Annotated in this window: 782 protein-coding genes, 11 tRNA genes, 3 rRNA genes, 2 other RNA genes, 3 pseudogenes and 4 riboswitches (1 of these 805 cut by a window edge); of the genes and pseudogenes, 400 read left to right on the top strand and 401 right to left on the bottom strand. The window is 41.1% G+C overall.

What is annotated here, in order from left to right; translation table 11 throughout:
* Window positions 1-98 precede the first annotated feature (98 nt).
* The 12 genes from PQ461_RS13870 (at window position 99) to PQ461_RS13815 (ending at window position 12958) form a co-directional block, all read left to right on the top strand.
* The gene (locus PQ461_RS13870; RefSeq protein WP_274206121.1) at window positions 99-698 is read left to right on the top strand and encodes a gluconate 2-dehydrogenase subunit 3 family protein; all 600 of its coding nucleotides are present in this window, start codon (window positions 99-101) and stop codon (window positions 696-698) included.
* On the top strand, window positions 691-2409 hold the full coding sequence (locus PQ461_RS13865; RefSeq protein WP_274206120.1) for a GMC oxidoreductase: 1719 nt from the start codon (window positions 691-693) through the stop codon (window positions 2407-2409). The genes PQ461_RS13870 and PQ461_RS13865 overlap by 8 nt, the downstream gene beginning before the upstream one ends.
* Before the next feature lie 120 nt (window positions 2410-2529).
* The gene (locus tag PQ461_RS13860; protein ID WP_274206119.1) at window positions 2530-4212 is read left to right on the top strand and encodes a GMC oxidoreductase; all 1683 of its coding nucleotides are present in this window, start codon (window positions 2530-2532) and stop codon (window positions 4210-4212) included.
* A gap of 12 nt (window positions 4213-4224) precedes the next feature.
* Complete coding sequence (locus tag PQ461_RS13855; protein ID WP_274206118.1) at window positions 4225-5661, top strand: Gfo/Idh/MocA family protein; 1437 nt, start codon at window positions 4225-4227, stop codon at window positions 5659-5661.
* Between the two features lie 39 nt (window positions 5662-5700).
* Entirely contained in the window at window positions 5701-6270 is a 570-nt protein-coding gene (locus PQ461_RS13850) for a gluconate 2-dehydrogenase subunit 3 family protein (protein ID WP_274206117.1), read from the top strand.
* Window positions 6271-6405: 135 nt separating this feature from the next.
* Window positions 6406-7557 carry a Gfo/Idh/MocA family protein gene (locus PQ461_RS13845; RefSeq protein ID WP_274206116.1) on the top strand — a complete coding sequence of 384 codons (1152 nt, stop codon included), beginning with the start codon at window positions 6406-6408 and terminating at the stop codon, window positions 7555-7557.
* A 9-nt stretch (window positions 7558-7566) separates the two neighbouring features.
* Window positions 7567-8619 (top strand): sugar phosphate isomerase/epimerase family protein, encoded by a 1053-nt coding sequence (locus tag PQ461_RS13840; protein WP_274206115.1) that lies wholly within the window; start codon window positions 7567-7569, stop codon window positions 8617-8619.
* A gap of 20 nt (window positions 8620-8639) precedes the next feature.
* On the top strand, window positions 8640-9089 hold the full coding sequence (locus PQ461_RS13835; RefSeq protein WP_274206114.1) for a c-type cytochrome: 450 nt from the start codon (window positions 8640-8642) through the stop codon (window positions 9087-9089).
* A 7-nt stretch (window positions 9090-9096) separates the two neighbouring features.
* Window positions 9097-10350, top strand: a complete 1254-nt coding sequence (locus PQ461_RS13830; protein WP_274206113.1) for a nucleoside permease — start codon at window positions 9097-9099, stop codon at window positions 10348-10350.
* Window positions 10351-10384: 34 nt separating this feature from the next.
* Window positions 10385-11269, top strand: coding sequence for a hydroxypyruvate isomerase family protein (locus PQ461_RS13825; RefSeq protein ID WP_274206112.1), 885 nt, complete (start codon window positions 10385-10387; stop codon window positions 11267-11269).
* A 28-nt stretch (window positions 11270-11297) separates the two neighbouring features.
* Complete coding sequence (locus PQ461_RS13820) at window positions 11298-12167, top strand: sugar phosphate isomerase/epimerase family protein (RefSeq protein ID WP_274206111.1); 870 nt, start codon at window positions 11298-11300, stop codon at window positions 12165-12167.
* Between the two features lie 11 nt (window positions 12168-12178).
* Entirely contained in the window at window positions 12179-12958 is a 780-nt protein-coding gene (locus PQ461_RS13815; RefSeq protein WP_274206110.1) for a 3-keto-disaccharide hydrolase, read from the top strand.
* Window positions 12959-13000: 42 nt separating this feature from the next.
* On the opposite strand, the gene PQ461_RS13810 is transcribed toward PQ461_RS13815, so the two are convergent.
* On the bottom strand, window positions 13001-13948 hold the full coding sequence (locus PQ461_RS13810; protein ID WP_274206109.1) for a D-2-hydroxyacid dehydrogenase family protein: 948 nt from the start codon (window positions 13946-13948) through the stop codon (window positions 13001-13003).
* A 172-nt stretch (window positions 13949-14120) separates the two neighbouring features.
* Between PQ461_RS13810 and PQ461_RS13805 the strand changes: the two genes are divergently transcribed.
* From PQ461_RS13805 to PQ461_RS13785, 5 genes are all read left to right on the top strand, one after another.
* On the top strand, window positions 14121-16178 hold the full coding sequence (locus PQ461_RS13805) for a M1 family metallopeptidase (RefSeq protein WP_274206108.1): 2058 nt from the start codon (window positions 14121-14123) through the stop codon (window positions 16176-16178).
* A gap of 104 nt (window positions 16179-16282) precedes the next feature.
* Window positions 16283-18472 (top strand): GH92 family glycosyl hydrolase, encoded by a 2190-nt coding sequence (locus tag PQ461_RS13800; protein ID WP_274206107.1) that lies wholly within the window; start codon window positions 16283-16285, stop codon window positions 18470-18472.
* Between the two features lie 117 nt (window positions 18473-18589).
* Window positions 18590-19546, top strand: coding sequence for an endo-beta-N-acetylglucosaminidase H (locus PQ461_RS13795; RefSeq protein WP_274206106.1), 957 nt, complete (start codon window positions 18590-18592; stop codon window positions 19544-19546).
* Between the two features lie 91 nt (window positions 19547-19637).
* Entirely contained in the window at window positions 19638-22286 is a 2649-nt protein-coding gene (locus PQ461_RS13790) for a glycoside hydrolase family 2 protein (RefSeq protein WP_274206105.1), read from the top strand.
* Window positions 22287-22311: 25 nt separating this feature from the next.
* Window positions 22312-23736: a glycoside hydrolase family 125 protein gene (locus tag PQ461_RS13785; RefSeq protein ID WP_274304010.1), complete on the top strand. Its 1425-nt coding sequence runs from the start codon at window positions 22312-22314 to the stop codon at window positions 23734-23736.
* Between the two features lie 11 nt (window positions 23737-23747).
* Here PQ461_RS13785 and PQ461_RS13780 read toward each other — a convergent pair whose 3' ends face one another.
* Entirely contained in the window at window positions 23748-24527 is a 780-nt protein-coding gene (locus tag PQ461_RS13780) for an adenylate/guanylate cyclase domain-containing protein (protein WP_274206104.1), read from the bottom strand.
* Between the two features lie 281 nt (window positions 24528-24808).
* Here PQ461_RS13780 and PQ461_RS13775 point away from each other — a divergent pair, with 281 nt between their 5' ends.
* The 7 genes from PQ461_RS13775 to PQ461_RS13745 all read left to right on the top strand — a co-directional run bounded on the left by PQ461_RS13775 (window position 24809) and on the right by PQ461_RS13745 (window position 34842).
* On the top strand, window positions 24809-27394 hold the full coding sequence (locus PQ461_RS13775; protein WP_443192771.1) for an SLBB domain-containing protein: 2586 nt from the start codon (window positions 24809-24811) through the stop codon (window positions 27392-27394).
* An 8-nt stretch (window positions 27395-27402) separates the two neighbouring features.
* Window positions 27403-28380, top strand: a complete 978-nt coding sequence (locus tag PQ461_RS13770; protein ID WP_274206102.1) for an MraY family glycosyltransferase — start codon at window positions 27403-27405, stop codon at window positions 28378-28380.
* A gap of 115 nt (window positions 28381-28495) precedes the next feature.
* Window positions 28496-29083 carry a hypothetical protein gene (locus tag PQ461_RS13765; RefSeq protein ID WP_274206101.1) on the top strand — a complete coding sequence of 196 codons (588 nt, stop codon included), beginning with the start codon at window positions 28496-28498 and terminating at the stop codon, window positions 29081-29083.
* Complete coding sequence (locus tag PQ461_RS13760; RefSeq protein ID WP_274206100.1) at window positions 29080-30777, top strand: capsule assembly Wzi family protein; 1698 nt, start codon at window positions 29080-29082, stop codon at window positions 30775-30777. Before PQ461_RS13765 ends, PQ461_RS13760 begins: the two co-directional genes overlap by 4 nt.
* 4 nt (window positions 30778-30781) lie before the next feature.
* A complete protein-coding gene (locus PQ461_RS13755; protein ID WP_274206099.1) occupies window positions 30782-32485 on the top strand; it encodes a capsule assembly Wzi family protein in 1704 nt (567 codons plus the stop codon).
* A 25-nt stretch (window positions 32486-32510) separates the two neighbouring features.
* Window positions 32511-33947, top strand: coding sequence for a flippase (locus PQ461_RS13750; protein ID WP_274206098.1), 1437 nt, complete (start codon window positions 32511-32513; stop codon window positions 33945-33947).
* A 1-nt stretch (window position 33948) separates the two neighbouring features.
* Window positions 33949-34842 (top strand): glycosyltransferase family 2 protein, encoded by an 894-nt coding sequence (locus PQ461_RS13745; protein WP_274206097.1) that lies wholly within the window; start codon window positions 33949-33951, stop codon window positions 34840-34842.
* Here PQ461_RS13745 and PQ461_RS13740 read toward each other — a convergent pair.
* From PQ461_RS13740 to PQ461_RS13725, 4 genes are read right to left on the bottom strand one after another with little or no spacing between them, the layout of a single operon-like run.
* Window positions 34835-35914, bottom strand: coding sequence for a hypothetical protein (locus tag PQ461_RS13740; protein ID WP_274206096.1), 1080 nt, complete (start codon window positions 35912-35914; stop codon window positions 34835-34837). The two genes, PQ461_RS13745 and PQ461_RS13740, sit on opposite strands and share 8 nt — an antisense overlap.
* A 1-nt stretch (window position 35915) precedes the next feature.
* Window positions 35916-38255, bottom strand: a complete 2340-nt coding sequence (locus PQ461_RS13735; RefSeq protein ID WP_274206095.1) for an SLBB domain-containing protein — start codon at window positions 38253-38255, stop codon at window positions 35916-35918.
* A gap of 48 nt (window positions 38256-38303) precedes the next feature.
* Window positions 38304-39962, bottom strand: a complete 1659-nt coding sequence (locus tag PQ461_RS13730) for a capsule assembly Wzi family protein (RefSeq protein ID WP_274206094.1) — start codon at window positions 39960-39962, stop codon at window positions 38304-38306.
* Window positions 39963-40011: 49 nt separating this feature from the next.
* Entirely contained in the window at window positions 40012-41250 is a 1239-nt protein-coding gene (locus PQ461_RS13725) for a glycosyltransferase family 4 protein (RefSeq protein WP_274206093.1), read from the bottom strand.
* A gap of 289 nt (window positions 41251-41539) precedes the next feature.
* Here PQ461_RS13725 and PQ461_RS13720 point away from each other — a divergent pair, with 289 nt between their 5' ends.
* Window positions 41540-42493, top strand: a complete 954-nt coding sequence (locus tag PQ461_RS13720) for an SDR family oxidoreductase (protein WP_274206092.1) — start codon at window positions 41540-41542, stop codon at window positions 42491-42493.
* Window positions 42494-42500: 7 nt separating this feature from the next.
* Window positions 42501-43604, top strand: coding sequence for a glycosyltransferase (locus PQ461_RS13715; RefSeq protein WP_274206091.1), 1104 nt, complete (start codon window positions 42501-42503; stop codon window positions 43602-43604).
* On the opposite strand, the gene PQ461_RS13710 is transcribed toward PQ461_RS13715, so the two are convergent.
* The 6 genes from PQ461_RS13710 to PQ461_RS13685 all read right to left on the bottom strand — a co-directional run bounded on the left by PQ461_RS13710 (window position 43601) and on the right by PQ461_RS13685 (window position 51514).
* Window positions 43601-44725 carry a glycosyltransferase family 4 protein gene (locus PQ461_RS13710; RefSeq protein ID WP_274206090.1) on the bottom strand — a complete coding sequence of 375 codons (1125 nt, stop codon included), beginning with the start codon at window positions 44723-44725 and terminating at the stop codon, window positions 43601-43603. The two genes, PQ461_RS13715 and PQ461_RS13710, sit on opposite strands and share 4 nt — an antisense overlap.
* Window positions 44726-44728: 3 nt before the next feature.
* Window positions 44729-45421: an acyltransferase gene (locus PQ461_RS13705; RefSeq protein ID WP_274206089.1), complete on the bottom strand. Its 693-nt coding sequence runs from the start codon at window positions 45419-45421 to the stop codon at window positions 44729-44731.
* Complete coding sequence (locus PQ461_RS13700) at window positions 45384-46775, bottom strand: O-antigen ligase family protein (RefSeq protein ID WP_274206088.1); 1392 nt, start codon at window positions 46773-46775, stop codon at window positions 45384-45386. Before PQ461_RS13700 ends, PQ461_RS13705 begins: the two co-directional genes overlap by 38 nt.
* Window positions 46776-46814: 39 nt before the next feature.
* Entirely contained in the window at window positions 46815-47744 is a 930-nt protein-coding gene (locus PQ461_RS13695) for a glycosyltransferase family 2 protein (RefSeq protein WP_274206087.1), read from the bottom strand.
* A gap of 94 nt (window positions 47745-47838) precedes the next feature.
* On the bottom strand, window positions 47839-50586 hold the full coding sequence (locus tag PQ461_RS13690) for a S8 family peptidase (RefSeq protein WP_274206086.1): 2748 nt from the start codon (window positions 50584-50586) through the stop codon (window positions 47839-47841).
* Window positions 50587-50686: 100 nt separating this feature from the next.
* Complete coding sequence (locus PQ461_RS13685; protein ID WP_274206085.1) at window positions 50687-51514, bottom strand: M57 family metalloprotease; 828 nt, start codon at window positions 51512-51514, stop codon at window positions 50687-50689.
* A 253-nt stretch (window positions 51515-51767) separates the two neighbouring features.
* Between PQ461_RS13685 and kdsA the strand changes: the two genes are divergently transcribed.
* From kdsA to PQ461_RS13660, 5 genes are all read left to right on the top strand, one after another.
* Window positions 51768-52547 carry a 3-deoxy-8-phosphooctulonate synthase gene (kdsA, locus tag PQ461_RS13680; RefSeq protein ID WP_274206084.1) on the top strand — a complete coding sequence of 260 codons (780 nt, stop codon included), beginning with the start codon at window positions 51768-51770 and terminating at the stop codon, window positions 52545-52547.
* Between the two features lies 1 nt (window position 52548).
* Window positions 52549-53484 (top strand): KpsF/GutQ family sugar-phosphate isomerase, encoded by a 936-nt coding sequence (locus PQ461_RS13675; RefSeq protein ID WP_274206083.1) that lies wholly within the window; start codon window positions 52549-52551, stop codon window positions 53482-53484.
* 212 nt (window positions 53485-53696) lie between these two features.
* The gene (locus tag PQ461_RS13670; RefSeq protein ID WP_274206082.1) at window positions 53697-55100 is read left to right on the top strand and encodes an undecaprenyl-phosphate glucose phosphotransferase; all 1404 of its coding nucleotides are present in this window, start codon (window positions 53697-53699) and stop codon (window positions 55098-55100) included.
* A complete protein-coding gene (locus PQ461_RS13665; RefSeq protein WP_274206081.1) occupies window positions 55090-55893 on the top strand; it encodes an ABC transporter substrate-binding protein in 804 nt (267 codons plus the stop codon). The genes PQ461_RS13670 and PQ461_RS13665 overlap by 11 nt, the downstream gene beginning before the upstream one ends.
* Window positions 55894-55958: 65 nt before the next feature.
* Window positions 55959-56040 (top strand) — tRNA-Leu (locus PQ461_RS13660).
* A gap of 109 nt (window positions 56041-56149) precedes the next feature.
* On the opposite strand, the gene PQ461_RS13655 is transcribed toward PQ461_RS13660, so the two are convergent.
* On the bottom strand, window positions 56150-56668 hold the full coding sequence (locus PQ461_RS13655; RefSeq protein WP_274206080.1) for a hypothetical protein: 519 nt from the start codon (window positions 56666-56668) through the stop codon (window positions 56150-56152).
* 264 nt (window positions 56669-56932) lie between these two features.
* Here PQ461_RS13655 and PQ461_RS13650 point away from each other — a divergent pair, with 264 nt between their 5' ends.
* Window positions 56933-58693 carry an alpha-L-fucosidase gene (locus PQ461_RS13650; RefSeq protein WP_274206079.1) on the top strand — a complete coding sequence of 587 codons (1761 nt, stop codon included), beginning with the start codon at window positions 56933-56935 and terminating at the stop codon, window positions 58691-58693.
* Between the two features lie 92 nt (window positions 58694-58785).
* On the opposite strand, the gene PQ461_RS13645 is transcribed toward PQ461_RS13650, so the two are convergent.
* Both PQ461_RS13645 and PQ461_RS13640 read right to left on the bottom strand, forming a co-directional pair.
* On the bottom strand, window positions 58786-59547 hold the full coding sequence (locus PQ461_RS13645) for a response regulator transcription factor (protein WP_274206078.1): 762 nt from the start codon (window positions 59545-59547) through the stop codon (window positions 58786-58788).
* A gap of 3 nt (window positions 59548-59550) precedes the next feature.
* Window positions 59551-62724, bottom strand: a complete 3174-nt coding sequence (locus tag PQ461_RS13640) for a ligand-binding sensor domain-containing protein (RefSeq protein ID WP_274206077.1) — start codon at window positions 62722-62724, stop codon at window positions 59551-59553.
* A gap of 190 nt (window positions 62725-62914) precedes the next feature.
* Between PQ461_RS13640 and PQ461_RS13635 the strand changes: the two genes are divergently transcribed.
* The 6 genes from PQ461_RS13635 to PQ461_RS13610 all read left to right on the top strand — a co-directional run bounded on the left by PQ461_RS13635 (window position 62915) and on the right by PQ461_RS13610 (window position 72270).
* Window positions 62915-66070: a SusC/RagA family TonB-linked outer membrane protein gene (locus PQ461_RS13635; protein ID WP_274206076.1), complete on the top strand. Its 3156-nt coding sequence runs from the start codon at window positions 62915-62917 to the stop codon at window positions 66068-66070.
* A gap of 18 nt (window positions 66071-66088) precedes the next feature.
* Complete coding sequence (locus PQ461_RS13630; protein ID WP_274206075.1) at window positions 66089-67624, top strand: RagB/SusD family nutrient uptake outer membrane protein; 1536 nt, start codon at window positions 66089-66091, stop codon at window positions 67622-67624.
* Between the two features lie 64 nt (window positions 67625-67688).
* On the top strand, window positions 67689-68918 hold the full coding sequence (locus tag PQ461_RS13625; protein WP_274206074.1) for an exo-alpha-sialidase: 1230 nt from the start codon (window positions 67689-67691) through the stop codon (window positions 68916-68918).
* A gap of 25 nt (window positions 68919-68943) precedes the next feature.
* Window positions 68944-69984, top strand: a complete 1041-nt coding sequence (locus PQ461_RS13620) for a glycoside hydrolase family 43 protein (protein WP_274206073.1) — start codon at window positions 68944-68946, stop codon at window positions 69982-69984.
* A 31-nt stretch (window positions 69985-70015) separates the two neighbouring features.
* Complete coding sequence (locus tag PQ461_RS13615; protein ID WP_274206072.1) at window positions 70016-71092, top strand: glycoside hydrolase 5 family protein; 1077 nt, start codon at window positions 70016-70018, stop codon at window positions 71090-71092.
* A gap of 8 nt (window positions 71093-71100) precedes the next feature.
* Complete coding sequence (locus tag PQ461_RS13610; protein WP_274206071.1) at window positions 71101-72270, top strand: aldose epimerase family protein; 1170 nt, start codon at window positions 71101-71103, stop codon at window positions 72268-72270.
* Window positions 72271-72343: 73 nt separating this feature from the next.
* On the opposite strand, the gene PQ461_RS13605 is transcribed toward PQ461_RS13610, so the two are convergent.
* Entirely contained in the window at window positions 72344-72817 is a 474-nt protein-coding gene (locus PQ461_RS13605) for a hypothetical protein (RefSeq protein ID WP_274206070.1), read from the bottom strand.
* Between the two features lie 101 nt (window positions 72818-72918).
* Between PQ461_RS13605 and PQ461_RS13600 the strand changes: the two genes are divergently transcribed.
* From PQ461_RS13600 to PQ461_RS13590, 3 genes are all read left to right on the top strand, one after another.
* On the top strand, window positions 72919-73344 hold the full coding sequence (locus PQ461_RS13600) for an OsmC family protein (RefSeq protein ID WP_274206069.1): 426 nt from the start codon (window positions 72919-72921) through the stop codon (window positions 73342-73344).
* Between the two features lie 19 nt (window positions 73345-73363).
* Complete coding sequence (locus PQ461_RS13595; RefSeq protein WP_274206068.1) at window positions 73364-74545, top strand: trans-sulfuration enzyme family protein; 1182 nt, start codon at window positions 73364-73366, stop codon at window positions 74543-74545.
* Between the two features lie 175 nt (window positions 74546-74720).
* The gene (locus PQ461_RS13590) at window positions 74721-76079 is read left to right on the top strand and encodes an OmpA family protein (RefSeq protein ID WP_274206067.1); all 1359 of its coding nucleotides are present in this window, start codon (window positions 74721-74723) and stop codon (window positions 76077-76079) included.
* A 68-nt stretch (window positions 76080-76147) separates the two neighbouring features.
* Here PQ461_RS13590 and PQ461_RS13585 read toward each other — a convergent pair whose 3' ends face one another.
* Window positions 76148-76531 carry an SRPBCC domain-containing protein gene (locus tag PQ461_RS13585; protein WP_274206066.1) on the bottom strand — a complete coding sequence of 128 codons (384 nt, stop codon included), beginning with the start codon at window positions 76529-76531 and terminating at the stop codon, window positions 76148-76150.
* 54 nt (window positions 76532-76585) lie between these two features.
* Here PQ461_RS13585 and gpmA point away from each other — a divergent pair, with 54 nt between their 5' ends.
* The gene (gene gpmA, locus PQ461_RS13580; protein ID WP_274206065.1) at window positions 76586-77275 is read left to right on the top strand and encodes a 2,3-diphosphoglycerate-dependent phosphoglycerate mutase; all 690 of its coding nucleotides are present in this window, start codon (window positions 76586-76588) and stop codon (window positions 77273-77275) included.
* 35 nt (window positions 77276-77310) lie between these two features.
* Here gpmA and PQ461_RS13575 read toward each other — a convergent pair whose 3' ends face one another.
* Both PQ461_RS13575 and PQ461_RS13570 read right to left on the bottom strand, forming a co-directional pair.
* Entirely contained in the window at window positions 77311-77760 is a 450-nt protein-coding gene (locus PQ461_RS13575) for a c-type cytochrome (protein WP_274206064.1), read from the bottom strand.
* Entirely contained in the window at window positions 77760-79040 is a 1281-nt protein-coding gene (locus PQ461_RS13570) for a PQQ-dependent sugar dehydrogenase (protein WP_274206063.1), read from the bottom strand. Before PQ461_RS13570 ends, PQ461_RS13575 begins: the two co-directional genes overlap by 1 nt.
* A 273-nt stretch (window positions 79041-79313) precedes the next feature.
* Between PQ461_RS13570 and PQ461_RS13565 the strand changes: the two genes are divergently transcribed.
* Entirely contained in the window at window positions 79314-80126 is an 813-nt protein-coding gene (locus PQ461_RS13565) for a hypothetical protein (RefSeq protein WP_274206062.1), read from the top strand.
* Window positions 80127-80203: 77 nt separating this feature from the next.
* Here the strand turns inward: PQ461_RS13565 and PQ461_RS13560 are convergent, their stop codons facing one another.
* Window positions 80204-81154 carry an aldo/keto reductase gene (locus PQ461_RS13560; RefSeq protein ID WP_274206061.1) on the bottom strand — a complete coding sequence of 317 codons (951 nt, stop codon included), beginning with the start codon at window positions 81152-81154 and terminating at the stop codon, window positions 80204-80206.
* 4 nt (window positions 81155-81158) lie between these two features.
* Window positions 81159-81401, bottom strand: a complete 243-nt coding sequence (locus PQ461_RS13555; protein WP_274206060.1) for a hypothetical protein — start codon at window positions 81399-81401, stop codon at window positions 81159-81161.
* Window positions 81402-81504: 103 nt separating this feature from the next.
* On the opposite strand from PQ461_RS13555, the gene PQ461_RS13550 reads away from it, so the two are divergent.
* Window positions 81505-82452, top strand: coding sequence for an MBL fold metallo-hydrolase (locus PQ461_RS13550; protein ID WP_274206059.1), 948 nt, complete (start codon window positions 81505-81507; stop codon window positions 82450-82452).
* A 228-nt stretch (window positions 82453-82680) separates the two neighbouring features.
* Window positions 82681-82768, top strand: a tRNA-Ser gene (locus tag PQ461_RS13545).
* 165 nt (window positions 82769-82933) lie between these two features.
* On the opposite strand, the gene PQ461_RS13540 is transcribed toward PQ461_RS13545, so the two are convergent.
* Window positions 82934-84136: a GTP-binding protein gene (locus tag PQ461_RS13540; RefSeq protein WP_274206058.1), complete on the bottom strand. Its 1203-nt coding sequence runs from the start codon at window positions 84134-84136 to the stop codon at window positions 82934-82936.
* A gap of 128 nt (window positions 84137-84264) precedes the next feature.
* On the opposite strand from PQ461_RS13540, the gene PQ461_RS13535 reads away from it, so the two are divergent.
* Window positions 84265-84636: a MerC domain-containing protein gene (locus PQ461_RS13535; RefSeq protein ID WP_274206057.1), complete on the top strand. Its 372-nt coding sequence runs from the start codon at window positions 84265-84267 to the stop codon at window positions 84634-84636.
* A gap of 63 nt (window positions 84637-84699) precedes the next feature.
* Here the strand turns inward: PQ461_RS13535 and PQ461_RS13530 are convergent, their stop codons facing one another.
* From PQ461_RS13530 to PQ461_RS13520, 3 genes are read right to left on the bottom strand one after another with little or no spacing between them, the layout of a single operon-like run.
* The gene (locus PQ461_RS13530; protein WP_274206056.1) at window positions 84700-85428 is read right to left on the bottom strand and encodes an outer membrane beta-barrel protein; all 729 of its coding nucleotides are present in this window, start codon (window positions 85426-85428) and stop codon (window positions 84700-84702) included.
* A gap of 20 nt (window positions 85429-85448) precedes the next feature.
* Window positions 85449-86090 carry a hypothetical protein gene (locus PQ461_RS13525; RefSeq protein WP_274206055.1) on the bottom strand — a complete coding sequence of 214 codons (642 nt, stop codon included), beginning with the start codon at window positions 86088-86090 and terminating at the stop codon, window positions 85449-85451.
* Window positions 86091-86131: 41 nt separating this feature from the next.
* Window positions 86132-88447, bottom strand: coding sequence for a TonB-dependent receptor (locus tag PQ461_RS13520; RefSeq protein ID WP_274206054.1), 2316 nt, complete (start codon window positions 88445-88447; stop codon window positions 86132-86134).
* A 160-nt stretch (window positions 88448-88607) separates the two neighbouring features.
* Between PQ461_RS13520 and PQ461_RS13515 the strand changes: the two genes are divergently transcribed.
* Entirely contained in the window at window positions 88608-89054 is a 447-nt protein-coding gene (locus tag PQ461_RS13515; RefSeq protein WP_274206053.1) for a Fur family transcriptional regulator, read from the top strand.
* A gap of 72 nt (window positions 89055-89126) precedes the next feature.
* Here the strand turns inward: PQ461_RS13515 and lgt are convergent, their stop codons facing one another.
* From lgt to PQ461_RS13475, 8 genes are all read right to left on the bottom strand, one after another.
* Complete coding sequence (lgt, locus tag PQ461_RS13510) at window positions 89127-89963, bottom strand: prolipoprotein diacylglyceryl transferase (RefSeq protein ID WP_274206052.1); 837 nt, start codon at window positions 89961-89963, stop codon at window positions 89127-89129.
* 1 nt (window position 89964) lies between these two features.
* Window positions 89965-90951: a CobW family GTP-binding protein gene (locus PQ461_RS13505; RefSeq protein WP_274206051.1), complete on the bottom strand. Its 987-nt coding sequence runs from the start codon at window positions 90949-90951 to the stop codon at window positions 89965-89967.
* Window positions 90948-91157, bottom strand: a complete 210-nt coding sequence (locus PQ461_RS13500; protein ID WP_274206050.1) for a hypothetical protein — start codon at window positions 91155-91157, stop codon at window positions 90948-90950. Before PQ461_RS13500 ends, PQ461_RS13505 begins: the two co-directional genes overlap by 4 nt.
* Window positions 91158-91269: 112 nt before the next feature.
* Window positions 91270-92400: an FAD-dependent monooxygenase gene (locus PQ461_RS13495; protein WP_274206049.1), complete on the bottom strand. Its 1131-nt coding sequence runs from the start codon at window positions 92398-92400 to the stop codon at window positions 91270-91272.
* Window positions 92400-94445 (bottom strand): LodA/GoxA family CTQ-dependent oxidase, encoded by a 2046-nt coding sequence (locus PQ461_RS13490; RefSeq protein ID WP_274206048.1) that lies wholly within the window; start codon window positions 94443-94445, stop codon window positions 92400-92402. Before PQ461_RS13490 ends, PQ461_RS13495 begins: the two co-directional genes overlap by 1 nt.
* Window positions 94446-94464: 19 nt before the next feature.
* Window positions 94465-95442, bottom strand: a complete 978-nt coding sequence (locus PQ461_RS13485; RefSeq protein ID WP_274206047.1) for a ferritin-like domain-containing protein — start codon at window positions 95440-95442, stop codon at window positions 94465-94467.
* A gap of 28 nt (window positions 95443-95470) precedes the next feature.
* Window positions 95471-96499 carry a hypothetical protein gene (locus PQ461_RS13480; protein WP_274206046.1) on the bottom strand — a complete coding sequence of 343 codons (1029 nt, stop codon included), beginning with the start codon at window positions 96497-96499 and terminating at the stop codon, window positions 95471-95473.
* Between the two features lie 304 nt (window positions 96500-96803).
* On the bottom strand, window positions 96804-97976 hold the full coding sequence (locus tag PQ461_RS13475) for an acyltransferase family protein (RefSeq protein ID WP_274206045.1): 1173 nt from the start codon (window positions 97974-97976) through the stop codon (window positions 96804-96806).
* A 209-nt stretch (window positions 97977-98185) separates the two neighbouring features.
* On the opposite strand from PQ461_RS13475, the gene PQ461_RS13470 reads away from it, so the two are divergent.
* The 14 genes and pseudogenes from PQ461_RS13470 (at window position 98186) to katG (ending at window position 116929) form a co-directional block, all read left to right on the top strand.
* Window positions 98186-99532 carry a sigma-54-dependent transcriptional regulator gene (locus PQ461_RS13470; protein ID WP_274206044.1) on the top strand — a complete coding sequence of 449 codons (1347 nt, stop codon included), beginning with the start codon at window positions 98186-98188 and terminating at the stop codon, window positions 99530-99532.
* A 138-nt stretch (window positions 99533-99670) separates the two neighbouring features.
* Window positions 99671-100213 carry a heme NO-binding domain-containing protein gene (locus PQ461_RS13465; RefSeq protein WP_274206043.1) on the top strand — a complete coding sequence of 181 codons (543 nt, stop codon included), beginning with the start codon at window positions 99671-99673 and terminating at the stop codon, window positions 100211-100213.
* A gap of 4 nt (window positions 100214-100217) precedes the next feature.
* Window positions 100218-104096 carry a PAS domain S-box protein gene (locus PQ461_RS13460; protein WP_274206042.1) on the top strand — a complete coding sequence of 1293 codons (3879 nt, stop codon included), beginning with the start codon at window positions 100218-100220 and terminating at the stop codon, window positions 104094-104096.
* A gap of 157 nt (window positions 104097-104253) precedes the next feature.
* Window positions 104254-104655, top strand: a complete 402-nt coding sequence (tssD, locus tag PQ461_RS13455; RefSeq protein WP_274205572.1) for a type VI secretion system tube protein TssD — start codon at window positions 104254-104256, stop codon at window positions 104653-104655.
* A 52-nt stretch (window positions 104656-104707) separates the two neighbouring features.
* A complete protein-coding gene (tssD, locus tag PQ461_RS13450) occupies window positions 104708-105100 on the top strand; it encodes a type VI secretion system tube protein TssD (protein WP_274205573.1) in 393 nt (130 codons plus the stop codon).
* A 160-nt stretch (window positions 105101-105260) separates the two neighbouring features.
* A complete protein-coding gene (locus PQ461_RS13445) occupies window positions 105261-105815 on the top strand; it encodes a hypothetical protein (protein WP_274206041.1) in 555 nt (184 codons plus the stop codon).
* A gap of 14 nt (window positions 105816-105829) precedes the next feature.
* Window positions 105830-106624, top strand: a complete 795-nt coding sequence (locus tag PQ461_RS13440) for a hypothetical protein (protein ID WP_274206040.1) — start codon at window positions 105830-105832, stop codon at window positions 106622-106624.
* A 97-nt stretch (window positions 106625-106721) separates the two neighbouring features.
* A complete protein-coding gene (locus tag PQ461_RS13435) occupies window positions 106722-107321 on the top strand; it encodes a hypothetical protein (RefSeq protein ID WP_274206039.1) in 600 nt (199 codons plus the stop codon).
* A 253-nt stretch (window positions 107322-107574) separates the two neighbouring features.
* Window positions 107575-111543: a Pls/PosA family non-ribosomal peptide synthetase gene (locus PQ461_RS13430; RefSeq protein ID WP_274206038.1), complete on the top strand. Its 3969-nt coding sequence runs from the start codon at window positions 107575-107577 to the stop codon at window positions 111541-111543.
* A gap of 143 nt (window positions 111544-111686) precedes the next feature.
* The gene (locus tag PQ461_RS13425) at window positions 111687-112658 is read left to right on the top strand and encodes an SAM-dependent methyltransferase (protein ID WP_274206037.1); all 972 of its coding nucleotides are present in this window, start codon (window positions 111687-111689) and stop codon (window positions 112656-112658) included.
* Window positions 112659-112814: 156 nt separating this feature from the next.
* Entirely contained in the window at window positions 112815-113192 is a 378-nt protein-coding gene (locus tag PQ461_RS13420; protein WP_274206036.1) for a response regulator, read from the top strand.
* A gap of 49 nt (window positions 113193-113241) precedes the next feature.
* Window positions 113242-114345 (top strand): AI-2E family transporter, encoded by a 1104-nt coding sequence (locus PQ461_RS13415; RefSeq protein ID WP_274206035.1) that lies wholly within the window; start codon window positions 113242-113244, stop codon window positions 114343-114345.
* A 74-nt stretch (window positions 114346-114419) separates the two neighbouring features.
* Window positions 114420-114500, top strand: a pseudogene (locus PQ461_RS21155) (DUF2256 domain-containing protein); the annotation flags it as partial.
* A gap of 149 nt (window positions 114501-114649) precedes the next feature.
* Window positions 114650-116929: a catalase/peroxidase HPI gene (gene katG / locus PQ461_RS13410; RefSeq protein WP_274206034.1), complete on the top strand. Its 2280-nt coding sequence runs from the start codon at window positions 114650-114652 to the stop codon at window positions 116927-116929.
* Window positions 116930-117016: 87 nt separating this feature from the next.
* Here katG and PQ461_RS13405 read toward each other — a convergent pair whose 3' ends face one another.
* The 4 genes from PQ461_RS13405 to PQ461_RS13390 form a co-directional block, all read right to left on the bottom strand.
* The gene (locus PQ461_RS13405; protein WP_274206033.1) at window positions 117017-117994 is read right to left on the bottom strand and encodes an ankyrin repeat domain-containing protein; all 978 of its coding nucleotides are present in this window, start codon (window positions 117992-117994) and stop codon (window positions 117017-117019) included.
* A gap of 11 nt (window positions 117995-118005) precedes the next feature.
* Window positions 118006-119442: an ankyrin repeat domain-containing protein gene (locus PQ461_RS13400; RefSeq protein ID WP_274206032.1), complete on the bottom strand. Its 1437-nt coding sequence runs from the start codon at window positions 119440-119442 to the stop codon at window positions 118006-118008.
* Window positions 119439-119945, bottom strand: coding sequence for a hypothetical protein (locus PQ461_RS13395; protein WP_274206031.1), 507 nt, complete (start codon window positions 119943-119945; stop codon window positions 119439-119441). Before PQ461_RS13395 ends, PQ461_RS13400 begins: the two co-directional genes overlap by 4 nt.
* 107 nt (window positions 119946-120052) lie before the next feature.
* The gene (locus PQ461_RS13390; protein ID WP_274206030.1) at window positions 120053-120409 is read right to left on the bottom strand and encodes a magnetosome magnetite crystal formation protein family; all 357 of its coding nucleotides are present in this window, start codon (window positions 120407-120409) and stop codon (window positions 120053-120055) included.
* Between the two features lie 222 nt (window positions 120410-120631).
* On the opposite strand from PQ461_RS13390, the gene PQ461_RS13385 reads away from it, so the two are divergent.
* On the top strand, window positions 120632-122557 hold the full coding sequence (locus PQ461_RS13385) for a LuxR C-terminal-related transcriptional regulator (RefSeq protein WP_274206029.1): 1926 nt from the start codon (window positions 120632-120634) through the stop codon (window positions 122555-122557).
* Window positions 122558-122562: 5 nt separating this feature from the next.
* Here PQ461_RS13385 and PQ461_RS13380 read toward each other — a convergent pair whose 3' ends face one another.
* The 3 genes from PQ461_RS13380 to PQ461_RS13370 all read right to left on the bottom strand — a co-directional run bounded on the left by PQ461_RS13380 (window position 122563) and on the right by PQ461_RS13370 (window position 126265).
* Window positions 122563-122994 (bottom strand): hypothetical protein, encoded by a 432-nt coding sequence (locus PQ461_RS13380; protein WP_274206028.1) that lies wholly within the window; start codon window positions 122992-122994, stop codon window positions 122563-122565.
* A 62-nt stretch (window positions 122995-123056) separates the two neighbouring features.
* Window positions 123057-124817: a T6SS effector amidase Tae4 family protein gene (locus tag PQ461_RS13375; RefSeq protein ID WP_274206027.1), complete on the bottom strand. Its 1761-nt coding sequence runs from the start codon at window positions 124815-124817 to the stop codon at window positions 123057-123059.
* Window positions 124818-124933: 116 nt separating this feature from the next.
* Window positions 124934-126265, bottom strand: a complete 1332-nt coding sequence (locus PQ461_RS13370; RefSeq protein WP_274206026.1) for a putative sensor domain DACNV-containing protein — start codon at window positions 126263-126265, stop codon at window positions 124934-124936.
* Between the two features lie 225 nt (window positions 126266-126490).
* Here PQ461_RS13370 and PQ461_RS13365 point away from each other — a divergent pair, with 225 nt between their 5' ends.
* A complete protein-coding gene (locus PQ461_RS13365) occupies window positions 126491-127042 on the top strand; it encodes a lipocalin family protein (RefSeq protein ID WP_274206025.1) in 552 nt (183 codons plus the stop codon).
* A gap of 4 nt (window positions 127043-127046) precedes the next feature.
* On the opposite strand, the gene PQ461_RS13360 is transcribed toward PQ461_RS13365, so the two are convergent.
* Window positions 127047-128759 carry a tetratricopeptide repeat-containing sensor histidine kinase gene (locus PQ461_RS13360; protein ID WP_274206024.1) on the bottom strand — a complete coding sequence of 571 codons (1713 nt, stop codon included), beginning with the start codon at window positions 128757-128759 and terminating at the stop codon, window positions 127047-127049.
* A gap of 243 nt (window positions 128760-129002) precedes the next feature.
* On the opposite strand from PQ461_RS13360, the gene PQ461_RS13355 reads away from it, so the two are divergent.
* Window positions 129003-131006, top strand: a complete 2004-nt coding sequence (locus PQ461_RS13355; RefSeq protein ID WP_274206023.1) for an ATP-binding protein — start codon at window positions 129003-129005, stop codon at window positions 131004-131006.
* 23 nt (window positions 131007-131029) lie between these two features.
* Here PQ461_RS13355 and PQ461_RS13350 read toward each other — a convergent pair whose 3' ends face one another.
* From PQ461_RS13350 to PQ461_RS13335, 4 genes are all read right to left on the bottom strand, one after another.
* Window positions 131030-131389 carry a response regulator gene (locus tag PQ461_RS13350; RefSeq protein ID WP_274206022.1) on the bottom strand — a complete coding sequence of 120 codons (360 nt, stop codon included), beginning with the start codon at window positions 131387-131389 and terminating at the stop codon, window positions 131030-131032.
* A gap of 6 nt (window positions 131390-131395) precedes the next feature.
* On the bottom strand, window positions 131396-132931 hold the full coding sequence (locus PQ461_RS13345; protein ID WP_274206021.1) for a PAS domain-containing protein: 1536 nt from the start codon (window positions 132929-132931) through the stop codon (window positions 131396-131398).
* A gap of 143 nt (window positions 132932-133074) precedes the next feature.
* Window positions 133075-133536 carry a hypothetical protein gene (locus PQ461_RS13340; protein ID WP_274206020.1) on the bottom strand — a complete coding sequence of 154 codons (462 nt, stop codon included), beginning with the start codon at window positions 133534-133536 and terminating at the stop codon, window positions 133075-133077.
* 47 nt (window positions 133537-133583) lie between these two features.
* Window positions 133584-135566, bottom strand: a complete 1983-nt coding sequence (locus PQ461_RS13335; protein ID WP_274206019.1) for an ATP-binding protein — start codon at window positions 135564-135566, stop codon at window positions 133584-133586.
* Window positions 135567-136073: 507 nt separating this feature from the next.
* On the opposite strand from PQ461_RS13335, the gene PQ461_RS13330 reads away from it, so the two are divergent.
* Window positions 136074-136469 carry a hypothetical protein gene (locus PQ461_RS13330; RefSeq protein ID WP_274206018.1) on the top strand — a complete coding sequence of 132 codons (396 nt, stop codon included), beginning with the start codon at window positions 136074-136076 and terminating at the stop codon, window positions 136467-136469.
* A gap of 77 nt (window positions 136470-136546) precedes the next feature.
* Here PQ461_RS13330 and PQ461_RS13325 read toward each other — a convergent pair whose 3' ends face one another.
* Window positions 136547-137575: a phytanoyl-CoA dioxygenase family protein gene (locus PQ461_RS13325; RefSeq protein ID WP_274206017.1), complete on the bottom strand. Its 1029-nt coding sequence runs from the start codon at window positions 137573-137575 to the stop codon at window positions 136547-136549.
* A 135-nt stretch (window positions 137576-137710) separates the two neighbouring features.
* Here PQ461_RS13325 and PQ461_RS13320 point away from each other — a divergent pair, with 135 nt between their 5' ends.
* Window positions 137711-138415 (top strand): methyltransferase domain-containing protein, encoded by a 705-nt coding sequence (locus PQ461_RS13320; RefSeq protein ID WP_274206016.1) that lies wholly within the window; start codon window positions 137711-137713, stop codon window positions 138413-138415.
* Window positions 138416-138452: 37 nt separating this feature from the next.
* Window positions 138453-140138, top strand: a complete 1686-nt coding sequence (locus PQ461_RS13315) for a carbamoyltransferase family protein (RefSeq protein WP_274206015.1) — start codon at window positions 138453-138455, stop codon at window positions 140136-140138.
* Between the two features lies 1 nt (window position 140139).
* On the opposite strand, the gene porV is transcribed toward PQ461_RS13315, so the two are convergent.
* A complete protein-coding gene (gene porV, locus PQ461_RS13310) occupies window positions 140140-141294 on the bottom strand; it encodes a type IX secretion system outer membrane channel protein PorV (RefSeq protein ID WP_274206014.1) in 1155 nt (384 codons plus the stop codon).
* 244 nt (window positions 141295-141538) lie between these two features.
* Here porV and PQ461_RS13305 point away from each other — a divergent pair, with 244 nt between their 5' ends.
* From PQ461_RS13305 to PQ461_RS13295, 3 genes are read left to right on the top strand one after another with little or no spacing between them, the layout of a single operon-like run.
* Window positions 141539-142249: a glycosyltransferase family 2 protein gene (locus PQ461_RS13305; RefSeq protein WP_274206013.1), complete on the top strand. Its 711-nt coding sequence runs from the start codon at window positions 141539-141541 to the stop codon at window positions 142247-142249.
* Between the two features lie 4 nt (window positions 142250-142253).
* Complete coding sequence (locus PQ461_RS13300) at window positions 142254-142604, top strand: DUF2304 domain-containing protein (protein WP_274206012.1); 351 nt, start codon at window positions 142254-142256, stop codon at window positions 142602-142604.
* A 15-nt stretch (window positions 142605-142619) separates the two neighbouring features.
* Window positions 142620-144662: a tetratricopeptide repeat protein gene (locus PQ461_RS13295; protein WP_274206011.1), complete on the top strand. Its 2043-nt coding sequence runs from the start codon at window positions 142620-142622 to the stop codon at window positions 144660-144662.
* A gap of 35 nt (window positions 144663-144697) precedes the next feature.
* Here PQ461_RS13295 and PQ461_RS13290 read toward each other — a convergent pair whose 3' ends face one another.
* A complete protein-coding gene (locus PQ461_RS13290) occupies window positions 144698-145489 on the bottom strand; it encodes a glycosyltransferase family 2 protein (protein ID WP_274206010.1) in 792 nt (263 codons plus the stop codon).
* A gap of 203 nt (window positions 145490-145692) precedes the next feature.
* Between PQ461_RS13290 and PQ461_RS13285 the strand changes: the two genes are divergently transcribed.
* From PQ461_RS13285 to PQ461_RS13260, 6 genes are all read left to right on the top strand, one after another.
* Window positions 145693-146367, top strand: coding sequence for a Fe2+-dependent dioxygenase (locus PQ461_RS13285; protein ID WP_274206009.1), 675 nt, complete (start codon window positions 145693-145695; stop codon window positions 146365-146367).
* 7 nt (window positions 146368-146374) lie between these two features.
* Complete coding sequence (locus tag PQ461_RS13280) at window positions 146375-147475, top strand: ABC transporter substrate-binding protein (protein ID WP_274206008.1); 1101 nt, start codon at window positions 146375-146377, stop codon at window positions 147473-147475.
* On the top strand, window positions 147472-148395 hold the full coding sequence (locus tag PQ461_RS13275; protein ID WP_274206007.1) for a methionyl-tRNA formyltransferase: 924 nt from the start codon (window positions 147472-147474) through the stop codon (window positions 148393-148395). The genes PQ461_RS13280 and PQ461_RS13275 overlap by 4 nt, the downstream gene beginning before the upstream one ends.
* An 81-nt stretch (window positions 148396-148476) precedes the next feature.
* Window positions 148477-149070: a phage tail protein gene (locus PQ461_RS13270; protein WP_274206006.1), complete on the top strand. Its 594-nt coding sequence runs from the start codon at window positions 148477-148479 to the stop codon at window positions 149068-149070.
* Window positions 149071-149101: 31 nt separating this feature from the next.
* Window positions 149102-149716, top strand: a complete 615-nt coding sequence (locus PQ461_RS13265; protein ID WP_274206005.1) for a phage tail protein — start codon at window positions 149102-149104, stop codon at window positions 149714-149716.
* Between the two features lie 24 nt (window positions 149717-149740).
* Window positions 149741-150346, top strand: coding sequence for a phage tail protein (locus PQ461_RS13260; protein ID WP_274206004.1), 606 nt, complete (start codon window positions 149741-149743; stop codon window positions 150344-150346).
* A gap of 274 nt (window positions 150347-150620) precedes the next feature.
* Here the strand turns inward: PQ461_RS13260 and PQ461_RS13255 are convergent, their stop codons facing one another.
* From PQ461_RS13255 to PQ461_RS13240, 4 genes are all read right to left on the bottom strand, one after another.
* Window positions 150621-153650 (bottom strand): hypothetical protein, encoded by a 3030-nt coding sequence (locus tag PQ461_RS13255; protein ID WP_274206003.1) that lies wholly within the window; start codon window positions 153648-153650, stop codon window positions 150621-150623.
* 22 nt (window positions 153651-153672) lie between these two features.
* Window positions 153673-154182, bottom strand: coding sequence for a T9SS type A sorting domain-containing protein (locus PQ461_RS13250; protein ID WP_274206002.1), 510 nt, complete (start codon window positions 154180-154182; stop codon window positions 153673-153675).
* 61 nt (window positions 154183-154243) lie between these two features.
* Complete coding sequence (locus PQ461_RS13245; protein ID WP_274206001.1) at window positions 154244-154753, bottom strand: hypothetical protein; 510 nt, start codon at window positions 154751-154753, stop codon at window positions 154244-154246.
* Window positions 154753-155454 carry an aspartyl/asparaginyl beta-hydroxylase domain-containing protein gene (locus PQ461_RS13240; RefSeq protein WP_274206000.1) on the bottom strand — a complete coding sequence of 234 codons (702 nt, stop codon included), beginning with the start codon at window positions 155452-155454 and terminating at the stop codon, window positions 154753-154755. The genes PQ461_RS13245 and PQ461_RS13240 overlap by 1 nt, the downstream gene beginning before the upstream one ends.
* A gap of 260 nt (window positions 155455-155714) precedes the next feature.
* Here PQ461_RS13240 and PQ461_RS13235 point away from each other — a divergent pair, with 260 nt between their 5' ends.
* The 3 genes from PQ461_RS13235 to PQ461_RS13225 all read left to right on the top strand — a co-directional run bounded on the left by PQ461_RS13235 (window position 155715) and on the right by PQ461_RS13225 (window position 158761).
* Complete coding sequence (locus tag PQ461_RS13235; protein ID WP_274205999.1) at window positions 155715-156284, top strand: glycoside hydrolase family 108 protein; 570 nt, start codon at window positions 155715-155717, stop codon at window positions 156282-156284.
* Between the two features lie 29 nt (window positions 156285-156313).
* Window positions 156314-157192, top strand: coding sequence for a hypothetical protein (locus PQ461_RS13230; protein WP_274205998.1), 879 nt, complete (start codon window positions 156314-156316; stop codon window positions 157190-157192).
* Window positions 157193-157261: 69 nt separating this feature from the next.
* A complete protein-coding gene (locus PQ461_RS13225; RefSeq protein WP_274205997.1) occupies window positions 157262-158761 on the top strand; it encodes a phage tail sheath family protein in 1500 nt (499 codons plus the stop codon).
* 48 nt (window positions 158762-158809) lie between these two features.
* Here PQ461_RS13225 and PQ461_RS13220 read toward each other — a convergent pair whose 3' ends face one another.
* Entirely contained in the window at window positions 158810-161191 is a 2382-nt protein-coding gene (locus PQ461_RS13220; protein WP_274205996.1) for an ABC transporter permease, read from the bottom strand.
* Between the two features lie 174 nt (window positions 161192-161365).
* The gene (locus tag PQ461_RS13215; protein WP_274205995.1) at window positions 161366-162013 is read right to left on the bottom strand and encodes a DUF1349 domain-containing protein; all 648 of its coding nucleotides are present in this window, start codon (window positions 162011-162013) and stop codon (window positions 161366-161368) included.
* 100 nt (window positions 162014-162113) lie between these two features.
* Here PQ461_RS13215 and PQ461_RS13210 point away from each other — a divergent pair, with 100 nt between their 5' ends.
* The 6 genes from PQ461_RS13210 (at window position 162114) to PQ461_RS13185 (ending at window position 167157) form a co-directional block, all read left to right on the top strand.
* Entirely contained in the window at window positions 162114-162875 is a 762-nt protein-coding gene (locus tag PQ461_RS13210; protein WP_274205994.1) for a response regulator transcription factor, read from the top strand.
* A gap of 181 nt (window positions 162876-163056) precedes the next feature.
* Window positions 163057-164136, top strand: a complete 1080-nt coding sequence (locus PQ461_RS13205) for a glycoside hydrolase family 76 protein (RefSeq protein ID WP_274205993.1) — start codon at window positions 163057-163059, stop codon at window positions 164134-164136.
* Between the two features lie 36 nt (window positions 164137-164172).
* Window positions 164173-164907, top strand: a complete 735-nt coding sequence (locus PQ461_RS13200; protein WP_274205992.1) for an SGNH/GDSL hydrolase family protein — start codon at window positions 164173-164175, stop codon at window positions 164905-164907.
* Window positions 164908-165060: 153 nt separating this feature from the next.
* The gene (locus tag PQ461_RS13195) at window positions 165061-165774 is read left to right on the top strand and encodes a pirin family protein (protein WP_274205991.1); all 714 of its coding nucleotides are present in this window, start codon (window positions 165061-165063) and stop codon (window positions 165772-165774) included.
* A gap of 10 nt (window positions 165775-165784) precedes the next feature.
* Window positions 165785-166081, top strand: coding sequence for a hypothetical protein (locus PQ461_RS13190; RefSeq protein ID WP_274205990.1), 297 nt, complete (start codon window positions 165785-165787; stop codon window positions 166079-166081).
* 65 nt (window positions 166082-166146) lie between these two features.
* A complete protein-coding gene (locus PQ461_RS13185; protein WP_274205989.1) occupies window positions 166147-167157 on the top strand; it encodes a glycosyltransferase family protein in 1011 nt (336 codons plus the stop codon).
* A gap of 281 nt (window positions 167158-167438) precedes the next feature.
* Here PQ461_RS13185 and PQ461_RS13180 read toward each other — a convergent pair whose 3' ends face one another.
* The 4 genes from PQ461_RS13180 to PQ461_RS13165 form a co-directional block, all read right to left on the bottom strand.
* Window positions 167439-168599 carry a hypothetical protein gene (locus tag PQ461_RS13180; RefSeq protein WP_274205988.1) on the bottom strand — a complete coding sequence of 387 codons (1161 nt, stop codon included), beginning with the start codon at window positions 168597-168599 and terminating at the stop codon, window positions 167439-167441.
* Window positions 168600-168790: 191 nt separating this feature from the next.
* On the bottom strand, window positions 168791-169402 hold the full coding sequence (locus PQ461_RS13175; protein ID WP_274205987.1) for a DUF2306 domain-containing protein: 612 nt from the start codon (window positions 169400-169402) through the stop codon (window positions 168791-168793).
* A gap of 63 nt (window positions 169403-169465) precedes the next feature.
* Window positions 169466-170647 (bottom strand): helix-turn-helix domain-containing protein, encoded by a 1182-nt coding sequence (locus PQ461_RS13170; protein ID WP_274205986.1) that lies wholly within the window; start codon window positions 170645-170647, stop codon window positions 169466-169468.
* Window positions 170648-170786: 139 nt separating this feature from the next.
* Window positions 170787-170859 (bottom strand) — tRNA-Lys (locus tag PQ461_RS13165).
* A 154-nt stretch (window positions 170860-171013) separates the two neighbouring features.
* Here PQ461_RS13165 and PQ461_RS13160 point away from each other — a divergent pair.
* The 3 genes from PQ461_RS13160 (at window position 171014) to PQ461_RS13150 (ending at window position 173459) form a co-directional block, all read left to right on the top strand.
* The gene (locus PQ461_RS13160; protein WP_274205985.1) at window positions 171014-171823 is read left to right on the top strand and encodes a hypothetical protein; all 810 of its coding nucleotides are present in this window, start codon (window positions 171014-171016) and stop codon (window positions 171821-171823) included.
* A gap of 170 nt (window positions 171824-171993) precedes the next feature.
* Entirely contained in the window at window positions 171994-173055 is a 1062-nt protein-coding gene (locus PQ461_RS13155; protein ID WP_274205984.1) for an NAD(P)-dependent alcohol dehydrogenase, read from the top strand.
* An 8-nt stretch (window positions 173056-173063) separates the two neighbouring features.
* On the top strand, window positions 173064-173459 hold the full coding sequence (locus PQ461_RS13150) for a (R)-mandelonitrile lyase (protein ID WP_274205983.1): 396 nt from the start codon (window positions 173064-173066) through the stop codon (window positions 173457-173459).
* A 91-nt stretch (window positions 173460-173550) separates the two neighbouring features.
* Here the strand turns inward: PQ461_RS13150 and PQ461_RS13145 are convergent, their stop codons facing one another.
* From PQ461_RS13145 to PQ461_RS13095, 11 genes are all read right to left on the bottom strand, one after another.
* Window positions 173551-174435, bottom strand: a complete 885-nt coding sequence (locus PQ461_RS13145; protein WP_274205982.1) for an SDR family oxidoreductase — start codon at window positions 174433-174435, stop codon at window positions 173551-173553.
* 4 nt (window positions 174436-174439) lie between these two features.
* On the bottom strand, window positions 174440-175210 hold the full coding sequence (locus PQ461_RS13140) for an enoyl-CoA hydratase/isomerase family protein (protein ID WP_274205981.1): 771 nt from the start codon (window positions 175208-175210) through the stop codon (window positions 174440-174442).
* A 9-nt stretch (window positions 175211-175219) separates the two neighbouring features.
* Window positions 175220-177031, bottom strand: coding sequence for an AMP-dependent synthetase/ligase (locus tag PQ461_RS13135; RefSeq protein WP_274205980.1), 1812 nt, complete (start codon window positions 177029-177031; stop codon window positions 175220-175222).
* 32 nt (window positions 177032-177063) lie between these two features.
* Complete coding sequence (locus PQ461_RS13130; protein WP_274205979.1) at window positions 177064-178857, bottom strand: acyl-CoA dehydrogenase FadE; 1794 nt, start codon at window positions 178855-178857, stop codon at window positions 177064-177066.
* A 24-nt stretch (window positions 178858-178881) separates the two neighbouring features.
* Window positions 178882-180060 (bottom strand): acetyl-CoA C-acyltransferase, encoded by a 1179-nt coding sequence (locus PQ461_RS13125; RefSeq protein WP_274205978.1) that lies wholly within the window; start codon window positions 180058-180060, stop codon window positions 178882-178884.
* Window positions 180061-180071: 11 nt separating this feature from the next.
* Window positions 180072-182444 (bottom strand): 3-hydroxyacyl-CoA dehydrogenase/enoyl-CoA hydratase family protein, encoded by a 2373-nt coding sequence (locus PQ461_RS13120; protein ID WP_274205977.1) that lies wholly within the window; start codon window positions 182442-182444, stop codon window positions 180072-180074.
* Between the two features lie 160 nt (window positions 182445-182604).
* Window positions 182605-182868 carry an acyl-CoA-binding protein gene (locus PQ461_RS13115; RefSeq protein ID WP_274205976.1) on the bottom strand — a complete coding sequence of 88 codons (264 nt, stop codon included), beginning with the start codon at window positions 182866-182868 and terminating at the stop codon, window positions 182605-182607.
* A gap of 33 nt (window positions 182869-182901) precedes the next feature.
* The gene (locus PQ461_RS13110) at window positions 182902-183351 is read right to left on the bottom strand and encodes an acyl-CoA thioesterase (RefSeq protein ID WP_274205975.1); all 450 of its coding nucleotides are present in this window, start codon (window positions 183349-183351) and stop codon (window positions 182902-182904) included.
* Between the two features lie 8 nt (window positions 183352-183359).
* A complete protein-coding gene (locus PQ461_RS13105) occupies window positions 183360-184337 on the bottom strand; it encodes an electron transfer flavoprotein subunit alpha/FixB family protein (protein WP_274205974.1) in 978 nt (325 codons plus the stop codon).
* A 17-nt stretch (window positions 184338-184354) separates the two neighbouring features.
* Window positions 184355-185098, bottom strand: coding sequence for an electron transfer flavoprotein subunit beta/FixA family protein (locus PQ461_RS13100; protein WP_274205973.1), 744 nt, complete (start codon window positions 185096-185098; stop codon window positions 184355-184357).
* A gap of 245 nt (window positions 185099-185343) precedes the next feature.
* Complete coding sequence (locus tag PQ461_RS13095; RefSeq protein WP_274205972.1) at window positions 185344-186228, bottom strand: helix-turn-helix domain-containing protein; 885 nt, start codon at window positions 186226-186228, stop codon at window positions 185344-185346.
* A gap of 225 nt (window positions 186229-186453) precedes the next feature.
* On the opposite strand from PQ461_RS13095, the gene PQ461_RS13090 reads away from it, so the two are divergent.
* On the top strand, window positions 186454-187707 hold the full coding sequence (locus PQ461_RS13090) for an OmpP1/FadL family transporter (protein WP_274205971.1): 1254 nt from the start codon (window positions 186454-186456) through the stop codon (window positions 187705-187707).
* A gap of 92 nt (window positions 187708-187799) precedes the next feature.
* Complete coding sequence (locus PQ461_RS13085; RefSeq protein ID WP_274205970.1) at window positions 187800-189146, top strand: SGNH/GDSL hydrolase family protein; 1347 nt, start codon at window positions 187800-187802, stop codon at window positions 189144-189146.
* A gap of 79 nt (window positions 189147-189225) precedes the next feature.
* On the opposite strand, the gene PQ461_RS13080 is transcribed toward PQ461_RS13085, so the two are convergent.
* Window positions 189226-191667, bottom strand: a complete 2442-nt coding sequence (locus PQ461_RS13080; RefSeq protein ID WP_274205969.1) for an ABC transporter permease — start codon at window positions 191665-191667, stop codon at window positions 189226-189228.
* Between the two features lie 259 nt (window positions 191668-191926).
* Here PQ461_RS13080 and PQ461_RS13075 point away from each other — a divergent pair, with 259 nt between their 5' ends.
* The 3 genes from PQ461_RS13075 (at window position 191927) to PQ461_RS13065 (ending at window position 194100) form a co-directional block, all read left to right on the top strand.
* On the top strand, window positions 191927-192772 hold the full coding sequence (locus PQ461_RS13075) for a methylated-DNA--[protein]-cysteine S-methyltransferase (protein WP_274205968.1): 846 nt from the start codon (window positions 191927-191929) through the stop codon (window positions 192770-192772).
* Between the two features lie 98 nt (window positions 192773-192870).
* Window positions 192871-193716, top strand: a complete 846-nt coding sequence (locus PQ461_RS13070; RefSeq protein ID WP_274205967.1) for a phosphatase PAP2 family protein — start codon at window positions 192871-192873, stop codon at window positions 193714-193716.
* 108 nt (window positions 193717-193824) lie between these two features.
* The gene (locus PQ461_RS13065) at window positions 193825-194100 is read left to right on the top strand and encodes a hypothetical protein (protein WP_274205966.1); all 276 of its coding nucleotides are present in this window, start codon (window positions 193825-193827) and stop codon (window positions 194098-194100) included.
* A gap of 45 nt (window positions 194101-194145) precedes the next feature.
* Here PQ461_RS13065 and PQ461_RS21240 read toward each other — a convergent pair whose 3' ends face one another.
* The 3 genes from PQ461_RS21240 to pyrE all read right to left on the bottom strand — a co-directional run bounded on the left by PQ461_RS21240 (window position 194146) and on the right by pyrE (window position 197035).
* A complete protein-coding gene (locus tag PQ461_RS21240; protein WP_443192770.1) occupies window positions 194146-194256 on the bottom strand; it encodes a hypothetical protein in 111 nt (36 codons plus the stop codon).
* Window positions 194257-194354: 98 nt separating this feature from the next.
* Entirely contained in the window at window positions 194355-195983 is a 1629-nt protein-coding gene (locus PQ461_RS13060; RefSeq protein ID WP_274205965.1) for an ABC-F family ATP-binding cassette domain-containing protein, read from the bottom strand.
* A gap of 410 nt (window positions 195984-196393) precedes the next feature.
* Window positions 196394-197035: an orotate phosphoribosyltransferase gene (pyrE, locus tag PQ461_RS13055; protein ID WP_274205964.1), complete on the bottom strand. Its 642-nt coding sequence runs from the start codon at window positions 197033-197035 to the stop codon at window positions 196394-196396.
* On the opposite strand from pyrE, the gene PQ461_RS13050 reads away from it, so the two are divergent.
* The gene (locus tag PQ461_RS13050; RefSeq protein WP_274205963.1) at window positions 197034-197672 is read left to right on the top strand and encodes an NUDIX hydrolase; all 639 of its coding nucleotides are present in this window, start codon (window positions 197034-197036) and stop codon (window positions 197670-197672) included. The two genes, pyrE and PQ461_RS13050, sit on opposite strands and share 2 nt — an antisense overlap.
* On the opposite strand, the gene coaD is transcribed toward PQ461_RS13050, so the two are convergent.
* From coaD to PQ461_RS13035, 3 genes are all read right to left on the bottom strand, one after another.
* Window positions 197641-198102, bottom strand: coding sequence for a pantetheine-phosphate adenylyltransferase (gene coaD / locus PQ461_RS13045; RefSeq protein WP_274205962.1), 462 nt, complete (start codon window positions 198100-198102; stop codon window positions 197641-197643). The genes PQ461_RS13050 and coaD overlap by 32 nt on opposite strands.
* Window positions 198103-198176: 74 nt before the next feature.
* Window positions 198177-198713, bottom strand: a complete 537-nt coding sequence (locus tag PQ461_RS13040) for an RsmD family RNA methyltransferase (protein ID WP_274205961.1) — start codon at window positions 198711-198713, stop codon at window positions 198177-198179.
* The gene (locus tag PQ461_RS13035; RefSeq protein ID WP_274205960.1) at window positions 198704-199507 is read right to left on the bottom strand and encodes a DUF3822 family protein; all 804 of its coding nucleotides are present in this window, start codon (window positions 199505-199507) and stop codon (window positions 198704-198706) included. The genes PQ461_RS13040 and PQ461_RS13035 overlap by 10 nt, the downstream gene beginning before the upstream one ends.
* Before the next feature lie 96 nt (window positions 199508-199603).
* Here PQ461_RS13035 and PQ461_RS13030 point away from each other — a divergent pair, with 96 nt between their 5' ends.
* Complete coding sequence (locus PQ461_RS13030; protein ID WP_274205959.1) at window positions 199604-201019, top strand: ATP-dependent DNA helicase; 1416 nt, start codon at window positions 199604-199606, stop codon at window positions 201017-201019.
* Window positions 201020-201095: 76 nt separating this feature from the next.
* Window positions 201096-203123, top strand: coding sequence for a PAS domain-containing sensor histidine kinase (locus PQ461_RS13025; RefSeq protein ID WP_274205958.1), 2028 nt, complete (start codon window positions 201096-201098; stop codon window positions 203121-203123).
* A gap of 12 nt (window positions 203124-203135) precedes the next feature.
* Here PQ461_RS13025 and PQ461_RS13020 read toward each other — a convergent pair whose 3' ends face one another.
* The gene (locus PQ461_RS13020; RefSeq protein ID WP_274205957.1) at window positions 203136-204467 is read right to left on the bottom strand and encodes a sensor histidine kinase; all 1332 of its coding nucleotides are present in this window, start codon (window positions 204465-204467) and stop codon (window positions 203136-203138) included.
* A gap of 221 nt (window positions 204468-204688) precedes the next feature.
* Between PQ461_RS13020 and clpB the strand changes: the two genes are divergently transcribed.
* Window positions 204689-207280, top strand: coding sequence for an ATP-dependent chaperone ClpB (clpB, locus tag PQ461_RS13015; protein WP_274205956.1), 2592 nt, complete (start codon window positions 204689-204691; stop codon window positions 207278-207280).
* A gap of 283 nt (window positions 207281-207563) precedes the next feature.
* The gene (locus PQ461_RS13010; RefSeq protein ID WP_274205955.1) at window positions 207564-207761 is read left to right on the top strand and encodes a hypothetical protein; all 198 of its coding nucleotides are present in this window, start codon (window positions 207564-207566) and stop codon (window positions 207759-207761) included.
* A gap of 6 nt (window positions 207762-207767) precedes the next feature.
* Here PQ461_RS13010 and PQ461_RS13005 read toward each other — a convergent pair whose 3' ends face one another.
* The gene (locus PQ461_RS13005; RefSeq protein WP_274205954.1) at window positions 207768-208514 is read right to left on the bottom strand and encodes a YdcF family protein; all 747 of its coding nucleotides are present in this window, start codon (window positions 208512-208514) and stop codon (window positions 207768-207770) included.
* A gap of 178 nt (window positions 208515-208692) precedes the next feature.
* Here PQ461_RS13005 and PQ461_RS13000 point away from each other — a divergent pair, with 178 nt between their 5' ends.
* The gene (locus PQ461_RS13000) at window positions 208693-209052 is read left to right on the top strand and encodes a phosphoribosylpyrophosphate synthetase (protein WP_274205953.1); all 360 of its coding nucleotides are present in this window, start codon (window positions 208693-208695) and stop codon (window positions 209050-209052) included.
* A gap of 17 nt (window positions 209053-209069) precedes the next feature.
* On the opposite strand, the gene PQ461_RS12995 is transcribed toward PQ461_RS13000, so the two are convergent.
* The gene (locus PQ461_RS12995; protein ID WP_274205952.1) at window positions 209070-209636 is read right to left on the bottom strand and encodes a HEAT-like fold family protein; all 567 of its coding nucleotides are present in this window, start codon (window positions 209634-209636) and stop codon (window positions 209070-209072) included.
* Between the two features lie 149 nt (window positions 209637-209785).
* Here PQ461_RS12995 and PQ461_RS12990 point away from each other — a divergent pair, with 149 nt between their 5' ends.
* Together PQ461_RS12990 and PQ461_RS12985 are read left to right on the top strand one after the other, a co-directional pair.
* The gene (locus PQ461_RS12990) at window positions 209786-211024 is read left to right on the top strand and encodes a M16 family metallopeptidase (protein WP_274205951.1); all 1239 of its coding nucleotides are present in this window, start codon (window positions 209786-209788) and stop codon (window positions 211022-211024) included.
* Window positions 211025-211052: 28 nt separating this feature from the next.
* Window positions 211053-212330 (top strand): M16 family metallopeptidase, encoded by a 1278-nt coding sequence (locus PQ461_RS12985; protein WP_274205950.1) that lies wholly within the window; start codon window positions 211053-211055, stop codon window positions 212328-212330.
* Window positions 212331-212399: 69 nt separating this feature from the next.
* Here PQ461_RS12985 and sucC read toward each other — a convergent pair whose 3' ends face one another.
* Window positions 212400-213590, bottom strand: a complete 1191-nt coding sequence (sucC, locus tag PQ461_RS12980; protein ID WP_274205949.1) for an ADP-forming succinate--CoA ligase subunit beta — start codon at window positions 213588-213590, stop codon at window positions 212400-212402.
* A gap of 125 nt (window positions 213591-213715) precedes the next feature.
* Here sucC and PQ461_RS12975 point away from each other — a divergent pair, with 125 nt between their 5' ends.
* From PQ461_RS12975 to PQ461_RS12960, 4 genes are all read left to right on the top strand, one after another.
* The gene (locus PQ461_RS12975; protein ID WP_274205948.1) at window positions 213716-214369 is read left to right on the top strand and encodes an ABC transporter ATP-binding protein; all 654 of its coding nucleotides are present in this window, start codon (window positions 213716-213718) and stop codon (window positions 214367-214369) included.
* A 5-nt stretch (window positions 214370-214374) separates the two neighbouring features.
* Window positions 214375-214674 (top strand): ATP-grasp domain-containing protein, encoded by a 300-nt coding sequence (locus PQ461_RS12970; RefSeq protein WP_274205947.1) that lies wholly within the window; start codon window positions 214375-214377, stop codon window positions 214672-214674.
* Window positions 214671-215294 carry an HAD family hydrolase gene (locus PQ461_RS12965; RefSeq protein WP_274205946.1) on the top strand — a complete coding sequence of 208 codons (624 nt, stop codon included), beginning with the start codon at window positions 214671-214673 and terminating at the stop codon, window positions 215292-215294. Before PQ461_RS12970 ends, PQ461_RS12965 begins: the two co-directional genes overlap by 4 nt.
* Before the next feature lie 90 nt (window positions 215295-215384).
* Window positions 215385-216923, top strand: coding sequence for a S41 family peptidase (locus PQ461_RS12960; RefSeq protein WP_274205945.1), 1539 nt, complete (start codon window positions 215385-215387; stop codon window positions 216921-216923).
* A gap of 54 nt (window positions 216924-216977) precedes the next feature.
* Here the strand turns inward: PQ461_RS12960 and smc are convergent, their stop codons facing one another.
* From smc to PQ461_RS12940, 4 genes are all read right to left on the bottom strand, one after another.
* Window positions 216978-220517 carry a chromosome segregation protein SMC gene (gene smc / locus PQ461_RS12955; RefSeq protein ID WP_274205944.1) on the bottom strand — a complete coding sequence of 1180 codons (3540 nt, stop codon included), beginning with the start codon at window positions 220515-220517 and terminating at the stop codon, window positions 216978-216980.
* 196 nt (window positions 220518-220713) lie between these two features.
* On the bottom strand, window positions 220714-221499 hold the full coding sequence (locus PQ461_RS12950; RefSeq protein ID WP_274205943.1) for a PhzF family phenazine biosynthesis protein: 786 nt from the start codon (window positions 221497-221499) through the stop codon (window positions 220714-220716).
* A gap of 36 nt (window positions 221500-221535) precedes the next feature.
* On the bottom strand, window positions 221536-222951 hold the full coding sequence (locus PQ461_RS12945) for an early set domain-containing protein (protein WP_274205942.1): 1416 nt from the start codon (window positions 222949-222951) through the stop codon (window positions 221536-221538).
* The gene (locus PQ461_RS12940) at window positions 222948-223937 is read right to left on the bottom strand and encodes an aspartyl protease family protein (RefSeq protein ID WP_274205941.1); all 990 of its coding nucleotides are present in this window, start codon (window positions 223935-223937) and stop codon (window positions 222948-222950) included. The genes PQ461_RS12945 and PQ461_RS12940 overlap by 4 nt, the downstream gene beginning before the upstream one ends.
* A gap of 216 nt (window positions 223938-224153) precedes the next feature.
* On the opposite strand from PQ461_RS12940, the gene guaB reads away from it, so the two are divergent.
* From guaB to PQ461_RS12925, 3 genes are all read left to right on the top strand, one after another.
* Window positions 224154-225620: an IMP dehydrogenase gene (gene guaB, locus PQ461_RS12935; RefSeq protein ID WP_274205940.1), complete on the top strand. Its 1467-nt coding sequence runs from the start codon at window positions 224154-224156 to the stop codon at window positions 225618-225620.
* A gap of 82 nt (window positions 225621-225702) precedes the next feature.
* Complete coding sequence (locus tag PQ461_RS12930) at window positions 225703-226266, top strand: arylesterase (RefSeq protein WP_274205939.1); 564 nt, start codon at window positions 225703-225705, stop codon at window positions 226264-226266.
* A gap of 88 nt (window positions 226267-226354) precedes the next feature.
* Entirely contained in the window at window positions 226355-226936 is a 582-nt protein-coding gene (locus tag PQ461_RS12925; RefSeq protein ID WP_274205938.1) for an LOG family protein, read from the top strand.
* A 380-nt stretch (window positions 226937-227316) separates the two neighbouring features.
* Here the strand turns inward: PQ461_RS12925 and PQ461_RS12920 are convergent, their stop codons facing one another.
* The 3 genes from PQ461_RS12920 to PQ461_RS12910 form a co-directional block, all read right to left on the bottom strand.
* The gene (locus tag PQ461_RS12920; RefSeq protein ID WP_274205937.1) at window positions 227317-228246 is read right to left on the bottom strand and encodes a Ppx/GppA phosphatase family protein; all 930 of its coding nucleotides are present in this window, start codon (window positions 228244-228246) and stop codon (window positions 227317-227319) included.
* Between the two features lie 148 nt (window positions 228247-228394).
* Window positions 228395-229639 (bottom strand): ABC transporter permease, encoded by a 1245-nt coding sequence (locus PQ461_RS12915; RefSeq protein WP_274205936.1) that lies wholly within the window; start codon window positions 229637-229639, stop codon window positions 228395-228397.
* A gap of 3 nt (window positions 229640-229642) precedes the next feature.
* Window positions 229643-230551 (bottom strand): ABC transporter ATP-binding protein, encoded by a 909-nt coding sequence (locus PQ461_RS12910; RefSeq protein ID WP_274205935.1) that lies wholly within the window; start codon window positions 230549-230551, stop codon window positions 229643-229645.
* A 210-nt stretch (window positions 230552-230761) separates the two neighbouring features.
* Between PQ461_RS12910 and purL the strand changes: the two genes are divergently transcribed.
* From purL to PQ461_RS12895, 3 genes are all read left to right on the top strand, one after another.
* A complete protein-coding gene (purL, locus tag PQ461_RS12905; RefSeq protein ID WP_274205934.1) occupies window positions 230762-232987 on the top strand; it encodes a phosphoribosylformylglycinamidine synthase subunit PurL in 2226 nt (741 codons plus the stop codon).
* The gene (gene gloA2 / locus PQ461_RS12900; RefSeq protein ID WP_274205933.1) at window positions 232987-233376 is read left to right on the top strand and encodes an SMU1112c/YaeR family gloxylase I-like metalloprotein; all 390 of its coding nucleotides are present in this window, start codon (window positions 232987-232989) and stop codon (window positions 233374-233376) included. Before purL ends, gloA2 begins: the two co-directional genes overlap by 1 nt.
* 124 nt (window positions 233377-233500) lie before the next feature.
* Window positions 233501-234205 carry a tRNA1(Val) (adenine(37)-N6)-methyltransferase gene (locus PQ461_RS12895; protein WP_274205932.1) on the top strand — a complete coding sequence of 235 codons (705 nt, stop codon included), beginning with the start codon at window positions 233501-233503 and terminating at the stop codon, window positions 234203-234205.
* On the opposite strand, the gene PQ461_RS12890 is transcribed toward PQ461_RS12895, so the two are convergent.
* Both PQ461_RS12890 and rnhA read right to left on the bottom strand, forming a co-directional pair.
* Window positions 234202-234696, bottom strand: coding sequence for a metallophosphoesterase family protein (locus tag PQ461_RS12890; protein WP_274205931.1), 495 nt, complete (start codon window positions 234694-234696; stop codon window positions 234202-234204). The genes PQ461_RS12895 and PQ461_RS12890 overlap by 4 nt on opposite strands.
* 26 nt (window positions 234697-234722) lie before the next feature.
* Window positions 234723-235193 (bottom strand): ribonuclease HI, encoded by a 471-nt coding sequence (rnhA, locus tag PQ461_RS12885; RefSeq protein WP_274205930.1) that lies wholly within the window; start codon window positions 235191-235193, stop codon window positions 234723-234725.
* 107 nt (window positions 235194-235300) lie between these two features.
* Between rnhA and PQ461_RS12880 the strand changes: the two genes are divergently transcribed.
* Window positions 235301-235374, top strand: a tRNA-His gene (locus tag PQ461_RS12880).
* A 46-nt stretch (window positions 235375-235420) separates the two neighbouring features.
* Here PQ461_RS12880 and PQ461_RS12875 read toward each other — a convergent pair.
* Entirely contained in the window at window positions 235421-235801 is a 381-nt protein-coding gene (locus PQ461_RS12875) for a DUF5071 domain-containing protein (protein ID WP_274205929.1), read from the bottom strand.
* A 1066-nt stretch (window positions 235802-236867) separates the two neighbouring features.
* Between PQ461_RS12875 and PQ461_RS12870 the strand changes: the two genes are divergently transcribed.
* From PQ461_RS12870 to rrf, 5 genes are all read left to right on the top strand, one after another.
* Window positions 236868-238388: ribosomal RNA gene (locus PQ461_RS12870) — 16S ribosomal RNA — on the top strand.
* Window positions 238389-238720: 332 nt separating this feature from the next.
* Window positions 238721-238795 (top strand) — tRNA-Ile (locus PQ461_RS12865).
* Between the two features lie 88 nt (window positions 238796-238883).
* A tRNA-Ala gene (locus PQ461_RS12860) sits at window positions 238884-238957 on the top strand.
* A gap of 254 nt (window positions 238958-239211) precedes the next feature.
* Window positions 239212-242088 (top strand): 23S ribosomal RNA (locus PQ461_RS12855).
* A 185-nt stretch (window positions 242089-242273) separates the two neighbouring features.
* Window positions 242274-242385, top strand: a 5S ribosomal RNA gene (rrf, locus tag PQ461_RS12850).
* The 16S, 23S and 5S rRNA genes sit together here with 2 tRNA genes alongside, the layout of an rRNA operon.
* 134 nt (window positions 242386-242519) lie before the next feature.
* On the opposite strand, the gene PQ461_RS12845 is transcribed toward rrf, so the two are convergent.
* Entirely contained in the window at window positions 242520-243407 is an 888-nt protein-coding gene (locus PQ461_RS12845) for an AraC family transcriptional regulator (protein WP_274205928.1), read from the bottom strand.
* Between the two features lie 327 nt (window positions 243408-243734).
* Between PQ461_RS12845 and PQ461_RS12840 the strand changes: the two genes are divergently transcribed.
* Genes PQ461_RS12840 through PQ461_RS12805 form a run of 8 tightly spaced genes read left to right on the top strand, consistent with a single transcriptional unit; the run spans window position 243735 to window position 251364 of the window.
* The gene (locus PQ461_RS12840) at window positions 243735-245402 is read left to right on the top strand and encodes a UxaA family hydrolase (protein ID WP_274205927.1); all 1668 of its coding nucleotides are present in this window, start codon (window positions 243735-243737) and stop codon (window positions 245400-245402) included.
* A gap of 10 nt (window positions 245403-245412) precedes the next feature.
* Complete coding sequence (locus PQ461_RS12835) at window positions 245413-246177, top strand: SDR family NAD(P)-dependent oxidoreductase (protein ID WP_274205926.1); 765 nt, start codon at window positions 245413-245415, stop codon at window positions 246175-246177.
* A 6-nt stretch (window positions 246178-246183) separates the two neighbouring features.
* The gene (locus tag PQ461_RS12830; protein ID WP_274205925.1) at window positions 246184-247041 is read left to right on the top strand and encodes a fumarylacetoacetate hydrolase family protein; all 858 of its coding nucleotides are present in this window, start codon (window positions 246184-246186) and stop codon (window positions 247039-247041) included.
* Window positions 247028-247876 (top strand): amidohydrolase family protein, encoded by an 849-nt coding sequence (locus tag PQ461_RS12825; RefSeq protein ID WP_274205924.1) that lies wholly within the window; start codon window positions 247028-247030, stop codon window positions 247874-247876. Before PQ461_RS12830 ends, PQ461_RS12825 begins: the two co-directional genes overlap by 14 nt.
* Window positions 247876-248658: an SDR family oxidoreductase gene (locus PQ461_RS12820; protein WP_274205923.1), complete on the top strand. Its 783-nt coding sequence runs from the start codon at window positions 247876-247878 to the stop codon at window positions 248656-248658. The genes PQ461_RS12825 and PQ461_RS12820 overlap by 1 nt, the downstream gene beginning before the upstream one ends.
* 11 nt (window positions 248659-248669) lie before the next feature.
* Complete coding sequence (locus PQ461_RS12815) at window positions 248670-249401, top strand: (Fe-S)-binding protein (protein ID WP_274205922.1); 732 nt, start codon at window positions 248670-248672, stop codon at window positions 249399-249401.
* 1 nt (window position 249402) lies between these two features.
* Window positions 249403-250779 carry a lactate utilization protein B gene (locus tag PQ461_RS12810; RefSeq protein ID WP_274205921.1) on the top strand — a complete coding sequence of 459 codons (1377 nt, stop codon included), beginning with the start codon at window positions 249403-249405 and terminating at the stop codon, window positions 250777-250779.
* A 3-nt stretch (window positions 250780-250782) separates the two neighbouring features.
* Window positions 250783-251364, top strand: coding sequence for a LutC/YkgG family protein (locus PQ461_RS12805; RefSeq protein ID WP_274205920.1), 582 nt, complete (start codon window positions 250783-250785; stop codon window positions 251362-251364).
* 2 nt (window positions 251365-251366) lie between these two features.
* Here PQ461_RS12805 and PQ461_RS12800 read toward each other — a convergent pair whose 3' ends face one another.
* Window positions 251367-251756, bottom strand: coding sequence for a DoxX family protein (locus PQ461_RS12800; RefSeq protein ID WP_274205919.1), 390 nt, complete (start codon window positions 251754-251756; stop codon window positions 251367-251369).
* An 86-nt stretch (window positions 251757-251842) separates the two neighbouring features.
* On the opposite strand from PQ461_RS12800, the gene PQ461_RS12795 reads away from it, so the two are divergent.
* Window positions 251843-252220: a hypothetical protein gene (locus tag PQ461_RS12795; protein ID WP_274205918.1), complete on the top strand. Its 378-nt coding sequence runs from the start codon at window positions 251843-251845 to the stop codon at window positions 252218-252220.
* A 201-nt stretch (window positions 252221-252421) separates the two neighbouring features.
* Window positions 252422-252604, top strand: a complete 183-nt coding sequence (locus tag PQ461_RS12790; RefSeq protein WP_274205917.1) for a histone H1 — start codon at window positions 252422-252424, stop codon at window positions 252602-252604.
* Between the two features lie 47 nt (window positions 252605-252651).
* Here PQ461_RS12790 and PQ461_RS12785 read toward each other — a convergent pair whose 3' ends face one another.
* The gene (locus tag PQ461_RS12785) at window positions 252652-254109 is read right to left on the bottom strand and encodes a PAS domain S-box protein (protein WP_274205916.1); all 1458 of its coding nucleotides are present in this window, start codon (window positions 254107-254109) and stop codon (window positions 252652-252654) included.
* Window positions 254110-254327: 218 nt separating this feature from the next.
* Between PQ461_RS12785 and PQ461_RS12780 the strand changes: the two genes are divergently transcribed.
* Window positions 254328-255728: an ATP-binding protein gene (locus PQ461_RS12780; protein WP_274205915.1), complete on the top strand. Its 1401-nt coding sequence runs from the start codon at window positions 254328-254330 to the stop codon at window positions 255726-255728.
* Window positions 255729-255735: 7 nt separating this feature from the next.
* Window positions 255736-257394, top strand: coding sequence for an NAD(P)/FAD-dependent oxidoreductase (locus PQ461_RS12775; RefSeq protein ID WP_274205914.1), 1659 nt, complete (start codon window positions 255736-255738; stop codon window positions 257392-257394).
* 60 nt (window positions 257395-257454) lie between these two features.
* On the opposite strand, the gene PQ461_RS12770 is transcribed toward PQ461_RS12775, so the two are convergent.
* Complete coding sequence (locus PQ461_RS12770) at window positions 257455-260013, bottom strand: BamA/TamA family outer membrane protein (protein WP_274205913.1); 2559 nt, start codon at window positions 260011-260013, stop codon at window positions 257455-257457.
* A gap of 151 nt (window positions 260014-260164) precedes the next feature.
* Window positions 260165-260791 (bottom strand): response regulator, encoded by a 627-nt coding sequence (locus PQ461_RS12765; RefSeq protein WP_274205912.1) that lies wholly within the window; start codon window positions 260789-260791, stop codon window positions 260165-260167.
* A gap of 339 nt (window positions 260792-261130) precedes the next feature.
* On the opposite strand from PQ461_RS12765, the gene PQ461_RS12760 reads away from it, so the two are divergent.
* The 8 genes from PQ461_RS12760 (at window position 261131) to PQ461_RS12725 (ending at window position 271063) form a co-directional block, all read left to right on the top strand.
* Window positions 261131-262444, top strand: coding sequence for a sensor histidine kinase (locus PQ461_RS12760; protein WP_274205911.1), 1314 nt, complete (start codon window positions 261131-261133; stop codon window positions 262442-262444).
* A 47-nt stretch (window positions 262445-262491) separates the two neighbouring features.
* Window positions 262492-263913: an oligosaccharide flippase family protein gene (locus PQ461_RS12755; RefSeq protein ID WP_274205910.1), complete on the top strand. Its 1422-nt coding sequence runs from the start codon at window positions 262492-262494 to the stop codon at window positions 263911-263913.
* A gap of 76 nt (window positions 263914-263989) precedes the next feature.
* Entirely contained in the window at window positions 263990-265615 is a 1626-nt protein-coding gene (locus PQ461_RS12750; protein ID WP_274205909.1) for a hypothetical protein, read from the top strand.
* Window positions 265612-266562, top strand: coding sequence for a glycosyltransferase family 2 protein (locus PQ461_RS12745; RefSeq protein WP_274205908.1), 951 nt, complete (start codon window positions 265612-265614; stop codon window positions 266560-266562). The genes PQ461_RS12750 and PQ461_RS12745 overlap by 4 nt, the downstream gene beginning before the upstream one ends.
* 1 nt (window position 266563) lies before the next feature.
* Entirely contained in the window at window positions 266564-267697 is a 1134-nt protein-coding gene (locus PQ461_RS12740; RefSeq protein WP_274205907.1) for a glycosyltransferase family 4 protein, read from the top strand.
* A complete protein-coding gene (locus PQ461_RS12735; protein WP_274205906.1) occupies window positions 267690-268835 on the top strand; it encodes a DUF1972 domain-containing protein in 1146 nt (381 codons plus the stop codon). The genes PQ461_RS12740 and PQ461_RS12735 overlap by 8 nt, the downstream gene beginning before the upstream one ends.
* A complete protein-coding gene (locus PQ461_RS12730) occupies window positions 268798-270084 on the top strand; it encodes an O-antigen ligase family protein (RefSeq protein ID WP_274205905.1) in 1287 nt (428 codons plus the stop codon). Before PQ461_RS12735 ends, PQ461_RS12730 begins: the two co-directional genes overlap by 38 nt.
* A 37-nt stretch (window positions 270085-270121) precedes the next feature.
* Complete coding sequence (locus PQ461_RS12725) at window positions 270122-271063, top strand: nucleotidyltransferase domain-containing protein (RefSeq protein ID WP_274205904.1); 942 nt, start codon at window positions 270122-270124, stop codon at window positions 271061-271063.
* Here PQ461_RS12725 and PQ461_RS12720 read toward each other — a convergent pair whose 3' ends face one another.
* Genes PQ461_RS12720 through PQ461_RS12710 form a run of 3 tightly spaced genes read right to left on the bottom strand, consistent with a single transcriptional unit; the run spans window position 271064 to window position 274360 of the window.
* Window positions 271064-271879, bottom strand: coding sequence for a class I SAM-dependent methyltransferase (locus PQ461_RS12720; protein ID WP_274205903.1), 816 nt, complete (start codon window positions 271877-271879; stop codon window positions 271064-271066). It lies immediately after the preceding gene.
* Window positions 271876-273342: a B12-binding domain-containing radical SAM protein gene (locus PQ461_RS12715; protein WP_274205902.1), complete on the bottom strand. Its 1467-nt coding sequence runs from the start codon at window positions 273340-273342 to the stop codon at window positions 271876-271878. The genes PQ461_RS12720 and PQ461_RS12715 overlap by 4 nt, the downstream gene beginning before the upstream one ends.
* A gap of 1 nt (window position 273343) precedes the next feature.
* Window positions 273344-274360 (bottom strand): radical SAM/SPASM domain-containing protein, encoded by a 1017-nt coding sequence (locus PQ461_RS12710; protein ID WP_274205901.1) that lies wholly within the window; start codon window positions 274358-274360, stop codon window positions 273344-273346.
* Between the two features lie 165 nt (window positions 274361-274525).
* Here PQ461_RS12710 and PQ461_RS12705 point away from each other — a divergent pair, with 165 nt between their 5' ends.
* Together PQ461_RS12705 and PQ461_RS12700 are read left to right on the top strand one after the other, a co-directional pair.
* Window positions 274526-275692, top strand: coding sequence for an amidohydrolase family protein (locus PQ461_RS12705; protein ID WP_274205900.1), 1167 nt, complete (start codon window positions 274526-274528; stop codon window positions 275690-275692).
* Window positions 275676-276848 (top strand): glycosyltransferase family 4 protein, encoded by a 1173-nt coding sequence (locus tag PQ461_RS12700; RefSeq protein ID WP_274205899.1) that lies wholly within the window; start codon window positions 275676-275678, stop codon window positions 276846-276848. Before PQ461_RS12705 ends, PQ461_RS12700 begins: the two co-directional genes overlap by 17 nt.
* Here the strand turns inward: PQ461_RS12700 and PQ461_RS12695 are convergent.
* From PQ461_RS12695 to PQ461_RS12685, 3 genes are read right to left on the bottom strand one after another with little or no spacing between them, the layout of a single operon-like run.
* Complete coding sequence (locus tag PQ461_RS12695) at window positions 276763-277821, bottom strand: glycosyltransferase (RefSeq protein WP_274205898.1); 1059 nt, start codon at window positions 277819-277821, stop codon at window positions 276763-276765. The two genes, PQ461_RS12700 and PQ461_RS12695, sit on opposite strands and share 86 nt — an antisense overlap.
* The gene (locus PQ461_RS12690; protein ID WP_274205897.1) at window positions 277811-279451 is read right to left on the bottom strand and encodes an ATP-binding cassette domain-containing protein; all 1641 of its coding nucleotides are present in this window, start codon (window positions 279449-279451) and stop codon (window positions 277811-277813) included. Before PQ461_RS12690 ends, PQ461_RS12695 begins: the two co-directional genes overlap by 11 nt.
* A gap of 55 nt (window positions 279452-279506) precedes the next feature.
* The gene (locus PQ461_RS12685) at window positions 279507-280109 is read right to left on the bottom strand and encodes a class I SAM-dependent methyltransferase (RefSeq protein WP_274205896.1); all 603 of its coding nucleotides are present in this window, start codon (window positions 280107-280109) and stop codon (window positions 279507-279509) included.
* A gap of 154 nt (window positions 280110-280263) precedes the next feature.
* Between PQ461_RS12685 and PQ461_RS12680 the strand changes: the two genes are divergently transcribed.
* Window positions 280264-281244, top strand: a complete 981-nt coding sequence (locus tag PQ461_RS12680) for an aldo/keto reductase (protein WP_274205895.1) — start codon at window positions 280264-280266, stop codon at window positions 281242-281244.
* 39 nt (window positions 281245-281283) lie between these two features.
* Here PQ461_RS12680 and PQ461_RS12675 read toward each other — a convergent pair whose 3' ends face one another.
* From PQ461_RS12675 to PQ461_RS12665, 3 genes are read right to left on the bottom strand one after another with little or no spacing between them, the layout of a single operon-like run.
* Window positions 281284-282138 carry an HAD-IIA family hydrolase gene (locus PQ461_RS12675; RefSeq protein WP_274205894.1) on the bottom strand — a complete coding sequence of 285 codons (855 nt, stop codon included), beginning with the start codon at window positions 282136-282138 and terminating at the stop codon, window positions 281284-281286.
* Between the two features lie 4 nt (window positions 282139-282142).
* Entirely contained in the window at window positions 282143-283192 is a 1050-nt protein-coding gene (locus PQ461_RS12670) for a hypothetical protein (protein ID WP_274205893.1), read from the bottom strand.
* A gap of 22 nt (window positions 283193-283214) precedes the next feature.
* On the bottom strand, window positions 283215-284570 hold the full coding sequence (locus tag PQ461_RS12665) for a glutamine synthetase family protein (RefSeq protein WP_274205892.1): 1356 nt from the start codon (window positions 284568-284570) through the stop codon (window positions 283215-283217).
* Window positions 284571-284745: 175 nt separating this feature from the next.
* Between PQ461_RS12665 and PQ461_RS12660 the strand changes: the two genes are divergently transcribed.
* Window positions 284746-285651, top strand: a complete 906-nt coding sequence (locus PQ461_RS12660) for a helix-turn-helix domain-containing protein (RefSeq protein WP_274205891.1) — start codon at window positions 284746-284748, stop codon at window positions 285649-285651.
* Window positions 285652-285734: 83 nt separating this feature from the next.
* A complete protein-coding gene (locus PQ461_RS12655) occupies window positions 285735-286574 on the top strand; it encodes an SDR family NAD(P)-dependent oxidoreductase (RefSeq protein ID WP_274205890.1) in 840 nt (279 codons plus the stop codon).
* Window positions 286575-286631: 57 nt separating this feature from the next.
* Here PQ461_RS12655 and PQ461_RS12650 read toward each other — a convergent pair whose 3' ends face one another.
* Complete coding sequence (locus PQ461_RS12650; RefSeq protein WP_274205889.1) at window positions 286632-286847, bottom strand: hypothetical protein; 216 nt, start codon at window positions 286845-286847, stop codon at window positions 286632-286634.
* A gap of 67 nt (window positions 286848-286914) precedes the next feature.
* On the opposite strand from PQ461_RS12650, the gene PQ461_RS12645 reads away from it, so the two are divergent.
* Window positions 286915-288192, top strand: coding sequence for a hypothetical protein (locus tag PQ461_RS12645; RefSeq protein WP_274205888.1), 1278 nt, complete (start codon window positions 286915-286917; stop codon window positions 288190-288192).
* 91 nt (window positions 288193-288283) lie between these two features.
* Entirely contained in the window at window positions 288284-288466 is a 183-nt protein-coding gene (locus PQ461_RS12640) for a hypothetical protein (RefSeq protein ID WP_274205887.1), read from the top strand.
* 83 nt (window positions 288467-288549) lie between these two features.
* On the opposite strand, the gene PQ461_RS12635 is transcribed toward PQ461_RS12640, so the two are convergent.
* From PQ461_RS12635 to argB, 4 genes are all read right to left on the bottom strand, one after another.
* A complete protein-coding gene (locus tag PQ461_RS12635; protein ID WP_274205886.1) occupies window positions 288550-291396 on the bottom strand; it encodes a S9 family peptidase in 2847 nt (948 codons plus the stop codon).
* Between the two features lie 197 nt (window positions 291397-291593).
* Window positions 291594-292970 carry an aspartate kinase gene (locus tag PQ461_RS12630; protein ID WP_274205885.1) on the bottom strand — a complete coding sequence of 459 codons (1377 nt, stop codon included), beginning with the start codon at window positions 292968-292970 and terminating at the stop codon, window positions 291594-291596.
* A gap of 102 nt (window positions 292971-293072) precedes the next feature.
* The gene (gene proC / locus PQ461_RS12625; protein WP_274205884.1) at window positions 293073-293885 is read right to left on the bottom strand and encodes a pyrroline-5-carboxylate reductase; all 813 of its coding nucleotides are present in this window, start codon (window positions 293883-293885) and stop codon (window positions 293073-293075) included.
* Window positions 293886-293889: 4 nt separating this feature from the next.
* Window positions 293890-294693 (bottom strand): acetylglutamate kinase, encoded by an 804-nt coding sequence (gene argB / locus PQ461_RS12620; protein ID WP_274205883.1) that lies wholly within the window; start codon window positions 294691-294693, stop codon window positions 293890-293892.
* Between the two features lie 167 nt (window positions 294694-294860).
* On the opposite strand from argB, the gene PQ461_RS12615 reads away from it, so the two are divergent.
* The 3 genes from PQ461_RS12615 (at window position 294861) to PQ461_RS12605 (ending at window position 298363) form a co-directional block, all read left to right on the top strand.
* Window positions 294861-296168, top strand: a complete 1308-nt coding sequence (locus PQ461_RS12615) for an NAD(P)/FAD-dependent oxidoreductase (protein WP_274205882.1) — start codon at window positions 294861-294863, stop codon at window positions 296166-296168.
* A gap of 112 nt (window positions 296169-296280) precedes the next feature.
* The gene (locus tag PQ461_RS12610) at window positions 296281-297534 is read left to right on the top strand and encodes a cation:proton antiporter (protein ID WP_274205881.1); all 1254 of its coding nucleotides are present in this window, start codon (window positions 296281-296283) and stop codon (window positions 297532-297534) included.
* A gap of 76 nt (window positions 297535-297610) precedes the next feature.
* Complete coding sequence (locus tag PQ461_RS12605) at window positions 297611-298363, top strand: SDR family NAD(P)-dependent oxidoreductase (RefSeq protein WP_274205880.1); 753 nt, start codon at window positions 297611-297613, stop codon at window positions 298361-298363.
* A gap of 37 nt (window positions 298364-298400) precedes the next feature.
* Here PQ461_RS12605 and PQ461_RS12600 read toward each other — a convergent pair whose 3' ends face one another.
* Genes PQ461_RS12600 through PQ461_RS12565 form a run of 8 tightly spaced genes read right to left on the bottom strand, consistent with a single transcriptional unit; the run spans window position 298401 to window position 304867 of the window.
* Window positions 298401-299009 carry an FMN-binding negative transcriptional regulator gene (locus PQ461_RS12600; protein ID WP_274205879.1) on the bottom strand — a complete coding sequence of 203 codons (609 nt, stop codon included), beginning with the start codon at window positions 299007-299009 and terminating at the stop codon, window positions 298401-298403.
* A gap of 1 nt (window position 299010) precedes the next feature.
* Window positions 299011-299958, bottom strand: a complete 948-nt coding sequence (locus PQ461_RS12595; protein ID WP_274205878.1) for an N-acetylornithine carbamoyltransferase — start codon at window positions 299956-299958, stop codon at window positions 299011-299013.
* A 44-nt stretch (window positions 299959-300002) separates the two neighbouring features.
* Window positions 300003-301127 (bottom strand): aspartate aminotransferase family protein, encoded by a 1125-nt coding sequence (locus PQ461_RS12590; protein ID WP_274205877.1) that lies wholly within the window; start codon window positions 301125-301127, stop codon window positions 300003-300005.
* A 44-nt stretch (window positions 301128-301171) separates the two neighbouring features.
* A complete protein-coding gene (locus tag PQ461_RS12585; RefSeq protein WP_274205876.1) occupies window positions 301172-301528 on the bottom strand; it encodes a four helix bundle protein in 357 nt (118 codons plus the stop codon).
* A 53-nt stretch (window positions 301529-301581) separates the two neighbouring features.
* Entirely contained in the window at window positions 301582-302616 is a 1035-nt protein-coding gene (argC, locus tag PQ461_RS12580; RefSeq protein WP_274304009.1) for an N-acetyl-gamma-glutamyl-phosphate reductase, read from the bottom strand.
* A 19-nt stretch (window positions 302617-302635) separates the two neighbouring features.
* A complete protein-coding gene (locus tag PQ461_RS12575) occupies window positions 302636-302983 on the bottom strand; it encodes a cupin domain-containing protein (RefSeq protein WP_274205875.1) in 348 nt (115 codons plus the stop codon).
* A gap of 2 nt (window positions 302984-302985) precedes the next feature.
* Window positions 302986-304173, bottom strand: a complete 1188-nt coding sequence (argG, locus tag PQ461_RS12570) for an argininosuccinate synthase (protein ID WP_274205874.1) — start codon at window positions 304171-304173, stop codon at window positions 302986-302988.
* 7 nt (window positions 304174-304180) lie between these two features.
* Entirely contained in the window at window positions 304181-304867 is a 687-nt protein-coding gene (locus PQ461_RS12565; protein WP_274205873.1) for a GNAT family N-acetyltransferase, read from the bottom strand.
* A 417-nt stretch (window positions 304868-305284) separates the two neighbouring features.
* Here PQ461_RS12565 and PQ461_RS12560 point away from each other — a divergent pair, with 417 nt between their 5' ends.
* Window positions 305285-306121 (top strand): MBL fold metallo-hydrolase, encoded by an 837-nt coding sequence (locus tag PQ461_RS12560; RefSeq protein ID WP_274205872.1) that lies wholly within the window; start codon window positions 305285-305287, stop codon window positions 306119-306121.
* A gap of 2 nt (window positions 306122-306123) precedes the next feature.
* Here the strand turns inward: PQ461_RS12560 and PQ461_RS12555 are convergent, their stop codons facing one another.
* Complete coding sequence (locus PQ461_RS12555; protein WP_274205871.1) at window positions 306124-306513, bottom strand: SPW repeat domain-containing protein; 390 nt, start codon at window positions 306511-306513, stop codon at window positions 306124-306126.
* A gap of 112 nt (window positions 306514-306625) precedes the next feature.
* On the opposite strand from PQ461_RS12555, the gene PQ461_RS12550 reads away from it, so the two are divergent.
* Window positions 306626-306877 (top strand): hypothetical protein, encoded by a 252-nt coding sequence (locus PQ461_RS12550; RefSeq protein WP_274205870.1) that lies wholly within the window; start codon window positions 306626-306628, stop codon window positions 306875-306877.
* A gap of 1 nt (window position 306878) precedes the next feature.
* Here the strand turns inward: PQ461_RS12550 and PQ461_RS12545 are convergent, their stop codons facing one another.
* Window positions 306879-308807, bottom strand: a complete 1929-nt coding sequence (locus PQ461_RS12545; RefSeq protein WP_274205869.1) for a 7TM diverse intracellular signaling domain-containing protein — start codon at window positions 308805-308807, stop codon at window positions 306879-306881.
* 715 nt (window positions 308808-309522) lie between these two features.
* Between PQ461_RS12545 and PQ461_RS12540 the strand changes: the two genes are divergently transcribed.
* The 7 genes from PQ461_RS12540 (at window position 309523) to PQ461_RS12510 (ending at window position 320870) form a co-directional block, all read left to right on the top strand.
* On the top strand, window positions 309523-312642 hold the full coding sequence (locus tag PQ461_RS12540; protein ID WP_274205868.1) for a SusC/RagA family TonB-linked outer membrane protein: 3120 nt from the start codon (window positions 309523-309525) through the stop codon (window positions 312640-312642).
* An 18-nt stretch (window positions 312643-312660) separates the two neighbouring features.
* On the top strand, window positions 312661-314220 hold the full coding sequence (locus PQ461_RS12535) for a RagB/SusD family nutrient uptake outer membrane protein (protein ID WP_274205867.1): 1560 nt from the start codon (window positions 312661-312663) through the stop codon (window positions 314218-314220).
* 89 nt (window positions 314221-314309) lie between these two features.
* A complete protein-coding gene (locus tag PQ461_RS12530; RefSeq protein WP_274205866.1) occupies window positions 314310-315539 on the top strand; it encodes a cytochrome c3 family protein in 1230 nt (409 codons plus the stop codon).
* Between the two features lie 12 nt (window positions 315540-315551).
* The gene (locus PQ461_RS12525; RefSeq protein WP_274205865.1) at window positions 315552-317021 is read left to right on the top strand and encodes a glycoside hydrolase family 30 protein; all 1470 of its coding nucleotides are present in this window, start codon (window positions 315552-315554) and stop codon (window positions 317019-317021) included.
* Window positions 317022-317043: 22 nt separating this feature from the next.
* Window positions 317044-318447, top strand: coding sequence for a glycoside hydrolase family 30 protein (locus PQ461_RS12520; protein ID WP_274205864.1), 1404 nt, complete (start codon window positions 317044-317046; stop codon window positions 318445-318447).
* Window positions 318448-318452: 5 nt separating this feature from the next.
* Window positions 318453-320201, top strand: a complete 1749-nt coding sequence (locus tag PQ461_RS12515; protein WP_274205863.1) for a cellulase family glycosylhydrolase — start codon at window positions 318453-318455, stop codon at window positions 320199-320201.
* A gap of 534 nt (window positions 320202-320735) precedes the next feature.
* A complete protein-coding gene (locus PQ461_RS12510) occupies window positions 320736-320870 on the top strand; it encodes a hypothetical protein (RefSeq protein WP_274205862.1) in 135 nt (44 codons plus the stop codon).
* A gap of 4 nt (window positions 320871-320874) precedes the next feature.
* On the opposite strand, the gene PQ461_RS12505 is transcribed toward PQ461_RS12510, so the two are convergent.
* From PQ461_RS12505 to spt, 11 genes are all read right to left on the bottom strand, one after another.
* Entirely contained in the window at window positions 320875-321456 is a 582-nt protein-coding gene (locus PQ461_RS12505; RefSeq protein WP_274205861.1) for a CAP domain-containing protein, read from the bottom strand.
* A gap of 118 nt (window positions 321457-321574) precedes the next feature.
* Window positions 321575-322306: a hypothetical protein gene (locus PQ461_RS12500; RefSeq protein WP_274205860.1), complete on the bottom strand. Its 732-nt coding sequence runs from the start codon at window positions 322304-322306 to the stop codon at window positions 321575-321577.
* Between the two features lie 106 nt (window positions 322307-322412).
* The gene (locus PQ461_RS12495; protein ID WP_274205859.1) at window positions 322413-323369 is read right to left on the bottom strand and encodes a phosphatase PAP2 family protein; all 957 of its coding nucleotides are present in this window, start codon (window positions 323367-323369) and stop codon (window positions 322413-322415) included.
* A complete protein-coding gene (locus PQ461_RS12490) occupies window positions 323369-323995 on the bottom strand; it encodes a sterol desaturase family protein (RefSeq protein ID WP_274205858.1) in 627 nt (208 codons plus the stop codon). The genes PQ461_RS12495 and PQ461_RS12490 overlap by 1 nt, the downstream gene beginning before the upstream one ends.
* A gap of 6 nt (window positions 323996-324001) precedes the next feature.
* On the bottom strand, window positions 324002-324586 hold the full coding sequence (locus tag PQ461_RS12485) for a DUF4833 domain-containing protein (protein WP_274205857.1): 585 nt from the start codon (window positions 324584-324586) through the stop codon (window positions 324002-324004).
* A gap of 8 nt (window positions 324587-324594) precedes the next feature.
* Window positions 324595-325323: a CDP-alcohol phosphatidyltransferase family protein gene (locus PQ461_RS12480; RefSeq protein WP_274205856.1), complete on the bottom strand. Its 729-nt coding sequence runs from the start codon at window positions 325321-325323 to the stop codon at window positions 324595-324597.
* Between the two features lie 19 nt (window positions 325324-325342).
* On the bottom strand, window positions 325343-327883 hold the full coding sequence (locus PQ461_RS12475; protein ID WP_274205855.1) for a DUF5686 and carboxypeptidase-like regulatory domain-containing protein: 2541 nt from the start codon (window positions 327881-327883) through the stop codon (window positions 325343-325345).
* 289 nt (window positions 327884-328172) lie between these two features.
* Window positions 328173-329495 (bottom strand): inositol-3-phosphate synthase, encoded by a 1323-nt coding sequence (locus tag PQ461_RS12470; RefSeq protein WP_274205854.1) that lies wholly within the window; start codon window positions 329493-329495, stop codon window positions 328173-328175.
* A 31-nt stretch (window positions 329496-329526) separates the two neighbouring features.
* Window positions 329527-330504, bottom strand: coding sequence for an NAD-dependent epimerase/dehydratase family protein (locus PQ461_RS12465; RefSeq protein ID WP_274205853.1), 978 nt, complete (start codon window positions 330502-330504; stop codon window positions 329527-329529).
* On the bottom strand, window positions 330501-331619 hold the full coding sequence (locus PQ461_RS12460; protein WP_274205852.1) for a GNAT family N-acetyltransferase: 1119 nt from the start codon (window positions 331617-331619) through the stop codon (window positions 330501-330503). Before PQ461_RS12460 ends, PQ461_RS12465 begins: the two co-directional genes overlap by 4 nt.
* Before the next feature lie 73 nt (window positions 331620-331692).
* Window positions 331693-332904: a serine palmitoyltransferase gene (gene spt, locus PQ461_RS12455; RefSeq protein ID WP_274205851.1), complete on the bottom strand. Its 1212-nt coding sequence runs from the start codon at window positions 332902-332904 to the stop codon at window positions 331693-331695.
* A gap of 300 nt (window positions 332905-333204) precedes the next feature.
* Here spt and PQ461_RS12450 point away from each other — a divergent pair, with 300 nt between their 5' ends.
* The 4 genes from PQ461_RS12450 to PQ461_RS12435 all read left to right on the top strand — a co-directional run bounded on the left by PQ461_RS12450 (window position 333205) and on the right by PQ461_RS12435 (window position 340036).
* Window positions 333205-334659 (top strand): TolC family protein, encoded by a 1455-nt coding sequence (locus PQ461_RS12450; RefSeq protein ID WP_274205850.1) that lies wholly within the window; start codon window positions 333205-333207, stop codon window positions 334657-334659.
* A gap of 7 nt (window positions 334660-334666) precedes the next feature.
* The gene (locus tag PQ461_RS12445; protein ID WP_274205849.1) at window positions 334667-335827 is read left to right on the top strand and encodes an efflux RND transporter periplasmic adaptor subunit; all 1161 of its coding nucleotides are present in this window, start codon (window positions 334667-334669) and stop codon (window positions 335825-335827) included.
* A gap of 18 nt (window positions 335828-335845) precedes the next feature.
* Entirely contained in the window at window positions 335846-339082 is a 3237-nt protein-coding gene (locus PQ461_RS12440) for an efflux RND transporter permease subunit (RefSeq protein ID WP_274205848.1), read from the top strand.
* Between the two features lie 378 nt (window positions 339083-339460).
* The gene (locus PQ461_RS12435; RefSeq protein WP_274205847.1) at window positions 339461-340036 is read left to right on the top strand and encodes a hypothetical protein; all 576 of its coding nucleotides are present in this window, start codon (window positions 339461-339463) and stop codon (window positions 340034-340036) included.
* Window positions 340037-340115: 79 nt separating this feature from the next.
* Here PQ461_RS12435 and PQ461_RS12430 read toward each other — a convergent pair whose 3' ends face one another.
* Window positions 340116-341309, bottom strand: a complete 1194-nt coding sequence (locus PQ461_RS12430) for a pyridoxal phosphate-dependent aminotransferase (protein ID WP_274205846.1) — start codon at window positions 341307-341309, stop codon at window positions 340116-340118.
* An 86-nt stretch (window positions 341310-341395) separates the two neighbouring features.
* On the opposite strand from PQ461_RS12430, the gene PQ461_RS12425 reads away from it, so the two are divergent.
* From PQ461_RS12425 to PQ461_RS12410, 4 genes are read left to right on the top strand one after another with little or no spacing between them, the layout of a single operon-like run.
* A complete protein-coding gene (locus PQ461_RS12425; protein ID WP_274205845.1) occupies window positions 341396-342373 on the top strand; it encodes a cation diffusion facilitator family transporter in 978 nt (325 codons plus the stop codon).
* Entirely contained in the window at window positions 342373-342810 is a 438-nt protein-coding gene (locus PQ461_RS12420) for an NUDIX domain-containing protein (RefSeq protein WP_274205844.1), read from the top strand. The genes PQ461_RS12425 and PQ461_RS12420 overlap by 1 nt, the downstream gene beginning before the upstream one ends.
* Complete coding sequence (gene bioA, locus PQ461_RS12415; protein ID WP_274205843.1) at window positions 342810-344075, top strand: adenosylmethionine--8-amino-7-oxononanoate transaminase; 1266 nt, start codon at window positions 342810-342812, stop codon at window positions 344073-344075. The genes PQ461_RS12420 and bioA overlap by 1 nt, the downstream gene beginning before the upstream one ends.
* A gap of 1 nt (window position 344076) precedes the next feature.
* A complete protein-coding gene (locus tag PQ461_RS12410) occupies window positions 344077-344694 on the top strand; it encodes a hypothetical protein (RefSeq protein WP_274205842.1) in 618 nt (205 codons plus the stop codon).
* On the opposite strand, the gene PQ461_RS12405 is transcribed toward PQ461_RS12410, so the two are convergent.
* The 5 genes from PQ461_RS12405 to PQ461_RS12385 form a co-directional block, all read right to left on the bottom strand.
* Window positions 344691-346490 carry an LTA synthase family protein gene (locus tag PQ461_RS12405; protein ID WP_274205841.1) on the bottom strand — a complete coding sequence of 600 codons (1800 nt, stop codon included), beginning with the start codon at window positions 346488-346490 and terminating at the stop codon, window positions 344691-344693. The two genes, PQ461_RS12410 and PQ461_RS12405, sit on opposite strands and share 4 nt — an antisense overlap.
* Window positions 346491-346626: 136 nt before the next feature.
* A complete protein-coding gene (locus PQ461_RS12400) occupies window positions 346627-347271 on the bottom strand; it encodes a DUF4412 domain-containing protein (protein ID WP_274205840.1) in 645 nt (214 codons plus the stop codon).
* A 75-nt stretch (window positions 347272-347346) separates the two neighbouring features.
* Window positions 347347-349449 carry a ComEC/Rec2 family competence protein gene (locus PQ461_RS12395; protein WP_274205839.1) on the bottom strand — a complete coding sequence of 701 codons (2103 nt, stop codon included), beginning with the start codon at window positions 349447-349449 and terminating at the stop codon, window positions 347347-347349.
* A 53-nt stretch (window positions 349450-349502) separates the two neighbouring features.
* Window positions 349503-349844, bottom strand: a complete 342-nt coding sequence (locus PQ461_RS12390) for a MerR family transcriptional regulator (RefSeq protein WP_274205838.1) — start codon at window positions 349842-349844, stop codon at window positions 349503-349505.
* Window positions 349845-350037: 193 nt separating this feature from the next.
* Window positions 350038-351144, bottom strand: coding sequence for a fatty acid desaturase family protein (locus tag PQ461_RS12385; protein ID WP_274205837.1), 1107 nt, complete (start codon window positions 351142-351144; stop codon window positions 350038-350040).
* Between the two features lie 304 nt (window positions 351145-351448).
* Here PQ461_RS12385 and gatB point away from each other — a divergent pair, with 304 nt between their 5' ends.
* The 3 genes from gatB to PQ461_RS12370 all read left to right on the top strand — a co-directional run bounded on the left by gatB (window position 351449) and on the right by PQ461_RS12370 (window position 354826).
* Window positions 351449-352918, top strand: coding sequence for an Asp-tRNA(Asn)/Glu-tRNA(Gln) amidotransferase subunit GatB (gene gatB / locus PQ461_RS12380; RefSeq protein WP_274205836.1), 1470 nt, complete (start codon window positions 351449-351451; stop codon window positions 352916-352918).
* Window positions 352918-354036, top strand: coding sequence for a TlpA disulfide reductase family protein (locus PQ461_RS12375; RefSeq protein ID WP_274205835.1), 1119 nt, complete (start codon window positions 352918-352920; stop codon window positions 354034-354036). Before gatB ends, PQ461_RS12375 begins: the two co-directional genes overlap by 1 nt.
* Before the next feature lie 100 nt (window positions 354037-354136).
* Window positions 354137-354826 (top strand): response regulator transcription factor, encoded by a 690-nt coding sequence (locus PQ461_RS12370; protein WP_274205834.1) that lies wholly within the window; start codon window positions 354137-354139, stop codon window positions 354824-354826.
* A gap of 33 nt (window positions 354827-354859) precedes the next feature.
* On the opposite strand, the gene PQ461_RS12365 is transcribed toward PQ461_RS12370, so the two are convergent.
* Entirely contained in the window at window positions 354860-355306 is a 447-nt protein-coding gene (locus tag PQ461_RS12365) for a hypothetical protein (protein WP_274205833.1), read from the bottom strand.
* Window positions 355307-355444: 138 nt separating this feature from the next.
* Between PQ461_RS12365 and PQ461_RS12360 the strand changes: the two genes are divergently transcribed.
* On the top strand, window positions 355445-356170 hold the full coding sequence (locus PQ461_RS12360; protein ID WP_274205832.1) for an RluA family pseudouridine synthase: 726 nt from the start codon (window positions 355445-355447) through the stop codon (window positions 356168-356170).
* Window positions 356171-356205: 35 nt separating this feature from the next.
* Here PQ461_RS12360 and PQ461_RS12355 read toward each other — a convergent pair whose 3' ends face one another.
* The 5 genes from PQ461_RS12355 to PQ461_RS12335 form a co-directional block, all read right to left on the bottom strand.
* Complete coding sequence (locus PQ461_RS12355; protein WP_274205831.1) at window positions 356206-356907, bottom strand: SIP domain-containing protein; 702 nt, start codon at window positions 356905-356907, stop codon at window positions 356206-356208.
* 82 nt (window positions 356908-356989) lie between these two features.
* Window positions 356990-357841, bottom strand: a complete 852-nt coding sequence (locus PQ461_RS12350; RefSeq protein ID WP_274205830.1) for an AraC family transcriptional regulator — start codon at window positions 357839-357841, stop codon at window positions 356990-356992.
* A gap of 71 nt (window positions 357842-357912) precedes the next feature.
* On the bottom strand, window positions 357913-359307 hold the full coding sequence (locus tag PQ461_RS12345; protein WP_274205829.1) for an arginine decarboxylase: 1395 nt from the start codon (window positions 359305-359307) through the stop codon (window positions 357913-357915).
* 217 nt (window positions 359308-359524) lie between these two features.
* Window positions 359525-360454, bottom strand: coding sequence for a citrulline utilization hydrolase CtlX (ctlX, locus tag PQ461_RS12340; RefSeq protein WP_274205828.1), 930 nt, complete (start codon window positions 360452-360454; stop codon window positions 359525-359527).
* 72 nt (window positions 360455-360526) lie between these two features.
* Window positions 360527-361969 carry an arginine deiminase family protein gene (locus tag PQ461_RS12335; RefSeq protein ID WP_274205827.1) on the bottom strand — a complete coding sequence of 481 codons (1443 nt, stop codon included), beginning with the start codon at window positions 361967-361969 and terminating at the stop codon, window positions 360527-360529.
* A 79-nt stretch (window positions 361970-362048) separates the two neighbouring features.
* On the opposite strand from PQ461_RS12335, the gene argS reads away from it, so the two are divergent.
* A complete protein-coding gene (argS, locus tag PQ461_RS12330) occupies window positions 362049-363815 on the top strand; it encodes an arginine--tRNA ligase (RefSeq protein ID WP_274205826.1) in 1767 nt (588 codons plus the stop codon).
* Window positions 363816-363889: 74 nt separating this feature from the next.
* Here the strand turns inward: argS and PQ461_RS12325 are convergent, their stop codons facing one another.
* The 5 genes from PQ461_RS12325 to PQ461_RS12305 form a co-directional block, all read right to left on the bottom strand.
* Complete coding sequence (locus PQ461_RS12325) at window positions 363890-364549, bottom strand: YdeI/OmpD-associated family protein (protein WP_274205825.1); 660 nt, start codon at window positions 364547-364549, stop codon at window positions 363890-363892.
* 9 nt (window positions 364550-364558) lie between these two features.
* Window positions 364559-365095: an RNA methyltransferase gene (locus PQ461_RS12320; RefSeq protein WP_274205824.1), complete on the bottom strand. Its 537-nt coding sequence runs from the start codon at window positions 365093-365095 to the stop codon at window positions 364559-364561.
* Window positions 365076-366257, bottom strand: coding sequence for a galactokinase (locus tag PQ461_RS12315; RefSeq protein ID WP_274205823.1), 1182 nt, complete (start codon window positions 366255-366257; stop codon window positions 365076-365078). Before PQ461_RS12315 ends, PQ461_RS12320 begins: the two co-directional genes overlap by 20 nt.
* A gap of 67 nt (window positions 366258-366324) precedes the next feature.
* The gene (locus PQ461_RS12310; RefSeq protein WP_274205822.1) at window positions 366325-367236 is read right to left on the bottom strand and encodes a hypothetical protein; all 912 of its coding nucleotides are present in this window, start codon (window positions 367234-367236) and stop codon (window positions 366325-366327) included.
* Window positions 367237-367243: 7 nt separating this feature from the next.
* Window positions 367244-367918: a DUF6843 domain-containing protein gene (locus tag PQ461_RS12305; protein WP_274205821.1), complete on the bottom strand. Its 675-nt coding sequence runs from the start codon at window positions 367916-367918 to the stop codon at window positions 367244-367246.
* A 72-nt stretch (window positions 367919-367990) separates the two neighbouring features.
* Between PQ461_RS12305 and PQ461_RS12300 the strand changes: the two genes are divergently transcribed.
* Window positions 367991-368284 (top strand): YciI family protein, encoded by a 294-nt coding sequence (locus PQ461_RS12300; protein ID WP_274205820.1) that lies wholly within the window; start codon window positions 367991-367993, stop codon window positions 368282-368284.
* A 73-nt stretch (window positions 368285-368357) separates the two neighbouring features.
* Here PQ461_RS12300 and PQ461_RS12295 read toward each other — a convergent pair whose 3' ends face one another.
* On the bottom strand, window positions 368358-368567 hold the full coding sequence (locus PQ461_RS12295; protein ID WP_274205819.1) for a hypothetical protein: 210 nt from the start codon (window positions 368565-368567) through the stop codon (window positions 368358-368360).
* A gap of 111 nt (window positions 368568-368678) precedes the next feature.
* Here PQ461_RS12295 and PQ461_RS12290 point away from each other — a divergent pair, with 111 nt between their 5' ends.
* Window positions 368679-369536, top strand: coding sequence for an aldo/keto reductase (locus tag PQ461_RS12290; protein WP_274205818.1), 858 nt, complete (start codon window positions 368679-368681; stop codon window positions 369534-369536).
* A 49-nt stretch (window positions 369537-369585) separates the two neighbouring features.
* Here PQ461_RS12290 and PQ461_RS12285 read toward each other — a convergent pair whose 3' ends face one another.
* Window positions 369586-370479 carry an MBL fold metallo-hydrolase gene (locus PQ461_RS12285; RefSeq protein WP_274205817.1) on the bottom strand — a complete coding sequence of 298 codons (894 nt, stop codon included), beginning with the start codon at window positions 370477-370479 and terminating at the stop codon, window positions 369586-369588.
* Window positions 370480-370600: 121 nt separating this feature from the next.
* On the opposite strand from PQ461_RS12285, the gene PQ461_RS12280 reads away from it, so the two are divergent.
* From PQ461_RS12280 to PQ461_RS12260, 5 genes are all read left to right on the top strand, one after another.
* The gene (locus PQ461_RS12280; protein ID WP_274205816.1) at window positions 370601-371470 is read left to right on the top strand and encodes a creatininase family protein; all 870 of its coding nucleotides are present in this window, start codon (window positions 370601-370603) and stop codon (window positions 371468-371470) included.
* A gap of 116 nt (window positions 371471-371586) precedes the next feature.
* The gene (gene alaS / locus PQ461_RS12275) at window positions 371587-374307 is read left to right on the top strand and encodes an alanine--tRNA ligase (protein WP_274205815.1); all 2721 of its coding nucleotides are present in this window, start codon (window positions 371587-371589) and stop codon (window positions 374305-374307) included.
* A gap of 107 nt (window positions 374308-374414) precedes the next feature.
* Window positions 374415-374834 (top strand): hypothetical protein, encoded by a 420-nt coding sequence (locus tag PQ461_RS12270; RefSeq protein WP_274205814.1) that lies wholly within the window; start codon window positions 374415-374417, stop codon window positions 374832-374834.
* 120 nt (window positions 374835-374954) lie between these two features.
* Complete coding sequence (mutS, locus tag PQ461_RS12265; protein ID WP_274205813.1) at window positions 374955-377564, top strand: DNA mismatch repair protein MutS; 2610 nt, start codon at window positions 374955-374957, stop codon at window positions 377562-377564.
* Between the two features lie 140 nt (window positions 377565-377704).
* On the top strand, window positions 377705-378289 hold the full coding sequence (locus PQ461_RS12260) for a C40 family peptidase (protein WP_274205812.1): 585 nt from the start codon (window positions 377705-377707) through the stop codon (window positions 378287-378289).
* A gap of 8 nt (window positions 378290-378297) precedes the next feature.
* Here the strand turns inward: PQ461_RS12260 and PQ461_RS12255 are convergent, their stop codons facing one another.
* Both PQ461_RS12255 and PQ461_RS12250 read right to left on the bottom strand, forming a co-directional pair.
* A complete protein-coding gene (locus PQ461_RS12255; RefSeq protein WP_274205811.1) occupies window positions 378298-380205 on the bottom strand; it encodes a transglutaminase family protein in 1908 nt (635 codons plus the stop codon).
* The gene (locus tag PQ461_RS12250) at window positions 380202-382235 is read right to left on the bottom strand and encodes a DUF3858 domain-containing protein (RefSeq protein ID WP_274205810.1); all 2034 of its coding nucleotides are present in this window, start codon (window positions 382233-382235) and stop codon (window positions 380202-380204) included. Before PQ461_RS12250 ends, PQ461_RS12255 begins: the two co-directional genes overlap by 4 nt.
* 83 nt (window positions 382236-382318) lie before the next feature.
* On the opposite strand from PQ461_RS12250, the gene PQ461_RS12245 reads away from it, so the two are divergent.
* On the top strand, window positions 382319-383338 hold the full coding sequence (locus tag PQ461_RS12245) for a 3'-5' exonuclease (protein WP_274205809.1): 1020 nt from the start codon (window positions 382319-382321) through the stop codon (window positions 383336-383338).
* 42 nt (window positions 383339-383380) lie between these two features.
* Here the strand turns inward: PQ461_RS12245 and PQ461_RS12240 are convergent, their stop codons facing one another.
* The 3 genes from PQ461_RS12240 to PQ461_RS12230 are packed head-to-tail and all read right to left on the bottom strand — an operon-like array spanning window position 383381 to window position 386011.
* Window positions 383381-384016, bottom strand: a complete 636-nt coding sequence (locus PQ461_RS12240) for a uridine kinase family protein (protein ID WP_274205808.1) — start codon at window positions 384014-384016, stop codon at window positions 383381-383383.
* The gene (locus PQ461_RS12235; RefSeq protein ID WP_274205807.1) at window positions 384009-385238 is read right to left on the bottom strand and encodes a LysM peptidoglycan-binding domain-containing protein; all 1230 of its coding nucleotides are present in this window, start codon (window positions 385236-385238) and stop codon (window positions 384009-384011) included. The genes PQ461_RS12240 and PQ461_RS12235 overlap by 8 nt, the downstream gene beginning before the upstream one ends.
* 14 nt (window positions 385239-385252) lie before the next feature.
* Complete coding sequence (locus PQ461_RS12230) at window positions 385253-386011, bottom strand: DUF4905 domain-containing protein (protein WP_274205806.1); 759 nt, start codon at window positions 386009-386011, stop codon at window positions 385253-385255.
* A gap of 95 nt (window positions 386012-386106) precedes the next feature.
* Between PQ461_RS12230 and PQ461_RS12225 the strand changes: the two genes are divergently transcribed.
* The gene (locus PQ461_RS12225; RefSeq protein WP_274205805.1) at window positions 386107-386586 is read left to right on the top strand and encodes a Dps family protein; all 480 of its coding nucleotides are present in this window, start codon (window positions 386107-386109) and stop codon (window positions 386584-386586) included.
* A gap of 79 nt (window positions 386587-386665) precedes the next feature.
* Here PQ461_RS12225 and PQ461_RS12220 read toward each other — a convergent pair whose 3' ends face one another.
* Complete coding sequence (locus PQ461_RS12220; RefSeq protein WP_274205804.1) at window positions 386666-388141, bottom strand: OmpP1/FadL family transporter; 1476 nt, start codon at window positions 388139-388141, stop codon at window positions 386666-386668.
* A 17-nt stretch (window positions 388142-388158) separates the two neighbouring features.
* Window positions 388159-389043, bottom strand: coding sequence for a hypothetical protein (locus PQ461_RS12215; protein WP_274205803.1), 885 nt, complete (start codon window positions 389041-389043; stop codon window positions 388159-388161).
* 101 nt (window positions 389044-389144) lie between these two features.
* Here PQ461_RS12215 and proS point away from each other — a divergent pair, with 101 nt between their 5' ends.
* From proS to PQ461_RS12200, 3 genes are all read left to right on the top strand, one after another.
* Window positions 389145-390617: a proline--tRNA ligase gene (proS, locus tag PQ461_RS12210; protein ID WP_274205802.1), complete on the top strand. Its 1473-nt coding sequence runs from the start codon at window positions 389145-389147 to the stop codon at window positions 390615-390617.
* Between the two features lie 85 nt (window positions 390618-390702).
* A complete protein-coding gene (locus tag PQ461_RS12205) occupies window positions 390703-391842 on the top strand; it encodes a cystathionine gamma-synthase (protein WP_274304008.1) in 1140 nt (379 codons plus the stop codon).
* Between the two features lie 76 nt (window positions 391843-391918).
* Window positions 391919-392764: a TIGR02757 family protein gene (locus tag PQ461_RS12200; protein WP_274205801.1), complete on the top strand. Its 846-nt coding sequence runs from the start codon at window positions 391919-391921 to the stop codon at window positions 392762-392764.
* Window positions 392765-392815: 51 nt separating this feature from the next.
* On the opposite strand, the gene PQ461_RS12195 is transcribed toward PQ461_RS12200, so the two are convergent.
* Window positions 392816-393112, bottom strand: a complete 297-nt coding sequence (locus tag PQ461_RS12195; RefSeq protein ID WP_274205800.1) for a hypothetical protein — start codon at window positions 393110-393112, stop codon at window positions 392816-392818.
* Between the two features lie 62 nt (window positions 393113-393174).
* Here PQ461_RS12195 and mnmE point away from each other — a divergent pair, with 62 nt between their 5' ends.
* Entirely contained in the window at window positions 393175-394545 is a 1371-nt protein-coding gene (gene mnmE / locus PQ461_RS12190) for a tRNA uridine-5-carboxymethylaminomethyl(34) synthesis GTPase MnmE (protein WP_274205799.1), read from the top strand.
* A gap of 42 nt (window positions 394546-394587) precedes the next feature.
* Here the strand turns inward: mnmE and PQ461_RS12185 are convergent, their stop codons facing one another.
* From PQ461_RS12185 to PQ461_RS12175, 3 genes are all read right to left on the bottom strand, one after another.
* Entirely contained in the window at window positions 394588-395469 is an 882-nt protein-coding gene (locus tag PQ461_RS12185; protein WP_274205798.1) for a helix-turn-helix domain-containing protein, read from the bottom strand.
* 170 nt (window positions 395470-395639) lie between these two features.
* On the bottom strand, window positions 395640-395963 hold the full coding sequence (locus PQ461_RS12180) for a nuclear transport factor 2 family protein (RefSeq protein ID WP_274205797.1): 324 nt from the start codon (window positions 395961-395963) through the stop codon (window positions 395640-395642).
* Between the two features lie 23 nt (window positions 395964-395986).
* Entirely contained in the window at window positions 395987-396781 is a 795-nt protein-coding gene (locus PQ461_RS12175; RefSeq protein ID WP_274205796.1) for an SDR family oxidoreductase, read from the bottom strand.
* A gap of 124 nt (window positions 396782-396905) precedes the next feature.
* On the opposite strand from PQ461_RS12175, the gene PQ461_RS12170 reads away from it, so the two are divergent.
* Window positions 396906-397286: a winged helix-turn-helix transcriptional regulator gene (locus PQ461_RS12170; protein WP_274205795.1), complete on the top strand. Its 381-nt coding sequence runs from the start codon at window positions 396906-396908 to the stop codon at window positions 397284-397286.
* Between the two features lie 131 nt (window positions 397287-397417).
* A complete protein-coding gene (locus tag PQ461_RS12165; protein WP_274205794.1) occupies window positions 397418-397615 on the top strand; it encodes an NAD(P)H-dependent oxidoreductase in 198 nt (65 codons plus the stop codon).
* Window positions 397616-397755: 140 nt separating this feature from the next.
* Here the strand turns inward: PQ461_RS12165 and PQ461_RS12160 are convergent, their stop codons facing one another.
* From PQ461_RS12160 to PQ461_RS12115, 10 genes are all read right to left on the bottom strand, one after another.
* A complete protein-coding gene (locus PQ461_RS12160; protein ID WP_274205793.1) occupies window positions 397756-398577 on the bottom strand; it encodes an alpha/beta fold hydrolase in 822 nt (273 codons plus the stop codon).
* Window positions 398578-398912: 335 nt separating this feature from the next.
* Window positions 398913-399674: a LytR/AlgR family response regulator transcription factor gene (locus tag PQ461_RS12155; RefSeq protein WP_274205792.1), complete on the bottom strand. Its 762-nt coding sequence runs from the start codon at window positions 399672-399674 to the stop codon at window positions 398913-398915.
* Window positions 399655-400668 carry a sensor histidine kinase gene (locus PQ461_RS12150; protein WP_274205791.1) on the bottom strand — a complete coding sequence of 338 codons (1014 nt, stop codon included), beginning with the start codon at window positions 400666-400668 and terminating at the stop codon, window positions 399655-399657. Before PQ461_RS12150 ends, PQ461_RS12155 begins: the two co-directional genes overlap by 20 nt.
* 16 nt (window positions 400669-400684) lie before the next feature.
* Window positions 400685-401365 (bottom strand): ABC transporter ATP-binding protein, encoded by a 681-nt coding sequence (locus tag PQ461_RS12145; RefSeq protein ID WP_274205790.1) that lies wholly within the window; start codon window positions 401363-401365, stop codon window positions 400685-400687.
* Window position 401366: 1 nt separating this feature from the next.
* Window positions 401367-402608 (bottom strand): ABC transporter permease, encoded by a 1242-nt coding sequence (locus PQ461_RS12140; protein WP_274205789.1) that lies wholly within the window; start codon window positions 402606-402608, stop codon window positions 401367-401369.
* 2 nt (window positions 402609-402610) lie between these two features.
* Window positions 402611-403696 (bottom strand): efflux RND transporter periplasmic adaptor subunit, encoded by a 1086-nt coding sequence (locus PQ461_RS12135; RefSeq protein ID WP_274205788.1) that lies wholly within the window; start codon window positions 403694-403696, stop codon window positions 402611-402613.
* 11 nt (window positions 403697-403707) lie between these two features.
* Entirely contained in the window at window positions 403708-405033 is a 1326-nt protein-coding gene (locus PQ461_RS12130) for a TolC family protein (protein WP_274205787.1), read from the bottom strand.
* A gap of 2 nt (window positions 405034-405035) precedes the next feature.
* Window positions 405036-405431: a DUF2147 domain-containing protein gene (locus PQ461_RS12125; RefSeq protein ID WP_274205786.1), complete on the bottom strand. Its 396-nt coding sequence runs from the start codon at window positions 405429-405431 to the stop codon at window positions 405036-405038.
* A gap of 323 nt (window positions 405432-405754) precedes the next feature.
* Window positions 405755-407926, bottom strand: coding sequence for a family 43 glycosylhydrolase (locus PQ461_RS12120; RefSeq protein WP_274205785.1), 2172 nt, complete (start codon window positions 407924-407926; stop codon window positions 405755-405757).
* Window positions 407927-408347: 421 nt separating this feature from the next.
* Window positions 408348-408421, bottom strand: a tRNA-Pro gene (locus PQ461_RS12115).
* A 351-nt stretch (window positions 408422-408772) separates the two neighbouring features.
* Between PQ461_RS12115 and PQ461_RS12110 the strand changes: the two genes are divergently transcribed.
* From PQ461_RS12110 to PQ461_RS12080, 7 genes are all read left to right on the top strand, one after another.
* Window positions 408773-410719: a polysaccharide biosynthesis protein gene (locus PQ461_RS12110; protein WP_274205784.1), complete on the top strand. Its 1947-nt coding sequence runs from the start codon at window positions 408773-408775 to the stop codon at window positions 410717-410719.
* 146 nt (window positions 410720-410865) lie between these two features.
* Window positions 410866-411591, top strand: a complete 726-nt coding sequence (locus PQ461_RS12105) for a TolC family protein (protein WP_274205783.1) — start codon at window positions 410866-410868, stop codon at window positions 411589-411591.
* A complete protein-coding gene (locus PQ461_RS12100) occupies window positions 411591-413750 on the top strand; it encodes a Wzz/FepE/Etk N-terminal domain-containing protein (RefSeq protein ID WP_274205782.1) in 2160 nt (719 codons plus the stop codon). Before PQ461_RS12105 ends, PQ461_RS12100 begins: the two co-directional genes overlap by 1 nt.
* Window positions 413751-413761: 11 nt before the next feature.
* The gene (locus tag PQ461_RS12095; RefSeq protein ID WP_274205781.1) at window positions 413762-414934 is read left to right on the top strand and encodes a glycosyltransferase; all 1173 of its coding nucleotides are present in this window, start codon (window positions 413762-413764) and stop codon (window positions 414932-414934) included.
* A complete protein-coding gene (locus tag PQ461_RS12090) occupies window positions 414924-415073 on the top strand; it encodes a hypothetical protein (protein ID WP_274205780.1) in 150 nt (49 codons plus the stop codon). Before PQ461_RS12095 ends, PQ461_RS12090 begins: the two co-directional genes overlap by 11 nt.
* On the top strand, window positions 415074-416591 hold the full coding sequence (locus PQ461_RS12085; protein WP_274205779.1) for an O-antigen ligase family protein: 1518 nt from the start codon (window positions 415074-415076) through the stop codon (window positions 416589-416591).
* Window positions 416592-416595: 4 nt separating this feature from the next.
* Entirely contained in the window at window positions 416596-417795 is a 1200-nt protein-coding gene (locus PQ461_RS12080) for a glycosyltransferase (RefSeq protein WP_274205778.1), read from the top strand.
* On the opposite strand, the gene PQ461_RS12075 is transcribed toward PQ461_RS12080, so the two are convergent.
* Together PQ461_RS12075 and PQ461_RS12070 are read right to left on the bottom strand one after the other, a co-directional pair.
* Window positions 417796-418572 (bottom strand): glycosyltransferase, encoded by a 777-nt coding sequence (locus PQ461_RS12075; RefSeq protein ID WP_274205777.1) that lies wholly within the window; start codon window positions 418570-418572, stop codon window positions 417796-417798. It lies immediately after the preceding gene.
* A 46-nt stretch (window positions 418573-418618) separates the two neighbouring features.
* On the bottom strand, window positions 418619-419404 hold the full coding sequence (locus PQ461_RS12070) for a glycosyltransferase (protein WP_274205776.1): 786 nt from the start codon (window positions 419402-419404) through the stop codon (window positions 418619-418621).
* Between the two features lie 80 nt (window positions 419405-419484).
* On the opposite strand from PQ461_RS12070, the gene PQ461_RS12065 reads away from it, so the two are divergent.
* On the top strand, window positions 419485-420822 hold the full coding sequence (locus PQ461_RS12065; RefSeq protein ID WP_274205775.1) for a lipopolysaccharide biosynthesis protein: 1338 nt from the start codon (window positions 419485-419487) through the stop codon (window positions 420820-420822).
* Here the strand turns inward: PQ461_RS12065 and PQ461_RS12060 are convergent.
* Genes PQ461_RS12060 through PQ461_RS12045 form a run of 4 tightly spaced genes read right to left on the bottom strand, consistent with a single transcriptional unit; the run spans window position 420819 to window position 423384 of the window.
* Window positions 420819-421322, bottom strand: a complete 504-nt coding sequence (locus PQ461_RS12060; RefSeq protein WP_274205774.1) for an ATP-binding protein — start codon at window positions 421320-421322, stop codon at window positions 420819-420821. The genes PQ461_RS12065 and PQ461_RS12060 overlap by 4 nt on opposite strands.
* 21 nt (window positions 421323-421343) lie before the next feature.
* A complete protein-coding gene (locus PQ461_RS12055) occupies window positions 421344-421676 on the bottom strand; it encodes an STAS domain-containing protein (protein WP_274205773.1) in 333 nt (110 codons plus the stop codon).
* Window positions 421669-422826 (bottom strand): response regulator, encoded by a 1158-nt coding sequence (locus PQ461_RS12050; RefSeq protein ID WP_274205772.1) that lies wholly within the window; start codon window positions 422824-422826, stop codon window positions 421669-421671. The genes PQ461_RS12055 and PQ461_RS12050 overlap by 8 nt, the downstream gene beginning before the upstream one ends.
* A gap of 9 nt (window positions 422827-422835) precedes the next feature.
* Complete coding sequence (locus PQ461_RS12045; protein ID WP_274205771.1) at window positions 422836-423384, bottom strand: hypothetical protein; 549 nt, start codon at window positions 423382-423384, stop codon at window positions 422836-422838.
* 60 nt (window positions 423385-423444) lie between these two features.
* Here PQ461_RS12045 and PQ461_RS12040 point away from each other — a divergent pair, with 60 nt between their 5' ends.
* The 3 genes from PQ461_RS12040 to PQ461_RS12030 are packed head-to-tail and all read left to right on the top strand — an operon-like array spanning window position 423445 to window position 426157.
* On the top strand, window positions 423445-424362 hold the full coding sequence (locus tag PQ461_RS12040) for a glycosyltransferase family 2 protein (protein WP_274205770.1): 918 nt from the start codon (window positions 423445-423447) through the stop codon (window positions 424360-424362).
* Complete coding sequence (locus tag PQ461_RS12035; protein WP_274205769.1) at window positions 424363-425541, top strand: glycosyltransferase family 2 protein; 1179 nt, start codon at window positions 424363-424365, stop codon at window positions 425539-425541.
* Window position 425542: 1 nt separating this feature from the next.
* A complete protein-coding gene (locus PQ461_RS12030) occupies window positions 425543-426157 on the top strand; it encodes an acyltransferase (protein ID WP_274205768.1) in 615 nt (204 codons plus the stop codon).
* A gap of 68 nt (window positions 426158-426225) precedes the next feature.
* On the opposite strand, the gene PQ461_RS12025 is transcribed toward PQ461_RS12030, so the two are convergent.
* The 3 genes from PQ461_RS12025 to PQ461_RS12015 all read right to left on the bottom strand — a co-directional run bounded on the left by PQ461_RS12025 (window position 426226) and on the right by PQ461_RS12015 (window position 428747).
* Window positions 426226-427422: a sugar transferase gene (locus PQ461_RS12025; protein ID WP_274205767.1), complete on the bottom strand. Its 1197-nt coding sequence runs from the start codon at window positions 427420-427422 to the stop codon at window positions 426226-426228.
* A gap of 4 nt (window positions 427423-427426) precedes the next feature.
* The gene (locus tag PQ461_RS12020) at window positions 427427-427831 is read right to left on the bottom strand and encodes a response regulator transcription factor (protein WP_274205766.1); all 405 of its coding nucleotides are present in this window, start codon (window positions 427829-427831) and stop codon (window positions 427427-427429) included.
* A gap of 121 nt (window positions 427832-427952) precedes the next feature.
* Window positions 427953-428747 (bottom strand): glycosyltransferase family 2 protein, encoded by a 795-nt coding sequence (locus tag PQ461_RS12015; protein ID WP_274205765.1) that lies wholly within the window; start codon window positions 428745-428747, stop codon window positions 427953-427955.
* A gap of 110 nt (window positions 428748-428857) precedes the next feature.
* On the opposite strand from PQ461_RS12015, the gene PQ461_RS12010 reads away from it, so the two are divergent.
* Window positions 428858-431473, top strand: coding sequence for an MGH1-like glycoside hydrolase domain-containing protein (locus tag PQ461_RS12010; protein WP_274205764.1), 2616 nt, complete (start codon window positions 428858-428860; stop codon window positions 431471-431473).
* A 361-nt stretch (window positions 431474-431834) separates the two neighbouring features.
* Here PQ461_RS12010 and PQ461_RS12005 read toward each other — a convergent pair whose 3' ends face one another.
* The 3 genes from PQ461_RS12005 to PQ461_RS11995 all read right to left on the bottom strand — a co-directional run bounded on the left by PQ461_RS12005 (window position 431835) and on the right by PQ461_RS11995 (window position 436937).
* Window positions 431835-434858 carry a GH92 family glycosyl hydrolase gene (locus PQ461_RS12005; protein WP_274205763.1) on the bottom strand — a complete coding sequence of 1008 codons (3024 nt, stop codon included), beginning with the start codon at window positions 434856-434858 and terminating at the stop codon, window positions 431835-431837.
* Window positions 434859-434957: 99 nt separating this feature from the next.
* Window positions 434958-435737, bottom strand: a complete 780-nt coding sequence (locus PQ461_RS12000; protein ID WP_274205762.1) for an amidohydrolase — start codon at window positions 435735-435737, stop codon at window positions 434958-434960.
* A 54-nt stretch (window positions 435738-435791) separates the two neighbouring features.
* On the bottom strand, window positions 435792-436937 hold the full coding sequence (locus PQ461_RS11995; RefSeq protein ID WP_274205761.1) for a methionine aminotransferase: 1146 nt from the start codon (window positions 436935-436937) through the stop codon (window positions 435792-435794).
* A 61-nt stretch (window positions 436938-436998) separates the two neighbouring features.
* On the opposite strand from PQ461_RS11995, the gene PQ461_RS11990 reads away from it, so the two are divergent.
* The 5 genes from PQ461_RS11990 to PQ461_RS11970 all read left to right on the top strand — a co-directional run bounded on the left by PQ461_RS11990 (window position 436999) and on the right by PQ461_RS11970 (window position 440680).
* On the top strand, window positions 436999-437973 hold the full coding sequence (locus PQ461_RS11990) for an ABC transporter substrate-binding protein (RefSeq protein ID WP_274205760.1): 975 nt from the start codon (window positions 436999-437001) through the stop codon (window positions 437971-437973).
* A complete protein-coding gene (locus tag PQ461_RS11985; protein ID WP_274205759.1) occupies window positions 437973-438842 on the top strand; it encodes an ABC transporter permease in 870 nt (289 codons plus the stop codon). Before PQ461_RS11990 ends, PQ461_RS11985 begins: the two co-directional genes overlap by 1 nt.
* Complete coding sequence (locus PQ461_RS11980; RefSeq protein WP_274205758.1) at window positions 438835-439584, top strand: ABC transporter ATP-binding protein; 750 nt, start codon at window positions 438835-438837, stop codon at window positions 439582-439584. The genes PQ461_RS11985 and PQ461_RS11980 overlap by 8 nt, the downstream gene beginning before the upstream one ends.
* A gap of 43 nt (window positions 439585-439627) precedes the next feature.
* The gene (locus PQ461_RS11975; RefSeq protein WP_274205757.1) at window positions 439628-439900 is read left to right on the top strand and encodes a hypothetical protein; all 273 of its coding nucleotides are present in this window, start codon (window positions 439628-439630) and stop codon (window positions 439898-439900) included.
* A gap of 258 nt (window positions 439901-440158) precedes the next feature.
* Complete coding sequence (locus PQ461_RS11970; protein WP_274205756.1) at window positions 440159-440680, top strand: tetratricopeptide repeat protein; 522 nt, start codon at window positions 440159-440161, stop codon at window positions 440678-440680.
* Between the two features lie 38 nt (window positions 440681-440718).
* Here PQ461_RS11970 and PQ461_RS11965 read toward each other — a convergent pair whose 3' ends face one another.
* From PQ461_RS11965 to PQ461_RS11950, 4 genes are all read right to left on the bottom strand, one after another.
* On the bottom strand, window positions 440719-441975 hold the full coding sequence (locus tag PQ461_RS11965) for an aspartate kinase (protein WP_274205755.1): 1257 nt from the start codon (window positions 441973-441975) through the stop codon (window positions 440719-440721).
* The gene (locus PQ461_RS11960) at window positions 441975-442778 is read right to left on the bottom strand and encodes a DUF3298 and DUF4163 domain-containing protein (protein ID WP_274205754.1); all 804 of its coding nucleotides are present in this window, start codon (window positions 442776-442778) and stop codon (window positions 441975-441977) included. The genes PQ461_RS11965 and PQ461_RS11960 overlap by 1 nt, the downstream gene beginning before the upstream one ends.
* Window positions 442775-443251: a GNAT family N-acetyltransferase gene (locus tag PQ461_RS11955; protein ID WP_274205753.1), complete on the bottom strand. Its 477-nt coding sequence runs from the start codon at window positions 443249-443251 to the stop codon at window positions 442775-442777. Before PQ461_RS11955 ends, PQ461_RS11960 begins: the two co-directional genes overlap by 4 nt.
* 77 nt (window positions 443252-443328) lie before the next feature.
* The gene (locus tag PQ461_RS11950) at window positions 443329-444018 is read right to left on the bottom strand and encodes a YggS family pyridoxal phosphate-dependent enzyme (RefSeq protein ID WP_274205752.1); all 690 of its coding nucleotides are present in this window, start codon (window positions 444016-444018) and stop codon (window positions 443329-443331) included.
* A gap of 43 nt (window positions 444019-444061) precedes the next feature.
* On the opposite strand from PQ461_RS11950, the gene PQ461_RS11945 reads away from it, so the two are divergent.
* The 8 genes from PQ461_RS11945 to pnp all read left to right on the top strand — a co-directional run bounded on the left by PQ461_RS11945 (window position 444062) and on the right by pnp (window position 453456).
* Window positions 444062-444427 (top strand): DUF4296 domain-containing protein, encoded by a 366-nt coding sequence (locus tag PQ461_RS11945; RefSeq protein WP_274205751.1) that lies wholly within the window; start codon window positions 444062-444064, stop codon window positions 444425-444427.
* Entirely contained in the window at window positions 444424-446793 is a 2370-nt protein-coding gene (locus PQ461_RS11940; protein ID WP_274205750.1) for an endonuclease MutS2, read from the top strand. The genes PQ461_RS11945 and PQ461_RS11940 overlap by 4 nt, the downstream gene beginning before the upstream one ends.
* Before the next feature lie 211 nt (window positions 446794-447004).
* Complete coding sequence (gene mtaB / locus PQ461_RS11935) at window positions 447005-448324, top strand: tRNA (N(6)-L-threonylcarbamoyladenosine(37)-C(2))-methylthiotransferase MtaB (RefSeq protein WP_274205749.1); 1320 nt, start codon at window positions 447005-447007, stop codon at window positions 448322-448324.
* 29 nt (window positions 448325-448353) lie between these two features.
* Complete coding sequence (locus PQ461_RS11930; RefSeq protein WP_274205748.1) at window positions 448354-449523, top strand: prolipoprotein diacylglyceryl transferase; 1170 nt, start codon at window positions 448354-448356, stop codon at window positions 449521-449523.
* On the top strand, window positions 449513-449995 hold the full coding sequence (locus tag PQ461_RS11925) for a GtrA family protein (RefSeq protein WP_274205747.1): 483 nt from the start codon (window positions 449513-449515) through the stop codon (window positions 449993-449995). Before PQ461_RS11930 ends, PQ461_RS11925 begins: the two co-directional genes overlap by 11 nt.
* Window positions 449964-450752 (top strand): inositol monophosphatase family protein, encoded by a 789-nt coding sequence (locus PQ461_RS11920; protein ID WP_274205746.1) that lies wholly within the window; start codon window positions 449964-449966, stop codon window positions 450750-450752. The genes PQ461_RS11925 and PQ461_RS11920 overlap by 32 nt, the downstream gene beginning before the upstream one ends.
* Before the next feature lie 138 nt (window positions 450753-450890).
* Window positions 450891-451169 carry a 30S ribosomal protein S15 gene (gene rpsO / locus PQ461_RS11915; protein ID WP_274205745.1) on the top strand — a complete coding sequence of 93 codons (279 nt, stop codon included), beginning with the start codon at window positions 450891-450893 and terminating at the stop codon, window positions 451167-451169.
* 127 nt (window positions 451170-451296) lie between these two features.
* Entirely contained in the window at window positions 451297-453456 is a 2160-nt protein-coding gene (gene pnp / locus PQ461_RS11910) for a polyribonucleotide nucleotidyltransferase (protein ID WP_274205744.1), read from the top strand.
* Between the two features lie 79 nt (window positions 453457-453535).
* Here the strand turns inward: pnp and PQ461_RS11905 are convergent, their stop codons facing one another.
* The gene (locus tag PQ461_RS11905; RefSeq protein WP_274205743.1) at window positions 453536-454045 is read right to left on the bottom strand and encodes a hypothetical protein; all 510 of its coding nucleotides are present in this window, start codon (window positions 454043-454045) and stop codon (window positions 453536-453538) included.
* Window positions 454046-454191: 146 nt separating this feature from the next.
* Between PQ461_RS11905 and PQ461_RS11900 the strand changes: the two genes are divergently transcribed.
* Together PQ461_RS11900 and PQ461_RS11895 are read left to right on the top strand one after the other, a co-directional pair.
* Complete coding sequence (locus PQ461_RS11900; RefSeq protein WP_274205742.1) at window positions 454192-454908, top strand: CoA transferase subunit A; 717 nt, start codon at window positions 454192-454194, stop codon at window positions 454906-454908.
* Between the two features lie 76 nt (window positions 454909-454984).
* A complete protein-coding gene (locus PQ461_RS11895; RefSeq protein ID WP_274205740.1) occupies window positions 454985-455641 on the top strand; it encodes a 3-oxoacid CoA-transferase subunit B in 657 nt (218 codons plus the stop codon).
* 16 nt (window positions 455642-455657) lie between these two features.
* On the opposite strand, the gene queG is transcribed toward PQ461_RS11895, so the two are convergent.
* The gene (gene queG / locus PQ461_RS11890) at window positions 455658-456593 is read right to left on the bottom strand and encodes a tRNA epoxyqueuosine(34) reductase QueG (protein WP_274205739.1); all 936 of its coding nucleotides are present in this window, start codon (window positions 456591-456593) and stop codon (window positions 455658-455660) included.
* A 125-nt stretch (window positions 456594-456718) separates the two neighbouring features.
* Here queG and PQ461_RS11885 point away from each other — a divergent pair, with 125 nt between their 5' ends.
* Window positions 456719-457084 (top strand): SpoIIAA family protein, encoded by a 366-nt coding sequence (locus tag PQ461_RS11885; RefSeq protein ID WP_274205738.1) that lies wholly within the window; start codon window positions 456719-456721, stop codon window positions 457082-457084.
* A 28-nt stretch (window positions 457085-457112) separates the two neighbouring features.
* Window positions 457113-457418 carry a hypothetical protein gene (locus PQ461_RS11880; RefSeq protein ID WP_274205737.1) on the top strand — a complete coding sequence of 102 codons (306 nt, stop codon included), beginning with the start codon at window positions 457113-457115 and terminating at the stop codon, window positions 457416-457418.
* A 50-nt stretch (window positions 457419-457468) separates the two neighbouring features.
* Here PQ461_RS11880 and PQ461_RS11875 read toward each other — a convergent pair whose 3' ends face one another.
* On the bottom strand, window positions 457469-458020 hold the full coding sequence (locus PQ461_RS11875; RefSeq protein ID WP_274205736.1) for a hypothetical protein: 552 nt from the start codon (window positions 458018-458020) through the stop codon (window positions 457469-457471).
* Window positions 458021-458181: 161 nt separating this feature from the next.
* Here PQ461_RS11875 and PQ461_RS11870 point away from each other — a divergent pair, with 161 nt between their 5' ends.
* The gene (locus PQ461_RS11870; RefSeq protein ID WP_274205735.1) at window positions 458182-458667 is read left to right on the top strand and encodes a DUF4126 family protein; all 486 of its coding nucleotides are present in this window, start codon (window positions 458182-458184) and stop codon (window positions 458665-458667) included.
* Here the strand turns inward: PQ461_RS11870 and PQ461_RS11865 are convergent.
* From PQ461_RS11865 to PQ461_RS11840, 6 genes are all read right to left on the bottom strand, one after another.
* Entirely contained in the window at window positions 458654-459763 is a 1110-nt protein-coding gene (locus tag PQ461_RS11865; RefSeq protein WP_274205734.1) for a mechanosensitive ion channel family protein, read from the bottom strand. The genes PQ461_RS11870 and PQ461_RS11865 overlap by 14 nt on opposite strands.
* 333 nt (window positions 459764-460096) lie before the next feature.
* Window positions 460097-460504, bottom strand: a complete 408-nt coding sequence (locus PQ461_RS11860) for an OsmC family protein (protein ID WP_274205733.1) — start codon at window positions 460502-460504, stop codon at window positions 460097-460099.
* A gap of 3 nt (window positions 460505-460507) precedes the next feature.
* The gene (locus PQ461_RS11855) at window positions 460508-460912 is read right to left on the bottom strand and encodes a hypothetical protein (RefSeq protein ID WP_274205732.1); all 405 of its coding nucleotides are present in this window, start codon (window positions 460910-460912) and stop codon (window positions 460508-460510) included.
* A 153-nt stretch (window positions 460913-461065) separates the two neighbouring features.
* Window positions 461066-463114: a S9 family peptidase gene (locus PQ461_RS11850; protein WP_274205731.1), complete on the bottom strand. Its 2049-nt coding sequence runs from the start codon at window positions 463112-463114 to the stop codon at window positions 461066-461068.
* Between the two features lie 12 nt (window positions 463115-463126).
* Entirely contained in the window at window positions 463127-464362 is a 1236-nt protein-coding gene (locus PQ461_RS11845; protein ID WP_274205730.1) for a nucleoside recognition domain-containing protein, read from the bottom strand.
* A 67-nt stretch (window positions 464363-464429) separates the two neighbouring features.
* Window positions 464430-465479, bottom strand: coding sequence for an acyltransferase (locus PQ461_RS11840; RefSeq protein ID WP_274205729.1), 1050 nt, complete (start codon window positions 465477-465479; stop codon window positions 464430-464432).
* Window positions 465480-465619: 140 nt separating this feature from the next.
* On the opposite strand from PQ461_RS11840, the gene PQ461_RS11835 reads away from it, so the two are divergent.
* The 9 genes from PQ461_RS11835 (at window position 465620) to PQ461_RS11795 (ending at window position 479146) form a co-directional block, all read left to right on the top strand.
* Entirely contained in the window at window positions 465620-467020 is a 1401-nt protein-coding gene (locus PQ461_RS11835; protein ID WP_274205728.1) for a serine/threonine-protein kinase, read from the top strand.
* 42 nt (window positions 467021-467062) lie between these two features.
* Window positions 467063-468016, top strand: coding sequence for a hypothetical protein (locus tag PQ461_RS11830; RefSeq protein WP_274205727.1), 954 nt, complete (start codon window positions 467063-467065; stop codon window positions 468014-468016).
* Window positions 468017-468079: 63 nt separating this feature from the next.
* Complete coding sequence (locus PQ461_RS11825) at window positions 468080-469555, top strand: PP2C family protein-serine/threonine phosphatase (protein ID WP_274205726.1); 1476 nt, start codon at window positions 468080-468082, stop codon at window positions 469553-469555.
* Window positions 469556-473707, top strand: a complete 4152-nt coding sequence (locus PQ461_RS11820) for an FtsW/RodA/SpoVE family cell cycle protein (RefSeq protein ID WP_274205725.1) — start codon at window positions 469556-469558, stop codon at window positions 473705-473707.
* Between the two features lie 13 nt (window positions 473708-473720).
* Window positions 473721-474503 (top strand): FHA domain-containing protein, encoded by a 783-nt coding sequence (locus PQ461_RS11815; RefSeq protein WP_274205723.1) that lies wholly within the window; start codon window positions 473721-473723, stop codon window positions 474501-474503.
* Window positions 474504-474510: 7 nt separating this feature from the next.
* Entirely contained in the window at window positions 474511-475878 is a 1368-nt protein-coding gene (locus PQ461_RS11810) for a serine/threonine protein kinase (protein WP_274205722.1), read from the top strand.
* A 12-nt stretch (window positions 475879-475890) separates the two neighbouring features.
* A complete protein-coding gene (locus PQ461_RS11805; RefSeq protein ID WP_274205721.1) occupies window positions 475891-476067 on the top strand; it encodes a hypothetical protein in 177 nt (58 codons plus the stop codon).
* A gap of 264 nt (window positions 476068-476331) precedes the next feature.
* Window positions 476332-476835, top strand: a complete 504-nt coding sequence (locus tag PQ461_RS11800) for a hypothetical protein (protein ID WP_274205720.1) — start codon at window positions 476332-476334, stop codon at window positions 476833-476835.
* Window positions 476836-476947: 112 nt separating this feature from the next.
* Complete coding sequence (locus PQ461_RS11795) at window positions 476948-479146, top strand: bifunctional alpha,alpha-trehalose-phosphate synthase (UDP-forming)/trehalose-phosphatase (protein WP_274205719.1); 2199 nt, start codon at window positions 476948-476950, stop codon at window positions 479144-479146.
* An 11-nt stretch (window positions 479147-479157) separates the two neighbouring features.
* Here PQ461_RS11795 and PQ461_RS11790 read toward each other — a convergent pair whose 3' ends face one another.
* The gene (locus tag PQ461_RS11790; RefSeq protein WP_274205718.1) at window positions 479158-481515 is read right to left on the bottom strand and encodes an ABC transporter permease; all 2358 of its coding nucleotides are present in this window, start codon (window positions 481513-481515) and stop codon (window positions 479158-479160) included.
* A 179-nt stretch (window positions 481516-481694) separates the two neighbouring features.
* Between PQ461_RS11790 and PQ461_RS11785 the strand changes: the two genes are divergently transcribed.
* The 6 genes from PQ461_RS11785 to PQ461_RS11760 all read left to right on the top strand — a co-directional run bounded on the left by PQ461_RS11785 (window position 481695) and on the right by PQ461_RS11760 (window position 487881).
* The gene (locus PQ461_RS11785; protein WP_274205717.1) at window positions 481695-482849 is read left to right on the top strand and encodes an MFS transporter; all 1155 of its coding nucleotides are present in this window, start codon (window positions 481695-481697) and stop codon (window positions 482847-482849) included.
* Window positions 482850-482999: 150 nt separating this feature from the next.
* A complete protein-coding gene (gene thrS, locus PQ461_RS11780) occupies window positions 483000-484925 on the top strand; it encodes a threonine--tRNA ligase (protein WP_274205716.1) in 1926 nt (641 codons plus the stop codon).
* 1 nt (window position 484926) lies between these two features.
* Window positions 484927-485496, top strand: a complete 570-nt coding sequence (infC, locus tag PQ461_RS11775; protein ID WP_274205715.1) for a translation initiation factor IF-3 — start codon at window positions 484927-484929, stop codon at window positions 485494-485496.
* Between the two features lie 52 nt (window positions 485497-485548).
* A complete protein-coding gene (gene rpmI, locus PQ461_RS11770) occupies window positions 485549-485749 on the top strand; it encodes a 50S ribosomal protein L35 (RefSeq protein WP_274205714.1) in 201 nt (66 codons plus the stop codon).
* Window positions 485750-485823: 74 nt separating this feature from the next.
* On the top strand, window positions 485824-486171 hold the full coding sequence (gene rplT, locus PQ461_RS11765) for a 50S ribosomal protein L20 (protein ID WP_274205713.1): 348 nt from the start codon (window positions 485824-485826) through the stop codon (window positions 486169-486171).
* Window positions 486172-486540: 369 nt separating this feature from the next.
* The gene (locus PQ461_RS11760; RefSeq protein WP_274205712.1) at window positions 486541-487881 is read left to right on the top strand and encodes a GH1 family beta-glucosidase; all 1341 of its coding nucleotides are present in this window, start codon (window positions 486541-486543) and stop codon (window positions 487879-487881) included.
* Here the strand turns inward: PQ461_RS11760 and PQ461_RS11755 are convergent, their stop codons facing one another.
* Window positions 487882-489963, bottom strand: a complete 2082-nt coding sequence (locus PQ461_RS11755; protein WP_274205711.1) for a tetratricopeptide repeat-containing sensor histidine kinase — start codon at window positions 489961-489963, stop codon at window positions 487882-487884.
* A gap of 62 nt (window positions 489964-490025) precedes the next feature.
* Window positions 490026-491207: an acyl-CoA dehydrogenase family protein gene (locus tag PQ461_RS11750; protein WP_274205710.1), complete on the bottom strand. Its 1182-nt coding sequence runs from the start codon at window positions 491205-491207 to the stop codon at window positions 490026-490028.
* Between the two features lie 79 nt (window positions 491208-491286).
* Here PQ461_RS11750 and folB point away from each other — a divergent pair, with 79 nt between their 5' ends.
* The gene (folB, locus tag PQ461_RS11745; protein WP_274205709.1) at window positions 491287-491658 is read left to right on the top strand and encodes a dihydroneopterin aldolase; all 372 of its coding nucleotides are present in this window, start codon (window positions 491287-491289) and stop codon (window positions 491656-491658) included.
* Window positions 491658-493058 carry an FAD-binding oxidoreductase gene (locus PQ461_RS11740; RefSeq protein WP_274205708.1) on the top strand — a complete coding sequence of 467 codons (1401 nt, stop codon included), beginning with the start codon at window positions 491658-491660 and terminating at the stop codon, window positions 493056-493058. Before folB ends, PQ461_RS11740 begins: the two co-directional genes overlap by 1 nt.
* A 54-nt stretch (window positions 493059-493112) precedes the next feature.
* On the opposite strand, the gene PQ461_RS11735 is transcribed toward PQ461_RS11740, so the two are convergent.
* Window positions 493113-493559, bottom strand: coding sequence for an acyl-CoA thioesterase (locus PQ461_RS11735; protein ID WP_274205707.1), 447 nt, complete (start codon window positions 493557-493559; stop codon window positions 493113-493115).
* Between the two features lie 133 nt (window positions 493560-493692).
* Here PQ461_RS11735 and PQ461_RS11730 point away from each other — a divergent pair, with 133 nt between their 5' ends.
* A complete protein-coding gene (locus tag PQ461_RS11730) occupies window positions 493693-494130 on the top strand; it encodes an Hsp20/alpha crystallin family protein (protein WP_274205706.1) in 438 nt (145 codons plus the stop codon).
* 72 nt (window positions 494131-494202) lie between these two features.
* On the opposite strand, the gene PQ461_RS11725 is transcribed toward PQ461_RS11730, so the two are convergent.
* Window positions 494203-494697, bottom strand: a complete 495-nt coding sequence (locus PQ461_RS11725; protein WP_274205704.1) for a YajQ family cyclic di-GMP-binding protein — start codon at window positions 494695-494697, stop codon at window positions 494203-494205.
* Between the two features lie 178 nt (window positions 494698-494875).
* Between PQ461_RS11725 and ppk1 the strand changes: the two genes are divergently transcribed.
* From ppk1 to PQ461_RS11710, 3 genes are all read left to right on the top strand, one after another.
* Entirely contained in the window at window positions 494876-496924 is a 2049-nt protein-coding gene (gene ppk1, locus PQ461_RS11720) for a polyphosphate kinase 1 (RefSeq protein WP_274205703.1), read from the top strand.
* A gap of 4 nt (window positions 496925-496928) precedes the next feature.
* Window positions 496929-497804, top strand: coding sequence for a Ppx/GppA phosphatase family protein (locus PQ461_RS11715; protein WP_274205702.1), 876 nt, complete (start codon window positions 496929-496931; stop codon window positions 497802-497804).
* Window positions 497805-497994: 190 nt separating this feature from the next.
* Window positions 497995-498558, top strand: coding sequence for a UbiX family flavin prenyltransferase (locus PQ461_RS11710; protein ID WP_274205701.1), 564 nt, complete (start codon window positions 497995-497997; stop codon window positions 498556-498558).
* Here PQ461_RS11710 and PQ461_RS11705 read toward each other — a convergent pair.
* From PQ461_RS11705 to PQ461_RS11680, 6 genes are all read right to left on the bottom strand, one after another.
* Complete coding sequence (locus PQ461_RS11705) at window positions 498555-499142, bottom strand: TMEM175 family protein (protein WP_274205699.1); 588 nt, start codon at window positions 499140-499142, stop codon at window positions 498555-498557. The two genes, PQ461_RS11710 and PQ461_RS11705, sit on opposite strands and share 4 nt — an antisense overlap.
* A gap of 24 nt (window positions 499143-499166) precedes the next feature.
* Window positions 499167-501356 carry a tetratricopeptide repeat protein gene (locus PQ461_RS11700; protein ID WP_274205698.1) on the bottom strand — a complete coding sequence of 730 codons (2190 nt, stop codon included), beginning with the start codon at window positions 501354-501356 and terminating at the stop codon, window positions 499167-499169.
* A gap of 102 nt (window positions 501357-501458) precedes the next feature.
* A complete protein-coding gene (locus PQ461_RS11695) occupies window positions 501459-502424 on the bottom strand; it encodes a YpdA family putative bacillithiol disulfide reductase (protein ID WP_274205697.1) in 966 nt (321 codons plus the stop codon).
* Between the two features lie 65 nt (window positions 502425-502489).
* The gene (fsa, locus tag PQ461_RS11690) at window positions 502490-503155 is read right to left on the bottom strand and encodes a fructose-6-phosphate aldolase (RefSeq protein WP_274205696.1); all 666 of its coding nucleotides are present in this window, start codon (window positions 503153-503155) and stop codon (window positions 502490-502492) included.
* A gap of 127 nt (window positions 503156-503282) precedes the next feature.
* Window positions 503283-503382, bottom strand: an RNA gene (gene ffs, locus PQ461_RS11685) — signal recognition particle sRNA small type.
* A gap of 83 nt (window positions 503383-503465) precedes the next feature.
* Window positions 503466-504035, bottom strand: a complete 570-nt coding sequence (locus PQ461_RS11680; RefSeq protein ID WP_274205695.1) for a 2'-5' RNA ligase family protein — start codon at window positions 504033-504035, stop codon at window positions 503466-503468.
* A 71-nt stretch (window positions 504036-504106) separates the two neighbouring features.
* Here PQ461_RS11680 and dinB point away from each other — a divergent pair, with 71 nt between their 5' ends.
* The 6 genes from dinB to PQ461_RS11650 all read left to right on the top strand — a co-directional run bounded on the left by dinB (window position 504107) and on the right by PQ461_RS11650 (window position 511847).
* The gene (gene dinB / locus PQ461_RS11675; protein ID WP_274205694.1) at window positions 504107-505297 is read left to right on the top strand and encodes a DNA polymerase IV; all 1191 of its coding nucleotides are present in this window, start codon (window positions 504107-504109) and stop codon (window positions 505295-505297) included.
* 75 nt (window positions 505298-505372) lie between these two features.
* Complete coding sequence (locus PQ461_RS11670; protein WP_274205693.1) at window positions 505373-505768, top strand: hypothetical protein; 396 nt, start codon at window positions 505373-505375, stop codon at window positions 505766-505768.
* 129 nt (window positions 505769-505897) lie between these two features.
* Window positions 505898-508498 carry a DNA gyrase subunit A gene (gene gyrA / locus PQ461_RS11665; RefSeq protein ID WP_274205692.1) on the top strand — a complete coding sequence of 867 codons (2601 nt, stop codon included), beginning with the start codon at window positions 505898-505900 and terminating at the stop codon, window positions 508496-508498.
* 50 nt (window positions 508499-508548) lie between these two features.
* Window positions 508549-509625: a tetratricopeptide repeat protein gene (locus PQ461_RS11660; protein ID WP_274205691.1), complete on the top strand. Its 1077-nt coding sequence runs from the start codon at window positions 508549-508551 to the stop codon at window positions 509623-509625.
* A gap of 8 nt (window positions 509626-509633) precedes the next feature.
* Complete coding sequence (locus PQ461_RS11655) at window positions 509634-510884, top strand: tetratricopeptide repeat protein (protein ID WP_274205690.1); 1251 nt, start codon at window positions 509634-509636, stop codon at window positions 510882-510884.
* Window positions 510885-511001: 117 nt separating this feature from the next.
* Window positions 511002-511847, top strand: coding sequence for an endonuclease/exonuclease/phosphatase family protein (locus tag PQ461_RS11650; protein ID WP_274205689.1), 846 nt, complete (start codon window positions 511002-511004; stop codon window positions 511845-511847).
* Between the two features lie 64 nt (window positions 511848-511911).
* Here the strand turns inward: PQ461_RS11650 and PQ461_RS11645 are convergent, their stop codons facing one another.
* A complete protein-coding gene (locus PQ461_RS11645) occupies window positions 511912-512304 on the bottom strand; it encodes a hypothetical protein (protein WP_274205688.1) in 393 nt (130 codons plus the stop codon).
* A gap of 291 nt (window positions 512305-512595) precedes the next feature.
* Between PQ461_RS11645 and PQ461_RS11640 the strand changes: the two genes are divergently transcribed.
* Genes PQ461_RS11640 through PQ461_RS11630 form a run of 3 tightly spaced genes read left to right on the top strand, consistent with a single transcriptional unit; the run spans window position 512596 to window position 515560 of the window.
* A complete protein-coding gene (locus PQ461_RS11640; RefSeq protein ID WP_274205687.1) occupies window positions 512596-513942 on the top strand; it encodes a Gfo/Idh/MocA family protein in 1347 nt (448 codons plus the stop codon).
* 10 nt (window positions 513943-513952) lie between these two features.
* Window positions 513953-514804, top strand: coding sequence for a sugar phosphate isomerase/epimerase family protein (locus tag PQ461_RS11635; RefSeq protein WP_274205686.1), 852 nt, complete (start codon window positions 513953-513955; stop codon window positions 514802-514804).
* Between the two features lie 3 nt (window positions 514805-514807).
* Complete coding sequence (locus PQ461_RS11630; RefSeq protein ID WP_274205685.1) at window positions 514808-515560, top strand: 3-keto-disaccharide hydrolase; 753 nt, start codon at window positions 514808-514810, stop codon at window positions 515558-515560.
* Between the two features lie 111 nt (window positions 515561-515671).
* Here the strand turns inward: PQ461_RS11630 and PQ461_RS11625 are convergent, their stop codons facing one another.
* Together PQ461_RS11625 and PQ461_RS11620 are read right to left on the bottom strand one after the other, a co-directional pair.
* Window positions 515672-515962, bottom strand: a complete 291-nt coding sequence (locus tag PQ461_RS11625; protein ID WP_274205684.1) for a hypothetical protein — start codon at window positions 515960-515962, stop codon at window positions 515672-515674.
* A 59-nt stretch (window positions 515963-516021) separates the two neighbouring features.
* Window positions 516022-517128 (bottom strand): D-TA family PLP-dependent enzyme, encoded by a 1107-nt coding sequence (locus tag PQ461_RS11620; RefSeq protein ID WP_274205683.1) that lies wholly within the window; start codon window positions 517126-517128, stop codon window positions 516022-516024.
* 540 nt (window positions 517129-517668) lie between these two features.
* On the opposite strand from PQ461_RS11620, the gene mnmA reads away from it, so the two are divergent.
* From mnmA to PQ461_RS11605, 3 genes are all read left to right on the top strand, one after another.
* A complete protein-coding gene (gene mnmA / locus PQ461_RS11615; RefSeq protein ID WP_274205682.1) occupies window positions 517669-518757 on the top strand; it encodes a tRNA 2-thiouridine(34) synthase MnmA in 1089 nt (362 codons plus the stop codon).
* A 119-nt stretch (window positions 518758-518876) separates the two neighbouring features.
* Complete coding sequence (gene topA, locus PQ461_RS11610) at window positions 518877-521201, top strand: type I DNA topoisomerase (RefSeq protein WP_274205681.1); 2325 nt, start codon at window positions 518877-518879, stop codon at window positions 521199-521201.
* Between the two features lie 46 nt (window positions 521202-521247).
* Window positions 521248-521652 carry a hypothetical protein gene (locus tag PQ461_RS11605; RefSeq protein ID WP_274205680.1) on the top strand — a complete coding sequence of 135 codons (405 nt, stop codon included), beginning with the start codon at window positions 521248-521250 and terminating at the stop codon, window positions 521650-521652.
* Window positions 521653-521754: 102 nt separating this feature from the next.
* On the opposite strand, the gene PQ461_RS11600 is transcribed toward PQ461_RS11605, so the two are convergent.
* Window positions 521755-522480 carry a glycosyltransferase family 2 protein gene (locus PQ461_RS11600; RefSeq protein WP_274205679.1) on the bottom strand — a complete coding sequence of 242 codons (726 nt, stop codon included), beginning with the start codon at window positions 522478-522480 and terminating at the stop codon, window positions 521755-521757.
* Window positions 522481-522625: 145 nt separating this feature from the next.
* On the opposite strand from PQ461_RS11600, the gene PQ461_RS11595 reads away from it, so the two are divergent.
* The 3 genes from PQ461_RS11595 to PQ461_RS11585 all read left to right on the top strand — a co-directional run bounded on the left by PQ461_RS11595 (window position 522626) and on the right by PQ461_RS11585 (window position 526556).
* Window positions 522626-523324, top strand: a complete 699-nt coding sequence (locus PQ461_RS11595) for a 3'-5' exonuclease (RefSeq protein ID WP_274205678.1) — start codon at window positions 522626-522628, stop codon at window positions 523322-523324.
* Between the two features lie 100 nt (window positions 523325-523424).
* The gene (gene rnr / locus PQ461_RS11590; RefSeq protein WP_274205677.1) at window positions 523425-525563 is read left to right on the top strand and encodes a ribonuclease R; all 2139 of its coding nucleotides are present in this window, start codon (window positions 523425-523427) and stop codon (window positions 525561-525563) included.
* A gap of 18 nt (window positions 525564-525581) precedes the next feature.
* The gene (locus tag PQ461_RS11585) at window positions 525582-526556 is read left to right on the top strand and encodes a polyprenyl synthetase family protein (protein ID WP_274205676.1); all 975 of its coding nucleotides are present in this window, start codon (window positions 525582-525584) and stop codon (window positions 526554-526556) included.
* 42 nt (window positions 526557-526598) lie between these two features.
* Here the strand turns inward: PQ461_RS11585 and PQ461_RS11580 are convergent, their stop codons facing one another.
* From PQ461_RS11580 to PQ461_RS11560, 5 genes are all read right to left on the bottom strand, one after another.
* The gene (locus PQ461_RS11580) at window positions 526599-527312 is read right to left on the bottom strand and encodes a DUF2490 domain-containing protein (RefSeq protein ID WP_274205674.1); all 714 of its coding nucleotides are present in this window, start codon (window positions 527310-527312) and stop codon (window positions 526599-526601) included.
* A 168-nt stretch (window positions 527313-527480) separates the two neighbouring features.
* Window positions 527481-527894, bottom strand: coding sequence for a 50S ribosomal protein L27 (gene rpmA, locus PQ461_RS11575; protein ID WP_274205672.1), 414 nt, complete (start codon window positions 527892-527894; stop codon window positions 527481-527483).
* A 27-nt stretch (window positions 527895-527921) separates the two neighbouring features.
* Complete coding sequence (gene rplU, locus PQ461_RS11570; RefSeq protein ID WP_274205670.1) at window positions 527922-528230, bottom strand: 50S ribosomal protein L21; 309 nt, start codon at window positions 528228-528230, stop codon at window positions 527922-527924.
* Window positions 528231-528299: 69 nt separating this feature from the next.
* A complete protein-coding gene (locus PQ461_RS11565) occupies window positions 528300-528809 on the bottom strand; it encodes a hypothetical protein (protein WP_274205669.1) in 510 nt (169 codons plus the stop codon).
* A gap of 117 nt (window positions 528810-528926) precedes the next feature.
* Window positions 528927-530327, bottom strand: coding sequence for a dicarboxylate/amino acid:cation symporter (locus PQ461_RS11560; protein ID WP_274205668.1), 1401 nt, complete (start codon window positions 530325-530327; stop codon window positions 528927-528929).
* Between the two features lie 59 nt (window positions 530328-530386).
* Between PQ461_RS11560 and PQ461_RS11555 the strand changes: the two genes are divergently transcribed.
* Genes PQ461_RS11555 through PQ461_RS11545 form a run of 3 tightly spaced genes read left to right on the top strand, consistent with a single transcriptional unit; the run spans window position 530387 to window position 532034 of the window.
* On the top strand, window positions 530387-530914 hold the full coding sequence (locus PQ461_RS11555) for a hypothetical protein (RefSeq protein WP_274205667.1): 528 nt from the start codon (window positions 530387-530389) through the stop codon (window positions 530912-530914).
* A gap of 42 nt (window positions 530915-530956) precedes the next feature.
* Window positions 530957-531454 carry an RNA polymerase sigma factor gene (locus tag PQ461_RS11550; RefSeq protein ID WP_274205666.1) on the top strand — a complete coding sequence of 166 codons (498 nt, stop codon included), beginning with the start codon at window positions 530957-530959 and terminating at the stop codon, window positions 531452-531454.
* Window positions 531441-532034: a hypothetical protein gene (locus PQ461_RS11545; protein ID WP_274205665.1), complete on the top strand. Its 594-nt coding sequence runs from the start codon at window positions 531441-531443 to the stop codon at window positions 532032-532034. Before PQ461_RS11550 ends, PQ461_RS11545 begins: the two co-directional genes overlap by 14 nt.
* A 235-nt stretch (window positions 532035-532269) precedes the next feature.
* Here the strand turns inward: PQ461_RS11545 and hemF are convergent, their stop codons facing one another.
* The 3 genes from hemF to PQ461_RS11530 form a co-directional block, all read right to left on the bottom strand.
* The gene (hemF, locus tag PQ461_RS11540; protein WP_274205664.1) at window positions 532270-533178 is read right to left on the bottom strand and encodes an oxygen-dependent coproporphyrinogen oxidase; all 909 of its coding nucleotides are present in this window, start codon (window positions 533176-533178) and stop codon (window positions 532270-532272) included.
* 76 nt (window positions 533179-533254) lie between these two features.
* Window positions 533255-534484, bottom strand: a complete 1230-nt coding sequence (locus tag PQ461_RS11535; protein WP_274205663.1) for an MFS transporter — start codon at window positions 534482-534484, stop codon at window positions 533255-533257.
* Window positions 534485-534589: 105 nt separating this feature from the next.
* Complete coding sequence (locus PQ461_RS11530) at window positions 534590-534787, bottom strand: cold-shock protein (RefSeq protein ID WP_274205662.1); 198 nt, start codon at window positions 534785-534787, stop codon at window positions 534590-534592.
* Between the two features lie 221 nt (window positions 534788-535008).
* Between PQ461_RS11530 and PQ461_RS11525 the strand changes: the two genes are divergently transcribed.
* On the top strand, window positions 535009-536793 hold the full coding sequence (locus PQ461_RS11525; RefSeq protein WP_274205660.1) for a glycoside hydrolase family 15 protein: 1785 nt from the start codon (window positions 535009-535011) through the stop codon (window positions 536791-536793).
* A gap of 6 nt (window positions 536794-536799) precedes the next feature.
* Here the strand turns inward: PQ461_RS11525 and PQ461_RS11520 are convergent, their stop codons facing one another.
* The 9 genes from PQ461_RS11520 to PQ461_RS11480 form a co-directional block, all read right to left on the bottom strand.
* A complete protein-coding gene (locus tag PQ461_RS11520; protein ID WP_274205659.1) occupies window positions 536800-537048 on the bottom strand; it encodes a hypothetical protein in 249 nt (82 codons plus the stop codon).
* Window positions 537049-537079: 31 nt separating this feature from the next.
* Entirely contained in the window at window positions 537080-537778 is a 699-nt protein-coding gene (locus tag PQ461_RS11515) for a hypothetical protein (protein WP_274205658.1), read from the bottom strand.
* Window positions 537779-537850: 72 nt separating this feature from the next.
* Window positions 537851-538579 (bottom strand): (Fe-S)-binding protein, encoded by a 729-nt coding sequence (locus PQ461_RS11510; RefSeq protein ID WP_274205657.1) that lies wholly within the window; start codon window positions 538577-538579, stop codon window positions 537851-537853.
* Between the two features lie 15 nt (window positions 538580-538594).
* The gene (locus PQ461_RS11505; protein WP_274205656.1) at window positions 538595-539920 is read right to left on the bottom strand and encodes an MFS transporter; all 1326 of its coding nucleotides are present in this window, start codon (window positions 539918-539920) and stop codon (window positions 538595-538597) included.
* 129 nt (window positions 539921-540049) lie between these two features.
* Window positions 540050-540856 (bottom strand): SDR family oxidoreductase, encoded by an 807-nt coding sequence (locus PQ461_RS11500; protein WP_274205655.1) that lies wholly within the window; start codon window positions 540854-540856, stop codon window positions 540050-540052.
* Window positions 540857-541203: 347 nt separating this feature from the next.
* Entirely contained in the window at window positions 541204-541947 is a 744-nt protein-coding gene (locus PQ461_RS11495) for a menaquinone biosynthetic enzyme MqnA/MqnD family protein (protein WP_274205654.1), read from the bottom strand.
* Between the two features lie 5 nt (window positions 541948-541952).
* Window positions 541953-542573 carry a histidine phosphatase family protein gene (locus PQ461_RS11490; RefSeq protein ID WP_274205653.1) on the bottom strand — a complete coding sequence of 207 codons (621 nt, stop codon included), beginning with the start codon at window positions 542571-542573 and terminating at the stop codon, window positions 541953-541955.
* Window positions 542574-542588: 15 nt separating this feature from the next.
* On the bottom strand, window positions 542589-543782 hold the full coding sequence (mqnE, locus tag PQ461_RS11485) for an aminofutalosine synthase MqnE (protein ID WP_274205652.1): 1194 nt from the start codon (window positions 543780-543782) through the stop codon (window positions 542589-542591).
* Between the two features lie 77 nt (window positions 543783-543859).
* Complete coding sequence (locus tag PQ461_RS11480; protein ID WP_274205651.1) at window positions 543860-544378, bottom strand: hypothetical protein; 519 nt, start codon at window positions 544376-544378, stop codon at window positions 543860-543862.
* A 91-nt stretch (window positions 544379-544469) separates the two neighbouring features.
* Here PQ461_RS11480 and PQ461_RS11475 point away from each other — a divergent pair, with 91 nt between their 5' ends.
* From PQ461_RS11475 to PQ461_RS11450, 6 genes are all read left to right on the top strand, one after another.
* On the top strand, window positions 544470-545591 hold the full coding sequence (locus tag PQ461_RS11475) for a trans-sulfuration enzyme family protein (RefSeq protein ID WP_274205650.1): 1122 nt from the start codon (window positions 544470-544472) through the stop codon (window positions 545589-545591).
* A gap of 123 nt (window positions 545592-545714) precedes the next feature.
* Window positions 545715-545826, top strand: a riboswitch (SAM riboswitch).
* A gap of 249 nt (window positions 545827-546075) precedes the next feature.
* Window positions 546076-547407, top strand: a complete 1332-nt coding sequence (locus PQ461_RS11470) for an O-acetylhomoserine aminocarboxypropyltransferase/cysteine synthase family protein (RefSeq protein WP_274205649.1) — start codon at window positions 546076-546078, stop codon at window positions 547405-547407.
* A 32-nt stretch (window positions 547408-547439) separates the two neighbouring features.
* Window positions 547440-548495, top strand: coding sequence for a homoserine O-acetyltransferase family protein (locus PQ461_RS11465; RefSeq protein WP_274205648.1), 1056 nt, complete (start codon window positions 547440-547442; stop codon window positions 548493-548495).
* 235 nt (window positions 548496-548730) lie between these two features.
* Window positions 548731-549903, top strand: a complete 1173-nt coding sequence (locus PQ461_RS11460) for a glycosyltransferase family 87 protein (protein ID WP_274205647.1) — start codon at window positions 548731-548733, stop codon at window positions 549901-549903.
* On the top strand, window positions 549900-550853 hold the full coding sequence (locus PQ461_RS11455) for a glycosyltransferase family 2 protein (protein WP_274205646.1): 954 nt from the start codon (window positions 549900-549902) through the stop codon (window positions 550851-550853). The genes PQ461_RS11460 and PQ461_RS11455 overlap by 4 nt, the downstream gene beginning before the upstream one ends.
* Window positions 550834-551622 carry a polysaccharide deacetylase family protein gene (locus tag PQ461_RS11450; protein WP_274205645.1) on the top strand — a complete coding sequence of 263 codons (789 nt, stop codon included), beginning with the start codon at window positions 550834-550836 and terminating at the stop codon, window positions 551620-551622. The genes PQ461_RS11455 and PQ461_RS11450 overlap by 20 nt, the downstream gene beginning before the upstream one ends.
* An 85-nt stretch (window positions 551623-551707) precedes the next feature.
* Here the strand turns inward: PQ461_RS11450 and PQ461_RS21235 are convergent.
* The 4 genes and pseudogenes from PQ461_RS21235 to PQ461_RS11430 form a co-directional block, all read right to left on the bottom strand.
* Window positions 551708-552412, bottom strand: a pseudogene (locus PQ461_RS21235) (dihydrolipoamide acetyltransferase family protein); the annotation flags it as partial.
* A 618-nt stretch (window positions 552413-553030) separates the two neighbouring features.
* Window positions 553031-553513, bottom strand: a pseudogene (locus tag PQ461_RS21230) (biotin/lipoyl-containing protein); the annotation flags it as partial.
* Window positions 553514-553574: 61 nt separating this feature from the next.
* Window positions 553575-554837 carry a competence/damage-inducible protein A gene (locus PQ461_RS11435; RefSeq protein WP_274205644.1) on the bottom strand — a complete coding sequence of 421 codons (1263 nt, stop codon included), beginning with the start codon at window positions 554835-554837 and terminating at the stop codon, window positions 553575-553577.
* A gap of 3 nt (window positions 554838-554840) precedes the next feature.
* On the bottom strand, window positions 554841-557534 hold the full coding sequence (locus PQ461_RS11430; protein ID WP_274205643.1) for a putative LPS assembly protein LptD: 2694 nt from the start codon (window positions 557532-557534) through the stop codon (window positions 554841-554843).
* Window positions 557535-557584: 50 nt separating this feature from the next.
* Between PQ461_RS11430 and PQ461_RS11425 the strand changes: the two genes are divergently transcribed.
* Window positions 557585-558496: an N-acetylmuramoyl-L-alanine amidase family protein gene (locus tag PQ461_RS11425; protein WP_274205642.1), complete on the top strand. Its 912-nt coding sequence runs from the start codon at window positions 557585-557587 to the stop codon at window positions 558494-558496.
* 33 nt (window positions 558497-558529) lie between these two features.
* Complete coding sequence (locus PQ461_RS11420; RefSeq protein ID WP_274205641.1) at window positions 558530-559471, top strand: MlaD family protein; 942 nt, start codon at window positions 558530-558532, stop codon at window positions 559469-559471.
* Window positions 559472-559520: 49 nt separating this feature from the next.
* On the opposite strand, the gene PQ461_RS11415 is transcribed toward PQ461_RS11420, so the two are convergent.
* From PQ461_RS11415 to PQ461_RS11400, 4 genes are all read right to left on the bottom strand, one after another.
* Complete coding sequence (locus PQ461_RS11415; protein ID WP_274205640.1) at window positions 559521-560432, bottom strand: ribonuclease Z; 912 nt, start codon at window positions 560430-560432, stop codon at window positions 559521-559523.
* Between the two features lie 22 nt (window positions 560433-560454).
* The gene (locus tag PQ461_RS11410) at window positions 560455-560832 is read right to left on the bottom strand and encodes an STAS domain-containing protein (RefSeq protein ID WP_274205639.1); all 378 of its coding nucleotides are present in this window, start codon (window positions 560830-560832) and stop codon (window positions 560455-560457) included.
* A 53-nt stretch (window positions 560833-560885) separates the two neighbouring features.
* Window positions 560886-561830 (bottom strand): phosphoribosylaminoimidazolesuccinocarboxamide synthase, encoded by a 945-nt coding sequence (locus PQ461_RS11405; protein WP_274205638.1) that lies wholly within the window; start codon window positions 561828-561830, stop codon window positions 560886-560888.
* A 79-nt stretch (window positions 561831-561909) separates the two neighbouring features.
* The gene (locus tag PQ461_RS11400) at window positions 561910-562866 is read right to left on the bottom strand and encodes a PhoH family protein (protein ID WP_274205637.1); all 957 of its coding nucleotides are present in this window, start codon (window positions 562864-562866) and stop codon (window positions 561910-561912) included.
* Between the two features lie 102 nt (window positions 562867-562968).
* Between PQ461_RS11400 and PQ461_RS11395 the strand changes: the two genes are divergently transcribed.
* From PQ461_RS11395 to PQ461_RS11380, 4 genes are all read left to right on the top strand, one after another.
* Window positions 562969-563745 carry an SAM hydrolase/SAM-dependent halogenase family protein gene (locus PQ461_RS11395; protein ID WP_274205636.1) on the top strand — a complete coding sequence of 259 codons (777 nt, stop codon included), beginning with the start codon at window positions 562969-562971 and terminating at the stop codon, window positions 563743-563745.
* Window positions 563746-563751: 6 nt separating this feature from the next.
* A complete protein-coding gene (locus PQ461_RS11390; RefSeq protein ID WP_274205635.1) occupies window positions 563752-564318 on the top strand; it encodes a hypothetical protein in 567 nt (188 codons plus the stop codon).
* 20 nt (window positions 564319-564338) lie between these two features.
* A complete protein-coding gene (locus tag PQ461_RS11385) occupies window positions 564339-566171 on the top strand; it encodes an ABC transporter ATP-binding protein (RefSeq protein ID WP_274205634.1) in 1833 nt (610 codons plus the stop codon).
* 92 nt (window positions 566172-566263) lie between these two features.
* A complete protein-coding gene (locus PQ461_RS11380) occupies window positions 566264-567661 on the top strand; it encodes an MBL fold metallo-hydrolase (protein ID WP_274205633.1) in 1398 nt (465 codons plus the stop codon).
* 266 nt (window positions 567662-567927) lie between these two features.
* On the opposite strand, the gene PQ461_RS11375 is transcribed toward PQ461_RS11380, so the two are convergent.
* The 5 genes from PQ461_RS11375 to PQ461_RS11355 form a co-directional block, all read right to left on the bottom strand.
* Window positions 567928-568878, bottom strand: a complete 951-nt coding sequence (locus PQ461_RS11375) for a D-2-hydroxyacid dehydrogenase (protein WP_274205632.1) — start codon at window positions 568876-568878, stop codon at window positions 567928-567930.
* A gap of 90 nt (window positions 568879-568968) precedes the next feature.
* Window positions 568969-570036, bottom strand: coding sequence for a 3-phosphoserine/phosphohydroxythreonine transaminase (gene serC / locus PQ461_RS11370; RefSeq protein WP_274205631.1), 1068 nt, complete (start codon window positions 570034-570036; stop codon window positions 568969-568971).
* A 162-nt stretch (window positions 570037-570198) separates the two neighbouring features.
* Entirely contained in the window at window positions 570199-570858 is a 660-nt protein-coding gene (rpe, locus tag PQ461_RS11365; protein ID WP_274205630.1) for a ribulose-phosphate 3-epimerase, read from the bottom strand.
* 106 nt (window positions 570859-570964) lie between these two features.
* On the bottom strand, window positions 570965-571234 hold the full coding sequence (locus tag PQ461_RS11360; protein ID WP_274205629.1) for a hypothetical protein: 270 nt from the start codon (window positions 571232-571234) through the stop codon (window positions 570965-570967).
* Window positions 571235-571371: 137 nt separating this feature from the next.
* The gene (locus PQ461_RS11355) at window positions 571372-572445 is read right to left on the bottom strand and encodes an SGNH/GDSL hydrolase family protein (protein WP_274205628.1); all 1074 of its coding nucleotides are present in this window, start codon (window positions 572443-572445) and stop codon (window positions 571372-571374) included.
* A gap of 124 nt (window positions 572446-572569) precedes the next feature.
* Here PQ461_RS11355 and PQ461_RS11350 point away from each other — a divergent pair, with 124 nt between their 5' ends.
* Entirely contained in the window at window positions 572570-573535 is a 966-nt protein-coding gene (locus PQ461_RS11350) for a glycosyltransferase family 2 protein (RefSeq protein ID WP_274205627.1), read from the top strand.
* Between the two features lie 58 nt (window positions 573536-573593).
* On the opposite strand, the gene PQ461_RS11345 is transcribed toward PQ461_RS11350, so the two are convergent.
* The gene (locus tag PQ461_RS11345; protein ID WP_274205626.1) at window positions 573594-573791 is read right to left on the bottom strand and encodes a hypothetical protein; all 198 of its coding nucleotides are present in this window, start codon (window positions 573789-573791) and stop codon (window positions 573594-573596) included.
* 369 nt (window positions 573792-574160) lie between these two features.
* On the opposite strand from PQ461_RS11345, the gene PQ461_RS11340 reads away from it, so the two are divergent.
* The 4 genes from PQ461_RS11340 to PQ461_RS11325 are packed head-to-tail and all read left to right on the top strand — an operon-like array spanning window position 574161 to window position 577056.
* On the top strand, window positions 574161-574532 hold the full coding sequence (locus PQ461_RS11340) for a DUF4442 domain-containing protein (RefSeq protein WP_337993466.1): 372 nt from the start codon (window positions 574161-574163) through the stop codon (window positions 574530-574532).
* 4 nt (window positions 574533-574536) lie between these two features.
* Window positions 574537-575004 (top strand): GNAT family N-acetyltransferase, encoded by a 468-nt coding sequence (locus PQ461_RS11335; RefSeq protein WP_274205624.1) that lies wholly within the window; start codon window positions 574537-574539, stop codon window positions 575002-575004.
* Window positions 575005-575628: an RNA-binding domain-containing protein gene (locus PQ461_RS11330; protein WP_274205623.1), complete on the top strand. Its 624-nt coding sequence runs from the start codon at window positions 575005-575007 to the stop codon at window positions 575626-575628. It begins immediately after the preceding gene.
* 48 nt (window positions 575629-575676) lie between these two features.
* Window positions 575677-577056 (top strand): MATE family efflux transporter, encoded by a 1380-nt coding sequence (locus PQ461_RS11325; RefSeq protein ID WP_274205622.1) that lies wholly within the window; start codon window positions 575677-575679, stop codon window positions 577054-577056.
* On the opposite strand, the gene PQ461_RS11320 is transcribed toward PQ461_RS11325, so the two are convergent.
* From PQ461_RS11320 to PQ461_RS11295, 6 genes are read right to left on the bottom strand one after another with little or no spacing between them, the layout of a single operon-like run.
* Entirely contained in the window at window positions 577053-577955 is a 903-nt protein-coding gene (locus PQ461_RS11320) for a histone deacetylase family protein (protein WP_274205621.1), read from the bottom strand. The two genes, PQ461_RS11325 and PQ461_RS11320, sit on opposite strands and share 4 nt — an antisense overlap.
* Before the next feature lie 4 nt (window positions 577956-577959).
* Window positions 577960-579246 carry a kynureninase gene (kynU, locus tag PQ461_RS11315; RefSeq protein ID WP_274205620.1) on the bottom strand — a complete coding sequence of 429 codons (1287 nt, stop codon included), beginning with the start codon at window positions 579244-579246 and terminating at the stop codon, window positions 577960-577962.
* A gap of 46 nt (window positions 579247-579292) precedes the next feature.
* Entirely contained in the window at window positions 579293-579799 is a 507-nt protein-coding gene (locus PQ461_RS11310; RefSeq protein WP_274205619.1) for a pyridoxamine 5'-phosphate oxidase family protein, read from the bottom strand.
* Window positions 579800-579853: 54 nt separating this feature from the next.
* Window positions 579854-580456 (bottom strand): DNA-3-methyladenine glycosylase, encoded by a 603-nt coding sequence (locus tag PQ461_RS11305; protein WP_274205618.1) that lies wholly within the window; start codon window positions 580454-580456, stop codon window positions 579854-579856.
* The gene (locus tag PQ461_RS11300; RefSeq protein ID WP_274205617.1) at window positions 580453-581100 is read right to left on the bottom strand and encodes an alpha/beta hydrolase; all 648 of its coding nucleotides are present in this window, start codon (window positions 581098-581100) and stop codon (window positions 580453-580455) included. The genes PQ461_RS11305 and PQ461_RS11300 overlap by 4 nt, the downstream gene beginning before the upstream one ends.
* Window positions 581100-581576, bottom strand: a complete 477-nt coding sequence (locus PQ461_RS11295) for a GAF domain-containing protein (protein WP_274205615.1) — start codon at window positions 581574-581576, stop codon at window positions 581100-581102. Before PQ461_RS11295 ends, PQ461_RS11300 begins: the two co-directional genes overlap by 1 nt.
* Before the next feature lie 73 nt (window positions 581577-581649).
* Between PQ461_RS11295 and PQ461_RS11290 the strand changes: the two genes are divergently transcribed.
* Window positions 581650-582360, top strand: a complete 711-nt coding sequence (locus tag PQ461_RS11290) for a DUF3291 domain-containing protein (RefSeq protein WP_274205613.1) — start codon at window positions 581650-581652, stop codon at window positions 582358-582360.
* A complete protein-coding gene (locus PQ461_RS11285; RefSeq protein ID WP_274205612.1) occupies window positions 582357-582605 on the top strand; it encodes a hypothetical protein in 249 nt (82 codons plus the stop codon). The genes PQ461_RS11290 and PQ461_RS11285 overlap by 4 nt, the downstream gene beginning before the upstream one ends.
* Here PQ461_RS11285 and PQ461_RS11280 read toward each other — a convergent pair.
* From PQ461_RS11280 to PQ461_RS11250, 7 genes are all read right to left on the bottom strand, one after another.
* Window positions 582602-583327, bottom strand: coding sequence for an adenine nucleotide alpha hydrolase (locus PQ461_RS11280; RefSeq protein ID WP_274205611.1), 726 nt, complete (start codon window positions 583325-583327; stop codon window positions 582602-582604). The genes PQ461_RS11285 and PQ461_RS11280 overlap by 4 nt on opposite strands.
* Window positions 583320-584018: an SIR2 family NAD-dependent protein deacylase gene (locus PQ461_RS11275; protein ID WP_274205610.1), complete on the bottom strand. Its 699-nt coding sequence runs from the start codon at window positions 584016-584018 to the stop codon at window positions 583320-583322. Before PQ461_RS11275 ends, PQ461_RS11280 begins: the two co-directional genes overlap by 8 nt.
* A 58-nt stretch (window positions 584019-584076) precedes the next feature.
* On the bottom strand, window positions 584077-584655 hold the full coding sequence (locus PQ461_RS11270) for a DUF6580 family putative transport protein (protein ID WP_274205609.1): 579 nt from the start codon (window positions 584653-584655) through the stop codon (window positions 584077-584079).
* A 51-nt stretch (window positions 584656-584706) separates the two neighbouring features.
* The gene (locus tag PQ461_RS11265; RefSeq protein ID WP_274205608.1) at window positions 584707-585783 is read right to left on the bottom strand and encodes a YncE family protein; all 1077 of its coding nucleotides are present in this window, start codon (window positions 585781-585783) and stop codon (window positions 584707-584709) included.
* Between the two features lie 10 nt (window positions 585784-585793).
* Window positions 585794-587812 (bottom strand): TonB-dependent receptor plug domain-containing protein, encoded by a 2019-nt coding sequence (locus PQ461_RS11260; protein ID WP_274205607.1) that lies wholly within the window; start codon window positions 587810-587812, stop codon window positions 585794-585796.
* Between the two features lie 93 nt (window positions 587813-587905).
* Window positions 587906-588109, bottom strand: a riboswitch (cobalamin riboswitch).
* A gap of 75 nt (window positions 588110-588184) precedes the next feature.
* Entirely contained in the window at window positions 588185-590584 is a 2400-nt protein-coding gene (locus PQ461_RS11255; protein WP_274205606.1) for a ribonucleoside-diphosphate reductase subunit alpha, read from the bottom strand.
* Between the two features lie 94 nt (window positions 590585-590678).
* Complete coding sequence (locus PQ461_RS11250; protein WP_274205605.1) at window positions 590679-591650, bottom strand: ribonucleoside-diphosphate reductase small subunit; 972 nt, start codon at window positions 591648-591650, stop codon at window positions 590679-590681.
* Between the two features lie 119 nt (window positions 591651-591769).
* A riboswitch (cobalamin riboswitch) is annotated at window positions 591770-591915 on the bottom strand.
* Between the two features lie 148 nt (window positions 591916-592063).
* On the opposite strand from PQ461_RS11250, the gene PQ461_RS11245 reads away from it, so the two are divergent.
* Both PQ461_RS11245 and PQ461_RS11240 read left to right on the top strand, forming a co-directional pair.
* Window positions 592064-593308 (top strand): serine hydrolase, encoded by a 1245-nt coding sequence (locus PQ461_RS11245; protein WP_274205604.1) that lies wholly within the window; start codon window positions 592064-592066, stop codon window positions 593306-593308.
* 118 nt (window positions 593309-593426) lie between these two features.
* On the top strand, window positions 593427-594152 hold the full coding sequence (locus tag PQ461_RS11240) for an SRPBCC family protein (protein ID WP_274205603.1): 726 nt from the start codon (window positions 593427-593429) through the stop codon (window positions 594150-594152).
* Between the two features lie 59 nt (window positions 594153-594211).
* Here the strand turns inward: PQ461_RS11240 and PQ461_RS11235 are convergent, their stop codons facing one another.
* Both PQ461_RS11235 and lysA read right to left on the bottom strand, forming a co-directional pair.
* Entirely contained in the window at window positions 594212-594658 is a 447-nt protein-coding gene (locus PQ461_RS11235) for a hypothetical protein (protein WP_274205602.1), read from the bottom strand.
* Window positions 594659-594667: 9 nt separating this feature from the next.
* Window positions 594668-595834: a diaminopimelate decarboxylase gene (gene lysA / locus PQ461_RS11230; RefSeq protein ID WP_274205601.1), complete on the bottom strand. Its 1167-nt coding sequence runs from the start codon at window positions 595832-595834 to the stop codon at window positions 594668-594670.
* A gap of 10 nt (window positions 595835-595844) precedes the next feature.
* Between lysA and PQ461_RS11225 the strand changes: the two genes are divergently transcribed.
* Complete coding sequence (locus PQ461_RS11225; protein ID WP_274205600.1) at window positions 595845-596012, top strand: hypothetical protein; 168 nt, start codon at window positions 595845-595847, stop codon at window positions 596010-596012.
* Here PQ461_RS11225 and PQ461_RS11220 read toward each other — a convergent pair whose 3' ends face one another.
* Window positions 596013-597323, bottom strand: coding sequence for an aspartate kinase (locus tag PQ461_RS11220; protein WP_274205599.1), 1311 nt, complete (start codon window positions 597321-597323; stop codon window positions 596013-596015).
* Window positions 597324-597459: 136 nt separating this feature from the next.
* Here PQ461_RS11220 and PQ461_RS11215 point away from each other — a divergent pair, with 136 nt between their 5' ends.
* Window positions 597460-598872 carry a phosphohexomutase domain-containing protein gene (locus PQ461_RS11215; RefSeq protein ID WP_274205598.1) on the top strand — a complete coding sequence of 471 codons (1413 nt, stop codon included), beginning with the start codon at window positions 597460-597462 and terminating at the stop codon, window positions 598870-598872.
* A 112-nt stretch (window positions 598873-598984) separates the two neighbouring features.
* On the opposite strand, the gene PQ461_RS11210 is transcribed toward PQ461_RS11215, so the two are convergent.
* A complete protein-coding gene (locus PQ461_RS11210; protein ID WP_274205597.1) occupies window positions 598985-599224 on the bottom strand; it encodes a hypothetical protein in 240 nt (79 codons plus the stop codon).
* An 87-nt stretch (window positions 599225-599311) separates the two neighbouring features.
* Here PQ461_RS11210 and PQ461_RS11205 point away from each other — a divergent pair, with 87 nt between their 5' ends.
* The 4 genes from PQ461_RS11205 (at window position 599312) to PQ461_RS11190 (ending at window position 601301) form a co-directional block, all read left to right on the top strand.
* On the top strand, window positions 599312-599776 hold the full coding sequence (locus PQ461_RS11205; RefSeq protein ID WP_274205596.1) for a DinB family protein: 465 nt from the start codon (window positions 599312-599314) through the stop codon (window positions 599774-599776).
* 63 nt (window positions 599777-599839) lie between these two features.
* Window positions 599840-600253 carry a hypothetical protein gene (locus PQ461_RS11200; protein ID WP_274205595.1) on the top strand — a complete coding sequence of 138 codons (414 nt, stop codon included), beginning with the start codon at window positions 599840-599842 and terminating at the stop codon, window positions 600251-600253.
* On the top strand, window positions 600253-600888 hold the full coding sequence (locus PQ461_RS11195; protein ID WP_274205594.1) for an SCO family protein: 636 nt from the start codon (window positions 600253-600255) through the stop codon (window positions 600886-600888). The genes PQ461_RS11200 and PQ461_RS11195 overlap by 1 nt, the downstream gene beginning before the upstream one ends.
* Complete coding sequence (locus PQ461_RS11190) at window positions 600885-601301, top strand: c-type cytochrome (RefSeq protein ID WP_274205593.1); 417 nt, start codon at window positions 600885-600887, stop codon at window positions 601299-601301. The genes PQ461_RS11195 and PQ461_RS11190 overlap by 4 nt, the downstream gene beginning before the upstream one ends.
* 154 nt (window positions 601302-601455) lie before the next feature.
* On the opposite strand, the gene bioB is transcribed toward PQ461_RS11190, so the two are convergent.
* The 6 genes from bioB to ribD form a co-directional block, all read right to left on the bottom strand.
* On the bottom strand, window positions 601456-602469 hold the full coding sequence (bioB, locus tag PQ461_RS11185; RefSeq protein ID WP_274205592.1) for a biotin synthase BioB: 1014 nt from the start codon (window positions 602467-602469) through the stop codon (window positions 601456-601458).
* Between the two features lie 26 nt (window positions 602470-602495).
* On the bottom strand, window positions 602496-603845 hold the full coding sequence (mgtE, locus tag PQ461_RS11180; RefSeq protein WP_274205591.1) for a magnesium transporter: 1350 nt from the start codon (window positions 603843-603845) through the stop codon (window positions 602496-602498).
* Between the two features lie 88 nt (window positions 603846-603933).
* Window positions 603934-604212 (bottom strand): hypothetical protein, encoded by a 279-nt coding sequence (locus PQ461_RS11175; protein WP_274205590.1) that lies wholly within the window; start codon window positions 604210-604212, stop codon window positions 603934-603936.
* Between the two features lie 89 nt (window positions 604213-604301).
* On the bottom strand, window positions 604302-604916 hold the full coding sequence (locus PQ461_RS11170) for an IMPACT family protein (protein ID WP_274205589.1): 615 nt from the start codon (window positions 604914-604916) through the stop codon (window positions 604302-604304).
* Complete coding sequence (locus tag PQ461_RS11165; protein WP_274205588.1) at window positions 604916-605782, bottom strand: EamA family transporter; 867 nt, start codon at window positions 605780-605782, stop codon at window positions 604916-604918. Before PQ461_RS11165 ends, PQ461_RS11170 begins: the two co-directional genes overlap by 1 nt.
* Entirely contained in the window at window positions 605779-606834 is a 1056-nt protein-coding gene (gene ribD, locus PQ461_RS11160) for a bifunctional diaminohydroxyphosphoribosylaminopyrimidine deaminase/5-amino-6-(5-phosphoribosylamino)uracil reductase RibD (RefSeq protein WP_274205587.1), read from the bottom strand. Before ribD ends, PQ461_RS11165 begins: the two co-directional genes overlap by 4 nt.
* Before the next feature lie 34 nt (window positions 606835-606868).
* On the opposite strand from ribD, the gene prmC reads away from it, so the two are divergent.
* The gene (gene prmC / locus PQ461_RS11155) at window positions 606869-607720 is read left to right on the top strand and encodes a peptide chain release factor N(5)-glutamine methyltransferase (RefSeq protein ID WP_274205586.1); all 852 of its coding nucleotides are present in this window, start codon (window positions 606869-606871) and stop codon (window positions 607718-607720) included.
* Window positions 607721-607973: 253 nt separating this feature from the next.
* Here the strand turns inward: prmC and xerD are convergent, their stop codons facing one another.
* The gene (xerD, locus tag PQ461_RS11150) at window positions 607974-608867 is read right to left on the bottom strand and encodes a site-specific tyrosine recombinase XerD (protein WP_274205585.1); all 894 of its coding nucleotides are present in this window, start codon (window positions 608865-608867) and stop codon (window positions 607974-607976) included.
* A gap of 36 nt (window positions 608868-608903) precedes the next feature.
* Here xerD and aroQ point away from each other — a divergent pair, with 36 nt between their 5' ends.
* On the top strand, window positions 608904-609323 hold the full coding sequence (gene aroQ, locus PQ461_RS11145) for a type II 3-dehydroquinate dehydratase (RefSeq protein WP_274205584.1): 420 nt from the start codon (window positions 608904-608906) through the stop codon (window positions 609321-609323).
* A gap of 49 nt (window positions 609324-609372) precedes the next feature.
* Entirely contained in the window at window positions 609373-611832 is a 2460-nt protein-coding gene (locus PQ461_RS11140; RefSeq protein ID WP_274205582.1) for a mechanosensitive ion channel family protein, read from the top strand.
* Here PQ461_RS11140 and PQ461_RS11135 read toward each other — a convergent pair.
* Together PQ461_RS11135 and PQ461_RS11130 are read right to left on the bottom strand one after the other, a co-directional pair.
* Window positions 611801-612838 (bottom strand): glycosyltransferase family 2 protein, encoded by a 1038-nt coding sequence (locus tag PQ461_RS11135; protein WP_274205580.1) that lies wholly within the window; start codon window positions 612836-612838, stop codon window positions 611801-611803. The genes PQ461_RS11140 and PQ461_RS11135 overlap by 32 nt on opposite strands.
* A complete protein-coding gene (locus tag PQ461_RS11130; RefSeq protein ID WP_274205579.1) occupies window positions 612839-613720 on the bottom strand; it encodes a lysophospholipid acyltransferase family protein in 882 nt (293 codons plus the stop codon).
* A gap of 36 nt (window positions 613721-613756) precedes the next feature.
* On the opposite strand from PQ461_RS11130, the gene PQ461_RS11125 reads away from it, so the two are divergent.
* Entirely contained in the window at window positions 613757-614371 is a 615-nt protein-coding gene (locus PQ461_RS11125; RefSeq protein ID WP_274205578.1) for a WbqC family protein, read from the top strand.
* Window positions 614371-615492 (top strand): magnesium/cobalt transporter CorA, encoded by a 1122-nt coding sequence (gene corA / locus PQ461_RS11120; RefSeq protein WP_274205577.1) that lies wholly within the window; start codon window positions 614371-614373, stop codon window positions 615490-615492. The genes PQ461_RS11125 and corA overlap by 1 nt, the downstream gene beginning before the upstream one ends.
* Window positions 615493-615512: 20 nt before the next feature.
* On the opposite strand, the gene msrA is transcribed toward corA, so the two are convergent.
* Together msrA and PQ461_RS11110 are read right to left on the bottom strand one after the other, a co-directional pair.
* Window positions 615513-616181: a peptide-methionine (S)-S-oxide reductase MsrA gene (msrA, locus tag PQ461_RS11115; protein WP_274205576.1), complete on the bottom strand. Its 669-nt coding sequence runs from the start codon at window positions 616179-616181 to the stop codon at window positions 615513-615515.
* Window positions 616182-616261: 80 nt separating this feature from the next.
* Window positions 616262-616540: a DUF3820 family protein gene (locus PQ461_RS11110; protein WP_274205575.1), complete on the bottom strand. Its 279-nt coding sequence runs from the start codon at window positions 616538-616540 to the stop codon at window positions 616262-616264.
* Between the two features lie 147 nt (window positions 616541-616687).
* Between PQ461_RS11110 and PQ461_RS11105 the strand changes: the two genes are divergently transcribed.
* The gene (locus tag PQ461_RS11105) at window positions 616688-619477 is read left to right on the top strand and encodes a T9SS type A sorting domain-containing protein (protein ID WP_274205574.1); all 2790 of its coding nucleotides are present in this window, start codon (window positions 616688-616690) and stop codon (window positions 619475-619477) included.
* A gap of 54 nt (window positions 619478-619531) precedes the next feature.
* Here the strand turns inward: PQ461_RS11105 and tssD (PQ461_RS11100) are convergent, their stop codons facing one another.
* From tssD (PQ461_RS11100) to PQ461_RS11070, 7 genes are all read right to left on the bottom strand, one after another.
* Window positions 619532-619924, bottom strand: a complete 393-nt coding sequence (gene tssD / locus PQ461_RS11100; RefSeq protein ID WP_274205573.1) for a type VI secretion system tube protein TssD — start codon at window positions 619922-619924, stop codon at window positions 619532-619534.
* A gap of 50 nt (window positions 619925-619974) precedes the next feature.
* The gene (tssD, locus tag PQ461_RS11095) at window positions 619975-620376 is read right to left on the bottom strand and encodes a type VI secretion system tube protein TssD (RefSeq protein WP_274205572.1); all 402 of its coding nucleotides are present in this window, start codon (window positions 620374-620376) and stop codon (window positions 619975-619977) included.
* 231 nt (window positions 620377-620607) lie between these two features.
* Window positions 620608-621495: an NAD(P)H-binding protein gene (locus PQ461_RS11090; RefSeq protein ID WP_274205571.1), complete on the bottom strand. Its 888-nt coding sequence runs from the start codon at window positions 621493-621495 to the stop codon at window positions 620608-620610.
* A 72-nt stretch (window positions 621496-621567) separates the two neighbouring features.
* Window positions 621568-622632 carry an alkene reductase gene (locus PQ461_RS11085; RefSeq protein WP_274205570.1) on the bottom strand — a complete coding sequence of 355 codons (1065 nt, stop codon included), beginning with the start codon at window positions 622630-622632 and terminating at the stop codon, window positions 621568-621570.
* 97 nt (window positions 622633-622729) lie between these two features.
* Window positions 622730-623710, bottom strand: coding sequence for a helix-turn-helix transcriptional regulator (locus tag PQ461_RS11080; protein WP_274205569.1), 981 nt, complete (start codon window positions 623708-623710; stop codon window positions 622730-622732).
* 80 nt (window positions 623711-623790) lie between these two features.
* The gene (locus PQ461_RS11075) at window positions 623791-624243 is read right to left on the bottom strand and encodes a DoxX family protein (protein ID WP_274205568.1); all 453 of its coding nucleotides are present in this window, start codon (window positions 624241-624243) and stop codon (window positions 623791-623793) included.
* Window positions 624244-624295: 52 nt separating this feature from the next.
* Window positions 624296-624883: a Crp/Fnr family transcriptional regulator gene (locus tag PQ461_RS11070; RefSeq protein ID WP_274205567.1), complete on the bottom strand. Its 588-nt coding sequence runs from the start codon at window positions 624881-624883 to the stop codon at window positions 624296-624298.
* An 87-nt stretch (window positions 624884-624970) separates the two neighbouring features.
* On the opposite strand from PQ461_RS11070, the gene PQ461_RS11065 reads away from it, so the two are divergent.
* Together PQ461_RS11065 and PQ461_RS11060 are read left to right on the top strand one after the other, a co-directional pair.
* Complete coding sequence (locus PQ461_RS11065) at window positions 624971-625357, top strand: transmembrane 220 family protein (protein ID WP_274205566.1); 387 nt, start codon at window positions 624971-624973, stop codon at window positions 625355-625357.
* Window positions 625358-625482: 125 nt separating this feature from the next.
* Window positions 625483-626196, top strand: a complete 714-nt coding sequence (locus PQ461_RS11060; RefSeq protein ID WP_274205565.1) for an FISUMP domain-containing protein — start codon at window positions 625483-625485, stop codon at window positions 626194-626196.
* Window positions 626197-626496: 300 nt separating this feature from the next.
* On the opposite strand, the gene PQ461_RS11055 is transcribed toward PQ461_RS11060, so the two are convergent.
* The 5 genes from PQ461_RS11055 to PQ461_RS11035 form a co-directional block, all read right to left on the bottom strand.
* Window positions 626497-626997 (bottom strand): hypothetical protein, encoded by a 501-nt coding sequence (locus PQ461_RS11055; protein WP_274205564.1) that lies wholly within the window; start codon window positions 626995-626997, stop codon window positions 626497-626499.
* Between the two features lie 35 nt (window positions 626998-627032).
* Window positions 627033-627836, bottom strand: a complete 804-nt coding sequence (locus PQ461_RS11050) for a hypothetical protein (RefSeq protein ID WP_274205563.1) — start codon at window positions 627834-627836, stop codon at window positions 627033-627035.
* A 115-nt stretch (window positions 627837-627951) separates the two neighbouring features.
* A tRNA-Leu gene (locus tag PQ461_RS11045) sits at window positions 627952-628035 on the bottom strand.
* 10 nt (window positions 628036-628045) lie between these two features.
* On the bottom strand, window positions 628046-628573 hold the full coding sequence (gene hscB, locus PQ461_RS11040) for a Fe-S protein assembly co-chaperone HscB (protein WP_274205562.1): 528 nt from the start codon (window positions 628571-628573) through the stop codon (window positions 628046-628048).
* An 87-nt stretch (window positions 628574-628660) separates the two neighbouring features.
* On the bottom strand, window positions 628661-629902 hold the full coding sequence (locus PQ461_RS11035) for an MFS transporter (RefSeq protein WP_274205561.1): 1242 nt from the start codon (window positions 629900-629902) through the stop codon (window positions 628661-628663).
* Window positions 629903-630021: 119 nt separating this feature from the next.
* On the opposite strand from PQ461_RS11035, the gene PQ461_RS11030 reads away from it, so the two are divergent.
* Together PQ461_RS11030 and PQ461_RS11025 are read left to right on the top strand one after the other, a co-directional pair.
* Window positions 630022-630903: a LysR substrate-binding domain-containing protein gene (locus PQ461_RS11030; RefSeq protein ID WP_274205560.1), complete on the top strand. Its 882-nt coding sequence runs from the start codon at window positions 630022-630024 to the stop codon at window positions 630901-630903.
* Window positions 630904-630929: 26 nt separating this feature from the next.
* Window positions 630930-632132, top strand: a complete 1203-nt coding sequence (locus PQ461_RS11025) for a DUF763 domain-containing protein (RefSeq protein ID WP_274205559.1) — start codon at window positions 630930-630932, stop codon at window positions 632130-632132.
* Here PQ461_RS11025 and PQ461_RS11020 read toward each other — a convergent pair.
* Both PQ461_RS11020 and PQ461_RS11015 read right to left on the bottom strand, forming a co-directional pair.
* Window positions 632124-632657, bottom strand: coding sequence for a DUF4142 domain-containing protein (locus PQ461_RS11020; protein ID WP_274205558.1), 534 nt, complete (start codon window positions 632655-632657; stop codon window positions 632124-632126). The two genes, PQ461_RS11025 and PQ461_RS11020, sit on opposite strands and share 9 nt — an antisense overlap.
* A 79-nt stretch (window positions 632658-632736) precedes the next feature.
* Window positions 632737-633336, bottom strand: coding sequence for a short chain dehydrogenase (locus tag PQ461_RS11015; RefSeq protein WP_274205557.1), 600 nt, complete (start codon window positions 633334-633336; stop codon window positions 632737-632739).
* A 111-nt stretch (window positions 633337-633447) separates the two neighbouring features.
* On the opposite strand from PQ461_RS11015, the gene PQ461_RS11010 reads away from it, so the two are divergent.
* Window positions 633448-633810 (top strand): winged helix-turn-helix transcriptional regulator, encoded by a 363-nt coding sequence (locus tag PQ461_RS11010; RefSeq protein WP_274205556.1) that lies wholly within the window; start codon window positions 633448-633450, stop codon window positions 633808-633810.
* A 33-nt stretch (window positions 633811-633843) separates the two neighbouring features.
* On the opposite strand, the gene PQ461_RS11005 is transcribed toward PQ461_RS11010, so the two are convergent.
* On the bottom strand, window positions 633844-636423 hold the full coding sequence (locus tag PQ461_RS11005) for a phosphoenolpyruvate carboxylase (protein WP_274205555.1): 2580 nt from the start codon (window positions 636421-636423) through the stop codon (window positions 633844-633846).
* Between the two features lie 168 nt (window positions 636424-636591).
* On the opposite strand from PQ461_RS11005, the gene PQ461_RS11000 reads away from it, so the two are divergent.
* Window positions 636592-638775, top strand: coding sequence for an FUSC family membrane protein (locus PQ461_RS11000; RefSeq protein WP_274205554.1), 2184 nt, complete (start codon window positions 636592-636594; stop codon window positions 638773-638775).
* On the opposite strand, the gene PQ461_RS10995 is transcribed toward PQ461_RS11000, so the two are convergent.
* From PQ461_RS10995 to PQ461_RS10985, 3 genes are all read right to left on the bottom strand, one after another.
* The gene (locus PQ461_RS10995; protein ID WP_274205553.1) at window positions 638759-640111 is read right to left on the bottom strand and encodes a PhoH family protein; all 1353 of its coding nucleotides are present in this window, start codon (window positions 640109-640111) and stop codon (window positions 638759-638761) included. The genes PQ461_RS11000 and PQ461_RS10995 overlap by 17 nt on opposite strands.
* A gap of 638 nt (window positions 640112-640749) precedes the next feature.
* Window positions 640750-641505, bottom strand: a complete 756-nt coding sequence (locus PQ461_RS10990) for a TIGR03915 family putative DNA repair protein (protein WP_274205552.1) — start codon at window positions 641503-641505, stop codon at window positions 640750-640752.
* Window positions 641506-641507: 2 nt separating this feature from the next.
* The gene (locus PQ461_RS10985) at window positions 641508-642764 is read right to left on the bottom strand and encodes a putative DNA modification/repair radical SAM protein (protein ID WP_274205551.1); all 1257 of its coding nucleotides are present in this window, start codon (window positions 642762-642764) and stop codon (window positions 641508-641510) included.
* A gap of 174 nt (window positions 642765-642938) precedes the next feature.
* On the opposite strand from PQ461_RS10985, the gene rnpB reads away from it, so the two are divergent.
* The 4 genes from rnpB to PQ461_RS10965 all read left to right on the top strand — a co-directional run bounded on the left by rnpB (window position 642939) and on the right by PQ461_RS10965 (window position 646651).
* Window positions 642939-643323: RNase P RNA component class A (gene rnpB / locus PQ461_RS10980), an RNA gene on the top strand.
* A gap of 125 nt (window positions 643324-643448) precedes the next feature.
* A complete protein-coding gene (locus tag PQ461_RS10975) occupies window positions 643449-644846 on the top strand; it encodes a sigma-54-dependent transcriptional regulator (RefSeq protein WP_274205550.1) in 1398 nt (465 codons plus the stop codon).
* A gap of 64 nt (window positions 644847-644910) precedes the next feature.
* Window positions 644911-646209, top strand: a complete 1299-nt coding sequence (locus tag PQ461_RS10970) for a DNA polymerase Y family protein (protein ID WP_274205549.1) — start codon at window positions 644911-644913, stop codon at window positions 646207-646209.
* On the top strand, window positions 646202-646651 hold the full coding sequence (locus PQ461_RS10965) for a hypothetical protein (protein ID WP_274205548.1): 450 nt from the start codon (window positions 646202-646204) through the stop codon (window positions 646649-646651). The genes PQ461_RS10970 and PQ461_RS10965 overlap by 8 nt, the downstream gene beginning before the upstream one ends.
* Here the strand turns inward: PQ461_RS10965 and PQ461_RS10960 are convergent.
* Window positions 646648-647532, bottom strand: coding sequence for a fructosamine kinase family protein (locus PQ461_RS10960; protein WP_274205547.1), 885 nt, complete (start codon window positions 647530-647532; stop codon window positions 646648-646650). The genes PQ461_RS10965 and PQ461_RS10960 overlap by 4 nt on opposite strands.
* A gap of 72 nt (window positions 647533-647604) precedes the next feature.
* On the opposite strand from PQ461_RS10960, the gene lepA reads away from it, so the two are divergent.
* From lepA to PQ461_RS10945, 3 genes are all read left to right on the top strand, one after another.
* The gene (gene lepA / locus PQ461_RS10955) at window positions 647605-649392 is read left to right on the top strand and encodes a translation elongation factor 4 (protein ID WP_274205546.1); all 1788 of its coding nucleotides are present in this window, start codon (window positions 647605-647607) and stop codon (window positions 649390-649392) included.
* Between the two features lie 106 nt (window positions 649393-649498).
* Window positions 649499-649990, top strand: a complete 492-nt coding sequence (locus PQ461_RS10950) for a hypothetical protein (protein WP_274205545.1) — start codon at window positions 649499-649501, stop codon at window positions 649988-649990.
* 13 nt (window positions 649991-650003) lie between these two features.
* Window positions 650004-650885, top strand: a complete 882-nt coding sequence (locus PQ461_RS10945) for a bifunctional 5,10-methylenetetrahydrofolate dehydrogenase/5,10-methenyltetrahydrofolate cyclohydrolase (protein WP_274205544.1) — start codon at window positions 650004-650006, stop codon at window positions 650883-650885.
* A gap of 122 nt (window positions 650886-651007) precedes the next feature.
* Here the strand turns inward: PQ461_RS10945 and PQ461_RS10940 are convergent, their stop codons facing one another.
* From PQ461_RS10940 to PQ461_RS10930, 3 genes are read right to left on the bottom strand one after another with little or no spacing between them, the layout of a single operon-like run.
* Window positions 651008-651445, bottom strand: a complete 438-nt coding sequence (locus PQ461_RS10940) for a hypothetical protein (RefSeq protein WP_274205543.1) — start codon at window positions 651443-651445, stop codon at window positions 651008-651010.
* Entirely contained in the window at window positions 651442-651777 is a 336-nt protein-coding gene (locus tag PQ461_RS10935) for a Rieske (2Fe-2S) protein (RefSeq protein WP_274205542.1), read from the bottom strand. The genes PQ461_RS10940 and PQ461_RS10935 overlap by 4 nt, the downstream gene beginning before the upstream one ends.
* A complete protein-coding gene (locus PQ461_RS10930; RefSeq protein ID WP_274205541.1) occupies window positions 651777-652544 on the bottom strand; it encodes a hypothetical protein in 768 nt (255 codons plus the stop codon). The genes PQ461_RS10935 and PQ461_RS10930 overlap by 1 nt, the downstream gene beginning before the upstream one ends.
* 98 nt (window positions 652545-652642) lie before the next feature.
* Between PQ461_RS10930 and PQ461_RS10925 the strand changes: the two genes are divergently transcribed.
* The 3 genes from PQ461_RS10925 to PQ461_RS10915 are packed head-to-tail and all read left to right on the top strand — an operon-like array spanning window position 652643 to window position 655543.
* Entirely contained in the window at window positions 652643-653266 is a 624-nt protein-coding gene (locus PQ461_RS10925; protein WP_274205540.1) for a 7-carboxy-7-deazaguanine synthase QueE, read from the top strand.
* 36 nt (window positions 653267-653302) lie between these two features.
* Window positions 653303-655210 carry an OmpA family protein gene (locus PQ461_RS10920; RefSeq protein WP_274205539.1) on the top strand — a complete coding sequence of 636 codons (1908 nt, stop codon included), beginning with the start codon at window positions 653303-653305 and terminating at the stop codon, window positions 655208-655210.
* A gap of 6 nt (window positions 655211-655216) precedes the next feature.
* Window positions 655217-655543 carry an Imm32 family immunity protein gene (locus tag PQ461_RS10915; protein WP_274205538.1) on the top strand — a complete coding sequence of 109 codons (327 nt, stop codon included), beginning with the start codon at window positions 655217-655219 and terminating at the stop codon, window positions 655541-655543.
* Window positions 655544-655668: 125 nt separating this feature from the next.
* Here PQ461_RS10915 and recQ read toward each other — a convergent pair whose 3' ends face one another.
* Entirely contained in the window at window positions 655669-657861 is a 2193-nt protein-coding gene (gene recQ / locus PQ461_RS10910) for a DNA helicase RecQ (protein ID WP_274304007.1), read from the bottom strand.
* Between the two features lie 259 nt (window positions 657862-658120).
* Here recQ and PQ461_RS10905 point away from each other — a divergent pair, with 259 nt between their 5' ends.
* Window positions 658121-659206, top strand: coding sequence for a mannose-1-phosphate guanylyltransferase (locus tag PQ461_RS10905; protein ID WP_274205537.1), 1086 nt, complete (start codon window positions 658121-658123; stop codon window positions 659204-659206).
* A gap of 66 nt (window positions 659207-659272) precedes the next feature.
* Here the strand turns inward: PQ461_RS10905 and rlmB are convergent, their stop codons facing one another.
* Window positions 659273-660040: a 23S rRNA (guanosine(2251)-2'-O)-methyltransferase RlmB gene (gene rlmB, locus PQ461_RS10900; RefSeq protein WP_274205536.1), complete on the bottom strand. Its 768-nt coding sequence runs from the start codon at window positions 660038-660040 to the stop codon at window positions 659273-659275.
* Window positions 660041-660297: 257 nt separating this feature from the next.
* On the opposite strand from rlmB, the gene dnaB reads away from it, so the two are divergent.
* Entirely contained in the window at window positions 660298-661848 is a 1551-nt protein-coding gene (gene dnaB, locus PQ461_RS10895; protein WP_274205535.1) for a replicative DNA helicase, read from the top strand.
* Here dnaB and chrA read toward each other — a convergent pair whose 3' ends face one another.
* Window positions 661849-663024, bottom strand: coding sequence for a chromate efflux transporter (gene chrA / locus PQ461_RS10890; protein WP_274304005.1), 1176 nt, complete (start codon window positions 663022-663024; stop codon window positions 661849-661851). It abuts the gene before it with no gap.
* A 35-nt stretch (window positions 663025-663059) separates the two neighbouring features.
* On the bottom strand, window positions 663060-663404 hold the full coding sequence (locus PQ461_RS10885; protein WP_274205534.1) for a heme biosynthesis protein HemY: 345 nt from the start codon (window positions 663402-663404) through the stop codon (window positions 663060-663062).
* Between the two features lie 41 nt (window positions 663405-663445).
* Here PQ461_RS10885 and PQ461_RS10880 point away from each other — a divergent pair, with 41 nt between their 5' ends.
* The 5 genes from PQ461_RS10880 (at window position 663446) to PQ461_RS10860 (ending at window position 668332) form a co-directional block, all read left to right on the top strand.
* Entirely contained in the window at window positions 663446-664183 is a 738-nt protein-coding gene (locus PQ461_RS10880) for an electron transfer flavoprotein subunit beta/FixA family protein (protein ID WP_274205533.1), read from the top strand.
* A 31-nt stretch (window positions 664184-664214) separates the two neighbouring features.
* Window positions 664215-665192, top strand: a complete 978-nt coding sequence (locus PQ461_RS10875) for an electron transfer flavoprotein subunit alpha/FixB family protein (protein WP_274205532.1) — start codon at window positions 664215-664217, stop codon at window positions 665190-665192.
* 28 nt (window positions 665193-665220) lie between these two features.
* On the top strand, window positions 665221-665820 hold the full coding sequence (locus PQ461_RS10870) for a bifunctional nuclease family protein (RefSeq protein WP_274205531.1): 600 nt from the start codon (window positions 665221-665223) through the stop codon (window positions 665818-665820).
* 149 nt (window positions 665821-665969) lie between these two features.
* Window positions 665970-667229, top strand: coding sequence for a nucleoside permease (locus PQ461_RS10865; RefSeq protein WP_274205530.1), 1260 nt, complete (start codon window positions 665970-665972; stop codon window positions 667227-667229).
* 68 nt (window positions 667230-667297) lie between these two features.
* Window positions 667298-668332 carry a DUF3667 domain-containing protein gene (locus PQ461_RS10860; protein WP_274205529.1) on the top strand — a complete coding sequence of 345 codons (1035 nt, stop codon included), beginning with the start codon at window positions 667298-667300 and terminating at the stop codon, window positions 668330-668332.
* A gap of 40 nt (window positions 668333-668372) precedes the next feature.
* On the opposite strand, the gene PQ461_RS10855 is transcribed toward PQ461_RS10860, so the two are convergent.
* The 15 genes from PQ461_RS10855 to PQ461_RS10785 form a co-directional block, all read right to left on the bottom strand.
* Window positions 668373-669536, bottom strand: a complete 1164-nt coding sequence (locus tag PQ461_RS10855; RefSeq protein ID WP_274205528.1) for a zinc-dependent alcohol dehydrogenase — start codon at window positions 669534-669536, stop codon at window positions 668373-668375.
* A gap of 142 nt (window positions 669537-669678) precedes the next feature.
* Complete coding sequence (locus PQ461_RS10850) at window positions 669679-670287, bottom strand: porin family protein (RefSeq protein WP_274205527.1); 609 nt, start codon at window positions 670285-670287, stop codon at window positions 669679-669681.
* 102 nt (window positions 670288-670389) lie between these two features.
* Complete coding sequence (locus PQ461_RS10845) at window positions 670390-671709, bottom strand: TolC family protein (protein ID WP_274205526.1); 1320 nt, start codon at window positions 671707-671709, stop codon at window positions 670390-670392.
* A 1-nt stretch (window position 671710) separates the two neighbouring features.
* Complete coding sequence (locus PQ461_RS10840; protein ID WP_274205525.1) at window positions 671711-672388, bottom strand: ABC transporter ATP-binding protein; 678 nt, start codon at window positions 672386-672388, stop codon at window positions 671711-671713.
* 245 nt (window positions 672389-672633) lie between these two features.
* The gene (locus tag PQ461_RS10835) at window positions 672634-673668 is read right to left on the bottom strand and encodes a DUF4097 family beta strand repeat-containing protein (protein ID WP_274205524.1); all 1035 of its coding nucleotides are present in this window, start codon (window positions 673666-673668) and stop codon (window positions 672634-672636) included.
* A gap of 62 nt (window positions 673669-673730) precedes the next feature.
* On the bottom strand, window positions 673731-676154 hold the full coding sequence (locus tag PQ461_RS10830) for an ABC transporter permease (protein WP_274205523.1): 2424 nt from the start codon (window positions 676152-676154) through the stop codon (window positions 673731-673733).
* Window positions 676155-676165: 11 nt separating this feature from the next.
* Window positions 676166-676411: a hypothetical protein gene (locus PQ461_RS10825; protein ID WP_274205522.1), complete on the bottom strand. Its 246-nt coding sequence runs from the start codon at window positions 676409-676411 to the stop codon at window positions 676166-676168.
* Between the two features lie 137 nt (window positions 676412-676548).
* Complete coding sequence (locus PQ461_RS10820; RefSeq protein WP_274205521.1) at window positions 676549-677583, bottom strand: DUF4097 family beta strand repeat-containing protein; 1035 nt, start codon at window positions 677581-677583, stop codon at window positions 676549-676551.
* Window positions 677584-677618: 35 nt separating this feature from the next.
* A complete protein-coding gene (locus PQ461_RS10815; protein WP_274205520.1) occupies window positions 677619-680000 on the bottom strand; it encodes an ABC transporter permease in 2382 nt (793 codons plus the stop codon).
* 11 nt (window positions 680001-680011) lie between these two features.
* Complete coding sequence (locus PQ461_RS10810; RefSeq protein ID WP_274205519.1) at window positions 680012-682423, bottom strand: ABC transporter permease; 2412 nt, start codon at window positions 682421-682423, stop codon at window positions 680012-680014.
* Window positions 682424-682444: 21 nt separating this feature from the next.
* A complete protein-coding gene (locus tag PQ461_RS10805; protein ID WP_274205518.1) occupies window positions 682445-684817 on the bottom strand; it encodes an ABC transporter permease in 2373 nt (790 codons plus the stop codon).
* Between the two features lies 1 nt (window position 684818).
* Window positions 684819-687206 (bottom strand): ABC transporter permease, encoded by a 2388-nt coding sequence (locus tag PQ461_RS10800; RefSeq protein WP_274205517.1) that lies wholly within the window; start codon window positions 687204-687206, stop codon window positions 684819-684821.
* Window positions 687207-687295: 89 nt separating this feature from the next.
* Window positions 687296-689653, bottom strand: a complete 2358-nt coding sequence (locus tag PQ461_RS10795; protein ID WP_274205516.1) for an ABC transporter permease — start codon at window positions 689651-689653, stop codon at window positions 687296-687298.
* A gap of 41 nt (window positions 689654-689694) precedes the next feature.
* Window positions 689695-690372, bottom strand: coding sequence for an ABC transporter ATP-binding protein (locus PQ461_RS10790; protein ID WP_274205515.1), 678 nt, complete (start codon window positions 690370-690372; stop codon window positions 689695-689697).
* 127 nt (window positions 690373-690499) lie between these two features.
* The gene (locus PQ461_RS10785; protein ID WP_274205514.1) at window positions 690500-691753 is read right to left on the bottom strand and encodes an efflux RND transporter periplasmic adaptor subunit; all 1254 of its coding nucleotides are present in this window, start codon (window positions 691751-691753) and stop codon (window positions 690500-690502) included.
* Window positions 691754-692067: 314 nt separating this feature from the next.
* On the opposite strand from PQ461_RS10785, the gene PQ461_RS10780 reads away from it, so the two are divergent.
* From PQ461_RS10780 to PQ461_RS10760, 5 genes are all read left to right on the top strand, one after another.
* On the top strand, window positions 692068-693423 hold the full coding sequence (locus PQ461_RS10780; protein ID WP_274205513.1) for a sigma-54-dependent transcriptional regulator: 1356 nt from the start codon (window positions 692068-692070) through the stop codon (window positions 693421-693423).
* Window positions 693413-694759, top strand: a complete 1347-nt coding sequence (locus PQ461_RS10775; protein WP_274205512.1) for a sensor histidine kinase — start codon at window positions 693413-693415, stop codon at window positions 694757-694759. Before PQ461_RS10780 ends, PQ461_RS10775 begins: the two co-directional genes overlap by 11 nt.
* Window positions 694752-695294 (top strand): NADPH-dependent FMN reductase, encoded by a 543-nt coding sequence (locus tag PQ461_RS10770; RefSeq protein ID WP_274205511.1) that lies wholly within the window; start codon window positions 694752-694754, stop codon window positions 695292-695294. Before PQ461_RS10775 ends, PQ461_RS10770 begins: the two co-directional genes overlap by 8 nt.
* A gap of 93 nt (window positions 695295-695387) precedes the next feature.
* Window positions 695388-697271, top strand: a complete 1884-nt coding sequence (gene htpG, locus PQ461_RS10765) for a molecular chaperone HtpG (protein ID WP_274205510.1) — start codon at window positions 695388-695390, stop codon at window positions 697269-697271.
* Window positions 697272-697396: 125 nt separating this feature from the next.
* Window positions 697397-697882, top strand: coding sequence for a DUF4251 domain-containing protein (locus tag PQ461_RS10760; RefSeq protein WP_274205506.1), 486 nt, complete (start codon window positions 697397-697399; stop codon window positions 697880-697882).
* Window positions 697883-697893: 11 nt separating this feature from the next.
* Here the strand turns inward: PQ461_RS10760 and PQ461_RS10755 are convergent, their stop codons facing one another.
* Genes PQ461_RS10755 through PQ461_RS10740 form a run of 4 tightly spaced genes read right to left on the bottom strand, consistent with a single transcriptional unit; the run spans window position 697894 to window position 702356 of the window.
* A complete protein-coding gene (locus tag PQ461_RS10755; RefSeq protein ID WP_274205504.1) occupies window positions 697894-700218 on the bottom strand; it encodes an FdhF/YdeP family oxidoreductase in 2325 nt (774 codons plus the stop codon).
* A gap of 2 nt (window positions 700219-700220) precedes the next feature.
* Window positions 700221-700568: a DUF7009 family protein gene (locus PQ461_RS10750; protein ID WP_274205503.1), complete on the bottom strand. Its 348-nt coding sequence runs from the start codon at window positions 700566-700568 to the stop codon at window positions 700221-700223.
* Window positions 700552-701418 (bottom strand): formate dehydrogenase accessory sulfurtransferase FdhD, encoded by an 867-nt coding sequence (gene fdhD, locus PQ461_RS10745; RefSeq protein WP_274205502.1) that lies wholly within the window; start codon window positions 701416-701418, stop codon window positions 700552-700554. Before fdhD ends, PQ461_RS10750 begins: the two co-directional genes overlap by 17 nt.
* Window positions 701419-701474: 56 nt before the next feature.
* Window positions 701475-702356, bottom strand: a complete 882-nt coding sequence (locus tag PQ461_RS10740; RefSeq protein WP_274205501.1) for a polyphosphate kinase 2 family protein — start codon at window positions 702354-702356, stop codon at window positions 701475-701477.
* Window positions 702357-702452: 96 nt separating this feature from the next.
* Here PQ461_RS10740 and PQ461_RS10735 point away from each other — a divergent pair, with 96 nt between their 5' ends.
* The 4 genes from PQ461_RS10735 to msrB all read left to right on the top strand — a co-directional run bounded on the left by PQ461_RS10735 (window position 702453) and on the right by msrB (window position 709273).
* Window positions 702453-704786 (top strand): transglycosylase domain-containing protein, encoded by a 2334-nt coding sequence (locus tag PQ461_RS10735; protein WP_274205499.1) that lies wholly within the window; start codon window positions 702453-702455, stop codon window positions 704784-704786.
* A gap of 55 nt (window positions 704787-704841) precedes the next feature.
* The gene (locus tag PQ461_RS10730) at window positions 704842-708033 is read left to right on the top strand and encodes a DPP IV N-terminal domain-containing protein (RefSeq protein ID WP_274205497.1); all 3192 of its coding nucleotides are present in this window, start codon (window positions 704842-704844) and stop codon (window positions 708031-708033) included.
* 106 nt (window positions 708034-708139) lie between these two features.
* Window positions 708140-708760, top strand: coding sequence for a fasciclin domain-containing protein (locus PQ461_RS10725; protein ID WP_274205495.1), 621 nt, complete (start codon window positions 708140-708142; stop codon window positions 708758-708760).
* A gap of 33 nt (window positions 708761-708793) precedes the next feature.
* The gene (gene msrB, locus PQ461_RS10720) at window positions 708794-709273 is read left to right on the top strand and encodes a peptide-methionine (R)-S-oxide reductase MsrB (protein WP_274205494.1); all 480 of its coding nucleotides are present in this window, start codon (window positions 708794-708796) and stop codon (window positions 709271-709273) included.
* On the opposite strand, the gene PQ461_RS10715 is transcribed toward msrB, so the two are convergent.
* Entirely contained in the window at window positions 709263-709619 is a 357-nt protein-coding gene (locus PQ461_RS10715; RefSeq protein WP_274205493.1) for a GIY-YIG nuclease family protein, read from the bottom strand. The two genes, msrB and PQ461_RS10715, sit on opposite strands and share 11 nt — an antisense overlap.
* A gap of 87 nt (window positions 709620-709706) precedes the next feature.
* On the opposite strand from PQ461_RS10715, the gene PQ461_RS10710 reads away from it, so the two are divergent.
* The 6 genes from PQ461_RS10710 to PQ461_RS10685 all read left to right on the top strand — a co-directional run bounded on the left by PQ461_RS10710 (window position 709707) and on the right by PQ461_RS10685 (window position 714005).
* Complete coding sequence (locus PQ461_RS10710; protein ID WP_274205492.1) at window positions 709707-710477, top strand: XRE family transcriptional regulator; 771 nt, start codon at window positions 709707-709709, stop codon at window positions 710475-710477.
* 59 nt (window positions 710478-710536) lie between these two features.
* Window positions 710537-710917 (top strand): hypothetical protein, encoded by a 381-nt coding sequence (locus tag PQ461_RS10705; protein ID WP_274205491.1) that lies wholly within the window; start codon window positions 710537-710539, stop codon window positions 710915-710917.
* A gap of 67 nt (window positions 710918-710984) precedes the next feature.
* Window positions 710985-712109 carry an aminotransferase class I/II-fold pyridoxal phosphate-dependent enzyme gene (locus tag PQ461_RS10700; RefSeq protein WP_274205490.1) on the top strand — a complete coding sequence of 375 codons (1125 nt, stop codon included), beginning with the start codon at window positions 710985-710987 and terminating at the stop codon, window positions 712107-712109.
* Window positions 712102-712713 carry a dethiobiotin synthase gene (gene bioD, locus PQ461_RS10695; protein WP_274205489.1) on the top strand — a complete coding sequence of 204 codons (612 nt, stop codon included), beginning with the start codon at window positions 712102-712104 and terminating at the stop codon, window positions 712711-712713. Before PQ461_RS10700 ends, bioD begins: the two co-directional genes overlap by 8 nt.
* 54 nt (window positions 712714-712767) lie before the next feature.
* Window positions 712768-713661 (top strand): 3-hydroxyacyl-CoA dehydrogenase family protein, encoded by an 894-nt coding sequence (locus PQ461_RS10690; protein ID WP_274205487.1) that lies wholly within the window; start codon window positions 712768-712770, stop codon window positions 713659-713661.
* A gap of 50 nt (window positions 713662-713711) precedes the next feature.
* Window positions 713712-714005: a hypothetical protein gene (locus PQ461_RS10685; protein WP_274205486.1), complete on the top strand. Its 294-nt coding sequence runs from the start codon at window positions 713712-713714 to the stop codon at window positions 714003-714005.
* Between the two features lie 92 nt (window positions 714006-714097).
* Here the strand turns inward: PQ461_RS10685 and PQ461_RS10680 are convergent, their stop codons facing one another.
* Both PQ461_RS10680 and PQ461_RS10675 read right to left on the bottom strand, forming a co-directional pair.
* Window positions 714098-714988: a helix-turn-helix domain-containing protein gene (locus PQ461_RS10680; RefSeq protein ID WP_274205485.1), complete on the bottom strand. Its 891-nt coding sequence runs from the start codon at window positions 714986-714988 to the stop codon at window positions 714098-714100.
* A 66-nt stretch (window positions 714989-715054) separates the two neighbouring features.
* Window positions 715055-715873: an SDR family NAD(P)-dependent oxidoreductase gene (locus PQ461_RS10675; RefSeq protein ID WP_274205484.1), complete on the bottom strand. Its 819-nt coding sequence runs from the start codon at window positions 715871-715873 to the stop codon at window positions 715055-715057.
* Between the two features lie 188 nt (window positions 715874-716061).
* Here PQ461_RS10675 and PQ461_RS10670 point away from each other — a divergent pair, with 188 nt between their 5' ends.
* Window positions 716062-716295 (top strand): hypothetical protein, encoded by a 234-nt coding sequence (locus PQ461_RS10670; protein ID WP_274205483.1) that lies wholly within the window; start codon window positions 716062-716064, stop codon window positions 716293-716295.
* Window positions 716296-716344: 49 nt separating this feature from the next.
* Here PQ461_RS10670 and PQ461_RS10665 read toward each other — a convergent pair whose 3' ends face one another.
* Both PQ461_RS10665 and gltB read right to left on the bottom strand, forming a co-directional pair.
* On the bottom strand, window positions 716345-717823 hold the full coding sequence (locus PQ461_RS10665; RefSeq protein WP_274205482.1) for a glutamate synthase subunit beta: 1479 nt from the start codon (window positions 717821-717823) through the stop codon (window positions 716345-716347).
* A 2-nt stretch (window positions 717824-717825) separates the two neighbouring features.
* Window positions 717826-722349, bottom strand: a complete 4524-nt coding sequence (gltB, locus tag PQ461_RS10660) for a glutamate synthase large subunit (protein WP_274205481.1) — start codon at window positions 722347-722349, stop codon at window positions 717826-717828.
* A 236-nt stretch (window positions 722350-722585) separates the two neighbouring features.
* On the opposite strand from gltB, the gene PQ461_RS10655 reads away from it, so the two are divergent.
* The 11 genes from PQ461_RS10655 to PQ461_RS10605 all read left to right on the top strand — a co-directional run bounded on the left by PQ461_RS10655 (window position 722586) and on the right by PQ461_RS10605 (window position 733247).
* Window positions 722586-723074 (top strand): D-glycero-alpha-D-manno-heptose-1,7-bisphosphate 7-phosphatase, encoded by a 489-nt coding sequence (locus PQ461_RS10655; RefSeq protein ID WP_274205480.1) that lies wholly within the window; start codon window positions 722586-722588, stop codon window positions 723072-723074.
* An 18-nt stretch (window positions 723075-723092) separates the two neighbouring features.
* Window positions 723093-724616 (top strand): ArnT family glycosyltransferase, encoded by a 1524-nt coding sequence (locus PQ461_RS10650; protein WP_274205479.1) that lies wholly within the window; start codon window positions 723093-723095, stop codon window positions 724614-724616.
* A 206-nt stretch (window positions 724617-724822) separates the two neighbouring features.
* A complete protein-coding gene (gene hisG / locus PQ461_RS10645) occupies window positions 724823-725674 on the top strand; it encodes an ATP phosphoribosyltransferase (RefSeq protein ID WP_274205478.1) in 852 nt (283 codons plus the stop codon).
* 51 nt (window positions 725675-725725) lie between these two features.
* The gene (gene hisD, locus PQ461_RS10640; protein WP_274205477.1) at window positions 725726-727069 is read left to right on the top strand and encodes a histidinol dehydrogenase; all 1344 of its coding nucleotides are present in this window, start codon (window positions 725726-725728) and stop codon (window positions 727067-727069) included.
* 95 nt (window positions 727070-727164) lie between these two features.
* The gene (gene hisC, locus PQ461_RS10635; RefSeq protein ID WP_274205476.1) at window positions 727165-728211 is read left to right on the top strand and encodes a histidinol-phosphate transaminase; all 1047 of its coding nucleotides are present in this window, start codon (window positions 727165-727167) and stop codon (window positions 728209-728211) included.
* The gene (gene hisB / locus PQ461_RS10630) at window positions 728208-729356 is read left to right on the top strand and encodes a bifunctional histidinol-phosphatase/imidazoleglycerol-phosphate dehydratase HisB (protein WP_274205474.1); all 1149 of its coding nucleotides are present in this window, start codon (window positions 728208-728210) and stop codon (window positions 729354-729356) included. The genes hisC and hisB overlap by 4 nt, the downstream gene beginning before the upstream one ends.
* A gap of 90 nt (window positions 729357-729446) precedes the next feature.
* Complete coding sequence (gene hisH / locus PQ461_RS10625; RefSeq protein ID WP_274205473.1) at window positions 729447-730037, top strand: imidazole glycerol phosphate synthase subunit HisH; 591 nt, start codon at window positions 729447-729449, stop codon at window positions 730035-730037.
* Between the two features lie 4 nt (window positions 730038-730041).
* Window positions 730042-730791 carry a 1-(5-phosphoribosyl)-5-[(5-phosphoribosylamino)methylideneamino]imidazole-4-carboxamide isomerase gene (locus PQ461_RS10620; protein ID WP_274205472.1) on the top strand — a complete coding sequence of 250 codons (750 nt, stop codon included), beginning with the start codon at window positions 730042-730044 and terminating at the stop codon, window positions 730789-730791.
* Between the two features lie 107 nt (window positions 730792-730898).
* Window positions 730899-731651 carry an imidazole glycerol phosphate synthase subunit HisF gene (gene hisF / locus PQ461_RS10615; RefSeq protein WP_274205471.1) on the top strand — a complete coding sequence of 251 codons (753 nt, stop codon included), beginning with the start codon at window positions 730899-730901 and terminating at the stop codon, window positions 731649-731651.
* Between the two features lie 30 nt (window positions 731652-731681).
* Complete coding sequence (gene hisIE, locus PQ461_RS10610) at window positions 731682-732296, top strand: bifunctional phosphoribosyl-AMP cyclohydrolase/phosphoribosyl-ATP diphosphatase HisIE (protein ID WP_274205470.1); 615 nt, start codon at window positions 731682-731684, stop codon at window positions 732294-732296.
* A gap of 48 nt (window positions 732297-732344) precedes the next feature.
* Entirely contained in the window at window positions 732345-733247 is a 903-nt protein-coding gene (locus PQ461_RS10605) for a WD40 repeat domain-containing protein (protein WP_274205469.1), read from the top strand.
* Here the strand turns inward: PQ461_RS10605 and PQ461_RS10600 are convergent.
* The gene (locus PQ461_RS10600) at window positions 733244-734002 is read right to left on the bottom strand and encodes a C40 family peptidase (protein WP_274205468.1); all 759 of its coding nucleotides are present in this window, start codon (window positions 734000-734002) and stop codon (window positions 733244-733246) included. The two genes, PQ461_RS10605 and PQ461_RS10600, sit on opposite strands and share 4 nt — an antisense overlap.
* Window positions 734003-734102: 100 nt before the next feature.
* On the bottom strand, window positions 734103-735158 hold the full coding sequence (locus tag PQ461_RS10595; protein ID WP_274205467.1) for a nucleoid-associated protein: 1056 nt from the start codon (window positions 735156-735158) through the stop codon (window positions 734103-734105).
* Window positions 735159-735281: 123 nt separating this feature from the next.
* On the opposite strand from PQ461_RS10595, the gene PQ461_RS10590 reads away from it, so the two are divergent.
* From PQ461_RS10590 to PQ461_RS10575, 4 genes are all read left to right on the top strand, one after another.
* Window positions 735282-735767 carry a hypothetical protein gene (locus PQ461_RS10590; RefSeq protein ID WP_274205466.1) on the top strand — a complete coding sequence of 162 codons (486 nt, stop codon included), beginning with the start codon at window positions 735282-735284 and terminating at the stop codon, window positions 735765-735767.
* Between the two features lie 617 nt (window positions 735768-736384).
* Window positions 736385-736828, top strand: coding sequence for a GNAT family N-acetyltransferase (locus tag PQ461_RS10585; protein ID WP_274205465.1), 444 nt, complete (start codon window positions 736385-736387; stop codon window positions 736826-736828).
* Between the two features lie 73 nt (window positions 736829-736901).
* On the top strand, window positions 736902-737468 hold the full coding sequence (locus PQ461_RS10580; protein WP_274205464.1) for an NUDIX hydrolase: 567 nt from the start codon (window positions 736902-736904) through the stop codon (window positions 737466-737468).
* 455 nt (window positions 737469-737923) lie between these two features.
* Complete coding sequence (locus PQ461_RS10575) at window positions 737924-738331, top strand: lipocalin-like domain-containing protein (RefSeq protein ID WP_274205463.1); 408 nt, start codon at window positions 737924-737926, stop codon at window positions 738329-738331.
* Between the two features lie 20 nt (window positions 738332-738351).
* Here PQ461_RS10575 and accC read toward each other — a convergent pair whose 3' ends face one another.
* On the bottom strand, window positions 738352-739836 hold the full coding sequence (gene accC / locus PQ461_RS10570) for an acetyl-CoA carboxylase biotin carboxylase subunit (RefSeq protein ID WP_274205462.1): 1485 nt from the start codon (window positions 739834-739836) through the stop codon (window positions 738352-738354).
* 95 nt (window positions 739837-739931) lie between these two features.
* Entirely contained in the window at window positions 739932-740447 is a 516-nt protein-coding gene (locus PQ461_RS10565) for a c-type cytochrome (protein WP_274205461.1), read from the bottom strand.
* 606 nt (window positions 740448-741053) lie between these two features.
* Here PQ461_RS10565 and PQ461_RS10560 point away from each other — a divergent pair.
* Window positions 741054-741416: a BlaI/MecI/CopY family transcriptional regulator gene (locus tag PQ461_RS10560; RefSeq protein ID WP_274205460.1), complete on the top strand. Its 363-nt coding sequence runs from the start codon at window positions 741054-741056 to the stop codon at window positions 741414-741416.
* A gap of 4 nt (window positions 741417-741420) precedes the next feature.
* Window positions 741421-743076, top strand: a complete 1656-nt coding sequence (locus PQ461_RS10555; RefSeq protein WP_274205459.1) for a M56 family metallopeptidase — start codon at window positions 741421-741423, stop codon at window positions 743074-743076.
* A gap of 10 nt (window positions 743077-743086) precedes the next feature.
* Here PQ461_RS10555 and PQ461_RS10550 read toward each other — a convergent pair whose 3' ends face one another.
* A complete protein-coding gene (locus PQ461_RS10550; protein ID WP_274205458.1) occupies window positions 743087-744172 on the bottom strand; it encodes a DNA topoisomerase IB in 1086 nt (361 codons plus the stop codon).
* Window positions 744173-744278: 106 nt separating this feature from the next.
* Between PQ461_RS10550 and PQ461_RS10545 the strand changes: the two genes are divergently transcribed.
* Window positions 744279-745295 (top strand): aldo/keto reductase, encoded by a 1017-nt coding sequence (locus PQ461_RS10545; RefSeq protein WP_274205457.1) that lies wholly within the window; start codon window positions 744279-744281, stop codon window positions 745293-745295.
* Between the two features lie 60 nt (window positions 745296-745355).
* On the opposite strand, the gene PQ461_RS10540 is transcribed toward PQ461_RS10545, so the two are convergent.
* Complete coding sequence (locus tag PQ461_RS10540; RefSeq protein ID WP_337993465.1) at window positions 745356-746372, bottom strand: threonine aldolase family protein; 1017 nt, start codon at window positions 746370-746372, stop codon at window positions 745356-745358.
* 42 nt (window positions 746373-746414) lie between these two features.
* On the opposite strand from PQ461_RS10540, the gene PQ461_RS10535 reads away from it, so the two are divergent.
* Window positions 746415-747074: a hypothetical protein gene (locus tag PQ461_RS10535; RefSeq protein WP_274205456.1), complete on the top strand. Its 660-nt coding sequence runs from the start codon at window positions 746415-746417 to the stop codon at window positions 747072-747074.
* Here the strand turns inward: PQ461_RS10535 and PQ461_RS10530 are convergent, their stop codons facing one another.
* Together PQ461_RS10530 and PQ461_RS10525 are read right to left on the bottom strand one after the other, a co-directional pair.
* A complete protein-coding gene (locus tag PQ461_RS10530) occupies window positions 747075-748286 on the bottom strand; it encodes a glycosyltransferase family 87 protein (RefSeq protein ID WP_274205455.1) in 1212 nt (403 codons plus the stop codon).
* A 71-nt stretch (window positions 748287-748357) separates the two neighbouring features.
* Window positions 748358-749572, bottom strand: coding sequence for a BaiN/RdsA family NAD(P)/FAD-dependent oxidoreductase (locus PQ461_RS10525; protein WP_274205454.1), 1215 nt, complete (start codon window positions 749570-749572; stop codon window positions 748358-748360).
* Between PQ461_RS10525 and PQ461_RS10520 the strand changes: the two genes are divergently transcribed.
* The 3 genes from PQ461_RS10520 to PQ461_RS10510 all read left to right on the top strand — a co-directional run bounded on the left by PQ461_RS10520 (window position 749571) and on the right by PQ461_RS10510 (window position 751201).
* Window positions 749571-750185, top strand: a complete 615-nt coding sequence (locus PQ461_RS10520; protein ID WP_274205453.1) for an NADH-quinone oxidoreductase subunit A — start codon at window positions 749571-749573, stop codon at window positions 750183-750185. The two genes, PQ461_RS10525 and PQ461_RS10520, sit on opposite strands and share 2 nt — an antisense overlap.
* Entirely contained in the window at window positions 750169-750645 is a 477-nt protein-coding gene (locus PQ461_RS10515; RefSeq protein ID WP_274205452.1) for an NADH-quinone oxidoreductase subunit B, read from the top strand. Before PQ461_RS10520 ends, PQ461_RS10515 begins: the two co-directional genes overlap by 17 nt.
* Window positions 750646-750715: 70 nt before the next feature.
* Window positions 750716-751201, top strand: coding sequence for a hypothetical protein (locus PQ461_RS10510; protein ID WP_274205451.1), 486 nt, complete (start codon window positions 750716-750718; stop codon window positions 751199-751201).
* Window positions 751202-751333: 132 nt separating this feature from the next.
* Here PQ461_RS10510 and PQ461_RS10505 read toward each other — a convergent pair whose 3' ends face one another.
* Window positions 751334-752794 (bottom strand): NADP-dependent isocitrate dehydrogenase, encoded by a 1461-nt coding sequence (locus PQ461_RS10505; RefSeq protein ID WP_274205450.1) that lies wholly within the window; start codon window positions 752792-752794, stop codon window positions 751334-751336.
* A 187-nt stretch (window positions 752795-752981) separates the two neighbouring features.
* Between PQ461_RS10505 and PQ461_RS10500 the strand changes: the two genes are divergently transcribed.
* Genes PQ461_RS10500 through nhaA form a run of 4 tightly spaced genes read left to right on the top strand, consistent with a single transcriptional unit; the run spans window position 752982 to window position 756395 of the window.
* Window positions 752982-754121 carry a 5-(carboxyamino)imidazole ribonucleotide synthase gene (locus tag PQ461_RS10500; RefSeq protein WP_274205449.1) on the top strand — a complete coding sequence of 380 codons (1140 nt, stop codon included), beginning with the start codon at window positions 752982-752984 and terminating at the stop codon, window positions 754119-754121.
* A 2-nt stretch (window positions 754122-754123) separates the two neighbouring features.
* Entirely contained in the window at window positions 754124-754657 is a 534-nt protein-coding gene (locus tag PQ461_RS10495; protein ID WP_274205448.1) for an STM3941 family protein, read from the top strand.
* Window positions 754654-755169 (top strand): 5-(carboxyamino)imidazole ribonucleotide mutase, encoded by a 516-nt coding sequence (purE, locus tag PQ461_RS10490; RefSeq protein WP_274205447.1) that lies wholly within the window; start codon window positions 754654-754656, stop codon window positions 755167-755169. Before PQ461_RS10495 ends, purE begins: the two co-directional genes overlap by 4 nt.
* A 47-nt stretch (window positions 755170-755216) precedes the next feature.
* The gene (gene nhaA, locus PQ461_RS10485) at window positions 755217-756395 is read left to right on the top strand and encodes a Na+/H+ antiporter NhaA (protein WP_274205446.1); all 1179 of its coding nucleotides are present in this window, start codon (window positions 755217-755219) and stop codon (window positions 756393-756395) included.
* Here nhaA and trpA read toward each other — a convergent pair.
* The 4 genes from trpA to trpD form a co-directional block, all read right to left on the bottom strand.
* Window positions 756388-757164 (bottom strand): tryptophan synthase subunit alpha, encoded by a 777-nt coding sequence (gene trpA / locus PQ461_RS10480; protein WP_274205445.1) that lies wholly within the window; start codon window positions 757162-757164, stop codon window positions 756388-756390. The genes nhaA and trpA overlap by 8 nt on opposite strands.
* A gap of 89 nt (window positions 757165-757253) precedes the next feature.
* Entirely contained in the window at window positions 757254-758435 is a 1182-nt protein-coding gene (trpB, locus tag PQ461_RS10475; RefSeq protein WP_274205444.1) for a tryptophan synthase subunit beta, read from the bottom strand.
* Entirely contained in the window at window positions 758425-759060 is a 636-nt protein-coding gene (locus tag PQ461_RS10470; protein ID WP_274205443.1) for a phosphoribosylanthranilate isomerase, read from the bottom strand. Before PQ461_RS10470 ends, trpB begins: the two co-directional genes overlap by 11 nt.
* Complete coding sequence (gene trpD / locus PQ461_RS10465; RefSeq protein WP_274205442.1) at window positions 759060-760052, bottom strand: anthranilate phosphoribosyltransferase; 993 nt, start codon at window positions 760050-760052, stop codon at window positions 759060-759062. Before trpD ends, PQ461_RS10470 begins: the two co-directional genes overlap by 1 nt.
* A 244-nt stretch (window positions 760053-760296) precedes the next feature.
* Between trpD and PQ461_RS10460 the strand changes: the two genes are divergently transcribed.
* On the top strand, window positions 760297-761244 hold the full coding sequence (locus PQ461_RS10460) for an ion channel (RefSeq protein WP_274205441.1): 948 nt from the start codon (window positions 760297-760299) through the stop codon (window positions 761242-761244).
* Window positions 761245-761271: 27 nt separating this feature from the next.
* Here PQ461_RS10460 and PQ461_RS10455 read toward each other — a convergent pair whose 3' ends face one another.
* From PQ461_RS10455 to recR, 3 genes are read right to left on the bottom strand one after another with little or no spacing between them, the layout of a single operon-like run.
* Complete coding sequence (locus PQ461_RS10455) at window positions 761272-762090, bottom strand: SDR family oxidoreductase (protein WP_274205440.1); 819 nt, start codon at window positions 762088-762090, stop codon at window positions 761272-761274.
* Window positions 762074-762904, bottom strand: a complete 831-nt coding sequence (locus PQ461_RS10450) for a glycosyltransferase family 2 protein (protein WP_274205439.1) — start codon at window positions 762902-762904, stop codon at window positions 762074-762076. Before PQ461_RS10450 ends, PQ461_RS10455 begins: the two co-directional genes overlap by 17 nt.
* A gap of 8 nt (window positions 762905-762912) precedes the next feature.
* Window positions 762913-763530: a recombination mediator RecR gene (gene recR, locus PQ461_RS10445; RefSeq protein WP_274205438.1), complete on the bottom strand. Its 618-nt coding sequence runs from the start codon at window positions 763528-763530 to the stop codon at window positions 762913-762915.
* Between the two features lie 94 nt (window positions 763531-763624).
* Here recR and PQ461_RS10440 point away from each other — a divergent pair, with 94 nt between their 5' ends.
* The 6 genes from PQ461_RS10440 to PQ461_RS10415 all read left to right on the top strand — a co-directional run bounded on the left by PQ461_RS10440 (window position 763625) and on the right by PQ461_RS10415 (window position 769797).
* Window positions 763625-765109, top strand: coding sequence for a sodium:solute symporter (locus PQ461_RS10440; RefSeq protein WP_274205437.1), 1485 nt, complete (start codon window positions 763625-763627; stop codon window positions 765107-765109).
* Between the two features lie 17 nt (window positions 765110-765126).
* Window positions 765127-765834 (top strand): LOG family protein, encoded by a 708-nt coding sequence (locus PQ461_RS10435; protein ID WP_274205436.1) that lies wholly within the window; start codon window positions 765127-765129, stop codon window positions 765832-765834.
* 131 nt (window positions 765835-765965) lie between these two features.
* Window positions 765966-766772: a helix-turn-helix domain-containing protein gene (locus PQ461_RS10430; RefSeq protein ID WP_274205435.1), complete on the top strand. Its 807-nt coding sequence runs from the start codon at window positions 765966-765968 to the stop codon at window positions 766770-766772.
* Between the two features lie 61 nt (window positions 766773-766833).
* On the top strand, window positions 766834-767214 hold the full coding sequence (locus tag PQ461_RS10425; protein ID WP_274205434.1) for a VOC family protein: 381 nt from the start codon (window positions 766834-766836) through the stop codon (window positions 767212-767214).
* Between the two features lie 67 nt (window positions 767215-767281).
* On the top strand, window positions 767282-768520 hold the full coding sequence (locus PQ461_RS10420) for a TCR/Tet family MFS transporter (RefSeq protein WP_274205433.1): 1239 nt from the start codon (window positions 767282-767284) through the stop codon (window positions 768518-768520).
* Between the two features lie 35 nt (window positions 768521-768555).
* A complete protein-coding gene (locus PQ461_RS10415) occupies window positions 768556-769797 on the top strand; it encodes a TCR/Tet family MFS transporter (protein WP_274205432.1) in 1242 nt (413 codons plus the stop codon).
* On the opposite strand, the gene PQ461_RS10410 is transcribed toward PQ461_RS10415, so the two are convergent.
* The 3 genes from PQ461_RS10410 to PQ461_RS10400 are packed head-to-tail and all read right to left on the bottom strand — an operon-like array spanning window position 769798 to window position 771781.
* On the bottom strand, window positions 769798-770199 hold the full coding sequence (locus PQ461_RS10410) for a hypothetical protein (protein WP_274205431.1): 402 nt from the start codon (window positions 770197-770199) through the stop codon (window positions 769798-769800).
* Window positions 770183-771157, bottom strand: coding sequence for a hypothetical protein (locus tag PQ461_RS10405; protein WP_274205430.1), 975 nt, complete (start codon window positions 771155-771157; stop codon window positions 770183-770185). The genes PQ461_RS10410 and PQ461_RS10405 overlap by 17 nt, the downstream gene beginning before the upstream one ends.
* A 33-nt stretch (window positions 771158-771190) precedes the next feature.
* The gene (locus tag PQ461_RS10400) at window positions 771191-771781 is read right to left on the bottom strand and encodes a DUF502 domain-containing protein (protein ID WP_274205429.1); all 591 of its coding nucleotides are present in this window, start codon (window positions 771779-771781) and stop codon (window positions 771191-771193) included.
* 316 nt (window positions 771782-772097) lie between these two features.
* Between PQ461_RS10400 and PQ461_RS10395 the strand changes: the two genes are divergently transcribed.
* Window positions 772098-773195, top strand: a complete 1098-nt coding sequence (locus PQ461_RS10395; protein WP_274205428.1) for a hypothetical protein — start codon at window positions 772098-772100, stop codon at window positions 773193-773195.
* A 43-nt stretch (window positions 773196-773238) separates the two neighbouring features.
* On the opposite strand, the gene PQ461_RS10390 is transcribed toward PQ461_RS10395, so the two are convergent.
* Window positions 773239-775689, bottom strand: a complete 2451-nt coding sequence (locus PQ461_RS10390; protein ID WP_274205427.1) for a bifunctional UDP-N-acetylmuramoyl-tripeptide:D-alanyl-D-alanine ligase/alanine racemase — start codon at window positions 775687-775689, stop codon at window positions 773239-773241.
* 68 nt (window positions 775690-775757) lie between these two features.
* On the opposite strand from PQ461_RS10390, the gene PQ461_RS10385 reads away from it, so the two are divergent.
* From PQ461_RS10385 to PQ461_RS10370, 4 genes are all read left to right on the top strand, one after another.
* Window positions 775758-776243 (top strand): regulatory protein RecX, encoded by a 486-nt coding sequence (locus tag PQ461_RS10385; RefSeq protein ID WP_274205426.1) that lies wholly within the window; start codon window positions 775758-775760, stop codon window positions 776241-776243.
* A gap of 108 nt (window positions 776244-776351) precedes the next feature.
* A tRNA-Gly gene (locus PQ461_RS10380) sits at window positions 776352-776424 on the top strand.
* 65 nt (window positions 776425-776489) lie between these two features.
* Window positions 776490-776575 (top strand) — tRNA-Leu (locus PQ461_RS10375).
* A 433-nt stretch (window positions 776576-777008) separates the two neighbouring features.
* The gene (locus PQ461_RS10370) at window positions 777009-777917 is read left to right on the top strand and encodes a hypothetical protein (RefSeq protein ID WP_274205425.1); all 909 of its coding nucleotides are present in this window, start codon (window positions 777009-777011) and stop codon (window positions 777915-777917) included.
* Window positions 777918-778024: 107 nt separating this feature from the next.
* Here the strand turns inward: PQ461_RS10370 and PQ461_RS10365 are convergent, their stop codons facing one another.
* Window positions 778025-778912: a winged helix-turn-helix domain-containing protein gene (locus tag PQ461_RS10365; protein WP_274205424.1), complete on the bottom strand. Its 888-nt coding sequence runs from the start codon at window positions 778910-778912 to the stop codon at window positions 778025-778027.
* 109 nt (window positions 778913-779021) lie between these two features.
* Between PQ461_RS10365 and PQ461_RS10360 the strand changes: the two genes are divergently transcribed.
* Window positions 779022-779591 (top strand): hypothetical protein, encoded by a 570-nt coding sequence (locus tag PQ461_RS10360; RefSeq protein WP_274205423.1) that lies wholly within the window; start codon window positions 779022-779024, stop codon window positions 779589-779591.
* Between the two features lie 85 nt (window positions 779592-779676).
* On the opposite strand, the gene PQ461_RS10355 is transcribed toward PQ461_RS10360, so the two are convergent.
* The gene (locus PQ461_RS10355) at window positions 779677-780729 is read right to left on the bottom strand and encodes a hypothetical protein (protein WP_274205422.1); all 1053 of its coding nucleotides are present in this window, start codon (window positions 780727-780729) and stop codon (window positions 779677-779679) included.
* A 72-nt stretch (window positions 780730-780801) separates the two neighbouring features.
* The gene (locus PQ461_RS10350) at window positions 780802-781668 is read right to left on the bottom strand and encodes a helix-turn-helix domain-containing protein (RefSeq protein WP_274205421.1); all 867 of its coding nucleotides are present in this window, start codon (window positions 781666-781668) and stop codon (window positions 780802-780804) included.
* 22 nt (window positions 781669-781690) lie between these two features.
* Here PQ461_RS10350 and PQ461_RS10345 point away from each other — a divergent pair, with 22 nt between their 5' ends.
* Window positions 781691-782170, top strand: a complete 480-nt coding sequence (locus PQ461_RS10345) for a hypothetical protein (RefSeq protein WP_274205420.1) — start codon at window positions 781691-781693, stop codon at window positions 782168-782170.
* Between the two features lie 70 nt (window positions 782171-782240).
* Here the strand turns inward: PQ461_RS10345 and PQ461_RS10340 are convergent, their stop codons facing one another.
* Window positions 782241-782894, bottom strand: a complete 654-nt coding sequence (locus PQ461_RS10340; protein ID WP_274205419.1) for a DUF6624 domain-containing protein — start codon at window positions 782892-782894, stop codon at window positions 782241-782243.
* 210 nt (window positions 782895-783104) lie between these two features.
* On the opposite strand from PQ461_RS10340, the gene PQ461_RS10335 reads away from it, so the two are divergent.
* Window positions 783105-783482, top strand: coding sequence for a chorismate mutase (locus tag PQ461_RS10335; protein WP_274205418.1), 378 nt, complete (start codon window positions 783105-783107; stop codon window positions 783480-783482).
* Between the two features lie 46 nt (window positions 783483-783528).
* Here PQ461_RS10335 and PQ461_RS10330 read toward each other — a convergent pair whose 3' ends face one another.
* Complete coding sequence (locus PQ461_RS10330) at window positions 783529-783855, bottom strand: hypothetical protein (protein WP_274205417.1); 327 nt, start codon at window positions 783853-783855, stop codon at window positions 783529-783531.
* A gap of 124 nt (window positions 783856-783979) precedes the next feature.
* Here PQ461_RS10330 and PQ461_RS10325 point away from each other — a divergent pair, with 124 nt between their 5' ends.
* Window positions 783980-785887, top strand: coding sequence for an AAA domain-containing protein (locus tag PQ461_RS10325; RefSeq protein WP_274205416.1), 1908 nt, complete (start codon window positions 783980-783982; stop codon window positions 785885-785887).
* 39 nt (window positions 785888-785926) lie between these two features.
* Here PQ461_RS10325 and PQ461_RS10320 read toward each other — a convergent pair whose 3' ends face one another.
* Together PQ461_RS10320 and pta are read right to left on the bottom strand one after the other, a co-directional pair.
* Window positions 785927-787132, bottom strand: a complete 1206-nt coding sequence (locus PQ461_RS10320; protein WP_274205415.1) for an acetate/propionate family kinase — start codon at window positions 787130-787132, stop codon at window positions 785927-785929.
* A 14-nt stretch (window positions 787133-787146) separates the two neighbouring features.
* Window positions 787147-789240 (bottom strand): phosphate acetyltransferase, encoded by a 2094-nt coding sequence (pta, locus tag PQ461_RS10315; protein WP_274205414.1) that lies wholly within the window; start codon window positions 789238-789240, stop codon window positions 787147-787149.
* A 426-nt stretch (window positions 789241-789666) separates the two neighbouring features.
* Here pta and PQ461_RS10310 point away from each other — a divergent pair, with 426 nt between their 5' ends.
* From PQ461_RS10310 to PQ461_RS10295, 4 genes are all read left to right on the top strand, one after another.
* Window positions 789667-796935 (top strand): Ig-like domain-containing protein, encoded by a 7269-nt coding sequence (locus PQ461_RS10310; protein ID WP_274205413.1) that lies wholly within the window; start codon window positions 789667-789669, stop codon window positions 796933-796935.
* Window positions 796935-797867: a PorP/SprF family type IX secretion system membrane protein gene (locus PQ461_RS10305; protein WP_274205412.1), complete on the top strand. Its 933-nt coding sequence runs from the start codon at window positions 796935-796937 to the stop codon at window positions 797865-797867. The genes PQ461_RS10310 and PQ461_RS10305 overlap by 1 nt, the downstream gene beginning before the upstream one ends.
* A gap of 40 nt (window positions 797868-797907) precedes the next feature.
* The gene (locus tag PQ461_RS10300; protein WP_274205411.1) at window positions 797908-800037 is read left to right on the top strand and encodes an OmpA family protein; all 2130 of its coding nucleotides are present in this window, start codon (window positions 797908-797910) and stop codon (window positions 800035-800037) included.
* 154 nt (window positions 800038-800191) lie between these two features.
* Window positions 800192-800264 (top strand) — tRNA-Gly (locus tag PQ461_RS10295).
* 66 nt (window positions 800265-800330) lie between these two features.
* Here the strand turns inward: PQ461_RS10295 and PQ461_RS10290 are convergent.
* Window positions 800331-802763, bottom strand: a complete 2433-nt coding sequence (locus PQ461_RS10290) for an ABC transporter permease (protein WP_274205410.1) — start codon at window positions 802761-802763, stop codon at window positions 800331-800333.
* A gap of 454 nt (window positions 802764-803217) precedes the next feature.
* Between PQ461_RS10290 and PQ461_RS10285 the strand changes: the two genes are divergently transcribed.
* On the top strand, window positions 803218-803751 hold the full coding sequence (locus tag PQ461_RS10285) for a hypothetical protein (protein ID WP_274205409.1): 534 nt from the start codon (window positions 803218-803220) through the stop codon (window positions 803749-803751).
* Window positions 803752-803862: 111 nt separating this feature from the next.
* The gene (locus tag PQ461_RS10280) at window positions 803863-805785 is read left to right on the top strand and encodes a tetratricopeptide repeat-containing sensor histidine kinase (protein WP_274205408.1); all 1923 of its coding nucleotides are present in this window, start codon (window positions 803863-803865) and stop codon (window positions 805783-805785) included.
* Window positions 805786-805929: 144 nt separating this feature from the next.
* On the opposite strand, the gene PQ461_RS10275 is transcribed toward PQ461_RS10280, so the two are convergent.
* The 6 genes from PQ461_RS10275 to PQ461_RS10250 all read right to left on the bottom strand — a co-directional run bounded on the left by PQ461_RS10275 (window position 805930) and on the right by PQ461_RS10250 (window position 814418).
* Window positions 805930-806964 (bottom strand): metallophosphoesterase, encoded by a 1035-nt coding sequence (locus PQ461_RS10275; RefSeq protein WP_274205407.1) that lies wholly within the window; start codon window positions 806962-806964, stop codon window positions 805930-805932.
* A gap of 126 nt (window positions 806965-807090) precedes the next feature.
* On the bottom strand, window positions 807091-808545 hold the full coding sequence (locus tag PQ461_RS10270) for a TolC family protein (protein ID WP_274205406.1): 1455 nt from the start codon (window positions 808543-808545) through the stop codon (window positions 807091-807093).
* Between the two features lie 24 nt (window positions 808546-808569).
* Window positions 808570-809946, bottom strand: coding sequence for an HlyD family secretion protein (locus PQ461_RS10265; RefSeq protein WP_274205405.1), 1377 nt, complete (start codon window positions 809944-809946; stop codon window positions 808570-808572).
* Window positions 809939-810943 (bottom strand): ABC transporter transmembrane domain-containing protein, encoded by a 1005-nt coding sequence (locus tag PQ461_RS10260; protein ID WP_274205404.1) that lies wholly within the window; start codon window positions 810941-810943, stop codon window positions 809939-809941. Before PQ461_RS10260 ends, PQ461_RS10265 begins: the two co-directional genes overlap by 8 nt.
* A 295-nt stretch (window positions 810944-811238) precedes the next feature.
* Window positions 811239-811448 carry a hypothetical protein gene (locus PQ461_RS10255; protein WP_274205403.1) on the bottom strand — a complete coding sequence of 70 codons (210 nt, stop codon included), beginning with the start codon at window positions 811446-811448 and terminating at the stop codon, window positions 811239-811241.
* A gap of 201 nt (window positions 811449-811649) precedes the next feature.
* Window positions 811650-814418, bottom strand: a complete 2769-nt coding sequence (locus PQ461_RS10250; RefSeq protein WP_274205402.1) for a DUF5695 domain-containing protein — start codon at window positions 814416-814418, stop codon at window positions 811650-811652.
* 185 nt (window positions 814419-814603) lie between these two features.
* On the opposite strand from PQ461_RS10250, the gene PQ461_RS10245 reads away from it, so the two are divergent.
* Complete coding sequence (locus tag PQ461_RS10245) at window positions 814604-816379, top strand: aminopeptidase P family protein (protein ID WP_274205401.1); 1776 nt, start codon at window positions 814604-814606, stop codon at window positions 816377-816379.
* Window positions 816380-816398: 19 nt separating this feature from the next.
* Here PQ461_RS10245 and PQ461_RS10240 read toward each other — a convergent pair whose 3' ends face one another.
* The 9 genes from PQ461_RS10240 to PQ461_RS10200 all read right to left on the bottom strand — a co-directional run bounded on the left by PQ461_RS10240 (window position 816399) and on the right by PQ461_RS10200 (window position 830224).
* The gene (locus PQ461_RS10240; RefSeq protein WP_274205400.1) at window positions 816399-817817 is read right to left on the bottom strand and encodes an APC family permease; all 1419 of its coding nucleotides are present in this window, start codon (window positions 817815-817817) and stop codon (window positions 816399-816401) included.
* Between the two features lie 20 nt (window positions 817818-817837).
* Window positions 817838-819613 (bottom strand): DUF885 family protein, encoded by a 1776-nt coding sequence (locus PQ461_RS10235; RefSeq protein ID WP_274205399.1) that lies wholly within the window; start codon window positions 819611-819613, stop codon window positions 817838-817840.
* A gap of 208 nt (window positions 819614-819821) precedes the next feature.
* The gene (locus tag PQ461_RS10230) at window positions 819822-820724 is read right to left on the bottom strand and encodes an AraC family transcriptional regulator (RefSeq protein ID WP_274205398.1); all 903 of its coding nucleotides are present in this window, start codon (window positions 820722-820724) and stop codon (window positions 819822-819824) included.
* Window positions 820725-820890: 166 nt separating this feature from the next.
* Window positions 820891-822135 (bottom strand): NAD(P)/FAD-dependent oxidoreductase, encoded by a 1245-nt coding sequence (locus PQ461_RS10225; protein WP_274205397.1) that lies wholly within the window; start codon window positions 822133-822135, stop codon window positions 820891-820893.
* 11 nt (window positions 822136-822146) lie between these two features.
* Window positions 822147-823148 (bottom strand): 4-hydroxyproline epimerase, encoded by a 1002-nt coding sequence (locus PQ461_RS10220; protein ID WP_274205396.1) that lies wholly within the window; start codon window positions 823146-823148, stop codon window positions 822147-822149.
* Window positions 823149-823151: 3 nt separating this feature from the next.
* Window positions 823152-824729, bottom strand: coding sequence for an aldehyde dehydrogenase (NADP(+)) (locus tag PQ461_RS10215; RefSeq protein ID WP_274303964.1), 1578 nt, complete (start codon window positions 824727-824729; stop codon window positions 823152-823154).
* Window positions 824730-824739: 10 nt separating this feature from the next.
* A complete protein-coding gene (locus PQ461_RS10210) occupies window positions 824740-825678 on the bottom strand; it encodes a dihydrodipicolinate synthase family protein (protein WP_274303963.1) in 939 nt (312 codons plus the stop codon).
* A 125-nt stretch (window positions 825679-825803) separates the two neighbouring features.
* Window positions 825804-827192, bottom strand: coding sequence for a SusD/RagB family nutrient-binding outer membrane lipoprotein (locus PQ461_RS10205; RefSeq protein WP_274303962.1), 1389 nt, complete (start codon window positions 827190-827192; stop codon window positions 825804-825806).
* Window positions 827193-827206: 14 nt separating this feature from the next.
* Window positions 827207-830224 (bottom strand): SusC/RagA family TonB-linked outer membrane protein, encoded by a 3018-nt coding sequence (locus tag PQ461_RS10200; protein ID WP_274303961.1) that lies wholly within the window; start codon window positions 830222-830224, stop codon window positions 827207-827209.
* 348 nt (window positions 830225-830572) lie between these two features.
* Here PQ461_RS10200 and PQ461_RS10195 point away from each other — a divergent pair, with 348 nt between their 5' ends.
* On the top strand, window positions 830573-832936 hold the full coding sequence (locus PQ461_RS10195) for a glycoside hydrolase family 127 protein (RefSeq protein WP_274303959.1): 2364 nt from the start codon (window positions 830573-830575) through the stop codon (window positions 832934-832936).
* 81 nt (window positions 832937-833017) lie between these two features.
* Here the strand turns inward: PQ461_RS10195 and PQ461_RS10190 are convergent, their stop codons facing one another.
* The 9 genes from PQ461_RS10190 to PQ461_RS10150 form a co-directional block, all read right to left on the bottom strand.
* Entirely contained in the window at window positions 833018-834661 is a 1644-nt protein-coding gene (locus PQ461_RS10190) for an alpha-L-fucosidase (RefSeq protein WP_274303956.1), read from the bottom strand.
* A gap of 24 nt (window positions 834662-834685) precedes the next feature.
* Window positions 834686-835702 carry a zinc-binding alcohol dehydrogenase family protein gene (locus PQ461_RS10185; RefSeq protein WP_274303954.1) on the bottom strand — a complete coding sequence of 339 codons (1017 nt, stop codon included), beginning with the start codon at window positions 835700-835702 and terminating at the stop codon, window positions 834686-834688.
* 207 nt (window positions 835703-835909) lie between these two features.
* Complete coding sequence (locus PQ461_RS10180; protein ID WP_274303953.1) at window positions 835910-837766, bottom strand: glycoside hydrolase family 2 protein; 1857 nt, start codon at window positions 837764-837766, stop codon at window positions 835910-835912.
* A 1-nt stretch (window position 837767) separates the two neighbouring features.
* Complete coding sequence (locus tag PQ461_RS10175; RefSeq protein ID WP_274303951.1) at window positions 837768-838889, bottom strand: glycoside hydrolase family 43 protein; 1122 nt, start codon at window positions 838887-838889, stop codon at window positions 837768-837770.
* A gap of 34 nt (window positions 838890-838923) precedes the next feature.
* Entirely contained in the window at window positions 838924-840156 is a 1233-nt protein-coding gene (locus PQ461_RS10170) for a DUF2264 domain-containing protein (RefSeq protein ID WP_274303949.1), read from the bottom strand.
* 120 nt (window positions 840157-840276) lie between these two features.
* On the bottom strand, window positions 840277-841908 hold the full coding sequence (locus tag PQ461_RS10165; RefSeq protein WP_274303948.1) for a RagB/SusD family nutrient uptake outer membrane protein: 1632 nt from the start codon (window positions 841906-841908) through the stop codon (window positions 840277-840279).
* Window positions 841909-841921: 13 nt separating this feature from the next.
* On the bottom strand, window positions 841922-844924 hold the full coding sequence (locus PQ461_RS10160; RefSeq protein WP_274303947.1) for a SusC/RagA family TonB-linked outer membrane protein: 3003 nt from the start codon (window positions 844922-844924) through the stop codon (window positions 841922-841924).
* 348 nt (window positions 844925-845272) lie between these two features.
* Window positions 845273-847480 carry an alpha-galactosidase gene (locus tag PQ461_RS10155; RefSeq protein WP_274303945.1) on the bottom strand — a complete coding sequence of 736 codons (2208 nt, stop codon included), beginning with the start codon at window positions 847478-847480 and terminating at the stop codon, window positions 845273-845275.
* Window positions 847481-847657: 177 nt separating this feature from the next.
* Window positions 847658-850021, bottom strand: coding sequence for a TonB-dependent receptor (locus PQ461_RS10150; protein WP_274303943.1), 2364 nt, complete (start codon window positions 850019-850021; stop codon window positions 847658-847660).
* A 167-nt stretch (window positions 850022-850188) separates the two neighbouring features.
* Between PQ461_RS10150 and PQ461_RS10145 the strand changes: the two genes are divergently transcribed.
* Both PQ461_RS10145 and PQ461_RS10140 read left to right on the top strand, forming a co-directional pair.
* On the top strand, window positions 850189-852138 hold the full coding sequence (locus tag PQ461_RS10145) for an alpha-L-arabinofuranosidase C-terminal domain-containing protein (protein ID WP_274303921.1): 1950 nt from the start codon (window positions 850189-850191) through the stop codon (window positions 852136-852138).
* Window positions 852139-852301: 163 nt separating this feature from the next.
* Window positions 852302-853678 (top strand): DNA/RNA non-specific endonuclease, encoded by a 1377-nt coding sequence (locus PQ461_RS10140; RefSeq protein WP_274303919.1) that lies wholly within the window; start codon window positions 852302-852304, stop codon window positions 853676-853678.
* A 119-nt stretch (window positions 853679-853797) separates the two neighbouring features.
* On the opposite strand, the gene PQ461_RS10135 is transcribed toward PQ461_RS10140, so the two are convergent.
* Window positions 853798-854256 carry an Lrp/AsnC family transcriptional regulator gene (locus tag PQ461_RS10135; RefSeq protein WP_274303917.1) on the bottom strand — a complete coding sequence of 153 codons (459 nt, stop codon included), beginning with the start codon at window positions 854254-854256 and terminating at the stop codon, window positions 853798-853800.
* Window positions 854257-854424: 168 nt separating this feature from the next.
* Between PQ461_RS10135 and PQ461_RS10130 the strand changes: the two genes are divergently transcribed.
* Genes PQ461_RS10130 through PQ461_RS10120 form a run of 3 tightly spaced genes read left to right on the top strand, consistent with a single transcriptional unit; the run spans window position 854425 to window position 857591 of the window.
* Window positions 854425-855474 (top strand): PLP-dependent cysteine synthase family protein, encoded by a 1050-nt coding sequence (locus PQ461_RS10130; RefSeq protein WP_274303915.1) that lies wholly within the window; start codon window positions 854425-854427, stop codon window positions 855472-855474.
* Window positions 855475-855498: 24 nt separating this feature from the next.
* Window positions 855499-855951, top strand: coding sequence for a protein-disulfide reductase DsbD domain-containing protein (locus PQ461_RS10125; RefSeq protein ID WP_274303911.1), 453 nt, complete (start codon window positions 855499-855501; stop codon window positions 855949-855951).
* Between the two features lie 17 nt (window positions 855952-855968).
* Complete coding sequence (locus tag PQ461_RS10120; protein ID WP_443192792.1) at window positions 855969-857591, top strand: protein-disulfide reductase DsbD family protein; 1623 nt, start codon at window positions 855969-855971, stop codon at window positions 857589-857591.
* Between the two features lie 159 nt (window positions 857592-857750).
* On the opposite strand, the gene PQ461_RS10115 is transcribed toward PQ461_RS10120, so the two are convergent.
* From PQ461_RS10115 to PQ461_RS10095, 5 genes are all read right to left on the bottom strand, one after another.
* Window positions 857751-859271 carry a redoxin domain-containing protein gene (locus PQ461_RS10115; RefSeq protein ID WP_274303906.1) on the bottom strand — a complete coding sequence of 507 codons (1521 nt, stop codon included), beginning with the start codon at window positions 859269-859271 and terminating at the stop codon, window positions 857751-857753.
* Between the two features lie 32 nt (window positions 859272-859303).
* Window positions 859304-860686 carry a RagB/SusD family nutrient uptake outer membrane protein gene (locus PQ461_RS10110; RefSeq protein WP_274303904.1) on the bottom strand — a complete coding sequence of 461 codons (1383 nt, stop codon included), beginning with the start codon at window positions 860684-860686 and terminating at the stop codon, window positions 859304-859306.
* A gap of 11 nt (window positions 860687-860697) precedes the next feature.
* Complete coding sequence (locus tag PQ461_RS10105; RefSeq protein ID WP_274303901.1) at window positions 860698-864012, bottom strand: SusC/RagA family TonB-linked outer membrane protein; 3315 nt, start codon at window positions 864010-864012, stop codon at window positions 860698-860700.
* Window positions 864013-864268: 256 nt separating this feature from the next.
* Window positions 864269-865240: a FecR family protein gene (locus PQ461_RS10100; protein WP_274303899.1), complete on the bottom strand. Its 972-nt coding sequence runs from the start codon at window positions 865238-865240 to the stop codon at window positions 864269-864271.
* A 150-nt stretch (window positions 865241-865390) separates the two neighbouring features.
* The gene (locus PQ461_RS10095; protein WP_274303896.1) at window positions 865391-866041 is read right to left on the bottom strand and encodes an RNA polymerase sigma-70 factor; all 651 of its coding nucleotides are present in this window, start codon (window positions 866039-866041) and stop codon (window positions 865391-865393) included.
* Window positions 866042-866201: 160 nt separating this feature from the next.
* Between PQ461_RS10095 and PQ461_RS10090 the strand changes: the two genes are divergently transcribed.
* From PQ461_RS10090 to hemN, 4 genes are all read left to right on the top strand, one after another.
* Window positions 866202-867395: a PAS domain-containing sensor histidine kinase gene (locus PQ461_RS10090; RefSeq protein WP_274303893.1), complete on the top strand. Its 1194-nt coding sequence runs from the start codon at window positions 866202-866204 to the stop codon at window positions 867393-867395.
* A complete protein-coding gene (locus PQ461_RS10085; RefSeq protein WP_274303890.1) occupies window positions 867388-868440 on the top strand; it encodes a response regulator in 1053 nt (350 codons plus the stop codon). Before PQ461_RS10090 ends, PQ461_RS10085 begins: the two co-directional genes overlap by 8 nt.
* Window positions 868441-868522: 82 nt before the next feature.
* Window positions 868523-869554, top strand: a complete 1032-nt coding sequence (locus PQ461_RS10080; protein ID WP_274303888.1) for a 2-hydroxyacid dehydrogenase — start codon at window positions 868523-868525, stop codon at window positions 869552-869554.
* A gap of 3 nt (window positions 869555-869557) precedes the next feature.
* Window positions 869558-870925, top strand: coding sequence for an oxygen-independent coproporphyrinogen III oxidase (gene hemN, locus PQ461_RS10075; protein ID WP_274303885.1), 1368 nt, complete (start codon window positions 869558-869560; stop codon window positions 870923-870925).
* 73 nt (window positions 870926-870998) lie between these two features.
* On the opposite strand, the gene PQ461_RS10070 is transcribed toward hemN, so the two are convergent.
* The 12 genes from PQ461_RS10070 to PQ461_RS10015 all read right to left on the bottom strand — a co-directional run bounded on the left by PQ461_RS10070 (window position 870999) and on the right by PQ461_RS10015 (window position 884135).
* Window positions 870999-872792: a hypothetical protein gene (locus PQ461_RS10070; protein ID WP_274303884.1), complete on the bottom strand. Its 1794-nt coding sequence runs from the start codon at window positions 872790-872792 to the stop codon at window positions 870999-871001.
* A 60-nt stretch (window positions 872793-872852) separates the two neighbouring features.
* On the bottom strand, window positions 872853-873206 hold the full coding sequence (locus PQ461_RS10065) for a hypothetical protein (protein WP_274303883.1): 354 nt from the start codon (window positions 873204-873206) through the stop codon (window positions 872853-872855).
* A 95-nt stretch (window positions 873207-873301) separates the two neighbouring features.
* The gene (locus PQ461_RS10060) at window positions 873302-873988 is read right to left on the bottom strand and encodes a sulfite exporter TauE/SafE family protein (RefSeq protein WP_274303881.1); all 687 of its coding nucleotides are present in this window, start codon (window positions 873986-873988) and stop codon (window positions 873302-873304) included.
* On the bottom strand, window positions 873985-874395 hold the full coding sequence (locus PQ461_RS10055) for a FixH family protein (RefSeq protein ID WP_274303878.1): 411 nt from the start codon (window positions 874393-874395) through the stop codon (window positions 873985-873987). Before PQ461_RS10055 ends, PQ461_RS10060 begins: the two co-directional genes overlap by 4 nt.
* A gap of 3 nt (window positions 874396-874398) precedes the next feature.
* The gene (ccoG, locus tag PQ461_RS10050) at window positions 874399-875784 is read right to left on the bottom strand and encodes a cytochrome c oxidase accessory protein CcoG (protein ID WP_274303876.1); all 1386 of its coding nucleotides are present in this window, start codon (window positions 875782-875784) and stop codon (window positions 874399-874401) included.
* Between the two features lie 4 nt (window positions 875785-875788).
* Complete coding sequence (locus tag PQ461_RS10045) at window positions 875789-876703, bottom strand: cbb3-type cytochrome c oxidase N-terminal domain-containing protein (RefSeq protein ID WP_274303874.1); 915 nt, start codon at window positions 876701-876703, stop codon at window positions 875789-875791.
* On the bottom strand, window positions 876700-876891 hold the full coding sequence (locus PQ461_RS10040) for a hypothetical protein (protein ID WP_274303873.1): 192 nt from the start codon (window positions 876889-876891) through the stop codon (window positions 876700-876702). The genes PQ461_RS10045 and PQ461_RS10040 overlap by 4 nt, the downstream gene beginning before the upstream one ends.
* Window positions 876892-876895: 4 nt before the next feature.
* Complete coding sequence (ccoN, locus tag PQ461_RS10035; protein WP_274303871.1) at window positions 876896-879025, bottom strand: cytochrome-c oxidase, cbb3-type subunit I; 2130 nt, start codon at window positions 879023-879025, stop codon at window positions 876896-876898.
* 90 nt (window positions 879026-879115) lie between these two features.
* Window positions 879116-879280, bottom strand: coding sequence for a cbb3-type cytochrome oxidase assembly protein CcoS (ccoS, locus tag PQ461_RS10030; RefSeq protein WP_274303869.1), 165 nt, complete (start codon window positions 879278-879280; stop codon window positions 879116-879118).
* On the bottom strand, window positions 879277-881664 hold the full coding sequence (locus PQ461_RS10025) for a heavy metal translocating P-type ATPase (RefSeq protein WP_274303867.1): 2388 nt from the start codon (window positions 881662-881664) through the stop codon (window positions 879277-879279). Before PQ461_RS10025 ends, ccoS begins: the two co-directional genes overlap by 4 nt.
* A gap of 142 nt (window positions 881665-881806) precedes the next feature.
* A complete protein-coding gene (locus PQ461_RS10020) occupies window positions 881807-882664 on the bottom strand; it encodes a universal stress protein (protein ID WP_274303865.1) in 858 nt (285 codons plus the stop codon).
* 10 nt (window positions 882665-882674) lie between these two features.
* Window positions 882675-884135, bottom strand: a complete 1461-nt coding sequence (locus PQ461_RS10015) for a L,D-transpeptidase scaffold domain-containing protein (RefSeq protein WP_274303863.1) — start codon at window positions 884133-884135, stop codon at window positions 882675-882677.
* A 302-nt stretch (window positions 884136-884437) separates the two neighbouring features.
* Between PQ461_RS10015 and galA the strand changes: the two genes are divergently transcribed.
* From galA to PQ461_RS09995, 4 genes are all read left to right on the top strand, one after another.
* Entirely contained in the window at window positions 884438-886864 is a 2427-nt protein-coding gene (gene galA, locus PQ461_RS10010; RefSeq protein ID WP_274303862.1) for a beta-galactosidase GalA, read from the top strand.
* A gap of 25 nt (window positions 886865-886889) precedes the next feature.
* Window positions 886890-887747, top strand: a complete 858-nt coding sequence (locus PQ461_RS10005) for a glycoside hydrolase family 16 protein (RefSeq protein WP_274303861.1) — start codon at window positions 886890-886892, stop codon at window positions 887745-887747.
* Window positions 887748-888015: 268 nt separating this feature from the next.
* Window positions 888016-888351, top strand: coding sequence for a hypothetical protein (locus tag PQ461_RS10000; RefSeq protein WP_274303859.1), 336 nt, complete (start codon window positions 888016-888018; stop codon window positions 888349-888351).
* Window positions 888352-888445: 94 nt separating this feature from the next.
* Window positions 888446-889066: a hypothetical protein gene (locus PQ461_RS09995; protein ID WP_274303856.1), complete on the top strand. Its 621-nt coding sequence runs from the start codon at window positions 888446-888448 to the stop codon at window positions 889064-889066.
* A 27-nt stretch (window positions 889067-889093) separates the two neighbouring features.
* On the opposite strand, the gene PQ461_RS09990 is transcribed toward PQ461_RS09995, so the two are convergent.
* The 4 genes from PQ461_RS09990 to PQ461_RS09975 form a co-directional block, all read right to left on the bottom strand.
* Window positions 889094-890086, bottom strand: coding sequence for an SPFH domain-containing protein (locus tag PQ461_RS09990; RefSeq protein ID WP_274303854.1), 993 nt, complete (start codon window positions 890084-890086; stop codon window positions 889094-889096).
* A gap of 38 nt (window positions 890087-890124) precedes the next feature.
* Window positions 890125-891348: a zinc ribbon domain-containing protein gene (locus PQ461_RS09985; protein WP_274303852.1), complete on the bottom strand. Its 1224-nt coding sequence runs from the start codon at window positions 891346-891348 to the stop codon at window positions 890125-890127.
* Window positions 891349-891503: 155 nt separating this feature from the next.
* A complete protein-coding gene (locus PQ461_RS09980; RefSeq protein ID WP_274303851.1) occupies window positions 891504-893414 on the bottom strand; it encodes a DUF4153 domain-containing protein in 1911 nt (636 codons plus the stop codon).
* 25 nt (window positions 893415-893439) lie between these two features.
* Window positions 893440-894285: an FEKKY domain-containing protein gene (locus PQ461_RS09975; RefSeq protein ID WP_274303850.1), complete on the bottom strand. Its 846-nt coding sequence runs from the start codon at window positions 894283-894285 to the stop codon at window positions 893440-893442.
* Window positions 894286-894384: 99 nt separating this feature from the next.
* Between PQ461_RS09975 and PQ461_RS09970 the strand changes: the two genes are divergently transcribed.
* Window positions 894385-894753, top strand: a complete 369-nt coding sequence (locus tag PQ461_RS09970; protein ID WP_274303848.1) for a hypothetical protein — start codon at window positions 894385-894387, stop codon at window positions 894751-894753.
* 73 nt (window positions 894754-894826) lie between these two features.
* On the opposite strand, the gene PQ461_RS09965 is transcribed toward PQ461_RS09970, so the two are convergent.
* Window positions 894827-895360, bottom strand: a complete 534-nt coding sequence (locus PQ461_RS09965) for a hypothetical protein (RefSeq protein WP_274303847.1) — start codon at window positions 895358-895360, stop codon at window positions 894827-894829.
* 215 nt (window positions 895361-895575) lie between these two features.
* Between PQ461_RS09965 and PQ461_RS09960 the strand changes: the two genes are divergently transcribed.
* The 3 genes from PQ461_RS09960 (at window position 895576) to PQ461_RS09950 (ending at window position 903179) form a co-directional block, all read left to right on the top strand.
* Window positions 895576-897900 carry a TonB-dependent receptor gene (locus PQ461_RS09960; protein ID WP_274303845.1) on the top strand — a complete coding sequence of 775 codons (2325 nt, stop codon included), beginning with the start codon at window positions 895576-895578 and terminating at the stop codon, window positions 897898-897900.
* A gap of 568 nt (window positions 897901-898468) precedes the next feature.
* Window positions 898469-901615, top strand: coding sequence for a SusC/RagA family TonB-linked outer membrane protein (locus PQ461_RS09955; protein WP_274303842.1), 3147 nt, complete (start codon window positions 898469-898471; stop codon window positions 901613-901615).
* A 10-nt stretch (window positions 901616-901625) separates the two neighbouring features.
* Window positions 901626-903179, top strand: a complete 1554-nt coding sequence (locus PQ461_RS09950; protein ID WP_274303840.1) for a RagB/SusD family nutrient uptake outer membrane protein — start codon at window positions 901626-901628, stop codon at window positions 903177-903179.
* A gap of 240 nt (window positions 903180-903419) precedes the next feature.
* Here PQ461_RS09950 and PQ461_RS09945 read toward each other — a convergent pair whose 3' ends face one another.
* Window positions 903420-904898, bottom strand: a complete 1479-nt coding sequence (locus PQ461_RS09945) for an RICIN domain-containing protein (protein WP_274303838.1) — start codon at window positions 904896-904898, stop codon at window positions 903420-903422.
* Window positions 904899-905549: 651 nt separating this feature from the next.
* On the opposite strand from PQ461_RS09945, the gene PQ461_RS09940 reads away from it, so the two are divergent.
* Window positions 905550-909668, top strand: a complete 4119-nt coding sequence (locus PQ461_RS09940) for a hybrid sensor histidine kinase/response regulator transcription factor (RefSeq protein ID WP_274303837.1) — start codon at window positions 905550-905552, stop codon at window positions 909666-909668.
* Window positions 909669-910046: 378 nt separating this feature from the next.
* Complete coding sequence (locus tag PQ461_RS09935; RefSeq protein WP_274303835.1) at window positions 910047-911273, top strand: glycoside hydrolase; 1227 nt, start codon at window positions 910047-910049, stop codon at window positions 911271-911273.
* 99 nt (window positions 911274-911372) lie between these two features.
* Here PQ461_RS09935 and PQ461_RS09930 read toward each other — a convergent pair whose 3' ends face one another.
* Genes PQ461_RS09930 through PQ461_RS09915 form a run of 4 tightly spaced genes read right to left on the bottom strand, consistent with a single transcriptional unit; the run spans window position 911373 to window position 914053 of the window.
* Entirely contained in the window at window positions 911373-911630 is a 258-nt protein-coding gene (locus tag PQ461_RS09930; RefSeq protein WP_274303833.1) for a Trm112 family protein, read from the bottom strand.
* Between the two features lie 11 nt (window positions 911631-911641).
* Window positions 911642-912280 (bottom strand): thiamine phosphate synthase, encoded by a 639-nt coding sequence (locus PQ461_RS09925; protein ID WP_274303832.1) that lies wholly within the window; start codon window positions 912278-912280, stop codon window positions 911642-911644.
* A complete protein-coding gene (locus tag PQ461_RS09920) occupies window positions 912277-913320 on the bottom strand; it encodes an AIR synthase family protein (RefSeq protein WP_274303831.1) in 1044 nt (347 codons plus the stop codon). Before PQ461_RS09920 ends, PQ461_RS09925 begins: the two co-directional genes overlap by 4 nt.
* A 10-nt stretch (window positions 913321-913330) precedes the next feature.
* Window positions 913331-914053, bottom strand: a complete 723-nt coding sequence (locus tag PQ461_RS09915) for a class I SAM-dependent methyltransferase (RefSeq protein WP_274303829.1) — start codon at window positions 914051-914053, stop codon at window positions 913331-913333.
* 98 nt (window positions 914054-914151) lie between these two features.
* Window positions 914152-914254, bottom strand: a riboswitch (TPP riboswitch).
* A 241-nt stretch (window positions 914255-914495) separates the two neighbouring features.
* Between PQ461_RS09915 and PQ461_RS09910 the strand changes: the two genes are divergently transcribed.
* The 5 genes from PQ461_RS09910 to PQ461_RS09890 all read left to right on the top strand — a co-directional run bounded on the left by PQ461_RS09910 (window position 914496) and on the right by PQ461_RS09890 (window position 920243).
* Entirely contained in the window at window positions 914496-915314 is an 819-nt protein-coding gene (locus tag PQ461_RS09910) for an NAD(P)H-binding protein (protein ID WP_274303827.1), read from the top strand.
* Window positions 915315-915501: 187 nt separating this feature from the next.
* Window positions 915502-916083: an RNA polymerase sigma-70 factor gene (locus tag PQ461_RS09905; RefSeq protein WP_274303825.1), complete on the top strand. Its 582-nt coding sequence runs from the start codon at window positions 915502-915504 to the stop codon at window positions 916081-916083.
* Window positions 916084-916102: 19 nt separating this feature from the next.
* Window positions 916103-917068: a FecR domain-containing protein gene (locus PQ461_RS09900; protein ID WP_274303823.1), complete on the top strand. Its 966-nt coding sequence runs from the start codon at window positions 916103-916105 to the stop codon at window positions 917066-917068.
* A 14-nt stretch (window positions 917069-917082) separates the two neighbouring features.
* Window positions 917083-919197: a carboxypeptidase-like regulatory domain-containing protein gene (locus PQ461_RS09895; protein WP_274303821.1), complete on the top strand. Its 2115-nt coding sequence runs from the start codon at window positions 917083-917085 to the stop codon at window positions 919195-919197.
* A 59-nt stretch (window positions 919198-919256) separates the two neighbouring features.
* Window positions 919257-920243, top strand: a complete 987-nt coding sequence (locus PQ461_RS09890) for a hypothetical protein (RefSeq protein WP_274303820.1) — start codon at window positions 919257-919259, stop codon at window positions 920241-920243.
* Between the two features lie 123 nt (window positions 920244-920366).
* Here PQ461_RS09890 and PQ461_RS09885 read toward each other — a convergent pair whose 3' ends face one another.
* Complete coding sequence (locus PQ461_RS09885; RefSeq protein WP_274303819.1) at window positions 920367-920816, bottom strand: MarR family winged helix-turn-helix transcriptional regulator; 450 nt, start codon at window positions 920814-920816, stop codon at window positions 920367-920369.
* Between the two features lie 5 nt (window positions 920817-920821).
* Window positions 920822-922746 carry the 3' portion of an efflux RND transporter permease subunit gene (locus PQ461_RS09880; RefSeq protein WP_274303818.1) on the bottom strand. The gene runs 1345 nt beyond the window's last position, so 1925 of the gene's 3270 nt are visible here — the last part of the coding sequence; the start codon falls outside the window, past its right edge — the gene reads right to left on this strand; the stop codon is at window positions 920822-920824.

The raw sequence follows: 922746 nt of genomic DNA, 5'->3' as shown, positions 1-922746 counted from the left end.
TTAAAGGGGGTTTACATGCTTGATTATTTAATTATAGCTGTATATTGCACATGTAAACAAAACGCCCATTTTACAAAAACCAATTACAAACCATATTAATGGATAGGCGTACTGCAATAACAAATCTGGCTTTAATTATCGGTGGAGCGGCCTTGCTGCCATCCTGTATGCAGGATCACGGAAAGGCTTCGATAGCACTTAAAAAGATTAGCATTAATGGTGATCAGGAAAAATTGCTTGCCGATATTTCAGAGACCATCATTCCTAAAACTGATACCCCGGGTGCAAAGGATCTTAACCTGCATTTGTTTGTAATGAAGATGGTGGACGATTGTTTCAGCCCTGATGACCAAAAGGCATTTACAAATGGGCTTGACCGTTTTGCTAAAGATGCCGAGGCTAAATACAATAAGCCATTTGGCCAATGCACTCAGGTACAGCGCGAGAATATCCTGAACGAGTTAGACCATAAGCTGGTTGAACAGCGCAAGCAGGATAAAAAAGTAAATGGCGGTTCATCACCAACGCCTCCGCAGGATGATGTGCTGGCATTTTATAACCTTGTTAAAAGCCAGACCATTTTTGGATATACTTATTCAAAGTATTTTATGACGAAGCAAATTGTTTATGAACTGGTGCCCGGCAGGTATAATCCACATTATCCGGTAAAAGATATAAAGGTATTACAACATGGCTAATTTAAATATAGACGCAGCCAAACAACATACCTTTGATGCTATAGTTATAGGCTCGGGCATGAGTGGGGGCTGGGCTGCTAAAGAACTTACTGAAAAAGGGCTTAACACGTTAATGCTTGAGCGCGGTCGCGATGTAAAGCATTTAAAAGATTACCCTACCACCAATATGTACCCGTGGGAGTTTGAACACCGCGGGCAAATGCCTTATGATGTTCAGCAGGAAAACCCTATTGTAAACCGCTGTTACGCTTTTCATGAGGATGCTGCGCATTTCTTTGTAAAAGACAAAGAACACCCTTACGTACAGGATAAACCTTTCGACTGGATTCGAGGCTACCAGGTAGGTGGTAAATCGTTATTGTGGGCACGGCAGACACAGCGCTGGAGCGATTTTGATTTTGAAGGCCCCGCCCGTGATGGCTTTGCTGTCGACTGGCCAATTCGCTATAAAGACCTTGCACCTTGGTACAGTTATGTAGAAAAGTTTGCAGGCATTGCAGGTAACAAGGACGGGTTGGATAATTTGCCTGACGGTGAATTTTTGCCTGGTTTCCCGTTAAATGACGTAGAAACTTACTTCAGCAATTTTGTAAGTAAAAACTATACAGGCCGCAATGTGATCAGTGCGCGTTGTGCGCATTTATCAAAGCCTAATCAAATACATTTTGACCAGGGCAGGGCACAATGCCAGAAACGGGTACTTTGCCAACGTGGTTGTCCGTTTGGCGGATACTTTAGCGCCAATGCATCAACTATTCCGTGGGCATTGCGTACCGGCAAACTTACGTTAAGGCCGCATTCAGTTGTACAGGAAATTATCTTCGACGATAAACAGAATAAGGCTACCGGTGTGCGTATTATGGATACGCAAACTAGGCAGGTGATCGAATATTTTGCGAAGATCATATTTGTTAATGCAGCAGCCATGAATACCAACCTGGTGTTGCTTAATTCAAAGTCGCAGCGCTTCCCTAATGGCTTGGGTAATGATAGCGGTGTTTTAGGTAAATACGTTGCTTTCCACAATTACAGGGCGCGTGTTTGGGGTGAATATGATGGTTTTATGGACTGGACTACCGACGGCCGCAATCCGGCAGGTGGTGGCTATATTCCACGATTCAGGAACGTACATAAACAGGAAACTAACTTTTTGCGTGGCTATGCTGCAGGTTTCAGTGCATACCGCCATTTCGAAAACAACCTTACAGGCGTTGGTACAACATTAAAAAATAACATCCTGCATCCATCTTACAGTAACTGGAAAGTAGGCTCGCACATGATGGGCGAAACCATCCCTAAAGAGACCAGCACACTTACGCTTGATACCACTAAAAAAGATGAGTGGGGAGTGCCACAGCTCAAATTCAACATCGGTTATGATGATAACGATGAGAAGATGATCAAGGATTATATTGAGCAAATAACGGACATGTTCACTAAGGCAGGTTTCAAAAATATTCAGTCGATAGACAGCAAGCAGGCGCCGGGTCTGGATATCCATGAAATGGGTGGTGTGCGTATGGGTAATGATCCAAAAACATCTATTTTAAACAAGTGGAACCAGATGCATTTGGTAGATAACGTATTTGTTACAGATGGCGCGTGTATGACATCTACATCCACACAAAATCCGTCATTAACTTATATGGCGCTTACAGCCAGGGCGGTAGATTATGCAGTAGGCCAAATGAAAAAGGGCGATATTGCTTAGAAATAGTACAAATTAATGCCATTGCGTACTGAAAACACAATGGATATTTATTATAGATTAAAAAAAATTATAAATTAGGCGTGGTAACCACAAAACACCAATTTTCACCTTCATTATTTTATGGCAGCTAATACTTATGATGCAATAGTTGTTGGCTCTGGTATATCCGGGGGTTGGGCAGCTAAAGAATTAACCGAAAAAGGGTTAAAAACACTTGTACTTGAACGCGGCAAAAACATTGAGCACATTAAAGATTATGTGAACGCCAATAAAGCGCCTTGGGAGTTCCCACACCGCGGCGGCCGTACCCAACAGATGATCGAAGATCATCCTGTATTAAAACGCGATTATGTGCTAACCGAAGTTAACCTTGATTATTGGGTTAACGAAAAAGAAAGCCCATATGTGGAAGCTAAGCCATTTGATTGGTTTCGTGGTTACCATGTTGGTGGCCGCTCGTTAATGTGGGGCCGTCAGTCATACCGCTGGCACAACAGCGATTTTGAAGCTAACCTTAGAGATGGTATCGCAGTTGACTGGCCTATCCGTTATGCCGACCTTGCGCCATGGTATAGCTATGCAGAGAAATTTGCAGGTATCTCTGGTAACCGTGATGGTGTGCCTATTTTACCTGATGGTGATTTTATGCCGGCCATGGAAATGAACGTGGTTGAAAAGGATGTAGCAGCCCGTATAAAAGCGCACTACAAAAACAACCGCCACATGATCATCGGCCGTACGGCAAACATTACAGTTCCGCATGAGGGCCGTACCAATTGCCAATACCGTAACAAATGCTGGTTAGGCTGTCCGTTCGGTGCCTACTTCAGTACGCAATCGGCTACATTGCCTGCAGCAGTTAAAACCGGTAACTTAACCTTACGTCCGTTTAGCATTGTTACCAAAGTACTTTACGATAAAGACACCAAAAAAGCAAAAGGGGTAGAGGTACTTGATGCAGAAACCAACAAAACTTACGAGTACTATGCAAAAGTGATCTTCCTTAATGCATCTACCATTAATACAGCATGGATATTAATGAATTCTGCTACTGATATCTGGCCAGGTGGCTTGGGCAGCAGCAGCGGCGAGTTAGGCCACAACATTATGGACCACCACTTAGGGGTAGGCGCGTCAGGTGATGTGGAAGGCTATGAAGATAAATACATGTATGGCCGCCGTGCTAATGGTATATATATTCCTCGTTTTGCTAACCTTGAAGGTGATAAAAAACGCGATTACATACGTGGTTTTGGTTACCAGGGAAGTGCAGGCCGCGAGCGCTGGAGCCGCGATATTCCTGAATTAAACCTGGGAGGTGCATTTAAAGATGCGCTTGCAGAGCCTGGCGCATGGACTATGGGTATGGGTGGCTTTGGTGAAACTTTACCTTACCACGAAAACCGCATGTATCTTGATAAAACCAAGAAAGACAAATGGGGCTTACCTGTTCCGGTTATTGATGCCGTGGTACGCGATAACGAAAATAAAATGCGTATTGATATGGCTAACGAAGCCGTTGAAATGCTGGAAGCAGCAGGCGTTAAAAACGTGAAGTCGTTTACAAGCGAGCCGGTACTTGGTAAAGGTATCCATGAAATGGGTACTGCACGTATGGGCCACGATCCTAAAACATCGGTACTTAACAAATGGAACCAGGTTTGGGATGCACAAAACGTATTCGTTACCGATGGTTCTGCAATGACATCGGCAGCATGCCAAAACCCTTCTTTAACTTATATGGCTTTAACTGCCCGTGCGGTTGACTATGCGGTAAGCGAGTTAAAGAAAATGAATATCTAAAACTTTACACCAATGAATAACAAACCCGAAGAGAAAGAACAGAAGGGCGTTTCCAGGCGCGACTTTATTAAAAGCAGTTCATTAGCAGCTGCCGGTTTTATGATTGTTCCGCGTTACGTATTAGGCGGAAAAGGATATACGGCACCAAGCGATAAGCTAATGATTGCCGGTATTGGAGCCGGTGGTAAAGGCGAAAGCGACATTGCCAACTTTTATAAAAGTGGTAAGGCAGAAATTGCTTACCTGTGCGATGTTGACGACCGCCGCGCGGCAAATTCTGTTAAAAACTTCCCTAAAGCAAAATATTATAAAGACTGGCGCGAACTGTTCGACAAAGAACACAAGCATATTGATGCCGTTTCTGTATCAACGCCAGATCATAACCACGCCATTATTACTTATCATGCCATGCAGTTAGGCAAGCACGTTTATGTGCAAAAACCGCTTACGCATGATATTTATGAAGCGCGTATGCTTACCGAAGCTGCCAAAAAGTATAAGGTAGTAACCCAAATGGGTAACCAGGGTGCATCAAATGATGGTACACGCTTACTTTCTGAGTGGTACGATGCTGGTTTAATCGGTGATGTGCATACCATTTATTGCTGGACCAACCGCCCGGTATGGCCGCAAGGCATACAATGGCCAACTACCAAAGCCGAAGTTCCGAAAGAATTAGACTGGGATCTGTGGTTAGGTACAGCGCCTTACAAAGATTACGTAGATAAACTGGTTCCGTTCAACTGGCGTGGCTGGTGGGATTATGGTACCGGCGCCTTGGGCGATATGGGTTGCCACTTAATTGAGGCTCCGTTCCGTGCGCTTGGTTTGCAATACGTGAAAAGCGTACAGGCAAGTGTTGGTAGTGTTTATGTTGACGAATTTAAGAAAGGCGTTTTCCCTGAAAGCTGCCCGCCATCAAGCCACATTACGCTTACCTTCCCTAAAACTGCTAAAACACAAGGCGACGTTACCCTGCACTGGATGGACGGTGGTATACAGCCTGAAAGACCGGATGAGCTTGGCCCTAACGAAAAATGGGGTGGCGAAGAAGGTAACGGTACATTATTTATCGGTACCAAAGGCAAAATGTACGCAAGTACTTATTCATCAGCGCCAACTCTATTACCAAAATCACTGACCGCACAGGCTCATGCGCCGCAGAAATGGGCACGTGTACCAGGTGGTGCCGATGGCCACTATGGCCAATGGGTTGAGGCTTGTTTAGCAGGATATGGTAAAAAAGAAGTAAGTTCACCATTTGAAGTAGCTGGTCCGTTAACCGAGGCATTATTAATGGCTAACCTTGCTGTAAGGGGCCACGATTTGCCAGGCGGACAGATCAAATACGAATGGGATAATTCAGCCATGAAGGTATCTAACTTTGATGCGGTTAATAAATACGTTAAACGTGAGTACCGCCAGGGCTGGAACCTGATGAAAGCTTAAAAGATTAACTGATAAACTTAAATAAGCATAGTAAAAACTATGAATAGAAGACAAGCTATTGAAAGAGTTGCCTGGATACTGGGCGGCACTGTTATCGGCACAGAGTTCTTTATCTCTGGCTGTAAACCAACTGCCAGCAAAGTAGACGACCTTTTCGACGAAAAAAACGTTGCCTTTATGGATGAAGTAGCTGAAACCATTTTACCACGTACCAGCACACCAGGCGCTAAAGACGCTAAAGTGGGCCAGTTTATGGCGGTAATGGTTCGCGACTGCTACACCAAAGAAGATCAGAAAGTATTTATTGACGGTTTAGGTAAATTGGATGATGCCAGTCAGAAACTGATTAAGGCTAAATTTATGGATGCCAGCCCTGAAGAACGCGTTAAAGTTTTAGCCGCGCTTGATAAGGAGCAAATGGAGTATTCTAAAACTAAGAAGAAAGAAGACCCTAACCATTATTACCGCATGATTAAAGAGCTTACGCTGCTAGGGTATTTTACCTCAGAGCCAGGCTGTACAAAAGCTATGCGTTACTTGCCTGTACCGGGTAAGTTTGATGGTAACTATCCTTACAAAAAGGGGGATAAAGCCTGGGCTTTGGCTTAAATATTAATGTCCGCTCGTCATTGCGAGGCACGAAGCAATCCCAAACTATGCAGATCATCTTTAACAGATGTTTTGTTAATTGGGGATTGCTTCGTGCCTCGCAATGACGGCTATATGTGGAACTTAGCGTTACAGATGAAACTAAGACTTGGAATGATTGGCGGCGGTCAGGGAGCCTTTATTGGCGCCGTGCACCGCATTGCCGCACGTATAGATGATCAATATGAATTAGTTTGCGGTGCTTTCAGCAGTGATTCTGCAAAAGCCAAAGCCAGCGGTATTGCGCTTGGCCTGGATGAAAGCCGCATTTATGGTTCGTACAAAGATCTCATCGAAAAGGAAAGACAACTACCCGAAGATCAGCGCGTACAGGTGATCAGTATTGTAACACCAAACCACGTACATTTTGAACCTTCAAAACTTGCACTCGAGAATGGGTTCCATGTAGTGCTGGACAAGCCAATGACCTTCTCGCTTGATGAAGCTAAAGAGCTTAAAAAAGTTGTAGAAAGCACAGGCAACAAATTCTGCCTTACGCATACTTACACCGGTTACCCAATGGTAAAAGAGGCTAAACAGCTGATTAAATCTGGTAAGCTGGGTAAAATCCGTAAGGTGTATGTGCAGTATCCGCAAGGCTGGTTGAGCACTTTCCTGGAGGGTGAAGACAACAAGCAGGCTTCATGGCGCACAGATCCGGGTAAAAGCGGTATTGCAGGCGCTATGGGTGATATTGGCACGCATGCTTTTAATCTTGCTGAATACATTACCGGATTAAAAGTTTCGCATTTATGTGCGGATATCAATGTTGTGGTTGAAGGGCGTAAGTTGGATGATGATGGCGCTGTGCTGCTGAAATTTGAAAACGGTGCAAGCGGTGTTTTAATTGCAACACAGGTTGCTGCCGGTGCCGAAAACAACGTAAACATCAGTGTTTATGGTGAAAAAGGCGGTTTAGAGTGGCAGCAGGTTGATGCTAATTCATTAATTGTTCGCTGGCCTGATAAACCTGCTGAGATTTACCGCACAGGCGGCGGTTATACCAGCAGCTATGCACAGCACAATACACGTACACCAGCTGGTCATCCAGAGGGTTATCTGGAAGCGTTTGCAAATCTTTACCGCAATTTTGCCTTAACCGTTAAGGCGGGGCTGGAAGGACAAGAAGCCGCTCCGGAAGCATTGGATTATCCGGGCGTGGAAGATGGCGTGCGTGGCATGGCATTTACTGAAAATGTAATAGCTTCGGGTAAGTCTGACCAAAAATGGACACCATTTACAATTTAAACTCTACCTATGGTTACAATAAAAGGACCTGCATTATTTATAGCACAATTTATTGGCGATAAAGCGCCTTTTAATGATTTAAAGGCTATCGCAGAGTGGGCGGGAAGCCTTGGTTTTAAAGGCCTGCAGCTGCCAACCGGAGATCCGCGGTTTATTGATCTGCAAAAAGCTGCCGAAAGCAAAACTTATGCTGATGAAGTAAAAGGCATCGTAAATGAAGCGGGTTTAGAAATTACCGAACTATCTACCCACATCCAGGGCCAGCTGGTAGCTGTAAACCCGGTATATGATGATCTGTTCGATGGTTTTGCACCAGAAGCCTATCGTAAAAACCCGAAAGCACGCCAGGAGTGGGCTGTACAGCAGGTTAAGTATGCTGCAAAAGCTTCACAAAACTTAGGTTTGCCTGCCAGTGTAACATTTAGCGGTGCCTTTGCATGGCCGTTTATGTATCCGTGGCCGCAACGCCCTGCCGGTATGGTGCAAACTGCTTTTGAAGAACTTGCCCGCCGCTGGATGCCGATTTTGGATTATTACGAAGAATGCGGTATTGACCTTTGCTATGAAATACATGCCGGTGAAGACCTGCATGATGGTACAACGTATGAGATGTTCCTTGAAAAGGTAAACAATCATAAACGTGCCAACCTGCTTTATGATCCTTCGCACTTTATATTGCAGTGCCTTGATTACCTGGAGTACATCGATATTTACCACGAGCGCATTAAAATGATGCACGTTAAGGATGCCGAATTTAATCCGACCGGTCGACAGGGCGTTTACGGCGGTTACCAGAACTGGATTGACCGTGCCGGCCGTTTCAGATCTTTAGGAGATGGACAGGTTGATTTTAAATCAATTTTTAGCAAATTAGCGCAATATGATTTTCCGGGATGGGCGGTATTAGAATGGGAGTGTGCCCTTAAACATCCGGAAGATGGTGCCCGCGAAGGTGCGCAATTTATAAAAGATCACATTATACACGTTACAGACCGTGTTTTTGATGATTTTGCAGCATCAGGAATAGACGCATCGCTGAACAAAAAAATATTAGGAATATAACAACTAAAACTAATCTAATAATGAAGAAGACACTTAGCATTTTATCATTAGCAGCATTTTGTACGTTAATGGCTGCCTGTGGTGGCGGACAAAAATCTGATAAAGTAAGTACAGATACCACTGTTGCAACAGATCAAAATGCCGTAGCGCATAACTCTGATGCAGCACAGGATACTACCGGTAGCGCGGGTAACGAAAAAACAGGTGGCAGCGTAGCTTCATCATCAAAAGGTGCGCAGTTAATTGCACAAAACGATTGTTTGACCTGCCATAAAGAGCACGATAAATTAGTTGGCCCTGCTTATGCAGACGTTGCCAAAAAATACAACTCAGGTGATATAGATAAACTTGCCGATAAAGTTATCAAAGGCGGTTCTGGTAGCTGGGGCGAAGTACCAATGAGCGCTCACCCGTCTTTATCTGTTGATGACGCTAAGGAAATGGTTAAATACATACTTACCGTAAAATAGTATTGCCATGAACCTGACCGTTAAAGTTAAACTATCGTTCATGATGTTCCTCGAATTTTTTATTTGGGGAGCATGGTTTGTAACGATGGGTACTTACCTGACCAAAACGCTTAAAGCTACAGACTTTCAAAACGCCGAGGCTTATGCAACCCAATCATTCGGTGCTATACTTGCACCGTTTATTATCGGTTTAATTGCAGATAAGTTTTTCTCAGCTCAGAAAATATTGGGTGTATTGCATTTAGTTGGCGCAGCTGCATTGTATTATGCAACAACCCTGACTGATTTCAATGCATTTTATCCGATCATCTTTATTTACATGGTGATTTATATGCCTACCTTGGCATTGGTTAACTCTGTTTCATTTAAGCAGATGACCAATCCAAGCAAGGAGTTTCCACCGATAAGGGTTTTAGGTACATTAGGCTGGATTGTAGCGGGTTTAACAATTGGCTGGTTAGGTTGGGAAAAAGCAGGTACGCTGATCTTAACTTTTAAAATGGCGGCAGTAGCCTCATTAATATTAGGCTTATTCAGCTTTACTTTACCGGATACGCCTCCTGTTAAAAAAGGCCAAAAAACAAGCTTCCGTGAAATTGTAGGCCTGGATTCGATTGGTATGCTGAAAAATACATCATACCTGGTATTTTTCCTGGGTTCTATCGCAATTTGTATTCCGCTTGCTTTTTATTACAACTTTACCAATCCTTTCCTTAATGAGGTAGGTATGCAGGGTGCGGCTGGTAAGCAAGCATTCGGACAGGTTTCAGAACTTGTGTTTATGGCTATCATGCCTTTCTTCTTTGTAAGATTAGGCGTTAAAAAAATGTTGGCCTTTGGTATGCTTGCCTGGGCATTACGATATGTGTTCTTCGCATACGGAAACATTGACACCAATTACTGGATGCTGATATTAGGTATTGTAATGCACGGTATTTGTTATGACTTCTTCTTCGTAACAGGTCAAATCTATACAGATAACCTTGCAGGCGAACGTTTTAAAAGTGCTGCACAGGGCTTTATCACCCTTGCCACTTATGGCGTTGGTATGCTGATCGGTTCTTATATTTCAGGCCCAATTGTAGATTCATACAAAACCGGTGCAAATTCGCATAACTGGCAGCATATCTGGCTGATACCAGCAGGTATTGCAGCTGGTGTACTGGTGCTGTTCTTACTGTTTTTCCGCGACCGTAACAACATGGCAGCTGATCCTTCGCTTAACCTTGACGAGCAAAAGGACATGCGCCTTGATGTGTAATTAAACTATTTTTAAAAGATCAACTCAAACAAATATGGCAACCAACCGGAGATCGGCTATCAAGAACATACTGGCAGGCACTGCGGCTATATCTGCTTCGGGCATGTTAAGTCCGTTCGCCACTCAGGCTTCGGAAGAAACTAAAACATTGAAGCTAAAAGGAAACATTAACCATTCGGCATGCTGGTGGATCTACCATGAATATGGATTAGAGAAAGTATGCCAGGAATTTAAAAATATAGGTTTAACCGGGCTTGACCTGGTTGGCCCTAAAGAATGGCCTATGCTGAAAAAGTATGGTTTAACTTCATCCATGTGTAATGGTGCGGAGATTAACCTTACCGATGGCTTTAACGACAAGAAATTTCATGAAACGCTGATTAAGCAATACACTGAAATGATACCGCTTGTTGGTAAGGCAGGTTATACCAACCTGATCTGCTTTAGCGGCAGCCGCCGTGGTAAAAGCGATGAAGAAGGATGGAACAACTGCGTGGAAGGACTGAAACAGTTGATCCCATTAGCCGAGAAGCATAAAGTAGTATTGGTGATGGAGCTTCTGAACAGCAAGCACGATCATAAAGACTACCAGTGCGACCGCACCTGGTGGGGGGCGGAACTTTGTAAAAAGCTTGGCTCTGATAACTTTAAGTTACTGTATGATATTTACCACATGCAGATTGACGAAGGTGATGTGATCCAGAACATTAGGGATTATCACCAATACATCGCACATTACCATACAGGCGGTGTACCAGGCAGGCATGAAATTGACGATACACAGGAATTATACTATCCGGCAATTATGAAAGCTATTGTGGCTACAGGTTATAAAGGCTTTGTAGCACAGGAGTTTATGCCGGTTAATCCTGATAAATTTGCATCGCTGCGTAAATGCGTTCAGATTTGTGACGTCTGATAACAAGACAGATTAAAACCAGATACAAATGAGTACGAGAAGAACTTTTTTAACCCAGGCGGGCCTTATAGGCGCTGGTATGTTGTTAGCCCCTAAATTTTCTTCTGCGAAGATTACCGGCAAAGTAGGTTTACAGTTATATACCTTGCGTGAGGAACTGCCTAAAGATGTAAAAGGCGTGATTGCTAAAATAGCAGCTGCCGGATACAAAGAGGTTGAAACCTTTGGTTACAGCAAAGAACACGGCTTTTGGGGGTTAAGTGCAACCGAGTTTAGCGCATTGCTTAAAAAACACGGATTGACCAGCCCAAGCGGCCACTATGGCATGGATGCTTTATTAGCAGAGGGTAAGTTAGGTGAAATTGACGAAGCTATAGAAGCAGCCAGGATATTAGGTCAGCAATATATTGTTATGCCTTATGTGGACGAAAAGTTCCGTAAAACTGCAGCAGATCTTAAAAACATAGCTACCAAACTTAATCTTGCAGCTAAACGAGTAGAAAAAGCAGGTTTAAAAATGGGCTATCACAATCACAACTTTGAATTTGAAAAAGTTGATGGTGTGATGCTTTATGATATCCTGCTAAAAGAAACCCATGCTGATCTGGTACATTTCGAAATGGATATATACTGGGTGGTACGTTCTGGACAGGATCCAGTAAAATGGCTGGAAGCTTATCCGGGTAGATTTACCATGGTGCATGTTAAAGATATGGACAAGCAAAACCATGACCTGAACACTGAAGTAGGCAAGGGTACCATTGATTTCAAATCAATCTTTAAGCACACTCAGAAAGCAGGGGTAAGACACTACATTGTAGAACAGGAAAACTTTAAAATTGACCCATTTGTAAGCATCACGCAAAGCAGTAAGTACCTGCGCAGCTTGCTTGCATAAACAATCTAACTATGATAAAAAATAAATTTCTTTTAACAGCCTTATTGGCCGGCAGTTTTTACATGGCACATGCACAAAATGCAAAACCAGAGGATACAGAGGTTTGGGAGCCGGTACCTGTTAAGGTTACTCCAGGTGTTACCGACTTTAAAAGCGCGCCTTCTGATGCCGTAATATTGTTCGACGGTAAAAACCTTGACCAATGGGTAATGACGGAAGACCGTAACAAGGCTGCAAACTGGTTTGTAAAAGATAATATCCTTACAGTTAATAAAGCGTCTGGCAATATTGAAACTAAAAAAGCATTCAATAATTACCAGTTGCACATTGAATGGCGCATCCCGGCTAACATTAGCGGTACAGGTCAGGGCCGTGGCAATAGCGGTTTATTCCTTGCTTCAATAGGTAAAGGCGATGCCGGTTACGAATTACAGATCGTTGATTCATACGATAACAAGACCTATGTAAACGGTATGGCAGGCAGTATTTACAAACAGTTTATCCCGCTGGCCAACCCTGCACGCAAACCGGGCGAGTGGCAAAGCTATGATGTAGTTTGGACTGCCCCTGTGTTTAACGAGGATGGCTCTGTTAAATCACCTGCACGTGTAACCGTATTTTTTAACGGTGTGCTGGTACAAAACAATACTACATTGTTAGGCCCAACTCAATACATCGGTAAACCATCATACAGTGTAAAACATGGTGCTTCGCCAATTAAATTACAAGCCCACGGCGATAAAAGCGAGCCGATCAGCTTCCGTAATATTTGGGTAAGAGAAATACAATAGCAGATAATATTTACCTCTATATGCAAAATGCCTGAGCTAAGCTCAGGCATTTTGTTTTTCAAGCCAGGTTTCAATAGCTTTTACAGTATCTTCAAAAAAGATCCGGTAAGTATCTTCAGTAACATAGCCAATATGCGGTGTTACCAATACATTATCCAGCTTGCGAAATTCATGGTCGTCCGGTAACGGCTCGGTATCAAAAACATCAATTGCGGCACCGGCTATAGCTTTTTTTCTTAAAGTATCTAATAAGGCAGCTTCATTAATTAGCGGACCGCGGGATGTGTTGATCAGGTAGGCTTCCGGCTTCATCAAGCTTAATTCGTGCGCACCAATGGTGTCTTTTGATCTTTCGCTTAACACCAGGTGAATGGTCACGAAATCTGCCTGCCTGAAAATATCTTCTTTGCTCACCAGTTTCGCACCCGCTTCTTCGGCACGCTCTTTTGTGAGGTTTTCGCTCCAAGCAATCACATTCATGCCAAAAACCTTTGCGTAAGCAGCCATCTTCGCACCAATACGGCCTAAGCCAATGATGCCTATGGTTTTCCCTTTTAGGTCTGTACCAATAGTAGTTTGCCAGCCACCATTACGTACGTTCGCATTTTCAACTGTAATTTTTCTGGCGATGGCCATCAGTAAAGCCCAGGTTAGTTCAGGTGCGCCGCTTTCGTGGTAGCCGGTCATTTGCACTTCGACACCTAAATCCTCGCAAGCTTGTACATCAAGCGAGGCATTGCGCTTACCGGTTGAAACTATCAATTTTAAATTAGGCAATTGCGATAGTACAGGGCGTTTCAGCGGTGTGCGTTCGCGCATCATACATACTACATCAAATGGCTGTAAGCGCTCTACAAGCTCGGCTTCGTCAGCAATATGGCCATGAAATACCTGTACGTTGGCTTGTTGTAAAATATTAGTCCAGTTGGCAAATTTAAAGGCAGCCTGCTGGTAATCATCTAATATGGCTATAGAAAATTTGTGGCTCATAGATGTATCAAATTATGGTACAAAATACTGTTTACTTAAATCAAAAACGGTATCATAAAAATAATTATAAGTGCTATCAATCAAAGAAATGGTAACAATTCGCTGACGTTGTGATAAGTATTTTAATAATAGCCAGCTTTTAACAATCTTTAACACCTATTAACTAACAAACATGAAAAGATCAGGCTTTGCCGGTGTGATACTGGCATCAGTTTTTGCTGCCGGTACTACTTTTGCCCAGCGACCAAATCCAAACCAGCCCGAGCCGGGGCAGGTTGGCGCTCCTCCAACAGCGTATGATTATCACGCTGCTTTTGCACCATTTTTTTATACAAAAAACGGTAACGAATATCGTGCTGCCGATGGCCAGCCAGGTCCAAAATACTGGCAAAATCGTGCAGACTATCAGCTTAGTGCTGCCTTGGATACAGCTAAAAATCAGGTAACAGGTACAGAGGTATTAACTTACACCAATAATAGCCCAAACAAACTGCCTTTTTTATGGATGCAGTTAGATCAGAATTTATTTAAATCTGATTCGCGTGGTTCGGCAATTGTTACGCAGCAGGGTAGCCGTAACGGTGGCCGCGGCGAGATGTTTGATGCCGGTTATAAAATCAAATCCGTAAAATTACTGAGTACCGCAAAAGGTAAAACCACGGTTAAAGATCTCGATTTTTCCATCAATGATACCCGTATGCAGATCTCTGTTCCCGGTGGTGTTATGCCGTCTGGCGGTCAGGTGAAATTGCAGATCGAATATAGCTTTGTTTCGCCAAGGTATGGATCTGACCGTATGGGCTATGCCGATAGCAAAAACGGAAGAATCTATGAAGTAGCGCAGTGGTATCCGCGCATGTACGTGTATGATGACCTGCAAGGCTGGAATCCGCTGCCATATACCGGGCCGGGCGAGTTTTACTTAGAGTATGGTAATTTCGATATTCGTATCACTGCGCCGTCTGATATGATCGTAATGTGCTCTGGCCAGTTGCTGAACCCTGCTGAAGTGTATACCCCAACACAAATGACTCGCTGGGCTGCTGCCGCAAAAAGCGACTCGACCGTATTTATCCGTAAGCCGGAAGAAGTATCGCAGGCATCGTCACGCCCAACAGGCAAAGCCATGCTGACCTGGCATTACCAGATCAATAACTCACGCGATTGTGCCTGGGCTGCATCAAAATCATTTGTGGTGGATGCTGCAAAGATTAACTTCCCAAGCGGCAGAAAAGGAATAGCTATTTCTGCTTACCCGCAAGAAAGCTACGGCACTAACGGACAAGGCTGGGGCGTATCTACCCGCGAAGTAAAAGAAACCTTAGAGTTTAACTCTAATAAATGGTACGAGTACCCTTATAATACAGCAACAAACGTTGCAGGTGTTGCAGGCGGTATGGAGTACCCAAGTATCGTATTCTGCGGTATGGGCGCAAGAGATCCATGGGGCGTAACCGACCACGAGTTTGGCCACACCTGGTTCCCGATGATTGTAGGTTCAAACGAGCGTATGTACGGCTTTATGGATGAAGGCTTCAACACTTTCATTAATACCTTGTCAACCGATGCTCATTACAAGAAATATCCACGCCCGGTAATGGTTCCGCAAAATGGCAGGCCACGTGCCATGCCAACCGCACAGGAGATAGGTGCTTCAATGACAGACCCTTCCATTGAACCAATCCTGACTGTTACTGATGACCTTAAAGAGAAAAACAACGCGACCATACTTTATCGTAAACCAAGCTTTGGTTTAGTGTTATTACGCGAGCAGATCATCGGCGAAAAACGTTTCGATAAAGCATTTCAGTCATACATCCGCGAGTGGGCATTTAAACACCCTGCACCAGATGATTTTTTCCGTACGATGGAAAACTACACCGGCGAAAATCTGAACTGGTTTTGGAGAAGCTGGTTCCAAAATAACTGGAGGCTTGACCAGTCTGTACGTGAAGTGAAATATGTAAATGATGATCCGTCAAAAGGTGCATTAATTACACTGGATAACCTTGACAAAATGCCAATGCCAGTTGTAATGGACATCACCACAAAAGATGGCAAAACTACCCGTGTGAAATTGCCTGTAGAGATTTGGATGCGTAACGTTTACTTCGTTTACAAATTCCCGTCAACAGAAAAAATTACTTCCGTAGTGATCGACCCTGACAAAAAGTTCCCTGATTATAACCAGGCAAACAATACCTGGCCAAGAAAAGACGATGACAAATAATACATCGTTTAATACTATAACAAGAATTAAATTAATTAGCAAAAAAGCCCTTGAAAAAGGGTTTTTTTGCGTTATATATGTCTCCGAATAAACTTAACCAACTAATGCTTAAAAGCTTAAAATTTATAGTACTGTCGTCTGCTATGCTATCGGCTACGGTAGGCTATGCTCAAAAACATTTAACAAAATATGTTGATCCATTTATAGGTACCGGCGGGCATGGGCACACCTTTCCCGGCGCAGTAGTGCCGTTCGGGATGGTACAGTTAAGCCCCGATAATGGCCGCGGCGGCTGGGACTGGTGCGGAGGTTACAATTACAGCGATTCGTTGATCACCGGATTTAGCCACATGCACCTTAGTGGTACAGGTATCGGCGATTGGTACGATATTTCAGTAATGCCTGAAACAAAGATCATTACAGACACTGCTGATCATGGGGTGGCAAAGTTTAGCCATAAGAATGAAAAGGCATCCCCAGGATACTATCAGGTAAAATTGGATAACGGCATCAATGTGGCGCTTACTACAACAGAGCGTTGTGGCTTTCATGATATTACTTATCCGGTTGGGATATCGCCTGTCGTAAAATTGAATCTTGGCTTCCGTTTAAACTGGGATAAGCCTACTGATACTTATATCAAACAAGTCAATGACTCAACGCTGGTTGGTTATCGCTATTCAACAGGTTGGGCAGTAATGCAGCGCGTTTACTTTGCTATCCGTACATCAAGGCCATTCAGGAAATTGTATCTGAGCGAAAATGGCTCGGCAGTAAATGGTTCAGAAGTAAAAGCTGCTTCGACTATGGCACAGTTACTTTTTGACGAAAAACCAGGTAATAAGGTGATGTTAAAAGTGGCACTGTCAACCGTTAACTACGATAAAGCCACGCTTGCCCTTGGCGAGATCAAAGGCTGGAGCTTTGACAAAGTAAAACAGGCAGCAGAAAACAAATGGGAAAAAGAATTAGCCAAGATTGAAGTTAAAACCAACGACCCTAAACTTAGGCGAGTGTTTTATACCGCTTTATACCATACCTGCATGGCACCTGCATTATATTCTGATGCCGATGGCAGCTATCAAAATGCGAAAGGAGAGGTACACCAAATGCCTGCCGGCCAGCAACGCTATACCGAATATTCTCTTTGGGATACTTTTCGTGCATTGAACCCATTGCTTACCGTTACACAGGACGAACGCTATCCCGGTATCTTAAATACCATGCTCGCTTTTTATAAAGAAACAGGATTATTGCCGGTTTGGGACCTTAGCGCAAATGAAACCAATTGTATGACGGGTTATCACGCCGTTCCTGTATTGGCTGATGCTATCTTGAAAGGCATTAAAGGGATCGATGTTAACCTGGCTTATGAGGCGATGAAGAAAAGCTCGATGCAAGATATTCGCGGTACAAACTTTTATCGCCAGTATGGCTACATTCCGCAGGATAAATATGGCAGCAGTGTTACCGTTACGCTCGAATACTCTTACGATGATTGGTGCATAGCGCAGGTAGCAAAAAAACTGGGTAAACAGGAAGATTATGCTTACTACATGAAACGTTCAACTTCATGGCAAAATCTGTTTGATACCAGGATTGGTTTCGCGCGTGCTAAAAACTCAGACGGCAAATGGGTAGTTCCATTTGATCCATACTATTCAGAACACGATCCTGACAAGGCAATGTTTACCGAAGGTAACTCATGGCAGCATACGTTCTTTGTTCCGCATGATATCACCGGGCTTGCCATGAAATATGGCAGCTACACTAATTTTGTTAAAAAGCTGGATTCGCTATTTACTGTCAGTTCCAAAATGACAGGTACAAACCAATCGCCTGATGTAAGCGGTTTAATAGGGCAGTATGCGCATGGTAACGAGCCAAGCCATCACATTGCCTACATGTATGACTTTGTTGGTCAGCCCTGGAAAACACAATCGCGTGTGCGCATGATTATTGATTCGATGTATCATGACCAGCCCGAAGGTTATGCGGGTAACGAAGATTGCGGGCAGATGAGCGCATGGGCAGTGTGGAGCATTGCCGGTTTATACCCGGTTAACCCTGCAAGCGGCCAGTATATGTTTGGCAGCCCATCTGTTGATGAGGTATCTTTTAATACACCTGCCGGGAAATTTTTAATCAAAGCTAAAAACAACAGTAAGCAAAATGTTTACGTACAAAGTACTACGTTAAACGGTAAGCCTTATAATAAAAACTATATCACGCATCAGGACCTGCTTAAAGGCGGCGTGCTGGAGTTTACAATGGGGCCAAACCCTAAGCGTTGAGATAAAGACCAATTAACTAAACCTAAAAAATGTGCCTATGATTTAAAAGAAGCAGAAAAAACAACGACTATCTAAATAAGCTGCCTCCATAAAACCAATTATTTAAAACCAAAATTTATGAAAAGATTTAGTCAATCGTTGTTTAAAAATGCAGGTACTGTAGTAGTATTAGCTACTGTATTATTAGCATCAGCTTGTAAAAAAGACGCAAGCAATACTGTTGCGCCTGTGGGTTCTGGTTCATCAAATAATCTGCAAACAAACGCCATTGGGGTAAGCGGCCCTAAAGGCGTTTGTTATGTAGAAGTGAATAATAATGATATCCGCAATGTGGGTAAATATAAGCTGTCTACAGGCCAGCAATTGTTTGATATCGGGATTATTTTTGCGGCAAATATTAATTACAATACCAGCACGCAGCAGGCCGTATTGTACTTTAATCCACAGGTTACAAATGTATTAAGCAATAAAGCTACTTATATCCAGCCGCTACAGGCAAAAGGGATTAAGGTATTGCTTTCTATTTTAGGTAATCACCAGGGCGCAGGTATCAGTAATTTCCCTTCACAGGCCGCGGCACAAGCGTTTGCACAGCAATTAAGTGATGCGGTAACTACTTACGGCTTAGATGGTATTGATTTTGACGATGAGTATGCCGATTACGGTACTAACGGCACAGGCCAGCCAAATTCAAGTTCGTTTGTTTACCTGGTAACCGCTTTGCGCCAGCTGATGCCAAACAAGATCATTTCATTTTACTTCTATGGCCCCGCATCATCACGTTTATCATACAATGGGGTAACCGTAGGTTCAAAAGTAAATTACAGCTGGAATGCTATTTATGGTAGTTACTCTGTGCCAAACGTACCGGGACTTGCCAAATCAAATTTAGGCCCTGCTGCTATTGATATTCAAAGCACCAGTTCAAGTACGGCAGCCTCACTGGCAACACAAACAGTTAATAACAGCTATGGCATTTACCTATATTACAACTTGCCAAATACAGATGTACATACTTATCTGTCAAGCGTATCTAATGCGTTATATGGTAAAGCCACTACTTATACACCATAAAACGATTTAGCTACATAGATTTAAACGAAAAATTATTAAAATCGCCGCGCGGTAATGCTCATCCGCCCGGCGATTTTTATATTTACAGCCTATGCAAACAAAATTACATCGCTCCCTCCTGATTGTTGCTGCGCTCTTTAGTTCTTATGTGTCAAAAGCCCAAAGCGAACATGAACTGAATACGCAATGGAAATGTTTAAAGGCTGATGCCGTTTCGTCCACAGGTACACAGATCAGTAAACCCGATTTCAATACCAATACCTGGATGCCGGCCACTGTTCCGGGAACAGTGCTGACCACTTTGTTGAATAACAAAAAAGTTCCGGATCCTTTTTACGGAATGAACAATGAGCATATTGCTGATATCTACAAAACTGGCAATGCCTACTATACTTATTGGTTCTTAAAAGATTTTGATGAAAAGAAACCCACTGCCGATGGGCAGGTGTTTCTGAACCTTCGGGGTGTTAACTATAGTTGCGATATTTATTTGAACGGCAAGAAAGTGACTGCTAAGCCGCATGAAGGCATGTTTCTGCGCCAATCGTACAACATTACCCCTTTCTTAAATGCAAACGGAAAAAACAGGCTGGCTATTTTAGTTAAACCAGCACCGGTTGCAGGTAACCCAAATGGTGGACAAGGCGGCGATGGTACCATCGCCCGTAATGTGGCACTGCAATATACCGCAGGCTGGGACTGGATTCAACCCATCCGCGACCGTAATACCGGTATATGGGATAAAGTAACCATTCAGGAAACAGGAGCTGTCCGCATATTAAATCCGCACATCATCACATTGGTTCCGGGTGTGCGCATGCCCGAAGGACCGCAGAAACCGGCTACGATAAAAGCTACTGCCGAACTGCAAAATGCAACTGCAAAAGCTATAAAAGGTACGTTAAAGTATATGGTAGATGGCCAGACTGTATCAAAGCAAGTTACGCTTGCGCCTTCTGCAATCACAAAGATCAATCTGCCCGATCTTACCCTTAATAATCCTAAACTTTGGTGGCCAAACGGATATGGTCCTCAAAACTTGTATCAAACTAAATTTCAGTTCCTGGTAAATGGCCAAGCTGTGTCTGACCAGAACAATGTAGAAGTTGGGGTAAGAGAGATACAAACCAGTTGGAATACTACTACACAAAGTAAACAGGTTGCAGTAAACGGGCAGAAGATATTTATCAAAGGCGGTAACTGGATTATTTCTGATGCTATGCTGCGTTTTAGTGATGCACGCTATGATGCAGAGGTACGTTACCATAAAGACATGAACCTTAACCTGATCAGGGTTTGGGGTGGCGCCTTAATCGAGCGCCCCGAGTTTTATGCTGCCTGCGATAAATATGGTATGCTGGTATTTCAGGACTTCTGGATGTCAGGCGATTGCAATGGCCGCTGGATTGACCCGATGAAAAAGGACGATCAGTGGACCCGTCGTAAATACCCGGACGATCATGGATTGTACCTGGCTTCTGCTGCAGATCAGGTTAAATTGGTGCGTAACCATGCCTCACTAGCTATGTGGTGCGCAGGTAACGAGATCCCTCCACCAGATGATATTTTATTACCATTACGTGATAGCATTATGCCTAAGCTTGATGGTACGCGCTGGTTTATTGAGTATTCAAACTCGAGCGAAATGTCGTACAATACAATGGGCGGTAACGGTGATGGCCCTTATGGTATACAGCCAATAGAAAGCTTCTGGAACAATCGCACTTATCCTTTCAACTCAGAAGTGGGATCAGTAGGGGTGGGTGATTACGAGTCGCTGGTAAGGTTTATATCCTCAAAAAACCTGATAGCACCTAAGTATACTTCAAAAGGCGAGGATGTTGATTCTATTTGGGACTACCACAAATACAAAGGGGTTGGTTATAATGAATTCCTGAAGCCATACGGCGACCCAGAGTCAGTAAAAGATTTTGCCATGAAAGCGCAATTGGTAAACTACGACCAGTACCGTGCATTGATGGAAGGTTTCAGCTCACACATGTGGGAATGGTATACTGGCAGTATTATCTGGAAAACACAAAACCCTTGGACAGCTATGCGTGGCCAGATGTATGATTATTACCTTGACCCCAATGCCTGCCTTTATGGTTTGCGCAAAGGCAGCCAGCCGCTGCACATTGCCTACAATCCGGTTGATGGCATGATCACTGGGATCAACAACACCTTTAAAACGGTACGTAACCTGATGCTGGTAGTAAAAACCTATGACATGGCTGGCAAGGATTCGGTATTAACGCAGGTGTTTATTTCAATCGGTCCATCATCAACCCAAAAGTTTTTAACGCTTAAAAAACAGATTGATGCGTTACGCCAAAAGCAAGGGTTGTTTTTGAACCTGGAATTGCTCAATACTAATAAGAAAGTGATGAGCAGTAACCTTTACTGGCTGCCTAATAACGATGGCGAATACTCCGGCCTGCAAAAAATGCATAAGGCGGCTTTAAATGTATCTGCTAAACAACTTTCTGCCGGAAAGGTGCAGGTGACTTTAAGTAACCCTGATAATGCACCTGTGGCATTTTTTAATCGCCTGGCATTAATAAACGCAGAAACTAAACAACGCATATTACCGGCTTTTGCAAGTGATAACTATTTGTCGGTATTGCCTGGAGAAACCAAAACTGTAACCATAGATTATCCGCAGTCGGGCAATCAGAATATGCTGTTAAATATCAAAGGCTGGAACGTTAACGATCAGAATATACAAATAAGTAAGTAACTCAAAACCAATTATAAATTTTATGATGCACAGACGTAAGTTTTTACAAAATACAGGCTTATTATCGGCTGGTGTGCTGTTATCAAAAACCGGGTTGGCCAGTATGGCAGATCCATACCCGGTGGTAAGGGTGCCTGCTGCTAAACGCCATTTCAGAAGCGAAGCCATAGAAAGCGCTATTAAGCAATTTAAAGCAGGCGTAAAGGATACTGAGCAAACCTGGCTATTTGAAAACTGCTTCCCCAATACTTTGGATACTACCGTTTTTCATGAAATGGTAAATGGTAAGCCGGATACTTATGTAATCACCGGCGATATTGATGCGATGTGGCTGCGCGATAGTTGTGCACAGGTATGGCCTTACATTACATTTGTAAAAAGCGATGCCAAACTGCGTGAATTGATTGCAGGTGTTATCAATCGCCAGACTACCTATGTTTTAAAAGATGCTTATGCCAATGCTTTTTATAAAGATGGTAGCAAAGTAAGCGAATGGAAGTCGGACCATACAGATATGAAACCTGGCGTACACGAGCGTAAATGGGAGATTGATTCGCTTTGCTATACCATTCGTTTAGCTTACGGTTATTGGAAACAAACCGGCGATACCCAACCATTTACCACAGAATGGAAAAGTGCCGTGGCTACTATCTTAAAAACGTTTAAAGAGCAGCAACGTAAAAACGGACCGGGCAGTTATCACTTCCAGCGCGAAACATCCAAACCTACCGATACCTTACCTGGTGACGGTTATGGTTTCCCTGTTAAGCCAAATGGTTTAATCTGTTCCATGTTCCGTCCAAGTGATGATGCTACCATATTCCCATTCCTGGTACCATCAAACTTCTTTGCGGTAGTGAGCCTTAAGCAAGCTTCAGAAATGGTGAAGACCATCAGTGGTGATCATCAGCTTGCTTCAGAATTATCGGCATTAGCTGGCGAAGTTGAAGCCGCTTTAAAACAACATGCCATCTATCATCATCCTAAGTTCGGGCAGATCTATGCTTTTGAAGTAGATGGATTTGGTAACCATAACCTGATGGACGATGCTAACATTCCAAGCTTGCTTGCCTTACCATATCTGGATGCGGTTAGCGTGAATGATCCGATATATCAAAATACGCGTAAGTTTGTGTTATCAGATTCAAACCCTTACTTCTACAAAGGTAAAGTGGCAGAAGGTATTGGTGGCCCCCACGTAGGCAAACCTGATATGGTTTGGCCATTGAGTATCATTGCCCGTGGCTTAACCAGTAATGACGATGCAGAGATCAAAATGTGTTTAGCCATGCTGAAACGTTCGCATGCAGATAAAGGCTTTATGCACGAATCGTTTAATAAAGATAATGCAGCAAACTTCAGCCGTAGCTGGTTTGCATGGGCCAATACTATTTACGGCGAGTTTTTGTGGGAAACGTTTAAACGCAAGCCACAGTTGTTTTCAGCATAATTAATATGATCTTAACCTGAAATAGCCAGCAGGTAATCAAAGTCGCTTCTTTGGTTGCTGATCGCAGCAAAATATGGTTTACCCGCCAGGCGGACTGTTTGTTTGAAAGATAACCCTTTCAAAGAGATAGTCCGCTTTTCATGTAACTGATCCTCTACTTCCAATAATGAGTAGGCCTCTTCAGAAACGATCATATCATTGTTCAGCTCTTTAGTTTGCGCCTGTAGCCTTGAAGCAATGTTTACAGGCAGGCCCATAACCGAAAGTTTGTTGTTTTCGTCCAGGCTGAAATTTCCTACCAATACCTTACCTGTATGCAGGCCGGTGCCAATATTTAGCGGATAGCCATACTGCGGAACTGCATAAACAATATTAAACCAGTTAATGGTTTCAAAAATCATTTTGGTAGCATTATAAGCATTGCCTACCGCTTCTTTAATGGCTGTGGTTAAACCAAACACGGCATATAAACTATCGCCTGCTGTTTCAACTACCTTGCCTTTAAAATTATCAATAATCTGGTTAAAAGCGGTAAATAATCTGCGCACAACATTGATGATCTCTGTTGAAGCCTGTGATTCCATTAAAGAGGTAAAATTGCGTATATCTAAAAACACAATGGCAAGTTCGCGCTCTTCGTCAGCATCCGTCAAAACCTTTACAGATTTAAAAATTTCAGGGCAGTCGGTATCTGTAGCTTTAAGTTCCTGGCAAAGTGAGCTGGCCAGGTTTGCATCGGGAACAGTACCCTGCTTTCCGGTGCTATATGTTGTGATAGAGTTGTTTTCCATGAGTAAGCCATTTCTTAGGTAGACGTAAAGCTCATAAAAACATTTTAGCACAACTATTATTTTTTTGACGATTGAATTTTGAATGACAGCAATAGTAGGCTTTTATGACATATTATTTTATAGTTACAAAATTTGCCAAGTATACTGCTGATTTTTAGTTTAAATAATTGCCTATATTCGCTGTTCAAAAAGATAAGGCTTTTTTAAACTTATTTTATTTAATAATGTTGTTGAAAAGTCTTTTCATATTGTATATTAAATAACGTTTGCCAAAGCGATACATGTTCTCAAATTTTACATCCCCAAAAAAAACCTCTAAGGTTTTACTGTTTTTTTTAGCTTTCTTTTTCTCGTATTCTCTATACGCGCAAAGTTCTCAGGATTTATCGAACGTCAGAGTTGATGAACTTTCTGATATACAGATCCGTCAGCTCATGCAAAAAGCAGCATCGGTAGGATATACAGATGTAAATCAAATTGCCCAAATGGCAACTGCTCAAGGATTGCCAGCTTCTGAAGCTCAAAAACTTACTCAAAGAATAGATAAGATTAAAAAAGACGATCAGAATAATTCAAACGGAAATAATAACGGTCAATATTCAAAAGGGAATAGTTCTTTTAACAATGGAAACGTTTCGGGGCGTACTTATAATGTAGATGGTTCTGATACTTCTAATTATAACCGACAAGATTCTACATATAACAAAAGAACACAAATGCGGGATGCTTTCGGCAACCTGATACCCAAGGTTTTTGGTGAAGATCTGTTTAGAAACACTAAGATCAGCTTTGAGCCAAACTTGCGCATGGCTACGCCTAAAAGTTATGTGATTGGCCCGGATGATGAATTGTTAATTGACCTTACCGGTGATAACGAAGCTAATTACAATTTAAAGGTTAATCCCGAAGGTACAGTGCGTTTGCAATATGTAGGTTTGATATCAGTTGGTGGTTTAACTATTGAACAAGCCGAATCAAAGATACGCTCGGCAATGTCTAAAACGTATCCGGGTTTGCGTACTGGCCGTACCAATGTAGCTATCAATATTGGCAACATTAGAAGTATAAAAATAACCATAGTCGGCGAAGCAAACAGGCCCGGTACTTATACCTTACCATCATTAGCAACTGTATTTAATGCCTTGTATGCCTCGGGTGGCCCAAACAAAAACGGCTCATTTAGAACAATTCAGGTAATCAGAAACAACAGGGTGGTGGCCAATGTGGATGTTTACGACTTTTTACTTAAAGGTTTCCAGCGTAATAATATCCGTTTACAAGATCAGGATGTAATTAATGTTCCTGTTTTTAAAACTCGTGTTGAAATGAGCGGCGAGGTTAAAAGGCCGGCATTATACGAGGTTCTTCCATCTGAAAGTTTTCAGGATGTTTTGGGGTTTGCAGGCGGCTTTACTACGGATGCCTACTCAGCTAATGTAAAGGTTTTACAAAACACCAGTCGCGAACGCCGTATCATTGATATTAATGCAGATAACTTTAATACCTATCACCCCGTAAATGGCGATAAATTTATTGTTGAACGTATCTTAGACAGGTTTGAGAACAGGGTTGAAATCAGCGGAGCTGTATTCAGACCCGGTCGTTACGAATTAGGAAAAGGCTTAACATTAAAAGGTTTGATTCAGAAAGCTGATGGCTTAAAAGAAGATGCTTTTTTAAACAGAGGATATATCTCAAGGCTTAATGTTGATAACAGCCTTTCATTACTATCTTTTGATGTTTCAAGGATTATGAATGGTTCTGACCCTGATATCTCTTTGCAAAGGGAAGATAAAGTGACCATTTCGTCAATTTTTGATTTGCGCGACGAATATAAAGTTCAAATTCAGGGAGAGGTAAGACAACCCGGAACATTTAAATATGCAGAGAACATGTCTCTTGAGGCATTGATACAAATGTCAGGCGGCTTTAAAGAAGGTGCCACGCCAAATCGTATCGAAATATCAAGAAGGTTACAAAGTAGCAATGCATTATCCCGTACATCTGCCACTGCTCAAATTTTTACGGTTAACATAGATAAGAACCTGCGATTGCTTGGTGAACCATTTATATTAAAGCCTTACGATATTGTATCGGTACATAGTGCAGAAGGATTTGAAACACAAAAGGTGGTAAGGATTGAGGGTGAAGTCCTGTATCCCGGAACATATGGTGTGCAAAGGAAAAACGAAAAGATCTCTGATATTATTAAACGTGCCGGCGGTTTAACGGCAATGGCATTTCCGGCCGGTGCTTCGTTAAGGCGCCCTGGCCCCGCCCCAGATACATCAAGCCGTGGAATGAATGCCAGTGACCGTAACAGGCGTTTAAGGCAGAACAGGGATGAAGATGAAAAGTTAATGAATCTTAAAAGGCTTCAATTTGCACAGGGAGTAACCGATACTTCTAATATTTCTAAAGATTCAATCATTTTAAAAAGTGATTTTGTGGGCATTGACCTGGTTAAGATCTTAAAGGATTCAACCTCAAGATTCAATTTGTTACTTGAAGATGGAGATGTAATTACTGTTCCCAAACAATTGCAAACCGTGCGTGTAACAGGCGAAGTGCTTAAACCGATAAATATCGTTTATCAGCCAGGTAAAACAATGGAGCAATATATAAATGAGTCTGGTGGTTTTACCTATAATGCAAGTAAAAGAGGTGCGTACGTAGTTTATGCCAATGGTTCAATAAAAGCCACTAAGAAATTCTTATTCTTTTATGATTATCCGGCAATTAAACCAGGTGCAGAAATTTTTGTTCCGAAACATCCGCCACGCGAAAAACTGGGTATACAAGGTATAGTGGGATTATCTACAGCTGTAGCATCCTTAGCCGCAATATTGGTTACTATATTAAGGTAGTTTATTGAATGAGAGCTTATTCACTTATTATTTGTTTGGTTGTTTTGGCAATATTAGAATTGATATATTTTAAAATTGCAGACCATTTTAACATTATTGATAAGCCTAATCACCGCAGTTCTCACAGTTCAATAACGATCAGGGGCGGAGGTATCATATTCGCGTTATCGTTATTGTTGCTTTATCCCTGCTTTCATGGGCTTCAGCATGTGTATTTTTTAGTTGGGTTATTTTTAATCAGTGCCATCAGTTTTATAGATGATATTAATCCGGTAAGTAACCGGTTAAGAATCATTGTTCATCTTATAGCAGTTGCTGCCATGTTTTATCAGCTTGACTTGTACCATTTGCCGGTATACTTAATCATGGCTGCGCTGATATTTGTGATAGGTACTATAAATGCCATAAATTTCATGGATGGCATTAACGGTATAACTGGTATATATGGGCTTGTCGCATTATCAACTTTGTATTATATCAACACAAAAGTTGGATTTATTGAACCGCAAATAATTGCTTTATCAATTCTGTCAGTACTGGTTTTTGGCTATTTTAACTTCAGGAAAAAAGCAAAATGTTTTGCTGGTGATGTAGGCAGCGTCAGTTTAGCATTTATTATACTCTTCCTGATTTTAAAACTGATTGTGGCCACCCAGGATTTAAAATATATTTTGATTCTTTTAGTGTATGGTCTTGATACATTCACTACAATAGTATTCAGGCTGATTAGAAAAGAAAATATATTTGAGGCGCACCGCAGTCATTTTTACCAGTATTGGGCTAATGAAAAAAAGAAACCACACATTTTGGTCGCTGCTTTATATGGCCTATCGCAACTGATCATAAATATTGCCTTAATTTACCTTAATGTTCAATCAATATTTACTTTAGTTTTGATATTGATTGGGTGTATACTTGCGTTCATTTTAATCAGATTGCTTACTGAAGGATATAAGCATCTATTAGGAAATGTTAATTTAACATAATAATCAGTTACTTGTAACTGATTGTATCATATCTATGAAAAACAAGGCTTATACAATTGCAACCCTCCTATTTTTTATGTTGGGGATTTGCTGTAATATTTCGTGCAAAAAGGAAGTGAAATCTCAAACCGTTGTTTATAGCAATGATTTTGAAACTTCTGATCTGAAAAATATTACAAATGGTGTGATAGAAATTTTCCATGGCACCCATGTATTAGGACGATATAACAATGGCAGTTTTGTGTTAAATGTTCCCAACCTGCCTAAACACGATTTAATTAAAGTTTCTTTCGATTTATACATACATGACAGTTGGGACGGAAGCCAGTCATTTGCCGACAATTTACTTGGGCCGGATATGTGGCAAATGATTGCAGACGGAAAAACTTATATCAATACAACTTTCTCCAATTCAATTTGCCAGCCCGGTAACATTTGTCCTTCTCAAGCTTACCCGGGCAATTACCCAAGCAACAATAACCCGCGCACAGGTGCCGAAAATGTTAATCTTCCGGGTGCCTGTCTTAACGCAAGCGACCCAAGAGGCACATCATTATACCATATAACAAAAACAATTGATCATACAAGCTCCTCTTTTTCATTGATCTGCCTGGATCACTTGATAGATAAAAATGTAGCTGACCCAAAATGTAGCGAAAGCTGGTCGGTAGATAATATAACTATTTCCACTATTGCCCTATGAGACACTATAAAAGTATTGTCAGTTTATTACTTTTTGCTTTTGTAGCTTTTAAGGCAAAATCTCAGTCACTACCGGTAGGTACGCAGGTTCTTGACGATTATTACAGACGGGCCCAGTTATCGGGCTTAGTAGATTCTACTGTTTCATTTACCGTGAGGCCATTAAATCCGTCAGCCTTGGGTTTGAAAAACGTATACCGCCCCGATGTAGAGGAGAAAGGGTATAAGCCATTTGATATTTCGGGGGGTGACAACGCTACCAGTAAATTTAAATACACCCTTCTACCTGTAACACTGCAAACACAATATAATACAGATCATCCTTATGGCTGGAATGACGGTGCGATGATACCGGCAAAAGGGTTTCAGGCTTTGTTAAGTGCAGGCTTATATGCAGAATATGGTCCACTTACCATACAGTTGCAACCAGAGTTTGTTACTGCAGCTAATAATAGCTTTGACACATTTAACAAAAATATCTATCCAATTATTGCCGGATGGTATTATGATTTTTATAATAACATTGACCTTCCGGCACGATTTGGTACAAATTCTTACACCCGGGTATTCTGGGGGCAAAGCAGTATCCGCCTTAATTATAAATCATTTTCATTTGGTTTGTCAACCGAGAATTTATGGTGGGGGCCGGGGTTAAGAAACTCGCTGCTGATGAGCAATGATGCACCCGGATTTAAGCATCTTACCTTAAACACCATCAAGCCTGTAAAAACGCCGATCGGTTCATTTGAAGGGCAGTTAATAGCGGGCAGGCTTGAAAACTCTGGGTATTCGCCGTTAACGCCTAACTGGGAGTTATTTAGTACGCCACTATACGTTCCAAAACCTAATGACTGGAGATACTTATCTGGTATAGTGGTTAGCTGGCAGCCTAAGTGGGTTCCGGGCCTGTTTTTGGGCTTTACGAGCAGCTCTCAGATGTATGGTAAAAGTTTAAGTAAGTTTGGTGACTATCTGCCTTTCTTCTCTCAAAACAAAAGTAATTTAGGAGATCAGGAAGTAGGCCCGGTAAGAGACACCAGGAGTTCGATCTTTGGCCGATGGTTATGGAAAGAAGAAAACGCAGAGTTCTACTTTGAATACGGCCATAATAACAATACCAACGATTTTGCTAACAGCCTTTTAGAACCACAGGATGCAAGGGCTTATATCGTAGGTTTAAGAAAACTGGTTAAGTTCAACAAACCGCAGAACGAAGGTATTTTGATAAGTGTTGAAGCAACTCAACTTGCCGAAACTTCTGTAAAAAAAGTGCAAGATGCCAATAGCTGGTATGTAAATAAATATGTAAGACAGGGCTATACCAATCTCGGTCAATCTTTAGGTGCCGGTATCGGGCCCGGAGGCAACTTACAATCTGTGGATGTAAGCTGGGTTAAAGGCTTAAAAAGCTTAGGGTTACAAATTGAACGTTACGTTCATAACGATGATTTTTATTATTATGCCTTTATCAGAAGTAACGATTGGAGACGCCATTGGGTGGATTTAAGCGCGGCTTTAACGGGTACATGGAATTACAGGAACTTAATATTCAGAGCCAAACTGCAATACATTCATTCTTTGGATTATCAGTGGTATTTGGATCCTTCTAAAGAAATTGTTGGGCAATCATATTATATTAACGGAGCAACTGCTAATAATATTCAAATGCAGGCTGGTATAACTTACAGATTTTAAAAGCATGAAAAGAATTACTATATACGCATTTATAGCTTTTTGCTTTTCTGTTAATCTGGCAAAAGCACAAACAATACCTGTGGGTACCCCTGTGTTGGACGATTATTATCGCAGGCTTCAATTATCCGGAGGCATAGACTCCAATATATCATTTGCTATACGCCCCATCTATCCATCTGTTAAAAACATACGTCATGATGCTTTTAACCCAGATTCGGCAGATAACGAAAAATGGACTTCTACTGGGCCGTTTTACTTTGCCAAGGGGGCTGGTAAAGTTCAGATTTTGCCACTCTTATGGCAGCAGCAATTTAACTCTAATCACCCATACGGTTGGAACGACGGATTAATGATCCCCGCCAAGGGCTATCAAACGATGATCAGTGGTGGTGTGTTTTTTAAATATGGCCCGTTAACTATCCAATTGAGGCCTGAATATGTTTATGCTGCTAATCCGGCTTTCACAGGTTTTGCATCTGGGCATGGTGATGCTGATTTAACAGCTTATTATAATTATCACAATCTAATAGACAATCCAGAAAGATTTGGAAACGGATCTTATACCAAAGCTTCGTTAGGGCAAAGCAGTATCCGTTTAACTTTCGGGCCAATTTCGTTTGGTTTATCAAATGAAAATTTGTGGTGGGGGCCAGGTATCAGAAACAGTTTAATTTTAAGTAATAATGCCCCCGGATTTAAGCATGTGACAATTAATACCGTTAGGCCCGTGAATACGCCAATTGGTTCATTTGAAGTGCAGGTAATTGGCGCAAAGCTTGAAAACACGGATCTGCCGCCACTTGCAGTTACTACAACTTCAACAGGTGCCAATTTATACAGAACAAGAAGAGATGACTGGAGATATTACTCGGGCTTTAATATCAATTATCATCCTAAATGGGTTCCGGGTTTATTTTTGGGGTTAACCAGGGCATTTGATGCTTACCAAAAAGATATTAAAGGCTTTAATGCATATGTACCGTTCTTTACTCCTTATGCTAAATCAAGCATTAATCCTGATGGTTCGCAAGGCGATGCTTTCGACCGTGATCAGGTAACTTCTCTCTATGCGCGCTGGTTGTTTACCAAAGCAAAAGCAGAAGTTTATTTTGAATATGGATTGAACGATAATTCATATAATATGAATGATTTTCTGGGCGCACCTGAACATTCCAGAGCATACATTTTTGGAATGAGAAAGTTAGTTGCGTTGAATAATAAACCAGGTGAAGGAATATTATTTAGTGGCGAGATCACACAACTATCGCAGTCTATAGACCGCACGGTTCGTCAGGCAAGTGGCTGGTATATTCATAGTGGTGTAAGGCAGGGCATGACTAATGAAGGCCAGGTTATTGGAGCGGGTACAGGCTCTGGTGGTAATCTGCAATCTGTGGATATCAGCTGGGTAAGGGGGCTGAAAAAGTTGGGTTTATTATTTGAAAGATATGAGCATGATGTTGACTTTCAACAGGCTTTTCTTCCGGATGTAAGCAACTACAGCCGCAAATGGGTTGATTTTGGTGTAGGGTTGCAAGGCGACTGGAATTACAAAAACCTTTTGTTTAATGCCAAGCTGGAAGGTATACAGTCATTAAACTATGAGTGGATATTAAAGAATTATAATCCGGCCTCAAGCAATTATTATATTCCTAATAACAGCGTTTTCAACGTTCATATGGAGCTTGGGGTTATGTACCGGTTTTAATGCAATTTAACGTCAATACTAATGTATGGTAAAGAATTACTTTTATAATTTACTGCTTACATTAGCTAATTTACTTTTTCCGATACTGAGTTTTCCTTATGTGTCGCGGGTCTTAGGGCCCGATGGTATTGGTAAGGCGCAGTTTGCGTTCTCGTTTGCCCAATACTTTTCGTTGATAGCGGCATTAGGCATACCTATTTATGGCATTAAAGAAATTGCAAAGTACCGCGACAATGCCGAGGCGAGATCAAAGGTTTTTTCAGAGTTAATCATCATTTATTTTTTAACAAGTGTATCACTGTCAATTATATACTTGCTCGTCATTTATAATGTACCTTATTTCGCAAAAAACCGTAATCTGCATCTTGCGGCAGGCTCATTAGTCATCTTAAGCTTTTGCTTTATTGAGTGGCTTTACAGCGGAATGGAGCAGTTTAAATCCATTGCGTTGCGGTCTGTCCTGTTTAAATGTATCAACCTCATATTGCTTTATACACTTGTTAAAACAAGAGCTGATTATCCAATATACCTGTATCTGATGATGTTTGCGTTTTTGGGTAACAACGTGCTTAGCCTGTTGCTGGTAAAGGATAAGGTAAGGCTTACCTTTAAGGGCCTTGATCTTCGTAAACATATTGTACCCTTACTGTACATTTTAGGTACTACACTTGCCGCCGGTATGTATACTGATATGGATACGGTGCTGCTTGGTTTCCTTTCCGACACTAAAACAGTAGGGCTTTATACGGCTGCTGTTAAGTTAAGTAAAATTGCTATACCGCTTGTTACATCAATGGGCGTTATTTTAATTCCTAAAGCAGGTAAAGACTTTGCAGATAACAACACAGCAGGCATACAGCAAACGCTTAATCAAACATTCAGGTTCCTTGTGTTTTTAGGTGTTCCTATTGCTTTTGGCTTAATGCTGTTAGCGCCATATTTTATAACGCTATTTTCGGGAAAGGAATTTTTGCCCGCCACTTTCGCTATGCGGCTGCTTTCGCCGTTACCATTGATTATTGGCTTTGCACACCTGTTGCTTTACATGATCCTTGTTCCTTCAGGCCATAACCGCGAAATGTTTTTGTGCGTTTTAGGTGGGCTGGTCACAAGCTTAGTGCTTAACCTATTACTGGTGCCAACTTACAAAGAAGTGGGATCGTCAGTTGCCAATGTTTGTTCTGAAATTGTAGTTACCTCTTTGTATTTTTACGTGATAAGTAAGTATGCCAGGTTTAAATACCAATGGGTATTGTTGATCGAAGCTATATTCAGCGCCTGTCTGTTCATTCCTGTAGTATGGGCTTTTCAGCAATTGTCACTACCGTTGCTTTTGATGCTGCTTCTGTCAGTTGCCGGTTGTGCTGCTGCTTATGTATTGGTACAGTTGTTACTGTTTAAAAACAATTTCGTGTCTGACATTATCAATTTCATAAAGTCGAGATTTACTAAAGTTGCTTAAAATGGAAGTATCTGTTGTAATGGCCACCTATAATGGCGAGAAGTATCTGGCTAAGCAGCTTGATTCTATTATAAGTCAAACTTTAAAACCGGCAGAAATAATCGTATGTGATGATAACTCAACCGATATTACGGCGAAGATTTTAACACATTACCAACAGGATCAGAAACTTAATTATGAAGTCAATCCGGCACGTTTAGGGTTGATAAGAAACTTTAAAAAGTCAGTTTCTTTAGTGAAGGGCGATTACATCGCATTAAGTGACCAGGATGATGAATGGATGCCCGAGAAATTAGCACAAACGGTAAGTTTATTAAAGGAAATAGAGGAACCCGAATTACCCTGTTTGGTTTACTCAGATCTGTTGTATGTTGATGAACAGGGTAACATTTTAAACAATTCTTTCAGGAGCGAATACGGGCAGGATAAATATCAGCACAACTTACAAACCTTGCTATTCAGCAATTTTGTAACAGGGTGTACCATTGTAATGAATAAAAAAATGGCATCATACTTTGCAGAAATGCCGGATGATGTCAGGTTTCATGATGAATGGATTGCCTTAGTGGCTTTTACATTTGGCAAAACTGCCAGTATTGACAAGCCGCTGGTAAGGTACAGGCGACATGCAAACAACCTAAGTATAGCTAATGATACAAAGCCTCGTAATCGTTTTATGAGTGTCGTGAATCAGCTAAAAACAGCCTTAAATGGCAAGGATGATTTCTTGGAAACACAATTCGGCATTATAAAACGCTTTTACCAGCAATACGCTAAAGATATGAGTATTGAAAAGAAAGCCTTTTTTGATGATTTTCTACGTTTAGAAAATAAATCCTATATCACTAAAAAGCTTGCCTTTCGTAAGGTTGTAACTAAGTTTAAAGTTAATTAGTAGCCTGCTTAGGTTTGCGAAATACTGCCAGAAACAATCCCATCAATACAAAACCGGCAAAGGCACCGCTAAACATAGTTACCGGGTACTTTAACTTGTTCTTTTTCAACGGAAGTTCGGGTACGTCAACAAGAGTGACGGTAGGCGTTTCCTGAGCCAGCATAGTTTTGCTTGCTTCAAGGTTTTTAACTGTTTCTGTAAAAATGGTACTCAGTACAATCTTGTCTCGCTCTTTCACTTCTACGTTGGCGTTAGCCTGGGTATATGCCGGGTTTTGATCAAGCAGCAACTGATTAGCTGATGACAGGGCATAGGTTTTGTGATTAAGTATGGTACCGATACTATCTGCCCGGTGCTGCAGCCTGTTTACATTGTTACGGATACGCGTAGTTTTTGTAGAGATATAAAACTCAGTAGCCTGCTTTATTATGCGGTTGCAAAACAACAGTGCGAGTTTTTCATCTTTCATGGTAGCCGTGGCTTCAAAAAAACTTAGTTTCTTATCAGTTTTGGAAATACTGAAGTCTCCTATTAAAATCCTTTCGGTCATCTCATGCAGCAAGCTATCCTGTAAACGACTATAGTTAGCATTATTTACAGGAAAGCGAATCGGCTTGCCATCCTTACTATACTTCAACCACGACTTGCTAAGTTTGCTTACTTCAGCATATTTATCGGCTAATGATATTGTCCCGGCCGTATCGTAAGGTGTTTTTAGCGTTCTTTCAATTAACGACTGGCTTTTTAAAAGCTCCTGTACATTATCACCTGACAATACACCACTGCCGCCGCCAATACCATCAAGGTTAAAGCCGAACTGGCCTGCAATGGCTGCCAAACCACCAGCACTGCCCGTTTTAGAATCGTCTATCACAAAAGTTAACCTTGCAGTGTAGCTGGGACGTTTAAAATAAGCGGCTGCCGCTCCCAGTAATGCACCCAAAATAACCGCAGCAATAAGCAACGGTTTGTAGTTAAAAATGTGCTTGATGTTGCTATAGCTACTTACAAAAAGCGACTTTAAAGAGAACTCAGGCTCGTACGGATAGGGTGTATGGGATTCTGTGTTCATCTTATTTCTTAAGTATGGCAATTAAACTGATTACAGCGGTTAAGGCTGATGCGATACCTGCAATTGAACCAACGTCCAGCTTAAATTTAACTTCCGGGTCTTTCTCCGGTACAATGATTTTGCTGCCGGGTTTTACTGATGGATAATTTCTAAAGAAAAGGAAATGCCTTACAGGTTTATTCAAGCCATTAGGATATTTAATATAAGCGCCTTTAAGCCTTGCGTGTGCTGTAGCGCCGCCCGCACCATTAATATAATATTTAAAGCGATGCCCGTTGTAACTGATCAGCTGCGGGTTATTAACAGCGCCTGTAACTTCTACAAAAGTGATAGAGCGCGGAATAAAGATACTGTCGCCTGCTAAAAGCACCCTGTCTTCTTTTTCCTGCTGATTGTTGATCTCTTTGGTCAGATCCAGATTGATGCGTACCCCCTTGCGGAAAACCTGTGCATTTTCTAACGATCCGTACGGCGTAAGGCCGCCTGCGCGTTTTAAGAACTCAAGTGCGGTTTCGTCACGACGCTGTACTGCGTAGTCGCCAGGGAATAATACTTCGCCCTGGACGTTTACATTGCCTAATGAACGGTAGTTAACAAGGCGTTGTACATAAACATAGTCCATTGGTTCCAGCTCAATATCTTCTGAAGAGCCCTTTGAAAGGTCAACCGTGTAAGTATTTACAACCTTATTGGCAACGCTGTCCTGCATGTTTTTAATAATCCTTGACACTTCAACATGATGTTCTGCCGCCTGGTCGTCAAAGCCGCCAGCCATTGCTATCGCATCAGTTAGTTTCATACCCTTGCGGTAAACAAAGGTTGATGGTTTGCGAACATGCCCATTAACAGTTACACTTTGATTGGATATAAAGATGCTCTGTTCCTGTATCACTACAGAATCTTCGCGCATTAATGGTATATCATTATGACCATTAACAATATCTAAAGGATTAAAAGAAATAAACTGCCTTTGCAGGTCGGGCAGGGTTCTTTTGATAAATGCCTTTGCTGTATATGCCTCTGGTTTTAAGCCCTGTGCCAATTTTAATAAAGCGGATAAGGTTAAACCAGGGGTAAGCTCATAAGGACCCGGGCGATAAACAGCGCCTTCAAGTACCACGCGGTTAGCAAAACGATTGGTAATTGCACCAATGGTCACTATATCGCCATTATGCGGTACAAAGTTGCTGAACAAGCTTACAGGAACATCTTTTACATCGCGCTCCAGGTCATTTACCTGCTCTATTTTAGCGATACCTTTATAAGCCACGTCTGTAAAACCGCCCGCATATTTGATCAGGTCATCTAACTGTTCATTATCTTTCAACTCATAAATAGCAGGGCGCTTAACTTCGCCTTGTATGGCTACCCGTTTACGGTAAACAGGAATACGTATTACATCCTGATCTTCTAAACGTACATTGCCGCTTAGTACGCCGCTTTGCAAAAAGTCGTAAAAGTCGACAGTTTTATAAAGCTTATTGTTCCTGATCAATTCAATATAGCGAAGCGAACCATTAGCATTTGGGCCGCCTGCATTATACAATACGTTATAAAGAGTTGCTAATGAAGACAGGGTATAGGTACCCGGAGTTTTTGCCTCGCCTACAACCGTTATCCTGATGCTGCGTGTGTTGCCTAAATTAATAGTTAACTGGGTTTGACCACTGCGTAAGCCAGGGTAGATCTTTACCATTTTAGCCCGGATAAGATTTGTAGCCTGCTCTATGGTAAATCCATTAACGTATACGATACCTGCATAAGGGATTTGAAGATTACCTTCCGGGGTAACTTTTGTACGTACACTGCTTTCATTTTGCCCTGTTACCAGCACTATTAATTCGTCGCCTGGGCCAAGCACATAACTTTTTGGCGTAGCAACATTAAAGCTGGGTTGAAAGCTGATGGAACTTTGATTGAAAAAGTCGGCGCCAAAAACATTAAGCTGTTTTGGTTCAGGATTCGCTGGCTGTGGTGTCGGTTTGGTAACTGTATTAGTAGTATCCCTCGAATAATCTATTTCCTTTTTCTCTCCTTTTGAATAGGTAGCTTTTGATTTGCTGGTGTTTAAGCCCAACAAAGTTACACGGTCTTTAAATGCCTGCACCTCGGTTTCGGGTAGGCCGCGTTGTTGAAGTAATTTGTAAGCCTGGTCTTCTGGTATGCCAGAATCCTGTAGCTTTTTCCATGCCTGCTGGATCTGCTCATCGCTAAGCTGGCTTACTTTTACCTGGCCCAGGTTGCTCATGCTTAAGCCCGAGCTTGCATCCTGAGCATAGCTTTTAACAACAGGCAGCGTTATAGCAATTAAGACAATGAGTAATATGTATTTTATCCGCATAGGGAATATAGAGTAAGTCAAAAGTTACAAAAATATTTTAATTAATTATTAAAAGCCATAAGATACACCAAATGTTACCTGGTTAGGTACTGCAGATGTTTGTAATTGTGGTAAAATAACACCTTTCTGATGCATGTATGCGCCTCTTAAAAATAATCTGTGTAAAAATTCATACCGGGCTTCTAATACAATCTGGCTTTGCGCCTGTACCGGGCCTTGTTGCAAAAATTTTGGCTGTGGTTCTGCAAAGTACTGATCAAGCACGCTGCCTTCTGCACCTTTACGCACATACATGATCTGTGCAGTGGTAGTTAGCTTAGGCAGTGGGTTGTAAGAGATCCACCCGATCAGTTTATCTGCGTTTTGGCCAATCCAATCGCCTAACAGGTAGGTTTGATTAGTATAGGTTTGTGCCGGGATCAGGTTATTATACACAAAAGGATTGATGTGGGTGTACTCCATACCCAGGGTTAAGTAGGGGATAAGTACATCAGTTACAGATGCCCCTAAGTTATAGCCTAACTGGTTACGGCTTCTGTTCGGATCAAATATGGTTTCTGTACGGATCTCATCGATAAATAACGTTGCATACAAATGTGTGTGCGGGATATGGTTACGTGAGCTTGCCTGGAAGAAAAACTGTCCGTTTGAGCCGGTAGTGATTTTATAGCGGCTTTGGTACTGATCATAAGCCTTGAAAAATAATACCGGTATCAGGTAACCTGCATCAAAATTATCGCTTGATATCATGGATTCGCCTACGCTTAGCTCAAGGCCTTTGATAGGCAAAAAGTTAAGGCTGTGCGAAGCCATGTACTTATTTACCCATATTTCGCGGTTGTTGCCGTATAAAGAATTGCCTTTATTATAGGTACGTGCCGAATCTATAATGCCTGATTGAAGCGATGCTAATGTATAATTAAAGTGCAGCCATTTTACGGGTGAATAATCAAGGCGTAAAAAAGGGTAGGCCGGCGCTTTGTCTGAAAGAATCAAACGGCCGTTTTGCCCATAACCGTAAAGCAACTGATCTTTACCTAGGCTGATAAGGCCATTCTTCCAGCTGTAAGTGATACTACCACGAACATCACTATAATTAACACTGGTAGAGCGGGGATTAAGGTTGGCAGTACGCTGGATACCGGTTTCGGGGCTAAAACGTTTAAGGCTGTCTACGCCATCGCCGCTTTCATTAATGTCTTGTATATAGGCCTGAAAGCTGAAGTGTTTGCCTGCCTGTCCCCAAAAAGCAATACCCGAAGCTTGTTTAAATACACCTTTATTTTTGCCTTTGGTGTACTCGTAAGTTAGTGCAGGGTCGGCCCTGAAAACGAAATCCTTTTTATTTACGGTAAGTAACCTGCGGTTACCGTACTGATCCTTTCCCCATAAATAATGCGTTGCAGAATCGGTAAGGTCATTGCGGAACTCACTGTATTCGTCCAGGTAAAAATCAAGCTCTTTTTTTTCGGTAGCGCTAAGTTTTTGACGCTCTTGCTGTAGTTCTTCAAGCAGAGCAGCAATTTCCTGGCGGCTAACAGGCTGTATAAGGTCGTCAAAATTGATGTTTCCTTTTTGCGCCTGGCGTGCCAGATATTTGTATACAGGGTGATTGGGATTTTCAAATACGGCCTGTGCCTTTGCACTACATATAAATAATACAGCAGCAACGGTGAGCAATAATGCCCTTTTGTAATTAAATATCATTATAATAAGCAGATGAATAAATTACCGCAATAATAGCAATAAATAATGGTTATAACGCCGGAACAAGCTTTTTAAGCCCCTCGTAGTGTCGTTCAGTGTTAATTAATTTTCTTATATGTTTTTCAGCATTAATGCCCATTTGCTTAATCAAATCCGGTTTATTGTACAGGCTTTTGATTTTTTCTGACAGTTGCTCAGCGTTGCCCGGATCAAATAAATAGCCGGTTTCGCCATCAATCACCATTTCCGTGATGGCACCCATTTTTGATCCAATAACAGGTTTTTGCAAAGCCATAGCTTCAACTGCGGTAAAACCAAGCACCTCGTACCACTCTGACGGGCAAATTAAAAACTCGGCACCGTTTATCAGGTCCAGGGTTTCTATCTTGCTTTTTTTACCGGTGAATTCAACGTGCTTTAAACTATTCTGTGCCGCAAATGTTTTTAATTCCTGCTCCTGGGTGCCTGTTCCTACTATCTTCAAATGCAGATCCGGATTGTTTACCATTGCTTTTAGTACCGTGGCTATACCTTTTATCTTTTCTAAGCGGCCCACAAAAATGATATAACGCTCGTTTACGCTCTTAATTTCGTTGCCTGATTTTACCTTTTCAATCTCGCTGTAATCATACCCGTGATAGAGTGGTGTCAGTTTATCTTCAAAAAAATTAAACTGCTTAAACTTATTGTAACTGAAATTTGAAGGGCAGATATAATGGTCTACGTATTTATAATAATTAAGGTAGCCGTTTACATAGTTTTCTAACGCTGCTACCGTACTTGCTGCAATGGAGCCCTTTTTACATTTATGCGTTATGCAATTATAAAACTTACCGCCATAACAACGTTCGCATACTTTGCCGTGGCTTATAAATGTGCTTTCAGGACAGATAGGGGTGTACTCATGCAGTGTCCAGATAATCGGAATATTGTGTTCCTTTAATACTTTAAGTATAACAGGCGTAATGTAATGATGTATTACATTAATGTGGGCGAAATCAATTTTAACCTCAGATAGTAGTTTTTTGAGGTTGTTTTTTGCTTCGGTAGAATAGATGCTTTTAGCGATGACATTTACTCCCTCAATTATATTTGAACGGTTGAGCTGCTTATAATCTATTTTATTAATAAAGTATTTATCATATATGGTAGGGTAGTTTCTGCTGTCTGTCATAGAAAATGGGACAATGTGGTGTCCTTTTTCCTGATACAGTTTTGTAATAAAATCTACATAGGTCCAATCACCTCCGCTGGGGTACCATGTCCAGTTAACAACGAGAATATTCAATTTTATTGAAAATAGTAAAGTGGCATAATTTATGCTCAGTACAAAAATGTACATGCATTTACCAAAGATGCCAGTTATAATTTGAATTTATAAACAAGTCTTAAACTAATGTTATAATGAATAGTTTTTACAATTTTTTTTTCGCTTGTTAAAGCATACTGTAAAACCTTAATCATAAAAACGTTGTTTATGAACTTAAAAAAGTTAATTTTGGGCTTTGTATTGCAGTTTTTTTACATACTACCCAGCCGTTAACTTTTAGTTATTAACAGTGGCTTTGAACTACATAATGAAGAAAAAAATTTATATCGCCGGTTCAGGTGGGATGCTCGGTGAAGCTTTTTACCGGATATTCAAAAAAGATTATGAGCTGAAATGTACAGATAAAGATGTTAACGAACCCTGGCTGGATTTTTTAGACTTCCGCGACTTTAACAACTACAGAAAAGAGGTAGCAGAATTTAACCCCGATTATCTTTTTCACCTTGGCGCCCTTACTAATCTGGAAGAGTGTGAATTGAACCCTGACAATACTTATTTAACAAATACAACTTCTGTTGAAAATGCTGTTCTGCTTGCTAATGAACTGAATATACCCATATTATATATAAGTACAGCAGGCATTTTTGATGGTAAGAAGGACTTTTACGATGATTGGGATGAACCTAATCCGCTTGGGCATTATGCACGCTCTAAATATATGGGTGAGCGTTATGTACGCGAAAACGCCAATAAATACATCATATGCCGTGCAGGCTGGATGATGGGAGGCGGCCCTAAAAAGGATAAAAAGTTCATTAACAAAATCATTAAACAATTAGCGAGTGGAAAAAGAGACCTTTACATTGTAAACGATAAAGACGGTACACCTACATTTACTGTAGACTTTGCGAAAAACGTAAAGTTATTAATGGAAAATGAGTATTGGGGCTTATACAACTTGGTATGTAAAGGCGAAACCAGCAGGCGTGAAGTAGCCGAAGAAATTGTAAGCATATTAGGTTTACAGAGCGAGGTTACCATACACGAAGTATCTTCAGATTACTTTAAAGAAACTTATTTCGCTCCGCGGCCTCCGTCTGAGCGATTGATCAATAAAAAACTTGAACTACGCAATATCAATGTAATGCGCGATTGGCGTATTGCTTTACGCGATTACATTAATGATTATTATTCTGACTATCTTGCAGACAAAATTGATGATGGAAAAGAAGTTTCCATTACTTTGAAATCTGCAGTCTGAATAAACTATGCGTATTGCCGCTTTTGGCTTCCGGACGATACCTCCAACAAAAGGTGCGGCCGGAGCCGACAAATTTGCTCTTGAACTTTTCCCGCGTCTTGTAAAACTTGGCCATTCAGTAGTGGCTTACAATCGCCGTTACCCTGACGTGTTTGTTGATATAACAAATTACAAAGGGGTTCAGGTTAAAACTATTAAAACCGTAAGACGGTCTGGCTTTGATACGTTGCTGCATTCTTTTAAATGTACATGGGATATTATTGTAAATAATACGGCAGATATTGTCCATATACAAAATGGCGGTAATAGTATATGGGCGCTTCCTTTAAGATTATTTGGTAAAAAGGTATTTATCAGCCAGGATGGTGTGGATTGGAAACGCGATAAGTGGCCGTGGTATGGTAAATTATATCTGAAAATATCAGCCTATATCACTGCGCATGTACCTAACCAGATCATATTTGACAATGTAATAGCCAAGCGGCTTTTCGAAGAACGATTTAAAAAGCAATATCGCTTTATTCCATTTGGCAGTGAGGTAGAGCCCGTTAAAAAACCTGACGACGTATTGAATAAACATAATCTTGAAAAAGGCGGTTATTATCTTTTCGTAGGGCGTTTTATTCCAGACAAGGGACTGCATTATTTAGTGCCTGCTTTTAAGGCAGCTAAAACCAATAAAAAGCTGGTTTTGATCGGTGGTTCGCCTAACCCTTCTCCTTATGAACAGGAGATATTTAATATGGGAAATGAAAGTATTATTTTCCCGGGCTTTGTATATGGCGAAGATGTTAACGCTTTAATGCTTAATTCATACTGTTACATTCAGCCATCAGATGTGGAAGGCTTATCGCCGGTCGTTTTAACAGTAATGGGTTTAAATGTGCCATTAATCGTAAGCAACATCGAAGAGAATATCTACGTGGTAGAAGATACCGCCATCAAATTTAAAAAGGGCAGTATTCAATCGTTAACAGAGCAGATCAATTATTGCGAAGAGCACTATCCGGAGATGCTGGAATTAGCTAAACACGCCCAACAACGGGCATTAAGTGTATTTAATTGGGATAAGGTAGCCGAGGAACATGTAAGGGTTTTCAGCGAGAACTAAATGCTGTTGCGGATGGCTTCTATAAAACCGAGCGCTGTTTTACGCCATGAAAATGCTTTAATGCGTTCGTTTCCTTTTTCTATCATATCCGCACGCAGTTGAGGGACATCAATTACTTTTTTAATCTTATAAGCGATATCATCAGTATCAAAAGGATTAAAAGATAGAACTGCATTGCCGCCAACTTCTGGCAGGCAGGTGTTATCTGCAACCAGTACAGGTAAATGGTGCTCAAAAGCTTCTAAAACAGGTATTCCGAATCCTTCATTTAAAGATGGAAAAACATATGCCAGCGCATTGGTATATAACTCGTCGATCTGATCATCGGTCAAATAGCCCGTGATGAAAATATCTGGTCTAAATTTACTTTTTTTAATAGTATCCAGAATCAGATCATGGTCGTTATCGAACCTGTTAGTACTTATTGATCCTACCAAAACTAATTTCATTTCGGCATAGCCGGTATCCTTCAATTTGACGAAAGCGTTGATTAACGCGGGAATGTTCTTTCGCTTAAACATTGACCCTACATGCAACAAATATTGATGCGGCTTTAGCTGATATTCTGATAATAGGCTTTGTTTATTTTTCCTTTCAGCTTTCAGCAGCTTAGGACCTTCGTAAATTACCTTTAGTTTTTCGTCTGATAAGTGGGTATATTTCTTGATCTGGTCTTTAGCGTAATTTGTAGGCGTTACTACAAATAAAGACCGCCTTGCGGCTGGTATAGCCGTTTTGTGATAAAGCCACAACCACAATTTACCGTAGTTTTCCGGCGACTCAAAGAAGAATGCATCGTGAAACACAGGCACTGTTCTAAATCCCAAATTGATAACAGGAGCGAAGTTGTCGGTGCAGATCAAAACGTCGCATCCCTTCATAAAGGCTTTTAAGGGTAAGATCACCTGTTTCCAGGTATGGTATCTCAAATGTTCAAGGTATTTGAAAAATGCATTTTTCTGTTCAAATACCGGAATGTTGACGTCTATAAATTTAAATTTCAGATCATTGGTCTCCAGTTGCTTAAACTCACGGCATAATTCTTCCAAATAAGTTTTCATGCCGGTTTTAGAAACCCGCAGATCACGTATATCTACACCGATAGTTAGAGGCTTAGGCATTTGTCAGATCCTGCTTTTAATTATCCTTGCAGGTACGCCTGCAACAATAGAATTATCAGGTACGGATTTATTTACGACGCTTCCTGCTGCAATTACACAACCGTTGCCAACAGTTACCCCATCCAAAATGGTTGCGCCGCCGCCTATCCAGCAATTACTGCCGATGATTACGCCACTACGGGTAAGCCCCTGTTCTTTGATAATGATGTCGGGATCCGAAAAGTTGTGGTTCTCAGAAAAGATCTGAACGTTAGGCCCCATAATTACATCATCGCCAATGGTGATACCACCCTGGCCGCCTAAATAAGCCCCGGCATTAATTCCGGTTCTGCTGCCTATGGTAATACCTATCCCTTTATGCGAAACAATGCCCGTACCCAAAAGCGTAGAGTTACGGCCAATGGATACATGGTCGCCGAATTTTACACCGTTGAAAGAAAGTGCATTAACGAAAACGTTATCTTCAAGTATCAGATTTTTGCCTGCTTCAATCTGGTAGGCATGTCTTACTTTTACCTGACGGCCTAGGAAAACCAGTCCTGACGACCGTTTCATAAAGGGCTTTAAACACAAGCCGCGGATAGCCTGCCATAAACGTACCCACGAAATAGCAATCAGGTCGCGGGTAGTGTAAGGGCTTTCCCATTTGTAATCAGGGTTATTCTTTAACTTCCGTATAACTTTCTCTATCAGCATTTTGATATGTTAGTTCGCCCCTGTATTGCATTATTGTTGATATTAACAAGCCCGATAAGAACCAGTTCATATATGAAATATAAGAAGATGATTCTAATTCGGACGTAAACAGCGGTATTAAAAACCCAATCTTAAAAAGTAAAACGGCCAGGCATATCTTTCTTTCCTTACCTTTTAATATGCGCTGCCACTTTAAACCTTGTTTAACAAACATCACAAAAATAACTAGGTATAAAACAAGGGCAATTACACCAGCCTGAACACCAATAATAATAAATTGGTTTTCGCCGCCTGTATTATCACCTAATGACCCCGCTACACGGCCCGATGTCCCTAAGCCCATTCCGAAAGGGTGCTGAGCAATAGCCATGATACCTTCTACCCATTGTAAAATGTGACCCACACTCGAGGGATTACTAAAGTCTATGGTGTTCATCACCACCTCAGTTAAGCCATCTACCTTGTTATCCATTCTTGAGAACAGGTATAAAAAATAGCATGCCACAAGGATAACGCCCAGGTGTATGCTTTGGGTAATCAACTTTTTCCTGGTGATCAGTGCGTAAACATATACCACTAAAAAATAACTGGCCAGCGGCGCACGCGAAAGCGCAAAAAGTATGGAAAAGAATGTAGCACCGATAGTCGCCATTGAAGCTGTGCTGAATTTGAAGCGGTTGTCGTCCTGTGTGTATAAAGCCAGCAGTAGCGATAAGGCAAGTATGCTTGCCGCAGCATGTTCGAGCGGATTGGCAAAAAAGCTGGCAAATCTGCGAAATCCACCTTCCGACTCGAAAGTGGTACTTAACCCGAATGTTCCGCTGGGTTCAAAATTAAAAAAGTAATACACATAATCGGCATAGCCGGTTATGGTTTGCAGGTTTTGATTAAATAATACTTCAAAAAAACAAACTATTCCTGCTGCAATAGCCAATACGCCTACATAACTGAAGTATTTATTGATGTAAACGTCTTTAATATTAATAAACCTGCCTGCGAAATAAACGATGATAAAAAAGGAGATACTTTTTAACGCCAGTAATCTTTGAACTAAGGTCTGCTCGCCAATGGGCAGTATGGCATAGACTACCGTTAGTGCTAAAAAAGTAAATATTAGATAGTCGATAAGATGGAACCGGGGTCGGGTTTTTAAAGAAAATAAGCTTGCCCCAAGTAAACAAAGTACGAGTATCTCTTTAAAAAACTGGAAAAACGGGATGAACGTTTTTAGCCCTATAGTATAGGCCACAGACATTGCCGTGGTGTATATCGACAAGCCAAATATCAGGAAAACGAGGAATGCAGCTTTGTTACCCTTGAAAATTTCCCTTACCGCTACAATAAAGGAAGCCAAAAATATAAGGGTAAAAACGAACATGCCTGCTGATGTGAATTAATTATTGGGCCAAATTACGCTTTGTGGCGTAAAAAGTCCATCTTTTAAACCCTTTAGTAAGTTGTTGACCTTTTTATTCCTGCCTCTTATTTTAAGATAGGTAAGTAATGCCAGGTAATATGTGCCGCTGCCAATTACATAAATAGGGTAGAAAGCCGCTGCTCCATATCGCCTTAAAAACCAAATACGGTTACGGCTGATATAATAGTGGATCACCGGATTTAAATAACCTTCTTCTGCTTTCTGTTTGGTTTTACCGGATGCGCCTGCCTCATGTAGTATTTTTACAGATGGTAAATAATGCAGTTCATAGCCCGCATTTTTTATGCGGAATGATAGCTCGACATCTTCATAATATAGAAAGAACTGCTTATTGAATAAGCCTGATTTAATCAGGGCGCTGTTTCTAATGAACATGCAGCAACCGGTAATCCAGTCAACCTGCTTAATTGTATCAGTACTTTTTTGTGCGCTTTGGCTTTTATCAGACTTGATATCGCCAATTAGTTTGCTGAAAGAACCAGGGCCGTTCCATAATTGCGTTCTGTTATGCAGCCAGTAAATGGCAGGTTGCACGGCACCGGCTTTTTGAAAGGTGTCTAAATGCTGTTTTAATGCACTGATAATATCTTCTTCAACAATGGTGTCAGTATTAATAACCAGCGAATAAGTATATCCCTTATCGATGCTGTATCTTAAACCTACGTTGTTGCCTTCGGCAAAGCCAAGATTTTGGGTATTTGGAATATAGTGAAGCTGCGGAAAAGTTTGTTGCAGTAACTGAAGCGAATCATCATGCGAAGCATTATCCACCACCACAATATCAAATAACTGGTTATCACAGTTGGCCAGTATCGAGCTTATACAATCTGTAGTATGCTTGGGCGTATTATAATTAACCAGGATAACACAAACAGGCTTTATCATTTCAAATAGAAGTTTGTGTTGCAGTTATTAATGCTGTTATACAGATCACGGAGATAGATTGATACCGCTAAATTAAACAATTATAATGAGCTGTTTAAATCTTGATGAGTTTACCTGAATAAATGGTTTTGCCATTTAATCTGATTGTATACACATATAAACCCGGACTAACGTTGATCTGAAATGAATTTTGCAGGTTATCTAAGGTCCGGGTGATATAAAGTTTGCCCGTGGTATCATACAATTTAAACTCGTAATTGTTAATGCTGCCGCTAATGATATTCACTTGGCTGCTCACCGGGTTGGGATAAACCACAAACTGGTTGTCAGATAAAAAAGTAGCATTAGCTATATCAGAATAATAGTTTTTACCATCAATAGTGGTAAACCTTGTCCTGTAATAATTAGTGCCCTTTTGCGGCGAAGGATCAGTGAAAGTATAATCGAGGCTTTGGCTCGCCGTTGTAGATCCAATGGGTTTGTATTGGTTTAACGGACCCAATTTTTCCCAGGTGATAGTTTGTAGCCCGGTTGTTGTGCCGATCTGCAAGCTCAGTACAATTTGATTGTTTTGGACATTGGCAATCAGATTTCTTACATAGCAGCCCACCCCTTGCGTTGTCGCATTTATGGTATAGCTTTTTAAACCTTCAAAGCCGTCTCCCTGTGCACTTACAGCAAAGTAGGCAGATGTTTGCTGTGCAGAGGGTATAACAATCATGGTGTCTGCCGCGGTGGTCAGCTTGGTTAAGACATTATCTTTAATAGAATAAATGGTATAAGCAGAACTTCCGGGTTGCGGATTCCAATGCAATTGTGTACCATCTGTACAGTTATAGCCTACATCAATTGTTAGTGGTTTGGATATGGTAAAAGGCTTACTGATATAAGATTGGCCATTTACGTCCATTTTCAAAATAGCCTTGGTAAATACATCAGGGGCATTCCAAACATAGTAACCGTCATTCAGGTTGGCGCTTGCTAATTCTGTCCAGTTAAGTCCATTATCATAACTGACGCTGATTTTTCCTGATGCAGGCGAAAACGAACTTTGCCAGCGCAGGTAATTATCATCATCATCAAAAAGCTGGTCGTTACCCGATGGATATGTCCATTCAAATTTATTGGCAATAGTTTCCTGGTGGGCAATATAAAAAGCTTGCGATGTGGCATTCTTAATTTTACCCGTAACGTGTATGGTGTAAGTGCCCGCCACAGGGTTTTGTATTGTAACCTGCTCGGTATTGTTTAAACTATCGATGCCTTGTTTGGCAACAGCATTCAATGAATCGGTAGCAGGGTAGGTGCTTAAGACCCACGGATGGATCAGCTTACCGTCTGGTGTTGTTATGGTTAAGTTAAGATCATTCACCAATGCCGATGCCGCATTAATTTCCGCCGGTGGATCATTCCATGCCATTGAAACTTTTAATAAGGCGCATTGTGCAGGTACTGTGATGGTATAATTTTGCTGTTGGTTATTATTGATATTACCGCTAATTACCCGGCCGTCGGAAATTGTTCTTACAGCTTCCAACGCGTTAAGTTTACCGTAGCCTGTTTGATAATCTGGGTGTAGTGTGCCAATATCATCGGCCGAATTGATCAGTACACTTTTAATAAGCGCGGCTGATGGCATGCTCTTATACTGTTTTTTGTATTGCTGCTGCATTAAGGCTACCGTACCCGATACAAGTGCCGCAGCGCCTGATGTGCCATCTTCGCCGTCGGCTACCAATTCTGGTTTTAGTCGGCCGTCATAAGTGGGTCCTGCAGAGCTTAGGTTTTGATAGATATTCTTTCTGTCAGTTCCGCCTACAACAATCACGTTTTTGGCTTGCTTAAATGTGCCTGATAGGTTTGCCGCAGTTAAGCTGGTGTACAAGCCGGTTTGCGGCTGTGTGGTGCCTATATTTCCTGCTGAAAATACATGAACTACAGAATCGTTATGATAAATCTGGTCGTCATATTGTACGGCTTCAAGGCCATAAAAGTTTTCGATGCCTGTGCCATACGAGTGATTTTGCAGATAGACGTTATATTTTTTAAAGGTTGAGATACTGTCCGGAGAAAGATTGGCGAAATCTGATGAGGTAAACCTCACTTGTGGTGCTGCGCCTAAGCCTTTGATAAAGGAGTTTCCGTTTCCACCGATGAGCGTAGCCATAGTAGTGGCATGCCCGGTGGTAAAAGCCGCTGCCGGAAATGAAGAAAATGAACGGCCTAATAGGTCGAGGTCGTCATCATACTTGTTTTCTTTAACACAAACATTAATGCCCGAGCCATTTAAATCGGTAAAGTTATCAGCAACTGCGCTTATGCTATTTACACCAAGATCAATGTCGTTAATAACTAATTCTTCTTTTGCCTTACGTGGCGTAAATGCAAATGCAATGTCTTTTTCAGCTAAAATTTTTGTCAGGTCCCGAAGTTTTAAATTTATCGTGACCTGATTTTTTAATTGGGACAGGATGGTTCCCGAGCCTTTTAATCTCTCAATTAACTTACTATCATCCTGCCTAAGCAGTAGCGTTACAGGTTTAGTCTGTGAAGGGTGTTTTTGTAAAGTTGATACCAACTCGTCGCTGGCTTTCCATAGGTTGTTGGCTTTCTCGGCCGACAAAACATTTTTGTTAAATATTATCTGTTCGTCAGATGATATAATGTAATGCTCGGCATCAATCACCTTTAATATTTTTCCATATATTGGCTTTGTGCCGGCTGTATGTTTAATCAGGTAAGTATTTGCTGCGGCAGTATCGTTGAGATCTGCCCGGTAGGCTACAGCAAAATTATCACGGCTTTTTTGTGCATTTGCAATAAATACACAAAAAAAGGGCATCAGCAAGTAAAACGCTTTTTTAAGCATATACATAGCAAACCAAAGGAAGATATCTTCCTTTGGTTTGTTTTTTATTGATCAATAAAAGTAAGTTAAGAAATTAATACAGGTAATTTAAAGCAACTTTATCATTTGCATTAAATGTACGATCGCCGCCGTTTGAGCAGGCAAGCATCCATGAACCAGCATCAGGGCTGCTTGGCGTACCAGGAATAAGCACAGCACCAACATTTGATGCACCTTCATTTGTAGCAGTACCACCGCAGCTATACGCACGATTCATGTAGTCGGTATGACGGAAACCGATACAATGTCCCATTTCGTGCTGAATAACTGAAGTTAAGTAACCCAAATTAGGGTTTGTACCATAAGCAGCCGAGTTAGTGTTCATCTGAATCTGGCTGTAAGGGTTTCCTGATGAGGTAGGGAAACCAGAAGAACCTAAGGTAATGTATCCACCGCTTGGGCCCTGGTTAAAACCAACAATCTGGATCTGGCCACCGCTGCTTACGATCTGGAATTTTAGTGTAAGGTTTAAAGCATTGTAACGTGATACCGCCGCTGCTGCTGCGTTAGCATAAACTGTAGGCAGGTTTGAGACAGACACTGTTACAGTTCTTGGCAGGTTTTTAACCAGGTTAGTAGTACGGTATTGCTCTGTTTCTGCAATACGTAATGTAGGGCTGGTGCTGGTTTCGGCAAGGTTTTCTTTAGTTAAAAGGATGTCGCCTTCAACTAAATAATTATCGCCGATTTTGCGTACGTTATCAGTGCTGAAACCCAGCTGTGCAATGCTTTTTGAGACATCTGCTGATATGTCATCAGCTTTTACTTCAGTTTTTGTTTCGTTCGATTTTGTACATGCGAACAGCAATGATGCTGCACATACAGTAATGAGACCTGTCTTAAATAGGACACTTGTTTTCATGATGTTTAGTTTAGTATTACTTGAATTTTAGTTGTTGGGCTGGCCAGCCTTACTTAACTTGTACGGGGTGTGTAATGATTATGTTACCGGATTTTTTCAATAATTAAAGAAAATTTAATTTTTAGTGTAGATATTAATTAATATTCCAAATAGTGGTAAAATAAGCTGGTAAAACTTTATCAGTGAGCTTGGGTGTTTACATGCTATTACAACAATTATTATAGTGAGTTAAAAATTGCCATCTTTGCTGTATATGACATTGTTTGAGGAAATTCAGCAGAAGCCATTTTTTATAATAGGCCCATGCGTAATGGAAAATCAGGAGTTATTATACCAGGTTGCCGAACACGTGGCAAATATTGGCCAGAAATATAATGTACCGGTTGTATTTAAATCTTCTTATGATAAGGCCAACCGTACATCAATCCACTCATACCGTGGCCCGGGCTTAGAGAAAGGTATGGAAATGCTGCAAAAGGTAAAGGAGAAGTTTAACCTGCCGGTTACAACAGATATTCATGAAAGTTACCAGGCGGCCCCAGTTGCCGAAGTAGCAGATATACTACAGATCCCTGCTTTTTTATGCCGCCAAACAGACCTGCTGGTAGCAGCTGCTAAAACCGGGAAAATCGTAAACGTTAAAAAAGCACAGTTCCTTTCGGGGCAGGATATGCAATACCCTGCACAAAAAGTGATTGAAGCCGGCAATTCGCAAGTGATATTAACCGAGCGTGGCAACATGTACGGTTATAATAACTTGGCGGTTGATTTCAGGAATATATATGACATGAAAGCCTTTGGCTATCCTGTATGTATGGATTGTACACATTCTGTACAACGGCCGGGTGGGGCAGGCGGCAAAACCGGTGGAGACAGAACATTTGTGCCTATGATGGCGCTGGCTGCAAAAGCTTTTGGGGCTGATGGCTATTTTATGGAAACACACCCTGACCCTGACCATGCTTTAAGCGATGGCCCTAATATGGTAAAGTTGCATGAACTGGAAAAAGTAATTGCGCCGCTTATTGGATAACATGACTGAGATTGCCAAAAAGGTTTTCGAAACAGAGATCGAATCCTTGCAGCATGCGGCTGCAAGGATAGATGATACCTTTACTGATGTGGTAAATGCTTTGCTTGAGGCTAAGGGCAAGGTAATCGTTGCAGGCATGGGCAAATCCGGCCTGATCGGCAAAAAAATTGCAGCCACGTTTGCCAGTACAGGTACGCCCAGCTTTTTTTTACATCCGGGCGAGGCGTTCCATGGCGACTTAGGCATGATAGAACGGCAGGATGTGATATTGCTTTTGTCTTACTCCGGCGAAACCGATGAGGTATTGCGCATTATACCGTTTCTAAAATGGAATGGCAATACCATTATCAGCATTACTGGCAACGCAGATTCTACATTGGCAAAAAACAGTAACTATCATATTTTAACGCCCGTCATAAAAGAGGCCTGCCCGCATGAGTTGGCGCCAACCTCATCTACAACGGTGGCATTGGTAATGGGTGATGCCCTGGCCATAGCCTTAATGGAAGCCAGACAGTTTAAGGCTGCAGATTTTGCACGTTTTCATCCGGGTGGTAACCTGGGCCGTAAATTGCTCATTAAGGTAAAAGACCTGATGCGCCGCGACCAGCTGCCTTTTATAGATGAACAAGCTTCTTTTATGTCGTTGCTGTTAAAAATGTCTGAAGGGCGTTTAGGAATGACCATTGTAGGCACCCCCAACAAAGTTAATGGTGTAATTACTGATGGCGATCTTAGACGCGCTTTGCTGAAATACCCAGATATTGCCAATCATAAACTTACCGATATGATGACCGTAACCCCGGTTATAATTGATGAGGATACGCTGATTGACGAGGCAGAACAACTGATGGTTCAAAAGAAGATCACTACTATATTAGTTGGTTCGTCTTTGCAACGCTCAGTAACGGGTGTTTACCAGATTTATAATCAATAAATCTATTTCCTTGTCAATAAATAATTAAGCTTTAGTAATATTTATTTTACTGTGCATTAATAAAAACACATTTATTTAATATTAAATATAAACTGGTAGTTGAGATTTAAATATTTTCAAAAAATAGCCTGAATCGTTGCTTTATAAGCTGTAAATTTTGAATAAATATGTTAATTTAGCATGGCATTTGTATCAATCCGCATTGCTGTTAAATGATTCACAGGTACGCTACGTTTATAAAAGCTATCAATCTCACCGTTGATTATATTATTCTAAATATAAGCATGGTAATGGCTTATATTATAGTGGATAAGTCATACATTACCTGGATCAACAATAAAAATTATCTACCTATTGTATTGGTGTTTAATTTATTATGGCTGCTCTCTGCCAATATATCAGGTCTGTATGAGTATGTTTTAAATAAAGATTCGATAAATACATACCGTAGTGTATTTAAAACCTATTTACTTTTTGTTTGCCTGATATGCTTTACCATATTAATAATAATTGGTACTAAAGCGTATTTCATAACCAGGGAATACCTGTTCTTCTCCATTGCCCTGTTCGGGTTCTTACTGGGTTTATGGAAGCTCATCTTCCTGAGCATACGTAAAAGCGACCGCCGCTTGCTGATGGACAAGCGCAACGTAATTATTGTGGGTGCAGGACGGTCTGGTTTGGATCTGTATAAATTTTTCACTGAAAACCCTGAAAGGGGTTATAACATGGTTGGCTTTTTTGATGACAACCCTGAAAATATAAAAGAACCATCGTTGTTTTTAGGCCCGGTTGAGGAATGTCTTGATTATGCGATAAGTAACCGCGTACATGAGCTTTTCTGTGCTTTACCGCAAACTGAATCAAAGTCGATAGAAACGTTGATGCAGGAGGCCGATAAAAACATGATCAGGTTTAAGCTGGTACCCGAATTTTATAGTTATACCACCAGGCATACCCTTATACAAAGCTTTGGCAACATCCCGGTAATTTCACTTCGGCCGGAACCACTTGAAAGTTTGCTGAACAGGTTTATTAAACGTGTCTTCGACATCGTCTTCTCCCTGTTTATCATGGTGTTCCTGTTAAGCTGGTTAATTCCCATCATTGCTATTATCATTAAGCTGCAATCAAAAGGCCCGGTGTTTTTTGTACAGTTACGTTCGGGCAGGGCAAATGAAACGTTCAAATGCTATAAATTCAGGAGCATGACGGTGAATAACGAGTCGGACCATAAGCAGGCTACCCGCGGCGATGCACGCATCACTAAAATCGGTGCTTTTATGAGGCGTACCAATATCGACGAACTGCCCCAGTTTTATAACGTGCTTATTGGTAATATGTCTGTTGTAGGGCCGCGCCCGCACATGGTTAAGCATACCGAGCAATACTCCAAAGTGATTGAAAAATACATGGTACGCCATTTCCTTAAACCAGGTATTACCGGTTGGGCACAGGTAAATGGTTTTCGTGGCGAAACACGTGACAACTACGCTATGGAGAAACGTGTGGAGTACGATGTATGGTATCTGGAAAACTGGTCGTTTCTGTTAGATCTTAAAATTATCTTCCTTACTTTCTGGAATACCGCCAAGGGAGAAGAAAATGCCTTCTGATGCTATCGTAAAAGATCAGCTTGGCAGACAGGTTACCATCCAATTTCCGCCGCAGCGTATTATTTCTATAGTCCCTTCTCAAACGGAGCTATTGTATGATCTTGGCCTTGAAGAAAGTGTAGTAGGCATCACTAAGTTTTGCATACACCCGGAAAGCTGGCATCAATCAAAAGAAAAAATAGGCGGCACCAAGCAGCTGGACATGGATAAAATCCATGCCTTAAAGCCTGATCTGATCATTGCTAACAAAGAAGAAAACGAGCGTAGCCAGATAGAGGAGTTAATGCAACACTATCCGGTTTGGATCAGCGATATTAACGATCTGGACGGTGCGCTTGATATGATTAACGCCGTTGGAGAAATAACTGGAACTGAGGAAAAAGCCATGCATGTAGTGAGCCAAATTACACAGAGCTTTGCCAACATTAAGCCGTTAAGCAACTTAGCAGATATTCTTTATTTTATCTGGAGAAAACCTTACATGGTAGCAGGGCAGGACACCTTTATCAGCCACATGCTTACTCGTTGTGGTTTTAAAAATTGTGTTACCACAGACCGTTATCCCGAACTGAACGAGGAAATGCAACAGCTGAAGCCGCAGGTTGTTTTCTTATCGTCAGAACCGTATCCTTTTAAAGAAAAGCATAAAGCAGAGTTTAACGTATTATACCCTGGTGCATTTGTGCATTTGGTAGATGGCGAAATGTTTTCGTGGTATGGCAGCAGGCTGCTTTATGCGGCTGATTACTTTAAGCAATTAATTAATTTAGTTGAAAACCAATTGGTTAAATAAAAAATAAAAAAATGATTGTAAGATATAGAATATAAGTCTATCTTTGCCAACTCAAAATCCTAACCGCGGAAGTGGCGTAATTGGTAGCCGCACCAGACTTAGGATCTGGCGCCGCGAGGCGTGGGGGTTCGAGTCCCTTCTTCCGCACTAAATGAGAAAACCCTCTTTAAGTAATTTAAAGAGGGTTTTTCTTTTAGAATGTTTTAATAATGGGTTTTAAATTATAACATCTGCCTTTACTGTTCAAGTTCCATTTTCAATTGCAAGTAGTGTAAGGGTTGGAGCATTGCATATCAGGAGATAACCAACCTTCCTTAATGTGTCCTTTATAATTTATTTTTACATAAACCCAGCCATTGTTGAAATCAGTAACATAGTAAAGTTGATCTGTCCATTCTGGGATGGTATTTTTTATCGATGATTTAAAATCTGAATTGGTGTATAAATATAATTTATCTCTTTTACCGTAGTTCCTGGCATATGTACCAATATACTTTGCTTTTCTTATCCAACCGTTAATATGTTTTTCAGATATGCTATAGGTAAGGGTTCCATAAAAATAGTCTGATGTTTGGTTCAAAATAGTAAAAACCAAATAGTCTTCGTTTTTAAAATCCTGTTTTAGAGTTTGTATCAGTGTCCCAAGTGGTTTTGTATATATTGCTATTGCCCCTTTATATTCCGGATCAATTAATACATCACAGGTTTTTTTACGAACCTGAGAGAAAGAGGCTAAATAAATGAATGAAGAACATATAAATAAGAAATATCTCATTTGTGGATTAAGGTATAAATCTAATGAATTTTCAGTTTAATTAAATTCGAATATCTTCAAAGTGTTCTAACGCCTGCCTTTCTTCCGTACTGAGTTTTAAAATCTTCAAAGATACTTGCATTAGAGACTTTTTTTTATTAAATCTATTTTTTAGCCTTTGATATGTTTTAGGATAATAAAAGTCGGTTTTGTGCAACTTCTTATCTTCGTGATAACTCTATTTTTAGCCTGACCATTTTATCTGAATTATAATTTTGTTGATCTATGAGAAGAATAAATACGCTTTGTATACTTGCTGCCTTGTTAAGCGTTAACAGCTACGCGCAAAAAGTAGAAAAAAATCTCAAATCCAAACATGAGCCTATACCTGCTATCCCAGCTCAACTTCCTTTGAACAGTGTTCCTTTAGCTGATTCTAAAACTTTTCCGGAGGTACAACTGGGTATTCCGATAGCTAAGGGACCATTTGAACCTAACTGGGCATCCATAGAAAAAAATTACCCGGGAGACCCCCAATGGCTCAGGGATGCAAAATTTGGGATATGGGTACACTTCGGGCCACAGGCATCTGGCGAAAGTGGCGACTGGTATGCTCGTAAAATGTATGTGCAAGGTACTAAGGCCTATGAAAATCATCTTAAAAAGTATGGACATCCTTCACAGTACGGATATAAAGAGGTGCTGAGAGACTGGAACCCCAAACAGCTTGACCCGGCGAAGCTCGCTAAGATATATCAGGATGCCGGTGCGCGTTTCCTGATGATCCAGGGCGTTCACCATGACAATTTTGATCTTTGGAATTCACGGTATCAGCCCTGGAACTCGGTAAATATCGGACCCAAGCGCGACATTATCGGCGAATGGGCAAAGGCCGCAAGGGCAGCAGGTATCAGGTTCGGGGTAACTTTCCATCATGAATATACCTGGTGGTGGTGGCAAACCGCTTTCGGCAGCGATACCAGCGGAGCTAAAAAAGGAGTGCCTTATGACGGGCATCTTACCCTGGCAGACGGCAAAGGAAAATGGTGGGAGGGACTTGATCCAAGGCTCTTATATGGTATAGACCTTCGCGAATACAACGGTGTGGAGTCTGCTGCAAAATCACCCTGGTCGCCTCCACCCGCCGGTATTTTCTCCAGGCATTTGGCTTATGATAAATGGTATGCAACTAACTGGGCGCTGCGCATGATGGATGTAGTGCAGCATTATGATCCTGATTTTATTTATACCGATGGTACCGTTCAGGGGCCGTTTACCGGCGATGGTACAGGTACAGGGTATAAAGCCAATGCCATGCAAACCGTTATAGCTGATTTTTATAATCGCACCTTAGCGCGCAGGGGCAAGGTAAATACTTTCAGTATTGTTAAGTTTAGAAGTAAAACCAATGGTACCGTAACTACGGAAGAATTCGGGATACCTGAAAATATTAAGACCGATCAGCCCTGGATAGCAGAGGCGCCGGTTGGCGACTGGTTTTATGCTCCCGGGTTTACCTATGATTCGGGAATGATGATCAAGTATATTACCGAGGCCATTGCACGTGATGGTAATGCGGCGATATGTATTTCACTGCTTCCTGATGGTTCGCTTGATGAAGGAAGTTTAAAAATGCTAAAAGAAGTAGGTATATGGATGCGCAGAAATGGCGAAGCGGTATATGGTAGCCATGCCTGGGTAATGCCAGGGGAAGGCGAACAAGTTAACGGTAAACTTAAAATGTTACCCGGCGGTGGTTTAGGAAAAAGGCAGGCAGAATTTAAATTTAACGAGCAGGACTTTAGGTTTATAGTAGGTAAAAATGGTGCACTCTACGTATTCAGTATGGTTGTGCCGAAAGCGGGAACCATGTTAACGGTTAAGTCATTAGGAATTGATGCAAAATACCTGGACCACCCGGTTAAAAATGTGCAGCTTTTAGGATATAACGGACAGTTAAAATGGAAACAATCACCAGAAGGGCTGGTGATCTCCTGCCCTGAAACAATGCCATATGCGACATCTGTGGTATTTAAAATAGATTAACCGACTGTTGCGCACTAACTAATTTAACGATATTATACAGCATATAAAGAGCAGCTTTTTAAAGCTGCTTTTTTCGTTTAGTACTTTTGTAATCAAACCCTTATCTGGTTCAGATAATCAGTAGGCGCCATACCAAATTGTTTTTGAAAGTTTCTGCCGAATACCGTTTGCGAAGTATAGCCAACCATTTCTGCAATCTCAAATATCTTGTAGTCGCCGAGCGAGAGCAATTCCGCGGCCTTTTTTAAGCGGGCAATGTTAATCAGTTCGTTAGGGGTAAGGTCTGATATGGATTTGATCTTGCGATAAAGCGTAGGCCGGCTCATGTTCATAATGTCTGCCAAATGCTCTACATCAAGGTTTACGTTGGTGATGTTCTGGTGGATAATCTCGTTCAGTTTTTCTAAAAAACTTTCATCTGCTTTTGAATAGGCCATTGTTTTAATATGTACTATTGGTGAGCTGGCGAAATAAGCCTTCATCTGGTCGCGGTTCTTAAGCAGATTAGCTATCTGTGCCTGCAGGTGTTTTGGCGAAAATGGTTTATCGATGTATGCATCGGCGCCAAACTCAAGGCCGTCAATTTTAGATTGCAGCGTATTTTTTGCAGTTAGCAGAATAACCGGGATATGGCTGTAGTGAATGTCCGACTTTAATTTCTGGCAAAGCTCAAAGCCATCCATTTCGGGCATCATAATATCTGTTATCACCAACTGAACAGGCTCTTGCTCCAGGGCTTTAAGCGCATCAAAACCATTGGTGGCAGTGCGTACTTCGTAAGTTTCTTCAAGGTCGTCCGAAATAAAGCTTAAAATTTCTTCATTATCGTCAACTAAAAGTATAACCGGTTTCATAGATCAAATATTGAACTCAAAGTCCTGGTGAATGGGTAATGTTAAAGCAAAAATATTCAGGTTGTTATCGGGATGGGCTAAAATCAGTGTCCCCTTATGCAATTCGGCCAGGTAGCGGGCAAGGGGCAGCCCTATGCCTGTACCCGATTTTTCTTGAGCTTCCTTCATCCTGAAAAAAGTCTCAAAGATCTTTTCCCGCATGTGCCCGGGAATCAAATTACCATCGGTCTTAACAAATATAGTAAATGTATTTCCAGGTTCACCTGTCAATAATTGGATGATCGCTTTGGATGCTGCATATTTCACAGCATTATCCAAAAGATTAGATAAGATCTTACTCATCGCCTCTGTATCAACGTAGGCAAAAAACCGTGGCTGTTCGCTTTCAAATTTTAGGCTCAGTTTCCGTTGCTGCGCTGCATCTTTAAAGCGGATCATACTTTCTTTGATCAGTGCTGCAATGTCCGTTTTAACATAATTTAAAGAGAAGCCTTGTGTTTCGGTTTTGCTAAAGTCAAGCAATTGGTTGGTAAGTGTCAGTAATCGTTGTGTATTGCGCTCCATTATTACTAAGTTTTTTTTTACCTCGGGCACTAAAGCGGCCTTCTGCATCACTTTTTCCATTGGCCCTACAATCAGGGTAAGGGGAGTGCGTATCTCATGTGCTACGTGCGTAAAGAAGGAAATTTTTGCGTGATAGATCTCACGTTCTTTTTCGTTCTCCAAAAACTCTATACGGCGTTTGTTCTTTTGCTCGGTGCGTTTATGATAATTTCTTACAAGCAGGTAAATCACAATCACTACGATGAGAAAGTAAGTAAAATAAGCCAGGTTGCTTTGCCAAAATGGGGGCAACACTATAATGGTAAGTGATACCTGATGCCTGCTCCAGATACTGTTATTATCAGATGCTTTTACATTAAAAGTATAAGTGCCCGGCGACAACCTTGTAAAGTAAACCTTACGGTTGGTATTAAGGTATACCCAGTCTTTATCCAACCCAACCAGTTGATAAGCATAGCTGGTAATTTGAGGCGAGGTATAGCTTAAAGCTGCAAAATCTATGCTGAAAGAAGATTGGTTGTAAGCTAGTTTAATGGTATCAGTAAAGGAGACGGATCTTTTTAAAGGCGATTTGTCAGGCGCTATGGTGATCTCTTTATTGTTGATCTGTATGCCTGTGATATAAACCGGCGGTTGGTAGTTATTAACCGTGAAATTATCAGGATTAAATTTGATCATCCCTTTTACGCAGCCAAAATAGATGTTTCCTGATTGATCGCGGTAGGCTGAATTGTAATTAAACTGATCGCTCAACAAACCGTTGGCTTTTGTATATACTTTAATGCTGTTGTTTTGTAGACGCAGCGAAACAAGGCCTTTTGATGTGGTAATCCAGAGATTTTTCCTGGCATCCTCGCGTATGGCATAGATCACATTACTTGGCAAACCTTGTGCAGTAGTAAAATGCTTAAACGTTTTACTTTTAGCATTATACAAGTTTAAGCCGTTTTCTGTAGCAAACCATAACTGCCCACTGTTATCCTGAAAGATCATATTGATCTTATTATTGCTGATACTGGTTGCCGACCTCTCCTCGTATTTAAAAAAGCCGGATGTATTGTTCTTTGTATTGAAGTAATAAACGCCATCGTGATAGGTGCCGGTCCAGATAGCGCCGTCCTTATCTTCAAAAATGCTTGTGTAAAACAGCGTAGAAGGTACATGTTTAACCGGGGTAAAATGCCGGGTGGCCAAATTAAAATAGTATAAACCCCTTGATGTGCCGCAAATGATTTGCCTGCTGGCTGTTTTATAAAGGGTATAAAAGAAGTTGCTTTTGAGTACAGTGTCCTTACTTACGGTGTAATGATCGGTTACCTTACCTGTACTGGCCTGCATCAGATCCAAACCGTGTTCAAATGTACCGATCAGCAAGTAATCGCCAACTGTAAGTAAACCGTGTATGTTGTTGGTTGAGATATCGGCGGCTTTACCAGCCGATTTATAATTAGTAAATGTGCCCGATTTAGGGTCTAAGCGGTTCAGCCCGGCATCCTCTGTGCCAATCCATAACTTACCTTGCGGATCCTGGCAGATCTCGCGTACCGCATTTCCACTGATGGAGTTTTCGCCAACCTTGGGGAAGTACTTTTCAAAGTAAGTGTATTGCTTGGCGTAGTAATTTAACCCGCCAAAATACGTCCCCGCCCATATACCACCTTCGCGGTCTTTGTAAAAGGTATACACCGCATTGTCAGACAGTGAGTAGGGGTTATTGTACTGCTTATGTTGCAGTGTAATATCGCCTGTCTGGGAATTATAAATATAAATGCCCGATTCTGTTGCAATCCAATACTCGTTTGCTGATTGCTTGACAAAGTCGCGCACAAAGATCTCGGTGCGGTCATCATTATAAATTTTAAGGTCTTTATAGGTACCCGTAATACAGTCCAGCAATTTAATACCCTGGTTAGATGTACCTACCAGCAGCTGATTATTGCCAGCATCATAAAGTCTTTGTATCCAGTAAGCAGTGGCGTTTGGCGAATGACTGAAAAGATCATAAGCTTTAAAGGAGTTGCTTTTTGCATCGTACTTTTCAATATAACGGTTAGCCGTGGATACCCATAAACTACCGTTTCCAATAGTTAAAGAAACAGCATTGGTAATGGTATTTTTTAATGGTAAAAGTTGCTGCGCCTTGCTGCTATATTTATATAAAACTGTGCCTGCGATAAACCAAAGATTGCCTTTATGGTCTTCAGTGATGTCGCGTATTTCGTTATCTGTTCCGGGTTTAAAATAAGTGAAGCTTTCTGTAAGGGCATTGTATTGATAGATGCCGCGGTCTGTACCTATCCAAAGTTTTCCGTTATGATCCTGATAAAGGCAATAGATAATATTACTGCCAATGGTATCTGCTTTGCCTTGAGTATTTCTGAATACCTTAAAAGTATATCCGTCAAACCGGTTTAGTCCATCCTTAGTGCCAAACCACATAAAGCCATACTTGTCCTGAAGCGAACACAGTACCGCATTGTTCGATAGTCCGTTTTCAACCTGGTAATGCGTAAAAGAATAAGACTGGCCTTTTGCTTTAGGGCTTAGTGTAATAAGTACAATAATTAAAGTCAGGAAGTAAATAAATACTCCCTTTGCTTGTATGGTTTTCAAAATCAATAATTAGTTACAAAAGGCTTATAATGCTTAAAAATAGCAACTTCAAATCTACTTGATTCAAAAATGAGACAAATTGATGAAAGATTGATACAAATCAGCATATAGGCTTAGTGTTAATAGTTTCATCTTTGGTAGCATAACCAAGGGCCTTCCTATGGGCCTTAACTTAAAAACCAGTTAAATTATGAAAGAACTTTTACTTCACTTTACGGGTATGGTGTGTCCGCACCCTTCGCGTGTAAAAGCCAGGCATTTTTACAAAACCGCAATGAGCTTATTGCTGATGCTGGCCATCAGTACAATAGCGTTTGCACAAAGCAGCCAGGTTACTGGTCGAATAACTGATGCAACAGGCCAGGCCTTACCCGGTGTTACCGTACGAATTAAGGGGACAACCACAGGTTCGGTAACCGGCGTTGATGGCCGTTATACGGTTAGTGTTACCGATCCGGCTACAAGCCTGGTATTCTCATTTGTAGGATATGTTCCACAAGAAATTAAGGTTAATGGCCAAAAAGTAATCGATGTGCAAATGCGCGACGATGCCAAATCACTGAATGAGGTTGTGGTGATCGGTTACCAGACGATCAGAAAAAGAGACCTTACCGGTGCGGTATCAACTATTAGCCCCGCAGAAGCTAATAAGGTAACTGTCAATTCGGTAGCCGAATCTTTACAGGGTTTGTCGCCAGGTGTTACGGTGCGTAATGGTGGTGCGCCGGGGCAGCAATCTGTGATAGAAATCCGTGGTGTAGCAAGCTTTATCAACTCGTCTCCGCTTTATGTAATTGACGGGATGATTGCTGATGCAAACACTACTGTCAACAATGATGATGTAGAAACTATCCAAATCTTAAAAGACGCTTCTGCATCTGCCATATATGGCTCGCGTGCGGCCAATGGCGTGGTGATCATCACTACTAAAAAGGGTAAAAAAGGTGCGCCTAAAATTGAGGTAACCGCTAAATATGGTTCGCAGCAAATCCCTAAAAAGTGGGACGTAATGAACAGCACCCAATATGCTGCCACCAAAAAACAGCAGTATCTCAATTCAGGTTTGCCTGTTCCGGCAAGTGTGGGTTCTGCATTCAACCCGGCTATCAATACCGACTGGCAAAGCCTTGACGAGCGTACCGGTAATGACCAGGATTATAACGTGGCATTGTCGGGTGGTTCTGATAACTCTACTTACCTGGTATCGGGCAGTTATTATCGCAATCAGGGTATCTTAAAAGGTTATTCTTTCAATCGTGCCAGTTTCAGGGTAAACACCGAAACTAAAAAAGGCCGTTTAACAATAGGAGAGAACGCCTTATTAACCAACACCAATAACTACCATCCAAACAGGGGCAACGCGTTTTACGATCTGCCGCAGCTATTGCCTACAGTACCCGTACAAGGCAGCCAGTTTATAGATAATTCCTCATCATTCGGCAACATGGGTTACAGGAACCCGGCAGGCTGGAGTACCGGTACAAACGATATTGGTTCAGATCCTAACCGCGACGTAACCTATGCTTATAACTCAATAGCCATTAATGACCTTAGCCAGGGCTATAACAACTATGCAAAGGTTTTGGGTAATGCTTTCGCGCAGTTAAGGTTATTCGACTGGTTGGATTATAAATTTAACGTAGGTGTTGAAGCCAGTTTCGATTATAACCGCGATTTGCGTAAAGATGGTATATTTTCATATGCTGCACAGCAAGAACTTAGCTACATTGATGAGGACAGGGAGCGTTTTCGCAACATCCTGTTAGAGCATACATTAAATTTTAACAAATCATTCGGCGATCATACCATCAACGGCGTTGTGGGTTATACTCAGCAGCATTACTACCGCGACATGAACGATGCGCGCAAAACCAATCTGCCAATTTACAATGGACAGTATTTAACTGAAATTGATGCGGCAAGCGGTTCGCCGTCAGCCGCGGGACGTGTATTGCAGGACGACAAGATCCATAGCTGGTTAGGCCGCGTGAATTACAGTTATAAAGACAGATACCTGTTAACTGCTTCTGGACGTATCGACCAGGATTCGCGGTTCGGCCCGGACTATCGTACTGGTTTCTTCCCGTCTGTGGCAGGTGCATGGCGCATCAGCAAGGAAGACTTCTTTAAAGTTGATTGGGTAGATAACCTGAAGATCAATGCATCATACGGTGTGTTGGGTATTAACACCATCAACTCATACCAAAACGTAGGTTTGATCAATAACGCGCAACGTGCAGTTTTTGCCAACGATATGATCTATACTGGCTCTTACCAGGCACAATTATACAATGCCGATCTCCGCTGGGAAAAACGCAAGGTAACCAACATCGGTGTGGATGCAAGTTTCTTTCACGACAGGCTTTCTATATCGGCTTCGGTTTACAAAAACATCTCTAAAGATGTACTTGTAAACCAGGTGTTGCCTCAATACTTAGGTAACTCTGGCGGTAACCCTCCTGTAAATGCGGCCTCCATCAGCAATAAAGGGCTCGAATTGGAAGCTACTTACCGCGATAACAGCAACGCATTTAAATGGAGCATATCAGGCAATATCACTACTATCAAAAACAAAGTACTTGCATTGGGTAACCAGGGTGTAGGTGTAAACTATATTCAACAGGGCAGCACCCGTTCAGAAATTGGGCATCCGCTCGGTCAATGGTATGTATTAAAAGACATCGGAATATTCCAAAGCCAGGACGAAATCAATAATTACAAAAGAGCCAATGGCGATGTAATTGAACCTTTCGCAAAACCGGGTGATATTAAGTTTTATGCTAACCCGAACGGTAAAGGTACCATCAACAACAACGACCGTGTGTACAATGGCTCACCCTGGCCAACCTTACAATCAGGCTTGCAATTTAACGGTGCCTACAAGCAGTTTAGCTTTGGATTGCAGTTGGTGGGAGTATTTGGGTTGACTATTTATAATGATGTGCGCCGAGTATTGGATAGCTATCAAAATTCAAACTTCCGTACTGCCATTAACCCATGGTCGCCAACTAATACCAGCGGAACAGACCCGCGCCTTGGCATAGCCAACGGTGATGCAGGTATTGCTAATAACAACACTCCGGAAAGTTCACGCTGGTTAGAGAACGGTTCATACGGCCGTATCCGTAACCTCGAGCTGGGCTACCAATTATCAGGTAATGTGTTAAAGCAACTGCATATCTCAAGCGCCAGGATATTCATCAGCGGACAAAACCTGTTGACGGTGACCGGCTATAAAGGTCAGGACCCTGATGTGGTAGGTAACGGTATCTTACAAAGAGGTGTTGATGCCGGTAATTGGCCATCGAGCCGTATTTACTCAATTGGTATTAACTGCGGATTTTAATTTAAAGGAGCTTAAACAATGAAAAAATTTATCATATTATTTGTTGCAGCTACGGTAATCATTTCCGCCGGCTGTAAAAAAGACCTGGATGTGCAGGACCCTAATGCACCTACAACAACTATATTCTGGAAAAGTGCAAACGACGCACAACTGGGCGTAAATGCAATTTACAGTACCTTCCATCGTGCGGGTATCTGCCGCTGGTTTTTCTTCGCCACCATGATTCGTGCCGATGAAGGGTGGAGCACCAGCCCTGATGCTAACCTGCAGAATAACTTCGACCAGTTCATCAATAACGATTATAATTACGGCAACTTTACCGGTATCTGGAATGACCTGTATGTTGGTATTGCTCGTTGCAACCAGGTATTAGATAACGTGCCGAACATCAACATGGATGCAAGCCTTAAAGCCCGCTATCTGGGCGAAGCAAAGTTTCTTCGTGCATTATTCTATTACCACCTGGCATCTTTATGGGGTAACGTGCCATTACAGTTAAAAAGCTCAACGCCTACAGATCTGCCGCCAACTTCGCCACAAAACCAGGTTTGGGCACAGGTAGAAAAGGATCTGGCTGATGCCGCTGCTTCTTTACCTGCATCGTATACAGGTAACGATGTTGGCCGTGCAACTAAAGGCGCTGCAAATGCTTTGATGGCTAAAGCCTACATGCAACAGCATAATTACCAGGCTGCGTTACAGCCTTTATTAGCAGTTATCCAGAGTAACGTGTATTCTTTAAGGCCAAATTACCAGGATAATTTCCTGTCGACAACAGAGTTTAATTCAGAGTCTGTTTTTGAGTATGGCAATGCATTAAACCCTAATGATAACCACGATGATGATACCCAGTTGTCTAATCAGGACAACCTGAACTATGGTTCATCTATTCCGCCGTTTTTTGCACCACGTCCGATAGGCTTTACCGATGGGCAGGCAAGGCGCTGGCTGGTTACCGAATTTGAAAAGGAAAAAACAGCCGCAGGTGCGCGAGACCCACGTTTAGGTGCCAGCCTGTTATTTGATTCTACAGATGTAAGAGGGCCGCAATTCACCATGATCTATGGACAAACCTTTGCTTCAAGATATGGTAGCACACCAAATTCAGATGTGTGGTTCAGAAAGTTCCTGAATGATAACAACGGTACTGCTACCGGCGATAGTTTCCACTCGCCAAACAACTACCGCTTTATCCGCTATGCCGATGTTTTACTGATGTATGCGGAGTGTTTAAATGAAACCAATTCAACTGCAACTGCTTACCAGTATGTAGACCAGGTTCGCGCACGTGCAGGCTTAGCGCCGCTGGCAACCGTTATGCCGGGCATGAGCCATGATCAATTTCTGGCACAGATTAAGCATGAACGTATTACGGAGTTGACAGGCGAAGGGCACCGTTTCAACGATCTGGCACGCTGGGGTGATCTGGGAACTAACTTAGCTACTCGTGATGCAGGTTTCAGCCACTTTGTAAAAGGCAAGCATGAGCTGTTGCCAATACCACAACAAGATCTTGATATCAACCCAAATCTTAAACAAAATCCGGGTTATTAATAACTCAGATCAGGGCACCCTTAGTAAAAGGGTGCCCTTTAGTACATTTTAAAATTGTGACGATATGAATAGGAGCAAGCGATTTATTTTACTGGCATCATTGGCATTAGCGGGCTTGTCGGCCTGCAAAAAAGATTCCGGCAACTCTGGCGGAGGTGGTGGTGGCGGAACGGTCCCTCCGCCAACCAATCCAAGCACTCATGCAGATGATGTACCTGTATCAGACAACAGCACATCATCGGTTAATATTACCTGGGATGCAACTGCAAAAAAACTATCGCACGATGTTTATTATGCCGAATATGGCAGGATGCGCCGTGTAAATAGCAGCACCTTGGTACTTACTTATCATTGCGGTGGTGCAGGCGATTATTGGAATAATATTGCGTTCAGGAAAAGTACCGACAATGGCGCTACCTGGTCTGATGCGCAGATATTGATGACCAGCAATGTGCCAGGCTATTATGGATTTTCTGATCCGGATATTTTAGTGTTGCAGAACGGCTGGTTAATGCTTGCATATGTGGGCCGGGGCAACCCTGACGACAATGCGCACGACAACGTACAAATTCGCATTAGTAAAGACAATGGTACAAGTTGGAGCGATCCAAAGATAATTGCCTTGGGTCGGTCTTGGGAGCCGGGCATGGTTCAATTGGCTGACGGTGATATTGAAATGTTCTACTCGAGCGAGGCTGGTTGGTGGCCAAGCAGCAGTCCACAGCAGGATATTCTGTTTATTCATTCAACCGATAACGGCACAACCTGGACATCACCTAAAGAAGTCGCATTTGCGACCGGTTACCGTGATGGTATGCCTACCCCGCTATTGTTAAAAGACAATAAAGGCATTGTGTTTCCAATTGAGTCTGTAAATAATACCAAGTCTCCCTGGGTGCTTTGGTCATCCACAGACGCCCGTTGGAATTACAGCGGCAACGGATCAACGCAAAATAACAGGCGATGGCTGGCTACCAGCGATAATGTATTTGGCGGAGCGCCATATATGGTTCAGCTTTCAACCGGCGAAACCTTGCTTTCGTTCCAGGATGGGGGTGGCCGCAACATTGGCGCCGACTGGAAAAAAAGCACCATGCTGGTTTATAGGGGTAATACAGTAGCTAATGGATTCCATCGCATTAATGATCCGTGGCCTAATTTGCCGGTTACCGAAGGGGCTTACTACAGTTCTATGTTTTTAAAAGATGATAACACAGTTGACCTGATCACCACCAGGAATTTTTCTGATGGACATAGCGAAGTGTGGTTGAAAGAAGGGCATATCACTCGTTAACCAGGTTCAACTTAAATAAATACAAATGCTTAAAAAATTAGGGTGCATTATATTCGCACTACTGGCGTTTAATGTTGTTAAAGCGCAAACAGATACCTTTACTAATCCGCTGCTGCCATCTGGCGCCGACCCCTGGATCATTTATAAAGACGGTTACTACTATTACACCAATACACTTGGCAACCGCCTGGCGATATGGAAAACCAAAAATGTAGGCGATTTAAAAACAGCCGAACGTAAAACAGTTTGGACACCGCCCCAGGGTACTGCTTACTCGCGCGAACTTTGGGCTCCAGAGCTTCATTTTATTAAGGGTAAATGGTACATGTATTTTGCTGCCGATGATGGTAGCAATCAGAACCATCGCGTTTATGTATTGGAGAATTCGTCAGCTGATCCTCTGTCAGCCAATTGGGAGTTTAAAGGCCAGTTAACCGATCCTTCAAACAAATGGGCTATTGATGCCTCTGTTTTTGAGCATAAAGGGCAATTGTACATGATCTGGTCAGGTTGGGAAGGCGACCGGAACGGACAGCAGAATATTTACATTGCCAAACTTAAAAATCCTTATACGGTAGAAGGCAAAAGGGTTTTAATATCCCAGCCGCAGTATGAGTGGGAGAAACATGGCGACCTGCACGATTCGGGCAATCCCCCGCATGTGAATGTGAACGAAGGCCCTGAAATTTTAGAACATGGAAACAAGCTGTTTTTGATCTATTCCGCCAGCGGCTGCTGGACGGATTTTTACTCGCTTGGGATGCTTACTGCATCTGCTAATAGCAACCTGCTCAATCCGAAATCCTGGAAGAAATCACCCCAACCGGTATTTAAGCAAAGCGCAGAGAACGGCGTTTACGCTCCCGGTCATAATTCGTTCTTCAAATCACCCGACGGTAAAGAGGACTGGATCCTATACCATGCTAATCCTGACCCGGGTTGCGGCTGCGGGGGCCAGCGTTCGCCGCGTATGCAAAAATTTACCTGGGATAAAAACGGTTACCCTGTGTTCGGAACGCCCGTTAAAACAGGTGAGGCTTTGCCGGTGCCATCAGATACAAAGTAATCTCAAAACTAAATCTTAACTTGATCAGACTATGAAAAAAATGAACAGCTTATTGCTAACTGCTTTGATGGTAGCATCGGCATTAGTTGCAGGTGCACAATCAAAAACGCAGCAAAGCAAAACATGGTCGGCCGCAAAAGCTAATCAATGGTACAGCCAGCATAAATGGATGGTTGGCGCTAATTTTATTCCAAGCAATGCCGTAAATCAGCTTGAAATGTGGCAGGCCGAAACCTTTGATCCTAAAACCATTGACCGTGAACTGGGCTATGCTGAAGGTATAGGCTTTAACACTATGCGTGTGTTTTTGCATAGCGTAGCTTATGGCGTAGATCCGAAAGGTTTTAAATCAAGGATGAATCAATACCTTACCATCGCAAACAAGCATCATATTGAAACCATATTCGTATTTTTTGATGATTGCTGGAACCCAAACCCTAAACCGGGCAAGCAACCTGCTCCAAAACCGGGTGTACATAACTCTGGCTGGGTACAGGATCCGGGTGTGCGCGAAGTAACTGATCCGAAACAATTTAAGACATTGGAAACCTATGTTAAAGATGTTTTAACCACATATGCGCATGATAAACGCGTTTTACTTTGGGATTTGTATAACGAACCGGGGAACAGCAATAAGCTGGATACTTCCTATAACCTGCTTACCAAAGTATTTGCATGGGCGCATGACGTAAGGCCGGATCAACCACTTTCGGCAGGGCTTTGGCGTTGGGATTTTGAAAAGCTAAATACCTTTCAGGCATTAAATTCTGATGTAATTACTTACCACGAATATGAAGACAAGGCAGCTCACGAAAGGGTATTGCAATTAATAAAAACGCATGGCAAACCAATGATCTGTACCGAGTATATGGCCAGGAGAAACAATAGCTTGTTCTCAACCATACTGCCATTACTTAAGAAGGAGCATGTGGGCGCAATTAACTGGGGATTGGTTACCGGTAAAACAAACACCAAATATGCATGGGATACCCCAATGCCCGATGGTGGCGAACCTAAACTATGGTTTCATGATATATTTTATCCAGATGGCAAGCCTTACAAGCCCGAGGAAACAGAATTTATAAAGAAGATCACCTCTGAAAAATAACATCCACTATGAAAACGTATACATACTTAACGGTACTGGCCATTGCTGGTTCATTGGCAGGTGCTGGCTGTAAATCTTCTACTAAGTCCGCTTCAGGTACAGATAGTACTTCATCCAGCCAAACTAAAGCAGACAGCTCTAAAGGTTTTGAGAAATCTGTTGATGGTAAGCAGGTGCATCTGTATACGCTAGAGAATAAAGATCATATGAAGGCCGCCATTACAAATTATGGCGGCAGGTTGGTCAGCCTGATTGTTCCGGATAAAGATGGCAAACCTACAGATGTTGTTGCCGGATTTGATAGTGTAGATGGCTACATCAATTCTACCGAGCCGTATTTTGGTGCCACCATCGGCCGTTACGGAAATCGTATAGCCAAAGGCAAATTTACGCTTGATGGAAAAACATATCAGTTAGCTATCAACAATCCTCCTAATACGCTTCACGGCGGCAAAAAAGGGTTTCAGGCAGTAGTATGGGATGTGCGCCAGATCAACAGTCACGAACTGGAACTGACTTATCTTTCAAAAGACGGTGAAGAAAATTTTCCAGGTAATTTGAAAGTGAAAGTGGTTTATAACCTGCGCGACGATAACGCTTTGCAAATTACTTATGATGCGGAGACAGATAAAAATACACCTGTAAATTTAACTAACCACGCTTTCTTTAATTTGAACGGTGAAAGTAGCGGTAGCATCTTGAACCATAAAGTAATGATTGCCGCAGATAAGTACACGCCGGTTGATAGTACCCTAATCCCAACCGGAAAGATTGAAGCGGTTGAGAGTACACCGTTTGATTTTACCACTGCTAACACCATTGGTGCAAGGGCTAACGATAACAACGAGCAGTTGAAAAACGGTAAAGGCTATGATCATAACTTTGTTTTAAATGCCCATGATGCTAAAAAGCCGGTTGCGGTTGTTACCGGTGATAAAAGCGGAATCGTGATGCAGGTGTTTACAGATCAGCCCGGTTTGCAGTTTTACAGCGGTAACTTTATGCAGGCTAAAAATAACATGAAAGGAGGTCATAAGGATGATTACAGAACGGCTTTTGCTATGGAAACACAGCACTTTCCTGATTCGCCTAATCAACCCTCTTTCCCGACCACTATTTTAAAGCCCGGTCAGCACTATCATACAGTATCGGTTTACCAATTCTCGGTGGCTAAATAAGTAATACACTCATTTACAAAAAAATGGCGTGCCGGTTTGAACTGGCACGCCATTCTTGTTTGAGCATTATATTTTAATTTATTGCCGCAATGTTTTTATTGGGTACTATCTGTATGTCGTAGTCTTTCTTTAAAGGGTCTATATTATTATCACCCACAACAATATAAATGTTACCCAAGTCTTTAATGTCATAAGCCTCGGTATCAGGCCCGGCAGCCGAACTTACCTTGAAAGATGCTATCGAGTTTTTGACCAGGTTATACTGTTCCTGTGTATTCGTCTCAATCGAAACAAAGATCTTTTTACCGTCTGACCGTAGGTTGACTTCGTTGTTCAGTCCGCCCGGAAAAGCCATCGTGTATTTCCTGTTCTTTGCAGCAGATTTAACAGTTTGCTGCTTATAGCCTTTGGCTGATAAAAAGGTGTCGGCTTTATTTAGGTTATTGTGCAACAGGTATTTAATGTCTTCGTATGATAAAAGGTTCTTTTGTGCAAATGCATTGAATGAACATGCGGCAATAAGGCAGGTTACAATAATGGATTTCATAGAAATGTGATTTTATTGTAGCAATATCGCTTTTTACCTTATTTTAATTAAATGTCCCGTCAATAAATTATAAATTCGCCATTACATTGTTACTTAATATTATGCAAACCATTGAATTATCTCGTGTTAAAGGCGATTTCGGCTTTGAAGCCAAAGATGCCAACGGTCATGTTGTACGTATGGACAGCAGCCCCGAAAGCGGCGGCTGGGATTATGGCGTACGCCCTATGCAAATGCTTTTGATGGGGCTTGGTGGTTGTGCGGGTATAGATGTAATCAGTATTTTAAAGAAACAGCGCCAGGATGTAAAGGATTATAAAATGACCATCAGCGGTGACCGTGAAGCAGGTGTAGAGCCATCTTTATGGAAAAATGTAACTATCGAATTTCACATTTACGGAAACGTGGATGAAGATAAGGCCCGCCGCGCGGTTGACCTTTCTTTAAATAAGTACTGCTCGGTAGCTGCTACCTTGAAAGGTGCCGGCGCACAGATCGAATCAAAAGTTTTTGTACATAAATCTTAATACTCCTGATCAATATAATATGTCTCAGCAATTAGACCCGGTTACCCAGGCCGTACGCATACAAACCCCACGTTCGCAACAGCAGGAACACTCTACGCCATTATATATTACAAGCAGTTTTGTATTTGACGAAGCCGAAGCGATGCGCGCTGCTTTTGCAGATGAAAGCGATGATAACATTTATAGCCGTTTCAGTAACCCGAATGTTGATGAGTTTGTGAAAAAAATGTGTGCGCTTGAAGGTACAGAAGACGGTTTTGCTACCTCTACAGGTATGAGCGCTATTTTCTCATCCATATTTGCATTGCTGCAACAAGGCGATCACTTAATCTGCTGCAGCTCTGTTTTTGGCAGTACTTTCACTATTGTGACTAAATACCTGCCTCGTTTTGGTATTACCTGCACTTTGGTTGATGCCAATGACCAGGCAGCGTGGGAAGCAGCTGTACAGCCTACTACAAAAATGGTGTATCTGGAAACGCCAACCAATCCGCAGTTAGAAGTAATTGACCTGGAGTGGGTAGGACAGTTTACCAAGAAGCATAACCTGATCTTAAACGTAGATAATTGTTTTGCTACACCGTTACTACAACGCCCGGTTGAATTTGGTGCCGATTTGATTGTACACTCAGCTACTAAGTGGATTGACGGGCAGGGTAGGGTATTAGGTGGTATCGTTTTGGGCCGTAAGGATCTGATCCATGAGATTTACCTGTTCTGCCGTAATACCGGCCCTGCAATGTCGCCGTTTAACGCATGGGTATTAAGCAAAAGTCTGGAAACGCTTGATGTACGCATGGAGCGCCACTGCGCGAATGCTTTAAAAGTAGCAGAAGCATTGCAGAATAACCCTAATGTTTCGTGGGTGAAATATCCTTTCCTGAAAGGGCACCCGCAGTATGATATTGCTCAAAAACAAATGAAGCAGGGTGGCGGTGTATTATGTTTTGAAATTAAAGGCGGTGTAGTTGCAGGCCGTAAGTTTCTGGATGCCTTGCAATTGTTATCAGTAACAGCCAACCTGGGTGATAGTCGCAGTATTGCATCGCACCCGGCAAGTACCACACACTCTAAACTAACCGAAGAACAACGTTTATCAGTTGGTATAACACCGGGCTTAATCCGTGTTTCGGCAGGTTTAGAAAAGGTAGATGATATTATAGCTGATATTGAGCAGGCACTTGCTCAGAGTGCTTCATAAGCATCGGCTATTTTTACATATAATGTTGTAGGCTACAGGCTACAATTGTAATAGGAAAGTTACAGTTGTAGCCTTTTTTATGCATATCTGTGAATAGTTTAAAACAAATGGCATACATGTTGCGTTGCTCGGGCAAGCAGTTTTATTGACTGCTTACCGACTTAATCATTACATTATGAAAATTAACTTTAACAAATCATTGCTGTTACTAAGCGCTCTGCTGGCAGGTAACAAGTTGATGGCACAAACAGACTCTCTAAGCAAAAGTGATTATGTACAGCCTTTCGCTAAAGGCGCACAGTTCCGCACCTGGTCAATAGGTGTTGACGGAGGACTATTAACTCCATACACAATTTTCCGTGGTCATGATGATTACCGTACACCTAATAGCAATGTTGGCTACGGTGCATACGTTCGTAACCAATTTTCTCACTCATTTGCAGGTCAGTTAAGTTTCTTCCGCGGTAACGTTGAAGGTACAGGCCCTGTTCCAAGTGCTGAAGCATCTATCCGCGACAGCTACAAAACACAAATTAACTATGCTGTTGACTTAAGCGGCCAATTTACTTTAGCTAACATTAGCTGGAGAAATCAACAAAACGCTATTCAACCTTATTTCTCTGCCGGTTTCGGTTTAATGGGTTTCCAACCAAAATTACGTGCTGTAGGCACAAATACCGAGGTTGATTACAAACCAAACGGTAGCGTTAAAGCTGCTTACATCCCGGTAGGTTTAGGCCTTCGCTTTAACTTAGGTGATGTAGTAGGTTTAAACGTTGGTTACCAGGTTAACTTTGTTGACGGTGACAACTTTGACGGTTACACTATTGGTAGCAGCAACGATAAATTCTCTTACGCACACATCGGTTTAGAGTTTGCGTTGGGTAAACGTTCAAAACCACAATTAGTACGTCATAATCCAGTTAACTCTATGCGTACTGAGTACTTAGTAAAAGATATGCAGTTACAAAACCAGTTAGATGCTGAGCGTGCTGCAAATCAGCAATTACGTAATGATCTGAACAACACTAATGCTAACCTGTCTGCTTTAAATTCAAAATTAACTGCTGACAGCGATGGTGACGGTGTGCCGGATATCTACGACAAATGCCCTAACACTCCTGCAGGTACTAAAGTTGACGGTGCTGGTTGCCCATTAGCTCCTGCTAAGATCATCATCACTGAAGAGGATAAGAGAGTGGTAAGAGAAGCGATCAAAAATCTTGAATTTGATTTTGGTAAAGCTACCATCAAAGCACATTCTTATGCAAGTCTTGACCGTGTTGCTGAGATCCTGATGAACAAAAACTTCAGCCTGAAATTAGCTGGTCACACAGATAATGTTGGTTCAGATGCGGCGAACATGAAATTATCTAAAGACCGTGCAGAAGCCGTTAAATCTTACTTAGTAAGCAAAGGCGCTAACGAGTCACGTATCGAAGCTGTAGGTTATGGCGAAACCCAACCAATTGCTTCTAACAAAACTGCTGCCGGACGTCAGAAAAACCGCCGTGTAGAGTTTACTTTATACTAAGCAACAATTGCTCTAAAAACAGAAAGCCGTTCCTGAAAAGGAACGGCTTTTTTGTTGCCAGTGTTTTATTATCCGAAGGAGAAGAAATCGATAAGGCCGCCAAAATATGAATCGGTCCAACCTTCAGTTATATCATTGTAGGCCTCGTCTGGTATGTTGGTATGCCTTAGTTCTGCAGATGTTCCATCTTTATCTTGGTGGAGTTTAATGGTAACCATAGAAGGCTCATCCTGGCCGTCGAAATACCATTGCTGTACAATTTTCTTTCCGGCTTCAAACTCGATGTTTTTGCCTACGATGCTACCATCCCACATCGAAAACTCGGTCCCCGGTTCGGTCGACATTTCAGCAGGTTCGCCAGTCCAAAGCTCAATAGTAACCGGATTGGTTATGGCGTTATAAACGTCCTCGGGCGAAGCCGGGATCAAATAATATTTTTTAAAATCTTTCACACCGCAAGTTAACAATATTAAAACCGGGTATACAAATTCTGGTTATATTGGCGTATGCAAAAATTAGTTTTATTGCGCCACGGCGAAAGCGAGTGGAATAAAGAGAACCGTTTTACAGGCTGGACAGATGTAGACCTGTCTGAAGAAGGTATGCAGCAGGCGAAAAAAGCAGGTGAGCTGCTAAAAAAGCATGGGCTAGATTTTGATGTAGCTTTTACCTCTGTTCTAAAACGAGCTATTAAAACATTGCACATTGCCCTTGAAGAACTGGACATGCTTTGGATACCCGTGCATAAATCATGGCGTTTAAATGAACGTTTTTATGGTGCTTTGCAGGGTTTAAACAAACAGGAAACCATTGATAAATACGGCGAAGAACAGGTGCATAAATGGCGCCGCGACCCACATGAGCATCCGCCGGAGATCACCGAACAGGATGACCGTTTTCCCGGCCACTACCTGCGTTATAATGATCTTACTTACCGTGAGCTGCCGTTAACCGAAAACCTGAGCGAAACTTTAGACCGCGCTTTACCTTTCTGGCACGAAAGTATTATCCCTGCCTTACGGCAAAATCAAAAAGTAATCATCAGCGCGCACGGTAATAGTTTGCGTGCATTGATCCAATATGTTGAGAATTTATCTGACGAGGAAGTCACTAAGCTTGATATACCTACAGCAGTGCCGCTGGTTTATGAACTGGACGACAGGCTGAACAGCATCAGGCATTACTATTTAGAATAAACAAAGAAGGTTCATCAATTGATGAACCTTCTTTGTTACTTGGCAGCTCTTAGCTTCGTGACCTCTGCTGTTTTAACAGCACTTGCCTTATTACCGAAACTATTGCGCACGTAAGTTAATACGTCTGCAATTTGCTGGTCTTTCAGGTAGTCGAAAGATGGCATGGTGTTGTTGTAGTAATTCCCTTCAATCTCTACCTGTTCGCTGAAACCTTTAAGCAGGATATGGATGATCTTTGATTTATCGCCCAATACATAGCTGGTTTTTATCAGCGGTGGGTTCATATTTTGTACACCGCCGCCATCAGCCTGATGGCATGATACACAGTACTGAGTATATAATTTCTGTCCGCTGGCAATTTGTGCAGTTAAGCCGCCACCCGTAGCTGCGGATTTCTTTTTTAGTGTTTTATGCTGTGCGAAACTTGAAGTTGCAATAACAGATATGATAATGAAACTAAGTACCGCCTTAAAATGATTAGACATTATTTTTTGTAACTGATTTTAAAGATTGTTCCTTTAGTGTCGTCGCTCACATATAATGAGCCATCAGGGCCTTGTGCTAAGCCGCATGGCCTGTGGTCTGCACGGCCGCTGCCCGCTTTTTCGGCACTGCCTGCAAAGTTATCGGCAAAAATTTCCCATTTGCCGCTTGGCTTGCCGTCTTTAAATGGTTGAAATACTACAAAGTAACCCGCCTGTGGTTCTGGTGCACGGTTCCATGATCCGTGGAAGGCAATGAATGCACCATTTTTATATTTTTCCGGGAATTGGTTACCGGTATAAAATAACAAGCCATTAGGCGCAAGGTGGCCAGGATAAGCTGCTGCGGGATCAATAGCGTCCTCGCCGCCAGTTTTCTTGCCATCTCCGCCATATTCAGGGGCTAACATTTTTTTATTGGTTTGCCAGTCGTAATAAATATATGGCCAACCTGCGTTATCTCCTTTTTTAATGACATACATACATTCTGCCGGTAAAAGTGCTGATTGCTGTACCGTATAAAGGTTAGGAAAGAGATCATGTAACTGATCGCGGCCATGCTGCATGACAAATAACTGGTTATCCTGCTGGTTCCAGTCAAGGCCAACCACGTTACGCAACCCACGGGCATAATGCACGCCATCGCCATAAGTCTGATTAAGCTTATTGGCTTTAAATTGCCATATACCACCTGCCGAATCAAGGATAGGGCAGCCTTTACGGCCCATAGAACCCGGCTGGCGGTCACGCTCCTGGCATGAGTTTGAATAGGCACCTATATTTACATAGATGTTGCCATCATTATCAAGCACAATAGATTTTGATTCGTGCTGGCGACGGTTGATCAAACCGGTAATAATTTTTTCAGGCTGATCAGGATTAATTACCTGGTTGTTTGCGTCCAGTTTATATCGAAAAACTTCTTCGTTTGATGAGGCATATAAATAACCGTCTTTTACATAAATGCCTGTGCCGCCATAATTACCAAATCCTTTTACCACTTGTGCAGTGCCGTTGGTGCCTTCATGCAACTCTAAAATACCTTTGCCATCTTTTGGGCGGTTTAATTTGGCATAGATGTCGCCTTGTGGCGTTACAAAAATGTGCCTTACCTGGCCAAGGTTGTCAGCTATAATAGATGCATTAAAGCCATCAGGTAATTTTAGGGTGGTGGCAGCATCTGCTTTTGAGGTAGCTGTTTCTTTATCTAACGGTTTAAATGCAAGCAAGCTGCCTAATGCTGCGGCTGCGATTACCGAAGTGATTGCTAATTTGTTTTTCATTGTAATGAGTGTATGTTCAAAAATAATATAATCTATTTCAATTAAATAATATTCAGGTGAATGCAGATAGTAACATTTTTACCACAGAGTAAAATAATTTACCTAATATTATTTCGACTTGATGTTTGATTAGATGCGTTCGCAGAATATAATTTTACTTTTTAGTTTTTAATAAAAACATTATTCCAATTAATATAAATTATAAGAAATAAATAGTTGTTTGATTAAACTATCGCTTGCTTTTTGCAGTCATATCTACAAATCGCAAAAGATATGAAAAAGTTAGCCACAATAATAGCAGTAAGCGCAGGTTTATTAACCTTCAAAGCTGCTGACGCACAAATAGGTTTACATGTAAGCTTTAATTTTGGAAATGTTGTTGCAACACGCCCTGTACCTGTGCAGTACCAATATCCGGCTGATGATAACTGCAACGACTATTATTACCTGCCAGAAGTTGAAGCATACTACAGCATCCCACAACATTGCTATTACTACATGGACGGCAACAGATGGATATCAAACACTTATCTGCCTGGAAACTACAGAAATATGGATTGGCGTTCATTCCGCCACTATGAAGTAAGAGAGGTACGCCCATATATGCACCATGATATGTACCGTGAAAGATTCGGGGGATTTGCCCGCAGATCTGACTGGAACTATGCTAATAATGATCGCCGAGGGGGATACGGTGATTACCGCGGGGGATTTGACCAGCCAAACAGAGGTGATGATGACCGTTACAACAGGGGCCAATGGCGCGACCGTAGCAGGGACAATTTTCAAAACCGCGGCAACCAGTCAAATTATCCTCAAAATGGATATAACCCATACGGCCAGCAACAAGGTGACTACAACCAAAACAGAGGCAACGACAACCGTGGCAACTGGGGTGGAAACCAAAACGGCGGACAGTATCAAAATAACAACGGACAGGGCAGAGGTGGAAATGACAACCGCGGTAAATGGAATGGTAACTCAAACAACCAGCCTGTTAACAATAACGGCAACCGCCTGAGCAATGACCACTTTGTATCCAATGATTCGCCAAGAGGGGGCTTACGCCCAGGCAGGATCTTCTAAAAGCATTATACCCTAATATATACTAAGAAAGGCCGCTGATGTTATAAGGCGGCCTTTCTGTTTTATTGTAGTGCGATTTAATAATCGCTTGCTTTATTAAGTATGGTGATTGCTTCAGTGCTCAGATTAAGTTCAACTGCTTTGGTAATATCATCAAGCTGTTGTACGGATGTTGCGCTTGCAATAGGTGCAGTAATACTTGGCCGGGCAATCAACCAGGCTAATGAAACTGCGGCAGGAGTAGAGTTATATTCGCCTGCTACCTGGTCAAGCGCTTTTAATATAGCATGCCCGCGGTCGTTCAGGTATTTTTTGATACCGCCACCACGTTGGCTTTTGTTCAGGTCGTCTTCTGAACGGTATTTGCCGGTTAAGAAGCCGCTGGCTAATGAAAAGTAATTAATTACACCCAAGCCCTTTTCAATACAAAGTGGTTCAAGGTTTTTTTCAAAATCTTCACGGTCATATAAATTGTATTCGGGCTGTAAGGTTTGGTAAGCGATCAGCCCCCTTGATTCGCTTACATTCAAAGCTTCGCGTAAGCGGTTCTCTGTATAGTTGGAAGCACCGATAGCGCGCACTTTTCCTTCTTTTAAAAGCTGCTCGTAAGCTTCAAAGGTTTCTTCAAATGGGGTTTGCTGATCATCATCGTGCGATTGGTATAAATCGATATAATCTGTTTGCAAACGCTTAAGCGAAGCTTCTGCCGCTTCGATAATGTGTTTTTTGGAAAGGCCTTTCTTGTCTTCAGCCATTGGCTTACCCACCTTTGTGGCAATAATTACATTTTGGCGTTTACCACTTTTGTTAAGCCAGTTACCTATGATGGTTTCCGATTCCCCACCTTTGTTGCCGGGTGCCCATCTGGAATACACATCGGCAGTATCTATAAAATCGAAACCTTTACCGGTAAATGCATCAAGCAATTCAAAAGATTTCGGCTCATCTATGGTCCATCCAAACACATTGCCTCCGAAACAAAAAGGCGCCACCTTAATGCCGGAATGTCCTAACTCACGTTTTTCCATTGTATCAGAGTGTATTTTGTTTAGTTATCTGTTCGGCCAGTTCATCTGCCCATCCTGTAAAGTATGGGTCGCTGCCTGCAATACGTACCCATTGCCCGTTTGAAAGGGCTACAACAAGGGTGATAGTTTCATCAACAGAGATAAATTCATATGCTTGTGTATAGCCATCAATTACTATTGGTCTGGCAATACCTTCAACCGGTCCGTCTGATCCGGTTAATATCACATCGTAAGCTTGTTCGTTCATAGTGGTATAACAGTAAATAAAACTATTGTGTTTAGCGTTTGGATTATATCTATATCATCAAAACTATAAGCTTTTAACATTTGTTGAAAGTGTATAGTCCAAAATGATGATTAAGAAGAATAACGTTAAATATTTTCAGGTAGCACAGGGCGTGTGGGGCATGAAATTAATGTTCGTGAACATTTATATGATTGCCAACCGCCGTGGAGTTGCCAAGGGGTGGGTTTTGATTGACAGCGGCCCACGCGGGCAGTCAAATAAGATTATTGCTATGGCCGAGGCGCTTTTTGGCGCCGGAACTAAACCGTCGGCCATCATATTAACACATGGGCATTCTGATCACACAGGCTCGCTCGAAGCCTTGTTGAAACATTGGGATGTACCTGTGTATGCACACTCGCTCGAGCGCCCGTTTTTAAGCGGGCGCGCCTCATATCCTCCACCAGATCCAACAGTGGGTGGGGGAGTGATGAGCTTTCTTTCATTAACCTTCAGGCGTTCGCCAATTAATTTAGGCAGAAGGCTTAAGGATATTGATGTAAATAAAGGAATACCCGAATTGCCCGAATGGCGCATAATTGAAACTCCGGGCCACTCGCCGGGACAGGTCGCTTTGTTTATGCCTTTAAATACGACATTAATAGCAGGCGATGCATTCTCCACCACAAAGGCAGAGTCGGCAATTTATGCATTGGGTGGGATAAAGCAAATATCCGGTCCGCCAAAGTACTTTACACCCGACTGGCAGGATGCCAAACAATCGGTAGTTAAGCTTGCTAAGCTGCATCCGCGTATTGCAGCGGCAGGACATGGCCCCGTAATGCGTGGTAGAGAGCTGCAATTAGCACTTACCGACTTAGCTGAAAACTTTGAGGCGATGGCTATGCCATCAAGCGGCAGGTATGTAAAAACTCCGGCAATCAGTACAGAAAACGGGTATGTATATGTGCCGCCATTTAAAACTAACCGTAAGTTTTTAGCTACGACAATTGCATTAGGTTTATTTGCAGGACTTGTAGTTACTAAAGCTGTGTTGAAATACAGAGGTTAATCCATTAGGCTTCAGATAGAAAAATTGAGGTCAAAGTGATATTTAAGCAGTTTTCTGGCAAGCGATCAATACGATTAATGCCAGATTTGCTATAAAAATCATGTTTAATAGCGGTCTTAAAAAGATCGCTATTATTTTTTCAGATTGATTTTCAGTAGCTTAAATAAATATTAAAAAAAAGTTAAGATCAAATTTGGCAATTCGTCCCGGTTTTGTACTTTTGCCCCCGGAGAGATGGCAGAGTGGTCGATTGCGGCGGTCTTGAAAACCGTTGACTGTTAAAGGTCCGGGGGTTCGAATCCCTCTCTCTCCGCCAAAAGAATTAGGAAATAGCAAAGGGCTCAAATTATATGATTTGAGCCCTTTTGTTTATACACCCCACCTACTTAAATAACGCATAATAACTCAAGCTGATTGGGTTCTTGCGAGACCTATCGAGGTTGCGTAAATTGAATATGAGAGCCCTCAACTGAGTTTTAAATTAAAGCGAAATGTGGGTCTGAAACGGATCAGCGAATTTTTTACCGTTTATGAAATCACATGCTTCGTCTTCTGTAAGCAGGCAATCTTCAAGATCTTGCAGTAATTGCACCTTGTCCATATCCTGGCCAATAAAAACCATTTCGGTCATTCTGTCGGCCCAATGCTTCACCCATTTACCTTCTATATATTCTTTATTTTCAATGTAGTCGTAGCATTGAATCCGTTCCTGATAAGGCATGCTTACCCACCATACGCCTGCTCTTTCCAGGCGGCTTGATCCGCCGGCTTGCGAAAAATTTAAGGCATCATCTGGCCGCGATGCAATCCAGAACATCCCTTTTGAACGGATAACGTTTTCAGGAAATTCCTCTTTTAACCAGTGCCAGAAACGGATAGGGTGAAAAGGCTTGCGCGCCCTGAAAACTACAGAACTGATACCATATTCCTCCGTCTCCGGTGTATGCTCATTTTCAAGTTCTTTAATCCAACCTGCGGATGCAGATGCTTGATCAAAGTCAAAAAGGCCGGTGTTTAAAATTTCATTAGGTGCTACACGTCCAAAAGCAGATCGTATGATCCTGGCATCAGGGTTTAGTCTTTTTATCAGTGCTTCCAGTAAACTCACATCACCATCTTTCATCAAATCGGTTTTGTTTAAAATGATCACATTGGCAAACTCTATCTGGTCGGTAAGCAGGTTAACAATGGTTCTTTGGTCAGCGGCATCAGCTACCAGGTCCCGGTCTAACAGCCTTTCTGCACTGCCAAAGTCTTTATAAAAGTTATAGCAATCCACTACGGTAACCATTGTATCTAATTTCGAAAAGCGGCTAAGGTCAATGCCTGCATTATCATCAACAAAAGTGAATGTTTGGGCTACCGGAATGGGTTCAGATATGCCTGTGCTTTCAATCAACAGGTAATCAAAACGGTTTTCGTTAGCCAATTTTTCAACTTCTAACATCAGGTCTTCGCGAAGCGTGCAGCAAATACAGCCATTACTCATTTCAACAAGCTTTTCTTCAGTCCTTGATAATGTTTTCTCGTTAGCAACTAATTGGGCATCAATATTTACCTCGCTCATGTCATTAACAATAACGGCAACGCGCATGTCAGACTTGTTATGCAAAATATGATTAAGCAAAGTTGTTTTTCCGGCTCCCAGAAAGCCACTTAAAACGGTTACAGGTAGTTTCTTCATTTCACATCATTAGTATCACAAACATAGTAATAATCTTTTAAATGCAATAATGTTGCATTTAAAAGATTATGTGTAGTTTCGCTGAATATCAATTATGTAATCTTCTCCTGCTCGTAAAATCAATGAAAATGAAACATTCCAGATGGGACAGCCTGGGCATGGTTGCTTCTACACTCTGTGCCATACATTGCGCTGCAATGCCTTTTGCTATTACCATGTTACCGCTTTTAGGCTTAAGTGTATTAGCTAATCCGTGGTTTGAGTGGGGGATGATTGGTATTGCACTATTTGTAGGTGTTTTTACCATTGTAAAATCATACTTTTTTGTCCATAGGCAGTGGCTGCCTATATTGTTGCTTTTAACCGGATTAGCTGTAGTAGTAGCAGGCAGGTTATATATGCATGGCTGGTTAGAGTTAGTAATGGTACCGGCCGGAGGTTTGGCTATTACATGTGCTCACTTTTTTAATTCACGCTGCCTTCATATTTGTGAAACATAAAAATCAAAAGCGGCCATGAGCCGCTTTTGAAACTAAAATTAAACAAACTAAACGAACGAAGCATTACAGCTGGAAGGTTAGCCCCAGTGTGGTTTGTATAATAGATACAGGTTGTTTGGTAACTAAACGGCCTGCATTAATACGCCTGTTTTCATTATCTATCTTGAAGCCTTCTGATCCAATGTAAGCGCCTTTAAGATTTAAGCCCAGGCATTTGGTAAGGCTATAACGTAAACCCGCACTACCGCCATAAGCAAATGCACTGGCAGTTGAACTGCGCTGGTAAAAAGTTTGAGCAGGGTCGCTTGGATCTTCCAATACAATTTTTAACTCTGGTGTTGAGAAGCTTTTAATCAGGCCAGCCTCAGCGCGCAGATCAAGTGATAGTTTGTTGAACACAAAAGTGTATTGTGGGCCTGCAAGTACATTCAAGTTTCGGTACCGCTTGGTAGCAGTTACTGTAGATTCGTCCACAGCAAATCCATCAGTATAACCGGCAGAAAGGTTCTGTACGTCTTTCTGATTTAACTGGCCCTGATCCTGGTAAGAGATAGTTGCACCGATAGCCCAGTTTTTATGAAAATACCATGCACCGTCTAAGCCAAATACAGGGCCTGTTTTGGCATAACCTGCTTTATTGTTTTCATTGTGCAGGGTACCATAGTCGTGCTTTGCAAACTGGCCAACCGGAACAGATGCACCTCCGAATACTGAGATATAGCTTTGGGTTTGCGCTTTTGCTGCGGCGCTGGTAATTAATAGGATGACTAATAATTTTATGATTTTTTTCATTGTGATTTTATAGAGGGGTATTATTTAATATTTACAATAAAGTTTACGTCAAGGTCGCTTGAACCCGGATCAAAGGTTCCGTTTTTAGCATTTGGCTGGTGGCGAAGCACTACTCTTAATTTGCCAGTGCTTGCTGCACCTGTAGTAAATACATCAGCTAAACCAACCTGCAACGGCGGATTGTTGGTGTCCTGGTCTGTTCTGGCAACTGATAAGTTGAGGTAAGGGCCTGTTGCGCTGGGTGCTGTACCTGGTATGTAAGGGCTGGTGTTACCAAATACCAGGCTTTGTTGCGCAACCGGAGTTGGCTGAAAAAACAAAAGGTGATAATTAGCACGATCTTTAATCTCGGCAGCTACGTCAAATGTTGGTGTCTGCGTGGTATCCAGCATTACCACCTGTACATTGTATTTTGCGTTTGCTTTAAGATTAAGGCTGGTTGAGTCTGTAGAGGTTACGTTGCCTTTATTGTCAAGGTGAAAGCGGTACAGGCATGATGGCGCGTCTGATGGGTCGGCCTGGTTAGTTAATTTTAATCCTGCCGAAGTTAATTGCTCGTTTGCAATAGTAGGGGCAACAGCTTGTTCTGCTTTATTGCTACAGCTGGCGTAAAATAGCGCTGTTCCCAACAGCGCATAGATAGAGTGTTTCAATTTGAACATAGGGGTTCTTTTTTTATAGTTGTACTTCATTTTACTTGTGATTATTTGATTTTAAATGGTACCCTTAACCTGAAGATGATATTGCGGCCAGGCTCATTTGCGAAATACCTGAACCTGTCGAGGTAGTCTTTGTAACTCACGTTAGTTAAGTTCACTGCTGCTATATCAAAATCAAGGTAAGTATGGTTTAGCAACAGCCTGAAATCTACGTGTGCATTGTACAGGCTGTAAGCGCCCGGCGGCGGGGCAAAATCATAACCAGTTGGTGCATGGGTTTGCCTTGCTACATAAATGTTTTCTGCTCCGAGGGCAACGTTTTTAAATATGCCAACATTGCCGAAATGATAAGTGATGCCGTTTTGAAAACGTGCCGGAGGCGTATAAATTAAGTAATCGTGTATGGTTTCGTTCCAGGCGTAAATCAATGAGGTTTTTGAGCTGATCTCTAAAGAGTCAGTTGGCCTGATGGTCAGGTTCAGATCTGCACCCCGGAAGTAAACATTGGCTTGTGTATACTGGAATTTTAATAAAGCACCACTGCGTGCCCTGTAATAACTGCCGGTCGGTTCCTCAAAAATAAAGTCGTTTATTTTATTGTAATAACCTTCAAGTTCAGCAGCCAGCCAATGGTTTGAGTAGTTAAGATTAAGACTAAAATTGTTTGCCCTTTCGGTTTTAAGATTGATATCACCAATTTCAAATTCACCTATTGACTGATGAACACCATCAATGTATAGTTCATTGATGGAAGGTGGTCGGAAAGCTGCACTGTAATTTCCGGTAAGCTTAAAATCGTTGGTGATGTGGTATGTAGCACCGCCCGTTGCACTAATACCAGAGTAAGTAGTAGTGGTGGTATTAATTTTATCTACGTTATCATCAAACACATAAGCCCTTAACCAACGGTAATCGTAACGACCACCTGCCTCAAGCAACCACTTGCCCCGGCTGTACCTTTCAATAGCATAGGCACCACCATCATAATCAACAAAATTGGGTATCAGGTAACCATACATACGCACATTTCCCTGGTTCATACCGCTTAAGCCTACAGTGCCTGAAAAGCCAGCTCCGTCTTTATGGTCGTAATTAGCCTCAATGGTAGAGGTATGTATTTGCAGGTAGATGGAAGGTGCCAGGCTTGATGAAAGCGAAAGTGGCTCAAACTCACGCCGTGTATTAACCTGGTAAGCGTATTGAAGGCTTATTTTACTACTGTCAGATATATTGATAAATCCTTTGGCCTTTGCCGTTTCGTGACTGACGGTTTGGTATGGCCGGTCGATATGGTAAGTAAAATCATAGTTTGTTACCGGATGGCCGATCGCTATTTTGCGTTGCAAATCATCTATTGATCCAACTTCTGTATCATATTGGATGCCCAGTTTTGTATCGAAATAGCTATAGTATCCCTCTATACAGTAGTTTTTATGATGGTATTGCAACGCTGCTGAAAAATCATTTTCGGCTAATCCTGTGTTGCCCAGTATATAATCAGGCGTGCTGGTATTGCCGGCTCTTTTAACTGTGCCCTGCAGTCGGTAACTTAAACCGGCAAGCTTGGGTCCCATTGCACCTTCAAGCATGGCTGAAAAAGCTCCTAAGCGGCTATTAGTCATTCCAACAGCATTTACTTCGCCGTTCATACTTCCGGTATCTACAGGCAGTGGTTTAGGGTTTACAGATACGACACCCGATAGTGCATCGGCCCCATAACGTATACCTGCGGCTCCTTTAATCACTTCTATCTGATTGGCAATAAAAGGGTCTATTTCAGGGGCATGCTCTTGTCCCCATTGCTGCGCTTGTAAGCCTACACCATTGTTGAGGATAAGCACCCTTGAGCCTGTAAGGCCATGAATGACAGGTTTAGAGATAGATGGACCTGTTTGAAAAGTGGTTACGCCTGTTACAGATTTCAATGCATCTCCTAAGCTTAACCCCCGGGTTCTGTCCAGGTCGCTTCCCTGTATAACAGTCATGTTTTGTGTGGCAATCTCTTTGTGTGCAATTGCCGTAGCCCTCACGTTAACCTGGTTAAGCTCTTTATCGCTTGGAATTAGATCGAAGTTGATGACCTTATTTTGATTGACAGTGAATGTAGTATCTACAGTAATATAACCAACATACTCGCAGTGCAGGTGAACAATGCCTTGGGGAGCCTTGAGTTGGTAGTTTCCTTTATTTGAGGTAAAGATACCTGTGGTAGTACCCGGAATTGTAACACTTGCAGCAGATAAGGGAGACTGGCTTTTCTTATCCCTTACCCGCCCGGAAATTAAATATTGTGCAGGTGACGTTTGTGAAAAGCAATATTTTCCGAACAGTATAAAAAATAAAAGTAGAAGCCTGCGCATTAAATTTAAAGTTAATGCAGCAAAGATGCATTAAAAATGCAACTAAATTGCAATTGTGGTAATAAATTTATTTTGATTTCATCATATCTTCATTTTATGATGGTGAAGGATAGAATTGATAATTTCTTGTTATTTTTGATAACAGATAAGTGATTGCCTAATGGGACAGCATAAAAACAAGATCGATTTTGAACAGCTATTGCAGAGCCATCAGCTTAAAAGGACTAATCCAAGGTTGAGGGTACTTTCTATGATGTCGTCCAGGTCTTCGGCAACCTCTCAACCGGATCTTGAAGCCGCAATGAGCGATATAGATCGTGTAACGCTATACCGAATATTGGCTGCATTTGAAGAAAAGGGCATTATACATAAGGTTTTCGACCTGAATGGTACCGCAAATTATGCCATGTGTACGGCAGATTGTAATGAGGGCCATCATCATGACGAGCACCTGCATTTCAGTTGTACCAATTGTAAAAATGTTTATTGCCTTGAAGAATTGCACCTGCCTGCTATAACTGTTCCCGAAGGTTTTAAAACGGAAGGAGTAACTGTATATGCTACCGGCCTTTGCCCTAAATGCAGCAAGCGGTCTGCCGCTAAATAACTAATACTAACACTTAGGCTTTTTATTTATATGCAATATAATTGCATATAGAATTTGATTGATTTAGGATATTTAAGCAAAATATTTGCTTAACCTTTCAGGCTTTTTTTTTATTGAGATTATAATCAGTGTAAAGCCAGCTATTATTAAAGGGATACTTAATATTTGCCCCATATTTAAAACCCACCCGTATTCAAAAGCCGATTGGTCTTCTTTAAAAAACTCAATGATGAGCCTTACCGAAAAAATAAGATAAAGCATCCATCCAAAGGTAAAGCCCTGCTTGTATACATTCTTTGGTTTTAGATTGTTGATTATTAAAAATATGATCAGATAAGCTAACGCTTCATACAGCTGTGAAGGATGCCTTGGCAACATGTCGTCTTTTATAAAAACGAAGGCCCATGGAGCATCGGTAGGCTTGCCTATAATTTCCGAATTCATCAGGTTGCCCATGCGAATGAAAAATCCGCCAAGCGGAACCACTAAGGCTAACTGGTCAGCAGTCCACAAATAAGATACATTGTATTTCTTATGGAAAAAATAGATTGCAGCAAATATGCCGATTGCCCCGCCGTGGCTGGCCAAGCCCTGAAACCCGATTATTTTGAAGGATGGTTTAAATTGTACAGGTAGTATAATTTCCAGCAGATGGTGGCGGTAATAATCAAAGTCGTAAAAGAGGCAATGCCCTAAACGTGCACCTGCCAGTGTGCCAACCGCAATGTAGATGGTCAGCTTATCTAACAGCTCTACAGGTTTGCCTAACTTGGCAAAACGCTTTTTCAAGATCACATAGCTGGTAACAAAAGCAAGTGCAAAGAAAAGCGAGTACCATTTTAACGCAAAGAAGCCCAGATCAAAAACATTTGGATTGGGATTCCAAACTATGTATGCCAAAGAAATCATATCATATCTGAATGTGCTGCTTAAAAAGGCATTGCCTAAGCATTTTCTCAAAGCCAGGCGGGTTAAGTTTACGCCCGATGAATACCATCCGGCTATCTTTTATTTCGTCCTCGGCCCAGCTATCTCCAAAACCTATCGCCAAGTCGTGATTAACCGACTGAACAATTATTTTACGTGGATAACCCTCTGCCCACAATATCCCTTTTACACGATAAACATCCGAGGCCTGAAATGCAAGAAACAAACTGAGGCGCTGCTGAAGGTTTTGCAAAGCAAATGGTTCGGTAAAGGTGAAACTTATTGAGGTAAGATCATGATGGTTGTGCGTTTTAGTCGATGGGGGCGGAGCCAATGAAAATTTCGGACGGCGTTGTACAATCTTGATGCGGTCTAAATCGAAGATCTCCTGAAAAGGATAATTTTCTTTATGCCCCATAAATACTTCTGCAAAGGGATTTAATTCACTTAATAAACGACGTATGCGTTCAACATCAGCCGGCGCTACCAGATCTGTTTTGGTAATGAGTAAAATATCACCAAAGCTAATCTGTTTTCTGGCTTCTTCAGTAGCTGCCAACTCGGCTTCTACATGCCTTGCATCCACCAGGCAGATCACACGTTTTAATTTAAAGTAATTGGAAATACTTTGATCCATCAGGAAAGGCGAAGCTACAGAGGCAGGATCTGCAATACCTGTGGTCTCAATTACTATTTCATAATATTTTTCTCTTTGTCTCCACAGAGATTCCAATAGCGTGTAAAATTCCTCATTCAGGCTGCAGCATAAACATCCATTGTTCAACTCAAAAATGTCATTATCAATGTCCATGATTAAGCCCCCGTCTATACCTGTTTCCCCAAATTCATTTTCAATGATGGCGAGACGTCTTTCCTTTTTCCAGGTAATAACTTCGTTCAGAAATGTTGTTTTACCAGCACCTAAAAAGCCGTTGATGATAGTAACTGGTACCGGTTGCAAATTGCTCATAATGCTTCCTGTTGTGCTAAGTAAAACCATTTTAAAACCTGTTGCAAATGCTGCTCGCCATATCGATGAACAAAGCTTTTTGTATAGTCGTCATTCTCATCCTGCAATGCGTTTATTCTTTGCTCAATATAAAGCCTGTCGAGCTTGATACCGCATTGTACCGTTATGCAATAATGCCAGTCCTGGTAAGTTTCAGGTATATTCATAATCAGCTTCATTGATCAGCAAAGATAGATAAGTTATTATTAAATGCAATTATGTTGCATTTAATAATAACTTATTCTGGCCGAATAAGTTCAGAATAAGTTACGAGCCCTATTAAGGCTGGGGCTCTATAAATTTTTTTATACGTTTTTGCCAAAAAAAAGAATGAGGCCAGCGTTGTTCTTGCTGGTAAAGCTGGTTGCGTTGCTCTATATAAGACTGATAAGTATCTTTAATATAGTTTGGATATGTTGTATCTGGTAACTTATCACTCATGCCGTTATTTAACATGGTTAAAGCAGTTTTACCAGCCTTAATACCAGTTACGAGGCCTTTATAAATACCCTGTGCAGAGATAGGGTCATAACATAATGCGGCATCGCCCGCGGCTAACCAACGGCTCCCGTATGCAGTTTCCAGTATAGAAGAATAAACGGGGAATGTATAGAAATGGTGTTCATTAACTACAACAGGCTCCAGATGCTTTGACAGTAAACTTGTTTGCCTGATGCCTTTTGAAAAGTTTTTATCAATGTCAGCATTCATTTGCCGTAACGTATGAGCCTCAGTCACATACATGCTCACCAGTTTGTTGTCTGGCAGCCTGGCAGCATACCACCAACCATTTGGGTCTGCTTCCAGCAGGGTTTGTGCAGTTAGTTTTCCTGAGACGATATTATTAAACCTGACTACCGCTACCAGCCTATCATCTATCACCGTTCTGATACCCAAAGAACGGGCAAAATGCGCCCCCGATCCGGACGCGTCAATAACCATTTTAGCGCATACAGTATATCTTTTTCGCTTAATACGATCATGCAGCATCAATTCGTAGCCGTTAACAGTCGGTTGTTGGTTAATGTATTGTGTTTCCCATGCAATGGTCGCACCGCGATCTGTGGTTACTATCTGCATCATCTGATCAAATGCTGAACGATCAAGTCGCCAGGGCGGCCCGAGCGGATCAAGCAGGGCATCATTAAATCCGGTTAGGTCACGCCCCCAAACAGAGGCATGGCCTGGGTAGGCAAAGTGTCCGGCACAATCAAAATGGTTGCGCATGCCTAAAAAGCTAATACATGATAATGCGGCCGGAGGGATACTTTCGCCCGGCCGCACCTTGTCACTTCTGCCGGCGTCAATAATTAATACGCTTACGTCGGCAAGTTTGCGTAAGGTAATTGCGGCGGCCAGGCCGGCAGTTCCGGCGCCAACAATTACCAGATCATAGGCATCTGCTGGCATTAAATTGGCATATTTGTCGGTGGACTGGTATTAAATGGCCATTCTAATGTTGGATTATCGGGAATTATGGTTTCATCAAACTGGTTTTGTACCTCCAGGTAATATTCCGGATCATAATTGGTACCGATTGCTGTTCCCTGAATAACAATTCCCAGTTTATCCCAATCTTTCACAGATTGATTGGCTTTCTGAAATGTACTGGCACTCTTTGGGTCTAATGAATATGTTCCCTTTCCACGGATGGCCCATTGTTGCTTTGGTAGTACATTGTTCACGACCTGGTCGGCTACATAAACCGCATCCGGGCGCTGCGCCGGCCACGACCAATAAAGTGTTGTACTATTACCATTTGTTTTATTCACACCATTGGTATTAATACTTGGCTGGTGAATAGAACAGGAGTTATAATCCGTTTGCCATGGTATGGCCATAAATTTGGTCATATCACCAGGCTCAAGTCCGTTCACATCATTTTGTAACGGGAACCATCCTGCACTTAGAAAAGGCGCTTTGCTGGCCGAAGCATAGTTGAGCGGTTTGGCTTTAAGCCGGAATGGCCCCGCGCCGGTGGCCTGCCAGTCTTGCTGATATATATCTGTTGATCTTACCACGTAGCTCATTTCAATACCGGGCACATATCTGCCGCCCAGGCAATTACTTAAAGAAGCCATATCCAGGTATTCGCCGCTGCCCAACGGCTGTCCTTCGTCATTTAAATAATTATGCTTGCTCCACTGTTCCAAAAAGAAATATTGTGTTTTGGTAACGGTTAAGAAAGATGTGCCGGCATCACCAACAGATAAGGGCATTAGTGGCACACCTGTATTAACTTCAGATTGTGCAGTACCGGTTAAATTAGGGTTCCTGATAAAATTAAGCCCCGCCATAATCGTTTTGTCGGGATTGTCTGCGCCGGTAATCGCATCTACGGCTTCATGTGCCTTAACAGCCATGCGCGGTAGGTTTACCGTCCAGCGTTGTAGCAATGCTGCACGGAATATTGGCCGTACCATACTTTCAAAGGCAGGAAGGAAACCTTTGTTGAAGTTTTCGTTTGCAAATAATTCAGGTTGCAAATTGAGTTCTCTCACCCAAGTGTCGTAAACATCATCCCAAATTGAAACCACATTGCGTATTTGCGGCGCATAGGCCGGGTCACAGCAAACCACCCAGGCGTTAAAGGCCTCCTGGTAAGTGCCATCTTCAAATACAATGGTGGCAGAAACCGGGCCATCCGCTGCATCGTCAAACCAACTGGCATTATTCAGGTCACCGGTGCAGGGTACAGGATCTCCGTATTCATCTATTCCGGCAGCTGTATTTCCATGGGATGCCAAAACCAGTAACCGTCCCTTATCATCGGTAAGTAATTCACCCAGCGAATCCAGTTTGCCAGATGGATAATGTAATTCACCGGCGGGGAAGGTAACCGGATAGTTTGTTACTTCCTTGATTTGACCATTGATACAATAACTGGCGGGTGTTTTGCCATTGAACTTTGCTTTGTTATTTGCCACTGCCGAAACAGCCCTCGGCCCTGGATCGATGACCAGGTTTTTTAGCCGGATCGGATCGTTAACTGTACCTGTAGAGCCATAAACCTGTGGGTTTCTGAGTTGAGGAAAGCCGTCTTGAAAAGCGTTTACACCAACCAGTGGCACCACATTGTAAGAAGCCGCCTTTTTATTAGCCAAATGTACCGTCCAGATAATATCTTTTACAACACGGCCATCAGCGAGTGCTGTACCTTTTACAATCTCGCTTGGCGTAGCCGGGCAAGGGTAAGCATCGGAGCCATCGAGTTCGTAATAATATAAACGGAAGCGGGCTGCCTGCCTTTTGAGGTAACCATCCTCATCGCGCAGATCGGTAGCGTCAATCACATCCTTTTCTGTGCCTGGTTTAATGGGTAAGCCGCCTGTAGTGGCCGTACCTGTTACCGGTAAGCCGGCACTTGTTTCGGGCGAAAGATAATATTCTTTACTGGTGCCGATCCGTGCAAAATTAATAGTTGGGTGTATGCGGAATACTTTATTTACTGACATAGTTCCAATCTTTAAGGGTTTAACTGAATTGTGGGGTAACGCCGTTTTTCCAGCAATTTTGAATGGCTGCGCCAACACTTACCATCGTAGGTATAAAATCGTCGGGGTTTTCACCTGCAAAAAGTAAGTTTAAAAGAGAACGCAGTTTATTAAAATGCTCTTTTAATATTTCAACTAATTGTTTGTCATAATCGGTATACTCGCTTACTGGTTTAAATGCGTAGGTATCTTGTAATTGTGTATTATTTTTAATTATTTCGAATTTCTCAAAATGATCGATTGTTTGTGATAAGTCATCTGCTGTATTCTGGAAATTAGCGATCAACGGATCATTGTTCTGGTTGGCATTGGAGCCTTCTCCCTGATCGGTAATCAGATCTATGAGCATACCTACCTGGTTAAAACCAGCGCTACCGTTTTCAGTAATGGTCATCCCTGGCATTAACCTGTAATAGGCCGAAAAATAATTGACCTGGTTTACACCACCTTTAATCCTGTCTTTAAAAAGGCTTGCCCCATAACGCAATGCGCGGTAGAAATCGCCGATGTTGGCATATTCTTTAACATTTTGTTTAAGTGAAACCGGTGCAGATGAATCCCATTCTGGATATTCAATGAGGCACATCGCGTTAATGTGAGCAATGTCCAGCGGACCTATTTCGGCAGTATAGGGCTGAAAGTTCTGCGTAGGGTTAGGGACGTCGAGGTTAAAATCAAGATGTGGAATAGTTTGTCCGGCATAAACAGGTGAACTTATTTTAGGGCTATATCCATATGCATTGCCAATATTGGCTACACATTGCAGATGCAACATTTCCTGATTAATAACAGATTGGATGAGTTGAAATTGCTGCGATGTACGGTTGACCACAGAATACATGGCTGACATGTAAAAAGGGATCGTCCATAGTTCGAGATCTGCAGCGTACTGGATATGCTCATGAAGGTGCCTCAAGTTCCAATGCGGATCTGATGAGGGTACTTGTGTTGTAAACATATGATAAGGTGTTGGTAATTGGTGATTTTTATTGAAAACGTGCTATGGTAATAGCAGCCACAACCAGTTCATCAGTTTGCTGGCTTAGTCCTGTAACGTAATGTGCTGCTTCATCGGGGCCGAAAACAAAGCCTATAGGCTGATCATTTTCATCCGCCAGTAACAACAACTCTCCATATCCTATACCGCAACTGTCCGGATTGCCGTTTCTTCTCGAATCATTGAAATGGAGTGATCCACCAAAATCTGTACTGTCATAAACCGAAATACGGTAAACTTTTTTCACAATATCCTCCAGGTCGCTTACGGTGTCCAGCAATACAGCTTGAGGAGGAGCTGTAAGTACCATAAAATGCCCATTTGAATGGCCAGCGGTATAACCAAAAGATACAATATCGCCTGTTTGAGCCTCAGAGAGCCCGCTTTTAGATTGGCCTGTATAAGTTTTGTTTGGCTGGTTTAGCTTTTGTGATTCCTGGTTTTCGTAGTTTTGAATAGCAGTCACGGAAATTGAACCTGCTATATAAGTCCATCTTCCTGGTAAAAGCACCGGAAATGCAATAGCAATTTCCAAAGCGCTGGGCACAATGCCAGGTGCGGCAAAATGTATTGCAGCCGTATCAACCTGTGCATGTAAAAGACTGTAGGCGTTGTTTTGCGGATCATCGCCTCCTACCGCAATAATAACGCGGCATCCAAAGCCAACACAATCAAGCGTACCATTAAAAGTGCCATTACCTCCGGAGCCAACGGATTGGCTGAACACTGCGTTTGGAAATAGTTTATTTGGCCAGGCTTGCTGAAAGTTTGCAGGTGTGGCGGTAAAATAAGTATTAATGTCAGGCTGTGTATAACTTGGATTAATGTAATGGGTAAATACATTAAAAACAGCGTTGTTAAAGCTAACCGTGCCTGCATTAATTGTAGTTCCGGGGATAGTAATGTTGCCCTGGAGTACCAGAAATGGCGTCGATACAGCAAAAGATGCATCAGCTGTATTGTTAAAAAAATCTGAATTATAGGCTTCGGGGCCTGCAAAATAATTGATAGGTAACATTTTTGTATAAGGTTATTGGTTGATCTAATTTATCAACAAAAAGGAAAAAAACAAAAATTTAATTAGCTGCTTTGCACACAATTAAAGTGGGTATGCTCCAACACTTTTAAGCGAATGATAATTCTGTTAATAGAAAAATATTTTGAGCTGAATATGGCTTCAAATAAGAATGTTGGCCTTTCTTTTTGCCCAAAGCGGTTATTGTACAAAAAAGAATTAATTGAGAAATGGTGTTTTTATTACCTCAATATTTAACAAGTCATTCATGAAATGGAATTGATTGGTATAAATCAAAAATGTGCAGCTATCCTTTGAATGCCAATTCTGATTGATCTTTTATCTCAGTATCTGCTGCTATACCGATAGCTATCTTCTTTTTAGAAGAAAGTGTTTTAACTAATGCCACTGTCCAAAAGCTTAAACAAACAACTATTATAAAAAACAAGAGTTGAAAACGGCCGGTATACCAAATTTCCTGATGAAAATTTCTGAAAAATAATGGTATAAAAGTATCTCTAAGCTCAGATATAATAATGGAATGGATTAAATAAATTCCAAAAATTGTTTCTTGTGGCTTTAAGTACTGCACAAACTTTAGGGGACGGGCTTTTAAGACAGCTATAGTTATGACTATGGCAAGCAAACAATTAGAAATGCGAATAGAGGCAAAAGGGTCATCAGAGCCTACTTTAAGAAGCTGAATTATTTCTAAATGATTTAAGAATAGTAATGTGGCGATTAAGCATAACAGGGTAGGCCACTGTATCCTTTGAATAAACCGATGAAAAAGTAGAATATGCTGTCTTATTTGTACACCCATCCACATAAATAAAATGTAAGCTGCAAAAGCTTTAGTGTGTATACCCGGAATCCATTTGCCGTATAGATTAACACCGTAAAAAAGCGTGATGGCAGTTAATATCAATATAAACCACCATTTATTAAATGTTTTTTTAAAAGCCACCAGCACCACCGCTGAAAAAATAGCTACCGGAACAAACCAGTAGGCTGCATGAAAAATAAGGCCTTTTAATAAAGTTGTAATTAGCGCAGCTATAGCCATAACCGGTTGGTGAAACAACTGCAGGCCTTTAATATGAAACGCTTGCAACACAGCATAAGCTAAAAGACATATGCACCACGGGATGATAAGTGATTGAAGCCGGTATTTCAAATAGGATGCTATGCTGAACTGATGAACCTTTTTTCCAATGCAAAAGCCGGATAAGATAAAGAAGATTACTGTCCCGGGTCGGCCCAATTCAATTACCATTGTTTGCAAAAACGATAACGGTACGTATGGTGTGTGAAACATCTTTGACGGGTATAAGCAATGGCTCCAAATAACCGAACAGATCGCCAGGATCCTTAAAGTATCCCCCTTTTGTTTATAAGCTTCAAGCACTGCTGGTTCGTGTAATTCAGGCTTAATGGCATTATGGGGAAAGTTTAATACTAAAGTATGATTAGTTAGCATGCGATATCATATTATGTTGATGCCATTGCGCCAAATGTGAGCCGTTTTTATAATATATTGATTATTAATATTTTAACTAAAAATGTGTCTCCATAAAATGGAAAAAATATTTGCTTTAATCCGGATTTTGGAATTTGTTTTATTTATATACAATTTGTAACTTTATTATTACCAAGCCCTTTAATACCTCGCCCCTATAAACTTTGATTATGACTCCTTTTCACATTTTTATTGTAGAGGATGATTTATGGTATGGTGAAATTTTGAGTTACCATATCGGTTTAAATCCCGACTACATAGTTACCCGTTATGAAGATGGTAAATCTTGCCTCGACAATCTTTATCAGCGTCCTAACCTTATCATAATTGACTTTTCACTTCCAGACTTAAAAGGTGATTTGCTATTTAAAAAAATTAAAGAGGCTGTTCCATCTGTACCGGTAATTGTGGTCAGCTCTCAGGAAGATGTTTCCACTGCCGTTAATCTGCTTAAGATGGGTGTGAGTGATTATCTTGTTAAGGATGATGCAACTAAAGAGCTTTTATGGAACAGTATCAACAGGATACGTGAAAATCAGGAATTAAAGCAGGAAGTTGAATTATTAAAAGAAGAATTAGCGCAAAAATATACGTTCGAAAAAATATTGATTGGTGAAAGTGAGGCTATCAAAAAGGTTTTCCGGTTAATGACGAAAGCCTTAAATACAAACATTAATGTTTCTATTACCGGGGAGACTGGGACAGGGAAGGAGCTGGTAGCCAAAGCGATCCATTTTAACAGTGATCGTAAAAAGAAGCCTTTAGTGGCTGTAAATATGGCTGCCATACCGGCAACGTTGTTAGAGAGTGAGTTATTTGGATACGAGAAAGGGGCTTTTACCGGTGCGGTTACCTCAAAAAAAGGAAAGTTTGAAGAAGCCAATGGTGGAACTTTGTTTCTTGACGAAGTTGCAGAACTGGATTTGGCCTTGCAGAGCAAAATTCTGAGGGCCATACAGGAAAGAGAGATTACACGCTTAGGCGGGGTAGAGAAAATTTCCCTGAATTTCCGCCTTATTACGGCTACGAACAAAAAACTTCAGGAAGAAGTTAAAAAGGGAACTTTCAGGGAAGACCTTTATTATAGGTTACTCGGCTTACCAATAGAACTGCCACCATTAAGAGATCGTGGAAATGATATTGTCTTACTTGCCCAACATTTTGTTAATGATTTTGCAAGGCAAAATAAAATTGGTGGTATCTCGCTATCCTCCGGTGCAAAGAAAAAGTTATTGGGCTATCCATTTCCCGGAAATGTAAGGGAACTTAAGGCACTTGTGGAACTTGCAGCCGTGATGTGTGAAAATCGCACCATTACAGAAAGTGACTTCACCTATTTTAAAGCAAATGATGATGAAAACTTATTTGCCGAGCCCAGGACCTTAAAGGAGTATACGAGTTATATTATTAAACAACATCTCAGGAAAAACAACAACGATGTATTGCTTACGGCGCAACAACTTGAAATAGGTAAGAGCACCATTTATAATATGATGAAATCAGGAGGGTTAGCATAATTCCATTTTGTGGAATTTTTATCCCTGATATGGAACAAGTGGATAGGGTAAGGCGTGCCGCTACACTGATAAAGCGGTTTTTCCTTTTAGGAATACTTTTTATTAATCAATTAACTAAAGTTTCTAAAAAAGATCGCTATGTATGGTATTGTAAATAAAGCAATAGAGGAATTGGTAACCAGTAATTTTGGGTTAGAAAAATGGGAAGCCGTTAAAGTACGAAGTGGCATTGACATCGACTTCTTTATCAGTACCCAACCTTACGACGATGAGATCACTTATAAATTAGCGCAAGCCGTATCAGAAGAAATGGAAATGCCGGTTGCTGAGGTGCTGCAAGCGTTTGGTGAGTGGTGGGTACTTAAAACAGGTAAAGAAAAATACGGAGGTTTAATGCAGGCAGGCGGACAAAGCTTGAAGGAGTTTTTAATAAACCTGCCCGAATTTCATAACAGAATTATGCTGATTTATCCTCAACTGACACCTCCCGAATTTCAGGTAAGTGACATTGACGAAAGTAGTATTCATATCCATTATTATTCTAAAAGGCAAGGTTTGCAGGAGTTTGTACGCGGACTATTACATGGATTGGGTAAATTATATAACTGTCCGGTCAACGTTGGGCTACTCGAAAGCAGGTTATCAGGACAAGATCATGAAATATATAAAGTAAGCTGGTAAGCGTATGGAGCCAACAAGTATCGGATTTAGCAGGCAGCAACTGGACAGGATTTTTCCATTTCATTTGATCATCAGCCATGAACTGAAGATTACCTGTTGTGGTAAAAGTATAGAGAAGATGATTGGTAGAACACTAAAAGGTTGTTTTAGTGATTATTTTATGCTTCACCGGCCTCATCTGGATGCTTTGGATTTCAACGTATTGCGAGGTCTGTGTGATCGCATGCTTATCTTGAAACTTCAGGACAATCAAGACCAGATGCTGAGAGGGCAGTTTGAATATTTAGCGGATTCCAACTCACTAATGTTCATCGGTTCGCCTTGGTTCAGGGATATTGAATCTGTTACGGACAGCCATCTTACGCTTCATGATTTTGCCCATCATGATCCGCTTATCGATCTGTTACATGTACTGAAAACGGAAGAAATAGTCAATGAAGATCTTAAACAAGTTTTGGGTACGGTACATCAGCAAAAAAAGGAGTTAAAAAAAGCAGGGGACGAAATTAACGACATTGCTTTATTTACTCTACAAAACCCGGATCCTATTTTCCGCATTCGCCCTGATGGGTCCATTTTAATGTGCAATCCTGCTGCCGAAGCTATCAAATATTTCGAATACCATGAAAGCAGTTACAGTCCTGAAGAGTTTTGGCAGGTATTGGTAAAAGAGCTTGATCCTACAGCAGAGAAGTGGGAGATTGAAGCCGCTTTTGAACAAAGGATATATTCTTTTATTTGCAAATACCTTCCTGAACAGAATTACATTAATATCTATGGCCGCGATGTAACGGAAATTAAAGAAAAGGAAGAACGTTTAAAGGTATTGTCGCGCATTGTTGAGGATAATAGCAGTGTGGTAATTATTACTGATATAGAGGGGAAGATTAGCTGGGCCAACAAAAGCTTTGTAGATAACATCGGCTTCTCTTTAGATGAAGCGGTAGGTAAAAGGCCCGGAGAACTAATGAGAGGACCAGAAACAGATGCAGAGACCGACAATTATTTAAGGCAACAGGTAGCGGCAGGCAAGCCGTTTAAAGCAGAAATTTTAGGTTATAATAGAAAAGGCGAAGCAAGTTGGTTCCGTATTCAGGGCCAGCCCATTTACAACGGCAGAAATCAGTTGACGGGCTTTTTCTCGCTGGAACAAGACATTACGCAAGAAAAACTTGCATCAGAGAAGATCAGGCAGTCTGAAGCGCTTTTCAGAACAGTTTTAGAAAGGATTGGTGATAATGTATGGGAGCATCATTTCAAATCTTTTAAAACTACTTTCTCTAAACCATATGGTGAATTTTTGGGCTATGAGGGCTTAGGTGACGATGAAGAAGGTTCATTATGGTGGAAAAGCGTACTCGAGGAAGATCTGGATATGTTAAAATCTGTTTATGAGCAGTACAAATCAGGAACAATAGATACGCACCGTTTAGAGTATCGTATCAGGAAACAAGATGGTAGTATTAAATGGATTTTGGATCGGGGCGTCATTATCGAAAAAGATGAAAACGGTTTACCATTAAGAAGTATTGGCACTCATACAGACATCACTAAAATCAAGCAAACGGAAATAGAGCTTGAACAAAGGGTTAAGCAATTTAAATCATTGTCTGAAAGTATTCCGGGTGTTATTTATGAATATGAATTCAGAGAGGATGATACGGATGGGTTAAGATACGTTAGCCCCGTTATAGAAAAGTTGTTTGGCATAAAAACACAGGACTTTATTAATTACATGGGTTATATTCACCCGGACGACCGTCAGCGCATTATCCAGAAGAACCAAAAGTCAAAAGAGACGCTTGAGCCTTTTTATGACGAGTCGAGATTAATTATACCAAACATAGGTGTGCGCTGGCATGCCGTTCATTCTGCTTATTCATACACCTCTCAAACCGGGAGTAAGGTATTTACAGGCTTCATTCTTGATATTACCGAACGTAAGATGGCTGAAGAAGCCTTGAAAGCAAATGAAGAGAAATATCGTACCATCATTGCCAATATGAACCTCGGGCTTCTTGAAGTTGATAACGATGGCGTAATTACTTATGCCAACAATGGTTTCAGCGATATTAGCGGTTATTTGCCACAGGATTTGATTGGCTATGAAGCCGCCTCGTTATTTTTAAATAAAGAAGGTATAAAACTTTTAAGTGAAAAGCTTGAAAGACGGAAAAAGGGTATTGCAGATGCCTACGAAGTTTGTGTAAAAAATAAAAATAAAGAGCAACGTTGGTGGCTGATCAGCGGTGCTCCAAGATATAATGACCAGGGAGAACTGGTGGGGTCAATCGGTATACATCTGGATATTACAGAGCAGAAGAAACAGCAGGAAGAACTTGAAGAGGCAAAAATACGGGCAGAACAGTTAGCGCGCACCAAAGAGATGTTCCTTGCGAATATGAGTCACGAGATCAGAACACCCATGAATGCCGTATTGGGTATGAGTAACCAGTTGGCTAAAACCGAGCTGGATAACCAACAGCAGTTTTACCTTGACACTATTATTTCTGCTTCTGAAAATTTATTGGTTATTATTAATGATATACTTGATCTTTCTAAAATAGATGCCGGAAAGCTGGGTTTGGAAACTATTGGCTTTGAACCCGAAAAAGTTGCTGAAAGGGCTATTCAGGTGCTGTCGCTTAGAGCCGAAGAAAAAGGACTGAAGCTTTTAAATGGTCATTTTGACCAACGCATATCCCCTGTTTTGTTAGGTGATCCGTATCGCCTTAATCAAATCCTGTTGAACCTGATTGGAAATGCCATTAAGTTTACTGAAAACGGAACTGTCAGTTTAAGTTTCTATCTTGAAAAGGACACGCCTAAGTCTCAAACTATAAAGATTGCAGTAGAAGATACGGGCGTCGGAATGGATGAAAATTACATCAAGCACCTTTTTGATAAGTTTAGCCAGGAGAATGAATCCATTACGCGCCAATTTGGCGGTACCGGTTTAGGGATGAGCATTTGTAAAGAATTAGTTGAGTTGATGGGCGGAAATATTAATGCCGAAAGCGCCAAAGGCAAGGGAACTACTATTTCATTTACAATCGTACTGGAAAAAGGTGATATGCAGGACCTGCCTGTGAAAAAAGCGACTGTGATCAGCAAGGCTTTCCTTAATGGAAGAAAAATATTAGTAACTGATGATAATGAGCTTAACAGGCTGGTTGCTTCTATCATTATTCGTAGTCACGGAGGTACGGTAGTGGAAGCAGTAGATGGCGAACAAGCTATTAAATTGCTTGGTGAGCAACTGTTTGATGTTGTTTTGATGGACATACAGATGCCTGGCATTAGCGGACTGGAAGCAGCCAGGCAAATCCGTACGATGGGTAATAAGATACCGGTACTGGCGCTTACAGCAGGGGCTATTAAAGGGGAGCGTGAAAAATGTATAGCCGCAGGAATGAATGATTATATTTCAAAACCTTTCAGAGAGCAGGACTTTTTAGCCATTCTTGATAAGTGGCTTCCAAAAATGCCGGTTGAAAAAGGGATAGTTGAAAAACCACAACAGCAGCCATTGTATGACCTGGCAGAGCTGAACCTGATCAGCAAAGGGAATGCGGACTTTGTAAAAAAAATGTGCCTGATATTTTGCCAGCAAACCCCTCAAATCTTGTGTCAGTTGGAAAAGGCCTGCGCTGAGGGTGATCATCAGCTGATGGGTATGGTAGCGCATAAGATAAAGCCAAGCATTCGTAATCTTAAAATAAACACCTTGAAGGAAGTTGTAGCGAATATTGAAAAAATAGGTCGTGGTGAACTCAGCATAGACCATGCAGGTGAATTAATAAGAACATGTAGTGAAACACTGAATCAGGTCATTTTGGATATGGAAAAACGATTTCAAGTTGCTGAGATTGACAGGAGTTAGTGTGACTTTACGGCGATAAAAATTGATCTAAAAAAATAATTAAAGATTAATTTTTATTTCGATAAACAATATAATGATAGGTTTGTAGTTAAATGTAAGTAAGCTCAAGGGTGAGCTTAAAAACTTTATTACATATTAACCTTTAAAATTTATCGTTATGGCTTTCAAAGCAAGATTAAATTTTTCGGGCAAAGAGTACGATGTGCTGAATTGCTCGTATGCCTTAAACCGCGATGTAGACTCAAAAGGACGCCCGTCTTCAGGAGTATATGGCGGCACCATTGACATCGAAGTAGAGTCAACAGAAGACACTTCGATTATCGAAGCGATGGTCAACAACCAGTACAAACCCGTTACCGGTACACTGCTGATCAAAAAATCAGAAGAAGATGCAAAAATGAAAGAACTGTCATTTGAAGACGGTTACATTGTGAAGTACTCGGAAGGGCTGGACATTACCGGCGAAACCCCGATGAGCTACAAGTTCACCATTTCTGCCCGTAAGCTGAAACTGGGCAATGCCGAGCATGTGAACGACTGGCCAGGCCGCACCAATTAATTAAGGGGTGAGATAAAGCACCCAATCGTATTACTTTCTAAATTTTACTACTATGGCTTTCAAAGCAAGAATCAATATAGGCTCAAAAGAATTTGATGTGCTGCAATGCAGCTATGCCCTAAGCAGGGATGTAGATGCTAAAGGCCGCCCTTCATCAGGCGTATACGGCGGTACGATCCAGGTTGAAGTAGAATCAACCGAAGATACCTCGGTGATCGAATCAATGGTGAACAACCAGTACAAACCACTGAACGGAACAATCACCTTCAAAAAGTCGGAAGAAGACGCAAAGATGAAGGAACTGACGTTTACAGAAGGTTACATCATCCAGTACAACGAAGGCTTATCGATTGTGGGCAATGCCCCAATGTCATTAAGCTTTGTGATCTCGGCCCGTACCTTGAAGATCGGCAACGCCGAGCACGAGAACGACTGGCCGAAGTAAGATCGGAGAACGTTAGAATAAAGTCAAAGTTACAGAAAGCGGGAGAGATGTATAATCTACCCGTTTTCTGTTTTAAACCCACTCATAAGGGTTTTTATAGTTTACTATATTCCTAAATTATATCACTGTGTTTATATTGCCACAGCTAACCGTTCTGTTTATGAAAACCTTATCTATAGCCCGTATTTTTACAACTTTGCTCTTATGCCTGGTTGTAAGTGGTTTTAGCAGTTGCACTAACTCAAACTCGCCCTCTTCCGTGCGCAAAGTAGCACCTACTAATTTAAAAGAGCTGGATAAAAGCACTTTTTTGAATATGATTGACAGCGTAGCACATGTACTTGGAAGAAAGGACAGTGCGTCACAACAAGCCGCTGATCTGATCAATAAATATCACTCCATATATAAGTTTACAACAAATGATCAAAAGCAGGTAAGTGATACAGGCAATGTGTTTGTTAATTTCAACAAAAAGCCACATTCGGTGTATATTAGATTTGGCCTGACAGAAAATTTTCAGAAGCAGATTTCATACCGGGATCTGTCTGACAAATTCGGAAAATGGAATGTTAATGTTTTACAAAAGGAACCTGCGCTAATACCAGTAACCTTTGCAATAAAAGGTGTAGGAAATGTTAATGTTTTTGTTCGCAGCAAAACCTGGCCAGAAGAAAGTGGTAATGTGATTTATGACATCACCTTAATACGCATGTAGACTATAAAATATATATGATTAATCATCTACTTATTAAAATAAAAGAATATGATGCACATGGCGGACCGCAGAAAAAGGTGCATTCTAAGCATGATTATACTGCAACACCAACCGATTCCGGGCGATTTGTAATTCATACCATAGAAAAACATATCAGTAAGCTACGTTATTTCTGGTTCTCAGCAATACCCTGGGGTGCCGGATTACGGAACATTAATGATGTAATATATGTAGATGTGAATAATAACAATCATTGGGTTAAACTTACCAGTATTGTGCCTCAATGGATAAATCAAAAAAATCACTATACTGAAAAAAATGTGGCTGATGAATTAAAACGCCAATGGTATTCTTTAAACATTCCACCAGATAAATCTTCTGCGATAATGGATAACAGGGAATTACCAGATAAGTGGTTGTTTAGTGACTTTGGCCATATATCAGTAAAATATTTCAAAGATTTTAATCATGATGGTATCATGAACGGCAAAGAATCTGTAATGAATGATTTTATACATACCACGCCAGATAATGAAGCAGTTACAAGCTATAATTTACGTCGTACGGCTAGTCAGCGTCCATTTCCAGTGACATTACCTGAATCGCATGGTTGTATACATGTTAAACCTACAGATATCGATATTATGATTGGGGCGGGATATTTAAAAAAGGGACAGGGAATAGTGGTACATAACTATGCTGATAAAGTAATACCTGCTACATTAAAGCCCGACCGCTATTTCCGGGGCAACTTCGAAGCGCACTTTTTTCCAGGCCTTTTCAAAATAGTTATTTACAAACTGATTTGAGTATCTAACAGGAAGTTACGAATATTTAAAATATCAACAAGAAATCTTTAAATCGGTTGTCAACTGATTAACAGCAACTAAACTGATCTCTTATTGAATGGATTTTGTACAAAAGAAAAAGCCAATTTCTAAAAAGCTAAGGCAAGCTAAGTTGCTGTTATTTGGCTTATCGTATTTGATCTGCTCATGCAATCAGCATGATCAAAATAAAACAGATTCAAAGCGTTTAAAAGTAGTCGATAAGGCTACTATGATTAATATCATAACAACTATAGAAAAGAACATACAATTAAAAGGTGATAGAATTGCAGAAGGCAAAAAGTTATTAGCGCCGTATTTGTCAAAATATAAGATTTCAATTAATAACTCTTTGAAAGGAAAAACAGACAGCGCTCAGTATCTCAAAATATCAATAGTGGATACTATAGACAAAGGCTCACCCGAGGTTTATTACTTTGATCTTTATCCGCCTAAAAGTTCAAAAGATCCGGTAACATTTAACGACCTTAAATCACTTTACGGTGAGTGGACAATTACACAGCCTATGGAGGATCCGGTAATTAAAAATGCGATATTTAATTCAAAGCACAATCCAGATGTGGGCATCATTATTAGAAGTCGATTTGGCCTTTCAACTAAAATAAATCCGTTAGATTACATAAGCATAGTACTTACTAAACAGGAAAGAGACAAGTAGACCATGCTTCACAAGCTAATATAAGCGCTACCCTTGCTACTACATAATTTACCTTCATTCCAACTTGCATTTATTTACATGCTTTTATATTTTTTTGCTAAAACGGAAGAAGGCTTTATAATCTGTAGTCACAGATATTATTCTTTGATTTTATAAATAATATCAATATTTCTTTCAACTTTGGCTAAACAATTTGAGGGCAAAAAAGCTTAACTACCAATTTATTCAACCTATTATTTGCGTTCCACCATATATGTTAAAATATAGTCTTTTAGAAGGCGAAAACAAGCCCGACCTTATACGTGAAGAAACTATTGCTGATTTATTCCGATCTGTAGTATCTATTTATAATAACAAAACAGCACTCATTTTTGGCACAAAAAAGCTAAGTTATGTCGAGCTTGACAGGTGGAGCGATGCCATTGCACAATTTATTGCTGCACATGGCATCGGGGCCGGGCAATCAATAGGTGTTTGGTATCCGCGCAGCCTGGAATTACAGGCTTTAATATTAGGTATAGTAAAATCAGGAGCTGCTTATGTGCCTTTAGACCGTGAAATGCCTGAAGAGCGGGTTCAGGTGGTAATGGAAGAAGTTGGTGCATCAGCTTGTTTTACAGATGCCGACCCTGCATTAGTATGTCAGTTACTGCGTGTGCCTGCATTTCCTGAAGCAGAGGCAGAAATTACCCCCCCGGCGGGCCCTAATGCAAATGACCGTGCATACGTGCTTTACACTTCGGGCAGTACCGGGCGCCCAAAAGGTATTCCCATCCTGCATCGCAATATCAGCCACTTAATCAGATCCGAACAGCATGTCATCGGTATCAAGCCGGAAGACAAAGTTTACCAGGGTTTTTCTGTGTCATTCGATATGTGGTGCGAAGAAAACTGGATTAGCTTGTTTGCAGGTGCTACCATCTGGATTGCCGATGCTACCACAGCCAAATCTATTGATGAACTAAGCGATGTTTTAAGGCGCGAACAGATTACTATTTTACATGCTGTGCCCAGCTTGCTGGCCGTTATTGATGACGATATTCCGACTTTAAGATTGATCAATGCTGGTGGCGAAGCCTGTACACAGGCAGTGCTTGACAGATGGAGCAAGCCGGGTAAAAACGTATTTTATAATAGCTACGGGCCTACAGAAACCACGGTTACGTCAACAATGGTGGCACTAAAGCCACGTGACATAATAAGCATCGGCGGGCCATTGCCCAATTATAACCTGGCTGTTATTGACGAGCATTTTAACCTATTGCCGGTAGGGCAGCAGGGGCAGTTAATCATATCGGGCCCGGGGGTTTGCAACGGTTATGTTAACAGGCCTGAACTTACCAGCGAGAAGTTTTTAAATAAACCTGCCTCGCTGATTGATCTTCCAGGAGATCGAATCTACCTCAGTGGCGATGCTGTGATTATGCAGGCCGACGGGCGCATTGATTTCAAGGGCAGGTTAGATGACCAGATCAAACTTCGTGGTTACCGTATTGAGCTTGGCGAAATCGAGGTGCAGTTAAATGCCTTATCAAATGTAAAGTCGGCAGCGGTAGCATTAAAAAAGGATAATCATGGCCAGGATCAGCTGGTAGGCTATGTCACTTTGAATAAGCCCGAAACCTTTGTAGAAAATGATGCGCGTGCCGAACTTTCAAAGCTATTGCCAGCTTACATGCTGCCATTAATCATTGTAGTGATGGAGCAAATGCCACGATTGCCCAGCGGAAAGATTGATCGAAAATCGCTGCCTGTACCAGATATGCTGCTCAATATGCAATCGGCGGATGATGTGAAACTCGATGCCGATGCAACATTACCTGATCGGGTGATGTTCGGCTTAAAACAGTTATTTCCAGGCAGGGAAATAAAACCTGAAATGGATTTCTTTACCGACCTGGGCGGGCATTCTTTGCTTGCTGCAACATTTTCTTCGTGGCTCAGGAGCGAGGGCAATGTGCCTCATGCCACGCTAAAAGATATTTACACTAACCGGCCGGTAAATAATCTGATTCATTATTGGGAGCAGAGCGAAAAGAAAAACACTCAGCAAAAACAAAAAGAGCCATTTGCAGCTATCCCCCCATTAAGGTATTTGTTTTGCGGCCTGATGCAGGGTATCGCGTTACTGTTAATTTACGGTCTTTTTGCCATACAAATTTTTATACCCTACCTGGGTTATTACTATGTGGTAGCGCGTACAGAAAGCGGCCGCGCCGATCGTGGACTGGCTCTTGTTACCGCGCTGATTTTATATTGTCTTGTGCCGCCACTGCTGTCATTAATAAGCGTAGGCGTTAAATGGCTGGTTTTAGGGAAAATGAAAGAGGGCACTTATCCTTTGTGGGGTACCTACTATTTCCGTTATTGGTTTGTTAATACCTTGCTGCGCCTGATACCAACCCAGTTTATGAATGGCACACCCATCTATCCTGTTTTTTTGCGGTCGCTTGGTATAAAGGTGGCAAAAGATGCCCAAATAAGTTCAATAACGGTTGGCGCATGGGACCTGATTGATATAGGCGCAGATGTAAGTTTAAGTTCGGGTGTGGTACTGGATAATGTAAGTGTCGAGAATGGCCGGATAACATTCAGCAAAATAAAAATTGGCGACCATGCTTATGTTGGCAGTAATGCAGTGATAGCAGGTGGAAGTGAAATACAGGAGTGGGGAGAACTTTCGGATTTAAGCTATTTACCATTTGGTCAGAAAATATTGCCTTATGAAGTATGGAAAGGTAGCCCGGCCGAAAAAGTTAAGGATGCCGATCCTGATAGCTTGCCAAAAGGATTGAGGACAAGCAACTTTCAAATGTATTCTTTCAGTTTGCTCTATACCGTATTGTTGATCGTTTTCCCGGTGGTCGTATTGCTTCCGTTGTGGCCTGTAATAGAGATCCTGAATTACATGGATCTTAATGCGCCGGACTATGACTTTAGCTATTTCATACACGTGCCATTGCTAACACTGCTTTATGTGGGTGTTTATGCGTTGGAAACAATTGTTTTATCACGTTTATTACTCAGAAATATTAAGCCGGGAGTTTACCCGGTATATAGTAGCACGTATGTACGTAAGTGGTTGTCAGATCAGTTAATTTCGGTTGCTTTAATTGTGTTGCATCCTATTTATGCCACCGTATTTGTTTCCTGGTTTTTCCGTTTGCTGGGTGCTAAGATTGGTAAGAACACCGAGATATCTACAGCCAGCAATGTAACGCATACCATGCTGGAAATTGGTGACGAATCGTTCATAGCTGATGCTGTTTCATTAGGGGAAGAGGACATCCGCGGGCAACAGCTGGTCCTGGAAAGAACTACTATTGGTAACAGCAGCTTTGTGGGTAACAGCGCATTAATACCGCAAGGTTATCAGTTGGGCGACCGTATGCTGATCGGTGTGCTATCCGTTCCGCCAAGTAAGGAACAGATCAGTGATAACCCGATGGGCGATTGGTTTGGGTCGCCTGCCATTGCTTTGCCACACAGGCAGGATAGTGGCAGTTACGATAAATCTTTAACAACGCAGCCGTCGTTATCACGCAAACTTGCCCGTGGAACAGTAGAACTAATCCGTATTATTTTACCCGAGACCATCATCATTTGCTGCAGTGTATTGTTTGTTGCCTATTGCCATGATCTGGTGAAAAACCGCGGTGTGGTTGAAATTTTAAAAGAAATGCCCAAGCTTCCCTTTTACTACCTGTATTACATGGGACTTCCGGCATTCTTTACTACAGTTTTATTGAAATGGGTTGTAGTCGGCCGGTACAAGCATGAGCAAAAGCCAATGTGGACGCCGCGTGTATGGTTAAGCGAAGCAATAACTACTACCTATGAGGCTTTGGCTGTTCCCTTCTTTTTGGACTTTTTACGCGGTACCCCTTATCTGCCTGCCGCACTTCGCTTACTGGGCGTAAAAATAGGTAAGCGTGTTTGGATGAATACTACTGATATTACAGAGTATGACATGGTAAGTATCGGCACAGATAGCGCATTGAACGAAGACTGCGGTCCGCAAACCCACCTTTTTGAGGATAGGGTAATGAAAGTAGGAGCGGTAAACATCGGCGAGCGATGCTCGGTTGGCGCACGTACAATTATTTTATATGACAGCGAATTGGGTAACGATGTTTCCCTCCAACCACTGTCGCTGGTAATGAAAGGCGAAAAATTAGCGGCTTCCACATCCTGGACGGGCAGCCCTATAAAAGCACTGTAACTATAGTTACTTCAACTATTCTATTATTATGAGCAAGGAGCCGTAAAGGCTCCTGCTCATAATGTCTGGTGGAATTAATTTGGCATTTCACTTGATAAACACAAAAATCTGCAGATATTTAAGCCATATCAATAAATCTTATCATGTCCTTTAATATTCAAGAACCTCGTCAGATTATTTCATCAGCAACGCAAACACTGCTTTTTGATGATAATTATTTGCATATAACTGATGCGCTTAAGCAACTGCACAGTGTATTTGCAAAGTCTACAGGTGTAAAAGCCGGAGACATTAATGATGATGATATTATGCTTCCTACCGGTAAAGCAATTTCAACCATAAAGGCCGCTCATTGCCTTATGGAAATTGAACGCACACGAAGGTTTCTAAAAGGCATCTTTAAAGCAATCACTCAATTGCTTGAGCAAAAAAAAGATGTGCCAGTAACTATACTTTATGCAGGTTGCGGGCCTTACGCTACTTTATTAACCCCGCTTACATCCATGTTCACTTCTGAACAGGTAAAGTTTATTTTTTTAGATATTAATCCTTTTTCGCTGGAAGCTGCGAAGCAATTGTACAATGATTTACAATTGCAGGATTACGTTATTGATTTTGTTTGTACTGATGCAACTACTTATCAAGTTCAGGAGAATATTGACTTATTCTTATCAGAAACCATGTTAAACGGTTTACGAAGAGAACCGCAACTGGCTATTATGGATAACATTATTCCGCAGCTTGATCCCGATGCGATTGTAATTCCGGCAGAGATAACAATTAATGCAGTACTCACCCGGTGGGAAGAAGAGCGTAATGGCTTTTTTAATGAAAATTATGTACCCGCACGTATTCATGCAGGAACTGTGTATAAAACCAGCCGCGAGTTTGAACTTCCCAAGCCGGTAACAATTAACGTGCCTGCATCAAAAACCCATAATCATCTTAACTTATTTACAGAGATCAGGGTTTTTGATAATGAAATGTTGCATCCTTACAGTACCAGTCTTACTATACCAATTAGCATTAATGGCTTTGATAACAGCAATAAAGATGTTGATGTATCCTTTAACTATGTAATTTCAGAAGATCCCGAATTTAAAGTAAGCTTTTAATAACCGTTAGCCTGATGTAATTCCTTTCCGAACTATGCCGGCAAGTGATATCTTATAAATGTAATACTTTAACTAAAAGCCAACTTTATAACCTGATTATTGTTAAACTGGCAAAGCACAATGGTTAATGATGGGTGCGATTGGGATTTTAATAACATGATATTACAAAAACATTTGCTTATCGTTGAGGATAACGAGGATATAGCAGAAGTACTTAAAGAGATTTTTACAGATAATGGTTACCGGGTTACAGCTATAAATGAGGCTGCGGATATTGTACAAACCGTGCAGGAAATAAACCCCGACCTGATTATTACGGACTATATTCTTTCGGGTATAAATGGCGGCGAATATTGCAGCCAGATTAAAAAGAATCCGCTTACTGCTCATATACCTGTGGTTATTTTGTCGGGTTATGCCAAGGTGCTGGAATCTTTAGGAAGTTATGGTGCCGACCTGGTAATGTATAAACCATTTGACAATGATGATTTATATGAAAAGGTAAACAAACTGCTCGTAGAAACGCATAAATAAATCGGGACAAGCCTGCGGTGAATAGCTGATCAATAAACCTATGAAAATTATGAAAGAACTTCCGGTAACTGTAAAGCGTTCCATCGAATTGATGGGCCTTGCCCTGATAGGGTTTATTTTTATTGTAGGCCAGGGCATAATTATGCCATTGTTAATGGCGTTCTTCATCAGCCTTATGCTATTGCCTGTGATGCGTTTTTTCAGGAAATTCAAGACGCCTGAAATATTGGCTATATTTTTACCCATACTGGCGCTGTTTATCTTCTTAGGTTTAATTATATGGTTTTTCTCCTCGCAAATAGGGGCGCTAATTGCCGATCTTCCACAGATCAAAAAAAATGTATCACAGCATTTAGGCGCGCTTAGTACCTGGATTGCCGAAAAATTTAAATATTCGGCTAATGAGCAGCTGAAGTTTATTGACGAACAAAGTAATAAGATGCTTAATTCAGCAGGTTCTATACTAAGCAGCATGGTGGGCTCAATAGGTAATGTGTTGTTGTTTTTTGGTCTTATACCCATTTACATCTACCTCATCTTATTATACAAAAACCTGTTAATGCGCTTTATATTTATGTGGTTTGACGAGAAAGACCATACCACTGTTGAAGAGGGGTTAAAGGCAAGCGAGAGTATTATTAAAAGTTACCTGATCGGCCTTTTAATTCAGATCACTTATATCACCATACTGTTAGGAGCCATATTATTCTTTTTCGGCATTAAGCATGCTTTGCTTATCGGAGTAATATTCGCTTTTTTAAACCTGATACCATATTTAGGTGCGCTGATAGGGAATATATTAGGGGTGCTTATCACTCTTGCATCATCGCAAGAGATATTGCCGATATTTATTGTTTTAGGTGCTATAGCTGTAGTCCAGTTTTTAGATAATAATATTTTAATGCCGCGTATTGTAGGGTCAAAGGTTAAGATCAATGCTTTGGCAGCTATTGTGGGCGTTATACTCGCGGGGACAATGGGCGGGATATCTGCTATGTTCCTGGCGCTTCCTATTATTGCAGTACTAAAGATCATCTTCGACAGGTCTGAGCAGTTTAAACAGTGGGGCGTCTTACTTGGCGATGAAAGGCCTCAGCATAGCCCTATGCAGTTTCCTGTGTTCCGTAATAAGAAGCGCATACCCGTGAAGTAATCATTATGCACGGCGTAAAGAAACAACACTTGCCACAAAAAATATGTTTAGCCTGTGGCAGGCCATTTACCTGACGAAAAAAATGGGAAAAGGATTGGGAACAAGTAAAATATTGCTCAGAACGCTGTAAGCACAATAAGAACAGGAAAGATTAAAGAAAAAAGATGCCCATCCTATGTCTTTAATCTGATTTATATTATAACAGCCAATAGAAGTATAGAGATAATCTATTATCTATCAATATATATTATTTTTATTCACATACCCTCTTTCATACATTTGGTAATATAAACCTCAATACGTTATGGAAAATAATTCGAGTGATATCAGCAAATGCCCTTTTCACAATGGCACATTAAACAACGAGAAAACCCCGAATCACAGTGGCGGTACTAAAAACCGCGACTGGTGGCCAAATCAACTTCGTTTAAATATTTTGCGCCAGCATTCGCCGGTATCAAATCCGCTAAATACAAATTTTAATTACGCAGAGGCTTTTAAAAGCCTTGACCTTGAAGCGGTGAAACAGGACTTGCACGCGTTGATGACCGATTCGCAAGATTGGTGGCCTGCAGATTTTGGTCATTACGGTGGTTTGTTTATCCGTATGGCATGGCACAGTGCCGGTACTTACCGAATTACTGACGGCCGTGGCGGCGCCGGACAAGGGCAGCAACGTTTTGCACCACTTAACAGCTGGCCGGATAACGTGAGTCTTGATAAAGCTCGCAGGTTGTTATGGCCTATCAAACAAAAATATGGCAACAAAATTTCATGGGCAGACCTTATTGTTTTAACAGGTAACGTGGCATTGGAATCAATGGGTTTTAAAACCTTTGGTTTTGCCGGTGGCCGCGAAGATGTTTGGGAAGCAGACGAGTCTGTATACTGGGGATCTGAAACAACCTGGTTAGGTGGTGATGAGCGCTATGCGCATGGTTCTGATGGTGTTGAAAAACCAGGTGTGCTGGTATCTGACGATAACGCAGATGGCGACGTACATTCACGTAACTTAGAGAAACCGCTTGGTGCAACTCAAATGGGGTTAATCTATGTAAACCCTGAAGGCCCGGACGGCAACCCTGACCCAGTACTTGCTGCCAAAGATATTCGTGATACTTTTGGCCGTATGGCTATGAATGATGAAGAAACTGTTGCGCTTATTGCAGGTGGACACACATTTGGTAAAACGCACGGTGCCGCACCTTCTGACAATGTAGGCGACGAACCGGAAGCAGCAGGAATAGAACAACAGGGTTTCGGCTGGCAAAACAGCTATGGTAGTGGTAAGGGTGCCGATACAATCACCAGCGGATTAGAAGTAACCTGGACCAAAACGCCAACCCAATGGAGTAATGATTATTTCGATCACCTGTTTAAATATGAGTGGGAACTAACTAAAAGCCCGGGTGGCGCACATCAGTGGGTTGCTAAAAATGCCGAAGCTGTAATTCCAGATGCATATGATGGCGCTAAAAAGCACTTGCCGACTATGCTTACCACAGACTTGTCGCTGCGTTTTGATCCTGAATATGAAAAAATCTCACGCCGTTTTTATGAAAATCCAGATCAGTTTGCTGATGCCTTTGCACGTGCATGGTTCAAACTAACTCACCGTGATATGGGTCCGCGCGAGCGTTACTTAGGACCGGATGTGCCTGCTGAGGTTTTAATATGGCAAGATCCTATTCCGGCAGTTGACCATGTGTTAATTGACGAAAGCGATGCACGTGTATTGAAAGATAAAATTTTAACGTCGGGTTTAACAGTTTCACAACTGGTTTCTACTGCATGGGCTTCTGCTTCTACCTTCCGTGGTGGTGACAAACGTGGTGGTGTTAATGGTGCACGTATTCGCCTTGCTCCGCAAAAAGACTGGGCAGTAAATAACCCTGTTCAATTGCAGCATGTGCTTAGCGTACTTACTGGTATCCAAAATGAATTCAACAACGCACATACTGACAAAAAAATATCAATTGCCGACCTGATTGTGCTTGCAGGAAATGCAGCAGTTGAGAAAGCAGCTAAAGATGCAGGTCAGGAGATCAGCGTACCGTTTACCCCGGGACGTATGGATGCTTCACAAGAGCAGACTGATGTGGAATCATTCCATTACTTAGAGCCACAGGCAGATGGTTTCCGTAACTATCGTAAAACCAAAGCAAGGGTACGTACCGAGGAATTGTTAGTAGACAAAGCTAACCTGCTGACATTAACAGCACCTGAACTAACTGTACTGGTTGGCGGTTTGCGTGCTTTAAATGCAAATTATGATGGCTCACCTTATGGTGTTTTCACTAACAGGCCAGGTCAGCTGACCAATGATTTCTTTGTGAACTTATTAGATATGGGTACTGCCTGGAAAGCGGCTGATGAAAGTCAGGAAATATTCCAGGGGCACGACCGTAAAACAGGAGCGTTCAAATGGTCTGCTACCCGTGCCGACCTTGTATTTGGTTCGCATGCAGAACTACGCGCTATTGCGGAAGTTTATGCACAGGCCGATAACGGTCGTAAATTTATAGAAGACTTTGTAGCAGCGTGGACCAAGGTAATGAACCTTGACCGTTTTGATCTGCAATAATCTTTCTGATCATCATTAAAAAGGGAAGGCTGGTAAATTTTACCAACCTTCCCTTTTTTGTTTGTGATTCGTTTTAGGTTTCGAGTATTATTCGCCTGCTCCGGCACCGATAAGCTGTTCCAGTATTTCTGTATAGCCGCGTTCGCTGGCAAAATCCATAGGGCTGCGACCATCGTTATCAACCGCGTTTGGATCAGCGCCATTTTCTAAAAGCAAAGCTGTAAAGTCGTTAAAACCGCATTGTGCTGCTACTAATAATGGTGTTTCGCTATAGCTGTTTCTTGAGTTTATTTCTGCACCGGCTTTAAGCAAGGTTTTGCCCAAATGCAGGTTGCCCATTCCGGCTGCATAGTGCAGAGCAGAATTACCGCTAAGTACGTGCTGATTAACATCTGCACCGGCTTTAATAAGTAGCTCAACAAGGTGCGCATTCGAGTTATTAACTGCCAGTATCAGCGGACTTACACCATCATTGTTCAGCTCGTTTACATTAATATCTTCGTTCTTTAAAAGTGATATTACGGTTTCGCTTTGATTATTATAAACTGCCTGGTGCAATGGGGTATTGCCGTAATCGTCTTTTTTAAGTGTTGTATCACCATCTGATAGCGCAACGACTAATTCGCGCATACCGTTAGCCGTAGCATGATCAAGGATAGTATATCCCGAGTTATCTTTCAACGTAGTATCGGCACCTGATGAAATCAGATACAAGGCAGTTTCCGTTTTGCCTGAAAGCACTGCGTAAAAAATAGCTGTTTGCCCAAAGTTGTTGCTTGTATTGATATCAGCTCCGGCATCAAGCAATAATTTGATCAGTTCTTTGCTGCCTATACGTGCTGCACAATGTAAAGGCACTTCACTTACATTATTGGCAAGGTTTACATCGGCTCCGGCGTCTATCAACATCTTAGCAATATCTTTTGCTCCCTTTGAGCAAACGTAGTATAAAGGGCTGTTACCAAGGCTGTCGCGCTTGTCAACGTTAATGCCACCCTTTTTCAGGAAGGCTTGTACAATCCCTTTTTGTGCGTTTTTACACGCATTTAAAAACATGTTATCCATAGTAGATCATATTAAGCCAGTATTTGCTTAACAGCTGCCTCATTGCCATTTTGTATGGCAATATCCATAGCTGTTTGCCCGGCATTATTTACTTTTTCAATAGTTGATTTGTCATTATCCAGTATCAATGACAATAGCTTTTTGGCCGACATCTGGTCGCTGTTTGCAGCCGCGTACATTAAAGCGGTGTTGCCGGCATTATCTGCAAAAGTGGTATCCGCATCATTATCAAGCAGTAATTCGGCTATGCCATATTTAGGCTCGTTGCCTTTTTGTGCAAATGACATTAGCGGTGTTTTGCCTGCATAGTTAGGCTTATTGATATCGCAACCGGCATCAATCAGCTCTTCTGCAAGCTGGGTATTCATATCAGCCATGTATCCCGCCTGGCAAATCACGTTAATAGCTGTGTCGCCTTCATTAGTGATCAACGCATCAATATCAAGGCCATTGTTTATCAGTGTACGCAATATTTTAATGATATCTTTCAGGTCGCGGCTCATGCCTCTGCCAAAGTTGCTAATGCCTTTGGTAAGCAGGTAATAAACAGCGGTTTCACCGGTACCCGTACGATAGTTTACATCGGCACCGCCTGCTGTAAGTAATTTTACCAATGGTTCTGATGGATATTCACAGGCAAGCATCAAAGGAGTACGACGGTGTTGATCAGATAATTCATTAAGATCAGCCCCGTTTTTGATAATGGCTTCTAAAGCCTCCGGATCACTGTTCAATACCGCCTCGTGGACAGTCATTCCGCCGGTTGTGGTATCGCTTTCATCGCCTGATAGTAAAGCGGCAATTTCTTTTACACCGCTACGCTGAGCATAGGCAAGGGGAGTAGTGCCATAAACATCTTTGTCTTCTGTATCAATGCCACCTTTTTCCAGTAGTACGCGCACTGTTTTGGTAGCTGCTTCTACAGCACCCGGTATGGTTTTACGGTGTACCAATTTTTCGCAGATCACATGCAAAATGTTTTTGCCTTCGCTATCAGTAACATCCATTTTTACCCCCGCATCTCCTAATACATCAAGCATAGGATACATGTAAACAAGCCCCGCCTCAAAATAGGCCAGCTTGCCCGAATCATTTTTCTTTTTGGGGTTAACGCCTGCATCAAGCAATGCTTTGGCAGTTTCGTTTATTTTAGTTGCAGTGGCTTCCAATTCCGGGCTGTTTGTGTCAAACCTGCTGCTTGCAAGGGTATGCAAAGGCGTATTTCCGTATTTGTCAGCAACCGGCCTGATCCCTGCCTCTTTTAAAAAATTTACTGCTGCGGCATCAGCGTAACGAGCTGCCAGGTGATATAAGTTTTCTTCGTAATCGCCTGTCATATTAAGATCGGGTAGTGCGCGGTACAATGCTAAAACATCAGCTTTTTCATTTGCACCTGCAAACATATTTCGTTGATAAGTATCCCTTATCTGGTTGTATTCGGTGTTCATTTTTTTAAATTTTGTTTAGCAATACTAATTGCTTCATTAATATTCTTAAACCCTTTGTAGGCAATAGGTGTAGCTATATCAATTACTTTTTGATACTCACCTAACTTTAGCCAGCAATCTGTTTTAAGCCTAACTATGCCATCTGCCACCATTGGGTAAGTCAGTTCCACATGCTTATGCGTAATAGGCAGCAGGTGATCGTCAAGATCATTTTGCTTTTCACGCAATGCCTTATAAAAACTGTCATTAACAGGGTTTGTTTTGCTATGATTTACCGGCATGAAAAGATGCGCTTTATCCAGGCAGATCAAAGCTTCGCGGTAATTAGCTATCCAATAGTAGCATAAAGCCAGGTTGTACTGGGTTTCGGTTTTATCTGATGCTTCGCTTTTTAGCAGCAGATATGCTTCAGAAAAACGCGATTGACCGATAAGTTGTGCAATCAGTTCTGTTTCACTTTTAATCGGTGTATTTTTAAAAGCTTGGTTTGAACCTAACAGCATAGCATTTTATTTAGTGTATAATGCATTAATGATACATAAGGTAACCGCTGCTCTGAATTAACAAAGCAGCGGCACGATTTACATAAGGTTAGGTACAGTATCGGAGTTTATTGCTGTGTATTAGCGTTAACCGGACCAGCAAAATTGAAACGGCCTTCGAATAATTTACCTACAACTGGGAGTGGTTTCATAACCTCGTTGTTGGCGGTAACAATACCAAGTAATAATAATACAAGTGTAGCGACGCCAATTACAAGGCTTACAATATAAAGAGCGGGTATAATAGCTACCAGTATTGATACGATAATACTAAGCACAGCAGATACGATCATAAGGCCTAATGATTGGCCAAGGTGGTAGTTAACTAAAGCGCTTTTTTCTGCGCGTTTCTTAAATTCTAAATACGATACAATCCATCCGATGATTGTAATGTAGGCTACAATAGCCATTGTTTTGTTTGACATAGTTATTGTTTTTAGTTTACGATTAAGATGTTAACCCAAAATTAAGACAGAGGTTCGCCAACGCCAATAAAATGCTGACTACAAGGTGTCTACGTTAAATCAAAAAAGCGTCTACAAGGTATCTACAACAATTTTATAACTTTCTGTGTTACAGTATTCAAAAGGTGTTAAATGCGATTTATTAAATAATTGCGTTAATAGCACATATCTACCTGAGCGCTTATGTTTTTCAAGAAGATCACGATCCTTACAGCATTAATTGCTATTGTTTTTTTTGCCGATACTGTCAATGCACAATCGCTTGTTATTGATTCGCTTAACCGTGTTGCCAATAGTGCCTCCACTAAAGACAGGCCTGTTGCTACTGCCGAACTGGCCCGGGCAACCCTTGAAACGAACCCGGATGAAGCTATGAAGACTGCCACAAAGGCTATGGTATTAGCCAAAGCAAGTGGTGATGCTGGTGCCAAAGCTTTTTGTTATGCAACCTTGGGGTACCTGATTATGCAAAAAGGACAAGAAAAACGTGCAGCCGTATATCTGGATAGTGCTACGCGATGTGCTTCGAAATCTACAGATAAAGAACTTGCTGCCTTTGTATGGATGCGCAAGGGGTGGTTTGAACTGGTAAAAGGCAATAACGAAAAGGCTATATCAGGTTTATTAAAAGCGAGTCAGTTAATAGAGGACGACAAAACCAACCGGGCATATAGTTATAAAACAATTATCAACCATTACATAGCCAGTATATATGCTTACGGCAGCGATACACTTAAACATCGTACTTATGCCCGAAACTGTTTGGCAATGGCCAAGGGAAGCAACTTCGCCGATGATATGCAGCTGGGTTATTTAACAGTAGCACATAGCTTTTTCTCTGCTTTTGAGCATGATAAAACTCATCGCGAACTGTTGGATTCGAGTATGCGGTACTTTAGGCAGGCAATGGCTTTTTACCATAAAAACCGTGAAAAGATATTTATACAAAGCAACGGATCACTCATTGCTTTAAACATCGCTAACAGCTATTTCAAATATTATCCCTTAAGCTATAAAGACAGCGCACAGCATTACATTAACATAGCCCTTGAAATAGGGCGTAAAACCAATAGCCGCGAAGTAATTGCCAACTGTTACGGTATGCTGAGCGAATATGCTTTGCGCGAGAAAGATTATACAAAGGCAGAACAATATCTTTTAACCGGCATAAGTGAAATCGAAAGCTCAGCACCGGGAGTTGACATAACCCGGTCGAGGTTAATGTTGGCCCTTGCCAATGTAGCCGAACAAAAAGGCGACAAGCAAAAAGCGCTTGATTATTATAAACAATATGTGGCGTACAACAGTAAAGTTTTCGACGCACAAAAACTGGCTATCACCCAACAACTGGAAGAAGAGTACCATGCGGCGCAGCGCGATAATGAAATTGCCCGCCTGCGTGAGCGTGCCAATTTTAATAAGCACCTTAACTGGCTGTATGTAGCTATTGGGTCGGTAAGTATTTTGGTTTTGGCATTACTGCTTAGTTCGTACCACTACAAGCTGAAGGCTTCTCAACAGAAAAAGCAGATAGCAGAGAAGGAAAATGAAGAAATAAGGCTGACGGCCGAATTGCAAAAAGCCGAAGCCCAACGGTTGATGTTTGAGAAACAGGAAGCAGAACTACAGGCCCAGCTTCTGGAAGAAGAACGTGCACATGCAGAGGCGCAGCAGGCCTTGCTGCAAGACCGTACCGAATGGCTGGAGAAAGAATTATTAGCAGGTACGCTCAAAATAGAGGAGAAGAACGCCATACTTGAATTGCTGAAAGAGAAATCACGTGGTGCCGATACGACGCATGTAGCAAAACAGATTGGCCGTATCATTAACCAGAACCTGCGCATGGATAAAAATCTTGATGAACAGCAGGCTTTAAATAATATCCATCCGACTTTTTTTACAGCCTTGCAGGAGCGTGCAGGTAATTCATTAACCCGCCTCGACCTGAAATACTGTGCATACATTTTAATGGGGCTTGACAACAAGGAAATTGCCAGTCGTTTGGGGGTAGAACCCAAAAGTATCCGTATGGGACGTTACAGGCTAAAACAAAAGCTGAATCTGGACAAAGCCGAAAACCTTGATCAGGTGATCCGGACTATTGCGTGATGTAATTACTTGTTGTGATTAAACCTTGCATAGGCAAGGCTGTCCAGCCATTTACTTTCCAGTTTTCGGATAATTAAGTTGAGTGGTTGTTTTCCTTCGGCACCTTCAGCAACATTGCCAATGCTTGCGGCTGAGTCTGCCTTTAATTTTGTGTTATCTGCATCAGTTAAACTATCAATCAGCGCGTAATCTGCTTTATTTAAAATAGGTTCAGTAAAGCCGCTATGATCCAACTCTAATATTTCCTGCACTGCTTTAGAGTTATTGTAAGACTTCTTTAGCAGACTTTTTAAATAGGTTAGTTTGAACTGCCTAACGTACGTAGATTTATCGATCATTGATTGTGAGTCTCCACCTTTATTAGAGATTTTAAATCCTAAGATTATTATACTTATAACTAATAAACTAAGAAAAAAAGTTTTTTTTAAAGTTTTCATATGATTATATCAATGAGGTAATACACTTATATATTATATAAGTGTATTACTTTAAATTTATTTTATTGTAATTCCCAAATTAGAATATCTTTTACACCTCCAGGTGCATCAAAATAGCATCCGCCATCACAGCTAAAGTAAGTTAAAAGGTCTGCATGACCGGTCGCCTGAAATTTATTTATATCGTTTGGAGTCATAATAAATATTCCTTTCTTACCATTTAGCAAAGAAGGGAAATTTGAACCATGTATACCTCCCTGTGAACCTTCAATTTTAGTAGGAGGACCAAAAGTTTTTATCATCCATGCTTTAAGTTTAGCAGCACCCAAAAAGTAAAATTTATTATCAGAACCTTTATATGTTTGGTCTTTTATATCTGGTATAGTTACCCCGCTATAATTTAGTGCTCTTGAAATTCTAAGAGCACACGTATTTCTTGCACCTGAAAGATTATATTGATTTAATACTTCACCTCCTACAGCTGTATACATTTTAATAGGTGTGTCAAATCTAGTATCAGAATGTTTAGGGAAGGCATCGTAAAACCTATTATAACTTGGTAACGACTGTGCTGGAAAAGTTAAATTTGGATTATTCCAGTAATCGTAGTTAAGATCATCATCACCTCCTTCAGGTAGACTCAGAAATTGATTTTTATAAATAGGTAATGATATGCTTGAGTTGTTCATTAAATTATTAATGCTCCACAAAGCAGATTCCTTAGTTTCTTGTAAATCTCCATCATTTAATGTAATAAAGGAAGCTATTGCTTTAGCTGCTTCATTATTATTTGTGAGCCAGTTAATTTGATCAGTAGTTAAATCTATCGAGTTACCAATTACCGTTATACTAGGCATTTTAAAGTGTGTCCAATGAGCAACGCCATCACAATCATGTGGATTATAAGTGTTTGTTGTCATATTGCCATTAGTTAAATTTCCGGGTATAGTTGGACAACCTGACTGATCTGGTACAGCCCATAAATTCACCCAAACAACTCCGTCACCAGTAATTGTATTAATTTGATAAGAACCATCAGAACTATACATGCCATTTGGATCCCCAACACCTATATCAGTTGGAGTTCCACCTGTTACCCCACCTCCACTGGAGTTAGTGTTATCTATATATGCGGGAGGTAGACCATACACATAGATATCTCCATAACTTGAATCATTTGAGCTTCCAGGAGCCGATGTGAAGCCATTTCCAGAAGTTAACCAAGAATAAGAGAACCAGTCTTGACAAGCAGGCCCTACACCAGTTTGCCAATTAAATTCAACCCACTCGCCACCAACAATAGCACATGCTGTTGCTGCTAACCAGTGTGCAAGGCTCGCTGTTTGTTTTATTCCATTTGTTGTTTTATTATTTGAATTTTTAACTAATTGAGTTCCCGGTATTTCTTTAGCAAAGCCAACTTTTATCAACTTGTTTTTGTTATAAACCATTCCTATAAATCCATAGCTCTGGAAACTGAAAACTTGTATTCCTCCAGTAAAGGACTCACTACTGGTATTTTTATTCCATCTATATGCATACACTTTAAGGTTATTATCTTGTTTAGTAAAAAATACGGCAGCATATTTATTTATAGGAACCGCTACTACATGTTTCCCGTTAATTATTTTTTGTTCTGCTTGATCCCATTGTAATTTAAAAGGTAATTTTGAAGGTAGTGATGAAACCCATGATGAAATATCTTCAGGTTTTATTTGATTTTCAGAGGGCAAACTTTCAAAAGATGTACTAGAGTCAGATTTTTTAATAGATTCTTTGAAATTTTTATTACATCCAATTAAAAAAATGCAAATGAATAACATTATAGACGAAAATCTCTTCCTATAGATAAAGTTTAGTTTCGTCTTTATACGAACTTTATTAAATAAAGTTATTTGTAGTTTAATTTAATACAATAACGATATATTTGAAGGTTCTACTAGTACGCCTTCTTTGATTTTCTGCTTTTTATAAATTGCTGTGTTTTAATGTTCTCCCACATAATCAGTTTATCCTCAATCCGGTAAAATGCTCTTATGTCGCCATCTTGTGATACAACAAGGCCAAGGCTGCCGGGGTGGTTCCAGCAATAACCGATCATGGAGCGGTGGCGGGTACCGAAATGATTTGGGTCGGCAGGGATCAATGATTTTGGCGTTGCGGTTGCTGTGGGTGATACAAATATCTTTTTGGGCATTTTCTTAGCCTTTAGCACGCCACCAAACCCCTTTGATACCATTTCGGGATCAAAGATCAGTACGCCATCCACACAAGTATGCGATGCAAGGAATGATATACAACCTTTAATTTCATCAGCTATTTTTTGCCTTGAAAATAAGGAGCGCGATTCTTCCTGATACCAATCCTTCACAATAGACTTTTTACCTGCAGCCAGGTGGTCTTCTATCAGCGCTTCGGCCACATAATTATTAATAATTTCACGGGCGTATTTGGTAACTGCTATCTTCAGCCTGTCGTAATTAACCTTGTATTTAACGTCTATATCTTCTTCATTTCCGGTAATCAGGATACCACCGCCATGATGGTAGTTTTGCACCCTGAGCAATAATCTCGATAAGGTTTGTATCCAAAGGCCGTCTGCAAATGTTTCCCAGTCTTCAAAATCTTCTTCAGGATGCTCGGTAGCCAGAAACGTTCTTAATTCTGCTTTCAAATGCCCGGCATTGGCTTTCAAAATTTTAGACACAGGCCCGATGGTGAATACGTCGAGGTAGCGAGAGATTAATACATTCTGTTTAAGCGTAGCCAGCAGTTCGTAATCAAATAGCACATCTAAAGTACCAATATCATTAACCACCACCTGAAATAAGCCGGGCTGCTCAGAACCCGAATCAGATTCGTAGTTTAAAAAGCTTTGATAATGAATAGCCTGGTCTATCATGCCCCATACATACAACTTTCCCTCTAAATCATAATATACCGCAAGCGATGTGGTAGATGGATCTGATGCTTTGGATAATTTTACCAGGTTTTTGATCGATAACTCGATATGTGTATTAAAGCGTATCACACTCCAGCGTTCGTCAACTACTTTTTTTGGCGGCCTTGGGTCGGGGTTTTCGGGATCTATCAGCGTAACCGTTACCCGAATCAAATCACTTTCTTCGGTCCGCATGCTGGCAAAGAAAACGCATTCAAAAAGATCTTCCAACACAGGCAACGATGGTATAGGAAGCGATAATTTGCTGTGCGTTAATTTTTTAAGGACATGTAGTGCCAGATCTTTAGGTTTTGCGTTTGCTATGGACATGATTTCCTTATCTAAGCGGGTTTATTATCATACGGAACCAAGTATGCAGGCGGATTTATTTTACATCAAATGTTTTTTATACACTACCGCTATAAATGATAAATAGGGAGCTGATCCATAACAATCCCTCATTAAGTTTGTTTAATTAATACAGGTTTGCTGCACAGTGGTTTAGTAGATCAGGTAATTTAAAAGTTCTGTTTAAAACACGGGATAAGATATATAATGAAGAACAAATTATATTTATTGGCAGGGCTTGCCGGCGCTGCCGCAATTGCAGTAAGCTTAAGCTCATGCGTTTCAATTCCTCACGGTGCGAAAGCAGTATCGCCGTTTAATCAACAAAAATACCTGGGTACATGGTATGAGATTGCCCGCATGGATTTCAAATTTGAGAAGGGCCTTGAACGTGTTACGGCCACTTATACTTTAAACGATGACCGTTCTATCCGCGTTAAAAACAGGGGATATAAAACTAAAGATCAGGAATGGAAGCAAAGTATTGGCAAGGCTAAATTAGTAGGCGACCCTACAGAAGGCAGGCTTAAGGTTTCGTTTTTCGGGCCGTTCTATGCAGGCTATAACGTCATAGCCATTGATCCTGATTATAAGTATGCCTTGATTGCCGGTAATAACTTAAAATACTTATGGCTTTTATCGCGAGAGAAGACCATGCCAGATTATATTAAGCAAAGATATCTGGCACACGCTAAAGCGCTTGGTTATGATACCGAAAAGCTGGTGTGGACAGATCAACATGCGGATGGAAACGATTAAATAATTATAATGTATCAGGATATTCGGTTTTAAATCTAAGTGTGAAAGCAGTGCCCACGCCGGGTGCTGTTTCACCCGATATTTCAACATCATTTTTGGCAGCAAACTCTTTTACTAATTGCAAGCCCAGGCCAATGCCTTTCTCATAAAAAGTGCCGTAGGTAGAATTGCGTTTTGCAGCAAAAGATAAATGTTGTTCAAGTTCTTCTTGCTGCATACCAACCCCGTTGTCTTTAATGGTTAAATCAATATAAGTATTGCATATAGTGTAACCAATTTTAATTATCCCATTCTCCCCGGTAAATTTAATGGCATTAGCAAGCAAGTTCTGGATCATTATCCTTACCTGATCTGCATCGCAAAATACCTGTGGCAAATCTTCTGTGCAATGCTCAATTGTAATGTTCTTTCTTTTTGCTGGTGCAGAAAGCACGCTGATAATCTTATTTATTTTTTCGGGTAAATGAATATATACAGGGTTATAAGTTGAGCCATTAAGTTGGTTGCCCGCCCAAACCAGCAAGCTATCGAGCATCCACGAAGAGGATGTAAGCTGCTCGGCCAATTGGTTTGTCAGCATCACTAATTCTTCAGCATTCAGGTCGCCTGATTTAAAAAGGTCGAGTGTGTTCTGTAAAACAGCAAACGGGCTTCGCAAATCATGCCCAATGATAGAAAGTAATTTATCTTTATGATGATTTAATTTATTAAGCCCATTGTTTTGCTGTTCAAAAAGTTTATTTTGAGTAATGGCGGCTTTATTTATGGCCATGAGCGAACGGTTGTATCTGGCTGTTTTTATGCTGCGCTTAAATATAAGTATAGCAATAAGGCTCAAAAGTGTTATTAGTACCAATATTATAGCTATTATCAGCCGATCTATTTTACGTTTTTGGGCTGATATATGAATTTCCTTCAGCAGGTTATCGTTCTCAATTGATTTTTCTTTTAAAAACAAACTATTAATCTCATTGTCTTTTTTTGAGTTAAAAATGCTGTCGCTATAGGTTTTGTAATTTAAAAGGCGTTGATATGCTTTTTTGGTATCGCCCATAGCCCAATAAGCTTTATGTGCAAGTTCCAGCGCCTGTACAGCATCCCATTTGGTTTCTGTTTTTTCAGCATAGGTAAATGCCTTGTCTGAAAATAACCCCGCCACTCGATATTGTTTTTGGCTGTACCTTATTTTAGCCAGGCCCGTATACGCAAAACTATTTTCCCAGTCACTTTGAAAAGCCTTATCGTTAATCACAGACATAAACTCTTTTTCAGCTGCCTTAAGGTGGCCTTGTTCCCGGTAATAATCGGCAAGGTGATTTTTACCCATAGCTATTAAATTGAGATATTTGTAGCGGTTACTAATTTCAAGTGATTTTTTTATATTGACTACTGCTGAATCAAGCATATGGAGTTGAGACTGTGCAAGGCTAATGTTCAATAGGTTTGCAGCAAGTCCGTGCGTATTGTTTAAAACCCTGTTAATGTTTTCTGCGTCCTTAAAATATTTCAGCGATGTTTTTACTTGCCCCTGTGCAAGGTAGACCAAGCCTATAATGTTACCAGCATTGGCTATTGTTGGCTGATCAAGATGCTGACTGCTTAAGCGATAAACCTCCAGCGCTTTTTCGAGGGATTTAGGGTAGTTGCCCTGATTGTAATTTTCTTTGGCTTCGGTAAGCTTACTTTCATAATTGGCGCTTTTGGCTGGCTGGGCCATGGCGGAGCTAAAATCAGTTATAATTGAAGTTATAATAAGGCATACTAAGTAAAGCTTACGTATAAAAACTGCCATTAATGTTTAGAATAGATCAAGCTATGATAATCGCTTGTCAATAATACTATTAAATAAGTAGTTATCTAAAACAATTCATATACCTTTTATAAGTAGCATATACAACCTGTTTGTTTAAGCAGGTAAATAAATTATAGTTAATTTTATCCATCTGTTCAGTTGTAATTTATGCCATTTTCAAATCACCGTCTTAGCGACAAATTGTTGCTTGACATACTTTCTCACTCTAAAGAAGCCACAACTGTGTACATTAGCGAGGAGTTGCATATAGGCTTTGTAAATGAGTCGATGTTAAAGTTGTGGCATAAAGATATTTCAATTCTATATCAGCGCCTAACTGATGTAGCCCCGGAGTTTGCCTCATTTGCCCCAATCCTTAAACATGTTTGGGAAAACGGCGAGCTTTACATAGCAGAAGATACACCAGCAAATATTGATGTTGATGGTATATTGGTTGAACGGTTTTTTGACTTTGAGTACCGCCCTGTTTTAAATGAAGAGGGGAGCGTTTATGCAATTATAAATACGGCAATAGACGTTACCGAGCGTATGGCTGCCGTACGAAACCTAAAGTCTAAAGCTGCACATGAAGAAGCGCTGAAAGAAGAGCTGATTGCATCAAACCGTAAACTGTTTAAGGTACAGGAGCAGCTTTCGGAAACCAATATCGATTTGCAAATTTTAGTTGACCAGCTCACAGAGAATGAAGAGTTTCTACAACGTTTTATTATGCAGGCCCCGGCTGGGTTAACTTTGCTAAAAGGAGAAGAACTTGTTTATAGCATATTGAACCCCAAGTACCAGGAGTTAATGCCTGGACGTAAACTTGAGGGCCGTTCTATATTTGAAGCCTTGCCAGAACTGGTTGGTACTGTTGTACAGGATATGTTATACAATGTATATCATAACGGTGCTTCTTATAACATGACAGATTCTCTCGTCCCCTTATCAGAGTATGAGTACGGGCCAACTGTAGAACGATATTTCACTTTCAATTTTACACCCTGGAAAAATAAAGAAGGCTTAATTGACGGCGTATTAAACCTGGTTTATGAAGTGACAGATCAGGTTAAATCAAGGCAAGAAATCGCTAACCTGAATGATCAGCTATACAAGGTAAATACGCAGCTGAATATGGCTACCCGGTCGGCACGCATAGGTACCTGGTTTATTGAGCCCGAAACCAAGGCCTTAACTTATAATACGGTGTTAGCTGAAATTTTTGGTTATGAAGGCAGTGAGCCCATGACCTATGATCAGGCTATAGCCCAGGTAATGCCCGATTACCGTGAATATCTTGTGAAAGAAATTGAACGTGCGATAAATGGAGGTGGATTTTATGACGTGATTTATCAGCAAAAGCGTTTTAATGATGATAAGGTGATCTGGTTAAGGTCAACAGGGCAAATCTCACGTTTTAATGACGACGAGGTCTCATTTTCGGGAGTGGTACAAGACATTAGCCGCCAGCGTTTAGAGGAAGAGCGAAAAGATGCTTTTATTGGAATGGTTAGCCATGAGTTAAAAACCCCGCTTACATCATTACAGGGCTATCTGCAGATATTAAGTGGTTATGCCGCTAAAATACAAAATGATTTTGCCGGTAATGTGCTTGAAAAAGCTAATAAACAGATCAGTAAAATGACCCGGATGATTAATGGCTTTCTTAATGTATCGCGGTTAGACTCGGGTAAGATATACATTGACAGGGAACCGTTTAACATGGTTGATTTGCTGCATGAAACAGAGGAAGAGAGCAGAACATCATTTACCCAAAACGAGTTATTGTTTTTAGCAGAAACCCCCGCATTTGTAAATGCAGATAAAGACAAAATAGGGCAGGTATTAACAAATCTTATCAGTAACTCGGTAAAATATTCTCCATCGGGCAGCACCATAATCATCTCCTGTGTAATTGATGGGGCGGATGTTCTGGTTACCGTAAAAGATGAGGGCATTGGTATTGCACCTGTGGATATTGACAAGTTGTTTGACAGGTATTACCGCGTAGAAAGCCATGCCATGAAATCAATAGCAGGCTTTGGCATAGGCCTATATCTCTGTAAAGAGATTATAGAACAGCATAAGGGCACTATTGGCGTAAACAGTTCGCCAAATAATGGCAGCGAGTTCTGGTTCAGGCTTCCACTATATCATCCTGATGCAGATTAATAATACATCCGTTGTTGCAAAGTTTATGCGCTAAGCTTTTCAACTTCTACCAGAAAATCAGTGAGATCAAAGGGTTTTGATAGATATGAACTTGCAGATACTGCCTTAGCAATCTCTTCACCATCGCGGCTTGCCGACATAATCATAATGGGAAGGTTCTTATAATCAGGTGTTGATCTCAGCTTAATTGCAATCTGATCTCCGGATAATACGGGCATCCAAAGATCTAAAATTAGCATATCAGGATGCTCCTGTTTAATGCAGTCAAAAATTTTCAAACTGTTTTTTACTGTTAAAACTTCATATCCATCGCCATCAAGTACCATTTCAAGCATTTCTAATATGCCTTCATCATCATCACAGATGAGTATTTTTTTCTTCATGTTTGTTTAGTTAATGGGTAAGGTAAAGTTGAAGGTAGATCCCTTGCCATATTCACTGTTTACCCATAGGCTGCCGCCATGATTTTTAATGATCTGCTCGCAGATATAAAGTCCGATTCCCATGCCGGGAAAGTTTTTCTGAGTTTCTGTTGAGCGATAAAAACGCTCGAATATCTTTTTCTGATCGGCAGGGCTTATACCCAACCCGTAGTCGGTTACCGAGAATTTGATGTAGTTACTTACAACAGCCAGGTACACATCAATATGATCAGCCTCAGGCGAGTATTTCAAAGCATTTGATAACAGGTTACTTACCACCTGGCTTAACTGTGATTCGTCGCCATTATAAATAATGCCTGTTTTACCGTTTAAAATAATTTTGTGTTTAGAAGAAGCTGCCTGCAAGCTTTCAATGGTTTCATTTACCATATGGTCAAAGTAAAATGGCTCACGCACCAGCGTGATATTGCCGGTTTGTATCCTTGAAACCTCTAACAGCTCTTTGATCAGATTATTTAGTTTATCGGCGTGCTTCGCTGTCTTTTTAATAATGTCTTTTAGCTTATCGCTTGATTCGGGCGGAAGCAAACGCTCCATAATCTGTATGTAACCCTTTATGGTAGTTAGCGGGGTTTTTAACTCGTGGCTGGCTACAGATAAGAAATCATCTTTTCGCTGCTCTATGGCACGGCGCTCAGTGATATCTTCAATGGCTAATAATATGCGGTCTTTATATTCGCCTTCCAGCTCAATACGGTGGGCGTTAAGCAACATTAGCTTTTTGCCAATATGAGGGAAGTTATGCTCTACCTCAAAATCAAGAACTGGGTTATTGGTTGGCAATATTTTTTCAAGAAGTTCTCTTAACCTGGGTATATTCCACTGCCCGTTTCCAAGGTCGTACAGGCTTTTATGCTCGGTTTCAGACCGGCCTACTTTAAATGTATTTAAAAAATGCTGATTTACACTAATTACCTGCAGATCGGGGTCAAGTACAAGCAGGCTCTCTCTTACGGTTTGCACTATACTTTCCAGGTATTCGCGGCTTACGTTAAGTTCGGCAGTGCGCTCAACAATTTGTCTTTCACGGCTCTCTTTTTCCTGGCGTAAATCATCTTCTGCTTTTCTACGGCGGGTAACATCATGCTGTACACCAACAAAGTGGGTTACATTACCTTCTGCCGATTTTATTGGCGAAACATATAACTCGTTCCAGAAAAGTTCACCGTCTTTACGGTAATTTCTTATTTCTACACTAACACTTTCGCCATTTTTTATTGCATCCCTTATTTGTTGCCTTTGTATCTGTTCCCTGTCGTCTGCCTGCAAAAACCTACAATTATGTCCAATTATATCCCTGCGGTTGTAACCGGTCATAACTTCAAATGATTTGTTGCAATAAATAATCGGATTATCAGGAAGCTGGTTATCTGTAATGATAATGCCAGATACACTTGAATCTAATGCCGCTTTAATAAGCGTGAGGTTAACTGCGCTATCGCTATCGAATGGTAATTGGTATGCCGTAGATGTTTTTTCCATATTTGACAAGTGTGTCCTAAGCTAAGTTTAGGAAGTAATGATTGCCAAACCGCTTTAATTGCAATTAGTTAGCAAATAATGTTCCAACATCATATTATTTAGTTCTTCGGGCCGCAATTCAGTAAATAGGTTGATGCTAATGCTTATTTATTAAGGGTTGTTTTGATACGGGTAAAAAAATCAAACTCTTCAGTGGTAAGCCTGTCTAAGAAAATAACCATCCTGCGTTTATCTTTTGCTACTAAATACACCCCGTTGTTACGCAGATCTATTTTTTTAATCCAATTCCAGCCTTTGATTTCAATTTCTCCGGTAGCCAGGTGATCTACGGCGACACTATCTTCATCAAACACCAAATTGGCATTTAAGGGTTTCTTTTTTGCAAGTAGCATTGCACTTAGGTAGTAAAGCGATAATGCAATGATCGAGATGCATGCAAAGTAAATAGCCGCAGATAATGGTTTGCTGTAATTAGATATGGGCTGAAAGTAAGCGATTACTATACAGGCCGCAAGATAAATCCATAAACTTCTGCTAAAAAATATATATAATTTAGCCCTGAACATTGTATCTACAGTTGATCTTACCGGTTTAACAACTTTCATATCAATAATCTTTACAAACTTTCTTAACGGGCTAAGGCCTTGTTTGTTTATAATGCAGGCAGGGTGAACCAAAAAGTGCTGCCTTTTCCTAATACACTTTCTACACCAATTTTACCACCGTGGCGTTCAATAATTTCTTTACACAGATAAAGTCCTATTCCAAATCCCTTAACGGTTTTCATTTGCTCGCTCTCTACCCGGTAAAACCTTTCAAAAACGTGCTGTTGGTCATTTTCGCTAATTCCCATTCCGTTATCTGTTACGCTTACCTGTACTAATTTTTGATGCGTAACACAGGCAACATGTATCTCGCTACCAGAAGGTGAATATTTTACGGCATTGTTGATCAGGTTAATTATTACCTGGCGTGTTTTATCGCAATCAGCATTTACAAGGGTATGTTCAACGGGTTTAAATATGACCCGGTGCGTGGTAATGGTGGCTATCGATTCTTCCTCGGCTTCTTTTACCAGCTCGGCCATGTCAAATGTTTGATACTCTATCTTTATTTTCCCTTCGCCAATACGCGCTATGTCTAAAAAACCACTAATTAGTTTAGCCATGCGGTCGGCCTGTAGCTTTGATTTGCTTGCAATTTCATAAATAGAAGGGTCGGACAACTTTTTTGCCTTTAACTGGAGTACCTGCGCATAACCGCTGATAGAGGTTATGGGCGTACGCAGCTCATGGCTTACAATACCGATAAAGTCATTCTTGCGCTGTTCTTCTTCTTTTTGCCGGGTAATATCCAATAGTGTTCCTGAAAATAATTGCCCTGCGCCATCTGTAGCAGCAAAAATTTTACCTGTGGCCCTTACCCAGCGGCGCTGGTCGCCGGCTGAAAGCAGAATAGGGTATTCAATATTGTATGGAGCGCCCTCTTCCAGGGCAGATGTAATTGCCGACATTACCTTGTCGCGGTGGCTCTGATCAATAATTTCAACAGCTCGTTCAAGCGTAATCTGTTCTGCTGGTTTAAAGCCGAACATTTCTTTAGAACGTTCAGAGAGTACCAGCTCATTTGTTTGCGGAACTATATACCAGGTACCCAACTTGGCTGAATCGAGCGCCAGGCGCAATTGTTCTTCTGCTTGTTCAATCTTTAGTCTGCCTTTAACAACTTCTGTTACATCAAGGGCCGTATTTAGTATCCCCCAGATATTTCCGTTAGGTGTTTTGAGCGGTGTAAAGGCGTAGCTATAATAAAATTCTTTATAAACACCCTGATGGAGGTAAGTCATCCGTTCATTATCATATCTTAACGCTACACCACTTTTGTATACGCCAAGCATGGTTGTTGGAAAGTCAAGCCCGGCTAATTCGGGCAGCGCTTCTGCAAACGCCTTCCCGAATACCTCATCAGTTTTATCCCAGGCCTGCAGCATCAGTTCGTTCGCAAACTTTATGGTCATATTTTCACCAACGTGCAGCGCCATCGCCATGGGCGTGTATTTGATTACCTCACGGGCCTCGTTTTCCTGTATAAATTGTTCGTTCCGCAACTCATTAATCTCATTGTTGGCCTTTCTAAGCTCTACTACCTTTTTGCGCAACTCCAGCTTATCCATTACCTGCCTCGAAAGTATTTGTAAAGATTTGAGCTGCATGTCAGATAACGTTCTTTTCTTGTTATCTATCAGGCATAAAGATCCAAGTGTATAACCATCCTGGCTGGTTAAAGGTACACCGGCATAGAAAACAATGTGAGGATCGCCGGTAACTAACGGGTTATGTTTAAAACGATCATCTATACGGGCATCTTCAACAATAAAAACGTCATTAGTAGCTACCGTGTATGCACAAAAAGAGTGGGCCCTGTCTGTTTGGCGGACGCTTAAACCTCTAACAGATTTAAACCATTGGCGGCTGCTGTCAACAAAGCTGATCAACCCAATAGGGAAGCCACAAATATTAGTGGCCAGTTCGGTAATATCATCAAAATCCTGTTCGGTTGCCGTATCTAAAATATCGTATGACTCAAGTGCAGATAGTCGCTTCTGTTCATTCAGTAATTCTTGATTTTTAGGCATCAGGATCGGCAAGTATAAGAGGAAAAATTTTTAAACTTTAAAAACCGCATTTAAAACGCTGTTTAATAAACTTTATGAACACCGATACAGTCATATTGTTTAATGTATAACAGAAACTACTTCTTAAATATTAAGATGCTAATTAACGATATTGAAATTTATAATGATTTACATAGGTAATATATTAATCGTTATCGTCGTTATACCACACTATTCTTGTCTTGTTGCATTTTCCGCACCAGTATTTTTTTAACGGAAGAAAAAATAATATTTTCTTCAAAAAGAAGCCTCTGGGTAAACGTTCAGTATACTCGCGCTTACATTTTGGGCAAATTGGAGGGGGCATTTATGGGGGCGTTTAAATAGGTGCGTAATTTACTTGTTACATATTAAGAATGTATGAACAAATAATATATTTTAATAAATAAATATTTTTTAAATTTTATTAAACCTTTTAAACCGGATAGTGTCTTTTCAGTAATAATTAATACTCAATACATCCAAATTATGAAAAAGACACTACTACTGTTCTTCTGTGCAATTGCGCTTGTTATTACCTCATGCAAAAAGGAATACATCAATCAAAACAATAATCAGACTATTCAATTCACCACCACTAATTCAAGCTGGATCACATCAGACGGTGGAGTGAATTATTCTACCAGTCTTACCGTTCCTGAAATTGACAAATATTTTAATGACCACGGCGGTGTTTTGGTTTACATTTCATTTGATGGTGGTCAGAACTATGATCAGGTACCTGAAGTTTACCAAGGCGTTTCTTACAGCTACCAGCATACAGTAGGAGGGATTGTGTTAGGTGCGCAGGCTTACAATAGCACAAATGCAATTAGTAACCCCGGTAGTACTGTAATTAAAGTTGTGTTAGTTGACTCTAACTAAATTAAAGAAGTAAAAGCTTAATAAAATGCCCGGTAAAGATGATTTACCGGGCATTTTAGTTTAATTGGTAGTGATATTTATATCCAAACTTCCTGATCCTGGTGGTCTATCTGGTGATAAGTAATATACTGAACAAAACGTGGTTTTGATGAAGTGTTGGGGCTGCTGCCATGTGGCAATGCCTGCTGCCAAATAATTAAATCACCGGCTTCTGCTGCTATGGGTTTACTGCCAAGCGCATGCAGGTTTTGTCGTCTTGGATTAGCACCCGGAGGCAATGATTTAATCCAATCTTCAACGCGGTGCTGAAAGCCAGGCACAAGTGTGAAAGCCCCTTGATTAGCTGCAACATCATTAAGATAAAGTATGCCCTGTAAATCATAAGGAACAGGCAATTGCAGGCTGCAATCCCAATGGAGGTCTGGCCCCTGAAACTTGTAAAACTCTGTTTCAGGCGGATTAAAACCAACCCGGTCTGCAGATACCCATATATCGGTTCGTTGCCAAAGCTGTTCAAATACCTGTCTTATTTTATCCGAGTACCTGTTTTTTATAAGTATTGGGTGTTGAAAAAGCTGTACCATAATCCCCTGGCGCGAATCATTTTTAGTATACCACGTATCCGGATCGTTTTTATCCACCCCGATGTGATTACATATCACGTCTACAGAAATTTCGCAATCCTGTTTTGGTATGGCATTTTTTATAATAAGGTATCCGTTTTCGTTCCAGAAATCTAATTCGGCGGCTGATAGTACGGATGGAACAGGACGAGTTCCCTTGGGCCTGTTTTCCTGGAAAGTAGCATTGAAGCGAGCCACTTCGCTTTCTATGGGCATACCGGCTGTGGCAATTATCCAGTCTTCAAACTCATCAAACGTAAGCCCGTTGTTACCCAGATATTTGTAGGTTTGTTCAAGGCCTAATCCTAAAATATACAGACATATCTTGTCCAGTGTTGACTCGTTAGGATGCTTACTGGAGTAAAGGTTTTTTGCCCTGAATGAACTCTTATACCAGAATCTTTTCAGTTGCATGATACCCAGCTTACCCATTTCGGTAGACGCGGGCATTGTATCAGTGATCGTTGATAGGTCGGTTGTCATTGATAAAGTTTATAATTATTAAATTTATGCAGAATAATTATAATCCGCATAGATTTGCTATTTTTTATAATTTAAACGCACAATTATTCTTTATTTTTATCTTCGCTATTGCACCAATTTTCGTAACCTTATTACATGGCCGATTTAAAATATACGCCCGTCGAAAAAATTTCTGTTCATAAAACCGTATCCCGTATTCAATATATAAAAGCTGCCTGTAATGGGAAGAATGTATTAGACCTGGGTTGTTATGATGAAACTGCTTTAATAAAAAGACATTCAGTTGAGTATTTATTCGATGAAATATCTTCCGTTTCAAAAACGCACATTGGTGTAGACAATTCACCGGCCCTGCCAAAAGAGGGCTTGATATTAAATGAGCGTGAAAAGATATTATTCGGGGATATCTATGATCTTGAAGATCTGGACATTAATTTTAACGCAATTGACATTATTATTGCCGGCGAACTGATTGAGCATTTACCAGATACCCTGAAGTTTTTTTTAAGCCTTAAAAAATCTTTCGCGGGTAAACGTTTAATATGTTCCACACCAAATACCACATCCTTTTCAAATATATTGCTTTCCTTTTTCTCACGCGAGTCTGCTCATCAGGATCACTTGCAGGTATATTCTTATAAAACCCTTAACACGCTTTGTCAGCGAAGCGGCTTTAACAGCTGGCACATAGTGCCCTATCATGTAAAGTTCAGTGAAATGATCATGAATTCGGCCGGTGTAAAGAGAAAAGTAGTTAGCGCATGCGAAACTGTTGTTAATGGAATTGAGAAAGTCTTTCCAATGACGGCCGGTGGCTACATCATTGATGTAACATTGTAGAATAATTCCTATACATCACTTTTAATCGCGCTTAACAATGAGTAAGTACATTTTAGGTACAGGCCTCTCACATAATGGTTCTACCTGTATCTTAAAAGACGGGAAAATCATAGTAGCCATTGAAAAGGAGCGGCTTACTCGCTTAAAGCATGATGGCGGTAATGATTATCTTACCGTACAGTACTGCCTTGATGCAGCCGGAATAACCGTTAAAGACCTTGACCTTATTGTACAAGCCGCCAACTTTGAAATAGATATTTCGCCTGCCAGGTATTTAGGCCGGCGTTATTTTGATGAGGATATTCAGATACCTGTTATCACCATATCTCATCACCTGGCGCATGCCTGGAGCGCCGCCGCCATGTCTCCTTTTGAAACCTGTAATATCATGGTGATTGACGGCGCAGGCAGCCCTTATCAGCAATGCAAGGATCTGGATGGCGCCTATATCCCAGATGAATCCCTGTTGCATGGAATGTATTGCGAAAAAGATAGCTTTTACCATTTTGATGGCCAAAAGCTATCGACGTTGTACAAGGATTTTTCTGAGATGAGGCTTTACGACGATAGCAATGCCTTAAAATTACCCACTACTTATCACTCTATAGGCGGTTTATACAGTGCAGCAAGTAACTACTGCTTTGGAAATATGGATGATGCCGGTAAACTAATGGGATTAGCTCCGTATGGAAAAGAAGTGTACGATCAGCCATTATTTAAACTTGAAAATGGTAGGGTAGAGGTGTTATATGATAACCTCAATGGGGTATTTACAAATCCTGCTGCAAATTATAAAGCGTTTAAGGCGAATTTTACTCATTACGCAGCTATTGCCCGCTGGGTACAAAAAGAAACTGAGAAAGCCATTTGTTATTTGTTTAGCGATCGTGCAATCAAATATCCGCACCAAAATATGGCGTATGCCGGCGGAGTAGCCTTAAACGCTGTTGCTAACCGCAAGCTGCTAAACACGCCCGGCATAAAAAATTTATACATGCAACCTGCTTCTGGTGATAACGGGCTCGCCCTTGGTTGCGCTTATTATGGCTGGTATGCTGTATTGGGGAATAAGAAAGTGCCGCTTTCGGGTACATCTTTCTTTGGGAAAACATATCATGCTTCGCACATAAAAGAAGCTATTGATTTATACCAACAGCAACACACCGTTAAGCTAAACTATAAACAAACCAACGAATATGTAAAAGAAGGCGCCGCTTTGCTGGCGAACGGAAAGGTAATTGCATGGTTTCAGAAAGGAGCAGAGTTTGGGCCGCGGGCATTGGGCCATCGCAGTATACTTGCCGACCCACGTTTACCAAGTGTACAGCTGCATATTAACCAGAACATAAAATTCAGGGAAGATTTCAGGCCATTTGCGCCAGCTGTATTACACGAAGATGCGCCTGTTTATTTTGAAAATGGCGACGAAAGCCCTTATATGATCCTTATTGATCATATAAAACCCGAATGGCGTGAAAAACTAAGCGGCGTGGTGCATACAGACGGCACTTGCAGGGTACAAACGGTTACATCAGACTTGAACCCGGAATTTTATAGTTTAATAGCGGCTTTTAAAGCATTAACAGGCATAAGTGTATTGCTCAATACATCTTTCAATAAAAAAGGGATGCCAATAGTTGAAACCCCTTTTGAAGCTATAAGTATGTTGTTTGACGGTGCGTTGGACGCGCTGATCATCGAAGACTTTATTATCAGCAAATAGCTTATTTAAAATTGTAGTTAAGCGAAAACCGTAGTGTATTTGCCAAAGGGCTGTTTTGCTGGCTGGCCACTAAATATGAAAAATCAAAGTTAAAGCCCTTAACATTTAAGCCTGCACCTAAAGTAAGGTATTGCCTGTTACCTTTTGATGGCGCTTCATAAAAATAACCTGTTCTTAATGCGAAAATATGATTGTACATATATTCTACACCTGGTGAAAAGGCCACTTCTTTAATTTCTTCACTGAAGCCGCCCGGTGCATCTGTAAAAGAACCGAAAATGCCCGAAACCACAGAACGGTCGTCGTTTTTACCTTTAATAATGTTGCCGTTCTGATCTCTTAGAGGAGGGGTAGGCACCAGCAATTTATTAATATCAAAAGCAATGGTAAACTGGTTCATGTCGTCGAGCTTTATCATATCTGCAGCCCCAATTTTTAAATTGGTAGGCAGAAAGTAAGACTGTCCAACGCTGTAATAGCTCATTTTAGTGCCAATATTTGAGATGTTGGTACCAAAGGAGAATGTTCCCGTTGTACCAAATTGATCAATAGGCTTTCTGTAGTATAAAGAAACATCAGCAGCTACAGCGTTACCTGTTTTGCCATTTGCGCCATCGATACTTGCACCACTTCGTACAATGCTCGATCTGATATATCTCAATGATAAACTAAGTGAAAAATTAGGGCCAAATTTACGGGCATAAGCCGCATCTAAAGAAAGTTCGTTGGGATGGTAAGAACCCAGCGGGTTTTCATTATAGTCATAGGTACTAACCTCGCCCAGGTTAAAATAGCGTAAAGAGAATCCAATTGCGCTACGCTGGCCCACTTTTTGGCTGAAGTTAACATAACCCAGGTTAGCATCGGGTGTTATTCTGCGCATCCACGGACTATAAGAAAGCGAAATGTTTTTACCGTCCTCTAAAAAGGCAAGTGCCGAAGGGTTCCAGAAGGTGGCATACGTAGTTGGTTCAAGTGCTACGCCTGCATCACCCATGCCGCTTGAGCGCGCATCTGGTGCTATATTTAAAAATGGCACAGCTGTAAGTATGGCATTTGATTGGCTGCCGTTAGTATTTACACCACCGTTTAAAACCTGAGCTTTTAATGAAGTAGCAGAAAATAGAAGTGATAAGTATAAAACGGTTCTTTTCATTTACCGCGATTTAGGTTGATTAAATGTTAATTAATGAATTGTTATCAGTGTACCTGAAAATCATATAAATATATTAAGTTTTTTATATATCAATAAAATAAAATTGTTTTTATTCCGTTAAGGAAACTTTTTTCATTGTTAATCAGCCGATTAAAAAATATTAATTTTGAAGTAACCTTCTATATAAAGATTCCATTAAAATTTCTTTATTTTACCTTGTAATTATTGATCAACCTAAATTTTAATGGCAATAAAGGTACTAATTGTTATTCCCTGCTTTAACGAACAGGCTTCATTGCCAACGTTATTGAATGTATTGTACAATTCGCTTCCTGTAGAAAATTACCAGATTGATGTATTGGTTGTCAATGATTGCTCAACTGACGAAACCAAACTTATTGCTAAAAAAAACAAAGTAAATTTAATTGACCTTCCTGTTAACCTTGGCATAGGCGGCGCTGTACAAAGTGGACTTATTTATGCCCGTGAACATCATTATGATTTGGCTATACAAATGGATGGAGACGGGCAGCACCCACCGGCCGAGCTGAAAAAGTTATTAGACTGCCACCAAAAAACCGCAGCCAATATTGTGATCGGGTCGAGGTTTTTAAACAAACAAGGTTTCCAGTCTTCGGTATTACGCCGCATAGGTATCAGCTACTTTCATTGGCTTAACAAAGTTTTTACTGGTAAAAGTATTTATGACAGTACTTCTGGTTTCAGGCTTTTTGACTGTAAAGCATTAGCTTTAGCTTCAAAGTATTACCCGGATGATTATCCCGAGCCCGAATCGCTGGTTTTCTTTTCAAGGGCAGGTTTAACTATTAAAGAAACCGCAGTTAATATGATTGAGCGGCAGGGCGGTAAATCGTCTATCCGCAGCTTCGGCTCTTTATATTATTGTATTAAGGTTTCCATTGCCATGTTTTTTTCTGCTATACGTAAAATTTAAGCTTATGGGGCGTATTCAAATTATAACCATTGCAGCAAGTTTTCTTTTTTTATTATATATCTCGCGCTTAATTATTAAAGGCAGGCTTCGGGAAGAATACTCTATTGTATGGTGTATATGTACCATTATATTACTGATATTTTCTTTCTGGCGAAACGGGCTGGCAGTAATGTCTGAATTATTTGGCGTATATGAACCACCCAACCTGGTTTTTACGGCCAGTATTTTTGCAATTCTTATTTACCTGCTGCATTTAAGCGTGGTAGCCTCAAAATTACACAAGCAAAATAAGCAGATGGCCCAGCAGATAGCACTTTTAAAAAACGATATAGATAAACTGAAGAACGCGCAATAAACATTCTTTAATTAAATGAACACCAAAAAAAATATCATCATTATAGCTATAGCAGCCCTGGTAGTTTTAGTTGTTGCTTATTCTAATCATTTCAGAAACCAGTTTCACTTTGATGATTTTCATACCATTGTTGATAATACCTACATCCGCGATCTGAAAAATATACCCCACTATTTCAGTGATCCTAAAATGTTCAGCGCCAACCCCGATCACTGGGGCATGCGCGCGATAGTTACCACCACCCTTGCTATTGATTATAATCTTGGCGGCGGCTTAAATCCGTTGTTTTTTCAGTGGGATACCTTTTTGTGGTTCATTGGCTTATGTGTTTTACTGTACTTCACTTACAAAGCTTTGTTACAGAAAAGCTTTGATGTGCCCTGGCTGCAGTATTTGAGCATTATTGCCACCGTATGGTTTGGGTTACATAAAGTAAATGCCGAAACGTTAAATTATGTTATTGCCCGTTCAGATGTGCTTTCAACATTTTTTATCCTGTTATCATTCCTGATTTTTATAGTCTGGCCACAAAAGCGTAAATATGGCTATTACATTATTCCGGCGTTAATTGGTGTTTTTGCAAAAGAAACAGTGCCGGTGCTGATTATTATCTTATTCTTTTATTTGTTACTGATTGAAGCTGAACTGTCTGTTGCTGACCTTTTCAAATTAAAGAATTTTAAAACGGTTTGGAATGCCTTTGTAAAATTGCTTCCTGTAACAATAGCTGTTGCTGTAGTACAGTTATATACTTTATCAAAGGTGCCCTCCATACCGGGCATCACCAATCCGTTCGGTTATTATGTCCTTACACAGGCTTATGTCTGGCTGCACTATTTCATATCGTTCTTTTTGCCGATGAATTTAAGTGCCGACACCGACTGGACAGTGATTAAAAACCTGTTTGACGAACGTATTATAGCCGGACTTATTTTTGTTGCCGCTTTGGTAGTAGCTATCTTCAGAACATCAAAAAGCAAGGAAACGCGCGTAGTGTCTCTGGGGCTCATCTGGTTTGCAGCTTCGTTGCTGCCCACGTCACTTGCTCCATTTGCCGAAGTAACCAATGACCACCGGATGTTTTTTGCCTTTGTGGGTTTATCATTAAGCGTGGTAACTTATTTAGGGCACCTTATAAAAAAACATCAGGCAAAATTTTTGGCTAACCCATTATATAAAAACGGGTTAATAGGTGTTATTGTGCTGATCATGCTGCTGAACGCATACGGAGTTTATCAGCGTAATAAAGTATGGCGTACCGAAGAAACCTTATGGTATGATGTTACAGTAAAAAGTCCGCTAAATGGACGCGGACTGATGAACTATGCTATTACACAAATGGCAAAAGGTAATTTTACCGTTGCAAATGACTACCTGGAACGTGCAACACCATTAATGCCGTACTACTCTACACTTTATATTAATAAGGGTATTTTAAAAGGTGCTACAGGGCAGCCGGTATTAGCAGATGAGAATTTTAAAAAGGCAATTAGCCTGAGCCCCAATGATAACGAGGCGTATTCATTTTATGCCAGCTATCTGAATCGTGCCGGCCGTACTCCCGAAGCCAGGTTGATGGCAGAAAAAGCTTACAAACTCAACCCGTATTCAACCATGACATTGCAGACGTTGATGAGCATTTATAATCAGCTTGGACTTTGGGAAAACCTGAAACAGGCTGCGCTGAATACACTTAAACTATTGCCGGGCAACAAAGAGGCAACTGCTTATCTCGAAGCTTCAAAAACACATACTTATGTAGCACAAGCAGGTGTGGCCAATACTGCAAAACCCGATCTAACGCCACAGCAATACCTCGATCAAAGTTTAAGCTATTACAATACCGGAAACTATCAGAAATGTATAGAGGCTTGTTTAAACGCACTTCGCTTAAAACCCGATTATGCGGCAGCATATAATAATATTGGCGCGGCTTATAATCAATTGCATCAGTGGGATAAGGGGGCAGCGGCCTGTAAAAAGGCATTGGCTTTAGATCCGGGCAATAAACTTGCCGCAGGTAATTTGAACTGGGCGCTAAGCCATATGAAAAAATAGACTAAAAAACTTTTGGCTGGCATAAGCAAATGTTATCATATTGCATTTTGCTTGTGCCCGGCCGAATATATTTTAGCAAGCAAGTTGCCTGCATATTTCCCCCATATCATCCTGAAAATTATTTTTTCTTCCTGTTGGCGTTTTCCCATGCTTAATTGTGCGGTAGTTTCAGAATCAGGATGTACGCGGTGACCCACCAGTTTTTTAGCGGTATAAACAAATTTTCCTTTTTTCTGGGCAAGCTGATACCAGGCCAGCCAATCTAAAGCACAGGTAAAATGTGGCGAAAAATTAAAGTCAGGAAGTAGCTGTTTATTGATCATTACCGTTGGGCAGCAGATCGGGTCGCCAAACAGTAAGATAGATTTTTTTAAAAAACGCTTTTCTATGGCCGGCTTAATTAAGAAGGGTAAAAGCAGGGTGCGCTTTACAAACGCATTTAAAGAGTTGGGTTTTGGCTCATTATTAATAATGTCGTAGTAATTTGAAAAAGCAATAAGGGTATTTTTTGCCTCGCCGGCTACCATAGTTAAAAGTGTTTCTACATAATCAGGTTCATAAATATCATCCTGATGCGCTATGGTTACCCACGGTGTTGTGGCTTTAGATAAGGCAAAGTTCCAGTCAGCGGCAATTCCAAATGGGCCGGTGCTGTTAATAAAATAGGGCAGATCATATTGATTTGCAATGCTTTCAAGGCTGTGACTGGGAGTAGAAGTGGTAATAATGATCTTACTTTTTACTGTCTGCGCTTTTAACTGCTTTATGCAGGTTTCCAAGTAAGGCGACTGCTGGTATGCAGGTATAACAAAAGTGTGTTGCTCCATCAAATTCAGATAACGGCCAGGTTTGCAAATATAATTTTTGGTTACGTAATGTATGATAAAAAAAGATTACCGGACCCGGTAAAAAATTTCCAATTAAATGCTATGAAATTTAAACATAAGCTCTATTTTAGGCTAATAATCACACCAATTGATCTAAACCTTATTGTATGTTACTACTCGCCTGTTTAAACTAACCTATCTATATGTATACTTATATCAATGAACTGTTAACCGCTTCAGAGGTTGATCAGATAGCCGGGATAGTGACTAAAACTACATTTGTAAGTGGTGCTGCCACCGCGTCAGGCGCAGCTAAAAATGTAAAAAACAATGAGCAGTTACAGTTTAATGATGTTCAGCTGCAAAATATTAACCACATCATTCAAAATGCATTAGTAAAAAGCCCTTTGTTTAGGGAAGCAACTTTTGTACGCCATATACTGCCCTTTATGGTAAGCAGGTATTTACCCGGCATGGAATACGGCTGGCATGTAGATAGCCCGTTGATGAGCGGGGGCGGCGGCACTATACGCGCTGATCTGAGCATGACCATTTTTTTGACTGACCCTGCTGAATATGAAGGAGGCGAACTTGAAATTGAAAGCGATAGCGGGCTGCAGAAGTTTAAGCTGCCCAAGGGCCATGCTATTATTTACCCTACAACAAAGCTGCATCGTGTAGCCCCGGTAACACAAGGCTTAAGGTTGGTTGCTATAAGCTGGTTACAAAGCTTTGTAAAGGATACCGAGAAACGAGATATGCTATTTCAGCTTAAAGCCCTGCAGGAAATGTTAAATCAGCAGCAGCAGGGTTCACAGGTGCATTTATCCTCACAGCAGATATACAGTAATTTATTGCGGATGTTCTGCGAAGCTTAATAAAATAATGAGACAAATAAATATAGGTGTTTTAATTCCCAACTCAAGTATCTTCCCGATAGGGAAATCATTTGAAACGGGTTTAAAAGCAGCATTAAAACCGCTTCAGGAATTAGACATTGAAGTTGAACTATCAACTGAGTTTTCAGGGCAAAGCGGGTTGAGGCAATTAGGTGAAATATTCGACCGTTTTTTTAATTATCATAATTCAGATATCGTCACCGGGTTTATATCAAACAAAATAGCAGAAGATGTTTCCGAAAAATTTAAAGATAAACAACGGTCGCTGATTGTTAATAACATAGGCGGACAGATACCTGATATTAATAAACTGAGTGAAAATGTTTTTATCAATTCAGCACATCTATGGCGGCATGCCTGGAGTTTGGGGCATTACGGAGTGAAAAACCTGGGCAAAAGTGGTATGTATGTCAGCTCGGTTTACGATGCTGGTTACTCTTTTTCACAAATGTTCAGTATGGGGATGACCGCGGCTGATCCGGATTCGCAATGGTCATTTGCCGTAGGTAGTATGCCCCCAAACGGAAAGCTTACAGATATGGAGGTGATTTTACCGCATATAGAGAAGCAAAAGCCCGACTTTATTTTTGCAACATTTTGCGGTACCGAGACTCCTCTGTTTTTAAATGAATTTATGAAGCGGGGGCTGCATCATGATATTAAGATTTTAGGGTTGCCTTATCTTACCAGCCCGTTTTATGGGTTAGATGATGATGTCAATATTACTTCAACGCAATTATATCATCATGATCCTGAAATAACTACTGACAAGGTTTTCTATGAGTTAGGATGGCAAACAGGCGAAATGATTGTAAGCGTTGTGCCTGATGCAAAAGACAATGTTGAAATTCAGCAGAGATTAGCTGAATTAAAAAAGTGCTTTAATATAAATGGAGAGGGCGAATTGCTGGCCAGCAGTTTTGAAGAAAAAGTCACGCTTACTACAAATCATATTACTGATAGCGGGAAGCAGTTAACTACAACCACTTTATGTGAATATGAAAGCTATTACCCCACATCAGGTCAATTGCGCGATCTGTTTAAAGATCCGGTATTCAGCTGGTTAAACCCTTACCTGTGTATATGATGAGAATCTTGGCTTTATGTAATTCAGATTGGCTGGCTCTGCCTGCTATTAACCAGTTACACCAGCAAGGGGTACTGGCCGGCGTGTTGATACCCGCTAAATCAGCCGGCGTTTTGTTGCCTTCTATAAAAAAGTTGGGCATTTCTGAACAAGTCATTTTTAAAACAGATAAAAAGGATTTAGAGCAAAAGCTTGGCAGCGTCATACAAACCTTAACGCCCGATGTGGTAATGGTTTTCACCTTTCCATGGAAGATACCGGCCACGCTTCTGAATTTACCTGAAAAGGGTTTTATAAATTTTCATTTTGGGCTTTTACCTGCGTACAAGGGTACTGATCCTGTTTTCTGGCAACTTAAAAATGGCGAAACCAATGGTGGGATAAGCGTACATGTAATGACAGACGAGGTGGATGAAGGGCCATTGTTAATGGTGCAGCCGATGCCGGTCATCCCCGGGGAAACCTACGGAATACACTGTCAACGGCTGGGCATACTTGCAGGCCAGGTAATGGAAAAGGTTTTTAATGTGTTGAATAATCCTGAACGCACAATCATTAATAATCAGGGTGGGGAATTTTTAAGATCCCCTGCAATTGCAGAGCTTACCATTAATTGGCAAACACAAACTGCTGACGAAATTGAGCGGCTTGTAAACGCAGCAAATCCCAAATATGGCGGAGCAATTACCACCATAAGGCAAACGCAGGTGCAGATACTGGAGGTTGCCATGGCTGATCTTAATTCGCCGGTGCAAAACGCCCCGGGTACTATAGTTTATGCCGATGCGGTATATGGTTTAATAGTAGCTTGTATCAATAATCAGCACCTGCAATTACGTATCGTTAATTTACCCGAAGGCTATATATCTGGTATTAAATTATTTAATATGGGATTTAAACCTGGTGAAATATTTAATTGACGAGTGAAATAAAAACGTTATAAAGCATTGTAAATGAACTAAATTACTTATAAATTTATTATTAACCTTAAACCCAAAATTATGGAAGGATACATTGGAGAAATCCGGTTGTTCGCCGGGAACTTCGCTCCCTATTCATGGAACCTATGTGCGGGGCAGCTTTTATCAGTTGCAGGCAACACTGCACTATTTGCAATTTTAGGCACCCAATACGGGGGCAATGGAACATCAACGTTTGGCTTGCCTGATTTTGCAGGAAGAGTAGCAGTTTGTACAGGCGATGGCTTGGGCCTTAGCGAGTACGTTAACGGCGAATCTGGCGGAACGGCCACTGTAACGCTTTTACAAAGCCAAATGGCTGCCCACAATCACCTTGTTAACGTACAGCAGACGATTTCCGGAACGGTAAGCATCAATGCTTTATCGGCAGGGGCAGATCAGTTTGACCCTACTGGTTGTATGATTGCAGGTGACGGTACTACACTGCTTTTTTCCAATGGCACGCCGGTTCCAATGTCGCCAAAATCAATTTCGGCATCAAATTTCACCCTGCCTGCACCTACAGTAAGTAATGTTACCAATGTGGGAGGCGGCACAGCGCATAATAACTTGCAGCCCTATTTGGGACTGAATTACATTATCTGTCTTATGGGTATTTTTCCATCAAGAAACTAAACATTTTTGATCACAATTTAAAATTTACATCATGGAAGGAACTATAGGAGAAATAAGGATTTTCGCTGCAAATTTTGCCCCAAAAACATGGGCATTTTGCCAGGGACAAACAATGCCGATCAATCAGTATCAGGCATTATTTTCCATATTAGGAACAAATTACGGTGGAAATGGTACCACCACATTTCAACTGCCGGATTTACGCGGCCGCGTACCTGTTGGCGTTAGTTATGGTAAGCAGGGTGTGCCTAACGTAACATTAGGGTTAACAGGGGGCGAAACTAAGCATACGCTTCTTACGACTGAGATGCCAACACACAACCATATTGTTGGAAGTGGTGCCTCACTTACAGCGCCGCCGCCGCCATTTGTGTTACATGCATCAAGTGCGCCGCCTGACAGTTCAGACCCTGTTGGCAACCTTTTAGCTGATGAAACTAATGCAAGTTTATCAGTATATGCTGATGGAAGCAGCGCTGTTGCTCCGATGGGGAGTAACACCATAACAGGCACATTTACCACTGTTGGCAGCCCTGCAGTAACAATGCAAACGGCAGGGGGCAATATTGCGCACGAAAACATGCAGCCATATATTGCAATGAATTATGTTATTTGTTTGTTGGGGGTATACCCGTCAAGAAATTAACCTATCACATTTAAAATTTACATCATGGAAGGAACTTTAGGAGAAATCCGATTATTTGGTGGCACTTTCGCGCCCAGGGGATGGGCACTGTGCAATGGACAGTCGTTATCAATAAGTATGTATGATGCATTGTTTGCATTAATTGGAACTACATACGGCGGAAATGGGGTATCAACATTTAATTTACCCGATCTTCGGAGCAGGGTAGTTATCGGTTCGGGTACTGCACCAAGCTCTAACATCACTTACGTAGCTGGGCAAACTGGTGGCGAAGAAGAGGTGTCTTTAACTATTGCAAACATGCCTGTACACGACCATACCGCAACAGCCAGCGCCGGAACCGGTAACATTACTGCAACATTAACTTTAAATGCAGCAGCTGGTGGACTTGGTGGTGACCCAAATCCTCAAAATAACCTGATCGGCAGTGACGGCACAACGTCATTATATTCAGCTAATGCACCAGGTACGGCAATGTCATCTGCAGCGGTAACATTTTCAAATACCACCGTTAATAGCCATACAACTACCTCTGTTGCAGGTTCAAGTATCCCGCACGAAAACAGGCAGCCCTATACAGCAACAAACTATGTTATATGTATAGAGGGCCTTTTCCCTGCAAGGAATTAGTACCTGATACTGTTTAATACTGAAAGCCCTGGTTAACTTAGTTAGCCAGGGCTTTTTTATACACTAAAATCGCTAACCTGAAAAGCAATTAAGCAGGCAGGTTAAGTGATGATAGCTTAAAATAAGCTATCATCACTATTGGCTGATTAAGAATTGGTAGCCATGCATTATGGAGCATAATCAGCATAGTTTTAAATAGACATAAAACAAATCATTTAAAATAAAAAATGCCGCTTATGTAATAAGCGGCATTGAATAAATGAGTTAACTATTGTTACAATAACCTGTACCAGTTACCTGCACCATCGGTAACAAATTTTAGCTGGTTAGCTACTACAGAATAGCTGCCTGATTGCACTGTTTGGTTTGTTGAATAAAAACTACCGTCAGAAGAACTAAGTGTTAAAGTAATTGAACTGTTGTAGTTTACAAGAGATACCCAAATTATTGTACCTGATGGATAATTTGCTGAGGCGCCAAGGTTTATGTTTGCAACAGTTGTTGTAGTTAAACCTGTAATACCTGCAAGATTAATGATAAATATATGCGAACCTGCATTTGCAGTAAAGCTGTTGGATACGTTAGAAGTAGGAAGCAATACCTGCAAATTACCGGTGCCGCCACCCCATGTACCATTACCACGTAAATATGAGTTGATATTGGCTGTGCCTGTTGCATTTATTTTAGCGGTAGTAACGGCATTGTCTGCCAGTTTAGCCGTAGTAACTGAACCATCAGCTACAGTAGCTGTAGGTGCAGACCATGTACCATCACCACGTAAGTAAGTAGTACCATCTGCAGTTCCTGTTGCACTGATTTTGCCAGTAGTAACAGCATTGTCAGCCAGTTTAGCAGTTGTGATAGAGCCATCGGCTACAGTTGCCGTTGGTGCAGACCATGTACCGTCGCCACGCAAGAATGTAGTATTGCTGGCTGTGCCGCTGGTTGTGCCTATTTTGGCAACCGTTACTGCGCCATCAGCAATTTTGGTGTTTGTAACTTTCGAGTCGCCAAGTGCTGTTACACCACTAGCATTTATAGTTACGTCTCCAGTCGCAGTTATTGGCGCTTGAGGCGAAAAAGGGGCTGTTGAGCTTGTTAGATATACCTGCCCACCTGCAGTACCATTTGACAATCCTGCACCAGTAGCGCCGGTTGCGCCTGTAGCTCCGGTAGCGCCTGCAATACCTTGCGGGCCCTGGTTGCCTTGAGGACCTTGAATACCTTGCGGACCAGTAGCACCGGTAGCACCAGTTGCGCCGTTAGCACCTGCAATACCCTGCGGTCCCGGATCACCTTGCGGACCAGTAGCACCGGTAGCACCAGTTGCGCCGTTAGCACCTGCAATACCCTGCGGTCCCGGATCACCTTGCGGACCAGTAGCACCGGTAGCACCAGTTGCACCGTTAGCGCCTGCAATACCTTGCGGTCCCGGATCACCTTGCGGACCAGTAGCACCGGTAGCACCAGTTGCTCCGTTAGCGCCTGCAATACCTTGTGGACCAGTAGCTCCTGTTGCTCCTGTTGCACCGTTAGCGCCTGCAATACCTTGTGGACCAGTAGCACCAGTAGCACCGGTTGCGCCGTTAGCACCTGCAATACCTTGCGGTCCCGGATCACCTTGCGGACCAGTAGCACCGGTAGCACCAGTTGCACCGTTAGCGCCTGCAATACCTTGTGGACCAGTAGCACCGGTTGCGCCAGTTGCTCCGTTAGCGCCTGCAATACCTTGTGGTCCCGGATCACCTTGTGGACCAGTAGCACCGGTTGCGCCAGTTGCGCCATTGGCACCTGCAATACCTTGTGGGCCGGTAGCTCCTGTTGCGCCATTAGCGCCTGCAATACCCTGCGGACCTTGTGCGCCGGTTGCACCTTGTGGACCAGTCGCTCCAGTATCACCCTGTACGCCTTGGATACCTTGGGGTCCTATAGAGCCCTGCGGACCTTGTGCACCGGTAGCACCCGTAGCACCAGTTGCTCCGTTAGCACCTGCAATACCTTGTGGACCAGTAGCACCGGTTGCACCATTGGTACCTGCAATACCTTGCGGGCCCTGTGCGCCGGTTGCACCTTGTGGACCAGTCGCTCCAGTATCACCCTGTACGCCTTGGATACCTTGTGGTCCTATAGAGCCCTGCGGGCCTTGTGCACCGGTAGCTCCCGTAGCACCCGTTGCTCCGTTAGCACCTGCAATACCTTGCGGACCCTGTGCGCCGGTTGCACCTTGTGGACCAGTCGCTCCAGTATCACCCTGTACGCCTTGGGTACCTTGTGGTCCTATAGAGCCCTGCGGGCCTTGTGCACCGGTAGCTCCCGTGGCACCAGTCGCGCCGTTATTACCTTGGATACCTTGTGGACCTACAGCGCCCTGCGGACCTTGTGCGCCTGTTGCTCCTGTAGCACCCGTTACACCCTGTATACCTTGAATACCCTGTGCACCGGTAGCACCCGTTACGCCCTGTATACCTTGAATGCCTTGTGCACCTGTAGCACCGGTTATACCCTGTATACCTTGAATACCTTGTGGACCCTGTGCGCCGGTTGCTCCTGTAGCACCAGTCGCGCCGTTAGCACCTTGAACACCTTGTATGCCCTGAGGACCAACCGGCCCTTGAATACCTTGATCGCCTTGCGGGCCTACAGCACCAGTAGCACCAGTTCTGCCTTGTATACCCTGTACACCTTGCGCTCCCTGTGGCCCAACCGCACCAGTCGCTCCAGTATCACCCTGTACACCCTGAATGCCTTGAGGACCTATAGGCCCCTGTATACCCTGCAGGCCTTGCGGACCAGTGGCGCCAGTTACCCCTGCAATACCTTGCGAGCCTGTGGGGCCAGCAACACCTTGCGGGCCAGTCGCACCCGTAGCTCCTTGTGGACCTGTAGCACCGGTAGCACCTTTAGCTGCGTTTAATGCATAAATTGCATAAGGCACGCTTAGCAACTTGGCTGCGCCTAAGTTGATGTAGCCTCCGCCTAAATCAATTTCTGTTTGGATGTACTTTTGCGAACCACCCCAATCAAGGCTTGTAAATGTGCCTTTTGACGGGCTTCCGTTTCCAACTTCAATTGAAAAGGTACCGAATTGATTGGTTGTTACAGTGTGAACTTCCTGATATTCAAGCGAGCCGTTTTCAGATCCGCTACGAATACTTATCCGTACGTTCATCGCCGTATTGGTCAGCAAAGTCCCATTGGAGTTTCTTGCCACAGCCTGGTACTTAAAAGCCTGGCTTTGGGCATTGGCATTGTAGCAAAGAGCCAATAATGCAAAGAAAATAATAAGTAAAGGTTTTCTTATCATAGACAAGGTTTAGATTTATATATTACAATTTTACCAGTTTAACCTGACCGGAATTTTTATCATTTTTAACGCGAAGGAAGTAAGTGCCGCCTTTAAAATAAGAGATATTTATATCCAGGTTCAGATTGTTGCTTTTTGTATAGACCACATTACGCGTGTAAAGCACATGGCCAATTGCATCAATAATATCAACCAGATAACTGCCATCCGGTAGGTCACGAAAATCAAGCTTTACAAGGCCTGTGGTAGTTGGGTTAGGGTATACCACTAACTGCTGTGCAATATTATTGTTAATGTCTTTTAATTCCTGGTCAGCTTGGATAAACCCGGCGGTTAAAATTTTCGCACTGGAGGTGTTTATCAACAAGTCTGCAACTGGTTCGCCTATATTATAGGTATAAATAAGCTTGGTTTGAAGCACACTACCGCCACCGCTACTCACAACGCTGCGATCAAGCAGTTGAGCATGTGTTTTTGTGAAAGCTAAAAGCCCTAATAAGATTAAAAGCGTAATGTATTTAGGTTTGGTCATTGTTCAATAAAATTATATAAAAATTTAATTTAACACAATTTTTTTGAAATTAATTCGTTGGTCAATCTATTTGTGATAACCACTCTTTCATTTCAGGATATATTATTGACTGATAATCAGTTTTTTGGAATGAGTTAGGGTCATTTGTCATGCCATAATAACTTAACAGCGGGACGCCAAAATACCTTCCTTCATTAAAGTTTTCTAAAATATTATCGGCACTGCCCTTATACCCATTTGCATGAAATACATAGGCCGGATCTATATTTAGATATTTACACGCAGCATATGACCAGGCAATTGCGGCCATCTCTTTACCTCCTGAGGAATGGTCATTTTTAATCAATTCCTCGTTTAGCAGCGGGCGTGTACTTATACCTGTAACTGCTATGTGGCCGGCTTCATGCAAAATATCTCCCGGATAACTTAATTTATCAGTATCTATGATCAATGTACCATCCTCAATTTTTAAGCCTGGTAAAAAAGTATTTTCATTCAACCGGCTTAAAGCAACCTGTATACCTATCTCACCTAAAAAGTTTAGGATGTTATGAAATGTAGTTTCGTCCATTAGTTGATTTCTGAAAATTGGCGATATTCTTTTTCAAGTTCATCTATGATGCCCTGCGACGCAGGAGACGGATTTGCCTTTAATTCTTCAATCATTCTCAAAATCATATTGATATCAGTTGGATAGGTATAATATAATTTATCAGCACGTTCAAACAAGGCGATCAGCCAATCATTAACTACGCAGTCTACTACTAAGTGTATCCTGTCTGTATCACCGGCATTTATAGCGTTGTGCGGCAGGTTGGCATTAATATACCAGCACTCACCGGGCTGCAGGGGTAATAATTCGTCGTTTAAGTAAAAGGATACTTTACTATTTGTAATAATTGGAAAGTGTAAACGCGCTTCGCCATGCTCAAAGTTCAGGTCAAAGTCGCGATGCTTTTTTATAACAGACCCGGCTTTTAAATTTAAAAGCCTTGCCGAAAGCAGTGGGCAATTGAATTGTTGAAGTAGTTGTCTGATGGCAGGAAATGAATTTAAATAGGGGGTGTCCTGAAACTCGCCACGGTTCATTGTTTCAGCATAAGAGAATTCTGTATTACCGCCCGGAGATCTTAAAGGCAATACATCCCAATCGCCTGTATAATGCGCTTTGTTGTAATGTGCATTCCACAAACCATTGGTATTGGCAACTTCATTTATAAGTGAAGGTACTGTAAAAGTTAATTTGGCTGAAGATACAACCGTAGTAGGCATTGCGATAATAGTAATTTAAGTTGCAATAAAAATAGAAATAAAGTTTTAAAGATCACCCTATTAGTTAAATATTTTCTGTACTAATAAATTTGGATAGAGTAAAGTAGGGATGCTGCCCAAAATTTCTATTACAAACAGAACAAATATTTAATGCCGAATTTTAAACATAACTTAGTTTTAGTTAATATCGTGCTATTATAATTAACCAATTTACCGTATCGAATTAAATTCAATTTCTTTAAAACTTAACCTTACAAATTATGGCAATATTTATCATTGCATTCAAAATTACTTTAGGCAACGAGGGCGGCTACGCAAACAATCCTGATGATAGCGGTGGCGAAACCTATATGGGTGTTACCCGTAATTACTGGCCGCAATGGGCAGGCTGGGCTATTGTTGATCAGATTATGGCTACTAAGCCGCAAAGTATTAATGCTGCGCTTGGGGGAAACAGCCAGTTACAAGCAGATGTACAGGCATTTTACAAACAAAATTTCTGGGATGTTTTGAGTTTGGATAACCTGAATGGACAGCAGTTGGGTAATCAGCTTTTTGATACGGCGGTTAACATGGGCACAGGCATTGCAGGCCGTTTTTTGCAGCAGGGGATAAATAACATCGCCACCAATAAAATTACCGTAGATGGCATGGTTGGCCCTATCACTATTGCAGCGGCAAATGCCATACCTGAAGAGCAATTATATAACCAGGTTATTGCGCTGCGCAGGCAACGTTATCTGAATATCATCGCAGCTAATCCGTCTCAGTTTCAGTTTCAGAATGCGTGGTTGAGCCGTTTAACACCATACAATCCGCAATTAGCATAATTTCCTGACCACCTAAACCTTAATTAACAATGAAAAAAGTATTATTAACTGTAATTACGCTGCTTCCGGCAGTACTTTTAACCAGTTGTAATGATGGCAAGCATATTTATGATTGGCATAAAACGCTTGCTTTAATAATTATCATAAGTATCATACTCATGTTCCTGGGGCTCGCCATTTACAGCAACATGCTAAGGGATGAAGTAAATGATAGCGATACCTTTAATTTAAATGCAGAAAAAATAAAGCAAAGAAGAGGGCTCCGTTTTATTAAAAGTACAAACCCCTTCAGTTTATCACGCACACAGCTGGGTATCTGGACCGTGGTGATATCATGCAGTTACATATACCTGCAACTGTGTATGGGTAATTGTACCGATACCAGCCTTAACACCACCGCATTGGTATTAATGGGAATAAGCGCAGGCGTTACGGCAGGCGGAGTAATGATAGATAAGCGTGAAATTCAGGATGGGCGTTGCCGGCATCAGAATAGTCCGTCTGAAGGTTTTTTGATTGATATCCTTTCTGATGAAGATGGCATCAGCGTACATCGGTTTCAAAAGGTGATCTGGACAAGTGTGGCAATCATCATTTACCTCAATAAAGTTTATAGTATTACTACCGGTTGTGCTTTACCCGAGCTAAGCCAAACATTACTTTGGTTAACAGGAATAAGCAGTGCCGCATACTTAACGTTGAAGACACAGGAAAATGATCCCACTGTTGTTTCGCCTACAGCGTCAATGGCACCTATTGATAACCCTGCTGGTAATGCAACTACCACGTCTGCTATCGCTACTGATCCTGTAGTTGCATCAGGGCCGCAAACATTTACAACACAACCGGTACCTGCTGAAAACACAGATACAAATAACACAACACAAACAACAGAACCAGGAAACTAATTACTTATCCCTTAATAAAATGATAGCATTTGTAATGCTGTTGGCACTCCACTCATCTCAAAAATAAATATGGCAACAACTTTCATGACCCCGGGCGTTTACATAGAAGAGAAAAGCGCTTTCCCAAATTCGGCAGTAGCTGTTGAAACGGCGGTACCCACTTTTATTGGCTATACAGACATAGCCTCAAGAAATGGCAGGTCGCTGGTAGGTCAACCTATACGCATCACCTCGTTTGCTGAATATACCGAATATTTTGGAGCCGGCTTTAAAGCAAAGTATACGGTAGATAGTGCCACTGATGCAGACAAAGATGCTTTTGTAATTAATGGGCTAAAGAAAAAGTTAAAGATTGCCGATAATCATACGTTTTACCTTTACAATGCTATCCGTTTATTTTATGCAAACGGTGGTGGCCCCGCTTACATCTATTCTGTAGGTACTTACGGCGACAAACCTGAAGGATTAGAAATAAAAGCAGAAGATTTTACGGGTTCGGCTGATGTTCCATCCGTTTTTGATCAATTAATTAAAGAGCCAGAAATAACTTTGATCGTTATACCGGATGCCATAGCATTGGGTGAAGCATGCTATGAAAGTATTTACCAACCCGTGTTAAATCATTGTGGTAAGATGCAAAGTCGTTTTGCAATTTTTGATCTTGTTAAACCATCTTCAAATGCGGATACAGATAAAATAGTTGCCAGTTTCAGAGATAAAATAGATAACAATTTTTTAAGCTACGGGGCTGCTTATTATCCATGGCTAAATGCCACGGTGGTGCATCCGGATGAAATCGATTTTGAAAATTTCGATGCCGGTATTGATCTTGGTGAAGTTTTGCCCGAAGATGCCGCCAAAGGAATGGTGTCAAAATTTAAAGCCATTGAAGACCCCTCCGATAACGATAAAAGAAACTTTCATCTGTCATTAAAAGCCACAAGTATAACTTATGTGCATTTGCTGAACGAGTTGCGGAATAAAGAAAATGAACTACCGCCAAGCGGTGCAATGGCTGGTATTTACACCATGGTTGATAACTCGCGCGGTGTGTGGAAAGCACCTGCCAATGTATCAGTAAGCATGGTGAACGTACCTAATATTAATATTTCTAATGATGTGCAGCAGAACCTTAATGTTGATGTAATGGCAGGTAAATCAATTAATGTTATCCGCCCTTTTCCTGGTGTTGGTACTTTGGTTTGGGGTGCCCGCACGCTTGATGGCAACAGCCAGGACTGGAAGTATATCAATGTTCGCCGTACGATGATTATGATTGAGCAATCCATCAAACTTGCGTGCCGTGCTTACGTTTTCGAGCCGAATGATGCCAATACATGGATAACGGTAAAAAGTATGATTGAAAATTTCTTAACCAATCTTTGGAAGCAGGGCGCTTTGTCCGGAGCCTCACCCGAACAAGCGTTTGATGTTCAGATTGGCTTGGGTTCAACTATGACGGCTAACGACATCCTGGACGGATACATGCGGGTTTCTGTAAAAGTGGCTGTTGTAAGGCCTGCCGAATTCATATTGATTACCTTTCAGCAACAAATGCAGCAATCTTAAAAATTAGGTTAATAATTTCAAATCAATATCTAATCAATCGACTGTTTTTTACACTTTAAGTTGCGAAACAGTATTGGTTTTTAATGCCCGTAGTACTTGAAAGCACACTGTGAACACAACAATAATCACAGATGCTATTAAAGCTAACTCAAATGGCATAAAGGAGAGATTGATACGGTAAGAAAAAGTTTGCAACCATTTGTATGTTAAAATAAGTGCAATAGGCCATGCTATTAAGTTAGATAGCAATATGATGGTGAAGAAGGGTTTACTTAGGATAAATAAAATGTCTTTGCCGCTTGCGCCAAATATTTTCCTGATGGCTAATTCTTTCATGCGGGTAGTAATAGTATGTGCGGCAAGAGAAAATAAACCCAAAGCCGCAATGAAAATTGCTAAAGCTGAAAAGAAAGTTAGTACGGTTTTTAACTGTTGTTGCTTAACAAATAGTTTTCCATACAATTCATCTAAAAAGTGATAGTTGAAATTATCGCCATCAAGTTTGTTGATATTTGGCCATTGTGCATTTAACGTACTTATTATTGAAGCCATTTTATTCGCCTCAACGCCGATCATTATTTGAGTCTTTGACAATCCACAATGGTCATTCATCAAATAAATGGTCGGGGTTACATTTTCTTCATATCCGTTTGCTTTTACATCTTTTATCACACCAATTATCTTGTAACTACTTCCGCATCCGGTTATCGTGTTTCCAACCGGAGTTTTTAAATTCATTTGCTTTGCAGCAGCTTCGTTAATCACTGCATTCAGAGAATCGCCCGGTAAAGGGTTGTTAAATATGTGCCCGGTTTTTGTTTTAATATTCAGTGTCTCGAAGTAATCATAATCGACACTGATGGTACTCATGGAATATGCATTGCCCGCTAAGCTATAGTCGTGACTTACAGGCATTAAGCCACTCGGTACATTTGATGCAACAGTTACGCTTTTAACGCCTGGTATTTGTGTGATGCGCTGCCTCACAAATTCAAAAGACCGTGGGTTATTATATAATGCCAAGTTGTCGATGTATAAAATCTGTTTTGCTGAAAAGCCCGGATCGGCATTTTGCATATACTTTACCTGCTGATTTACCACAACAAGCCCAATTACAAATATTAAAGCGAATGTGATCTGTATAACGCTTACCGCACCTTTTAAAATGGATAGTCTGCCACCCTTTGAAAGTATATTACCCCTTAAAACTTCGGCCGGTTTAAAGCGCGACATCACTAACGCAGGATATAGCCCTGCCAGTATAGTAAGTGCAAGTAATGCTGTTATTACCTGCAACACCATTCCAAAAGTAATAGCAGAAACAAACAGGTTAACGCTTAAAAGTTGGTTAAATCCCGGTAATGAGATATATACAATAGCTATAGAAATGCCAAGAGCAATAAGACATTGGACTAAAATCTCGGTTAAAAACTGAATGATAATCTGCCTGCTAACTATGCCATTTACTTTTTTGATGCCCACCTCTTTAGCGCGTTTAGTGGCTTGAGAAATATACAGATTGGTAAAATTAATGCCTGTTGCTATTAAAATTATAATGGCTAAAGTTGCCAGTACATTTACGATGAAATTGTTAGCATGTGAGCCATAATGAGGTTTTAAATGCAGGTTTTTTAAAGGATCAAGGTAGATCAAATGTTTGTCTGATCGGCTTACGGCTTCTTTAGCCACTTTACTTGTATCAGTTAAAGCTGCTTCCCTGTAAATCGCATCTATCTTTTGAGAAAGTAGTTTTATGTCTGTTTGCGGTTTAACCAATAGAAAAGTTTGATAGATCTGGGTAGCGTAGCTTTGCTCTTTGCCAGAAGTAATATCAGGTGAAAAGCCTATGCAATCAAATTCAAAATTAGTGTTGCCCGGGCTGTCTGCTGCTACTCCGGCAACCGGCAAAGGCATGCCTGATCTCGACATCATATTCACTGTTTTATTTTGAACAGAGGCCGCACCCGGAAACAGTATTTTTGCTGTAGCCTTTGAAAGTAAGATAGTAGGGGTAGTGCTATTGGGATTGAGTTTGAAACCCTGCGGCTCAATTCCTAAGATCTTTGAAATTGAATAATCTGCGCCAACCCATTTTTTAATCAGAAACCTGCCCGAAGGCGTAAAAAATGGTATTTGAAATAAAGCCGTATTCATACGCCCGGTTTCAATAACCTCAGGGCACTGGCGTTTGATTTCTGCAGCTAATTTACCCGGAGTATAGGGAGATGGGCCATTAGGTAATTCCCTTTCCACCAAAAATATATGGTCAATGTTTTTGTTCCATTGATCATAACTTACTTCATTATTTATATATAAGCTAACCAAAATGAACACGGCTAAACCAATAGATAATCCGCCCAGGTTAAGCAGGTAAAAGACTTTATTTTTAAAAAATGATCTAAAAGCGATTTTCCAGTTAATATTAGGCATAGATGATAAGTAAGCTGAGATAAACTTAGCCAATTTTAAGCCTAATATTTATTTAACTGTTAATCAGTATATTGAGTAGATATTCAGGTGTACGTAAGCGAACACTTGTGTACGGTGTTATTACAAATCAGATTGTGATAGCATGGCTGTTAATGGCAGCCATGCTGTTTAGGTTTATTGATGATTTTTAAGCCATTCCAACCTGCGTTGGTCTGGTAAATGTTTAACTGTAAAGTTCTCAAATTTAGCCTCAAATCCATTGCCATCAGGGCACGCCGCCATTAAGCCTACCATTACAGGGGTGTTATCTTGCAGCGGTGCATTACGGGTCATGATGTAAGTTTTATCATCTAAGGAATAGAAAATTTCAAGTGCATCTAAGCGGCGCACTACCTTTATCCAGATAAATTGAGGCACCTTATCTAAGGTAGTTACACTCCAGTCACTTTTTTCGTGGGTAACCACGGTACTTACATTAAACTTGCCGTCAACAAACTCTACACCTGTTTTAATATAGTTTTTGTGGTCGGTTCGTAACATTAATCCCATCTGATCGAATCTGGCTTTATAAGCGCCTGTTAGCTTAACTTTTGCTTCAAATTCGCCACCGTAAGTTGAATAATAGAATGGGGCATCATCAACAGTAAAACCATAATGTGATATCCGCCAGTAATCACTTTTAGGTGTTACCTGCATAATCAGGCTGTTGTTCTTGATTTCCCAATGTTCGGGCTCATTATACCATTGCATTTTTTCAAGGCTTTGTGCCATCATTTTGTTGGTAGCAATAATTAAGGTTAGCAATAAAAAGATTCTTTTCATGTTTAATTGATGATCAGCTGACTTAGCTTCAGCTTTTGTATGTTCGCAAAGTTATTTACTGTTGAAACTGAATTCAATGGTAAATAATAACCATAAGTAAATGGAGAACATTCGCGAACTGCTCGACATAAAGTTACTGTCACAAACCTTTAATGCAACGTTAACTACCGGGTTACAGCTCGACAGTGCAAAACTGGTTGCAGGTCTGTACGCTAACCTCGAAAACTGTATCAGCGTACTTAGCGACATGAAGGCGCGTAAAAGCTACATTTATTATGGTGCTGTAGCAGCGCAGCTTAAGCTGAACAACCAACCATCAGAGATTAACTCGATTTGGGAAGATGAATTACTAAGCCGTGTACATGCCGATGATCTGCAAAAGAAGTATAGGTTAGAATTGCAGTTTTTTCAGCTGTTAAATACTTTAAGCATTGATGATCGGCATTGTTTTGAGGTAATCACAAGGCTGAGGGTTAAAATCCCGGAAGGTAAGTATATAGCCTTTAAGCACAGGCTGATGTACATTAACAGTTCTGAAGACGAAAGCATCTGGCTGGCGCTTTGCCTTTACAATCGCGTTTATGAGCATTCGGGTTTTGCCGTTCCGGATGGAGTGATCATTAATAACCGGACAGGTGAGATCATCGACATCAACCAACAAAAGTTTACAGATATTTTATCAGCAAGGGAGAAGGAAATATTGCATCTGGTTAAACTGGGATGCCGGAGTAAGGAGATTGCAGATCAGCTTTCACTAAGCATAAATACAATAAACAGGCACAGACAAAACATTTTTCAGAAACTGAATGTAACCAATGCCATTGAGGCTTGCCGTGTTGCAGAAGGCATAGGGGCAATTTAAGAGCAGTTACAAGACTGGCCTTTTTTGTCACATAATAGTTATACTTAATTGTAATGTAAGCAAAGTTTGTAGTTTAGCTAAAAGAAATTTATTACCCCGATAAATTCTGACTGGTAATTAACAACCGTTAATAAACTTAAATATTTGCTTAGTGCTTTCCAATTATTATCTGCCTGATTTTATGAAGCTAAAAAAACTACTATTTCTGCTGTTGTCATTTTTACTTTTAAGTAATGCTAAAGCGCAATCTGATTATATCAATCGGGCTCAACTTATTAATAAAAGTGTCAACCACTATCTTCGCGATAGCAGCAAGTCGCTTTATTACGAAACAACCGAAGCTAAGAACGAAAATCCACACTCGTGGTTGTGGCCGCTAACGGCAATGGTTCAGGGCGCTAATGAAATGGAAGCTTTAGACAAAGGAGCACGTTACATGCAGCCTGTTGAAAAGGCCATTGATCAGTACTACAGCGATGAACCTCCGGTACCTGCCTACCAGGATTATGTTTTAAGTGAAAGAAAAAGCAGCCGGTTTTATGATGATAACGAATGGCTGGCTATCACTTTTATAGATGCCTACAATCGTACTCATCGCAAAACATATTTAGATAAGGCTCAACTTATTTACAAGTTCATTTTAAGCGGAACTGATACGGTAACGGGTGGCGGCGTTTACTGGAAAGAAGGCGACCTTAATACTAAAAATACCTGTTCAAACGGTCCGGCTGTAATTATAGCATTGCAGTTATACAAGCTTACCCATAAAAAAGCATACCTCGATTATGCAATGAGCGTTTACAACTGGACTAACCGCTGGTTACAAGCTCCCGAAGGTATCTATTGGGACAACATCAACACCAAAACGCATAAAATTGGCAAGGCATTTTATACGTACAATATCGGTACCATGCTGCAATCAAACGTACTGCTGTACCAGGTAACTAAGAAGCAACAATATTTAACAGAGGCACGCAGGATAGCCAAGGCAGGTATCGCTCACTTTTTTAAAAATGGCCGGTTGCCTAATAACGAGTACTGGTTTAATGCAGTGATGTTACGGGGTTACCAGGCGCTTTATGAAGTAGACCGTAACCCTGAATGGATCGATTTTTATAAAAAAGATGCCGAGCAGATCTGGCTTACCGAGCGTGATAAGCATAACCTGGTTAGCGGCAGGCCGGTTAAAAGATTGATAGATCAGGGTGCCATGATGGAGATCTACGCGCGATTAGCGCAAATTGATGCGCTAAAGAAATAATAAGTTAATACTTAGTACTTAATATTGCAATCACTTATGAACGTATTAAAAACATTAGCGGGCATTGCATTACCGCTATTAATTGCCGGAAGTTCTTATGCGCAGATCGCTAAGACCGATAGCGCTGCCAGGCCGAAACCGCAACCAGCGAAGCGTACAGCCGATTGGGCAAATGTGAACCGTTATGCAGAAGCCAATGAACAGGTAAGAAACTCAGGCGTCAATCCTGTGGCTGTTTACATGGGCGATTCCATCACTGATTTTTGGATTAAAAACGACTCATCATTCTTTTCATCAAATAATTACATAGATCGTGGTATTAGCGGGCAAACCACTACACAGATGCTGGTGCGGTTCCGTCAGGATGTAATTAACCTGCATCCTAAAGTGGTAGTTATCCTGGCGGGTATCAATGATATTGCACAGAATAACGGCCCCATCACTTTACCCGAAGTTTTTGGCAACATACAATCAATGGCAATACTGGCTAAAGAAGCCGGTATTAAAGTGGTGCTTTGCTCGGTGCTTCCGGCAAATCATTTCAGATGGCGGCCGGAGATTGATCCTTCTGATAAAGTGATCGAGTTAAATAACATGATTAAGGAATATTCTGCTAAAAAGCATCTGGTATATCTTGATTACTATTCGGCGATGGTTGACGGCCAAAAGGGGCTGCCTGAAAAGCTATCGCCGGATGGTGTACACCCTAACCCTGACGGTTACAAGATCATGGAACCGTTGGCAAAACAGGCGATCAATAAGGCTTTGTAAATAAATAAGCGGATTTTAAGAAAGACCATAATGCATTCGCATTATGGCTTTTCTTATTTAATAAACAATTGTTGCAGGGTTTCATTTCTTAACCTACATCAAGTGTGCACGGTTGCAAAGGGTATACTTTTGTATTGTTAAATCACTACAACAATGGCAAAAACAGTTTTACATCAGGCAGCAACACGTGGATTTGCTGACCATGGTTGGTTAAAAAGTCATCATACATTTAGTTTCGCAGGTTATTATAATCCCGATAGGATGAACTTTGGTGCATTACGCGTTTTAAATGACGATACGGTAGCAGGTTCGAGAGGCTTTGGCGAACACCCGCACGATAATATGGAAATCATTTCCATTCCGCTGGAAGGCGAGTTAATCCACCGCGATAGTATGGGTAACGAAGCTGTAATTAAACAAGGAGAAATACAGGTAATGAGTGCCGGTACGGGTATATACCACTCAGAGTATAATCATAAAGAAGGCGAGCCTGTAAAGTTTTTACAGATCTGGTTATTTCCAAACAAACGGAATGTACAGCCACGGTATGATCAAATTCAAATTGATCTTAAAGAGAAAAATAAACTGCACCAGATCTTATCCCCAAATGCTGACGATGAAGGTGTATGGATTTACCAGAATGCCTGGTTCCACATGGGGAGCCTTGATAAAGGGACAGAAATTGAGTATCAGCTTAAAGATAAAGCAAACGGTGTATATGTATTTGTTTTAAGCGGTAAGCTTGAAATAGACGGAACCCAGTTAAGCCAGCGCGACGGCTTTGGTATATGGGAAGCCGAAAGCTTCAATATTAAGGCAAGTGAAGATGCGCAGGCATTGTTGATGGAAGTACCTATGTTAGGTTAATAAATTACCTATGGAAAAAACAGAGATACTGGTTATTTGCACACATCAGGATATACTGGCCACCATTATACGCCTCATTAAAAACAATGAGACGTATAATGCTATTGGTGTGAGCAATATAACGGAAGCAAATGAAATGATAGATAGCGGTAAGTTTGACCTTGTTTTACTGGGAAGCGGCCTTACCGAAGCTGAAGAAAATAACTTCTTTGAGCACAGCAAAACTATACCTGTGGTAAGGCATTACGGTGGCGGTAGCGGATTGTTGTTTGCCGAGATTTTTGAAGCCCTTAAATTAACGACTTAACAACTTAACTGCCTGTTGATGTTTAGTTAACACAAATCCTGCATCTTTAATAAATTTATCAAAAAATGAAGGTGCTATATGCCATACAGGGTACAGGTAACGGACATTTAAGCCGCTCAATGGACATTGTTCCGCGGTTGCAGCAAATGGCCGAGGTGGATGTAGTGGTAAGCGGCATACAGGGTGATTTGAAATTGCCTTTCCCAGTGAAATACAAGTTTCATGGTATGGGCTTTATTTTTGGTAAAAGCGGCGGGGTAGACCTGTGGCGAACATTCTATAAATCAAACTTCCGTAAGTTTTTAAAAGAGGTTAACCAGTTACCCGTTGAAGAATACGACTTAGTACTCTGCGATTTTGAACCTGTATCGGCATGGGCATGTTATCTTAAAAATAAAACCTGCATTGGCTTAAGTCACCAGTCGGCGGTGCTGGCGCAAAATGTGCCTAAGGCTGATTCTGATGATATGATCGGTAAGCTGATACTAAAACAGTACGCCCCTGTTACCGAACAGTACGGTTTCCACTTTAAGTCTTTTGCCGGGAATATTTATACCCCGGTGATACGCAAACAGGTGCGTGAGCAGCTGGTAGAAAACCGCGGTCACTATACGGTTTACCTGCCTGCATTTGACGACGACAAGCTGATTGAAAAGCTGTCGAAGTTTAAGCAGGTGCAATGGGATGTGTTTTCAAAACACAACAAAAAGGCGTTTAAGCATAAGCACATCAGCATACAACCCATCAATAACGAGGAGTTTATCCATAGCATGGCAACGTCTGCCGGGGTATTGTGCGGTGCAGGTTTTGAAACACCCGCCGAAGCCCTGTTTATGAAAAAGAAACTATTGGTTATCCCGATGAAAAACCAGTACGAGCAGCAGCTGAACGCCGCTGCCTTAAAATCGATGGGGGTAACGGTAATAAAAAGCTTAAAAGCCAAACACGACGAGGTGATTACCAACTGGTTGCAAAACGGGCAGGTAATACAGGTAAATTACCCCGACCAAACCCAGCAGGTACTGGATACCATATTTGCGCGGCATGCCGCCAAACAGCCTTTGTTGGTACAATAACTTAATATAAGGCTTACACAGAACCAATACTAAGACATCACTTTTGCATCGGTTTTTTCATGCAATAGTTTAAAGTTAATACATAGAAAGGAGCAGGCGAGCTGCTCCTTTCTTGTTTTGTAGAAAGAGTATGGCTTTAGGAATGGCCGATCTAAAACCAGCTTTTAAGTTTACCCGTCATTTTATTCTCCTCAACCAAAGTCTTGGATTTAGTGTCTATTAGAATATCTATTCCAGCTGCAATATCTAAAAGCCCTTTTATTCTGGCTGAATTAAGTGTGTCATGTTTTCTGTGATTTCCTGGGGCTATCAATGGTCACTGGAATTTTATTAAAATCTTTCTGACTGATCGGGCTTATACTAGTTTTAGTTGTATACAAGGCATTTAATAGTCTGTAAATACTGGCATATACCAATTTGAGTTGTTCGATACGGGAATCGCTTTGTTGATCTACACGCAAATCGAGATTTTCGAACATTACTTCGGCTCGTTTCAGCCACTTCTTTTCCGAAGTGTCTTCCTTCATTTCCCAGTATTCTTCAAAGGTCTTATAACTAATAACATTATAGGTCTGCTCGTCCTTTTGCAACATCAGGTCACCTATACCTTGCTGCCAATCACGATAAATTAGTCCAAGTTTAACAGACACTTCTTTGATGATTAATTCCCTATTGGCTTCCAATGGTTCATGTTTGATTTTGAGTGTGGCTAGGAGTTTTTCAAGATCGGCAATAAAAGCATATTGCTGCTCTGTAGAGAGATCCGCAATATAATCCAGCACATTATACTGCAAGTACTGGATGACGAGATGATCCAGTTCGACTGAAAACTTCTCCAGAATATCGGCTGGAATAGAATCGGACCTGACTTTCGCAATTGTAAAAAGAGCCTTCGCTACATACATTTCAATTCGTTGTCCATCTGCCAATGCAGATTCAAGTGAATTGATACATCCGGAAATTTCGTGGAATTTAGTATCGCTTTTGGCAATGGTCATTGACGATTCCAGAACGCGATAAGCCCTGATCCAACCCATAAGTACGCAAAGTCGGTAAATGGAGCTTTTGTATTTGTAGTCGTAAAAGGTATTTAGTGGAGCATTGCTCCATAAATAATGTGATCGGGTCCGATAAATCTCATGCAGTCGGTTATTAATAGCATTGGCCGAACGAAAAAGGTTGACCTTGTAGAGCTGGAATAATGCTTGGCCAGTTCGACTGGCAGCTCTTTTTTCAATCCAACCAGGAATTAGATAGTCCTTAAATACAAATCCAACAATAACAGTGAATAAAGTTGTGGCTGCAACAATTAAAGCTGCTTGTACAGAGGCCTCATCGATCTTAAAAGCGCTCTTGTTATTATGCATTGCTGCAATAATTTTATTTAGCGAGTCAATATGACTTTTATACAGTTTTAAACTATCGATACTATGATTGGTCATGGTTTAATAAAGCTATACACAATATACTTAATATTCTTAGATATTCTCAACCCTACCTTCTTTGCAGCATGAATATGATTCAAGCAGTAAACAAATTGAATTGTCAACTTCCAAAGTGACTATGCTAAGTCTCTAATCCTTATACAAAACCTTATTCTAAACAAGAATATGGATAGGTTATGCAGGTATTGCTATTGCAGCTTGGTATAAACAGTCTTTCTTATTATAAAATACGCTACAATCAAATTAGGTATCCAACACCACCAGGCTACAATAATGTATGCTGTTTCGAAGTTGCCAAATATAATGCTTAAAATAGGTAGCCAAAGCCTTAGAGTAACGGCTGCAAAGCAGCAGGCATAGCTATAAATCATCATTTTTTGATGCTGAATCAGATTACCTTTTACGATACGGAGATATCCCATCAGTGTTGTATAAAACCAGATAATGCTCAGGCTTATAAAGCCTAAAGCTGCTGGGGCGCCCGTCATTGCATAAAACGCAATATAAAATCCGGCGAGTGCGCTCAACAGAACAGAAACGATATAAATTTTGCCAATTTGCCTGTGCAATGTTATCCTTTTATCCCTAATCTTCGGACTGAACTGCATCCAGCCTATAAGTAGTGCGATTCCGCCAAATGTAATGTGTATATAAAAAGAAGTATGCCAAACAGCGTTTGCAACAATTGCAGCCGGCTTCGATTTTAATAACCCGAATCCTTTGTTCAAATAATAAAATAGGGGATAAAGGCCAATAAGTACTGATAGCAGTGCCAATAAGATGAGGCGTAGTTTCTTCATTTAAATTTGTTGTTAATAATAATAAACCCTGTTAAGGATGTTCATTACAAAGAAAGCATCAACTTAAATGGAAGAGGTGCCAAATGGTAAGGTGGTCTCTTTTACTTGGCCCTGTTCTGCTAATCGTATTTTCTCTTGCTGGCAATATGCCTTCGGCGAAAGTCCGGTTGCCTTTTTAAAGTTCCGGTTGAATGAGGTCTTAGAGTTAAACCCCGCTTCGAAAGCAATGGATAGAAGCGTAAACCTGCTATTTTCAGGCAGGGTTACCATTCTTTTAAATTCGTTTATACGCAGGTGGTTGATGTAATCGTAGAAGTTTCTCTGCTCTACAGAATTAATTACCTGGGATAAGGTATTGCCATTTACGGCCAAGCGCTTAGCAAGTTCGTCTAATTTTAATTCAGGATCGGTATAGAGCTTTTCGTTTTCCATCAACAGACTTAACTGCATGTGGACTTTCGAAATAACTTCATTATCCAAAAGCGTAGTCTGATATTTGATCTTCTCACTGCCTTTAATTAGGGAATCAACACTATTAATTTCTGTATCATTTAAATTGTCGTCCGATGTGTTTTCAGTGCTTTGATCAGAAAAAATACCAACCTGTTTTATACCGAAATAGCCTATAAACAGAATAAATAAATCGACGAGGATAAAAGTTAATGTTTCTTGCCTGAAAATAATGGATAACCAAATGCTACCCATTCCTGCGGTAAGATAAATTATCCAGTTCAGATTGATCTTTTCTAAATGTGAAAACTGTGCAGAGATATTTTTGCTGTGTTTTCTTAATAAAATCAGCGAACCGATAACGTAAATTACACCCGAAGGTATAATTGGAAAACGTATGATTGAAAGTAGCCGCTCATATCCAACTCCATTGTTTTGATAAACGCTGACCTGCTCACTATAAGGCAGGCTGTAAAAATTCACTAACAAAATATATGCTGCAATGGCCGGAATGAAATGGATAAACCAAGGCAGCGTTCGGCTTCTTTGATTGGTTAAGGCGGCAATGTATAGGTATAAAAAAGGCCCATGAATAAGCGGGACAGGAATTTCAAACCCCAAAAGGAACGGGAATTTTACAAAGTAACCGGAGGTTAACAGGTAATAAGCCAACAAATGGAACGAAATAATAACTAACCATGTGGCCAAAATAAAATCAGCTGTTGATTTCCCTTTTTTTGTGGCAAGCAGTAAAACAAGAAATAAAGAGATGATGATCCCTGCAATATGAAACATGTATCTTAATTTATCTATAAAAAAAATGTGATCTTCTTTTATAGTTCATTAGGCTTAAAGTTATGTAAAATTGGGATTTCAATAGTCAGTGTACCTAAAAATAAAAAAGCACGATAGTTTTACTATCGTGCTTTTTAAGTGACCCCGGAGAGATTCGAACTCTCGACCCAATGATTAAGAGTCATTTGCTCTACCAGCTGAGCTACGGAGTCATGAAGGGTTACAAAGGAACAAAAATTTTGCGAAGTATTACAGTGCAAATAAACTTTTACTTCTAAAATGATACTTCATCACCGTGTCTAATTTTAAAATGACCGAATGCAATTTTATAATATTTCTTTTTATTTGCAGTAAACATTCACATCTATGAAAAATAAACTTTTACTCATTGTTTTTACAGCAGCAGGTCTAATTATTAACGTTAATGCCCACGCCCAGTTTAGCGGATTATTACAAAAGGCTAAAGATAAAGTGGCACAGAAAGCCGGTGAGGCGATTGACAAAAAAGTACCGGCGTCAAATTCTTCGGATGCCCCGAAAGGAAAGAAAATTAAAATCAATTCAGGCTTTGACTTTGTTGCGGGTGACAGCCTGATATTCGCAGAGGATTTTTCGGGTGTACAGGTTGGTTCAACGGCCAGGTCATTTAAAACAAATGGATCAGCAACTGTAGTTTCTGCAGAAGGAGAAAGCGGAAAATGGCTTGCACTTGCAGATCATGCTACCTACAAGCTGACTAAACAACTGTTTTATCCTAAACATTTTACAGTTGAGTTTGACATTATAGCCATTGCAGATAAGATAGATGACATCACTCCGGTTGATTTTGGGTTTGTTACTGATAATAGTGTACGTGAGCATATAAGTAACGAGGGAGCTTACGTGTCTCTTAAATACTATAATCGCAATGAGGTATCCATTGCCAGCGAATTTAATAGTAAGTATATAACCAGTGATTTTGATCTAACTACTTTCACCAACCGTAAAATGCATGTATCAGTGACTGTTGATGGTGATCGCATGATCGTTTATCTGGATCAAACCAAACTGGCCGATGCCTTGGCATTTTTCCCCACTACTGCGAAAAACCTATACATCAGTGGACCAATACAATACAAAAATGGATCTAAAGTATTGGTAGGTAACTTCAAGATAATGGGTTTTAAAAAGAGTTAAATTTTAAATTAAGAGGCGAGGTTGTTTTCGTTTCTGAAAAGTTATTGCATAGTAGTCAATTTGCAGCTATTCGGAATGCTACACGGATTTCAGATAATTCGCATCTGAAATCTATCGAAACAGTTTCTCTATATTTTACTTATTTAAACGACAAAACGAATCAAATACTTATGGAAGTAAATAATGTTAAAGCTTACGGCACCGAAGCCGCAGAAGCTTCTTTAGATCAGTTAAACATCAATCGCCGAAAACCTACTGCGCACGATGTTGAAATAGACATACTTTATTGCGGCGTATGCCACTCAGACCTGCATACTGCACGTAACGAATGGCATAATACCGTTTACCCATGCGTTCCGGGACATGAAATTGTGGGTAAGATTATAAGTGTAGGCGACCACGTAACCAAATTTAAAGTAGGCGACATGGTGGGCGTAGGGTGTATTGTTGACTCATGCCGCGAATGTGAATACTGTAAGGAAGGCCTGGAGCAGTACTGCGAGCCTGGAATGACGGGTACATATAACTCGCCGGATAAATATTTACAGGATACACCCACTTTTGGTGGTTATTCTGAAAGTGTGGTTGTAGATGAAAACTATGTGCTACACATTCCTGATAATCTTGACCCTGCTGCTACTGCACCATTGCTTTGTGCCGGTATCACAACCTATTCGCCGCTGCATCACTGGAATGTTGGTCCGGGTAAAAAAGTGGGTGTTGTAGGTATTGGCGGCCTTGGCCACATGGCAATTAAAATTGCAAAGGCAATGGGTGCGCATGTTATTGCGTTTACTACTTCGCAATCAAAATTTGACGAAGCTAAGCGCCTGGGTGCAGATGAGGTGGTGTTATCGAAAGATGAAGAGCAAATGGCTGCTTACAGAGGTAAGCTACACTTTATTTTAGATGCCGTTTCTGCCGAGCACGACATTAACGCTTACCTGGCTTTATTGCGTGTAGATGGTTCTTTGGCATTAGTTGGCGCACCAGAGCATCCGCTTCCGGTAGCTGCTTTCAGCCTTATCCCGGGCCGCAAAAGCTTTGCCGGCTCTATGATTGGCGGTATTGCCGAAACACAGGAAATGCTTGATTTCTGTGGCAAGCATAACATCGCTGCCGATATCGAGATGATTAATATCGACCAAATCAACGATGCTTATGAACGCCTTTTGAAAGGAGATGTAAAATATCGCTTTGTTATCGATATGGCATCATTGAAAAACAAATAGTATTTGAAATGGAAATAACCAAATTAGGGACAAAACCTTCCGTAAAAGGCCCTGCCGAATGGTTCACCGGCGCTGTAAGGATTGATCCGCTGTTTGATGCCAACGAAGCACGCAGAGGAGCATCTGCAAAGGTTACTTTTGAACCCGGAGCAAGAACAGCATGGCACACGCACCCGCTTGGGCAAACCATTATTATTACCGATGGTATTGGCTGGGTACAACGTGAGGGCGGATCAGTACAGGAAGTACGCCCCGGTGATGTAGTGTGGTTTGAACCTGATGAAAAGCACTGGCATGGCGCTTCGGCTACAAATGCCATGACACACATTGCCATTCAGGAAAACCTTAACGGTAAGGTAGTCGATTGGTTAGAACACGTTTCAGAACAACAGTATCAACTGTAGCAATACAATACTGAACACAAAGCCATACAGAAAATCTGTATGGCTTTGTCATTTATGCCGTGTTGTGTAAACCCCGATTATTTACAAATGATTAGCTGCCTTTTGCCGATCGGATCATTTTTTCAATGCCATCCCACATAACATCGGTGACCATTTCAAGCCCGTTAAACTGTCCGGCACCTTGCAGCCATTCGCCGCCGTCAATGGTAATCACATCTCCATTGATATAACCCGAATAGTCAGATACTAAAAAGGCTGCCAGGTTAGCCAGTTCCTGGTGCTGACCAACACGTTTAAGCGGTACACGGTTTTTGAAATCAAACTTTTCAGCCATTTCCCCGGGCAGCAATCTTTCCCATGCACCTTTAGTAGGGAAGGGGCCTGGCGCTATTGCATTGGTACGGATTTGATGGCGGCCCCACTCTACAGCCAGAGAACGCGTCATGGCCACAACACCACCCTTGGCGCATGCAGAAGGCACTACATATCCCGAACCTGTTGAAGCATAAGTAGTAACGATATTAAGAATATTCCCTGTCTGTTTTTCTTTGATCCAGTATTTGCCTAAAGCCAGGGAGCAGTTCACCGTGCCTTTGAGCACGATATCAATAATGGTAGAAAAGGCATTGGCTGATAGCCTTTCGGTAGGGGATATAAAATTACCTGCCGCATTGTTAACTAATGCGTTTACGCTACCAAAAGCCTCAATAGCTTTTTGCAGCATATCTTCTATCTCATCATAATTTCTTACATCACATGCAACCGGCAAAACTTTACCGCCAGTTTCGGCTTCCATTTCGCTGGCTGTTTTTTGTAGTACATCCAGTTTACGGCTGGTGATGACAAGATTGGCACCCAGTTTTAAAAAGTAAGTGCCCATAGCTTTACCCAAACCAGTGCCGCCACCTGTTATAATAATTGTTTTACCTTTAAATGCGTCATCACGCAACATACCTGTGGCTGTAATATTTTGCATCGTGTTATTTTTTAACCGGGTTAGTCAATTTATCAACCATACCTTTTAATATGGCACGTGTATCAGCTGCCCACCATTGTTTAAGCATAATGTCTAACCCGGCAGAGTGGTCAACGTTAATGTTTTGAAGTAAATCTTTTCTGAGATTTAATTTGCTTTGCTGCCAGGTCGACGGGCTAAATTTCATGTAGCTGCGTGCCTTTTTTTCAGCTGCTTCAAGCACATCATCGGCTTCTGCTAACTCATCAACCAGGCCGTTTGCAAGCGCTTCTTCTGATTTTAGCAATTTACCTTCTAACAGATATTGATAAGCTTTTCGTTGGCCAAGCCAGAATGAGTATAACTGAAACACCGCATCGGGCACTATAATGCCTACAGGTATTTCGTTTAGGCCGATGATATAATCGCCCTTTGCCATTACGCGGTAGTCGGAACATATCGCGATAATACAACCACCTGCCGGACTATGGCCTGTTATGGCTGTTACAAACGGTTTTTTGAAGGATGCCAGCGTTCCCAGCATTTGTAAGAATGTAGCCCAGAAAGTTTTGACCTGCTGTTCGTCGTAGTGATAAACTTCAATGAGGTCTACACCTGCCGAAAAAAAATTCTCCTTACCCGTGATGACCAACCCGCCAATGTTTTCATCAGCATTCAAATCGATGACAGCAGCAATAAGCTCCTGCATCATTTCTGTATTCAGCGCGTTTGATTTACCACGGTCTAAAGTGAGTATGGCTAAACGATCTTTTATTTCCAGCTTTAAGAATTTCATAGGGTTGAATTAGTGGGTAACAGAAACGCTGCCAATATCGCTGGTGTACATGCGCTCTATTTCGTTTTTATATTTATCCATAATAATACGGCGTTTCATTTTCCCGGTAGGGGTAAGCTCGCCGCCGTCAATGGTCCACTCGTCGGGCATTAAGGTGATTTTCTTTACCTGTTCTACGTGGTTAAATTCTTTATTAAAACCTTCAACTATGGACTGAAACAAGGCTTGTACCTGTGGTTCGTCTATAATTTGCTTATGAGATAAGTATTTCAGTTTATTCTGATCGCACCAAAGTTTCAGGTTAGGGTATGATGGTACAATAAGCGCTGATGTAAATTTACGTTCTGCACCAATAACCATCATCTGCTCAATCAGCGGACTTTCTTTCATTCGGTTTTCAATAGGCACCGGCGCAACATATTTACCGCCTGAAGTTTTGAAGATCTCTTTTTTACGGTCGGTGATCTTTAAAAATCCATTGCTGTCCAGTTCGCCGATATCACCTGTATGAAACCAGCCATCTTCAATTACCTCGGCTGTAAGCTCAGGGTTTTTGTAATAGCCAGCCATAACGTTGGGCCCTTTGGTTAAAATCTCGCCGTCTTCTGCAATCTTAACTTCCACATCACTTAATAGCGGGCCAACAGTCCCAAACTTGCGTTTGTATGGATCATACTGATTTACGGCTATAACGGGTGAAGTTTCTGTAAGTCCGTAACCTTGCATTACCACCATACCGGCCGCAGTGAAAATGCGCTCGAGTCTGATTGGGCATGCTGAACTGCCTACAATAATCGCTTTAACATTACCGCCAATAGCTGCGCGCCATTTACTGTAAACCAGTTTATCGGCAATAGCCAGTTTAATGTTATACCACGCGCTGCGTCCTGTGTTCTCAAACTGTTCAGCTACTTTGATAGACCATAAAAAGATATTGCGTTTAATACCCGTAAGCTTATTGCCCTCTATCATGATCTTTTCAAACACCTTTTCCAACAACCTCGGAACGGCTGTGAAAATATAAGGCTGCGCTTCCTTCATGTTTGCGCCAATGGTGTCCATGCTTTCGGCATAGTGGATAGAGAAGCCATTGAACAAGTAAATGTAGGTACACATTTTTTCGAAAATGTGGTTAAGCGGTAAAAAGCTAAGCGCCTTTTTTTGCTCAACAGGGATCTGCCCTAAAATAAGGCTTGATGCAGATACATTGCTTACAATGTTTTTGTGCGTAAGCATAACCCCTTTCGGCCTGCCTGTTGTACCCGACGTAAAGATGATGGTAGTAACATCGTCCTCTGTTACGTTGACACTTATCTTATCTATCTCGCTACGCTCTGTATCCGTTACATTTTTTAACAGGGTAGACCAGTTGATACATTCAGATACATCATCAAATGAGAAAATAGCTTTTAACGATGGGACATGATCTTTTATAGCAGATACTTTACTGCAAAGCTCGGTATCGCTTACAAAAATGCATTTAACCTCAGCTTCGATCAGTATCTGTTCTATTTCTTTAAGGCTGCTGTTGGGGTACAGTGGTACCAAAACAGCGCCTACCAGTTGCACCGCCAAATCTACAATTAGCCACTCCGGACGGCCGCTGCTCACCAAACCAATCTTGTCCCGGCCTTCGGTTGTACCGTCGCCCGTTGATATACCCATGCGTAACAAGGCTGCTGCCAGCTGATACACTTTGTCGTGTACCTCGGCAGTGCTGTAGGCTTTCCAAACGCCGTTAATTTTAGCATTTAGTAAGTCAGGCTGAGGCTTTTGCGCTTGTATAGGGATACAGTCAAATAATCTGGTAGCACGATCCATGGTAAAGTAGATTATAATTGGTTAAGCAGCTGTTAAAAACAGTACTTGTTAGCTTCTATTAATTTAGCTGCAACTCTTCTCCTTGCTGCAGTGGTATTGATATCTTCGGTTTTAGTGTAGCGTTTAAGGCCAACCATAATCATGCGGCGTTCGTCACCTTCGGCAAAAGCATTTAACGCTTCTTTACCTGATTTAAAAATGCGGTCGGCAGCATCGCGGATATACACCTGCATAATGTCAATCTGCTCCTTAATGCTTTCTTCGCCGCGCTGGCCTGCCAGTTTTTCTACACGCAGCTGCAATGATTCGCTTACGTAAGTTTCAATCACCATATCAGCCAGGTGCATTAAAACTTCCTGTTCTTTGCCCAGGTTCATCATTAGTTTTTGCACTGCAGCACCGGCAACAAGTAATACCGCCTTTTTAAAGTTAGCTACATATTTCTTTTCCTTTGTGAAAAGGTCTTCTTCTTCGGTATTAAAATCCGGAATAGCCAGCAGCTCTTTAGCTACAGCTTCAGCAGGGCCCATCAGGTCAAGCTCGCCTTTCATGGCACGTTTTAGAATCATGTCGACCGTAAGCATGCGATTGATCTCGTTGGTTCCCTCGAAGATGCGGTTAATGCGGCTGTCGCGGTAAGCACGGTCCATAGGCGCCTCAGCACTATAACCCATACCGCCATAAATTTGCACACCTTCGTCAACCACATAATCCAATGCTTCTGAAGCATGGACTTTGATCATGGCAGCTTCAATGGCAAAAAGCTCTGTACCTTTCAGTTTAGCTTTAGATGCATCCATGCCACCTTCAATAAGGTTATGGGTAGCATCTTCAATATTTTGGCTGGCGCGATACATGGCTGATTCTGTTGCAAAAGTGCGGATCACCTGTTCGCCCAGTTTATACCTGATAGCACCATATTTTGAAATAGGACGGCCAAATTGCTCACGCTCGTTAGCATAACGTACCGCATTGGTAATTACATGTTTTGATGCACCCAATGCAGCACCGCCCAGTTTAATACGGCCAAGGTTGAGGATATTTACTGCTATTTTAAAACCGTTACCGCGTTCAGACAACAAGTTCTTAACCGGAACTTTACAGTCGTTAAAAAACACCTGGCGGGTAGAGCTACCCTTGATACCCATTTTGTGTTCTTCCGGGTTTAATGATAAACCTTCAAATCCTTTCTCAACAATAAAAGCACTCAGATTTTCATCATCATCAATTTTGGCAAATACGGTGAATACATCAGCAAAACCGGCATTAGTGATCCACATTTTTTGCCCGTTGATAATGTAATGTTTACCATCAGCAGAAAGTGTAGCTCTTGTCTTACCAGAGTTTGCATCTGAACCGGCACCCGGTTCTGTAAGGCAATAAGCGCCTTTCCATTCACCTGTACCTAATTTAGGGATGTACTTTTGCTTTTGTTCCTCGTTTCCATAATATAAAATAGGCAAGGTGCCTATGCCTGTATGTGCCATTACAGCTACAGAGAATGAAGCACCCGGACCTGTTTTTTCGCTGATCAGCATGGCCGTTGTGAAATCTTTACCAAAGCCGCCATATTCTTCTGGTAATGATACGCCTAATATACCCAGTTCGCCTGCCTGTTCAACAAGGCTTACCATCAGGCCTTCTTCCTGATTATCGATACGGTCAAGAATAGGTACTACTCTCTGCTCAACAAAATCCTGGCAGGTTTGAGCGATCATTAATTGTTCTTCGTCCCAGTTTTCTGGTATAAACACATCTTCAGCAGGGGTTTCCTTAATCAGGAACTCGCCACCCTTTAAATGCTTGTTTTCTGTTGCTGTGCTCATGATGTATGTCTTTTTTTAGTTTAATTAATTTAATAGTTCGAAAATACCCGCTGCGCCCTGGCCTGTGCCTACACACATGGTAACCATGCCATACTTTTGATTGCGTTTCTTCAATTCGTCAAAAATCTGGACAGATAGTTTCGCACCCGAACAACCAAGAGGATGTCCCAGGGCAATAGCACCGCCGTTTACGTTTACAATATCCTGGTTTAAGCCAAGTCCTTTAATAATGGCTAATGATTGCGAGGCGAAGGCCTCATTCAGTTCAAAAAGCTCAATGTCATCTTGTTTCATCCCGGCTTTTTTCAGTACTTCAGGTATCGCGTATAATGGACCGATACCCATAATGCGTGGTGGTACACCAACTACGGCGTAATTAACCAGGCGTGCAATAGGGGTAAGGTTGTTTGCTTTTAAGAAACGTTCGCTTACAACCATTACAAAAGCAGCACCATCACTTGTTTGTGATGAATTACCTGCGGTAACCATGCCTTTAGCATCAAACACAGGTTTAAGCTTTGCCAATGCATCAAGCGAAGTATCAGCGCGAGGGCCTTCATCTGTGTCAACAGTAAATTCGCGTGTTTTCTTTTTACCGTTTTCGTCAACGTAGGTTTCTGATACTGTTACCGGGACAATCTGGTCTTTAAACTTGCCTTCGGTAATTGCCTTAATTGCTTTCTGATGCGAATTATAGGCAAACTGATCTTGTTCATCGCGGCCAATATTGTATTCTTTTGCAACAGCCTCGGCTGTTAAGCCCATGCCCCAATAATAATCAGGGTGTGCAATGGCAACATCTGCGTTGGGTACAATACGCCAGCCACCCATAGGTAACAAGCTCATACTTTCAACACCACCTGCAATGATGCAGTCGGCAATACCGGCATGTATTTTAGATGATGCTATGGCAATGGTTTCCAAACCTGAAGCACAATAGCGGTTAACTGTCATGCCAGGTACTTTATCGGTATCCAGTGCCATGAGCGAAATTAACCTGCCGACATTTAAACCCTGTTCAGCTTCTGGTGTGGCATTGCCCACAATTACATCTTTGATCTGTTCTTTATCAACATTGGGCACAGATGCCACCAAATGTTTAATCACGTCTGCAGCCAGGGTATCGGGCCTTGTAAACCTGAACCCGCCACGGGTGGCTTTGCCCACTGCGCTGCGACTGGCTGCTACTATATATGCGTCCATGATAATCTCTTTTAATTTCTTAATACTTTACCGCCGGTAAGGATAGACTGGATACGTTCCAAAGTTTTCCGCTCGGCACATAATTGCAAAAATGCTTCACGCTCCAGGTTCAGCAGGTATTCTTCGCTTACTAATGATGGCTGCGAAAGGTCGCCACCAGCCATTACATAAGCCAGTTTTTGCGAAATCTTTACATCATGTTCGCTGATATAATTACCGCTGTACATACTGTTAGCACCTACATATCCTAAGCCTAATGCTGATTTGCCTAATACTTTGATATCTTTTCGTTGAACGGGCTGTACATAGCCTTCGTCTGCCAGTACGAGGCACTGCCTTTTTGCTTCAGACAATACCCTGTTTCGTGATACAACCACCACGTCGCGGCCTTTTTTAAGGTAACCTAACTCAAATGCTTCGTAAGCAGAGGTTGATACCTTAGCCTGGCCAATGGTTAAAAACCTGTCGCGGAAGTTATTGAGTTCGATATCGCCATCCTGCAATTCATCGCTTAAACGCAAAGCAAACTCCTTGGTACCACCACCACCGGGGATTAATCCAACACCAAACTCAACAAGACCCATGTACAGCTCGGCATGAGCCACAACCTTGTCGGCATGTAAGCATAATTCGCAACCGCCGCCTAACGCCATTTGATGTGGTGCTGCAACAACTGGAACCGATGAATAACGGATGCGCATCATGGTGTTCTGAAATGCTTTGATCACCATGTTCAGCTCTTCAAACTCCTGCTCAACGGCCATCATAAAGATCATGCCCACGTTGGCACCTGCGCTGAAGTTTGCTCCTTCGTTAGAGATTACGAGGCCTTTATAGCTTTGCTCGGCAAGGGTAATTGCTTTATTAATGCCTTCGATGATCTCGCTGCCAATGGTGTTCATCTTGGTGTGGAACTCCAGGTTGATGATGCCATCGCCAATATCAGTGATAGTAGTACCGCTGTTTTTCCAGATGGTGTTGGTGGCACGGATATTATCCAGCAAAATAAACTCTTCTGTACCCGGAATAACTTTATAGGTCTTTGAAGGGATATCGTAGTAAAGGCGTTTGCCGTTTTCTACTTTATAAAAGCTTTGCGCACCGCTTTGCAGCATATCATAAACCCATTGTGCGGGTTTAAGCCCATTAGTTTCCATTGCTTTCAAAGTAGCTTCAACACCAAGCGTGTCCCATTTTTCAAATGGTCCGGTTTCCCAGCCGAAGCCCGCATTCATGGCGGCATCTATTTTATAGAGGTCGTCGGTTATCTCTGGGATGCGGTTGCTGGCATAAGCAAACAACTGGTAAAATATAGCACGGTAAAATTCGCCTGCTTTATCTTTAGCAGCGAAAAGCACCTTCATGCGGTCGCTTAGCTTATCAATAGTTTTGGTAGTTTCCAATGATGGGAATTTTACCTTTTTTGATGGCTGATATTCGAGCGTTTTCAGATCAAGGGTATAGAACTGGTTAGCACCGTCAACTTTTTCCTTTTTGTAGAAACCCTGGCCGCTTTTGCTGCCCAGCCAGTTGTTAGTCACCATTTTGGTTACGAACTCGGGTATCTGGAAAAGCTCTTTAGCTTCATCATCGCGTACGTTTTGGCTTAAGCCGTTGGCTACATGTACCATAGTATCTAAACCAACCACATCACTGGTGCGGAAAGTGGCAGATTTTGGATGGCCGATAACCGGGCCAGTCAGCTTATCTATCTCTTCTATGGTAATGCCTGTTTTTTCAGCATAGTGCAAAATGCTCATGATGCTGAACACACCGATACGGTTACCGATAAATGCAGGTGTATCTTTGGCCAAAACTGTCGTCTTGCCTAAATATTTTTCACCGAAGTGCATTAGAAAATCAACAACTTCTGGCGCGGTTTCGTTAGTTGGAATAATCTCCAGCAATTTTAAATAGCGCGGCGGATTGAAAAAGTGAGTGCCGCAAAAGTGCTTTCTGAAATCTTCGCTTCGGCCCTCGGTCATTAAATGTATCGGAATGCCCGAAGTATTTGAAGTAATCAGGGTACTGGCTTTGCGATGCTTTTCAACCTGTTCAAACACCAGTTTTTTAATGTCCAGGCGTTCTACAACAACTTCAATCACCCAATCGCAATCCGCAATTTTGGGCATATCATCTTCAAAGTTGCCGGTAGTGATATTTTTTGCAAATGATTTACTGTAAATAGGGGACGGGTTTGATTTTAAGGCCGCTGTAAGCGCATCGTTCACCAGTTTATTTCTGGATTTAGCGTCGGCATCTTTGGCTACAATATCAAGCAGCAGTACCTGCATGCCTATGTTGGCGAAATGACATGCAATACGGCTGCCCATTACGCCAGAGCCAAGTACGGCAACCTTCTTTATGATTCTTTTAGAACTCATATAAGCGGTAATAAAAATGTATGTATGGCTACTGTCGCAGAAACAAAAGGTAGAACGACAGTAGACAGTTATTAATTGGTTATAAGCAAATATCCCTTTTCTGTTGAGATAAAAAAGGGATATAAGACGGAATGATTTGTCAAAAACTCGGATTTAGCGGTTATGCGCCTTTCAGTTGTTGAAAAATCTGAATGTATTCTTCCATTGCTGCTTCAGACGAAGTGCCGCTGCGGCTTTTCCAGGCATCGTGTTTAGCTTTATTCACAAAATCAAACATACCGGGTGCAGGGGTATCGGCAGGCATGTCGCCTTCGGTTGCCTGTTTATATAGGCTGTACATTTTCAGCAGTGTTTCGTTATCCGGGCGTTTGGTTAATTCTTTACTTTCTTTAACGGCTTGATCAAAGCTTTCTTTTAAACTCATAGTATCTATTTAAATAGTGAAGGTTTTGAATTTTTATTCTTTAGGCTTTACAGTTTCTTCTACATAATCACTGCTGCGCGGCGAAGCGGCAAATAAGGCACTCAGCTCCTCTGGTAATAAGGTAAGCTTACGTTTATCCATATCTATCCATGCGCCGTCTACATTTATAATGGCCGCCTTAACGTCATCGCCACGGTATATTTCATGCCTTATCGACCAGCGCGAGCCATCTGCTCTTGAGCGGTAAAGCTCGCAGCCAACCTTTATGATGTCGCCAAGCGCAATTTCGCGCAGGTAAAATAATTCTTCTTTAAAAAGTACAGGCCCTATTCGTGCATTAAGCAAGGTAAGCGGATTTAAACCCACTTCTTCGAGCATATTAAGCCGGGCTTGCGCAGCTACATCTGCGTAAGCAGAGTGCCGCATGTGCTGATTGGCATCAATCTGCGACCATAAAACCTGTCCTTCATAATAAACGCGCATAACTTATATTAATGGTGTTCGGCCTTGAATTTTTTAACTGCTTCTGTTAAACGGGGCAGTACTTCCATAACGTCGCCAACAACGCCATAGTTTGCCGCTTTAAAGAAAGGCGCCTCCGGGTCTTTGTTGATTACTACAATGGTTTTAGACCCGCTTACTCCCGCCAAATGCTGTATAGCACCCGAAATACCGGCCGCAATGTAAAGATTAGGGCGTATGGTGCCACCAGTTTGGCCAACATGTTCGTGGTGTGGGCGCCAGTGTGAATCTGCCACCGGGCGCGAGCAAGCCGTAGCCGCACCAAGCTCATGTGCAAGGTTTTCAATTAATCCCCAATTTTCAGGGCCTTTCATTCCGCGGCCGCCTGAAACTACCAGTTCGGCATCTGCAAGCGGAACTTCTCCGGTTACTTTATCAACAGATTGCACTTTAATGCCGAAGTCTTTATCCTCAAAGCTCACGTTAAAGGGCTCTACTGTGGCATTACCTTCGCCTTTTTGAAGCGGGAAGGTATTTGGGGCAAGCATGATCACCTTTACTTCGGTTGGGGCGGTTACATAAGCAAAAGCCTTACCTGAGAATGCTGATTTTTTGGTCTCGAAATTATTACCGGTATCAGGCAGCGATAATGCACCGCTGATTAATCCGGCTTTTAATTGTACGGCCACGCGCGGCGCTATAGTACGGCCGTTAACATCATGCAGGGTTACAATAACCGGGCTGTTTTCCTGCTTTGCAGCAGCAACCAAAACACGTGTAACGGCGCGTGCATGTAAGTCATTCAGGCGGTCATCGGCAACATGCAATACTTTATTTGCGCCGTATTGACCAAGGCTTTTCAGTTCATCTTCGGTTATGGTGCCGGTAGCTACAGCAGTGGCGCTTGTACCTAATTTATTAGCAATACCAGCGGCATATTGTACTGCCTCGAGGCTTTTCTTTTTTATAGTTCCTTCGGTATGTTCTATTAAAACAATTACTGACATCTTTTTAAGCTTTAAGGTTAAATAACTTTGGCTTCGCTGTGTAACAGGTTAACCAGTTCGTCCATCTGATCCGGCGCGATGAGTTTCACACCTGCTTTTGCCGGCGGCATTTCATAACGCGATACTTTAGTTACTGCATCAACAGCAGACGGTGTAACCGTTTTTAAAGGTTTGGTACGCGCTGTCATAATACCGCGCATGTTAGGGATGCGGGCTTCTGCAACACCTTTTTGGCATGATATGACCAACGGCAAATTAGCCGAATCTGTTTCTTCGCCGCCGTCAATTTCGCGCTTCACCGTAGCTGTGTTGCCATCAACTGCAATATTGGTAGCAAAACCAATGAAATCGGTATCCAGTAACTCTGCCAGCATTGGGCCTACGGCACCGTTAGCATAATCAATGGATTCTTTACCGCAAAGGACTAAGCCGTATCCTTCAGCCTTTGCATAGTCGGCAATGTAGCTTGCAATCTGGTAGCAATCATTACTGTCTGCATCTATACGGATGGCTTCATCGCCGCCAATGGCTAATGCTTTACGTATGGTAGCTTCGGTATTGGCCCTGCCCACCATAATTACGTGAACCGCTTCTACAATACCGCTTTCCTTGAGTTCGAGGGCGCGTACAAGCGCATACCATTCGTCGTAAGGATTAATAATATAGGTTACACCATTCTCTTCAACAGCTGTATTATTGTCTTTTAAAACAATTTTAGTCACCGTATCGGGCACCTGGCTAATACAAACTAATACTTTCATTTTATTTATAGGTTAATTGGCAGATTGATACCACTTGTGGAACGGGTATCTTTATCAATGCCAAAATTATAGGTAAGCCACAACTAAAAAAGGGCAGAAATGCGGTTCTGTTGGTCAAAAAATCGGAAGGGTGTTTTTTTGTTGCGAGGTGTGAGTTCCGAGGTTCGTGTTTTTTGTTCCCTGTAAAAGAAATACTACGAGACAGAAATCTCAGAAACAGGGAAACCCGGAAACTGATACCAGAGTCACCCGTTCGCTTTTACGCGATATTCTGACGGGGACAAGCCGGTTTGCTTTTTGAAGTATTTCCCAAAAGATGATTGATCTGGGAAATTAATTTCCTCCGCTATTTGTGCCACGCTGAAATCATGGTTACGTAGCAGAACTTTAGCTTCCAGAACCACGGCATCATCTATCCATTCGCCTGCGGTTTTGCCGGTTACTTCTTTAATGGTTTCTGTTAGGTGTTTTGGCGAAACAAATAAAGCTTCGGCATAGTACTGCACATTGCGGTGTTCTTTATACCGGCTAAATACCAGATCCTGAAATAAGTTATTCAGTTCCTGTTTACGGGTAAGCTTGTTCTTAATAATCACGTGCTGCTGCTCATAGTCGGCCGCTACTTCATATAGCAATATGGTCAGCAGGTTTCTCGAAATCTCGGTACGGTAAGGGTGATCTTCGCGCTGCAGTGTTTTCCGGATCAGGTCATACAGCTCTAACAACGGTTCGGCGCTTTTATCATTTAAATAAATAACCGGGGTTGATGAAGTGTTAAAATAACTGAATGATTCTATAAAGTGGCTGTTAGTATTATGCTCTGTAAGGAAAGCTTTTGTGAAAACCACAAAACGGCATAAAAAATCCGGACTGGCATCATAAATACGCAGCACATGAAAAGGGGTTGCCAGTAGCATGGCATCTGTACGGGCATCATAGATCTGCAGGTTTACTTCCACTTTGGCTGTGCCGCGTGTACATATACCTATAATATAGCCTTCAGAACGGTAGGGGTATTCGCTTAATTCAAGTAATTGTTTTTCTTCAGTTATAAAAAAATCTGTACCAACAGATTTATCGGCATAAAGATCAACGAATTTGGGAAAACTCAGTTGCGCAATTTTTTTCATTAAACGGAGATGTAGCTTCTAAATAATGGCTAAACATATTCAATTTATGCTAATGTCTGAAATTTTAAGTGGCCGATTGTTACAAAGGCTTAAATCAAAAACCGACTTTTTGACGAATATATCCGCTCTTTAAACCTTTTTTTGATAAGTTTGCCAACTACTTTTATGTGTTATACGCTTTAATACCAATTGTAAAGCACCTAAGAAAACCTATTTTATTATTGTATGAGAGGAAAATTACTAACGCTATTGTCGTTATTGATAACGGCAGGGGTGTATGGACAAGGATTTCAGGTAAATCTGGCCGGTCAGCAACAGATCGGTATGGGCCATACGGGGACAGGTTTAGCGCAGGATGGAGCTGCCATTTTTTTTAACCCGGGAGCAGTTGCGCAACTGCCCGACAATTATGTACAAGGCGGTATAAGCCCTCTGTTTTTTAAATCTGCATTTCAGGGTACAGGGTCAAACGTTACTTACCACAACAGTAATGAGGTAGCCACTCCATTTTCTGCTTATGCTATTTGGGGGCCTAAAGATGCTATCTGGAAGGCCGGCATCGGGGTGTATACACCTTTTGGCGGACTTGTTAACTGGGGAAATAACTGGCAAGGTAAATATGCTTTGGAAAGCCTTGACCTGAAGGCAATATTCTTTCAGCCTACGTTAAGCGTAAGGCTGGGCAAGTACATCAGCGTGGGTGGTGGTTTTGTTTTCAGCCAGGGTTCTGTTAACCTGAAACGTGCACTACCATTAGCTAACAGCGCAGGCGACGACGGGCAGGCGGAACTTAAAGGTCATGGCCACGGCTACGGCTGGAATGCCGGTATATTTCTGGATACCCATACAGGCTTAACAGCTGGTGTTTCTTATAAATCAAAAGCAACTACAACTATTAATGGCGGCGATGCTATTTTCACAGTGCCTGGTGCGGTACAAGCTAACTTTCCACAGCCTAATAGCTTTTCGGCAAGTTTACCTTTGCCTGCCACCACATCTGTTGGTTTAGGTTACAAAATCAATTCGCAGTGGCTTGTTGCTGTTGATGCCAATTTTACCAATTGGAGTGTGTTTAAGTCGCTTTCATTTGATTATGCGAATAATACTGCTGTTTTGCAGGATACTAATTCGCCGCGTAATTACAAAAACTCTTACAGTCTGCGTGGTGGTGTGCAATACACCCCAATTTTTACAGAAGGCAGTAAAAAATATAACAGCAAATGGGCTATCCGCGCAGGTGGTGGTTATGCATCATCAGCACCGGCAGATGGCTATGTAACTCCCGAAGTACCAGATGCAAACCGGATTTATTTCACAGGCGGCCTTGGATATAAAATTACCAGGAACTTTAATGTGGATGTATCTTTTGAATATGAGTACCTGAAACCAAGAACACAAACCAATATTGAAACCCAACTTTCTGGTACCTATAAAACAGAAGTATATATACCAGGTATTTCAATAGCTTATCACTGGTAAGCCGAATTTATTAGTTAAAGCAAAGCGTTTAAGTACAGCCTGATGTAATGCCAAGTTAAACAGGTGTCAAAAAGGCTCAATTACAGATCAACATGAACAAGCAATACATTAAAAATATATTCCTGATAACGGCAGCTGCAGTGGCAATAGGCGGCTGCAAGCCGGAGATCAATAGCCCATCAGGAACAACACATGGCTCAGCCGATTTTTCAAGATACATTGCAGTAGGTAACTCACTCACAGCAGGTTATGCCGATGGTGGTTTATATCTTGAAGGACAGAAAAATTCGTACCCGTCAATGATTGCTGCACAAATGGCATCAGTTGGCGGCGGAACATTTACCCAACCGCTTTTTGACCAAAGCCAGGCAAACGGATCAGGGTACTTAACCTTAACAGGCATTGACAAAACAACGGGCTCGCCGATCACAGCTAATGTAACTACTAACCTGGCGATTACTGGTCAAACGCCTATCCCGGGGTTTGGTAACGTAACCACTTATGCAAAATACACAGGTACCGACTTAAATAACTACGGTGTTCCGGGCATTAAGTTGCTGCACATTACATTGGCTGCCTACGGCAACTTAAATGGCTTTTACGAAAGATTATTACCGGGAGCAGAGGGTACGCACAATACCACTTATCTTGATTTTATTACCTCAAAGCCTTTTACATTTTTCAGCAACTGGCTGGGTAATAACGATGCGCTTGGCTATGCAACATCAGGCGGTGCAGGAGATGTATTAACAGATAAAACAGTTTTCGCACAATTATATACTGCGTTAATTGCTAAAATGACTGCTGGCGGTGCTAAAGGTGTTTGCGCTACCATACCAGATGTAACCAGCATACCTTACTTTAATACGGTAACCCCGGCTGCAATTTTAGCAGGCGTACAAAAAGCGAACCCGGCGGTGCAGGCTATTTACATCAATGCTAAAACAGCAGCTGATGCTTCTACAACTTATGCACCAAGAGCCGCCAAAAGTACCGACTTAATTGTGCTTACTTTCCCTACAAGTTTAATTGGAACCCCAGTTGCTACACCAGCAGGTAACCTGCCTTATGGCTTAACACCATACACCCCAATAGATAACAAATATGTGCTTGACGAAAACGAAGTAGCAATAGCTAAGGATTACGTTAACTCTTACAACAACACGATCAAATCGGTTGCCGCTTCTAAAGGTTTAGCCGTTGCAGATATGTATACCTTCTTGAATGATGTAAAAGCAAAAGGATTATTGATTGATGGTGTTAGCCTAAACTCATCTTACATAACAGGTGGACTGTTCTCGTTAGATGGCGTACACTTAACCCCGAGAGGTTATGCAGTGGTAGCTAACCAGTTTATTAAAGCTATTAATGCACAATATGGGTCAACCATTCCATCGGTGAATGTTTCTGCTTACAGAGGTGTGAAATTCCCCAACTAAAACTTTTTATATATGACAAAAGCCACCGCAAGGGTGGCTTTTGTGTTTAAATCAACTTATATAGACAATAGTTCCCCAACTATTCAGATTTTAAGCTTTTTACAGGGTTCATCATTGCGGCTTTAATCGACTGGAAGCTTACCGTAATTAAGGCCAAAAAGATGGCAGACAACCCCGCAAGCAAGAAGATCCACCACTGTATAGGCGTACGGTAAGCAAAGTCCTGCAGCCATTTATTCATGCCCCACCATGCTACTGGTGAACCAATAAGGATGGCTATTATTACAAGCTTTACAAAATCAAATGAGAGCATGGTTGTAATGCCGTGTATGCTGGCGCCTAATACTTTTCTGATTCCTATTTCCTTACTGCGCTGCTCGGCCATAAAGGCAGATAATGCAAACAGGCCTAAACATGCTATAGCTATGGCAAGTACAGCAAAACTGGTAAAGATATGGCCGGTGCGTTGTACATCTGAATACATATTGGCAAACTGCTCATCCATAAAGGTGAATCTTATAGGCTGATCGGGCGAAAAGCTTTTCCATACAGAACTTACCGCATTTATAGCTTGCCTGGCATCTGTTCCGGCTATTTTTAAGGAAACGATAGAGGGGCTTAAACCAAAGTGTAATGCCAGTGGCGAAACCTCTTCGCGCATAGAATTAAAGTTAAAATCCTGTACCAGGCCTATTATTGTAAATACCTCACCACCATTGGAAATCCGCCTTCCTACCGGGTTTATTAAATTCAGCTTTTTAGCCATGCTTTGATTAATGATAAGGCCTTTTTCGTCGGTGCTAAGTGTTGAGTAAGAAAAGTTGCGGCCTGCAAGCAATTTGATACCTAATGTTTTAAGATAGGTATCATCGATATCCCAGAACTGGCCGCTAACAGCCGGGTCAAGCTTATTACGTCCTTCTATAAAAAATCCATTTCCATTACGTTTGCTTCCGTTGATGGGCAAATAATCACTAATCGAAACACTTTTTACCATTGATAATTTCGACAGTTCATTTTTAAGATCTTTTACTTTATCATTTGTTAAAGTATTAGTGCCCTGTATCAGTAAAACCTGGTCTTTATCAAAACCAACCTTACGATTTAAAATGAATTGCATTTGATTATACACAACTATGGTGCTGATGATAAGGATAATGGAAACCGTGAATTGGAACACCACCAGGCTATTTCTAAGCACCGAGTTTTTACTTCCGGTACTTACAGAACCTTTGAGCACCTGTACAGGTTTGAAGCCAGATAAATAAAAGGCGGGGTAAAGACCTGCGGCAAGGCCAACAATTATTGCTGAAAAAATAATGACCGGTAAAAACCACCATGATAACCATGGTATGGTTAGCGCTCTTGACGATAATATATTAAAATATGGTAAAAGCAGCCAGGCAATTAATACGCCTAAAACAAATGATATTACACTGTATATCAATGACTCGGTAAGAAACTGATTGATCAGGCTGCTGCGATGAGAACCTACTACTTTTCTTAAACCTACTTCTTTGGCTCTGTTTGCCGATTTTGCAGTTGAAAGATTGATAAAGTTAATGCAGGCAATAGTGAGTATAAAAGCGGCTACTGCACCAAATAACCACACAAAACGAATATCTCCATAAGTAAGGCTATCACCAATATCATACGACCTTAAATTTACATCTGATATAGGTTGTAAATATATTCCGAATTTACCTGATTCTTGCGCTGCGTTAATATCGCCCTGTCGTACCATTTCCGGAATGAAATAGCTTTTCATTAACCCCTTGTAGAGCTTTTTCTCAAATGCTTTTGGGTCTACGCCTTGCTTTAGCTTGATATAGTCTGTGTAATTCCAGGCCGACCATTGGGTTTGTTCGCCCTGCCATAACTCTTTTCCCGTTAGGGTCAGGAAGAAATCAAACGGCCGCAGATGTGAATTTTGCGGAATGTTTGCCATCACACCGCCAATTTTATATGGCCTGCTTTTATCATCATTCAGATACATCACCTTACCCACAGGATTTTGACCGGGGAAATACTTATCGGCTTTACGTTTAGAGATCAGCATCGTAAGCGGTTCGGCAAGGGCACTTGCATTGCTTCCGTAAATCATTGATAGTTTTAAGATGTCCAGCGTTTCCTGGTCAATGTAAGCGAAACCTTCCTCATACGTATTTTGAACCTGGTCGGCAGGGCGTAACTCATTGCTACCCGCTCCCCAAAAAAGCGGGCTGGTCATTAACCTGCCTGATTTCTCAACTTCAGGAAAATCTGATTTAATGGCTTTCCCGGCAGGGGCTGGCATTGACAACCCTTTTTGCAGGCGCCCATTACCTGTGTAAGACATCACTACCCTGTAAATACGGTCATCGTCAGGATAGGCCTTGTCATAACTTAGTTCAAACTTTATATATAAGGCAATAAGCAGGCATGCAGCTATTCCAAGAGAGAAGCCACCAATTTTAATGGCAGCATAAAGCCTTTGTTTGCGTAATTGCCTGAAAGCTATTTTTAAATAATTTTTAATCATGATGAAACAGCAGAGGTTAACGTTGGAGATTAATATATCATGGTATAAAACTATGTCCTGTAATTAAATAATTGATAATCAGTAACTTGTTTAAATATCTTTTTTATTTGCTGTACGTTATCGAACAGTGATTGAGCGATAATAGTACATGGGCATTAAAATGTATGTATATAATGCATGTTATTTGTACTAATCTTAGCAAGATCCGGGTTTAGCGGCTTGCATAATCAAGTTAAATTTGTTGTATAATAGCTAAGAGATGGAAACACAGTTAGATACCGATTATAACAGGATAGCCAAAGCAATAACTTATTTACGGATTCATCATACAGAACAGCCCTCACTTGATCGGCTTGCCGAACATGTAAATCTAAGCCCTTTTCATTTTCAGCGCATGTTTAAAGAGTGGGCAGGCGTAACGCCTAAACAGTTTCTTCAATACCTGAGTATAGAACATGCTAAAAGCATATTAAAACAACAGGCTTCGTTATTTGATGCTGCGTTTGAAACAGGGTTATCGGGCACCGGACGTTTGCATGACCTTTTTATAAAGATGGAAGGTATGACGCCCGGCGAATACAAAAATGGGGGAGCAAATCTCAGCATCAATTACAGTTTTGCAGAAACAGCCTTTGGCAACATCCTGATAGCGTCTACATCGAAAGGAATTTGCTATATGGCTTTTGCTGACGAAGGCGAGGAACTGGCTCTTGCAGCATTGTATAAATTGTTTCCTAACGCCACGTACCATCAGTTTGCAGATACGTTACAGCAAAATGCACTGTTTATCTTCACGCAGGACTGGAGCCGTTTAAGCGAGATAAAACTGCATTTAAAAGGTTCGCCGTTTCAATTAAAAGTTTGGGAAACCTTGTTAAAGGTACCTATAGGCGGTCTTGTTACCTATGGGCAGCTTGCCAAAGGCTTAAACAACCCACTGGCCAGCAGGGCTGTAGGTTCGGCGGTAGGCGATAACCCGGTTGCATTTTTAATTCCCTGCCACAGGGTGATACGTTCAACCGGCGAGATTGGCCAATACCATTGGGGTAGTCACCGTAAATGTGCTATCATTGGCTGGGAAGCTGCAAAGAATTGTAATATTTGATTAGTGAAATACCGATACACATTCCGTTCAACTTGTATCTTTTCAAAACAAACACATAGGGGTTTTACGTTTAGGTAATATTACCTTAATGTGAGACCTTGAAAAAACTGATCTATTTTTTACTGCTGTTAATTTCTGTAAGCGCTGAAGCGCAACAAACCGATACTACCAAAAAGATAAGTATTGCTGATACTTTAAAGAAAGATCTGCTTACAGCACCAGATACGGTGCCGCATTTAAGAAGCAAATCATGGACCCTGATTCCGCCTGCTGTGCTGGTAGGTTATGGCATTACCTCTTTTTACGCAAAGCCTTTAAGGCGGCTTGATCGTTATATTTATAAAGAAGCGAACGAGCACGATATTATAACTACTTCGCATCTTGAAAACTACTTTCAGTATGCGCCCGTTGCGCTTACCTACGGCTTAAATTTGGTAGGGGTGCATGGTAAAAATACCTTTGTCGACCGTACATTCATTTACCTGCTGTCACAGGGCATGTTGCAGCTTACCACTTTTACGGTTAAGCGTTCTACTCATCGGTTGCGCCCTAATGGAGCAAACAGATACTCTTTCCCATCTGGACATACGGCCAATGCCTTTGCCGGTGCCGAATTTATGGCGCAGGAGCTGAGCGGCAAGTCTGAATGGTATGGTGCGCTTGGTTATGCATTTGCTACAACTACAGGCATATTCAGGATTTATCACCAGGATCACTGGTTCAGCGATGTTATAGCCGGGGCCGGTTGTGGTATACTGGCAACTAAGGGTGCTTATCTGCTTTATCCGGTTATCAGGAACCGGCTGACAAGGGCAGGGCGGCAGAAGGAAAAGAACAGGGATATACCACCTGAATTACAGAAAAAAAAGCAGCCGAAAAACACATTGCTTTTACCCACTTATCAAGGCGGGACAGTAGGCCTTTCTTTTGCAATGGAACTTTAATAAATATGGTAATATCATATTATTCAATGTTAATTATATTTCGTAGCTTTCAATGTGTTAACATAATGATAATATTAAATACATATTTAGTAAACATATATTTGTATTATGAAAAAAGACAATCTAAAATCACAAGTTAAGTCGATACGAAAAACCATTAAGCATAGCATTAAGTTAGCTGTAGTTGCCGATCTGAAAAAATTAGCTGCCGAGTTTGGAGATACTTCTAAAAAAATTGATAAGCAGATCAATAAAAGGGCTGATAAAATAGCCGGAAAGATTGCAAAAGAAATAAAGGTTGATAAAGGTGCACTGCACGCAAAAGCAGAAGAAAAAGCACCGAATTTAAGTGCGAAAAACGTTGATGTAAACGGTGCATCATAAAACAAAGAAGCCATCCCCAGGGATGGCTTCTTTGTTTATATCTATTTAAGGATGTGTGCCGGTATAAATTACTGCGCCAAACAAAATGGCTATTATAAAATAACACCACGGGTTTGCAAAATTTAGCGTATAGCCAAGGTCACTGCGTTTAGGCACCCACACCCGTTTATCATTTTATTGAAATAAAATATCCCCAGTTTGTAATTAGCCTGATTAGTATCATTGAAATTTTCCACAGGGAGATTATTTAAATGTTAAGCAATTGCATACATTTCTTCGCGTTGCTTTTGCACGGCTTCGCTGTTTACATATTCGTCATAAGTCATCAGCTTATCTATAATTCCCGCCGGTGTAATTTCAATAATACGTGTGGCAACGGTTTGGGTAAGCTCATGATCTCGTGAAGTGAACAGCATGGTGCCTTTAAAATCTTTCAACCCGTTGTTTAAAGCAGTGATTGATTCCAGGTCAAGGTGGTTCGTAGGCTCATCAAACATTAACAGGTTAGCCTGTTGCAGCATCATGCGGCTAAACATGCAGCGCATTTTTTCGCCACCCGATAGTACCGAGGCTTTCTTAAGCACTTCTTCGCCGGTAAATAACATACGGCCTAAAAAGCTGCGGATAAACTGATCATCCTTTTCACCCGGCGAATACTCGCGCAGCCAGTCGATCAGGTTATCGGTTTTACCTTCAAAGTAAGCAGCGTTTTCAATAGGAATATCTGCAATGTTAATGGTAACACCCCATTTAAAGCTTCCGCTGTAGTCGGTGTCGCGGCCGCTTAAAATATCATAAAAAGCTGTAGTCGCTAAGCTGTTTTGTGACAACACCGCAATCTTATCGCCTTTGTTTACCATCAGGTTTATGTTATCAAATAGCATTTCGCCACCCATGGCTTTGCCAAGCTTTTCAATCTGAAGGATCTGGTCACCCGCCTCGCGTACCTGCTGGTTAAACATAATAGCAGGATATTTACGATTTGAAGGTTTGATCTCGTCCAGGTTGATCTTATCCAATGCTTTCTTACGGCTGGTTGCCTGTTTTGATTTTGATGCGTTGGCACTGAAACGGCTAATGAACTCCTGAAGCTCTTTAACCTTATCTTCCATTTTCTTATTCTGATCGGCACGCTGCTTTAAAGCCAGTTGGCTCGACTGATACCAGAAACTGTAATTACCGGTATAAATGGTCATCTTGCCAAAGTCAATATCTACCACGTGGGTACAAACGGTATCTAAAAAGTGCCTGTCGTGCGACACAACCAACACAATAGCTTCATATCCGGCCAGAAAATCTTCAAGCCAGCTGATGGTATGTATATCAAGGTCGTTGGTAGGCTCATCCAGCAGTAATATATCCGGACTACCAAATAGGGCCTGTGCTAATAACACACGTACTTTTTGATTACCGTCAAGCTCTTTAAGCAATTTATAATGCAGGTCTTCGGTTATGCCCAGGTTGCTTAAAAGGGTAGCGGCATTGCTTTCGGCATTCCAGCCATCCATTTCTGCAAAAAGATTCTCCAGTTCGCCTGCACGTTCGCCGTCGGCATCGCTGAAATCTTCTTTCAGGTAAATGGCATCTTTCTCTTTCATGATACTGTATAGTTCCTTGTGGCCCATCAGCACAGTTTCAATCACCGGACATTCATCAAACTCATAGTGGTTTTGTTTTAATACCGCCATACGCTCGCCCGGAGTGAAACTAACCGATCCTGTGGAAGGATCAATTTCCCCGCTCAGGATTTTCAGGAATGTGGATTTTCCTGCCCCGTTTGCCCCAATTATGCCATAACAATTTCCCTGCGTAAACTTTAGGTTTACGTCTTCAAACAAAGTACGTTTGCCGTAACGAAGGGATAAATTGGATACTGTAATCATGTTTTACCTCAATTCTGAATATAAGTGCAAAGGTACTAATTTGCGCTCGAATTTGCCCGAAAAGGCTTTAAATTATCGGATTAACATGCTACAATGATTGAATATCTTATGTAACATGTTTGATGTTGAATGACTAAAATTGTATCCGGATATACCGTTTAAACGATCTGATCAGATAAATAATTGATGAAATTATTTAACAAATTAGCTACATATTAATAATGGAACAGTGTTTGCAATTATCTAAAAAGATTAACTAAAACTATAACCATTATGATCGCTTTAATAACAGCTCTGGTAATTGTAAATGTGATAGCAGTAATTTACAATTTGGATAAAAGGAAGAGAATCTATTAACAGAATAATTAATAGCTATAAATATAAAGTCCGCCTGATACAGGCGGACTTTTTTATTGGCCCCAGGTTGATGGGTTTTCGCGCCATTGTTTTAAAATATCAAGGTCGCTCGTGTTGATATAGGCGTTTTGTTCTGCGTATTTTAACAGTGCGTTGTAGTTGGATAGTGTGGCAAAACGACATTTTGCTTCTTTGAAATTTTCTGTTGCGGCATCAAACCCGTAGGTAAATATTGCTGCTAAACCTGCAACATCATAGCCAGCCTCGCGCAAGGCAGCTACAGCCTGTAAACTGCTTTTCCCGGTCGAAATAAGGTCTTCAATTACGGCAACACGCTTTCCAGGCAAAATTTCACCTTCAATCATTTTCCCTGTTCCATGTTCTTTTGGTTTTGAACGCACGTATATAAAAGGCAGGCCAAGTTCTTGCGCAACCAGTGCGCCCTGGGGTATGCCGGCTGTTGCTACGCCGGCAATACAACTTACCACACCAAATTCTTCCTGAATAAGTGCGCTTAGCTGTTGCCTGATATAGGTACGGATAGCAGGGTGTGACAGGGTAATACGATTATCACAGTAGATTGGCGAACGCCAGCCCGATGCCCATGTAAAAGGATTAGCAGGTTGTAGTTTTATTGCTTTAATTTGCAGCAGAAATTCAGCTACCTGCTGTTCAATCTCAGTTTTATTAAACATGGCTCAAAACTACAGAATTTATATCAACGAAAAGACCATAAGTATTACAGAATCTGCACCTGAAGGCATAAATCAATCAGAGCTAATTGGAGTAGAGCAATTTGACTTTTCAAAAATTTATTTCCAGGTACTTAATTCTACCAGTAATCAGTTCTACGTGATCACTGATAATGCAAAGGCTTTTTTAAAAAGGATAATTAAAAGCGTAACGCTTATTGAAGCAGCGGGCGGGTTAGTTAAAAATAAAAAAGGCGAGCATCTTTTTATTTATCGTAATGATAAGTGGGACCTGCCCAAAGGTAAACTTGAAAAAGGGGAGGGCCCGCGTGCAGGTGCAGTAAGAGAAGTAGAAGAAGAATGCGGAATTGAGATCAGCAGTTCGGGTAAAAAGATTTGTAAAACATACCACGCTTATACCATAAAAGGCCAGGTTGTGTTAAAAAAGAGCCACTGGTATAAAATGAAGTATACCGGCAAGGGCAAACTTGTACCGCAGTTAGAAGAAAATATCACTGATGTAAAATGGTTTACTAACGATGGTTTTGCGCTGATCTTAAGCAACACTTTCCCTTCCATTATCGAAGTAATGGAAGAAAGCGGGCTGCTTACAGATGGTCAAGAGCAGCAGCAGGGATAAACTTGCTTACATCGCCGTTATAGCGTAAAATATCGCGTACAATGGTTGAACTGATAGACGAATAGCCGGGCTTGCTTACAATAAATATGCTTTCTATATCAGGGGCCAGGGCGTGGTTCATTTGCGCTATAGCCTTTTCGTATTCAAAGTCGGACACGGTACGTATACCGCGTATCATCCAGGCAGCGTTAATACTGCGGCAAAAGTTAACGGTTAAACCTTCGTAAGTAACTATTTCAATCTTAGGCTCATGGTTAAAAACCGCGCGCAATAACTCTTCGCGCTTAGCCATGCTTAATAAACCCTGTTTAGAACTGTTGGCGCCAATGCCTATGTAAAGCTTATCAAATAAGCCAAGCGAACGTTCAACAATATCAACATGGGCTTTTGTAACTGGATCAAATGAGCCTGGAAACAGCGCAATTTTCATAGCTTTCGGTTTTGCAGGTAAAGCTGCACCAAAAAAATTAAACCGTCAATACTATTACGATACTTAAAGTAAAGTTAATCTTTGTTAAAAAAAGAGAACGACGAATGCCCGTATCTGCGTTGTTCTGTAAACGCGGGGTGGTTGCTTAGGTTCTGCATCGACTGATGTTCTACGATCAACAACCCGCCCGGTAATAAAAGGTCCCGGTTAAAAACAATAACAGGTATTTCCGGAATACGGCTAATGTCATAAGGCGGGTCGGCAAATATGAGATCATATTTTTCGGTCTCTTGCTCAAGATATTTAAAAACGTCTGCCTTAAATGTTTTGATCTGGCTTAGTCCGTGCTGCTTAGCGGTATCATTTACGTATTTAATGCAATGAAAACTACGGTCAACAGATTGTACATGTGTTGCACCCCTGGATGCGAACTCGAAACTTAGATTTCCGGTACCGCAAAAAATGTCCAGTACTTTTATGCCATCCAGTTCGATCTGGTTTTGAAGGATGTTGAAAAGCGCTTCTTTAGCAAGGTCTGTAGTGGGGCGTACAGGTAAATTAGCCGGCGGGTTTAACCGCAGGCCTTTTAATCTTCCACCAATTACGCGCATAAGTTTAAAGCCGATAGAGAAAGCGCCTCCTGTATGGTAAGCTGCTGTGGTAATCGAGATAAAAGCGACAAAGCATTAATCTCAATCTTTGGGAAATATTCGCTTAAAGCGCGAATGGTTTCATCATTGAGGCTAACTTCACCGCTCAGCATCAGTTTGATATTAACCGGGTTAATTTGCAGTTCACTTAGTGTAAGTGCTACAAAGTATACCAACTCATGTGTATTCTCATAACTAAGCCGATTGTAAAACCGCAGCTTATTATTTTTAAAGTAAAGCAGGTGAACGGCATCAGGCTGCACATCGATATAAAAATTTTGCCAGTTGGCCTCGGTCTCACTTATTGCCTTAATCCATCCTTTATAAAAAAAGCAGATATGATAGTATTTATACCTGGCAGTAATTTGAGGGACCATCTGATTGCCATCTTTAAAAAAGATAAAGTTATCATCGTTTAAAGACTGGCGATATACCTTTTCATGTTCATTTACATCTAAAAAGCGGCTTACCTGAACATCCAGCTCATCTTTATGAAGGCTTTTGGGCAAAATGGTAAAAACCTGCGGTTCAATGCCGATAATTACTTTATTATATTCCTGGCTTAAGTAGTCAGACAGTTCTTGCGGTGCAAGCAATTCATTTAAAGGATAATTTTTTCCGTAAACCTGAAGCTCTTTCTGATAAACCACCGCAAAAGAAAAATCCCGTTCCCTTATTTGTAGTAAAAGGATGAAGTTCTTAGTCCGCTCGGGTCTAAAGTCGTCGCTGATATACAGTTTTGATTGGCTCGTCATTGCTGGTCAGCCACAAATGTAATATTTTCTTCGTTCATTAACTCATCGCTTGTTTGGTAATAACTTAATAACTTAGCACCTCAACTATTTAAAGTAATGCCTGCTATCGATCATATTTACAAATCATTTCCACACCAGCCTACCGGGCAGCAGCAGGAATTATTTGAAAAAATAGATCAGTTTTTAAGAGATCCTAACGGCTACACCTGTTTTATATTAAAGGGATATGCAGGCACCGGCAAAACCACTATTGTAAGTGCTTTGGTTAAAGCCCTTAAATACTACGGGTTAAAATCTGTACTGATGGCGCCTACAGGTCGGGCAGCTAAAGTGATTAGCAGTTATTCGGGGCGTAAGGCTTTTACGATACACAAGCGCATCTATCGTAAAAAATCGGCCATGAATGTGGACGAGGCCTTTTTGCCCGCCCAAAATGTGGCTGAGGATACTTTATTTATTGTAGATGAGGCATCCATGATCAGCGATGAAGGAGGTAGCTTTAGCAGGGCCTCGCTTTTGCATGACCTGATCGAATATGTATATAACAACAATAATTGTAAACTGCTGCTGGTGGGCGATACCGCACAGTTACCGCCGGTAGGTTCTGACGATAGCCCAGCCCTTAACGCACAGCTGGTACAGCATAATTTTGGCCTTAAAGTTTCTGTTTATGAACTAACAGAGGTGCTGCGTCAGCAAAAAATGTCAGGAATACTTTACAATGTAACCGGGATACGCGAGCTGATAAGGCAGGGGCTGGAAGAAGCCCCGCAGATTACTACAAAAGGCTACAAAGATGTTTTCAGGATGACAGGTGAGCGTTTACAGGAAGGTTTGGAATACGCCTATCGTAAATATGGTAATGAAAGTACCCTGATTATTACCCGCTCTAACAAAAACGCAAACATCTACAATCAGCAGATACGCACAAGGTTACTGTACCGCGAAGAAGAAATAACAGGCGGAGACCAGATCATGGTAGTACGCAACAATTATTTCTGGCTGCAGGCTAATGACGACGATAGCACCGGGTTCATTGCCAACGGCGATATGGCTGTAATCAAAAGGGTGCGTAAAGTTGAGGAAATGTATGGTTTGAGATTTGCAGATGTACAGCTGCAGTTTTTGGATTATACCGAAGAACGAACGATGGAGTGTAAGGTGCTGCTGAATACGATAAGTTCTGAATCGCCTGCATTGTCATCGGCCGATCAAAAGTTGTTTTACACCGAGGTAATGAAAGATTATGCCCATATTCCTAACCGAAGGGCGCAGCTTAATGAATTAAAGCTTAATCCGTATTATAATGCGTTGCAAATCAAATTTTCTTATGCGGTTACCTGCCATAAAGCGCAGGGCGGCCAGTGGGATGCTGTATTTGTAGATCAGGGCTACCTGACCGAAGAGATGATTAATACCGATTTTTTAAGATGGCTATATACTGCTTGTACACGTGCCCGCCAAGAGCTTTTCCTCGTAAATTTTAGCGAAAAATTTTATTTAGAACAATAACTATACGGGTTGATTTGTTATTGATTTAAGTTATAGTAATAATTATTTACCTTAGCGGTTGTTCCACCTCTTCTTAATGACGACTACAATTTTCGATTTTGACGATAAATTAGTGCTTGATGTGCTGGCATTCTCTAAAGATGCAACAGCTGTTTATATCTCCGAAGATTTACATATCAGGTTTGCTAATGATGTAATGTTGAAATTCTGGGACAAGGGGCGCGAGATTATCGGGATGCCGTTAGGCGAAGCAGTGCCTGAATTGCAAGGTCAGCCTTTTCTGGATATATTAAAAGAAGTTTGGCGTACAGGTACGACATACAAAGCAACAGATACGCCTGCTAATCTGCTTGTAGACGGGACTCCATCTGTATTGTATTTTGATTTCCAATATCGCGCTTTATTAAATGAAGAAGGCAAAACTTATTGCATATTACATTCGGCTACAGACGTAACGAGGCGCTTAAGAGCATGGCAGTTGGTGCATGAGAAAGAACAGCGCGAAACCCAGCTTATTGCTGATCTTTCTGACTCTAATGAGCGGCTTACTACACTTAATGAAGCGCAAGAAGCAGCTAATGAGGAGCTTTTATCTGCCAATGAAGATCTTGCAACTGCGCAGGAGCAGCTGAGTGTATCAAATGATAAACTAACTGAAAGCGAGAACCAGATACGCAACGTATTTGAGCAGGCGCCTGTTGGTATTGCGGTGCTTCGCGGCCCCGATCATATTATAGAAATTGCCAATAAGGCCATCTTAAATATATGGGGGCGCAGAGAGCAGGAGGTGTTGAACAAGCCACACAAAATTGCAAGGCCGGAGTTAGCGGGACAATCTGTTTATGGTTGGCTTGACGAAGTTTATCAAACCGGCAATAAGCGGGTAAATAACGAGATCCGTATAATGCTTTACGATAAGGGTGGCTTGCGTGAGGCATTTGTTAACTCTATTTATCAACCGCTACGTGATGCGGAAGGTAAGGTGAACGGCATATTAGTAATTTTAGAAGACCTGACAGATGTAATAAAAGTCCGTAGAGAAGCTGCCCGGATACAGGATATGTTTAACCTGGCTATAGAGGCCGGGGAACTGGGTACATTTTATTATGACCCCAAAACCAACTCATTTACAGGTAACGATCTTCTAAAATCATGGTTTGGTTTAAATCCAGAGGATGAAATAAGCTTAGACGCAGCTATTGATGTAATTGCCAAAAGCGACCGTCAGAAAGTAATTGATGCCATACAGCAAACGCTCAGATCTGAAAAATACAGCAACTATGCTGTGGAGTACACCATCATTAATCCTTTAACGCAGCAATCGAGGATTGTTAGGGCCAAAGGAAAGTCTCGGTTTGATGCACATGGTAATGCAATTAGTTTAAACGGTACAGTGCAGGATATTACAGAACCAAAGCGGGATGAGCAGCGAAAAAATGACTTTATTGCCATGGTTAGCCATGAGCTTAAAACTCCGCTTACTTCTTTAAGCGGCTATATACAAATTCTGCAAAAGAAAGCCACGGGTAGTGTTGATAAGGCCGTACCGGGGATATTAGCCAAGGCGCACAAGCAGGCTGTTAAGATGACTACCATGATCAATGGTTTTCTGAACGTATCGAGATTGGAGTCGGGTAAAATTTCAATAGAGCGGGCAAGGGTTAATATGGCTTCTCTAGTAAGAGAAGTTGAAGACGGAATTGTACAGGACTCGCTATCGCACCGCATCATATTTAAACCCGTACAAGAAACATGGGTTAATGTTGATCGGGATAAGATAGAGCAGGTAATTAATAATTTCATCAGTAATGCTCTAAAATATTCTCTGCCCGGCACCGATATTCATGTGTCATGCGTTATCCGGAACGGGCATGCGCTTGTAGAAGTTACCGATGAGGGCATGGGCGTGAGCGAAGCAGATATTCCTCACCTGTTTGATAGATTTTACCGGGTGCAGGGTAAAGAAATGACCTCAATAGCCGGGTTTGGAATAGGCCTTTATCTTTGTAAGGAAATAATTGAACGGCATGAAGGCGAAATTGGCCTGATAAGCGAGCCGGGCAAAGGCAGTAAATTTTGGTTTACGCTCCCTGTTATTAAATAGCGTCGCCTGATCTTAAACAGCTTCTGGCAGGCTTATCTTAAACACCGAGCCTCTTTTTTCCTCACTTTGTACCTCAATTTTGCCATTATGTTTTTCAACGATCTGCCTCACAATGCTCAACCCCAGCCCGGTAGACAGTTCTCCCCGTATTCCTTTACGGCCAGCCTTTGAAAAACGCTCAAAAATATGCGGCAGCATTTCTTTAGGTATACCCATACCATGGTCGCGCACTTCTATATGTATGCCTTGTTTTGTCTTGTTAAGATAAAGCTCAATGGTATCTTCATCCTTCGAAAACTTTATAGCATTACTGATCAGGTTATCAATTACCCTGTGAAATTTTTCCGGGTTGATATTGGCATAAAGTGGCTGTTTGCCGCTAATCAATGCGATGTTATTTCTTACATTTTTACCAAACTGCCAGGCATGAATGATATGATTAAGTAGCTGGTTAAGTTCTACACGTTCGGTTTGTAAAACATCAATATTATCATTACGGGCAACCTCGAGCAGGTCGTTAATAATGGCTAACGCCTTTTCGCATGATGCCTTTATCATGTTCACGTTATCCTGCATGTCATCATCAAGCGGCTCTAATTCCATAATCATCGCTACAGATTCTACTGCGCCAATGGGGTTTCGCAGGTCATGGGCTACCATGCCCAATACTTCATTTTTAAACAGGCTTGCTTTTTCAATCTCTACGTTTTTCTCACGTATTTGCATCAGTTGCATATAGTGTGCTGCACGGTATGAGTAGGTGTAGCGCGAGATAAAGAAGAAACCTGTAATAAGTACAAAGCCTATAAGCTCATTATACATCATCTCTGTAGTGTACAAATTGCAATAAAACAAGGCGGCAGTAAATATGATTTCTGTGAACACGCCCAACATAATGGTATCTTCCCATTCATACAAAAAAACCAGCCCGATAAATATCACCGCAATTACGTAAATCACCATGCTGTTGCGCGGATCATGTGTAGAGATAATGCTGGCCGCTAATCCTGCGGCGATAATATATAACGAAAAGCAATTTACCACCAGCGACATCATTACGTTGGGTTGCTCTTGCTTTTTATATTTGCTCAAAAGTAAATTAGCGGCAATTATAAAAACAGGCGTAGCCAATAAAAAGCCCAGGTTAGTGGTGTTAAATTCCGGGAAATTGTCTGCATGCGTAGTGCTCTCGGGCAAAACAGTATAAAGCAAACGCAGGAATATATTGATAGCGAAAAAAACTACGGCAGCAATTTGCGCCGCCTTCAGGTTTTGAAGCGTATAGTATTTACGGAAACCTTTCCTGTATTTTAGAGGCAGGCTTCTGAAAAAATAGGTATCCAAAGCTAAATAAATTGGGGTCTTCTCAAAATTATAAAAATTAAATCAAAGTCGCTATTTATTGCCCTCTGCCTAAACATTGTGTGGTAATATTAAGTATATCTACATAACTGATAAATTAACTTTTAAATATAAGTGCGCGTCAATTTGTCGTTAGAGATTTGTTTTTTAATGACATTTTATCAGGTTTTAATAACTGGCAAAAGAATTGAATTAAAGGTGTTATGAATTTCAACAACTTTACAATAAAAGCTCAGGAGGCCGTGCAAAAGGCTTCGGAGATTGCAACTGCAAATCAGCAGCAGGCTATTGAAAATGCACACCTGCTTAAAGGGTTGTTGCTTGCTGACGAAAATGTTGTAACCTATTTATTAAAAAAACTAAATGTAAATATTACCAGGCTCAATACTGTGCTTGATAAGCAGATAGAATCATATCCTAAAGTAAGCGGCAGCAATATGTACCTGTCGTCAAATGCTAACTCGGCTTTGCAAAAAGCACAAAGCTATTTGAAAGAGTTTAAGGATGAGTTTGTATCTGTTGAGCATGTGCTGCTGGGTATATTGTCAGTAAATGATGCTGCCGGTAACGCTTTAAAAGATGCCGGTGTAACCGAAAAAGATTTAAAGAAAGCGATCACCGAATTCCGTGGTGATAGCCGCGTTACTGATCAGAATGCAGAGGCTACATTTAATGCCTTAAACAAATATGCACGTAACCTTAACGAGTACGCCGAGTCTGGAAAACTTGACCCGGTTATTGGCCGCGACGAAGAGATACGCCGTGTGATACAAATACTATCGCGCCGTACTAAAAATAATCCGGTATTGGTAGGCGAGCCGGGAGTTGGTAAAACAGCTATTGCCGAAGGTATTGCCTTCCGGATTATTAAAGGCGATGTGCCCGAAAACCTGAAAACCAAAACAGTTTTCTCATTGGATATGGGTGCATTGGTGGCCGGTGCCAAATATAAAGGCGAATTTGAGGAACGTTTGAAAGCGGTGGTTAAAGAAGTAACCCAAAGCGATAGTGAGATCATCCTGTTTATTGATGAGATCCATACGCTGGTGGGTGCTGGCGGTGGCGAAGGCGCTATGGATGCCGCAAATATTCTGAAACCGGCTTTAGCCCGTGGCGAACTGCGTGCAATAGGTGCAACTACGCTTAACGAGTATCAAAAATATATCGAGAAGGATAAGGCTTTAGAACGCCGTTTCCAACGTGTACAGGTAGACGAGCCAGATGCTGCCGATGCGATTTCTATTTTGCGTGGTTTGAAAGAACGTTACGAAACCCACCACAAGGTGCGTATCTTGGATGAGGCTATTATCGCTTCGGTAGAAATGTCGCAACGTTATATTTCTGACAGGTTTTTACCGGATAAAGCAATCGACTTAATGGACGAAGCGGCATCAAAACTTCGCCTGGAAATGGATTCGGTACCAGAAGCCGTTGACGAATTGGAACGCCGCATTATGCAGTTGGAGATAGAACGTGAAGCCATTAAACGTGAAAATGACGACCGTAAAGTAAAAGATCTGAGCGAAGAAATTGCTAATCTTTCTGCTGACCGCGATGCTTTACGCGCAAAATGGCAAAGTGAAAAAGACCTTGTAGATGGCATAAACTTAAAGGTTGAAGCCATTGAAAACTACAAACTGGAAGCAGAGCAGGCAGAACGTGCTGGTGATTATGGCAAGGTAGCTGAAATACGTTACGGCCGCATCCGCGAAACACAGGAAGAAATAGATAAACTAAAAGCGGCGCTACTGGAAAACCAGGCCGATAGCCGTATGTTGAAAGAAGAGGTTACTGCCGAAGATATTGCAGGCGTTGTTTCACGCTGGACAGGTATCCCGGTAAGTAAAATGGTACAAAGCGAGCGCGAAAAATTACTTCACCTGGAAGAAGAACTGCATAAACGTGTTGCAGGGCAGGAAGAAGCGATAGAAGCCATCAGTGATGCCATACGACGCAGCCGTGCAGGTTTGCAGGACAAACGTAAACCAATTGGTTCCTTCATATTTTTAGGTACAACAGGTGTCGGTAAAACAGAATTAGCCAAAGCACTGGCCGAGTTTCTGTTCAATGATGAACAATCAATGGTGCGTATTGATATGTCTGAATATCAGGAACGCCATGCGGTAAGCCGTTTAATCGGTGCGCCTCCGGGCTATGTGGGTTATGATGAAGGTGGCCAACTAACAGAAGCTGTACGCCGTAAACCTTACAGTGTGATCTTGTTAGATGAAATCGAAAAAGCTCACCCGGATGTATTTAACATTTTGCTGCAGGTGCTTGATGATGGCCGGTTGACTGATAACAAAGGCCGTGTGGTAAATTTCAAAAACACTATCGTGATCATGACTTCTAATATCGGTTCACATGTTATTCAGGAGAATTTTGAGAACTATGATGAGGATGATAAAGAAGAAGTGATTGCACGCACCAAGGCACAGTTGTTTGAACTGTTAAAGAAAACTATCCGTCCTGAGTTTTTAAACCGTATCGACGAGATCATTATGTTCACCCCTCTTGGCCGTAATGAGATAGCTGAGATCGTTAAACTTCAATTTAAACAGTTACAAGCTACTTTAGCTGAAATGGGTATTACTATGGACGCTACCGACGAGGCTTTGGATTGGCTGGCACAGTTAGGTTATGATCCGCAATTTGGTGCCCGCCCGTTAAAACGTGTTATTCAGAAACGGATACTTAACGAACTGTCTAAGCAGATACTTGCCGGTAAGGTAGATAAAGATAGTAAGATCAAACTGGATATGTTCGACAATCAGTTTGTCTTTCTGAATGAATAAATGATTTTGTTAGTTGTATGCAAGCAGCAGTTTGATTTGTGAAATTGAGCAGAGTTGAATGTGCTGATGATTTGTGAGTGTGAGTGAATGAGCGCGAGATAACTGTTGTTTGCTAAACTAACTTAAACAAAATGACCACCAAAAAAATGGTGGTTTTTTTGGTGGTAAGTAAAAAACTTTCTACATTACATAACGTTACCATAATAACCAATTAATATAATAAACCTCCAGTCCGTTATCCTTATGCATTGCAAATGGATAGTGTGCTTATAATTTAAGTGTTATGAATGTGGATTTTCCAGAATCTTCACGCAGTGATCGTGACTTCTATGTAAATCAATTTGAAATGGAGTTGGATATCATCAAATCTTTTGAGAAGATATTGCAACAGGAATTAAAGGATTTAGAACCTAAGCAAGAAAAAAGGCATAATATTTCAAAACGTAAGATCCATTTTAGCCGTTACCGTAATTCGGCTTAATGATATTCAGGATCTTAAAAATCCGTCTACAATATATCCAACCAGTTCTTTCGTATAGCGTTCCCAGGTGAACAATGTAAAAGATTCTGGTAGGAAAGATTCAGGACTGATTTTTCTTAAACCGGTATCGTAGTTACATGAATAGGGTAGTACCGCTAATCCTGCTTTTTTAAAAAGCATTACTGATCGCCGCATGTGGAAGTCAGAAGTAACCAGGATGTATGGGGCGGCTATATTGTGCTCTTTAAGTATTTGCTTAGAGAAGAGCGCATTCTCCAGTGTGTTTCTTGATTTATCCTCAATCAAAATATTGCTATCAGGAATATTAAAGGCTTTAAGCTGTCCGTAAACCCAATCAGCTTCTTTAAATCTGGTATCAATCAGGTTTCCGCTACCGCTGCTTATCAATATATGAGCAGCCTTCCCGGTTTCATAAAGTTTAACACCTTGTATAAAACGGTCTGAAGCGGCATTGAAATAGCCTTGGTTTTTGTAACCCTCAGATGAAAATCCACCCAATACAATTACCGCACTGTATTTTTTGCCATTAAGCTTAGCGTCGGGATAATGCCAGGCACGTGAATATAAATCGACTAAAATTGGTATGGAGAAAATATAAATAAGTAGCAACGAGCTTATTAACAGCCTTTGTTTACGCTTAATATTTTTAGTGATACAAGCCCATACCAGCAGAATTAAAATCCAGGTGAAGGGGAACAGTAAAAACAGCAGGACCTTTGATAAAACGAACATGGTTGTGTGCAAAGCTAATAATTGCAATCAAAGTTTCATTCTTGATAGTATGTATCTTAATTAAAGGCCTTGATCTTTGAATTATCAAACAGGCTTTTAAAACAACCAGCCCTCATTAATGGTTTATATAACGAAACCGGCAACGCAAACTTTGTCGCCTAAATAATAAAACATCACCATGAAAAATTACGAAACTTTAGTGGATGCCACTAACGATCTTTTAAAAAGAGGATATACTGCTAACCTTAGTTTTGAGGATGGCGCAGATACCATTCAGGATAAATCACAGAATATTGAATTAGGTGCAGACGATTTTGAAGTAGATGAATTCTATCGTTTCGAAGGCCCGAGTAACCCATCAGATATGGCTATTGTATATGCTATTTCGTCAACGAGGTACAATCTAAAAGGTGCACTGGTTGATGCTTATGGTACTTATGCCAACAATAGTTCATCAGCTATCGAAGCTAAATTGCATCACCATCAGGTAAGTGATAACTTGAAAGGCACAGACCGCCCAACAGCTGATAATGCATAATTTATATTTACATCCCCTCAAACGGCGAGGGGATGTAAATATCCTAACAGTTTTTTTCCTTTGGTTTGTATGGCAATGCTGCCGTCACGCATCAGGTACTCAAGTTGTGCAGAAAGTTCATCCGTAACCCACGGATACCGATGGCGAAGATTAAATAAAGCCTCGCTTGCAAACGCTTTAACAGCTACCAGCACTTTTGCATCTATCATCCATTCAAAGCAGGTATTTACAATCGGCTCCAGATCAAGATCATTTAATTTAGCGCGTACGGCAGGTAATGCATTAGGCGATGTGATATGCATAGCAATTTTAGCATAGTGCCTTTTACAACTGGCATGCTTTACATTTGGGTAGCTTTCAATGATATTTTTAAGATCGTTGATGTACAGGTCGGGGCGGTGTAAAAAAAAGTTTTCAAGCAGCCATGCGGCGCGGAACGCAATTTTTTTTTCAGGATAAAAGGTAAGTTCGATCAGGTCCAGCAGTTTAAAGTTTTTATGATATAAAATATTGGTAAGCTGCAGCACCTTCACTTTAGTCATTGAAGCCTGTATCTGCTTTAACAACTGCTCTTTAGATAACATAATTAGGTTTACAATTGTATGTTCAAACTTCTTTTTACGTTACTGGTAATTTATTGTTACAAATAATTTAAGATTGTTGAACCACTGGTCTGTTTTGAACAGCAGGTTACACTAATTTTAATACATTTGCCATTCTATAATTTTGATACATGGTTAACTTTAACCGTTTTACACTTGATAACGGGCTTCGTGTATTAGTACACGAAGATCATACCACGCCAATGGCGGTGGTTAATATATTATATGACGTAGGTGCACGCGATGAAAATCCTGAACAGACCGGGTTTGCGCATTTGTTTGAGCACCTGATGTTTGGCGGATCTGTGAACATCCCTGTATACGACGAGCCTTTGCAGCGCGTTGGCGGTGAAAACAATGCTTTTACCAGCAATGATATTACTAATTATTATGTGACGCTTCCTGCGGTTAACCTCGAAACAGCTTTCTGGCTGGAGAGCGACCGTATGCTAAGCTTGGCTTTCAGTGAAAAAAGCCTCGAGGTACAGCGTAACGTAGTGATGGAAGAATTTAAGCAGCGGTACCTAAACCAACCTTATGGTGATGTGTGGCTTAAACTGCGCCCTATGGTTTATAAGTATCACCCTTACCGGTGGGCTACCATTGGAAAAGAGTTATCTCATATTGAAAATGCGCATATTGATGATGTAAAAGCTTTCTTCAAAAAGCATTACAATCCTCAAAATGCCATAATGGTAGTAGGCGGAGACGTTACTGTTGACCAGGTTAAGTCGCTATCAGATAAATGGTTTGGCGCTATACCATCCGGCGAAAAATATGTTCGCGATTTACCGCAGGAACCAGATCAGCATGAAGAACGCCGCGAAACAGTTACTGCAAAAGTACCGTTGAATGATGTTTATATCGCTTTTCAGTCGCCAGGCCGGTTAGATCAGGATTATTATGCTATTGATCTGTTGTCTGATATACTGGCGCGGGGCAATTCATCAAGACTTTATCGCAGCCTTGTTAAGGATAAGCAGCTGTTTAGCGAAATACATGCGTACATGACGGGTAGTATCGATAAAGGGATGTTTGTTGTTGAAGGTAAGCCTGCCGAGGGCGTTTCTATAGAACAGGCTGAAGCTGCAATATGGGAGCAACTAGAGCTGATAAAACAAACCGACGTACAGGCAGATGAACTGACGAAAGTGAAAAATAAAACGGAGTCGACCCTGATGTTTTCAGAAATGTCACTGCTGGATAAAGCCATGAACCTGGCCTATTACGAACTGTTGGGCGATGCGAATACACTGAATGATGAGGCCGAAAGATACCTGGCCATCACTGCAGAGCAGGTCAAAGCAGTAGCCAACTATATATTCAGGAAGGATAACTCATCGACTTTGATTTATTTGGCTGAAAAATAAGCAGCATCCTGACCATAAGCCTTTACTAATGATAGATAGAAGTATAGCCCCCGAATACAGGGGAATTGAAAATATAAACCTGGTAACACCAGGCCACGAAGCTTTGCCTAACGGCAGTAATTTATATTACTTTAATGGCGGAGGACAAGAGTTACTGCGCATTGAATGGATATTTGGCAACCTGCATTTTAACCCGGAAAAGCCATTGTTAAACATGGCTGCAAATACCATGCTTACCGAAGGTACAAGTCAACTTACAGCAGCGCAAATTGCTGATAAGGTAGATTTTTATGGTGCCTTTTTACAAACAGATTACGGCTTCGACCAATCGCAGGTTACGCTTTATACATTAAGCAAACACCTGGATAAGATATTGCCTGTGATACAGGATATCCTTACCGATTCTGTTTTTCCGGAAGAAGAATTGCAAACCTATATCCGTAACCAGCAGCAAAAGTTGCAGGTCGGCTTACAGAAAAATGATGTATTAGCCCGCCGTGCTTTTAACAAGGCTATGCATGGCGATACGCTTTATGGGTATGCTCCAGAAATTGACGATTACGCCAGACTGAAACGCGAAGATTTGCAAACGCATTATAAAGCAATGTATCAACCTGCAAATTGTACCATTGTGGCTGCAGGAAAAATTGATGAAAGTGCTCTTCAACTATTAAAGGATACCTTTGGTAACCAATGGAATACTACTTCGGGCGAGCCCGATCTTAATCAGCCTGAGATTCAGCCGGCAACTGAAAAGTTCTATTTTATAGAAAAACCAGACGCACTGCAATCAGCTATTCGTATTGGCTTGCATACAATTAACCGTCCGCACCCTGATTTTCCGGCCATGCAGGTGCTAAATACAGTATTAGGCGGTTACTTCGGTTCGCGGCTTATGGCAAACATCCGTGAGGACAAGGGTTATACTTACGGCATAGGATCCGGGATGACATCACTTAAACATGGCGGCGCTATGTTCATAGCTACAGAAGTAGGGGCAGACGTATGCCGCGATGCTGTCAAAGAAATTGAAAAGGAAATTACTTTGCTAAAGACCGAGCTGATAGAGGAGGAAGAACTATCTTTAGTTAAAAACTATATGCTGGGCTCTCTACTGGGCAGCCTTGAGAATATTTTCTCACATGCTGACAAGTTTAAGAATGTTTACTTCTCGGGCATGGATCTGGATTACTATCACCGCTATACTGAAGTAGTCAAAACTGTAACTGCTGAGCAACTGCGTGATCTGACCAATAAATACCTTGATTACGATAATATGTTTAAAGTGATAGTAGGGAAGTATTAATTTCCAGATACATAAGGCATAAAAAAAGGGAGCATTTGCTCCCTTTTTTTATTTTATAAGATGATCAGCTTATGCTAATACTTCTTTTACGCGTTCTGCAGCTTCTTTTAATAAGATAGCAGAGTATACTTTAAGTCCTGAATTATCAATCAGTTCTTTCGCTTCTTTAGCGTTAGTTCCTTGTAAACGAACAATGATTGGAACAGGGATATTGCCAATTTCCTGGTAAGCATCAATTACACCTTGCGCAACACGGTCGCAACGAACGATACCACCAAAAATATTGATCAGGATAGCTTTAACGTTAGGGTCTTTCAAAATGATGTTGAAAGCTGCTTTTACAGTTTGTGCGTTAGCAGTACCACCAACATCAAGGAAGTTTGCAGGCTCGCCACCGGCTAACTTAATAATGTCCATAGTTGCCATAGCTAAACCAGCGCCATTTACCATACAGCCAACGTTACCGTCAAGCTTTACATAGTTAAGATTGCTCAGGCTTGCTTCAACCTCCATCGGATCTTCCTCGTTGGTATCACGCATTTCTGCATAATCTTTATGGCGGTAAAGCGCGTTATCATCAAGGTTAACCTTAGCGTCAACAGCTAATATTTTGTTGTCAGAAGTTTTAAGTACAGGGTTGATCTCAAACTGAGAAGAATCTGTAGCCTCGTAAGCTTTGTATAAAGCGGTAATAAATTTTACCATGTCTTTAAAAGCTTCGCCGCTTACACCCAGGTTAAAAGCAATTTTACGTGCCTGGAAAGCCTGTAATCCTACTTTAGGATCGATCTCTTCTTTATGAATAAGGTGAGGGGTGCTGTGTGCCACTTCTTCAATGTCCATACCACCTTCGGTAGAGTACATGATGATGTTACGGCCTTTAGCACGGTCGAGCAATACGCTCATGTAAAATTCTTTAGTTTCGCTTTCACCCGGATAGTAAACATCCTGTGCTACCAACACTTTATGCACTTTTTTACCTTCAGGTCCGGTTTGCGGGGTAACAAGCTGCATACCTAAAATAGCATTTGCTCTTTCTTTTACCTCGTCCAGATTTTTGGCAAGCTTAACACCGCCACCTTTACCACGGCCACCGGCATGGATCTGCGCTTTTATAACTACCCAGTCTGAACCAAAATCTTTTTTCATTTGCTCAGCTGCCGCAACGGCCTGGTCAACGGTATCGGCAACAATGCCTTCTTGTACCCTTACGCCAAAGCTTTTTAAAATGGCTTTGCCCTGATATTCGTGAATATTCATGTTTACTTGTAGTAATTTGGCGGTAAATCTACAATTTCATCCCTACTTATAAAACCTTAATTTGTATTATCCATTAATTAATGATGTTTGTATGATTTAGGGGCTATTATTATATTTTTGCAACAATGCTAAAGGCACAGGGTATTTATAAACAATTCGGCCATCTTCAAATTTTAAAAGGAGTTGACCTCGAAGTAAACAAGGCAGAGATCGTTGCCATTACAGGTGCCTCTGGTGCGGGTAAAAGTACTTTGCTTAATATTCTGGGTACTTTAGATAAACCCGACCAGGGAAGCATATACATTGAAGGCACCCAAATTAACAAGCTTGGAAACAAGCAGCTCAGTGCTTTCCGCAACCATAAAATAGGTTTCGTTTTTCAGTTTCACCACTTACTGGCCGAATTTAACGCGCTCGAAAATGTATGCATCCCAGCGTTTATTGCAGGGGTACCGAAAGCCGAGGCCGAGGTTAAGGCGAAGGAAATATTAGCCCGTTTGGGTTTAAGTGAGCGGTTCGATCATAAGCCTTCGCAACTTTCGGGAGGCGAGCAGCAGCGTATAGCCGTGGCCAGGGCGCTGATTAATAATCCTGCATTGATATTTGCAGATGAACCTTCAGGAAACCTCGACTCCAACAATGCACGTGAACTGCACGAACTGTTTGTAAAGCTTAGAAACGAGTTTGACCAGACCTTTGTGATCGTTACACATAACGAAGACCTGGCGCAACTGGCCGACCGCACCGTAATAATGAAAGATGGTTTAATTGTACAATAATTAAAGTGGCAACTCTAATAACAGGCGCAACATCAGCAAAGGCATATCAGCTTAAAAGTACCCTGACAGATAATGAAATTTACCTGGGCGATTATGAAGAACTGCCGCAGGTAATGATTGATAGCGGTAAAATGCTAAAGCTACCCAAACCAGGCGATGCTGCATACATACACGAAATACTGGCTTTGTGTCTCGATAGAGATATTATCGAAATTTATCCTTTGCATCAGGCCGAAGCCGATTTGCTGAACGAGGCAAAGCAACTTTACAGCGAATACGGTATCAATATCAATGCAGTACAATGAGCATTACTTATCATGACATAGATAAAAGGATAGAGGGTTTTATTTTTGAGCTTGATAATGTCCTTTATCCCGAAAAAGATTACTTGTTTCAGGTTTATTACCTGTTTGCAAACTTTATAGAATATACCGAGCAGATTGATGCGAAGCAGATGATCACTTTTATGACATCGGTATATGAGGAGCAGGGGAAAGATGCCGTTTTCAATGCCGTACAAAAAGAGTTTAGCCTTGATCTTAAGTATGGACAGAATTTACAGCATCTGATGCTGAATGCCAAACTGCCATTAAAGCTGCTGTTATATAATGATATGCTTAACTTATTGCAGGATATTGTTGTTGACCGTAAGCGTATATTTATTGTAACCAACGGCAATCCGCAAATGCAGTTAAGTAAAATTAAGCAAACAGAGTGGAATGGTTTGGAGCAATACCTTACCTGTTATTTTGCAAACGAGTTTGCACCCAAACCCGAACCAGATGCTATACACGCCTTACTGCATGACCATCACCTGCAACGCAGGCAATTAATGATGATAGGCCGTGAACCAATTGATGAACGTTGTGCAGAAGCCAGTGGGATTGACTTTTTACACATCAGCAAGCTGGTAAGCGGACAGTAATATTTAGTATTTAATTGTTAAATATTATAAAATATTTTTCCCGTTTTAAACTATTTGTCAGATTGATACGTATCAGTATAAATGAATTATATGAAAAAAACTTTTTACATTTTTCTGCTGGGAATTGCTGCAATTACCGGCTGTAAAAAAGATAAAGCAGTAACCCCGGATAATACGACTACTAATACTCCCCCTACAACAGGTTCGGCACTTGACCTGATGCGCGATTCGGTATTTTTATATGCAAAGGAAGATTACTACTGGTACGATGGTTTGCCAGACTATAATACATTTAAACCGCGCAGCTTTACCGGAAGCACAGATCTGGAAGCTTTGCAAAAAGAAGTAAATGCGTTGTCGCAATACAAGATCAATCCAACTACAGGTAAGCCTTATGAATATTATGCACCTGATCCCGGAGAAGCCAAATATTCTTTTATAGATGACGGTTCAGAGTCGAAGAAATTGAATGGTGTAACCGGTGATTTCGGTTTCGCGCCATTTTTTAATACCAATACAGACCTGCGTATAAAATATGTTTATCCGGGTTCTCCAGCTGATCTGGCAGGTATAAAAAGGGGATATAAGATTACTAACATTAATGGTACTACCAGCTTTGATGCTACCAGCGACTCAAACATTGATTTTATTATCAATGCCTACTCAAACAGCAGTACAATTACCATGACACTGCAAAAGCCTGATGGTACTACCATGTCGGCTAATTTAAGCACAACCTCTTATACGGTTAACCCGCTCTTTACTTCTACAGTAATTGATCTGGGTAATGGCAAAAAGGTTGGCTATATGGTGTTTAAGGACTTTGTTTCTTTAAAAAGCGCGCAGCCTAAATTAGATGCAGCCTTCAGTACTTTTACATCAAGCGGCATTACCGATCTGGTTGTTGACCTTCGTTACAATGGTGGTGGTTATGTAGAAACAGCCGAATACCTGGATAACCTGATTGCACCGGCATCTGCTTCAAACAAGCTAATGTATACCGCTTACTACAATAGTATATTAAGTAATAACAAAGATGTGTTGTTGAAAAACCAGGTGCGTAAAGATGATAATGGAAACACCTATAACTATGGGCAGATTGATTTTTCTGCACAAGCAAATCAAACCAACTTTGGGTCTACACACGGTTTAGCACTTAACAGGGTATTCTTTTTGGTAACTAATTCAACGGCATCTGCCAGTGAGCTTACTATTAACAACCTGCGCCCGTATATGAACGTGCAGATCATCGGTCGTACCACCTATGGTAAACCGGTAGGTTTCTTTGATATCGACATTAACAAATACGAAATGTTTATCCCTGAGTTTGAAACTAAAAATGCTTCAAGCCAGGGTGGTTACTATACCGGTATGGTACCGGGATCAAGTGATTATCCGGGATTAAGCAAAGCAGACGATGTAACCCGTGATTTTGGCGATACTAATGAAGGGTTACTTGCCAGCGCACTTTCTTACATCAAAAATGGTTCTTACACAAATTCTGTGAATGTTTCTGTGCAAAGCCTGAGCACCAATGCAATAAGTGCTGACAGGCAAATTACGCTGTCAAGCAAAATGGATAATGACAAATTCAAAGGAATGTTCTATCAGCATCCGAAGCATAAATAAGCTATAATTAAAATAGGATATTAAAGCGTCTTCTGAAAAGAGGGCGTTTTTTTGTTAATCGGCCAGTTCGCGAAGATCAACAGGCACAACACGGGAAATACCCTGCTCAACCATAGTAACGCCATAAATAACATCTGTACTGGCTATAGTGCGCTTATTGTGAGAAACAATAATGAACTGTGAATCTGAAGAGAACTTGCGGATAATGTTGTTGAACTTATCGATGTTGGTATCATCAAGTGGTGCATCAACCTCATCAAAAATACAGAAAGGTGCAGGTTTTAACAGGTAAAGCGAAAACAGGATTGCCGTGGCGGTAAGGGTTTTTTCACCACCCGATAACTGATTGATAGATAATGGCCGTTTGCCCTTCGGCTTAGCAATAATATCTATATCTGATTCTAAAGGATTGTTAGGGTCATTAAGGATCAAATCGCAAGAGTCTTCTTCATTGAACAACGAACGGAATACCTTGATAAAGTTTTCGCGCACCATGATAAAGGCCGACATGAATTTTTCGCGTGCGGTATCATCAATTTCCTGGATGGTTTGCAGTAGAGATGCCTTGGCCTCTAGTAAGTCAGATTTTTGGGTATTGATGAACTGGTAACGGTCGTCCATTTCTTTATAGGCTTCAATAGCCATAGGGTTAATGGCACCAAAATCATCCAGCTGTTTTTTTAATCTCTCGGTCTTTTCTTTCAGGTCAGCTTCTGTTTCTTCGGCAGGAGGGGCGGTATCCAGCAGTTCTTCAATATCAATATTAAACTCAACCGAAAGGCGCTCTTTAAGTGCATTCAGCTCCAGCTTTAAGTTATTGCGCTGATCTTTCAGCTCATTTTCTATTATTTCGGCGTTTTCTTTTTTGCGGCGCAACTGGCTGATCTGTTCTTCAATTTCAACAATCTTATTGCGCGAGCCGTAATAGACCTGCTCTGCCTGCTGAACGCCTTTTTCCATTTCTTCACGCTGCACATACATCGCAATCAGGTCCTCGTCAGAGTGGTCGGTTTGCTGCATGGTTTCCTGTATGGCAACCTTTAGCTTTTCAAGCTCGGCGTTATTGATATTGATCCGGTTTTCAAGGCTCTCTAACTGCGTTTCGCGATACTCCAGGTCTTTTAAAAGGCCCGATACTTTATTTTGCTGCTGATGAAAACGAATGTTTTCCTGGTTATATGCACCCGACTGTACAGACACATACTCGTTCAGTTCGGTAAATGCCTGTTGTTTATCCAGAAGCAAGTCGCCCTGTATTTGCTTTTGTGTTTTAAACTCGTCAACCTGCGGTGCAAGTGTTGCCATTTCGCCCTGAATAGCGGTGATTTTATTGGCAATGTCTTCCTTACGGTTACGGCTGTTTTCTATAAAGGACTGGTATTGTTCCTGCCGTGTTTTTACAGTGATCAGCTCGGTGTGCAGCCGGTTCAGGTCCTGCTGTTTAGTGCGGATCTCATCAGCTTTTGTTGAATTACGTAAGGCGACAAGTTTGCTTTGTAATTGCTCTGATTGCTGATTTGCCTTAGTAACGTCGGCCTCAATGGCTTTAATTTCCCTGGCCAGGTTTTCTAAATTTTTAGCACGGCCAATACGCTTACCCTCAAATAGCCCAACAGAGCCGCCTGCCAATGTATGCTTTGATTTGTTGAACTTGCCACTTTTACCCAGTAGAATAATATCTGCCGATAATTGCGCATTATTAAGGTCATTTTCAGTAGCATCATCCACCAGATAAACATTATGTAACAGGTTGCTGCACAATGCCTGGTAGCGTTTATCAACTTCAACAACACTTAGCGCAGGAATGAATGAACTGTCAGCAGGTAAGGCATCATTGTTTACCTGCTCGTAATTATTAAGGATAAAAAACTGTGCCCGCCCACGCGATGCATTGCTTAGCAGGTTGATGGCGTTGATGGCTTCATCGTAACTTTCGACTACGTAATAATTCATCAGTGGTTCCAGGAAATTTTCGATAGCCACCCTGAACTCTTCCTTACAAAAAAGTACGTCGCTAAACAACGGCGCGTTTTTAGCCCAGCCTGTGTTCTTCTTCAAAAACCTGATCGATTCCGGGAAACCTTCCAGGTTATCAACCATGCTTTTGGTAAGCGTATACTCATTTTGCTTTGCGTCCAGCTTACGGCTTTCCTGCCTGATATGGTCTTTTACAGAATTTATTTCAGCATCGGTGGCTTTAATGTTTTCCTGTAAAAGTGTTTCCTGTTCAACAGATAAGTCGTATTCTTTTTGCAGTGTTTCGGTGCGATATGCCAATTCGGCAACAAGCTGGTTAAAATGCGAAAGTTCAACCTCCTTGCTTGCAGCATCATCCATATTACGCTGGCTTTCCTGCTCTAAGGCTTGCTGCTGTATGCGCAGAATATCCAGATCTTTTTCTGTTTTATAGATCTGGTTTTGCAGGCGATTATTGATGCTATTAAGCTCATTCAGTTCTTCGCGCGCAGCAGTTTGTTCAACACGTAATTCATCAACAGTTTGTTTAAGGTCAGATAGGCGCTCCTGAATACTTTGCAGGGTTTCCTCTTCCTGCGCTTTTTCCTCATTCAGCCTTTTGATGTTGTAAAGAACGTGATTAAGCTGGTTGCGGTCGCGCTCTAATTCAGTATTTAAACTGGCTTCCTTATCCTTTTGATATTTCAGCTGTTCATTCTTAACACGCTTTTCGCTTTCGTAAGCACGAATCTTTGAGATGAAGTCGTTAGTTGCCTTTTGCTGTATAGAGAGGTTTTTTTCGTTAGTCAGGTTGTCCAGCTTTTGTTGCTGTAGTAAAGCTTCAAGCGTATCAATCTGCGCAACAACACCGGTTTTCTCAGCGCGATGTTTTTGTTCCTGATCTTCAATTTTTGCCAGCGACTCGCTGAAGGAAACTATCCTGAAAGATGCCAGCATAATGCTCAACGTTTTATACTGCTCTTTAAGGCGATAATAACGCTCTGCTTTTTTAGCCTGGTTTTCTAATGTTTTTAAGTTCTTTTCAATCTCGAAAAGCAGGTCTTCAACGCGGTCCAGATCTGCTTCAGTATCTTTTAACTTGTTAAAGGTTTGCTTTTTGCGGAGCTTGTATTTGGATATGCCCGATGCTTCTTCAAACAAGTTACGACGTGAACCTTCTTTATTGGTAATGATCTCGTCTATCATCTTTAACTCGATGATAGAGTAGGAGTCGGCCCCGATGCCGGTATCCAGAAAAAGATCGGTAATATCTTTCAAGCGGCACTGCACATCATTGAGGCGGTATTCGCTTTCGCCGGTGCGGTACAGTTTACGGGTAAGGGTGACCTGCGAAAACTCGGTCGGCAATACGTTCTTGGTATTATCAAAGGTGAGGGATACCTCTGCCAGGTTAGCCGGCTTACGGCTTTTAGTTCCGTTGAAGATGACGTTCTCCATTTTTTCTGAGCGGAGCATGCGCGTGCTTTGCTCGCCCAAAACCCAACGGATCGAGTCTACTACGTTTGATTTTCCGCAGCCATTAGGGCCAACAATAGCAGTAACACCCTCATTAAAGTTAATGGTGATCTTATCGCCAAAGCTTTTAAAACCCTTGATTTCTAAGCGAGTAAGCTGCATCTGTAAACGGAATCCCTAATCAATAATGTAACCCGTAAGTTAATCAGAAATTGTGAAAAGTAAAGAGCAATTTCTGTTGCGAGGTTCGGGTTTTCTGTTGCCGGTTTGCTGTCTTGGATTATGAGTTAATAGTAGAGGATATATATGAAATTAATCACACACGGCACGTAACACGCAACTGAAACCTCGCAACTGATTAAATGTAAATCTCTCCCTTTAAATAAGTAACTGCTTTGCCTGACATCAGCACGCGGTCGCCTTTTAGTTCGCACCAGAGTTCTCCTTTTCGTGCCGAAAGCTGATAAGCATGTAAGGTGTTTTTACTAAGCTTTTCTGCCCAGTAGGGTATCAGGTTACAATGTGCCGAACCAGTTACCGGATCTTCGGGAACGCCAGCGGCCGGAGCGAAAAACCGCGATACAAAATCAACTTTAATACCCGGTGCTGTTATAATGATGCCTACTGCATCAATCTTTGCAAGTGCAGCGTGATCAGGTTTTATATCCGTTATATCTTTTTCGCTTTCGTATACCAGGAAATAATCTCTTGATTTAAGGATACTTTTGGGCTGCATGCCACCCAATGCCGCTATCAAACCTTCCGGTTCATCGGCTGCAAAAGGCGGCCGGGATGGAAAATCTAAGATGTACTTATCTCCATCTTTTGTAACTTTTAAAACACCTGCCTTTTGTGTGTCGAACTTAATTTCAGGATTATCATAGCCCAATTCGGTATATAAAATATGTGCAGTGGCCAGGGTAGCATGCCCGCATAAATCAATCTCTAATTCCGGTGTAAACCAGCGCAAATGGAAGCCATCTGTAGTTGGCACAAAAAAGGCAGTTTCTGCCAGGTTGTTTTCTGCTGCTATTTTTTGCATCACATCATCGGGCAGCCAATCCGTTAGCGGACAAATTGCAGCCGGATTGCCACCAAAAAGTTTATCGGTAAAGGCGTCAGCCTGGTAAATAGGTATAGTCATTTCAAAAGGATAAACGACTAAGGTAGAAATTATAAATTATTCAATCCATAGTACAGAGTTACCCGTACCATATTCATTTTGTTCCCATTGTTTGTTGCCCGGGTCCAGTATCCAACGCCCATCGATCAGAAATTTGTATTGATATTTCCCTTTCTTAAGGTACATGCTGATTACCCATTCGCCATCGCGGTGTTCAAGCGTATAGCCACTTTCATTCCAGTTATTAAAGCTGCCGGGTAGTATTACTTTATGAGCATCGTTATATCCCTTTAGCCTGAAGATATGATTGGGTTTCACCGCCAGAAATGAATTAGTCTTCCCGTTTTCCGTAATTTGATGTGGGTTATTTGGATCTGTAATCCACTGGCCATCCACTACAAATTTGTACGAATAATTACCCGCCGGTAAAACGTATGGTAATACCCAACCTGTGGATGTTTTTCTTAAACGGATCATATCCGGATTCCAGTTATTGAAGGAACCAGCCACATAAACATTTTTGGCATTGGTATAGCCATCAAGTTTAAAAGTCACTGTTTCTCCCAACTTAAGTATCGAAACAGGTTTACCATTTTGCTGCTGTTTTTCAGCATTTGAAGGATCAGCCAGCCAATTGTTATCTACATTAAAGTGATACAGATGAACCCCATCATGAATGTAAAGCTGGGCTGTCCAGACTTTACCTAAAAGTCTCATCGGAATTTCAGCCCATTTATTGAAGCTGCCGCTAACAGAAACATGCTTAGCTTGTGAATAACCAGAAAGCCTGAATGTGAAATTGTAACGGTAGTATATGGAGTTCATGTTTCCTGCACCGTCATTTTCAATCAGGTTATTGTAAGTGTCTGGTGTCCAGTTGCCGTTGATGATAAACTTATAAGCATATTTCCCCGGTTCCAGTTTAATGTCTGCCACCCATCCGCTGTCGGTTTTATTCATCAGGCCTTTAATGGTGCTCCAGTCATTAAAGCTGCCGGAAAGAAGTACGCGCCTTGAATTGGTATTTCCGGGGACAAAAAAGCGGGTAAGGCCAGATGGTAATTCCCGTACGGTTACACGGTTAAAACTGTTTATTCCGTAAAGCACTTCGGCCGGATAGCCCGGCCTGTTCTCGCTTTTATTTACTGTGGTACTGATTAAATAGGGCGTAATCCTGTTTTCGCCAAGATCTGATAAAGAAATATCCAGCTGCACCTGATACTTGCCTTTAATATTTACATTCCAACCCTGTTTTTCGGCAGGCGCAAAATTGCCCTTCTGTACCATGTCGGCATTCAGGTTAGTGAGGCCAGCTATATGCAGTAAACTATCAATCGTTTTTTTAGGCGAGCGGCGGTCGAGCTGCAGCATCATGTGGTTACGCAGGATGTAAATCTTACTGCGCTGCTGAGCCATTGCCGTTACTTGTACAAACAGCAAAATCAGAATTGATATGTACTTCAGCGCCTTCATTTATCCTGTTGGTGATTGTAAATGTACATTTCAAATTCTTTTTTCGCGAAGTTGATCGTAAAAACTCCGCGGGCAAAAAAATCATACCCCAAAATACCGTCTACCGAATAGCCATATGCTTTGCCAATGTTTTCGAGGTTGGAGACCAGCACATGGTTACCTGTGAAAGTTTTATTGCCGATCTCAAGATTATTGCATCTTGCATAGATCAGTTCATATTTTGTGCCGCCTACGCCCGTAACGGAAGAACGGTTAAGTATTTCTAATGATTTAAGCACCTTTTTAGGTACGTGTAAATCAATCATATTTGTTTCGGCACCACTGTCAAACGCCAGCCATACAGTTTTATCTGTAATTTTTGCTTTTAAAAGGATCACATCGTGCATCAGTTGAAAAGGCACTTGCAGATCAGGATTCTTCAGATTACGCTGGTCGTTTATAATGTCGCCTTTACTGTCGAGTTTATGAATATATAACAAGTTGTTTGCCATATCAATTGTGATGGCCAGCTTGTTAAAAAGCCTGGTACCTAATAAACCAAGTATCTTGATCTTTTTGCTGTTTTCAATGCCCGAAAGGTCGGTTACATCTGCAACCAGGCGGTCAAAATGAAGGTCGAATCCTAACGAGAAATTATGCACCACTGTGGTGAATGTGCTGGAGGTGCGGCCATTTATTCCGCCTGCTTCCTGCTCAACGATATGCGGCAGATCACGAAAGTAAGTTTCATTTAGCACAAGGTAGGGGGCACCGGTATCCAATACAAAATTACCTGCAACAGAATCAATCTGTGCCTCCACTATCAGCAGGTTACCGGCGCGTTTGATAGGGATGGCTAAAGTTTTGAAATCGCCGTAAGGGTCAGAATCGCCAAGCTGTAGTTCGGTTAAATTGATACCGCCTATGATCACAGGGTGCCCGCCGCCTTTATTTGCGAGGCACCATAATGGCATAAGCAGTAAAATAAGTAAACCTAATCTGTGCATTTAACGCTGATGTATTGGTAAGACGAAACCCGGAGATAAACGTTACAGCCAATAAGTTTTAAATAAGTTAACTAATGCCTTTCATCACATCAAGCCATTGTAATTTTAATGCTATGAAATCGTCAATTCGCATTATTTCCAAATCGGAACTTCTAAATACCGAATAATTCACTATCTTTGCCCGGCAAATAATCAATCTCAATAATATTATTTGCCATGCTTGACTCCTCAAAATTTATCGCCGAAGGTTTAACTTATGATGACGTTTTACTGATACCGGCATACTCAGAAGTTCTACCGCGCGACGTTAATACCAGCACTTACTTAACCCGTAAAATCAAGCTTAACATCCCAATTGTTTCTGCTGCTATGGATACTGTAACCGGTTCGCAACTGGCTATTGCTATTGCGCAGGCCGGGGGTATCGGCATACTGCATAAAAACATGAGCATCAGCGCTCAGGCTAATGAGGTTCGTAAAGTTAAGCGTTCGGAAAGCGGAATGATACAAGACCCGGTTACTTTGCACGAGGATGCATTAGTGGCTGATGCTGTTAAGATCATGAAGGAGTTTAAGGTGGGTGGTATCCCGGTGATCGGCGACGATCATCAACTAAAAGGTATTATTACCAACCGCGACCTGCGTTTTCAAAAGGATATGGATAAGCCGGTGCGTGAGGTAATGACCACCAATAACCTGATTACTGCGCCACAGGGTACAACGCTGATCCAGGCAGAAGAAATACTTCAAAATTATAAAATTGAGAAACTTCCGGTTGTTGATGACAATAATAAACTGGTAGGCTTAATTACTTTCAAAGACATTCAGAAATTTAAAAATTACCCAACCGCCTGTAAAGATGAGCATGGACGTTTACGTGTAGGTGCAGCAGTTGGCGTTAGCGGCGACAATATTGACCGTGTAAAGGCACTTGTTGCTGCCGGTGTGGATGTACTTACTGTTGATACTGCTCACGGCCACTCAAAAGGCGTTATTGATATGGTTAAAGCTATCAAAGAGCTTTATCCGGAAATGCAGATCATTGCAGGTAATGTTGCTACAGCCGACGGCGCACGTGCATTGGCCGAAGCCGGTGCCGATGCAGTTAAGGTTGGTATTGGTCCGGGTTCTATCTGTACCACCCGTATCGTTGCGGGTGTTGGCGTACCTCAATTATATGCCGTTTACGAATGTGCAAAAGCCCTGGAAGGAACCGGTGTGCCGGTTATTGCCGATGGTGGTATCAAACAAACAGGCGATATTGTTAAAGCAATTGCAGCAGGTGCTGGTTCAATAATGGCAGGCTCTCTGTTTGCTGGTGTGGAAGAATCACCAGGCGAAACCATTATTTATGAAGGCCGTAAATTTAAATCATATCGTGGTATGGGTTCTGTTGATGCGATGGAGCAAGGTTCAAAAGACCGTTACTTCCAGGATGAAACAGACGTTGTAACCAAGCTTGTGCCAGAAGGTATTGTAGGCCGTGTGCCTTATAAAGGTACTTTAGCCGAGGTTGTTTATCAATATGTAGGCGGTTTGCGTGCAGGTATGCATTATTGTGGTGCAACCAACATCCCGCAATTGCAACAAGCTAAATTTGTACGTATTACAGCGGCCGGTATGCGCGAGTCGCACCCGCATGATATTACCATTACTAAAGAATCGCCGAATTACACTAGGTAATTTATTCGATCATATAAGTTCAATAGTTCATTGGTATTTGATTTGCTGATGAACTATTGCTTTTTAATAAGCAACTGAACAAATGAACGAAATCAAAAATATCCTCTTCTTCGGCGATAGCCTTACTGCCGGTTATGGCCTGGCCGATGCAGAAAACCAATCGTTTCCGGCTTTAATTCAGCAAAAGGTTAATGTTGCAGGCCTTAATTATAAGGTGCTGAATGCCGGTGTCAGCGGTGATACTTCTGCCGGCGGATTAAACAGGTTAGGCTACTGGCTAAACAGACCTGTTGATGTCTTTATTCTTGAATTGGGCATCAATGATATCATTCGCGGAGTACCACCTGCAACAACACTCACCAATCTTCAAAAGATCATAGATCAGGTAAAGGCAAAGTATCCTCAGATAAAACTTGCCTTGATGGGAATGGAGCTTCCTGTATTTATTCCGGGTGCTTTTGCAAAGGAGTTCAGGTCAATCTATCGTAAACTGGCCGACAGTAATCAGATGGCGTTTGTGCCTTTCTTTTTGGAAGGTGTGGCTGGTATAGCTCACTTAAATTTAAGGGACGGCTTGCACCCCTCTGCAGAAGGGTATAAAATTATTGCTGATAAAGTATGGCCGGTTATCAGCAAGCTGATTTGATAACAAGAAAATGATGTAATCGCAGATCTTAAATTGCCGGGAATGCTTAGGTTTACATCATCAATAAATACCAAATACATACAAGCAAATGAAATCTATCTGTGTGTTTTGCGGTGCCAATTATAATGGCGACCCTATACTTAAAGATGCTATTGACCAGTTGGCACAAGTAATGGTTAACCGGAACATGAACCTTGTGTATGGTGGCGGTAAAGTAGGAGTGATGGGCCTTATTGCCGATGCTATGCTGCAACGTAATGGTGAAGTGATAGGCGTGATCCCGCAGTTTTTAATGGATAAAGAAGTTGGGCATAAAGGTATTTCCGAACTTATTGTTGTTGAAAATATGCATCAGCGTAAACAACGTATGAGCGAAATATGTGATGGATTTGTGATGCTTCCTGGTGGCTTTGGTACACTCGAGGAATTTTTTGAAGTGCTGACATGGCTGCAACTGGGTTTACATAAAAAGCCCATAGGCGTTTTAAACGTCAATGGCTTTTACGATTTTCTGCTGAAGCAAATGGATGTGATGGTAGAACAAAAGTTTTTGAAACCGGCAAACCGAAAACTGGTAATCACCTCGGCAGATCCTATTGAGTTAGTCAACCTAATGGCTGATTTCAAAGCCGAACCTGATGAGGTTTGGTTTAAAAATAGTCTTACTTAATAGTTTGTCATCTGAGTGATAACGAAGAATCTTTTTAGATATGCTTAAATAGATTCCTCACTTTGTTCGGAATGACAAATTGATTTGGATACCATACTGTCACCTCGAGCTTGGCGAGAGATCTTCTAAGATTTGCTTAACCTAACTTATAGATTCCTCACATACGTTCGGAATGACAAATTGATTTGGATACCATACTGTCATCTCGAGCTTGGCGAGAGATCTTCTAAGATTTGCTTAACCTAACTTATAGATTCCTCACATACATAGAATGACAGTATTCAAGACTTTTTCGTTCTGAGTGATAACGAAGGATCTTTTAGATATGCTTAAATAGATTCCTCACTTTGTTCGGAATGACAATATTATTGTTTCTGATTTTAGGATAAAATCTCCGCCAGTACGCCCTCTTTTAAAGAGTAGGCAGACATGCATACATTATCAACTTTGAGTTTATCCATCAGGTAACGGGTAAATATCGAAGCAACCACAATCATATCAACCCTTACCGGAATAATGTAGGGGTTTGCTTTACGATCTTCGTGATTTGATCGGATCAGATCATTGGTTAGATTTACTAATTGACCCTCTTCAAAAGTGTAGGTCTTGGTTTGTTTCAGGTTAAACTCCCGTCCCGCATTACGTTCTGCAAGCTCGGCAAAGGTTTCAAAGGCACCCGAAGACCCGATGATATTATTGATCGGGTATTTCTTTGCAGCTTCAAAAAACGGCTGAAGTTTTTCGTCAAGGTAATCATGTAAATTGTTGATCTGTTCAGTTGGTATAGGGTCTATTTTATGATATAGATCCATTAATCTTGCAGCGCCAATTTCAAAGCTCTGCTTCCAGAAAATGCGTTCATCGTTACAGATAATAAACTCAACACTGCCACCGCCAATATCAACAATAACACTGTATTGCTTATTCAGCATTCCCGATGCTTTTACACCATAATAAATGTATCCAGCCTCGGTATCACCGTTTATAGTTTCAATTACAATACCTGTTTCCGCTTTTACTTTGTCGATAAAGTCCTTTCCGTTTGAGGCACTTCTCAAAGCTGAAGTAGCGATAGCCTTTACCTCGCTTACTTCAAAGTATTCGATATACTGCTGAAAGCCGCGCATAGTGTCAAGCCCGCGTTCAAAAGCTTCGGGTTGTATAAAGCCTTTGTTTATACCGCCCTCGCCAAGTTTAACAGCAATATGATCATGCCGCAGTTCTTTAAGATCGGCATAAGAGCTTCCTTCAATAATTAACAGGTGAAAAGTGTTTGTGCCGAGATCCATTACGGCTACTCGTTTACGCATAGGCTTCATTCTTCCACCAACAAGGCAGGAACAGATAAATTGTTTTAAATGTATGAAAAACTAACAGAGAATTAAGATTATATCAAACAACACACCCCTGTTAAAGCACTTACTTTAACAGGGGTGTGTATAATAATCGATAGGAGTATTACTCCTTATAAAAGAACCATTTGCTAAGCTCTTTAAAGCTGGCTTTTTTGCCATACATTAAAACGCCGACCCGGTAAATACGTGCCGCAACATAAGTGGTAAATAAAAATCCGACTACCATTAATGCCATTGATAAGCCAACCTGCCACATCGGCGGATCAAAAGGCAGGCGTACCATCATAGCTACCGGTGCGGTAAACGGAATAATGGATAACCATACCGCCAATGGGCTGTTAGGTGCCTGGAACAATACCGATACCGATAGGATGTAGGTGAATAATAAAGGCATGGTAATAGGAAACATGAATTGTTGTGTCTCCGTTTCACTATCTACAGCCGAACCAACTGCCGCAAACATAGCGCTGTAAAGTAAATAGCCGGATATAAAATAAAAAATGAAACAGCCTAAAATGAACCCAAAAGGGATGTTTTGTAATACGCTGATAAAGCTCATCATGCCTTCCTGGGTAGATTGCCCGGCAATTTTAGTGGCAATTACAGATAATATGATCCATGCGCCAAATTGAGTAAGTCCTACCAAACCCACGCCGATGATTTTACCCAGCATCAGTTGAAATGGTTTTACGGATGAGATGATCACCTCTATAATGCGGTTGGTTTTTTCTTCAATAACGCCGCGCATAACCTGTGCACCGTAAATAAATATCGACATATATATCAATATTGCGCAGGCAATAGCAATACTGATATTCGCCGTCATGTTGGTGTTTTTATCTCCCTTCTCGGTAATCTCCACGGCGTTTACAGAGATATTGGTATGGCGTATGTTGTTGATCAGTGCGGTATCAATATGCTGCGCTTTAAAGCTGTTGGCAACAGCAATATCGTTCATCTGCTTTTCTATCTGGCTGGTAAGCGGGAAGGGTGGTTTCTTTTTAGAGAAAACCTGTACACCATTTGGGCTATTGTAGTTGGCTGCAATGTAAAGCGTGAAATTATTTTCTTTATTCTTTGAGTTGGACTTAGCTTGCGCAAGCGATTGGGTAGAGGTTTCAAAGCGGATGTTTTTCGCGTTGTGAAAGTTTCCTTTAAACATGTTGCTTTCATCAATCACGTTTACAGTTTGCAGCTCTGTAATTTCTCCACTGCTTTTTGCAATGTATTTGATGGCAAAGCCCATTGCTAATATGAGCAGTGGTACCACAAATATCATCACAACAAATGATTTCTTACGTACACGGGTCAGGTATTCGCGTTGTATAATGAGTAAAACTTTATTCATGGCTTAGGCTATTAGGTTTACTTTTTCAATGAAGATCTCGTGCATAGAAGGTATCACTTCCTGTAGCATGTTAACGCGTGCACGTGTTATAAAATGGTTTAAAATATCGTTGGAATTGCTTGCCGGTTTCAGCTTAACTTTTATAGTGTATGCGCCTTCTTCCTCGTTTACTTCTGCAAGCAAATCAAAAGGTTCTGAACCATTGAAATTCAATCGTTCACCGGTATACTCTAAAAGGTAAGTATCATTACGATATGATTTGCGGATGGCCTTTACCTTGCCGTCGAGTATCTTGCGCGATTTATTGATCAGCGCTATGGAGTCGCACAGTTCCTCTACCGATTCCATACGATGGGTGGAGAACAATATCGTAGCACCTTTACGGTTTAGTTCTAAAATCTCATCTTTTATTACCTCCGCATTTACCGGGTCAAAACCGCTAAATGGTTCGTCAAGGATAAGCAGATCCGGTTCGTGCAATACAGTAGCTACAAACTGTGCTTTTTGCTGCATTCCTTTTGAAAGTTCTTCCACTTTTTTATCCCACCAGCTTTCAATCCCTAATTTTTCAAACCAGTACTTGATTCGTTTGCGCGCTTCGTCGCGGCTGAGGCCTTTCAGGCGTGCCAGGTAAATGATCTGCTCGCCAATCTCCATTTTCTTATAAAGGCCGCGCTCTTCTGGCAAGTAGCCGATACGCTCAATATGTGATTGGTTGAGCTTTTCACCATTGAAAAGTATCTCGCCCGAGTCAGGGGCAGTAATTTGGTTAATGATGCGTATAAGCGAAGTTTTACCGGCGCCGTTAGGACCCAAAAGTCCGAACACTTTGCCGCTTTCCACTTCTAAGCTTACATCATTCAATGCCGTGTGTCCGGCGTATTGTTTTACAATGTTACGAATGCTGAGCATGGTGAAGGTTTTAAAATTATGCGGTTTAGATACAAGGTTTTATAATATGTTACATAGTTAATATTTTCGCCAGTAATTTCAAGTAGATACTATGCTTTTGATCAACTCAAAAGGTACGAATATGAAGCCTTTAACAAAATGTCAAATTCATTCCGCCCGTTCGGCTCATTTTGTTAATTTTGCACATCCTTTCATCAAACAAATACTACATTGGAGCAACAGGAATTAACTACCGTTGAAACCGCCAAAGATTTAGGCTTATTACCCGCAGAGTTTGACCGTATAAAAGAGATTTTGGGCCGTACGCCTAATTTCACTGAACTATCGATATTCTCAGTAATGTGGAGCGAACACTGCTCTTACAAAAACTCTATCAAATGGTTAAAAACTTTACCACGCGACGGCTCACGCATGCTGGCCAAAGCAGGTGAAGAAAATGCCGGTTTAGTTGATCTTGGCGATGGCATTGGTTGTGCATTTAAGATTGAATCACATAATCACCCGTCAGCGCTGGAACCTTATCAAGGTGCAGCAACCGGCGTGGGTGGTATCAACCGTGATATTTTCACAATGGGCGCACGCCCTATAGCGCAGCTTAATTCATTGCGTTTTGGCGATCTTAACCTTGACCGTACCAAATGGCTGGTTAAAGGTGTAGTTAAAGGTATCAGCCATTATGGCAATGCCTTTGGTATCCCAACCGTAGGCGGCGAACTTTATTTTGATGAAAGCTTTAATGTAAATCCGCTGGTTAACGCTATGTCGGCCGGTATTGTTAAGGCTGGCGAAACAGTTTCGGCCACATCTTATGGTGTAGGTAACCCGGTTTACATCGTGGGTTCTGCAACTGGTAAAGATGGTATCCACGGTGCGGCATTTGCATCAAAAGATATTACAGAAGATTCTGTGAACGATTTGCCGGCTGTACAGGTGGGCGATCCGTTCCAGGAGAAACTGTTGCTGGAAGCTACTTTAGAAGTTATTAAAACCGGTGCTGTTATTGGTATGCAGGATATGGGAGCGGCAGGTATTATCTGCTCAAACTCAGAAATGTCGGCCAAAGGCGAGCACGGTATGAAAATCTGGCTGGATAAAGTACCAACCCGCCAGGAAAATATGAAGCCTTTCGAAATCCTGCTTTCAGAATCACAAGAGCGTATGCTGATTGTAGTTGAAAAAGGCAAAGAAGCTTTAGTACAGGCTGTATTTGATAAGTGGGATTTGAACTGCGCTGTCATTGGCGAGGTTACTGACACTAAACGCCTGGAATACTATATGAATGGTGAACTGGTTGCCGATGTGCCAGCTGATGATTTAGTGTTAGGCGGCGGTGCCCCGGTTTACGAGCGCGAATACCGCGAGCCTGCTTATTACCAGGAATACCAGAAATTTAATATTAATGATGTACCAGAGCCTGAAAACCTGGTAGAGGTTGCTGAGCATTTGGTAGCGCATCCAAACATTGCATCAAAAAGGTGGGTAACTAATCAGTACGATTCAATGGTGGGTACAGCTACTATGACTACCAACCGCCCTTGTGATGCAGCTGTTGTTGCGGTTAAAGGTACTGATAAGGCAATTGCTTTAACTACCGACTGTAACTCGCGTTATGTAAATGCCGACCCTCAAAAAGGTACATCTATTGCAGTAGCAGAGGCAGCACGTAACATTACCTGCGCAGGCGGCGAGCCTGTTGCAATTACCAATTGCTTAAACTTTGGTAACCCTTACATTCCTGAAGTATACTGGCAGTTTGTAAGTGCTATTAAAGGTATGGGCGAAGCGTGTACTAAATTTGAAACTCCGGTAACAGGTGGTAACGTAAGTTTCTACAACCAGTCATCAGATGAGGGCCCGGTTTTCCCGACACCAACTATTGGTATGTTAGGTGTACTGGATAACATCGATAATATGATGACGGCAGACTTTAAACAGCCTGACGACCTGATCTACCTGATCGGCGAGTCTGTAAATGATATTGCTTCATCACAATACCTGGCATCATACCATAAAATCAAAGAATCACCGGCACCATATTTCGATCTGGAGAAAGAATATGCCATGCATCAGGTGGTTAAACAACTGATACAGGCAAAAGTAATCCAGTCGGCACATGATGTTGCCGATGGCGGTTTGTACATTGCGTTATTAGAATCGGCTATGCCAAATGGTTTAGGTGTTCATATCGACACTGACGAAACCATTCGTAAAGATGCTTTCTTATTTGGTGAAGCGCAGGGAAGGGTAGTAGTAAGCGTTGCTCCGGCAGATCAGGAACGTTTTGTAGAAATGATGGCAACATCAGAAGTTCCGTTCAGTCTGTTAGGTACCGTAGCCGATCATGGCAATTTGTTTGTTGACGAAGAGCTTTACGGCAATATCACCGACATTAAATTAGTTTACGATAACGTTTTGCATTTAACCCTTGGCGAATAATGCTGAAACTAAACCGGGTACACCACATTGCTATTATTTGTACAGATTATCAAAAATCTAAACAGTTTTATACCGAAATACTTGGTTTAAGCATTCTGCAAGAGGTTTACCGCGAAGCAAGAGATTCATACAAGCTTGATCTGGAAGTCAATGGACTGTACCAGATCGAGCTTTTTTCTTTTCCCAACCCGCCGGCAAGGCCATCCCGTCCAGAGGCTGCAGGCCTGCGCCACCTGGCATTCGAGGTTGAGGATATTCAGAAAGCTGTTGCCGAAGTAAATAAGTACGGAGTAACAACTGAACCAATCCGTACAGACGAGTTTACAGGTAAGCGTTTTACTTTTTTAGCTGACCCCGACGGTTTGCCAATTGAGTTTTACGAGGTATAATAGGAAGGTATTTAATTTGGTCATGCCGAACTTGTTTCTGCATCTCACGCGCTAAGCCAAGTCAATAAAAAATATCTTTGGGATGCTGAAACAAGTTCAGCATGACGATGCAACATAATCAGCCATGTTCCAATTTAAACAATTTGCAGTCGACCAGTCGGGTTGCGCTATGAAGATTAATACAGATGGCGTATTGCTGGGGGCACTGGCAAATAATGAAGAGCCAAGAAGTATCCTTGATATTGGAACGGGTACCGGCGTTGTAGCCATGATGCTGGCACAGCGTTTTGCTTTAGCACAAATAGATGCCGTTGAAATAGACCACTCAGCCGCACATACTGCTATACAAAATTTCAATAATTCTGATTTTGCCAGTCGTTTAAGCTGCTATGAACAAAGCTTTGAGCAGTTTTTTAAAGAGCATCCGGAAAAGAAGTATGATTTAATAGTTTCTAATCCGCCTTTCTATACGCAATCGCTCAAATCACCAAATCAGCAAATCAATGTTGCCAAACATGCGGACGAGAATTTCTTTGCTGATCTTTTAAAATATACGTCTGGTCATTTAACAGAAAAAGGCTTATTCTGGATTATAGCGCCAGTTAATACATCAGACATTGTTCAAAGGTGTGCTGATAAATATGGTTTATATCAGCGTTTAATCATTTCAATTAAATCGTACCCACATTCGGAACCGCATAGGTATTTAATCGCATTTGGATCGAAGCCAGTTGAAGTAGTAAAATCAGAATTTACAATCTACCAGGAACAAGGGAAGTATACAGCACAATACGCACAAACACTGAAGAACTTCTTTACCATCTTTTAGCGTCCGTTCAATTCAATCACTTTTAGGTTTTCAATTTTGCTGCCGTTAATATCAAATTTCATTAACGTGCGTACCTTATGCCAGCCTTGTTTTCCGGCAGCACCCGGATTTAAGTGCAGGCAATTGATCTTCTTATCAAATATTACTTTAAGTATATGCGAGTGTCCGCAAATGAATAGTTGTGGGGGATTGTTGTAGATTTCAGGTTTAACAAAAGAGCTGTACCTGTCGGGATAACCACCAATATGGGTCATCCACACATCCACGTCTTCGCATTTAAAACGTAAATGTTCCGGGTAAGTAATACGTACGTCCTTTCCGTCGATATTTCCGTAGACACCTTTAAGCGGTTTAAAGGCAGCAAGCCGATCAGCAAGTTCAATAGTGCCAAAGTCGCCCGCGTGCCATATCTCATCACAATTCTCAAAATGCTTAAAAACGGCATCATCAAGGTAGTTATGTGTGTCTGATATCAGGCCTATGCGGGTCATTTAATAATTATATAGTGGTTTAGTTCTTATAATAGATTAACGCGATTCATTTCCGCTTCGAAAACAGAATCAATAAGCAGGTCTTTTTGTTTAGAAGCTGCAACAGCTAACTGGTCGCAGCGTTCATTTTCCGGGTGACCGTTATGCCCGCGTACCCATACAAACCTGATGCGGTGCAATTTGCTGAGTTCTAAATAACGCATCCACAGGTCCTTGTTTTTTTTGTCTTTAAAGCCCTTCTGTAGCCAGCTATGTACCCAGCGCTTTTCAATGGCATCTATCACATATTTCGAGTCCGAGCATATTACAACTTCCTGGTTAGGGCTTTTCAACGCCTCAAGCCCTTTAATAACAGCCATTAACTCCATGCGGTTATTGGTGGTTTTTCGGTATCCGGCGGATAGCTCTTTATAATGGTTTCCCGATCGTAAAACTACGCCATAGCCACCTGGGCCAGGATTTCCGCTTGATGCACCGTCTGTAAAAATCTCTATCATATACAGCTGCAAGTATAGGAAAATGCGATTGCAATGCGCTATGATAATTTTTTTGAAAAAAGGACTTGCATAGCTAATCAAGATTTGTATTTTTGCAATCCCAAACGGTAGATGTAGCTCAGTTGGTTAGAGCACTAGATTGTGGTTCTAGGGGTCGTGGGTTCGAGCCCCATCATTTACCCAAAGCCTCTCATGAAAATGAGAGGCTTTTTTTATGACTATATAAACTATTTATAATCTCCATTTAAAATTGCAATTGCTTCCAGGTTTACCTCGTCTTCAATTTCAACTTTTGATGGAAATTTTGCAATCCGTTCGATTTCTGCCAACAAAAGAGGATCGGTTGTATTTCTCACCAAATTAATTAATACCCAAAGTTCCCACATTGAATCGTTTGATCTCAGAACTTTAATTATTTCAGAAGTCATTCTGTTTGCAAATGGCTTTAAGACATCCGCAATGGACCTGCCAATTGGCCAATTCATATCTTGAAGCCATTCTAACAACTGGGGTAAAATTGGCTTAATCTGTTCGAATGAAAGTTCTTTAAGCTCACTGATTACTTCATGGTAATGTTTATGTTTTGGGATTAGATCTTTAATGTCCATGCTTGCTATATGATAATATGTAATCAGCTTCTAATTTAATTCTATATTATAATAGTTTTTTGAAAAAGGATACTGCTTAATATCTGAATTTGTTTATCTCATATTATATGGGATTTTAAAGAAATTAAGGCGATAACGGACATTTGATAATGGTTAGAAACTATTAATTGAGTTTTATTTTGGAAATATATGAGCGTTAATGTTTGCTTTCGGCAAGCTTAACCCTTTGAAACCAGCGTATTAAGTAAATGTTTTAAAAAAGTAAAGAAAAAGGTTGCAGGGCGGGTAAAAGTTGGTACATTTGTATCCCCTCAGCAATGAGGGTTGTTACTTGAAAAGACGAAGGTGAAAGAATAGAGAAGAGACGGGAAAAGTGCTTCTCACAAAAGCAAAAAAAAACTTTTGTAGGTACTTGTGAGAATAGAAAAAAATGATCACCTTTGCAGCCGCTCCGAACGGGAGCGGGAATGTATTGAAAAGCGGGAAGGAAGCTACGGCGGAGAAAGCGAAAAAAGGCGGAAACGAATAAGTTAAGGCTGATTTTGGAGGAAGCTGAAGCTGGGAGTAACCAGAAGAAAGTTTGAAAAAAAAAGTTCAAATAAATTTTGGAGAAAAGAAAAAGACTTCTACCTTTGCAGTCCCAAACGAAACGGAGCGACTCCGGATCGGAAATGAAAAGAGAAAGTAAGCAGAAAGCGGTTAGTTGAAAGCGGAAAGTTACGAGTTGAAAGTTCATACGGACAACAGATAACCGGCCACTGAAAACTGGCAGCTCGAAGCCCAACATAAGAAGCCTAAGCGTGAGCGGCGGCGCAAAGTTCTTTAAATAAGATAATAACATGTAGCGAAGCGGGTAACTTGTAACCAAGTTATCAACCTAAAAGAAAGTCAATTTAATTTAATTAAATCTAAACTGATAGGGATACTGTATAAAGATACAATAAGGTTGAAAGACAAAAGCGAAAAGCAGAAAGGATTACCTTTAAGCTTTAAGCTCAAAAACTTTCGCCTTCAAATACAGATTTCTATTTTGAGTAATAGGGTCTGGATACAAACAAAACATTTTACAATGGAGAGTTTGATCCTGGCTCAGGATGAACGCTAGCGGCAGGCCTAATACATGCAAGTCGGACGGGATTGAGGAGCTTGCTCTTCATGAGAGTGGCGCACGGGTGCGTAACACGTATGTAACCTACCTTTATCAGGGGGATAGCCTCTCGAAAGAGAGATTAACACCGCATAAAATCACAGAACGGCATCGTTCAATGATCAAATATTTATAGGATAAAGATGGGCATGCGGGACATTAGCTAGATGGTGAGGTAACGGCTCACCATGGCCATGATGTCTAGGGGATCTGAGAGGATGGCCCCCCACACTGGTACTGAGACACGGACCAGACTCCTACGGGAGGCAGCAGTAAGGAATATTGGTCAATGGACGGAAGTCTGAACCAGCCATGCCGCGTGCAGGAAGACGGCCCTACGGGTTGTAAACTGCTTTTGTACCGGAATAAACCTTTTCACGTGTGAGAAGCTGAATGTACGGTAAGAATAAGGATCGGCTAACTCCGTGCCAGCAGCCGCGGTAATACGGAGGATCCAAGCGTTATCCGGATTTATTGGGTTTAAAGGGTGCGTAGGCGGCTTGTTAAGTCAGAGGTGAAAGGCGGTAGCTTAACTATCGGAGTGCCTTTGATACTGATGAGCTTGAATGCAGCTGAGGTAGGCGGAATGTGACAAGTAGCGGTGAAATGCATAGATATGTCACAGAACACCGATTGCGAAGGCAGCTTACTAAAGTGCGATTGACGCTGAGGCACGAAAGCGTGGGGATCAAACAGGATTAGATACCCTGGTAGTCCACGCCCTAAACGATGAATACTCGATGTTGGCGATATACGGTCAGCGTCTAAGCGAAAGCGTTAAGTATTCCACCTGGGGAGTACGCCCGCAAGGGTGAAACTCAAAGGAATTGACGGGGGCCCGCACAAGCGGAGGAGCATGTGGTTTAATTCGATGATACGCGAGGAACCTTACCCGGGCTTGAAAGTTAGTGAATGATACAGAGACGTATCAGTCCTTCGGGACACGAAACTAGGTGCTGCATGGCTGTCGTCAGCTCGTGCCGTGAGGTGTTGGGTTAAGTCCCGCAACGAGCGCAACCCCTATGTTTAGTTGCCAGCATTTAAGGTGGGGACTCTAAACAGACTGCCTACGCAAGTAGAGAGGAAGGAGGGGACGACGTCAAGTCATCATGGCCCTTACGTCCGGGGCTACACACGTGCTACAATGGGCAGTACAGAGGGCAGCGACCTGGCAACAGGAAGCCAATCTCAAAAAGCTGTTCACAGTTCGGATCGGGGTCTGCAACTCGACCCCGTGAAGTTGGATTCGCTAGTAATCGCGTATCAGCAATGACGCGGTGAATACGTTCCCGGGCCTTGTACACACCGCCCGTCAAGCCATGGAAGCTGGGAGTACCTGAAGTGCGTAACCGCAAGGAGCGTCCTAGGGTAAAATCGGTAACTGGGGCTAAGTCGTAACAAGGTAGCCGTACCGGAAGGTGTGGCTGGAATACCTCCTTTCTGGAGCAGTATCCCAAACTATCAGTCAAACGACAGGAATTAGGAAAAGCCTCGTTACATGTTATCTTATTTATTATAAAAGAGAAAAGACAGAGACAAGAAACAAGAGATAGGAAACAAGAGAAGATCTTGCTACGATATACTTGGTACTTGCTACTCTGAAAAGAGAAACCCAGAAGATGAAGCCATCAGGGAATGTGAACTAACTGAAAAAGTAAGGCACAAGACAAGATCGGCAGCAAAGCGTTTGGAGCGATAGAAAGAAGAGTTAGCAGTTAGCACAGCGAAGCTGACTCGGAACTCGGAACTCACAACTCGGAACTGCAAAAGAAAGTCTCGTAGCTCAGTTTGGTTAGAGCACTACACTGATAATGTAGGGGTCAGCAGTTCAAATCTGCTCGAGACTACAGGGTGAGTTAAAGGTAAAGAGTTAAAAGTTGAAAGTAAAAAGTACTGGCAACAGATAACCGGCAACCGGCAACAGACATCATAACTGGGGAATTAGCTCAGCTGGCTAGAGCACCTGCCTTGCACGCAGGGGGTCAACGGTTCGAATCCGTTATTCTCCACGCTTAAGCGGAAAGCAGAAAGCGAAAAGCACAAAGCCCTTAAAAGCTTTAAGCTTTAGACTTTCAGCACATAAGCTTAAAAAAGTTCTTTGACATATTGGAAGAAGTAATTGAATAAACTGAGAAAACAACAGTAGAGGACAGTTACGAGTTGCGAGTTGACAGTTGGGTAGCAATACCGTTAACAGGAAACAGACAACAGATAACAAGAATCAAATAAAGACATACCATACCGAGCAAAAGCGGTATGCGTAGAAGAAAGTAAGAAAGGGCACACAGGGGATGCCTTGGCTCTCAGAGGCGAAGAAGGACGTGATAAGCTGCGATAAGCTCCGGGGATTTGCAAATAAGACTTAATCCGGAGATTTCCGAATGGGGAAACCTGATCATTTGAAGAATGATCGCAAATGCGCTAACCCGCTGAACTGAAACATCTAAGTAAGCGGAGGAAGAGAAAACAATAGTGATTTCCTGAGTAGTGGCGAGCGAAAGGGAAGGAGCCCAAACCAGTTATGTTACGGCATACCTGGGGTTGTAGGACCACGACATAGTACAATAAAATGAAGCTGAAGGGGGTGGGAAACCCCGCCAAAGAGCATGAGAGCTGCGTAAGCGTAAGTAATATTGACTTAGTGGGATCCTGAGTACTGCGAGGTCGGAGACGCCTTGTGGGAATCTGCCGGCACCATCCGGTAAGGCTAAATACTACTGAGAGACCGATAGTGAACTAGTACTGTGAAGGAAAGGTGAAAAGAACCCCGAACAGGGGAGTGAAATAGAACCTGAAACTGTGTGCTTACAAGCGGTCGGAGTCTGGCAACGGATGACGGCGTGCCTTTTGCATAATGAGCCTACGAGTTACTCTTCTCTGGCAAGGTTAAGTGTTTAAGGCACGAAGCCGAAGCGAAAGCGAGTCTGAATAGGGCGTGCAGTCAGAGGAGGTAGACGCGAAACCTTGTGATCTACCCATGACCAGGTTGAAGGTGCGGTAACACGTACTGGAGGACCGAACCGATAAGCGTTGAAAAGCTTCCGGATGAGTTGTGGGTAGGGGTGAAAGGCTAATCAAACTGGGAAATAGCTCGTACTCCCCGAAATGTTTTTAGGAACAGCGTGGCGGTAAAGTTATTAAGAGGTAGAGCTACTAATTGGGTGCGGGGGAGTCAAATCCTACCAAATCCAGATAAACTCCGAATGCTTGATAATATACGCTGCAGTGAGGCTCTGGGTGCTAAGGTCCAGGGCCGAGAGGGAAAGAACCCAGACCATCAGCTAAGGTCCCCAAATTACCATTAAGTTGAACTAACGAGGTCCGGCTGCACAGACAGCTAGGATGTTGGCTTGGAAGCAGCCATTCATTTAAAGAGTGCGTAACAGCTCACTAGTCGAGCGGCCGGGCATGGATAATAAACGGGCATTAAATGGTATACCGAAGCTATGGATTGTATGAATAATACACTGGTAGGGGAGCATTCTATCGCCGGCGAAGCAGTAGCGTAAGCTGCTGTGGAGGTTATAGAAAAGCAAATGTAGGCATAAGTAACGATAAGGCGGGAGAGAAACCCGCCCACCGAAAGACTAAGGTTTCCTGATCAACGCTAATCGGATCAGGGTTAGTCGGGGCCTAAGGATAATCCGGGTGGAGATTCCGATGGACAACTGGTTAATATTCCAGTACTTTTTATGACTGCGATGCAGTGACGGAGTAGTGACACATCCGCGTTCTGACGGAATAGAACGTTAAAGGCCGTAGGTATAGGACACATAGTAAAGTACGTGAGTTCTGCTGAAAGCTGATAGTACCGCAAACCTTCGGGGGAGTGGATAGTGATGGTAATCAGACTTCCAAGAAAACCTGCTAAGCTTCAGGTCATAAAAACCCGTACCGTAAACCGACACAGGTAGTCGAGGAGAGGATCCTAAGGTGCTCGAGTGAATCATGGCTAAGGAACTCGGCAAAATGGCCCTGTAACTTCGGGAGAAGGGGCGCTGCAGAAATGCAGCCGCAGTGAAAAGGCCCAGGCGACTGTTTAACAAAAACACATGGCTTTGCAAAATCGAAAGATGACGTATAAGGCCTGACACCTGCCCGGTGCCGGAAGGTTAAGAGGGGATGTTAGTCGCAAGGCGAAGCATTGAATCGAAGCCCCGGTAAACGGCGGCCGTAACTATAACGGTCCTAAGGTAGCGAAATTCCTTGTCGGGTAAGTTCCGACCTGCACGAATGGTGTAACGATCTGGGCGCTGTCTCAGCCATGAGCTCGGTGAAATTGTGGTATCGGTGAAGACGCCGGTTACCCGCAACGGGACGGAAAGACCCCATGCACCTTCACTACAACTTAACATTGATATCGGATACAGGATGTGTAGGATAGGTGGGAGACTGTGATCTGGCTTCGCTAGGAGTCAGTTAGTCAACGTTGAAATACCACCCTTTCTGTATTTGGTGTCTAACCCTGCAAAGCGGGGGACATTGTTTGGCGGGTAGTTTGACTGGGGTGGTCGCCTCCAAAAAGGTAACGGAGGCTTTCAAAGGTAAGCTCAGTACGCTTGGTAACCGTACGCGGAGTGCAATAGCAAAAGCTTGCTTGACAGTGAGGCAGACAAGCCGAGCTGGGTCGAAAGACGGATATAGTGATCCGGTGGTTCTGCATGGAAGGGCCATCGCTCAAAGGATAAAAGGTACGCTGGGGATAACAGGCTGATCTCCCCCAAGAGCTCATATCGACGGGGAGGTTTGGCACCTCGATGTCGGCTCGTCACATCCTGGGGCTGGAGAAGGTCCCAAGGGTTCGGCTGTTCGCCGATTAAAGTGGCACGCGAGCTGGGTTCAGAACGTCGCGAGACAGTTCGGTCCCTATCTGTTGTGGGCGTTGGAAGTTTGAGTGGGGCTGACCTTAGTACGAGAGGACCGGGTTGGACTAACCTCTGGTGAATCTGTTATGGCGCCAGCTGTACTGCAGAGTAGCTACGTTGGGAATAGATAAGCGCTGAAAGCATCTAAGTGCGAAACTAGCCACGAGATGAGACTTCCTTATAGGGTTGTGGTAGACTACCACGTTGATAGGTTACAGGTGTAAAGGTGGTGACATCATAGCCGAGTAATACTAATCGCCCGAAGCTTTCTTCGCAACAGATAAGTGGTGTGACCTTTCCGGTCACACCACCATCAAAACAACAAATAAGCTGTTGTTCTCTCAGCTTCAACTACTTCTTTCAATAATATGTCAAGTTAATGAGTCAGAAAAGTCAGCAAAGTCCGTAAGTCAGTCAATGACGAATGCACTAATGACCAATGACTAATAACTAAAAATATTCAGGTGCCTATATCGGCGGTGTCCACCTCTTCCCATTCCGAACAGAGAAGTTAAGCCCGCCAGAGCCGATGGTACTGCGGTAAAACGTGGAAGAGTAGGTCGGCGCCAACCTTTTTTAAAGCCCTTTCGGGCACTCAATGCCCCTAATCGGGCAGCAAAACTTAAAGCCTTGTTCCTAAAGAACAGGGCTTTTTTGCGTTTAAGCACTGGGGAAATGTTAGCTGCTTGAATTTTCAAGGTAGATATCAGTGCTTATCAATAGTCAGTTTGTAATGCTCGGGAGATATGCCCATGTATTTTTTAAATACCCGTGAAAAGTAGAAAGCATCACTGTATCCCAGCTTTGCGGCTACTGTTTTTATTCTGGCATCTTTACTATATAATAATTGACAAGCGCTCTGCATTTTAATGTTAATAAAATAATCCATGGGCGGCATTCCTGTCGCCTTTTTGAATATTGCAGAAAAATGGGAAGTAGAAAGCGTGTTGTGTTCAGCTATTTGTTCAACTGTAAGCTTCTTGTCTAGATTGGCTTTCATATAAAGCACCGAATTATTTATCACATCAGTGCTTTGTACAGTTTTTAAGTGCCTTTCCGGGAATAAGAAGGTTGCTAAAAAGTTATATAAACAAAAACTGGCGTTCGATAGGTTCTCCAGGCTATAACCCATCTCAAGGCTTTCGTACATATTGTCCCATATACCTATCGCCTTAGCATTGAAAGGTATAGCAATAGGCCCTTTATGCGATTTTACATTTAAAAACTGGTTAAACACATCTATTTGATCACCAGTATAATGTATCCAATAAATTGTCCATGGATCCTCGGCATCGGCCCAATAACGCATGTATTTATCTGTGGCAGGCAAAACTATAAACTGATTTGCCGTAACTGTATATTTTTTATTTTCAAGTACATAGTGTCCTTTCCCTTGCAAACAGTAAATGAAAATGTTGTCTTTACACCCTTTACGCCGCTCTCTGTAATGATAGCTCGCTTTAGGAAAGTAACCGATCTGTGTAACGTATATCTGGAATATGTTCGGATGTCTTTTTAGAACATTCTTCCAAATTTTTGGAGGCAAATAAATCAGTTTCTCGCCCTCAAAGCCGTCTCTTCTTTTATTACTCATAGGTTAATACAAGGGTGCTTTGTTACTAATGTCCTTAAGATTTTTTAGGTTAGTAAGTGTTATACTAACAGGCATTAAATATCTATAAAAAACTTATTACAGTAGAATAATCCATTAAAAAAAAGGTTTTTTCTATTCTGCTCTATTAAACATGAAGCTATTTTTGATACAAGCTCAAACCAGTTATATAAACTAATATTCGTAATTGTTCCTTGTTAAATTAAGCAGTTGTTAGTACGGGGCTAATAATGCAGCAAGAATAGTCGTATGAAATCATACAGTACGGATACACGTTAATTTTTATTCTAAAAAATGAGATTATAAATAATGTCTGATACAGAGAAACACATCTTTTTACAAATACATCCAAAAGATAACGTGCTTGTTGCTTTAACTGATTTAAAGCAGGGTACGCAGATTAATTTTGATAATCAATCCTTTATGCTTAACACGGATGTTGCTGCTAAGCATAAATTTACCATCAATGCTATAGAGAAGGATGCCGAAGTATACATGTATGGCATTCTTGTAGGTAAAGCATGTGAATATATAGCGCAGGGGGCAGCAATTACAACAGAAAATATCAGGCATGCTGCTGCTGATTTTCAATTAAGTGAGCGTAAAATATCATGGGCTGTACCTGGTGAAGCGGATAAGTATCAGGACCGTACATTTATGGGCTATCACCGTGCCGATGGCAGTGTAGGAACTGCAAATTATTGGTTGGTAATACCGCTGGTATTCTGTGAAAACCGGAATATTAACGTACTGAAAGACGCATTATCAGCCAAGTTAGGTTTTGCCAAGCCAAGGGGGTACGAAAATGAAGTGGAGAGTTTGATTAGCATGTACCAATCTGGCAAAGATGTGCAGGAAATATTGTCCGCTGATCTTTTGACAACACCGGAGCAAAGCATTTCCAATAAGTTGTTCCCCAATATTGATGGTATAAAATTTATCAATCATGATATGGGCTGTGGCGGTACTCGTACCGATTCAGATGCACTTTGCGGATTATTAGCTGGCTATATCACGCATCCAAATGTTGCCGGCGCCACTGTTTTAAGTTTAGGTTGCCAGCATGCACAAGCGGCTATATTACAGGAGGAAATTCAAAAACGCGATCCGGATTTTAGCAAGCCATTAGTAATGTTGGAGCAGCAAAAGCTGGGAACAGAGCAAAAACTAATGCATGAAGCTTTAAAACAGACTTTCGCAGGGTTGATCAAAGCTAATGAAAACCACAGGCAACCTGCGCCAATATCTAAATTATGTGTTGGCCTGGAGTGTGGCGGTTCGGATGGTTTTTCAGGAATTTCTGCTAATCCAGCTTTAGGATATCTATCGGATATCTTAGTTTCTTTAGGCGGAAGCGTAATTCTTGCAGAATTTCCGGAATTATGTGGAGTAGAGCAGGAGTTAAGCGACCGTTGTGTGGACGAGCAAACGGCACAACGTTTTATGAGCCTGATGCGCACTTACAATGCACGTGCAGAAGCAGATGGATCAGGTTTTTATGCCAATCCATCGCCGGGTAATATTCGCGACGGTTTAATTACAGACGCTATCAAATCAGCTGGTGCTGCAAAAAAAGGCGGTTCTTCACCTGTTGCGGCAGTGCTGGATTATCCTGAAAAAGTAACTAAACCGGGACTGAATTTATTGTGTACCCCAGGTAGCGACGTAGAAAGCACAACTGCCGAAGTTGGTTCGGGTGCTAACGTGGTGTTATTTACAACCGGCCTTGGTACACCAACAGGTAATCCTGTTGCGCCGGTAATCAAATTATCTACTAATACAGCACTTTATAAACGCATGCCAGATATCATTGATATTAACTGCGGTACCATAATAGAAGGTGAAGAGACCATAGCTCAGGTTGCTGAAAGAATATTGAATTATGTTATAGAAGTAGCAAGCGGAAAGGCCATTCCTAAGTCGGTCAAACTGGGACAGGATGATTTTATTCCGTGGAAGAGAGGCGTATCACTATAAATCTGAATAAATGTTTAGCTTAAAAAATAAATCGGCTATTATTACAGGCGGCGGAAGCGGTATAGGCAAGGCCATTGCCACGCTTTTTGCAAAACAGGGAGCTATTGTACATATCATTGAATTAAACATAGATGCTGCTGAGGAAACTGCCGCGCAATCAAGGAAATCTGGCTTTGCTGCTTATGCATACCAGGCAGATGTAAGCAATCAGCAGCAGATAGCAGACCTGATTGAAAAAATAGGTCAAGTGAATATTTTAGTTAACAATGCAGGTATTGCCCATGTGGGTAATGTTGAAAATACTTCTGAAGCTGATTTTGACAGAGTTTTTAATGTAAACGTTAGAGGTGCTTACAACATGTTGCATGCTGTTGTCCCTTTTATGAAAGCAAATGATGGTGGTGTTATCCTTAATCTTGCATCTATAGCTTCGTCGGTTGGTATTACTGACAGGTTTGCTTATTCAATGAGCAAGGGCGCTATTTATTCCATGAGTTTGTCTGTTGCAAGAGATTACATGGCTGATAACATCCGTTGCAATACCATTTCGCCAGCGCGCGTGCATACTCCATTTGTGGATGGGTTTATTGCAAAGAACTATCCCGGAAAAGAAGCGGAGATATTCGAAAAACTCTCAAAAAGCCAGCCAATTGGCCGTATGGGTACACCGGAAGAGGTGGCTCATTTAGCCCTTTACTTATGCTCTGATGAAGCATCATTCATCACAGGAAACGATTACCCTATTGATGGCGGATTTATAAAACTGAACAACTAAACTAATATGAAACTGATAAGATACGGTGAGCCGGGTAAAGAAAAAACCGGTGTTAATATAGATGGTGTTAATTATGATACTTCTGCTTTTGGCGAAGATTATAACGAACAGTTTTTTGAGAACGACGGCCTTAACAGACTGAAAAAATATCTTGATGAAAATAAGGTTCAGTTACAAAAGATCGCGGATAGCGAGCGCATCGGTAGCCCGGTAGCAAGGCCATCTAAAATTGTATGTATAGGCCTTAACTATAAAGACCATGCAGAAGAAACCGGAGCGCCAATGCCGCCAGAGCCTGTTATCTTCTTCAAATCTACTACAGCCCTTACCGGCCCTTTCGATAATGTGATCATCCCTAAAAATTCAGTTAAATCTGATTGGGAAGTTGAGTTGGCTATCGTGATCGGTAAAAAAGCATCTTATGTAGAAGAAAGTGAAGCCCTTGATTATGTAGCCGGTTACTGCCTGCATAATGACGTTTCGGAACGTGAATTTCAGATGGAAAGAAACGGTACCTGGGATAAAGGTAAAGGCTGCGATACATTTGCACCTATTGGCCCGTGGCTGGTAACACCTGACGAAGTTTCGGATGTGCATAACCTGCGTTTATGGTTAAAACTGAATGGCGAAACCGTACAGGACGGCAGTACATCGAACCTGATTTTTAACGTGCCATTCTTGATTGCTTACGTTAGCCAGTTTATGACCTTGCTACCGGGTGATGTTATTTCAACAGGAACACCTGCAGGGGTAGGTTTAGGTATGAAACCGCCTGTTTATCTAAAGCCGGGTGATGTGATGGAATTGGGCATTGATGGTTTAGGTACCGCAAAACAGCAAGCTGTAGCTTATGCTAAGAATTGATACACATCAGCACTTCTGGCTGTATAACCCGGTAAAAGATGCATGGATTACAGATGATATGTCTGTAATACAAAAGGATTTCTTGTCCGGAGATATTGCACCCGTTTTACAATATAATGATGTGGCGGGCTGCATAGCGGTGCAGGCAGATCAGACTGAAATGGAAACCATGTTCCTGCTTGAGCTTGCAGAAAGAAATCCTTTTATTGCAGGTGTGGTAGGATGGGTTGACCTAAAGGCTGATAACTTAGAAGAAAGGCTTGCTTATTTTAAGCAATATAAAAAGCTAAAAGGTTTCAGGCATATCTTACAGGCAGAACCTGCTGAATTTATGCTCGAAGATAAGTTTAAGAAAGGTATCTCAAAATTAAATAAGTACGGTTATACCTATGACCTACTGATTAAACCTCAGCATTTAAAGGCTGCCGAAGAACTGGTATCGCTTTATCCTAACCAACGCTTTGTGATTGATCACATGGCTAAGCCGTTGATCAAGGATAAACACCTGCAACCATGGGCAGATGAAATTACCAGGCTTGCAGCGTGTCAAAACGTTTATTGCAAAATATCCGGGCTGCTTACAGAGGCAGACTGGTACAACTGGCAACCATCAGATTTTACAGCTTATCTGGATGTCGTTTTTAAAGCCTTTGGCCCTTCGCGTATCATGTTTGGCTCAGACTGGCCGGTATGTATGGTGGCGGGTGGCTACAATCAGTTTGTGAAATTGCTGGAAGAGTATCTTACCCGGTTTACAACTGCCGAACAAACTTTGTTCTGGAGCGAAAACGCAATTAATTTTTACGGTTTATCAAATACTTTACACAAAGCATAATGGATCTTTTACTACAGGATAAAATAATAATTGTAACAGGCGGTGCACGCGGTATTGGCAAAGGCATTTCATTAGCCCTTGCTAAAGAAGGTGCCATACCGGTAATTGTAAGCAGGACAGAAAAAGAAAATCTGATCACTGCCGATGAAATTAAAGCATTGGGTGGCAAGGTTGATCATATACAGGCAGAGCTAACCGATCCTGAACAGTGTAAAAATGCAATCGCAACAGTTATCGAGCGCCATGGCCGTATTGATGGACTTGTAAATAATGCAGGCGAAAATGATGGCGTAGGGCTTGAAAATGGTAGCTACGAAAAATTTATGTCGTCACTGCATAAAAACCTGGTGCATTATTATCTGGCGGCACACTATGCATTGCCTGAACTGAAAAAAACACAGGGGCCAATTGTTAACATTACTTCAAAAGTTGCCGATGTTGGTCAGGGTGGCACTTCGGCTTATGCAGCTGCGAATGGTGGGCGTAATGCGCTTACCCGCGAGTGGGCTACCGAACTCTTACCTTATAACATCAGGGTAAACGCAGTAGTGGTTGCCGAATGCTGGACACCTTTATATGAGCGATGGATCAACTCATTGCCTGAAGGGCAGGAGCGGCTTAAATCTATCATCGAAAATATTCCTTTAGGCAAAAGAATGACCACCAGCGAAGAGATTGCTAATAATGTAGCATTTCTTTTATCCCCGGTATCAAGTCATACCACTGGTCAAATTGTATATGTAGATGGCGGTTATGTTCATTTGGACCGTTCATTAAAATAGCGGTTAGCGATATGAGAGTCGGCTTGTTTGTTCCTTGTTATGTAGATCAGTTTTATCCCAATGCTGCAATTGCAACATTACAACTGCTCAGAAAGCTTGGAGTAGAAGTGGAATACCCGCTTAACCAGACTTGCTGCGGGCAGCCTATGGCTAATTCAGGTTTTGAACATCTTACCAATGGATGCAACGAGTTATTCGTCAAAAACTTTTCCGGCTTTGACTATATCGTAGCGCCATCAGGCAGTTGTGTACTGCATGTAAGAGAGCACCTGCATGATAAGGATGAAACTGCTGCTCAGGAAATAAGATCAAAGGTTTATGAGCTGACGTCTTTTCTGACCGATATTTTGCAAGTAAAGCAGCTAAAAGCCAGATTTCCTCATAAGGTTGGGATGCATCAAAGCTGCCACGGGCAACGGGGATTAAAGCTTTCGCAAATGAGCGAATTGGTTGCTCCGCAATTTTCTAAACCCGGCTCTTTGTTGAATATGGTTCAGGACATTGAACTGATCGAATTAAACCGGATAGACGAATGCTGCGGCTTTGGGGGTACGTTTTGCGTAACCGAAGAAGCTGTATCTGTAAAAATGGGAAAAGACCGTGTGGCTGATCATGTTAAACACGGCGCTGAATATATTACAGGCGTGGATATGTCATGCCTGATGCACATGGAAGGCATACTTAATCGCCAGCAAAGCCCGGTAAAAGTGATCCACATTGCAGAAATTTTAAACGCGGAGTGATATGAGTGCGGTTACTAATAAAGATCATGCGGAACTTGCTGAGGATTTTAACCGGGATGAGAACCGGGTAGACTGGCATGATGAAACCTTATGGTGGATCCGTCAAAAACGCGACCGCATTGTACACCAGATACCAGATTGGGAACTGCTTCGCGAAACCGCTTCGCAGATAAAGCATAATGTTTTATCAAACATGCACAGCTATTTACAGCAATTTGAAGCAAATGCTTTAGCCAATGGCGTGCATGTACACTGGGCCTTAAATGCACAGGAGCACAACCAGATTATACGTCAGCTATTAAAGGATAAACAGATCACCCACATGGTAAAAAGCAAATCGATGCTTACCGAAGAATGTGGATTAAATGAATACCTGGCTGAGCATGGCATAGAAGTAATTGACTCTGATCTGGGTGAACGGATTGTACAATTAGCTAAAGAGCCGCCAAGCCATATTGTATTGCCCTGTATCCATAAAAAGAAGGAAGAGATCGGCGACCTGTTCCACATGTATTTGGGTACGCCTTCAAACGTTGCCGATCCGCAAATATTAACAGAGGCCGCCCGTCAGCATTTACGGGAGATCTTTCTGACCAGGCGTGCAGCTTTAACAGGAGTAAACTTTGCCGTAGCCGAAACGGGCGAATTTGTAGTATGTACCAATGAAGGTAACGCCGATATGGGCGCACATCTGGCTGATATCCACATTGCCAGCATGGGTATAGAAAAGCTAATCCCCGAGCGTAAACACTTAGGTGTATTTTTAAGGCTACTGACCCGAAGTGCAACCGGCCAGCCGATAACTACTTATAGCAGCCACTTCAGAAAACCGCGTGATGGCAAAGAAATCCATATTGTGCTGGTTGACAATGGCCGCAGCGAACAGTTAGGCCGTCCTGATTTCAGGAACTCTTTAAAATGTATCAGGTGCGGAGCATGTATGAACACCTGCCCGGTTTATCGCAGAAGTGGAGGGCATAGCTACCATACGGCAGTGGCAGGGCCTATTGGTTCCATCCTGGCACCAAACCTTGATATGGAGAAATACGCTGATCTGCCTTTTGCATCAACCTTGTGCGGATCATGCTCTAATGTGTGCCCGGTTAAAATTGATATTCATGATCAGCTTTATAAATGGCGGCAGGTACTTGTAAAAAAAGGCTATGCACCCACCGCTAAAAAAATAGGGATGCAATTAATGGCAGCCACGCTTTCGTCGCCGGCCTTATATCATACAGCGGGAAAGGCGGGTCGTGCCGCACTTAGATATATTCCTTTTGCTATTAATAACAAGCTTAACCCGTGGTATAAGCACCGTGATATGCCGCAGGCACCTAAGCAATCATTCAGGGATTGGTACCTCAAGAATAACAGTTAATATATGAACAGCAGAGAAAAGATATTAGCCGCAGTAGCTGCCAATCAGCCTGATCTTGTACCATTGCCGGATATCAGTCCATTAAACTTCTCGCAAGATGGGCTTTTAGAAAAGTTAACTTCTATTCTTACAACTACCGGCAGCAATGTAATTCCTGCCGCAAATTATCAGGAAATAGCCGAATATATTAATGCTAACTACCCGGAGGCGAAAATAGTATCCCCTTTAGCTGAACTTGAAAGTGGCAGGCTTACCAGGTACGATACTACAAACGGGATTGACTTTCAGGATGTAGAGCTTGCCATTATAAAGGGTCATTTTGCTGTTGCCGAAAACGGTGCGATATGGGTGACAGAAGATCATATGCTGCACCGTGCATTACCTTTCATTACTCAACATCTGATTATTGTAATAGAAGGCAAAAGCATAGTACCCAACATGCACGAAGCCTATCAAACAATAGGCAATAGTACTTATGGCTTTGGTACGTTTATATCAGGCCCATCAAAAACAGCAGATATCGAACAATCATTAGTCATAGGCGCACACGGTGCCCGTAGCCTGACTGTGTTTTTGTTGCCCTAAGTTTAGCTTTTGGATGTACTCTTTAAAGCCCAGTAAATTAATAAAGGCTGAAAAAATAAGCGGGTTAAACGTTTACCATCGGTATCTAAGCCAAATGCACTTCGGTGATTGGTATACTGTGCAATATTGCCCGGAAAAACAGCCGCAAAAAATCCGGCTGCAACTTTACCAACTGTTTCCTGATGTTTTTTAGGAGTAAAAAGCAATGCGCTGCCTAATGCAATTTCGGCATAACCAGAAAGTACAACGGTATCGTCCTTTTTAAGCGGAACCCAATCCGGCACCTGTGCCCTGAATGCTTTTCTTGCAAAAGTAAGGTGGCTTATACCTGCAAAAACCAGATTTGTACCTAATGCTATTCTGGCTATGTTTTTTACTGTTTGTTGTTCCATTTATAAAATTGTACAAACACTATTCCACATCAATGTTTAAACCTTATTTTACTTTTACCGTATTAATTAAAGTATATTATTAAATAATGAGCGTTTTTCAGGTAAGCACAAATCATCCTCCGGATAATGAAAAGGATTGGACGGCGTTCTTAAATAACATCTTCCAGCCTGGTGAAAAGTCCTGTGAGCAACTTGTATATGAGCTGCAAATCGAATTTAAATCGGGCGGTTCTCCGGATGTGAGTAATATCAAAATAGACCGTGTTAAATTTGATGCAGCAAAACGGACAGGCAGGTTCAGGATACTATTAGATGTAACTTTTACTTTTGGTTGCGAAGATATATGTACGTTAAAAAAGGACCAAACATCGGAGTGGAGCTTTGAAATTGATCCGTCAAACCAAAATATAGCATTTAGTAATACGTTATACCCTGAAGGCAGGAGCACCGCTGACGAATTTTAACTAAATGAAAACAAAACCATGCAAATACACTTTATTGCAGAGTTAGCTTAAATAAATTATTAACATATCTGATCGCTCTGTTTAACTTGTACAGAATTTGATTAGATTAGACCGTAAAACTTAAAATATGCTTGTAAAGTGCTTTTAAATACTATTTTTGCAAGCTTTTAACCATTATTTCACTATTAAACAAAATTCATTATGGAGAACTTTCAGAAAATTAAAGACCTGGTAGCTACTGCTGAGAAAGATGCACAAGCATTTTATGACAAAGGAAACAAAGCAGCTGGTACCCGTTTACGTAATGCTTTACAGCAATTAAAAAACCTTGCTACTGACGTTCGTAAAGAGGTAACCGAAAAGAAAAACTCATCAAAAGACTAATATTCTGCTAAAACCCGGCCACGCGCCGGGTTTTATGTTTCAAGTAATTACTTCTTTATTTTGTGGTTTGATACTTCTTCAATTTTGGTGCACAAACCCTTAATAATATCATCAAGTTCATTTGCCGAGAGCGTGATAATATTGATGAGTTCCTGCCGGTCGATCTCCGAATCCTGGTAAATTCTATAAAGCTCAAGTAGGCCCATTATTCGGGCAAGGGGTACTCTTACCACGTGCGATTGTATCCATGCAATTTCCTGTAACTGCTGATTTTGTTTTTCGATCTCGGCCACATAGTTTTGCCGTTCTGTAATATCATTCGCTAAAACAATACGTGCCGGTTTTCCGCCGGGCGGCAACAGTTTGCTTTGGATACTTACTTTAATCAGTTCCCCATTTTTCTTTACGTGCCTGGTGATGATGTTATAATTGTCGCTGTTAGACCTTACACGCGCTGTAACGCTTTTAATGTCTTCCGGAAGTAAAAGGCTGGTGGCACTCATTGCTAAAAACTCATCCCGCGAATAGCCATAATTAGTGAGGGCCGCATCGTTTACATCTAAGAATCTAAATGTATCCACATCCAGAACCCACATTGGCAATGGGCTCAGATGAAAAAGATCGCTGTATTTCTTTTCTGAAGCAGCAAGGGTTTGCATATGCTGTTCAAGCTCCCCGTGCATAAATTTGAGAGTAGTTTCGGCTATTTTAGTATCGGTTATGTCTAGGCAGGCGCCTATCATGGTTATCGGGTTGCCTGCATCATCTGTCTGTACTTTACCCCACGATTTCAGGTACCTTATTTCGCCATTGGGCCTTATAATTCTTTCCTCAAACATTACGTCCTGTTTATTTTGCAATGCGCCGGTAATGCTTTTAAAAACAAGTTCCCGGTCATCGGGGTGCAGCAGTTCCTGATAACCTTCAAAAGTGGCTTTAAATGAATTTTTATCTAAGCCGTAAATATGGTAAAGCGTTTCAGACCAACTTACTTTATTCTCAACAACATCCCATCGCCAATTTCCAAAGTTTGCCATTTCCTGGCCCTGCTCCATTAATAAATTGGTTTCTAATAGTGTGGTCTTTATCCGCTCTTCTTTTTGACGGCTGACAACGGTTTCGGTAATATCAGTAGCCGAACGTATAATCAGTTCTACCTCACCATCACTATTCAATGCTGGTACGTTGCTTATGTGAAAATAGCGCGTGTTATATCCTCCCTTTTCCGAAGGGAATTTATATTCCCTTACGGGTGATTCCTGCGTTTTTTTAGTTTCAAGTACTTTTTGCAATTGTTCATTGCCTTCAGGGAAATTTTGGTAAGGGCTATTCTGAAGTGCTTTAATAAAAGGTTTTCCGATTAATTCAGAAGGATCGATACTGGCTATTTTTAAGTAAGCAGCATTTATATCTGCTATTGTAAAATCAGGGTAATCTGGTAAAAGTATAATTGTAGGTGTGGGAGACAGGTGAAAAATATGGGCATGGTTCACTATTGCAGGCATGATATAGTCAGTTTTGTAAAGTTGACAGTCCGTTTAATTAAGTGTTTATCAGGTATGTTTTTTTATATCAACGCACAATATTCACTAACCTATTGATTATAACAATATAACAAATTATTTCTTATATCGGGTTATTATTATTCCCACACAGAAGAGTAAGGCTGTTGTATGCGGTATTGTGATATTTACTTTCTAAATTTAGTCACTCAACTATTGATATGAAAAATGTAGATGTGGCGGCGCTCAAAAAAATTGAAGTGCTCAGTAATGTTCCTGATGATCAGCTACAATGGCTGATAGATGTAGGCACTGTCAGGGAAATAGCTGTAGGTGATGTCATATTTAAACAGGGCGACCCATTTGATTCTGTGTTTATCATTCTGTCGGGCAGGTTTAAATTCATGCTAATGATAGGCGATAAAATAAAGGAGCTTGATACGGTAGAAGCAGGTGTGGTAACAGGTTATCTTCCGTTTTCAAGAGGTACGGTAGCCAAGGGGTATGGCAGTTGTATTAAAGATGCCGTTGTTTTACAGGTACCGGCCGAAGAATTTAAGAAGAGTGTAAGCCAGCGTTATGAAATCATAGAAGCGCTGGTACATGTGATGACAACAAGGGTACGTTCATTTACGGCACAGCAGCAGCAAAACGAGAAAATGTATGCGTTGGGAAAATTGTCTGCAGGTCTGGCTCATGAACTGAATAATCCGGCATCGGCAATTGTAAGCAATGCCGCAAACCTGACGAATCATTTAAAACAGCTTCCATTGTTGTTTAAAAACATCGCTGCTTATTGCCCGGATGATGATCAGCTGATGCATATACAGGATCTGATCATTGCTACAGAAAATAACCCCAAATCAGGGCTGCTGAGCCTGATGGAAAGATCGGCATTGGAAGATGATATGATTGATTGGCTGGAAGATCATGGCATTGATGATGTTGTACTTGCGCAAAACCTGGCAGATGAAGGAGTGATGCTGCAAGCCCTTGATCACCTGTCGCAAAAAATACCGCAGGAGCATCTGAGTTCGGCATTAAGTTACATTGATTATCAGCTGACCGTTACCCGTATGGTCAACGATATAAAGCAGGCTTCGCAGCGGATATCTACTTTAGTAGGAGCGGTTAAAAATTACAGCCACATGGACCGTGGCGGCGACAAGCAGATGGTTGACATTAACAATGGCATTGAAACTACGCTTACCATATTAAATCATAAATTCAGAAAGGGCAATATCACCATTAATAAACACTTTGATGCTAACCTGCCGCAGGTGCGCGGAATGGCAGGCGAACTGAACCAGGTATGGACCAATATTATTGATAACGCCATAGATGCAGTTGAAGAGCAGCCGAACGGGAGGATAGATATTACAACCGAGCTGGATGATAACTGTGTAAAAGTTATTATTAAAGATAATGGTCCCGGTATACCTGAAGATGTACAGTCGCATATCTTTGATCCGTTTTTTACAACCAAGCAAATAGGAAAGGGCACCGGTTTAGGGCTGGAAGTGGTGACCCGAATTTGTACGCACCATCACGGCTCTGTGAAGGTAGACTCAAAACCTGGGGCTACCTCCTTTACCATTACCTTACCTATTACCAACGATTAAGTACTTTATGAAATTACCTATCATATTTCTAATTGACGACGACTACGCTGTATTAAGAGCCATTAACCGCGATTTAAGGGCTCATTATCAAAAAGATTATAAAATTTTAAGTACGGCTTCTGTTGATGAAGCTTTACAGGCACTGCTTGATTTGAAAAACAAAGGAGAGGAAGTGGCCATATTTATTGCAGATCAGCGTATGCCCCAAATGGAGGGTGTTGACTTTTTATGCAAGGCTATGGAGTATTTCCCTAATGCCAAACGCGTACTTTTAACGGCATACTCTGATACCTATGCTGCCATAAAGGCTATCAATGAGGTAAAGCTTGATTATTATTTAACCAAACCCTGGGACCCGCCTGCTGAAAAGTTATATCCCGTTCTTGATGATTTGCTTGAGGAGTGGCAGGCAAGTTACAAGCCTGATTTTACAGGTATCAAAGTACTTGGCTACCAGTTTTCGCCGCAATCACATGAGATAAAAGCATTTCTTTCGGCCTATCTGGTCCCTTATCAGTGGCTTGATATTCATACCGATGAAGGTGCCAGCCTTGCCAAGATCAACAATTTACTAAGCAAAGATCTTCCTGCCGTTATATTTCCCGACGGTACGGTGGTGTGTTCGCCGCAAATGATTGATATTGCACAAAAAATAGGGCTGACCTATCAGGCTAAAAATGAAGTATATGACGTAGCTATTATAGGAGCAGGGCCTGCAGGGCTGGCTGCGGCGGTGTACGGAGCATCAGAAGGGTTAAAGACTTTGTTGATAGAACGTAAGTCGCCGGGCGGACAGGCTGGTACAAGTTCGAGAATAGAAAATTATCTGGGTTTCCCCACAGGCCTTAGCGGTGCCGACCTTACCAGGCGCGCGCTTACGCAAGCCACTCGTTTCGGAACAGAGTTTTTGACACCGCAATCTGTAAAGGAGATCAGTTTTAAAGAGGGTTATAAATTGATCACACTGGACGATGACTCGACCATTACTACCAGAGCGATAGTTATTACAACAGGGGTTGATTACCGTAAGCTTGAAACTCCCGGCCTTAGTCAATTTACTGGTGCCGGGGTTTATTATGGAGCTGCCACTACCGAGGCTGCATCTTGCCAGGATAAAACTGTTTACATAGTAGGTGGTGGTAATTCGGCAGGGCAGGCGGCCATGTATTTGTCTAAATTTGCTAAACGGGTAATTATCCTGATACGCCGTACAGATCTTACTGCTACCATGTCATCCTACCTGATAGAGCAGATTGGTAAAGTAAGTAACATAGAATTGCAGGGCTGCTGCGAAGTAGTTGAAGCTATAGGGAAAGAAAAGTTAGAAAGCCTTGTAATTGAAAATATCGATACGAAAGAGCGTGAAACAGTTACTGCAGATGCCTTATACATTTTTATTGGTGCTAAACCTTATACCGAGTGGCTTTGTGATGTGATATTAAAAGATCAAAAAGGTTTTGTGGAAACAGGGCGCGAATTAAACCGCTATGATCAGTTTAAGAAGGTATGGAAGTACAAGCGTGACCCTTATCTGCTTGAAACCAGTTGCCCGGGAATATTTGCAGCAGGCGACGTTCGCGCCGGAGCTATGAACCGTGTAGCATCGGCCGTTGGCGAAGGTTCAATGGCAATCAGCTTTGTGCATAAATATTTGGCAGAAGTTTAAATGTTTATAATGCTCTTTGTAAACACAAAAGCCAGGTTAACCTGGCTTTTGTGTTTATTTTTATATCCTGAAGTTGAAGGAGAAGTAAGGGTACCATCCTTCTTCAGAGTGGGCTGCAAGTATTTGTAAGATGGTTAAGCCTGCTGGCGAAAAATATAAGCCGCCTCCAACGCCACTATGCCATTTATTAGAGTTGTCGTTATTTATCCAAACACGGCCAACATCATATATACCGGTTACGCCCAGTTGTCCCGGTAAAATATAACTCACTATGTTAGCCAGTTTTGCCCTTGCCTGAAAATTGTTGAATACCATGTGCTGGCCTGCAAAACGGTATTGTAAATAGCCTAATAAGTTACCCTGTCCACCCAGGAACAATGATTGATAAAAGGCGCTTTTACCTATGGTAACGCCGCCGCCAATTCGATCTGAAACCACAACATTACCATCAGATGTTATTTTTTGATAGTAAGTAAACTCCGGACGGATGATCATATAAGCCTTTGAATAGCTGTTTAGTCCTTCGTAACCCTGAAATACAACATTGAAGAAATATCCCTTGCTGGGTAGTATATTATTGTTTCGCTGGTTGGTTGTATAGTTCATCAGGAAACCCAGATGCGCTTTGTCCTTATTTAAAGTAAGGCTATCATAGGTATGCAACTGGTTGAAGTTTGTGATAAACCGGCCTGCGTTATCATCAAGATTTAAGTGGTAATACTGAAAAGACGGGCCGAAGCTTAATGTTGCATTTTCACCTGTTGTCCACCTTAATGCTGGGTCAAGCTGGTAGTTATCAAACCTGGTACGGTGATACCTGCGATAATTATCTTCCTTAATTAAAATAGTCTCATTACCGCGGCCAAAAAAGTTCATTTTATTATTCGGGGCCCTTAAATCGGCTTGTAATATAATATCGGTTTTGCCAAATACATCAATCCATTCGGCGTTGTATTTAACCCTGAATGCATCTGTAGCAAAAGAGTGGGTAACCATTAATTGCTGCATACTATTATAAGGCACCGTACGGAAGCCGTTTTGATGCGTATAACGGAAACCTACCCCTAACAGAAAACCATCATCGGCATTGATAGATGCTGTGGCCAGTGGCATCCATACGCTGTAAAGATTAGTAGGTACATACTTGGTATTAGCTGTATCCCTGCTAAGGTGTTTAACCAATCTGTCACGGTCGCCGTTAAATGCTACACTGTCTTTATGGTTATAAATTTGTACTTTTTGCCCGCCTTGTGCTACATCATAAGTTTTTTGACCTTCATCGCCTATCACCCTTAACTTAATAGGGGAAGCTGTACTTTTCAAAATTACATGGTCGTTTCCGTTTGAGGTATAAAGTCTGATCTCTTTTGTATACAGAGGATCATAAGGCATAGAAAATACAGTATCTGCACCAATACCATTGTCTGATTTCTGCACTGTAATGCGCAAGCCGCCTTTCGGGGCTTCGTCAACAGTAACTACTTCGCTTTTATCAGACGTGCGCAGATCAACTATATTAAACATGAACTTGTAATAATCTAACATGGCCTGCGGAATATTATCCCGGCGCTCCTTCAGTTTTTTCAACAATACATCATGTCGTATATGATAAGCTTCTACAGGTAGTCTTTTTAATGAAGCTTCCAATACCTGGTCATTTTCTGCTTTAACAAAGTCGTTTACTACCTTCATCCACTCGTCATAAGTAAACTGCGCATCATAATATGGTCTTATAAAGCGGGTTTTATACAACGAATACCTTACACGCGGAATTTTGCCGTCAAAATTATCTAAAGTGGGGTTAAGCCAGGTGAGTGCTGCAAGTTCTGGTAAAACACCTTGCTCTACGTGGAATACCTGATCCCTGTCGCGCGGTACCGCAGTATATTTTTTACCTTTTCCTTTTTTGTTTACTGCCCAGCGCCACTGATCTTCGTGCCTGTCCCAGTCACCCATCAGCAGATCAAGCATGCGGGCGCGCAGAAAGCCTTCTTTATCAAAGCGGTGGTCATTGTCCTCAATCAACTCGCGCTCCATTTTCTCAGTGTTATCTGATTCACCGATAGGTTCGCGTTCTTCAAAAAGGCATACCAGGCCTTTAAAGGTTTTATTGTATTCGCCCAAAGCAGGGTCTTCTGCAACAACGCCAATTACCGGGTTACTATGCGGCACACTTGCTGCATCTGCCAATGGTGGTACAACAAGTGCCGAATACGGGTGCTGGCTGCTTAGCGCATCGCCGAGCCAATCAACTGCAAAAGTGTTTCGTAAAGTAGGAGGGAGTAGCTTATCTGGTGTTTTTTCAACACTGCGTAATACGTATTCTTTACCATCTTTTGCTCTCAGCCTTAAAGATTTTGATTGCATACCACCACCTTCCTTTACAGGTTCAAGGCCGCCATATATTTTTGATATATGAAATACGGGCATTTTTACAGGTACAGCCCATTCTTTACGGTAGTTTTCGCCAAAAAGCCAGCGATGTGTTTTACTTACATTGTTATATACAGGATGCACTGCAACGGTAACGCTGTCTGGAAGATTTAATTTGTTTTGTTGGGCCGAAACAAATTGGGATGATAAAGCAAGGCAAACTAATACCTTTAAAGTTTTTAGCATGGGGCAAAAATAAGCTACTGCAAAATAATTATTATGATACTAATTAAGTATCACATTGCAGTAAAATAACGGATAATAGGCAAATGTTACGTTTAAAAGCCAAATGTGTTTGCTTTGGCCGGCAAATACGGCACATGATGTAGCCTTTTTATTACTTGTGCTTTTTATTGAGATACCAGGAGATCAGTTCAGACTTGGAATTAATACCCAATTTTTTATAGATATTTTTAAGGTGTTGATTAACAGTAAAATAAGTAACATTAAGTTTGTCTGCAGCTGTTTTATTTGCCCATCCCTCGCTAAGTAACTTTACCAGTTCTATCTCGCGCTTGGTAAGCTCGGGGATACTATCAACCCAGTTATTATGGTCATTTGTACTTACAACATGGCTTATTGTAGCCGGAGAGAACGGCATACCGCCTTCATCCAGTTTTAGCAATGATTCTGCTATATAGGCCATACTGCTTGATTTTAGCAGATAACCGGCTGCCCCGTTTTCAATGGCCTGTTTAGTTAAGCGGGCATCCTGAAGATTAGAAAGAATAACGATCCTGCTCCCTTTAAAATGTTGTGAAAGTGATTTAATACCGTCTATACCCGAACCCGAACCCAGGCTTACATCAAGCAAGATAATATGCGGACGGATGTGTTTTATCATTAATGCATCCTTGATGTCACTAACAGCAAATACAACATTAAATGATTGAGTAAGATTGAAGTACTTTCCATAAGCACTTCTAATAACCTCATCATCCTCAATTAAACCAATATCCTTCATTAATTTGTGGGTAAAGATCGACGCTCGAAAGGGTTAGGTCAGCAAATATGATTAATTAATAGTTAGCCAAATATTACTTAAATGAGTAAAATTTATGCCAATCTGCATAATCCATTTAATAATTAGGTTAACTTTTTTATTTCTTAATTGCAATGCTAAACAAAAATTAATCTTTTACAACACAATGAAACAAAAAGTTTAGCCCAATTCATTACTTAAATAAGTAATTTTTTGGTAGTTAATTTTTATTGAATTTTACGGACATAAACTTAATCTTAACATAATTAATAAACTATAAAGCATCCTTGCCCGTTGCAAATATTGTTTCTAATAAGAAAAATGGCAGGAATACTAACTGATTTTAGGGGTTTGATCAACAAGGTGCGAAAAATCTGGCGTTTTATAATAGACGACAGTTCACTTCAGGTAAGGATATTTCATGCTTATTGCTGCTTGTCATTTTTAGCTATATTATTTATTATTCCATTAAAATTTTATTTAGAATTATATACTACAGTAATACTCGCTTCTATACTGGAAGTAACTATAGTACTTGGTTATTATCTGTCACGTTTTTGCCGGCGTGCTGATATTGGTATACCATTTACAGCTATAGCTGTAAATGTTTTGTTCGCATTAAATTACTTTTATAATGGTGGTATAGCCAGCAGTGAGATTCTGCTGATGTCGTTTTCTTTTTTCGCAATTATTACAGTAACGCCGAAAGCCGAACATTGGGCATGGACGGTTATCAGCATTATTATTTTTCTCGTGCCGATAGGCCTCGAGTATTTTCAGCCATATGTTATACAAGATCGTTACCGGTCCAGAAATATATATTTTCTGGATACCATTGCTACTTATATAATATTGATTGCGCTAATGCGGGTGGTTATACCCTATATCTTACGCAATTATGATTTTGCCCGCAATTATGCAGAGCAAAAAGCAGCAGCCTTGGATACGCTTAATCATGAAAAAAGTAAGCTGATTTCTATTATTGCGCATGACATACGTGCGCCTTTGTCTAATATTCAAAACTATCTTGAATTAATTGCAGAAGATGATATTGACAGGGAAGAGATGATGATGGTAAAAAGCAAATTACTGCAATCAACCGCCAGTACAATTGATATACTGAATAATCTTCTTAACTGGTCGAGGTCACAGATGGAAACCCGCGAGCATGTATTTGAACGGGTTGACCTCAACAAGATTATGTTGGAAGAACACCAGTTATATTATAATATCGCATCCAACAAGAATATAACGCTCGATTACATCATCGCATCATCGGTTTATATAAACGGTAATAAAGAAATGATAAAGCTTATTATCCGTAACCTGGTAAACAATGCCATCAAGTTTACGTCACCGGGCGGAAGTATCCTGGTAATTGCCGATACTAATGAAAGTAATTGTATAATAGAGGTACGCGATACCGGTACCGGAAGCCCGGTATATCTGGACGATAGAATTTTCGATTTTAGCGTAAAAGCAACTTATGGCACCAATAACGAGAAAGGTGTAGGCATGGGGCTGGTTCTGTGTAAAGAATATGCCGAAGCCCAAAAAGGGAAAATATGGTATGCCACCGATAAAATAAGTGGCACCAGTTTTTACCTGCAATTACCGCTTTATTCAGAGAACTAAGCAACCCATTTCATTTATCGGGCGTATCTTAACTGTTACTGATCTTAATGATGGCTGGCTTCTCGCGCAATTTTAAAAGTATATCAGCTAATACTGTACAGTTTGTTATCAACCAGGTTTTGGGGTTGCTGATATTCTATGTATTGTCTACCAACCTCACAAAAAATGATTTTGGCCGGCTTAACTGGGCTTTGGCAGTGATACTTACCGCCTTTAGTATTTTGTCCTGCGGAATAGATCAGTTAGCAGTGAAAAGAATTGCTGAAGATGATGATACACCCAATATCATGAACCTCTACATCTGGCATGTATTAATCACAGGCGCTCTTTTCTATCTCACTATTATAGGATCATACTTTTTATTTTCAGGCAGTAAAATAATAATTGCCCTATTACTTGGCCTTGGATTAGGTAAAATGCTCAATTACTTTAGCACGCCTCTTAAACAATTGGCCAATGCAAAAGAAAGATTTGCTTTACTGGCCAAAATGTCGGCAGTGGCAAATGTGGTTAAAGGGTTAGGTTTATTTATAGCATTACTGCTCCATGCCATAACGCTTAAATTTATAGTTGCCATTTTTGTAATTGGCGATGTATGCGAATTACTGGCGACTGTAATCCTTTACATCAAATATCTAAAAGTAAATATTAAGGTAAGATGGAACCGGCAGCAGTATGTTAATCTGCTCAAACAGGCTTTACCGCAAATAGGGGTAATCTTGTTTTCATCTGCTTTGGCCAGGTTCGATTGGATATTTATCGGATTGTATTTGCCAGCGCCGAAACTGGCCGAATATAGCTTTGCTTATAAGGCTTTTGAAATTTCTACCATGCCTTTGCTGGTGATTGCCCCGCTGTTGGTACCTAAATTTGTAAATATCTTAAAAACGCATACGCAAGTACCGGCAAAAATATTTGAATGGCTGCAAGCCGAATTAATTATTGCTTTTGGAGCAGCTATTGTGCTTAACCTGTGCTGGTCGCCATTGGTTGACGCTATAACCAGCCATAAATATGGTGCAGTTAATAAACAGGTTGTCTTCTTACTCTCCATGTGCGGGCCTGTGTTATACGTCAATAATTTTTTATGGAGTATCAATTTTGCACACGGCAGGATGAAATTCATCTTAAAAGTATTTGCCATAACCTTTTTTATAAATCTTGTTGGCGATGTATGGCTCATCCAGGTTTGGGGTAATGTTGGTGCCGCAGCTGCATTCTTAATTGCAACAATTGTACAAGGCATTATGTATTGTACAAGTATTAAGGAGGTTGCAAGCAAGATAAGTTTAAGTTTTATTGTGAGCCTTGTTTGTGCTTTGATCAGTATGATGGCGGCCAGCTATATATTCAATAATGTTGTTGCCTCAACTGCTTTTGGAATGGCTATTTACCTGATTTTACTTTTTATAACACGCACGTTGAATAAAGAAAAGCTGAGCATGCTTAAGTCTTTTACAACTGTTTAATTTCTGAACACAGGCAACCAAAGCTTTTTTCGGGACGTAATTTTTTCGAATGCTATTTACAACGGCATTGATTTAAATGTTCGAAAAGGGATCAATCAGTTTACGATCAATAATTAAAGATATCAACTGGCAGTTGCTGGTTTTCCTGTTGCTATTTTTAAATGTGAAGCTGGTGATTAAAATAGCAGCTATGGTTATCATTTATCTTTTACAGCCTAACTTCAAGTTTCGTTTAAAAGAAAAGCTAACCCCAATCCATTTTTATTTATCCTTAATCGTAATATCATTAGTCAATTGGCTGATTTTTAAGTACTACCTTAATTTTAATTACAATCTATCCCTACTTACCGGCATTGGCTTTTGGTTACTATGTTTACTGGCTTTTCATCAGTTAAAGTTGATGGTTGAAGGTACCGATACAGTTAAGCTGCACAATACCCTTACAGTATTCTTTGTGCTAAACTCGTGCGTGTCTTTGATTACCGTACTGGTGATTATTTTAAAAACACAGCATGTAAACCCTTACACTTACCAGGGCGATTTCCAGAAGTACTTTCTCAATACCGGCGATTACATTAAAGGGGTAACATTTGATGTTTCGGTGACCAATGCAGCAATCTCAGCCTTTGGTGTTGTGTACTTTTTATTGCAAAACAAAGCGAAGCTGATGTTACTGTGCATGGCAACGCTGTTGTTGACGGTTAGCAACACGGTAAACATCTTGCTAATGGTTACGATTGTACTGGTGTTCATTTTTAAAAGTATCAAAGTGCAAAAAAGCCTGATGGTAGCCTGCCTTATGCTGCTTATCATCTTTATGGCTAAGGTGACACCGCAAAATATGTTTTACATTGATAAACTGTACAACAAGGTGGTGTTTAATAAAAATGTCTCTTTCGATCCAGTTCCTGTTAAAGAACGCCGGATTACCGATATACCCGACAGTGAGTTGAACAAAGAACAGCGGCAGGAAAAGATCGCACAATTTTATCTGGATACTTTAGCCCTAAAATTGCAGCGTAAAGAACCTGCTGTTGTTAAAGTAAAACCTGCACGTGTTTTTGTTCTTCCAATTGATAGTATCCATACTGCAACATTTCAAAGCCGGGCCGATACAGATTTTTTGCAGGCAAAATTGCTGGCTTTTATCCATACGCATAAAAATCAGCTGCCAATCTCATCATTTGTAACTACCGGAAAACTGGTGCCAGGGAAACTAATGGCAGCCAGGCAGACCATTAATTATTTCAGAAATCATCCGGTAAAAGCAATAACCGGCGAGGGAATAGGTAATTTTTCATCCAAGCTGGCCTTTCGTACAACAGCGCTTGGTGTAGCTGGCGGATATCCTGCAAAATATGCCTTTATTGGGAAAGACTTTCTGTCTAATCACCTGGATGTTTATCTCCGGTTCTTCAGCGAAAAGGCGGGGATGCATTCTCTGATCCATAGCCCCGATAATACGTACGACCAGCTATTAAGTGAGTACGGCTTATTAGGCACGGCCGCTTTCCTGGTAATTTATATAGGCTTTTTTATCAAAAGGTATAAACAGCTTAGCTATGGCTTGCCTTTGTTATTGCTGATGCTGGGCTTGTTCTTTATCGGATACTGGTTTGAGCAATTATCTATAGTGGTGCTTTTTGAATTACTGATGTTCATTGATCTGAAGGGACATGATCAGAAAGGAGCGGTGGTATGAGTACGCCATTAATTACCGTTTTAATGCCTGCTTACAACGCCGGTAGTTTCATGGCCGAGGCTATTTCATCAATACTGGAGCAAACATTTACAGATTTTGAATTACTGATAGTTAATGATGGCTCAACGGATGATACAGAGGCTATCATTAAGTCGTTTACAGATCCGCGCATTGTACTTATCAATCAATCAAACGGGGGTGTTGCGGCAGCCTTAAACACGGGCTTAAAAAATGCCAGGGCCGCTTATATTGCACGTTTTGATGCCGATGATATTTGCAACCCTCATAGGCTGGCTATACAGTATCATTTCATGGAATCGCACCCTGAATATGGGGTAATTGGTTCGTGCACAGATTATATTGATAAGCAGGGAAATTATGTTTTTACGCATGAGCCAGCAGCTTTTGAAGATGCCGAGATCAGGAAGGTGATTTTAAAAGAATGCCTTTTCATTCATTCCAGTGTGTTTTACCGCAAGGCTTTGGTCACAGATTTAGGCGGCTATGATGAAAATGCTCACACGTTTGAAGATCATTTGCTTTGGTTAAAAGTAATTAAGCATTGCAAGGTATGTAATCTGCAAGAAAACCTGATCACGGTAAGGCTAAGCCCCGAATCGGTTACCATTGATGAACGCTGGCATCACCCGCGATTTACAGAGATTAAGCAGAAAGCATTAAAGCAGGGACAAATCACAGCAGACGAAGCTAAGGAGCTTTTAGAAGTGCTAAAAGCTGAACGCGAGCAGCAGATAAATCTTGAAGCCTATTATGGTCTACTGGCTAAAAAGTTTTTGTGGAACAATCACGATCCTGAAAAAGCGCGCGAAAATTTGCAAAAGCTAATGGCGCTAAACCGTTTCAGTCTGCAATGCTATTTGCTTTTCCTGGTCTCGCTTTTTCCCGGTAGCTGGATTCATAAAATTTATCATGTAGTAAAAGGATGATATGATGGGCAGGCCTGTTAAAATATTTGTAGATGCACATGCTTTTGATAACGAGTATCAAGGCACACAAACCTTTATAAGGGGTTTGTATACAGAAATTTTAAATAGGTACCCTGAAGTAGAAGTTTGCTTTGGTACATCATCTCCCGAACGGGTTGCAGCGGTATTTCCAACTGTAAAAGAAGAGAATATTTTGCCCTACAAAAAGCATAAATATGCAATAACAAGGTTTATAGATGATATTCCCAGGTACCTTAAAACGCATAAGTTTGATTATGCGCATTTTCAGTACCTGTCGCCTTTAAGGCAAAAAAACTGTAAGCATATTGTGACCCTTCACGATGTGTTATTTAATGATTATCCCGAAGACTTCTCATTTCTATATCGCAAAAGCAGAAACTTATTATTTGGCAACAGCATTAAAAATGCCACTTTAAGAACTACGGTTTCGCAATATTCAAAAGAACGGATCAGCAGTCATTATAAAGTGGCAACGGATAGCATAGGTGTGTTACCCAATGCGGTGAATAGTGAATTTGATACGGGTTTAACACATACAGAGGCCACTCAATTTATTGTGGACAAATACAGCTTAAGCAATTATCTCTTATATGTAAGCAGGGTAGAGCCACGCAAAAACCATTCGATGCTTTTAAACACCTGGCTGCAATTAGCGCTATACAAACAAGGGATTCCACTGGTGTTTATCGGCAAGGAATCTGTTAAGGTGCCGGAATTAACGAAGCTTATTTCGACATTAACGCAAGAACAGAGACAATACTTTCACTGGTATCAGGGTGTAGACAATCATGACCTGAAAGCTTTCTATAAGGCTTGTAGGCTATTCGTTTATCCCTCAAAAGCAGAAGGGTTTGGTATACCGCCGTTGGAAGCTGCGTTGTCTAGGGTGCCCGTCTTATGTTCATCCGCCACGGCCATGAGCGATTTTGGCTTTTTTGCGCCACACACCTTTGATCCGCAAAACCAGGAAGATTTTACTTCAAAACTGATGTCAATTATTGCCAATCCACCTCACAAGGATTTTCTGCTAAAAACCGCACAGCTGGTTAAGCAAAAATATAGCTGGAAGGCTACGGCAACGGAGTTTTACAATTTACTGCAACAACATGGATAAACTGAAAATAGCCATATTAGGAACAAGGGGTATACCTAATCATTACGGTGGGTTTGAGCAGATCACCGCTTACCTCGCGCCCGGTCTGGCTGCGTATGGCCATGAGGTAAGCGTTTACAATTCGCACAATCATCCTTACCAGGAAAGCCAGTGGAACGGCGTAAAGATCATTCATTGTTACGACCCTGAATTTAAGTTAGGTACAGCAGGTCAGTTTGTATATGACTTTAACTGTATTATGCATGCCCGTAAACAAAACTATGATGTGATCTTATTTATGGGATATACCAGCAGCTCGGTTTGGGGGAGTTTATTTCCAGCCAATACAACCATTATATCAAACATGGATGGGCTTGAGTGGAAAAGATCAAAGTATTCGAAACCTGTTCAGCAGTTTTTGAAATATGCAGAAAGCCTTGCTGTAAAATACAGTCAGTTTTACGTTGCCGATTCTACCGTTATACAATCCTACTTAAAGAAAAAATATGCTATTAATAGTGCTTTTATAACTTATGGGGCGGAACCCTTTAAAATAGTGGCAACAAATAAAGCATTACCATTTGATTTAAGCGCCAAAGAATATCTGTTAATAGTAGCGCGTATTGAACCTGAAAATAACATTGAAACCATTTTAGATGGCTTTAACAAAAGCGTTTCTGATAAGAAGTTCGTCGTAGTAGGTAATACTCAAAATAAGTTTGGCACTTATTTAAAACACAAGTTCAGGAAAGACGAACGTATACTGTTCCATCAGCCCATTTTCGATATTAAGTATATCCAATACCTGCAGCACAACGCCTACCTGTATTTCCACGGGCATAGTGTAGGGGGTACTAACCCATCATTGCTGGAAGCAATGGCAGGCGGTGCACTTATAGCGGCACATGATAATCCGTTCAATCGTTCAGTATTAAATAACAATGCCTTTTACTTTCAGGACGCAGCAGATGTGCAATGGCTGGCAGAAACTGTAAAGCGTACCACTGCCGAGCAGCAAATGATCACCAACAATATCTCCCGTATTGCTAATTACCACAGTTGGGACAAAGTGATCAGTCAGTACGAGCGATTTATCAATGAATGTTACTATGCTAAAAACTATGAAAAGGTTTATGCCTACACCAGGTATGCTGGCTAATAAAATAACTTTATATCACGTTTTACTGTTGTTTATCAGCTTGCCTTTAGACCGCTTTTTCAGCGAAGTGGTTTTTGTAAGTTTCATAATTCATACGCTTATACATTTAAAGGCCAGTAAATTAAATAACTTATATCACCCTTTGCTTTTAGTGGTGCCAGGTGTGTTTTTTATTAGTTTACTGAGTTCTTTATATGGCGGCAATACCAGTACAGCTTTAACAGCATGCAGTAACCAATTGCCGTTTTTATTTATACCGGTGTTGTTTCTGATACATAGGGAATTGATATGGCAATACAGGCACACCATTTTAAAGGTATTTGGATGGAGCTGTCTGGCAGTGGTACTATACCTTTATGGAGTGGTTTTCCTTACCATGTTGCATTTTCATTTATCTCCAAAATCCTTGTTTTCAGAAAGCTTTATCAATCATAATTTTTCGAAACCGGTTGGCATACATGCAACATTCTTTTCGGGGTTTGTGGTGATGGCTGTTATCATATTTTTTAAAAGTATTATAGCCGAAAGGAATACCAAACTCAAGATGGTTTATGGAGCTGCAACTTTTTTAATGCTGCTTGCCTTAGTACAGTTATCATCAAAAACCGGCATCATAACACTGGTATTAGTGCTTAATATATTTCTGCCTTTTTATTACACCAAGGGAGGAAAACGATATGTTACATCTGCAACATTATGGCTGGTAACTATCTCCGGACTTGTAATCGCTTGTTTTTCGGCTAACCTGCGTGCAAGGTTACTTACTGATTTAAATAATGATCTCGATTTATCAAAGGTTCAATTGGTAACCGATTCGAGGGTTGACAGGTGGAAGGTAGCTTTAGAAACTGCAATGAAAAAGCCTTTTTTTGGTTACGGTAACGGAAAAGAGCAGGATGTAATGCACCAGGCTTACTTTGACCATAAACTCTACCATTCTTACATATTTCAGTTAAACGCACATAACCAGTTCCTAAGTATTTTAATTAAAAGCGGCATTGTAGGATTGGTGCTTTTTATCACCCTTTTAGCTTATGGATTGGTTGTTGGAATAAGGAATAAAGATTTATTGCTTACCACTTTGCTGGTTTTTATAATTGTTGCATCTGTGAGCGAGAATGTACTTGACGCTAATAAAGGTATTATGTTGTACAGTATGTTTTTTTCAATTTCCCTGCTTGCACCGGCTATGAATTTTAAAAGAAAAAGTATTCGTTTTAAGGCAACGGAAGTGCCGGTTCTTACGTGATATTAATGTAATTCATTTTTATTAGTCAGTTACTTACATGTACAAATCACACGCCTATACCGCCCAGCTAACCGAGGTAAAAAAAGATATTTTATCAACGTTGGCGTATTTTGATTTGTTTAATTATCCGCTTACCCAGGAAGAGATATTTCTCTTTTTTGGTTCGCGGGTGCAACAGCATGAGATTTCTTATTCGCTGTCACAACTGGTTACTCAAAAGTCGATTTACAGGTTTGGCAGCTACTATACCTTGCAGCGCAATGTAGAGCTGATAAGCAAGCGAAAGGTTGGTAATTTAAAAGCGATAGAGCTTTTACAGGTAGCAGAGAAAGTAAGTAAGGTGCTGATCAAGTTTCCTTATGTACGGGGTGTAGCAGTGTCGGGTTCTTTATCTAAGAAGTGTGCTGATGAAAATTCGGACATTGACTTTTTCATTATCACGGCTAAGAACCGTTTATGGATCTCCAGAACATTTTTACATGCCCTTAAAAAGCTCTCTTTCTTATTTAAGAAAGAAGACTGGTTTTGCATGAATTACTTTGTTGACGAAGCCAACATGGAAATAGCCGAACAAAACCTTTACACCGCAATAGAAGTGGTTACGCTAATACCTATGCAGGGCGACCTTACCTTTAACCGGTTTTATACGGCCAATAAATGGACAAGGCGCTTTTTACCTAATCAGATCATGCGGCTATCATCTGCAAGCTCGCTGAAGCAAAATATAGTTAAACAGGTGATAGAATGGAGCTTTAATAATAAGTTTGGCGACATGCTTAATGATTTCCTGATGCGTGTTACTGCTGCCAGGTGGAACAAAAAAACAGAACAGGGTAAGCTAAATGCACACAAAATAGTAATGAGCATGATGGCTGCAAAAGGTTATGCCAAACCCGATCCTAAACGGTTTCAGCAAAAGCTTTTAAATGCGCACAACGAAAAGGTGATGGCATTAGAACAGGCTATAGAAAACGCGTAGTTATTGCTTTTGAAAGGATATAATAAAATAATCTCCCCAGTATTTCCATGGCCAGCTCTCTTTAAAGCGGTCTTCTAACTTGATAAGCTTTCTGTAAAGAGCCGGAGATTTATCTGCAAAGTGCTCTATATATGATGGGGGCACAATGGTGCATAATCCCTCTAAGCCCGTTAACCGATACTTAGCTTGCATTCTTTTTACAAGATACGATGGCTTGTAATACCAACAGGTAAACCAGTTACCTTCAATATGTGCGGGATATCCCTTTGAAGCAAACCATCTGCGGGTAGCCGTTTTAAATTTGCCTTTAAATAGGAGCAGGCTTTCCCAAAGGGAAAATTTAGAGATGATTACAAGCGTAACCGTTCCGCCTGGTTTTAAAAGATCATCGAATGATGCCAACACCTTATCCAGGTCTTTAGTACAATTTAATCCGCCGAAGTTTGAAAAAATAGCATCATAAGGTCCGCGTTGCTGTAATTCCTCAAGTTTTGTAAAAGAACAAAGCTCTGTACTTACAAGTCCAGTTGTGATTAGGCTTTGCGCCTTTTCTCTTAATTGCTTCTGCATGCCGGTGGATATGTCTGTGGCATGTACTTCAAAGCCATTCTCAGCAAAAAAGATAGCATCTTCACCGGTGCCGCTATTTAATTCAAGAATATGGCTGCCAGGATTCAGTCGGCTCAAAAAATGTGAACGCACCCTATGACGTTTGTACTCAATAATCTTGTTTTCGGCATAAAATTCGTCGAAAATAGGCGCCTGGCCGCTAAACGCAGCTTCTGCCTTTGTTTCATTTAAAACAGCCGTGCTCATAATGTAGCCCTTTCTGCCCTTAAAAGTTTAAGGCGTTCAATCCATGTTGCCGGGGTGTGGTAAATTAGAGATGCCGCTTTTTTAAATGTTTTCTTATCGGCTTTAAGCGGGGCTTTGAACAGGTTTGCCAGTCCGTTCAGTGCCAGATTACGGTGATAGTTTTGATGCACATATTTATGCAACTGCTTATAAAAACCGGCAGGGTAGGTGTTCTTAAACATCAGAGCCATTTCGTCCGAGTCTGTCCAGTTGGTTTTTTGTTTAAGTTGCGCCTGTACACGTTCGTAAAAAATAGTTCCAGGTAAGGGATAAGAAACTGATATGCCAATTTCGTAAGGCAGGAGGCGATTGATCATAGCTACGGTTTCCATAATATCAGCTTTAGTTTCGCCCGGATAACCAAATTGTATAAAAAATGAAGGCTTGATGCCATGCTTTTTAAGCAGGTGGGTTGCGGTATGTATCTGCTCAATAGTGGTGCCCTTATCCATAGCATCCAATATTTTCTGTGAACCGCTTTCGGCACCTATCCATGCGTTGTCGCAACCTGCATCAGCCAGGGCTTTAACTTCCTTGTCTTCGGTAAGTAAATCAGCCCTGGATTGTATCTTAAATTTAAAATCAAGCTGATATTCTTTCACCAGGCGGCTGAAAGTTTCTACCCAGCCGGGCTTAAGCCCGAAGATATCATCGCAAAACCAGATGTAATCAAAGTTAAAACGCTGTTTCATTATCGACAGCTCTTCGACCACATGTTCGGGCGAGCGTGAGTTATATCGGTTACCATAAATTGGTTTGGCACACCAGTTACATTTAAAAGGGCAGCCACGGGTTGTACCCATGTTTAGGGCGAAGTAGCTTTTGCTTTTCATCCACATTTCGCGATAGGGCGCTACATCAAGCAAGTCCCATGCAGCAAAAGGCAGGCGATCAAGGTCACGGATAACAGGCCTTGCACTTGTTTTTATCAGTTGGCCGTTATCCAGAAAAGCAATGCCTTTTACTTCAGACACATCTCTACCTGTATCCAATGTGTTCAACAGATCTGGCAGCGTATCGTCGGCTTCACCTAAAATCACAAAATCGGCACCTTGCTTCAGGTATTCCAAATGGCGGTCTGTAGCGTCAGAACTGGCAACAATCACTTTTGCGCCGTACTTTTTTGCTAAACCAAACATTTCAAATGCGGCCTCGCGCATATTGGTAAGGCACATTTTGGTGAGGTAGTTAAAGCAATCGTCATAAACTACAAAATACTTAGGCGACTGCGAGTAAAGGGCGTTCTCCACATCATTCGCATCAAAAGCAAACATGGTATCAAAAAAATCTACCTCGTAGCCTTTATCGCGCATTATAGCAGCAGCTATCAGGGTTGCAAGCGGTGGATATGGCTGGCCGGTTTCCCATTGTTTCTGATCGAAACGAAGAAAATAGGAGTGCGTAAGCAATACTTTTTCGCCCATGTCAATTAAAATTAGTTTTATAATGCAGGTTTAAAGCGCATACACAACGCGAACAGATGTCGTTTTGTGCAGATTTTAATTCTTTTCTGAAAGCAATAGCCTGCGGGGTATTTAATATGTCTTTTAGTCCGTTATCGCGGATGTTTCCAATAGCTTGATGAAAAGAGCAGGGCTTTACATCACCATCTGCTTCTATCACAGCGGATACCCAAGGTGCATTACATGGTTTAAAGGGAAAAGGATTGCGGCCGTAAAAGGCAGCGTAGTAACGGTAAATATTATAAATTTGCTCTGCAGATTCAGTGATGTAGCCGGGTTGCCTGCGGGCAATGGTAACTATCTTGTTTACCATTGCAGCGAATTGCGGCAATTCATCTTCCTGTACCATTATATCGTTCAATTCATTGCCGATCTTATTAAGATCTGCCGGTAAAAAACTGATCTGTTTTACACCAATGCTTTTGGCCGAATCAATGATGGAGATCCAGTTATTAAAATTGAGCCGATTGATAACCGTTCTTGCGGATATTTTTAAATCCGGCTTAAGTGACTGGATAACTGATAAGCCCTCTTTGATTTTACGATAGCTGCCCGGTGTATTGCTAATTCTCTCGTGTGTGGGCTCATCGCCGTTCAGGGATATGACCAGCTCATCTATGTACTGCACAATATTGTGCGCATACGTGCGTATGGATGAGCCTGTTGTAAGCAATGTTATATTGATCTTCTGACCCTTTATTTTACGGCACGATTCGAAAAAATCATCGTCAAGCATGTGGTCATTTGCAGTGATCACCACCTGTTGTGTGCCCAGTTTTTTAAGTGAGGCAAGCAGGCTCTGTATATCTTTCGGATTTAATGCTTTTGCGCTACTGTTATTCTTCCATACGTCACAAGTCAGGTTGTTGCAGGCCTGTGAGCTATTTGGCATCAGCATTACCAAGGACAAGGCATAAACCGTGTCTGTTTCAAGCGTACGGTAACGTTGTATGGTATGATATATATTATTCAACTGCATATTGTAAATATGTTTTGCTCAGCCAGGCTAAGCAATGTTGCTTTGTCATAGGGACAATCTCTATAAATATTACGCGGGTAGTTAAGCCCCGGTTGCCTTGCATGCTGTAATAAATAAAGGCAACCTTTAGTCGCCGGTTGGCGTATGAGATTAAAAGGCGATAGCATGCTGTTACAGAACGTTAAGATTTTACCCGAAAACAAAAACCGTGACATACTATTATCGCATGGGATTATTGAACGTGTTGAAGAAAATGGTGGGATCAATACTTATAACATCCCTGTTATTGACCTTGACGGTGCTGTAGCTGTTCCCGGCTTTATTAACTCTCACGACCACCTGGATTTTAATTTATTCCCAAGATTTACAGGACCCACTTACGCTGATTATGTAGAATGGGGGGAGTACATTCATCAACATTACAGAGCTGAAATTAATGATGTATTGAAGGTGCCGCCGCATTTGCGTACACAGTGGGGTATTTACAAAAATCTGCTTGCCGGGGCTACAACGGTAGTAAATCACGGAGAGCCATTAAAAATTTATGGAAGCCCCATTAATGTTTTTCAGGATTGCCACCATATACATTCTGTTCGCTTGGGGGGTAAATGGAAACGCAGGATAAACAACCCGTTTGATAGTAAGCATCCCTATGTTATTCATACAGGCGAGGGTACGAATGCTTTAGCTTTTGAGGAAATTAACGAATTACTGCGCTGGAACTTTCTAAGAAAAAAACTGATCGGTATACATGGCGTAGCCATGAATGCGCAGCAAGCCGCTAAATTTGATGCGCTGATATGGTGCCCAGATTCTAATTTTTTTCTGCTTAATCGCACCGCCGATATCAGCCAATTGAAGCAGCATACTAATATTCTGTTTGGCACTGATTCGACCCTTACCGGGGATTGGAACATGTGGCAACATCTGCGATTGGCAGCGCAAACTGGCCATTTGAACGATGCCGAATTAATGAATAGCATTACCACCAATGCTGCTAAAACCTGGAAGTTAAATAAGGGAAAAATAAGCGATGGAACGGATGCAGACCTTGTTATATTAAAAGACAGGACTGTGGACAACTTTTATGAGCTTGATCCTGCCGACATTCTTTTGGTGATTTGCAACGGCCAGGTAAGGCTGTACGATGAAAGCCTTGCAACTCAGCTTAAAACTAAAGGCATTATAAAAGAAACTTTTGTGCCGGTTGAATTAAGTAATTCGATAAAATACGTTGAAGGCAATCTGCCTGATTTAATGTCGCAAATAAAGTCCTATTGCCCGGAAGCAAAGTTTCCAATCAGATCAGTAAAATATGCCAAGGTTTATTGACATTGCTTTTTATGCGCATAAGGAATATGAAACGCCTGAGCCTTTAATGGCCTGGCATAAAGTTGTCACTGAATATGCACAGCATTTTAAGTATAAGTTTGATCTGTCATTTGTAAGGCATGCAGCTTTTGAAGGTGAGAAACTACAAGACGGGATTGAATGGCAGTTTTTCAAAAGCATAAATAAAGGATGGTATGTGCCGCTTAAAACTTTAAAGTTTGTAAAGCATCAAAAGCCTGACATCATCTTGGTGCAAGGCCTGGGCTTTCCTTTGCAAACACTGGCATTAAAACTCGTTCTTCCGAAGCATGCCAAAATAATTGTACAACATCATGGCGAAAGCCCGTTTAAAGGGGTAAAACTATGGTTGCAAAAGCTTGCAGCTAAATGTGTAGACACTTACTTTTTTACATCAGCGGACAATGCAAAGAAATGGCGGGAAGTTAACGTTATTACCCGTCAGCCGGTTTATGAGGTGTTAGAGGCTTCAACTTTTTTTAAGGCACAGGATAAACAACAAAGCAGAAGTCATTTAGGTATTGAAAGTACAGCCACCGTATTTTTATGGGTAGGCAGGTTGAATGAAAATAAGGACCCGCTTACCGTACTTAAAGCCTTTTCTGCTTATGTTAAAGATCATAGTGATGCACAGCTTTACATGATCTATAGTACAGAAGAATTGTTAGGGAAAATAAGTGATTTTCTTGATGTTGATGTAGCGCTGAAAAAGCATGTGCATTTAATTGGAAGTGTAAAGCATACAGATTTGCCAACATGGTATAGTGCTGCGGATTATTACCTGTCTGCTAGCCACAGGGAGGGTAGTGGCTATGCTTTGCTTGAAGCAATGGCTTGTGGCTGTGTACCTATACTAACCGCTATACCGTCGTTTAAAAGTATAACAGCTGATGGCAAATATGGTTATCTATATCCGCCAGGTGATGCTAATGCATTGGCCGAAATATTATTAAAATTAGGAGGTGATAATACGATCCGCTCTGAGGATGTGATTCGTTTTTTTAATGATCATCTTTCCTTCAAAAAAATTGCAGAAGATATTGAACAGGCAATTACCAAAATATCGAAGCAATCTGTTGCGCTATCTTCTCATCAGAGTTTAGCAGTACCGGCTGATGAACCAGTTGGGCACCTGTAAACAGCTTTGCCATTATTTTATTCAACTCCTGCTCATCATTAAAACGGTGAAAATTTGATGGCATCACGTGCATTGGCTGCGTATAAGACACCACCTCGCAACCGGCATAAAAGGCTTCTGTAACAGCCGAGCTAAATCCTTCATAAGACGAAGGATGCAAAAACACTTTACTGCGTTGCATCACCTTGAAAACCTGGCCGGCAGGTACTTCGCCTGCCAGGGTAATATTTTCCTGTAAATTGTATTTATCAATTAATTCCTGTAAGTGCTCATGCTCAGGGCCTTTGCCACAAACTACAGCTTTAATATCCGGCTTTACCTGTTTTAAGTTTTTTATGGCTTCTACAAACAGGTGGTATCTTTTTAGCGTAGTTAACGAACCTACACCTACCACGTCTATATCTCTTTCTTTGTTAGGTTCAGTAACACCAAACGATGAAATATCAATACCGATAGGTACCGTATATTGCGGCCTGATGCCGTAGTTTTCAAAGAAACGGTCGCTCATGGTTTCAGATACACTAATGAGCGATGAAGCAGATGGCTTGGTGCGATAGTAAAAGCGGTTACCGGCTTTGGCATCCTGGCCAAGCATCCATATTTTATGGTTGACATGGTGCCTGCGGCTGAAGTTTTCTCCAACAAAACCGCATTCATCAAGCCAAAAGCTAAGTAACTGCATATCGGGATGAAGGCGATGCAACTCTTTCAGTTTATTCCATACTTTTCGCCACGTAATCAGCTTAAACAGTTTGCCCCGGTTCTTTCCATTAAAGCTATAGATTTGAGCGCCGAATAAACTATAATTATCTTTACGATAAGGATAATGAAATGCCAGTATGATTACTTCGGTATTGGGATAAAGCCGTTTAAATGCTTTTACAAAAACCTGTAGCGAAGGCACACAGGTGCTATCTGTTTCATCGGCAGCAAAACCGGGCGTTAATATGACCAGCGTTTTATCAGTTTTCAAGGTTAATTACTTTATTGCAATAATGCAGGGTTTGTAAATGGTGGGTGATCATCAATATGATCTTACCATTATTGGCCAATTGCTGCAATTGGTGGAGTATGTAAGCTTCAGATTCAGTATCCAGCTCACTGAAAGGTTCATCAAGTATCAGAAGGTCAAAGTTTTTGTATAAAGCCCTGGCTAACATGAGGCGCTGACGCTGACCGCCACTAATATTTGCTCCATTTTCGGTGATTAAATGATTTAAACCATCAGGATATTTTGCGACAACAGGAGCGAGGCCGCTTATAGCCAAAGCAAGATCTAAACGTTCCTGATCAGGCTGTGCATCGCTAAGGGTAATGTTTTTTAAGATCGAATCATGGATAATCAAGGTCTGTTGCCTTACATAAGCCATGCAGGAATGGTAAGCAGCAATGTCCTTAGCATTTACAACTTGTCCGTTAAATGATATAGATCCCGATTGCCGCTCGAGAAAACCCTGCAATAGATTAATGATGGTAGTTTTTCCTTTCCCTGAAGCGCCGGTCAATGCAGCAAAATCACCAGCTTGCAGTTCAAAGCTTAAATTTTTGAGTTGTACTTTATCCGTATAAGCAAAGCTGATGTTGCTGAAATTGATATTATCAATTTTTTTAGCGGTGAATTGTTGGTCAACGTTCTTGCTATCAGGTTCGGGTAAATGATCAATAGTATGTTCGTAAGCTTTGATCTGTGCGGTGCTGGTTATGATCTTTACCAGCCCCGGAATGATTTTATATGCTGCGGTTACAAATACACCAATGGTAATGATATTATTCCCACGGCTGTTAAACGCCAAAATGACGAACACACCTGCTATTGCAAAAATTTCAAAAATGCGTGATGGGAAAAGCTGCACAGCCTGTAAGGAAGATAAATTCCCATTCAACTTATTCTGATAGCTGGTATACCTGTTGGAGAAAAACGCCTTTGCCTTATAAATATGCGTTTCGATATAGGCAGACAAAGCTTCTTTTAAGTGCTGCAATGTTTTTTCATTACTTCGGCGGATACCTGTGCGCAGGCTTGCAACCCGTTTTTTTAAGATCCAGCTGATAATGATAATAGGCAAAGAAAGAAACAAGAGCATCAGGCAGAAAAGCCTTGGATTATAAATGATGATACCGCTAACCGCAAAGAGAATTAAAAAGCATTGTGTGAAAATCTGCTGTAAGCCTGTTAGCACGTACTGAGCAAACTCGATGGGCTGCTGGCTGATCTTGTGAATATGTACCGACGAGTCGGTGTTAACATGGCTTAAATAACCACTCCTTAAATAATCATCAAGGCTTGTTGCAGATAACCTGGAAGCAACTTTATAATTGAAGTGGATGCTTGCACTGTTAAAACTATATCCTAACAAATTTTTGAGTGTAAAACCTGCAGCAATAAATATGCATACCAATGCAAAATGCGATCTGTAAAATTTATAATAAACAACGTAAGAAGAGGGGGCCTTAGCAGCCGAAAAATTGATCACCCAAAGGATCAATACTAGAAAAGCAATATCAAGTATGCTGATCGCAAGATCACTGAATAAATACAGCAACAGCTTCCTTCTTTCGGCGGCTGTAAGCTTAGTCCAAACTTTTTTGATGATCAGGTACAAATGCTTTTTTATCTGAACACGTCAAATAAGCGAGCAAGGTTGCTTTAAGCTGATATTAATGGTACATAAAAATAGTGAAGTCATCGTCAGTGTAATCATCTTTCAGTATCACATTCTTTGACAAGGTTTGGCAATAGGATAAGATATGCGCTTTGTTGTACGACATGATCAGGCCGTTTTCTGCAATGTTACTGAGCAGATTAAAAGCTAACGCATAGCGGCAGTTATCATACAATTTTGATATGGCTTTGTAAATATATTCAGGGTCGCTATGGTGGTAATTTAGTGATCCGCAAACGATGATATAATCTGTAAAAGGCATCGCTGGGGAAAGGAAATTACCTTGCATAAATGTAGTCTCCGGCCAGTCGTTATACCGTTTAACAGCAACATCAAGTAATTCGGGTATTTGCTCCATGCCCATATATTTTACATCAGGATATAGCTTATGCAAGTATTCGCACAAGTCGCCATGTCCGCAGCCAGCATCCAATACAGAATGATTATTAAGGTCGGCAACAGTGGCTAATATCTTAAACCTGTCTTTTTGATTTTCAGGAGCTTTCCACCCTAAGGTTGACGTATTTCCGGTGCCATGCTTTTCGATCATGTCGCGGTGGTAACGAAAAATGGATGCGGTATCTTTAACAGAACTCATAAAATAGGGATTAAATGCAATCAAAGATAGGTAACCCGATTAAGACAAATTTATTGTTGTTTGAATAACGTAACGATTTGTTTGAAAAAGGTAATTGTTAAATCAATCAATACGCAAAATTTGTATAATTAATATCCATCTATAACTAACTAAAATGGAATATACAAGATTTGGAAATACAGGTATAACGGTATCTCGTTTATGCCTCGGCACCATGACCTATGGTACACCCACCGAGCGGTGGCCTTGGGCATTAAATGAAGAACAAAGCCGCCCATTCATAAAGAAAGCGCTTGAATTGGGGATCAATTTTTTTGATACTGCCGATGTTTATACAGCCGGAGCCAGCGAAGAGGTGGTGGGCCGAGCCCTGCGCGACTTTACAAAACGCGACGATGTGGTTTTGGCAACCAAGGTTTTTAACCCGATGGGGCCGGGGCCTAACGATAAAGGCCTTTCGCGTAAGCATATCATGAGTGCGATTGATGCCAGCCTTAAGCGTTTAGGTACAGACTATGTAGACCTATATCAGATCCACCGCTGGGATTATGATACGCCTATTGAGGAAACAATGGAGGCCTTGCATGACATTGTTAAAGCTGGTAAGGCACGCTACATCGGCGCTTCTTCTATGTATTCATGGCAGTTTGCCAAAGCTCAATATATTGCCGACCTGCACGGCTGGACACGCTTTGTATCTATGCAGCCGCATTACAATTTAGTTTACCGGGAAGAAGAGCGCGAAATGTTGCCTTTTTGCGCCGATCAAAAAATTGCCGTTATTCCATGGTCGCCATTAGCGAGGGGATTGCTTACAGGTAACCGTGGCAAAGAACGCAACGAAACCGAGCGTGCAAAAACAGATGCATTTGGTAAATCACTTTACGGTGCCGAATCTGACTTTGAAGTGGTTAACCGTGTGACCGAAATAGCGCAGGAAATTGGTGTGCCAAATGCGCAGGTTGCCTTAGCGTGGATGCTTGCCAAGCCGGTGATTACTTCGCCTATTATTGGTGCAAGCAAACCGGGCCATCTGGAAGATGCTGTTGCCTCACTGTCTGTGAAGCTTACGGATGATCAGATCAAACGATTGGAAGAGCCTTATCAGCCGCATCCGGTATTAGGATTTAGTTGATCCTTAAACATGAAGCCTCTATTATGCAGAGGCTTCATGTTAATATTTAATCACGGCGTCTTTGCAAATGTAAGTAGGAATAATGCCCGACGAGGTAATTCTGTTATGCGCATCGGCAGGCAGCGTGTTGCCTGTAAGTACAAGTACGGTATCCAGCCCAAATTTATTTCCGCCAAGAATATCGGTTTGCAAAGTATCGCCCACCATTAATATATCCTTTTTGCTTACCTGGCTATTCTCGCGCAATAGATCATAAGCAAACATAAACATCTGCGAATCCGGCTTGCCAAAACGAATGAAACGCTTGCCTACAATTTGCTCGATCATGTAGGATAAGCCGCCGATGGCTATGGCTACATCAGTCATGTTAAGCGGATAAGCAAAATCGGTATTAGCCACAATTACCGGGATATTGCGCTTGCGTACCAGGTTCAGGGTTTTGTTGAGGTCATTAAACCAGTCAAAGCCCTCATCATCCAGAAAAACCAGTGCGTTTACCTGGTCAATATTGTCATCATTAATGGCGCTTACAGGTAAGGTGTGAAGGCCGCTGCTGTCTATATAATGTGCCGAATTTTGAGGGCCAAGATAAGCTACAATACCATCGTTTACTTTCAGGTCCAGGTACTCCTTAGCCAGCATCCCTGATGAAATAATGCGGTCTTGCTCAATACTGGTTAAACCAATACGGTGAAACGATTGCGCCAATTGCAGCGGACTGCGCGATGCATCATTGGTAACTATATAATATTCTTTGTTGGTTGCCTTAAGGTACTCGAATGTCCTGTCGACACCGGTCACCATGCCGTTATGCGTTTTAATAACACCAAAAGCATCAAAAAATATAACGCTGTATTGGTCAATTACTTCTTTAAAGTCAACCGTATCAATCATATTCTTAGTTTCTTAATTTAAGGGCATCAATAATGGCCAAGGCATCGAAATCACGGTCTACCGATGGCAGATAAATGTCGTAAGCTTCCTGTTGCAATTTCTTAGCATATTGCTCGTGAAAAAAGTGCTTGCCATCTTTTATTACATAGTTTAAAATGAAAAAACGATAGGCTTCTTTCATAAAACCAACTTCGTTAATAGTTAGGGGATTTAGTTTGTGGTATTCCTGTAAGAAAAGTTGAAAGCGGTCTTCCATCAGCGTAGTCATATAATAGCTAAACACCGTTCTGTCGCCTACGTTTGATACCACACGGCTAAAGAAGTAAAAGTCCATGATGCGGTTACTCATCCTGAACCAGTCGTAATCCCAACGCGAATAAAACTCCATGTCGCCAGTTACCGAGAAGTTGCCGATATTCCAGTCGATAAATACCGGGATAGTTTCAAAGGTATTGGCTGCGTACTTGGCACGGCCTTTCAGGTAAAGATCGCAATGATATTTGAGCTGGTCAACCTGGGTGCGGGTGCCAAACTGATTTTCATTTTTTGCGATTTCGTCAAGTAAGGCATTGATATCCTTACGCATTGTTTTAGATGATTTAGGCAATACTTTACTCACTCTTGAACATGCCTTATGAAAGCGCGCCGCCTGTTGGGCCAGCTTAACAATATGCCCTTCATCCAACCGGCGTGGCATACGGTCCATAATGCGGGTAGGGTTGTAAAATACCACCCAGGCATCTACCTTACCTTGCCTGTAACGGTACATATATACCCGGTTATTTTTTAGCAAAGATTTGGCAAGAAAATTTTCGAAAGGGTATAAGAGATTGTTTGATAAGCTATGTATTATACGGTGATCCTCTTTGAAATAATCATACTTGCCAAAGCTCGATAGCTTGGCAATTACAATATCCTCGTCCTCAAATGTGATCTTAAAAACTTTATTGGTTGATACGTTAGCACTAATATCTTCTATGCTGCGAATTACCTTTGACGCATCATAGCCTTCCCACGCTTTACGAATGATCAGCGTACCTAATTCATGTTCCATAATTGGTTGTTAACCCTATTGGTTAAATAATTTCAAAGTAACGCTTTAATTCCCAATCTGTCACATGTTTTGCAAACTGCCGCCATTCCCAAAAACGGGTATTAACAAAATGTTCTGTAAAGCTTTCTCCGAAAAGCTCTTTGGCTACCGAAGATGCTTTCATTGCCGATGCCGCTTCGTAAAGGTTAGACGGTATTATGCCGTTAGCTTTATCAGCATAGCCATTGCCGGTAGTCGGCGGAGTGGTTAACGGTAATTTATGCTTAATGCCATACAAGCCCGAAGCAAGTGCCGCAGCTAAGGCAAGGTATGGGTTAGCATCCGCGCCCGGGATGCGGGTTTCTACACGGGCATATTTTTCCGACTGGTTAAGTATCCGGATAGCTGCAGTGCGGTTATTTATACCCCAGGTAATGGTAGTGGGTGCCCAGGCACCTTCAACTAATCTTTTATAGCTGTTAACGGTAGGCGCGTACATGGGTACTATATGCGGCAGGCAGTAAAGCTGCCCTGCAAGATAATGCTTCATGGTATCGCTCATGTTCAGCTCATCTTCCGGATTAAAGAATAAGTTTTGCAATTTATCCATACTCCAAAGGCTTTGATGGATATGCCCGCTGCAACCCGGTAGGCTTTCATTCCACTTAGCCATAAATGAAGCCATGATGCCATGCTTACTGGCGATTTCTTTAACGGCATTCTTTAATAAGGCAGCTTTATCGGCAGCGGCCAGCACATGGTCGTGTATAATGGCGGCTTCATAAACGCCCGGACCGGTTTCCGTATGTATGCCTTCTATCGGTATGTTGAACTGCTCTAACAGGTTGATCAGGTCATAATAAAAAGCGCTATGCTGTGACGAGCGAAGTATCGAATAACCAAACATACCAGGACTAAGCGGCTCAATATTGGTGAATGATTTTTGAGCCAGTGATTTTGGCGATTCGTTAAAGTTGAACCACTCAAACTCCTGCGCAAATTCAGAATGAAAGCCCATATCCTCGCATTGTTTTGCCACATGCTTAAGCAGTGTGCGCGGGCAGGGCACATCGGTAGTATCGACGCCGCTATAATCGGCTATGAAGAATGGGATGTTATCCTGCCAGGGAATAGTCCTTAAGGTTGACAGGTCGATACGGCATGGCTGATCCGGATAGCCGGTATGCCAGCCAGTAAAAGAGGTATTGTCATAAAGGGCATCTGCGCTATCCCAGCCAAACACCACATCGCAAAAGCCATATCCGCTGTCAAGACCCTCCTCAAACTTTTTAACATGGATTACCTTTCCGCGCAAAATGCCGTCAATATCGGCAAAGGCAAATTTGATATGATGTATGTTATTGGCTTGTATATAATCAAGTACCTGCTGTTTGTTCATGCAATAAATTTTCAGACTAATGAGCCAATTTAAGTAATACCTGTAATAATGGCAAAGCACAAAGTGGGGGGCTTAATCAAAAAGTACAGGATTCAAATAATATCGTATTCGTCCTCCAATTTCTAAAATGACATTAAGATTTATATGTTGTGTTTGATTTGTGTAGCTTTGTGTTATGGATAAGACAGAATCCCTCGAAGATTTTTATCAGAAGAAACTGAATTGGCTGCCTGATAACCTGCAAAGTGATTTAGGACATTTTAATGTTTTCAGAAGAGAAGATTGCATAACTCCGCAAGGTGGTTCAACGGTTAGCTACAGCAGGAGGAGCTTTTACAAGATCAGTATATCAAGGGGCAAGTTCAGATGTCACTATGCAGATAAGAGTGTGGAGGCTGAGGGGACTTCTTTAATCTTCTTTAACCCTAATGTGCCCTACAAATGGGAGTCTTTAAGTGATGATACTTCAGGTTACTTCTGCATTTTTACCCAGGAGTTTTTTACTGATAAAATGCGTAACGGCCTAACGGAGCTGCCCATGTTTCAGCCGGGTGGTATGCCCGCATATTCTTTAAATAAAGAGCAGGAGGAGGAAATCTGCCGGTTGTTTGAGAAAATGATCGCAGAAATGGAATCAGATTATCTTTATAAATATGATCTTTTGCGCAGCTACGCCACCGAAATGATCCATTACGCTTTAAAAACGCAGCCGTCTACCACGCTATACCAGCATCCGGATGCCAACTCACGTATCACAGCTGTATTTACAGAACTACTGGAACGCCAGTTTCCTATTGAGAACCCGTCTCAGCGGTTTATGCTGCGTTCGGCAAATGATTTTGCAAGGCAGTTGGCTATACACGTCAATCACCTTAACCGTGCTGTACGCCAAACCACAGGTAAAACTACTACAGACCGTATTTCTGAAAGATTAGTAAGTGAGGCTAAATCTTTACTGCGCCACACCGACTGGAATATTTCTGAGATTGCTTATTGCCTGGGCTTTGAAGAGCCTACACACTTTAATAACTTCTTCAAGAAAAAGACCAATATTACGCCGGGTTCATTTAGAAATGTTTGAATTTTGTAATTATCTGTTTGGATAATATAACCGCTTGGGTGCATTGCTGCTTTAACTTTGTATTATCAAAATCAAGCAGTATTATGGAAAACAAAAAAGTATGGTTCATAACAGGGGCATCAAAAGGTTTTGGCCTGCTACTGGCCAAACAGGTACTTAACGAAGGACATATAGTAGCTGCTACATCACGCAATGTTGATGAACTGGTAGAAGCTATCGGCCCTAAAAGCGATCGTTTCTTGCCACTTCAAATGAATTTAACCACAGAAGATTGTGTTGGTGAAGCCATTAACATCACTTATAAAACTTTCGGCCGGTTTGATGTTGTTGTAAACAACGCAGGCTATGGCATAGCAGGCAGCATAGAAGAACTGACCGACGAAGAAACCCGCAGCAACTTCGATGTTAATGTGTTCGGTACGCTTAACGTTATCCGTAGCGTTATGCCTTATCTGCGTAAACAACAATCAGGTCATATCATTAATATCTCTTCAATTGCAGGTATAGCGCCCGGATGTGGTTTTGCTATTTACGCAGCAACAAAATATTCGGTGATTGGCCTGTCTGATGTGCTGGCACAGGATGTTAAAGAATTTGGTATTAATGTAACCGTTGTTGCGCCTGGCGCATTCCGCACCAGCTTCCTAAATTCAGAGTCGCTGGCTGTGGCTAAAAGGCCAATTGCAGAGTACCAACAGGTAAGAAACGTACAAACAAAGTATTTACAGATGGATGGAAAACAAGTAGGCGATCCGCAAAAAGCGATAGAAGCTATTATTGAAGTAAGCGAGCAGGAAAACCCACCGTTGTATCTTTTATTAGGCAACGATGCTTACGACCGTGCAATGAGTAAGCTGGATTACCTTGAAAAAGAATTCAGGTTAAATGAAGAACTCACCCGCTCTATGGCGTATCAGGGTTAATCAGGCTCTAACAATCACCAATTGAATCAAGAAAGGCAGCGTAATTACGCTGCCTTTCTATTTATTTTCTACTGTTAAATTGCTTACGGTAAGGTTCTCTACCTTTAAATCTTTGATTACGGCCTTTTGTATGGCCAGCCTTTTAATGGCAAGTGCGCCAATAGCCAATGCACCTAATGCTGCAGAACCAATGGCAATTGCAGCTATGCCCGCCGCGCCGACTCCGGCTATTCCAACGCCTTTAATCGCGCTTGTGCTTTTTAAGTGTTTCATAAATATTACGATGGTTGATGTTTATTACTGCTAATTTAGCAATTCAGTATACCTGTTTATAAACAACATGAGATCAATTATACATAAAGCAATTGCTGCATGCCTTGCTGTTGCTATAGGCACAAGTACTTTTGCGCAACCTGTGAAAGTTAAAGTAGAAAAAACTAAAGATGGCTTTACACTGATTAGAAACGGCAAGCCTTATTTTATCAAGGGAGCAGGCGGTACAAGTTATATGGATCGGCTGGCGAAATACGGAGGCAATTCAATTCGTACTTGGGATACCCATAATGGCGATGAAATATTAAGCAATGCGCAAAAGCTCAACTTAACCGTTACTATGGGGCTTAATGTGGCCCGCGAACGTCATGGTTTTAATTATGATGATACGGTAGCAGTGCATCAGCAGTTGGAAAAGCTTCGGCAGGAAGTGATCAAATACCGCAATTCGCCTGCTTTACTGATATGGGGAATAGGCAACGAGCTTAATCTTGATTATAAAAATCCAAAAGTGTGGAATGCGGTGAACGATATCGCAAAGATGATCCATCAGGAAGACCCTAATCATCCGGCTACAACCATGCTGGCCGGTGTTAATCCTGCAGTTGTAGCCAATATCAAGGAGCGTTGCCCGGATCTTGACCTGCTTTCTGTGCAGGTTTATGGCGGTTTGGCCTCAGTGCCCGATCAATTGCGTAAAGCAGGTTGGGAAGGTCCTTACATGGTAACCGAATGGGGGCCGACGGGTCATTGGGAAGGACCGCAAACGCCTTGGAAAGCTTCGGTTGAGGAAACAAGTAGCCAGAAATCTGCCGTTTATAAAAGCCGTTACGAGGCATCGGTAAAAGTGGATAAGCATTGCCTGGGTTCTTATGTGTTTTTATGGGGACAGAAACAGGAACGTACACCTACTTGGTATGGCTTATTTACTGAGAAAGGCGAGGAGAATGAAGTGGTTGATGTGATGCAATATTTATGGACAGGCAAATGGCCTGAAAACCGTGCACCGCACCTTGATTCGCTTACTTTAGACGGTAAGCATGTACTCGATTTTGTCACATTAAAACCAGGAAAGGCCTATTTAGCTAAAGTTTATGTGCATGACCCCAATGGTGATAAACTAACTGCAAGATGGGAGTTATTGCCCGAAAGTACTGACCTGAAACAAGGCGGCGACCGCGAGTCGAGGCCACAAGCAATTACTGATGCCGTGACTATCAATAATTTAAACCAGGCCACTATAAAAACACCTGAAAAAGAAGGTGCCTACAGGTTGTTTGTGTATATCAGTGATGGGCATAATAAGGTGGCTACAGCCAACTTTCCGTTCTTGGTTAAATTGTAAAAAAGCACGTTTTTATATTATTGGGTACGGTATTTGCTCAATTTGAGTGAACAGCTGCAAAAGTTGTTTTATACCAATTATCTATAACATTATGAAAAATCAAGAGCACGTGAAGGGTGATTCAAACATGCAGGGCGACTCAACTTCAAACAGAAATTTCACCGACCTTAAAGAGGCAAAGCAACAAAGAGGAGTAAGCAATGGCGGTGGACAAAAATCATTTCAAACATCAGGGCGCGACCAGGTGCGCAAGCCCAAAAGAAGAATGTTATAAAATCTGACCCTGCAAAACAGGGGTTTTTAATTAAACAAGAAAGGCAGCCAAATTTGGCTGCCTTTCTTGTTTAATGCTATTAGTTATTGGTTTTTATCTGTACTTAATGCAAAACCCCAGTCTTTACCTTTATCAACTGCAGGTACGCCGCGCTCTAACCAAACCGGCATTGGTGCACCTTTCAGAAAATGGTCAAAGAATTGCGCTTCGCGGATAGTGATATCCTTGCGGTTCTGACGTTTAACCAGGTTATGTGCTTCATCATTATATTCTAACAGCCAAACAGGTTTACCTAAGCGGCGTAAAGCGGTAAACATCTCAATTCCCTGGTACCATGGCACAGCGCCATCAGCATCGTTAGACATGATCACAACTGGGGTATGTACCTTAGGCAACTGGAACAATGGAGAGTTTTCAATATATAATTGCGGGTTGCTCCAAAGGTCTGTACCGATACGGCTTTGTGTTTTTTCATACTGGAATTGACGGTTAACGCCGCTTTCCCAACGGATGCCACCATAAGCCGATGTCATATTAGCTACCGGTGCGCCAGCCCATGCCGCAGCATACATATCGGTTTGGGTGATCAGGTATGCCACCTGGTAGCCGCCCCAGCTTTGTCCCTGTATGCCTACGTGCTTCGCATCAACCCATGCATTTTTCTCTAATGCTTCAACACCCGAATTAATATATTCAACTGCCGATGCTCCCGGGTGTCCGGTTGTGTAATGAATATCCGGAGCAAATACAAGGTAACCATTGCTCACAAAATAAGAGATCGGCAAGCGTGATGGCGTAGGGGCTGGTGCCATGTAATTATATAGCCCTTCTGATAATGTTTCATAGAAATACACCAGCATTGGATATTTCTTGGTCGGGTCAAAGTTTTCAGGCTTATATAAAATACCTTTTGAGTTGTGGCCTTTAGGTGTAGTCCAACTTACTAATTCTGCTGTTCCCCAGTTGTACTGCGCCTGCTGAGGGTTGATGGCACTTAGCTTGGTTTCCTTACTTAAATTGTTGGAAATGTACAGGTCTGGCGACTGCACATAGCTTTGCTTAGTATAGATGAATACATCGGCGTTTTTGGCTTTTTGCAAAGTGCTATAAGCTATAGGCGCCATTACTATTTTTTCAGCGGCTTTGTTGCTGCTAAAGCTTTTCTTATAGTAGCCCCATTGTTTGTTATCCTCATTTTGCACCAGCATATAAAATGGTTTTGAGGTCGATATAGAACGATCATCCTCATCGCCTGAACCAAACCCACGCCCCGAAGTTGGCAAAGCCGCACGGAATATCAGGTGGTTTTTTCTGCCGATACCATTGGTGAAATCAGTTGCACTGCCTGTAGCAGGGTCAATGCTCCAGATATCGTAACGGTCGTATATCAATACGCTTTTATCTCCGGTTGTCCAGCCTGCAACGCCGTAAGAAGAAGGATCATCCGGAACGTCGTTTTCCTCATCGCCCAGTTTTGTTCCTGTTGAAGCGGTAATGTTTGTTTTTTTACCTGTTGCTATACTGTAAGTAAACCAGTTCTGTTCTGTAGGGTCAAACCAGATCACGTAATTGCCGCCCGGTGATAACGCAAACCTACCTTTGTTGCGGTCGGTGATCTGCCTGCGCGAACCGGTTTTCAAATCGATCAGATAAGCAGCAGAGCGTGTGCCGCCTTCCCATTGCGATTGTATACGCGAACCGGTATCGGTTGTGCCCAATACATAGCGGCTGTCGTTGTTTGCAGCTACGATTATATCCTGCATGCCTTTATCAGCAAGCTGAATCAGCTTAGTGTTTTCTTCCGGGTGTATCACTGCAAGGTAACTGCGGCGAAGTTCGCGCTGCAAATTCTTCAATTGCTGCGGCTGCAGATAATCGTCTTTATAATTCCAGATATCAACTTTGGCCACTTCAAAATCTACAATGGTGGTATCAGCGGGTTTCGGAATAGGGGCAGTGCCGAAAAATAAATTGGCCCCGCTTTTGCTGAAATATACACGGCCATCGCCGCTTACCGCCCACTTAGAAGGCATGCCCTCTGACCCCGGTGCAGCAATAACAGATGCGCTGTCTTTACCTGATGTATAGTAATAAAGCTTGTAAGGTTTTACAGGCGCTTTCTCCGGATTTTTTTCAGCTGTAAAAGCTATCTGCTTGCCAGCCTCGTCAAAAGCAATGTTTTTATAGTTACCACGGCCCGTGCTTAACGTTTTCAGTACATCCTTCTCAATATCGTATAAGTACACACCCGATTTTACCTCTTTAGAACGGCGGGGCGCAGTTACGGCATAAGCAAGCCATTTGCCGTCTTTGCTCAGTTGATAATCGGTTACATAATTGAATGTGCGCTTTTTGCCACTGGCTAATTGCAGTACGGTCATGTCTGCGCCCTCGCGTGTTGGAGGCGCAACCGTAGTAGCCACCGCTTTTTTAGAAGTATCGCCGGCGGCTGGCTTTTTAACCGTATCGCTTGGCGCTAAATAAGCAATCACTGATGCTTTATCTGCAACTTTAAATGAACGTACAGCCGGAATTTTAACTATGGATGTATTGCCTGTAGCAACGTAACCCAAGGTGTCTTTAGGCATTTCGTCTGGCTTTTTCTTTTTGATTTTAGCCTGGCGAATAGCCGAGTAAAAAGGACGGATCAGGAAAACGGCATATTTAGAGTCATTGGTGAAACGTACCGTATCTGCACGCGGAACACTGAATGGCTTACTATTTTTTGCATCGGTGATCACTAAGGTAGCATCAGCCTCCTGCGGTTTAATTACGTAGGTAACCCATTTACCATCGTTACTGATACGGTCATTGGCAATGCTCTGCCATTTATCATAAACGGAATGGTCTATCGGTTTTTTGCTTGTGGTTTGTGCGCTGGCAGCAAAGGCAGCTGCTATACTTACTGAAAGCAGTAAAAGTTTTCGCATGGTTGTAGTTCAATCTTTAGTTAAGAAATAAATATGCTAAAAATTGAGCAGCAATAATGCCTGTTTATGAAAAAGTTACAATGAGCGGAGTAGTGAATCATTAGGGTGTCATACTAAGGCCCTCGAAGTATGACGTGGTAAAAAATATTACTCCAGTCACATGTTTCGAGAGCCTCAACATGACCCTATGCTCAGTTTTAGGCCATCGCTTTATTCAATGCAATGATGGCATTGTCAAAATCTTCGCGGGCAATCAGGAACTGTATGTTTACTTTACGCAAGGCAAAGCCGGCGCTTTTAATGTTGATGCCATTGTCTGCAAAGGCAGAAGCAGCGCGAGCAAGTAAACCCGGTTGATCCATGTTTGAGCCGATAAGGCAAACAAAAGCCATATTTTCAACAGTTACTTTTTCAAATTTATCTTCAAGCTCGTTGATTAATTTCTTCTGGAAATCCTTCTCCCAAATCACAACAGAAATGCTGTTTGCGCTTGTCGCCTTAAAGCTGTAGCTCACACCATATTTGGCAAACACCTGCATAATTTCCAAATCCGAACCCACGTTACCTACCATCAGCGGATCGTAAATATCAATCATGGTTACCTTTTTGGTGCCGGTAATTACTTCAACACGTTTGTGCGGGCAAATATAATCCTGGGTGATTAACGTGCCCGGGTGTTCAGGCTCAAAAGTGTTCTTGATACGCAGGTTGATGTTATTGATCTCCAAAGGTTTTGAAGCTTTCGGATGGATGGCTTCCATTCCAACGTCGGCAAGCTGATCGGCAACATCGTAGTTGGTAAAACCGATAGGCTGGCAGTTATCTACACCCACCAATACCGGGTCGGCGGTACATAAGTGATATTCTTTATGGATAATGGCCTCGGCGGGCTTAACCGCAACTGCAATTTTGCTGAAGGTAACTTCAGAATACCCGCGGTCAAACTCACGCATAATACCTTCGGTACCTTTAGTATATCCGGTTACAATGCAAATGGTTTTGCTGAAATCAATATGCTGAAACGCTTTTTTGATACGTTGGTCAATCGTGTAAGAACGATGGTCATCAAAGCCGCTGAGGTCAACCAACGTGGCATTAATATCCATGTTTTGCAGGATATTGGTAAAGTTAAACGCCGAATGCGTTTCGCCGATTGAAGCTAAGATCTCGCGTGCTGCCAATAGAATGCCTTCTTTGTTAACGTATCCTGATGACAAGATAGCAGAAAGGTTTTCCAGGTAACCTTGTGCCTTATTCACATGGCTTTCGATAAACTGATCGGCAACGGGGATGTTTAAACCCAGTTTTTCATAACCTTTATTGATCTCTTTAAGGCGTGCAGTAAGTTTTTTGAGCGGACTGCGAAAATCCTGGAAATTAGCCAGCTTATGGTAAACACCGGGCTTTCCGGTTTTCTTATCCTCAAGCAGCATGTTGGTAACGCCAGAAAAGGCAGAAACTACAAAAATGCGGTTGTAAAGTTGTTCGTCTTTCCGATTGAACAGTATGATATTGTTGATTACATCACCAAGGGCGGTCATGGATGTGCCGCCGATTTTTTCTACAGTTAACATTAAAAATTAGTTGTCGGTTATTAGTTATCAGTCTTTTTATGTTTTATTGGATTATCTGTTGTGAGGTTTACTGACAACAGACAACTCACAACAGACAACCGGTTAATCGTTCTTGTATAATACGCCAGCTTTATCTGCCGACATTTTAATTCCCTTAATCATGGCAGAGCTAAAGCCATTATGTTCCATTTCGTTTAAGCCTGCAATGGTACAACCCTTTGGCGAAGTTACCTTGTCAATTTCCTGCTCAGGGTGCGATGCGAGCTGTAACAACAAGTCTGCTGCTCCTTTTGCAGTTTGTGCTGCCATTTTCAGCGCATCATGTGCATGGAAGCCGATCTCGGTGCCGCCCTGCGATGCCGCGCGGATAGACCGTAAAAAGAAAGCAATACCGCATGCGCAAAGTGCAGTGGCCGATGTCATCAGTTCTTCGTTGATCTGGATGCTCACGCCAACGGTATCAAAAAGCGATTTTACAAGGGTTAAATTTTCTGCACTGGCATTTGTTGTGGCAATACAAGTCATTGATTGACCTATGGCAATTGCTGTATTTGGCATTGCACGTACTACCTGTATTTGCATACCTAAGTAGTTGCATATATCCTCGCAGCTAACGCCGGATATTACCGAAATTAATAAGTGCTTATCAGGATTAAGTGCGGGTTTGATTTCATCCAGCAGTTTGTTAAGCTGCTGCGGTAGTATGGCAAGCACAATGATATCAGCTTTGGCTACTGCCTCGCCGTTATCACTGGTTACATGGTACCCTACATGTGCAAGTGGCTGCAAAGCGGCAACGTTGCGGCGGGTTAATGTAATGTGCTGAGGCTTAAAAATATCTGCCTTTACCAATCCTTTAGCTAACGACAAGCCAATGTTGCCGCTGCCTAAAATGCTGATATGTTTGTTGTCCATTATTTTAATTGCTTAAACGGGTACCAAATGAATCACCTTTTTGCAGGGTGCCTAATTCATCTGCGTGGCCAATAATTACTGCGCTTACTCCACATGATATGGCTTTAAATGCATTATCCATTTTCGGCAGCATCCCGCTGTGGATGATCTGTTCTTTCTTCAGTTCTTCATAACGTTCCGGATCAATCTCCCTTATCAGCGATTCATCATCATTGATATCCTGTAAAACGCCTTTTTTCTCAAAGCAATATACCAGCGTAGTTTCATACAATGACGAAAGTGCTACGGCCAGGGCCGAAGCGATGGTATCGGCATTGGTGTTTAGTAACTGTCCATCGCCGTCATGTGTCAACGCAGAAAAAACAGGCGTGAAGCCAGCTTCCATTAAACGGCTGATGGCTTCTGCATCAACGGATTTATCATTTAAGTCGCCAACAAAGCCATAGTCAATAGTTTTAACCGGTCGTTTAACAGCTTTAATAAAATTCCCATCAGCACCTGTAAGCCCTATGGCATTGGTGCCGAAACGTTGTAGCTGGGCAACTATGTTTTTGTTGATCAATCCACCGTAAACCATGGTTACCACGCGTAAAGTTTCTATATCGGTGATACGGCGGCCATCTACCAGTTTAGCTTCTATGCCTAACGTGTCTGATAATTGGGTAGCAACCTTTCCGCCGCCATGCACCAGGATCTTATGCCCGGGCAGGGTGTAAAAGTCTTTCAGAAAATGGTAAAGATTTTCTGAATTATCTATTACGTTGCCGCCAATCTTTATAACGTGAAGTTTATTATCCTTTGCAGACATGCTTTTATATAATATTGTAAAGCTAAACGCCTCTGAGAGCCATTAGCCCACTAAAATAGTATATATTCCCCATTTTGGTGTCATAAATTGGTATTAACAGAAACATAACATGTTAAAGGCGGTTACTTTGTTTATCGAAATAGAAAATAACAGTATTATTGCCCTCTATGAAGTTACAAGAAACCACGCCCGGAACCCCTCGTATTGTAATTGTTGGCGGTGGATTTGGTGGCGTGCAGCTTGCCAAAAGACTGAATAAAAAACCTGTTGAAGTGCTTATGCTGGATAAGCATAATTACCATACTTTTCAACCTTTACTTTATCAGGTAGCCATGGGCGCTGTTGAAGCAGACGCCATTGGCTTTCCGCTGCGCAGGATATTCTACAAGCAGAAAAACTTCAACTTTCACCTCACTGAGGTTACCCGCATTAACCCGGAAAGCAATACGGTAACTACTTCCTCAATGGGAGATATCAAGTATGATTACCTGGTTATTGCTACAGGAGCCAATACTAACTTTTTCGGGAACAAGCAGATCGAGCATTTTACCATGCCCATGAAGAATATTCCGGAAGCGTTAAACATTCGCAGCCTGGTATTACAAAATCTTGAAAAAGCAGCCGCAACGGAAGACGAAGCCGAACGTAAAGCGCTGCTTACCTTTGTAATTGTCGGCGGTGGTCCAACGGGTGTAGAACTTGCAGGTGCGCTTGCAGAAATGCGGCTGCATATATTAGATACCGATTATCCTGATCTGCGTAAAGAGCATATGCGTGTATACATCGCCGAAGGTAAGGAAGTATTATTAGGCGCTTTTTCGGATAAAGCATCGGCAAAGGCGAAGGAATACCTGACCGAAAAAGGCGTGGTGATTTACAACAGCGTACACGTAACCAGTTACGATGGCGATTGCGTTAAAATTGATAACGGGATCAACATCAAATGTAAAAACGTGTTTTGGGCGGCAGGCGTAAAGGGCGAAGTGCCTGACGGTTTGCCATCGGGAATTGTAGTTAGGGGCAACCGTATAGAAACTGACGAGATCAATCGTGTTAAAGGCTTCGAAAATATTTTTGCCATAGGCGATGTGGCCGCAAGTATCTCACCTCAATATCCTAATGGCCATCCCGGGGTTGCACCTGCTGCTATGCAGCAGGGACAGCATCTGGCTAAAAACCTGGTGGCATTGGTGCAAGGGAAACCTACAGAACCCTTTGTTTATCATGATAAGGGCAGTATGGCTACTGTGGGGCGCAACCAGGCAGTTGCCGATCTTGGTAAGCTGAAGTTCCATGGTTTTGTAGCCTGGCTGCTATGGATGTTCGTCCACCTCATGTCCTTAGCAGGCTTTGCCAATAAGGTAATTGTTTTTGCAAGCTGGGCAATAAATTATATTACCAAAAATAGTGATAACCGGATGATTGTCAGGTATTTTGATAATGAAACGATGATGACAGACCCTGTTGCGAAGTAAACAATTTGGGAATAGTCAGGTTTAGTGAATAAGCCGTTACCGAACACAGCATTAAGCTGTTGAAATGTATGTTGCAGATGCTGTTTGCGACTTGGTTTATTGACTGTTTACCATGGATTTATTTGCAATTATTGCTCTTCTTGTAATAGTAAGCGCTGGTTATTCTTATATCAACGCGCGATTTATAAAGCTCCCGATTACCATAGGCATTATGCTGATTGCCACTGTGGTTTCCATACTCATCATTGTATTTGACAGCGTTAATCCTGCCTTTTCTAAATATCTTACCTCATTAGCCAGAAACATTGATTTTTCAGAAGCTGTACTGAACATTATGCTGGGCTTCCTGCTTTTTTCCGGGTCGTTTAACATTGATGCGCACAAGCTTAAACGCGAGATGCGGCCTGTGCTTTTATTAAGTACTATCGGTGTTATGTTATCCACTGCCGCGTTCGGAGGCATGTTTTACGGTGTAATGACCCTCTTACACATCAAAATTCCGCTATTATACTGTTTTTTGTTCGGGGCGCTTGTGTCACCTACCGATGCGGTTGCTGTATCGGCCATTATTACCAAATCAAAGCTTCCTGCTCACCTTGAAACCATCATCACCGGCGAATCACTTTTTAATGATGGGGTAGGGCTGGTCATGTTTATTACCATTTTAGAGCTTGTACAACGCAATACTATGCACGTCGACATCAGCAAAACGCTGCTTTTGTTTGTTCGTGAAGTGTTTGGGGGCGTGGGCTTGGGTTTGATCTGTGGTTATCTTGTTAACCGCATGATGCATTCCATCGACGATTTTCAAACCATTGTTCTGCTGTCATTAGGCCTGGTTATGGGGTTATCGGTAATGGGCACTATATGGCATCTGTCTGTACCCTTGGCGGTAGTTTCGGCCGGTATTATTAACAGTATCCGATCAATTAACAGTACTAAACGGGAAACATCCCACCAGTCGCTCGAAAGATTCTGGAAGCTGATAGACGAAATACTGAACACCATTTTGTTTGTCATGATCGGCTTGCAGATCATCGAACTCCCATTCCTTAATAATTACTGGATAACAGGAACGGTTTCCATTGTTTTGATTTTGATTGCACGCTGGATCAGCATTATGATTCCACTTACGTTTTTGCGCCGTTCGTTAAATATCAACTACAGCAATGTCAATATACTAACCTGGGCAGGATTAAGAGGAGGCATATCCATCGCGCTTGCATTGTCTCTGCCGCACAATCATTTTAGGTATGTGATTTTAGCGGGGGCCTATTTTGTGGTTATATTTTCTGTAATAGTGCAAGGGTTATCGTTAAATAAATTGATCGGCCGCAGTTATAAAGATGTTGATCCGTCAATATAATTGGTGTGTCATTAAGACACATTTGTTAAACTAAAAGTCTTTTTTACCGTTTTGATAGTAGCTAAATCAAACAATTATGTCATTATTAAAAGATAAAGTAGCCATAGTAACCGGGGCCGGTTCGGGCATTGGAAAAGCCGTTGCGTTAAAGTATGCAGAAGCAGGAGCAAAAGTAATTGTAAGTGATATCGTTGAAGAAAATGGGCAGAAGGTTGCTGAGCAAATAAAGCAGAGCGGATGCGAAGCCTTCTTTATTAAAGCAGATACAGCCAAACCGGAAGATAACGAGGCCTTGGTAAAACAGACTGTTGAAAAATATGGTGCGTTGCACATTAGCTGTAATAATGCGGGTATAGGCGGACCGACTTCTCCAGTAGGAGAGTATCCATTGGATGGATGGGACAAGGTGATCAGCATTAACCTTAATGGCGTTTTTTACGGAATGCGCTACCAGATACCGGCAATTTTAAGCAGTGGTGGCGGTGCAATCATTAACATGGCCTCTATATTAGGGCAGGTTGGTTTTGCAAATTCAGCTGCTTATGCAGCAGCAAAGCATGGTGTAGTAGGGCTTACGCAAACAGCAGCGGTTGAATATGCTTCAAAAGGCTTGCGTATAAATGCTATTGGACCAGGTTTTATCAATACACCATTAATAGAAAAATCATTAGACGAAACTGCAAGACAAGCTTTGGTAGGCTTGCACCCGATAGGCCGTTTAGGTGAAGCTGATGAGGTAGCAGAATTAGTGCTTTGGCTAAGCTCAGACAAAGCATCATTTGTAACCGGTTCTTATTATAATATTGATGGCGGTTATTTGGCCAGGTAAATGCTAAAAAGCCGCACTGAAAATTCTGTGCGGCTTCTTACTTTTCTTTACTCATGTAAGTAGCAATGTCCCAGTCGGTTTGGTGGGGGCTTGCATTGAGCGTACTGATGATATTTTGTTTTTCCTGGTCTGAACGGTTTTGGCTCAGTTTCTTTTTGCCTTGCAGATCGGTAACTAACAGCTCAAACGCAACAATCCCTTTTAGCATTTTTAGCTTGTAGTCCATCGATAGGCCATTCCATTGCTGCATGTAATTGGCATCATAGCTTGCTATCATTTCTTCCAGCATGGTAAGCTTTTGCTGTTCATCGTTAACAATGGTTATATCGCCGTAGGCATGCACCGCTATGTAATTCCAGGTGGGAACATTTTGCTGCTTCTCGTAATTGCTCGGCGAAATATAAGCATGGGGTTCGGTGAAAATGACCAGTGCCTTATTTTCAGTAAGTGATTGCGACTGTGAGTTAGCTAATGCAAGATGAGAGGATAAGATCAAGTTTTCACCGTCCTGGCGTACAGTGAAGGGGATATGTGTAGCAACAGGCAAAGCATTTTCAATAGTAACCAGTGTGCCGAAGCTGTACTTTTTAATAAAGCTGATGGCTTCATCGTGATCGCTGATTTGAAAATGCTTTGGGATATACATGCTACAGATTTTCTAACATTTGTTTTAAGACAGCCTGAGCCGCCCAAACACGATTACCCGCCTCATGCACAACTATAGAATTGTCGCTATCTAATACCTCATCAGAAAGCTCTACGTTGCGCCTTACCGGTAAACAATGCATCACTTTTGCATTATCGGTGATTTTAAGCTTGTCGGCAGTCAACATCCAGTCTGCGTTACCGGGCAGCACCTGGCCGTATGGCTCATAGGCTGACCAGTTTTTAACGTACACAAAATCAGCATCTTTTAATGCCTCATCCTGGTTATAAGTTATGGTGGCCCCGTTAGTAAATTCGGTGCTTAGCTCATAGCCTTTGGGTTGAGCAATTACAAAATCAACATCGGCTTTGCACATCCATTCGGCAAATGAGTTGGGTACTGCCTGCGGAAGAGCCTTAACGTGCGGCGCCCAGGTCAATACTACTTTAGGGCGATCTTTAGTTTTTAACTCCTCAATAGTGATCAGGTCGGCAAGGCTTTGCAGTGGATGGCGGGTTGCGGACTCCAAACTTACCACCGGAACGCCGCAGTATTGCACAAACTTATTAAACACCTGCTCGCTGTAATCTTCATCGCGATCTTTCAACCCCGGGAAGGAACGTATACCAATAATATCAACATACTGGCCTAAAACGGCTGCTGCTTCTTTTACGTGCTCAACAGAGTTGCCGTTCATTACGGCGCCGTCCTGCATCTCCAAAGCCCAGCCTTCTTTATCCATATTCAGCACCATTACGTTCATGCCTAAGTTTAAGGCAGCCTTCTGGGTACTCATTCGGGTACGCAAACTTGGATTTAAAAATACAAGTCCAATAGTTTTATTTTTACCTAACTGCTGAAATGCATACGGATCTTTTTTTAATTGTAATCCTTCTGCAACCAGTGTGTTGATATCTTGTACGTCGTTTACGGATGTAAAAAGTTTCATGTTTATAAGCTTAAAGCTAAAAGCCTAAAGTTTAAAGCTAATTATTAATTAAGTACTGTTTTAAAAGCTTCCAGAAATCTGTCGGCGTAAGTTTTAGTTAAATTGAGAGCCGGTAATAGCCTTACTACATTTGGTTTAGCTTCGCCGGTGAAAATGTGATGTTTGTAAAGCAAATCCTTACGTACATGCGCTAACTCTTCAGGCAATTCAATGCCAATCATTAAGCCACGTCCGCGAATCTCTTTTACCTTATTAAACTTTTTAAGCTCTTCTATCAGGTAACCACCAACGTCTGTTGCATTTTGCATCAGGTTATCGCGCTCCATTACCTCCAATACTGCTAAACCTGCAGCACAAGCCAAATGGTTACCGCCGAAAGTGGTGCCCAGCATACCATAAACAGGCTGTATTTTTGGCGATATAATAATACCACCAATAGGGAAGCCATTGCCCATACCTTTTGCCATGCTATAGATGTCGGCATCTACGCCTGCAAAGTCGTGAGAAAAGAACTTTCCTGTACGGCCATAACCACACTGTACACTATCCGCAATGAAAACAGCGTTATATTCGTCGCACAGTGTACGGATTTTTTTCAGGAAATCGATAGGGGCTACCTGGATACCGCCAACACCTTGTATACCTTCAATAATTACTGATGATATTTCGTTGTTTTTAAAAGCCTCTTCAAGAGCTGCTTCATCTGCCCAAGGCAGAAAGATCACGTTATCGGTTTCGTTAACAGGGGCAACAATCTTAGGATTGTCTGTCACAGCTACTGCTAAAGATGTACGGCCGTGAAATGATTTGCGGAAAGCGATTACCTTCTTTTTACCATTATAAAATGATGCCAGTTTCAAGGCATTCTCGTTAGCCTCGGCGCCAGAGTTGCATAAAAATAGCTGATATTCTGTTTTGCCAGATACCTGGCCAAGCTTCTCGGCTAATTCTTTCTGTAAAGGAATTTCAATCGAATTGGAATAGAAACCGATCTTATGCAGCTGGTCTTCCAAACGGCTTACATAATGCGGGTTAGTATGGCCGATTGATATTACAGCATGTCCGCCATAAAGGTCTAAATATTCAGTTCCTTTATCGTCATATACTAAACTTCCAATACCCTTAACAATTTCAATGGGATTAATTGGATAAACGTCAAATAGTTTCATTTTTTATTAAAGCTTAAAGCAGAAAGCGCAAAGCCAAAAGCTATTTACTTTCTAATAGTTTTAATGAGGCCAATCAGCATTGCTTTGACTTCATTGATTTGTGAATTAACGTTTTGATATAATACTTCGTCAATGTATGAAAGATCCCTACAAAGCAAGCTACAGTATTCCAGTTCATGTATTGAACCCAGTGCCATGTCTAAAAAGTGGGTGAAATCTTTTTCAGTGAATCTACCACTGCCTTCAACAATATTTAAGGGGACAGAATAAGAAGCTCTTTTAGTCTGACTTTTTAGATCAAACTGTTCATGTGAAGGGAATTTTGGTAATATGTTCAAATACACAAACAGGTTTAGTTCGTGTGCTTTTTTCCATATTTCTAATTTTTTATAATCCCTCATCTTGTTCTGTCTTAGCTTTCAGCTTTTACCTTTTTGCTTTAAGCTACTTTCACCTAAAATGCCGCTGCTTTCAATTTCAAACCAGCTGTTTCCTCCAGTCCAAAGATCAAGTTCATGTTCTGCACTGCTTGCCCGGATGCACCCTTAAGTAGATTATCCATAATGCTGATGATAAAAAGCTTATTGCCTTTTTTCTGTACCTGGATAAAGCATTTATTAGTGTTCACAATCTGCTTAAGGTCAATGTTACGGGTAGTAACATGCGTAAACGGGTGCGAAGTATAATAATCTGTATATAATTTAACGGCTTCCTCGGCAGTTAAATCGCTGTTTAAGTATATCGAGGCAATAATGCCTCGTGTAAAGTCGCCCCGGTAAGGTATAAAGTTTACATCCTGCTCAAAGTTATCCTGCAACTGTTTAAGTGATTGCTTAATTTCCTTTAAATGCTGATGATCAAAAGCTTTATAAACAGATAGGTTATCATTACGCCATGTAAAGTGCGAAGTTGGCGAAAGACTTTGGCCTGCACCGGTAGAACCAGTAGTAGCAGTAATGTGTACTTCGCTGTTCAATAAGTTTTTTGATGCTAATGGCAATAAGCCCAGTTGAAGGCATGTTGCAAAACAACCCGGATTGGCAATGTTATCTGCTTTTTTTATAGCACCGCGTTGTAACTCCGGTAGTCCGTACACAAAGTTGCGTGTTGCTGGCTGATTGTCGCCGGATAAATTTTCGTAAGCTATGGATGATTTTTCTGTATGGCGGAAGTCCTGGCTTAGATCAATGATCTTAATGTTGGCAGGGAACGGGTTCGCTTCCAGAAACTTACGGGCATCCCCATGTCCAACGCAAAGGAACAATACATCGATGTTGTAATTAAATACATCAGTGAACTTAAGGGCGGTATCACCAAAAAGATCGGTATGCACTTCATATACAAAATTGCCTGCGTTACTGTTGCTGTGTATAAAAGCAATATCAACAGATGGGTGGTTTACCAGTATGCGTAACAGTTCGCCACCGGTATAACCGGCACCGCCTATAATACCGGCTTTTATTTTTTCGCCACCGGCTAAAGGCACCATTACAGTAGGTATACCTGTGTTAGCAGTTGATCCTGTCATTTTTTGTTGATGGTTGTGAGTATAGAATAAATTCAAGGTCGTGGTTACCGTTGTTAATGATACGGTGCCTGCTTCCTGCTTTAATTTCAATACCCTGATGCGCTGATAAAGTCTTTACTTCCTGATCTATCTCAAAAGTTGCTTCGCCGTTAAGGATGAAGAAGAACTGATTGGCATAAGCATGATAATGCAATTCCTCTTTTGTGCCGGTAGGCATTAACTCCTGTTTTACAGATAGATCGTCACGATCTATATAGTTCCAGCCGATGCAATTATCTCCCCAGTAATACTGGTTTAAAGCAGAGTTTTTGTCAATCGGCTGGTTCATGTTTAGCTATTTACTTTATGGTAGATCATTACCTGGTTACCAAAGATCTTTGAGAACCCTTTTACGTCCTCACCGGTCCAGGCATTGTTCATTTCTCCGTAGCTGCCAAATTTGCTCGACATCAGGTCGTGATCAGATTCGATGCCAGTCACCTGGAAACGATATGGATAAAGCTGCACATAAACCTTACCACTCACTTTATCTTGCGTGCTGTTTAAAAAGGCTTCAATGTCGCGCATGATCGGGTCATGAAATTGTCCTTCATGCAACCAGTTACCATAGAAAGATGATAATTGGTCTTTCCATGAAAGCTGCCATTTGGTAAGCACGTGTTTTTCAAGCGTATGGTGTGCTTTGATAATCACGATAGGCGCAGCTGCTTCGAAACCTACACGGCCTTTAATTCCGATAATGGTATCGCCAACGTGTATGTCGCGACCAATGCCGTAAGGCTGTGCTATAGCTTGTAAAGCCTGTATAGCTTTGGTAGGGTGATCGTACTTTTTACCGTCGATAGCAACCAGTTCGCCCTTTACAAATTCAAGCTCAATATTTTTAGGCTCGCTTTCAGTTACCTGTGTAGGCCATGCTTCTTCTGGCAGGCCAAGGTTTGATGTTAAGGTCTCTTTACCACCCACAGATGTGCCCCATATACCTTTGTTGATAGAGTATTTCGCTTTTTCGAAATTCATTTCAACACCGTGTTTTTTCAGGTATTCGATCTCTTCCTCGCGGCTTAGCTTCAGGTCGCGGATAGGGGTAAGGATCTGAACATTCGGGATCAGGATATTAAAGATCATGTCGAAACGAACCTGATCATTACCTGCACCAGTACTGCCATGGGCAACGTATTCGGCATTTATTTCTTTTGCGTAGTTGGCAATAGCTGTAGCCTGGCTAACGCGCTCTGCACTTACAGAAAGCGGATAGGTGTTATTTTTTAGTACGTTACCGAAGGTAAGATACTTAATACAGGTATTGTAGAAGTTTTCAGTCTCATCAACCACATGGTGCGATGTTACACCCATTTGGTAAGCGCGCTCTTCAACCGCTTTTAATTCTTCATCGCTGAAGCCACCGGTATTTACAATTACCGAGTGTACTTCCATACCCAGATCCCGGGTTAAATAGATACAGCAAAAAGAGGTATCAAGGCCGCCGCTATAGGCTAAAACTACTTTTTTCTTCATGATATGTTTAATCGAATAGTTTATGGATGAGAGCTGCTGCTCCTACAATAGTGAGTATTTTATGGGTACGCATTTTAAGCGCCTGCTCAATACGCTCGAGCAAAGTTGCTTTATGTGCAATCTTCTTAAATTTTTCTTCCTCAAACTTCTGTTTTTCGGCAGGGTCATAAAGCATGGCAGTGCACATACAGTTCTTACGCTCTTTGCTCATCAATATGTCGTAGTTAACGCAACTGCGGCAACCCTTCCAAAACTCTTCATCCTGCGTAAGTTCTGAATAGGTTACAGGCTCGTAACCAAGCTCTGAGTTGATCTTCATGACGGCTAAGCCGGTGGTTAAACCGAAGATTTTTGAGTTAGGATATTTTTTACGCGAAAGCTGAAATATTACGTGTTTAATAGCTTTAGCCAAACCTGCTTTACGAAACTCGGGATTAACAATAAGCCCCGAATTAGCAACGAAGTCGCCGTGGCTCCATGTTTCAATGTAGCAGAAACCCGCCCATCTGCCGTCTTTATGTAAAGCGATAACAGCTTTACCTTCAAGCATTTTGTTGGCCACATATTCGGGCGAGCGTTGCGCTATACCGGTACCACGGGCTTTAGCAGATTCTGCCATCTCTACTGTAATTTGCTCTGCAAAGTCAACGTGCTTTTCGGATGCAACTATAATATCAAAATCTTGTATGGTCATTTATAAACCCTTTAACGTTGGCGTAATGCCGTTATAAATAAAATGTTTTAGGGAAAAAGTGTTTTACACTTTTCAGGATCAGGTCAGTTTAAGTCAGCGCTTAAATCAAACCCGTGGAATATAGATCCTTCGTCGAGAGGGAGAGATAACAAAATCAGTGAAACTCAAAGCAACAGTAACAGGTGCAAAATTTGCCCTGCAAACTGGTTTATATGTGCCCTGAACGTTCATTTTTTATAGTGTTGTACTGTTTTGTAATTTGGTGCAAATTATTGCATAATTTTTTATTTATGCAAGTAAAAAATGTGATTGTTATGTAATTAATATTCAGGGCCGCCAAAACAATCAACCACCATAAAATAAAATTCATTTATGTTGCTATTAATTTTAGTAAAATAGGTTACTTTGCATCTGTATATGTCATTGTTTATTGCATCATTAAATTCGGGGAGTAACGGGAATTGTTATTACGTGGGTAATAGCACAGAGGCGGTGTTAATTGATGCCGGAATATCATGCAGGGAAACCGAAAAGCGCATGACGAGGATTGGCCTTAGCATGGACAACGTGAAAGCAATCTTTGTTTCGCACGAACATTCTGATCATATCAATGGCATCCCGGTGCTACAACGCAAGTATCAGTTGCCGGTTTATATCACAAGCGGCACACACCTTTACAGCCGCATGCTGTTGAACGACCAGCTTATACAGTCCTTTACGGCTTATCAGCCTGTGCAGATTGGCAGCTTGTCGATAACTGCATTCCCTAAGTTTCATGATGCTTCTGAACCGCACAGTTTTACCGTATCGAGCAATGGGGTTAAAATCGGAGTGATCACGGATATTGGTTCTGCATGCGAGCATGTGGTGCGCAATTTTGCCGAATGCCATGCTGCTTTTTTAGAAGCTAATTACGATGAACAAATGCTGATGGGCGGGCGTTACCCTTATCATTTAAAACGCCGTATTAGCGGGGGAAGGGGGCATTTGTCTAACTCGCAGGCTTTAGAGTTATTTAAGAAGCACAAACCGGCTTACATGAGCCACCTGCTGTTGGCGCATTTATCAAAAGACAATAACAGTCCCGAACTGGTAAAGGGTTTATTTGATGAATATGCCGGGGAAACCGAAATTGTTGTGGCCTCAAGATATAATGAGTCGGCTGTTTATCATATCACTGCCGAACCTAACAGACAAAAAAGAAAGGCTGTACAGTTTACCACTATACAGCCTGTTCAATATTCTTTATTCTGATACTATCTTCCGCGAGCGTCAAAAGTATGTACCTCATCTGTAGTAAATGGTGAATAAGTACTAAATATTCCAAGTCCGAACACTAATAGTCCTAAAGCAAAATGTGGTATCCACACATTGTTGGAGAACGCCCATAAAAATGGCGAAACCATCACAATAAATCCTACAAAAGTAGTAAGTGTTAAATTGGTTGCGATTGGGAACACTTTGATAAATCCACCGGTTGTGCTGAATATAGACATGATGGTAATCATGCTACCAATACACAACGGCATAAACAAGGCAGCGCCACCAAACTTATAAAAGCCGAATAACCAAGGGGACGATGCTAATAAAATACCTAAAATATAAGCTAATACGCCTTGAGCTTTTGGTGAAATAAATGGTTTCATGTAATGTTATTGAAGTCTTATTGTTTGCAAAATCAAATCTGATGCAATATTGCTAAAAACAAGTCAAAAAAGCATTTGTTCTTTCAAAAAAAATTAAACTAATGTGAGGGCGATGAAATTAGGTCAGGAGATACTAAAAATCACGAACAAAATTTATCAACCTCTGAGTTGGATAGACACAACTTTTAGCAGGTACGACCTATCCTTTAAAACTGATGAAAAGGGAAGGCCAATACTATTATTTATCGGTCAGCGAAAGGATGACGGAACTATAAAAGGCGAACGTTTTGCACGCCGCATTTTAGAGAATGAAAACGGTGAATTAATTAAAGATCATTGGGATAACAAAGGCAAAATAAATTAGATCATTTATCAGCCGTATCCTTTACTAAGGGGGCCATAATTAATTTGCTCCAACCCTGGCTATTGTTTCTGCGGCCTTTTTTACGGTCATCCATTACTTTCTTCACTTTTATAGCATATTGCCAGCAAGTACTTTGCCTTATGCCAAGTTTTTCAGATAATTGATAGGATGATATCGTGCCCTTGCTGGTGTACATCAGATATACCAGGTAAAAAGCCTTGTTAATAGGTATGCGGCTATTTTGAAAGATAGTATTAAATAATACTGACTCTTCATAACCGCATTTGGTACAACGGCGGCTATGCGGGGCACGACCGGTATTGTAAGTTTTATTGTTGCATTTAATACAGCTAAAGCCTTTGTTCCATTTAATTTCTGCTAAAAACTTATTGCATTTTTCCTGGTCGGGATATTTGGCGCTAAACTCTTCGAAAGAAAGCTCGGTTGATAAAGCCAGTGCATCAGTCGCTTTTTCAAAATTATCTTTCAGCTGAATATTATCTTTTTCAAGCAATACGTTCATCCGCGAAATTTCTGCTGCCTGTTCTTCTAACTGATGGTTTATGGTTACCAATTCAAGATTTTGCTGTTCAATAATATGTGCCTGTTCTAAAATCTCCTGAGATTTTTCAACTACCTCACGTGTTCTTTTGGCTACCTGAATCTCCAGCTCCTGGTTAATAGAGTCCTTTAACTGGCTATTAATATTCATTTGCCTTATCATTTCCTCGCGGGCTTCTTCCTTTTCCTTTCTCAGCACACGTACCTGGTCGCCAATGGCAAAAGACAGGAATACCATTTCCATAATAAAACTAAAGCTTAAACTATAATGTCCGATGTAGCCGGGAAAGAAAAGCTGGTAGCCAAGCACTGTACATGCTTTAAACAAAAAGCCAAGCAATAGTACACTGTATCCCAGTACAAAAAAGCGTGCGGGTTTATATCCTTTGCGCCAAATGGTAATACCTGTATAGTAAGCCATAAATAGCGGCACAAACTCAATGAATTTGTAATAGAACAGGCTTTTATCAAACAGCAGGCAGAATAAAAAGTAAACCGAACGGGCGATGATCAGGTAATTAAGAACATTATACAATTTGGGAGCCTGAGTTTTAACCCTTAACAGATCGCGTGTAAATATTAAAGCAAAAATGCTGATGCAAAACAGGGCAGTGCCATAGGCATATTGATTCCAATGCGGCGAGTTTGGCCACAGAAATTGAAATGCAATACCATCTGTACACATTTCATAAACACCGATGCTTAAAATATACAATACGTAAATCAGATATTCCCGTTTACGTATGGCAATGAACATGAGTAAGTTATGAAAGCAGAATATCAGGATCATTCCGTAGAATAAGCCATACGTAAGGTATTCTGTTATGGCATAATGGATAAAATAGGGGATGGTGCGGTATACAATGATAGCATTGATACTTTCTTTAGATTTTATTTTAAAGTAATAAGTTCGAACACCTGCTGATTTAGCTTCTATCGGAAACTCGAAGTTTTTATGCAGAAATGATCTTTTTGAAAATGGAACCGCAGATCCGGCAGTACTCTTAATGTAATTCCCATGCTCATCGGGCATGTAAATAGATACATGGTCTATCGTCTGGTCAAAAAACTCAAATACGGCGGAAGGGGATATATCTTCGGTATATCTTACTGTAATCTTATACCAGTAAGCAGACTGATGATGATAGTTTTTAGGGTAGTAGCCTGGATTATTCTTAAAGTTTTTTTGAAAGTCAGCGCTGCTGATCTGGTTAAACGTAAACTGGTCTCCGGCATCTTCCAGCCATTTAATATCAGCAGTATGAAATATAACCTGCTTTGTGGAGTTATCAATATTCACGATCTGCTGGGCATGAGCAGTAGTTAATATCAACAAGAAAAAAAACAGACAACGTAAACGTTTTACCATCAAATAATTTTAGAATGATTTATAATTGGTTTTATGCAGTTAAAATGCGCTTCAGTGCGTTCTATAAAGATATTTGAGGCACTTTTAATATCAAAGCATTGTAAATTATTTGAAACATTGGAATAATTATAACGTTGTAGCTTACAATTCTTGTAATAGTTTTTAATCTTTGTTGGAAAACTAAGAATAACCGTTTTTCTTACAATTAAAGCAAAACGTTGTCTTTTAGTTATAAGTGACGGTGAATAACTGTCGGAAGTTGTTAAATACGTACAGTTTTGACAATTCAAACCTTTTAAAAGGCGATTTTTCCGGATCTCCGTACCTCGACATTAAATTTTTTTAATCTTTTTTTAATGTGCTTAATGCGTATTGCTATTCTGCAACACGTGCTTATCCACTTATTATTTCCTGCTTATAATGATTGATTTAGCTTATAAACCATCAGTTCATTAAGCGTATTATTTTATTTATAAATATTTAGTTATCAGGTGTTTATGAATAAAATTATTTGTTTTTATCATTTACGTTTCGATAATTTTGAGCTCATATTGTCAATTATACACTCCGTATAAGGCAATCTGTTATAAACCAATTAACCCACTTATGTTCAAAATTAACCTGACAGCTTATGGCTAAATAAGCGCTTATGCCTCTATCTGTAGCATTTCTACTGCTACCCTCAATTAAACTTTGACCCAATCAATTAAACTTTATGAGAAAAAAATTTACGCTATTTATTTTATTGCTTTTAGTTGGCTTTTCAATGGCAATGGCACAAGTGTCAACCATTAAAGGTAAAGTTACCGACAGTAAAGGCCAGCCTTTGCCAGGTGTAACTATAAAAGCAAACGGTACCCCAAACGGCACAGTGACCGACTTAAGCGGTAACTTTACCTTACGCATTCCGCCAAATGCATCTTTAACAGTTTCATACATTGGTTACGCCACTCAAAACGTGCAGGTAGGCGGCCAAACCAATCTTAACATCACCCTTACCGAAACCCAGAATAACCTTAATGAGGTTGTGGTAGTAGGTTATGGTACACAAAAGAAAAGCGTTGTAACCGGTGCTATTTCAAGCGTAGGTGCAAAGCAACTGGAAAACCAACCGATCAACCGTATTGAACAAGCGCTGCAGGGCCGTACTTCGGGTGTTACCATTTTACAAAACAATGGCCAGCCGGGTACATCTTCTACAGTGCGTGTACGTGGTTTTACAACGTTTTCAACTGCATCAAACTCAAGCAACGACCCGCTTTGGGTAGTTGACGGCCAGATTGTGGATAACGGCGGTATCGGCTATATTAACTCAGATGACATTGCATCAATCGAAGTATTAAAAGACGCAGCTTCGGCAGCTATTTACGGTACACGTGCTGCAAATGGTGTTATTCTGGTAACTACCAAAAAAGGTAAAGCAGGTCGCATCACGGTAAGCTATAACGGTTTTTATGGTACGCAGGCACCTGCTAAAAAGTTAGACCTGCTAAATGCGCAGCAATATGCAACCATCAGAAACGAGTCGGCAGCTAATGCAGGCAAGGCACCGGTTGTAGCGGATGTAAGTAATCTCGGCACAGGTACCGATTGGCAATCGCTGATTTTTAATAATGATGCCCGCCGCCAGCAGCACCAGGCAAGTATCTCTGGTGGTAGCGAAAAATCTACGTTTTTCTCTTCATTCGGTTATATCACACAAGATGGTATCGTTTCTACACCGATATCCAAGTACAACCGCGCCAATATCCGTCTAAACTCTACTTATAATTTATCAAAATACATCACCGTTGGCGAAAACTTAGGTTACAGCCATTCTGTAAGTAGCGGTGTAGGAAACGAGAACAGTGAGTTTGGTGGTTCATTATCTGATGCGATCAACCTTGACCCGCTTACACCGGCTATTGAAACCAACCCGACAAACCTTGCTAAAGCGCCTTACAGCAACCAGAATGTTGTGCGCAATGCACAAGGCCAGCCTTACGGCGTATCAAGCCTGGTAGCACAGGAAATTGTTAACCCATTGGCGTATACGCAGGTTAGGATTGGTAACTATAACTGGGACCATAACTTTGTGGGTAATGTATTTGCAACAATAGAGCCAATTAAAGGCCTTAAACTAAACTCGTCTTTAGGTACTAAAATGGCATTTTATGGTACTGAAAGATATGTGCCTACCTTCTGGTTAAATTCATCTACATCAAACACCCGTACCAACTCGCACCGCGAAATGAATTACAACCTGTTCTACAACTTTGAGAACACGTTGAGTTATGGAAAAACAATTGGTAAACATGATGCCAGCATTTTGTTAGGTCAGGGTAGTTATATGGACGGTAACTCAATGGGTACTACTGTTGATTTTTATAACGTAATCGCTAATAATTTCTTCCAGAATACATTTAACTATAAGCCAATTACTACCGACAGGCAGGCCGATGCGTCTGATGGTGTACGTCATAAACTAAGCTCGTTGTATGCACGTGGTACTTATGCTTATGACGAGAAATACCTGTTTACAGGTATTATCCGTCGCGATGGTTCATCACGTTTCGGTGCTAATAACAAATATGGTACTTTCCCATCAGCGCAAGTGGGTTGGGTACCAACACGCGAAAGCTTCTTTCCTAAAAACCAATACGTTAATTTCTTAAAAATACGCGGTAGCTATGGTGTGGTAGGTAATGACGGCTTGCCGAACTTTGCTTATATCTCATCAATTGGTAGCGGCAGAAACTACACTTATGGTACAGGTGATGCCAGCACCATCGGCTGGAGCCCCGGCAGGCCAGGTAATCCTGATCTGAAATGGGAACAGACATCGCAAACCAACATCGGTTTTGATGCACACCTGTTAAATGATTTCACATTAACTGTTGACTGGTATAAAAAGAAAACTAAGGGCATTCTGCAAGCGCCAGGCCTGCCAAATTACTTAGGTTATGCCGACAACATTTTCTATAACCTGGGTGATATGCAAAACACCGGCTGGGAGTTTGAGTTAGGCTATAATCACCGGTTCGGCGATTTCAACTTAGGGGTTAACGGTAACATGTCATTCAATAAGAACAGGGTACTTTACATACAACCCGGCCAAACATTTACCGAAGCCGGCGAAGGTACTTTCCAAACGCTGGGTAACGTAACCCGTTCAACCGTAGGAGGGCCAATGCATGCATTTTATGGTTACACCATGCTGGGTATCTTCCAGACACAGGCAGAAATTGATAGCTATACCAGTGCATTAGGCAAAAAAATACAGCCAAATGCACAGCCAGGTGATGTGAAATGGGCCGACTTAAATGGTGATGGTTCAATTACATCTGATGACAGGTCTAACATCGGTAGCTCGTTGCCAACTGTTACCTACGGTTTAACGCTAAACCTAAGCTACAAACGCTTCGATTTTACCGCCTTTGGTATTGGCCAGGGTGGCAACCAGATATTCCAGGGCTTGCGCCGTTTGGATATCTTAAACGCTAATTACCAGACTACCATTTTAGACCGCTGGACACCAAGCAACCCTAATGCAAGCCTGCCACGTGTTACAGATAGCGATAATAACAAAAACTACGGTAACTTCTCTAAACTGTATCTGCAAAGCGGAAACTTCTTCAGGATTAAAACCATGCAGTTAGGTTATACCTTCCCTAAAGCTTTATCAAGCAAGGTAGGGTTAGACCGTCTGCGAGTATATGTATTGACCGAGAACCTGGTAACCTTTACTAAATACACCGGTTACGACCCTGAAATCGGCGGCGGAACATTTGGAATTGACCACGGTGCATACCCTCAAGCCCGTTCATTTATGGCTGGTGTAAACATTGGATTTTAATTAAAAACTTTTAGAGCAATGAGAAGAAAACTTACATATGTGGCTGCAATAGCTCTTGGCATGCAAATATTTGGTTCATGCAAAAGTTACCTGGATGTAAACCCGCATGACTTAACCTTAGAAACTGCATTTTATCAAAACTCAACCCAAGCTTTCCAGGCGTTGGTAGCAGTTTATGATATGGCTGGCAATCAATCTATTAGCACCAGCTACATGAATAAAACGGCTATTATGAACGTAGCCAGCGACGACCATTGGGCGGGTGGCGCTTCTGCCACAGACATTGGCGACCTGCAATCGGTAGCTACCTACAGCATGACGCCATCATACATGAACGGCGCTGCCGGGCACCTTTGGAAAAAAGGCTTCACCGGTATTTACCGTGCAGATGTATTGCTGAGCAAAATCGGAAGCGTACCGGGAATGGATGATGCTACAAGAAAACGTTATACCGCAGAGGCTAAATTTTTAAGAGCGTATTTTTATTTTGACTTAGTGCGCTTTTTTAAAGCAGTGCCTTTGATTTTAACACCTACACCAACAGACCAGATCTACACTGTTGTTCAGTCGCCAGCGGCAGATATCTATGCACAGATTTATAAAGATATTGCAGAGGCAACACCAGATTTGCCTGTTACTGTGCCCGCATCTACAGAAGGTGGTCGTGTTACACAAGGTACCGCACATGCCTTACTTGGTCGTATTTATTTATGGCAAAAAGACTACGCTAAAGCCGTTACCGAGCTTGCTGATGTAAACGGTACGTCACCAGGTACTGCACCAAGCAAATACGGGTATCAACTGGTTAAGAACTTTAAAGATCTTTTTGATCCGAAGAAGAAGTTCAGCTCTGAATCTATTTTTGAATTAGTATACAATTCTACCTCCAATACAGGTTGGGGTAACTTAAGCTCGGGCGAAGGTAACCAGGAATGTATTTTAGTTGGTCCCCGTGGTTACTCTATTACCACTAAAGGCGCTGCTAATGGTGCACCCGATTATATTTCCGGTTGGAGCGGACAGCCTTATACTGACGATTTTTACAACTTCATTCATTTCGACCCTCGCAAAAATGCTTCGGTAGCTGATCTGGATAGTTTGGAAAAAGCAGGATTAGTAACCTATCAGCATGCTTATCAGAATACAGGCCACTTTATTGAAAAATGGGCGGGGCGTAATTCAACCAAAGCAGTAAGCGGCCAATTGGAGCTTAATTTCCCTCTTGATTTTTATGAGATCCGTTTGGCTGACACCTACCTCATGGAAGCTGAGGCCATTATACAAAGTGGTGGTGCCACAGGTACAGGTTCACGCGCTTACCAGTTGCTTAATGCCGTAAGGGCACGTGTAGGCCTTAACCCGGTAGCAGCTACAATGGATAACATCAAAAAAGAAAGGCGTGCAGAGTTTGCCGGTGAAGGCCTGCGTTGGTTAGACCTTGTACGTTGGGGCGATGCTGCAACTAAATTAGGTTACAAAGGCTTTGTTGCAGGTAAAAATGAGATTTTCCCAATACCTGTAGCTGAAACCTATAACAGTAAGATTGAACAAACCAAAGAGTGGGGCGGAACAAAATAATGCTGCTCAACCTAAACCATCATGTGTATTAACTTAGCACTTTTAAACAGAAAGCGGATTTCCGCTTTCTGTTTTTCGTTTCAAACTTTATGAGGCTGAACAAAGGCAAAATATTAATTCTATCAATTTTTTCAGCTTTTATACTTGCTGTGCTTTTCTCCCAGTGTATAAAAAGCTCGGGTAAAAAAGACTTGAGAGGAAACACTTATGCAGATGAAACCACGTGTATTAAATGCCATAAAGAAATTTACCAAACCTATCACTTAACAGGGCATTATCATACGTCGGCTAATATTACAGGCAATACTTTGGCAAACAATATAAAGCCCGAAAGCAATGCTTTTGAATACGATGATAGCTTGAAAGTAAATATTGAAAAAGATAAAGCAGGCATTTTTCAGTCTGCCTATTTCAAGAATAAGCCGGTAAGAAAAGAGCGTATGGATATGGCGATTGGATCGGGAACGAGGGCGCAAACCTACGGTTACTGGAATAGCAATAAGCTATTTGAACAGCCGTTATCATACTATAGTTTTATACATAACTGGGCTGGTAGCCCGGGCTTCCCTAATAAGCTTGTTTACTATGATCGTCCTATTTTAACCCGTTGCCTGGAATGCCATGCTTCTTTTGTGGAGAGCCATTATGTAAACACCAATCAAACCTTAAAGGTAGCCGAAGAATTTAATAAAGCATCCATGATCTATGGCATAGATTGCCAGCGCTGCCATGGCCCTGCAGCAGAGCATGTAAAGTACCAGTCAGATCATCCGGATGACAAGCAGGCAAAATTTATTGTTCGTTATGCTGATCTACCCCGTGAGCGAAAAGTTGAAATGTGTGCGGTTTGCCATTCAGGCAACGACCTGCAGGTTGAAAGGTCTACTTTTTTCTATAAGCCGGGAGATACCCTATCGCGGTATCTCGAAACCGATTTTGGCAACACTGTTGAGCCGGATGTGCACGGCAGCCAGGCAAAACTGCTGGCCATGAGCAAATGCTATCTCAAAAGCCAAACCATGACCTGTACAACCTGTCACAGTAGCCATGCCCAAAACAATAATAACGTGGTATCTTATTCACAGAAGTGTATGACATGCCATAAAACTGAATCTCACAACTTTTGCAAGTTAGCCCCTCAGTTAGGTAATGCAATTAATACTAAATGTATTGATTGCCATATGCCAGCGCAATCTTCCAAACTAATTTCTTATAAAAAGAACCGGGCTAATACAACTTCCGACTATTTACTCCACACGCACCGTATAGCAGTATACCCTGCTGTAACACAACAAGTAATTAAACTTCTTACAAAATAATCTACCCCCAAAATGAAATCAATAGCTACCTGTGCAGCAATTCTTTGTTTAGTAACCGCCATGACAAGTGGTTGTAAAAAAGACAACTCAAATTCAGGCGGGCAGCCTGCAACACCAACAAATCCAACCACACCTACAACGCCTGTACAGTCAGATGTGGCTATGTGGTTAACACAACCCGACCAGGCTGCGTTACTTGCAAAGCAAAACCGCGCACTTAATTTTAGTACGATATTAAATAACAATCCTACAATTACCGTTGATGATTCACAGGCGTATCAAACCATTGATGGTTTTGGTTTTTGCCTTACGGGCGGTAGCGCATCGTTAATAAATAGTTTACCGTCTGATCAAAAAGATAAATTGCTGAACGAACTTTTTACTACTGCTGATAATGGCATAGGTATCAGTTACATCAGGATAAGCATTGGGGCATCAGATTTAAGTGCAAATACTTTTACTTATGATGACCCTTCATTTAATCAAGCTACAGACGTTGACCTTAAGAATTTCACGATAGATCAGGAGCGTACAGACCTGATACCAGTGCTAAAAAAAATAATTGCACTTAATCCTTCAATAAAAATTTTAGGTAGCCCATGGACGGCACCTATTTGGATGAAAAGCAACAACAGCTATAAAGGCGGAAGCTTGCTTCCGCAATACTACAATGCTTATGCACGGTATTTTGTAAAGTATATACAAGCTATGAAAGCCGAAGGCATTACAATTGATGCCATAACACCACAGAACGAACCGTTAAATCCATACAATAATCCAAGTATGGTGATGCAGGCAGATGAGCAGGCAAACTTTATCAAAAATAATTTAGGACCGGCTTTTAAAGCAGCTAACATCACTACCAAAATTATTGCGTATGACCATAATACAGACCGTACAGATTACCCGCTGACGGTTTTATCAGATGCGGGGGCAAATCCTTATGTAGATGGTTCCGCATTTCACTTATATTCTGGAAGCATCTCTGCATTAAGTCCTGTACATGATGCTTACCCTGCTAAGAATATATACTTCACCGAGCAGTGGATAGATGGCAAGAACGGCACATTTGCCGGGGATTTGCAATGGCATGTAAATAACTTAATTATCGGTGCTACACGCAACTGGAGCCGCAACGTAATTGAATGGAATTTGGCTGCTGATCAAAACTTTAATCCGCATACTGCCGGTGGTTGCTCAACATGCCAGGGGGCAATTACTATAAGCCCTGCTATAACCCGTAATGTATCTTACTATATTATTGCTCATGCATCAAAGTTTGTGCCTGCGGGTTCTACACGCATTGCTTCAAACACTTCTGATACGCTGCCTAACGTAGCGTTTAAAACACCCGATGGCAAAAAAGTCCTCATCGTACTAAACACCAATAGTTCATTATCTCAAACCTTCAATATCACTTACGGTGGTAAATCGGTTACTGCTGTTTTGGGTTCAGGTTCGGTGGCAACCTTCGTTTGGTAAAATAACTGACACTTATAATTATATGAAATACCTTAAAAAAACATTTATTGCGGCGGCTTTATTAACATCGTCCGGTGTATTTGCACAACAAAAGGGGACTGTTGAAACCTGGTTGACCAAGGCGGATCAATCAGTGTTATTCAAGAAACAACAGCAGGATCTTTTATTTAAAAAAACAGGAGATCAAAGTCAGGCCATTGAAGTAAATGATAAAGAAAGCTATCAGAGCATCGATGGTTTTGGTTTCTGCCTTACCGGTGGTAGCGCACAGTTACTGATGCGTATGGATGCTGCTAAGCGTGCACAATTATTAAAAGAACTTTTTGCATGGGACGCTAATAACATCGGCATTAGTTATTTACGTGTATCAATCGGCGCATCAGATTTGAACGATCATGTATTTTCTTACGATGATCTTCCGGCTGGTCAGTCAGATTCAACTTTAGCCAAATTTGATTTAGGCCCTGATAAATCTGAAGTGATACCGGTATTGAAAGAGATACTGGCCATCAATCCCAAAATTAAAATCTTAGGATCGCCCTGGTCGGCGCCTGTCTGGATGAAAACCAATGGTGATACCCGTGGTGGCAGCTTAAAACAGGATTGCTTTGATGTGTATGCGCGATATTTTATAAAGTACATTAAAGCGATGAAGAGTAATGGTATTACCATTGATGCCATTACCGTTCAAAACGAGCCGCTACATCCTGGTAATAACCCAAGTATGTTTATGCCGGCAGACGAACAAGCCTTGTTTGTAAAATCGAGCCTTGGCCCTGAGTTCAAAAAATCGGGTATTAAAACCAAAATCATTATTTATGATCATAATTGCGATAAGCCCGAATACCCGATTTCTATTTTAAATGATCCGGAGGCAAAGAAATATATCGATGGTTCTGCATTCCATTTTTATGCTGGTACTATTGATGCGCTATCAAAAGTACATGACGCACACCCTGATAAAAACCTGTATTTCACAGAGCAATGGATGGGTTCGCCTGCCAACTTCAAGCGGGATATTGCCGGTCATATTACCAATTTAACCATTGGCGCTACACGCAACTGGAGCCGCAACGTAATTGAATGGAACCTTGCTGCCGACCCGCAAAATAACCCGCACACAGACAGGGGCGGCTGCGACAGATGTATGGGTGGTATTACTATTGATAAAGACAGTGTGATCCGTAATCCGGCTTATTACGTGGTGGCTCATGCCGCTAAATTTGTCCGCCCGGGTTCAGTAAGAATTGCATCGAACACTTTAAGCACCTTACCAAATGTGGCATTCAAAACCCCGGATGGTAAAAGGGTGCTTATTGTAATCAATACGGCTGAAACACCGCAGAACTTTACCATCAAATATAACGGACAAAAAGCCAGTACAATGCTTGATGCAGGCGCTGTGGCCACTTACGTATGGAAATAATCGGAATGAAAAAAGCTTTTAAATATGGATCAGTAGCGGCAATGTTGTTACTGGTTATGTTACCATCACTAATTTATGCGCAGGGCTACCTTAAAGCATCGGGCAAAATAATCACTGATGGTAATGGTAAAAAGATCATACTGCGTGGTATGGGCCTTGGTGGCTGGATGTTGCAGGAAGGCTATATGTTTAAGGTAAGTAACCTTGGCCAGCAGCACATCATCAGGCAAAAAATTGAGGAAATAACAGATGCAGATTACACTGCTAAATTTTACGATAGGTGGCTGGCAAATAATACCCGGAAGATTGATATTGATTCTATGCGTTCGTGGGGATTTAATTCTATCCGATTGCCTATGCATTTTGATTTATATACCCTACCTGTTGATCAGGAGCCTGTTGCAGAGAAAAATACCTGGCTTGAAAAGGGTTTCGCCATGACGGATAGCCTTTTGAAATGGTGCAAAGCAAACAAGATGTACCTTATACTTGACCTGCATGCTACACCGGGCGGGCAGGGGAATGATTTAAATATTTCTGATCGTTATCCAGACAAACCATCACTATGGGATAGCAAAGCCAACCAGGATAAGATGATCGCTTTGTGGCATAAACTTGCGGAACGCTATGCTAACGAACCTTACATTGGTGGTTACGATATCATCAATGAGCCTAACTGGGGCTTTGAAAGCACTGAGGATAAACGCGGTACAAATGAAACTAAGAATGCGCCGTTGCGCCAGTTAATGGTAGATATTACCAAGAGCATACGCGAAGTAGATAAAAACCACATCATCATTATTGAGGGAAATGGTTTTGGAAACAACTATAAAGGCATATTCCCTTTGTGGGATAATAATACGGTGATTAGCTTTCACAAGTATGGTAATTTTAATACGCAGCAAGCCATACAAAACTTTCTTAACATCAGTCAGCAATACAACGTTCCACTTTGGTTGGGCGAATCTGGCGAAAACTCCAATACATGGTTTACAGAAGCTATAAGCTTGGTCGAGTCGCACGATATTGGCTGGAGCTGGTGGCAGCTTAAAAAGATAGGCATTAACAACCCGCTTGAAATCAAGCTTACACCATCATATCAAACTCTCTTGGACTACTGGAGCGGAAAAGGCCCAAAACCTGCTAAAACCGATGCAGAAGCTGCTTTAAACGAATTCCTGAATAATATTAAACTGGAGAACAATATTTATCACAAAGACGTTACCGATGCCATGTTCAGGCAGGTGCATACAACGGCAACAGTCCCGTTTAAAAAGGTAACGGTAAGCAGTAAAGCACAGATCAATACTGTTGATTATGACCTGGGTCGCCAGCGTTATGCTTATTTTGATAAAGATACAGCAAGCTATCAGTATACGCCTGGAGTACATACGCAAGGTAACAGAGGCAGGACGTACCGTAATGACGGGGTAGACATTAAGGCCGACGAAAATGGCTATTACATATTTAGCATTGAGGATGGCGAGTGGACACAATATACTTTCAACGTTGAAAAATCCGGTAATTATAATATTGATCTGGATATAATGGCTGACAATGCCGATGGCCAGGCAAGCCTGATCTTAAATGGTGTAAGCATACAAGGAATTGCTATTCCGCAGGCCGATAAATCAAAAGGCTGGCATCCGGTTACGTTTAAAAATGTAAAGCTAAATAAGGGAAAAAATGTGCTGAGGGTAATGGCAGATAAAGGCGGGTTTGATCTGCGTTCTGTTACTTTCTCCAAAAATTAGATGATAAAAAAAGCGTTCCGGGGTCTCAAGCCGGAACGCTATAATCAACTAAAATCCAAGCAATCTCTGAACGTCAAAAATTCCTTTCTCAAGGGAAAATTTATTTAGAAACATCTTCAGTAAACCGAAGACATCTTCAATTATCAGGAGCTTGTATTTTCAAAGCAAAATTACGGACTACCACCTCTGGTAACCAAATTATTAGGCTTTAAAAACGTCAATTTAACGGTTAAAAATCCTAATTATGCTCTCATTTTTAGTAACAATTATATTACAATCATCCAATGTTATAACCTTAAATATGATAAATCCGTATTAGCGTCCTTAGTTTAGTTAGACCTACTAAATACATATACAGCGTATCAGATAGAAAGAGGGCATGTTTTCAACGAATGTTACTTTTTCCGTTTGCGATTAAACCGTATTGCTCGATAAAAAAGCGCTAAATATTTCAGGAGCGTTAACAGAGTGTTTTCACCGAACTTAAAAGATTAAAAACTTTCAGATTTACACTTAAATCACTTGTTTTGCAACATGACTGGCGAAGACAAGGATTACTCATTCTGGACGAAATATAAGCGCTTCGCCGGTAACGAGATTTTGCTTTATGTAATTATGGTTGTCGGCATTATTGCGGGTATCATCATTATTAGTTATTTTGTTGACTAAGCAATCATTCGTGGCCAGCCTTTTCTTTTTTAAAGATTAGTTTAGCCCCATTCTTAATCATTTGTTGCTGCGCAGCAGTAAAGGGTACGCGGCCGCCAAAGTCCTGTACCCAATATAAGCCGCTTCGTGCTACACCAACTTCTTTAAAGTCCGGGTTCATCAGGTTACGGCAATGACCTTCGCTTTTAAACCACCCGTTGGTAACCTCAGCAATGCTTTGCTGCCCATAAGCAATGTTTTCGCCAATTGCAAAGCTCTGATAACCTTTATAATTATAACCGGCATTCAGGATACGGTCTTCAATGCTGCGTCCATCTTTACTGGTATGGCTAAAATAATTACGAGCGTTCATGTCTTTTGCATGGCCAATAGCAGCAGATTCTAACACGTTATTCCAGGTAATGGGAGGGGCAGGGGGCATGCGCTTTCTGCCGCAATTGCAGCCTGCTGCACGTACTTTATTAATCCGGTATAGAAATTCTTGTTTAAACTGGTCGTCTGATACTACATCCTGCGATTGTACCAGTAATGACAATCCAACCAATAAGAACATCATTATCCCACCAAAAATCAACTTCTTATTCATACCCTTATCTGACAAAAAAAGCGGTTAATAGTTTAACCGCTTTAAATCCTTGATGATTTACGTCGCCTGTAAAATATGATGACGACTATAATGAGAATAACAACAACCAGTATCGCTATTAAAGTGATACCGATTGGGTACCCTTGCTGTTTGACTGTACTTTGTTGCTTGCGAGGTAATACTTTTTTTTTGGACCAAGTTTAGCCATTCTTCTCAGCTGAGAATCGCGTTTCATGCTATCTTTCATAAATGCATAACGCTTCATGGCTGCTGCCGCTTTGGTAGGTTTATGGGTACTATTGTACAAACGGGCATAAGCCAGCATAATATTAGTTTGCTGATCTGAGTAACGGTTTACTGATGACAATGATAATGCCTCTTTCAAGTCGCCTACGGCAAGATCGTAATCTTTAATATCCATCTTGATACCGGCAAGTGTAATCAGTGACGCAACAATATTAGCCTGGTCGTTTTGATTACGGGCCATGGTATTAGATTGTAGTATGAACCATTTTGCCTGGCTGAATTTCTTTTGATCACGGTACACTCGTGAAAGGCGATCATAGCAGGCACGCATGCTGGTGCTGTCATCAATACGGTAATAATGGTGCAACGCTTTAAGTGTATAGTTTAAGGCATTTTCCTGGTAGGCAGTTCTTACCTCTCTGTCTTGTATTGCAGCATAAGCCATATAATGGTTAGCTAAGTCGTTATATAATTTAGCCTTAACCGTATCTGATTTAGAAACTTCGATCTGTGCTTTGATCAAACTATCCGGATCACTGATTATTCCTGCTTTCGCAAAAGTAGCGGCTAATATAATTGATGATAATAGTAATAACTTTTTCATGCGGATTGTAATACAATAAGTTAAATTGATAATTACAAACGCCGTGCCTAAGTCGTAAGAGCCGCAGAAAATTACTTTAATAAGTAAATCGTTGAAAGTAAAATAGTTAGTTTTTACACTTAATAATTAGTTTTTCGTATGCGTTTATGAAATTTTGAAAGGATTTGCTTTTAGCAAGTATCAGGTTAAATAGCGATATACCTACAATAGCCGTTGTAATACCTGCCATTACATCTAAAACATAGTGATGGCTTGCATAAACTGCTGTAAACCAAATACCCAATACTACTGTAGCAAATAAAATGTTGACTAAGCCCAGTTTGTTTTTTAGTCCATAATATAGGACAATCACCGGATAAGCCGAATGTAGCGAAGGCATGGCTGCAAATACGTTAGAGCCTTTTTCGTAGATGCCTTTGAATATCCCCGCATGGAAATAGTTGTCAAAACGGGCAAGGCCTGCCGTGCTTCCTTTTATTAAGGGAATGAATTTGAAGCCGTGTTCCTGTATATACCATGGTGGCGCAGCAGGGTAGGTGTAGTATACTACAAAGCCCAATAGATTTACCAGGAAAAAGGTAAGTGCAAAACCCAGGAACTGCTTTGGCCTTGTAAATAACAGATAAGCTGCAAAGCCAAGCGGAACAGGTATCCAGCATAAATAAAAGATACCGGTAATTACATCAAGCCAGCTGCGGCTATTCGCTTTCAGGTATTCGTTTGGGGTAAATATAAGCCCGTTACTATGTATGCCAAATAGTTTTTTCTCGGTGCTATAGAGATCGCCTATGTGTACCGGATTGAAGCGGTAGTTTGGAAAGGCTTTCATGTAATCGAAAATGATCCAGTAAACTATAAATATAGCGAAGCCTGTGACAAAGCGGCGGGTATATCCCGATAAGTAATACAGGCCATTCACCAAGCCTAGGAGTACCAATTGATCAGACTTGTAGCCAACCACAAAGTACGACAGCACCACATAAGCTACTGAAAGCAATGCAAGTGTTATTGCTGTTTTTTTATTTACAGTGGGGAATAGTTCAAAGGAGGAGGCGAGGTCCATTATTTAGCTTTTTCCTCAAAATCTGATTGAAATACCTTATCCCATAAAGCAGAGCTTACACCGTATCCTTTAGTTGGATCCTGGTAATGATGCAGCATGTGATGGCGTTTAATGCTTTTCCAGATACCGCCTTTAAAGTTAAAGTGGTGGATGGCATAATGGCCAATATCATAAAACAGGTATCCTAAAATAAAGGTTGCAAAAAAGGGATATACGTCTGTATGCAACGGTAATATAGCACGGAACAAAAAGAAAAAGCCTAATGCCAGTGGAATACTTGCTGAAGGCGGCATCACTAAACGTTTTTTATCGCTTGGATAATCATGGTGTACACCGTGAAAAATGAAGTGTAAACGCAATGCCCATTCTGCTTTTGGTACAAAGTGAAAAACAAAACGGTGTAAGGCGTATTCAACAAATGTCCAGATGAACAGGCCCGAAACCATTAATATTAAAAAGCGTGTTACAGGGATATGCGCATCAATGCCCATATATAAGCACACTAATATTACCGGTAAATAAATAATTATCGGAACAAAAAAGTGAACCTTAGATAAGCTCTCTAAAAAATCACTCTTAAACATGCGCACAGATTCCTGCGAGTTTGATATATAATTCTTTGCCATGGCTAATCAGGGTTTAAATCTATCTACTATTTCTTGTCCGGTTACAGGATCAGACCCTCTTAATTCAACATACAATACGTTTGGAATCCAGAATGACCCGCCTTCAATCCGCACAAAAATACGGTTTAATATTACTTGTTTCTGCCCAATAGTTGCGAAAATGTGATATTTACCGTCCTGTGACTTCATTAATGTCATAGGATACTTTTTGTAAGACACCACCCTGATATCATATTTTCCGTTTCCCAGTGGCTTTTGGTTAAGGCCGTAGGCAAACTTACGTTGTATGTAATTCAGTTCTGCATGTTCTCCTTTGGCTGCATAACGGATCCAGTAAGCATGCACGGGTTCTTCCTCGTCCAGTTTGCCATTAGGCGCATTCAGCTCATATACAATCGTGTTTGCATTAGGGTCGCGCTGTACATAAAACAAATGGTTTACAGATGCAGGCAGCGCAGGATATTTATTTTCAGATTTGTGGTTCTTTAGTGTATCTGGTCCAGTAAGACTATGAGAAACGTGGTTATTTGTGTATTTAGCCGGCAAAAAACTGCTTGCCGTTAACGAAAGAAATAGTAAAAGTTGTTTCAAAGTACGAATTAATTATTTTTAGGATTTTCTTTTTCCAGCAAGCTTTTCTTGGCATCAACCAACCTGTTGAAAGCAGTGATATTTGTTAGAACAGCAAGTGCAGCGATAGGAATGGTAAAAATAGACATGGTTTCAAAAATGTGATATTTTACACCAGGTACATATAATTTGTAATCGCCGCCGATATATAATGAGGTTACGCCGCATAGTATGGCGCACAGGCCGATTGTTATAACACGTTCGGGGCGTTGCATTAAACCACCTTTACACTCAATGCCCAAGCCTTCGGCACGTGCACGTACGTAGCTAACCATCATAGAGCCTATTAAGGCGATAAAGGCAAATAATGAGCTTAAAAAATAGTGGTGAGCAACCAGGTACCAGCAAATTCCTAAAAACATCACCAGTTCGCTATAGCGGTCGAGCACAGAATCGTAAAGCGCACCAAAAGTAGATTTCATATTGCCTAAACGTGCCACCTGCCCGTCGAGCATATCAAATAAGCCTGCAAATAAAATCAGGCCGCCAGCCCAACCTACGTAGGTAAGGTCACCACGGTTGCCTTCTTCGGCACCGATAACAAATATGACAGCTACACCAACATTAAGCATAAAACCTATTGTTGTAACTGCATTAGGCGTAAGGCCGAGTTTAATTAACACCTTTACAAAAGGATCAATTACCTTGTAAATGGTAAGCTGTGCAGATGTGCGTAATGATGTAGTTTGTTGTGCCATGTTTTTCGCAGATGCAAATTTAAAAATCAAATTTAACTCTTGTACGTATTCCCCATTCAGGTGCATTTGGATGATCCAGGTAATTGAATCTTCTTACAAGGTCAACCCTAATAAATTTAAATATATTTTCGATACCAACGCTACCTTCTATGTAAGGTTTTGAACCCAATGCATAAGTGATAGGTGCGCCGCTACTTTCAACAGGGAATTGATATAATGAGGGGTGTAAAGCTGGATTGTTCTCGTCTCTTACACCGCCGTATAATGCTTTAAATGAAAAGGTTTCGCGCCATTTTAAGCGTTTTAATAAAGGTATTTTATTAAAGAAGAAACCGTTAAAATGCTGGTCAATAGTAAACGCTGCATAATGGTCACTCACAAACTCCATGAAATTCATGAGGTTATAGGAGTCAAGATCGTACGCATAAGTCTGGTTGGCTCTATGTACTACCAATAAAGGGTAAGGTACCTTGCCAAAAATATTGCCACCCTGTAAAGTGATATCGGCATAGCCTAATTGAGAGAAATAAGTATGCTTATCAATCCGCAGGTCAACCTTTGAATAATTGTATTCGCCGCCAAAAACATCCTTCAATCCTTCGGTAAAGTTGAAGGTAATAATAGGATATTTAGTGAAGATAGGGGTGCGGTAAAGTTTACCCTGGTAAAATTGCTCATGCGGTGCATAGCGCAGCTGCAGGGTAGCTTCTGTAGTAGTCAGGTCATGAATACTGTTGGGGAGGCCATCAACAAAGTTGTTGAAGTATAGTGAACCAGCCGGAGCTTGTTTCCAATTTTTTAAACCGATTGAATAAGAAAAGTGATTTTGAAATTCACTTACATAATCCAAGCGGTAAAAGTCGTTGTATAAATATTTATCGTTAACGCCGCGTTTAAATGATAACAGGAAATTGTCTTCCTGAACAAATTGTAGATCAGCACCCGGAATAGAGGTATCGTGCTGATAGCTTGCCCTGATGTAGTGCTGAGGGAAACTATAGATTGACTTATCATTAAGGGAATAGGTGGCGCTTAAAAAATACTTCCACTTTTCGTCTTTAAAACCATAAGCACCATAGGTTTCAAAGTAGTAACGCTTGCTTAACTCAGGCGTAGTACGCCCACCCAGGCGTAATCGCAAACCTTCAATAGGGTTAAAGCTGTAAAAGGTACTTGAAGGTCCAACTTCAAATTTGCCGAATGATTTATAGCCCGCTAATAATAAAGCAATGATATCTGAAGTGCGTCTGTATGATGGCATGCGGTGCAGGCTATCAATATTGCCATAGACTTTTGATTCCGCCTTGCTTAACGTATCCAAACGGTTATCTGCCCAAAACTGGTCGGTTCGCCGTTTAGCATCATCTGTTGTTATTTCACTCAAACCCTCGTAGGTAGTATCAGGACGGGGTTTATTGATAACATAATTTTTAAACGTTATCGTACGTTCACCAAATAATCCGTGGTCGCCTTTTTTGCTTATCCCAAAATCGGCCTGAATATCGCTGCGGCTCATGTGCCAGCGGCCATCAGGGTTTTGTTCAAAATCAAGATTGGCGTGTAGTGTACGTACCCAGTTAAGATTGATGCTTTTGTTAATAGTCAAGTTTGCTTTTTGTACGGCATAATTACCATCAAGTGTGATAAAAATATCACCTTCAAAAAGCATATCCGTTGTGTTACGTGGCGTAAAGCTTAACTGTATCAGTTTGGTATTATTTACCATAACTGTATCGGTTATGAAAAACTTATAAAAGGTTGGCGCAGCATCAGCAATAGGACTAAGGAACTGATTGGTCATCAAGAATATGTTATTCTGATATATATCAATATCATTATACATACGCTTGAAATAAGTGCTGAAACCTTCGCTGTCTAAGAAAGCCCCTATATTAACCGTTTTTTCTCCAAGGGTGATCTGCTTTTTCTTTTCAGGATCACGGCGATAATAGTTTTGGGATAACTTTTCTGTTAAAAATACAGGTAACAGGGTCTTGCCAGGCAGTAATGTACTGTCCTTATTATCCAGGAAAAACTTATATTTTCTGAAGAATTTTTTGTCACCCAGTTTTTCAGACACGTTGATGAAAGACATCTGCGTCTTGTCATACTCTTTATACTCAACAAAGTTATAAGCTTCGGGCTTGTTCTTTGGCTTGTTCTCAATTACTTTGCGTATCAGCTCAACAGCCGGGTTGTCCTTATTTCTGTATCGTTGTTTCTTGCCCGATTTTACTATAACCTCATTTAGCTGTTTAGTATCAGGAAACAGTCGAACGTTAATGACCTGCTCTGTTTCAGGCTTTACAGGCATCGTGACGGTTTTGTAACCTACAAACGATACGGTGATCTGCGAGTAGGGCTTTATAGATTTAAGTGAGAAGTTTCCCTTATCATCGGTGTTCATGCCAATACTGCTTCCGGTAAAAGCAACTGTGACATAGGATAGGGGGCGTTTGGTTGCGGCATCTGTTACTGTACCGCTTACTACGGTATTTTGGGCCAGTGCAACCGAAGAAGCAATAACAAATAGTAATAGCGATAAAATAAATTTATTCAAGTTGTTAAAGCTCATTCAAGTTACAATACCTGCAATTATCCTTTTTGTTTAGTATGACCTTAGATAATCTATAACGTTTAACTGTTGCCAGACTTATCTTAATAAAATCAATTAACGTTATTTAACATATTGATAATTGATAGCCGCAAAAGTGAAAATTTAAAACGAGAATATTGTAGAAAGAAAGTCAAAAATTAATCAAATGATTGATTAATTTTTTTGATTGAATTGTAACAAGAATAAAAGAAAACGGCCACCATAGGCAGCCGTTCTGTATATACATGAAATCTTATAAATGATCTACAAGTTCCTGGTAGTAATCTAAACCTAAGTGGGTAATTAAATCTTCGCCCATCATGTGGCGCAGGGTATTTTGCAGTTTCATTAACTGTTTGAAAATATCGTGCTCCGGACGTAAGCCAGGCGCAGCCTGTGGGGATTTTAAGTAGAAAGATAACCACTCCTGAATACCGCTCATACCTGCACGTTTAGCAAGGTCGCTGAAAAGGGCAAGGTCAAGTGCTACCGGTGCTGCTAAAATTGAATCGCGGCACAAAAAGTTGATCTTGATTTGCATGTGGTAACCTAACCAGCCAAAAATGTCGATGTTGTCCCAGCTCTCTTTGTTATCACCGTGAGGAGGGTAGTAGTTGATACGTACTTTGTGGTAAAGCTCACCATAAAGCTCAGGGTTAGCTTCAGGTTGAAGGATATCTTCTAATACGCTTAATTTAGAAACCTCTTTAGTTTTGAAGTTTTCAGGATCATCAAGTACTAAACCATCGCGGTTACCTAAAATGTTGGTAGAGAACCAGCCTTTAACACCAAGTGCGCGTGCAGCCAAACCTGGAGCAAGGATGGTCTTCATTAAAGTTTGACCAGTTTTAAAATCTTTACCGGCAATTGGTGTTTCGGTGCGTTTAGCAAGCTCAACCATTGCAGGGATGTCAACTGTTAAGTTAGGAGCACCGTTTACGTAAGGGTGGCCTAATTTTAAAGCTGCATATGCATAAAGCATACTTGGCGAAATCAGTTTATCATCGTTAGCTAAAGCAGCTTCGAAAGCTTCAACAGTTTGGTGAATTTCGGTTTCTTCGAAGTAAACTTCTGTAGAACCACACCATAAAACTACAACACGGTCAAGGTTGTGCTGTGCTTTAAAGTTGTTGATATCGTCAATTAACTGCTGGGCAAGTTCGGCACGGGTACCTTGTTTTACGTGGGTACCGTCAAGGTTACGTGCATAATCTTTATCAAAAGCAGCTTTCATCGGAACGATAGCTTCCAGTTCTTCTTTGACAGAATTGAGCAGATCTTTTTCTAAAACTTTAGCATGTACAGCAGCTTCGTAAACATTATCACTATATACATCCCAACCACCGAAAACAACATCGGTAAGGGGCGTTAAAGGCACGAAGTCTTTTATTTTTGGTGAACGGTTTTCAGTTCTTTTACCTATACGGATATTGCCCATTTGTGTAAGTGAACCGAAAGGTTGAGACAACCCTTTGTTTACGGCTACTACACCTGCAATTAAGGTAGTGGCAACAGCACCCAGACCCGGTATCAAAATACCAAGTTTACCTTCTGAAGGTTGAACGTTGTTTTTCATTTATTAATATTTATTCGAGTTAACAATTTATTTATATCCAATTATTAGCTTTATACCAGTTAATCGTTTTATCTAAACCACTATCAAGGTTATAAAGCGGGTAAAAGCCCAATTCCTGCTTTGCTGTTTCAATGCTGCATGCCCAGTTAGGAGCGATAATATCTTTAAGCCTGTCTGGGGATGGTTCCGGATTTTTACCGCCCAAATAACTTACTTTTTCTTTAAACGATGCAAGTAATTTTACAAAGGTGACAGGCAGATGAAACTTCGCAGTATGCAAATTTAATATGTCCTTAACAATTTTTTGTAATTCAGTACGATCATAAAAATTACCGTCAGAAATATTATAGGTTTTAAAGTTACCTCCGTATAGCGCTTTTACACTGGCAAGGGCAACATCCTTTGCATAAATGTAGCTTAGCTTTTGTGGCTGGGTGCCTATATAGGTTTCTTTACCGCCAATCAGTTTATTTAACAATGGTAATAGCTGCTTACCACCCGGGCCATAAATGGTTGCCGGCCTTAATATGGTGTAAACTAAGCCCGGCACTTTTTGTAAAAGTAATTCTGCCACTAATTTACTGCGGCCATAATTGCTTACCGGGTGCGGTTCAGTGTTTTCGGTAATAATACCGTTAAGATCCTTTAGAGGTCCAACTGCTGCAAGGCTACTGATAAACACAAGCTTTTTTACCTGGCCAACTGCGGCTTTTGCCAGATTGATAGTAAGGGTAGTGTTCACGTAATCATACGCGCCGCGGTATGAAGCATTGTTTAAGCCCGCAGCGTGTATGATATAATCGTATTTGTTTTCTCTGATATTTTCAGCAAGCAGTTTCTGATTGCTGTATTTGAGATTGGTAAATTGTACGTTGTATGCTTTCAGATGCGCTATGTTGCTTTTCTTTCGTACGGCAACATACACATCAAGGTCGTTTTTTAATGCTTCCTCTATAATGTGGTGGCCAATAAACCCGCTTGCGCCGGTTATTAAAACCCTTTCCCTCATATCTCTTTCTCGTAAATTCTGTAGGTTTTGTATTGGTCGCCGCCAATAGCTTCAATGGCACGGTTTACCATGTCATTATGTTCTAATGTCCATGATGCTTCGGCATATTTTAAACCTTTGCGGCGGTATTCTTTTATAATTGATCCGTAAAGGCAAGCTTCAATACCCAGTTTGCGGTAACCTTCAATAACGCCTAACAGCATAATACGGATACCCTGTATTTTCTTTTTGTTAAGTAAAAGCTTAAAGATACCTGTTGGCAGCAAACGGCCTTTCTTGATGGTTTTCAGTATCTGGTTAACATCAGGCACTGCAACACCGAAACCCACAATTTTTCCTTCTTGTTCTGCAACGAGTGCAAAGTCTGGGTCTAATATCAGTTTAAGATCTTTGGCTGTATAATCAAACTCTTCGTTTGTCATCGGGAAGAAGCCCATGTTTTTATCCCACGCATGATTATAAACATCGCGTAGGGCATCCGCTTCTTTTTTAAATTCTTTGAGGTTTATTTTACGGATGGTGATGTTGCTATTGCGTTTTAAGCGCTCTTGCAGTTTATCAAGCATCTGTAAAGACTTATCGTTATAGCTTTTATCATCCCAATGCCATGCGAGTAGATCCACTTGTTTGTGTAATCCGGCTTTTTCAAGCAAGTCTATATAATAAGGACGGTTATACGGCATCATCACCATTGGCGAACTGTCGAACCCTTTTACCAGTAAGCCGCATGTTTCGTTGGTTGACGGGTTAACCGGGCCAACTAATTTAGTAGCGCCTTTTTCTTTTACCCATTTAGTTGCGGTTTCAAACAATATATCGGCAACTTCCTGATTGTCGATGCAATCAAAAAAGCCAAAGAAGCCGTCATTAACATTGTTAAACTTATTATGATTGGTATTGTAGATTGCACAAATACGCCCTACAATTTTATTGTCGTCATAAGCCAGGAAACACTGCAATGAAGAATGTTTATGAAAGGGGTGCGTGGTAAGTATGTCGCGTTGTGCGATAAACAGTTCTGGTACGTAGTAAGGATCGTTTTTGTAAAGCTCGTGTGGGAAATCAATAAATAAACCAAGTTCTTTTTTTGAACTTACGGCAATGATCTTTGTCATGATATTGATATAGAGTTATTAGGGGTATAAACAAAATGAGCTATTTTGTAGTAAAATAGCTCATTTAATTGGCTTATATTTTTTCTTTTATCGAGTGGGCGTCTACGCCAACCTCTTTAAATGTTTTTGCTATCTTTTCAACAGCTTCCTCAATCTGGTCAAACGTGTGTGTAGCCATTAACGAGAAGCGGATCAGTGAAGAATCTGAAGGTACCGCCGGAGAAACAACCGGGTTAACAAATACGCCTTCTGATTGCAAAAGCTTAGTCACTAAAAACGCTTTATCGTTATCGCGTACATAAACCGGTAGGATAGGGCTTTCTGTTGGGCCAAGATCAAAGCCTTCTTCAAGCATTAACTTGGTAGCATAGTTAGTATTGTCCCATAACCTCTGGATACGATCTGGTTCAGATTTAATAATATCAAGTGCTGCAATAACGCTGGCCACTGTTGAAGGCGGCATACTTGCGCTGAATATTAATGAACGTGCATGGTGCTTTAAGTAATCAATTACATCTTCATCGGCAGCAATAAAACCACCTAATGATGCTAATGATTTACTGAAGGTACCCATAATCAGGTCCACATCATCGGTTAAACCAAAGTGTGATGCTGTACCAGCGCCCCTGTCACCTATAACACCAAGGCTGTGTGCATCATCAACCATAACGTTGGCACCGTATTGTTCTGCAAGTGCAACAACTTCAGGTAACTTAACAATATCACCTTCCATGCTGAAGATACCGTCAACCACGATCAGTTTGGTAGCTTCTTCAGGTAATATGCTCAACTTACGTTGCAGGTCCTGCATGTCGTTGTGTGCATACTTAATTACACGGGAAAAAGATAAACGGCTGCCATCTATAATAGAAGCATGGTCGTATTCGTCAAGAATTAAATAATCGTTTCGGCCTGTAATTGATGATAAAACCCCAAGGTTAACCTGAAAACCGGTACTGAAAAGCACAGCAGCTTCTTTACCTACATATTCGGCAAGCTGATTTTCTAATTCGATATGAATATCAAGTGTCCCATTTAAAAAGCGGGAACCGGCACAACCTGTACCATATTTATCAATCGCTTTTTTTGCTGCTTCTTTTATTTTGGGGTGGTTGGTAAGGCCCAGATAAGAATTGGAACCAAACATTAATACCCGCTGACCGTTTATGATAACCTCAGTATCCTGCCCCGACTCAATAGGCCTGAAATAGGGGTATACCCCTTTCTCTCTGGCCATTGCTGCTGTCGTAAACTGAGCAATTTTATCATGTAGTTTTTTACCCATGAATTAATTTAACTTAAATTTTTTGTAAAAATACCATGAAAAAGCTTATAACTTATACTTGGCTTGTAATTTTTTTATCAGATTACTTATGGCTCCCATAAAAAATACTAAAGGGCAAAGTAATTAAAAAAAATCGTGATGTTGTAATGTTGGTTGAAAAAAACCCTCAAACCACACCTAAAAGTAAGTATTAATATATAAACTGATGAGTATGTTCAAATATTGTAACTTTTTAGATAATTGATAAATAACCTGAACCTTTGTTATATATATGCGTTTCTATTGCGTTCAAGTACCTGCATGAAAAAAAATTATCTACTACTACTATTAACTATATTTATTACCCAGGCAGTTAATGCTCAGGTTAATGATACCCTTACCCGCACTTATTCTTTAAGACAATGTATTGATTATGCCTTAAGAAATCAGCCGGCAGTGAGGCAGGCCCAAATCGACGAGGAAATAAACGAGCGCGATATCAGGATCGGATTATCGGCCTGGTTGCCACAAATAACTACCAACGGCAGTTACGATCGCTACTTTCAGCGTAGCGCAATACTGGCAGGCGGTTCAGGCGGAACTAATACCGGTTCGGGCACAGGCGGCACAGGTACGGGTGGTACCGGTACCGGAGGAACGGGAACAGGAGGTGGTACAGGCACAGGTACCGGAACAGGCACCGGGTCGGGCACGACAACATCAAACCAGCAATCGGTAATTGCTGCAGCCAGAAATGTATCAAGCTTAGCACTACAGGCTAACCAGGTGATATTTAATAACGATGTATGGCTCGCCTCTAAAGCGCAGCGTTATTCAAGGCAATATTATAAGGAGAATACGCTAACTACCCAGATCAACCTGGTATCTGAAGTAAGTAAGGCCTTTTTTGATGTATTACTTTCTCAAAAGCAACTTGATATTTTAAATGAAGACATCAAGCGTTTGCAGCGCAGCCTTAAAGATGCCTACAACCGCTACCAAGCAGGTGTAACGGATAAAACTGATTACAAACAGGCCAGTATATCACTTAACAATTCCATTGCCAGCCGTAAGCAAACAGAGGAGTCTGTTAAAAGTAAGACGGCTTATCTTAAACAGGTAATGGGCCTGGAACCAAACAAGTATGTAACATTACAATATGATTCGACAAGGTTTGTGCAGGAGGTTGCTATTGACACCAACCAAACGCTTAACTACGAGAACAGGATAGAGTACCGTCAGCAGTTAACACAGCGCAACCTTCAGTCGCTTAATGTAGATTATTATAAATATGGTTATCTGCCATCGCTTTCGGCTTTTGCCAGCTACAGTATGCTTTACTTTAACGATGACTTTAAAAAACTTTACAATAACAACTATCCTACATCATTAGCCGGTTTAAGCATCAGCATACCTATTTTTACAGGTACACGCCGCCTGCAAAACCTGAGTAAAGCACGCTTACAGATCGAAAGGACTAACCTTGATATTGTAAATACCCGCAATACAATCAATACCGAATATGCACAGGCATTGGCGTCTTATAAAAGCAACTACACCAACTGGGTATTGCTAAAGCAGAATGTGGATATGGCCAAAGACGTTTATAATGTAGTGAGCCTGCAGTATCGTGAAGGTGTTAAAACATACCTGGATGTGATTGTGGCACAGGCCGACCTGCGTACTGCAGAGTTAAATTATTATAATGCTTTATTCCAGTTGCTGTCAAGCAAAATTGATTACGAAAAAGCTTTAGGCATTTTACCAGTTAGATAATTATCATATGAGTTCTAAATATTTACGTCTACTAAGTTTAGCTGCATTGGCGGCTTTATCTTCCTGCAAGCAAGGTGAAAAACAGAATGCAGCGGCAATGCCTGCTACACCTGTATCTGTCGCTGAGGCAAAAAAATCTGATGCAGTTTATTATGATCCGTTTCAGGGTACGGTAACAGCGCTTAACAGCGTGGAACTGCGCAGCCAGGTTTCGGGATTTATAACCGGCATTTTTTTCAAAGAAGGTACTGTTGTAAAAAAGGGAACCCCTTTATATGAAATTGACAGAAGGAAATATATCGCAGCTTATGAGCAGGCAAAAGCTAACCTGGCCAGCGCCAACGCCAATCTGGTAAAAGCGCAAAAAGACGCCGACCGCTATTCATTCCTTTTAAAAAATGATGCCGTAGCACGCCAGACTTATGACCAGTCTGTTGCTACCCTGGAAACCAGCAAAGCACAGGTAGCAGTTGCAAAAGCCGGCGTTACCTCTGCACAAACAGACCTTTCTTACTCGCTGATACGTGCACCCTTTACAGGCCGCATAGGTATTTCTCAGGTTAAGCTGGGGGCACAGGTTACACCGGGCACCACCTTGCTGAATACGATCTCCAGCGAAAATCCGATAGGTGTGGATGTTGTGGTAAACGAGCAGGATATCGATCGCTTTTACAACTATCAAAAGCATTATACAGATTCAACCTTCAGGTTAACGCTATCTGACGGAACGCTTTATAATAAGCCCGGGAAAATATTTGCCATTGACCGCGGCGTGAATAATCAGACCGGCACAGTTAAAGTACGCGTACAGTTCGCCAATGACAAGGATGTTCTAAAAGACGGTGAAGCAGGCGTTTTAAAAGTACTTAACGAAAAATCGGGCGAGCGTGTGATCATTCCATATAAAGCTATTACCGAACAGGTGGGCGAATACTTTGTATTTAAAGCCCAGGATACGGTTGCTCATCAGATTAAAGTGGTTTTAGGCCCGCGCATTAATGATAACGTGGTAATTATGGATGGTGTTAAGCCGGGAGAGAAAATTATTACTGATGGCTTTCAGCGCTTAAAAGACGGCGGGAAAATCACATTGGGCAATCCTAACCAACAACAAGGCGGTGCCGCTGCAGTGCAGGGTGGAACTGGTAGTAAACAACAAGGCAAATAATACCCTAATTAAAAGACAATGATCGCAGATACCTTTATACGAAGGCCGGTAACGGCAATTGTAATATCATTGGTAATTGTAATTGTGGGTATTATATCCATGAGTACATTACCTATCGGGCAGTATCCCGAAATTACCCCGCCAACCGTACAGGTGACAGGCACCTACACCGGTGCCGACGCACTAACGGTAGAGCAGACAGTGGCTACCCCGGTAGAGATACAGGTGAACGGTACCCCCGGCATGACTTACCTGCAAAGCAACAGTACCGGTACTGGCCAAATGAACATGACGGTGAACTTTGAAGTGGGTACAGATATTAATATCGCCGCTCTCGACGTTCAAAACCGTGTGGGCATTGCCCAGCCAACCTTACCGCAGGAAGTACAGCGTTTAGGCTTAACGGTGCGTAAACGTAACCCCAGTATTTTGATGCTCGTGGCAATCTATTCGCCTCAGGGAGACCATGCTGTTACATTTCTTGACAACTACACCAATATTTTTGTTCGTGATGCGCTTTTGCGTACCAAAGGCGTAGGTGACGTGTTTACACGTGCAGATGATTTTAGTATGCGTATCTGGCTTAAACCGGATAAACTGGCTGCCCTGGGCATGACCGCTGCCGATGTAACCAATGCTTTACAGGAACAAAACGTACAGGTTGCGGCAGGTACCGTAGGTGCGCCACCGCAAGAGCATGGACAAACTTTTGAATATACCGTTTTAACTAAAGGGCGTTTAATTAAGCCTGAAGAGTTTGAAGATGTAATAGTGCGTACCCAGCCTAACAATGGTGCAATTGTCCATCTTAAAGATGTGGCAAGGGTACAGTTGGGTAAATTTAATTATCAGGGTAATTCATTTGTTGATGGCAGAAGGGCATCATACCTGTTAGTATACCAGGCACCCAACAGTAATGCACTGGAGACCTATGAAAATGTACTGGCTACCATGGATCAGCTTAAAAAAACATTCCCTCCGGGTGTGGATTACGTGGTTCCGTTCGAGTCGGCATCTGTTGTGAAGGTATCAGTACATGAGGTGGTAGAAACGCTGATCATCGCCCTGATATTGGTAACCATCGTAGTGTTCCTATTCCTACAAAGCTGGCGTGCAACGTTGATCCCTGTATTGGCTATCCCTGTATCAATCATCGGTACTTTTATATTCTTTATACCATTAGGCTTTACCATAAATACACTTACCCTTTTTGGTTTCGTACTGGCTATTGGTATTGTGGTGGATGATGCCATTGTAGTGGTAGAGGCTGTGCAGCATTATATTGACGAAGAAAAATTGTCGCCTAAAGATGCAGTACACCATGCCATGCAGGATATATCTGCACCGGTTATTGCCATTGCCTTAATCCTTGCCGCGGTGTTTGTGCCGGTAGGCTTTGTACCGGGCATCGTTGGGCGATTGTACCAACAGTTCGCTATCACTATTGCTATATCAGTATTGATCTCGGCATTTGTGGCATTGTCATTAACGCCTGCGCTTTGTATGCTGTTGTTACGTGAGCATGATCCTAATAAGAAAGGCAATTTCTTAGACCGGTTCTTCGAGAAGTTCAACAACTGGTTTGGCCGAGTGACCGAAAAATATGAGCATGGGGTTGACCGCAGTATTAAGCATTCGCGCCTGGTGATTATCATATTGGTTTGCATTATCGTAGGGACAGTCTTCCTGTTCAAGAGCAAGCCATCGGGCTTTATCCCTGTAGAGGATGACGGTCGTGTGTACATTACTTATGATTTGCCCGAAGGTTCATCTACAGAACGTACAGTTAGCGTATTAAACAGCATGATGCACACGCTGGATAGTATCCCGGCTATTGGCCACTATGCAGCTTTGGGCGGATTAAACGTTGTAACCTTCTCTACCAAATCAAACAGTGCAACTATTTTCGTGCAGCTAAAACCATGGGACGAACGTTCTGATAAAAAGGATCAGTTGTTTGGTGTAGTGGCTACTTTGCAAAAACGTTTGGCAAGGTTCAAAGAGGCTAACGTGGTTGTAATTCCGCCGCCTGCTATCCCGGGTTTGGGTAGTACGGCTGGTTTTTCATTCATATTGGAAGAAAAGCAGGCCGGTGGCGATATTCATAATTTTGAGAATGTAATGCGCAATTTCATTGCCGAAGTAAGCAAACGTCCGGAGATAGCTAAAGCATTTTCGTTCTTTACATCGCGTACACCTGCGTACCAGTTGGTAGTTGACCGTGAAAAGGCAAAACGGATGGGAGTTTCCATTTCTGATATTAACAATGCTTTACAGGTTTACATGGGTAGTAGTTACATTAACGACTTTACCATTTATGGCCGTAACTTCAGGGTGGTGGCGCAGGCCGATACCAATTACCGGACAAATATTGGCAACATCGGTCAGTTCTTCGTGCGTAACCAGGCTGGTTCAATGGTGCCATTGAGTACGGTTACGTCATACAAAGTAATTGAGAACGCACCTTTAATATCGCATTATAACTTGTTCCGTTCAGCGGAAATTGACGGTAACCCTGCTGATGGTTATAGTAGCGGTGACGCTATTAAAGCCTTACAGGAAGTTGCAGCCAAGTCTTTGCCACAGGGATATGGTTACGAATTTTCGGGCTTAAGCCGGGAAGAGTTGTTATCGGGATCCAAAACGGTATATATCTTTATCCTGTCCATTGGCTTCGTGTTCTTGTTCCTTGCCGCCTTGTATGAGAGCTGGTCTGTACCATTCTCAGTCTTATTAGCGGTGCCGTTAGGTGCATTTGGTGCGATACTGTTCCTCAGCTTTTGGCCGCACTTGAATAACAACGTTTATGCACAGATCGGTTTGATTACGCTGATAGGTCTTTCGGCGAAGAATGCGATCCTGATCGTGGAGTTTGCCAAAGAGCGGGTTGACAGCGGCTGGGATCTGGAAAAGGCAACATTAGAGGCGGTACGTCTGCGTTTACGTCCCATCATTATGACTTCGCTTGCATTTATATTAGGAGTGTTACCTTTGGTATGGGCATCAGGCGCTGGTGCGCAGGCAAGGCAAACTATCGGCTGGACAGTGTTCGGCGGTATGCTTGCTGCAACCTCCATGGCTATATTTATTGTACCCGTGCTGTTCTTCGTAATTACCCGTTTTGCTTATGGTGAGAAAAAGCTAAAAGAAATGCAGAAAAAACGCGAAGCGGAAGAAAAAGAAAAGAAGCAAAACGACGGTAAAAACAACGATGATCCGTCTGCTCCTCATATTATATTACCCGGAGAAGTGTAAACATTAACGCAAATACCTACTTATAGCGTCATATTTTGTTAAATAAGGTTAAAATGGCATGGGAATAACCCATGCCATTTTTCTTTGTATGTATTCAACATTGTATACTCATGCTGACACTTTCAGAAAATTGTACAGTGTGTATTTGATTTAACATTTGTCAACGTATTGCAACTTCTCTTAACATTAAGTTTACAACTATATATACTAATAAATTATTGAAATACAGCTTGTATAAGCGCTATTTTGACAGTTAATAGTAGTCAAGTAAACATCTGCCCAAATGTTAAAAACGCTGTTTTTGGCACGTATTGGCAAAATATTTGAATGTACGGGATCGAACACAATCTAAATATTTGTTCACTAAAAAATACGAAAATGACTACTATTAAAAAAACTACAAGATTAGCAGCAGCAGCATTTGCAGTAGCTGGTTTATTATTCGCAGGAACTTCAAAAGCACAATCTACAGGTAGCGATTCACAAGCATGGCGCTTTGGTGTAGGTGTTGAGCCAGGTATACCAACAGGTAATATGCATGATTTTTCTCACTTCGCATTAGGCGGTAACGCACGTTTACAAAAAGACCTTAACGGAAGTGTATCAGTAATGTTAACCGCTGGTTATACTAACTTCTTCGCAAGAAACTATGATACTCCAGCAGGCAAAACTGATTTTAATGACTACGGCATTGTTCCGGTAAAAGCTGGTATCAAAGCATATTTTGTACCTCACGCTTATGTAAGCGGTGAAGTAGGTGCCGGTTTTGAAACTAACAACAATTTTATGAACGGCTATGACAAAGGTACTAAGCTGATCCTTTCTCCTGGTATTGGTTACTCCATGTCAGGTTCAGGCCTTGACTTAGGTGTACGTTATGAAAACTTCTCTGGCGGTAACAGTGGTAACTTTGGCCAGGTAGCCCTACGTATTGCTTACGGTTTTAAACTGTAATTTGTAAATACAAATACCTTTCAACAAAAAGAGCTTGCCATTTGGCAAGCTCTTTTTGTTATATAAATGATTTTAAAGCTTACTGTAATTTGCCTAAGGCAGCTTTAATGCGTTTCATGGCTTCAACAAGCTTATCTTCTGCAGCAGCGTAAGATAAACGAATTGATTTAGGATCGCCGAATGAATCGCCACCAACTGTAGCCACATGCCCTTCTTCTAACAGGTATAAAGACAGGTCATCGGCATTGTTGATTTTACGGTCGCCAAAGCTTTTACCGAAGAACGCCGTAACGTTAGGGAAAAAGTAAAATGCGCCGTCGGGCAAATTAACTTTAAGGCCGTCAATCTCTTTCAATAAATCGTATACAATACCACGGCGTTTTTTAAATTCATCGCGCATATGGTGTACGCTTTCTAAACCACCATCGTACGCGGCTGTACCTGCACGCTGAGTGATAGAACAAGTACCCGAAGTAATTTGTCCCTGCATTTTATCGCAAGCCGCAGCAATTTCGCTGTTTGATGCCGTGTAACCAATTCGCCAGCCTGTCATGGCGTAAGCCTTAGAAAAACCATTGATGATTACCACACGGTCTTTAATGGCAGCAAACTGAGCGATAGACTCGTGTCCGCCTATAAAGTTGATGTGTTCGTAGATCTCGTCAGATAATATATATACATGCGGGTTACGCTCAAAAACCTCTGCTAAGCCTGCAAGTTCTTCTTTGCTGTAAACACTGCCTGTAGGGTTACATGGCGATGAAAACATAAAGAGTTTAGTTTTAGGCGTAATGGCAGCTTCAAGTTGCTCAGGTGTGATTTTAAAGTTGCTTTCAACAGTAGTATCAATAAACACACTTTTACCTTCTGCCAGTTTAACCACTTCAGAGTAAGATACCCAGTAAGGGGTAGGGATAATTACCTCTTCGCCTGGGTTAACAAGGCAAAGTACGGCATTGGCAATAGCTTGTTTAGCACCGGTTGATACTACGATCTGTGAAGCATCATAATCTAAACCGTTTTCGTCTTTAAGCTTCTTTACAATTGCCTTGCGCAGGTCGGGGTAACCGGCAACAGGGGTATAATAAGTAAAGTTATCATCCATTGCTTTCTTGGCAGCATCTTTTACATGTTCCGGTGTATGAAAATCAGGTTCGCCAAAGCTTAAGCTGATAATGTCAACACCTTTGGCAGCCAGTTCGCGGCCAAGTTTTGCCATTTTAATGGTCTGGGATTCGGACAGATTATTGATCCGGTTACTTAAAGCACTCATAACTATATTTTTATGTCGGCGGCAAATATGAACAAACTTTAACGCTTATTAAAGGTTGTTTTTAAATTTGTACTCAATTTATCGCTTTGCAAAAAAAACGTAACATCATCGTATTTGCACTTATTGTGAGCGTGGCGCTCATGCTTGCAAAATTTACAGCTTATTTTATAACCTCTTCTAATTTTATCCTTACAGATGCCGCCGAAAGTATTGTGAATGTAATAGCCAGCGCCTTTGCATTTTATAGTATTTACCTGGCTTCGCAACCACGCGATATTAATCACCCGTATGGGCACGGTAAGGTGGAGTTCTTTTCAGTTTTTATAGAAGGTACCCTGATCACTATAGCCGGTATCGTCATTGTATTTAAAGGTACCTACAGCCTGTTTACACCTCATGAGGTTCATCAGGTACTTACAGGTGCCATTATTATAGGCGTTACGGGCGCTATAAATGGCTTGTTAGGCTTTTATATGATAAGGCAAGGTAAATCCCTTAACTCCATCACACTTGAAGCTGACGGCAGGCATTTACTTACAGATACGGTTACCAGTGGTGGTTTGGTTGTCGGGCTTACTTTAATGTATTTTCTGCCTTATGCATGGCTGGATAGCGCTTTATCTATCATCGTAGGTATATATATCATTATAACAGGTTATAAGCTGATCAGGCGTTCGGTAGGTGGTTTAATGGATGAAGCAGACTTTGAAATTGTAGAGCAGATCATTAAAGTATTGAATGAGCAGCGCAAAGAAGAATGGATTGATGTACATAACCTGCGTGCGCAAAAGTATGGTCATGAGCTGCACATTGATTGCCACATGACTTTGCCTAACTACTTTGACTTAAACCGTGTACATGATGAAGTGAAGCTAGTTGATAAAATTGTGAATACGGAAGCCGGTATACATACTGAGTTTTTTATCCACTCAGATCCATGTATCCCAGAATGCTGCCACTATTGCGGCATGCCTAATTGTCCGATACGCTCTGAAGCTAAAACGGAAGACATTCCGTGGAATATGGATAATGTAACGCGCAACAAAAAACACTTCGAAAAATAATGGCATTATTTAATGTACGTGTTTATGGCCTGCTAATTAACGAACGCAATGAGATACTCATTAGCGACGAACAGGAATATGGCTACCAGTTCACTAAATTTCCCGGTGGCGGATTGGAATTAGGAGAGGGGCTGATTGATGGATTGAAACGCGAATTTCAGGAAGAATGCTTAGCAGAAATAGAAGTATTAAGCCATTTTTACACAACCGGTTTTTATGTAAAATCGGCGTTTAACGATTCGCAGATCATCAGTGTATATTACATGGTACGCAGCATTTCTCCGCTAAACTTAAATTTTAAAAACAAAGTGTTCGACTTTGATGGCGAAGGCGATGTTTTACAATCCTTCAGGTGGATACCCCTGTCTGAACTTAATGTTGAGCACATGACTTTCCCCATCGATCAGCACGTAGTTAAATTACTAAAGCAACAATAATGACACTTGCAGAAAGAGATGCAAAACTAATATGGCATCCCTACACACAAATGCAGACTGCCGGTTTGCCAGTAGGCATTGTACGCGGCGAAGGCGCTTGTGTGTACGACGAAGACGGTAAAGAATATATAGATGCCGTTTCTTCATGGTGGGTAAACTTATATGGACACGCCCATCCACACATAGCCAAACGGATATCCGAGCAGTTAACCAAGCTTGAGCATGTAATATTCGCAGGCTTTACGCATGAACCGGCTGTTGAGCTGGCCGAGCGCTTATTACCGCTGCTGCCACATAACCAGGCTAAGGTTTTTTATTCAGATAATGGTTCTACCGCTGTTGAGGTAGCCATAAAAATGTGCCTACAATACTGGCTTAACCAAGGCAAGGCCCGTACTAAAATATTGGCATTTAACAACGCCTATCATGGCGATACCTTTGGAGCAATGGCTGTTAGCGGCCGTAGCGCTTTTACCGCTGCCTTTGATCAGCTATTGTTCGAAGTGGAATTTATTGATCTGCCTCATCAGAAAAATATCTCACAACTAAAAGAACAGATTTCTAACCTTAAAGATGAGCTGGCCTGCTTTATTTACGAGCCTTTGGTGCAGGGATCTGCGGGTATGATTATGTACCAGCCCGAATGGCTGAATGAGTTGCTGCAACATTGCGCAGCTGAAGGAATCTTGACAATAGCAGATGAAGTATTTACAGGTTTTGGACGCACAGGTAAACCATTTGCCAGCGATTATATGCCGCAGAAGGCAGATATTATGTGTTTTTCAAAAGGATTGACCGGCGGTACAATGGCGCTTGGTGTAACCACCTGTACACAGCAAATTTATGAGGCTTTTTTGTCTGAGGATAAAATGAAGACGCTATTCCACGGGCACTCTTTCACTGCAAATCCTATAGCCTGTACAGCCGCCTTAGCCAGCCTTGATCTGTTTACAAGTGATGAAACGCCAGCAAACATTAAGCGTATCGCAGACCAGCACCACCAATTCAGGCAAAAGATAGAAGGCCATGCTAAGATCCGTTCTGTTAGGCAAACAGGTACAATTATAGCAATGGAGTGGGAAACAGGAAACGAAACATCGTACCTTAGTCCGCTGCGCGATAGGCTTTACAAGTACTTCCTTAATGCCGGGATCATTTTAAGGCCTTTGGGCAATATCATCTATATTTTACCACCGTATTGTATAACCAATGAGCAACTGAGCTATATTTACAGCAAAATTACTGACGCTTTAAACGAAATTTAAGATGGCTTTGAATGATGTGCTTCCGGTTATAGTTGCCGATGATAAATTACACGCTAAGTGGTTGAATACCCTTTCATTAATGGAAAATACCGGTGCCAGGAAAATATCTGCCTGTGAAGACCCGCTTACTGTAACCTATATTATTTTAAAGCATGCCGCTGAAGAACACCGCCATGCTTTTTACCTGAAGAAACAGATAGAGAAGATCGCAGGCGCTAATTTACCAACCTATGCTGGTGAATACCTTTTGGCACCGGCGAGCAGTAGATACTATTTAAATCAGCTGGATGTTTCTGTGAGCCGCTATTTAAAAAAGGAACTGAACCTGGCAGGAGCAGAGCTACGGTTTGCAGCCTATTTGCTGGTTACTTATGCTATTGAAGTGCGTGCAGACGAACTTTACCCAATTTATCAGGACATCCTTACCGAAACAGGAAGCAAGGTGAATGTAAAATCAATCATACTGGAAGAGGAAGGGCATCTGGAGGAAATGATCAACCAATTGAAATTCTTTTCGCCAGACTGGGAACACCATGCTGCAAAAGCTGTAGAAATAGAAACGGGATTATTTAACAACTGGGTTGAGACGCTTTCTAAAGAATTACAACTGGTTGCCTAATAATTTAAATATTCGGTATATATCGTTTCTAAAAAAGCCTGCCCTTTGCGCAATGTCTCATTATTAATTTGCTTAGGGGCATGCGGGTATTTCATATAGATAATGCGGTCGCCCTCATTGTCATATGAAATACTCTGTTCAGGTTGCATAAAGCCCAGCCCGTTATCCCAATCGAAGAATGCAAACGGTTTGCTGTAAGGGTTCAGCAGGTTTTTAGACCATTGGAAATCCTGATGTGGTAAACCCATCTGTGCAAGCAATGTAGCTGCAATATCGGTTTGGTTGCCAAGTAAATTGATGCGCTTGCCTTTAAACTCATCCTTAATTACATCGCCGAAAAACAATAACGGTATGTGGTATTTCCTCGGGTCGTAAGCCTCAGATGTATTTCTTGGCAAACGGTGCCCGTGGTCGGCTACTAAGATGAAAAGCGTATTTTTATACCATTCCGTTTTCTTGGCTGCTTCAAGGTAAGCGTTAAGGCTCGAGTCGGTATAAAAAGCCGTACTTCTGAACATATTGCCATTGTCTTTTCCCGGAAACTGCGGTTTACCACGCAGTTCAAAAGGTTCGTGGTTACTTAACGTTTGCACGTAAGCAAAAAACGGCTGCTTTTGCTTATTAATGATGCCGATATTTTTGTTAAACATCACATCATCATAAGCCCCCCATTTCGACTGTATCTGTGATTTGGCAAAGTTGCTTTCTTCAATGATCTTATCAATTTTATGATCTTTTACATAAGACCTGAAATTCATGTAATCGATATCACCTCCATAACAGTAAGACGTACTGTAACCCTGCTTTTTCAGATCATCTGATATGGCAGGAAGTTTCTTTTGCTTGGCATCTTCGGTAATGATGGTACGTACCGCTTGTGAAGGGAAACCACTTAGTATGGCGACCACGCCTTTATCTGTACGGTCGCCGGCTGCATAGATGTTATCGAAAAGCACACCTTGCTTAATCCATTCTTCAAAGTGCGGAGCCACGCCGCTGTCGCCCCCAAGCGATTCAATAATATCAGCTGTATAACTTTCCAGCTGTACTATGACAACATTTGGCCGTTTGGTTTTAAGTATGGAAACTGTGGTATCTTTTTTTACGGCGTAGGTATCATTTACAATCTTTCTTGCTTCGCCGAAAGGCATAAACTCGTAAGGATTATAACCATGCCGCATATTCTGCACTACGTTATGAAACAGGTTCCATTCGGTGTTCAATACTGATTGATTGAGGATTTGCTTATCAGAGAAGTATGCCTTTTGCTCATTTATTGGCGCGCCAAATAAGCCACCACGAATGAAAATAAAATTGATAAGGCAAAACAGCAATGCTAAAGGGACTTTAACAGTAGGTGAAAGCTGTGGTTTCCTGAATTTGAAATCAACAACAAAGAGCGAGATGATAATTCCGAGTGCAAATAACGTTACACCGATGGTAATGCTCAAACCAATAGGGGATGATCCGGTAGAAGCCACAGCTTCAGAAGGGGACACATATAAAGTATTAAAAACCCTGTAATTGACTTTTGTACCCCATTCGCGGAATATATTAAGGTCAATGATGGTTAAGAACGAGATAATAAATATGCAAAACCAGGTATATACTTTAAGCCATATTGATGGTATGCGCGAATTAGGAATAAACCAGCTGATTACGAAAGTAAGCAGGGGAATGGTACAGATGTAAGCTGCTGCGGAGTAGTCGAGCCAAAGTCCGTGCGCAAACGTGAGCAGAATTTCTTTAAACGAGGCATTGCTGAGCTTTTGGTGGAAGTAAAGCTCAAAGGTCAAACGGGTTAAAAAAAATACAATCAGCCAGAAAATAAAATACCGGCAAAAACTTAAAAAGCTCCTTAACATTCAGGGGCGAAATTAATTATTTACCCACAATGTTAAGAAGCTTTAAATGAATTGTTAATGAATTTGTTTAGCGACCGCCGCCAGCCATGTTTTTAAGGTCGGTAAGGCTGATCTTGTCAAAACCGGCAGGGATAGCATAAGTACCCGCAGGTGCTTTTGAATCATCAATAGATTTAAGTGTGTTAGTTACTGCCATTCCGTTCTGGAATACAGTGAACTGAACAGGATAGCCGCCTGCTTTTGCATAAAGTTTTGAAGCAGTACCCAGTGGTGCAGTAAAATCTGTAGTAACCCAGGTATCATAAGCTTTACCGTCTTTATCTTTTGCAATTACTTTTTTGCAATTGAAACCGCTGATTTGTTTAGTTTCAGTTGTTGGGGTAAAAGTTAATTGAGGTAATTGAGCTTGCGCTTCTTCCATTTCTGCTGGTGTTGCAATACCCGCTTTTTTGATGTTAGCTACAGGTACATCAACCAATACAGCTAAATAATCTGTCTTGCTGTTTGAAAGCAGAACGATTTTAGCAGGACCCTGATTGGTTACAGTTGCGCTTGAATCGCCTTTGAAATATACGGTGGCTTCGCCTGTCATGCCATTAACCTGAGCAGTATATACTGCTTTGCCTTCTGTGTAAGCTTTTTGTGCAGATGCACTTAATGCGGTTGCCGAAAGAACTACGCCCAGGGCAACATTTAAAAATTTTAATTTCATGTGGTTAAATAATCATCCAAGATATTTGTTTCTAAAGTCAGATACAAATTTTTCTTTTTCGTTTAATTTAGTTTGCTATTTAGATAACACTGTTAAAGCTTTGTTACGTTTTAATATAAAATAATTTATATCAAGGCTGTCAGCATCGTAGCTAAGCTTTTTAATCGTTTGTGCAGTATTTGTCCCATCAATAATTAATTGATCGCACTTAAAATTATCTTTAATGTATTTTAATTTTATAGCATTATTGCCCGTAAGGTAGACATAATTCACCGTCAGCTTTTCTTTTAAGTTAATGTTTTTGGTTGGGTTACTATCTAATATCATTAACCGATCATTGCCAAACTGGATCAAGCCTAAACCTGACTTTCTTAGATATGGAGTTGTTATAGCCGTATCCAGCTTTCCGATTTTCAAATAGGTTATTCCCATACTGTCTAAAGCAGGTTGAATGTTATAGTTAAATAAGGGGTCACTTATAGATAAATCGGTAAGCAATACGCCGCTGTTCCCCGTTTTAAATAAAATAGCTGAATGTTTGTTTAAACTGTAAAATAGGATGTTATTACTGTTTTGGAGATTTATTGTATTGACACAAATCAAAATAGTCACAACTAAAGTACCGCCGAGTGCAGCCCATAAGTAATGCTTTCGCCTGGAATAGCTAAAATAGAGTATGGCTATAATTACGATGAAGATAAGCAGGCATTCAGCGGTAGTGAACCATATTTTACTAATGGACGAATAAGGCTGTTGCTCAATAAGCTTTAAGCCGTAGTTCATTATTTTGATCGTATGCTCTACCACCCAGAATAAGGCTTTAGTCAGATAAGGGATTTGGGGTAGCAAAATAGCCAGCAATCCCGCGCCCAATATTAGTTCAGAAGGTAAGATGATGAACAGGTTACTGATCAAAAAATAAACGGGAAACTGGTGGAAATAGTAAATGCTTAATGGAAAAGTGATCAACTGTGCAGCAAGTGATGCAGACAGTAAATACCATAACTTATTGATCCACTTATTTGATGGTTTTAGCCATTTGTAAATCACCGGCTGTAAAACAATTAAACCCAATACAGCCAGGTAAGAGAGTTGAAACCCAACATCGGTAATTAATAAAGGATCATAAAGTAACAGGAGAAAAGCAGATACGGCTAACAGGTTTACAGCATTGTTATACCTGTAGCCTGTTGTACCTAAAATGGCAAAGCTAAGCATTAAGGCAGCCCGGCACACCGCTGGCGAAAAGCCCGTCAGCATGGCATATGCCCATATCAATACGATAATCAAAATTGCCTTTAGCCACTGGCCCCGTCGCGAACCGTTTAAAAAGTTAAACGCAAAGCTGATGAATATAAATACAATGGCTACGTGTGCGCCTGATACAGAAAGTACGTGTATGGTGCCTGTTTTTGAATACCATTGTAATACATCGGGGCTTAAATCAGCTTTGTAACCAAGTATCAGCGTACTTGCTACCGCTGCAGCTATGGTATCGCTCATATTTGCTTTTATTTTCTGTACCATTTGCTGGCGCAGCTTTATTGATGCTGCAATTATTGGATTGCCCTGCCCGTGTTTAACCACGGTATACTGTCCCGGAAACAAAAAGATTTGCTCATAAATATTTTGATGCTGAAGGTATTTGCGGTAATTAAAAACAGCCGGATTAAGTGGCGGAGAGACGGGTTTGTTATTGGCAATGATCATTAGCTCGTCCCCATATTGCAATGGCTGTTCAGGATTGGCCAAAATGGTTAATAAGATTTTGCCGGCTACCAAATTCGTTTTCTGATGATCAAAAGCTTCCTTAACCTCAGCTGTACAATGCCAGTATTTCCCTTTCAGTATTGGCTCATTGCTAATAGCGACTAAAAACTGAGTTGCCTTGTACTTGCTAAAATAGGTTTGCCTGAAGCGAGGGTTGTTAAGCAGAACGGCAATAATGCCAAAGAGAAAGAGGATAACATGCACCAGTGTACCACCTAACCATGAAATGCGGTAAATGCCAAATTTTACGTAAAATATGTTGAGCAGGATAAAAGCAAATGTTAACAGGCCTGATGCAGCAGCAACATAAATAAGGTTAAAGCTTAAAAATAAAGAAGAAACAATGCCTGCGATAAACGGCAAAATATAAACAAATACAGGAACTTCACCTTTATGGTCGGCGATCATTAGACAAGATTCAGATTTGCCTTAAAGATAGCAGCTTTTAAGAAAGGTTCAAATCAGGAAAGCTGCTCGCGTACGCCGATCAGGAATTTTTTAATTTCTTCCAGCTTGGTAATCATGCGCTGGGTCTCTTTAGCTGCATTAAGATTGGTTTTCATGTACTCGCGGGCACCGGGAATAGTATAACCTTTTTCACGTATCAGGTACATGATTACCTTTAAATTTTCGATATCTTCAGGAGTAAAAAAGCGGTTGCCTTTCTGGTTTTTTTTAGGCTTTAAAATATCAAATTCTTTCTCGTAATACCTTAAAAGCGATTGGTTTACATTAAACATGGCCGAAACTTCGCCCATGGTATAATATACGCGTTTGATGTCTTGTTCTTCTTTTAAAGGCATAGGCAAATATAGTAAAAGTTAATTGCCACCAAATATCTAAGCATATACATTGTCGCCATTTTGTTACATAAATACTTTACATTAATTTAACATAGATGCCTCGTGCAATTAAAAAAGTTATAGCTTCGCATCAGCCAATTATAAACGCGTTAGTTTGGCTGATTGATTAGTCAAACTAACGCGTTAACTAAAGTTACAGTTCGCCGGTAGCGAAAAGGTTTTCAGCCCCGCCATTCTTTTTCAAAAGCATAAAATGGGAGTATATTGCTTCATGCAATGGATATGAACGGTATTCAAGCTGGTATTTCTGTGCAAACTCTCTGATAATAGGAGTTATAGCTGGATAGTAAACATGCGCTACAGTAGGGAATAAATGATGAGCCACATGATGGTTAAAGCCTCCGAATAAGATATTCGCTATTCTGCTTTCGGTACTGAAGTCCTTGGTTTCGCGGATCTGGTACATGGCCCAGGTCATATCAATCTGCCCATCTTCAGGTGGTTTCGGGAAAACAGCATCTTCGTCAGCATGTGTAGACAGCAGGGCAGTTACTCCAAATGCACTTGCCAGAAAATGCATCACTAAAAATGCTGCAAGCACCTTGTACCAGGGTTGATCGAGTACCATCATTGGTATGCCTATCATAAAAAACAGATTAAATATTTTAGCAGCAAAAAGTTTGACATATTCAATTTTAGGGATGTTCACTACTCTTTTCAAATAGTTATCCTTTACTCCGAAGAAATCTTTAAAATCACGCACCAGCAGCCAGTTAAGGGTATAAAAGAAGTATAAAAACCACATATAATAATGCTGGTAGCGATGGAAATTGTACCATTTGCTTTCGGGAAATATCCTTACGATATCGCTTTGCTTTACATCAATATCCCAGTGCTGCATATTTGGATAAGGATGGTGTAATACAATGTGGCGTTTTTTCCAGATGTAGCTGTTACTGCCAAACAATTCAAGTACGTTGGTCAGCAGTTCGTTATGCGATCTTTTTTTAAATATGGCGCCATGCGCTGCATCATGAAACGCATTCAGAAAAACCAATATCATGGTAATGCCTGTGAGTGTATAATACACAAACAAAAGCGGCGTCTGGTTGCCAAACATCAAAATACAGCTGTAAAAAACAAAATAAAGTGCCATGAAGAAGATCGATTTAAACACGATCTGGTTCTGTACTTTCTTGTTGCCAAGTACCCTTAATTGTACTTCTCGGTGTAGTTCTTTGTAAAAATCGTCGCTTCCAGCTTTCTTAAATGATGGTTTAATTAAGTTTTCAGTGGTCATGATGTAAAGTATTGTCCCATAGATATGTTATTGTATACAAGCACTGTTAAATCAATGTTTAAACAATATTTTCATCTTTTTGTCAAAAGCTGTTTCCTTTCATTTAAGGAAAATTTTTCTACTTAATGGCAGCTGTTTTAAAGAATAATATAATATCAAATTGTTGTAACAAAATGCCTGCATGCGGTAGTTTTTCCATGCGTAATATTTCAAACTTTATACCTATTTAAGCTATATTGCAACCCACAATAAATATTGTGTTATATTTTGAAGTGTATTTAGATATAACACCGTTAATACGAATATGACAGATTTATCAGACCAGATAATCGGGCAATATGAACTCGTAGTTGGCCTTGAAGTGCATGCGCAGTTGTCTACCCAAAGCAAATCCTTTTCAGCAGATTCAGCTGCTTTTGGTGCTTTGCCCAATCATCATATCAGCATGGTATCCTTAGGGCATCCGGGTACGCTTCCGTTTATTAATAAACGCATGGTAGCGTATGCTGTAAAAATGGGACTAGCCTGCGGTTGTGAAATTAATCCGTTGAACACTTTTGCGCGTAAAAACTATTTTTATGCCGATTTACCAAAAGGCTACCAGATTACACAAGATCAGCAGCCTATTTGTATTGGCGGCGCAGTAAACGTTAAACTTGCAGACGGTTCGCAAAAAACAATAGCTATACACCATATCCATATGGAAGAGGATGCCGGTAAAAGCATCCATGACCAGGATCCTGAATATTCACTGATTGATCTGAACCGTGCAGGGGTTCCCTTGCTGGAGATTGTTTCACAGCCTGATATGCGCAGTGCAGAAGAAGCCGGGCAATATTTAACCGAACTGCGTAAAATACTGCGTTATCTTGATATATGCGATGGCAACATGGAGGAAGGCAGTATGCGCTGCGACGCCAATATTTCTATCCGTAAAAAAGGGGATACCGCTTTAGGGAACAGGTGCGAAGTAAAGAACCTTAACTCTATCCGCAATGTGCAACGGGCAATTGAGCATGAATTCTTACGCCAGATAAAAGTTGTTGAAGCGGGTGGTTTTATTGATCAGAACACCTTAAACTTTAATGCTGATACCGGTGAAACAACCGTATTGCGTACCAAGGAAATGGCGAATGACTATCGTTATTTCCCTGAACCGGACTTAATCCCGGTAAGCATCAGCGCCGAATATGTAAAAAGCATAAAAGACAGCCTGCCTGCTTTACCTGCTGAACTTTATCAGAAATATACAGCTAAGCTTGGTCTTACAGACTATGATGCATCGGTACTGACTTCTGATAAAGAGTTCGCTTTTTTCTTTGAGCAGTTGATTGGCCATACCAGTAATTATAAGTCGGCCGCTAACTGGATGATGGGGCCTGTTAAGTCTTACATCAACGAACGCGGCGTTTCATTGGCAGAAACAGCTATAAAGCCCGAAAGTATTGCTGAGTTAATAAGCCTTATTGACAGCGGAAAGATCAATAATACAGTTGCTGCACAAAAGCTTTTCCCGGCGGTGATCAGTAACCCATTAAAACAGCCAACCGTATTAGCTACTGAACTTAATCTATTAATCAGTGAAAACAGTGGTGAGCTTGATACGTTTATCGCTGATGCCTTAGCTAAGTTTCCGGATAAGGTTAAGGAGTATCAAAAAGGTAAAAAGGGAGTATTAGGCTTATTCATGGGCGAAATAATGAAACGCTCAAAAGGAAAAATAGATCCGCAGAAAACCAATCAATTATTATTAAAAGCATTAGACCAGGCATAATGAAATCAAATTATAAATTATATGCAGCTGCAGCACTTATATCAGCTTTCGCAGCTTGTAAAGATCAAAAGTCTTTTACTGTAGACGGCGAGGTTAAAAACTTTGGCGCTAATAAGAAAGTGGTGCTTCTCGCTGCCGATAGCAGTTCGGTAACCAAAATAGATTCGGCAGAAGTTGGTGCCGATGGTAAGTTCAAGTTTAAAAAGTCTACCCCTTATGCCAACTTGTTTAAGCTACAGATAGGAGAGTCTATTTATGATTTTATCGCTCAGAATGGCGACGATATCTCGTTTAAAACTAATGCTGCCGACTCTGCACATAACTATGAAATAACAGGTTCTGGTGATTCTGAAAAAATCAAAGAGGTAAATAATATCAGTAATACTTACGGTGCTAAAAATGCAAAGTTGGTAGCTGAATTTCAATCAAAGGCTCAGGCCGGCGGTAATAAAGATTCATTGCTGAAGGTTTATACACCTGAATTTCAGCAAAACATAAATGCTTACGGCAAAGAGGTACTTAAGTTTATTGATGATAATAAATCATCTTTAGCTGCATTTTACGCGGCAACCTCGCTTGATCCTATGCGCTACGAAGCCGAACTGGTAAAATACGCAGATGATCTTAATGGCCAGTTTAAAGATAACCCTGCAGTACAGAAATTTGTAAAACAAATGGAAGTGGCAAAGCCATTGTCAATAGGCCATAAAGCGCCTGATTTTGCCAGCACATCCATTGATGGCAAGCAGGTTAAACTATCTGATTACAAAGGTAAGTATGTACTGATTGATTTCTGGGCTTCATGGTGTATGCCATGCCGTGCCGAAAACCCTAATGTGGTTAAAGCCTATGGCCAATATCATGATAAGGGCTTAAACATTTTGGGTGTATCATTAGACACCGACAAGGCTGCATGGCAAAAAGCAGTAAATGACGATAAGTTAACATGGCAGCATGTGTCAGACTTAAAACGGTTTGAAGGGCCTACCGAAACATTGTACCATATAGAGGCTATTCCGACAAATTTCTTCATTGATCCACAGGGAGTTATCATTGCAAAGAATGTAACAGGGATTGATCTTGAAGAAATTTTAAATAAAACGTTCAATAAGAAGTAACTCTTTGTTAAGTATTTGTGAAGATTAACAATTAATTAACACTGGTTTAATCATTTTGTACTTTTAAGCGTTTACTTTTATCAAAAAATTCAGCCCCCACATGAGTACATCTGCGAAACAAAAGATCCTTATCGTTGATGATGAACCGGATATTCTGGAATTGATAGAATATAACCTTAAAAAAGAAGGCTACCAGGTTTATCTTGCTAACAACGGCCAGGAAGGTGTTAACGAAGCAAAAAAAGTTCTTCCCGATCTGATCATTCTTGACATTATGATGCCTAAAATGGATGGTATAGAAGCCTGCCGTATTATGCGCACCATGCCAGAGTTTAAAAATACCTTTATGGTATTTTTAACTGCACGAAGCGAAGAGTACTCTGAAATTGCCGGGTTTAACGTTGGTGCCGATGATTATATTGCTAAACCAATTAAGCCGCGTGCTTTGGTTAGCCGTATAAATGCCATTTTGCGCCGTAACTCTGCAACAGAAGAATTAAGCGATAACAAACTTGAAGTAAAAGACCTTGTAATTGACCGCGAAGCTTATCTGGTATTTAAAAATGGCGAGAAAGTAGTTTTAGCTAAAAAAGAGTTTGAATTACTTTATTTGCTGGCATCAAAACCCGGAAAGGTTTATACCCGCGAAACGATCCTGAAAAACATATGGGAAGATTCGGTAGTGGTTACCAACCGTACTATTGACGTACACATTCGTAAACTGCGCGAAAAACTTGGCGACGAATATGTTGCTACTGTTAAAGGTGTAGGTTACAAATTTGAAGCATAAGCAAAAGGCCCCTTAAGGGGCCTTTGTCATTTATTAAGCTTTCTTTTTTGCAGTTGTTTTAGCTGCAACTTTTGGAGAATCGCTTTTTGCAGCTTTAGCCGGTTTTACAGCTTTAGTAGCTGTTGCTTTTGCAGTTGATGCTGTTTTTGCAGCTGTAGTTTTGGTAGCTTTTACAGCTTTATTGGTTGCTTCCTTTGCAGTTGAAGTCGCCTTGGTAGCTGTATCTTTAGCAGCTTTAACAGTTTTTGATGCAGTAGTTGCAGCCTTATGCTGTGGTTCTTTAGCAGCAACAGCTTTCTTTACGGCTGTAGCTTTTTTACTCACTGCTTTTTTAGCGTCATGTGCTTCTTCTTTTACAAAGTCAACTGCATCTTCAGTTTTTTCTTTTGTACTATCCCAAATACTTGAAACGGTATCTGCAATTTTTTCGAAAAAGCCTTTTTCCTCTTTTTTCGAAGTTGTTTTTCTGGTAGTGCTCATAAAATTATCGGGTTAGATGTAAGTTATTGATTTTTAATCCCTAACATAAGCGTTTGCAGATTGTTTGTTTCGCACAAAGTTCATTAAAAACGGTTATAGGTACAGTATCGGTTATTAACCGTATTTTTGTACATTAATATGAAAATTCCAAAGTTTACAGATCTTATTTTATTTGAAGACGATAACCTGATTGTGGTAAATAAACCGCCATACATCAGTTCGCTTGATGACCGTGGCGAGGCTGCAGGCGAGATCAATATGCTTCGGCTGGCGAAAGCCTATGCTGATGATGCGCAAATATGCCATCGGTTAGATAAGGAAACATCTGGCGCTTTAATTATTGCTAAAAACCCGGAAACCTACCGCTTTATATCCATGCAGTTTGAGCACCGTAAGGTGAAAAAAATATACCATGCTGTTATAGAAGGTACGCATGTTTTTGATAACCTGCTGGTTGATCTGCCTATATTAAATACAGGAAAAGGCAGCGTAACCATCAGCAGGCAGGAAGGTAAACGTGCCGAAACCTGGTTTCAATCACTAAAATACTGGAAACATTATACTTTGGTGGAGTGCCGACCGGTTACCGGCCGTATGCACCAGATCCGTATACACCTGGCTACGCAACGCGCCTCAATAGCCGGCGATGCCATGTATAAAGGTAAGCCTGTGTTTTTATCTTCACTTAAACGCAAGTATGTTTTGGGTAAAGATCAAGAGGAGCAACCGATTATGAAGCGGTTTGCACTACACGCATTTGAGGTTACTTTTAAAATCAATGAAGAAACGGAAGTAACCATCCACGCGCCATATCCTAAAGACTTTGATACCCTGTTAAAGTTGCTGGATAAGTTTGACAGTTAATAAAATAGCCTGATAAACGATCAGGCTATTTTGCGTTAATTCCAAAAGCCCTGCGCTTTTATCTGGTTATTTCCATAGCCTTGATTACGCAGCAACTTACGCATTTGCATTACCATCGTGTTATTTCCTGCAAGATAGAATATCGTATTTTCTAAGTCGTAAGATTGTTGTAGCAACCATTCTGTAAGAGAGTGGTGCCCAAATTTATCCGACTTTGAAACTGTAGTAATAGGAGATTTGAAATACTCTGAAAACAGATTACGGTTAGTTTCGCTTTCCATAGTAATGGCACCGGTTAACCTGGTTACAGGTTGTGTTAATTGCTGTAAGGCAAGCATGTGTCCTAATGCGCTTTCATCGCCAAGGCATATCACCGCTGATGTATTAACAGGCGTTTGTTTGGTACTTGCAATACCAATATAACTGATTTGATCGCCTTGTTTCAAATTTTGCGCCCATATACTGCCCGGCCCTTTGTGGGCGGTGTCGATAAACAGGGTGCAAGTTTGCGTTTCTGCATCCCAGCCTGCAGGTGTATAGTCGCGGTAAGTAAAATTGTCAACCTTGCATTTCATGTAATTCACCTCATTCCAGTTGTCCATTTCGGCAGTTGGCAAATGCAGGTCTATTTCAGTAATCGTGGATGTTTCCCAGTACCTTACCTCAAGCACATGGGCAGTTTTATGCAGACGATTATTGATTAATCCGGATGCTTTTCTTTTTAGGTGTTCTAACATAGGGTATTATCTTAAGTGTGATAATACAAAGTAACAGCCTTACTGTATGATAAAAAATAGATTTACCGCGGTAAGGATTGGATTATTCGTGGTAACGCTGACGAAACTCAAGAGGTGTTATATTTTCTGATTTTTTAAATAATCTTGAAAAATAGGTGTGATCATCATATCCCAGCTGAAAGGAAATTTCTTTAACATTAAGGCTGGTGTGATACAGTAAGCGCTTCGCTTCGAGCATGATTTCCTGCGTTATCCAGTATGATACTGAAAAGCCGGTAACCTTATTTAGCACCTCGTTAAGATAAGAGCCGGAAATATTTAGCATGGCAGCATAAGCTGATGGGCTTTTCTCAGTTTTATAATGCTCTGAAAGCAGGCGTTTGAAGTTTTGCGCAATAATTTTGGGCTGCGATAATTGCCCGATACAGTTTTTAGTTTTGCTGTAACCACTTGCTGCAATGGCCAAATATGAATTTAATAAACCGTATATGTGCTGTTTAAAAAATGGATCGTCGCGGTTAAAATTACAGGCATCATGCAGTAAATGCAATATCTGGCTACATTTTTCATATGATTCTGCCGAAAGGCCGCAAGGCTGTTGCAATAGAAGATGATTTTCAAAAACTTCCCGATATTCGTTAGCAATTAATGAGGTATCTACAGCTAAAAACCACCCACATGCCATGTTAATATCAATACGGTGATGAACCTGTCCAGGAAGTATGTAGTAAATGTGCTGTTCTGGTAATAGCACCCTGGTGAAATCAATCATTACACTTGCCGTACCCTTATCTATCATGAACATCACGTAATGGTCGTCACGGTGTGCGCCAAGTTTGTCTACTTTACGTTTAATTTCATCAGCTGTAGCATAGTGAATATCAAGGCCTATGTCTACCCGTTCCTGAAGTTTATGTACAGGGATGCTTTTCATTTGCTGCAAAGCTAAAAACTAATAACAAATAAGGCGCCCGGATGAGCGCCTTAAATATCGTTGAAGTGTTATCAGGTGGTGTAACCTAATATTTTTAATACCTGTTTACTGTTCTGCTCTTCACCGAATACTTCAAAATTGAATGTTTCATCGCGGTTGCGGCGAATAATCACATGCTTAGGAGAAGGCAGTAGGCAATGGTGTATGCCACCATATCCGCTTAATACTTCCTGGTAGGCACCGGTATTGAAGAAACCCAAATATTGTACTTTACGGGTCTTTGGCATAAATACACTGTTCATGTGGGCTTCCTGGTTGTAATAATCCTGGCCATCGCAGGTGATACCACCAAGGTTTACACGCTCGTACTCGGCATCCCAGTTGTTAATTGGTAACAGGATATACTTTTGGTTAAGCGCCCAAACATCCGGAAGGTTAGTGATGAAAGAACCATCAAGCATTAGCCATTTTTCACGATCGTTTTGTTGCTTACGGCCAAGCACTTTATATAAAATGCCTGATGCTTCTGCTACAGTGTATTTACCAAACTCGGTAATGATATCCGGTTCAATGGTATCATTTTCGGCGCAGATCTCTTTGATACGGCTAACAATCTCGTTTACCATGTACTCATAATCGAAATCAAACACCAGCGAATCTTTAAAAGGCATACCGCCGCCAATATCAAGCGTATCCAGTTCAGGGTTGATCTTTTTAAACTTGCAATAAAGGGTAACGTATTTCTCCAACTCGTTCCAGTAATATGGCGTATCAGAGATACCGGAGTTGATGAAAAAGTGTAAAAGCTTAACCCTGAAATTCGGGTTCTTTGCAATTTTGCTGGTATAGAAATCGATAACGTCTTCCATACGGATACCCAGACGCGAAGTATAGAACTGCGAGTCGGGCTGCTCTTCTGCCGCTATACGGATACCCAGGTTACAAGGCACGTCCATCTCGATCTCATCATCGTAAATGTTAAACTCTTCCTTATTATCTAATACCGGGATAATGTTCTTGTAACCATCATGCAGCATATCGATGATATATGTTTTGTACTGGAAGGTTTTGTAGCCATTGCAAATAACGGTGATGTCTTTATTTACAACGCCCTTTTTTTCCAGCGCATCAATCATAGGCATATCAAAAGCCGAAGAAGTTTCAAGGTGAATATCATTCTTCAATGCCTCTTCAACAATATGCTTAAAGTGCGAACTTTTGGTACAGTAGCAATATTTATAACCGCCTCTGTAATTGTTCTTTATAATGGCCTGCTGAAACATCAGCTTTGCCTGCTGAATTTTTTTAGAAATAATTGGAAGATACGTGAAGCGTAGGGGAGTACCATACGTTTCTATCATTTCCATTAAATTAAGATCGTTGAAATATAGTTCGTCTTCAATGATCTCAAAACCTTCTTGCGGGAAACCCACGCTCAGGTCCAGAAACTCCTGGTAGCTTTGCATCTATTATAATCCTGTAATTTCCCGCAAAAATGTAATTTTTTAAGTGAAATTTTCAGATAAAATCTCAAATAGTTTTTTCGTTTACTTTTGGATAACAAAAGCTATTATTTTTAATAATAATGATTGCTCATAAATATCTCATATTCAATATGATATGAGTTTATGTTAAATTTCTGTGAACTTTTGCTAAGTAAGTGAAAACTTGTACTTATAAAAGCTAATTTTTGGGCTGTAAATGTACTTCTGCTAACATGCATCGTGCACTGCCTCCGCCATGCGTTTCTATAGCGCTAATATCGCTACAAATGATGCGAATATATTTCTCTAAGGTAGCTGCCTGATTATCATCTAAAGATTGGTAAGCCTGCTTAGACATTACCAATAACTTTTCACCGTTAGTACTCTGCACTTCGAGCATATTACCGGCAAAATGATTCATCTGATCGAAGGTGATTGCTACCATTTCTTTTCCGGTGTTTTTAAATGAATCTAATAGCTGCCCGCGTTCGATTTCGTCTTTTATTGCATCAAGGCAGATGACCACATAGCTGCTGCCAATACACATTAAAACATTGGTATGGTAGATGGCTTTACCCTGGCTGTCAACAGCATCAAAAGTAATGGCCTTGTAATCTTCCTTTTTGGCAAAAGTTTCCAGTACTTCTTTGTCTGTTCGTGGTGAAAGGCAGGCATAGGCAATTTTATTTTCACGGTCTAACACCATGCTGCCAGTGCCTTCTAAAAACTTGTTCTGGACCTCAAATCTGCTGAGGTCAATAACATGGTTTACCGTGTAGTCTTCCTCAATCTTTCTGATGATATCTTCCCTGCGCTCTAACCGCCTGTTTTCAGCCTGCATGGGATACATCAGCACATCGCCATTGGCATGGAAAGATATCCAGTTATTAGGAAATATCGAATCAGGGGTATGCGGTTCTACGGTATCATTCACAACAATTACCTTCACACCATTTGCCCTTAGCAGGTCAACAAAATTATCAAATTCTTCCAATGCTTTCTGCTGTATATCTTCAGCTTTATTATCGCTTTTATTCTGGAAGGCATTGCTTTCGGCAGTTTGCTCATTAAACCCGAAACGTACAGGACGAATCATGAGCAGGGTAGATGTGGTTTGCTTATTTTTCATTAAGGTAAAAGCTGAAAGCTAAAAGCAGAAAGCTGCCTATAAAGAACATCTGCCTTTGACTTATATTTTTAATTAAATTTCGTCTCTTAATAGTGGCATGCTCATACAGTGGAAACCGCCACGCGCGCGCGAAAGTTCTGACGATGGCATCAGGATCAGCGTATCTTTTATGTCTTCGGTATTCAACTCGTTGTTTTCCAGCTGCTGCAACAGGTCTGCTACTTTAATGGTGCTAAAACCGTTTTGCTTAAAAGCTTCTACAGTTTTGTCGTTTCTGTCATAACCCAGTACAACACCTTCTTTTAGGGCAAGCAAATTACAGGAGTCTGTCCATTGTTCCCGGGCATCAAAAGGGAACGTGTTATTGCCCGAATAAATAAACTTTGTTGGCTCTGTACTATGCAGATCGTTTTGGCTAATGTCGTTCAATAACTCTTCCAGGCTTTTAAAACGGTGTGGCTGTTGTTTATCTGCATAAAACTGGATGATCTCTGGTTGATCTTTCAGTTTATTGTCTACAAACCATGCAATTGGCTCAATTTCTTTTACAGCTGCTTTGGTTATAGCCAGCGATCCTAAAAGCACCCACACATTACGTTTTACCTGCGTAAAAATGGTGTCAATGTGCATATAATCCCGCTTATGCGGAATTTTTACAATCGTCACCTTTTTTACCACCTTATGGCCGAACAATAATTTAATGGCCTCGTTAGCACCACTTGGGGACGTGCGCTCGCTGCAACCGATAATGACATGGTCTGTACTCACTACCATTACATCGCCACCTTCAAGCGTGGTACGTTCGCTTTGATCCTCACCGGGGCGAAGAAAATATTGAACCGTTTCCGGGATTTCGATAATGTTATCGGTATAAGCCTTAAACAGCGGATGGTTAAAGAATATATATCTGGCAAGCAAGGTTTCGCGGGTACGTGCTTTTTTCGCAGGCTTATTAATCAACACATGCTGATTGATGATGATACCGATATCCCTTGAAAATATCAGGTTGGGGATAGGGGCAAATATCATCTTATCATGATCCATCGTGCCCGAGATCAATATTTTGGCTAACTCTATGGCGTCAGTATCACATAAGCGCTGTTGCAAGCGGTAATCGCAACTTTCTATGGCGCAAACTGCGGCTACAAGCTTAACCCTGATCTTATCGTCCTTTAAAATATCAGCCAAAAGCGACTGCATTTCTACAACCTTGCCCGAAGCATGAAAGTCTGGGTCGTCGGGTTTATAAAAGCGGCGATTATTTTCGGGCGCATCAATGGCATTAAGCTTCCCTTTGATCTTTTGCTCATCTAAAAAATACATCAGCAGCTTAACGTAATAATCGTATTCTCCGGCACGCATGGTATCTAAATGTACAATGTCTTCAAATAGCCAATCCTGTGCTTTTGATGGTACAACCTTGCCCAAACCGCTATCAGGGCTGTGTATTAAAAGCGATCGTAAGCGGCCGATCTCAGAGGTAACGCTTAGTTTAAAATCGGTATTTTGTATCATAAGTGGTTGTACAAATCTATCAGATTTTTGCTGATATAATTAATTCGGGCAGGTGATGGCAATTTATTAATTTTGGCGCATGAACTTCATATCCGAGGCGGCTGCTAAAGCCGTTAAAAACTTATATCATATTGATCTGACTGCTGCCGATATTAACTTGCAGGAGACCCGTAAAGAATTTGAAGGCCAGGTAACCATAGTTACATTTCCGTTCACACGTTTTTCTAAAAAGTCGCCGGAGCAAACAGGGCAAGAGATAGGCGAGTACCTAAAGAATGAATTAGCAGAAGTATCTGCTTATAATGTTATAAAAGGATTTTTAAATATTTCTTTATCTGAAACTTTCTGGCTCGATAAACTGAACCGTGAAGTTTTAACAGAAGGCTTTGGTGAAATATCGCCAAACGGCAAGAAAGTAATGGTTGAATATTCATCGCCAAATACCAATAAGCCATTACACCTTGGCCACGTCAGGAATAACCTTTTGGGTTATTCTGTAGCACAGATCTTAGGTGCAGCCGGATATGAAGTGATTAAAGCCAACCTGGTAAACGACAGGGGTATACATATTTGCAAATCTATGCTGGCATGGCAAAAGTTTGGCAACGGCGAAACTTCTGAAACAGCAGGCGAAAAAGGCGACCACCTTGTGGGCAAGTATTATGTGATATTCGATAAGGAATACAAAAAGCAGATAGACGAGCTTAAAGCTGCCGGCCAAACTGAAGAAGAAGCGAAAAAGAATGCTCCGCTGATAAAAGAAGCGCAGCAAATGCTTCAAAAATGGGAAGCAGGTGATGAGGAGGTGATCAACCTTTGGCGCACCATGAATGGTTGGGTTTATGCTGGTTTTGACGAGACTTACAAAAAGTTAGGTGTCGACTTTGATAAATTTTACTACGAATCAAATACCTATCTGTTAGGAAAAGATATTATTGACGAAGGCCTTCAAAAAGGTGTGTTCTTTAAAAAAGAGGATGGTTCAGTTTGGATTGACCTGACCGAAGATGGGCTTGACCAGAAACTGGTATTACGCGCCGATGGAACTTCAGTTTATATTACCCAGGACTTAGGTACTGCACAGTTAAAATATGACGACTTCCAGATGGATGAATCGATCTATGTAGTGGGTAACGAGCAGGACTACCACTTTAAAGTGTTGTTCCTGATCCTACAAAAGCTGGGTAAAAGCTGGGCAAAAGGTTTGTATCACTTATCTTATGGCATGGTCGACCTTCCATCGGGTAAGATGAAGTCGCGTGAGGGTACGGTGGTAGATGCCGACGACCTGATTGCTGAGATGGAACAAACTGCAAAAACACAAACAGAGGCATTAGGCAAGGTTGATAATTTAGATGAAGAGGAAAAGCTAAACCTTTACCACATGATTGGTATGGGGGCCTTAAAGTACTTTTTGCTAAAAGTTGAGCCAAAAAAACGTTTGCTTTTTGACCCTAATGAGTCTATTGATTTTCAGGGGCATACCGGGCCGTTTATACAATATACACATGCACGTATTAAGTCGGTTTTAAACAGGGCAGGTGTAGACTTTAGCGCTGAACAGGCTATTGAAGAACTTGCGGCTGTTGAGCGTGATCTGATCATTACGCTGTCGCAATATCCACAGGTTATTTTGCAGGCCGCAAAAGATTATAGCCCGGCCGTAATTGCAAATTATGTTTACGAACTGGCCAAAGCTTACAATAAGTTTTATCACGAAAAATCAATTTTACAGGCAGAGGACGAAATTTCTAAAAAGTTCAGGCTGCAATTATCATCAGCAACTGCCGGTGTAATTGCAAAAGGCATGAACCTGCTGGGTATCGAAGTGCCTGAAAGAATGTAATTGAGGTAAAAGAACAGGCAGTAAGATAAAGTACATTGATTAGTTATTGTTCGGCAATAACTAATCATGTCAATCTATTTATCAGAAGGATTTTTCTTTTTATTCAACAGCATTTCCACCATTTTTTCAATTCTGGCTGTTCGGGTCTTTTCCTGTTTGGCGCTTAGTATCCAGATCACATATTCTTTCTTGTGCGAGTAGGCGAGTCCGTTGAAATACGCTAATGCTATAGGGTGTTGCTGTAAGGTCTGTCGCACATCTTCCGGAAGTTTTACAGATTTGCTGTCAACATCAATATACTGCGCGTAATCATTGGTCTTGATTTCCGAGTTGCGCGAAGTGGATATCTTAACCTCACTTTCTGGTTTAAATCGAAGAGCCGTCCAGGTATCATTAATTGCGGCTGACGCAACGGGCCGCAAGCCATGTTGGCTCATCTTATCCCAGCTTCCCATCATTTCAAGATCAGTACCTACGCCAGAACTCTTTTTAGGATAAATGATCCATAAAATGATGTTAAGCTCAAGCAGGGGCTTGATCTGCTGCATTTCAGTTTCAAGCTCATTGCTGTTTTTTACAAACAGCTGTACGCCATCAACTTTCTGGTTGTACTGAAAAGTTAGCTTAATGCCATTAGGTAAGGGTTCAAGAAAAGAAATGTAATCTTCAGGTGCGTTGGCTATCAACCACCTTGACCCCATTTTTACCTGTAGCTTTTTGGCTATGGCGTTCATAAAACCGTCTTAGTTGTTCAGGTTTAATTTAGCAAAGAAATCCCAAAGTACAATACCAGCTGATACTACAATGTTAAATGAATGTTTGGTGCCAAACTGTGGTATTTCTATGCAATGATCTATTACAGCCATCACATCGTCACTGACACCATTAACTTCGTTACCAAAGATGAGTGCATATTTTTTACCCGCTTGCGGTTCAAAAGTATTCAGCATTAAACTGTTTTCAGCCTGTTCAATTGCGGTAATGATATAACCTTCGGCCCTTAACTGCTCAACTGCATTTAAGGTAGTATCGCTATAACTCCAGTCGATAGATTGAGTTGCGCCTAATGCCGTCTTTTCAATTTCACGGTGCGGTGGCTGACCTGTTATACCACACAATATTACTTTCTCAACGGCAAAGCCATCGCTGGTCCGAAATATCGAACCAACGTTATGCATACTGCGCACGTTATCTAAAACAACGGCTACTGGTAGTTTTTCCTGTTCTTTAAATTCTGAAACGGAGGCCCGGTTTAATTCGTCAAGCTTTAATTTGCGCATCTAATTGTTCGTTAAGCTCGCCCACGCCGTTACCAATTAATGAACTGTAAACGGTAGGGGCATAGCCAATTTTCTGCGTGTAAAATTCCGTAATTTCTTTTGAAAAGTTATCGAAACCATCTTTTTTAACCAATGCAATGGCACAACCACCAAATCCGGCTCCCGTCATACGCGCTCCTGCAACATCGGCATTAGTACGTGCATAGTCAACTATCGCATCCAGTTCTTTACCGCTAACCTCGTACAAGTCGCGCAATGAATCATGAGATGCATACATCATTTCACCAAAGGCAGACAGGTCATGTGCAGCAAGCGATTTTGCAGCAAGTTTAACACGGTCGTTTTCTTCAATAACGTGGCGTGTACGTTTTTTAACCGTTTCATCAGTAATCAAGTGTTCATATTGGTTAAAAGTGGCCGTGTCTATGTCACAAAGGTTTTCTATGCTCAATTCTGCCTGCAAAGCTTTTAGTGCTGTTTGACATTCGCTTACACGCTCGTTGTATTTTGATTCGGCCAGTTGACGCAGTTTATTGGTGTTGATAATAGCCAACAGGTATTCGCCCAGGTGGCAATCAACGGCATCGTAAGCCAGGGTATCGCAATTAAGCATTAATGCCTTGTCTTTTTCGCCAAATGCTACGGCAAACTGATCCATGATGCCGCTGTTGAGGCCAATGAAATTGTTCTCTACAGACTTTGCTTGTTTAACCAGTTCAAGCTTGGTATAACCCGCATTTAATATTTCGTTTAAGGCATAAGCCGTAACTATTTCAATAGAAGCAGAAGACGATAAGCCAGAACCGATGGGAATATTACCATAGTACAGGAAATCAAGCCCCTCAAACTGATGTCCATCCTTTAAAAAGTGATGGATCACGCCAAGCGGATAATTATACCAGTGGCTGTCGTCTTTTTGATAAGCGGCTTTGATTTCTATTTCAGCATAATCTTCAAAATTGACACTGCTAAAGCGGAATACACGGTCATTGTTGGGCGTAATAAGCAAATAGGTGCCGTAAGTAATGGCGCATGGCATAACCAGGCCACCATTATAGTCGATATGCTCGCCGATTAAGTTAACACGGCCAGGTGAAAAATAAAAATGCTTAGCATCCTGATTATAACGTTGTTTAAACGTTTGAAATAGCTGTTGGTTCATTTAGGAAATTGATAGAAAACAAATATTGTAAAAAATACAGTTATTCCTGCAACAAGAAAAAAATTATCTAAAAAGGTCTCTTAACAGTTTGCTGGTTCATAAATGTTTGTAAACGTATTGTTGCGATATAGCTTTTTTGAAAGTTAATGGACTGATTTAGATTAAAAGGTGTTGGGCCTTTATAGCCATGCTGTAAGGGATTGTAACTATATATCAAATTGTTATCTATCAAAAGTTCATAAGCCGGGAATTTATTGTGCGTACCTTCAATTATTACAAGAACAGTATTACCCCGTTTAATTAATTTAATCTTTAAACTTAGATCTATGTTTGGAGACAGTGGTTCAAGATAGGGATATCCTGCACTTCCTGAGACATCAATAATTGTTGTATCACATAAGGCAGAGGCAGGTGTACCGGCCGCTGCGAAATAAGGACCCGTTATATCATTCTTTAGTTTTATATCCGTTGCAAGTTCTGTTGATCTTTCAGGTAATGAAGCCTTGAAAAAGCCTTTCCACTTATTACCATGTGCCACGAAGTTTCCAGCATGAACAAGTTGTTCGTAACCTATCCCAGCCGTAATACATCGGCTCAAGTCGGAGTGTTGAGTATATACCGGGCGTTTAGGGTTGTGCTTGTCGAAAAATATAGATTTAGCATCAAATTGAGTAAACCTTCCAACCTTTGTAAGATCAATATTACCCTCAAGTTTTAAACGCGCTGTATGAGTTTTATGATTTTTGTTATGAAAGGCAGCATCGTCTGTTGCAAAAAATCTTTTTAATAAAGTACCAGTTACTGGTTCGGGTATCCAATTACAGCCATACATATTAGCAGTCATTAAATTGCTTTTGAACTCAGTGTAATTTACCATAAGGTCCGGACTGAAGCGAGGGTCACCTTCAAAATAGGAAATAAGCGGTTTCCCTAAGTTGTATGGTATGTATGCCTGGAAAGTGATGTTAACAGCATCCATAAATTCGTCAATTATTTAGGCTATCTAATTTTGCGTCTATCTTAATTTTTGACAATGAATCGGGTTCATTAAAAGTTTTTGGCTTAAAAAACTTCGAGAACCTTTTAGTAAGGATATAAATCTGATAGTTTTTTGTAAAGTCAACTATATATGCATTAGTTTTAGTAGTATCATTATTTATTGGATCTGCCGATTTAATAGGGATCGTACTATTTAAATCATTACTGTAATGAATTAGTGTTCCATCTAATTGTGAACCAATATATTCTGGTACCGTAAATGAAGTTTTAGCAATACCGTTAGAGTTAACCTTTATAACCCGGTAGCCATCTTTCCATTGTTTGTTACTTTGTTTAGTATCGCCATAACCTACTACTATAATTCCTTCATAATTTTCAGGAACGATGATCATTTGTTTAAATGATCTGTTATAATATAATTCTACAGAAAGCAATGCAAGTAATGGCAGCAATACAAAAAATACAGTTAAGATATTTTGCATAGTAGCGCTGACCCGTGATGGTATTTTGTGCTGCTGATATACATATTTTGCAATATAATAGTAGATAAGCAATAGTAAGCCTGCAATACCTACCCAAAAGAAATTGAAAAAAACGAAGCTAAGTGCGCATGCAATACCAAAAACAATATAATAAATAGCAATATTTCTTAGCCTCTTCATGGTCATAACAGTAATAATGGTAAGATTTAGTGTTATAACTAAACAATCAGTATAATTGTTCAAAACAATATAATGATGAATCAATACTTAATTACCGCATACGATCACATAGATACCGAAGCTTTAACACGCCGGTTAAATGTAAGGCCACATCATTTAGATGCTGCAAAGAAATTGAAAGAGAGTGGCAACTTTATTAAAGCCGGAGCTATGTTAAATCAGGATGGAAATATGATTGGTTCGGTAATGATGATGCAGTTTGAATCTGAAGAAGCCCTGAATGCCTGGTTACAGGATGAGCCATATATCACTCAAAAAGTTTGGGAAACGGTAGATGTAAAGCCAATCAGGGTTGCGGATCTGTAATTCGATAACCAGTTGATTTGTCAATCAGCACACTTAAAGATCACAAGTAAATTGACAAATCAACTGATCTAAATTACATTTTTACTGCAGTGTCTTTCTTGGTAGTATCATGTGCTGCTGAATCCATTCCCTGTGCTTGGGTGGCGGTTGCCGCCGCCGAATCGCGTGCCTGCGTATCTAACATGGTAGAGTCTGATTTTTCGCCGGAAGCGCCGCCTTTGCAACCAAAGGCAGTCATACTACCTGCTACCAGTATTGCTGCTATTAATGTTTTGCTTTTCATAAGTTTTGTTTTAGTTCTGTTACTTGTTTGTCAACTGTCATATTACAGTTGCCCTTATCCTTTTCTTAAACATTATTTTTGATTTGGATGTTTCAAATCTTAAATAATAAAATGATGAGCAACGGACAATTGAAAAAGGAATTTACAATAGGGGGCGATCTTACCGTTAACCGTTTGGGTTACGGTGCCATGCGCATTACAGGTAAAGGGATATGGGGGCCACCGGAAGATCATGATGAGGCGATCCGTGTTTTAAAATGTTTAGTAGAACTTGATGTAAACTTTATAGATACAGCAGACAGTTATGGTCCAAATGTCTCGGAAGAATTAATAGCCGAAGCCTTGTATCCATATCCGGAAGGGTTAGTAATTGCAACCAAGGGTGGTTTATTACGTACCGGCCCAGACCAATGGCCTGTTGATGCCAGCCCTGAACATTTAAAAGAAGCTTTGGAAGGCAGCCTGAAACGCCTTAAAGTAGATACGATAGATTTATACCAACTACATCGCATTGACCCTAAGGTACCTGCCGAAAAAACATTTGAGTTTTTAAAACAGGCGCAGCAGGAAGGTAAAATAAACCACATTGGCTTATCTGAAGTAAGTGTTGATGATATTAAAAATGCGCAGAAATACTTTGAGGTAGTATCTGTACAAAACATGTATAGCGTTGATAACCGTAAATGGGAATCTGTGCTTGAGTACTGTAAAGAACAGAACATCGCGTTTATTCCGTGGTACCCGCTGAGTGGCGGTAATGTGGAGGCCTTAGACAAACTTAAGCAGGTAGCCGAAAAGCATAATGCAACCATACAACAAATTGCTTTAAGCTGGTTACTGCACCATGCCGATAACATTTTACTGATCCCCGGAACATCAAAAGTGGCGCATTTGGAAGATAACCTGAAGACAGCGAACATTGAGTTGACTGAAGAAGATATGGAACTGCTGAACGGCATTTCGCAATAATTCGCAAAAAATTAAAGCCCTGAGATAATCAGGGCTTTAATTTTTTATATCAGAGCGTAAGCTCTTCATACGCAGCCTGCAAACTGCGCTGTATGCCATCGCCCTTCCACTCGTCAATCCCCGGAATGGCTGTTGCCGATAAGATATCATTCCTGGTTTTACCCGCATCAATCTCCTTTTGTACAAATACTACCAGTTGCTCCATATAATTCTGCATGGCTTTGATATCTTCCATGGTGCCGGTCACTTTTTCAGGATCATAGGCATGGCCAAATACAAATAGAGTGTCTTTATCAAACTGCTTTTGCGCTTTCTCAAGCACTTTAGCCCAGTTTACCACAGAAGCACCGGCTTTATTATCAATGAAAGGATAACGGCGGTTAAACACCAGGTCGCCGGTGTGTACAATATTGGCTTCTTCAAAGTGGATCATGCTATCGCCATTGGTATGGCCCGGTCCCCAGTAGTAGGTTTTGATCTTTTCGTCGCCTATCTTAATTTTCCAGTTTTTGGTATAGGTAATATCAGGATATAGTTGCTTGTCTTCAGTTTTTTGATCCTGTGCTACTGCCTTTTGGTTTTTTAACGAATTTTCATGGGCAACCACATGCTTCACCAAACCCTTAAAGCTAATGTTGCCACTGGTATGGTCGCCATGATGATGGGTATTGATCAAATATCGAAATGGCTGATCAGACAGGTTTTTTAATTCGCAGATCAAATCTCCGGCAGGGGCAGGGAATTCGGCATCTACTACCACAATGCCTTCGTTATTGGCCAGCCAGGCGATTGTGCCGCCTTGTTCGGCGAACATGCCCACATTACGGCGCAGTGGTTTAAACTGATAAGAATTAGGAGCAAGGGCAGCAAATGCCTTACTGCGCGACAAAGCTAATGCAGCAAGCGAAAAAGCTGTTCCTGATATAAAGTGACGGCGTTTCATAGTCGGTTAGATTGTATAAATGTGCCATTAAAAAATAGCCCGATAAAGTTATTAAAAATTGATAAACGCGAATATTGTTTGCCGCTTATGCTTAGCTTTATGACACTAATTTTAAACCAATATGAGAAACTACCTAACTTTACTATTTTTAATAGTATGCAGCAGCGCTATTGCGCAACAATTACCTACCCGCTGGGACGAACTTAGCGCACCCGAATGGCCCGCCGCACTTGAAAAATCAGCACGCACCTGTATACTGCCTATCGGCATTTTGGAAAAACATGGTCCGCATGCGCCGCTCGGTAACGACCTGATCCATGTACGTGAAATTGCAGCCCGGGTAACCAAAAATGAATATGCCGTGATTTTCCCCGATTACTTTTACGGGCAGATCAATGAGGCGCGCCATCAGCCGGGTACATTTGCCTTACCATCAAACCTGATATTGGATCTGTTACAAGCCACCTGCGACGAAATTGCACGCAACGGTTTTAATAAGATCATCATATTGAACGGGCATGGCGGTAACCCGGAGTTTATTAAATTCTTTATGCAGTCGTTACTGAATAAGCGCCATGATTATGCCGTTTACTTTTATACACCGGGCAATGATGCCGATTATCAGAAAGAAAACCAGAAGCTGCGTAAAACCCCGCCATCTACAGATCTGCACGCCGGCGAAAGCGAAACTTCAACCATGCTATACCTGCGGCCCGACCTGATCCATCCGGAAAAAGGTACCCAACAATCAGGTGCAGACCAGAAACGATTAAACTTAACCAATTTATACACGCCGATATGGTGGTATGCTTCGTACCCAAATCATTATGCAGGCCAGGGCGATAAAGCCACTAAAGAACTCGGCAAGCTGATTGTAGACCATGAAATAACAGGATTTACCAACGCGCTTAAACAAGTGAAAGCCGATACCCAAACGCTGAAACTGCAGGAGGAATTTTATAACAGGGTGGATAGTGTAGGGAAGAGGTAGTGAGTTGATAGATAATAGTTGATGTTTTTTGCTTTAGCAGCGACGGATATACCATAAACGATGAACTATCGACGATAGACTATTTTATTATCTTTGCTCCACTTTAAATTTTTATAATGACAGCGCAGGAAATACGCCAGGCTTTTTTAGATTTTTTTGCTTCGAAAGGACATACCATTGTGCCATCGGCACCCATAGTAGTTAAAAACGACCCTACTTTAATGTTCACTAATGCTGGCATGAACCAGTTTAAAGACATTTTTTTGGGAGAAGCCCCTGCGAAATTTCCGCGCGTAGCTGATACACAACGTTGCCTGCGCGTTTCTGGTAAGCATAACGACCTGGAAGAGGTGGGTATTGATACCTATCACCATACCATGTTTGAGATGCTGGGTAACTGGAGCTTTGGCGACTATTTTAAGAAAGATGCGATTGCATGGAGCTGGGAACTGCTAACCGAAGTTTATAAACTGCCTGCCGACCGACTGTACGTAACTTATTTTGAAGGGGACGAAAAAGAAGGCCTGGAGAAAGATCAGGAAGCATACGATCTGTGGAAGCAGTATGTAGCAGAAGACCATATTTTGCCCGGGAACAAGAAAGATAACTTTTGGGAAATGGGCGAAACAGGCCCCTGCGGCCCGTGTTCTGAAATCCATTTCGATGGCAGGACGGATGAAGAACGTGCTGCAACTTCGGGTGCCACATTGGTAAATGCCGATGACCCGAATGTAATTGAGATATGGAACAACGTATTTATGCAGTTTAACCGCCTGGCTAACGGATCGCTGCAACCGCTTCCGGCTAAGCATGTGGATACCGGTATGGGTTTCGAGCGATTGGTACGTGTGCTGCAAGGCAAAACATCCAACTACGATACCGACGTTTTCCAGCCTTTAATACAGTTCATCGCTGAGAAATCAGGGAAAGTATACGACAGGGAAGCCATCCCTACCGGGAAGGGTGAGGCTTTAAATGCCTGGAATGATGCCGTAGCCATGCGTGTTATGGCCGACCATATACGTGCGATCAGCTTTGCCATTGCGGATGGTCAGCTACCATCGAACAATAAAGCAGGGTACGTAATACGCCGTATTTTACGCCGCGCTGTGCGTTATGCTTACCAGTACTTAGGCTTCAAAGAACCATTTTTAAATCAACTGGTGCCTTTATTGGCCGAACAGTTTAAAGGTGTGTTTGATGAGCTTTACTCACAAAAAGACTTTGTGCAAAAGGTGGTGTTGGAGGAAGAAAATTCTTTCTTACGTACGCTTGAAAAAGGCATCAACTTGTTTGAGAACCATATCAGTAAATTTGATTCAGTAACATCGCTGAATGAAGTAAATCTTGGCGAAATATCGGGTGAGTTTGCTTTTGAGTTATATGACACTTATGGCTTTCCGATAGATCTAACTGAATTAATGGCACGTGAAAGAAGCCTTACTGTTAACATGGAAGGTTTTGAAGCCGAGCTTTTAAAGCAGAAAAACCGCTCACGCCTGGCTACGGCAATTGATACCGGAGATTGGGTAATGGTGAGCGCCGACAGGCCAACGCATTTTGTTGGTTATGATCTGTTTCAAACGGAGACAAAAATTATCAAATACCGCAAGGTAACTGCAAAAGGGAAAGAACAGTACCAAATTGTATTGGCCGAAACCCCTTTTTACGCCGAAGGCGGCGGTCAGGTAGGCGATACCGGCGTGTTGAGCCCCGAGCGGTATAAGAACATGGAGAGCCAGAATTCTGAGGATTTTGAGCCCATTACCATTACCGATACTCAAAAAGAGAATGGTGTAATTGTACATTATACAGACAGGATTAACCCCAACATTGACCTCAGCAGTACTTTTTACGTGTCGATTGACCCGGGTAAACGTATGCTTACCGAGAGTAACCACTCGGCTACGCACTTAATGCATGCTGCACTAAAGCAGGTACTTGGCGATCATGTTGCCCAAAAAGGTTCACTGGTGAATCCTGATTACCTGCGTTTCGATTTTTCGCATTTCAGCAAAATTGATGACAACGACCTGGAGGCCATAGAGCGCATCGTTAATCAAAAGATCCGTGAAGCTATTCCGCTGAAGGAAGAGCGTAACGTTTATTTTAAGGATGCGATAGACCGTGGCGTTACAGCACTCTTTGGTGAAAAGTACGGCGACTATGTGCGTGTCATCACATTCGATGAAAACTTTTCGCAGGAACTTTGCGGTGGTACGCATGTGAAAAATACCGGCAACATAGGTTTCTTCAAAATTATGTCTGAAAGTGCTGTAGCTTCAGGCGTTCGCCGTATTGAGGCTATTACCGGCGTTATTGCCGAAAATTACCTGAGCGACCAAAGTAAGCTGATTAAACAGTTGCGTGAGGTTTTAAAGAACCCTAAAGATGTGATGGTAAGCGTTGAAGGCCTTATTGAAGAAAATAATAAGCTGAAGAAAGAGGCAAGTAAGAATTTACAGGCAAAGGCATCCGGACTAAAAACCGAAATTGCTGCTAAGGTGCAAAACATCAATGGTATCAACTTTATTGCCGAAAAGGTAGAATTGCCTAACGCCGATGCGGTAAAAACGTTGGCCTATCAACTGAAAGATATAGTTTCTGATCTGTTCCTGGTATTAGCTGCTGATTTTGAAGGCAAGCCCGGTTTAACCGTTATGCTGTCAGAAAATCTGGTGAAAGATAAAGGCTTAAATGCAGGTACCATCGTACGGGAACTGGCTAAAGAAATTCAGGGCGGCGGCGGCGGTCAGCCGTTTTTTGCTACCGCTGGCGGTAAAGACGTAAGCGGGCTTGACAGGGCTTTAACTAAGGCATCAGCATACATTAAATAGTTTTGACATATTGAATATTGAAAGCAGCGGCAACACCGCTGCTTTTTTTGTTAGGTGTTGTTTCACTTTGATTGCAATATGCGTATATGCTTAAAATCCTATCCCTAATGAACTATTTGAAATGTTTTATTGCAATAGCCCTGCTTACCCTTTCGGCCTGTAAAAAGGAGAAACTGCAAAGCTCGGGTTCTATAGTTGGTCAATGGCGCTTAAACGCACATTATGAAACCACCATAGCCGGCACCAGGCGCACGGCAGCCAATCAATCTGATCTTACAATTATTAAGTTTACCGATACGCAGTATATACAGTCGCAAAAAGGACAGGTTATAGAAAGCGGCAATTATCAGTTAGCCAAAAATTACAATTTTTACGACGATTACCATGCCGATGCCCTGCTGGTGAATAACGTTGTAAAAGGTGTATATGCCATAAAACGTGGTAATCAGGATACGCTTTCCATCTCAATGCCATTTTTTGCAGTAGATGCGGGTGCCTCTGATGAATATGTAAGGATCAGTAACTGATGGTATTATTCCTACCTCTAACATCAGTAACCGAATTAATCCACACTTATCAAACTTTTCAACACCGCACGTAATTACAGGCCAACACCTTAACTTTACAGATTAATATTTTATAAAGGATTGGCAAAGAACGCTACGAAAGAAACGCCGCTGATGCAGCAGTACAACCAGATCAAGGGTAAATACCCTGGTGCGTTATTGTTGTTTCGTGTGGGTGATTTCTATGAAACTTTTGGGGAGGATGCCATAAAGGCGGCAGGGATTTTAGGCATTGTGTTAACCAGAAGGGCTAATGGCACTGCTACGCATATTGAACTGGCCGGGTTTCCGCATCATTCGCTCGAAACTTATTTGCCAAAACTGGTACGTGCCGGTCAGCGTGTGGCTATTTGCGATCAACTCGAAGACCCTAAAACAACAAAAACTATTGTTAAGCGGGGTGTTACCGAACTGGTTACGCCCGGTGTTGCTGTTAGCGATAACATTCTTCAGCAAAAACGTAACAACTACCTCGCTTCTATATATTTCGAAAAGCAAAGTGCAGGTATTGCCTTAATTGATATTTCAACAGGCGAGTTTCTTACGGCGCAAGGTAACCTGGGTTATATCGACAAGCTGCTGCAAAGCTTTTCGCCAAGCGAGGTGATTTATCCTAAAACACGCCGCAGTGATTTCAGCGATGCTTTTGGCGACAGGTTTTATACCTACATGCTTGACGAGTGGCCCTATACCGGCGACTACGCACAGGAAACCCTGCTGAAACATTTTGGTGTAAAGTCGCTTAAAGGCTTTGGCATCGATAAACTGAATTTAGGTATTGTTGCAGCCGGTGTGGCGCTGCATTATTTAAATGAAACCGAGCATCGTAACTTACAGCATATTTCCGGTATCTCCCGTATTGAGGAAGAACGCTATTTGTGGCTCGACAGGTTCAGCATTCGCAACCTCGAACTGGTAGGTTCGGCTAATGAAAATGCGATTACCCTTGCCGATGTGCTGGATCACACCTGCTCGCCAATGGGCGCACGTTTACTACGCCGCTGGATAGTGATGCCGTTAAAAGACATTAAGCCGATTACCGACCGCCTGAATGTAGTAGAACACCTGATGGCTTTTAGTGAGCTGCGCGATGACCTGCAACAGCACATTAGGCAAATTGGCGACCTGGAGAGGCTGATCTCTAAAATAGGATTGCAGAAGGCCAACCCGCGTGAGGTTTGCCAGCTAAAAAAAGCACTATCGGCAATAGATCAGATCAAAAAAATCACAGATCAGGCCGAGAATGTTCCGCTAAAGGCCATCAGCGATCAGCTTAATCCCTGTACTTTTATTTGCGAAAAAATAGGGCAGGAGCTGAACAGCGAGCCGCCTGTTTTAATTGCCAAAGGCGGCGTTATGGCCGAAGGCATTAACGAAGAGCTTGACCGCTTGCGTAAGATAGCTTTTGGCGGCAAGGGATATCTTTTAGAGATTCAAAAACGGGAAGCGGAGCAAACGGGCATACCCTCATTAAAGGTTGCTTTTAATAATGTATTCGGTTACTACCTGGAAGTAACGCATGCACATCGCGATAAAGTGCCTGCCGATTGGATACGCAAGCAAACCTTGGTAAATGCCGAGCGATACATTACCCCGGAGCTTAAAGAATACGAAGAGCAGATACTTGGTGCCGAAGAAAAGATACTGGCTTTAGAAACCAAGCTGTATAATGAACTGCTTTATGCCCTGGCAGAATACATTAAGCCTATTCAGCTGAATGCACAACTGATAGCACGGTTAGATGTACTGCTGAACTTTGCTACTATATCTGAAAAGAACTATTACGTTAAGCCGCAGATCAACGACAGCCGCGTGATTGATATTAAAGGCGGCCGCCACCCGGTTATAGAAAAGAATTTGCCGCCGGGTGAAGCATACATTACCAATGATGTTTACCTCGATTCGGAAACGCAGCAGATCATCATTATTACCGGTCCCAACATGGCGGGTAAGTCTGCCTTGTTACGCCAAACCGGCCTTATTGTGTTAATGGCACAGATGGGCTGTTTTGTTCCTGCTAAAGAGGCGGCTATTGGCGTAGTGGATAAGATTTTTACCAGAGTTGGCGCATCCGATAATCTATCATCGGGCGAATCTACCTTCATGGTGGAAATGAATGAGACGGCCAGCATCCTGAACAATATTTCAGACCGCAGCCTGATCCTGCTTGACGAGATCGGCCGGGGTACCTCCACTTACGATGGTATTTCCATTGCATGGGCCATTGCCGAATACCTGCACAATCATCCGTCGGCTAAGGCTAAAACGCTTTTTGCCACGCACTACCACGAATTAAATGAGCTGAGCAACTCTTTTAACCGCATCAAAAACTTTAATGTCACAGTTAAGGAAGTTGGTCACCAGATCATCTTCCTGCGCAAGCTTGTACCCGGTGGCAGCGAACACAGCTTCGGCATCCATGTGGCTAAGCTAGCAGGTATGCCACCTAAAGTTTTATCACGTGCGCACGAAATTTTGAAGAAACTAGAGCATGAGCGTACCGGCGGCGAACATATTAAAGAAAGCATTAAAAAAGTACAAAAGCAGGCCCTTCAATTACAGATGTTCTCGATAGATGATCCTGTACTGGTAAAAATTCGCGATACCCTGAATAACCTTGATGTAAATACCCTTACACCTGTTGAGGCCATGATGAAGCTTGACGAGATACAACGCATGCTGAAAAGCTAGTCGGACAAAAGAGGAAAAGATAAAGGAGTAATGATTCGAAATTTATTTCTTTTGTCTTAATATCTTTCTTCAAACGATTATGTTGATATGTTAATAATATTCGTTTTAGTGTAATTGTATTGCCTTTTAATTTTACTTTCATGATCAAACGCCTGCCTCGTTTTGCCATATTATTTGTAGCTACGCTGCTTTTATTTGCATCCTGTAAATCTAAAAAAGCCGTACTGAAAGGCAGTCCGGGAGAAGTTGTTAAGCCGCAGGGATTTATAGCCGAAAAATATGCCGGAATAATGGGCGTTGATAAAGACGCCATACAAAACGGCCGTTTATATAATTTTATTGAGGAGTGGACAGGCACGCCATACCGCTTTGGCGGGCTGGATAAAAATGGGGTCGATTGCTCTGGTCTGGCTTATTTGCTTGAGCAGCAGGTGTATGGCATCAATATTCCGCGGATCACCAGTCAGCAGATCAATGTAATTAAACGTAAATATGAAGACGAATTGCAGGAAGGTGACTTGGTGTTTTTCGACTTTGACGGTAAGAAATTCAGCCACGTAGGGATATACCTGCAAAACGGGTATGTAGTGCATGCCAGCAGCCGCAAAGGGGTAATGATCATCCGGCTACATGACCCATCCATGTATAAATATTTCTCACGTGCAGGTTCCATTAACCTGCAAACCGATGCATCCGCAATGGTTACTAATCCGCAGGAACAATAAGCTGAACGCTACTTTTTCTTTACCAATACCATTTTATAATGGTCGGCCTCTTCTGCCGACTGATAAAAGTCGACCAGTTCGCTGTACTCATCCTTACTATACGTACCGTCTTTAAGTTGAAACTTACGGGTGTATACCAATTGGTTTCCGTTCAGGCTTACGTTAGCGCTGTAGCTGCCAAAATCTTTTTTGATGCTTAGGCTTAGCAATTTTTTGTCGGGTTCATATCCCTCGGGAATGGTATAAACTATTTTATCAATATCGGTATAACCGCGATTAATATAAACAGGCTGTGTGCGGTTAACCAGTTCCCTTAACGTACCGGCCCTGTTAGTAGGGTTAACAATAAAAATAAGCTTATCATCTTCTGTCATGCCATATTCAGGCGCTTCAAACTGTACAGCCTCTTTCATTTCCGGCTGATATTTTGGTTCGTCTTTCAGCTGATAACTTTTCACTTCCATATTATTAATAGGATAGATGCGCTGCACAGCCTTAGCCTGCTCCCTAAAAGGTTCATCTACATATTCGCGGCGGTTATTATATTGTGAGCCGCTAAAAGTGGTTAGCATTTTTCCTGTCAATGTTCCGTCTGCGGCAATAGTAACATCAGCTGTACGGCTCTCTATATTTTGCTCGGTTGTATATTTAGGGGTGTGCAACAATCTTCCGCCTTCGGGCGTACAGGCAAGTACTGTGCGGTCGTCAGTGAAACTGCCTAAATAACCAAATGGGATCTTTTGATTGGTACACTCCAGCCAGGTCGTATCATTTTTAAAGGGCAGGCATAAAATAACATGGTTACCCTGGTCCATGCTGGCAAAATCCTTTTTCATGCTGATCTTGCTGTTACCGGCTTCAACCACACAATACCACGAGTTAATGCCAACAGCTTTCAGTAAAGCCTGGGTATAATTTACAAGGCCTTTGCAGTCGCCGTAACCAAGCTGGTCAACATCGGTAGCTGGGAAAGGCTGATACCCGCCAATGCCTATCTGGATACTTACATAACGCGTTTTATGCTGCATGTATTCATATATCGCTTTTGCTTTCAGCTTTGGATCTGTAATGTTAGCGGTAAGCTCTTTCATCTGTTCAACCGTGGCCAATGATAGCTTTTGCCTGTCGACCAAAAGTTTCTCATAGTTCCATTTGCCAAGTTCTTCCCAATTGGTAAAACTGCCCGGGATGCCGCCATATACAAAATGTTGCGGCACAACACGTACGCTTGTAATGTAATTACTCATGATCGGGCTGTACGGTTCATCGCGATATGCTTTAATATTGGCAGCTCGCCAGGTATAAGTTTTCAGTCCCTTATCAGTTGTGCCTGTTTCAACCTGCCCTTTAAAGTTATTTTCATTGTACCTTAATGATTCATCCGCCGGGCAAATTACTTTGTATACGCTTTTTTCAACTGCCACGCCCGACTCTTCAACAGGGTACCACGGTGTAATATTAAGCGATTGGTTTGATTGTGTTTCATATTCATACACAACTGTGTAAGGGTAGGTTGTTACGCTTGGATTATAATGCTTTACACGGTTATCTTCAAACAAAGAATAGTCGTCGATATAGGCCTGATCTTCAAAATTACCGGATGATATTTTGCTGATAGGTTTATTAAACTCGTCATAGATCATCCCCTTAATTGATTTGATCTTTGAACCTTTATTATACCATAACCCTAAATGAGCCGCTTCGGCACCATTGCGGTTAAGTACGGTTATGGCTTCCTTAATGTGATAGACAACCGTTTCTTTGTTCCTGATCTCAACCGTTTTCTCATAGTTGCGCATCACCGCGCTTGCATAAGGCAGCAATTCTTTTGGGATCAGGCTTGCGCTGTAATCTTCCTGTGCTTTGACACTGATGCTACCGAACAAGATCAAGGCAATAGCTAAAATCCTTCTCATAAGCCTTTTTTCAATACAATATCACCAGCATCAACCTGTATCAGCTTGTTATAAAGTTCTTTGATATACGGATATTCAGCTACCGTATAAACGGGCTTGTTAAACTGCAGCATTTGCGAATAATTACAAACATCATCATCCTGATTCTGTGCTGCTGAAATAATTAATTTACCACCACCGTTAGGCAAAGCAAATGCCGTGTCCTTTGGCATATGTTCAAATTTGTAGCCGTGCGGCACATGCAGGGTAACCATGATCCTGCGTTCTGAAGGCATACCCATATCCACCGGATAGGTGCGATCAACCAACTTGAACGGGTTAGTGATCTGCCTGCCTAAAATGTTAGGGTTTAACATTAGCTTTTCGCCTGCTGTGTTTTTAAAAGCGTTAATTTCTACTGTATAATTCTCCACAAGTGGTTTGTCCAGGCTGTCAAGGCCGGAGATATCTGCTTTTAAAACTTTGATCTTCGACCAGCGTTCGTCACGGTTTTCAATATACTCATCAACACTGTTAAATTTCTTAATGGCTTTTCGTTGCAAATAGGCTTCGTAACCAGTGCTGATAAGTTGATAAATCCCTTTTAGTTTACCATCCGGCTGTAGCGTAAGTTCAAAGCTTAACAACTCTGATTTTTTAAATGGAGGAGTGATATCGATCCAGTAAGATGGTTTTTCAAAACTGATGACACGGCCCTGATCGTTGATACAATGCAGCGGTAACATGCCAAATCCCAGGTATGGGTCACTGGCATCAAGCATATAGCTTTTGCCATCAATATTGACCTTTGCAATTACATAATTAAAATCATCAGCAGTAGGGTATAGCCTGTTCACCAACCCATAATTCCTTGTAGCAAGTATAACCGCTTCTGTGTTGATATCTGCAGCTTTAAGTGCAGCTATTAATGCAAGATTAATATCTCCAATGCTGCCTTTGTGGTCATCAAGCGCTTTACGGATACCATCGGCACTGTACTTTCCATAGTTGTTATCCCAACGGATGTTTTTTTGGATAAAGGCATAAATCGCCTTTGCTTTTGCTATGTCGGTAGTTTGTCCTGCGATAACTCCCTTAATACGGTCTTTCATTAAACCACTGCGTTTAATCTGGCTACCGAAGTATTCATTGGTTTTTAATGAATTATCTATATCTCTCCATTCCTGCGCAACTTTTACTTTAACGCCGGTACTCAGATTCATATAATCCGTAAGCTCAAAATTAATGGCAGAAATAAAGTTCTTTCGCGCCGTCATGTATTCCTCTTCAACGAACGCCGGAATATCGGCCATTCCGAAAGTAAGTTCAGAACAATCGCACTTGGTACCACCTGCTGAAAAACAATCCCTTGTTAAATCAGACTTGTTCTTAGTAAGTTTAAAAGGTCCATGCAAAGAGATATGATAATTGTATATAGCCGGTATACTCAGGTATATTTCTGAATTTAATTTGGGTATATCATCCTGAAATTCCCAGCGTGGGATATTATGGATGTATGGACTTTCAACGGTGTATTTGTATTCAATGATACATCCTTTACGCAGGTTGGGCATATCAAACTTTACACCCTCAAAGTGTTTGCTTTCGTTGATATAAAATACCTTTTTAGGATCGAGTTCTGCTGTGTGGACAATACCGTTTTCATCGGCATAGGTGGTGATGCCTTTGATATCTCTTGCAATTTCAAGGGTAGAGTTATCCGTTTTGTATAACGGGATAGCCACGTTTCCACTTGATTCAAAAGCCTTGTCGTCAAAGATCTTAATTTTTACGTGCCGCTCGGTAATCAGCAATACACGGTCTGTGCCTGTAGTGAAGTATACTTTACCAAACTCATTTAACACAAGTGCATGTGCGGTGGTGTCTTTTTGATAACGTTTCATATCCAACTCTTCGTTGGTATGTGTTCCCCAGTCAAAATCCTGGGCTAAAACTGATGAGTAACTAACAGTAATAAAAGTAATTAGGGAGAATATGTATTTAAACATGGATAAGGGTAATAAACGGTATGAAAATAATATTTTTTCCATATATCTGCTTACCACTTTTTTTAAAATTATTGTAAGTAATTAAGTAATACTTTTTTCCGATTTTTGCAGCAGAATAAATCGGAATGAAATTAAATTTAAAACGCCCGCTTGCTTTTTTCGACCTGGAAGCAACAGGTACAAACATAGGCAGCGACCGCATTGTAGAAATTGCTATTATAAAAATGCTGCCTGATGGTAGTGAAGAAGTAATAGCCCATCGGATTAATCCCGAAATGCCGATACCATACGAAAGTTCGCTGATACACGGTATTTACGACGAGCATATAGCCAATGCACCTACCTTTAAATCAATTGCACCTGATATAGCACAGTTTATCGGCGATAGTGACCTGGCTGGTTTTAACTCCAACAAGTTTGACGTGCCTATGCTAATGGAAGAATTTCTGCGTGCAGGTGTTCATTTTGATCTGGAAAACCGCCACCTGGTTGACATTCAAAACATCTTTCACCAGATGGAGCAGCGTACGCTGAAAGCTGCTTACAAATTTTACTGCGAGAAAGATATCATTAATGCACACTCTGCCGAGGCAGATACCCGTGCTACGATGGAAGTATTTTTGGCGCAGTTGGTACGCTACGAGACAACAGAATTTGAAGACAAACAGGGTAACCGCTACGTGCCTGTTGTAAACGATGTTGAAGCATTACACCATTTTACTAACCTGAACAAGGTGGTTGACTTTGCTGGCCGTATGGTATTTAATGCTGACGGGCACGAGGTATTCAATTTTGGAAAGCATAAAGGCCGTAAGGTAGAAGATGTGTTTGATATGGAGCCAAGCTATTATTCGTGGATGATGCAGGGAGATTTTCCTTTATACACTAAACGTAGGCTTGAACAGATTTACAAGCGCTGGAATGAAGCTAAAGCTGCACGCCCGAAACCTGTACAGCCACAGCAGCAAAATAAGCCGGTTGAAAATCAGCCGCAACAGCAAAGGCCTGCAGGCGAACGTACATTTAACAAGCCTTATCACCAAAATCAACAAAACAACCAGCAGTACCGTAAAAAGGAAGAACCTGCAAAGCCAGTGAACGACGACATGCTTAAAGCATTGGCCAATAAGTTTAAGAAAAGTTAATTACAAGAAAATAAGAAAAGGCTGCGATTGCAGCCTTTCTCGTTACACTAATACTTTTTCGCGAAGCTCTTTACTGATCTCATCAGTAATGGCAATAATGTCCTCGGCTACGTGCGTGTTATTTGTGATTACCTTATCGCACTCCTGGCGGTAAGGTAAAAGAAACTCTTTATAGGCGGGTACAACATGGTTGATCCACTTGTACATCACATCATCATGCGAATAACCACGCTCTAACAGATCCCGTTTTAAACGTCGTTGTAAAGCAACATCCTCTTCGGTATCTATAAAGATCCGCATATCCAGCAGGTCGGCAATGCCTTTAAAATGCAGGATAAATAATCCTTCGACAATTAGGATAGGAGCCGGTTTTACTTCTAATATTTTCGGCGTTGCGTTCGGGTTGTTGAAAGTATATTCGGTTTTGTAGACCACTTCATTATTGATCAGCTTTTTAATATCATCAAAAAAGTGCTGCTCATCAATGGTATCTGGTAAATCAAAATTATAAAGCTTATTTTCTTCCGGTGTCATGTTATGAGCAACCGGAATATAATAATCATCCTGCGATACCAGGCATACTTCTTCTGGCTTAAAGTGTTCCAGAAAGCATTTTAGAAAAAAGGTTTTGCCAGACCCGCTTCCGCCGGCAATTCCAATAATATAAGGTTTATTCATTAGCTACGCCGTAACTGATATTTACACGAAAACGCTTATCTAATGCGCCAAGCGACTCTGCAACACTTTTAGTCATTACAATGATCACATCTTTAGTTTGTTCATTGTCTGTAAAAGTACCAACAACTTTTGCAAAAGTTGTACGGTTAGTCATGGGATTGGTAATTTTCATTACTGTACCCACAGGAGCAGTGCGGTGTAGTATCAGTTTTTTATTTGAGTCGAGTGAAGGGTCATCCATCCAGGTAGCTACCCCTTTTTCGTTTTTTTCGAAAAGGCCATAACGCGATGGTGCTTTGTGTTCAACATTTATACTGTCGGCGATACTGTTGATATGTGTAGTATCACGCTTAGTTGTATCAGGTATGGATGAAGCTGCTTGTTGAATAGGGTTTTGTACAGGTGGCTGCTGTGCAGTAGCCGTATTGACGGCTTGTGCGTTACCCTGATGGATGGTTAATACCTGTCCAACTCTAAGGGAACTGCTTTTTAGATTGTTTGTGTTTTTAATATCTTCAACTGTAGTATTGAAACGTTTAGCAAGGCTGTACAGGTATTCGCGTTTGGTAACCTTATATTGTATGCTGCCGTCGGGATTTGTTGTTACGTTGCTATTATCACCCGTTTGATCTGTAGTTGGGGTTGGCTGAGTAACAGCCGGGGTAGGTGCCTGTGCAACGGGTTGTTGCTGAGGCGCTGCCGCAGTTGTTTGCGGTGTAGCCGTTTGTGTGCTACCTCCCTGGTGAATGTTAAGGATCTGGCCAGGCTGCAAATTATTACTTGTTAAATTATTCAGGGCTTTAATATCCTCAACTGTTGTATTAAAACGCTTGGCAATACCGTACAAATATTCGTGCTGGGCAACTTTGTATTGGATGGTGGCACCTGTTTGTGCTGTGTTGGCCGCCGGAGCGCCAGACTGGTTAGCAGGGGCGGGTGGATTAGCTTGTGCTGTAGCCGTTACAAAAGGAAGTTCGGTTGGGACTTTTACCACATCGCCAACATGCAAAGCGGCGTTATTATTAAATTGAACAACCGCTTGTGGTTTTACATTGTATTTGCGGGCTATGCCGTAGTAGGTGTCTTTTGCTGAAACTTTATGCAGGATTACTTTTTTACCGTTTTGGTTTTCAACACCAATCGAATCGATAACCGGATGTGCAAATGTTACGGCACTTATGGCAGTTAAAGATAGGATCAGCAATAATGCTTTTAAATTCATACGGGGTATACTGTCTAATACAGATTTATAACTTTTAAGTTATTACGGTTTTTTAACCATATTAACTGATTTTTATAGTTGATAAACGCCTCGGGTTGCAGTTTTTGTATATCGTCATTAATAATATCCTCAAAAACTAGGTTATGGCCTCTGTCCCAGATAAATAAAAACTGATGTAGCTTGTCCCGGTTAAGCGCGTGCAAAGATACAATTTCAAAATCATTGTGCCTTAGGTAATGTGCCATATTTCCCTCTGGCGTTAATGGCTTTAAGTGCGCGGGTAACTTATCTGCTGGTATCAGCTCGGGAACACGGATTTGGCTGTTAAAGTATTCTACATGAGTTACATCTTCTACACGCTGGCCGGTTTTGTGATCTATTTTAAATAACTTTTTGGGCTGTATACGGCTATCAGAAGCAATTATCCCATCATCTGCCACGCGTTCAAATGTCAGGTTATAATCTGCCCATAGCATTTCGCCACTATGGCTGTCTATTCCGAAAAGCCCCTTATGTAATGGCAATATGTCCGACTGAAATCCATGTAGCAGTATCACGCCATCCTTTGCGGCTTCTAACCCGGTAAGCCATCGGTCATGAAAACCTAAGTCTTTGAAATTGACAACAGCCGGATTTAAGCTGATAGAGGAGAAGCTAACCTGCTTATTTACCACGTCGCGTATCTCAGCAATAAGGACATCTTTTTGCTCGTCTATCTGCATGCGCCAAACTGGAGCATCGAAGGTTTCACTAATAACTATTTTAATTACCATATAGAGATTACAAATATCAATATTATAGTTAATAGGTTAAATTTGTAATGAACAAAGGCCTAAAACCTGCGTTTTACATTCAACTATATATCACTATGGACGCAAATAAAATCAGCCTCGAAGAAGGCAAAGTAAAACCGGTTGTAGACCATCTGAATGTCTACCTTGCTAACTATCATATCCACTATCAAAAACTGCGTGGCTGCCACTGGAATGTAAAAGGCAAAAGCTTTTTTACCCTACACGTTAAATTTGAAGAGCTTTATACTGCGGCTTTAACTACCATTGATGAACTTGCAGAACGTATATTGTCATTAGGTAAGCCGCCAATCAGTACATTCCATGATTATATCAGTACAGCAAAGTTGAAGGAAATTAATACCATTGGCTTAAAAGATGTTGACATGGTGAAGGCCATTATAGAAGATATGGCTGCCTTGATTGAAATGGAACGTGAGATTATGGATCTTACTGCTGAAGCAGGCGACGACGGTACTAACGATATGGTTAACCGCTTTATGCAATTTAAGGAGAAAAACACCTGGATGCTGCGCTCGTTCGTAAACGAAGATTAAAAGGGTAAACCTGTAATATAAATAGAAAGCCCGTTCAATATAAATGAACGGGCTTTATTATGGAATAATATTTATTTATTTAAAATTTCAAGCCGAGTGTTAAAAACACATTGTTATAAGTGCTTTTTAAGTTAGCGCCATAGCTTGTGGCTGTTGCCAGCTCATATGGGAATGCTACGCTGTTGCCCGTAACATGTTGATAGGTAGCATCGATATAATAGCTGCTAAAACGATAGCCGATACCACCACTTGCAGTGTTAATGTTACCGCCATATTGTTTTAATGGATTGCCTTGCAAGCCATAACCACCTCTGAAATACAGTTGCTGTGCCCTGATCTCGGCGCCAACGTGCGCGTTTACTACAGACTTATAAAGCGTTTTAATATCATTATTGTCTGCCTGGGCACCATCGTAGTCAAGATGTATGCTTGAGTAATCCAGATATTCTACATCACCTGTAATAAAGCCATAATCTTTAATAAATACCGCTACACCACCTGATGCCCTGAAAGGCGTACGCAGGTTATAGCTTAATGTATACGGGTCGCCACCAGTACCGGCTGCACCGCCAGCATTTGCATTGCCTGTATAACGGGTAGCTAAGCTTTCACCATAACTGTCATCAATATTGTACCAGGTAGGGGTTGCAATGCTGGCACCAATACGTAATGCGTCTACTGGTTTGTATATAAAGCCTAATTTCAAATTAAAGCCAGTACCTCTCGTCACCTGATCTTGCGTGTACGTTGAAGCATAGGCACGGTTAGTAGGCACGCCCGGGTTACCTTCTAAAATAGATGCAGTACCGGTTTCGTCAAAATAACTCGTGGTATTGTAACGAAGGTCAGTAATGCCCAAGCTCAAGCCCAAATAAAATTTATTGCTATAATTAGCACCTACAGCCAGGTCAACTTCTGATTGCCCGCCTGTGCTGTAAGTAGTTTTTGCCTGGTTTACACCGCTCAATGCATTACTACGGTAGTTGGTACCGTTGGCAGTTTTATCAATTAAATTCTGGTCATAAGCCCATCCTGGTAAAATGCTTTGATCAATACCGGAATTAAATGCCTGCTCAGCATAATAATTTGCAATAGAGCTACTTGGGTTTACACCGTTGTAATAGGTATTTTGATAGAAGTTATTGGTACGGGCGTAAGCAGCGCCAAAGTTAACGCTAAGCCAGCCCTTGTTTTTATCAGCACCTTTTGGTGTATTTACAGGTGCATAAAATACAACGGCAGCATTACTCAGGTTTCCACTGTTTTTGGTAGCCTGTGTAGGGTTACCAAAATAATTGGCTTTCACTTTTGAGCCATTGTACTCTGGCGTAATGCTTAATTCAGAGTGCGTAAAAAAGCCCAAACCCGCCGGGTTATTACTGATAGAGCTAAGGTCGCCGCCTATAGCAGTACCAGCGTTACCCAAGGCTTTTATGCGTGCCGTTCCACCTGGCTGAAAGGTTGAGAACCTTAATGCGTCCTGCGCATACTGGGCGTAAGTTGTTTGTGCAATTGCTACTATAGCAACTGTGCTAAGTAAATATTTGATTTTCATTGATAATGTGCTTTAGATTAAGGTCTTGATGGACGGCCGCCGCCTCCGCCGCTGCTACGGCCACCACCACTGTTGCCGCCACCGCTTGGAAACGAATTACCACGTGTTGTACTTGTATTATCCGGACGGTAAGCAGGGTAATCGCTACGTGAAGGGCGCATCTGCCTTACACCATTACCACCATAATTACCTCTTCCGTTCATGGAGTTGGTACCACGGCCAGGATAATAACCTGCATTAGGGTAAGCGCCGCCGTAACCTATACCACGTACAGAGCGGTTGGCCATACCTGAAACCGGCGCACCCGAACCACGGAAAGGACGTGCAAGTCCGCCACGGGCAGAACCGTAACCATAAGCGGAGTATACCCCCCAGAATGGATAACCACCACCATAGCCTACGCCCCAAACAGAATAGGGCGAATAACCATAGTAACCACCTAAACCATAAGGGTAACCACCATAACCGTAGCCAAAGCCTAATCCGTAATACGGATATCCGTAGCCATAACCATAACCCAGGCCGATACCCAAACTTAAGCCATAACCGCCATAGGCGTAAGAGTTAAGTCCAAGTCCGCCATAAGTTGCCGGAGAATTGTAGTCGTAGTAATAGTAATCGTCATAGTAATTAAAAGGTGTGCTGTAATTAAAACGGTTGATGCGCGATGCGTAGCTATCATAGTAATAGTAGTCGTCATCTGCACCGTTGCCGTTGTCTCCACCATTTGCATACATGTCCTGACGATAGGTGATAGGCATGTCCATTTGGTCACCGGCTTTTGCCTTGGTGTTGTAAACGTCATCATCCGCTGTCGCGTTTGACGCCATCTTTTGTGTTGAACATGAAGCTAATGCCACAATGGCAAACAGCACCGCTCCACGAAATATATTGCGTTTCATCTTGTAATGATTAAATCAGAATTCAAATAAAGTTAAAATTTATAAATTTGGCGACTATTTAACATATTTCAATAGTCAAATTCTATTCCACAATATACATTATGAGCAAGGGGATCATCAGTAAAGACGAAGATTATTCACAATGGTTTAATGACTTAGTAATAAAAGCTGATTTAGCTGAGTATTCTCCGGTTAGGGGCTGTATGATCATCAAACCATACGGTTACTCAATCTGGGAGAAAATGCAGGCCGTGTTAGACAAAATGTTTAAAGACACGGGGCACAGCAATGCTTATTTTCCGCTATTTATACCTAAATCATTCTTCTCAAAAGAGGCCAGTCATGTGGAAGGTTTCGCCAAAGAATGTGCTGTTGTAACACATTACCGTTTAAAGAACGACGGCGAAGGTAATATTATTGTTGATGAAGAAGCCAAATTAGAGGAAGAATTAATTGTAAGGCCAACTTCTGAAACCATTATCTGGAATACTTATAAAGGTTGGATACAATCATACCGCGATTTGCCTATCCTGGTTAACCAATGGGCAAATGTTGTACGCTGGGAAATGCGTACCCGTCTGTTTTTACGTACAAGCGAATTTTTATGGCAGGAAGGCCATACTGCCCATGCCACTGCCGATGAGGCGATTGCAGAGGCCGAGCAAATGTTGGACGTATATGCCGACTTTGCTGAAAATTGGCTGGCAGTACCGGTGGTAAAAGGCCGAAAAACGCCAAACGAGCGCTTTGCCGGCGCCCTTGATACTTATTGTATAGAGGCCTTAATGCAGGATGGTAAAGCCCTGCAGGCAGGCACATCGCACTTTTTAGGGCAGAATTTTGCCAAAGCTTTTGATGTGAAGTTTACCGATAAAGAAAACAAGCTCGATTACGTTTGGGCTACTTCATGGGGGGTGTCCACCCGTTTAATGGGGGCATTGATCATGTCGCACTCTGATGATGCTGGTTTGGTGATTCCGCCAATGCTGGCGCCTATACAGGTGGTTGTAGTGCCGATTTACAAACACGATGAAGAGCTGCAAAACATACGTAATTATGTGAACGGTTTAAGTGCCGAACTGAAAGCAAAAGGTATTTCGGTTAAATTTGATGACCGCGACACACAGCGCCCTGGTTTCAAATTTGCAGAATACGAACTGAAAGGTGTTCCGTTACGTGTGGCCATAGGCAGCCGCGATATGCAAAACGGTACGGTTGAACTTGCACGCCGTGATACTAAAACTAAAGAAACCGTTGCACAGGAGGGTTTGGCTGGCCGTATTGAAGGCTTACTGGAAGAGATTCAAAAAAACATCTTTGAAAAAGCTTTCAAATTCCGCGAAAAGAATACCACGGAAGTAAACGATTACGAAGAATTTAAACGCTTACTTGACGAAAAGCCGGGCTTCCTTTCAGCACATTGGGACGGTACACCAGAAACAGAGCAACGTATTAAAGACGAAACCAAGGCTACAATCCGTTGTATACCTTTAAACAACAAACAAGAGGAAGGCAAATGTATCCTTACCGGCAAACCATCAAGCCAAAGGGTATTATTTGCAAGGGCATATTAAGTTAGTCCATGGTTGATAGTCCATGGTATTTTTAAATTTAAAACTATGGTCCATGAACTATCGACTATGGACCGCGGAACGTACAATGAAATTCGCAACTAAAGCTATACATGCAGGGCAGGAGCCCGATCCATCAACAGGTGCGGTAATGACACCGATATACCAAACGTCGACTTACTGGCAAAAAGCGCCGGGCGATAACCAGGGTTACGAGTACTCTCGCGGAACGAACCCAACCCGTCAGGCACTTGAAGACTGTCTGGCTGCTTTAGAAAATGCAAAATATGGTTTGGCATTCTCAAGTGGCATGGGTGCTACCGATGCTGTAATGAAGCTATTACAACCGGGCGACGAAGTAATCACCGGCAACGACCTTTACGGTGGCTCTTACCGTATCTTCACCAAGATCTTTGCTAATTACGGCATCAAGTATCATTTTCTTGACCTGTCTGATCCTGCAATTATTGATCAGTATGTGAACGAAAACACCAAACTGATCTGGATTGAAACGCCAACTAATCCAACCATGCAGGTGGTAGATATTGAAGCGATTGCACAAAAAGCAAAAGCACATAATCTGAAACTTGTAGTTGATAATACTTTTGCATCGCCATATCTGCAAAACCCGATAGACTTGGGTGCCGATATTGTAATGCACTCGGTTACTAAATACATTGGAGGCCACTCTGACGTAGTAATGGGTGCATTAATGCTGAACGACGATGAATTGTATAAACGCTTATGGTTCATTTACAACTCATGCGGTGCTACTCCCGGACCGATGGACAGTTTCCTGGTACTGCGTGGTATTAAAACACTTCATCTACGTATGAAAGCGCATTGTGAGAACGGGCGTAAGGTAGCCGAGTTTTTAAAAACACATCCAAAGGTTGATAAGATTTACTGGCCAGGTTTTACAGATCATCCGAACCATCATATTGCTGCTAAGCAAATGCGCGATTTTGGCGGCATGATTTCCATTGTTTTGAAGGATGCGGACTTGAAAGAAACCTTCCGCATTGCATCAAACTTTAAAGTATTTACACTGGCCGAATCATTGGGAGGAGTAGAGTCCCTGATCAATCACCCAGCTACAATGACGCATGCTTCTATCCCTAAAGAAACACGCGAAGCAGCAGGTGTAGTGGATAACCTTTTGCGTTTAAGCGTTGGGGTAGAGGACATTGACGATTTATTGGAAGATCTGGAAAAAGCGCTTTCTTAGTATCGGGTAATTAGTATCAAGTATCAAGCTACATTGGTACTTGATACCTGCTACTTGCTACTTGATACTAAAAAAAATGATTCACGACGTTAAAGCTTTTCTTGATGCTAAGGTTGCGCAATACAACCGTCCCGAGTTTATAGAAAACGACCCGATTGTAATTCCCCATAGCTTTACCCTGAAACAAGACATTGAGATCATGGGCTTTTGGGCGGCAATATTAGCTTGGGGACAGCGTGTTACCATCATCAAAAAATGCCGTGAACTCATAACACTTATGGATGGCGCTCCTTATGATTTTATTATCAATCACCAGGAACCGGATCTGAAAAAGCTTTTAACCTTTAAACACCGCACATTTAACGATACCGATACGCTGTATTTTATTCAGTTTTTCAGGTATCATTACGAGAATTTCGACAGCCTGGAGGATGCTTTTTTGAAGCCCCCCGCCCCCCTAAAGGGGGAGGTAGAATCTCAATTGCCTCATTCTAAATATAAATCTTTTATTCCCCCTTTAGGGGGGCAGGGGGTTGAATCATCCCTCAATCATTTTCGCTCATATTTCTTTTCATTACCCGACTATCCGCACCGCACTAAAAAACATATTTCATCGCCATCACAAAAATCAACCTGTAAGCGACTGAATATGTTTTTAAGATGGATGGTGCGTAAAGATGATTGCGGTGTTGATTTTGGACTATGGAACAGGTTGAAACCTGCAGAACTTATTATGCCCTGCGATTTACACGTAGACCGTGTAGCAAGAAATCTAAAACTAATAACCCGCAAACAAACCGATTGGCAAACTGCTGTTGAACTCACAGAACACCTGCGCCAGTTTGATCCGCTCGATCCCGTAAAATATGATTTTGCCTTATTTGGGTTAGGAATAGAAGAAAAGTTTGGTTTTGGCCTGTAGGTATTAAGGTAATTAATATTGAATACTCTTCTTCAAAGGTAGTTAACTATGTTAAATTAAATTATATCTGTTTCTCAGATAATTAATTCCAATGATGAGGAATTCTACAATGATAGAATATAATAAGACATCAAGTACAAAACCGACAAAACCGAGTATGACATTAGCCTTTATAAACAAAGACAGATAAACAAAGGGGTACATGGACACCCTAAAAACAGGGGTGAAAAACCGCACTATCTCGCCGAGTTGCTGGTTGCCATGCTGAACATTAATGATGCTCAGAAAGCCGGCAGTCATGAACAGCAGCATCACGGTAAATATGGTAAGTACCCGGGTAAATTTCATGTATAGGTAAATATATCAGTGTTATATTCATTAACAACAATTTATCACGACTTTTGTAGTAAATGATTTATCATACTAACGATACTATTGTGGCGCTTGCCACTCCTAATGGTTCAGGTGCAATTGGTATTATTCGGTTGTCAGGCCTGGAGGCATTAAGCATTATCCAAAAAGTTTTTAAGGGTAAAGACTTAACTCAACAACCTTCGCATACCATACATTTTGGGCACATCGTTGACGGAGATGTCATTTTAGACGAAGTACTGGTATCGCTTTTTATTGCTCCCAGATCATACACTAGGGAAAACGTTGTTGAGATATCGTGTCACGGTTCAGCATATATCATTGAATCTGTAATTAAGTTACTGATTCGTAAAGGAGCACGTGCTGCACAACCCGGCGAATTTACTTTAAGAGCTTTCTTAAATGGTCAGCTCGATCTCTCACAGGCAGAGGCAGTTGCAGATTTGATTGCAGCTAACTCAAAAGCTTCGCAGCAAACGGCCATGCAGCAGTTGCGCGGAGGTTTTAGCAATCAGCTAAAAGGCCTGCGCGAGCAACTGGTCCACTTTGCATCATTAATTGAATTAGAGCTCGACTTTTCGGAAGAAGACGTAGAGTTTGCCAACCGCGACCAGTTAAAGCAATTGGTTGTGGATATACTGAATATACTCGGCCGACTGATCCAATCATTTGAGCTGGGCAACGCCATAAAAAACGGCATCAATACCGTAATTGCCGGTAGGCCTAATGCTGGTAAATCCACTTTGCTGAATACGCTGTTGAATGAGGAGCGGGCAATTGTAAGCCATATAGCGGGTACAACCAGAGATACCATTGAAGAGATCTTAAATATCAACGGTATCAATTTCCGGCTTACAGATACAGCTGGTATAAGAGAAGCAACAGATACCATTGAAGCCATTGGGGTACAAAAAACAATGGAAAAAATCAATCAGTCGGCAATATTGGTTTATGTATTCGATGCATCTCAAACAACTCAGAAAGATTTAAGCGCAGATATTGAAAGCCTGAAAAGGCCCGGTATGCCAATGCTGATTGTGGCTAATAAGATTGATCTGTTAACCGATGAAGAGGTTTCAGAATTACCGGCATTAGAAAATGTCATCAGTGTATCGGCTAAAGAGAAACAGCATATTGAAGAGCTAAAGAACAAGATCTACCATACAGCAATAAAGAGCGATCTCACAGGCGACGAAACTTTGGTAACTAACATTCGCCACTTGGAAGCACTGCAAAAAACTGAAGAAGCATTAAGCAAAGTATTGTATGGTATCAACAATCCGATTACATCAGACTTTTTAGCAATAGACATTAAACAAGCACTACATTACTTAGGCGAAATTACAGGTACAGTTACCACAGACGATTTGCTGGAAAATATATTTAGTAAGTTCTGTATCGGAAAGTAGTGATTGTCACATTATACGTGGAGGTAAGCGGCTTGATGAGGATCAGCCGGGAAGATCAGCAGCCTCTCCGCTCTTTTGTGCGAGATATTTTGACTTAAAACCGGAAGGCGATTCCCCGGTTTTTATGAAGAACAACCGGCTAAAATAGGCAGGGTCATCGTAACCCAATTCGTAAGCTATTTCTTTAGCAGACATAGCCGTATGCACCAAAAGCCTTTTAGCCTCCAAAATAATGCGGTTTTTGATTACCTCATTTGGCTGCGGCAAGTTCATGCGTTTAAACCTTTGCGTAAGAGTTTTAGGTGCAATCAACATTAGGTCGGCATAGTCAGCAACTGTGTGTTTTTCTTTGTAATGTGCATCAACCAATTGCGTAAATCGCCTGAAAGAATCTGGGTCATTATTTGGGTCACTGAGCACGCCGCCCAGATGCTGCTGTTTCCACAACCGGGTAGATTTAATAAGCAGTTGTTTTAAATAGGTTCGGAGCATTTCCTCCTGTGAAGAGTCTTTAAGCGTAAATTCATTCTCTATCTGAATGAAAAGATGATCAATAAAGGTAGCCTCATGCTCAGGTACGGCCGTCATTGGCATATTGTGAATATTATTGAACAACAAGCCATCGCAGGCAACCTCCTCGTCATGTATCTGGATACAATAGAAGTCACGGTTGTAAAATATAAAATAGCCTGATTCGGAACATAAATTCTCTATCGTTAAAATCTGGTTAGGGCTGATAAAAAACAGCGCCGGGCATTCGGTCTCATAAATGTTAAAATCCACTTTTATTTTGCATCCTTTAGGCAGGTACATGACTTTGATATAAGCCTTATAAGTATCAGAATTGATCATATCAAGACTTTCGGTATTTACAAGTATCAATCCTATGGTTTTAAGGCTTGCGTCAAAAATATTTTGTTTCATGTTCGTATGATGATAATAACTTAAACAAGTAATGTATGCCGGCTTTATGTTCTTAATGAACTTGCCTGACGGTCCGAACTCCGGCAGGCAAGTGTTGTTGAAACGCTTTAAAGTTATTTGGAAAGATGATAACTTTCAAAACAGCGATTGGTATGCTTATCTTTCCCTGATCATCCGGTTATACTCAATGAGCTGATGAGGCCGTCTTTGAAACCAAAGTGAAACTGAAGTACGGCAGGGCTTCCGGGAAACTCACCCGATACCTCGGCGGACAACAAGCTCTCCGTCTCCGTTCCCTCATAATTAAGCGGCGTTAATTCGGTGTGGTATTCACGATCTGATTTTTCGATCCATTCTTGAATCTCTTTCTTACCCTTATGGGTCTTACCCTCGTCATGTACAATGGCCGTAGCTGTAAAGCATTCAACATATGCCAGGCTGTCGTGATTATTCTGAGCTTCTACTAAGCTTGCTACTACTTTGTGTAAATTCATGGTTGTATGTATTTATTTATATGTTAAATAGTTGGTATGGTTCCGCCGTCAATTACAAATTCGGTACCTGTTAAATAGCCAGCTCGCGGCGAGACCAGGAAGCCAACTAAATCTGCTACTTCTTCCGGCTGGGCGGGCCTGCCCATAGGTATCCCGCCTAAGGCATGCATCACGCTATTGGTAGCTTCATCTTTAGTAATATTCGAGCTTTTGGAGATCCGCTCCATCATTCGTTCGGAAGCATCGGTCATGATCCAGCCCGGCGAAACGGTGAGCACACGTACACCTTTGGATGCCACCTCTTTTGAAAGGCCCTTGCTATAATTGATCAGGCCTGCTTTTGCAGCGGCATAGGGTAACGTTGATTCGTATAATGGAAGTTTACCCTGTATTGAACCTATGTGGATAATGACGCCATTTCCACGCTCCAGCATTTGCGGCAGAAAGCCTCTGTCTAAACTTACCGGTGCCAGCAGGTTTGTACGGATAGAAGTTTCCCAGTCTTCATTAGTTAATACTCCAAATCCGCCGCCGGGCGTATCTGAACCGCCAAGGTTGTTGATCAGAATATCCAGCCTGCCAAATTTTGTGAGTATTTCACTAACCACTTTTTCGGTTCCCTCAATATGGCTAAGATCAGCCGGAATAAAATGTAGTTCCAGATCATCGTCTACAGGTTTGTTTCTTGCAGTGATAATCACCGTTGCACCGGCCGCCTGCAAATTTTTGGCAATGGCTTTACCAGCGCCCTTTGTTCCTCCTGTTACCAGGGCTATCTTTCTTTCCAGCTCATTTGAGAAATTATATTCGTGTCTCATAGGTATTTGTTTTTGTACAAATTTCGGTAGTACATAAACCCCTAACAAGTACGGGCTTACGATTCATATAGGGAGAAATTTATCCCTATTGTTCACATCAGGCAGTACCTCTATATTTGTATTTATGTATGAACGAAAGATCTTACCCCATCTTAATTGCGGCCTTGACCTGGTAGGAGAAGTACTTTATGGAAAGTGGAAGATCCGGATATTATGGTTCATTCATGAGGGTCATAAACGCCCCAGTGAACTACAGCGTAAGATACCTGATGTTTCCAGGAGGGTTTTGAATATCCAACTAAAAGAGCTGGAGGACCACGAACTTGTCATGCGTAAGATCTACCCGGTTATGCCCCCCAAAGTAGAATACACCCTGACGGAATTCGGCATAACACTGATACCATTGATCCATGCTATAGGGCTTTGGGGCGATGAACACGAGGATCGCCTGAAAAAAGTAATATTAAAACAATTCGCTCATACCGAAACGGAGACTGAACATTAATAACTTATTGGTTTAAGATTTACTATACATTCTTCGCTTAAGGCTTGGATCGGTCATATTGCCCGGGCCGGTAAAACATTAAGTTATAGTGAGCTAAGGAGCTGATAACAGGTAAAAAGGTATATGTTGCCGTGGCCTCCGGCGGCGAGTATTCTGATGGACCGTACCAACGTCATTATTTTGTAGTTCCCTATCTTAAAAGCATCCTCGGATTTTTAGGCATGACCGATGTTACCGTATACCGAGCAGAAGGACTTAACATTCTGGGGCTGCAGGAAACTGCCTTGAAAAAAAAAGTTATTGCAGAAATAGAACTTACAACGCCATAAGCAATGATAAGTCTGACTGTCTTGAATAGTGATATGGCAGCATATTCATTTTTCAGAAATTCAGGCCAAAATTATAACCCAAGAGACAGCACCAAAACATGGGTAATGCCTCTTGGGTTTAGTTGTTTAACTTCAATAAGTTAAGCGTTGATGAATTCAAGTATATCCTTGTTGATAATTTCGGCTTCTGTAGTTGGCATGCCGTGTGAAAATCCAGGATATATGATCAGCTTCCCTTTTTTCAACAACTGAGCAGCTTTAACCGCTGTGGTTTGATACGGCACTATCTGATCATCGTCACCGTGCAAAACAAGTACCGGGAAATCTACACTTTTCAGATCTTCGGTAAAGTCAGTTTCTGAAAAAACTTTGATGCAATCATAATGCGCTTTTATGCTTCCCATCATTCCTTGTCTCCACCAATTGTCCTGAATTCCTTTTTTGATGTCGGCACCTTCCCGATTATATCCGTAGAAAGGTATGGTAAGATCCTGATAAAACTGTTGCCTGTTAAACCTGGTGTTGTGGCGAATATCGTCAAAAACAGCCAAAGGTACTCCGTCCGGATTATTTTCATCCTGGATCATATAAGGTGTGATGGCACTGATCAGAACCACCTTGGCTACCCGTTCTTTACCATATTTTGCCGCATATCTTATCGCTTCGCCACCACCTGTAGAATGGCCGATGTGGATCACGTCCTTCAGGTCCAGAAAGTTCACCAGTTCTGCAACATCAGCTGCATAAGTATCCATATCGTTGCCTGTGAAGGTTTGGGTTGATCTGCCATGACCTCTTCTGTCATGGGCGATGACCCTAAATCCCTGCTCAAGGAAAAACATCATTTGCGCATCCCAATCGTCTGATGACAGTGGCCAGCCATGATGAAAAAAGATAGGCTGTCCTTTTCCTAAATCTTTAAAATAAATCTCTGTACCGTCTTTTACTGTTAATCTGTTCATGGTTTTAGTTTTAATTGTTTGTTGATATATGATTTATGGTCTGAAATATTTGTTGTTTGTTAACAGTACAAAGTTGGGCAGAATGTCATGGAAAGGGAATGGACAAATAGACAACACTCTTGTACATTTTTCCCTTCACCCAATATTTGTCCCATTGCTCCATATTTATGGATTCAGTAGGCTCAAAGCCAGCCATAGATAGCTTTTGCTATATATCTGCAGTCAGTAGATAAACTTTTTAAGTTGCTGATTGCGACAATGAGTAAGAGCCGTGGTTATAGATGCACAAATAGACTAAATGGAACCTGAAATAAATAAGAAAAGATTATTGCTGCTCACTGTCCCTCTAACCAGGCTAAAAACTCAGCGGCTTTTATTTTACTCACTATAATTGTTTCCGGTGTTTCTACAGATAGTTTAACTGCCAGTTTACGGGAAAAAAATCGTTCAACACCGGTAACAGCATTCCGGTTAATAAGGTATTGTCGGTTGGCGCGATAGAATATTTGGGGATCAATAATTTTTTCGAGTTCGTCCAAACTGGTGGTCAGGTAATATTGCTGATGTTGCAGCATATGTGCCCGAATAACGGTATTTTCCAGACAGAAGTAAGCAACATCTTTTATTAAAACAGGAATTATTTTTTCTCTGTGATTAATCAGGAGGCTGGTTTTATAGGCAGGTTTCATCTGTCTCATTAGCCTTTGCAGTGCAACAACTATCATGTCTTTTTCAGACTGTTGACGAAGCATTGCCAGTTTGTCCAGCGCTTGTTTTATTTTATCAGGCTGTACAGGTTTAAGCAGGTAGCTGATGGCATTGGTTTCAAAAGCTTGTAGCAAATATTCATCAAAGGCAGTACAAAAGATAATTGGACATGAAATTTTTACCTTTTCGTAAATTTCAAAACTCAACCCGTCGGCCAGATGAATATCTGAAAAAATCAGATCAGGCATATCATTTTGATTTAGCCAGCCAATAGCCTCCTCTACAGATTCTATCATACCTGTAATAGTCACTTCATGGTTGATCCGCCTGATCGTATCTGCCAGTTGACGTGCCAAAGGTGCTTCATCTTCAATGATCAGTACTTTCATAAATTAATGGTAGTGCAACTAAAAAAAGGTCGTCCGTTTTTTCGATGCTTATGGTTTCGTTAAAAAGCAGGCGGTAACGATCTGCAATATTACCAAGCCCGATACCAGATGAGGTAGTAACTGAACTGCGCAGTTGAATATTATTAGTGATGATTAATTTCTTTCCAACAGTATAAAGCCTGATCTTTAATGGCCTGGCTGTTGATGTAATATTATGCTTTATCGCATTTTCCATAAGCAATTGCAGTGTCAGCGGAGGGATTTTACAGTTTAAAAAATGCTTGGGCACATCTATCGAAATACTGATCGCCTGCTCTAAACGCGTTTTAATGATATAAAGATATGACTCTGTAAAAGTTAATTCTTCCTGCAGCAATACGCAATCTTTTTTTTGGTGACTTAGCAGGTACCTGTATACATCGGCCAGATGTTGCACATAATCAGCAACTGGTTGTTCCCTGGTAAGCGTTGTAATATTGCTAAACGCGTTAAACAGGAAATGCGGGCTAAGCTGTTCTTTTAAAATGGACATATCAGCCTGCAGTTGCGCCTGTTTTAGAGCCGCGAGTTCCAGCTGGCTTTGTTCTTTTTCTTTTACTTCATGCAAATGAAACACCAGGAAGGCATTCAGTACATTAAAAAGTGTGCCTCTGAAAAGGATAGGTAAAAGCAATAATTTGTGATCTCCTAACGACGCGCCACCGAAGAATTTATCCATCCCGGTAATAGTGTATTGTAAAAGAAATGAGAAACAAAAACCACAAATAATGGAAACAGCAAAGAACGTTAACCTGCTGAATTTTCCTTTTTTGAAATATTCTGTCTGTATAAAATATTGGTTGCTTATCCAGGAAATTACTGAAAAAATAAAGTAAGATAGTGTTACCAGTAAGTATTGGACAATACCGGAAAACATCGATGGCCGGGCCACTACCACCATTACTGCAATCAGCAGGCAAACCGGGAGGCCTATCTTCAGATTGTATCTTTTCACCAAATCAAATATAAAACTATCCTACAATTGTGCCATCGCTCAAATCAATAATACGGTCGCTGTTTTTTGCAAAGTCATCGTCGTGCGTTACGGCAATAATAGTTTGCCCTTGTGCCCTAGTTAGCTCTTTAAAAATTTCAAATACTACATTGGTGTTTTTAGAGTCGAGGTTACCGGTTGGCTCATCGCCCATAATAATTGTCGGATCGTTGATCAAAGCTCTTGCGATAGCAACCCGTTGCTGCTGCCCCCCGGATAACTTTCCGGCCATTTTTAGGGCTTGTGTTTCCAGTCCTAAAAGTTTAAGATGCTGCAATGCTTTAAACTCAATTTCATCTTTATGCTTTTTATTAAGTTTTAGTGCAGGCAACATCACATTATCGATAACGGAAAACTCGGGCAGCAGGTAATGAAACTGAAAAACAAAGCCGATATGTTCATTGCGGAATGCCGCAAGTGCATTTTGTGTTTGTCCTGTAAGCTTTTCGCTATTGATTGTAAGGCTGCCCTCATAATCGGTATCCATGGTAGATAAAACATATAATAAAGTAGATTTACCAGAGCCGGATTTTCCGGTAAGGGACAGAAACTCACCTTTATTAACTTCAATACTGATACCTTTTAAAACCTGAAACTTTTCAGGCTCATAAAAATATTTGACGATCTGTTCTGCTTTTAACGCAATTGCTTTTGACATACTATCCTCTTATAATTTCTACAGGATCAATTTTAGACGCTTTCCTGGCGGGCAGATAACCAGCGATGGTTGTTATGAACAGGCCGAAGACGAAGGCCATCAGATAGTCCTTCAGATGATAAGTCATCGGTAGTGTTTCCAGACCGGCGAGCCGAAAAGGGATATGATTAATCAATTTGGCAATGACAAATCCCAATAACATGCCGGCAATACCTCCGGCTATACCGATAACTACTGCTTGTGTCAGAAATATTTCTGTAATATCCTTTCCGGAAAATCCCATCGCTTTAAGTATTGCAATTTCTCTGATCTTTTCATTGATTGTCATATTCATGATGTTGTAGATACCAAAACCGGCTACAATAAGTATGGTGAGTGATACAGCAATAGCAATGATATTCCGTAACTGCGAACCGGCTTCAAGTTGTTGATTTGCCGTTTGCCAGCTTTCTACTTTATAAGGAATCACCGAGGCAATGCGCGCCACCAGCGAGGCCGTTTGCTCATAATTGCGGACGTTGATCTGAAGGTCGGTTACGTAATTCTGGTTTTCTGAAAGTAGTTGCCGTGCTGAGGCTATATTAATATAAGCTTTTGATTTATCTACAGATTTAACGTTGGTGCGATATATCCCAATCAGTTTATAGTTATGGCTAATGCCGTCAGACGTAAGAATGTTAATATTGTCATCAATATTTACGCTCAGGCTGGTGGCCAGATCTGCGCCCAGTATAATGCCGTCTGTCCGGTATTGGAGATCATTCCATCTACCTATAAGCATGTAGTCTGCAATGCCGAATACACTGTTTTCATTTACAACATCTACACCGGATAAGATACCGTTCAGCTTATTGCCGCTATTCCGGAAAAAAACGTTGATGTTAACTTGCGGGGTAACAGCTATTACATTCTTTTGCTTTTGCACCAGTGCCTTAATTGGTAGTATGTTTTTTATGCCTGTAGTATACTGTATCAATTTTGCGTTCCGCAGATATACTGCTGTATGAGTAGGGTAGGCCCGGCTCACCAGGTTGGTTTGATCAGCGGGACCATCATTGTATACCCGGATATGCGCCAGTGAAGTAAAGGCAAGCTGTGTCTGCGTATCATTGACCCCAGCCATAAAGCTGTTCATGAAAATATACATCGAAATACCAAACGTAACGCCAAGCATAGCCACTAACGTTTGTCTCACCTTGGCGGTAAGATGCACCTTTGCTATTTTAAGATTAGTACTTAACATTTTTAATCGGCATTAGGCAGTGTTAACACCTCATTTCCGCTGAGTCCGCCGGTTACTTCTGTCCATTCCAGGGTCCGGATTCCAGTATTTATTTTTCTCTTTTGCCGGTTGATCCATACATAATGATCATTAACCACAACTGATGAGGGAATTACCAGTGCGTTTTTCTTTTCCTCAACAATGATATTACCCTGTAACTGCGCGCCATTAAGCGGATGCAGAGGAGCTGTTTTAAACATTGCTTCAATAATAAAAGCCTGGTCCGTCACGTTAAACGCCGGATAAATTTTACTAACCAGTGCCTCATAATTTTTATCCTTTTCATTGTTCATCGAAACCAGCACCCGCTGTCCGATCCTGATCCGGTTGATATCTTCTTCTGCAATATCCAGTTTGATCACCGTATGTCCGGTTCCCAGCATGGCAATCACATCACCGCGTCGCACATAATCTCCTGGCTTTTTAGCCAAATTCATTACCACACCCGGTCCTTTACTGCTCAATTGGTAAAAATTATTATTTTCCTTTTGCAGTTGATACTGTGCTGCAGCATTCTCCACATTTAACCGGAGGTTTCGCAACAGATCGTCAAGATTCTTTTTTAGTATATTAAGGTTGGCAACAGAACTTTGGAAATTGAGTTTTGCATTTTCAAAATCGTTTTCAGACACCGCTTTCGTTGTTACCAAACGGCTGTAACGGGCATAGTTAGCAGAATCTACTGATAATTTTTTACGCCCCTGAAGAATCTGTATCTGAAGTTGTGTGATCTGCGGCGACCCTGCATTAGCGTTAGCCTTGGCGTAATTGAGATTTGTTAATGCGTTGGCAACCTGTGTATTTTGTATATCGTTGTTTAAACAAAAAAGCATCTGTCCTGCCTGCACTGTGTCGCCCTCATGCACATAAGATTTGCTGATGAAACCATCTGCATTAGCCATAATGGTATATTGCCCTGCATTCTCTAAATGGCCGCTGCCGAATACAGCATCTACAATAGTTCTTCTTTCGGGCCTGATCTCATTTTTAGGCTTGCAACCACTTATAAGAATGATACATATTAGTGCGAGCTGGAATTGATATTTCATATTTATAGAACTTATTGACGTGAATAGATAACAGCCCTGTTTGACAGCAACAGAGAAAGATTATTGAGGTAATTATTTTCGGCGGCGAGGTAATCTTGAAATGCTTTTAGATAGGTATCAATGGCAGCTATACCTTCTATGTATTTTCGCTGGTTTAAATAAAGATTATCGCTGTAAAGATGAAATGCCACAGCCGATGATTGAACCATTATATGATAAGTGGCCTCGTTTTGAAGTGTAAGCTGATCGTTTATTTCGCTTTGTACACTGCTGTTCTGATACTGAAGTTGAGCTATTTTTTGCTGGGATGTAGCAGACCGGAATTTGTTAATATTACTGAAACCGGTGAAAATGGGCACACTGATGTTAATGCCGATATAGCGATACGCATTCCAGGAATTACTTTCCATAGACAGTCCGAAATTGTCGCGGAACTGCTGACCGCCTAAATAGCTTACCACGGCTATTTTGGGTAAAAACGAGCTCTGTGTCAAACCGGTCTGCAGCTTTGCCAAATCCGCTTGTTTTTGATAAATGCCCAGGCTTTTATCCGGCTGCATCAACACGGGAATCATTACCTGTAACGAATCAAGTTTAAGACCTTCGGAAAACGCAAGTTGTGTTTTAACACCTGCGCCCAGCAAAATTTTAAGATTCTCTACGCTTTGATTAAAAAGCTGACTGCTTTGCGCTTTATTCTGCGCTATGTTTTGGCAATTAATGGCAGACTGATTAACGGCTAACTGGTCCCCCAAGCCCTTGTTCAATCGCTGACGCGATAAAATCAGCATACTGTCTGCCACAAGGCTGTCTTTATTATTAATCAGAAGTGCATTTTTCGCAATCAGAGCTGAATAATATAACCGGGCAACCTGCTCTTTCAGCGTTTGTAAAAAGGCATCCTGCTGCAGTTTACTTAACTCGATGTTCTGCCTGGCGATCTTAGTCTCCAGTATATTTGTCCAGTCAAACAAGCTTTTCGACAAGGTAATGCCGGTATTATACACATATTTGCGCCCAAACTGCGCATTGTAAACAGTGCCTGGATGTCCAATCAATTCACCGGGTATGGGTGTAACAGCTAAATGAAGGTTGTCTGTACCATTAAAACTTGCAGAAGCATTGGGGTAGATAGTAGCCAGGGTAGCTTTGTAATTATATCTGGCCTGCCTGATCTGTTCCAGATAAACCGCTTGTGTAGGGTTATGTTGCGTAGCAATGTCAATGGCTGCCTTTAGCGAACTAATTTTAAGTGTGTCACTGTTGGCCTGCGCCATCACATCGCAGGTAAAGATGTAACTGCAAAAAATAAAAATTAAACGAGTGGATAATTTCATACCTAATTATTTAGACGTTTCCATTCGCGGGTCTGACTCAAAAAACCTGATCTGACTTTCACTTCAAGATCTTTATTGTTTTTAAGGGATAAATTACAAGGAAACTCCTTGCCTTTGGCAGGGGCATATATTTTACCCTCCCAATGCCCGTTGGTAAAAGTCAAATCTTTAAAAATGATAGTGCCTACTTTAACTTTATTCTGAGAGGTATTAACCTGGATCAGCTTTCCGAAATATTGACCCCGTTCTTTATAAAATTCAACTTTTCCGTTTTCATCAGGACTTTGATAAATACCAATAATTGCATCAGGTTCTTTAGCGGTTTGTGCCAATGAATCTGCCGCTGCCATCATCAGTAAGACAGATAATGCAAAAAATGATTGAGATAGAATTTTCATATACCGTTCGCGCTATAATTAGTCAAAGCTAATTTTGACGATAGTAGCACTATCATTTAATTAGTGCGAACCGGACAAAAAACAGGATAGAACGGACAGTTTTTCAGTTAAATAATAATTGAGAAACCTGTAAGATAATAATGAGCATTTATTTGCCAGAGGTAGTCAGTTAATAATCACCAATATTGGCTTTCATGATAAGCACAGGTAGCAATAGATTACTCATAATACACTTAAAGTATTACCTTTATATGGACGTACTATATTTTAAAAACAATTCAGCCGCGATAACTTTGTGGCAGGAGGGAGCAGGGTACTTTGAGCTATTTTAATGACTGATTAGCATGAAGCTGTTTTTGTATTTCATCAAAATTTAAAGCATAATCATACATTTTTAATGAGGCGATATAACCTGTAAAATTTTCGCCAATGTCTGACGCTCCTATAATAAATTTAGCATTTTTTATGGCAGATGACAAGGTCATCATCTGTGCATTATCCAGTTTACCGTCGACATAGATCTTCTCAGATATACCATCAAATGTTAAAACAATATAATGCCATTTATTGCTCTGCGGCATATGGTTATATTTCATATCAAAATGATAATCAAGGTGCCCGGCCGCTCCGTAACCACCACTGTTGAAATACATCGCATTATAGGAGTTGGCAAGTCTCATTATGTTTCTGTTGCACCACGACATCAGGCATCCGCCTTCTTTTGCCATCACCCGTGTTTTTACCCAGGCAGCAACTGTGTATGAACCGTTCCATGCAAGTGTTTGCGGAACAGGTTGATCTGATTGAAGAGACCCGTTTGTAAATTTAAAGGCAGTTATCCCGGCTTCGTCTTTTTCAATCGTAACATCGCCGTTTTTTTTAAATATTCCACCAAGTACACCTTTGTTCTTAACAATTTTAAAAGACTGATCTTTTGAATAATCTGCTGCATTAATGTTCAGCAGCATTTGCCGTTTACTGTTGAGCGCAGGTGCGTTTTCCGAGATTTTGTTTTTTATGTGTAGCGGCATGTCAAATAGGCCATCATAAACTTTGATATTCCATATTGCGGCATACAGCCCTTGTTTTTCAGTACCTGTAACCGTTAATTTGATAAATCGTGCTTTTACATCTTTATCGTCAATCATTGGGCTGCCAGGTGTCCGGTTCTTTGATTGATCTGCAAAAAGCTTCCAGCTTTTACCATCAGCAGAGTATTTGATCATATACTGATAGTAAAATGCAGGAAATTCAAATTGCGTCATTATACGCCTGATCCTTTTTTCAGCACCTAAATCAATGGTTAAATCCTGTGGCAATAGGTTACTGCCAGCTTTCCAAAGGGTTGCGTTGTTATCGTCGGTTACAAAACTGGCTTTGTATTCGTAATCGTTATTCAAATCCTGCAAATGATACTCTGAAGATGCACGGGCGTCTTTATTTAAAGCCAGGTTAACAGGTGGCGTTTGTTTTGACGGATTGATATAGCCGGTATTTTGCGGTTCCACCTTCTTTATGGTCGAATCGTTTTCAAAGATCAAGCGATCTACACATACCTGACGGGCTAATCCGCCCCTGGTCATAGGGTAATCATGCTTGTGATAAATAATGTAATAGTCATCACCGTCCTGTAAAACGGAATGGTGCCCCGGGCCATGAACGGTTTTGTCGGCATTGGTACTTAAAATCGGATTATTAGCTCCTTCTTTAAAGGGGCCGTAAGGGGTATGGGCATACGCATAGCGTACATTATAAGTCTCGTCATGGCATGATCCGCCCGAATACATTAATAGGTATTTATCTCCCTTCTTCATCATATAGGGTGCCTCAAAAGGCCCGGGCGTTTGCGCCAGCGGAATGTTTGTTGATTTTTGCATGTTACTCATGCTTTGACTATTAAGTTCGCCTACTGCGTAACCGCCATTGTAGTGTACCCATGTACCCCAGTAACCATAAATTTTTTGGTCATCATCAGTAAAAAACTGTGCATCAAGCGAAGGAAAGCCCGGCCGGGGGTAATCATGCGGAATAACCGGATTGTCAGCGTCGCTTAACTTTTTCCAGGGACCAACAGGTGTATCAGAAACATATCCATATATGTTGCAACCCATTTCGCAGTTACCGAAGTATAAGTAATAACGATTGTTTTTGAAGACCACATCAGGTGCCCAAAAATTGGTTAAAGGTTCGGCGGTAAAAGCAGGAACATCCATTGTGTAGTTATACCAATTTTCGAAATCTTTGCTGTACCATACCGTAGGTGCCCCCGATGCCAGCATAATGTTGTCAGTAGTGGCGTAGATGTAATATATATCGCCAAACTTTTTAATAGTTGGATCAGCAAAATAACCCGGCAGCAGCGGGTTTAGAATTTTATTTTGAGCCCGTAGCGTTGAATAACTATTGGGAAGGTCTTTATTTTGGGCAAAACTTCTGCTAACGATTGACATCAGGGCAATTGCGAGTAATAAAGCACCTTTAAGGCTTAATTTCATATAGAATTTAATTATATACCGTGGCTGAATATAGAAAATGCACGTTGTAGTTACCGGCACTTATTTATTTGAATTAGTGCTCATGACAGCGAAATACAGATAAAATATAGCATGATGATCTGGCCGCGGCTTTTTGAATTGTATTTTGAATGGGCATGACAGGTCAGCGGTTCAGATCATGCAATGGGAATATATGACAGATATGCAATTAATTAAAAAATACAGATTAGTATTAGGAAAGCATCTCCAAGGACCGGCAATAGCCAGCAATGCATTGAAAAATGTACGGCTTAAAAAGAAGGTGTGAATAGGGCACTAAGAAGTTATAACAATGAGGGTTCTGAAGAGCAATTTTAATTATAACAAAAAAACCCTCTAAATCATACAATTTAGAGGGTTTTGATACTTGGTATCGCTTTAGTCGGGATGGCAGGATTCGAACCTGCGGCCTCCACATCCCAAATGTGGCGCGATACCGGGCTACGCTACATCCCGTTTGCGTGGTGCAAAAGTAAGATTTAAAAATACATACGCAAAGCCTGTGGTGATATTTTTTTTAAAAATCTTCTATCAGGCTGTTTTTCAAAAAGATAAAATTCAATAGCGCGGTGGTCTTAACCTGTGAAATAATAAAATCAACTAACAAATCATTAGTTTAAACATATTTAAATCAATAGTGTTAACAAAACAAGCTGTAAGTCTTAATATGCTTACAAGTTATAAATGTTATATAATTGGATATTTGATTTTAATCAAATATTTATTTGCTTAATAATAAAATTCTGACTTAAATTTTATTATTATTATTAATATTGTAAAGTAATTCTGTTACATTTATCTGTAATAATGTTTCAAACTCTTAACATCGTACCTCGCTGGATAATCTTTTGTCTCGATCTTATAATCGGTATGTTTTCTTTAGGGATGGCATATTTTATCCGTTATAATTTCGATATAAATAACATTCAAACCGCTTCTTTTAGTCGTAACCTGTTGATTTTTACTGTAATCAACGTAATTGTATTCCTGGTTGTAAAAACATATGCGGGTATCATCAGATACACCAGTTTTCAAGATGCACACAGGATTGTACTTTCTGTAGGAATAAGTAATTTCTTGTTTTTCCTTACAAATCTGGTGTTGATGACATTTAATTTAAAAACCATGATCTCTAACGAGGTGTTGGTGATTAATGCATTATGCAGTTTTGTTTTACTACTTAGTTACCGGGTATTTGTTAAGTATTTCTTTTTATATATAAAAAACCTGAACATTGATAAAAGACATGTGGTAATCTACGGCGCAGGTGAAATCGGTATCGCTGCTAAACGTACTTTAGATCATGATGCAGCAGTTAATATGACTGTTGTAGGTTTTATTGAAGATGATACCAGGAAGTCTGGGAAAATAATAGAAGGAGTTAAAATATATTCTGTTTCCGCTTTCGAAAAATTTGTAACTTCTCTTGAAAAAGTTGACGATTTGATAATTGCTATTAACAATCTTGACTCTGACCGTAAAAATAGAATTGTAGACCTTTGTCTTAAATATAATATCAGAGTACTGACCTTGCCACCAGTTACAAATTGGATAAATGGCCATATCAATACCAAGCAAATACAAAATATCAAAATTGAAAACTTGCTTGAACGCGACCCGATTAAAATCGACAATGATGTTATCAGCGATCAATTAAAGGGTAAACGTATTGTTGTTACAGGTGCCGCAGGGTCTATCGGTAGCGAAATTGTACGTCAGCTACTGAACTTTAAACCTCAGATGATCATTTTAACAGATCAGGCTGAATCTCCTTTGCATGAATTGCAACTCGAATTGGAAGAATGCTGCGATGACCAGATTTTTCACTCTTTTATAGGTGATGTGCGGGACCGCAACCGTATGGAATCTCTTTTCAAAACATTCCAGCCTCATTATGTTTATCATGCGGCGGCTTACAAGCATGTACCATTAATGGAACACAATCCTGCTGAAGCCATCAGGACTAATGTAATGGGTACAAAGATAATGGCTAATCTGTCTGTTCAATATGGTGTGCATAAATTTGTAATGGTATCAACCGATAAGGCTGTAAATCCTACTAATATTATGGGCGCTTCTAAGCGTATCGCCGAAATTTATGTACAATCTTTGTTTAAGTCATTCTTTGAACCCGGAACGGTATACGAAAATGGCCTTAGCCACTTAAATACAAGTAAAAGAAAAGAAAATACTAAGTTTATAACTACCCGTTTCGGTAATGTATTGGGTTCAAATGGTTCGGTTATACCAAGGTTTAAAGCTCAGATAGAAAAGGGCGGGCCTGTAACTGTAACCCATCCGGAAATAACAAGATATTTTATGACCATTCCTGAGGCTTGCAGGCTGGTTCTTGAAGCCGGATCAATGGGTAACGGGGGTGAAATATTTATTTTTGACATGGGCAAATCTGTAAAGATTGTCGAACTGGCGAAAAAAATGATCAGGCTTTCGGGTTTGATACCTAACCAGGATATTGCTATTGAATTTACTGGCCTGCGCCCAGGTGAAAAGCTTTACGAGGAGTTGCTGAATGATATGGAAAACACTATACCTACACACCATCATAAAATAATGATCGCCAAGGTACGTGAGTATAGTTTTGCAGCCGTTGTTAAACAGGTTGACGAATTGATACATCTGGCCACAACACATAATAATAACCGTATTGTAGCTAAAATGAAGGAAATAGTTCCTGAATTTAAAAGCAATAACTCCGTCTATGAAGCGCTTGACCTCCAAACATCGGTTAACTAATATTTAGTTATTATTCTTTTTAAAAAACTTTTTAAGCTATTAAATCGTACAGATAGTTAATCTGAATTCAGTTTGTTTGCCGTTTTAAATCATTTGCATATTTTTAAGGACTGAAGCAAATTGCTATCCGATAATCTTGCTTATTAATGAAAAGAATATATACTTTAATATTATCAGTTCTTGGCTTATTGTTCTTATATCAACCTCTTAAAGCTCAGGAATCAATAATTCCAGACATTAATGAAGCATATCTTAATAAACTTATAGAAGTTTCTAAGGCCAATTACCCCAGAGTTAGGGCTAACCAGAACCGGGTTTCTGTTGCTAAGGAAAATATCAGTAAAGCAAAGATCTCTTATCTTGATGCCTTTACCATCTCGTATGTTTATCAGCCGCATAGTGCTACCATAGTGGCAACCCCCGGCATTAACACCACCGGTACAAGCAGTACTACTACACAATCTTACAGCTACTTTAATGGTTTGCAGGTAGGCCTTTTTTTTAATCCGGGATACTTTTTTCAAAAACCAGCTACGATAAGGCAGGCAAAAGCAGAACTACAGGTTGCACAAAGCGAAAGCGATGAATACATGCTTACTTTAACTAATGAAGTAAAGAAACGTTATTACCTGTACATTCAGCGTACTGCAGAAGTTAAATTGCAAACACAATCTGCAATGGATGCCGCAGAACTGGTAAAAAGTATAAGACATAAGTTTGAAAAAGGAGAAGAAACCTATGATAATTATAATAAGGCACAGGCAACCCTTTCTGACCGTAATCAATCACGTATTTTAGCTGAAACCAACTTATTAATTGCAAAATCAGACCTGGAAGAAATTTTGGGTGACAAACTTGAAAATATCAAATAATGGAACTGAGTAATTTTTTCAGGCTACTGATAAAAAATAAGTATACACTTATTATAATACCTTTAGTTGCCATTATTATCACTTACTTTTTGGTTCGCAACCAGCCTGATCTTTATACTTCGCAGGCCCAGATTGCTACAGGCATAGTGGATCAGACACAACAATCTATTTCGCAGCAAATACAGCAGGATTCGCGCATTAGCCAGGAGTTTAGTAACCTGATTGAACTGATCCGTTCAAAAAAAATGCTGGATCAGGTTTCGTACCAGCTAATGATACACGACCTGAAAAGTGCAGCACCTTATCGTAAGCCAAGTAAACTTTTAAGTACGCTTAATCAGCAGGCCAAACAACATGCGTTGCAGGTTTACAGCGATATGTACGCTAAAAAGCAATCATTATCATTATTTAATGAGGATCAGCGCGGATTGTACCAGTTAATGTCATCCATGAAGTATGATGACCAGTCGTTACTTAAAACATTGACAGTTTACCGTACTGATAACAGTGATTTTATAGTTGTACAGGCAGACTCGGATAACCCCGAACTATCGGCCACTATTGTTAATAATTTATGCAGCGAGGCTATTAGTTATTACAACATGCTTATAAAAGAGAACCAGCAAAAGGCAGTTACTTTTTTGGGCGAGTTATTAAAAGCCAAGCAGGATTCGATGAATAAGCGGATGCAACAGCTTAAAGATTACAAAATTCAGAATCATGTGTTTAATCTTAATGAGCAGGCCCGTTCTTTATATGGTGAAATAGCAGATTTTGAAACCCGGCTTGAACAAAATAAAAAGGATGCAATAGCTAATCAGCAGGCCGTTAAAAACATCGATAGTAAATTCGACCCTTCAGACAGGCAATATATTGAAAGCACGCTTGTAAAGATCAATCAAAATATTGTAGGTACACGTGCCCAGCTCGAGGCTGCTAATAATCGCTATGTGCAAAGTGGTTTCGATCAGAAATACAAATCGCAGGTTGATTCACTAAGCCGCAGATTATCAGCTCAGGTAAATCAGTCTACAGATAAATTGATCACAAGTCCACTTACTACCAAACAGAACTTAATAGAACAAAAACTAACACTGCAGATCCAGGCAGATCTGGCAAAAAACAGTATCTCTTCTATACAAACCCAACTTGATGCCTTAAACCAGAGATTATATAAACTGGTACCGCATGAGGCTGTAATACAGGCTGATGAAAGTGCCATAACTGTAGCCAGTCAGGAGTATCTGGATATATTACAGAAATATAATCAAACCAGTCTTGAATCTAATTTTACTGCAAGACTGCGACGGGTACAACAAGCCATGCCGGGTATGGCACAGCCATCTAAAAAAATGTTGCTTGTAATATTGAGCGGCATTATAAGTTTTGTGTTTTGCGTGGCTGTGTTCTTTGTTATTTTCTTGTTAGACACCTCAATTAAAAACCCGAGAGAACTTGCCAATAAGACAAAGACGCCTGTGATGGGCTATCTTAATCAGTTGCATGGTGCAGTAATTGATTTAAATAAGGTCTGGAATGAAAGGGATGCTGGAACCGAGGTAGCGCTGTTCAGAAGTTTATTGCAGTCGGTAAGATTTGAAATAGATACAGAGTTAAAAGGCGACAAGATACTTTTAGTTAACAGTATAAAAAAGGGGGAGGGCAAAACGTATGTTACCATGAACCTTGCCTATGCCTATGCTGCTATCAATAAAAAAGTATTAGTAATTGACGGTAACTTTATTAACCCGGATATTACTGAATTGTCTGGTACTAAAAATTTTATTGAAGATTATTTTAAGGCCGCAGAAGATACTGAGACCATGCACTTAAATTCTAAAATAAATATTTTAGGAAATAAAGGCGGCGGTTTATCCGTGCTGGAAATTGCCGACAGCAATATCATCAACAGAAAGTTGAATGCTTTAAAATCATTTTACGACATTATTATCATAGAAGCATCAGCCCTTGATACGCTTAACCGATCAAAGGAATGGATACTTTATGCAGAGAAAATAGTTGCCATTTTTGAAGCTGGACAAAGTTTTAAACAAACACAACAGCTTAACCTCGAATACCTTAAGGCACATGGGAATAAGTTTGTAGGTTGGGTGATGAATATGGTTTCAAAAGAGCAACTTCAGGAGCCACCTAAATAGAAGATTATAGTATGATTACCATTTGGATAGTTTTACAGGTATTGGTGGGTTATAATCTTGTACTTCCTTTTTTGCTTTACTTGTTGTCTACATTTAAAAGAAATAAAATAGGGGGTGGCCAGCCGCATCAATCTGTTATAAATGACTATGGTATAATTGTTACCGCCTATGAGCAGGTTACTGCCATTCCTGATGTAGTAGCCTCGCTGCTAAGGCTTAATTATCAGAATTTCCTGATTTATATTGTTGCAGATAAATGCGATGTATCCGGCTTACAATTTAAAGATGATCGAGTGATCATCTTAAGGCCCGAGGAAACGCTTTCGAGCAATACAAAATCTCATTTTTATGCGATCAACAGGTTTAAGCGCCCGCATAATATCTTAACTATTATTGATAGTGATAACCTTGCAGAACCTGATTATCTTGACCAGCTGAACATTTATTTCGATGCTGGTTACAGTGCCGTACAGGGCGTAAGGGATGCTAAAAATCTGAATACTACATACGCACGTTTGGATGCAGCCCGCGATATTTATTATCATTTTTATGACGGAAAGATATTGTTTAAAATAGGCTCATCTGCTACACTGGCCGGTTCTGGTATGGCTTTTACCACGCAGCTTTATCGCGACTGCCTTGAAAACAGGGATGTGTCCGGTGCTGGTTTTGATAAAGTTTTACAATATGCCATTCTTAGCCGCAACCTGCGCATTGCTTTTGCAGATAAGGCCATTGTATACGACGAAAAGACAACAAAAAGTGATCAGTTGGTTAAACAGCGTTCACGGTGGATCAATACTTGGTTTAAGTACTTTACTTTCGGCTTTAAACTACTATTCAAAGGGAGCTGGAACCAGTTTGTTTTTGGTTTAATACTACTGCGCCCACCACTATTCATCTTTTTATTAGTATCGGTTGTCTTTATGCTCATCAATATATTTATCAGCCTTACTGCAGTGTTAATATGGCTTGTTGCATTTATTATATTTGTATTAGGTTTTTATATTGCACTGGCTAAATCAGATACCGACAAAACCATCTATCAGTCTTTAATTAATATTCCAAAGTTTATATTTTTCCAGGTATTATCATTGCTCAAAGCCCGTAATGCCAACAAGCATTCTGTAGCTACTACGCATTACTATAATAGTGCTTCGGAGGAGCAAAAAGATGAGAATTGATCCTTCAGAAGAAGTTATACGGAAAGAGGAAATTGCTAAAGAGCTAAAAGAAAAAACAGACCGTATAACGCGTATTGTTGCAATTGTTGTTGCATTTTTAAGCACATATATGTTATTTCTAAAAATATTGTTTTTATAAATGGCAGATCATAATCCGGTAGCCGGCAACATTGTTTTTAAAAAGCGCGAAACAAATAACCGTGCCCGGATAAACCGTTTGGTAAGTAAATTAAACAGCCCTTTATTTATTAGTTTATTAGGTGCATTTGCGGCCATCATCGGTATTGGGGTAGGTACGGCAGGCATTCCGTTTGGTGGTATGTTTCTGGCTATAGCTATTGGCATTCCATTAGTGTGGTGTCTTGTTGCTTATTCAGAATTTGGGGTGTTGGTATTACTAATTACTGCCTATCTGCTTTTTTTACTAATGCGATTTATACCCGGGCCGTTAGGTACATTAATGGATGCCATGCAGGCTTTGCTGGCTATTGTTGTAGTAGTAAAGCAAAAAAAGGAAAATAACTGGGCATTATTCAAGGGGCCAATAACTGTAATGGTTTTATTATGGATTGGATACAACCTGATAGAAGTAGCCAACCCAACGGCCGAATCGCGCATGGCCTGGGTATATACCGTGCGCTCGGTGGCTATTGTACAAATCAGCTATTTTATCTTTTTGTATAATATCAAATCTGTAAAATTTGTAAGGCTTATTTTAAAACTATGGCTGGTATTGTCGATACTTGGCGCCCTTTATGGCTTTAAGCAGGAGTTTATTGGTTTCAGCGACTCTGAAAATGCCTATTTATATTCGGATCCCTCTATTGCATCTTTGCTTTTTATAAATGGTCACTGGCGTAAGTTTTCTTTCTTCTCAGACCCGGTAGCTTACTCTTACAACATGGTAATGCCAAGTATCCTATGCGTATGTGTCATATTTGGGAAATTTGCTAACTGGAAAAAGATCGTGTCATTGTTTTTGATTATACTTTTCTTCATCGCCATGATCTTTTCCGGCACGCGCGGAGCAAACGTGTTATTGCCGGCAGCTTTACTGCTATTTGCTATACTGAACTATAATAAGAAGGTGCTTATTTTCTCCTGTATCGCCGGGTTCTTTTTTATTGTGCTGATTAATATACCAACAGGAAATCAAAATATCGTACGCTTCCAGTCTGCGTTCAGGCCTAACAATGACGATTCTTATAACGTGCGTAAGCAAAATCAGAAACGCATACAGCCCTATATTTTAACCCACCCAATGGGTGGTGGCCTTGGAGCCACCGGTGTATGGGGAAAACGTTTTGCACCTGGTTCTTTTTTGTCTAACTTTCCGCCAGATAGCGGTTATATACGGGTTGCTGTAGAAAACGGGTGGTTAGGCTTGCTGCTATTTTGTACCATGATGTTTGTAATGATGAAAACAGGCATCAACAATTTTTATCTGATACAAGATCCTGAATTAAAATCTTACTGCCTGGCAGCAACATTGATTGTGTTTGCATTCAACATTGCCGATTTTCCGCAGGAAGCTTTGGTTCAGTTTCCGTCGAACATACTTTTTTACCTCTTTGTAGCCCTTATCCCAATTACTAAAAATTTAGATGATCAGAAAAGAAAAAACATCTTGCCTGCTGCTTCCGTAGAAGGTACTTAGTAACATGAGCGATATAATAAAGAACAGGGATATTGTTATTGTTGGGCAACAAGCCTGGGATGTTGAAATCGGTAGCAATTGTAAAAACATTGCACTCGAATTCAGCAAGAATAATCGTGTTTTATATGTTAATGCGCCGCTGGATACACAAACCTATTTAAAGGGCAAAAGTGATGCGAACGTTAAAAAGCGCATCGATCTGATAGAGGGTAAAAAAGACAACATTTTCAAGATTGAAAATAATTTATGGAACCTGTATCCTGATAAGATAATCAGGTCAATCAACTGGTTACCTTTCACATTGGTACACACCATAATTAATAAGGCCAACAATAAGCTTTTTGCCGAAAGCATATCTAAGGCAATAGATACACTGGGTTTTAAGGATATTATCCTTTTTAATGATAACGATATTATCAGGTCTTTTTATCTGAAAGATCTTTTAAAGCCCAAGGTTAGTGTTTACTATTCACGCGATTATATGTTGGGTGTGGATTACTGGAAACGTCATGGTGAGCGCCTGGAACCAAAACTCATCGCGAAGAGTGATGTGTGCGTAGCTAACTCAGTTTACCTTGCTAATTATTGCAAACAGTACAATCCTAATTCATACTATGTAGGGCAGGGCTGCGATCTGGAAATGTTTGTAGCCAAAGATCAGGTTGTGCCAAATGATGTTGCGCCTATTAAAAAACCTGTTATCGGGTATGTTGGCGCTTTACAAAGTTTGCGGCTGGATATCGATCTGTTGAAACACATTGCACAAAACAAGCCCGATTGGAGCATTGTTTTGGTTGGGCCGGAGGACAATGAGTTTATAACAAGTGATCTGCATCAATTAGAAAATGTACATTTCCTGGGCCGGAAAAATGGCGACCAGTTACCGGCTTATATTTCTTCTTTTGATGTATGTATTAATCCGCAAATCGTTAACCAGGTAACTATTGGTAACTACCCCCGTAAAATTGACGAATACCTTGCTATGGGCAAACCCACTGTGGCAACCTATACCGAAGCCATGAGTGTTTTTGCAGACCATGTTTATCTGGGCAAAGGCAAAGAAGATTATATTGAACTCATACAAAAAGCCTTGAATGAGGATTCGCCTGAAAAGCAGCAGGAGCGTATTGACTTTGCTTCAGGCCATACCTGGGAAAACAACGTAAACGAAATTTACGCAGCTATAAACGCAGTTCAACAGTAATTAATTTTTATAAGTGATCAGTTCGTAAGTGTGCTTTACATTACGATAGATCATTCTTACAAAAGATACAAGCGGATTGGTGCTTGTCCTGAAGTCGCTTCGTGTCATGGTACTTGGTTCATCAGAGGAATTAACCTGATCGAAAAGACCTTTATAATCTTCATAAAACATCCCTTTACCAACGTGTTTTAAAAATGACAGCGCCATCAGAAATTCTGTACGGTCGCCTTTAAGGCCTTCTCTGTAACGACCGAATTTTTCAAAGAAATTGCTGCGGCGCAGGTGCGGGTGGTCACTATAGCAATGAAACTTCCTGTGTCCCGGATACCAGATCTTGAATACCATTTCTGAGTAGCCATCGCGGTAGGGTTTAAGATACGGATATTTAAAATAGGCATAAAAACGGACGATATCCATATCTTTTCTTTCATCCATTATGCTAACAGCATCCTGCAAATGCTTGCCATAGCCCGGAAACGGATTGAAATCTTCCTGTACGTAAAGCGTAAGCGGCGTTTTAACGGCATCTTGCCCTTTGTTAATGTTATTGCCTAAGCCCTTGTTTTTAGGCGTTGTAATGAGCCTGAAACCATATTGCGGAGCAATCGCCTGTAAATAGGTAATATGTTCGGGCTTGCTGCCATCATCAGATACTACAATATCTCCAAAGCTGATCTCTTGCTTTACAAACGCTTTTAATAAACGCTCTAAAGACTGGCTTCTGTTATAGTGAGTAATCAGTAGGGTAACAGTATCAAATTGGTATGCAGGAGTCATATGGGCTATTTACGAAACTTCTAATGTTATGGTTAGGACTACGGTCTTATTTTTTATACAATACTTCGTAGGTCCAGCGCAGCAGTTTAAACCGCAGGTAAAAGTATCGGGCTGTAAGCGCAACAGGATTTTTGCTTTCGCGCCAGTCGGCCCTGTTCATGGTGCTTGGTTCGTCTGACGAATTCTTTTGATAGAAAAGGTCGTTGAAATTATCGTAAAACAAGCCCCTGCCTTTGTGTTTAATAAACGAAGCCGCCATTAAAAACTCGGTGCGATCGCCTTTTATACCTTCCGGATAACGGCCGAATTTTTCTAAAAAGTTACTTCTGCGCAAATGCGGATGATCACTATAAACATAAAACTTCAGGTGATTGCCATAAAAAATGGAAGACTTAAACAGCATTTCCGAAAAACCATTTTTGTAAGGCTTCTTGTATGGATAACTGAAATAAGCATAAAATCTGGCAATATCCCAGGTAGGGTCTTCTTTAAAAAAAGTTAATGCATCTTTAAAATGCTCTGCAAAAGCAGGCTTAGGTTCAAAGTCTTCCTGCACGTATAGGGTAAGGGGCGTTTTAACAGCATCTTGCCCTTTATTGATATTATTGCCTAAACCTTTATTGACAGGTGTCGTAATAAGATCAAACTCAAAATTCGTTTTCAGATTTTTAATATACTCCAGATGTTCTGGTTTACTACCATCATCAGATACCACAATTCCGCCGAATACAAAGCCTTGATCTGCAAATGTTTTTAACAAACGTTGGAGCGAGCGGCTACGGTTATAATGCGTAATTAGAAGCGTTACTTCGGGAAACAGGTGTTGTACCATATTTGTATCTGATTGTGCTAATATCTGATAAATGAATTTATTTTACTTAATCTTGTTTTACGAATATTTATAAAGTTAGGATGTGGGCAAAAGCTACCGGAATAATTAAAAATAAACATTTCTTGTCATTAGCCGGTAACGGGGTAATGATTGTACTTGGAATGGTGACCACGGCAATCATTTTTAGGGCCATGCCCATATCAGAAGCCGGTAAATGGGTGTTTTTTCAGGCTACCTATTTATTGATAGATACTTTTCGATCCGGGTTTATCACCACTGCTTTTATCAAGTTTTATGCAGGATCAGATGAAGCACGTACTGCAGAGGTAGCGGGTTCTACCTGGGTGGTTGGATTAATCATAACAGGCATACTTGTTTTACTGAACCTGCCGGCGATATTTTTCTCACACTACGTTACAGACGAGGGGCTGCGGCTATTTATCAAATGGTTTGGTTTGGCCTATCTGTTCACCCTGCCCATGTTTTTAGCAACCTGCGTGCTACAGGGCGAACAACGTTTTGATCAACTGCTGTACGTACGTTTTGTAAACCGCGGGCTTTTTATCGTTTTTATTATCATTCTGCTCATCATTAAAAAGCTAACGCTTGATAGCCTGCTGTATTCATACCTGATCTCTAACTTAATTACGAGCCTGTATGCAATGGTAATGGGCTGGTCGCGGGTAAATACGCTTGCCCGCAGTACTAAAAAAACGGTGATGGAGCTTTATAATTTTGGTAAATACAGTGTTGGGACAACGTTAAGCGCAAATATGTTCCGCACATCTGATACTTATATCATTAACTTTATGCTTGGCCCTGCACCATTAGCTGTTTATAATCTGGGTCAAAGCCTGATGCAGTTGGTTGAGGTTCCTTTGGTAAGTTTCGCTGCTACTGGTATGCCTGAGCTTTCTGCGCATTATAATCAAAATAAAAGGGAAGAGGTGATCTACACCATGAAAAAATATGCAGGTATGCTTACTGTGATTTTGATCCCCGCCTGTATAATAGCAGTTCTGCTTGCGGATATTGCTATATCGCTGATTGGTGGCGGCAAATACGCCCATACAGAAGCAGCCAATGTATTCAGGCTGTTTATGACCTTTGCGCTATTATATCCTGTTGATCGCTTTTCTGCTTTAACGCTTGATGTAATTAATAAACCTAAGATAAACTTTTACAAGGTGTTGGTGATGCTGGCAGCAAATATTTTGTTTGATTACCTGGGTATACTGGTATTGGGCAATATTTACGGTGTTGCGGTTACTACGGTTGTCCCGGTATTAATTGCTGTAATTATAAGTTACATTGCACTTAACCGGTACCAGAAATATAACTTTTGGAGTGTATATACAGTAGGTTACAAGGAAGCTATTTCATTTGTGAAACAAGGCTTGGGCCGCGGTAAAGCTTAGTAAGCTACAAATACATTAAACGTATTTACACCAGTGGTTTTGTTATGATGATAGTAGAATGTGTCTGATGATTTGGTGATGATCAGCAAACCGAAATGTTCAGGAAGATTATCATCTGCCGCAAGCGAATTGTGATTTTCAACACAATAAAAATGCAATTGCTCATCTTTATTTTTCACATACAACGTATGCAAAAAGTCTGATGCAATAACGCTATCAGATGGAGCGGCTTTAAGCTTAAAATTTAAAGGGTTTCCGGTATCCGTCTTTATAATCCTGATACCATCATCCTCCATCCGTATCTGTAAACTTGATGAATCATTTGGCGTGTGTTTCACGGCATTGGTAATCAGTTCGGTGAGGATAAACTTGGTTTTAAAAGTTAAGGCATCATGGTCAGGCTGCTGCGGTAAATTATTCCTTATAAAATTAAGCATATCATCAAGTAACGTTGCCGGAACGTAACTTAAATCGTTTAAAAAATAAAGCTCACTTACCATTACCTGCTCAGTTAAGTAGTGCTAAGCCGAAGTAGCGTCATTAAAGGTATTGTAGATCTTGAATACCTTATCAAGCCTGATCAGTGATAAAAGATCATGTATGTCTTTTTTAAGGCCTACAAGTAAAATATCCTGCTTGGTTGCAATAGCATGCTTTAATGAAGCTACCAGTGCGCCTAAGAAAGTACTGTCGATATAGCTTACCTGGTGCATGCTTAGCGCAATTTTTTTCTGATGCGTATCCAGCAGCTTAACCATTTCAGCTTTAAAGGTATCTGCATTACTCATGTTAGCCTCTGTTAATTGCAGATCGGCAAGGATATAATTATCTGAGTTTTTTATGATATCAATCATTGTCAGTGGTTTTAAGCAAATGAATAATACTGCAATCATCAACCTGGGCTGTAACTGCATTTTTTTTAAGATACTCCTTTAGATTAGCAAAGGTATCTTGCTTATCTGTTATCTCTTTTAATTTTTGTACAAAATATTTATAGTCAGACTTACTGTGATCTTTATCTACAGCATAATCTATGATGCCATCTGTAAATATAAAAAGCTGGTCATTTGCCTGCATGGCCATCTGTTGTTCTTCGTACATACCGTCAGCAAATAAACCTAACAGTAACCCGGAAGATTGCAGCTCAGTTAACCGCCCGGTAGCTGCTTCATAATAAACAATAGGAAGATCGCCCGCACCTGAATAACTGATCGTATTCTTTTCATGATCGATCATCAGTAATGACAGGCTCGACAGGATGTCGGCAAGTACCTCGTCGGTTGCAATGATATGGTTTACCTTTTGCAATATAGCAGCGGTTGAATATTCCCCGCTCCAGATGGCAAACTTAACGGCAGCCCTTATGTAGCTTAAAAAACTAAAGCTTAAAAACCAAGCCATCCATTTTTTACCCATTACATCGCCAAGCACTATAAAAGTAAAACGATCGGTAACCTGTATAAAGTCAATAAAATCTCCGCCTGGTATATCCTGAAACGACTGATGCCAAAAGTTGAGCTCGTAGCCCTTAAGTATAGGGGCCTGTTGTGGTATTGACTTAATATTCAACGCCGTTGCTGCTTTTTTAACTTCGGCTTCAGATAATTGCCTTTGCTTGCTGACAGTATCAATCAGGTTATTGAGTTTTGATACGATCACATTTACAGGCGTATTTTTTAATACATAATCAATAGCCTGCAGGTTAAGTCCGCTGGTTACTAAGTCTTCGTCAGAAAAATCGGTTAGGAATATAAATGGTATATCCTGAAGTACAGGTTGCTTTAACAGGTGTCTCCTAAACTCGAGCCCATTCATCACAGGCATCTGGTAGTCAGATACTATTGCATCCGGGCGCTCGGTTTTTAGCTTTTGTAAAGCGTCTGCAGCAGATTCGGAAGTATCACAAACAAACCCTGATTTTTTAAATGCCTGCGAAAGCATTTTTAAAAAAAGCGGATTATCATCTACCAGAAGTATTTTTTTTAAAGACGAATCAGATGCCATTTGAAAAAATTAGGGAAGTGTTTTTTTCTGATAGAAAGTTTTAATTAATAAGTACACACCCGCTAATATAATAATTAGTGAAATGACATCCATTATGGTTACACCATCATTGGGGTTGAAATAGTAAATGGTGAACATTTCAAAATAAGGCGGGGCTGGCATCACAATCATGGCAAATCCAAGCCCAATCATTAACACCGCAATCAGGATAAGCACAACAGACGAAAGCCTTTCTTTTTTGATGTAGTTAGTTGCTCCTGCACTGTCGATACGGTGATTGGTTAAAAGTATGCTGAACTCGTCGAGCAATTCTTCGCGTGATGCGGTTGCGCTCAGTTCATCCATCTTTTCAAAGTCCTTTAGCTTGCTGCGGTCGATATTTGAAGATTGAACGGCTGTGTTAAAACGGTTCTGTAAATTTTTAATCGATTCACTGTCGAGGTTACTTTGCGCTAAAAGCGTAATAAGTTCATCCAGTTTCTGATCAATATCATTTTGCTGATTACTGATTTTTTCGAAATCGGAAATTTCTTTAGATATGTTTTTTTTATTACTCAATTGGTAACTATATTCAATGTAACTTCAACCCTCGTAAGTTACGTTTAACATATATATTAGATGAAAAAGGTTTCTGTCATAACGGTTAATTTTAATCAAAGTTATATAACGGAATTACTTTTAGCATCTATCAGTAACACAAATACTTATACAAACATAGAAATTATTGTGGTTGATAATGGCAGCAAAGAGAACAGTGTCCCAAACTGGCAATCACAATATCCCGGTATTAAATTCATACGTTCGGATGCTAACCTTGGTTTTGCCGGGGGCAACAATTTAGGTATAAAAGCTTCAACAGGTGACTATTTGTTTTTTGTGAATAACGATACGGAGTTTACCCCCGGGCTGATTGATGAAATGATAAAGGTAATGGAAGCCAATTCTTCCATAGGAATGGCATCCCCCAAAATCAGGTATTTTGATGAGCCCGATACCTTACAATATGCGGGTTTTACACCCATGAATTATTATACGTGCAGAAATTCAACCATCGGATTATTGGAGAAAGATAATGGCCAGTATGATAATACTACAGGGCCAACCGGTTACGCACATGGTGCGGCCATGATGTTAAAGCTCGAAGCCATAGACAAGGCAGGCATGATGGCCGAAAACTTTTTCTTGTATTATGAGGAGATGGATTGGTGTGATCATATTAAAAAAGCAGGTTACGAGGTATGGTTTATCCCTGCGGGATTAATATATCACAAAGAATCGGTTTCTGTTGGAAAGGCCAGCGGTTTAAAGGAATATTTTATGAACCGTAACCGCATACTTTTCATCCGCCGAAATGCACCTTTGCAGGCACGCTTATTTTTCTACCTTTATTTTATACTGATAGTAACACCAAGAAACCTGCTCAATTATAGCAAGAACAAACAAAAGGGCTTTGGTAAGCTTTTGCTTAAAGCCATTTGGTGGAATTTGACCAATAACATAAACAGCAACAATTTAGGATATCCTATCACCCGTTAAATGAAGATAGCGCTTTGGCTTAGCCTTTTTATTGTATTTTATGCCTTTTTCGGATATGGCATACTATTGTATTTCATCATTAAAATTAAACGTATTGTTAAAGGCAAACCTGTTATACCTCCGGTAGACGAAGGTTTATTGCCAAGCTGTAGTTTAATCATCGCGGCTTATAATGAAGAAGATTTTATTGATGAAAAAATTGCCAATACACTGAGCCTTCGTTATCCGGCAGGTAAGCTACAGTTGATTTTTGTTACCGATGGCTCTACCGACAGAACGCCCGAACTTGTAGCTGCTTACCCGCAGATCAAACACATGCATAGCGAAGCCCGCAAGGGTAAACTGGCTGCAGTACACCGTGTCTTGAAAGAGGTAACTACCGATGTGATTGTATTTACTGATGCAAACACATTTTTAAATGCCGATGCCCTGATAAACATTTGCCGCCATTACGCCGATCCGGTTGTAGGGGCAGTAGCAGGCGAGAAGCGTGTTGCCACCAGCGCGGCCGATGATGCCACGGCAGGAGAGGGCTTTTACTGGAAATATGAGTCGAAACTTAAAACCTGGGATTCTGAATTGCTAACTGTGGTTGGTGCAGCTGGTGAGTTGTTTAGTATCAGGACGAACTTGTATCCGGAGATACCAGCTAACAGTATCATCGAAGATTTCATGACTTCATTACTTGTTGCTGCAAAAGGTTACCGTGTTATTTACGAGCCGGAAGCATATGCCATGGAAAATAGTTCGGATAGTGTTAAAGAGGAGCTTAAACGTAAGATAAGGATTGCAGCGGGCGGTATACAATCAATCGTGTGGCTTAAGAAACTACTAAATCCTTTTCCAAAGCCAATATTAACTTTTCAGTATGTAAGCCACCGGGTTTTACGCTGGACAGTGGTCCCATTTTTAATGATCGCAGCCTTAATCCTTAATATCGTAATTGTGAGGAGTGGTTATGATAGCTTAGTTTATGACCTGTTACTTGCAGGTCAGATCATATTTTACAGTATGGCTTTATTAGGTTGGCTGCTGGAAACCCGGCAGATCAAAGTGAAAATACTTTTTATCCCATATTATTTCTGTATGATGAATTATGCCGTAGTACGCGGTATCATGCGCTACATAAGCGGTACGCAAAGCGCAATTTGGGAAAAAGCAAAAAGAAAAGAAGCGTGATATGTCGTTAACGGAACAAATAAAAAATAATCCCAAACTTAAAGCATTTGTACACTGGCTGCTGATACCAAGCGGCGAAGCACGGCCCAGGCTGTGGGTAAAATGGTTTGTTAATCCTTTTCTGCATAAACGCGGTAAGGGATCAAAGGTGCGCTACCGTAGCCGTATGGATGTGCTGCCTTTTAACCGCTTTGAACTGGGCAACCAGTCTGTAATAGAATCTTTTTGTACCATCAATAATGGTGTAGGCGATGTAATTATCGGTGATGGAAGCCTCATTGGAATGAGTAACGTAATTATAGGGCCGGTAACGGTAGGTAACAATGTGATATTTGCCCAAAACATCGTAGCAAGCGCCCTTAATCATGGTTATCAGGATGTTACTGTGCCTATATCAAAGCAAAAGGTTGTAACCAGCCAGATCATCATTGAAGACGACTGCTGGATAGCGGCTAATTCAGTTATCACCGCAGGTGTCACCGTTGGTAAACACAGTGTAGTTGGTGGCGGTTCGGTTGTCACTAAAGATGTTCCGCCGTATTCTGTTGTAGCAGGGAATCCGGCGAGAGTGATCAAAAGATATAATTTTGACAGTAAGCAATGGGAACGCGCCTAATTAAGTTTTCAGTTACGAGTTATTGAGTTGCGAGTAATTAAATCCCTTGATTGAAATCTAAAACAACCTTATACGTTTTCTTTTTGCAGTAACGCAGGTATTGTTTTAAAGATCAGGCGAAGGTCGTTTTTAAGGCTGTGGTTTTGTGCATAAACATTATCCAGCATCAACCGCTCTTCTTCGCTCATTTCACCTTTACCGCGTTTTTCAACCTGCCACAAGCCAGTAATACCTGCCGGGGCATTAAAGCGTAATGCGTATTTATCTGTAGTTAGTTTTTCGGCTTCGTAAATTGGTAACGGACGGTTACCTACAATGCTCATATCGCCAATAAATACGTTCCAAAGTTGCGGTAATTCGTCGATAGAAGTATTACGGATAAAGTTACCCACCTTAGTAATACGTGGGTCGTTCTTGAGCTTAAAGAAAGCTGAACCGGCAGCGCTCTTTTTATTTTTAGAATAATCCTTTTCGCACCAGCTGTTTTTATCAGCATACACCGGGAACTGACATTTGCCAGCCTTTAAACAATCGTTACAAAGAAAAATCGCAGTTTCTTCTGTAACAGGGGCTGGTGCTTCTGTACTGCCGTTTGAGTACTGATTAAGGTGTTTCAGATCTTTTAAACGCTTATCAGCATTTACATACATAGATCTGAACTTGTAGAACTTAAAAACCTGGTAACCGGTACCCACACGCAGCGAATAATAAAATGCAGGGCCCTTTGATTCTAAACGAACAAGAATGTAAATTAAAAGAAAAACAGGGGACAAGAACAGTAAAGCCATTCCTGAAAAAAAGAGGTCAAATATCCTTTTACCCAGTGGTACAGTGTACGTGGCATTAGTTTTTTCATGAACCGGGCTTTTAATCTCTGACCAGTATTTAGCCAGAAAGTTGACCCTTGCCTGTAACTTATGTGGCTTAACGGGCTGTTTAAAAACATCAACTATACCCGCATTAAGCGCCAGCTTGCGTAAATTACTGTTCAACTGATTTGATATCAGGAAAAAAGGCACGCTTGGAAGCCCCTTCTTTCTTAAAGCTTCGGCAAGTGCTATACCGGATGGAGCCAGTATCTCACTTTGCGAAATAATGGCGACTATATTAAGCTTTTGATTTTCCCACGCCGAAGCCAACTCTACGCCATTATTGTAATGCAGCAATTGTTTGCTTTCAAAATCGCAGTATTTAAGCATGAAAGCTATTTCCTCATTGCTGTGGATTACGGCTATGTATTCAGTTGCTGCTGTAGTCTCAGCCATAAAATTAAGCTACTATTTTACCTACTCTTCTTAAAATTGCCCTTACACGTGCCTCAAGTTCGGCAGGGTTAAACGGTTTTACAATAAAATCGTCGGCACCGCTGTCAAGGCATTTAATACGTGTATCAGAACTATCTTCGCCCGAAAGAATAATGATAGGGATTGATTTAAAGAAATCGCTTGACTGTAGTTGTGCTACCAGTTCAAGACCGCTAAGGTTGGGCGTGTTCAGGTCTGTAATTATCAGATCCGGAATATTGCCGTTTTGCACATAACTGATGGCATCCATTGCAGTTGGTTTCAGTTCGACATCGTATGATTTACTTAGAAATTTTTTAACGATGAGCTGCATGTAAGCATCATCTTCAACAACGAGTATCTTGGTGCGGTCAGTATCTGTTAAACCCATTAGCAGTTGCTTGTTAAATCGTTTTTTTAGCGCAAATAAATATAAAACTTATTTGAAGTTGTTAATAGTTAATACGAAAATAAATTGCTTTCAGTTTCGATTTTTGTAACTTAACGTATGGTTAACCAAATACTCTTTTAAGCCTTTTCCACGTGGCTTTCCACAAACCACCATCTATTTGTATCCTGCGGTCGGTAGTCCATACTATTGCCTTTGGGCTTGTTACCCTGTATAACCTGCCAAAACCTTTTTCCTTTAATTTTAAAGCAAGGTAGCCGTCTTCGTTTGTGCCCGGCGGATGATTAAAACCATCAACCTGTAAGCCTTGTTCGCGTCTGAAACCCGAATTAAAGCCATAAACGTTCACAGCTTCATTCTTAAAATATTTATTGTAAACACGGGTAAAGTCGGCAATGTACTCGTAAAAAAAGTAAGTAAACCTGCCGGTAACACCTACAGGTATAAATGAAAAACGACCATATGTAATAGCCACCTTGTCTGAATTGGCAAGCGGCTTTACCATTTCCTCAATCCAGTCTTTAGGGTAAATGGTATCGGCATCAGCATTCAGAATATATTTACCTGTAGCTTTAGCCAAACCGGCATTGCGCGATACCGTTATGCCTTGCGTGGTTTCGCGTATGCAGGTTACACCGCAGGCTAATACCAGTTCTTCGGTACGGTCTTTAGAGTTATTGTTAACCACAACGATCTCAACCGATCTTGGCGTTATATTATCGCAAAGTGAGGCCAGTGTCTGTACAATGGTTGTTTCCTCGTTATAGGCAGGAATGGAGACCGTAATTTCAGGCTCACCAGTTTTTCGCAATTGCTGATAGGCAGCACTCACCTCTGCAGGGGTAATTGTATCGTTAATATAATGTGCTATAACAGCTGGTATTGCAATGGGCCTCATGTACGCAAATTAGTAAAGGAAAAGCATTTCCCGAAAATCCTTTTTACAACAAAATGCAGTATTAAGTTTCAATATTGTTTCGTTATTTGCGTTTTACCTTTTGATTAACAATGAATGCCGAGAAAACAAGATTGCAGGACGCCAGCTGGAAAACCTGGGGACCGTATGTAAGCGACCGCCAATGGGGTACCGTTAGAGAAGACTACAGCGCCAACGGCGATGCGTGGAGTTATATCACGCATGACATGGCACGCAGTAAAGCTTTCCGCTGGGGCGAAGAGGGAATTGCCGGTATTTGCGACGATCAGCAATATTTATGTTTCGCAATTGCTTTGTGGAATAAAAAAGACCCGATCATCAAAGAACGCTATTTTGGCTTGAGCAATCCCGAGGGCAATCATGGTGAGGATGTAAAAGAGCTGTATTATTATCTTGATTCTACGCCCTCGCATTCGTACATGAAAATGCTGTATAAGTATCCGCAGCATGCATTTCCATACGAGCAATTAGTTAACGAAAACAAACAGCGCGGCAGAGACAAGCCTGAGTTTGAATTGATTGATACCGGCATATTTGATAACAACGAATATTTTGATGTACAGGTTGAATATGCCAAAAACTCATCGCATGACTTGCTGATAGAGATCTCAGTTTATAATCGCAGTGAGCATGATGCGCCCATAAATGTAATGCCCACCGTGTGGTTCCGTAATACATGGGCATGGGGCAGGCATGTGAATATCCCTACCATTACCAAAGACGGAAGGGGCGTTGTTGAGATCTACCATCGGCTTTTAGGCGAGTATTGGCTGGTTGTCGAAGAAGAACCTGAGTGGTTGTTCTGCAATAATGAAACAAACATACAACGGCTGTACAACGCACCAAATTTAGATAAACATCCCAAGGATGCTATAAATGATTATATCGTTAATGGTGTAAATACTGTATCGCCCGATAAAAAGGGAACCAAAGCCGCTGCTAATTATGACCTGGTTATACCCGCAGGCGGCTGTAAACAAATTAAACTTAGGCTTACTAAAAATCCGGGTAATAGCTTTGAGGACTTTGACAAGATTTTTGCCCAGCGCATAGCAGAAGCCGATGAGTTTTACAACGATCTATATGATGATTGCAAGGAGAACGATAGTCGCTCAATTATCAGGCAGGCTTTTGCCGGTATGTTGTGGAACAAGCAGTTTTATAATTACAACGTTTATCAATGGTTAACGGGTGACCCTATGCAGCCCCCGCCACCTGACAGCCGCCTAAAAATGCGTAACAGTAACTGGCAGCATATTGCGGCAAGAGAAATTATCTCTATGCCGGATAAATGGGAATACCCCTGGTTTGCAGCCTGGGACCTGGCATTTCATTGCCTGCCTTTAGCAAAGGTTGACCCGGACTTTGCCAAAAAGCAACTGATTATTCTTACTCAGGAATGGTATATGCATCCTAACGGGCAATTACCTGCATACGAGTGGGAGTTTAATGATACTAATCCGCCGGTACATGCCATGGCTGCCTGGAAAGTTTACCAAATTGACAAGGCGGCCAACAACGGAAAAGGCGACACTTATTTCTTAGAATCGGTGTTTCATAAACTGATCCTGAATTTTACATGGTGGGTAAACCGTAAGGATTCATCAGGAAATAATATTTTTCAGGGCGGTTTTTTAGGTTTGGATAATATTGGGGTTTTTGATCGTAATGCACCTTTACCTACAGGCGGTTACATTGAACAGGCCGATGGTACAAGTTGGATGGCCATGTACGCCCTAAACCTGATGCGTATTGCTACTGAGCTTACGGCAACAAACCCTACTTATGCAGAAATAGCTTCTAAATTCTTTGATCATTTTATGTATATCGCCGGTGCCATGACCAATCTTGGCGACGATAATAAAGATATGTGGGATGATGAAGACGGCTTTTTCTATGACCGTATTGTGTTGCCCAATGGCAGTAGTGAAATAATGCGTGTAAGAAGTATTGTGGGCCTGATTCCGATGTTTGCTGTAGAGGTTATGGAAGCGCAGGAAGTTTTAAAAAGCCCGATATTCAGCAACCGTTTAAAATGGTTTTACGATAACCGGCCCGATCTTTCTGCGCAGGTGTCGCACTTAAACCAGGCAAATGATAAGGGAAGCAGGCTGGTGAGTTTGTTGCGTGGGCACCGGATGAAGGCTTTGCTGAAGCGTATACTTGACGAGAGCGAGTTTTTAAGTCCCTACGGAGTACGCTCAGTTTCCAAGTATCACCTGGAACATCCTTATACTATTGAGGCTGAAGGCAGAGTATTTAGTGTGAAGTATCTCCCAGCAGAAAGCGACAGTGGCCTCTTCGGTGGTAACAGCAATTGGCGCGGCCCGATATGGCTGCCGATAAATTACCTGCTGATAGAAAGTTTGGTAAGATATTATACTTATTACGGCGACGGATTTAAGGTAGAATGCCCGACAGGATCAGGACAGTTTATGAACTTAAACGAAGTTGCTAATGAGCTGCGCCGCCGCTTGTCGTCTATCTTTAAAGCAGATGAAAACGGGAAACGAGCTGTTTATGGCAGTAACCAGAAGTTTTATACCGATAAATACTTTGCTGATCATATTCTGTTTCACGAATATTTTGATGGTGATACTGGTAAAGGCCTTGGTGCTAACCATCAAACCGGCTGGACAGGGCTCATTGTGAGTAGCTTATCAGTTGATTTGCATGGAAATAGTTGACAAGGTTGTTAGCTGAGCATTCAAATTTGTTATCCTGTTCAAAGCGAAGGATCTTTACATTAGATTCTTCACTACGTTCAGAATGACAAAATATGAAGATAAAATGCCTTGCTTTTGGGATGCCGAAACAAGTTCGGCATGACGGTAAAAACTATAAATGTGATAGCAGTAGCATAATGTAAGCTTAAAATGTCGCCTCAGCGCAGGCGGTAATCACAAAACTGATAAAGCAAAAACATACATAGCCTGCGGTGCCAGCGACGAGTTTCTTTTGGTTACTTTTCTTGGTGGTCAAAGAAAAGTAACATTACTTACGCTAATTAAATTTACTTAGTATTTGTATTAAGAAAGCAATTATAATCTACTCCACACTGATCTCATCAGCGAAAATGTATGACGGCTGCCCTTTGCTTTCATGCCAGTCGGGTAGTGGGCCATACTGCTTGGCAATAACCTTTATAAAACGTGTGCGGATGTTTAAAGGCGCAGTATAGCTTTGCGTTTGTACTTTTAAATCATCAACCGACACTTTAGTGTTTACCGTAGTACCCAGTTTGTAGTTTTTTCCGTCGTCAGAAACAAAATACTGCACCGATTTTGGGAAAACGATCCAAGCACGGGTATCCTGCAATGCTGAAAGAGATACTTCCTTAACCGGCCTTACAGAACCCATGTCAATAACAGCTTCCAGATCTGTGCCCTGGTAGCCTTGCCAGTTACCCAGACGCCAGTTAGTGCTGCCATGCAGGCCGTCAATTAATGCAATATCTCCCTGAGCGGCATAATTAGGCAGGTACCTGCTATTTAATTTAAGCTTGATGTCGTCCCTTATTTTTCGGTAAGTGCCTTCATTTACAAAGCTTGTTTTGCCATCTTTTACCGCAATCGCTTTTACCGTTGTTGTAACCGGGATATTTATCGGCTTATTATATAAGGTTGATGTTGTGGTAGGCGTACTACCATCAAGGGTATAATAAATCTTTACGCCGGGTTCTGCGCATTTGATTTCGATATCAAAAGGTTTACTGAAGGTTTTAGCTGAATTTGTAAAATAAGGGTTTGAGATAATCAGGTCGTCCGTAATTTTAGAAACCGGGTGCTCGAGGTCTTGGTAAAAAAGTTTATTTTGAAGCCTTCCGGTAAATACCTCAAATTCGCCGCCGCTGGTTATGTCTTCGTAATTTAAATATAACTTATTGTAGCCATGCTTATTAAGGCTCAATCCCTGAAGATATAAGTTAAGCCTTCCCATGCTTGCAGCGGAGTTTAAAACGGTGAACTTTTTGCCGTTCTCCATATTGATAACCGCTTTATCAAATTGCGGTACCCCAACTTGTAACTGCTGCTGTCCGGGTGCAATGTTATATAAACCGAGCGCACTCATGACATACCATGCCGACATTTGCCCGCAGTCTTCGTTACCGGCAAGCCCGTCGGGTTTATTGCTGTAAAGCGTATTCATGATCTGCGCCAGGTACATTTCTCCTTTTGACGGATCATCGGTAAAATTATACAGATAAGCCATGTGATGGCTTGGCTCATTACCATGTGCATACTGACCAATCAACCCGGTTACATCTTGCTGTTCACGGCCTGATAATTTATCGGTTGTGGTAAATAATTCGTCAAGCTTGTTTTCAAATGCATCTTTACCTCCCATGCGTGCAATTAAGCCTTCTATATCCTGTGGTACCAGGAACGAGTACTGCCACGAATTGCCCTCTGTATAATTGTTATTTATATCTGTGGGGTTAAAAGGTGCATACCAGCCCCCGTTGGTACGGCCCTGCATAAACCCATTCTGGTTGTTATAAACGTTTTTCCAATACTGCGCACGCTTTATAAATTCATGATAGTCGTTATCCTTTTTAAGCATTTTAGCCATTTGGGCAATACACCAGTCGTCATAAGCATATTCAAGTGTTTTTGAGACAGATTCATGCTCATCATCGGCTATAACTGCTCCATTTTTGCGATAGGAGTCAAGCCCGAATTGGTTACGGTTTACGGCAGCTTTCATAGCTGTAAATGCTTTTTCTGCATCAAAATCCCGAATGCCTTTTGCATAAGCATCAACAATTACAGGGATGGAGTGATTGCCGATCATGCAATAAGTTTCACTGGAAGCCAGCGGCCATATCGGCAACAGCTTGCCTTCATCATACATGGCCAAAAAGCTTTTGATAAAATCCGAGGTGCGTTTTTTATCAATGAGTGTAAACAGCGGATGTTCAGCCCTAAAGGTGTCCCATAACGAAAAAACAGTATAATAATTAAAGCCCTGCGCAGTGTGTATCTGCTGATCTAATCCCCTGTACTGGCCATCAACATCACTATAAATGTTTGGTGCGCACATGGTATGGTACAATGCGGTATAAAAGATTACTTGCTTTTGCTTGGCATAATCTATAGGAGGACCGGCTTTTTTAGACGCAGGTTTTCTGTTGTAATCATTTTCATTATTTTGTGAGCGCAGTGAAGGCGCACCTCCTTCAACGTCTATTTTTGAAAGGGCGTTTATCCACTCCGTTTTTGCTGCCTTCTGTATTCTTTTGAAATCGAAATCGGGTACTTCGGCATCCAGGTTTTTAAGCGCTCCATCGGTACTTACAGAGGAGATACCCACCTTAGCAATCACTTCCTTTGGATCGTTAAACTGAATAAACATTTTTACGTTTTTGCCTTCTATCTTTTGCTTGCCTTCCTGTAACTGATCGTTCAGTGCTATGCCATAGGTTTTAAAAGGCTTGGAAAACTTTGCGTAAAAGTAAACGTACTGATCATTAGCCCACGATCTTGACCTGCGCAATCCGCGAATCTCATGGTCATTAACCACTTCAATCCACGAGTCGAGCACTTCGTCACGGTGTTTTAAGTCAATAATAATATTGGCCTTTTCAGTACCGCTTGGGTAGGTGTATCTATGTACACCCGCACGGGTAGTTGCGGTAAGTTCAACGTCTATCTTGTACTTCTCAAGTGTGGTTTTATAATAACCCGGTGAAGCGATCTCGTTCTTCTTTAAAAAGGACGAACTGTATTCTGTATTTAAAAGTTTAGGTTCGCCGGTGGTGGGCATAAACAGTATATCGCAGTAATCAGGTATGCCTGTGCCACTTAAATGGGTATGTGAGAAACCATAAACAACTGTATCTGTGTAGTGATAACCCGATGAGCCATCCCAGCCTTCCAAACGTGTATCCGGGCTTAACTGTACCATACCAAAAGGAACAACAGCACCCGGATAAGTGTGCCCGTGCCCGCCTGTACCTATGAAAGGATTAACAAGCGGCGTATGGTCTATTTTTTTTTGCGCAAATGCTGCCGTAAAGCAAAGCATGGCACCCGCAATAAGTTTAGTTACAGTAAGTTTATAGGATTGCATTGATTATAATGGTCACAGAAATACAAAACGCAAAATAACAAGTTTAGGTGTATGTAGCAATAAAAAAGCCCCGTTGAAAACGAGGCTGGTAAGTTTTGATCAATTTGTAATGGAAAAGGCATCCGCATCCTTTAAAAAAGGGAAATATCTGCGGGCTTTTGTTACCTCGTCGGAGTTGATGGTAAAAGTGTAAATATCTTCTTCATCACGTTTATAGTATACAACTTTTCCATTTGGATCTATACAGGTGGAATCGCCTGAATGGTAAACTTCGTTACCATCATGGCCTACACGGTTAACACCAATCACATATGACAAATTTTCAATTGCGCGGGCAGGTATCAGTGTGCGCCAGTGCAGCGATCGTTTTTCGGGCCAGTTAGCGACTATTAGTAACAGGTCGTATTCGGCATCTACGTTACGCAACCATACCGGAAAACGCAGGTCATAACATATAGCAGGGCGTATATTCCAGCCTTTTAACTCAACAATCAGTTTATCATGCCCGGCTGTATAGGTTTCTTCTTCCTTGGCCATGGTAAACAAATGGCGTTTATCATATTTTTGATAAGTGCCATCCGGTTTCATCCATATCAGGCGGTTATAGTATTTACCGGCATCTGCAATAATAAGGCTGCCGGTGACAACGCAATTATATTTTTCTGCTGTTTGCTGCATCCACTTAACGGTTTTTCCGTCCATGGCTTCGGCAAGCTGAGGGGCATTCATGGTAAACCCGGTGTTAAACATTTCGGGTAAAATAATCAGATCTGTTTTTTCACGTATCCCCGAAAGTTTCAGTGATATATTTTGTAAATTTTTATCAACGTTTTCCCAAAATAGGTATCCCTGAAAAGTAGTAATCTTGAGGTTCTCCATAAATTAATCTGGTTTCGGATAAGAAATTGTTTAAGTAATCAAATTAATTAAAGTTTATAACTTCAACAATCTATCAACGGCATTATCCAGTGTTTCTTGCCTTTTTGCAAAACAAAAACGCAAAACCTGGTGGTCGGTAGCCCGGCTGTAGAAAGCAGAAACCGGTATAGATGCCACCCCAAATTCCTTTGTTAAGCGTATAGCAAACTCGCTATCTTTCTCATTTGTAATGCCTTTAAAACTTACCGACTGAAAGTAAGAACCGCTGCAGGGCAACAACTCAAACTTGGTTGCCTCAAGGCCTTTTCTGAAATGATCTCGTTTCTCCTGAAAAAATCCGGCAAGGCTCAAATAGTGCTCTTCGTTCTTTAAATATTCGGCTGCGGCATACTGCATTGGCGTGTTTACACTAAACACATTAAATTGGTGCACCTTTCTAAATTCGGCCATCAGGTAGGCAGGGGCAAGGCAATAACCTAATTTCCAGCCGGTAGTATGAAATAGCTTCCCAAATGATGCAACGATAAAGCTACGCTCACGTAGTTCCGGATATCGGCTCATGCTTAAATGCGCTTTACCGTCGAACACCAGGTGTTCATAAACTTCGTCGCTCAGTATTAAAATATCCCTATTCTTAACAATGCTGATCAGCTCATCAATATCTTCCTGTTGCAGTGTAGTAGCAGTTGGATTATGGGGCGAATTTAAAATGATCAGCCTTGTTTTAGATGAAACCAGTTTCCGCACCATATCCCACTGAATGCGATAATCAGGTGGCGTTAGTTCCATCGATTTAACTACACCGCCCATCACTTTTATTACCGGGGCGTAGCAATCATAAGCAGGTTCAAAAATGATCACTTCATCGTTTTGATGGATCATTGCTGTTATAGCGGTAAATATGGCCTGCGTACCTCCGGCAGTAACGGTTATTTCTGTAGCCGGATCGTAATTAGCGCCATACAGTTTCTCAGTTTTCTGACTGACCTGTTCGCGCAGGTTAATTAAACCGGGCATAGGTGCATACTGATTATGGCCCTGACGCATAGCATTGTTCACCAGGTCTATTAGTTCAATTGGCGCGTCATAGTCTGGAAACCCTTGTGAAAGGTTTATAGCACCGGTTTCGGCGGCCAACGCCGACATCACAGAAAATATAGTAGTGGGTGTTTGGGGAAGTTTAGAAACAATAGGTATCATGCAAATGCTAAATTACAACATTATTCACTCGTGAGTTTGCTTAATTGTTAATTTAGTGCCAATGAAGCAGCTACTAATAAAGTTAACAGCCCTTGCAATAGCAATCACTTTTGCGGGGTGCAGCCAGAAACATACTAAAGGTGTACCGGTTATCGGTTTTGTTGATGCCTTTGAAGATGCAACTATTGCACAGGCGCGCACCGGATTTACAGATGCACTTAAACAGAATGGGTTTAGTGAAGACAAACATACAGTAAGCATAGAATATCGGAATGCACAAGGCAGCATACCAACCTTAACGCAAATAGTTAACCAGTTTGTATCTGAGCCGGTTGATTTACTGGCAACCTGTACCACCTTATCTACCGTAACTGCAGCACAAAAAACAAAGACAATTCCGATTTGCCAGATGGTTTCTCCTACACCAGCACGCGCACATTTGATTGGCACCGATGGTAAAGCTCCGGCTAATTTGTTCGGAGCTATGGAAGATCTGCCTTATATTGATACCTCTTTTTCTTTGATTCCGAAAATATTAAAGCCCAAAGCCGGTAAACTTATAATAGGAATGATCTATAACCAGTCGGAACCACAATCGGCGGATGCGATGCAGCGGATTAAAAAGTTAGCTGATAGTTTAAATGTTACCCTTGTGGCGTTGCCATTAAATTCATCTGCCGATGCACAATTGGTAACCCAATCGCTGTTAGATAAAAATATTGATGCCTTTTTTGCCAATCCGGATAATACCGTATTCGCAGCATTTGAAACTATATTAAAAAGCTGTAACCAGCGTAACGTTCCAATATTTACCAGCGAGGCCGGGCTTGTACAGCGCGGTGCTGTAGCTGCATTTGGTGCTGATATTTACCAGTGGGGTTACCAGGCAGGTTTGCAGGCAGCACAATACTTAAAAACGCATTCAATGGCTGGCTTAAAGCCTGAAATGGTGAAAGTGCGTAAGCGTGTATATAATCCAGCTGCGGCGCAAAAGTACCATATTAGTATCCCGGCAAATTTTCAGCCTGTTAAGTAATGAACTTTTATCTTACTGCTTTATTACAGGGTTTATGCCTTTCGGCCATTGCGCTGGGGGTATACCTCTCCATGAAGATATTTAACATCCCGGATATTACAACCGATGGTAGTTATACGCTTGGCGGGGTCATTACAGCAACTATGCTAACACATAACCAGTCCATGTATATCACTATCCCTGCGGTTATTATTGCCGGGGGGATTGCAGGTGCATTAACAGGATTGATCCATACTAAATTAAAAATCAACGCCTTGCTTGCCGGTATATTGGTGATGACGGGCCTTTACTCTGTAAACCTTACTATACTTGGCCGTTCAAATGTGCCATTATTAAATACTGCATCCATTTTTAATTGGTTGAATGTATTTGTCAATCCTAACCAAAATAGCCTGGTTATATTGTTAATTATTGTTGCAGTATTAGGACTAGCTATAGGTTACTTATTAAAAACAGATTTTGGTATAGCTATGCGTGCAACCGGTAACAGCGAACAAATGGTGAGGGCAATGGGTGTAAATACAGACCGGATGAAGATCTTAGGTTTGGCTTTGGCTAATGCTTTAACTGCTTTAAGCGGATTTATGATGACCCAATTCCAGGGCTTTGCAGATATTAATATGGGTATTGGTATTGTGATAACCGGATTGGGTTCTGTAATAGTAGCCGAAACTTTAATTAACTGGTTGCGAATCACCTCTATCAGCCTCAACTTAGTTTTGGTTATTGCCGGGGCTATTATATTTCAGATGGTGCTGGCGTTCACCCTTAATATTGGCGTAGATGCCAACCTGTTGAAGTTGGCGACTTCGGTATTTGTGTTATTAATTGTAAGTATTCCACGTTTAATTGCACGCAAAAATGATTGATTTACAAAGCGTTTATAAAACTTACAATGCCGGTAAAGTAACCGAGGTTAAGGCATTATCTGATATTTCGCTTGCTGTAAACGATGGTGAGTTTATTGTGATTGTGGGTTCAAATGGTTCAGGTAAATCTACACTGCTGAACATTATTGCGGGCAGTGTATTGCCATCATCCGGCACAATTACTATTGCTGATGAAAATGTTACCAACATTCCGGATTATCGCCGCAGCCGCTGGATAGCCCGCGTATTTCAAAACCCGTTGAGCGGTACGGCGTCCGAATTAAGTATTATAGACAACTTTAGGTTGGCGGCTATACGTACCCAAGCTAAGGGTTTAAAAATAGGCGTTAACGAGGCTTTTATTAAGCAGGTAAAAGATAAGGTAGCCACACTTGGCCTGGGGCTTGAAAATAAACTTAACCAACCCATTGGAACGCTCTCTGGTGGACAGCGGCAGGCACTTACGTTATTGATGAGCGTAATGGATGATTGTAAAATATTGCTCTTAGATGAGCCAACAGCAGCATTAGACCCACGCTCGGCCAAGATTGTAATGGATACCGCCGATTTATTAATAAAGCAGCATAATTTGACTGCAATATTGATCACCCATAATCTTAAAGATGCCTACACTTATGGTAACCGTTTGATACAAATGGGAGAGGGCGCTATACTGAAAGATTATGATGCTGAAAATAAATTAACCTTGCAGCAAAATCATTTATTTGAATGGTTTACCTGAGTACTTAAAATTGTGGCAAAGTAATTGTATTAAGGCAATTACTATGAAGAACATTAATTTTAAAGAAATATACGATGCCTACCAATTGGTAGACGGTGCCAAAATAAAAGGCAAAAAATATGATGAGATTTTTGAGCTTGGCGCATACGATGCTAATAAACGTGGCTACACCTTATATCCGTTTGAAGAAGGCCGCAGATTTGAAGATTTCTGTGTGATCGTATCTGAAAAGGAACTTAAAAACAATTACCTGATAGAAAAGCTGAATGTAAATACCGTTGTTGCCGAACAACAGCCAATTGCATTATCAGCTTAAAATTCCCATATATAGGATATATCTGCAATTTGCTTTTGTAGATATATTCTCATCTTTCGCAACATATTTTGAATCGATAGTTTATTTGGCTAACTTGTGCTTGCTTTTAAAAAGGTTCCATTACATAAATTATCACATAGCTTATATCTGTTAAGCTTTCGGAACGTTTAATAGCTGCTGCCATTTAAGGCACCCTCCATCTACCCGGAAAACTTTTATTGTTACTTAACTGCCTGTGCAGTTCATTTTTTTATTGATATGGAGACGTATTACACTATTGAGGAAAAGTATTTGCAAGCCGTAGAAGAATTAAAATATGGTGATACCCCTAAAAGCTTGCAACTTTTAAATGAGATTATCAGCAACGAGCCTTTGCATGCACGCGCGCATTATCAGCTGGGCAAAATAAATTACTATGATCTGAATGATTACAACGCCGCAGGATATCATTTTAAAACCTGTAATGAATTAGCGCCAGGCTTCCCTGATGTTTATTTTCATTATCTGCATCTGCTCTTGTTTTTGCATATGAATAAGCAATTCGAAGCCGTAAGCAAAAAAGCATTGAGCGTACCTGGAGTAAATCTGGCATCAGTTTTTCAATTAACAGGTTTATTAGCTGAACGGGATAAAGACTGGAAAGAAGCCACTAACAACTTCCGCAAAGCATTTTTGGAAGTGACTGATAAATCGCAGAAAGAAGAAATTGAAGAAGCGCTTAAGCGTATATCTGAGAAAGTGAATCAGGCAAAATCATTCCATTACACCATTATAGAATAATAATCAAAGCCAGGCAGACAAGCCTGGCATACATTAAATTACTTTAAAACTACCTGTGCTGTGTTACGGCTTGTTTGTTCAAGCAATACTTTTCTGTCGCCGGTTAAATTTCTAAGTTCGTCTGCTTTATAATGACGCAATGTGATTAAAGTCAGTTCGCTGTTGTACTTATGATTGAAATCCTGGCTTAAAGCCTGCAATAATTTTTCAAATTTGCCTTCGCGATAGTCAAAGCAAACAGAGATACTAAGCGCCGATACCTGCATAACGTTTATTTTTACATGGTATTTGGCAAATAAAGTAAATACCGCGCTCAGGTGGTCTTCAGTAATGAATGAATAATCTTTAGCGGATACCGATACTAAAACCTGATTTTGCTTTACAATGATCACCGGCTTTTCATATTGGTGTAATCCGGTTTCGGAAATAATGGTACCAGCCGCATCGGGATCGTTAAATGGCTTTACCAATAAAGGTATATGTGCATTTTGAAGCGGCTTTATGGTTTTGGGATGTATTACCGCTGCACCATAGTAGGTCATTTCAATTGCTTCGGTATAGGATAAGCGATCAAACTTAACGGTATCTGTAAACAGTTTTGGATCGGCGTTTAATATTCCAGGAACGTCTTTCCATGTAGTTACAGATTCAGCCTTCAGGCATGATGCGAAGATAGCAGCAGTGTAATCTGAACCTTCGCGGCCAAGCGTGGTGGTGAAATTTTCTGATGTGCCACCTAAAAAACCCTGCGTAACAATAATGTTTTTTTCCAGTAGGGCAGGTAATTCCTGCTCAATATGTGTACAGGTTTTTTGCCATTCTACAATACCTTCGCGGTAGGTGTTGTCTGTATGTATATAGCCACGTACATCAAGCCATTTGCTGGTTAATCCAACTTGGTTAAGGTATGCGTTTATGATACGTGTAGATACCAGTTCACCAATGGAAACGATCTGATCATAAATGAAATCATAATCGTCATGCGGTTCATCCTCTATCATCCAATCTATTTCAACAAAGGTGTTCTCCACATCATCAAATACTGGATGAGAATGATCAAAAAGCTCACTTAAAATAGCGTAGTGATATTCCTTTATTTCATTGTAAATTAATTGAATACCATCAGATTGATTAACATAGGCTTTAGTAAGTCGTTCAAGCGCATTAGTAGTTTTACCCATAGCTGATACCACTATAAGTAATTTTTCATGCTTATACTTTTCTACTACTTTACTTAGGTTAATGATACCTGCGGCATCTTTAACAGATGCACCACCGAATTTAAAAACGAGCATTATTTTTTAAGATACTGAGCTGTAACCGTATTCGGTTTCAGCAATTTTTTGATTTGGTTATAAGGCACCAGCAAATCCGTTTGCCCGGCTGCATAGGGCTTAATTTCATATTGATTGTATAGGAAACGTATGCCCACAGGTGTGATCAGGAAATTATTATTTAAGGCAAATTTATTGTTTTCAAAAAAGTAATCTGTAGCCAATGATGCTGTATCACTTAAATTCTCCTGCTTACGAAATATCTTTTCAGCAACACGGGTAAGTGCTGGTTTATAACCTGCTATAAAGATATCCTCAAGTGTTAAGTCTTTATGGCTTTTGGTATTCCAGTTTACAAATGAGGTAAATGAACCTCCATGCGCACCGCCTGTATACTTGTAGCTATCATATTGCAAGGTAGTAAGGCTCGAATCCTGGCGAACTATTGAAGCGTTTGCCTCCAGCGTAAAAAACATTTCGCTGGTGTCTGCTTTTTTATATTGCTGGTATGTTTTTATAAAAGCAGATGATAATTTAGCCAGGCTGGTGTCTTTTTCGTCAGACATGCGCAACTGCTTAACCAGGTTAAATCTTACAGAATCGTTCAGTGCCGTTTCTTTTGTAAACAGCGGGTACTTATATACGATGGATGTACATGCACTGTCGGGCTTATTGCCGCAATCGGGCGCACGCAGTTTGTAAACTTTGTTTGTATATGTTAGCGTATCCTCTGCTACTGCTGGGGTTGTAACACGTTTGCCACCCCAATTGCATGATGTCAAAACTAATAGTAAGGCCGGAACTGAAAGATAATGTAATTTCATAGTTTATAAGATGTTATCTGTTCTTTGCTCAACGATACGTTTACCCATCCTTCATCAAAACCAGCTTCATATTTTTTATAAAAATTAATTGCCGGTTCGTTCCAGTCGAGCACTTGCCAGGTCATCCCATTAAAGCCCAGTTCCTGTGCTTCCTGAATTAAACGGTTGAACAACTTTTTACCAACACCTTTGCCCCTAAAAGGTTCTGTAACTATTAAATCTTCCAAGTATAAACGGCAGCCTTTCCATGTAGAGTAGCGCACATAATATAAGGCAAACCCAACAATGAACGAGTCGACCTCGGCAACAAACGCTTTCCATACCGGCTTTGTCCCAAAACCCGCCTCTTCAAACTCCTGTAATGATACAGTTACCTCTTCAGGTGCTTTTTCAAACAAGGCCAGTTCATGTACAAGGTCAAGCAGTCGCGGGCAATCGTCTTTCTTAGCTATTCTAATATGTAATTCGTTCATGTGTTTGATTTCACAGATTAATTTTGATTTCGCCGATCAGTCTTGTTTCTCGATTCTTGGCTCTTGTTTCTAAAAAATTAGTTGTTCTTCCAGTGCTTAATTACACGCTGGCCGAATACGGTACTGCCCAGGCGTACCATAGTGCTGCCTTGCTCAACCGCAATTTTGTAGTCTGAAGACATGCCTATTGATAGTTCATCAAAGTAATCGTCCTTACGGAAATAGCTTTGCTTAATGCCGTCAAAGAAAGTGTCCAGTTCGTAAAACTCTTCTTTAATCTGCTTTTCGTTATCGGTATTGGTGGCAATACCCATTAAGCCGCGGATGCGTACATTTTTTAACTGCGCAAACTCATCCGATCTTAAAAGCTCGATCACTTCATCAAAACCTAAACCAAATTTGGTGTCTTCGTCGGCTATGTAAACCTGCAACAGGCAATCAATCACCCGGTTGTTCTTTAAAGCATGTTTATTGATTTCCTGCAGCAGTTTCAGGCTGTCAACAGATTCAATCATGCTAATGAAGGGGGCAATGTATTTTACCTTATTAGTTTGTAAGTGGCCGATGATGTGCCACTCAATATCTTTTGGTAACTGCTCGTATTTTTCTACAAGCTCCTGTACCATATTTTCGCCGAATACGCGTTGGCCCTCATCGTAAGCTTCCTGTATATCTTCAACAGGTTTAGTTTTTGATACGGCCACCAGCTTTACCTGTATGCGGTCAAGTTCGTTTTTTAAATTTCTGATATTCTCTGCAATGCTCATTAATGCGTAATTTTGCTTTTGCTAACCGCCGCTAATTTACAGAATGCGCAATTATATTATCTTGTTTTTTTTGGGAACGCTGTTTTTAACCGCTTGCGGGGGCAGTGATTCTGTACCTCGTGATGTGATCCCCCAGGATCGAATGATTGATCTGCTGACAGATATTCACCTTGCCAATGGGAGTACCTACACCTTAAACCAGTCGCGCGACTCATTGTATAAATACGCCATGCACCGTTATCTGGTGGTTTTTAAGAAATACCAGACAGATACCTTACAGTTTAAAAAAAGCATGGAGTTTTATACTGAGCATCCGAAACAACTGGATGATATGTACACTGTTATTTTAGATAAGCTTAAAGCTAAAACGGATAGCCTTAACAAAACGAAAGAGAAATTGACAAAATGATATACCCGGAGAATAGTATTGATAAGCTGGGATTTACCGAGGTAAAACAATTAATAAAAGCACATTGCCTGAGTGTGATGGGTCAGCAAATGGTTGACCGCATACAGGTGATGAATAATTTTGATCAGATCCGCAAATTTTTAAACCAGGCTAACGAGTTTAAAAACATCCTGTTAAACGACCAGGTATTGCCGATCAATCATTTTTACGATATTAAAACCCTTGCTAATAAGGTTAGGGTAGAAGGCAGCTTTTTAACGGAAGAGGAGTTTTTTCAGACACAATTATCGCTTACAACAGTTTTTGCGGTTATAGGCTACTTTAACGAGCGTGAAGGTTTGTATCCAAACCTGGAAGCGCTGTTTGAGCATTTGCCTATTGAAAAATCGATCTTAAAAAAGATCGACCAGGTCATTGATCAAAAAGGCAAGATCAGGCCAAATGCTTCGCGGGACTTATTGGAAATAACATCTGGCATTGCTAAGGCAGAGCAGGAAGCACGCAAAAAGATTGACATGATCTTCAAAAGCGCAACATCAAACGGATGGACTGCAGATGGAAGCCTCACTATACGTGATGGCCGCTTGTGTATCCCAATGCTTGCCGAAAATAAGCGTAAGGTAAAAGGTTTCATTCATGATGAATCTGCATCGGGCCAAACCGTTTATTTAGAGCCAGAGGAAGTTTTTACGCTGAACAACCGCATCCGCGACCTTGAATTTGAGCGCCGCCGGGAGATTGTAAAGATATTAACCGCACTTACCGACGAGTTACGTCCTTATGTGCCATTGTTATTATCATATCATAGTTTACTCACCAAGCTTGATTTTGTAAGGGCAAAGGCGCTTTTCGCCATAGATATAGAGGCAGAAATGCCTGTTTTAACCAACGAAGGAAGCATGCGCCTGATTAATGCAAGGCACCCTTTATTACTGCTCAGTTTTAAAAAGGAACAGAAAACAGTTGTGCCGCTTAACGTGCAGATTGATGATGGTACACGCATTGTTGTTGTATCCGGCCCAAACGCAGGTGGTAAGTCAGTTTGTATGAAAACGGTCGGCTTATTGCAAATGATGGTACAGGCTGGCCTACTGATACCGGCTGATGAAAGTAGTACAGTAGGTGTGTTTAAGCAGATCTTTGCCGACATAGGTGACGACCAGTCGATAGAAAGCGATTTGAGTACTTATAGTGCCCACCTCTCAAAAATGAAATATTTTGTTGAGCAGGCAAACGGCAAAACACTGATCATGATCGACGAGTTTGGTACAGGTACCGACCCGCAATTTGGTGGCCCAATAGCCGAAGCAGTTTTGGAAGCTTTGAACCATAAAAAGGTGAGGGGTATGGTTACCACTCATTACTCTAACCTGAAAATATTTGCCAGCAACACAGACGGCATTGAAAATGCTTCGATGCTATTTGATAATGTGCAGATGAAGCCTTTGTATATTTTAGAAGTAGGCAAGCCGGGCAGTTCTTACGCCTTTGAAATAGCACAAAAAATTGGGCTGCCACAAAATGTACTTAACCTTGCTAAAAACAAGATTGGCTATACGCAGAAAAAAGTTGACACTTTGCTTGTAGACCTTGAGCGGGAGAAAAAAGAAATATTTGAGACCAAGACCAAGCTTGACAAACAGCAGCGCAAGGTAAATGAGCTTTTGGCTGAAAATCAAAAACTACAAGAGTTTTTAGATGAAAACCGCCGCACATTAATCAGCGAAGCCAAGCAGGAAGCAAAGTCGATTATACAAAATGCAAATAAGCTGGTTGAAAACACAATTGCAGGTATTAAAAGCAGCCAGGCAGAAAAAGAAACTACACGGAAGCTCCGTGAAAATCTGAACCGAGAATTAGAGAAAAATACGGTTAAAGCTTCTTCTCCCAAACCTAAAACTACAGACACAGAAGATGGCGAGCTTAAAGCAGGCGACTGGGTTAAGCTTACAGATTCGGATACGACTGGCCAGGTAATAGAAATTGCCAAGGATAATGTGATCATAGCCATTGGCGATCTGCGTACTGTTGCCAAACGTAAACGTGTGCAGAAGGTATCAAGAAAAGAAGTACCGAAAGAGATCCGCCGTTCGTTTAGCAGCAGTACTAATGATGTTGCAAGCTTTAGTCCGGAGATCGATGTACGCGGTATGCGCGGCGAAGATGCACTTAATGCTATTGAACGATTGTTTGACCGTGCCGTAATGATGGGTTTTGGTACTATTAAAATTATTCATGGTAAGGGTGATGGCATTTTACGTAAGCTGATACGCGATTACCTGCGCAAGTACGACCAGGTTAACCGCATGGAAGATGAACACCCGGACAGGGGAGGTGACGGTATTACTTATGTGTATTTGAAATAAACAGATAGACTTCTATTAGTATAACCAAAGCATTTAGCCTGTTTATCATTCTGAACGAAGTGGAGAATCTATATGTGCCTATACCCATAGATTCCTCACTTTGTCCGGCATGACAGGTTCATAATAGAATATCATTTAAGAGTAGGTTTACATCCCAATTACATAAGCTTCAAACATATTTACCTAAAATACTTATCTTTGCGGGCTTAAAATGGATAAGAAAGTTGCTTTTTATACACTGGGTTGTAAGCTGAACTATTCGGAGTCGTCTGCTATCGGGCGCTTGTTTAGCCAGGCTGGCTACAGCATTGTCAGCTTTACCGAGCAGCCCGATGTCTTCGTGATCAATACCTGTTCAGTTACTGAAAACGCAGACAAAAAGTGTAAGAAAATAGTTAAAGAAGCACTTAAGATATCTCCGCAGGCTTACGTGGTTATTGTTGGGTGTTATGCACAGTTAAAGCCAACAGAAATTGCAGAAATCCCCGGTGTGGATATGGTACTCGGAGCTGCAGAAAAGTTCCAGATCGTAGATCACATTACCGATCTTACCAAGCAGCCCAAAACACTGGTTTATAATCAGCCGGTATCAGAGGCTAACCAGTTTGTAGCATCTTATTCATTTGGCGACCGTACACGCACATTTTTAAAAGTACAGGACGGTTGCGATTACTCATGTACATTCTGTACCATTCCGCTGGCACGTGGTAACAGCCGCAGCGACAATATCGAAAATATTGTAGAACAAGCTAAGCAAATTGCAGCCTCTGGTGTGCGCGAAATTGTTTTAACAGGCGTTAATATCGGCGATTTTGGTATACAGGAACGCAAACGTATTAATAAGTTTGTAGAACTGGTTAAAGCACTTGACGAGGTTGATGGTATCGATCGCATCCGTATTTCATCTATTGAACCTAACCTGCTTACAGACGAGATTATTGAATACGTGGCTGTGTCAAAGAAATTTGTACCGCATTTTCATATTCCATTACAATCGGGTTCGGATAAGATATTAAGTTTAATGCGCCGCCGTTATAAACGTGCTTTATATGCCGATAGGGTGGCGAAAATTAAACAGTTAATGCCCAACTGTTGTATTGGTGTTGATGTAATTGTAGGCTTCCCGGGTGAAACACGCGAAGACTTCGTTGATACTTATAATTTCTTAAACGAACTTAATATCTCTTACCTGCACGTTTTTACTTATTCTGAACGCGACAATACACTTGCCAAAGAAATGGCAGGCAGCGTACCAGGATCGACACGTGCCGAAAGAAGTAAAATGCTGCACATCCTGTCTGACAAAAAACGCCGTGCTTTCTATGAAACACAGTTAGATAAAAACGAAGAGGTTTTGTTTGAGGGAGATATTAAAGACGGCTTTATGCATGGCTTTACACGCAATTACGTGAAGGTTAAAGCTAAATATGATCCTGTTCTGGTTAACGAAGTACGTAACGTAAAACTTACAGCAATTGCACCTGACGGCGATGTAGAAATTACCGAAAGCGAAGAAATTTTGGTACATTAATTCTATCTTCGCTTCAAAAACACTACCTGATGTTTCCAACCCTTTCCGATTTAATCAGATACTTTACCGGGGCAAACGTTCCACTTCCGTTTCAAACTTTTGGCTTTTTTGTTGCCTTAGCCTTTATGGCTGCTTACTGGGCTTTTGCCGAAGAGTTTAAACGTAAAGAGAGACTGGGATATATCCATCCTTTTGAAAAAACAGTTACCGTTGGTCAGCCTGCAACGCTTGCCGAATATGTAGGTAATGGTGTTTTCGGGTTTATAGCCGGATTTAAATTAGTAGATGCTATACTTCATTACCGCGACCTGGTAAACAATCCGCAAGACTTTATTCTGTCTACAAGGGGTAGCTTAATTGGCGGCTTACTGTTTGCTGCAGGTTTTATTTACTGGGCATACCAGGATAGCAAAAAGAACCAGCTGGCCGAGCCGGTGACCAAGCGCGTAACGGTGCATCCGCATGAGTTAATGGGTTCTATACTTGTTTGGGCCGCGGTATTTGGCTTTGCAGGCGCAAAGCTATTTAACGCACTTGAAAACTGGGACGAATTTATGTTAGACCCTGTTGGCATGCTGATCGGTTTTAGCGGTTTGACATTTTATGGCGGTTTAATTTGTGGCGGTTTAGCAGTGCTTTATATAACTAATAAGCATGGCATAAAACCTTTGAATATGCTTGACATCGGCGCCCCGGGTATGATGCTTGCTTATGGTGTTGGCCGTATCGGTTGCCAAATGGCGGGTGATGGCGATTGGGGTATCCCTAATCTGAAAACCAAACCTGCTTCCCTGAGCTGGCTGCCCGATTGGATGTGGTCGTTCAAATATCCGCATAACGTAAACATGGTTGATCCTAATAACCCTATACCGGGTTGTGTTGGCAAATATTGTAACGAATTAAGATTACCGGTTTATCCTACACCGTTTTATGAGTGTATAGTTTGTATCCTGTTGTTCTTCTTTTTATGGAGTATCAGGAATAAGATCAAAACACCGGGCGTTATGTTCGGCGTATATTTGATTTTGGCAGGGGTGGAGCGTTTTTTGGTAGAGTTGATCCGTGTAAACACACGTTACCACATTGGCAGCTTCTCATTCACCCAGGCCGAAATGATCTCCACCTTTATGGTGATAGCAGGTATTACACTATGTTTAGTAACAACGCGCAAGCGTCAAAACATAGCGCATGCCGGCTGAAAAATTAGGCCATAAAATAATCAATAACCAGTTTTTAAGGTTTATGGTATCTGCGGGTAGCGGCTTTTTGGTAGATATAATCGCATTCTATGTGCTTTACCATTACGTATTTACATCTCCCAGTTATAAAGTGATTAACCAGCCGGTAAGTAATTATCTGCTATCATTCAGTATCTCATTTTTTATGGGGGTATTGGTTAATTTTTTGATCAACAGGTACCTGGTATTTTCAGAATCCAAGCTTCCGCCAACTCAACAATTTTTAAGGTTTATTTCAGTGGCTATTGTTGGCTTTTTTGCCAATATGGGTGTGCTTAAATTTATGGTGAGTTACCTGCATATGTATCCGCCTATTGCGCGCCCTGCTGCAGCTTTAAGTTTATTTTTTGCCAGTTTCTTTATTCATAAACTGTTTTCATTTAATTTAAAACTACGCGATCATGCTGGAAACAATCACCCTCAAAGTAATTGAAGTTGCTAAACAGGCCGGGGCCTTCATTAGGGAAGAACGTAAAAAATTTGATCCCGATAAGATAGAATATAAAGGCCTCAATGACCTGGTTTCGTACGTGGATAAAACTGCGGAAGCCATGATCGTAAAGGCGCTTGAAGAAATACTGCCCGACGCTGGTTTCCTGACAGAGGAAAAAACTATTAACCGTACCGGCGAACGTTATAACTGGATTATTGACCCGCTGGACGGTACCACCAATTTTATTCACGGCTTGCCAACGTTCTCTGTAAGTATTGCACTTAAAGAGTATGATGAGCTGGTAATGGGTGTTGTTTATGAGGTAAACCAGGACGAATGCTTTTATGCCTGGAAAGATGCACCAGCTTACCTAAATGGTAAAGAGATTAGCGTAAGCAAAAACGAAACGATTAGCAAAAGCCTTATTGCTACAGGCTTCCCGTATTATGACTTTCAAAAGCAACCCGAATACATTGACCTGTTTGTTGACCTGATGCAGCATTGTCATGGCTTACGCCGCATAGGTTCGGCAGCAGTTGACCTGGCTTATACTGCATGCGGCCGTTTTGATGCTTATTACGAATACAATTTAAAGCCCTGGGATATTGCAGCAGGTATTGTAATTGTGCGCCAAGCGGGCGGAGATTGTGTTACTTTTAAAGGAGAGGCTGATCCGCTGGAGAAGTGTGATATAGTAGCTACCAATAAGAAGCTAACAAACGAGCTGGTAGAAGTTATAGGGAAATATTTTAAATAACAATACAAACAAATGGCCATTGATTGTGAGGTAGTTAACCGGGTTTTACGTTTTAACATTCCACTTTTTAATTTGCGCTTAAAATGTTACCTTTGTGCCAATTAACAAAATTTACACAGCTTTAATATTATTCAGGTAATGTATTTAAGTAAAGAAGCGAAAGCAGAGATTTTCGCAAAACACGGTGGCGAAGCTACCAACACAGGTTCAGCAGAAGGTCAGGTTGCATTATTTACAACTCGTATTGCACACTTAACCGGTCACTTAAAGAAAAATAAAAAAGATTTTTCAACTCAGTTATCACTGCAAAAGTTAGTAGGTAAACGCCGTGCATTATTGGCTTACCTGTACCACAAAGATATCAACAGGTATCGTGCTATCATCAAAGCTCTTGAGCTAAGGGATATCATCAAATAACTTTTAAATGAATTAAGAAAAAAGCCGTCCGTGTTATCGGATGGCTTTTTTTCATTAAAACAACGATTTTTAAACATACAAAACGATACGCTCTGAAAGATGAAAAGCGTATTACAATACAACAAAAATGAGTTACAACGTAATTAGAAAAACCATCGATTTAGGTGACGGCCGCACCATTGAGATCGAAACCGGTAAACTGGCTAAACAAGCAGATGGCTCTGTAGTAGTTAAAATGGGTGACACCATGTTGCTGGCTACTGTAGTTTCATCAAAAGAAGCGAAAGAGGGTGTTGACTTCCTTCCGCTATCTGTTGACTATCAAGAAAAATATGCTGCTACGGGACGTATCCCGGGTGGTTTTTTACGTCGTGAGGCGCGTTTATCAGATTATGAGGTTTTGATCTCTCGTTTGGTTGACCGTGCTTTGCGCCCAATGTTCCCTGAAGATTATCACGCAGATACCCAGGTGATGATTTCTCTGATTTCGGCTGATAAAGATATTATGCCTGATGCTTTGGCCGGTTTGGCGGCATCTGCAGCGCTTGCGGTATCAGATATTCCTTTCAATGGCCCTATCTCTGAAGTACGTGTTGCTAAAATTGATGGTCAACTGGTAATTAACCCAACTCTAAGTCAGTTAGAGCATGCTACTTTAGAATTTATTGTAGCCGGTTCTGAGCATGATATTAACATGGTTGAGGGCGAATCAAAAGAAATTCAGGAAGCTGAGCTGGTTGAGGCTATCAAATTCGCGCACACTGCTATTAAATTACAGTGTTTAGCTCAAAAAGAATTAACTGTTGAAGTTGGTAAAACCGAAAAACGCGTTTACAGCCACGAAAACAGCAACGAAGAGTTGAAGAAAGCAATCTACGCTGCTACTTATGATCAGGTTTATGCTATCGCGTCTTCTGCTTCTGCAAAAGATGAGCGTGCTGCTAAATTTAAAGAAGTACGTGATAATTATATTGCTACTTTAGGTGAGATTGATGATGCGACCAAATTTTTAGCTAAAAAATACTACCACGATGTAGAGTACGATGCTATCCGTAACCTGGTATTAGACGAAGGTAAACGTTTAGATGGCCGTAAAACTACAGAGATCCGCCCAATATGGAGCGAGGTTAGCTACCTGCCATCAGCGCACGGTTCTGCCGTGTTTACCCGTGGCGAAACTCAATCTTTAACCACTGTTACTTTAGGTGCTAAGGATGATGAGCAAATGATTGACGGTGCATTCATTAACGGTTACCAGAAATTTATTTTACACTATAACTTCCCTGGTTTTTCAACCGGTGAGGTTCGCCCTAACCGCGGTGCCGGTCGTCGCGAAATTGGTCATGGTAACCTGGCTATGCGTTCGTTAAAACGCGTATTGCCTGCCGATGATGAAAATCCATACACTATCCGCGTTGTGTCTGATATCCTGGAGTCAAACGGTTCGTCGTCAATGGCTACAGTTTGTGCTGGTACATTAGCTTTAATGGATGCTGGTGTTAAAATTACCAACCCGGTATCTGGTATCGCAATGGGCTTAATCACCAATGAAATGGGTACTAAATATGCTATCCTTTCTGATATTTTGGGTGATGAAGATCACCTGGGAGATATGGACTTTAAAGTAACAGGTACTAAAAATGGTATCGTTGCCTGCCAGATGGATTTAAAAATAAACGGCTTATCGTACGAAGTATTAACCAATGCTTTAGATCAGGCTAAAGAAGGCCGTTTACATATCCTTGGTGAAATGGCTAAGACTTTGAGCGCTCCACGTGAGGACTACAAAGAATTTGCTCCGCGCATTGTTACACTTAAAATCGACAAAGAATTTATTGGTGCTGTTATAGGCCCTGGTGGTAAAATCATCCAGGAAATGCAACGCGAAACCGGTGCAACTATCAATATCGAAGAAAAAGATAATCAAGGTATTGTACAGGTATTTGCTGATAACAAATCAGCTATCGATGCTGCTGTGTCACGTATCCGAGCTATTGCAGCTAAACCTGATATTGGCGAGATTTACGAAGGTAAAGTTAAGTCAATTATGCCTTTCGGTGCATTTGTTGAGATATTACCAGGTAAAGATGGCTTGTTACACATTTCTGAAATTGACCACCGTCGTATAGAAACAATGGATGGCGTTTTTGAAGTTGGTGAAATGGTGAAAGTAAAACTGATTGACGTAGACAAACAAGGTAAACTGAAATTGTCGCGCAAGGTTTTATTACCTAAACCGCCAAAACCAGAAGGTCAGGGGCAAAAAGCTCCTGAGCAAAATCAGTAATCAGCTTTCTGATTGATATAGAAAAGGCATCTGCAATTGCAGATGCCTTTTTATTTGCTCCATATTTAGCAAAGCGATATTATTCATTTTCATTGTCGCGCTGACCGTATTCATTGTTGTAGGTAGTTTTGCCAGGCTGTGTTTGCGCTTGCTGACCTGCTTTGTGCTGATCTTCATTAGCTTCATCACTACCTTTAACATAGTCGCGGCCGCCTGATGAAGTACCACCATCATAATCAGCAGTACCTTCCCTATATTCGTTTACTTCTCCGGGTTTAAAGTTGTTGTTTTCCGGATGTTCTTCAGATGGTTCCGTGCGCTTAAAGTAAGGGTTAGTACTGCCTGCATTTTGTGATGGATTTGCAGGGTCGTCCCCCGAAGTTGTTACCACCGTTTTGCCAAAATTATGACCGCCATAACCCTCACCTTCCATACCTGGTTGGTTCGCATCTGCATCTTCGCTGCTACCAAAAAGGTAGTTTCGCTTCAAATCTTTTTCTTCAAGATTGTTATCGTCTTCCACGTGGTAACCATGTGGTTTATTATTTTCTGAGCCTTGATCCAGCTCGTTGTTATTATCAAGTGCCATAGTTTTAAATAGTTAATTACTATAATAAAGCTATGTGAACCTGTTTTTGTTTGCGGCAATAACTATATCACTTCGGGCAAAACAATAAACGACATCGCACTAAATTTTATACCTTAGCCGTACCAATTATATATTTATTTCTTTTCATGAATAAGGTTGTAAAAGATGCTGAAGAAGCGATCAAAGGCATAAACGACGGCATGACTTTAATGCTCGGCGGCTTCGGGCTATGCGGTTTGCCTGAGAATTGTATAGCAGCTTTAGTAAAAAGCGGTGTAAAGGATCTGACCTGTATATCTAACAATGCCGGTGTAGACGATTTTGGTATAGGCTTGATGCTGAAACAACGGCAGGTGCGCAAAATGATATCATCTTACGTGGGTGAAAATGCCGAGTTTGAGCGCCAGCTTTTAAGCGGCGAACTTGAAGTGGAACTGATACCACAGGGAACTCTGGCTACCCGCTGTATGGCCGCAGGCTATGGAATGCCGGCTATTTTCACACCTGCAGGTATAGGCACCGAAATAGCTGAAGGAAAAGAAATAAGAAATTTTAACGGTAAGGACTACCTGATGGAAATGGCTTTTGATGCCGATTTTGCTATTGTAAAAGCCTGGAAAGGCGATACCATGGGTAATTTGGTTTACCGTTCAACAGCCAGAAATTTTAATCCGGTAATGGCGATGGCTGGTAAGGTTACCATTGCCGAAGTAGAGGAATTGGTTGAACCGGGCCAGCTTGACCCTGACCATATACATACCCCTGGCATTTACGTTCATAAGATATTTCAGGGTAAGGATTACGAAAAACGCATAGAAAAAAGAACCACCAGATTTGATAATTCAAAGGATTTGAAAATTTGATAATTAATATTCAAGTTCAAAATCAGTCTCAGGCGAATCATCAAATCATCAAATAACCAAATTATAAAATTGATTTATGCTGAGTAAAGAACAAATAGCGCAACGCATAGCGCGCGAGATAAAAGACGGGTATTACGTAAATCTTGGAATAGGTATACCTACGCTTGTGGCAAATTATATCCCGGAAAACATGGATGTAGTTTTGCAGTCTGAGAATGGGTTATTGGGGATGGGGCCATTTCCGTTTGATGGTGAAGAAGATGCTGATACCATAAACGCTGGCAAGCAAACGATAACCATGTTACCAGGATCCGCTGTGTTTGATTCGGCAATGAGTTTTGGAATGATCCGCGCTAAAAAAGTTAACCTTACCATTTTAGGTGCGATGGAAGTTTCTGAAAATGGTGATATTGCCAATTGGAAAATACCCGGCAAAATGGTGAAAGGTATGGGCGGTGCGATGGACTTGGTGGCCTCTGCCGAAAATATAATTGTTGCCATGCAGCATATCAATAAAGCGGGCGAGTCGAAATTATTACCCAAATGTACTTTGCCGCTTACAGGGGTTAATTGCGTAAAAAGAATAGTAACCGAACTTGCAGTGCTTGATGTTTTGCCCGAAGGTGGCTTCAAACTTTTGGAAAGAGCGCCGGGCATAAGTGTAGAAGAAATTAAGAATACTACTGCCGGAAAACTGGTAATTGAAGATGATGTGCCTGAAATGGCCTTTTAGATTTAAATTTAACGCTTTATAATTCCTTTTTGAGGAAGTTGATATTGCGTTTAAGCCCGTCAAATTTTGTACGTTTTACAGCAGAGTTTTTAAATACATTTCTAAACACATCTTCTGTAATTTCGTGCCATTCTTGGGTGGTCATATCCAGCAGATCGGGGTGTGGTTGAAAGGCAGGCTCCTGATGCAATACGGAAAATTTATTCCAGGGGCATACATCCTGGCAAACATCACAGCCAAACATCCAGCCGTCCATTTTATCCTGGAAATGAGCAGGTATTTCGTTTTTTAATTCAATAGTAAGGTAAGATATACAGCGGCTGCCATCAACAATCTGCGGTGCTACAATGGCATCGGTAGGGCAGGCATCAATACATCTGGTGCAGGTGCCGCAATGGTCGGCCGCAGGGGCAACATCATAAGCCAGTTCTATATCAACCATCAATTCTGCTAAAAAGAAATAAGATCCCTTTTGCTTGCTGATCAGGTTGGAGTTTTTACCAATCCATCCCAAACCGGATTTTTTAGCCCAGGCCCTGTCAAGTACCGGAGCTGAGTCGACAAATGCCCGTCCGCCAACTTCGCCAATCTGCTCATTGATAGTAGCAAGCAGTTGTTTAAGCTTGTCTTTAATTACATGATGATAATCGCTGCCATAAGCATATTTAGAAATTTTAGGAGCAGAAGGATCAGCCTGAATGTTGTCTGTATAATAATTCAATCCAAGGGAAATCACTGATTTTGCGCCATCCACCAGCAGCCGAGGGTCAAGGCGTTTGTCAAAATAATTTTCCATGTATTTCATTTCGCCATGCATACCGGCTTTTAGCCATTTTTCCAGTCGTGGTGCTTCCTCCTCCAGAAATTCAGTCTTTGATATACCGCAAAATATAAAGCCAAGCCTTTGCGCTTCTGCCTTAATCAGGTTGCTATATGCCAGCCGGTTATCCATTCAGGATACAAAGATACACAATGTAAAATTTAACAATGAGTTAAGTTATATGAAGATATAATTAATTAAAGGCAAACACAAAGGTTGTTAAACTGTTGAATAAAGGTAACCAGACTAAAACTGATATGCTTCAATTTATTAATGACTTACCTGAACATGTAGTGGGCATACATGCCATTGGTGAGGTAACCAAAGACGATATAGAAAATGTACTGGCCCCCAAAATTGATGATCTGGTAAAACGCCAGGGAGAGATCAATTACCTGCTTGTATTAGAAACAGAGGTGCAGAATTTTACAGCCGGAGCATTGTTTGACGATATTAAAGTGGGTGTCAAAAACTTCACTAAGTGGAACAAAATAGCAGTAGTAAGTGACCAGAAAAGTGTGGAGTGGTTCAGTGACATCTTCAGGTTTTTCATTCCGGGAAAATCAAAAGGCTTTCCGCTTAATCAGCTGGACGAGGCTGTTAAGTGGATCTCAGAACAATAATATTATTAACCTTTAAATACATACTACCATGATACCAGAGAACGAAAATGTGCAGGACCCTAAAGATGAAAAGGATATCGCCAACAACAGTAATACTGAAAAGGATGATGATACATTAGGAGACAACACCGGCGATGCTTCTATACAGCAAGGCAATGAACCAAACGTTCAGGATAAGCCGGATGATGTACTTGTGCCTACAGTTACACCCGACCATGATAACGGTGAGCCAGGGCCATCCGGAGAACAACCGGTAACTAACTCATCAGCAGAACAGCCGGTAACTGAAACCTCATCAAATAAAGGCCAGGGGCCGAGTGGGGAAAACCTATAAAATGAAAATAGCCGTATTAAGCGGCTATTTTTTTATCTTATATTTTAAGATTAGATAGTGTGTTTCAATTTGTTTAATACACCCTTTAAACGTAGTTGTTTCACTAACCTGTTAAACTTACGTTCGTGACGGCCGCCTGCATCAAGTGCATCATAAGTGAAACCTGCCGCAGTTGCATAAACTGCATGGTGCAATGCATCAATAGCAATTGACTTTGGTTCTTCTTCGGTAATTGGCGGCGCTGCTTTATATTTAGGAAGTACTACCAATGCTGTTGCCCAAACCACACCGAAGTGTAAGGCTGTAGCCGGCAATCCTTTTAAACCTGTAAGGGCAATTAAACCTCTTGAAATTCCAAGCGCTGATCCGTATGCCCAGTGTATCTCCTGGCTAACTTTTTCTTTCTGTTCATCATCGGTTGGCTGAATATCAGCCACCTGCGATACCACTTTAACAGGAGCGTCGCTTGGTTCGCGCTTGGTTATTTTCATTTCTATCATTTGCGAAATAGTGATGGCAGCAGTACCTGCAAGTCCGGCTAAAAGGCCTTTGCCAATTGCGCTCCCTAATTCGCCTAAAGTGTTTTCCTGTTTAATTCTCATAGCGTAATGTTTTAATGTGCAACAATATTTATTAAGTATTGATTTTTAATTTTTACAACGACGGAATAAATTATCATTAAAGTATGGATGATGTCATTGTCCATAAAACAACTTATTAACCACCGGGTTAAATCAGAACATAACCAACTAAAAATATATATATGGCACTCAAAATATCAAAACCATTTTGGCAGGCAATAAGCCTGGGCACATTGGCAGGCATGCGCTCTATGTCGGCACCTGCAATCACAAGTCACATATTAAGCCACCATCATTCCAAAAACCTGGAAGGTACGCCGCTGAATTTCATCCAGTCCGAAAAAGTAGCTACTGTTTTAAAGGTATTAGCCGTGTCTGAATTATTAGGCGATAAAATTCCTTCGGCTCCAAACCGTATAAAAGCTACTGCTTTGGTATCACGTTGTGTAGCCGGAGCGCTATCCGGCGCAAGTATTTACAAAGCAGCCGGAGAAAATGCGATTACAGGTGGTTTACTTGGCGGCGCATCGGCTATTGCATCAACCTTTGTAAGTTTCTTTGCGCGTAAAACCACAGTGAAAAGATCTCATCTGATAGACCCTGTTGTAGGCATTATCGAAGATGCGCTTGTATTTGGCAGCGCAGCAGGTTTAGCTACTGCGGCTTAACATTATTTTCTTCAAGTCCGGTGATTACTTCCGGTGCATCGGACTTGCTGAATGCCGTGCGCAACCTTGGTAAACTTTCAGGATAATTTTTCTGAATATAAGCGATCATATGTTCCCTGATATCGCAGCGCAGATCAAAACTATCTGAAGAATTACGCGAACTCATGAGGCAACGTATCTCAATCACTTTGTCTTTAGCATCCGTTACCTGTACAACCTTTACCTTTCCGTCCCAAAGCTTATGATCTGATATCAGGCGGTCAAATTCCTCGCGTACTTTATCTAACGGAACGGTATAATCCATGTACAGGAATACGGTGCCTAGGATGTCAGCTGAGATACGCGTCCAGTTTTGGAATGGTTTGGTTATAAAATAATTGATGGGTAAAATCAAACGCCGCTGGTCCCAAATACGCAGTACCACGTAAGTTAAAGTAATGTCTTCCACACGTCCCCATTCGCCTTCAACCACCAGTACGTCATCAATACGTATAGGTTGTGTAAACGCGATCTGGAAGCCTGCCAACAAGTTGCCTAAAGAATTCTGTGCTGCAAAGCCGACGATAATACCACCTACACCAACACCTGTAAGCAAACCGGTACCTATTTTACGCATATTCTCAAAACTGAGCAATATTATGGCAATGGTTATGAAGACAATTACAGCGATGATAAGCTTACGTATGAATACGATTTGTGTCCTGATCTTACGCTCTTTTAGGTTGTCTGTTTTGTTAAGATCATACATGTGGAACACATAGTCTTCCAGTACCCTTATGCCATTGATCAGCAAATTGGCAAATGCCAGTGTGATGAAGATATCCACCGCTTTATCCAATGGGTCATAATACAGCCTGTTCATCTGCATAAGCGGTAAAGCCAGATTGAGGAAGAACAGCGGTATGAAATAGGCTACGGGCATGCCCAAATGCGCCACGAATGACCTGAAGAAAGAGTAGGTGAGTAACTCCTGTTTTTGTTTGGCATAATAACTAAGAAAGCGGGTAATGCCCCATTTAATCAGCAGGCCTAAAATAATTGCTATTGCGGCAAGTATAAGATTCCATAACCAATGCGGCATCTGGTCAGAAATCATGAGCAAATCAGGTGGTAATCTCATTTAACTGAAAAGCCCGAAAGAGAAAAAATGTTTTTATCAAAAAGTAAATCTTCTATACAATTTTTAATGGGAAAGTGCCGTTAATAAATTGTCTGATACAAAAAGACATTTGGACACTCAATGTCAGGAATGCGTAAAATACAATAAATTAAAATTTACACTTTTAATTATTGTGTATCTTTGACACATAAAGAGAATTAACCGATAGAAAATAATTTCTATCATCGTTATAAAGAGACTTCTAAAGTTAGAGGTGATTGTTTTAGAGTGATTGAAGCATGGCGGAACTAAAATTCTGCCATGCTTTTTTTATGCCAGTTCGGTATCCACCATTATGCCGCCAACCAGGATCTTGTGAATAGGGCAGGCGTCAGCAATTTGAATAAGCCTGTGTTTTTGTTCTTCATTAAGGTCGCCTTTAAAGTTTAGCTTTCTTTTAAATAACGTTCCTCCTTCCACCTTTATCATTTCCACATCAACTGTTATTTCATCCACGATCCACATTTTACGGTCGATGTACATGCGTAAAGTGATGGATGTGCAACTGGCCAGGCTCGACATCAGCAATCCATACGGAGCAATTGCGGTATCTGAGCCATTTGCATCCTCTGGTTCATCAACTATAATTGCATGCCCGTCACTCGTGATAACGGTTTGATATTGTGTGCGACCGGTAACAGCTCTGGCTGTACCTAATGATTCCTGTTCGATTTCCATAAACTACTTTACAATGTTAAGTAAATCCCATGCAGATTTATCATCGGCGGGGCCGCCTCTGTATTTCATGGTAACTGTAAAGTTTTCCGATTTTTTATTGCCATCATCAAGGCTTTGCTCATAAGTAGCCCTTACTACATAAACAGAGTCGCCGTGTTTGCCAAAAGAAAACCCATCATCAGGAAAACTTACGTTTTCACCCCGCGAGTCGTCTTTTAAAAATTCTTTAGCTACCCCATAAGCATCTTTTTCTGATGGCAAGCCCCGTGAACCGATATTCATGCCGTTGTTTATGGCAAACTTGATAATGATAAAAGCAAAAAGTAAAATGCCCAATATGACCAGCCAAACACCGGTTAAAGCACGTTTCTTTTTTACAGCTTTACTCTCAAGATACTTATTTTCCATTCATTAAATATCTGTTATCTAACTGACTTAAAAAATATATTTAATAAAAATTATAGATGATTTATACTGTTTAAATACAGGGATGTTAACCGTACCCAATAAAAATAAACCATATAACTATTACCAATGATAAATCCAATGGCTACTTTAAACCTAAAGGGTTTCCTTTAACCATGCAAAAAATTCACGCTGCCAAACAAGGGCGTTTTGTGGTTTGGTTACCCAATGGTTTTCATCGGGCAGGTACAGCAATTTCGATTTAATATTGCGTAGTTGCGCCGCCTGGAAAGCTTCAAGTCCTTGCTCAATAGGCACACGGTAGTCTTTACCACCCTGAATGATCATGATAGGCGTGTCCCATTTACCTACATAATTGCTTGGATTAAACTTATCGTATGATCGTTCAGCGGTTTTATTGTCTTTATCCCAGTAATTGCCGCCAATGTCTTTATTAGCAAACCAAAGTTCTTCGGTTGTGCCATACCAGCTTTTAAGGTCAAAAAGTCCGTCATGTGCAATAAAGGTTTTAAAGCGTTTGTTGTGGATGCCTGCCAGCATATACACCGAATAGCCACCATAGCTTGCACCAACACAGCCTAAGCGATTTTTATCTACATATGGCTCTTTTGAGATATCATCAATTGCAGCAAGATAATCTTTCATCGGCTGGCCGCCCCAGTCACCACTTATAGCGCGGTTCCATTCAACGCCATGCCCCGGCATACCCCTGCGGTTAGGCGCTATAACAATATAGCCTTGAGCTGCAATTAGTTGAAAATTCCATCGGAATGAATAGAATTGAGACAATGCCGACTGCGGCCCGCCCTGGCAATATAAAAGGGTTGGGTATTTCTTTGCAGGATCAAAATTAGGCGGATAGATTACCCAAGCCAGCATATCCTTACCATCAGTAGTTTTGATATGGCGCTCATCTACAGGACTTGTAGCTAAATTATCGTAAGTGGCTTTGTTTACAGCAGTGATTTGCTCCATTCCACCTGTGGCATTAACAGCGTAAAGCTCAGCCGCATGGTTCATATCAGTACGGGTAACATATAAAGTGTTTGCAGCTTCGGCAGCAATACCTGTAACGTCCCATTGGCCTTTGGTGATTTGCCTGATGGCCTGTGGCGATCCTGGTGCTAAACGTAAGCGCAGGTCAACCATAAATAATTGCTCTGTGCCATTTTTAACAGCAATGAAATAAACTCGGTTGCCATCATTACTGAATTTGAAAGATGATACCGTTTCGTCCCACTGTTCGGTAAGATTTACCTTGTTACCTGTTTTTATATCCTGAAGAATGATATCGTTTTTATCAGCTTCGTAACCATCTTCTTTCATGCTTAACCAAGCCAGTTTAGTACCAGTTTTATTGTAGGCGGGCTGGGTATCATAACCCATCATGCCAAGCGTAACGTTTTTAGTTTCGCCACTGGCTATATCATAGTGGTACAAGTCGGTATTGGTGCTTTGGGCATATTCTTTACCAAATTTTTTCTTGCACACATAAATAATGCTTTTACTATCGGGACTAAAAATCAAATCTTCAGCACCGCCGCTTGGTTTTTGAGGACAATCATACGGTTGGTCAGGCATAATGTCTTTCTCATTACTGATTACCCCGTTTGCATAATCGGCTACAAACACGTGCGAAAATTTACCGTCTTCCCAGGTATCCCAGTGGCGGTAGTTTAAATCGGTAAATACATAGGCGTTTGATTTTGGCAAATCAGCATAACGGTCTTTGCCCTGTGTTTTTACCACTAACACTTCACGTGTGAACATGATCTTTTTGCCGTCTGGAGAAATCTGAACATTGTCTGCATCAGTCAATGGTTTAGCCGTAACCTTTACCACATTGCTGCCATCGGCATCCATTTCCCAGATGTTATCATCAAAGAAATACATGATCTTACCGTTTGGTAGCGTATTCATCAGGGAGCGGCTGCCCGGTTCTTTGGTTAGTTCAGTTGCCTGCCCGCCACTAACCGGGATGGTATATAGTTTAGCCTCAGACTTGGCTTCGGTCATGTTGTAATGTGTAACACCATAAACCAAATGTTTCCCATCAGCAGTAAGTTTTACATCGCCTAAACGGCCAAGTTTCCAAAGCAGTTCAGGGGTCATTGTTTGTTTAGTTTGAGCAGAGGCGTTTAAGATAGTCATGCCTGAAAGTAACAGATAAAAATATTTTTTCATGTAATATGAAGATTAACCAAAGAATAAGTAGCAAATAAAAATCCCGACAATTACACCCACCAGATCGCCGAACAAGCTGATAGGTACCACATACCTTGTTTTTTTAATCCCTACCGAACCAAAGTAAAGCGCAACAATATAAAATATGGTATCTGATGAGCCATAAAGAACGCTGGCTAAATGACCGATAAAGTTATCGGGATTGGGCTTCATTAAAACAATCATCATGGCGCGGGCGGCTTGTCCGCTCATTGGGCGTATTAATACAACCGGCAGTGCGTCAACAAAGCGGGTATCGTTCAAAAATAAATGGAAGATGTAACGGAAACCTTCGGTGATCCAGTCGAGCACACCGCAGGTACGTATCAAACTGATAGCAGCCAGTAAGCCCACTAAATAGGGAATGATGCGAATAGCCGTTTCAAAACCGCCTTTGGCACCTTCAATAAAGGTTTCAAAAACGTTTACTTTCTTATACAAGCCGCCTATTACAAATATGGTAGGTATAGCCAGCATCATAACGTTGCTGAATACCTTTGATACTTCGCCAATCTGTGACTTGGATAAGTATTCGGCAAAATAATATACCACACCACCGATAAACAAAGTAAGCCCGCCCAACCAGGCCAGTATCACCTTATCGAACAGGTTGATGCGTTGTTTAATGGCAACAAGGATCAGTCCGGTTAAGGTTGATACATAAGTAACTATGATAATCGGAATGAAGATATCACTGGGATCTTTGGAATGTAATATAAACCGTTGAGTTATGACACCAACCGGCAGCAGAGTAAGGCCCGATGCATGCAGCACCATAAACATTACCTGTGCATTTGATGCCCGTTCTTTATCGGGGTTTAGCTCTTGCAGGCTTGCCATTGCTTTAATACCGAGTGGAGTAGCAGCACTGTCAAGGCCAAGCAGGTTGGCAGAGTAATTCATCAGCATGGCGCCATTAGCAGGGTGATCTTTAGGTACTTCTGGAAACAGGCGGCTAAAGAAAGGACCTACTATGCGCGATAGCAAATTGATAGCTCCGGCTTTTTCGCCAACGTTCATGATACCTAACCAGAACGCCATTGTACCGGCAAGCGGAAGTGCAAAATCCATAACAGAGGCTTTGGTAGTATCGAACAAGCCTTCAACCATTAGCCTGAAAATCTCGGTATCACCTAAAAATATCAGTTTTACCAGTCCTACTACAAATGCTATTACAAAAAACGCGATCCAGATATAATTTAAAGCCATGCGATAATTTGAGAGTTTGAATTTAGCTTTTTTGTTTGATTTGCATTCTTAAAATGTCAATTACGTATCAGCCGCCAATGTGTTTGCCTATCAACGGAATCTTGTTTAAAAGCCAGGTTAGCACAGTAGATAAGATCAGGCATAACAAGGCCGTTGCTGGAATACTGATTAGCGGGTTAGCGAATTTATAAGTGATATTAAGCCAAAGATCAAGCAGATAAAGGATCAAAGCATGGCTTAAATAGATGCCGAAGGCGTATTGACCTGTAAAGTCTCTTATTCTTTGCATCCAGGCAGGCAAGTGTGGTTTGCTGTAACGAATTGCTAAAAAGATGCTGCCGGAAAGCACTACGGCAAATGGGCCTAATGGTTCATAAAATAGGGTGGTGTTAGTATAAAAGTTTTTTGTAATCAAATAGGTGCACACTGTAATCAAAACAACCATCAATATAAACACACAAAGCATCAGCAGGTTAAACCGGTTGATGTTAATATTAATTTTAGTAAGGTAATAGCCCAGTACAAGGTAGCCGAGGTACCCTTCAAAATATCGTAATTCAATTTGAGGCTTATACCTGTTTAAATAAGGCTGATTAAAAGTGATAACTATTATCCATACAATCAAAAAGTATATCAGCTCTTTATTGCTTGCGGCTCTTACAAATTTGCCTATTACGGGTATAAATAGATACAGACCGATAAGCGTATACACATACCATAAATGATACGAACTGCCATATTTAAGTTGGTGCAGTACAAGTTTAATGTTACCCCACGTGCCTTTGTCAAAAACAATGTCTTCGTTATACCAGGAATAGCCTACATAAACCAAGCTCCAAAATATAAACGGAGTTACTATGCGCAGCAGCCGGCGTTTCAAGAAATCAGAAAGTTCATATTCCTTACCCAGATTTAGCGCACCGGTAATCATCACAAACACGGGTACTGCAAAGCGTACCATCGCATTAAAAGCATCAGCAATTAGCCAGTCGCCAATTGGCACTTTGCCATATCGCATCAGCAAAACAGAAGTAGTGTGCAATATAATAACAGCTATTAAAGCAAGAAAACGCAGATTGCTGATCCATTCTAAAGTTTGCTTTTGCGCCGATGACATCGGGCAAAGATAATGTTTAGCGTAAAGTCAAAAGCTTTTATGTAAATTCAATCTTAATGTATATCAGGCTATTAAAATCCAATTAAACAAAACACTTAAATGTGAGTTGATACAACTATATTAGCTGAAAAAGGGTAACAATGAGTAAAGTTTTTACAATAGCCGAGGGTTTGGAAAACATGGGGGCTTTACGCACCGGTGGACAAGGGTCTGTATATAAAGGCCGCCGCGTTGGCCCTATCATGACGGCAGTAAAGCTAATACCCACGCCGATCTACCATGAAAGCGAGGATGATAAAAACTTCCGCCGTTTTCAGAATGAGGTTGAAAAACTGAAAAAGGTTAATCAGGAACCTAATCCTAATGTGGTAAAGATACTTAGCTCGGGGCTTACCGAAAGCGGTTCGTTTCCTTTCATTGAAATGGAATACATTGAGGGCCCTGACCTGGAAGAACTATTGCAGCCGCCTCACGATAAAATTTTCACCATTAAAGAGGCTATTAAAGTTGCTGATCAGTTAGCGTGTGCGCTAAGCCACTGCCATAAAGTAGGTGTTAAACATGGCGACATCAAAAGCAATAACGTAAAATTTAATATCCATTCGGGCAATTATGTATTGCTTGATTTCGGATTGGCTATCATGTCTGACGAGCAGCGCCGCAGCAGTGTGCGTAATGCAGGTGCTATAGAGTTTATGGCACCTGAACAAAACGATGGGCAAATGCTTTTTCAAACGGACATTTACAGCTATGGTGTAGTGATGTTTGAGTTACTGGCAGGGCAGGTGCCTTTCCCATTAACAGATAACAGCGAGAATGCCAGGAACACTGTACGGTTAAAACACATTGAGGAAATGCCTCCGGATCTACTATCGTTGAGGCAAAGGAACTTACCTGCCACTTGGAGTGATGAAAAAAAGGCTACCGAAATGCTGGTGCCTGATTGGCTGGTAAGGCTGATTAATACTTGCCTGGCTAAAAATCCGGAAAGCCGTTATGCTAATGGAATAGCCCTTCATGATGCCATAAATAAGTCGAGTATTTCTGGCGCTACCAATGGTGAACTACAGGCAGAAAACGAACGTTTGCGTGCCTTGCTTTATGATCCTATTGCCAAAAATGCGGCAATGGAAGATCAGTCGTCAAATGTGCAGATATCAAAGCCTCTTTTTATTTTGATGATCATTTTGCTGGTCAGCTCAATGGTTATGGCGGGTTATTATACCTTATTCTATAAGAATAATCATGTAGATCCCAACAAAAATAGCACGTTTACAGATTCAGTAAGAAGCGATACCGCAAACAAGACTAATTCTATCGGAGATAATGGTGTGCCGCTTGGACAGAATCCTGTAAATCAAAACCCAGATAGCACTAATGATACGCAAAAAATAAAGCCTGCTAAACAACAACCGGACAATGTGCCTGACACCAGCATAAAGCCACAGACAGATACAACAAATACAACTCCGGTTAACCCTGAACAGGGAGATGCAAACAACGATCAAACACAAGCTTTGCAAACATCATCTGAATTATGATGTTGAAGGAATGATTTAAATTTAGATTATATAATTTACTTGATGGAATCGAAACCTAACTTTTGGGAACGCCTCGGCATACAAGATTGGTTTTTAACTAATGCCGGTCAGGGCAAGATCAAAATACCTGATGCACTTACACCCGATGATGTTTATAAATACATCATTCAAAAGTTCACTGATTCCATTGCCCAGCTTTCATTTGCCGATAGGGTAGTATTTTACCACGAGTTTATTATCATCTTCAGCACGCAGGACTACCGCGAATTTATGGATAACAAACAAGGAATCTTCGGCCTTATTGTTAACGAATGCGTGAAGAAATTTTACGAGGTTCTAAATGAATACCGGGCACAGGGTAAAACGGTAGCTCCGTCAAGTTCAAAATGGGTGTTCAGGCTGGTATCAAACCCGCAGTATAGCAAAGGTGATAAAGGCTTCATTGGTAAGCTGCTTCCCGAAAGCAATAAAAAAGAAGAAAACCTGCGTGTAACATTTATCCCAAGACAAACGGGTATCGCACAAACCTTTGACGTGAGCCAGGAAGTGCTAAAAGACTTTACCTATTACAGCGAGGGTTATTACGAGTTGCCTTATGAAGATAAGTTGCAGTTTAAAGACGAGCCTGCACAACAGCAAAAGGATGTTAAAACCTATGCAAGGCTGGAGACCATATTGCCCGACAGACAGTTCAGCGGTAAAAAGGTTGAATACCTGATGCGTAATGAAGATATTATTGTTTCGGGCAGCGAAGATACCCGCGAAGAAGACAACCTGTTTAAGATACCATCTGAGTGGGTGAACAGTCCGCATTTGCAGATCCGTTTTAATACAGCCGATGGTAATCTATATGTAGCTTCTTTCGGAGAAAAAACAATGATTAATGAAAATGAAGTACCGGCAAGCGATATCAATTCACCACAATGGATAGGATTGCCTTATAACTCTCGCATTATTTTAAACGGTATTGTAGGCATTAATATTTTCAAAAGCTGATGTCGCATATTTTATCAATAGGCCTGCTTGTGGTATGTGTGCTGTTACTGGCAGCGCATTTTAATGATATTAAAAGTTCGGGAAAACGTAATGGCTGAAAACTATTTTGGAATAACAGATACTGGTAAGCAGCGTAGTAATAACGAGGATGCTTACATTGCCCAGCCTACATCTGACGGTAAGTACATCATTGCTGCTGCCATAGATGGGGTTGGAGGCTACTCGGGCGGCGAGGTTGCAGCAGGCATTGCCCGCGTAACATTGATCGAGCAACTGGATGGCAAATTAAACAATATTGAGAAAGCCATAGATGAGGCATTTCTTGTTGCCAATGATAATATTTTCCAGGAGCGCATAGCCGATAAAAAGCTGGAAAGTATGGCGTGTGTTTGTACGCTGGTAGTAGCCGATGTAGAAAACAACCAGTTGTATTACGGTCATATTGGTGATACACGTTTGTATTTGTTTCGCGACGGATCATTAGTAAAGCTTACAAACGACCATTCTTTCGTGGGTTTCCTGGAAGATAGCGGCAGGCTAACCGAAGAGGCGGCGATGGGTCATCCAAAACGTAATGAAATTAACAAAGCGCTTGGCTTTGAATCCAATGTCCGCGATCAGCAGAATTATGTTGAGACAGGTACCTCGCCATTTTTACCGGGTGATTTGCTGTTGCTTTGCAGCGATGGCCTTACCGATATGGTAAATAAGCACGATCTGACTGAGATCTTAGCCGCGCCAAATTCATTAAAAGAAAAAGCCAAAAACCTGGTTAACCTGGCTAACCATAATGGCGGGCACGATAATATTACCGCGGTACTGGTTAAAAATGATAAGTCACCTGCCCGTCAAAATGCAGTAATGCCGGCAGCAATTGAGCCTAAAAGTAAACCATCTTCAGAACCCGAGCCTGAAAATCATCGCACAGTAGAAGAGGAGGAGCCAGTTATTGATAACCACGTTATTAAAAACACTAATAATAAAGGAGTGGTTACGATACTAACATTGTTGTGCCTGTTGTTTTTAGGTTCTACTGTTTGGTTATATCTGAAAGGTAAACCAGTTTCACAACAAGGAAGCGTAGCCCCTAAAGACACTACTGCGGCAAAAACTTTAAGTGCAAGTCAGCAAAAATTGATGAGCCAGATAGCTTCATTAAAAGGTGATACTTTAAATCTGTCTGACACGGCTTATAAAACTCCGATTGCTATAGATAGCACTATCAGTATCGCTAAGGACACCTTATATATTAAGGGTAAAGGAAATATCGTTTTTAAAGCCGATTCAGCGTTCAAAGGCCCCGCGTTCCATTTATCTGACAAAAACAAGGTAGTCGTTTTTTACCATGTAAGTTTTGATGGCTTTGAAACGGCGATTGGTTCTTACAATAATAACCTTGTGCTGCGTGGCGTAAAGTTTAGCAATTGCAAAATGCCTGTGCAGGTTTCATTCAGTACACCGCAGGGGAAAAGTATAACCGGTTGGTTGCCATCAACAGTATTTAAAACCGATACAACAAGTACCACCTCAAAGAAATAAATGGAACAACATCTACCTCAAAAACCTTCACGAACAAAAGAGAGGCTTTTCCTGCTGCTGGCAACCGTTGTGCTTGGCTTGTTGTTCTTCGAATTGTACCAGGTATTGCAACGCAACTTTACAGATGTAAATAGCCGTTTGCAGGATGGTACCATGGTTAATCTTAATGCCAAAAGACCTGCCGCACAAGTAAAGCGCTTATTAGGAAAAGGCTATTATTTTGATGATAAAAAAGATATTGACCTGATCGAATCGGTAGTTGCTGACCGCATAAGACCGGGTGAAACATTTGACAATATTGGCGAACTAAACAAAAAGCAGTTTTTTGTAAACGCCGATGAAGCTTTTGAAAAAGGTGGTGAATCATTCAGGAAAAGGGTAGAGGCTTCCAGGGTTTTATTAGGCTACACAGGCGACGATTCTATTCGCTTTGTACAGGAACGTAACCATCCGCCGCAAATCGCAGATGCAAATGATTTGGCCATAGGGCATTACAGCATTAGTGGTTCGGTACTTAATAAAAAAGAACCTGTTGCGGGTGTGTTGGTAAGGCTAAGATTAGTTTTACCCCAGGATAGTATCAGCACAGATAACGACGACGGAGAACCGCAGACATTTACCGATAGCAGCAACACTGTAAAAAAGATTTTCGCATTAGATTCTGCTAAGCAAAAGCATTTGCAATCACTTACTGCTTACGCAAGGACTAACGCACAAGGTGAGTTTGCATTTAAAAACCTGCCGGATGGTAAGGCATTCCAGTTATTGCCATTGCAACCGGGCTACCAGTTTGGGCGTTCACAGGGTGTAACAGAGCTTACAGAAGATGCTTCCTTCACTTTCCAGCAAGCGCCACATACCGTCAAACTTTTACCTACCCGTGATTTTAATATTCTGAAGAAAGAGAAATCGCTGATTATCCGCACTCCGCAGGATTTTAATAAATGGTACTGGATCATTGCCGGATGTTTTTTCGCGGCATTTCTGATCGTGCATATCATCATGAGCGTTTGGTTTGCTGAAGCAGATCAGCTTTTGCTGCCATTGATCATGATATTAACCGGGCTTTCGTTTTTAGCACTACTAAGTATTCAGGATCCATTGCGCGACCGTTTCCTTGCACGCGATACACTTAATTATTTTGCTTTGGGCATGGTTGCCTTGTTGGTTATCCAGGCTTTTAATGTACGCAGGTTTAATCCGGACGCTTCTTTATACCGCTTGTTTGTATTTAAAAACACCAACAGTGCTGCCAATGGCTGGCCCTGGATTGTTATTGCAATTGGTTTGCTGGCTATGCTGGTTAAATTTGGTACAGGCCCCGAAGGTAGCGGTGTTAGGGTTAATCTTTTTGGCTTTCAGCCGAGTGAGTTTGTCAAATATCTGGTAGTATTGTTTCTGGCGGGGTTCTTTGCCGCAAATGAGCGCTTTATCAGCGAGTACCCTACATTTAAAAAACGCCTTACATTTTTCGGTTTTGCCTTGCTGGCTATTTTGGCCACGCTGATGCTGTTCCTGATATTGGGCGATTTAGGACCTGCAATGGTGGTGTGTTTTACCTTCATCATTCTTTTCTCCTTCTCCCGCGGCGACTTTACTTTTATGGCTGCATCTGTGGTGTTGTATGTGCTTTCTATATGGTTGCTTAAAAATATCTGGTTGTCTACACTTGTAGCCGGAGCTGTCATTGCGCTGTTTATGCTTTACAAACGCAGGCAACTAAGTGAATCAGCAATCATGACGCTGATAATCATGATGGCATTTCTGACGATTGATCAGATCCCGCATCTTGATCAGTATTTTGCAGGACCGGTTCAGCGTTTAAAAGAACGTAAAGCTATTTGGCAAGACCCTTGGAACAACGAAGTATATGGCGGCGATCAGGTAGCTAACGGTTTATGGGCTATGTCGGCAGGTGGTGTTACCGGGCAAGGGGCTGGCGAAAGTTTTGCCAAAACCATTCCTGAAGCGCATACAGATATGATACTGCCATCAATCGGGGAAGAGTTTGGCTGGACAGGGATCGTTTGCATCTTCATCCTGTTCCTGATGATCCTCCACCGCGCGATAAATATCGGGCGACAAACGGGTACGCCATTTTTATTCTATTTATGTGCGGGCATAGGTATTTGTACGTTTGTGCAATTTTTGCTGATTGCGGGCGGCTCCGTTGGGGCTTTACCATTATCAGGTGTTTCCCTGCCATTTGAAAGCTATGGTGGTTCATCATTGGTGGCAAATCTTGTAGCAGTAGGTTTCCTGCTATCAGCATCAAGGGTTAAGGGTACACCGGTACAGATGACTTACATTGCCGAAAAGCAGGACAAAAACCTGGTACCTGCCTTACTGGCCGCTTGCGTTGGTTTAGTATTGCTGACGTTGAGCGTTTCAAAATATTTATTCAACAATAAAAAATGGGTGGTACAACCTGCACTTGTTGCCGATAAAAGCGGTGCGCGTATGTTTAGTTACAATCCGCGCATTGCTATATTAATGAACAAGCTACAGGCAGGGTCATTGTATGACCGTAATGGCTTGGTATTAGCAACCAGTAATCCCGAGCTGATCCGTAAGCAGATAAAGATGCTCAGCAATGCGGGCATACAGAATTATAATCTGGATTCGGCCACGCACAAACGTTTAGACCGTTATTACCCTTTTGAAGAGCAGATGTTCTTTTGGGTGGGCGATGAAAATACGGGTGTATTCAATGGCAGCACTAACGGTTACTTTGCCGAATATGAACACGCCGCAGAATTGCGTGGCTTTAAAACGCCTGTAACCAGCTTTAACGTAACGGCATCCCGTTTCCAGGAAGACCGCTTTCTGCCAAGAAATGTAAAGGAAATGACGGTTGCCAAAACTGATTACAGCGCCATTGCACCGTTACTCTTAGCCGGTATCAACAGCGCCGATGTTGAAGCCTTCAAAAAGCGTAACCGTAATGTTCAGCTTAGTATGGATGCTTCGTTACAAACCAATATACAACAATCACTTGCTGCGGACGATTCTGTGAAAAACAACCGGGTATCAGTGGTCGTAATGGAAGCCGAAACCGGCGATGTACTGGCATCAGCTGTTTATCCTTTACCGCCTGTACGTAACTGGGATCAACTGACCATGAGTCAATCGGAGCAAAATACCTTACCGTATTGGATGACCACTACTGACTTAGGCTTTACCTACGCTACGCCACCGGGTTCAACAGCTAAGGTGCTTACTTCTATGGCTGCATTTAATAAACTGGGCATTGCCGCTGCCGACCGCAAGTTTGAAGTACAAAGCTTTGAGCGTATTCGTACAAAAGGTTTTGAGCCCGACGAAACAGGATTAATTACCATGGAACGCGCTATTGCCAAATCCAATAACGTTTACTTTATAAAACTGGCCAATGAGGAACATTTGCAGGAAGATATGGCGACGTTGTATATGAAGACAGGTATGTTTCTGCACGGTGTAGGCGGGTACTTCTATGGTAAAAAGCCGGATAATATTAAACAAGAAGAAAAATGGCGGGAACTATGGCGCAAAACAGAATTTAAAACCAAGCCGCCTTATGATCCTAATAACATCCGTAAAACACGGGCAAAGGGCATATCCGGTATGGCTTGGGGACAGGGCGAACTGATTGCTACACCCGCTTCCGTTGCACGACTTGTTTCCGGAGTGGCTAATCACGGTACTTTAATGGCTAATCGTTACGTTCTTAAAGTAAGCGATTCGGTTACAGCGGTACATAAAAGCGCTGATCTGGCTAATAACCCGCAATATGCACAGCTTATTACGCAATACATGATTGAGCAGAGCGCACCAAAAGCGTGGATCTTGGGATTAAACGTCGCTGGTAAAACCGGTACGCCCGAGCGTATCTGGAAGGGCGAACAGATCAATGATGGGTGGTATGTGTTCTTTGCGCCAAAGGCCGATGGTAAGGGTACCATTGTAACATGTATCCGTATTGAAAATACCAAAGGCTCATCAAATGCGGTGCATCTTGCCGGGAAAGACATTGTGCCCATACTGCTAAAGAAAGGCTACATAAAAAGTATTTTAGCTAACAAAGCAGTTGCAAGTGCTGTAAAGCCAGCTAAAACAATTATAAAAACTGAGGAACCTGCTGATGAACAACCAGATACATCGGCACAACAATAAGATATGAGAAGTTATGTTCAACCTGTTTAAAAGTAATTCGAACGAACGCCCAACCGATGTTAAAGGTTTGCGTGATGCTTTATTGCGATTTGTAAAAGACCAATTGCAAAAAATGGAAGGCGAAGGTGATGCCATTAAAGGTTTGCAATTGTTTATTGCCTGTTTGCCAGAAGACCGCCATTTATACGAAGCTGCGATAGGGGTAGAACAACCTGATCAGTTTAAGCAGGAAATACAACGCATTGCTGATGATTATGCTTTAGCATTGCCTTCTGGCTGGGCGCTGGATACCAACTTTGTTGAGGAGTTGCCGTCTGAGGCAATCAAGGTTGCTAATCTTCCTGCGGCTTTGTTTATTCGCACCAAGCAGCACGTGATACAAAAGTCTTATACGGCTTATGTGCGGGTATTAGCCGGCGAAGCTGAAAAAGAACAGTATGAGCTTCATTCGGATGATTCAAAGGTGAACATCGGCCGTGAGCGTAAGGTGCAAGTAAAGGACGGTTTTTTCAGGATCAACCAAATCGCTTTTCCCGGTGATGCTGCAAACGAAAGTAATAAATATATCAGCAGGCAACATGCCCATATCGAGTGGAGCGACGAGCATGATAGCTTTATGATCTTCGCCGATGAAGGCGGTGTACCACCCGGAAACAAAATTAAAATCAGGTCTGTTAATGATGAAAACCTGATCAAGCTTAACTCTACCCAAATAGGGCACCGGTTACAGGAAGGGGATCAGGTTATTTTAGGTGAATCGGCTGTTATAGAATTCAGTTTCAAGCCATCAATGTAATTAATAAGTGAAAGTTTTTACCATAACAGAAGGATTAGAAAATTTAGGTGCGCTGCGTACAGGCGGCCAGGGATCGGTGTATAAGGCACGGCGTACAGGGGCAATTATTACAGCGGTAAAGCTGATACCTACGCCCATATATAATGAAAGCCCTGACGACAGCAACTACCGTAACTTTTTAAACGAGGTTGAAAAGCTTAAAAAAGTAAACGAAGTACCTAATCCTAACGTGGTAAAAATTCTTAATTCAGGGATTACAGAGAGTGGTTCATTTCCATTTATCGAGATGGAATATATCGACGGTCCTGATCTGGAAGAGTTGTTAAAACCACCTCACGGAAAGGTTTTCACCATTAAGGAAACAATCAAAGTTGCCGATCAGCTGGCATGTGCTTTAAGCCATTGTCACGGTGTAGGGGTAAGGCACGGCGATATAAAAAGCAACAACGTAAAATTTAATATACAGACAGGTAATTATGTGCTGTTAGATTTTGGATTGGCTGTAATGTCTGACGAGCAGCGCCGTAGTAGTATGCGCCATGCGGGGGCAATTGAATTTATGGCACCTGAGCAAAATCAGGGCCAGATGCTTTATCAAACGGATGTTTACAGTTTTGGGGTTGTCCTGTTTGAGTTACTTGCAGGCCAGGTCCCGTTCCCTTTAAATGGCAGCAGTGAAACAGGCAGAAACAATGTAATGCTGCAGCATATGGAAAGCCCTGTGCCCGATCTGCTGACTTTAAGACGGCAAAACCTACCGCAAGATTGGTCGGAAGAGAAGAAAGAGCGCGAAATGCAGGTGCCCGATTGGTTACTAAACATTATAAAGCGTTGCCTGGAGAAAAAACCTGAAGGCCGTTACCCAGATGGTGTTGCACTGCACGATGTTATTGCCATGCAAAGCCTCAACGGAGGTACTAATGCCGAGTTACAAGCCGAAAACAATTTGTTAAAACAGAAACTGAATGCTGTAGCAAATGATAATACTACAAGGGGAACCTTATTAAACCCGCCTTTAAATAACGAGTATGCCAAACCTTCGGGTGTAAGGTTGAGCAAAGTGGCAGTATTTAGTATGGTATTTTTTATGCTGCTATTATTGCTGTTTGCTTTATCGGCTAACCGTTCAGCAAGCCAGAAAGATGATAAAATTGCCATTCTGCGCGATTCTGTTGCTAATGTAAAAGCCAAGCTTGCCAAAACGCAGGCAATTAATGAGCGTATGATACGTAATGCAGCTGCGGCAAGGCGCGCGCAGGAGGCAATAAGGGCTTCAATGATGTCAGACAGTACAAAAGTTACTAATGGGCGCAAGCAAAATGGGCAGCAGTATGTTAAACCTAAAAAACGAAAGAAATTTTTAGGGATCTTTTAACTGAAACTACTTATGAATAAATTTTTCCGCGCATTAATTGCTGCCTGGGGTGCTAAAAAACTTGGCGGTGGCTGCCTGTCTACTATTGTCATTTTTATTATTATTTACACCTTGTTAGGCAAATGCAACGAACCTTCAAGGGCTGCATCTCTTAAGCCTGTAAAGCAAAAGGTGCTTTGTGTAAAATAAACGCCAACGATATTTTTTTTAAGCCATTGTAACCGCAATGGCTTTTTTAGTTTCAAAAATGCTGATTTTTACTTAGTGTATTTTTTACAATAAGTATTTGCAAAAATCTTTATCATATTGTAAAAAATACACTAAGCATTGACTTGATTTTTACAAAAGTTCAAATAAAGACTTATAAATTATTAAATTATCATAAAAAATAAAATTTATTTGAATAATATTCATTTTGAGTATAAATTTGTTGCGGATTTAAAAATTAAGAAAATGAAAAAATTGATTTTAACCGCAGCCGTAGCTGTAACAATGAGTACTGGTGCTTTTGCTGTTGAAAGCACTAAAAATACTTCAAACTCAAACAAAGTTTCTTATCAGGTCTTAAACCAGTTCGACTCACAGTTTGCCGATGCTGAAAACGTTACCTGGTCTGCAACTGCTAACGGTCAAAAAGCAGATTTCGTAATTGACGATGTTAAAATGACTGCTTTTTATGATAACCGTGGCCAATTCCTGGGTACAACCCAAGCTATTGCTTATAAAAAATTATCAACATCTGCACGTAAAGAGATTGCTGCTAAATACCCTGGTTATGAAGTAGGCGAGATCATTAAATATGAAAACAATGATCCTTCTTACAGCAGCCTTGACCGCTTAACAATTGGCGACAACGGACCTGTAAACTACTTTGTTGACTTGAAAAACGATAAAGAAGAAATCCTTGTGCGCGTATCTCCAAACGCTAACATTTATTTCTACAAACAAATTAAATAAGGTTAATTAATTAGTGAAAAAGGCGGTTTGCATTCAGCAAATCGCCTTTTTTGTTTTGTAACAATGGCATTAGATCAAACAACTTTCCGCAAAGACAGTTGTATTTTATATTATGCCAAAAGTTGTTATTGTATCAAATCGTCTCCCGGTTAAAGTTTCTTTTGAAAATGACACCTATAATTTATCAGCAAGTGAAGGAGGGTTAGCAACAGGTTTAGGTTCTGTTTATAAGCAGGGCGACAACGTGTGGATTGGCTGGCCAGGTTTAGAGGTAACCGATGAGGATCATCAGACTGATATTACCGAAAAATTAAAAGAACTTAGTCTTCAGCCTGTATTTCTGACACAAGACGAGATCACCAAATACTACGAAGGTTTTTCTAATGATGTACTATGGCCGGTGTTTCATTACTATGCTTCTACTTATGCGCATTACCATCAGTCTAACTGGGAGTGCTACCAGACAGTTAACCAGAAATTTTGCGATGCAGTATTAGCCGTTATAAAACCAGGCGATACCATCTGGATACATGATTACCAGCTGATGCTATTACCTAAGCTGATCCGTGATGTGCAGCCCGATATCTCGATAGGTTTCTTTTTACATATTCCTTTTCCGTCGCATGAGATGTTCAGGCTTATACCATGGCGTGCGGATTTGTTAGAGGGGTTACTTGGCGCTGATCTGATCGGGTTCCATACATTTGATTATGTACGTCACTTTATTAGTTCGGTAACGCGGTTATTGCCTTTACAGGCCTCTGCCAATGTAATCACTTTTGGCGAGCGCTCTATAGTAGCCGAAGCTTTCCCAATGGGGATTGATGAAAATAAATTTGCGCAGATGCCGTTAAAAGCAGCTGTTAAAAAGGAAGTGGAATTTATTACAGATACCTTCCATAATCAGAAATTGATACTTTCTGTAGACAGGCTCGATTACAGTAAGGGCATCTTACAACGCATCCTGGCGTTTGAAACCTTATTAGACCATCATCCCGAACTGATAGGGAAAGTAACCCTGTATATGATCGTTGTTCCATCACGCGACCAGGTGCCGCAATACCGCGAACTTAGAGATCATATTGATAAGCGGGTTGGTAATATTAACGGACGTTACCGTACCATTGACTGGAGCCCGATACAATACTTTTACCGTCCGTTCCCGATAGAAACGTTATCGGCGCTTTACAGCATGGCTGATGTTTGTCTGGTAAATCCCATCCGCGACGGGATGAACCTGGTAAGTAAAGAATATGTGGCCAGTCGGATAAATAATGATGGTGTATTGATCCTTAGCGAGATGGCCGGTTCATCTAAAGAGTTGATAGATGCCATTATTGTAAATCCTAATAATGTACAGGAGATTGCACGCGCCATTATCACAGCCATTAATATGCCATTGGCAGAACAAAGGCGCCGTATGGCACAAATGCGCAGTGTGGTAGCCAAATTCAATATTACGCATTGGGTAAAGTTGTTTATCGACAGGCTGACTGAGGTAAAGCAGATGCAACGTTCTATGCAAACACGCCATGTAAGTAACGGCACCCGGCAGTCTATCATTAATCGTTTTGCTAAAACGCAGAAGCGTATTATCTTTTTAGATTATGATGGTACACTGGTTGACTTTAAGCCTGTTGTAGACCAGGCAAAGCCAGACAGCGACCTGTATGACCTGATCGATCATTTAACTGCCGACCCCGCAAATGAAGTGGTTATTATCAGTGGCCGCAAGCACGAAAACCTGGAAGAATGGTTTGGCGATAAGCCGGTTAACATGATTGCAGAACATGGTGCATGGTCAAAATTGCAGGGTAAACACTGGCATCGCCTTAGTGGCTTGTCCAACTCCTGGAAACAGGAAATATATCCTTTTATAGAAACCTACGTAGACCGTACGCCGGGTACGTTCATTGAGGAAAAAACCTATTCATTAGTTTGGCATTACCGTAAGGCACAAAGCGGCCTTGGTGAGCTGCGTGCCGGTGAATTAATGAATACGCTGAAATACATAGTGAGTGACAAAGGCTTGCAGCTGCTACCTGGTAACAAGGTGGTTGAGGTGAAGAATATGGAAATTAATAAGGGCAGGGCAGCGTTAGCACTAACCGAAGGTAAAGACTACGACTTTATTATTGCTTTGGGTGACGACTATACAGACGAAGATATATTTAGAAGCCTGCCTGAAAGCGCGATCACTATAAAAGTAGGCAGCAATGTTTCTGCCGCTAAATTTTATATGCGTAACCCGGCCGAGGTACGCGATATGCTTTGGGCACTTACCGAAGCAAGCAATGTGAAAACAGAATAGCGCACCATGTGCTATTCTGTTCTTATACTTTTCGCCGGATTAGCCAGCGCAGCTTTAACCGACTGCATAGCAACTGTTAGTATGGCTATTGTAATTGCAATAATACCAGCAAGTAAGAAAGTGGGCAATCCAATGCTGATGCGGTAGTTAAAATCCTGCAACCATTTCTGCATATACACATAAGATACAGGTATGGCTATAACTATTGCTATAATGACCAGTATTACAAATTCGCTGGTGAGCATTTTAGTGATATCAGCCACACTGGCTCCAAGTACTTTTCTTATCCCTATTTCCTTTAAACGATTTTCGGCCATGTAGGCTGCAAGGCCAAATAAACCTAAACATGAAATGAAGATAGTTAAGCCGGCAAATAAGGCAGCAATTATGCCTGCCTGCTTTTGATCTTTAAATTTTTTGTCATACTCCTGATCAACAAACTGATAGTTGAATGGATAATCTGAGTTGTATTTTTTGAAGATATCCTCCGCTTTTTTAATGCTATTAGCAATTCCTGCTTTACTATTTAACCTGATCACAGTATTGTATGACCATTTTTTAGAAGCAATTACAAGCATTGGACTAATATTTACATAAGGGGAGTTTAAAATAAAATCTTTAATAACGCCGACAATGTGTAGTTGGCCGTTACCATTTGTTATGGTTTTACCGATAGGATTTTTCAACCCTAAGCTTTTTGCAGCAGTTTCATTTAACAAGCATGCACTGCTGTCTGATGCGTAATTATTTAAGTCAATATCCCGGCCTTCAATAAGCGTTATGCCTAATGTCTTTACAAAATCTCCTGATGTGCCAAACCGTGAAAAGTTAAGCTTTTGTTGATCTTTGTTCACTCCGTCAGTACTGTAGCCGTTTTCCTGTCTGCCATCAACAGTCACACTCAAACTTGTACGGCATACTGATGTAGCTGCACCTGTGTTTAGCAGATCACTTTTGATCAACTGATAATTTTTGTCAATATCACCCTCAACAGGTATTTCAATTAAATTATTAATGTGATAACCTGTATCCCGGTTTTGTGCAAATCTTATTTGACGATATATAACAATGGTTGAAATGATCAGAACAGTAGCTATTGAGAATTGACTTACAACCAATACCTTACGTAAGTTAACCGGGCTTTTGCCTGTTTTAAAAACACCTTTTAGCACCTTTACCGGGTTGAATTTAGATAAGACAAATGCTGGATAGCTGCCTGCTAATAAACCTGTTATAAGTATAAATCCAATGAAACTTAGCCAAAATAAGGGTGAAGCATAATTAATAAACATTTGTTCACCAGTAAGTTGATTAAAGGCAGGGGCTACCAACTGCGCTATAACAAGAGACAGGCAACCTGAAATAAATGTAATTAAAATACTTTCGCTCAGAAACTGATTGATAAGGCTTTTTCGGGTTGCACCTATTACTTTACGTACACTAATCTCTTTAGCTCTTTTTTGGCTTTGAGCGGTAGAGAGATTCATGAAGTTAATGCATGCTATAAATAATACCAGCATAGCAATAATAATTAATAACCTTACAGTATCTATTCTGCCACCTACTGGTTTGCCATTTTCGAAACGTGAATAAAGATGCCATTTATCAATAGGGTGCAGAAATAATTCAGCTTTGTTGCTTGTGTCATGTTGCACTATTAAGTTTTTAATCTTTTTACTTACCTGCTCAATAGAAACTCCCGGTTGTAATTGCACATAGGTGTTGTACGAATTAAAAGTCCATGAGTCGGCAGAGTAATACTTCTCATTTGCTGAAAGATTAACCAAATAATCAAATTGAAATTGCGAATTAGGCGGTAAGTTTTGTAAAACGCCGCTTACTTTATAGATTTGTTTTTGATTAACGGTTACAATTTTATCTATCGGATTATCTCTGCCAAATAACTTTTCAGCAAGTTTTCGGGTGATTACAATACTATTTAAATGATCAAGTGCATGATTTGAGTTTCCTTTTATTAACGGAAAAGTGAACATCGTTAAAAAGGACTTGTCCACATCATTTCCAGTTGCTTTGATAGATTTATCGCCATAACTGAACAACCTGTCAATATCCCAGTAAACCCGTGCTGTGTTTTTTATTTCAGGATATTGTTCTTTTAGCGATTTTGCCAGGGGCGAAGCAGTTATATCTGAAGCAGATTCATAACCAGGTCCTTTATAATGGTTCCATGCTTTGTATAAGTTTTCCTTATTTTTATGAAAACCATCGTAGCTATACTCATTTTGTACCCACATTAAAATAAGAATAGCGCTAGCCATACCAATAGTCAATCCAGAAACATTGATAATGGTAAATGAAATTTTGTTGCGCAAACCCCTTAAAGCAATTTTAAAATAGTTTTTAAGCATAACGAAATGATAATGTATAGCTTAATAAAGCAAGTGCCAATTATTTAATTCACTGATAAATAGTGTTTTAATTAAATTATTAAAAAATAAAACGTACGAAAACGTACAATATTTGTACGATTGTATTACAGTATTTGCTGACCGCATAATAATGCATAACGTTATCTTTGGGCGGTCTGATGTCTGATATTAAATTACAAACTTCTTTACGCAATATCAGAATAGCTAATGCGGTGTTCTTTTTTATCTCCGGTTTTGGCTATTCTGCCTGGGCTTCGCGTATACCCACGGTTAAATCGCAACTTCAACTAAGTGAGGCGCAATTGGGCACGGTGTTGTTTGCCTTGCCTATAGGTTTAATGGTAACCATGCCATTGACTAATCACTTATTAGGCAAGTATAGCAGCCGGAAAATAATGCTTTTCGGTACGATATTGTTCAATATAATGCTTTGCTTTTCAGGCTTCGCGTCAGCTATGTGGCAACTGGCTTTCATTATGTTCGGCTTTGGTTCATCGCGTAATCTCATGAACCTGAGTGTTAATGCACAGGCGGTAGGCGTGCAGAAGTTGTATACAAAATCCATCATCACAACTTTTCATGGTATCTGGAGTTTAGCCGGCTTTGCAGGTGCGGCACTGGGTTATATTATGGTCAGCTTTAATGTGGCTACTCATTGGCATTTGCCGGCAGTGGGTATCAGCATGATTGTCGTTTCGCTGCTGTTTTATCAAAATACATTAGATGAGCCACCTGCAAAGACAACCGAGCGTAAGCCAATCTTTTCCCTGCCTGATAAATACTTGCTTAAATTCTCCATCATCAGCTTTGTATCTATGGCCTGTGAAAATACCATGTATGATTGGAGCGGTATCTATTTTCATGATGCGGTCCATGCTTCAAAACAAGGTGCTACCGCGGCTTTTGTGGTTTACATGATCGCTATGACTACGGGTAGGTTTGCAGGTGACAAACTGGTAAACCGTATCGGCATTAAGCGCATTCTGCATTATAGCGGCATATTCATAACGGTGGGTTTATTGCTTGCCGTTTTGTTTCCTTATCCTATCACGGCGGGTATTGGTTTTGTATTTACAGGCTTTGGGGTATCATGTATTATACCGCTGGTGTTCAGTCTTGCAGGTAAATCTCAAAGTATGAGCAGTGCAAGGGCTTTAGCTTCCATCTCAACTATAGGTTATCTCGGATTTTTGCTTGTACCACCATTGGTAGGCTATGTTGCACAGGCTGCCGGTATCCGGATTTCATTTGCAATTATAGGAGTTTTAGGTAGCCTGATTATATGGATGGTGAGCAAGATAAAAGAGGAGTAGCCGTGCTGGTGTATTTGTCCTGAAATTTGTTACATTTGCTATTGAAAATAAGAACACTGTTGTAGGTGCTCGAATAACACACAAATTTTAGAACCCGGCGACTTATTAAGTCATTGTTTAGATTTAAGAAGCGCCACAATCATGTTGTAAATGATTAACATCACACTCCCTGATGGTTCCGTTCGTCAGTATGACAAGGGAATTACATCCATGCAAATCGCATTATCAATTTCAGAAGGTTTAGCGCGTAACGTTTTAGCAGCCGAAGTAAACGGACAGGTTTGGGATGCCAGCCGCCCGATTGAGGAAAATTCGACTGTTAAGCTGCTTACCTGGAATGATACCCAGGGTAAATCAACTTTCTGGCATTCATCAGCCCACTTAATGGCTGAGGCTTTAGAGGCGCTTTATCCAGGCACCAAATTCGGTATCGGTCCGGCTATCGAAACCGGTTTTTACTACGATGTTGATTTTGGCGACCGCGAATTTTCATCAGACGATTTTAAACAAATTGAAGACAAAATGCTGGAGCTTGCCAAGGCAAAGTCGGAATACATCCGCAAGCCTGTAAGCAAAGCCGAAGCTTTAGCATATTTTACTGAAAAAGGCGATGAGTACAAGCTTGACCTGATAAAGGACCTGCCTGATGGCTCGATCACTTTTTACAGCCAGGGTAATTTTACCGACCTTTGCCGTGGTCCGCACATTCCGAATACTGGCTTTATTAAAGCAGTTAAATTAATGAATGTTGCAGGGGCTTACTGGCGCGGCGATGAGACACGTAAACAGTTAACCCGGATCTACGGTGTTACTTTTACTAAGGCCAGCGAGCTTGCTGATTATCTGCGTATTATTGAGGAAGCTAAAAAGCGTGACCACCGTAAATTAGGTAAAGAACTGGAACTGTTCGCCTTCTCAGAGAAGGTAGGTATGGGCTTACCTTTATGGTTGCCAAAAGGTACTGCCTTACGTGAGCGCCTGGTTAACTTTTTACAACGCGCACAAGTGAAAGCCGGGTATGAGCAAGTAATTACTCCGCATATAGGACATAAAAACCTGTATGTGACTTCTGGCCACTATGAGAAATACGGTAAAGATAGTTTTCAGCCGATAAAGACACCGCAGGAAGGTGAGGAGTTTTTCCTGAAACCGATGAACTGTCCGCATCATTGCGAGATCTATAAAACAAAGCCACGTTCATACAAGGACTTGCCAGTTCGCTATGCTGAATTTGGTACTGTTTACCGTTACGAGCAAAGCGGCGAGCTACACGGTTTAACCCGTGTACGTGGCTTTACTCAGGATGATGCACACTTGTTTTGCCGCCCAGACCAGGTGAAAGAAGAATTTAAAAAGGTGATTGACCTTGTATTATATGTATTCTCAGCCCTGGGCTTTGAAGATTATACTGCACAGGTATCATTGCGAGATCCGGAAAATAAATCAAAATACATTGGTAGCGATGAAAACTGGACATTGGCTGAGGCTGCTATCCAGGAAGCTGCTGCCGAAAAAGGGTTGCCAACAGTAGTCGAACTTGGTGAGGCTGCATTTTACGGCCCTAAGCTTGACTTTATGGTGAAGGATGCACTTGGACGCAAATGGCAGTTAGGTACCATCCAGGTTGATTATAATCTTCCGGAGCGTTTCGAGTTAGAATATACTGGCAGCGATAACCAGAAACACCGCCCTGTAATGATCCACCGTGCACCGTTCGGTTCACTGGAGCGTTTTGTGGCTGTTTTGATTGAGCATTGCGCCGGAAACTTCCCGTTATGGTTATCGCCAGAACAATATGTTATTTTGCCGATCTCGGAGAAATTTGAAGATTATGCGAAAAAACTTTCAGATGAATTAAAAAATTCCGATATTCGCGGGCTAATTGACTTCAGAGATGAGAAGATCGGACGTAAAATCCGGGATGCTGAAGTGAAGAAGATCCCTTATATGCTGATCGTAGGCGAGAAGGAAGCTGCCGAGGGCACTATTTCAGTTCGTAAACACGGTCAGGGTGATTTGGGAAGTTTAAGTATAGAAGAATTTAAGCAACAATTAATAAAAGAAACAACAGTATAACTTGGCATTAAATAAACCAAATTTTAGTAGAGGGCCACGTCCTCCATTCAAGAAAAAAGAAGCGGAACATAATATCAACCAATTTATCCGTGCACAGGAAGTGCGTTTAGTTGGCGATAATATTGAGCAGGGAGTTTACTCATTAAGAGATGCACTACGCATTGCTGAAGAGCAGGAACTTGATTTGGTTGAAATATCTCCTAACGCTAATCCCCCTGTTTGTAGAGTAATAGACTATAATAAGTTTATTTACGAACAGAAGAAAAAGCTGAAAGAGATCAAAAGTAACGCTAAGCAAACGGTTATTAAAGAAATACGTTTCGGGCCAAATACTGATGATCACGACTTTGAGTTTAAGCTGAAACATGCCATCAAATTCCTGGAAGCAGGGGAGAAGGTTAGGGCTTATGTACACTTTAAAGGCCGTGCTATTGTTTACAAAGAGCAGGGCGAGATTTTGCTGCTGCGTTTTGCACAGGCATTAGAAGAAGTGGGTAAGGTAGAGCAGCTTCCGAAACTGGAAGGGAAACGTATGTTTTTAACTGTTGCGCCTAAGGCAGCTAAAAAGTAATTGACTTAAGATAAAACGTAGCGATACGTTCATTTAAAATAAATAAACAGTTATGCCAAAAATGAAAACCAATTCCAGTGCTAAAAAGCGTTTTAAGCTTACTGGAACCGGTAAAATTGCTAGAAAAAACGCATACAAAAGCCACATCTTAACCAAGATGTCTAACAAACGTAAGCGTGCCCTTGGCCAAACCAGCTTAGTTGCTGATGCCGACATGGGTAATGTTAAACGTATGCTTTGTATCGGAAAGTAATTAATTAATTTTTTAACCAGGCTTTAGAGTATTAAAGATCCTTAACGGACACTCACTGCCAAAAACAACAAAAGATGCCACGTTCAGTTAACGCAGTAGCGTCGAGAAGACGAAGAAAAAAAATCATGAACCTCGCCAAAGGTTATTGGGGTTCACGTAGCAAGGTTTACACCGTTGCAAAAAACACAGTTGAAAAAGGTTTACAGTATGCTTACCGCGACCGTAAAACCAAAAAGAGAGAATTCAGAGCTTTGTGGATTCAGCGTATCAACGCTGGTGCCCGTCAGCATGGTATTTCTTACTCTCAATTAATGGGTAAATTAAATGCTAAAGAAATCGGTTTAAACCGTAAGGTATTGGCTGATTTAGCAATGAATCATCCAGATGCATTTAAAGCTATTGTTGACGCTGCTGTGAAATAAGCAAACACAATACTTTTACCGAAAGGCTCCGTTTACGGAGCCTTTCTTGTTTATTGTCATCACTTAACATAAACGTCATTTTAACTGCATATTAATTTCATGCCTGTATATTAACTTAGTACTATAAAGTTCAAGCATATGAATTTGTTAGCTAAGTTATTCAGGATGGTTACTAACCTGCGCGAAAGGTTAATGATGAATAACATCCGCTCAGTGTTTATGCATTAATGCTTATAAATACTTTGTCTTATTTATTTTCTTTTATATTTTCATGGATATTTATCCGTGCCTGTATGCCCTCCGCTAATTTTCTGAAACTTTACTTTCAATTACGGGTTTGTTGTTTGCGTGTTGAATCTGCATTATTGAATGAATAAGTTTAAGAAAATAGACTTCGGGGAAGAATTTCATTGGGGCGTATCCGCAGCAGCTTTTCAAACAGAGGGGGCTTGTTATAAAGATGGTAAAGGTCAATCTATATGGGACGAGTTTACTACCCGGAAGGGGAAAATATTAAATGGTGAGACCGCTTTAACCGCATGCGATTTTTATCATCGTTACCAGGAAGATATCGACATTGTTAAACAGCTTAATATTCCCAACTTTCGTTTTTCAATATCATGGACCCGCATTCTGCCTGAAGGTACCGGTGAGGTTAACCAGGCCGGTATAGACTATTATAATAAAGTAATAGACTACTGCCTTCAACAAGGTGTTGAGCCCTGGCTTACCTTGTACCATTGGGATTTGCCGTATGCGCTTGAACTTAAAGGTGGCTGGACGAACCGCGAAGTAGTAAACTGGTTTGGCGAGTTTGTAAATATCTGCGCAGATAGCTTTGGCGACCGCGTAAAGTACTGGATGGTCATGAACGAGCCTTCTGTATTTACGGGTGCGGGTTATTTTTTAGGTATACATGCCCCGGGCCGCACAGGTTTAAAAAACTTTATACCTGCTATACATCACGCCGTATTGGCTATGGCAACAGGTGGAAGGATACTGAAACAAAAGCTGCTTGATGCCGAAATTGGCACTACATTTTCGTGTTCGCACATTGAACCGCATACACAACGGCACAAAGATATTGCAGCAGCTAAAAGAGCGGATGCATTAATTAACCGTTTGTTTATTGAACCTATATTGGGGTTAGGGTATCCGGATAATGTTCCTGCTTTAAAAAAGATAAAAAATTACTTTCAGGCAGGTGATGAAGAAGCAATTAAGTTTGACTTTGATTTTATTGGCTTGCAAAACTATACCCGCGAAATAGTACAATATTCATTTTTTACACCTTACATAGGCGCACGCCTGGTAAAAGCTAAAGACCGCAATGTGCCGCTTACCGATATGGGCTGGGAGGTACACCCGCCATCAATTTATTATATCATTAAAAAATACAGTGCTTATTCAAACATTAAAAAAATCCTGATTACAGAGAATGGAGCTGCTTTTCCAGACAAAATTGAACAGAATGAAGTTGACGATCCTAAACGGTTAGCCTATATTCATGACATGTTGGAGCAGGTTTTAAAGGCTAAGAACGAAGGTTGTAACGTACAGGGGTATTTTGTGTGGACGCTTACAGATAATTTCGAATGGGCAGAAGGCTACCATCCTCGTTTTGGATTAGTACATGTTGATTTTGATACGCTTAAACGTACTATTAAAAACTCGGGTCACTGGTACAGGGAGTTGCTTGGTGAGCAGTAGTTAAGCGACAGGCTTGTCTATCGAGATTAAAAATGTGGTGCCGCCCTGCGGATTATTCTCAAACCATATTTTACCATTGTGTGCTTCTACAATTTGTTTACTGATAGACAGCCCAAGGCCAAAAGATTTTTCGCCCATGGTACCTGGTCGTTTGGCTTCGGTAAACATATTAAACACTTTTGTTTGCATATGATCAGGTATTCCAATGCCATTATCCTTTACTGCAATGGTTGCATTTACCGGGCTTTCATCAATACTAACAAATATGTTTGTGCCGGCCGGACTGAATTTTATGGCATTAATGATCAGGTTACTAATTACCCGCCATATTTTTTCGCGGTTGATCAATAGGTAAAGAGGCGTGTTGTTATGACTGAGTACTATGTGCTGGTTTTTTTCTGCTGCTTTAAATTTCAATAATTCAATACTATTATTTACCAAAGTATTGATATCAACAAGTTGCTTCCTGGTATCATCTAAAACAAGGTCGGCAGCCTCAAATAATTCGTTAATTAATTCCAGTGAATTATCTGCACTTTCTTTAATAATACCAATAAACTCTTTTTGCTCATCGTTGCAATTGGTGTCATTAACCATCATGTTACTTAAAGCCGAAATGCCGCCGAGCGGGTTTCTCAGATCATGAGCAACTGTATGCAAAATGCGGTCTTTCTCGCGGCTGCTATCATTTAATTTGTCAAGCGTATGCTGAAGGCTGGCTTTTTGCTCATTAATTTCATGGTTAAGCATTTTAACTACCTTAAAATCGTGTTTTGAGCGCTGCCAGTTTCGGTAAATTAAAAAAGCTATAACCAATGACATGATAATAAACATCACAGCCAACAGCAGATAGGTTCTTTGTATACGATAATTGGTTTTTAAAAGAGTGATTTGGCGCTCCTTGTCGAAATTGGTTAGCTGTTCTGTTACATTGGCTTCGCGTAGCAGGCGGTTATTCTCATCAAGTGAATCTTTAAGCGAATTGTATTTTTTGAGATAATCAAAAGCTTCAGCATGTTTGTTGTTCAGGCTGTAATATTCGCTCATTAAACGGTACCAGTTCGCTTTTACATCTCCGTTGCTAATAGCGGATAGCTTGTGTTTAATGGTATCCAATTCTATCTTCATCGAATCGGTCCGATTATTTCTACCATAAACATCCGCTAACTTTACCATATTAACCAGTGCATCATTGTTATCGTGGTGTTTAATCGAGTTAATAGCGATGCTCTTTTTAAGCAATGGTATTGCAGAATTGTAATCTTTCTTTTTGATATAAACGTCTGCCTGGTTACCATAAATTACGGCCTGTGCAACAGGAGTGAGGTCAGCCTTTTCGGGAAACCGGTATGAGTTAGAGGTTATATAGTGAAGAGCATGATTATAATAAGCCATGGCGCTGTCAGGTTTATTCAGCCTGAAAAAAGCAATGCCAATATTATCCATTAACTCCTGATTCCGGTAAAAGGTTACAAAAGTATCATTGGTAGATTTTATTAATCCAAGGCTTTCTTTAAAGTACTTAACAGCAAGTGCGTAATGTCCCTGTTTAAAAGTAACCATCCCCATGCGGTACAAAAACTCAGAAGTTACTCTTCTGTCTAACTGATTTTTGCCAATCTGATAGCCGATGAAAAAATTTTGATAAGCTGTATTATAGTCTTTTAGCTCAAAGGCGGCGTCGCCTAGGCTTAACCTGCAATTGGCATAAAAGCCGGGATATTTTTGCTGGCCTCCATTCTTGTTAATTAGATTTAAAATACTGTCGGCGTATATGCGTGCTTTTAAAAAATCCTTTTTTGTAGTAAACATTACGGCGTAATGAAAACCCAACCTGTTTAAACGTTCGTTTAAAGTAGGGGATTTAATTTCCCTGAAAGCAGCATCAATGTATTTTTGTGCCGAATCGGGGTTATATTTATCATGGATAATAAGAGTTTGCTTAAATATGGCCTGATATTGTGCCGAAAGTTTAAGCTGGTCTTTTTCTTTTTGCTTACAGCCCCAAAAAAATACAAGTGAACAGGCGAATGCTATCGGCCATGTGAATATTTTGTATTTTTTTGTGTAACGAAAAGACATTAAGTGGAGGTGAAGGCAAATATATTACTACTTTCCACTTAATTTAATTATTTTTTTTCAAATTATTTAAAACCATCCAAACCAGTTATGTCCATACCGGTAATCAGTAAGTGAATATCATGTGTTCCTTCGTAGGTAACTACAGATTCGAGGTTCATCATATGCCGCATAATTGGATACTCACCCGTGATACCCATACCACCCAACATTTGCCGGGCTTCACGTGCAATGTTTAAAGCTGTTTCCACGCTGTTGCGTTTTGCCATAGAAATTTGTGCAGCAGTAGCCCGGTTTTCACTCTTAAGTGTACCAAGACGCCAAACCAGTAACTGTCCTTTGGTGATTTCAGTAATCATTTCTGCCAATTTCTTTTGCTGAAGCTGGAAACTACCAATCGGTTTGCCAAACTGTACACGTTCTTTAGCATACCTTAAGGCGGTATCATAGCAATCCATTGCTGCGCCTAAAGCCCCCCAGGCTATGCCGTATCTGGCCTGGTTTAGGCAGCCTAACGGCCCTTTCAGCCCCGATACATTCGGAAATACATTTTCTTTGGGCACTTTAACATTGTCAAACACCAGTTCGCCAGTTGCAGATGCCCTAAGCGACCATTTATTGTGCGTTTCCGGAGTGCTGAAGCCTTCCATGCTACGCTCAACAATAAGTCCGCGTATTTTACCTTCCTCGTCTTTGGCCCAGACCACTGCAATATCGGCAAATGGGGCATTTGAGATCCACATCTTAGCACCGTTAAGCAGGTAGTGATCGCCTGCATCTTTAATGTTAGTTACCATGCCGCCCGGGTTAGAACCATGATCGGGTTCTGTAAGCCCGAAACATCCCATCAGTTCGCCCAAAGCAAGCTTGGGAAGATACTTTTGCTTTTGCTCTTCAGAACCGTATGCGTATATCGGGTACATTACCAATGAACCTTGTACAGAAGCAGTAGATCTGATGCCCGAATCGCCACGTTCTAATTCCTGCATTATAATTCCATAAGCAGTATAATCTAAACCGGCGCCACCGTATTCTACAGGTATGGTTGGCCCAAATGCACCTATTTCGGCAAGGCCTTTCAGTAATTGCTTCGGAAACACTGCACGCTGTGCGTAATCCTCTATAATAGGGCTTAACTCCTTTTTTACCCAATCGCGTACCGACTGGCGTATCAGCTTATGTTCATCGCTTAGCAGTTCGTCAATTAAATAATAATCAGGCGATTCAAATAGGTCTGTTCTTGGCATCTGGAAAGGTGTTTTAACAAATCTAATCAAACCTGATAATGATTGTTTATTTTATTGCGCATTAATTTAATTTTGGCGTATGATGATGATGGAAGTAGCATTGCATAGCGCCGAGTTTTTTGCACGGCATGGCTATTATGCAGAAGAGCAGCAGTTAGGTAACCGCTTTGTTGTAGATATTGAAGTTGGTTTTATACCTGCTGATAATCTTGCAGAGGATAACCTGGCCAATACGCTTAACTATGAGCGTTTGTATGAAATTGCAGAAGAAGAGATGAGTACCAACCGCCAGTTACTTGAAACGGTTGTACAGGCAATTATAGACCGCCTTAAAGCAGAATTTCCTTTTGCGGTGCGTATTTTGGTGCGGCTGAAAAAACTTAACCCACCACTTAAAGGTAAGGTAAAATCTTCGGCAGTAACTATCACTTATAATAAACAAAGCAATTAATGGGCTACCAACTGATAACAGAAGATATTTTAAACGCTTTTAAAGCGATTGCCGGTGAAGCCAATGTACTTACTGCGCATGATGAACTTGAAAAATATAGCCGTGATGAGACAGAAGATCTGGTTTATTACCCTGAGGTAGTTGTTAAGCCACAAACGGCAGAACAGGTGGCCGGATTACTGAAGATCTGTAATGAAAAACACATTGCTGTTACACCGCGCGGGGCAGGTACAGGCTTAAGCGGTGGTGCATTGCCGGTGAACAAAGGCTTGCTGATTTCTATGGAGCGTTTCAATAAAATTCTACAGATTGACGAAGATAATTTGCAAGCTACTGTTGAACCAGGTGTAATTACCGAGGTTTTTATGGATGCTGTAGCTGAAAAGGGTTTGCTGTATCCGGTTGACCCGGCCAGCAAGGGCAGTTGTTTTATCGGCGGAAATGTATCTCATGGGTCTGGTGGCCCGAGGGTAGTAAAGTATGGTACCATTCGAGAATATATATTGAACCTGCAGGTAGTATTGCCCACTGGTGAAATCATCTGGACAGGCGCAAATACTTTGAAATATTCATCTGGTTACAACCTAACTCAATTGATGATCGGCTCGGAAGGTACCCTGGGCATTGTAACTGCTATAGTTGTTAAATTAATTCCTAGACCACAACATGATGTATTGATGCTGGCCTCATTTGCCTCAAATGAAGATGCCTGTGCAGCTGTGTCTGCAATTTTCAGGGCGGGTGTGGTACCATCGGCGCTGGAGTTTATGGAGCGCAGGGGAGTAGAGTGGGTGATTGAGCATGATGGAGTCAACTTTGATTTGAAAGAGGGCATACAGGCTTTTCTGTTGATAGAAGTTGACGGCAGCAGCATGGATCTGATCTTTGAAAACTGCGAACGTATCAATGGTGTTTTAGAAAGCTTTAATTGCCAGGACGTTTTATTTGCAGATACTGCCGCGCAAAAAGAAGAGCTTTGGGTAATGCGCCGCACCATGGCCGTATCCGTAAAATCAAACTCGGTTTATAAAGAAGAAGATACGGTAGTCCCACGCGCTGCATTGCCTCAACTGATAAATGGTATAAAAGAAATAGGCGGAAGATTTGGATTTGAATCCGTTTGCTATGGCCATGCCGGCGATGGCAACCTGCATGTGAACATCATTAAGGCAGGCATGAGCGATGAGGACTGGAATAATAAACTTAAAGAAGGTATTAAGGAGATTTTTGAGCTTACCGTTGCATTAGGCGGTACCTTGTCTGGTGAGCACGGCATAGGCCTGCTTCAAAAAGAATACATGCCTATCAAATATAGCGATGTACACTTTGCCTTGTGGCGTGGTATTAAGCAGGTGTTCGACCCTAATAACATTCTTAACCCAGGTAAGATATTTAATTGATCAACTGCCAGGTGCTAAATAATTAGCAGCCTGGCGGTTAATAAACGTTTTTCTTTAATGTGTATTGGTGATCAGCCCCGGCTTATCATACTCAATCATGCGCTGGCGTTCATTCTCGGGGATAGGCACCGACTCTTTAGCATCATAATCATAACTGATACAAACAGATTTGCCGGTAGTGCAAATTTCTTCCCCGTCTGGCGTGTTACGGGTTAAGAGGTACAACATATCAAAACTGCTGTTACCTATACGCGAAGTACGTACATAGCAGCATATGGTATCATCAATGGTTATAGGCTTTAGATAGTTGATCTCAGAGCGTCCTAAAATAACTCCTGCCTTTTTAAAATCCCATTGCGTAACATCTTTCCAGTAGTTTAAACGTGCAATTTCAAAAAAGGTAAGATATATCGTGTTGCTCACATTGCCGTAAGCATCAATATCAGAAAACCGGATCGATATAGGGAAACGAAAATTGTAATCAGAAATATTTTCAGCCATGAAATGTCATTTTGTCCTGTGGTAAATATTTTTTAAGACATAAAGTCATGTTTAGTTAAAAAATACTTGGTGGTACAGGAGTTGTACTTATAGCAACGAAGTTAATAAAACTAAAATAACGGAGGATATAAAAATGACACTTGTAAAATTTAATAACGGACCAAAAGCTAACGTAAATCCATTTTTTAACGATGTGTTTGACACTTTCTTTAATGACTCATTTATCAATGACCGTTTTGTAAGCAAAGTGCCTGCTGTAAACATTGCAGAAACTGAAAATAATTTCCACATCGAACTTGCCGTACCTGGTTTGAAAAAAGAAGATTTTAAAATCAGTCTTGATAAAAATGTGTTAAGCATTTCGGCTGAGAAAAAAACCGAGAATACCACCCAAGGTAAAAAATACAGCAAGAAAGAATACGCTTACAATTCATTTGTACGCTCATTCACCTTGCCAGAAAGCGCAGATCATGCAAAGATCGAAGCTGAATATGTTGATGGTATTTTAAGCCTTAACGTAGCTAAAAAAGAAGAAGCTAAATTTCAAAGCAGAGAAATTGCTGTGAAATAAAGAATTGTTTTCATAAATAGGTGTTGGTTTAGTTTGATTAGTCCCTTGCAGAATTCTGCAAGGGACTTTTTATTAGTTGCGCATATTAATGTATTGAAGCGGCTGTCCAAAATCTTCACCACGGCAAAGGCTGATTACAGCCTGCAGGTCGTCAATCTTTTTGGCTTGTACACGTACCTGGTCTTCCATAATAGAAGCCTGTACCTTTAAGCCACTGTCTTTAATTTTCTTTACGATCTTTTTAGCGGCTTCTTTATCTATACCTTCTTTAATCTTAATTTCTTTTCGGATCATGTTGCCAGAGGCTGATACCGGATCTTTATCGGTGTCAAGCGCTTTTGGGTCAAGTCCCTGCTTCATCATGCGGCTGATGATCGAGTCCTCAATGGCTTTAAGGCGCATGTCATTTTCAGTAACTATCGTGATCTCGTTGGTTTTTTTATCAAGGTCAACAGTGCTTTTTGAATCGTTAAAATCATAACGGTTTAAAATTTCTTTCTTAGCAGTATTAATTGCATTGTCCAGGGTTTGCCCGTCAATCTTGCTTACAATATCAAAAGATGGCATTTGGTAAATGGTTTAATAAATTATAATACAATAGTAAGGCTATAATGTTGATCTGTCAACCATTGTTAAAAATGCATGTTAAATTAAAACCAGCTTATTTAAAATTAAGTTAATATAATCTTAACAAATAAATCGGCAGTTTTGCATTAACACCCTAACTTGTCGGTTTACGCTCCAAATGGCTACTGAAAAACGAATACCTTTAATTAACAGAGAAATAAGCTGGTTATATTTTAATGACAGGGTATTACAGGAAGCTGCCGACCCAACCGTTCCGTTAATAGACCGTGTACGCTTCCTTGCTATATTTTCTTCCAACCTTGATGAATTTTACCGGGTACGTGTGGCTACTTTAAGCCGCCTTTCAAACCTGAATGAAAAAGCAAAGGATTTACTGGGATACAATCCTAAAAAGGTTTTAAGCCAGATCAAATCTATTGTTGTAAAACAAGAGAAGAAGTTTAACAACCTGTATGAGAATATTATTGTTAAGCAATTAGCTGAGGAAAAGATATTTATTTTAACTGAGCGGCAGATCAACGTATCACGTGGTGCATTTGTTAAGGAGTATTTTCGCAACAAAATATTACCGACCCTGGTGCCGGTTATGCTTGATGGGATCAACCATTTTCCCGAACTGCGCGACCGTGCGATTTACTTTTTCGTAAAGCTTACTACTAAAAAAAGAGTTTGGTATGCATTGATCGAAATTCCGGATAGCTTGTCGAGATTTTTGGTGTTGCCGCAAACAAATGATCTGAATTTCATCATCCTGCTGGATGACATCATCCGCTACAACCTCGACGAGATTTTCTTCATTTTTGAATATGATTCTATCGAGGCCTATTCCATACAGCTTACCCGCGATGCCGAGCTTGATCTGGACAAAGAGGTAAGCGAGAAGTTTATTGATGCACTTGCTAAAAGCTTGCAAAAACGCCGCAAGGGTAAGCCCATGCGCCTGCTTTATGATGCGGATATGCCTGCCGATATGGTTAACTACCTGGTAGGACAAATGAGCCTTCACCCGGAAAACCTGATCCCGGGTAACCGTTACCATAATTTTAAAGATTTTATCAGTTTCCCAAATACCAAAAAGCCTGACCTGGAATATAAACGATATCCGCAATTGCCGGTAGACAGTTTATCTTACCGTAAAAGTTTGCTGGGGCAAATAGCCATTAAAGACCATTTAATGAGCACCCCTTACCAGCCCTTTGAGTATATCACTCACTTTTTACGTGAAGCGGCAATTGATCCTAAGGTAAAAGAGATCAGTATCAGCCTCTACCGCCTTGCCGAAAATTCAAGCGTAATACATGCACTGATTAATGCAGCAAAGAACGGCAAAAAAGTATATTGCATTATAGAACTGCGTGCCCGTTTCGACGAGCAGAATAATATTTACTGGAGCAACCGCCTGGAAGAAGAAGGCGTAACTGTAATATATGGCGTCCCCAATTACAAAGTGCATGCTAAAACCTGCCTGGTAACGCGTATGCAAAAAGGAAAGCCATTCTATTACGCAGCATTATCCACCGGAAACTTTAATGAAAAAACGGCACAAATTTATGCAGATCATACGCTGTTTACTTGCGAAAAACGTATTACAACTGATCTGGCAGAGGTTTTTAAAGCCTTACATAAATCTGTATTGCCAAAAGGTTTAAAGCATCTCATTGTATCGCCAATAGATTCCAGGCCTGCTATTTATAAGCTTATTGACCAGGAAATTAAAAATGCAAAAGCCAAAAAAACGGCTTACATGATACTGAAGGTTAACAGTTTATCAGATGAGCAAATTATAGCCAAGTTGTACCAGGCCAGCAACGCGGGGGTTAAAATTAACCTGATAGTTAGGGGAATGTGTTGTCTTATAGGCGGTGTAAAAGGGTATAGCGAAAATATCAAGGTCATCAGTATCGTTGACAAGTACCTGGAGCACGCCCGTGTAATGATTTTTGCAAATGGTGGTGACGAGAAGATCTATTTAACATCGGCCGATCTGATGACCCGTAATATTGATAACAGGGTAGAGGTAGGGTTCCCTATCCTTGATCCTGCATTACGGCAAGAACTTAAAGACATTATCAAAATACAGCTAAGTGATAATACCAAAGCACGTGAATTAAATGGTATCGGAACAAATAAATATCACAAAACACGAGCCGACAGCACGCATCGCGCCCAAATTGAAATATATAATTACCTGAAATCTAAAATATAAGAAATTGAGATACGCCGCTATTGACATTGGTTCTAATGCAGTAAGGTTGCTTATTGCAGATGTTGTTAAGCACAACGACGCAACTTCGTTTAAAAAAAATACACTTGTACGTGTACCGTTGCGCCTGGGCGATGATGCCTTTTTACATCAGGAAATTTCACCTAAAAAGGCTGAAGACCTGGTAAAAACAATGATTGCCTTTAGTAACCTGATAGATGTTTACAAGGTGAACGATTACATGGCCTGCGCTACTTCGGCCATGCGCGAAGCTAAAAACGGGCAGGATATAGTTAAACGCATTAAAGAAGCTTCGGGCCTTGACTTGGAAATTGTACATGGGCAGCGTGAAGCAAATATTATTTATTCCAGCCATATCGAACAAAATATAGATAATACTAAAAACTATCTGTATATAGATGTAGGTGGTGGTAGTACCGAAATTTCTTTGTTTTCGGCTGGTAAAATGCAGGTGTCACAGTCATTCAATATCGGTACCATACGTATATTGGACAACCAGGATAAAGAAGAAACCTGGAATGAAATGAAGCAATTTGTAGTGCAAAATACGCGCAAATTCAAAAATGTTTCGGGTATTGGTACCGGTGGTAATATTAATAAACTGTATAAATTGTCTGAAGAAAAAGATGGCGCACCACTGTCTATCAATAAGTTAAAGGCGCTATACAATCATCTTAATTCATATTCGCTTAAAGACAGGATTAATATTTTAGGTTTAAATCCAGATCGGGCAGATGTTATTATTCCAGCGTGCGAAATATATCTTACGGTAATGAAATGGGCCGATGTAAAATCTATCTATGTACCAAGCGTGGGTATGGTTGATGGTATTATACAGACACTGATTGAAAAGAACAGCTAAACAAATTTGCTGTTAAATTATTTGAAAATTTTGTTTACAAATTAAAAAATATTATTACTTTTGTAATGCCCTCTCAAGGGCATGTTTTTCATAGGTAGATGTAGGGTCGAGTACGTGTATTCGACCCTTTTTTTTATGCCCTATATTTCCGTAACATTGTTGCCATAATTATGTTTATCTGCTAAAAAGCATGAGAAAAATTGTTATTGCTGTAACGGGAGCCAGTGGTTCTGTATATGCTAAAGTATTGTTTGATCAATTATTGAAAATAAAGGATCAGATAGACAAGATTGGGGTTATCATGTCTGATAATGCCAAAGATGTTTGGAAGTTCGAACTGCAAAACGAAGACTTTAACAATTACCCTTTCGATTTTTATCATAAAAAAGATTTTATGGCGCCATTTGCCTCGGGTTCTGCACGCTATGATACCATGATTGTTGTTCCCTGTTCTATGGGAACATTAGGACGTATTGCGGCAGGTACTTCTGATGATTTGATTTGCCGCGCTGCTGATGTGATATTAAAAGAGCGTCGAAAACTAATCCTCGTGGCTCGAGATACACCGCTTAATCTGATTCAGATCCGCAATATGGCAACCATTACAGAAGCAGGCGGAATTATATGTCCGGCGGTGCCATCCTTTTACAGTCTTCCAAAAACAATTGAAGATGTGGCACTAACGGTTGTAAACCGCGTAATTGACCTGGCAGGCCTAGAGCATGACAGCTATCGTTGGAACGATAGTAATTAATGCAGGTCGCTGTTTATTACTTTCCGCTCCACACGTTTATCCGGAATAAACCAGATAATCGCGACTACTACATACATAAAAACACTGACGTATGTATTGAAGAAGGCAGCAATGATGCCAACGATATATATCACCGGGGAAAATTTATCTTTCCAATTTTTGCTGAAAGCCTGAGCTAATTCAGAATTTTTACCAGCCTGCCTGATGAGATATTTAGCAAGTATTTCGTAAGCTATGGCATTAAGTAATAATATACAACCGTAGAAAAATACCGGCCACATGGCAAAGTAGTTTTCACCCATCCAGGCAGTTACAAACGGAATAATGGAAAGCCAGAATAACAGGTTAAGATTTGCCCAAAGTATTTTACCGTTGATTTTATCAACCATGTAGATCATGTGGTGATGATTATTCCAGTAAATACCTACGTATATGAAACTAAGGATATAGCTAAAAAACTTTGGTAGCAGGGGATACAGGTCTTTAAAATCAGTGCCATGCGGTACTTTTAGTTCCAGCACCATTATGGTAATAATGATAGCAAGCACACCATCGCTAAAAGCCTCTAAACGTCCCTTTTTCATAAATTATCAGTGCCAATATAAGATTTACCTTACATTAAGCAATGCCTGGTGCAGTTTTTCTATTTCAATAGGTTTACGCAAAAAGCCATTGAAATAATTTACATAGTTGTCTTGCTGTTCGGCTGTTATGTCGGCGGTAAGCGCAAATATTGGCGTATTATGATTGGGATTTTGCTGGTTGCGTATTTGCTCGGTGGCGTCAAAACCATTCATTTCGGGCATATGAATATCCATCAGGATAAAATCATAAGGTTTTTGCATGGCCATTTCAACCGCTTCTAACCCGTTTTTAGCATGCTCGGCCGTTATGCCCCATTTGGATAACAGCTTACGGGCTACAAGGGCATTAATCATATTGTCTTCGGCCAGTAGTACACTGGTTGCTTGTAGCTGGTTTAAATTTTGTAAAGGTTCCTTTGGTACCGATAAGCATTTCTTTAATTTCAGGTCAAAGTAAAATACTGATCCTTTGTTGATCTGGCTACGAACGTGCACCCGACTGTTATGTAGCTCAACCAGCTTTTTCACAATGGCAAGTCCAAGGCCCGAGCCGCCCTGCTTACGTGTAGTTATAGATTTTGGTTGCGAAAAACTATCAAACAATTGGTCGAAATATTCTTGCGGAATACCTACGCCAGTATCAGATATAGCGAAACGAAGAGTGTCAAAATTTTCATTGTAATTTGTTCTTACCACCTCAAGCTTAATAGAACCCTGCTCGGTATATTTTATGGCATTGCTAAGCAAGTTACCTAATATCTGCATCATCTTGATTTCATCAAGCTCGTAGCTTTCCCAAATATTGCGGTCGAGTTTTACCTGTAATGATATGTTTTTCTCATCAGCCATTTTTTTATACATGCTGATGATCTGGTTAATGAACGGTTCTAACTGGCATGGGCGATATTCTAACTGAACTTTACCTGCATCAAGTTTTGTAAAGTCGAGAATATCGTTGATAATAAGCAAAAGGTTGTTAGACGCAAATTGCAATGAATCAAAAAGATCCGTTTCGGTAGCTTCCGGACGGTCGCTAAGGAGCGCGGCAATTGTAATCACTGCATTTAACGGTGTACGGATCTCATGGCTCATGGTCGACAGAAAATCCTGCTTCATTTTTGCAGTTTGCTCGGCTATCTCTTTTTTCTCCAGTATTTCCGCTTTCTCTCTTTGCAGCCTGGCGTCTTTTTCCAGGGCATCCATCTTAGTGATCAACTCATAGTTTTCAATCACCTTGAGCGTTTGCGTATTTATGACCTGCTCTTTTTGTTCAAGATACCGTTCAAGATATTTTAAAGAGTTAACGGTATCGTTCTCGCTTTTATATAATTTGTAAAGCAGGTAGTTGGATTTAAATATAACGAAGGTATTATTGTATTTTACACTGTGATCCAAAGCCCTTTTCAGCATTTGTTTTGCTTCTTTGGTACGGCTCATCGTATAAAATAAAACGGCATATTTATAAAGTAGCATACCAATGCCAAGCGTTTCATTTTCGCGCGTGTGTATATCCAGCGCTTGTATAAAGTCTTGCTCTGCTTCTTTAAACTGCCCTGTTTTGGTATATATTTTTCCGCGGCCGTATAATGCAAACGCCAGGCCGCGTATATCACCCGAACGGGTTTTTAAAGCAATAGATTTTTGTATCAGGTTTAATGCTTTTTTGATTTTTCCACTTTTAAGGTAAATCCCCGAAAGTGGGTTGTAAGCGTTGGAAATGAGGTTTAAAGCATTGATCTTTTTTGCGGCTTCTATAGAATCTTCATAACTTCTGATCGCGTTTTTAGTGTCACCGATATATTCATAAATGGTCCCCATAGACTTTAACGCACGCGATTGGTTCTGATAGTCGTTATACTTTTTATAAATACTTAAACAATCAATTAAATAAACAAGGCCCAGGTGGTAGTTATCTGTTTTATAGTAAACACCCGCAATGTTGTACTTGGCATCTGCAATGCCCTTTTCATCATCAAGTTTTTCGAAATAGGATGTAGCCTCGCGGCCTAATTTGATGGAGGTTTTGTACTGGCCCCTCACCATATTAAATAAGGAAAGCAGGTTAAGGCTACGGCCAATTAATTGCTCATCATTGATCTGCCTGCTGATTTTTAAAGCTTTGTTGGCAAGCTGCAAGCTTTTATTAAGATCGTGAACGCGCGTCAGATACGCCTCGTCTAAAAGAGTTTGTATATTATGGCTAATATCGTTCACAGAAACTGAAATAATTTATTTATATGCGGGCGAATATCTTTAGTTAGTGTTTAAAGATTGCCGTAAGCAAGATAATAATTTAACTTATTAATAATATAAATATTATTTCTGCTCTTTGGTTTTAATGTCGTTTAGTATCATCTCTGCATGTATGCGCGAATTTTCTATAAACCACAGATGTGTGTCCATACCGCCGCAAACTACCCCTGCCAGGTAAACACCCGGAAGGTTGGTTTCCATGGTATCGGCATTATATTGAGGAATATATTTGTCGTCATCGCTTAACCGGATGCCCATATGGCTCAAAAAGTTGAAGTTGGGTTTATAACCCGTCATGGCCATTACAAAATCGTTTTGTATTGTTACCAAGCCGTCAGGAGTTTCAATATCAACCTCATCTTCACGTATGGCTTTTAAGTTTGAATTGAAATAAGCTTTGATGCTGCCTTCCTTGATACGGTTGATAATATCTGGACGTACCCAGTATTTTACTCTGTGGCTAATCTCGTTACCCCTGATCACTAATGTTACCTCTGCGCCTTTACGCCAGGTTTCTAATGCTACATCAATGGCAGAGTTGCTTGATCCAACCACAACCACCTTTTGCAGCGTGTAGTAATGCGGATCCTGGTAGTAATGCTTAACCTTTGGCAGATCTTCACCCGGAATGTTCAGATTGACTGAAATATCATAAAAGCCGGTTGCTACAATGACATACTTAGCATCATATTCTCCTTTAGTCGTGGTAATATGATAATGATTGTCTTTTTTATGGAATTCAGTAACTTCTTCAAATAAATGAAGCGAAAGATTATTTGATAATGCTACCCGACGATAATATTCTAATGCGTCAGCACGATTGGGTTTTGTATGTGTGGTTACAAAAGGAATATTTCCAACTTCCAGTTTCTCTGAAGTGGAGAAAAAGGTCATGGTTGAAGGGTAATTGTAAAGGGAGTTTACGAGCGTTCCTTTTTCGAGTATTAAAAAGCTTAAACCGGCTTTTTGAGCAGCCAGTCCGCACGCAATGCCAATAGGCCCGCCACCAATGATAACAATATCCAGCATACATTAAATGTTAAGTAGATTCTGCCGGTATTATACCGGCAGAATCTACTACAAATATATACTGATTAAGGTTTAGCAGCTGCAGCCTTTGCATGGTCTGCTAAAAATTGTGCTAATCCGCTATCGGTTAATGGGTGTTTTAATAAAGCTGTAATGGCCGATAATGGTGCGGTAATTACATCTGCGCCAATTTTAGCACACTCTAAGATATGCATTGGATGACGTACCGAAGCTGCAAGTATTTGCGTTTCGTAACCATAGTTATCATAAATTAAACGGATATCTTCAATAAGCGCAAGCCCGTCTGTTGAAATATCATCTAAACGGCCAACAAAAGGAGATACGAATGTAGCGCCTGCTTTTGCGGCCAATAAAGCCTGGCCAGCAGAAAATACAAGCGTACAATTAGTACGGATACCTTTATCTGTAAAATACTTAATGGCTTTAACGCCATCTTTAATCATAGGCACCTTAACCACAATTTTCTCATTCAAAGCAGCTAATGCTTCACCTTCTTTAATTATTTCATCAAATGTGGTAGCAATTACCTCGGCGCTAACGTTATCATCAACAATATCACAAATGTCGATATAGTGTTTAATTACGTTATCCTGGCCTGTGATGCCTTCTTTAGCCATTAGGGAAGGGTTGGTGGTAACACCGTCTAATACGCCAAGGTCATAAGCTTCGCGGATCTGCGCAAGATTAGCTGTATCAATAAAAAATTTCATAGCTTAATTCTAATTTGTTAATCAGGTTATTTGTTGAGTTGTTAATGCTTTATAAGGCTTACTTGAGTAAATGAAAAGAGAGGAGGAGGTTTGCATAGGTTAAGAAACAAACTTCTGAAAAATAAAAAATGGGTAAGCTACTTTTATCGCACCGCTACAACCCTCTACCCTTGCTGCGTTCCCACCCTGGGGGAGTTCAAGAGGAGCTGGTCGTAAAAGACTTACCCACCGCAAATATAGCAAAAAGAGCAATTACTGTAAATAAATTGTGAAATGAAGGTTATACAGCCTGATTATGAGCCTGATAATTTTATATAGCAATGCTATCTTCCTCTAAGGGGCGGAATTTTATATCACGGTATATTTGCCATTTCGCCCTTGTATTTAAAGTTTCGCGTTCCAAAATGGTAAAATGGGTAACTAAAAATGAATCGCGGAATACCTTGTAACGGAAGTGCGGCCATAAACGCAGAAAGCTGTTCTCATCAATGGTACGTACTACCGTAATGTGCGGCACCAGTTGCTTTTTGTTGATGTGCATGTGCTTGCATAGCGTGCTAAACCATTCATCGCTTTTGTAGGTAGGTTCAATTACTGCATAAATGGTGTATCTGGCATCCTTAGTTGCAAAAAAACGGAAGTTATTAATCTGTAAGCGTACTGCCCGCATAATATTCAGGTTACGCTCAAGGTTTTCCATTGCCGGTTGAATTACATAGGGCTTTTGCCGCGGGTACTGCTTGATAGAAATATGTGCTGCTGAATGCATAGAGGGATAATCGCCGATAATATTGGCCGCTAATGCTTTAAAATTGCCTATTTGAAAACTGATGTGCTCATCCGGACGCAGCAACAGCATATAATCATTATATCCGTGCATAACTGTGCTGCAATATTACAACCTAAATGCTAAAAATATTAGTAATTTTAATTTAAATTTTCCACATTTGTATGGTGGAGCACAAGCGGTATATCGTACATATTGACCTTGATTCGTTTTTCGTTTCGGTTGAACGCAAGTTTAACCCGGCTTTAATTGGTAAGCCGGTAATTATTGGTGGTTCTGCCGACAGGGGAGTGGTGGCATCATGCAGTTACGAGGCGCGTAAGTTTGGCGTCCATTCAGCTATGCCTACAAGGCAGGCATTAAAGCTTTGCCCCGATGCCATATTGGTGCGCGGCACGCATGGGAGGTATGGCGAAGCATCGAGAGAGGTGACGGAGATCATTCACGATTCGGTTCCCAAATATCAGAAAACTTCGGTTGATGAGTTTTATATCGACCTTACCGGAATGGACCGTTTTCATGATCCATACAAAATAGCGACAGACTTACGTCATCGTGTAATGCGCGAAACAGGTTTGCCTATTTCCTTCGGCATGGCAGCAACAAAGACAGTGGCTAAAATGGCTACCAACCAGGCCAAGCCTAACGGACAATTATGGGTAAAGCACGGTGATGAAATGGCATTTATGGCGCCGCTACCTATCCGCAAAATACCCATGCTTGGCGAAAAAACCTGTCAGAAGTTGTATGAATATGGGATTGAGAAGATTGGCGACCTGCAACGCGTTGATGTCCGTTTCTTGCAAACTATTTTTGGTAAGGCTGGGATTTATATATGGGAAAAAGCGAGAGGGATAGATGGCGGCGAAATTGTTGAACAGTCTGATCGTAAATCTATTTCAACAGAGCATACCTTTGAAAGTGATGTAAAAGAAGAACGCACTATAGAAACTACCCTTGTTTCCATGACAGAAGAACTGGCATTTAAACTTCGTAAAGAAAGTAAAGTGGCGGGCTGCATGGCCATTAAGGTGCGTTATTCAAACTTTGAAACGCACACCATACAAGAGAAGATCCCACTTTCCGCAGCAGAACATATCTTAATACCCGGTATTAAAAACCTACTCAGGAAAGCCTGGAATAAAAACAGGGCAATCAGGTTGATAGGTGTAAGGTTTAGTCAACTGGCTAATGGTGGTTATCAGATCAATTTGTTTGATGATAATGAAGAGCAGTTAAAGCTTTACAATGCCATGGATACTATCAATTTCAAATACGGCGACAAAACTGTTTGTCGGGCTGCCGGTATGGAAATCGGCACCCGCAACTTTAACCCCTTTTTGGCAACAGGTTAATCATAGCTTAGTATTGCTGTCCTTTAATTCTGCTTTTTGGGGCTAAAGTTAAATCTTGTTACCTTTAGCCAACTTATGAAAAAGTATCTGCTCCCTTTATTGCTTATTGCAATATGTTCTTTTACTGCGCGTAAACCTTCCTTAAAAGGATCATGGATATTTGCCGGAGGTATATATAATGGCAAGCGCGACAGCGGAACAGTTGGCTACAACCTGAAACGAATATACGATGATAAGCAGTTTAATGCTTATGTGATACAGGAAGGTGAAAAGCCAGAACGTTACCAAAGCGGAGATTATCAGTTATTTAGCGATTCGTGCTTTGAAACTGAAACCTATAATTCTCAATCAGCAGATCTCACAGGCAAAACACTCAGATATCATTACACTATCCGGCATGATAGCCTTATCTTTAATGGGGTATTGCCTAATGGTACAACAGTGGAAGAATACTGGCAAAAAGCGAAGTAAATGTGCATTACGGGGCCTATGTTAGTAACTTGATCTTGAAATTAAGCATATTTTAGTATCTTCGCAGGTCGCTTTAAGTACATCTTTTTAACCTATTATTGCGCAAAATTGCTACAGAACTAATAAAAAATGGCAGAAGATACAGAGAACGAAAACGCCCACAAAGAAGATAGAATAATTCCTATAAATATTGATCAAGAGATGCGATCTGCATACATCGATTATTCGATGTCTGTTATCGTATCCCGTGCCTTACCTGACGTTCGCGACGGTTTAAAACCGGTGCACCGCAGGGTATTGTATGGTATGCTTGATCTGGGACTAAGTAATAATAAGCCGCATAAAAAGTCGGCACGTATTGTAGGTGAGGTGTTAGGTAAGTATCACCCGCATGGTGACTCGTCTGTATATGATACTATGGTACGTATGGCGCAAGACTGGAGCCTGCGTTATCCGTTTGTTGACGGTCAGGGTAACTACGGTTCGTTAGACGGTGACAGCCCTGCGGCAATGCGTTATACCGAGGCAAGGTTGCAAAAGATCGCCGAGGAAATGCTGGCTGACATTAATAAAGATACCATTGATTATCAGCTAAACTTCGACGACTCGCTTGAAGAGCCAACGGTATTACCTGCAAAAATCCCTAACCTGCTGGTTAACGGAGCATCGGGTATTGCGGTAGGTATGGCTACTAACATGGCGCCGCATAACCTTACCGAGGTTATTGATGCTACTGTGGCTTATATAGAGGACCGCGATATTGAGATCAGTGAAATGATGAGATTCATCAAAGGACCTGATTTTCCTACCGGCGGTATCATTTATGGTGTTGAAGGTGCAAAAGAAGCTTTTGAAACAGGTAGGGGCCGTATAGTACTACGTGCCCGTGCCGAAATTGAAACTTTCAATGGCGACCGTGAGCGTATTGTTGTTACCGAGATACCGTATCAGGTAAATAAGGCTAACATGGTTGAGCGTACCGCCGAGCTCATCAATGAGAAAAAGCTGGAAGGTATTTCAACCATCCGCGATGAATCTAACCGTGAAGGTATCCGCGTTGTTTACGAAATTAAGCGTGAGGCTAATGCCAATATCGTTCTGAATAATCTTTACAAGTACACTTCATTACAAACCTCTTTTAGTGTAAACAACATTGCGCTGGTAAAAGGCCGCCCAATGCTGCTTAACCTGAAAGACATGATCCATCACTTTGTGGAGCATCGCCACGAAGTGATTGTTCGCCGTACCAAATACGAGCTTGCAGAAGCCGAAAAGCGCGCACACATACTTGAAGGTTTACTGATCGCATTAGATCACCTGGATGAAGTTATCCAGTTAATCCGCAGTTCAAATACGCCTGATGAAGCCCGCGATGGTTTAATGACCCGCTTCGGTTTAACCGAGGTTCAGGCTCGAGCTATTCTGGACATGACCCTAAGAAGGTTAACCGGTCTGGAACGCGATAAAATTAAAGCTGAATACGCTGAACTGATGGAGCAGATCGAATACTTAAAATCGATACTTGCTGATGAAGGTTTGCGTATGCAGATCATCAAAGATGAATTAGCTGAGATCAGAGATAAATATGGTGATGAACGCCGGACCCAGATTGTTCACTCTGCTGCTGAAATGCAGACAGAAGACTTTATTGAAGACGAAGCCGTTGTAATCACCATCTCTCACGAAGGTTATATCAAACGTACACCACTTACCGAATACCGCCGTCAGGGCCGTGGTGGTAAGGGTGCTATAGGTAGCAACAGCCGCGACGCAGATTTTATAGAGCATTTGCTGGTTGCATCTAACCATAACTATATGCTGTTCTTTACCGAAGCAGGCCGTTGTTTCTGGTTAAGGGTATTCGAAATTCCGGAAGGTACGCGTACTTCTAAAGGCCGTGCTATCCAAAATATCATCAATATTCCTAAAGAAGAAAAGATCAAGGCATACATTAAAGTTGTTAACCTGAAAGATCAGGAATACCTGGAGAACAACTTTATTATTATGTGTACCACTAAAGGTACCATCAAGAAAACTTCGCTTGAGGCTTACTCACGTCCGCGTACTAATGGTATCAATGCCATTAACATTAACGAAGGTGATAGCCTGCTTGAAGCTACTCTAACTACGGGCAGCAGCGAAATTGTGATGGCGCTGCGTTCGGGCCGTGCTATCCGCTTCAACGAATCTACTGTAAGGCCAATGGGGCGTACAGCCACAGGGGTACGTGGTATCACTTTAGATAGCGACGAGGATGAGGTAGTAGGTATGATTGCCATTAACAGCCCGGAAACTACCGTATTGGTTGTTTCTGAAAAAGGTTATGGTAAACGTACAGATATTGAAGATTATCGCGTTACCAACCGTGGTGGTAAAGGTGTTAAAACTATCAGCATCACCGAAAAAACAGGCAAACTTGTTTCGATAAAAGATGTTACAGATCAGGACGACCTGATGATCATCAACAGATCAGGTATCATTATCCGTATTGCAGTAAGCGAACTTAGGGTAATGGGCCGTGCAACACAGGGCGTGCGTTTAATAACGTTGAAAAACGATGATGAAATTGCATCAGTAGCAAAAATTGAGCACAGCGAAGAGGAAGAGCTGGAAGAAAACCTGGAAATAATCGAAGCAGCTGAAGGCATCGAGCCATCTGCTGATAAGGAAAATACAGGTGAAGCCGGAGATACCGGTGAAAAAACTACCGACGAAGACGAAAACGAATAAGCATAATACAAATGCCAGGGCGTAGAATTATTTTATCGCTATTAATCATCATGTTTACTGCTCCTTTAGCCTTCTGCCAGTCAGAAGCCTTAAAGGGAGTAGTAAACAGCCTGGCTTATTTTCGCCAGCAAAAAGATCTGAAATACCTTGCCAATGCTAAACGGCAGGTAGATAGCCTGATCAAAACCAAAAAAGATTCGTCTAATCTTACTAAAAGTGTGTTTAGGGCAGTAGTTTACAGTAGCATACTTTATACAGATTCGCTTAACAAGCTCGCGCTGCCCGAAACTTCTTTAAAGGATATCACTAATCTTGTAGATCATATCTCTGACAGGCAACGTAGTTATAAATACCAAGTTGAACTTAGCTTTTCAAAACGCTGTTTGTCAAACGTTTATGTAAGAGAAGGATCTAAGCTAATGACAGCCAAAAAATTTGACCAGGCATTGGCTTCATTTGAGAAGGCTAAAGAATATGCGCCAAGGTATAAACGTATCAACTCGTACATCGCTTATGCCAATTCTAAAATGGGCCAGTATGCAGAGGCTGCCAAATATTATAATACCTTACTTAATACTGATACGCTTTCGAGCGACGATGTAATAGCTGCTGCAAACACTTATAAGGCCATGAATGATACCGCAAAAGCCTTGCAGGTTATACAAAGGGGCAGGCGTGCCTTGCCCGACGATAAATCGTTGCTATTTGAAGAGGCTAACATTTATAACAACAAAAAGGACTATAAAGCGTTAGAGCCTTTGTTGCCTCAACTGCTTGATAAGAGTGGTTCAAATGCTGAAATAGCATTTATGGCTGCTACATGCTATGATCACTTGAATAAGTATGACCGTGCAGAGTCGATGTATTTACAGGCTATTGATCTGAATAATAAAAATTACGACGCTATTTACAATTTAGGCTTGCTATACTTTAAAAACTACACCACCAAAACCGGCGCAGATAAACAAAGCGAAATTGACCGGGCCATACAGTGGCTGGAAAAAGCAAACTCCATGAAGCCCAATAATCAAAAATGCTTACAATTATTACAATGGGCTTATTTAAAAACCCGTAATGAAGACCAGCTAAATAGGATAAGCGATAAATTAAAACAAATAACTAATTAACAACGACCATGAAAATCGGAATTTTTATGACCGGCTTACTTAGCGTTGTTGCGACAGCAACATTTGCGCAAAAAGGCGAGCTGAGCAATGCACAAAGTGAGCTTGATAAATATGAAGCTTCAAGACAGAATAGCATTACGGCTGCCCTTGCTACCCAAAGCATCACTAATGCAAAAACATCCATAGACAAAGCAGCTGCTAACGAAAAAACTGCTGCACTGCCTCAAACTTTTGCTTTAAAGGGCGCTGTTTATTCAGCTTTAGCATTACGCGATACTGTTCCTGCTACTTCTGCTCCTTTGTTCAGCACTGCTGACGAAGCTCAGAAAAAAGCAATTCAATTGGATACTAAAGGTGAGAACAAAAAACTAATTGATTACACCAATCGTAACCTGGCTCAGTATCAGTTAACCAAAGGTGTTAAGGAATATCAGGCTAAAAAATTTGGCGACGCTTACAAATCATTTGATTACTATCGTACCATTATGCCAGAGGATACTAACGCTATTTATTACACTGGTTTAGCTGCGGTAAATTCTGAAAACTATCCTGCTGCAATTACTAACTACAATAAATTGTTAACCACCAACTATTCTGGTAAAGACAAAATATATCAGGATCTTACTTCAATTTATTTAGCCAGTAAAGATACTGCCGGTGCTTTAAAAATTGCTGACGAGGCAGTTGCTAAATTTCCTAATAACGGCGAGTTCCGCAAACGTGCAATTGAAATTGAATTACAAAGCGGTAAACAGCAAGAAGTATTAAGCAAAATTACTTCTGCAATTGCTGCTGATCCTAAAAACAAAACTTTATACTATTATGCTGGCCTTACTTATTCAGGCTTGGCAGAAAATGCTGCTAAAAGCTTAAAAGCTGCTGCACCTGCTGCAAAAGCTGCTTTGCAAAAAACTAAAGAAGAAAACTTTACTAAAGCAGCAGATATGTATAAAAAAGCATTAGAGATTGATCCTAACTACTTCGAAGCTAACCTTAACTTAGGCTTCGTGTTGATTAACCCAGCTATCGATGCTTACAATGCTGCTAACAAATTGCCTGCAAGCAAGCAAAAAGAGTACGATGCTGCCGTTGCAAAAGCAAACGCAATGTTTGATGCTGCTGGTCCTTACCTGAAAAAAGCGGTAGAGCTAAATCCTAAATCACCAGATGCTTTAGGTAACTTAAAAACCTACTACTTAGGCAAAAAAGACCAGGCGCACGCTGCTGAAGTTCAAAAACAAATTGATGCTTTAAAATAATCTCATCATTAAATATTAAGAAAGCCTGTAAGTTACCTACAGGCTTTCTTTTTTTGATAACATTTCGTTTGCAAGATATTGAACCAGGGTTTTTATCTTGCCACCAAATTTACCTTTATGAAGTTGATAAGAATCGCGTTAGTAGCTTTAATAATGTTGCTGTTTATGCAGTCGGCTACGCATGCTCAAAAATTAATTGTAGGCAGCTTTAACCTCAGGTATGATAATCCGGCTGATACCGGTAATTTATGGCGCGAACGCGCACCTGCTGTCACTTCACTGATCAGGTTTCATGATTTTGATGTGCTGGGTACTCAAGAGGGCAAGATTAATCAGCTGCAAGACCTTGTTAAAGCTTTACCAGAATATGCACGATATGGGGTTGGCCGCGATGACGGCAAGGAAGGAGGGGAGCATTCAGCCATATTTTATAAGAAGGACAGGTTCACATTACTTGGCAAAGGTGATTTCTGGCTGTCTCAAACGCCAGATAAGCCATCATTAGGATGGGATGCTACCTGCTGTAACCGCATTTGTTCATGGGTTTATTTGCAGGACAAGCAGTCGGGTAAAAAGTTTTGGTACTTTAACGGACATTTCGATCACCAGGGTGTTGTAGCCAGAGAAGAAAGCAGCAAGCTTATCTTAAAAAAGATAAAAGAAATTGCAGGTAATGGTATGGTGTTGCTTACCGGAGATTTTAATGGCGGAAACGATAGCTCATGGTATTTGCGAATCGCTAATTCAGGCGTGCTAATTGATACTTACAAACAAGCTAAATATCCCTATGGATATAATCCCACTTACCATGATTTTGGCAAGCAGTTAAAAGGAAATGAGATCATAGATCACATTTTTGCGACCAGTCAATTTAAAGTTAAGCGTTGGGGCATATTGTCTGACAGCAATCAGGGTAAATATCCTTCAGATCATTTTCCGGTGTTAGCCGAACTGGCTTATTAAATACCAAAAGCAAAGGCGTTCAATTGAACGCCTTTGCTTTTGGTTATAGTTAGTTTGTTAGTGATTATTCTTGCCTGTCAATAGCATAAGTAATGCTACCCATTAAAGCAGGGTTAATATTATCACCTAAAAGCAGTATCCATTCTTGCTTTTGACGTTTAAACCAGCATACTAAAGATGTTTTAGAAACATCGCTGTTTAAAACAACCTTGTAAATGGGATTACCGCGATAAATAGCTTTTAAAACTTTTGTTTTATAGGCCTTTTGCAAATAGCTAAAGGTGATATTAAACATTTTTTGAAGAGCTACTTGGCTATTGTTAGTTGGCTCATTGGGATTTACCACCGATAAGTTATTACCACGGGCAGTTTCTTCTAATGCTGTTTCTAAATCTTTTTTCCCATCCACTACTTCAAGTGCAACAGCATCGGGTTTTGTATATGCATTCACCAACATTTCTTTAATATATTATTGTTTGTTACTTTAATTTCAGCACGTAATTAATTGCGTGACTGTATGATAAACCAATATTTTGTTAACAAGTTTTGCGTTTGAGTTAAATTTTGATATTATTTTTATAATTTGTATATAATATATTGATTATCAATCTTATAATTATTACAAGCTACAGTAGCTATTCAAAATAAATTTTTAATTTATTTAATGTATAATTAAAAGAGATGTTTAACTTTAATTTATAAGTATCCGTTACTTATAACCAATTATCTAAATCCTAAATATCTATTAATGGAAAAAAGAAGGCATTTCATAAAGAAAATGGCTTTAACCACCGCAAGTTTAGCTGGCGATAGCAAATTGTTTTCAGTAAGTGCAAAAAACTACAGAAATATTATTGGTGCTAATGATCGTATCCATACCGCTATTATTGGGTTAAACGGAAGGGGTACCAGTATGGCCGGCACTTTTACAAAGCAAAAAAATCATGAAGTATCTTGCGTTTGCGATGTAGATACCCGTGTATTTTCAAAAGCTGTTAAGGCGGTTACCGATGCTGGTCAGGCTTACGCACCAACTACTGAAGGTGATTGCCGTAAAGTGTTGGCTAACAAACATATTGACGCCATTTACATCGCAACACCCGACCACTGGCATGCCCCTTTAACCATTATGGGTTGCCAGGCGGGCAAGCATGTTTATGTAGAAAAGCCTTTGAGCCATAATCCGCATGAGGGTGAGCTTGCCATTGCAGCAGCGCGTAAGTATAATAGGGTAGTACAAATGGGTGCGCAGCGCCGGTCGGCACCAGTACTTACACAAGGCATCAATGAGTTACATAACGGCATTATAGGCCGCGTGTACTTTGCCAAAACATGGTATACTAATAACCGCAAAGCAACTTACTTGAAGCCAGGTACTGTTCCGGCGGAGTTGAATTATGACTTATGGCAAGGCCCTGCACCACGGATGGCTTATCAGGATGGTTTGATACATTATAACTGGCACTGGTTTTGGCATTGGGGAACCGGCGAAGCCTTGAACAACGGTACACATGAGGTGGACGTTGCACGTTGGGGTTTAGGTGTTGAGTATCCGACAAGAGTAACCTCCATCGGCGGCAGGTATGAATTTAAAGACGACTGGCAAACGCCTGATACACAAGTTGTAACTATGGATTTTCCAGATCGTAAGTCGATTATGTGGGAGAGCCGCAGCTCAAACGGAAGGAAAATTGAAGGCAGCGATCGCGGCATTATCTTTTATGGTGAGAACGGGAGCTTAGATACCGGCGGCGACAGCTATAAGGTTTATGATATTGATGGAAAGCTGATAAAAGAGGTAAAATCAAGCGGCAAAGAAGATACTGTGCAAGGCAGAAACACGGCAAGTGTTAGCCTGGGTATGGATAGCCTGCATGTTGCCGACTTTTTAGATGCCATACGTAACAACCGCAGGCCTAACTGCGATGTAGAAATTGGCCATAAAAGTATCGTCGGTATGCAGATCAGTAACATTGCCTGGCGTTTGGGCCGCGATATAAAGGTTGATCCTAATACAGGACATATTTTAAATGATGCAGAGGCACAAAAGCTTTGGAGCCGTACTTATGAACCAGGATGGGAACCTAAAGTTTAATTGCCACAGCATGAAGAGAATACTATCATTTTTGTTCGTCACAACACTTTTTACTATAGATACAGCCCACGCACAAAAGCTGTTATTTCCGGAATCGCCGGGAATTGTTTCATTCACTTACAGAGACAGTTTTGCGCGAAATGTTCCTGCTACGCTGGACATTGTAAAACGTAACGGTATTACCGATATCGAATTCTCAAACCTATTTAAAACACCGCCCGAAGAGTTAAGGCGACTGATAGACGAAAGGGGCATAAAGTGCTCGTCCTACGGGGTTAGCTATGATGACCTGGTGAATAAAACTGAAGATGTAGCTAAGGTTGCTAAAATACTTGGTGCGCAATATGTTAGAGTAGCCGGTATACCACATAAGGGAACATTTACCTTACAAAATGCCGGGAAGGCAATCATTGATTTTAATAAATACGGTAAGATTTTAAAGGAACAGTATGGCCTTACCTTTATTTACCATAATCATGGTTTTGAATTTGAACCTTATGAGAACGGTACTTTATATGATTACATCGTAAAAAACACCGATCCCAAATATGTAAGCCTGGAGCTTGATATTTTATGGGCTTATTTCCCAGGTCAAGATCCTGCTGCTTTGTTAAATAAGTATAGCAAGCGCTATAAGGCATTGCATCTAAAAGACTTAAAAAAAGGCGTTACAGGTAACATGTCTGGTGGTACGTCACAAGAAAATGATGTGGTATTAGGGCAGGGGCAAATCAATATTCCTGCTGTAATTAAAGCAGCTTTAAAAGCAGGAGTGAAGCACTACTACATTGAAGACGAAAGCAGCGCATCTGTAGCGCAGGTGCCATTAAGTATTAAATATCTAAACTCATTAACTAAATAACCTATGAAAAAACTTAATTTACAGTTATTTACATTTATTATATTGCTGTTTATATTCAAAGTTTCAGTTGCCCAACAAGCCCCAAACACGTTAAGCGCAAAAGAGAAAAAGGAAGGTTGGCATCTACTGTTTGATGGAAAACATACCGATCAATGGGTTGGCGCAAACATGAGCACATTTCCGACTAAACCTAACGGATGGGTTGTAAAAGACGGCACACTGACTATTCTAAGTTCCGGTGGTTCTGAAGCGCAGAATGCTGGTGATATTATTACTAAAGAACAGTTTAGCGCGTTTGAATTAGCCTTTGATTTCAAAATGACCCGTGGTGCTAACAGCGGCGTAAAATATTTTGTAACGCTTGCCGAAAATACAAATGGCTCGGCCATTGGACTTGAATACCAGATATTAGATGATGATGTACACCCGGATGCAAAGCTTGGCCGCGATGGCGACCGTAAATTGGCTTCGTTATACGATTTAATTCCGGCAAACAAGCCAGCTAGTACTATCAGGCCAATTGGTGAATGGAACACCGGTAAGATCATCGTTTATCCGGATAATCGTGTTGAGCATTATTTAAACGGCGTTAAGGTTTTGGAATATGTGCGTAAATCTCAGCAATACCGTAATCTGGTAAAAATCAGTAAATACAAAGTCTGGAAAGATTTTGGTGAAGCTGATAAAGGCCACATCTTACTGCAGGATCATGGTTGTGAAGTAAGTTATAGAAATATTAAAATCAAGACTTTATAAATTTCATAAAGCGCTCATCAAATGGGCGCTTTTTTATGATGTTGTTTAAAATAGTTTAAATTCTTATAATTAACATTATGTTAAGTAAATGAATTTAATTATAACGTTTACTCACTCCTTCGGATAAGATAATGCTTCTTTAGTTAACTTATCGTTGTCGTTGGTAACGGATTTTCTTTTAATTTTAATTTTTTTATTTATACTGTCAATGCTCTTGTCAGAATTATAATAAATATCCCGAATTACATCTTCTTTTACTCCATTTTTTATTGCTATTTGCGTTAACAGTGCTGTTTGAATTTTTAAGTTTTTAATAATAGCTGGAATACTAAAGACAAATCTCACCACTAATATGGTAACAATCGAACAAACGATGTATATAAGTAAAGTTGTTGAATCCATAAATTTTGATTTATATTAAAAATAAGTAATTAAATATAAATCAATAGTCAATTATATACTCAAATATTAATCTTCCTGTTTCTTGCAATTGTAACCCACTCACCTGTTGTCTTTGCATTTTCAATAGTAATTCCGCTATTGTGCAGTGCTACAGTTGGGCAAACATGAAACGGCGTGCCGTATAAAACATCGCCTGGTTTAAACGGATGATTTTTTCCTGCTTCTAAAACCAAATGTTCTTCGCTTTGGCTAACCGGTTGCAATTGCGGCGCATTTAAGAAAGCTACACGTTTGTTCAAATCACTTTCGGCAGCAACTGCTTTATGTCCAAGGTCAACGCAGATCTTTGTATCATCTGGTAGCGAAACCACACGCACAACCAATAGTGCGGCGATATCAAATTCCTGCTCTTTAAATAATTGCTGATAATTGATGTCCCAATATATAAATGTACCAGGGCTGCATTCTACATCCGGCTTTAAGGCATATATCGGAAATGTCGGGCTACCGCCTATAATTACCTTCGGTTTCACAGAGCTTAGCTCAAAAATCTTTTCCTGTAAATTAATAACCAGCTCGTATATCGCTTCGGCTTTAATTTGGCGTACATCATAATCAGCATCATGTATATGGCCGTCATAGGCATGCAATCCAATAGTTTTTATACCTTTCAGTTGTGCACAGTATATATATAGTTCAATGGCATCTTGATTTGGCGCAATACCGGTACGGTTCATCCCGACATTTAAATCGATATAAACAGGTATCTGTAAATTATGAGATAAGGCTGCAACAGAAATTGCTTCGGCTGTATGTTTACTATCTACCAGGCAAGAAAATTCAGTTTCCGGATATTTTACTATCAGTGAAATGAACCGTTCAATTTTTGGCCCAACCGGCTGATACGCTAATAACACATCAGCAGCTTTGCACATACCAAGCATTTCGGCTTCGGCTATGGTAGCACACTTAAATTTATTAATGCCTGCCGCTATTTGTAAATAGGCAGCTTCTTTGGTTTTATGCGATTTTACATGTGTACGTATCCTGGCGATATTGTCTATCATTCCTTTTAATAAGGTAATGTTACGCTTTACCCTATCCGGATATATAACTAATGCAGGTGAGTCGATTTTATCGATATCGTTAATTTCGTACCAGGCCATTTAATAAAGTTAATTATGCTGAATGTTATGTATATCAGCAAGTATAATAACTTTATCATAAAAACAGGTGTTTACACGAATGTAAACACCTGGCATTTCTTAAATTATTTTAGTGCTACTATACAAGATATTTTACAATGGCAACACCAAAAATGGCAACTAAAATCACAAATTGTAATTTTTGTTCGATTGTGAGGGTTTGGACAGCTTTCATTAGTTTATTAGAATTGGAGGCTCGATCAAATATAAATGGCCGCCATTATATCTTCAATAGCGACTGTCATTTTTACAATTAATTAAACATTTAATAATTTGTGTTAATGTAAATAAATGGTTAAAGTATTTTTGATAAATAAATTATACAGCTAAAGCATTTTCTTTAAATTTTTATTATTTGCTACACGTTTAAATTATACAGCATAAAGCCTCAATAATTGCCTGAACCTGCTAAAACTTCAAAGTCCCTCCTCTCCTTTTTACGCCTTACTGACGCTTTGCTTAACTTCAATGCTGATAAAAGGCTTACCTTTGTAAATTATTATGAGTAAGCACGGAAGAATTTTAGTAGCCATGAGTGGTGGCGTTGATAGTTCAGTAGCAGCAGTGATGTTACATGAGCAGGGCTATGAGGTAATCGGGCTTACCATGAAAACCTGGGATTATGCATCATCGGGCGGTAGCAGTAAAGAAACCGGCTGCTGTAGCCTGGACAGTATTAATGATGCCCGTGCTTTAGCTGTAGGCTACGGGTTTCCGCATTATATATTAGATATTCGTAATGAATTTGGCGATTATGTGATCGATAATTTTGTTGACGAATATCTTGCAGGGCGTACCCCGAATCCATGTGTTTTATGTAATACACATATCAAGTGGGATGCTTTATTAAAACGTGCCGACAAACTCGACTGCGAATTTATTGCAACCGGTCATTATGCTAACATCCGTGTGCATGATAACGGTCGGTATGTAATTTCTAAAGGCCGCGATGAAAACAAAGACCAGTCTTATGTGCTGTGGGGTGTATCTCAACAAAATCTTGCGCGCACCAAATTTCCTTTAGGAAGTTTTACCAAGTCTGAGATCAGACAAATGGCTTTAGATATGGGTCAGTTGGAATTGGCTCAAAAAAGCGAAAGCTATGAGATTTGCTTTGTTCCTGATAATGATTACAGGGCATTTCTCCGCCATAAGGTTGAAGACCTGGATGACAGAATTGGTCAGGGAAACTTCGTATTAAGCAACGGCAACGTTGTAGGTAAGCACCAGGGGTACCCGTTTTATACCATAGGCCAGCGTAAAGGTTTGGGCATAGCTTTAGGCCAGCCCATGTTTGTAACCCGTATAGAGCCTGCTACAAATACAGTAGTGCTGGGTACGCAAGATGAATTGGAAAAGAAACAGGCATGGGTTCGCAACCTTAACCTCATTAAATACGAAAATATTAATGAGCCGATGGAAGCTGTTACTAAAATCAGATATAAAGATTCGGGAACATTAAGTACCATACAGCAATTGAATGATCACATGAAAGTTGATTTTATGCACAATGTTGCAGGAATTGCGCCTGGTCAGTCTGCCGTATTTTATGAAGGTAATGACCTGCTTGGCGGCGGGTTCCTGATGTAAAATTACCGCGCTTATATAAAATCATATCCAATCATTTCATCGTAAATACTGTTACATTTTTTGCCGGCAAAATTTGTGTTTCAGTTTCTTTGTGTTTATTTGCAGAAAAATGACCGTTAATGGCTAAAAATTTATTGATAGTTGAATCACCCGCTAAAGCTAAAACCATTGAAGGGTATCTGGGCAAAGACTTTACTGTAAAGTCGAGCTATGGGCATATCCGTGATCTGGTAAAGTCTGAAGATGCCATAGATATCGCACACAATTTCCAGCAGAAGTATGAGGTTCCTGCCGATAAAAAGCAGGTAGTGAACGAGTTGAAAAAACTTGCCAAGGAAGCTGAAACGGTATGGCTTGCTTCCGATGAGGACCGCGAGGGTGAAGCAATCTCGTGGCACTTATTTGAAACCTTAGGCTTAAAGGATAACAATACAAAACGTATTGTTTTTCACGAAATCACTAAACCGGCCATTTTACGTGCAATTGAAAATCCGCGTAAAATTAACTACAACCTGGTTAATGCACAGCAGGCACGCCGTGTGCTCGACCGTTTAGTAGGTTTCGAACTATCCCCAGTGCTTTGGAAAAAGGTTAAACCTTCGCTTTCGGCAGGGCGTGTACAATCGGTAGCGGTACGTTTGATCGTAGAACGCGAGCGTGAGATCAATAAATTTAAGGCCGAACCTGCTTTTAAAATTGTAGCAATTTTCGGTAAAGGCCGTGAAGCATTTAAAGCTGAGTTAGGCGAACGTTTTTCTACCCAGGAACAGGCAGAGAAGTTTTTAAACGATTGTATTGCAGCCAACTTTACAGTTAATTCACTGGAAACTAAGCCTGCTAAACGTGCTCCAGCTGCTCCGTTTACCACATCTACGCTTCAACAGGAAGCCAGCCGTAAACTGGGCTTCTCTGTTTCGCGTACCATGACGGTTGCTCAAAAGCTATATGAATCGGGTAAGATCACTTACATGCGTACCGATTCGGTTAACCTTTCTGATACGGCATTACAGGCCGCAGCACAAGAAATTGTATCTGCATACGGTCCGCAATATCATCAGCAGCGTAAATACAAAACCAAATCTGCTAATGCACAGGAAGCGCACGAGGCTATCCGTCCTACATATTTTAACGAACATACCACTGACGGCGATTCCGCCGAAAAGCGTTTATACGAACTGATCTGGAAACGCGCCATTGCATCTCAAATGAGCGAAGCCCAATTTGAGCGTACAGTTGCCCGTATCGGCATCTCAACCCGAAGTGAGGAGTTGGTAGCCAACGGCGAGGTAATGAAGTTTGACGGCTTCCTGAAGGTGTATCTGGAGTCATCTGATGAGGATGAGGAAAACCCGCAAGATGGTGATAATGCTATGTTGCCACCGCTTACCAAAGGTCAGCAATTGGCTTTGCAGGAAATGACCGCTACAGAGCGTTACTCAAGGCCACCTGCACGTTATACTGAAGCAAGCCTTGTAAAAAAACTGGAAGAGTTAGGCATTGGCCGGCCATCTACCTACGCTCCTACTATTTCAACTATACAAAATCGCGGTTATGTAGTTAAAGAAGAGCGTGAAGGCAAACAGCGTAACTATAAAGTACTGACCTTAAAGAGCGGCGAGATCAGGAAAGAAGAAAAGTCTGAAATCACAGGTGCCGAAAAAGGAAAAATGTTTCCTACTGATATTGGTGCCGTGGTAAACGACTTTCTTGTTCAGTACTTTAATGGCATAGTTGATTTTCACTTTACAGCAAACGTTGAAAAGCAATTTGATGAGATTGCTCAGGGCATGAAGGAATGGACCGACATGATCCGTAAGTTTTATGACCCGTTCCACCAGGAAGTGGAAAGCACTATTCAGAATGCCGACAAAGCCCGCGGTGAACGCGATTTGGGCGTACATCCTGAAAATGGCAAAAAGGTTTCGGTTCGCATAGGTCGTTACGGTCCGTTTGTACAAGTTGGCGATAATGACGATGAGCAGAAACTGTACGCAAGTTTGCGTGCCGGTCAGATGATCGAAACCATTACGCTTGAAGATGCGCTTGAGCTATTTAAACTTCCTAAAAAAGTAGGTGTGTTCGAGGAGAAGGATATGACGGTTGCCATCGGAAAGTTCGGCCCTTATATACGCCACAACAGCGCATTTTACTCGTTGCCAAAGGGTATTGATCCTTTAGATGTAAGCGAACAGCAAGCCATTGAGATTATACAGGAAAAGCGTAAAAAAGATGCTGAAAAGCTGATCAAAACGTTTGACGAAAATCCGGATGTTAAAATTTTGAACGGTCGCTGGGGGCCTTATATCGAGTTTGGCAAGTTAAACGTTAAGATACCAAAAGGTAAAGAACCGCAATCCCTTACTTATGATGAATGTAAGGCACTGGCAGATGCAATGGAGAAAGAACCTAAGAAAGCTGGCAAGAAATTCGCAAAGAAAAAATAATTGCGAAAACTAACAGCTTCGCATTTGCGGATATTGTTCAGAAATTATGAAAAAAGACCTTCCCGAAAATATAGTTGAGGATATAGCCATAGCAGTAGCATTGGAGAAAGAAAGTGTAGAAAGCAAGCTATGGTATGTGTACGTAATTAACCTTAAAGATCAGCCAATTGAAAACGTGCTGATCACATCAAAAGGTTACGGCGAAAAAAACGGCGAACAGGTTAAAACGTCTGTATTGCGCCACATGATACCGCATATTGAAGCAGGAGCATTTGCTTTAATTGAACCCATAGATGAAGCTACATTTGGGTTAAGCAACGAGTACTGGTTAAGCTATTACATCGGCCGCGAAATTTTTGATAAGAAGTTTATCTTCTTACCAGAAAGCGTAGTGGAATCAAACTTTATTAAGCTTCCAATTTTGAATAAGCCCGGCGTGATGATAAAGTAAAAGATTTGTCATGCTGAACTTGTTTCAGCATCCCAGCAAAAAGTTAGCATAAGAACCTATATTTGAGATGCCGAAACAAGTTCGTCATGACAGCCTGTTCTTCTACTTCGCCTTAAACATTCCGTATTTCAGGATACACCATATCGCCCGGAAACCATCCTTCCACCCTATTTTCTTACCTTCGTCGTAAGTACGGCCATAGTAAGAAATACCCACTTCATATAAGCGTAAGTTAGGTATGCGTGAAAGCTTGAGGGTAACTTCCGGCTCAAAACCGAAGCGTTTTTCCTGAAGATTGAGCGATTGTATCAGCTTGCGGTCGAATAACTTATAACAGGTTTCCATGTCTGTAAGGTTCATGTTTGCAAACATGTTTGATGCAAATGTTAACCACCTGTTACCTATCGTGTGCCAAAAGAACAAAATACGGTGTGGGTTGCTGCCCATAAAGCGCGAGCCGTATACCACATCTGCAAATCCACTACAGATTGGTTTTAAAAGGTCATTATATTCTGCAGGGTCGTATTCAAGGTCAGCGTCCTGAATGATCACATAATCGCCGGTAGCTTTTGCAATGCCGGTATGTAAAGCAGCGCCTTTACCTTTATTAACTTCGTGCTTAAAGTATTGGATATTTAAGTCAGGGTTTTGCTGCTGATAACGAGAGATAGCCTGTTCGGTATCATCCTTAGAACAATCATTTACAATAATCACTTCTTTTTCAATATCATCAATTAATTCTACTGCTTTGATCTTATTCAGAATAAGATGTATGGTACGGGCTTCGTTATATGCAGGTATTACAATTGATAATTTGTTAATTTTCATGCAAATGTTTTACGGTTGATGTAATTTCTAATACGTTGTAAAATTATAAAAATTATATCATATATGATTTTTATACTCATTATGCTTATTAAATACGCAGCAACATTATTAATTTTCTAAGTTTGTAACACATAATTATATATAAATGCTCGAAAGTTACGATCTGCATAATATCATGGTGATTGACATTGAAACGGTGCCGCAGCACGCCAGTTTTGATGAGATGCCGCCATTAATGCAAACGTTATGGGACAAGAAAACACAATACCAGCGCAAAGAAGAAACCGCTGCTGAATATTACCGCAACGCTGGTATACTTTCAGAATTTGGTAAGATCATTTGCATATCAGTTGGCATATTTACTACCGCGGGTGGTTTGCGTGTGAAATCCTTTGGGGGGCATAACGAAAAAGAACTTTTGATCGATTTTGCGCATATGCTTAGCGGTGTCAGCCCTAATTTGATTCTTTGCGGGCATAACGCTAAAGAGTTCGACTTTCCGTACATCTGCCGTCGTATGCTGGTCAATGCAGTACCAATGCCTATCCAATTACAGTTACATGGTAAAAAGCCCTGGGAAATAGCGCACCTGGATACTATGGAGTTATGGAAATGCGGCGACTATAAAAACTACACTTCTTTAAATTTACTGGCGGCCATATTTAATATTCCTACTCCTAAAGATGATATTGATGGCAGTATGGTAGGCCACGTCTACTGGGTTGAAAACCAACTTGAACGTATATGTGCTTATTGCCAAAAGGACGTAGTTGCTACAGCACAACTCTTGAAACGATACCGTGGTGAAGAATTAATACCCGACGATTTAATTACCATAGTATAACTTTAAACAGCAGAGCTATATTTACGTTACTACATAGTAGCACTTGTTGCTTGCTGTATGGCAAGTAATAGAGTATCTTAGTCCTGTTAGTAAACTATCTATGTCAAAAAAGAAAAGCAGTAATAATTCGGTAAAGCAGGTACTTACTCAGCTCATCATGGATGTGTTTGAGCAAAATGGCAACCAGCCGCTTAATTACAAGCAAGTATCTTCAAAACTGAATGTCCGTGACCCTGATTCGAGGGAAATTATACTTGATATATTAAAAGAAGAAACCAGAAATGGTGTATTAAAAGAAATTTCAAAGGGTAAATTTCAATTACTTGAACTTAAAACGTTTGTTGAAGGCCGCGTTGATATGACTAACGATGGTTCTGCGTTTATCATCACAGACGACCCTGACGAAAGCGATATTTATATAGCTCCCCGTAAGCTGCGCACCGCTTTAAACGGCGACCGTGTAAAGATATATGTGTATGTCAAAAGCAAAGGCAAGCGAAAAGAAGGCGAAGTAATAGAGATCATTAAACGTGCTAAAACAGAGTTTACAGGTATTGTAAAACTGTCGGAACGGTTTGCATTCTTTGTTCCGGACGACCGTAAAATGCTGCACGATATTTTTATACCGGGCGATAGTTTAAATGGTGCAAAAAATGGCATGAAAGCCGTTGCCGAAATTACCGATTGGCCGCCTGAAGCAAAAAATCCGATTGGTAAGATTAAAAATATTTTAGGTATACAGGGTGAGAACGATACGGAAATGAACGCCATACTTGCCGAGTATGGTTTTCCACTATCATTCCCCAAAGAGGTTGAGCAAGATGCCGAAGCCATTTCAGATGTAATTACTAAAGAAGAAATTGCACGCCGTAGAGACTTTCGTAACGTGCTGACTTTTACAATTGACCCGTTTGATGCCAAGGACTTTGATGATGCGATTTCATTTAAAGTGCTTGAAAATGGTAATTATGAAGTTGGAGTACATATTGCAGATGTGGCGCATTATATTGAGCCGGATTCTGCTTTGGACCGCGAAGCATTTGACCGCGGCACTTCTGTTTACCTGGTAGACCGTGTGATCCCTATGCTACCTGAACGACTTTCTAATGGTTTATGTTCTTTGCGTCCTAACGAAGATAAGCTGTGTTTTGCAGCTGTATTTGAAATGGATGAAAGGGCAAACATCGTAGATGAATGGTTCGGTAAAACAGTCATCCACTCTAACCGCAGGTTTACTTATGAAGAGGTACAGGATATACTCGATAATAAGACAGGCGATCACAGCGAAGAGTTATTAAAACTAAATGAACTGGCTTACGTCCTTCGTGAGCGGAAGTTTAAAATGGGTGCCATCAGCTTTGAAACCACCGAGGTTAAGTTTAAGCTGGACGATCATGGTAAACCTATCGGCGTTTATGTAAAAGAGCGTAAAGACGCCCATAAGCTTATCGAAGATTTTATGTTGCTTGCCAACCGTAAAGTTGCCGAGTTCGTAAGCAAAAAAGGTAAAGGCAAACACAAGTATACTTTTGTTTATCGTGTGCATGACTCGCCTAAACCTGAGGCGCTGGCTTCTTTTGCACAATTTGCATCCCGTTTCGGCTATCGTATCAATACTAAAAATGATAAAGAGATAGCTAAATCACTGAATTACCTGATGGAAGATGTAGAAGGTAAAAAAGAGCAGAACGTGTTAACGCATTTGGCCATACGGTCAATGGCTAAGGCTATTTACACTACTAAAAGCTCCAGCCATTACGGCCTTGCCTTTGATCACTATACGCATTTCACCTCTCCCATTCGCCGCTATCCCGATGTAATGGTTCATCGTTTATTGTTTCATTACTTGAATGGCGGCCAGTCTGCAAATGCCGAGCATTACGAAAAGCTTTGCCAGCATAGTTCTGAGATGGAGAAGAAGGCCGCTGACGCCGAACGTGCTTCAGTAAAATATAAACAGGCTGAATACCTGCAAAATCAAGTTGGTACTGTGTTCAGCGGGGTTATATCAGGAGTTACGGATTGGGGCATGTATGTAGAAATCATTGAGAACAAATGCGAGGGTATGATACGCCTGCGCGATATATCCGACGATTTTTATACACTTGATGAAAAGAACTATGCGATCATCGGGCAGCGAAAAAAGAAGGTTTATCAGCTGGGCGATGAAGTCCGGATTAAGGTTAAAAACGTAGATTTGACCAAAAAGCAGATCGATTTCTCATTAGTGATCGATTAACGCTTTCTAAAAATATATATGACCACATTAAAAGATCTGCAGATCATAATTGAAGATGCTGTTAATAAACTTAATTACCCAAGTCACCCGGCCGATCTTTATGAACCAATAAGTTATATTTTATCCATTGGCGGTAAGCGCCTGCGCCCTGCACTGGTGCTGATGGCTACCGATCTGTTTGGAGGCGATATTAACGCAGCCATACCTCCTGCCCTGGCTATTGAGGTGTTCCATAACTTTACGCTGATGCATGACGACATTATGGATAATGCACCATTGCGCCGTGGTAAAGCCACTGTGCATCAGAAATGGAACCAAAACGTTGGCATCTTGTCTGGTGATGCTATGCTGGTTGAAGGCTATAAGCTGATGATGCAGGTAAATGATGCTATACTTCGCCCGGTAATGGAAGTATTTAACATTACCGCTACAGCTGTATGCGAAGGCCAGCAGATTGATATGCAGTTTGAGCAGCAGGAAAATGTACAGCTTGACGAATATCTGGAAATGATAAGGCTTAAAACCGCTGTGGTTTTAGGTGGTGCATTAAAAATTGGTGCATTGGTTGGCGGTGCCGATCAGCCAAATGCCGATTTGCTCTATACATTCGGCGAGCAGTTGGGCATTGCTTTCCAGTTACAGGATGATATATTAGATGTTTACGGCGATCCTGAAAAATTCGGTAAGCAGGTTGGTGGCGATATTATGGCCAATAAAAAAACATGGTTACTAATTAAAGCGCTGGAAACCGCGCAAGATGAAAACCTGCAACAACTGGACTACTGGTTATCAGTAAAACAATTTGACCCGGCAGAAAAGGTCGCGGCAGTAACTGCTATTTATAACAACCTCAACATTAAAGCAGCTGCCGAATTTGCTATGCAGAAATATGCTTCAGCAGCATATGAGGCGTTAAACAATATCAACCTTTCGACAGAAAGAAAGCAGTATTTATACGAGTTTGCGGAGAGCCTGTTAAACCGCGATAAATAAAGCATAAAGAAAACGCTTGTTAATATTAACGAGCGTTTTCTTTTAATTGCCAAACCTGGTATACAAAGCCACCTGCAATACGTGGTTCATGGTATTAGTTTCCACCTGTTTTATAAACTGGTTTAAATAGCCTGTTTCAATGTCAATTGCTTTACTTAGGCGATAACCAAAAGCTACGTAAGCCCGGTTTTGGTCAAACACATTACCATTAGTTTTATCTTTGTTTTGCACATTGATAAATGTCTCATTTTGTAATGCCACAAATAGGCCTTTAACAAATTCTTGTTGTTTTTTTACAGGCACAACACCGCGTGCAAAATATCTTAAACGCTGCGCAAAAAATGCATCGCTTGTACCCAGTTTATCAACAAAGCGCTGCTCTAACCTAAAACGATGCTGCATGGCGGTACGTTGTATCTTATGGGTATAAATAAATTGCTCCCATACCCGGTTCTCTGTTCTGAAAGTATTTTCTGTTGCTGTTTTGCGATGAGTACCTGTAAACAGGTAGCCTACAGTAGCAATTTTATTTTTCTTGAAGTAGTAACTCAGCCCTGGCCTTAACAGTGGGTGTTTCAGATAAGCAACATTATCTGCAGATCGAAACTGTGCATCAAAAACACCACCCCAGTGTTCCGAAAACTTTTGCGTATGAAACCATGCCCCCCACATCGAAAACTCATTAACGGTTTGCGCCTGCGCTTTAAAAAATACTAGCAACGCAATTACCGTAATAGCTGCAATCTTAAATTTCATAAGTAAAGTTTTAGTCCGGTTGCTAAAATAGCGTTTTAAGGTATTAAACAATTAAAAACTACCTATTGCATAAACTTAAAGTTACCTTAAACGCTATTTCAGGCACCACTTAAAAAACAAAGCCCGTTACCTTTCGGCAACGGGCTTTAAAATATCGGATTTCTAAAATTAAGCTTCTGTAACTTCAGTTTCAGTACCGGCAGCCTCAGCCTTAGGTGCTTCTTCTACTGCAGGAGCAGATTCAGCTTTCGCTTTAGGTGCTTTTTTAGCTTTCGGAGCTTCTGCCTCAACCGAAGCCGGAGCAGCTACTTCTGCAACTGGTGCAGTTTCGAAAGGTAATACAGATACGTATGAACGGTTATCAGCTTTCTTGCGGAAAACTACTTGTCCGTCGATCAAAGCAAATAAAGTATGATCGCGACCGATACCTACGTTTTGACCTGGATTGTGTTTGGTACCACGTTGACGTACGATGATGTTACCGGCAATTGCAGGCTGACCACCGAAAATTTTGATACCTAAACGTTTGCTATGCGACTCACGGCCGTTTTTGGAACTACCGGCCCCTTTTTTGTGTGCCATTTTCTAATGTCTTTTTTAGGGTTAAACTTATAATGTGATACCAGTAATTTCTATTTTGGTGAATTGCTGGCGGTGACCATTTTTCTTTTTGTAACCTTTTCTTCTTTTCTTTTTGAAAACGATCACTTTATCACCTTTAACATGAGACACGATCTTAGCTGAAACTTTAGCAGATGTTAAATCAGCGCCAAGCTTAAATTTACCACCATCTTCAGCCAATAATACCTTGTCAAATTCAATACTAGCGCCCTCATCACCTTGTAAGCGGTGTACAAAGATCTGCTGGTCTTTAGCAACTTTAAATTGCTGTCCGGCTATATTTACTATTGCGTACATTGGTTAACTATTATTTTGTTTTAAAATTTGAGGTGCAAATATAGAGATTACTTTCACAAAAAGCAACCTTTATTTATTTTGCTTTGCCTCAGCTTCGTCTAATACTTTTTGTATCTCTTTTATCATGCGCTCATTGGCATCAACCAGGCGCTGGTCGCCATCATAAGCAGCATCATAAAACACCTTTTTACTTTTACGTTTATAGTTAAACTCCATGTAATACTTAGGCGAAGGGTGTATCTTGGCATTTGCCGAATCAGTGCGTGCCTCGTTTGACGGGAAATCCCAGAAACCAAGCTCGGCCGCTTTATGGTGCAGGTACAGTTCTTCGTCTTTTGTTAAATACAGTTTCTTTTTTACCAGATTACCTTTATCGGTTTTGTATTGATAATCGCCCGTTGCCGAATTGTACTGATTGATCAGGCTGTCATTCTTACCATATTTAAATACGATGGATTCAAACTCGGTAAATTTGTAAGGCGCATTTTTAAACACCATGGCATAGTAATAAAATGAGTATACCATAAATGGTATCACGATACATGCTAACAGAAACAGCTTTTTATTTTTACGAATCATTTATATTAAATTTTGAGCTACAAAATTATGTCATCCTGAACTTGTTTCAGGATCTTATTTAATTAAATTTGAATGTGGGATGCCGAAACAAGTTCGGCATGACGGTTTGACAAGTAACTATTCTTCTAATGTACTGTCATTCATTCCTTCTCCAAGCTCTCCCTCCCATTTACTTACTACAGCCGTAGCCATTGCATTACCCAAAACGTTAGTAGCAGAGCGGCCCATGTCCAGTAACGGATCAATGCCTATTAAAAGCGCTAAACCTGCCTCGGGGATATTAAACATAGAAATAGTACCTGCTATTACTACTAATGACGCACGCGGAACACCGGCAACTCCTTTACTTGTCAGCATCAGGATCAATAACATCGACAGCTGCTGTGTAAATGCCAGGTGTATCCCGTACGACTGTGCAAGGAAAAGCGATGCAAAGGTCATGTACATCATAGAGCCGTCCAGGTTAAAAGAATAACCTAATGGTAAAACGAAGCTGACAATCTTGTTATTGCAGCCAAACCGCTCCAGTTCCATTAAAACACGCGGATAAGCAGCCTCACTGGTTGATGTACTGAACGCTACCAGCATAGCATCTTTAATATTATTGACCAGGGTAAATGCTCGCCCTTTTAAAACAAAGAAACCGGCCAGTATAATAACTAACCATAGTAAAACCAGCGAGCCATAAAACTCGCCGATAAATATGGCATACGTAGATAAAATTCCCAGGCCTTGTTTGGCAACAACTACCGTAATGGCGCCAAAAACAGCTATAGGCGCAAGTTTCATTACATAACCTGTAATCTTTAATATCACATGGGCAAAGGCATCCATCGCTTTAATAACGATCTCCCCTTTTTCGCCAATTGCACCTGTAGCCACACCAAAAAACAGCGCAAATATCACAATCTGTAATATCTCATTATTGGCCATTGCTTCCACAAAACTTTTTGGTACAACGTGGCTCACAAAATCGCGCAGGGATAATGCGGTTTTCTTAATGTCGGTACCTAAGTGGCTATCTGGCAACGGCAGGTGCATAGCTACACCCGGTTTAAACAGGTTTACCAGCAACATTCCTAATAACAACGATACAAGGGTTGCACTAATGAACCAAAGCATAGTTTTTCCGCCAATACGGCCAACAGCTTTTATATCGCCTACCTTTGCTACACCTACCACTAATGTGGTAAATACCAGCGGCGCAACGATCATTTTTATCAGCCGAAGAAAAATATCACTTAAAATGGCAAAGCCTGTAAGCTTATCTTCGCGGACGGTATCGTTTTTTTTACGCTCGGCAACCTGAGCTGCCTTTTGTACTTTTAATGTTTTAAATTCGGCGGTGGTGGTGTCTTTAAGCTCAACAATACGGGTATCAAGCGTTTTTATATTCTTATCAGCAACAGAAATGTTGTTGTTTAAATCGCTGATTACGCTAACATTGTAAATGTAGCCCGCAATAACGCCGGCAACAAGTGCAATAAAAATGAAAAGCGTTAGTTTGTTTTTCGCCATGCCAAATGATTAAAGGGCGAAGCTACAATTATTTAATATTTTGCTGAAATTTAGGTTGAATGAGTATTGCTAATTACGGATTAAAAGAAATTAAAAGCGAACTAAAGCATTTAAGCGCTGCGCAAATTGCTGAAATATGCTTGCGCATGGCCAAGTATAAAAAGGAAAATAAAGAGCTGCTGGCCTATTTACTTTTCGATGCAGATAATGAATCAGCATTTATTGAATCTATAAAATCTGAGGCAGGCATGATGTACAGTCAGTTAAATAGCAACAGCTACCAGATGGCTAAAGGCATCCGTAAAATACTTCGGTTTGTAAATAAACATGTTAAGTTTGCCGGTTCAAAGCAGGTTGAGGTAGAATTGCTTTTGCAATTTTGCCGTGATTATGTAGACTACGTTGATCGTCGTGCAAATTATAAGCCTTTGAGGCAGATAATTTTACGACAGTTAACTAAACTCAAAACTACGATTAACAAATTGCACGAGGATTTGCAGTTTGATTATCTGCAGGAATACGAAACCCTGGTGCTTGATGCAGATAACAAACTAAGCTGGGTCAACAAATCTGAATTTTTGATGTAACAATGATAATAGCTGCGAGTCTTAAAATAAAAACTAATTAACGTGGCTGACAAGGATGCTGCCTTCAAGCAAATATTTGAAGCTAATTCAAAAAAAATATACCATTTGTGTTATGGTTATACCGGCGATGATGATGCCGCGAATGACCTGTTGCAAGATACTTTTTTAAAGGTGTGGCAAAACCTGGATAAGTTTCGTAACCAGGCACAAATATCCACCTGGATATACCGCATTGCAGTAAATACCTGCCTCACCTATCTGCGATCAGAAAAAAGACAGGCAAAAGACGAACTGACACCGCAACTTGCAGAAACACGCCGTGAGGAGTTTTCTGAAAAGAATGAGCAGGTGGCTTTGCTTTACAAGTGTATTTCGAAGCTGGAAGAAACAGAAAGAATTATTATAACGATGGTGCTTGACGAAGTGCCTTATCCTGAAATTGCAGAGATTTCGGGGATTACGGAGGGGAATCTGCGCGTGAAAATTTATCGTATTAAACAAAGATTAACAGATTTATTTAACCACTATGAAAGACTTTGATCATTTGATGTCGGTGTGGCAGGGACAGCCAGCTAAGACACAGCTTTCGGTGGACGAGGTGCTGAAACAGGTTAAGAAAGGGATACGCGGAATTACGGGTAAACTTTATTGGGGTATTGTGGGGATGATTGCAATTACAGCGTATACGTTTGTGGTACTGTTTTTCTTCACGTTTAAATACTGGCAAACTTATGTTGGTATTGGGGTGATTTTAATGACCATGCTGCTTTACCTTTCGCTTATTGTAAGGCATTACCGCATTTTGCATAAGCGCGACCATACCGTTAATCCAACAGAATACTTAAAATCATTAAAAGAATATCAAAAGCAGCGGGCAACACTTGCCGGGTGGTTCTACTATATCTTTGTAATGCTGATCAGTGTAGGCTTGTCACTTTACTTGGTGGAACTATTAGCCCACTCCTCGCCTGTTAAAAAGTATACAATATACGGCCTAACCGTTGCCTGGATCTTGTTCCTGACGTTTTATCTAAAAAGAAGGATTTTCAGAAGCGAAGAAGAAAAATTGAACTTGTTAATAGATAGATTACAGCGTTTAGAAAATCAGTTTGAAGGATAATATTATTATGGACTGTTACTTTACCTTAGATGCAAAGTAACCAAACATCAAGGCAGCAAAAAGGCTTCTTTGCACACTTGCTTTACTGCAAAGCCGTTTGATCCCGGAATCGCTGCAAGGCATTTGCGCTGGATCAAACAGCTTTTACCCGAAGCTGCTTTGCTGCCAATCTTAAAACATGCTTTGAGATTTATGATTTTAATAATATCCTAACCGATGTCGAAATTAGATAGACCTAAACCCAGTCTATTCCCTTTTTAAGCAGGTTTAAGGTTTGCTCTTCCCTGCTTCCCGCTTCTGGTTGGAAATTGTATAGCCATTTAGCGGTTGGAGGTAAACTCATCAATATAGATTCGATACGACCGTTGGTTTCTAAGCCGAATTTGGTTCCCGCGTCATACACCAGATTAAATTCGGCATAACGGCTGCGGCGCAGGTATTGCCACTGCTGCTCCTGTTCGGTAAATGATTTACTCCTGTTACGGTTTACAAGTTCGCTGTAGGTTGGCAAAAATGTACGCCCCAATGCTTTAGAAAACTCAAATATGGTATCCCAGCTTAAATCTTCCGTGGCTTTTAAACGGTCGTAAAATATGCCGCCTATGCCACGTGTTTCTTCCCGGTGTTTGATGAAAAAGTAATCATCGGCCCAGGTTTTAAAACGCGGATAAAATGAGCCATCAAACCTATCGCATACCGATTTCAAATTGTTATGAAAAAAACGGGCATCTTCTTCAAAAACATAATGAGGCGTTAAATCGATACCACCGCCAAACCAGCGTATAGGTTCAGCAGCGTTTGCATCAGGCATTTCAAAATACCGGATGTTCATGTGGATGATTGGCACCATTGGATGGTTAGGGTGCATTACAATGGAAACCCCGGTTGCAAAGAAATCATCGCTATCTGTACCGAATGCCTTTTTTACCGCAGCAGGTAACTGCCCATGAACGGCAGAAAAGTTTACGCCGCCTTTTTCAAGTACATTACCATTTTGAAGTACGCGGGTACGGCCACCACCGCCGCCATCGCGTTCCCAAAGTTCTTCTTCAAATTTGGCAGAGCCATCTAAAGCTTCAAGCCCGGCGCATATTTCATCTTGTATGGTCTTGTAGTCTTCTGCTATTTGTTCCCTGGTAATCATGCCGGCAAAAATGCAGAAAATACATATACACCTCTAATTAAATTATCAAGAAGCTACATTAAGCTGACCTAAACGCTTAGCTTGCCTCTACATAATCAAGGTCTTTACCAAAGGTTTCTTTAAGTTGACTAAGCGCTATAAGCGATATGATGGTTAGTGCCGCCATCATGATGTAACCGCTTTTTACCATGCCGTTATGTGCAACAAGGATGTTAAAAATCGCATTGATAGGTATCAGCGCGCCACGTACAAAATTGGGAACTGTGGTAGTAACTGTAGACCTGATATTCGTGCCAAATTGCTCTGATGCTATGGTTACAAAAGTTGCCCAGTAACCAACGGTGCATCCCATGAAAAACGATAGCCACTTAAATTGATCCGGAGTGATGCCTTTTGCACTTAGATAAAAATAGCTGCTTACGCAGGTAAGCAGTAGGAAAATAAACATGGTCAGTTTGCGCGAACGGGTAAACTGTGCTAATAAACCAGCTACAATATCGCCAATTGCAATACCAATGTAGCTGTACATAATGCCGATACCCGGGCTTAATAATTCTGTAGCGCCAAGTTCTTTTCCAAATTCAGGCGATTGAGTAATTAAGACACCTACTACATACCATAGTGGAGCGCCGATAAGTATACAGCATAAATATTTTTTAAAGCGTTGTCCGTTATTAAATAGCATCAGCAGGTTGCCCTTGCTCGCCTTACTTTGCGCAACGTTTTTAAACATTCCCGATTCAAAGGTACCCATGCGTAGCAGCAGCAATAAAATGCCAAGTCCACCGCCAACAAAATAAGCATTGCGCCAGCCGTAACTACTCACATAATAGGCAGCAACCGCACCAAACAAGCCTATAACAGCTACGATCATAGTTCCATATCCCCTGTTCTCTTTACTCATGGTTTCGCTTACCAAGGTAATGCCCGCACCCAATTCTCCTGCAAGGCCTATGCCTGCTATAAACCTGATAATTGAATAGGATGTAATATCATGCGATAACCCGTTTGCAAAATTGGCCAGTGAATACAGCAGTATCGATCCGAATAATACCTTAATACGGCCATACTTGTCGCCTATGACGCCCCATATCAGGCCGCCGATTAGCAAACCTGCCATTTGCATATCCAGCACATGGGCGCCTGTTGTACGCATATCTGCGGCAGAAACGCCGATATCTGCAAGGCTTTTTAAGCGGATCACAGAGAATACAACAAGATCATATATATCAACAAAGTAGCCCAGCGCGGCTACCAGTACAAGAAAAATAACATTTTTAGTTATTGCAGGGGATTGATAAGACATGCAGTTAGTAAAATTGATCGCCTAAAATAATGATTGTATATAAGAACACATAAAAAAACCCCTGCAAATAAAGCAGAGGTCAGTTTTTATCAGCAATGTTTCGAATTATATCTTTTTAACTTTTACGGCTTGTAAGCCTTTGCGGCCTTCTTCAACATCATATTCAACTGTGTCGTTATCTTTTATAGCGTTTACGCCACCCTGAACGTCTTTAAAGTGTACAAATAGATCCTTGCCATCTTCGGTTATAATAAACCCATAACCCTTTTGTGTATTAAACCATTTTACTTTTCCAGTTTTCATAAAATTTTAGTTCCAGTTTAAAAATTATTATAGTTAAATTAATGTACCTGAAAATAACAGTTTAATTATCAGCAAGGTAACCTTATCAAATATATAAAAAATGAAATTGAAATAGTAAAATTTTTGTTTTTCAAATAAATGTATTAACAAATAAAATTCGGTACATATTTCGATCAATAACTCACTCGAACATTTCCAGTTTCTCATTGTTTCATGTTGCAATGGAACGACACATATACCAGACCGGAATAATTGGCAATTGCGGTTTTTTAGCACATATCAATAAAAATACAAATGTTGAGTGGCTTTGCTGGCCACGATTCGACAGCACTTTCATCTTTGGCGGACTGTTGGATAAGGATAAAGGCGGCGAGTTTTCGATACTTCCACAGGGCAATTACACCTCCAATCAGTACTATCTTGAAAATACGAATGTTTTAATTACAGACGTTACTGAAGAAAACGGTGCCATTTATCGCATCACCGATTTTGCACCACGTTTTTACCAAAACCAACGCTATTATAAACCCTTGATGCTGATCCGTAAGATTGAAGCTATTGAGGGTACGCCGCGTATCAGGGTAAAGTGCGAACCGGTTTCAGATTATGGGCAAACTAAGCTTCATGTAAATCGCGGCAGTAACCATATTCAGTATTTAGGGGGCGATGAAAATATCCGCCTTACAACCAATATCCCTATCAGTTATGTATTTGACGAGCAATACTTTGTGCTTAACGAATGCAAGTACCTGGTAATGACTTATGGTGAACCGCTTGAGGCTGCCTTAGTTAGTACAGCCGAGCGTTTTCTGCGCGAAACCGTACAATACTGGCGTACATGGATCAAGCATTCGTCTATCGCAGGTTTTTACCAGCAATTTGTAATACGTTCTGCCCTAGCTTTGAAAATACACCAGTACGAAGACACGGGGGCTATTATAGCCGCCAGTACAACCAGTTTACCCGAATCGCCGGGTAGTACCCGTAACTGGGATTACCGTTTTTGCTGGTTACGCGATACTTATTATGTCATTACCTCTTTAAATCATATCGGGCATTTCGAGGAAATGGAGCGGTACTTCTCTTACATCACCGACATCTCTTTCGGAACTGAATACCGTTATCAGCCGTTGTATGGTATCACGGGTCAGAAGGACCTTGTAGAACATACTTTGGATTATCTGGAAGGTTACATGGGCAACCAGCCTGTAAGGATTGGTAATCAGGCATCAGAACATATCCAAAACGATATATATGGACAGGTGCTGATCTCCATGTTGCCTTTATACACGGATCATCGTTTCATTTTTGCCGAGCGAAAAGATTCGGTTAAATGGGTAGACTTTCTGCTACAAAAAATTGAGCGTACCATTGACGAAAAGGATGCAGGTATCTGGGAATTCAGAAACATGGCTAACATCCATTGCTATACCAATCTTTTCCAATGGGCTGGTGCATGTGCCGCCGAAAAAATGGCACGTACCATCAACCATCAGGAATTGATTGACCGCGCATTATCGCTTAAGAACCGTGCAGCTGCTCACATTGAAAGCTGTTATGACCCTGAACGTCGCGTATATACTAATGCGGCTGGCAGCAAATACCTTGATGCAAGCACCTTGCAACTGATTATGATGAACTACCTTGATCCTGCATCAGACAGGGCTAAGGATCATTTGAAAGCGCTTGAAGCAGAGTTACGCACACCTAACGGTTTATTTTACCGTTACCTGCATGCTGATGATTTTGGTAAACCGAAGACTACCTTCCTGATCTGCGCATTTTGGTATGTAGAGGCATTAGCTTGCGTTGGCCGTATTGATGATGCGATACGTGAGTTTGAGAACTTATTGCAATACAGTAATCACCTTAAGCTATTTAGTGAAGATGTGGATGAAAATGATGGCAGCCAATGGGGTAATTTCCCGCAGGCATACAGCCACGTAGGTTTGATGAATGCGGCTTACCGTATCGCAATGAAATTAGACAGGCCGATATTCTTGTAAAAGAGGCTACTGATGCCACTTTTGTTTGTATGAATTATGTACATGCTGGCTGATATAAGTACTTAACCCACTGCCCTTTTGGGCAAGTGCTTTCATTCTTTTTACATGAACTTCTCCGGGCGATTCATTATCATACAGATAATAATCGCCTTTTTTAAATAGCACAATAATACCGGTTTTGGTAAAGCTGTAAGCTATCACTCCAGACTCGTGTCCGGGATTGCCATATTTCGTCATTGCTGGTTTATTGTGCATGACTAAAAACACAGCAAACCCTTTGCCATTATCAGGCTAATTTGATAACTAAATAAGATCTTGCTTCGTCGAGATTAAAAAGCCCGTATATTGTTCTGGATAGTAATTCTTTTATAGAAATAGCGTCTTTTAATGTGGAAATATTGAAAGTATAAGTCGCTGATTCAGAATTTATTTTAAAGCCATACTTCAATAGTTTGTTTTGATAAACTCTGTATATGGTATGGCCTGTTATCTTGTTAAGGTCAAGGCTTATTTTAAGATGGTCTTCACTCGCACCAAACTGAAAATATATGTTATTGTCAAAATCAATATACAACTTAAATGACCGGATTTTTTCTTCAATCAGATCAAATATGGCATCATCCAATTGTTGGTCATCTATAAAAAATGGAATGGTATTTTCGAGTTGGTTTAGCTGTTGTTCATCAGCCCTGTACTCTTTTACAAGGTTTTGTAAATAGGAGGATTCATGACTATGGTTTTGTTCAATACTTTCTACTAAACGTTGTCGGGTAGTGAGGTTAAATCGTAGATCTTTTTTCTGAACATAATTAGGGTCACGGAGCCTGTGAAGTACTTCCAATTCCTGGTAAATCAGATTTAAGGCAATCTTATTTTGATAGGTATCAAAATAATTTTCATACACCAGATTATCTTTGATCATTTCCTCAATCGATTTTTTTTCTGCTTCGTAATAATCGATGAGTAATGCAAGGTCGGTTGCCATAGTTGTGGTATAGGTTGTTAGCCTAAATTACAAACTATTTATAAAGACAAGAAAAGGCCGTATTACGGATGATTAAACATTGCCCCACCCACCGGCAAGTACATCAGCAAGGTGAAGGGTTTTAATGGGTAATTGTTGTTTATCGATATAGCCTTGCAGGTGCATAAGACATGAAGCATCTGTAGAGATGATGTAGTCAGCATTCATATCCATGGCGTGATCAACTTTTTGCTGTGCCATTGCGCTGGATATCGCATCAAACTTTACTGAAAATGTGCCTCCAAAACCGCAGCAGGTTTCGTTATCCGGCATATTCAATAGTTCCAATCCTAATACCTTGCTTAGAAGCTGGCGTGGTTCTTCTTTAATTTTGCACTCGCGCAAACCGCTGCAACTATCATGATAAACCGCTCTGCCTTCCAGTTCGGCACCAAAATAATCGAATTGAAGTATGTTTACCAGGAAGTCTGACAGTTCATAAATATTGCCCTGTATAGCCCGGCATTTATTATGCGCAGTGGTATTGGTGAAAAGATCGCCGTAATAGTTGCGCACCATGCCTGTACATGAGGCTGATGGTGAAACAATTACGCCATTATCAGAGAAATCATTCAGAAACTTGCTGCCTATTGCTTTGGCATCATCCCAAAAACCGGCATTAAAGGCAGGTTGGCCGCAGCATGTTTGATTGGTATTATAAACCACTTCACAACCTGCTTTTTCAAGCACCTTTACAGTATTAAAAGCAGTTTCTGGGTATATCTGATCAACAAAACACGGAATAAACAGCTCGACCTTCATCTTTTTGGGTAAATGTTATAAACGGCTAATTTCCGAATTTTTATTAATTTTTCGTTCAACAGAAAGCAATACAAATAACAGGATTAAGCCAATGATGAAGAAAACTGCTAATATCAAGGCAGAATTTCGCATACTGTGGGTTAATGATTCAACAAAACCAAAGCAAAATAAACCAATTACTATTGCCAGTTTTTCAGTAACATCAAAAAAGCTGAAGTAAGATGCGGTGTCTGTAATATTCTGAGGAAGAAACTTGGAATAAGTGGACCTTGACAGCGATTGTATTCCGCCCATGACCATGCCTACTACCACGGCCAGTATGTAAAATTGAAGAGCGCTTGTTGTAAGATAGGCCGCTACGCAAACCCCAATCCACACAAATACCACGGCAATTAGTACTTTAACGTTACCATACTTTTCTGATAAGCGCGACATCAGCGTTGCACCGCCAATGGCTACCAGTTGGATTACCAGTATGACACCGATCAAACTTTCTTGTGGTAGTTTCAATTCTTTAGCGCCAAAGTTTGCTGCAACCAGCATAATGGTTTGTACCCCCATTGAATAAAAGAAGAAAGCCGGCAAATAACGCTTTAACAGTGGCATTTCTTTCACCTTGCGCCATACACGGCCTAACTCTTTGAATCCGCCGCTGATCACATTGTAGTTTTGTGATACAGCCGCGTTTGGCTGCCCTTTAGGTAAGCGTGCAAACGGAATTTGTGCAAACCCTATCCACCATATTCCTACTAATAGAAACGACAGGCGCGCCGGAAAAGTAGCATCTGTAATGCCGAATGTTTTTGGCGACAATACAAACAAAAAGCAAATGACCTGCAATATAACACTACCTATATAGCCATATGTAAACCCCTTCGCACTTACGGCGTCCTGTTGGTCAATGGTTGCAATTTGCGGCAGGTAAGAGTTATAAAAAACAAAACCACCGCAATAGCCAATTGCTGCAATTGCAAAGCAGATCATGCCGAATTCAAGCGTACTCAGTTTAAAAAAATATAAGCCGCAACAGGCTAAGCCGCCCATCAGGGTAAAAAACTGCATGTAATTTTTTTTGGTACCCTTATAATCGGCTATTGAAGTAAGTATAGGCAAAAGCAAAACGATAAGCATATAAGCTGCCGCAAGCACATAGTTTGATAACGCAGTGTTGATGAACCGGTGGCCAAAAAATACGACCTCATCTCCGTTTTCTTTTGTGGATGTAATGGCTGTAAAATAGGCCGGAAAAATTGTTGACGTGATAACTAAGTTGTAAGAAGAGTTTGCCCAGTCGAACATAGCCCAGGCGCGAATGGTTTTAGGGTTGTTTTTTGCTTCCATTTAATATGTAACTGCGGCATGAAGTTACCATATTGTAGCATATGTTGTATAAGGCTGGGTTATATTAGTGTTGAATGAAATAAAAGTAGCCAAAGTTAAGTAACGCTTAACTTTGGCTAAAAAATAGTATCAACCGTTGTCTGCAAAGCCCGGGTACAAGGTCATGCCACCATCGCTGAAAATGGTAGTCCCTGTGATATAATCTGCATCATCTGATGCTAACCAGGCCGCCAGTTTACCAATGTCTTCGGGCTGGCCAATTCTATTGTATGGTATAAGCGTAAGTAGTTTATTAAGCGCTTCAGGGGTTTCCCAGGCCTCTTTGTTAATTGGTGTTTGTATAGCACCCGGACCAATTGCCACTACACGTATCTTATGCGGGGCAAGTTCTTGTGCCATGCTTTTCATTAACATCATTATACCGCCTTTACTTGAAGCATAATTTACATGCCCTCCCCATGGAATAACCTCGTGCACACTACTCATACAAATTATCTTTCCGGCTGCACGGCTACGCGTATCATCAACTCCCCTACGGATAAATTCTTTAGCAGCTTCACGGGCGCACAGGAACTGCCCGGTTAGGTTAATACCGATAACCGTATTCCATTCATCAAGGGTCATGTCAACAAACTTTGCGTCCTTTTGTAAGCCTGCATTGTTTACCAGAATGTCGATAGTGCCATATTGCTTAAATACTTCCTTGAACATAGCTTGTACTTGGGCTTCCTGGCTTACATCTGCCTTGCAGGAGAACGCCTCGCCGCCTGCATCTGTAATATGCTTAACTACTTCTTCGGCTGCTTCGGCATGATGTGCGTAGTTTACCACCACTTTAGCACCAGCTTCGGCCAGTGCCAATGCCACACCCTTGCCAATACCACTATCGCCGCCTGTTACAAGTGCAATTTGTCCGTTTAGTTTTGCTGTACTCATAGATAGATTGTTGTTTTAAATCTACTTTAAGCAATACAAAAGCAGGTGGTTATGTTTTTGAGAATTTAAAATAGTGAATGGATTATTAACGCTTGACACGCATGCATGCCCATGTCCTATGGGATACTGAAACAACCCTTCGACGAGCATGATATTTATCATCCTCTCAATTGGTCATGCCGAACTTGTTTCGGCATCCCATAAGGTAGTATGTGTTTGTCCTATGGGATACTGAAACAACCCTTCGACAAAGCTCTGGGTGACATGTTCAGGATGACGGGAATGAAATAATACATGCTTCGACATGCTCAGCATGACAAGGCGTAAGAAGAACTACTTAGTATTAATTATAGTGCTCTGATGTAATCTAAAAACAAGTATAAAGCTTGTTTTTTGGCATCAGTCAGCGGGAAATCTATTTTATTGGTAAGATAATCTTTGATATCAAAATCGTCTCGCATAGGTAGTTCCTTAAACAAGTCTTCGCGGTGATCCAGCCCGTATTGTAATGACTCGTTAAACTCATCTATAAATTCCTGTGGAATTGGCTTATTGGCTATCCATGCTGCAAAGGTAAAAGGCAGGCCGGTCATTTTTTGCCATTCTTCGGCAAGGTCATACACAAACGGAAACTTTTTCTTTTTGCCAAAGGTACGGTCGCCTATTTGTACAAAAGCTGTGTCCGGCTCGGCGCAAGCGGCATAGTCAGGTGCATTAACAATTTGGTTAGGGCTAATTTTCCAGTGATTTTTCATCAGTACCTTTGCCAGGTTATTTGAGGAGCGCGACTCCGGATCAAGCTGAATGTTCTTTACATCATTAATGTCGCAGTTGCTGAAAATGAACACAGAATCAACCGGACCAACGGCGCCAATGCAATAGTTGGATACAATATGCCAATCAGGCAAGTTTAATGCTGCGGCTACAGGTATAAGGCCGATGTCTGCCTTGTCATCTATCAGTTTCTGAGCACAATCTGAAGGAATGTCAAGGCTCAGATCAATTTTATTAATAATGTCGGTATGTTCTATACCGTATAGAAAGGGTTTGGTGTTAGTATAACTAACAGCCGATATACGTATTTTATTCAAAACAGTCAGGAATATTGTAAATGGATAGAATTGTTAAAATCGGCGATCTCAAATTTTTCGCCGTTGTAAGTCACTTTATACAAAACCAGGTTTTGATGCGGGAAGCTTTCCATTTTAGTTAATGGCTGCTCTGTGAGCAAGCAAAGCAGCAGGCGCATGGCACGGCCATGCATACAAACAAGCACGGTTTTTTCTTCCGGCTTGCTCATGATATGATCTAAAGCTTCTTTCTGGCGAGCTTGCACCTCGTTAGGGCTTTCACCATTTTCAAACTTTTCGTCCAGGTTACCGCGTGTCCATTCTCGCATCAGGTGCAAAAAAGCGGCTTTAGTTTCGGGTGTGCTCGGCTGTCCTTCATGTATGCCCCAGGCCAACTCATCAAGACCGGGCAATTTTTCAAACGGAATACCTTTATCTATAAACGGCTGAATGCTTTGTTGTGTACGTTTCAGTGTAGAAATATAGATCTTATCAAAATCGATATAACCGTATGATCGGTAAAAAAGTTGTGCCTGCCTGCGTCCTTCTTCATTTAAATCAGTATCCATTCCACGCCCCTGAACAATGCCTTGTTTGTTTAAATCGGTTTGCCCATGGCGTACAATGTATAATGTTTTAATGATCATCAGTTGGTTTTGCTATTAGTTGACAACAGGTAAACGGTAAAATTGTGGTTTTGCTTCTTGCGGAAACTCGTAATCAGTGTAGTCGGTCACCACGTTATAAAGCGTATCACGTTCAATTGGCTGGCGGCCTGCATTTTTGATAAGTTCAACAAGCTCTTTGGTACTCATGGCTGGTGTTTGCTCTTCAGCGCCTGCCATTGAATAAATCTTAGTGGTATCATCAAGTGTACCGTCAATATCATCCACACCAAAATTCAGCGACAATTGCGCCGTAGTACGGCTGATCATCGCCCAGTAAGCTTTAATGTGATCGAAGTTATCCAGATATATACGGGCAATTGCATAATTGCGCAAATCTTCAACAACGGTTGATTCTGCCACATCAGACATTTGATTGTCTTTGTTACGGAACTTCAGCGGAATAAACGTCTGGAAGCCGCTGGTTTCATCTTGTAACTGGCGAAGGCGCTCCATGTGGTCAACACGATGATGGAATTTCTCGATATGCCCATAAAGCATGGTAGCATTTGAACGCATGCCCAGCTTGTGCCATTCCCGGTGAATATCCAGCCATTGGTCGGCAGTACATTTATCTTTGGCAATCAGGTCGCGCACCTCGGGGTGAAATATTTCTGCGCCACCACCCGGCATCGATTCCAAACCAGCTTCTTTCATCATGGCCATACCGGTTGCATAATCAACCTTGGCTTTTTTGAAAATGTAATGATATTCGACCGGGGTAAGCGCTTTTACATGCAGTTCGGGGCGGTGTGCCTTTATGCTGCTGAATAGCTGCGTATAGAAAGGCAAGTCGTATTGTGGCAATACCCCACCAACAATGTGTACTTCGGTAACCGGCTCATTATCATATTTCTTGATGATGTCCAGCATCTCTTCCATAGTATACTCCCAACCCTCCGAACGCTGTTTAATCAACCTCGAATAAGAGCAGAATTTACAATCGTAAACACACAGGTTTGTGGGTTCGATATGGAAATTGCGGTTAAAATATGTTTTATCGCCGTGGCGTTGCTGGCGGATGTAGTTGGCTAAAACACCAAGATAACCAAGCTCACCTTTTTCGTAAAGCGTTACACCTTCGTCAAAGCTAATGCGTTGGTTACGAGAAACTTTTTCGGCTATATGTTTAAGATCGTCTGGTAGGCGGTCGTCATTTAATAATACCTGTAATTGTTCTTCAGCGTCCATTAAATCACTTTTTTGTGGCAAAAGTAGCAATAATTGGCGCTAAGGTGTATCACCCGGATGTAACAAAAATTAAGATGTTAGTTTTTAAGAAGTACGTTTATTGATTTTATAGTAACGCCATTAAAGCAATCATCCTGGCAACCTTTAGGCACGTATCCGCAGCTGGATATCAAACCATTGGCGTCAGTTTCAAAATAAATATCATTAGATTTTTTATCTGCTTTAAGCCATTCTGTTTTAGCTTTATGGTAGATGTAATCTAACGTAACGGCCTGCCACCCTTCGGTATGTGAACCTATGTCTGCGGCGTTTTCATCCCATTCTCCAAATAATACATTTTGATGTTGGCTATTCATCTCGTAAGCTTTATAATGCCTGTTTAAAACTTTGCCATCTAAAACAGCTACTACAGTTTCACTTGAAGGTCCAAACACCGAGCCGCTTGTAACAATATAGGTATATGAGTTGCCGGTCATCTTTTTAAAATCTAAAAACTTCTCTTCGCTGCGCTCAAATTTGTCTTTATTGCTGATATCATCTTTTTTGCAGGATAGCAAAAGGCATATGGAGAAAACAAGTAGTAAAGTTTTTTTCATGATCGTTTTAGTTTAGAGTTCAATAACATTACGGCGATATATTTACAAATGCTACACTGCATCATCAAAAAATGTTATTTAATTTGCCTTTATGCATACCGAAACTATAGCCATACACGCAGGCAACCATACCGACGAAGGTACCCGCGCCGTAATACAACCGATAGTACTGTCATCAACTTTTGAGCGCGATGCTAACGGTGAGTATCCCAAAGGTTATATTTATGGCAGGGCAAAAAACCCAAACCGCTCTGCGTTAGAGAATGTGCTTGCCAAGCTTGAACAGGGAATAGATGCTGCTGCATTTTCATCAGGTAATGCTGCCGGTATGGCTGTATTTCAGTCGCTTAAGACAGGCACACACATCATCGCACCTGACGATATGTACCACGGGTTGCGTAATCAGCTTAAGACACTTTTTGCCGGTATACTTGAATTTGATTTTATTGACGAAACCAACCTGGAACTGGTAAAGCAGACCATCAAACACAATACAGGGTTGATATGGATAGAAACACCATCGAACCCATTGCTTAAAGTAAGCGACATTGGCAGCCTTGTACAAATTGCACATGAGCATAATATTAAGGTAGTTTGCGACAATACCTTTGCTACGCCAATTTGCCAGTTGCCATTAACGCTTGGTGCTGATTTGGTAATGCACTCTACCACTAAGTATTTTGGCGGCCATAGCGACCTTACAGGCGGTGTGTTAATCACCTCTAAAACAGATGAGTGGTGGGAACGTATCCGCCAGGTACAGGAAATGGGCGGTGCAATTCCTTCGCCGATGGATTGTTACTGGCTTACCAGAAGTATCAAAACGCTGCCCTACCGCATGCGCGGACACGTACACAATGCTCATCTATTAGCCCAGTTTTTAGAAAGCCACGCTAAAGTGGAAAGCGTAATGTATCCTGGACTGGAAAGCCATCCTCAGCATGAATTAGCCCAAAAACAGATGCTGTCTTTCGGTGGAATGCTTTCGTTCCTGGTAAAAGGCGACGTTAATGATACCGCCAAGGTAATTAATGCAGTAAAGTTATTTACACAGGCTACCAGCTTAGGTGGTGTAGAAAGCCTGATTGAGCATCGTGCGCTTGTTGAGGGGCCTGACACCAAAACGCCTAAAAATCTGCTTAGGGTATCTGTAGGATTAGAGCATATTGATGATCTAATTGAAGATTTATCAAATGCTTTATCTGTAATTTAAGAGAAGCTTTTGGTGGTATTTTAAGTTTTTTAAAATTTTATTTGGAAAGAAGTTTCAGATTACACTATCTTTGAAACATTATTTGGTAGTAATACCACGATCAATTTCCCTCACAAGGTTTTTGATTTATAAAGAAGCGGCGAGAGAACAGGCTCAACAGACCCGCTGGCAACCCTCGATCAACAAGAGAAGGTGCCAATTCCTGACCCGGGAAATAAACCGGGAAATATAAATGAATAAAATGGAAAAATTAATTCGCATCATTCAGCAAGTTTTAGGTTTAAACCAACAAGTATCTCCTGTTTTAATTCCGGTTAAAGCAAAAAGCTGTATGTGCATGTGTTGTTGCTGTTGCTAATGCAATAACACACGATTTCTTTTTCTGAACTATTCCCTGAAATTGTTTTTCGTGTAACTCAGATGGGCTTGCTATATCCCATCCGCGTATCCTCACAAGATTTTTTAACTACAAAATCCAGCTACCATGTCAGCTTTAAATTTAAAATTCGAAACCTTACAACTACACGCCGGACAAGAAGTTGATCCAACTACCGGATCACGTGCCGTGCCTTTATATCAAACCTCTTCTTACGTATTCAAAAATGCCGAGCACGGCGCAAATCTTTTTGCATTAAAAGAATTTGGGAACATTTACACCCGTTTAATGAACCCTACTACAGATGTATTTGAAAAACGCATAGCGGCATTAGAAGGCGGTGTTGCTGCACTGGCAACAGCATCGGGCCAGGCGGCACAATTTTTAGCATTAAACAACATCCTGCAAGCAGGCGATAATTTTGTGGCTTCGCCGTTTTTATATGGCGGTAGCTACAATCAGTTTAAGGTATCTTTTAAACGTTTAGGTATTGAGGTGCGTTTTGCAGCCGATGATACAGCCGAAAGCCTGGAAAGCAAAATCGATAACAATACAAAAGCAATTTACTTGGAAACCATTGGTAACCCGGGTTTTAGTATTGCCGACTTTGACAAAGTATCGGCGCTTGCACGTAAATACGATATCCCTTTAATTGTAGACAATACATTCGGAGCCGGTGGTTACCTTTTCCGTCCGATTGAGCATGGCGCAAACGTGGTGGTAGAATCAGCCACTAAATGGATTGGCGGACATGGCACCAGTATAGGCGGTGTAATTGTTGACGGTGGTAACTACAACTGGGGTAATGGTAAGTTCCCGCAATTTACCGAACCTTCTGAAGGATATCACGGCCTTGTATTTAATGATGTATTTGGTATCGGCGGCCCATTTGGTAACATCCAATATATCATCAGAGCACGTGTGGAAGGCTTGCGCGATTTTGGTCCTTCGCAATCACCATTCAATTCGTTTTTATTTATCCAGGGATTAGAAACGCTTTCATTACGTGTTCAGCGACATGTAGATAATGCTTTGGAACTGGCGCAATGGTTAGCACAGCATCCGCAGGTTGCTAAAGTGAATTATCCTGGCTTGCCATCATCGCCATATCATACACTGGCTAAAAAATATCTAAAGAACGGTTTTGGTGCTGTGCTGTCTTTCGAGCTGAAAGGCGATAAAGAAAATGCCGGTAAAGTGATAGATAATTTGCAGTTGGTGAGCCATCTTGCCAATGTGGGTGATGCCAAAACGTTGATCATACAACCGTCGGCAACTACACATCAGCAGCTGAATGAAGCCGAACAATTAAGTGCTGGCGTTACTCCTGCCCTGTTGCGTGTATCTGTTGGTATTGAGCATATAGACGATATCAAAGCAGATTTTGAGCAGGCTTTTGCCAAAATAAAACAACCACAACTACAAACCGAATTACAATAATTGAACGTTGCTGCGAAGCACCGAATAATACAATGGATCCAGAAATATATCAGCATACAGAAGAATTTGTTTTAGAGTCGGGTCAAACTTTGTCCGGCCTCGAGATAGGTTTTCATACATACGGTAGGTTAAATAAACATCGCGATAATGTAGTGTGGGTATGCCATGCCCTCACTGCAAATTCCGATGTGTTTGACTGGTGGAAAGGCCTGTTCGGCGATAACAATCTGTTCAATCCTGAAGATCATTTTATTGTATGTGCTAATGTGCTTGGTTCCCCTTATGGCACTACAAATCCGCTCAGTACAAACCCGGTTACTGGTTCACCATATTATTTAAGCTTTCCGCAATTTACCATCCGTGATGTTGCCAAAGCACATCAGCTGTTGGCAGATCATTTGGGTATAGACCAGATCAATATATTAATTGGTGGTTCGCTTGGCGGCCAGCAGGCAATGGAATGGAGCATAGATCAGCCCGACAGGATTAAAAACCTGATCCTGATTGCTACAAATGCACGTCACTCACCATGGGGAATTGCCTTTAACGAGTCGCAGCGTATGGCTATCACTACCGATCGTACTTTTTATGCCAACAAACCTGATGGCGGCGCTAAAGGTTTAAAAGCTGCACGCAGTTTCGCATTGTTATCGTATCGTAATTATAAAACGTATAATCTTACCCAGCAGGAAAGTGCAGATAATATCACTGATAATTTCAGGGCATCATCTTACCAAAATTATCAAGGCGAAAAATTGGTTAAAAGGTTCAATGCTTACAGCTACTGGTATCTTACCAAATTGATGGATTCGCATGATACAGGCCGTAACCGCGGTGGGGTTGAAAAAGCATTGAGCACTATAAAAGCTAAAACACTGGTGATCGGTATCCGTTCAGATTTTTTATTCCCTATTGAAGAACAGCAGTATTTATTTCAGCATATACCCAAAGCCGCTTTTGCAGAACTTGACTCATTTTACGGTCATGATGGCTTTTTGATAGAGACAGAAGCACTGACCAACATTATCAACTCTTTTTTTAAAACTGATGTCAGAGGCAAGATTATTGAGCTGCAACAAACTGCTTAATTATTATTTTGATAAAATAATTGAAAATAAAAAGCTTTTTTTAAGATTTTATTAAAACCGGCAACCATTTAATATCGTACATCGTATTAGTCAGGACGATTGGTTGCCGAGCTATGAGGGGTCAAACGCGAAGCGAAAAACCATCGTTCATTAATACCTGATGTTGTTTTATAAAGGTTCTGCATAGCGGAACCTTTATTTTTTTATATTTGTAACGACGTGATTACAAAACCTAATGTCCAGGCTTGAGAAGATTTTCCTGAATAAATATTTCGTAACGGTTTTATGGTTTGGGCTTAGTCTTGCTGCTGTGATTAAACAGGTAGCACATGGGCATTTTAATAACTACTTCATTTATAAATACGTATTTATAAATCTCACGCATCAGCAAAATCTGTACAATCCACAGCCGTACTATTTTGACACCAACCATTACGGGCCTTTATTTGGATTGTTAATCGCACCTTTCTCCTATTTACCCGACGGTTTTGGCGCCATTTTATGGGTGCTATTTAATGCGGCTATACTTTACTGGGCAATATGGCAGTTGCCATTCACTATTAATCAGCGTTTGGCAGTGTTATTAATATGTGCGCACGAGTTAATGACGGCAGCATTTGCTGTTCAGTTTAACCCGTCAATGGCGGCTATTATTATCCTAAGCTTTGTATTTGTCAATCGTAAACAGGACATGTGGGCTACCCTGCTCATTGTAGCGGGTACCATGATTAAACTTTATGGTATTGTTGGCCTGGCATTCTTTTTCTTTTCTAAAGACAAGTTGCGCTTCATCTGGACGTTTATCATGTGGTCGGTCATTTTGTTTGTGTTGCCAATGGCTATATCCTCTCCACAATTTGTAGTGCAATCTTATCATGACTGGTATGTAAGCCTTGCCCATAAAAACGGGGAAAATACCATATCTACCATGCAGGATATATCGGTAATGGGTATGATCCGGCGGATATTTAAGTACCCACAGTTATCAAATGCTATTGTAATATTACCCGGCATGTTGCTTTTTGCTACTGCTTATCTCCGTATAAAAGAATTTGGCAACACGCATTTCCGTTTGCTGCTTTTGGCTTCAACTTTAATATTTACGGTAATATTCAGTACCGGGTCAGAGTCGCCGACTTATATCATTGCATTTACCGGTGTAGCTATTTGGTTTATGAACCTTGACAGGCCCGTTATCGGGTTTGAGGTGTTTTTGCTGGTGTTTGCGCTATTAATCACCAGCCTTTCACCCTCAGACCTTTTCCCCAAATACATTAATAAGCATTACATAAAACCTTATGCCTTTAAAGCACTGCCTTGCTTTGTGATATGGCTGAGGATTATATATGAAACTTTAACAAGAAAATTCAACAGCCAATCCGCTGTTGCACCTGTTGCTGTTCAATGAGAAAAAAAATATCGGTAGTTGTACCTTCGTTTAATGAGGTCGGCAATATCGAAATGCTGGCCAGTCGGCTGGTAGCTATGCTACAGCAACTACCATACGATTATGAAGTAATATTTGTTGATGATGGAAGTTCTGACGGTACGCTCGACAAATTAAAGGGATTGCCGTCTGTAGACGATCATCTGTATTACCTTGAATTGTCGCGTAATTTCGGACACCAAAATGCCTTGAAGGCTGGTTATGATTACGCCGATGGTGACTGTATCATCAGCCTTGACGGTGATATGCAGCACCCACCCGAACTGATCCCGCAATTTATACAAAAATGGGAAGAAGGCTACGATGTGGTATACACCTGCCGTGAATACCAGGACGAGGTAACCATCTTCAAAACCAAGTCTTCGGATCTGTTTTACAAGATGATAAACTCGCTTTCGGACACCAAGCTTGAAAAAGGTACTGCCGATTTCAGGCTGATTGATCGTAAGGTGGCCAACGTGCTGAACAATATTAATGAAACCGGCATTTTTATGCGCGGCATGATTAAATGGCTCGGCTTTAAACAATATGGCATCCACTACACTGCCGAAGCACGTTTCTCGGGTAAAAGCAAATACACCATTAAAAAGATGGTGCATTTTGCGGTAGAGGGTATTACTGCTTTTAGCGTAAGGCCATTATATCTGGCTACAGGTTTGGGCTTGTTCTTTTCGTTATTAGCAACCTTGTATGTTCCTTATATTTTAATCAGCTACTTTTCGGGGCATGTGGTTTCGGGGTGGACATCAATTTTGGCAACCGTTGTATTTTTTGGAGGTGTGCAGTTGATGGTATTGGGCATTATAGGGATGTATCTTGGCAAATTGTTCATGCAGGCTAAGCAGCGCCCTAATTACATTGTTCGTTCTACAAATTTGATACGCGTTAAAGATGATATTGTTAAGCTTTGATATTGAAGAGTTTGATATGCCGTTTGAGTATGGCAAAGAGTTGGCATTTGATAAACAGTTAAGCGTATCAACCGAAGGCACTAATAAGATATTGAATATCTTAAAGCAAGCCGGAATAAAAGCCACTTTTTATTGCACGGCCAATTATGCCCAGCATAAACCGGAGATGATCAAAGCAATGATTGATGCCGGTCACGAGGTTGCTTCACATGGTTATTACCATTCAGATTTTAAACCTGAACATCTTTTACAATCGAAGCTAAAGCTGGAAGAAATAAGCGGACATGCAGTTAAAGGCTACCGCATGGCGCGTATGATGCCCGTTGATGAAAGCGAGATTGAGAAAGCTGGATACGTTTATAACTCTTCGATCAATCCAACTTTTTTACCGGGCCGATACAATAACTTTAATAAGCCGCGTACCTGGTTTTACTTTAAAAATGTATTGCAACTACCATCGTCAGTTTCGCCGTTGATACGCTTCCCACTATTTTGGTTAAGCTTTCACAATCTGCCAATAGGCTTGCTTAAGTGGCTAAGTAAGATCACGCATAAAAAAGATGGATATCTTAACCTTTATTTCCACCCTTGGGAGTTTACCGACCTTAATAAACCGCAGGAATATAACTTTCCGGGTTATGTGGTAAAAAATACGGGTGATGCTTTTGTTAGCCGTTTAACCGAATTTATAAGCTGGGTAAAAAGCAAAGGCTATACTTTCAGCCGTACCGATGAGTTTGTGGAGAAGGTTGTAAAAAAACAACAATGAAAATGTCATTCTGAACGAAGTGAAGAATCTAAATGATTTAAACAGATTCTTCGTTTCACTCAGAATGACAATAATGTCTTCAGAATTATAATTCTTTATTGATATCCCAGGCTTCCAGGTAATCGGTAACGCGTTTGATGAACGAGCCGCCTAAAGAGCCATCAACCACGCGGTGATCGTAAGATAAGGACAAGAACATCATGTGACGAATGGTAATCACATCTCCGCTCTTGGTTTCTACTACTGCAGGCTTTTTCTTAATTGCGCCAAGTGCAAGTATTGCCGCCTGAGGTTGGTTAATGATAGGTGTACCCATCACATTGCCGAATGTACCTACGTTGGTTATGGTAAAGGTTCCGTCTTTAATTTCTTCCGGCTTCAATTTGTTTTTACGCGCACGGTCGGCAAGGTCATTTACCGCTTTGGCTAATCCTGTAAGGCTTAACTCATCAGCCTTGCGGATAACCGGCACAATCAGGTTACCGCTTGGTAATGCGGTGGCCATACCAATATTTATATTTTTACGCTTAATGATATTTGTACCATCAACTGATACATTGATCATCGGCATTTCTTTTATAGCGCGTGCAACTGCCTGCACAAATATTGGGGTGAAGGTCAGCTTCTCGCCTTCGCGTTTTTCAAATTGCTGTTTTACTTTCTCGCGCCATAGTACCAGGTTAGTAACATCAGCTTCTATAAACGAAGTTACGTGCGGCGAAGTGTGCTTACTGTTTACCATATGCTCGGCTATAAGCCTGCGCATACGATCCATTTCAATCACTTCATCTTCTGCGCCTACAGAAATACCGTTACCCGCTTTTTTAGGCTCGGTAGGTTGTATAAACTGCGGCTCTGGATATTGCGGAGCCTGAATATATACCGGCGGAGGGGTTTGATATGTTGGCGGCTGCACAAATATTTGCTGTGGCGGCTGCTGATAAACTACATATTGAGGTTGCTGGTACATCTGCTGCGGTGGCGGCATGTATGCTGGCTGCTGCTGATATACCGGTTGTTGTTGCTGTGACTGTGCGGGCTGCGGTACTGTTTGTTGCACCTGTTGTACAGGTTGCTCAACCGGTAATACCGGCGTTTGTACATGCTGTACTGATGGCGCATGTTGTGGCTGAGGCGCTGCTTGTACAGGGGCTTGTTGTTGAACAGGTGGTTCAAAACGAGGTTGAGCCACAGGCTGTTGCTGTATTGGCTGCGGTTTCGGAGCCTCTGCAACAGGTTGAGGAGCATGTTCCTGCTTAACCGGTTCTTGTGCCGGAGCAGCAGGTGCTTGTGCAACTGGTGCTGTCGCTTGTTGTGCGGGTGCAGCCTGTTGTGGTTTATTACGATTCTGCAGGTAGTTGAGAAGGTCGTCTTTTGTTAAACGTCCTTCGGCACCTGTGCCGGGTACCGTATCAAGTTCTGCAAGGGAAATACCTTCCTGGCTTGCTATGCTTTTTACAAGTGGCGAATAAAATCTGCCAGATCCTGCCTGGCTTTGTGGTTCTTGTTGTGCGGGTTCTGTTCTGCTTTGCAACTGATCAACACCGGGTATATTTTGCGCTTGTGCCGGCTCAGGTGATTGAGCTGCCACTGGCTGCTGTATTGCTGGTTGCGGCGCGGGCACTGATTCTGCTACAGGTTGTGGTGCTGATGGAGCTGGTTCAGAATCAGCAGCATTTTGCTCAGTTTGAATTAATGCTATTGGTGCACCAACCTGTACTACGTCATCAACCACATATAATTGTGCTACCAATTTACCCGATACAGGCGACGGCACTTCAGAGTCTACCTTATCAGTAGCGATCTCTAAAACAGCTTCATCCGCCTCAATATAATCTCCGGGATTTTTTAGCCACTTGATGATGGTTGCTTCAGCAACGCTTTCACCCATCTTCGGCAGCAACAATTGGTAGTTAGACATAGAGTTACCTTAGTAAATTAAACAGCCAAATTTAAACTATTTCGCCGCTTTTCAGAACATCTGTTAATAAAGTATTCAACATTCCAAGTGCAGCTGTGGCGGCCCGTTCAATATTTTGCTGCCTTTTACTGCCAAATGTGAATTTCTTTACCATCCGTTTACCTGCTGTGGCGGCCGCAATCCAAACTGTGCCAACGGGTTTGTCGGGCGTTTCTCCCCCCGGACCGGCAATTCCTGTAACAGCAATAGCAAAGTCTGATTTAAAGTTTAACAGTGCGCCTTCAACCATTTCAGTAGCCGTTTCTTCGCTTACTGCGCCATGCTGCCAAAGTGTTTCATTCTGAACGCCAAGTATACTTTCCTTTAATTCATATGAATACGATACAGCACCGCCTAAAAACACTTCAGACGATCCGGCATGCCTGGTAAATAAATGAGATATGTAACCTCCGGTGCAACTTTCTGCAATTGACAGGGTAAGGTGGTTTTCGGCCATTTTATTCAGGATGGCCTTTTCAAGTTCAATATCTTCAAGCGCAACTACCACATTTCCAATTCGCTCTGTAATTAACGAAGCGTAATGATCTATCTGAGATTGTAATTCACCACCGGCATCCTGGTAACCACTCAACCTTAGCCTTACCATACCAAGTTTAGGCAAATAGGCCAATTTTATAGTAGCGGGTAAACTATCTTCAATATCGGCAATGCGTTCAGCCAGGAAGGATTCGCCCTCACCTACTGTCAATATCGTTTTATGCAGTATCTGCGGAAGATGATAAAGTTCCTTTAATTTCGGAATAACGCTTTCTTCCATCATATACTGCATTTCGAACGGTACGCCGGGCATTGATACATAAACCTTACCCTGATGCATAAACCACATTCCGGGTGCGGTACCATTATGGTTTTGTATCACCTCGCAATTTTCCGGTACTTCCGCCTGTTTGTAATTCACATCCAGCAAAGGGCGATTAAATTTGGCAAATATCCGCTTTACATTTTCTAACGCGCCCTCATCCAGCTTAAAGCCAACTCCGAAGTAATCGGCCAATGTTTTTTTTGTAATATCGTCTTTGGTTGGGCCAAGGCCGCCAGTGATCAAAATTACATTAGCACGATTATGTGCTTCGGCAAGTGCTTTTAATATATGTTCGCGGTCGTCAGATACGGACGAGATCTGTTTTATGCGCAGGCCGGCCTCGTTTAAACGGGTAGCCATCCAGGCAGAGTTGGTATCAACGATCTGTCCTATCAGTATTTCGTCGCCAATGGTTATAATTTCGGCAAGCATGTTTTAATAATAAGGATTGTAGTATTGACTGCTGGTGTAGTCACTTCGTTTGCTAAGTTTCAAGTCCTGCAATATTGATGCCTTAACACGTAACATTACACTATACATTTTTAAATATCCGAAAGGTACCCATTGTACAGAGAGGTCCCAGCAATGTAGGTCGCGGTAAATGCCCAGCTGGCAGGTACTTACTTTCTGATGCCTGATGTCAAAGTCGCTGTAATAAGTTACCTTCCATTTTGGAGCAATGTTGACATCGCCACGGGCTTGTATGGTATGGGTTATGGTTGGGATTAAGCCGTTATTGGTATAAACAAAGCTGTAACTAAGATTAACGTTCCAGGGCACGTTAAAATCAACAAAGGCGCTCTGATCCTGATTTACCATAGCTAATCTTTCGGCCTGTTGAGGCGTTAAACCAGGCGTATTTCCTAATGCATTGATATTGGTTTGTGTATTACCCATACTACGCTTGGCATTGGAATTAAGGCTCATATCAGCCGATACCTGGAACGCTGTTAAACGCGGCAAATGCCCATCCTGCCAGGTATAACGGTTAACAAGTACAGGCGTACGCACCAATGTGTTGTTTGAAATAGAATCGACTACCCGCACAACATAAGGGTTTAAGGTACCGCTAAAGCTGATGTTCACTTTTTGATTAAACACAGCTGTATGCGCAGAAAACGAAATTGGGGTAAGCTTGAAAGAGTCGGCTACGAAATTGTAAAAAGTAGAGAAACTTAAACTTTGCAGCAACTGTATCTTCTTATCAACCTGCGATGTGTCTGTAGCTTTAGGGCGCACCTTAGCTTCTAAAGTATTATCAATAGATAAACCTATACCAGCCTGCCGACCGGGTAAAGAAACCGGAAAAGCCGAATTTTGAAAGATGTTATAAGTTGTAGCCGTATAAGGATATGGCACAGTAGCACTGCTTACAATAGTTTTGTTGTACCCATAAGAAGGATCGGCAAAGTTAGGGTTATAGCTGAAGCTAAGATTCGGAGTTAATACGTGTCTTATAGCTCTTAGCCTGCCTTTTTTAAACTGCATGGTACCGTACACCTTAGTTGACAGGCCTGCACTTATGGTGTAAGTACCGGCACGCTTAAACCCACCTACTGTGTCAATAACCGGAGATGTGGGATTGATCAGGTTGTTACGGTCGTAATACTGATTGATCGTCTGGAAATTCCAATATTCGTTATAATTGAAACTTGGGTTAAACTGGAAATATTTAAGGAAGTTTAAGCTCAGGTTAATCGGAATGTTTTGTTGAAACCCGCTTTGAAAACGTTCAGTAAGTGTTTTGCTTGTAAATAATTGATTTTCGGGTACGCTCACTACACTGTTTTTTGCAGTGGATGTATAGCTTATGGTTATTTTCTGATACCATTTTTGTTCACCAACCCTGTCTTTTGAATCAAAAGGAGTAATACTGGCCATGTTAAAGCTTACAGTTGGCAGCGTTAAGCTAACGGTTTTCTGCTGAAGGTCCTGGCTGTGCTCTAAACCCACGTTCATGTTAAAAGGTGTACCTGCCCATGTTTTAGCGTAGGTAATAGATGAGTGAAGGGTATTTTGAGTAATTTGCTGTATGCTAAAGTTTTGCTGGGCTGGCGTATTGGTATAATAACTATGCGTACCTGCATTTACCGATGCACTGAACACCGAGCCGGGGTGTGCGGCAGGATCCTGCGAATGCGACCACAAAATATTAAAGTCCTGTGTACGCGGGTCGCCGGGGTTACCATAATTATGGTTACCATAACGCAGGGTTAGTGTACCTGTGTAAGCATATCTTTTGAGGTAGCGTGCAACCGTTCCTACTTCAAATGATCCTTTTGAATATAGTGTTGCCGTATTGGTAAGATCAATATTGTCATTTAAAGCAAGGTAATAACCGAAATCACGCAAGAAGAAACCCAGCCTGGCATCTTCACCAAATGTTGGCAGCATAATACCCGAAGTACGCGAATCTGGTTTGGGAAAAAATGCAAAAGGTAAGCCTATAGGTATGGGCACGTTCGCAATCTCAAGATAAGCCGGGCCAGATATGATCTGTTTCTTTTCTGCGATACCTTTGGTAATAACAATGCCAAAGTGTGTATCTGGATAAGGCAAATCGCACGTACTATAGATCACATTTTTGTAAGCTACCTCATTTTCGTTAAGCTTTTTTGCCAACCCACCTGATAAAAAGTTACCCTGCTGTTCTGATGCCGGGTTATAAATCTTCCCTTTTTTAGTGGTATAATCCAGGTACATAGAGTCGGCATAGGCTGGCTTTTGCCCTTTTTGTGTATAAATAGGCCTGCCGGTGTACCTGCCGGTTTTGGGATCTTTACGTCCGCTGGCAAAAATCAGGTGTTTTTTCTGATCAACCCTTATATAATCTGCATCAAGTTCAATATCTTCGTACGTGACCCTACCCTTACCATACAGGTAGATAATCTTCCGGGTGTTATCTGTGTAAGTGGAATCTTCTGCAACCGCTTTTACAACAGACTGCAGCCCACCCTTTGATTTTGTGGTATCACGGGCCGCGGCATTGCCAGCCTTGCCTTTGCCGTTAGGTTTTTTACCCGTGGGTGTTTTTACCTTTGGTACGGTATCGCGTCTAATAGTTGTGTCAAACGCCAATAAATGCTTTAAAAAAGCGTTATCAGACGCAGCAAACACTACATCCGCCATGAAAATAAACGATATTAGAAAAATTAACCGGGCGAATTTCAAAATTAGTTATGAATAGTATTTTTGCAGTTTCAGAACAAGGTTCAAAAATAATGAAAAATAAGGCATTCAAAAGCTTGATTTGTACTACTTCTTTATTATTGCTTTCTCTTCCTCTTTTTTCACACGGTATTGCCGATAGTTTAAAGAGAGACAGCACGGCAGCAGGGTATCGTATAAAAACAATTGTGGTTGATGCCGGACATGGCGGCAAAAGGCCTGGCGCATATGGTTCATATTCTGTCGAAAAGAATGTAACGCTGGCATTAGCATTTAAATTGCAGCAAGCTATACAAAAAGATTTGCCCGATGTACGCGTGGTAATGACACGCACCACGGATGATGATATCCTGTGGCAAAAGCGCTCTGACATAGCTAATGAGGCTAAAGGCGATCTTTTTATTTCGCTGCACTGTAATTCTTTGCCTGATAGATTGGTGACCGTTGGCGGCCGACGCAGAAGGGTTCCCGACCAATCCGGACGTGGTGTTTTATTGTTAGTTTATGGTTTTCACCGTCATGGCGACGAAACCGGAGGCGATAAAGAAGAAGCCGCAGCAATAAGGGAAAACTTATTTGAGGAAAAAGATGTTAATGGTGGAGGTGTAGATTTTAATGACCCTACGCAAATGATTTTGCTCAACGCTTTTAAAAATAAGTACAGGAAGAACAGTATACGTATGGCCAACATCTTAAATGATGAGTTTACACAAAATGATGGCCGGTCAAGCGAAGGTGTAAGGGAACAAAGCCTGCTGGTACTTTGCCACAGTGCAATGCCGGCGGTACTTGTTGAAACTGGTTATATCAACAACCCTAAAGACGAGGCTTACCTAAATTCGGAAGATGGGCAAAACGAAATAGTAAGTACGATTGTAAGATCAATTAAAACATATAAAAAAGAATTAGAACAGCCTAATTAAGGAAATATATACTTTAACTCTAAATACACAATTTTGAAAATAACTAACGAAACTAAAATAGGCGTACTAACTGTTGTAGGTATTACCATATTAATATTAGGTTACAGCTACCTGCGCGGAAACGACGTGTTCTCCAGTTCTAACCGCTTTTATGCCATATATAAAAGTGTTGAAGGGTTAACCGTATCTAAGCCGGTACTGGTAAACGGTTTCCCTATTGGCAAGGTGTCGAAAATGCAATTACAGCCAGACGGTCGTACCATTGTTGAATTCAAAATTGAACACCAATATAATGTACCTGTTAATACGCTTGCTAAATTAGAAAGTACCGACCTTTTAGGAAGCAAAGCCATTGTATTTGAGTTGGGTACAAGCAAGGAATACGCAGAAGACAAGGACACGCTGCGTGCCGATGTACAGGGCAGCCTTGCCGAAAGTTTACAGCCAGTACAAAAAAAGGCTGAACAGTTGATCGCCAAAATGGATTCGACGCTTGCCTCAGTGAATAAAATACTGAATCCAAACTTTCAGAAAAATGTTGACCGCAGCTTTATGAGTATTGCTAATTCATTGCAAACACTGGAAGGTACAACTAAAAAGATTGATCGAATTGTGGGTTCGCAATCCGGCCATATAGATGGTATCATGACTAACGCACAAGCAGTATCGGCTAATTTAAAAGTAAGTTCAGGCCATTTAAATACCATCACCGGTAATTTTGCAACTGTTAGTAATGATCTGGCAAATTCCCGCATAAAAGAAACATTAGAGAATGCGAATAAAACCGTTGCTGATCTGCAAGCTACCATTAACAAAATTAATAACGGTACAGGATCATTATCGCTGTTGATTAATGATAATAAGATGTACAACAACTTAAACGATGCATCGGCTAACCTTAACCAGTTATTCCTTGACATTAAGGCACACCCAAGCCGTTATGTACATTTCTCTGTGTTCGGTAAAAAAGATTAATTAGAAGTCTATAGAAATGAAAGCCGCTTTTAATAAAAAGCGGCTTTTTTTATATCTCAAAGGTTTTCCCTTCAATAGCAAGATTTGTATCAGGAAATACGCTTTGCGCCTCAATCAGTAAATCATCCAGCGTGCGGTAACGGGCTGAAAAGTGACCGATCAGTAATTTACTGATCTCATTATGAGCTGCAATTTCACCAGCCTGAAAGGCAGTGGTGTGAAAAGTTTGCTGGGCCCTGTCGAGCATGTTATGCAAAAAGGTAGCCTCGTGATAAAGGGTATCGGCACCCTTTATATACTGAAAATAATTTTGGTTGTATATCGTATCAGAGCAGTAGGCGTAAGATTTAGGCGTACTCGAATCAACGGTTAGCTCGTTGTTTGCGTAAACTGTGCCATCAGGTGCTACGTAGTTTTGCCCGCGTTTGAGCAAAGGGTAATAATTAATGGGTATTTCTAAAGCTTCTACCTTTTCTTTAATGATCTTTCTTAATGTTTTTTTCTGTTTGAACAGAAACCCTGTACAGGGTATACGGTGATCAAGCGGAAAAGTAGTTACTGTTAAATCCTGGTTCTCCAATATCACCTCTGCTGTAGTAGCATCCGTGGCTTTAAACTCAATTTCGTATTGCAGGTTAGTATCTGAATACTTAAACTGCAGATCGATGATTTCTTTAAGCGGCGCAGGGCCAAATAACTTTAACGGTTTTTTGCGGCCATTAAGATGCATGGAGGATAACAAGCCTACAAGCCCAAGATAATGGTCGCCATGCAGATGGCTGATGAAAATATGGTCTATACGGCTTGCTTTTATATCAAAGCGCAGCATCTGCTGTTGTGTACCCTCGCCGCAATCTATCAGGTACAGGCGCTCATTGATGTTAAGCGCCTGTGCTGTTGGATTTCTATTAAAAATGGGGGTTGCAGAGCTGCTTCCTAATATAGTTACCTCAAACTTCATGTGGGGTAAACATATAAAAGGCTTATTTTGCTTCTTTTTTTAGTTCTTTTTCTATTTCCTCCATAAAGATGAGGTCAATAGCTTCTTCAACGGATGGCACTATGGTTAAAACAGTGTCTAATTGTGAAATGGTTACCAAACGGCTAACAGATTCACTTAATCCGCAAAGTATAAACACACCTTCGCTGTTTTTACACAAACGGTGTCCGACTAAAAGGCTGCTAAGGCCTGATGAATCAGCAAATTTTACCTGGCTAAGATCAAGCACAATGTTGCGCTGGCCTTCGGTATTTATCAATATCAGTTCTGATTTAAGTTGAGGAGTAAATAATGAATTCAGTTTTGATTCATTAAGTTTCAACACCACATACTTCTCATGTTTATCAAGCGCAAATTTCATTATCTATTCAAATTAAGAAGCTAATATAAACTTATTTTAGCTACAATAACAAATTACAAACCGGCAAGCGCCGAATTAACATTATCCTCTACACGCTTTAAAACATCGGTACCTTCGGGCTTTACAAAAGCCTCTCCCGTGATGTGATTATAAAGCTCAATGTAACGTTCAGATATTGAGTTAACTATCTCAGGCGTCATCTCTGGTACAGTTTGCCCGTTCTTACCCTGAAAGCCATTTTCAATAAGCCATTTACGCACAAACTCTTTTGATAGCTGCTTCTGAGGCTCCCCTTTTTCCTGGCGTTCGGCATAACCTTCGCTGTAAAAGTAACGGGATGAATCAGGGGTATGAATTTCATCGATCAGATAGATCTGGCCATCCGCTTTCCCAAACTCATACTTAGTATCAACCAATATCAAACCCTGTTTGGCTGCTATCTCTGTACCGCGTTGATATAAAGCACGGGTATATCTTTCCAACTGCTCATATTCGGCACTGTCAACAATACCTTTTGCTATAATATCTTCTCTTGAAATATCTTCATCGTGGCCAACTGAGGCCTTAGTTGTTGGCGTGATAATAGGCTGCGGCAGTTGATCATTTTCTTTTAAGCCTTCGGGTAATTGCACGCCGCATACTTCGCGCTTACCTGCGCTGTATTCTCTCCAGGCATGTCCCGCTAAATATCCGCGTATCACCATTTCAACTTTAAAAGGCTCACAGATACGGCCAATGGTAACACTCGGATCAGGTACGCTGGCTACCCAATTAGGTACAATATCAGCAGTGTCTTTTAAAAATTTGGCAGCAATTTGATTAAGCACCTGGCCTTTGTATGGTATAGGCTGAGGCAAAACTACATCAAAAGCTGATATACGGTCAGTTACCACCATAACAAGGTATTTGTTATCGATGGTATAAACATCGCGAACCTTGCCTTTGTAAAATGATGTTTGACCCGGAAAATTAAAGTGTGTTTCTTTTATAGCATCCATATTGTTGTCAGTTGTCAGTTAACAGTTCCCAGTATTATAAGATATATAACTGATAACTCTTAACTTTCAACTTTAAATTTTACTGTATATCACCGTAAGCTTCCAAAATACGTTTAACCAGTTTGTGGCGTACTACGTCTTCGCCGGTTAAATAAATAATTTCAATGCCTTTAATGTCTGCTAAAATACGCAGTGCTGTATGCAGGCCCGACTGTTGTTTTTTAGGTAAGTCGATCTGTGTTACATCGCCGGTTACAATGAACTTTGCCGAAGGCCCCATGCGGGTTAAAAACATCTTTAGCTGCATATCCGTAGCATTTTGCGCTTCGTCTAATATCACAAAGCAATTGTCAAGCGTACGTCCGCGCATAAAGGCTAATGGTGCAATTTCAATAGTGCGGTTCTCTAAGTATGTTTTCAGCTTTTCAGCCGGAATCATATCATCAAGTGCATCATATAACGGGCGCAGGTACGGGTCTATTTTCTCTTTAAGGTCGCCGGGTAAAAAGCCAAGGTTCTCCCCTGCTTCAACTGCAGGCCGGGTTAAGATAATTCGCTTTATCTCCTTGTTTTTCAATGCTCTGCATGCCAGGGCGACCGCAGTATATGTTTTACCGGTACCGGCGGGGCCAATGGCAAAAAGGATATCGCTTTTAACGATACTATCAACCATGCGGCGCTGGTTTGCTGTACGGGCTTTAACCAAAATACCGTTAGGCCCAAAAACAATTACCTCACCGGTGGTTGATTTATCATTTGTATTTTCAGGCTCGGGCAATTGTACCTTCGAACCCAGGATACGTTCAATGTCTGTAATGTTAAGATTGTCGAATTTTTCGACATGATTTAGCAGATGGCCGAATTTTTCACTGAAAACACCCAGCTCATGTTCATCTCCCAGCACCTTAACTTCATTCCCTCTGGCTACTATTTTTAACTTGGGATATTGCTTCTTAATGATCTCAAAATGATCATTGTTAGGTCCCCACAAAACAGCCGGATTTATGTTTTCTAAAGATAATTTAAGTTCGTTCAATACTAACTGATTTTATAGTTAACGATATTTATTGGTTAAAAAATTTAATATTTGCACCGTGTAATCGCTTGCACAAGATTAACAATAATATTTAAAAAAGTAGTGGCAATAATAACATTAACAACTGATCTGGGCGATAAAGATATCTACCAGGCTGCTCTTAAAGGCAGTATATTAAGTTTGTTGCCAGCCGTAAGTATTGTTGATATTACCCATAGCGTTGCTGCCTTCAATGTACAACAAGCCGCGTTCATTTTAAAAAATAGTTATCATTATTTTCCAAAAGGTACTGTACACCTTATTGGTATCGATACCGTTTTTAATACGCACACCCGTTACCTGGCTTTAAGTTATAAAGGACATTGCTTTGTTGGTGCAGATAATGGCATATTCTCGCTGATGTTTGATGACGACCCTGATGAAGTGGTTGAGATCAATATTATGCAGGATCTTAAATTCCTGCACTTCCCTTTGGCAGATATCTTTGTAAAGGCAGCTTGTCATTTAGCTAAAGGCGGAAAACTAAATCAGATCGGTTTGCCAATTACTGGTATCGAAAAGAAAATGAACCTGCAGCCGGTAATTGAACGTAACCTGATAAAAGGCATGGTGATCTATATCGATTCTTTCCAGAATGTGATCACCAACATCACCAAAGACCTCTTTAACAAAGTACAACATGGGCGCAGGTTTACGTTATATTTTAAACGTAACGAAACCATCACCAATTTAAGCTGGCACTATAACGAAGTGCCCGAAGGCGAAAAACTATGCCTTTTCGGTATCAGTGATCACCTTGAAATAGCCATTAATAAAGGTAATGCAAGTGGCTTGTTAGGTTTAAACTTAGGTGACAGCGTAATCATTGACTTTGAATAAAAGCCTATGAAAAAATTATTGATGTTAGCGATAAGCGCCCTGCTTATCCAGAATTCCTTCGCTCAAAAAACGATCAATGCAGATTCTTTAGCGTACGAAAACCAGCGAAAGAAAATTAATGATATGCTGGTACAGCGTGCGGTGAAATTTGATGATTATCAATCAAGCTTAAGCAAGCATACCGGGATATTTGGGATGCAAACCAAAAAAGATATCAAAAATTCGAATACGATATTAATGGATATCGTAAATACGGATAATGCCATGCTGGATCAGATTAAGCTTTTACTGAAGTTCCGTACCAGCCAGCTACAATCTCAGGCAGCAAAGCTTGAATCGCAAAAATTTGAACAACAGGCTAATCAATATCAGGCCAGGCAAACGCAGGATAATACGTTAGCTTATATGAACACCATTAATCACCTGCGGGATGCCAATGAAAAGCTGAGCAAGCAGCTAAAACAGCAGCAGCATTCGGTTGATAAGGCACATCTGTGGCTGGGTGTGGTTATTGTTCTCATGGTATCGTCAATTTTATTGATTTTAATGAGTAAACGCCGGATTAAAGCTTAATTTCGCACATTTGATTGAAGATGGCGAGAGCAAGATTGAACAGCGGTAACGCTGCAGAAAAAGAATTACCTAAAGCAAAAATAAATAAGCAAAGCCTGCAGAACATTGGCAAGCTTTTAAGCTATATAAAACCTTACCGTGGAAAATTTATTGGCGGCTTAATATTCCTGATATTATCAAGCTTAACGGGGTTGGCATTTCCGGGGTTTTTCGGTGCATTGATTGATGCAGCACAGGGGAAACAGCGTTATAGCTTTATACCGGCTAACTTAACTACCATAGGCGAAATTGCACTGGTTGTGCTTTTTATACAGGCTTTTGTTTCCTACTTCCGTATTACATGGTTTGTACAGGTGGCGGAAAAATCATTGGCAGATATCAGGCGCGATACTTACTTTAGGCTGATTACCCTTCCTATGAATTTCTTCTCCAACCGCAGGGTTGGTGAATTAAACAGCCGTATCTCTGCCGATCTATCGCAGATACAGGATACCCTAACAACTACCACTGCCGAAGTAATAAGACAATCTATAATGCTTGTGGGCGGTACTATTTTATTGATGGTAGTTTCAATTAAGCTAACGCTTGCCTTGTTGGTGGTGCTGCCGTTTATGATAGCGTTTGCCATCTTTTTCGGAAAGTTCATCCGAAAGCTATCACGCCAGGCACAGGATAAGTTGGCCGATTCAAACACCATAGTGGAAGAAACGTTACAAGGCATTGCCAACGTAAAGGCTTTTGTAAATGAAGCTTATGAAGCCGCCCGATATGACCGTAACCTGCGTGCCGTGGTTGACCTGGCCATTAAAGGTTCTAAGTACCGCGGTATGTTTGGTGCCTTTATTGTATTTTGTTTGTTCGGGGCTATATTCGGCGAGATATGGTATGGATCATATCTGGTGTCAATACACGATCATGGCTTTACTTTCGGTAAGCTGACAACCTTTATTGTTTATGCAGCCTTTATCAGCGCGGCCATGGGTAGCCTGCCAGATTTGTGGGCTAATATTCAAAAGGCTGTAGGCGCAAGCGAGCGTGTTATAGAGATTTTAAGCGAACCTGGCGAGGATGTTTCTATCAATGCCGCCGAAAATGAAGTAAGACAAGTGCTTAACGGAAATATCGGTTTTAATAACGTTACTTTCTTCTACCCTTCCCGTCCGGAGATAACGGTTTTAAAGGATGTTACGTTTACTGCAACTGCCGGACAAAAGATTGCCATTGTAGGCCCAAGTGGCTCGGGCAAATCAACCATGGCATCACTTATTTTGCAGTTCTACCGCCCGCAAACCGGAACGATATCTTTTGATGGTAAAACATCCGACAGTTTTGCTTTGACGGATATCCGTAACCAGGTAGCTATAGTACCGCAGGACGTATTGTTGTTTGGCGGTTCTATATTAGAAAATATTACTTACGGAAAGTTAGGCGCAACAAAAGAGCAGGTGATCGAAGCAGCTCAACGTGCTAACGCACACCAATTTATCACTAACTTTCCGGAAGGGTATGATACGATGGTTGGCGAACGTGGCGTTAAACTGTCTGGTGGTCAGCGGCAGCGTATTGCCATAGCACGTGCTTTACTGAAAAATCCTTCTATCCTGATACTTGATGAAGCTACATCTTCATTAGACTCCGAGTCCGAGCGTTTAGTTCAAGAGGCGCTTGAAGAACTGATGAAAGACCGTACTTCAATCATCATTGCACACCGTTTGTCAACTATTCGCGAGGCAGACAAAATCATTGTTTTAGATAAGGGTGTTATTACAGAATGTGGCAGCCACGAAGAACTTATCGGAAACGAGAACGGATTGTACAGGCATTTAAGCCAGTTGCAATTTGATATTTCTTAAAAGCTTACTGACTCCGCAGGCATTAGTTATACTTAAATAATGTATATATTACTGATGTTTCGCTGAATTAGGAGCAAACGAATTTTTAATAAATGAAACTAACGATACACGGGGCAGCCCGACAGGTTACGGGAAGCATGCATTTGCTCGAGGTTTCCGGATATAAAATATTAATCGACTGTGGCCTTGATTATGAGAAAGGCCGTAGTTTGCAGGAGAACGAAGAATTTCCTTTCAATCCGGCAGAGATTAATGTAGTTATTTTAACCCATGCACATATAGATCACTCCGGTAATTTGCCTACGCTTGTACGTATGGGATTTGGCGGACAAATTTTGTGTACCCCGCCTACAGCTGAACTTACGGAGTTACTGTTGATGGATTCTGTAAGTATTTTTCAGCATAAGGCACATAAAAACCGCAAGCACAGGCGTGGGCGCCACCATCATGGCGGTAACAGCCAACCACTATATCTGCAAAAACATGTGATTGATACAGCCGAGCGTTTTATTACCATCGGCTTTAATAGGTCTTTTCAAATCAATGACAACATTGAGCTAACATTTGTTCCTGTAGGTCACCTGTTGGGTGCTGCTGCGGCGATATTAAAGATCAATGATAACGGAGAAGAAAAGACAATTGCTTTTACAGGAGATATTGGCCGTAAAAACTATCCGGTGTTAAACGATCCGCAACAGCTGCCTAAAGTAGATTACCTGGTAACAGAGTCAACCTATGGTGGCCGCTTCCATACCAAAGAAAAAACCATTGAAGAGGTTTTAACAGAGACTATTGAGAAGGCTTGTATCAAAGAACAGGGCCGCTTAATCATTCCTGCATTTAGCATTGGCCGTACACAGGCATTAGTATTCTCGCTTAACAAATTGTTTAGCAGTGGTAAATTACCGCGAGTAAAGGTGTTTGTAGATAGTCCGCTGGCTGCAAGGTCAACTAATACTTTCCGAAAGCACCATAGCTTGCTTAACGAGGAAGCGCAAAGCTTTTATCAAACACAGGGTGACGAATTTGAATTCGATAACCTTACTTACGTTGAAAGCCTGAAGGATAGCAGGCAGGTTTCAAATTATTGGGAGCCTTGCATTATCATATCATCTGCAGGTATGCTGGAAGGTGGCCGTATACAGGATCACCTGTTTTATAACATCCAGAATTATTACTGTACTATTCTGTTTATTGGCTATTGCGCCAAAGGTACATTAGGCTATCGTTTACTGCGAGGCGACCCTGTTGTGCATATCAAGGACCGCGAACTGGCAGTTTATGCAACCATCAAACAGACAGACTTGTTCAGTGCCCATGGCGATCACGAGGATTTATTGTTAAATGTTAAGCAACAGGATAAGGCATCACTAAGAAATGTTTTTCTGGTGCATGGCGACCCCGAAAGTATGGAGGCATTTTCACAGGCAGTAGCGGACGAGGGTTATAACGTAACCATCCCTGAAAAGGGATTGGCTTATGAGTTGTAAAAATTAGTTCTTTGGTTTGTTATATCGAAAGAAGTGAGATATCTAATGATTCACTTAGTTAAAGATTTCTCCTTTCGTCAAAATGACATAAGCATAATGAATAATGACACGGATTAGTAGCCCCACCTAAATCCTCTATTACATGCGTCATTGCGATACGCCGTATGGCGGAGAAGCAATCCCAGACATGCGCTTACATGATGATAAAGCATAAAACAACAACGGCTTCCTATAAGGAAGCCGTTGTTGTTTACAGACGTTTCTGACTATTTCTTAAAATGATTAATAATCAAGGTAGCCAGTTCAACGCCAATACGTTCTTGTGCTTCGTTGGTAGAAGCACCGATGTGTGGCGTTAATGATATTTTAGGATGTGTTAAAATTTCAGCACGTGGAGTTGGTTCGTTATCAAAAACATCCAATCCAGCAAAAGCAACCTGCCCGCTGTTTAATGCATCAATAAGTGCCAACTCGTCCACTAAACCACCACGAGAGCAGTTAATTACCCCTACTCCTTTTTTCATTTTACCGAAAGCCTCAGCATCAAGTAGCGGCTTATCAATAAATGGCGTGTGCAGTGTTACAAAATCGCTTTCGGCTATAATAGTTTCTACAGATGCGGTTTCAACAGCTACTTTAACAACTGTAGAAAGTCCTACAGTCACTTCGATTTCCGGAGTGAAAGGATACAGATCATAAGCCAATACACGCATGCCCAAACCTAAAGCAAGTTTGGCAACTTCGCGGCCAATACGGCCAAAGCCTATAATACCTATTGTTTTACCCCGCAGTTCAACACCTTTTGCATAAGACTTTTTCAGGTCGTTAAATTTAGTGGCTCCCTCAACCGGCATTTTGCGATTGCTATCTTGTAAAAAGCGAGAACCGGTAAACAGGTGCGCGAAAACAAGTTCAGCAACAGATAATGATGATGAAGCAGGTGTATTATAGGTAGGGATGCCTTTTTCTTTGGCATATTCCACATCGATATTATCAACGCCTACACCGCCGCGGCCAATTGCTTTTAAGTTTGGCACAGCATCAATTAATGCTTTACGTACCTTGGTTGCACTACGCACAGTTATTACATCATAATCCTGTAGTCTGGTCGACAATTCATCTTGAGGAACGGTTTGGGTATCAACGGTAAAACCTGCTTCTTCAAGCAGTTTTTTACCAATTGGGTCGATACCGTCATTAGCTAATATTTTAATCATGATATTTCTATTCGTTAGTATCATTAGTTCATTGGTTTTGTTCGCTTATTACTAATGAACAATTGCACCACTGAACTAATGTGAGCGTTACTATTTATTTTTCTCTGCAAATTCCTGCATGGCATCAATTAACACATGCACACTGGTAATTGGCAATGCGTTATAGATAGAAGCACGGAAACCACCTACGCTTCTGTGGCCTTTAACACCTACGATTTCTTTTTCATCGCACAGTTTTAAAAACGCTTTTTCATGCTCTGGATTTTCAACTACAAAGCATACATTCATGCTTGAGCGGTCTTCTTTAGCACAAACACCTTTAAATAATGGGTTGCGGTCAATCTCTTCGTACAACGCAGCAGCTTTTGCTTCGTTCTCTTCGTTGATGGCTGCAACACCACCTTTGGCTTTTAACCAGCGCAGCGTAAGCATAGATACATAGATAGCAAATACCGGTGGGGTATTGTACATAGAGCCGCCTTCTATCTGTGTTTGATAGTTAAACATAGCAGGTATCTTGCGGTCGGCTTTCCCTAATATATCGTCTTTTACGATTACTAAAGTAGTACCGGCAGGGCCCATATTTTTTTGTGCACCAGCGTATATCAAGCCAAAATCGGCAACGTTAACAGGGCGACTGAAAATATCTGAAGACATATCACAAACAACCGGTACCGGCGAAGGGAAGAACTGCTTCAACTGTGTACCATAAATGGTGTTGTTTGATGTAATATGAAAGTAAGCAGCATCAGCAGGGATAGTAAAATCTTTAGGGATATAAGTAAAGTTGCTTTCTTTAGCAGTAGCAACAACTTCAACCTCACCAAAATATTTAGCTTCCTTTAATGCTTTATTTGCCCACACACCCGACTCCAGATATGCAGCTTTGCCATTTTGCGGTAACAGGTTGTACGGAACCATAGCAAACTGAGTGCTTGCCCCACCCTGTAAAAATAGAACGGAGTAACCTTCCGGAACGTTTAAAAGCTCTTTTACCAACCTAACAGCTTCATCAAGTACTGCCTCAAACTCTGCCGAGCGGTGCGATATCTCAAGAATGGATAAACCTATTCCGTTAAAATCAACCACTGCCTGTGCAGCTTGCTTCATTACCTCATGTGGTAAAATGCCTGGTCCGGCACCAAAATTATGTTTCATATTAATTGGATTTGGGCTATTAATTTGATTGAGTAGCCGCCCCGAAATTAATTAAATGAAATATAACTTTGGCAAAAAAGTCAATGATTTATTAACACAGCCATATTTTTAAACCACTGTGAATAAAAACATTAGCAAAGGGTTGGTTTTAAGCTATAAAATCTATGCTTTTACTGGATTTTTTAGGCTCTTAATAGCCTCAGAAGGGTTGTTTGCAGAAAAAACCGAACTGCCTGCAACCAGGGCTGTGGCACCTGCATTAACCAGTTTATCAACATTAGTTACATCTACTCCCCCGTCAACTTCAATGATTAACGCTGGGTTTCTTTGTGCAGCAAGTGCTTTAAGGTCGGCCAGCTTTTTATAAGTATTGTCTATAAATTTCTGCCCTCCAAAGCCGGGATTCACTGACATGATCAGTACCAGATCAATATCCCTAATAATATCTTCGAGCAGGGCAACAGGCGTATGCGGATTTAAGGCAACACCGGGTTTACATCCTAATTCTTTGATGCTTTGTACCGTGCGGTGCAAATGCGTGCATGCTTCATAATGTACAGTTATGCCATAAGCCCCTGCCTCTGCAAATTGTTTCAGATAGCGGTCAGGATCAACAATCATTAAATGTACATCAAGCGGTTTAGTGGCATGTTTAGCCGCTGCTTTCATCACCGGGAAACCAAAAGATATGTTAGGCACAAACATCCCGTCCATAATGTCTACATGTATCCAGTCTGCTTCGCTGTTGTTAAGCATTTCGATATCGCGCTGCAGGTTGCCAAAATCAGCAGCAAGTATAGACGGAGCAATCAGATGGTTCATGGCTCAAATATAAATAATGGTTGATTAGTTAAGTGGTTCAATTGTTGATTTATCCCTTTAACTATATCCGGCAGGCAAATATTGATGTATTTAACAATGAACTGTATTAATCGCATTGCTGCAAAAGATCGTAATATTTGTTCATTAAGCCGGTATCGTAATTAACGAGTGATTGATAAGCTTCAGAAACAAGTTCGTTAAGTATTGAAGCGCCTAACTGGCCTGCTCCGTTAGGGATGTCTTCGTAATACCTGATCAGTTCTTTTACCCGTACAATCTCATACAGCAGATTTTGTATCAGATCATGCGGGTAATTGTTTATCCCGCTCAGTCGTCCGGATAAAAAATTTAATGGGTCTTCAGCTGCAGGAGACATACCGTTAAAAAGCATCAAAATCAAAAATCATAACCCACTGCAGATTTAATAATAACTGTTTCAAATAATTACTTGAAACACAAAACAATTTGTGATCTATTAGTAAATAACGGATTTGGTAAAATGTTTTAATTTTTTTACCATTTAATATTACCGTTAATGTAATCGATCAGGTCATCGGCCATTGCTTTCTGCTCGGCTTTACCTGGGTGGCCGGAAGTGTTTTTATAAGCAAAGAAATGTGATTTGATTTTATTGTCGTGAAGATTGGCAACCGCTTTATCAATATAGCCCGGCCAAGGCGAACCGGCCTTAGTAGCATCCATGCTGCCTAAAGCGCATATAATCTGTGCGTTTGGGTATTTTAACCGGATGCCTTTTATAAAATCAGCATAAGCATTGATCAACTGTTCTTCGGTTGGAGGCTTATCACCAAAACGTTTCTTAAATTCTTCGTTTTGAGGCTTTTTTACAATCCACGAATCGTTTTGAAATAAGTTGACAACAACTACATCTGGAGTAAACCGGTTAAAATTCCACTTGCCGGTGGTGTCTTCCCCTATTACCTTGTCCCACATTTCGGGCATAATTTGAGGAAACCAGCTAACGGTAACACCTATTCCGCTACGCGCAATACAACTGTACTCGGCATTAAAGTGGCGTGCAGTGATGTTGGCATAACTCAGCCAGAAATCTTCATAAGGCGAATCTCCCCTGTCTTTACCGGTAGTATCTAATACTGCATAGCCACAGGTAATGGAGTTGCCATAAAATTCAATTTTACGTTTCTTAGCAGCATCGGCCTCTAAAAACTGACCGCCCTCATCAAGCATAAATTGGTAAAGCCAGGTTTTGCCAAATACCCATTCTGTGCGTTTAAATAATTCCAGGTGATGTTTGCCTTTCTTTAGGCCTGAAGCCAGCGTATAGGTTTTCTGGATACTGTCAACAGTAATATCCGGCAATACTTTACCATCTATAATTACTTTAAGAAAGTTCTCGCCACTCTCATCTTTTAATAAAGCTTTTACGCCGGACCCCGTAAAGTTTATACTCGCCGAGTTTCCCGACCAGCTTAAAATTGCAGCATCACCCTGTTGCTGTATGCGGCCCGTATAATGGATATGCGGATCATTAGCTTTTATTATGTTTTGCGTAAAAGCTTTTAAGCAAAGCCCGGCGAGCAGTAATAACAATGTGATTTTTTTCATAGGTGTCAGTTTTGCGCAAATATAAATGCAAATGCCATATTTACAAGACTTTGGAGCGCGTTACCCGTATTTAGGATAGCCTTTAAAATATGCTTATCTTTGCACCCGATTTATATTTAGATATATGCCCGAATTATCAGTTGTAATAACTGTATTAAACGAAAAGGATAACATTAGTCCGCTTATAACCGCTATAGACAACGCACTTTCTGCAATAGACTATGAAGTAGTTTTTGTTGACGACGGATCAAGCGACGGCACCCAGCAGGAAATTATTAAAAATGCTAACGACCGCATTAAGTTAGTAGAGTTACGTAAAAACTATGGGCAAAGTACCGCCATGACGGCCGGTATTGACCATACTACCGGCGACTATATTGCACTGCTTGACGGCGACCTGCAAAACGACCCTAAGGATATTCCTTTTATGCTGCAAAAGCTAAAAGATGAAGACTGGGACGTAGTAGCCGGAAACCGTGCTAACCGCCAGGATGGTATGGTGCTGCGCAAGATACCAAGCAAAATAGCAAATGCTTTGATTCGCCGTTTAACGGGTGTATATATTAAGGACTATGGCTGTACGCTTAAAATATTCCGCAGGGAAATTGCTGAAAGTTTAGGCTTGTACGGCGAACTGCACCGGTTTATTCCGGTATTGGCAAAACTGCAAGGCGCACGTATTACACAGGTTGACGTTGACCACCATGCCCGTATTCACGGGAAATCTAAATATGGTATTAACCGTACCTTTAAGGTGATCAGTGACCTGATTTTAATGGTATTTTTCCGTAAGTATATTCAAAAGCCGATGCACCTTTTTGGTAGTGTTGGTTTCGTGGTGTTCTTTTTAGGTATACTGATCAATGCTTACCTGTTGGTGCTAAAAATTATGGGTCACGACATATGGGGTAAACCTATGCTTATTTTAGGTTTAATTTGCCTGTTAGGTGGTGTGCAACTCATTACGTTAGGGATACTTGCCGAGATCAATGTTCGCACGTATTTTGAATCGCAAAATAAAAAGACTTACCAGGTGCGTAAGATCTATGCGAACGGAGAAACTATAAGACCTGCTGTGATCAGCGCTTAAAAGAAAAAATTTAGATAAAGTAAAAAAGGCTTAGCAGTTTTGCTAAGCCTTTGATTTTTTACGGAGTTTTTGTGGTATCCTTTTTAGTGGTATCACGCATTGTACTGTCTGTAGTAGTAGTTGTAGTGGTGGTTTTCGTCGAGTCCATTTTGGTGCTGTCAGAACCACTGCTGGCCGACTTTTCTGAGCTACAGCCTGTAGCTATGCTGCCTGCAAATATTGCAGCTACAGCTAATTTCAAAATCTGATTTTTCATAATTTTCTTTTGTCTGTTAATCAATTAGATGCCAAACGCATAACGCCGTTTTGTTGTTAAATGTTTTATATCAATACAATAATAACTACCTGATGAATATGTTTTTGTACTCGAATTTCTATTTTCTTTAAAAGAAATATATATTGTTAATGAGTAATTTATATATGTTATCTAAACATAAAGATTAATATGTAGAAGCGGATTTGAATTTTGTTTTTCATAAAATAATAATGCGGTTATAATCCTAAATGCTGATATTTATAGCGTATGCAAGTGACAGCTTTTTGGTTAAAATGGGGTTTGCGTTTTTATCCCCCACTGTTTTTTCAACGGATATGGGTGTGTCACATTTCAGCAGATTTTCGCAGCATGGCTGTTAAAGTAAATAAGAGTTTATTGAATGTAAATTATAACCGTTCGATATTCGGAGGGACTTTGTTTGCTGCCGCAGATCCTTTTGTACCTGTATTATTTCACCAGATATTTATTAAAAAAGGCTACAAGATTGCTGTGTGGAGTAAATCAGCCCAGGTGCAGTTTTTAAAACCCGGACATACGGATATGTTTTTTGAAATTAACATTACTAACGAAGATATACTGGAAGCCGAGCAGATCATCAACGCCAATGATGGTAAATATGCTAAGACCTTCCCTATCAACATCCGTAATAAATTCGGGGAGGTATGTGTAATAGTTGGTATTGAAGTGTACATTCGTAATTTGAACCCGTTATTACCGTAATACAATGCCAACCTTACCTAATATTCACCAGTTATTATCTCAAGGCTATCTGATCTCTACAGACAAAGCGTTATTTGATATAGATGAAGCTTTTGATATGATAGCCAACCGCTCATACTGGGCAATCGGTATGCCCAGAGAGCGCTTTGAAACCGCTGTAAAAAACTCACTGTTATTTGGGGTTTATCACAATGGCGTTACAGTAGGTATGGCCAGGGTGATATCAGATTATGGTACTTTTGCTTACATCTGCGATGTATTTATTGATGAAGCGCATCGCGGTAGAGGGCTTAGTAAATGGCTTGTAAGTGAGATAATGTCGCATCCTGATTTACAGGGTTTGCGCAGATGGTCTTTAGCTACATCAACAGCACATGGCTTGTACAGCCAATATGGTTTTGTGCCGATCAGCAAACCGCAGGACTGGATGGAGATCAGAAGGCCGTACATACAACAGAACGAAGGGAATTAAATGAACATCAGGAAACTGATTTACGAGGGTGAAACTGTAACACAGGATTTTAAAAAAACGATCACCAGCTGCGAAAAAATAGCCAAAACCATGGTGTCCTTTGCTAATAACAAAGGCGGCAGGCTGCTTATTGGCATACTGGATGATGGTACGATAAAAGGCGTTAAGTCGGAAGACGAAGAACGGTATATGATTACCAAAGCCGCACATTTTTATGCAAGGCCTGCACTGGAACCGGCTTTTGAGGAAGTGTATGTGGATGATAAACTTGTATTAGTTGTTGACATTGAAGAAAGCGACAGTAAACCACATTACGCCTTAGGTGAAGACGGCAAATGGTGGGTGTATGTTCGGGTGAAAGATAAAAGCGTTTTAGCCAGCAAAATTGTTGTTGACGTGCTTAAACGCTCAGGCGATGATAGTGGTGTACTGATAGAATATTCATCGAAAGAAAAAGCATTGCTTGAGTACCTGGAAACTAACGAGCGTATTACGGTAAAAGAATACTGCCAGTTGTTGAACATGAGCCGCAGGCGTGCACAGCGCATACTTGTTAATCTGGTTTTATCCGGCGTGATACGCGTAAATACTACCGAGAAAGAAGAGTTTTACACATCAAGCTAATATTTATAGCAAAAAGCTTACATTTGGCGGCTCCATTCCACCGCCATCATGAAACAGTATTTTTCTACTTACAAGCCGCATTACCGCGATAACCTTAAACTGGCTATTCCGGTAGTTATTTCGCAGTTGGGGCAAATACTTGTACAAACTTCTGATAGTATTATTGTGGGCCAGTTTGCCGGAACCATAGCCCTTGCCGCTGTGGCATTGGTGAATAGTTTGTTCATGATCATTATTGTGGTGGGTATGGGGGTGGCTTACGGGTTAACACCGCTTATTGCACAGCAAAACGGCAAGAATGATAAAATTGAATGCGGAAGATTATTAGCCAATAGTTTCCTGATCAATCTGATTACAGGCGTCTTGTTATTTGCCTTGATTTATTTTGCAGCAGTGCCCATGCTGGATCACCTGGATCAGTCGCCAGCCGTAGTGGCACAGGCTAAACCATTCATGAAATTGATGGGTATATCTGTAATTCCTATTCTCATCTTCAATACCTTTAAACAATTTGCTGAGGGACTGGGCTTTACCAGGCAATCCATGTCCATATCCATCTGGGGTAACGTCATTAATATCATTGTGGGTATTGTACTGGTTAAGGGTATGTTTGGGATACCACCAATGGGTGTCCGCGGAGTAGGTCTAAGTACACTTATCGACCGTTGCCTGATGGCTATTGCTATGTCGGTCTATGTGTTGCGCTCACCACGTTTTAAAGACTACCTCAAAGGCTTCTTATGGAGCAATATTGATCGATCGCGCATTCGGCAGATCATAAAAATTGGTGCGCCTGTAGCTATGCAGTTCACGTTTGAAATTAGCGCGTTTAGCGGTGCAGCTATCATCATCGGCACGATGGGTGCCGTGCCACAGGCTGCACATCAGATAGCTTTAAATATGGCGGCTTTAACTTATATGGTTGCTAATGGCGTATCTGCTGCTGCGGCAATAAAGTCGGGTAATCTATTTGGCGCAAAAAACTTTATTGGTTTAAGGCAATCTGCCATAGCCAGTTATCATATTGCGCTTGCATTTATGGGTATTACGGCTATCATATTCCTGGTGTTTAACCACTGGTTGCCCTGGATATATACTACAGATAAAGCTGTAATAGCAATTGCAGCACAGTTACTTATTGTTGCAGCAGTGTTTCAGTTATTTGATGGCGCACAGGTAATAGGCTTGGGTGTTTTGCGTGGTATGGGCGATGTAAACATACCTACTTTGATTACATTTTTAGCTTATTGGGTATTAGGCATACCGGTTGGCTACCTGCTTGGGTTGCACTTCAATATGGGTGTGATGGGTGTTTGGTTTGGATTGGTATTGGGCTTGTTCACGGCTGCTGTATTATTATATTTCCGTTTCAGGAATATTAGCAAGCACCATGAATTTCATGAGCAGGTAATCATTGCGCGCGATTAAAAGTACAGGTCCATAGCAACTCTATACGTGTTACAGTGCGCCTCAACAATGTCGCGGATATTGGTTGAATAACCGCCGCCCATACTAACCTGCACAGGGATATTATAGTTTTTGCATTGCTCTAACACAAAGCGATCGCGCATTTTGCATTCTTCAATGGTGAGGTTTAGCTTGCCTAATTTATCTGTCTCTAATACGTCTACCCCGGAAAGATAAAAGATAAAATCGGGCTCCGTCTTTTCAATCAATGATGGCAGGGTATCATATAAAATGCCAAGAAAGCTATCACCATTTGTACCATCCGGCAACGGAATATCAAGGCTCGATTTTTCTTTTCTGAATGGGAAGTTCTTATCACCATGCATTGAGAAAGTAAATATTGCCGGATTATGCTCAAAAATTTGTGCGGTTCCGTTTCCCTGGTGTACGTCGAGGTCAACAATTAAGATGGATTGCGCCATTTTGTGGTGCAGTAGGTAATTTGCAGCCATTGCCTGGTCGTTTAAAAGGCAAAAGCCCTCTCCCCAGTTGATGCCAGCATGGTGAGTTCCACCAGCTACATTAAACGCAATTCCATTTTCGAAAGCATAGTGGCATCCGTCTATAGTGCCCTGTCCTATCCTGATCTCACGTTCGACGAGCCTTGCCGTTAATGGAAACCCTATGCGCCTTTGCTCTTTGGCAGGCAGAGTCAGATCACGTAGATGTTCCCAATAGCTTTGCTCATGTGTCCAAAGTATAACCTCTTCATCCATTGGTTCCGGAGAGAACAGGTTATCACTGGTGATCAATCCCTCATGCAGTAACTGGCCTGGTATCAGCTCATATTTCAACATCGGGAAACGGTGCCCTTCGGGCAACGGATGTGCATATATAGGATCGTAGGCTATTTTAAGCATGTGATTATTTAAACTGCTGTGCTGCTTCAAGCAAGTATTTTGCAGCGTAATAAACGTCTGCAAAGCTATTGTATAAAGGCACAGGGCTTACTCGTATAACATCAGGTTCGCGCCAGTCGCCAATTACACCTTTCGCTACCAGATAATCAAATATGGCTTTACCGCTATGTTTGCAGATTATAGATAACTGGCAGCCACGCTGTGCAGTATCTGTCGGCGTAATGATCTTAAATAGTTCATCACCAATCTGAGCATTAACATCGTTTATTAAAAATTCAAGATAAGCAGTCAGCTTACGGCTCTTATCGTTTAATACCTCTATGCCACCAGCTTTTTCAAAAAGCTGCAAAGCGGCATAATGCGCTGCCATCAACAGGATGGGGCTTGTACTCACCTGCCAGCCGTCGGCTCCTAATTCAGGTTTAAAGCCCGGAACCATTTTAAAACGTTCGTCTAATTTGTATCCCCACCACCCTGCTAATCTATTAAGGCTTTGATCGTTGTGGTGCTTTTCATGAACAAATACTCCACTTATACCACCGGGACCGGAATTCATGTATTTGTAAGAACACCAGCAGGCAAAATCGGCACCCCAATTATGCAACTGCAATGGCACATTGCCCGCAGCGTGCGCAAGATCGAAGCCGACATACGCGCCGGCCTTGTGTCCGGCTTCTGTAATGGCTTTCAAATCAAATAACTGCCCTGTGTAATAGTTTATACCTGCAAAAAACACTAAAGCTAATTCTTCTGCATTGGTATCTATAGAGCTGGTGATATCTTCTGTTCGTAAGGTATTTTCTCCATCGCGAGGGAAAAGTTCAATAACGGCATCTTTCGGATCGTAGCCATGAAATCGTACCTGGCTTTCAACCGCATACTGGTCAGACGGGAATGCCCCGCCTTCCATGATGATTTTGTATCGTTTACCGGCAGGCTTATAAAAGCTAACCATTAACAGGTGCAGGTTAACCGTTAGCGAATTCATGACAGTAACCTCTTCGGGTTTTGCACCCACAATTTGACCAAGAAGAGGTGCCAGCTTTTTATGATAAGGCAACCAGGGTTCTTCCCCTTCAAACCAACCCTCTACCCCGTAGTTTCTCCAGGCGGTTAACTGGCCTGCTATTACTTCTTGTGTTTGTTTAGGTTGCAACCCTAAAGAATTGCCACACAAGTATATGGCGTCATTGCCATTATGCTGTGGAAACCAGAATTGTGAACGAAAATCTTTAAGCGTATCGGCTTCATCAAGCGTTTGTGCAAACGCCAGGTCATTGCTAAAATCCATGCGTCAATGATACAAAAAAGGCAGATGAAAACCATCTGCCTTTATGTTATAAGTCGACCTTTTCGTGATCGCCTGCTTCATACTTTTTGCCGGTTACTGCCGCTTTAATCATTTTAAATATCAATGCAATTTTACTGGCGCTTCCATCCCAATACTCGGCCGACTCGGTATCGATGCGTAGTAAGCTAAGTGCCGGATCATCTATACCATCCGGAAAGAAAATCTCTACGTACGGATTCCAAAGCTCTTTCATTTTTTCGCGGTCGTCTACCACATAAGCAGTACCGTTAACAGCAATGTAAACGTGATTAGAAGTGTCGGCATAGGTAAGTGATACCTTATTTTCTAATGAAATCTCAGCCACTTTAGGTGAAAATTCATTGGTGAAAAACCAGATATTACCTTCTACGTCTACTTGGGCAGTTCCCATCGGGCGGCTATGAAACTCTTGATGGGTATCATAAGTGGTCAGCATGCAGGTTTTGATCTTATCAATCATTCCTCGAAGCTTCTCAATATTTTCAAGCCTTTTCAATTCGTCTTCGTATTCCATAAGTTGATAATTGTTTAACATATAACCCATGAAATTTAATTTTGATTTAAAAAATTATCGATTAGGCTTACTTACATAAGGATTTCCTTTTACATAAAAACGGTAAGGTAACTTGGCATCTTCGCCTGCATAATCAACGCCTACCCTGGGTACGGCAGCCACTTCATCATCTTTAAATGACAAGCCTCTATCCTCCAGCCACAAAGTTTCGCTTTGCAGTGTAATCGCATTGATTTTGCGTGATATACCCAAAGCCTTAGCAACAGATCCCGGACCCGAAGTAATATTAGGCTTAACCACAGCCATGTTGCGGCGGTACTGCATCATGTCTATACCAGTCGTTGGATTAATTGCACGTATCAGTATAGCATGTGGCCGTCCTTCAGCAGCGGTTACAATGTTCAGCATTTCATGTATGCCATAGCACAGATAAACATATGCTACACCGCCCTGCATATACATGGTTTGTGTACGTGGTGTAAGGCGATTGCCATAGGCGTGCGACGCCCTGTCAACAACTCCGGCATAAGCTTCTGTTTCAACAATATACCCGCCCGTAACTACACCATCAAATGAGGTAAACAGATACTTGCCAATCAGGTCGCGGCTCAGGGCAACCACATCATCAGAATGATAATAACTATCTGGAATTTTCATGTTTTTAATACCTCATCTAACCAGTTCATAATCTGTTTTGCTTTATTGTAGATCATGATGTGCGTACCACCATTAATGATTTTTGCACCTTTAATGTTTTTAAAATTGAAGACAAGGTCTTTACTTCCAGTAATGTGATACACGTTTTGCGGTATAATCCTGTTGTTCCAATGCAGCACTGCGCCCATTGCCCATTTAATAAAATGAGGTGAAGAATTCCGGAGCATTGATTTAAACAGTTCCGTATTCCTACTGCTCATTTTACCAAATACAGGCCTGATCAGAAAGCCTACCTTCGTCATCCAGGCAGACGGAATAATCTTATAAACCGGCACACGCCTGAATAACTTGAAATACCAGGGCGCTTCGTCAATGGTCTTGATGGATGAGATAAGAATTGCCTTGCTAATTTTGAGTTGCTTGGCAACTTCAACAGTAAGCATCCCTCCTAATGAAACCCCGATAACCACATCGCCATCTTTAATGTGATATTCCTGAATCAGCTTGGTAGCGTAAGTTGCTAATGTATCCGAACTCTCTGGTGCAATCCAATCTGCGTAAATAACATGATAACCTTTTAGTTCGATGTTTTTGAACAGGCGGTAATCTGCCCCAAGTCCGGATATCAGGAATGCTTTAACCATTAAAATTTGATCAATTGCACAATCTGTTCCAGGTATTTGGCATCAACCTCGTCAAACTGCGCTAATTCCTCGCTGTCCACATCAAGCACACCCCAAATTTGTCCGTCCTCTACCATTGGTACAACAATCTCTGATTTTGATAAAGAGCTGCAAGCAATGTGCCCCGGGAACTGGTCTACATCAGGCACTACCAATATCTCTTGCTGTGCCCATGCTGCGCCACAAACCCCTTTGCCATAGGCAATGCGGGTACAGGCAACCGGTCCCTGGAAAGGACCCAAAACAAGTACATCGTTTTTTACCAGATAAAAACCTACCCAAAACCATTTAAACTGCTCTTTAAGTGCAGCGGCAACGTTTGCCAGGTTAGCAACCAAGTCTTCTTCCCCGGTAATCAATGCTTCAATTTGCGGAATCAGCGACTGGTATTGCTCCGCCTTATCTGTAGTGTTTATAATTTTTAAATCTTCGGCCATAATGACAAAAGTATAACACAGCAACGGTTATTTGATAAGTATAATCTCATATTTATTGGCTTACTTCGCGGTAATGATCACCAGCCTCACTATCGTCCGCTATCGGAAACCGCTTATCCCTGTTGCACTTTTTGCTATGGCAATTCACCGGTTGCCATTAATGCTGCAGCATGGATGCAAATTCTGGAAATTGCTGGGTAGCGGTAAAAACGGTACTTTTGATCTTAACCCCGACTGGCAGCAATGGGGCTTGCTGGCCGTATGGGAGTCCAAAGAAGACTTCGACAAATTTTATAAATCGTCGTTCATATCCGGTTGGTGGCGGTTATTCACACATGAACAGTGGACCATGCTTTGCGAACCTTTGCAAAGCCACGGTAAGTGGGACGGCAAGCAACCTTTTGGTACTGCTAATGTAAATGATTACACCGGGCCTGTGGCTGTTTTAACCAGAGCTACTATAAGGCCAACCCGCACTAAAAACTTTTGGGCCAATGTTGACAGCGTTGCCGATATCATGACGGCTGCCAAAGGCTACATCACGTCTTTCGGTATTGGCGAAGCACCGGTCTATCGTCAGGCTACATTCTCTATTTGGGAAAGCCTGGATGATGTTAAGGACTTTGCTTATCGTTCGCGTCAACATGCAGAAGTGATCAAGAAAACCCGCAGTGAAGACTGGTACAGCGAAGAACTGTTTGCACGTTTTAAGCCGGTTGCAACTTTTGGCACATTGCAGGGAACAGATCCTTTAAAAGGAATGCTTAAATTTGAAACGAAATGAGAATTGTAGCCGAATTACCGCATCCTGATTTTAAGATCACGATCATGAGCATGAACCAAAAGTTTATTATCAAGATAGAAAAAGGTGCGCTTGAACAAATTTATAAAATACCCGAGATAGACCTTACCGATGGTGTTAACAGCGTTTTTGAAATACTGGATGAACTTTTCCTAAAAACAGTTAATGAGCGTTTTGTTGCTATGCAAAAAGACTTTAAGGAAACTTACTTCCGCTATAATTATTAATCAGGCAGCAGGTCGCAATACCAGAAACCGGCAATTTTGGGTGCACTTTTCGGACTTACACAGCTGTCGTTAACATCTTTTGGCGCCTGGTAAGCTTTAAATATTTTCTCCCCTGTTTGGTAGGCAATAGGCTGTTTAAATATCGGCCCCTTAAATGTATAGGTATGAAATTCGCCGTTTTCGCCGCAAACATCTACATCCGCAGGCAAAGAAGCGATCAGATCATGATTGATTTCTTTCCCTGCAAAGTCGCCTAACCTTTCTTGTGTGCAGGCGATGACGGTGCCGAAACCTAATTCGAGAAATTCATGGATCAACTCCGTGGTATCCCTTTTCCAAAGCGGGTAAATACCTGTCATGCCCACTTCGGCTAAACGTGTATCACGGTATGCCTTCAGGTCTTCCAGGAAAATGTCTCCGAAAATAGAGTGCGTTACACCCTCACCCTTAAACTTAGTGAGGTGCTGATGCATAATCGCATCATATTCCGCCATGCCCGGCATTTCCGGCAAGCGGATCTGATATAGCGGAATGCCGATACTTTCTGCTTGTTTAATCAGAAGCTCCTCTCTCACACCATGCATAGATATGCGGTTAACGGCATCATTGATGGTAGTCACCAGATATTTAATTTCAAGCTCAGGATTTTGAAGTGCATAATATAAAGCCAGTGAACTGTCTTTACCACCGCTCCAATTGAAAATACAATTGATCTTACTCATTACCGGCTGCATCATTCATGAGTTCATTCACCAGTGCCACGACACCCATACTTGCTTTTTCAGTGATCCTGATCAGGTTTTGCAGCTTAACATCCGGAATAACCGGATCAACAATGTATTTTGGTGTTGGCTTAGGCACATAATTAATTAATCCTGCGGCCGGGTAAACTGCAAGCGACGAACCAACCAATATAAATATTTCAGCTTCTGTACAAATTCTTGCGGCAGGCTCAATCATCGGCACAGATTCGCCAAACCATACTATATGCGGCCTTAGCGGCGAACCTAAAAGGCATACCTCATCCATACGCAGCTCCCAGCCTTCAATGTCATAAGTAAGGTTAGGGTTTATGCTTGATTGCGACTTGGTAATAATACCATGTAAGTGAAGCACATCGGTAGACCCTGCCCTTTCGTGCAAGTTATCTATGTTTTGGGTGATGATGGTTACATCATACTTTTCTTCAAGTTTAGCCAAGGCATAGTGCGCTGCATTAGGTTCGGCTTCCAGAACAGATTTGCGCCTTTGGTTATAAAAGTCTTGTACTAAAGCGGGGTTACGCTGCCATGCTTCGGGGGTAGCTACTTCGTTAATATCGTAACCTTCCCAAAGTCCGTCGCTGTCACGAAAAGTTTTTAAACCGCTTTCGGCGCTGATGCCGGCGCCTGTAAGCACTACAATCTTCTTCATAAGCAGAAATAAAAAAAGCGATGAATATTCATCGCTTTTAGTTTAATGTATCTTTTAGTTAAGCAGCTGCAAGTTCCTGCTTGCTGCGTAATACAGTGTATTTGCTTTTTGCCAGTTCAAATCCGCCAAACAAAATGATTCCGAAAACGGCATCGCCAAGTACCATGTTTTTCTCAAACGGAATAGCAGCTACGAGCGACTGGAAATAACCATTAATGCCTTTAGCATACATTGTTCCGTTTAACCATGGATCAATATCAGTAAGTAACCAATGGATTAACACACCAGCTAATGAGGCAAGCACAACGTTACCTACGTTAACCTTTTTAATCAAACTACCCAAAAATACCATTGCAAAAAAGCTTAGATATACCCAGATAGAACCGCTGTACCACAATACCAGTTTAGAAGTATACAGGTAATTGATAATAGCGTCACTTACAAAAAGTGCTACAAAAGGCACTAAATAAGCTTTCCACTTGTCGTTAAAATAAACACCGCCAAATAAAGCCATGGCACCAACTGGTGTAAAGTTGCTTAAAAACTGGTATTTATAGCTTACTAAACGCATTGCAGCCGCAGCAACAATCATTAAGATGAGCACAGCGTTTCTGATATTGATTTTTTGTAATGACATATCCTTAATTGGTAATGCGAATTTACTGATTAATCTGCCTAAATAAAAATACTACTTGTTTACAAAGGTTACTGCGCCTGGGTTAATACCTACGGTTAGAACATACTCTTTTTTACCATTTTTGTCAAAAGCTACAAGGTTACCTTTTGATTTGTAATCAAGCGCATCTGTTACAAATACTTCTCCTGTTGAAGTGTCTACATTTAAACCATAGGCTGCGGTAAAAGTAGTGCCATCTGAAATAAAAGATGCAGGTGCACTTGTTGGCGTTTTTGTACTTATGGTTGCAACTTTATTATCTGATGTGAAATAATAAGCAATATCTCCATTAACAATTATAGGGCTGCCGTAACCAAAATTTACACTGTTTTGTGAGGTAACTGCATCTGTAGTGTTGTCAATTATTGATAAACCCGGTAAAATAGTATTGTAATCACCCGTTGAAACCACATACACATGGCCGTAAGCATCTGCTGCCATTGATACCGGGTTAGCTATAACAGTTATTTTTTTAGTTTCTGTTAATGTAGTTAAGTCAACAACTGATACAGTTTTATCAGGGTTGCCGAATGATAATCCGCCAGAATTAGCTACATATAGTTTGTTATTGGAAACTACCATTTGTTCCGGATTACGCCCTACCGTGATGTATTTACTTACAGTAAGTGTAGCAGTATCTAACACTGCGACTGTGCCATCATAAGAGGTAATAAATGCGTTGCCTTTATAAAAAGCGATGCTGCGTGGCTGACGGTTGGTTGTGCCGTTTGTAAAAGCTATTTGCTTGATCTCTTTTCCTGTTTTTGGATTCAGTACTTCTACTGTACTCGAAACATTTACAGTAATGTACATTTTAGAACCATAGATTTTAATGTCATTAGGCGTGTCTCCCAAACCTTTGCCATTAACGCTTGAGAAAATATCAGCCGTAAGGTTTTTCGATGTATAATCATAATACGTAAGACTGCCATTATTACCACCAAAGTTTCCCTGATTTAGAATGTAAACGCCTGCGCGTTGCGACCCGGGTGTGTCAGGCGTTGGATCATTTTTATCTTTATGACAAGCAGACAGCAATGCTGTTGCAGCAAATGCGATGAGTAATTGTTTGATAGAGATTTTTTTCATTTGTATATGATTAAATTGTTATTTGAAAAGAAAGCCTGTATGACCGCCCAGGCATTGGGTAACTTCGTATGACCACATAGTCTTCATTGAAAAGGTTATTTACCTCAAAAGATGCATTTAATAGTTTATGCCCTAGCATGAAGTTATAGATTAATGAAGCATTACTTACCTTATACCCTGCCAGGTAATTTTCAGGGGTGTTATTGCTTGTAAAGTATCTTGATGAAGAAAATGTGGCTGTATAATACACACCAATCTGTCCATGGTTTATGCCTGTATTAAAAGACAATAAGTTTTTTGGCGTATAAGGAATTTGATCAAGATAAAAGCTGTCATTCGGATTAGTTACATCTATAGCATCCTGATAAGTATAGTTGACATTTAGTAATGCCAACCAACCTATTGCAGGTACAAAACGGCTTTTTAAAGTTAAATCTAGGCCTTTAATATCTACGCTGCCCAAGTTTGTTGCCGATGGAGTTTCGGGAGAGCGCGTAGGTAAATAAATGATCTTGTTACGTACATAATTATAGTAGGCATCTGCTGTGAGCGCAATATCGCTTAGTACTCCGTCAAAGCTTTTTTTCCAAGCTGCACCTAAGTCATATTGTTTAGTGTATTCAGGCTTTAAGTCACGCGGGGCTACAGCATAATAATATTGCTCGGCAAATGTCGGATTGCGGAAAATGCTTTTATAAAATGCCCTTAGCTGAAAGGATGGATTTGAAGGTTGAAACGTAGCAGCAATTGTTGGTGATAAAGCGGACACATCATTGCCAGCTTTATCTGTTTTTACATGATCGGTAAGGTAATTATATAACAGGTTGCCTTGAAAATGCCATTTGCCGAAGCTAAGATCGGTTGCAATTGAATTAAGTAATGTATATCGTGTCGGAAAAGCATACTTGAAAACATCGGCATCAAAATTAGTAATGATACCATCAATGGCATAGGCAACTTCCCAATTAGGTTTGATGTGGTAACCTACCGAGGCAGATTGGTAAAACTGATGTTGAGTATAATGCTCGTTAGCACCGCCGCTGTTATTCAAGAAATCCGGGTCTAAATAATTCAGATAGTTTTGCGAATACTTGGCATTTAACAACAGATGGAAACTGCTTTTTGCAAAATATTCATAAGATGATTGAGCAAGAAAATCTCGATTTTTTAATCTTTGGTTTGATGTCTGTGTATAATAAATTACCGGCCCGGGTAAGCCCCTATCACTATTATAATAGTTAATCTGTGCTTTAAAACGGTTACTGTCGCTTTTTGTCCAATATAAAGAAGCATCTGTTTGTAAGGCTTTTACATCAGTATTGGTACGGGTTGACAGGGTATCGCTTCCGTCGCCATGGACTTTGTATTTATAATGGCCATCAGCTTTGGTATAATTGTTATTTATAATAAACGACAACCTGTTACTGATACGTTGTTGCCACTGCAAGTACGGGTTAATTAAACTGAATGAACCTACATTGCTGCCCACCAATATTTTATAAGGTTTATCTGCTGTAAGTACTGGCCGTACAGTTTTAATATCTAAAATACTCGCCGAAGCAAATGCCCTTGCCGGTTGTACTATGCCTGGTAGCTGTGCATTATATAAACTGATTGATTGTATATTATAAAGGTTGAATTTACCTAGATCTATCTGTCCGTTTTGGGCATCATCTAGCAGTACGCCATCATACAAAACGCCGGTATGGTTAGCGCCAAGGCTGCGCACAGAAACAGTTTTTAATCCGCCTATACCGCCGTAATCGCGTACATTAACACCGGCAAAATTATTGGCAATATCTGCAACTGTTAAAGCAGCATAATGCTTAAAATCCGTACTATTAATTTGCTGCGACGGTGTTACCGATTGCACATTTGGCAAACGGTTAGCATTGATGTTTACCTCTTTTAGCTTTTTTGTAGTATCCTTTTGCGCTTTAGCAATTCCTGAAATAAATATTAAAGCAGCAGCCAGCATCACCATTTTTGGTTTGCTATGGATATAAATATGCCTTACTGCCTTTTTCATTTTATTTAAAAGCCAGCAACACGAAAGATAATTGAATAGAAATACTGCAATAGCAATACGGCATTTCATCCAAGCTTCAGTCCGCGAAAGCTGTGAATAACTAAACTTTTGGCAGGTCTTCTGGCTCGTCCTTGTGTTGATGCCTTCCCGTTACTTCGAGCGTAAACAGTGGCGTGATGTTCAACAGGCTTAATTAACTAAGCCGGACTTACAGCTGCGGGACAGCTCCGGATTTACACCGGATTCCCTTTTAATCTTTACAGGTATTGTAAAGAACCTAAAAGCGGTGCAAATGTACTAAATAGAAAAACAAAACCCGGATGTTTTGTTACATCCGGGTTGGTAATTAAAGAGTAGGTTGAAACAAATATCTTAAGATGAGCAGGTAACGCAACCTTCTTCCATGCTGCAGCTCGGGCCGCTGGTTTGGGTTAGTTCAATGCTGTCTAAATCATTCATTTGTACGTTTGATGCTTCTGGCGCTGGTATAACCGGTTCCATCTCTTTACTGCCTTGTTTTTCAACAGTAAACTGTACTGCCTGGGTAGCTGCTTGTGTACGCAGGTAATACATACCTGTTTTTAAACCGCGTTTCCATGCGTGGAAGTGCATCGAGGTCAGCTTAGCATTGTTAGGGCTGTCAACAAACAGGTTAAGTGATTGCGACTGGCAGATAAATGCGCCACGATCTGCCGCCATATCAATCAGGCTTCTTTGTTTAATTTCCCAAACGGTTTTGTAAAGTTCTTTAAGATCAGCAGGGATCTCGTCGATATGCTGGATAGAACCGTTTGCTGCAATGATCTTATTCTTCATGGTATTGTTCCACAAACCAAGGTTTACAAGATCTTTCAATAAATGTTTGTTAACAATCACAAACTCGCCGCTTAATACCCTGCGGGTGTAAATGTTTGAGGTATAAGGTTCGAAACACTCATTGTTACCAAAGATTTGCGAAGTAGATGCAGTAGGCATTGGCGCAACCAGTAAAGAGTTACGCACACCGTGCTTAACAACTTCTTTACGCAGGCTTGCCCAATCATGACGATCGGTTGGTGCAACGTTCCACAAGTCGAACTGGAACTTACCTTCTGACAACGGTGACCCTTTGAAGGTTTCGTAAGCGCCTTGCTCAATGGCCAGGTCCTTACTTGCTGTCATTGAAGCAAAGTAAATGGTTTCAAAGATGTTTTTGTTTAATACCCTTGCCAGTTCGCTTTCAAACGGCAAACGAAGCATAATGAAAACGTCGGCCAAACCTTGTACACCTAAACCGATTGGACGGTGGCGTAAGTTTGAATAACGTGCTTCTTCTACCGGATAATAGTTGTTATCGATAATGCGGTTAAGGTTTTTAGTTACCTCGTAAGTTACTTCGTAAAGTTTCTCAAAGTCGAATTCTTTGTTGTTTACAAAACGTGGTAATGCAAGTGAGGCCAGGTTACATACCGCTACCTCATTAGCATCGGTATACTCCATAATTTCGGTACAAAGGTTACTGCTTTTTATGGTACCTAAATTTTGCTGATTGCTCTTGCTGTTGGCTGCGTCTTTATATAATAAGTACGGTGTGCCGGTTTCAATCTGTGAATCAAGTATAGCAAACCAAAGTTCCTGTGCACGAACAGTTCTGCGTGCGCGGCCTTCAGTTTCATATTGACTGTATAGCTTCTCAAACTTTTCACCGAAACATTCAGATAATCCTGGTGCTTCATGTGGGCAGAACAAGCTCCAGTCGCCGTTCTCTTCTACCCTTTTCATAAACAGGTCGGGCATCCAAAGTGCGTAGAACAAATCACGTGCACGCATTTCTTCTTTACCATGGTTTTTACGCAGGTCTAAGAAATCGAATACATCTGCATGCCAGGGCTCAAGATATACTGCAAACGCACCTTTACGTTTACCACCACCCTGGTCTACATAACGTGCAGTATCGTTAAACACGCGCAGCATCGGAATAATACCATTACTTGTACCGTTGGTGCCGCTGATATAGCTGCCTGTAGCGCGTACATTGTGTATAGCTAAACCGATACCGCCTGCGCTTTGTGAAATTTTTGCAGTTTGTTTCAGTGTATCATAAATACCATCGATGCTATCATCTTTCATTGAAAGCAGGAAGCATGATGACATTTGCGGTTTTGGTGTACCTGCGTTAAATAATGTCGGTGTAGCGTGAGTAAACCAACGCTCGCTCATTAAGTTGTAGGTTTTGATAACGCTGTCGATATCTGATTTGTGGATACCTACTGCAACACGCATGTACATGTGTTGAGGGCGTTCGGCAATCTGGCCGTTTACTTTTAATAAATATGATTTTTCAAGCGTTTTGAAGCCAAAGTAGTCAAAACCAAAATCGCGGTCGTAAATAATGTGGCTATCAAGCGTAGCAGCATGCTCGTTGATTACATCCATTACATCGTCTGCAATCAATGGCATTTTACGGCCTGTTTTTTCATCGGTGTAATCATAAAGATTACGCATCGTTTCTGAGAACGACTTAATGGTATTCTTATGCAGGTTACTTACGGCTATACGGCTTGCAAGCAAGGCATAGTCCGGGTGCTTAGTGGTTAGTGAAGCTGCTGTTTCAGCTGCAAGGTTGTCCAGCTCTGTAGTGGTAACACCATCATACAAACCTTCAATTACCTTTTTAGCTACATCAATTGGGTCAACAAGCGGGCTTAAACCATAAGCCAGCTTTTGAACGCGCGCAGTGATTTTGTCAAACTTAACGCTCTCTTTGTTTCCGTTTCTTTTTAGTACAAACATTTACCCCTCCTTACTCCCCTAAAGGGGAGCTATTTTGATTTTTTTGATAGTCATTAATAATATCCCTCTTCTATAGGAGAGGGTTGGGTGAGGTTTAAAAATCCTCGTCAAGCGAAAACGCCTGTGTTTCTTTATTTGCAGATAATACGCCTGCTTTTTGGTAGTCTCCTACGCGTTTTTCAAAGAAGTTGGTTTTGCCCTGCAACGATATCATCTCCATAAAATCGAATGGATTGGTAGCGTTGTAGATTTTGGTATAACCTAATTCATCCAGCCATCGGTCGGCCACAAACTCGATATATTGCTGCATCAGGCGCGAATTCATACCGATCAGGTCTACAGGAAGCGCATCGGTAATAAACTCTTTCTCAATGGCCACAGCATCGCGAATGATCTCATGTACCTGTTCTTGCGGAAGTTTATTGTTAAGCATGCTGTAAAGCAGGCAGGCAAATTCGCAGTGCAAACCTTCATCACGGCTAATGAGCTCATTGCTAAAGGTTAAGCCCGGCATTAAGCCACGTTTTTTAAGCCAGAAGATGGAACAGAAGCTACCAGAAAAGAAGATACCTTCAACCGCAGCAAAAGCCACAAGGCGCTCGGCAAACGAGCCGTTTTCAATCCAGCGTAAGGCCCACTCCGCTTTCTTTTTAACACATGGCACAGTATCAATTGCATGAAACAAACGGTCTTTTTCTGCGCTGTCTTTAATGTATGTATCAATTAGCAAAGCATAAGTTTCTGAATGGATGTTTTCCATCATGATCTGGAAACCATAAAAACAACGTGCTTCCGGTAATTGCACTTCGCTCATAAAGTTAACGGCAAGGTTCTCGTTAACAATACCGTCACTGGCAGCAAAAAACGCCAGGATGTGCGAAATGAAATGGCGTTCACCATCGTTAAGATTATTCCAGTCTTTTTGGTCGCCGCCCAAATCTATTTCTTCGGCAGTCCAGAAACTGGCTTCATGTTTTTTGTACATCTCCCAAACTTTGGGATAATTAATGGGCAGGATCACAAACCGATCTTTGTTTTCCTGTAGCAATACTTCTTCCTGTGGCATAACAATAAACTTAATCTTCTTAATAAAGCTGCAGGAATTGACAAGAGACAGAAACGCCATTACCTTTGTAAGTGAGGCGGCTATGAGGCTCTTGACAAAACCTTATTTCGTGAAAGTTTTGACAATTAATAAGTCCGGCAGGTGTCTGGCTGTATAGCCCTGAGGCCATTTCACAGTTGCACGTCAGCCCGTGATTTTCGCACGGTTCCCTTTTGATCACATTAGCTTTTCAAGCTTACTGCAAACCGAAATTATTGTTGTTTAGAACTTAGTTCAAAGCTACCATTAAAGTGTCTAAATCTGATGTGGAAGTTTTTAACAAATAACAATTTGCTAACATCAAAAACAATTTAATAAGTTTGAAATGAACTGATTACACAGGCTAATTATTAACATTGCCTTTTTTGATTTTTATGCTCAGAAAATTTTTATTAGCAGCACTTATTTTCGCATCATCTGCAGTATTTGCTCAACAGGCTGATACCGTTTTGCTAAAGCAATTGCTGGAAGCACACCCGGAATATTTTAACGGTATTTTAATGCACCCACAGCATAACGAGGTGCAGATCATCTACACCCAGATAAACCGCTACAAAAATAACTCTCCTCATTTTAAAACATATACTTACAGGCTTAATCCGCAACATTACTTTTACCCGGCAAGCACTGTTAAGCTGCCGACCTTGATTTTTGCTTTAGAAAAAGCTAACCGCTTACATACAAAAGGCCTTAAAAATGCTGAAATGCTTACTGACAGCGCTTGGGCCGGGCAAACCAAAGTAGATGCAGATACCAGTTCGGCTACAGGTAAGCCAAGCATGATAAATTATATTAAAAAGATACTTTTAGTTAGCGACAACGATGCTTATAACCGCCTTTATGAATTTGTTGGGCGGAAGGAGATCAATGAAAAGTTGAAGAAGTATCATTTGGATGGTACGCGCATAGTCGGCCGGCTGGCTATTGGCGATGGCTGCGAGAATGCAAAACATACTAACCCCATTAAATTTTATGAGCATGGTAAGCTGGTTTATAAAATGCCTGCACAGTATGACGACCGCGACTATCCTATGCAGCTCGAGAATATGCTGCAGGGTAAAGGCTACATAGATCGTAATAATCAGTTGGTGATGCAGCCGTTTGATTTTTCGCAGTTGAACGTTTATCCGCTTACAGATCAGCAAAAGGTTTTACGTATGCTGCTATTTCCAGAAGCTTTTCCTATAGATCAACGCTTTGATTTAACCGAAGACGATTACAAGATTATTTATAAATACATGAGCATGTATCCTACAGAAAGCAGGCATCCTGATTACCCTCAGCCAGAATATTACCCTGCTTACTGTAAGTTCCTGTTTTATGGAAGTGATAGCCTTGCTGTAATCAATCCTGATATCAGGATCTTTAATAAGGTAGGTGATTCATACGGTTATAATATTGATAACGCTTATATCGTCGATTTTAAAAACCATGTAGAATTTATGCTGACTACAGTTATACAATCAAACGAGGACGGCATTTACAACGATAACAAGTACGAATACAAAACAGTATGCCTCCCGTTCTTAAAACACCTTGCAGAAGTAATTTACCAGGAAGAACTAAAACGGCCTAAGAAATACAAGCCAGTATTGTCGAAGTTTAAATTTAGCTATTGATTGAATTTAGTGTACGATTCAAGTATTTATCGGTAAAGAAGTTAAGTAATTTTCACTTAACGAAAACACGGGCCAATTTTTGCTGTTTTATCTTAACAAATACCTATAAAACAACAATATGACAAATTTGGCTTTACAGCGAACCACCATGTATCATGGCGCTGAGACACAAGAACAGATAAATTTGAACTGGCCAGAGCGTTATGTATCTATAGCGGCAGGCGTAAAATTAGCGTTCTCTGGACTAACACACATTTTCAATAGCCCATTTACCAGCATATTAAAGTTAGGTGCCGGCGGCTATCTGCTTAACAGAGGCATCACCGGCCATTGCGAATTATACACCAAGCTGGGTAAAACTACCACCGAGCCAATCAACGTAAATATTCGCTCATCATTTACGGTAAACAAGCCACGCGAAGAGGTCTACAATTTTTGGCGTAAGCTGGACAACCTTCCATTGTTTATGAAACACCTGGAAAGCGTTGAAGTGCTGGACGAAAAACGTTCGCATTGGGTGTTAAAGCTGCCTACCAACGTTGCCAGCGTAAGCTGGGATGCTGAGATTGTAAAGGATGAACCAAACGAGATGATCGGCTGGAGTTCACTGCCGGGATCAATTATTGACAATGCAGGTAAAGTACGTTTCAAAGATGGCATAGAACCAGGCAGTACTTTGGTTGACGTGGTGGTTAGCTACGAACCGCCTGCCGGTGGCGTGGGTACTGGTATAGCACATATCTTAAACCCCATCTTTAAAAATATGGTTGACGAAGATGTGCGGAACTTTAAACAGTACATGGATATTGAAGATGTAACACCATCAATTGTAAATCACAATTAAGTGTAGAACGCAAATCCCTGATAAAAAGAAATGCCCTTCAATTTTGAAGGGCATTTCTTTTATAGTTGAAATATGACATATTGCAACTTGTTACGCTTTTCGAATGGAAATATAGCTTTGTCCTTATCATAAGGTTCGATTTTCATGTTGTGTGAAAAGCGGGTGAGATACGAAAAGTCTACAAAACGCCTCTCAAAAACAGCGCTGGTGACTAAGTTATTGCCATCAAAAAACATCAGGTAACAAACGCCATCATCTGTTAATACACCGCTATCAATAATTGCTTTTTTATTAGTAGCCAGCCGAGCATCGTACATCTTTTCGTTGGTGTACGGCCCAAGCACGTACAATTTGTCCCACTTTACTTCTTTAAAATCACTTAAACGTAGCGTGCCTTTTTGCTTTACCAATTTTGTATTTACAAAAGTTTGTAAAGCACTGTCACCTTTCTGCTTTCCGCAGGCTACTAGTAAAAGGCAAAAAACAATAGTTAATATTTTTTTCATACTACCGTATTATTCACTGTAAATACTTTGTACCTGATCTCGCAGGTTATAGTGCGATGCCATTACCTCGCCGTAAGCACCGGCTGTACGCACTGCAATTAAATCACCCCTGAATGATTCCGGCAGGTCTACATCTTTTCGGAAACAGTCTGTGCTCTCGCATATAGGGCCCACCACATCATATTTAATATCTATTGTCTGTTGTCTGTTGTCTGATGACTGGGAGATATTCTCTATCTGGTGGTAGGCCTGATAAAGCATCGGGCGGATCAGTTCGGTCATACCTGCATCCAATACCAGGAAGTTTTTCTTCAAGCCATTTTTAACATATAAAACCCGTGCAATCAAAGAAGCGCACTGCGCTACAAGCGCACGTCCGAGTTCAAAGTGTACCTCTTGTCCTGGTTTTACTTCCAGAAAATCATTAAACACTTTAAAGTAGCTTTCAAAATCAGCAATGTTATCATGGTCGGGCGAATAATAATTTACGCCTAAACCACCACCAACGTTTAATACTTTGATGTTGAACCCACGTTGCACAAACCACTCATGCAATTCATTAACACGTACGCACAAACTGCGGAAGGCTTCCATATCTGTAATTTGCGAACCTATGTGAAAGTGTATACCCGTTAACTCCAGGTTATTACAATTACGCAACGTATCGGCTACATCAGGCAGTTGCCATACATTTACACCAAACTTGTTTTCTTCCAGTCCAGTAGTAATGTAATGGTGCGTGTGTGCATCAACATTAGGGTTAATACGGATAGCAACGCGTGCAGTTTTACCCTTCGCCCCTGCCAGGTCGTTTATTACCAACAGCTCCTGCACCGATTCTACGTTGAAGCAAAAGATATCAAGATCAAGTGCTGTATTAATTTCCTTATCTGATTTACCAACACCGGCAAACACTACCCTATCTTTTCCGAAACCGTACTCAATGGCAGCCTTTACTTCGTTACCACTCACACAATCGGCGCCAAAGCCGTAAGATTGTATGGTTTGCAAAACCTTCGGATTAAAATTGGCTTTCATGGCATAGTGGACATGGTAGCCATATTTTTGTGAAGCATCTTTACAAGCCTGAAGTGTATCTTTCAGTAAGTCAAGGTTGTAATAATAAAACGGTGTTTCGGTTTGTTGAAATTTATTTAAATTGCCTGCGCTAAACATTATAAAATCTATGAAAAATGTTGGTGCTATACTTCCTATTCTTGTGTCGATAATTGCCGGTACTTACCTTAGTTGGAAAAAGTACCGTAAAAACCAGATCACTAAAAAATCTTTTGTTACCACCACTGCCATTGTAATTATCCTTTCGGCTGTGGGTTGCATTTTGCTTACGTTATAATTAAAATAAACGGCTGTGTAAGCTTCTCAGCGTTTCTACCTTATCTTCTGTTTTAACTAATAAAGATAGGTTATGGTCGCTGCCACCGTAAGAGATCATACGTACCGGGATGTGCTTTACGGCTTCCAGTACACGTGCCGCATAGCCATGCTTGTCGGCAGCAAAATCGCCCACCACACAAATAATGGTATGGTTAACATCTACTTCCACTGTACCAAAGCCTTGTAATTCTTTGGTAATGTCACCCAGCTTGCTGGTATCGTCAACAGTTACTGATACAGCCACTTCTGAAGTTGTGATCATATCAATAGATGTTTTGTAGCGCTCAAAAACCTCGAACACACGGCGCAAGAAACCATAAGCCAGCAGCATACGGCTCGATTGTATTTTAATGGCCGTAATATCATCTTTTGCAGCAATCGATTTGATCTGGTCCTTTTCACTTTCCGTAGTGATCAATGTCCCTTCGGCCTGGGGATCCATTGTATTAAGCAAACGTACTGGGATTTTATATTTCCTGGCGGGGAACACACTTTGCGGGTGCAGGATTTTAGCACCGAAATAAGCCAGCTCGGCAGCCTCATCAAATGACAGACGGCTAATTGGCTTTGTACCTTTTACCACGCGCGGATCATTATTGTGCATACCGTCAATATCGGTCCAGATCTGCACTTCTTCGCTGCGTATAGCTGCGCCGATTAAAGATGCTGTGTAATCGCTTCCACCACGACGCAGGTTGTCAATTTCACCAAATGCATTACGGCAAATGTAACCCTGCGTGATGAATAGTTTAGTATCAGGATGCTTTATAAGCAGTGGCGTTAAATTTTCGGTAATATAGTCAACCATAGGTTCATGATCTTCATCAACCTTCATAAAATCGAGTGCCGGTAGTAATACCGACGATACGCCGATCTCTTTTAAATAGATATGATATAAAGTGGTCGATAATAACTCACCTTGTGCAAGAATGATCTTATCTTCTATCGGCGTAAACAGATCATTTGAAAGCTGATTAAGTAAGCCGAAGTGATAATCAATTACTTCTTTAGCCTGTTTATAATAGGTGTTATTGCTGTAAAGCTCCTTGATAAACAGTTCATATTTGTCTTTCAAAGCAGCAATCAAATCAGCCGACTTAGATTTGTCGCTGTAAAGATATGCCTGTCCAATTTCGACAAGGCTATTTGTTGTGCCTGATACAGCTGATAACACGACGATCTGGCGCTGGTTGGCATCAATAATATTCAGCAGTTTTTTCATCCGTTCGGGGCTACCAACGGATGTGCCGCCAAATTTTAAAACTTTCATTTTTAGTTTCTGTTTATGACAAATATTTATATCCTTGTACTACCAACGGCACTGGCTTATTTTTAAATGTCAAAAACACCTAAACCGTTGATTAAGGCACTAAAAATAGGATTTTAAACACTATATATCTATAATAATGGTCAAAATAAAATTTGGAACAGATGGCTGGAGAGCCATTATAGCCGATGATTTTACGGTTGAGAATGTAAAACGTGTAGCTTATGCTACTGCACTTTGGTTAAAAGAAAACTTTGATAACCCTTCAGCAGTTGTGGGCTGTGACCCACGTTTTGCAGGTCCATTATTTGCAGATGCTACCACACGGGTGCTTGCTTCACAAGGTGTTAAGGTTTTTCGCGCGTCAAATACGTTTGTATCAACGCCAATGATTTCTTTGGGTGCTGTTCGTTTAAAAACATCAGCGGGCATTATTATCACAGCCAGCCACAATCCGCCATCGTACAACGGTTACAAAATTAAAGCAAGCTATGGTGGCCCCGCTACTCCTGAAGATATCGAGAAAGTAGAAGCTGTTATTCCTGATACGCTTTCGCTTGACCTTAAATCGATTGAGGATTATAAAAACGACGGTCTGGTTGAATATACTGACCTTGAGGAAATGTACATTGCCCACGTAGAAGCTAATTTTGACCTGGAAGCCATCCGTAACCATCATAAAGCATGGGCTTACGATGCGATGTTTGGCGCAGGCCAAAACGTAATGCAGCGTTTGTTCCCGGATATTACGCATTTACATTGCGATCATAACCCAGGTTTTGAAGGGCAGGCGCCAGAGCCTATTCAGCGTAACCTGCAACAGTTTGAAGACGTGATCAAAATGTCGGAAGGCGAAATTGCCTGTGGTTTAGTTACCGATGGTGATGCCGACCGTATTGGTTTATATGATGAGAATGGCAACTTTGTCGACTCGCACCACATCCTTTTATTGCTTATCCATTATATGTATAAAGTAAAAGGTCAGCGCGGCGAGGTTTATTCAACCTTCTCTTGTACCAGCAAAATACAGAAGCTATGTAACCATTACGACCTGAATAACACCGTTACAAAAATCGGTTTCAAATATATCTGCGACCTGATTGTTAACAGCGGCAAACCATTTATGGTGGGTGGCGAAGAATCAGGTGGCATTGCAGTTGAAGGCCATATTCCTGAGCGTGATGGTATCTGGATCGGTTTAATTATCTGGGAGTTTATGGCTAAAACAGGCCGTAGTTTAACAGATTTGATCCAGGAGATCTATGATATCACCGGCAAATTTGCTGTTGAGCGTTACGACTTACACGTAACTGAAGAATTAAAGCAACAAATTATTGCTAACAGCAAATCAGACAAATACGAATCATTTGGTTCTTACAAAATAGTTAAGAAAGAAGACCTTGATGGCTTTAAGTTCTTCTTTGAAGATGGCTCTTGGGTAATGATCCGCCCATCAGGTACTGAACCGGTGTTACGCGTTTATTCAGAAGCACCAGACTCAGCAGCATCATTTGCTATACTTGATGCAACAAAAGCTGTTTTGTTAGGATAATATCCTGAGCTGTTTCAGCAAACCATAAATAATAAAGGCTTACCGAATTGGTAAGCCTTTATTATTATAAGATTTTAGTTGAGAAAAGCTTTTTCAATAGCTCAATAAGTTATTAGCATTTGCTATGCTCCCCTATCTCGTGCCCAAGGTGCATAATTTGTTCTTCATCAAGCAATAATGCCGCATGATGGTGCGGCTCGTAAATCCATACATTGTGTTCGTTGCAAAAAATGCAGCCGCAAAAATCATTGTTATAATATAGATCATAAGTGCTGGTTTCATTTTCACGCTGTTTTACGCTAATAACCAGCGGATGATCTTTCATCGGGATTGCTACTTCAAAGGTGTTCATACGGTAATAACTGTATTTATAAAGCTTGGTTTCTGAAAATGTATTAAAGGCGTAATTTAGCTCAATCTTTTTACAATAGCCTGCGTCATGAAACAATATTTTACCCAACTGCTCCAATATGATTACGAGACAAATCTTACCATGCTTAATCTTATTGCATCGTCCGACAGCCCGGCTGAGGCAGTCAGGTTAATGTCTCACCTGTTGGGTGCCCAGCAGGTTTGGTTAGGCCGTTGTCAGCAAGACCCCAATGTACCCGGAGGTGCAATATGGCCATCAGACTGGCAGCTTGATTATCTTTTCGAGCTTAACAAAACTAATCATCAAGCCTGGCTGGAATTTATAAACGGACAAGAAGATTTTGATCAGATTGTTAGCTACAAAAATTCCAAAGGCGACGCCTTTGCTGATAAGCTAAGTGATATACTGGCTCATCTCATCAATCATGGTACGCATCATCGCGCACAGATTGGTCAGGAACTAAAGATGGCTGGTGTTGAGAATTTACCTTCAACAGACCTGATATTTTATATCCGCAGTAAACAAAAATGATTTTTTACAGATGCTTAGGAAGTGCTTATGTATTAACTTTGGCGCATACTAATCAAACCGTATATGAAAAAAATGATGTTAGCCGCAGTTTCATGCCTGGCACTCGCCGCATGTAATGATGATAAAGGCCAGGAAAAAAAAGTAATGGACGATATTTTAAAAACCCATGAAAAAGTAATGGCTGATGAAGATCATGCGGTTGATAATAAAATGTTCATAGACAGCCTGATCAAAAACAATAAATTAGGCGATACCTCTGGCAAAACACAACTGAGCACTTTAAGCACCCAACTGGAAACAGCCGATAACGATATGAGTAACTGGATGCAAAAGTTTGATCCGGATTATAAAGGCAAATCGCATGCTGATGTAATGCATTACCTTACCAAACAGCGCAGCCAGATCAATAAGATAGATTCGCAGCTTACTGACGCAATCAAACAATCAGACAAAGCACTGGCTAAATACAAAAAATAATGAAGAAGATATTTTATGGCTTAATGGCTGTGCTTGCGCTTAGTGCCTGTAAGTTTAATGATACTGCTAAACAGAAACTACCCATATTAGGTAACCGCGAGGCTGTAACTAAAGTGGTGAATGGTAAAAGTGTTACGGATACCGTGTATCAAACTATACCTAAGTTTGCGTTTATTGATCAGTATGGGGATAGCGTAACCAATAAATCCCTTGATGGTAACATCTATGTAGCCGATTTCTTTTTTGCAAGCTGCCCTAACATTTGCCCGGTAATGCACCGCAACATGATTAAGGTTTACAACACATTTAAAGATCTTGGCGATTTTAAAATTGTTTCTTATACCATTGACCCTAAGCATGATAGTGTTGCTGTTTTAAAGCAGTATGCCCAAAAACTTGGCGTTAACGATAAACGCTGGTTGTTTTTACAAGGCAAAAAAGAGGAAACTTATAAACTGGCAAAAGGCTACATGGTTGAAGCCCGCGAATCTGTACATGACGGTTATTTTATCCTGGTAGACAAGCAAAAACGCATACGCGGCTCTTATTTAGGCACCGACGAAAAGGAAGTTGATAAAATGATTGCAGACATTAAGGTTTTACAGGCAGAGCCGGAACAAACCATTGCGCAATGAAGCCTATAATCATTGTTTTACTGTTTGCCCTTGTTGGTATAATGGCAGTATCTTGTGAAAGCGACGGCGATATCGAATTTAAACGCTACTATACCGCAGGTTCATTAGTTTACCAGGAGCACTGTCAAAACTGTCACGGTAAAAATGGTGAAGGACTATCATCGCTAATGCCACCATTAACCGATTCTGTCTATCTGAAAAAGAACAGCAGACAATTGAGTTGTATCATTCAAAACGGATCAAATACCTTGTTGCTTGTTGGCGGTAAGCCATACAATAACCAAATGCCGCCGGCCAACCTTGCTCCTATTGAAATTGCGCAGGTGCTCACCTTCATTAAAAATTCGTTTGGAAATAAACAGGGATTGGTTAACGTGAATATGGTTAACGCAGATTTAAAAGACTGTAAGTAGAACCGGGTATATGATCTCTCACTAAACTCTTCTAAGCTAAATTTTATAAGACAATGTCATGCTGAGGCTCTCGAAGCACAACAATTAAATATATCAAGAACTCCATGTTATACTGAGATTCTCGAAGTACAACATGGAGTAATATAAATTCTGATTAATTTTCTGCAGCTACCAATTCAGCTTCTGCATGCTGCTGACCAGGACGGCCATTTTTAAACGCTTTGCGTGGCGTTAAACCCAATAACTCAAACATGGCCATATCAGTATCGAACGAGGGGTTTGGTGTGGTCAATAATTTCTCGCCTGCAAATAGCGAGTTAGCGCCTGCCATAAAGCATAAAGCTTGTTCAACGGTAGTCATTTCTGTACGGCCCGCTGAAAGGCGCACAACTGTTTTAGGCATAATGATACGGGTTGTAGCAATCATGCGTACCATATCCCAAACAGAAACGCGTGGCTGCTCGGCAAGCGGTGTACCCTCTACAGGTACCAGTGCATTAATTGGCACAGATTCCGGATGCTGAGGAAGGCTTGATAAAGTTTTCAGCATAGAGATACGGTCTTCAACTGTTTCGCCTAAACCAATAATACCACCGCTGCAAACGCTGATCTTCGCCTTGCGCACGTGCTCTAAAGTCTGCAAACGATCGTCATAAGTACGTGTAGTGATGATACGTTTATAATCGTCTTCAGAGGTATCAAGGTTATGGTTGTAAGCATATAAACCAGCATCTGCCAATTTCTGTGCCTGCGATTCGGTTAACATACCCAGTGTACAACAAACCTCCATACCCAATCCGTTGACTGCGGTCACCATTTCCAGCACTTTATCAAAGTCGCGGTTATCGCGTACTTCGCGCCATGCAGCACCCATGCACAAACGTGATGCGCCGCCTGCCTTTGCTTTTTCGGCAGCAGCAATTACTTCCTCTTTAGGTAATATAGCATGTACATTAACACCTGTTTGATAACGGGCTGCCTGAGGGCAATATGCACAGTCTTCAGGGCAACCACCGGTTTTAACAGAGATCAGCGAGCTGATTTGCACTTCGCTGTAATCTTTGTTTTCGCGGTGAATAGTTGCTGCACGATAAATTAAATCAAGCAGTGGTGTATGATAAATTTCTGAAATTTCTTCTTTGGTCCAGTTATGTCTTACTTCAGTCATAGTCGTGATCAATTACGGGTTCAAATTTATAATAAAAGCTTGGTTGCAAGCCATAGTGGCAGCAAAAACCCTATACAATCTGTAAATGTGGTAATAATTATAGAAGATGCAACGGCCGGATCAATACCTAAACGCTTTAATAATAGCGGAATAGATGCGCCGGTTAGGCCAGCTACAATCAGGTTGCCTGTCATGGCTAAAAACAATACCAAGCCAAGCATGGGGTTAGCATCATACCATAGCGCTACCAGGAATACAATAACGCCATTACAGGCACCATTAATCATCCCTACTAAAAATTCTTTAACAACGGTTTTATAAGCCTGCTGGTCGGTAAGATCGCTCAACGAAATACGCCTTACTGTTACCGCCAAAGCCTGCGTAGCCGCATTACCGCCCATACCGGCGATGATAGTCATGTAGGCAGAAATAATGGATAGTTTGGCAACGGTTCCATCAAAATGCCTGATCACAGATGCAGCCAGAAATGCTGTGGCCAGGTTGATCACCAGCCAGGGTAAGCGGCTTCTAATGGCATCCTGCCAGCTACCGCTCAGTTCCTCATCTTCAGATACCCCCGAGATTTTTAATATATCCTCGGTGTTCTCCTCTTCCATTACGTCAAGGATATCATCTACGGTAATGCGGCCCAACAGGGTCATGTGGTCGTCTACTACGGGTATGCTGGTAATGTTGTACTGCGATATTAATTTGGCAACTTCTTCCTGGTCAATATCAGCCTTTACATACACAAAATCGGTTTTCAGAATATCGCTTACCATCGCTCCTGTTCGCGACTTTATCAGGTCTTTTAATGAAATGATACCTTGCAGAATGTTGTCATCGTCAACGGCGTAAATGGTATAAAATTCTTCCATTTCTTCCGAAAGACGGATCACTTCATCTAAGGCATCCTTTTTATTCAGCCTGACATTTACCTTCAGCACATCAGGGTTCATCAAACCACCCGCAGTATCCTCATCATAGTTCATGAGGGCGCGGATGTTTGATGCATCTTCGTGGTCTATATCCTTAAGGACCTCGTGCTGTTCGTGTTCCTCTAATTGGGAGATAATATCCGTTGCATCATCATAGTCCAGATCTTCGATAATCTCCGAACGTTTTTCAGGATGAAGGTCGATAAGTAATTGCCCCGGATGGTTCTCCTCATCCATTTCTGAAAGCACATCAGATGCTACTTCGGTAGGCAGGATGTTGATAATCTTTTTGCGCTCTTCCGGCTCTAACTTTTCAAACAAGATGGCAATCTCAGAAGCATGATATTCTTCCAGAAGCTTTTGAAGATCAGCATCATTGCTTTCAAGGGCTGCTTTAAGCTTCAGTATGTCTGATTTATCAAGTTCAAAAGATTGCATATGCGCCGAAAATACGCATTAACTAAGGGATAGTCAACAAAAAAGGGTGACTAAATCACCCCTCGTTGTCATAAATTTCTTTTACTTATTAAGCAACTTTTTGCAACTTATAAGAAGTATTATCATGATTGATCACCAGCTCATCTGGCCCCATAGATTCAATCATAATTTTGCGCTCGCCTAAGCGGTCGTAGTTATGGATCAGCAAATACAAACTGTCTTCGTTTTTTACCATACGGAAAGGAGAAACGATAGTGCCGGCCAGGCGCGATTCTTTAAAGAAAGAAATCTTTAGTAAGTGTTTGACAAAGTCAAACTCGAATCTTCTCTCATTTTCGAGATAGATTCCGATTGGTAAGGAATTCATAGGATTTCAAAAGGTTATGATGTTTTTTCAACAACTAATATAGTGATATGTTTTGAATTTCCTATATGAACAAAATTTAAATTTTGAATTTAATTACTGTAAAGGTAGGTTAATTTAAGTTTGGCTATTTTTAAGAAATTTTGCTCTGCTTGTGGTACCTGTATTTTGCGGATGCTTAGCTTTATGCTGCAGTTTAACTCAAAGTTTTGTTCAAGTATTTTCAGATCCTTGTCTTTGATGATCTTCATTACATCGTTCATTTGCAGATAATCAAAATCTAACTGATAAATATCATTAAAGGTCTTTTCGATGATCCTGGCCTTATTTAAGGCATCTTCTGTTGCGGTTTTATAAGCGGTAATCAATCCTGGAATGCCAAGCAGTGTACCGCCAAAATACCGTACTACAACCACCATGATATTAGTGACACGTTTAGAAAGAATGGTATTCAGTATCGGCCTGCCTGCTGAGCCTGCAGGCTCGCCATCATCATTAAAACGCTGTGCCGATTGATCTGTGCCTAATTTGATAGCCCAGCAATGGTGCCTTGCAGTCGGATGATCGGCTTTTAGCTGGGCAATGATCGGTTTAATCTGCGTTTCGCTGGTAACCGGGTAGGCATAAGCCAGAAACTTACTGTTACTGGCGCGGTAGATTCCCTCGGCAGGGTTTTCTATCGTTAAGTAGGTGTCGTCGAAAAGCATTATTTGGTAGCGTGTGCGATAATGATTACTGCAATAATAGCCAGCACTATACCAATGCGGTTTAGCCAGCTTGTTTTCTCTTTAAATACAATGGTGCCAATGAGTGTTCCTAATGCAATAACCCCAATGTTCATGGCTGAAAACACTAATGAAGGACTGCGCGACATTGACCTGTGCGCCAATAAATAAAAAAGGATGTTACCGAAATTGGCTACACCAAGTATCCAGCCGAAAAAGATGTGCAGCCATAAGAATTTGGCTTTTTTAGTTGCCACAAGGTAAACTAGGCCAAGGAATGACAGCACAAACGATAACACATAAACTATAAACAGAGACGTTGTATACGAAACCTCTTTTACCTGTGCTAATTGTTTAAACATCACATCAACCAGTCCAAATCCCAAGAAAACAATTAAGGGGTATATCCAGGTTGCTTTAGAAATACGGTTATCCCTGTACCTGTCTTTAGGCTTGATCAAAAGCATCACGATGGCGATTAAGCCAATTGCAATACCGATGATCTTGTAAGGCGTAAACTGCTCGCCGAAGATTAAGAAGGCTGATAAAAGCGGGACAAGCAATGATAGTCGTTGCGCTGTATCTGTACGAACAATGCCTGTAAATCTTACCGATGCTGCTATTACAACAAACAAGGCTGGTAACAATACTCCCAACACCGCATAGCTATATACAGGCGCAGCAGCAAGGTTGCCGAACTGTGGTTTTAAAAATAATGCCGTTAAAATTATAGCGATCGAATAATTCCAGGTGATGGCCTGAAAAACATCTATACTATAGCGACGTGCTAATTTTAATAAGATGGAAACAATTACACTACAGCAAACGCTGAGAAATATATAGATCATTTGTGGGCAGGGTTAAGTAAAATTTCGAGCATGTCCTCTCCTATTGTTTCTTTTTGTAATAATTCACCTTTAATGAGTGGCGACCGGATGCCGTTGCCAAGATTTACATTTCCGGTAAAAATACGGGCCTCATCCCATAATCGCGCCTCAATAAAACTATTTAATGTAGCAGCGCCGCCTTCTATAATTACCGATTGTATATCCTGCAAATAAAGCTGGAATAAAATATAATGCGGTACAAACCGGTCGAAATCTTCTAAAGCTATGTATTTAATATTGTCGTCAAAGTCGGTTTTTACTTCGTTAAAAATGATCGTCTCAACCGATTGATCAAAAACATGTAGAGAACGGTCAAGCTCCAGGCGGCGGTCTATCACGATACGCTTAGGTGATTTGCCATGCCATAAACGAACATTAAGTTGCGGGTTGTCTATAGCAACTGTGTTTTTCCCGATGAGTATGGCATCTTCCTCACTTCTCCATTTATGAACCAACTGTTTTGATTGCGGGCCTGTGATCCAAAACTGAGTGTTATTATCGGGAGCAAAGAATCCATCGAAAGTTTTCGCCCATTTTAAAATGATGTAAGGCCGCTGATGCTTTACCCTTGTAAAAAAACGCCTGTTTAAAAAGCGGCATTCGTTTTCCAGCACACCTGTCAGCACTTTTATGCCTGCTGCTTCAAGCTTTTCAATGCCTTTACCATTTACCTGATCAAACGGGTCGCGGCAACCTACCACAACTTGCGGTATCTGGTGCTTAATAATCAGATCGGCACATGGGGGCGTTTTACCATAGTGAGCGCAAGGCTCAAGCGATACATAAATTGTGGACTGCTTTAACAGGTCTGTAGCATCCGGATGTTTTGCAAATACATCATTTACAGCATTCACTTCGGCATGTGGGCCGCCATATTTCTGATGGTAACCTTCGCCAATTATGTTGCCATTATGTACCACAACAGCGCCTACCATGGGGTTAGGGTTTACGTTGCCGGCGCCAAGCAAAGCAAGGTCGAGGCAGCGTTGCATGTATTTTTCATGTTGAAGCATCGCAACAAAAGTAGCTTTTATGTTTATTTGTTGTATGAAAACCGTTAATGATGCTTTTGAGCTTTTTAAGCCTGTGCTGGATAAGATTTACAGTAGTGAAGAAACAGAAGCAATTACGCTGCTGGTATTAAATGATATAACAGGTTACAACAAGGCTAAAATTAAGGCATTTCCAGAGACGACACTTAAGGAAAATGAAATTGAAAAACTCCAAGTAGTACTTGAACGCCTGGCCACCGGTGAACCTGTACAATACATTTTAGGTCATACAAATTTTTATGGCTTAGATTTTAAAGTAAACGCTTCGGTATTGATACCAAGGCCGGAAACCGAAGAACTGGTGCAATGGATCATCGAAACAACCGGCGACAAACGAGCTAACATTATTGACATTGGTACCGGCAGCGGTTGTATCCCGGTTACATTAAAGCACAATTTGCCCCAAAGTAAACTGTGCGCAATTGATATTTCGGAAGCGGCTTTAGCAACTGCGCGTGATAATGCCTTATTGAATGATACAGAGGTTGAATTTTTACTTGCAGATATTTTAAAGCACAATGAGTTACATTTTGCAGAAAAATTTGATGTTGTTGTGAGTAACCCGCCCTATGTTACCGAGACAGACAAGCTACAGATGCATAATAATGTTACCGGCTTTGAACCGCATACTGCATTGTTTGTACCAGAGCAAGATCCGCTGATTTTTTATAATGTCATTGCCGATTTTGCGTTGCAGCATATTAAACCTAATGGCCAGCTTTTCTTTGAAATTAATGAAAGCTATGGTAAGGAAATGATAGATCTGCTTACTAATAAAGGATTCACTGATATTGAGTTACGAAAAGACATGAGCGGCAGGGATAGGATGATAAGGGGAACCAGATAGCCTAATAAAATAATATGTCTTGTCATTCTGTCCAAAGGACTCCTTTGGAGAACGAAGTGTAGAATCTACTTTAAGTGATCAAAAAAGAAGCTTCGATGTTCAGCATGCTTATAAATATCACAGCTTTACGGTCATGCCGAACTTGTTTCGGCATCCCATAAGTAAGAAAATTATACCCTGAGAGATCCTGAAACAAGTTCTCTAAAGGAGTTCTTGGGCAGGATGACAAATTTTATATCTTTAAAATTACTAACTAACTCCTCGGGTGATACTGAATAATAGTGCTTTTCAGGTAGTCTCTGTCAAGGTGGGTATATATTTCTGTAGTGGTAATGCTTTCGTGCCCCAGCATTTCCTGTACTGCGCGCAGGTCTGCGCCCCCCTCTACCAAGTGTGTGGCAAACGAATGCCTGAACGTATGTGGACTGATCTTTTTCTTTAGGCCAATGCTTTCAGCCAACTGCTTAATCATCATAAAAATGAATACACGTGTAAGGTGCGCGCCACGGCGATTGAGAAATACGTAATCCTCCTCTCCTTTTTTTGCCGGTACATGCACCCTTACTTCTTCCAGCCAAATCTTTAACGCTTTTATGGCAGGTCCGCCAATAGGCACCAGTCGCTCTTTATCCCCTTTACCGGTTACTTTTACAAATTCTATATCCAGGTAAAGGTTCGACAGTTTCAACTCAGTGAGTTCTGACACGCGTAGACCGCAACTGTACAATACTTCTATAATGGCTTTATTTCGTGCACCATCTGGCCTCGAAAGGTCAATGGCTGCAATAATCTTATCAATATCTTCCTTGGTTAAAGTATCTGGCAGTTTGCGGCGGATCTTTGGCGACTCCAATAATTCTGAAGGGTCATTTTTAATCTCATCCTCTAACAATAAGTATTTATAAAATGACTTTATACCAGATAGTATCCTTGCTTGCGATGACGGGATCATGCCAAGTTCACTTACCCAGGTTAAAAAGGATCTTAAATCGGTTAAAGTTATTTTCTCAGGATTGAGGGAATTCAACTGGGCGAACTGGTATAGTTTGTCAATGTCCCTGCTGTAGGCTGCAACAGAGTTTGGCGACATTGATTTCTCGAGTTTCAAATAATTTTTAAATCCTTTTATTGCCTGTTGCCACTCCACGTTATTTTTATCCCGATTTTATTTTAAGTTTGGTTGATGAAGATACAAATTATAAACGGCCCAAATTTAAACCTGCTTGGCGTTAGAGAGAAATCTATTTACGGCGACAGTAGTTTTGAAAGTTATCTTGAAAAAATAAAAGCGCAGTACAGTGATGTTCAAATCGATTATTTTCAAAGTAACAAAGAGGGCGAACTGATTGATAAACTGCATGAAATTGGGTTTAGTTATGATGGTATCATTTTAAATTCTGGGGCTTATACGCATACTTCTATTGCTATTGGCGATGCTATTGCTGCCATTAACACGCCGGTTATCGAGGTGCATATTTCTAATGTACATAAGCGCGAGGCGTTCAGGCATCACTCTATGCTGGCTGCAAATTGTGTCGGGGTGATAGCCGGATTCGGGCTTAATTCGTATAGGCTTGCTATGGAATATTTTGTAAGCCAATAATTTTAAAACGCTTTTGCTGTTTATGTGTTAACGTTGCTAACTTCTAATTATGCTTAAGCTATTTAAATATATTCTGATACTTATCACGGTATTATCTGTATCGATAAGCTTTGCACAAACAAAGCGCAGAAAGCATAGCGCCAGTGATTCGGTGAGAGAAAGTATTCTGCGGCGCGATTCCATGATGCGTACCCTTAAACGCTCGGATACATCGCTTAATACGCTGCTGCAAAAAGTTGAGTATTACAGTAACTCGTTTAACCAGATCAGCGTTGACCTTAGCAAAGGCTTTGATACGACAGAAATAAGTCAGGCTTTACCAAAATACAGAAAACGGGTAAAGCTGATCGACTCTTTAATCACTAAGGATAAATCAAATACACTCAGATACTTATATGCTATACGGGATATCCTTACCCGTACAGAAGATGATTTGGAAGACTGGCAGGATAAACTGGCAGATTTTAACAGCAAATTAGTTCAGATACATGGCGACCTGGATCAGATCAAAAAAGATTCTACGTTCCATACCATTCCTGCAGATACCTCTTTACAACGCACAGCAAATGAACCCATTAAGGCAGTATTGAGCAAACACCGAATGCTGGATTCGCTTAATAAAAACTATCTGCTAAAGATAGGTTTAATGCAAAACCGGCTTGCTGATATTTATATTGATGTGCTTGATCAAAAAGACAGGCTGAACAACAAAATAAGGAATTTCAGCGAACGGGCCTTATCGGATGAATATGATTATATCTGGGAAATGACTTCGGGTGGTACCGAGACCTTTAAATCAGCCGTTGCCGATACCTGGAACATGAACAGTAAACTGTTAAAGTTCTCTCTTAACAGAAACTCATTTCTTCATGTCATCGGCATATTCTTATTTATCCTTTTGCTGGTGTGGATCTACGGAAGCCGGGCCAAATTATTCAGAGTTAAAACAGATCCAAAAGAAACTATCGGTCAAACTACTTATGTGGCGCTATATCCGCTGTTATCTGTTCTGATCATCGTTTCAACCATACAGCCATTCTTTTATGATCATCCACCTGCGGTATTTTTAGAATTTATATTCCTTATAAATATTGTCTCAGTACTGCTGCTGGTACGCAAAAACTTTCCGGTGCTCTATTTCAGGTATCTGCATATCCTTTTCTGGATAACGGTTCTGTACAGTATCAGTAACTTATTTGTAAAAGCTTCAAATGCTGACCGTGTAAGTTTATTGATATTATCGGTTGCAGCAGCAGTAGTTACAAACAGGTTTATAAAGCAAAACAAAAAATTAGATGATGCGCCGCCTTATAGCCGGCCAATATTAAAGATTTACCTGGTTTTGCAGGTGGTCGCCATCATATGTAATATAACTGGCAGATTCAGTTTATCTAAAATTATAGCAGTTACCTCCACATTTAATTTATGGCTGGCGGTAAGTTTGTTCCTGTTTGTGCAAATATTAATGCAGGGCTTGTTTCTGCAAATGGAAGCCAACAAAGGCGACACCGGCATCAGCTCTTATCTGGATTACAAATTGCTGCAAAGCAAAATCCGGAATTTGTTATACATTGCTGCTGTTGTGCTATGGGTCATCACGCTTGCACAAAACCTAAGTGTGGAAGATTACATGTTTGATACACTGGGCGACTTCCTGCAGCAATCGCGCAAGGTTGGCGGTACGCTATTCACGTTTGGCAGCATCCTGATCTTCATTATCGTAATATGGTTGTCTATCCTGATATCGCGTATCATCAGTTATTTTTATGATTATGTAAATGAGCACCGCACTGTACCGCAACGCAAAAACCGTACGTCCATGTTGCTGATACGCCTTTCCATATTCGCGATTGGCTTCTTTGTCGCTGTATCGGCATCAGGCTTTCCCTTAGATAAGATCACTATCATTTTATCTGCATTTGGTGTTGGTATTGGCTTTGGTTTGCAAAACATTGTAAATAACCTGGTTTCGGGTTTGATACTGGCCTTTGAAAAACCGGTTGAGGTTGGCGATATCATTGAGGTGTCGGGTAAGTCCGGAACGATTAAAGAAATAGGTATCCGTTCAAGTAAGATAGCTATTGGAAACGGCGCTGAAGTGATTGTACCCAACGGCGACTTAATATCACAACACGTTACCAACTGGACTTTAAGTAACAATAACCGCCAGGTTGATCTTACTATTGGTGTGGCCTATGGAACCGATCTGGAGAAGGTGAAAAACCTATTACAAGATTTGCTTAGCAACCGTGAAGATATTATGACTGCTCCTGCCCCTGCAGTATTGGTTGATAAACTAAACGAAAGTTCGGTAGACTTTAAAGTGTATTTTTGGGCGGCCGATATTTCTATGTGGACCAAGTTAAAAAGCAGCGTTTTATCCGAGATTTATAACAAGTTTAACGAGGCTGGTATTGAATTGCCTTATCCACAGAGAGACATACATTTACATATGGACAAGGATGCTCCTATTATCATTAATAAAACAGATCCTGATCCAAATCCGTAAAGTGTTTCTTTTTCTTGATAAAGAAATCTTTTACAAGGCTGCTTTTATACATGCCTTTAAGGTTAGCTTGTTTGTTGTTTGATTTTGGGTGCTGGGTTTTACCGGATGCAAATAACTTTCTTACAAAGTTCTGATGTGCCCTGCTAATGGCCCATGCATCTTTGCGTTTACCTTCGGCAACAAAACGAAACAGGGCGAGTAAGTCCATCCATAAACGTAAGCTGATAATTGCAGCAGCTTTTGCAGCAGGCATATTCTTTTTCAGCAACAACAGGTTATTGCGGAAATTAAGATAAGTTTTAAATGGGTTCTCCTTGTCGAGCGTACCGCCCCCTACGTGGTAAACTTCAGACTCGGCGCAATACATCACTTTGTAACCCATATTCTTCAATCGCCAGCAGAGATCGATTTCTTCCATGTGGGCAAAAAACTGTTCGTCGAATCCGCCGGAAAGCTCCCAATATTTCTTTTTGATGAATAAAGCAGCTCCAGATGCCCAAAAGACCTCGCCGGATTGATTGTACTGCCCCTTGTCCTCTTCTACCTCAAAAAAGATCCTGCCCCGGCAAAACGGATAGCCAAACTTATCTATAAAGCCACCAGCAGCACCGGCATGTTCAAAATGGGTAGGTTGCGCAAAGGCTTTAATTTTTGGCGCAGCTGCGGCAATCAGGTTATCTGATTCCATTAAAGCAATTACGGGTTCGATCCAGCCAGGTTTTACCTGTATGTCGGAGTTCAGAAGGATGAAATAATCGGCATCAACCTTTTCAAGCACACGGTTATAACCACCTGTAAAGCCGTAATTATTGTCGTTTTGAATGATGGTAACGCTTGGAAAAACGCTTTTTACATACGTTACCGATTCATCTGTTGAGGCATTATCGCCTAATACAACCTCAAGGTTGGGATATGTAGATTGTAATACGCCGGGTAAAAACTGCTGAAGAAATTTAAGGCCGTTCCAGTTAAGTATTACTATAGCAACTTTAGGTTGTGTATTCATTTAAATATTTCCTTCCGGCTTAAACTTCCATCTGCGGTGCGACCATAACCAGTAAGGCGGCTCTGCTTTAATTACGTGTTCCAGGTACTTCACATGCGCTTCGGTAATGGTATGCCCTTCAGCCTGTTTAGGTTCGTTTATTAAAGGCACAAATGTACATTGATAATAGCCACGTTTCACCCTCCTGATATCACAAAATATGACAACCGAACCTGTTAGTTTGGCTATTTTCTCGATGCCCAAAAAAACTGCCGTAGGCTGATTTAAAAACTGAGTGAAGTAATGCGCTTCTTCACGCACCGGTGTTTGATCTGATACAAAAACACTGAAAGACAATTCGTTCTTATATTCCACCATTTTGCGCAGTGTGCTTTTCATAGGCACCAGCGTAGAGCCAAACCTGCCGCGTATCTTTTTAAAAAAAACTTCGGCTTCGGGGTTACTTAGCGGTTTGTAAATAATAATGCGCCTGTTGCTGGTAAGTAAGCTTAGGCTTAAAGCACCTAATTCCCAGTTGCCGTAATGCCCTACAGCCCCTACAATGCTTTTACCATCTGCAAAGTATTGTTCAATCAGTTCGGGATTAACAAGATGCATTCGGCGTTGCACTTGCTGTTGAGATATGGTGATCAGTTTTACTCCTTCAACAATAAGATCGGCCAGGTAATGAAAATATTGTTTTTCGATTTTTATCCGTTGAGCAGCAGATTTTTCAGGAAAAGAATTCGAAAGATTTTCTCTTACTACGGCCTTTCTATATCCTGTAATGTGATAAATAATCAGGTAAAGAAAATCAGCTATAAGGTACAAAAACCAGAACGGCAGCAATGATAGCAGGTATAAAAACAAAAACGCTAACCTTGAAAGCCCTTTTTTTATCATTAATTTCGAACCGAATTTAGCACAAACATAAAGTATATGATTGAAAAAGGTGCGCTGCTGCCCATGTTTTATCTTCCTCCGGTTGAGTGTTTTTCTAAAATCAACCAGTATAAGCCCGATTTATACGTTGAAAAATATGAACACTTTCCGAAACAAACCTATCGTAACCGTGCACATATATATTCGCCCGATGGGCTGCTGGCATTGGTGGTACCGGTTGTAAAAGGCTCAAAAGTACATACTGATGTAAAGGATGTAAAAATAAGCTATGACTTTAACTGGCAACGACTGCACTGGATGAGTTTACAGGCTTGCTACCGGCGTTCGGCATACTTTGAATATTATGAAGATGATTTCGCCTCTTTCTATGAAGATAAGCCTGCTTATTTGTTTGATTATAACCAGCAATTGCTGGAGTTGATCACTAAATTGTTAAAATTAAAAGTGAGCTTTAATTATACTGAAACCTATGAAGCTAAGTATCCGGAAGCGGTAGCAGATTTCAGGCATAGCATACATCCTAAAAAAGAGAGTGATTTTGAACAAAAACCATACTTTCAGGTTTTTGAAGAGCGCGAAGGTTTTTTAAAAAACCTGAGTATTGTGGACTTACTGTTTAACCAGGGTCCGCACGCTGTTAACTATTTATAATGAATAAACTGGTAAAAAGATCACGCATAAAGCACCGCCGGGCTGGCCGGGTTGGTGATACCCCTGGCATGATCCGTATCCCTGAAGACGCACTTAAGCCCCGGATTACGGTATTTTCATACAATGGGAATGAACTGGTAACGTCTTCGGGAGAAAGTATATCAGTTATTATTGAGCAGTTTGAGAAGTGCTGCGAACATACGCATTGGATAAAGATTAACGGCCTGGGCGATGCACACCTGATTGAGCAGGTAGGCGAAGTGTTAAAAATAAATGTATTGGTGCTTGAAGATATTGCCAATACGCATCAGCGACCAAAGTTTGATGATTACGAAACTTACTTTTTTGCCACCAGCCGTATCATTGAGTTTTCTGATGAAAAGCAACTGGTAAACACCCAGTTTTCTGCCATTGTAAAAGACGACCTGATCATTAGCTTTGAAGAAACCTATGATGATCGTTTTGAGATGGTCACAGAACGTTTAAAGGCCGGTAAAGGCGTTATCCGCACGGCAGGCCCTGCATACATGTGCTATGCTTTAATGGACACCATTATTGATGAATATTTTGTAGTGCTTGCAGACATTGGCGAGGCGCTTGATGATATTGAGGATTATCTTTATCAAAAAGCAGACAAAACGGTAATGTATAATGCACAGCATATCAAACGCGAATTGATTATGATGCGCCGCGTAAGTTGGCCGGAACGGGACAAGATCAATGATATGATCCGTACCGATAGCCCCCTTATAAACGCAGAAACCAAAAACTATCTGCGTGATGCCTATGACCATAGCATCCAGATCATGGATCTGATTGACAGTTATAAGGAAATCACATCCAATGTAATAGACCTGTATCTGTCAATGGTAAGTAACCGGATGAATGAGATTATGAAGGTACTCACCATCATTTCAGTCATATTTATTCCGCTTACTTTTATTGCGGGTATATACGGCATGAATTTTTCCCGCCAGGACGAACATGGACACCTGATACGCGATAATATGCCAGAGCTGTATGTGCATCATGGTTATGTTTACACCATGGCAGCTATGCTGATTATTGCAGCCATACAGGTATTTGTATTCTGGAAAAAGGGTTGGTTTAACCGGCTTTAAGTAATCCTGTTTATCTGCTCTTACTTTTGAAACTCAGGCTTTAACTGATCATGTATAGCTTTTCTGAATTTTAATACCTTCGGTACTGATACAGATTGTATGTAGGGGCTGTCGCCATGTGAGCGGTAATAACCCTGGTGATATTTTTCGGCAGGATAAAATACTTTAAAAGGTTCAACCTGTGTAACAACCTTTCCCGAATAGTACTTGCCTGCGTTTACCTTGGCAATCACTTGCTGAAGCGTTTGCTTTTCTTGTGGTGTGCGGTAAAAGGCAATAGAACGATAATCAGTACCTTCATCTGGTCCCTGGCGGTTCAGTGTTGTAGGATCATGGGCATAGAAAAAAGCCTCTGCCAGAGTTGCAAAGCTAATTTTAGTTGGATCATAGTAAACCTGCACCACCTCTGCATGTCCGGTAGTACGTGTGCAAACATCCTCATAGGTTGGGTTTTTAGTGGTGCCGCCCGCAAAACCGGCAACTACCTGGTCAACACCTTTAAGTTCAGACAATGCTTCGCTCATGCTCCAAAAACAACCGCCACCAAACGTAGCTACAGCTTCTCCTGGTTTCGGATTAGGTACGGTAGCAAAATCATGGTCATTATCTTGCTGATTGCGCGGCGCTGATCCGTTTGCACAGCTATAGGCTGTAAACAGGCAGATGATATATACAAATAGTTTTTTCATGGTTAGTATTACGTTATTAGTATAAACGTAATTTGCTAAACCACAGTTGGAACCATTTGTAAGTTTAATGCAATTTCCGCTTAAGTAATTTTAGGAATTGTAGTTGTTGTGCCCGGCTGCTGATGTCCTTTTAATGCTGCCTTTAACTGATTAAGTAATGTAGTCATGCCATTTATCTTTATTTCATAAGTGGTTGACAAAAGCATCCCTAATTTACCTGGTGGCATTCCATTTTTTTGCAACCACTCCAAATAATAAACCGGTAAGTCTGCAATTAGTGTCCCTTTGTATTTACCAAAAGGCATCTTGGTTTGCAAAACATCAATCAATACGGTATTGTCGGGCTTAGCTGGCTGCATGGCGTAAATATAAAGCTATAGATCTAAATAAATGCTTTTGAAATAGCATCTGAGCTTTTAAAATTCATGCATAGAAGAACCATTTAAGCTCATTAACAGTTAATTCATATATGTAACATGTATGTTACTTAATACGTATAAAATTCCGTGGAGAGATTAGTTATGCGCGGCCTGTTATTCTGTTTTTTATTTATCACCCTTTGTTTACCAGCACTTGCTCAAACAGAGCAACGTCTAAAATTTGTTTCGGCTATACCCAGTGAAGATACGGGACAAGATTACAGCCCCTGGTTAAACGACAATCTGGACAGCCTTGTAGAAAACGTATGGTTAAATAACTTTAAATACGTTGATGTAACGCTTAAGCTGCAATCGCACAGTAAAATCACTAAGCTTTCTTTTTATGATTACACAGGGGTTTTTATTGATAAACCCGATTCTATCTACATAGTAAACGGAAATACAAAAACTTTTGTGGGGCTTTTCACCGGCGAAACCTATATGACGTTTGTCGATCTGGTTTTGCCTTATGCGATGGAAGCCGATGCTGTGATGATCCATAAGTTCAGTAACAACATTCCTATGAAGGTATTTGCTTATGGCTATCCTGGCACACTGGTTCAAAATATCCCGCCTCCTTTAAGCACAGCTCAAAAAGATACGACTATTGTTAAAATACCTATTGAGCCTTCCAGATGGTATCAGCTAAATAATGTAAGCGATGGCTTAGGCGGTCTTTTTGATAGTATTACAAATATTAATGTCAATACAGGATGGGGTAAAATGTTTAATAACTATGATGCCTACTATCCGGTTGCAGATGGAGAGATTATTAATCTTTATAAGGTTAAGTTTTATGATGGAGAGGGCAGTTTAGGGCCTTATCCCCTTACTTTATCTGTTGTGAACAGCAAAGGCGAACGTAAGGAAATTGCTAGGTTTACAGGCAGCCGGTACAATACCTGGGTTGGCCCCTACCCGGATAAAGATGCACAGGGCGAAGACTTGTTTAAATTAGACAGCGTTATTACCGATGTAAAGTACCTGGTTTTAAATTGTTGGTATATGTTTCCGACGGAAATGGAACTTTACGGAACTTATAAGGCCGGTACAGCTCCTACTCCAGCTATAAAAAAAAACTATCCGCTTAAAAATTACTTCGGTGTAAATGCCTTTGAGTGGGATTTCGAGGATCCTAATAATCCGATGGTTATTGATGAAAACCGTATGAAAGCGGTAAAATCATTTACCCAGGTACGCCATTATATGGACTGGCAGAAACTGGAATCATCAGAGGGATCTTATACCTTTTCGCCTGTACATAGCGGCGGATGGAGTTATGATGCTATCTATCAACGCTGTAAACAGGATGGTATCGAAATCTTAGCCGATTTGAAAACACTGCCCGACTGGATGCTGGCCACTTATCCCGAAGACCAGCGTGATGCGGAGAACGTCCCTATTAAATATGGAAAAGACTTTTCTGATCCTATGTCATATATCGATCAGGCAAAAGTGGCTTATCAGTTTGCTGCACGTTATGGCAGCAACGCAGCTGTTGACAGTACTAATCTAAGTGTTAATGCTACGCCACGTTGGACAAATGACCCTGTGAACGTAGTAAAGCGTGGATTAAACCTGGTGAAATACATAGAATGCGACAACGAACGAGATAAGTGGTGGAAAGGCAGAAAAGCATATCAAACTTCTTACGAATATGCAGCTAACCTATCTGCTTTTTACGATGGTAATAAAAATACGATGGGGCCTGGCGTTGGTGTAAAGAACGCGGATCCGGATATAATGGTAGTTATGGGTGGTTTGGCAGCCGCCGACCCGCAATATGTACAGGGCATGGTCGACTGGTGTAAACAGCACCGGGGTTTTAAAGCAAATGGCGAAGTAAACCTATGCTGGGATATTATTAATTATCACCTGTATGCTAATGATGCCCAAAACTCACAGGCAGGCGGTGCCACACGGGGTGCAGCACCGGAGGTTTCTAATACAAGTCAGGTGGCAGACAAATTTGTGCAAATGGCGCATCGATACGCCGGTGATATGCCTGTTTGGGTAACTGAAGTGGGCTATGATATTAACCAGGGCAGCCCGTACAAAGCCATTGCAATAGGTGAAAAAACAGCGCTGCAAACACAAGCCGACTGGATTTTGAGATCCTCTCTGCAATATGCAAAAAGCGGCATAGCGCGTGTATTCTTTTACGAAATGTATGATGATAATGCATTAAGCCCGGTTCAGTTTGCATCATCCGGTTTAATCAACGCCAATCATACCCGTAAGCCTGCTGCAGATTATATTTATCAGGTAAATCATTTAATTGGCAACTATACTTACAGGCAAACCTTAAACAACAACCCGGTTGTAGACCGGTATGAACTAAACGGCCAGCAAGCATATGTTCTCACAGTGCCTGATGAAAAAGGGCGCACTGCTCAGTATACTTTAGATTTAGGCAATGCCGATTCAGCAAAGATCTATCACCCAAAGGCAGGTAGCGATACAATGGATGTAGAAAAAGTTAAGCTGACAGCCGGCCAGTTAACTATGACTGTTACAGAAACGCCGGCCTTTGTACTACCTGTCGGCGCTGTTAGCGACTCATTAAAGGCCATGAATTTGATGTATGATCCTAAAAAGATAATGGAAAAAACCTCACTTTCTCAACAGCTTGTACTTTATCCAAACCCAACAGTTGGTTATGTAAATGTAAGCTACAAAACTACTTCTATAGAAAGGGCTGTAGTAAAGCTTTACAGTTCTGCAAATGCTAAAATATACAGAATAATGAATGGTGAAGCCAACGGAGAGAAAGTGTCAGCAAGGATAGAACTATCAGAAATACCTGCGGGCGTTTATTTTGTTGAAGTAAATCAAGGCAATTACCGGACTGTTAAAAAGCTGGTAAAAATAAATTAGCCTTGATTTACTGCTCAACGTTGTGACAATAATTAAAATACTGTCAGCGATTTTTTATTTCGGCCAGTCGTTCTCGTGTTCGGCGTTGCCGATCTTCAAGGTACGGGCCGAGATCACAAAGCTTAATGACATTGGGGCATTGCCCACAATCGATAAGCCTTCGTTGTACTGGATGATGTAGCCTTCTGTAAACGTCAGCTCCTTCATCTTGGCGTCTTCTTCCGACTTTTTGAAGGTGATCGTTCCGTTCAACGGTTTGTACTGGTTGTTCACCATTGATTCGATCACCGAGGTATCTTCGGTTGATTCTACTTCAACCTGTATCGTACCGCCGTATACGCCTGATGAAGGGCGGCCTTTAGCGTCAACGTCCCTGCTTAGGGCATAGCTGCATTGCAGCACATCAAATTCTTTTGAGCCTATATTGATTCTTGCTTTGAAAGCCATAGTAGTAAAATTTAGAATGTAATACGATTGGGTGTGTACTTACCCCTTAATTAATTCGTGCGGCCTGGCCAGTCGTTCACATGCTCGGCATTGCCTAATTTCAGCTTGCGTGCAGAAATGGTGAACTTGTAGCTCATCGGGGTTTCGCCGGTAATGTCCAGCCCTTCTGAGTACTTCACAATGTAACCGTCTTCAAATGACAGTTCTTTCATTTTTGCATCTTCTTCTGATTTTTTGATCAGCAGTGTACCGGTAACGGGTTTGTACTGGTTGTTGACCATCGCTTCGATAATCGAAGTGTCTTCTGTTGACTCTACTTCGATGTCAATGGTGCCGCCATATACTCCTGAAGACGGGCGTCCTTTGGAGTCTACATCGCGGTTTAAGGCATACGAGCAATTCAGCACATCGTACTCTTTGCCCGAAAAATTTAATCTTGCTTTGAAAGCCATAACGATAAATTTTAAAGGTTAATATGTAATAAAGTTTTTAAGCTCAACTTTGAGCTTACTTACATTTAACTACAAACCTATCATTATATTGTTTGCCGAAATAAAAATAATTAAAGATTATTTTTAAATAACTCTTACTATCGATATAAAATCATTTAATACTATTGGTAACCACAAAGCCGAATGTTTAAGCAATCACCGGGACAGCATACCGTCCCGGTGGAATTAGATTCAGGCTTGTTCGTAGCGGTTTTTAAACTCTTGTGTAAATTGTTCCAGCTTTATTTTACCGGTTACTTTACCACCTGTTTCAAAAAAGTCTTTCATCACAATACCAGTTTTTACTCCCTGGCCAAGTTGAGTAATTAAGTCAGCTAATTCAGCAGGCATTCCGCCAGACATCATACCTTGTTTCAGCTGCTCATCCGGAATGTTGGTCCAGGTTAAATCCGGCTTGCCAATAGCCGCACCAAGCTGCTTGGCTATTTCATTACCGTTAGCAACATCGCTTACCACATATTTTATTTCAAATCCGTTTCCATTTGCTTGCAGCTCTTCGGAAATTGCAGATGACAGATCATTAGGGTGGGTTAAAGCCAACTGGTCATCACCGCTATAATTATTCCCGAACAAATTTCTGCTTTTGATAAGCGGTATATCTCTGAAAAAGTTAACAAAGAAGAAACCCGATCTCAAAACAGTAATATTTACACCCGCTAACTGGCGGAATATTTTTTCTACACGATGCACACCTCCTACTGGCCCGGTACCATGCTCGGCATCTGCACCAACACTGCTTAGCAGTACCACACGGATCACTCCGGTAGCTTTAATTGCATCAGCACATGCTTGCCCGGCAGCTGCTATATTTTGTATCATATTACCCGGTCCTAATGAAGGTGGCATCATAATATAAACTGCATTGGCACCTGTAAATGTATTGGTCAGAAACTCAACGTCAGCGATGGAACCAATTGCTGCTTTTGCGCCTAATGCTTCAATTTCACTTTTACGATCATCATTAGTACTGATAACCGTTACTTCATGTCCGGCTGCTATCAGTTTTTTTACTAATGGTTGGGCTACATTTCCTAATGAGCCTGTTGTTATAATTTTCATGGTATAATTATTTTAAGTATTGATGAATGTCAGTTCGATTACATAATATTATTGTGTTTAATTAATGGCTATTTAATCCAATGTTGGATAATCGGTATAGCCCTCTGCGCCTGGAGTATACAGGGTATTATAATCCAGCTCATTTAAGGGGGCGTTTTTTTCTATCCTCCTCATAAAATCTGGATTCGCTAAAAAGCTTCGGCCAAAGGCAACAAGGTCAACAGAACCATTCTGTAAACTTTCTTCGGCGGTTTCTGCTGTAAAGCCATTGCAGTAAATAATGGTGTTAGCAAATGTCTCGCGAATAGCCTGATGGGTTTTTTCAGGTATGCCCGGATTGTTAGAGATATGCAGGTATGCAATACCTATACGGTTCATCTCTTCGGCCAAATAAATGTACGTATTGTGTACTTCTGTCTGGTCATAAGTTGGCATACCATTAGTGGCCAGGTACGGCGAAATGCGCAAGCCCACCTTATCGGCACCTATAGCGGCTGCAATTTTTTGTGTAATTTCTAAAATTAACCGGCTACGGTTTTCAATCGATCCGCCATAATTATCGGTGCGGTTATTTACATGCGGATTTAAAGATTGCTCTAAAAGGTAACCATGTGCACCGTGCAGTTCAATACCGTCAAAACCGGCAGCTATCGCATTTTCAGCAGCTTTTACATGGTCATTAATAATTTTTTCGATACCTGCAGCATCAAGTGCTGCAGGGTCTGAATATTCAAACATTCCAGTCTCTGTATAGATCTCTCCTGTGGCTTTTACATTTGAAAGGCCAACAACCTGATAACCTTCCGGTAAGTTTGAGCTATGGGCAACCCTGCCGGTATGCATAATCTGCAGAAATATTTTTGAACCGCCTTGGTGAACGGCTTTAGTAACCAGTTTCCATCCTTCAACCTGTTCTTCGGTAAAAATTCCGGGAATGCGTGGATAACCTAAACCTTCCGGGCTTGGAGAGGTTCCTTCTGTGATGATTAGCCCTGCCCCTGTACGCTGATGGTAATAGGTAGCCATCAGGTTGTTTGGCACATTGTTAATTGCCCGGCTGCGGGTCATTGGTGCCATTACTACATGATTTTTTAGTTGTAGTGTGGCTTTGCTATAAGGCAAGAATAACTTTTTCATTTTGCAGTATGTTTTTGTTTACATAGCAAAAGTGCACGTTATCTGATGCTGATAATAGCAGGAAGGGACGTAAAATCAGTCCGATACGACAGAAGGATTAAGCTTGAGAAAATCTTTTAGGGGTAAGGCCGTAATGTTTTTCAAACAACCGGCTGAAATGGCTGAGGTTAGAGAAACCTAATTCGTAACCAGCCTCGGCAACAGAACGCCTGCCTTGTTTTAATAAAAAGGCCGCTTCTTCCATTCTTGCCCGCTGATAATAGTTATAAATGGTGTCGCCAAAAGATTGCTTAAAAAGTTGTTTTAATTTAGTTTCGCTCATGGCAGCAATTTGGGCCAGTTCATGCAAAACCGGTGGGGTGCTTAAATCGCTGATGATCTCATTTCGGATGTGAAGCAGCCTGGCAGCATCGGCATTATTAATGTTTTGATGCGGTATGTTTTCACGTGCAGATAGCTTTTTAAAAAGCAGGTAAAGTAGCTCCTGCACCTTAATCTGCATGTAAAACTGGCTAAGATCATCACTCATGTCAACTGCGTTCAGGTTTTTAAGCAGCAACTTTGCCTGCGCCGTCATGTTTTCAAAAAACAGGAATGTCTTCCCGGTTGTGGTTATGGTTTCCAGTGTGGAATTCAGTTTATTTAAAGCCAGCAGGCTTTTTAAATAGGATGGCATTATGGCGATCACCACGTAATCAATGGTATGCCCTTCGGGAAAACGTATGGTTGAGTTGAGGTCATTAGAGGTAACCTGGATGGCAGATTCGTCGCGTTCGGAAAATTGAACCTGCGCATCATTATTATAAGCTATCCCCAGCGCCTGCTCATTGCTATAAAAGAAAATGGTAATCAGCTCGTTTCCCTGGCCTGATGTATTCCGTTTGATGATAAGGTCTTCTTTTAATACATAATGGTGCATCGTAATCTTAAACTCTGCACCAAATGTTATTTTGCGAATATGTCCCTGTCCTAAATGTTCGGGAATGATCAGCAGGTTATCATTTACCGTTACCCCTATGTGCCGGGCAAAATACGTCATGAAATCAAAGTCGGGAGTCGATGTAAAGCTGAAGATCATAAGTTACAGGTAGCTCATAAAAATAAAAAATTACTACTGCATTCCTTAAAATATTCTGCTTCGCTCGTCTCTACTAACCTTCAGCGTTTAATGGCAGAGAAATAAACCCAAAGTATAAACAGTATTTGCAGCGGCACCCTGAACCACAGGTAGTTAATTCCGCTACCATCCAAACTGCCTTTCTGATAATTAATATGATTAAAGGCAGCATAAATATTTGCTGGAAGCAACAGGACGAAAAAAACAATTAACAGCCAACCTGTAACCATACTTATCGCCGGGAAAAGCAGCGCCACACCCGCAGCAATTTCCATTAAGCCGGTTAGGTACACTAACTCGGTTCTGTACGGGATGAACGACGGCAACATCATGGTCATGCCTTTGGTATAGGCAAAATGGCCTATGGCGGTAAACAGCAACATAGCCGACATGGCAATTTTGCCCGATAAGCTAAAGTTATATCCCCCGTAAAAAAGCTTATTTATCACCAACGACAGGGCAAACACACTTATTAATATGATTAGCGGTTTCATCTTTTTTAAGACAAATATCACCAGCATGGCTGCCCCAAACAATGAACCTATGTTAACTAATTGACTTTCTGATACGGCTTAAAGCTTGCGGTGTAATGCCAATATAGGAGGCTATGTATTTCAGCGGGATTTGCTTTATCAGTTTTGGCTGCTCAGTAAATAAGTTGAGGTAGCGCGTTTCGGCATTATCATTTAATAAAGATAACTCCCTCTTGCTCTTTCTTAAAAACAGCTCCTCGCTTGCCTTGCGGCCAATGTAATTACCTATTGCAGTGTCGGCATAAATGGATTGAAGGTCGTGGTACGACAGTCGCCAGAGTACTGTTGGTGCAAGTGTTTCTATGTTGTAGCTTGATGGCTGCTGTGTTAAAAAGGAATCGTAACCGCTGATAAAGCTGTTTTCGAACCCGAAAGAAAACGTGAGTTCGCTGGTTTCTTTAGGGATGTAAAAACGTACCATGCCCGTTTCAATAAACGACAGATAATTTTCGGTTTTACCGGCTGCTAACAGCAAATGCTTTTTAGGATAGGCCACCGGAATTAATTTTGACGCAAACAACTCCCAGTCCATATCCGCAAGGTTTGAAGTGCTGTCGAAATATAAGCGGATCTGGTTTAAAATATCATTTGGTACCGGCATGCCCTCAATATACAGTTTCAGAAATAATGATACGGTTTGTGCTGCAATTTACAGAACTTTATATCTTTAGGCAGATCAATTGCCCCTATGCCTGTATCAACCGGATTTAAAGTTTATAATATCACATTCGTTGTACTGTTCATCATTTTTGCCGGGCTGCAATACAACGACCCCGACCCTTATGTATGGATGCCAATTTACCTGTTAGGTGCCTGGATTTGTTACCAGGCCAGTAAGGGGCAGATGAATATCAGACTTTACATTTTGGGTTTATCTGTTTATAGCTTGTACGCCATATACCTGCTTTTTGACAAAACAGGTGTTATCGACTGGGCAAGTGACCACCATGCCGAAAACATTGTACAAACCATGAAAGCCGAAAAACCCTGGATTGAAGAAACCCGTGAGTTCGGTGGGCTATTGATTTTGATCGTTGTGTTTGTAATTAATTGGATGTATTTGAGGAGGAAGTGAATTAAGGAAACCGCATAAATACAGTTTGCTGTTTTGCAACTTATTTGGTAATCTCAGGCAACAGTCACTTAAAACTTATAGCATAATTCGGTGTTCATGTTTGTGATCCATCAATACTTACAATCATGTCTCCTAAAAATTACCTAACATTAGGCTTTAATAAAATATCATTACTGTATTTATGCATTGTGCTGGCTATGGTATCCTGCAAGAAAAAAGATAAAGACCCCGAGCCGCAAAAACAAGGAGTAACGATTAATGGAGGCTTTTACACGACCGTAAAAATTGGCAACCAGCTTTGGACAAGTGTCAATTATAACGGAGCGGGCGGCGTCAATTATAATAATGGAAGTAATGATGCGGCATATGGGAAATATTATACCAGGCAGGAAGCCCAGGCCATTGTATTACAGGACGGATGGCGCTTACCAAGCAAAGCTGATTTTGACAAGCTGGTTTCCAGTTTTCCTACACAAACAATGAATGGCTACACAGCATTAACATCAGAAAGCTTAAAACAAATACTTTCTTCGTCGGGCTGGGATATAAACGGCAATAACGCATCAGGTTTTAATGCGCTGCCGGCAGGTATTGTTTACATAGATGCTGGCGGAAACAATATCTTCAGATACCGTGGTATAGAAGCTCAATTCGTATCATCTACCAATGAGATGGTAACTGGTGGCGGTACAACAAAGGAAGCGACATGGACGCTCTATTTGCATAGTGAGGTAATAACAGGGCAAAACCCTTTTACAGATTTCATTGGGGGCGTTAGTGGTGTATCGAACAGTGACTCGTACCGATATAGCGTCAGGTTTGTAAAAGATGTGAATTAGCGATCATTCCGGATTAGTGCTTCTATTACGTAACTACATAATTTTGTTGACATTGTTAAGCTATTGTTCATTGTACAAACCATGAAAGCTGAAAAGCCATTGAAGAAACCCGCGAGTTTGGCGGGCTGTTAATCCTGATTGTTGTTTTTGTGATTAACTGGCTGTATTTGAGGAAGGAAAGCCCATGATCTTAAAGGGAATAATAAAATTGAATTATAACACCCATACATCACGGCATAATTCTTTTTCATAGGTTTTAGTTTTAAGTTAAGAAACCCCTGACACGAGGCCGGGGGAATATTAAAATTCCTTTGTGTTAATGGGTATTTCAATGAAGAGATCCTGAAAATCGCCCGCAATTGACTGGATGTAAGAAGTACCTATCTCATCTTGAAATCTAACATTAATTTTTACAGGATATCCAATAGAACCTTTTTGGATGGTTTGTTCAATGATTGTTAATTGATCCCCAACACCCGCCCTTTCATATTTTATAACCTCGTTATCTATAATGTTTTCAATTACAATATTTTTTGCAGGGTTATCTTGTAATTCAATAGTAAAATGAGATTGAAATCCGTTGTTTAAATGAGCTAATAGGGTGCTGTGATTTACTACTTTAAACACAGGTCTAATCTGAAAAATAAATTTCCTTTGTTCTAATCGAGTGATTTCTTGTTGACTTGCAAACGTTTCAGCCTGCAACTTAAAAACAACATACGCAATAAAGAGACTCACGAGACTTGTGCCAAGCCAAGCAACTTGCATTATATCAGAAAAGTTCAAGTACAGTTTTATCATTTAAAGTTTGAGTTAAGCGACAAAATCATGATGCTTCAATGCATCCAATCCTGAGTGAATTTTGACCAAATGGATAATTTACTTTGCGTACCATGTAACCTTAAAAGTTCAAATTTCTTTGTTTGATCACCGGTGATTATCGTTATAGTATCAGTCCACTTTTTTGCCTTGTTATTATAATCCCGAAATATGTATTTATCACCATAATTAGCAACAAGGTAACTTTCGCTTTTATCTTTTAGAACATACCACTCGTTGTGAAAAACTGCATTATACTGTCCGGCTGTTTCCACCATCGATCTCCCGGCTCCAATTATCCATGAGATAATTAAAAATAATACTATTGGATGTGATAAGGCCTCTTTAATGTATTTCTTATAGCATTCGAAGCTTTCTGGTAATGATATCGCATCTTCACCGAGAGTATCTGCTACTTTATTAGTCGCTAATAAGGATAAAATAAAGACAATAAGATTTGCACCGATTATCATTGAATATAAAGTTGTGTAATTAAAGGCGAAGGTTGCGGTAAAATAAAACGTGATAAAGCAGAACAGTACAGTAAGATTCGCAATAACATAATAATGAATTTTTTTTGTCGACCAATTCATTACTGTATCATACACATATATCAACGGCATTATAAATAATGTTATTCCGATGATAGCACGTGCTATTAGATTCAAAACATCACTGATAGACAGCTGTATCATCGATTCTGGAACTCTATTGACTTCTGCGTAAGCTTTTTCATACAAGTATGTAAAATAGTAGATCAACGCTGGAACTACTGTAATGAGAGTACTTATATTTCTAACTAGGTGTTTCTGTAACTTCATGACGGTTTAAGTTTCCACTAAATTACAGTTTTCAAAACTTAATTTAATATACGTGCTTATCGAGTTGATAATAAACCAAAAAAGCCTTCCTGATTTCTCAGAAAGGCTTTGCCTGTACCCAGAGCCGGGGTCGAACCGGCACGGCCTTGCAGCCACAGGTGTTTGAGACCAGCGCGTCTACCGATTCCGCCATCTGGGCATTCCGGTTGTCAGAACCGGGATGCAAATGTATCTAAACTCTCCCTAATCCGCAACAAATATTTTTGTCTATAGTAAATATCTGCAACATGGTTCAGTCTGTCCTCTTTGGCCGTGTCATCAAGTGTCTGATAATCTGCTGTTAACTCATTAAACTGCGCCTGCAAATCATTTTCAACAGCAAGCACTTCTGCCGTAATTGATGCCAGTTGTTCGGCATCATCCACCTCCATCAGGCGCTCGTTAAGTTCCATCATCTCCATTAAAAAGTCGGCCGGCAGTTGCGGTTTCGCCCCTTCTTCCAATAAATTATGCTGCTTTAAAATATAAGCAAGCCGTTTATTAGGGTCGCTTAAAGTTTTATAAGCGTTATTATTAATGGTTGATAGTTCCAGTATCTCCTGCTGCTTCTCGTCGCCCTCGTTGGCATAAAAGTCAGGGTGGTATTTTTTGCTCAGGTCATAAAACTGCTTTTTAAGGGCAGCTTGGTCTATTTCAAAAGCTTCGGGAATATTATAAAATTCAAAGTAGTTGATCATAAGATTATCGCATTGTCAGTAAAAGGTTGACAAGCAAAGGTACATTATGTTTACAAAAGCATAGCCCCTATTGGCAACCGGGTACTTTTATTTACCAAAGCTCAGGCGTTTTCTGTTCAGCAAGTTGCCATCGGTAACATGGTTACGGTACAGCAAAAAGCCTATGGTAGCTGCAATACCGATAAAGCCTTCAATGGCAACGGCTGTCCTGGCACCCAGGCTACTGGCCAATGCACCTATCAGCAAGCTACCCACAGGTATCATACCCTGGTAAGCCATCACATAATAACTGATAGCGCGAGCACGCATATTTGGTGCTGCATGGGTTTGTATGTACGTATTTATGGTTGATGTTTGCGCCATCATACCCACACCGCTTAAGGTCATAAAGATCAGGGCTACAGGTAAAGCTTTTGCGTAAGCCAGTAATAAAATACTGACACCAAAAATGGCGCATGCAAATGTCATGATCCGCATTAGCCCTTTGCTGTTTTTAAGTGTGGCCATGTAGATTGCACTTATTACAGAGCCCAATCCGGCTGCACTTTCAAACCAGCTAAAAGTTTTGGCTGTACCGTTGAAGATATCTTTAGCAAAAATCGGCATTAGCGTATTAAAAGGGATTACAAACAAACTACTGATGGTCAGCATAATAATCAGGCTGCTGATCTCTTTTTCGCCAGCCACATATTTAAAACCTTGTTTAAGCTCTACCCAAATATCAGTTTGTGGCTTGATGCTTTGCTTAACATCCAGCTTCATCATAAACAAGCAGGCAAGCACAGGTATATAGCTTAAAAAGTTGCTTACAAAACAAAAGTCTTCGCCAAGGGTGCTCAGTATAATACCGGCAACTGCTGGTCCGGCAATACGTGCCAGGTTAGTCATGGTTGAGTTAAGGGCAATGGCATTGGGTAGGTCTTCCTTATTCTCTATCATTTCCACCATGATAGATTGGCGGCAGGTAACGTCAAAAGCATTAATGATACCTTGTACAAGGCTCAGAAATATAATGCCCGACATGTTATAGAATTTAAAGAAGATCATGGCGGCAAGCGCACCAGCCTGCAGCATGGAGATCACCTGTGTAGCAACCAGAACCTTAAAACGGTTATGTCTGTCGATATAACTGCCTGCATAAGGCGATAATATCAACGATGGTATCAGGCTTACAAAAGTCACGATACCCAGTAACAATGCCGAACCGGTAAGGCGGTAAACCAACCAGCTAACGGCTGTTTTTTGCATCCAGGTACCAATAAGAGATACTGATTGTCCGTAGAAAAAGAGCTTGAAGTTGCGGTATTTGAGTGATCGGAAAATATTCATAAGCTATATGTTGTAGCGGAAGACTAACCTTCCGCTTGATGATGCTACAAAGATCGGCATAAAGATTACATTTGTAAAATAGATTGTTTTAATGATATTGATAGATAAAAACGATTGATATGGAGATACGGCAGTTAAGTTATTTTGTTAAAGCGGCCGAGTTACTGCACTTTACAGAGGCAGCCGCAGCGGTATACATCACACAGTCTACCCTGTCGCAGCAAATCAAACTGCTGGAGCAGGAACTTGGGCTTCCCTTGTTTGACCGTTTGGGCAAACAGGTGCGCTTAACCGAAGCAGGCAAAGTGTTTTTAACCCATGCCAGGCGCATTTTACTGAATGTGGAGAAAGGCAAACAGGCCATTGCCGACCTCAATAACCTGGTTACCGGGGAATTGCGCATTGGTGTTACTTATGCTTTTACATCACTCATATTACCCGTGTTGCCGGTGTTTACCAAGCGGTACCCATCCGTAAAAATCAATTTGGAATATGGTGCACCGGAGATATTAGAAAACAAGCTCAAGCAATCGGAACTTGATCTGATACTGGCTTTCCATAACCAGAACAACGATCCCGACTTTGATTTGCAGCCGCTTTCCAAATCTGATATTGTGATGGTGGTATCAAAGAAGAACCCGCTGGCTAAATTGGGATCCATTTCCTTAAAGGACATATTGAGCCGTAACCTTATTTTACCGGCTAAAGGTTTCAGCTCACGCAATTTTGTAGACGAACTTTTTGAGCAACGCAAGATTAAACCTGCTATTAAGATTGAAATGAATGATATGCACTCGCTGCTATCATTGGTACAAAACAGCGACGAGATCAGTATCATCAATGAAAAAGCGCTGATTGGCTGGGAAAAGCTGGCAGCCATTCCTATCAGCGGGCGAAAGCTGACCAGGCAGTCGTACATTATATGGCATAAAGGTGCTTACAGAAATAAAGCCGCTGTAATTTTTGCCGAAGAATTATTAAAAGTAAGCAACAAAGTATAATTGTTATTTGCTAACTTTGTTAGTAAATGAAACGTTCGGGATCAGCGGATTTACCTTTACATAATGGCTTTGTGCCCATGTGGCTTGCCGAACGCATGGCTAAACTTGGCCTCGCCGTAGCCGAAATTATGGTGATGGATTTTGGCAGCGATGAATTTATCCGCCGGTTGAGTGATCCTTTCTGGTTTCAAAGCCTGGGTGCTGTTATGGGGATGGACTGGCATTCGTCGGGTATTACCACATCGGTTATGGGGGCTTTAAAGCGGGCACTTAATCCGCATGCCAAAGAATTAGGGATTTACATTGCAGGTGGCAAGGGTAAGTACTCCAGACAAACGCCTGATGAACTACTGATTATTGGCGACCGCACAGGCCTGAACGGAAATGAGTTAGCACATTGCAGTAAACTGGCCGCCAAGGTGGATAACACTGCCATTCAGGATGGTTACCAGCTTTATCTGCACAACTTTGTAGTAAGCAAAACAGGCCAGTGGACGGTAATACAACAAGGCATGAACGATGCCAACAGCACAGCCCGGCGTTATCACTGGCATTCAGAAGGCTTAAAATCTTTTGTAAATGACCCTCATACATTTATTTATGGCAAAAACAGCGGCTATATTTTAAATATGGCTGCAGGCGAGGCTGAAAGTTCGCGCCATGCAGTAATGCAAATGTCGGCAGAGCATCCAAATGATATGTTAGCAGAAGCGCATAAGCTGGTAATGCCAAGGCACCATGATGTACGTGCAGAAGATGTTGACCTGAAACGCTTAGGTGCTGTTTTGTGGCTGGCGCATGAAAAGCAGCCAAAGGATTTTGAAGATCTGCTAATGCTGGAAGGTGTTGGCCCAAGAACTTTGCAATCGCTGGCTTTAGTAAGCGAAGTAATTTATGGCGCGCCGTCAAGATTTAAAGATCCGGCAAGATATTCATTTGCGCATGGTGGTAAAGACGGGCATCCGTTTCCAGTACCTACCAAAACTTATGACGAAACTATAGGTGTGTTGAATACGGCGATATACAAAGCCAAAATTGGCCAGTCGGAGAAGAAAGAGGCCATTAAAAGATTGACTGACATTGCGCAACGCGCAGAGCAAGACTTCACCCCTAACGCAAATTTTGACCAGGTGATACAACAGGAACGTGACAATTCATGGCGCTATGGCGGACGTACGGTGTTCGGCAAGGCCAAACCACCGCAAAATTTACAACTGAGATTATTTTAAACTTGAAGCAATTGCTTTTGCCGAGTCGAGGTGCATTTTTAGTGTTGGCAAAGTTTGATTGGCAAAATCTTTCACAGCAAGGTTTTTATTGTTAGTAGCTGTTTCAAAGTCCTGAACCGTCTTTTCATGGTCGGCCTGCATCATTAGCATATATTGTTTATCAAACTCTGTTCCTGTCTTTTTGGATAGTTCATTAATCATGGCTTGATGTTCTTTGCTTATCTTATCATCAAGTGTAACGTACTTTCCGGTAGCAAGCGTTTTTAACTCTTTACCTGCTTTAGCATGATCTGTAATCATCATTTTAGCAAAATCTATAACTCTCTGGTTTTTAGAATTTTGTTCAGCCACAGTTGCAACTTTAATTTCGGTTAGCCCGGCTTCATTTGCAGCTGTAATAAAACGCAGTGCATCCTGGTCAACCATTGTTTTTTCATTAAAATTTTTAGCCTTTTTATTGTCGCGGCAAGCAGATGCAGTTATAATTAAACAAGCAATAGATGCCACCCAGAGAATATTTTTCATTTTAGTATGTTTTAGTTGCTACAAACTACAACACGCAAAAAAATAGATGGTTTACATCCGGGTGACATTTATGTACTTATCAGCCTGCTACTTCAAACACCTGGCCCGTTTGTGCACCTAAAACACTTTTTACATAAGCTTGCGCTACCTGATGCATAGTTGCAGGAACGTTCCCCGGAAAGTATGGAAAATACGCCGGTGAATCTTCCACCACACCCGGACTAACTGCATTAATGCGTACACCATTATCCAATTCGACAGATGCACCAATAACAAACGAATTAAGCGCGCCATTTACAGTACTTACTGCCGCACCCAACTTAATAGGGTCATGGCTTAAACTTCCCGATGTAATAGTGAATGATCCTTTTGGATTAATATAATGCTGACCGATAAGAACCAGGTTAACCTGTCCCATTAATTTGCTGTTTAACCCAATCCTAAACTCGGTTTCAGTCATTTCATTCAAAGGACCAAAGTGACCGTCGCCGGTTGTGCTAATTAATGCATCAAACTTTCCGATCTTTTCAAATAATTGTTTAATTGATTCGGCAGATGTGATATCAACCTGATAGTCGCCACTTTTTGAACCAACTTTTATAATCTCATTATCTTTTTCAAGTGCTTTTACAACATGTTTACCTATAGTGCCTGTAGCACCTACAATTACAATTTTCATAGTTTTTAATGATCAATTTTCGTCAAAATTAGGCCAATACTATACTTTTGTCAAGTAATTACCTTTTTGTCAAGTAGTAACAAAAAAGTAAGGATTTAGTTATTTCAACGTATGGCTGCAGAAAAAAATGAAATAAAATATCACGGCGTTCAGGAATGCCCCATCACGGCCACTATTGATGTGATTGGCGGCAAGTGGAAGCCCATCATTATTTGGCTGCTTTTGGAAAAGCCTGTGCGTTTTGGCGAACTGCACAAAACCATTGATGGCATAGCGCTGAAGGTATTGTCGCGCCAGTTGAAAGAGCTTGAGGCAGATGGTATCATCATCCGTAAAGCATATCCGGAGATACCGCCTCGGGTTGAATATTCGTTAAGCGAGAAAGGCAGATCCCTGCAAAAGATCATGCAGCTACTTTCAGACTGGAGCCGGGAAAATATCCTGAATACGACACAAAAAAGCCCTAACAATTAATGTTAAGGCTTTAAGTACTGTTATTTCAACCGATTATGCCAGGTTTCTTCCGGCATTTACAATACCATAAACCGTACGGATTACTAATTTATTATAAACCTGTGTCAACTCTTCATCGCAGCCTTTGTTCAGGCAATCAAGCGCGAAATGCTGTATCATCACTAATGGCAATACAATACGTTCGCGGGCTGCGATAGACTTTCTTTCTACCGGCGCCGTTTCCATTAAAATTTGAGTATTGCTAAGTTCGAGCAGCACTTTTTTGGTAAGTTCATATTCGTTGTACAGCATAGTCCAAAACGCACCAAATTTTTCATCATTTTTTAAATGTGCCGTTACCCGGAAATCTGATTTAGACATGGACATCATGCAGTTATCAATCATTGTCTTAAAAAAGCCCGAACGCTGGTAAAGGTCAACCACCTCTTCCCAATGCCCCTCGTTCTTCATTTTATTTAAAGCTGTACCCACACCATAAAAACCCGGAATATTTTGTTTTAACTGGCTCCATGAAGTTACAAAGCTAATGGCACGAAGGTCTTCCAGTTTAAGCGGAGCATCGCTGTTCCGTTTAGTTGGCCGGCTACTGATATTTACACCAGAAAGTAATTTCAGTGGACTAAGCTTCTCCAGGTATTCTGTAAACAAAGGGTGCGTACGTAAACCCATAAACAGATCGTAGCTCTCCTGAGCCATGATAGAGATCAGTTCCTTGTGCCTTTCATCCAGCAGATCTTTGTGATTTTGGTGCAATGCCGAAACGATACCAGCATTAAATAGCTGTTCCAGGTTAAAACGTGCGGTATCTACAGAGCCATATTGCGAACTAACGGTTTGCCCCTGTATGGTAAGCTGGATATGGTTATTGGCAATCTCTTTACCCATTGACGCATAAAAACGGTGTGTTTTACCGCCTCCACGTGCCGGCGGGCCGCCCCTCCCATCAAAAAACGCCAGGTCGATATCATACTTGCGCGCCATGGCAGTAAGTTCAACTTTTGCTTTATATATTGACCAGTTGGCCATCAGGTAACCACCATCTTTGGTACTATCAGAAAAACCAAGCATGATGCTTTGTTTATTACCGCGCGTAGCCAGGTGTTGCTTATAAAAAGGATGGCTGTAAAGTGTTTCCATTACCTGTGCTGCTACCTTAAGGTCATTAACGGTTTCAAACAATGGCATAAAGTCAATGGTCAATTCTTCTTTTTTCCATCCGCTTAAAAGGAACAGATCAATCAATTGCAAAATATCTGAAGCTTGCTGGCAGTTACTGATGATGAATCGTTCACAACCCTTTACCCCATTTTGTTGCTGTATCTTCTTTACCAGTCGGATGGTGTTTAGGGTGTCTTTTATCAGCGCATCTTCTAAATCATCAGGGCAATGAAAGTCGGCTTCGGGGAACGTAATATGTTTGAGTTTTTCCTGCTCTTCAAGCTCGTTATAGTTCTCAGGTAACTGCACACCTGTCTGGTTTGTGATATAGGCATACACTTTACGCAAAACGCGGCTATCCTGGCGTATATCTAAAGTGGCGAAGTAACAGCCGAACAGCTTAATTTTATGTACCAGATCATCAATAATCTCTGTAAATAAACTGTAATGATCGGCAATAAGTACATCCTTTATTTGCTGCAACAGATCAAGCATTTTACTTTGCAGGTCAACGGCATCTTCTTTAGGGCTGAATGCATTCTCGTAAAGTATGCTTTCCAGTTCAGCCATTGCGTTTTCAACCCCACGGAAAGTAATGCGGCGCTTTACATTCCTGAAATCGCGGTAATAGCAACGGAAAATAACCTGGCGCAATATTGATGCAACTGTTTTGGTCGAGTCAGTCTTAACATTCGGATTACCGTCCCTGTCGCCTCCCGGCCAAAAACCCATTTCTAAAAGCTGATGTGTAAACTGATCGGCATCAAAAGCTTCGTTCAGCTTGTTCTGCATCCCGGCAAGCGCATGATAAAATACGTTTTCCAGGAACCAGATCAGGCTCACGGCTTCGTCAACCGGTGTTGGCGATTGCTTATTAAAAAATGGCGTTTTACCTAATTGCTGCAATAAAACATCAATAGAATTAATATCGTTTGTTTTTAACGCATCGATCAGGTCGGTCATTATGGTTAGTACCCTGCTTGGGTAAAACTGGGTAGGGTGTGCAGTAAGCACAATTCTCAGTGAATAGTTTTGCAGCTTTTCCTTTATGGTTTCTCGCATTTGTTCGTCACCCGACATTTGCTGCAATAAATTTTGCAAAGTACCGCTATCTTCAAAACGGGTGATCTTATTAAATGAAGAATCTTCAATGGCATCAAACAACACCACCTGGCGCTCTATGTACTGTATAAAGCGGAACAAGCGATTTAACTGCTCTTTTTCATCAATACCTGGTACATACTTTTCAAAAAACGACTTGATGATTTCAGCAGGCGAATCCTGATTTGCAGCGCCTTTTTCGCAATGGGCGCTGAAAAATGGCAACAGGTTGCCCGTATCCTTCACCTGGTAAAAAGGCAAGGTCAAAAATAAGCTGTTGTAAAGTTCGAAACGGGTAATTACTTCCTGATTGAAAACCGATTCGCGCTGGTTCAGATGTGTTGAAGACGACATAGATAATTTAAGGTGTATATTAAACAACCAAGTGCTATTGCCTGTTTAACATTTGTAAAGATAATATCTACCGTTATTATCGACAATGTTTTATACAGATTATGCCTAATTAAATCAAAAAACTAATTTGTTATAACTTTACAGCCCAATCTCTCTTTAATATTAACAATGGACGTACATTCCCGTGAAATAAAAAGCTTCTTCTTTAGCCAGTATTTTTCAGACGGGCTTAGGATATCGATGGGTATTTTACTTCCGTCATTGATATTTGCTCAGTTTAACATGCTCGATCTGGGGTTGACACTATCATTAGGTGCTGTATGTGTTTGCGTTGTTGATACTCCCGGGCCGCCTGTTTATAAACGTAACAGTATGCTGATATGTAATGCCCTGATATTTGTTGTGGCAATAATTACAGGCTTTGCCCGCATGAATATCTATTTGCTGGGATTAGAAGTTGTATTATTCAGCTTTATATTTTCCATGTTTACCGTGTATGGCAACAGGGCAACGTCTGTGGGCTCTGCCGCTTTGCTAATCATGATATTTGTGATGGACCGCGCTTTGCAACCCAACCAAATACTTACCTATACACTACAAATTACAGCCGGCGGAATATGGTATATGGTCATGAGCCTTTTATTTTTCCGCATCCGGCCGTATAGGGCAACGCAACAGGCGCTTGGCGAGAATATATTAGATGTGGTTAAGTTTTTGCGGATCAAAGCCGATTTTTACCTTATTGAAACTGACATTGACGAAAATTACCGCAAACTGGTTTCGCAGCAAATTAAAGTTAGCCAGCACCAGGATGTAGTGCGGGAGCTTTTATTTAAAAGCCGGGAGTTGGTGAAAGAGTCGACCCATGCCAGCCGTATCCTGGTGTTAACCTTTGTTGACCTGGTAGACATGTTTGAGCAGATTATGGCTACGCATTACGATTACCAGGAAATCAGGGATCGTTTCGGGAAAACCGACGTACTTGAACACATCGGGCATATTGTACAAAGAATGGCCAACGAGCTTGAAAACATAGGTTATGCCGTACTAACCAATACCCGATACCGCGAAGTTTATGATTTTGGCCCTGACCTTGAAGAATTAAAAATAGAAATAGACAACACGCCCGGTAACGCGTGGACGCAAAGTAACCTGGTACTGAAAAAGATCCTGGTCAATGTGCGCGACCTGGGCCAGAAGATTGGCGACATTTGCAGGTACTTCAATTCGTCATCGTCCAAAGACTTACTTAAAAACCCTGAAGGTGTTGAATATACCAAGTTTGTATCCCATCAGGATTATTCTCCTGAGGTATTTTTCAATAATATTACTTTTACTTCCAGCGCATTTAAACATGCTTTGCGGGTTTCGCTGGTGTGTATGGCGGGCTTTATAATTACAAAAAGTAATGGCCTGCTCGAAGTAATTAACCAGGTAACAGGAAAAAAAATAGTTTTTGGCCACCACAGTTATTGGGTATTGCTTACTGTGATTGTCATACTTAAACCAGGATACAGCCTTTCTAAACAAAGAAATGTTGAACGTGTTGGCGGAACAATTATTGGAGGGATCGTTGGTGTATTGGTACTTAGCTTTGTACATAACCGAACTGTAGAAGTACTTTTCCTGATGGTATTTATGGTTGGGGCTTATAGCTTTTTGCGTGTTAATTATATTACCAGCGTTATTTTCATGACGCCTTATGTACTCATCCTGTTCAAGTTTTTAGGTGTTGGGCATTTAGATGTAGCAGAAGAGCGCATTATTGATACCTTGATAGGTGCTGTTATTGCATTTTTGGCAAGTTACCTGTTGTTCCCTACATGGGAGTCAGACCAGTTGATAACTACTGCACGGGACGTGGTTGATTCAAATAACAAATATTTGATTACCATTGGAGAAAACCTGATAGGCCGCCCAATCAGTGTAACAGATTATAAATTGGCCCGTAAAGATGTGTTTGTGAACTCGGCCAATCTTTCAGCTGCATTTGAGCGGATGATTTCTGAACCTCAAAGTAAACAACGTAAAAGCAAAGATGTACACAAGTATGTGGTACTTAACCATATCTTATCTTCTTACCTTGCTACCATTGCATCAAATCTTGCCGGTAAAAGCCTGACAGGCATACGTACGGATAATCTTAAAGCCTTAAAGAAAAATGTTGCCGTACTTAACGAGGTTACTAAAAAACTTGGTGGCATGCCTGTCGAATTTAACACAGAAAACCCATCTGTTGTTGCTGAAGATACCAACGCAGATCAGGATCTACTGCGGGACCAATTAGGCTTCATTAATAAAATAAGCACCGATATTAACCGCGTAACAGATGCTATTATAACAATTCATTAGCCAGATTGGCCAGTTCGCTGCGCTCCCCTTTTTGCAAGGTAATGTGAGCGTATAACGGATGGTCTTTTGCCTTATCAATCAGGTATGATAAGCCATTACTTTCTGCATCCAGATAGGGTGTATCAATCTGGTATATATCGCCAGTAAATACAAATTTGCTATTCTCTCCTGCCCTTGAAATAATGGTCTTTATTTCATGCGGTGTAAGATTCTGCGCTTCGTCTACAATAAAGAATATTTTGGTAAGTGTCCTGCCGCGAATAAATGCCAATGGTGCAATAGAAATCTTATCGCTTGTAACGAGTTCGTCAATCTTTGCCTGCATTTTAGGGTCTTCTGCAAATTGCTCACGGATGTATTTCAGGTTATCCCATATCGGTGCCATGTAGGGGTCCACCTTGCTTTTTACATCGCCAGGCAAAAAGCCTATATCCTTGTTGCTCAGCGGTACAATTGGCCGGGTAACATAGATTTGCCTGTAGGTTTTACGTTGTTCCAATGCACTCGCTAAAGCAATTAGTGTTTTACCTGTACCTGCGTTGCCTTGTATGGTGACCAGTTTGATATCCGGATCAAGCAAGGCATGTATAGCAAATGCCTGTTCGGGGTTTTTAGGATAGATATTAAAAACTGGCTGTTCGGTGATGTGCTGTAATGAGCCTGTTTGTGTGTGATAAAATCCGGCAGCGGTTTTATTTTTACTATTGATCAGGAAAAAACGATTGCCTTTAGGCGGCGTAATCCCAAAGCTATCCGGGCTGGTTACTCCCTGCTTTATAAACTGATTTAAAGCTTTTTCGGTTACTTTATTTACGGTGTTTTTACCGGTATAAAGTTCGTCTAGGTTTTTGACCTTACCTGTCTCATAATCTTCTGCTTGCAGATTAAGCGATTTAGCTTTCAGCCGAAGGCATATATCTTTCGAAACTAATATTACCTTCTTTTGCGAATATTCTTGTTGCAGGCTTAAAGCAGCATTTAAAATGCGGTGGTCTGTCTTTGACGAGCCAAATACCTCTTCTGCATTGATATGGCTGGTACTTACATCCATCACCACCTTAAAGTTACCCTTATGGGTACCGTTTAATGGCAGCCAGTCGTTAAGCGTATGCTGAGTTGAAAATTCGTCCATTAGTCTGATAAAGCTACGTGCTTCAAAATTGCGCGTATCATTACCGGTTTTCATATTGTCCAGCTCTTCAAGTACCTGAACCGGAATAGCCACATCATGTTCCTGGAAGTTTTCAAAAGCGTTGTGATCATAAAGGATCACAGATGTATCTAAAACAAAAATTTTGTTACTGCCTGTAGTTCGGCTTGCGTTCCCTTTAGCCATAATGGCTAAAATAGATAATTTGGATTTGGAGAGGAAATAAAACAGGAATAAAAAGCTTGTAAAAGCAAAACGGAGACCGACTTTGTTCAAGTGATCTCCGTTTCAAACTCCAATGCTTAGCCGTAGCTATCATTAAAGCATCAAAACGATTAATGTATCCTGACCGATCTGCTTTTCTTTACCGGCACGCGGTACTTACTTACAAGATCATTGCTTTGTTTTTACACAGTTCTCCGTAAAGTACGGTGTCTAAATTGCAATACCTCTGTTAAATTATTCTGGTAATTTACTTCACTTTAGCAGATGCTACTTGCGTAATTTCGTGCTACATGATTTCAGTTTGTTAATTCTTCAAACCGGCTATCTGTTGCTTTCGCCACACATCACCGTAGGAATTGGACACTTTCTGAAAATCACTTTAATGAGCAGTGATTGTTCCAGTATAACTTAGAGACTTCCCGTGATCTTTAGTTCCTCCGAAGATTCACCCGATTCACTTTCAAATTCTCAAGGCTGTCAAAGTACGTCGTTGTTGATGATTACAATATCGGATTAAATACCAATACGTGTCAAGTAAAAAAATCAAATATCTATCAAATAATATTTATCTATTTGATTATCAGAAAGAATAATTTAAATTAAATTTTTTCTGTCAGATGTTTCCAGTAACGTTTTGGTATATGCCTTAAATGGAGCTTAGTATTTTTACGTGCCGGAATGTTTACGCTGTTAAAATAATTTTGCCATAATGATTGATACATGCCTTCGTTTTCATTGTAAACAGATATGGCATTTCCCGGATTAATAGTGGCAAAATCAAGCGAGATAAATTGCGTATCGTGCAGGTCATAGTAAATACCGTAGCTGCGTTTAATGTCATAAATAATCCAGCGCTGATCGGCGTAGCGGCTTTTAAAATGTTTAATCAACAAAGGCAGCACATTAAAATCCGGCTCAATGGCCGAATAAAAAGTTCTATCCTTCAACTCCTGGAAACGGACAAAGGCTTCCATGCGGTGCTTTTCACGGCGTACCATCCGTACAATTTCAGAAACGCGCATCACATATTTATTACCATAGTCCTCTTCTATATTTTGGTTTGCATCAAAAACATAGCGGATGTAACCCATCAAATTATCATCCTCGCCGTCCATCTCTGCCAGATGCGCAGCATACAAACGTTGCAGGCCCATCGGTGTCAACTTTTCTTTTAAGCCTTTCAATACACGCGATGCACGGTTATTGTCAGTAACCACCTTCATCACGTTTTCAAATAGTGCAGTATTATGCCACTCCCCTTTTTGCATCCGTACATGCGTAAGTTTATGTGCATAAACTTCATACACTGCCGTAAGCAAACCTTCAAAAGATCCGTCGTATATCAGTGTGGTCATACTTAAAACAGATTTAACTGATTGGGTATATTTTTTAAATACTTACTCTGCGATTCGGCCAAGATATATTGTTTAATGGCTGTTGCTGTTAAATCCCGACGTTCGTATTTAGGGCTTTTACAGGTAATAAAATAACGCGCCCTATTAACAGCCACACCAATCTTTTTTAGTTGCTCCCAGTTTAAATGGTTAAACTGGCGGGCAGCCACTATTTTATGAGCCGACTGCAAACCAATACCCGGCACCCTTAAAATCATTTGCAGATCGGCCCGGTTAATATCTAATGGAAACACCTGCATATTTCGTAATGCCCAACTCAATTTAGGGTCGATATCCAAGTCCAGAAGCGGATTATTGGGATTTACAATTTCATCAACATTAAAATAATAATTACGCATTAACCAATCGGCCTGGTAAAGCCGGTTCTCGCGTACCATAGGTACACTTGTATTTAATGCAGGCAAACGGCTGTCGCTCAAAACAGGTACATACCCCGAGTAATAAACCCTTTTGAGTTTATAATTTTTATAGAACTGATCTGAAGTAGTTAGTATCTGCTGATCGGTTTCTGGTGTGGCACCTATAATTACCTGTGTGCTTTGCCCGGCCGGGGCAAACATCGGCGCTTTCTTAAAAAGCTTCTTCTCCTCAGTTCGTAAAATGATCTCATTTTTAAGAAAGCCCATCGGCTTTATCATTTCCTGCCGGTTCTTATCAGGTGCCAATAGTTTTAAGCCTTCTTCTGTAGGCATCTCTAAATTAACGCTCAGGCGGTCGGCATATAAACCGGCTTCGCGCATTAGCTCATCACTTGCACCGGGAATAGATTTTAAATGGATATAACCGTTAAAGTTATGCTCGGTACGCAGCTTTTTCGCCACCAGCACAAGGCGTTCCATTGTATAGTCGGCATCTTTAAATATACCCGAACTTAAAAATAAGCCCTCTATATAATTACGGCGGTAAAAGTTGATGGTCAGGTCCACTACCTCTTGCACAGTAAATGCCGCCCGTTTTATGTCGTTACTTTTTCGCGAAACACAGTAGGCACAGTCATAAATGCAAAAGTTGGTTAATAAAATTTTAAGTAATGATACGCATCGACCATCTTCGGTATAAGTATGGCATATCCCGTTGCTGGCATTACCTAAACCTTTATCTTTATTTTTACGCTTGCTGCCGCTTGATGCACATGATACATCATATTTTGCAGCATCCGCTAAAATATTCAACTTCTCCGTTATCCTGTCCGCATTCATATAAATCAAAAATACTAATTATTTTAGCAAATAAAATAAATGAACTAAATATTTGAGAGCAGAAAGTTGTAAAGAACTTGTGGCTTAATATTTAGGAGAAGAATATTAAAGTCCTCTCCAAGGGAGAGGATTTAGGTGAGGCTTTAATCACTCAATATAAAAGCGTACTTTTGCAGCACAAAACGTTCTATCGCTGTTTCGGCTTTTGCCGGGATAGAGGAAAGTCCGGGCAACACAGAGCATCCTGCTTCCTAACGGGAAGGCGCCGTACCAGCCGGCGACAGCCAGTGCCACAGAGAATATACCGCCCGTTTACGGGTAAGGGTGAAAACGTGAGGTAAGAGCTCACGGCTTTTCCGGGCGACCGGGATTGCGGTAAACCTCAGGAGTTGAAAAACCAAATAGGTCCTGAATTTAAAGCTGCTCGCTTTTATATGTTGCTTCGGCAACATGGTCAGGATGGGTAGGTTGATAGAGCCTGGCAGCAATGCCCGGCCCAGATTAATGATAGAATTGCCTTTAGGCAAACAGAACCCGGCTTATAGTTTTGTTGCTGGTTTTTAACCCTTTCCGTAAAAACGAGAGGGTTATTTTTTTATTTTAAAACAATTTGCCAAGTGTTTGTTTTTCTATACAAATATCTAAATTAGCACTCATAGAACATTTACCCGAATTAGACCAAGCATGGCTAAAATCCTGATTATTGATGACGAGCGCGCTATCCGCAACACGCTCAGAGAGATTCTTGAATACGAAGATTACGAAGTAGAAGATGTAGATAACGGTATTGATGGGTTACAAATGATCCGCAATAATAGTTATGACCTTGTACTGTGTGATATTAAAATGAACCGCATGGACGGCATGGAGGTATTAACCGAAGGCCTGACCATTAAACCCGATCTACCGTTTATAATGATATCTGGCCACGGCACCGTTGAAACAGCCGTGGAAGCAAGTAAAAAAGGCGCCTTCGATTTTATATCAAAACCACCTGATCTTAACCGTTTATTAATTACCGTACGCAACGCGCTTGACCGCGGCAGTTTGGTAACCGAGGCAAAAACTTTAAAACGTAAGGTTTCTAAAGTACGCCCAATATTAGGTAACTCGCAGGCTATCGTTAAAATCAAAGAAACCATTGATCGCGTTGCCCCTACTGATGCCCGTGTATTAATTACCGGTGCCAATGGTAGCGGTAAAGAACTGGTGGCACGCTGGTTACACGAAAAATCAAACCGGGCTAACGCTCCTATTATAGAAGTAAACTGTGCGGCTATTCCTTCAGAATTAATTGAAAGTGAGCTTTTCGGACATGAAAAGGGTTCATTTACCTCAGCTGTAAAACAGCGTATCGGTAAGTTTGAATCGGCAAGTGGTGGTACTTTATTCCTTGATGAAATTGGCGACATGAGCCATTCGGCACAGGCTAAAGTATTACGTGCCTTGCAGGAAAGCAAAATAACCCGGGTAGGTGGCGAAAAGGAAATTGAGGTTGACGTTCGCGTTGTTGCGGCAACCAACAAAGACCTTTTAAGAGAGATTGAATTAGGCAATTTCCGGATGGACTTGTACCATCGTTTAAGTGTGATCCTGATCCATGTGCCACCACTGGGAGAACGCCGCGAAGACATCCCACTGTTAACACAGTCTTTCCTGGAAGAAATTTGCAGTGAATACGGTATGCCTGTCAAAAAAGTATCTGAAGCAGGTATGGAAGCGCTTAAAGCCCTACCGTGGACAGGTAACATTCGTGAATTGCGCAATATGGTTGAGCGCTTAATCATCCTGAGCGACAAGGTAATTACCGATGGTGATGTAAAGGCCTTTGCTAATCCATCTGCCCCGGTTACAGCAGCAACGATTGGCTCTGGTGGCGAAATTACAGCAACCGCACCGCAGACAGATTTCGATCAGTTCAAGAACTTCCAGGAATATAAGGACCATGCAGAACGTGAGTACATCAAGTTCAAACTGGAAAAAAACAACTGGAACGTATCAAAAACTGCTGATGACATTGACATACAACGAAGTCACTTGTATAGCAAAATAGAAAAGTACGGATTAAAAAGGGGCGAATAAGCCCCTTTTCTTTTTTTACATAAATTGACTTGCTATTTGCTAATATTATTAGCAAATTTGTTTTGTGAACCAAAACTCGATACATGCGAAAACCGAAGCCCGTGTACTCTTTGTAGACATGGACAGCTTCTTTGCCCGTTGCGAGCAACAGGTTAACTACTGGCTGCGCAACAGACCTGTTGGTGTTTGTGTTTATACCGGCAAATACGGCTGTGTGATCTCTTTATCTAAAGAGGCTAAAGCGCTCGGCATAAAAGCCGGAACCCGCCTTAATGATGTAATGGAACTTTGCCCCGACTTTGTTCCGATAGAAAGCAACCCTACACGCTACCGCGAATTTCATGTTAGAATAATTTCTGTTTTACAGCGCTATTGTCAGGAGGTGGTCCCGAAAAGTATCGACGAGGCAATCATAAACCTTACCGACTACAAACTGGTACACCCCGACCCTGTTAAGGTTGCCCGGCAAATTAAGCAGGATATATTAAATGAGGTTGGCGATTGGCTCACTTGTTCTGTAGGTATTGCGCCCAATGCTTTTTTAGCTAAGCTTGGTTCAGTGATCGGGAAAAAAGGTGATGGCCTGCAGGTGATTGATCATGATAATATTGATGATGTTTTACGAAAACTAAAACTTGGCGACCTGCCAGGCATCGGCAAGCAAATGTGCTACCGGCTTGAACGTAATGGCGTTAACACCCCTCTTGAAATGCGCTATACATCGGCGCAAAAGCTTAAAGCCATATTTAAAAGTATTGAAGGTATTTACTGGCATTACCGTTTAAATTTTATTGAGACCAATATCGTTGCGCACGATTATAAAGGTATGCAATCTATGCGCCAGGTATCAAAAGACAAGCGGGAGAACCCTGAATACATGCAGCAACTGTTTTTAACACTTTGCTGCACGCTTGAAAAGCGGATGGTTAGGCATAAGTTTTACTGCAAAGCCATAGGCTTTAGTTTGCATTATGTGAACGGCGACCGTTGGGAAGATGGTTTCCGCATTACCACACCTGTACAGGATGCCATTAGCCTGATGAATATGATTAAGCTTCGTATCAGCCAATTTGAGGAGAAAACGAAATCTGCACCTGTTTTTAACAACCAGATCTCCAGCATCCGCATAGCCGTGACTGATTTTATTGAAAACGGGCACATGCTGTATTCGCTGTTTGAGGATATGGACCAGAAAGAAACTGCCCGTAAAACCATGCATGCCATTAAAGATCGCTTTGGTTACAACAAAATTATGCGTGCGGTTGAAATGACAGACAACACCGTAATTAAAGACGTGATCGGCTTTGGTTCGGTGAAAGATTTAACAGATTTAGATTATGCAACTATACCGAGATATGAGTAATCATTTAACATTTACACAAACAATTGATATACAATGTAAAGTTTTACTAAAAACATTTACTCATAACGATTTTTTAATCATTGATTTGGCTTATCAGCAATACCTTTTGTCACAAGAAAGGTTTAATAAATATGATTATGATGAAAAAAATGATTTATTAATAACGCTATCTGACGACGAAAAGCAAAGAAGAGATGCATGCAATCCCTTAACACCAGATCTTGTAACGTACCGCTTATATACCTTAGCTGAAAAGCTCAATCTTGGTATAGCGGCAATAGATATTATTATTGACAGGCTATTATCTTATAACATTTTCAGGTTATGTATTGATCAGCCTGTTGAATCTTATCAGGATAATAAATGGGCAACCGAATATGAGTTTACTTATTTTGGTATTTATGTCGCCGAATTGTGCAGATTTAGGGATATCATTAATTAAATATAACTCTCCAGTGCGTCCCTTACCTGCCCAAGGTAACTCAATCCAAACAAGTTTAAGTGTAGCAGCAAAGGGTACAAATTCCATAAATCAATCCTTTGTCGCCAGTCTGCATTTAAAGGAAAAGTTTCCTGATAAGCTTCGTAGAAGCGGGGCGAAAAACCACCGAATAAGGTAGTCATGGCTATATCAAACTCGCGGTTGCCGTAGCTAACTGCCGGGTCTATCAGGTATGGCGTTTCATTGGTTGCTATTAAGTAATTGCCACTCCACAGGTCGCCATGAATAAGAGAAGGCGCTTCCTGGTCAAACAGGTTGTTTAGCTTTTGATATAATAACTCAAAGTTCTTTAAATCAGTAAGGTTAAGCTTATTTTTATCAATAGCAGCTTTAACCATTGGCTGTAATCGCTGCTCTACAAAAAAGGCAGACCATGTTTCGTGCTTCTGATTAAATTGCCGCATTGAACCCATGTAATTATCGCTATTAAAACCAAATGCACTATGCGAGTGCTTATGCATTCGAGCAAGTTTTCTACCTAAGCGCTCTGCTCCTTTCTCAGTTGCACGCCGGCTTTCAATCCACTCCATCACCAGGTAACTTTTATCTTCAAAATCACTTTGCAGTATTACCTGCGGTACTGCAATCGTCCTGGTATCACCTATTGTTTCTAAACCTAAAGCTTCGCAAGCAAACATATCCGGATAAGCAGCTTTACTGTTCTGTTTCAGCATTAATTTACCCTGGTTGGTTCCAAGGCAATAAGCCTGATTGATACTGCCGCCACTAACGGCCGTTGTGCTGTTTATCTTAACGTTATCTTTTAATACAACCGATAATTTATTTTCTATATCAGTTAAAACAGCTTGCATTGGTGCCATAAGGCTAATGTAAGCTTTTGTAGTTTTACGTATCTGATTTATCGGCGCAAAACGCTACTTTTGCAGCTTACAATGAAGCACATTCGTAATTTTTGCATTATTGCACACATCGACCACGGTAAGAGTACACTTGCCGACAGGTTATTAGAATATACAGCTACAGTAACTCAGCGCGAGTCGCAAGCACAATTGCTTGATGATATGGACCTTGAGCGTGAGCGTGGTATTACCATTAAAAGTCACGCCATTCAGATGAACTATAAACTGGATGGACAGGACTACGTATTAAACCTGATTGATACCCCGGGGCACGTGGATTTTTCTTATGAAGTTTCCCGTTCTATAGCTGCCTGCGAAGGTGCGTTATTAATTGTAGATGCTTCGCAAGGTATCCAGGCGCAAACGATATCAAACCTTTACCTGGCTTTAGAGAACGACCTGGAAATTATCCCGGTGTTGAATAAAATGGACCTTCCGGGTGCTATGCCAGAGGAAGTGAAAGACCAGATTGTCGACCTGATCGGTTGTAAGCGTGAAGAAATTTTAGCTGCTTCGGGTAAAACGGGTATGGGTGTGCATGATGTTTTACGTGCCATTGTTGAACGTGTACCGGCACCGGTAGGTGATCCTGAAGCACCGCTTCAGGCATTGATCTTCGACTCTGTATTTAATTCTTTCCGCGGTATTATTGCTTACTTCAAGGTAGTTAACGGCGAGATCCGTAAAAATACCAAAGTAAAATTCATGGCCACCGGTAAGGAATACATTGCCGATGAGGTAGGGACATTGAAACTTAATCCACTGCCAAAAGATGTCATTAAAACCGGCGACGTAGGTTATATCATTTCTGGTATTAAAGAGGCACGCGAGGTAAAAGTTGGTGATACCATCACTTTGGTTGAGCGTCCGGCAGCCGAAGGCATCCAGGGTTTTGAAGAAGTAAAGCCAATGGTATTTGCCGGTATTTACCCGGTTGATACCGAAGACTATGAAGAGCTTCGCGAGTCAATGGCTAAACTACAGCTTAACGATGCATCTTTGGTTTTTGAACCAGAATCATCTGCGGCTTTAGGCTTTGGTTTCCGTTGCGGTTTCCTGGGCATGCTTCACATGGAGATCATCCAGGAGCGTTTGGAGCGCGAGTTCGACATGACGGTAATTACAACCGTCCCCAACGTGTCGTACATTGCATTTACCACCAAAGGCGAAGAGCTGATTGTAAACAATCCATCTGACTTGCCCGATCCAAGCAAGATGGACTTTGTTGAAGAGCCTTTTATTAAAGCAAACATCATTACTAAAGCCGAATTTGTTGGTCCGGTAATGTCTTTATGTATACAGAAACGTGGTGTAATTGTCAATCAGTCTTATCTGACATCAGACCGTGTAGAATTGGTGTTTGAAATGCCTATGGGCGAGATCGTGTTCGACTTTTATGATAAACTGAAAACTATCTCTAAAGGCTATGCTTCGTTTGACTATCACCAAATCGGTTACCGCCAGTCTGATCTTGTACGTCTGGATATTCGCCTGAACGGTGAGCCTGTGGATGCACTATCATCACTGATCCACCGTAGCAACTCATACGATTTTGGTAAGAAGATCTGCGAAAAGCTGAAAGAGCTGATTCCGCGCCAGCAGTTTGAAATTGCCATACAAGCTTCTATCGGTGCTAAAGTTATTGCCCGCGAGAACGTACGCGCCCTACGTAAAGACGTAACCGCTAAATGTTATGGTGGTGATATTTCGCGTAAGCGTAAATTGTTGGAGAAACAGAAAAAAGGTAAAAAGCGTATGCGCCAGGTTGGTAACGTAGAAATACCGCAATCGGCGTTTATGGCTGTATTGAAACTGGATTAAGCGTACGATGAATGTGCAGGATGCAAGATCACTTTATAGTAATATAAGGGCGATGTTCAATGGAGGTCTGGAAATAATAGACTTAAGTACAGACAAAATTATAACCATGGAACAGGCTCAAGCAGACAACAATATAAACCGCTTTTATGGTCTTGATGAGAATGGACCTTATAGTGAGTTTTTATCACGCGGTTTAAGATCATTAAGAATGGGGTTTTATAAAATATGTTCACAACCTTACTATAATAAATCTATAAATCCACCAACATTCGCTGCTACTGTACTCTATTTTCATCCGAGCAATAGTAAGTTGATTAAATATAATTGCAATATAGGTCCTATAATTAATTTACATAAAATATATAATCCTGTTATAGGAACTATTGATCAGATAAGCAAAATTGCTGTTTTAAATAATTTTGAAAAAGATATTTCTACAGACCGTGCGAACTTTGGATATACTCCCAAGTTGACTTTTTTCAACTCAATATATTCTTCTAATAAATTGTTCCTTGTAAAAGAATCAATATTTGATCCAAACTATCCTAATTCAAACCCCAAACCTAAGAGGGTTACTTGGAGTTTTTTGGATTTCTAAAATCATTCATCATATGCAACTACTCGACGGAAAATACGTATCTGAAAAATTAAAGCTTGAAATAGCTGACGAAGCAGCCAGACTATTAGAAAAAACCGGCCGTAAGCCGCATCTTGTGGCTGTACTTGTTGGCCATGATGGTGGCAGCGAAACTTACGTAGCCAGCAAAATGCGTAATTGCGAAAAGGTGGGCTTTAAATCTACCTTGGTAAGATATGAGGATAGCGTTACGGAAGAAGAGTTACTGCAAAAAGTAGCAGAACTTAACCAGGACGAAGATATTGACGGCATTATTGTTCAACTGCCATTACCAAAGCACATCGACCCTGAAAAGGTAACTGAGAAAATCAACCCGGCTAAAGATGTGGATGGCTTCCACCCTATCAACCTTGGTCGTATGCAGCGTAACCTGCCTTCATTTATACCGGCTACCCCTTACGGTATCACCTTAATGCTTAAAGAATACGGCATTGATACCGCAGGTAAACATTGTGTTGTAGTTGGCCGAAGCAATATCGTAGGTTCACCAATGAGCATCCTGATGGCACGTAATACCCAGCCGGGTAATTGTACCGTTACCATTTGCCATAGCCGCACACCTGATATCAAAAAGTTCACTTTAGATGCCGATATTTTGATCGTAGCTATTGGTAAAAAGAATTTCATTACCGCAGATATGGTTAAAGACGGCGCAGTGATCATTGATGTAGGCATGAACCGCGAAACATCAACCGCTACCAAATCCGGATACAAACTTTATGGTGATGTTGATTTTGAAAACGTTGCCCCTAAAGCATCATGGATTACCCCGGTACCGGGTGGAGTTGGCTTAATGACGATTATCGGCCTACTGAAGAACACACTGGCTTCTGCAAATAAAGAAGTTTATAAATAAGCCGTTAAACATTTGTCATTGCGAGCAGGAACGACGAAGCAATCTCATGACAGTTTCATTAAGATCTGATTTGCGATTGCTTCTCCGTCATCCGACGGATTGCAATGACACGGTTTTAATTATCATACCACCACATATTCCTGCGGTATAATATAATTTTCATTTTCATCGTTCCAGGCCATTGAAAGTATTTTCCACTTCCCTTCTACCTGTATAAACTGAACAAAGTTGATTCCCCGGGGCATATGCTCAATTTTGTGATCAGCAAAACTATATTCGTACACGCTAAGGCGTTGGGCAACCTTGCCAAATATTTCTGTTTTTGAGTATGCTTCATGCTGGAAAAATTGGCGCATGTTTCCGTTTGCCACCTGTGACTCCAATGCCTGTACAAATGTTTCCGGAGTAAAACGCAGTGGCACTGCAAAACTGTTATTAATCAGTATGCCATCATTGTCAAACATATTTAATACCTCACTGTAATCTGGCCTTTGCCCTGTTTTAAAGCTAATTCCTTTGTAAAAATCTGATGTAAGATCGTCAATTGCTTTTTTGCTCATGATGTAAAAATATTCATAAATGTTTCCCAAAATGAACTGATACCTATAAAAATATAATTGTTTTCTACTTTCACGGGATAAGTGTTTACAAAGTCATTCTGCCCTTCGCTGCCCCTTCCTGTTAAAAGATCATAAGAATAGCGATGATACGGACAGATAAGCTTTCCTTTTTCGCACCAACCCTTGCTTAAATCAGCACCTGCATGCGGGCATTTGGATGCCAGGGCAAACAGCTCTCCCCCGTAATTGATAACACAAAGTTTTTTGCCTGCAACTTCAATTTTAGTGATCTTTTCAAAATCACCAACCTCGCCTACCTGCAACCATTTCATTAAAAGTCAACCTTCAGGTTCATTACCGATGGGTTTGCAATTACTTCGTCCATGTTGGTAATCAGCGTAACTGTTTTTTTATCTGCAGATAGTACAGCTTTGGAGTTGTCTATTGACTTTACAGGTTTAGTAAAGTTGAGTATCAGTTTATATGGTGTTTCAATTAATAAAGCTTTAGCCATAACAAATGTGGCCTGTGTTTTCTTCAGGAAGGCATTGAACTTAGATTTATCTATAATACGGTAAAACTTATGAGGTGTAATCTCATAATTATAATAGTCTTGCCCGGCTACCAGTTGGCTGGCATCAAAGCCCTTTAAATCTTTGTTGGGTTTAGCTACAGCGGTTAATTTACTATTATCAGAGATTTTAGAAATGTTTTCCAGGTAGTATTTCAAATCTGCCGCCGTTTTAGCCTCATGGTTAATACTTACTTTCATAATGCTTTTAGGCAGATCCATCTTTACATTAAGATTGCTGCTTTGGGCAAGCTTCATTTCATCAGCTTTTAATTTATGCTGAGTGCTATCGGGTAAGGCGCTGTAAAAATTAAGCGAAGTGTCTTTAACAATATTAAATTGCGGCGATGTGGTAACTGAATCAGACATGAGGTTCATTAAAACCGATACGGCGTGGCTCATGTCGAAACTATAAATAACGTTACATGATCCGTCTGCTTTAAAGCTATACCGTTCTTCAATGTCAACACATGATGTTAAACAGCTTACAGACACAAACAGTATAATCAGAAAGTAAAGTTTTTTCATTAGCTGAATTTCAAGTAATTATAACTAATAAATTCAACATTTAAAAACATAAAAAGTTAAGGGCATACCTTGTTATTTTTTATCTTTGCAGATTGAAAATGAGCACACAGGTTCCGGAAGATGGCACGTTGCTTCCTTTAATGGAAGAGTTTTATACAATACAGGGCGAAGGGTATAACACTGGTAAAGCTGCCTATTTTATACGCCTTGGCGGTTGTGATGTGGGATGCCACTGGTGCGATGTAAAAGAAAGCTGGGATGCCGAGCTTCACCCCCTTACTACAGCTGATCAAATAGTAGAGAGTGCCCTGAAACACCCTGCTAAAACGGTTGTGGTTACAGGCGGCGAACCTTTAATCTATAATCTTGACTACCTCACTACCCGGTTAAAAGAAAACGGAATCAAAACCTTTATAGAAACGTCTGGTGCCTATCCGCTTTCAGGCCATTGGGACTGGATCTGCCTGTCGCCTAAAAAGTTTAAAGCACCGCAACCATCAATTGCTAAAGAGGCGCACGAATTAAAGGTTATTGTATTTAATAAATCTGATTTTGCCTGGGGCGAGCAATATGCCGAATTAGTAGGCCCCGACTGTAAGCTGTATTTGCAACCAGAATGGTCTAAAGCAAAAGAAGTTACGCCGCTTATTATTGATTATGTGATGAATAACCCTAAATGGGAAATATCGCTGCAAACACATAAGTACTTAAATATCCCTTAAAATGCGTAGCTTAGGCTTAATATTCAGGCCTAATTAATGACCCGCGCGTTTATCACAATAATTTCAGTTGTCTTTTTTCCTTTATGGATATTTGCACAATCGCGGCAGTACACCAGCCATACCTCAACTGCCATAAAAAATTATGCATTAGCAGGCGCCAGTGTCGACAATAGAAAATATGATGATGCCATTGATTTGCTGCTTAAATCATTAGAGGCAGACGACCGCTTTATTGAAGCACATATTTTATTGGGCGATGTTTACAAGTTCAGGCAAAAATATCCCGAAAGTTTAGCACAGTACCTGAAAGCAATTGCTATCAATGCTGAATTTAGCAGAGGAATTTATCTTAAAGCAGGCGAGGTAGAAATAAGGTTAGCTAAATACAATGATGCGCAGATGCACCTGGTGAAGTATTTATCATACCCGTACCTTACAGATCGTGATCGTTTTTATGCTAAAAAAATGATTGCTGATTGTGAATTTGCAGTACAGGCCTTACAGCATCCCGTGCCATTTACGCCTGTAAATTTAGGGCCCGAAGTAAATTCAAAAGATGATGAATATCTGCCCACAGCTACGGCTGATGAAGGCATGCTGATTTTTACCAGGAAGATTAACAATAATGAGGACTTTTATAAAAGCATTAAAGGGATAAACGGTAAATGGCAAACTGCCACTTATTTAAGTAAGCAGATTAATACTGCCGAATATAATGAGGGTGCTCAATCCATTTCTCAGGATGGCAAATATTTATTTTTTACCGGATGTAACCGCCCCGATGGTTTAGGCCGTTGTGATATTTACATCTCTCAAAAAAATGGTGCAGATTGGTCGAAACCATTTGACCTAAGTCCGCCGGTTAATTCAGGCGCCTGGGAATCGCAGCCATCGATCAGTGCTGATGGTAAAACATTATTTTTTGTAAGCAACCGCCGCGGTGGTTACGGGGGTGATGATATCTGGAAAACCAGGCTTACAGAAAAAGGGTGGTCTGAGCCGGAAAACTTAGGCCCGAATATCAATACAGCTTTTGATGAGCAGTCGCCGTTTATTCACCCGGATGATAGCACATTATACTTTTGTTCTACAGGATGGCCGGGCATGGGTAACCGGGATCTGTTTATCAGCCGCTTAGGTAAAGATGGCAGATGGGGCAAGCCGGAAAACCTGGGCTACCCAATTAATTCAAGCGGCGACGAAAATGGGTTAACCATTACAGCAACAGGGAGCTTTGCTTACTTTGCCTCAAACAACTTAAACGGGTTAGGTGGATATGACATTTACAGGTTTGAATTGCCGCAGGCCATAAGGCCAAGGTTGGTTACTTATGTAAAGGGTAAGGTGACCGATGCAAAAAGCAAACAGCCTCTTGAATCGATAGTAGAGATCATTGATCTTGAAAAAAACCAATCAGTCTATAAAGATGTTAGCTCAGCAGCTGACGGCGACTTCCTGGCAACACTTACCAGCGGCAAAAATTACGGCCTTAACATTTCGCGCCCGGGATATCTGTTCTATTCAGAAAATTTTTCACTTGCAGGACATGTGCCTAATCAGCCGTTTATAATGAATGTGGCATTATCGCCCATTGAAGTTGGCAAAAAGGTAATTCTAAAGAATATTTTCTTTGACAGTAACAAATACGACATCAAAACAGAATCAAAGGCCGAGCTTCAAAAAATCGCAGAATTTTTAACAGCAAACCCAACTGTTAAGATCGAGATCTCAGGCCATACAGATGATAATGGTAATGATCAGCTAAATCAAACCCTGTCAGAAAACCGCGCCAAAGCTGTTTATCAGTACTTGGTTAGCAACGGCATCAACCCGGCAAAACTGGTATCTAAAGGCTATGGTAAAACGCAGCCATTAGCGCCCAATACATCAGAAGAGAACAAAGCTAAAAACCGCCGTACGGAGTTTAAGATTATAGCTAAATAGGTTGTCATGAACAAATACAAGTCACCCATAAGTGGCCATCTGGATATTTTTGTCGTCCAAAATAAAGATGAGTTTGAGGGAAACATAAAATGTTGGAATGATATTCTAATTCATGGGGATCCTGAAGCATTAAGATCTTTGGCAAACATGCTGTTAAAGCTCGCCGATCTTGATCAAGAAACGATTCCCGATCTTCCAATTGGTGCCAGGAAACACTATCATTTACAGCCAAAGTTTGATCTGTCAAACAGTTCAGAACAAGTTATTATTGGTCGGTTAGACGCAAAGGGTACTGGCGCTTTTTATGATCGTTATATCCCCACAGAAGATTAAATCAAAATCAGAACTTTCATTCTTATTGCTCGCACAAGCGTTGCTCCAAATTAAGTAAACAATTTTAATACAAAAAAGGCCTCGATATTATCGAAGCCTTCATATTCTTTAAGAGAAATGAATGGTTAATTACCTAATTCGCTCATGAATTTGATACGCATCAGTTGTACCTCTTCGCGGGTGTAATCATCGGAGCCCAATTCAACCATTGCATGGTCAATGGAGTCTACTTCAGCCTGGCGGAAGTAATCAAACACTTCTTCCTGCCTGTCCTCGTCTATCACCTCGTTAATATAATAGTTAAGGTTAAGTTTCGTCCCCGAGTTTACAATTGATTCTACCTCACGTAAAATCTCTTCATATGTTAAGCCCTTCGAGCTGGCAATATCTTCCAGGTCTAAATGACGGTCGATATTCTGAATGATGTAAACCTTCAAGGCTGATTTATTAGCTGCACTTTTGATCACCATATCAACCGGACGGTCAATATCATTATCCTCAACGTATTTTTTAATAAGTTCTATAAAAGGCGCACCAAATTTCATGGCCTTACCCGCACCAACACCTGAGATTTGTTTCAGCTCATCCATGGTAATGGGATAATGCGTACACATTTCCTCTAATGAAGGGTCCTGGAAGATCACAAACGGCGGCAAGCCTTTTTGCTTGGCCATCTTTTTACGCTGATCTTTCAGCATTTGCAGCAGCTGTGTATCTAAAGCGCCGCCAGCTTGTTTCGGGCCGTCTTCGCTATCATCATCATCAGTAGCTTCCATAGGGCGGTTAAGTATAAACTTAATGCTATGCGGGTTCTCAATAAAGTTAGCGCCTTTGTTGGTAAGGCGTAACAAACCATACTGGTCAATATCCTTTGAAACATAATTATCAAGCAATGCCTGGCGAAGAAGCGATTTCCATACATTTTCTCCCTGTGCTTTACCCGCTCCAAAATTAGGCAGTAAATGATGCTCGTAATGGTGTATCTGCGGATTATCCTCGCCCATTAAAAAGCTGGTGATGTGATGGTCGTCAAATTTTTCTCCCAATTGCTTAATCAGGCTTAAAGCATGGTGCAGATGTTCCTCACCATCAAAAAACGTTCTTTGCGACGAACAGTTATCGCACATGCAGTTACAGCCAGCCTCGTTAAAGTTTTCACCGAAATAATGTAATATCTGTTTACGGCGGCAAACTGCCGACTCGGCATAATCAATTACTTCTTTCAGTATCTGTGTGCCAATTTCTCGTTCTGAAACAGGTTTATCTTTCATAAACTTTTGCAGTTTATCAATATCCTTTTCAGAGTAAAAAGCAACGCAAACGCCTTCGCCCCCATCACGCCCGGCACGGCCGGTTTCCTGGTAGTAACCCTCCATGCTTTTAGGTACATCATGGTGAATTACATAACGCACATCGGGTTTATCTATACCCATACCAAAGGCAATAGTGGCAACAATTACCTCTACATCTTCCATCAGGAATTTATCCTGCGTATCTGCACGTACTTTAGCGTCCAGGCCTGCATGGTAAGGTAATGCTTTGATACCGTTAAGGGTTAAAGCCTCGGCAACTTCTTCCACCTTTTTACGGCTTAAGCAATAGATGATACCCGATTTTCCCGGATGCTGCTTAACAAACTTAATGATCTCCTTGATAACGTTGCGTTTTGCGCGTACCTCGTAAAATAAGTTTGATCGGTTAAAAGATGATTTATAAACCGTTGCATTATTCATCTGCAGATTCTTCTGTATATCATGCTGAACCTTTGGTGTGGCAGTAGCCGTTAATGCAATAATTGGTATGCTGTCACTGATATTGCTGATCACCTGTCTGATCTTACGGTATTCAGGCCTGAAATCATGGCCCCACTCTGAAATACAATGCGCTTCGTCAACCGCCACAAATGAGACATGGTTTAAACGAAGAAAATCAATGTTCTCTTGTTTAGTCAAAGATTCGGGGGCAACGTAAAGTAATTTTGTTTTACCGCCCAGTACATCTTCCTTTACACGGGCTATTTCAGATTTTGTGAGAGATGAATTTAAAAAGTGTGCAATACTATCAGAGCCGCCGAACGCACGAAGCTGGTCGACCTGATTTTTCATTAATGCAATAAGTGGGGAAATTACAATGGCAGTACCATCGCTCATTAGTGCCGGCAGCTGGTAACACATTGATTTACCGCCACCTGTGGGCATAATAACAAATGTATCGTTACCTGCTAATATGTTAGTAATAATCGCTTCCTGTTCTCCCTTAAAGTTGTCAAAGCCGAAGAAATTTTGGAGATTGTCAAAAAGTGACTTTTTTGCTTCAATCATTTTGAATGTAAATTGCTATATCAGAACGTTTTATTATACTACAAAATAACAAAAATTTTCAAATATTACGCCCGTTATGTTGATAAAAGGAAAATAAAATGAGATTCAGTTGAACATTTTTCATTTTTGGTGGTATAAGCAGATGTATAAACTACAGTTAAGATACGCATTTTATATAACTTTTATTTTATCTGTTAATAAATAATTTGCAATTAACAATACAATCCTATTTTTGCTAAATAACCATTTAGTCCTCATGAATAAAAACTATTACGCAATTATCATGGCTGGCGGGATCGGAAGCCGTTTTTGGCCAATCAGCCGTACCTCCTATCCTAAACAATTCATCGACATTTTAGGTACCGGAAAAACACTTATCCAAAATACCTACGACCGTTTTCTGAAAATTTGCCCGCCTGAAAATATTTACATAGTAACCAATGAAAACTATGCAGAGCTGGTAAAAACACAGCTTCCGGGTATATCAGACCATCAGATATTAACAGAGCCTGTTATGCGTAATACAGCTCCGTGTGTGGCTTATGGTTCTTATAAAATTGAAAGCATGGATCCTGATGCAGTGATTGTTGTAGCGCCTTCAGACCATTTGATTTTAGATGAAAATGCTTTTGTTAATGCTATCCAGAAATCGCTTGAAACTGCTGCCGAAAATGACTGCCTGATCACTTTGGGTATTAAGCCTTCAAGACCGGATACAGGTTATGGTTATATCCAATACACCAAACAGCTACTTAACGACGATTTCCATAAAGTAAAAACGTTTACCGAAAAGCCTACGCTTGATATTGCCAAAACTTTTATTCAAAGCGGCGACTTTTTGTGGAACGCGGGTATTTTTGTTTGGTCGGCAAAAGCAATTGTAGATTCTTTCAATAAGCACCTGCCGGATATGCACGATATTTTTGCAGATGCCCGTAGTGTTTACAATGGCGATGCTGAACGTTCATACATCAACACAGCTTATCAGCAATGTACCAATATTTCTATCGACTATGGTATTATGGAAAAGGCTGAAAACGTATATGTGCTACCTTCAGAATTTGGCTGGTCTGATCTGGGTACCTGGACATCAGTTTATCAGCTTGCAGAAAAAGATTATGTAGGCAATGCCGTTATCCCGGCAGATAAGGTTATTATGTATGATTCGTCAAACTGTATGGTAAATGTACCTGGCGAAAAACTGGTGGTATTGCAGGGACTGCATGATTATATAGTTGTTGAAGCCAATAACACATTGATGATCTGCCCACGCGATCAGGAACAAAGCGTAAAACAAATTGTAGCCGACGTGAAACAGAAATTCGGCACAAAGTATATCTAAGAAGTTGTGAGCTGAAGGTTTAAAGTTAAAAGTGATTTGAAAATCCAAAACTTTGAACCTTCAACTTTAAACTTTCAATCCCCGCTGCCTGATAGCCTCATAAATAATAACAGCAGCAGATACCGATACGTTTAGAGACTCTATTTCGCCAAACATGGGGATTTTGGCTAAATGCTCTGAAATGCGGATGATTTCATGACGGATACCACTTTCCTCTGACCCCATTATGATCACCGTTGGTGCAGTATAATCAACATCATAAATACTGCTTTCCGTTTTTTCGGTACAGCATACCAGTTGTAAGCCCGACTCCTGTAAAAACTTTACAGTTTGCAATAAATTATCGTGCCTGCAAACCGGAATTTTATATAATGCGCCTGCCGATGTTTTAATGGCATCCGGGTTGATCTGCGCCGATCCTTTTGAGGGCAATACGATAGCATCAACACCTGCACACTCGGCAGTGCGGGCAATAGCGCCCATATTACGCACATCGGTAACACCGTCAAGCACTAATATCAATGGCGTTTTTCCCTGCTCAAATATTACCGGGATAATGTCTTCTATTTTTTGATAAATGATAGGTGATATAACCCCTATTACCCCTTGATGATTTTTTGTGGTAATACGGTTCAGCTTTTCAATGGGTACCTGTTGCGCAAAAATACCGTGTTCATTTAACAGGGCTTTAAATTCATGAAACAGCCCGCCGCCTAAACCGCGCTGAATAAAAAGTGATTCAATTTCTTTACCTGATCTGATGGCTTCCATTACAGCACGAATACCGAAAACCATCTGATTACTTTCTCGTCTTGGCGGGTTATTAAACGACATTTATATTGTTTTTTAAAAGACAGCAAAATTAGCCATATTATTTAAGAGTATCAGGAGTTAACAGATTATATGCCAGAAAAATTGTATCTTGTAATAAACCCTTAGTTAAAAACTTACTTGTTTTGTTTTCAGTGAGTTAGAAGATACCAACAGCTTTTCAACACCTTAATTGAAAACATTAGTACCAATTAAGCCGGCTTTATACTTACTTTTGATCCCCCGACCGACATACAGACGGTAATTAAGCTCCAAACTAAATGATATTCGAAAACGAAAACCAAAATAGCCGTTCAAGTACAGATAAACGTACCAGGAATTTCTCTAACCCATCGGGCTTTGTCGGAAAATTACCACCGCAGGCACGTGATTTAGAAGAGGCTGTGTTAGGTGCGCTTATGCTTGAAAAAGATGCGCTTTCGGCAGTTGTTGACGTTTTAAAGCCAGAGGTTTTTTATGTGGAAGCGCATCAGAAAATTTTTCAGGCCATACGTGTTTTATTTGAGCGTACCTCCCCTGTAGATATTTTAACGGTTACCGCACAGCTGCGCCAGCAAGGCGAACTTGAAATGGTGGGCGGAGCATATTACATTACTGAACTCACCAACCGTGTAGCTTCGGCAGCTAATATTGAGTACCACGCACGTATCATCATTCAGAAATTTATTCAGCGCGAATTGATCCGTATTTCAACCGAAGTGATCAGCAGCGCTTATGAAGATACTACTGACGTACTGGATCTGTTAGATAAAGCAGAGAAAAACCTTTTTGATATTGCTCAAAATAACCTTCGCCGCGATTCACGAAAAATGGATGACATATTACATGAATCATTAAAAGAACTTGAAGCGCTAAAAGATAAAAAAGACGGTTTAACCGGTGTGCCTTCTGGCTTTACCGAACTTGACAGAATGACCTCGGGCTGGCAAAAATCAGATCTGGTAATTATCGCTGCACGTCCGGCGATGGGTAAAACAGCATTTGTGTTAAGCTGCGCGCGTAATGCCGCCGTTGATTTCGCAAAACCGGTTGTTGTTTTTTCCCTGGAGATGTCATCAGTTCAGTTGGTTAATCGTCTGATATCGGGCGAGACACAGATTGAGCAAGAGAAAATACGTAAAGGCAACCTGGAAGAATGGGAATGGCAGCAATTACACTCTAAAATTGGCAGGCTTGAGCAGGCCCCATTGATTATTGACGATACACCTTCCTTAAATATTTTTGAATTCCGCGCTAAATGCCGCCGTTTAAAATCGCAGTACGATATCCAGATGATCATTATTGACTACTTGCAGCTGATGCATGGTAAAAGTGATGGCAAAGGCGGTAACCGTGAGCAGGAAATCGGTAGTATCTCACGTGCATTAAAGACGGTTGCAAAAGAACTGAGCGTACCTGTAATTGCCCTATCGCAGTTAAGCCGTGCGGTTGAAAACCGTCCGGGTGGTTCAAAAAGGCCAATGCTTTCCGACTTACGTGAATCTGGTTCAATTGAGCAGGATGCCGATATGGTATTGTTCCTTTACCGTCCTGAATATTACGGTTTGGAGTTTGACGAGGATAATAACCCTACTCAAGGCGTTGGTGAGGTTATTGTGGCCAAGCACCGTAACGGTGAAACAGGCCGTGTGCGTCTGAAATTCGTAGGCAAATACGTGAAGTTCACTGACCTTGAACAAAATATTGACGGCTTTAATCCAGCTGGAAATGCCTTTACAGGCTTAACACCATCGCAGGATTTCGATAAGCCGAATAACTTTATTATCCGCCCATCGCGTATGGATGATATGGAAGACGAGCCGCCTTTCTAATCAGAAGAACCAGCCCACTAACACGCCGATGATAATAATGATCGGCGTTTTTATTTTAGTAAACTTCAGGATTAAAAAAGTAGCTAACATTATGCCCCAGGAAAGCCAGTTGGTACCCAACGGCCGCATCAGCAGCACAAAAGCGGTGATCATAAAGCCAACGGCTACAGCATTAACCCCACTAAGCGAATTTTTAATACGGTTGATCTTTTTAAGGTCTTCCCAAAAAGGCACAATAAATAGAATGAGAATCAAACCCGGAAGATTGATACCTATTACTGCCACAACAGAACCCAGAATTTGCCCTGCTAAAGAATAACCCTTGTTAGCTAACGTAACGCTACCTAAAAAGGAAGTAAAAGCAAATGTAGGCCCGGGCAATGCCTGCTGGATGGCATACCCCGATAAAAATTCGGTATTAGTTAAATAGTGTTTCAGCTCAACAAACTCTGTGTACATTAGCGGCACAAGCACCTGCCCACCGCCAAAGATCAATATACCGTTGCGGTAAAAGTTCTCAAACAAACGTATAGGCAAACTAAACGGCGATGTGCGGTTAATAATAGCACCTAATGTTGCAAAAAGCAGCAACACGCCAATAAAATAGGCCACCTTATTGGGGTTAACATTTGAAAACAGCTTTACCCGTAATTCATTTTCCTGCTGCTGTGTTTCCAATGCAGATGATATAATCCCACCCATCAGCACCAATAAAGGGAACGCGTACGGATTTTGCAAGATTAGCGTGGCAACAACCGAAGCAACGGCCAGCATAATACTGACACGGGTCTTTAAAAAACGGCTTGCAAAACTGTAAGCAGCATAACCCACTATGCCTACCGCAATAGGCTGAATGAACCGTATGACATCTGTAAAATGGTTGCCCTTTGCCAATATTTTAAAGCTAATACCTGCAAAGCACATTACCGCAGCAGAAGGCAATACCCAAATTAAGAAGGTAATGATTGCTAAAGGTAAGCGACCAACCTTCCAGGCAATACCTACAAGGGTTTGGGTTGATGACGGACCTGGAAGTAGCTGGGATAAAGCATTCAATTCCAGCAGCTCATCTTCTGTAATGTATTTACGCTTCTCTACAAACTCGCGCAGCAGAACAGCAATATGCGCCTGCGGACCGCCAAATGCAGTGAAGGTGTAAACCAGCGCATCGCGCATGAACAGAAAATGGCGTTTGGTCAGCAATCTCTTAATTAATAATCGTCATCATCATCGTCATAAAGCCCGCTCGCTTGCATATAAGCAGATTGCAGTTCAGACATGGCATGGTTATCTCTTGCCGCACGGGTTACTTCAATACCTTTCTGGTAAATGGTAATGGCATCGTCCTTACGGCCAACCTGTTCATACAACTTACCCAAGTGGTAATAAGTGCCCACATAATTTGGGTGATTAGCGATCAGGCCTTCAAAATATTCCAGCGCTTTTTCCTGATCGCCAAGCCGCAGATACTCTGTTGCCAGGGCATATTGCAGAAACTCGTCGTTGGGTTCGTTCTTTATAAATTCAAGTAATTTTTCTAATCGGGTAGCCTGCATTTACTCTTCGTTTTTGGTTAACTTTGCGAAAATCTATTTCTATGAAGATCTTAGTATGTATTAGCAACGTACCAGATACGACCACAAAAATAACTTTTACCAACAACAACACGCAATTTAACAGCGCAGGTGTACAATTTATTATTAACCCCTATGATGAAATTGCACTTGCACGCGCTATTGAACTAACCGAAAACGGCAATGGTTCTGTAACTGTTATCCATGTTGGCGAGGCTGCAAATGAACCAACTATCCGCAAGGCTTTGGCTATTGGCGCTACCGATGCCGTAAGGATTAATGCACCTGCACATGATGCCTTCTTTGTTGCTGCACAAATCGCCGAATATGCTAAAGAAAACCAATTCGATCTAATCTTAACCGGCCGCGAATCCATTGATTACAACGGATCAAAAGTTGCTGCTATGGTTGGCGAGCTATTAGATATCCCATCAGTTTCGGTGATCAAGAAATTAGATGTAGAGGGTAACACAGCAACTGTTGAGCGTGAAATTGAAGGCGGTAAAGAAGTACTGAGCATTCCGTTACCGTTTGTTGCCGGTACTGCCGAAGGTGTTGCCGAACCTAAAATACCTAATATGCGTGGTATCATGTCGGCGCGCACTAAGCCTCTTACTGTAATTGAACCGGTTGTTGTAACAACAAATTCAGAAATTTTGGTTTATGAAACCCCTGCTCCACGCGGGCAGGTTAAAATGATCGCTGCTGATGATGTAGCGCAACTGGTAAGCCTTTTACACAACGAGGCAAAAGTTATCTAACCATTTATTAATTATTACAAGCCAAATACCCATGCCGGTTTTAGTATATACAGAAAATGCTGATGGCAAATTCAAAAAATCAATTTTTGAAGCCGTTTCTTACGCACGCGCCATCGCAGATCAAAATAACACCTCACTTACCGCAATTTCTATCGGGAATGTTGACACAGCCGAATTAAGTAGTTTAGGTAATTACGGTGCCGATAAAATCTTAAATGTATCAAGCGAACAGCTAAAAAATTTTGTTAACCAGGCTTATGCATCTATCATTGCCAAAGCAGCAGAATCAGAAGGTGCAGCTATCGTTGTATTATCAAACTCTTTTTCCGGCCGCGGCCTTGCCCCACGTGTAGCTGTAAAACTAAACGCTGGTATTGCCGATGGTGCTACAGCTTTGCCACAACAGGCAGACGGTAAACTTACCGTGAAGAAAACTGCTTTCTCAGGAAAGGCTTTTGCAACTGTCGAGCTTACATCTGATAAAAAGGTGATATCTCTTACACCAAATACCTATAAGGTTGAAGAAAAACCTACCGGTGCACAGCCTGAAAACTTTACTGTTGAAACCAACGCATCAGATTTCGCTATAATGCTAAAGGATATTGCGAAATCAACCGATAAGGTTTCTTTACCAGATGCAGAGATCGTTGTATCAGCAGGACGAGGTTTAAAAGGGCCTGAAAACTGGGGCATGATTGAGCAATTAGCCGACCTGTTAGGTGCAGCAACAGCCTGTTCAAAGCCGGTATCTGATGCCGGATGGCGCCCGCATAGCGAACACGTTGGACAAACAGGCATAACTGTCAGCCCGAATTTGTATATTGCGATAGGAATTTCAGGGGCTATTCAACACCTTGCAGGTATCAGTTCATCAAAAGTTATAGTTGTTATCAACAAAGATGCAGATGCTCCGTTTTATAAGGTAGCTGACTATGGTATTGTCGGCGATGCGTTTGAAGTAGTACCAAAACTGATTGAAGCTGTAAAAGCATATAAAGCTTCATCATAAAAAGCATCTATCTGTGATGGGTAATAACATGAAAAAAATTAAGCTGGATATTGTCGGGCTATCCTACAGCCAAACACAATCTGGTGCATATGCTCTTGTTTTAGGTGAAGTTAGCGGCCGCAGGCGCCTGCCTATTATAATTGGTAGTTTTGAAGCACAGGCCATTGCTATAGAAATAGAGAAAATGACCCCAAGCCGCCCGCTTACCCATGATCTTTTTAAAAGCTTTGCACAGGCTTACAACATAGAGATTCAGGAAGTGGTAATCTATAATCTGGTTGATGGGATATTTTACTCAAAGCTGATTTGCTCTGATGGTAAAAGAACCATTGAAATAGACGCCCGTACATCTGATGCCATTGCTATGGCGGTACGTTTTAACTGCCCTATCTATACGCATGAGTTTATTCTTTCAACTGCAGGTATTGTAATAGAAGGTAACGACTTTGTATACCTGGAGAACTTAAGCGACGCTGCTGAAGAAAAAACAATAACTTCAGCAACAGGTAGTTACACATCTCTAAGTGAAGAGGAACTTAAAACAAAGTTGCAGGAAGCACTTAACGAAGAAGCCTATGAAAAGGCTGCAAAAATACGAGACGAACTTACACGCCGCAAAGCTTCTTAAAGCTTGCGGCGCTTTTTTTATTTACCTATTTTGTCCAACATAATTTAAACCGTAGCTAATTCTGCTTTTTCCGCTTTACGGTTTAACAATATTTCGCTACTTTCCGCTTTTATTTTAAACTAAATATTACTGTTTTAAACCCGTGCTGTATGAATATTAAGTTTCGCTTAATACTGATGAATTTTATGCAATTTTTTATCTGGGGCGCCTGGCTACTTACTATAGGTAATTACTGGTTCTCCAACAACCTGGGCACAGGTACACAGTTTGGCGCAATTTTTTCAACCATGGGTATTTCTGCCATTTTTATGCCTGCTTTAATGGGCATTTTAGCAGATCGTTACATCAACGCCGAAAAGCTTTACGGTATACTACATATTTTAGGTGGCTGTGTATTAGCCTGCTTACCACTTGTAAAAGACCCTTCTATGTTCTTTTGGGTAATGTTGCTTAACATGTTCTTTTACATGCCAACGTTATCTTTATCAATCACGGTTGCCTATTCGGCGCTTAAAAATACGGGGAATGATGTAGTTAAGGTTTACCCACCTATCCGCACATGGGGCACAGTTGGTTTCATCGTAGCATTATGGACAGTAACGCTGACCGATAATGAAACATCATCAAACCAGTTTTACATTGCTGCTGCTGTGGCTTTTGCCTTGGGCATTTACGCATTTACACTTCCAAAATGCCCTCCTCTTTTAAACAGAGATAAGAGCAAAACGCTTACAGACCGATTAGGCTTAAAGGCATTTACGCTATTTAAAACACCAAGATTTGCTATATTCTTCGCTTTCTCCATGTTGCTTGGCGCCGCATTACAGTTAACCAATGCTTACGGCGATGCCTTTATCGGGGAGTTTAAAAACATACCTGCTTATAAATCCACCTTTGCTGTGAGATATCCGGCCTTTATTATGTCTATATCTCAAATGTCTGAGACCTTATTCATATTAGCTATCCCCTTCTTTTTAAGAAAATTTGGTATTAAGAATGTCATGCTGTTCAGTATGTTAGCATGGGTGCTGCGTTTCGGATTATTTGCTTTTGGCAACCCGGCAGATGGCCTGTGGATGATCATACTTTCATGTATCGTTTATGGCATGGCGTTCGACTTCTTTAATATCTCAGGTTCTTTATTTGTTGAAACACAAACCACACCAGAAATACGCGGTAGTGCACAGGGCTTGTTCATGATGATGGTTAACGGCTTCGGCGCATTATTTGGCAGCCTTGCAAGCGGTGTGATCATTGATAAGTTCTTTACCCTTGCCGATAACAGCCGTAACTGGCACGGCATCTGGTTAACATTTGCAGCTTATGCATTAGTGATAGCAGTAGTATTTCCGTTTGTATTCCGCTATAAACACAACGCAGCACTTAAACATGCCATTGCGCATGCTTAATATTATATTATAAGTAATACCATCAACAATCACCTTATCCCAATCATCATGGGACGTAATACGCTGTTATGAAAAAGCATTATCGGCATGAAAACGACTGTCTGAACTGCGGAACCATCCTTGAAGGGAAGTTTTGCCATCATTGCGGCCAGGAAAACTTACAGATAAAGGAAGATTTTGGCCACATGATGAATCATGCTATTAGTGATTACTTTCACTTCGACCATCAGTTTTTCCATACCATAAAGCCGTTGTTATTTAAGCCTGGCAAGCTAACCAACGAGTACATGGCCGGCAAACGGGTGCAATACCTGCACCCTATAAAAATGTACATTTTTATAAGCCTTATTTTCTTTATATTCTACTTTAAACATTCGCAGGTAAGTGAAGATGTAAAAGTTTACAAAACGGAAAAAACTAACGTTAATAAGGTCAGAAATCAAATAAATGCTGATACCAATTTGAATAAATCGGCTAAAAGGATACTGGATAAAGCCATTGTTACCGGCAGCGCAATCAACTTGGATGATAAAGGTAAAGAATCTGAAGAGGGGTTTCATATTATACAAACGGATTATCCGTCTTATGACAAGTACCTGGAAGCACAGAACAAATTACCGGCAAGTCAGCGTGATAATTTTATCATACGCTACTTTAATAAAAAAGAGTTTGACTACGCAAAGCATGGCGGGGATGAGAAAGAGATATTAATGGAAGCGGTCAAGCATAATGTTCCTAAAATGATGTTTGTGCTGCTTCCATTATTTGCATTAATACTTAGGCTGACGTTTTGGAGCAACAAGAAATTTTATGTGGAACACTTGATCTTCTCATTCCATCTGCATTGCTTTATTTTTCTGTTTGTTACGGCGGCAATATTGCTTGAAATGATGCTGCCCGAAAGTAAAGAAATCACGGGTTGGATAAATCTGATTGTAATGGTAGTAAGTACAATTTACATTTATAAAGCACTAAAAGCAGTTTATCACAGAAGCCGTTGGCGTACCATATCCAAGATGATCGGCATGTCGCTTTCCTATCTGTTGGTATGTAGTTTTTGCCTGTTTGTAGTATTTATAATATCTGCGATAACGGCGGTATAATAAATTCCGGATACCTTGTAAAGCATCCGGAACTTATTGGTTATGCAAATGGATTTAGAACTACTTTTACACAGTCGTCTTCTTTGTTTTTGAAGATATCGTAAGCGTGGCTTACTTGGCTTAAAGGCAATCGGTGCGAAATAATATCGTCTAACACTACTTTCTCGGCACGAATTAAATCCAGCAGTTTATCAATGTGATTGAGTACTGGTGCCTGTCCCTGACGGATAGTAATCCCTTTATCAAAAATCCTTCCTAAAGGGAAATTATCGAAAGGCGTACCGTATACACCAACAATAGTAACAGTACCACTGCGGCGCACTGCCTGGAAGCAGGTTTCCAATACCTTCATGCTTCCTTTTTCAAAATTCAAGGTCGCTTTTACTTTATCGAAGAAAGAGCGTTCTGCTTCAAAACCTACGGCGTCAACGCAAACATCGGCACCACGTCCACCAGTCATTTGGCGTATGGCTTCCACCACATCTACTTCATGCGGATTAAGGGTTTCAACTTTGTTAACCTCCTTTGCACGTTGCAAACGGTAGTTTAATGGGTCAATAGCAATAACGCGGCCTGCACCATTAAGCCAGGCCGACTTTTGTGCCATCAGCCCTACAGGGCCTGAACCAAAGATGGCTACGGTTTCGCCGCCTTTTAATTGTGCCCAGTCAATTGCCGAATAACCCGTAGGGAAAATATCTGTTAAAAACAGCACCTGTTCATCGGTCATGTTATCTGGTACAATGCGCGGACTGATATCTGCATATGGCACCCTTACATATTCGGCCTGCCCACCATTATAGCCACCATACAAATCTGTATACCCATATAACGCCCCGCCCTTCTGATCTAAAATATCTCCGTTAGGGCCATAATGTTCGTGGTTTGAATTTTCGCAATGCGGCGATGCACCATGTGTACAAAAGAAACAATGACCGCATGATATAGGAAAAGGCACCACCACCCTGTCGCCACGTTTTAATTTGGTAACCTGCGACCCAACTTCTTCTACAATTCCCATAAACTCGTGCCCCATTACCATAGGTTTAGCCTGAGGTATGCCGCCATCAAGTATGTGCAAGTCGGAACCACAAATAGCGGTTGCGGTAACTTTTAAAATAACATCTCCTGCATCTTCAATTCTCGGATCTTCTACTGTATCATAGCGGATATCGCCCGGCTTGTGAAACACTGCTGCTTTCATAAATAGATTTATTTTTAGTAATATTATTTAACTAATTATAAATAAAGCAACAGTAATAGTAAATTATAGTTTAGCTATTTGTTATTTAAATAAAAAGCCGCTTGAGTATTGCTCAAGCGGCCATGCTGTAAAGCATTTTATATTATAAGCCAAAAAGGCTGTAAGCCAACGTTAAATTGAATAGATTAATCCTTGTCTTTGAATTATCGCTATAGTTATTCACCTTATTTAAACCCAATTCGTAACGCAAGTCAATAGATACTTTCCTGATATCTATACCTGCACCAAACTGCCATGCATAATTTTGATCTTTGTAATTAAGGCCAATGGCATTTGCAGCCGCAGTACTGAAGTTCTGATCGCGGTTAACAGTGAAAGACACCACCGGGCCGGTATTGAACCTGGCTCCTACACCAAGCGCACCTATGCGTGTACCAAATAACAGCGGAACATCTATACTTGTAAAATTTGCTTTGTTTTGGATAAGGCCGCTATTGTCTTCAATGGTTACGCTCTTTTTTGTCAGATAGATCTCCGGCTGAAAATGAATTCCTGCTGCACCAAATCTTGCCCAAAAACCGCCAAGATAACCAGCGCGGTTATCGCTGCCTAAGTTAGCCAAACCAGAGTTTGATACCGTTGATAAATTGACACCGCCTTTGATACCAAACTGAAACGATGGCAATAACTGTGCAGAGGCACTACCAGCTATACCTGTAGCCAGCACTAAAAGTAAAAGTATTTTTTTCATAATCGTACGATATGTTTGCAAAACACTAACAGGGGTATTTTGTGTTCTATAAAACTAAAAAAGCCGGATGACCCGGCTTAATTCATTTAATTCGTATTAAGGTTATAGATTAAGTTTGCCCTGGTAATAGTCAAGGATCTTGGCGCGTATAAAATAGTCGTACCTGGCACCTATCAGACTTAGTTTAGCCCTGTCGATATTGCTTTTGTAAGTGATAAAGTCTACAGATGTAAGCACACCAGCATTAAACCTTGCCTCTGCAATTCGGAACGATTCGCTGTAGGCATCAACCTGTTCAACCAGTGTTTGATAGCGCTCGTAAGCCAGTGTCATGTTGATATAAGCCTGATCTACGTTTTTGCGCAACTGTATTTTAGTTGTATTGGTGGTGTTTCGTGCATCAATCATATCAAGCTTTGCCAAAGCCACTGTGTTACGCGTTTTTAAGCCATTTAAAATTGGGATCTGTAAACCTAAACCAAAACCATAACTGTAATTATTGCTAAGTTGCGTATGATAAGAGGTATTATCAAGGCTTGAACGGTAACTGTTGTAGCCGGTATTTAATGCCAGTGAAGGATAGTATAGCCCTTTGGCTGCCGATACCGCCTTTTGTGCGCTTTTTAACCTCAAATCATTTGCCTGCACTAAAGGATATCCGCGCAATGCGTTGTTATAGACCTGCTCAACCGTTTCAGGATATTTACCAGGCAGTTCATCGGCACGTAAACGCTGTAATTTTGCTTCTTTGTTATACGGCACATTGATCAGCTGCATTAGGTTAAGCTTATTAGCATACATCGCGTTACGTGCATCAATCAAAGATAATTTATTGGTAGCCAGCTGGCCTTTGATATCTGTAAAATCTGAAGGTACAACGTTACCTTCCTTGTTTAATACATCAAGTCGGCGTAGCTGCTCTTTTGATACGTCAATCTGTGTGTTGCTTTGCGTAAGCTGATCTTCACTTTGTAAAGTTTGCAGGTAAGTAGTGATGACGTTTAAAGTAATATCATTTTTTGCCTGCTCATAGTCCAGTTTTCCAGCCTGGTATGCCAGCGATGTTTGCTTAATGGTATTCATTAGGTTAAGTCCGTTAAACAAAATCAGGCTACCGTTTAACTGGTAATTGTCGATTGTGGTTTGCTGATTAGCGTAGGTGTAGGTTGTGGGGTCTAAGCTTCGGCCGTTATTGATATTACGTGATGCACTAGCGCTTACTGTCGGTAACAGGTTTTCGCGTGCCTGGTTCCAGTAAATTCGGTCGCGTTCCATTTGTACAGAACTTTTCTGCACGTCCAGATTATTTTTTATAGCCAGGTCTATACATTGCTGCAAAGTGTAAACAGAATCTGTTTGGCTAAACGCAGTTTGAGTTAAAACAGTAGCAAAAAGTAGAAATAGATATTTAAGGAATTTCATTTTAAAGATTTTTAGACGATTCGATCTTGCCATCAAGCAAATTGATGATACGGGTACCATATTCAGCATTTTTTTCGCTGTGGGTAACCTGTATAACGGTCACTCCGTCTTCCCGGTTAAGTTTGCGGAACAGTTCCATAATTTCTTCACCTTGTTTTGATGGCAGGTTACCGGTGGGTTCATCTGCCAGTATAAGGCGCGGCTTGGTGATCAATGCACGGGCTATACCTACCAGTTGCTGCTGTCCACCTGAAAGCTGGGAAGGAAACAGATCTTTTTTTCCTACGATCTGGAAACGGTCCAATATATCTGCAACCAAAGCCTTACGTTCTGCTCCTTTAATGTTTTGGTATATTAAAGGGGTTTCGATGTTTTCATAAACAGTAAGTTCATCAATAAGATGATATGCCTGAAACACAAAACCTATATATTGTTTATACATAGCCGAACGCTGTTTTTCTTTCAGGTTATGAACGGCTTCGCCCATGAAATAATGATAACCTTCAGACGGCTCGTCAAGCATACCGATCACATTTAGCAGTGTGGATTTACCTGAACCCGAAGGCCCCATAATAGAAACAAATTCGCCTTGTTCTACATCAAGGTCCACATGGTTAAGGATGGAAACCTTGTTACCGCCAGCCTGGTAATACTTAGAAATATTTTTTAGTGATAGCATATATTTTCTTTTTGTGAATGTTGTATTTGGTTGTATATCCGGGCACTAAAGTATCAATAACATACCAAATGATTAAGTATTTATTAAACAGGCACTTATCAATTTAAGTACAGCTTTTAACTGTACGCTTGTGTACAGACAGCGTACGATTATGATACACATACAGCAATACGATATAAAGAGCCGCTAAATAAAAAACCGCCTCATAATTGCTTATGAGACGGCCACATTAATTAATTACTATATTAGTTAAATTTAAGGTTGACGCGGCCACCGCTTGCATCAGCACGAACTGATATGCCACCGCCATTTATTTTACCGCGAATATGGTCGCGTTCTTTATCACCATTAAAATTACTTAAAGACTCGCTGCCCACACTATTGCCGGTTAAGTCAACATCATAGCCTTGCTTTGATGGCAGCACCAGATCAATATGACCGGCACTTGCTTCAAGTTTTACATACTTGCCAACCTGGTTAAACTGTGCATGTAAACTGCCTGCACTTGTAGATGCATTAAGGCTGCAAGACAGATTATCCAGGTTAATGCTGCCGCCGGATGTACCTGTCACCAGTTCTCCTGCTATTTTACCGCCGCGGATGCTACCACCACTGGTTTCGGCTTTTATGGTGCCACTTAAATTGTTAAGGTTGATGGAACCGCCCGATGTTTCCAGCCTGATATTACCCTGGCAGCTTTCAGCATCTATACTACCACCGCTGGTTTCCAGGTCAACATTGTCTTTAGCGTTTGATACATGTATACTGCCACCACTTGTTTCTCCTTTAACCATGCCAGCTACACGATCGATGTACAGACTGCCGCCACTGGTTTCAAAACGTTCGTTACCGATAAGGTTATCAATATGGATGCTGCCGCCGCTGGTGTTAAGGTTGCTTGCTGTTCTTTGCGGAACGTAAACCTTAAATGAGATACTTACCGAGTTGCCACCCCAGTTAAAATTACGCTTCGACTTTGCGGTGGCATGCAATTCGCCGTCGTGTGATTCAATTACAAGGGAGTAATCTTTGTCAATTCGTTTTTGAGCTTCTTCTTTACTAAGGTTGTTGCCATTGTTTCCGGTCACATATACTTCTATGCGTGGTTGTTCGGCTGCCGATCCGCTGACGGTGATACTGCCGCCGCTGGTGTTTACAAAAACTTGTTTTATGCCTTCACCCTTTAAAGATTTGGTATAGAATGGCTGTTGCCCGTTTGATTGAGCATGAGCTAAATAGCCCTGGCCTATTAAAGCCAGCAAAATAAGGTTCGTCTTCATGGTTGTATAGTTTTAGATCTCAGACGCAGCTTTATGATAATAGGTTGCATCCAATTATTATATTATTCTGTTTTGAGGCTTTTAACAGGGTTGGATAACGCAGCACGAACTGCCTGTACACTTATAGTGAGCAAAGCAATTACCAGGGCTATACCTGTGGCAAATAAAAATACCCACCAATGTATGTCTATGCGGTATGCAAAACTTTGCAACCATTTGTGCATAAACCACCAGGCCACCGGAAATGCGATTATCGATGCAAGCAGTACTAATTTAACAAATTCGCGAGATATCAGGATCACAATACCGCTTACACTTGCTCCAAGTACTTTGCGGATACCAATTTCCTTTGTACGCTGCATAATCACCATTACTGACATGGCCAGTAAGCCGATACATGAGATAAGAATAGCAATGATGGCCGCACTAATGTAAATGGTAGATAAGCGTTTTTCGCTACGGTACTGCTTCTCTGTATTTTCATTTAGCCATGTGCCTGAAAATTCAGTATTTGGAAAAGTAGTATTCCAGATTGCTTTAATCTGGTTAAATGATTGTTGCAGGTTATTGGGTTTTAGACGCACAAATATGTAATTAACCGGAAAATCTTTACTCATGGTTAAACTTAGCGGTTGTACATCTTCATGCAGTGAGCGGAAATTGTAATCTTTCACAATACCAACTACCTGCATAGGCGGCCGACCGTCCATCATTGGTAAAAAGGAACCCAATACATTTTTACCGCCATTTATCTGCGCTGCCATTTTTTCATTGATAATGAGATTATTGCTATCAGCGGCAAACTCACGAGAAAAATCGCGGCCATTGACCAACTTAATGTCGAGCGTTTTCAGAAAGTCGTAATCCACCCGCTGCAAATGGCTGCGTACATCATGCCCGTTGTAGGTGAAATTAATAATAGATGTAAAAGTTGATCCATCTGCTCCGCGGCCCAGATTGTTATAAGCGCCTGATATTGCTACCACGCCTGGCTGGCCGTTCATCTGGTTGCGGAACAAACTTAATGCCTGTTCACCGGATACGCTTTGCCCTACAGGGATACTTAAAACTTCTGTTTTATTGTAACCAAGAGGTTTGTTTTGCAGATATTTGATTTGCTGCCATGTGATCAGTGTACAAATAGTTAACAACGTTGCTATAGAAAATTGCACTACAAGTAATACATTGCGCACCTTACCTGGTTTAGCGGTATTTAAACTGCCTTTTAAAACCATTACTGTTTTATAGCGCATCATTAATAAGGCCGGGTAAAAGCCTGCAACTACTGTTATTAGCAGGAAAATGCCTATACCGGACAGTAGTTGAACCGGTTGGAGCAGCATTTGTAATGATATATTACTGCGAAAAGTTGCCTTAAAGCCCGATAACACCAAAGCGGACAAACCAACACCGGCAAGCATAGATATCAGGCACACCATAAGGGTTTCAATCCAAAATTGTGTAAGCAATTGCCACTTACCGGCACCAAGCGTTTTACGAACACCAACTTCACGGGCACGTGTAAACGAGCGCGCCACAGACAGATTTACAAAGTTGATACAGGCAATTATTAAAATAAATACAGCAATAACCAATAAAGCAATCACGTAGGTTTTGCTTATCGGCGCTCCGTTAATTCCGCTTATTTCAGTGTTAAAATGATTATTAGCATAAGGACTGACGTTAAGTGATTCGCGTTCACCAGAAGGAAGGGGTTTAGCACCATCGCGTTTTAGATTTTCCAGGTCACTTTTAAAATATTTACTTACAAAGCCCTTGAGCTTACTTTCAAAACCAGCCGTATTAACATTATCTTTTATTTGCAGGTAAACCACGTTATTGCGGTTATCCCAAACTTTTGACTCCTGTAAATAGCTGGGCATATTTTCAAAACGGACAATAATATCCGTGTTTTGGCTTGAATTTACCGGATAGTCATCCATTACTGCACTCACGATAAACGGATGCTGCGCATTGTCGTATTTTAGTGAAATGGCTTTCCCTACTGCATTTGTACTACCAAATATTGCCTTAGCGGCAGATTTGGTAATTACTGCATCATTCATTTCCGCAAGCCCCTTTTTGTTACCTGAAATTATGGGGTAGGTAAAAATATTAAAGTAATCAGCATCAGTAAATACAAGCCCTTGGCTTATCTCTTTATCATCGTATTTAACAATGGCGCTTGTACCTACTACACGAGTTATGTATTTAACCTCCGGATATTCTGCCTTTAATGCCGGCGACAAGGGAATAGGCATAGAAGATGCTTTTTCAATACCATCAGTACGGCTTACTGTAAAGTAAGCCTGGTAAATGTTATCCAGATTCTTGTTGAACTTATCGAAACTAAACTCAAAGTAAACGGTAAGCAGCAACAAGGTAGAACAGGCTACCGCTACTGCCAGGCCCACAATATTCATTGCATTAAATACACGGCCTTTAAGCAGGTTGCGCCATGCTGTTTTGATGTAGTTTTTTAACATGCTGAAATGGTTTAGTTGATGCCTAATGAATCGGTAACGTGACGTTTAATAGAATCTTTTTGCGCTGACGTAAGGCCCTTTACATTATAAGTGTGTGAAAATCTAACCAGCTTTCCGTTTTTAGTGGCTGAGATTTTTACATGCATTGTTTTGCCATTGTCAGAAATGCTTTTGCTGATATTTTCCTGCTTTGATGATTTTTGCGCACTTGCCTGTAAGGTAAAACAAGCGCAGGCTATGTAAAGTATCTTTTTCATATCAAATATTCTTGTACTAATTTGATATGACAAGATTGTACCAAAATAATAAGTTCCTGATTATAAACTATTTAAAAACTAAATTAAGTTAAAAAGCGTACGCTTACATAACAAGCAATTGTTCGCTTTTGATACAATCAGATAAACTTCAGCTTTAATTCTCCTTCGTTAACCTGCACCTCGATTGGAATGCCGCCGCCATAAACTGCGCCTATTAATTTCAAGCCGTCATTATTGCCTTTAAAAGTGCGGGGTAAGTCTGTAGCTGTGATCTTCTTTGCATTCATGTTCATGTCGAAGCCTTTTTTTGCAGCTAACTGAATATTTGCGTCACCGTGTGCAACATTAATTTTTATTGCCTTGCATGGAATCGTCAGTTCGGCATTAACATTTCCTTTAGTGCTGGTCGCTATTAAATCGCACGACATCCGCTTTAATATAATATCCCCCCGGTTGGTGGTGATTGTAAACTTGCCGTTGATCTGATCGCCTTGTATGTTACCCGCAGTAGTAGTGGCATCGATAATGCCTTTTAACCGGCTCAAGTTAATATCGCCTTTACCAGTGTTCAATCTGGTGTTTCCGTAGCAGCCTTCAGCAACCACATCTCCACCGATAGTGGTAATATCAATATCAGGACCTGAGTTGGATATATTAACCAAACCACCATCTGTACGCCCTTTAACGTTGCCGTTAATAGTCTCCAAGTTAACCGCACCGTTAGTTGTAAAATTTTGGTCGCCGGTTAAATTCACCAGGTTAATGCTACCTACTTTTGAATTAAGGTTACACATTACCGAACGTGGTACAAATATTTTGAAAGAAATACTTAACGCTTTTTTCCAGTTACTGTCGCCGTATTTGCATGATGCAGACACCATCAACTGGTGATCTTTAACCATCATATCAATGGCATAATCCTGCTTTACCATCTGCCTTACCTGCTCAATGGGCATGGTAGCTTCGTTAATGGCATCAACGTACACTTCTATCGAAGGCTTGTTGCTGGTGCCGATTACTGATATATTACCTGAAAGCGTTTTAACGGTTACACTACGTATCGTTTGCCCTTTTATCTCTTTAACAATAATAGGTTCATTGGCCCAGTTAACTTGTGCCGATGCCATGCCACAGCATAGCATCAGCAAGCAAATGGTGATAATGGCTCGCATGGGATTTCGGTTGAGCCATAAATATCCGAAATTATTTAATCATTTCTAAGCGCTTTTACCGGGTTACTAAGCGCAGCCTTACCCGACTGCAAGCTTACCGTTACAAAAGCGATCAGCACAGTTAATAAGCCAGCAACTACAAACAGGTACCACGGTATTTGTATACGAAATGCAAAATCCTGCAACCATTTATTCATTATAAACCATGCAATTGGCGAAGCAATCAATATAGCAATCAGTACCAACTTCAGGAAGCTCTTTGATAACATCAGCATAATGCTGCTTACAGAAGCACCTAATACTTTTCTGATGCCAATTTCTTTGGTGCGATTAACAACTGAGTAAGCGGTTAAAGCAAACAAACCTAAACAGGCCAATAATATGGCAAGCGCCGAAAAGGTTTTAAATATGGCTGCGGTACGTTGTTCACTAACATAAATTGCATTGTAATCGTCATCTATAAAATGGAACTCAAACGGCCGGTTATTAACTTCATGCTTCCATATTGATTCCACTGTTTTTAGCACTTTAGGCATATCATCAGTTGAGACTTTAAGAAATATGTTGTTGGTGTTAGATTTATCAAGAAAAATGATCAATGGGGTAATAGGTTGATGTAAAGATTGAAAGTTGAAATCTTTAACAACGCCTTTCACTATACCATCCTGGCCTTTATTAATTGTTTTACCGATGGCCTGTTCCGGTGTCCATCCTAAAGCTTTGGCCGCACTTTCGTTGATGATAAAAGTGTTACGGTAGTTTTTGCCTCCGTTGGTTGTATCCAATTGCAGCAAATCTGCATGGGTGAAATTACTACCCGCCAGTAGTTTGATATCAAATAACGGCACATAATTTTCGTCGGCAGGTATAGCATTTACAAGTGTTTTACCCCCCTCTTGAGATGTAATATCATCGCCCCATTGTACTACTACAGGAGATGAATTAGCTACGCTTACCTGTTGTACGCCCGGTATGTTAGCGAACTGGGTTTTTAAAGTATTAACAGCGCCGTAAATCTGCCAGTCGAGCGGCAGGGCGATAATATTATTACGCTTATAGCCAACATCTTTAGTTTGTATATAATTAAGCTGCTTGCTAATAACCGCTGTTGACAGGATCAGAAAGAACGAGATAACAAACTGAAATACGATAAGCGACTGTTTAACTGATGAATTACCCGTAAATGAAAATCCTGATTTAAGCAGCTTAGCCAATTTTACATTTGATAACAACAGCGATGGGTACGAACCTGAGACAACACTCATTATGATGCTTAACACTATTAATGCTGAAATTACCACAGGATTGAAGAAATCTTCGGTTGTGAATTTCTTTCCGGCTATTAGATTAAATTGAGGCAATAACATATAGGCCAGTATCAAAGAAAGCACCATGCCTATAGCTACAAACATGATAGATTCGCCAATAAACTGCCTGAATAATTGTGCCTGGCCTGCTCCTAAAACCTTGCGTATACTTATTTCAGCGCTCCTGTTGGCCGACTGGGCTACAGCCAGGTTAGTATAGTTAACTGCTGCGATAAACAGGGTCAATAATGCAATACTGAATAAAATGTAGATGTAAACAATACTACCATTAGGTTCGAAACCTGCATTTGGCGAATGCAAGTGGACATCCTTTAAATGCTCAATATTTATCTTAAGGAATGCCCCTCCTGTCATTTTCAGTTCTCCGGCGCTTACATTTTGCATATAGGCGTTTATCTGCTTTTGGAGTGGTTGTACATCCGCAGGCGACTTCAATAACAGGTAGGTGATATAATTTGCCGTAAACCATTGTTCGGGGCTTTTTGCAGCCGATAGCAAGTTGAACGGCAACACCATATCAAACTGCATCTGTGAGTTTGACGGTGTATTTTTAGCGATACCGCTTACTGTATAAAATTTATTATCTGATTTGATCACCTTTCCTAAAGCATCCTGATTGCCGAAGTACTTTTTAGCAATTGCTTCTGTAATTACAATCTTATCAGGGCTGTTTAAGGCGGTATTGGGGTTACCTTCGATCAAAGGAAAACTAAACACTGAAAAGAAAGGCTCATCGGCATACATTACATTTTCACTGAACAACTGGCCGTTGTTGTTGAACGTCTTTGCCGATTTCATCGTCCTCACATACTGCTCAACTTCCGGAAACTCTCTTTTAAACTGGGGGCCGTCTTTGGTGCCGGTATTAGCGGTTGATTCTACGCTTGTACCGTAGCTGTATTGCATGGTAAGGCGTACAATGCGGTCAGCATTTTGATGGAAGCTATCATAGCTTAATTCGTTATAAAGGTAAATACCGATCAGAAGGCAACTTGTTAAACCAGCTGTTAATCCGATGATGTTTACAAAAGAATAAAGCTTATTCTTTTTGATCTTTCTCCAGGCAATTTTGAAATAATTCTTTAACATAAGTTTATAGATTATTCGCTACGTAAACTTTTAACAGGATTAGCTAATGCAGCTTTCACTGCATTAAAAGAGATGGTAAATAGTGCAACAATTATGGCTATTAAACCGGCCAGCACAAAAGACCACCAGTTAATTGGCGTATGATAGGCAAATCCCTGCATCCATTTAGATACACCGTACCATGCCAGCGGTGAAGCAATGACAATGGCAATGATCACCAGTTTTAGAAAATCATATGACAGCAGTGCTACAATTCGGCTTACCGAAGCGCCAAGCACCTTACGCACGCCAATTTCTTTGGTGCGCTGTGCAGTAGTATGTATCACCAGCCCAAGCAGGCCCATGCAACTGATGAAGATAGCAATATCAGTAGCCCAGGTTAATAACCGGGCTGTATTTTGCTCAGATTCGTAAAACCTGGCAATTTGCTCATCTAAAAAGTTGTATTCAAAATCAACATCAGGATAAAGCTTTTGCCATTGACCTCTGATTGCAGTAATGGCTGAACTAACATTATCTGCGGTGGTACCTGGTTTAAACTTAATATGCAAAGTGTAAAAATTATCTTTTTCTGCATTAAATATTAAAGGGGCTATAGCTACATGCAGCGATGAAGAATTGAAATTGGAAACAACGCCGGCAATTTGCATCTGTCTATTCCAGATATTGATGGTAGCACCAATGCCTTCTTGCGGATGTTGAAACCCTAAGGCTTTAACAAATGATTCATTAACAACTATGGCATGCAAACTATCACTTAGCTGTAAGTATTTTCCAGCTAATAATTTGATGTGATAGAATTTAAAGTATGACTCATCGCCCTGTTTCACTTCCGGAGATAGTTCTATTTTATTTTTGCCGTTATTGTAATTCAGTGAGGTCATTGAATAGCCGTTTCTCGCCGGTGGCGGACCTGCAAGTACTGCCTGGTCAACCTGGGGTAACGATTTTATCTGATCTTGAAAGACATCATTATTATGGTTTTTGTACGGTAGATCAATAATAACAATGCCATTTTTATCAAAACCTAAATCCTTGTTAAGCATATAATGAATTTGCTTGCTTACAATGATAGTACCAATAATGAGTACCTGAGCCGCAATAAATTGCACCACCGTAAGCGATTGTCGCAGTAAAACATTACGGCCTTTTCCATTTGCAGCTACCTGATTTTTAAGTGCCGTAACAGGGTTATAACTTGCCAGTACCAAAGCCGGATATATCCCGGAAATTAACCCAACAACACCTATCAATACAATCGTAAATATTATAACTCCCGGTTGTTGCAGAATATTAAAATGCAGTTCAGGCGGAATAAAATCCGAAAACATTTTTAATAAGAATGGCACCAGCAATAACGATAGAATTGCTGCTATAGATGTGATAACAATTGTTTCGCTAAAAAACTGAAAAATAAGCTGGGACTTTGATCCGCCTAATGTTTTACGTACGCCGATCTCCCTTGCGCGATTAACCGCCTGTGCAGTGGTAAGGTTCACAAAGTTAATACAAGCCAGCAGCAGGATAATACCACCTACAGCAAGCAACCCATATAAAGCTTTAGTATTTGCCTGCCTATGCCCAAACACTCCAAATGCATTATTAAAATGAATATCAGACAAAGGCTGTAATTTAAATTTAGCATGGCCTACATCGCTTTTTACATTTTTAGCATAAATGCTTTGTATCTGTTTTTCAATGTTCTCAGTAGTAGCATTTTCTTTAAGCTTTAAGAACAGCTGAACTTTACCATCAGTATTGGTCCAGTTATTAAGGTTCATACCACTTGGAAAACCTGTTTTTAAAGAGATAAAATCTTTAAAAGTAAAGTCCGTATTCTCGATAAAATCGGCTATTACACCTACAACAGTTGTCTTAACCGAATCATTGTATACAATCAATTTACCAATAGCATCCTGCGGATTTACAGCATTAAAATACAGTTTTGCCCGGCTTGCAGAAAGCACAACTTTATTGGGTTCGTTCAAAGACTTTGGCGATCCTGCCAACCATTTGTATTTAAAGCAATTGAAATAGCGGCTATCAGTGTAAACAATATCAGGTTGCTTTTTAAAGACTTTACTCTTTTCACTTGGCGTTTGAATAGCAGCCTTTGTTTCTTCTCCTAATACGAAAGGCGCAGTCGCTTCCATACCCGTTAGTTCCTGCCCAGCTGCATCCTGTAAAGGCAATGGCACAGCTGCAGTATTACTACTGAAGTTGGCAAAACGCATGGTAGTAACAACCCGGTAGATACGGTTACCATCCGGATGAAATTTATCGAAAGTGAGATCGTGGTTAACGATTAGATATATCACTAAAGCTGCACTGATCCCAATAGATAAACCAACAATGTTGATCAGCGAAAAAAGAAGGTTGTTTTTAAAACTACGGATGGTGGTCTTAAAATAATTATACAACATAATGCAAGCGGTTAAGGTTACTTATTCGTTTCTTAAACTTTTAACAGGATTGGCCAATGCTGCCCTTAATGCATTATAACTTATGGTAAGCACTGCTATTAAGGTTGTAAGTACAGCCGCCAGTACAAAAATCCACCATTGCATAGAAATGCGATAAGCAAAATTCTGCAGCCATTTATTCATTAGAAAATACCCTACCGGCATAGCAATTATTGTCGCAATTAATACAGGTTTCAGAATGTCCTTTGATAACAGGATAATAATATTTTGTACCGAAGAGCCAAGCACCTTCCGTACGCCTATCTCTTTCGTCCGCTTAGCTGCGCTGAAAGATGCCAGCCCGAATAAGCCTAAGCAGGCAATAAATATGGCCACCCCGGCAAATGCACTTAAAATAGTTTGCTGACGGATATCTGAGCGATAGGCCTTATCAAATTGCTGGTTAAGGAAACTGTATTCAAATGGATAAACAGGCGCCACCTGTGCGTAAGCCTGTTTAATGGCTTCCATACCGGCTTTAATATTACCTGCTTTTATTTTGATAACTGCTACGCGGCTGTCTTCTGCCTGGGTGATCACCAACGGATCAAGTGTTTGCTTAAGTGAAAGATAGTTGAAATCTTCTACCACGCCTACAATATGCCTGCGTACCGAATCACGGTAGGTATTTTTTATCCATTTACCAACAGCTTGATCGGGGGTAAATCCTAAATCTTTTGCTGCTGTTCTGTTGATTATGGCGGCTTCTGCACTGTCTGTAGCAAACTGGCGGGAAAAACCACGGCCTGCAATTACTTTAAGGCCTAATGTTTTAAGATATTCGGCGTCTGTGTATGATGTTCTTGCACGCCATGTAGCAGGTTTATCTTCTACCTCAAATCCGTTGGTATCATAAAATCCACCGGGTTCGCCGGCCATTAATGAAACCGATTCGATGTTGCCGTTATTTTCGAGAACAGAATGAAAAAGGCGGCGGTGGTTGTAAATTTCGTCGTTATCTATCCTTACAGTTACCAGTTGATCCTTGTCATAGCCCAATGATTTATTTTTTACATAACTCATCTGTTTCATGATCACAATGGTGCCGATGATCAGCATTACAGAAATACTGAACTGTACCACCACAAGCGATTGCCTGAAAAATGAAGCGCCCTTGCCAAACTTTAATTTCCCTTTCAAAGCCTGTATTGGTGAAAAAGCAGATATAAATAAAGCCGGGTAACCACCGGATACAAAACCCACAATCAGTACTAAAGAAAGCAGGAAAAGATAAATCGGTGCTGATGTCCACTGTACCGTTAACTCGTAGCCAAGTATGCTGTTGTACCAGGGCATCAATAAAAACAATAATCCGATAGCTAGCACACATGATATTAAGGTTAACAGGATAGACTCACCAATAAACTGCATCATTAAATGATTACGCAGCGCACCTAAAACTTTTCGTAACCCTACTTCTTTCGACCGCTCGGCAGCCCTGATGGTTGACAGGTTCAAAAAGTTGATACATGCAATGAGCATGATGAGCACCGCTACAGAAATAAAGATATATACTACCTTTTTATCGCCATGCTTAACGCCATCAAACACTACACCTTCCTCAAAATAAATATCTTTTAATGGGGTTAAAGCAAGGTCGAAGTTTACGCGCATATGCTCCATATCCTTACGCATGTATTTTTGCATAAATGCCGGGAAGGTGCGCTCTAATTGCTCAGGTTTTACACCTGGCTTTAACTGCATATAGATATAGGAATTGTTATTAGCCCAAACATTAAAAAACGGCTCATGATAGAAGTTTGATAACGGCATAATCACATCAAAATACAGATGCGAATTTGAGGGAACATCTTTTGCAATACCTGTCACCTTATATTGGTACTGCTTATCAACCTTAACAACCTTACCCATTGGATCAGCGTTGCCAAAATATTTTTTAGCAGTAGATTCTGTCAGGACAATACTTTTCGGCTCCTTTAATGCGGTTAAAGCATTGCCCTTAATCAGCTGAAAGCTGAACATCTTAAAAAAATCAGCATCTGCGTAAAAGATATTGCGTTCGGTAAATGACTTTTCGCCGAATGTGATCAGGTCGTTAGATGGTAATATGGCTACCAGGTCTTCTATCTGGTTGGCATAATCATTACGTAAGGCATTACCATAAGGACCCGACATGTAAGGGGCAGGTGGCTTTGCGGGGTCGTAACCGCGCATTACCCTATAAATATTCTTTCCATTCTTATGAAAACTATCATAACTGAACTCGTTTAAAACATAAACGAAGATCATTACACATACGGTGATCCCAATAGTTAAACCCAGTATGTGGATCAGCGAGAATACTTTGTTTTTATAAAGATTTCTCCAGGCAATTTTGATGTAATTCTTAAGCATTTTATTCGCTCCTTAAACTTTTAACCGGATTTATTAATGCTGCTTTTATAGATTGGAAACTGATAGTTATAAAAGCAATGATAACAGCGGCAGAACCCGCAGCAGCTATTACCCACCATTGTATGTTTTGCCTGTAAGCATAACTTTCCAGGAAGAACTTCTGCATAAACCACCAGGCCAACGGTGCTGCCAGTATAATGGCAATAAATACCAGTTTGATAAAATCTTTCGAAAGCATGGTAACAATGGAGGTAACGCCCGCTCCCAACACTTTGCGGATGCCAATTTCTTTATTACGTTGCTCCGCTGAATAGGCAGCAAGGCCAAACAGACCAAGGCAGGCTATAATAATGGCGAAAGAAGTAAAGGCTACGCAAATGACACCTACACGCTGTTCACTGCGATAGATCTCGTCAAAATCCTGATCCATAAAGGAGAAGGAGAAAGACTGGTTGGGTGACAGTTCTTTCCATTTGCGCTCTATCTGGCTTAACATTCCTTTTACATCTTTAGTACTTATCCGAACGTTAAGTGAGCCTTCATTTTTGCCATAGGTAAGAATTAGCGGTGTTACATTCTCCCTGAGGCTGTTGAAGTTAAAATCTTTAATAATACCGATTATCTTATATTTCCCGATTTTTTTCATTTCATTGTCAAGCGGCTCGTATAAAAATTGGTTCAAATTGTTTTTGCCACTAAGCATTTTAATAGCTGATTCGTTTAAGATCAGCGACATCGAATCGGTAGCCATATCTTCAGAAAAGTTCCGCCCTGCTATCAGGTGCATACCCATGGTTGGCAGGTAATTGGCATCCACCGTCCATATCTGGCTGTTTAGCGCACTTTTTGAATCAAAAACAGGTGATGTATAAATGGTACTGTTGTTCCTGCTACCCGCAGTAGGTGTGTAAGATGTTAAAGAAGCATCGGTAACGCCGGGTAGTTGTTTTACCTCCTGTTTAAACGTTTCTGCCTGTGTACCCAGAACGTGTGCGTGCTTAATGACTAAAACCTGTTCGCGTTTAAAACCTAGATCTTTGTTCTGAATATATTTTAACTGGTTGTAAATGGCCAGTGTGCCTATAATCAGGAAAATGGAAATGAAGAACTGGAAAATCACCAATGCGCTTCTCAAATTGCCATTTTTGAAACCACCTGAAAGTTTACCTTTTAATACAGCTATCGGTTGAAAGCCGGACAAAAAGAAGGCCGGATAAGATCCTGCGAGGCATCCAACAAAAACCACAATTAAAGTAAGTGTGGGCAATAACCAGGCTACGGCTTTTAACGTAACGCTCATTTCCTTACCAGCCATTTGATTAAATAACGGCAGGGCCAGCCATGCACCCGCGGCTGCTATTAATGTTGCGATAAGTGTAATGAGTATAGATTCTGTCAGGAACTGAAATATAAGATCTTTCCTTGCAGAGCCTAAAACTTTACGCACCCCTACTTCACGCGCACGGTTTGCAGAGCGTGCGGTAGACAGGTTCATGAAATTGACGCAGGCAATAATCAGGATGAAGATGGCAATAGCAGAAAAAATGTATACATACTGGATATTTCCGTTCTCTCCGATCTCTGCCACCCGGTTAGATTTCAGGTGAATATCTAATAACGGTGTTAAGCTAAAACGGAAATAATTTCCTTGCTTTTCCAGGTCATCTAAACTTAAGTGTAAAAACTCCTGTAACTCTGCGTTGGAATGCCTTCTGATCAGATCTGGAAATTTGTTTTCAACCGCTTTTACAGATGCACCAGGTTTCAGCAGCATGTAGGTTTGAAAATTGTTACTTAGCCAGGTGGTTTGTTTACTCTCTGGCAGCGATTCCATCGATAGGAAGATATCAAATCTGAAGTGTGATTGCCGGGGTATATCCTTTATAACCCCAGTGATTTTATAATTTGCTGTATCGTTTAGAACAAGGGTTTTACCTACCACGTCTGTACGGTCAAAATACTTTTTGGCCAGCGTTTCATTAATTACCACGGTATGCGGGGCCTTAAGGGCGTCGGCAGATGATCCATCTACAAAGGGCAGGGTAAAAATGTTAAAGATGGCAGGGTCTGCAAAAGTTACCCTGTCTTCCTGTATATCCTGGTTGCCTTTCTTAACACGGAAACTTCCGATCTGGCGAAAACGTGCTGCATTTTCTACCTCGGGAAATTCGCTTACTAAAGCTGCGGCAGTCGGTGCAGGTATAACGGCATACGAATCAGCATGCCCGCCAAATTTGATATCATTATTTAGGCGATAAATGCGATCTGCTTTTGTATTATACCGATCATAACTGAGTTCATCTACTACATAAAACACTATGAGCAGGCAAACGGCCAGGCCCAGTGCCAGCCCAAATACATTGATGAAGGTGAAGCCTTTGTTTTTCATTAAGCTTCTGAACGCTGTTTTTAAATAGTTTTTAAACATAAAACCTTCTTAATAGATTGACTTTTGACCTGTATGTAGATTGGCTTAACTTATTCGCTCCTTAAACTTTTAACAGGATTAGATGTAGCTGCTTTTATCGCCTGGAAACTTACTGTTGCCAATGCAAGTACAATGGTGACCGTCCCGGCAGCCAGAAATACCCCCGCACCGATTGTAATACGATATGAATAGCTATTAAGCCACTCCCTCATGGTTAGCCATGCAATAGGAGCCGCAATAGCAAACGAGATCAAAACCAATTTCAGGAAATCAAACGATAACAGGGTGGTAATACGTGTTACAGAAGCGCCTAATACTTTACGCACGCCTATTTCTTTCATCCTGTTCTGTGCCATATAAGTGGCCAGGCCAAATAAGCCCAAACACGAAATAAAGATGGTTAGCCCGGCAAATAAACCACCAAGGGTACCTAACTTTTGTTCGTTCTTAAATTTTTCTGCGTAATCTTCGTCAACAAACTTGTATTCGAAAGGGTAATCAGGGTTGTATTTCTTAAACACATCTTCAGCCAGTTTCAGGTTTTGTGCAGTAGAATGTGCCGGATTTAATTTGTAGTGAATTACGTTGAACCAAGAGGCAGGCCCTTGTATAATCATCGGAGAAACAGGTTCATAAGGAGACCCAATAATAAAATCTTGAACAACCCCTACAATATGCCAGGTGTGATCGTCTTTTTTAATGAGCTGGCCTATCGGGTTTTTGAAGCCCATTGCTTTAGCAGCAGCTTCATTTAATACTGCTGCACTTGAGTCGGTAGGAAAAGTTTTCATATCTATATCCCTACCCTGTGCTACTTTTAAACCCAGCGTTTTTACAAAGTTGCCATCACTGTTAAAAATAACAAAGTCTATTTTAGATCCAGGCTGTTTACCACTCCAGTCTACACCCCAGCTGTCGCTCCATCTTTGTGTAATGGGCGAGCCTGTTTTTGTAACCCCTACAGCAGCACCGCTATTAATCAGGTCCTCTCTTATGGCGTTATAATGTTTACTTATTTCCCCGGTCATCATGGTGTAAACCAGGTTATCCTTTTTGTACCCATTGTCACGCTGCTGAGCGTAATCTATCTGTCGCTTAATTACTATGATGTAAATCACAAAGATTGTGGCGAAGGTAAACTGCATAATTACCAGCAGCTTACGTGGAGTAATTAAAGCATTAGCTGCTTTAAATGTGCCTTTTAGTACGCTTACCGGTTTAAATGACGAAAGATAAAATGCAGGGTAACTGCCTGCTACTATACCCGTAATTAGGATAAATGATATCAACGATAACCAGAAAACCGGGTTGTTGAAAGACAAGCTCAGTTCTTTTTGCGTAAGTGTGTTAAATGCAGGCAACGACAGCAATACTACAATTAGCGCTATAACGCCCGAAATTGCTGCAATAATGATTGATTCGCCTAAGAATTGGCCAATGAGCAAGCGACGGGGCGCACCGGCTACCTTACGTATACCCACTTCCTTGGCACGTTTTTCACTTCGTGCAGTGCTGAGGTTCATAAAGTTGATACATGCAATCAGCAATATAAACAAGGCGATGGCCGCAAATTGCCTTACTGTTGAAATATAGCCGCCTGTGTTTTTACCGTCTACAAACTTTGCATATAGGTGCCATTTGTCTGCGGGCCAAAGAAACACTTCATTCTCCTCAGTGCCTTTGGAGTGTGAACGGGTAATATTTTTTACCTGTTTGTTGAAAGCATCTATATTTACCCCTGGTTTTAATAATACATAGGTAGCTACTGAGTTATTGCCCCAGTAATCATCGTCATATTTTATTTGCTTCATGTACGACCATGGCAGCAAGTAATCAAAATTGAAACTCGTATTGTTAGGTAAGTCTTTTAATAAAGCGGTTACGGTAAAATTGGCATTACTATCAATTTTTACAACCTTGCCAATTACATCTTCAGTGCCAAAAAGCTTTTTAGCCATTTTTTGAGTAACAGCAATCGAATAATTGTCTTTCAAGGCAGTTTTAGCATCACCTTTTAATACCGTAAAATCAAAAACATTTAAGAAACCGGGATCTGTAAAGCCACCACTTATATTAAGCTTTCTATCGCCGTAAGTGAAAAGGAAACCTGCCTGGTTGTATCTTGCCACATCTTCAACCTGTGGGTAATCTGCTTTGATAGTGGGGCCTAATATTTTAGGGGTAGTAGCCCAGCACCATAATTTACCATCAAATTTTGCCCTGTTATAGGCTACGTATATGCGGTCTTTTTTGGGATAACCGCGGTCGAAACTTAATTCATTTTGCACCCATAATAAGATGAGCGCAGCGCTTGCCATACCAATAGTAAGCCCGGCAATATTAATAGCCGAGAATGCCTTATTTTTCCATAAGTTTCTCCAGGCAATTTTGAGGTAATTCTTTAGCATGATGTCGATTCTTTAAGGTTGATAAATGCTATACCTAAACCTTATATCATAATGTTCTCTACCACGGTTTGTCCGTCTAATAACCTGATAATGCGGTGACTGTAACGTGCGTCATGCTCAGAGTGAGTAACCATTACAATGGTAGTACCCTGTTCATTTAAATCGGTAAGTAGTTCCATTACCTCGTTACCGTTACTACTGTCAAGGTTACCGGTAGGCTCATCCGCAAGTATTAATTTAGGCTTGTTAACAACCGCACGGGCTATAGCCACACGTTGCTGCTGACCACCTGATAACTGTTGTGGATAGTGGTTACGGCGGTGCATGATCTGCATTTTATCTAACACCTCTTCTACCCTTTTAACACGCTCTGAAGCTGCTACGCCGGTGTATATCAAGGGCAGTTCTACGTTTTCAAATACGGTAAGCTCGTCAATAAGGTTAAAGCTTTGGAAAACGAAACCTATGTTATGTTTACGCAGGTCTGCGCGTTTGCGTTCGTTAAAATGCGCTACTTCAATATCGTTGAATACATAACTGCCTCCATCCGGATCGTCAAGCATACCCAGTATATTAAGTAATGTAGACTTACCACAACCGGATGGCCCCATAATGGCTACAAACTCGCCCTTCTTTACTTCCATGTTAAGTTTATTAAGCGCAATAGTTTCTACCTCTTCGGTGCGGTAATACTTTTCAAGATTAGTTATTCTGATCATTTAGCCTCCTTACCCATTAAAGGGATGATTTTATTTAGGTTATATTTTATGTTTGTCTCGTGTTATCAGTTTCGAGTTGCGAGTTTTTTGTCTTGTCTCTTGATTCTTGGCTCTTGTTTCTGAGTCTCTATTTCTTCAGCACCAGTTCCTGCATATCTCCGTAGTTATCATAGCTTGATGTTACTACCTTATCGCCTGGTTTCAGTCCCTGTAAAACTTCGTAATAGTCCGGGTTCTGGCGTCCAAGCTGAATATCTACTCGATAAGCTGTTTTACCATCGTCACTTAGTTTGAATATCCAGTTACCACCGGTTTGCTGATAGAAACCACCCTTAGGTACCAGTAAAGCTTGTGTTTCGTCACTTAATGCCAAACGAATTTGTAAGGTTTGCCCGCGGCGGATCGTTTTAGGAACCTCGCCAATAAATTGCATATCTACCTGGAAGCGGCCATTAGTAACCTGTGTAAAGATCTTCTTGATCTTTAGCTTATAAGTCTTGTCACCCAGCGAGAAATCACCCATTAAACCATTGAATATGCGGGTAATGTAATGCTCATCGATATCAACCCGTACCTTATATCCCGATAAGACGTCGATTTGTCCTAAACGTTCCCCTTTATTTTTATTTTGCCCAATTTCTGCATCCATAGAAGTCAACTGGCCATCAATTGGTGCACGAACAGTCAGGTCGGCAACCTTTTGGCGCATCAGCTCCAGCGTCTTTTTCATCTGTGCATACTGTTCGCGCGATTGTGCATCCTGCTGGCGGGTTGATACCGTATCCTGCTTCATGATCTGCATGGTCAGCTTTTTACGGTAAACCTGGTAGTTATAATCGTTTTGCGCTTTTTGCCATTCCTGCGATCCAATAGCTTTTTGCTCATACAGGTGTTTGTCAAGCTTGTAAATACGCTCGGCATCGCGCAGCGAATTATCCACGTCAGCCATCTGGTTTAGCTTGGTCACGGTATTTTGCTGCGCATTGTTATGTGATATCTGCATCTGTGTTTGTGCAGCATATACCTGGGTCTCCTGGTTAGCCAGGTTTAACTCAAGATCTGTGTTCGACAGTTTTAAAATCGGGTCGCCTTTTTTCACTTCGGCACCATCCTCAACATATTTTTGTTCAACACGACCACCTTCAGAAGCGTCAAGGTAGATAGTGGTTATCGGCATTACTACACCATTAACCGGTATAAACTCCTGGAAAGAGCCCTTTTTAATATCGCTTATTGTGATACGCTCTGTATCAACGTTTAACTTACTTTTACCAGATGTAAATAAGATGCTGCCTCCTACCAGTAATACAACAGCGCTTATACCGGCAATCGTCATTATCCGTTTAGTATTCCATGTCTTTTTTTCAATTTTTCTGTCCACAGTAGTAAAGTATAATTTGATTGATCATAGCAAAAACGTATGCCATAAAACAAACATTTGATTTACAATTAGTTATAAATTATTAAATTCTGAATTTTCGTTCGCTTCTGTTACATGCACTGTTCGCAAATGATACAGTTTAAATAAAAAACGTCAGATGGGAAGTATTGAAAGACGTGCATTGTGACTTACTGGCAATGTTTTTATTGTACTAAAATGAAAATAGCTTGTAACTTATTGATTTAAATACCGTCATTTAGTAAATTCAAATTTTATTAAAACAGATACTACTTTTTCCTATAAATCTAAACTAAATGATCCTAAAAAAAGCAACCGTACTTGTAGTAGACGATGACCCGGACGTGCTTACGGCCGTAAAATTGTTATTAAAACCACAGGTACTGGAAGTTATTACCGATAAGAACCCCGAGAACTTAAACTCACTGCTACAAAGAAACCAGGTTGATCTGCTGCTATTGGACATGAACTTTAACAGTGCCATTAATACTGGTAACGAAGGTATCTACTGGCTGCGCAAGGTTAAAGAATGGAAACCTAACCTGTGCGTGATCATGATTACGGCCTATGGTGACATAGACCTGGCGGTACGCTCATTAAAAGAAGGTGCTAATGATTTTGTTGTTAAGCCTTGGCATAACGAAAAACTGATAGAAACCATCACCGATCTTTTAGATAAAAAAGAAGGTGACAAATCCTCAAAACCCGCCAAGCCAAAAGCTGGTTCAACCATGATACTTGGCGAATCTGAGGCCATGAGCGATATTTTCCATAAGGTAAATAAGATAGCCCCTACCGATGCAAACATCTTGATACTTGGCGAAAACGGTACTGGTAAAGATCTGATGGCAAAAGCCATTCATGAACGCTCGTTACGTGCAAATAAGCCTTTTGTAAAGGTGGACGTTGGCGCGCTTACCGATACACTTTTTGAAAGTGAACTATTCGGACATAAAAAAGGTGCTTTTACTGACGCCCGCGAAGACCGCGCCGGACGTTTTGAAGAAGCTGAAGGCGGTACCTTATTTTTGGACGAGATTGGTAATATTAGTTTACAGCAACAAGCCAAGCTGTTAACCGTATTACAAAACAGGCAAGTTACACGCTTAGGGACCAATAAACCGGTTGACATTAATATCCGTTTAATTTGTGCCACCAATGTTCCGTTAAATGAGCTTGCTAATGAGAACCGTTTCCGCAAGGATTTAATTTATCGCATTAATACGGTTGAAATTACCATGCCGCCGTTGCGCAGGCGTAGTAACGATATTGTAGTACTGGCACGACATTTTGCCAATATGTATGCTAACAAGTATTTGAAACCAGCGGTAGATTTTGATGCCGCAGCTGTACAAAAACTTAAAAGCTATCATTATCCCGGCAATGTGCGCGAGTTGCAGTACACCATTGAACGTGCTGTTATTATGGCCGACGATCAGATCCTTCACCCGGATGATCTGATTTTTTCTGTACTGGAAACTACACCTACTGAAAAGTTTGATGATAACGAAAACATTCAGTTAAGTACACTTGAAAAAAATGCCATACTTAAAGTGATTGAAAAGCATAACGGCAACATTACACGTGCCGCAAAAGAACTTGGCCTGACACGAACTGCCCTTTACAGGCGACTAAGTAAATATGATATTTAACCGTTACGAGTGGCGCCTTATATTACGCGTCATTTTATTATTTCTTAGTCTCACAGCGGCGGCATTATTGCTGGCAAGGTCAAGTTATGTTTATAGCGTGGCTTTGCTCCCTGTTATTATTTACCTGGTAATTGAGCTGATGCGCTTTCAATGGAAGGCCCAGGCAGAAGTAGACCAATTTGTTGAATCGGTACAATACCGTGATTTCTCCAGGCATTTTGACGAGCACCACGCCCCTAACGAGTTAAAGCCGTTGCGCAAAGGTTTCAATGAGATCAATAATACTTTTAAAACCATTAACCGCGAGCGCGAGCAGCAATATCATTATCTCCAAAAGGTACTGGAATTGGTAAACACCGGCATCCTTTCTTTTGAACCCGAAAACGGTGAAATCGGTTGGATCAATGAGTCTTTTAAAAAGCTTTTAGGCATACCTTATCTCAAAACTATTGCTTCGCTTGAAAAGCGTGAACCACAACTATACCAGGAAGTTATCGGTTTAAAACCGGGCGAAAGCAAGGTGGTCACTTTAAGCAAAGACCGCCAGCTATTTAAGGTGCTGGTTACAGCCAGTTTGTTGCGCAGCGAAAACAAGACTTACAAATTACTTGCGTTTCAGAACGTAAGTGAAGCGCTGGACGAAAATGAGTCAAAGGCGTGGTCGAAGCTGTTGAACGTAATGACACATGAGATCATGAACTCGGTAGCACCGATTTCATCACTTGCGGATACACTTAAAAAAAGGCTGCAAGGCATTGATAAAAAGGATAGTGTAGTAAGCGAAGACCTGGAAGACCTTGAACTGGGTATTGATACCATTAAACGCCGGAGCGAAGGCTTACTTAAATTTACTGAGAGCTACCGCAACCTGAACAAGATCACTAAACTCGACTTGGAAAAAGTATTGGTGTGCGACCTGTTCGAGAACTTGAATACCCTGATGCAGCCTACGCTGGAAAAGAAATACATTGAGCTTGACATCATTCTGCGCGACTTAAATTTGGCTATCGAACTGGATTTAAATTTAATTGAGCAGGTACTGATCAACCTGTTAATTAATGCTATTGAAGCCGTTAAAGACCGTGATGAACCTCAGATCATTCTTTCGGGCGAACATGTAGGAACAAAAACGATCATCAAAATTTCTGATAATGGCGTAGGCATGCCGCCGGAGATTTTAGAAAAGATATTTATCCCATTTTTCAGTACCCGCAAAACTGGCAGCGGGATAGGCTTAAGTTTGTGTAAGCAAATTATGCAGCTGCACAAAGGCAGTATCCAGGTACAATCTGTAGAAGGACAAGGTTCAGCCTTTATTCTTACTTTTAATGAATAGTAATAACAAAAGGATGCTTAACATATTAGCGATATCAGGTAGTTTAAGACATCAATCTTCTAACATAGCTATTCTCGAATATTTAAAGCAAAGCGCAGCGAATCACCAATTTACCATTTATGATGACATGGGGTCGCTACCGCATTTTAACCCGGATTTAGATACGGATACACCTCCTGAATCAGTCAGTAATTTACGGAAGCACCTAAAAATAGCTGATGCCATTTTAATTTGCTCACCTGAATATGCCTTTGGAGTACCTGGATCTCTGAAAAATTTGCTTGACTGGACTGTTAGCTCAGGCGATTTTGTAGATAAGCCCGTGGCATTGATCACAGCGTCAAGCCAAGGACAATACGCACACGAAGCTCTGTTGCGTACCTTAGGCGCCATTAGCGCTAAAATTCCAGAAGGAGGTAGCCTGCTTATACCCTTTATAAGAACTAAAATCAATAATGAGGGTAAGTTTATTGATAATGAAACAGAGAGAGCTTGTTATAATGTATTAAAGGCATTAGTTTCCGCAGCTGCATAATTCATTCACTGACAATTTGTCAAGCTGCCAGCCTTTGGAATGTAGATTGATAATATTCTTGCCGAATCACCATATCTAAACACTACGATTATTATGCAAGAAAAAGGAACAATATCGATCCACACCGAGAACATTTTTCCTATCATTAAGAAATTCTTATATTCTGATAATGAAATATTTCTGCGCGAGTTAGTTTCTAACGCGGTGGATGCTACCCAAAAAATTAAACGCCTTGCATCATTAGGCCAATATGGCGGCGATTTAGGCAAACCACAGGTAGAAGTTTCATTGGATGAAGCGGCAAAAACAATTACCATATCTGATAACGGTATCGGTATGACAGCCGACGAAATCAAAAAGTACATCAACCAGATTGCTTTTTCGGGCGCTACCGAGTTTATGGAGAAGTTTAAAGAAGCTAAAGATGCCAATGAAATCATCGGCCGCTTTGGTTTAGGCTTCTACTCAGCGTTTATGGTGGCCGATAAGGTAGAGATCAATACCCTATCTTACCAGGACGGGGCCGAACCTGCTCGTTGGATATGCGATGGCAGCACTGAATTTGAAATTACAGAAGGCACACGCACAACCCGCGGTACAGATGTAATACTGCATGTAAATTCCGAGTCGGAAGAATTTTTAAGTCAACATAAACTTCAGGAGATCCTTGATAAATACGCTAAGTTTTTACCTGTGCCTATTAAGTTTGGCACCAAAACAGAATCTGAAGAAGATGGCGTTGACGAAGAAGGTAAAACCAAATATAAATCAGTAGAGGTTGACAATATCATTAATGACACCAACCCTATCTGGACCAAGGCGCCGTCTGAACTGAAAGACGAGGACTACCTGGCGTTTTACAAAGAACTATATCCGTTTTCTGAAGATCCATTATTCTGGATTCATTTAAACGTAGACTATCCGTTCAATTTAACCGGTGTACTTTATTTCCCTAAGCTTAAAAACGATTACGAATTTCAGCGTAACAAGATCAAATTATTCTCTCGCCAGGTATTTATTACCGACGAAGTAAAAGATATCGTACCTGAGTTTTTAATGTTATTGCACGGTGTAATCGATTCACCGGATATCCCGCTGAACGTATCCCGCAGCTTTTTACAGGCAGACAGCAACGTTAAGAAGATCAACAGCTACATCACTAAAAAAGTGGCTGATAAACTTGCCGAGCTTTTCAAAAACGACCGCAAAGCTTACGAAGAAAAGTGGAACGACATTGGCATGTTTGTAAAATACGGGTTCATCAGCGATGAGAAGTTCTACGAAAAAGCGAAAGACTTTGTATTGCTGAGCAATACCGACAAGCAAAACTTCACTTTAAGCGAATACAAAGACAAAGTTTCGCCTGTACAGACTGACAAAGATGGCCAACTGATCTACTTATATACCAACGATACTAACAAACAGCATTCGTTTATACAATCGGCCAATAAAAAAGGTTATGATGTGTTAGCGATGGAGTCGCCTATTGATAATCACTTTATCAGCCATTTAGAGCAGAAGCTTGAAAAAACTTCGCTTAAACGCGTTGATGCAGATGTTGCAGATAAATTGATTAAAAAGGACGATGCGCCAGCTCATATTTTAACCGAAGAACAATCAACACAGGTAAAAAGCATTTTCGATACTGCTATAAGCAAACCTGCTTACAAAGTTGAGTTGGAAAGCCTTAGCCCTGACGAACTACCTGTAACCGTAACCCAGGATGAGTTTATGCGCCGTATGAAAGATATGGCAGCTATGGGCGGCGGTATGAGTTTTTACGGACAGATGCCGGACAATTATAAAGTGATTGTAAACGGTAACCACAAATTAATCACCCGTATCCTTAACGAGGAAAATACCGATACGCAGGCACAACTTGCTAAACAGGCATTTGACCTTGCTTTATTATCTCAGGGATTACTAACCGGTGCAGAGTTAACCGAGTTTGTTAACCGCAGTGTTAACCTGATCTAATCGATTAAAATAGAATACATGAAAGCCACCTCCGGGTGGCTTTTTTATTTTAGTTAATTATAAAAGGTTCAAAATAAACCTTTTTAAAATTTTTAAGTATAATATGATATACACCAATTAACATCATGAAACATCTTAAATATATAACGTGCCTTGTGATTATGCTGCTTGCTTTCAATTTTTCCTTTGCTCAAAAAAAATCGACAGCTAAGCAAGACTCTGTAAAGAATAAGGTGGAGAGTAAAAATTTCAGGTTTGTGGCGCAGTATGCCAATCCGCTTCGCGGCGGGCATCCGTATTTAACCTCTGATTATGATATACGCGTAAAGCCCGATTCGGTAATCAGCTTTCTACCCTATTTTGGTCAGGCTTACTTTGATGTACCTTACAACCCTAATGAAGGTGGCATCAAGTTTACTTCAACTAAGTTTACTTACACCAAAAAACAAATGAAAAAGGGAAACTGGCAAATTACCTTTATCCCAAAAGATGTTAAAAATTTGCAACGGGTAACTTTCAATATTTATCCCAACGGAAATACCTGGACACAGTTTTTGTTCACTAACCGCGATGCCATATCATTTGACGGTTATATAGACATTAAGTATTAAAAAAGCACCGGTTAATCCTGGTGCTTTTTAATTTTAACAAATATTAGTTTGGTAGTTGGCGTGTTGCTCTTTTTAGCCACGCTTGATATGGGCACCAGCACATTTCCTTCCGGATAGTACACGGCTGTATTACTTTCTGGTATGTCATAAGCCACGATGATAAATTTCCTTGCTATACGCTCAACACCTTCGTAATGGCTTGAAATATCTACAATATCTCCTGCTTTAAAACCTGCTTTCTGTATGTCTGCGGGGTTCATAAATATTACACGGCGTTCATTATGTACGCCACGGTACCTGTCTTGCAAACCATAAATGGTGGTATTAAACTGATCATGGCTTCTAATGGTGGTTAAATAGTATTCGTCTGCTTCCGGCTTATGTTTAGGTAACCCGGCAACATTAAAAGCAGCTTTACCGTCCCAGTCGTCAGTTTCAAATTTTCCTGCCCGTGGTGCGTTAGGCAAGTAAAAACCGCCAGGTTTGCGGATGTTCTTATTGTATTCCTCAAAACCCGGAATCACCTTTTCAATATCATCACGAATGTTATCGTAACTTTCCATGAAACGGTCCCAGGGCACAACTGTACGTTCGCCTAACACAGCTTTAGCAAGATTGCAAACAATTAACGACTCGCTCATCAGGTCATTGGATATAGGCTCCAGCATTCCTTTTGATTGCTGTACCACACCCATCGAGTTTTCGCAACTTACCATTTGGTCAACGCCATTGACAACATCTCTATCGCTACGGGCAAGTGTAGGCAATATGATCGACTCCTCGCCTACTATCAAATGCCCACGATTAAGTTTTGTAGACACATTTACCGTCAGCTTTAGCTTGCGCATGGCTTGGGCAGTGTAAGTAGTATCAGGCGTTGCTGATAAAAAGTTGCCACCCATAGCAAAGAACACTTTCAGCTTACCTTCGTGCATGGCTTTGATAGAATCCACCACATCGTAACCATGCTCTTTAGGTGGGTCAAAACCATATACCTCTTTGATTTTTATCAACTGCTTTTCATACGGTTTATCGTAAATAAGCATCGTACGGTTACCCTGTACGTTACTATGGCCACGCACCGGGCACAACCCTGCACCGTGTTTGCCGATACTGCCTTTCAGTAATACCAGGTTCACAATTTCTTTAATAGTATCAACACCGTTAATGTGTTGGGTAATGCCCATTGCCCAGCAAACAATGATCTTCTTCTTATGCTTCAGCATTTCTGCCGCTTCAATCAATTGTGCTGCTGGTACGCCTGCTGCTTCTGCCAGATCATCTAAGTTATACGCTTGCAGGTGCTCTATAAACTTTTCATAGTTAACCGTATTGTTTTGTATAAACTGATGGTCAAAAACCTGTTCTGGCGTGTCCTTTTCTGCCTGGTAAAGTAATAGTTCAATCGCTTTTAAAACGGCCATATCACCATTGATCTTCACCTGCAAGTACAAGTCGGCAATGGTAACACTGGTACCTACAAAGCCACGAACAGTCTGCGGATCTTTAAAGCCTATTAAACCGGCCTCTTTAAGTGGGTTAACAGCTATGATCTTACCTCCGTTCTCTTTGTTTTTTCTTAACGCCGTCAACATCCGTGGGTGATTGGTTCCCGGGTTTTGACCCATAATAATAATCACCTCGGCGTTATGTATATCTTCTAAGGTCACTGTGCCCTTGCCTATACCGATGGACTCGGCCAAAGCCACACTGGTCGACTCGTGGCACATGTTAGAGCAATCCGGCATATTATTGGTACCATACTCACGCACAAATAATTGGTATACAAAAGAAGCTTCGTTACTGGTCCGGCCTGAAGTATAAAATGCCGCCTCGTTAGGCGAATCCAGTGCGTTTAAATGCTCAGCAATCTTTTTAAAAGCCCAATCCCAGGTAACAGGCTGGTAATGGGTGCCGCCTTTTGGCAGGTAAACCGGCTGGGCAATCCTACCCTTTTTACCTATTTCCAAATCGGTAAGTTCTGCAAGGTCAGCTATTGAATTTTGAACGAAAAACTCACCCGTCAGTTTCTTCTGAGTAGCCTCTTCAGCCAATGCTTTAGCCCCGTTTTCGCAATACTCTGCAATGGGCGAACGGTCATCATCCGGATCGGGCCAGGCACAGCTTGAGCAATCAAAACCATGCTTCTGGTTCATCTTAAGCAATGCTCCCATTCCTCGTATGGCGCCAGCCTCTTCCAATACATGCTTAAATGCAGTGGTTACTGCCGGTATACCTGCTGCCCAATCCCTGGGTTTATCCAGGTCAAGTTTGAGCAGTTTTTCCGGATTTTCAGGGTTGGGCAATCCGGCTGATGATTTTTCTTCAAAGTCCATACTCAACGTGCTAAAGGGTTTGGATAATTATCGCTTTGGTCTTCGGTGGTAGCATCGGTACACATAAAGTCCTTTTCGAGCAATAAATGCATCGGTCCATTATCTGCTTCAATACCTACACGGTCGGTACTTGTCCACTCATCGGCCAATGCCTCCGGGATAAATAGCGTGATAATATTATTTTTGAAAGTAGCAAACACATCATATTCGGCAGTACGCTGCAAAACATAGGTCAGGTGATCGTCTCCAAAATTGGTTACTTCTTTACAAACGCCTTCAGTTGCAAAATGCTCCACTTCTGAACGGGTTAAACGATATCTTAATGAGTTCCCTTTAATGCGTATTTTCATAACGGGGTATATTTATTCTATGTGGTGATGTATATATGTTAAATCGGTGATTGCGCAAAAAGCCAATCAACGTAACGTTAAATTCATTGGCCAGTTGAACAGCCAATGTTGACGGCGCCCCAACTGCTGCAATAATGTTAATGCCTGCCATTACCGCTTTTTGTACCAGCTCAAAACTGGCCCTGCCGCTTAGCAACAAGATGTGTTTATTTAATGGCAATATAACTTCTTTTAAAGCGGTGCCGATTAGTTTGTCTAAAGCATTATGGCGGCCCACGTCTTCGCGGAGAAACAGCAGATTGCCGCTTGCATCAAATAAGGCAGAAGCATGTAAACCACCGGTACTTGAAAAAACATCCTGGCTTTGTTCCAATTTTTGTGGCAGAAGCTGAAGTATAGCTGCATCTATATGATTGGTATCGGATAAGCTACTATCTTCTTTTACAGTCCTGATGGCATTTATAGATCCTTTGCCACAAACTCCGCAGCTGGATGTTGTATAAAAGTTTCGCTCGGTATTATGCAGGTTCGGAATAACCTCCGGCTTTAAACTTATCTGAATAACATTCTCTTTGTTTTCGGCGCAAGCTATAAAGCAATGCCCGGCATCACTTATTTCATGATAACTTTTAATGATGCCCTCTGTAAACAAAAAACCGGTTGCCAATTCTACGTCATTACCCGGAGTACGCATGGTAACGGATACATTCTTTGTGATCCGCTGATCTGCTGAGCCATATTCAAGGCGTATTTCCAAAGGCTCTTCCACTGCAAGCTCATCAGTCACATTTAAAGTTTGTGTACCGTTAATCTTTACGATAGGCAGTGTGGAAATTGGTTCGGCAATCATTATTGATAAACGTATTAAAATTTATTTGGTTCTGGTTAAATCAATGAACCGAGAATTTACTTTTCGTTTTCCAGTTGCTTCCTGATCTCATCAAATTTAGCCTTCTGATCAGCCGGAACACGTGGGTTACGCAAATCAAGGCCTTTCAAGGTTTCCAGTACAACATGAGATATAGCAATGCGTGTAAACCATTTTTTATCAGCAGGCAAAACATACCAGGGGGCATTATCTGTGCTGGTTTCTTTTATGGCCTGTTCGTAAGCATCCATATACTCATTCCAATGTTCGCGTTCAGCAATATCGGCAGCAGAAAACTTCCAGTTTTTATCTGGTTTTTCCAATCGTTGTAAAAAGCGTTCTTTCTGTTCTTCTTTTGAAACGTGTAAAAAGAATTTAATAATTACGGTGCCGTTACGGGTAAGATGCTTTTCAAATGATTTAATGCTTTTATAACGATGCTTCCAGAATGATTCGTCGATATCTTCAACTTTACCAATACCCGGTATATTCTCTTTCAAAACATATTCGGGATGCACCTTGGTCACCAGCACATTTTCGTAATGCGAGCGGTTATGTATTCCGATACGACCCCTTTCAGGCAGGGCTTTATAATGCCGCCATAAAAAATCATGATCATACTCTTCAGTACTTGGTTGCTTAAAACTGTAAACCTGGCACCCTTGCGGGTTAAGTCCGGACATGGTATGTGCAATAGCGCTGTCTTTACCGGCGGCATCCATCGCCTGAAAGATGATGAGCAAAGCATAATGATTACAAGCATATAATTTTTCCTGTAATTCGGAAATTTCAGTGATAAGCCCCTGTAGTATCAGGTCGGCATCTTCTTTTTTATAATCGGCTGTATAACCAGTGTCGTATTTTTTCAGCGAAAAATGTTCTGTATCAGTTATTTTAAAGTCTTCGATGATTTTCTTCATATTAAAAGATTTTAAGTAAAATTTCGGAGTATTAATTACGTTGTTAATATTTGTTGATTGCTATGATATAGCAGCATAAATTCACATCTTTACCCAATGTTCAGACGTATTAACAATCTATTCCTGCGCAGTTTTTTAATTTTTATATATTTTGTAATCATCTTCTTTTGTGCCATCGAGCTAAATTTCCTTTGGCTTTTCGGATACTCTCCTGATATGCAGGATATTAGAAGCCCTACAATGTCTGTTGCTTCGGAGGTTTACTCAGCCGATGGCAAGCTACTCGGCCGCTATTACAAAGAGAACCGTTCTCCTGTAGAATATAAACAAATATCGCCAAACCTCATCAACGCTTTGGTTTCAACCGAAGATGCAAGGTTTTATAAGCATAACGGTGTTGATGTTGTAGGTTTTTTCAGCAGTATTGTTTCAACTGCAAAAGGCGATAAACGCGGCGGCAGTACCATTACACAACAGCTTGCAAAAAACCTGTTTAATACACGTAAACGTAAGTCGCAAGGCTTTGTAAGGCATATACCTGTTTTGCGTACCATTGTTTATAAGTGTAAAGAATGGCTTACAGCATTTAAGATTGAGCATGTGTACAGCAAACAGCAGATAATTACCTTTTACTTTAATACTGTACCGTTTGGCAACAATTCGTTCGGTATAAAAACGGCGACTTTAAAGTATTTTAATAAAACTCCGGATCAGGTTAATCCGGCCGAAGCTGCCACATTAATCGGCATGCTAAAGGGAACTTCTATCTACAATCCGATAAGGTATCCGCAACGCTCTTTAGAAAGGCGTAATACCGTTTTAGGTCAGATGGAGAAATACGGTTACATCACCAAAGCTGTTTACCAAGAAAATGCAAATAAAGGCCTTGACCTCAATTTAAGTTACGTAGAAAACGATGCACAGGGCGACTCTTACATTCGCCGCGCTGTAGAAAAATGGCTTGAAAAATGGTTGAAGGAAAACGACTATGACCTTTATGAAGACGGCCTGAAGATTTACACTACCATTGATTCGCGCTTGCAACAATTTGCCGAAGAGGCTGTTGCCGAAAAAATGAAGATGCTGCAAAAGCGTTTTTATAACCTTTGGGGCAACAAAACGCCTTGGCGCGATTCAAAAGGAAACATTATTGTAGACTTTATCCAAAAAGCTGAGCAAAAACTACCGATTTACGATCTGCTGGATAAAAAGTATAAGGGTGACACCACGCAGATACAGGCTTATTTCAAAAAGCCTAAACGCATGAAGGTGTTTACCTGGAACGGCGAGAAAGATACCACCTTCTCCAGTATCGACTCTATTAAATATTACGCTAAGATATTAAATACCGGCATGATGACCATTGAACCATCAACCGGGAAGATTAAAGTTTGGGTAGGCGGTATAGACCATAAGTACTTTAAGTTTGACCACGTTAACCAGGCAAAGCGCCAGGCCGGTTCTACTTTTAAACCTTTTGCCTACGTTACTGCTATAGATAACGGTTATACACCATGCGATAAGTTTACCGATAAGCCGGTTTCCATCAGCTACATGGATAACGGCAAACCTGACGTTTGGGCGCCAAACAATGCAGATTTCCACTTCAGTTATCGCGAAATGTCATTACGCTGGGCAATGGGTAAATCTGTAAACTCTATCACTGCACAGCTTACTGAAAAGGTGGGTTGGAATAAAGTGGTTGAATATGCACATAAATGTGGTATAGAAAGTCCCCTTAAATCTGTGCCTTCAGTTTCATTGGGATCAAACGACGTTTCGGTGTATGAAATGGTGCGTGCTTACAGCACTTTCCTGAACCGTGGCGAAAAAATTGATCCTTTATTAGTGACTAAGATCACCGATCAGCATAATAATGTATTGGAAGAGTTTACCTTAAAAACAGAGAAGGTTTTAAGTGATGAAACTGCATGGCTGATGCTGTATATGTTCCGCGGTGGTATGGAAGAACCAGGCGGTACGTCACAGGCATTATGGGAGTACCCGGGGCTTTGGAAAAAAGCAAGCAACCAGATCGGCGGAAAAACAGGTACATCCTCAGATTACGTTGACGGCTGGTATATGGGTATCACCAAAGATCTGGTGACCGGTATCTGGGTAGGTGCCGACGACCGAAGCGTACACTTTACCACATCTGAAACTGGCGAAGGCTCGCACACGGCGCTGCCAATATTTGGCCGTTTTATGGAAAAGGTATATGCTGACCCTAACAGCGGTTATCAGCCGGGACCGTTTCCTAAACCATGGAGCAAAATTACCAAAGAGTATTCTTGCCCGTCGCCGCACATTTCTCAGGATACTACTTCTGCAGACACATTATCTGCACCAGTTGATACAACTCAGGCTGCGCCTGTACCGGTACAGCCTGAAACAACTACACCGGAAAATAAACCAACTACAACACCATAAAATACCCCATTAATTAAAATAACTATTAAATTTAACCAATAGTATTCTGCCCTATATGCGTAAAGTTTACCCTTTGTTAAATAAGTATATCATTGTGGCGCTTTGTGCGCTGTCATCATTGCTGATGACTAAACAGGCAAGCGCACAATATTTTGGTCAAAACAAAGTGCGTTATAAAAACCTGAAGTTTAAGGTTTACAAAACGCCGCACTTTGAGATTTACTATTATATGAAAAATGATAGCTTGCTGAAGCGTTTTGCGCAGGAAAGTGAGCTTTGGTATACGCTGCACCAGCAGGTTTTTCGTGATACTTTCAGAAGAGCTAATCCAATTATCTTATACGCTGATCACCCGGATTTTCAACAAACTACAGCCATTGACGGCGAGATAAGCGTAGGTACAGGCGGTGTTACCGAAGGTTTAAAAAACCGTGTGGTAATGCCCATTATGGAGACCAATCAAACTACCCGCCACGTCATTGGCCACGAGTTGGTTCACGCCTTCCAATACCATTCATTGCTGGCAAATGATACTACCAATCTTTCCAATATCAACAATCTTCCGCTTTGGATGATAGAAGGTATGGCCGAATACCTGTCGTTAGGTAAAAAGGATGCTTATACGGCCATGTGGATGCGCGATGCTTATTTAAATCATGACATTCCAACCGTACGCGATCTTACCCAAAGCACCAAATATTTCCCTTACCGTTATGGTGAAGCTTTTTGGTCGTTTTTAGGATCAACTTACGGGGATACCATTATCGTTCCCTTCTTCAAAAACACAGCACGTTTTGGTTTGGAATACGGTATCAGGCGTACATTTGGTTACGACGACAAAACGCTGTCTAACCTCTGGAAAAATTCGATAGAAGCTACCTACAAACCCTATCTGAAAGATACTGTTCAAACGCCTGTAGGTACACGAATTATCGACAATAAAAATTCTGGAGAGATGAACGTCGCTCCTTCTATCAGCCCTGATGGAAAGTATCTGGCTTTTTTATCAGAAAAAGATCTGTTTACAGTCGATCTCTACCTGGCTGATGCCAAGACGGGGCGAGTCTTAAAAAAACTCACGAGCAAGGTCTCCAATACGCACATCGACGAATTTAACTTTATTGAGTCGGCCGGTACCTGGTCGCCCGATGGTAAAAAGTTTGCGTTCAGCGTATTCAGCAATGGACGTAACCGGATGATGATTGTAAGCGTACCTAATGGACGTGTGCTGAGCGACCTGGCTATGGGTAATGCAGAACAATTCAGTAACCTTTCCTGGTCGCCAAACGGAAAGGATATCGTTTTCCAGGGTTTGTCAAATGGTTATGGCGATTTGTATATGTATAACCTCGATACCAAAAAAGTAAGGCAACTTACCAACGATAAGTATTCAGATTATCAGCCAAGCTTTTCGCGCGATGGCAAGAAGATTATCTTCTCTTCCGACCGTACAACTTATGACAAATCATTATCGCAGGAAATTACCTTTAATCTTGCGGAGCTTGATTTAGCTACCGGAAAGATTACCGATATCCCTGTGTTTAACGGAGCCAACAATCTTAACCCGCAGTATTCTGCAGACGGCACACAAGTTTACTTCTTGTCTAACCGCGATGGTTTCCGCAACATGTACAGATATACATTTGCTACAGGAAAAGTGGAGCAAATGACCGATCTGTTTACAGGCATTTGTGGCATCACAGAATATTCACCGGCGTTAAGCATTTCTGCTAATGATGATATTGTTTACTCTTATTATCGTTCTCAAAAATACGCTTTGTATAACGCTAAGGCTTCGCAGTTTAAGCCTCTAACCGTTGAAGAAGGCAACACCAATTTTGATGCAGCATTGCTGCCTCCGCCAAAAGCAGTGGGTGTAGATCTGATCAACGCCAACCTGAACAACTTTTTGGCTTACCAACGTATACCGGCAGATTCAATTCACAACATCCCCTACCGCCCGCAATTTAAACTGGACTATTTGGCCAGCAGCGGTGTGGGTGTTGGTGTAAGTACCTATGGGACAGGATTAGCCAGCGGTGTTCAGGGTGTGTTCAGTGATATTTTGGGCCGTAACCAAATTTATGCAGGTGCGTCTGTAAACGGTGAAATATATGATTTCGGTGCACAGGTTGCGTACATCAACCAGTCTGGCAGATGGAACTTTGGTACGGCATTGTCACATATTCCATATCAATACGTCAACTACAACTTTGTACCGTCAACCTATAATTACCAGGGTAAAAATATTCCTGTTTATGAAGAGCGTTACGACATCGTCCGCATATTCCAGGATCAGGCAAACATATTTACTGCTTACCCTTTCTCAAAAACTACCAGGATTGAGTTTGGTACGGGCGTTTCGCATTACTCGTACCGGGTAGACAGGTATAGCACTTATTACGATACAACAAGCCGCTACCCTATTACAACAGAAAAGCATCATATTTCAAGAAGCCAGTATGAAGCCGATCCATACAATAATGGTATCAACTTAAAACCATTTACACTAATGCAGTTTACCACTGCGTTAGTTGGTGATAACTCTTACTTTGGGATTGCTTCGCCGCTTACAGGTTTCCGTTACCGTATACAAGCCGAATATGATCTTGGTACCGTACGTTACTTTGCACCAAGCATTGATTTAAGACGATACATTCGTTTATCACCGGTAACATTTGCAGGGCGTTTATATACTACGGCAAGGATTGGTGACACCCAAAACTTGCTGTATCCTATGTTTATCGGCTACCCGTTCCTGATACGCGGTTACGAGTACAATAGCTTTTACAATAGCAACAGCACACCTAAAAACGGTTTCACCGTTGACCAGTTATCAGGTAATCGCATAGCGGTAGCCAACTTTGAGATGCGTTTGCCATTTACTGGGCCTGAGAAATTATCCCAGATTAAATCTAAGTTCCTGTTCACCGAGCTAAACTTATTTTTTGATGCCGGCTTAGCATGGAACGCAGGCAACGAAATCAAATTCCAGAAAACACCCGACGCAATTGGTACGCAACAGCTAATTGACAATACAGGTAAACCTGTAACCGGGGCCGATGGCAAACCAGTAACTGCTGTTGTTTATAATACTAACCAGCGTGTACCGGCACTTAGTGCGGGTGTATCATTGCGAGTAAACATATTCGGTTTCTTCGTACTTGAGCCTTACCTTGCTGTGCCGTTTAACCGTAATGATGTTAAAAAACCAGTGTTTGGATTAGGCTTTACCCCAGGGTGGTAAAATACACTTAATGAATATTGTAAAGGCTGCCTTAATAAGGGCAGCCTTTCTTATTTAAAACAAGTTGAAGGATACTTAGTTAACTATCTGCCAGCAATTTACTGCCATGATACGTCTATACCTTTTATTCATCTTATTATTTGCCACTGCAAGCACTTATGCGCAAAGGGTTATGATACCCAGTACGTCTGTTATCGATTCTGTAAAATCAAATCGTTTAAAAAAAAATGACATTGAAGATGTGAACGGAATCAAGATGGGAACTGCTAAGGACATCATAGAAAATTTAAGGGAAGTAAAACAGTTTTCAATTCTGGCTAAGCTAATGCGTTCGGCTGGCCTTATCGCCACATTTAAAAGCAAAGGGCCTATTACCTTATTTGCCCCTACCAATGCGGCTTTTAACAAGCTGCGCCGTGGGAGGATAGATACGCTGCAAAAGAAATCACATAATTTAGAATTATGCGCATTACTCACCTACCAGGCTATACCGGGAAATTTAAAAATTAAAGACCTGCGGAAAAAGATAAAGGCAGAAAACGGTAAAGCAAAAATTCCGACTTTAAGCGGTAGCATACTTACCCTTACTACAGACAGTGCAGACAATATCATCCTTATTGATGAATATGGTAACAAAGGCACCATCATAGCAGCAGACCTGGATCAGTCAAACGGTTATATTCATGTCATAAATAAGGTACTGATACCAAAACCAAAGAGTATTTAGAACCGCTTTGAACTTTGCTGCGTAATTATAATTATGAAAAGGATAATAGGTATTGCAGGACTGTTTGTTGCGCTTTTTACATTAAGCTGCCAGCAAATGAACGGACAGGCCAATCAGCAAAAGATAAGTGATAAACAGAAAACGGACTGGAAAAGTAAACTGACGCCGAATCAGTATGAGATAATGGTTGACAAAGGCACAGAACCACCTTATAAAAATGCTTATTGGAACAACCACCAAAAAGGCGTTTATGTAAGCGCAGCTACCGGCGAAGTATTGTTTAGCTCGGCCGATAAATTTGACAGTGGCACCGGTTGGCCAAGCTTTACCAAACCTGTAGACCCCAATAAAGTTGCCTTTGTGAAAGATAACAGCTACGGCATGCAACGCACTGAAGTAATTGAAAAAAGTACCGGTTTACATTTAGGCCATATTTTTGACGACGGCCCTGCCGATAAAGGCGGTAAACGTTACTGTATGAATTCGGGCGCGTTAAAATTTATTAAGCAGTAGCACGCAAACGTGAACCAAACGATGGGCGCATTTGTGGCCTTGTGCGGTTTTGCTGCTGCTCATACGTTAATCCAATAGTCAGGTCTATCCAATCGGCGTTTACAGATCTGATCATTTTTTCTTTCTGGCTGCGGGTAAAGGTGCTTACAAACTTAAAGCGCTCCATAGCCATCTCCTCGTTATTGATTTCCTCAAAGTAAACTAAACGGTTTAGCTGCTGGGCATTATCAAAAAAAAGTGTCGGCATGTCGCGGTAAAACTGCAATGTTTTCATTAAGTCTGAAGATAGTCCAACATGCAGGTTATTTCTGTTTCTGTCTGTGATAATATATATAAACCGTTTCATCTTGATAAATATAATTTGCTGTTCAAAAAATAATTACTAATTTTATGAGCATAAAGTTACTAATAATTTTAGCATTTGCAAATATTTATGTCAATAATTTCATCTAACCTAAAATTTCTGAGAAAGAAAAAGGGTTTAACACAGCAGCAATTCGCAGATCAGATAGGTATAAAACGCTCTTTAGTAGGCGCTTATGAAGAAGACCGTGCCGATCCCAAATATGATTTACTAAAAAAAATAGCATTATTTTTTGACGTTAGTATTGATGCTTTTATTAATGAAACTATTGATGAAAAGTGGGCACCAAAGCCAAAAGGTAACCCGGCCAACCTGCGTGTGTTAAGCATAACGGTAGATAAAGAAGACAATGAGAACATCGAACTTGTGCCCATGAAGGCCAGTGCAGGTTACTTAAATGGTTACGCTGATCCTGAATTTGTAGGTACTTTACCTAAGTTTTATCTGCCAATGTTTAAGCAGGGCACCTACCGTGCTTTTGAAATAAAAGGCGACTCCATGCTGCCGCTGGTTTCTGGCAGCATAGTTATAGGTGAATATGTAGAAAACTGGACCGACATTAAACCTAACGAAACTTATGTAGTGCTTTCGAAATCTGAAGGTGTGGTATATAAACGTATCGGTAATAAGTTTAAGGACAACAAAAAGCTGAAACTGGTTTCTGACAACCCAGCTTACGAACCTTACGAAGTACAGGCAGAAGATATACTGGAAGTTTGGAAAGCTAAAGCATATTTCAGTACACACATGCCAGAGCCAATGCCAGAACCTACCATGGAAAGCCTTACTACCATGATGGCACAGATGCAACGCTCCATATCAAAGCTTAGCAACAATTAAGTTACAACACAAATATTAAACCTTTAGCCATTATCTTTATCATAACTACAAAACTAAAAATGATGAAAAAGATTTTTTTAATGTGCTGCTTAGTAATAGGTTTTGCTGCGGCATCACATGCACAGGGTGGCGGCCGTATGCGCATGAGCCCTGCCGACATGGCTAAAAACCTGCAAACTGTTTTAAAACTGACTGATGATCAAACTACGAAAGTACAGGCGATTTATCAGGCACAAGCTACTAAAATGGATAGTATCAGAACTGCTGCCAATGGCGACTTTTCTTCTATGCGTTCAGCAATGCAACCACTTAGGCAGGCAACTAACGAAAAAGTGAACGCCTTATTGACTGATGAGCAAAAAGCAGCGTTTAAAAAATACCAGGAAGAGGCGCGCGCACGTATGCAAAATGGCGGCGGTGCTCCCCCATCAAACAGATAATTTCTGAAATTTGATTTTGAAAGCGGCTATCGGCCGCTTTTTTTATTTTAGCAGAAATTTTTAACCATTGCATCCTGCTGATCAATACATCGCCGAAAGGCTCGAACAACGTAAACAAGCTGGCAATTACCGGTCGCTTAAAAGTGAAGTGACGGGACTGATCGACTTTGCTTCAAATGATTACCTTGGCTTTGCACGGTCTGAGGAATTGAAAAGACTTATTGATCTTGAATTAAATTCCCATGGTGATTATCTAAACGGCTCAACCGGCTCCCGCCTGCTTACCGGCAATATCAATTACGCACAGCAACTCGAAGCCGAAATAGCGGCAGTACATCAGCACGAAGCTGGCTTGATATTTAACTCGGGGTACGATGCCAACGTGGGCTTATTTTGCAGTTTGCCTCAACGCGGCGATACAGTGATAACTGATGAGCTGATCCATGCCTCCATTATCGATGGCATCCGTCTCGGAAATGCTAACCGCTATACCTTTAAACATAACGATCTTGACAGCCTTGAGGAAAAGCTAAAAAATGCTAAAGGCAGAATTTATATCGCTGTCGAGAGTGTTTACTCTATGGATGGCGACCTTGCACCTATCCAGGATATAATACCTCTATCAGAAAAATATGGAGCAAACCTCATTATCGATGAAGCGCATGCCATAGGCGTTATTGGTAAGGGGTTGATTGATCAACTGCAATTACAGCATCAGGTATTTGCAAGGGTAGTTACCTTTGGTAAAGCTATGGGTACACACGGTGCGGTTGTTTTGGGCAGCCAATTATTGCATGATTACCTGGTGAATTTCGCCCGTTCTTTTATATACAGCACCGCAGCATCATTTCATCAACTGGCGGGTATAAAAGCATCTTATCAGCTCCTGCAAAAATCCGAAAACACAATAGATCAACTATGGCATAACATCAACCTGTTAAAAAGCTTAACAGGAGATACATCTTTTGCTATTGCCGGTTTAAGTGCCATTAATTGCATATTGGCAGGCGATAATTTTAAAACAATTAGCTGGGCAAATCAACTTAAAAGTGCTGGTTTCGACATTCGCCCGGTATTAAGCCCGACCGTTGCTGAAGGAACCGAACGACTAAGAATATGCATGCACAGCTATAATACAGAACAGGAAGTAAAACTTTTAGCAGCTACATTACAAAAACTATCAAATGACTAACAAATATTTTATAACCGGCATAGGAACAGGCATTGGTAAAACGGTGGTATCGGCTATCATTACAGAAAAGCTACAGGCCGACTATTGGAAACCAGTACAATCTGGCGACCTTGACAACAGTGATACCATGAAGGTTAGAAGCCTGGTATCAAACAGTAAAACTGTTTTCCACCCCGAAGCTTACCAGCTTACACAACCATATTCTCCGCATAAGTCTGCCGCTTTAGATGGCGTGACTATTGACCTTAGCAAATTTGAGCTGCCACAAACCGATAGTACCTTATTGATCGAGGGCGCTGGCGGGTTAATGGTGCCATTAAACGAACAACACTTGATGACCGATTTAATAAAGCAATTGGGTGCGGAAGTAATATTGGTTTCGCAGAATTACCTGGGCAGCATCAATCATACCCTGCTTTCGGTTGAAGTATTGAAGCAAAAAGGCATCTCTGTAAAAGGTATTATTTTTAATGGCCCTGCCGATGCAGAAAGCGAAAGATATATACTTAAATATACCAGTTTACCTTTGATTGGAAAGATCACTGAATTACCTGAACTGAATAAAGAAGCAATTAAGCAGGCTGGGCAGTTACTTCAATTGTAGCGGACATTTTACTATGCGTGCATAGAATTTAAATTCCTTTTTACACATTTGATTATGAGAAACATTACCGTTATAGGATCTGGAACCATGGGCAATGGCATTGCTCATGTGTTTGCTCAATATGGATACAAGGTTGCCCTTTGCGATATCAACGAGGCTGCATTGCAAAAAGCGATAGCCACCATCACCGCAAACTTCGACAGGCAGATAAAAAAAGGCACCTTAGATGAATCAGCCAAAGTAAATGCCTTAAATAATATCACTACCCTTATAGATTTGCAGCAAGCCGTTAAAGATGCCGACCTGGTAATAGAAGCTGCTACTGAAAACAGCGAGATAAAACTTAACCTGTTTAAGCAACTAAGCGAGTATTGTGGCGATGATACCATATTAGCTACCAATACATCTTCCATTTCCATCACTAAAATTGCTTCGGTAACTAAAAAACCGGAGAATGTAATCGGGATGCATTTTATGAACCCGGTGCCGGTGATGAAATTGGTAGAAGTGATCAGGGGTTATGCCACTACTGATGAAGTAACGGCAAAGATCATGGAGCTTTCTGAAAAAATTGAGAAAGTCCCGGTTGAGGTAAATGATTATCCCGGTTTTGTGGCTAACCGCATACTGATGCCCATGATCAATGAAGCGATTTATTCGCTTTATGAAGGCGTAGCAGGTGTTTATGAAATAGATACGGTGATGAAATTAGGCATGGCCCATCCGATGGGGCCGCTTCAGTTAGCTGATTTTATAGGCCTGGATGTTTGCCTGGCGATTTTAAATGTTTTACACGATGGTTTTGGTAATCCTAAATATGCCCCTTGCCCATTACTGGTAAATATGGTGACTGCCGGGCATAAAGGTGTAAAAAGCGGTGAAGGATTTTACAAGTATCAGGCTGACAGTAAAGAACTTATCGTTGCCGACAAGTTCTCAAATAAGTAATTAAACTTTCGTGATAGTTTGATGTCTTATACTTTCAAAAGACTACAACTATGAAAACTTTGAGTAAATTAATTTTAGGAATAGGGTTTGCTACTACCTTGGCTTTAACAGCTTGTTCTGGCCAGTACTATGTTACCGAACAACCTGCTGAACCTTACTATGTAAGGCCTGTTGCCCCTTATGCCGGTGCTTATTGGGTGCCTGGCGAATGGACCTGGAGTGGCGGACGCTACGTTTATATGCGTGGTTACTATGTACGCAGTCGTCCAGGCAGGGTATATGTACAAGGCCATTGGGATCGTGGCCCACGCGGTTACGCCTGGAGACGCGGTCACTGGAGATAATAATTGAAGTTAGCTGATTTCTTATTCGATATAAACAATAAAAGCTTTGCAATTGCAAAGCTTTTATTGTTTGGGTTGTAAAGCTAACACACTTAATTCATCAACTGCTTTTTGTACTGATTAGGACTGATGCCTACCTCCTTTTTAAACAGCCGTGAAAAGTAGGGTAAATTTTCAAAGCCTAATTGATAGGCAATTTCAGAAACACTGTAATCAGCCTCTGTAAACCTGTTCTTGGCTTCTGCTATCAAATAAATATGAATTAACTCTATCGCTGTCTTTCCGGTTTCCTGTTTAAGCAAGTCAGACAGATACCTCACAGACAAATTTAAATTCGAAGCCAAAATGCTCACAGACGGAAGTCCTTGTTTTTTAAATTGGTCGCTCTTGAAATATATACTTAAAGCATTATTAAATTTAGATACCGTATTACCGGAAAGCTCCGTGCGATTGATAAACTGTCGTTTGTAAAAACGCTGTGCATATTTCAATATCGAATCGATATGAGCCAGCATTATTTCGCGGCTATATTCATCCGGGTTATTGTTATACTCAATTTCTATCTTGTGATATAAATCCCAGATAATCTGCTCCTCTTTCGGAGAAAGATGTAAAGCCTCATTGATCTCATAATCAAAAAAACTATATTTCTCAATCTCGCTGTGCAGGAAATGTCCGTTCAAAAAATCTTCGTGTATAAACAGCAAAAAGCCATCTTCCTCAAATTGCAGGTCTTTAAACTCTATGATCTGCCGTGGCTTCATGAAAGACATCGAGCCGTTTTCGTGATCATACTTCGTACGGCCATATTTGATAACGCCAGACTTTAATTTCTTAAAACCGATAGTATAAAAGTCAGTAGTAAAAGCACGATCACCTATTGTACATGTATTATTGCAGCGATTAAGGCTGATCAAAGGATTTTCTGGCAGTGCGAAACCATTTTCACGGTTCAGATCGGTAATGCTTTTATAGTGCTTCATGTACTCAGGATATAAACAAATCTACACCCTTACGTGCGTAGATTTGTCAGCAGTATTAAATATTAATTAGTGTCCGTGAGCGGCCGTAGATACTTCTGCCCATTCCTCCCAGGTAGCTAAACGTTGTGCATACACTTGTTTTACCCATGGCAGGCCTACCTTACCTAAAAATAATCTTAAAGGAGGATTTTGAGCGTCAACCAATTTAATGATGGCATCGGTAGTTGCTTCAGGTTTGCCGATAGATTCAGGCGTAAAACCTTTAGTTACAGCTTCGCGCAGATCATCATATACAGGGTTCTTTTCTGAGCGTAAAGCTGATGGCCCACCCCAGTCAGTTGAAAATCCGTTTGGTTCAACAAGAGTCACATTAATGCCGAATGGTTTAACTTCAGCAGCAAGTGTTTCGCTTAAACCTTCTACAGCAAATTTCGAAGCGTTATAGATACCCAGAGTAGGTACGGTTGCTACACCAAGTACGCTTGAAATCTGAATAATGTGCCCATGCCCCTGTTCGCGCATCACCGGAATTGCTGCTTGGGTAAGCCATAGCAAACCAAATACATTAGTTTCAATCTGGTCACGTGCTTCTTTTTCACTTACTTCCTCAACAGCGCCAAACACACCAAAACCAGCATTATTGATCAGCACATCAATGCTGCCGAAATGCGCTTTAGCTTTTTCAATGGCAGCAAAATCTGCTTCACGGTCGTTCACATCCAATTGTAGGGGCAATATGGCATCGCCGTAGGTTGTTACCAGATCTTGTAATGTATCAATATTTCTTGCAGTTGCTACTACTTTATCACCACGTTTTAAAAATGCTTCTGCCCAGATTTTACCAAATCCTTTTGAAGCTCCGGAAATAAAAATTGTCTTAGACATTGTTTTAAATTTTAAATGTTGAAACAAAGGTATATGGAGAAGTAGGGCTGCTGTTTATACAAAAGTAGGTAACACTTATACAATTGTACAAAACGGGCTCAACTGTGTAAGCAGAGTGTCATATCGATATAAATCAACTAATTGTTGATTGCATAACAACCAAACGTTCATGAGCTTGTTATAAACGCATGGCAAGATTTATTGAACTTTTAGACAAAAATAACCGCAATACACTGATCAATGTAGATAACATTTTATCAACTGTAATCTACGAAGTGCAAAAGGAAGACACCAAAGAAACGGAAGAAGAGGTTCGCGTATATATGATCGGCGATAGCGAATCATATTTAACGGTGAAAGAGACCTTTGCCGAATTTAAAGAGAAACTACTTTCAGTAGCCGAAATTACAGATCTGCGATAGCCAAATGGCTACCGCAGTCTGCTTTGGTTTATAACTGACAAATAAAACCTTAAAAAGCTTGTTCGTAAAAGTTAACAGCTTCCTTGCTTTCGAGCAGGGTATGCCCCATCAGGAACTCGTCAACCTTACGTGCAGTTTCCCGGCCTTCGGAAATGGCCCAAACTACCAGGGATTGTCCGCGACGCATGTCGCCGCAGGCGAATACTTTACTTACATTGGTACGGTAAACGCCTTCTTTGGCTTTTACATTTTTACGTTCATCCAGCTCTACACCCAATTGCTGCAACATACCCTGATGCTGCGGATGTAAGAAACCCATCGCTAAAAATACACGCTGGCAAGGTATCTCCCTTTCAGAACCTTCTACCTCTTTAAATTTGGTAGGGCGGCCCAAAAAGTCTGTTTCCCATTCAACGTCTGTTACTTTAAGCGCACGTAAGTTTCCGTTTTCATCGCCTAAAAACTCTTTAGTATTTACACCAAAATGCCTTTGAACACCTTCTTCATGAGAGCTGGTTGTTTTCAGTAACATTGGATAACTTGGCCACGGCATAGCTAATGTACGCTCTTTAGGCGGCTGAGGCATAAATTCAAATTGCAGGATTGATTTAGCACCCTGGCGGTTTGATGTACCCACGCAATCCGATCCTGTGTCGCCACCACCAATTACAACTACATCTTTATCGGTAGCTAAAATATCCTCAACAGCAATCTCTGTATTGCTAACGCGTTTGTTTTGCTGTTTCAGGAAGTCCATAGCAAAATGAACACCTTTAAATTCGCGGCCAGGGATTGGCAGGTCACGCGGAATGGTTGAACCACCGGCAAGTACCACAGCGTCATACTTACGGATCAGTTCTTCAGGCGAAATATCTTTACCTACTTCGGTATTACAGATAAATTGCACACCGTCTTCTTCCATTACTTTTATACGGCGTTCTATTACCCATTTCTCTAATTTGAAATCCGGGATACCATAGCGTAATAAACCACCTGGCTGATCATCGCGCTCATAAACGGTAACAGCATGTCCTGCTTTGGTTAATTGGGCAGCGGCAGCAAGGCCGGCCGGGCCAGCGCCAACTACAGCAACGGTTTTACCGGTTTTTACAAGCGGTGCAACCGGCTTAACCAGTTTACGTTCGTAAGCAATTTCTATGATGTGCTTTTCAATTTCCTCAATAGCTACAGGTGGCTTATTAATGCCTAAGACACATGCCGATTCGCATGGCGCAGGGCATATACGGCCTGTAAACTCAGGAAAATTATTGGTTGAAGACAATATTTCATACGCTTCTTCCCAGTTTTTGCGATATACAGCATCATTAAACTCAGGGATGATGTTACCAAGCGGGCATCCTGAATGGCAGAATGGCACGCCGCAGTTCATACACCGTGCAGATTGTTCATTAAGTTTTTCAGCTGTATACAGGCCAACAAACTCACTATAATTTTTCACCCTTTCGTTAGGGGCAACTTTAGCAGGAAGCTCTCTGTTAAACTCCTGAAATCCGGTAGGCTTTCCCATATTTATTGGCTGACAGTTTGATACTTAGATTCTTGTAATACTCTTTTATACTCTTTCGGAAACACCTTTACAAATTTTGATGAAGCAGAAGTCCAGTTTGCCAACAGGTCTTTAGCCATCTGGCTTTGCGTTAAGTTGACGTGTTTCTTTAACAGGTTGATGATCTGCTCTTCATCTTCAGACGATAACGGATCAAGATCAACCATTTCAGGGTTACAGTTTTCGGCAAACTTGCGGTCTGCATCGTAAACCCATGCAATACCACCGCTCATACCGGCTGCAAAGTTGCGGCCTGTTTTACCAAGTATGAGCGCACGGCCACCGGTCATGTACTCGCAACCATGATCGCCAACACCTTCTACAACAGCCGTTGCACCCGAGTTACGTACAGCGAAACGTTCGCCTGCCATGCCGCGAACAAACAGCTCACCTGAGGTAGCGCCATACATGGCTACGTTACCAATGATGATATTATTTTCGGGAACAAAGGTTGCATTAGCAGCAGGATAAATAGCCAGTTGCGCACCAGACAAACCTTTGCCTACATAGTCATTCGCTTCGCCTTCCAATTCAAAGGCAACGCCTTTGGTTGAGAAAGCGCCAAAGCTTTGCCCTGCTGATCCTTTAAATTTAAAGTTAATGGTATTGTCAGGCAATCCGGCTGAACCGTATTTCTTAGATATCTCGTTTGATAACATGGTACCTACTGTACGGTCAATGTTCTTTAACTCGAAGTTAGCGAACACCGGAGTACGGTCTTCAATAGCTGGCTGGGCAGCTTCGATCAGTTTCCAGTCGATAATGCTATCAATTCCATGATCCTGTTTTTCACTGTTGTAAAGCGTACTGCCTTTTTCAACAGTAACCGGGTGCAGGATGCCTGAAAGGTCTACTTTCTTAGCCTTCCAGTTCTGGATATTATCTTTAACACGCAGGAACTGTACACGGCCTACCATCTCGTTCACAGTACGGAAACCAAGCTCGGCCATAATCTCGCGCATATCTTCGGCCAGGAAGCGGAACAGGTTAACAATATGTTCCGGCTTACCGCTGAACAGCTTGCGTAATTCAGGATCTTGAGTAGCCACACCCACAGGGCATGTATTCAGATGGCATTTACGCATCATGATACAACCTCCGGCAACAAGGGCAGCTGTTGCTACACCCCATTCTTCGGCACCCATAAGGGCTGCGATAATTAAGTCGCGGCCGGTTTTCATCTGGCCATCAGCTTGTAATACCACACGGCTGCGTAGTTTATTACGTACTAATGTTTGGTGCGCTTCGGCTAAGCCAAGTTCCCAAGGTAAGCCTGCATGTTTTATAGAGCTGATTGGTGATGCACCTGTACCGCCATCGTAACCTGCAATCAGAATTACGTCTGCGTGTGCTTTAGCCACGCCTGCAGCAATGGTACCTACACCTGCTTTTGATACCAACTTAACGTTGATACGTGCAGCACGGTTAGCATTCTTTAAGTCGAAGATCAGCTGAGCTAAATCCTCAATCGAATAGATATCGTGGTGAGGTGGCGGCGAAATCAAGCCGACTCCTGGTGTAGAGTGACGGGTTTTTGCTATCCATGCATCCACTTTATGGCCTGGCAGCTGACCACCTTCTCCGGGTTTTGCACCCTGCGCCATTTTAATCTGCAATTCATCTGCATTGGTAAGATAATTAGCCGTTACGCCAAACCTTGCCGAAGCAATTTGCTTAATGGCCGAACGCATAGAATCTCCGTTTTCAAGTGTCTGATAACGGATCTCATCCTCGCCGCCCTCGCCGGTATTGCTTTTACCGCCTATGCGGTTCATGGCAATAGCCAGTGTGCTGTGTGCCTCGTGAGAGATAGAACCGAACGACATGGCGCCTGTTGCAAAACGCTTCATGATGCTTTCTGCCGGTTCAACTTCATCGATTGAAATTGCCTCGCGGTGATGAGTAAAGTCAAGCAAACCACGCAAGGTGAAGTGCTTTTCGCTTTGCTCGTTTATCAGGCGGGCATAGCTTTTATACACCTCAAAATCATTGGTACGGGTTGCATGTTGCAGCAGGTGGATAGTTTGCGGATTAAACAAGTGTGCTTCTCCCCTGCGCTTCCACTGGTAAATACCACCCTCTGGTAACAAACGGGTTTCATTTTTAGAATGATTGAAGCCCATGCGGTGTTTACCTAAAGCTTCTTTAGCTATTTCATCAAGACCCAAGCCTTCAATGCGGGTAACAGCACCGGTAAAGTAGCGGTTAACCACATCTTTATTTAAACCTAAAATCTCAAATACCTGTGAGCCATGGTAGGACTGTAATGTTGAGATACCCATTTTTGAGAATATCTTTAACAATCCATCGCCGATGGCTTTTACATAATTTTTGGTTAAAGTCGAAATATCCTGATCGGTTTCAATCTCGCCGCTCTGCTTTAAGTTTTCTATGGTAGAAAACGCCAGGTAAGGATTAATTGCGCTTGCGCCAAATGCTAACAGTGCAGCAAAGTGATGTACTTCCCATGCGTCGCCAATTTCTACAACAAGTCCTACAGCACCACGGCAACCTTTTTTGATAAGGTGATGGTGTACTGCTGATACAGCCAGTAAAGACGGTATAGGCGCATGTTCAGAATCAATAGCGCGGTCGGATAGGATCAATACCTCGAAACCATCTTCTACAGCATCCTCAGCGTAACGACAAAGTCGTTCAATACCTTTTTGTAACGAGCCCGGCTGGCCATCGGCTTTGAAGTAGGTTTGCAGCGTTTTAGCATGGAATAATCCTGTATCTATACTACGCAGCTTTTCAAGCTCGTGGTTTTTCAGTATCGGGTGGTTCAGTTTAACGCAATGGCAATGCATTTTGTCCTCATCAAGCAGGTTACCGTTGTTGCCGATAAAGCTGCTAAGACTCATTACCAAACGCTCGCGTATTGGGTCGATTGGCGGGTTGGTTACCTGAGCAAAGAATTGCTTAAAGTAGCTTGATAAATGCTGCGGCTTATCAGATAAGATCGCCAGCGGCACATCGGTACCCATAGAGCCTATTGGTTCTTTACCATCAATAGCCATTGGTTTGATGATCACATCAATATCTTCGCGGCTGTAGCCGAATACCTGTTGGTAACGGAAGGTAGCATCGGGCGTTAAACTCGCAAATGCAAGGCGTGGTTCAGCTAAATCCTCTAAACGGATTTGATAATTTTCCAGCCAGCGGCCATAAGGCTGCTGTGATGCTATCTGTTGCTTAATTTCTTCATCCCTGATAATTTTACCCTGTACGGTATCTATCAAAAGCATTTTGCCTGGTTGCAGTCGACCCTTGCTTACTACGGTACTTTCGTCAATAGTAAGTACACCAGCCTCTGATGCGGCAATAACCCGGTTATCGTTAGTAATTACATAACGCAGCGGGCGAAGACCGTTACGGTCTAACAAGGCACCAACCAGTTTGCCGTCAGTAAAGGAGATCGCAGCCGGGCCGTCCCAAGGTTCCATAATTGTAGCATGGTACTCATAGAAAGCTTTTTTGATGGGATCCATCTGCTCGTTTCCATCCCATGCTTCCGGCACCAGCATCATCATTACGTGTGGTAATGAGCGGCCGGAATGCAGCAGGATTTCGATGATGTTATCCAGACAAGCTGAATCTGATTGGTTGTTGTCAATTACAGGCAGCAGCATCTCCATTTCTTCGCTGGTGAAATACTGCGAAGCCAATGAGTTAACGCCAGAATAGAACCAGTTAAGGTTACCAGTAAGCGTGTTGATCTCACCATTGTGGGCAATCAGCCTGAAAGGCTGCGCCAGTTTCCATGATGGAAATGTATTGGTAGAGAAACGTGAGTGGATCATGGCAAAGCCAGACACTACGCGCGGATCTGTAAGGTCTGTAAAATATTTGCGCAGCTGGTAGGTGGTTAGCTGGCCTTTATAAATAATGGTCTTGCTCGAAAGTGATGTAAAGTAAAACAGGTCGCCTGCTTGCGGTACTGTTTCGGTAACTGTTTTGTTAATGTAGCGGCGCAACACAAACAATTTACGCTCAAAAGCCTCATTGGTAGTAATACTATGCGGCTTTAAAACAAACAGTTGTTCTACATCAGGTTCTGCCTGGCGGGCAGTTTCGCCAATAATGGTATTATCAACCGGCAGCTTACGGTAACCTAAAATTTGCAGGCCCAGTTTTTCACATGCTGCAGTAATAATATTTTTGCATGCTTTTTTCAGTTGCGAATCCTTCGGAAAAAACAACATACCAACACCGTACTCACCCGGCTGCGGAAGGCTCATTTCCAGGTTCGAGCATTCTTCCATCAAAAACTCATGCGGCAATTGAATAAGGATACCCGCACCATCGCCGCTTTCCGGATCACAGCCGCAAGCGCCGCGGTGTTCCATATTTTCGAGAATAGTGAGTGCGTCACGGACGATCTGATTTGATTTGTGTCCGTTAATATTGGTGATAAATCCTGTTCCACAGGAGTCGTGTTCAAATTCAGGCCGGTAAAGGCCCTGGTGGCTATCAGTTACATCCATCTTAAAAGAACCAGTTTGAAATTAGGTGTGATTACGAAAATAGCATTTTCAAAAAAAAATTAAAAATGTGCGAATATTTTTAAAGTATTATCAATATGGGAGATTATTATTGATAATATATTAACAATTTAATAAAATTAAAAGTCAATCAATACAAAATCCTCAATGTTTTGTTTTGCATTAGCTGCTATAAATTGAATAATCTATTTTTGCAGCAAAGAATAAAGAGGTTAGAATTGAAAAATAAAGCAGTTTTTTTAGACCGTGATGGTGTTTTAAACCAGGAAATGGGCGATTACGTTTGCTGTATGGAAGATTTCCATGTGCTTGAACATAATATTGAAGCTTTACAGGAGCTGCAAAAGCGGGGCTACCTATTAATAGTAGCCACAAACCAAGGTGGTTTAGCTAAAGGCTGGTATACAGAAGAGCAACTGGGCGAAATGCATCAGCATTTACGCAGCATCTACCATGAGCACGGCGTAGAATTTACTGATATTTATTATTGCCCGCATCACCCCAATTTTACCGGCGATTGCGACTGCCGCAAACCTAAACCGGGATTACTGCTTAGGGGAATAGAACAATATAATATCGACCCGGCTAAATCTTATTTCATTGGCGACCGTGAGCGTGATGTGGAAGCGGGTACCGCTGCCGGAGTAAAAGGCATTTTAATTAATAGTGATCAGCCAATCAGCGAAGTGCTGGACCTGATCGATTAGTGTACTTAAAACTACAATATGACGAGAGTAACTGATTATATTAAAAATCTTGATGCGCTGGTTGCAGCAATAATTGGTTACTACGTTATTTATCTATTCACCAAATACAATGGTGTCGGTATTTCGCCCGATTCTATTATGTATATCAGCACAGCAAGAAATGTGCATGATCATGGGGCTTTTACCTCATTCACCAACAAGTCACTGGTTGACTTTCCCGTCTTCTACCCTGCTTTTCTTGCCTTTACTTATTTTATTAGTGGTATTGATCCACTTAAGGCCGGGCCTGTTATAGACGGGCTGCTTTTTGCTTCGGTCATCTTTATTAGCGGCTGGCTGATGCAAAGATTCGCCCCTAAATCCATTATTTATAAATGGCTGATACTGGCAGTAATTATACTTAATCCTGCGTTATTACAGGTGTATACCTATATGTGGTCCGAAACACTATTTATAATAATGGTGCTTTTGTTCTTTATTGCCTTCTCGCATTACCTCAACACGCACACTTATAAAGCGCTGATTGTATCGGCCATAATAGCAGGTATAGCGTGCATTACCCGATATGCAGGTATTACAGTGATAGGTGCAGGCGGATTACTCTTATTAATCGACCAAACATATCCTTTTAAAAAACGCTGGGGACGCATATTTACCTTTGGCTTTGTGGCTATCGCTTTCCTGGTAATCAACCTCGTTCGGAATCATTTAGTTACAGGCACTACTACAGGCCCGCGTGAAGCTTCGGTAACCTCATTTGGACAGAATCTGGCTTACGTGGGCAGTGTAATAATGGGCTGGATAAGTATAATTAATACCACTTATATGCTGCCAATGCTTGTTGGTGTGTTAGTTATTGTGGCATTGATTATTGCATTGCTATTTCATACGTTTAGGAGGAACCTTAACAATTACCTCATCATTGCCATTGCGTTCTCGTTAGTATATATATTGTTTATGGTGCTTTCGGCAACGTTTTCACGGTATGAGCAAATTAATAATCGCCTGCTGGCACCTGTTTATGTACCGCTGGTTTGGGCCCTCACCTGGTGGATCATCCATCTGCCAGCCCGTTGGCCGGTTTACAGTAAATGGATTATTTATGGCGTATTAATTATTACTGCAATTTTCATTGAGTATAGGCTTTATAAGATCGATTATCAACGTTATGATGACCAGTACGATTACGGTAATCCCGGTTATACCGATGATGACTGGAAGGAATCGGGCACGGTAGACTGGATACGCCGGCATCCACAACTTTTTAAATCAGGTGTACCTATCTATTCAGATGCTCACGAAGCAGTATATTGGTTTAGCGGGCAAAGCAACACCAAATTATTGCCTCATAAATATTTTAAAAAAGATACTGATAAGTTTTACGCGCAAAAGCATTATTACATTATCTGGTTTAACGAATTATATAATGCTGAATTGGTACACATAAAGGATATACAACAGCATAATAATCTAAAAAAATTAGAACAATTTGACGACGGTGCTATTTATGAGTACAACGAATCGGAAAATGCAGCTAAATAATCAATTGATTTAATGCTTTTTTCATTTTGTATTTACAGATAACTATATATATTTGCAACGCTCACCCAAAAAGTTAGCTATAAAATGAAGGTTTACACATTACATCATCTGCACCTGCACCATCGCCCCCTGTGGCGATAATATGATGTATGTTTCTACGTGAAATGTGAACCCTCCGTTTATTTATAGTTTAATTAAAATCAGCATTGAAAACATTAAAAATAGCGATCCAAAAATCGGGTCGCCTCAACGAAAAATCCGTTGAACTACTTAAAAACTGTGGCTTAAGTTTTGAAAACTACAAAAGCTCACTTATCTCCCCTGTATCTAATTTCCCTTTAGAAATACTTTTCCTTCGTGATGATGACATTCCTGAATATGTACAGGATGGCATTGCCGATTTAGGTATTGTTGGCGAAAACGTTATACAGGAAACCGAAGTAGAGGTAAGCTATCTGCAACGCCTGGGCTTTGGCAAATGCTCATTGAAAATAGCTATCCCCAACACCAGCGATGTAGTAAACGTTAGCCAACTGCAAGGAAAATCAATTGCCACTACCTACCCTGTTATTTTAGGTAAATACTTAAAAGAGAACAATATTGAGGCCGATATCCGTACCATCTCCGGTTCTGTGGAGATTTCTCCGGGCCTTGGATTAAGTGATGCCATTTGCGATTTGGTATCAACAGGCGGTACATTAAAAAGCAATGGTTTAAAACCTTTTGCTGATGTGATGTCGTCAGAGGCGGTATTAATTGGCCGTAAAGGCTCTGAGAATGAAGACCTGGTTATCGAACTGATACAACGCATACAATCCGTATTACGTGCCAAGGAAACTAAGTACGTTGTGCTTAACGTTCAGCGCGAAAATCTGAAAGCAATTACAGACCTGCTTCCGGGTGTAAAAAGCCCTTCTGTGGTACCATTGGCAGAGGAGGATTGGGTGGCCGTACATACAGTAATCCCGGAGCGTGATTTTTGGGACAGGATAAGCCTGCTAAAACAAGCTGGTGCACAGGGCATTGTTGTAATGCCGATTGAAAAGATAATCCTGTAAGAGGATTAAGGATTAACAGAATAACGGACTTTTAAAATTTCCCTTTCTGCTATGAATGGGATTAAGGAGAGGCTAAACGTGTTAAAGACCTATAACTACAAAGACCTAAGCGCAGAAGAACTTCAGCAGCTGGTTAAACGCAATGTAGACCCGGCGAATGAAATCCGTACCATTGTTGAAGATGTAATTAACAACGTGCGCACTCATGGCGACCGCGCCCTTTTTGACTATGCACATCAGTTTGACAATGTTAAGCTTGAAAAGCTATACCTTGACAAAGCAGAATTAAACGAACTTGCGGAAAATCTGCAACCCGAACAGAAGGAAGCTTTGCAAACGGCCTATAACAATATCTATAAATTTCACCAATCGCAGTTAAAGGGCGAAGATAAGATTGAAACCATGCCCGGTGTTACCTGCTGGCGCGAACTTCGACCTATTGAAAAGGTGGGATTGTATATCCCAGGCGGTACAGCTGTATTACCAAGCACATTTTTAATGCTGGGAATCCCTGCACGCATAGCTGGTTGCCACGAGATTGTGGTTTGTTCGCCGCCGCAAAAGAACGGTAAGGTAAATGCCTTTATCGCTTATGTTGCACAGCTGTTATATATTGACCGAATCTATCTGGCAGGCGGCTCTCAGGCTGTTGCAGCTATGGCTTACGGCACCGAAAGTGTTGCTAAAGTTGATAAGATTTTTGGTCCTGGAAACCAGTTTGTTACTAAGGCAAAAACAATTATACAATCAACTACTACAACGGCTATTGATATGCCTGCCGGTCCGTCAGAAGTTTTGGTAATTGCAGATGAAACAGCAAATCCGGTCTTCGTCGCTGCTGACCTATTGGCACAAGCAGAACACGGTATTGATAGCCAAGCTGTTTTAGTAACTACTTCAAATGATTTTGCTGCTAAAGTAAATGAAGAAGTGGAAAAACAACTTTCTGTTTTACCACGTGCTGAGATTGTATCCAAGGCTATAGGTAATTCTTACACTATTGTTGTAGATAACCTGCATGAGTCCATGTCATTCAGTAACTTATATGCACCAGAGCATTTGATTTTAGCTACTGAAAAATGGCAGGAAATTGCCAGAGATGTAATCAATGCAGGTTCTGTGTTTTTAGGGAACTTAACACCTGAAAGCGCCGGTGATTACGCATCGGGCACTAATCATACCTTGCCAACAAGTGCTTATGCGCGTGCTTATTCAGGTGTTTCTGTTGATTCCTTTGTTAAAAAGATCACTTTCCAGCATATCAGCCCAAAAGGGATTAATAACATTGGCCCCACTGTAGAGATACTGGCAGAGTTAGAAGGCCTGCATGCCCATAAAAACGCTGTAACCGTGAGGTTGCAGGATGAAAACCAGGAATCAGGAGAAAAGAAATAAGTTATCATCCGTCATTGTGAGGTACGAAGCAATCCCTCAGCCATAAGATTGCCACGCTACCGCTCGCAATGACAAGTATTTATTCATTAAAACTCATGTTCGACTTACAAAACATACTTCGACCAAACATAAAAACACTTAAGCCCTACTCGTCCGCACGAGACGAGTTTCAGGGAGAAGCCAGCGTGTATCTGGATGCCAATGAAAACGCATTCGGTTCGCCGCTTGAGCAGCAATACAACCGCTACCCAGATCCGCTGCAATTCCAGGTAAAAAAACGCCTGAGCGAGATTAAAGGCGTTCCGCCACGTAATATTTTCTTAGGCAACGGTAGCGATGAAGCCATTGACATCCTGTTTCGTAGCTTTTGCAATCCAGGTACAGACAATGTAATCCTTGTTCCTCCTACTTACGGCATGTACGAGGTCTCTGCCAATATCAACGACATCGAAATTAAAAGGGTTCCGTTAACAGCAGAATACCAGTTAAACCTGGAAGGTATCGCCGAAGCAATTGATGACCGTACCAAGCTAATCTTTGTATGCTCGCCAAATAACCCTACCGGCAACTCCATTAACCGCGAAGATATTGAAACCTTACTTGCCAACTTTAAAGGATTGGTTGTTGTAGACGAGGCTTATATCAATTTCAGCCGTCAAAAATCGTTTATACAGGAACTCACAGAATATGCTAACCTTGTAGTGTTGCAAACCTTGTCAAAAGCATGGGGACTGGCAGGTTTGCGCATAGGTATGGCCTTTGCAAGCGAGGAGATCATTGAAGTAATGAACCGGGTTAAACCACCTTACAACATCAATGAAGCTTCGCAACAGTTAGCATTACAGGCGTTGCAAAATATTGATCAGGTAAATAACTGGATTAAAGAAACTTTAAGTGAGCGGGATAAACTTGTACTTCAATTAAAGAACTTTGATTTTGTACTGGATATTTATCCGTCTGATGCAAATTTTATCCTCGTAAAAACTACTGATCCAAGAGGCATTTACAATTACCTGGTAAGCAATGGTATCATTGTTCGCGACCGCTCTAAGGTTGAACTTTGCGAAGGGGCAGTACGAATTACCATCGGCACGCCTGCAGAAAATCAAAAATTATTAGAAACTTTACAAACATATCAATGATCGGTCCGCAAAAAATATTATTTATTGACAGGGACGGCACCTTAATTAAGGAATGTGCCGACGAGCAAATAGATTCATTTTATAAGCTTGAATTTTACAATAAAGCACTGCAATATTTGCCGCGCATAGCCGCCGAACTTGATTACAAACTGGTAATGGTGACTAACCAAGATGGCTTGGGAACAATCAGCCATCCCGAAGAAAACTTTTGGCCGGTACAAAATCTGGTTGTCAAAACTTTTGCAAACGAAGGTGTGAATTTTTCGGCAGTACACATCGACCGTACTTTTGCTAAAGACAATGCCCCTACCCGTAAGCCGGGTACAGCCATGCTTACCGAATATTTCGATGCTGAAAAATATGATCTTAAAGGTTCTTTTGTAATCGGCGACCGTAAGAATGACGTTTTATTGGCTAAAAATCTTGGATGTAAAGCCATCTGGATCAACGATAATTCGGGCTTGGGTAATAGTGAATTCACGCCTGAAGAAAATGCAGTGATCACTGAAACTGTTGCATTGGAAACTACCGATTGGCAAAGAATCTATGAGTTTTTAAAACTTGGCGAACGTGTGGCAGAGCGCCGCCGTACTACAAGAGAGACTGATATTTATATTAAGATCAATCTCGATGGTAAAGGTGATGCCCAGGTAAGTACAGGTTTGCATTTCTTTGATCACATGCTTGACCAGATTGCACGTCACGGTAATATCGACCTGGAAGTTGATGCGAAAGGTGACCTTCACATCGACGAGCATCATACTATTGAAGATACTGCCATTGCCTTAGGCGAAGTTTTTGCTACAGCATTAGGTGATAAACGTGGCATTGAGCGTTATGGTTTCTGTTTACCAATGGATGATTGCCTGTCGCAGGCTGCAATTGATTTTGGCGGACGTAACTGGCTGGTTTGGGATGCAGACTTTAAGCGTGAAAAGATCGGTGAAATGCCTACAGAGATGTTTTATCACTTCTTTAAGTCGTTTAGCGATGCTGCAAAATGCAATCTTAACATCAAAGCCGAAGGCCAGAACGAACACCATAAAATAGAAGCAATATTCAAAGCCTTTGCTAAAGCGATAAAAATGGCCGTACGCAGAGACGCAAACAATATGGTTTTACCAAGCACAAAAGGAGTGCTTTAAACTCAGAACCAAGAGTCAAGAAACAAGAATCGAGACAACATTTTTGTATTCATCTTGTCTCTTGATTATAGTTCTTCTTTCTATTAAATTATGATAGGCATCATTCGATACGGCGCAGGCAATATATTTTCGCTTACATCGGCCCTTGACAGGCTCGGGGTTAGCTATGGCATGATCCATGAGGAAAAGGATTTTGACCAGTTCGACCGTTATATCATTCCCGGCGTGGGTCATGCAGGTACAGCTATGCAAAAGCTACAGAACACCGGGCTTGTGCCTAAGATCAAATCGCTTGATAAACCAACTTTAGGTGTTTGTGTAGGCATGCAATTGCTTACAGCCCACTCAGAAGAAGGTGATGCTGACCTGCTTGATATCATACCGCTTAAAACAAAGCGCTTTCAGGAGACGACAGACTTTAAAGTGCCGCATACAGGTTGGAACAGCATTTGCACCGAAAAGGAAAATCCATTATTTGCAAATATTCCTAACGGTACACACTTTTACTTTGTACATTCATACTTTATTGAGCACAACGACAATTATACCTTGGCATCAACTGATTATATAAATAAGTTTTCGGCATCAATTTGGCACAATAATTTTTACGGAGTTCAGTTTCACCCTGAAAAATCGGGCGAGTATGGCGAACTTCTACTCAAAAACTTTTCAAATTTGTAATAACATGTACATAATACCCGCTATTGATATTTTAAATAAAAAGGTTGTTCGCTTGCGCGAGGGCGACTACGAGCAAGTAACACAGTACGATGTTACGCTTGAGGAAATGATAGAGCGCTACCAGTCGAACGGTACCAACTTTATACATATCATTGACCTTAACGGCGCTAAAGGCGACTTCAGTAACCAGGATTATCTGTTTAGCATCATCAAAAAAACAGATATGAAGGTGCAATATGGCGGCGGTGTACGAAGCATTGAAAAAGTGAAAGAACTTTTAAATGCCGGTATAGAACGTGTAATTGTAGGCACACAAGCTATTACTAATCCTTCGTTTTTAGAAGAACTAAGCAAATCGCTTTGCGGTAAAGAAAAATGTTCTGACCAGGTTGTGGTTGCTATTGACGTTTTGGACGAAGTGATCAAATATTCTGGTTGGATGGAAAGCTCTCCTATCAAGTTAATGGATTACGTTGACCGTTGCCTTCAGCTTGGCTTTTTCCGCTTTTTGTGTACTGATATCGGTAAAGATGGCAAACTTGGCGGAGCAGGTATTCAGCTTTATGAAAAACTGTTAGACCACTCTCCTTTCATTAAGCTGATTGCATCGGGTGGCGTAAGCTCTATGAAAGACATTGAGCAGTTAAGCAAGATCAAAGTTGAATCGGTTGTAGTGGGTAAAGCCATCTACGAAAACCGAATCAGCATTGAAGAAATTAAAGACTGGAATCTGCACGCACTGATGTCAATATAATACCCCATTAGAATCAAGAGCCAAGAAACAAGAATCAAGATATTTCTCCATACGTCATTGCGAGGAACGAAGCAATCCCCATTTGACGTGTGTATTTACTTTAATAGATGCTCGCTAAACGCATAATCCCCTGCCTTGATGTAAAAGACGGCCGTACGGTTAAAGGTGTAAACTTTGTTGACCTGCGCGATGCCGGTGACCCAGTTGAACTGGCTTGGAACTATTCGCAGCAAGGCGCTGATGAACTGGTGTTTCTGGACATTACAGCAACCCACGAACGCCGTAAAACTATGGTTGAATTGGTCAAAGCCGTAGCTCGGCAGATCAATATCCCTTTTACAATCGGCGGCGGTATCAACGAAATTGCCGACGCTGATGCGCTGTTGAATGCCGGTGCCGATAAAATATCGATCAATTCTGCTGCGGTGCGCAATCCTGAACTGATCGACGAATTAGCAAAAGCGTTTGGCGTTCAGTTTGTAATTGTTGCCGTTGATACAAGGCATATCAGTAATCAAAATATTGTACACCTTAACGGTGGCCGCATTGCAACTGAAAAAGAAACTTTAACCTGGATATTAGAAGCAGAAAACCGTGGTGCGGGTGAGATATTACTTACTTCTATGGACCATGACGGTACAAAGGCGGGATTCGATAACAGCTTACTTAAAGTAGTGAATGATGCTGTAAATATTCCGGTTATTGCATCTGGAGGCGCGGGTAATATGCAGCATTTTGTTGATGTATTTGAGCACACCAATGTAGATGCCGCTTTGGCCGCATCTGTATTTCACTACGGTGAAATTTTGATCCCTGATTTAAAAGCTGAACTTAAAAAGCATAGCATTAACGTTAGATAACGTATTTTTGCTGCAATCTACCATACTATAATGGAAATTGATTTCGAAAAAACCGACGGCCTTGTGCCGGTTGTAATACAAGACGGGCAAACACTTGAGGTGTTGATGTTAGGCTACATGAACGCCGAAGCATACGAGAAAACTGTTAAAGAGAAAGTGGTTACTTTCTTCTCCCGCTCTAAAAACCGTTTGTGGACTAAAGGCGAAACCAGCGGTAACTTTTTGCATGTACAAAGCATCCATATCGATTGCGATAAAGACACTGTTTTGATCATGGTTCGCCCGGATGGCGTAACCTGCCATACTGGTTCACGTAGCTGCTTCAATACTACTTATAATCAGAATTTTATTCTTGAATTAGAGAACATCATCCGTAGCCGTTACGAAGAACCTGTTGAAGGCTCTTATGTAAATAAACTGCGTAAGAAAGGACTAAACAAGATCGCTCAAAAGGTTGGCGAAGAAGGCGTTGAAACTGTGATTGCTGCCCTTGCCGAAACAGAAACAGATCTGATCAACGAAGCTTCGGACCTGGTGTTTCATCTGCTTGTGCTGTTACGTGAGAAAGGCCTGTCATTAGAAACCATTGCCAAAAACTTAGAGGGAAGACATTCCCCCAATCCCCCTGAAGGGGGAACTAAATAAAGTTTCTTTAGTTACATTTATAATAGCCCCTTTAGGGGTTGGGGTAGCATGAACGCAACACTATCATTCGAACTTACCGGGCATCAAAATCCCATTTTCTGTGCAGAACTATCGCAGAAGCCGGGCATCTTATTTACTGCCGGTAACGATAAAGGGCTGGTAGAATGGAGCCTTACCCAACAAGCATTTATCAAGGTGATGTTTCCGGTGGCCGCATCCGTTTATGCGGTGCATTGCCCTGTAGGCTTGCCTTTGATGTTTACAGGTTTACGTAGTGGCGAAGTATTGGTATTTAATTTTATTGAACAGAAGATAACGCATACGCTACGCCACCACACCAAGCCCATATTTGATATCAAATCGCTTAATGATAAAGGCGAACTGCTGGTAGCTTCTGAAGATGGTACCGTTTCTGTTTGGAGCCTAAACGACATGTCGCTGCTGCACCATTTCCTGGTATCGGGTGATACTATACGTTCTATTGCTATCAACCCGGTTAAAAAACAAATGGCCTTAGGCTGCCGCGATAACCACGTGCGCATTTTTAGTACCGACGATTATACACATGTGGCTACGCTTACCGGCCACACCATGGCAATATTTACTACGCAATATGCCAATGATGGGGCTTACCTGATTTCAGGCTCGCGCGATGCACAGCTAAAAATATGGGATGCCAATACTTTTGAATTGATCAAAAGCATACCTGCACATATGTTTGCTGTTAACCATATTGCCTTCCACCCTACGCAACCTTATTTTGCTACGGCCAGTATGGATAAAAACATCAAGATCTGGGGAAGCGATGATTTTAAACTGTACAAGATCATTAGCCGCGAAAAAGGTCTTCCGTCACACCTGTTATCAGTAAATAAACTGGCCTGGAACGGCGATCAGCTTATTTCTGTAAGTGACGATAAGCGCGTGCTGGGCTGGGATATTGAATTTTAAAGATAACGCTTGATGATGCGCAGCTTGTGCGTATAACGTTTATACTCTTCCGAGTAGATTCCGTGATTGTCAACTCTTTCAATTTTTACTTTGCCCGATGCATGAAGTATCTGCTCATTGTTTAGCATAATACCAACGTGAACAATCCGGCCCTCGTCGTTATCAAAAAAGGCCACATCACCAGCTTGTGCTTCGGGTAAAAAGTCGACCGTTTCGCCTTCTTCGGCTTGCAGGTAAGCATCTCGTTTTAGAGTTAGCCCTTGCTGGCGAAATACGGCCTGTACTAATCCCGAGCAATCGATACCGAAATGGGTACGGCCACCCCACAGGTATGGCGTATTCAGAAATGTCTTGGCAAAGCTGATCAGGTCGCTGCCTGCTTTCTCGCGCCAGATCTCGTACACATCATTATTGATGCTGCACATACCCTGCGCCCAGCCCGGCAATGTACTTCCCGATGGCAGGTACAGTAAGCTGCCATCTGCTATTTTTTTCGCGGTAGTAACTGGTGCAGCGGTTAAGACAGGCTTATTCATAGCAAGGGCCGTAAAGCCCTGGTCGTTTAGTTCTGTTACCTGGTTCCAGCTGATCCAGCCTTCGTAACCATCATGCGTGCTGATAATGCGTACCCATTTCTCAGTACGTTCCAACACCTCATAAGTTTCGCCGAAAAGCAGCTGCGATACCATTTCGCTTTGTTCGCGCGCCTCTTTTCGCATAGGGATAATTGCCAGATGACTGATACCGTATTCCATATAACGAAGATAAGGATTTGTGTTAATTGGTCATTCGTTCATTAGTCATTGGAGTTTGTTATTGCCAGGTAATGACTAATTCCCACTGACTAATGACCAGTTATGCTTCTTCTTTAAAAAACACCTTGTAATAGTTCATGGCTTTGCCATCATCGAAGCCTTTTTCAATCAGGTCTTTATTACCGTGAATATAGATATGAAAGTTTTTATCCAGTTTTAGTACGCTTTTGTATACTCGCGCCTGCTTTTTTACTGCGGCGTCTGATATCTCGAAGCTATTAGGGATTTCGGTTTCAAACTCGTCTTCGTACTCTTTTTTGTAATTAAGGAATGAGGCTATTCCCTGCTCATTACCGATCACCTCCTGTCCGAATTCCTCCATATCGAAGTTATCCTTTTCTTTAAAGTACTTCATGCTGCGGTTCAGCAGGTCAATTTTATCTGCCTTGTTCATTTCAAACTCGTCGTCCAGTTTTTCTGTCACGAAGTTTTTGTAAATGCCCAGCACATTGGCCGTTTGGTTGTAATTATCGTTACGTACCCGCAGTTGCAGAAACTCGTCTTTCCAGTACTGCGCTTCCTGGCTGCGGTTAGTCGCATCAATAACGGCCACCTTGTAACCTTCCTCCTTTTCGGTGTTAAAGATCAGGCAGCCTTTGTCCAGTTTATTGATGTTAATGGCTTCTTGCTCATAACTAAGTCCGAACCCCTCGTGACCGGGCATTACCTTTAAATATGTTTCCTTGTTCTCCGATTTAAAGATACCGATGGCATCCAACTGCTCGCCCTCTATCTGCACATTGTTGAACATCGCAATGTATACCTCGCCCGACTTGATCTTGGGATGCGCCGAAGCCTCATAAAGTTGTTTGGCCAATTGCTGGCTGTTTGCTATAAATGTATCCGGGTTAGCAAAAATGGCTTCTGCAAAGTGGTAAACCTCGTTAAGGTTTAGGTCGTCGCTGGGATGGTACAGGCGGTAAATCTCGTTCACCTTTTCAAACGGACTAACAAAATATTGCATCAACAGGCGGCCAAGCAGCTCGTCCTGCAGTTCAATGGCACTGTCGCTCAGTACGTAGCGCTCGTCTTGTAGTTTGTTACCTATATGGTGAATGGCCAGCTGCGCAAGCGAAGCTTCTAAAGCAAATATCATGGCCGCGAAGGTAGGAGTTTAGGGCGAAAGAGAAAGGACTATGGCAACACTACCCGTCCTTGCGAGGAACGAAGCAATCCCCAACATAAATAAAACGACACATATTGTATGTAAATTAGGAGCATGAAATACCTCCTAATCCTTTTATTAATATTTTCTTACAACCTTGCATCTTACGCTCAGCAATCATTTATAATAGATGGTCCAGGTTACCGAGGGGTAATTTTTGATGCAAAAACAAAATTAACGCCTCATGATACAGTTAGCCGGTGGACACCAACTGAGAATGATATCAAGGAATTGGAAGCTAACTTAGTATTATTTATGAAAAAAACTGGAAAACAACTTTTATATAATCAATATGGTACTTGCCCGGTTATTTATAAAAATTTAAAGAAATATTGTAGGCAATACGCTGGTTACATATCGGACGACGGAAGAAAGATGATTTATGTTAATTGCTTTTGGTACGAAAAGAATGATCCGTTTACAAAAGATTGGCATACTAAATTGATTAGTGTGTTTGATGGTTGTAGCTTTTACTGGCAAATACATTACAATATCGAGAAAAAAAATTTCTTTTCTTTCCAAATAAACGGAATTAGCTAATTTCATAATATGCTTATTAGAACACTATACCTTTTCTTATTCTTAATAGCTGATTTTATCTCATATTCTATAATCAATAAAAAAGGTTGGATACAATTCACGTTTATAAAGGCTTATATCATAATATTTTAATAACGGCTTTTTTACACATTGGTTTTATTCACCCATCACCTTATATGGTCACTTTGCCGGTATTTTTACGAATTGCTTTTACTTGTATGTATCCAGTTGCTGTAGTATACTTGTTTTTCAATTTTATTGTAAAGACAAGAATTGCCAAGCTTTGGTCAGATAATGAATCGATGAAAGAATCAGCTCTTGATTGGTCATCTTTGATTTTTCTAAAACTATCATTTATATTTTACGCAATTTCACAGGCAATAGTAATTTTTAGTGCGCCGTTAAATAATAAATAGATCTATATTATAAATCTTGATGGGTTACCCCTCCCCCCGCATTGTTCGACAATCTAGCCATGACAGCCTCCCCTCTGGTTTATTCATTAACAAGCATTGTCACACAAAGCTCGTCGAAGTGTAGGTATGGCATAAATGGTTCGACAAGCTCACCATGACAGCCCTGTTTGAACACCCATCCTAATTATCTATCTTTAATACATGCAATACCGCGAAGCCCTACTTACTGACATACCACAGTTAACGCATGTACGGCTGTCCGTTCAGGAGAATGTATTGTCTGATCCTTCGCTGGTGACGGAGGCTGATTATATCGATTACTTAACCGTTCGTGGCAAAGGTTGGGTTTGTAGCAGTGGCGGGCAAATTGTAGGTTTCGCCATCGCCGACCTGCAAGACCATAACGTATGGGCGTTGTTTGTTCTGCCCCAATATGCAGGTATGGGTATTGGTAAGCAGCTGCATAATTTAATGCTTAATTGGTATTTCGGGCAAACGCAGCAAAACATTTGGCTGGGCACCGCCTTCCACACCCGTGCCGAAAAGTTTTACCGCATACAGGGCTGGCTGGAAACCGGAACCAACGGCAGTAAAGAGATTAAGTTTGAAATGAGCTATAAGCGCTGGCAGCAGCTAAATAGTTGATCAACTAAATTTTTCTTTTTATTCGTAAGTCATTCATCCTTTCTCCATATCCCTAAACCACTATCTTTACCCTATGCTTGATACTATTAAACCCTGGACAATTTTAGAAGAACAAGACGTATCGCCAAGCCCGTGGTTCCCGGTTACGCGGCAAAAGGTGCAGCTGCCTAACGGGCATGTGGTAGATGATTACTATGTTTCGCAACTGGGTGATGTGGTGCAGGTATTAGCCATTACGCAGGATAACCAGATAGTGCTTACACGCCAGTATAAACATGGTATCGGCGAAATTCTGATTGAGGTTCCGGGCGGTATGCAACAAAAAGGCAAAACGCTGCTACAATCGGCCATTGCCGAGCTGGAAGAAGAATGCGGTATCAAAGCCGCCGAAGCAGACCTTAAACTGATCGGCAAAATTGCCATTAACCCTACCAAGCTTAAACAGGTTACTTATGGGTACATCCTGCTCAATGCGCAGTTTAATTCAGTGCAAAAGTTTGACGTAACCGAAAACATCGAGGTAATTACCATCCCTGCCGCTGAGGTACTCCAGATGGTTGATAAGGGTGAAATCTGGGTAACAGATTCTATGAATTTTATTTTAATGGCAGCAAGGCAATATCCGGAGGTATTTAAATAGCAATCCCCTCTTGAGATGAGTTTGAGGCGTGTTATAACGTATGGATAATTCTATCTGTCATCTCGAACAAGCGTGAGAGATCTTACCTCTACGTTACTTTACCTTAGATGCAATTAACCGAACATCAAAGAATGTGCTCGTACTTCTTTTTAACTGCTAAAAAAGAAGTACCAGGAAAACTTAGCGCAGCGATCTCTTGAACACATTAAAGAATTAACACAATGTGAAAAAAACTCGTCGCTGGCACCGCAGGCTATGATATTTCATCTGTTTAGCAATACCTGTATTTACAGCCTGCGCTGAGGCGACATAGTTTTGGTTATGTTATTTTAGTGCATTACTTCGTATAAACCTTGTCATTGCGAGCGTAAAATGGCAATCTCTTATTACATTAAATTTAGTTCACTGTAGCACAGTACGATAATAATGCGTATCTATATTAAAACTTAACCGAAATGAGAAACCTTACAACACTTACTTTGCTTTGCGCTGTAGCTTTAACCTTTGCCTGTAACAAAAATGAAAACGCTAACATTGGCGACAAAAAATTAATCGGTAAGTGGCAGTTAAGTGAAAGCCTTGCCGACCCTGGCAATGGCAGCGGCAAGTGGATAGCCGTATCTGGCGATGATGCAAAAAAATACTTTAAGCTAAACGCAGACGGAACAACCGAGGGTACCGCTTTTGAAGGTTATACCAAATATGCCGTTAAAGATAGTCTGTTTCTACGTTTAATAAAGCCAGATAAGTCGGCAATATTGTATCGCTTTAACATCAGCAATACAAGTCTTACACTTAGCCCAGACAGCCCTTCGAGATGTATAGAAGCTTGCGGAACCCGGTTTAAAAGAGATAAAGATTAGTACTTTAGACTAAAGCCTTATCAGGCTCGCCTGTTCTTCACCCAGTTTGATGCCTGTTGAGTTGTTGTCGAAGAATCAATACTTACGGAAGATTTATTGCTTAGCAGTTGTTCAAATAAGATAGCTGCTATTCGCGCTTCTGCTTCATCCTGATGCTGCAGCACCTCTGGCGTAAAATACTTCTTTACAAAGTGGGTATCAAAATTGCCGCTGGTAAAGGCCTGGTGCTGCATCACAAACTTACCGAACCCAAGTGTTGTAGTAATGCCAGTGATCTGGTATTCATCAATAGCACGGATCATGCGTTCAATAGCTTCTTCCCTCGTACTACCATAGGTAATCAACTTGGCAATCATCGGGTCGTAATAAATAGGTATCTCCATCCCCTGCTCAAAGCCATCATCAACACGTACGCCCGGCCCCTGAGGGGTAATGTACGTTTGAAGCGTACCAATATCAGGCAGAAAATTATTAGCCGGGTCTTCGGCATACACGCGCAGTTCAAGCGCATGTCCGCTGATTTGCAGGTCTTCCTGTTTAAAGCTTAATGCTTCGCCACGGGCAATTTTTATCTGTTCTTTTACAAGGTCCAGGCCGGTAATTAATTCGGTAACCGGATGCTCTACCTGTAAGCGGGTGTTCATCTCCAGGAAGTAAAAGTTGAGGTTTTCGTCGAGGATAAATTCAACCGTACCTGCACCTGTATAATTAACCGAGCGGGCAACATCTACAGCACAGCGACCCATTTCTGCACGGATCTCCGGCGTAAGCACAGATGATGGCGCTTCTTCAATTACCTTTTGGTGGCGCCGCTGAACAGAACACTCGCGCTCAAATAAATGCACGATGTTACCATGCGTATCACCTAATACTTGTATCTCTATATGCCTTGGAGAAGACACGTAACGCTCTATAAAAACTGAACCATCGCCAAAAGCCGAAGTGGCTTCAGAAACGGCCAGCTGCATTTGCTCTTCAAAATCTTCAGCACGGTCAACAATGCGCATACCCTTGCCCCCACCGCCGGCAGCAGCCTTTATCAGAATTGGAAATCCAACCTCAATGGCGCGTAACTTGGCATCGGCAACATCAGTAATCGCTTCTTCGGTTCCAGGTACCATAGGGATGTTGTACTTTAAAGCAGCAGCTTTTGCCGATAGCTTATTACCCATGATCTCCATCGCCTCTGGTGACGGTCCAATAAGTGTTAAACCTGCTTCTCTTACCAAAGCAGCAAAAGACGGGTTCTCAGACAAGAACCCATAGCCTGGGTGTATAGCATCCGCACCTGTTTGGCGGCAGGCCTCAATGATCTTTTCACCAACAAGGTATGATTGATTAGCCGGTGCTTCGCCAATATAAACCGCCTCGTCGGCATAACGCACATGCAGCGCAGTACGGTCGGCGGCAGAATATACAGCCACAGTTTTGATACCCATTTCGCGCGCAGAACGCATTACCCTTATGGCAATTTCGCCACGGTTAGCCACCAGAATTTTTTGCATGAATTTAAGTTTATAATCAGCTATGGCTGCAATATAAGCACTAAACTAAAAAAGTGCTAAATAAAAAAGCCTGTGCATTGCACAGGCTTCGTAAGTTATTCGCCGCTGCCTTGTGGTGGAGTAGCCGGAGCACCTTGCGGAGGTACACTTCCAGGCTGTCCTGCTGGCGGTGGTCCTTGTCTGTGTGGCGGAGCAGGTGCATCAACCACTTCGGGATGAGCATTACCGCGATGGCAGGTATAGCAGTTAATACCCGCATTCATTACCATACCAAGCGAGTCTTTACCTGCTTTAAAATATTTTTTATTGATAGACGCGGTCATTTTATACATTTCGCGGGCCATTTGTTTTTCTGGTTTGGCATCGCTTGCCCAATCCATCTTCTTAGTTTCTACATTTGGAGCATGGCAGAAATTACAACGAACGCCTAATGAATGCGCCCACTCATCCATAATATGGTCTAATTGTTCGTGCGAAATGTTTTTAGGTAATACTTTTAAATTTTTAGCCTTCATTTCAGGCTGAGCTGGTTGTGTGCTGGTCATGGCAGTAAACACAACCACTGACGATAAAGCCAGCGTAGCCAGTAGTTTTTTATTAATTGTAATCATCTTAAGTATCTGTTTAAACATTTAAAGCTACACATTTACTTTTGACATTACATTGTCATGACAAAACAATTAACAATTTTTAACGATTCTAAATTGAAGAGTTATTAGTGCCTCTGTTACCCTTCTCGTTTAAGAGAAGGGCTTGAGGTTGTGTCCCGGTGAATATCATGCAATAGTAAATAAGAACCGGTGGTGATTTAGCAATAGCTATCGGTATGCCTTAAGGCAAATAGAAACGAGTAACTGATAACTAATTTCAAAAAAACACCATTAAAACATACCGAAAAGATTATACACCTAAATAATCCTTGCTATTACTTCTAATTTCTATTCAAAAATCACAAAAAATTATCATATTTTATCATAATTGTTTATTTATTTGATAATAAACTGACATTTGCCTTGTAAAAACACTATAAATCTGAATTTAATCTAAAATATTATCACAAAAACCAATTATTTATTAATATTCGAGTGAATTTTATTCCATTTAATAAGATCAATTGAAAATTTAAGGACAAAACTTCTGATTTTAACTCTCAAAATATTTATACAAAAGTTTGCTTTATTACGAAATGTTCGTAGATTTACGAAAACATCGTAATAATGGAAAATTTATCACAACAGGAAGAAGAGGCCATGCAAGCCGTCTGGAAATTGGGCGAAGGATACATCAAGGACTTTTTAGATCATATCAACGACCCGCAACCACCCTACACCACCCTGGCTTCTACCATTAAAAATCTGGAGCGAAAAGGTTTTTTAAGCAGCAAAAAAACTGGCAATACTTACTTCTATAAACCTCTAATAAAAGAGGAAGATTATAAAAAGCGTTTCATGAACGGCTTTGTAAGCGATTATTTTAAAAACTCATATAAAGAGATGGTCGCTTTTTTTGCAAAAGACAAAAAAATCAGTGCAGAGGAACTTAAAGAGATAATTAACCTGATAGAGAATCCTAAAAAGTAAGATCATGCCTCCATTAATGGTATACCTGTTAAAAGCAAATTGTGCTATCATCATATTTGCTATAGGTTATTTTACGTTGCTACGGGCACTCACCTTTTATAAGGTGAACAGGCTTTATCTCATAGCGGCCATTATAATTTCATCACTATACCCCCTGCTTAACCTTAGTCCTGTTGTTGCAGCACATCAACAACAGGCACAGATTATAAAGTATGTGGTTGTCGACTGGCAACATTTAAAACAGGATGTCCAACCACTGAAAGTTAATCATGTATTTGATTATTGGCAAGGTGCGGAGCAACTATTCTGGCTGGGCGTTTCAGTAATGGTAATTAGATTAGTTATCCAGTGTTATTCCCTGTACCGCATAAACAAAAGCAGTATTCAAGGTACAGTGTTGGGATATCACGTAAACATAATTGACGCAGATATCAGTCCATTTGCATTTTGGCAAACCGTTTATATAAACCCTAAAAAGCACGACGCTCATCTGCTAAAAGAAATTTTACAGCATGAAATGATTCATGTAAGGCAATGGCATACGCTTGATATCTTGCTGGCAGAAATAGGGACTTTGTTTTACTGGTTCAATCCCTTTATGTGGTTTTTGAAGAAAGCGATTAAAGAAAACCTGGAATTTATTACCGACCGCGAAATACTTGATCAAGGGGTTGACCGAAAATCATATCAATACAACTTATTACAGGTCACCTTTGATAAAACACCCAATAGTATTGTAAACCATTTCAACTTATCAACCTTAAAAAAAAGAATTATGATGATGAACTTAAGAAAATCTTCGCCACTAAAACTTAGCCGCTACGTTGTAACTGTACCGGTGATAGTAGGTATTATACTCAGCTTTACTTTATCAAAAGCTGAAATTACAAAGCAAACAGAATCACTAAGCAATCATTTGCAACAGGTAAAATCAGCATTTATAAAACGTACCGAACCAGTACAGTTAACTTTAGCTAAAGAACTGCCTATACAGAAAAATGTAGCTAATGGATCCAAAATAAATGCAGATACCACCAAGAAAGTTGCAAGAAACTATAGTTCGAAACCAGACTCTGCCTTATATATTATAAATGGTGTAGAAAACACTGAAATTGCAAAGGTTAATCCTGTTGATATTGCTGCAATGCATATTTTCAGAAATGAAAATGCTCAAAAACTGCTAAACCATCCTGTGTCAAATAAAAACGTTATTGTCATAACTACAAAGAACTCACCTCAAGGCCTTGCCTATTTAAAACAGCTTTACAATAAAGGAGTCATTTCAGCCAATGATACTATTATCCATAAAACTGGCATTGCTTCCGGAGCGCAAAATGGTGTAGCCGTTAACTCAAATCAAATTCCAGATAAAGCAGTTACGATTAATAATATCTCTGTAAAACCGTCTACTTTTTATACCAAGAGTGATTCTGCCAACAAATCACCTGTATTGTTAAACCTTAAGGGCTTTCAGGGAAAAAAACCTCTTTATGTTATAGACGGTGAAATTATAAAGGATACAGATAAAGGCTTAAAAAATATAGACCTTAATACAATTAATGCCATCACCGTTTTAAAAGACGCGTCCGCAACTGCCTTGTATGGCGATGCGGGTAAAGACGGCGTGGTACTTATAACTACACGTAAACCTAAACAATAACAATTAATGATCAGCTGGCTACGGCCAGCTTTTCATTTTCTAATATTTTCAATAAAGCCTTTTCTGCGTGGTTAAGTTCAGATGCCTGAAGGTCTCGGTTTTCATCAAGGTCGCTTATATATTTAAACAAGGTACCTTCCTCATAGCTCTTAATGACACTTGGATGCACATAATACTTTTTACATACAGTACGCGTGTTTCCCAGGTTTAAAGCCACTTCATCCAAAACGCTTATAATTTTTTTGCGGCATTCAGTCTGGTTGCCATATTCGCCTGCTTCTTTAAAGGCATAAAGTGAACTTACGCTGCCTGCCCATGTACGGAAATCTTTAGCTGTAAAATCTTCCCCGGTAATGTTTTTAAGATAAGTATTTACGTCTCCAGAGTCTACCGTGCAACGCTTACCCTCATCATCATAAAACTGAAACAGTTCTTTTCCGGGAATATCACGGCAGGCTTTTACCAGGCGGGCAAGCTTTTTACTACGCAGATCAATCTTATGATAAACCCCTTTCTTACCCTTAAATTCAAACCTGATACTTGATCCTTCAATCTTCACATGTTTGTCCATCAACGTAGTTAAGCCAAAAGACCCGTATAGCTTTTTGTATGATTCGTTGCCGATACGGATACTGGTAAGCTCCATCAGCCTTACAATAAGCGCCACCACTTTATCATGATCAAGGTTGCGGTGCGCGAGATCTCTATCAACCTGTTCACGTATGGCAGGTAAATGCGCTGCAAATGCTTGTAGCCTATGATATTTTGACTGGTTACGGATCTGGTTCCAGCCAGAGTGGTAACGGTATTGTTTACGCCCTGCAACATCAATCCCGGTGAACTGTAAATGACTGTTATCGTAAGGGGAAATCCAGACCTGTGTATAAGCAGGTGGAATCACCATTTTATTAAAACGCTGTATCAGGTCTTTATCTTTAACAAGGTTACCTTGCGAATCATAATAGCTCCACCCCTTACCCGACTTTTTGCGGGTATAACCAGGCGTACTATCCGTTACATAACGCAGGCCGACAGCCTTAGCGGTTATCTTCGGATCTCGGCCTATTTTTTCGAGTTTTTTGGTGAGGCGGTTCATAATTAACCACAACAAGAATTGTTTACTTAAGTTTTACAAGTAGCTGACCATCTACTTAAACATTCATTAATATACATGAGTTAAGTTTGAATAAACTTAATCAATCATGAAATATAATTATTTAGGAAGTACCGGCTTACTGGTATCCGAGATTTGCTTTGGCACCATGACCTTTGGTGGCAAAGGATATTGGGAAAATATAGGACGTGTCCCGCAAAATGAAGTTAATGACTTAATGAGAACCGTTGTTGACAACGGGATTAACTTTATTGATACAGCTAATGTATACTCATTCGGCGAATCGGAAAAACTGTTGGGACAATCAATCATTGACTTGGGGCTTAACCGTAACGAACTGGTGATCGCAACAAAAGTTCGCGGCAGAATGAGTGAAAACCCAAATAATGTCGGCCTATCGCGTTACCATATTTTTCAATCGGTTGACGAAAGCCTTAAACGTTTACAACTTGATCACATTGATATTTTATACGTACATGGTGTTGATCTTAAAACACCTGTTGAAGAGACCATGCGTGCCTTGAACGACATTGTGCTTGCCGGAAAGGTGCGTTACATTGCAGTTTGTAACTGGCCTGCATGGATGGTAATGAAAGCTTTAGGAATAGCAGAAAAGCACGGCTGGAATAAATTTGTGGGTATGCAATATTACTATGCATTAAGCAACCGTGATATTGAACGGGAAATACTTCCATTGGCAGCTGATCAAAATTTAGGTGTAATGCCATGGAGCCCACTTGCCGGTGGTTTTCTTTCAGGAAAATACAATCGTAATAATCAAACATCAGAAGGTTCGCGCCGTGATAGCTTTGATTTCCCACCATTAAATAAAGATAAGGCTTATGATATAATTGATGTAATTACCGAGGTTGGGCAACAATACAACGTTTCAGCTGCACAAGTTGCATTGGCATGGGTACGTTTACAGAAAGGCGTTACCAGTACAATTATAGGTGCAAAACGGGCTGAGCAGTTAATTGACAATATTAAATCAACTGAACTTACACTTTCAGAACATGATATTCAACGTATAAACGAGGTTAGTGCGCTGACTAATGAATATCCGGGCTGGATGGTTGAACGCCAAAACGCTGACAGGCTTTAATATAGCTTTGATTATGGTTCGTGGTAAGAAAATAACTTACCATGAACCATAATCTATCAACTAATTAATTGCTTTTAAAACACTAACAGTATATTCAATCTGCTCAGTATGCACATCCAAATGAGTAACAAACCGGATGCGGTGTTTATCTGTACTGCCACATTTAATACCCCTTTCTGCCAGTAGAGCTATTATTTCATCTGCAGGCTTTACAGTATCAAATAATACAATATTGGTATCTACCGGTAAAACGTTTGTCACCCAACTGCATTTACTTAATTCTTCGCCTAATATACGTGCGTGTGAATGGTCGGTTTTCAAACGCGTTACATGATGATCAAGTGCATAGATACCCGCCGCCGCTAAAAAGCCTGCCTGGCGCATACCACCACCAAATACTTTACGGATACGTCGCGCTTTTTTAATGGTCTCTTTATCAGCTAAAAAGACTGACCCAACTGGCGCACCTAAACCTTTCGACAAGCAAACGGATATGCCATTAAAATATTTGCCATAGTCAACGGCTTTATCGCCGGTAAAGGCAAGCGCATTAAATATCCGCGCCCCATCCAGGTGCAAGATCAGGTCATGCTTTTTACATAATTCGGCAATAGGTGCAATATCAGCCAAAGTATAACAACTGCCGCCGCCTTTATTCACGGTATTCTCCAATACTACAAGGCTGGTATGCGGATAATGAATATTGTCGGCGTTGATCTCAGGCTCAATCATTGCAGCAGTAATACGCCCACGGTCGCCATTTAATAACCGGGTAGATACCGCAGAGTTAAAAGCAATGCCTCCACCTTCGTAACGGTAAACGTGCGCTGTTTGATCTGCAATTAATTCATCAAGCGGATTTGTGAAACATTTAATGGCGATCTGGTTGGTCATGGTTCCCGACGGACAAAAAATACCCGCCTCCATACCAAACATAGCGGCTGCTTTGGCCTCCAGTTCGTTCACGGTTTCATCTTCACCAAAAACATCATCTCCTACATTTGCATTCCACATGGCTTCAAGCATCCCTTGTGTAGGCTTGGTAACAGTATCGCTACGCAGATCAACAGTTATCATAATTATATAAAAAGTACGTTATTTGTGTAATCAATAAGCTTTATGCGTTCAAGTTTAATCATTTTATTCCTGATGCTAATTGTTGTATCAGCAAAATCACAAAAGTGGCAACCTGGCTATTTTAACGATACTAAAAACAACAAAGTTGAAGGCCTGATAGAAACCAATCCTTCTGGTAAGGGCCCTATTAAAGGTGAAGGGTTTATAGTATTTAAAGAAAGCGACAAGGCTTCTGAAATAAAGCTGAGTGCCAGCGATATTAAATGGTTTGTTGCCGGCAAAGACAGCTTTGTTGTAGCTCATCCGCCTATGGGACAAACCTGGCCGAATGAATTAGATTTTGTGCGAGTAATAGTTGACGAACCGCTCAGATTATATGCTTACCGCGGCGGTAATGGCGGCGGTAATGGTGTACATCTTTCGCCGGGGATCGGTGTTGGTGTTGGCGGCGGCAGCTATGCAGGCGGAGGCTTAGGGATTTCTTTTGGTGGCGGCGGCGGTAAAAACCGCGTGACCTATTATTACGGTGTTACCACTGCTGAACTTGCCGACTTAACGCCCGAAAACTTTGAAGATGTAATGTCTGAAATTATGGGTGACGAACCCCAAGTGGTAGATGCCATTCATGCGCACAAGTTTGCATTAAGCAATATTGATAAACTGATAGCTTACTTTAAACAAGTTAAAGCGAGCCACCAATAATCAGGCTAATGCCAGCTCGTCTTCCTGTTTTGCATCCTCTGCAGGCAGCGCAGCCTGTTTTTCTTTAGCAATAAAGTCTTTGAACAGCAGCTGATAAGATATTACTAGCCATGCGGCAACAACTGGCCATGCCTTCAATACATATTTGTTGACATATCCCCTGCGGATAAGCGCCGGTATAGCATCTGTAGGGCCAAGGCTTGTAATTACCAGCACTGATACCAATAAAACAATATTCCAGCGGCTAAATGGCTTATCTTGTGTAAGCATCCACAAAAATACGCCCGGTACAGCAATGATATAGGTTGGATGTTCGGAACCAGTACTGAATATTACGACCATGATCATTACCGAACACAATACCTGTAACCTGAACTGTAACGAAGCATATTGCTTAAACCTTAGTAAAGCAGCACCAAATATTGCTGCTCCCGCAATAAGGAACGGCGTATTAGGAATATTGGGATTACGCGTAACGTGACGGAAGATACCCATAAGGCAAATATCCTGCGATGAGGTAAGGTTCACATTTTGACCATTTTTAACCTGCAAAATATTAAACCAATCGGCGTAAGATTGTAATATAAAATGCGGGCTGGATATGGTCATTGGCAAGGCAATAAACACAGCAAGCCACCCTAAGCCCGACCATATAAACTTCCATTTGTTTTCTGCAAAAAGGAAGAACACTAACCCTACAACAGGATACAGTTTAACCAGGGTGCCTAAAACAATAAATAGAGTTGCCCACTCCTCTTTCCGTTTCTCGACCAATATAAAACTGAAAATGATAAAGGCCGCTATCACAGCATTAAACTGGATATAATGCTCGGCATTTGCAAACTCCATCGCACTGAGCAGTAAGAGCAGTGCTTTATTTTTAGTACTTATGGGTAACAAATGAACGGCCCAGATCAGCACAACAGCATTAAGTAAGGACCACACTAAGAAACCATAAGCATCGGGCATTAATGCCATTGGAGCTACAATTACACTAAATACCGGCCCATAGTGATTTGAATCGTAGTATTCTTCCGGATAATCGGCGTAAAGGTTTTTCTCTTCTGTGGTATGAGAATATACGTATTTGAATATTTTGTAATTATTATACCTGTTATGGAAATACTTTAACTGCCAGCAAAAAACGGCTACCAGTATCAAAAGCACCCATGAAAGTTTATAGTTGCTTAAAGAGGGGAAAGTTCGGGACATCTTAACAATAGTGACGCAAAAATAATATCCCTTTTTAATATTTGCAAAATAAAGTAACTTTTATGTTACAACTAAATATTTTGTGCAATGACAAAGCCGCTTGCCCACGCCCATTGGAAATTATAACCGCCAAGCCAACCTGTTACATCCACACATTCGCCGCCAAAAAATAAGCCAGGTATCTTTTTAGCTTCCAATGTTTTTGAAGACAGTTCGTCGGTTGAAATGCCGCCGCGCATTACTTCTGCTTTATCGTAACCCTTTGTACCTGCCGGGGTAACTTTAAACTCGTGGATAATCTGGTTGATCTTTTCAATATCAGCCTTAGTTAATGATGCCAAATTTTTATTTACAGGCAGATAAATACCCATTGCCTCGGCAAACTTTTTAGTGAATAACCCGGCTAAAAAGTTTTGAAGTAATTGCTTTCCGTTTGCTTTCTGTTCCCTTTCTATGATCTCAGTAATGGACTGATCTGGCAAGAGATCAATAAATATGCTTTCACCCGGCTGCCAGTAAGATGATATTTGTAAGATGGCCGGGCCGCTTAACCCCCAATGGGTAAATAAAATATTTTCATCAAAGCTTGCTTTGTCGTTCCATACCCGGCAAAATATACTGCTACCAGATAACTGCTCATACCATCCCTGCTGTTTACCGGTGATTGTCAGCGGAACTAAGGCCGGGGATGTTTCAACGATCTTCATCCCGAATTTGCGGGCTAAGCGCATACCAAAATCTGTAGCGCCGAGTTTTGCAATAGGCAACCCACCAGTGGCAATAACCACTTTTTCAGAATAGATATTATGCTGCTTTCCGTGCCGCTCGTAAGTAATGCTGAACCCCTCGCCTTCTTTAACAACATCTGTTACTTTGGTATTGCACCATATCTCCTGCCCTAATTGCTCACAAATATCGGTGAACATCTGAACCACATCCTTAGCTTTTTTACCATCAGGAAATAACTGTCCAAGCGTTTTTTCAGCACCATAAATGCCATAAGTTTCAAAAAAGCTGATGGTGTCATCAACCGTCCATTGTGCAAAAGCAGATTTGCAAAAATGCTCGTTAGCCGAAATAAATTGGGCAGCCGAAGCATACAAATTAGTATAATTACACCTACCGCCTCCACTAATTAATATCTTAGCTCCCGGCTTATCATTATGTTCAATTATCAGGGTACGTTTTCCCAAAAATCCGGCCTGTGCCGCACACATTAATCCGCATGCGCCGGCACCTACAATAATTGCATCAAAACGGGTTTCTTTTCTTAAATTTGCTCCCATGGGCGAAGCGCAAATATCAGAATTTGGAAAGATATTGATCTTTTTAATTGTAGGTATTTTATGTACCGGCGCTGCTGTTTTTACAAATAAATTTTTAGCGCCCAATAACCCTAACCCCGAAAAGTTAACCTCTTACGAGTGCGGTGAAGAACCAACAGGCAGTGCCTGGATACCGTTCAACCCGAGGTTTTATGTAATTGCACTCATCTTTTTGCTGTTTGATGTGGAGATGGTATTTATTTTCCCTTGGGCTACCGTTTTTGGAGACAAGCAGATAGCAGAGATCGATCCCAGATGGAGCGTGTTGACTATGGTGGAGATGTTCATTTTTGTGGGGATACTAATTTTAGGCTTGGTTTACGTTTGGCGCAAAGGCGATCTTAACTGGATAAAGCCAGAGCCGGTTACTGCTAAAGTTGATGTGAACATACCACTATCTGCTTACGATAAGCTAAATACCGAACAGGCAAAATTTACTCCAAAAGCATTTGCTTTGGAATCTGTTGCTGCTGAAAATACAAAAGCAGAAGCCGCTGTACCAACTGCTGCTCCTGTTAAAAAGCCCATGTTTAAACCAACTTTTAAAAAGCCGGCAAATGAAGGAAATGAATGAGAATGGCGGTGTGGTGGTAACCAAGTTTGACGACCTGATGAACTGGGCGCGTTTGTCGTCGCTTTGGCCATTAAGCTTTGGCATTGCATGTTGCGCTATTGAAATGATGGGTTCATATGCATCTACTTATGATTTTGAGCGTTTCGGCGTTTTTCCACGCCCTTCTCCACGGCAGGCGGACGTGATTATCATTGCGGGTACGGTTACATTTAAAATGGCCGAGCGCATTAAGCGTTTATATGAGCAAATGCCCGACCCTAAATATGTGATTTCAATGGGTTCATGCTCTAACTGCGGCGGCCCATATTGGCAGCATGGCTACCATGTAGTTAAGGGAGTAGATCGTGTGATACCTGTTGATGTTTATGTACAAGGCTGCCCTCCTCGCCCCGAATCACTTATCGGTGCAGTGCTCGAACTTCAAAAGAAAATTGAAGGCGAAAGCTTGCTGACCATGTAAGCATAGTTTACTTATTAATTTACTCCCTTAGTTGATTTGTTAAGCAGGTTTATATTTGCATTCTTTGCAGATGAAGCTTTCCATCATACCTAAGAATGTAAATGTAGCCATCTTAATCACATGGCTCATCGCCGCCACTCTTGATGCCCTGTCGGCGGTATTAATGAATATTAACCTTAATCCCGGGCGCATATTTATTTATATATCAAGTGCAGTATTTGGTAAGGCAGCCTTTTATGCAGGCAATAAGATGATCATTTACGGACTGATATTTCATTACCTGATTGCTTTTATCTTCACTACTACGTGGTTTACTGTATATCCAACATTTAAGCGCCTGTTTAAACTGCCTTATGCTATTGCCATCCTATACGGCATGCTCACCTGGTTAATCATGAATCTTGTTATAGTACCGCTAAGCCATGCGCCCAAAGCGCCAATGAATGCCAAAGGCGCTATGATTGGAATGGCGATTCTGATTATTTGCATTGGCTTCCCGATTACCTTAATGGCAAATAGTTATTATAAGAAGTATCCGGTTGCCAAAAGGCCGTAAGTAGATCGGATAATAGAAGAGAGATTATAGACAAAGACTCGTAAACTAAAACGGCCTCCTGTTATTCAGGAAGCCGTTTCTTGTTAAAGAACATATTTCTTGTTTCTCGTCTTTTATATCTTGCCTCTAAGGTTATTGTCCTTGCGCCAATGAATAACCTAATTTATCGCCGAACTTCATCAGCATTTCGGTTGAAGCTATCTTAACAACATCAGACAATTCAGTTGCCAAACCTAATACATCGCGCTGAGTAAGGCCACCTTCGTTGGCTTGCTCAAAACGAATACGGTACTGATCGATCAACTCGGTATAAACAGAACCGGTTGGCCAAACCTGTGTACCGCGGTTAGAGATCATTACCAGTTTAAGTTTATCATTCAATTTAGTTTTGCATATTTCTGCAAGTTCACCCGGCTGGCCTGCGTATTCAACAAACACATCAATACCTAAAATTTCTTCTTTAATATCAGGCTGAGTAACCGTCATTTTGTTTTTCTCAGGTTTATGATCTGTGTTGGTTTTGCACTCGAAGTTTGGCTGCGAAAACGCACCACCTACACTTGGATGTTTACCCAGATTAGCAATAACTTCTTCGGCAAATTCAGTTGTGTTGGCAGACTTTGTTGAACGGTCACCAAAATCACCTGTGTGAACGCCCTTTTCTAAAGTATATAACAATGCATTTTCAATACTTGCTGCATTTGCAGTAAAGCCAAGGTAACGCAGCATGGAGATACCTGATAGTAACAATGCAGTTGGATTTGCTATGTTACGGCCGGCAATATCTGGTGCGGTACCGTGCACCGCTTCAAATATAGAAATGTTATCGCCAATGTTGGCAGATGGTGCAAAGCCTAAACCGCCTACTAATCCGGCGCAAAGGTCAGACACGATATCACCTTGTAAGTTAGGCAGTACAATCACCTGGAACATCTCCGGATGACTAACCAGTTTCATACAAAGGTCATCTACAATAATATCGTAAGCCTGTAAATCAGGGTATTCTTTTGCTATTTCATTAAACGTTTCCAGGAACAAGCCATCGGTTAGTTTCATAATGTTGGCTTTGTGTCCGCAGGCAACTTTTTTGTAACCTTTACGGCGCGCCATTTCAAATGCGTAACGGATAACCTGTGCCGAGCCTGGACGGGTAATCAGACGACGGCCAACGGCAACGTCATTAGTCATCATGTGTTCAATACCGCCGTAAGTGTCCTCTATATTTTCACGAACGATAGTTAAGTTGATCTGGATACCCGCTTTTGAAAAAACAGTTTCAACACCGTTAAGGGTACGGAAATCGCGCTGGTTAGCATAAGTGTTCCACACTTTACGTGCAGTTACGTTAATACTTTTTACACCTTTACCTTTAGGGGTTTCCATAGGGCCTTTAAAAAGGATGCCCAGATTTTCAATGGTTTCCTTAGCCTTAGCCGTCATACCGGTTGAGTGGCCCGCATCGAAATAAGATTTACCCATCTCCACAAATTCATACTCGAGCTGCACATCTGCCGCTTCAAATATTCTGATTACGGCGTCCATTATTTCCGGTCCTATACCATCTCCCTTGGCTACTGCTATCTTGGTCTTCATTGATAATTATTTATTAGATGTAAAATGCCGCAAATATACGCCTTTAAAGCTGCACTTTTTAACGAAAACGATAGTAAGTCCCCGATTTATGACAGGTAGCCAATTATTTACATAATCGGGACATTGTAATTTGATTATTATTCACATTAGCGTATCTGAAAGATTTGCGGTAAACTTGCATTACTAAATGAAAGCATTTTACGGAGACTTAAGATTAGGTATTTTAGGCGGTGGCCAGTTAGGTCGCATGCTGATACAACAGGCTATTAACTACAATGTTACAGTTAAAATTTTAGATCCTGACCGCGAAGCCCCATGCCGCAAATTGTGCGACGAATTTGTAGTAGGCTCGCTCAGCGACTATGAAACTGTTTACAATTTCGGTAAAAAAGTAGATTTGCTTACCATAGAAATTGAAAAAGTAAACGTTGATGCGCTTGAGCAACTGGAACGCGAAGGCGTACTTGTTTACCCGCAGCCACGTGTAATAAGGCTGATACAGGATAAGGGCTTACAAAAGCAGTTTTTTAAAGAGAACGACATTCCCACTGCCGAGTTTCAGATCATCTCTTCGGCAACTGATCTGCAAAATGCAAGTATCCCTTTTCCTTATATCCAAAAGCTGCGCCGCGATGGTTACGATGGCAAAGGCGTTTATAAGGTGATTGATGAATCGTCATTAGCCAAAGCCTTCACCGAGCCAAGCCTTATTGAGCGCTGGATTGACTTTGAAAAGGAAATTGCTGTTATTGTTGCCCGCAACGAGAAAGGCGAAGTTAAAACCTTCCCAATGGTAGAAATGGAATTTAACCCGGAAGCTAACCTGGTTGAGTTTTTAATTGCACCATCTACCCTTCCGCACAGCATACAACAGGAAGCAGCTGATATTGCCGAAAACATTGCCAACAAACTAAAAATTGTAGGCTTGCTGGCGGTAGAGATGTTTTTAGATAAACATGGCCGTATCCTGGTAAACGAGCTTGCCCCCCGTCCGCATAATAGTGGCCACCAGACCATTGAGGGTAATGTGGTTTCGCAGTTCGAACAGCATTTGCGTGCCATATTCGATCAGCCGCTGGGTGATACTACCTGTTTAAGCAATGCTATAATGATTAACCTATTAGGCGAAGCCGGGCATGAAGGCCCTGCCGTATATCAAGGTATTGAAAAAGCCTTAAAATGCGAAGGCGTATACATCCACCTGTATGGCAAGGCGCTTACAAAACCTTTCCGAAAAATGGGACACATTACTATTGTTGATGCCGACCGTGCCAAAGCAATTGAGAAAGCGCGTTACGTGCAGCAGATTTTGAAAGTGGTATCGTAAATATGGACGAGATCATTCTCTATAAGTCGAAATGGAAAGCTATCCGGCTCATGCTGATCGCGCTGCCTTTTTTGGCTTTTAGTGTTTATGATCTTCTTCAAAGTAATCACATCAATGCTGATTGGTTAAATTACCTGAGTATAGTTCTATTTGGCTCAGGTTTCATATATGGCTTTTACAACCTTTTTGACAGGCGTGCATTGCTTATTATAAATGAAACAGGGGTTTGGGTCAGAACTGAATATCCAGACTTTATTAACTGGGATGCCATAGACCACGCGTATTGGAAAACTATACGCAGGCAAAAGTTTGTGTGCCTGATTATTAAAGACGATTTCAAACCTTTAATTAAGCCTGAAAATAAGCTGAAAGCTATGGCAATAGCACTAAGAGGTTATGATATCATGATCAACTTAAATACTATGCGCAATATCGATCAGCAAAAGCTTACCGCTTTAATCATTAACCTGGCCAATGCCGAACCTATGCAAAGGCACGATCTGTTAACCACAAAAATCATTTCTCAATCTATATGAATACTACTCCAAAAGTGGCCATTATCATGGGCAGTAAGTCTGACCTTAATGTAATGCAGGATGCAGCTGACGTTTTAACTGAACTTGGCGTAGCTTATGAAATCACGGTGGTTTCAGCTCACCGCACTCCAGAGCGTATGTTCAGCTATGCAAAGTCTGCTGCCGACCGCGGACTAAAGGTGATTATTGCCGGTGCCGGTGGTGCCGCACACTTGCCAGGTATGGTTGCTTCATTAACTCACCTGCCAGTAATTGGCGTTCCTGTGAAATCAAGCAATTCTATTGATGGTTGGGACTCTTTGTTATCGATATTACAAATGCCTAATGGCATTCCAGTGGCTACTGTCGCACTAAACGCTGCAAAAAATGCCGGTTTATTGGCCGGACAAATTTTAGCTACTGCCGATGAATACCTGGCGCAAAACCTGATTAAGTACAAGGAAGATCTGAAAGAAAAGGTTGAGCAATCGGCCGAAGATATGAAACGCGAGGGTTATCCGAGCGGATTCTAAGTAAGCATGTGGCATGGCTGCAAAATAATAATCTGTATCTTGCGGCCATGCCACAATCCCGTAATAAAAAGCTGTCGTTTATTATTGAGTTGTTAAAAGCCGACTCGGCAAGCGGTATACTACTCATCATTTGTGTTGTTGTATCTCTATTACTTGCCAATGGCCCGCTAAGTATTACTTACAACAATATACTTCATTTTAAAACTACTATCCCTTTTGTACATGCAGAAGCTATAGACTTTACCGAGTTTATCAACGATGGCCTGATGAGCATCTTCTTCCTGTTTGTGGGACTTGAGATAAAGAGAGAAATAAAAGACGGGCAATTATCTACTACGAAGCAGGCGGCACTACCCGTTTTTGCAGCATTGGGCGGTATCATAACCCCAGCATGTATATATACATTCTTCAATTTTAAAACCTCCACGCATGCAGGTTGGGCTATCCCGACAGCTACAGACATCGCATTTGCCATTGCTATTCTCAGCATCTTAGGCAAAAAAGTAAAACTGTCGCACAAAATATTTCTTAAAGCATTGGCAATTGTTGATGACCTCGGCGCTATTGTGATTATTATGTTTTTTTACAGTGCAGGTGTAAACTGGGTAAGCCTTAGCCTCGCATTTGGTGTTTTTGCGCTTCAGTTTACACTTAACCGTTTAAAGGTTAATATACTTACGCCTTACCTGTTGCTTGGGATACTGCTATGGTATTTCATCCATAAATCGGGCGTACATCCTACTATAGCCGGTGTATTAACCGCATTCAGTATCCCCCATTTACCTCAAAATTCTTTGATTGAAAAGCTGGAGCATTCGCTGGTAAACAGCGTTAATTTTATCATTATGCCGTTATTTGCCATGGCAAACACGGATATTGTGATTTCTGCAAACAGTTTTAACGGCTTTCTTACGCCTATAGCAGCGGGTATCATATTGGGCTTAGTTGTAGGCAAACCATTAGGTATCACGTTATTTACCTGGCTATCCGTTAAACTGAAGGCCGCTGCATTACCAGCTTATACAAACTACAAGCAAATTGCAGGTTTAGGCATATTAGGTGGTATCGGCTTTACCATGTCTATCTTCATTACCCTGCTTTCGTTTGGTAACGTTGAAATACAAAATGATGCAAAGCTTTATATTTTAGCGGCATCAGTAATTGCGGCCGTAGCTGGTTATATCGTGCTTAATTCATTACACAAAAAGCACATTTTGGCTAACTAAACTTTATTTTTTTAACAAATTCATTGATCTTGCTGAGATAATTAGGCGTTGACGTTAGCATTTTCACAAACGCACTGCCTACAATAGCCCCCCGGTTATATTGGCAAGCCTTGCTGAATGCCTTATGATCTGCAATACCAAAGCCAACAACTGTTGGATTTTTTAATTGCATAGCTTTGATGCGAGCAAAGTAGGTATCAGTCTGATCGGTTACCTGCAACGCTTTGCCTGTTATAGATGCAGACGATAACAAGTAAATAAAGCTATTGCTTAAGCCGTCAATTTTACGGATACGCTCTTCAGATGTTTGTGGTGTTACCAGGAAGATATTACTTAGCCCGTTTTTTTCAAACACATCTTTGTATAAGGACTCGTATTCATACATTGGCAAATCGGGAATAATTACACCATCCACACCAACTTCTGCCGCTTTTTGGCAAAAGCGCTCCACGCCGTATTGTACTACAGGATTGGCATAACCCATCAGCAATACTGGGATACTTAAACGATGACGTAAATCTTTTAACTGTTCAAAAAGCACGTTCAGCGTCATGCCGTTATCTAAAGCCTGCTGAGAGCTTTGCTGTATGGTAGGGCCATCAGCTACAGGATCTGAATAAGGGAAGCCTATTTCTAAAAAATCGGCACCGGCTTTTTCAAGCGCTTCGGCTATATCAAGCGTGGTATTAATTTCGGGATAGCCTGCTGTAAAATAAACAGAAAGCAAATCTTTCTTATCGGTGTTGAATAATGCGTTTAAGCGGTTCATTGTATTAGTTCAATAGTTCATTGGTTACTTAGTTATTAGTTATTAGCGACAAGCGCGTGACTAATGAACGGTGACCAATGACTAATTAGTTAAAATCCAAAGTGATTAATATATGTGGTAAGATCTTTATCTCCCCTGCCCGAAAGACAGATCACCACAATATCATCCTGATTAAATTTCATTTTATCAAGGTATGCAAAAGCATGTGCCGACTCTATAGCCGGGATAATGCCTTCTAACTGAGAGAGCAATAAGCCTGCATTCATGGCTTCATCGTCAGTAATACTTACATATTTTGCACGTTGTATTTTATGCAGATGCGCATGCTGGGGGCCAATGCCGGGATAATCCAACCCTGCAGATATAGAGTATGGTTCAACCACCTGCCCATCATCCGTTTGCATTAAAATGGTTCGGCTACCATGTAATACACCTTCACGGCCTAATGCCGTAGTAGCAGCAGAATGTCCGCTTTCTACACCTCGGCCAGCCGCTTCAACAGCGATCAGCTTTACGTCTTCATCATCCAGAAAATGATAGAACATGCCCATTGCATTGCTTCCGCCCCCCACACAGGCGATAGCATAATCAGGCAATTCTTTACCTGTTTGCTCAAGTAGTTGTTTCTTAGTTTCCAATGAAATGATCGACTGAAACCTTGCTACCATTTCCGGGTAAGGATAAGGCCCTACCACAGAACCTATAATGTAGTGTGTATCAACCGGGTTGTTAATCCAGTCTCGCATGGCTTCGTTTGTAGCATCTTTAAGTGTTTTACTGCCAGATGTCGCCGGAACCACTTTCGCGCCCAGCATCTTCATGCGGGCAACATTTGGTGCCTGACGTTCCATATCCACTTCGCCCATGTAAACTACGCATTCAATACCCTTTAAAGCACAAACAGTTGCTGTGGCAACACCATGCTGACCGGCACCAGTTTCCGCTATAATGCGTTTTTTACCTAAACGTTCGGCAAGTAGTATCTGACCAATGGCGTTATTGATCTTATGTGAGCCCGTATGGTTCAGATCTTCGCGTTTCAGGTAAATATTTGTACCGTATTTTGCTGATAACCGTTTAGCAAGATATAATGGCGACGGCCTGCCTACATAATCTTTCAGCAATGCATCAAATTCTGTCCTGAAACTTTCACTTTCAGTAATGCTGATATATCGTTGTCTTAGTTCTTCAATATTAGGATAAAGCATTTCGGGAATATAAGCGCCACCGAAATCACCATAATATCCTTGTTCATTTACACTATATTTCATTTGTAGCAGTTTGTCTTAATTGTTGAAATGCTGTTTTTAGTTTCTCTATATCTTTCACACCCGGTTCTGTTTCAAAGCGACTGTTTAAGTCAACGCCGTAAAACATTGGATGTGTTATTTTTATCACCTGATCTATATTATCCGGACCAATGCCACCACTTAATAAAAAGGGCACGTTTAAGTCGTACCTGTCAAGCACTGACCAGTCGAACGTTTTTCCTGAGCCACCATGCTTATCTGTTTTGGTATCGAATATAAAGTAATCTACATGCCCTTCATAAGGTTGGCAGATACTAAAATCAAATTCGCTATCTAATCCGAAAGCTTTAAACAATGTCACTTTTTGTTTAAGGGTTTCGCACACCTCCGGGCTTTCATTACCATGCAGCTGCACGGCCTGAAAGCCATACTGATCAATCATTAAATTGATGTTTTCTAATGATTCATTTACGAAAACTGCGGTTTTATGGCTTTCTATCGATAAGTCTTTCACAAATTCGGCAGGCAGCTCTGCAATAAACCTTGGAGATGGCCCGTAGCATATAAAGCCCATATAGTCTGGTTTTAACCGAGCTACAGCCTGTATGTTTACAGGGTCTTTCAGTCCGCAAACTTTGATCTTCATTAATTAGCGTTGATTAATGATTTAAAACTTTTAAGTGCTTGCTGGCTCAATAAAGATTCTTCTGCCTCATAATAACAATCAGCAAAAGTAGTCTCCGGTTTTATGGTGCGGATAGCTAAAGCAGCATTACACAACACCACATTTTGCTGGGCATCTGTTCCCCTGCCTGTAAGTACGTTAACAAATATCTCTGCAGATTCTCCGATACTTTGCCCACCGGCAATGTCAGAAGGACTAATTTTTTCAAAGCCTAAATTTTCAAGCGTATTAATCTGCTCGCCCTGTGCAGAAAATGTTTTAAAATCACAGGTCAGTGAAACTTCGTCATAGCCGTCCAGCGCATTAAGTATCGTATAATTAGTTGACGATTTTTGATACAGATAAGCATACAACCTTGCCAGTTCTAAATTGTAGACTCCTACTAATTGATTTTTAGGTTTAGCCGGGTTTACCATTGGGCCAAGCATATTGAAAAAGGTTTTTACTGCCAGTTCTCGGCGGATGGGTGCTACGGTTTTCATAGCCGGGTGAAACAAAGGCGCATGTAAAAAGCAAATGCCTGATCTTTCCATATTGCGCTTTAGCTCATCAACATCATTAGTAAACTTGTAACCCAGGTATTCCATTACGTTAGAAGACCCGCAGCCTGATGAAACCCCGTAATTACCATGTTTAGCTACATGGTAACCAGCTCCGGCAACTACAAACGAAGCCAGTGTAGAAATATTAAAGGTGTCTTTACCATCTCCACCGGTGCCGCAAAGGTCAATCAAGTCATCAGCTTCAATTTCGACGGGCAGACAAAGGTCTAACATGGCATCCCTGAAACCTTCCAGTTCGTCCACAGTAATGCTGCGCATACAATAGGCGGTCATAAAAGCGGCCATTTGCGAATTGTTATATTTCCCTTGAGAGATATTAATAAGTATTTCTTTACTCTGCTGACGCGTAAAAGTCTTGTGTTCAAATAAATGGTTCAGTATCGCTTTCATATCCTTTTAAGGAAAAATATCTAACATTATATAAAAGAAAAGGGCTGCCGTATGGCAACCCTTTCAAATATCTTTATTTAACAAAACAGGGGATTGCCTTACGATTTCTCGTTAAGCCACCACCAGTTGTTATTTAATACTTTCATTGTCTGTGTATGGCACAAATATGAATATTGTTTTTATAAAAACAAACAGAATAAATATTTTTAGTCCTTTATTACATCATTTTTTCAGCTAATCATTAATGACTTCTAAGCAAAAACCTGTAAATCCGGAAGATGACCTTGGTTTTGGCTACCAGGCCGTACGCCAACGCATTATTAACCGCGATGGTACCATCAATGTTAAGCGGCGTGGCGTATCCTTTTTAAACAACAGCAACGTTTATCACCGTATGATTACCATGAGCTGGCTGAATTTCTGGTTAGTGATATTCATATGGTATACCCTTGTAAACATATTATTTGCATTCATTTATATTGCTATCGGCAGCCAGTATCTGTTAGGAACCGATGGCAATGATGGCCTTCATCATTTCTTAGGCGCTTTTTTCTTTTCCGCGCAAACGCTATCTACTGTAGGTTATGGGCATATCAGCCCAACCGGGATTGCCACAAATTTTGTTGCCGCCATAGAATCCATGTGCGGGCTGCTTGGCTTTGCGGTAGCTACAGGTTTGTTATATGGCCGCTTTTCGAGGCCATCGGCTAAAATTGCTTACAGCGACAAAATACTGATTGCCCCTTATGCCTTAAATAAAGGAAGAGGGCTAATGTTCAGAATGGCTAACCTGCGTCCCAACCTGCTTGCTGAAATGAGTGTAGAAGTAATTTTTTCCTATAATGAAATAGTTAATGGCAAACCGGTACGCCGCTTTTATCCGCTTGACTTAGAACGAAGTAAAGTTAGCATCATGACACTGAGCTGGACCATTGTTCACCCCATAAACGAAGACAGCCCGATGTATAACTGGACACTGGACGATTTTAAAACCAAGAACGGGGGATTTGCTGTTCTGGTTAAAGCCTTTGATGATACCTTCGCTCAAACTGTTCATTCGCGCACCTCGTATGAGTATAGCGAAATTGTTTGGGGAGCAAGCTTTACTCCTACATTTCATACTGACGAAAACGGCCAAGTAAATTTAGACCTTGATAAGATTAGCAGCTATAAACTGGTTGAGCAATTTTGATTGAATTAAAATTGGTTAATTAGGTAGTTACTTACTTAACAGCGGATCTTTTTCTTTAGTAAATACATTATAAACCAGCTTGTCTAACCAAGCCGGGAAGAATTTGCTTAGTGTTACGGTCAGCTTGCCCTGCCCTGTCATAATTAAGGTTCTTGCACGGTTGGCTACGCCATCAGCAATAATCCTGGCTACTTCTTCAGAGGTCATCATCTTTTGTTCATCCAGACTGCTCTCTCCCTGTTGCTTTCCTTCTTTATTTAAAGCTGTATTGCGGATGTTTGATGCAGTAAAGCCCGGGCACGCAGTTAATACATTTACACCTGTATGCAGATTTTCAACCCTTAAAGCATCTAAAAAACCATTCATGGCAAACTTAGATGCTGAATAACCCGTACGGCCGGGTAGCCCTTTGTATCCGGCTATTGATGATACGCCCACCACCGTACCTTTACTTTGCAACAAAGCAGGCATAGCGTATTTGGTGCAATATACAGTTCCCCAAAAATTAACGTCCATCAGGGTTTTTATAACCTGCAGATCGGCATCTTTAAACAAGGCACGCATAGAAATACCTGCATTGTTTACTAATACGTCTATCCTGCCAAAAGTAGTAATGGCTTGTTTTATCAGGTGCTCACAGTCTGTTTCAACAGAAACATCACATTGCACAGCAACTGCACGTATTTTATATTGATTTTCAATCGACTGAGAAATCTCGCAAAGATTTACGTATTGCCTTGCAGCTAAAACTAGGTTAGCGCCCCTGCTGGCAAACTCATTTGCCAAGGCCTTACCTATGCCTGATGAGGCGCCTGTAATTACTACAATTTTATCCTTTAAATTCATAAGCCGGGTACAGTTCCTGCACCGGTTTAACATAAAGGGCAGGTAAACTAAAGATATATTTTGCTGCGAATATAACCATCGCGCCATAAAAATTCTTCAGGTGACCTGAACTAAAACGTGGTAATTTGTTATCATTTAAATTGATAACGTATGTTTTTGGAAAGTAATAGTTTTTGAAACCCGCTAAACGGATACGGTATGACAGATCAATATTAGAACCGTAATTGCCAAAACGTTCGTCGAGCAAGCCTGTGGCGTTTAAAGCCTTACGCCTGATCAGCATGAACGCGCCGTTTAAAAAATCAGTTTCTGTGGTTTCAAACTCATCGCTTTTAATGCCTTTATAATATTCCGTCAGACGCGATTTTGGAAACTCTTTAAGCAAACCTGTTAGTTTGAAAAGTAATAGCCATGAATTGGGTATGATTTTTTTTGACTCTGGCAGGTAATTACCCTGTTCATCAAGCATACGTACACTTACACCACCTACATGAGCGTGGGCATCCATAAACTCTACTGCCTTGGCCAAGGTTACTTTTTTGGCAAGTACATCTGTATTCAGCAATAAAATGTATTCACCGTTAGCAAGGCTTATTCCGTGATTTGAAGCTTTTGCATACCCCTGTTCACCAACTGAAGTTATACGTACCTTCGGAAATTGCTTCATAACAGTTTCAACAGTTTTATCTGTTGATCCATTATCCACTAATATAATTTCCGTTTGAATTTTTTCAGATGCATCAGTTAAAGCCGCAAGAGAACGGCATAACAATTTACATTGATTAGAGCTTACGATAACTACAGATAACTTCATCCTTCCTACTACCTTGAGAGTGAGTTTTCGTACGGAACGCGTGTAGCGATAGACCGCCCCAGCGTAATTTCGTCCACATACTCTAACTCTCCCCCAAATGCTATGCCACGGGCAATGGTAGAGATGTTAATTTTAAAATCTTTTAATTTCTTATTAAGATAAAATATGGTAGTGTCGCCTTCCATGGTAGCACTAAGTGCAAAAATAACCTCTTTAACGTCCCCGGCATCCACTCTGGTTACCAAATTATCGATATTCAGGTCAGTTGGGCCAACACCATCCATCGGTGAAATTAATCCACCAAGTACATGATATAATCCGTTAAACTGATTCGTATTTTCAATAGCCATCACATCACGTGTATCCTCTACAATACATATTGTACTACGGTCTCTTCGGTTAGAAGTACAGATCTCGCAAACATGATGATCAGAAATATTATTGCATACCCGGCAAAAAACAATCTCATTACGCAATTTGCTTATTGCGCTGCTAAATTGCTGAACATCCTCTTTATCCTGGTTAAGCAGGTGAAGCACCAGTCGTAAAGCTGTTTTCTGACCCACTCCCGGCAATTTCGCAAACTCAGCAACAGCATTTTCAAGCAACTTAGAGGAAAAATTCATGATTCAAATTTAAAAAAAAGCACGTTATTTCTTGTCAGCAAACGGTCAACAGCCTATATTGGGCGGTGCCGTTATAAACCGGCCTATTATTTACATGTCTCCAGGCGTACTATTATTATTTGTTATCGGCTATTTTCTGGTTTTGATCATCATTTCATTTGTGACTACCAGGAAAGCATCAGACAATGACACCTTTTTTGTAGCTAACCGAAATTCTAAATGGTATTTGGTTGCTTTCGGAATGATCGGTACTGCACTTAGCGGCGTAACCTTTATATCCGTTCCGGGTAAAGTAGGCGCCCCCACAGGCGACCAGTTTGCTTATTTTCAGTTTGTACTGGGCAACGCCGCCGGTTTTATAGTGGTATGCCTTGTACTGTTACCGTTATATTACCGTTTAAAGCTCACCTCAATTTACGGCTACATCGAAAGCGCATTGGGTAAATGGAGTTACAAAACCGCTGCCGGAATATTTCTGATCAGCCGTACCATTGGCTCGGCGTTCAGACTATACCTGGTGGTTATTATACTCCAAAAATTCATATTTGATAGTTATCACATTCCTTTTGCCTTTACAGTATTGATATGCTTGCTATTGATATGGAGCTATACATTTAAAGGTGGGCTGAAAACCATTATCATTACTGACAGCCTGCAAACGCTGTTCCTGGTAACTTCGGTTTTTTTATCAATCTACTTTATTTGCCGCAGCTTAGATTTAAACACCATAACTACCTTTGAAACAGTTAAAAACAGCAGCTATTCTAAAATATTTTTCTGGAATGACCTACTCGGTAACAAACTGCATTTTCTGAAGCAGTTTTTGGGCGGAATGTTTATTACCATAGCTATGGTAGGGCTTGATCAGGACCTGATGCAAAAGAATCTGAGCCTTAAAAATATTCGCGAGGCGCAGAAGAACATGTTCAGTTTTACAGGGGTATTTGTGGTTATTAATATTTTCTTTTTAAGCGTTGGTGCACTGCTTTACATTTACGCAGCACACAATGGTGTTAAAGTAGAAAAAACCGATTATCTGTACCCTACTATTGCACTCAACTATTTAGGAGTTGTGCCGGCTGTCGTATTTATGCTTGGCTTAACAGCTGCAACATTTGCTACTACCGACTCTGCACTTACAGCACTCACCACATCTTTTTGTGTCGACTTTTTAAACTTTAATAAGCGCGAAGATATTAACTCAAAAAAAATGGTGGCATTAAGGCACTATGTACACATTGCCTTTTCAGGATTAATGTTTTTGACCATCATACTGTTCAATGCCATAAATAACGATGCTGTGGTAAGCGCTATTTTCAAGATTGCATCGTACACCTACGGGCCGTTGCTGGGCTTGTATGGATTTGGCCTGCTGGTAAAAAGCCGAATGGTGAACGACAAACTTGTACCGTTCATTTGCCTCATTTCACCAGCTATCTGCTATTTTTTAAGTACCGAATCGAAACGCCTGCTGGGTGGGTATGTTTTTGATAATGAGCTGATCATTATTAACGGATTGATTACATTTGCCGGCTTGCTGCTAACCTCAAAACCAAAAGAAGCGATTGCAGCGCTGTAAATATTACATATACGACTATGACAAGTGATGAAAAAATAAGAAGAGCTTTTACTAATAAAGACTGGCACGAGATTAAGGTAACCGACTCATGGCAGATCTTTAAAATAATGGCTGAGTTTGTTGACGGGTTTGAAAAACTGGCTAAAATTGGCCCGTGTGTATCCATATTTGGATCGGCTCGTACTAAAAACGAAAACAAATACTACCAACTGGCAGAAGATACGGCACGGTTGCTTACTGAAAACGGATATGGTGTAATCTCGGGCGGTGGCCCTGGTATTATGGAAGCTGCCAACAAAGGCGCTTATGAAGCCGGCGGTAAATCGGTAGGTTTAAACATCGAATTACCATTTGAGCAGTTCCACAATAAATATATCGACCGGGATAAATTACTGGAGTTTGATTATTTCTTTATTCGTAAAGTAATGTTCATGAAATATTCGCAGGGCTTTATTATTCTTCCCGGCGGTTTCGGAACCATGGACGAATCTTTTGAGGCGATCACCTTAATACAGACTGGTAAAATTGCCCGCTTCCCTATTGTGTTTGTTGGTGTTGATTACTGGAAAGGCTTGTTTAACTGGGTAGAAGAAAAAATGCTGGAAGCAGAACACAACATCAGCCCGGATGACCTTAACCTTTACCGTGTAGTTGATACAGCAGAGGAAGCAGTTGAACATATCCTGCGTTTCTACCAGAAATATATGCTGAAACCTAACTTTTAATTAAGTTAAAAACATATTATATCGGGGCTTTCATAAATTATATGAAGGCCCTTTTATTTTATAATCGTCATTGTTTTCTATATTATATTGGAATTTGGCTAACTTAAAATAAGTTATAGACAAGTTATATAATGCGCTACTTTACCATCCAGCCACCGGAGGAACTTAAACCCTATGTAAGATTTTACTGGGTGCTGGAACATGATTCAGGAATTGATGAACCGTCGTATGTTTATCGATCAGTCGCTGATGGCTGTGCCGAAATGGTGTTCCATTACCGGGCGACATTTAATGAACTAACGAATACAAAGGCAGAAAACGCAGGTACTTCAAGCATACAGTTTCAAACAACTCAATACCGGCGTTTTATAACTACCGAAAGCTTTAGCATTTTCGGGGCATATATTTACCCATTTGCTATACCATATCTTTTCAATATCCCAAGTAGCCATACCAGTAACCTGACTTTTGATTTTGATACTTTTTTAGGCAAAGCAGGTGTCGAACTGGAGGAGCAGATTATGCTTGCTGCCGATAATTTTAAAAGAGCAGAAATCTTATCATCATTCTTCATTAGCCGTTTAAGGCAAAACGTGTTAAAGGATCAGCGTATTACCACTGCTATACATGATGTGATACATCAGCAATGCTACCGAACTGTTTCACAACTGGCAGATATATATAATCTTTCGACACGCCAGTTTGATCGTAAGTTTAAAGAATACGCGGGCTTCTCTCCCAAAACATATATGCGCCTTGTACGCTTTCACGATGCACTGAATCAATACAAGGGTGATAAAACGCTTACCCAAATTGCACTTCAGTGCGGATATTATGATCAATCACACTTTATACATGATGTAAAAGAATTTACAGGCTATCATCCCAGCTTTTATTTTTCGGGTAATGCTGAAGGGACAGAATACCGTAACTTATAATGGCTGATTTTTACAATTTTCAGTTGCTAACAGCTAATACTTTTGTATAAAACAAACATTTATGTCGACTATAAACATCCCCGAAAATTATCAGGCAGTAATGCCTTACCTGATCTTAAAAAATGCTGATCATTTTATTGATTTTACCCGTATAGTGTTTGGCGCAACTGAGCAGTTGAAAACCATGCGTGATGAAAATACGATTATGCATGCCGAAGTAAATATCAACGGCAGCACTATTATGTTTGCTGATGCCACTGATACTTATTCTCAGCAAACGGCAGGCATGTTTGTTTATATAGAAAACTGTGACGACACTTACCAGAAGGCAATAGATAATGGCGCCGAAAGCATTTCTCCACCAGCCGATCAGTCTTATGGAAGAAGCGCGGGCATAAAAGATCCGTTTGGCAATACGTGGTGGATAACGAGCCAAATATAATTTTAATATTTATCTTAGGCTCTCCGTTTAGGAAACCAATAAATTATTAACCTGATACTGAACAACAATGTCCTCGACTGAAGGAAAACGCCAACCTGCCCTTGGCTTTATTTTCATCACTTTATTAATTGATATAACCGGTTTTGGTATTGTAATTCCGGTTTTTCCTAAGCTGATAGAACACCTTATACATGGCGACCTGAGCCAGGCTGCGCTTTGGGGCGGATGGCTTACCCTTGCTTATTCTGTGATGCAATTTCTGTTTGCCCCGGTATTAGGGAACCTGAGTGACCGTTACGGTCGCAGGCCGATATTACTAGGCTCATTATTGGGTTTTGGTATCGATTATACTTTCCTGGCATTTGCACCCAATATAGGTTTACTATTTGTAGGGCGTATTATAGCAGGTATCACCGGCGCCAGTTTTACAACGGCGTCTGCCTATATTGCAGATGTGAGTACGCCTGAAAAACGTGCGCAAAACTTCGGTATCATTGGAGCCGCCTTCGGACTTGGATTTATTATTGGACCAGTATTAGGCGGTGTATTGGGTCAATTCAGTACCAAGCTTCCGTTTTTAGCAGCTGCCGGATTAGCGCTGTTAAATGCCATATACGGCTTTTTCATATTACCCGAATCTTTGGCGCCGGAAAATCGCCGACCATTTGAATGGAAACGCGCAAATCCTGTAGGTTCTTTAATGCAACTCAAAAAGTACCCTGCGGTAAGTGGTCTTATTGTTTCATTAATATTGATCTACATTGCAGCACATGCCGTGCAAAGTACCTGGTCTTACTTCACCATGTCGCGCTTTAAATGGACGGAAGCTTTAGTAGGCTATTCGCTTGGCCTGGTTGGTTTGCTATCAGGTTTGGTACAGGGATTATTAATCCGTGTGACCATACCAAAGCTTGGGCAGAAAAAAAGTATTGTAATAGGCTTAACGCTTTATAGCATTGCCCTTTTCTTTTTTGCCATTGCCAGCCAAAGCTGGATGATGTATGCCATACTGGTAATCTATTGTACGGGAGGTATTGCAGGGCCAGCCTTGCAAGGACTGATTAGTACGCAGATTCCTCCAAATGAGCAGGGCGAATTACAAGGCGGCCTTACCAGCTTGATGAGCGTTACATCAATTATTGGACCGCCATTAATGACCAATCTCTTTGCATTTTTTACCGGTAAAAGCGCACCTGTACATTTTCCGGGAGCACCATTTTTAATGGGTGCCGTTTTAATGCTTGCAAGTACGCTGTTTGCTATTTTAAACTTTAAGCGTGCAAGGCAAAAAGTTGTCCCTGATTAAAAACATTAGCAAATAGTTTTGTTGTAATTCCGGATATGGATGAACAAGTACAATTACCTGCGGCAGAACCTAAACGACACGCTGCATTAGGATTTATTTTTGTAACGGTATTTATTGATGTACTTGGCTTGGGCATTATTATACCCATCCTACCAAAACTTTTAGAGCAGTTAGCGCATGTAGATATAAGTACAGCTGGGCAATACAGCGGCTATTTAACTTTTGTTTACGCTGCTATGCAATTCATATGCTCGCCTATTTTAGGCAATCTGAGCGACCGCTACGGGCGTCGTCCCGTTTTATTGCTTTCCTTATTAGGCTTTGGTATTGATTACCTGGTGATGGCGTTCTCGCCAACTTTAGCTTGGCTTTTTGTTGGGCGCATTATTGCCGGCATAGCCGGTGCAAGTACCACTACGGCTACTGCTTATATTGCTGATATAAGTACAGGCGACAAACGCTCGGCTAATTTCGGACTGGTTGGTGCCGCATCGGGATTGGGATTCATTTTAGGGATTGGCATGGGTGGTTATCTGGGTAGTGTTGGTATTAAAATACCTTTTATGACTGCCGCCGGATTGGCTTTATTAAATGCCGCTTATGGTTTTTTTGTATTGCCCGAATCGCTGCCAAAAGAGCACCGCCGTAAGTTTGAATGGAAACGCGCCAACCCGGTAGGCTCGTTGATCAGGCTACATACCTATCCCGTTATTACAGGTTTAATTAGTGCTTATACACTCGTATACATTGGCCAAAAAGCAGTGGAAAGCGTACTTGCCTTTTATGTAATTGAAAAATACAAGTGGACATTAAGCAGTATCAGTACGCTTGGGATTTTTATAGGTGTGTTACTGGTATCTATACAAGGTGGACTTATAAGGGTAATTATTCCAAGATTTGGCAACCAGAAAACCATTGTTTCCGGAATGATATTTTATGCAATAGGTTTAGTACTGATTGCCTTTGCATCTCATGGCTGGATGATGTATGTTTTTATGATCCCTTATTGTTTGGGTGGTATATCCGGCCCTGCACTGCAAGGGTTAATTACTGAAAAAGTAAACCCCAACGAACAGGGCGAACTGCAAGGTGCATTGACAAGTTTGGTAAGCATCACCACCGTAATCGGCCCTTTGCTAATGACATCGCTGTTCCACCATTTTACTGAAAAGGGCACTTCTATTTACTTCCCGGGTGCGCCATATTTGTTGGGAGCAATCCTGATGCTGATCAGCGCCGTAATTGCCTTATACAATTTCAGGAAGAAGGCAGTCTGATTAGTTAGAAACATCAAGGACTAATTTATTTACCCAGATAGCTTTTCTGTCCGGATTGTCTTTTAGCTGCTTAAACAAAAATGCTTGATCAGCTACTACTTTTTTAGCAAACGCTACCTTGTCGTTAATGACAACCTTTACTTCCCTATTTAAGTCGACCATATCAGGGCTGATCAATATGCTAATCTTACCCAACCTTGAAGTTTCAATATTGAATGTATTGTCTTTGTAAGTTGCCTTTGCTGCACCGGCTTTATCAAAATGATAATATTCCGGAAGCCAGGCTTTAGTAGTTTTTAGATATGCTTTTACATTATATATCTTATGCCATTCTGCTGGCTCATTTTCAAGTTTCCATTCATCGGTAATTAACCAGTCGCATTGCTTATTTAAAACATCCATTTGTCTCCCAGTATATGTTATGACGGTAAGGGTTGCGTGTCGTGGAATCAATAAATTTAAGGCTATTAGTAAAGTCTGTTTGCAAGTGCTTATCCTCATGTGTATATCCCTTGTATTCTTTATAAGTAATATTAGTCCCTAAACTATCAAGCAGGTTTATTATCACTCTGTTCTGTTCTACTGGGCGTAAATCATCCTTGTCAGAATGAGCTTCATACAGCGGACGATTTATCACATTTTTTAAGAAAATATTATTAGTAAAAAGTATGTTAAACATAGAGTTATATAAAACAAATCCCGCAAACATGGATGGCTGATATACACTAAATCCAAAAGCACCGTCTGACCCATCCGAATGTCCATAAACAAACACCTTATTATCATCCACATTCACCACCTGTTTTATTACTTTAATCAAATGTGATAATGCGTTGAATGTATAATTAACATCAGAGCCGAATTTATTTGCAGCCCAATTAAAACCCTTTGCCGGATCTGCGAATGGTTTTATAACAATGAAGTTTTGTTTACATAACGACGAGTAAAACGGATCATCATCCTTATCAATCTGATCACTACTATTAGCAGCATTCTCAAATTTCGACATTCCTACTGCGCCATGTAACGACAATATTAAAGTTGAAGGTTTGCTGGGATTATAGTTTTGCGGCAGGAAAAGTTTAAATGGAATATCACCGAATATGGAATCCCTGATAAAGAAGATATGCTGCCCCCTGTACTTTTCAAGTTTAGGGTATTTGTTATAAGATTTAATAAACTTTATTAATTCATTCGTCGAAGTATTTTGTTTAGCCAAGGATTCGGTATCTTGTATCAAAAGTGATTTTGGCAAGGATTGAATGTCGGTTATCTGCGCTTGAGCGCTATATAATATACCTGCTTGAAAAAGCACAATGGCAAAAAGGCATACAAGTTTAGATTTAAGGTTTAAGATCATGAAAATGGTTTAGGAAGATAAAAATTAATTGCGTTAGTCTAAGCCGCTTACGCCGCCTGAGATCACAAATTTCATCATCTGTGCTGCATTCTTATCAATGTGTTTGACCTTATCGGCAGGCACAATAACCACCTGACCTGCAAAGGAATATGACCACGGTAGGTAAACAGCAACTTCACCTGTTAAGCCAAGGCTGCTCAGGTCTTTTTGGGTTAGAAAGCCAATTCGTTTAGTGCCATTAATCTCGACAATTACCGCATCATTAAATTTCTTTTCTTCACCTACAAAAGCTTCGGTTAAATCTTTAATAGATGAATACAAAAACTTGAACAATGGCAGGCGGTTAAGCCAGCGGCCAAACCAGCGTTTAATAGGGTCGGTAACCACGTTGGTGATCAATACCCCTGCTAAAAAGATAACAATGATTACACTAAGTATCCCCATACCCGGTATATAAACCGGTTTTCCTGTTTTGGGGTTAACCCAAAATATATCGCTCAGGTTTAGTGCTTTATCAATACCAGCAACTGCCCAATAGATTAAAAAGATAGCTGCACCCAATGGTACAACCACCAGTAAACCTTTAACAAAATAATTGAGTAGTATGCGGGCTAATTTGTTCATTTAAAATTTTTAATTATAATTAGGGAAAATGTTATTCTCCCATAACTAATAACTGTTTCAAAAATACTTTATAACAATCTATTTAAGCAATTTTCTCATAACTTTTATACTCCGGCATAAGATAAGCTATAGATAGCCTAAGTTTGGGCAATAGCTAAATTTTAGTAATATTGTTGCTTAACTTAAACTTGTTATAGTGTATAAATCTTTCCTCCTTTTAGTATTAGTATTTGCGTTATACAGCTGTTCTAAAAAAAACGACCCTTCGGAAGTAACTCCGAATAACCCTAAAGCAGACACCTTAGTAACTTTTAATATGGGCTCTGACGGATATAATGGCTTTTTGCCTAATGGCTATCTTGTAGCAACAGATTCTTCAGGAACTATTCTTAGTGAGGTTAAAATACAAAAGGGTACATCCATTTATAAATTATACACCCCGCAAACATACAATAAAACGCGTCTAAACGTTTACGAGATAGATGTACCAACTAACCCAAGTGATCCTACCGCCTCCTACTTTGTAATGGGTTTTTTGCAAATTAAAAAAGGAAGTATATATGATATATCTGGTAGTCAAACCGCCACGTCCAACTATCCTTTAAAATTGCATTTCAGTAACCTGGCTAATTTCCAAAATTTAATAGCCAGTACTGATTTAAGCAATACATCTATAACAAGTATTTCAGATACTTCGCAATTCAACTATTTTGACTACAGTGATAAAAGTAAGCTCTTCGTGGAAACACTTAAAAATGGAAAGACCCTTTATAATTTTTTTGATCTGATTAAGGGAGGACATTCTTTAAATGTAGATATGAATCAATGCATTAAGATACCACAAGTAAAAACCCTAAGATTTCCTGGTTCTTTTGTATCAATGACTGTTTATGCTAAACCCGACAAAAATTCAGTGTTAGAATATAATCTGGGAACTGCTACGTCTATAAGCAACGAATTATCTTACTATTACCCAAACGAGTCATTCGATCAATATAATTGTGTCACAAACTACAATGTTGGAAGCAGGCAATATTCATTTGTTAATTTAAGTAGTACAATATCAAGCGAGGTTAATACTTACAGTGCAAACTTTACCAACACTGGTACATCTCTTGCCAATTATAAAACAACTGTATCGGGACCTTATGATTACTATTTAGCAAATTTTATAGGCAAAAACATCAATAATAACATTTCAATATACTTATACTCCCCATCTGCTGCTAGTTATTTGAATTACAAAATGCCAGACTTTTCTAAATATATCAGTAAAACAATTTTAGATCCCTCTCAAATAATATTGCAAGAGTTTGGCCTTTATCAATTTGATGGATTTAACGAAAGTAAGTTGCCTTATAAAGATAGCAGAAGCTATCATGATGTTAACATAAAAGCTGTTAGAGGCAGATAAAGGATTAATGATAGCTTATGAGTAGGAGTGATTTTTAATTACCCTACTCATAAAAATAAACTCTTTTTACCCTTTGCGAAATATTTGTTAATATTTCATAAGGAATAGTACCTATTTGCTTGGCTAATATATCAATACCCTGCTTGTCGTTAAACACAATTACCTCATCCCCTTCCTTGCATTCAACGTCGCTTACATCAATCATGCACATGTCCATAGCAATATTGCCGACTGTTGGTACCAGCACACCTTTTACCAGCATCTTGCCTACGCCATTGCCAAAGGCACGCAAATAACCATCAGCATAACCAATACGTACGGTGGCAATCTTACCATCCTTATTTAACTTACCAAGCCGGCTGTAACCGATAGTTTCACCCGCTGGTAGCTTCTTAATCTGAGAAATATTGGTTTTGAGCGATGCAATAGGTTGCAGGCCATTCATATGACCGGGCACTGCAGCATCAACCCCGTACAAACCTATACCCAAACGTACCATATCATACTGTGCCATTGGCCAGCGTATAATAGCCGATGTATTTGAAATATGCCTGATGAATTTATAACCCAAAGCATTTTCTATTTTTAAATAAGCCTTTTCGTAACGCTTCATCTGTTGCAGGGTAAAGGCATCATGTTCAGGTGCATCACTGGCTACTAAGTGAGAGAATACCGACTTCACACGGATGTGTTTTACTTCTTCCAGAAAGTCGCAAAGTGTCTCTATCTCATAGTCTTCAAAACCCAGACGATGCATACCTGTATCAATTTTCAAATGCACCGGGTATTCGTTGATGTTTTGCTGATAGGCAAATTTTACAAACTCATCGAGCATGTTAAAGCTGTAAAGTTCAGGCTCCAGCTTATGCTCTACCATTTTATCAAATGCCGCTGGCTCAGGGTTAAGCACCATAATGGGTAGTTTTATTCCGCTTTCACGTAGTGCAACGCCCTCGTCTATATAGGCCACCGCCAGGTAATCAACCTTGGCATACTGTAACACATTGGCAATTTCAAATGTACCACTGCCATAAGAAAATGCTTTTACCATTACCATTACTTTTACACCGGGATATAATTTTGAGCGATAAAAGTTCAGGTTGTTAACCATCGCAGTCAGGTTAATTTCCATTAAGGTTTCGTGTGCCTTCTGGGATAGTGCTTTACTGATCCGCTCAAATTCAAAACTACGCGCCCCCTTTATTAATATAGTTTCGCTGCTGAATTCTAAATTATTAAGGTCCTTAAGCAGGGCTTGGGTATGTGGATAGAAATGCTTTTTCAGCACATCGAAATACTCCTCATGTGCAAAAATGGCTTCCCCCACCCCTATAAACTTATCTATCTTTTTATCCTTTACCATATCGGCCACCTGCTTGTAAAGTACTTCCTGCTGCAAGCCTGATTGATAAATATCCGATAGTATGAGCGTTTTAGTTTGGTGTTGATTTTGCTGGTTCAAGAAGTTAAGCGCGATCTCAAGCGAGTTAATATCCGAGTTGTAGGAGTCATCGATAATGGTACAATCATTTACACCTGTTTTAAGTTCGAGCCGCATGCTTACAGCGGTCAAATGTTCCAGCCGGTCATCGCATTGTTGCGGCGAATAACCCATAGCCAGCATGGTTGCCCAGCAGTAAACCGCATTTTCAACAGATGCAGCATCCAGAAACGGAATAAGGCATTCAATCTCTTTGCCTTTATATTTGGCACGCAGGTAAAACTTTTTGGCTATAACCGTTTCACTGAAAACATAAAGGTCGACATCCTTTGATTTTTGGCTCCAGGTAAAACGCTTTGGAGTTACTATATCTTTTTCGTACTCCCGCATTTGATCATAATTGTAGATCAGCAGATCAGCATGTTTAAAAAGCTTCAGCTTTTCAATTACTTTGGCTCGGCGGTTCTCAAAGCCCTCATCATGCGCTGAACCTAAATGTGTGAAGATGCCTATCTGCGGTTTGATCATAGCCTCCAGTGCATCCATCTCTCCACTGGTTGAAATACCGGCCTCGAAAATTCCCAAATCGTTCTCTTTTGTAATTTGCCAAACAGACAATGGTACCCCTACCTGTGAGTTATAACTCTTAGGGTTACGGACAATGCTGTATTCGTTGGCCATAAGCTGGTAAAGCCATTCTTTAATAATGGTTTTACCATTGCTGCCCGTAATACCAATTACCTGTAAATTAAACTGTTGGCGGTGATGTGCTGCCAAAATATGCAATGCATTAAGTACATTGTCAACCGTCAGGAAGTTAGCGCCGGTCATGCGTTCAGCCGGTTCATGCGCTACCACAAAACTGCGTACGCCTGCATTATATGCTTCTTTAATAAATTCGTGCCCGTCGCGGCGGCCTTTAAGGGCAAAAAACAATCCTTCGGATGCGTTAAGCACCTGCCGGCTGTCAGTTATTAAACCACTGATATTACACTCCCTGATAATTGGCCCCTGCGCCCCAATAATTTGCCGGATTTCTTTGATAGAATACATACTGCTGAGCATGATGCTAATTTGACGATATTATGCCAATAGAAGAAATTTAGCTTACTTTAGTTTTGATGGACGAGCCGAAAGCTAAAAAAAAGATTACCGATGAAAAAGTTGCACTTGCCAAAGCAGAACATTACTGTGCTTACCAGGAACGCTCGCAGCAGGAGGTGCGTGATAAGCTGTATGAATGGGGGCTTTGGACAGATGCCATTGAGCGTATCATTAGCGAATTGATTGCCGGTAACTTTTTAAATGAAGAGCGTTTTGCCGAAGCCTACGCACGTGGCAAAATGAACATTAAACATTGGGGAAAAGTTAAAATTAAGCAGGGCCTTAAAATAAAAAGGGTATCAGACCCGCTGATACGCAAAGCACTTTTAAAACTTGATGCTGATGATTATTACAGGATATTACAGCAGGTAATTGAAAAAAAGAACCGTTCGTTGACTGAAAAAGATACCTTTAAACGCAACTACAAGCTGAAACAATATGCTTTAAGCCGTGGATTTGAGAATGATTTAATTTCTGATGTTTTGAAAAACAGCGAGTTATAAAAAACTTAAAAAAAATTAAATCAATTTCTTGCAGAAAGGGCTTTTCTGTCTATATTTGCAACACCAAAAACGAAAGGTACTCTGCTACGGCGGTTGCCTGATACAAAAGCGAAAGTAGCTCAGTTGGTAGAGCACGACCTTGCCAAGGTCGGGGTCGCGAGTTCGAATCTCGTCTTTCGCTCAAATCCTTTCCTACACAGAAAGGATTTATTTTTAAAAGGTTCATCTGGCAACAGATTATCACCTGCTCGGGTGGTGGAACTGGTAGACACGCAGGACTTAAAATCCTGTGATCCTTAAAGATCGTGCGGGTTCGATTCCCGCCCCGAGTACAAAAGCCGCAAACTGTGGCTTTTGTTGTTTTAACACAATTCGTTAACCTCTCCTGCTAAGCACTAATTTTAAGCTTATTGTGGTATTGGACACATGCCATCTTTATATACAAAAAAAGAAGCCGCTGATTGTCAAGACCGTCTAATAGTTGAATTGCAATCTCTGTACAATTCAAGGCAGCCTATTAGGCGATGTTGGATCACTATGTTGTGCCAAAAAGAAATGATTGCTATTGGTCTATTTGATTTTCTTTTAGATACAAAACCTTCGTCATAATTTCCCTTATCGGCAATTGTTGTCCGTTCAAAGTTCATATCTTACAAAAAAATCAATGTCAATGTTAGTATGTGTAGTTTAATTTGACGTATTCTTCAAAAAACTTTATAACATTGACTTACAGAAGTTTTATAGTTAGATGAGAACTCACATATTATGGTAAATAATTTCGAACAATCCCAATCCATATTACAAACCGTTATCGAAATAGCTAAGGCTGAAAATGCCGATGGTATTGTTAGTCTGTTAGAAAAAAGTGAAATAAGTATTGAGCAAACAGATTATGACAATTGGAATAACGGGACTTACTATTTTACGATTTTTGTAACCGTGGATGTGAAATCCTATGTTGCTGTAAAAAATAACCTGAAAGAATTAGAAGCAGATTTATTGCAACGCTTTTCAGAAACCATGCGACGTTCACAGGACGAACAAGTTGTTCAAATTAATATCATTCCTAAGGCCGGTTCTGTAGTGCCTGAACAGCACCCTCATCGCCCCTTATCAGCTATTGAGTTAGAGCGTAAAGCACTGTTAATTGCTTATTTAAATAAATGTTCTGAAGATGAACTTATTGGCGAAATATTGATGCCCTTGTTTAGGCATTTAGGTTTTCAACGCATCACTATTGCTGGGCACAAGGACAAAGCTTTAGAATATGGAAAGGATATTTGGATGAAATATGTGCTACCAACTCAAAATGTCTTGTATTTCGGTATTCAGGCTAAAAAAGGCAAACTTGATTCTTCCGGAATGAGCAAAGCAGGTAATGCAAATGTCGCTGAAATATTAAATCAGGTAACTATGATGCTTGGTCATGAAATATTTGACCCTGAAACCAGCAGAAAAGTATTAGTGGATCATGCTTTTATCATCGCTGGAGGAGAAATTACAAAGCAGGCTCGGAATTGGATTGCCGGGCAACTAGATATTTCAAAAAGAAGTCAAATCATGTTCATGGAACGCGAAGACATTTTAAACCTATTTATAGTAAATAATATTTCTTTGCCAGCGAATGCTTTTCCGACTTCACAAGATAACGACGATGACAATCTTCCTTTCTAACAATATCCGAAAGGAACGAAGAAATGGCTTAAAAATTAAATATGGAACGAATCGAATACCAAGTATCGGGCTTTTGTTGTTTTAACACAATTCGTTAACCTCTCCTGCTAAGCATTAATTTCAAGTTTATAACCTTTGCCACGAACAACGACAATATTAATATTGAGATCGGGTTCCAGTTTTTTTCTGAGCTTTGATATAAACATATCCAAACTGCGGCCTACAATAACTCCCTCATCTTCCCAAATCTCTTTTTGTAGGCGGTTCCGTTCGATAATATGGTTAGGAGATAAAGCGAAAATACGGAGCAGGCGCGTTTCGGTTCCGGTCAGGTCTATTGTCTTACCGTCAATTGTCAGCTTACGATTGCGGGAATCGAATAATGCCGTACCTAAAGTCAACATATTACCAGGTTGAGATTCAGGAGATACCCTTTTAGGCTTTTTATAGAAGAAAAGAAAGCCAACAAATGCTAAAACCGGAATGCCGCCCAAAACATATCCATTATTTATGGCAGCTATACCCGCAGGTTTAAATTTAACATCAATTACGTAATGTGCCTGTGGCTGCTTTCTCCCTTTACAGGGCACAATATCATCTTGTTTATTTTTAGATATCGCAAACCCATAGGCAACATTGTTGGTGCCTTCATTTAGCACATTAACAACATAATCTCTGGGGACAGGATCATTGGCCAGCAAACGGCTGATTGTATTCACCATTTGCTCCGGTTGAAATGTAAGTTTATTTTCAAAACTGATCTGATATTCGTCTGCGGAAATCTTTCTTACCGGTAAAACCCTTGACGTACTGTCGCCCGAATGTAACAGCACTTCATGCCCTACCCTGCGGAGCAAAACTTCTCTGCGGGCGAGGTTAAAGTCATCACTACCTTTTAAACCGAACAACAGGCTTATCATACCAATAATCAAGAGGATCATCAATCCGAATAAATACCTGCGATTTCCGGAAATCAGATTTTGGCTATCAACCATATTGTCAAGTTTTTATTTACAAAGTTTACAATTTTATTTACAATCCGGACTACTCAGATAGAAAGGCGTCAAAGTAGTTTTGCCGTATCAATTAAATAAAGACATAGATATGAAAAAAATCATTTATACGCTGGTTTTCGCGCTGGTTGTAGTAAGCGGATTCATAGTATTTGCTAATCGTGAAATGAGAAAAGAGTCTATTAAAAAGTCTCCATCAAAGCTGTTGTCTCCTGCTGAAAGAGAAGCTGCCCTAATAAAATGGGAGACCACGCCTGATGGGATTAAGTACAAAAAATGGGAAGCGTCTACCGAAGGTAAAAAAGTACTTGTTGGTGCTGCTAAAATAAGGCAACACATAAAGGATTACACTAATATGGAAGGAGTTGTAACCTCTCTTTCTCTTCCAGCGGGCTCATCATTAGGTTTTGGAGTGATGATTAAAATTGACAACGAAGATTATATTCTTGATTTCGGACCGGAAGACGCCAACAAAAACTTTTTAAATTTTAGTAATGACTTTGAGCACTTGCATAGCCTGAAAGTTAACGACAAAATAATGATCAGAAGCCATAGCGTATCCTACGCTCCTAAGTATTCATATCCAATTGTATCTGGTGATTATGTAGAACGGGATGGCAAAACAATTTATGTACGTGCCACTCACAAAGGTGGTTGCTAAATTAACGTTTTCATCATGCTGATACCAGGCAACTGCCTGGTATCAGCATGATTTACAAACAATTGGATATTTTTCGGCCGTTAGCTTATTTTTTGAAAAGTCCAGCTTTTAAGTTTGAACCCATCAAACCTTCCGCTAATTGCAGATAATTGCGTTTGCTCTGATCTTTTTCAATGATTATGGTTCCTGTAGTTTGTACATTCTTCATTTCCAAGAAATCTATTGATGTCGTCTCACTATCGCTTAAGGGGCCGCTTCCATATCCTGCTAACTTATTATAATTAGTAAAAATGCAATCAGAAGCTTTATAGCTACGTTTACTTCCTTTTTCCCTTATCCATATGGTACTTGTATTAGCTATGATGTTATGATGAAAGTCGAAATCATCTCCATTGGTACCTTGTGTAGTCCAAACCCCGCAGAAATAACCACCATATACCAATGAATACTGCATTGCACTACGGCTACCGGTCTTTCCATCGTTTTTCCAAAAAACAACTGGGATTTTACAGTTGAAAAACACACAATGATCAATCACTAACCCATAACCATTTGCTATAACTCCCACATGTAAAGGTAATACATCTATATTCCCCGCGAACAGGCATTGGGTTACCAGCAAATCATCCAGTTTTTTTCCATCACGCCATATCGGGTAAGATCGGTTTAAATTATTATTATCAATATAAGTGTAATTGGGGCTGCCCGTAAACCGCAAACCTTCAATAGTAACATGGCTAACCTCGGGTTGTATGCCTCTTGCTTCTTGTCCGCCAACACCAAGCTCCAATGGTGCCACTGTTAATATAACGGGCATTTTTTTAGGCGTCCATTCTACATCGTCCGGCATAACTTCAGCCCGAATGATAAGACGCTTGCTAACGCTATATTTATCATTGTTAAACAGTACAGTTTGGGTAAGCAGATAAAGGCCTTCTGAAAGAATGATGGTTGTTTCTCCCTGCTCCTTGTTTAGATTTACACGCCTGGCAGCCTCTAAAAGTGTCTTTAACGGTTGGGCTTTAGTTCCGGAATTGGCATCATTACCAATTTGGGGATTAATATGTAATTGTTCTGCTTTTACGCAAAGCTGATTGATAAATAGAAATAAAAGAATGAGTGTTGCTGATTTTATCATTATTGCTTTTTCTCCAAAATTGGGGAAACTCATAACCCCGAAAAAGGTCATTTTATCTATTAAATTGTCCTTTTAAATTTTCTTTTGGTATTGGTGGGGAGTTGTATTGGTCAGTTTTTTAAAAAAGCGGTTGAAATTGGATGGATCTGAGAAACCGAATTCATAGCAAATCTCTTTTGCAGATTTGTTTTGATACAATTGTCTCTTTATTTCTGAAATCAGCTTCTGATGAATCATTTGTTGCGCTGATAATCCACTGAACTGTCTGCAAATTTTATTAAGGAACCCCGGGCTGACGTTAAGCATTTTGGTATAAGCCTCAACAGTCTTATCCTGTAAAAATCTTCTTTCCAGTAATGACCGGAATCTATAGAAATCGGGATGGATATACGTATCGCGCTGAACATTATAAACACCAGCATAATAGCGATTTAGAACGATAAGTAACTGATATAAAAGCGACCTGATCAAATGATTACTATCATTTTGAAGTTGTTCAAACTCCCATTCTATTTCATATAGCAATTCCAGGCATTTGCCGAATGATGTTTCATCTATCAGCATTTCGGCAGGATGCGAATACTGATGAAAGTATTGAAACCGGTACAGAAATAGTTCATCCGAGAAAAAAAGATGTAGAAAATCTTTTTCAAAAAACAGCGTATATCCTTTTACCTCTTGCTCAATTTCCCAGCTGCGGATTTGTCCGGGGCTGGTGAAAATAATTGTTCTTGGGCTTATTGATATTTTATTTTCGTCTAATAAAAAGGTTCCTGATCCCTCCTTGATAAAAATAATTTCATAAAAACTAAGTTGATGTAATGTGCTGTCTAACACATAATTTTCCAATGTCTCAATACGTCCAATATCTAATAACAACTCTGAACCATATTTACAGGGCAGAAAATTGTATGTTTTAATTGGAGGAATGGATGTCATTTAAATACCTTAAAATTACAGGATGGAATTTTCAATCACGTCTAAACTGGATAAAACTGAATATATAAAGACAATGTTCATCGGCCTTTACAAAAGGCCATATTATGTACTTGTTACCATTTTCGGGCTTTTTATCTTAACAGTCTCCATATTAAACTATGCTAAGTTAACAAGCTTCCAAGTGTATTCGCCCATTACCGATGCTATTATAGGTTTGTTTTTGTTGCTTCTTCCCCCATTAATTGTATTGATGGCAGTAAGACATGTTAAGTCAAATTCGGGTTTGCTAAGTGAAATTACTTACAAGTTTACCGATGTGGGTGTATCAGCCACAGGATCGACATTTAAGATGGATTTTTTGTGGGAACACATGATTAAGCAAAACGAAAGAGGGAAATTCATCATACTTTATCATACCAAAAGCGCTGGGACTTTTATTGACAAGACAAACTTAACACCGGAGCAATTACTTTTTATCAAGTCGAAAATAGTGAAGAAGTAGTCAGAAAACACTTGACTGTTAGCTTAAGTAAGTAACTAACCCTCTTCTGTCTAAGGGTTAGTTACCTATTTTATGGTTTCTTCAGCACTTTCTGCCGGGCATCCTCAATTGTCATTTCTTTATCCCAGCTAACCTCAGATTTATAGGTACTCTTAACTGTTGCTAAGTACTCGTCTATAGGTGGCAACCCCATTTCTTTACGGCGCTGATCTATATGTTCAACTTCATCAATAGGCCACACTCGGATAATAGCACCGTCTTTAAACGTTTGTGTACCGTAAAGTTGTTTCTCTCCGCTTCGCAGTAAAATACGGTCTTGCAATGTGGCTAAATCACTTTTGGGTACTATGCCCTTATCAGCCTGATCTTTAAGCAGGGGAAAATACTTTTTCATGTAAGTTGTTTCTGCATGGTCTATTACTAAAAAAAGTGTGTGGTTATCTTCAGCAGAAAGCCCTTTAGGCCAGCCGCAATTATCAAGCAACTCTCCTATTTCCTGTTGATTTTGTTTGTCGGTAGCCTTCATTTGTAATGCCAGTTGCTTAGCCTTTTCCGGGTTGTTTTCGGCCATCTGTTTAATAAACTGAGCCCGGCTTTCCTGGTCAGCCTTTCTGATAGATTTTAATTTGATGGTAATTTGGGCAGTGTCATTACACGGAATGCTTTGAGCCATAACAGAACTGATACCGCATAAAGAAACTAATAGAACAGTAAATAATTTCATTTTTTAATTGAATAGAATTAGATGATAAGATTGAATAAATAAGGCCAGTTGACGTAAATATATGCGTTTGCACAATCTTATGCAGGAGATAAACAAGAATTACTTAAATTTAAGTAGTATCATTCAAAGCATCTATTAACAAAAAAATAACATATTAAAGCGCATATTAAAGCAATATTCGCCGTTATTATAGTATTCAACTAAAATATCATGAATATTACATCATCGCTATTAAAAACAGTATTCGCATTTATCTTTTTGTTCGCCTTTGCAATAACAAATACTAAAGCGCAGTCAACCATTAATACATCAGCAGATTTCGGCAGTGCCCGGTCGCGTATTGATTCGATAGATAAGCAACTGATCAAACTGATTGGCGAACGTGAAAGAATAGTACAGGCTATAGGAGTTTACAAAGCAAAGAACAACATTCCACCGCTACAACCGGCAAGATTTCAGCAGGTTGTAAATGAAGCAAAGAAAAATGGCGCTTCAGAAGGCTTATCTCCTGAGTTTATAGAAGAACTGATGAATGCTATTCATAAAGAAAGCCTCAGAATTGAAGACGAAGCTAAGAAAAGCAAATAAATAGCATTGCCTTTTTACTTAATAAATGCTCATGAGCAGGACAGAATTATATTTTCATCTGCTTTTGAGCATTTACTTTATTGATGATCAGCAACAGTAAACCCACTGCAAAGCAAATACCAGCTAAAAAGTTGATCGTACCTGCAATACCATAATAATAAATTGCTTCCTGTTGTGACATAGCCCTAATCTGCATAAAACGTGGCATATAAATAAAAAATGCAGATACCAGTAATACAATGCCCGAACCAACGAAGAGTAATATAGAATCTGTATCAGCTTTCTTAGAAAGGTAATAACAAGTTGCTACAAATACGAGAAACGGGGGAACTAATGAAATGTAGCTAACCAGTGAAGCAAGAAATTGTTCCATAAGTATTGAAATAAGGTAATGATAAATCTTAATAATTCATACCCTACATCCAACAGCGTTGAGGCTATTTGGTTTGATTTATCAAAAGTACTTGCAGCTGATAACGCTTTATTACTTTTGCAGGATGGATTATTTCAGTGACCTGCTTGGCTTACTTAATATCGAACGCAAGGAAGACAGGCAAAACTATCTCAGGCTTGCCGAAACCACATCAGTAACCGAACGCCGTGCGGCAGGTATGGCATGGTACCCGGTAGCCATAAGGGGTACAGAACCAAGCCGTGGAGATTACATCACTGTTGAGTTGGAACGCACTACGCATCATGACATTGCGCACCAGTTCAGGTTTGGAGCATCGGTTGCCTTGTTCTCCAACCATAATCCCAAAACAGACCGTGCAGAAGGCATCATAAATTACCAGGGCGGTAACCGTTTAAAACTTACCTTACGAACTGATGAACTGCCAGATTGGGCGGATGCAGGCAAACTGGGTGTCGATCTGCTTTTCGACGAAAACAGCTATAAGGAAATGGAACTGGCACTGAAACAGGCCGGTAAAAAAATTGACGACCCTAAGCAAAGTCGGCTGATTGAGATACTCACAGGTTTAAAAGCACCTGCATTCGATAATCGGGATGGTGAAAATTTCGCATCGCTAAATGCCTCACAAAATATTGCTGTACAAAATATTTTGGCTGCCCAGGACCTTGCTATTGTGCACGGTCCGCCGGGAACCGGCAAAACCACTACCCTGGTTGAGGCTATCAAAGCTTTAGTAACACAAAAGAATGAGCAGGTACTGGTTGTGGCTCCAAGCAATACGGCAGTTGATCTTTTAAGCGAAAAGTTATTTAATGCAGGTTTAAACGTTTTGCGCATAGGCAATCCGGCACGGGTTTCTGATAAACTGATGTCTTTAACCCTTGATAGTAAGATCGCAGCTCACAGCTATAACAAACAGATCAAGGACTTAAAGAAGCAGGCTGCCGAGTATAAGAACATGGCGCATAAATACAAGCGAAGCTTTGGCCGTGCAGAGCGCGAGCAGCGCAAGGCTTTGTTTGACGAAGCTCATAAGATTATGAGAGAGGTGGATAAGTCAGAGCAATTTATCATTGATGATCTGGCTGCCAAAGCCCAGGTAATTACCGCTACATTAGTTGGCGCTGCGCATTATACCATCAAAGACAAAACATTTAAAACTACCGTTATTGACGAGGCAGGCCAGGCCTTGGAACCCGCCTGCTGGATACCCATTTTAAAAGCTGATAAAGTAGTTTTAGCAGGCGACCATCTACAACTGCCGCCAACTATCAAATCAGCAGAAGCTGGCAGAAAAGGCCTTAGCATCACGCTACTTGAAAAACTGACCGCAAAGCACCCTGAAGCCGTGGTATTATTGGAAGAACAGTACCGCATGAACGAGGTGATCATGGGATTTTCATCAAAAGAGTTTTATAGTAACCGGTTAAAAGCTTATGAAGGTGTAGCACATCAGCGGCTTTTTGATGGTGATTTGCCATTGATTTTTATTGATACCGCAGGAGCAGGATATGACGAAAAGTTGGAAGGCACCAGTTCTACTAATCCCGAAGAAGCGGCATTTTTAATTCGGCACCTTGAGCAATTAGTTATTGAAGCAGAAGAAAAATCTCTAAATAAAGAATTACCCACTGTAGCTGTGATATCTCCTTATAAAGAACAGATCAGGATACTGGATGATTTTTTTAAAAGCTCACCTTTATTGACAAAGCATCAGGATAAGATCACTGTTAATACGATAGATAGTTTCCAGGGACAGGAACGCGACATTGTTTATATCAGCATGACGCGTAGCAACACGGAAGGTGAGATCGGCTTTTTGGCCGATATAAGACGCATGAACGTAGCCATGACGCGTGCGCGTAAAAAGCTGGTTGTTATTGGCGACAGTGCCACTATTGCACAATTGCCTTTTTATGCTGATTTTATTGCCTATGCTGAACAGCATGGCGGTTATCAAAGCGTTTGGGACTTTCCCGATTTAACATAATTTCAGTGCCTTCCCAAAACTAAGGAAGGCACCATCAGTTTAATTTAAGTGGCTGTTCAACTCCAGGCACTGATTGGCTATTTCCAGCTCCTCGTTAGTGGGCACAATCAGTACTTTTACTTTTGAATCTGCCTTGCTTATTTCCCTGATACCCTTTTCTCTTTTCTTGTTTATCTCCTCGTCAATTGCTATACCCAGATAATCAAGGCCGCTACAAGCCATTTGGCGTACAACCGCATCATTTTCACCAACGCCTGCTGTAAATACAATGGCATCAACTCCGTTTAATGCCGCAGCATAGGCCCCTATAAATTTTTTAATCCTGTAGGTATACATATCATAGGCCAGTTTCGCTTCATCACTTCCCTCTTGTATGGCTTTGGTCACATCGCGCATATCGCTGTAACCTGTTAAACCCACCATACCGCTGCGTTTGTTTAACAAATTACTTACCTGCTCAATATCATAGCCAAGCTGGTTAACCAGATAAAAAATAACAGTAGGATCAATACTGCCCGAGCGTGTTCCCATTATCAGACCATCCAACGGACCAAAACCCATGCTGGTGTCAACCGCTTTACCACCATCTACCGCACTTATACTGCAACCATTCCCCAGGTGAATGGTAATCAGTTTGCTCTGTGGTTTATTTAAATATTTGGATGCCTGTGCCGAAACATATTTATGGCTGGTACCATGAAAGCCATAAGCGCGTATATTATAATCTTTATAGTAACTGTTGGGAATAGCATATCTGTAAGCATGCTCCGGAAGTGTTTGAAAAAAAGCTGTATCAAATACACCGATGTGCTTAGCCTTACTGAATATTTTCTCGGCTACTTCTATGCCGGTATAGGCAGAGGGGTTATGTAATGGGGCAAGCTGAAAGGTAGCTTTCAACTTTTCTTTAACATCTGGTGTAATAACGGTTGTCGAAGTAAAAAATTCGCCTCCGTGTACTATCCTGTGCCCTACAATTTCAATATCATCCGGATTTTTGATAACACCAATGGCAGCATCCATCAGCAGTATATTAACTTCCTTAATAGCAGCTTCATGGTCTGGTATCTCCATTTGCTTGCTCACTTCCTTTTCTTCACCGTGTATAGATGCTTTGTAAGTGATAGTTGATTGGTCTAAGCCGATCCTGTCTACCATGCCCGAACAAACAGGCGTGGTAGAAGGCATTTTAAAGAGTTGATATTTGATTGAGCTGCTGCCCGAGTTGATTACAAGGATATTCATTATTGATCTGCTGATTATTTGTCCTGGCACTGTATGGCTGTGATAATTACTGTATTAAAAACGTCGTCAACCGTACAGCCCCGGCTTAAATCATTTACCGGTTTGTTTAGTCCCTGCAACATCGGGCCTATTGCCAATGCACCTGTTTCGCGTTGTACCGCCTTGTATGTATTGTTACCTGTATTCAGATCCGGGAAAATTAATACGCTTGCCCTTCCTGCCACTTCAGATCCCGGCATTTTGCTGCTGCCAACTACCGGGTCAACAGCTGCATCATACTGTATAGGCCCTTCAATTTTTAGGTCGGGGCGTTTTTGTTTAACTATTTCTGTGGCCCGGCGTACCTTTTCTACATCCTCACCTTCGCCAGAGGTACCTGACGAATAGGATAACATCGCTACCCTTGGTTCAATGCCGAAACGCTGGCTGCTTTCTGCCGATGAAATAGCAATTTCTGCCAGTTGCTCTGCCGTTGGATTTGGGTTAACTGCACAGTCGCCGAAAACCGATACACGGTCTGGCAGGCACATAAAAAACACTGATGATACCACTGATATACCAGGCTTGGTTTTTACAAACTGCAAAGCCGGGCGAATGGTATGCTGTGTAGTGTGCACCGCTCCTGATACCATGCCATCGGCAAAGCCTTTGTAAACCATCATGGTGCCAAAATAGGATACGTCTGTCATCATATCCCTGGCCATTTCCATGTTTACATTTTTGGTTTTACGCAGCTCGTAAAGTGTGTTTACAAAATCATCATAGTACTCACTCTGATGCGGGTCTATAATGTTGATCTTGTTCAGGTCAAGGTTAATATCCAGTCTGCTAACCAAGGCTAAAATTTCATCCTTATTACCTAAAAGGGTTAGCGATACAATATCTTGCGAAATTAACCTTGCGGCAGCTTTCAGTATCCTTTCATCTGTGCCTTCTGGTAATACGATGTGCTTTTTATTGCTTTTCGCCCAGTTGGTAATCTGGTACTGAAACATACGCGGCGTTATGCCCGATGGCTTAAAAGTGATCAGCCGTTTATCAAGTTCAGGGATGCTTACATACTTGTTAAACGTATCAATAGCAAGCTGGATCTTTTTGGTATCGCCGCTTGAAATTTTTGATCGAATAGCGCCTACGATATTGCTTGTTTCAAATGTACCGGTTTGTACTGCTATAATCGGCACAACGGTTTGCAAACCTTCTATCAGGCGTACAATCGGCTCTTCCGGCTGATAACCAGCTGTTAACACAATACCTGCAACCTTTGAATAACTGGTTGATAAGTTGGCCTGTAAAGCACTGATAATGATATCGCCACGGTCGCCGGGCGTAACAATCAATACGTTCTCTTTCAGGTAATTTAAAAAGTTAGGTACCTGCATGGCGCCGGTCACAAAGTTATCCACCTGGTTTGAAAGATGCTCATTACCGAACAGTAATTTACCGTTCAGCTTTTCAAGCACTTCTTTCATTGTGGGGTTTTGCAGGCTTTTGTTTTCTGGGATAACCGATACTAATATTTCTGAGGAAATCTGCTGCGTAAGCAGTTCCTGCACATCCTGTACATTATCCTCACTAACCTTATTGGCTACAATAGCCAGTACCTGTATCTCGCGCGAATCAAAATTACGGATGGCGGTAAGCGACCCGTTTACAATTTGTGCGGTAGATTTCTTTTCGCCCGATATAACGATGATCACCGGGGCGCGAAGATTTTTTGCGATCTGTGCGTTAATTTCAAATTCAAAAGCCGCACCTTCTCCCTGGTAATCAGTACCTTCAATTACGGTAAAATCATACTTGTCTTCCAAGTACTTAAACTTGCGGATAATGGTATCGATCATCTCACCCTGGCTTTCGGTATCTACCTGCCGCATGGCTTCCTGCCAGGTAAAGGCATTTGTATCATCATAAGCAATAGGCAGATCAAAATGGCTAAGTATAGTATCGATGTGGTTATCTTTCTTTTGCTGGATACTTTGGCCTGTAATAGGTTTAAAAAAACCTATTTTCTGTGCTTTGCCTAAAAGCATATTGACCAGCCCCAGCGACACAAGCGATTTACCGCTGTACGGTTCTGTACTGGCTACAAATACAGTCTTTATCATAGACGGAGATTTTTTATTTGTGCAATATTAAAACTTTAACACATGCTGCTGTGCAATGCGAATAAAATTTTAAACGCCATTGAGAATTAATTTTTAAATATATCTTTGTGTCAACCTAATGGGAAAGATGTTGTTTTACATTTTTCCCATTTTTTTGTGCTGTAAAGTTGAACAACAAATTAAAAGGCCAATGAATATTTAATCACCCCTTTAAGTTGTATAGTATTTATTTATAAATCCTTTCGTCATCCTTTACCGTATACGTAATCGCAAACACTAAACAAACTATAATAAGTTCTGCAATTATTAACCAGGTCTTTATGTAATAAACTTTACCCATTCATTTCTTTTTTAAATTTCTGATACGCTCAGGGTATTGCTTATCTCCTATCGGCATGTTTAGCAGAATGCATTTTGCTGTAATGTATGACTAAAACTTTACGCCTCTGCCTTATTCTATGCTTTTTTTTAAGCTTTATAGGAGTAAAATCTTTTGCTCAAAACTGCACAATAAACGCAGGTGCAGATCGTACCATATGCCCGGGTGATGCTTTTATTTTAACCGGAAACATTAACGGTTCCATCAATCAACAACCTGTATGGACACAGGTTAGCGGCCCGGCAGTTACTGTGTCGGCAACTACCAACAACAATGGCACCGTAACAGCTACCGTAACCGGGTATGCAAGGTCGCAGTCATATACCTTCAGGCTTACTTCGCAATGTATTGATGGCAGCCCTGTTTTCGATGACGCAGTTTACACCGTATCAAACCTTACAATAGCCAATGCAGGCTCCAATATTAAAGCTTGCCCGGGTGTAGTAACTATGGCAGCAAATGCACCAGCCGCCGGTGAAACAGGTGTATGGACGGTAAGTGGTAACTTACCATTACCCAATCCGGCAACCTCTCCTAACGGAACAATTACTCTCCCGGCTACAGGACCAACTGTGGGCACTTCTGTATATACCTGGACTATCACCAACAGTTCGGGCAGTTGCTCAACATCATCCAATGTAAGTGTTACCAATCTTGGCGGCGAAGCCATTTTTGCAGACAGCCCAATCAATGTAAGCTGTTACTCAACAACGGCAATTGCACGCTTACATGCTTCATTCGCGGGGATTGGAAACGGGCAGCAAGGTACATGGTCATTTATAAGCGGTCCAAGTGTACCAAGCTTTGGTGATATCCACGATAATAATACTGGTGTGGGTAATTTAACAGCAGGTATATATAAAGTACGCTGGACGGTTGCAGGTCAGTGCGTAAACGGTACTGCTGATGTAACCATCAATGTATCGGCACCTACACAGGATGTTACAGATGCTGGCGGTGAACCTTATTTTACGTATTGCGATGGCCGCACCAGCACCGTACTTAATGGCGTACAACCACGTTACGCCAACGAGGTTGTGCAATGGACATCGGCATCAACAAACCCTGCTGGTGTTACCATCTCCAATGCCACTTCGCCAACGGTTACATTAAGCGGATTAGACGGACATTCGCCTTATGATTTTGTTTATACAATTACTAATACGGTAACCGGATGCTCAAACACTGGTATATACCATGTAAGATATACCACGCCGCCTTCTATCACCTTTATAACTGCTAACCCTGCTGTTTTGCCATGCGATGCCAGCCAGTTAATCATCAATTATGACGTATCGGGTGGTAACCGTACACAATGGGCTCTGGTAAGCGCGCCGGCTGGTTCGCAATTACAAGCCAACGCCGGAATTAATAACTTTACAACCGCTGCCGATAACCTTCAGCCAATTGTGGGTATGAACAAGATCGGTACCTATATTATCAGGTTCAGGCGTTACAATGATGATGCCTCGGGCGGATGTTCAGATGCTTACAAGGATATTGCCATTGTTGTTTCCAAATCGCCTTATCAGGCAAATGCCGGCACCTCACAGTTACTGGCCTGCGGTACAACAAGCGCCACCCTTGCAGGTAACGCCCCTCTGGCTGATGATGCAGGTAACGGGCAATGGACACAGGTAAGCGGCCCTAATACCGCTGTTATTGCCAACCGAAGCTTAAACAACACCGCCATATCAAACCTCACCAGCGGTGTATATGTTTTTAGATGGATAGTTACCGGTGGCGGAGCTGATTGCGGTAATTCACAATCTGATGTAAGTGTTATTGTTGCTTCGCCGCCTACGCATGTATATGCTGGCGCTGACTTTACAAACTGCTATGCAACGCCCGTTAAATTAAATGCAGACGCACCGGCAACAACGGAAAAAGGAACATGGAGCATTGTTTCAGAAAGCCCAGCAACGCCTGCAAGCAGTATTACATTTGCGGATATTAACGATCATAACACATTAGTATCCGGCCTATTAGCAAATAAGACCTATACTTTCCGTTGGACGATCTTGAACAGTTGCGGCAGTATCAGCGATGATGTGGCTGTAAGCACAAATGCGACAGCAGGACCTAAGCAGGCAGCAGCCGGCACCGATCAGTGCTTGCCATCAGGCACTACCAGCTTTACTTTAAACGGTAACGCCCCCGATGCAGGAGAGACAGGGATATGGACATTAGTAGCAGGCAGCCCAAATACCCCGGCTTACACTAATGCCAATACACAAACAGTTACAGGAGCTGTTAATGGCACTTACAGGTTTGAATGGCAGCTTACAAAAGGCGGCTGTATTTCTTCAAGGGATACGGTTGTGATCACCACATCTCCTCCAACTACGCAGGCACAGATCAACGGTGGTACAACTGCAACAGATCAATGCGGGCTTGATCCCATAACACTTAACGCTACCAATGCGGCCCTGCGACCCGGCGAAGTAGGAACCTGGACACAAACTGAAGGGCCTGGCGGTGTGACTATTAGTTCGCCGAATGGCACATCAACCACAATTTCGGGTTTGGCCGAAGGCAGGTACAAATTCAGGTATACCATAACCAATAATGCCTGCTCAACTTCATTTGCAGAAATTTCATATAATTTAACCGACAGGCCTACCCCGTCAAATGCACATGTAGATAACATTAGTACCATCAGCCTTTGCGATGCCACCTCTACAGCATTAAATGCCAATGTGATAACCGTTGGGCAAGGTTTGTGGGTTGTACAAAGCGGCCCAAATTCGCCTACGTTCAGTAACCTTAATGATCCAAAGGCAACCATTAGCGGACTAATATTAGGGAAATATGTATTAACATGGAGATCAAGTAACGGCACCATATGCTCACCTTCTGAAACAAGTGTTACTGTTGTGGTACATCAGTCGGCAAATGCAGGTGCAGATCAAAACCTTTGCAATACAACCACAACCGTATTGGCAGGTAACGAAGGCAGCGACGGTACCTGGACTTTAGTATCCGCGTTACCGGCAGGCACTGCCCCGGTAACAATTAGTAAAAATGGATCAGCATCTGGCTTCGGCAACAGCGCTATTGTAACAGGTTTAACGCCGGGCGCTACCTATGTATTCCGTTACACAATTAATACCGGTACTGTAGCAGGCCAGGATGCAGGCGGTTGCGGAACGCTGACAGATGACGTAACTGTAAATGTTTCGGGACCGCCATCGATTGCAAACGCCGGTGCAGACCAGCAAATATGCATCGCAAACACTACATCGGTAACGCTTGCCGCTGTTGCCCCTACAGTAGGAACCGGTGCATGGAGTTTGGTAAGCCGCCCCATAGGCAGCGTGGCAACGATTAACAATCCATCGAGCAATAGCACGACGCTTGACAACCTGACCGTTCCGGGCGACTACCTGTTACAATGGACGGTAAGCTATGCAAACTGTCAGGGTAACCTGTCAAGCAATGATATCGTGCGTATCAGTGTTTATAGTCCGCCTACAGTTGCGCAACCAATGACGGATCAGCTTAATGCCTGCGTAGGTAATGTCACTTTAACCGGCACAACACCAACATCAGGCATAGGTACATGGACTTTTGTACCCAATAGTTCATCAGATACCCGCACACCTACGATTGATGCACCGAACTCGCCTATAACAACAGTATCAAACCTGGTTGTTGATCCGTCAAACCCTTACCGTTTCAGATGGACGATCAGCAGCGGGCCGTGTACCGCATCTTCGGCAGATGTAAACGTCACCGTAAAAGATCAAACACCAGCGGTAGCCAATGCCGGAACAGTCAGCAATGTTTGTGAACCATCTTCGGATACGCCTGCGGCAGTCACCCTTGCTTCTACCAACACCAATTTAACAGGTAATGATGTAGGCACATGGACGGTTACGGCACAACCTTCTGGTAGCCCTGCGGTAACTTTTAATAATATACACAACGCAACAGCTACAGCCAGCGGGCTTATACCGGGGGCTTATACCTTTACATGGACTATCACCAACAATAGTGAATGTACCTCAACAAGCAGTGTAAGTTTTTCGGTTCTGGCTGCGCCTTCACAGGCTGATGCCGGACCTGCTAATGCATCGTATTGTTTGAATAATCCTGTTGTGCTTTCTGCTAATACACCAACGGCAGGTACCGGAACATGGACGGTTGTTTATAAACCGTCTGGCGCTGCTGATCCTGTTTTCAGCTCTGTAAATGCAAACAATGCTACAGTAAGCAACCTGATACCGGGCAATTACATTTTCAGGTGGACCATATCCAACGGCACCTGCGCTGATACATTTGATGATATATCAATAACCACTGCTAATTGTGATGTTGACCTCACTGTTACTAACAGCGATGGCAAAGCAACATACATTCCGGGTACAGCTAATACTTACACAGTAGTTGTTTCAAACGTAGGTAGCAGCAGCGCCAATGGGGCAACAGTTACTTACCCTTTCCCTAATGGTACATCCGGTAACTGGACGGCCACCTTTAGCGGCGGTGCAACAGGCACAGCAAGCGGTACAGGCAGTATCATTGAAACTGTAAATATACCAGCTGGTGGCGCAGTTACTTATACCGTTGCCCTGAACATTCCGCTTACACAAACAGGAAACGTTACCACAACTGCAACAGCAACAACACCTTCAGGCTCTACAGATCCTACACCGGCCAATAACACCGCTACAGATACAGATGTATTAACAAACACAGTCGATCTGAGTATCACCAACACCGATGGTAAAACAAGCTACGTTCCGGGTACGACCAATACCTACACGGTTGTAGCCACAAACTCAGGAGCTATAAATGTAACCGGGGCCGCAATTTCCTACCCGCTTCCATCTGGCGTTACCGGATCATGGACAGCAACTTATAGCGGTGGTGCAACAGGAGCGGCAAGTGGCTCTGGTAGTATTAACGAGTCGGTTAATATGCCTGCGGGTTCAACTGTTACTTATACTGTTACTGCTAATGTCCCTACAACACAAACCGGAAACCTGACTACAACTGCAACCATTACGGCTCCGGCAGGCATTATAGATTCTACACCTGCAAACAACACCGCGACGGATGTTGATGCAATAAATAATTCGGTAGACTTAAGTATAACGCAAACGGTGTCAAATCCAACGCCTCCTGCAAACACCAATGTTACCTTTACAATAACAGCAAATAATAACGGCCCGTTAACAGCTTCAAATGTTAACGTTACCGACCTGTTGCCAAGCGGCTACACATTTGTATCGGCAACACCATCTGTTGGTACATACAACAGCACTAACGGTAACTGGAATATTGGAAATATGACCAATGGTGCCAGCAATACATTAACAATTATTGCTACGGTTAACCCTACAGGTAATTACACCAATACGGCTACTATAGGCAGCAGCAATACCGAGTCAAATACAAACAACAATACCAGCCAGGCAGCTGTTAATCCGCAGTCGCCTCCTGTTGCAAACAACGATGCTGCTGCTACCCCAGCAAATACGCCTGTAACTATCAACCTGATCAGCAACGATACACAAAGCTCAGGTAATCTTAACCCTGCAAGCGTGACCATTACACAGCAACCACAACATGGTACAGTTACGGTGGACCCTTCTACTGGGGTTGCCACTTACACACCAAATGCAGGTTATACTGGTCCAGATACCTTTACATATACTGTTAAAGATGTAAACGGTGGTACTTCAAATGTTGCTACCGCAAATATCACTATAGACAAGGCTCCGCAAGCCAACAATGACAATGCGGCAACCAACCCTAATAGTCCTGTTAATCTTACCCTGCTCACTAACGATGTAAACGGAGATGGAACCATTGTGCCATCAACAGTTACGGTTGTTCAGCAGCCGCAAAATGGTAAGGTAACAATTAACCCAACCACAGGGGTTGCCACTTATACACCAAATAATGGCTATACCGGTACGGATGCGTTTACCTATACCGTTAAGGATTCTAACGGGGCAACATCAAATGTGGCTACGGCAACTATTACCATTAATAAGGGCCCGCAAGCTAATGACGACAGTGCCGTAACCGGCCAAAATACCCCAGTAAATATTACTGTACTTAATAATGATGTAAGCAGCAACAGTACTTTAGTGCCATCAACTGTAACGGTAATACAGCAACCATTACATGGTACGGTTTCTATCAACCTAACAACCGGAGTGGCTACTTACACGCCTAATGCAGGTTATTCGGGTACGGATAATTTTACTTACACAGTTAAGGATGCAAACGGCGCAACTTCAAACATTGCAAACGTGACTATCACTATTCCTCAAGGTCCGGCTGCAGTGAATGATAATGCAACCACTACGCCTAACACGCCGGTACAGATAGATATACCTGCTAATGATACCCCGGGCAGTGCACCTCTTGATCCTACTACGGTTACCATAATCAGTCAGCCTGCACACGGTACGGTAGTGTTAGATCCATCTACAGGCAGGGTAACATATGTGCCATCTACCAATTACACAGGCACAGATCAATTCACTTATACCATCAAAGATCAAAACGGCAATACATCAAACGTAGCTACTGTAAATATTGCCATTACTGACAAACCGGTGATAGGCCTTGCAAAATCGTTGACCACCATCGCTAAAAATCTGAATGGTAGTTATGATGTTACCTACACATTTACAGTGGGTAACTACGGGGTAACTGATTTAACTAATATTAGTGTCAAAGACGACCTGCGCCCTACATTCCCAAGCGAACAGTTCCAGGTAAAAAGCATCAGGACGCTGGGCCGCTTACAGGTAAATGTCAACTATGACGGCAACAGCAATGCAGAGTTGCTTGCAAGCGGTAACCCATTGGTAAGAAACCAGGTTGAACGTATTGAGATGGTGGTAAACGTAACGGTTTTAACCGGAGGCGCTACCTACCTGAACCGTGCTTATGCAAGCGGAACTTCAGTAACCGGGGCAACAACTACCGACCAGTCTACAGACGGATTACAGCCAGATCCGGACGTTAATGGAAATGTCAGCCCGTCTAATCCAACGCCTGTTGTATTAAGTCGGCCTACCATAAAAATACCTGAAGGCTTCTCACCAAATGGTGACGGTGCACACGATAAGTTTGTGATAGAAGGCACAAGCGGACGACGTGTATCACTTGAGTTCTATAACCGCTGGGGAAACCTTGTTTACCGTAACAACAGTTACCAAAACGACTGGGACGGTAAAACCAACCAGGGCATTCACATCGGCGATGATCTGCCGGAAGGCACTTACTATTACATTATACGGATAGATGATACAGATAAATATGTTGGATTTATAACCTTAAAAAGACAATAATGAGAACTATCAAACTGGTTATAATCACTTTTATTTTGGCTATCGGAGCTGAAAAGGTAATGGCACAGCAGGAGGCTATGTACACGCAATATATGTTTAACACACTTGCCATAAACCCCGCTTATGCAGGCAGCCGTAACGTAACTTCTGCAACGGCTTTATACCGCAGCCAATGGGTCGGTATTAAAGGTGCGCCAAAAACCGCCACCTTTACCATGGACGCCCCTATTGATGACAAGAAGATCGGCCTGGGTTTACAGGTGTACAATGACAGGTTGGGCATCACCAATACATCTGGCGGTATCATCAGTTATGCTTATCGTATCCGGATGAGCAAAGGTACCCTTGCTCTTGGTTTGCAGGGTGGCGTAAGCCAGTACCGTGCTGACTTTGCCAATGTTGATTTAGGATCTGATGCTTCGCCGGATTTAGCGTTCAGCAATAACGTAAACAAAGCCTTGCTTGATTTTGGGGTTGGCGTTTATTATAGTACCGATAAATTTTACCTGGGTTTATCATCGCCTCAATTGCTAAATAACAAACTGACTAACTTAACAGTAGAAGGCAATAACGGCTATACCGGGCAGGATATGCACCTGTTTTTGGCAACAGGGTATGTGTTTCCTGTCGGCGAAGACCTGCACCTTAAACCTTCTGTATTGATTAAGTATGTAAAGGGCGCCCCCATTGAGGCCGATATCAACGGCACCGTATGGATTAAAGATGTGTTAGGCGTCGGGGCAATGTACCGTACCAAAGCAGACATTTCCGGCTTAGTTGAATTCCAGGTGTCGCCACAGATCAGGATTGGTTACTCATACGATCATAGCACTACCAAACTGGTTAGCTACAACTCTGGCAGCCATGAAATTATGTTAAGATACGAGTTTGGCTTTACTAAAGGTAAAATTATATCTCCACGATTTTTTTAATATGCTGAGAAGATTATACATAGCACTGATAATAATTTCTTTGTTGCCGCTTTTTTCATCAGCGCAAAAAAAGAAAACAGATGATAAGCTTAAAGCTGCCCGCACAGAATATGAATCTTTAAGGTTTGTATCTGCCATACGTTTGCTGCAGCCCGAACTGAAAAATCACCCGGATAATGTGCAGGCACAGGAACTGATTGCCAACAGTTACCGTTTGATTAAGGACTACGATGATGCTCTTTTGTGGTATGCCCGCTTAACTAAGAATACACCTTTAAAACCCGAATGGGCATTGTACTACGCCGAAGCTTTAGCTAACAACAGGCAATACCCGCAGGCCGATGAATGGTACCAAACCTATATGAAGATGGCTGAAAAAGACAGCCGCGGTAAGAATTTAACTAAGTTCTATGTAGACATCGACAACTTCCTGAAGAATAAAAATGAGTGGGATATCTCTTTCTTAAATATCAATACCCCTGCATCAGAGTACTCACCCGTTTATTACCAGAAAGGCCTTTTGTTTGCCAGCAACCGCAAAGTTGGCGGTGCATTTAAAACAGTTTTCGGTTGGGATGAAACCCCCTTCAGCGATTTGTATTATGTAAAAGATCTGCACGATATTAAATCATTGGACGTTGAGAAATTAAGGAACATATCATCTCGTTACGCAACTGGTAAAAAGCATAAAGCTTACAGAATAAACGATGATGATACCGCCCCTACCAGTAACGATTCGCGTACGGTGGGTAACTATAATCCCCGGTTCTTTATAGACACCTTTGGCTTTAATAAATCAGAACGCCTGGAACCTAAGCTGCTTGAGGGTGAAATCAACACTAAATATCATGAGGGTTCAGCGGCTATATTGCCAAACGGCTCTATTATTTTCACACGCAACAATTATTACAAAGCTGCCTACCACAAAAGCCGCGACGGTATAAACAAACTTAAAATGTTTACAGCCATTGCGCCGGAATATAAAGACATTCAGCCTTTCCCTTATAACAACGACGAATACTCTGTTGGGCATCCGGCATTAAACAACGGCGGTACCGTCATGATATTTGCATCGGACATGCCAGGTGGTTATGGTGGTACAGACCTGTATTATACCAAACGCCCAAGCGTAAATATGGCGTGGGAAAAGCCGGTAAATATGGGGCCTATCGTAAATACACCCGGCGACGAGTTGTTCCCTACCCTTTACGATAACAAAACGCTTTACTTTTCATCAAACGGGCTGCCTGGCTTAGGCGGACTGGATATTTTTAAAGTAGCTGTTGACGATTGGACACCATTGCAAACGCCTGTTAACCTGGGCACGCCTATTAACTCGTCTGTTGATGATTTTGGATTGATCCGCAGTCCTGATGGTACCAAAGGTTATTTTACCAGCAACCGCGAGGGCAGCGACGATATTTATAGTGTAAACCACCTCGACATCCAGATCAAACTGCATGGAACAGTATTAGATTCTGTAACCAACGAAGTAGTTTGCTACAACTATATCAATGTTAGCCCGACAGCGACACAGGCGCCAAACTCAGACATGCTTTGCGATTTTGACTACCTGATTAACAGCGATGTAAACTACCAGATAAGCGTCACCAACGACGGATACAGCACGGTCCGTAAAATCATCAGCACCAAAGGCATTTACCATGATACTACTATTAACGTGGTACTCAAGATCAGGCAGCTTGATCCGCTTTATACGCAACACAATCCAAATTTTAACTGCGATGCGGTTAAACGGCAGTTCACCATTAACAGGATTTATTGGGACTTAGATAAATCGGTTGTACGCGATGATGCCAAGCCGGAAATGAGCAAGATCATAAAGCTGATGAAGGCGCATCCTGATCTGAAACTGGTATTGGCCAGCTATTGCGACAGCCGCGAATCAAAGGCTTATAATATGGCCTTATCTTCAAGGCGTTCTGCATCGGCGAAAGAATACTTGGTTAACCAGGGCATAGATGCTTCAAGATTATTTACAGAACACTTTGGCGAGAATAACCTGATTACAAACTGCCCAGACGGCGTAAACTGTTCTGAAGCTGAGCACCAGGTAAACCGACGTACAGAGTTCTTTTTAATTAAAGGTGGCAAAAAAATAGTGAATATGAATTGCGCTACACTTGAGCAACTGTTATCAAATTATTAAAGATTATAATTTTTATCAGCTCAAAATCAGGCAGGTAAACGCATAGGATGGCAAAAGTTGAAAAACATTTTTAAGAATACCTGAAGATTTATATCTTTGCCCGCATAAAGCCTTGATGCTAAACACATCGGGGCTTTGTTATCAAAACAACCCTGCGAAAGTAGCTCAGTTGGTAGAGCACGACCTTGCCAAGGTCGGGGTCGCGAGTTCGAATCTCGTCTTTCGCTCATCAATAAAAATGCCCTTATACGAAAGTATCAAGGGCGTTTTTATTGATAGTAAAATGTACTTTCTTATTCGCTTCTTAAACTGTTAACCGGGTTAGCAAGTGCTGCTTTTAAAGCCTGAAAGCTGACTGTTGATAAGGCAATGATAATAGCAGACATCGCAGCAATTAAGAATGACCAGCCACTGATAGACACCCGGTAAGCAAACCCTTGCAACCACTGGTGCATGGCTATCCATGCAATTGGACTCGCCAAAACAATTGCAACGAGCACAAGCTTAATAAAATCCATTGATAATAATGCCGTTACATTGGCAACAGAGGCTCCAAGAACTTTACGGATACCAATTTCTTTATTTCGCTGTTCTGCAGCATAGGTTATTAATCCAAACAAGCCCAAACAAGCAATTAAGATAGTTAATAAAGCAAACGTAACAAACAGCTTGCCTGTACGCTGCTCTGATTGATATAATTTATTAAAATCTTCGTCGAGAAAAGAAAACAAGAACGGCTGACCGGCCATATTGCTGTCCATTGCATGGTATTTATTTTCGATCTGCGTCATAACTGAATGGATATCTTTGGACTGTATGCGAAATATAAAACTATCGCCATATTTAGTTAGCCTGAAAACCATCGGCAATGTTTTATCACGAAGCGAACCTGCATTAAAATCTTTAACAACCCCTATGATTTGATGTGAAAAAGCATGACGTTGCTGATCGAGATCAAATAATTTTTCCTGAAGTGGATTTCTTAATCCTAATTCACGTGCAGCTGTCTCGTTAATCAATATAGCATTTGAATCGGTTGCCATCTCCGGAGAAAAATTTCTTCCTGATGCCATCTTTATTCCCAAGGCATTAATATAATCAGCATCAACAGACCAATCTACCAGCACAGACAAGTTTGCCGCATTCATGGTCGCATCTTTAGAAAGCGCATTGGTATTCCACTGATTAGCTGATTCAGTAGGCAAGGTACCGGCACGCGCCCCTGCTGTTACTCCCGGTATCTTTAGTACTTCATTTTTAAATGCCTGTGCATGGTCACCTAATGCATAAGCGTTTTTAAGTACAACAACATGCTCTCTGTTATAACCCAAATCCTTATTATGGATATATTGAAGCTGGCTATAAATAATCAGTGTACATACAATTAAAACTATTGCCGCTGTAAACTGAAAAACAACAAGGATATTTCTTAGCCAGCTACCTTTAAATCCTGTAGAAAGCCGCCCTTTTAAAACCTGTATCGGTTCAAATGCAGATAAATAGAAGGCTGGATATATGCCTGCTAAAAAACCAATAACAACGGTAACCAATACAACTGCAATCAATAATTTAATGTTAGTTACAAAGCCAAAAGTAATGGCTTTACCGGCAATTTGGTTAAAGTAAGGCAGGCACAGCATTGTTATTACCAAGGCGATAGTTAATGCGATTAAACTGGTTATGATAGATTCTGTCAGAAACTGTGTGATCAGGTTTTTACGATCCGAACCTAAAACTTTTCGTATGCCAACCTCTTTTGAACGCCCTGCCGAGCGTGCTGTAGACAGGTTGGTAAAATTAACACATGCAATGGCTATAATGATTATCCCTATTAAAATAAACATATATACATAGCGTACATCGCCTGATGGCTCTGCTTCATTGGTAACATTAGAGTGCAGGTGGATTTCTGTTAAAGGAATTGATTTGTATTTAAAATAATCCCCTTTTTTCTCAAGATCTGCAAATGAACTATGCACGGTGCTCATTACCTGGGGTTCAGCATATTTTGCGGCAATGGTTCGCAAAAAACTATCCAGGTTTTGTCGCGTCACACCCGGTCGCACAAGTACATAGGTAGAATACATGTTGTTAAGCCAAAAATCCGACCGGCTTTGCGCTTGACTGACTACTGATCTTATTGAATTAAAATGTAAGTGTGATGCCGCAGGCATATCTTCTATTACACCGGTAATTTTATAATACTCCGAATTGTTTACTTTAAGTGTTTTTCCTATTACATCAGTTGAATTAAAGTATTTACGTGCCATTGAGGCAGAAACAACCATCGTATTGGGTTGCGCTAATGCTGTTTTGGTATCACCGGCAATCAGAGGTAATGAAAAAACATTAAATATATTAGCGTCTGCAAAAAAAGAACCAGGCTCAATAAAAGTTTCTGTACCTTTTAAAACAAGCATATTATCTCCGCCGCCAATGCGGGTGGCTTGCTCAATTTGAGGGTAATCTTTCATCAGCTTATCAGCCAGTGGAGCCGGTGTACTGCGCGATGGTGTACCGCTGCCATTAACTTTTATTTCAGTATTAACTCTGTATATGCGGTCAGCATTTTCATTATAACGATCATAACTTAATTCATCAATAACAAATAAGCTGATCATCAGGCATATCGATAACCCGATGGCAAGTCCTAAAACATTAATGGCAAAATAGCCCTTATGCCTCAGCATATTTCTAAATGCAATTTTTAAAAAGTTCTTAATCATGATAAATGCTTTAATGCTGTATTAGATTAATATAAAACGCATTCCAAAAACGCAAGTATTTAATTTTTAAATAGATATAAAAAACAGCTTATTGAATCATTGTATCACAAACGAACACCATGCGTACGCTTGTGTATCATCAATAATTGTTCAAACTTATTTATTTATCTCATATCTGTCGTAAGCAACAAAGTACAAAACCCTGATTAAACGTTTTCCGTTTAACAGATTTTCGTACTTTTATAAACCATGCGTTACTTTCTTGCCCTGATTATTCTCTACTCGTTCAATGCGTTTGCACAGCGGCCGGCTACACAACTTGCCCGTTTACAGCATGCATCTGATGTCGAAAGGATAAAAAATACTTAAATAATAGAACGATCAATACATTTGTACACAGTACAACTTTGAAATACAAAGTACTTTTTAATATATTTATATTTAATTAAAAATTATGAAACTTTGGCAACGGATATTAGTAGTCTGGGGTGGCTTTTCACTGATAGCCATTATGGTATTTACAGGCTATATGATTTATTCTATGACTGTAGGTGACACTGTAGAAATTGACCAGGCAACCGTATCCGATGTTAGATTTGTTTTGAATTGGTGCGGCCTTGGAGAGCAAAGGATTGAAAGGGTCATGCATAGCTATTCCACCCCTACGTCACTAACAGGAGATCATTTGACGGAATACTCAATCAAAATCAATCATGTAACTAAAGAAGAGCTGGAAAATGCGAATGTTATAAGAGGCAAATGGTATCGTGGTGATAAGCTTCCCCAAGTCCTCGATGAGGCAGTTAGTTTTATAGCCAGATCGCAAGGTGAAACGACTTGGTTTCCCAAAGAAAAAAATATAAAAACACAAGATTACTATATATACTCTTGTATTATAGGATATGTTGGCTTAAATCCTAATTCCGCACAACTTATTTTTATAAATCTAAAAGATAAGATGGTTTATTATGCGGATGAAAAGATCTAAAAAGGTATTAATCTTTATGCCCATTGATATTTAATTACAAATAACAGAGATGCAAATCATAACCCTGATTAAACGTTTTCCGTTTAACAGATTTTCGTACTTTTATAAACCATGCGTTACTTTCTTGCCCTAATTATTCTCTGCTCGTTTAATGCGTTTGCACAGCGGCCGGCTACACAACTTGCTCGTTTACAGCATGCGCCTGATGCAGAAAAGATAAAACTATATTTAAACATCAGTAAAGCTTACATGCAGGATCAACCCGATTCTGCTGTTCACTATGCTAATCTTGGCGTTAAGCTGTCTGAACAGAAAAACGACCGAGAGAGTCTCGCCGCCTTTCTGGAACAATTAGGTCTTGTTAACGCTTTGCATAACCATAAAGAACTGGCACGAAGCTTTTTCAACGAGGCATTGAATATTTTTCGGCGCCTGCATGATGTATCGGGTATAGCACGTACCTACGACCAGCTTGGCGTGTTGGACAAGGACGAGAAAGACATTGGCCGCGCCATGCAATACTACCGCGATACGCGCGACAGTAGCGGCGTTATTGCATCATACGAGGCTATGGGCAAACTCAACGAAGAGAAGGGAAATTTTGATAAAGCGATCAGTTATTATTCGCGCGCTCTTGCCCAATATGAAAACCGCAAGAAAGAGCCGGAAGCTTATTTTCAGTTACTGGAAAACATCGGTCAGCTGTATCTGAAAAAAGGTGATACTAAAACTGCGATGCATTACCTTGAAGAGGGCATCAGTAAAAGCAGGCGGCAGGCATCGCGCGATACCGAGGTGCATTTGTTAAATACCGATGGTAAGGCGCTCGAGCAGGCTCATGACGAAAACAAAGCCTTAAATACCTATAAGCAAGCTTTAAGCGAAGCCAAAAAATATCACGAAGCTGACGAGCAGGCCGAAGCGCTGATCAGCATTGCCGGTATTTTGAAAAAGCAGGATGCAGCTACCAGTATATCAGATTTAAAACAAGCGCTCAGCATTGCCGAGAACCTCAAAGAGCCAAAATTACAGGCACGCATTTTTGCCGCGTTGGCCGGTGTGTATCGCCAGCAAAAAAACTACAACGAAGCCATAGCCGCTCTGGAAGAACAGCACCGCCTTGTAGATAGCCTGCTCAATGCAGATACAGTAAAAGACATTGCCGCCCTGGATAGCAGCTATGCGTTGGAAAGCTCACGCGAAAAGGTGGGTACACTGGAAAAAGTCAATCGCATTGAAGGGCGTGAGTTGCTATTCGGCATTATTGCCTTAATAGCCGTTATAATTGCACTAATACTATTGTGGGTATACCTGCGAAAGGTCAAAAAGCTGAACGAAGAGCTACGCGCATCAAACCAGGTAAAGGATACATTATTTTCAGTGATCGGCCATGACCTGAAAGGTCCTGCCGGCAGTGCAGCACAGCTTTTTGAAATGATGGAAACTGAAGACTTTACCGAGGCTGAAATGAAGGGCATGATAGCCGAATTGCGCAAGCAAACCACGGCCTCATTAGAATTACTGAAAGCCTTGTTTGAATGGGGCAAAGCGCAGCTGCAAGGCATTAAAGTAAATCCTACTGACTTTAGCGCCAAGCCGGTGGTGGAACGTTCAATAACTTTACTATCGCAACAGGCGGCGCAAAAGCATATTGATATCCGCGACAATATACCCAACTATGTTGCACTTAAAGCAGATGCCGATCATTTTGAATTCATCATTCGTAACTTAATATCAAATGCCATCAAATTTAGCTACCAGGGAGGTGCTATTGAAATAGATGCACAAATGCCGGCCAAGAAAAAAGAGATTATTTTTTCGGTTAAAGATACTGGCATAGGTATAAGCAAAGATCAGCAATCGGTGTTTTTAACCAGCAACCTTAAAGTAAACTTCGGTACTAATAAAGAAAAAGGCAGCGGACTGGGTTTAATGTTAACCAAAGATTTTGTTAAAGCCAATAATGGCCGTATCTGGCTGGAAAGCGAAGAAGGAAACGGTACCACATTTTATATTGCTATGCCGTCTGCTTAGTGCTGCTTCTTTTTAAGGTAAGCACCGCAATTTCAGGCCATATACCTATCCTTCCCTTTAAGCCCAGAAAACCGAAGCCCCGGTTTACATACAAGTATTTGCCTGCCTGATTGTAAAGGCCGGCCCATTGCTTGTAAACATATTTTATCGGGCTCCACTTAAGCCAAACAGCTCTATACCGAATTGCATACCATGCGTATGGCCTGAAAGGGTTAAATGCACATGCTGATCGTGATCTAAAACCACTTCGTCCCAGTGCGAAGGATCATGCGACATTAATATTTTGAAGGAGTTGGCAGGGATACTTGCCGTTGCTTTTCTCAAATCACCGTATTTGTGAAACCCACCTTTGCCCCAGTTTTCTACACCTATAAGCGCGATGCTTTGACCTTCTTTACTGATGGTAACCGTCTCGTTCAGCAAAAGCTTAAAGCCCATTTCACCATGTACAGCTTTCAGTCGTTTCAGGTTAGCTTCTTTAGCCGAAATACTCTCCCATTTAATGTAATCACCATAATCATGGTTACCCAATACCGAGTACTTACCGTAAGGCGCCTCTAACTTTTTGAATAAAGGTGTCCAAGGGTCCATTTCTGTAGCCATGTTGTTGACCAGATCGCCTGTAAATAAGAGCAAATCGCTTTTTTGAGCGTTCACCAGGTCAATGCCCTTTTTTACACCTTTAGCATCATCAAAACTGCCAGAATGTATATCTGATAACTGTGTAATGGTAAATCCATCAAACACCTGTGGAAGATCAGGGAAATAGATCGTTTCCCGCCTTACCCTGTAAAAATGCTTACCACGGGTTAAGCCAAAAAGAATAACCAGGAAGATGATACCTGCAAATGCAAGCGTAGCCTCGCTCACATAAATGCTTCTGGGTGGAAAGCCACTAAACATTCTGACTACATCTTCAGCTAATAATATCGGTGCAGAAAACAGTTTGGGTATAAATATAAGCAGCATTGCTGCCATTAGTACTGCAATTAAACGTTGCACATTATTACCTGCCCTGCGCACAAATACAATAGATACAATACCTGTAATAAGCAGTATATCAATAAGCCAGTAACTGAAATTAAGCAGTGAGTTTTGAGTAAGAGTAGTAACAGCCTGGTAAAAATAAATATCGCCCACCAGGAAGAGCAGTAGTATTAGAGGGAGCCTTTTTGCCATATAAATAACGAACGCGTTTCAAAGGTAGACGAACGCCGGGCAAAAACATTTTAAATCTTTCTAAATATTTCCAGCTCGTTTTAAAATCAAAAAGGCCAAGTATATTTCAACCTGGCCCTTAAGTCATTATAGCTGTTGCCTGCTACCCGCTTTGTAATATAATGCGGCGAGTGATTTTTCATAACCGGCAATCATACTTTCCAGTTTAATTCGCATATCAATCAGCTTTGTTTCGCGGCTGTTGATCAGGAACAGGGTACTTTCTCCCAGTTCAAACTTTTGCATTTCGCCTTTAAGCAGTGCTTCCTGGTTTTTTACGCTTTGCGCCTGCACGTTTATCTGTGCCTCATAAGCAGTAAGGTCGTTGTAAGCAGAAAGGACATCGTTTTTAATCTCCCTGCCAGACTGCTGAATGTCATAATCCAACTGTTGTTGCTTCAGCTTTACTTCCCTTAGCTTACCTCGTTCTGAACGCAAGAACAAGGGGAACACAAAATCAAGCCCCACTTTGTAATTGCTCCAGTTGTAATCATAATAACCTGGAACGTAAGAATCGAAGCTGCGGCGCTTAGATAACAGCGTACCCGATACGTTGATCTTGGGTTTCAGCATCTCCTGGCGGTAACTGCGTTCTACCGCTAACTGGCTGCCTTTAGTACGTAACTTTACTAACTCCGGATGTTGGTTGGCTGCCTTTTGTACCAAAGTATCAAGTACCATACGGCTTGGCTTTTCAATGTTTACGCCAACCATCTGTGGTATAGCGTCAGCAGGTAATTCAAGCGGGCTACCCTCTTCATTCCATAAGTGATTTGATAATAACAGCCTTGCGTTTTGCAACTCCACCTTGTTTTTATCCAGTTGCACAATACGCTCCTGCACGGTGATGTAAGCCTCAACAGAATCAATCGAAGCTTTATCGCCTAATTTTGTCTGTGTATTTACTGCTTTAAAACGGCGCTCGGCCAGCTCCACCCCTTCCTGTGAAAGTACCAACTGGCGATAAGCATAATACCATGCCCAATAATCCTTAACAATTTCATACCAGGTGCCGTTCACTTGTTTTACCTGCTCGGCTTCGGCATATTGCACCATAATTTTAGCCTGACGAAGCGTGTTCCGCCTGGAGTCGATAATTAAACCCTGACCTAATGGTATACTGATACCTACCCCCGTTAATCCGTCTAAACTGGTACGGGTTTCAGGATTAGTATAGGTACCCACATTACGGTCGTAGCCTACTTTTAAGTCTGCGCCTGCTAACCATAGCGGCACTTTAAGCTCGCTATCCCAGTGGTTATAATATTCTGTATTGCCGAACATTTTGCTACCGAAACTGGCTTTCAGCGCCGGATCAAAATAACCCAGCGATTGTAATACGTTAGCTTTGGCTGTTTGTGTAAATAACGCGGCCTGTTTTATAATGGGATGATACCTGAATACCATCATCCTTAAATCTTCGAGTGAAAAAACTTTTGTGGTATCAGCAGTTGGCTTGTTTTGTGCCCACGCTACTGCAAAGTTGAGCAGCATCACCAGCAACAAGCCAATTTGCTTAACCTTTATATGTGGTCTATACATGAATTGCTTATTTAAATGATCAGATCAACCTTTTTTATCTTTACCATCGGTATTTTCTTTTGCCGGCTCTTTTTCAAGACTTGGCGGGAAACCGTTCAGCTGTCGCCATATCTCGTACCATACCGGTACCGAGCGTAAAATGATGCGGCCATACACTCCAGACCCCTGGCGTAACTGTGCTGGCCATGGTTCATCTTTTGACGGAACAGGTAATGCTTGTTTTACCAATATCCTGTACTTGCCACCACTGCTGCTTACGCGGTCAATGGAAAATATTTTACCGGCAAAGGTACCTACCGCTACTGACGGCCAACCAGCAAACTGTATAGACGGCCAGCCCTCAAATTGTAGCCTTACATCACTGGTATCTAAGATCAACGGAACATCCATTGCTCTTACATAAAGTTCGGCAGCTACCATAGGCATTTTAGGTTGAAGGGTAGCAATAGATTCGCCCTCCTTAATATTCTCACCTATACCGGCTTTCAGGGTCTTAACAACATAACCGCTCTGTGGCGCACGTACAATGTATAAGCCTCTGCGTATATCCACATTTGATATATCATTGCGCAGTTTTGCTATCTCACCTTGTACACTGGCCCTGCTGGATACTGCCGAGCTTAGGTCTGATTGTGTTTTGGCAAGTGATTCCTGGTATTTAGCCCTAATGTTGTCTAACTCAATACGAGCGTTTAAAAGATTCTGACGCGAGTTGTTCAGCTTATTTTGCTGGCTAATCACCTTGGCATAATCTTCCTGCAACTTCAGTCTGCGCGATTCGATATCTGTTAAAGAGAACAACCCATTCTTGTAACCAGCCTCGTAACGGTCTAACCGCGCCTTACTTACGTCATAAAACTTTTGAACAGCCGTCAGATCGGCCTTATCAATATCAACATAGTTTTCAGCCTGCTTTACCTTATTCTCGGCAGACGTAAGCTGAAATTTTAGCCCTTTATTTAAAGCTGCAATCTGTGCATTGGTTGCTTCTATTTTTGCAAGGGCAGCTTTTTCGCTTCCTTGCTTTGCATTTAGCTGTTCCTTTAAACGCTCGGGTAATTGCGGGTCAAAATATGACTGACTGGTTTCGGAAATAACCAGGATGGTATCCCCTTTTTTAACTTCCTGTCCTTCGCGTACTGCCCAGCGCTCTATGCGGCCGCCAATTTGATTTTGTACGGTCTGCGGCCTGTCTTGCGGGCGCAACGCAGTAACTGTTCCCCGCCCGGGGATGGTTTGCCGCCACGGTAAAAACAATATGATCACGATGATGACCAATAACACGATCAGCAACCTGCCTAATGTACGAGGTCCTTTAGCAGGTAAAACTGTAGCAGACGACTGGGTAAACATTTGTTCCCAGTTATCGATTTGCTCTAAAGCAGGTGATTTCTTAGCCATGTTGTACCTTCCCTTCTTCAATATCCAGATCGGTAACCACAGATAATTTTTCGCTACCGGTTACCATATCAAATACAGTGTTCATGTTGGTCATTAATTTTTCAATTGCATAGGTGATCTGCACCACAATTACCTCGGCTGCCACAAACTGGCCGAAAGACATTTGGCGCTCAACTACGAAATAAGATCCCAGTAATAATAAACCGCCCATCAGTAGAGTACGAATGACAATGGCGCTGGCAAAAAACCGCTTTAAAACAGTGAAATGATCATTACGTGCTTGTAAGTAGTTCGCGGTAATCTCGTCGGTTTTTGCAAGTACTTGCTTACGCTTTTCATCGTCCCCACGGTAGCTCTCCAGGTCTGATGCTACGTTTTCGAGGTAGGCTACTACTTCATATTTGTATTCAGATTCCTCAATGCTGGTATCAACACCACGTTTAAAGTATAGCGCTATAATAACTATGATAGCCAGTGTAACCAGTATACCAAAAGCAATAAAAAACGGATGATAAAAAGAAAGCAGTATGGCACTGAAAAAGATCTGTACCGCTGCAGCTATAATATCCACCAACAATTTGGTGAGCCCCTTTTGAATGGTAAGTACATCAAAAAACCGGTTAACCAGTTCCGGTGGATTTTCGCCCTCCAAAGCCTGTTTTTTAATTAGCGGCAGGCGGTATGCAAATTCCATAGCTACTTTGGCAAATATCCTCTGCTCTACCACTTCAACCAAGGATAGCTGTGCTACCAGGAAAAATCCGCCAACCAGTATACCAATAAGTATGGCAGCTATTAATATGTATGTTGAGCTATATAACGCCCCATTCGAAAGCAAGTTGAAAACTGCGGTAGTACCCAAAGGCAGGGTAAGGCCAATGAGACCTATTAAAATAGCGTATATAAAAATGTAATTAATTGTTGAACGCTCATAGTGAAGCATACGCAACAGCTTTTGCCATGGCGTGAGCAAGGTTGTTTGGTGATGATTTCTCATTTTAGTTAGTGAAGTAAATCGCCTAAACGACTATTAATTATTAAGACTGATTTTTATTTATAGATAAATTATATAACTATATATAACATTAAAAATCAACTATTTAAAGCAAACTCAACAATTCAGCAATGTAACGCAGTACACCATAAATTGTTTATGTAAATGCAATTAAATTGCATTAAGAATTGAAGCTTTTAAGTGCGGTGGATCACTACTTAGGCACAGCATTAATGCTATATCCTAATATCATTATAAAAAATTGAAATGAAAAACCACCAGACTTAATGCTAAAAAATTAGCGTTGATCCGGAGGCGGTGTAGGTACTGCCACAAGATGATCAGGGCAGTAAATGGGATGTGTAAACAAAGATTGATGATCAACATAACTGAAACCGGTTACCGTTGCATGTTGCATTTCATGTAGAAACTCTTTATCAAGAAAGTTTTTAAGCTTAGACAGTTCCTTTTCAGATTCGTCTTTATCGTTTTTGCTTTCCTTTTCCATCTGGATGTCGTCCGGGTTATGGACGTTTGCAAAAACTGGAGAAACAGAGATGAACGTCTTGACCAGCAAGACAGCAATAAATAAAAAAGATCTCAGCAGTCTAAATTTCGGAGCGTTCATCTAAGTGCAAAAGTAGCTTATGCGAACCTTAATAACAAATACAGTGCCTGTTTTTAACAAAACAGGCACAATTTTAGGCAATTAATTAGAGGTAGCTACAACTGTAGTTGTTGATGATTTGCTAAGTTTTACAGCATATAGTTTCCGCTGATTTAAACTATATCCTTTTAGTATATATTTTTTAGCAGAAGGTAAATTTTGCTCAATTTTTACATAGGCAACTGGGGTATATGCATCTGCATTTTCAAGTATAAGAGTAACAGCACCTGTGCGGATATTATATTTTGCATCCTTTATTTCACCTGCATTTAGCGTGATCCATAAACCAGCTGGTGCAATAAACAGACTTGATTTGGCAGCAGTGGTTACTTTTGTGTTCACTTCGTCGCCAGATTTGGTAAGGTTTCCACCGAATGCAAGCCAGCCCAGGTTAGCATCATTTAAAATATAAGTGGCTGTGTTCATGGCATAGCCAAAAAAGTTAGGGCCATAATCGCCAGACAAGCCATCAGGTTTAAGGGTTGATGGGAACGAGTGGAAAGCAGCCGAACCGAAACCATCCTGGTTAATGTTAGAGATAGCACCCATTGTACCACCATAACCTACTCTTAACATATATAGATCTTTAGGATGCGTACGATAATCCATAAGCATCGGTATAGCATTTATACCAGAGCCATAATGGTGCAGCTGGCGTTCAATCCTTGATAGTTTTCCCCCATATAAAAAGTCCCAGTAGCGGCGTGCAGAACCATTGTAGCCCCAATGCGGTATAGTAGGCATGTATCCTAATATGGCATTGATGGTTACATCTGCTTTATCGTTGTACCCAAAGTATTTAGACCATACGTAAACCTCTTCCTGTCCGGTTGAATCCCACGGCATTTCACTGCCGAAAGGATATTGCAGGGTACTCCAGTGTAAGGCTCTCTTTTTCATTTCAGCTTCTAACAGCTGTGCTTGTTTAGTCCAGCCTTCTGCCTTCAGGTCATTTAGTATCATATAAAATACAGTACCCTCCATCTGACCGAACTGTACATAATACGGTGCCAGCTTAACCATGCCCATAGCCGTACCATAAGCATTGGTTAAATAAAACTGCCAGTCTTTCTCTGTAACCAAACCAACATGGTTGCGCGCTAAACGATATAATACCCAATGAGCAGCAGCCACATGCGGATAATTATAAGAACGACCAATATCATTAGCAGCCTTATGGTTCCATGCAGCCCATGTGTTATAGTTTATGCTTTTATCATAAGTACCCGGTGGCAGTGAATCAGGCTGATAATAAAACATACTTTTTTTAACGCCATATTTATCAGGGCCGCTATTATGTTGCAATCCGCCCCAAATCGTATGATTCACAAACAATTGCAGCTTATTAACTTCGGTTTTATCCGGCTCTACAAACTCCTTCATCATGGCACCCAGCCAACTGCCTGCTCCGCCCTCGTCACTTAATCCGGAAATCCATACACGGCCATCCTGTGTTACCTGCGCATGTTTTTCATAATCATACGTAATTACAGAATGGTTACGTCCAAAAGGATCTTTGTCGTTTTCGTACCATTGCTCGTTAGTTAAAAACCTGCCAAAATCTTTTACTAAAGTAGCTTCCGGTTTTACTACTTTATAATTGATAGTTTGAACAATGCCATCATCATAAGTGATGGTGAGCCTTGCCCTGCCCCATGTAATACCTTTTACACTATAAGTTTGAACGCCCGGCTTAACATCTGCTAATTTCTGAACCTGTAATGATTTAGCAGGTTCTGCGTTAATAGATTTAACCTCATGCCCATATCTTAAAAATAAGCGGGCATCAACATCCTGCGGAAGCACATAGCCTGGTACACCTACAGCAACCGGCCTTTTATAAGCGGCAAGTGTATTCTCGATGTTCTTGATACTATTAGATAGTATAAAGCTTAAACCTACTGTGTAAGTCTCATTTGGTTTTATGATATGCGATGTTGGCAAATTCCACGGTTCGGCGGCTTTCCACTCCTTACCGGCAGATGCCTTGCTGTGCACCATCCATTCGTAAAAACCTTCAAAAGTAATACCGCGTGGTGTACGATCATCCAATAATGGATTGTAAGCTTCAAATGGTGTATGTCCCGACGGTATAACAATTAATGCGGGTCCATGACCGCTTAAGCGTGTTACCTGCAAATAACCGGCATCTTCACCAATATATGGATCATAGAACACGTTAGTGGCATGAGCAGCTTCCAGCGTTTTACCTTCCATAATGTTATTAAAAATCACAGGCATGCCCAGGTCGCCAATCTCCACATCTTCTTTACTGGTATTTGTTATCCTGAACTGCATCGTTAATATACCTTTGTCTATTAACCAATAGCGCTTAACATCAACCGGGATACTCGCAGGAAGTGTATTTGTAAGATCAGCAACGGCAAGCACGTTACCTGTAGCCGGTAAAGCAACAATCGCTTTTCTTTTAGCGGCTGTAGAATAACGGGTCCATGTGGTATCACCGGCTCTTTTGATTCTCAGATTAATATCTCCGAGATGGTAAAGGCTGTCACTGCTCCTCACCTTTAAACGTTCGCCGGGAGTAAAATCAAAATTAGGTTCACTGTCAGGCGATAGTGCAGCAACAGTTTGCGAAGCTTTAGCAAGCTTGAGTGTAAATTTGCCGCCATGCAAAGTTTGGGTGCCGTTTTCCAAACCTAAGGTTGATGGGCGCTTCTCCAGTTTTTCCCACGGGGACTGCGCGCTAACACCGTTTGGAACAATTGTGATAAGCACAAAGGCAGCCCCCATTAAAAGAGCCAACTGATGATTAAACTTTTTACTTATGGTTTGCCGTTTGTGTTTCATACAATTATTCAAGTTAAAATGACTAAATTATACATATCTGCATGTTGATTATTGCCTTATGTTGGCATGATGTAGCAATATTTTAATCAATGGTAATATCTGAGCAATTTTTAAATGCAACAGGTTAAAATCAGCGATAGCAAATGCGGGTATAAATTTACATTTGCAACAGAAGCTTTTATATTATGACTTACAAAGAAAAACTGGCTGCCATAAGGGAACTGATGCGCCAGAACGGCATCGATGCCTATATTATCCCCTCTGCTGATCCGCATATCAGCGAATACGTCCCCGATCATTACAAATGCCTGCACTTTGCTTCAGGGTTTACAGGTTCTGCCGGGACAATTGTAATTACGCACGATTTTGCCGGTTTGTGGACAGACTTCAGGTATTTTGTACAAGCAACAGAGCAATTAGAAGGCACTGGTTATGATCTTGTGAAACTTAAAGTACAACACTCACCTGAATATATTGCGTGGTTATATAGCAAGTTAAATAATGGTGCTGTGGTAGCCTGCAATCAAAAACTGCTATCTGCCTATTTAGGAGATCTGATAACCGAAGAATTGAGTGATAAAGATATTAAGCTAAAAGATTATGACCTTTTAGCGCCGGTTTGGGAAAACCGCCCAGCACTACCTGAAAATCCTGCATTTTTGATTGATGCCCAATTTACCGGCGAAACTGTAAGCAGCAAATTAGCAAGATTACGAGAAGCTTTAAAATCTTACAAAGCAGATAGCACTCTGATCTCGTCTTTAGATGATATCGCATGGCTGCTGAACATTCGTGGAGGCGATGTAAGCTACAACCCTGTAGTGCTTAGCTTTGTAATTGTTGATCACGAAAAGGCATCGTTATTCATTGAAAACGGCAAGTTGAATGATACAGATTTGAGTAAGCTTGCCAATGAAAGCGTACAGGTTTTTGCATACAATGAGATTGAAAATGCAATTAGTGAAATACCGGCTGAACATACTGTATTTATAGATCCTAAACGTAATTGCTACGCTTTGTACAAATTGCTGAAGACTACCAGCATTGTAAAAAACATCAATCCTACTACACATTTTAAAGCGGTAAAAAACGCAACAGAAGTTGAGCACATGCGTACAGCCATGGTGAAAGACGGCGTTGCCATGACACGTTTTATGAAATGGATTGAGGAAAACTTAGGCAAAACACATATTACCGAGCTTTCAGCTTCAAAGCAACTGGCTGATTTTAGGGCTGAACAGGATGGCTTTGCAGGCGTAAGTTTTAACACCATAGGCGGCTACAATGCTCATGGTGCTTTGCCTCACTATGCAGCTACGACTGAGTCTGATAGCGAAATTGTAGCAGATGGCTTGTTCTTGGTAGATTCTGGCGGCCAATATCATTATGGCACTACAGACATAACCAGGATGGTGCCGCTTGGTAACAATACCGAAGAGCACAAACAGGATTATACCCTGGTTTTAAAAGCGATGATTGAAGGCAGTGCCACGATTTATCCAAAAGGCACAAGAGGTTACCAGATTGATGCCATATGCCGCAAACCATTGTGGGATTATGCCATTAATTACGGGCATGGTACCGGCCACGGCATTGGATTTTACCTTAACGTACACGAAGGTCCGCAGGTGCTTAACCCAACAAGTGTAGAAATTTCGCTTGAAACAGGTATGATCACCTCTATTGAACCGGGTATTTACCGCCCCGGCAAGCATGGTGTACGTATAGAAAACCTGGTGCTAACTATCGCACAAACCGAAAACGAATTCGGTGAATTCTATGCCTTTGAAACTTTGACCTTAGCTTTAATAGATACTACATTAATCAAAAAGGAGCTGTTGGAAAGCCGCCACATTGCCTGGTTAAACAACTATCATCAGCAAGTGGTAGAAAAACTTACCCCGCACCTTACAGCAGAAGAAAGCGCCTGGCTTAAAGAAAAAGCCAAGCCTATCATCTAATCCTGTTAAAAGCCTGATACTATGAAGCGGCGTCAGTTGTGTGTTTGCTTCTTAGTATCAGGTAATATACCGGTATACCCAAAAGCGTGATCAGCAGACCCGGCCAGGTATAAGTTGGCTTGTAAACGATCAGCAAAAGACAAAAAGACAGCCCCATTACAATGTAAACTATTGGCAAAACTGGATATCCGAATGCTTTATATGGTCGTTCTGCTTCTGGCATTTTCTTTCTCAGTATAAATATACCTGCAATTGTAAGCATGTAAAATACAACCACCACAAAGGAGATCATATCCAGCAGGTCGCCGTATTTACCGCTTAAGCACCATAAAGAAGCCAATAGGCATTGTATCCATAAACCGTAACCAGGCACTGCTTTTTTATTAAGATCACCAGCCTTCTTAAAAAATAGATTGTCTTTGGCCATTGAATAATAAACCCTTGCGCCAGCCATAATAAGGCCATTGTTACAACCAAAGGTGGACACCATAATCAGCAATGCTATAATTAATGTGCCAGAACCGCCGAAAATATGCTGTGAAGCAGTTACACCTACCCGGTCTTTTTCTGAAGCGGCAATATCATGCAGCGAAAGCACGGATAAGTACATCATATTGGTAACAATGTAAATAACTGTTACAATCAGCGTACCCAGCGCCAGGCTCAAACCGATATTCTTTTTAGGATTTTTAATCTCGCCTGCAATAAAAGTAACATTATTCCACGAGTCGCTGCTGAAAATGGATCCCACCATAGCCGAAGCTATGGCACCAAGCGCAGCAATAGTTGTGTATGATGCGATACTGCCATCCTTGTTAAGCTTATGCAGGTTCCAGCCATCTGTCCAGTTCGCATGCCAGATCTCAGGCTTAAATGCAATAAAACCAAAAATGATAAGCCCGGTAAGGCTTAATAACTTGGCAGAGGTAAAAATAGTCTGGACTATTTTGCCGCTGTTTACACCTAAACTATTGATAAACGTAAGCAGTATAATAATGCAAATTGCCAGTAATTGTGCCGGTGATATGGTAAAAAACTTTAGATTGATGGCTATAGCATCTTCGCTAAATTGCGGAATGATGTAGGCTGTAAATTTTGCAAATGCCACTCCCACCGCTGCTATAGTAGCCGTTTGTATTACTGTAAAAAAACTCCAGCCGTACAGAAAACCGACTAACGGATTATAGGCTTGTTTAAGATATACATACTGTCCGCCTGCCTTCGGAAACATGGCGCTTAACTCTCCGTAACTTAAGGCTGCGGTAAGGGTCATAAAACCGGTGATCAGCCATACAAAAATCAACCATCCCGCACTGCCGGTATTGCGCGTTATATCTGCGCTTACAATAAATATTCCCGACCCGATCATGCTGCCCGCTACCAGCATGGTTGCATCAATGAGTTTTAACGAGGGTACGAATGAGTCTTTATTAGCCATTTTTGTTTATTGAGCGGATTTTATTTGTTTTTGGAATTTTTACTGCCGAAATCATAAAATCGCCAGCTGGTCGTAAAATCAGGGCTAAGGTTTTGATTGGTTAATGTAGCCCTTACCATTTCAATCGGGATCAAGTTTTCTTTTATTACTGCGTCGTTGTATTCCTTCAATGTCATCTTTCCACTATCTACCAGCTCTTTTTTCAGGCCCCATAACTGCAGCCCGCCTGTTAAGTAGGCTACCTGGTAAAGCGGACTGTACCCACCTGCAAATGACCGCCTCACCTCTCCTTCAGCATTTGCTTTTTCGTGCCCTACACGGTCAACCAGGAAATCAATACATTGCTGTGGTGTCCAGTTGCCTAAATGATAATTGAGAGAGAATATAATACGTGCGCAACGGTGCATCCGCCAGAAAAGCATACCAATACGTTCTTCCGGTGTTTTGGCATAGCCTTTATCATATAGTAGCAGTTCCCAATACAATGCCCAGCCCTCAATAGCAAAAGGTGTTTCAAAACTACCGCGATAGGGTTTATAACGGCTATTCATAAAGTACTGCAGGTTATGGCCCGGTATCAACTCGTGCGGAACAGTGCCTCGCGAAAAGTACGGGTTGTTACCGCGCATGCTCATCAACCTGTCCTGCTCGCTCATGGTATTGGTGGGATACGATATACTGATTTCCCTGCCACCTGTAAAGAAGGGATTAACCAACTGTCTTTGCGGGGTCATCATGATCATTCCCCAGGTTTCTTCGGCCAGCGGCGGCACGGTGATCATGTCATTAGCTTTAATAAAGCTGATGGCATCATTATATAGTTTTAAAATAAGCTCTGGCTGGTGCCCGGCCGGAACGTAACTGTTTTTAACCTTTTCAAGTGCCGCTTTCCAGTTAGTACCATAGCCCATTTCTGCCGAAGCTTTCAGCATTTCCTTATCGCACCAGGCAAACTCCTTGTTGGCTAAAGCAATCAGTTCTTCCGGCGTGTAAGGGATCATCTCGGCCTGTAACTGCCTGATGAGTTCATCACGGCCTATAGGTACACCTTTAATGCCGCTGCTGTCAGGTTTTTGAGTGGTAATTACTTTGCTTTTGCTTTTAATAGCTGCGGCATACACCGTTAGTGTAGTATCCAGTTGTTGGTATGGCTTAGGTACCCACCAGGTAAACATCGGATCATACCCGTCATAAAAATCAAATACATTTTTAAGCCTCGACTTTAAGCCCGTCACAGCTGCTTCGCTCATATTTGCTAACGGCTGTTCTACATATTCAACCTTTTTAATGGCATCTGCAGATTTTTTTACTTCTTTGGTAATCGCATTCAGTTGACCTGCGACTTCCTGGCCATCCAAATACCCCCCGCGTCTGCGTTTTGCCTCAAGTTGATAAATTGTTTCTGCAAAAGGGATATACTTCGTGGTCTTTTGGTAGGTCTCTTCTTCCTTATTTAACGCTCCTATATTGAAATTGATCTCTTTTTTAAGCAAGATATAATCTACCTTACCATAAATGCTCATGCTGTTAAAATCTGTTTTCTTTAATTTTTCCAGATAATCATTTTCAATTTCAATTAAACGATTCCTTTCCTCGGGCGAATTAAGTACAGGGGCTTTCCATTGTTCTTCACCATTTTTATTCAGCTTATACGGGGTATAAAAATCTTTAATGGCATCAATATCCTGCTGATGTTGTATAACAAGACCCGAAACTTCGCTGGCTTGTTCATAAATTGCCTTGTCATTGGTCTGCGCGTTAGAGTTTTGCCCGGTTAGCAGTAACAAAACAATCATCAAACAGAGCAATGCTCTTAAAAATCGGAAATATTGCATAGGTATCATCAAATAGTTAATCAGGGAAAAAAGGGACAGCTATTGTCTATGTGTATTTCATAAAAATAGCGGTAGTGTTGTACCGCTATTTATTGGATTTTACCCTGTATTAATAATTTTTTAACACCTTGCTATAAATGTTTGATTTACCTGGTTCATAACGCCTGCTTCATCCGGCAACTTTAATAGGGTTATTGAAATTTTTGCTATAATTATCGATATAAGCGCGGGGTGAAGAACCAATTACAATACGGAATACCCGGTTAAAATTGGTGATGCTATTGAAACCACAATTGTAAGCTACAGACGAGATACTCTCAAAGGAATAATCTGTAAGCTTTTTGCATGCCTCATTGATACGCACCTCGTTGAGAAAAGAAATAAAAGTATGACCTGTATGTTTTTTAAAGTAGCGGCAAAAGGCATGTGGGGTCATGTGTGCAGCGTTGGCCACATCTTCAAGTGTAATTGATTCGTGGTAGTACTGCATGATGTAATTATAAATATTACTGATACGAATTCCCTCATTTTCTGAGATACGTTGCGACGTACCAAATGACGATAGCGGCTCGGCCTTTGAGCCATGACTGTACAGCGTTTTTACCAACTGAAAAAACTGGATAAGCTGGTCTGGCCCTGAAGAATCACGAAATGAAAGCATAATGCGTGATATTTCATTAAATGCCACATCCGGAAGTTTGAAACCTTGTTGTTGCTGCTGAAAAAAACCTTTGATTTGCTTCATCTCCGGGATTTCAAGCAAGGCGTTCAGCGGTCCGTTGAGATTAAAAAATACAGTAATCGCTTTTACCCTTTTACTGCTGTCGGCATCAAAATACTCGGGGTTGCTTTTGAACAGATGCGGAAGGTTGGGTCCCAGGAAAAACACATCGCCGGGTGCAAAATCGTGCATATTGTTGCCGATAACCAGCGTGCCTTCTCCCTGCTGTATCCAGGTTACCTGGTTCTCTTCGTGCCGGTGCAAATAGGGATAAAAATGTGGCAAATGAATTTGCTCAAAAATAACGCTTTTGTCATAAGCTACCGGGATTGTAAACTGCAAAACTTTCATACAGCATTAAGAGTTAATCTATATGAACTTACAGATTTTAACCCATAAAAGCAAAAAATATCTTCTATGGGTTAAAATTTAAGAAATACTGGGTAATTTCTTATTATATCTGGCGATTGTTGTTAGCAATGAGATCAATATTCTGCTATAAGCAATATGCATCGTATTAAAACCTGTCAGGTGAAAAAGCTGAAGTTGAAATAGCAGTAGATTTTTCTGATACGATTTCACTTACAAGGCGGCCGGTTGCAGGCCCCAGACTTAAGCCCATCATGCCGTGCCCTGTAGCAATAATCAGATTATCATATTTACCTGTACGACCAATATAAGGTAAGCCATCAGGCGAAGCCGGACGGAAACCAAACCAAATATCTTTTTCGACAGGAACTGATGGGTGGAGATCGGGGAAATATTTTGGAACAGATTCAACAATACCTTTAACACGGTTCATGTTGATCTTATTGTTGGTTTTGCCTATTTCCATAGTTCCGCCGTAACGTATCTGGCCATTCATGGGTGTAATGGCTACTCTTGCTTCGGTTAACAAAGCAGGAATAGTCATGCGGTTTTCAGGTTCTGAAACCATAAACGAGTAACCCTTACCGGGTATCAGCGAAATGTTGATGCCGGTCATTTTTGCTACCGCTGGCGACCATGATCCACCTGCTATTACAAATTGGTCGGCAGTCCACTCCTGTTTACCTGTAAAAACTTTAACCACTTTATGCCCCGAACGATCAATCCGTGTAACTTCATGATCCTGGAAAATTTCAACACCGTTAGCTTTCAGATATTTATTAAGCCCGCTGATCAGTGCATCCGGGAATATATGCGAGTCACATCTATAATGTACTGCTCCTAAAACATCCAGGTTGAGGTGTGGCTGCAAGGCTTTGCATTCGTCAGCATTAAGCACAGCCATATCAAGCCCAAGCTCTCTTCCTTTTTCGGCAAGGTGGGCTTCCTCTTCTGCAGCTTGTTCCGTTTTATAAAAAGCAAGAATGCCGTTACCTGTTAAACCAAAGTTGATGCCTGTTTCATCAGCAATTTCACTGTAAAGCTTTTTACTTAATAAAGAAATATCGCGCAGCGGAACAGCAGCCTCATTAACATGCCTGGCATTGGCCTTTTTAATAAACTTTATACCCCATGAAAACAGTTCGGGACTAAGCGATGGCCTTACATAAAACGGGCTTTTACTGTCGAACATCCAGCGTATGCCCTGTTTAATCATTCCGGGTGCAGCAAGCGGTACAAAATGGCTCGGTACAATCATACCGGCATTTCCCAGAGAACAGTTTTCATTTAGCTTTCCTTTATCCAGTATGGTTACCTGGTGTCCGGCTTTATGAAGATAATATGCAGAGCTAAGGCCGATAATGCCTCCGCCGATTATAATTACTTTAGACATTTCAGTTTCTTTTAAAGCACCTGGAATCCGTGTGCGTAAGGGTCTTCGTCGTCAATTTTAATGGTGTTGTAACCATAAACTTTTGCCCAGCCCTCAATACTTGGTATAATGGCATCGAATTCGTTTAGCTGAACGGTATCTTCCACCCTACCTGTAAACTTGCTTCCGATAATACTTTCATGAATAAAAATATCGCCTTTTTTCAGTTTACCTTTGGCATACCACTGCGCCATACGAGCAGAGGTTCCGGTACCACAAGGAGAACGGTCAATGGCTTTATCACCATAAAACACCGCATTACGTGCAGTAGCATCTTCAGAAAGAGTTTTGCCAGCCCATAGAATGTGCGTACAGGTATTAATGGTCGGGTTTTGAGGATGTACAAACGTATACAGCTCATTAATACGCTGGCGCAATACCCTACTCCATGCAATTAACTGTCCTGCACTGTAATTTTCTAACCCGGAAAAATTAGGCTGAGGGTCAACTATTGCGTAATAGTTGCCGCCATAAGCTACATCAATAGTAAGCATACCCAGATCAGGGCACTCAACCTGTAAGTTTTCTGCTGCAAGATAAGCAGGTACGTTGGTCAGCTTAACCGATTTTACTTTAGCACCTTCCTGTTTATACTCTATCAGTACCAGCCCGGCAGGTGCTTCCATTCGGACAATACCAGGCGTTTTTGGTTTAATTAACCCCTCTTCTATAGCAATGGTTATAGTACCAATAGTGCCATGCCCACACATGGGCAGGCAGCCGCTGGTTTCTATAAATAACACTGCTACATCGTTATCAGGATTATGAGGCGGGTATAAAATACTTCCAGACATCATATCGTGGCCACGCGGTTCAAACATTAAACCGGTTCTGATCCAATCATATTCTTTCAAGAAGTGCTGGCGCTTTTCGCTCATATTGTCGCCCTGCAAATTGGGGCCACCACCAGCAACAAGCCTTACCGGATTACCGCAGGTATGAGCATCTATACATAAAAAAGTTTTGTTATTCATTGTTTACTTTGTCCACTGATTGTTCACTAATCTCCAAATGTTAAGTGGATTTGCGTCTTGCAATTCTTTAGGCAAAAGGCTGTCTTCCCAATCTTGCCATGCCACCGGGCGTGCAAAACGGTAAATAGCAGATGTGCCAACAGAAGTATACCTGCTATCACTGGTAGCAGGGAATGGGCCGCCATGTTGCATAGCTGCACAAACTTCTACACCTGTAGGTACGCCATTTAAAATAAGTCGGCCAGCAATGTTGTTCAATTTATCGAGCAAAGATCTATAAGCAGACAGTTCAGCTTTCTCTGCCATAACAGTTACTGTTAATTGTCCGTGCAATGTTTCTACAATCTTTTCAAGTTGTTCAGCGTTTTCGGCAACCACTAAAATCGATAGCGGGCCAAACACCTCCTGCTGCAATTTAGGATTGTTAAGAAAATCTTTACCAGAAACTTTTAAGACAACTGATGCAGCCTGGTTTATATTGTTCTGATTGATATTGGTCGACTGCGCAATTACAGAGACAGCTTCTTCGGCGATAGATGCTTCTGATAGTTTTTGGAAGTTTTGCCAGATGCCGCCTGTCAGCATCGTTGCCGATGGCGTTGCTTTTACAGCTTCTGATATCGTATCAACAAATTGATCTAATCCTGGCGATTGTACAGCCAGCATTAAACCCGGGTTGGTACAAAACTGACCGGCACCTAAGGCTATTGAGCCTGCATATTTGTTAGCCAGTTCCTGCGGACGGCTCTTCAATGCTTCCGGTAAAAACACAACCGGGTTTATACTGCCCATTTCTGTAAATACAGGAATAAGGTCATGACGTTGCTGCGCTAATTTAATTAACGCCATACCGCCATTGTATGAACCTGTAAATGCTACAGCTTTAGTTTCCGGGTGCTTTACCAATTGTTCGCCAATGGTATAACCCGCATCATATAGCATAGAAAAAATCCCTTGTGGCATGCCTGTGCTTAATGCAGCTTTGCAAATTGCCTCGCCCACCAAAGCACTGGTGCCCGGATGTGCAGGATGTACCTTAACTATAACCGGGCAGCCCGCAGCAAAGGCAGAAGCGGTATCGCCACCGGCAACAGAAAATGCCAGCGGGAAATTGCTTGCACCAAACACCACCACCGGGCCTAAAGGCATCAGCAATTTTCTGATATCCGGTTTTGGTAACGGAACCCTGTCGGGCTGTGCTGTATCAATTACCGCATTTACCCACGAACCTTCAGCAACCAGATCTGCAAACATACGCAACTGACCAGTTGTACGGTTTACTTCTCCCTGAAGTCTGGCTTGCGGCAAACCACTTTCGGCCATGGCTATTTCAACAAGATTACTTGTTTGAGCAGCAATCTCATCGGCAACAGCCCTTAAAAATTCGGCCTTATTTGCACCACCGATATTCTTTAATAGTTGACACGCTTCTTTTGCAGCCTTTAAAGCGCTGTCAATTAATGCAGAGTCAGCAATTTGAAATTGACCGGGTATTTTTTCACCTGTAGACGGGTTAACCGCTTCAAACACTCCTTCACCAGACCCTACCGGTTTACAGGCAACGATATTCTCAAATCCCATTATATTTATTTCAGTTTGTCACTGTTTCCAATCTACCCCAGCTGCCTTCAGGCAATGCAGGGCGTACAGCAAGTGCGTCATCAATCACTTTTTCTACATAAGCACGTTCTTCACCTTTAAGTGCTAAACGCGGCGCACGTACAGTCTCTGTGCCAATACCTGTTTTAGTTTCGGCAAGCTTAATATATTGCACCAATTTAGGGTGAATATCTAACTCAAGCAAAGGTAAAAACCAACGATGAATAGCACGTGCTTCATCATAACGTCCTGCTTTAATTAATCTGTATATTGCAACAGTTTCGCGTGGGAAAGCATCTACTAAACCAGCTACCCAACCATCAGCACCCATCATTAAGCTTTCGGTTGCAATTGGATCAACACCTGTAAATATTTTAAATCGATCACCAAAACGGTTAAACATCCTGGTAATATTAATCACATCACGGCTCGATTCTTTAACCGCCTTAATCGTCTCAACTTCGGCAAGTTGTTCAAACATATCAAGTGTGATCTCAATTTTATAATCTACCGGGTTATTATACAGCATAATTGGCAGCGGTGTGCTTTTTGCTACTTCTTTAAAGAAAGTAACTGTTTCTTCGTCATCTGCTTTATAACGCATTGGCGGCAGCAGCATCAAACCATCTGCACCTAAATCATAAGCTTTCTTTGCCAGGTTTACAGCATCGCGTGTAGCTTGCTCGGCAATATTTAATATAACCGGCACTTTGCCTTCAACCAGTTCTAATGTATGTTTAAGTAAAGCAAGTTTTTCTTCTTCATTTAAAGTACTTGCTTCGCCTAATGATCCGCAAAGAATAATACCGTCTGCACCCGCTTCAAGTTGTGCATTTATGTTAATATCAAAAGCTTGAAAGTCAAGCTCTTCATTAGGTGTAAACTTTGTAGTAACCGCCGGAAAAACTCCGGTCCATTCAAAATTGATCATATTCCTTTATAATTTTTTCAAAAATAATACAGCGGTATAAAGTTGGCAGAGCTAATCTTAGCTTAAACTTATTAAATATTAACCGCAAAATTAAGCCTTGCCAACTAAATGGATTAATATATTGATTACTTAGTATCCCACCAAACCCGGTCTGTCAGTTTAGCGCTTTGCGCGGGTTGCGGGTTAGATGTAATTTCAACCTGCGGGTATAAAACCCTTCTTGGTATATCAGATAAAGCATTTAATACTTTAGTTAACTTGGGATAACCTGTTCTTCTCCAGTCGTTAAAGTTCTCCAGCAATAAGAAGTCAGCAATCTGCTTTTCTTCCATAATCAGTTGAAGTCCGTTAGTACTGCTTAGTGTCCTGCTTGCCAGATAAGTAGCAGCATCAGCGTCACTTACACCTAATTTAGTCATATGTGATTTTACACCGGCTACATAATAAGGCGCAGCAGTGGCATAGCCAGAAATATAGTAAGTAGCCTCTGCCTTTAAGAATAAGGCTTCTGAATAATTAACCAGGTAATTGTAAGCGCCTGCACCTGCATAGAAATCGGCTGGTATAGAATATGCCTCTAAACTACCAATTGCTGTTAAACCGTTTTGACGGCCGGTGTATAACCCTGTTTGTACAGCAGGTGCAACCATCTTAGACAAACGAGGATCATTCCTTTGCTGCAAGCCGTTTACGAAAGTATCACCCAATACGAATGTTGACACTGGTAAGAAGTTTTGCTGCCAAGGATTTTCAGTACCCGCTGTTCCGGTATAGGGCATTTTAAAGTCATCGTCATTAGATGCCATGCCATTGTTAAGTGCGGTAAGTGCCAGTTGTGCCTGAGCAGCAGGCGTAGTACCCGGAGCATTAGCCAAGTGCATATAGTAACGTGCCTTTAAAGTGTAAGCCAGCTTTAACCATTTAGACATGTTGCCGCTGTAATAGTAATCGTCGTTACCTGGTACAATGGTGCTCTTTTTGTTGATGTCAGCGATGCCCGCATCCAGTAAAGATTGTACCTGGGTATAAATGCTTTGCTGTGTATCATAAGCGGGTGTTAGATTTGTTGTACCTTGAAAAGCCTGGCTATAAGGAATATCTCCCCAAAGGTCTGTAGCTGTTGCCAGACAATAAGCAGTTAAAATTTTAGAGATGCCTGAGTAATTTGTTTTGCCATCGGCCTGCGCCATTTTGGTAAGATTCACCAGGTTGTTTAAACAACCTACATAAATGTTACCCCAATCCCCATCCATATCTCCGTTATACATCAGGTAGGTTCCAGAGTTTGGTGCAACCTGGTTAAGCGCCATTACCTGCATATATTCCTGTATTGTAGACGAAACGCCGCCACTACCCATTACACTTGTAGATATTTCCAACTCAACAGGAGCAAGAATCAATGCTTCCTGAACGCTTGTAGGCCTGTTTGGATCTTGGTTTACGTCGATATATTTTTTACATCCCGTAAATCCGGTAAGGCAACCAATTGCTATTAATATATATAATTTTTTCATAATCGTTTATAATTTTATAGGGTAAACTTCAAGTTAAAGTCATATGATCTTGAGGTTGGTGTCGAGAATGAATAAATACCCTGTGAACCATTTGAAGCACCAAATGAGCTAACTTCCGGATCGCCGCCGGTAAAGTGAGGCGCATAAATCCAAAGGTTACGGCCGGTAACGCTAAGGCTTACCATTTTAAATGGCGTGTGTATCAGCCATGCTGGTTTAAATGTGTAACCAATGCTTGCGTTGCGCAGTTTGATATAAGTACCATCCTGAATAACAGATTCAGTAATACCATTAATACGCTGATAATAGCTTTGTCCGCTTACAGCAACTGTATTAGGCTGGCCTGTCACATCGCTGATACCTTGCACTACACGCGGGCCACGGTCTTCTGTAACTTTTGGCGTACCATAAAAATATCCGTAACCGTCAACATTGTTCTGGATATCGCCACCTTTCTTAACGTCGAAGAAGAAGCTTACGTTAAATTGTTTGTACCTGAAATTGTTGGTGATACCGCCTGTCCATGTTGGATTAATGTCTCCGATAATACCTTGTGTTGCATCAGCATATGGCAAACCATCGGCACCAATTCTTAACTGGCCGGATGCAGTACGTGCATAACGGGTTCCGAAAATAGTGCCATAAGGCTGGCCTTTAATGATTGTGGTAAAACCATTACCAATTTGCGGAAGATCTCCGTCTATAGATAATACTTTATTTCTGATACGGCTAAAGTTAATGGTCATATCCCATGAGAAGTTTTTAGATCTTACAGGTTTACCGCCAAGCAACACCTCTATACCACTGTTACGCATTTCACCGGTATTAACAGTAGTACCATAATAGCCTGTTGATGGCGCTATAGTTACCCCAGGTATAATTCCAGAAGTAGTCCTTTTTTGGAAGTAAGAAGCCTCAAGCGTAATACGGTTTTTGAAAAATCCAGCCTCAAATCCGGTTTCAAACTCGTTGATACGTTCATTTCGCAAATAAGGGTTACCTAAAACTCCATTTATTAAAAAGCCTGCCTGTCCATTATAAGGAAAACTAATATTACCTACTCCTACAGATCCATACGGAGTAGTTAGGGAATATGGATCGACACCGTCATTACCTACTGTTGCATAAGACACCCTGAATTTAGCCAGGTTCATTACGTCTTGTAACTTTTCAGAGAAAAAGTCAGACAAGATAAAACTGGTTGCTGCCGAGCCGTAAGGATAAAAACTTTTATCTTTAGAAAGCACAGAGCTACCATCATAACGGCCTGTTAATGATAAGATCAGGAAACGTTTATAATCAATATTTGACTGGGCATAAAAACCAATTTTTCTGGTCAGATAATGGCTTTCACCATAAGTGATGTTAGATGCAGAACTGATATTTTCAAAGTCGGCAATTGTTAAGCCTTTACCTACGGCATATTGATATTGCTTGTATTTTGAGTAAATGTTATTACCCAATAAAACATCTATATCAAAGTCGCCAAACTTTTTGGTTCCTTTCAGGAATAAATCGTTATTAAACTGGCGGAAGTTGATATTTTGATCAATGATACGGCCGTTAGGGTTGGCTGCAGAACCTACTGCTTCCCTGTATTTATCAGTTTCCGTATAAACGTCGGCACCGAAACGTTCTGTCAGTGTTAACCAACCGAAAGGTTTATAGTCTGTTGTAAAAGTTGGCAAGAAACGGTTTACACCGCTTTTGTTATAAATATTAGCAACTACCCAATAAGGGTTGTTTCTTGAATAACGATACAGACGCTGATTGCCGTTTGCATCAAGATATGGTAATAAGTTGTAAGATACAGGAGCGGTATAAATTGTCCATACAGGGCTTTCCAATGCATAACCTTCAGGTAACCTGTTATTCTGTGAATTACTGTAATCAAGCTGGAAAGTTGTGTTTACATCTTTAGTGATTTGATTAGCATATTTTACAAAGAAGGTATTACGTAAAAAGTCTGTAGCTGGTACTGTACCTTTTTGATAGTAATTTCCGTAAGACATAAAGTAGCTGGATGTATTACTGCCACCATTAACGCTTACCGTGTTATTACGTGTTGTTCCTGTACGGAAAAACTCTTTTAATTGATTATATACCGGTGCTTTCTGTCCATTGATCTTTAGGGTATCCATTAAAGCACCCCATGATGTACTGGTTTTCTGATTTACACCATCATAATACTGGCCATTTAAACCCTGAGAATATTTATTCTGCACTTTAGGGAATAATGCATTTTCAAATGAATAATCAGATGAGAAATTCACTGATGCTGCTTTATTCTTATTTCCGTTTTTAGTGGTAATAATAATTACACCATTGGCACCTGATGAACCATAAAGAGCGGTAGCTGCCGCACCTTTAAGTACATCCATGCTTTCAATAATTGATGGATCGATATCAACCAAACGGTTTGAACCAGGGCCCGAGTTAAGGTTACCTGTTTCATCGTTATTAATAGGCACACCATCAACAACCATTAAAGCCTGGTTATCTCCATAAAATGATGAAGCCCCCCTGATCACGATACGTGATGAACTACCTGGGGTACCTGATGAAGTAGTTACCTGTACACCGGCAACCTTACCATCAATTGCATTGATCAGGTTAGGATCTTTTGCCTGGTTAATCTCGTCGCTTTTTATTTGTTGTGAGCTGTAGGTAAGGTTTCTTTTCTCACGCTTAACGCCCAAAGCAGTAACAACTACGTCTGTTAGTGTCTGGCTATTATCTGTTAAGGTTAACGTGATGTTGTTTTTGGCCGGTACTTCCTGTGGGTTGTAACCAACAGCGCTGATTACGAGAACAGCACCGGGCGGTACCGAAATAGCAAATGAGCCATCGGCAGAGCTTGCCGTGCCTTTTGTACTTCCTTTAATTCTAATAGTGGCTCCTGGAACCGGGATGCCTTTGCTATCCAACACCTTCCCTTTTACGGGAGATGTTTGGGCCGAAGCATGGTGGTAAAGCACTATTAAACAGAAGCAGGCTGTAAAGACTTTTTTAAGTAAATTTTGGAGCTTCATAAACAATAGTTTTAAGGGATTAATTTGTAGTTAGTCAAACAACAATATGTCGTTACTGTAAAATTATCGTTACCCTTTATGGAGTGTTTCTCTGATATTTACTACTTATGCCCATAAATTGACTTATGTAAAACCGGATATTCAATTCCCAACAGCATTAAGTCTATGTAAATGAATTATTAAGCAAATGTGACTGGATAAAATTGGCACTTACAGCGAAATATTATTCGCCAAAGTATTTAAATACCTTAGTAATGGTTAAAATATGGGCAACTATTGCAAAATATAATTGGTTTATAGTTTTAAAATCAATTTATCTTCACTCTTTTATTTATCAAATCACCAGTAATGCGAAACATATATAAATGGCTTTTATGCAGTAACTTATGCCTGGGCATGTTTTATTCTGCTTCGGCTCAATCTTATTTACCAGAATGGAAAGACAGCCGCATGGCAGTAAAGCCTGTTATCCCTTTAAAAGCTTACGCTTTTGATTTAAAAGATGTGCAACTGCTTGATGGCCCTTTCAAAACAGCTATGATGGCTGATGAAAAGTATTTGCTTTCGATAGACCCGGACCGTTTGCTATCAGGCTTCCGTAGTCACTCCGGCTTGAAACCTAAAGGTGCATTATATGAAGGCTGGGAATCATCGGGACTTGCCGGGCATACATTAGGGCATTACCTGTCGGCCTTATCAATGCTTTACGCATCATCGCGCAACCCGGTAGTACTGAAACGTATTAACTACATAGTACAGGAGCTTGACGAATGCCAGGTGGCACGTAAAACAGGTTACATTGGCGCTATACCTAAAGAAGATACCATTTGGGCAGAAGTTGCAAAAGGTGACATTCGATCAAGAGGTTTTGACCTTAATGGTGGCTGGTCGCCCTGGTACACCGTTCATAAAGTTTTTGCGGGCCTGCTCGATGCTTATTTATACACCGATAATAAAAAAGCACTTCAAATTGCAGAAGGTTTAGCAAACTGGACTGGAGAAGAGTTAAAGAATTTAAACGACGAACAGATACAAAAAATGTTATTATGCGAATATGGGGGTATGGCAGAAACACTTACCAACCTATACGCCATAACTGGCAGTAAAAAATATCTTGATCTTTCCTATAAGTTTTATGATAAGCGAATACTGGATGGCTTAGCAAATAAACAGGATATCCTACCCGGAAAGCACTCTAATACACAAATACCTAAAATTATTGCAAGCGCCAGAAGGTTTGAGCTTACCAAAGATGAACATGATAAAACCATAGCAGATTTCTTTTGGGAAACAGTAACACAGCACCACTCCTACGCTACCGGCGGTAACAGTAATTATGAGTACCTGGGCGCGCCTGATAAGCTTAACGATCAGCTGACAGAAAATACCACTGAAACCTGCAATACTTATAATATGTTAAAGCTGACCAGGCACCTGTTTGCTGTAGAGCCCTCGTCTGCTTTGATGGACTATTACGAAAAGGCTTTGTATAACCACATTCTTGCTTCGCAGAACCATGATGACGGTATGATGTGCTATTTCGTGTCATTACGCATGGGTGGCCGCAAAGAGTATAGCACACCATTTACAACATTTACCTGCTGTGTGGGCTCTGGCATGGAAAACCATGTAAAGTACAATGAGGCAATTTATGCACGTGGCGCAGATGGCAGTTTATACGTAAACCTTTTTATTCCGTCAGTACTTCGATACAAAGAAAAGGGGCTTATTTTAAAACAGGAATCTGGCTTACCTGCTAATTCAACTATCAGCTATACGTTATCAGCAGTTAAACCTGTCTTGGTTCCTATAAAAATACGTAACCCTAAATGGAGCAGCAACGCTATTGTCCGTATAAATGGAGTTAAAGTTAATACTGAAGTTAATAATCAGGGTTATCTTGTTTTGAACCGTAAATGGAAAAACAATGACAAAATAGAAGTTAAGTTTAGCGAAAGTGTTTACACAGAAGCCATGCTTGATAATGCCAACCGTAAAGCCATATTTTACGGCCCGGTATTATTAGCAGGTGTATTAGGCAATAAAGAACCAGACCCTGTGAATGGTGTACCTGTAATGGTGACCAACAACACAGATCCTAATAAATGGTTACAATTATCGGATAAGCAACAGCTTAGTTTTAATGCAAGCTATACCAGTCAGCCTTCAGGTATAAAACTGGTACCTTTTAACACAATTGAAAACGATTACTATACCGTTTACTGGGATGTATTCTCCACAGATACCTGGGCGGTGAAGAAAAAAGCCTATGATGAAGAAAAGAAAAAGCAACAGGAATTAGAGGCTAAAACCACAGATATACTGAGGCCGGGAGAAATGCAGCCGGAACGCGATCATAACTTTACCGGTGAAAAAATAATCACCGGTGAAGATCACCTGAAAAAATGGCGTTCAACAGAGGAACAGGGACAATATTCATTTACCATGAAGGTTGACCCTAACTTACACAACACCTTGATCAACACTTATTGGGGTATGGATAACCGCGGACGTGTATTTGATATCTGGATTGATGATATTAAACTTACCACCGAAGATTTGAATAAATACAAGCAAAGCCGCTTTTATTACATCTCTTACCCAATTCCTATTGAGCTTACTAAAGGAAAAAGCAAAGTGACTGTAAAACTTGTAGCCGGTGCAGGTAACAGTGCGGGTCCGCTGTATGGCAGCCGAATGGTAAAAGAATAATTAATCTATATAGACTCTCTCCCAACTAAAAAAGACGCCTTAAAGCGTCTTTTTTAGTTAATATTGGTTCTGATATACCAGTTAAACAATTGCACCTTCAATCTTCAGAACAACGGCATCCTTAGCAGGCTGTGTGCCTGGCATTTTTACCTGTAATCCATTTTGTTCCTGCTTGAAAGCGAGCTGACTATTATTTCCAAGCATACTTACAGCATTCACCTTACCTTTGCCGGCAAGGCTGGTAATTAAGGCTTCACCATCTGCAGGCCAGCCTAATAAAGTTGCATACAGGGTTTTACCCTTAGTAGTGAAGCGGATATCTTTATCAGTAAATGGCTTTCCTTTGCCTTCATTGAAACCCTGTGCACTAAGCGGCGCTGCCGATTCCATAGCAGGCCCTTCGCCAAAAGTTGTCCAAGGGCGGGTACCGTAAATAGCTTCGCTGTTAACGTGCATCCAGTCGGTTATACCGCCAACTATTGCACGCTCCTTTTCGTCTATCGATCCATCGCCCCTCACCGGAATGTTAAGCAGCAAATTGCCATTCTTACTTACCACATCTACCAGCGTATGAATAACCGTTTTTGCAGATTTGTAACTGTTATCATCATATATTCTTCTTTCATAATGCCAACCGCCTATACAAGTATCCGTTTGCCATGGTAATGGTTCTATGCTGTTGCTTTGCCCCCGCTCTATATCCCAAACCATACATTTGCGTTGTTGCTCATCTAAAATCTTACCATTAATTACTGCTGTAAGTTTACCATGTTTACTGATACTTCGGTTATACATGTGAGCCGCAATGCGTAAACCCGCATCACTAACCGGCCATAATGGTAAAACAGTATCATCAAAATAAACCAGATCTGGTTCATATTTATTAATCAGATCAATGGTTCTATTATAAAATTTTTCGCAATAAGCTTTAGATGGCGGGTAAGCGCCATTGCCCCAAGCCCATTGCCTGTGTATGGATCCATTATCTTCACTTTTTTCGCTAAGCGGGTGATTTTGCGCATATAATTCCTGAGGATCATAACCGTCCCACCATTTACCTTTTCCATCTGCTTTAGTCAGTTTACCATCATAAGGTACACCAGCTAACGGGCCTTTCTTATCAGAGCGTTGTGCTACTTCATACCATGTCCACGGGTGCGATCCATGTATACTTACCCCAAAAGGCAAACCGTTTCTTTTAGCTGCTTCTGCCCAACCTTTAATGATATCCTTTTTAGGGCCAAAGCGTGTCGAATTCCAGCTCTGGTATTTGCTGTCATACAGATCAAAATTATCGTGGTGATTGGCTAACCCCACAAAATACTTTGCCCCGGCATTTTTGTATAGCGATACCAATTCTTCAGGATCCCATTTGTCAGCTTTCCACTCATTGATCACATCTTTAAAACCGAATTTTGAAGGATGGCCGTATTTCTGGCAATGATAATTGTATTGATCGCTGCCTTCCTGGTACATACCGCGTGCATACCAATCGCCGCGCTCGGGCTGACATTGCGGGCTCCAATGCGCCCACATTCCAAATTTAGCATCACGGAACCACTCCGGTACCTGATAATTAGACAGGGATTCCCAGGTAGGCTGAAAAGGCCCGTTTGCAAAAGAATTTCCAGACGGCACTGCTCCGAAAGCCTTTTTATAGAACTGGGATAGGTATAATGATGATACCCCTGTTAATGCGCCTTTTATTAAAGTTCTTCTCTTCATTATAATTGGTTACTTAGTAAATGGTTAGCCTATTTCGATCATTGCTTTGATCACCCCATTAGCCGGATCGAGCCATTTTTCAAATTCATCCTTAACGGCATCAAAGGTTACTTTATGCGTTATGTAATTCGATGGTTTGACCAAACCATTTTTTATGGCACTGATTACCTGCTTAAAATCCTGATGTGTTGCATTGCGGCTGCTCATTAATGTGGACTCGCGTTTATGAAACTCAGGGTGACTCATAACAAGATCACCCTTTTGCAAACCCACAAGCACATAACGCCCACCATGTGCCAGGTACTGTACCCCATTGTTAATAGCGCGCTGATTACCAGTGGCATCGATCACTACAGTTGGAAAATCATTATTGGTGATTTGTTTCAGTGCTTCTATTACATCCTCTGTAGCGGCATTAATAGTATAATCAACACCCAGATTAGTTTTGCAAAAGTCCAGGCGCTCCTGGTTTACATCCATTGCAATTACATGTCCGCCGGCAATGCGGGCAAATTCCATTAGGCCTAAACCTATGGGGCCAGCACCAACAATTAACACAAATTCACCGGCTTGCACATTGGCCCTGCTGATACCGTGTGCCCCTATGGCTAATGGCTCTACAAGTGCCAGCTCATCTAAAGACAATCCTTCACCATGTACCAAAGCATCGACCGGAACTTGTAAATATTCGGTCATGCCACCATCCACATGCACACCGCATACCTTAATATTGGTACAACAGTTTGGCTTTCCGTTGCGGCACGCAATACATTTACCACAATTAAAATAAGGCACAAAAGTTACATATTCGCCTATTTCAAAACCAGATGCACCATCGGCCTCCACAAGCTCTCCGGAAAGCTCATGCCCTAAGATTCTGGGATAATTAAAATATGGCTGCGTACCCTGAAATGCGTGCAAATCTGTGCCACAAACGCCAATTCGTTTTATTTTGATTATTGCATGCCCTTTTTCTAAAACAGGCTTAGGAACTTCGATATATTCAAACGTGCCGGGAGTGGCACAACTTAATGCTTTCATAGTAATAATATAATCTACGGTATTTAATTGCTACCGCGACATTACGTAAATAAAAAAATGAGTACTGTAAAAGTTGCTAATTGGTTAATAGCATCAAATATATTGTACTCATTTTTTCAAAATATGCCTTAAATAGACTATTTGTTGCAGAAATCAGATTTTCAAGTTTTCATTATTATTATTTCAAGGAACAGATTAGCTAAAAATCTACTTATGTCCTATTCCCTTTTTCTCTATATCGTTGTAATATTTTTGAAGAATGAAAAAGGCTTTCTTCTTTTCACCTTTTTCACCATACAGGCCTTTTCGGTTCCAACCTTCCTGGTATACTGGGTTATTACGTTTAGGGGAGCGAAAATCTACCATTACCCACGGCGATACACCTACAAAGTTGTCAGGCATCCTTTTAAACATGTTTGTTTGCTCTTTATAATACCATTCCTGGTATTCTTCGCTAAACTTTGTCAGCGAATCGGCATGGAAACCGGCTAAAGCTTCAGCACCTGTTTCGCTGATAAATAATGGTTTGTTGTAGGGTGTACCCCAGTTGGTGGTGCGGCATTTATCCGGCAAACCTCCGTACCAGCCCAGGTATTCGTTAAATGCAATGAGATCCACAAACTGACCAAGCGGATCGTCTACAATATTGAGGTCTTTACCCGAGCTGTAGTTCACCTCCAACGCAGCAGAGACCATGCGTGTATCATCGAGCAACTTAGCTTCGGTAATCAAATTATGCATAAAATCAGTACGGGTTTGGCTAATAGGTGTTTCATTCCCTACCGACCAGATAATGATACTCGCACGGTTGTGATCGCGGTTGATCATCTCATGCAGTTGCGCTTTGGCTTTTGCCAGTACTGCCTGACTGCCAAAGTCAATCGTCCAGTAAACCGGGATTTCTGACCATACCAATACACCTAACGAATCGGCAGTACGGGTCATAGCTTCATCGTGCGGGTAATGCGCTAACCTAACCATATTACAGCCTAATGCTTTAGCCTTATTTAGCAATTCGCGGGCATCATCATAACCTACTGCGCGTCGCACATCTTCAGCTATTTCGCCATGAATACAGATACCTCTCATAAATATCGGCTTGCCATTCAGTAATACCTGTTTACCGAATGCTTCAATAGTTCTGAAACCGATTTTATCTTCAGTTTTATCTGTGGATGATCGAACAATAACGCGGTACAGCTTTGGATTTTCCGGCGACCATAACTGCACTTTAGGCAGTTTGAAAGCTATTGGCGTAACAGCGGCATTAGCAACAAATTGTTGTTTAACCTTTAGCTCGGGTATTTCGATAGTTAGCTTTTCTCTGTTGGCAGGCACTGTATTCAGCTTAATCCAACCAATAACTTCGGGATTTGATGCAGGCGATTTACCAGGTTCTGGCTTTTTAAGTTGCACTACAAAATCCTGAATGAAGGTTTGCGGCAACTCAAGCAGCTTTACATCACGGGTTATGCCACCGTAATTCCACCAATCGGTATTAAGCGTAGGCACCTCGTCTGTGTAACGTTTATTGTCAACCTTTACCACTAAAAAGTTTCCTTTTTCCTTTAGTAACGCAGCAGGTACTTCAAAGTTAAAAGGTGTAAAGCCACCTTTGTGCATCCCAAGCTTTTTGCCGTTCAAATAAACGTCTGCACGGTAATTAACTGCCCCAAACCACACAAAAAAGCGGTCGTTATCAGAAGCCTTTTGGTAATCAAAACTCTTCTGGTACCAGATTGTGCCTTCATAGTACACAAACTCGGGCTTCTGGTGGTTCCAGTCACCCGGCACATCTAACGAATACTTATCAATATAGCCATGCTCCTTTTTGTCTGTTTTATTGGCAGGTACACCGGTGTTCCAATAAGCATCACCATTGCTGGCATTCATTTCTTTATAGCGATAATCATAAAAGCCGGTCTCGTAAGGATCAACAATATAATGCCACTTTCCATTAAGGCTCAGCGACTTTCTTGCAGGTATATTGGTAATCAGGCTATCCTGTGCATAAGCAGTTACCGCAAACAGCAGGATTAAAAATAAAGCACTAAATTTTTTCATATTAGTTTTTAAAATCATCAAGGCTCCAGCTGTCTTTCCAGCGTATTTCAATATCATTTCCGTTAAATTCAACAGGCAACCAAAGGTAACGGCCGTCAATAGCATTTTTAGGCGTCCATTTGTCGGCCATAAAAATGAAAGCATCCTTTTTACCGGCTACAGGTAAAACGTAAGTGCTTTGACCTCCAAAAGTAATTTGTGAGCCATCACCCTTACAAGGGTTACCATGATAAGTCCACGGCCCCCATATAGAGGTTGATGATAACCATCTGGCCGGATTAGGTGCCCAGCCTGTAGTACCAGAGCCAATAAGATAGTAAATACCATTGCGCTTAAATATGGCTGGTGCCTCGGTAGAATGGCCTGCATAAACACGTGTAAATTTACCAGTGTGGCCGGTGTATTCATCATTTAGTTCAGCAATATCAAGCGTAGCGTTTTCTTCAGCAGAGAAAATATGATAGGCTTTGCCGTCATCGTCAACAAAAACGGTCATGTCCCTTGCCATTTGCCCGCCGGGTAAATCACGGCAAAAGTAGCCTTCGCTCCTGTTCTTTGGGTTAGTGCAATTTACCTTATCACTGTCTGCAGTATTCACCGGGTAAACTGGCATTACACCCGGATTAGGCCTGTAGCTTTTCACAAATGTATAAGGGCCTGTAACTTTATTGGCAATTGCTAAACCCGCACGTGCAGCTTTGTAACCTTGTCCACGCAACTCGAGGTGGAACCACATCACATACTTTTTAGTTTTTTTATTGTAGACCACCTTCGGGCGTTCCAGTATGCAGCCTTTGGCTATATCGCTTGTGGTATCATTGGATACGGCTAAGGCTATGCCTTCATCTTTCCAGTTATAAAGGTCTTTTGATGAATAGCAATGCACACCTACCATTGCCCGGTTGCCTGCATCGCCTTCTATTTTATGCTCGCCAAACCAATAGTAGATACCATTGTGATAAAGCATCCCGCCGCCGTGAGCATTAATATGCACACCTTTATTATCAGGCCATATTTGCCCGGGATGAAATGCTTTTTCCTGTGCATTACCATTGAAAGCAATGCCGGTAAACGCCATAAAAAGACCATAAAACAGGCACTTAATTATTGATTTATTTTTCATTTGCAGAGTGTATAATAATGTTGATCAAATTATTTCAATGCAGATCCAAAGCATGGTCTGCCGGAAAATCCTGGCCGCTCCATATTTTCACTGACGACCAGGGTTCGTTCTTAGCTGTCCAAAATTCATCGCTTTCTGGCAAGCCTAATGGCAAAAAGGCATCGTCACAGAGATAAAGGCTACCTGTTGTAATGTAAAATTCGGCTATATCAGGTTGCTTGCCATACAAGCCGATGTTCAGCCAGCCATCTTTTGTAAAAGTTCCAGGAGCGTTTAAGGTCTTATTAATTACAGCAAATAATGCGCACCGCACCTGTGCCGGCTTAAGCGAAGCGGGTAAACGTTTTTTTAAAGCTTCGTTAGCAAGGTGGTGGAAAGCACCACAACGATAAGCGATTGACCGGCCGATTACAGGAAAACTACCATCTGTATTGATTAAACGCTCTAAAATAACAGCGTAACGCTGTCCGATTAGCAATTGCTTTGCTGCTTGCCTCGTATAGCTTTTATTCTTAGCATTTACTTCTTCGAGTATGGTACTTAGGTATGGCTGGATCACAAAGCTGTTATAGTAATCCAAATGGAAATCCATCCCATCGGCATACATACCGTCCCCCACATACCAATGTTCTGTAAACTCACGGATACCGTACTCTATACGTACCGGATCATAATCCAAATTATATTTACAAAAAAAGGCCTCAATCATCCCCGAAAAAAGTATCCAGTTTGAGTATACCGGCACTGTACTACGTGTTCCTTTCAAAACATCTACTACCTGCGCCTTCACCGTATCATTCAGGTTTTCCCAAAGCCACGGAGCACGTATCAATGCATAAGCAAAAAAAGAAGCATCAACCAACGGCTGGCCGCCATTCCACTTCATATAATCTTTTGATTTAGGATTTACGGCATTTGCAATAGCCTGTAAAGCCCATTTTCGATACTGATTACGTAAAGCAATTTCATCTGCACTTCCCCCATCTGATTGCAACCATGGCGCAATGCCGTTAAGTGTGCGTGCAAATGCTTCGAGATATCCTACCGATGCCCTGCTCTGTGCATTATCGATATGGCTTGACAGTTGCATGGGCATTTTTGATTTCAATTCGTCATGCGCCAGGTTCTCCATTACCGGCCGCGCTACTTTATCCATCAAAACAAGCCATTGCTTACGGCCAGACAAGGGCTGTGTGCTTTGCCCCTTTGTGACCGGGGTAATAAAAAACAACAATAAGATTATAAGCGATGACGGAAATTTAATCATGGTAAATGCTTTTCAAAAAGGCTATTGCCCATAAAAGTAATCATATGAGCTTAACAAACACGCGGGAAATTAAAAGAAGCGGCCTTTGAAAGAGCCGCTTCTTTTTAAAAGGATTAGCAATTAATAACCCGGATTTTGCTGTAGTACAGCATCTTTATTTAGCTGTATCTCTGTAAGCGGTATTGGTAACAAAAGGTTTTTTGCCGTTAAACCGGTGATCGGCTTCTGGGCATCATTGCTGTTTAAGCGCAAAGCCCTGTCAACTAATGTTCCGGTACGCATCAAGGTCATCCTTCGGTTCTCTTCGCCAATAAGTTCCCTTGCGCGTTCGTCCAGAATAAAATCGAGGTTGATATCGGCTGCGGTTACCGGCGTTGCGTTAGCCCTGGCCCTAAGTACGTTAATGGTGTTTGCAGCATCACCTGTTTTACCCTGTTTCATCTGGGCTTCGGCCAAAAGCAAATAAGTTTCGCCCAGGCGCATCATAATAAAATCCTTGATCATGGCATAACCAAATGTATCATTAGGATCAAACGCTCCCCATTTGGTAATCATCGGGCAAATACGGAAAAGTGTATCGGCACCAGTGTAGGGCACTTGTTTACCAAGCAGATTAGGGTATGCAGGGTCATTGTAATAAAAACGTCTTTTCAGGCTGTATTGTGAGTTTCTGATGTCGCTACCTGTATTTTTATACAACGAATAAATTACCCAATTGCTTAAACGTAAACGGGCAATGCTTCGGCCACCAAGGCTATCTGCAAGTGCCATACCCGGAATCGCATAATATGCAGCTCCCCAAACACGGCGTTGCTGTGCGTTATCAACATTACCACCAACAACGGTTGAAGGATTTTCCTGCTCCAACACCCAAATGGCTTCTGCATTACCCTGCGAACGGCGCTGGTTGCCATATACAAACATATCAGAATAATAATCACCGGCACCGCTTGCCCTTACCCCGTAACGAGATTTAATTAAGCTGAACTTACCGCTGTTGATTACTGCCTGCGCCTGCTGCTCTGCCAGGTCATTTTTGCCCATACGTAAATAAGCTTCTGCTAATGCCTGCATAGCCATGTATTTGTTGGCCCTGCCAACCGGTTTACCCTGTACGTTAACGTTCCTGGTTCCGGCGTTTAAATCATAACCGTTGGTTGCTGCAAATGTAAGGTCGCTGATGATCTGGTTGTTAACATCATCAAGCGAAGCACGTGTGTAATCAAATTTTGGACCTGTTACCGTGTGAAGGATAATAGGCACCTTGCCGAATAAGGTAGCAAGCGTATTATAGGCATAGCCTCTGAAAAATTTAGCTTCGGCTTCGGCTTGCTTTTTACCTACCGGGCCAATTTTGGTAAGCGATTGATCCTGTGCAGCATCAATAATAATATTGCAGTTATTGATGATACTGTAATAACGGCTCCATACAAATGAGGCGGCCGGATCTGTGGAGGTCAGCTGCGAATAATTATAATAGGGTACTTCAACACCCTGTTGATTAGCTGTTGCGTTAGCCACATCAGTACCTACCTGCCATACGCTTGGCCAGCCCTGCTGGTCAGCCCATGTAAGGATACCGGTTTGACGCTGGTAAAGTCCAATAAGCTCTGCCTCAAAACCCAGCGAATCTGTTAAGGTTACAGGAGCATAAGATGAATAAGGCTTTTCATTTAAATAACTTTTCTTGCATGCAGTAAACGTTGCAGCAACCATCCCTATAGTTCCTAATATCAAGTATATCTTTTTCATGTAGTTGTGCTGATTATTTTAATGAAACATTTAAACCGAGTACAATGGTGCGTGTAAGCGGATAGTTGTTTACGTAGTCGCCTGAGCCACGGGTATAATAGGTCTGTTCAGGATCCCATCCTATCCAGTTTGTCCAGGTTTTAAGATTCCGTCCGCTGGCATAAACGTTAAGGCTTGATATTCCCCATTTTGAGATCAGGCTTGTAGGCAGATTGTAACTTAAAGTAATATCCTTTAAACGGGTGTAACTGGCATCGTGCGGATAACCATATCCTCTGGTATTAGTGTAAGATAACGATTGGAATTCCTGACTTCCGTTTGTAGGTGTCCAGTATCCGATTTCAGCAGGGGTATTTCTTCTTCCTGCCTCATCTGCATAATTATAATCGGCATTGTTTCTTAAAGCGCCTTGTGCAGTTTGTATAAACACACTTAAGCTTAATGCTTTGTAATGGAATGTGTTGGTTAAGCCACCTGTCCATTTTGGTGTAGTTTGGCCTAATACTGTACGGTCGTCCGGCGTAATCTTGCCGTCACCGTTTAAGTCAGCAAATTTAAGGTCGCCAGGCTTGGCTGTTGGGTCTTGTTTCGACGGATCTTCACCTTTTTGCCATACGCCTACCATTTTATAATCGTATATAACACTTATTGGTTGGCCAATAAACCAGCGGTTACCCAAATCGCTTTGCTTATCTCCGTAAAGGTCTACTATTTTATTTTTGTTAGTTGCATAAACGATGTTACTTTCCCAACGAAAATCGTCACCCTGGATGTTACGGGTAGTAAGCGTTACTTCAAGGCCTTTATTATTAGTTTTGCCTAAATTATCCCAAACATTGGCATAACCTGTTATAGCAGGCAGGCTTCTTTTCAATAAAAGTCCGCTGGTATTTGAGTTATAAGCATCTATAGTACCGCTTATCCTGTTTTTTAGAACAGAGAAATCGACACCAATATTAGCTTGCTTTGTACTTTCCCAATGCAGGTTAGCATTACCTAAGTTGCTGGCCTGTACACCGACATTGCTTACACCATTGAAAGGGAAACGAACCGTACCGTCAGTAGTGATAGTTTGATATACAGAGATTGCTTCGTTACCGGCACTACCGTAAGAACCTCTTAACTTCAGGTTATTAACAATCTTTGAATTTTGGAGAAAAGATTCGTTACTGATATTCCATGCTAATGCTGCAGATGGGAAAAATCCATATTTGCTTGTATTAGCGCCAAACACCGATGACCCGTCGCGACGGCCTGTTACCGTAATCACATAGCGTTGATCATAAGAATACACCGCACGCCCCATTTGGTAGTTTAAAGCATATCTATCGGCATAACTTCCTGAAAAACTACCGTTAACAGATGCACCTGAAACTGTTGAAGCAACACCTATCTGGTTAAAGGTAAGTTCATCGTTTATAAAGCCTGTACCTGTTAGGCCGCTAACAAAGTAATTACGTTGCTGTGCGCCATATAGTCCTGTTATATCAATATGGTGTTTACCAATATCTTTGGTATAATATAGCAGGTTATCAATGGTGTAACTTCTGGTTTCCTCGTTTCGTGCTGTTGCCGAACCCAATGGTGTGTTAGCTAAACGGCCGCTATAAGAATTATAGCGCGTAGGCAAATAGTTGTAACCAACGTTAAGGCGGTAACGCAGCCCTTTTAAAAAGCCACCGAATTTGATTTCGCCATAACCATTACCTACCAAGTTTACACTGCGGTTTATTACACTGGTTGTTAAACCTAACAGCGGGTTGGTATATAACTGCTCTGGTGCCTGCGGATAGATCATGTAAGTACCATCTGTATTATAAACGCTGCCATAAGGGCTCATGGCTGTAGCAAATAATAAGTTGGCCCTGCCCCCATCGTAATTGTTGTTGGTAATAAAGGCTGATGTACCAACGGTAAGGTAGTTTGTAACATTGATATCCAGATTTGAACGGATACTTACCCTGTTGTATTGATAACCTTTAACTACGCCTTTCTGCTTCAGGTAGTCGCCCGATACATAGTATTTAACATCAGGAGTACCGCCCGATACACTCAGGTTATGATCCTGCATGTAACCTTGTTGGGTAACTTCCTTCATCCAGTCAACAGTACGGCCCGCTGCATAATTGGCACGTTCGCCGCTATTATAAACCGGCTCAGTAAATTGCTGTTTCAGGTTATTTTGCGACAGGTAATCCAGGTATTTTTGTGTAAATGATGCCGGATCTCTTGGTTCTAACACATGGGCCAGGTTTTCAAAACCGCCATAACCGGTATAACGAATTACAGCTTTACCCGTGGTACCTCTTTTGGTAGTGATCAGGATAACGCCGTTTGATGCGTTTGTACCATAAATTGCAGCAGCAGATGCATCTTTAAGGATCTCCATTGACGCAATATCATTTGGGTTAATATCATTTAATGATCCGCCGGTTTTACTTAACGGAATACCATCAACTACCACAAAAGGGCTGGAACTTGCGTTGATGGAATTTTGACCTCTTAAAAGTGTAGTTGGCTGGCTACCCGGTACAGATGATGTAGTAGTGATATTTACACCCGCTACCGCACCTTCTAATGCCTGCAATACGTTGGTAACCGGCAATTGCGACAACCTGGCTTTAGGTACCGTTGTAACAGACCCGGTAATGTCTGCACGTTTTTGTGTACCATAGCCCACAACAACTACTTCATTTAAATTACGGCCATTGTCAGACAACGTTACGTCTATCGTTTTTGTAGCACTTGTAACGCTGACACTTCTGGTTGCCATACCTGTAAATGACACCACTAATGTTGACGGGGCTTTCAATGTAATTGAAAAGCTTCCGGAAGCATCGGCCATAACGCCCTGCGTTGTGCCTTCTACTTTAACTGTTGCTCCGGGTAAGGTGTTACCTTTTGAATCAAGTACCCTGCCTTTTAGAGTAAATGAGCCTTGTGCAAATGCAGGCTGCCATAAACCGGAAATAATTGTGAAAGAAAAAAGTAATAAGAGATATATAAGTTTTCTCATATTGTTCGTTTTAGGATTAATTGGATGGTTTAATTAATTTGTAAGGGAATGCGCAATAGCACGCTGTAACAGCGTCATTGATTACTGACTTTATCCATAGAAAAAATTTAAGTTTATGCTTTTATTAATTGGCAATGAAAGCGTAATTGGCTCGCTTTACTTTAAGCTAATTAATAGGTTTTTATCGTGCCGCAAGGGGGGCTAAACGGCAAATTAAAGGGGGCTTAAAATGCTGATTCGCATTTTAAAAGCATTGGAATTTATTTAAAAGAAAAATAGTTTCTATATTATAAAATACAGAAACTATAAAGATACCTGCTATTAAAGAAGCAGTTGAACAAATAAATATTATTTTACTGCATCAATCTTAATAATCACACTGCTACGACCTGAATTTACGTATGGATTAAATCCTATTTTCATTAAAAAATCTCCTGAAAAAATCCGTTCACTTACAAATGGTGATTTGCTACCGGGATATATATTGATTTCTCTTATACTGTAATTCTTTTCAGCGTCAAGCCCTTTTAAAAGTATGGGGGCTTTACTGCCTTCATCGTAACGGTTATTTACCAAGTAGTTGAACATTACACCGCTTGTTTTATCAGCGTTTACATACATTACCGATGCTACACTGTTTTCGCGCGGATTTAGCAATCTGTATTGATCGCCCTGCCATATCATTGATTTTAGACTATTATAAGTTGTAATGGCATCCTGGCAAAATTTAAGATCATTGGTGCTAAGCTTGTCAACTACGATATCAAAACCCAGTTTCCCCATCATGGCAACATCAACCCTGTATTTTATCGGCTGCCTGCCCCAATCAGTTACATGGTTAGCACTGGCAATAGCCGGGTAGAAATAGGAATATTCCCACTGTATAAAAATGCGTTCTAAGGGATCAGTATTATCGCTTGGCCAATACTCCGTAAAGTATTGCAGCGCTCCGTAATCAACACGGCCACCACCGCCAGAGCATAGCATCATAGGTATTTCAGGATACTTTGCTCTTAAACGTTGCAAAACCAGATATAAACCTTTAACGTAATCAACGTAAAACTGCGACTGCTCATTTTTCAAATGTGCTGAATAAGCATTATAAATTACCGCATTACAATCCCATTTGATGTATGCTAAAGCCGGGTCTTTTATAAACAGTGAATCGATAATATTGTACACAAAGTCCTGAACTTTAGGGTTGCTTAGATCAAGCACTAACTGGTTCCTGAAATAATACTCATCACGTTTAGGGTCTTTCACTACCCAATCCGGATGCTTCTGATACAATTCACTTTTAGGGTTTATCATTTCCGGCTCAACCCATATTCCAAATTTTACACCGTTGGCGCTGGCCTCTTTTGCAATTGCCGCTATGCCGTTAGGCAGCTTTTTCCTGTTTTCCTGCCAATCGCCCAAACCCGCATGATCGTCATTACGCGGATACTGGTTGCCAAACCATCCATCGTCAAGCAAAAACAAGTCGACTCCCAGTTTTTTAGTATCCTTTAATAACTCGCCTAACTTTTGCTCATTGAAATCAAAATAAGTCGACTCCCAGTTATTCAGCAGTGTTAATCGTTGGCCTTTACCATCAAGTAATTTGTAATTACGTGCCCAATTTTGCAGATTGCGGCTTGCTTCGCCTTTTCCGTTACCAGATAAAGTGTATACAAACGCAGGTGTTTTAAATACAGTACCCGGTTTTAGCTGATAGGCTGATGCATAATTGTTAATGCCCGAGATAATGCGAAGGTGATCTTTGGGATCCACCTCAAAATCTGTCCGGAAGTTGCCGCTCCATTCTAATCCGCCAAATAAAACCTGCCCCTCATCTTCTGTAGAAGGCTTATCTAATGATACCATAAAAACCGAAGGCATAAACAGATCGGCACGCGTACCTAATTTTGAATCGAGTGTTTTTATACCATGCGTAAGCTGTGTTTCTTCGGGGCGCATTTCTTTGGCCCAATCGCCATGGTACTGCCTTAACCAATAACTGCCCGCTCTAAGATTAATATTGGCCGAGGCAAATTTGTGCAGTGTAACATTTCCTTTTTCCAGGTGACTGATCTCGCTCCACTGCTCGATTACATTTTCCTTGTAATAAGATTTATAAAAAAGCGTAACCATAAAATTATACGCGGGGTCTTTTAACTTTATGGTAAGCAGGGAAACATTGTCGTCAACTTTAGTAAGGTTGTGGCTTACGTATTTAAGCTCTAAAGAATTATTGCCGTCTGCATGGGTTACACTAATGGCGGGTTCTAACAAGTTGCGCGAACCAGATGGCGTATAAGCAGAATTAAATAGAACGCTGTAATCGTTTGGTTGCTCATAAGCGGCAGCAACTTTATCATAATCTGCTTTGTTATTAAGCTTTTGGCCAAGGTAAACCGTGTTTAAGTCCTTACCGGCGGTTGCCTGTAAAACCAATGCTGTGGTTTCAGTTTCTACAGGTATGGTTATTTGCTGTGCTTTAACACCAGCTGTAATAAGGATAACCGAAGAAAAAGTTAATACACTTTTTAGTAATTGCTTTTGGTAACTGGCCATGTCAGGTTATTGTTTGATTAACTCAGGTTTGATTTAAGTGCCGGGTAAGACACACAATGTTGCGTAAGTTAATTATTTGGTGATAAAATAATCTTCGCAATTTAAATTCTGCTGGATGCTAAATAACAAAAACGGCATCCTCTCAGATGCCGTTTAGATGATATTGGTATTTATAGCTTAATACCTTACTGAAACACCAAAGTTGAAGGCTCTTCCCCTGCCTTTTGAATAAAACCCTGGTTGCATAAACCACTGTGCCCTTGCCGGGAAATAATCTTCATTAAATAAATTCTCGATACCCAGACTTAAACGTGTGCTTTTATTCACCTTATAACCAGCCACCAGGTTAAACAAATTGTAGGCTTTTACAGCGCCTTCATTACCATTATAAATTCCTGTAGTATTTTTTTCAAAACGGTTCCTGTTGCCTATGCCGGTATAGTTAAGCGTAACATCTAAAACCTGTGTTGGCGAATAAGTAACGCCACCGGTTATTTTAGGGGCAGAGATACGTCTACCGTTCAGGTACGCATCCTGCGGATCATCATATTTACCGTTCTGGTTAACATCGCGCTTACCTTCTGTGTAGCTGTAACTACCATTCACATTTAGCAGGTTGCTGAACCTGTAGTTAGCTGCTAATTCAAAGCCGTATATTTTTTCAGGGCTTCGGGCTGTATTGAACATTGCAGTTGTAGGATCATACACCACCTCGATACCTAATTTTGAAGTGCTTTCATAAGCCGATGCTGAAAAAGTAAGGTTTTGATAACGGCTTTCGAAACCGGCTTCGTAATTATTGACTTTTACGGCATCTGTGTTGATCTTATCAATGCTATTTACTTTTGCATCACGCAGCGCCAAACCGATATCCATCACAGAAAACCCTTGTGAAAAGCTCACATATGGGGAAAACAACGCAAAGCGATTATATTTAAAACCGGCGTTAAATAAACCTGTATTGTATTTTAAAGTGCCGCCCTTAACATCAAACGCCGGGGTGACCGTAGCACCACTTGCATTAGTGATTCGCAATGTGCGGTAATCATCAACGTCAATATTAACACGCTCATAACGAAAACCTGTTTTAAAAATCAGGTCGCGTATAATCGTAAAATCGGCCTGTGCAAATGGCGCCAGATTAGTCATGTCCATTGTTGGTACCCACACACGGCCATCAACCAATGGTTGCGAAGTTTTATCTCTCAACAAATCAATACCATAAGAAAGATTTGCGTTCAGCGCAGGCTGGGTTAAAAATGGTGTTTGCAGAAACAAGCGTACACCCTTTTTCTCATTATTCGCTAACGACTGACCGTCGCCGCCGTTAAAGCGGCCTAAAGAAACGTAGAATACATCTTTACGTTTCTCATAATACGCATCGGCATTAAGGCTGGTATGGCCAAAAAGGCTATCTACCTTATAAGAAAGATGCAGGTTATTGTTATAAGCTGCACCTGTTGGTATACCCAACGGTTTGCCAAGCACACCTGTAGCTTTTTGCCCGGTGGCCAGGTTGCCGTTCACCAAAGTAAAATTGCTGTTTTGTAAGCTGCTGTAATAATTGTAAACCACTTGGATACGTTGATTAGGCGCAGGCTGGTAACCTAACTTAGCAAAGGCATTATAAGTATTAGTTTCGCCTAAACTGTAGTTAGGGCCAACTAAATCGCCTTTAGCATCTTTGTATTCACCTGTTTCTTCGGCCACACCGCTTGCTACATAATCAAACTTGCCTACCTTGCCGTAAAACATCTGGCTTATACGGCCGCCAACCGAGTTACGTACTTTAACCATTGAGCCATTTAAATAAACATCCGTTTTACCGGCAAATTTTGTTGCTGTATCTGGCACCAGCGTTACATAATTGACCAGGCCACCTGCTGCCCCATTACCATAAATAGCAGTAGCGCCTTTTACCACCTCTATCTGTTGCAGTACTGATGGATCAATTGATCGCAGGTCAACTTCGGCATTTCGCAAGGGTGACGACTGGCTCACCCCATCAATCATAACCAGCATTGGCCTGCCACGCAGATTTTGCCCAACATTACTGCCCGACTGTGCCGTAGGTGCAAAACCCGGCACTTCATTAGCCAGTATACTTGTTAAGTCAGGGTTTACGGCTATTTCGTTATCCAACTTTTTCTTTGAAACTATACTAACTGTGGAAACGATATTCTTAGGACTTTCTGGTTTCCGTGTTGCTGAAATTACAACCTCGCCAAGCGCCTGAGTTAATGATTCAATTTGCCAGTTGATAGTAGTGTCAGCAGTTAAAGCTGGTAATGTTGTTTGATAAGTCTTGTAGCCCGTTGCAGTGACCTTAACAGTCAGCTGTTTGCCAGCAGGTACAAATGCAGTAAACTGGCCTTTGGCATTGCCAGTTGCCAGCATATCTCCAAACTTTATAGCAGGATAAGGTATACCTGAAAGCGAATCGCGGATCTCACCTTGTATTTTAATGTTTTGCGCTAATGAAATATGGAATGATAACACAAAAAGTGAAATAACTAAATAAATGGGTCTAAGTATCTTCATCGTAATAATTTTGCACAATATTATTACTATTTAATCTAATTCTAAATAAAGATTTAAAACAATTTATTCCACGCACAATTAGTGTTGTTTTAACAATTATTTTTATAACTTTCAATCTTGATATAGAAGGCATTTGCCTCAATCAGGATATACCAATTAACCACTTTATGAGATTAAAACTAAGAATGCTTTGCTATGCTTTTATAGCATCTTTATGTCCACAGTTTTTGTATGCACAGCAAATCAAGCCTAAACCGATAAGCAAAGACTTATTTGGTGTTTTTTTTGAAGATTTGAGTTATGCAGCTGATGGCGGTCTATATGCAGAATTGATACAGAACAGGTCTTTTGAATATAGCCCGGCCGACAAAAAAGAATGGAACCCGTTAAGTTTTTGGGAGTATACCAAGCTGGGGCATGGCTATGGAAAGATCACTGTTGAAAGCATATCCCCTATTGCTCCTACAAATCCGCACTATGTTTTACTTGATATTGACTATCCCGGAACAGAGGGCGTGGGTATTACAAACAGTGGCTTTGACGGCATCACCCTACATGCTAGAGATGAGTATGATTTTTCGGTTTATATAAAACAAATTGCAGGTGAGCCGGCAAACATTAAAGTAGAGCTAATAGGAAAAAAAGATGTAACCTATGGCCACCTTTCATTCAATGTGGCAGGCAATGGCTGGAAAAAGTATACAGGGAGCATAATAGCAACAGCCAATGCAGACTCGGCAAAGCTAAGTTTGGTTTCACTAACAAAAGGTAAAATTGCAATTGATGAGGTTTCGCTTTTTCCGCGGAAAACATTTAAGGGTGAAAAGAACGGTTTAAGGGCAGATCTGGCCCAGGCTATAGCAGACCTTAAACCGAAATTTATGCGGTTTCCGGGTGGCTGCCTTGTACATGGTGATGGTGTTGACAACATTTACCGATGGAAAAAAACAATTGGCCCTGTTGAATTTCGCGAACAGGATAGAAACATCTGGAATTACCATCAAAGCTTCGGGTTGGGCTTCTTCGAATATTTTCGTTTCTGCGAAGATATAGGCGCTAAACCGCTTCCGGTTATTGCGGCAGCAGTAAGCTGTCAAAATTCGGGTACGGATTGGGGCAAGGGACAAAGGCCGGTACCTGAAAGCGAAATGCAATCATATATTCAGGACATTCTTGATCTGATTGAGTATGCAAACGGACCAGTAACTTCTGAATATGGCGCCAAACGAGCAGCTGCAGGTCACCCCAAGCCATTTAACTTGGAATATATTGGAATAGGAAACGAAGATAAACAGACCGATAACTTTCGCGACCGTTTTAAGGAAATTTATGAAGTGCTGCGTGCAAAGCACCCTGAAATAACTATTGTAGGTACAGTGGGGCCATCGCCAGCAGGTGAAGACTATGAGTTAGGATGGAAATTTGCAGATAAGCTAAACATACCTGTTGTAGACGAGCATTTTTATGAAAAACCCGAGTGGTTCCTGAAAAACAATAAACGATATGACGGATACCGCCGCCCTAATTCAAAAGTATATATTGGCGAATATGCGTCATGGGGTAATAACCTGATTAACGCGCTTTCTGAGGCTGCATTTATGACCAGCCTGGAACGAAATGGCGATGTGGTTAAAATGGCTTCTTACGCCCCTCTCCTTGCCAATGTCTCTCATATTTCATGGAACCCTGACCTGATCTATTTTAATAATAAAACATTGCTTAAAACAGCAAACTACTATGTACAGCAGCTGTTTTCCACCAATCAGGGCGATTTATATATCCCGGATGTCGTGGCTTTTAAACAAGAAGGCGCTGCTACAGACTCAACTCTTGCAGCATCATGCGTGAAAGATAGCCATACTGGTGACATCATTTTAAAGATTGTGAATGCAGGCTCGAAACAAGCTACCGCAACATTAAATCTGAAAGGGTTACATATACAAAAAGGCACCGCCAGGGTGCAATTGTTAACAGGCTTGCCCACTGATAAAAACAGTATGGAAGAACCCAATACGGTGCATGTAATTGAAAAGGATTTGCCTAAAAAATTATCTAATTTTTACACGGCAGCACCTTATTCGGTAAGTGTTATAAGATTTAAAGCCGGTAAATTATAAACAGAGTTATAAACTATTAATAAGTGTAGCTAAAACACTTAACAGGCATCATACTTTTGTATGCCAGTTGTGGTAATGGGTAACTATAATTCACACAAACTTAATCGGGGCATAACAACCCTGATAGGTTTGTGTCGTAAAAGTTTGTTTAACAAACATAATAATGAAATTTAAATTACCCCTATTAGCTGCACTTGCTGCGGTGTTGTTCTTATCTTCTTGTCGGAAAGACGACAACGTACCTGAACTATCAGGCAATTCTTCAGCATCTGCATCAAAAAAAACGACCCTGGCTGTAACACAAACTTTCAGCGAGGGTTTCGAATCAGGTTCAAAAACAGGTTATGCAGCTGCATCAGTAAGTTTAGCCAGTGGTTCATGGACGCTGGATAATGCACTGATCGGCACTTCGGCATCAGATGCGAAAAACGGCAACAAATCGGCAAGAATAACCGGTACGGGAACCGTAAGCATGAATTTTGATGTAACATCCGGCGCTTCTACAGTTACGGTCAAGTATGCCACCTATGGCAGCGACGGACCTTCGGATTTTCAACTTTGGGCCTCATCAGATAACGGCAGTACCTATACCCAGGTTGGTAATACGGTTACAGCATCGGGCACAACATTAAATACGGCTACTTTTACAGTAAACCAGGCAGGCACCCTGCGTTTTCAGCTCCGTAAAACTACAGGGGGATCAAACCGCATCAACATTGATGATTTTACGGTTAACAGTTATGATAGTGGCTCAACAGGCGGTACAGGTGGCAGTACAGGCGGCTCAACCGGTGATAATACCAACCTGCTGATGGGTAACCCAAGCGGGGCTGTAAACAGTACGGCTTACACATCAAACTACCTGATTGATCAAACGTATTATATAGAAAGTTATAACCGCGATCGCGGCGAACCAAACTGGGTAAGCTGGTACTTGGGCAGCACTTCGCTTGGATCTATTGATCGCCTTAATAATTTTCGTGCAGATACCGGGCTGCCATCCGGATGGTATGAAGTACAGGGAACCGATTATTCGGGTTCGGGCTTTGATCGTGGGCACAATTGCCCTTCTGCCGACCGTACATCAACTACTGAAGCAAATTCGGCTACCTTTTTAATGGATAATATGGTACCGCAAGCGCCGTATAATAATGAAAAGACTTGGGCTAACATGGAGAACTACCTGCGTACATTAGTAACAGCCGGAAACGAGGTGTACATTGTGATGGGCAGTTATGGTACAGGTGGTACGGGCACTAACGGCTTGGCCAATACAGTAGCCAGCGGAAATGTGAACGTACCTTCCAATATCTGGAAAGTAGCGGTAGTTATACCTAACGGAAATAATGACCTGAGCAGGGTAACCGCTTCTACAAGGGTTATCGCCGTAAACACCCCAAACAACAACAGCATCAATTCTGACTGGACACAGTATAAATGCACAGTAAGAAGTATTGAATCGGCTACCGGTTACAACCTGCTTTCAGCCTTACCACAGTCTGTACAAGATGCGGTAGAGACAAAGATTGATAATCAATAAACCTAAATGGTAGTAATATAAATAGGTTAAAGTATATGTATCAATGTATTACTTTAACCTATTTAACTATAAACTATAACTTAATAAGCTTGTGGCTTTACTAAAACATTAACCTGTTTTTATAGCGGATAGGCCGTATCGCTTTTAGTTTCAGACATCACAAAAAAGCTTTGAACAGTAGTAATATTGGGTAATGCAGCCATCTTTTTACGGTAAAAATCTTGGTAGGCATCCATATCTGCTATAGCAACTCTCAGTAAAAAATCGAATGTACCCGTCATCTGGTAACACTCCATCACTTCAGGAAATTTCACTACCTCCTCTTCGAAAGCGCTTAGCGTACCGGCGGCGTGGTCATTCAGCAGCACGTGGATGTAAGCAATCAGATTACAATTGATCTTTTTACGGTTAAGTAAAGCCACTGTTTTTTTAATATATCCCTGCTCGTATAACCTTCTGATCCGCTCATGAATGGCTGCTACTGATTTATGCAGCCGGTTAGAAATCTCCTTATTAGTTAACGAGGCATCATTTTGCAGCAGTTTTAGGATCTCTAGATCGGTTGTATCTATGCTCATATCATTGAAGTAAACTGTAAAAAATCTATACGCTATATCACTTTTTATACTGAAACCGAAAAAAATATCATAAAATTAGTATTTAACAATAAAAATTATTGAATATACACTAAAGCATTGATAAATATACAATACAATCAGAACTTTATCGAAATAATTTTTTGTGATATGTCATTAGTAACACCGGCCGTGAAAGAGTATAGTTTGTTTGAGCATTTATGGCACCTTGTGGGTAATACCCCTATGTTAAAGCTTAACTACGAATATAAAGGTGTACCAGGCAGCATATTTGTAAAATGTGAACACTATAACCTTACCGGTAGCATTAAAGACCGAATGGCTTTATATATTTTGCATAAAGCTTATGAAACCGGGCAGATCCAGCCCGATGATGTCATTGTTGAAGCAACAAGCGGTAACACAGGTATTGCCTTTGCTGCCATAGGTAAATCACTTGGGCACCAGGTTAAAATTATTATGCCCAATTGGCTGAGCAAAGAACGTATTGATATTATCAGCAGTCTTGGAGCCGAAGTTATTTTGATAAGCAAAGAACAGGGCGGTTTTTTAGGCAGCATAAAGCTTAGCGAGAAGATGGCAGCCGAAGGCGGCGTTTTCTTACCCTGCCAGTTTGAAAACACTTACAATGCCGAAGCGCACGAGCGTACCACCGGCAAAGAGATATGGCAACAGTTGGCTTCAACAGGTTTAACGCCCGATGCCTTTGTAGCAGGTGTAGGTACCGGCGGCACAGTAATGGGAGTTGGCAAATGCCTGCGCATGATGAACCCGCTTGTAAAAGTGCATCCGCTGGAGCCTGCCGAATCGCCTACCCTAACTACCGGCTATAAAGTTGGCACACACCGTATACAAGGCATTTCTGATGAATTTATACCTGCTATTGTGAAGCTGAACGAGCTTGACGAGGTGATACAGGCATCAGACGGTGATGCTATTCTGATGGCGCAAAAGTTATCCAGCCAGTTAGGCCTGGCAGTAGGTATATCGTCAGGAGCTAATGTAATTGGTGCCATTAAACTACAGCAGCAATTAGGATCGGATGCCGTAGTGGTAACCTTACTGTGTGATAGTAACAAGAAATACCTGAGTACCGACCTAATGCGCCAGGAACCTGTGAAAGACGGCTATTATGCTCCGGATGTAAAATTTACCGGGTTTAATCCGATCAGCAGATTAGACAAACCTGTATTGCTTTAACAAACAATCTAATATAAAACTATAATGAAAAAATCCCTTCCCCTATTGATTTGCTTCATGCTGTTTGCATGCTTTACCCACGCTCAAATACTTACACCAGTTCATTGGAGTTATGCCGCTAAAAAGTTGAATGCTAATGAAGCTGTTGTATTTGTAAAAGCTACGATTGATGATGGCTGGCACGTTTATTCTCAAAATGTTAAAGATGGCGGCCCTGTAAAAACTACTTTTAAGTTTGAGCCTTCGAAGGCTTATACCCTATTAGGAAAAACTATTGAGCCTACCCCTGTAACACGCATGGAAAAAGCCTTCGGAATGGAAGTAAGCTTCTTTGAAAAGTCGGTGATCTTTCAGCAAAAAGTGAAGCTGAACGGCAAAGGTAAAGTAGTTGTTAAGGGTAGCCTTGAATATATGACTTGTAACGACCAGAAATGCCTTCCGCCGGAAGATATTGAATTTAGTGTTGAAGTTAAATAACGGATGATTATTATTTAATAGTGAAAAATACAATTATCCTCCTGATTTTATCGATTACTTTATCTGTAATTGGCTATGCACATCCTGCTTTAGCCCAGGATACTGTTTCAACACAAGGCGTTGAGTTTACACCCGTTCAGGCAGCTAAACCGGCTGATACCATTAAGACCGTCAAAAAAGCGGCTAAAAAAGTTGATCACAGGGCTAAAAAACAAACGCTGTGGACTATTTTCATCGCAGGATTGCTTGGTGGCTTCGCTGCTATCCTGATGCCGTGTATCTTCCCTATGCTGCCCATGACGGTAAGCTTTTTCACCAAAGGCGCAGAAAAAGGTAAAGGTGTAGGCAAGGCCATTATTTATGGGGTCAGCATTATTGTGATCTATGTTGTTCTTGGCTTAATTATAACCGTAATATTTGGTGCCGATACCTTGAACAGCTTATCTACAAATGGTGTATTTAATTTCTTCTTTTTCCTGTTACTGGTGGCCTTTGCGGCATCTTTTTTAGGAGCATTTGAAATTACATTACCTAATTCATGGGTTAATAAACTTGATGCAAAATCTGATAAAGGAGGCCTTGCCGGGATATTCTTTATGGCGGCTACCCTATCCTTAGTTTCATTTAGCTGCACTGGCCCTATTATAGGTACATTATTGGTACAGGCTGCTACCACCGGAGCTTTGTTAGGCCCAGCTGTGGGTATGTTTGGTTTTTCGCTTGCCCTTGCCTTACCGTTTGCCTTATTTGCTATGTTCCCCGGATGGATGAATGCGTTACCGCGTTCTGGTGGCTGGTTGAATAGTGTAAAAGTGGTATTGGGTTTTCTTGAACTGGCATTTGCATTCAAATTCCTTTCTAATGTGGATCTTGCTTATCACTGGCATTGGTTTGACCGCGAAGTATTTTTAGTGCTTTGGATCGTAATTTTTGCACTAATGGGCTTTTACCTTTTAGGCAAGCTTACACTTAGTCATGATAGTCCGCTAAGCCATATTTCAGTACCAAGATTATTCCTGGCTATTATAGTGCTTTCTTTTACACTGTACATGGTTCCAGGCTTATGGGGAGCACCTTTAAAATCGATCTCTGCGTTTCTGCCGCCTATGGCTACACAGGATTTTGATTTATCTTCTGGCATAAGCAACCAGGTAACTGTTACTGACTCAGGTCCGCATAAATATGCAGATCTGTTTGATAAGCCTAAAGGCTTTAATCCCTTCTTTGATTATGAAGAGGGACTTGCTTATGCAAAAAAAATGCACAAGCCTGTGATGATTGATTTTACCGGACATGCCTGCGTGAACTGCCGTAAGATGGAAGCCAGCGTATGGACAGACCCTCAGGTAGCCAAGTGCATTAACGAAGATTATGTGCTTATTCAGTTATATGTAGATGATAAGACCGACTTATCACAAGCCGAACAAAAAACTACGCCTGAAGGCCGTAAGCTTAAGACAATAGGTAACCTATACAGCTATTTACAAACCAGTAAGTTCCGGGCCAATTCGCAACCATTTTATGTACTGCTTGACCCGGTTACACAACAACCGTTGGTGGATCCGCAAGGCGCCATTTTTGATGTGCCAAAGTACCTGGAATATTTAAAAAGCGGATTAGCAGCTTACCAACAACATTAAAACCCACAATTGTTCTTTAAATACGTTAGTTTAGTTAAGTAAAAGCACTACTGCGTGGCAGGGTGCTTTTTTTATTGTATCGTCCCAGAAATAATAGAATAAAAAAAAGAGTGGTAACCAGTACCACTCTTTCACATTTAAACATTAATCAACTATTTGCTAAGCTTTCGTTTTCTTAGCCATTTCAATCATTAAGGACAATTCGTCAACAGCAGCTTCGTTACTTCCATCAAAGCCTGTAAGTTTAAAGCGGATATTACCATCAGGGTCAATAACAAACTTGGCAGGGATGCCATTCACGTTATAACTGCTTACCACATTATTCTTCTTCGTCACTTTATCTCGCAGATCCATCAGCACTTCAAAATTAAACTTATGTTCTGTGATGTAATTGCGGGCATCGGTAGTTGCGTCGGGCACACGCTCCCATGTATGAATAAATAAGAATTGCACATTAGGGTCATTGGCAAATTTATTTTGTGCCATTTGCATCGCCGGGAATGAAGCCTTGCACGGCCCGCACCAGGTAGCCCAAAAATCAAGTATAACCACTTTACCTTTGTAATCGCTTAACGAAACGCTCTTACCATTAAGGTCTGTTAAAGTAAATTGAGCCGCTTGTTCTTTAACCATATCGTGGTTTAAGCGTTTTTGCAAATCATCCAAATAGGCCTTACGCAGCGATGCAGCGAACTGCTCATATCCTGCATCACTCCCGTTCTTTTTAATGTATTGCTCTTTAAATGTTTTAGCCATTTCCGGATTGGCTCTTCCAGATTTTACCACCGCTTCAAGTATTGGGTAAGCTTCAGCAGAACGATTAAGCCCGATCAAGATCTGTGCATACCGGTAACTGATCTGCGGATTGAAACCTTTGGATTCCTTATAGGCCTTTTCTGAATATTGCAGCGCTTCGTTGTACTTCTTTTCTTCAAACAAAATATTGGCATAAGCGCTTGCCAAACCAGGGTAACCTGATGCGGCAAACTTAGCTGCATTACTATCTCCTTTTTTACCGTCCCGGTAAGAGTCGGCGTTTTCCATAGCCATTCGGCCATATTTTTCAGCAAGGGGCAGATCGCCGTTTGCATAAAAAATATTGGAGATGCCCATGTAAGCGTTTCCTTTCCAGAAGTCTACTGCTAATTCATTAATGTATTGAATAGCCTTAGCAGTATTTTTTTCTTTAGCATAAAGGTTAGCTATAGCCGAGCGCACATAATCATATTGTAGATCGTCTTCTACGGCTCCTGTCCTGAATTTTTCAGGTGGGAAAGCAGCCACCCATTTTAAGTATGCCTGCTCCATACCCTTTGCCGTAGTTTCTTTATAAACCGGCTCCACAGCTTCTCGACGGGCTGCGAACCCTTTAGGGAATTTTTGCAGTTCGGCTTTTCCGAGCGAATCGACCACCTTTGTGCGTCCTAACTGGTAATAATAGTTAGATGCCATCATCATATCAAGCTCATTATTACTGGCTGCCAACTGATGAAGTTCTGTATACAGTGCCTGCTTATCTGTTGAATCTTTTGAAGACATCAATTTAGATAAATGCTCACGCATCTGCTGCTCCTTAGTGGTTTGTGCATTTGCAACCAAAGATGTACAGGTAGCAACAGCCATCAAACCAAATACAGCTACCGCACGGCGGTAGGTAGTGATATTAGTTTTGTTTTTCATATAGTTTTACGTTTAGTGTAATGGGAAATTTATTAATAGCCTGGATTTTGATTAAGTGCCGGATTAATAAGCAACTGACTGTAAGGAATGGGGAATAAATCTGAAGTTGCTTTATAGGTAGGTTTAAGCGGACTTAAAACTTTACCTGTTTGCCCGGTACGCTTCAAATCAAACCAACGGTGTGCAAGCTCACCAAATAGCTCTACCTTACGCTCGGCGGCAATAGCGGTTAAAAGATCGCCTTGTGTAGCAGCAGTTGTATTTGAAAGTCCGGCACGTGTACGCACAACGTTAATATCGGCCTGTGCACCGGCAATATTACCTTGCTGTGCACGGGCTTCGGCACGGATCAAATACTGCTCGGCAAGTCGCAATACCACGTTGTATTCGTTTCCGGCTGTTGCAGTAGCGAGTTTATATTTCGCTATGCGGTAATATTTGGTACCGTTATAGTTTAGCGAATCAACCCAGTTTGTTTTACGGGTATCCCCTTTTTCAAACAATTTTGTAAAGTTTGGATACAAAGCGTAAGTAGGCAGTACCACGTTGGTGCTGGTATTAGCCGCACCAAAAGGCGATCCGAAAATAGAATAACCGAATTGAGTAGCAAACTGCAGTATCACCTCTGGACTGGTATTGATAAAAGCACTTGCAGGTGCAGGCAGAGTGTACGTGCCTGAACCTATAACCTGGGTAGACAAAGCCTCTGCATTTACATAATCTTTATTATACAGGTATACACGTGCCAGTAAAGCTGCTGCTGCCCATTTATTTGGCCTTGCTTTAAAATTTGCAATACCTGCATAATTAGCAGGAAGCAAATTAACCGCATCTTTCAGATCTGTTATAATTTGTGTGTAAACTGCCTGTGTAGTGGCGCGTGGCAGTGTTGCATTATTAAGCTCAACGGGATCAAGCGAAAGCGGCACACCACCGAAGAAATTTACCAGGTAGAAATAAGTGAAAGCCCGCATAAACTTAGCCTCGCCAAGTAATTGGTTTTTGGTAGCAGCAGTGATAGAAGCTGAACTGTTTATTCCGTTGATAGCCAGATTTGTTTCTCTTACAACCTGATATGCATAACTCCAAAGATAGTTTTCACTGTATGAATTAGTGTTTACCAATGCATCCTGTGCAAACTGCTGTACACTGGCATCAGAACTGGTATACTGCATTTCGTCTGATGATATGCCGCCTAAAACGCTTGCATACCTTATACCACTTGTGGTAGGATAATAAGAATATAAGGAAACTATAGTGCTGGTAGCAGAGGCATCAGAATTAAAGGCCTGTGTAGTTGATACCAGATTTGGTGATACACCCACATCTACATATTTTTTGCATGATGTGCTGAATAACAACATGACAGTAAATAAAGAGGGAGCAATTAATGAAGAAATATATCTTAATTTCATGAGGTTAGCGATTAAAATGAACAATTTATACCAAGAACAATAGTGCGTAGCTGTGGCAATGCCATAAACTGCCCTGTTCCCAATGATGAGCCTGTACCTGGTACAGCCGTTTCCGGATCGTAGGTATATTTTTGCTTCGCCCAGGTGAATAAGTTTTGCCCTTGCAGATATACAGAGGCAGATGCCATGCTTAAGTGATTTACCCAATTTTTTGGCAATGTATAGCTCATGCTGGCTGTTTTTAATTTCACAAATGAGGCATCACCCCAGTTATAATCAGAGCTGTATAAAGTACTATAAAGCGGGCTGCCGTTTACAGAAGCGACAGGGAAATATCCGGTGCTGCCTGGTTGTGTCCAACGGTTAAGTATTTCTGTGCTTTGGTTGGTGAAAGTATATCCGTACGGGTTGAAATTGGTAGATAATGTTCCGTTTTTATACCCATAACGATGGTTGTACTGGAATGTAATATCAAACTGGAATCCTTTGTAGCTAAAGCTATTGGTTATGCCACCGTAAAAAGGATGCCCGTAAGGCGCCACAAACCTGTCATTAGCGTAAGTAATTGCTCCATCACCGTTCTTATCCTGGAAGGTTGGCAAACCTGTTTTAGGGTCTGGACCGGTATAATGATATAGCAGAACAATATCTGTAGGTTGTCCAATAATAAAAGTATTCGCATAGCTGGATGTAGCTAGATTAGGGAACGCCAACAGCTTATTGCGTCGGATAGTAAGGTTTAATGAGGTGTTCCAACGGAAGTCTTTGCTCGCAACATTAATCGTGTTTAATTCAAACTCCCAACCTTTGTTTTGCAATGTTGCGTTTAAGTTTCCGAGGTAGCTGGTTGTACCTGTTTGAGAAGGAACCGGCACATAATTAAGCGGGTTAGATGTCCGGTTGCGATAGTAATCCACTTTAAGTAAAATACGATCATGCAAAAAGCCAAGCTCTGCTGCAATATCCAGTTTCTTGGTAGTTTCCCATTTTAGATCAGGATTGGCAATATTGGTAGGAAACAAAGATGGTGTGCCATTGTATGCGGTATTAGAACCGCCAACGCCATATAAAGAATAATATTGGTAATCAGGTATTTGATCATTACCTGTTAAACCGTAGCTGGTGCGTAATTTACCAAAGCTTAGCACATCAAACTGTTTCATGAAATCTTCCTGGGTAAAAATCCATGAAGCACCCACGGCGCCAAAATTACCGAAGCGGTTGTTAGCACCAAATCTTGATGAACCATCTCGACGGAAGGTACCATCCACTATATATTTGTCTTCCCAATTATAATTTAAGCGACCAAAAGCTGCAGTGTATTTATAAGTTGAGTTGTTATTGTAAGATGTAGTTACAGTAGAGGCTGCTGTTAAAGAATAAATAAGCGCCTCGTTGCTATAGCCCGTACCTGTAAGAGATAAGCCTGTAGCTTTAGTTTGCTGGAAAGTAGTACCAACAAGTGCCTGTAACTTGCCTTTACCTATATTTTTCTGATATTCAAGCTGCGGTTCAATAATGTAATTGTTATTATCATTATCGGTATAATTTAAGGTGCTAATGTTGCTGAAAGCAGGGTTTTGCGCACTGGCTGGATTAGCCTGCTGTTGTTTAAGACGGGTTAATGTGTAACCAAGGTTAGCTCGCGCAACAAGGCCCGGCAATATTTTATAGCTAAAGTTTAAGTTGGTAAGCAAATTAGTGGTTTGTGCCTTGGTAGTTTGTAAATAATAAGAAAGCGGGCTGGTAACTGTCCAGTTTACGCTACCATTGGCATTATAAAGCGGATAGTTAGGCGGCAAATTATATAAGGATGATAGATCCGTATTTGGTAAAACAGTACCCATATATGAATAATTTGCAGATGCATCAATGCTAAACCGGCCATTAGCACTTTTATGACTGGCATTGAGGCGGCCCGAAAATGTAGTAGCATCAAAATCATTACCATACACCGTCCCATCTTTACGATAAGTTGAAGTAAACAGAAAGCTGTTTTGTGCATCACCGCCTGACACTGACGCATTCACGTTACTATTGTGCGCAGTATGCCCTATAAAGTATTTTTGCCAGTCTGTATTATCTGTCTGGCTCCAGGTAACCAGATCTGGTGCATTTGTAGCCGTTGGTGTTACATTGGCATTAGCATAGGCAGCTTTACGCATGGCCAGATAATCAGCTGTACTCATCATCGGTATATAATGATTGACCTGTGTTATACCGGTATAAGCGTTAACGTTTACCGTAGTACGTCCGGCACGGCCTTTCTTGGTTGTAATTAAGATTACACCGTTTGCACCGCGCGAACCATATATGGCTGTAGCGTCTGCATCTTTTAATACATCTATTCGTTCAATGTCTTCAGGCGCAATAACACTGAAAGGGCTTACACCACCATTTGCACCAGATACACCATAGGCATTCAGGTTGTCGGTAGCTGGTACACCGCCGTTAAACAGTGTAAACGGAACGCCGTCAATTACATAAAGCGGTAAAAAACCGGCAGATGAAATTGTACCCGTACCCGCACCGCGTATACTGGTGCGCACACCCGAACCCGGCAAACCGTTATCCTGCGTGATCTGTACACCCGGAAGTCGGCCCTGTAAAGCTGTTAATGGGTTATTTACTGTTTCTTTACCCAGATCTTTTGACGTAATTGAGCTTACAGATCCGGTGTTATAACGCCGTGTAGTAGTACCGTATGCAATTACCTGCACCTCATCAAGTGAGCCAGTCACCGGCTGCATGGTTACTTCAAATGAGGTACGGTCTCCTACTGCAATTTCCTGAGTTTTATATCCTATAAAACTAAAAATTAAAACATTATCTCCGTTTTCAAGGTCCAGGTGAAAGTGTCCATTAGCATCTGTAGCAGTACTAGTTCTCTGGCTGTTTTTCACTCGTACGGTTACACCTGGTAATGGCTGGTGATTATCGTCGGTTACAAAACCATTAACGCGGCGGGCTTGCTCGAACCTATTTGAAACAGGAGTTGCATTGGCCTTCTTTTCAAACAAGATTACTTTACCGTTATCCTGCTGATAATCGAGACCGGTGTTTTCAAGTAATAAGTTAAGCGCATCCGCTACCGAGCGCGTACCGGCAGGAAGCGAAACACTTTGAAATGGAGCAACTTTGTTTGACGGATAAAAAATGCTAAGGCCCGATGCATCCTGTAATTTTCTCAGGGCTGTTTTTAAAGGTACATTTTGTACTGACAGGGTTACTTTTACATCTGTGAGCGACTGACCTCGGGTGCTACCAGCGGCAAATACCTGTAAACTAAAGAAAAGCGCAGCAGCACAAAAAAAGCTTAATCTCATGATAAAGAGTAATTTACTTCTTGAAAATCGTGAAAACAGGGTACAGAAAGCCCCCTTTGCAAAAGCAGTGTTTTTTTGCATTATTTGTATAGGTTTAAAAATGTCCGAAAATGTTTTTAACTAAACTCCTCCATTGCTTTCCACGGCTGGAGGAGTTTTTTGTACCCCCGGCTTCCTGCCAGATGGTATCAGATACTTAGTCATTTAACTGGGGTCAATCTTTTGCATAGTTAATTGGGGATTAGTTTATCAATAGTTATAAGCATCCGGTACCGTCAATGGCTATTGAATTGCCGGTTGCCGTGTAAGTAGTGCTCAGGGTTTGTGATATGATCTGTAAAACTTGTTCCAACGGTTCTGTTCCGCTGAACCGCCCGGTGATAAGGCATTTCTTTACAGCAGGATTTTTAAAAGTTATTTCCACTCCATACCTTCTGCTTAACCTTTCGGCCAGTTGCTCGTAAGGCATATCGGTGAACTGCATATCAACTTTAGCCCATGAAAGCAGATTGCTGGTTTCTACAATTTCAGGAGTTGTTTTAATTTCTTCCTTTGAAGAAACAACTTGCTGATTGGGGGTGAGTATATTTAATGTTTTGTGAACTTGATCTGCTACACTAACCTTTCCTCTTGTTACAGTAACCGTAACCGCCTGCCCCGGAATGGCTTTTATATTGAATGCCGTACCAAGCACTGTAGTAAGCAGGTTACCTGTGTGTACGATAAAAGGATGATCGGCCTGGTGTTTTACATCAAAATAAGCTTCGCCGCTCAGATAAAGCTCACGAACGCCGCCGTTGTACTTGTAACTCAAATTACTGCCCCTGCGTAGAATTGCTATGCTGCCGTCGGGCAGGTGTACATAACGGTTTTCGGCAAATTTTTGAGGTGCTGCAAAACTGGCAGCAATTGCATGTTTGGATGATACAGATCTTTTCTGAACCATGTAGATTGTAGTAAACAGAACTAAAACAGCTATAGAGGCTGCTAAGCCTATCCAGTACTTACTATTATGTTTTGTATGGCTACGTTGTTGTATAATATGAGCCCGAATGCGGCCCAGCATACGCTGCTCCAGTTCGGCTTGTTCATTCGGGGTGCTATCCAGCCATTGAACATCCTGCTCATTCTGATGCCTGTACCAGCTGTTTAATTCTTCTTTTTCAGATAAACTAATGTTTCCTTTGAGAGACTTTTCTATTAGTTCATCTATTCTATGCTTGTTCACCAAGATATTTCTTTCATTTTTATCTATAGTGACATCAAATCATGGTTTACCCTTAGTTATAAATGAAAAAAAACATTTTTTTTATAGTAGTTGGAAAGAATAGTATTTTAAAGATTAAAATACTGGCAAATGACTGCTTAATTTATCAGATTAGCTTTTAAAACCGCAGATAAGCAGAAGTGAAACCAGCAAACCGGCTTGTTGTAAAGAATATCGTATATATTTAAGTGCTTTAGTAAGGTGTGCCTCAACAGTTTTTTCAGCAACCTGAAGTTCACGGGCAATTTCAGGAATGTTTTTCCCATCCACCCGGCTATAACGAAACACAAGCCTGCATTTTTCGGGCAATTGTTCAACTACACCGTTTAAGTAATCTTCTAAAAAGCGGGCATAAATCCGCTCATCGTCAAAGTCACATTCATTTTGTAAATGAACCATCTCACTGGCAACTTCCATTTTACGTTTCTGACGATACAATTCTCTAAAAACCGTATACTTTACAGCAGTTGCCAGATAATTGGGAAGAGAATTAACACTGATGGTTTCGCGGCGGTCCCAAAGGTTGATAAAAACCTGTTGCACTACCTCCTCGGCGGCGGCTTTATCCTTTAAGTGATTATACGCTACAGCAATCATCTTTTGCCAGTAGCGGGAATAAATTTCGGCAATAGCAGCCTCGCTCCCACTTTTAAGTGAGTTCATTAACTGCCAGTCGCTCAAATTTACTACCACGTATTTATTTATTGCAATATATAAAATATCACTGTCTTTACAATGGTTTAATATAGAACAATTAGCCATGTAAAATTCAACCTTATTATTTGGTATTTACTGCTTATAAATGCACAGCAGGATATACCTATCCAAAAAAATGATCTTCGTCATATTTTAAAATGTTTTAACTCATGCCAATGCTTACGCAGCATTTCAGATATTTGTGATCAAGATCATTTAATATCGTATGGAAAACACTGCGCTGCTTAAAGCAATTATTGAAAATGCTATAGATGGTATTATTACCATCAGCGATCGCGGCGTTATCGAATCCATCAATCCCTCGGCCTGTAAATTATTTGGATATACCCAGGAAGAGGTTATCGGCAAAAACGTAGCAGTACTTATGCCCCCACCCGACCGTGAAAACCATGATGGCTATATTAACAGGTATCAGCGTACAGGTGAGGCGCATATTATCGGCATAGGCCGCGAGGTGAAAGGCTTGAGAAAAGACGGCACCGTTTTTCCTTTTCGCCTCGGAGTAAGCGAAGTGCAGTATTCGGGCAGAAAGATTTATACTGGCTTTATCCACGATCTTAGCCGCGAAAAAGAGGCAGAAGAACGGTTGATGGATTATGCTACACACCTGGAAGATCTGATCGAAGACCGGACACAATCTCTCAAAAGGTCAGTTATGGCTTTGCAGGAGGCTAAAGAAGAAGTAAGTTTATCGCTTGAAAAGGAGAAAGAACTTAACCAGCTAAAAAGCCGCTTTGTATCTATGGCCTCGCACGAGTTCAGGACACCATTAAGTTCGATACAGCTTTCTGCTGTACTGATCGAAAAATATGCGCAGCAGTTTAACAGTGCAAATATTACTAAACACCTGGCCAAAATAAAAAATGCTGTTGCCAATTTAACCAGCATACTAAATGATTTCCTGTCGCTCGAAAAACTGGAAGCAGGCAAGGTAGAAGCGTTATTTACACCTTTTGATATTGTAAAGTTTGCAGAAGAGATAACCGAGGAGATGCAGCTGATTGCCAAGCAGAACCAAAACATTATTTATCAGCATACCGGCTCGGCCAGTACCATAACGCTTGACCAAACGCTGCTAAAAAACTGTGTCATTAACCTTATCAGCAACGCTATTAAGTATTCGGGCGAAAACACTTTTATCGAGTTTAATACAGAGATAGCAGATGATATCTTGACGGTAATGATCAGCGATAATGGCATAGGCATACCAGAGAACGACCAGAAACACTTATTTGAAGCGTTTTTCAGGGCACATAACACCGGCAACATACCCGGCACAGGATTGGGGCTTAACATTGTTACCCGTTATGTGGCCTTAATGAACGGCAAAATAAAATTTGAAAGCAAAGTAAATCAGGGCACATCTTTCACCTTATTATTCCCCATAAACAATGGCTAAACTTATCTTAATCATCGAAGACAATAACGATATCCGTGAAAGTACAGCTGAAATACTGGAACTTGCGGGTTACGAAGTACTACAGGCGACTAATGGTAAAACAGGTGTCGACCTGGCCACACAATCAAAACCCGACCTGATCTTGTGCGATATTATGATGCCCGAACTGGATGGCTACGGTGTATTGTACTTATTGAGCAAGAATGCAGAAACTGCTGCTATTCCTTTTATTTTCCTTACCGCTAAAGCCGAACGTGTGGATTTTAGAAAAGGGATGGAAATGGGAGCCGATGATTACCTGACCAAGCCCTATGACGACATGGAACTCATGAACGCCATAGAAAGCCGGTTTGCAAAAAAAGAAAAACAAGAAGCCCATTATAGTAAATCATTACAAAATATTGAAAAGCTTGCCAATACCGGGCATAATGGAAGCGAAGAATTAAAAATGCTGATTGCTTCGAGAAAAATACGGCAAATAAAAAAGAAGCAGATACTCTATTATGACGGCGACACCGTTCAGGGCATTTATCTTGTTTTAGAAGGCAGTGTTAAAACCATTAAGATTGCAGATGATGGCCGTGAACTCATGACTGGCCTGTATAAACCCGACGATTACCTTGGTGTAAATGCCTTATTGGCAGACGAGCATTTTAATGAAACAGCCGAAGCTATGGAAAACGCAGCCGTTTGCCTGCTGCCTAAAGATGCCGTTTTGACGCTGCTAAACCGGTACCCCGATATAGGTCAGCAGTTTTTGAGGATATTGGCTAATAACATCAAGGAAAAGGAAACGCAGTTGATAGAACTGGCTTACAACTCCGTTCGTAAACGTTTGGCTCAGGTAATACTTCGTTTAAGTAAGCAGTCTGCAGACCCCGATCAGTTTAAGGCTTCGCGCGAAGAACTTGCTGCCATGGCCGGCATAGCCACAGAAACCGTTAGCCGCACCCTTACCGATTTTAAAGAAGAAGGCCTGCTTGAAAAAAAGGGAGCGCTTATCCATATACTTGATCATCTTAAACTTGCAAAAATGAAAAACTGACCACGATCACTTTTTCAGCTGACCAACTTCATTCTTTAGAAATTTGCTTCAGGGTAGCTTTGTATAAATAAACAACCCGCAGATGAAAGTTGTAGCATACAGTATCAAGTCGTTCGAGAAGGAATTTTTAGCAAAGGCTAATCAGAAAAAGCACGATATAACTCTTATATCAAATCCCTTATCAAGGGAAACTGCGGCATTTGCAGAAGGGAAAGATGCGGTTGTTGTATTTACAAATGATGATGTATCGGCCCCTGTAGTAAATATGCTGGCAGATATGGGCATCAAATATATTGCAACACGCTCTGTAGGTACAGATCATATTGATAAAGAGACAGCAGCGGTGAGATCAATTAAACTGGCTAATGTACCTGAATATTCTCCACAGGCTATTGCAGAACACACGTTGGCTTTGGCCCTTGCATTAAGCCGTAAAATCATCAAAGCAGACCAGCACAGCCATAATTTCAATTTCAAACTTGATGAACTGATCGGTTTCAATTTTTCAGGAAAAACAGTTGGTATAATCGGGCTTGGGCACATTGGTATTACTGCCGGAAATATTTTCAGGGGATTAGGTTGTAAAGTGATTGGATATGATATCAGGGAAAATGTAAACGCACCGGGCATTGATCAGGTTTCGCTTGATGAATTATTGATATGCTCGGATATTATTTCTTTACACGCCCCTCTTACTGCTGACACTAAATACCTGATTAATAAAGTAACGCTTTACTTAATGAAAAAAGGTGTAATGATACTGAATACCTCACGCGGTGCACTTGTCAATACCGAAGACATGCTTCATGCCATTGAAAGTGGCCATGTGGGCTATTTTGGCATGGATGTATACGAAAGAGAAAAGGGGTTATTTTTTGAAGATCATCATACCGACCAGTTTAAAGATGCAACGCTGCTACAGTTACTGCAATACCCAAATGTAATTGTAACGCCTCATCAGGCTTTTTTAACCAACGAAGCGTTGCAGCAAATAGCAGATCAGACGATAAGGAACCTTGATTTCTGGCAGCAAAATAAGTGCGTAGGAAAATCATGTGCCTGTGCCAAACAGTGCAGTGTTCAGCAAGAAATCGTAAATACCAAAGTTAATTAAGCCATGGATAACCGGACAAATCTGTTGCAAAAATATAATATAGCAGCCCCCCGTTATACCAGCTACCCTACTGTACCTTACTGGGATGCAGAAGGCTTCAGTAAAATAAAATGGGAAAACTCTGTTTATAATTCATTTCTGGAATCCAATGATAAGGATGGCATCAGCCTTTACATACACCTGCCATTTTGCGAAAGCTTGTGTACCTATTGCGGATGCAACACCCGAATTACTAAAAACCATGCCGTTGAACAGCCTTATATAAAGGCTTTGCTGTTAGAATGGGCCATGTATCGCAATATTTTGGGGGACACTCCTGTTATTCGCGAAATTCATCTTGGCGGCGGAACACCTACGTTTTTCAACCCCGAACATTTAAGTATCTTAATAAAAGAAATTATAGATAATTCTAAGATCCACCCTGAAGCAGAATTTAGCTTCGAGGCGCACCCGGCCAATACGACTACCGAACATTTGCGTACGCTGTATGATCTTGGCTTTAGACGTTTGAGTTTAGGTATACAGGATTTTGACCCCGAAGTGCAGTTTATTATTAACCGCATCCAAAGCTTTGAGCAGGTAGAAACCATTACCAGGCAGGCACGCGAAATAGGCTATACATCTGTTAATTACGATTTGATTTATGGTTTGCCAAGGCAAACTTTACAAGGGCTAAGTGACACCATAGACATGGTGGGCAAACTTATGCCAGATCGTATTGCCTTTTACAGTTACGCCCATGTGCCATGGATTAAACCCGGGCAGCGCCGTTTTACTGAAAAAGACTTACCAGATGCTAAAGAAAAAGCCAAGCTTCACAACGCAGGACGTGCCATGTTTACCGAAATGGGTTATAGGGATATTGGTATGGATCACTTCTCGCTTACTACCGACAGCCTGTACAAAGCTGAACAAAATGGCACCATACACCGTAACTTTATGGGTTACACGCATCAGTATACTCAACTTTTGGTGGGGTTGGGCGTTTCGTCTATAAGCGATAGCTGGTATGGGTTTTCGCAAAACGTTAAAAACGTTGAAGAATACATTAAGTTAGTCAATGCCGGCGAATTGCCTGTATTGAAAGGCCATATACTTACTTCAGAAGACCTGGTTTTACGCAGGCATATTCTTAACCTGATGTGTAAAGGCAAAACCTCCTGGAATCATCATCAGCATAAATATTCAACACTTTTGGAAGGAATTGAACGTGTGCATGCGCTTGCTGATGACGGACTGGTAGAACTTAACTCATGGTGTGTAACAGTTACCCCGCTTGGTAAAAGATTTTTGCGTAATATTTGTATGGCGCTTGATGCCCGATTATGGGCTGATAAACCTACGACGCAATTGTTCAGTATGGCAGGATAAAAATACAGTGTTTATAAATGTAAAAGCCCCGATAATTAAATTATCGGGGCTTTTACTGTAATTATTGCTCACCTTAATTTATACATACTTCTATACCGCAAGCAATAGCGTTTAAATGTTTTTGCGCTATAATAAGTTGTTTATGGAACTCATTAAACGGAGATGCCAGCTGATTGGCAATACCTTCATAATAATTAATGCCTTGCTGCAATTGCTGCCTGAATTTTTGTAATTGCTTTCCTTTTTTATTATCCATTTGTTGCAGGCATGCCGTTACTGATTTCCTAAGGTAGTCCACATACAAATTCAGTTCATTGATAAATACATGAGGCCTTGTTACATCTTTTAACAGGTTTATTTTACCGTAAATATGCGCAGTCATCTCGTCAAGCGTATAGCTTCGCTTAAAGTAAGCCAGGTTTGGCCCGGGGCAAATAGCTACAGCTTTGCTCTCTTTGGGCTTTAACATACCGTTTTTAAGATAGACAGAAGCACACAAACCTTCGCAAAGGCAAACCTTGGCTGTCACAGCCTCAAAAGCGGATGTATACTGTTCTTTATCAAGGCCGCTTTTTTCAAGTTCCTGGATCTTGTAATGCTGATACTTTCTGGAAGCTGTACAAATTGGTTCCTCAGTAAATTCTGTATTGGTACACAGGTATTTTTTTGTACAGGGACTACCCGGCCGGCCTTTTTCAATTCTGTTCATCCGCTCTTCCTCAATGGTCGAACTTTTAAAGTTGTTAAACAGCACACCCAATGGCGAGGCATCGCTCAGATAATAATCATCACTACCCGATGCAGTTAAGTGGTTTAATGTACTTTCGTCAACATTGGTAACTTCAGGTACCAGTAGAAACGGACTGCCCCAACCAGTGCCGTCGAGCTGATAATAATTGATTAAAAAGTCATTCTCCTGCGCGGTACCAATACCCCCCTGCGCAGTAATGCGCTGTATTGGCCGTTCGGCTATTTGATACCCTTTAGTCCACAAGGCATTTTTACACATCTCCCATAGCTCTGCTGCCATTTGCTGCCTGTTTTGCTTAAATTCCTCAAGAATTGGCCCCAGCAGTAAACCATCTGTAGCAAAAGCATGGCCACCGCAGTTAAGCCCCGATTCAATCCTGAATTCGGACACCCACAATCCCTTCTTAGCTAAAAATTTAGCCTGTATTAATGCCGACCGGTAATCGCTTACTTTTAAGATGATCTTTTTCCGGATTTTCCCTTTTTCGTCGGGAAAGAAATCACCAAATTCTTCCATATAACTGTAAAGCTTAGGATTCATCCCGGCTGATAAAATCAATGATGACTGTAAATTACTGTTAGCAAAACCACGCAAAGCCGACAAGGCATCGGTATGTTTTTCACCGGTAAAATTGCCCTCGGCATCAAAATTCAGCTTGTCAACTTTGGCCATGATATTTACATCGATGCTTCCTTTTACAAGCATTTTTTTCAAAACCTGCTGAAATATCTTCTTTCTTTCACCATCAGGATATTCCAGCATCAGGTCATACCCTTGCCTTAATACAGATGATTCGGGCAGTAGATCAAAATACCTTTTAAGGTCATTATCTTGTTCAAAGGGCATCAACTGAAAAGCTTTAAAGTCTTCGTCAATCAGTTTATCCAGAAAGTTTAAATAAGCAGTAATGCGCTTAGCCCGGCTGTCGTTTTCCTGCTTACTGATCGGCGTAAATGGAACATCATTTTGCTTACAATGATATTCGCGCATGCGCTCGATCAGTTCATCATCAACTATTGAAAGTACTGATGATATACCATACCTGGCTACTTTGAGCGGCGTATCGATAGAATAACCCAGTCCCAGAACCGGGATATGAAAAATGTGGTTTTGCATAAGATGTACTGCAATAAAAAAGCGGCCATAGCCGCTTTTACATATAGTTAATTAAAAGATTTAAAAAGCAAGAACTAATACTATCATTATCAGGTGTATAATCACACTTGCATAAAAAAAAGACAAGGTGGTACGGATACCTGCGCCGCCCATATTAGCTATCAGGTTAGCAAAAAAGCAAGTCATGGTAATGCCTAATATCCAAACCGGAGCATTATAGTAATATATAAGCACAGCAGGCAGGGCCAGTATCAATACACCATGTACCAGCAACGTGATAAAAAACCAAAGTGTACGGTTACCGGCTTGTTTATCAGCATAAGCAAGGTACCTTTGCCATAAGGTTATTTCCTGTGTAGTTGCGTTATCAGTATGCGCCCAGTTGGCATCAATTGTAGTTTTTAAAGTAGCCATGATATTATTCTTTTTGTATGACTCAAAAATCGCGTTTGATGACCTGTTGAGACATGACGCCAGTCAAACCAGAAAGTGATTGTAAGCACATTTTATCATTTACAGAGGGTAGTTGCAGTCCTGATATCCGGACTTAAATAAGGTATATTTAGGTTGAGGCCCCGCATGATAAACCAGGCGCCAAGAAAAAGCATAAAATAAGGGATCACCTTGTTGAGGCGCAATCTTAATGGTTGTGTAAACATCTGGCTGCCCACCGTGGCAACCAGCATTAATGGCAGTGTACCAAAGCCAAAGCACATCATAAATTTACCTGCCGCAATTGCCGAATCGGTATTTAGGGCGCCGATCAATGCCATATATACAAAGCCACAGGGCAATAAACCGTTTAACATGCCAATAATCAAATGACCAGCTTTACGATTAATAGCATATACGATTAACTGGTTAAACGGCTTTAGCAATGCGTTGAAACGTACTGATTTTATAAAGGAGCGTTTAGCCATACGCGATACTGCCGCAAAAGCGATCAAGCATCCGCTGATGACACTTATACCCTGCTGCAACCCAGCCAACCAGAGCTGTTTACCTAATAATCCAAAAACTAACCCGAGTGTGGTATAAGTAATGATCCTGCCTGTATTGTAAAGCAGCTTATCCCATACCATCCATAACATGCTTTTTTGCATTGACGGAATTGCAAAAGCCAGGGGTCCGCACATCCCAATACAATGCACACTGCCAAACAAACCAATAAAAAAGGCAATTTCATTAACACTCATGGAATAAACATTTCCTGCTTATACAAATACTGCTTGCCATTACTTCCCCATTCAAAAACAAGCTGCCACTGGCCTTTGGCAAGCTGATTTATTGGAACCGCTACCTGGCTGTTATTAAAGATTAAGGTCTTGTCCAGGTGCCTGTCAGACGGGCGGATAAAATGCAGCTGGCCTTTCGCATTATCATGGAACAGGATCTTTAAATCCTTTTCTACAATGCTTACCGTAGGCTGCATATGCTCATTTACAGCGCGCTGTTCTTTATCATATTCTTTATCAAAGGCAAGCCCCTTTTCGTAATACTTTTGATCATAATCATCTGGCTGCATAAACATATACACACCCATACACGTGATGAATGACATAAAACATGCCATGCCGATCATTAATTTTTTCCCCCAGTTCATTGTTTAATCTCCATACACCGGCCCTATAAACGTAGTGTTTACTGTAGCCAGCATTTTATTTTGTTGAATAATGTTTAATTGAATGTCGGTTTTTGGATTGTGAATCCCTTTAGCCGGAATCATGACAAAAAACATGATCTTTACTGAAGCACCTTTGTCAAGCACACCGGGAGCCTGGATAAATTTGATCTTAACATCCGGATCTGCCGGCACCAAATTAATGCGTTGCCTTTTATTCGTTTTATTAATCACATCAGCATTATATAAGTTACTGACATACCCTCCCGGCTGCTCCTGATACAGTGTACCCGCAGAGCGAAGTACCGTTACATCAATATCGCTGCGTTGTAAAACAAACCAGCTTAATACGCCTAATAATACCACTATTACGGCGCTGTATGCTTTCATACGCGTATTGAACGACAGCTTTTTGTTTTCTTTAATAACGTTTTCAGAGTAAAACCCGATAAGATTAAGCTCACGGTGAATTTTTTCCATTACCTGGTTACAGGCATCTATACAGGCTGTACAATTAATACATTCTAATTGTGATCCGTTCCTGATGTCGATACCAGTTGGACAAACATCTACACATAAGCCGCAGTCAACACAATCACCTTTAACGGTATCATCTTTTTTGGACAGCTTACCACGGGGCTCGCCACGCTGATAGTTGTAAGCTATATTTAATGTGTCTTTATCTGTAAGCACGCCTTGCAATCTACCATAAGGGCAAATCACGGTACACACAATTTCACGCACCTGGCTGTAAACAATATAAAAGGCCAGTGTAAATATCCAGATACTGATAAATCCTGACCAGTGCAGCTTTACAGGCTCCGTAATAATTTTGATCAGGTTTTCGCTGCCTGTGATGTAGGCAAGAAACGTATTGGCAATTAAAAAAGACAGCAGAATAAAAACAACGTGCTTTGTTGTTTTTTTAATGATCTTTTCGCTTGTCCAGGGGCCTTCGTCCAACTTGCGCCTTTTTTTAGCATCCCCTTCAATCCATATTTCAATCTTACGGAAAACCATTTCCATAAAAATGGTTTGCGGACACATCCAGCCGCAAAATATCCGTCCGAAAGCTATCGTAAATAAAACTATGCATACTATGCCGGCAAGCATAGCCAACACAAAAATAAAGAAGTCTTGCGGCCAGAAAACCTGGCCAAGCAAGACAAAGTGCCGGTCCATTACGTTGAATAATAGTAATGGCTCTCCTCCTACACGTATAAACGGACCGGCAAAGAACAGCGCTAGGTAAGCATAGCTTAACCAGCTTCGATAAGCGTATAATTTCCCTTTACGCACAACCGGATACAGCCACCGCCGTTTACCGTCGGTAGTTGTATTGGGTTGCGGGTTTATATCTGCCGTTAACATGGTATTATTTTGTTTTAGCAAGCATGGCGGTTTTAGCACCAGCTTTTACCCCATCATCATCTGTCTCTTTCTCTCCCTGCGGCTCTTTAGCGTTAGCCGGGTTAGTGCCATGTAACGATTTTACATAGTTGGCTACGTCAGCTATTTGCTTTGGCGAAAGTTGTTTTTCCCAGGTAGGCATACCCTTAGCAGTTACACCATATTTAATGGTTTTAAAAACATCTTTTATTTTGCCGCCGTGCAGCCAGTAATCGTCTGTTAAGTTCGGCCCTACAACACCCTGTGCATGGTCGCCGTGACAAGGCACGCAGCTTTGTTTAAATACAGCCTGCCCTGCTGCTAATGTTGCCGCATCTGTTTCCAGTTTTACTGTATTTTCATCAACACGGTTAGCTGATTTTGCCAGGTAAATAGCTTTTTCTTTTGCAGCAACGGCCATTTCGGTTTTATACTCGTCATATTGTAACTGACCAAAACCAAATACGTGATAGATCAGTATATAGCAAACTCCAAAAGCAATGGTAATGTAAAACAGCCCCATAAACCAAGCCGGTGTAGGATTATCCAATTCCTGTATACCATCATACTCATGGTCCATGATCAACGATTTCTCTTCTGACAATGGCTTTAACGAAAGGATCTTCTCAACCACGCTTACCTTCGGTTTCTTTTTAGCAGCTTTTGCAGCAGCTTCTTCAGCCTGCATTTCGGCATAAGCTTTAGGGCCAAGTATTACTTTGGTCATTACTTTAAATGCTTTAAGCAATACCAGCATGGCCGCTAATATGGTGAGCAGTAATAATATAACCGCACCAAAGCCAATATAATCCTTCATTTCGCCTGAGATGAGGTCACTTGCTAATACAGGCCGGGCACTTGAAAGTAACAGCAACACAAATATTGATTTTATAACTTTCATGGTTGTACGTTTTGTGAGGTTTCGTCAATGGCATCATTAAGCGGTATTTCGCTCATGTAGTCTACATATTGCGCCCTTAACTTGAAAAGCATAAAGGTGACTACGATAAAGAATATCAAAAAAATACCGAGCGAGAAAAGCAGGTAACCCTGGTTACCGTTTATATTTTCTGTAAATTGCTTAAACATATGCTTAGTTGTTATTTGCGGTTTTGTTTACTTTAATATCTGTTCCAAGGCGTTGCAGATAAGCAATAATGGCAACGATCTCTTTATTGCTTTTTACCTTGATATGGTCTTTAGCCAGGTTATCAGCAATGCCTTTGGCCTGTTGTTCAAGATCATGGTTGGCCACTTTTTCATACCCTTTTGCATAAGGCACGCCCAGTTTGCGCATGGCATTTATCTTGGCTGCAGTGGTAGTAGTGTCCAGCGTTTGAGTAATCAGCCAGTCGTAGTTTGGCATGATACTGCCCGGCGACATTAAGCGCGGATCCATTAAGTGGTTATAATGCCAGGCATTACCATATTTGCCACCTTCACGCTGCAGATCCGGGCCGGTACGTTTAGATCCCCACAAGAACGGGTGGTCATATACAAACTCGCCGGCTTTGCTGTACTCGCCATAACGTTCGGTTTCTGATCGGAACGGCCTTACCGTTTGCGAATGGCAGCCCACACAACCTTCGCGGATGTAAATATCCCTGCCTTGCAATTCAAGCGGTGTATATGGTTTTACGCTGGCAATAGTCGGTATGTTTGATGATATGGTTAGCGTAGGCATCAGTTCTACAAACGTGCCGATAAGGATGACCACTAATGACAATACCATTAATTTGATAGGCTTGCGCTCCAATGTGCGGTGCCAGAAACCATCCTGCTCTTTGGTATAATTAGGCTCAAGTGGCATAGCTTCAGCAGCTTCATTGGCAACCAGTTTGCCTTGTGCCATTGTTTTTGCCAGGTTATAAGCCATAATGATTACACCTGCCAGGTAGAATGTACCGCCTATTGAACGCATCACGTGCATAGGCAAAATACGCATGGTGGTTTCCAAAAAGTTTGGATATTTCAGCATACCTTCCTGCGTAAACTCTTTCAGCATTAAGCCTTGGGTAAAGCCTGCCCAATACATAGGTATTGCGTAAAATAAGATACCTAATGTACCTATCCAGAAATGCCATGAGGCAAGTTTGGCAGAGTAAAGCGTAGTACGGTAAATGCGCGGGATAAGCCAGTACAGGATGGCAAATGTTAAAAAGCCGTTCCAGCCTAAAGCGCCTACGTGTACGTGAGCAATGATCCAGTCGGTAAAGTGGCCTATGGCGTTCACTTGCTTTAATGAAAGCATAGGGCCTTCAAAAGTAGCCATACCATAAGCGGTTAAGCCAACCACCATAAATTTAAGAATGGCATCATCGCGCACCTTATCCCATGCACCGCGCAGGGTAAGTAAACCATTGATCATACCGCCCCAGCTTGGCGCAATCAGCATAATAGAAAACACCACGCCTAATGATTGTGCCCATCCGGGCAATGTGGTATATAACAAATGGTGAGGCCCTGCCCATATATATATAAATATCAGTGCCCAAAAGTGCAGGATACTTAACTTGTAAGAGTAAATTGGCCTGTTAGCCATTTTAGGCAAAAAGTAGTACATCATGCCCAGGTATGGCGTTGTAAGGAAAAATGCTACTGCATTATGCCCGTACCACCACTGCACAAGGGCATCCTGAACGCCTGCAAACAGGTAGTAACTTTTAAATGCAGATATTGGCAGCTCGAACGAGTTAACAATGTGTAATACTGCAACTGTTACAAATGTGGCTATGTAAAACCAGATGGCTACATACAAATGCCGTTCGCGGCGTTTAATAATAGTGCCGAACATATTAACGCCAAACACTACCCATATCAGCGTTATGGCAATATCGATCGGCCATTCCAGCTCTGCATATTCGTGAGAGGTGGTTAAGCCTAAAGGCAATGTGATTACTGCCGAAATGATGATGAGCTGCCATCCCCAGAAATGGATTTTGCTAAGCACATCACTAAACATGCGGGCTTTAAGCAAACGCTGTAAAGAATAATAAACGCCCATAAATATGGCGTTGCCCACAAATGCAAAAATTACAGCATTAGTGTGCAGTGGGCGGATACGGCCAAACGTGGTGTATTGGTTACCCATGTTAGCCCCTGGTTTGTACAACTGTATGGCAACAAGCAGACCTACCGCCATGCCTATAATACCCCAGACAATGGTGGCAATACCGAAGTTGCGTACAATCTTGTTATCGTAATAAAATTTTTCGGGTTGCATAAAAGTTTAATTAATACCGGATTTTATGGTTGTAAAATTAGAGGAGCCTGCCTGATGACAGAATGATGACGATTGCCCTAAAAAATGATGTCAGTCATTTTCTTCTTCTCCGGGCTCTTTTTCATCAAGTAATATCCTTACTGATGGCGTATACAGATCATCGTGCTGGCCGTGGCGTTGTGCATAAAAAAATGCAAACAAAAAGATGAGGGCCAGCAATATGCTGCACCCGATCAGAAAATAAATAATGCTCATGCTAACTTGCGTTTTTTGGCAGCTACATGGGTAGCTATGCTGGTGAATGATATAATAGTTGCAGTGCTTAAAGGCATCAGTATGGCGGCTGTAAGCGGCGACAGGGCACCGGTTACCGCAAAGCTTAAACCGATTAAATTGTAGGTAAGCGATATCAGAAAGGATACATGAATAATATTAACCGCATCCTTTGAAAACCGGAGAAACCGGGGAAGTTTTGCAAGCGAGCGCCCATCTAAAATGGCATCGCTGCCGGGTGTAAAATTATTTACGTTATCAGTAATAGCCACACCAAGGTCACTTTGTTTTAAAGCACCCGAATCATTAAGGCCATCCCCTATCATCATTACCTTATTACCCGCCCTTTGCAAGCCTGCTATAAAATTGAGTTTTTGCTGCGGCGATTGATTAAAATGCAAACATTCTTCACGTTTAAAATAGGCCATCAGGTCGTTTTTCTCATGGTCCTGATCGCCTGACAGAAGTTGGATGTTATATTTTTTATTCAATTGAATAACATCTTCCAGTCCGTCACGATAATGGTGTTTGAAAGTAAAATAGCCGTGATATTTACCATTAATAACCATATGTACCTCGGTAGCCTGATGAACGGCCTCACTTCCGCCAAGTACAAACTCACTGCTCCCTACTTTAATCATGTGCCCGTTAACCTGGGCGTAAATTCCCTTTCCGGAAATTTCGTTGTATTCCGAAACTTCGAGCTTTTTCTGATGCCCCAGAAAATCACAGATCTGCCTGCTGAGCGGGTGTCCCGAATTACTGCAAACAGTGTATATCAGTTGCCGCTGTACATGATTTAAATCATCATAGCTGATCACATTATTCTCCGTATTGGTGGTGATGGTACCCGTCTTATCCAGAACAATGGTGTCAATGCGCGCCAGTTGTTCTACCACTGCTGTATTTTTAAGGTAAAACAAATTTCTGTCGAAAACGCCCAATGCTGCCGACATGGTAAACGGCGTACTTAAAGCTAATGCACACGGACAAGCTACTATCAGCACCGCCGTAAATGCTGATAGTCCACGCGTAAAATCACTTGGAAGCCAATATAGCAAGGCCCCAAATGCAATGGCCAGCAATACCACTATAAAATATTTGCTTACACGCTCATTAAAGGTTTGCATGCGATCTTCCTGGCTACGTTTAAAAGCCTCATTATTCCAAAGCTGGGTTAAATAGCTTTGCGAAACCGGCTTAACGACTTCAAGCTCAATCGACTCGCCAACCTGCCTGCCACCGGCATATACAATTTCACCTAATGATTTTGTAACCGGTATTGCTTCACCGGTAACAAAGCTGAAATCAATTTTTGCGTTTCCCCTTAGTAGTATCGCATCCCCGGGTATAATTTCGTTATGACGGATATGTATGCGTTGCCCCACTTTTAAATCAGACAGCGGAACCGGGCGTTCTCTTTCCTCTTCAATTACTTGTACCGCTACAGGGAAAAACGAGCGGTAGTCTCTCTCGAAAGAAATGTGGTGGTATGTTTTTTTCTGTACGAATTTACCTACCAGCAGAAAGAAGACAAGTCCGCATAAGGTATCTGCAAAACCCGGCCCTTTATGGGTTATGATCTCAGCGACCGTACGAATAAATAATACGGCAATGCCAAGTGCAAGAGGGAAGTCGATATTCAGGACTTTCTTACGAAGATTGTTCCAGGCGGATGAAAAATATTCGCGCCCACTGTAAAAAACAACAGGTAATGAGAACAGTATATTTAACCAGCCGAAAAATTGCCTGAAAGATTGCTCGTACCCCGAAAGGCCCAGATACTCCGGAAAACTGAGCAGCATTACATTTCCAAAGCAAAATCCTGCCACCGCTATTTTTTTTACCAGGTTATCTTTTGGCAGCTTTTGTTGCTGTTTAATGACATCGTGCAAACTGATTAAAGGTTCATAGCCTATGTCAACCATCAGTTCTACCACCTGCCTGAATGTGATTACATTGTTGCTGAATCTTACTACTACCTGCTTTTTCAGAAAATCAACCCGGCTATAATATATGCCAGGATCTATTCTGTTAAGGTTCTCGAGCAGCCAAATGCATGAACTGCAATGGATATAAGGGATGTAAAGTGTCGCTATGGTAATTTTGTCGTCCGTATAGTCGACCAGGTCTTTAACTATCGCGGCTTCATCAAGATATTCAAACCGCTTTTCAACCCTGCTGCGGTTAGCCCCGGGATGAAAGTTATAGCTGTAATAATTACACAGACCACTTTTAGATAAAATTTTAAATACGTTTTCGCATCCAATACAACAGAAGTTCTTTTCTTCATAAATAAAAAGTCCATCGTTGCACGTGTTACCGCAGTGGTAACATGTGGTTGCTGTGTCGGTTCTGCTGCTCATATTAAAAATTTTATCACTTCAAAAGTGACTGATAAACTGTTCTTAAAAAATGATCGGGACTCAGCAGAAAAATGACTAAGGTCACTTATTTAAAATTCCTTTATAAAAAAGAAACCCGGCAAAACCGGGTTTCATGTATTATTTAATTATTAAAAACCATCAGGGGCACGTTAATATGCCTTGCCATATCCTGTGTATGGCTATTATCAAACAACCGTTCTATTACATTTCTTTGCCGGTGTACCATGGCTATCACATCCACCTGCCCATGTTCACATAGCCAGGTTAGCCCGTTATTTACATCAAAGCCATTAAGGTGGCGGTAATATATTTTATGGTAATTGAGCTTCGATGATATTTCGCTCAGAAATTTATCTGCATCCTTTATTTGAGCATGATTTTCATAACGATCTTTTGTAATATGTGTAATCAGTATTTCGGCATTAAGCGGCTTTACAAACTGCGCTAATACTTGTAAAAGTTTCAGGTCTTCAGGATTTAGTTCTGTTGCAAACGCTATTTTATTAACCGGTGCATAGCTAACGTTTGATGGGATCAGCAGCAGCGGAAAACTTGCGTTTTCAATCATGTCCCGGCTATTGCTTCCTAAAAAGAACCGGCTTAATGAGCCCGCTCCGGACATTCCCATCACAACCATGCCAATGTTCTCTTCATGTACCAGGTTTCTGGTTATATCCACAACATTACCAACCTGACTGGTGTAATCAATCACCGGTTTAAAAACCGCCTTATCATTAAATTCTGATTTGGCCGACATTGTTTCTGCAAGTATGGCTAACCTGTCATTGGCCTCAGCGGTTAACGATCCATAATCTTCCAGCGGCCATGCTACCTGTGCGGCCATTACGTTTTCTGAGGGCACTTTAATAGCATGCATAATTTTAATGTTGGCGTGCAAAGCAGTGGCCAGTTGCGTTGCATATTTTACTGCATTGTTTGCACTTGCAGAAAAATCTGTGGTTACTAAAATCGTTTTCATAATAATAAGATTATCGTTTTGAGTAGAATTCGGTTACATTATATAAAGCCATTTCCAACGCTTTATCCAGGTTATAAATATCCTTGTAGGTTACAATCTGCCCTTCTTTGCTTTCACAGGTGAGGTAAGTGATCTTAACCGGTACCGGCCGCTTTAAATGGAATGTACGTGTTTCATAATTTTGCATAGCCGCTTTTACTGCACTTACACTACTGCCTGCACCATCATTTTTCAAAAGCAGGGCAGCAAGTTGATAAGCATCTTCAACCCGGATACAGCCATGACTAAAGGCACGCTCTTTCTTGTTGAAAAGTTGTTTCTGTGGCGTATCGTGCAGGTAAATATCAAATGGATTGTTAAACCTGAATACGATCAGCCCTAAAGAATTATCGCACCCGGCAGACTGACGCGCATAATAAGCTGAGGGATTTTTAGCAATTATGCTCAGGCTATGCTTGCTAATCGGCACATCTTTACCCTGCCTGTCATAAACCGCAAACTGATTTTTTTCGAGATAAGCTGTATCGGCAAGTGCCTTGGGCAATAATTCTTTAACAAATATTTTTTGAGGCACTTTCCAATCGGGTGCGGTAATAAAATGTGTCAGGTTGCTGGCTAATGTAGGTGTAGGCGTTGCCGGCTTACCCACAATTACTTTAAAACTAACATCCGTATCGGGCTTGTGCCATATTAAAGTGTAAGACGGAATATTTACCCATAACAGGTTGTTATCATCCACATCAATCCATCTCAGCCTTTCCATGTTAATGGCCACTTTGCGTACTTCGGCTTCGGGCACTTCATAGCAATCGCCCTGATACTGGCCTTTAGTTAAATGCATATAATTTTGCAAAGCAGCATATGCTTTAGATTTAGGTTGCACGCCCACAATAGCGCTCATAAAATCCTGCTCGTTAAATGCTGAAATCAGTGCCTGCTCTGTATTAAAATTCAGATTTCCATCATCGATCTTTACAGCCGGAAACCGTGGGTTTAGTTTTCCGTAATGCAGATGGTTCATAAAAGTGATGAGGGCATCAGTTAAAGTGATTTCAAATTTTGCTTTTTGTTCCACTGTAACCTTCCCTGGGGTTTCAAATATCTGGTGCAACTGATCGTAAGAAAGTTCGGCGGCATGATAATCATTATGTGACAAACCAAACTCAAGCACGCAATCAAGCATAAGCATAGCCTCCCAGGTATGTTTATGATCTGCCTGCGGCGTTATCCATAACGGGTTATAATTTTCTTTTTGGTAAAGCCGTTTTACAGATGCAGGGTAATATAGGTTAATCGAGTCCTGGTTTAAAAGTTGTTGAATAGCCGCAGAAATATTTTCGGTCTGTAAATTACCATTAGCATGGGCAACAGCTTTACCTGCCGGTAATATAAGCTGCAATAATATGCCTGTTAAAAGCATCATCAAGCTGATGCCTATACTCAATACCGGTTTCTTGATCTGCTTTTCCATGACACTTAATTTTAATGTAAATGTCAGGCAGACAGGCTGATTTTAACGTGACCATAGTCACTTATCTATTTGATGTACAACACTATCGAATTATAGTCATGATATATTTTTCCAATAAAAACTAACACATTATCTGCAGTTGCAGACGGCATTTACAATACCTTAACCATGATATTTCTAAAGAGATTGCCTATGTATAAAATCGCCGATGACCTGTTAATTCACTTGGAATACAACAATAATGATATTTTTAACCTGAAAATAATTAGTTTTAGAAGCCACTAAGTATAATTTAAACTATAATGAACAGACTAAGCCTTTTTAGCCTTTTAATCCTGGTAATAACATTTAAAGTATCCTCCGCTCAATCAGTTTCAGAACGTACCCACCAAAATTTTGATGCAGGCTGGAAGTTCCATCTTGGGCATGCAACCGACTTTAACCGCGATTTTAATTACGGTCTTGGGAATATATTTTCTAAATCTGGTGAAACAGCCGGAACTGCATTGGCTATTGACTATGATGAAAAAGGCTGGGCTGATGTAACCTTACCTCATGACTGGGCAGTTGCCCTCCCCTTTAAGTATGTTAAAAATGACGACCTCGACTCACATGGCTATAAACCAGTAGGCGGACTGTTTCCTGAAAACAGTATAGGCTGGTACCGCAAAACTTTCCAGGTAAACCGTGCTGATTCGGGGAAACGATTTGAAATACAGTTTGACGGTATTTATCGCGATAGCAAAGTATGGATCAATGGCTACTATGTTGGCGGCAATTTTAGCGGCTATAACAGTGTAAAGTTCGATATTACTGACTTTATCCGCTTTGGAAAAAAGAACGTGATGGTAGTAAGAGCGGATGCCACCCAGTCTGAAGGCTGGTTTTATGAAGGCGCCGGTATATACCGCCATGCCTGGCTAAACACTTACAACAATTTACATTTTAAGCCACAGGGCGGTGTATTTGTACATGCTGTCGTTAATAATAACAAAGATGCAGAGGTTACCATAGAAACCTCGTTAGAAAACCGTGGCATTAATGCCGCCTCGGCTACTGTTTTAAGTTACATCACCGACCGTAACGGAAAAATACTTGTTACCGGTAATGAACTGCCTTTCAGTTTAGCCGTGCGCGAAGAAAATAAGCTGATCAGTAAAGTAAAGTTAAAAAGCACAAGGCTGTGGGATATTGATGACCCTTATTTATACAAAGCAATTTCTCTTGTTAAAGTAAACGGTCGGGTTATAGATAGCGTGCAAACCAGGTTTGGGATACGCACCTTTACTTTTGACAGCAATAAAGGCTTTTTTCTAAATGGCCGTGCAATGAAGATACAAGGTGTTAGCTGCCACCAGGATCATGCGGGTGTGGGTTCGGCCCTGCCCGACGAATTGCAATATTACCGTATCCGTTTGCTGAAAGAAATGGGCGTAAATGCTTATCGTACTACACACAATATGCCAACGCCCGAGCTATTGGACGCCTGCGACAGCTTAGGTATGCTGGTAATGGATGAAACACGTTTGCTTACAAGCGGCCAAGAATACGAACAACAGTTTCGTAACCTGATTTTGCGTGACCGTAATCATGCCAGTATCTTCTTATGGTCTATCGGTAATGAAGAATATGCAACGCACCGTACTGATATTGGTAAGCGTATTGCTCAGAACCAGATATTGCTGCAAAAAGAGCTTGACCCAAGCCGCACCTGTACTTATGCCGCTAATATGGGCAATGTATTTAAGGGAGTAAACGAGGTAATCCCTGTGAGAGGTTTTAATTATAATCTGAACGGACTGGATGGTTATCATGCCGAACATCCCGATCAGCCAATTATCGGGACGGAGGTTGCCAGCACGGTTACAACCCGCAGTATCTTTGTAAAAGACACGGTGCGTGCTTATGTACCAGACTATGACCTTACCTATCCAAGCTGGGCCAGTACGGCCGAAACATGGTGGAAAATCACCGAAGATCGCCCGTGGTTTATGGGCGGCTTCGCCTGGACGGGTTTTGATTACCGCGGCGAACCTACCCCTTACCGCTGGCCAAACATCAACTCGCATTTCGGCATCATGGACATGTGCGGTTTCCCAAAAACTGTTTATTACTATTACCAGGCATGGTGGACGGATAAAGATGTATTGCACATAGCCCCGCATTGGAACTGGCCCGGAAAAGAAGGACGGCCTATTGATGTTTGGGTGAACAGCAATGCAGACGATGTTGAACTTTTTTTAAATGGCAAAGGCCTGGGTAAAAAAACAATGCCGCGTTATGGCCACCTGGTATGGTCGGTAAAATATCAGCCGGGCAAATTATTGGCAGTTGCGCATAAACATGGTAAAACAATTAAAGCGAGTGTTGAAACTACTACAGCGCCGGTAAGCATACAGCTATTACCTTCAAAAAAAGTATTATTGGATAACGGGGAAGATGCTGTAATTGTAAACGTATCTGTACTTGATAAAAAAGGTAGAGAAGTGCCCGATGCATCAAATTTAATTCAGTTTGACTTACAGGGAAATGCTGATATTATCGGGGTGGGCAATGGTGACCCAAGCAGCCATGAACCTGATAAATGTGAAACCGGCCAATGGCAAAGGCATCTTTTCGGCGGTAAGGCACAGCTGATTATAAAAGCAGGTACTAAACCAAGTGAAATTAGTTTAACAGGATCTGCCGTGGGTTTAACACCCCGTAAAATAGTGCTGTTGCAAAAATAACCCGTTAACGTAACTATCTTTCCGGATGAAACTTGTACAAAATCTACTGACGGTATCTGCTTTTTTAGCTGCATTAAACATAAATATTGTTAAGGGGCAACCCAGCTCTAAAAAGGATACTTATCAATTGGTTTGGAGCGAGGAATTTAATAAAGATGGCGCCCCTGATAATACAATATGGCAGTATGAAAAGGGATTTGTACGTAACCATGAATTGCAGTGGTATCAATCGCAAAATGCTTATTGTAAAAACGGAAAGTTAATTATTGAGGCCAGGAAAGTCCATCAGGCAAATCCTCTTTATAACCCGCAGGGTAATGACTGGCGCACAAACCGGCAGTATATCAATTATACCTCAGCAAGTTTAAATACGAGACAATCAAAAGCATGGCTTTACGGGCGTATGGTAATGCGCGCACGTATAGACACTGCTGCTGGCTTGTGGCCTGCTTTCTGGACTTTAGGCGTGGCCGGGCAATGGCCATCAAACGGTGAAATTGATATTATGGAATACTACCGCGGAAAATTACTGGCCAATATTGCCTGCGGCACCAACACTGCTTATAAAGCAAAATGGTATAGTACCAGCACTGCCATTGAAGATTTTAAAGATAAAAACTGGAGCAAAAAGTTTCATATATGGCGGATGGACTGGGATTCAACAGCCATCAGCTTATTTGTTGATGACAGGCTGCTTAATCGCGTGCAGTTAAAAGATCTGTTCAATCAGGATGGCACCGGGATTAATCCGTTTAAGCAGCCACATTATATATTAGTCAATTTAGCTTTGGGCGGAGACAATGGCGGCGACCCCGACAGCACCACTTTTCTCCGTAGGTATGAAATTGACTACATACGTGTTTACCAGCAAAAAGACCAATAGTCGATTTAATCTGAATACCTATTATCAAAGCATTAGGCATTGGCAGCCAATTTTCAACTCCATTGATATTCTTCATGATTGTAATCCATTTTAGGCTCTGCTTAAAAATTTTAATTGATTGAAACTGGTTGGTTTTATTTTGCTTTAAGTATTAGCCGGAAACTCTTAATGTTTGTGGATTATTCATAAATATCTCAATGCCATATGGAGATGATAGAGCAAGCCATGTGGGTTACTTATTTAAAATTCTGGCATTAATATAAAACTGATGATAATATTATTGCTTGAAATATTGCTGATACTTTTATCGCCTGTAGTGCATATCATTTTAAACATAATGCACATTTATGGACGTGTTCGTATATCCATTGCGCTGATTACTATAATCTGTTTGGTTGCAGGCCTGCTATTGCCATTACTTGCAAGCTATATCGATATTTTAAATCTGCCGCCTGGTACACGCTGCGCAACCGGTTCTGTTGGTTTTGCTGTGATCGGTACATTTTTAACCCTGGTTTCAATACCGATATCGGCGATTGTATTTTACATAATTGCTTATTACAGAAAGAGAAAAGCTGGTACATTGGCAAAAACGATACAATAACAGTGCTGCACAATTGTAATGCTGATTAAAAAACAAAGCAGGTTTAAATTCTGTTGTCAACGCAATAAACAAAATCACTAATTCATATTGCGCTATGCAGATTGCTACCTCACCAACCGCCTGTCTAAAAAAGTTTACAATATTAATGCTGTTTTCTGTATGTGCGATGTATGTATCAGCCCAAAACGGCATTTATGAAAAGAAGCTTCCAAACGGTGCTTACGGCGTAATTTCTTACCAGCAAAGCGGCAATAGTGTTAAGGCCGAAGTATTTACCTGGTGGAACTCTGCCAATGCCCAAACCGGCAGCTACTACGGTGAAGGCACATTAAAAAACGGCACCGTAACTTTACATAGCGACGAAAATGAGCCGGGCTGCAAAGTGACGTTAAGTTTGGTACAGGGTAAAATAAAGGCATCCTTTGCTAACTGCGCAATTGACCATTTAACCAGCGACTTTAATGGCCAGTACACAAAAATTTCTGGAGCTGTAGCCGGCAATTATATAGTGACTGCGCCCAAAGCCTACTTTTATAAAAAGACCGATGCAGCCAGTAAACTTAAAGCCTATGTGTTAAAAGGCGACGTGGTAACGATAGATATGCAAAATGTAGCAGCAAATAACAATACCTGGGTATTTGTTTCTTACATGAACAAGGCAAATAAAGAGACCACCGGCTTTATGCTGTTGTCTGATCTTAAAAAGAAAGAATAAGTCTCCTTTGCTTAAACTCAGCAATGGTTACAACTTATCAAGCCATTGCTTTTTTTTGCTGTCAAATTCTTCCTGTGTTAAAATTCCCTGATCTAAAAGAGTTTTTAACTTTTGTAGCTGTGTCATAGGGTCTGCATCACCTGCGGTGACTGGTGGCTGACCAGAGGTATTGTTTAAACTATTCCCTAAATTAAACTGTAACCCGGCACCGGCAATACCGCTTTCATTACGGGCAGCATCACGCAGGGCTTGTAGCTTTTCTCTTTCCGTAAAGCTTAAACCGGTTAATTCTGAGGCCAGCATTCCGGCACGGGCGTTGGCCAATTGATTGATCTGCTGCTGCGTTTGCTGATCAAAAGACGCTCCCTGTAACTTGAAATTTGTCAACTCAAACCCCAATTCAGCAAAAATATTGTTTAATTGATTTTTCAAGGTTTCAGCAAGCTCGTTCAGCTTAGCATCAATCTGTAAAATGGAATAAGCGGATGTAGCCAGCGTAACCGTTAGCCCCTGCTCAATTCTCGACTGAATTAGCATCTGTGCTTGCGCAATATTGTACAGGTCTGATAAACCGGCAATTTCTGTAAGAAAAACCCTGGCATCGGTTAACTTAAAAGAATAATTACCATAAGCACCCAGGTTAACCGGAAAGTGATATACCGGGTCTTCATACATTACACGTGTAGAGGTGCCCCAACCCTGGTTAACCACCTCTGCTTTTCGGTAAAAATAAATTTTAAGCTTATGCTCACTTTCAAAGCCCTGTGTAAGTTTAAGCAGGTTAGTAATAAACGGTTCGTTATCAGTTTGTAAAGTATATACGCCTTCGTTTTCTAAAACACCTGTAACTTTACCCTCATACACCAACAGGCACCCCTGCCCCGGGGCAATTATCAGTTTACTGGCATCTTTGATCTCATCGCGTTTAAATGGAAATTTGTAAAACAATACCTCCTGCGGTTGATCTTTCCATTCAATAACCGATGCAAACTGATCTTTGAAAAAACTGGTGAATCCCATATCAAATTATTTATGGCAATCCTCATTGCCGTTATTACTCATTCTGTACGGCTAAGCTGATAATTATGTACGATTTTACCCGCATCAGAAATAACCAATACCCCGTGCACATAATCAGCCTCCGCACCTTTGCGATATTCAACAGCAAACCCATGTTTCCATTTGGTTGCCGAATACAAATTATACCTGTCTGGCGCTAATGCCCAAAGCAACTTGCCGGTCTTTGCATCAACAAGCTGAATACTTACCGGTGGATCTGGTGCCGGGGTAGTATTGACCACGAACAGCAGCTTGTCCTGATCCTGATAAAGCATTTCAGGGTTAAAGTATTTTCGGCCAGGTGTTAAGTTACGCCTTATATTTTGGCCGGTCTGTTTAAGGTATTTTACTTCGAGTAACTGCATTTCTTTTTGCTGGTCAAAGAAATCACCCATGTTACCAAACTCAAAGTAATGCTGATCAAATTGCTTTTTCCAAATATGATCTGCCTCATCATTGCTGTCAGCCATTTTCCTGATAGTTGGAAAGTAATAACAACTACTTCCTTCGTTATTTATCACGTTAATCATTGGCTTATAATAATCAAATTCAAGTTTTGCCACCCCCGAGCTTAACTGCTTGTAATCTTTAAATTCACTTTGCGTTATGTTAATTAGCCGGTTATTCCTGGTATCGAGTTGTAATAATACCGTACTGCACCCTATAGCATAAGTCAGATCAGGCGAGTAGGTTTTAAAAGCCAGCATGCAGTTGTTGTTAGTTAAAACCTCATCGTTAACAATACGGTCAGCAATTAGTCCACCAGTAAGGGGATCATTAAAAACCATGTGTAATTCCTTGCCATACTTTTTGTCGTCTTTATAGGTATAATCGGCACCCACACGCAAATAAACCGGTTTACCCGTAGCTGTATTAGTATATACAAAACTTGAAGAATAAGAGCGGGGTGGCTTATAATTACTACCGGTACTATAAGTATTAGCGGTATGATTTGCAGGCCGAATCCAAGCAACAACAAAATAAATAATACATATAAATGCTACACTGCCAAGTAATATATAAAGCGGCTGCCTGGCATTGCCAGGCGGGGCAGAACTTTGTATAGGCGGCAAACGTTCATGATGATGATAGTGGTGTATATCATCGCTATCCAGATAGTATTCGGTTTGGCAATTCTGGCATTGATAAAAATCAGGCTTAATCTCCTTTTTAAAAGTACTGCCGCATTTAGGGCATTGTATTGCTTTAATATCTTTAGCCATTGATGTGGTTAAATACTTAATACGCGTCTTCTGTTTGGCCCATGTAAGCCTTCACTTTGATAGCAGAAAGGTTAACTTTTATTTCCTGCAAATACTATTACAAGAGGTGCCTGCATATTGTTTAATCCGAAAGAAGTTTCTTTAAGACCACTATGTTACTTATCCATCTTAATAAAATAATAAGCACGCGCCGAGTTTATTTTAATACCGTTACGTTTTGTATTTTCAAAACTCAGCTCCTGCACTTGCGCCATCACTGTTATGCCCATTTTGCTTTGCTTTATCTGCAGCATTTGCTGTGGCAATAAATATTGCTTGTCTAAACCCTGGCGTGTGGCTGTATTCTCGACTGGTTTCAGGTTAACAGTTTCCTTAACTATTTGGTCAGCCAGAACTTTCAGAGGAAATGTAAACTTATTTTCGCCTACATTAATGATCATATCATCATAATCAAAACTGTCACCTTGTTTTATTGCATAGCCTTTCACCGTGTCAACACTTAAGGTATCAACATAAGTTTCTTTTACCATCATGTAATCATACCCTTTTAAAGGATAGGCTGTTTGTTTGCTGCGTACATAGTAGTTGGTGTTAAGGTCCATATCCATCCGGTCCTCACTGTACTGTTGCATATATTCGTAGCCGCTTAATCCTAAATAATTCTGCATCCAGTTTATGCGGTCAAAGTTAAAGCCGTTTTCATCCGGAATGTCATACATCTTATTTTTCCAGCTTATTCTTAACTCCTGCTCCTTAGCCTGTAGGTTAACGCTAAGTAAAGGCTGCATTGATTGAAAATCATAATGTTGCAATATGTAATTAACTGTACTCGCCATGCGTGCTGCTATGTAGGGCTTTACCTTTTTTTGATCAATAGGCTGCAATTTGCCTTTCTTTATTAAGCCCGCCTCTTTAAACAGCTCATACAGAACAGCTCTTTGTGAGTTTAAGCTGACCGAGGTGGCGCTTTGCGGACCGTATATGATAAGCATAACAATAATGAACAGCGAAACGGGTATGGCTTTTATGGTAGCCTTTTTATGCAGCAGGAAATAACCGATTAAAAACAACAACCATGCGGCCAGTACCATTAAAAAATATCGGTATTGTGTAATGCCATAACTGCCTATGCGTTTACTAATGGCTAATATCAAAAGTGCTACCAGCGGCAGCAGGAATAAATAAAAATAACGGCCATAAACTTTTATCCAACCGTTGTCTTCCTGGTCGCGCAGCGGGTAAACCAGCAGCAGAGCCAATAAACCAAGCCCGGCATAGCCCAGAATAAGGCCTGATACCAAGCCTTTAGGCAGTTCCCATTCTATGAGGATTTTAACCTCGTATACCAGTAAAATAATCAGGTAGACTGTAGCAAGAGGCACCAGTATGTACTGGCTAAAAAACTTCAGTCCTTTTGGGTAAGCGATAAGCGATTCTGCCTGAAGGTTACCTTCCGGAACGCCTGACAAAAAGAACAAGGTATTAAATACCCCTAAAATGATGAACCACACGGGTTGGTAAACCCAGTTTAAACTAAAGCCAAAAATACGCTCAACCACGCCAAATGCAGCGCTTAGTCCGGCGCCTAAAACTACGCTATAGAGCAGGCCGGTAAGAAAACGGATAAACAGGGTTTTGTTAAACTCCCAAAAGGCAAGCGTATTATTTTTGCCAGTAAAAGCAGCAAAAGATACCAGCAGGTGCATAGCAATAAGCAATAAAGCAAAAACCACATAGTGCTGAGGATAGGTTTCCGGCTTTAAAATAAACAAGAACACCACTCCGACTGCGACCGCTACACACCTAACTAATAGCCGCCTATTACCAGAAAACCCATTATTTCTACCATAGAGTGAAACTGCAAGGCTGAGTGGCATACCAACAGCCGCCATCATTAAAATACGTATATACCAGCTGTGGCTGGCGTAGCCATACAGATAACCGGATGATAGATGAATAGCCGACCATGTTCCGGCCAGGGCAAACAAAAACTCGAACGGGTAACGCCTTATGGTGCTGGCAACCGAACTAATTATATGGTTAACCGAAGGTAATTGAAAGGCCATAACTAATATTAGAAAAAGTATAATGTTATATTGGACCGTAACTAAAGGTTATTTTGATCATGTAACGCTTATTTGCCAATTGGCTTACTTGGTCTATTGTTAAATATTGCCTGGGGTCTGGCCCACCAAAGTCAATTTCTTCGCCCATTTCAAGACCCTTTCCCGATTTTAACTTGTCTTTTTCTATGTGGGCGGCAAGCCTGTTTAACGCTGTATCTATATCCAGAGGCGTATCCAGGCCTTTGCGTACCTGCCGCAGCAGGCTAAGCGACGCATTTCCCCAATATGCTATATCTGTAGTATCTGCCGCAAATTGTGCTGTCTCAAAGAAAAAGCTTAGGTTATAATATTCGCAGCCAAACTGCTTTAGCGTAAGCTTGTCACCGTTAGCCAGGGTTAAGGTTTCAATCCCGGTATTATGGTCGGATTGCAAAGCAAAGTGTACATTCGGGAATACGGCTTTCTTAATTACCGGCACTGCCGCTCCCCGCGGACAATCGTCTGTACTTTGCTTATGCAAAGCGCTGTCTAATTCCTTTACCTGTCGCTGAAAACGTGTATACCAGTCTTTCCCAAAACGTTGTTGTAATATCTTGAAATATTTAGGATTATCTTTTTCATACATCTGCCTTTGTGCAGGCAGTGCCGTACAACCACCTTCAATACGCTGGTAGCGGATGTTCCATTTTTTGATAATGCTGTCAAAGGCGGTAAAATAACCCTCGGGCGGGCGCTCACCAATGCGGTAATCAATCCACTTTAAGGAAGTATCAATAATAGTGGCCTTTAGATTAGCCGCGTGTTTCTTGTTCTCCTTACAAGAAATCAGTAATAATAATACTGATAAGGCAAAAAGTATTTGCGTTTTCATATAATGGTTTAGATAACGGTTGAACTGCAAGCTATTTGGCAGCTTGTATCTTCAAAACTTATATACCAAACCTATTTTAGGTGATATTGTTCCAGCAATATGGGTATAAACACTATAGTACAACCGCATGAATGGCCTATTACCAGCATGCCTGACGAATTTGAAGAAGCCTTATTAAACAGAGTATTATCAGACATGGAATACCGTGCGCTAAAGCAAGGTTTCAAGCCAAGAGATATGGACGACAGATGGTTTCTTTATGTACAAGACGACTGGTTATACTTACACCGCAGCTGGACAGGTCATTGCATTTTTAAAGTTAAGGTAGAGTACATTCATGATAATTATACATTAAGTACCCTGCACCTCAATAGAAATCCGCAACAATACAAATCCATTAATGCGGATACGGATAAACAGGAGTTGAATTCTGTACTAAATACATTTATCGCTTTAAATGCTGAATAAGATGATTAATTAATTCAATATCAGCTTAAAACTACCTTGCAGAAGTAAGCCGCCATGCAATATCTTCGGTCGCTTAGTTACACAGAGCTCCCGCAAAATCTTTAGTAACGTAGGCCTTGTATATCCTATTAGCGCTTTGTAATATATCGCTGACTTTGCTGTCATCAGAAATTACCGTACTGCCTTTCAATACCCTTATCGCACGTCCGTCTTTTATATAATACCGGTATTGTGTTTTAGTTACTTTACCTACTGCGGGGCCGCCTACCAAACTCTCAAAACAAAATATCACTTTGCCGGCGTTGTAATAATATTCGTTTGTCCAGCTTCCGTCGCCTATTGATCCCGACTCTGTTATTTTCACAATGTCTTTGCCGTTGAAAAAATAAGTTACCACACCATCCTCTACACATCCCGAACTTTCATATGTAAACCGTTGTTTAGTAAGGTTGCTTGAATTGATCTTCTGGAACAACTGTCGGATTGAAACAATATCTGCCTCATCCGTTTTTTGAGCATTTGATTGTGCATGCAGTTGGACACACAACATAGCTAAACATAAGAACACGCAAATTTTTAAAGTAAGTACCGGCTTGATGGTAATCATATGGAACGAAGTTTAGATTTTCATTTAAAACGTATCAGGTCTATGATTGTTTACCTATAATTTTATATCGGTCTTAAATCCCATCCTGTAACGGCATCTCCTAAAGCCCATATTTAATAATTGCCATTTGCAGACATGAAGAAAAATTAATTTGGCTTTCATAGCCTTCTCATTACGCCAGGCTTTATTTGTCGCAAAACAATCTACCGGTTGCGATGAAAATACTAAGAATATTATTGACTATAGCGCTTGTGAACAGCACTATGCATGCTATGGGCCAAACCACTGACCATGTTATCGGTAAGATAGTGGACGAAGACAACAAAACCATACAAGGCGCTACCATTACTGCTGAAAAAATTACAGATACAACTAAAAGGGTAAATAGCGTTTCAGACAGCACAGGGCGGTTTTCACTTAAAGTTATGGGCGGCGGATCCTGGAGATTAACTATCGCATTTGTATCTTATCAAACAGTAAAAAAAAGCTTTATTATCGCAAATGATACAGCAGCTATAAACATCGGCACAATTATTATGTATCCGGCAAAACAGATGCTGAACGAAGTAAGGATTGTTGCAGAACGCCCCTTCATGACCCAAGAGCCTGATAAAACAGTTTTTGATGCTGCCAAGATAGGTGCGGTAAGCAGTGGAACTGCCAGCGATCTTTTAACTCAGATACCGCTCGTAAATGTAGGCCCATCAGGTGATATCACTGTACGTGGCAAAGCAGCAGGAGTATTAATAGATGGTAAGCCGTCACCTTACACAGACGTTAGTACTGCATTGCAAATGATTCCATCTACATCTGTAGAACGGGTTGAGGTAATGCCTACCCCATCGGCCAAATATGATGCAGCAGGTCAAAGTGGGCTGATTAATATTATCCTGAAAAAGAATATCAAAGCAGGATTTAACGGCGTGGTCAATCTTGATGCAGCTACGCAATTTGATGACCATGCAGGTACAGATTTAAATTACAGGAATAAGCATATCCGTGTATTTGCAAACCTTAACTATCATGCTAACCGTATCTTTGGCAACAGAACAAGCCAACAGTTTTTTCCATTAGACAATACGACATTAATTCAGAAGGCAAGCAACACCGATAAACACCGGGATCTGGACAGCCGCTTGGGTTTCGACTACCTATTTAACGATAAAACTGATTTATCAATCACTCAAAATATAGGCTCGCACACAATAAACAGTTCCTCGCTACTTACCATAGATTCTGCACAAAACAACAACCGTGTTGCAGCTACGGGCTCCAATGATATCATGACACGTAATAATATGTACAGCACTACTCTTGATTTTACCAAACGCTTTGAAAAAGATGGAGAGGAACTGACAGCAACAGCCCGATATGTTAACGAACAGAGCCACACTTCGGGCGAATTAGATAATATCAACGGCAGCTTCTATAACAGCCAGGTAAACAAGGGGAACGGCAAAAACAAAATGTACCTGCTGCAGACTGATTTTGCCGACCCGATTGGCAGTAACGGTAAAATAGAGTTGGGCTATAAAAGCACATGGTTTATTGACAATAATATCCTGAATGCAACAACGCTTAATAATACCACGGGCAATTATTTTTATAATAACGCATTGTCAAATAACTTTACATACAATCAGCAGGTACATGCTTTATATGCGTTGTACAGCGGTAAGTTAGGGTCATTTAAATATAAAGCCGGCCTGCGCTCAGAACTGGATATATTGTCTGGCGAATCGCGTTTAACCAACACATCTACATCATCCAGTCATTTAAATTTCTTTCCAAGCGTTTATTTTTCAAAATCGCTTACCGACAATCAAAGCCTAAGCATCGCCTACGATACACGTATTGCAAGGCCTACATTTTTGCAGATTTTGCCTTATACAGATATATCCAACCCTATCAATCATCAATCCGGCAATCCCGGTCTGTCTGATGCTTATACACATCACGCCGAATTAACTTATGTGCTGTTAATGCCAAAAAGTAACAGCATGTTCAGCGCATCTGTTTATTACAGTAATACGGTCAACAGTATTCAATTAGTTACCCTGCCACAGAATGGTTATTTGCTTACCACGCCAGAGAACATTGGACGCGAAGCAACAGAAGGCGTCGATATAATTTACAGGTTGAATATTAAAAAGTTATTTTCAGTTACAGGCACCTATGATCTTAACTATAATACCTTTAACGGATCTTCAAATACCACATCAAATGTAAGTGGCTTTTGGAACAGCCGTTTGCACCTGGATGGAAATATATTTTTACCGGCTAAATTTATTTTGGCTGCACACGGCGAAATCTCCGGACCGCAGCATATACCCCAGGGATACAATATAAGTAACAGGGGCATAGATGTGGAAGTAAAGCACAATTTCTTAAAAGATAAAGTAACGGTGGCTGCTATGGTTTCAGATATTTTTCACCAGCGCCGCCAATCTACCCACCTGGTCACCAGTCAGTTTATTGAGGATGATATTTTGAAAGAAAACTCCCGCATACTGCATTTTCATTTAAGCTATATTTTTTAAAGGGTTTAATGATAAAAGAAACATTGAATACCTGACTATAAGCTTCTGTATAAAAGCAACGCAATGAGGTACTGAATAGCTATATCTTTTTAGGCCAGGAACCAATTGAAACCTGCATAATATGACCGGTAAAGAATTTAGCTTTATATTTTCAACCCATTAAAAAAGTGCCTAAAAACCATAATTTAAGCATAAATTGCTTATTTGTCCCCTGTTTTTTGCAGGATAGCCCCTTTTGATTTTTAGGTTTTTAGAAGACTTTGCCTACGCCAATTAACAGGCCATTTGGCCATCTTTTTATCTAATAAATCTATTAATTAAACCATCCGATGAGAAAGTTTTTGAAGGCTGCACTTGCAGTTGAGACAAAGAATTGTACTGCCCAAATGTGGTAAAAGTACCTCCAAAAAACGTAACGAACAGATCAATCTATACTGGTTCAACTTATCTATTTCCTAAATGCAGGAGAGATAGTAAAAGCATTCCGTATGCATTGCTTAATATACTCAAATATGAGCTGTTTGTCAACGTAATTAACCTTATTTAATTTGATTATTAACCACCAATTATGAAACGAAAATTACTTATTCCAAATTATTTTCATTCCCGGAGCTTCCGCCCCCTATTGAAAGCTCTGGCATTATTGATACTACCTGTGGGCGCAAGCGCATCAGCCAGGGGTATGTATACGTTATACAGCGCCCCGGTTGCCAGCCAGATTGCTGCTACTAACCAAGCTAATATAACGGTAAAAGGAACAGTAACAGACCAATCAAACGGACAGCCGCTGGTAGGTGTTTCCATCGGCATCAAAGGCACCAGCAGAGGCGTAATGACCGATATAAAGGGCAACTTTCAACTGAACAATGTGCCGGAAAACGCAGTGCTGGTACTAACCTATGTCTCTTACGAAAAAGTTGAAATAGCCCTTAACGGGCAAACAGACATACAGGTAAAACTGAAACCATCAATGAAAACGCTTAGCGATGTAATTGTGGTGGGTTACGGTACACAGAAGAAAGAAAACCTTACCGGTTCAGTAGGTGTCGTGAACACGCAAGACCTTGAAAACCGCCCTTTAACAAATACCAGCCAGGCCCTGCAAGGAACCGTGTCGGGTGTATATGCCCTGCAAAGCTCTGGTAAACCCGGGGATGATAACACAGTGATAGACATTCGTGGTGTAGGAACCTTCGGAGACAATTCACCATTAGTGTTAGTAGATGGCTTTCCGGGTTCGATAGGCGATGTAAACCCAAACGACGTTCAAGCCATTTCAGTATTGAAAGATGCTGCCTCATCTGCAATTTATGGTAGCCGCGCAGCAAACGGTGTCATCCTGATTACTACCAAAAGAGGCTCTGCCGGTAAAGTGCGTGTAAATTACAGCGGATATGCAGGCATTCAAAGCCCAACCAGGTTACCTAAAACACTGAACTCGGTTCAATATACAACGCTTTACAATGAGGCTGCCGTAAACACAGGCCAGGCACCTGCTTACTCCGATGCAACGATACAGAAATACGCTGCCCATAATGATCCGATGTACCCGGATATTAACTATTTTAAGGTGTACTATGATAATGCTTATATGCAAAATCATCGCATCAGCGCCACCGGTGGTAGTGACAATGTGAACTACTCTTTCATGATGGGTTATTTAGACCAAAAAGGTATACTGGTAGCCACTGATTACAAGAAGACCGATTTTCGTCTTAACCTGGACTCTTACCATTTGAAAGATAAAAGACTGCGTGTATCAGGCAATATCTCAGGTAATTTAGGTATCAAAAACGAACCTACCGACCTTTGGAACGCAGAATGGTATGCTACCCTTGCGCCTATCCACCCGCTTCAGGATGCAGCAGGTAACTGGGTATCTGTAAACGGTGAACGGAACTATTATGGCGAGATCAAAGAAGGCAGTACAAACCTGACCAAACGCTACAACTTTAGCGGACAGGCAGAGGCCGAGTATAAAATCCTGCCTGGTTTAAGCGCACAGCTTACCTATGGCTACAATGTGATAGCTACCAATGGAAACGCGTTTCATGCCAATGTAACCCTGCAAAACCAAAACGGAACCGTTACACAACTTCCTTCTGATCTTAACACAACCAGTGAGATTGATGGCCACTCACTGCTTACCGGCTTGTTAAAATATAACAAGACATTTAATAAGCACTCATTCAACTTATTAGGCGGCTACAGTGAAGAAGAGTTTACCTACGACTGGCAAAGTGGTTACCGCAAAAATTTTGTAAACAATACACAACGGGTTTTAAACCTTGGCGATGCGGCTACGCAAACCAATAATGCAGGCAGTTATGATCTTGGGTTACGTTCATTCTTTGGCCGTTTCAATTATGCGTATGATGAAAAATACCTGATTGAAGCCAATATCCGCCGGGATGGTTCTTCCAGATTTGCGCAGGGTAAACAATGGGGCACCTTCCCTTCCTTCTCAGCAGCATGGGTATTATCAAAAGAAAACTTCATGAAAGACCTTAGCTGGCTTGATTTTGCCAAAGTAAGGGCATCATGGGGCCGTTTAGGTAATCAGAATATTAGTAATTATTATAATGGGAGCGATATCCTTAGCTCGGGCCAGAATTATTCATTCGGCGGATCACTTTATTCAGGCGTAGCCATTACAGCAAATACCAATAAAGATTTGACATGGGAAACTGCTCAACAGCTTGACCTGGGCTTGGATATCTCTTTTCATAATAATATTGAGATCACTGCCGATTATTTCGATAAAAGAACTAAAAACCTGTTGCTAACCCAACCCATTCCACTAACCATTGCACAATCACCTCCATTGGCTAACGCAGGTGAAGTTCAAAATAAAGGCGTGGAGCTTGGTATCAGTTATAAAAAAGCGTTTGATAACGGTATCAGGTTGAGAACCTCATTAAACCTTTCGCACATAGTTAACAAGATCTTAAGCATGAATGTGCCGCAGCAATTTACTTCACCAAAAGCTATTGTTGTTGGTTCTGCTATCAACTCCTTCTACGGTTATCAGATGACCGGTATTTACCAGATATCTGACTTTACCTGGCAAAACAACAGTGATCCTTCAATACCATATGGCAGCCGTACTTACACACTTAAACCAGGTGTTGTAAGGGTAACGGATTATAACCCGCAACCCGGTGATATTAAATATGCCGATCTTAACGGTGATGGTATAGTAGATCAAAATCATGACCGTAAGGTTATCGGCAAACAATTCCCTGACCTCACCTATGCCTTTAACTTTAACATAGCATGGAAAAACTTTGACCTGGGTGCCTTTTTACAAGGCGTAACAGGTATACAAGGATATACTTATTATGAGATTGCTTCCCCTTTTAGCGGCTTTGCCAATGTGGGTAATTGGTGGTTAAACCGCTGGACACCTCAAAATCCGTCTAACACCTACCCAAGGTTAACCTTAGATGGTGTAAGAAACAACATCCACTCATCTTTCTATGTAGAGAATGCCTCATACCTGCGTGTAAAGAACATAGAATTAGGATATACACTTAGCCCTAAGGCAATCAAGAAAATCGGATTGTCGTCGCTAAGGATTTATGCCAACGTGCAAAACGCATTCACGTTTACCAAATTCAAAGGCTTCGATCCGGAACAAACTACAGACCAGACAAGAGCCGAGGCTTTCCCTCAGGTACGTATCATGACTGCAGGTGTAAATGTTAATTTCTAAAGGTAAAATCATGAAAACTATATATAAACTCTTAATAGCATTTTTAGTTATCGGCCTTGCAGGTTGCAAGAAAGATCTTCTTGACAAGACGCCCAAAGACCGTCTGTCGCCATCTACATTCTTTCAAAACGAAACACAGGTAAAAATGGCGCTTGTGGGTATTTATAGCGCACTGCCTCCAAACGCTACACCGGGACAATTTTTCCAGTTTGATTTCGAATCAGATAACGCCTATTGTCAGGATGCGTGGCAGGGTTCAAAAGAGGTGGGCGAATGGCAAACTACCAGCAATAGTTGGGCGCCGTACTCCAAATGGACGCAGGATTATACCATTATCTCACGTGCAAACGAATTTTTGAAAGATGTTGCGGCTTCAAGCGTAAGCGCTACCACCAAAAGCCAGATGTCGGCCGAAGCTAAATTTTTACGCGGCTATGCCTATGCAGACCTGATCGCTTACTTTGGAGATGTTCCGCTGATTACAACAGTGCAATCGCTTTCTGATGCTTACGTTTCAAGATCACCAAAGGCAACGGTATTAGCCCAGGTAATTACAGACCTTACAGATGCTGCTGGTGCACTACCTGTTTCTTATTCAGGCACTGATGTTGGCCGTGCAACTAAAGGAGCGGCTTTAGCTTATAAAGCCAAAGTTTTACTTTACAACCAAAAATGGGCTGACGCTGCACAAGCCGCAAAAGATGTGATGGATTTAAGTGCGTACACGTTGTACCCTGATTATGCTTCAATGTTTGACGAAGCACATGAAAACAACAGCGAGGTAATATTTGACATACAATATATACCAACTACGCAACCACAGCCGTGGCCATCATCTGCGTTATCATTAAGCGTTTGGCCTACCCCAAATGTTACCACAGACCTGATTGATTCTTACTATATGACCAATGGCTTGCCAATTACCAACCCGGCTTCGGGTTATAATGCGCAAAACCCTTATGTAAACCGCGATCCAAGGCTGGCAGCTTCGGTAGTTTTACCGGGATCACAATTTGGAACCATTACTTATATCCCTGCTAACGATGTGGTACCTTCTGGCGCACGCCCCCGTAAATATGCTGCAATAGGCATTGCAGACCCTAATAACTGTTCGCTAAACACCATTTTAATGCGCTATGCAGATGTATTATTAATGCGGGCAGAAGCACTGATCGAATCTGGCAACAGCACGCCAGAGGTTTACGCACTGATAGACCAGGTACGTGCAAGAGCAAAAATGCCGACCGTTGAAAGCGTTGAAGGTACGGGCTTAAGCCAGGCGCAATTACGGGCAGTTTTAAGACACGAACGCAGGGTAGAGTTTTTTATGGAAGGTACACGCTATGCAGATATGCTACGCTGGAAAGACCAGTCGTTGGTGCATGATGCGTATGGTTACGATAAATCATTGCTCACTAATCCGGCAAGCCCGTCTACCTGGCAGTTTAAGCAGGTAAAATTGGAGACCAGAACATTCGATCCAAATAAAGGATGGCTGTGGCCTATTCCGCAGGCGGATATTGATATTAACAAAAAGCTATTGCCTAATAATCCGGGTTATTAATACCCCTTCACAAGAAACTTAATACCTATAACCTCTATCCATAAATCCTCGAAAAACCTCCAAATGCTGGCGGTTATTCGGGGGTTTTATTTTTACAGCTGTCCGTCAGGTAATGCGGCATTATCCGGCATATAAACTGAATACTTTCGCAATACTAATATTCGTTTGCATGCCGCATAAAAAAGCACGCCACAATTTGGGCGTGCTTTTTTATGTAATTTGTTAATTAACGAGCTAATATTAAAGCTTGGTAAGCTGCCATTGCTGGTTATAGCTGCTGGCTGCCGGCCATTGTTGTATTGATGATCCGTTAGCTGTATTACCACCGGTATCAAGGTATTTTCCTGTTTGAAGGTTAAGTATCTTATAATAACCATCGCCGGTTGAAACGATAGACCAACGCTGCGAATTATTGGTACTGATAACATAATGCAATACGCTTGATCCATTAGCGGTATTCGAACCAACATCTAAACAGCCATTACCTGTCTGGCAACTCAGCGTGTAGTAGCCCGCAGTGTAACTGATGTTCCATTTTTGGTTGTTGCTTGTTGAGCTTGTATACTGCCCAACAGTAGATCCATCTGCTGTATTTCCAAGGTTATCCAACATCAGTCCGGATGCACGGTTTTTAAGTGTATAACGGCCATCACTTACCGGGCCCTGCCAAACAGGCGCTGCCGACAATTTCCATGACCATCTAAACATATTTGCTGCACCAGGACTTACCTCTGTCAGATTGGTGCTTGATACATACCAGCGATAGGTATCAATATCGTTAACACCAGACCATGCGATCGTACCCATCGAGTTATCCCTTGCATAAGCCAGGTTGCCTGTTAAAAAAGCCTGGTCTTCTTCTACCCCGGTATCCCATTGCCAATAAAAGCCTATGTTTCTATAGCTTTCTACCCCTATTTCGGTTACAATAGTACGTGAAGCATAAGAACCCACCTTGGTCGAAGTCGTATTATAATAAGTATTCCATACATTGTATGAGCCCCAGAACCACCAGTAAGTATGAAAGCCCAGATATTGATTCACCAGGCGCGAGTCGGCCCCAATAGCTGTTACATCGGTAGCATAACCTGTACCATCTAACACACATTTACCATCTGCCGGGCTAAAGGTGGTCAGGAAGTTTGCGTATAAGTTAGCCAGATCCGTACTCGAATAATCTACAGGTTCATTGATCGGTTCATATAACACCGAACTGTTATTTTTGTAAACATTGTCGACAGCTGTCCACATGGTATTCCACTGGGTCAGGTCGGGCACATGATGCACACCAACCGGCCAATAGCACAGAATTACTTTGCAGCCATTAGCAACAATAGCGTTGATAGCAGCCTTGTAAGATGCCCAGTAGCTGGCGTTTTGCGGTGTCCAGGGGTTAATTGGCATACGTATGGTTGTACCGCCGCTGTTTTTAAGTGCATTGGAAATATTGGTGGCTACAGCCGCTGCTGCGGTAGTGCTTATAGAACTTGTCATTCCGCTTGGTAATACCACACGTCCGTCGCCTTCATTACCGTTAGGGTCAGCCCAGTTAATCCCTCTGAAACCGTTAGTGTTAGTAGTGCTTAAAGAAGAGGTTCCTATCGACTTCTTAGTTTTGTTAGCATCTGTTGCGGCAGATGAATTAACGGCATCCTTTTTACAAGCAGCCAAGATTGATACACCGGCGATTATTAGTAAAAGTTTTAAATATTTTCTCATAATATTTCTTAGAAATTGAATATTGGTTGTTTAATCATCAGCGTTTATAATTGATAGTTTTATAAAAGCTGAGCATGGAGGCGGTCTAGCCGGCGATAGCAGACAGCATAGCACAACACCTGCCGACTGTGAGATCATTAAAGGTTTTTTCAAGATAATACGAGTTAGAAAATTAAAATAGTCCAGAGTTTCCGGCCCTGTATTCTTTTCCTGATCAACCGATGTCAAATTCAATATATCACGGATTTGCCACCGGTTTAAACAGGTGTGATGTTGGTTAAGGAAAGTCTGCGTTTATAATGGCTGATATAAATCTCCCGTAAATAACAGGATTAAAAAAGGGGCAAAACCTCAATAATTGAGGGGTAAAGTGTCACTTTAAATAGCTATAGAATCATTTGTTCAACTACAAACGACTATCATCATCTGAAAAAATAACACCGTGAATTTGATTTAGTTAAGGATAAGCGTTAAAAGAATTAGTGTTTAAAATACAGTTATTATTTTTATAATAATATATTTGATGGATTATAAACCACAAATTTCAGATTTCACACCAACAGCGTCACTGCAATAACCTACAGGATATTCGCCGGCGGTTGACAGCAGCGGCCAGTCTGTATAACGATAAAAATTATTAGATTTTTTTCTATGACAAAAACGCTGTTCTTCCTATTAATTAACCTGCTATTTATTGCTGGATTAAAGGGACAAAACCTTTCGGCTTTTCAAAGCGGAGATACAAGAAATTATGCGCTAAGATCATACACCATTCACGATGGCCTTCCGTCCGGCAATATTACGGTGGCGCTTAAAGGCAAAAACGGTTACATGTGGATTGGTACAGATAACGGGCTTTGCAAGTTTGACGGCTATACCTTTAAAAGCCTGGTGAACATTCCCGGCAACCCTAACAGTATCAGTTCAAACTTTATAAATGCCCTTGCCGAAGATAAAAACGGGAAGATATGGGTTGGTACAATGGATGGCCTAAATGTTTTAGACCCCAATACAGAAAAATTTGAAAGGTTTTATCATGATGACCGATCAAAAAACACCATCAGCAATAACAAGATCTTTTCAATTTTTGCTGATAGCGATGGTGTTATTTGGATAGGTACTGATGACGGTTTTAATCAGTATGTTGCAGCCACCCGATCTTTCATTTCCTATAAACCCGACCCTAACAACCAGTTTTCAATAAAAGGGAAATCAGTAAATGCCATAATAGAAGATGACAAAAGAAATCTGTGGCTTGGTAATTGGAGCGGCGGTTTAAACAAGTTTGATAAAACCAGCAAACACTTTATCAGCTTTCCACAAGCCGAAATACCCCATAAAAAAACGGCTAATGATATCTGGAACCTTTACTACGATCACAAAAAAGGCTGTATATGGGTAGGGACTTATTGGAGCGGACTTTTCTGTTTTGATCCAGCCAAACAACGATACACCCCGTTTCCAAGTCATGACAAAACAAATGTAGGTGCGTATAGCATCGACAATGTGAACGACTCCACCCTGGCTGTAGGTAGTAATGCCGGTTTTTACCTGATCAATAAAAACAATAATCAATGGAAAAAGATCGGTAATGCCAATAGTTCAGCCGACGGGTATGTTTATAATGACCATTCGGGTATAATATGGCTTTGCGGTAATGAAGTCCTCACTAAAGTAGATTTTACCCAGTATAAATTTCACTTTATGCCCCTGTCTGTTAAACCGGGCGAGGTAAAGAGCATGTTGCTTCAAGGCACTATGCTTTGGTTAGCAACCAATAATGGTTTATACCGGTTTGACTTAGCCAGAAAGACAGCAAAGCTGTTTCAGCACAGCGGTGACCCAAATTCTATCAGTAGCAACCAGGTTGGCAAAATTTACTTAGATCACGAAGGCACGTTATGGGCTGCAACTGAAAACGGGTTCGACAAATTTAATAGCGGGAACAACCGTTTTATACATCACTCCCACCATTCTGCATTGGGTGCTTTTTTTAATGAAGACGTATTTAGGGACGTTCTGGAAGTAAAACCACATGAATACTGGCTTGCCACAGATGCCGGGCTAAAAATCTTTGACGAGAATAAACAACAGTTTAAACATTATTATAATGACGAAAAGAATCCCGGTTCTATTGCCAGTAACCACGTCTACAATCTTGCAAAAGATAAAAAGGGCAATGTATGGATTGGTACAAGCGGTAACGGGGTAGATCGCTTTGATCCTACAACCGGTATATTTCACCACTATAGTTATAACGATAAGGTACCGGGCAGCCTGAGCAACAACATTGTTCACTGCGTATTTGAGGACAGTAAAAATAATATCTGGGTATGCACGGCCGACGGCCTTAACAGGTACATTCCTGAAAGTGATTCTTTTATTACCTACTCGCGTAAAAACGGGTTCGCAAGTAACGTTTTTAATAATATTGTTGAAGACAATGCCGGAAATTTATGGATTAACTCTGCTATCGGCATATCAAAGTTTACACCTCAAACATCAACGGTTACTAATTTCGACGAGGGCGATGGCGTTTTTTCTCACACCATTATCTGCAAATCAAAAGATGGGCAGATCTATTTAGGTAGTAATGAGGGGATGGTAATTTTCGATCCGGCAAAAATCAATCTGAATACCAACATCCCTAAAATATATTTTACCGATTTTCAGGTATTTAATAAGTCTGTAAAGCCTGGCGACAGTTCTCCGTTAAAAAAGCCAATCGGTGTAGCTGACACGGCATTTCTTACGCACGACCAAAATGTATTTTCTATTGAATTTGTCGCGCTTAATTTTACGCATTCAGAGAAAAATGCTTACCGGTATAAACTGGAAGGTTTTGACCAAAAATGGATCTCAAACAACAACCAACGCAGGGTTACCTATACCAACTTAAACCCAGGCACTTATATTTTTAATGTAGTGGCCAGTAACAATGACGGTGTATGGAACTTGAACCCCAGGCGACTAACCATCATTATATCCCCACCCTGGTACCGCACCTGGTGGGCCTACTCTATTTACGCAATTATACTTGCAGGCCTGATTTATCTGTATCTTTTATATAAAGACCGCCAGGCTAAGTTGAAGTATGAGATACAAATTGCACACTATGAAAGCGAAAAGGAAAAGGAGCTCAGTGAAAGGAAACTTGCTTTTTTTACCAACATTTCGCATGAGTTCAGAACTCCGTTAACATTGATTATCAACCCTGTTAAGGAGCTATTAAGTAATGACAAAAAGGAAATAAACGCCTCTGAACTTAATATTGTTTACAGAAATGCGCGCCGGTTATTAGGTCTGGTAGATCAGCTGCTTCTTTTTAAAAAGGCAGAATCGGCATCAGATCAGCTTAGGATAAGCCAGGTAAACATTGTTGAACTTTGTAATGATGTTTACTTATGCTTTGCACACGAGGCAAAGCGCAAACATATCGAGCTTACGTTTACCACGTCAGCAGATTGTTTAAACATCTTTGCAGACCGTGAAAAAACAGAGATCGTAGTGTTTAATTTGCTCTCAAATGCCATTAAGTTTACTCCTAAACATGGCAAGATCAGTATCCGGGCGGAAGAATCTGAAGAAAGCGTATCTATAACCGTAGAAGACACCGGCCCGGGAATTTCGGCAGACATAGGTGATAAACTTTTCGACCGTTTTTACCAGGTATCAGAACCGTCAGGCGTTTATACTCAGGGGTTTGGTATCGGGTTATATCTGGTCAAAAATTTCATAGAGCGGCAGAAGGGAATGGTAACCTATCATAGCGAGCCCGGAAAAGGAACAACCTTCACCGTTACATTACAAAAAGGGCAATCACATCTGAATGGGCAGCTTATACTTAATCAGCATGCCCCTACATCAGGATTTTTAAAAGAACTGCTCGACAGCGAAATTAATACTGACAACCAAAAGCCAATAAAAAACACGGCTGACGAACCGGCTATTTCTGAGCTGAAGACACTATTGATTATTGACGACAACCAGGATATAAGAGATTATCTGCGCCAGACTTTCCAATCTGAATATCAAGTTCTTGAAGCCTCAAATGGCGAAGATGGAATAAAAAAAGCAAATAAACACTGGCCTGACATTGTTATTTGTGATGTGATGATGGATGGAATAACAGGTATAGAAGTATGCGCTGCACTTAAAGGGAATATGGCGACCGCGCATGTCCCGGTAATTCTTTTAACAGCAAGTGCATCAAACGAAATAAAACTGAAAGGTATTGAGGGCGGTGCGGACGATTATATTAGTAAACCTTTTGATAAAGACATACTGAAAGCAAGAGTTACAGGGCTTCTTAAAAGCAGGAACACCTTACAGCAATATTTTTATAATGAAATTACGCTGAACAATAATCCCCAAAATATCTCTATCGAATACAAACGTTTCCTGGAATCTTGTATACAGATTGTTGAAGAACATATCACAGACCCTGCTTTTAACCTTCAAACATTAGCATCGGAGTTAAACATGTCCTATTCCGGAATCTATAAAAAAATTAAGATGATCTCGGGGCAACCTGCTAACAGCTTCATCAGATCGATCAGGTTACGAAAGGCGGCACAACTTTTTGTACACAGCGACTTAAATATTTATGAAACAGCTTATGCAGTAGGTATAAAAGATATTAAATATTTCAGGGAGCAATTTAAGAAGGTGTTTGACTTAAAGCCATCAGAATACATTAAAAAGTATCGCAAAAACTTTAAAAGTGAGATGGCAAATCATGTGAGTGAAAAGGGAAAAACTAACTCCTAACTTATTATAAATAACATTTTTGCAGCACCCTAGCATATGTTTTAACTTAAATATTAAAATAATATAACACACTAAAAAGAAATACATTTAATATATAAGCTTTAATTTGCTTTATGATTAAAGCAATACCCTTTTGTATCCATTTATCATTTGTACTACCTTTTTGGTAAATAGTGGCATACTCTCCCCATACTTAAAGATATTTTCGCATACCCTTTTGATGTACTCAGATTAGCTTGCTGATCCGCGAAATAGCTTTATACGTTTATAGCTTGCCGATCGGATCTCACGCTGAAATAAGTGCAGTTGATTTAAACACATTGATGTATAACCGCCAAGTGTACTGACATACTATGTTTAACTTAATATACCCCTTCTATGAAAAAAAAGTTATCTGCTTTACTGGCACCATTAATGGTGTTGGCAAGTTGCACTAAAAATCAGGTGCAGGAACCCACGCCACAACAGTCGGCTTTGGCTAACAAATCATTACAGGTAGCCGCAACAAACAGTACAGCGCTTATTGACGGAGGAACAGTTTACCAGACTATGGATGGCATCGGATTTTCGAGCGCCTGGTGCGGTAAGTTGAGTGCTGCGAAAAATAATGCGCTTTACAACACACTGGGCATGTCATTATTAAGAGTCCGTGTTGACCAGAACAGTGCTAACTGGGGAGACGAAACGGCGAACGCAGCCGCTGCCCACGCTGCCGGGTTAAAAGTTTTAGGATCAGAATGGTCGCCACCGGTAGCATGGACCAGTAACGGCAAAAGTACCGGTGGGTACCTGCTACCCCAATATTACAGTAACTACGCCAGTTATTTAAATCAGGCGGCCAATACAATAGGTATTGACTATGTATCTTTTCAAAATGAGCCAGATATTGGTTCGGTTGCATGGACACCGGCACAGATATTAACTTTCGTTAAAAATAACTCGGCAACCATCGGAAAGCCAATCGTAATGCCGGAATCTTTCCATTTCGATGACAACTATTCAGATCCTGTTTTAAACGATGCCGATGCTGTGAATAAGGTAACCTTTGTTGGCGGCCATATTTATGGATCGGGATTGTATGTACACCAAAATGCACTTAATAAAGGCAAACACGTTTGGATGACAGAATACTACATCAACGGACAAAATGATATTACTGCCTGCTTAAATATTGCGAAAAACATCAGCGACTGTGTGAACAGCCAGATGAGTGCCTATTTCTGGTGGTGGGTTAATGACACTGATACTAACGTTAACCTGGTAAATAACGATGGTACAATTTTTAAAAACGGGTATACCATGGGGCAGTTTGCCAAATTTGTGCGGCCCGGTAAGTCGCATATCTCAGCAACTTACAATCCAAGTTCAAATGTATATGTAACTGCTTACAGAAATGGCGGAATTGTGGTAGTAGCAATTAACATGGGCACCACGGCAGTTAACCAGGCATTTAACTTTCAAAACATTACCGGCTTAACATCAATGAATGTTACCCAAACATCCAGCACCCAAAATATGGCTAATTTAACCGGTGTTGCTGTAACTAATAATGCTTTTACCTATACCCTACCTCCGCAAAGTATCACCACCTTTCATCAATATTAATTTAGTTATCTAATATTGCTTTGCCACAAGCCGGTATGCATCTGCATACCGGCTTGTGGCATTTTTATTTATGGCAACCATAACCTTAACTACAGGCCTTTAGGGTAGTAACTTTAACGGCTCTATGCCATAAGCTATCTTCCACCGATCTATGACGAGCTGTTCCAGGGCTATCTGGCGGTATTCGTCCGGGGCCATTATCGGCACACCATAAATAATCGGATAATTCCTTTTACACTCGGTACAGGTCAATATGCCGTCTATTACATTTTGTTCCACATCGTGCGCTAATGTTTTCAGTTGCAGGTTATGCTTATCAAATGGGCAGCATAATTTAGCGATGGTTGTTAATTTCATTGAAAGTCTATTTAGCCGGTTAAGGCATTTTTGTATTGTTTAACTTTTAGATAAGGGTCATCCGCAGTCATGATACCAGAGATCACAGCTACGCCATCAAAAGTGATCAGTTTCCGCAGATCAGCGGTGTTTTCAGGCGTGATGCCGCCTGATACAAATAAAGGCAGATCAGTCATGGTTTTTGCCTGCCTTACTGTCGAAGGCATTACAATATCGCAGCTACCGGCAGACGGTGATGGAAACATCGCACAAAAGGATACATAATTCAGGCGTTTTTCATTAGCCCACTTTACGATGTCCAGGTCGCCCGAACAGGTAATTCCGGCTATGAAATCCTTTTCAACTTTATTTCGAATCAGATCGTAGTCTTCCGGGATACCATCAAAGTGAACACCGTCCAGTTCCGGTGATTCCATCATCAATTGCCAATTATTATCTATTAATAATGGCACATTGTAAACGCTGCAAAGCTTGGCAACAGCATGAATAAAGAGTTTTTTATCAGCACCAGTAAGCCAATGATCCCAAATTTGCACAGCCTGTAAGCCTCCCTTTAATGCGTCGGACAGCTTAGATAACAGCAATGAACTTTCCATACCTGGATCAATAACCAGGTACACACCACCTGTTATCATCTGTTTATTACTCATTTCCAGCTGCGTTTAAGGGCGTTAAAAAATGCTGCCCAGTAGGGATCACGTTCAAAATAAGGCATGTTTTCTTCTTTGCCATCCTTAACCAGGATGTAGCCGCTTTGCTTATCTGCAAACTCCCCGATCACCGTAGCTTTAATGTTATTTTTTGCCAGGCAGGCTAATACCGATTGTACACCATCAGGATTCACCGCCATCACCATAGCCCCGGCACCTATACAAAAACGTGCATCGATGCCAAACAGTTCGGTTATTTGCTGCTGTGCATCACCCAATGGTAAAAGATCATTTTGCACACGCACGCCTAAACCGGAAGCAATAGCCATTTCATAAACGGCACCCAAAACCCCGCCTTCTGTTACGTCATGCATGGCCGTCACTTGCTTTGTAGTTGCAGCGGCAAGGGCGTCTGGCAAGGAAGAGGTTTCATAGAACAACGCACATGCCTTGTTGTAGATTTCATTGCCAAGTTTATTCTTCACTGTTTCCGGAAAACTCATTGCCAGTATGGCAGCTGAAGAAAGTGCGCATTCCTTGGTCACAATGATCACATCACCCTGCCTTGCGTTGCTGCTCAGTAAAATATCATTAATCGGCGCCGTCAGTAACATGGTACCGCCGCCAGCAATGGTGGAGTTTTGCTCCTCAATGCTCCCGGTATGCCCGCCCGTGATAGCAACACCAATAGCGTCACAATACTGATGGATGTAATCCCAGTAACGGGTAAAGTCTTCTTTACTTAAACTAACAGGCAGGTTGAGCACCATCTGGGCATACATGGGCGAAAAACCGGTAGTGGCCATGTCATTGGCCATTAAATGTACCGAAAGCCATGCCGATTCTGCCAAACCCAGAGTGGGAATCAATGACAGCGGATCGCTCGTTAAGGCTAATCCCTGGCCACCGCCAATATCTATCAATGATACATCTACACCAAATGCTGCTCCCCGTTTTACGTTATGGCGTGGGTGCCCCAACCGCGGCAGTATGACTTCGTCAAAACCGCCGCCCGAAATCTTTCCAGATGTTGCTGACATAGCCGGTAACTTAATCACTGAATTTGACATACAACCCAAAGAAATCGCCTACCGGTACGCTCCATTGCTGAACGGGGAACCATTCGGGCAAACCTGTACAAGTCCACTCCAGGCTATAAGAGCGCCCTTGCAGTGCCTCTTCAATCTTTTCGATCAATAATTTCGGCGTATAGAAGGTTGCCGTTACATAGAACGGATTTTTCCCGAAGAGTTGCTGTACACGCCTGCGCAGCACTTTTGGCGAGTTGCGGTTCATCATGCCAAACGCAATACCATGCCGCCCAACCCGTGCAGCCTCGCGGATCACCTGTACCGGATCGCGATAGTATTCAAAAGTGGTAATAAAGGCTACTGCATCAAAAGTATGATCTTTAAAGGGCATAAAGTGAGAGTCGGCATTCACCAGGTCCCCTTTAAATAAGTGAACGGCCTGTCCCAGCATAAAGGGAGAAAGATCTCCTCCGGTTGCGTCTATACCTATTTCGTGCCACCATCTTGTAAAGCGGGTAGTGCCGCAGCCAAATTCCAGCAATTCTTTTATGCGGGGATCCTTGCCCAGCAGTTGCGCCATTACTTTCTTTTGCCACACTTCGGCGCGCTTGTAACGCCCTTCGTACCATTGCTCATAAGTATCTGTGTGTTCGCGGTTGAAAAACCATTCTTTACGTCCCTGCCAGTTGGTTAGCTGCCGGGTCATAAGACCAAAATCGCCGTTTTGTCTGATTTCCATCATCAATAGGTGTTAAATGTAAAAGCCTTGCTCCCGGTCGCATAAATACAACGACAGAAACAAGGCTTTTCCTATTGAATAACAGCAAGCTGCTGTAATAGTATGATTAGCCCATGCATCCCTCCGCCGGTATTATCCGTATCAGGTTTATCGGGTATTATCTCAGCCTTTACCTCGTCAGCAAAAGCACCCCGTGCAAGTATGGCGGCAAGGTAGTCATCTTTAACTTAACTACAAATCGTTTTTGCAGATAAGTTTTAAAGGTTACAAAGGGTTGAAAGATTAAGTCGGCTTGCATTATTAAACGATTCGGCATACTTTGTAGCGTGGAGCAATGAGCTCTCTTGATAAAGTATCTATTAAATGACAAAGTGTTTTTTGAAATCACTCGTCCGGTGCGATCATACATTGTTACTTTAGTCTGTAGAATTTGAGGTGAGTACTTATGGAAAAAATGGTCAGCATATTAGGTTGCGGATGGTATGGGCAAGGGTTAGCAAATGCTTTGCTACGAAAAGGCTGGTTGGTAAAAGGTTCAGTGACTAAGTATGAAAAGCTTGCATTGTTACAGCAGCAGGGGATTCAACCATTTTTGATTGATCTTCAAAATCTTGATAGCACTATCGGGCTTGATGACTTCTTTACTTGTGATACACTTATCATCGCCTGTAATGTTAACCTGGGTAACAGAGCAAATTATCTGTTAGAAATACAGGCTCTGATCAAAAAAATTAAGACCTCGGCAATAAGAAAAATAATTTTCATCAGTTCGGTAAGTGTTTATGGCGAACCATGCATGGTTGTAAATGAGCAAAGCCCCCCTCATCCTGATACTGAATCTGCGCAGTTATTATTAGCGGCTGAAGAGTTGCTTTTAGCCGAGACGCAGCTTGATGTTACCATCTTAAGATTTGGCGGACTTATAGGCCCCGGCCGTATGCCGGGAAAATTTCTTTCCGGTAAAAAGGATATCCCCAATGGCCTTGCACCGGTAAATTTGATCCATTTGCAGGATTGTATCGGCTTAACGCAAGCACTCATCAATTCAAAAAAAATGATCCGGCACCTAAACGGCGTTAGTCCGGATCATCCAACAAGGAAAGATTTTTACTGCCTTGCCGCCGAAACTGAAAAGCTACCATTACCAGATTTTGTCCTGGATAAGCATAAGTGGAAGGAAGTTAACAGTCTACATGGTCACAACTTTTATGAATACCAAGTCTTCAATTTAACTAAATGGTTGTTTATTACGAACTATCGATAGCTTAATGGGTTAGTGCTTTTACATTTACCTTTGCAACCTGTGATATTAAGTATCAGTAACCAGGCCTGCTTTTCTTTTTGGACCTCTTAATCCGATACAATATTTTTTCAGATGGTGTAAGGGTAATACAAAGCTTTGTTGTCTAAAACCTAAACAGCATTAAAGAATTTCAAATAAGTCGAAAGAATTGTATACCAATCAAAATGAGCAAAACCCCGGGATGATTAATCTGGAAGCAGATAGTCCGGATTTCGACAACCTTTACCTGACGTACTTTAACGCCTTACACCGATATGCTTATACGATGGTGGCTGATAAGATCATTGCTGAGGAGATGGTACATCAGGTGTTCTGGAAAATTTTGGAAAGAAAGGAAGGAATTCAGATCCATACTTCCATAAAGGCTTATCTGTACAGATCAGTCTATCACGAGTGCTTAAATTATTTTAAGCATCAAAAAATCAAACAAGCTTATGAATCAAATGCCGTGAACCAGGAAAAAAGCTACTCAGATCATACCGTTAACAAACTGCAATACAAAGAACTGGAGCAAAAGGTAAAAATGGCTATTAATGGGCTTCCGGAACAATGCCGCACCATATTTCAGCTCAGCCGTTTTGAGGAATTAAAATATGCTGAGATTGCACATCAGCTTGGATTATCGGTAAAAACAGTAGAAACGCAGATGAGCCGGGCACTTAAAAAACTCAGGGTACAGTTGGTTGATTATCTGCCGCTACTCATGTGGTTCATGCTCAACTATTTGTAAAAATCATTACGGCTAAATCATGAAAATAGATGACGATATATTAATTACTTACCTGCTTGGTGAAACTACTGAAGGGCAGCGCGCGCAGGTAGAAGCCTGGTTAAAAGCAGATACTGCCAATGAGCGTCGTTTGGAACAGTTCAGGTTAATTTGGCAGGTAAGTAACAGCAGTGACTTGAACGAAACATTTGATGCAAAAGCATCTTTAGAAAGGTTCAAACAAAAAACGCTGGATCGGCAGAAAAATACAGCCAAAATACTGCCATTAAAGTGGTCATATACATGGCTGAAGATAGCTGCCGCACTGTTTGTGATAGTCGGTGGTGGATGGTGGTTATGGACACAGCGGCCGGCATCGCAGCTACAACTGACCACTGCCCGTCTGGAGGTGAAAGTCGATACACTGTCAGATGGGTCTGTCATCACTTTAAATCAAAACACTGTTTTTAAATATCCAGAAGTATTTAAAAGCCAACAAAGGACAGTGGAACTTCGTGAGGGCGAAGCTTTCTTTAATGTGGCACATCAGGTTAATAAACCTTTTATCATTAATGCGGGAAAAATCAGCATACAAGTACTGGGCACATCCTTTAACGTTAAAAATAAAAATGGCAAAGTAGAAGTTATTGTAGAAACCGGCATGGTAGCTGTAATAAAAGCCGGTAAAACTGTGATGCTCAGGCCGCATGAAAAACTAAGCATCGCTTCAGTTAATGATCGCATGGTTAAGTCTTACAATACCAATCAACTTTATCAATACTACCGTACCCATGAATTTGTGGCAGACGATACGCCGTTATTACAGATGGTGAATACCTTAAATGAAGCATATGACAGTCACATTGTGATCAAAAACCCTAAGCTTTACGGTTTATTGCTGAATACGACATTTAAAAACGAATCTTTAGATGATATTCTGGATATCATTAGCAGAACATTCAATGTGAAGGTAGTTAAAGTTGACAGTACTATTATTTTAAAATAACCATTGGACTGTTGATGATAAAACGCTACTCAAAAAATCATAACATATTCAGGTCAGCAACAGTAATCATATTATTTGTTCTGTTAGCAGCTTTAAGAGTAAATGCCCAGGGGCTTTTAGATAAGCAGGTCACTATTAATTACGATCGACAGCGTATTGCGGAGGTGCTGAATGAAATTGGCCGTCAGGGTCACTTTTATTTCTCTTATGAGGGAAAGCTGCTCCCCAAAGACAGTGTGATTGCGCTGCATGTAGCCGGCAAAGTATCAGACATCCTTACATCTCTTTTTCATAACCGGTTTGCCTATGAGGAGCGAAAGAATTATCTGATTATTACATCACAGCTACGACAGTTTTCGATGATCAATACGGATATTACAGACGAAAACAGCTCATATTCGGTTAGCGGACTGGTTGCCGATGAGCGAACCGGTGAAAGGCTGATGAACGCCAGTGTTTACGAAAAGCAGCAACTGGCTTCTACGCTTACTGATGAGCACGGCTATTTCCGCCTGAAACTTAAAAACAGTAATACGGGTACTATTCGAATTACCGTAAGTAAACTGCACTACAAAGATACCGCCATCAACTTTTTGCAAACTGTATCGGTCAATAGCAGAAACAATGCGAAGGACTATATGAATGTCCACAACCGGGCTAATGGCATTGAACGGACCGGCTTAGGAAGCCTGTTTATCTCTGCCCGGCAAAAGATACAAAGTTTAAACATTCCGGATTTCTTTGCCAAACGCCCCTTTCAGGTTTCTTTAACCCCGGGACTAAGCACGCATGGTATGTTCAGTCCGCAGGTAGTGAATAAATTTTCACTCAACCTGGCGGGTGGTTATACTGCAGGTGTAAACGGGCTTGAAGTCGGTGGGCTGTTTAACATTAATAAACAAGATTCGAGATACCTGCAATTGGCAGGCATATTTAACCTTGTTGGTGGTAACATGACGGGCTTACAACTATCCGGAGCCCATAACCTGGTACTGGATACCCTTAGGGGTGTTCAACTGTCGCTGTTTACAAATAAAACCGAAGCGCAGGTATCAGGCTTGCAAATGAGTGCGCTGCACAATGAAACCCGGCATCTGAAAGGCCTGCAGATAGGCTTGGTAAACGTTGCCGATACGTCTGATGGAGCCAGTATAGGGATCCTTAATATCACACGTAACGGTTTTTATAAAGTTTCTTATTTCGTTAATGATTTAGCCAACGCAAATATTGCCCTTAAAACAGGGACACATGCTTTTTACAGCACCCTGCTGACCAGCGTTAATCTGTTACCCAACAAAAAGTTTTATGCATTAGGCCTGGGGATAGGACACGATTTCATATTCAGCGACAAAGTATACTTATCAGCCGAGGCAAACTATCATTTAGCTAATAATACACAGTGGGATAATCAATGGGGACAAGCGAAACTGTTGCTTAACATACAGCTTACACCTCACCTGAGCTTGGTGGGCGGCCCCACTTATAACTATTATAAATATAATCATAACTGGCATGTACCAGGATATGAAAATGTAACTCATGCCCCTGAATATTCGGCAACATTACCCATCGGAACAACACAAACCAGAAATTGGTTAAGCTGGGAAGCCGGGATAACTTATAACGGCATGTTCAAACCGGCAAATAAGACCATTGATAATTCGCAGGCATGGTACTTGAATGTGGCAGCTACAACTGGTATAGGATGGGATGAGCCGTATCGATTGGTGTCTGGCGGCGAACTTTCTCTACAACGCGATTTAGGCTCCAGTCTTACCGGGATATTATCAGCAGGATACACACATATAGCTACAGATAAGGATGTGAAGCCAGTTAATATAATCCCCCTTCAGGCAGGCGCCCGGCTTAGTATGACCAAAACGTTGTTTATACAGGCCGAACTTGGTGCTGCATTTGGACCAAGTGAAGAATATCCTGTTTATTTAAATTCAGATGGTTCCTACGTTACATATCTTAAACCCTACCGTGCTTTAATGTACAGCATCTCCGGCGGTTTTAGCTTCCGTAGCGGACTGGAAGCCGGACTAAAGTTTGAAGATTATGGAGTGCAATCCCAATACAAGCAGTTTGCATTACGACTGGGCTACCGGTTAAAGCTTAGTAAATAATTTACAACACGTTGTAAGGGTACATCTCTAACAGAGCGTCTTGGTATTAAAATATTTATATGCAAACTAAGTTCTTATTCAAACTTCTGATCATTATCTGCGCTTTATGCAGTTCAATTTCTGGTTTTTCTCAAAGTAGCTGGCGCGTTGGCTTTGGCCTTAATCCGGGTGTGGCTACCAGTAAAGCGTTCCGTTACACACTTGGTGCTGATGTCCGTGTGCAGAAAAACTTCAGTGACCGCATTGCCGGAACGTTAACTGCCGGCTTTACGCATTTCTTTGAAAAAGATCATTTTGCAGGTTATTCGCAATATGGCAGCCCTTATAATGTGATACCGGTAAAGGCAGGCCTCAAATATTTCGTAGCACCGCAGGTGTATGTAGGTGGCGAGGCTGGTGCAGGTATAGCATTCGAACAATGGGGAACGTCGTTTTTATGGTCGCCTTCTGTTGGTATTGCCCTCCACAATGGATTGGATCTGAGCCTCAAATATGAAGATTATACCAAAAGCCCGGCAACTAAAGACATTGCCTTACGTTTAGCTTATGGCCTTAACGGCCGGAAACTGGCTGTACATCAAAGAAGCAGCCTTAATTCGGGCTGGCATTTAGGTGTAGCACTCACACCGGGTTTAACTACCAGTGCCTTTGAGGATTTTGTAATAGGTGGTGAAGTTAGCCTGAACAGAAATTTAACAAACAATTTAGAGGTCTTCGTGAGCTCCGGATATACTTATTACTCTAAAGGATACATTGGCTATACTATTCTCCAATCTGGCGAGCCGGTTGCCGATTTCACAGGTGAAAGAAAAGGTACCATTCCTGTAAAAGCGGGCTTAAGGCTATACGCCGGCGACCACTTCTATGTAAGCGGAGAAGCAGGGGTTGCATTTGGCACTAACGGCAGAATCAATTTCGTTTATGCGCCTTCGGTGGGCTTTACCTTGAAAAATGGCCTTGACATGGGTATCAGGTATGATAAATATAGCCATGGTAATATGCCGGATGTAATGTCTGCAAAACTAGGCTACCGGTTCAAATTATAGTAAGTTTATTCCATGGTATATACATACTATGAACATCGTTCCTTTAATCAAGGATTAAAGGAACGATGTTTTTAAGTTATAAAAGTAATACACGCTATAGACAGCTTATCTGTACAGAGCTTTTTAATGATTTTTTAAATTCTTTGTTTCGATTCTGACCAGATTTTGCCTGATCAGTTCAGATACTTCAAAAAAAGTATCCAGCTTTTCTTCATTAATTCCTGTTTTTACAAGTTCGTTAACCTGCTGTACTTTCTTCGCAATGTCCGGAATATATTTCCAGGCATCAGGTAAAAGTGTCACATAATGCTGGCGCCTGTCTTCAGGATTTCTCTTTACTTCTACAAGGTTCTGTTCTTCTAACTCAAAAATGATGTTAGTCATTCTCGATTTATCAATCTGTAAAATCGCAGCAAGTTTGTTTTGCATAATGGGTTCTTTCTGCTGCGTTAACACCAGCAACACCTCTAAGTGATGATTTACCGGCAGGGCCGAAAGCTCCTTAGACAGACTTCTGTTATAGAGATGAACAATCTGCCTTAATTTATTTGAAATCAGTTCAATGTTTTCCATAGGTGTTAACTTTTTTGTTTACTGGCATCGTGTTCCGCTTTTGCTTCGGCAATATCGTATTCCAGTTCGGGGTCAATATTTTGCATCTCCATCTTTTTGGCTTTTTCCATCAGCTCTTCGTGATGGGACTTCAGGTACTCCAGTTTCTTTTTACCGTACGATAACCTGGTAAATAGTACAAAAAGCACCGGCACAACAAATATGGACAGGCATGAAGAGGCGATCATGCCACCTAAAACGGTAATACCTATTGTATTACGCGATTCCGCTCCGGCACCGGTAGCCAATACCAAAGGCAACACACCCAGTATAAAGGCCAGCGAAGTCATGATGATGGGCCTCAAACGTAACCTTACCGCCTCCAGGGTAGATCTGACAAGATCTTCCCCCCTATCAACCCGTAATTTCGCAAACTCTACAATCAGGATAGCGTTTTTGGCCGATAAACCAATGAGGGTGATCAGCCCGATCTGTGCGTAAACATTGTTGGTAATAGTGGGCGAAGTCATGAGTGCGACTATTGCCCCAAACGCACTGATTGGTACAGCCAGCATTACAGAAAACGGCACCGACCAGCTTTCATATAATGCCGCTAAGAACAGGAACACGAATATGATAGAGAACATGAAAATGTACACCGTAGTAGATCCTGCTTTGATCTCTTCATAACTTAATCCGGAAAATTCATAAGTATACCCACGCGGCAGATTTTTAACGGCCAGTTGTTTAAGCGCTTCTATGGCCTGCCCGCTGCTGTAACCCGGCGGTATGGACCCATCCACTTCTGCAGAACGAAAAATATTAAAATGCGTGATCAGCGGAGCAGCCACAATTGGCTTGTAGCTAACCACAGCGCTTAAAGGCAGCATTTGCCCTGCCGAATTACGCACATAATATTTATTGATGTTACTTACCAATGCACGGTAAGTGGTATCAGCCTGTACCACAACATGGTAGGTGCGGTTGTATAAAGTAAAGTTATTTACGAAAGAGCTGCCCATATAGGCCTGCACAGTGGTGAAAACGTCTGAGATATTAATGCCAAGCTTTTCACATTTGTCGCGGTCTACATTAAGTTGATAGCTGGGCGTGTGTGCAGAAAAATAACTATATGCACCCGCCGTTGCAGGGTTCTTTTTAGCAGCTGCTACAAAGCGTTTAACCACCTTTTCAAACGTATAAATATCGTCAGTAGAGTTTCCCTGCTCTATTTGCATACTGAAACCGGCAGCCTGGCCTATACCGCGTATAGGTGGCGGCTGCACGATCACCACGTTTGCATTTTTAATACCCGCCTTAGCTATTTTTTTGCGTAATACATTCATTAAGCCTTGAATCCGTGTATCGGGAGTAGTACGGTCATCCCAGGGGGTAAGCATGCAAAACATGGAACCATTGTTTGAATTAGCGCCGCCATTAAGAATATTGAAACCCGATATTGCCGTATAATGGAGTATACCAGGCGTTGAGGCAACAATTTTCATCAGCTTTTGCATCACGTTTACAGATTGTATGGTGGCCGATGCTTCGGGTAACTGGTAAGTGAGGTACAAACGCCCGCCATCTTCTGATGGTACAAAGCCTGAAGGCTTTACTTTGAATAGGAACCACGTAGCTGCACAGATACAAACCAGCATGATAACCACAAACCGTGTGGCTTTGATACTCTTCCTGACGCTGTTTGTGTAACGGGCAGTAATTTTCTCAAATACACGGTTAAAGCCATCGAAGAACCTGTCGAGCAAACCTGTACGTTCACTGGCAGGCTTGCTGGGCTTTAATAATAATGTACAGAGTGCAGGGGTTAACGATAAGGCAATAAATGCTGATAGAATAACTGATATGGCAATAGTAATAGCAAATTGCTGGTACAAACGCCCTACAATGCCCGGTATAAACCCAACCGGAACAAATACCGATGCCAGGATAA

The sequence above is a fragment of the Mucilaginibacter sp. KACC 22063 genome, assembly GCF_028736115.1.
In the GTDB taxonomy this organism is placed as follows: domain Bacteria; phylum Bacteroidota; class Bacteroidia; order Sphingobacteriales; family Sphingobacteriaceae; genus Mucilaginibacter.
The sequence above is the reverse complement of the archived record's forward strand: the minus strand, read 5'-3'. Positions and strand labels throughout refer to the sequence as shown.

What these genes read in the sequence shown, in the direction of transcription:
- PQ461_RS13375 (WP_274206027.1), bottom strand. Translation starts at nt 124,817, where the DNA reads ATGTTATTCATTTGCATTTTTTTAATTGGATGTAATAAAAATTTCAAA.
- PQ461_RS13035 (WP_274205960.1), bottom strand. Translation starts at nt 199,507, where the DNA reads ATGACGAGCCAATCAAAACTGTATATCAGCGACGACTTTAGACCCGAG.
- PQ461_RS10150 (WP_274303943.1), bottom strand. Translation starts at nt 850,021, where the DNA reads ATGAAGATACTTAGACCCATTTATTTAGTTATTTCACTTTTTGTGTTA.
- PQ461_RS11350 (WP_274205627.1), top strand. Translation starts at nt 572,570, where the DNA reads ATGCCCGAATTATCAGTTGTAATAACTGTATTAAACGAAAAGGATAAC.
- PQ461_RS11410 (WP_274205639.1), bottom strand. Translation starts at nt 560,832, where the DNA reads ATGAAATTTGCGCTTGATAAACATGAGAAGTATGTGGTGTTGAAACTT.
- folB (WP_274205709.1), top strand. Translation starts at nt 491,287, where the DNA reads ATGATGATGATGGAAGTAGCATTGCATAGCGCCGAGTTTTTTGCACGG.
- PQ461_RS13825 (WP_274206112.1), top strand. Translation starts at nt 10,385, where the DNA reads ATGGCAACCAACCGGAGATCGGCTATCAAGAACATACTGGCAGGCACT.
- PQ461_RS12535 (WP_274205867.1), top strand. Translation starts at nt 312,661, where the DNA reads ATGAGAAGAAAACTTACATATGTGGCTGCAATAGCTCTTGGCATGCAA.
- PQ461_RS12055 (WP_274205773.1), bottom strand. Translation starts at nt 421,676, where the DNA reads ATGATTGATATCATAAAAAACTCAGATAATTATATCCTTGCCGATCTG.
- PQ461_RS11905 (WP_274205743.1), bottom strand. Translation starts at nt 454,045, where the DNA reads ATGGCACTTGATAATAACAACGAGCTGGATCAAGGCTCAGAAAATAAT.
- PQ461_RS13135 (WP_274205980.1), bottom strand. Translation starts at nt 177,031, where the DNA reads ATGGATCGTGCTACCAGATTATTTGACTGTATCCCTATACAAGCGCAA.
- PQ461_RS12295 (WP_274205819.1), bottom strand. Translation starts at nt 368,567, where the DNA reads ATGAAAAGCAAAACATTAATAGCAGCAATACTGGTAGCAGGTAGTATG.
- PQ461_RS10310 (WP_274205413.1), top strand. Translation starts at nt 789,667, where the DNA reads ATGACTAAAACTTTACGCCTCTGCCTTATTCTATGCTTTTTTTTAAGC.
- PQ461_RS12200 (WP_274205801.1), top strand. Translation starts at nt 391,919, where the DNA reads ATGATTCACGACGTTAAAGCTTTTCTTGATGCTAAGGTTGCGCAATAC.
- PQ461_RS12420 (WP_274205844.1), top strand. Translation starts at nt 342,373, where the DNA reads ATGGCATTATTTAATGTACGTGTTTATGGCCTGCTAATTAACGAACGC.
- PQ461_RS10320 (WP_274205415.1), bottom strand. Translation starts at nt 787,132, where the DNA reads ATGAATATCCTTGTAATCAACTCGGGCAGCAGCTCAATCAAATATCAA.
- PQ461_RS11785 (WP_274205717.1), top strand. Translation starts at nt 481,695, where the DNA reads ATGTCTGATATTAAATTACAAACTTCTTTACGCAATATCAGAATAGCT.
- PQ461_RS10525 (WP_274205454.1), bottom strand. Translation starts at nt 749,572, where the DNA reads ATGGGAGCAAATTTAAGAAAAGAAACCCGTTTTGATGCAATTATTGTA.
- PQ461_RS13460 (WP_274206042.1), top strand. Translation starts at nt 100,218, where the DNA reads ATGGAGCCAACAAGTATCGGATTTAGCAGGCAGCAACTGGACAGGATT.
- PQ461_RS13385 (WP_274206029.1), top strand. Translation starts at nt 120,632, where the DNA reads ATGTTTTTCAAGAAGATCACGATCCTTACAGCATTAATTGCTATTGTT.
- PQ461_RS10395 (WP_274205428.1), top strand. Translation starts at nt 772,098, where the DNA reads ATGGGCTCTGACGGATATAATGGCTTTTTGCCTAATGGCTATCTTGTA.
- PQ461_RS12815 (WP_274205922.1), top strand. Translation starts at nt 248,670, where the DNA reads ATGAGAGTCGGCTTGTTTGTTCCTTGTTATGTAGATCAGTTTTATCCC.
- PQ461_RS10220 (WP_274205396.1), bottom strand. Translation starts at nt 823,148, where the DNA reads ATGAATAACAAAACTTTTTTATGTATAGATGCTCATACCTGCGGTAAT.
- hscB (WP_274205562.1), bottom strand. Translation starts at nt 628,573, where the DNA reads ATGATCAACTACTTTGAATTTTATAATATTCCCGAAGCTTTTGAAATA.
- PQ461_RS13260 (WP_274206004.1), top strand. Translation starts at nt 149,741, where the DNA reads ATGGAAGGAACTTTAGGAGAAATCCGATTATTTGGTGGCACTTTCGCG.
- PQ461_RS11825 (WP_274205726.1), top strand. Translation starts at nt 468,080, where the DNA reads ATGATATTAAAAGTTCGGGAAAACGTAATGGCTGAAAACTATTTTGGA.
- PQ461_RS10775 (WP_274205512.1), top strand. Translation starts at nt 693,413, where the DNA reads ATGATATTTAACCGTTACGAGTGGCGCCTTATATTACGCGTCATTTTA.
- PQ461_RS10940 (WP_274205543.1), bottom strand. Translation starts at nt 651,445, where the DNA reads ATGAGCAAAAAAGCAATTGACGATCTTACATCAGATTTTTACAAAGGA.
- kdsA (WP_274206084.1), top strand. Translation starts at nt 51,768, where the DNA reads ATGACATTGTTTGAGGAAATTCAGCAGAAGCCATTTTTTATAATAGGC.
- PQ461_RS12065 (WP_274205775.1), top strand. Translation starts at nt 419,485, where the DNA reads ATGTGGGCAAAAGCTACCGGAATAATTAAAAATAAACATTTCTTGTCA.
- PQ461_RS12640 (WP_274205887.1), top strand. Translation starts at nt 288,284, where the DNA reads ATGAAAAATCAAGAGCACGTGAAGGGTGATTCAAACATGCAGGGCGAC.
- PQ461_RS11020 (WP_274205558.1), bottom strand. Translation starts at nt 632,657, where the DNA reads ATGAAAAATATTCTCTGGGTGGCATCTATTGCTTGTTTAATTATAACT.
- PQ461_RS10390 (WP_274205427.1), bottom strand. Translation starts at nt 775,689, where the DNA reads ATGTATTCTATCAAAGAAATCCGGCAAATTATTGGGGCGCAGGGGCCA.
- PQ461_RS11595 (WP_274205678.1), top strand. Translation starts at nt 522,626, where the DNA reads ATGCTCGAAAGTTACGATCTGCATAATATCATGGTGATTGACATTGAA.
- PQ461_RS12230 (WP_274205806.1), bottom strand. Translation starts at nt 386,011, where the DNA reads ATGGTAATTAAAATAGTTATTAGTGAAACCTTCGATGCTCCAGTTTGG.
- PQ461_RS13570 (WP_274206063.1), bottom strand. Translation starts at nt 79,040, where the DNA reads ATGAAAAACAAATTAGCAATCACTTCGGTAATCGCAGCCGCAGCATTA.
- PQ461_RS10705 (WP_274205491.1), top strand. Translation starts at nt 710,537, where the DNA reads ATGATGAAAAAGATTTTTTTAATGTGCTGCTTAGTAATAGGTTTTGCT.
- bioB (WP_274205592.1), bottom strand. Translation starts at nt 602,469, where the DNA reads ATGACTGAAGTAAGACATAACTGGACCAAAGAAGAAATTTCAGAAATT.
- PQ461_RS10865 (WP_274205530.1), top strand. Translation starts at nt 665,970, where the DNA reads ATGAATATTAAGTTTCGCTTAATACTGATGAATTTTATGCAATTTTTT.
- PQ461_RS11655 (WP_274205690.1), top strand. Translation starts at nt 509,634, where the DNA reads ATGAAAATCGGAATTTTTATGACCGGCTTACTTAGCGTTGTTGCGACA.
- PQ461_RS09955 (WP_274303842.1), top strand. Translation starts at nt 898,469, where the DNA reads ATGAAACGAAAATTACTTATTCCAAATTATTTTCATTCCCGGAGCTTC.
- PQ461_RS10280 (WP_274205408.1), top strand. Translation starts at nt 803,863, where the DNA reads ATGCGTTACTTTCTTGCCCTAATTATTCTCTGCTCGTTTAATGCGTTT.
- queG (WP_274205739.1), bottom strand. Translation starts at nt 456,593, where the DNA reads ATGGATAACCGGCTGGCATATAGCAACCTGATTAAGGCAGAAGCGCAA.
- PQ461_RS13235 (WP_274205999.1), top strand. Translation starts at nt 155,715, where the DNA reads ATGGCAATATTTATCATTGCATTCAAAATTACTTTAGGCAACGAGGGC.
- PQ461_RS13600 (WP_274206069.1), top strand. Translation starts at nt 72,919, where the DNA reads ATGCAAACCATTGAATTATCTCGTGTTAAAGGCGATTTCGGCTTTGAA.
- PQ461_RS11030 (WP_274205560.1), top strand. Translation starts at nt 630,022, where the DNA reads ATGGAGATACGGCAGTTAAGTTATTTTGTTAAAGCGGCCGAGTTACTG.
- PQ461_RS10410 (WP_274205431.1), bottom strand. Translation starts at nt 770,199, where the DNA reads ATGGATGTTTTAAATAAGCAATGCGACTGGTTAATTACCGATGAATGG.
- PQ461_RS12490 (WP_274205858.1), bottom strand. Translation starts at nt 323,995, where the DNA reads ATGGCAAAGAATTATATATCAAACTCGCAGGAATCTGTGCGCATGTTT.
- PQ461_RS12720 (WP_274205903.1), bottom strand. Translation starts at nt 271,879, where the DNA reads ATGAGCACGGCTGTTTTAAATGAAACAAAGGCAGAAGCTGCGTTTAGC.
- PQ461_RS13400 (WP_274206032.1), bottom strand. Translation starts at nt 119,442, where the DNA reads ATGAACACCGAATACAACCAGATAAGGGATACTTATCAACGAAATATG.
- PQ461_RS12430 (WP_274205846.1), bottom strand. Translation starts at nt 341,309, where the DNA reads ATGAGTGCTTTAAGTAACCGGATCAATAATCTGTCCGAATCCCAGACC.
- PQ461_RS10770 (WP_274205511.1), top strand. Translation starts at nt 694,752, where the DNA reads ATGAATAGTAATAACAAAAGGATGCTTAACATATTAGCGATATCAGGT.
- PQ461_RS11795 (WP_274205719.1), top strand. Translation starts at nt 476,948, where the DNA reads ATGCCAAAAGTTGTTATTGTATCAAATCGTCTCCCGGTTAAAGTTTCT.
- PQ461_RS09925 (WP_274303832.1), bottom strand. Translation starts at nt 912,280, where the DNA reads ATGAGTAATAAACAGATGATAACAGGTGGTGTGTACCTGGTTATTGAT.
- PQ461_RS12780 (WP_274205915.1), top strand. Translation starts at nt 254,328, where the DNA reads ATGAAAAATGTAGATGTGGCGGCGCTCAAAAAAATTGAAGTGCTCAGT.
- PQ461_RS11840 (WP_274205729.1), bottom strand. Translation starts at nt 465,479, where the DNA reads ATGTCATCGGCGCAAAAGCAAACTTTAGAATGGATCAGCAATCTGCGT.
- argC (WP_274304009.1), bottom strand. Translation starts at nt 302,616, where the DNA reads ATGGTGCCTTTAGCCGGTGGCGAAAAAATAAAAGCCGGTATTATAGGC.
- PQ461_RS11055 (WP_274205564.1), bottom strand. Translation starts at nt 626,997, where the DNA reads ATGATAAAACTGTACTTGAACTTTTCTGATATAATGCAAGTTGCTTGG.
- PQ461_RS13710 (WP_274206090.1), bottom strand. Translation starts at nt 44,725, where the DNA reads ATGCCTAAGCCTCTAACTATCGGTGTAGATATACGTGATCTGCGGGTT.
- PQ461_RS10670 (WP_274205483.1), top strand. Translation starts at nt 716,062, where the DNA reads ATGGCAAGATTTATTGAACTTTTAGACAAAAATAACCGCAATACACTG.
- PQ461_RS13685 (WP_274206085.1), bottom strand. Translation starts at nt 51,514, where the DNA reads ATGAAAACAAGTGTCCTATTTAAGACAGGTCTCATTACTGTATGTGCA.
- mnmE (WP_274205799.1), top strand. Translation starts at nt 393,175, where the DNA reads ATGATTTATCATACTAACGATACTATTGTGGCGCTTGCCACTCCTAAT.
- PQ461_RS10235 (WP_274205399.1), bottom strand. Translation starts at nt 819,613, where the DNA reads ATGATTGTTTTGTTACTGCTAACCGGGCAAAACTCTAACGCGCAGACC.
- rnhA (WP_274205930.1), bottom strand. Translation starts at nt 235,193, where the DNA reads ATGATAGAGATTTTTACAGACGGTGCATCAAGCGGAAATCCTGGCCCA.
- PQ461_RS12260 (WP_274205812.1), top strand. Translation starts at nt 377,705, where the DNA reads ATGATCAAACGCCTGCCTCGTTTTGCCATATTATTTGTAGCTACGCTG.
- PQ461_RS10385 (WP_274205426.1), top strand. Translation starts at nt 775,758, where the DNA reads ATGGACGAGCCGAAAGCTAAAAAAAAGATTACCGATGAAAAAGTTGCA.
- PQ461_RS13780 (WP_274206104.1), bottom strand. Translation starts at nt 24,527, where the DNA reads ATGGAAAACAACTCTATCACAACATATAGCACCGGAAAGCAGGGTACT.
- PQ461_RS10015 (WP_274303863.1), bottom strand. Translation starts at nt 884,135, where the DNA reads ATGGAAAAGCAGATCAAGAAACCGGTATTGAGTATAGGCATCAGCTTG.
- PQ461_RS12140 (WP_274205789.1), bottom strand. Translation starts at nt 402,608, where the DNA reads ATGTTAAGTACTAATCTTAAAATAGCAAAGGTGCATCTTACCGCCAAG.
- PQ461_RS13000 (WP_274205953.1), top strand. Translation starts at nt 208,693, where the DNA reads ATGAAAAATTACGAAACTTTAGTGGATGCCACTAACGATCTTTTAAAA.
- PQ461_RS10435 (WP_274205436.1), top strand. Translation starts at nt 765,127, where the DNA reads ATGACAAGTGATGAAAAAATAAGAAGAGCTTTTACTAATAAAGACTGG.
- PQ461_RS11090 (WP_274205571.1), bottom strand. Translation starts at nt 621,495, where the DNA reads ATGAAAATTATAACAACAGGCTCATTAGGAAATGTAGCCCAACCATTA.
- PQ461_RS13365 (WP_274206025.1), top strand. Translation starts at nt 126,491, where the DNA reads ATGAAGAACAAATTATATTTATTGGCAGGGCTTGCCGGCGCTGCCGCA.
- PQ461_RS13110 (WP_274205975.1), bottom strand. Translation starts at nt 183,351, where the DNA reads ATGCGCGTTTATTATGAAGGACAGGTTTTATGGTCGCAGATTGATGCC.
- hisD (WP_274205477.1), top strand. Translation starts at nt 725,726, where the DNA reads ATGAATGGGATTAAGGAGAGGCTAAACGTGTTAAAGACCTATAACTAC.
- PQ461_RS12940 (WP_274205941.1), bottom strand. Translation starts at nt 223,937, where the DNA reads ATGCACAGATTAGGTTTACTTATTTTACTGCTTATGCCATTATGGTGC.
- PQ461_RS12565 (WP_274205873.1), bottom strand. Translation starts at nt 304,867, where the DNA reads ATGACCATACAAGATTTTGATATTATAGTTGCATCCGAAAAGCACGTT.
- lepA (WP_274205546.1), top strand. Translation starts at nt 647,605, where the DNA reads ATGAAGCACATTCGTAATTTTTGCATTATTGCACACATCGACCACGGT.
- PQ461_RS11580 (WP_274205674.1), bottom strand. Translation starts at nt 527,312, where the DNA reads ATGAAATTTAAGATTGCAGCTATTACGGTAATTGCGTTGCTAGTATTT.
- PQ461_RS11210 (WP_274205597.1), bottom strand. Translation starts at nt 599,224, where the DNA reads ATGAACACCTTTGAAGTAGCAATCCCGATGAAAGATCATCCGCTGGTT.
- PQ461_RS11435 (WP_274205644.1), bottom strand. Translation starts at nt 554,837, where the DNA reads ATGCTTGCCGAAATTATAACCATTGGCGACGAAATACTGATAGGACAG.
- PQ461_RS10825 (WP_274205522.1), bottom strand. Translation starts at nt 676,411, where the DNA reads ATGAAAAAGATACTTTACATAGCCTGCGCTTGTTTTACCTTACAGGCA.
- PQ461_RS10725 (WP_274205495.1), top strand. Translation starts at nt 708,140, where the DNA reads ATGATACGTCTATACCTTTTATTCATCTTATTATTTGCCACTGCAAGC.
- PQ461_RS12195 (WP_274205800.1), bottom strand. Translation starts at nt 393,112, where the DNA reads ATGAAATTTACCCGGGTACTTACCATATTTACCGTGATGCTGCTGTTC.
- PQ461_RS13095 (WP_274205972.1), bottom strand. Translation starts at nt 186,228, where the DNA reads ATGAAAAAAATTGCGCAACTGAGTTTTCCCAAATTCGTTGATCTTTAT.
- PQ461_RS10510 (WP_274205451.1), top strand. Translation starts at nt 750,716, where the DNA reads ATGAAGCTTTCCATCATACCTAAGAATGTAAATGTAGCCATCTTAATC.
- PQ461_RS13795 (WP_274206106.1), top strand. Translation starts at nt 18,590, where the DNA reads ATGAAAAGATTTAGTCAATCGTTGTTTAAAAATGCAGGTACTGTAGTA.
- PQ461_RS10225 (WP_274205397.1), bottom strand. Translation starts at nt 822,135, where the DNA reads ATGTCTAAAGTAATTATAATCGGCGGAGGCATTATCGGCCTTAGCTCT.
- ccoG (WP_274303876.1), bottom strand. Translation starts at nt 875,784, where the DNA reads ATGTTAACGGCAGATATAAACCCGCAACCCAATACAACTACCGACGGT.
- PQ461_RS09965 (WP_274303847.1), bottom strand. Translation starts at nt 895,360, where the DNA reads ATGATTACCATCAAGCCGGTACTTACTTTAAAAATTTGCGTGTTCTTA.
- PQ461_RS10065 (WP_274303883.1), bottom strand. Translation starts at nt 873,206, where the DNA reads ATGGCTACTTTAAAAACTACAATTGATGCCAACTGGGCGCATACTGAT.
- PQ461_RS13620 (WP_274206073.1), top strand. Translation starts at nt 68,944, where the DNA reads ATGCTTAAAAAATTAGGGTGCATTATATTCGCACTACTGGCGTTTAAT.
- proS (WP_274205802.1), top strand. Translation starts at nt 389,145, where the DNA reads ATGAGCAAGGGGATCATCAGTAAAGACGAAGATTATTCACAATGGTTT.
- PQ461_RS13075 (WP_274205968.1), top strand. Translation starts at nt 191,927, where the DNA reads ATGGAAACACAGTTAGATACCGATTATAACAGGATAGCCAAAGCAATA.
- PQ461_RS10365 (WP_274205424.1), bottom strand. Translation starts at nt 778,912, where the DNA reads ATGGTTGATAGCCAAAATCTGATTTCCGGAAATCGCAGGTATTTATTC.
- PQ461_RS10455 (WP_274205440.1), bottom strand. Translation starts at nt 762,090, where the DNA reads ATGAATTTAAAGGATAAAATTGTAGTAATTACAGGCGCCTCATCAGGC.
- PQ461_RS13370 (WP_274206026.1), bottom strand. Translation starts at nt 126,265, where the DNA reads ATGTCCATAGCAAACGCAAAACCTAAAGATCTGGCACTACATGTCCTT.
- PQ461_RS09885 (WP_274303819.1), bottom strand. Translation starts at nt 920,816, where the DNA reads ATGGAAAACATTGAACTGATTTCAAATAAATTAAGGCAGATTGTTCAT.
- PQ461_RS13850 (WP_274206117.1), top strand. Translation starts at nt 5,701, where the DNA reads ATGAATAGAAGACAAGCTATTGAAAGAGTTGCCTGGATACTGGGCGGC.
- PQ461_RS12310 (WP_274205822.1), bottom strand. Translation starts at nt 367,236, where the DNA reads ATGGATGCTGTTAACATCACTTTCCAGGCATACATACCATACAACTTA.
- PQ461_RS13380 (WP_274206028.1), bottom strand. Translation starts at nt 122,994, where the DNA reads ATGAAAACTTTAAAAAAAACTTTTTTTCTTAGTTTATTAGTTATAAGT.
- PQ461_RS12325 (WP_274205825.1), bottom strand. Translation starts at nt 364,549, where the DNA reads ATGAACGCCATAGCCAAAAAGCTACAGGTAAAAATGGGGTCAAGGTGG.
- PQ461_RS12875 (WP_274205929.1), bottom strand. Translation starts at nt 235,801, where the DNA reads ATGGACATTAAAGATCTAATCCCAAAACATAAACATTACCATGAAGTA.
- PQ461_RS11270 (WP_274205609.1), bottom strand. Translation starts at nt 584,655, where the DNA reads ATGTCATTACAAAAAATCAATATCAGAAACGCTGTGCTCATCTTAATG.
- PQ461_RS11965 (WP_274205755.1), bottom strand. Translation starts at nt 441,975, where the DNA reads ATGCTCGTTTTTAAATTCGGTGGTGCATCTGTTAAAGATGCCGCAGGT.
- PQ461_RS11640 (WP_274205687.1), top strand. Translation starts at nt 512,596, where the DNA reads ATGGAAAAAAGAAGGCATTTCATAAAGAAAATGGCTTTAACCACCGCA.
- PQ461_RS11405 (WP_274205638.1), bottom strand. Translation starts at nt 561,830, where the DNA reads ATGGATGCTATAAAAGAAACACACTTTAATTTTCCGGGTCAAACATCA.
- PQ461_RS13625 (WP_274206074.1), top strand. Translation starts at nt 67,689, where the DNA reads ATGAATAGGAGCAAGCGATTTATTTTACTGGCATCATTGGCATTAGCG.
- PQ461_RS10270 (WP_274205406.1), bottom strand. Translation starts at nt 808,545, where the DNA reads ATGTATAGACCACATATAAAGGTTAAGCAAATTGGCTTGTTGCTGGTG.
- PQ461_RS13515 (WP_274206053.1), top strand. Translation starts at nt 88,608, where the DNA reads ATGGGACAGCATAAAAACAAGATCGATTTTGAACAGCTATTGCAGAGC.
- PQ461_RS09960 (WP_274303845.1), top strand. Translation starts at nt 895,576, where the DNA reads ATGAAAATACTAAGAATATTATTGACTATAGCGCTTGTGAACAGCACT.
- PQ461_RS09895 (WP_274303821.1), top strand. Translation starts at nt 917,083, where the DNA reads ATGATAAAACGCTACTCAAAAAATCATAACATATTCAGGTCAGCAACA.
- PQ461_RS13865 (WP_274206120.1), top strand. Translation starts at nt 691, where the DNA reads ATGGCTAATTTAAATATAGACGCAGCCAAACAACATACCTTTGATGCT.
- PQ461_RS11735 (WP_274205707.1), bottom strand. Translation starts at nt 493,559, where the DNA reads ATGGCTGAAAATATTTCTGATTACAATTTTCGTTTCCCTATATCGATC.
- PQ461_RS13330 (WP_274206018.1), top strand. Translation starts at nt 136,074, where the DNA reads ATGAAAAAGACACTACTACTGTTCTTCTGTGCAATTGCGCTTGTTATT.
- PQ461_RS11990 (WP_274205760.1), top strand. Translation starts at nt 436,999, where the DNA reads ATGAAGCAGCTACTAATAAAGTTAACAGCCCTTGCAATAGCAATCACT.
- spt (WP_274205851.1), bottom strand. Translation starts at nt 332,904, where the DNA reads ATGGGTAAAAAACTACATGATAAAATTGCTCAGTTTACGACAGCAGCA.
- PQ461_RS10020 (WP_274303865.1), bottom strand. Translation starts at nt 882,664, where the DNA reads ATGAAAACGATTTTAGTAACCACAGATTTTTCTGCAAGTGCAAACAAT.
- PQ461_RS12465 (WP_274205853.1), bottom strand. Translation starts at nt 330,504, where the DNA reads ATGAGGGAAAGGGTTTTAATAACCGGCGCAAGCGGGTTTATTGGCCAC.
- PQ461_RS13160 (WP_274205985.1), top strand. Translation starts at nt 171,014, where the DNA reads ATGAAAAATAAACTTTTACTCATTGTTTTTACAGCAGCAGGTCTAATT.
- PQ461_RS12730 (WP_274205905.1), top strand. Translation starts at nt 268,798, where the DNA reads ATGAAAAGGTTTATGCCTACACCAGGTATGCTGGCTAATAAAATAACT.
- PQ461_RS10055 (WP_274303878.1), bottom strand. Translation starts at nt 874,395, where the DNA reads ATGAACTGGGGGAAAAAATTAATGATCGGCATGGCATGTTTTATGTCA.
- PQ461_RS11885 (WP_274205738.1), top strand. Translation starts at nt 456,719, where the DNA reads ATGCTTCAATTTATTAATGACTTACCTGAACATGTAGTGGGCATACAT.
- PQ461_RS11870 (WP_274205735.1), top strand. Translation starts at nt 458,182, where the DNA reads ATGGCACTCAAAATATCAAAACCATTTTGGCAGGCAATAAGCCTGGGC.
- PQ461_RS10095 (WP_274303896.1), bottom strand. Translation starts at nt 866,041, where the DNA reads ATGGCTAATTGTTCTATATTAAACCATTGTAAAGACAGTGATATTTTA.
- PQ461_RS11275 (WP_274205610.1), bottom strand. Translation starts at nt 584,018, where the DNA reads ATGAAGAAGATTGTAGTGCTTACAGGCGCCGGCATCAGCGCCGAAAGC.
- PQ461_RS10985 (WP_274205551.1), bottom strand. Translation starts at nt 642,764, where the DNA reads ATGAATGCGGACAGGATAACGGAGAAGTTGAATATTTTAGCGGATGCT.
- PQ461_RS11475 (WP_274205650.1), top strand. Translation starts at nt 544,470, where the DNA reads ATGCATACCGAAACTATAGCCATACACGCAGGCAACCATACCGACGAA.
- PQ461_RS09985 (WP_274303852.1), bottom strand. Translation starts at nt 891,348, where the DNA reads ATGGCTAAAGATATTAAAGCAATACAATGCCCTAAATGCGGCAGTACT.
- PQ461_RS10605 (WP_274205469.1), top strand. Translation starts at nt 732,345, where the DNA reads ATGAACGCAACACTATCATTCGAACTTACCGGGCATCAAAATCCCATT.
- PQ461_RS11860 (WP_274205733.1), bottom strand. Translation starts at nt 460,504, where the DNA reads ATGGAAATCGAACAGGAATCATTAGGTACAGCCAGAGCTGTTACCGGT.
- rplU (WP_274205670.1), bottom strand. Translation starts at nt 528,230, where the DNA reads ATGTACGCAATAGTAAATATAGCCGGACAGCAATTTAAAGTTGCTAAA.
- PQ461_RS12775 (WP_274205914.1), top strand. Translation starts at nt 255,736, where the DNA reads ATGAAATTACCTATCATATTTCTAATTGACGACGACTACGCTGTATTA.
- PQ461_RS13815 (WP_274206110.1), top strand. Translation starts at nt 12,179, where the DNA reads ATGATAAAAAATAAATTTCTTTTAACAGCCTTATTGGCCGGCAGTTTT.
- PQ461_RS10190 (WP_274303956.1), bottom strand. Translation starts at nt 834,661, where the DNA reads ATGAAGAGAAGAACTTTAATAAAAGGCGCATTAACAGGGGTATCATCA.
- purE (WP_274205447.1), top strand. Translation starts at nt 754,654, where the DNA reads ATGAATACTACTCCAAAAGTGGCCATTATCATGGGCAGTAAGTCTGAC.
- PQ461_RS11470 (WP_274205649.1), top strand. Translation starts at nt 546,076, where the DNA reads ATGTCAGCTTTAAATTTAAAATTCGAAACCTTACAACTACACGCCGGA.
- PQ461_RS12585 (WP_274205876.1), bottom strand. Translation starts at nt 301,528, where the DNA reads ATGAGGGATTATAAAAAATTAGAAATATGGAAAAAAGCACACGAACTA.
- PQ461_RS11065 (WP_274205566.1), top strand. Translation starts at nt 624,971, where the DNA reads ATGCCTGTATCAACCGGATTTAAAGTTTATAATATCACATTCGTTGTA.
- PQ461_RS12270 (WP_274205814.1), top strand. Translation starts at nt 374,415, where the DNA reads ATGAACTATTTGAAATGTTTTATTGCAATAGCCCTGCTTACCCTTTCG.
- PQ461_RS12930 (WP_274205939.1), top strand. Translation starts at nt 225,703, where the DNA reads ATGAACGAAATCAAAAATATCCTCTTCTTCGGCGATAGCCTTACTGCC.
- PQ461_RS12700 (WP_274205899.1), top strand. Translation starts at nt 275,676, where the DNA reads ATGCCAAGGTTTATTGACATTGCTTTTTATGCGCATAAGGAATATGAA.
- PQ461_RS13225 (WP_274205997.1), top strand. Translation starts at nt 157,262, where the DNA reads ATGGCAACAACTTTCATGACCCCGGGCGTTTACATAGAAGAGAAAAGC.
- PQ461_RS11235 (WP_274205602.1), bottom strand. Translation starts at nt 594,658, where the DNA reads ATGAAAAAAATATTAACTATTGTTTTTTGCCTTTTACTAGTAGCCTGC.
- PQ461_RS10860 (WP_274205529.1), top strand. Translation starts at nt 667,298, where the DNA reads ATGAAAAAGCATTATCGGCATGAAAACGACTGTCTGAACTGCGGAACC.
- PQ461_RS13150 (WP_274205983.1), top strand. Translation starts at nt 173,064, where the DNA reads ATGGAAATAACCAAATTAGGGACAAAACCTTCCGTAAAAGGCCCTGCC.
- rlmB (WP_274205536.1), bottom strand. Translation starts at nt 660,040, where the DNA reads ATGTCGTTTAATAACCCGCCAAGACGAGAAAGTAATCAGATGGTTTTC.
- PQ461_RS10000 (WP_274303859.1), top strand. Translation starts at nt 888,016, where the DNA reads ATGATAATATTATTGCTTGAAATATTGCTGATACTTTTATCGCCTGTA.
- PQ461_RS11195 (WP_274205594.1), top strand. Translation starts at nt 600,253, where the DNA reads ATGAAGAAGATATTTTATGGCTTAATGGCTGTGCTTGCGCTTAGTGCC.
- PQ461_RS10440 (WP_274205437.1), top strand. Translation starts at nt 763,625, where the DNA reads ATGTCTCCAGGCGTACTATTATTATTTGTTATCGGCTATTTTCTGGTT.
- PQ461_RS13340 (WP_274206020.1), bottom strand. Translation starts at nt 133,536, where the DNA reads ATGAAAGTTGTTAAACCGGTAAGATCAACTGTAGATACAATGTTCAGG.
- PQ461_RS11980 (WP_274205758.1), top strand. Translation starts at nt 438,835, where the DNA reads ATGATTGATTTACAAAGCGTTTATAAAACTTACAATGCCGGTAAAGTA.
- PQ461_RS13740 (WP_274206096.1), bottom strand. Translation starts at nt 35,914, where the DNA reads ATGAACACAGAATCCCATACACCCTATCCGTACGAGCCTGAGTTCTCT.
- guaB (WP_274205940.1), top strand. Translation starts at nt 224,154, where the DNA reads ATGCTTGACTCCTCAAAATTTATCGCCGAAGGTTTAACTTATGATGAC.
- PQ461_RS10880 (WP_274205533.1), top strand. Translation starts at nt 663,446, where the DNA reads ATGAAGATCTTAGTATGTATTAGCAACGTACCAGATACGACCACAAAA.
- PQ461_RS12225 (WP_274205805.1), top strand. Translation starts at nt 386,107, where the DNA reads ATGGACGCAAATAAAATCAGCCTCGAAGAAGGCAAAGTAAAACCGGTT.
- PQ461_RS10405 (WP_274205430.1), bottom strand. Translation starts at nt 771,157, where the DNA reads ATGATCTTAAACCTTAAATCTAAACTTGTATGCCTTTTTGCCATTGTG.
- PQ461_RS12660 (WP_274205891.1), top strand. Translation starts at nt 284,746, where the DNA reads ATGGATAAGACAGAATCCCTCGAAGATTTTTATCAGAAGAAACTGAAT.
- PQ461_RS10400 (WP_274205429.1), bottom strand. Translation starts at nt 771,781, where the DNA reads ATGAACAAATTAGCCCGCATACTACTCAATTATTTTGTTAAAGGTTTA.
- PQ461_RS10025 (WP_274303867.1), bottom strand. Translation starts at nt 881,664, where the DNA reads ATGAGCAGCAGAACCGACACAGCAACCACATGTTACCACTGCGGTAAC.
- PQ461_RS10760 (WP_274205506.1), top strand. Translation starts at nt 697,397, where the DNA reads ATGAAACATCTTAAATATATAACGTGCCTTGTGATTATGCTGCTTGCT.
- PQ461_RS11050 (WP_274205563.1), bottom strand. Translation starts at nt 627,836, where the DNA reads ATGAAGTTACAGAAACACCTAGTTAGAAATATAAGTACTCTCATTACA.
- PQ461_RS12030 (WP_274205768.1), top strand. Translation starts at nt 425,543, where the DNA reads ATGTCGTTAACGGAACAAATAAAAAATAATCCCAAACTTAAAGCATTT.
- PQ461_RS12650 (WP_274205889.1), bottom strand. Translation starts at nt 286,847, where the DNA reads ATGAAACACTTAAAAAGCACAAGCGCGATTAAAGGCGTTGGAATAGCC.
- PQ461_RS11280 (WP_274205611.1), bottom strand. Translation starts at nt 583,327, where the DNA reads ATGAGTAAGATCAATTGTATTTTCAATTGGAGCGGTGGTAAAGACAGT.
- PQ461_RS13080 (WP_274205969.1), bottom strand. Translation starts at nt 191,667, where the DNA reads ATGATTAAAAATTATTTAAAAATAGCTTTCAGGCAATTACGCAAACAA.
- PQ461_RS13350 (WP_274206022.1), bottom strand. Translation starts at nt 131,389, where the DNA reads ATGAAGAAAAAAATACTCATCTGTGATGATGATGAAGGCATATTAGAA.
- PQ461_RS10855 (WP_274205528.1), bottom strand. Translation starts at nt 669,536, where the DNA reads ATGAAAGCAGCAGTGTTTCACAAGCCGGGCGATATCCGCTATGATACA.
- PQ461_RS10965 (WP_274205548.1), top strand. Translation starts at nt 646,202, where the DNA reads ATGAGTAATCATTTAACATTTACACAAACAATTGATATACAATGTAAA.
- PQ461_RS10735 (WP_274205499.1), top strand. Translation starts at nt 702,453, where the DNA reads ATGTTCAGACGTATTAACAATCTATTCCTGCGCAGTTTTTTAATTTTT.
- PQ461_RS11645 (WP_274205688.1), bottom strand. Translation starts at nt 512,304, where the DNA reads ATGTTGGTGAATGCATATACAAAACCCGATGCTGTTGCACTTGAAGTA.
- PQ461_RS11465 (WP_274205648.1), top strand. Translation starts at nt 547,440, where the DNA reads ATGGATCCAGAAATATATCAGCATACAGAAGAATTTGTTTTAGAGTCG.
- PQ461_RS10950 (WP_274205545.1), top strand. Translation starts at nt 649,499, where the DNA reads ATGGAACAGGCTCAAGCAGACAACAATATAAACCGCTTTTATGGTCTT.
- PQ461_RS12680 (WP_274205895.1), top strand. Translation starts at nt 280,264, where the DNA reads ATGGAATATACAAGATTTGGAAATACAGGTATAACGGTATCTCGTTTA.
- PQ461_RS12145 (WP_274205790.1), bottom strand. Translation starts at nt 401,365, where the DNA reads ATGTCAAAAGCAATTGCGTTAAAAGCAGAACAGATCGTCAAATATTTT.
- PQ461_RS11830 (WP_274205727.1), top strand. Translation starts at nt 467,063, where the DNA reads ATGGAATCGAAACCTAACTTTTGGGAACGCCTCGGCATACAAGATTGG.
- PQ461_RS10870 (WP_274205531.1), top strand. Translation starts at nt 665,221, where the DNA reads ATGAAAAAAATTAAGCTGGATATTGTCGGGCTATCCTACAGCCAAACA.
- PQ461_RS13490 (WP_274206048.1), bottom strand. Translation starts at nt 94,445, where the DNA reads ATGTCAGTAAATAAAGTATTCCGCATACACCCAACTATTAATTTTGCA.
- PQ461_RS12105 (WP_274205783.1), top strand. Translation starts at nt 410,866, where the DNA reads ATGAAAAGAATATATACTTTAATATTATCAGTTCTTGGCTTATTGTTC.
- PQ461_RS10105 (WP_274303901.1), bottom strand. Translation starts at nt 864,012, where the DNA reads ATGAGATTAAGCTTTTTTTGTGCTGCTGCGCTTTTCTTTAGTTTACAG.
- PQ461_RS11545 (WP_274205665.1), top strand. Translation starts at nt 531,441, where the DNA reads ATGAAAGACTTTGATCATTTGATGTCGGTGTGGCAGGGACAGCCAGCT.
- PQ461_RS12435 (WP_274205847.1), top strand. Translation starts at nt 339,461, where the DNA reads ATGACTACTATTAAAAAAACTACAAGATTAGCAGCAGCAGCATTTGCA.
- PQ461_RS11250 (WP_274205605.1), bottom strand. Translation starts at nt 591,650, where the DNA reads ATGCCACAGGAAGAAGTATTGCTACAGGAAAACAAAGATCGGTTTGTG.
- PQ461_RS11660 (WP_274205691.1), top strand. Translation starts at nt 508,549, where the DNA reads ATGTTTACTGCTCCTTTAGCCTTCTGCCAGTCAGAAGCCTTAAAGGGA.
- PQ461_RS11290 (WP_274205613.1), top strand. Translation starts at nt 581,650, where the DNA reads ATGATCACCAGCCTCACTATCGTCCGCTATCGGAAACCGCTTATCCCT.
- PQ461_RS13555 (WP_274206060.1), bottom strand. Translation starts at nt 81,401, where the DNA reads ATGAACGAACAAGCTTACGATGTGATATTAACCGGATCAGACGGACCG.
- PQ461_RS13735 (WP_274206095.1), bottom strand. Translation starts at nt 38,255, where the DNA reads ATGCGGATAAAATACATATTACTCATTGTCTTAATTGCTATAACGCTG.
- PQ461_RS10090 (WP_274303893.1), top strand. Translation starts at nt 866,202, where the DNA reads ATGGAAAACACTGCGCTGCTTAAAGCAATTATTGAAAATGCTATAGAT.
- PQ461_RS12770 (WP_274205913.1), bottom strand. Translation starts at nt 260,013, where the DNA reads ATGCTAAAAACTTTAAAGGTATTAGTTTGCCTTGCTTTATCATCCCAA.
- PQ461_RS13100 (WP_274205973.1), bottom strand. Translation starts at nt 185,098, where the DNA reads ATGAAAGTATTAGTTTGTATTAGCCAGGTGCCCGATACGGTGACTAAA.
- kynU (WP_274205620.1), bottom strand. Translation starts at nt 579,246, where the DNA reads ATGGATTTTAGCAATGACCTGGCGTTTGCACAAACGCTTGATGAAGCC.
- PQ461_RS13785 (WP_274304010.1), top strand. Translation starts at nt 22,312, where the DNA reads ATGCACAGACGTAAGTTTTTACAAAATACAGGCTTATTATCGGCTGGT.
- rpsO (WP_274205745.1), top strand. Translation starts at nt 450,891, where the DNA reads ATGTATTTAAGTAAAGAAGCGAAAGCAGAGATTTTCGCAAAACACGGT.
- PQ461_RS10415 (WP_274205432.1), top strand. Translation starts at nt 768,556, where the DNA reads ATGGATGAACAAGTACAATTACCTGCGGCAGAACCTAAACGACACGCT.
- PQ461_RS11205 (WP_274205596.1), top strand. Translation starts at nt 599,312, where the DNA reads ATGAAACAATATTTTACCCAACTGCTCCAATATGATTACGAGACAAAT.
- hisC (WP_274205476.1), top strand. Translation starts at nt 727,165, where the DNA reads ATGTTCGACTTACAAAACATACTTCGACCAAACATAAAAACACTTAAG.
- PQ461_RS13005 (WP_274205954.1), bottom strand. Translation starts at nt 208,514, where the DNA reads ATGTTCGTTTTATCAAAGGTCCTGCTGTTTTTACTGTTCCCCTTCACC.
- PQ461_RS10580 (WP_274205464.1), top strand. Translation starts at nt 736,902, where the DNA reads ATGCTTGATACTATTAAACCCTGGACAATTTTAGAAGAACAAGACGTA.
- fdhD (WP_274205502.1), bottom strand. Translation starts at nt 701,418, where the DNA reads ATGATTGCCGAACCAATTTCCACACTGCCTATCGTAAAGATTAACGGT.
- PQ461_RS12255 (WP_274205811.1), bottom strand. Translation starts at nt 380,205, where the DNA reads ATGAGAAGGATTTTAGCTATTGCCTTGATCTTGTTCGGTAGCATCAGT.
- PQ461_RS13675 (WP_274206083.1), top strand. Translation starts at nt 52,549, where the DNA reads ATGACTGAGATTGCCAAAAAGGTTTTCGAAACAGAGATCGAATCCTTG.
- PQ461_RS12915 (WP_274205936.1), bottom strand. Translation starts at nt 229,639, where the DNA reads ATGAATAAAGTTTTACTCATTATACAACGCGAATACCTGACCCGTGTA.
- PQ461_RS11085 (WP_274205570.1), bottom strand. Translation starts at nt 622,632, where the DNA reads ATGAAAAAGTTATTCTTGCCTTATAGCAAAGCCACACTACAACTAAAA.
- PQ461_RS11385 (WP_274205634.1), top strand. Translation starts at nt 564,339, where the DNA reads ATGGCGAGAGCAAGATTGAACAGCGGTAACGCTGCAGAAAAAGAATTA.
- PQ461_RS12290 (WP_274205818.1), top strand. Translation starts at nt 368,679, where the DNA reads ATGATGAGCAACGGACAATTGAAAAAGGAATTTACAATAGGGGGCGAT.
- PQ461_RS13355 (WP_274206023.1), top strand. Translation starts at nt 129,003, where the DNA reads ATGCCATTTTCAAATCACCGTCTTAGCGACAAATTGTTGCTTGACATA.
- PQ461_RS12355 (WP_274205831.1), bottom strand. Translation starts at nt 356,907, where the DNA reads ATGTTAGAACACCTAAAAAGAAAAGCATCCGGATTAATCAATAATCGT.
- PQ461_RS13470 (WP_274206044.1), top strand. Translation starts at nt 98,186, where the DNA reads ATGACTCCTTTTCACATTTTTATTGTAGAGGATGATTTATGGTATGGT.
- PQ461_RS11415 (WP_274205640.1), bottom strand. Translation starts at nt 560,432, where the DNA reads ATGAAGTTTGAGGTAACTATATTAGGAAGCAGCTCTGCAACCCCCATT.
- PQ461_RS12395 (WP_274205839.1), bottom strand. Translation starts at nt 349,449, where the DNA reads ATGATCGCCGACCATAAAGGTGAAGTTCCTGTATTTGTTTATATTTTG.
- PQ461_RS13010 (WP_274205955.1), top strand. Translation starts at nt 207,564, where the DNA reads ATGAATGTGGATTTTCCAGAATCTTCACGCAGTGATCGTGACTTCTAT.
- PQ461_RS12315 (WP_274205823.1), bottom strand. Translation starts at nt 366,257, where the DNA reads ATGAACCAACAGCTATTTCAAACGTTTAAACAACGTTATAATCAGGAT.
- PQ461_RS10885 (WP_274205534.1), bottom strand. Translation starts at nt 663,404, where the DNA reads ATGCAGGCTACCCGATTAGAAAAATTACTTGAATTTATAAAGAACGAA.
- PQ461_RS13405 (WP_274206033.1), bottom strand. Translation starts at nt 117,994, where the DNA reads ATGGATAACATGTTTTTAAATGCGTGTAAAAACGCACAAAAAGGGATT.
- PQ461_RS10175 (WP_274303951.1), bottom strand. Translation starts at nt 838,889, where the DNA reads ATGAAAAATAAATCAATAATTAAGTGCCTGTTTTATGGTCTTTTTATG.
- hisF (WP_274205471.1), top strand. Translation starts at nt 730,899, where the DNA reads ATGCTCGCTAAACGCATAATCCCCTGCCTTGATGTAAAAGACGGCCGT.
- PQ461_RS11010 (WP_274205556.1), top strand. Translation starts at nt 633,448, where the DNA reads ATGGCTGCAGAAAAAAATGAAATAAAATATCACGGCGTTCAGGAATGC.
- PQ461_RS10250 (WP_274205402.1), bottom strand. Translation starts at nt 814,418, where the DNA reads ATGAAACACAAACGGCAAACCATAAGTAAAAAGTTTAATCATCAGTTG.
- gpmA (WP_274206065.1), top strand. Translation starts at nt 76,586, where the DNA reads ATGCAAAAATTAGTTTTATTGCGCCACGGCGAAAGCGAGTGGAATAAA.
- PQ461_RS13665 (WP_274206081.1), top strand. Translation starts at nt 55,090, where the DNA reads ATGCCTTCTGATGCTATCGTAAAAGATCAGCTTGGCAGACAGGTTACC.
- PQ461_RS13120 (WP_274205977.1), bottom strand. Translation starts at nt 182,444, where the DNA reads ATGAGTTCTAAAAGAATCATAAAGAAGGTTGCCGTACTTGGCTCTGGC.
- PQ461_RS11425 (WP_274205642.1), top strand. Translation starts at nt 557,585, where the DNA reads ATGAATAGTATTTTTGCAGTTTCAGAACAAGGTTCAAAAATAATGAAA.
- PQ461_RS11705 (WP_274205699.1), bottom strand. Translation starts at nt 499,142, where the DNA reads ATGAAAAAGGGACGTTTAGAGGCTTTTAGCGATGGTGTGCTTGCTATC.
- PQ461_RS13295 (WP_274206011.1), top strand. Translation starts at nt 142,620, where the DNA reads ATGAACACCAAAAAAAATATCATCATTATAGCTATAGCAGCCCTGGTA.
- PQ461_RS13215 (WP_274205995.1), bottom strand. Translation starts at nt 162,013, where the DNA reads ATGAAAAGAATCTTTTTATTGCTAACCTTAATTATTGCTACCAACAAA.
- PQ461_RS12600 (WP_274205879.1), bottom strand. Translation starts at nt 299,009, where the DNA reads ATGTATATCCCAAAGCATTTTCAAATCAGCGATCACGATGAAGCCATC.
- PQ461_RS12010 (WP_274205764.1), top strand. Translation starts at nt 428,858, where the DNA reads ATGAATGCCGAGAAAACAAGATTGCAGGACGCCAGCTGGAAAACCTGG.
- PQ461_RS11500 (WP_274205655.1), bottom strand. Translation starts at nt 540,856, where the DNA reads ATGAGTACAGCAAAACTAAACGGACAAATTGCACTTGTAACAGGCGGC.
- hisIE (WP_274205470.1), top strand. Translation starts at nt 731,682, where the DNA reads ATGGAAATTGATTTCGAAAAAACCGACGGCCTTGTGCCGGTTGTAATA.
- PQ461_RS13845 (WP_274206116.1), top strand. Translation starts at nt 6,406, where the DNA reads ATGAAACTAAGACTTGGAATGATTGGCGGCGGTCAGGGAGCCTTTATT.
- PQ461_RS12240 (WP_274205808.1), bottom strand. Translation starts at nt 384,016, where the DNA reads ATGAATAAACCTTATATTATTGGAATTGCCGGCGGAAGCGGGTCTGGC.
- mnmA (WP_274205682.1), top strand. Translation starts at nt 517,669, where the DNA reads ATGAGTAAGCACGGAAGAATTTTAGTAGCCATGAGTGGTGGCGTTGAT.
- PQ461_RS13535 (WP_274206057.1), top strand. Translation starts at nt 84,265, where the DNA reads ATGAAACATTCCAGATGGGACAGCCTGGGCATGGTTGCTTCTACACTC.
- PQ461_RS13435 (WP_274206039.1), top strand. Translation starts at nt 106,722, where the DNA reads ATGGATTTTGTACAAAAGAAAAAGCCAATTTCTAAAAAGCTAAGGCAA.
- PQ461_RS12960 (WP_274205945.1), top strand. Translation starts at nt 215,385, where the DNA reads ATGAAAAAAACTTTTTACATTTTTCTGCTGGGAATTGCTGCAATTACC.
- PQ461_RS11450 (WP_274205645.1), top strand. Translation starts at nt 550,834, where the DNA reads ATGATATTGTTAAGCTTTGATATTGAAGAGTTTGATATGCCGTTTGAG.
- ppk1 (WP_274205703.1), top strand. Translation starts at nt 494,876, where the DNA reads ATGGCTACTGAAAAACGAATACCTTTAATTAACAGAGAAATAAGCTGG.
- PQ461_RS12840 (WP_274205927.1), top strand. Translation starts at nt 243,735, where the DNA reads ATGTCTGATACAGAGAAACACATCTTTTTACAAATACATCCAAAAGAT.
- ribD (WP_274205587.1), bottom strand. Translation starts at nt 606,834, where the DNA reads ATGCTTCAACATGAAAAATACATGCAACGCTGCCTCGACCTTGCTTTG.
- PQ461_RS13565 (WP_274206062.1), top strand. Translation starts at nt 79,314, where the DNA reads ATGAAAAAGTTAGCCACAATAATAGCAGTAAGCGCAGGTTTATTAACC.
- PQ461_RS09970 (WP_274303848.1), top strand. Translation starts at nt 894,385, where the DNA reads ATGGGTATAAACACTATAGTACAACCGCATGAATGGCCTATTACCAGC.
- PQ461_RS13315 (WP_274206015.1), top strand. Translation starts at nt 138,453, where the DNA reads ATGAGTAAGTACATTTTAGGTACAGGCCTCTCACATAATGGTTCTACC.
- PQ461_RS13730 (WP_274206094.1), bottom strand. Translation starts at nt 39,962, where the DNA reads ATGATATTTAATTACAAAAGGGCATTATTGCTCACCGTTGCTGCTGTA.
- PQ461_RS10835 (WP_274205524.1), bottom strand. Translation starts at nt 673,668, where the DNA reads ATGAAGACGAACCTTATTTTGCTGGCTTTAATAGGCCAGGGCTATTTA.
- PQ461_RS11170 (WP_274205589.1), bottom strand. Translation starts at nt 604,916, where the DNA reads ATGCTTTTCGACGACACCTACTTAACGATAGAAAACCCTGCCGAGGGA.
- PQ461_RS13500 (WP_274206050.1), bottom strand. Translation starts at nt 91,157, where the DNA reads ATGAATATACCTGAAACTTACCAGGACTGGCATTATTGCATAACGGTA.
- PQ461_RS12925 (WP_274205938.1), top strand. Translation starts at nt 226,355, where the DNA reads ATGAAATCTATCTGTGTGTTTTGCGGTGCCAATTATAATGGCGACCCT.
- bioA (WP_274205843.1), top strand. Translation starts at nt 342,810, where the DNA reads ATGACACTTGCAGAAAGAGATGCAAAACTAATATGGCATCCCTACACA.
- PQ461_RS11335 (WP_274205624.1), top strand. Translation starts at nt 574,537, where the DNA reads ATGCCAACCTTACCTAATATTCACCAGTTATTATCTCAAGGCTATCTG.
- PQ461_RS13170 (WP_274205986.1), bottom strand. Translation starts at nt 170,647, where the DNA reads ATGTTTCATATTGCAGGGATCATCATCTCTTTATTTCTTGTTTTACTG.
- PQ461_RS10275 (WP_274205407.1), bottom strand. Translation starts at nt 806,964, where the DNA reads ATGGCAAAAAGGCTCCCTCTAATACTACTGCTCTTCCTGGTGGGCGAT.
- PQ461_RS11220 (WP_274205599.1), bottom strand. Translation starts at nt 597,323, where the DNA reads ATGAAAGTTTTAAAATTTGGCGGCACATCCGTTGGTAGCCCCGAACGG.
- lgt (WP_274206052.1), bottom strand. Translation starts at nt 89,963, where the DNA reads ATGATTTCTTTGGCATACATAGTTTGGAATCCCAATCCAAATGTTTTT.
- PQ461_RS12835 (WP_274205926.1), top strand. Translation starts at nt 245,413, where the DNA reads ATGTTTAGCTTAAAAAATAAATCGGCTATTATTACAGGCGGCGGAAGC.
- PQ461_RS12075 (WP_274205777.1), bottom strand. Translation starts at nt 418,572, where the DNA reads ATGACTCCTGCATACCAATTTGATACTGTTACCCTACTGATTACTCAC.
- PQ461_RS11000 (WP_274205554.1), top strand. Translation starts at nt 636,592, where the DNA reads ATGGACGTACATTCCCGTGAAATAAAAAGCTTCTTCTTTAGCCAGTAT.
- PQ461_RS10500 (WP_274205449.1), top strand. Translation starts at nt 752,982, where the DNA reads ATGAAAGCATTTTACGGAGACTTAAGATTAGGTATTTTAGGCGGTGGC.
- PQ461_RS12035 (WP_274205769.1), top strand. Translation starts at nt 424,363, where the DNA reads ATGAAGATAGCGCTTTGGCTTAGCCTTTTTATTGTATTTTATGCCTTT.
- PQ461_RS09940 (WP_274303837.1), top strand. Translation starts at nt 905,550, where the DNA reads ATGACAAAAACGCTGTTCTTCCTATTAATTAACCTGCTATTTATTGCT.
- PQ461_RS11340 (WP_337993466.1), top strand. Translation starts at nt 574,161, where the DNA reads ATGGCTGTTAAAGTAAATAAGAGTTTATTGAATGTAAATTATAACCGT.
- PQ461_RS11730 (WP_274205706.1), top strand. Translation starts at nt 493,693, where the DNA reads ATGACACTTGTAAAATTTAATAACGGACCAAAAGCTAACGTAAATCCA.
- PQ461_RS12655 (WP_274205890.1), top strand. Translation starts at nt 285,735, where the DNA reads ATGGAAAACAAAAAAGTATGGTTCATAACAGGGGCATCAAAAGGTTTT.
- PQ461_RS13690 (WP_274206086.1), bottom strand. Translation starts at nt 50,586, where the DNA reads ATGCCCTTTTTTTGTGTATTTATTGCAAATGCACAAAAAAGCCGTGAT.
- PQ461_RS10650 (WP_274205479.1), top strand. Translation starts at nt 723,093, where the DNA reads ATGACGAGAGTAACTGATTATATTAAAAATCTTGATGCGCTGGTTGCA.
- PQ461_RS11140 (WP_274205582.1), top strand. Translation starts at nt 609,373, where the DNA reads ATGCTTAAGCTATTTAAATATATTCTGATACTTATCACGGTATTATCT.
- PQ461_RS11460 (WP_274205647.1), top strand. Translation starts at nt 548,731, where the DNA reads ATGTCCAGGCTTGAGAAGATTTTCCTGAATAAATATTTCGTAACGGTT.
- PQ461_RS11295 (WP_274205615.1), bottom strand. Translation starts at nt 581,576, where the DNA reads ATGGCCGAAGATTTAAAAATTATAAACACTACAGATAAGGCGGAGCAA.
- PQ461_RS13245 (WP_274206001.1), bottom strand. Translation starts at nt 154,753, where the DNA reads ATGGACGAAACTACATTTCATAACATCCTAAACTTTTTAGGTGAGATA.
- PQ461_RS10990 (WP_274205552.1), bottom strand. Translation starts at nt 641,505, where the DNA reads ATGACCACACTGATATACGACGGATCTTTTGAAGGTTTGCTTACGGCA.
- tssD (WP_274205573.1), top strand. Translation starts at nt 104,708, where the DNA reads ATGGCTTTCAAAGCAAGAATCAATATAGGCTCAAAAGAATTTGATGTG.
- PQ461_RS12180 (WP_274205797.1), bottom strand. Translation starts at nt 395,963, where the DNA reads ATGAATTTACACAAAGTAGTAGCAAGCTTAGTAGAAGCTCAGAATAAT.
- PQ461_RS12505 (WP_274205861.1), bottom strand. Translation starts at nt 321,456, where the DNA reads ATGAATAAGAAGTTGATTTTTGGTGGGATAATGATGTTCTTATTGGTT.
- PQ461_RS11710 (WP_274205701.1), top strand. Translation starts at nt 497,995, where the DNA reads ATGAGAAAAATTGTTATTGCTGTAACGGGAGCCAGTGGTTCTGTATAT.
- PQ461_RS11060 (WP_274205565.1), top strand. Translation starts at nt 625,483, where the DNA reads ATGTCTCCTAAAAATTACCTAACATTAGGCTTTAATAAAATATCATTA.
- tssD (WP_274205573.1), bottom strand. Translation starts at nt 619,924, where the DNA reads ATGGCTTTCAAAGCAAGAATCAATATAGGCTCAAAAGAATTTGATGTG.
- PQ461_RS10930 (WP_274205541.1), bottom strand. Translation starts at nt 652,544, where the DNA reads ATGAAAAAACTTTACTTTCTGATTATACTGTTTGTGTCTGTAAGCTGT.
- PQ461_RS10430 (WP_274205435.1), top strand. Translation starts at nt 765,966, where the DNA reads ATGCGCTACTTTACCATCCAGCCACCGGAGGAACTTAAACCCTATGTA.
- PQ461_RS11285 (WP_274205612.1), top strand. Translation starts at nt 582,357, where the DNA reads ATGAGAATTGTAGCCGAATTACCGCATCCTGATTTTAAGATCACGATC.
- PQ461_RS11800 (WP_274205720.1), top strand. Translation starts at nt 476,332, where the DNA reads ATGAAAAAATTGATTTTAACCGCAGCCGTAGCTGTAACAATGAGTACT.
- tssD (WP_274205572.1), bottom strand. Translation starts at nt 620,376, where the DNA reads ATGGCTTTCAAAGCAAGATTAAATTTTTCGGGCAAAGAGTACGATGTG.
- PQ461_RS12005 (WP_274205763.1), bottom strand. Translation starts at nt 434,858, where the DNA reads ATGCAATCCTATAAACTTACTGTAACTAAACTTATTGCGGGTGCCATG.
- PQ461_RS12630 (WP_274205885.1), bottom strand. Translation starts at nt 292,970, where the DNA reads ATGTTAACTGTAGAAAAAATCGGCGGCACATCCATGACCGCCCTTGGT.
- PQ461_RS11945 (WP_274205751.1), top strand. Translation starts at nt 444,062, where the DNA reads ATGCGCAATTATATTATCTTGTTTTTTTTGGGAACGCTGTTTTTAACC.
- PQ461_RS12945 (WP_274205942.1), bottom strand. Translation starts at nt 222,951, where the DNA reads ATGAAGGCGCTGAAGTACATATCAATTCTGATTTTGCTGTTTGTACAA.
- PQ461_RS12345 (WP_274205829.1), bottom strand. Translation starts at nt 359,307, where the DNA reads ATGCAAAGCTACCAGGAGTTTCTGGACCTGAGCGTGGGTTTCCCGCAA.
- PQ461_RS12440 (WP_274205848.1), top strand. Translation starts at nt 335,846, where the DNA reads ATGATCGCAGATACCTTTATACGAAGGCCGGTAACGGCAATTGTAATA.
- PQ461_RS10945 (WP_274205544.1), top strand. Translation starts at nt 650,004, where the DNA reads ATGCAACTACTCGACGGAAAATACGTATCTGAAAAATTAAAGCTTGAA.
- ctlX (WP_274205828.1), bottom strand. Translation starts at nt 360,454, where the DNA reads ATGAAAAATAAGCAAACCACATCTACCCTGCTCATGATTCGTCCTGTA.
- PQ461_RS11565 (WP_274205669.1), bottom strand. Translation starts at nt 528,809, where the DNA reads ATGATTCGTAAAAATAAAAAGCTGTTTCTGTTAGCATGTATCGTGATA.
- PQ461_RS13280 (WP_274206008.1), top strand. Translation starts at nt 146,375, where the DNA reads ATGAGACAAATAAATATAGGTGTTTTAATTCCCAACTCAAGTATCTTC.
- PQ461_RS13190 (WP_274205990.1), top strand. Translation starts at nt 165,785, where the DNA reads ATGGAAAAAACAGAGATACTGGTTATTTGCACACATCAGGATATACTG.
- PQ461_RS11330 (WP_274205623.1), top strand. Translation starts at nt 575,005, where the DNA reads ATGAACATCAGGAAACTGATTTACGAGGGTGAAACTGTAACACAGGAT.
- PQ461_RS12800 (WP_274205919.1), bottom strand. Translation starts at nt 251,756, where the DNA reads ATGGAACAACAAACAGTAAAAAACATAGCCAGAATAGCATTAGGTACA.
- PQ461_RS13205 (WP_274205993.1), top strand. Translation starts at nt 163,057, where the DNA reads ATGAAGCTAAAAAAACTACTATTTCTGCTGTTGTCATTTTTACTTTTA.
- PQ461_RS12760 (WP_274205911.1), top strand. Translation starts at nt 261,131, where the DNA reads ATGGCAGGAATACTAACTGATTTTAGGGGTTTGATCAACAAGGTGCGA.
- PQ461_RS13240 (WP_274206000.1), bottom strand. Translation starts at nt 155,454, where the DNA reads ATGCCTACTACGGTTGTATCTTCAGCCAAATTAACTTTTACAGTACCT.
- PQ461_RS11555 (WP_274205667.1), top strand. Translation starts at nt 530,387, where the DNA reads ATGAGTATTGCTAATTACGGATTAAAAGAAATTAAAAGCGAACTAAAG.
- PQ461_RS13265 (WP_274206005.1), top strand. Translation starts at nt 149,102, where the DNA reads ATGGAAGGAACTATAGGAGAAATAAGGATTTTCGCTGCAAATTTTGCC.
- PQ461_RS10820 (WP_274205521.1), bottom strand. Translation starts at nt 677,583, where the DNA reads ATGCGAGCCATTATCACCATTTGCTTGCTGATGCTATGCTGTGGCATG.
- PQ461_RS13590 (WP_274206067.1), top strand. Translation starts at nt 74,721, where the DNA reads ATGAAAATTAACTTTAACAAATCATTGCTGTTACTAAGCGCTCTGCTG.
- PQ461_RS11325 (WP_274205622.1), top strand. Translation starts at nt 575,677, where the DNA reads ATGAAACAGTATTTTTCTACTTACAAGCCGCATTACCGCGATAACCTT.
- PQ461_RS12530 (WP_274205866.1), top strand. Translation starts at nt 314,310, where the DNA reads ATGAGGCTGAACAAAGGCAAAATATTAATTCTATCAATTTTTTCAGCT.
- PQ461_RS12060 (WP_274205774.1), bottom strand. Translation starts at nt 421,322, where the DNA reads ATGGTAAGTGAGCTTTATTTTTTAAACGATTTAAGTTACGTTCCGGCA.
- PQ461_RS10060 (WP_274303881.1), bottom strand. Translation starts at nt 873,988, where the DNA reads ATGAGTGTTAATGAAATTGCCTTTTTTATTGGTTTGTTTGGCAGTGTG.
- PQ461_RS12920 (WP_274205937.1), bottom strand. Translation starts at nt 228,246, where the DNA reads ATGCGTAAACGAGTAGCCGTAATGGATCTCGGCACAAACACTTTTCAC.
- PQ461_RS10200 (WP_274303961.1), bottom strand. Translation starts at nt 830,224, where the DNA reads ATGAAGCTCCAAAATTTACTTAAAAAAGTCTTTACAGCCTGCTTCTGT.
- PQ461_RS11560 (WP_274205668.1), bottom strand. Translation starts at nt 530,327, where the DNA reads ATGGCGAAAAACAAACTAACGCTTTTCATTTTTATTGCACTTGTTGCC.
- PQ461_RS12110 (WP_274205784.1), top strand. Translation starts at nt 408,773, where the DNA reads ATGTTTCAAACTCTTAACATCGTACCTCGCTGGATAATCTTTTGTCTC.
- PQ461_RS12080 (WP_274205778.1), top strand. Translation starts at nt 416,596, where the DNA reads ATGAGCGATATAATAAAGAACAGGGATATTGTTATTGTTGGGCAACAA.
- PQ461_RS10565 (WP_274205461.1), bottom strand. Translation starts at nt 740,447, where the DNA reads ATGATTACAATTAATAAAAAACTACTGGCTACGCTGGCTTTATCGTCA.
- PQ461_RS09935 (WP_274303835.1), top strand. Translation starts at nt 910,047, where the DNA reads ATGAAAAAAAAGTTATCTGCTTTACTGGCACCATTAATGGTGTTGGCA.
- PQ461_RS11620 (WP_274205683.1), bottom strand. Translation starts at nt 517,128, where the DNA reads ATGGCCTGGTACGAAATTAACGATATCGATAAAATCGACTCACCTGCA.
- PQ461_RS13125 (WP_274205978.1), bottom strand. Translation starts at nt 180,060, where the DNA reads ATGGACGCATATATAGTAGCAGCCAGTCGCAGCGCAGTGGGCAAAGCC.
- PQ461_RS11165 (WP_274205588.1), bottom strand. Translation starts at nt 605,782, where the DNA reads ATGATCTATATATTTCTCAGCGTTTGCTGTAGTGTAATTGTTTCCATC.
- PQ461_RS13300 (WP_274206012.1), top strand. Translation starts at nt 142,254, where the DNA reads ATGGGGCGTATTCAAATTATAACCATTGCAGCAAGTTTTCTTTTTTTA.
- PQ461_RS10685 (WP_274205486.1), top strand. Translation starts at nt 713,712, where the DNA reads ATGAAAACTTTGAGTAAATTAATTTTAGGAATAGGGTTTGCTACTACC.
- PQ461_RS10690 (WP_274205487.1), top strand. Translation starts at nt 712,768, where the DNA reads ATGAGAAACATTACCGTTATAGGATCTGGAACCATGGGCAATGGCATT.
- PQ461_RS12795 (WP_274205918.1), top strand. Translation starts at nt 251,843, where the DNA reads ATGAGCGTTTTTCAGGTAAGCACAAATCATCCTCCGGATAATGAAAAG.
- ccoS (WP_274303869.1), bottom strand. Translation starts at nt 879,280, where the DNA reads ATGAGCATTATTTATTTTCTGATCGGGTGCAGCATATTGCTGGCCCTC.
- PQ461_RS13610 (WP_274206071.1), top strand. Translation starts at nt 71,101, where the DNA reads ATGAAAACGTATACATACTTAACGGTACTGGCCATTGCTGGTTCATTG.
- PQ461_RS10245 (WP_274205401.1), top strand. Translation starts at nt 814,604, where the DNA reads ATGACTTACAAAGAAAAACTGGCTGCCATAAGGGAACTGATGCGCCAG.
- PQ461_RS13650 (WP_274206079.1), top strand. Translation starts at nt 56,933, where the DNA reads ATGAGAAGAATAAATACGCTTTGTATACTTGCTGCCTTGTTAAGCGTT.
- PQ461_RS13770 (WP_274206102.1), top strand. Translation starts at nt 27,403, where the DNA reads ATGAGAGCTTATTCACTTATTATTTGTTTGGTTGTTTTGGCAATATTA.
- mqnE (WP_274205652.1), bottom strand. Translation starts at nt 543,782, where the DNA reads ATGGACGCTGAAGAACAATTACAGGTATTATTAAATGACGACCGCCTA.
- lysA (WP_274205601.1), bottom strand. Translation starts at nt 595,834, where the DNA reads ATGTTTAGCGCAGGCAATTTAAATAAATTTCAACAAACCGAAACACCG.
- PQ461_RS11240 (WP_274205603.1), top strand. Translation starts at nt 593,427, where the DNA reads ATGACAAATTTGGCTTTACAGCGAACCACCATGTATCATGGCGCTGAG.
- PQ461_RS13820 (WP_274206111.1), top strand. Translation starts at nt 11,298, where the DNA reads ATGAGTACGAGAAGAACTTTTTTAACCCAGGCGGGCCTTATAGGCGCT.
- PQ461_RS13715 (WP_274206091.1), top strand. Translation starts at nt 42,501, where the DNA reads ATGCGTATTGCCGCTTTTGGCTTCCGGACGATACCTCCAACAAAAGGT.
- galA (WP_274303862.1), top strand. Translation starts at nt 884,438, where the DNA reads ATGAACAGACTAAGCCTTTTTAGCCTTTTAATCCTGGTAATAACATTT.
- PQ461_RS10160 (WP_274303947.1), bottom strand. Translation starts at nt 844,924, where the DNA reads ATGAGAAAACTTATATATCTCTTATTACTTTTTTCTTTCACAATTATT.
- PQ461_RS13085 (WP_274205970.1), top strand. Translation starts at nt 187,800, where the DNA reads ATGAACAAGCAATACATTAAAAATATATTCCTGATAACGGCAGCTGCA.
- PQ461_RS11680 (WP_274205695.1), bottom strand. Translation starts at nt 504,035, where the DNA reads ATGCACGGATATAATGATTATATGCTGTTGCTGCGTCCGGATGAGCAC.
- PQ461_RS10800 (WP_274205517.1), bottom strand. Translation starts at nt 687,206, where the DNA reads ATGAAAAACAAAGGCTTCACCTTCATCAATGTATTTGGGCTGGCACTG.
- PQ461_RS11125 (WP_274205578.1), top strand. Translation starts at nt 613,757, where the DNA reads ATGATTGAAAAAGGTGCGCTGCTGCCCATGTTTTATCTTCCTCCGGTT.
- PQ461_RS13430 (WP_274206038.1), top strand. Translation starts at nt 107,575, where the DNA reads ATGTTAAAATATAGTCTTTTAGAAGGCGAAAACAAGCCCGACCTTATA.
- PQ461_RS11345 (WP_274205626.1), bottom strand. Translation starts at nt 573,791, where the DNA reads ATGAAAAATCAGATTTTGAAATTAGCTGTAGCTGCAATATTTGCAGGC.
- PQ461_RS12135 (WP_274205788.1), bottom strand. Translation starts at nt 403,696, where the DNA reads ATGAAATATCAATTCCAGCTCGCACTAATATGTATCATTCTTATAAGT.
- PQ461_RS12285 (WP_274205817.1), bottom strand. Translation starts at nt 370,479, where the DNA reads ATGAAACGCCGTCACTTTATATCAGGAACAGCTTTTTCGCTTGCTGCA.
- PQ461_RS11845 (WP_274205730.1), bottom strand. Translation starts at nt 464,362, where the DNA reads ATGGCTTTAAATTATATCTGGATCGCGTTTTTTGTAATAGCATTTGTA.
- PQ461_RS11895 (WP_274205740.1), top strand. Translation starts at nt 454,985, where the DNA reads ATGCTGAGTAAAGAACAAATAGCGCAACGCATAGCGCGCGAGATAAAA.
- PQ461_RS10530 (WP_274205455.1), bottom strand. Translation starts at nt 748,286, where the DNA reads ATGTCCCGAACTTTCCCCTCTTTAAGCAACTATAAACTTTCATGGGTG.
- PQ461_RS12910 (WP_274205935.1), bottom strand. Translation starts at nt 230,551, where the DNA reads ATGCTCAGCATTCGTAACATTGTAAAACAATACGCCGGACACACGGCA.
- htpG (WP_274205510.1), top strand. Translation starts at nt 695,388, where the DNA reads ATGCAAGAAAAAGGAACAATATCGATCCACACCGAGAACATTTTTCCT.
- PQ461_RS10535 (WP_274205456.1), top strand. Translation starts at nt 746,415, where the DNA reads ATGCGTTCAAGTTTAATCATTTTATTCCTGATGCTAATTGTTGTATCA.
- PQ461_RS12130 (WP_274205787.1), bottom strand. Translation starts at nt 405,033, where the DNA reads ATGAAATTATCCACTCGTTTAATTTTTATTTTTTGCAGTTACATCTTT.
- PQ461_RS10790 (WP_274205515.1), bottom strand. Translation starts at nt 690,372, where the DNA reads ATGATCAGAATAACTAATCTTGAAAAGTATTACCGCACCGAAGAGGTA.
- PQ461_RS11510 (WP_274205657.1), bottom strand. Translation starts at nt 538,579, where the DNA reads ATGAAGGTCGAGCTGTTTATTCCGTGTTTTGTTGATCAGATATACCCA.
- PQ461_RS13185 (WP_274205989.1), top strand. Translation starts at nt 166,147, where the DNA reads ATGAAGGTGCTATATGCCATACAGGGTACAGGTAACGGACATTTAAGC.
- PQ461_RS13530 (WP_274206056.1), bottom strand. Translation starts at nt 85,428, where the DNA reads ATGAAAAAAATCATAAAATTATTAGTCATCCTATTAATTACCAGCGCC.
- PQ461_RS11380 (WP_274205633.1), top strand. Translation starts at nt 566,264, where the DNA reads ATGAAACTAACGATACACGGGGCAGCCCGACAGGTTACGGGAAGCATG.
- PQ461_RS13790 (WP_274206105.1), top strand. Translation starts at nt 19,638, where the DNA reads ATGCAAACAAAATTACATCGCTCCCTCCTGATTGTTGCTGCGCTCTTT.
- PQ461_RS11585 (WP_274205676.1), top strand. Translation starts at nt 525,582, where the DNA reads ATGACCACATTAAAAGATCTGCAGATCATAATTGAAGATGCTGTTAAT.
- PQ461_RS11265 (WP_274205608.1), bottom strand. Translation starts at nt 585,783, where the DNA reads ATGAAAAAAATCTCTATCAAACAATTACTCATCGCATTTGCTGCAACA.
- PQ461_RS10915 (WP_274205538.1), top strand. Translation starts at nt 655,217, where the DNA reads ATGAACAAATACAAGTCACCCATAAGTGGCCATCTGGATATTTTTGTC.
- PQ461_RS11995 (WP_274205761.1), bottom strand. Translation starts at nt 436,937, where the DNA reads ATGATACCTATTGTTTCTAAACTTCCCCAAACACCCACTACTATATTT.
- PQ461_RS10920 (WP_274205539.1), top strand. Translation starts at nt 653,303, where the DNA reads ATGACCCGCGCGTTTATCACAATAATTTCAGTTGTCTTTTTTCCTTTA.
- PQ461_RS12545 (WP_274205869.1), bottom strand. Translation starts at nt 308,807, where the DNA reads ATGGTAAAACGTTTACGTTGTCTGTTTTTTTTCTTGTTGATATTAACT.
- PQ461_RS12785 (WP_274205916.1), bottom strand. Translation starts at nt 254,109, where the DNA reads ATGCCTGCAATAGTGAACCATGCCCATATTTTTCACCTGTCTCCCACA.
- aroQ (WP_274205584.1), top strand. Translation starts at nt 608,904, where the DNA reads ATGAAGATACAAATTATAAACGGCCCAAATTTAAACCTGCTTGGCGTT.
- PQ461_RS12595 (WP_274205878.1), bottom strand. Translation starts at nt 299,958, where the DNA reads ATGAAACTTTTTACATCCGTAAACGACGTACAAGATATCAACACACTG.
- PQ461_RS13775 (WP_443192771.1), top strand. Translation starts at nt 24,809, where the DNA reads ATGTTCTCAAATTTTACATCCCCAAAAAAAACCTCTAAGGTTTTACTG.
- PQ461_RS13420 (WP_274206036.1), top strand. Translation starts at nt 112,815, where the DNA reads ATGATATTACAAAAACATTTGCTTATCGTTGAGGATAACGAGGATATA.
- PQ461_RS10470 (WP_274205443.1), bottom strand. Translation starts at nt 759,060, where the DNA reads ATGAAGATCAAAGTTTGCGGACTGAAAGACCCTGTAAACATACAGGCT.
- PQ461_RS12360 (WP_274205832.1), top strand. Translation starts at nt 355,445, where the DNA reads ATGAAAATTCCAAAGTTTACAGATCTTATTTTATTTGAAGACGATAAC.
- PQ461_RS12025 (WP_274205767.1), bottom strand. Translation starts at nt 427,422, where the DNA reads ATGGCTGAGACTACAGCAGCAACTGAATACATAGCCGTAATCCACAGC.
- PQ461_RS12095 (WP_274205781.1), top strand. Translation starts at nt 413,762, where the DNA reads ATGATTACCATTTGGATAGTTTTACAGGTATTGGTGGGTTATAATCTT.
- PQ461_RS13540 (WP_274206058.1), bottom strand. Translation starts at nt 84,136, where the DNA reads ATGAAGAAACTACCTGTAACCGTTTTAAGTGGCTTTCTGGGAGCCGGA.
- PQ461_RS10575 (WP_274205463.1), top strand. Translation starts at nt 737,924, where the DNA reads ATGAGAAACCTTACAACACTTACTTTGCTTTGCGCTGTAGCTTTAACC.
- PQ461_RS12155 (WP_274205792.1), bottom strand. Translation starts at nt 399,674, where the DNA reads ATGAAAGTACTGATCATTGAAGATGAAGCACCTTTGGCACGTCAACTG.
- chrA (WP_274304005.1), bottom strand. Translation starts at nt 663,024, where the DNA reads ATGCGCGATGCGCTGGTTTACACCTTCACTGCATTTGGCGGTCCGCAG.
- gltB (WP_274205481.1), bottom strand. Translation starts at nt 722,349, where the DNA reads ATGGATGTAACTGATAGCCACCAGGGCCTTTACCGGCCTGAATTTGAA.
- PQ461_RS10555 (WP_274205459.1), top strand. Translation starts at nt 741,421, where the DNA reads ATGCCTCCATTAATGGTATACCTGTTAAAAGCAAATTGTGCTATCATC.
- PQ461_RS13320 (WP_274206016.1), top strand. Translation starts at nt 137,711, where the DNA reads ATGGCCGATTTAAAATATACGCCCGTCGAAAAAATTTCTGTTCATAAA.
- coaD (WP_274205962.1), bottom strand. Translation starts at nt 198,102, where the DNA reads ATGAAAATTGCGCTGTTTCCAGGCTCATTTGATCCAGTTACAAAAGCC.
- PQ461_RS13030 (WP_274205959.1), top strand. Translation starts at nt 199,604, where the DNA reads ATGCCTGCTATCGATCATATTTACAAATCATTTCCACACCAGCCTACC.
- PQ461_RS11035 (WP_274205561.1), bottom strand. Translation starts at nt 629,902, where the DNA reads ATGAATATTTTCCGATCACTCAAATACCGCAACTTCAAGCTCTTTTTC.
- PQ461_RS12965 (WP_274205946.1), top strand. Translation starts at nt 214,671, where the DNA reads ATGAGCATTACTTATCATGACATAGATAAAAGGATAGAGGGTTTTATT.
- PQ461_RS13175 (WP_274205987.1), bottom strand. Translation starts at nt 169,402, where the DNA reads ATGAAGAAACTACGCCTCATCTTATTGGCACTGCTATCAGTACTTATT.
- PQ461_RS10330 (WP_274205417.1), bottom strand. Translation starts at nt 783,855, where the DNA reads ATGGAACAATTTCTTGCTTCACTGGTTAGCTACATTTCATTAGTTCCC.
- PQ461_RS11190 (WP_274205593.1), top strand. Translation starts at nt 600,885, where the DNA reads ATGAAGCCTATAATCATTGTTTTACTGTTTGCCCTTGTTGGTATAATG.
- PQ461_RS11650 (WP_274205689.1), top strand. Translation starts at nt 511,002, where the DNA reads ATGAAGTTGATAAGAATCGCGTTAGTAGCTTTAATAATGTTGCTGTTT.
- PQ461_RS10715 (WP_274205493.1), bottom strand. Translation starts at nt 709,619, where the DNA reads ATGAAACGGTTTATATATATTATCACAGACAGAAACAGAAATAACCTG.
- PQ461_RS11805 (WP_274205721.1), top strand. Translation starts at nt 475,891, where the DNA reads ATGAATAAATTTTTCCGCGCATTAATTGCTGCCTGGGGTGCTAAAAAA.
- PQ461_RS13835 (WP_274206114.1), top strand. Translation starts at nt 8,640, where the DNA reads ATGAAGAAGACACTTAGCATTTTATCATTAGCAGCATTTTGTACGTTA.
- PQ461_RS11880 (WP_274205737.1), top strand. Translation starts at nt 457,113, where the DNA reads ATGATACCAGAGAACGAAAATGTGCAGGACCCTAAAGATGAAAAGGAT.
- PQ461_RS13480 (WP_274206046.1), bottom strand. Translation starts at nt 96,499, where the DNA reads ATGTTACCTATCAATTATTTTGCAGGCCCCGAAGCCTATAATTCAGAT.
- hemF (WP_274205664.1), bottom strand. Translation starts at nt 533,178, where the DNA reads ATGATTACCAGGGAACAAATAGCAGAAGACTACAAGACCATACAAGAT.
- PQ461_RS10195 (WP_274303959.1), top strand. Translation starts at nt 830,573, where the DNA reads ATGCGAAACATATATAAATGGCTTTTATGCAGTAACTTATGCCTGGGC.
- PQ461_RS13475 (WP_274206045.1), bottom strand. Translation starts at nt 97,976, where the DNA reads ATGCTAACTAATCATACTTTAGTATTAAACTTTCCCCATAATGCCATT.
- PQ461_RS13870 (WP_274206121.1), top strand. Translation starts at nt 99, where the DNA reads ATGGATAGGCGTACTGCAATAACAAATCTGGCTTTAATTATCGGTGGA.
- PQ461_RS10805 (WP_274205518.1), bottom strand. Translation starts at nt 684,817, where the DNA reads ATGCTTAAGAATTACATCAAAATTGCCTGGAGAAATCTTTATAAAAAC.
- PQ461_RS09890 (WP_274303820.1), top strand. Translation starts at nt 919,257, where the DNA reads ATGCAAACTAAGTTCTTATTCAAACTTCTGATCATTATCTGCGCTTTA.
- PQ461_RS10460 (WP_274205441.1), top strand. Translation starts at nt 760,297, where the DNA reads ATGACTTCTAAGCAAAAACCTGTAAATCCGGAAGATGACCTTGGTTTT.
- trpD (WP_274205442.1), bottom strand. Translation starts at nt 760,052, where the DNA reads ATGAAAGCGATACTGAACCATTTATTTGAACACAAGACTTTTACGCGT.
- PQ461_RS13250 (WP_274206002.1), bottom strand. Translation starts at nt 154,182, where the DNA reads ATGACCAAACCTAAATACATTACGCTTTTAATCTTATTAGGGCTTTTA.
- PQ461_RS11525 (WP_274205660.1), top strand. Translation starts at nt 535,009, where the DNA reads ATGGAACGACACATATACCAGACCGGAATAATTGGCAATTGCGGTTTT.
- PQ461_RS09900 (WP_274303823.1), top strand. Translation starts at nt 916,103, where the DNA reads ATGAAAATAGATGACGATATATTAATTACTTACCTGCTTGGTGAAACT.
- PQ461_RS13645 (WP_274206078.1), bottom strand. Translation starts at nt 59,547, where the DNA reads ATGAAACCGGTTATACTTTTAGTTGACGATAATGAAGAAATTTTAAGC.
- PQ461_RS13065 (WP_274205966.1), top strand. Translation starts at nt 193,825, where the DNA reads ATGAAAAAAGACAATCTAAAATCACAAGTTAAGTCGATACGAAAAACC.
- PQ461_RS12390 (WP_274205838.1), bottom strand. Translation starts at nt 349,844, where the DNA reads ATGCCTTTAAAAGAAGAACAAGACATCAAACGCGTATATTATACCATG.
- PQ461_RS13550 (WP_274206059.1), top strand. Translation starts at nt 81,505, where the DNA reads ATGATGATTAAGAAGAATAACGTTAAATATTTTCAGGTAGCACAGGGC.
- PQ461_RS12615 (WP_274205882.1), top strand. Translation starts at nt 294,861, where the DNA reads ATGAAGTTACAAGAAACCACGCCCGGAACCCCTCGTATTGTAATTGTT.
- PQ461_RS12040 (WP_274205770.1), top strand. Translation starts at nt 423,445, where the DNA reads ATGAAAAAGGTTTCTGTCATAACGGTTAATTTTAATCAAAGTTATATA.
- PQ461_RS12605 (WP_274205880.1), top strand. Translation starts at nt 297,611, where the DNA reads ATGTCATTATTAAAAGATAAAGTAGCCATAGTAACCGGGGCCGGTTCG.
- PQ461_RS12400 (WP_274205840.1), bottom strand. Translation starts at nt 347,271, where the DNA reads ATGAAATTAAAATTTTTAAATGTTGCCCTGGGCGTAGTTCTTTCGGCA.
- PQ461_RS10325 (WP_274205416.1), top strand. Translation starts at nt 783,980, where the DNA reads ATGGATTATTTCAGTGACCTGCTTGGCTTACTTAATATCGAACGCAAG.
- PQ461_RS11835 (WP_274205728.1), top strand. Translation starts at nt 465,620, where the DNA reads ATGAGTAAAGTTTTTACAATAGCCGAGGGTTTGGAAAACATGGGGGCT.
- PQ461_RS11815 (WP_274205723.1), top strand. Translation starts at nt 473,721, where the DNA reads ATGTTCAACCTGTTTAAAAGTAATTCGAACGAACGCCCAACCGATGTT.
- PQ461_RS11360 (WP_274205629.1), bottom strand. Translation starts at nt 571,234, where the DNA reads ATGTCTCCTGCAGCTGAAGACCCATTAAATTTTTTATCCGGACGACTG.
- PQ461_RS10590 (WP_274205466.1), top strand. Translation starts at nt 735,282, where the DNA reads ATGAAATACCTCCTAATCCTTTTATTAATATTTTCTTACAACCTTGCA.
- PQ461_RS12445 (WP_274205849.1), top strand. Translation starts at nt 334,667, where the DNA reads ATGAGTTCTAAATATTTACGTCTACTAAGTTTAGCTGCATTGGCGGCT.
- PQ461_RS09995 (WP_274303856.1), top strand. Translation starts at nt 888,446, where the DNA reads ATGCAGATTGCTACCTCACCAACCGCCTGTCTAAAAAAGTTTACAATA.
- PQ461_RS12790 (WP_274205917.1), top strand. Translation starts at nt 252,422, where the DNA reads ATGGAGAACTTTCAGAAAATTAAAGACCTGGTAGCTACTGCTGAGAAA.
- PQ461_RS12370 (WP_274205834.1), top strand. Translation starts at nt 354,137, where the DNA reads ATGAGTACATCTGCGAAACAAAAGATCCTTATCGTTGATGATGAACCG.
- PQ461_RS10240 (WP_274205400.1), bottom strand. Translation starts at nt 817,817, where the DNA reads ATGGCTAATAAAGACTCATTCGTACCCTCGTTAAAACTCATTGATGCA.
- PQ461_RS09980 (WP_274303851.1), bottom strand. Translation starts at nt 893,414, where the DNA reads ATGGCCTTTCAATTACCTTCGGTTAACCATATAATTAGTTCGGTTGCC.
- PQ461_RS12235 (WP_274205807.1), bottom strand. Translation starts at nt 385,238, where the DNA reads ATGAATTTAAAAGCATTATTGCTGATCCTATCTTTAACTGCCATAAGT.
- PQ461_RS13595 (WP_274206068.1), top strand. Translation starts at nt 73,364, where the DNA reads ATGTCTCAGCAATTAGACCCGGTTACCCAGGCCGTACGCATACAAACC.
- PQ461_RS11960 (WP_274205754.1), bottom strand. Translation starts at nt 442,778, where the DNA reads ATGAAATTACATTATCTTTCAGTTCCGGCCTTACTATTAGTTTTGACA.
- PQ461_RS10340 (WP_274205419.1), bottom strand. Translation starts at nt 782,894, where the DNA reads ATGAAATTATTTACTGTTCTATTAGTTTCTTTATGCGGTATCAGTTCT.
- PQ461_RS11535 (WP_274205663.1), bottom strand. Translation starts at nt 534,484, where the DNA reads ATGTCTTATCAATCCCCTGCAATAACTAAAAATGTTATTTTTCTTGTA.
- PQ461_RS10045 (WP_274303874.1), bottom strand. Translation starts at nt 876,703, where the DNA reads ATGAAAGTTATAAAATCAATATTTGTGTTGCTGTTACTTTCAAGTGCC.
- PQ461_RS10520 (WP_274205453.1), top strand. Translation starts at nt 749,571, where the DNA reads ATGGGCGAAGCGCAAATATCAGAATTTGGAAAGATATTGATCTTTTTA.
- PQ461_RS13155 (WP_274205984.1), top strand. Translation starts at nt 171,994, where the DNA reads ATGGAAGTAAATAATGTTAAAGCTTACGGCACCGAAGCCGCAGAAGCT.
- hisH (WP_274205473.1), top strand. Translation starts at nt 729,447, where the DNA reads ATGATAGGCATCATTCGATACGGCGCAGGCAATATATTTTCGCTTACA.
- PQ461_RS13390 (WP_274206030.1), bottom strand. Translation starts at nt 120,409, where the DNA reads ATGTCAAACAAAACAATGGCTATTGTAGCCTACATTACAATCATCGGA.
- PQ461_RS09990 (WP_274303854.1), bottom strand. Translation starts at nt 890,086, where the DNA reads ATGGGATTCACCAGTTTTTTCAAAGATCAGTTTGCATCGGTTATTGAA.
- PQ461_RS12575 (WP_274205875.1), bottom strand. Translation starts at nt 302,983, where the DNA reads ATGAACCAGCCGATTGACAAAAACTCTGCTTTAAACCAGTATTACTGG.
- PQ461_RS13810 (WP_274206109.1), bottom strand. Translation starts at nt 13,948, where the DNA reads ATGAGCCACAAATTTTCTATAGCCATATTAGATGATTACCAGCAGGCT.
- PQ461_RS11135 (WP_274205580.1), bottom strand. Translation starts at nt 612,838, where the DNA reads ATGAATACACAACCTAAAGTTGCTATAGTAATACTTAACTGGAACGGC.
- PQ461_RS11375 (WP_274205632.1), bottom strand. Translation starts at nt 568,878, where the DNA reads ATGATTAAAATATTAGCTAATGACGGTATCGACCCAATTGGTAAAAAA.
- PQ461_RS10545 (WP_274205457.1), top strand. Translation starts at nt 744,279, where the DNA reads ATGAAATATAATTATTTAGGAAGTACCGGCTTACTGGTATCCGAGATT.
- PQ461_RS10850 (WP_274205527.1), bottom strand. Translation starts at nt 670,287, where the DNA reads ATGAAAAAAATACTTTTACTTTTAGTGCTGGCTACAGGTATAGCTGGT.
- PQ461_RS11755 (WP_274205711.1), bottom strand. Translation starts at nt 489,963, where the DNA reads ATGTCTTTTCGTTACACAAAAAAATACAAAATATTCACATGGCCGATA.
- PQ461_RS10005 (WP_274303861.1), top strand. Translation starts at nt 886,890, where the DNA reads ATGAAACTTGTACAAAATCTACTGACGGTATCTGCTTTTTTAGCTGCA.
- PQ461_RS11920 (WP_274205746.1), top strand. Translation starts at nt 449,964, where the DNA reads ATGCTGGAAACAATCACCCTCAAAGTAATTGAAGTTGCTAAACAGGCC.
- PQ461_RS11070 (WP_274205567.1), bottom strand. Translation starts at nt 624,883, where the DNA reads ATGCCGGTACCAAATGATATTTTAAACCAGATCCGCTTATATTTCGAC.
- mgtE (WP_274205591.1), bottom strand. Translation starts at nt 603,845, where the DNA reads ATGCAATCTTTTGAACTTGATAAATCAGACATACTGAAGCTTAAAGCA.
- PQ461_RS10285 (WP_274205409.1), top strand. Translation starts at nt 803,218, where the DNA reads ATGAAACTTTGGCAACGGATATTAGTAGTCTGGGGTGGCTTTTCACTG.
- PQ461_RS12810 (WP_274205921.1), top strand. Translation starts at nt 249,403, where the DNA reads ATGAGTGCGGTTACTAATAAAGATCATGCGGAACTTGCTGAGGATTTT.
- rpmI (WP_274205714.1), top strand. Translation starts at nt 485,549, where the DNA reads ATGCCAAAAATGAAAACCAATTCCAGTGCTAAAAAGCGTTTTAAGCTT.
- PQ461_RS13670 (WP_274206082.1), top strand. Translation starts at nt 53,697, where the DNA reads ATGATTCACAGGTACGCTACGTTTATAAAAGCTATCAATCTCACCGTT.
- proC (WP_274205884.1), bottom strand. Translation starts at nt 293,885, where the DNA reads ATGGACAACAAACATATCAGCATTTTAGGCAGCGGCAACATTGGCTTG.
- PQ461_RS12015 (WP_274205765.1), bottom strand. Translation starts at nt 428,747, where the DNA reads ATGAGGCCCATTGCAATACCAGCTGTTATAGCACATTATATTAACGAT.
- PQ461_RS11075 (WP_274205568.1), bottom strand. Translation starts at nt 624,243, where the DNA reads ATGAAACCGCTAATCATATTAATAAGTGTGTTTGCCCTGTCGTTGGTG.
- PQ461_RS11305 (WP_274205618.1), bottom strand. Translation starts at nt 580,456, where the DNA reads ATGAAAATTCCAGATAGTTATTATCATTCTGATGATGTGGTTGCCCTG.
- PQ461_RS13560 (WP_274206061.1), bottom strand. Translation starts at nt 81,154, where the DNA reads ATGGAAAAACGTGAGTTAGGACATTCCGGCATTAAGGTGGCGCCTTTT.
- PQ461_RS11175 (WP_274205590.1), bottom strand. Translation starts at nt 604,212, where the DNA reads ATGAATTCCTTACCAATCGGAATCTATCTCGAAAATGAGAGAAGATTC.
- PQ461_RS12665 (WP_274205892.1), bottom strand. Translation starts at nt 284,570, where the DNA reads ATGAACAAACAGCAGGTACTTGATTATATACAAGCCAATAACATACAT.
- PQ461_RS12250 (WP_274205810.1), bottom strand. Translation starts at nt 382,235, where the DNA reads ATGGAAAAAATATTATTTTCATACCGTTTATTACCCTTATCCATGTTT.
- PQ461_RS12990 (WP_274205951.1), top strand. Translation starts at nt 209,786, where the DNA reads ATGGTTAACTTTAACCGTTTTACACTTGATAACGGGCTTCGTGTATTA.
- PQ461_RS13230 (WP_274205998.1), top strand. Translation starts at nt 156,314, where the DNA reads ATGAAAAAAGTATTATTAACTGTAATTACGCTGCTTCCGGCAGTACTT.
- PQ461_RS10185 (WP_274303954.1), bottom strand. Translation starts at nt 835,702, where the DNA reads ATGAAAGCATTAAGTTGTGCCACTCCCGGCACGTTTGAATATATCGAA.
- PQ461_RS11630 (WP_274205685.1), top strand. Translation starts at nt 514,808, where the DNA reads ATGAAAAAACTTAATTTACAGTTATTTACATTTATTATATTGCTGTTT.
- PQ461_RS13830 (WP_274206113.1), top strand. Translation starts at nt 9,097, where the DNA reads ATGAACCTGACCGTTAAAGTTAAACTATCGTTCATGATGTTCCTCGAA.
- PQ461_RS10305 (WP_274205412.1), top strand. Translation starts at nt 796,935, where the DNA reads ATGAGAACTATCAAACTGGTTATAATCACTTTTATTTTGGCTATCGGA.
- PQ461_RS10495 (WP_274205448.1), top strand. Translation starts at nt 754,124, where the DNA reads ATGGACGAGATCATTCTCTATAAGTCGAAATGGAAAGCTATCCGGCTC.
- PQ461_RS12500 (WP_274205860.1), bottom strand. Translation starts at nt 322,306, where the DNA reads ATGAAAAAGTTATTACTATTATCATCAATTATATTAGCCGCTACTTTT.
- PQ461_RS13220 (WP_274205996.1), bottom strand. Translation starts at nt 161,191, where the DNA reads ATGCCTAATATTAACTGGAAAATCGCTTTTAGATCATTTTTTAAAAAT.
- PQ461_RS10595 (WP_274205467.1), bottom strand. Translation starts at nt 735,158, where the DNA reads ATGATATTTGCTTTAGAAGCTTCGCTTGCGCAGCTGGCCATTCACCAT.
- PQ461_RS13485 (WP_274206047.1), bottom strand. Translation starts at nt 95,442, where the DNA reads ATGTTTACAACACAAGTACCCTCATCAGATCCGCATTGGAACTTGAGG.
- PQ461_RS10995 (WP_274205553.1), bottom strand. Translation starts at nt 640,111, where the DNA reads ATGGCTAAAGGGAACGCAAGCCGAACTACAGGCAGTAACAAAATTTTT.
- msrA (WP_274205576.1), bottom strand. Translation starts at nt 616,181, where the DNA reads ATGAAAAAACTATTTGTATATATCATCTGCCTGTTTACAGCCTATAGC.
- PQ461_RS12320 (WP_274205824.1), bottom strand. Translation starts at nt 365,095, where the DNA reads ATGCGCAAATTAAAGCTTGACGAATTAAACCGGGCCTCCGTTTCAGAA.
- PQ461_RS10710 (WP_274205492.1), top strand. Translation starts at nt 709,707, where the DNA reads ATGTCAATAATTTCATCTAACCTAAAATTTCTGAGAAAGAAAAAGGGT.
- PQ461_RS11760 (WP_274205712.1), top strand. Translation starts at nt 486,541, where the DNA reads ATGAATAAGTTTAAGAAAATAGACTTCGGGGAAGAATTTCATTGGGGC.
- PQ461_RS13760 (WP_274206100.1), top strand. Translation starts at nt 29,080, where the DNA reads ATGAGACACTATAAAAGTATTGTCAGTTTATTACTTTTTGCTTTTGTA.
- PQ461_RS13255 (WP_274206003.1), bottom strand. Translation starts at nt 153,650, where the DNA reads ATGATAAGAAAACCTTTACTTATTATTTTCTTTGCATTATTGGCTCTT.
- PQ461_RS10540 (WP_337993465.1), bottom strand. Translation starts at nt 746,372, where the DNA reads ATGATAACTGTTGATCTGCGTAGCGATACTGTTACCAAGCCTACACAA.
- PQ461_RS10170 (WP_274303949.1), bottom strand. Translation starts at nt 840,156, where the DNA reads ATGATTAAATTTCCGTCATCGCTTATAATCTTATTGTTGTTTTTTATT.
- PQ461_RS13840 (WP_274206115.1), top strand. Translation starts at nt 7,567, where the DNA reads ATGGTTACAATAAAAGGACCTGCATTATTTATAGCACAATTTATTGGC.
- PQ461_RS13805 (WP_274206108.1), top strand. Translation starts at nt 14,121, where the DNA reads ATGAAAAGATCAGGCTTTGCCGGTGTGATACTGGCATCAGTTTTTGCT.
- PQ461_RS12675 (WP_274205894.1), bottom strand. Translation starts at nt 282,138, where the DNA reads ATGATTGATACGGTTGACTTTAAAGAAGTAATTGACCAATACAGCGTT.
- PQ461_RS12125 (WP_274205786.1), bottom strand. Translation starts at nt 405,431, where the DNA reads ATGAAAATTCTATCTCAATCATTTTTTGCATTATCTGTCTTACTGATG.
- PQ461_RS12830 (WP_274205925.1), top strand. Translation starts at nt 246,184, where the DNA reads ATGAAACTGATAAGATACGGTGAGCCGGGTAAAGAAAAAACCGGTGTT.
- PQ461_RS10935 (WP_274205542.1), bottom strand. Translation starts at nt 651,777, where the DNA reads ATGAAATGGTTGCAGGTAGGCGAGGTTGGTGATTTTGAAAAGATCACT.
- PQ461_RS10875 (WP_274205532.1), top strand. Translation starts at nt 664,215, where the DNA reads ATGCCGGTTTTAGTATATACAGAAAATGCTGATGGCAAATTCAAAAAA.
- PQ461_RS10620 (WP_274205472.1), top strand. Translation starts at nt 730,042, where the DNA reads ATGTACATAATACCCGCTATTGATATTTTAAATAAAAAGGTTGTTCGC.
- PQ461_RS12685 (WP_274205896.1), bottom strand. Translation starts at nt 280,109, where the DNA reads ATGAGTTCTGTTAAAGATACCGCATCCATTTTTCGTTACCACCGCGAC.
- PQ461_RS10215 (WP_274303964.1), bottom strand. Translation starts at nt 824,729, where the DNA reads ATGGGATTTGAGAATATCGTTGCCTGTAAACCGGTAGGGTCTGGTGAA.
- PQ461_RS13290 (WP_274206010.1), bottom strand. Translation starts at nt 145,489, where the DNA reads ATGGAGCAACACACTTTTGTTATACCTGCATACCAGCAGTCGCCTTAC.
- PQ461_RS13505 (WP_274206051.1), bottom strand. Translation starts at nt 90,951, where the DNA reads ATGAGCAATTTGCAACCGGTACCAGTTACTATCATCAACGGCTTTTTA.
- PQ461_RS12555 (WP_274205871.1), bottom strand. Translation starts at nt 306,513, where the DNA reads ATGAAACCATTTATTTCACCAAAAGCTCAAGGCGTATTAGCTTATATT.
- PQ461_RS11110 (WP_274205575.1), bottom strand. Translation starts at nt 616,540, where the DNA reads ATGCAGCCAGCTAAGCCCGACAATACCGTATTGATTGATGTTTTGCAA.
- PQ461_RS12805 (WP_274205920.1), top strand. Translation starts at nt 250,783, where the DNA reads ATGAACAGCAGAGAAAAGATATTAGCCGCAGTAGCTGCCAATCAGCCT.
- PQ461_RS13335 (WP_274206019.1), bottom strand. Translation starts at nt 135,566, where the DNA reads ATGCCTAAAAATCAAGAATTACTGAATGAACAGAAGCGACTATCTGCA.
- PQ461_RS10115 (WP_274303906.1), bottom strand. Translation starts at nt 859,271, where the DNA reads ATGAAAAACAAAACTAATATCACTACCTACCGCCGTGCGGTAGCTGTA.
- PQ461_RS13195 (WP_274205991.1), top strand. Translation starts at nt 165,061, where the DNA reads ATGGCAAAAACAGTTTTACATCAGGCAGCAACACGTGGATTTGCTGAC.
- sucC (WP_274205949.1), bottom strand. Translation starts at nt 213,590, where the DNA reads ATGAATATTCACGAATATCAGGGCAAAGCCATTTTAAAAAGCTTTGGC.
- PQ461_RS12735 (WP_274205906.1), top strand. Translation starts at nt 267,690, where the DNA reads ATGGATAAACTGAAAATAGCCATATTAGGAACAAGGGGTATACCTAAT.
- PQ461_RS11300 (WP_274205617.1), bottom strand. Translation starts at nt 581,100, where the DNA reads ATGGTTAAAGCATTCCTGATATCCGGACTTGGGGCAGATTACCGCCTG.
- PQ461_RS11625 (WP_274205684.1), bottom strand. Translation starts at nt 515,962, where the DNA reads ATGGATTCAACAACTTTACTTATATACATCGTTTGTTCGATTGTTACC.
- PQ461_RS11930 (WP_274205748.1), top strand. Translation starts at nt 448,354, where the DNA reads ATGTTTCCAACCCTTTCCGATTTAATCAGATACTTTACCGGGGCAAAC.
- PQ461_RS11975 (WP_274205757.1), top strand. Translation starts at nt 439,628, where the DNA reads ATGAAGAACATTAATTTTAAAGAAATATACGATGCCTACCAATTGGTA.
- PQ461_RS09910 (WP_274303827.1), top strand. Translation starts at nt 914,496, where the DNA reads ATGGAAAAAATGGTCAGCATATTAGGTTGCGGATGGTATGGGCAAGGG.
- PQ461_RS12480 (WP_274205856.1), bottom strand. Translation starts at nt 325,323, where the DNA reads ATGGCACAACAAACTACATCATTACGCACATCTGCACAGCTTACCATT.
- PQ461_RS10815 (WP_274205520.1), bottom strand. Translation starts at nt 680,000, where the DNA reads ATGTTAAAGAATTATTTCAAAATTGCCTGGAGAAAGATCAAAAAGAAT.
- PQ461_RS13860 (WP_274206119.1), top strand. Translation starts at nt 2,530, where the DNA reads ATGGCAGCTAATACTTATGATGCAATAGTTGTTGGCTCTGGTATATCC.
- PQ461_RS10750 (WP_274205503.1), bottom strand. Translation starts at nt 700,568, where the DNA reads ATGAAAATACGCATTAAAGGGAACTCATTAAGATATCGTTTAACCCGT.
- PQ461_RS10840 (WP_274205525.1), bottom strand. Translation starts at nt 672,388, where the DNA reads ATGCTATCACTAAAAAATATTTCTAAGTATTACCAGGCTGGCGGTAAC.
- PQ461_RS13425 (WP_274206037.1), top strand. Translation starts at nt 111,687, where the DNA reads ATGTCCTTTAATATTCAAGAACCTCGTCAGATTATTTCATCAGCAACG.
- PQ461_RS10070 (WP_274303884.1), bottom strand. Translation starts at nt 872,792, where the DNA reads ATGCAAAACCACATTTTTCATATCCCGGTTCTGGGACTGGGTTATTCT.
- PQ461_RS10680 (WP_274205485.1), bottom strand. Translation starts at nt 714,988, where the DNA reads ATGAAGCACTATAAAAGCATTACCGATCTGAACCGTGAAAATGGTTTC.
- PQ461_RS10145 (WP_274303921.1), top strand. Translation starts at nt 850,189, where the DNA reads ATGAGATTAAAACTAAGAATGCTTTGCTATGCTTTTATAGCATCTTTA.
- PQ461_RS12215 (WP_274205803.1), bottom strand. Translation starts at nt 389,043, where the DNA reads ATGAAACGCAATATATTTCGTGGAGCGGTGCTGTTTGCCATTGTGGCA.
- tssD (WP_274205572.1), top strand. Translation starts at nt 104,254, where the DNA reads ATGGCTTTCAAAGCAAGATTAAATTTTTCGGGCAAAGAGTACGATGTG.
- pyrE (WP_274205964.1), bottom strand. Translation starts at nt 197,035, where the DNA reads ATGTTTAATAAAACTGAGATTGAACAGCAGGTAGCTGAATTTCTGCTG.
- PQ461_RS13630 (WP_274206075.1), top strand. Translation starts at nt 66,089, where the DNA reads ATGAAAAAATTTATCATATTATTTGTTGCAGCTACGGTAATCATTTCC.
- PQ461_RS12525 (WP_274205865.1), top strand. Translation starts at nt 315,552, where the DNA reads ATGAAATCAATAGCTACCTGTGCAGCAATTCTTTGTTTAGTAACCGCC.
- PQ461_RS10140 (WP_274303919.1), top strand. Translation starts at nt 852,302, where the DNA reads ATGAAATTTAAATTACCCCTATTAGCTGCACTTGCTGCGGTGTTGTTC.
- PQ461_RS12000 (WP_274205762.1), bottom strand. Translation starts at nt 435,737, where the DNA reads ATGGAGAACCTCAAGATTACTACTTTTCAGGGATACCTATTTTGGGAA.
- PQ461_RS10265 (WP_274205405.1), bottom strand. Translation starts at nt 809,946, where the DNA reads ATGGCTAAGAAATCACCTGCTTTAGAGCAAATCGATAACTGGGAACAA.
- dnaB (WP_274205535.1), top strand. Translation starts at nt 660,298, where the DNA reads ATGATATTCGAAAACGAAAACCAAAATAGCCGTTCAAGTACAGATAAA.
- PQ461_RS12205 (WP_274304008.1), top strand. Translation starts at nt 390,703, where the DNA reads ATGAAATTCGCAACTAAAGCTATACATGCAGGGCAGGAGCCCGATCCA.
- PQ461_RS13445 (WP_274206041.1), top strand. Translation starts at nt 105,261, where the DNA reads ATGAAAACCTTATCTATAGCCCGTATTTTTACAACTTTGCTCTTATGC.
- PQ461_RS12635 (WP_274205886.1), bottom strand. Translation starts at nt 291,396, where the DNA reads ATGCGAAAACTTTTACTGCTTTCAGTAAGTATAGCAGCTGCCTTTGCT.
- PQ461_RS12450 (WP_274205850.1), top strand. Translation starts at nt 333,205, where the DNA reads ATGAAAAAAAATTATCTACTACTACTATTAACTATATTTATTACCCAG.
- PQ461_RS11750 (WP_274205710.1), bottom strand. Translation starts at nt 491,207, where the DNA reads ATGCCAAGAACAGACCTATTTGAATCGCCTGATTATTATTTAATTGAC.
- PQ461_RS13275 (WP_274206007.1), top strand. Translation starts at nt 147,472, where the DNA reads ATGATGAGAATCTTGGCTTTATGTAATTCAGATTGGCTGGCTCTGCCT.
- PQ461_RS10080 (WP_274303888.1), top strand. Translation starts at nt 868,523, where the DNA reads ATGAAAGTTGTAGCATACAGTATCAAGTCGTTCGAGAAGGAATTTTTA.
- PQ461_RS09915 (WP_274303829.1), bottom strand. Translation starts at nt 914,053, where the DNA reads ATGATGGAAATCAGACAAAACGGCGATTTTGGTCTTATGACCCGGCAG.
- katG (WP_274206034.1), top strand. Translation starts at nt 114,650, where the DNA reads ATGGAAAATAATTCGAGTGATATCAGCAAATGCCCTTTTCACAATGGC.
- PQ461_RS11695 (WP_274205697.1), bottom strand. Translation starts at nt 502,424, where the DNA reads ATGCTGGATATTGTTATCATTGGTGGCGGGCCTATTGGCATTGCGTGC.
- PQ461_RS10905 (WP_274205537.1), top strand. Translation starts at nt 658,121, where the DNA reads ATGAATAAAAACTATTACGCAATTATCATGGCTGGCGGGATCGGAAGC.
- bioD (WP_274205489.1), top strand. Translation starts at nt 712,102, where the DNA reads ATGACTAACAAATATTTTATAACCGGCATAGGAACAGGCATTGGTAAA.
- PQ461_RS12975 (WP_274205948.1), top strand. Translation starts at nt 213,716, where the DNA reads ATGCTAAAGGCACAGGGTATTTATAAACAATTCGGCCATCTTCAAATT.
- PQ461_RS13285 (WP_274206009.1), top strand. Translation starts at nt 145,693, where the DNA reads ATGTATACTTATATCAATGAACTGTTAACCGCTTCAGAGGTTGATCAG.
- PQ461_RS10975 (WP_274205550.1), top strand. Translation starts at nt 643,449, where the DNA reads ATGGCTAAAATCCTGATTATTGATGACGAGCGCGCTATCCGCAACACG.
- PQ461_RS11520 (WP_274205659.1), bottom strand. Translation starts at nt 537,048, where the DNA reads ATGCACAATAAACCAGCAATGACGAAATATGGCAATCCCGGACACGAG.
- PQ461_RS11390 (WP_274205635.1), top strand. Translation starts at nt 563,752, where the DNA reads ATGAAAAAATTATTGATGTTAGCGATAAGCGCCCTGCTTATCCAGAAT.
- PQ461_RS10925 (WP_274205540.1), top strand. Translation starts at nt 652,643, where the DNA reads ATGAGCACACAGGTTCCGGAAGATGGCACGTTGCTTCCTTTAATGGAA.
- PQ461_RS13755 (WP_274206099.1), top strand. Translation starts at nt 30,782, where the DNA reads ATGAAAAGAATTACTATATACGCATTTATAGCTTTTTGCTTTTCTGTT.
- PQ461_RS10125 (WP_274303911.1), top strand. Translation starts at nt 855,499, where the DNA reads ATGAAAAAATCCCTTCCCCTATTGATTTGCTTCATGCTGTTTGCATGC.
- PQ461_RS13635 (WP_274206076.1), top strand. Translation starts at nt 62,915, where the DNA reads ATGAAAGAACTTTTACTTCACTTTACGGGTATGGTGTGTCCGCACCCT.
- PQ461_RS12365 (WP_274205833.1), bottom strand. Translation starts at nt 355,306, where the DNA reads ATGAGCACTACCAGAAAAACAACTTCGAAAAAAGAGGAAAAAGGCTTT.
- PQ461_RS12335 (WP_274205827.1), bottom strand. Translation starts at nt 361,969, where the DNA reads ATGATACAAAATACCGATTTTAAACTAAGCGTTACCTCTGAGATCGGC.
- PQ461_RS09950 (WP_274303840.1), top strand. Translation starts at nt 901,626, where the DNA reads ATGAAAACTATATATAAACTCTTAATAGCATTTTTAGTTATCGGCCTT.
- msrB (WP_274205494.1), top strand. Translation starts at nt 708,794, where the DNA reads ATGAAAAGGATAATAGGTATTGCAGGACTGTTTGTTGCGCTTTTTACA.
- PQ461_RS13115 (WP_274205976.1), bottom strand. Translation starts at nt 182,868, where the DNA reads ATGAGTTTAAAAGAAAGCTTTGATCAAGCCGTTAAAGAAAGTAAAGAA.
- PQ461_RS11875 (WP_274205736.1), bottom strand. Translation starts at nt 458,020, where the DNA reads ATGAGAATTAAACAGGAAAACACTTTAGGCGAATTAGGGAGCGCAATT.
- PQ461_RS10665 (WP_274205482.1), bottom strand. Translation starts at nt 717,823, where the DNA reads ATGGGAAAGCCTACCGGATTTCAGGAGTTTAACAGAGAGCTTCCTGCT.
- PQ461_RS10205 (WP_274303962.1), bottom strand. Translation starts at nt 827,192, where the DNA reads ATGAAAAAATTATATATATTAATAGCAATTGGTTGCCTTACCGGATTT.
- PQ461_RS11320 (WP_274205621.1), bottom strand. Translation starts at nt 577,955, where the DNA reads ATGCTTAAAATAGCCTACGATCCTATATATGCACATCCGTTGCCCGAA.
- PQ461_RS11015 (WP_274205557.1), bottom strand. Translation starts at nt 633,336, where the DNA reads ATGAAAATTGTAATTGTAGGTGCTACAGGCACTATAGGTAAACATGTT.
- PQ461_RS10585 (WP_274205465.1), top strand. Translation starts at nt 736,385, where the DNA reads ATGCAATACCGCGAAGCCCTACTTACTGACATACCACAGTTAACGCAT.
- PQ461_RS11940 (WP_274205750.1), top strand. Translation starts at nt 444,424, where the DNA reads ATGATATACCCGGAGAATAGTATTGATAAGCTGGGATTTACCGAGGTA.
- PQ461_RS13750 (WP_274206098.1), top strand. Translation starts at nt 32,511, where the DNA reads ATGGTAAAGAATTACTTTTATAATTTACTGCTTACATTAGCTAATTTA.
- PQ461_RS12845 (WP_274205928.1), bottom strand. Translation starts at nt 243,407, where the DNA reads ATGAGTAATAAAAGAAGAGACGGCTTTGAGGGCGAGAAACTGATTTAT.
- trpA (WP_274205445.1), bottom strand. Translation starts at nt 757,164, where the DNA reads ATGAACCGCTTAAACGCATTATTCAACACCGATAAGAAAGATTTGCTT.
- PQ461_RS12460 (WP_274205852.1), bottom strand. Translation starts at nt 331,619, where the DNA reads ATGACAAAGATCATTGCCGTAAGTTCAAAAAAAGAACTTGGTTTATTT.
- PQ461_RS13440 (WP_274206040.1), top strand. Translation starts at nt 105,830, where the DNA reads ATGATTAATCATCTACTTATTAAAATAAAAGAATATGATGCACATGGC.
- PQ461_RS11530 (WP_274205662.1), bottom strand. Translation starts at nt 534,787, where the DNA reads ATGAAAACTGGAAAAGTAAAATGGTTTAATACACAAAAGGGTTATGGG.
- PQ461_RS12710 (WP_274205901.1), bottom strand. Translation starts at nt 274,360, where the DNA reads ATGCAGTTGAATAATATATATCATACCATACAACGTTACCGTACGCTT.
- ccoN (WP_274303871.1), bottom strand. Translation starts at nt 879,025, where the DNA reads ATGCAACCCGAAAAATTTTATTACGATAACAAGATTGTACGCAACTTC.
- PQ461_RS11245 (WP_274205604.1), top strand. Translation starts at nt 592,064, where the DNA reads ATGCTCAGAAAATTTTTATTAGCAGCACTTATTTTCGCATCATCTGCA.
- PQ461_RS12220 (WP_274205804.1), bottom strand. Translation starts at nt 388,141, where the DNA reads ATGAAAATCAAATATTTACTTAGCACAGTTGCTATAGTAGCAATTGCA.
- PQ461_RS13050 (WP_274205963.1), top strand. Translation starts at nt 197,034, where the DNA reads ATGGCTCAAAACTACAGAATTTATATCAACGAAAAGACCATAAGTATT.
- alaS (WP_274205815.1), top strand. Translation starts at nt 371,587, where the DNA reads ATGACAGCGCAGGAAATACGCCAGGCTTTTTTAGATTTTTTTGCTTCG.
- PQ461_RS11955 (WP_274205753.1), bottom strand. Translation starts at nt 443,251, where the DNA reads ATGAACGAATTACATATTAGAATAGCTAAGAAAGACGATTGCCCGCGA.
- PQ461_RS10165 (WP_274303948.1), bottom strand. Translation starts at nt 841,908, where the DNA reads ATGAAAAAGATATACTTGATATTAGGAACTATAGGGATGGTTGCTGCA.
- PQ461_RS10560 (WP_274205460.1), top strand. Translation starts at nt 741,054, where the DNA reads ATGGAAAATTTATCACAACAGGAAGAAGAGGCCATGCAAGCCGTCTGG.
- PQ461_RS11600 (WP_274205679.1), bottom strand. Translation starts at nt 522,480, where the DNA reads ATGAAAATTAACAAATTATCAATTGTAATACCTGCATATAACGAAGCC.
- PQ461_RS13615 (WP_274206072.1), top strand. Translation starts at nt 70,016, where the DNA reads ATGAAAAAAATGAACAGCTTATTGCTAACTGCTTTGATGGTAGCATCG.
- PQ461_RS10505 (WP_274205450.1), bottom strand. Translation starts at nt 752,794, where the DNA reads ATGAAGACCAAGATAGCAGTAGCCAAGGGAGATGGTATAGGACCGGAA.
- PQ461_RS12825 (WP_274205924.1), top strand. Translation starts at nt 247,028, where the DNA reads ATGCTAAGAATTGATACACATCAGCACTTCTGGCTGTATAACCCGGTA.
- PQ461_RS10450 (WP_274205439.1), bottom strand. Translation starts at nt 762,904, where the DNA reads ATGAAGTTATCTGTAGTTATCGTAAGCTCTAATCAATGTAAATTGTTA.
- PQ461_RS11310 (WP_274205619.1), bottom strand. Translation starts at nt 579,799, where the DNA reads ATGGAATACGAAGACGAATTGAAAAGGCTTGAAAATATTGAGAAGCTT.
- PQ461_RS11255 (WP_274205606.1), bottom strand. Translation starts at nt 590,584, where the DNA reads ATGTTTGTACTAAAAAGAAACGGAAACAAAGAGAGCGTTAAGTTTGAC.
- PQ461_RS11005 (WP_274205555.1), bottom strand. Translation starts at nt 636,423, where the DNA reads ATGTCGTCTTCAACACATCTGAACCAGCGCGAATCGGTTTTCAATCAG.
- PQ461_RS10260 (WP_274205404.1), bottom strand. Translation starts at nt 810,943, where the DNA reads ATGAGAAATCATCACCAAACAACCTTGCTCACGCCATGGCAAAAGCTG.
- PQ461_RS13140 (WP_274205981.1), bottom strand. Translation starts at nt 175,210, where the DNA reads ATGAAATTCTTAAAGCTGGAAATAAAAGATCGTTTAGCCATACTCACT.
- corA (WP_274205577.1), top strand. Translation starts at nt 614,371, where the DNA reads ATGAATAAACTGGTAAAAAGATCACGCATAAAGCACCGCCGGGCTGGC.
- PQ461_RS12050 (WP_274205772.1), bottom strand. Translation starts at nt 422,826, where the DNA reads ATGGCATCTGATTCGTCTTTAAAAAAAATACTTCTGGTAGATGATAAT.
- argG (WP_274205874.1), bottom strand. Translation starts at nt 304,173, where the DNA reads ATGAAGAAAAAAGTAGTTTTAGCCTATAGCGGCGGCCTTGATACCTCT.
- PQ461_RS13705 (WP_274206089.1), bottom strand. Translation starts at nt 45,421, where the DNA reads ATGCTGATAGAGAAAGTTATACGGAAGTTAAAGAATAACCCTGATTAC.
- PQ461_RS12280 (WP_274205816.1), top strand. Translation starts at nt 370,601, where the DNA reads ATGAGAAACTACCTAACTTTACTATTTTTAATAGTATGCAGCAGCGCT.
- PQ461_RS12560 (WP_274205872.1), top strand. Translation starts at nt 305,285, where the DNA reads ATGTCATTGTTTATTGCATCATTAAATTCGGGGAGTAACGGGAATTGT.
- PQ461_RS13040 (WP_274205961.1), bottom strand. Translation starts at nt 198,713, where the DNA reads ATGCGCGTAATTGGTGGAAGATTAAAAGGCCTGCGGTTAAACCCGCCG.
- thrS (WP_274205716.1), top strand. Translation starts at nt 483,000, where the DNA reads ATGATTAACATCACACTCCCTGATGGTTCCGTTCGTCAGTATGACAAG.
- PQ461_RS12550 (WP_274205870.1), top strand. Translation starts at nt 306,626, where the DNA reads ATGAAATTAGGTCAGGAGATACTAAAAATCACGAACAAAATTTATCAA.
- PQ461_RS12385 (WP_274205837.1), bottom strand. Translation starts at nt 351,144, where the DNA reads ATGACCACTGAAAACTTAATTAAACCATCATTTAAGAAAGCTGGAAGC.
- PQ461_RS12185 (WP_274205798.1), bottom strand. Translation starts at nt 395,469, where the DNA reads ATGAAACAAAATATTTTTGACGCAAGCCTTAAAACCATAGGATTGATA.
- PQ461_RS09975 (WP_274303850.1), bottom strand. Translation starts at nt 894,285, where the DNA reads ATGAAAACGCAAATACTTTTTGCCTTATCAGTATTATTATTACTGATT.
- PQ461_RS12540 (WP_274205868.1), top strand. Translation starts at nt 309,523, where the DNA reads ATGAGAAAAAAATTTACGCTATTTATTTTATTGCTTTTAGTTGGCTTT.
- PQ461_RS11130 (WP_274205579.1), bottom strand. Translation starts at nt 613,720, where the DNA reads ATGATAAAAAAAGGGCTTTCAAGGTTAGCGTTTTTGTTTTTATACCTG.
- porV (WP_274206014.1), bottom strand. Translation starts at nt 141,294, where the DNA reads ATGAAAAGAACCGTTTTATACTTATCACTTCTATTTTCTGCTACTTCA.
- pta (WP_274205414.1), bottom strand. Translation starts at nt 789,240, where the DNA reads ATGATAAAGACTGTATTTGTAGCCAGTACAGAACCGTACAGCGGTAAA.
- trpB (WP_274205444.1), bottom strand. Translation starts at nt 758,435, where the DNA reads ATGAAATATAGTGTAAATGAACAAGGATATTATGGTGATTTCGGTGGC.
- PQ461_RS10960 (WP_274205547.1), bottom strand. Translation starts at nt 647,532, where the DNA reads ATGGCACCAATGCAAGCTGTTTTAACTGATATAGAAAATAAATTATCG.
- PQ461_RS11900 (WP_274205742.1), top strand. Translation starts at nt 454,192, where the DNA reads ATGAATAAGGTTGTAAAAGATGCTGAAGAAGCGATCAAAGGCATAAAC.
- PQ461_RS12740 (WP_274205907.1), top strand. Translation starts at nt 266,564, where the DNA reads ATGATGGGCAGGCCTGTTAAAATATTTGTAGATGCACATGCTTTTGAT.
- PQ461_RS13145 (WP_274205982.1), bottom strand. Translation starts at nt 174,435, where the DNA reads ATGCAAAATATTACAGCCACAGGTATGTTGCGTGATGACGCATTTAAA.
- rplT (WP_274205713.1), top strand. Translation starts at nt 485,824, where the DNA reads ATGCCACGTTCAGTTAACGCAGTAGCGTCGAGAAGACGAAGAAAAAAA.
- PQ461_RS11455 (WP_274205646.1), top strand. Translation starts at nt 549,900, where the DNA reads ATGAGAAAAAAAATATCGGTAGTTGTACCTTCGTTTAATGAGGTCGGC.
- PQ461_RS12755 (WP_274205910.1), top strand. Translation starts at nt 262,492, where the DNA reads ATGATGGCTGGCTTCTCGCGCAATTTTAAAAGTATATCAGCTAATACT.
- PQ461_RS12175 (WP_274205796.1), bottom strand. Translation starts at nt 396,781, where the DNA reads ATGAGACACGAATATAATTTCTCAAATGAGCTGGAAAGAAAGATAGCC.
- PQ461_RS10180 (WP_274303953.1), bottom strand. Translation starts at nt 837,766, where the DNA reads ATGAAAAAATTTAGTGCTTTATTTTTAATCCTGCTGTTTGCGGTAACT.
- PQ461_RS10755 (WP_274205504.1), bottom strand. Translation starts at nt 700,218, where the DNA reads ATGGACTTTGAAGAAAAATCATCAGCCGGATTGCCCAACCCTGAAAAT.
- rpe (WP_274205630.1), bottom strand. Translation starts at nt 570,858, where the DNA reads ATGAACCATCTGATTGCTCCGTCTATACTTGCTGCTGATTTTGGCAAC.
- recR (WP_274205438.1), bottom strand. Translation starts at nt 763,530, where the DNA reads ATGAATTTTTCCTCTAAGTTGCTTGAAAATGCTGTTGCTGAGTTTGCG.
- PQ461_RS13655 (WP_274206080.1), bottom strand. Translation starts at nt 56,668, where the DNA reads ATGAGATATTTCTTATTTATATGTTCTTCATTCATTTATTTAGCCTCT.
- PQ461_RS10110 (WP_274303904.1), bottom strand. Translation starts at nt 860,686, where the DNA reads ATGAAATTAAGATATATTTCTTCATTAATTGCTCCCTCTTTATTTACT.
- rnr (WP_274205677.1), top strand. Translation starts at nt 523,425, where the DNA reads ATGTCAAAAAAGAAAAGCAGTAATAATTCGGTAAAGCAGGTACTTACT.
- hisB (WP_274205474.1), top strand. Translation starts at nt 728,208, where the DNA reads ATGATCGGTCCGCAAAAAATATTATTTATTGACAGGGACGGCACCTTA.
- PQ461_RS11605 (WP_274205680.1), top strand. Translation starts at nt 521,248, where the DNA reads ATGAAAAAAGACCTTCCCGAAAATATAGTTGAGGATATAGCCATAGCA.
- PQ461_RS13605 (WP_274206070.1), bottom strand. Translation starts at nt 72,817, where the DNA reads ATGAAATCCATTATTGTAACCTGCCTTATTGCCGCATGTTCATTCAAT.
- PQ461_RS11850 (WP_274205731.1), bottom strand. Translation starts at nt 463,114, where the DNA reads ATGAAAAAATATTTTTATCTGTTACTTTCAGGCATGACTATCTTAAAC.
- PQ461_RS10135 (WP_274303917.1), bottom strand. Translation starts at nt 854,256, where the DNA reads ATGAGCATAGATACAACCGATCTAGAGATCCTAAAACTGCTGCAAAAT.
- PQ461_RS10290 (WP_274205410.1), bottom strand. Translation starts at nt 802,763, where the DNA reads ATGATTAAGAACTTTTTAAAAATTGCATTTAGAAATATGCTGAGGCAT.
- PQ461_RS12820 (WP_274205923.1), top strand. Translation starts at nt 247,876, where the DNA reads ATGGATCTTTTACTACAGGATAAAATAATAATTGTAACAGGCGGTGCA.
- PQ461_RS13025 (WP_274205958.1), top strand. Translation starts at nt 201,096, where the DNA reads ATGACGACTACAATTTTCGATTTTGACGATAAATTAGTGCTTGATGTG.
- PQ461_RS11505 (WP_274205656.1), bottom strand. Translation starts at nt 539,920, where the DNA reads ATGGAAGCAAAAAACAACCCTAAAACCATTCGCGCCTGGGCTATGTTC.
- serC (WP_274205631.1), bottom strand. Translation starts at nt 570,036, where the DNA reads ATGAAACATAATTTTGGTGCCGGACCAGGCATTTTACCACATGAGGTA.
- pnp (WP_274205744.1), top strand. Translation starts at nt 451,297, where the DNA reads ATGAGTTACAACGTAATTAGAAAAACCATCGATTTAGGTGACGGCCGC.
- clpB (WP_274205956.1), top strand. Translation starts at nt 204,689, where the DNA reads ATGAATTTCAACAACTTTACAATAAAAGCTCAGGAGGCCGTGCAAAAG.
- PQ461_RS09930 (WP_274303833.1), bottom strand. Translation starts at nt 911,630, where the DNA reads ATGAAATTAACAACCATCGCTAAATTATGCTGCCCATTTGATAAGCAT.
- PQ461_RS13720 (WP_274206092.1), top strand. Translation starts at nt 41,540, where the DNA reads ATGAAGAAAAAAATTTATATCGCCGGTTCAGGTGGGATGCTCGGTGAA.
- PQ461_RS11985 (WP_274205759.1), top strand. Translation starts at nt 437,973, where the DNA reads ATGAACTTTTATCTTACTGCTTTATTACAGGGTTTATGCCTTTCGGCC.
- PQ461_RS10515 (WP_274205452.1), top strand. Translation starts at nt 750,169, where the DNA reads ATGAAGGAAATGAATGAGAATGGCGGTGTGGTGGTAACCAAGTTTGAC.
- PQ461_RS12120 (WP_274205785.1), bottom strand. Translation starts at nt 407,926, where the DNA reads ATGAAATTAAGCCTTAAAGGTGCTTTATTACTCGCAATTGCCCTGATG.
- PQ461_RS13695 (WP_274206087.1), bottom strand. Translation starts at nt 47,744, where the DNA reads ATGATAAAGCCTGTTTGTGTTATCCTGGTTAATTATAATACGCCCAAG.
- PQ461_RS10040 (WP_274303873.1), bottom strand. Translation starts at nt 876,891, where the DNA reads ATGTTTAAGCAATTTACAGAAAATATAAACGGTAACCAGGGTTACCTG.
- PQ461_RS12100 (WP_274205782.1), top strand. Translation starts at nt 411,591, where the DNA reads ATGGAACTGAGTAATTTTTTCAGGCTACTGATAAAAAATAAGTATACA.
- PQ461_RS12745 (WP_274205908.1), top strand. Translation starts at nt 265,612, where the DNA reads ATGAGTACGCCATTAATTACCGTTTTAATGCCTGCTTACAACGCCGGT.
- PQ461_RS12510 (WP_274205862.1), top strand. Translation starts at nt 320,736, where the DNA reads ATGACTGGCGAAGACAAGGATTACTCATTCTGGACGAAATATAAGCGC.
- PQ461_RS11670 (WP_274205693.1), top strand. Translation starts at nt 505,373, where the DNA reads ATGAAAAAGTATCTGCTCCCTTTATTGCTTATTGCAATATGTTCTTTT.
- PQ461_RS11490 (WP_274205653.1), bottom strand. Translation starts at nt 542,573, where the DNA reads ATGATCATTAAAACATTATACATTGTACGCCATGGGCAAACCGATTTA.
- PQ461_RS10130 (WP_274303915.1), top strand. Translation starts at nt 854,425, where the DNA reads ATGTCATTAGTAACACCGGCCGTGAAAGAGTATAGTTTGTTTGAGCAT.
- PQ461_RS12765 (WP_274205912.1), bottom strand. Translation starts at nt 260,791, where the DNA reads ATGAAGGATATTGGTTTAATTGAGGATGATGAGGTTATTAGAAGTGCT.
- PQ461_RS12750 (WP_274205909.1), top strand. Translation starts at nt 263,990, where the DNA reads ATGTTCGAAAAGGGATCAATCAGTTTACGATCAATAATTAAAGATATC.
- PQ461_RS13210 (WP_274205994.1), top strand. Translation starts at nt 162,114, where the DNA reads ATGGAGAACATTCGCGAACTGCTCGACATAAAGTTACTGTCACAAACC.
- PQ461_RS13130 (WP_274205979.1), bottom strand. Translation starts at nt 178,857, where the DNA reads ATGAGCACAGCAACAGAAAACAAGCATTTAAAGGGTGGCGAGTTCCTG.
- PQ461_RS11970 (WP_274205756.1), top strand. Translation starts at nt 440,159, where the DNA reads ATGGAGACGTATTACACTATTGAGGAAAAGTATTTGCAAGCCGTAGAA.
- PQ461_RS12410 (WP_274205842.1), top strand. Translation starts at nt 344,077, where the DNA reads ATGGCTTTGAATGATGTGCTTCCGGTTATAGTTGCCGATGATAAATTA.
- PQ461_RS11925 (WP_274205747.1), top strand. Translation starts at nt 449,513, where the DNA reads ATGCCGGCTGAAAAATTAGGCCATAAAATAATCAATAACCAGTTTTTA.
- PQ461_RS12160 (WP_274205793.1), bottom strand. Translation starts at nt 398,577, where the DNA reads ATGAACAGATTAACAGTAAAAGACGGTACAGAGATTTATTTTAAAGAT.
- PQ461_RS13415 (WP_274206035.1), top strand. Translation starts at nt 113,242, where the DNA reads ATGAAAGAACTTCCGGTAACTGTAAAGCGTTCCATCGAATTGATGGGC.
- PQ461_RS12470 (WP_274205854.1), bottom strand. Translation starts at nt 329,495, where the DNA reads ATGAAAAACAACGTTCAACCTTCAGAAGGTAAACTTGGTATTTTGATA.
- PQ461_RS13360 (WP_274206024.1), bottom strand. Translation starts at nt 128,759, where the DNA reads ATGGCCCAGCCAGCCAAAAGCGCCAATTATGAAAGTAAGCTTACCGAA.
- PQ461_RS11820 (WP_274205725.1), top strand. Translation starts at nt 469,556, where the DNA reads ATGGAACAACATCTACCTCAAAAACCTTCACGAACAAAAGAGAGGCTT.
- PQ461_RS10550 (WP_274205458.1), bottom strand. Translation starts at nt 744,172, where the DNA reads ATGAACCGCCTCACCAAAAAACTCGAAAAAATAGGCCGAGATCCGAAG.
- PQ461_RS10420 (WP_274205433.1), top strand. Translation starts at nt 767,282, where the DNA reads ATGTCCTCGACTGAAGGAAAACGCCAACCTGCCCTTGGCTTTATTTTC.
- PQ461_RS11225 (WP_274205600.1), top strand. Translation starts at nt 595,845, where the DNA reads ATGAAAAATGTTGGTGCTATACTTCCTATTCTTGTGTCGATAATTGCC.
- PQ461_RS10600 (WP_274205468.1), bottom strand. Translation starts at nt 734,002, where the DNA reads ATGGAATACGGTATCAGTCATCTGGCAATTATCCCTATGCGAAAAGAG.
- PQ461_RS10425 (WP_274205434.1), top strand. Translation starts at nt 766,834, where the DNA reads ATGTCGACTATAAACATCCCCGAAAATTATCAGGCAGTAATGCCTTAC.
- PQ461_RS12305 (WP_274205821.1), bottom strand. Translation starts at nt 367,918, where the DNA reads ATGAAGAGGCTAAGAAATATTGCTATTTATTATATTGTTTTTGGTATT.
- PQ461_RS12610 (WP_274205881.1), top strand. Translation starts at nt 296,281, where the DNA reads ATGGATTTATTTGCAATTATTGCTCTTCTTGTAATAGTAAGCGCTGGT.
- PQ461_RS10350 (WP_274205421.1), bottom strand. Translation starts at nt 781,668, where the DNA reads ATGACATCCATTCCTCCAATTAAAACATACAATTTTCTGCCCTGTAAA.
- gyrA (WP_274205692.1), top strand. Translation starts at nt 505,898, where the DNA reads ATGGCAGAAGATACAGAGAACGAAAACGCCCACAAAGAAGATAGAATA.
- PQ461_RS13395 (WP_274206031.1), bottom strand. Translation starts at nt 119,945, where the DNA reads ATGCTGTTAGGTTCAAACCAAGCTTTTAAAAATACACCGATTAAAAGT.
- PQ461_RS13465 (WP_274206043.1), top strand. Translation starts at nt 99,671, where the DNA reads ATGTATGGTATTGTAAATAAAGCAATAGAGGAATTGGTAACCAGTAAT.
- PQ461_RS13800 (WP_274206107.1), top strand. Translation starts at nt 16,283, where the DNA reads ATGCTTAAAAGCTTAAAATTTATAGTACTGTCGTCTGCTATGCTATCG.
- PQ461_RS12020 (WP_274205766.1), bottom strand. Translation starts at nt 427,831, where the DNA reads ATGGGTTTAACAGATACTGACCGCACCAAGATACTCGTTGTTGAAGAT.
- PQ461_RS12670 (WP_274205893.1), bottom strand. Translation starts at nt 283,192, where the DNA reads ATGGAACATGAATTAGGTACGCTGATCATTCGTAAAGCGTGGGAAGGC.
- PQ461_RS13105 (WP_274205974.1), bottom strand. Translation starts at nt 184,337, where the DNA reads ATGTCAGTAATTGTTTTAATAGAACATACCGAAGGAACTATAAAAAAG.
- PQ461_RS11865 (WP_274205734.1), bottom strand. Translation starts at nt 459,763, where the DNA reads ATGATTTCTGACCAGATGCCGCATTGGTTATGGAATCTTATACTTGCC.
- PQ461_RS13180 (WP_274205988.1), bottom strand. Translation starts at nt 168,599, where the DNA reads ATGACCAATCATAGTATCGATAGTTTAAAACTGTATAAAAGTCATATT.
- PQ461_RS13520 (WP_274206054.1), bottom strand. Translation starts at nt 88,447, where the DNA reads ATGCGCAGGCTTCTACTTTTATTTTTTATACTGTTCGGAAAATATTGC.
- PQ461_RS11515 (WP_274205658.1), bottom strand. Translation starts at nt 537,778, where the DNA reads ATGGCAACCGACCTTGCATTACTCATCGATTATTACGAAGCAGAAAAA.
- PQ461_RS12375 (WP_274205835.1), top strand. Translation starts at nt 352,918, where the DNA reads ATGAAATCAAATTATAAATTATATGCAGCTGCAGCACTTATATCAGCT.
- PQ461_RS10255 (WP_274205403.1), bottom strand. Translation starts at nt 811,448, where the DNA reads ATGGAAAAGGAAAGCAAAAACGATAAAGACGAATCTGAAAAGGAACTG.
- PQ461_RS13200 (WP_274205992.1), top strand. Translation starts at nt 164,173, where the DNA reads ATGAACGTATTAAAAACATTAGCGGGCATTGCATTACCGCTATTAATT.
- PQ461_RS12170 (WP_274205795.1), top strand. Translation starts at nt 396,906, where the DNA reads ATGTATGAACGAAAGATCTTACCCCATCTTAATTGCGGCCTTGACCTG.
- PQ461_RS12350 (WP_274205830.1), bottom strand. Translation starts at nt 357,841, where the DNA reads ATGAAAAGCATCCCTGTACATAAACTTCAGGAACGGGTAGACATAGGC.
- PQ461_RS11080 (WP_274205569.1), bottom strand. Translation starts at nt 623,710, where the DNA reads ATGATCTTCAGCTTTACATCGACTCCCGACTTTGATTTCATGACGTAT.
- PQ461_RS13525 (WP_274206055.1), bottom strand. Translation starts at nt 86,090, where the DNA reads ATGTTCAAATTGAAACACTCTATCTATGCGCTGTTGGGAACAGCGCTA.
- PQ461_RS11200 (WP_274205595.1), top strand. Translation starts at nt 599,840, where the DNA reads ATGAAAAAAATGATGTTAGCCGCAGTTTCATGCCTGGCACTCGCCGCA.
- PQ461_RS13345 (WP_274206021.1), bottom strand. Translation starts at nt 132,931, where the DNA reads ATGGAAAAAACATCTACGGCATACCAATTACCATTCGATAGCGATAGC.
- PQ461_RS10675 (WP_274205484.1), bottom strand. Translation starts at nt 715,873, where the DNA reads ATGTCTAAGACAATTTTTATTTCCGGAGCTTCAAAAGGATTTGGTAAA.
- nhaA (WP_274205446.1), top strand. Translation starts at nt 755,217, where the DNA reads ATGCCACAATCCCGTAATAAAAAGCTGTCGTTTATTATTGAGTTGTTA.
- PQ461_RS09945 (WP_274303838.1), bottom strand. Translation starts at nt 904,898, where the DNA reads ATGAGAAAATATTTAAAACTTTTACTAATAATCGCCGGTGTATCAATC.
- PQ461_RS12495 (WP_274205859.1), bottom strand. Translation starts at nt 323,369, where the DNA reads ATGGACCTCGCCTCCTCCTTTGAACTATTCCCCACTGTAAATAAAAAA.
- PQ461_RS12590 (WP_274205877.1), bottom strand. Translation starts at nt 301,127, where the DNA reads ATGAAACTATTTGACGTTTATCCAATTAATCCCATTGAAATTGTTAAG.
- topA (WP_274205681.1), top strand. Translation starts at nt 518,877, where the DNA reads ATGGCTAAAAATTTATTGATAGTTGAATCACCCGCTAAAGCTAAAACC.
- PQ461_RS13270 (WP_274206006.1), top strand. Translation starts at nt 148,477, where the DNA reads ATGGAAGGATACATTGGAGAAATCCGGTTGTTCGCCGGGAACTTCGCT.
- PQ461_RS12085 (WP_274205779.1), top strand. Translation starts at nt 415,074, where the DNA reads ATGGCAGATCATAATCCGGTAGCCGGCAACATTGTTTTTAAAAAGCGC.
- PQ461_RS10210 (WP_274303963.1), bottom strand. Translation starts at nt 825,678, where the DNA reads ATGATCAATTTTGAATGGACCGGAGTTTTTCCGGCGGTTACTACAAAG.
- PQ461_RS11725 (WP_274205704.1), bottom strand. Translation starts at nt 494,697, where the DNA reads ATGCCATCTTTTGATATTGTAAGCAAGATTGACGGGCAAACCCTGGAC.
- PQ461_RS12645 (WP_274205888.1), top strand. Translation starts at nt 286,915, where the DNA reads ATGAGATCAATTATACATAAAGCAATTGCTGCATGCCTTGCTGTTGCT.
- PQ461_RS12515 (WP_274205863.1), top strand. Translation starts at nt 318,453, where the DNA reads ATGAAAAAAGCTTTTAAATATGGATCAGTAGCGGCAATGTTGTTACTG.
- argB (WP_274205883.1), bottom strand. Translation starts at nt 294,693, where the DNA reads ATGTCTGCAAAGGATAATAAACTTCACGTTATAAAGATTGGCGGCAAC.
- PQ461_RS10335 (WP_274205418.1), top strand. Translation starts at nt 783,105, where the DNA reads ATGAATATTACATCATCGCTATTAAAAACAGTATTCGCATTTATCTTT.
- PQ461_RS10370 (WP_274205425.1), top strand. Translation starts at nt 777,009, where the DNA reads ATGGTAAATAATTTCGAACAATCCCAATCCATATTACAAACCGTTATC.
- PQ461_RS10230 (WP_274205398.1), bottom strand. Translation starts at nt 820,724, where the DNA reads ATGAAAGTTTTGCAGTTTACAATCCCGGTAGCTTATGACAAAAGCGTT.
- PQ461_RS12950 (WP_274205943.1), bottom strand. Translation starts at nt 221,499, where the DNA reads ATGACTATACCTATTTACCAGGCTGACGCCTTTACCGATAAACTTTTT.
- PQ461_RS13325 (WP_274206017.1), bottom strand. Translation starts at nt 137,575, where the DNA reads ATGACAACCGACCTATCAACGATCACTGATACAATGCCCGCGTCTACC.
- PQ461_RS13575 (WP_274206064.1), bottom strand. Translation starts at nt 77,760, where the DNA reads ATGTCTAATCATTTTAAGGCGGTACTTAGTTTCATTATCATATCTGTT.
- PQ461_RS10795 (WP_274205516.1), bottom strand. Translation starts at nt 689,653, where the DNA reads ATGCTAAAGAATTACCTCAAAATTGCCTGGAGAAACTTATGGAAAAAT.
- PQ461_RS10780 (WP_274205513.1), top strand. Translation starts at nt 692,068, where the DNA reads ATGATCCTAAAAAAAGCAACCGTACTTGTAGTAGACGATGACCCGGAC.
- PQ461_RS13090 (WP_274205971.1), top strand. Translation starts at nt 186,454, where the DNA reads ATGAGAGGAAAATTACTAACGCTATTGTCGTTATTGATAACGGCAGGG.
- prmC (WP_274205586.1), top strand. Translation starts at nt 606,869, where the DNA reads ATGAAAACCGTTAATGATGCTTTTGAGCTTTTTAAGCCTGTGCTGGAT.
- PQ461_RS11025 (WP_274205559.1), top strand. Translation starts at nt 630,930, where the DNA reads ATGAAACGTTCGGGATCAGCGGATTTACCTTTACATAATGGCTTTGTG.
- PQ461_RS11430 (WP_274205643.1), bottom strand. Translation starts at nt 557,534, where the DNA reads ATGGCGGATGTAGTGTTTGCTGCGTCTGATAACGCTTTTTTAAAGCAT.
- PQ461_RS11740 (WP_274205708.1), top strand. Translation starts at nt 491,658, where the DNA reads ATGGGCTACCAACTGATAACAGAAGATATTTTAAACGCTTTTAAAGCG.
- PQ461_RS13855 (WP_274206118.1), top strand. Translation starts at nt 4,225, where the DNA reads ATGAATAACAAACCCGAAGAGAAAGAACAGAAGGGCGTTTCCAGGCGC.
- PQ461_RS11635 (WP_274205686.1), top strand. Translation starts at nt 513,953, where the DNA reads ATGAAGAGAATACTATCATTTTTGTTCGTCACAACACTTTTTACTATA.
- dinB (WP_274205694.1), top strand. Translation starts at nt 504,107, where the DNA reads ATGGTGGAGCACAAGCGGTATATCGTACATATTGACCTTGATTCGTTT.
- PQ461_RS09920 (WP_274303831.1), bottom strand. Translation starts at nt 913,320, where the DNA reads ATGTCAGCAACATCTGGAAAGATTTCGGGCGGCGGTTTTGACGAAGTC.
- mtaB (WP_274205749.1), top strand. Translation starts at nt 447,005, where the DNA reads ATGGATAAGAAAGTTGCTTTTTATACACTGGGTTGTAAGCTGAACTAT.
- smc (WP_274205944.1), bottom strand. Translation starts at nt 220,517, where the DNA reads ATGCAGCTTACTCGCTTAGAAATCAAGGGTTTTAAAAGCTTTGGCGAT.
- PQ461_RS10740 (WP_274205501.1), bottom strand. Translation starts at nt 702,356, where the DNA reads ATGAAGAAAATCATCGAAGACTTTAAAATAACTGATACAGAACATTTT.
- PQ461_RS11950 (WP_274205752.1), bottom strand. Translation starts at nt 444,018, where the DNA reads ATGAGCATTGCAGAGAATATCAGAAATTTAAAAAACGAACTTGACCGC.
- PQ461_RS13745 (WP_274206097.1), top strand. Translation starts at nt 33,949, where the DNA reads ATGGAAGTATCTGTTGTAATGGCCACCTATAATGGCGAGAAGTATCTG.
- PQ461_RS13495 (WP_274206049.1), bottom strand. Translation starts at nt 92,400, where the DNA reads ATGCCAGCAGATGCCTATGATCTGGTAATTGTTGGCGCCGGAACTGCC.
- gloA2 (WP_274205933.1), top strand. Translation starts at nt 232,987, where the DNA reads ATGCTGAAACTAAACCGGGTACACCACATTGCTATTATTTGTACAGAT.
- PQ461_RS11215 (WP_274205598.1), top strand. Translation starts at nt 597,460, where the DNA reads ATGGTCAAAATAAAATTTGGAACAGATGGCTGGAGAGCCATTATAGCC.
- PQ461_RS11480 (WP_274205651.1), bottom strand. Translation starts at nt 544,378, where the DNA reads ATGAAAAAAACTTTACTACTTGTTTTCTCCATATGCCTTTTGCTATCC.
- hemN (WP_274303885.1), top strand. Translation starts at nt 869,558, where the DNA reads ATGGATAACCGGACAAATCTGTTGCAAAAATATAATATAGCAGCCCCC.
- PQ461_RS10810 (WP_274205519.1), bottom strand. Translation starts at nt 682,423, where the DNA reads ATGTTGTATAATTATTTTAAGACCACCATCCGTAGTTTTAAAAACAAC.
- PQ461_RS10345 (WP_274205420.1), top strand. Translation starts at nt 781,691, where the DNA reads ATGGAATTTTCAATCACGTCTAAACTGGATAAAACTGAATATATAAAG.
- PQ461_RS12895 (WP_274205932.1), top strand. Translation starts at nt 233,501, where the DNA reads ATGTTCCAATTTAAACAATTTGCAGTCGACCAGTCGGGTTGCGCTATG.
- rpmA (WP_274205672.1), bottom strand. Translation starts at nt 527,894, where the DNA reads ATGGCACACAAAAAAGGGGCCGGTAGTTCCAAAAACGGCCGTGAGTCG.
- gatB (WP_274205836.1), top strand. Translation starts at nt 351,449, where the DNA reads ATGACAGATTTATCAGACCAGATAATCGGGCAATATGAACTCGTAGTT.
- PQ461_RS12725 (WP_274205904.1), top strand. Translation starts at nt 270,122, where the DNA reads ATGTACAAATCACACGCCTATACCGCCCAGCTAACCGAGGTAAAAAAA.
- PQ461_RS12300 (WP_274205820.1), top strand. Translation starts at nt 367,991, where the DNA reads ATGATGAATCAATACTTAATTACCGCATACGATCACATAGATACCGAA.
- PQ461_RS10730 (WP_274205497.1), top strand. Translation starts at nt 704,842, where the DNA reads ATGCGTAAAGTTTACCCTTTGTTAAATAAGTATATCATTGTGGCGCTT.
- PQ461_RS10845 (WP_274205526.1), bottom strand. Translation starts at nt 671,709, where the DNA reads ATGAAATTCCTTAAATATCTATTTCTACTTTTTGCTACTGTTTTAACT.
- PQ461_RS13060 (WP_274205965.1), bottom strand. Translation starts at nt 195,983, where the DNA reads ATGATTACAGTATCCAATTTATCCCTTCGTTACGGCAAACGTACTTTG.
- PQ461_RS12705 (WP_274205900.1), top strand. Translation starts at nt 274,526, where the DNA reads ATGCTGTTACAGAACGTTAAGATTTTACCCGAAAACAAAAACCGTGAC.
- PQ461_RS10155 (WP_274303945.1), bottom strand. Translation starts at nt 847,480, where the DNA reads ATGGCCAGTTACCAAAAGCAATTACTAAAAAGTGTATTAACTTTTTCT.
- PQ461_RS11355 (WP_274205628.1), bottom strand. Translation starts at nt 572,445, where the DNA reads ATGAAAAAAATCACATTGTTATTACTGCTCGCCGGGCTTTGCTTAAAA.
- PQ461_RS12070 (WP_274205776.1), bottom strand. Translation starts at nt 419,404, where the DNA reads ATGGTACAACACCTGTTTCCCGAAGTAACGCTTCTAATTACGCATTAT.
- PQ461_RS13305 (WP_274206013.1), top strand. Translation starts at nt 141,539, where the DNA reads ATGGCAATAAAGGTACTAATTGTTATTCCCTGCTTTAACGAACAGGCT.
- PQ461_RS11790 (WP_274205718.1), bottom strand. Translation starts at nt 481,515, where the DNA reads ATGCTTAAAAACTATTTTAAAATTGCTTTAAGGGGTTTGCGCAACAAA.
- PQ461_RS12715 (WP_274205902.1), bottom strand. Translation starts at nt 273,342, where the DNA reads ATGGGCGAAAAAGTATTGCTTACGCACTCCTATTTTCTTCGTTTCGAT.
- PQ461_RS12890 (WP_274205931.1), bottom strand. Translation starts at nt 234,696, where the DNA reads ATGACCCGCATAGGCCTGATATCAGACACACATAACTACCTTGATGAT.
- PQ461_RS12985 (WP_274205950.1), top strand. Translation starts at nt 211,053, where the DNA reads ATGATAGATAGAAGTATAGCCCCCGAATACAGGGGAATTGAAAATATA.
- PQ461_RS10360 (WP_274205423.1), top strand. Translation starts at nt 779,022, where the DNA reads ATGAAAAAAATCATTTATACGCTGGTTTTCGCGCTGGTTGTAGTAAGC.
- PQ461_RS11855 (WP_274205732.1), bottom strand. Translation starts at nt 460,912, where the DNA reads ATGGAAAATAAGTATCTTGAGAGTAAAGCTGTAAAAAAGAAACGTGCT.
- accC (WP_274205462.1), bottom strand. Translation starts at nt 739,836, where the DNA reads ATGCAAAAAATTCTGGTGGCTAACCGTGGCGAAATTGCCATAAGGGTA.
- PQ461_RS11260 (WP_274205607.1), bottom strand. Translation starts at nt 587,812, where the DNA reads ATGAAAAAGGCAGTAAGGCATATTTATATCCATAGCAAACCAAAAATG.
- argS (WP_274205826.1), top strand. Translation starts at nt 362,049, where the DNA reads ATGAACTTCATATCCGAGGCGGCTGCTAAAGCCGTTAAAAACTTATAT.
- PQ461_RS12995 (WP_274205952.1), bottom strand. Translation starts at nt 209,636, where the DNA reads ATGTTATCTAAAGAGCAGTTGTTAAAGCAGATACAGGCTTCAATGACT.
- PQ461_RS10355 (WP_274205422.1), bottom strand. Translation starts at nt 780,729, where the DNA reads ATGATAAAATCAGCAACACTCATTCTTTTATTTCTATTTATCAATCAG.
- PQ461_RS10830 (WP_274205523.1), bottom strand. Translation starts at nt 676,154, where the DNA reads ATGTTAAAAAACTACATCAAAACAGCATGGCGCAACCTGCTTAAAGGC.
- PQ461_RS12090 (WP_274205780.1), top strand. Translation starts at nt 414,924, where the DNA reads ATGAGAATTGATCCTTCAGAAGAAGTTATACGGAAAGAGGAAATTGCT.
- PQ461_RS12520 (WP_274205864.1), top strand. Translation starts at nt 317,044, where the DNA reads ATGAAATACCTTAAAAAAACATTTATTGCGGCGGCTTTATTAACATCG.
- PQ461_RS10085 (WP_274303890.1), top strand. Translation starts at nt 867,388, where the DNA reads ATGGCTAAACTTATCTTAATCATCGAAGACAATAACGATATCCGTGAA.
- fsa (WP_274205696.1), bottom strand. Translation starts at nt 503,155, where the DNA reads ATGAAATTTTTTATTGATACAGCTAATCTTGCGCAGATCCGCGAAGCT.
- PQ461_RS12245 (WP_274205809.1), top strand. Translation starts at nt 382,319, where the DNA reads ATGAAATTAAATTTAAAACGCCCGCTTGCTTTTTTCGACCTGGAAGCA.